This window comes from Corynebacterium sp. UD i78, from assembly GCF_056280545.1.
Genome location: NZ_JBWCED010000001.1, coordinates 339,201 through 1,258,060 on the forward strand (window position 1 = coordinate 339,201; position 918,860 = coordinate 1,258,060).

The following is a 918,860-nucleotide window of genomic DNA, read 5'->3' on the forward strand; positions in this document are numbered from 1 at the left end:
CACGCCCCGTCGCCCGCCACACCCCGGGAGCAGGTCATCCTCCAAGTCCTCTTCACCACCAGCGCCAGAGGGGAAGCCCACAGCGGAAGACGTTCGAGCGTTTCACAGCATTGGCATTGACATCCTCGACTGGACGCATGGCCTGGCCACCCACCCCGCCACCGCCCGCAGTCGCCGCGACTTCAAAGCCGACACCGCACTCCACGCCCTCACCCGGTGGGCCCACCCGCCCACCCCGCCCACACCACCCACTAGGGCACGGGCACTGACCACCACACACAAGGGGGACCACACACCCCCCACCCCACCGGCACCCCACACACCCCGACCCACCCCACCCGGGGCAGGGGGGTAGGGGCACCTCAGGGGCCAGGGCAGGGGAGAGGGGACACGCCATGGCATTCACCAACGGAAACTCACGAACATCAACAAGCGAATGGAAACGAACACGCGAAACCGCAACACGCGAACTCGACCATTCATGCCAACACGCCAACCGCGGACCATGCGCCGGCCCCCTCGAACTCGACCACCGGACACCCCACGAAGAAGGCGGCAGCGACGACCTGACAAACCTCCAATGGCTCTGCAAGCGCCACCACGCCATGAAGAGCCAGAAGGAAGCCGCCAGAGGACGGAAACGGCGTAGAGCACGCGGCCAGTTCGAAACCGAAGCACACCCCGGCCTCCTCCCCTGAGAGGGGCACCCAAGAACCGACCAGTCCAGTTCGACAGCAAACCTGCTGTCCCGCACAGTGAGAAGCACCCAGGGGGGAGAACCCCACCCCGACCCGCCAGAAGCCACTGAAGGCACAGTCGCTGAGGCTCTGTACGGGTCTGGCGATCACGATGTGAGACTTTCATGTCTCACCACATGGACCCCGTAAGGAGGCACACATGGCAGGCCGAGGACCTACGCCGAAGCCGGCGAGCAAGAGGGCTCGGACGAACAGCGACCCGATGGGGATCAAGCTGGTGTCGTCGGACCCGGTGGCTCAGCCTCCGCTCCCGGAGCTCATGCCGAACGGGGAGCCGTGGCCGGAGCAGACGGTGACGTGGTGGGAGATGTGGGGCCGGGATCCGCTGGCCGCGGACTTCCGGTTCACGGACTGGTCTGAGCTGATGGACTGCGCGGTGGTTCATGGGCAGTTCTGGTCTGGCGACATTCGTCAGGCTGGCGAGCTCCGGCTTCGGACAGCGAAGTTCGGGGCGACGGCTGAGGATCGGGCTCGACTGCGGATTCAGTACGCGGCGGCGGACGAGGCTGACGAGAAGCGGCGCACGTCGCGGTCTGGTGCGGACGCCCGTGGCGCGTACGCGGGGCTGAGGGTCGCGAAGTAGTTGGAGGAGGTGCGCGGTGCCGTTCAAGCCTGACTTCGAGGGTGAGGTGCCGTCTCTGGGATGGGAGGCTCTGGCCTGGATCACGGACATGCTGGCGATGCCGGACCGCCCGGATTACGTGCCGCTGACGCTGACGCCGGAGCAGGCGCAGTTCGTCCTGGACTTCTACCGGCTGGATCCGGTGACGGGTCGGCGGGTGTACCGGCGTGCAGTGTGGTCGCGTCCGAAGGGGCATGGAAAGTCTCCGCTGATGGGCGTGCTCGGCGTGTTCGAGGCTCTGGGGCCGGCGGTGCCGGACGGCTGGGACGCGAATGGTCGGCCGGTCGGCAAGCCGTGGTCGGAGGTTCGGACGCCGCTGGTGCAGTTCGCCGCGGTCAACGAGGACCAGACTCGCAACGCGTTCGATCCACTACTGGAGATGATCCGGCAGGGGCCGGTCCTTGATGAGTACGCCGTTGACCCGATGGACACATTCGTCGCCCTGCCGAAGGGTCGCATCGAGTACATCACGGCGGCGGCCATGTCGAAGGAGGGCAACAAGCCTGTCTGGGCTGCCCTTGACCAGACGGAGGGGTGGATCCCGTCCAACGGGGGTCGGAAGCTCGCAGACGTGATCCGACGTAACGCTGGCAAGATCGGCGGTACGACGGTGGAGACGCCGAACGCGTACCGGCCGGGCATGGGCTCGGTGTCGGAGATGACGGCGGCGTACGCGGAGCAGATCCGGGCGGGGAAGACTCGAGACAACGGTCTGCTGTACGACCATCTCGAGGCTCCGGCGGAGACGGACATGGCGGATCGTGAGTCTCTCATGGCTGGCCTACAGGTCGCCTACGGCGACTCCGCGGAATCAGCGGGCGGCTGGGTGGACCTGGACCGCATCATCGCGGAGATCTGGGATCCGGCGACAGACCCGCAGGACGCTCGGCAGTTCTACCTCAACCAGGTCACGCACGCTTCCGATTCGTGGGTGTCTGCGCCGCAGATCAAGGCGATCGTGGACCGGGAGAAGGTCGTCACCCCGGGTGACCAGATCGTCCTCGGCTTCGATGGGTCGCGTGGTCGTGTCCGCGGTAAGGCGGATGCAACGGCCCTGGTCGGCATGCGCGTGTCGGACAAGCACTTGTTCGAGATTGCGGTGTGGGAGCCGGGGCCAAATGATCCGCAGGACTGGGCCCCGAATCCGCTCGAGGTGGATGCGACGGTGCGGGATTGCTTCGAACGGTTCCGGGTCGTGGGGTTCTATGCTGACCCGTCCGGGTGGACGAGCCAGGTTGCGGAGTGGGAGGCGGCGTTTCATCGTCGGCTGCGTGTGAAGGCGTCTCGGAACGCGCCGATCGCGGCGTGGCCGAGGGGCAAAGACAGCAAGGTTAGTGAGGTGGTGGAGAAGATGCGGCAGGCGATCGTGAACGGTGAGATCAGCATGTCTGACTCTCCTCGGCTCATTGCTCACATGCTTCATGCGCGCCGTCGTGATAAGCGGACGGGCTACCTCCTGTACAAGCAGTACCCGGATTCAGTGGACAAGATCGATGCGGCGTACGCGGCGTGCATGGCGTTCTCTGCCTGCATCGACGCTGTAGCTGGTGGCGTGGGCGGCAAGTCCGGGCCGCGGAAGCGGAGGAAGGCGGTGTTCGCATGACCGTGATGGATCAGATGTCGGCTGTGGGGCGGCTTGAGGCGCGTATCCGTCGTCATGCTGGCGCGAACCAGCGGCAGGAGGCGTTCTATCAGGGGTCGCGCCGGGTGGAGAACCTGGGTGTCGCGGTGCCGCCGAACATGAACGTGATCTCCCCGGTGATGGGATGGCCGTCCACGGTGGTGGATGTCATTGCTGAGCGGCTCGACTTCCTGGGGTTCACGGGCGATGAGTCGGGGACGCTTGAACGTGCTGTGCGACGTTCTTCCCTGCAGCTTGAGTTCGCGAAGGCGGTCACGGATTCGCTGATTTACGGGGTCGGTTTCCTCGAGGTCAGTGGTGAGGTCGGGGAGGACGGAAGCCCAGTTGCTGGTTCGCCGATGGTTTCGGCTGTTGATCCGACGCAGGCTTCGTTCGAGTGGGACACTGACGGCCGGACTGTTTCTGCTGGCCTGGTGTGGCATCGGCAGGCTGATGGGCAGATGCGCCGGACGGTGCATGCGCCTGGTCTGACGGTCTACGAGGACGAGGACGGCAAGGAAGTTGTTGTGAAGCATGGCCGGCCGTGCGCTGGACTGATTCCGATTCTCAACCGGACTCGCTCTGGTCATGCTCGAGGTCATTCGGAGATCACTCGGGCGGTGCGTTACGCGACTGATCATGGCATGCGTGCCATGCTGGGCATGGAGTACAACCGGGAGTTCTACACCACCCCGCAGCGGTACACCGTCAACGCTTACGCGGACACGATGGGCATGGATGACTCCGGAGAGCCGGGCGCGAAGGAGCGGAACCGGGAGGCCGCATGGAACGCCGCCATGACGCAGCACCTCGTGATCCCGCCGACGATCGAGGAGGAGACCGGGGCGTATGTCCAGCCGATGGTTGGTCAGTTCGCGTCATCTCCGCCGACGCCGTACATCGAGGAGTTGCGGGCGCTGACGCAGATCATCGCGGCTGAGGCTGCGATCCCGGTGCACTACCTTGGCTTCATCACCGAGAACCCGAGTTCTGCAGACGCGATCCGGCAGTCTGAGGCTCGCCTGGTCAAGAAGGCTGAGCTGAAGCAGCTCCAGATCAGTCAGGTGCTAGTGGACATGATGGCACCACTGCTGTGGCACATCTCCACGGGCGAGGACATGCCTGACGAGGTTCGCGACGAGTTGGACACGCTGTGGCGGGATCCGGCGACTCCGACGAAGGCGGCGATGGCTGATGCGGCGGTGAAGATCGTCGGTGCCGGTGTCGCCCCTGCCAGGTCTGCGGTGATCTACGACATGCTCGGCATGTCTCCGACTGACCAGAAGCGGTTGGAGGCTGACTGGGCGCGTGACACGTCCCGGTCACTGGTCGGTGATCTGGCTGATCGTGCGGCGCAGGCCCGCGTCGGGTCGACGACGGTAGATGATCTGGCGGCCCGGACGGAGCAGGCGGATTGGTCTGGTGACGGGTCATGATGACCCCGAGTCAGATGGATCAGGTGCACGTCGCACTGGATCATGTCGCCACACTGTCTTTCGAGCAGCTTGTAGCACTGCATGATCTGGTGGTTGATTTGCCGCGGTCGGAGTGGGTGAAGGTGTTGGGCGATTCCGCACCGGAAATCCTTGCGGCGTGGCGGTCCGTCGGCATCGATGTGATGGCTGGAGCTCTGGACTCTGCGACCGGGCTGGGGGTGTCTACGGCGGCTATGCAGGCGTCGGCGGTGCTCACCCCGGAGCGGGTGCAGGGGCTGGTGCAGTGGACGGCGGACAACGTCGCCACCCCGGCTGCAGCGATCGCGAAACTCGCGGCGATAGGCCAGAAGATCGTCCTGGAGGGGCCGCGGTCGTACACCTCGGCACTGTCCGAGGAGAACGGCATGACCGCCCGACGATACGCCCAGCCCAACGCCTGCGAGTGGTGCCGGTACATCGCAGTGCAGGAGCACAAGTATGACCACTACGGATCCGAGTGGGTGAAGACGAACAAGGCGGATCGGTTCCACGAGCACTGCCGCTGCGTCCTCATCCCCTCGGCCGAGTACATCGAACCGTCCTACATTTCCGAGTGGAGCGACGAGCTCGATGCTGTCACCGCCCAGATGAGGGAGAAGTACGGCAGGCTGACCCGCAAGGGGAAGTTGCGTGGTGGCGGGTACGGCGACAGTACGTGGCGTGAGTACCTGCAGATGATGCGCAAGACCGGCAAGTAGAAGACCAGGAACACCTCGGCGACCGGATCGGTCATCGGGGTCTCAGTCATACCTGAAACAGACCAGTGAAGGAGGCCCTGATGGCCGACAAGATCAAGGACCAGACCGAGGACGAGAAGAAGTCTGGTGCCCCGACGCCGGCGGATATGCCGTCGAAGGTCGAGGAGGACACCTCTGGCGAGAAGTCGGAGGCTCAGTCGCTCGAGGACTGGAAGGCTCACGCTCGCCTGTGGGAGGACCGTGCGAAGGCGAATCGGGCGGAGGCTGATGCTGCGATCGCTGAGCGGGATTCTGCGAAGCGTCGCATCGAGCAGATCGAGTCCGAGCAGTCGAAGAACTCCCCGGTGGAGGCTCTGGCCGCTGCCGCCCGATACAAGAAGGCGATCGAGGTCGGGATGACTATCGAGCAGGCGGATGCGGTCCTCACCGGATCGGATGAGGAGGCCATCGCTTCCCAGGCGAAGGCGTTCCAGGATGCGGTGAACACCGCAGTGAAGTCCAAGACCGAGGACGCCACTGAAAAGCAGGGCGAGATGCCTGCCGACGATGAGCCCTCGGAGAATCCGGCGGAACGCCAGGAGCAGAAGAAGGTCCGGGACAACCCACTGCAGGGGTCCCCGGCCTCCCAGAAGTCGGACCCTGAGGCGATGTTCAAGCGCCTCACCCGACGCTAGAACACCCCAACCCAGACCTTTAGGAGGTCACCATGAGTTTCCGTATCAAGCGGGACTACTACGACCCGGCCGAGGATCAGACCTGGCTCGGTTCGAAGCACGCCACTGGCGATGCTCGCACTGTCACTCTCGACGGTGCCGCGTTCTCCAAGTTCAAGGACGGCGCGTTCATTCCGTCCGGCATCGCGCTCGTCGCTTCCGGTGCGAAGTTCGTGCCGGCGACCAGTGCCACGAAGGTGGACGGCTTTCTGCTCACCTCGCAGGTCTTCGACGGTGACGATCTCATCGCCCCGCTGCTGGATCACGGTCGGATCATTCCCGAGCGTGCCCCGGAGCAGGACGTGGACGTTGCCACCATCTCGAACCCGCACTTCGTCATCGTCGGCGGCACGCCGGCAGAGGACGCCGAGGGAAACGGCTAGGCGGGGACCTGCCCCTCACTCTGGGGTAGTTCACCCCGCTAAACAGCACTGATACACAGAAAGGAAGGGGATTCACATGGCGCTCATCACTGACACCATCACCCCCGCCGACCTCACCGGCGTCGCCCGCATCGCTGCGGAAAACCAGGACGCCGACAAGGCCACGTTCGCGCAGTTCCTGCCGAACACCCAGATCAACGATGTCGTGGCTCGCACCCGCGATGTCGAGTCCGGCCGCGGCGAGGCCGCGCAGCTCCGCGCATTCGACGCTGAGGCACCGATCGCCGCCGCGAAGGGCATCAAGCAGGTCACCTTCGACCTGCCGGCCCTCGGCCAGAAGATCCGCGTCGGCGAGCTGTCCCAGATCCGTGCCCGGTCCCTGCCGGACACTGCGATGCAGGACATCCTCGGCCGCACCTCGATTCAGGTCGGACGCGCCATCGCTGACCGTGTGGAGATGCTCCGCGCCGAGGCTCTGGTCACCGGCAAGCTCGCTGTCGCGGAGAACGGTGTCGTCGCTGACATCGACTTCGGCCGTGACGCGAAGATGGAGCCGACCGTCGGCACCTCGTGGGAGGATGCCGCGGCTACCCCGCTGTCTGACCTTCTGGCATGGTCTGAGGCGTACTCCGAGCTCAACGGTGTGGAGCCGGGCGCTCTCGTCATCTCGAAGCAGGCTCTGCTGAAGATGACGAAGAACAAGGAGATCGTCTCCACTGCGACCGACAAGAACAACGCTTCCCGCGTGTCTCCCGCCGTCGTGAACGAGGTGTTCGGCCAGTTCGGGTTCAACAGCATCATCGTGTACGACCGTCAGGTCAACGTCGGCGGCACCACTCGTCGTGTCGTGGACGCTGACCGGGTGCTGCTGCTCCCCGCCGCTGGCGACGTGCAGGCCGGTGTCACTGTCTTCGGCACCACTGTCGAGGCCACCGATCCGGCCTACGACTACAACATCGACCAGAATGATGCCCCGGGCATTGTTGTCGGCGCGTTCCGTCAGACTGATCCGGCTTCCGTCTGGATCCACGGCAATGCGATCGCCGCACCGGTGCTCGTCAACCCGAACCTGGCGCTGTCCGCGACCATCAGCAAGTAGCGGAGGTGGTGACCATGATCGTCACCATCGAGGACATTGAGGCCGCAACCGGCCTTGAGGTCACTACTGAGGACGAGGCTCGGGTGTCGTTCCTCATCCGGTCGGCGGTCGCTGCGGTTGAGGGGTACATCGGTGCCCCGATCCCGGATCCTGCCCCTGACGCGGTGGTCGTTGTGGTGACCCGCATGGTCGCCCGCGCCCTAGGTCAGGAGTCGGATGGGACGCCCACGGGCATGACTGGTGACATGTTCGTCGCAGGCTCATTCACCCGGCAGCGTCAGTTCGCCAGTGGGTCGAACGACGGTGGGGTTTGGCTGTCCGCTCAGGACAAGGTCATGCTCCGCCCGTTCCGACGCCGCGGCGTGATCCGCTCTGTGCCATACAGGGGGTTCTGATGCGAACCGACTACCCCATGACGGTGCCGGTCATCCGGCATCGGCGGACGGTCGGCCCGCCGGATGATCTCTGCAATGACACGGAGATCGAGGAGACCGAAACGGTCCTCGTCTTCGCGTTCGCTCAGGTCTCCCCGCAGGAGCCTGTGGTGTACGGCCACGACAGGATCCAGGTGGACGTGCAGATGTACGCCGCACCTGGGGACTTCCTGCCGGACGATGCCGTCACTCTCGACGCGGGTCCCGTATTCGAGGTCGTGGGCGAGGCACAGAACTACGACAGCAACCCGTGGTGGTCGCCGGGGGTTGAGGTCATCAACTTGAGGAGGGTTCAGCGATGACACCGAACATTGAGGTGGAGATCTACGACCCCCGCGTGGAGTCCGGTGTGGAGCGGGTGCAGCTGGTCTGCGGCAGCTTCGACATTGATGCCGGCGTCCTCGTGGTCTATTCCGACCGAAACAATGCCCAGCCGGGGTTCATCGCCGCGGCGGGGGAGTGGCGGGTGGTCCGATGGCTGTGAAGTTTGAGCCGAATCGGCAGGGCCTGATCGAGGTTATGCGGTCAGGTTCGGTGCAGGGTGAGGTCTCTCGGCAGGCGTCTCGCATCGCTCGCACTGCGGGTGATTCTGCTGGTGCACCTGGTGGATACACGGTCTCCACGATGCAGGGCCGGGCTCGCTTTCGGGCGATCGTCTACGCCGACAGCATCAAGGCGAAACGCCGCGAAGCATCCGGCAACCACCTGCTGAGGAGTCTCGGATGACTGAACAGTCCCCCGTGCCCGCCCCTGCTGTCACTGGTTTGGTCGTCAAGGCGCTCACTGCCGCTCTAGGCGTGCATGTCTCCACGAAGAAGCCTCGGACAGTCCCGACCGGCAGGTATGTCCTTGTGTCCCGCATCGGAGGATCGAGTGGGACGTTCGCCACCGCGGATCCCCGTTACCTCGTGGAGTGCTACGGCACGGATGACCTGGATGCCGAGGAGTTCGCTGAACTCGTCCTCGCCACGTGGCGAGGACTTCGGACTCACGGCATCGTGCATGGCGCGGATGATCGCAACCTCGTCCCCTACGCGGATCCGGATGAGTCTCATTCCCGGTTCCAGTTCACCGGCGGTGTCAAGATTCGTCTCTGACCCGCCACACAACGAAGAAACACAACCCCCAGCCCACCTCGGGCATGGGGGTTTTCTCATGCCCTTAGGAGGCAATCATGGCTGTGAACGTGAAGAACGCGTTCGTCGGACGCCCGCCCATGGATGGCGGCGTCTTCTTCCGAGCCCCGCTCGGCACCAAGCTCCCGACCGACGCCCGTGGTGCTCTGGATGAGTCCTTCGAGGACCACGGCGCTGTCGGTGAGGACGGTGTGAAGGTCACCCAGGACCGCTCCACCTCCGACATCAAGATGTACGGCGGCGATGACTTCGTTTCCGTGCAGGACAACTACTCGGAGACCGTCGAGATCACCCTCCTGGAGGATGACAACGACGCGGTCATCAAGTCGGCGTTCGGTGATGCGAACGTGGAGAAGACTGAGGCTACTCAGGCTGATGGCACGAAGCGTGTCATCTACCACACCTCGGAGCCTCTGCCGATCTCCTCGTTCGTCGTGAAGTCCGTGTACGGCGACAAGATCAAGACCTACGTCATCGAGCGTGGTCAGGTCATGTCGGTGGGCGACACCGTCGACGTGCACAACGACGTGACCCGCAAGACCCTCACCATCAAGACCTACAAGCCGGCTGCGGCTGAGCTGCGTGGCGGCAACGTGGTCGAGTACCGCGATGACGGTGAGGCTAACCCGGACGCCGGCGGAACCGACCCGGAAAACCCCTAGAGGGGCGTCTGGGGGAAACGTCCCTCCCGTTCGCCCTTTCCTGAACAGGGACACTGACTGAAAGGAGCCACACTGTGGCAAAGACTGATTTCGCCTCTGGCGACAAGCTGGCCGCTGAGCAGATGAATGCGCTCGGCACCGAGGTCAATGACAAGGCTGACCGATCGGATATCCCGTCCGTCCCGGCCACCCCGACCGCCGACACCCTCTCCGGTGCCACCGCGGTAGGCAAGTCCGTGATCAAGGCCGCTGACGCCGCCGCGGCACGGACCGCGATCGGTGCCGGCACGTCGAACGTCAAGGTCGGCACCGGTGCTGGTGACGCCCTCGCTGGTAACACCTCGATTCCCGCCGCGACCCCGGCCGGTACCCGAGCCCAGCTCGACGCCGGTACCGACACCACCGTCCGTGCCTTCTCCGCGAAGGACATCGCCGAGTACGTCGCCGCCGAAATCGCGGCTGCTGGCGAAACCCCGGCGGAGGGCTGATCCGCCGGGCCTGGGGACTTCTGACGGGGCACCCCAGGCCCCTGCACGACTTACGCCCCGTCCCTACTTCAACAATCACAGAAAGAGGCCCCGTCATGGCTTTCCGCATCGAACCCGCCAACCGCCCCGAAGACCGCGTGGACTTCACCATCGTCACCAACGACGGCATCGAACACGAAGTCTCCTTCCCCAAGGTGGACTGCCTCCCCCCGGCAACCGTCGCACGACTCTCCGAAGTCATCGCCAGCATCGAGGACACCGACAACATCGTGGACTCCCTCCGCGCCCAGCTCAAGGGCCTCGCCCCGGAGCACTCCGACCTGTGGCACCAGCTCGTGCAGCGCCAGATCACGGACATCTTCGACCACTGGAACAAGGAATCCGCCGGCGACGCTGACACTGGAGCATCCGACCTGGGGGAATAACGGCGCTGCACCGTCTTATCTTCGACGATGAGGCGGCACGCAGTGCACTGGCAATGGACCTGCTTGACATGGGCCGGTCCATCCACGACATCGGCTATCGCCTGCGGTGGTCCGATGTGAAGACGATCGTGCAGCACCTTCCGTCCGGGTCGCACTTCAGGGCATACATGAACCCGGAGCAGGCCCGCGTCGGACCGTACGCGGATCCGCACGGCCAGTTGCTGTCCATGGTCGTGGACGAGTTGATCGGTCTGCGACATCAGATGGCGGGTGTGGGGGATCAAGCACCACCGCCACTGCTGGACCGATTGTCCGGGGCGGGGGAGATGGCAAACGCCCCTGATCAGGAGCGCCCGGCACCGGTTCGACGCAGGCCGCAGGTGTCCGCTTCGGAACTTCGCCAGCGAGTGGCCGCATCAATGAACTGACCCCTAGGGGTCACACCGACCCCTGAGGAGGGCACTGTCATGGCAGAACTCGGCGTGGGGTACATCTCCATCGTTCCTGAGGTCTCGAAGATCACTCCGGGCATCAAGAAGGCTCTCGGTGATGCTGAGGGGGTCTACGGCCAGTCTGGCGACTCGGGCGGTAAGACGTTCGGCCAAAAGTTCAGCAGTGCCGCCACCGGCCTGCTCAAGAAGGGCGGGCTCGCCGCTGGTGCTGCCGGTGGCGCCGCTGTCGCAACGGGCATCACCAAGGGCCTCGGTCGCCTGAACTCCATCGAGCAGGCCGAGGCGGAGCTCAAGGGCCTGGGCAACTCGACGCAGCAGGTCGGTTCCATCATGGAGAACGCCCTCGCCTCGGTCAACGGGACTGCGTTTGGCCTGGAGGAAGCCGCGACTACGGCAGGTTCACTGGTCGCTGCGGGTATCAAGCCGGGGCAGGAACTTGAGGGTGTCCTGACGACCGTTGCGGACACGGCGACCATTGCCGGACGGTCAATGTCCGACATGGGTCTGATCTTCGGCTCGGTTGCAGCCAAGGGCAAGCTGCAGGGCGACGACATGCTGCAGCTTCTCGCTGGCGGCATCCCGGTCCTGCAGCTCCTTGCTGATGAGACGGGCAAGACTTCCGCTGAGATCTCCGACATGGTGTCTGCTGGCGAGGTCGATTTCGCACTGTTCGAGCGTGCGATGAAGCGCGGCATGGGCGGCGCTGCACTGGAGGCCGGCAACACGGCGCAGGGCGCGTTCAAGAACATGGGCGCTGCTTTGGGGCGTCTCGGTGCCACGATCAGCGGACCGTTCTTCGACCAGGCTGCTGGCGGGTTCACTGGGGTAACAAATGCCCTGGATGACATGAACGCCAAGGCTAAGCCGGTAATGGAGGAGTTCTCCGGGTGGATGACCTCCAAGGGCATCCCCGCGGTGAAGCAGTTCGCCACGGAGGCTGTCGCCTCGCTGCAGTCCCTTGGTCAGTCCGATGGGGTGCAGTCTGCCATCCAGGGCACGGTGTACGCCTTCGACCAGTTGGTGGCTGCTGGACGGGCACTGGCCCCGGCCCTGGGGCAGATCGGTGCGTCTCTGTCGCAGGCTGCTGCGGCTACTGGTGTGGGTGCGTGGAAGATCTTCGTGTCCACGCTCACCACCGCCGGCGCTGTGGCTGAGGCTCTTGCGGGTCCGCTGCAGACTGTTGCTGACCTGATGCAGGCTCACCCCGGCATGGTCACCGCAGCGGTTGCGGCGTGGACTGGGTTCAAGACGATCCCCGCACTGGTGGGCAAGGCGGCGACGGGGATCGCTGCGATGACTGGCGCCTCGAAAGCGCTCAAGGGCACAGAGAAGCCTGCCGAGAAGATGGCGCTGGCACTTGCCCCGATCACGTCCCGGGCGAAATCCGCGACGACTGGTATCAACAACTTCGGCACGTCGATGAAGGCGCAGAAAGCCATTGCTGCCGACATGGGCGTGAAACTGTCCACCATGGATGCCGCGATGGGGGCGATGGGCGGTACATCCTCGAAGACCGCACAGTCCATGAGCGCGTCGTACACGAAGGCATCCGCTAGCCTCAAGACGTTCGCGATGCAGCAGCAGCTCGCCGCCGCGGCAGCGCAGAAGATGGCTGTGTCCGGCAAGGGCGTCATGACGACCACGGACGCAATTGCCCGGTCCATGGGTCATTCCGCGACTGCCGCAGTCTCGAACTTCGCCGGCACGCTCAAGGGCACTGGTGCCGCAGCTATGTCCGGGTTCAAGGCCGCGGGCAAGGGCGTCATCGGCATGCTCGGTGGCCCGTGGGGCGCTGCCCTCGTCGGCGCTGGTGCGGCGATCGCGCTGTGGTCTGACGGCCAGCAGCGGCTCAACAGCTACCTGGAGGCGTCGAATACGATCGCCGGACTGGCGACGGACACCTACGGCAAGATGTTCACGGCCATGGCCACCGGTGGGGACACTGCCGAGGTCATGACCGAGCAGGTCGATACCCTCACTGACGCGTTGAAGAAGCAGGGTGACACTGCAGACGGAATCACCGGCAAACTCGCTACCGCGTTCGGGAATTACGACATCAAGAAGTCCGGCCTGGACGTGATCGTGGACACGTTCACGAGCATCAACCTCAGTGACAAGGCTGAGGAAGCTGCGCAGGCGCTGGAGGATTTGGGCCTCACCGACGAGCAGATCTCCGCGAAGATTCAGGGCAGCCAGGCGACCTATGACGCGATGCGGCAGAAGCTCGTGGATATGGGCGATGGAGGCGAGTCTGCGGCTAGGAAGCTTGACTTCCTCCGTGATGGGTTTGAGCAGGCTCAGCAGAAGATCGAGGACATGGGGCCGGCCGCGGCGTCCGCTTCCGAGACCATGAAGGAGATCGCCGGGTCTGCGGACGATGCGTCCTCGAAGGTGGATAAGGTCCGCCGTGCACTCATGGAGCTCAACGGCGTAGAGCTCTCCGCCACCGAGGCGCAGTCTGCGCTGACCGAGGCTATCTCGTCGGTCTCCGGCGAGATGGAGGGGTTCGAGGGGGCCACCCTCAAGGCAAACGGCACGATCGATGCCTCCACTGAGGCTGGCGCGAACCTGTTCAACTCGATGATGGACCTCGGTTCCGCGATGTCCACTGCCGTCGCGTCCGGCAACGACGCCAAGGACGTGTTCAACCAGTCTGCGGGTCAGCTCGAGGCGATGCGGCAGTCCGCGGGCTTGTCTGAGCAGGAGTGGGGCAAGCTCCTCGAGACCATGCGCATGACCCCTGAGGGTTTGTCGATCGATGCGGAGATCGCCAACGGCGACACCGTGCGCGGTGAGCTCGAGGTCATCCGCGGTCAGGTCAACGATTTGCAGGGAGGTGGCCCGTATGAGGCCACCATCGGCATCAACGACCTGGAGACGAAGCAGAAGCTCGAGCAGGCGGGATGGGATCTCAGCAACTACGACGAGGAGACCGGAACCGCCACCCTCAGCCTTGAGGATGACGGGGCTAAGGCGCTCTACAACTGGTGGCTGAACACCGGGTTCATGGACATCGACATGGCGAACCCCACCGCCGTGGCGAACCTGGACGATACCGGCCTGCGGACCACTGCCGGGTTCGCGCAGTTGCAGCTAGATACGCTGGATCTGGCGCGCCCGACACCGCTGGCGAACATGGACACGTCTCAGCTCGACGCGAAGGCGATCGAGATGTTTCAGCAGGTGGGCCTGCTGGATGGGCTCAATCCGACGCCGGATGCGAGCCTGAACATCGCTGATCTGAACATTCAGCAGCAGAAGGCTCTCTCCCTGGTGTTCGACCTGTCTGCTGAAAATCCGACTCCGGTGGCCTCTCTGGACACGTCGAAGCTGGATGATGGTGCGGGTAAGTCGAATCAGGCTGTCGATGACCTGGACAAGAAGAAGGCAGACCCGAAGGTCACGCTTGATCCTAAGCCGGTGCAGGATGGTGCGCGTAAGGCTCAGGACTCGATCAACGGCATCAAGGGCCGGAACATCACGGTGACGTTCACCGCGTCGTATGAGAACTGGGATAAGGCTGATCGGAACTCGTCTGGTCGGTGGACTGGTGGCCGGTGGAATGGTCCCGCTTATGCTGGCGGTGGTCAGCACGGCGGCTACAGGCTGCCGAAGACTGGCCCGGGCACGGATGAGCGTGATGGGTTCCTGGCGTTCGACCGGAACAATATGCCGGCTGCAAGGCTGGATGCCGGCGAGTGGATCATCAACCGCGGGAGCTCGGAGAAGTATGACCGGGAGTTGGCGCAGATCAATGCTGGCACGTTCCCGAAGCTTCCGGGCTATGAGGACGGTGGTCGGCATGGTGCGGTGAAGCACGCGGATGAGATCATCGAGTTCGCGAAGGGAATCCAGGGCAAGCCGTACGTGCGCGGTGGTGTGAACTGGGGCGATTGCTCTGGTGCCATGTCCGCTATCGCCCGGTTCGCGGTCGGCATGGATCCGTTCGCCGGACGGTTCGCTACCGGGAATCAGCGTGAGGCGCTTATGGCCATGGGGTTCACCATGGGCAAGGGGGCTCGCGGTGATCTGCGGTTCGGGTGGCACAACAAGTATGGCGACGGGCATACGTCGGGCACCCTCCCCAACGAGGTCAACGTCGAGATGGGTGGCGCTGGTGGCAACGGCCAGTACGGCGGCATCGCGGCAGGTGCGTGGGACTCCGACTACGAGCAGTACGCGCACATACCTGTCCCGACTACCTGGGCGGCGAACATCACCGGCATGCCCGACACTGATGGCTTCACTGTCGGCGGTGATGGAGATACTACGGTCACGGGCAGCACCACGAAGACCGTGGAGAAAACCCCCACCTCATGGTCTGAGGTCGCTGGCATCGCTGCATCCGCATTTGGCAAGGGGATGATGGGCGACCTGCTCAACGTCCTCGGAATCCCCGACACCCCACCCGCACTAGCCGCATACGGCCAGTGGCGGGACGCTAACGCCCAGGACGCCAATGAGGTGGACAAGGGCGTTGGCGCAGGGGCAGACACTTCCACCGCCGATGCTCTCGCGGAGAACCCCGAAGTGAAGGTCGTGTACGACCCCGCGAAGGGAGCGGAGCAGTGGCGACCTGTGGTTCTCGACGCGCTGAAGCGTGTCGGTGGATCCCGGACGGATGCGGATCGCACGGTCACGCAGATCGACTACGAGTCCGGTGGCGATCCGAACGCGACAAACGAGTGGGACAGCAACGCTGCTAACGGAGACCCGTCGAAGGGCTTGCTGCAGGTCATTGGCTCGACGTTCCAGGCGTACCGGGACAAGGAGCTGCCGAACGATCGGACCGACCCGCTGGCGAACATTGTGGCGGCGTTGAACTACGTGGCGAAGCAGTACGGCGGGCCCAGCAATATTTGGCCTACCCGTGGTGGGTACGCATCGGGTGGGCAGGTCAGTGGTCCTGGTGGTCGTCGGGCAGACCGCATACCGGCATGGTTGTCGGACATGGAGCACGTGGTCAATGCCTCTGATGCGATCGCGAACCGGGATCTTCTCGGCGCGATCAATGCGGGGTTTCCCGCGCAGGATGTCATGTCTGGCCTGCTCGATGCGAACCGTGAGCTGTCGATCGCGGCTGCTGGCGGGGATTCGGGATATGGCTCCCTGTCGGCACTGATTGGGAATGATCATGCTCGCCTGGTCGCGGCGATGGCCGCTGATGTGGGTGAGGTTGCGCGCACTGGTGGCGGGCAGCAGACCGTGGTGAACAACCAGTTCATCGCGGCGAATCCTGAGGAGATGCACCGGCTCTACCGTCGTGAGGCGGGGAAGCGGAGCCGGGGGAAGGTTGGTGCACGGTGAGTAACACTCTGGCGCAGTTCCGTATCGATGGTGTGGATGATTCTGTGTGGGTTATTCATGGTCCTGGTGCTGGTGGTCAGGATGTCGCACTTGAGAAGTCGAGTGTGGGCGACCTGTATGACTCTCCCTCGGCAACGACGTACAGGGCTCGTGTCGGTCAGCCTGGTGCGGTGTTCCGTGGTCAGCGATTCCTTGAGCGGCACATCACGCTCCGGCTCGTGGCCAGGGGGGTGACGGCCAGTGAACTCGTGGAGATCGACAGTCGACTCCGGAAGGCATTCGACTACAGGTCTCCGGCGTCACTGGTGTGCATCACAGAAACGTCGGGCGAGCGGTCGCTGAAGGTGTTCTTGGAATCGGAGCCGGAATACCAGCAAGACATGGATATGCACGCACTGCGGGTTGCCCGGTGGGAGTTCCCACTGATCGCCCCGGACCCGCATTGGAAGGGCGAGACAGTCACTTCGGAGTTCGAGTTCACAGGCATGAACTGGGACGGCGGTTCCGTCACTGTGGCGAATCCATCTGATGTTCCAGCATGGCCCAAATGGTGTCTTGATGGGCAGGCGAAGTGGATCTTGCCGGATGCTGACCTGTCGCCCGGTGGCGACACGTCCCGACAGATCGCTTTGCCGTTCCAGAAGATCGGCCATGAGGTAGTCGTGGATTCAGACCCGGCGGTGGAGATGATCACGGACACCCAGGATGCTCTGCTGTGGGCTCAGATGGGCGGGCAGTTCTTCAATCACCAGATCCCGGCCAAGACTCTGCCGACTGAGATTCATGTCGGTATGGACCCATTGCCGATGCTGCCGTACTTCATCCCGCAGGACTGGCGGCTGTGGCTTGCGACGAAGATGCAGGCGTGGGCTGTGTCGGTGGGGCTGGAGGCGGTGCTGACGGCGACGCCGGATCAGATTGCCGGCCTGTTGAAGGGCTGGATGATGGGTCAGGTGCCGTGGTGGGTGACGGCGCTGGACCCGCTGATGCTGACGGAGCTGACGGCCTCGCTGATTGCGAATGCGATCCGTGATCACTGGGTATCGGTGGGGAATCTGGTGGGCGCTGTGGCTCAGGTGCGGATCGATCAGCAGTGGACGCGCCCGTTCGGGCTTGAGTGATGGGAGGTCGTCGTGGCGGATACTGCAGTGCTTGAGCGGATGGATCGGATCTGGGATGAGGCGCAGGAGCGTCGCCGGGATCGTGAGCGGAAGCGCCGCGAAAAGCCACTCGTCCGCTTGTGGGACGGTGACTGGGTTCTCCGTGGCCGCGTGTCCGGGGAGTTCGACGCCCACTTCGAGTGGAAGTTGAACGACACCGGCGCGGGGACGATCACCATGCCCGCTGAGCATCATCTCGCGGTGTGGGCGGCATCCTACTGGGATCGCCGCTCGTGCCGGAATATCCACGTGACGGTGGACAAGGATGGTGCTCGTTGGGGTGGCCGGCTTGAGTCGGTGAAGACGGAGCAGGATGAGCAGGGTTCCCGCACTGTCACCCTGAACTTCCTCCACGACTACGAGGAGCTCAAGCATCTACTGGTGTGGTCGAACCCGTTCACCCCGGCGGCGGTTCAGTTCCCCCGCGTGTTCATCCTCGCTGGTCCGTCTCGCTACATGCTGAAGCTGGCGATGTTCCTGAACCTCGCCCGGATGCAGGGCAACTGGTGGGCGATGCCTGATGATCCGCTTGATGTGCGGTCGTGGGTGCAGTCGGTGGCGATGCGTGAGTGGCCGATCATGGTGAAGCCTGATTCTCTGCTGCTGGATGACACCCCGTGGTGCATCCTGTCGTCACGGTTCAAGACGTGGGCGGAGATGGCGGCGGGGACGTTGGCGGATGCTCAGCTGATGGTGGAGTGTCGCCGGTGGCTGAATGGCGATCCTCCGCCGTGGCCGGGCGCCCGACCGCGCAACGGGCAGCTCATCGTGGACATCGTGGACAAGTCGGGGTGGTTCGATCAGACCGCAGTCGGCGGCACGATCCTCGGCGGTCTGGCGCGCACGGTTCTGACGGTCGCTGATGACCTGGTGGATGAGTCGCAGCAGTCCATCGGGAAGGTCGTGGAGTCCAACGAGTACACGGTGTCCGGGTTCCTCGGCACTGCCCCGAAGAATCCGTGGGTGGTGCTCCGCACAGACTCGTCGGGCGGCACGAACATCGTAGAGTCCACCTCATTCACGTGGCAGCCGGCGACGGTGACGCAGCTCGTTACTGGCGGGCACTCGATGCCTGGTGTGAATGAGGGCATCAAGGCCGTGATCCAGATGGCTGGTGCGCTGGCTGAGGCGTACTTGATGGTGCCGAATCTGGTCGAGCCCGCGGTGACACTGTTGGAGCCCTTGTTTGAGGACACGCTTATGGCGTTCATGAGCTTCAAGTCGCTGCAGCGGTCCAGCACTCTCGGATGGTCGCACTACATGGAAGACTTCGTGTCGGGCGCTGACCAGGCTTACACGCTCAGTAGCATCCTGGCGATGCGCGCCGGGATGCGGGCAACGCGGGAGCGAACTAGTCACACGATGCAGATCGGTGACGGTTCCCCGTACCTCATCGGTGAGCAGGGTCAGGGGCATTTCTTCCTCGGTGACCGTGTGGGCGGTGAGATCCCGGGCTCTGCTGGCCGTATCGCGGTGGATCAGGTCACGGATCTGACGCTGTCGTGGGATGCGGAGACGCCGCATGAGTGGTCGGCGACGGTGGGTGACCCGGACACGGATCAGGATCCGGTGGATTGGGTGATTGGTCAGGTCAAGGAAGGTGCCGGGGCGTTGCACGACCTCGGTGTGCTCTAGAGAGGAGCCTGTCATGGGTCTGCCTGTGCAGTCTGAGATGGATATGGAGCGCCCGGAGGAGCATGTGCTGTGGGCGTTGGTGAAGATGAACGAGAAGGTCAGTGCGCCGCTTCTTCTGCCGCGTTCGGCGTTGGAGGAGCAGTCGAAGCACCTCTGGGAGTGCGGGTTCCGGCACCACCCGGAGCTGCAGCAGAAGTGGTACGTGCCGCCTAGCCCGTCGGCATCGTCGTGGGAGGCGATTTCGGGGGAATGGGTGGATCATGCGCCGGAGGATCAGGCGGGTGTGGCGCGGGATGCGGTGGCTCGGATGTCGCCGGCGATGCGTGAGGCGCTGAAGATGGAGTTGGATAGGGGTGATTTCTGATGGGCGTGATTCCTGGTGGGTCGGATCCGACTCCGGAGGGTGGTCAGTCTGCGGGGGACATGGCTGCGTTGCAGCTGGTGACTGAGGATAGTGTCCGCTCGCAGATGATGGGGTCGGCATTGCTGCCGTGGCGGTCGGCGCACAATACGTTTTTCGCGGACATCATTGGCGGTATCGGGCAGGCCCTTATACAGGGCATCACCGGTGTGGCGAACACGATCGGCGGGTGGGTCTCTGACTTCTTCACCGCGGGCCGGAAGGCTATGTACGGTACCACCGAGATCACTGACGGGCAGTTGAACCTTGCTGATCGAGCGGACCTGGTTGACACTCTCTTGAACTACGGGTCGGCGTTCTGCCCCGCACCTCAAGATGGTGCGGCGATTGGCACGGGGACTATGCGACTTCCGTTCACGGAGATGATCGGCTATTCCCGGAATGTGTCCATCGCGGAGGGCGGGGGACTGGTGCTGGGGAAGAAGGGGACGTGGGATCTGTCCCTGTCGGTGAATACCGGTTTCGTCCGATTCAACTCCGGCGCGATCGACGTGATCTATCGCAATGGTCTGCGCATCGAACTGTCGGTGTACCGGCCGGATGGAACTTTGTACTCGCGGGAGTCGAAGTGGGTTCCGTCCGAAGAAGGAGTTTCAGCACTTGCTGTGGCGACGATCCGCGAGATGCGTCCGACGAACGTCACGATTGTCTCTTCAGTGCAGGTTCCTGGCGAGGGGTACATCGTGCGTGCTGAGGTTGCGGACAGTGAGCCGTTGCGGCCCATTCTTGGCGGCCCCCGTTGGTCTCGGATGAGGGCGCAGAATATCAGCTCGGAATGGCTACCGGATCGGGGGACCGGCGGCGAGAACTCCAGTGGGGTTGACAATCCGGGGACTACGGAAACTGCTGGCTGAGAATAGGAGTTTGAGATGCCTACAGTGAACTTTGCTTTTCAGTCGGTCGATGCGACACTCACGTCTGGTGTGATCCGAGTGTGGTCTCCGAACCTTCGCCCGGGCGGTACTGCGGCTATCACCAGTGAACCATCGTGGGTGAATCTGGTGGACGGTCACGCGTCGATGGATCTTGAACCAGGTCCGATTGTTGGAAAGATCACGGGAAACGGGCGGACGCATGACCTGACTTTCACGGTCCCGTCGCAGGATGAGCAGGTGGACTACCTCGACCTTCTCGACGGTGACTATGTCTATGAGCCAGAGGTGATCCAGGCGGCTCAGCAGGCGGCTCGTGAGGCACGGCAGTGGGCGCTGCGTTCTGAGCAGGGCGCTGACCGTGTCGGCTCCGCTGAGGTCGTCCTCGACGCTCGTGATCAGGCGACGGGGGCGGCTGCTACGGCGACCACCCAGGCTGACCGTGCGACTACGGAGGCGGACCGTGCCGGGTCTGAGGCTGACCGGGCCACGACCCAGGCCGACCGGTCTGAGGCTGAGGCTGACCGGGCGACGGGGGCGGCTGGTCAGGCTGCGGCTGACGTGTCCGACCTCCTCGACGAGAAGGTGGCGGCCGCTGAGGCTGCACGGTCGGACGCTGAGGCCCAGGCCGTCGCGGCGTCCTCGTCTGCGACGGACGCTGGCGCGTCCGCGACGGTGGCTGAGGGTCACGCGCAGGCCGCGCAGGCTGACGCCGTGGCGACCGCTGCTGATCGGGTTCAGACGGGGGAGGATCGCACGGCGACTGGCGAGGACCGGACCGCCGCCGCCGCGTCCGCGTCGACCGCCCAGGGTGCTGCGTCCACGGCCACCACCGAGGCGGACCGTGCGACAACTGAGGCCGACCGGGCCCAGGCGGCGGCTGATTCGGTGGACACTGACGTGATCCGCCGGGAGGTCACCGACCAGATCGCGGCAGTGGTGGACGGCGCCCCGGAGGACTTGGACACGATCCGTGAGGTCGCGGAGTACGCCCAGGAGAACCGGGACATCACGGACACGCTGAATGCGGCGATCGGGCAGAAGGCCGACAAGGCGCACACGCATGCCGTCGCGGATGTGACGGGCCTGCAGGCTGCCCTCGACGGCAAGGCCGCATCGTCGCACACGCACACCACCAGCCAGGTCACAGGACTTGATACCGCTCTTGGTGCGAAGCTCGACGCGTCGAGGATCCAGGTTGTCACCGCCATGCCGGCCACCCCGGTGGCGGGCACCATCTACTACGTGACGGGGGTGTGACATGCCGCTACGTGTGGGTACTTCGACGGGGTCGACCGTGCCGAAGGACATCCGGGTTGGGGCGACCCTGGTCAAGTCTGTGCACGTCGGAACCGCCACTGGCGGGGTCGAACTTTGGCGTCGCACAGAGGACACCGTCGCCGCGTTCACTGTCGTCACCGCTGACACGTCGATCATCGCGCCCGCGTGGGCTGAGCATGTGGATGTTGTCGTGATCGGAGGTGGTGGCGGTGGTCATGGCGGATTCGCTGTCATTTCCCAGCGGGGCAGGGGAGGCGCCGCCGGGCAGTGGGCGAGCACCTCCGCCCTCGTGTCTCCTGGCGCTTCACTGACCGTCACCATCGGAGCGGGAGGCGAGTCTGAAACAGACGGCGGGCCCACTACGGTCACCGCCTCTGGCACCGCTCTTGTCACAGCAGGCGAGGGAGCCAACTCCGGGATGAACAACTACATCGGCGGCACCCCGTCGCCGTATACGGCATTCGGGGTCACCTTCACGGGCGGCTCAGGCGGGGGCGTGGATACCGCCGGTGGCGTACCCGGTGCTGGCGGTGGTGGTGGTAGCGGCGACGTGGTCTCGTTCAGACCAGGTCAGCCCGGTGGTCGTGGACAAGTCTGGATCCGCTTCCGCTCCTACTGAACCCTCTTCATCTTCATCCCCGCACCACACCGGTGGCGGGGGTTTCTCATACCCAAAGGAGGCACATATGGTCACGATGCCCGTTGCTCGGGGCTTCTACGTCACGAGCCCCTACGGCCAGCGCACCGGCCAGTACGCCGGCATGCACTGGGGCACCGACTTCGGTAACGGTGGCGGTTCCGGCGGTCACCCGATCTATGCGGTGAAGGACGGCACTGTCACCCGCGCTGGTGCGGCGTCTGGCTTCGGCCAGTGGATCACCGTGGATCACCCCGCGTCAAATGGTGGCGGGCTCGCGGTCTATGGCCACATCATCCCCGAGGTTTCCGTGGGAGCCACGGTGCGCGAGGGGCAGCGTATCGGCCGCATCAACCCCGACTCCCGGACCAACGGCGGGGTCGCCCCACACCTGCATCTCGAGTGGCACCGCTACGTGTGGGCGCAGCCCGGGGCGGATCGTCTCGACCCGATGACGAAACTCGCCGGCGCCGCATGGCCCGGGGAGACCACAGGAGGCACAGTGAAGACACTGATCGGTATCGACGTGAGCGAGTACCAGAACGGCCTGTACCTCGCCGGTACCGGCGTGGACTTCTGCATCATCCGACTGGCCTACGGCGCACAGAAGGCAGACACTGCCGCCGTCAGCCACGCCCAGGACTGGAAGACCACCGGCAAGCCCACGGCGTTCTACCACTACCTGACACCGTGGCATGACCTCGGCGCGCAGGCAGACCTGGTGAAGCGGCAGTGGGAGGCGTGTGGCCGTCTCGGTGGCGTGTGGATCGACGTCGAAGAGCCAGGCATCACCCGATCTCAGGTCGTCGCATTCCGCGACGCTCTGCGATCCCGCGGCGTGACGGTCATCGGCGCGTACTCCCGGGCGAACTTCTGGGAGTCACTGCCCGGCGGTGAGCCGACTGCTGCCGAAGGTGGTGGCGCTATCTGGGTGTCGCACTACGGCCAGCAGCCGTCCGGGCCGATCCGATCGATCTACCCGGGCGACACGGCGTCTCAGTGGTCGTACCCGCTTGGGGACCGGAAGCCGGACCTCTGGCAGTGGACCGACCGGGCGACGGTGCCCGGCTGGACATCCGGAGTGGATGCCAACGCATACCGGGGCAGCGTGGAGAGTCTGCGCGCCCTATTCACCGGCGGCAGTGCCGCCACATCCGAGGAGGATGACATGTTCACTGATGAAGACCGCGCCCTGCTGAGGCAGATCCGAGACAACACTGCCGACTGCCGTTCGATGCTCATGGCTCTGTCCGCCCAGAACATGGGCGACCCAGCCATCGGCGGGCCCTTTGGCGGTTGGCCGCATGACCAGATCATGGCCTCCGTGCGGGAGAAGATCGCCGCCGGCAAGGAACTCACCAATACCGAGCAGCTGCACGTCATCCTCGACAAGCTCGGCTTCTACGACAAGGAGAACTGAGATGAGCATCAAGAAGAAGCCCCAGGCTTGGCAGGTCCGGAAGATCGCGTACGGTCTCGCCGCCGTGGTCGTCGGTGTCCTCGGCTGGGTGGGTGTCCTGTCCGATATTCAGGCCGACCAGATCGGCGACCAGATCGACAAGTGGCTGCCGATCCTGCTGGGTGTCCTCGCGCCCACCATCGCTGCGTCGAAGACCCACCAGGGCAGCGATTCACCGGTAACCGGTGCGGATGTGGTGGCCGCATCCGGACCGATCGTGAGCGTCAACGATGCTGCTCGGGCCGAGGCGACGGTTCGCAAAGTGATGGCCGATCTTCCCGACCCGGCGAAGATCGCGGCCGCGGTGGTCGCGGCGATCCGTGCGGAGGAACGCGGCGAGCACTTCACGGCGACTGACCCCACCGCCATGGTCGCCGCGATGAAGACCGATGCTGCACGTACCGACTACGTGTACGGGCGGCAGTGAGCGCGGTCATGGCCGTCACGATCATCGGAGGCATCACCACCGCAATTGCCGCGGTGGTCGGCGTGATCCGTGGCGGGAAAACCGCAGCTGTCGAAGCAGCTGAGAAAGCGGTCTCCACCGTGCGCGAGGCGATGGAAACACAGGGCGCGGAGGTGACCGACCTACGGACCAGGGTCACGAACCAGGACACGCAGATCACGACCTTGGGGTCGCGGGTCGAGGACGTGACGAAGCGTCACGGTGTGGCGGTGTCGCACATTGCTGAGCGGGAAGACGCGGCTGATGAGCATCTTGGTCCGGGCCGCCCCGCGTGGCTCCCCCCCGGTCCCCGACCTCATTCGCCCGGACGTAGACGCCGCGAGACGGCCACGGTAGTGTTCGGTGTGTGGGTTGAGCGCCGCGGGGTCCCCTTCGCCGGGTCGCCCTCGTCGTGTCGCTCCCTACCGAGCCCCCATCATCGCCACGGTGATGGGGGTTTCGCAGTATCCCTCCGGAAACTGGTCGGCCTTTATGGCATTGAAGGTGGACCGTAGCTCGGGTCATCTCCTCCAACTGGACCGTGGATCCCGACGAGTTCCCCGTCCCCTGTCTTTCATTCGCGGACGACGGGGAGTGTTCTGATTCTGAGCTAGTCCTTGAAAGAGGGTAGCGTGGTGCGCAGGGTCGAGCGCAGTTTCATGAGTGGTACTGCTGCTCCCCGGTTGGGTCCCCGTCGGATGGAGAGCCGGCGGGGACTTTCCTCGCCGCCGCTCCGACCTGGTCGTCCACGGGGTGGTGCTACGCAGGCCAAGCTTTCCAAGTGAGTATGTTTCGTTGCGTGGATACCAATCAGCGCACAAACGCTGATCCAGCATCCTGATGTGTCGCTGAACTGACACGGCGTTGCTCGCCGTGGGCCTGTCCAGTGCGGGAATCCAGATGCAGGGCATGCGCCGGATACCCCCGCGGGGGTGAACCAAATGCCTGTTCCAGTCGCCCAAAGGGCTTTGGCGAGGTACGTTGAGACCACACCTAACACCATGGAAGGAAAGGCTAAGTATGTCCCTCATTGTCCAGATCCAGGAAATCGTTGCTGGGCCTATCAAGGATCTCTATCTCGAGCTGACCAGCGGCCCATTGGTCAGTCTTCCCAGTCTCCCCCCCGGTAGACATTCAGGTCGGACCTGAAACCACAGGTGACATCGTCCTCGGGTCATCGTTCGGTGACATTCCCGTCGGCTCTACCGCGGGAGATGTGATTCTCGGTTCCACCGGCGGAGACGTTGCCCCGACATTTGGCTCGAGCAACGGGGATCAGAACCTTGGCTCGTCGGGTCTCAGCCTTCCGTCGATCCCCGGTCTGTAGGGAGTGTAAAACTGTCCGCACTCCGGGGAGACGGTTGAGCCGCTTCCCTTCGTGATGGCCTGTGGCTCAGTGCATGTGTCTTTTGACATGGTATGCACTGGCCAAAGTGCCTTCGAGCTAGACCCGAGTTGCCAAAGTGCGTGCGACAAATTCGGAACCCGCATCCGACGGGTGAAAGATCATATTGTAGTTGGGTGTAGTGGTATCCACCACTCCGGCTACATAGCGCGCTGTGTCAGGTGCGCAAGTATCGTGACCGCGTGCTCCGTCGATGATTTCGACATATTCGCCTCCTACCTGGCGGGCGGCTTCCTTTTGGTTCTCGCGGTTCCAGTTCTCAACGTCGCGCAAAAGCGGAACCGGGGCTCCTCCAGGCATGTTCGGGATGACGTTCACTGCACAGAAAAACGTTGTGTCGCGGTCGACGGTGGGTAGCGCTCCGGAGATGACGATTTTCGCATAGGGTGCGGACGATCGGATCTTCGCTGCTGCTGCACGCATGTCGCTCAGGTAGGCGTCTCGTACTGCTCCAGGGTCGAAGATGTTGACACCGTCTAGGACCCCGAATCCTCCGTAGTTGTTCATTCCTACCGCGAAGACAACGCTGCGGGTTTCCGAGTTGACGTCGCCGGAATGTATGGCCGAGTCAATGCGGCCAAGCATTGACCGAGACGTGTTACCTGCGCACGACCAATCGTTTACGGGAAGGCCGGTCTTTTCGCCAACCTTTCGTGGCCAGTTGTTGGGGGCCTGCAGGCAGCCGCCTGTCTGTGGGTACCCGTTGGTGATCCCGGGGATCATCCGAAGCGTGTTCTTGACCTGATCTGGATTGGCGGTGAATGAGTCACCAAAGGTCACAATGTTTCCTCGGGGCGCTGCCGTAGTCACTGGGGTGAAGGCTGTTGTCATGGCGGCGGCGCACAAGGCCATGGCGGCTACGCGGAGAGGGTGCCGGCGGTGTAAGGGATTTTTCTTTGTGGCGCGGTGCTTGTTCGTCATACAGGCTTTCCGTGTCGGGTGGGTAAGGGGGTGAGCCGCGGGGTTGTGAATCTATGTCGTAGTGGGCTTCACTATGAATTCATATCGAGGCGGAGAGTGATGGCGTTACGATCAAGTGGAGTCGTGGCCCCTGTGTGGGGGGGTCCCAGGCTTCTCCCGGCTCCGTCGTCCTTGGCGTGATGATCTCCAGAATCGCCTCGACGCGTTGAAGAGAAAGTACAGGGCGGCACTCGCGTACATCCGGCACGTCCTGGGTTCTCACCCCTGCACCGGGAAGACGCCCCCATCGAAAAACAAAGCAGACCTGTAGTCTCAGTCTTGGGTCGAGCGCGGGGCGTCCCCCACCCCCGACCCCGCTGCTCCCCAGCCCTCACCGGCCCGTCGTCGGTGGGGGTTCGCAATATCGCTTCGCAATTGAGTCTGCTCGCATAACATTGTCAGTAGGCCGAAGCTCGGGGCATCCCCTCCATGCAGATCGTGGATCCCCAGCAGCTCCCCTAAGCCCCCATCGTCTTCGGACGGTGGGGGCCTTTTTCTCGTGCCTGGGGGAGGGGCGTTTTACCCATCAGCGGGGTGGCTCGTGGTTGCGCCAATGGCTTCCTATCGCTGCTCTATCCTGTAGGCGGATGATCAGCGCGGCTCATTGGGCGTAAATGCCCGGCGCTGCTGGAATAGAGACCAGACAGCGCTGACCGCAACGAACGCCAGACAGCTCACCCCAAACACAGGCGCGAGGAAACCGTAGGCAACCAAAGCCACCACGAGTATCACGGTACCGCGGGTTGGTCGCGCCCACTGCGCTCGACGAGGTGCAGCAGCCAGGGAACCTTTAGGGCGCCGCTTCCACCACATCGCATAGCCCCAGCAGATCATGGCGATGATGCCTGCCGCCAGCAGTCCAAGAATAATCTGGTTCGGTAGGCCGAACAGGGTACCCATGTGCAGCTGAATAAGCCATGCAGTCGCCTGTGCCGCCAGTGGCCAGTCGGAGAAGTTGAGACGGTCGGTGACAGCGCCGGTAGCCCAGTCGATCGCCACAGAGTCATTAGACAGTCGGTAGGCGGTCCGGTTCTCCGTAGCAGTCCATACCTGTCCTTCCTCAGCTGGTGGCGTGATCGTCACCGGAGTGCGCAGATCACGCTCAGCGGTTGCGGCAACGCGGTCAATCGATCCGGCGTTAAGCCCGCTGATACGCACTTCACTGTTCGACATGCTGTGGCCGGAGTGGCTGCCATGGCCCTCGTGCCCTGCATGCGCCCCGCCGCCTGCATTCTCAGAAGCTGCCGATTCTCCGGCCCCGGGAAGCTCTGCCGAAACCGCGGGGGTACCCCAATTGAGATTTTCCCTGATCTTGCCGATGTTGTCTCCGGCCACCGAGGACCAAGTGAGACCGGTGATCGTGAGGAAAACCAGACCGGCGGCGATGATCGTCCCGGTGGCGCCGTGCCGGCGTACGGTCTTCACTCGCCCGCTTCCCCCAGTGCGTAGCATCCCCCGAACTCTCGAGGATCCACGCTGACGGGACCAGAGGAGGACAAAACCGCCCACGGCGAGAACCCCGAGCCAGCTAGCCGCCGTTTCGGAGTACAGGCGTCCGGGTTCGCCCAGCCATGCCATTCGGTGACCCTCTGAGATCCACTGACGCATGGGAAGAGAAGCGGAGCTGCCGTACTGGGTGGTGTCACCCTTCACTTCGCCGGTGTAGGGATCCATAAACACTGCCTGCACCGTGGACTCCGGGAGGTCCGGATTGCTGAACAGGACTCGTGTCGTCTGATCAGCATCACCGAGTCGTACGCCAGCGAGAGCCAGGTCGGGATGGCGGTTCTGGGCGGTCTCCACAAGCTGGCTTACTGGGATGGCATCGCCCTCAGCTCGGGCCTCGGATTCCGATGCTGTAAGCATGTCGTGGTTGGAAATCTGTTCGATGGTGGGGGAGAACGCATAGAACAGGCCGGTGATCGCCGCGAAGAGGATCAGAGGTGCGCAAACGATCCCGGCAAAGAAGTGTAGCCGGTGGATCAAACGGCGGGTCTGGTGCTGGTCGGTGCCATCTTTGAGCGGATCGGGATGCGTCGTCGGGGGTGGAGCATCTGTGGAAACAGTCATGCACCATTAGTCGCGGGGTAGCATTCGTCAGTTCCGCTGATGCCCCCGGGGGTGAGCTCAGTGCAGCGCGTCAATGGGCGGATAGCTGCAGCTCAGAACAATTACTTGAACTCCCGTCTGAAACGGCTGTCGCCCCCTTTAGGGGGGCACGAGGGATATCGGCGGGGAACTCGATCGTCCCGCTGGACGACCTCTAGGGGAATGTCTTGTACGTCAACCCTGGCGTGTTCAATAGTCCCACTGCTTGAAGGAAATCACATGAAGACCATGACCCTCCGATTCGGCGCCGTTGTAATTTCCACCGCACTAGTTCTGGGGGCTGCCGCCTGCGGTGGGGACGACAGCGAGTCTCAGCCTGCTACCAGCTCCACCGGACGGTCGGACGCGGGCGACACCGGTTCTGCTGACATCACCGCCGATGCACTGACTCTCGGGGACGGCTACGTTGGAGCCAAAGGCCCTGACAAGTCGATGACCGCGGCGTTCGGTGAGCTGACCAACAATACCGATAAGGACATCCATCTGACCCGTGTCGTTGGCAGCCTCCCTGCCGTGTACCAGTACCACGAGGTGGTCGATGGCGTCATGAGGGAGACCGCTGACGGTCTCGTCGTGCCGGCCAACGGCAGTGTTTCGTTGCACCCAGGTGGAAACCACATCATGATTATGGAGAATAACGACGATATCGCTGCCGGTGACACCGTCACATTCACTTTGACGGATGAAGACGGCAAGGACTACGAGCTGACCGATGTCCCCGTCCGGGTGCAGCAGTCGGGGCATGAGGATTACGGTACCGATGGCATGGAGAACATGGAAGGGATGTAGCGGACCAAGCTGCTTGGCCTACACTTCCGACACCATCGTCGGTTTCATTCGCGGCTAGTCTCCTCGGGAGCCCCACACCCTCACCGTCTTCGGGCGGTGGGGGCTTTGTTGTTTCAGTCCTGTGGGTCAACACCTCCGGTAGCGTGATCTTCGGGTTGAGCGCGGGGCGTCCCCCGCCCCTGACCCCGCTGCTCCCCAGCCCTCACCGGCCCGTCGTCGGTGGGGGCTTTTCGTGTCTGGGAGAGGGGAGTTTTGCCCTTATCTGCCCTCCTCAGACCTTGGACACCCCGGATTCCCCAGACCAGCAAGACATTTCAGCACACTCTGACCTGCATGGATGCAAAACCCTCTGGTGGCGAGACCCGCCCACTTCTTCGAACTCAAGCGCTCCCGCACCGAGGACCCGGACGCCACGGCGTAGGTGGTCGCCGGGGCTCCCGGGGAAGTGGGGGGTACCGGGGCAGTCCATGGCGGCGTCTTTCAGGGGAAAGGGAAGGGGCCCGGCACCGGGGCTCGGTCCGCTGACCTCCCGTGCCAAGGTGTACATGAAGTGAATGAACCTGCAGGTGACAGTGTCGGGTCCGGGAACGAACGCTCCGGGTCGGGGATCGGAAGTTCCGGGAGGCGGTTCCCATAAGTTTCACTGGTGACATGACTTCACTTAGGATACTGTTTGCCGTAGTGCGCCGGAGAGTTCCGGGGAACGCACCACATTTCCTTCATCAGATCCCCAAGGAGAAAACACATGGGCTCTCTCGACAGCATCACTGACTTCACCGACCTCATTCACATCCTCGTTGGCCTGCTCAAGGGTGACGCTTCAGTCCTGAGCACCGATGGATCCATCGCCGGCAGCTTCGGCGGCGAGGGTCTCGGATCCTCGACCGGGGAGTAGCGCCATGGGTGATCTCCTGTCGCTGCTCGGTGAACTCAAGGACATCCTCACAGCCGTCCTGGCCGGAAACGGTGGAGAGGTGCTGAGCACTGAAGGGTCGCTCGCCGGCAGCTCCGGCGCCGGTGAGGTCGCCGGTAGCGGCCTTGGATCGGTGATGGGTTCGCTCGGTATCGACGAAGACACTGTCGGTGAGATCCCCACCAACTGGTGGAACTGATCGCGGCCGGTTCCTGATCAGCGCCGCGGCCCCGGGGTTTCCTCCGGGGTCGTTCTGTATCGGGGGCGGGAACCTGACCACTGCATTGGGTTCCCGCCCTTATGGCATTCCCCCGGAACCTTTCCGATACACTCACTGACATGCGTATCTACCTCGGCGCCGATCACGCCGGATTCGACATGAAGAACATCATCGCCGACCATCTCAAGGCCAAGGACGGCATCGAGGTCATCGACTGCGGTGCCCACACCTACGACGCCGAGGACGACTACCCCGCCTACTGCATCGAGGCAGCTAAGCGGACCGTCGCCGACGAAGGCTCCCTGGGCATCGTGCTCGGCGGCTCCGGCAACGGCGAGCAGATCGCCGCGAACAAGGTCCCCGGCGCCCGCTGTGCCCTGGCCTGGTCCGTGGAGACCGCCAAGCTCGCCCGTGAGCACAACAACGCCCAGCTCATCGGTCTCGGTGGCCGGATGCACTCCGAAGAGGACGCCCTGGCCATCGTCGATGCCTTCATCGCCCAGGCATGGTCCGAGGCCGAGCGTCACCAGCGCCGCATCGACATCCTCGCCGAGTACGAGAGGACCGGCGTGGCCCCCGCCCTCCCGGAGGCCTGATTCTTCTCTGACTCCCACGACCCCCCCTGTCAGCCTTCGCGGCGACGGGGGTTTCTCTTTTCTGCCCACTCAGACACCTCATCGGCGTCCCACAGCGTCAGGCCGTGGACCTTCGTGACCGGCTCGGGAGCGCGTCCCCGGGTCGCATAGCTCGTGAAAGTTCCCCTGGCGGTTCCGGAGAAGTCGGCGCACTGCTGAGCGGTCCACAGTTCGTGGCCGGTGTCCGCGTCCATTATTTTCGGTCTCATACATTCAGAGTCTACTGAAAATCCGCCGGTCAGCCGCAAGTGCGGTCGGACCTCAATGCGTCTATGGTCGGGTCCATGGCACGTACTTATGCAGAACAGCTCGTCGACGCCCTCGAAGCACAGGGCGTCCGACGCATCTTCGGTCTTGTCGGCGACAGCCTCAACCCCATCGTTGACGCCGTCAAGCGCAGCAGCATCGAATGGTTCCACGTCCGCAACGAGGAAGCCGCCGCCTTCGCCGCGGGTGCGGAGTCTCTCGTCACCGGCCAACTGGCGGTCTGTGCAGGCTCCTGCGGTCCGGGAAACACCCACCTCATCCAGGGTCTCTATGACGCACACCGTAACGGCGGGAAGGTCCTGGCCATCGCCAGCCACATTCCGTCCCAGTTCATCGGCTCCCACTACTTCCAGGAGACCCATCCCGAGGCCATCTTCCAGGAGTGCTCCGGCTACTGCGAGATGGTGAACTCCGCCGCCCAGGGCGCGACCGTCCTCCATCACGCCATCCAGTCGACGATGGCCGGAAACGGCGTCTCCGTCCTCGTCATCCCCGGCGACATCGCCGGCGACCGGGCCGTCGGATCCCCGCAGCTGAACTCGGAGATCTCCGTCGAGAAGCCGGTCGTCCACCCTGCCGCCGGCGAGCTCAAGGCTCTGGCCGAGGCGATCAACAAGGCCGACAAGGTCACCATCTTCGGTGGCGCGGGCTGCGCCGGTGCCCGCGACCAGGTCTTCGCGCTCGCCGGCCACATCAAGGCCCCGGTCGGTCACGCCTACGGGGGCAAGGAGTTCCTCCACTACGACAACCCCTATGACGTCGGCATGTCCGGCCTGCTCGGTTACGGCGCCTGTTCCGAGGCTTTCGAGGACGCCGACCTCCTCATCCTGCTGGGCACGGACTTCCCCTACACGGAGTTCCTGCCCCGGGACACCGACACCGCCCAGATCGACATCAAGGGCCGCAACATCGGACGCCGCACCACCGTGAAGTACCCGGTCACCGGTGACGTCGCCGCCACCATCGACGATCTGCTCCCGCTGCTCGACGAGAAGACCGACGTGTCCTTCCTCGAGCGGATGCTGAAGCGCCAGGCGTCCAACCTGGAACACGTGGTCGCGGCGTACACGAAGAACATCGAGAAGCACACCCCGATCCACCCGGAGTACCTCACCTACGTCCTCGACGAGCTCGCCGACGAGGACGCCGTGTTCACCGCCGACACCGGCATGTGCAACGTGTGGCATGCGCGGTACATCACGCCCAACGGGAAGCGGCAGCTCCAGGCGTCCTTCCGGCACGGGACGATGGCGAACGCCCTGCCGCAGGCGATCGGTGCCTCCGCCGCGAGTGAGGGGAAGCGTCAGGTCGTCGCGATGTGCGGCGACGGCGGGCTCGGCATGCTCATGGGCGAGCTGCTCACCGTCAAACTGCACCAGGTGCCGCTGAAGGCGATCGTCTACAACAATTCCACCCTCGGCATGGTGAAGCTGGAGATGCTGGTCAAGGGTCTGCCGGACTTCGGTACCGACCATGAGAAGGTGAACTACGCCGACATTGCCGAGGCCTGTGGCATCAAGTCCTTCCGCATCGAGGACCCGAAGGATGTCCGTCGCGTCCTGACTGAGGCGCTGGCCTACGACGGCCCGGTGCTCGTCGACGTGGTCACCGACCCGAACGCGCTGTCCATCCCGCCGGAGATCTCGCTGGAACAGGTCGCCGGATTCACCCGGGCCGCCACCAGGACCGTGCTCGAAGGTGGCGTGGGCAAGATGCTGAACCTGGCGAAGTCCAACCTGCGCAACATTCCGCGTCCCTCCGGCTTCAAGGGCCTGTAGGACGCAACCATGACGCCACAGGTGCCCCGGGTTTGCATCCTGAGGGCACCGGTGGTGTATGGTCAGTGACGGATTCCCGGTAGCCGGGAGACCGCAGGGGAATGTCGTATAGTGGCTAATACCTCAGCCTTCCAAGCTGAAGACGCGGGTTCGATTCCCGTCATTCCCTCCACGTGAGACCCCGACCGGACGGTCGGGGTCCATGTTGTTTCGTGGGTAGGGGAGCGGTATCCACGGTAGTGTTCCGCTGCGTGAATCTCTACCTCCGACTTCTCACCACCGTGCTCCGCGGCCGGTTCCTGCCGCGTCTGAGCCCCTGGGACACCAACGTCAAGCCGATGCGCGTCCTGCCGAACGACCTGGACCTGCTGGGCCACATGAACAACGGCCGCTACCCGACGGTGCTCGACCTCGGACGCATCGAGCAGATGTACCGCAGCCGGATCCGTCAGGAGACGCAGGCACACGGCGCGTACTTCGTCGTTGCCGCACTCACCATCAACTACCGCCGGTCCCTGCTGCCGTGGCAGCGCTACGAGATCCGCACCCGCTTCCTCGGCGCGACGAAGTACGGCACCTTCGTCGAGCAGGTCTTCGTCGGTGTCGGTCAGCACGAGGGCGAGGTCTACGCCCACGCCGTGGTCCAGCTGCGTGCCTTGAAGAAGAAGGGAGGCTCGCTGTCGGACGCCGAACTGGCCGAGATCTTCGGCCCCGCCCCTGACGGCCGCGTCGTGCCCGAGTGGGTCATCCGGTGGGCGGAGGACAACCGCGAGGCGGCGAAGGTCGCACGGTAACAGCACCCCACCGTTGCCCTGCTCATCCGGCACCCCGTAACATCTGGCAGGTGGTACCGCCGGTGTGGCCGGGGGTGCCGGAGATCCGGGATATGGCGCAGTTTGGTAGCGCACTCGCTTTGGGAGCGAGGGGTCGTGGGTTCAAATCCCGCTATCCCGACGGATGCCGTCGCGATGGTCGCCGCGTGCACGGCTCACACCGCAGGATCCTGTCAGGAAACTGCGGTGACGGACCCCGGCGACCGCCGTCGACGGTCGCACGATAAAATCGGTCACGACCGATGCCGGTGGCCGTGATGTACAGGCCGACCCGGATGCCGCACAACGGTGTGGCGAGGGTCAGGGAACCGGACGCCACCGCGTCCCCGGATCCCGCCGGACGATGAACAACACCAGACAAGAACACACAGGAGTGTGCACCCGTGAAGAGCTCCGTTGAATCGCTGAGCGCAACCCGCGTCAAGCTCACCGTCGAGGTCCCCTTCGACGAACTGAAGCCCGAGTTCGACAACGCCTTCAAGAACCTGGCGCAGCAGGTTTCGCTGCCCGGTTTCCGAAAGGGCAAGGTCCCCGCGAAGATCCTGGAGGCCCGCCTGGGCCGCCCGGCGATCCTCAACGAGGTGCTCAACGACATGCTGCCGAGCCGTTACGGCGAGGCTGTGCAGGAGCATGACCTCAAGGTCCTCGGCCAGCCGGACATCGACATCGCCGAGCTCGAGGACAACGACCACGTCACCTTCACCGCCGAGGTCGACGTCCGCCCGGAGATCGAGGTCCCCGACTTCGCCGGCATCTCCGTCGAGATCGACGCCGTCGAGGCCGACGCCGAGGCCGTAGACCACGAGCTCGGCCACCTGCAGGCCCGCTTCGGCACCCTGAAGCCGGTCGATCGCGCCGTCGCCGACGGTGACTTCATCTCCATCGACATGGCCGCCACCATCGACGGCGAGGCTGTCGACGAGGCCACCACCGAGGGCCTGTCCTACGAGGTCGGCTCCGGCTCCCTCGTCGAGGGTCTCGACGAGGCCGTCATCGGCCTGTCCGAGGGCGATACCAAGGAGTTCACCTCCAAGCTTGTTGCCGGTGAGCACGCCGACGAGGACGCCGAGGTCTCCGTGACCGTCAAGTCCGTCAAGGAGCGCGAGCTCCCGGAGCTGGACGACGACTTCGCCCAGCTCGCCTCCGAGTTCGACACCGTCGAGGAGCTCCGCGAATCCCTCAAGGGCCAGGTCGAGGAGCAGCTCAAGGGCCAGCAGGCCACCGACATCCGCGACAAGGTCCTCGCCGCCGCTCTCGGGCAGACCGAGGTCCCGCTGCCGGAGTCCGTGGTCCAGGAGCAGGTCGACGGCCAGATGCAGCAGCTGCTGAGCCAGTTCGGTGGTGACGAGAAGGTCTTCGAGCAGATGCTCGCCGCCCAGGACATCACCCGCGACAAGTTCGAGGAGGACGCCCGCGAGGCCGCCGAGGATTCGGTCCGCACCCAGCTCTTCCTCGACTCCCTGGCGGACATCGAGAAGCCGGAGGTCTCCCAGCAGGAGCTCACCGACCACATCATGTTCACCGCGCAGCGCTACGGCATGGACCCGAACCAGTTCGTCATGCAGCTGCAGCAGTCCGGTCAGATCGCCAACCTCTTCGCCGACGTCCGTCGCGGCAAGGCCCTGGCCCTGAACATCTGCAAGGTCACCGTCACCGACTCCAAGGGCACCTCGGTGGACCCGAAGGAGTTCTTCGGTGAGGAGGCCGGCGAGGCTGAGGCCGAGGTCGAGGCCACCGACGCCGAGTAGTACCCGCTGAATCACCCGTACCGGGCGATTCACGCCGGGTGTCCACGCAGAGGACGCCGTACCTGTTGGTGCGGCGTCCTTCTGTATGTCCCTGTATGTCCGGTGGGACGCCGGGGCGGGCCGTGAGGCCGTACACGATCATGACGGATCGGGCGGTTGCGTTGTCTGCTGAGAGGGGATCCGTCACGATCGTGTACGGCGACCCACGGCCCCGGGGCCACCCGTGCGCTGACAGCGAACAGGGCCGGGGGACGCGGGCGCACCTCCGGTGTGTTGACTACTGTGGAGCCCAGTTACTCCACAAATCACACCCCGGTCACCCGTGTGGGCCTCCGGGGTAACACCTTGAGCGAGGAGCCTCAGTGAGCATGAACGATATGTCGGCCGGACAGGCGCTGCGTACCGCGCAGATGAGCGCCGCGTCGGGGATGAACCTCAATGACTCTGTCTTCGAGCGCCTGCTGCGCGAGCGGATCATCTTCCTGGGAACCCAGGTCGACGATGAGATCGCCAACAAGCTCTGCGCGCAGATCCTGCTGCTCAGTGCGGAGGACCCGGAGAAGGACATCAAGCTGTACATCAACTCCCCGGGTGGTTCGGTGACCGCCGGTATGGCCATCTTCGACACGATGCAGTACTCGACCTGCGATGTCGCCACATACGGCATGGGTCTGGCTGCGTCGATGGGACAGTTCCTGCTGTCTGCCGGGGCCCAGGGCAAGCGTTACGCGCTGCCGCACGCCCGGATCATGATGCACCAGCCGTCGGCCGGCGTCGGCGGTACCGCCGCGGACATCGCCATCCAGGCGGAACAGTTCGCGCAGACCAAGAAGGAGATGGCCGAGCTCATCGCCGAGCACACCGGCCAGCCTCTGGAGCAGATCCAGAAGGACTCGGACCGCGACCGCTGGTTCACCGCCCGGCAGGCGCTGGAGTACGGCTTCGTGGACCACGTCATCGGCGCTGCCGCGAAGGAGAAGTAGGAGGATGGGAATCGAGAACATGACAGGTTTCACGCACGCCAGCGAACTGACCGGTGTAGCTTCCGGGGGCCGGCTCCCGCAGTCCCGCTACATCCTCCCCTCCTTCGTCGAGCATTCCTCGTTCGGAGCCAAGGAGTCCAACCCCTACAACAAGCTCTTCGAGGAGCGCATCATCTTCCTGGGCACCCAGGTCGATGACGCCTCCGCGAACGACATCATGGCTCAGCTTCTGGTCCTCGAGGGTCTCGACCCTGACCGGGACATCACCATGTACATCAACTCCCCGGGCGGTTCCTTCACCTCTCTGATGGCGATCTACGACACGATGCAGTACGTCCGCCCGGACATCGTCACCGTCTGTCTCGGTCAGGCCGCGTCCGCCGCCGCCGTGCTGCTCGCCGCCGGTACCCCCGGTAAGCGCGCCGCGTTGCCGAACTCGCGTGTCCTGATCCACCAGCCGGCGACCCAGGGTACCCAGGGGCAGGTCTCCGACCTGGAGATCCAGGCCAACGAGATCGAGCGCATGCGCCGCCTCATGGAGGAGACGCTGTCCCGCCACACCGGTCAGACCGCCGAGCAGGTCCGGATCGACACCGACCGCGACAAGTTCCTCACCGCCGACGAGGCGAAGGAGTACGGCATCATCGACCAGGTCTTCGAGTACCGGAAGCTCTCGGCACAGAAGTAGTATCTCCGGAAATACAATAACCCGTACGCTACCCCCTTTTTCTTGACCCGGATTCACCGGGAAAGAAAAGGTGCAGCGTACGGGTTGTTTTTTCTGATGTAGGAGTTCGCACAGCGAACGCTTTGGCGTGGAGCGCACGCGATCGTAGAGTGAGAGCCACATCACTTGTCGTCGTCACCTGTAGTCGATCAGCGCAGAGAAGGTACCGGACATGATCCCCATCAGCAACGCCACCGTCGACGGGTCCTTTGCCCCGCTGCATTTCCCGGAGTACCGCACCACGGTGCTGCGGAACCCGAGCAACGACCTGCTCATGGTGCCGCAGCGGCTCGGCGAGCTCAGCGGCCCGGTCTTCGGCGCCGCCGATCTGCGCGGTGAAGACAACGACCTGACCAAGGTCAACGGGGGAGAGGCCATCGGTCAGCGCATCTTCGTCCACGGCCGCGTCACCGGCGAGGACGGTCGCCCCGTCCCCGAAACCCTCATCGAGGTCTGGCAGGCCAACTCCGCCGGCCGCTACCGCCACAAGAACGATTCCTGGCCCGCCCCGCTCGACCCCCACTTCAACGGTGTCGGCCGTACCCTGACGGACAAGGACGGCAACTACAGCTTCTACACCGTCCAGCCCGGCTGCTACCCGTGGGGCAACCACCACAACGCCTGGCGTCCCGCCCACATCCACTTCTCCCTGTTCGGCCGCCAGTTCACCGAGCGTCTCGTCACCCAGATGTACTTCCCCGGTGACCCGATGTTCTTCCAGGACCCCATCTACAACTCGGTCCCCGCCGGCGCCCGCGAGCGCATGATCTCGGTCTTCGACTACGACGAGACCCGTGAGAACTACGCCATGGGCTTCAGGTTCGACATCGCCCTGCGCGGCCGCAACGCCACCCCCTTCGAGTAGAGGAGACAGAACCATGATCGACAGCGACCCCAACGGCCCCTTCCGCTACCCTGTCTCCGACATCCGGGACCAGGATGAGGCGACCCCGGGCATCATGCCCTCCCAGACCGTCGGCCCCTACGTCCACATCGGCCTGACCTGGCCGGGTGCCGAGAACATGGTCGAGGAAGGCACCGACGGCGCGGTCGAGGTGACCTTCCAGGTCACCGACGGTGCCGGGCACCTCATCAAGGACGCCATGATCGAGATCTGGCAGGCCGGATCCGACGGCGTCTACCCCTCGCCGCTGGATCCCCGTGCCGGTGAGGACGCCGGACGTGAGGGCTTCCGGGGCCTCGGCCGCGGCATGTGCGACAGCGAGACCGGTCTGGTCACCTTCCGTACCGTCCGCCCGGGTGCCGTACCTGCCCCGGACGGTGGCACCGAGGCCCCGCATCTGAAGGTCGGCGTCTTCGCCCGCGGCATGCTCGAGCGCCTCTACACCCGGCTGTACTTCCCGGAGCAGTCCGAGGCCAATGACGCCGATCCGGTGCTCAACGCTGTTCCCGAGGAGCGCCGCGACCTGCTCGTGGCGTCCACCGTCGACGGCGATGCCGACAGCTACCGGATGGACATCGTCATGCAGCACGAGGACGCCACCCGCGAAACCCCCTTCTTCGCCCTGTGAGCCGGTCCATGGACCTCAGCCGATCCACCTACGGGGACCACGCGGCCGGGCGCACCGACGCTGCCGTACTGGTCTCCGATGACGCCTTCCTTGCCCGAATGGTCGATGTCGAGGTGGCCCTCACCCTGGCCGCCGGCGACGCCGGTGCGGTCGAGGGGACCACCGCGGCACAGGTCGCCGAGCTCCTCGCCGGTGCCACCATGGACGCCGCGGAGATCGGCGAGGCCGCCGTCTCCGGCGGTAATCCGGCGATCCCGCTGGTCAGGCAGCTCAAGGCCGTGGTCAACGACGCCGGCCTGCCGGTCGCCGCCGTGCACGTCGGCGCCACCAGCCAGGACATCATCGACACCGCCCTGGTGCTCTGCCTGCGAGATGCCCTCGGTGTCACTCTGGCGACCCTCGACGTTCTCACCGGCACCCTCGCCGACCTCGCCGCCCGCGAGCGAAGCACCGCGACCATCGGCCGGACGCTGGGTCAGCAGGCCGTCCCGACGACCTTCGGCCTCACCGCCGCCGGGTGGCTCCAGCAGCTGGACGCAGCGATGACCGACCTCACCCGCGCCGTCGGTCTACTGCCCGTGCAGTACGCCGGGGCGGCGGGCAACCTCGCGGCGTCCTCCCCGGCGGGCCTGCGGATCCACCGGGCGCTCGCAGAGCGGCTGGGCCTGCCCGTGACCCCCGTGGTCTGGCACACCGACCGCACCCCGGTAGCCCGACTCGGCAGCACGCTGGCGCTGGTCGCCGGAACAGTCCGCAAGATCGCCGGTGACGTGGTCTTCCTCTCCGCCACCGAGATCGGGGAACTCCGCGAGGCCGCCCCGGGCGGGTCCTCGGCCATGCCGCACAAGGCCAACCCGGCCGGTGCGGTCGCCGCCGACGGTTACGCCCGCCGCGCCGTCGGCTACGCCGGCACGCTGTTCGAGGCCATGGACGGCCGCATGCAGCGCGCCGCCGGCGCCTGGCACGCCGAATGGCAGACTGTCCGTGATCTCGCCGTCGTCACCGACAACGCGGTCACCCGACTGGCCGCCAGCCTCGACGGCATCACCGTCGACCGGGAAGCCATGGCCCGCAACCTGCAGTTCACCGGGGGAGCGGTGCTCGCCGAGGCACTGTCCGGCATCGTCGGACGCGCCGCGGTGGACTCCGCCGTCGCCGAGGGACGGCTGGGCGGCCTCATCGAGGACGCCCGCCGCGACCACGGTTTCAGCCCCGACCCCGCCGACCACACCGGCCACGCCGCCGAGATGGTCGACCTCATCCTCGCAGACCATTCGCGCAGACCACAGGAGCAGCAATGACCGACGACGCCTACGAGACCGGACGCCGCGCCGCCCACGACACCGGCATGGCGAACCGCCGTGCCGTGCTCGGCGACGCCCACGTCGACCGCTCGATTGCCAAGACCACCCCGGTCACCGCGAAGTTCCAGGACTTCATCACCCGCACCGCCTGGGGTGATGTGTGGGAGCGTCCCGGACTCGACCACACGCAGCGTCGGCTGTTGACGATCGGCGTCCTCACCGCGGTGGGCAACCACGGCGAACTGGACATGCATATCCGCGCGGCCCTGCGCGCCGGTGTCTCCGCGGACACGATCGGCGAAGTCATGCTGCATACCGCCCTGTACGCGGGTGTCCCGAACTCCAACCACGGTTTCGCGCTGCTCGACGCCGCCGTCGCCGAAGCCGCCGAATCCGCTGAATCCGCCGAATCCGCCGAATCCGCCGAATCCGCTGAAACACAGAAAGAAGGGAAGAACTGATGGCCAGCGTGAACCACACTCCGGTCGCCGTGATCGGTGCCGGCCCCGCCGGACTCATGCTCTCCCACCTGCTGCACCAGCGCGGCGTGGATTCCGTCGTCTTCGAGGCCCGTTCCCGCGAGACCGTCGAGGCCACCGTCCGCGCCGGCGTCCTCGAGCAGGGCACCATGCGACTGATGCGTGAGACCGGCCTCGGTGAACGGATGGACCGTGAGGCCGACATCGACGAGGCGATCGACATCTCCGTCGACGGTAGGCGTATCCGCATCGAGCTGACCGAACTCACCGGGTACAACATGGCCGTCTACCCGCAGCACGAGGTGCTCATCGACCTCATCGCACAGCGGGAGAAGGACAACGGCACCGTCCTGTTCAACACCCGGGTCGACGATGTCACCGGCTACGACGATGACATCGTGACCGTCAGCTACACCGGCCCCGACGGCGCACACGAGACCCTCACCTGCGACTACGTTGTGGTCGCCGACGGTTCCGCCTCGCTGTGGCGCGGTCCGGTGACCGAGGTCGCCGGTGGTGCCCGTTACCGCCACGAGTACCCGTACGCGTGGTTCGGCATCCTGGTCAATGCCCCGCAGACCCAGAAGGAACTGATCTACGCCAACCACGATGACGGCTTCGCCCTGATCTCCACCCGCTCGGAGACAGTCCAGCGCTACTACCTGCAGTGCGACCCGGAGGACACCGTCGAGATGTGGTCGGATGACCGCATCTGGCAGGCTCTGCACACCCGAGTCGACAGCGACGGGCTCACCGTCTCCGGGGGCGAGATCTTCGACAAGGCCGTGCTCCGGTTCCGCTCCGCGGTGACCGCCCCGATGCAGCGCGGCCGCCTCTTCCTCGCCGGCGATGCCGCCCACACCGTCCCGCCGACCGGTGCGAAGGGTCTCAACCTGGCCGTCGCCGATGTCGTCGCCCTGGTCCCGGGCCTGGTCCACGCCCTCGACGGCGATGACAGGCGGCTGCAGGGATACACCGAGCTGGCCCTGCCGCGAGTGTGGAAGGCCCAGCACTTCTCCTTCTGGATGTCCTCGATGCTGCACCACTCGTCGAAGGCCAGTCCCTTCGAGGCGCAGCGCCGCAAGGCCGAGCTGTCCGCCGTTCTCGGTTCGGAGGCAGGACGCCGCTTCCTCGCCCAGCAGTACGTCGGTGCCGACCTGCCTGACTTCCGGATCTGAGGCCGCTGAGGTCACCGCCGCTGCTGGACTGCCCTGCACCACCACCTCATCGATCTCGGCGGGGAGTCCCTGCTGCACGTCATCGAGGGGTTCGGCCACGGTTTCCTCAACCCCGGCGACGTCATGGAGCTGGGCCCGGGTGTGGTGTTTGACGACGGGCGGCTGGAGCGTGAGCCGGACGCCGCCTTCACCAGTGACAACCAGGGGATTTCCGACACCGCCGGCGAGTTCCCGCTGTCCCGCGTCGCCCTGCCGGGTGGCTCACAGAGCCCCTTCCTCACGACGCCGGGCCACTCCTTCCTCCCCGTCCTCGGCGGCGAGCTGCGGATCTGGTTCGAGGGTGAGCTGCACCGCGTCGTCGCCGGTGACTCTGTGAACGTTCCCGCGAAAACGCCCTTCTCGATCCGGGCGGACGCCGTGGGGAACTCGTTCTACCGGTACTTCACCGACGAGTGGCTCCACCAGCTCGCCGGGGAACACGTGGTCGGCACCGCCAGCCACATCTTCTCCCGCACCCCGCAGCACACGGTGGGCGACCTGTTCAGCCGCGAGCTGGCGGCGTCCCTCGGCGTGACCGTCACGGACACCGCCTACACCGGTGTCGAGCCGGCCCCGCCCGTCCGGCTCCCCGCCGGCGAGCAGGCCTTCGTCACCAAGGCCGGACGCGGCGACCGCTACGAGACCTACCAGCAGGTCAACTCCTACCCGGTGCGTTCGCGGAACAACGGCGAACAACACCTCCATGATGGGCATCCTCACCCCACCGGTCTTCGAGAAGTTCTTCGGGTACATGAACGACCCGACCGACGCCTACGTGCAGCAGGAGGGCGGCGAGTTCTACTTCCCGGCCGAGGGCTTCGGCCGGGCGCGTGTGGAACTCGATCTCGTCGTCGCCGGCCCGCCGCCCGGAGCTCCGGGTCAGCAGCTGGTCTGGTTCGCAGGCTGCGAGCGGGGGAGCCGGTCGAGGGCCCCGGCGAAGTAGTCCTCGATGACCGGGCGTTCCTGCTCGGCCAGGGCGGCGTCGAGTGCCCGGAACCGGTCACCGGCGATGCCGCCCGGCCAGTCCGTCGGGAGCAGGGCATCGGGCAACTGGGGGTCGGCACGGGTCAGTGTGAGCCATTCGGCGTGCAGCTGCAGCCGGGTGACCAGTGCATCCACCGGGTCGGTCGGTGCAGCGTCCACAGCATCCCCGTCCCACCGGGCGAGGAAGTCGCGGAAGCCGGTGTCGACCCGGTCGAGGTCGAAGGGTTCGACCAGCTGTGCGTCGGTGGTGGGGGCACAGGGGTGGCCGTAGATGACGACCGGGGGAGACGGGGTCGAAGCTGCGTCATCCGGGGCGTCCGGACCGGCCAGGGCGTCCTGCCCGAGGATCTCGGTGACCTCATGCCGGCCCGGTGCGACCCACAGTCCGTCGGAGGTGCGGGCGAACCCGGCCCAGGTCAGCTGTGAGCCGATGCGGTGACGCAGTTTCCGGTGACTCTCCGGCACGGTGAGGTTGACGAAGGTCCAGCGGCCGTCCCAGGCGTCCTCCCGCCAGCGGTGGAACATCTTGGTGCGTCCGCCCTCGAGGACGGCGCGGCCGTGGTCCGTGGGGGAGTAGAAGGTGCGCCGGCCCTCCTTGTGGCGGGCGATGAGGCCGCGGGTGGTGACGCGCTGCAGGACTGAGCGGGCGGCGGGTTCTGCCACTCCGAGTCGTCCCAGGACGTGGACGACGGAGGTGCCGCTCACCGGGCGGTCGGTGTCGAGCTGGTGGAGGCCGACGAGGGACATCAGCAGTGACTGCGGCTGCAGGGAGGCGGGTGCGGGCGGGGCGGCGGTCATGGCACTCAACTGTACGAAATGGTGGTGCTGTGATGCATCCTACACTATTAGGCTGCATCATGTTGACGCAACAGCGATGTATTGCATAGTATCGGCACAGCAACAGAGCTTCCGTCCAGAAAACAGTTCCCGTCCCAGAACAGTGAGGTATCCCATGGCTTCCGTGGACACACCATCCTCCGCCGGGCCCGGCCCGTCCCTGCACCCCAGCCTCGCCCGGCTGTCCGAGGAGCAGGCGGCCAAGTACGGCTCCCGCCCTGCGGTGATCTTCGAGGACCGTGAGTACAGCTACGCCGAGGTCCACCGCCGCGTCCTCGTCCGGGCGGCCCGACTGCGCAGCTGGGGCATCGGCAAGGGTGACCGTGTGGCCTACCTGGGCTCCAACCACCCCGGTCTGGTCTCCGCCCTGCTCGCCTGTCTCCGGACCGGCGCGATCTTCATCCCGCTGAACTGGCGCCTCGCACCGGCCGAGCTCGACCACCAGCTCGTCGCCGCCGACGTGAGCGTCCTCATCGTCGCCCCGGAACACGAGGCCCTGGCGGACGCCACCACCGTGCCGGTAGAACGCCACCCGTTGCAGTGGGAGGCGGTCACCGACGCCGACCTCGCGAACCCTCCGTCTCTCGCCGAGATCGCCGCGGACGCCCCCGAGGGCAGTCACGTCGAGGAGGGCCTCACCGCCGAGGATCCCGCCTTCATCCTCTTCACCTCCGGCACCACCGGCCATGCCAAGGGCGCTGTCCTGCACCACGGCAACATCATCTGGAACGCCTTCAACATCATTCTCGACACGGACATGTCGGCCAAGGACGTCACCCTGGCGTCCGCCCCGCTGTTCCACGTCGCCGCACTCAACCAGCAGGTGATGACAAGCTACATCCGTGGCGCGACCACCGTCTTCCTGCCGAAGTGGCAGGCGGACGAGGTCTTCGACAACGTCGGGAAGTACGGGGTGACCTGGCTCTTCGGCGTCACCACGATGTTCGCCGACCTGGTGGACTCGCCGCGCTGGGAGTCTGCCGACCTGTCCACCCTGCGCTTCGTGAACTCCGGCGGCGCTCCGATCCCGGTGAAGCTCATCAACGACTTCCTCGAGCGCGGCATCGCCTTCTGCCAGGGCTACGGTCTCACCGAGACCGCCCCCGGCGCGACCTTCCTCACCGCAGAGGACGCTCTGCGCAAGCCCGGATCCGCCGGCCGTGCCGTGCCCTTCGCCGACGTGAAGGTCGTCGGTGCCGACGGTGGTCAGCTGCCCCCGGGGGAGCGGGGCGAGATCCTCGTCCGCGGCCCGAACGTCATCAAGTCCTACTGGGACAACGAGACCGCCACCCGCGAGGCCTTCCACGCCGACGGCTGGTTCCGCACCGGTGACATCGGCTACATGGACGACGAGGACTACCTCTACATCGTCGACCGGATCAAGGACATGTACATCTCCGGCGGTGAGAACGTCTATCCCGCCGAGGTCGAGGAGGTGCTCTTCGGCCACCCGGATGTCGGCGAGGTCGCCGTCGTCGCCGACCCTGACCACCGCTGGGGCGAGGTCGGCCACGCCTATGTCGTGGCGAAGCCCGGGTCGGAGCCGATTCCCGAGGACATCATCAGTTACGCCACCCAGCGCCTGGCGAAGTACAAGGTGCCGAAGATCGTCACCTTCCTCGATGACCTGCCCCGCACCGGCTCCGGCAAGGTACACAAGCCGAAACTGCGCGGCTCCGGCCCGCTGGGCGCGCACAGCGCGCACAGCGCGCACAGCGCACACGGCACCGACAGCAACGACTGACCGACAGAACCACAGGAGAAACCCCATGACCACGGTCACACCCCTGCCGTCCGGCCCCCTGCCGGAGACCCTCGAGCTCACCGTCGACGGCACCGTCGCCACGCTCACCCTCAACCGCCCTGAGAAGCGCAACGCCCTCGACGACGGCACCGTCCTCGCCCTCGGCGAGTTCTTCCGCACCCTTCCCACCGGGCACCCGGACGTGAAGGCCGTCGTGCTCACAGCGGCCGGCCCGCACTTCTGCGCCGGCCTGGACCTGTCCGAACTCTCCGAGCGGGACGCTGTGGGCGGGCTCCACCACTCCCGGATGTGGCACGCCGCGATGAACCAGATAGCCGAGTCCGCCGTCCCCGTCGTCGTCGTGCTCACCGGTGCCGTCGTCGGCGGTGGCCTGGAGCTGGCCACCGCCGCCCACCTGCGCGTCGCAGACTCGACCACCTTCTTCGCCCTGCCTGAGGGTAGCCGTGGCCTGTTCGTCGGCGGTGGCGCCTCGGTCCGCGTCCCCCGGCTGATCGGGGTGAACCGGATGCAGGACATGATGCTCACCGGCCGCGTCCTCGACGCCGAGGAAGGCGAGCGTGTCGGCCTGGCGAACTACCTCGTCGCCGAGGGCGAGGGGGTGGAGAAGGCCCGCGCACTCGCCGAGCGGATCGCCGAGAACTCCCCGGTCACCAACTACGCGGTGACCCAGGCGCTGCCCCGGATCGTCGAGTCCGGCAAGGACGAGGGATACATGCTCGAATCCCTCATGGCCGCCGTTGCGCAGTCGTCCGCCGAGGCCAAGGAGCGGATGCAGGACTTCCTCTCCGGCTCCGGCCCGAAGGTGAGGAACTAGCCATGGCACAGATCCTCCGCGACGTCCCCGCCGATGCCGTCTCCACCAGCCGCATCGGCCACTACCTGACCTGGCTCAACGCCGAACGGGGCCACAACTTCACCGGCTGGGACGACCTCTACGCCTGGTCGGTCACCGAGATCGAGGACTTCTGGGAGTCCGTCTGGGACTGGTTCGGTATCCAGGCGCACAGCCCGTACACCGCCGTCCTCGAGTCCCGTGCCATGCCGCACGCGAACTGGTTCCCCGGTGCGACCCTCAACTACGCCGAGCACTCCCTAGGCACCCCGGAGCAGGTCGACCGGGTCGCCGTCACCGCCGTCTCCCAGTCCCGCGACGAGTTCACCCTCACCTTCGGTGAACTGCGCGCCGAGGTCGCCCGCGTCGCCGCAGGGCTGAAGGACCTCGGGGTAGGACGCGGCGACCGGGTCGTCGGCTACCTGCCTAACCAGCCCGAAGCGCTCGTCGCCTTCCTCGCCACCGCCAGCCTGGGTGCGATCTGGGCGGCCTGCGCCCCCGAGTTCGGCACCCGCAGCGTGGTCGACCGGTTCTCCCAGGTCGAGCCGAAGGTCCTCTTCGCCGTCGCCGGGTACCGCTACGGCACCAAGGACATCGTCCGCGACGACGAGGTCGCCGAGGTCGTTGACGCCCTGCCGGCCCTTCAGGCCGTCGTCCCGGTGACCTACGGTGACTTCTCGCTGCGCTCCGACCTGCGGGACCGGTTCTCCGACCACCTCACCGTCTCCGACTACACCGACCTCGGCGCCGGTTCCTCCGGAGACACGCCCCTCACCTTCGCCGCCGTTCCCTTCGACGAGCCGCTGGTCATCCTCTTCTCCTCCGGCACCACCGGTAAGCCCAAGGCCATCGTCCACGGCCACGGCGGCATCCTCCTGGAGACCCTCAAGTGCTCCGGGCTGCAGCTCGACCTCGGCCCGGACGACGTCTTCTGCTGGTTCTCCACCACCGCGTGGATGATGTGGAACACCCTGGTCGGTGCGCTGGTCCTCGGTTCCGCCATCGTCATGATCGACGGCAACCCGAACTTCCCCGACGACCGCGAACTCTGGCGCGTCGCCGAGCGCACCCGCACCACCGTCTTCGGTATGGCGCCCGGCGGGATCATGGCCGCGGTGAAGTCCGGCTTCGATCCGGCGTCCGAACTCGACCTCTCCACCGTCAAGGAGATCTGCTCGGCCGGCGCGCCGCTGCCCGCCGCCGGTTACGGGTGGGTCGTGGACACCTTCGGTCCCGGCGTCCTGCTCAATGTGGGCTGCGGCGGCACCGACGTGTGCACCGGCATCCTCCACGCCACCCCGCTGACCCCGGTCTACGGCGGTGAGATGTCCTCGGCCAGCCTCGGCTTCGCCGCCAAGGCCTTCGACAGTGACGGCAATGAAGTCTTCGACGAGACCGGTGAGCTGGTCATCACCGAGCCCGTGCCGTCGATGCCGGTGACCTTCTGGGGCGCCGACGGTGAGCAGCGCTACCGGGACGCCTACTTCGACAAGTTCCCCGGCGTGTGGCGTCACGGCGACTGGGCCCGTTTCGACTCCGCCGGCGGCGTCGTCGTCACCGGACGCTCGGACGCGACCCTCAACCGTGGTGGTGTCCGCCTGGGCACCGCCGACTTCTACACCGTGGTGGACGCGCTGCCCGGGGTGAAGGACTGCCTGGTCATCCACCTGGAGGATCCGGACGGTGGCATGGGGAAGCTGGTGCTGTTCGTCCAAACTGACGACGGTGTGGAGCTCGATGACGCGATGGTCGCCACGATCCGCACCGAACTGCGCACCGAACTGTCCCCGCGTCACATCCCCGACCAGGTCGTCGGCATTTCCGCGGTCCCGCTGGGCCGCACCGGCAAGAAGCTCGAAGTGCCGGTCAAGCGCATCGTGCAGGGCGCAGACCCCGCGTCCGTGGTGACGCCGGGTTCGCTGGCCGAGCCGCACTCCCTCGACGACATCGTCGCCTACGCTGCGGCGTCACAGGAGGTTGACGCATGAGCGCGATGAACACCGCCGTGATCGGCACCGGCGTCATCGGTGCGGCATGGGCCTCGGCATTCCTCACCGCCGGTTATGACGTCACCGCCTGGGACCCCGCCGAGGGAGCCGAGGAGCGGCTGCACGACCAGATCGCGAAGAACCTCGCCGTCACCGACCGGCTGCGGGACGGGACCGTGGAGACGCCGCCCCGCGGCGTCCTGCGCTTCGCGGAGACCCTGGCCGACGCGGTGGCCGGGGCGTCCTTCATCCAGGAGTCCGGCCCCGAGCGCCTCGACCTCAAGCAGGACCTGCTCGCCCAGATCGACGCCGCGGCCCCGGCCGAGGCACTCATCGCCAGCTCCACCTCCGGGTTCGGGCCGTCGTCCCTCGCAGCGTCTGCCACGGCCCACCCCGGGCGGATCGTCGTCGGCCACCCGTTCAATCCCGCACACCTCGTGCCGCTGGTGGAACTCGTGCCCGGACGTGACACCCCGGCCGACGCCGTCGACCGCGGCCTCGCCTTCTACCGGGAGGTCGGCAAGAAGCCGATCCTCGTGCGCGCCGAACTGCCCGGCCACGTCACCAACCGGCTGCAGGCCGCTCTGTGGCAGGAGGCCTACTCCCTGGTGCAGCGTGGGGTGGCGAGTGTGGCGGACATCGACACCGCCATCGCCTACGGCCCCGGCCTGCGCTGGTCGGTGCTCGGGCCCCTGGCACTGCAGCACCTGTCGGGTGGTCCCGGCGGAATGCGTCACCTGCTCGAACACCTCGGCCCGCCGCAGGAGGTGTGGATGCACGACCTGCAGAAAGTGCACCTCGATGACGGGCTCACCGACACCCTGGTCGCCGGGGTAGACGCTGAACTCGACGGCCGTGACCCCGCAGCCATGGCGGAGCAGCGCGACGAGATGCTCGTCCGCCTGCTCGCGCTCAAGGCCGAATTCCCCGATCTCCGATAACGACAGAGGAAGACACGAAGATGACGTACACCCCGGCCATCGACACCGAGAAGATTGTCGCACTCGACGTGCACACCCACGTCGAGGCGGACGGTCATGGAGAGCGCTGCCACACCTCCCTGGACCAGGAACTGCTCGATGCCTCCGCCGACTACTTCCGCGCCCCGGTCCCGCGCACCCCGACGGTCGCCGACCTGGCGTCCCACTACCGGGAACGGAACATGGCTGCGGTGGTCTTCACCGTGGACGCCACCACCGCACTCGGCGGGCACGAAGGTGTCTCCAGCGAGGAGATCGCCGAGCAGTGCGCCGATAACAATGACGTGCTCATTCCGTTCGGCTCCGTCGACCCGCTGCAGCCCAGGGAGGCGGTGGCGAAGATCCGGACGCTGGCGCGGGACTACGGCGTCCGCGGCCTGAAGTTCCACCCCAGCCTGCAGGGGTTCGACCCCAGTGACCGGATCTGCTACCCGCTGTACGAGGCAGCGACGGAGGAGGGGCTGGTGTGCCTGTTCCACACCGGTCAGACCGGCATCGGTGCCGGACTGCCGGGTGGACGCGGCATCAAGCTGCGCTACTCCGATCCGATGCTGCTCGATGACGTCGCCGCGGACTTCCCGGACCTCACGATGATCCTCGCGCATCCTTCGGTGCCGTGGGTCGACAGTTCGATCTCCATCGCCACGCACAAGGCGAACGTGTACATCGACCTGTCCGGGTGGTCGCCGACGTACTTCCCACCGCAGCTGACCCGGGTCATCGGGACGGTGCTGCGCGAGAAGACCCTGTTCGGCTCCGACTTCCCACTGATCACACCGGACCGGTGGATCGACGACTTCGACAAGCTCGGGATCCGCGAGGAGGCCATCCCGCTGATCATGAAGGACAACGCGGTGAAGGTTCTGGGTCTGTAGGCGGCGGTCGTCGGCAGTCGTCGGCAGTCGTCGGCACAGTCACCCCTGGAAACCACCCCCGTCGCCATGGACATGGTGGCGGGGGTGGTTTTCTTCGCTGGTCGAAGGTGAATCAACGGGGCGAAGTCGTTCGTTATGCGAACCCATTTGCGCACAGTGAACGCCCGGTTACGGTGTTCCATGCAACACATCACCGGGATGCCGTGCGCTGCTTCACAGTCCACCGGATCCCTCCGCGAGAGGAGAAGACCATGTCAACGGCGACTCAACGTGATGCGCGGGACGCTGCACCGTCCGGCCGTTCCGGCGGGGCAGGCAGGGACGGTACCGTCCGTCGACGCAGCACCGTCGGCGTCGTCGTCCTGTGCTGGCTGGCTGTCCTGCTCGACGGGTTCGACCTCGTGGTGCTCGGCACGACCGTCCCGTCGATGCTCGACGACACCGACTGGTCCCTCAGCGGGTCTCAGGCCACGATGATCACCACCATCGGTCTGGTTGGAATGACCATCGGCGCACTGACTATCGGCGCGCTGACCGACCGGCTCGGCCGGCGTCGCGTCCTGACCCTCTCGGTCCTCGGGTTCTCCGTCTTCACCCTCGGTCTCGGGGTTCCGATAGGGGTCGCCGGTTTCGCTGTCCTGCGCTTTCTCGGCGGTGTCGCTCTCGGCGGGGCCCTGCCCACCGCGATCTCCCTGGTCACCGAGTTCCGGCCGCACGGTAAGGCGGGCTCGGCATCCACCACGGTGATGACCGGCTACCACGTCGGTGCTGTGCTCACCGCGCTGCTCGCCATGTTCCTCATCGATGCCGCCGGCTGGCACGCCATGTTCATCGCCGGTGCGGTCCCGGGCATCGTTCTCGCGGCAGTCCTGTGGTACTTCCTGCCGGAATCCCCGCACTACCTGCGTCTCGTCGGTCGGACTGACGAGGCTGACCGGATCGCGGAGTCCTACGGCCTGTCTACCGGGGACGCCATCGACGCCACCCTCGGTGAGGAGGCCACCGGGCACAACGCGGTCGCCACGCTGCTGTCGCCGGCCTTCCGTCGCAACTCCCTGGCGATCTGGGGCACCTCCTTCATGGGCCTGCTGCTGGTCTACGGACTGAACACCTGGCTGCCGCAGATCATGCGCGAGGCCGACTACGACCTCGGCAGCTCCCTGAGCTTCCTGCTCGTCGCGAACGTCGGTGCGGTCGTCGGCCTGGTCCTCGCCGGTGCGGTCTCCGACCGCTGGTCTCCACGGAAGACCTCGGTACTGTGGTTCGTGGCCTCTGCGGTGTTCCTCGCCCTGCTCGCCGTGCGGATGCCGCTCGTCGCCATCTACGTCGCCCTGTTCCTCACCGGTGTCTTCGTCTTCAGCTCCCAGGTGCTGGTCTACGCCTTCACCGGTGAGAATCACCCGGCGTCGGTGCGTGCCACCGCGATGGGCTTCTCCGCCGGTATCGGACGCCTCGGTGCGATCACCGGCCCGATCCTCGGCGGGACGCTCTCCTCAGCCGGGGTGGCCTACCCCTGGGGCTTCTTCGCCTTCGCCGCGGTGGGTCTGGCGGGTGCGGTGATCTTCTCCTTCAGTCGGACGCTGAACGAGCGCTAGTCCGTCGCTCTGCGTCAGATGACCCCGGTCGGGAATACCCCGGCCGGGGTTTCGTCATGGACAGGTGGTCGGGAGCGTCTGCCATCAGCACGGAAAGCATCGCAAGTACCCCCGGTTGCCACCCCTTTTTGCATTGCTTTGTGGGGTGGTGGTGGATCTGTGCAGGTCACGGCGATTGATGTTGCAGGGAATGTTCATCAGGAGAACACGTTTCCACATCATGAACCACCTTCTAGAATGAGGTGCACGTCACATTGCCGACGTGTCGTCGATGAACTCACACAGTCCGCCGGCGGCACCCCGAACAGACAGGGACATGACGATGACACTCACAACCGACCACCAGGACAACCAGGACCCCACGGTCCCGACCGGCGGCGCATCCCGCAGTTCCGTCCAGCGTGGACCCACCCGTCGCAGTGCCGGCTGGGTCATCGCCCTGTGCTGGATCGTCGTCATGCTCGACGGCTTCGACCTCGTCGTTCTCGGCGCGGCGCTGCCGGCGATGCTCGATGACACCGCCCTGGGGCTCACCGGCTCACAGGCCACCATGCTCACCACCGTCGGTCTGGTCGGCCTGGCGATCGGTGGACTCACCATCGGCACCTTGACGGACAAGATCGGCCGACGCCGCGTCCTCGTGCTCTCCGTCTTCGGCTTCTCGCTGTTCACCCTGTTCCTCGCGCTGCCGGTCGGTGTCTTCCTCTTCGCCGCCTTCCGGTTCATCTCCGGCATCTTCCTCGGTGGCGCGCTGCCCACCGCGATTTCCATGGTCGGCGAATTCAGCCGACGGGGGAAGACCGGATCGGCTACGACCACGGTCATGACCGGCTACCACATCGGTGCCGTCGCGACCGCCCTGCTGGCCATGTTCCTCATCGACGCCGCCGGCTGGCACGCCATGTTCATCGCCGGCGCCGTGCCGGGCCTCATCCTCGGCGTCGTGCTGCTGAAGGCTCTGCCGGAGTCGCCGCACTTCCTGCGTTCCGTGGACCGCGACGCCGAGGCCGACCGCATCGCCGCCACCTACGACCTCGCCACTGATGACGCCATCGATGCCACCCACGGTCAGGAAGCCACTGACCACAACACCGTCCGCGCTCTGCTCGCCCCGGCGTTCCGCCGCAACACCGCCGCCATCTGGGGTGCTTCCTTTATGGGCCTGCTGCTGGTCTACGGACTGAACACCTGGCTGCCGCAGATCATGCGCGAGGCCGACTATGATCTCGGCAGCTCCCTGAGCTTCCTCCTGGTGCTCAATCTCGGCGCCATCGTCGGCCTGTTCCTGGCCGGACATGTCGCTGACCGCTGGTCCCCGCGCAGGACCTCGGTGCTGTGGTTCACCGTGGGCGCGGTCTTCCTCGCCCTGCTCGCGGTGAAGATGCCGCTCATCGTGATCTACGCCGTCATCTTCCTCACCGGTGTCTTCGTCTTCAGCTCCCAGGTGCTGGTCTACGCCTTCGTCTCCGAGAACCACCCGTCCTCGATCCGGGCGACGGCCATGGGCTTCGCCTCCGGTGTCGGACGCCTGGGCGCGATCGCCGGCCCGCTGGTTTCCGGCACCCTGGTCTCCGCCGGTCTGGCCTACCCCTGGGGCTTCTTTGTCTTCGCCATTGTCGGTCTGGCCGGTGCACTGATCTTCTTCACCAGCCGCACCCTGAACCACAGCAGCCAGGACAAGGTGGTCAGCCAGAGCTGACCCCTCCGTCGGGTACAGAATCCTTCGGGTGCAGAAGTAGTGCCGGGGAGTCGGTCTCAATCAATGAGACCGACTCCCCGGCACTACTTCCGGACATGAGGGTCCGGAGCGTGGGTCTGCCGACGGGAGAGACCGACCCGCCGACCGATCAGTCGAGGGGGACTCCGTCGAGGGCCATGCCGATGTGTTCGGCGAGCAGTCGGGTGACCTCGTCGGGACGTTCGACGGTGGGGACGTGGGCGCCGGGGTCCAGGACCTCTGCCCGGGCCTCGGGCACGGCGTCCGCGATGGACTGCAGGATCTCCGGGGGAGTGGACGGGTCGGTGGACCCGGCGACGGTGAGCGTCGGCACGGCGATCTGTGGCAGTCGGTCGGCGAAGTCCCACCGGCCCAGTGCCTCACTGCACAGGGCGTAGCCCTCGTCGTTGACGCTGCGGATCATCCGGCGGTACGCCTCAGTGGAGGCCGGGTGCGCCTTACGCCAGCCTTCGGTGAACCACTTCTCCACGGTGCCGTCGGCGAGGCTGCCGGTGCCGTTCGCGCGGACCCCGGCGGCCCGGTCGAACCAGGACTGCGGCTCGCCGAACTTCGGGGCGGTGCACAGCAGGGTCAGGGACAGGACACGGTTCTTCGCCCGACCGGCTGCGAGATGCTGGGCGACCGCGCCGCCGAGGGACAGTCCGGCCAGGTGGAAGGACGCCACCCCCAGTCGGTCGAGGGTCTTGAGCAGGTCAGTGGCGATGTCGGCGACGGTGTAGCGCGCGGTGTCGCCGGTGGGCACCGGGGAACCGCCGTGACCGGGGTGGTCCACGGCGATGACGCGGGCGTCGGCGGACAGGGCGTCCATCTGCGGCAACCACATGTCGGTGGTGGAACCGATGGAGCCGGTGAGGACGATGACGGGGGCGTCGGTCCGGCCGGAGCGGGGACCGACGGAGACGGAGTTCAGGATCATGGTCTCTTCCTTACACGTATCTACACGGCGCGGTCGATGACGGCGGCGAGGCCCTGGCCACCGCCGATGCACATGGTGGCCAGACCCAGATCGCCACCGGAGCGGGAGAGCTCGTGGCACAGCGTGACGAGCAGGCGGGCGCCGGTCGCTCCGACCGGGTGGCCCAGGGAGATGCCGGAGCCGGAGGGGTTGAGGCGGGGATCCGAAGGGTCGAGGTCCCACTCGGAGAGCACGGCGAGGACCTGCGCGGCGAAGGCCTCGTTGAGCTCGATGATGTCGAGGTCGTCGAGGGTCAGTCCCAGCCGGGACAGGACCTTGGCGGTCGCCGGTACCGGGCCCACACCCATGGTCTCCGGAGCGACACCGGCCACCGCCCAGCCACGCAGCCGGGCGGCAGGTGTCAGTCCCAGTTCGGCGGCTTTCGCACGGGTGGTGACGATGAGGGCGGCGGCGCCGTCATTCTGACCGGAGGCGTTACCGGCGGTGACCGTGGCGTCCTCGTCCTGACGGGCCCGGACCGGACGCAGCCCGGCGAGCTTCTCGACGGTGGTGCCGGGACGCGGGTGCTCGTCGGTGGTGACGGTGATCTCCGGGTCCTTACGGCGACGGCCGGGCACGGTGACCGGCACGATCTCCTCGTCGAAGAGGCCCTGCTCCTGGGCGGCGACGGCGCGCTGCTGGGAGCGGGCGGCCAGGGTGTCCTGCGCCTCACGTGACAGGGAGTACTGCTCACGGAGGTTCTCGGCGGTCTCGATCATGCCGCCGGGGATCGGGTGGTTGCGTCCGCCCGCGGTCTCGCGGCCCTGGGCCAGACGGTCGTGGAGCACCAGGTCGCCGCCCTTGACCCCCCAGCGGATCGAGCCGTCGACGGTGTACTCGGTGGTGGACATGGACTCCGCGCCACCGGCGATGACCAGGTCGGCGGCACCGCAGGCGACGTGGGCGGCGGCGGTGACGACGGCCTGCAGGCCGGAACCGCAGCGACGGTCGAGCTGCATGCCGGGGACCGTCTCGCCGAGGCCGGCGTCCAGGGCGACGACGCGGCCGAGTGCGGGGGCACCACCGGCGGGGGACGCCTGGCCGAGGATGACATCGTCGATGTCCTCAGCAGAGACGCCGGAGCGTTCGACGACCGCCTTGACGACGGTGGACGCCAGGTCCTGGACGGGGATGCCGGAGAAGACTCCGCCGTAGGCGCCGACCGGGGTGCGCAGCGGGGTGCACAGGACGATGTCGGAGTCGGCGGGGGAGGGGACGCGGGAGTCGGTCATCGGGGTGCCTTTCTGGTGGGTGATCAGTGGGTGAGCGCGTAGTCGGTGGAGATGAGGTCCGCGGTGCGCATGACCGCGGGAAGGAAGGTGCGGTGCAGTTCGGCGACATCGTGGACCGAGGTCTGAGTGGAGATGTTCACTGCGGCGACGACGGTGCCGTCGTAGTCGGTCACCGGAGCGGCGACGGAGCGCAGACCGGGTTCGAGTTCCTGGTCGACGATGCACCAGCCCTGGTCACGGACCTTGGCGATCTCCTCGCGCAACCGGTCCTCGTCGACGAGAGTGCCGGGGGCGAGCGCCTCGAGCTGGACCTTCGAGAAGTAGTCGTCAAGGGTGGCGGCGTCCATCCCGGCGAGCAGGACCCGTCCCATGGAGGTCGCCCAGGCGGGGAAGCGGGTACCGACGGTGATGTCGACGCGCATGATCCGGCGGACCGGGACACGCGAGATGTAGACGATGTCCGTGCCGTCGAGGACGGACAGGGAGCTGGATTCATCGACGGACCGGGAGAGGTCGTCGAGACGGGGCCGGGCGACGGAGACCAGCGGCTGGGAGGTGAGGTAGCTGAAGCCGATCTCGAGGACACGCGGGGTGAGCCAGAACTCCCGGCCGTCGGTACCGGCGTAGCCGATCGCCACGAGGGTGTGGAGGAACCTGCGGGCCGTCGCGCGGGCGAGCCCTGAGGCGGTGGCGACCTCGGCGAGGGTCTGGTGGGGCGTCTCGGCGGAGAAGGTGCGGAGGACGTCGAGGCCACGGACGAAGGACTGGACGGCGCCGGTGTCGCCGGACGATGCTGCGGGACTCACGGGAGTTACTCCTGCTCGGGGGCAATAGTGTTCGCACAGCGGACAAGTGTGCGTTTCATGAACTCCAGTGTACTGTCATTCCCATGCTTGACAAAACATGTGCATCGGTCGAGGACGCCGTCGCCGACATCTGCGACGGTGCGTCGCTGTCCGTCGGCGGTTTCGGCCTCGTCGGAATCCCCGCCCTGCTCATCGAGGCCGTCCGGAAGGCCGGTCCGAAGGACCTCACGGTCATCTCCAACAACTGCGGTACCGACGGCTTCGGCCTCGGCACCCTGCTGGAGGATCGGCTGATCTCCCGGACCATCGGCTCCTACATCGGGTCGAACAGGATCTACGCCGCCCAGTACCTCGGCGGCGAGCTCTCCGTGGAGTTCACCCCGCAGGGCACCCTGGCCGAGCGGATGCGCGCCGGCGGTGCCGGTGTCCCGGCGTTCTACACCAAGGCCGGTGTCGGCACGGAGCTGGCCACCGGTGGTCTGCCGGTGCGCTACAACACCGACGGCACCCCCGCCGAGCTGTCCCCGCCGAAGGAGTCCCGCGTCTTCGACGGCGAGGAGTACATCCTCGAGACCGCCATCCGCTCCGACTTCGGCCTGATCCACGCCCACAAGGCCGACCGCAAGGGCAACCTCGTCTTCAAGGAGACCGCCCGCAACTTCAATCCCGAGGCCGCCCAGTGTGCCCGGGTCTCCGTCGCCCAGGTCGAGTACCTCGTCGACGACCTGGATCCGGATGAGGTCCACCTGCCCGGGATCTACGTCGACCGCGTGGTCGTCGTCGGCCCGCAGGAGGCCGGCATCGAGAACCGCACCACCCGCCCCGCGCAGACTGCAGAGGAGCTTTCATGACCTGGGACCGCAACCAGATGGCCGCCCGGGTGGCCGCCGAACTGAGCGACGGACAGTACGTCAACCTCGGCATCGGCATGCCGACCCTCGTCCCCGGACACCTGCCCGAGGGCATCGAGGTCATGCTCCACTCCGAGAACGGCGTCCTGGGCGTCGGTCCGTACCCGACCGAGGACGAGGTCGATCCGGAGCTGATCAACGCAGGCAAGGAGACCATCACCGTCGTACCCGGGGCGAGCTTCTTCAGCTCCTCCGAGTCCTTCGGCATGATCCGGTCGAAGTCCATCGACGTCGCCGTCCTCGGCGCGATGGAGATCTCCCAGTTCGGTGACCTCGCCAACTGGATGGTGCCGGGCAAGATGGTCCGCGGCATGGGCGGGGCGATGGACCTGGTCCACGGTGCGGAGAAGATCATCGTCATGACCGAGCACCTCACCAAGAAGGGCACCTCGAAGATCGTCAAGCAGTGCGCCCTGCCGCTGACCGGTGCGAAGTGCGTGGATCTCATCGTCTCCTCGCACGGCGTCTTCGAGGTCGACCCGGTGACCGGGCTGACCCTCGTCGAGTGCGCCGACGGTGTCACCGTCGACGAGCTCCGCGAGCTCACGGCCGCGCCGTTCGCTCTCGCACCCGCACTCGTCAACGCCTGAGGCTGACCAGGCAGGATCAGAACACGATCGTGTGATTCCCGGTGCGGATCACCCGGTCCTGCGCGTGCCAGGACACGGCACGCGAGAGCACGGAACGCTCAACCTCCGCACCCCGCTGACGCAGGTCGGTGACGGAATCGGCGTGGGTGACGCGCACCGTGTCCTGTTCGATGATCGGGCCCTCGTCGAGGTCCTCGGTGACGTAGTGGGCGGTCGCGCCGATGAGCTTCACGCCACGCTCCCAGGCGCGGCGGTAGGGGTCCGCGCCGACGAACGCCGGCAGGAACGAGTGGTGGATGTTGATCACCGGGACGCCGAGCTTCTCCAGGAAGTCATTCGAGATGATCTGCATGTACCGGGCGAGGACGACGAAATCGACGTTGCCCTTGAGCAGCCGCAGGATCTCCGCCTCCGACTCGCTCTTGTCCGGTCCCTTCTGGGAGGGCACGTGGAAGAAGGGGACGCCGAAGGACCGGACATCCTCGGCCGTGGTGGTGTGGTTGGAGATCACCATGGGGACGGTGACCGGCAGATCACCACGACGATGACGCCACAGCAGGTCCAGCAGGCAGTGGTCACCCGACGAGGTGAGGATCGCCATCCGCTTCGGCACGGAGCGGTCGCTGAGTGACCACTGCATGCCGTAGGGGGCTAGGGTCTCGGCGAGGTCGGCCTGGATGTCCTCCAACGCCGTGACGAGATTGTCGCGGTGGAAGACGATGCGCTGGAAGAAGTCCCCGTCCTGGTCGTTGCTGGAGTACTGGTCCAGGGCGGTGATGTTGCCGCCGTTGCGGGTGATCACGGCGGAGACGTGGGAGACGATGCCGGGCTGGTCAGGGCCGTGGACGATGAGGCAGGCCTGGTCGATCAGGGAGGGGATGGACGGTCCTGTCATGCCGGACGTGCTCACTTCGGGTTCCTAACGGTACGGGGGTTGGTCGTACGTGTCGTACGGGGTGTCCCCTCAGTATGCCGTCCAGTGCTCCCGCAGTGCGTCACCGACCTGCCCCGGCAGCTCGACCGGCAGCAGATGTGCCCCGGGGAGGACCAGATGACGCACCGCTGTGGGGATGACCTCATTCATCTGCGCCAGGGTCGCCGGGGGACAGGTGGGGTCCTGTTCACCGGCCAGCGTGAGGGTGGGTGCCGTGATCTGCCCCAGCAGTTCCTGACCGTTGAAGGTGGACAGGGCGTCGCACGCCCCGGCGTAGCCTTCGATGCTGGTCCGGGTGATCATCTCCTGGACCGCGAGCGCGGTGCCGGGCCGGGTGCGCCGGAAGTCCCCGGTCAGCCAGCGGGGGACCGTACCCACGGACAGTTCCCGCAGCGTGATGATCCCCCGGCTGCGCACTGCGAGAGCCTTGGTCTCCCAGTCCTCGGGGGCCCCGAAGGACGGGGCGGTGCACATCAGGGTCAGGGTGCGGACGCGCTGCGGGGCGTGTGCCGCGATGTGCTGGGCGACAGCGCCGCCGATCGACAGCCCGACGAGATCGACGGCGCCGGTGCCGAGGGTGTCGAGGGTGTCGCAGACGTCCGAGGCCAGATCGGCGATCGTGGTCGGGCCGGCCGGTACCGCCGGCCGACCCCCGGCGTCCTCGTCATCGACGGTCTCCGACCTGCCGGGCAGCGCGTCGGGCAGCGGGGACGCCCCGTGGCCGCGGTGGTCCAGGGCGATGAGACGGAAAGACTCCCCGTCCGGGATGCCGCTGACGGCGTCCTGGAGGGGAGTCCACATGTCCACGGAGGAGCCGAGCGCGCCGAGCAGGACGACGGAGCGGGCGTCCGGACCTTCGTGGCCGGTGATCCGGGAATGCAGGATGGTCATGGCGACCAGCCTACGGAAAAGCGGGGGTGGAGCCGGGCAGACCACCGGACTGACTACCCGGCGGAGGAGGCTGCGGAGGCCTCCGGGGCGGCCGCGGATGAGCAGCGGGAAGATCTCGCCGACGATGACCCAGGTCAGCGGCGCCCAGGTGAAGGTGTAGAAGGCGACGTAGATGCAGAGGAAGCCCACGATCATCATCGGGTCGGCGTCCGACCACAGGCTGTTGATCACGGCGGGCAGGAGGATGGACAGGCCCATGACGGTGCCGTCGAGCAACAGGAGTGTCTTACGGCTGAACTGTCGGCGACCGCGAGATCTGGTGCCCCACCGGCTCCCAGCGCCTCTACGGTCCCCGGGACCCTCGACCAGGTCGCCGAGCAGTCCCGTGTCATCGCCGAGCGGCTTGACGCCTCCGACGACACCCCCGTGAAGATCGTCTGGAAGCCGGTGCTCACAGACTCCGACAACATCCTGTCCGCCATCCTCGAGGCCGGTGCACAGGACAACGTCGTCGGCGTCATCACCTGGATGCACACGTTCTCCCCGGCAAAGATGTGGATCCGCGGCCTCAAGGCCCTGTGCAAGCCGCTGCTGCATCTGCACACCCGGGCCGACGAGCAGATCCCGTGGAGCTCCATCGACATGGACTTCATGAACCTCAACCAGGCCGCCCACGGTGACCGCCACGACTCCCTGTGGTGGAACGCCGTGTAGCAGCGCGTCTCCCAGGGGTTCTGATCCTGAGGGGTACACTCGAGCGGAGCTGACCGGTCCGCTGTGCCCCTCTTCTCCGGGGGAGTACCGCCGGACGGACCGGCCCGACGAGTCAGATGAGCCCCGACGAGATCACAGGAGTGGCCCGAGACCATGGCGTCAATGCAGGAAAGCGGCGAGCTGCTGAAGTGCTCGTTCTGCGGCAAGAGCCAGAAGCAGGTACGGAAGCTGATCGCCGGCCCCGGCGTGTACATCTGCGACGAGTGCATCGAGCTGTGCAACGAGATCATCGACGAGGAGCTCTCCGCCGGCGGCGGTGACGTGGACACCACCGATCTGCCGCACCCGGCCGCCATCACCCGCTTCCTCGACGAGTACGTCATCGGTCAGGATGACGCCAAGCGCACCCTCGCCGTCGCCGTCTACAACCACTACAAGCGGACCCGGGCCGAGTCCTCCGACGCCACCGCCCGCCGCTCCGACGACGAGGTCGAACTCTCCAAGTCGAACATCCTCATGCTGGGCCCCACCGGCTCCGGCAAGACCTACCTCGCCCAGTCCCTGGCCCGGATGCTGGACGTCCCCTTCGCCATCGCGGACGCCACCAGCCTCACCGAGGCCGGCTACGTCGGTGAGGACGTGGAGAACATCCTCCTCAAGCTCCTGCAGGCCGCCGACTTCGATGTCGCCCGCGCCCAGCAGGGCATCATCTACGTCGACGAGCTCGACAAGATCTCCCGGAAATCCGAGAACCCGTCGATCACCCGCGACGTCTCCGGTGAAGGCGTGCAGCAGGCGCTGCTGAAGATCCTCGAGGGCACGGTCGCCGCCGTTCCTCCGCAGGGGGGACGCAAGCACCCGAACCAGGAGTTCATCCAGTTCGACACGAAGAACGTCCTGTTCATCGTGTCCGGCGCCTTCGCCGGCCTGGAGAAGGTCATCTCCGACCGTCGCGGGAAGAAGGGCGTGGGCTTCGGCGCGGAGATCCGCGGCAAGGCCGACGAGGAGAAGGACCCCTTCCGGTTCGTCGAGCCGGAGGACCTGGTGAAGTTCGGTCTCATCCCCGAGCTCATCGGCCGTCTTCCCGTCATCACGCACGTCGGTCACCTCGACTCCGACGCCCTGGTGCAGATCCTCACCGAGCCGAAGAACTCCCTGGTGCGTCAGTACCAGCGCCTCTTCGAGATGGACGGGGTCCGCCTGAGCTTCGAGGAGGACGCCCTCCTCGCCATCGCCGAGAAGGCCCTGGAACGGGGGACCGGTGCCCGTGGTCTGCGGTCGATCGTCGAGTCGATCCTGCTGCCGGTGATGTTCTCCATCCCAGACGACACCGGTACCGGAGAGGTCATCATCACCGGCGACAGCGTGCGTACCGGCGCTGACCCGCAGCTGCTGACCCACGAAGAGGTCGCCGAGCGCGAGCAGCGCTCCGCCTGACGACGGGGCGGGGACTGAGAGGCTCAGTCGTCGTAGAGCGAGCTCAGTCCGTCGTCAGCGGTGTTCACGTCGTCGTCCGCGCCTTCCCGGTAATCCAGGTAGTCGAGGAAGCCGGGTTCAGTGTCCACGGCGACACCGCTCCACGGCGTCACCGGCACCGGACCCGTCTCTTCCCCCTCCTCGGTGGGCGGAGTCGTCGCGGCGTCCTCCTCCCCGGTCGCGGTACTGTCACCGTCCCCGGCGGAGTACAGCGACGCCGAGACAGAACCCGGTGTCATGACTGTGGGGGAGGCGTGGGTGTAGGAACTGCCCTGGTCGGTCGGCATCGACGTGGTGAGGAACGCCAGGACCGTGTCGCAGGCCAGCATCTCCAGCCCGTCGACGGTCGGACCGTAGTCCACGTCGGTGGCGTAGTGGCCGTGGAAGGTCGAACCCTGGGCAGCGGGGAAGGTACACAGTGAGGTGATGAGGACGTAGACGTCCTCGGCGGAGATCCCAGGCCGGAAGGCCCCGAAATCCTGGCCGCGCATCAGCACCCGGTCTATCTGGAGCACCACCGGGGAGGACTCGAGGGTTTCGGGGCGCCCCGTCACGTGGGCGTGGCCCTGGATGTTCTCGGTGAGGATCAGCCGCACGGCGTCCGGGTGGGCGCGGTGGCGCCGGTAGGCGGTGCGTACCAGTGCCCGGACCGCCTCGGCGGGGGAGTAGTCCTCGACGTCCATGTCGGACGGTCGGGGCCACACCAGCCGGAAAGCATAGCGCAGTGCCTCGTCGTAGAGCCCTTCGACATCGGAGAGCAACGGGTGGTCCGCCGGCACCCCGGCGCCGACGGCGATGTCACCGGTGTTCGCCTGCAGGCCGGACCGGACCAGTTCGGGCAGGGCGGTGTCGAGGATCAGCCGGTACTCGTCGATCGAGCAGCCGTAGCGGCGGAAGGTGTCGGGGAGGACCTCGAGGCGTGCGGCGACATCGTTCCAGTCGGAATCGTCGGTGATGACCGGAGTTGCGGGTTGCAGCGTCATGCCGGGCGTTCCTTCCGGGGTCGGCCGATCCGGGGATCCGGGGATTCGGGGGTGCAGGGGGTGCAGGGGGTGCGACGGGAGTGGTTTCACCCCCGTACTGAGTTGTGTCCTTATGTATACGGGCAAATGCCAGACTAGTAGGTCTACTACAGACGGTGGATACACCCGAACCGGTGTCCACCTAAGAGGGGGTGATCCACGGAATGCACTTAGACTGGCGAACGGACAACCCACCGACCCTTCAGGAGTGCCCACCGTGCAATCCACCGCCCCCGTCACCTCCCCTGTCACCGTGACCGTCACCGGCGCCGCCGGACAGATCGCCTACTCCCTTCTCTTCCGCCTCGCCACCGGCGAGGTCTTCGGCCGCGACACCGTAGTAAACCTCAACCTCCTGGAGATTCCCGCGGCCACCACCGCCGCCGAGGGCGTCGCCATGGAGCTGCAGGACGCCGCTTTCCCGCTGCTCGGAACCGTCACCGTCACCGATGACGCCGACGTCGCCTTCACCGGGGCGGACGCGGCCTTCCTCGTCGGTGCCAAGCCGCGGGGCAAGGGTGCGGAGCGCTCCGAGCTGCTCGCCGACAACGGCGGCATCTTCGGCCCCCAGGGCAGGGCCATCGCGGCCAACGCCAACCCGGGCGTCCGTGTCCTGGTCGTCGGCAACCCGGCGAACACCAACGCCGCCATTGCCGCAGCCGCCGGTGGACTGCCTGCCGGTTCAGTCACCGCGATGACGCGGCTGGACCACAACCGTGCCCTGTCCCAGGTCGCGCAGCGGCTCGGGACGCCGGTCTCGGGCCTGCACCGGATGACGGTCTGGGGCAACCACTCCACCACACAGTTCCCGGACATCACCGAGCTCGTCGACGACACCGGACGCTCACTCACCGAGGATCTCGGCGGACTGGAGGGAACCTGGAACACCGAGGAGTTCATCCCGCGGGTCGCCAAGCGTGGCGCGGAGATCATCAGTGTGCGCGGTTCCTCCTCGGCGGCGTCCGCGGCCTCGGCGGCCGTGGACCACATGCGCGACTGGGTCCAGGGCACTCCGGAGGGCGACTGGGTCTCGGTCGTCCTGGCGTCTGACGGCTCCTACGGTGTGCCCGAGGGTCTGATGTGCAGCTTCCCGTGCCGCTCGGTCGACGGGGCCTGGCAGATCGTGCAGGGCCTGGCGCTGTCCGAAGCGCAGCGGGCCCGGCTGGACGCCTCGGTCGAGGAGCTCGCCGACGAATGGTCGACGGTGCAGGAACTCGGTCTCGTGTAGCCTGGGCTGAAGTTTTTTCGGGGCCGAAGGTTCCCTTTTGCGGGGTCTACCCCCTATGGTTGTGATCTATGTCACAGACTTCGCAACTGAATGCCCGTGCCAGCGCCAACCAGGGGGCGGAGACCTACCGCCCTTCCGTGCTCGACCGGATCATCGCCGCCGGGGCCCGCGCCCTCCGCTTCATCCCCGCTCCGCTGCTCTCGGTCTTCTCCCGGACGAACAACGCCGGCGACCGGCTCGACGGTGACGTCGCCCTCTCCCTGCTCACGCTGAAACTCGTCGGCGGATCCGACATTGCCGACCAGGACGCCGTGGACGCCCGACGCAACGTCGACCGGCAGGCCTACCTCGCCGGCTCCTGCGGGACGAAGTCACTGGAGGTCGGCCTCGTCGACCACCGCATCGTCGGCGGCGTCCGCGTGCGCGTCTACACTCCGGCCGGTGCGGCCCGGTGGCAGGGCGGTAGACCGGCGCCGGCCATCATCTACATGCACGGAGGAGGGTGGGCGACCGGATCCCTCGACAGTCACGACTCGACCTGCCGTTTCCTCTGCCGTCGCAGCAGTGTCCAGGTCTATTCGATCGACTACCGGATGGCTCCCGAGCACCCGTTCCCCGCCCCGCTGGAGGACGTCACCACCGTGATCTCGGCAGCCGTGTCCGGACAGATCGCCGAGATCGACCCGGAGCAGGTCATCATCGCCGGCGACTCCGCCGGTGCGCACCTCGCCACCGCGTCCACGCTCTGGCTGCGTGACCGGGGACTGCCGCAGCCGGCCCTGCAGATGCTCTTCGCGCCGGTCGTGGACCTCCGGGAGGTCGACGAGGTGATGGCGACCTACGCGAGCCGCCGCGAATTCCACGACGGTCCGTACATCACCGAAGACCACTTCCGCTGGTACGACAAGGCCTTCGTCAGTGAGCTCAGTGACGAGGAGCGACGGGGTGACCTCGTCTCCCCGATCCTGGCCGAGGACCTGTCCGGCATCGCCCCGGCCTATGTCGCCGTTGCCGGACATGACCCGCTGCGTGACGAAGGTGAGGCCTACGCCGCCCGCCTGGATGAGGCCGGGGTGCCGGTGACGGCGCGTCGACACCGCGGCCTGGTGCACCCCTTCGTGAACTCCAGCGTGATCTGGTCGGGGTCCGGGCGAGCCCTGGATGAGGCGGTCGGTGCGGTGCGGCACGTGCTGAGTATCTGAGCGTCTCCGTCCCCGGCACCACCTACCCCAGGTGGTCGAACTTCGACTCCCACGCGGCGGCGACCGGATTGGCGTCCGCGATGAGGTTGTTGAAACGGTCATTGGAGATCTCCACGACCTCGCCCAGCAACTGCAGGTGCTCCTGCTCCGGGGAGTTCTCCAGCCGGCGCAGACCCTCCGTGACGATCTGACTACGGGAGTCCATCCGGCCCAGGCAGGCGACGAAAGGCATCCCGAACCGCTCCCGGTACTGGTCAGAAAGGTCCCGGAGCTGCTCCTGCTCCACATCGTCCATATCCTCCAGGGCGAGCGAGCCGGCGAACCCCGACTCGCGCCTCAGAGCGTCCTCGTCGAGCAGGAGATCAGCCATCGACGGGTAGTCGTGGATCAGAGCATCCTGCTGCTCGCGCGGGGCGGTGAGCACGGCGTCCTGCACCGCATCGCGCAGGTCCTGGACCGTGGCGAAGGGGCCGACGGCATGGGCGCGCTCCAGCGGCCACGTCGCATTGTTGAACAGCGGTGAGAAGGTGCGCAGGAAGGACGCCTGATCCATGGCGTTGACGTCCTCCAGAGTGAGCATCCGGCCCGCCGCATCGCGGGTGACGTCGGGGGACGGGCGGCGTCCCACATGGAAGAACAGCAGGTTCAGCACGATCGCGGCGATCGAACCGGTCGTCACACCCGAAGCGAAGAAGACCTGTGCCCACTCCGGGAAGACTTCGGCGATGCCCGGCTTGAACGTCACCAGCATGCCCAGACCCATCGAGATCGTGAGGATCGTGGCATTGCGCGTGTCCGTCAGATCGACCTTGCCGAGCGTCTGGATACCGACCAGCGCCACATTGGCGAACAGTGCCATACTCGCCGCACCCAGCACCGGGGAGGGGATTGCGGCGACGATCGCGCCGGCCTTCGGGATCAGACCGATGACGATCATGAGGACGCCGGCCGCCGCGACGACCCACCGCGACCGTACACGGGTCATGCGCACCAGACCGACGTTCTGCGCGAAGCAGGTGTAAGGGAAGGAGTTCATCACGCCGCCCAGGGTGGTGGACAGGCCGTCGGCCCGCAGCGCGCGGGCGATGTCCTCCTTGGTGGTGCGGCGTCCGACGATCTCGCCGGCAGCGAAGACGTCTCCGGTGGACTCCACCATCGTGATCAGCATGACGATGATCATCGAGATCGCGCCGGTGAGCACGAACTCCGGGGCGCCGAAGTAGAAGGGGGTCGTGAAACCGACCCAGTCGGAGGTGCCCACGTCATCGAAGCCCGTGTCGCCGAAACCGAAGGCGACGGCGGTGCCGATGACCAGGCCGACGAGGATCGACAGGGTACCGAGGAAGCCCTTGAAGAAGCGCTGCATGACGATGATGATCGCCAGCGTGAGACCGGCGTAGGCCAGGTCCTTCGTCTCCGGGGCGCCTTCGGCGTAGTTCGTGAAGTCGTTCGCGGCGACCGAGAGCAGCGTGATGCCCATTGTCGTCAGCACCGTGCCGATGACCACCGGCGGGAAGAACCGGATGAACTTCGCGAAGTACGGGGCGGCGAGGAAGGTGAAGATGCCCGAGATGATGATCGAGCCGTAGATCGCCGGGAGGACGCCCACCCCGCCGTCCTCGTTGACGGCCAGGCCGATCGCCACGATCGGTGCGACGGCCGTGGTCGTCACACCCTGGATGATCGGCAGGCGCACACCGACCTTCCAGAAACCGACCGACTGGATCAGTGTGGCGATACCGCAGGTGAACAGGTCGGCGTTGATGAGATGGATCGTCGTCTTCGCGTCGAGATTCAGCTGGCCGGCGATGAGGAGCGGGACGACGACGGCGCCGGCGTAGAACGCGAGGAGGTGCTGGACGGACAGGACCGCGAGCTTGCCGGCGGGCGGGACCTGGTCGACGGGATGCTTCTGCTGGGCCGGAGGGGCGTAGGTGGTTGTGCTCATGCAGGTTCTTTCCGTGCAGGTTCTTTCCGGGAAACGTCAACGGTCCGAGGTTTGATCGAGGTCAGTGGATGTCTGATCGATGCCGATCGATGTCAGATGGACCGGGGTACCGACACAGGGTAGTCCGCCGGTAGGGGCGGCCTGGAATCGTGGGGTGCTTCACATGTTCTGTGACCTGCACGTCGCGCTTTCTCATGTCATCGCCCCTCTTATGTCCGGATGTAGTGCTGAGGGGTCGTTTTCGCTGGGGCTGAGCGACCTGTCGGCACTACTTCCGGACAAGGGGGCCCGGGTTGAAGGGCAGCCCGGGTTGAAGGGCAGCCCGGGGAGAGAACAGCCCGGGAAGACAGCAGCCCGGGAAGACAGCAGCCCGGGTTGAAGGGCAGCCCGGGAAGACAGCAGCCCGGGAAGACAGCAGCCCGGGGAGAGAACAGCCCGGGAAGACAGCAGCCCGGGACGGGGGCTTGTAGGGCGCGCCGTGCTCCGCTTCACTGGACGGCGGGGCGGGTGAGATGTCTTTCGCCGACAACTGAACAGATCCGGGAGGGGATCACACAACATGGGGGAGAAACACCCGACCACAGGGGAGAGTCTGCGACAGTGGTGGCGGCGCGCCGCAGACGAGAAACGACTGCCTCCGGGCAATGGACCGGAACACACCCGGCGGATACTGCCGAGCAGACTCCCGTTCCGGCGTAAGGAAGCGATGGACTCCGGGACAGTGACCCGTCACAAGCTTGACCGGTTGTATGTCGAGGTCGCCCGCGGCGTCCTCTTCCTGGAGCTCGGGCCGGAGACACCGCGGCAGGTGACCGGTGATCATCCCGGAGAGTTTCTGGTGGACATCATCACCCGTGCCAGGGCGCAGTGGCTGCGGCACCGCGACCTCGTCACCGGATCGTGGGCCGCCGCCGCATTCCACGGACTCCTCTACTGGGCGGACTCCGCACCGGTGCTGTTGCTCACCGACAAGTCACATCGTCATACCGGAGGCGGCGACGGTACCGGGAAGGCACGGCTGCGTCCGGTGATACGGCGGTGGCCGGCCTGCCTGACCCGCGAGACCGTCTGTCCTGATCCGAAATTGCCGGAGCTGCGGTGCGTCACCGCTCCAGTGGCTGCAGCCCAGTGCCTGAAGTCGGTGTTCATGCGGTCGCACCACTGGGTTGTCCCGGAGGTCCCCGGGCTGACCGATGTACAGGTGCGTGCGGTGCAGCTCATCGACGCGTTCCTCCAGTGCACCACGGTCACCGTCGACGAGATCATGCATGCGTGCCGAGGACTGGTCTCTGCACGCAAGCTCAGGGAGGTGCTCCCGCTGGTCGATCCGGGTGCGCAGTCACCCCGCGAGACCCTGCTCCGACTGGTTGTCCGGGACATACTGCCCGACGGTCACCGCTGGACCTCGCAGGTGCGGCTGGACCTGCCCACGGAGACCTGGACCGTGCTGGACCTGGCGTGTGCCTCGCTGAAGGTGGCGCTGTACTACGACGGTTCCACACACCAGGACGCCGGTCAGAACCAGAAAGACATCGATCAGCTCCAGGAACTCAAGGATCTGGGCTGGGAGGTTGTCCGGGTGGACGCGGCACTGTTCGCCGACCGCAGACGACTGCTCCGACTGGTGTCAGGTGCGATTTCCAGGGCAGCCGCAGTTGCTGCGGCGGCTGCTTAGATTCTCTGTCCGGAAGTAGTGCTGAGGAGTCGGTGGCGGCATCCTCGTGTCCGGAAGTAGTGCTGAGGAGTCGGTGGCGGCATCCTCGTGTCCGGAAGTAGTGCTGAGGAGTCGGTTCTGCCGGGGCGGAGTGACCTGTCGGCACTACTTCCGGACATGTGGGGTGGCGGAGCACCCGGATCATCACATGAAGCCGTCACACGCCCGGATCGTGGGTTTCATCGTGCACTGCAGCAGACATGAGGCAGTATGGGAGGACATCGGGACTGTTCTCCGGGTTCACCCTCACGTTCACGGACCCCGGTGCCGGCGACGTCCGCACAGTCGCCTTCACGGTCGTCTGCGTGCTCGACGGCACCGTCGCCAGTACCGTCGACAGTGTCGGCATTTTGCCGGTGGGCGTCGTCTGCGGCACTCTGAACAAGTTGGGCGTGGGCTACGGCGTGCAGATCGCGACGCTGTACTCTTCCCCCAGGATCGTCCTGAACCTGCTGTAGCGAGAAAGGCTTCCGTGGCACCTCACGTCGGACACGGCCAGACCGTGGCCAAGATCATCCTCTTCGGGGACCATTCCGTGGTCTACGGGCACCCCGCCATCGCGATGCCGCTGCGCACGCTGCGCATGATCGCGCGCGTCGAGCCCACGGACGGTCCAGGCACCCTCTCCGGCCTGGGCTGGACCGGTCCTCTCAGCGATGCTCCGGCCAGGTTCTCCAGTATCGTCAAGGCCGCAGAGGTCGCCGCAGCCTTCGCCGGTCACCCCGGTGCCGGCCTGAGCATCACCACGGAAGCGGAGTTCCCCCCGGAGCGTGGCCTCGGTTCGTCCGCTGCAGCCGCCGGTGCGGTCATCCGTGCAGTCCTCGACGCCTTCGACGCGCCGGCCACCCCGCGCGAGCTCTTCGATCTCACCCAGGAAGCCGAGACAGTCGCCCACGGGCGTCCTTCCGGTCTGGACGCTGTCGCCACCTCGGCGCAGACCCCGGTCCATTTCCAGGCGGGCCAGGCCACGGACCTGGAGTTCAGCCCGGACGCGTGGATCGTCATCGCCGATTCCGGTGTCGAGGGCTCCACGCGGGAGACCGTGGGACATGTCCGTGCACGCTTCGAGGCGGAGCCGGACGTGATCACGGCGCTGCTCAACCGGCTCGGCGAGATCACCGACGAGGTTGTCGTCGATCTGCGCACCGGTGACGTCCAGGGCATGGGTGCCCGGATGACGGAGGCGCACGGCATCCTGGGCGAGCTCGGAGTGAGCAACACCCAGCTGGATGCGCTGGTCGCCGCGTCCCTCGGGGCCGGTGCCCTGGGTGCGAAGCTCACCGGCGGCGGACGCGGTGGTTGCGTCATCGCCCTGGCCGCCACGGAAGAGGACGCCGAGCGCGTCGAGAAGGCACTGGTGGACGCCGGTGCCCGGGGAACCTGGGTCCATGCCCCTGCCACCGGACAGATGGCCGGGGAGGTCCTGCAGTGACAGATGCCACCAGCCCGGCGACTGCGACAGCACACGCGAATATCGCGTTGATCAAGTACTGGGGCAAAGCCGACGACGCACTCATCATCCCGGTGACCTCGTCGCTGTCGCTGACCCTCGACGCGCTGTACACGACGACGACCGTCCGCTTCGGCATCGAGGGGGACGCAGATACCGCGACTCTCGACGGCGAGGTCGTCACCGGTAGGGCCTACGACAGGATCGTGGACCTGCTCGACCTGGTGCGTGAGCGCGCCGGGATCACCGACCGGGCCGAGGTCATCTCGGTGAACACCGTGCCGACCGCCGCCGGGCTGGCCAGTTCCGCCTCCGGGTTCGCCGCCCTGGCCGGGGCGGCCGCCTCCGCCGCGGGCCTGGACCTGTCGGACCGTGAACTGTCGCGTCTGGCGCGGCGGGGTTCCGGGTCGGCGTCGCGCTCGATTTTCGGTGGGCTGGCCGTGTGGCACGCCGGCACCGACGACGAGTCCTCCTACGCCGAACCGGTCGCGGATCCGACCGGTCTGTCCGGGGATCTGGCCATGGTCGTGCTGGTCCTCGATGCGGGGGAGAAGTCAGTCTCCTCCCGTGAGGGGATGCGTCGGACGGTGCAGACCTCGCCGGACTACCGGTCGTGGGTCGAGGAGCATGCCGGGCATCTGGCGTCCGCCATGGAGGCGGTGCGGCAAGGCGACCTGGAGCGTCTCGGTGCCGTCGCCGAGGAAAACGCCGCCGGAATGCACGGCACCATGGCGTCGGCCGTGCCGCCGGTGGAGTACGTCACCGACCAGTCCCGTGCCGCGCTGGGTGCGGTGAAGGCGCTGCGTGAGGAGGGACTTCCGGCATGGGCGACGATGGACGCCGGCCCGAACGTCAAAGTGCTGACCCGTGCCTCCGAGGCGGAGCGGGTGGACGCGCGGCTGCGCGAGATGCTCGCCGAGGTCGCTCCGCAGCTGGGCACCGTCGTGGCCTACTCGGGCCCCGGCCTGGAGATCACCCGACCCGACTCCCAGGAGGCCAACTGATGAGCGGACTGTTCACCCGTGCTGTCACCGAGGTGCGGGCACCCGGCAAGCTCTATATCGCCGGTGAGTACGCCGTGGTCGAACCCGGCTACCCGGCGGTGCTCATCGCCGTGGACCGCTACATCACCGTGCGGGTCAGCCCGGCGTCCGCGGACACCGGCCACATCACCACCGACCAGAACGCGGGCAGTCACCTGGAGTGGTACCGGCAGGGCAGTGACATGCTCATCGAGCCGGACCAGGACCAGTTCAGCTTCGTGCTGGCCGCGGTAAGGATCGTGGAGGAGGCGGCGGTCGCCCTCGGCGTCCCGCTGCAGGTCTTTGACCTGGACATCACCAGTGAGCTTGACGATGACTCGGGCCGTAAGTTCGGCCTGGGGTCCTCCGCCGCGGTGACCGTGGCGACGGTGCGGGCGTTGTGCGCGCACTACCGGCTGAAGCTCACGCTGATGGAGCAGTTGAAGCTGGCCCTGCTGGCGAGCATCGAGGTGCAGCGGTCGGGGTCCGGCGGCGATGTCGCGGCCTCGATGTTCGGCGGCTGGATCGCCTACACCTCTTTCGACCGGGAGTGGGCCCGGGAGCAGCGGGCCGGGCGTCCGCTTCTTGAGCTCGTGAGGTCGGAGTGGCCGGGACTGTCGGTGCGTCCGCTGACGCCGCCGGAGTCGCTGCGGCTGCTGGTGGGTTGGACCGGCTCACCGGCGTCCACCTCCCGTCTGGTCGGGGATGTGCAGTCCAACAAGCGGGGGGATGCCGCGTGGTCCTATGCCGGCTTCCTGGCGGACTCGCGCGACTGTGTGGAGTTCTTCGTCAAGGCACTGGACGCCGCGGACACACAGGGGGTGTTCGCCGGGATCCGGCGCAACCGTGCCCTGCTGCGCGAGCTCGGCGAGCACACCGGCACGACCATCGAGACGCCGACGCTGCGTCGACTCATCGAGTCTGCCGAGGGCCACGGTGGGGCGGCGAAGACCTCGGGCGCCGGTGGTGGGGACTGCGGCATCGTGCTCATCGGGGAGGACGCCGACATCGACGGCCTGCTGGCAGTGTGGGAGCGGGCGGACATCCGCCTGCTGAACCTGCACCAGCATCGACCGGACCGGGGGAACTGACATGGCGATCTCACGGGACACTCTCGGGGGAGGACGCAAGGACGAGCATGTCCGGCTGGCTGAAGAGCTGCGGGAACTCCGCGATGCCGGTGTGGTGCGTGGTGTTTCTCCGCACGGCGTGTGGGATGACGTGCGCTTCATGCACCACTCCTTCCCGGGCGGGTCATTCGACGGGGTCGCGTTGGAGACCTCGGTGTGCGGGCGTGACTGGGCGGTGCCCTTCTACATCAATGCGATGACCGGTGGGTCGGAGAAGACCGCGCTGATCAATGCTGACCTGGCCCGGGCCGCTGCGGCGACCGGGGTGGCGATGGCGACCGGGTCTGCGTCCCCGGCGCTGAAGGACCCGTCGCTGGCGCATTCCTTCGCCGTGGTGCGGGAGAATGCTCCTGACGCGTTCCTGTTCGCCAATGTCAGCCCGGAGATGACGGTGGAGCAGGCGCGGGACGCCGTCGGCTTCCTCGACGCGGATGCCCTGCAGGTGCACGTGAATCCGGCGCAGGAACTGGTCATGCCCGAGGGTGACCGGGACTTCAGCGGCTGGCTCGACCGGCTGTCGGACATCGTCGACGGGGTCGATGTGCCGGTGGTGGTCAAGGAGGTCGGCTTCGGGCTGTCGGCCCGGTCTGTCGCCGAGGTCGTGAAGCGCGGTGTGCGCACGATCGATGTCAGTGGTCGCGGAGGGACGAACTTCATTGACATCGAGAACCGGCGTCGGGAGAAGCAGGAGTACGCCTACCTCTCCGGGTGGGGTCAGACCGCGGCGGAGTGTCTGTTGGATCTGCAGGCGTCTCCGGTGACTGTGCCGGGTGGAGCGTCGCGTGATGGGGCGGCGACCGGGGAACCGGTGCAGGTGATCGCGTCCGGCGGAGTCTCGACGCCGCTGGACGTGGTGCGTGCCCTGTCATTGGGTGCCTCAGCGGTGGGTGTCTCCGGACACTTCCTGCATGTGCTGATGACCGACGGGTTGGATGCGCTGATCGACGAGATCACCGAGTGGATCGCCCAGGTCCGCACCCTGATGACGCTGCTGGGTGCTGACTCTGTGGCGGAGCTGCGGCAGGTTGATGTGCTGGTGACCGGCACGACCGCCGAGTTCGCCCGGCTGCGTGGGGTGGATCTTGAGGGGCTCGCGCGACGAGGAATGTGACGCTTGAGCGTGCCGGGGGAGCGGGCGGGCCAGTGCGACGCTGCCCTGCGCCCCCGTTATAGGGTGGTTTTTCCTGTCGTGGGTTCTGGAAACCGCACCTCGGGTGGGTTTTCCGTGGTATTGCCCCCGAATTTCACCCTCACCCCGGGGTGTTCCTGTCGTATATGGTGGTGATCACCCCCGAGGGAGAACTCCGGAGGTGGGAAGATACCGTGCCGCGGTCAGCGGCACGGAAAGTGGGTTGAAGGGATCGAGAACTCGGTCTCTGCGCATTGAGCCGCTCATGTTTCGTGCCGGTGGCCGCGGCACTGTCATGTCCGGATGGGATGGGTCCGCGCCAGGGCCCGCTACGCTGAGGCAGATGACCACGAACTTCTGGACTGTGTCCGACCTGCACCTCGGTCACCGGCTGGTTGCTGACCTGCGCGGGTTTGCCGACACCGGGCAGCACGACCGGGTGGTGCTCGACCATCTGCGTGAGGTTCCGGAGGACAGCGTCCTGCTGTGTCTGGGGGACATCTCCGTGCGCAAGGACGCCTACGCGCTCGCCCGTCTCGCTGAGTTGAAGGCGGAGAAGAATCTCACGATGTGGCTGATCCCCGGCAACCATGATCGGGTCCACCCGATGTTCGGGTGGGATTCCGTGGCGGAGTGGACGCCGTGCTACCGGGAGATCTTCGACGTGATCGCCCTGGACCTGCAGGTCCGGATCGGACGCTGGCAGGTACTGATGACGCATATTCCCCGGGCGACGGGGAAGGACGCGGTCCCTGACCCACATCAGACACCGCTGTTGGCCCGGTGGGCGGGACGTGAGGGGTTCGACTGCACGGTCCACGGGCACACGCACTCGTCGGTGCCGGTGCGGCGCAAGCATGTCAACCTCAGTCTGGAGGCGACGGGGCTGGCCCCGGTTTCGCCGGAACGGTTGGAGGAGTTGGTGGGGCAGGCGGTGCGCTACAGGGGATAGGGGGTTACAGCAGTGCCTTGGCGCGTGAGAGGTGCTCTGTGACCTTCGCGCCGGCGCGGCTGATGCCGAAGACATTGAGGACGCCACGTCGGATCTCGGCGTCCGGAACATCAGCGCCGGCCGGCTGTCGGGCGGCGATGATGCGCCAGGCGTTGGCGATCTCCACCGGGCTGATGTCCGTGAAGTCGCGGCCGGCGGTGTGGTTGGCGCCGGTGGGCCGGAACTCCCGCCAGGTGGCGGGGTCGATATCGGTGGGCCAGACGAAATCGTCGGCGTCGATGATGAGGTCGAGCTGACGTAGCTGCCGGGCGACCTGCTGCTTCTTCTTCGCACCGCAGCGTGACATGCCGAAGGAGCGGACGGTCAGCGTGACGAGCCGGTCCAGACTGACCGGCCCCTCGAACTCGGCGATCTCGGCGGCGACACCGCGGACCTGCATCTTGGCGTCCTTCTTCGGTAGCGCGTCGATGGTCTCGGGACCGCCTGTGATGACGATCTCCCAGGGTTCGTACTCGTAGCGTCCGGTATCACCGACGGTGGGGGAGGATGTCACAGGGCGGGGTGATGGTGCCGTGGTGGTTGCCACTACGGGAGCCTGAATCGAGGACGAGGATGAGGACGAGGAAGAGGACGCGATCGGGGTCGGGCCCGGTGCAGGGACGGGTGCAGTGAGCTCGGTCTTCGTGGCGTATGCGGAGAGGAGTCCGGTGCGTCGGGTCTTCGCCTCGGCGGCTCCGGTCGTGTCTCCCAGCAGTGTGAGCAGTCGGACGGAGTAGTCGGAGGTGCGTACGGCGTCGAGGTCGGAGAGCTCGTCATTGTGGGCCCAGCGGTTGCGCATGATGCGCAGTTCATTGGCGACCGTGCTGACCTGACGCAGGTTGTCGTCGAAAGGGTAGCCGAGGCTGCCGAGGCGTTCGGTGAGCATGCGCAGCTGACACTGCAGGTCGGTACGGGAGTAGCTGTGCCGGCTGCGGCCTTTCGCCCGGTCGAGCTCGGCGAGGACGGTGGTCCAGGGCAGGCCGTTTGTCCCACCGAGGTGTGTCGCGAGTCGGGCGCCGATGAGCGGGTCCAGTCGTTGGGTGAGCGCGGTGAGCAGTTCCGAGACTGCTGCGGTGGGGGAGGAATCTGCGTTCAATTGCACTTGTCGATTCTACATCATCCTGCAGGGGTTCAACATAATAGATGTACGCGCGACTAGGTGCGGTAATATTTCCCGTATTCCACGAAGCCACTATGGTCGGGGAATAGCCTCTTGGCGGTCTTGTTGTATGTTCTCTTCAGATTGTCTCTTAGTGCTGTTTTCGAGCCTGCCGGAACGAGAATGGCAACAAAAGGAATTCTCTTCGGCTTCCCTCGTAGTACCGATTCTTCGATAAGTTTCTTCAGCTCGGCAGGATCTCCGTCATCGTAGTCCAGATCGAGGCTGGGGAAGGGTCCAGACTGACTCTGTGGCAGGCGACCTGAGATGAAGTACCCTTCCTGGGCCTGCAGTCTCTGGTTTGGCATGTTCGAGCTGACGATAAAAGGCTTCTTGAGAGATATTCCAGCCTCGAGCGTTGCACTTTCCGGAAAAGTAGAATTCCTCCTGATGTGTGATTCACCTATTGTTTTGAAAGCGGTCTGCGGTAAACTCCCTTCTTTAGACTCCCTGTACCAGTCAATATTTATAGCAAGAAGTAAACCGCTGGTATCTCTGGTGGTCTGGCAATTCCTGTCCCTGCCGGTACGCGAATCCTTGCTCTTTGCGTTCTCAGTTGCGAACCATAATGCTGTCATTGGATTGCTTGTTACGTCGATAAGTCGCGTCGGGGCCCCGAAGTGCTGGAGATCTGTTAAGAGCTGCAGGTCGTCGACGGGTTGGCCACCGGAAATTCCAAGCCCCCAAGATCGGGCTTCTTCGAGGATAGACTTTTCCTTCTTCCTCATGCTGTTTTCGCTCAAAGATTCATTGACGCCTTCGAGGTGGCGGTGGAGAGTTGACTTTACTGTATGGTTCGCGTTGCTGAACCCTCGCCATGCAAATCTGTGTGAGGTGCTATGTGTGCTCAACTTGGCGATTGTCTTCATGATATCCGTTGGAGACTTGGCGTTGCCGTAGTACCATCCGGAATTCTTCCATTCCTGAGCAATTTGTGGCACAGGTCATCCCCCTTGCCTGGAACACAGTTCCAAGTAGTTGGCGAATAGAATCGCCAGGCGTTCGCGATCGGTCGACAGTGGATGGTCGGCGCCGAAGGCCTTGTCGACAACGAGATCGAGAGCATCGTGAGCCATGATCAGCTCGGAGTCCATCGTGTTCGGGTCGTATGCCTTGGCGAGACTGCGGTCCGGGTGCAGGGCACGGGCTGCGCGGACACCCTGTCCAGCGGCGATAATCGCAGCCCGGGTCTTCCCGTCGAGATCAGGAACGGGGAAGGTGTTCCAGGTGAGAGTGTTGGAGAACCGGAGGTCAGACTTCATCCGTCCACCGACGGCCTTCTGCCAGGTGATGAACATGGAGGAGGAGATGAGGGCGAAGGCGAGCCCACTGGGGTCTTTCACCGAGAAAGCGGAGTCACTGGCGATGGTCTCAGCAGAGAGCTGCTCAGCGGTGAAATAAGGGCGGGTCTCACTCACGACCCTGGGAATGCAGAGATAGTCGGTAGAGGCTGGCCGACGTTCCTGGAACAGCCACGGGGTGGCAGCGGACTCTTGGGTCGCCTTCTTCAGACTCTTGAGGCGGAACTCACGAACCGCGGCAACACGTTCCTTCAGAAGTGGTGACCGGGAGATGTCCTTCGGATCTGCTCCCTCCATCCAGAGGCACCAGCGGTTCAGTCCGCGGACCAGCTCCCGGGATCCGACGAAGGGTCGGAGATACTTCGCGGCGACGGGGTCCGCAGCGACGACGGCGTACTCCGTGGTCTCGACAATGAGGTGACCGTTGTCAGTAGGTTGGCATCCCTTCACCGCAGGTGTCATCACCGGTGACAACGGCTTACTCGCCTTCTTCACCAGTACCCGTGGTCCGTCCACCAGGTACGCATTGATCCCGGTGGTCAGCGGCACCTCGTGCGGCGCACCCTTCTGGAAGGCATAGTCCCAGAGGCGCTGCTCGACTGTGGCAGCCATCGCAGCGTTGAGCTCAGCATCCTGAACCTGGTCAATGGACCTTTGGGTGGGCTTCTTCACCGCCACCGGATTCCGGGTGAAGCCGACGATCACGCAGTGCACCGCCGCCTGGCCGGGAGCATCAGAATCCCAGGCGAACGTACGGTGCGCGAACTTGATGTCCCACCCCTCCCGGTACAACGGGCCGAACAAGGCAGGCACCGGCTGGCCCTGGGTGATGGAGTTCGTCGTCACGAAAGCGAAATCGCCGGTGCGATCAGCCAACAGATCCTTGGTCTTGGCGTGCCATCCGGTGACGTAGTCTAGATAGCCGTCGTAGTCCTTTCCCCACACCTGCTTCATGTCCGCAGTCTGCTCGGAAGTCTTCGTGTACTGCCCGACAAAAGGTGGATTGCCGAAGACGTAGAGCCTCCTAAACGAATCTGGGACGACATTATGCCAGTCAGTGCGTAGTGCATTGGCGCACACGATCTCCGGGGTCTCCTCGATGGGGAGGCGGACAACATTCTCACCCCAGGCCTGGTTGCACAGGTGGTCCACGAGGAGCATCGCAGTGGAAGCGACTTTCGCCGGCCACGGGTTTATCTCGATACCGAAGAACTGGCGCATGGAGAGCTTCGAGCTGCGTAGGACATCATCGCCGAACTCGATGGATGCGCTGGTCAGCTCCGCGTACCGGCGCCGGACATCAGTGATGTCCTTGACCTTCTCTCTGCCTGGAATCATGGAGGGTGATGAGCTCCTTCAGCTCCGAAGTCTCCAGCTCGTCAGCACGGGTGAGGATCTCGAACTCCAGACCGCGCAGATGCTTGTACGCCTGGATGAGGAAGTTGCCGCAGCCACAGGCCGGATCCAGGAACTGCAGCGACGCCAGCTCATCCTGAATCTCCAGCAGTGCCTCGCGGTCGTCGTAGACGTCCTCGAACTTCTGCCGGTACTCGTCGAGGAACAGGGGCTCGATGACCTTCTGGATGTTCTCCTCGGAGGTGTAGTGCTCACCCATCTCCCGCAGCTGCGCCGGATCCACCAGCTGCTGGAACATGGCACCGAAGATGTCCGGATTGACCTTCGCCCAGTCGAAGTCCCCGGCCTCCATGACCTGCTGACGGAAGTCCTCGTTGAGCTGCGGAAGCTCCACCCGTTCCCGGTACATGCCATCGATCCGGCGGAAGTCCTCGAACTCGGTGCCGGCATACCGGCCCTTCCGCTTCTCGCCCGGGGCGACCAGACAACCGTCAAGCTCCGGATCACAGAGCACCCCGAACAGTTCGGTGAGCTTGGCATGGATGTTCCCACCGGTGGTGTGGTGCAGTACCCAGTTCTGGAACGTGTTGGTCGGCCACATCCGGGTGTCGTCGCCGAAGAAGAGGAACAGCAGACGCACCAGCAAGGATGATGCGCTGTCGGTCGAGACATCGGCATCCAGCAGAGTCTGGTTCATCCGCTTCATGTGACCCGACGCCTGCTGTGACCGACGCACGGCCTCGTCATTGAAGGCCTTGGCCATCCGGGCCTGGATCTCGGTGATTCCGATCCGCTCGCCGACCTTCAGCTCGATCATTGCCAGTCGACGAGCCAGATCATCGTGCTGCTCCTCGTTCCCCACCGTGTAGTGGTGGTGCAGCAGCCGCTGGTTCGTTGCCGCTGTTGCGCCACTGCGCGGCCAGCGCCACGACTGGTGTGTGCCGTCAGTGAAGATGATCAGCCGCACTGCAGAGAACTGCCGAACCTTGTCATCGACAGACCGCTGGAGAGTGACCGAGGGGAGCGAGGTGGAACGGACAACCCAGACCGTAAGACCATCCTGGCTGGCAACCGGTTCTGCGGTGACCTCCGGTTCCCTGGTACCGCCGACGGTGATCCGCTGGACGGACACCGGCTTGAGCGACCGCGGCGCCTGGTCCCAGCCGAGCTCCTCGAAGAGTTCGGTGAATTTGCCCTTGTCGACGAAATTCATGAAGTCGGTCATCAGTTCACTCCCATGCTGGCCACGATGTGGATGGATTCGTTGGTGCTGTCGCCGTCGGCGACGAGAAGTCCGAGCTCATGAAGCTCGGCGAGGGTGTTGAGAAGCTCGCCGTCCCGGGCACCGCGGCGACGGGCACTGCGCAACTGCGAGGTCGCCGTGGACTTCAGCGGCTTCTTGTAGAGAGCGTCCAGTGCATCGAGCTGACGCCGGGTGTGGGCACCGTCCAACGTCAGTTGGCCCAGTCGGTTCCACAGGATCTTCCGCTCACCCCGCAGCCGGCCGGAGGCGTTGATCTCAGTACGCAGTGCCCCGGTGACCAGATCCCGGACCAGATCGTCATGGTCGTCACGTCCCGGCAGTGCCGGAGTCTCCGGAGTGCAGTAGAAGCGGTTGAGCGCCTCATGGCCGGTCAGCAGCGTGCGGCTACCGTCGTCCCCGGCGAAGCCGTAGCTCTCGCCACCGGAATCCGTCGCCGTGAAGCAGACGATGCCGTCGTTGTCCTTCTCTTCCCGGAGCGGCCGGGTGGCATCGATGAGATCCGGCAGGTTCTCGATCTTCTCCTGCAGCTGCGGCATGTCCGTGGTGGCCTGGTTCCAGTACTCGAACGCCCGGGACCCGGCGTCCACGTCCTCCCCGGCCTGCTCGTCCGGCAACGTGCCCTGGAACAGATCGGAGATCTTCTGCGTCTCCTCCTCGGTACCGAAGAACTGCTCGTCGGACCCGAACGTGGCGGCATTCTGCGCCAGACGCTCATGGATACGGTTGCGCAGGTTGAGCACGTCCTCAACCTGGCCATGCGCGATCGTGTAGACGAGGACCTCGTCCGCGGTCTGACCGACACGGTCGACACGGCCGGCGCGCTGGATCAGTTTGATGATCGCCCAGGGCATGTCGAAGTTGATGATGACGTGGGCGTCCTGCAGGTTCTGGCCCTCGCTGAGTACGTCGGTGGCGATGAGAACCCGGATCTGGTCCTCCTCCGCCACCGAGGCCGTCTTCTCCCCGGGCTGCAGGTTCGTGTTCGGGGAGAACCGACGGGCCAGGTCCGTCGGATCCTTCGTCTCACCGGTGGCGGCCTCGACCCGGGTGATGCCGAGGTGGCGCAGGGCGTCCCTTAGGTAGTTGGCGGTGTCCTTGTACTCGGTGAAGATGAGGACCTTGTCCCGAGCATGCGTGGTGGTCAGAACTTCGGCGAGCTTGCGGACCTTGGAATCGACCTCGACGCTCCACTGGCCGTACCGGTCGAGCAGCCCGTTGATGGCGTCCGTGTCCTCCTTCAGTGCACGGGCCAGCTTGTCGGTGAACAGGTTCGGCGTCACCCAGGTGACACCACGGGGCCGGAGCTCCTGCAGACGTGCGTAGTCGTCGGCGCTGTCCTCGCCCTGAAGGCTGAGCAGTGCTTCCTCGTCCGTGGCGTCCTCCGACAGGGTCGCCGGATCCAGGGTTCCCGCCGGCAGCGGCAGGCCCTGCTCCAGCGCATAGAGGAAGAGGTTGTTACGCCGACGGTGCCGCCGCAGGGACAGCTGGAACGAGTACCCGCAGGAGGACAGTCGCTTGTAGAAGTTGGTGCGGACGAAGCCGGCGACCTGGCCGCGGGAGTTCTCGAAGTTCTCGATGATCGTCGTTGTCTCCGCGTCTGCGAGCCGTTTGGCGTCCGGGTGGAAGTAGTCGGCCAGCCCGTAGCGGGGGAGCCGGAGATGGTCGAGGACGTCGAAAGTGCCGTCATCCGTCATCAGTGCAGCCGGATCACCGACGTCGAAGGTGTGCTCGACCGGGATCGCCCGGCGCGTCGGGAATGTGAAGCGCTTGCCCGGATTGCCCTGGGCATCGGAGTACTGCAGGTACCTGTTGCCGTTCTCGTCGGTCTGCGCGTAGTTGTTCACCACGAAACTGCGGGTCCGGCGGACCAGGTGCTCGCCCATGAGCCGCTTCCAGTCCTCGGCCTCCTCGGACTTCCGGAACGCGGCAAGCGTGGTGGGGGAGACCTCCAACCGATCCGCGAGCTTCGGGTCGCGCTGCAGGGCGAAGGTCGGGGCCAGCCCGAGCTCCTCGTCATCGTCGAGGTAGAGGCCCAGCTGGTTGGCGACGTCCGTGTACCGGATGTTGTACGGCGTGGCGGTGAGCAGCAGGACCTTGGTCTCGTTCTCGTGCAGGTAGGACTGGACCGCCTGGTAGGTCTGGGTGCCGTCGTTGCGCAGCGTGTGCGACTCGTCGATGATCGCGAAGCGGTAGCGGGGCAGCTCCGGCAGCTCCCGGTGCGCCATGGAGTAGGGAACGACGTGACCGGGCAGGTCATACTCCTTGAGATGCTGCTTCCACATCGTCTCCAGGTTCTTGGGACAGATGATCAGCGGCGCACCGTAGTCCTCGTGGAGGACCTGGGCGACGGCGATCGCGGTCAGCGTCTTTCCGAGACCGACAACGTCACCGAGCATGGTGCCCCGGCGGTTCTGCAGGCGGGCGGCGAGCGTCTTCACCGCCGTCTTCTGGTATGGGAGCAGGAGATTCTCCATGGCCGGGTCGAGCCGGTACTGGACCAGGCCGGCGCGGACATCACGGGACATGACGTAACAGACCTTGAGGAAGACCTCGTACGGGCTACGGGGAACCGGTGCCGCCCAGGACTCCTCGATGATCCGCAGAACCGCGTCATCGACCGGCAGGGACCACCGGTCCTCCCAGAGATCCTGGAACCAGCCGCTGACCTTGGTGGCGGCGTCCCGCTCCGTGATGTCGGTGTTGAGCTCGAGGTTCGTGTTCAGTCCGGCACGGGTGAAGTTGGAGGAACCGACCACAGCCGCAGTGGGCGTCACCGGATCATTCCGGTGGAAGACGTAGGTCTTCCCGTGCAGCGGCTGCCGGGTGTAGATCCGGATCTGAACTTGCCCGGCGGCCACCAGGTCGTGGAGGGACCGGAGCGTGGCACGGTCCTCCGGGGTGGGGAACCCGCGGGTGAGCTGCTGGCGCAGGTGCTCCACCAGCTTCGTCTGGGCATTCTCGGCCTGCTGGCGGCGTCCCGCATTGTCGGTCTCACCGTCGACCTGGCGCTGGAGGTCGTCCATCAGGGCATGGTGCTGACCGGGCATGACCATGCCGATGAGCAGCCGGACGACGGGAGACTCGCCATCCCGGAGTCGCGGGAAAGGTGATGCGCACTCGGCATCGTTACCTGTCTCATCGCTGACCTGATTTGCCGGAGTGACACTGCGGGAGAGCGCCTTCTCCGTGATCAGATCGTCGAGGTCGTTCCACCCCCGTAGATCGAAGTAGCCGGTGGCGACATCGAGGGTCTCCGTGGTGGGGAACCAGTCGGCGAGGCCGGTGGCGAGCCTCGTCTGGTCGGAGAGGTTGTCGAAGATGCGGGGCACGAGGTCGGGGTCCTCCAGGTGAGAGCGAGATGAACGAAGAGGTCAAGAACGAACAGCAGCAGAACAGAAAGCCCAAAATAATGTGCTGACAACTGAGGTTACCGCAACCAGATTTGTGATTCATGTACACCCCACCGCCCGACCTCGACTGGAAGACCTACGCGGTGGTCGTCGGTCAGCGGGTGAAGGCTCTACGGGTGGACCTGGACCTGACTCAGGAGAGGCTGGCAGAGCGGGCAGGGATCAGCCGCAACCAGATCCAGAACATCGAGCGTGGTCACGGTACGGGGGTAAACGGGCGCGTGACGAACATGTCGATGGAACACGTCTACCGCCTGGCCTACGCACTGGACGTTCCGCCGATCGTGCTGCTGCCGGACGTCGAGAAGGAGGTCGTTCCCCGCTGCCGTGCGGCTGAGCACCGCGAACCGATGAGTGGCCTCATGCATCGGACCATCGAGATCGACGTCGCCTGGCCGAGGGGCCTGCGGGTGGTGAAGCCGGGGAAGAGGGAAGACTGAGATCCTCAGTTGTGGGTCGGCGTCCGGGCCTCCGGGTAGAATCACCGGGTATGAATGACGACAGGACTGAAGACCAGAAGGTCGCCGCTGTCGCCACGTCGATGATCATGGCGGGGCAGCCGGTGATACCGGAGACCGAGCGCAAGGGGCGCAGGATTCTGCGTGGCGAGGTCTCGGCAGACCAGTCAGTGCTGGAACTGCTGGAACGACGTGGTTACGGGAACTCTGCACGTGCCAGGGAACTGCGGCGACGGATCGCCGCGAGCGCATAGGGGAGCGGCATGGGGGAAACGGTAGGGGCCGCGCCGGAGAACTTCTTCGGAATCACTGACAGTGCGGAACTCGAGGAACTGGGCGGCGAACTCGCCGCTAGACGACTGTACGAACTCGAAGTAACCGTGCAGCTCACGAGCTTCACCCGCGACGACCTGTGCCGGATCCGCCGCCGAGATCTTCCACGACATGATGGCCTTCCGTCGGGCGCATCCCCGCGGAATCCCGTACCGACCGGATCGGTGACCGCATCACTTCCGCAGCGAGCGCACCCGCACCAGGTGGTCGTTGCAGAACTCGCCGACGCCCCACTCGGCCAACTCGCGACCGTAGCCAGAGCGTCCCACACCGCCGAAGGGGAGTCCCGCCGCGGTGACCGAGGCCTCGTTGACGAAGGACATGCCGACCTCCAGCCGCGCCGCGGTCTGCTCCGCCAGTTCCAGGTCCGTGCCCCACACCGACCCGGACAGTCCGTAGTCGGAGTCATTGGCGATCCGCACGGCATCGTCCACGTCGGTGGCGCCGTAGACGATGGCGACCGGCCCGAAGACCTCGTTGCAGCCCACATCGGCGGACGGATCGACGTCGGTGAGCAGCGTCGGCTCCATGAACGCGCCGGGGCGCTCCAGCGCCCGACCACCCACACGCACCGTGGCAGTCCCGTCGGAGGACGCGGCCTCGAGACGCCTGACGATCTCATCACGGGCGTCGACCGAGGACAGCGGCCCCACATCGGCGTCCGGGTCGTCCCACTCACCCGGTAGCAGCGCACTGATCCGCTGCTCCAGGCCGGACACCACACGCTCGTAGTCGTCATCAAGGACGATCAGCCGCTTCGGCGCATTGCATGCCTGACCGGTGTTGTACATCCGCAGTCCCACATACCGGTCGAGGACGCGGTCCATGTCCTTGTCGGACAGTCCACCGAGGACGATGAACGGATCATTACCGCCGAGCTCCAGCAGTGACTTCTTGTAGTTCTCGCCAGCTGTCGCAGCCACAGCCGCACCCGCACGCTCCGAACCGGTCAGCGAGACTCCCGCGATCCGGGGGTCGGCGACGAAGGCGTCCATCTGGGAGCCGGAGGCGTAGATGTTCTGGAACACGCCGGCGGGCAGGCCGGCGTCCTCCAGAATGTCCTGGCAGGCCTGCGAGGACAGTGGGCAGATGGACGCGTGCTTGAGGACCAGGGAGTTGCCGAGCAGCAGGTTCGGCGCGGCCCAGCGGGCGACCTGGTAGTAGGGGAAGTTCCACGGCATGATGCCCAGCAGTGGGCCGACCGGGTCCTTGCGGACGTAGGTGTGCAGTGCATTCTGTGCCGGCAGTTCGCGGTCGGCGAGCAGCTCATGGGCGTGCTCGGCGTAGTACCGGTAGATGTCGACGACGATGCCGAGCTCGGCGCGCGCCCAGGAGGTGAGCTTGCCCATCTCGCGTCCGATATGGGACGCGAGCTCCTCGGTGTTCTGCTCGTAGAGGTCGGCGGCCCGGGCGAGGACGCGGGCCCGCTCGTCGACCGAGGTGGTGCGCCAGGAGTTGTAGGCCTCGGTCGCGCGGTCGAGGATGGCGTCCCGGTCGGAGTCCTCGATTCTCGTGAACGTGTCTTCGGTGGTGCCGGTGGACGGGTTGTTCAACTGGAAGGTGCTCATGGGCCCCGTTGTACGCGTCCTTACCGGCTACGTCACCCGTGTCGGTGACCGCTCACGCCACACCGAGCAGGCGAAGCACCGCGGTGGTCGCCATGGCCAGCAGAACAGCGAGGAGCATCGGCACCCGCCGCCACAGAGCGACGATTCCGACAGCTACGCCGAGGATGCGGGACAGCCCCGTGAGATCCTGTCCGTCGTAGGTGGCCTGTGTGGCGGCGACGGCGACGAGGATGACGACCGCCGCACGGTCGAGCCAGAGACGGACAGCCGCCGAGGAATCTCCGGATCCGGTGTCGGACGATCTGCCGGACGCAGCGGGGCCTCCCGCGGCGAGACGGCGTCCCCACAACACTCCGGCGAGCCGGATCAGGTAGGTGGCGACGATGAGGGCGCCGGCGGAGAGCAGGAAAATCTGTGTGTCCATCAGGCAGACCTCCGGGTCGACAGGGCCCAGGGCAGCAGGACGACCAGGGCGCAGACGGCGGCGAGGCCCGAGGGGACGACCGGTGTCGCCGAGAGGCTGACCACCGCGGCGGCGAGCGCGGCCAGCAGGGTGGGTCGCCGTCGGAGATCGGGGAGGACCATGGCGACGAGGATCACCGGGAAGGCCGCGTCCACCCCGAAGGCGTCGGTGTCGGTGAGTCCCGCCACCAGTTGCCCGGCCACAGCACCGCCGAGCCAGGAGAGGAGCAGGGCTATGCCGAGAACGGAGAACCGTCGCCACCGACGGTCGGCAGGTTCCCTGACCCGGGAAAACGCCATGGTCTCGTCGTTGACCAGGTGCGCGCCGGCGACTGCCCGCCAACCGCGGGGTGCGATGGTGCCGACGTTCATGCCGTAGGCGAGGTTCCGGGAGTTCACGAGGACGCCACCCAGCACCGCGGCGACCGGTGATCCACCGGCGCCGAGCGTGCCGACGAAGAGGATCTCGGCCGCGCCACCGTAGGCCAGCGCGGCGAGAAATGCGGTCTGCCAGAGGTGGAGCCCGGCCTGGTGGGACAGTGAGCCGTAGGAGAGACCGACGGCGATCAACGTCAGGCAGATGACGGCGCCGTCTTTCACTGCCGTTCTGTCTGATGGTGCCATGTTCTCTATATTGAACGATTGCGGAGGCGTTCGTCAAGATGGAAAATTGTCCCGTACTGTGAACGACATGTCGAAGGATACGCAGTACGACCATCAGCGCATGGGGTCCGCCCTGCGCGCCGAGCGGGAGAAGGTCGGACTGAGCCTCACTGAGGCAGCAGGCCGGGCGGGCATCGGGAAGTCCACACTCTCGGTCCTGGAGTCCGGTGCCGGCAATCCCAGCGTGGAGACACTCTGGTCGCTCGCCAGTGTCTACAACGTGCCGCTGTCCAGGATCATCGATCCGCCGACGCCCGACATCGACGTCACCCGGGCGGAGGAACTGAACTTCCTCGAGTCCGAGGACAGTGCCTACCGCGTGGCACTGGTCAGCCCGGGAGAGCCGTCGACCAGGCGGGACCTGTACTACATCACCGCAGGTCCGGGCACGGTGAAGTCCTCGAAGCCGCATCCCCGGGGGACCGTCGAGTACGTGTTCATCACCTCGGGCCGTGCGGTGGTCGGCGTGCAGGACCGGACGATCACGCTGGACGTCGGGGACTGCGTCCGCTACCCGGGGGATGTTCCGCACACCTTCGAGGCGTTGGAGGACGGCACGACGGGCGTCACCGTCGTGGAGGGGTAGCGGCCGGAACGGGGTGGCGCTGCCTCACCGGTACAGAAATAGTGGCCACAGGTCGCCCGATGCGGGTTTTTCCGACTCCTCGCCACTACTTCTGTACAAGGGGGTGCACGGGAACACACGGGAGCGCGAGGGATAAGCAGGGCGGCACCGGGGCTCTGGAACACAGGGGCAGTCGGAGCCCGGGAGGGGGAGAGGCCGCGACCGGGGCAGCGGAGTGCCGACCACAGGACCGCACTACCGAGCTGATGAACGACCGGTCACGGTCCACGTCCGTGCCTGCACTAGACTGTCTCACCGTGACTGATCAGACCAGCAGCAGCGCATCACGCAGCAACGAGTCAAGCGGCAACCGGGCCGACCGCCTCCCGAAGCAGTGGAACCCCACCGACGTAGAATCCGCCCTCTACCAGGGCTGGGTTGACGCCGGCTACTTCCATGCGGACGCCACCAGTGACCGTAGGCCGTTCTCTATCGTGCTCCCGCCGCCGAACGTCACCGGCCAGCTGCACATGGGTCACGCCCTCGACCACACCCTCATGGACTCGATGGCCCGCCGTAAGCGCATGCAGGGCTACGAGGTCCTGTGGCTGCCGGGCTCCGACCATGCCGGCATCGCGACCCAGACCAAGGTCGAGGCGACGCTCAAGGAGACCGAGGGCAAGGACCGCTTCGACTACGGCCGCGAGGAATTCGTCGACCGCGTCTGGGAGTGGAAGCACAGGTTCGGTGGTGTCATCCAGAGCCAGATGCGCGCCATCGGCGACTCGGTCGACTGGGAGCGTGAACGTTTCACCCTTGACGACGGCCTGTCCAAGGCCGTCCAGACCATCTTCAAGGAGCTCTTCGACCGCGGCCTGATCTACCGTGCGAAGCGCCTGGTCAACTGGTCCCCGGTGCTGCGCACCGCCATCTCCGACATCGAGGTCGTCTACTCCGACGACGAGGGTGAGCTGGTCACCCTGCGCTACGGCGATGTCGAGGGCAAGGGCCCGCACGCCGATGTCGCGACCACCCGGGTCGAGACGATGCTCGGCGATGTCGCCGTCGCCGTCCACCCGGATGACGAGCGCTACAAAGACCTCGTCGGCACGACGCTGCCGCACCCGTTCATCGAGGGACGCGGCATGGTCGTCATCGCCGACGACTACGTCGACCCGGAGTTCGGCACCGGCATGGTGAAGATCACCCCGGCGCACGACCCGAACGACTTCGCCATGGGCCAGCGCCACAACCTCGAGATGCCCGAGGTCATCGACGAGACCGGCCACATCGCGGGCACCGGCACGCAGTTCGACGGCCTGGACCGCTTCGAGGCCCGTGAGCAGATCCGCCTGGCACTCGACGAGCAGGGCCGCGTCCTCAAGCGCATCCACCCCTACGTCCACTCCGTGGGTCACTCCGAGCGCTCCGGCGAGGCCATCGAGCCGCGCCTGTCCGAGCAGTGGTGGGTCAAGGTCGACGAGCTCGCGAAGATGGCCGGAGACGCCGTCCGTGAGGGCGACACCGTCATCCACCCCGCCTCCCAGGAGCCGCGCTGGTTCGACTGGGTCGACGACATGCACGACTGGTGCATCTCCCGTCAGCTGTGGTGGGGTCACCGGATTCCGATCTGGTACGGACCGGACGGCGAGATCGTCTGCTGCGGTCCCGACGACGAGAAGCCGACCGGTGAGGGCTGGCACCAGGAGAGCGATGTCCTGGACACCTGGTTCTCCTCGGCACTGTGGCCGTTCTCCACGATGGGCTGGCCGGACAAGACCGATGAGCTCGCGAAGTTCTATCCGACCTCCGTGCTGGTCACCGGCTACGACATCCTGTTCTTCTGGGTCGCCCGCATGATGATGTTCGGCACCTTCGCCGACACCATCGACGGTTCCACCCTCGGTACCGGCGAGTCCGGCACGAGTGCCGCCGAGCGTGGCGGACGCCCGCAGGTGCCCTTCACCGACGTCTTCCTCCACGGCCTCGTCCGTGACGAGCACGGCCGCAAGATGTCGAAGTCCCTGGGCAACGGCATCGACCCGATGGACTGGGTCCGTGACTACGGTGCGGACGCCCTGCGCTTCACCCTCGCCCGCGGTGCCAACCCCGGCACCGACCTGCCGATCGGTGAGGACTCGGCGCAGTCCTCCCGCAACTTCGCCACCAAGCTCTTCAACGCCACGAAGTTCGCGCTGATGAACGGTGCCGAGGTCCTCGGTGAGAACGAGAAGCAGAACTTCCCGGCCCGTGCGGACCTCACCGACGCCGACCGTTGGATCCTCGACGAGCTCGAGGAACTGCGCGCCCTGGTGGACACCCACCTGGACCGCTACGAGTTCGCCGTTGCCAACGAGGCCCTCTACCGCTTCGCCTGGAACGAGTTCTGCGACTGGTACCTGGAGATCGCCAAGGTCCAGATCCCGCGCGACTGGGACGCCGCCACCGATGCCGAGAAGACCCGTGGCAAGAACACCCGTCTGGTGCTCGGCCGCGTCCTCGACACGGTCCTGCGTCTGCTGCACCCGTCGATGCCCTTCGTCACCGAGACCCTGTGGACCGTCCTCACCGACGGTGCGGAGGGCTACCCGACGAGCCTTGTCGTCGCATCCTGGCCGACGCCCTCGGACACCAACGGGGGAGTGGCAGCCGACGAGGACGCCGCCCGCCGCATCGCCGACGTCGACAAGCTCGTCACCGAGCTGCGTCGTTTCCGCGCCGACCAGGGTGTCAAGCCCACCCAGAAGGTCCCGGCCCGCTTCGACGCCGCCGCCGTCGACCTCGTCGAGCAGGAGGACGCCGTCCGCTCGATCGTCAAGGTCACCGAGCCGGAGGACGGGTTCACCCCGACCGCGAGCGTCGAACTGCGCCTGTCGACCGCGACCCTGACCGTGGAGCTGGACACCTCCGGCACCGTGGACGTCGCCGCCGAGCGCAAGCGACTGGAGAAGGATCTCGCCGAGGCGAACAAGGAACTGGACCGCGCCGCGAAGAAGCTGGGCAACGAGGGCTTCCTCGCCAAGGCTCCCGAGCATGTCGTGGCCAAGATCCGTGAGCGTCAGCAGATCGCCGTCGAAGAGGTCGAGCGCATCTCCGCCCGCCTCGCCGAGCTGCCGGAGAAGTAGTGGCTGACGAAGAGAACACCAACGAACTCAACGAGGCTCTCACCGAGGACCAGCACGGCGGCTTCGGCGAGGTGAATCTCGGCGAGTCCGGCCTGGACCTGCCCATAGACCTCAACGAGCCCGCCGCGGATGAGACCCCGGTACACAACCCGGTGACCCCCGAGGACCTCGCCGCCCTGGCGCAGGTCGAGTCGGAGCTCAACGAGCGCTGGAACGAGACCCACATCGACCCGACCCTGGACCGCATCCGGGAGCTCATGGACCTGCTGGGCAACCCGCAGCGCTCCTACCAGTCGATCCACATCGCCGGCACGAACGGCAAGACCTCCACGGTGCGCATGGTCGAGTCACTGCTGCGCGCCTTCCACCGACGCACCGGCCGGACCACCAGCCCGCACCTGCAGATCGCCACCGAGCGCATCGCGATCGACGGCCAGCCGATGCACCCGGCCGACTATGTCCGCATCTGGCGGGAGATCGAGCCCTACGTCGACATGGTGGACGCCGCGTCCGAGGTCAAGGGTGGCCCCCGGATGTCCAAGTTCGAGGTACTCGTCGCGATGGCCTACGCCGCTTTCGCCGACGCCCCGGTCGACGTCGCTGTCGTCGAGGTCGGTATGGGCGGACGCTGGGACGCCACGAACGTCATCGACGCCGACGTCTCCGTCATCATGCCCGTCGGCCTGGACCACACCGACTACCTCGGCGACACGATCGCCGAGATCGCCGCGGAGAAGGCGGGGATCATCAAGTCCCGCTGGGACCGCGACGACCTGCTGACCCCGCCGGACAATGTCACCGTCGTCTCCGAGCAGGACCCGGAGGCCATGGAGGTCATCCTCAGGAAGGCCGTCGAGGTCGACTCCTCGGTGGCCCGTGCCGGTGCGGAGTTCGGCGTCGTCGAATCCGGCATCGCCGTCGGTGGTCAGACGCTGACCATCCGTGGTCTCGGCGGGACCTACGACAACATCTTCCTTCCGCTCTCGGGTGCCCACCAGGCGCGCAATGCCGCTGTGGCCCTGGCTGCGGTGGAGGCCTTCTTCGGTGCCGGGGCAGGACGCCAGCTCGACCTCGAGACTGTCCGACGCGGCTTCGCCCAGGTGCAGTCGCCGGGTCGGCTTGAGCGGGTCCGCGCCACCCCGTCGATCTTCATCGACGCGACCCACAACCCTCACGGGGCCAAGGCCCTGGCCGAGGCCGTGGACCGCGACTTCTCCTTCCGACGCCTGGTCGGCGTCCTCGGGATCCTCGGTGACAAGGACGCCCGAGGCATTCTCGCCGCCCTGGAGCCGGTGCTCGACGAGGTGGTGGTGACCCACAACGGGTCACCGCGTGCTCTGGACGTCGAGACCCTGGCCGAATACGCCCGCGATGCCTTCGGTGAGGAGCGGGTGCATGTCGCCGCGGCCCTGCCCGGAGCGGTTGAACTGGCCGTGGAGCTGGCCGAGGATGACGGCGGCTTCGACGGCGGCATGGTCTCCGGGGCCGGTGTGCTGATCACCGGCTCGGTCGTCACCGCCGGTGAGGCCCGCACCCTGTTCGGCAAGGATCCGGCATGACGTCGGTGGCTGAGCAGCAGGTGAAGCGTGTCGCCCTGTACCTCGGGTCGGCGGCCGGGAACTCCCCGGCCTATGAGGAGGCCACGGTCCGGACCGTGCAGGTGCTCGCCGAGGCCGGCTACGAGCTGGTCTACGGCGGTGGCTCCGTCGGGCTCATGGGTGTTGCGGCGGACACCGCGCTGGACGCCGGCATGCCGGTCCACGGTGTCATCACCCGTCACCTCATGGACGGCGAGACCGGTCACCTGGGTCTGGACACCCTCGACATCGTCGAGACCATGACCGAGCGCAAGGAGCGGATGGCGTCGATGGCGGACGCCATGGTCACCCTGCCCGGCGGTATCGGCACGCTCGAGGAGTTCTTCGAGGTGTGGGTAGGCCAGGTGCTCGGCGTCCACCACAAGCCGGTCGCACTCGTCGACGTGGACGACTACTGGCAACCGATGGCGGACATGCTCGACCACATGGTGGCCCGTGGGTTCTTCGCCCAGGACCACCGGGACCGCCTCATCCGGGTGGAGGATCCGGCGGAACTTCCGGCCGCGTTGGACCTGTGGACCCCTGCTGCGGCAAAGTGGAGCAGGTGAGCGAGATGAGTGACGACAACAGGCGGGGCAAGGGCCCCGAGGTCGGCCCCCTGGGCATGGGCCATGACCCCCAGATCGACCCGTTCAAGGGACTCAAGGGGATGATGGCCGGCATCATGATCATGGAGGCGCTGGCCGTCTTCCTCATCCTCCCCACCATCGGCAAGCTGTGGGACGGCGAGCATGCCACCGCCTTCAACATGACCTACATCGCGGTTCTTGCGGTGGCGATGACCGTGGCGTCCTTCCTGCAGTTCAGGTCCTTCGCCGACCCGATGAACATCGTGCTGCAGGTGCTGCTGCTGATCGGCGGCATCGTGGTGCACCCGATCGTGTTCATTGTCGCGGTGCTGTTCATCGCCGCGTGGTGGTACACGTACTACCTGCGTGGGCATCTCAAGCAGCGGATGGAGCGGGGGCTGCTGCCGGCGCAGCACGTGTGGGTCGACGAGAACAAGGACTCGCGGATGTGATACCCGCCATATAGTTGACGCGTCAACTAATCTGCCGGTATAACTGGTCGGCATGACAAGTACTCCCCGTATCGGCATCCTCGCCGGCACCGTCCGCGAAGGCCGCAACTCCATCAAGATCGCCGACTGGGCGCAGCAGACCCTCGCTGCCGCCGGTATCGACGCCACCTTCGAGGTCATCGACCTCGCCGCCCAGGAGCTGGGCAAGTTCACCTCCGCCACCCCGCCGCGCATGCACCAGGGGGCCTACGAGGAGCTGGAGCTGGCCGCCTGGTCCGAGAAGATCGCCGGCTTCGACGGCTTCATCTTCGCCACCGGCGAGTACAACGGTTCCGTCCCGGGTGTCATGAAGAATGCCGTGGACTCCCTCTTCGTCGAGTGGACCGAGAAGCCCGTCGGCTTCATCGGCTGGGGCTCCACCGGGGCATCCTCCGCCCTGGAGCACTGGCACACCATCGTCACCTTCCTGGGCATGAAGCTCACCGGTGAGGACCTCAAGCTGCCCTTCGCCGAGGTCTTCCCGGACTTCCGGTTCACCCCGGGTGACGCGCAGAATGCTGCCGTCGTCGAGCTCGGCAAGGCCGTCGCCGCCGCTGTGTAGGTATCCGGCCCGGGGACCGATCCCGGGCACGAGCTTTCCCGGTCCGGCTCCAGGGGCCGGCCCCGACCTCCGGCCCTGCCCTCCGGCCCTGACCCCCCCAGGTCAAACATTATGCATGCTGTAGTGCGCACTACAGACTACGGAAATGTCTTTGAACTGCGGGTTTACCGGTGGTTGATGCCGGTGAGAATGCACAATGTGACTGCACAATCTGCCACCAGTCGGTCGCAGTCGGTCACAGCCGTGACAGGCAGAGCTTCAACGCATCAGCGACGGTCTTCCACAGCAGTTCGTCGTCATTGAGATGACCGTAGGTCAGCCGGAGCGAGTACCACCCGAGGTTCCCCAGTTCGGCGGTGATCCGGGAATCTCGGTCCCGCTGAGATCTCGCCAGATGCCCCGACCCGTCATACTGCAATCCCAGCCGGTACTCGGTGATCCCCAGGTCCAGTCGGGCGACAATGCGACCTATCCCTGGCGTCCCGCCGTGGACCGGGTCGGACGCCGACCCGTCAGCATGGACGACCAGTTGCGGGACCACCGCAGGCAGTGACGGTATCGTGCCCCGCGCATTCAGGATCCGGAGCATCCGCCGTACCTTCAGCCGCATCACGGTCTCCATGGGGGAATCTGTCCCCTTGTCGGCGACGGACACAATCCGCTTCAGCGTCCGCGCCGAGAACTGGTCGCGGCAGGCATCCGGCAGGACAGTGGGGGAGAGATCGAAAAGCGCGCAGAAAGCGTCGACGGTCTGGACCATCTGGACGCCACGGTCAGTCAGCCCCGTTCCCTGGATCGGGAACCACCGGTGGTCTCCCCGCCAGACTGACTGGAGACAGTGGATCAGAGTCAGGACCGGAGGAGTTACCCGCAGGTCCGGGGTCAACGTGTCGATCTGCATATCGGGGACATTTTTCAGAGACGGCGTCCGGCGCCTGACCGTGCAGTCGTCGACATTTCTGGCGGTGCGTGGTGTGGTGTCGCCGATCATGCAGGTGTCGGCGTCATCGCAGAACCAGGGCAGGCCCCATGCATCGGCGGCTGACCAGGCCGACAGCGTCCATCCCGGATGTCGGTCGGCCTGTATCCGGGAACGGGTCAGTGCGTCGAGGTGGAACGCGTGTCCGCGGGGATGTTGACCGGCCCCACGGGCGACATCCTTGTCCGTACGCACTGAACTGACCGGTACCCACAGGCCGTTGACCTGCGTGTATCTCTCGTCCGGTGGTGACTCCCCGGGAAGGGCCACCGGCACAGGACGCGCAGTAGTGCGCAGCGCTTCGGGCTCCTCCCACGCGGACGCCACAATCTTGTCGATCTCCCCACCCCAGTACATTGATGACCCCGCCCTCTACGGTCTCTGTTCCCCTGCGCCCCCTCGGCACACCATCGGGCACCCATGATACGGGAGTTTCAGGGACGTCCGGTACCCTGTCCGGCATGACTGAACGCACTCTCATCCTCATCAAGCCGGACGGGGTCCAGCGCGGACTCGTCGGCGAGATCATCGCCCGCATCGAGCGCAAGGGCCTGACCCTGGCCGCCCTCGACCTGCGACTGACCGACCGCGCCACCGCTGAGAAGCACTACGCCGAGCACGAGGGCAAGCCCTTCTACGAGGGTCTCGTCGAGTTCGTCACCTCCGCTCCGCTGATCGCGGGTGTCGTTGAGGGCGAGCGCGCCATCGAGGCCTGGCGTCAGATCGCCGGCGGTACCGACCCGGTGTCCGCCGCCACCCCCGGCACCATTCGCGGCGACTTCGCCCTCTCCGTCGGTGAAAATGTCGTCCACGGTTCGGACTCTGTGCTCTCCGCCGAGCGCGAGATCGGGATCTGGTTCCCGGAGCTCGCCAAGTAGCGTTGCCCTTCCGACCCTCGTGGTCGCGAGATCTGCCACCCCTCAGGTCACTGTCCGGGTCTCCCGGCGTCCTGAGGGGTGGCAGAATTCTGTCTGGACAGGCTTCTTTCAGGTCGCCGGGCGCGCAGTGTCGGCTGCGTCAGCCGCGCCGGTCCCGCTAAGCCTGATCCAGTCGACCCGTTCACCGGACCGTTCCCGCTCAGTGACAACGACGAGTTTGTCCCGGGCAGCGAGGTCGGCGATGGTCTCCGAGACCTCGTCGGCGCTCATCCCCATGGCCTCCGCTTCGTGAATGAGTGCGCTGCGGTTGACCTGACGTCCGGAGGGGACGGCGTTGAGGCTGAGGAGCAGTCGGCTCATCGTCCGGACGCCGTGGCCGGTGGGGACCGGGATGTTCCTGGTGCGGTCGGTGGTCAGCGTCCACCATATGAGCGCACAGCCGGTGCCGACGGTGACGACACCTGCCCAGATCCACCCGAGCACGTCGTCCTCGATGGTCCGGCCGAAGGTCAGGGCGGCGTACACCAGTGTCACGATGACCATCGGCGCCCACGTATCGAAGGCGCTGCGGTGAGGCATTTCGGCGTCCGGTGTCATCGGGGCGTGGTCGTTGGGGCGGAAGCCGCGGCGCCGGTTGCGGACGGTCAGCAGTGCCCAGCCGATCAGCATGAGGGCGAGGAACGTCCAGGTGACGGCGATGTCAGCCAGAGGGGAGGCGGAGAGTCCGGCGACGATCGTGGTCAGTGCGGAGAGTCCGACACGGAGAGAGATGGCTGAGGACATTGCTCCAGGGTATCCGGAGACTGTGAATGGCCGATGGTCCGGAGAAGAAAATCACGGTGTGAGGTAGCCGATGCCGTGTGCAACAAAGGTCTTGCCGGGTGTTGTGACAGAATGGTCGATGGACGTGCAGCACCTGTCAGGCAACACAGAGCCGATGAACCGGAGTGCGCACCTCCGTGAAGAGCTTCCAGACATCAATATTGCGGCGTCCCGGCCCACGAACGACCGACGCTCGGTGAGAGGCAGCGACATGCGCCCGCCGAATTGATGGACGCCGCGCCCGTACAAGGAGAACAGTGGCTAAAACCAGCCAGGAACTTGCGGCATCAGCCGCGGGAATCACAATCGAAGACATGGGGGAGAAGGTCCGCGTCCACGCGCTGGCCAAGGCCCTCGACGTGCCCAGCGCCGAACTGGTGCAGGTGCTCACCGCGCAGGGGATCGAGGGCAAGCGTGCCACCTCGACTCTGCCGAAGGCCCAGGTCGGGGAGCTTCTCACCGCCCTGACAGCTGCCGGTGCCCCGGCGGAGGCCGGGAAGAAGACTCCGGCGAAGCGGACCCGCAAGGCTGCGCCTAAAAAGGCCGCTGCAAAGAAGACCACCGCGAAGAAGGCTCCGGCCAAGAAGGCCGCAGCCGAGGAGGCCTCCGCCGAGGACGCCCCGGTCGAGGCTGCGGCTGCGGAGAAGAGCGCAGAGAAAGCTGCGGCGAAGAAACCGGACACGCGGGCTGCGACCGCGAAGAAGACTCCGGCCAAACGCACCCGCAAGACCACCGCCAAGAAGGCGACGCCGAAGAAGGTCGAGCCCACGCAGGACACCGCTGTGAAGGAGGAGTCGACGCAGCACGCCGTCGCTCAGGACGCGGCACAACAGGCTGACGTCACAACGGCCGAGCCCGGGAAGACGAGCGCCCGGAAGTCTCCCGCGAAGAAGACCACGGCGAAGAAGTCGGCGGCAAAGAAGACCACTCCGAAGGACGGGGAATCGTCCGCCCCGGCTGTTTCTGAGCAGGCCGCTGAGCTGGTCGCCGAGCAGGCCACTGCACCGACCGTCGAGGAGAAGCCGGCGACGAAGACCACGTCGCGTCGGCCGCGTCGTGGACGCAAGGCCGCCGCTGCGGCGAAGGCCGAGGCGGCCGCCGACACCGCATCCTCCGCCGACACCGTGGACGATCTCATCGACCGCATCGCCGGATCGGTGGAGGCTCCGGAGGACGCGAAGCCCAGGCAGACGGCATCCAAGAAGAGAGCGAAGCAGACCGGGCCGAAGAGCGGGAAGGCGGCGGAGCCGAAGACTGAGGTTGTCGAGGCCTCTGAGACCTCTGAGACCGCCCAGTCTCCCGAGGCGGAGAGCCCCCGACCGGTGCGTCGTCGCGTCGTGCGTCGGGTCGGTTCCCGCAGTGCCGCGTCGGACGCCGAACTTCTGCGCAACCGCAAGGCTGAACAGCGCCGCGCCGCCGAGGCCGCCGCCGGGCAGTCGACGGAGAAGACCGACGGGAAGGCGGAGCAGGCTGAGAGCTCCGAGGACGACACCGCGTCCGCCCAGCCCTCCGGCAACCGCAGCCAGCGTCGCGGCCGTCGGGGTCGTGGCCGCGGCCGCGGTGACCAGGACCGCCAGAACCAGGGCGACAACCGGAACGAGCCGGTCACCCAGGCTTCCGAGACCACCGACCAGGCACCCGAGACGTCCGAGGCGTCCGAGCCGCCCGAGGCTCCGCTGGAGCCCGCCGACGATCACGGCGTCCCCGGTGGCCTGCCGGTGCTCACCGAAGGCGCGGAGGTCGTCGACGAGCCGGTGAAGCTCAGGGGCTCCACCCGCCTGGAGTCGAAGAAGCGCTGGCGTCAGGAACAGGGCCACGACAAGAAGAAGGTCGTCAGCAAGGCCGAGTTCCTCGCCCGTCGTGAGAACGTCGACCGCTCGATGGTCGTCCGCGACTCCGAGCGCTCCGACCACCCCGGCACGACCACCCAGGTCGGCATCACCGAGGACGGGATGCTCGTCGAGCACTTCGTCACCAGTGAGACCCAGACGTCGATCATCGGCAACATCTACCTGGGCCGCGTCCAGAATGTGCTCTCCAGCATGGAGGCCGCCTTCATCGACATCGGAACCGGACGCAACGCCGTCCTCTACGCCGGTGAGGTCGACTGGCGGAACAAGCACCTGCACACCCGCACCCGTCGCATCGAGGCCGCGCTGAAGCCCGGCGACCAGGTTCTCGTCCAGGCGATCAAGGACCCGCTGGGCCACAAGGGTGCCCGCCTGACCAACCGCCTGAGCTTCGCCGGCCGCTACCTCGTGTACGTGCCCGGCGGCAAGACCCAGGGCATCTCCCGCAAGCTGCCCGAGTCCGAGCGTAAGCGTCTCAAGGAGATCCTCGGCCGCGTCGTCCCGGACAACGGCGGCACGATCATCCGGACCGCCGCCGAGGGTGTGTCCGAGGAGCTCATCGCCGAGGACGTCAACCGCCTCGACCAGCGTTGGCTCGATATCCAGGACGCCGAGGAGAAGGCACGGGCCCGCAAGGGCTCCCACCCGGTGACCATGTACGAAGAGCCGAACATGCTCGTCAAGGTCATCCGCGACATCTTCAACGAGGACTTCAATGAACTCGTCGTCGACGGCGAGAAGTCCTGGGCGGTCGTGCGCGACTACGTCCACCGGATCGCCCCGGACCTGGAGTCTCGCGTGGTGCGTTACCACCCCGAGCAGCACGGTGGACGCGATGTCTTCGAGGACCGTCAGCTCGACGAGCAGCTCGCCAAGGCGCTCAGCCGCAAGGTCTGGTTGCCGTCCGGCGGCTACCTCATCATCGACCGCACCGAGGCGATGACCGTCATCGACGTGAACACCGGCAGCTTCGTCGGCTCCGGCGGAAACCTCGAGGAGACCGTCACCCTCAACAACCTCGAGGCCGCCGAGGAGATCGTCCGGCAGATGCGTCTGCGGGACATGGGCGGCATGATCGTCGTCGACTTCATCGACATGGTCCTGCCGGAGAACCGCGACCTCATGCTGCGTCGTCTCAGCGAATTCCTCGGTCGCGACCGGACCCGTCACAAGGTCTCCGAGGTCACCAGCCTCGGCCTGGTGCAGATGACGCGCAAGCGCCTCGGCACCGGACTGCTCGAGACGTTCTCGACCGAATGCCCGACCTGCGAGGGACGAGGCGTCATCATCCACGATGACCCGGTCGAGCACGTCGAGGAGGAGGACGACCGTCACGAGCGGCGCGACCACGGTCACCGCTCCGAGAAGCGTCAGGCCCGCGACCAGCAGGAGACGCGGCGGCGGCACGAGAAGAACCGCGAGGACGCCACCTCCGACCGTCCGGCGAAGAACGGACAGCAGGAAGTTCCGGCTATGGAGAGATCCGAGGAGAACCGGGAGTCCGGGGATCCGCAGGAGAAGCGCCCCGGGTCCGGCCCGTCGCAGGGCAGGTCCCGACGGACCCGTCGTGGATCCCGCGCCGGTGGCCAGGCAGATGAGAAGGCACCGGAGCAGTCCCGGTCGAAGGCAGAGACCAAGTCCCAGCCGAAGGCTGAATCCGAGGCCGCACCGGAGCACTCCGGGGAGTCCCAGGGCTCCCGTCGTGGACGCCGTCGCGTGGTGCGTCGCAACGAGACCGGTCAGCCGGAGCAGTCGCGTCATGACAACCGCGGTGCCCGTGAAGACCGTGGCTCCCGTGGTGCAGGCAGTGCCGGTCGTGCCGGTCGTGCCGGTCGTGCCGGTCGTGCCGGTCGTGCCGGTCGTGCCGCCGGTGATGTCGCCGCGATCGCCGCACAGGCGGTGCAGCACGCCGGGATCGAGGATCCGGACGAGCCCACCGGTGCCGACTACGTGCCGAATGAGCCGCAGGAGACCGTATCCTCCCCCGCATCCGCCCCGGAGGTTGCTCCGGAGTCGGGCACGGACCGTCGTGGTCGTCGCCGGGTGCGCCGTGTGGTGCGTCCTGCCGAGGGGCATGCCCCCGAGCAGAAGGCAGATGAGAAGAAGCAGCCGCAGCGGAAGACCCAGCCGAAGACCCAGCCGAAGACCCAGCAGAAGTCTGAGCCGACGGCGGAGTCGAAGGCCGCTACCGAGGCCCCGTCCGTCGGACAGAGCTTCGCTGAGGCGAAGGCCGAGTTCGACGCCTCGCCGCGTCGTCGTCGACGGACCCGGGGCCGCTCCCGGTCGGACGTCGCCCCGCAGCCCGCCGACTTCGCCGGTGCGGGGTCGACCCCGGAGGCGGCGTCCTTCCCGGAGCGGGTGGAGAAGTCTCAGCCTGGGGTTGAGGTCTCCGCGCCGCGGTCGAAGGCACCGAAGAAGTCGCAGGAAACCCCGGTGACCAGCGGTGCGCCGGCGTCCCGGCGAGGTCGCCGTCGGGTGGTACGCAGCAGTCGTTAGGGCACACAGACCCGGACGGCGGGGGGATTTTGTCCTTCCCTGTCCGGGCAGGTAGTCTTGAGCGGTCGCTGTTCGACTGTCAGTGCTGTGTGCCTTCAACGGGTGCGCGGGACATTCCGGCCGCCGGATCCACGGATCCAGGTGCCGGCCGCACGAGGTCGAACGCAGTGAAAGCAAGTTAGTCCAGTCAGTCCGTTTCCTCGGAACTCTCCGGTTCTCCGGCAGAGGGTGGGGGAGCTGCCTGAGCCGAGTAGAGAAACAAAGGGGTAGCCCTTCCATGTACGCGATCGTCAAGACCGGCGGCAAGCAGTACAAGGTTGCCGAAGGTGACCTCGTCAAGGTCGAGAAGATCGAGGGAGAGTCCGGCGCAGCCGTGGCACTCACCCCGGTTCTCCTCGTCGATGGCGCGGACGTCACCTCCGGCGACGCCCTCGCGGGCAAGACCGTGAACGCCGAGATCGTCGAGCAGACCAAGGGTCCGAAGATCAACGGCATGCACTACCGGAACAAGACCGGTTACAAGCGCCGTTACGGTCACCGTCAGAAGCAGACCGTCCTCAAGGTCACGGGCATCAAGTAACTTCACCGACCGCTGCGACGTTACGCGGCGGCGAACTTTTCCGAGGAGGGAAAAGACATGGCACACAAGAAGGGTGCTGCTAGCTCCAGCAACGGTCGCGATTCCGAGTCCAAGCGTCTCGGTGTCAAGCGGTTCGGTGGTCAGCAGGTCAAGGCCGGCGAGATCCTGATCCGTCAGCGTGGAACCTCGTTCCACCCGGGTGAGAACGTCGGCCGTGGTGGCGACGACACCCTGTTCGCCCTCAAGGCCGGCGCGGTGCAGTTCAGCACCCGCCGCAACCGTCGACTGGTGAACATCGTCGAGGAGACCGAGACCGCCGAGGCCTAGTCCTCCGAGATCTCCAGACGCTCCGGTGGTGTCGGTCCCACAGGCCCCCGTCAGCTTCGTGCTGGCGGGGGTTCCGTGCGTCTCCGGGGCAGGAGTGTGAGGTCGCTTGCTCGTCTTTCCTCCTCCGCGTACGGAAGTAGTGCCGGGAAGTCGGGATCCTCGTCTGAGACCGACCTGTCGGCACTACAACACGACAGGAAGTCAGCGCGGCCCTCGACGATGCTGACAGCAAGGGCAGCCTATGGTAATTTCCGCGGTCATGACGCTCCCGACCTTTCCGACCCTTCCGACCCTTCCGAACGGTGAACAGCCGTCAGCCATGAACCGTCCCGTCACCCGTCGTGCGTTCCTCGGCGGCACCGTCGGTGTCGCGGCCCTGACCCTGCTGGCCGCCTGCTCGGGCGACGATGACGCAGACAATGACGCTGCCACCGGGGCGTCCTCCGACAGTGGGAACCAGACCACCCGCATCGTCGCGCTGAACACCGGGCACCTTGACCACCTGCTGCTGCTCGGCATCGTGCCTGTCGGCCTCGGTGTCGCCAAGTCCGCCAACGGCGACCCCAGCGGTATCCCGGACTACATCTACGACCGCTTCGGAGACACCTACGACCTGGACGCCATCGAACAGGTCGGCCTGCGTTCTGAACCCGACGTCGAGAAGATCGCGACCCTGGAGCCGGACCTCATCCTGTCCAACGACCGCGCCGACGAAGCACTGCTCACCCAGCTCCGGGCGATCACCACGGTCGTCACCACCAACGGTGGGTCCGAACTGTGGAAAGAAGACCTCGGGATCCTCGCCGACGCGGTCGGTAAGCGTGAGGACGCCGATGGCCTGCTCGCCACCTACGAGAAGAACGCCTCCGACTGGGCGGAAGAGCGGGGCAGTGGCGCCGTCGTCTCCCTGGTCCGAGGCCGCAACGACGAGTACATCCTCACCGGCCCCAGTTCCCTGTCCGGCAGTGTGGTCGAGGACGCCGGTCTGACGCGTCCCGATGGGCAGCAGTTCACCGACACCGCCAACCACGATCTCTCCGTGGAGAACACCGACCAGCTGGACGCGGACTATCTCTTCTACTCCTTCGATGGCGGTGCGGAGTCGCTGACGGGCTCAGTGTCCTGGAGCGGTCTGGAGGTCGTCAAGGACGGCCACGCCTACGCCGTCGACATGGACGCCTGGTTCCTCAACGCCTCGCTCGTCGCCGCGGAGTACGTCCTCGACGACCTGAAGCGCCGGATCGGCAGCTGAGCCCCGCAGCCGACCGCTGAGCGGGGACTAGGGCGCCCGCTGAACGCGGGGTACACTCAGCCGGTACGCGTCTGCGTCTGGTCTGTGCTTTCTACCTGGAGGGGAATCCCACCAATGTCTACCCGCTTCGTCGACCGAGTCGTCCTGCACCTGCAGGCCGGCGACGGCGGCAACGGCTGTTCCTCGGTCTACCGCGAGAAGTTCATCCCGCTCGGCGGTCCGGACGGCGGCAACGGGGGACACGGTGGCGACATCATCCTCGAGGTCGACCCGCAGGTCCACACGCTGCTGGACTTCCACTTCCACCCGCACATCAAGGCAGGGCGAGGCAGCAACGGTGCCGGGGACCACCGCAACGGTGCCCGTGGCGAGGACCTGATCCTCCGGGTACCCGCCGGCACCGTCATCCTCGACGACAAGGGTGAGATCATCGCCGACATGGTCGCCAAGGGTCAGCGCATCATCGTCGCCGCCGGCGGTCACGGTGGCCTCGGCAACGCGGCGCTGGTCTCCCGAGCCCGCAAGGCCCCCGGCTTCGCTCTGCTCGGTGAGCCCGGTGAGGTCAAGGACATCACCATCGAGCTGAAGTCCATGGCGGACGTCGGACTCGTCGGATTCCCCTCGGCCGGTAAGTCCTCCCTGGTCAGCGTTCTGTCTGCGGCGAAGCCGAAGATCGCTGACTACCCCTTCACCACGCTGCAGCCGAACCTCGGTGTGGTCGATGTCGGCCATCGCGTCTTCACCATCGCCGACGTGCCCGGACTGATCCCCGGGGCGTCGCAGGGCAAGGGTCTGGGCCTGGACTTCCTGCGGCACATCGAGCGCACCGCGGTGCTCGCACACATCGTCGACTGCGCCTCGCTGGAGGCCGAGCGCAATCCCGTCGACGATATCCGTGCCCTGGAGAACGAACTGGCGGACTACCAGTCCGAGCTGTCCGAGGACGCCGGGCTCGGCGACCTGCGCGACCGTCCGCGTGTCATCGTCCTCAACAAGATGGACATCCCCGACGCCCGCGAGATGGCCGAGATCATCCGTCCCGAACTCGAAGAGGAGTTCGGATGGCCGGTCTTCGAGATCTCCACGGTCGCGCACCAGGGTCTGGAGCCGCTGAAGTACGCGCTCATGGACATCGTGGAGCAGCACCGGAAGGACCACCCGGTCGACGTCGCCCCCGCGCAGGTCATCACGCCGAAGAACCAGCGTCGCAAGGGCACCGCCAAGGTCTCCTTCGAGGTCAAGCCCGACCCGCAGGCCGGTCCCGACGGTGGCGCCTGGATCATCGAGAGCTCCGATCTGGAGCGCTGGATCCGGCAGACCGACTTCGAGAACGACGAGGCCGTCGGCTATCTCGCCGACCGCTTCGCCAAGGCCGGTGTGGAGGAGGCGCTCTACAAGGCAGGGGCGATCGAGGGCGACGACGTCACCATCGGCTGGGCGACCTTCCAGTGGGAGCCGCAGACCGCCGCCGGCGTCGATCTGCTGCCTTCGGGACGCGGCACCGACAAGCGTCTGGAACGCACCGAGCGGGCGAGCGCCGTCGAGCGCAAGCGGGCCTCCCAGGCGCGCCGCGGTCTCATCGATGAGCTGGACTTCGGCGACGGGGAAGAGGCTTCCCGAGACCGCTGGGAAGGTTAACGGTAAAGTTAGGGGGCATGTCTGACACCGACGTGCAGCCTGACCCTTCCGACCCCTTCTTCGCGAACCCTGTGTTCGGGACGGATAACATCCATCAGCCAGGTCCGGTCATTCCGGCGACGGCGAAGGAGTTCCCTGACCCCGACCTCTCGCTCGACGATCCTGAGTACGGGCACCGGTCGACCGCGAGACGGACGATCCGTGACGCCAAGCGTGTCGTCGTGAAGATCGGCTCCTCCAGTCTCACCGATGAGACAGGGAGTGTGAGCCCCGAACGCATCGACCTCATCGCCGACGCCCTTGAAGCCCGCATGGACCGCGGGACCGACATCATCGTCGTCTCCTCCGGCTCCATCGCCTGCGGCATGGGACCGCTCGGCCTGAGCCAGCGTCCTACCGACCTCGCCACCAAGCAGGCCGCCGCGTCCGCCGGCCAGGTCCTGCTCGCCCAGGAGTGGGCGCGCAGTTTCGCCCGCTACGGCAGATCCATCGGCCAGGTCCTCCTCACTGTCGCCGATGCATCGCGCCGTGACCGTGCGAGAAACTCCCAGCGGACCATCGACCGACTGAGACAGCTCGGCATCGTCCCGATCGTCAACGAGAATGACACCGTCACGACCTCCTCCGCCACCTTCGGCGACAACGACCGTCTCGCCTCCCTGGTGAGCCACCTGACCTACGCGGATGCCTGCGTACTGCTCTCCGATGTCGCCGGCCTCTACGACCGCAACCCCGCCGAGCCGGACGCCAAGTTCATCGCCGAGGTCCGTTCCCACAGTGACCTGCGTGGCGTCATCGCCGGTGACGGCGGACGCCTGGGCACCGGAGGCATGAGCGCGAAGGTCTCGGCCGCGCGCCTGGCGTCCCAGGGCGGCATCCCGGTGCTGCTGACCTCCACCGAGAACATCGGTGCCGCGCTCGACCAGGCCATGGTCGGCACCTGCTTCTGGCCCGCCGAGGACCGCCTGTCGGCGTGGAAGTTCTGGATCCTCTACGCCGCGGAGGCCGAGGGTGTGCTGCACATCGACGGCGGTGCGGCCCAGGCCATGGAGCACCACAACTCGCTGCTGCCGGTGGGCATCACCAAGATCACGGGTGACTTCACCTCCCGTGCGGTGGTGGACATCGTCGGGCCCGGCGGCTACCTCATCGGCCGCGGCGAGGTGAACTACGACGCCGCGACCCTGGCCGGCCTCATGGGCAAGTCCAGCGCCGAACTGCCGGACTTCGCGCAGCGTCCGGCGGTGCACGTCGACAATCTGTCGACCTACGCCAACCGCCTGTCGCGGGACTACGGGGCGACCCGCTAGGCGTCCCGCCGGACGATCTCACCGGGGGATCCCCTGGATTTGTTCAACAATTCCTGGGACAGGGGACGGTACCTCGCGTAGGCTGGGGCACCATGAGCACCTCCAGTACGATCACCTCCGACTCCACCGGACTGACCGCCGAGCGCACCGCAGAGCGCGCCGAGGTCCTCGCCAAGGCCACCACGGCCCGCGAGGTGTCCCAGCGTCCACCGCTGACGACCACCGAGAAGAACACGATCCTCCTTGCCGCCGCCGACGCTCTCGTCTCCCGCAGCGCGGAGATCCTCACCGCCAACGAGCAGGACATCGACGCCGGCCGTGAGCGCGGTATGGACGAGTCCCTCATCGACCGCCTCCGGCTCACCGCCGAGCGGGTCGAGGGCATCGCCGGAGGACTGCGTCAGGTCGCCGACCTGCCCGACCCGGTCGGCGATGTCGTCCGCGGCTCCCGCCGCCCCAACGGACTCGAGATGCGCCAGGTGCGCGTCCCGCTGGGCGTGATGGGCATGGTCTACGAGGCCCGCCCCAATGTCACCGTCGACGCTTTCGGTCTTGCACTGAAGTCCGGCAATGTGCCGCTGCTGCGTGGCTCCAAGTCCGCCCTGCACTCCAACACCGCTCTCGTCGCCATCCTCCAGGATGTCCTCGAGGCCCACGGCCAGCCCCGTGAGACCGTGCAGCTGCTGCCGTGCGACACCCACGACTCGGTCCAGGACCTCATAACCGCCCGCGGCCTGGTCGACATCGTCATTCCGCGTGGCGGCGCCGGCCTGATCAACGCCGTCGTCACCGGCGCGACCGTGCCGGCCATCGAGACCGGCACCGGTAACTGCCACTTCTACGTCGACGCCTCCGCCGACGTCGAGGAGGCCACCCGTCTGGTCGTCAACGGCAAGACCCGCCGCTGCTCGGTGTGCAACGCCACCGAGACCGTCCTGCTGGACGCCAGCCTTTCCGCCGAGGACAAGAAGCACGTCCTCACCACGCTGCAGGACGCCGGGGTCACGCTCCACGCCGACCTCGCCGAGCTCTCCGGCCTGGACCTCGGTGGCGTCGTCGCCGCCACCGAGGCCGACTGGCAGGAGGAGTACGGCTCCTTCGACATCGCCGTGAAGATCGTCGACGGTGTCGAGGCGGCCGCCGACCACATCCGCCGGTACTCCACCGGTCACACGGAGGCGATCGGCGCGACGGACATCCGCGTCACCCAGTACTTCACCGCCAACGTGGACGCCGCGGCCGTCATGGTCAACACCTCCACCGCCTGGACCGACGGTGAGATGTTCGGCTTCGGTGCCGAGATCGGCATCTCCACCCAGAAGCTGCACGCCCGTGGTCCGATGGGGCTGCCGGAGCTGACGAGCACCAAGTGGATCGTCACCGGCGAGGGCCAGGTCCGGCCGTAGCCGCGTCGCCGGATCCACAGGACTGTGGAACCTGAGGGATCACAGGCAGCGTGCCCGGGCAATATATGTAGCCTGGGGAACATGAACAGCACCGTGAAGCCTGTCGTGGCGTCCGGAGTGTCGGTTGCCGCTGCTCTGGCCGTAATTCTCACGGCAGTGCCCGCGGCATACGCGGGAGCGGGTACAGCGACCGGACAGGCCGACGGGACCTGCCCGTCCACTGTCGTCCTCGCCGGTCGCGGCAGCGAGCAGAACCACGTCACCTACCCGGACGGACCGCTGGCGCGGTACTCCAACGGCTGGGAGGGCGAGGCCGTGTCCAACCTCCTCACTTTCACCCTCGCCGAGCACCCGGAGATCCTCGATGACGGCACCACGCAGATCATCGGCATCACCGACAAGCACTACCCGGCACGCTTCCCGCTGCCGAAGTCCGTCGCAGACGTCACCCCGGCGGGTCTGGTCCAGTCCGCGCAACTCACCACGGACTCCGTCATCCGCAGCTTCACCGGCGGGCAGACCCAGGTCGATGACTGGGAAGCCACCACCGGGTGCCGGCCGGACTACATCACCGTGGGCTACTCCCAGGGTGAACTGCCGATGCTCGGCGTCCAGCGCGATCTGGCGGAGGAGGGACGCCTGCGTGGCGTCCTCGCCTTCGGAAACCCCCTGCACCACCTCCCCGGTGCCCGGGGCTTCCCCGGTGTGCCGCGTGACGTACCCTCGCTGGACTACTGCGTGCCCGATGACGTGGTCTGTGATACGAGCGTCCGCTCGGCCTTCCTCGCCCTGACCGATCCCGATGACGCGGGAGTCCATGCCGACTACTTCGAGGACGCCGTCGCCGGCAGTCCCTCAGTGGGGGACCGGCACGTCGCCGACACCCTCGCGGACTGGCTCAGCCGGTGAATCAGCTGATGAACAGGACCAGCGGCCCGTCGTAGAGCACGGCGGCGAGCAGTCCGGCCACGGTCACACCGATCACGACCGGGATCTCGGTCACACCGACCTTCTTCGGCGTCCACGCGGTCTTCGGTTCGGCCGAGGTGGCGTCCTTCGGGACGGCGTAGGAGCGCCACAGTGCCCAGCCGAAGACCACCACGGCCAGCAGCCACGGCAGGATCCCCATGTGCCCGGAGGTCACCGAGCAGAGCACCACGACCAGGGACACCGCGTGGAAGACCATCGAGCCGATCCACCACGCGCGGTCACCCTTCTTGCGGATCATCGTCTTCACGTAGAGCACCGTGCCGACCTGGTACAGCGCGAGCCACACCAGCGACCACCACATGACCGCCGGCAGGGAGTCGACAACCTCGGCGGTGAACAGGTTGCGGGTCAGCGTCACCCCGTCGGAGACCGGCTGGGACGCACCGACGCCCACGCTCGCCAGCACGGCGATGAGGAAGGCGGAGGCCACGGTCTCGGCCGCACCGGCGATGAACGAGCGGGGTGTGCCACGGTTGGTCTCCATCAGCGCGATGGCGGTCAGCGGCACGAAGATCACCGCCCACCACAGCAGATGCGGCTGCAGCAGGACCGCGCAGAGCACGGCGACCACCGTCACCGCGCCGTAGACCAGGGTCGGTGTCTTCGCGGCGTCCAGGATGCGCCTGTTGCCGGAGGACCGTGCCTGCAGCCACTTCCCACCGGCGAAGAAGGCCAGGTAGCCGACGACCCAGGCCACACCGACCGCGAGGGCGGTGAGTACGGCGCCGATGCCCGCATGGAAGCCGGAGCCGAGCCCGCCGGCGTCGGAGACGATGGAGCGGAGCGTCCACAACCAGGCGACACCGACGATGAGGGGGGCGATGATCATGGGCCAGGCACCGTGCTGGTCGGGCCGCCAGAAGCGTGAGGAGCGGGACGTCATGGTGATTCAGCGTAGCCGTCCGATAGGCTCTGTGGTCGTGAACACACCCACAATCGGGCAGGGCAGGTCCGGCCAGCCGCGGCGCATCGGCGTCATGGGCGGAACCTTCGACCCGATCCACAACGGACACCTGGTCGCGGCCAGTGAGGTCGCCGCGCTCTTCGACCTGGATCTGGTCATTTTCGTGCCCACCGGGCAGCCCTGGCAGAAGAAGGACCGGTACGTCTCGGAGGCGGAGCACCGCTACCTCATGACGGTCATCGCGACCGCCTCGAATCCGCGGTTCAGCGTCTCCCGGGTGGACATCGACCGGCCCGGGGCGACGTACACCGTCGACACCCTCAAGGACATCCAGCAGCATCACCCGGACGCCGAGTTGTTCTTCATCACCGGGGCGGACGCGCTGGACCGCATCGTCACCTGGCGTGACTGGGAGGAGGTCTTCCACCTTGCGCACTGCGTCGGTGTGACCCGCCCCGGCTATGACCTGGCGGACGCCGGCGAGCAGCTGCGCGCCCAGGTCGACGCCGACCGGCTGAGCCTCGTGAACATCCCGGCGATGGCGATCTCCTCGACGGACATCCGGGAGCGTGCGTCCGAGAAGTGGCCGGTCTGGTACCTGGTGCCCGACGGGGTGGTGCAGTACATCGCCAAGACCGGGATGTACCGGAACACCGAAGAGGTTTACCCGTCCTACTCGCAGGGGAATCCGGACGCGGAACCGGATGTTGACTGGGGGACGCACCGGTTCCCGCCCGGTTGGTTCTGACAACCCGGCTCCTACGGGTAGAATTACGCGACGGATATTTCTGCACCGACCCTGAAGGAACTCACTGACCGTGACCGCCAGCTCCGAAGCCATCAACCACGCAGGCATCGCCGCCCGTGCCGCCGCCGAGAAGTTCGGTGAGGACATCGCCGTTCTCGACGTCACCGGCCGTATGCCGCTGGCGGACATCTTCGTCCTCGTCACCGGAGACAACGAGCGCATGGTCGACTCGATCGTCGACGAGATCGAGGCGGAGCTCTCCGAGCAGGCCGGCATCAAGCCGCGCATGCGTGAGGGGCACCGTGACGGCCGGTGGGGCCTGCTGGACTACGGCACGATCATCGCCCACGTGCAGCGCCGCGAGGAGCGCGAGTTCTACGGACTCGACCGTCTCTACCGCGACTGCCCGACCGTCGATGTCGAGGGCATCGAGCAGTCCGACCGTGGTGCATGGGCGGAGAACCTCGACGTCAGCGAGCTCGCCGAGCTCGACCGGCTGGACCCGCTGCAGGCTCAGAGCGTCGACGAGCTGCCGCTGGCCGGTCCGGGGCCGGACGCCGACGAGATCTAGGTCAGGAGACCTGTCATGGCGGCAACAGCGGGATCACCAGCGCGTCCGGAGCGTCGTCTCCTGCTGATCCGTCATGGCCAGACCGAGTACAACAAGGCCGGCCGGATGCAGGGGCAGCTCGACACGCCGCTCAGTGACGTCGGCCGGTCCGAGGCCACCCGGATCGCCGAGGGGCTGGCCGACTGGCCGATCGGCACCGTCGTCTCCTCCGACCTGGAGCGCGCGGTGGACACCGCCGCCGCGCTCGCCGGGGCGCTGTTCCCGGAGACCCGCCGGTTCACGACGGACCCGCGGCTTCGGGAGACCGACCTGGGAGAGTGGTCGGGGTGTGCCCACGAGGACGTGGACGCGAGCTTCCCGGGCGCACGGGCGCACTGGCGGCTCAACCCCCGCTGGGCACCGCCGGGTGGGGAGACCCGCCTGGAGGTCTCGGCACGGGCGGCGGAGGTCGTCGCCGAGCTGATGGCCTCGGACGCCTGGGACCGGGGTGCGGTCGCCCTCATCGCCCACGGTGGCACGATCTCCGCCCTGACCTGCCGTCTGCTGGGAATCCCGGTGGAGCACTACACGATGCTCGGCGGACTGGGCAACACCCGTTGGTCGCAGGTCGTCGCCCGTCCCTCGGACGCCTGGGCTCCTGGTTCGGGCACGCCCTGGTGGGAGAACCCGCGCTGGTTCCTTGAGGGCTGGAACGTCGGTGTGTCGATGCCGTCGCCGGTGGCAATCGTCAACGCTGACGAGGGTACGGACACCGACGGCGAGCCGGACACCCCTGAATCCTCAGGTGGTGCGGCATGACGGTGCATGTGGTCACGGATTCCACGGCCTGCCTGCCGCCCGCACTCGCGGAAGAGTACGGCATCACGGTCCTGGAGATCCACACCCGTGGAAAGATCCCCACGAAGAGCCCGGCGGTTGAGGATGCTGGGCCTTCTGAGCCTTCTGAGCCTTCTGAGCCTTCTGGGCCTTCCGGATCCTCTGAGGCTCCGGACGCTGCCGACGGCAACCGGGATGAGACTGAGACCGGTAGCGGCACTGGGGTTGCTGCCACGGACACCGCCACGGACACCGCCACGGACACTGCCACGGACACCGGAGCGGAGGACGCCGCGTCCACCGAGGACAGCGGTGATTCCGATGACGCCGAGAGCACTGACGACGCTGACGGCAACGGTGATTCGGGTGACTCCGGCGACTCCGACGATGCCGGGAAGCCCGAGGAGGACGCGCCCACGACGGCCGGCCTCGGCCCACTGGAACTGACCGCGGCCTATGCCCGGCTGCTTGAACGTGGCGGTGACGAGGGAGTTGTCGCGCTGCACCTGTCGCGGGAACTGTCGTCGACCTGGACTTCGGCCACGCAGGCCGCCGGTGTCTTCAACGGGCTGGTCAAGGTGCTGGACACCCGTTCTGCCGGAATGGTGCTGGGCCAGGCGGCGATCGCTGCGGCCCAGGCCTCCGCGGCCGGTGGTTCGCTGGACGAGTGCACGGCGGCTGCGCAGCATGTCCTCGACGGCGCAGAGGTCTGGTTGTACGTCCACCGGCTCGACGCCATGGCCCGCGGCGGCCGCCTGTCCACCGCACAGCGGCTCCTGTCGACGGCGCTGGCCATCAAGCCGATCCTGCATCTGGCCGGCGGAAAGATCGAGCTTGCCGCGAAGACCCGTACCCAGTCCAAGGCGATGGCCCGACTCGTCACCCTCGCCGAGAGTGCCTACCGCACCGCCGCCACCCCGGCCCCCGGGCCGGAGCCGGTGGAGGACAGCAAGGACGCCGCGCCGGTCATCGACGAGGAGTCCACGGGTACCGCAGCGGAGACCGTTGACGTTGCCGACGCCCCAGAGACCGGGGGTGTTCCGGCCGACACCGACGACGGTGAGTCCACCGACGCCGCCGGTGCCACCGATGAGGCCACAGCCGAGGGAGCCGGGGAGGACAACGCTGCGTCGGATAACGCTGCGTCGGACAACCACGACGAGGGGCGTCCCCGCGTCTTCACCTTCGGCGGCGACCACAAGTCGCGGCTGCGCAAGCGCAAGGAGGCTCCGGTGCCGCTGTCCGAGCTGCCTGCGGTGCCGATGCACCTGGACATCCACCAGGCAGGCTGTCCGGAGATCGCCGAGGACCTGCGTGCGACACTGCGCGCCGATCTGCCCGACTGCGTGGTGATCTCCGTGGTCGATCTCTCTCCGGCACTGATAGTCCACACCGGCCCCGAGGCCATCGGTATCACCCTCGTCCACGGCTGATCTCCGGGCCGGATCACGGACGATTCCGGGCCCTGCAGTGTGATGTCTCAGGGCATCGTGGCCGTAACCCCTACCGGTGGGCAGATTCTTCACCGGTGGACTGTGGTTGCGCTCCCTGCCGGCAGACGAGAGTGCCGGATGTCAGACAAGAATGCCGGGGTCTGCCGGTCGGTGCGACATTCTTGTCTGCCGCTGTGACGGTTCGTAGGCCCGTGCGGCAGTCCCGTTTGCCCGAGCCCGTCTGCCCGAGCCCGTCCGCCTGCGGAACACGTCCGCAGCTCCAGGCAGCTCCCCGCCCGAGGATGTGCCGGCGAACCACCGCGTTGCGGCACTGCACCCGACACCGGTGCGGCGGGGCCAGGCAACTCACCGGACGTGTCATCACGTGACCGCCGGACGTGTCACCGATGTCCTGGTACATCACGTTCCGGGATCTGCCGGGCAGGTGCTCAGAATCGTCCCTTTTTCTCCTGGGGACGCCGGGTGAGGCTGCCCGGAGCGGACGGGGAAAACCGCAGGAATATGCTGTTGATCTGTGGTTTTCCTGCATCCTGCTCGAGCCCGCGGCATCCTGGAAAAAGTCTGTCCACAGGGGCCGAGTTATCCACAGGGGCCTGGGCTTTTGTGTTTCCGGGGGACCGGGCGGCAGCGCCACCGTGGTTGGCTGTTTTGCATGGACGGAGACGCAGAACGCAACGGAGAGCTGAAGGGCCGCAGACGACGTGCCACCGGCTCGGTGAAGGCCAGGATTGAATCCCTGGTCCAACCGGTGCCGGGGCATGAGCTGGCTGATGTCCGTTTCGAGCGTCGGACCGCGATCGGTCCCCGGTCCGCCCGTGCGTTGACCATCATTGTCGCGGCTGTCGCAGTCGCGCTCGGAGGAGGGATGCTTATCGGACTGTTGAGAGGCGGAGGTGGCGACGGGGGAACGGTCGCCGTGGCGGGGCTTTCGCCGACCGGAGCAGGACAGCTGACGGGAACCCTCCGTTTGACGGAACCCTCGCCAGCTGGCCGCCCGGAGATGGACAACGACGGGGACGGGGGCACCGGGGGCCCAGGGGACACAGACGAGACGGTGGTGATCGCGGTCCAGGGGCTGGTGGACCGCCCGGGGCTGCACACCGTCGATGCGGGGACACGGCTGGGTGAGGTAATCGACCTCGCCGGTGGGGTGCGGCCGGAGGCGGGACTTGAGGGGATCAATCTCGCCGAGAAGGTGGTCGACGGTCTGCAGCTGGTGGTGGACGCAGAGGGGTCCCGGGTGACGTACCCCGGGCAGGCGGTGCAGGCAGGCGGGGCATCAACGGGCGGGACCACCGGGGGCGGGGATACCGGAACCGGTGGAGGAGCAGGTGCAACCGGTACGACAGTGAACATCAACACCGCCGACCTCGCCGGGCTGACCACGTTGAGCGGGGTGGGGGAGAAGACCGCGCAGGCGATCATCGACTGGCGTGAGGCCAACGGCCCGTTCACCGCGCCCGAGCAACTCATGGAAGTCAAGGGCATCGGCCCGGCGAAGTTCGAGGCGCTGCGGGACGCCGTCAGTGTCTGACCTGTCTGAACGACACGACCGGCCCGACCGGCCCGACCGGCCCGACCGGCCCGGAAGGCTCTACCCGGACCCGGACCTCACGCCGGCCCCCGGCACCGGTCGCGCCTGGACTGTTCCGGACCGCGACCCGCACAGCCCCGCTGCCCTGCGGCGTCGCCGTGGCCCGGACCTGCGGCTCGCTCCGGTGGCACTCACCGTGTGGCTGGCAGTCACCCTCACCGTTGTCACGAGGACGCCATGGCCACTTCTGGTCACCGGCACACCCGTCCTGATCACAGCGCTGGTGGTCGTGGTGCGACGGTGGGGACGTCGGAGACGTCGACGACCCGGCCTCACCGGCACCCGGGCCGCATTCGTGCGCACCGGCGTGCTCGCCGGACTGTGCGCTGCGGTGTGGTCGGCACGGGCGGCCTGGCTGGTCCACCGGGCCGACCGGCATCCGTGGCTGACCGGCACCTCCCGGCGGTTCACCGGGGTCCTTGAACTGGTCGGGGCACCGAAACGGCTCACCGGGGGAAGCCTGCTGGCACCGGTCGACGTCCCCGGTTTGGGGACGGTGCCGCTGTTCATCTCCCCGGACGGCGTACCGGGCGACACACCGGCCGGTTCGTCGACAGTCACCGACCCCCTCGCCGTGATCCTCGACCTCCAGCCGGGCAGTGAGTTGGCGGTCACGGCGACGGTCCGTGCGTCCGACCGGCCCGGCATCGCCCCGGTCACGCTCTCTGCGGTGTCCACGCCGGAACCGGCTGACGGGCCCGACGGCATCTCCGCGGTGACGGCACATCTGCGCGACGGTCTGCGGGACGCCGCGTCCCACCTGCCCGACGCCGCCTCTGACCTGGTGCCGGGGATGGTCGTCGGGGATGTCGGCGGGCAGGACCCCGCCACCCGGACCGAGTTCCTCGCCACGGGACTCTCCCATCTGACCGCCGTGTCCGGGGCGAATCTGGCGATCGTCTCCGGCGGGGTACTGGTGCTGGCGGGAGCTCTGGGCGCCGGTAAACGGGTGCAGGTCTTCCTCGCCGCCGCCTGCCTGACAGCCTTCGTCGTCCTCGTCGGCCCGGAACCGAGTGTGCTGCGTGCCGCCGTCATGGGTCTCGTCGGACTGGTCGCCGTGTTCAGTGCCCGCCGGACCCACGGGTTTGCCGCCTGCTCGGCCGCGGTACTGCTGCTCCTGCTCATTGACCCGGGCCTGGCCGTGGAGTACGCCTTCATCCTCTCGGTCGTTGCGACCGTCGGCATCGTCGCCGTCGCACAGCTGATCTCCCGACGCCTGCTGCAGTACTGGACCGGCCGGAGGGCCGACCACCGCACCCCGGTCGGTTGGCAACGCAACCTCTGCCAGCTCATCGGGGTGAGTCTGGCCGCCGACGTCGTCACCGCCCCGGTCATCGCACATATGACCGGGGTCATCTCACCGACCGCCGTGATGGCGAATCTGCTCGCCGGCCCCGCAGTTCCGGTGGTTACGGTGGTGGGCATGGTCGGCGCCCTGCTCGCCGGCGCGTGGGTGCCGGCCGGTGCGGCGATGCTGTGGATCTGCGCCCCCTGCGCAATGTGGATCACGCAGGTCGCGCACACCCTCGCCAGGGTCCCGGTGCTGTCGGCGACCGCCGGTTGGTGGGCTGTGGTAGCCGTCGCGACCGTGGGGACGGCGCTGGTCACGGTGGTGGTCTCCGCCCGGTGGCGTTCCACGGCCGTCGGCGTTCTCAGCGTCGCCCTGGTGGTCGGGGCAGCGGCCTGGCGGAGTGGATCACTCACCGCCGGGCCGTACCCCACACCTGCAGTCACACCACGGTTCGGTGCGGGCATCGACCGGACCTGGGCCGAGAACCTCGACGAGGTGACCGGCTGGCGGATCGGGGTGCGGTGGACCGACGACGGTCCGGAGCTGCTGAGTCCAGGGGACAATCCAGGGGAGACCGATGACAACACCGACCCCACGGTGCAGGTAGTCACCGTGGCCGACGATGAGAGCGTCCTGCGTCATGAACAGGCTGCCTCCGGGACCGGCACGCGGCGTCCTGAGCTGTACGTGGTGACCGCCTGCGGACGCTCCCGCGGCATGCCGAGCATGACGCCGGTCGGCGTGCCCGTGGCCTACCCCTGCCGCGACGGCACAGTGCTGCTCGCCGGGGACGGACTGCATGCCTCGGGGCGTGGGTGAGCAGCCCCGACGGGCTGTCTACTATGGCGGTCATGGCTCCAGCGTCTTCCGTGTCGTCCACGCAACCGTCGGCCACCGCGCAGATGTACCTCATCGTCGGCGGGGACGACTTCCTCGCCGAACGACGACGCACCGCGATCGTGGACCGGGCGCGGCGCTCCGCCGGCAACCCCGACCTGCCCGTGGAGATGCGCAAGGTCAGCGAGATCGACGCCGGGGAACTCGCCGAACTGCTCAGTCCGTCCCTGTTCGCCGAAGACCGCATCGTCGCGGTCACCGGGCTCGCCGAGGCGTCCAAGGACGCTGCCGGGCTCATCGAATCCGCCGTCGCCGACCCCGCGCCGGGTGTGGTCCTGATCCTCCAGCACTCCGGCAAGGGACGCCAGAAGGCACTGGTCACCAGCCTGCCGAAGAAGGCGCCCGTCGGTGCCCTCCAGGTGCTCTCCGCCGAGGAACTCAAGGGCCGGGAACGGGCCGGTTTCATCGACGCCGAGTTCCGGGACGCCGGGGTGCGCGTCAGTCCGGACGTCACCGAGGCCCTGCTGGACGCCGTGGGTACCGATCTGCGTGAACTGGCCAGTGCGGTCAGTCAGCTCATCTCCGATACCGGCGGCACGGTCACCGCCGCCGCGGTCCACCGCTACTACCAGGGCTCGGCCGAAGTCTCCGGCTTCGATGTGGCCGAGTACGCGGTGTCCGGCCGTACCGACCAGGCGGTGGGGGCGGCGCGCCGGGCACTGCAGCTGGGCGTCCCGCATGTGCTGCTGGCCTCCGCGCTGTCCGGGACGGTGGGGGACATCGCCAAGGTGCACGGGGTGGGACGGATCAACGCCAGGGCCCAGGCCAGTGAGTTCGGTATGCCGCCGTGGAAGCTGGAGAAGACTGTCCGCCTGGCACGGGCGTGGTCGGCGGCGGGGGTCGCCGCAGCGGTCCAGGTTGTCGCGGAGCTGGACGCCGGGGTCAAGGGCTGGGCGGCGGACCCCGAGTACGCGGTTGAGGATGCTGTCAGACGTATTTCCGTTCTCGCGCGGGGGTAACAAGAATCACCCCCTAAGGGGTGTTTCGGAGCACAGTTCGCAAGGTTCCGCCGAGCGGATCTGGCGGCCTGCAGGGGTTTCTCTGAGATGTCTCCCCCGTATAGGGGGCTGTAGATGGGGGTGAATAGTCGGTTTACTGTGGTTAATCCGGGCATACAGTGGGGTCTGGGACTTACCCCCACGTTCTCCACACAAAGGAGCCGACAATGAATCCCCGGACCCGGGTACTCACAGGGACGGTGCTCGCCCAACTCGGACTGGGCACCGTCTACTCGTGGTCTATCCTCAACCCCGCACTGGCCGACAAGTACGACACGAAGACCTTCAGCATCGCGATCACCTTCTCGATCATGATGATCTGTCTGTCGGTCTCGACCCTGACGATCAACTGGCTGCAGGCGAAGTTCGGCGTCCGCAATGTGCTTGTCGTCTGCGGTGTGGTCCTGGCTGTCGGCCTGTTCCTCGCCGCGTTCATGCCGAATGTCATCCTGCTGTACCTCACCGCCGGCGTCATGGTCGGTATCGCCGACGGCATCGGTTACCTGCTCAGTCTGACCAACTGCCTGCGCTGGTTCCCGGAGAAGGCGGGCACCATCTCCGGCATCTGTGTCGGGGCCTACGGCCTGCCCGCCTTCATCCTCCCGCTCGTCGTCACCCCGGTGCTCGGCGACGCCGAGGACGGCTACCCCGGGCTGCGGACCTGTTTCATCCTCTGGGCGGTCATCGCCGCCGTACTCATCATCGGTGGTGGTGTGCTGCTCAAGGACGCCCCGGAGATCCCGCACTCCGAGACCCCGTCCGCCGGCGAGTACAGCCGGACCCAGATGCTGCGTACGCCGCAGGCCTACCTGCTGTTCTGGGGCATCACGGCGTTCTGCTTCGCCGGCCTGTTCATCATCGGTAACGCCGGTGGTGCCGCCGCGGACGCCGCCGACCCGAAGAAGTACCTCATCGGTACCACGGTCACCCTGGTCTCCCTGGTCGCTCTGGCGAACACCGCCGGACGTTTCCTCTTCGGCTGGCTCTCCGACCGCGTCTCCCGCACCCTCATCGTCGCCTGCTCTCTGACGGTGCTGACCGTCATGTCGGTCGTCGTCGGTCTGGCCTGGCGTCCGGAACCGTGGCTCTACATCCTCGCCTTCCTGCTCTTCGGCGCAGCCTTCGGCGGCTGCATCACCATCTACCCGACGATCGTGGGCGACTACTTCGGCCACAACAACCAGGCGAAGAACTACTCGATCATCTACCAGGGGTTCGCCTGCGGCGCGGTCATCACCCTGATCTTCAACACCCTGATGTCCAATGACGCCCTCGAATTCGGTACCGCCCTGCTCATCGGCTCCGTCTTCCTCGCGATCGGCGCGGTCATCCTCTTCCTGGTCAAGGCCCCCGGCCCGCCGCCCGCGGAGGACACCGCCACCACCACTACCCCTGAATCCGTCAACGTCTAGCAAAGGACAGTGACCACAAATGTCTGACACCACAGCAACCGCCCCGGTCGTCGACTTCGCCGCCGTCAAGGCAGGTCTCGGCGAGGAGTACGACAACCCCGTCCAGGTCCTCGACGAGAACCACAAGGTCGTCAACCAGGAGGTCTTCGACACCTTCACCGACGACGAACTCGTCCACTTCATGGAGATCATGCTCCGCGAGCGCGTCCTCCACGAGCAGACCACCGTCTTCTCCAAGCAGGGACGCCTCGGCTTCTACGCCCCGACGCTCGGCCAGGAGGCCAGCCAGCTCGGCAGCGTCACCGCATTCCAGCCGCAGGACTACCTCTTCCCGAGTTACCGTGACCTGCCGCAGATGATCGAGCACGGTGCGATCACCCCGGCCCAGGGCTTCCTCTGGTCCCGCGGCCACGTCCAGGGCAACCGCATGGCCGACGGCCACCGCAGCTGGTACCCGCAGATCATCATCGGCGCGCAGCACATCGCCGCCGCGGGCGCCGCGCTCGGCCTCAAGAAGAACGGGGAGGACGCCGTGGCGTTCTCCTACTCCGGTGACGGCTCAACCTCCCAGGGTGACACCTACGAGGGACTGAACTTCGCCGGTGCCTTCCAGGCCCCGCTCGTCATGATCATCCAGAACAACGGCTGGGCGATCTCCGTGCCGCGCGACTACCAGACCCACACCCGCACCCTGGCCCAGAAGGCCGTCGCCGCCGGCGTCCCGTCGGTGCAGGTCGACGGCATGGACATTCTCGCCGTCCACGCCGTGGCCAAGGCCGCCCGTGACTTCGCCGCCGCCGGCAACGGCCCGGTGATGATCGAGACCCTGACCTACCGCTTCGGTGCCCACTCCTCGGCCGGCGACGACCCGTCCCGCTACCGCACCCACGGGCAGGAGCAGCCCTGGTTCGACAAGGACCCGCTGAACCGCCTGCGTGAGCTGCTCACCGAGAAGGACCTGTGGTCCGCCGAGCACGAGGCCGAACTGAAGGACGCCTACAAGAAGGAGTTCCGCGCCGCCATCAAGGAGGCGGAAGGTGCCCCACACCAGACCGTCACCGAGTTCCTCACCAACACCTTCGAGGAACCCACCCCGAACATCGTCAAGCAGCTGGAAGAAGCGGCTGCTGCAGAGGCTGAGGAGAAGTAACCATGACCACCATGAGCTACATCGAGGCCGTCACCAGTGCCCTCGACAACGTTCTCGCGGAGGATCCGAAGACCCTCATCTTCGGCGAGGACGTCGGTAAGAACGGCGGCGTCTTCCGCGCCACCCAGGGACTCCAGGACAAGTTCGGCGAGGACCGTGTCTTCGACACCCCGCTGGCCGAATCCGGCATCCTGGGGCTGTCCATCGGACTGGCCGCCACCGGCTGGCGTCCGGTCCCGGAGATCCAGTTCTCCCCGTTCTCCTTCGAGGCTGCGGACTCGCTGATCGGGCAGATGTCCCGCAACCGTTTCCGCACCGCCGGCGACATCGCCCAGCCGATCACCGTGCGCTCCCCGTACGGCGGCGGCACCCACACCGCCGAGCTGCACTCCGACAGCATCGAGCACGTCTTCGCCGGTGTGCCCGGTCTGCGCGTGGTCGCCCCGTCCTCCGCCTATGACGCCAAGGGCCTGCTGGTCTCGTCGATCGAGAACAATGACCCGGTCCTCTTCCTCGAGCACCTCAAGCTCTACCGTTCGATCAAGGAGGACGTGCCGGAGGACATCTACCGCATCCCGCTCGACAAGGCCAACGTCGTCCGGCAGGGCACCGACATCACCCTCGTCGCCTACGGTGCGATGGTCCAGGAGTGTGTGACGGCCGCCGAGGAACTGGCCAAGGACGGCATCGCCGCCGAGGTCATCGACCTGCGCACCATCTCGCCGATCGACACGGACACCATCTTCACCTCCGTCGACAAGACCTCCCGTCTCGTCGTCGTCCAGGAGGCGCAGAACATGGCCGGTGTCGGCGCCCACGTCGTCACCGAAGTCGCGGAGAACCGGATCCTGTCGCTGGAGGCCCCCATCGGTCGCGTCTCCGCCCCGGACTCGGTCTACCCCTTCGCCGTCGACGAGCACGCCTGGCTGCCGGACGCGTCGAAGATCGTCGCCAAGGCCCGCGAAGTCCTGAGCTACTAGAGCCGCCAGAGCCACCGAGGAGCACATCATGGCTTATTCATTCATCATGCCGGAGCTGGGCGAAGGCCTGGCCGAGGGAACCATCTCCAACTGGCTGGTCGCCGAGGGTGACACAGTCGAGGAGGACCAGGACCTCGTCGAGATCGAGAACGACAAGGCGGTCACCGAACTGCCCTCGCCGGTCGACGGTACAGTGCAGAAGATCAACTTTGGGCCCGGTGACGTCGCCAAGGTCGGTGACGTACTCATCGTCATCGACGACGGCTCGCCGGACACCGAGGGCGACGCCGTCGAGGACGCCGACCACCCGGCCGTCATCGCCGACGCCACCGCCCACGAGGAGCACTCCGCCAAGGGCGGTGCCGATGAGGCGGTGACCGCCCAGGAGAACCCGGTCAACCGGCAGACCCGGCCGGCAGCCCCGACCGAGCCTGGTACGACCCCCACCGACGTCGCACCGCTGCGCAACGGCGACCCCGCTGTCGCCGAGGCCCAGGGCACCCGCGTCCTCGCGATGCCGTCGGTGCGCCGCTACGCCCGCGAGCGCGAGGTGGACATCACCACGGTCACCCCGACCGGAGCCCACGGCCACGTCACCCGCGGTGACATCGACCGTGCTTACGGAGCCTACGGTGCGCCGAAGGTTGCTGAGGCCGCCGACGCCGGCGCAGAGACCGCGTCCGAGCAGGACGCCGCGGCGTCCTCCCCGGTCGCCGCCGCGCCCGCGCCGGTGCGTCCGACCGAGGACGACCGCCGCGAAGCCTACGCCGGTATCCCGGCGGCGACCGGCCGGGCGATGTCCGCGTCCCACGCGTCCATCCCGCCGGTCACCAACTTCGGCGAGGTCGAGGTCTCCAGGCTGCTCAAGCTGCAGAAGAAGTACAAGGAGCACGCCGCCGAGCAGGACGTACACCTCACCGTGCTGCCCTTCATCGTCAAGGCGCTCGTCGCCGCGATGAAGAAGTACCCGGTGCTCAACGGCGCGCTGGACACGGAGACCAACGAGATCGTCTACCACGCGGCCTGCAATGTCGCGATCGCCACCGACACCCCGCGCGGACTCTACGCCCCGGTGGTCAAGGACGCCGACCGTGCCAATGTCCTCGAGATCGCCAAGGTCATCGGCGACAATGCCGGCAAGGCGGCCGAAGGCAAGCTCTCCGCGGACGACATGTCCGGCGCCGGCGTCACCGTGAGCAACCTCGGTGGTGTCGACGGCGGCTGGTTCACCCCGATCATCAGCGTGGGCCAGTCCGCGATCCTCGGCGTGGGCCGTGCCGTCAAGGCGCCCTATGTCAACGACGAGGGTGAGCTGGCCGTCGGCCGGATGATGAAGCTCTCGCTGACCTACGACCACCGCATCATCGACGGTGTGCGCGGCCAGGAGATCCTCAACACGGTCATGCAGCTGCTGCACGACCCGAACCTGCTGGTCATCGAGGGTTAGAAGGAGAAAACCATGGCCAAGGAACTGGAACAACACGGCACCGTCATCATCGGTGCAGGTCCCGGCGGGTACGTCGCCGCGATCCGTGCGGCGGAACTCGGACAGCAGGTCACCGTCATCGAGGAATCCGACACCCTCGGCGGCATCTGCCTCAACGTCGGCTGCGTGCCGTCCAAGGCACTGATCTCGGCCGGTAAGCGGCTGAGCCAGGCGCAGGACTCCACCATGTACGGGATCAGCACCGGTGACGTCTCCTTCGACTTCGCTGCCCTGCAGGACTGGAAGCAGCACAAGGTCGTCGACCGGATGACCAAGGGCATCGAGGGGTTGTTCGACAAGCATGGGATCGAGGTCGTCCGTGGCTCCGCGATGCTGGTCAGCGACACCGAGATCCAGATCATGCCCGCCGGCCCGCAGCAGTTCATGAGCGTCACCGAACCGCGGCGGATCGCCTTCACCGACCTGATCATCGCCACCGGGTCGCGCCCGGTCGAGATCCCCGGCTTCCAGATCAGCGGACGCGTCATCGACTCGACCGGTGGACTGGGGCTGGAGAGTCTGCCGAAGGAGCTCGTCGTCATCGGCGGCGGCTACATCGGCACCGAGCTCGCCGGCGCCTACGCTGACTTCGGTACCCACGTCACCATCCTCGAGGGCACCGACCAGATCCTCCCCGGCTTCGAGAAGGACCTGGTGAAGGTCGTCGCCAAGAAGCTGAAGTCCAAGGGCGTCACGCTGCTCACCGGGGTGCGCGCGAAGCACTCCGAGCAGCATGACGACGAGGTCTCCGTCACCTACGCCACCAAGGGCGGTGAGGAGAAGAAGGTCACCGCCGACTACTGCATGATCACCGTCGGCAGGACGCCGAACACCGACTCCCTCGGTCTCGATGCCACTGGTGTGACGCTCGACAAGCACGGCCTCATCGAGGTCGACGCGCGCGGCTTCACCGGTGTGGACCACATCTGGGCCGTCGGTGACGTGACCATGGGCCCGGCTCTGGCTCACATGGCCTTCATGGAAGGCAAGACTGCCGCCGGTGCCATCGCCGGACGCCCTGACGCCAACGAGTACTTCGCTGTGCCGGCGGTGTGCTTCTCGGACCCGGAGATCGCGACGGTCGGCATGACCGTGGCCGAGGCGGAGAAGAACGGGCTGACGGTCAACTCCTCCCAGTTCCCCTTCGCCGGCAATGCGCGTGCCGTGTCCCTGGGTGAGGGCGAGGGTTTCGTCCGCCTGGTCTCGACGATCGACACCGGCACACTTGTCGGTGCACAGATCGTGGGTCCGGGTGCCTCCGACCTCATCTCGGAGCTGTCCGTGGCGGTGAACTGCCAGCTCAACGTGGAGGACATCGCCCTGACGATCCATCCGCACCCGACGCTGGGTGAGCCGGTGGCCGAGGCCGCGGACATTGCGATCGGGCTGCCGACGCACCTGTAGGACTTCCGTAGGGGGTCCTCCAGGACGCCAGGATGAGTTGTCGGGCAGAGTCGACCGCCACCGCGTCGGGGGTAGCGAAAACCACCCCCGCCGCGGTGGCGGTCCTCGTCATGTTCAGGGGGCACCACCTCTGCAGACGGGGGAGGTGTCAAGTATGTGGACACAGGTATGTGGACAGAAGGGTAGCCGGGCCGCGGGGGAGCGGCCTAGCGTTGTCGGCGTCGCCGCCGATGTGACCCCGGGCACAAAAACCTTGCACTGTGACCCGTACCGGTCCGTCGGCGGCGCGAATCTACCGTTGCATCCCCTCCGAGAGGACCTTCCTTGTCTGCTCCGACGATCGACCGTACCGACCTCAACGACCGCGTCCTCACCTGGTTCGCGGACTTCGCCGACGCCCTGGCCACCCCGGACGCCGAGGCCGCGGCCTCCGCCACCGCCGACCTGTTCGTCGAACAGGGCTACTGGCGTGACCTCACCACCTTCACCTGGAACCTGCACACCGCAGAAGGCCGGGAGAGCATCGCCGACCTGGTCAAGGGGACCCACGGCACCGGCAACCTCACCATCAGTGAGGTCGCCATCGACCGCGACGCCGTTATCGAGGACGCCGTCGACGGCTCCGGTACCGACATCTTCGCCTTCGTCACCTTCGAGACGCCGGTCTTCACCGCCCGCGCCCTGATCCGCCTGAAGAACGAGGGCACCGACGAGGCCCCGGTCGACAAGTGCTGGACGCTGCTGACCTCGGCACGGGAGCTCAAGGCACGTCCGGAGAAGAAGCGGCGCAACCGGATCCAGGGTGCCGAGCACGGCGTCCACGCGGACCGGAAGAACTGGGCGGACCACAGGGCCGAGCGCCGCGAGAACCTCGGCTACTCCGAGCAGCCCTACGTCGTCATTGTCGGCGGTGGCCAGGGAGGCATAGCCCTGGCGTCCCGCCTGAAGCGGCTCGGTGTGCCGACGCTGGTCGTGGAGAAGTCCGCCCGCCCCGGTGACCAGTGGCGCGGCCGGTACCACTCCCTGTGCCTCCACGACCCGGTCTGGTACGACCACCTGCCCTACCTGCCGTTCCCCGATGACTGGCCGGTGTTCACGCCCAAGGACAAGATGGGCGACTGGCTGGAGCACTACACCGGCATCATGGACCTCGACTACTGGAACAACACCACCTGCGAGCGGGCGTCCTACGATGAGGCGTCCGGCACCTGGGAGGTCGTCGTCGACCGTGACGGTGAGCAGGTCGTGCTGCGGCCCGAGCAGCTGGTGCTGGCCACCGGCATGTCCGGTGTGGCGAACAAGCCGACCTTCCCCGGGCAGGAGAACTTCCGCGGCGAGATCCGGCACTCCTCCGAGCACCCCGGCGGCGAGACGGACAAGGGACGCCGCGTGGTCGTGCTCGGGGCGAACAACTCCGCCCACGACATCTGCGCCGACCTGTGGGAGAACGGGGCACAGCCGGTGATGATCCAGCGGTCCTCGACCTACATCGTCAACTCCGACAAGTTCATCAAGCACGTCACCAGCGGCCTCTACTCGGAGGATGCCCTGGACGCCGGTATCGACACCGACACCGCGGACCTCATGTTCGCGTCCTTCCCCTACAAGGTGCTGCCCTACGCGCAGCGGCCCGGGTCGGACGCCATCCGTGAGGAGGACGCCAAGTTCTACGCCGATCTCGAGAAGGCCGGGTTCATGCTGGACTACGGCGACGACGAGACCGGCCTGTTCCTCAAGTACCTGCGTCGCGGCTCGGGCTACTACATCAACGTCGGTGCATCACAGCTGGTCATCGACGGGTCCATCGAGCTGCACTCCGGTGTGGGGATCGAGCGGTACACCGAGGATGGTGTGGTGCTCACCGACGGCACCGAACTGCAGGCGGACGTGGTGGTGCTGGCCACCGGCTACGGCTCGATGAACGGCTGGGCCGAGCGGCTGATCAGCCCGGAGGTCGCGGACAAGGTCGGCAAGTGCTGGGGCCTCGGCTCGGAGACGACCAAGGATCCAGGTCCGTGGGAGGGCGAGCTGCGCAATATGTGGAAGCCGACCCAGCAGGAGAACCTGTGGTTCATGGGTGGCAACCTGCACCAGGGCCGCCACTACTCCCGCTACCTGTCGCTGCAGCTCGCGGCCAGGCATGAGGGACTGGACACGCCGGTGTATGCGCTGGCGCCGTCGTACCACGAGAAGTAGGTGGCGGCCTACCCGGTGAAGAGGCCCGCGGCCTTGATGATGGTCTGGATCACGCCGTAGGACAGGGCGGCGACCACGATGAACGCCAGACCCGAGGCGACGGTCGTGTAGAGACCACCGGCGGTGGTGGCGGTGCCGTTCGAGCGTGCGTCGGAGGCCTGGGCGGCAGCGGCGCGGTCGGCACGGACCTTCTCCTCGACGATCTCCGGATCCTCGACGTGCTTCTCGTTGACCTTGCGGACCAGCAGGTTCGCGATGAAGCCGACGACCAGCACACCGACCATGATGAACAGGGACAGCCGGTAGAGGTCGAATCCGGAGTGACCCGCGTCCTCCTGGGACTCGACGACGGAGTTGACGATCAGCGGGCCGGCGATACCGGCGGCGGACCAGGCGGTGAGCAGGCGACCGTGGATCGCGCCGACCTGGTAGGTGCCGAAGAGGTCCTTGAGGTAGGCCGGGATCGTCGCGAAGCCGCCGCCGTAGAAGGAGAGGATGATCAGCGCGCAGATCACGAACAGGGCCAGGGAGTGTGAACCGAGGCTCGCGAGCAGCAGGTAGAGCAGCGAACCGAGACCGAGGTAGAGGATGTAGGTGTTCTTGCGGCCGATGTAGTCGGAGACGGTGGACCAGACGAAGCGTCCTCCCATGTTGAACAGCGACAGCAGGCCCACAAATCCACCAGCAGCCACCGCCGTAATAGCGAAGGAGTTCTGGATCATCGGGGAGGCGGACTCGAGGATGCCGATACCCGCGGTGACGTTGGTGAACAGCACGATCCACAGCAGCCAGAACTGCGGCGTCCTGATCGCGCTCTTCGCGGAGACATTGCCGGTGGTCTGGTGGGAGCGTGCCGGGGTCTTCGCCGGCGTGTAGCCCGCCGGCTTCCAGTCCGGGTGCGGCAGGCGGATGACGAAGGCGCCGAGGGCGATGATCACCAGGTAGATGATCGCCAGGGTGAGGAAGGTGGCCGGCATGCCCGGGGTGAGGGAGTCCGGGTCGTCACTGAACAGCGACATGAGGTCGTTGGACAGCGGGCTGGCGATCAGCGCGCCACCACCGAAGCCCATGATCGCCAGGCCGGTCGCCAGGCCGGGGCGGTCCGGGAACCACTTCATCAGCGTGGATACCGGGGAGATGTAGCCGATACCCAGGCCGATGCCGCCGATGAAGCCGTAGCCGAAGTAGACCAGCCACAGCTGGTCGGTCCAGATTCCGAGGGTGGCGACGAAAAAGCCGACGACCCAGGCGGTGCCGGAGGCGACCATGGCCTTGCGGGGGCCGACGCGTTCGACCCACGGGCCGAAGAGTGCGGCGGAGATGCCGAGCATGCCGATGGCCACGGAGAAGATCCAGCCGGTGGCGACCTCACCGACCTCGAAGTGCTCGGCGAGCGGGGCCTTGAACACGGAGAAGGCGTAGGCCTGCCCGATACTCAGGTGGATGGCGAGGGCGGCGGCGGGGATGAGCCACCGGTTGAAGTTCACGGGCGCGATGATGGCGTCCCGGTCCAGCACGGACATGGGGGTCTCCTTAGGGCGTCATGTATCCGGGCCGAATGTACCTTCTGTGAAACCGGATGAGTATCCCACGTCACACCTGGTACCCCCGTTCGCCCAGGGAACACTCGTACTCTGGGGTCCATGTCTGAACTTCCCACACTGCCCACCACCGTCGACGAACTGCTGTCCACCGTCACTGTCCCGTTGGAGCGCCGTCCGGACGGGGATGTCGTCTCCTCCCGGGCTGTCCACGACCCCGCGACCGGCCAGGTCATCGGCCTGGCCCCGGTCCACGGCGCCGAGGAGGTCGATGAGGCCGTTGCGGGGGCCAAGGACATCCAGCCCGAGTGGGCGTCCTGGTCCCCGGCGGAGCGCGCGGAGGTGCTGAACCGGGCGGCGGATGCGGTGGACGCTGTTGCCGGGCCGCTGGCCGAACTGCTCAGCCGGGAGACCGGTAAGCCGCTGAACGGCCCTAACGCCCGCTTCGAGGTCGGGGCGTGTGCACACTGGTTGCGGACGGCGGCAGAGCTTGAGGTGCCGGAGGAGACGGTGGTCGATGACGGGGAAACCCGCGCGACGCTGACCTGGCGTCCGGTGGGGATCGTCGGGGCGATCGGCCCGTGGAACTGGCCGATGATGATCAGTATCTGGCAGATCGCGCCGGCGCTGCGGATGGGCAATGCGGTGATCGTGAAGCCGTCGGAGAATACGACGCTGTCAGTTCTCGCGCTGGGTTGGGTGCTCAACCAGGTGTTGCCCGCCGGGGTGCTCACTGTCGTGCCGGGGGAGCGGGAGGTCGGCTCGGTCATCGCGGGGCACCAGGACATCCGCAAGGTGATGTTCACCGGGTCCACCGCGACGGGACGACGCATCGTCGAGGCCAGTGCGGGCAACCTCAAGCGGCTCACCCTGGAGCTCGGAGGGAACGACGCCGGCATCGTCCTGCCCGATCTCTTCGACGGCGCGACTGCCGAGCGGCGCCGCGAGATCGCGGAGACCTTGTTCTGGGGTGCGTTCATCAACACCGGCCAGACCTGTGCGGCGCTCAAGCGGCTCTACGTGCCCGACGAGATCTACGACGAGGTCTGTCGGGCGCTGGTGGAGGTCGCCGAGAAGGTGCCGATGGGCATGGGGCTGGAGGAGGAGAACCTGCTCGGTCCGCTGCAGAACCGGGCGCAGTTCGACATCGTCGACCGGCTCGTGGAGGACGCGAAGGCCGCCGGTGCCACGGTGCTGTGCGGCGGTAACCCGGACCGGGACGCGCCGGGCAACTTCTACCCGACGACGCTGGTCGCCGACATCGACGGGGACGCCGCGCTGGTCACCGAGGAGCAGTTCGGCCCGGCATTGCCGGTCATCCGGTACGTTGACCTGGATGACGCGGTGGCCGAGGCGAACCGGTCGGAGGCCGGGCTGGGCGGGTCGGTGTGGTCGGCAGACGCGACGGCGGCCCGTGAAGTCGCGGCCCGGCTGGAGGCCGGCACGGTGTGGATCAACAACCACGGTGCGGTCGATCCGCGGATCCCGTTCGGTGGGGTGAAGGGGTCGGGTTACGGCCTGGAGTTCGGGGTCGAGGGGCTCAAGGCGGTGGCCGTGCCGCAGGTCATCAACGGGTGATGCGGTGGGGCTTCCGGTCCGCGCCCGGTCGGTGACGGATCGACGGGTAGCGCCCGGTCATACCGTGGGATGACCGGTCAGATCAGTCCGTGGGCCGATGACCGGGGTGGCTGTTCTCCGTAGTGTTTCCGGTGTCTGCAAGGCATACACCAGGAGAAACACATGAACCGGACACCGATCCACCCCGACACGGCCACTGCGTCCCCTGCCGTGCCGACCGTCGACCCGACGCCCGCCGGGCCTGCAGTCGCTTCCACGGGATCGTCGACTGCGGCGCCCGCCGTGGCGTCCCTCCCCGCCGCGGTGCGCTACCGCTTCCTCGACGCGCTGCGGGGCGTGGCACTGTGCGGCATTCTCTTCGTCAACCTGCGTGATCTGCTCGCTGACCGGATCACGGTAGTCGACTCCCCGGTGCAACGGTTCTACGACGTCGGCATCCAGGGCAGGTTCGTGCCGGTCTTCGCCTTCCTCTTCGGCGTCAGCGCCTGGCTCCTGTACAGCGCGACGAAAGATCGGGCGTCCACCGCGTCTGCTGCGTCCGCGCGGCTGCTCATGGTGCGACGCTTCGCCTGCCTGCTGCCGGTCGGCCTGCTGAACCTCCTCTTCCTGTTCGACGGGGACATCCTCACCATGTACTCGGTGTTCGCGCTGGTGCTGCTGGTGCCGGCGATGTTCCTTCCCAGGGGCCTGCTGCTCACGGTGGGGCTGGCATCCACGGTCGCCGCGTACTGGGTCTTCGGCAACAGTCCGATGATCGCGGCGACGTTGATGGTCACCGGTTTCGCCGCCGCCCAGTTCGGGCTTCCTGCCTGGTTGGAGTCCCAGTCGGGTCAGGACCACGGTGTCGCCTTCAGTGTCTTCGGGGTCTTCGGGCTGAGCGCCATCGGCGGGGTGGTGTTCGCCGCCCGTCAGCTGGACCTGCTGGTCTCCGGCGCGGCGGCGGACACGCCCTCCTATGACCGGGTCGCGGGGATCGCCGGCCTTCTCATCGCTGTTGCCCTGGTCAGTGGGCTGTCCCTGGTGTGGTGCACGGTGGCGGGGCGCCTCGTCCTCGACCGGATCTTCACTCCGCTGGGACGCACCTCCCTGACTAACTACCTCGGGGCCTCGCTGCTGGTGCAGGTCGGGCTGCTGGTCTTACCCGGTGAACTGACTGACCTCCGGCTGCTGCCGGTGATCACCGTCGGTGTGCTTGCCGTCCAGTGGATGTGTTCGGTGCTGTGGCTGCGGGTGTTCCGCTACGGGCCGGTCGAGTGGGTGTGGCGCATGGCGACGCGGTGGGAGCGGGTGCCGCTGCGCCGGGATGTCACCGGAACGCCTGCTCCCCGGTGAGTGCCTTGCCGATGGTGAGCTGGTGCATCTCTGCGGTCCCTTCATAGGTCAGCACGGATTCCAGGTTGTTGGCGTGCCGTAGCGGGGAGTGGTCCAGGGTGATACCGGACGCGCCGAGCAGTGTGCGGCACTCGCGGGTGATCTCCAGCGCCACGCGGGTGGAGTTCAGCTTGCCGACGCTGATGCGCGGCGGGGTCAGCTGACCGGCATCTTTGAGTCGGCCCAGGTGGAGGGCCAGGAGCATGGACTTGTCGAGCTCGACGGTCATGTCGGCGAGCTTGGTCTGGGTGATCTGGAAACTGCTCAGCCGCCGGTCGAAGACATCCCGGGTGCCGACGTAGTCGATGGCGGTCGTCAGGGCGTCGCGGGCAGCGCCGAGTGCACCCCAGATGATCCCGTAGCGGGCCTCGTTGAGGCAGGTCAGCGGGCCACGCAGGGAGTTGACACCGGGCAGTCGCCGGGAGTCCGGCAACCGGCAGTCCTCGAGGATGATCTCACCGGTGATCGAGGCGCGCAGGGAGAGCTTGCGGTGGATCTCCGCGGTGGAGAAGCCGGGGTCGCCCTCCTCCACGATGAAGCCGGCGAAGCCAGGCTTCCCGTCGCCACGGTCGTCGGTACGGGCCCAGACTACGGCGACATCGGCGACCGGGGCGTTGGTGATCCACATCTTCGTGCCGTTGAGAATCCAGTAGGCATCCTCCCCGGAGCCGTCGCGGATCGCCCGGGTACGCATGTTCGCGGGGTCGGAGCCGGCGTCCGGTTCGGTGAGCCCGAAGCAACCGAGGGTGGTGCCGGCGGCCATGCCCGGCAGGTAGTGCTCCTTCTGTTCCTCCGAACCCCAGTGGTGGATCGCGAACATGGCCAGCGAGCCCTGGACGGAGACCAGCGAGCGCAGGCCGGAGTCGACGGCCTCGATCTCCATGCAGGCCAGCCCGTAGTCGACGGCGGACATCCCGAGGCAGCCGTAGCCGTCGAGGTGCATACCGAGGACGCCGAGTCCGCCGAACTCCGGTGCGAGATCGTTGACCGGCAGTGCCCCGGCTTCGAACCAGTCATTGACGTGGGGACGCAGTTCACGGTCGCCGAAGTCCGCGACGGCGTCCCGGATCTGCCGTTCCTCGTCGCTGAGCAGGGAGTCGAAGCCGATGAGGTCCAGCGGGGTGGTTGTCGCGGAGGACGCAGTGGTTCTCGTCATGAAGACACCGTAACCCTTTCGTGGTGAATGGTTGTTCAGTTGAGCTGAACCTCGACCACTGAACCGAGCAGTGGCAGGTGGATGAGGATCCGGGCGGGGACGGTACCGGTGATGTCGGTGATCGCCTGCCGGTACACCGCCATCTGCCCGAGGTACTTCGCGGCCACATGACCGGTCGGGTCGGTGCCGGGGTAGGTCTTGTGGTCGACGATGATCTGACCGTCGGCCGTCGTGATGAGCTGGTCGATCCAGCCCTGGGCACGCTGGTGATCGTCATTCGTCCAGGTGAAGGGGACCTCGGAGTTCACGGCGGTGGCGGCGAGATCCTCATGGAGGAACCGCTGCCAGCGCTCACCGCACTCCACAACCTGGTCGGGACTGACCACTGCACCGACACCCCAGTTCGTCACCAGTCGGGTGGCGACCTGCTGCTTCATGGCGGCGTCGAAGGAATCCAGCGGAGCTGCGAGATAGGAGTGGATGCAGTCACCGACCTTGTTCCACTCCGGGCCGCCACCACTGACCAGCGCCGGGCCGAGGTCCGCGACCTCGCGCACCACGGCACCCAGTGCCGTCTCCGGGGCAGCCTCGGCACCACTGGGGGCGAAGGTGGCGGCAATGACTTCGCGACCAGGGTCGACAGGTTCCCGGTCGACGTCGAGCTGTCCGGCCGGTGAGGTGAACCGCCCGGTGGCGTCCATCAGGGTTTCACGCGGCAGTGCCGGCACCGGATCTGAATCCGCGAGCAGAACAGCAAGTTCATCGGCCTCCAGACCGGCCTCGGCCAGGGCCCGCCACTTCGTGGTCGAGGAGTAGGGGGCGAGCACGGTCCGGAACTTCGAGCGGGTCATCGCGACATAGAGCAGTCGCTGTTCCTCAAGCAGTTCGGTGGTGCGCCGGGTCTGCTGCGCGTCGGTGGCAGTCAGTGCCTCCTTCACCCCGGAATGGGCGAGCAGTGTGTCCGGCCAGAACCGGAGGTGGCGTCCTGCCAGGGGATCGTCCATGGTCAGCGGGGTGGATGACTGGACCCACACCCCGGCCGGGGTGAAGCGCTCGCGGGAATCCGGCATGGCGACGACGACCGTGTCCCACTCCAGACCCTTGGCCTGGTGGACGGTGTGGACCTCCACCGCACCCGGCTCCGCGGTCGGGGTGGAGACCGTCTCCTCGTCGAGAAGATGGGCCAGGACCCCGGCGACAGTGGCGGGCTCGCCGGCGGACTCCTGCTCGGCGGCGAAGTCCGCGGCTGCCTGCAGGATCCCGGTGACCGAGCCGGTGCGCTCACCAGGGCCGGTGGACGCGGCGACGCGTCCCCTCAGGTCCAGGGCGTCCACCACGGCGGCGACGAGTTCGGCTACCGGCAGTTCGGACAGGGCGCTGCGCAGTGCGGTGACCGGGGCGAACACAGGGTCAGCCGCCCAGCTGGTCAGCTGCTCCCGGCATGCGTCCCGGTCCGGTAGCGAGGTGAGCACATCGAACCAGTCAACGTGGGCGGCATGGTCGGGCATCAGGCTGATCATCTCGACCAGCGCCTGGGTGTCCGTCCTGTCCAGCAGCAGGGCGAGTGCGGCGGTGACCAGGCGTCCTTCCCGGGTGGTGGACAGTGGCACACCACCACCGGCACAGGGGATGCCCGCAGCCCGCAGCGCGGTGCGGACTTCGGCGGCGTGGCTGTTGGTACGCACCAGGATCGCGCGGCTGCCCGAGTGGGCGTCGCGCTCGGCGAGGGCGCCGATGCCGTCGCTGATCCGCTCGAACCACACCTTCTTCGATGCCCGGCCTTCGGTGTGCGGCCAGGTGACGGTTTCCCCGGCGGCGCGGGCCCCGTCGGCGGCATAGGCTTCCGCCCGGATCTGCGGGACGCTGAGCTCCACATCGCCGGTGAACAGGTGGCGGAACAGGCGGTTCGACAGGTCCAACGGAGCCTGCCGGGTGCGGTAGGAATGGGCGAGCACCTCGGAGCGTCCGCCCAGCCCGGCGGGATCGGTGATCGCCTCGACCGCCGAATCCATCAGCGCCGGATCAGAGCCGCGGAAACCGTAGATCGACTGCTTCGGGTCACCGACCCAGATCACCTCATCGACCAGACCGGCGAGTTCGGTGAACAGGGCGAGCTGCAGCGGGCTGGTGTCCTGGAACTCGTCGACGACGAGGATCCGGAAACGCGCGGCGAGAGTCTCGCGCACCGCGTCCCGGGTCGCCTCAGACACTCCGTCACCGCGCAGCAGTCGCAGGGTGAGCTGCTCCTGGTCGGTGAAATCGATGAGACCGAGGGCGTCCTTGTAGTCGGCGTAGGCGCTCAGGCAGGACGCTGCGGTGGTGAAGACGAGCCGGATGAGTGTGTCCAGGTCATCGCGCAGAGCGGGGTCGGCGAGGATCTCCGCAGCGGAGGTCACCGCACCGTAGGCCTCCTTGATCGGCTTGGTCGGTGTGGGGACTCCGGGGACCTTGCCCTCGGCGGTCTTCAGCCAGTCCGACCAGGGGATGGAGTCACGCTCGCGGCGTACCCGGCGGGCGAACCGTTCCAGGGAATCGAGCCGGGTGAGGACGCCGTCGGCCGACCGCTTGGTGATGGTGCCGTCCTCGACCTCGGCGCGCAGTTGGCGGGGCAGGGTGCGGGCGGCGGTCGTCAGTGCGGCCCGGGTATCGGAGGGTGCGGTGCCGGCAGCCTGCTCATCCAGTACGGCGTGGAGCTCGACGATGCTGGCCTCGGCGAAACCGGGGAGGTCCTCGGCAGGGATGTTGTTCGACCGGGCGTGGTCGGTGACGCTGCGGATCGTCGCCGCCCAGTTGGTTGCCCTGCTGTAGAAGCCACGGTCCTCGACCACGTCATAGCCGGTGCGGGCGAGCAGGGCGCGGTGGGCGTCCTCGGCCTCGGCGATGAGGTGGTCGGTGGCGCGCGTGAAGGCGGTCTGCTGCGACTGCTCGGTGAGCACGGCGAGGTCAGGGGACCGACCGGCGTCGAGGGCGAAGTCGGTGAGGATCCGCCCGGTCACCGAGTTCACCGTGCCGATCAACGCGGTAGGCAGGGCGGCTGCCTGGTCCAGCAGTCCACGGTCGACGAGGGTGCCACGGATGCGGTCGGTGAGTTCGGCGGCGGCGGCCCGGGTGAAGGTCGTGGCGATGATCTGGGAGGGACGTAGCACGGTGCCGTCCTCGGCCGGGTGACTGAGCCGGTCGGTGACCAGTTCGGTGAGCCGGTAGGTCTTGCCCGATCCGGCGGAGGCCCTGATGATGGTCCAGCGGGTCATGCGCGGTCTCCTTCCACGCCGGTGACCAGCGCAAGATCGGTGTACTTGGCGGACGCCGCGGGCAGGTACCCGGTCTCCCCAGCGGCGGCGAGGGCTGCCCTGGTCTCCTCGGTCGTCCCCTCGGGGGAGTTGCCGTCGGGGTCTGCGTCCTGGAGTACCAGCAGGTTGCCGAGGTCGGTGAGGTGACCGGCACGGAGGTCATCGAGAATGCGGTTGAGCCCGGTGACCGCCCGGTCCCACAGTTCATCGGCGGTCGGGGCGCCGCCGTCGGCGACTGAGACGTCGAGGGTGTCTTCGCCGAGCCCGAAGCGTGGGTCGGCGGTGTGGAGCAGGTCGTCGTGGAGGGAGAAATATGCCACCGGTACATCGGCCAGACGCTTTCCGGTGCCCGCGACGGAGGCGGCGTACACGGCGAGCTGCAGGGCGGTGCCGTTGGCGACGGCGTCCCGGTACTTCTTCTTGGCGAGGGTGTACTTCAGGTCGATGACGCCGTCGGAACCGTCGGCCATGATGACGTCCATGTCGCGGAAACCGCCGAGAACCAGCGGTTCACCGTCACGGCCGTGGCTGCCGGTCAGCGTGGTCTCGAATTCGGCTTCCACGGCACGGACGCGGATCCCGGCGTCCTCCAGTGCGGTGAACAGGCCGGTGATCGAGCGGACGGCGAGGGCGATGGTCGCGCCGCGGTCGCGGCTGCGGCCGGGCAGGGCGAGTTCTGAGGCGTAGGCGGGCAGCAGTGCCTCGAGCTCCCCGGTGACCTCTTGCTCGGTGACGTAGACGGTGACGGGGTCGCCGTTGTTTTCGTCGAGGCGGCGGTTGACGATGTTCTCGACGGTGGCGTGGAGCCAGGTGCCGACCATGCGGTTGCCGGTGGGCACGTCGACCAGTCCGCCGGCGCGGATGCCGAGGCGCCGGTCGAGCAACCATTCCAGGGGGTGGACCAGCAGTTTCTCCCACTGGGAGTAGCTGATTCGGGTGGGGATGAGGTGTTCACCACCGGTGACGGTGCGGCTGACGGGGTCGGGGATGCAGAACTCGAGGGTGTCGGGGACGTGTGCCCGGTCGGCGGGGAGGGTGGCATCCTCCCGGGTGCTTTTCTGCAGGTCGTCGAAGGTGGTGTCTGCCTCGCGGGGCAGATCGTTGATGAGGAAGGTGAGGGCGGCGTGCTCGGCGGCGCGTTCCCCGTCGATCCGGGCGGGTAGGACCGCGGTGACCTTTCTGCGTCGGCGCAGGGCGCGCAGTTCGGAGCGCAGGGTGAGGCGGGCGAGCGACTCGGGGTCGGGCAGGACGACGCCGGCGTTCTCCAGCCAGGCGGATTCGGCCGGACGCAGCAGTTCGCGGACGCTGCGGTGCTCGTCGACCGGCAGCCACCAGATGACCGGGGCGGTGCCGGTGCCGAGCTGCCCGGGTGAGGTGACGGTGTCGCGTGCAGCGGAAGCTTCTGCGTGGACGCGCAGCCCACCGGTGCCGGTGACTTCGGCGACAACCTGGTCCAGTTCGTGGGAGCTGATTGTCGAGCCGAGTCCGGCGACCAGGGTGCTGACGGTGGCGATCAGGGTGGTGACGCGCGCAGGTTCGTTGTCCTCCCGGCTGAAGCGCTGGAACTGCCGTCCGAGCCAGCCCAGATGGGCGGCGACCAGCGAGGTGTCGAGGCCGTTGTCGTCGGTGAGCGGGGTGAGACGGATGAGCTCGTCGAACTCACGGACACTCTGGGCGTCTTCGGGCCCGGCGCCGTCCAGGGTGGTGTTGACGGCCGTGGTCCAGGCGGGGCCGCCGACACCGGGTTCCTGACTGAGGGCGTCGATGAGAGTCCTGCGCAGTGCACCGGGCAGCAGCGGGAAGGTGGAATGCTCGTCGATCCCCGGGACGGTGACGTTGAGGAGATCAGCGAGGGCGGAGACATCGTGGGGCGCGGTGACGGCGCGGAGGAACACCGGGATGACCTGGGCCAGCGGGGAGACACCGCGGGGTCCCACTCCGACCGGGGTGCCGCCGAGTCGCAGGAGTTCGCGGTCGAGCAGCTGGGTGGAGCGTCCGGCAAGGACGGTGTGGTGTTTCTCGGCTGCTTCGAGGTCGGTGAGCAGGCGGGCTACAGCGGGAGCGGCGTCCCATTCGGTGTCTGCGGTGAGCACTGTGAGCTCGGTCAGCGGTGCGGGTTCGGGCAACTCGGCCACGGGGACGCCGAGTGCGATGAGGTTGCTCAGGATGCGTCGCCACAGGGGCGGCAGGTCGTTGACGGGGTGGTCGAGGGCGACGGCATCGATGCCGAGTGGCCAGTCGGTACCGTTGGTGACCAGGTCCGCGAGGGTTGTGCCGATGGTGCGTAGGGTGTCCGCGGGGCCGGGTGCCCAGCCGGCCGTGGTGGGCAGCAGCGCTTCGACGCGCACGAGGACGCCGAGACGCTCGGGGGTGTCTGTGCCTGCCGTGTCTGTGGGATTCCATCCGGCAGAGACGAGCTGGTCGCGCCAGGCGAGGAGCTCGCGGGCGACGGTCCAGGGGTCGTGGGAGAAGCCGGTGGCGGGCCAGGAACCGGGAGCGGCGGTGGCGACGACCTGGCTCAGGGCGCTGCGGTAGGCCGCGATGCGGGTGGAGCGGTCCAGGTCAGGACGGGTGAGTGCGAGGCGGGTGGCGAGGATGTCCGCGAGGCCGGTGGGACCGGTGACCACTGACCCGAGGGTGGCGGGTGTGGTGGCGGTGGTCCAGCGGGCAGTGTCGAAGCCCCATCCGAAGGTGATGTGCATGCGGCGTCCTTTCTGTTGTTCGCGAGGCTACATGCGGGGCCGGACAGCTCCGGCGCGCAAGGCGCGAAGTGTTCGATTACCCTTTGTCGTGGTGGTTGTACCAGCGCAGGATAAGGAAGATCACTGTCCCGACGATGGCCATGAGGGCCAGCGTGAGCCAGACACTCCCGGCACCGTCGGCACCACTTACCTGTACGACACCGGGCACGCCCAGTGCCACGGCGAGGACGCTAAGGAAGACATTCTGGAACCGGTCCTGTGATGCCTGCCGCCTGGTCTCGGCGTCGCGCTCCTGCTGGGTAGCTGCGGTGCGTTGCCGGCGGTCTTCCGCCTCCGCCTTCGCCTGTTGCTGGAGACGACGGTCAAGCTCGACCTGTCGTTGGTTGAACTGCACGGAATACACGGATTCCCGCAGTTCAAGCTCGTCCTTGACGTCAAGATAGCGGCGAGTGACGCCAAGTGATTCCCGGAGGGACAGCATGAATTCGGTGTCCAGGTCGCGGTCTGGGACCACCTCGAACCACAGGCGGTCACGGAAGCGGACGAAATCTGACTGGATGTGCCGGAAGGTGGTCAGGGCGCTAGTGAGTTCGTCGATGGCGTCGTCGAGGTCTTCCAGTTCCTCGGTGGAACTCGCGACCGTCGAGGACGCCAGAGTGATCGACCGGAGACGTTCCCCGATATTGGTCAGCATGGCGGACGCTCGGTGGATGAGTATCGCCAGATCCGTCAACCGGGTGCCGGCGAGCATCCAGGGACGGGAGTCGTAGGCGTCGGCGGTGCTGTTGCGGACCAACGCGGCGCCGTGGTGGGTCGGAACCAGGGTCCAATACTCGAATACGCTCCGGTCCGGGTTATCGGGCGAGGCTGAGGAGTAACGGGGTATACCCTCGGCGAACTTGTCGGCGCCGGACCCCAGGATCCATCCCCAGAGGTCTTCCGGACACCACTGCCAGACCTCATCCTCGAACGGACTCCCGAGCAGCTCGCTGTGAGCGTCCAGCGTCTTCCCAGGGACGGCGCAGACGACGCGGACCGGCCTGCTCCCGATACCGTTGCGCCACAGTCGGACGGGGCGTTCGTGTGGATGACGCTGCACGTCGATCTTGGATGGGACTGTGGTATATCCACCGCTCAGCGCGCCACTCTTGCTCGCCGAAGCGGTGAACCTGTCTTGATCCGGCCTGCCGTCATTCAGTGCGGTGACGGCGTCGGCGACGAAACTGTCCAGTAAGGATGCCTTCTGGTAGTCGTTGGCGGTGTCGCTACAGGGGCGGGCCTGGATGGTATGGCGAGCCCTATGAAGGGATTGTGAGATGTGCTCTAGTGATTCTGAGGTGCAGTTCTCGGCGAGCACATGGAGTACCAGGTAGTCGTGAGCCAGCTCACCGGCGATAGGATATGTCGTCCCATTTTCACGATTTTCGTCGCGGTGTGTCATCATGCCGCGATACTGCAGAAACTCCGCGCAGACGAGCCGGACGCTGGCATGCGAGGGGCTACTGGACTCAGAGCCGGTGGTTTCCTTGATGTTGAAGGCGGACTCTGGCGTGGTGGGCTGGCGGTCCGCAGGGATGTCCCCGTCCCTGGGGCTCACGGTGGTGTAGGTGTCTGCGGAGAATAAGTAGCGGTGGCAGCGCAAATCTTCGGAGGTGTCGTCCACGGCACAGCACGATGATGGGAATAATCCGGGGACATTCCGATCGACGGCATTCGAGCCGACAGACTCCGCGAGCGGGCCCTTGAAGCGCGCCGTGGCAGTCTCATGGAAAGCTCGGGGAGTGTGGTTGTAAACGTCTTCACGGTCTCGTTCCCATCGGGGGGCGCGATATATGCCGTTGACATCAACTGGGGTTTCGATGGTCTGGATGCCGCGGAAACGGCCAGGTAGCCATGACTCAGGAAGATCGACGAAGCGTTGGCCCATTGCAGTCGGCGGGAGCCCTGAGACAGGGAACGGGAGGATCAGTGTGAACAGTGCGGCTCGCCAGTCAGGGAGTTCGGAGGTGGCGTAATCCTCAGGGAGTCGGAGCCGCATACCTGGCTTGATGTAGCTCTTGTCGTGTGTTTCGGTGCTGTATCGCACGGTGTTCCCTTTTGGTCGGAGAGAAGAACTTCGATGCTTCCTGTCAGGATGCCACAAGCTGGCGAGGCCTGTGTGAAGTGTGGGAAGCTCTCCCCAATCGACTGTGGCCACGGGTGGTGATCGTCTATGGTCAGAACCATGACGCATCCCAGAGACCACCAGAAGAGGCTTCGTCGAGATAGTCATGAGGCGCCCGACCCTGATGTCAACCTCGGTGGAGAAGGTGACTTCTATGTCTATGCCCTCAGCCGGGTCCCGGTGACTGCCGGGCGCTTCAACCCGGACAACATCTTCTACGTCGGCAAGGGCAAGGGACTGCGCTGGCAGGCGCACTTCGCTGAGGCACGCGCTGCTATGGCGCAGCAGGATGGGGACCCGGATGTCGAGCTGTCCGCGAAACACCGGGAGATCGCCCGGATCATTTGTAACGCCGGTGACGACCTGGTGCTGGAAGACTACGCCTACATTGTCCGGGGAAATCTCACGGAGCCGGAAGCTTTCCTCATTGAGACGCTGATCATCAAGCTGCTCAATCGGCCGGGCGCGGAGCTGACCAACAGGGTGGCGGGCCAGCATGCCGAACGTGCCCTCATTCCGGCTACCGAGGTGCGTCGTTTCTACAGCGCAGAGGAGCTGGAGGTCGACCGGGTGCGTGCCGCGGAACTGCGGGGCTTTATGCCCGGTGGTGAGTGGGACACGAACGGCGTCTGCATTGTCGTGAAAGGCTCGACCGCAGACATGGAGGAGTACGAGGATGTCAGCGCTGAGGTCGAGCCGCGGTTCCCCGGGAAGGCAGTGGGGGCCGGTGACCTGGTGGGGACGCGGCGTGGGTGGTCGGCCGACTGGCCTTGGGAGGACGCCGACGCCCGCGAACGTGCGCGTCACTACTGGCCCCTGTCGGTGGCTACGGTGACGGCGTTGCAAGCGATCGCGGCGGATGGCCGCCTGCAGTTGGCGATGCTCATCAAGGACTCCCGGGCGGGGCAGTCAGCTGTCCGGTACGTATGGGAGGTCGATCCCGAGGGGGTCTGGCTCGACTACGGTCAGCGCGTCGGTGTACCGCTGGGAGCGGAGGTCGTGGATGATGCGTGGCTGGGGGCGTCGCTGGTCCGGCAGGATGACGGGAAGCAGATTCTCGAGGGCATGTCGAACGGGATCACCTTTGCCGCGTACTGAGGTTCGCCGGGCGCAGAGCTGACAGTGGCTGTGAGCACCGTGGAGCCGACCTCGACGTCTCGCTGTATGAGATGTGTCCACCCCCGAAGTGGGTTATTTTGGGACGTGAAGGGGTTGGGGGCTTATCGTTGACGGCGAACTCGACCACACCAACGCTCGTGGGAGAGCCTCGACCCCGACCCGCACCCTGGTCGGGGTCGTTTCATGTCTGCAGGGGGTTGTGGGGCGGGGAAGGGCAGGTTATTGTTTTGGGACCTGAGCTAACCGGCCGGGTGATGTGCCGTCGAGGGGCGGGCATCTGGGGAGGAAGATCAAGGGGAAAGACGTATGACGCGTACCTGGAGTGTGTCGGGACGGCGGATGATGTGGGATCAGGTGTCGGGACGCCGGGGAAGACCCAGAGGGAGATGGAAGCCGCTTCTGGCTGCGCCGCTGGTCGGAATACTGTTCGCATCGAGCGGGTGCTCTTCGAGTGGGAGCGGCGATGCTGATGTCGAAGACGCTGCTGCCGCGTCCTCTGTGGATGCGGACGTTGCTGTTGAGGTACCGGTGACCACGGAGGACGGGCGGATGCTGCAGCCTGCCGGGCATGTGGGCATCTGGTTCGAGACTGAGCCGAGGGATCCGCTGGACCGCCTGGTCTGGAAGTCTCAGCAGTTCGTGGGGCAGCCGCTGGAGCTGGAGCCGTTGGGTGATGCTGCGCGGACGCCGGACAGTGTTGATCTTCCGAACGTCTGCGCGCCGGAAGTTTTCGAGCGACTGGAAACGCTCGAAATCATGGCGGGAACGCCGCCCGACGTAGGCCCGGGATATGTGCTCTGTGCGGCAAGAGGGGCGTCCAGGGAGCCCTTGATTCGGCACGTTGAGATCTTCTGGGGTTCAGATACATCTCCGGACCACTTTCTTGGAGAGGATGGAGTTTCCTCTTTGGATGAGTCCGGGGTTGAAGTTGTTAATGAAGGCGGGTTCTCTGAAATCTCTGGATGTATACCTTTTGGAAGACCTAAGAATCGAGACGGCGTGATGTTTTCTTGGTCGGGAGACGCCGATCGGACCGGTGGATGTGATCAGGCTATTCTCGGATATCAAATAATCAATAACTCAATTGGGGGCTATCTTGTTTCGAGTTGAAGTCGAAGGCGTGTATCAGGCTCTTGAAGAAGTTCAAGTTGCCAGCGAGGTCTTATTCAAGGGACGGTACGAAGGATTTGTGGTCGGGTCGTTTACGACATCGCCAGCACTTGGAGCTGTCGCCGCTCAGTACACCTCGTACATCGGGGACCATCCGGGATCCCTGGCAATCGCGACGCAGTCGATGCTGGAGAGTGTCAATTTTCTCCAGGAATCGATGATGAGACTCGTCGAGGCCGTCGAGGCGCAGGAAGCGGGTGCCGCTGAGGCGTTCTTCAATGACCCCATCGCAGGCACCAAGGCCCGCCAGCTGGAACAGGGAACGCTCATTCTGCCGACCCGCAAGGACGTGCCGATCCTGGACCTCGCCTACACACCACCGATCGCAGCCATTGAATCCGGTACCGAGATCAAGGCGCTGTTGGCGATGTTCACCGGTGACGACAGTTCAATACTCATGGCATCGGACACCTGGATTCGGGGAGGGAAGAAGCTGGCCACAGCGGCAAAGACCCTCCAGAGCGCGTCGGCGACCCTTGCCGCGAACACTGAGGGCGAAGCCTTCATCACCATGCAGTCGGCAATCAGTGACGTTGTCAGCCAGGGGACGATCATCGCAGCCAATGCCACCGCGATGGGAACCTCGATGCTGGAACTCCCGCAGATCCGCGCGACAGCCCACGCGACACTGACCGCCATGGTCGCGGAGGCCGAGACCAGGAAAACTGCGGCGACCATTGCAGCTGCAGCCACCCCGGGTGGTGCCGCTGCCGCAGCGCTGACGATGGCCACGGTTGACGCCGAGACCCAGGCCGAGGTCGCAGCGTTCGTGTCCTCCTACCTGCAACCGGCGCTGGACATCGCCCGCCCGACCGTCAGCAACCTCGGTGTGGAAGTGATCGGCCACACCGGAGGCGGGGCACTCACCACCGGGACGGTCGCCACCCAGGCGATGGGTGAAGTGGCTACCCAGGTCTCCGGTGGAGCACAGGCAGCCGGCCAGACCATGGCGACACAACAGGTCACCCAGATCGCCCAGCAGACAGGCCAGGTCGCGAACACGCTCAGCGCGGCGGCACCGGCTGCTCCGATGGGGCGGTCAACAACGGCGCCGGCAGGTGGTGCAGCACCGGGTGGCGGCGCCCCCATGGAAACGGCGATGCAGCGAACTGCTGCGACCGCGCCGGCCGGTGGAGTCCAGACCACCGGCGGTGGCACCCCCGCAGCATCTCCGGCAACCGGCATGAACAGGTCCACCGGGTCCCCGGCGATGGCCGGTACCGGAACCCGGACCGGTACCGGGACGGTGGCTCAGCCGCTGCTGCCACGGTCGCTGTCGATGGGTGGCACCGGCGGCACGGGCAGCACCGGCGGCACTACTGGCCCCGGGGGACCGGGTGGAACCGGGGCCACCGGCGGGCCCGGCACTGCAGGCAGGACCGGCGCCCCGGGGACCGGCGTCCCCGGTGCCGCCACCGGAGGTGCACCAGCTGGTGGAGCGACCCGCGGCGGAGCCGTCGGGATGAACGGCATGGGCGTGGGCCCCGGCATGGCGGGAACGGGAGCCGGGGCGGGATCCGGCGGCCGGCAGCACGCCGCATCCTCCACACCCTTCACCACCGGAGACGGGAAGAAGAAATCCAGGCGCGACCTGATCAAGGACTACTTCCGTCGGCAGTTCATGGGGGAGGAGCCGCAGACCGTCCGAACCGTCATCCGGTAGACCGCTGTGATCCGGTAGACGGTCAGAAGGCGCCGTCGATGTCGCTGACCACGACGACCTTCTGGTTCACGAACTCCTTGATACCCAGGTCGATGAGCTCATGACCGTAGCCGGAGTGCTTCACACCGCCGAAGGGCACGTCCGCCTTCACACCGGTCGGCTGGTTGATGAACACCATGCCGGTGTCGATACGGCGGGCGACCTTGCGGGCACGCTCGATATCCGTGGAGAACACCGAACCACCGAGGCCGAACGGAGTGTCATTCGCGATGCGCACGGCGTCCTCCTCATCCTTGGCCCGGTAGAGCTGCGTCACCGGACCGAAGAACTCGGTCTGCGAGGTCTCGGACCCCTCCGGGATATCGGTCACCAGCAGCGGACGGACGAACGCACCGAGCTCCGGCACCTCAGCGCCGATCACCTCAACGGTGGCACCCTCGCTCCTCGCCTTCTCGACCTGCTTCACGAGATCATCCGCGGCCTGCTGGGAGGACAGCGGTGCCAGCGTGGTCGCCGGATCCATCGGATCACCGGCGACCAGTTCAGCAACATGGCGACGGTATTCGGCGAGGAAGCGGTCGTACACCGCGTCGACGACGATCAGCCGCTTGGAGGATACACACACCTGGCCCGCGTTCCAGTGCCGGCCGAATGCCGCCCACTTGGCGGCCTTCTCGACCTCGGCATCCTCCAGGACGACGAATGCATCCGCGCCGCCCAGCTCAAGAGTCGACTTCTTCAGGTTCTTCGCCGCAGCCGCCGCAATCGCGGCACCGGCGCCCTCGGAACCGGTGAGGGCCACACCGCGGACACGCGGATCGGCGAGGATCCGGTCGGTGGCGTCGTGTCCGGCGAAGACGTTGTTCAACAGGCCCTCCGGCGCGCCGGCCCGGCGGTACAGCTCCACCATGCGCAGCGCGGACTGCGGCACATTCGACGCGTGCTTGAGCACGATGGTGTTACCGGCGAGGAACTGCGGTGCGCTGATGCGGATGACCTGGTAGTACGGGAAGTTCCAGGGCTCCACGGCGTAGAGGACGCCCAGCGGGTCATTGACCAGCGCGACATCCTGGTCACCGAAGCCCTCGGCCCGCAGGTAGCGCGGAGCGAGTGCCTCGGCACCGTGGACGGCGTAGTAGTCCAGGATGGACGCCGACAGTTCGACCTCGGCCTCCGCCTCGCCGATGAGCTTTCCCATCTCCAGGGTGAGGGTCTCGGCGTAGTCGCGCCTGTTCTCCCGCAGGATCTCCGCGGCCTTGGCGAGGACCGCGGCACGCTGCTCGACCGGAGTCTGCGACCAGGTACGGAAGGTGGCGTCCGCGGCACTGACAGCCTGGTCGATCTCTTCGGCGGTGGCGGTGGGGAAGGTCCTGACCACCTCTCCGGTGTAGGGGTTCGTGGTGGCGTAAGCCATGGTGGTGGTCCTTTCGTACGGGAGGTGATTCTCTGTCCACCTCCCGAGGTTAGGAGCACCTCAGGCGGTTTCGGCAGGGTGATGTTGCACACAGGCGTGCCGACCATGACTGAGCTCGGCTGATCCTTGCTGACCACCACCCACCCCGGCCACCCCTGCGTACTACTCCACCGTGAATGTCACCGTCTCGGTGTACCCGGCACCGTAACGGTCCGTCGCCGTGACCTCGGCAGTGTGCTCACCGGGTGTCAGGTCGGCCGGGACCGCGGTCCGCCACAGGTGCGGGCTGGACTGCGCCACATTGCCCGTGGTCGACAGGTTCTCGGTCGCGGAGATCGGATCGGTGAACTCCCAGCCCTTGTTCTCGCCCTCGCCGGTGGCAGGCTGGGTGATCTCCGCGTCCACGGCGTCCCCACCGTCGAAGGAGACGGACACCGTCGCCTCTGTGGAACCACCGAAGAAGCTGGAGGTCAGGAAGGACTTCCCGTCCTTCAGATCATCGGCGGACACCGTCAGCGGATCAATCGACGACGGCCCGTCGCCCGCCTTGTCGTCGTCCTGCCACGCCTGAGCCTTCTCGGCCCACTCGCGCCACGTCGGCGAGTTGATGCCGATGAGCTGCTGGTGGTCCTGGTCGGCACCTCGCACCGTGTAGTAGCCGCCGTAGGTCCCCGGCTCATCGCCGGAGAAGGTCAGCGTGTACACGCCAGGCTCCGCGGCCTCGGAGGTGTAGGCGTAGGGGACACCGTTCTCGTTGAGTCCGCCGGAGTACCAGTCGCCGGAGACCGCACCGGCGACGATCTGGTCGTTCGGGAGCTCGGACAGCCCGGCGTCCTTCCACTCCTCGCGCTGCTCGCCGGCGAGCAGGTGCTCGAGGGTGTGGGTGTGGCCGCCGACGGTCACCAGATTCGGGTGCGAGGAGACCGCGTCGTAGAAGTCGAGGGCGTCATCGGTGATCATCTCCTTGTAGTTCACGATCGGCGCGTGGGAGTAGACCACCACCTGCGCGTCCTCGTCGACCTGGGCGAGGTCGTTCTTCAGCCAGGTCAGCTGCTCCTCGCCGACCTTCTCCAGATAGCTGTTCTTTGAGCCGTCCGGGTTCGCGCCCTTGTACTCGATGTTGTCGAGGGCGATGAAGTGGGTGTCGCCGACGTTGTAGGAGTAGTGCGTCGCACCGAAGTCCTGCCGGTAGGTGTCCGTGGCGTGTGAGTCGTCCGCGGCGTCATAGTCCATGTCGTGGTTGCCGGGCAACGCGCGCACCGGGCCGTTCATGTCCGCGTACAGCGAGCGGAGATCCGGGTTCAGCGACAGGTCATCGCCGACATTGTCGCCCAGCAGCATGACGCCGCAGCCGGCGTAGTCGTCACGCTCGGCGAGGTCGGCGGGACCACCCTTGGCGGCGTACCCGACCTCCTCCTTGTCGTAGGTCTGGGTGTCCGCGGCCACCGGGCAGGACTGGTCTTCGGCCGCCGTGGCCTCGGACTTCGCCATGGGGAAGTTCACTGCGGCCGGCACATCGCCGGTCGGCTCCAGGCCACCGAACTTCAGGTCGGTGGAGCCCTCGGGCAGGTGGTTGTAGCTGAACTGGGCGAAGTTGTCGGCGTCCACCGGCACCTGCCAGCCGGCCGGCTGGGTGACCGACAGGGTGAGGTTGTCTCCGGCGGGCAGCTCGTAGCGTCCCTCATCGTCGGTGGTGACGACGTCGACCCCGTTGCTCACGGGGACGCCGGCGATCGGCTCTTCGCCGTCGTCGAAGGTGGAGTTGCGGTTGGCGTCGTCGAAGACCTGGCCGGTGAAGGTGGACTGGTCCTCGGCAGGGACGTCGGAGACCTCGACGCGGCCTTCGTAGAGGCCGTCGTTGGTGGAGGGGGTGGGGTCGGAGGAGCCGGGGAGGGAACCGGTGATCGAGCCTGCTGAGCCTGTCGAGCCTGCTGAGCCGGCGGGCGAGGAGCCGGGCAGGTCCTCGGCAACGGCGGTGGCTGTCGTGGAGGCAGCGGATGCGGTGAGTGCTGTGAGGATGGCGAGGGACGCGGCGGTGAGGTGCCTGCGTGAGGATGACGAGGATGTCATGGGAGAGTAAGCCCCTGAGAGGTTGGGAGAGTGGATGATGCGGTGGTTGTCCGCACCTCACGGGAGCTTAGGGACGCCGGGTCACGAGGCAGTGGCGTTGATGTGGCAGCCCGGTGGTGGGGGAGTGAACAGGTGGTTACGGGGCCATCGGGTTGGGTCCAGCGCCATCGGGTTGGGTCGATTTTCCGGGGCAACCGTCCCAACTGGATGGCACTGGGCACAAGGGGATGGCGCACGGCTGCGAAAAGACCCCACGCACAGCAAACCGCCCGTCATCCGTGGAGAATGACGGGCGGTGAGAGTGTCACAGGGACACTGGGACCACAGACAGCCAGGGCACCGACAACCGGCGCCGCAGAGGCGGACCTACAATAGCCGAACTACTTGGCGGTGAGCTTGTTCAGCTCGGCAGCCAGACCGGACTTCTTGTTGGCGGCGTTGTTCTTGTGGATGACGTGCTTGGTGGCGGCCTTGTCGTAGAGACGGGAGGCGACGCGCAGCTGAGCGGCGGCACCCTCGGCGTCGCCGGCGGCGACCAGGGCGTGGAACTTGCGGGTCTCGGTGCGCAGGCGGGAACGGACAGCCTGGTTACGCTGACGGGCGAGCTCGTTGGTGAGGACGCGCTTCTTCTGCTGCTTGATGTTGGCCATGGGGAATACCTCTTCCTGAACGGTGAATCTGGCGATACTTCTGATCGTTCGCCACTTCCGTGCGGGTCAGCCGCAGACACGGTCTCTGACATCCGGCCCAAGGTCCTGCCGGATGCGGTGAATGCGCCACGCACGGTCGCGGGTCAACCTGATACACCCTACACGCGTGCAGTGCAGTGCCCTAATTCACGCCTCACACTCACGCCTCATCGAAGCCCCGGGACGTCCTGCCCGTCGGCGGTGCAGCCACCGGAGGACGCATCTTCCCACCCAGCAGCTCCTCGATCTGCACCGCAGCCTGGAGTACCGGCACCCAGCGCATGTCCTTGAGTACCCGCCCCGGCGACCCGAGCTCCCCGTCGGAGGCGAGATAGGGGATCAGCCCTGCCCGGGCCGCACCGACGGCCCCGGCCAACATCGCCTGCCGGGCCTCCATGTCGGTGAAGCTCCGGGAGGTGGCGCGCAGCAGCGGACCCGGGGTCTCTGACGACTTCGCACGGGACTCCGGCGCGATCCACCAGTGGGACGTCGCCGGCGCCTCAGGCACCAGGGACTCCTTGTTCGTCCACGGCGCCCCGCCCGACCACACCTGCGGGGCGTAGCCGAGGAAGATGTAGCCGAGGATCTCGCCCAGCACAGCGAGCCGCTCGGCGTCGGTCAGCCCCTCATGCAGTCGCACCTGGTACCAGGCTTTGTCCGGGGTCAGCGGGGACTGCGGTGCCAGGCCCGGCTGCCCGCCCCTGATGCGGCAGGTGAAGGCACCCGACCGGTCGGCGGTGCGTCCTGCCCCGTAGTAGTCGACCGAGATGCCGATAGCCGCGACCCTCTCGACCGCCGTCGCCCAGGCTGCTGCAGCATCCGGAATGGAGACCGGCTCGCGCTCGCGCCACGGGTACTCCCGGTTGCCGTCGACCTCGCGGAAGAGGTCGGTATCGACCACGTAGTTCACCTCGCCACCGTCGGTGCCGGGCAGGGTGACCAGTGCGTCCTTGTCGTCGGTGCGCAGTCCGTTGGAGTAGGCCTCGATCTCGGGGATGAGCATGGAGGTCCTCGAGGTGGTGGGGGCGTCCTTCCGGTAGCGCTCGCGGTAGCGACGGTAGATCTGCAGTGTCGCCTCGACCGCGTCGGACAGGGAGTGCTCGCGCTGCCGCACCGCGAAATCGAGCAGAATCGGCACCGTCCGGTTACGGTCGAAGGCGTTGCCCAGTCCCCAGATCTCCAGCTCGAACGCCTCGAAAGGGGTGAGGGTCCTGGTGGTCTCAGTCATGAAAGTACTCTCCTTTCACTGACGAGTGTGCCACGGATCACCACACCCCCGAGCTACCCCTGCGCCACGAGCCGACCAGATGCGTGTCGACGATGCCCACGGCCTCCATCAGAGCGAACATCGTCGTCGGCCCGACGAAGGCGAAACCGCGCTTCTTCAGCGCCTTCGCCAGTGCCACGGACTCCGCCGAGGTCGTCGGGATCTCCCCGATACTCTCCGGCTCCGGCGTGCGTTCCGGCGCGAAGGACCAGATGAAGGACGCCAGGTCCCGGTCTTCTGTGTTCCCGCTGCCCCGCATGGCCACCGTGGCCCGGGCATTGTTCAGTGTCGCGAGGACCTTGCGACGGTTGCGCACGATGCCGGCGTCCGCCATGAGACGTTCCACGTCCACGTCGGTGAAGGCGGCGACCGCGTCCGGATCGAAGTCGGCGAAGGCGGCGCGGAACGCCGGACGTTTACGCAGGATCGTCGCCCAGCTCAGCCCGGACTGGAAGGCCTCCAGGCTCAGCCGCTCGAACATGCCCTGCTCGGTGCGGACCGGCATGCCCCATTCGGTGTCGTAGTAGTCGCGCAGCAGCGGGTCGGACGCGGCCCATGCCGGACGCGTCAGCCCGTCGTCACCGGTGATGAGTCCTGAGTCGCTCATGAGTCCATTCCTGTCACTCGCATGGTGATGTTCAGCCGGCCGGTGATGCCGCACTCGTCCGGCGCGGTGCCGTCGAAGACCCTGGGGACGCCGTGGAAGTTCCACCGGGCGGGGCCACCGAAGACGAAGGCATCTCCGGAACGCAGCTCGACATCGGTGTACGGCTTCGTGCGGGTCTCGGCGTTGCCGAAGCGGAAGCGGCAGGTGTCGCCGATCGACAGCGAGACGACCGGGGCGGGGGGAGGACTCGTCGGCGTCGCGGTGCATGCCCATCGTCGCGCCCGGGCCGTAGTGGTTCGCCAGCAGGCTGTCGGGTGTGTACGTCGGATCGCCGGTGACCATCCGGCCGACCTTCACCGCCCAGTCCGGCATCGGCAGGATGCGGGCGTTGTTGACGTCGACGGCATTCCGGGAGAACCCGTTGCCGGCCCAGTGCCAGCCCAGGGAGAGCATCTCCACGCTCATCTGCCCGGAGCCGTAGCGGGGGCGCCGCGGCGGGACCGGACCGTTGCACCACTGCCGGTACTGGCGGACGATCCACTGCTGCTGGTCCATGGTCAGCCAGTCAGGCAGGAACCGTGCCCCGGACGGCAGGTCGACCGGTTCGCGGGGTGGTTCGGGCATGTCGAACAGTCCGTGCTGGTCGGGTTCTGACGGCACAGCAGCCACTCAGGACCAGCCGTGCTCGGTGCGCAGTGCGCCGGCGATGCGGTCGTAGCGTCGTTCCGGCATGGAGACGCCGCGACGCTGGATCCGGGCCTCGGGGATCTCCACCACGCGGTCGATGCGGACCCAGCACTTGTTGCCCTTGGGGTCCCAGAGTCCGGTGCCGATGGGGATCCAGTTGTCGTCGGTGCGGTGTTCCGGGTTCGAGCTGATGAGCATGCCGAGCAGGGTGTGCTCGTTGCGTCCGATGATGAGGCAGGCGCGCATCTCGGGGGCAGCGTCCCGGGCGCGGACGACGCCGTACCAGACGACCTCGCCGGGATCGACCTGCCCGTCCATGTCTGGGGCGTAGATCACCGGGCGGGCCAGGGTGCCGGTCGGCACGGTGACGGTGACCGAGCGGTCCTCACGCTCGACGGTCGGGCCATTGGACAGTCCGAGGTTGGCGTGCAGCTCATCGATGCCGCGGTCGAGGTGGCCGCGGTGGTGGAAGTGACGCTCGATGAAATGCCGGGCCCTGCGGACGGGATTGCTGTGGGTGCGGGCAGGCTCCGTCATGGCCACCATGGTAGCCCTACCTTGGTTCAGTTGCCGCTTCGTCGCCACGGGCCCGGAATGCTACCCGTCGTTGTCTCGTCGGGTCTGTGACCGCAGGTCCTCGAAGTCGCCCTGGGTGGCCTCGAGACCGGTTACCGGGGCGTCCTTCAGCAGCGTGCCGTCGGCGGAGACGACCGCGCCTCCGTGGTGCTGCGCCTTCTCGGATGCAGCCTCGTCGATGTGGGTGACGACCTCGTCGACCTTCTCACGCAGACCGTGGTGGTGGGCCTCTGCCGGGATGCGCATGACAGCGCCGTCGGACTCGCGGATCTCCAGGCCGTGGGCGGCGAGGACCTTCTTCTGTTCGACCGCCCCGTGGCGTCCGGCGGCCTTCTGGGCGTCCTGGAACATGGTGGTGCGTCCGCGCAGGATGCGGCGGATGAGCCTGCGCTCGCGGAAGGGCTTGCCGACCAGCGACAGCAGGACGCCGGCGACGATGTAGCAGGCGATCAGGATCCAGCCGTGGGTGTAGCCGGGGCCGACGCCGTAGACGAGTTCCTTGAGCATCTCGGTGATGCCGTTGCCGACGACGCCGCGGGAGATCCATTCGAAGAACCGGGGCATCATCCAGATCGGCAGTGCGCCACCGGAGGCCGGCATCGACAGGAAGATGCACATGAGCATCGCGGGCACGGCGACGAAGCGTCCGACGAAGTAGGAGACGCCGTTGACGGCCGCGCCGATGGCGAAAGCCCAGACGAAGCCGAGTCCCCACAGTGCCCAGAAGTGACCGGTGATCGCACCGAGGATCGGGTCGACGAGCAGGGCGGAGAGGAAGCTCAGCAGGACCGCGGTGCAGGCGATGATGAAGAAGCGGACGCGCCGGCCCAGTGGACCACCCATGAGTCCGACGAACATGGCGGCGAGGTAGCCGGAGATGCACCAGGCGATCATGAGGTACATGGGGGTCATGCCGATGTCGTGCGCGGGCAGGGGAGCGAGGTCGTCGACAGCCGGGGTCTCGTCCTGTCCGAGGGCGGGCAGTACCGGTGTGACGATCTTCGGGATGATGTTCGCTGCCTGGGCCTGAAGGGCGGAGGCGGTGATGAGCGTGTGGGAGTCCACGTCATAGGCGGCGGCGAGCTCGCCGTCGCTGACCTGCCGGGTGGCGGTGGTGTAGTCGGGGAGGTTCTCGAACGCGATCGCGCCGGGCTCGCCCCGGTCGGCGGCGGCCTGGAGGGTCCGGGTCTCCTCGACGGTGCCGACGACGCCGATGGGGGCGTCGCGCGGGGCGGCGTGCTGGAAGGGGGCGACGTAGCAGAGGATGAACATGATGAGCATGAACACGGGCATCCACAGCTGGGAGAGCACCATCTGGACATTGGGGTGCTGTGCGCCGTACCAGCGTCGGTAGGCCGACTTCTTCGGCGGCATCGCGTAGACGAGGTGGTCGGTGTGCTGGTCGGTGTGCTGGTCGGTGTGCTGGTCGGCGGAGGACGCCTCGCTGTGTTCAGAGTGTTCAGTTGTATCCATAACGGGATTATCTTAACTGGCCGCAGGGGGATGTCCGTACAAGCGGGGATCAGATGCAGGGACGCACCGGTCGGGACAGGGGGCTGATCGTCCCCGTCATGCGCCTGACTCAGTAGCTGTCAGCGTGGTAGGTGCGCCCTGGTGTGCTACCTGCTACCCTCGGGGCTATAGCTTCGACTTGAGTGGATTACAGCTGGGTTCCCGAATGGGAGTAGGGCCTTAAGGGCCTGAGCATCCTTTGCTCCTGGGGTCGGAGCTTTCTACTTGCCGGTGGCCTGGTGCTTGATGATGTCCAGACCCTTCTCCGGATCTTTGAGGAGCTGCGACACCACGAGGTCCACAGCCTGGCCGGAGTAGCTGTACCAGGGGTTACCGTCGGTCTCGGTATGGGAGTCGTAGCCGAACCGTGGATCATTCTTGAAGTCGAAAACCTTGACGAAGTATCCCCAGTGCGCACGGTTGAACTCGGGCTTCACCTCTCCGTTGAGCATCACCTGTGCCTGCTTCTTCCTGAGCCTCCGATTGACTTCCGCTACGGCCTGGTTCATCCGGAAGGGGTACTTGGTCTTCGGATCCTTGAGATCCTTGACGATGGCGATACCGGTACCCGCCTCCTTGTCGACGAAGACCGACAGGTCTGCCTCCTTCGCCTTGTTCACCAGTCGAAGGTTGGTGTCGTAGGTGAAGGCGTACCGCATGTTGCCGTCATTGCCGGCGTTGTTGCGGGTCTCTTCCCAGAGAGTCAGTAATCGTTCTGCCACTTCAGGTTCATATTTGGTGCGGACCTGTTCCGGCTCGAATAAGGTCCGGTTGACGACCAGTGCGAGATGGTTCTCGGGAATCAAATCCGCTACGGACTCGGCGTGCAGTTCCTCGAGCTTGTCGGCGAAGTTGGAGACGCAGGCTTGGAGCAGTGGACCGTAGATCATGTCGTACTCATCGACGACAAAGTGGGTCGCAGTGTTCCGGAAGCGAATGATCTCGTCCATGTTGCGGCGGAGGGGATCCTTGTCGTTGGTGAACACTTTGCGCAGGCAGTCTTCCAGCGCGAGGGTACGTCCCGAATCGCCGGGGTAGTAGATGGCGCGGTTCCCGCCCATCTTGACGAGATGCGCCTTGAGCATGAGTTCCCAGGCGTTGCAGAGGAAGATGACGCAGGCTTCCGCATGGTTTCCCAGGGTCGGACGGTTGTAGAGCTCGACAGCGAGGACGAAAGACTCCCTACTCTTGGAGAGGAGTCGATCTGCAGTCGACGGTGCGGGTTCCTGTGCTGTAGTCACAGGAAAATAATAGCGGGGACGGAGGAAGCAACTGCCGGAGACTCGCACGGATGTGCTGGGCCCGCCCTGTTGGTGGAGCGAAGGAGGTCAGCTCGCCAGCAACCCCATCCGGACAGTAGGAGGGACGCCACTTGGTAGGCTCGACCCGATATCCACCTGCCCGGCACCCCGGGTCAGGGCAGCGCATCACCAGGAGGACCCCATGGCGCCGAAGCAGCAGAATTACGCTCTCGACACGTTCACGGAGCCGAGCCGTATCCGCAACTTCTGCATCATCGCCCACATCGACCACGGCAAGTCCACCCTGGCGGACCGGATTCTGCAGCTGTCCGGCGTCATCGACGACCGTGACATGCGCGACCAGTACCTGGACAACATGGACATCGAGCGCGAACGCGGCATCACCATCAAGGCGCAGAACGTGCGCCTGCCGTGGATCCCGCGCTCCGGGGCGAACAAGGGCGAGGAGCTGGTGATGCACCTCATCGACACCCCCGGCCACGTGGACTTCACCTACGAGGTCTCGCGCGCCCTGGAGGCGTGTGAGGGTGCGATCCTTCTGGTGGACGCCGCGCAGGGCATCGAGGCGCAGACCCTGGCGAACCTCTACCTGGCGATGGAGAAAGACCTGGAGATCATCCCGGTCCTCAACAAGATCGACCTGCCGGCGGCGGACCCGGAGAAGTACTCCCTGGAGATCGCGAACATCATCGGCTGTGAGCCGGAGGAGGTTCTGCGCATCTCGGCGAAGACCGGTGAGGGCATCCCGGAGATGCTGGACAAGGTCTGTGAGCTGGTGCCGTCTCCGACCGGGGATGAGGATGCGCCGGCCCGCGCGCTGATCTTCGACTCGGTCTACGACATCTTCCGGGGCGTGGTGACCTACATCCGTATGGTCGACGGCACCCTGGAGCCGCGCCAGAAGATCACGATGATGTCCTCGGGCTCGACGCATGAGGCCCTGGAGATCGGAGTGGTCTCCCCGCAGCCGACGAAGACCAAGGGCCTCGGCGTGGGGGAGGTGGGCTACATCATCACAGGTGTGAAGGATGTGCGCCTGTCGAAGGTGGGCGACACGGTGACGTGGGCGAACAAGGGAGCAGAGGAACCGCTGAAGGGCTACTCGGAGCCGACGCCGATGGTGTACTCGGGCCTGTTCCCGGTCTCTGCGGACCAGTACCCGGACCTGCGCGAGGCGATCGAGAAGCTGCAGTTGAATGACGCTTCGCTGACCTTCGAGCCGGAGACGTCCACTGCGCTGGGCTTCGGTTTCCGTTGTGGCTTCCTGGGGCTGCTGCACATGGAGATCACCAGGACGCGTCTTGAGCGTGAGTTCGACCTGGACCTGATTTCGACCGCGCCGAGCGTGGTCTACAAGGTGATCGCGGAGAACGGCGAGGAACTGTTTGTGCAGAACCCGTCTGACTGGCCGGAGGGGAAGATCAAGGAGGTCTACGAGCCGATGGTGGACATGACCATCATCGTGCCGGAGGAGTTCCTGGGTGGGGTGATGACGTTGTGTCAGGAGAAGCGCGGCCAGATGAAGAACATGGACTTCCTGTCGACGGACCGTGTGGAGCTGCGCTACTACATGCCGATGGGTGAGATCATCTTCGACTTCTTCGACATGCTGAAGTCGAAGACGAAGGGCTATGCGTCGCTGAACTACGAGGAGAACGGCGAGCAGCTGGCGGATCTGGTGAAGGTGGACATCCTGCTGCAGGGGGAGCCGGTGGACGCCTTCGCGGCGATCGTGCACCGGGAGAACGCCCTGCACTACGGCAACAAGATGACGAAGAAGCTCAAGGAGCTGATCCCCCGTCAGCAGTTCGAGGTGCCGGTGCAGGCTGCCATCGGCTCGAAGATCATCTCGCGTACCAATATCCGCGCTCTTCGTAAGGATGTTCTCAGCAAGTGCTATGGTGGCGACATCTCCCGCAAGAAGAAACTGCTGGAGAAGCAGAAGGAAGGCAAGAAGCGCATGAAGTCCATCGGCTCGGTCTCCGTGCCGCAGGAAGCGTTTGTTGCTGCTTTGAGTACCGACGAGGGTTAAGGGGAGATTGATAAATGAAGATCAAACAAACTTTGTGGAGAATAAAACTCCGGCCGCAATATCGAAAAGACAGCTATATGAAGCTATCTGATCAGATATTAAATGGCGACACAGGGACAAAAAGCATGACCCTGGAGGACGCTATAATAGCAATCATTAATCATAATAAAGATGAGCAAGTCGGCCGTCTTGTTGAGGATTCTAAAGGTAATAAGAAAAGCAAGTACTCTGTTCGAGTTTCCCCGCTTAGTATGGCGGACGGAAGATTTGGGGCGCTTCGGAAAGTTGAGATTGCCTCTTCTCATCCCTGGGGTGCGTGGGATTGCTATGAGTGTCAAATTGACGCGGGCCGAGACAATGCTTTTACCAGGACGTCAGACCCGATGGGGAACCGTGACGTGGATATTGAGAACACATACCAAATGCGCGACCTCAGGATTTTTATTCTCGCGAACTCCACAAGGCATGGATTCTGGATCAGCGTTGAGTCTATGGGAAATGACTCGCCAGCAGAACCTTTTTGCGAGTATGTTAAAGCAATGTTGCTTCAGGTCACTGGGATAAAATTCACCATAGAATTGGATGTGGTATCTGACCCGACGCTTATGCTTGAGATTCTAAAGGGGTACGACCCGAGCGACTTTTCTGTAGCCATTCCTACTACTTCTGGAGGGAATCGCCTTAGGCGTGACGAACGAGAAAAGCGGGAAATAGGCATACGTCATGTTGATCGGAACGCGACAGATTCTGCCGTGAGAGCTTGGATTCAGAAGCCAAAAAAGAAAAAACCAATGAAGACTATTGATAGTATTATCGACAGGACATTTATTACTCCGGTGTCATCGTCTGCGGTTTCCAAAAAAGTGATATATACCAAAAGGGGAAGTCAGGTTAAGATTACGATTGATCTTATTAGCCCGAAGTACGACATATGCAATTATTGGGTGAATCGTCCAAGTTATCACGTTTTGTTGACTGAGACCGAACATCTCTTAAAGTTCGTCGATTAGATTCTTGAATACGTTCTAGAGGGTGCCATGGAAAACTTGAAAAAGGGAAGGAACATTGGCCTCTTCCGTGCGCAATATCGACTCTATTGCATTGAAGATGTCGACGTTGAAAAACCGTGGGGGCTGGCGCGGTGGAAGTCTACAGCGCGCTGGGTGGGGCTGGCAAATACTGGGCAAGGCGGCAAACCGGAAGGTACGTTCCGTCCTGGAAAATCCTATTGGATAATTTGGATTACTCCAATCCTCCTTGTTTTTGCGGGATTTGGAATGGTTGCTTTCCCCTCTGGGCGCTCGTTGATGGAGGGGATCGACGTTATGACTGCCCTCGCGATTGCAGTCTCAGTAATTGCGGCACTAGTGGCATTGGTGGCAATACCGGCGTCATTCTCCATAGGAGGACTTAACACTTTGGTCGATAGGAGGTCCACATCGTCAATGGGAGATTCGGAAGGACTTGCAGTTTATGACGATGGCTGGTATCAGAATTCGGCGATAGGACTTTATCGAAGTGTCGTCAATTTGAGTGTATCAATTCTGACTGTTGGGGTTTCGGTTATACTTCTGCTAGGGTTTCAGATCCTGTATTTCATTATTCAGACCATATTTCGAGTATGGATAGATCCATCATGGGGTGGGTTCCACTATGGAATATCGCTTGGATTGGTCCTGTTCTCTGGCGGTATTGTCTTTTCGTTCACTTGCGCTTTTTCTGGAACGATTGGCGTTCTGTATAGTAGAATTAAATTTCCTTCCGATGCGCTGTGATAAATATTCCTAGAACGTTTAAAGTTCCAGACAAATTCCGTTTATCAGTTTGGGACGCGTAGTGGGTGTGAGAACTATGCGGTGGGTTAGTGCAGTATGCGTAATCCGGGTTCGTGGACGCAGAAGGGCACTACGGTGCAATGGTGAACGGGCCGAACGGATGCCCGAATATTCTGAGAGCTTCGGCTTATTGTGAAGTTTCGCTTTTTTCGATTGACTAGGCAATCAACTCGATCCAATAATTTTGAGGAAATTAGGAATATCCACATTTGCAATGTTACGAATTCCTAGTGTCCTCGTCGCGATCTGGGGATGCCACCAAGGATTGGGGGCTCTTCGCGTTCTAGAGTGCGTTGATCCGGTCCTGCAGCTGACCTGAGTGGATCAGTGACCTCAGGATGTAGTGGTTCAGGTTTCTGAACCCCAGGGCGATGCCGCGCAGATGCTCCAGCCGTCCATTGATCGCCTCCACCGGCCCGTTGGACGCGCCAAGGTCGAAGTACGCGAGGATGTCCGACCCGTCGGCGCCACAGGGTCCGTCCAAGCTGTGCCAACTCCTCCAGCCCCTCGGGAAGACCCTTACGCAGAGTGTGGATCACCCTGGTCATCAACTTCTTGCCCCGAGACCTGTCCGGGTGCCCGTACGCGCCGATCAAGTCCTGGTAGAACTCCCAGGTCACCTGCAACGCTACGTAGTCGTCGTCGGTGTCCCACAGCAGATCCAGACGTTGTTTCTGCCGGTCGGTGAGGAAGTTCGTCCTGGTCAGCAGCGCCCGGCGGTGCTTGTACAACGGATCGTCCTTCCTCCCCCGCCGCCCGGTGGTTTCGCGCTGCAGGCGTTGCCGACACCCCGTCAGCTTCTCGGCGGCCAGGTGGACGACATGGAACGGGTCCATGACCTTCCTCGCCGCTGGTAGATCGTGGTCGACGGCGGTGGCGTAACCGGCGAATCCGTCCATCGTCACGACCTGTACCCCGGCCCGGAACTGCGGGTCACGTTCACGAAGCCAGGTCCGCAGAACCTCTGCGCTGCGGCCCGGCCGCATGTCGATCAGACGGGCCGGACCCGCCCCGTCGACCAGTGGGGTCAGGTCCACCAGGACGGTGACCATTGAGGACGGCTCGCCGGGCCGGCGGGTGTGCTTCCAGACATGCTCATCGACTCCGAGGATCCGTACTCCGGCCAGGTGCGACGGGTCGGCGTAGACGAGGTTCCGGGTGGCGGTGACGGCGACCTTGTTGACCAATTCCCAGCCCACGCCGAGGGCCTTGGCGGTTGCCGCGACGCTCATCCGGTCGATGGCAAGGCGCTGGAGGATCCAGCGGGTCACCCGACGGGTCAGCGTGGCTCCATCGTCGGCGCACGGCAGGGAGGTCTGGAAGATCTTCCTGCTGCAGGTGGGGTTGGTGCAGGTGAAGCGGGGTACCCGGACGTGCAGGCGAGTGGGGAACCCGACGACCGGCAGGTCGACGAGTCGACGTCGGACGTGGTCCCGCTTCGCCCCAGGCATCGCGCAGTCCGGGCAGGAATCGGCGACTGCCACCGGGGCAGCGTCGATGATGGTGAGTGTGCCGCGTCGGCAGCACCGGTGATCGTCAGTCCGAGTTCCGCGGTGCGGCAGATGGTGTCGGCGACGAGGTTGCCAGTAGGGTGCACGGTAGGGTCCTGGTTCGGTCAGATGAAGGTGTGGTAACTCTCATCTTGTACCGGCCAGGGCCTCTGTATGTTGTGCCACCCCGGGTCCTCGTCGACCCCGCCCGAACGTCAGCTACGCACTCTCAACCGCGAAGAGCCGGATTGGGCGTATGGAGTTTTCTGTGTCTATCGGGTAAGGATTATTGTGGCGATAGTTTTCTTCCTTTTGTTTTTTCTCGCTGACCTCGCGGATTATTCCCGAAGGGCGAAGAGCGTCCGGTATTGGATCTGCGATATGCTATCGGGACGCGGGACACATCTCTGTGCTGCGGGGGAACGTGTGGGAGAATAGGTAGCCTCGGATCACGATCCATTTGGTATGTCTTCCGCAATGCGGGCAATTTATGGGCTTCGGGGCAAATGGATCTGCGGATTGCATCGCTACTTCCTAGAATAGTTTGTTAAAAAGAAATTGTAGGATCGATTGCTCATCGCCGTTGAAGGTCACGCCGTAAGCGGCCTCTACTGCGGCGTCGAGGGTGTGGTGGGCGGTAGTGAGGGCGGGGAAGAGGAAGTCGTTGTCGGGGTCGTACATCTCCGAGATGGTGGAATCCGGATTCTGGGCTCGGGCATCGAGCACTGCTTGGGCTGCATCCTGTACTGCCTCTCGGTTCGCTTCTCCGTCTGGACCGGAGGGGTCCGGCCAGACGAAGTTGTTGTAGACCACGCCTCCCGAATACCGGTAGTCGCTCTTCAGCCGGCCGGCCACTCGGCGCATCCATGCATTGTGGAACTGGGAATGCAGGATGCCGAAGTGGTAAAGCGTCGCGTTGGGAATAAGCTTGACGAGGTTGCTGCAGTAGGTGTCTGGCTCGACGAACCCGATAGGGATGTAGCGACGACGTTCCGAGGATACTTCAGGGATGAGGATGGAGTTTCCCTCCGGCATGTTCTCCACATGGAAGCGGGTGGGAGTGTCTGCGATCTTGCGAGTCGGTGCGCTCTTGCTCGCCAGTCGGAACTCCCGGACGGCTCGGATGCGTTCCATGACGGCTGGCATCTTGGAGATCTCCGACGGAGCGGCTTCGCCGACCCAAAGCATCCACCGCTCCTCACCTCTGAGGAATTCTCTGGAACCCAGCCAGCGGTGGAAGAACTTTGCGGCTCCGGGTTCCTGGGCAAGGAATGCGTCCATCTCCTCCGGGGTGAAGAGGTAGTTCCCACCGTCGATCGGTTTGTTGCCGATCCCAATCCTTGGTACATCGCAGATGGGCGATGACCGATTCCAGATGAACACATCCGGCGCGTCCGCCAGATAAGCGTTGAGCTGGTTCGGGTACTGGAGCTCTGCAAGAGCGTCTGGCGTTGCATGGTGGAAGAGCTTCTTCGGTCCGCCCAGCTTCGAGAACCCCACGATCACACAGAAGACATTGGCCTGGTCGGAAGCCTCGTTCCTCCAGCGGAAGGTATCGTGCGCGAAGTCGATGCGCACACCCAGGTCCCAGATCGGGGACCATACGTTCGCCACCTGCTCGCCCTGGCAGATGGAGTTCGTGGAGACGAACGCACACCGCACTGGGGAGTCCCCGATGAACGCGGCGGCCTTGGCATACCAGCCGGCCACGAAGTCCACGTTGCCGAGGTTCTTCGTGGCGCCGATGGCGGTGAAGGCGTCCTTCACGTCCTGCTTCTGTTCCTTCGACTGGTTCCGGGCGCCGAGGAACGGGGGATTGCCGATGATGAAGCTGCACTCGGCAGGGGAGAGGACCTCGGTCCAGTCAGTCTGCAAGGCATTGCCGTGGTGGATGTGGGCCTCGTCCCGCAGCGGGAGATCGTCGATGGACCGTGCGACGATCGTCTCCGTCTCGATGTTCGCCTGCAGCTCGGCGATCCACAGGGCGGTCTCTGCGACGGACACTGCGAAGTCGTTGATCTCCAGGCCGTAGAACTGACTCAGCGAGACCTTCACCAGGGAGATGCCGGCGTCATCCAGACCCAGTGCGGTCTGGGCGCCCATCAGCTCCGAGAGCACCTTGTTCTCCAGACGACGCAGGGAGATGTACGTCTCTGTGAGGAAGTTGCCGGAACCACACGCTGGATCGAAGAAGGTCAGCGAGCCGAGCTTCGTCTGGAATGCCTCCAGATTCTCACGATGTGCCTTCGGCTTCACACCTTCCTCGGCGAGTATGCTCTCCAGCTCCTCGGTGAGTTCATCGAGGAACAGCGGGTCAATGACCCTATGGATGTTCTCCGGAGAGGTGTAGTGCATGCCGCCGGCATGGCGGGTCTCCGGGTTCAGGGTGGACTCGAACACTCCACCAAAGATGGTGGGGGAAATGGTCGCCCAGTTCGTGTCCGCACTGACCTCCGCCAGCAGGACATCCTTGATCTCCTCGGTGAACCGGGGGATCTCGTCTTCCACTGCGTCCCGGAACAGGCCGCCGTTGACGTACGGGAAGATTCGCAGAGCGTCCTCCGCGTACGGATCGCGCTGGTCCTCCGGGGTGTCCAGCCACTCGAAGAGGTCCTTGAGTGCCCGGCGGACCTGGTCAGGTCGGAAGTCGGACAGATACGTGTAGAAGGCGTCCTTCGGGAAGAGCTCGGCGTCCTCAGCGAAAAGGCAGAAAACCAGTCGCACGCAGAGGACATTGAGGGCGTGCTGGTTCTCTTCGGACTCGGGGTCGATGTACTGCGCGCTCAGCAGACCGTAGAGACGGCCGATGAGCGCACCGGCGTCGATGGAGACCTTCTGCTCCCGGGCGCGACGTTCCCGTTGCGGATTGACGAGGAAGTCCAGCAGGTACAGGTGATCCGGCAGCTCGTCGAGGGTGAAACTGGTGTAGTTCTCGCCCGGGCGCTCTGTGTCCATGTCATGGATGCGGAACTCGTTGAAGTCGCAGACCATGATCGTGTCCGGCCGCTGGGAGTTCGGCATCGAGTCCGCATAGGCCTTCGCCTGCTGGAACGGAGTGACCTTGCGACCCTGACGGATCTCAGCCTTGTCCAGGCTGATACCGAGGGACTTCTGCTCGATGAACGTCTTCGCGTCCGCGATGACGACGTCGATGTATCCCCGGTCCACGGTGTGCTGCTCGAAGCGGACGGCGGTGGTGACGTCCTCCATGCCGATGACGTCACGGAGGAGTTCCAGCCAGAAGCTCTGGGTGTCTTCTTTCTCGTTACCATCGCGGAGCTTCCACTTGGTGACGAACTCACGGGCAGCGCGCTTCTGCTGAGCGGGGGACAATGACATGAGTGAAAGTGTAGTGAAGCATCGGACGTGCGGACGCTGTCTGTAGGCGGCGTGTTCCAACGGGGGCGGTAACCGGAGCGGGTCGAGCTGGACCCGGCGTTCGCTGTTCGGCTTCTTCGCACCAATTCCCCTCTTCCGTGAACAACTGGTCTCCGGGTCCCGGAGTCCCAGACCGGTCAACGCCTTCACTCGGGCGTTCCGATAGCCTGTCGACATCATCGGCCGCGCTTAGACAATACTGAAGCGTTGGCCTCGCGCCTGGTCGCGGACGGTTATGACGCACACGTGTCGACTGCCGAGGATGTGGATAACGCTCTGCGCGAGGCCGGTAATGTGATCATGGCGATCGGGGAGGGGACGTTGGTCGAGTCAGATCTCGGGACGCTTCTCTCGCTGACTGCGGCTGGTTCCGCTCCCACCGATGGGGCGGTGCTGTACAAGACAACTGGCGTGGGCCGGGCTGATCTCGTCATCACCAGGTTGAAGTACCGCTCCCTCGCCGGAGAGTAGGAGGCCCGGGCCTCACTCCGCTCCGTCGGAGACAACGAGGACCGGGGTCAGCGGGATGATGCGGCGCCAGTGTTCTGGGAGTCGGTCATAGTTGTCGACGACCAGGGAGACAATGTCTTCCCCGGACAGTAGTCGGATGCCCGTGCGCTGGCGCTCGATGGCCTGTGCGTCTTTGCTGTACCCGCCGAGGGTGAAGAACAGGCACAGTTCTCCCTGCCCTTGTGTACCGACAAGTTGGTTGACCTCGGGAGACCCTACAGTGGAGACCTTCTGCTTGCACTGCGCCTTGATCAGCGGCGGTTCGATGCCCAACGGATCCTTGTGTGCGATGACGTCCACTCCGCCGTCCTGGGAGTACTGGGTGACCCGTGCCTGGTATCCGATGACCCTGAGCAGATCAGCCGACAGCTCCTCGAAGTTTCGGGGGCTGATCCGGTTGGACAGGACGTCGAGAATGAAGTCCCGGGTGTGCCGTTCGATCCGCGATGCGCGGGGTTGTTCCGCTTCCTGGTCGTCGAGGTCGTGTGCTGTTGTCGCCGCGAGGGTGTCCATTCTGTCAGCGAGGACCCGAGTTCGTAAAGGGCGGACTGCGGGAAGACCGCCCTTGGCAAACCGATTTTCACCCACCGCACACGGCGGCGGTGCCGGTGCGTGGGCGCGTCCGCGGCGAAGTAGTAGTCGCTGTCGACGATGCCGATGTTGATGGTGCTGTCGGGCTTGTACGGGGCGACCACGATGTCTCCGACCCGGATCTCGTGGGCGAAGCGGAAGAGGACGCCCGCCTGGCCGGCGATGCTCTGCACCTTTGCCTCCGGCTCCAGCGAGGTGAGGGCTTTCTTCAGTCCCTCGCGTCCCCGGCGGATCTGTGCAAGATCACCGATTCCGTCCCAGCCGATGCTGACGAAACCCTCGTCCACGAGTTCGTGGGTCAGGGTGTCATTGTGGATACCCCAGATCTGGTCCGCCATGTTGTCGCCGTTCGTGGTCGCTGGATGGGTTCTGATCTGATGGTACCGAGCGCAGTGATCGGTTACCCACCGGTACCCGCGGGGAAATGAACCGGAAATCACCGCTCCGTAGCTTCATGGACACGGGTCGCAGACGACCCCGCATCTGTTCCATCCCGCCTGACACCCGAAAGGAGTTGGTGACCTTGTCTTTCTCGCCCTTCAAGCGCAGCATGCACCAGCTTCCGAACACCACGGGTCGCGGCGGTACCGGCATCGTCGGACGCACCGGCTCCGACGGTCCGACCGGCCTGTAGGTGACGGACTGACCCACACCTCCCGGTGAAGACTCCCCGGGAACCGTGAACCAACAGGTCCTCCGCACCGCTCACGAGTCACCCCACGCACTCTGCGTCACACACCGCATGCCACACCGGCATCACGGTGCCTCAACGGAACCCGCACGGGTTCCGCCTCGTGAAAGGAGGAGGTTGAGATGACTCAATCCCCGGCCACCGCCCTGACCCTTCCCCGCGACAGTTCCACAGGAACACTCTCTGAACCATCCGCCCCGGCCGACCCCGCCGCCACCGCGACGACCGGTACCCATCCGCTACGCAAAGCGATCACCTCAAGCTTCCTCGGCAACTTCGTCGAGTGGTTCGACTACGCCCTCTACGGCTACCTCTCGGCCACCATCGCCACCGTCTTCTTCCCCGAAGACGAAGGACGCACCGCCCTGGTGAAGACCTTCGGCCTCTTCGCCCTGAGCTTCCTCATCCGCCCCGTCGGTGCCGTCGTCTGGGGCCACATCGGTGACCGCTACGGCCGTAAGACCGCACTGTCCTGGTCGATCCTGCTGATGTCCGGCGCCACCACCTGCATCGCCCTGCTGCCCGGCCACGCCACCATCGGGGTGGCCGCTCCGTTCCTGCTGCTCACCTTCCGGCTGATCCAGGGATTCTCCGCAGCCGGTGAGTACGCCGGCGCGTCCACCCTGCTCACCGAACTCGCGCCAATCCGGAAACGCGGCCTCGTCGCCGCAGTCGTTCCGGCGTCCACCGCCTCCGGCCTGCTGCTCGGCTCGCTGATGGCCGCGCTGCTCACCGGCATTCTCGATGATGCGACCATGGAGTCCTGGGGCTGGCGCATTCCCTTCCTCATCGCCGCCCCGCTCGGACTCGTCGGCCTGGTGATCCGCCGCCACCTCGACGAATCCTCCGCCTTCACCGAGGCTGTCGAAAAAGCAGCCACGGCAAACGCGGAGGCCGGCCCCGGAGCGAAGCACCGACCGCTGCTGGAGGTCTTCCGCGAGCCCCGCGCCCTGCTCATCGCCTTCAGCGCCGCAGTGCTCAACGCTATCGGCTTCTACGTCATCCTCAGCTACATGCCGACCTACCTCTCCGAGGAACTCGGACAGGATGACACTGACGCCTTCATCGCGGCCTCCGTCGCCCTGTTCGCCTACATCTTCTCCGTCCTGCTCACCGGCTGGATGTCCGACCGGATGGGCCGCCGGAAGATCATGCTCACCGCGTCCTTCGCCTTCATCGTCGCCGCTGTCCCCGCATTCCTGCTGCTCGACGGCGCCGGACTGGTCCTCGTCATCCTCATCCAGATCGCGATGGGCATGGTGCTCGCCCTCAATGACGGCGTCCTGCCGGCCTTCCTCTCCGAACAGTTCAGCACCGGAGTGCGCCTCACCGGCTTCGCCGTGACCTTCAACACCGCCAACGCTGTCTTCGGCGGCACCGCCCCGATGCTCGCCACCCTGCTCATCGGCTGGACCGGAATGACGGTTGCTCCCGCGTTCTACCTCATGGCCGCCGCCCTCGTCACTTTCCTCGCCGTTCTCAAGGCCGCGGAAACCCACCGCGCCCCGCTCTCCTGACATTCCCGAATTCCCGTACCGAAAGGAACACCACCATGACCGCAGTACTCCCCACCCCGTCCGTCACCGTCGACGACTTCCGCGATGAGCGGACCCGACTCTGCTACAACGGTGAGAAGGTTGCGCTGACCTTCAGCGACGCCGAGATGGAACGACGCCTCACCGGCCTCCGTGCGCACATGGCCGCCGCCGGCCTCGATGCCGTCGTCCTCACCAGCCCCCAGTCCATCAAGTACTGGTCCGACTTCCTCTACACCCACTTCGGCCGTTTCTACGGCATGGTCGTCACCGCCGACTCCACCTGCACCGTCTCCGCAGGCATCGACGCCGGGATGCCGTGGCGTCGGGGCTACGGTGACAACCTCGTCTTCACCGACTGGAACAAGGAGAACTACCAGTACGCCCTGCGCAAGGCCGTCACTGACCGGGTCGACGCCCGCCGGGTCGGTATCGAGCTCGACGGCATGTCCGTGCAGCTGTACCGCCGCATCAGTGCTGAATTCGGGGCGGACGCCGGAACCGTCGAATTCGTCGACGTCTCGGATGCCGTGATGCGCCTGCGGATGATCAAATCCGCCGAGGAGATCGCCGTCATCACCGACGGTGCCCAGGTCGCCGACCTTGGCGGTGAAGCCATCCGCAAGGCACTGGAGGAGGGGCCTAAGCGTGAGTTCGAGCTCGCCCAGATCGGTACGGACGCCATGGTCACCGAGATCGCCACACGGTATCCGGACTCCGAGATCCGAGACACCTGGGTGTGGTTCCAGTCCGGCATCAACACCGACGGTGCCCACAACTGGCCGACCACCCGTATGGTGCAGCCCGGCGACATCCTGTCGCTGAACTGCTTCCCGATGATCTCCGGGTACTACACCGCCCTGGAACGCACCATGTACTACGGCACGCCGGACGCCGACACCCTGCGCTACTGGGAGGTCAACACCGAGGTCTACCGACGTGGTCTCGACCTGATCCGGCCCGGTGCCGTGTGCTCCGAGATCGCCGCCGAGCTCAACGGCATCTACGCCGAGGCCGGGATGCTGGGCTACCGCACCTTCGGCTACGGCCACTCCTTCGGCGTGCTGTCCCACTACTACGGACGCGAGGCCGGTCTGGAGATCCGCGAGGACATCGACACCGTCCTGGAACCGGGCATGGTGGTCTCCATCGAGCCGATGCTCACCGTGCCGGAGGGTATGCCCGGTGCCGGTGGCTACCGTGAGCATGACATCCTCGTCGTCGGCGAGGACGGCGCGACCAACATCACAGGTTTCCCGGTCGGCCCGGAGGCGAATGTCATCGGGGGATAGCGGAATCCGGCCGGGCCGACTCGGCCCAGCCCGCCCCGGTCTCACAACCGCGTCGTGTCCTGCCCGTCGCGTCCGACCTCGTGGATGCGATGGCGGCACAGCTGGAGGCGTAGCCATTCCTCGACCGGGGGGAACCGGCGCCCTCGCCGCCAGATGAGGTCCACGTTCACCTCCCAGTCCGTGAACGGGTAAGCGCCCAACTGCAACTCGACGAGTTCACCGGTGGCGATCTCCTCGAGGATGAGCTGACGGGGGACCGTCGCCCATCCCACGCCGGACCTCACCAGTTCAATGAGCGCCTGGTAGCTGTCGGAGTGCCAGGTCTGCGTGGACTGCAGGTATTCGCTGGTCGGCAGGGCCCGCGAGTACGAGGCGTAGGCGAGATGCCGGACGTCACGGATGTCGTCGAAGCTCGGGTTCCGGAGAGTCGCCAGCGGATGGTCGCGGTGCACGACATGAGTCATGAACAGCCGGCCGAGCTGGCGGAACGCCAGATCCTCCGGGTAGTCCGGCAGGGCGAAGGCGATTCCGAGCAGTGCCTCGTCATTCAGGACGCTCGAACGCACATCACCGTTCGCCGGATTGCGGATGGACAGGTCGACGAAAGGGAACTTGTCGGCGAACCGGGTGAGCACAGGGGAGAGCTGCCGGTGGGGGATCCCCACCGCCAGGGTGATGTTCGTCGGCTGGCCCTGTGACAGGGAATCTCCGTGCCGCTCGAAGGCGAGACCTCGGTCATAGAGGGCCTTCGCTTCCTGGAGCAGCGTCTCGCCCTCCGCGCGGTGAGCACGGGGAAGCGGGAGGACCGGTCGAAGAGATCCGTGTCCAGCGCGATTTCGAGGTTCGCGATGGACGTGCTCACCGTGGACTGGCTGCGTCCCATCGCCCGGGCGGCCCCGGAGAAGGAACCGTGCCGGGCGGCGAGGACGAAGGCCTCGACCTGTTCCAGAGTGAGTCGCACAGCAGCACTGTACGTCCTCTGGCCGCACTCCGCAGCGCGAAACAGGGGAGGGGAGCGGCATGGCGATGTATCGGAATGAACGATGGACACTCACTGTGCGTATCGTCTGGATCGCCATACTCTCAGCGTCCATGTCCTCCACAACTCCACCGTCCACCCGCCCCGACAGGCTGAACCCGCCGGAGGTCGAAGAGGTCCTCCCGTGGCGGTCCATGCTCAGTCTCGGGCTCCAGCATGTCCTCGTCATCTACGCCGGCCTCGTCGCCGTGCCCCTCATCCTCGGTTCCGCCCTCGGCCTCGACAACTCCGAGGTCATCATCCTGATCAACTGCAACCTCATCATCGGCGGTCTCGCCACCGTCCTGCAGACCACCGGCATCTGGCGGTTCGGATCCCGGCTCCCGCTGATCCAGGGGGCGTCTTTCATCGCCCTGGCACCGATGCTGCTCATCGGCGAGGACTACGGGATCCGTTACATCTTCGGGTCCGTCATCGCCGCCGGTGTGCTCGGCGTGATCCTTGCGCCGTTCTTCTCGCGCCTGCTGCGGTTCTTCCCGCGGGTCGTCATCGGCTGCCTCATCACCATCGTCGGCATTTCCCTTATGCCGACCGCCGCCGGTTGGTTCGGTGGCGGTGAGGATGCGGACGACTTCGGTGCCACGAAGTACCTCATCCTCGGCACGGTGACTGTCCTGGTCACGGTTATTGGCTATGTCATGTTCACCGGACTGCTGGCCAGTCTCTCGGTGCTCATCGGCATGGTCGTCGGCACCATCGTCGCTCTCGCCATGGGACTGACCGACTTCTCCGGTGTCGCGGACGCGGACTGGATCGGCATCTCCGCCCCGCTGCACTTCGGCAGTCCGCAGTTCAGCCTGTCGCCGGTCCTCGTGATGACGCTCGCCCTCATCGTCATCATGGCTGAGACGACCGGCAACAGCCTCGCCATCGGCCGGATGATCAAGGCCCCGATCACCCGGCGTCGGCTCTCCGACACTTTCCGTGGTGAGGGATTCGCCGCGGTCGTCAGCGGGTTTTTCAACGGATTCCCGCTCAACGCCTTCAGCCAGAACACCGGCCTGATCGCCATGACGAAGGTCCGCAGTCGTTTCGTGGTCACTGTCGCCGGCGTCATCATGGTGCTCATGGGGCTGGTACCGAAACTCGGGGCGGTCATCGCCGCGATCCCGCCGTCCGTGCTGGGCGGTAGTGCGATCATCATGTTCGGCATGACCACCGCCGCCGGTATCCAGGAACTCGCCCGGGTGAAGTACGAGGGGACGAACAACGCGCTGATCGTGGCGGTGTCCCTGAGCGTGGGGGTGCTGCCGATGGCGTCCCCGGAACTCTTCGGACACTTTTCCGGCACTGCCCGTCTGGTGCTGGACAGCGGCATCTTCCTCTGCGCGATCTGCGCGGTGGTCCTCAACCTGATCCTCAACCGAAAGAGCACGGACAATGACTGACAACACCACCGACAACACCGGGATCACCGAGACTGACCTGGGATTCCTGCGCCGGGCCATCGCACTGTCCGCGGACTCGAAGCAGCGGGGACGCCACCCGTTCGCCGCCCTCGTGGTGGACGCCGACGGCGTCGTGCTCTCGGAGAAGGGCAATAACTCGATGCCCCCGGAGGGCGATCCCACCCAGCATGCCGAGCTCACAGCGGCCGCTGAGGCTGCGACGAAGCGGACGCTGGAGGAACTCGCCGGAGCGACGCTCTACACCAGTGCCGAGCCGTGCGTGATGTGCACCGGTGCGGTGTACTGGACCGGCATCGGCCGGATCGTCTACGCACTGTCGGAGAAGAAGCTGGCGACTCTGACCGGTGATGACCCCGAGAACCCGACCTTCGATCTGCCCTGCCGCGAGGTCGCGGCGCGGGGGCAGCGCGTCATCGAGATCCACGGTCCGGCGTTGGAGGACGAGGCCGCGGCGCCGCACCTCGGGTTCTGGCAACCGACGGAGGGGTAGACGCCTGGTCAGCCGCGGGGGGCGAAGAGCAGTGGACGTCGTGAGTGCGCGAGTTACTGCACTCCTGGCATGGCTTGCCGGACATCACTGAGCCGGATGACTCCCGGGATGCGGGTCCCGTCAGGGAGCACCGCGACATGGTTGTCGGGGACGGCCGACCACCTCGCGATGGAATTGTCGGTGAAGGCCAGGGTCGGCATAGGCCCACAGGTTGACGCAGATCTCGGGGGTTGACTCGGACATGGGGCTCTTTCGGTGAGGGGATGTTACCGATGCCACGCCAGCCTCGGCGGTGGACAGTTCCGGCGGTGGGCATGCCCGCAGAATTATCCGGCCCTCACCCATTGTCATCGGTGCGTCATCGGTGCGTCATCGGGGCGGAAGGGAACTCGCGTTCTGGCGGGGACCGGAACACCCGGAAGCCGCAGATGCCTACATCGAAGGCGCAGCGCCGCGTGTCCGTGATGTCGCTCCCGCACCCCACCTCGTGAATTCGGGAAGGCTGCCGGCGTCCCCGTCAAAGGTCCTGAGCAACGAGACGAACTCGTCGACTGCGGGGGTGCGCGGCCGGGAGGCGTCCTGCAGGATGCCGACCCGCCGGGTCACCGGGCCCGCCCCCGCCAGGGGTGCCAGTGGTCGGATGGTGACCCCCGCCACCCGGGTCATGGGGATCACGAACCCGGGCACAGCCGAGATTCCGAGCCCTGCCGCGCACAGGCCGGCGACCGCGGAGATCGTCCCGGCGGAGACCGTCTGCGCAGGCACGATGCCTGCGGCGCTGAGCACCCGGTCCGTGATCCGCCGCACGGAACTTGTTCCGGTGAAGGAGATGAAGGACTGCCCCGCGAGATCGGTCCACGCCACCGTCTCCTGCCGGGCAAGCTCATGCTCGGAGGGGAGAATGCAGGCGAAGCCTTCGCTCGCGACGGGCGCGAACCGGAAGCTGTCCGGGAGAGTGTGGAACAGTTCGGCGTCCTCGGCGGTCACTGCGAGATCCACCGTGCCAGCCCGGCAGAGGTCGATGATGTCCGCGGCCTTGAGGTCCAGGAGGTCAACGGTGGCGTGGGGGAACGCGTGGTGGAACCGGTGGATGAACGGTGGCAGCAGTGTGGCTGCGAGGGACGGCAAGGTTGCGATTCTCAGTTTTCCGTTGGGGCCGCTGAGATAGCTGACGAAATGGCTGATGGACCGGTCGTAGGTCTCCACGATGTGACGTGCGGTGTGGACGAACTCTGCCCCGAGCTCTGTCAGGGTGACACTCCGGGTGGTCCTGTCGAAGAGTCGCGCGCCAGCGGACTTCTCCACCATCGCGACGACTCTGCTCAAGGAGGACTGGGACTGCCCGAGAACATCGGCTGCTGCAGTGAATCCTCCCTGGTCAGCGATACAGATGACGGTTCGCATGTGTTCCACGGTGATGTCTTTCATGCGCATGGAGCATTAATCTATGCGATATTGTTGTTGGACACAACTAAGTGGCCTGGCTCATACTCGACGACGTCCACGCGGTACGTCATGGGCGCCACATCACGGTGCATCGCGGCTGCCGCAGTATCCATGAGAGGAGAGCCACCGCGATGCTTGCGTTGTTCGGCTTTCTCACAGTAGGGGTGTTCCTCGCACTCACGCTGTTCACGCGGACGTCGGTCCTCGTCGGCCTGGTCCTTGTCCCCATCGTCTTCGCTGTCATCGCCGGCAAGGGCGGAGACCTCGGCGACAATATCGGTGACGGTCTGCTTCAGGTCGCCCCTGTCGCCGTGATGATGACCTTCGCCGTTCTCTACTTCAGCCTGATGATGGAGTCCGGCCTGTTTGATCCGTTGATCAGAGTCATTATCCGCTGGGCGAAGGGCGATCCGGTGAAGATCGCGATGGGTACAGCCGTCGTGACGATGTGTGTCCACCTCGACGGTGACGGGGCCGCGACATTCCTCATCACCCTGTCCGCTTTCCTCCCGATCTACCAGAGGATCGGCATGCGTCCGATCACCCTGACCGCCATCGTCGCCCTCGGCGCGGGTCTGATGAACATGCTCCCGTGGGGCGGTCCCACCCTGCGCGCGATGGCGGCCCTCAATCTGCCCTCCTCAGAAGTTTTCACCCCGATGATCATCCCCATGATCGCGGGCGGGGTGTGGGTGCTCGTCGCAAGCTACATCCTGGGGCGGATGGAACGGCGACGGCTCGGGACACTCAGCGTGGACGGCATCCTGTCATCGGACGCTGTGGAGGCGGCGGGGAACGGGGCGGTGGCCGAGGGCGACCACACCGACCACACCGACACATCCCACGCCTCCCGCGACGAGCACGTCCCCCTCTGGCGCATGGTGTTCAACCTGGTGCTCACGGTCGCGCTGATCGTCGTGCTACTGACCCACAGCGTCCCGATGGAAGTCTGCTTCATCGTTGCCTTCGTCATCGCCCTGTGTGTGAACCTCCCACAGTGGTCGGATCAGCAGCAGCTGTTCAAGGACCACGGAGCGAACGTTGTCCTTGTCACCTCCATGGTGTTCGCCGCGGGCGTGTTCACCGGCATTCTGGGCAAGACCGGAATGATCCAGGAGATGGCCAAGACTCTCGCGGACGTCATCCCGGACAGCATGGGCAGTTTCCTCCCTGTCATCGTTTCGGTGGTGTCGATGCCGCTGAGCCTCGTCTTCACGCCGGACGCCTTCTACTTCGGTGTCCTCCCTGTCTTCTCCGAGACCGCCTCTGCCATGGGTGTGGATCCTGCCATGGTGGCCCGTGGCGCGATCGCAGGGCAGATGACCACCGGCTTCCCACTGAGCCCGCTGACCGCCTCCACCTTCATCCTCATCGGCATGGCGAAGGTCGAACTGGGCAAGCACCAGAAGTTCACCTTCCTCTGGGCCTGGGGAACCACCATTGTCATGACTGTCGCCGCGCTGGTCACAGGCGCGCTCACCGTCTAAGGAGTAATCATGAGAACAATCCGTATCGGTTCCGGCGCGGGTTTCGCAGGTGACCGCCTCGACCCCGCCGTAAAACTGGCGAAGGACGCCCGCCTCGACTACCTCGTCTTCGAGTGCCTTGGCGAACGTACTGTCGCCGCCGGCCAGCTCCGGCGACTGAAGGACGCCACCACCGGCTACGACCCGCTCCTGGAGACACGGATGCGGGCCGTCCTGCCGTACACCGCGGCACAGGGCACGACGGTCGTTACCAACTCCGGCGCCGCGAACCCGGAGGCCGCAGGCCGCCTCATCGCCCGGATCGCCGCCGAGGTCGTCCCCGACCGGGAGGTGACGGTCGCCGTGCTCACCGGAGACGGCGTCCTCACCCAGGTCACCGGTACCGACCCGCAGATCTGGGAGACCGGACGCCCGCTGTCGGCGGACAACGACGGACTCGTGTCCGCCCACGCCTACCTGGGGGTGGAGCAGGCGCTCCCCGCCTTCGCCGAGGGCGCGGACGTCATCGTCACCGGACGCCTCGCCGATCCCTCTCTCTTCCTCACCCCGATGGTGCACGAATTCGGGTGGGCCCTGGACGACTGGGACCGGCTGGGCGCGGGAACCCTCATTGGGCATCTGCTGGAGTGCGCCGGTCAGGTCACCGGGGGGTACTTCGCCGATCCCGTGACCAAGCCGGTGGACGGGATGGCGGACCTCGGGTACCCCTTCGCCGACATCGGTGAGGACGGCACCGCGGTCCTCGGCAAGCTCGCGGACACCGGCGGAACGCTCACCCGGCAGACCGTGCGTGAACAGCTGCTGTACGAGGTTGCTGACCCGTCGGCCTACCTCACCCCGGACGTGGTCGCGGACTTCTCCGGTATCCGGTTGGAGACCGTGGGGCCGGACGCTGTCCGCGTGTCCGGCGCCACCGGACATCCCCGGACCGGCACCCTGAAGGTCACCCTCGGATTCCGCGGCGGTTGCCTGGGGGAGGGACAGATCACCTATGCCGGTCCACGTGCCCGGCAGCGCGCAGAATTGGCGTGGTCGATCGTCTCTGACCGCCTGGCTCGCGTCCACGGTGTGGATCCGTCCGCGCTCAGCGTGGAGTTCATCGGTGCTGGTGCCGCATTCCGGGACATGACGCCCATGCCTGCCGACCCACCGGAGGTCCGTCTCCGGGTGGCCGGCCGGGTGCCGACCGAGACCCAGGCCGAGGCCATCGGCTGGGAGATGGAGGCCCTCTACTGCGCTGGTCCGGCTGCCGGCGGTGGCGCGCGCAAGGGACGCAGTGAAATGCTGGCGATCCGTTCGACCCTGCTGCCCCGGGACCTCGTCACGCCGACCGTGACGACCATCAGTTCCATGACCTTGAACAACGACACGGACGGAGCACTGTAATGACAATCCTGGATGACTACGCGGACGCGCGGACCGGGGACAAGGGGGACACCCTCATCGTGGCTGTCCTCCCACGCTCGTCGGCTGACTTCGAGTACCTGCGCGGGGAGCTGACGACAGTCTCCATTTCCGAGCACTTCCGGTGCGCGACGGAAACCGTGACCCTGCGCGAGGTCCCCGCCGCCGAGGCTTTCGTGGTGGAACTGCGCGGTCTGCTCGGCGGGGGAGTGACCGGTTCCCCCGTCCTCGACGGGCACGGGAAGACCCTCAGCTACCACATGCTCACCCTGCCGCTGGACGGCACGGTGAGTGACGACGAGAACGGAGAACTGTCTTGAGTACCACAGGAAAAGTCATCCCGAGCGCAGCGGCCGCGGTAGCGGACGTGACCGACGGTGCCCGGCTGGCCGTCGGAGGCTTCGGCCTCAACGGCATCCCGGACCGGCTCATCGCCGCACTGGTCGATTCCGGTGTCCGGGATCTGGAGGTCTACTCCAACAACTGCGGCGTGGACGACTGGGGTCTGGGCCTGTTGCTCGCCGGACACCAGATCCGTCGGGTCGTCGCGTCCTACGTCGGTGAGAACAGGGAATTCGCGCGGCAGTACCTCGCCGGTGAACTTGAGGTCGAACTGACCCCGCAGGGCACGCTCGCTGAGAAGCTCCGGGCGGCCGGTGTGGGCGTCCCCGCGTTCTACACCCCGGCCGGCGTCGGCACACCGATCGCCGAAGGTGGACTTCCGTGGCGCTACCGTGCGGACGGTTCCGTCGAGGTGGCGTCTCCGCCCAAGGAGACCCGCGAGTTCGGTGGACGTCACTACGTCCTGGAGGAGGCACTGCCCGCCGACGTGGCACTGGTCCACGCGGAAGTCGGAGACACAGAGGGAAACCTGGTTTTCAACAAGTCGGCGATGAACTTCAATCCGCTGTGTGCGATGGCAGGGACAGTCACGATCGCCGAGGTCGAACGACTGGTGGGATCCGGTGAGATCGATCCGGCGCAGGTACACCTGCCGGGGATCTTCGTGCAGAGGATCGTGGAGACCGGACCACAGGCCAAGCGGATCGAGAAGCGCACTGTCCGGGAACACAGGGACGGTATGAACCACAGGGAAGACAGGGAGGCACAGTGATGAGCTGGACGAAAGACCAGATGGCGGCCCGGGCGGCCCTGGAGCTGCGGGACGGACAGTACGTGAACCTGGGGATCGGGCTGCCGACCCTGATCCCCGGGCACCTGCCGGACGGCGTGCACGTCGTCCTCCACAGTGAGAACGGCATTCTCGGCACCGGCCCGTACCCCACCGAGGATCAGCTGGACCCCGACCTCATCAATGCCGGCAAGGAGACGGTGACGGTGAACCCCGGTGCGTCCTTTTTCGATTCCTCCCTCAGCTTCGGGATGATCCGTGGGTCTCACCTGGATGTCGCCGTCCTCGGCGGCATGGAGGTCTCCGAGACCGGTGACCTCGCGAACTGGATGGTGCCCGGCAAGATGGTCAAGGGCATGGGCGGTGCCATGGATCTGGTGCACGGAGCAGACCGTGTCATCGTGCTGATGAACCACGTGGCCCGTGACGGCTCGCCGAAGATCCTGTCCCGGTGCTCGTTGCCGCTGACCGGTGTCGGAGTGGTCGACCGGATCATCACCGACCTGGCCTGCTTCGACGTGACCGGTGAAGGGCTGGTGCTCACCGAGCTCGCTCCTGGAGTGGAGCTCAGTGATGTCCGGGCGAAGACCGGGACAGCGTTCGCGGTCGCGGACGGAGTCCGGTCATGAAGCCCACCCCCACCCCCGAGGACATCGTCATCGTCGGTGCCGCGCGCACCGCCCAGGGCAGGATGCTCGGGGTCCTGGCCTCGAAGACGGCGGTGGACCTCGGTGCGATCGCCATCAGTACCGCGCTTGAGCGCGCCGGTGTCGCCGCTGAGACTGTCGGTCATGTGGTCATGGGCCAGGTTGTGCAGGCCGGCGCCGGTCAGAACCCGGCCAAGCAGGCGGCGGTGGCTGCCGGTGTGCCGGTCTCCACCCCGGCTGAGACGGTGAACAAGGTCTGTCTGTCGGGTCTGGATGCGGTGATCTCCGCGTCGCGTCTGCTGCGTCTGGGTGATGCGGAGGTGGTGGTCGCCGGTGGTCAGGAGTCGATGACCAATGCGCCGCATCTGGCTGCCGGTGTGCGGGCGGGGGCGAAGTTCGGTTCCCTGGTGCTGCAGGATTCTCTGGAGCGTGACGGGTTGACTGATGCGGTGCACGGTACGGCGATGGGGGTGGAGACTGAGGAGGGTAACAGTACCCGGGGGATCACCCGGGCCGAGCAGGACCGGGTTGCCGCGCTGTCGCATCAGCGGGCCGAGGCTGCGATTGCTGAGGGGACTTTCGCCGAGGAGATCGCCCCGGTGGAGGTGAGGACCCGTAAGGGCACGGTCATCGTCGACACTGATGAGGGGGTGCGTCCGGGGACGACGGAGGAGTCGTTGGCGGGTCTGCGTCCGGCGTTTGCGGCTGAGGGGACGATCACTGCGGCGTCGGCGTCGCAGATCTCCGACGGTGCTGCGGCGGTGGTGCTGACCACCCGGGCCTATGCCGAGGTCAACGGTCTTGAGGTGCTTGCTGCGTTGGGTGCTTACGGTCAGACTGCGGGTCCGGACACGTTCCTGCATTCCCAGCCGGCGCAGGCGGTGGCCGCGGCGTTGGGCAAGGCGGGGTGGGGGGTGTCTGATCTGGATTTCCTGGAGATCAATGAGGCTTTCGGTGCGGTGGTGGTGCAGTCGCTGCGGGATCTGGATTATCCGTTGGAGCGGACGAATATTCACGGTGGTGGTATTGCGTTGGGTCATCCGATCGGTTGCTCGGGTGCGCGTCTGGTGGTGACGGCTGCCCTTGAGCTGAACCGTCGTGGTGGTGGTAGGGCTGCTGTGTCGCTGTGCGGGGGCGGTGGTCAGGGTGATGCGTTGATCCTCTGGCGCTGATCCTGATGTGGCACCGGGAGGAGGGGCGCCGGGTCCTGATCATTTCCCGTCCGGCGTCGCTGGACCGCTGGCGTCCGGCGACGACGCCCGAAGGCGATCCGTGCGGCTACGAGTGCGCTGGGACCGTTCCGCATGATCGTACGGCCGTCTGCGCTTCCACACGGGATCTCTGAAACCGGACAGACACCTCACCCCACCTCCTCACTCACCCCCAGATCCGCGAGCAGCTTCCCACGCAGGTCACTGAACCCGGGCAGTGACCGGGAGCGGCGGCGTCCGAACGGCACCTCGTACTCCGCGCCGATCGCACCTTCCTGCAGCACCAGGATCCTGTCGGCCAGCAGGATCGCCTCATCCACATCATGCGTTACCAGCACCACCGACGGGTTGTGCCGCTCGTGCAGGTTCGCGACGAGAGACTGGATCTTCAACCGTGTCAGCGCATCCAGTGCGCCGAACGGCTCGTCGAGAAGCAACAGCTCCGGCGACCGGATCAGGGCACGGGCCAGCGCGACACGCTGTGCCTCACCACCGGACAGGGAGGTCGGCCAGGCGTCCCCGAACCCCTCGAGCCCCACCTCCACAAGCACCTCGGCGGCGAGGGCACGCCGCCGGGCACGCCCGCCGGGAACCCCGACGGTGATGTTGTCCCACACCTTCCGGCCGTTGACCAGGCGCGGCTCCTGGAAGACGATCGTCCGGTTCGGTCTGGTCAGCACCGTGCCGGCATCGGTGGACTCCAACCCGGCGAGGATTTTCAGGATCGTCGACTTGCCACCACCGGAGCGTCCCAGCAGCGCCACGAACTCGCCCTGGTCCACCGTGAAATCCACCGAGTCCAGTACACGGCGTCCGGCAAAGCTCTTCGTCAGCCCGTCGACCACGACCGAAGTCTGTGTCTGTACCTGTGCCGCGGTCATTTCCGCGCCTCCTTCGAGAACTTCCACGGCATGGTCACGCGCTCCAGGACGCGGACGACGGTATCCGCCAGTAGGCCGGCGACCGCGTAAAGGACGATGCAGGCGACGACGATGTCGGTCTGGAAGTACTGCTGCGCCGAGGTCATGAGGAAACCGAGTCCGGACTGCGTGTTCGACAACTCGGCCACGACCAGTGCGCCGAGCGCGGCGGTCATGGCGATACGGAAGCCCAGGAGAATCTGCGGCAGCGCCTCGGGTACCACCACAGTCCGCACCAGCCGGGCATGGCCCAGGCCGTAGGCGCGACCGGCCTCGATGAGTTTCGCGTCCACATGCCGGACGCCGAGATGGGTGTTGATGTACGTCGGGATACCTGCTGCCAGGGCGATGATGATGATCTTCGGCAGTTCGTCGATCCCGAACCAGATGATCAGCAGTGGGGTGATCGCGAGGATCGGGACGGTGCGCACGATCTGCACGACCGGGTCGATGAGCTGGTCACCGAGTCGGAACAGTCCGGAGACGATGCCGGTCACCAGCCCCACCGCAATGCCGATGACCAGACCGATCGCTGCCCGTCGCAGCGAGACGGACAGGTTCGCCCACAGGTCACCGGACCGGGCGAGTTCGGTGAAGGCGTTCCAGACCTCCCACGGTGCGGGGAACTGCTGTGAGGTGATCGCCCCGGACACCGACGCCGCGAACCAGGCGGCGACGAGCACGACCGGCCCGGAGGCCCGGAGCAGAAGGTTGAGCCAGAGCGGCTGGGCTCTACGGGTCCGGACGGTCGGCGGGACGAGTCCTGCGGTGGACGCGGTGGGGTCGGACGGAGATACCGGAGTTGAGGACGCCGCATCCGGGCGTCCTGTGCGGTGGTTCAGTACGGAGGTACTCATGAGTTCACCCACTCATCGATGTCGAAGGGCTCCTTGACGATGCCCTGGTCCACGAGGAAGTCCAGCGAGTTCTTCAGGGTGGTCACCCCGTCCGGGTCAATGCGTTCGTCGCTGAAGTCCCAGGTGTTCGAGACGCGGAACGAATCTTCCGAGACCTTCTGCTGGTCGGCGGCCCAGGCGATGTACTTGTCGAGGTCCTTGCGGATCTCGGCGATGCCCGCCTGCTCGACCTCCCAGTAGGCGTCCGTGATCTCCGGATGGTCCTCGCGGAACTGGTCGGTGGTCACGCTGAGCCCGGTGGACAACAGGTCAGGGTCATCGACCTCAGCCTTCGAGGCGACGGTGAAGTCGTTGTTCTCCAGCCACACCGCAGCGGTGTTCGCCGGCACAGCGACAGCACTGACGCTGCCCTTCTGCAGGGCGGGCAGGGCGTCCGCGAAGAGCAGGTTGACGAGGTTGTCGTTGTCCAGCGCACCGTGCCGGTCCAGGGCGGCGCGGCCGTAGCGGTCGAAGTTCGAGCCGAACTGCAGGCCGACCTTCTTCCCCTTGAGTTTCTCGATGCTGTCCAGTGAAGGATCGTTGGTGAGGAACCAGATACCGGAGGTCGGTCGGTCCACGGCGATCGGGCTGATCGTCTGCCCGTTGCCCCTGGCCTGGACGGAGGGGACGTCACCGAGGTTTCCGAGGGTGATGTCCCCGCTCTGCAGGGCCTGGATCACCGGTGGCCCGTTGTTGAAGCCGACGTAGCGGTCGAACTCGAAGCCGTGCTTCTCGAGGATCGGGTCGGCCAGACCGAGGAATTCGGCGTACCCGAAGGGGCTCGTGTCACGCGGGGTGGAGCCGGCGCCGCCGTTCCACGGCAGACCGACGGAGATCCTGGTCAGACCGTTGCCGTTGTCGGCGTCCGCGCTACCGCAGGAGGCGAGCCCGGCGACGAGTGCGAGTCCGGTGAGGACGCCGCCGATGCGGCGTAGGGGAGTGGTCATGGTGTTCTCTTCTCGGGTCAGTGGGTGGGGGTACGGGTGTCAGGGTGCGGGTTTCGGTGTGCGGCGCCAGCCGACGGCGTCCCGGTGGCGCCCGAGGAAGTCCCTCTCGCGCAAGGACGCCAGGTCGGCATCCCCGCCGTTACCGGGGACGAGTCGTTGGGGAGATCGGGACGGGTCGACGAACAGCGCGTCCGCCGGGCAGTAGGTCTCGCACTGGAAGCAGGTCTGGCAGGAGTCCTTGTCCGCGATGACGGGGAAGCCGTCGGGACGCAGGGTGAAGACGTTCATCGGGCAGACTTGCGCGCACAGGCCGCAGTTGGTGCAACGCTCGGGATCGATGACCTCTATCATGCGGCCACCTCCGCGTGGGAATGCTGACGCTGGACCCGGATCTCGTCGACTCCCGAGGCCACGAGCCGGTAGGTGGCGGTGGGGTCGGTTTCGGGGTGGTCGACGCGGTAGTGCATCGCGCGGGATTCCCGACGTTCCAGCGCGGACGCCGTCGCCCACCGTGCCATTGCCGCCATGCCGGCGACTTCGCGGAGCCGGTAGTGCTTTGCGGAACTGGCTGGGGTGGCCTCCTGCAGATCCGACCAGACGGTGTCGAGGTTGGCGAGCATGCCGGTGAGCCGTTCTTCGGTACGGAAGACAGCGTTGGTCAGGGGCAGCATCTGGCTCCGGACGCGGTCGGTGAGCCCTCGCCAGTCCGGAGTGTGGCTTCGTCGGCTGCCGGACCGGGCGGACGCGATGCTGTCCAGGTGTACGCCGGTACCCTTGCTGACCAGTCCTGAGGCGTGTCGGGCGGCATGGCGTCCCGCCCATGCTCCGGACGCCACCGCCCAGGCCAGGTTCGGGCCACCGGCGCCGGTCGCCGCTCCGGTGATCTTGTCGCGGGCAGCGACGTCCCCGGCGACGAAGAGCCCGGGAAGGCCGGCGGCGCAGGTCGTGTCGTCCACCCGGATACCACCGGTGCCGCGGACGGTCCCCTCATTCACCCAGTCGATGGGGAAGAACTCGGTGAAGGGATCGATACCGAGCTTGTCGGTGACGGCGAAGAAGTTCGGCATGGACGAGCGCACCCGTCCCCACTGGTCCGGGGTGAACTGGGAGAACCGCGAGTACACGGTGCCGTGGACGGAGTGCTCGATGATCGGGACGCGCGAATAGTGCAGGTCGGTGTAGGTGATAGGTGTGCCGCCTGCGGTCCGGTATTCGGCCTGGATGAAGTAGCCGTTCTTGTCCATGGAGGTGCCGAAGGGGACCATGCCCTGGAAGTTCGAGAACTCCATCGCCGCGAGATCCGCGCCGGCTTCAGCGGCCATGAGCTGGCCGTCGCCGGTGTTCGTGTCGCCGCCGAGGGAATGGCTGCGCCAGGTGGTGCCGCCGGTGGCCAGCACCACGGAGGACGCGTGAACGGTCCATTCGCGGTCGTTCTGCGTCTGATGTCCGTGGGCTCCGGCGACGGCGTCCCGTGTGTCGGTGACGAGCAGTCCGGTGGCCGGGCTGTGGTCGAGGATGAGCACACCGCGCTTTTTCACCTGTCCGCGCAGGAAGCGGAGGTAGTCGGGTGCGGGGCCGCGGAAGAACGGGGCACCTGAGGGGTTGTCGCCCGTGAGGTCGAGACCCGGGGCGGCCAGTTTCTTCTCTACCCGGTTCCAGCCCATGTCCGGTAGCCGGCTGATCTGGGCCCAGGTCTCGTCGAGGAAGGCGTCTGTCCAGGCCCAGTCGGAGAGTCCGCCACCGGTGGAGTTCTTGATCTCGAAGGTTTCGCGTCGTTGCGGCGCGCCGGGTGGGGTGAGCCAGTGCCCGACTCCGGCGGTGGCGGCGACTCCACTGGCGCCGCACCAGCCCTTGTCGACAAGGGTGACGGAGAGTCCGTGTTCGGTGGCGATGTCGGCGGCATTGATAGCGGCCCAGGTCGCGGCCGGGCCACCTCCGATGATGAGGATGTCTGTGCGGATCTCCAGGGCATCCTGATCGTCACGGAAGATGTCGGGAGAAGGACGTGTGGATCGTGTGGTCATAAGACCGCTCACTGTAGACAGAGCAGTCTAGATGCGGGTAGCGAACGGGCCAGGGTGAATGGAATGACTCGCCGACTACTTGCCCGTACTGCTTCTGTGCCCTAACCGGAACAGCGGGATCCACGGTGTCGAAGGGTGCATCGGGCGGTCAGCGCCGTGACTGCGGCCGACCGGGTCTCACGCTTCACCCGCCACGACCTCCCCGCCCCGCATCACCGACGCCACCTGCAGATCTGCATCGAGGACGACGAGATCGGCGCGTCCTCCCGGGTGCAGGCCGACGGTGGGGAAGCCGACCGCCCGCGCCGGGTTTACCGACGTCTGCCGCACCGCCTGCAACAGTGCGGCGTCCGACGCCGCAGCTGAGGTCTTCGAGCCAGTATCCGGCGTGGTCCCTGCGCCGTGCTGCACCGCGAAGCGGAACAGCTGGTCCATCGTCGCCGTACTCCCGGCGATGGTGTCGGTGCCCGCCACATGGGCCACACCGTCGGTCACCTCCACATCCACCGTGCCCAGCCGGTACGCGCCGTCCGGCATGCCGGCGGCGGCCATGGCGTCGGTGACGAGAGTGACCCGCTCCGGTCCGACCAGCTCACACACGCCGCGGTACAGCGAGTGGTGCAAATGCACACCGTCGCCGATCATCTCCACGGTCACCCGCGGATCCTCCACCAGCGCGGTCACCGGGCCCGGCTGCCGGTGGTGGACCGGACGCATCGCATTGAACAGATGGGTCCCCACCCGGGCACCCGCCGCGATCGCCGCGCGGGTCTGTTCGTAGGTGGCATCTGTGTGGCCGACGGCGGCGACCACCCCGGCGTCCACGATCTGCCGGACGGCGTCCAGCGCCCCGTCCAGTTCCGGGGCGAGGGTCACCATCCGCACCGTGTCTCGGCCGGCCGCCAGAACCCGCCGCACTTCCTGCAGGTCCGGGATGCGCAGCGCACCCGGATCGTGGGCCCCTTTCTTCGACGGCGCCAGCCACGGACCTTCCAGGTGGATGCCGCCGACCAGTCCGTCGCGCACATGCCCGGAGAGCACGTCGATCTCGCGGAGAAGTTCCCCGGGCCGGGCGGAGACCAGGGAGGCCATGATTGTCGTGGTCCCGTGGGCGAGGTGTGCGGCCACCGCAGTGGCCGTCTGCTCGTCGGTGGCCACCGGGAATGCCCCGCCGCCACCGCCGTGGACATGCGTGTCCACGAATCCGGGGACCACGGTCACCGCACCCAGTGCCAGATCGCCCCCTGCGGAATGATCTGACGCCACGGGACGCGGCGGGTCACCGGTCCCGAGTGCGGTGACCCTCCCGCCGGAAACCTCCAGCCAGCCCGGACGACGTACCTCGGTACCGGTGACCAGGACATCCGCGGTGATCAGCATGCCCGCCACCGTCACAGGCCCTGCCACTGCGGCTTGGCGGCCCAGGTCTGCCGGTAGTAGTCCGCCAGCTGCAGCCGGCCTGCGGCTGCTTCGTCGAGGAGCACGGAGACATGCGGGTGGTGCTGCAGGATGGTCGCGGGCCACAGCGCACTCACCCCACCCTCGGCGAGTTGGTGGACGGCCTCGGCCTTGCCCTGCCCGGTGGCCAGCAGCACGATGTGCCTGGCCTCCAGGATCGTCCCGAGTCCCTGGGTCAGGCACTGCGTGGGGACCCGGTCGAGATCGTCGTCGAAGAAGCGGGCATTGTCGATCCGGGTCTGCCGGGTCAGCGTCTTGATCCGGGTGCGGGAGGCCAGGGAGGACCCCGGCTCATTGAAGGCGATGTGCCCGTCGGTCCCGATCCCGAGGATCTGCAGGTCCACCCCACCGGCCGTGGAGATGGCGTCCTCGTAGTCCCGGCAGGCCGCCGGGATGTCCGATGCGAGACCGTCGGGACCGCGCACCGCGTCCGCGTCGAAGTCCACCCGGGAGGTGAAGTCCCGGCGGATGACATTGGCGTAGCGCTCCGGGTGGGAGGCTTCCAGCCCGACGTACTCGTCGAGGGTGAAGGCCCGGGTGCCGGCGAAGGAGATCCGGCCGGCCTCGTAGCGTTCGACGAGGGCGTGGTAGACCGGCAGGGGAGATGACCCGGTCGCCAGGCCGAGGACGGCGTCCGGCTTGTGGTCGAGCAGGTCGGTGATGGCGTCCGCGGCGAGCTCACCGGCGGCGGTGGCGTCCGGGAGGATGACGATTTCCATGGCGGTCTACTTCTCCTTGGTGACGGTGAACAGCGGACGCATCGTGGTCACGGTGGCCGGATCGGTCTCGGTGGGCTCGACGGCCGCACCGCGGGCGTCCATGACCACCACGGGGACGACGGTCGGGTAGCCGGTCTCCGCGACCGCGGCGACATCGTAGGTGATGATCGGCTGGCCCTGGACCACGCGGTCGCCCTTGGCGGCGTGGAGGGTGAACCCCCGGCCCTTGAGCTTGACGGTGTCGAGGCCGAGGTGGACGAGGACGGCGGTCTTGTCTTCGGTCATGATCGCATAGGCGTGGGGGAGCAGCTGCATGAGCTTTCCACTGACCGGCGCCACGGCCTCGACGATGTCGCCGGCGGGCTCGATGGCGAGTCCGGGGCCGACGGTCCCGGCAGCGAAGGTCTTGTCCGGGACCTCCGTGAGCGCCACGGTCCGCCCGGGGATCGGGCTGCGGACCAGGACAGGACCGGCGGCAGCCTCAGTGGCCTGGGCGGCGCTGTCGGAGGACGCCGCGTCCTGCGACGGAGGTGCAGGAACGACCGGGGCGGAGTCGCTGTCAGAAGTGCTGGCCGGAGCGGCCCCGGCGAGTGCAGCCCGGATCTCGTCCTTGAGGGTCTCCGAGGTCGTGCCGAAGACCGCCTGGACGTTGTCGCCGACCTCCATCACGCCGGCTGCACCGAGGGCATGCAGCCGGGCCTTGTCCACCGCCGCCCGGTCAGAGACCTCCATACGCAGTCGGGTCATACAGGCGTCCACGTGGATGAGGTTGTCCCGTCCACCGAAGGCGGTGATGAGCTTCTCCGCGCGCGCGGAGCTGGCTGTGCCGTCAGTGCCGGCCCCGGAAGCGTCGGTGTCCCCGGACTCTGTGGTGTCCGTGACTTCTGTGGCCTCGAACTCCTCGTCCGGCACCCGGCCCGGGATGCGCAGGTTCCACCGCACGATCGCGAAGCGGAACATCACGTAGTAGAGCACCGCGAAGACCAACCCCTGGATCACCAGCAACGGGATGTTCTTCGCTGCCGGTGCAGTGCCGTAGAGCAGCAGATCGACAAGTCCGGCGGAGAAGGAGAAGCCGAGATGCACGTCGAGCAGGTAGGAGATCGCCAGGGAAAGACCGGTGAGCAGTGCGTGGATAACGTACAGCGGGAAGGCCAGGAACATGAACGCGAACTCGAGCGGCTCGGTCACGCCGGTGAGGAAGGCGGTCAGCCCGGCGGCGGAGAAGATACCTATCGCCACCTTCTTCTGCCGCGGCTTGGCGACGTGGATCATCGCCAGGGCGGCGGCCGGCAGGCCGAACATGAGGATCGGGTAGAAACCGGAGGTCAGCGCGCCTGCGGAGGGGTCACCCGCGGCGAAACGGCTGAGTTCACCGGTGACCAGCCCGTTGGGTCCCTCGTAGTCGCCGTAGATGAACCAGATGAAGGTGTTGAGGATGTGGTGCAGCCCCAGCGGGATGAGCAGGCGGTTGGCGAAACCGTAGACGAAGGCACCCAGGGCGCCGGAACCGGCGATGAACTCGCCGACCGAGGTCAGGCCGCTGTTGAACAGCGGGTACAGGTAGGCCATTGCGAAACTGAGAAAGAGGACGGCCAGGGAGACGACGATGGGCACGAACCGGCGTCCGCCGAAGAACCCCAGGTAGGGCGGAAGCTCTATGTCGTGGTACCTGTCGAAGAGCCAGGCGGTGAGCAGACCGACGAGGATGCCGCCGAAGACGCTGTAGTCGATCATCGACTGCTCGCCGGCGGCGTCGGTCACCCCGTCGAGGACGACCGGGGACATGGTCTCGAAGACGGAGGTCATCACCAGGTAACCGGCGACGGCGGCCAGTGCGGTGGAACCGTCGGCCTTCTTCGCGAAGCCGATGGCCACACCGACGGCGAAGAGGAGGGCGAGGTTGCCGAACAGGGCGTCGCCGGCGGCACTCATCGCGTCGAAGAACGGGCCGATGACGGGGATGTCGGTGCCGCCGAGCAGGTCGTCCTGGCCCAGGCGCAGGAGGATACCGGCGGCGGGTAGCAGGGCGATCGGCAGCATGAGGCTCTTGCCGAGCCGTTGCAGTTGGCCGAATCCTGGAATGCGCAGGCCTCTGCGCTGCTTTCCGGCGCTGTGGCCGGAACTGTCGCCGGGGCCGGGATCTGTGGTGGATGTGGTCGGGGTGGTCACGGGAGTCTCCTCGTGTCGGGCGGTCGATCCCACGATATTGGACTAGACCAATTATCTGTGTCAAGGGTCACATGTAAATGGCGATTGATTGGTCCAGACCATTGTCTGTACGGTGAAGCCATGAGGGTGCCGAAGTACTACCTGGTCAAGAACCAGATCCTTGAGCTCATTGCGGACCGCGCGCCGGGTACCCCGCTGCCTACCGAACGCGAACTCGCCGAACGGTTCGGCACCTCGCGCACGACCGTCCGCCAGGCCATCGCCGAACTCGTCGTCGACGGTCGGATCGACCGGATCCAGGGCAGCGGTACCTTCGTCGCCGCCCCGAAAATGATGCTTCCCCAGGTCTCGTTCTCCAGCAACGCAGTCTCCCGTGGGCAGCGGCCGGGACGCGTCATCGTCTCGGTCGGACGCCTCGCCGCCGACGGGGAGCTGGCTGCGAAACTGCAGGTGGACGCCGGGTCGACGGTCACGCGTCTGGAAGTGCTCCGCACCGTGGACGATGAACCACTGGCACACGAGACGGTGCATCTGCCCGGGGACCTCACCGAGCTCGCCGGGCGGCTGGAGGAACAGGACTCCCTCTACCGCATGCTCGCCGCCGACTACGGCATGGCGATCGTCGAGGTCGAGGATGTCGTGGAGACCGCCCTGTGCGATCCGGTCCGGGCAGGACTGCTCGGGGTGACGTCCGGCCTGCCGCTGCTCGTGGTCCACCGCACGGGTTTCGCTGCGGACGGCCGGCCTGTGGAGTGGACGGAGTCCGCGTTCCGCGGCGACCGCTACCGGTTCATCTCACGGCAGCAGTTGGGGGAGAATGTCCCGCCGGGAGCCCGACCGCCCATGACGGATGAAGGACCCCTCACATCGCCCGCTCCACCAGGTGCATCTCCAGGTACCTGCTGACCTCCCGCGCCCGGTCGTCACAGTCGAGGACCCGGGCGTACTCCGACTCGCTGCGTCCTTCTTCGGAATCGAGCGGGACGGTCTCCACCACATCCCCCCGGAACCATCGGGAGTGCGTGGCAGAAGTCGGTGAGGTCCCGGATGTGTGGTGGTGCGCCCGGGACGAGTCCGCTGGGGGCCATGTCCCCTGGTCCCGGTCCGGGCCACCGGCGGCCCGGTGATGTGATGGCCAACGGCAGTGTGTCGAGTCCGAAGTCAGGCATGGGCCTGGGGGCAATCGACGGTCTGTCTGTGCCGGGCCTATTCGCGCGTCACCGCGTCCTCCCGCTGTTCCCGGTGGTGCGGCATCCACTTCAGTACCCAGGGCAGTGCCAGCACGACAACGGCGAGCCCCAGGGACAGGACGCCGAGTCCCATCGTCCATCCGGCGATCACCGCGATCGGGGCGAGAATCGTCATGCCGATCTCGAAAGGTGCGAAGCCGATGTAGGCCACGCCGTACTCGTTGAGCGTGCCGGATTTCATCTTCGGGTCCACGATCTTCAGCAGGGCGATACCCGTGGCGACAGCTGCGGTCGCCCAACCCCAGCCGAAGATGCCGCGCTCCAGCCAGTTCTCGCCGAAGAAGCGCGGGGCGATGAAGAAGAAGAAAATGACGCAGTACACGGTGCCGAGCACGAACATGACGACCAGTGCCACCCAGTAGTCGGCGATGGCGGCGGGCACGATCGATGCGATACCGAAGGCGATGAGGTAGTCCGTGGAGGCACCTGAGATCGACCCCATCGTCTCCTTGTCGACGTAGTCGGGCTTCTTCACCGCGATGAGAAGCAGCTTGCCGGCGATACCGACGAGGAAGGACATGGCGAACAGTGGGATCGACACATCCGGGAACAGGTCGTTGACCCAACCGCAGAGGTAGTTCGCGAAGAGCACCGTGAGCGTGAGGATGCCGGCGTGCAACGCAATCGGCTCGATCGCCGAGGCATTCGTCGTCGCCTTACCGATCGAGGGACGCTCGTGAATCTTGTCGATGTAGCCCGAGCGAAGGTCCCAGGGCAGCTTGCCGGGCAGGGACATCGTCTTGTTCTTCCGGATGCCCCAGGCAGCGAAGATGACGCCACCGACGATCGCGGCCAGTGTACCGACGGTCGCCGAGGTGAAGCCGAGTGAGCTGGCGGCGACCGCCCCGGCGTCCTCCAGGGACGTACCGACGGCGGCGGCGGTACCGAAGCCGCCGACGAAGCCGACCGGCAGCATCATCCCGAACCAGTCGTCCGTGCCCCAGACCGGGGCGAAGAAGAACACGCCCAGGAGGATGAAAAGACCCCACTGACCCAGGAACATGCCGACGGAGTACGACCACATGGTCTTCGCTCCGTCCCGGGTGCCGCGGTCGAAGGTCATCGAGTACGGCATCGCCGCGAATACGACGGCGATGAGCAGGGTGGTGTACGCACCCATCTGGTCGGAGAACCCGATGAGATCCAGGACCTGTGGTCCGAGGATCAGACCGAGTATGCCCGCGGTGATCGGGCTCGGCAGCAGGAGTGCGCGGAACAGGGGGACGGTGCGTCGGAGGAAGTTGCCGATCACGAGGAGCAGCGAGATCCATCCGACGTCGGCGAGCAGGGTGAATGGAGTGTAATCCACGTGAACCTCCTTGGCGTCAGTGTCGGAGCCGGATAAGCGTGGTGTGCCATCCGGACAAGGGCAGAAGGGGAACTCTATCGGATGATCTTCCCTGCTGTTCAGTTCACCTCCGTTACAGTGAGTTGCGTGAACCGAAACAACCTGACCCTCACCGGTGTGCTTCTCGGCAGCGCACTGCTCGCCCTCTCCGCCTGCAGTTCCGTTTCCGATGACGGGGACGCGGCATCCCCGCGATCCACCGGAACGACCACAACCGAGACCGTCGCGCCTGACGTGACCGACGTCGATCCGATGTCCTTCGAGATGGACGGACACTACGTCTTCAACGTGTCCCGGGACGACGGCACCGCTACCCTCTGCGTGATGGGCGACGGCTCGATCACCTGCTCCGGTAAAGCTCCGGAGGACGCCCCGGACGTCACGATCACCCCGTTCCCGACGCAGCCCCCGGGTGCGATTATCCTCGACAAGGACGGTCTGACCTGGTACATGCTTGAAGGTGTTCCGCCCGCGCCGGGAAGTCTGGAGCCTTCCCAGCGCATCAGTGACGGCGGTATCACCTGCGAGACGGACGCGGAGGGTTCGCTGGACTGCAGCCTCGGCGACAACGGCTTCACCATCGACCACGAGGACGGCGCGATCAGCCTCCGCGGAACGGTCCGGGTCACTGCAGAGGCTGAGGCGCCGGAGGCTGAGGAGGCGGGGGAGTCGGAGTCGACAAAGGCCACCGCTGTGGACAGCGGTGTAGACGGCGACTACAGCTCCACCGATGAACCGATGGGTGCGGGGGCCTGGTGCGGTGTCGCCCATCCTGAGGAGACCAGCGTGTACGTCCATGAGGGTTCGGTCGGCTGTCTCACCGCAGAGAACGTGATCGACGAGTACCGCGACCGACGGATGTCCGAAGGCGGTGGAAACACTCTGGCCATGCAGGTCGGGGAGTGGAACTGCTCCTCGCCGACGGCCATGACTGGCCAGGAACTGGGTGAGGAGATCTTCAACGGAACGGGCCCGGTCGCCATGGTCTGCGACAACCCGGACGGTACCCGGATCGCTACGGCTGTCTGACCGGGTGGGTGTTCGAACGCTACGCGGCGCTGTCCGGCGCGGAGGCTACAACTGATGCTGACCGGGAGCCGACCGACTCCTCTGTTCTCAGGAGAGACATGACCATCACGAAGCTCACCGCAGGCGCCGTTGCACTGGTGACCGCTCTGACTCTCGCCGCCTGCAGAGACGATGACGAGGCCACGGACGCCACGACTGCCATCACCACCGACCAGGCTGTGGAAAACACGCAAGACTCCGGGGACGCTGACGCCGCCGAGCAGCCGGTCTCTGACATCCAGGCCGCGGTGGACACCTTCATCGGTGCCCTCGACGACCTCGGTATCGAACACTCCGAGCCGGTGCGCGGTGTCGTGGAGCTCTCGGGGGCGAAAGCTCGTTTCGACCTCACCGTGAACGGCTTCGACGCCGGTATCAACGTCTACCCGGACTCGGAAGCCTTGGAGACCTGGCAAGGACTCAGTGACTCTTTCGGCGGCATCCACGTCGCGAAAGACCTGGCCGTGCTCACCCTCAACACCGACGAGGGTGTCGCCGACTCGGCGGAGATTGCCCCGCGCATCGCCGAGCACATCGACGGTACCGCCCGCGGGGTCTGACAGACTCGGACACCTTTCCGTGATGACGTTTCCCGTGGAGGACCATGATGCTGTGGTTATCGGCGCCGGGTTCGCCGGGCTCTACGCCCTGCACCGGTTGCGCAACGGGATGGGGCTGAACGTCCTCGTCGCCGACCGCTTCGACCTGCGGCGTAGCATCGCGTTGAACAAGACATGCGATGGCGCACGGCGGGACGTTGCGTCTTCCCGCCGGACGGTGAGGCCGGGGGAGCGGACCGTCAGCGCCCGCTTCCTCATCACCGCGACCGGTGGCACCGGTGACCCGGACATCCCGGATCTCGCGTGCTTCGACAGGTTCAGTGGCGCCCTCGCGCACACCCTGACCTGGCCGGAGGACCTCGAAGATCAAGGCAGACTACGCGGACCTGTGCGCGGCCGCCCGGACGACCACGGGTGGCGCGACCGTCGCCGATCCCGCCGGTTCCGGCCATGAGCTCAGAGTGGCGGAACGACGCGAAGTTCTCGACGACGGGTGGGCGCAGGGCGGGTTCCACTTCCTGTTCCCGTTCCTGGAGCCCTTCACCGACCCGGTGGTCAACCTGTTCTCCGCCGACTACATCGCCGGGAAGACCCGCGGGACCGTCGAGGATCCGGCGACCGCGGAGCCGCTCATCCCCGGGGAGGATGCCCCGCCCTGTCGGCGCGCGCCGCCTGTGCATCGACACCCACTGGTATGCGGCCTTCAACCGCGACAATGTGCATCTCGTGGACCTGAACGCGCAGCCGCTGCGTGATGTCGCTGACCTGGACGCCCGGTCCGAAGACCTACCCGGGCATGACGGTGCCCGGCTTCCCGGACCTGTTCGTGCTCTCCGGGCCGGGCGGTCCGGCTTCGCTGGTGTGCGCCCCGCCGTGTGCGGAGATGCAGGTCGACTGGGTTTTTCCGGGCTCATCGGGCATGTGATGACGCAGGACGCCGCTGTGGTCGACCCCACCGAGGAATCCACTTAGATCTGGGGCAACATGATCCGGTCTCTGGCGGAGAGCTCGCTGCACTCGAAGGAGGAGCGGTACCACGCGTCCGAGGATGCGGACGCCGAGTTCACGCCCTGCGCCACCGGCCTGGCAGACTACCGGCGGATCTGTGAGGACATCACCGATGCGGGATACCGGGGGTTTGAGATGGACAACAGTTAGTCATCCGACCGTGCAGCGTCCTCCAGCAGGTCCTCGTCCATCTCGGCGGTGACGGTGGAACGTCCGTGGTAGACGTCGTGGTCGATCTCCTTCTCGTCGTGCGCGACGAGCATGGCGACGAAGGTGTCGCCGTTGACGTTGAGGAAGGTGCGCAGGATGCCGGTGAACCAGTCCACCGCGATGAGCAGGCCGACGGCCTCGACGGGGAGATCCAGGGAGGACGCCAGGAACATTGCCACCACCGGGAATCCTCCCGGTACCGTGATCGTGCCCATGTTCAGCATGATCGACAGGAAGACACCGAGCACGATGTCTCCGGCACTGAGGTCCACGCCACCGGCCTGGGCGAGGAACATGATGACGATCATGTAGTTGAGCACCGCGCCGTAGGAGCCCATCGTCAGGCCGATCGACAGGGTGAAGTTCGCGACGCGCTGGCTCACACCGACCTTCTCGACCGTGTTGCGCAGCACCGTGGGGAAGGTGACCGCGGAACTGGTCGTCGTCACCGCGATGACGGTCTGCTCGGCGAGCTTCGCTCCGAGCTTGACCACGTTCAGGCGGGTCTTCAGCCAGATGACCACCAGGAACGCGACCATGAGGATGAGGACGCCGAGCGCGGTGACCCCGAGGTACGACAGCGCCGAGGTGACGACCGACAGGCCCTGTTCACCGGTGAGGGACGCCAGCAGGCAGAACACGCCGATCGGGGCGACGTACATGACGTACTGGATCATCAGCAGCACCACGTTCTGAATCCCCTCGAACAGGCCGAGAAGCGCGCGGTTGCCTGTCTTCGCCATCCAGCTGTTAAGCGCCACGCCGCAGATCAGCGAGAAGACGATGATCGGCAGCATGTCGGCGTTGGCCATCGCCTCGACGACGTTGGTGGACACGGAGTTCAGCAGGGTGTCCTGCCAGCCCTCGGTCTTGTCCGCCTCCTCCTGAAGTGTCGGGTCGAGTTCACCGTCGAAGACCATGCCGTCGCCGGGGCGGAACAGGCCACCGAGCCCCCAGGCGACGACGGCGGCCAGGGCGGAGAACCCGAGCATCCAGCCGAAGGTGCGTGCGGCCAGTCGTCCGGTGCCGGCCCCGGTCATCGACCCGGTGGCGACGATGACGGACGCCATGACCAGCGGCACGATGGACATCTGGATCAGGCGGATGAACATGTCGCCGATGAACTGCAGGTTCGCGGCCCAGTCGCCGAGGATCAGTCCGGCGATGATGCCGGCGATGGCTCCCAGGCCGATGAGGACGGCAGGGTGGCGTAGCGCGAGCCAGACTCGTCCGGGACCGGTCGTGGCGAAGGACTGTGGTGCGTCGCCGTGGGGCAGGGGTGTGGGATTCTCCTGTGTCATTCCACGGAGGTTAGGTGCCGGGTGTCTCAGGAGGTTTCTGTGCTGTGTCGACGGAGTGACAGTCCTGCTCACTCCTTCAACTGCGCCTCCAACCAGCTCACCGTCTGCATGCCGAACAGGTCCGTTCCCCAGCCGTAGATGTCCGTGACGAACCGCGTCATCGAGCAGTCCGTCGGTTGGTAGCTCACCGGGGTGCCACCGGCACGGTAGCGGTCGGCCAGGTTGCGGGCGTCCGCCGCCGGCACCAGCGACATCGGCGAATCGTCGGCGACGCAGGAAGCGATCAACACGGGCGCCTCCGGGGACGCACCCTCGGCGCCGAGCAGGTTGTCATCGTAGACGTGCTGGAACTCGGGGATGTCCGCCGGCGGGATCCCCGCGGTGAACAACGCGGACAGTGGGACGAAGGGCATCGAGAAGTACGCGGGGGTCTGGCACTCGCCGCGGTACCAGTCGGCGATCTGCCGGCCCAGGGGAGTGAGGTGGGAGTTGAGGTCCATCTCCGGGTACTTCGGCTCCAGACCTAGCAGGGTGGCGAAGACGAAACCGGAGCCCAGCGACCCGTCCGAGCCGCGGAAGAAGTTGCGCTGGTCGACGACCATGCCCTCCAGTGCCGATCCGCGGATATTGAGCTCCGGAGCGTAGGACGCCGCCCTCTCCGCCGCGAATCCTGCCCCGACACCACCACCGGCGATGCCGAAGATCCCTACCGGGGCCTGCGGGTCGAGGCCCGCGTCCTCCAGTCGCATCGCCGAGCGCACCCCGTCAAGCAGGGTGTTCGCCGCGTACTTCCCGGCGAAGACGCCGTGCGGCGATTCCTGGGCGTCATTGCCGACGTCGCTGATCATCACCGCCCAGCCGCGGTCGAACATCATCGCCAGCGGGCCGAGCGCGGACCAGGAGGACCCGTCCATGGGGTTCGACCCGGTCCACTGGGTCGACGGGTGGCAGCGGGCACCGACCGAGTCATTGGCCTCCTGGTATCCGATGACGGGACGGGTGGCGTCGTCGCGGCCGTCGTCGGGGACCATGAGGATGCCCGTGCTGATCGACCGGGTGCCGTCCATCTCCTCGGTGACGAACATGGTGCGCCAGGCGCGCAGATTGCCGGGGCGCACCCCGGTGAACTGCACCTGCACCGGCTCCGACTTCAGCAGGGTGCCCGGGGCCTCGTCGGTCAGTTCGGGCTCGTCGTAGAACGGGTCGCTCACCGGGGACAGCGGGTCGAGGATCTCCTGCGGTGTGGCAAGGCGTCCGTCGGTGAAGGTCGAGACGACGTAGCCGGTGAAGATCTCGTCGACGCCCGGGGTGCGGGTCGGGGTGTCCACGGTGTCGGTCGGGTCGGCACCGGCAGGGGAGGCCAGAGCGACGGTCAGCGCGGTCGCGGTGAGCAGTGCAGGCAGCGTAGGCAGTGCGGACAGGGTGGTTTTCATCGGATCTCCACGGTGAAGGTGGTTGCGGCGTCCTCGGCGATCGCACCGAGGTTGGCCAGCGGTCGGTGCAGCTGCATCTGCAGTGCCATCGGGGTGTTGAGCTGGGTGTTCAGTGCGTCCCAGTGGTGGGTGACCTGGTCGGTGTAGCCGGGCAGCAGCTGGTCGGTGATGTAGTCCCACCGCTCATCGAAGTTCGACCAGTCCCAGTCCGGCAGCGGCACGGTGACCTGTGCGGTCTTCCCACCGGCGAGTTGCCGGGTGAAGTGGATCGGACGCCACGACCGCATCGGCTGGACCCCGCCCACCGACGGCGAGCCGACCATGGTCGTGGCGTAGGTCAGGGCCTCGCCGAGGTTGCCGCGGTAGGTGCGCACAGCGTCCCACCGCTCACCGATGACGGTGAGCTGTTCGCGGTGCAGAAGCACCTCGTTACCGGCGGCGATGCGGGCAGGCTCGCCGGAGGCGATGTCGCGCCAGGCGTCCATGATCTCCGGTCCGAAGACGCCGGCATCCGCCATCTCCTGCAGGGCGGGCAGTCCGCCGTCGACGTAGGCCTGGTGCATCGGCATGAGGTCGCAGAAGATGGCCTTCTGCATCACGAGGATTTCGCCGATGATGTAGTCCATGTCCGAGGAGGTCAGCTCCGGCATGGTGGCCAGGGCGCGCAGTCCGGAGGGGAGTCGGTCTACGGCGTCCTGACCGGCGGCGTCGCGGATGCCGGCCACGATCTGCTGGGCGAGCGGCTGCACGCCGTTGATCCGGTAGACGGTCGCCATGATGTCCATGTCGAGCAACCCTCCACCGAAGTCGGCGCCGGAGAGCCCGCCCATGCCGGCCCACTGCAGTTCGCGGTGGTCACGTTGGAAGGCGAGGTAGCGGTCGTAGCTGCGCTCCAGGTTGGTGGTGTTCGCCGCGACACCGGCCCGTGGGGCCCAGGCGTCCAGGTCGATGCCGGCGGTGTCGGTGACGCGACGCAGCCAGGTCTCGTGCAGTGCGGCTGCGTCACCGGTGAGCGGCCCGTCGGCGGTGACCGGGCAGGACGCCCCGGCCCAGGTCTCCACATCGCGGTCGGTGGCCGTGGCGGCGGGCATCGCGAGGGTGGCAGCTGTCATCAACGCCACCAGCGTGGCTGTGACGCGACGTCCGGAAAGACGTGGGGGCAGGTGCAGGGGCACAGGATTCTCCCGGGGCATAGAGGACTGGGCGGACAGTAGCCCAGAACGACGGTGCGGCGAGGTCCGACGTGCCTGTCCGGGCGCATCTGATGCTACGGGGTCGGTGCAGGTGGCGCCGCGGATTCAGGTGAATCAGAATCATGAAAGTTAATCTCCGCAACTCTGGTCACTTCAGTCACAGGTATTCTCGACTCCATGAGTTTCCCGAGGATTACGGTGGGCGTCATCACCGCTGCCATGACTGTCGGATCCGCTACCGCAGAAGCAGCGGATCTCCCGGGTTCGTCCGGCGGGGCGACGCCCTGCACCGTCGCACTGGATCCGGGGCACAACGGGGTAGCGACGAACACCTTCGACCCGGTGACGGGCGTCCTCATGGCGGACTACCCGAATGGGCAGGAGGACGCGGACGCCCTCGAGATCGCCCGTGCTGTCCGCGACCGCGTGGAAGCTGCCGGGTTCGGAGCGCTCCTGCTCAAGGACTCCATCGACGACAATGTCACCTACCGGGACCGGGTCGACCGTGCGGCAGCCGGGGACGCGGTGATGGGTGTGTCGATCCACACCACGCCCGGGGCGGACGGCTCCGCGGTGTATCCGCAGCGGGTGGGCGGTTTCCGTACCGGCGAAGGCGCCGACGGGCAGCGGACCACGGTGACCTTCGGTGACGTCGCCACCGCCGCGGAGTCGCAACGCTTCTCCACCATGATGGCAGGTGCCCGCTCGGTCGCGGAGCTGCGTGGCGTGCCGGTCACGGATCTCAGCTTCGACGGTCGGGAAGGGTTGTGGGGCGGGAATCTGCCGGTCATCTCGCTGATCGCGGACACCCCCTGGGTCTACAACGAGTTCGGCAGTGCGACCGGCGGTGGGGCCCACGGCATCAGCACGGCAGAGAAGGCCCGCTACGTCGACGGGCTGTCCGCCGGGATCCTCGCCGGACTGACGGCCTCACCGCAGTGTGCGGTGGCAGGGTCAGTGGGGTCACTGTAGAAGGACACGGTGGCCACACCCGCGAGGGGCACCTGCTGTGCAACGAAGGTGAGCCGGAGGCCGCGGCGGGGGTGTCTCCCGATGAACAGGGAATGTACCCTCGGTAAGGTATGCGTTCGTTCTGGAACGCACTGGCACGCACTGGCACGCACCGGCACTGCCCGAGGACACCGAGGGAACGAGGACCATCACATGACAGACACCACCGACCAGCTCACCGACCGCGAAGGCAACGCCGTGGAGGTCCGTTACCTGCCGGGCGAGGACGCCTACGGCATCTTCGTCGAGGGAGAGGTCAATCCCGCCGGGAAGGCGCACTACCTCGACCGTCCCGGTGAGGACGGTGCGGAGCGGGTCTTCCACCACACCGTGGTCGATGAGGCGTACGGGGGACGCGGTCTGGCCGGCATCCTGGTCGACAAGGCTCTGGCGGACGCTGCGGCGCAGAATCTCACCGTCATTCCGGTGTGCTCCTATGTCGCCCACTGGATCGAGAAGAACAACTGGCAGGGCAAGGCCGCACCCGCGACTGATGAGGTTCAGGAGTGGGTCGCGAACCAGGGGTAGGGGTCAGTCGACCAGCGAGACCTCGGGATCGAGAAATTCATTGGTGGCGATGTCCACCGGTGCCAGATCCTCGTTCACCGTCAGGCCCTGGTCGGCGAAGATGGGGGAGGTCTGGTCGATGACGGTCTGCAGTCGGGAGTCCTCGAAGGAACCGACGGTGCCGTCCGGACCGTCCTTCACCAGGTCAAGCGCCGAGAACTGCTCGGCCGCATTGGCGGCGATGTCCGTGTTGTACACCCAACCTCCGTCGTAGGCATCGTTGATATCGACGATGAGCTGGTTCGTCTCCTCGGGGGAAGCCATGTAGTCCACGATGCCTCGCTGTATCACCGGTACGAGCTGCTCCAGACACTCGGACTTGTCTTCCAGGTCGCCGGACTTCGTGGCGACCACCGACTTGTAGGCGGTGTAGCCGGCATCGTCGATGAGCTGGTAGTTCACCGGCTTCATCCACCCCTCCACTTCGTGCTCGTAGGAGTAGACGTTCGAGGTCACGAACGCTTCCTGTGCCTTCTTTCCGCCGGCGGCGACGAAACTGGAAGGAGATCCGTCGAAGCTGGAGTCCACCTGGCTCTCCGAGAGGATCCCGGCACCGGTGAGATAGTCCATGTAGGTCGCGCCCTGGAAGTACAGGACGTCTGCTCCGGCGTCCTTCAGATCGGCGATGGTCTTCACCTCTGGGTAGGTGTCCGGATCCCACATGATGGCCGCGGCAGCCTTCTCGAACGTGGAGAGAACACCGGTCGTAGGCATCTCACCGGATTGCTGGACAGACTGGTCGGAATCGACGAGGCCAAGGTAGATCGACGGATTCTGGTACAGCTGTGAGGTCACCGCCTGATTGCCGATCGCCGGGCCACCGGCGAGAATCTGTACGTCAACACCGGTGTAGCCGTTGTCCCCGTCAAACAGTGGGGCCGTGACCTTCTTCCCGTCGGAATCGATGTCGGGGTCCGGGCCGAGAAGTTCGTAGAGCTGACCGTGCTCGGCCTCAGGGAACCAGTCGGTCTGGATGCTGACGGTGGACGGGCAGACTTCCGACAGATCGGTTGCCCCGATCTCGCCGTCGTAGCCGGAACTCTCGGAGGAGGAGTCGGAGCTACAGGCGGTCAATGCCGCGACGACAGTGGTGATGCTGAGTGCGCCCAGCAGTGTGGTGGTACGGAAAGTGCGCATGATCAGTCCTTTCAGACGTTCTGCAGTTCAGTGGCGATACGCCGGTGGGTGGTGAGGATGTCGGAGTGGCCGGGGTGGGCCAGGCGTCCTTCGGACACGAGGACGCGTCCTGCGACGATGGTGGTGTCGGCGTGCTGGGGGCCGCAGCGCAGCCAGGCCTCCACCGGATCGCTGAGCGCGCCGGCCATCGCCTCCGGGGTGGCGGTCCAGATCACGAGATCGGCACAGGCTCCGGGAGTGAGATGTCCGGTCTCGTCCTCCCAGCCGAGGCACCGGGCTCCACCGCGGGTCGCGGCATCCAGGACCTCGCGGGCAGTTATGGCGGTCGGACCGTTCATGAACCTGTTGAGCAACAGTGCGGTGTGGGCCTCCATCCACATCGATCCGTGGTCGGTGGAGGCCGAGCCGTCGCAGCCGAGGCTGACCGGGGTCCCGAAACTGCGGAGCTTCCGGATGTCGGCGGCGCCACCGCAGATCAGCATGTTCGAGCTCGGGCAGTGCGAGACTCCGACACCGGCCTCTCCCATGCGCCGCGCCTCCTCGTCGGAGGGGAAGATGAAGTGGGCGACCCAGGAGCGGTCATGCATCCAGCCGACCCGTTCGAAATACTCGACCGGGGTGCAGCCGTAGACCTCAGCGCAGTAGGTCAGTTCATCCCGGTCTTCGGCGAGGTGGGAGTGGAGACGCAGGTTCCGCTTCTCTGCCATCTCCGCGGTGGAGCGCATGAGCTCCTCGGTCACGGTGAACGGTGCACAGGGAGCCAGAGCCACACGGGTCATCGCACCGGGAGAGGAGTCGTGGAACGCATCCACGACCCGCTCGCTGTCCGCCATGATCGTGTCGTGGTCCTGCACGACCACGTCCGGAGGTAGGCCTCCGTCCTTCACTGACCGGGTCATGGAACCGCGGTTGGCGTAGAACCGGAATCCCAGCTCACGGGCGGCGCTGACCTGGGCGTCGAGCAGATTCGGAGACGGGTGCACGTACATGTGGTCCGAGGACAGGGTGCAACCGCCGAGCAGCAGCTCGGCCATGGCGACCCAGGTGGAGGCGTGGACGGCCTCATCGTCGATGCGCGACCAGATCGGGTAGAGGGTGGTGAGCCAGGTGAACAGGTCGGAATTCACCACGGGAGAGAAGGACCTGGTCAGGTTCTGGAACATGTGGTGGTGTGTGTTAACCAGTCCCGGGGTCACCAGCTTCCCGCCGGCGTCGATGACTGTCGTGGATTCGGCGACCGGTTCCGGCAGCGGCTCGCTGGAAGCACCGACGGCGGCGACCCTGCCGCCGGTAACGGCGATCCAGCCGTCGGGGATCTCCCAGCCACGGTCGACGTAGATGTAGGCATTGGTGATGACGAGATCGGGCATAGGCGTAGTACTCCTGCGACGGGAACGGCACCCTGGCCCGGGATTCGTGGTCGTCCCGGCTCGTCATCGCAGTGGAACGGGCTGACTGTCAGTAAACGTGGGCACTGTTTCCAGTGCGTTGCGTGGTCGTAGCGCAACCATTTCTGTGTCGCGAACCACTCTCTGGCAGCTCGAAAGTCCCGGTAACTACAGTGGCCCCATGACCATTCGCACAGCTGTCCTCGGGTTCGGTCTGTCCGGCCGGATCTTCCACGCCCCCTTCATCGCCGCGAATCCTGCGTTCGAGCTGGCCGCGGTGGTGACCGGCAACCCTGGTCGTCGCGACCAGGCCAAGGCGGAGTACCCCGAGGTGGAGGTCCTGGACTCGGTCCACCTGGTCTTCGACCGGGCGGACGACTTCGACCTGGTGGTCATCGGAACCCCGAGTGGCACCCACTCCGATCTGGCGGGACGCGCCCTGGAGGTCGGCCTGCATGTCGTCGTCGACAAACCCTTCGCCGTCACCTCAGAGGACGGCCGTGCCCTGGTCACCAAGGCTGAACAGGTCGGCAAGGTCCTCACCGTTTTCCAGAACCGTCGGTGGGACGGGGACTTCCTCACCCTGAAGAAGCTCATCGACGCCGGCGAACTGGGGGAGGTCCGCCGCTTCGAGTCCCGGTTCGAGAGGTGGAAGCCGGAGCAGGGCTCCGCTTCCGCCGGCGGCGCAACCTGGAAGACCACCAGTGCCCGCGGCGAGGGCGGCGGCATCGTCTACGACCTCGGCGCCCACCTCATCGACCAGGCCGTGCAGCTCTTCGGCCCCGTCGCCGACGTCTACTCCGAGATAGACACCCGCCGTGAACAGGTCAATGCCGAGGACGACGCCTTCATCGCCCTGCACCACGAGTCCGGAGTCCGATCACAGCTGTGGATGAACGCGGTCGCGCCGGGACCCGCACCCCGGTTCCATGTCCTGGGCTCCGAGGCCGGCTTCACGAGCTGGGGCCTGGACCCCCAGGAACCCCAGTTGCTCTCAGGCATGCGCCCCGGTGATCCGGACCTGGGCGTCGTTCCCCAGAGCAGATGGGGGACGCGCTGGGCCGGTCTCGAGCAGCGGCCCGTGCCTGCCGAGAAGGGGAACTACTCCGAGTTCTACCGACTCCTGGCGGACGCGATCGAGGGCTCCGGTCCCGCACCGGTGGATCCCTCGGACGCGGTCTACTGCCTCGAGATCCTTGAGAAGGCCTTCACGCAGTCGGCTCAGTAGCCTCCCCGGAACCGCTCGCCCCGCCGGCCTCCACCAGCTCCGTCGCAGCCAGGCAGTCGCCGGTCACATCGAGGATCTTCGCCGCGGTCTCCGGGGTGGTGGTTCCGGTCTTGCCGAGGTGGTCTGCCGCGGCGGCGAGGACGTCGAACCACAGGGCATTGGCCAGGTTGGCGTTGCCACCGGTCAGTCCGGTGAGCCGCCCGGAGACGGTGTTGTCCGTCGGGGTGACCATCGTCGTCTTCGCGATGCCGGTGGTCTCCAGGTTCTCCAGGGTCGTGTACCCGGCGGCGAGGTCATTGCCGGCCACCTCGTAGGGCAGCAGGATCGCCTCGGCGCCGTGCTCGGCCATTGCCTCGGTGAAGGTCTGCACCGCCAGGGCGAACAGTGCGGTGATCACGCCCTGGTCGATGTCGAGGTGTCCATGGTCGCGCCAGGACCGACGGACCTCCACGATGCGTCCCCGGTCACCGGTGCGAGCGTCATCACTGTGGTCGGTGACGTCGATGACCTGTGCCTGTGCCTCGCATCCTTCTGCTGCCAGCTGGTCGAGTACGGCCGCGGCGGCACTGTGCAGGGCGATCCGGTCGACCTCCTCGGTGGCGAAGGCCTCGATACTGTGCAGTGCAAGCACGGCCTGCACCCACGCGCCGGTGACAGTGGTTCCCGGAAGGGCCCGGAGCTCATCGAGCAGCTCACCGGGAGCCTCGACGAACAACTGGCGTGGCTCCATGCCCTGGGCGCCGACGGCGACGATCAGGCCGTTGTCATCGATGACCGGGGGCTGCAGGAAGGCTTCCGTCATCTCGACAGCGCGGATCTGGTCGACACTGCCGGCGGCGGTCTGCAGCAGCAGGTCCAGTGCCTCCGGGTTGAGTTCGTCGACCGGCGTCCTGGTCAGGGCGGTGAAGATCTCCTCGGCGCGTCCGTGGTCGGGGCCGGTGAATGCAAGGTCGAGTCTGGCGTCGGTCATGGCGGCCATCCTAGGGGCCGTGCCGCCGGCTGCGTCAGGCGGCCGCCGAGTCCGGTGGTTCCTGACGCCGACGCTTCGTCGACGGTCGCAGAAGGAAGAGCTCGAAGGCATGTTCCTGACCGGCGGTCATTCCGGAGACGGTGGTCACCTCCTCCCGTGCTGGTGTGCGGTCCGGGCCGGTGTCCATGTCGCGGTCGGCGTCCCGCTCGCGGAGGATCGCGGCATCCAGGTTCTCGGAGAAGTCCTCCGGCAACGTCGGTGAGGTGATCAGGGAGAACAGGGTGTGTGCGGTGGTGTCCATGGTCAGAGACGTTAAACTCCGGAAAGGACAGCACCGTCGGCCTCCACCATCAAATAAGAACAGGTGTTCGATGAAGATCGTGATCGCCCCGGACTCCTTCAAGGAGTCCCTCACCGCCGTCGAGGCCTGCACGGCGATGGCAGCCGGTGTGCGCGACATCCTGCCGGACGCCGACATCATCGGGATTCCGATGGCAGACGGTGGCGAGGGCACCGCCGACGCCTTCGCCACTGCACTTGACCTGGGACAACACACCAAGACCGTTGCCGGGCCACTCGGCGATCCTGTCGAGGCGCACTGGTCCGGTGACGGCACCACCGCCGTCGTCGAGCTCGCCGAGGCCGCCGGGATCCACCTCGTCGCACCCGAACACCGCGACATCTGGGCCGCCGACACCCGCGGCGTCGGTCAACTTCTCAACGCCGCACTGGACACCGCACCGCAGAAACTCATCATCGGCCTCGGTGGCTCGGTCACCACTGACGGCGGACTCGGCCTGCTCGCCGCCCTCGGTGTCACTGCGGTGGACGCTGCCGGCGAACCCGCAGACCTGCGCCACGCCGCCCGTATCACCGGAGAGCGTGACCCCCGCTGGAATGACGTCCAGGTCGTCATCGCCGGTGACGTCGACAATCCGCTCTGTGGCTCGACCGGTGCCGCCGCCGTCTTCGGCCCGCAGAAGGGCGCGACCGACGAGGACATCCCGGAGCTGGACAAGGCCCTGCACCACTGGGCTGGCCTGCTCGCCGACCACACCGGCACAGACAGTACGACGATCCGCGACACTCCCGGTGCCGGAGCAGCCGGCGGGGTCGGCGCGGCGCTGCTCAGCGTCCTCGGCGCCGAGATGCGCTCCGGGGCCGACCTGCTGCTCGACCTGGTGGACTTCCGCGGAAAGGTTGAGGACGCCGACCTCGTGCTCACCGGGGAAGGGACGATCGACGCACAGACCGGGTACGGCAAAGCTCCTGCTCGGGTCGCGCATTCCGCGGGCAACGTACCGGTCGTGGCCTTCGGCGGACGGGTGGACGCCACCGCAGAGTCCCTGGTCCCGGGGATCTTCATCGACACCGTCGCGATCAGTGATCCGGCGTCCTCGCTGGAGGAGAATCTGGTCAACGCCGCAGACAGCCTACGGAAGGCGGTGGCGTCATGGCTCGCCGCACAGTGACGCTCCTGCTGGCGTCCCTGCTGCTCGCCGGCTGCAGCAGTGGCGGCAGCAATGACGAGGAACAGGCCACCAGCGTTTTCTTCGGTGACAGTCTCTCTGACGACGGCTCCGACGGCGTGCGCTACACCACCGTGCCGGGGGAGATCTGGGCGCAGCTCGTCGACCCGGACGGGCTGAACTACGCTGTCGGCGGCGCGAGGATCGACGGGGTCACCGGGCAGATCGACGACTTCCTCGCGGAGTACGACGAGATCAGTCCCGACCAGCTCGTCACCGTCTTCGCCGGCACCAATGACGTGCTCTCCGGCGATGAGACTGCCGCTGTGACCGCCGCCGAGGTCGACCAGATCGGACGGCTGCTCGACGCCGGAGCACAGAAGATCCTTGTCTTCATCCTCTTCGATCTCGCCGCGACACCCGCTTTCGGGGGCACGGACACCGAGGCCCACCTGGGCATCCACGACCGCACCCTGTCGTACAACCAGTCCCTGCTGCAGGGGCTCGCCGAGCGCTTCGGGAACGACGATCGGATCGGTGTCTTCGACACCTTCGGCGCGGTCAACGGGATGGTGACGGACCCGGCGTCCTACGGTTTCACGCACGGGGCGGGGGAGGACGCCTGCGCCGTCCCGGGCGCGGCCTGGTGCGACACGGACAGTCTTGTCGCCCCGGACGCCGACCAGACCTACATCTTCGCCGGGGGAGTGCACCTCACCACGAAAACCAATGAGCTCCTCGCCGCAGCCGTGAAGTTGCGCATCGAGGAGCTCTGGGGGTGACCGGAACGGGTCAGACTATCCCGCGTAGGGGTCGCGCTGGCCGACGTACTGGATGGTGGAGTACTCGGCGATGCCCTCGGCGGCACCCTCGCGGCCCAGACCGGACTGCTTGACGCCACCGAACGGGGCGGCGGCGTTCGAGATGACGCCGGAGTTCCAGCCCATCAGGCCGAACTCCAGGCCGTCGGCGAGACGGTACATGCGCGCCGGGTCCTGCGAGAAGACGTAGGACGCCAGGCCGAACTCGGTGTCGTTGCCCATGGCGATCGCCTCGTCCTCGGAGGAGAAGGTGAAGATCGGGGCGATCGGCCCGAAGATCTCCTCACGGAACACGCGTGCGCTGGTCGGGGCGTCCACGATGACGGTCGGGGCGAAGAAGTGACCCTTGCCCTCGACCGGGGTGCCGCCGACGATGGCGCGACCACCGGCGGCGACGGCGTCCTCCACCAGGGACTCGAGGTTGGCGACGGCCTTGGCCTCGACCATCGCACCGACGTTGACGCCCTCGTCCATGCCGTTGCCGACCTTCAGCTCGGCGACCTTGGCGGCGAGCTTCCCGGTGAACTCCTCGGCGATCGACTCGTGGACGAGGATGCGGTTGCCGGCGGTGCAGGCCTCGCCACCGTTGCGCATCTTGGCGGCCATCGCACCCTCGACGGCGACGTCGATGTCGGCGTCCTCGAAGACGATGACCGGGGCGTTGCCGCCGAGCTCCATGGAGGTGCGCAGCACGTTGTCTGCCGCGGCCTTGAGCAGGGTGACGCCGACCGGGGTGGAGCCGGTGAAGGAGACCTTGCGCAGGCGGGAGTCTGCCATCAGCGGGGAGGAGATGGAGGACGCGGACTTCGAGGAGACGACATTGAGAACACCGGCCGGGAGCCCGGCGTCCAGCATGGTCTGCGCGAAGTACTGGGAGGTCAGCGGGGTCAGCTTCGCAGGCTTGAGGACCATGGTGCAGCCGGCGGCAATCGCCGGGGCGACCTTGCGGGTGGCCATCGCCAGCGGGAAGTTCCACGGGGTGATCAGCAGGCAGGGGCCGACCGGCTTGTTGCGGGTGGTCATCTGGAGGGTGCCCTCCGGGACGACGGTGTGGCGGCCGTAGTGGCGGACGGTCTCCTCGGCGAACCAGCGCAGGTACTCCGCACCGTAGGTGACCTCGCCGTAGGACTCGGCCAGCGGCTTGCCCATCTCCAGGGTCATGAGGGTGGCGAAGGTGTCCTTGCGCTCGGTCACCAGCTCGAAGGCCTTGCGGAGGACCTCGGACCGCGAGCGCGGGGAGGTGCGCGCCCACTCGTCCTGGACGGCGGCTGCGGCGTCGAGGGCGGCGAGGGCGTCCTCGCTGGTGGCGGAGGCGAGGGTGGCGAGGTGCTCCTCGGTGGCGGGGTTCTCGACGTCGAAGGTGGCGCCGTCGGAGGAGTCGCGCCACTCGCCGTTGATGAGCAGGCCGGTGGGGACGTTCGCGAGGATGGAGGAGATGGTTGAGGAGTCAGTCATGTGTGTTCCTTGGTGTTCGTGGCTCTGGTGTGGGTGTTCAGTCGAAGAGGATGACCTGCCGGACGGCCTTGCCGTCCGCCAGCTCGTCCATCGCCTCATTGATCTGGTCGAGGCGGATGGTCCGGGAGATCAGTCTCTCGATCGGCAGGCGCCCCGATCTCCACCAGTCGGCGAAGGTCGGGATGTCGCGTTGCGGCACCGCCGAACCGAGGTAGCTGCCGATGATGGTGCGGGCCTCGGCGGTGATCACACCCGGCGGGACCTCCGACATCGCCTGTGGATGCGGCAGGCCGACGGTGACGGTGCGGCCACCCGGCTTCGTCGCGGCGAAGGCGGTCTCGAAGGCGCGCGGGTGACCGGCGCATTCCAGCGTGTGGGACGCCCGGATGCCCTGCTCGGCGACCTCGTCAGGGGTGTGGACGGCGTCCGCTCCGAGTTCCTTGGCGAGCTCCAACTTCTCGGGCAGGGCATCGACGGCGATGACCGGTCCCCTGGCCTCGGCGATGGCGCAGAGCAGCGCGGAGATGCCGACGCCGCCGAGTCCGACGACCATGACGGACTCGCCCTCGGTGCGATCCACCGCATTGAGTAGGGCGCCTCCGCCGGTGAGGACCGCGCAGCCGAGGACGGCGGCGATCTCCGGCGGGACGTCGTTGCCGATCTTCACCAGGGACGCCCGGTCGACCACGGCGTAGGTGGCGAAGCCGGAGACGCCGAGGTGGTGTTGGACGGTCTCGGTGCCGGTTCCGGTGGTCCTGCTCAGATGCCGGGAACCGTGGAGCAGCGTGCCGGCGGTGTTGGACGCTGTACCGCGCTCGCAGGGCAGTCGTCCGTCGGTTCTGCAGCCGTCACACTCGCCGCAGCGGGGCAGGAACGCCATGGTGACGCGCTCGCCCTCGGCCAGATCGGTGACCTCGTCGCCGGTGGAGACGACCAGTCCAGCAGCCTCGTGGCCGAGTAGCATGGGCACCGGTCGGGGCCGGTTGCCGTCGACAACGGAAAGGTCGGAATGGCAGAGCCCGGCGGCCTCGATCTTCACGAGGACTTCGGTCGGGCCGGGGGCGGTGAGTTCCAGGTCGCTGACGGTGATCGGGGTGGTCTCCGCGTAGGGGCGGGGACGACCGATCTCCTCGAGGACGGCGCCGGTGATGTGCATGTCCGTCATGGTACGCGCGACGAAAAGACCGTGGAAGTGGATCGATGCACACCATCATGCAAGAATCTGTGCATGAGTGACACCTCTGCTGCAGATGCTGACTGGCTCCACCGCCGACTCCAGTCCGCAACCCAGCTCACCGAGCTCCGAGACACAGAATCTACTCTCCAGGTGGTCGTCAGGCACACCCGCGGGCTGATGGACGCCGACATGGCCTACGTCAGCTTCACTGACTTCGACAGCAACGAGACGGTGATCCGGAAGACTGACGGCGTGCGCACCGGTGAGTACGCGTCGATCCGCCAGCCGCTGGGTACCGGCGTCCTCGGTCGCGTCGCGATCGGGCACGCGTCCTACTGGACCTCCGACTACCGCGCGGACGAGAAGCTGCACCACATGGGACCGATCGACGAGATCGTCGAGGGGGAGGGTGTGCGTGCCCTGCTCGGTGCGCCGCTGAGTGTGGCAGGACGCGTCATCGGCGCCCTGCTCATCGCCTTCCGAAGCCCACGGGAGTTCAGCGACACCGAGGTCGAACGTCTCGAATCACTGGCGGACCAGGCCGCGGTGGCCATCGACAATGCGCAGCGTCATGAACAGCTCATGGCGCTGGTCGAGTCCGATGCGGACCAGTGCGGGCAGCGCAGCGAGACCGACATCGCCGAGCTTTCCCGGAGTCTCGACCTCGACCGACGCCTCGTTGAAGCGGTGACCTCGGAGCTGCCCTCCTCCTCGCTGCTCGCCATCGGTGCCCAGGCGCTCGGCTGTGATCTGTGGTTGACCGATCTCACGGGGATGCGGCGGTTGGCGTCCTCGACGGACAGGGCTCTGCCCGACCGGACCGAGGGAACCTTTGTCACCGTCACCGCCGCCGGCCAGCAGTTCGGCCACCTGCTCACCGACCGCTCCCTCGGCGAGGCGGAGCAGGCGGTGCTGGAGCGTATCAGCCTGCACATCGCCCTGTGGATGATGCTGAGCCGGGCCCGCGAGGCCGTGGAACTGCGCGACGGCACCGAGGCGGTCACCGCCCTGATCGACGGCTCCCTCGACGCTGCCGGCTCCCGCAGTGTGCTGGAGGAATGGTGGCTCCACCAGGCGGAACGGTGGTGCGTTCTCGTGCTGGAGGCCCCGGAACCGGTGGTCGACCGGGTGGTTCGGGCGCTGTCGGCGTCCTCATCCTCCCCGGTGATCGTCGCTCCGCACGAGGGGCACATCTGCGTCATCTCCGGTGACGAACGCTGGGTGGACGCCCTGCCGTCGCTGTTCGTCCAACGTGGGTGGACGCTACGGGGCGGCGTGACCTGGGTGGACGCGCCGACGGATCTGCCGGACGCACACCGTACCGCCGAGCTGGCACTGTCTGCGCAGGCGACGCTGGGGTGGACCGGACTGTCCGACGGTACGGGACTCGGCGTGGTCGCTGCGGTGCTGCACCTGGGGGCGTCCGGCGGTCTGCCGACCGGGCTGATCGCCGACCTCACCCCGTTGACCTCATACGATGCCACCCATCACAGTGATCTGCTGCGCACCGCGGACGTGTACTTCTCGGCCGACGGCAATGTCGCACGGACAGCGACGGTGCTGGGTGTGCACCGCAACACCGTGCGGCAGCGCCTCGACCGGATCGGGGAACTGATGGGGGAGGACTGGAACCGGATGCCCCGCAAGCTCGATCTGCAGCTCGCGCTGCGGGTGCACGCGGTCGTGCCGTCCGGTACAATTGCGTGACACGTCAACTAAAACACTGAGGGAGACGCGATGTCCGTCAACGATCACGATCCTGTCCCGGTCGTCTGCGCCGCCGGCGACCCGCATGTCACGGTGGAACTGATCACCGCGCGCGACGTTCCGCTCGGCGGGGTGCGTTCCATGACAGTGCACCGCACGCTGCCGCAACGTCGACGCAGTCTCATCGGGGCCTGGTGCTTCATCGACCACTTCGGTCCCGACCGGGTCGTCCGGACCGGCGGCATGGATGTCGCCCCGCACCCGCACACCGGGCTCCAGACCGTGACCTGGCTTTTCGCCGGGAGCATCCATCACAATGACTCCGGTGGGGTACAGGCTTCGGTCCGTCCCGGCGAGGTCAACTTCATGACCGCCGGTGCCGGGATCTGCCACTCCGAGGTCTCCACCGACGGCACCGACATTCTCCACGGCGTCCAACTGTGGACCGCTCTGCCGGAGACCGCCCGCCACGGAGCCCGACGCTTCGACCACCACGCCCCGGACACGGTGCCCTTCGACGGTGGGGAGGCCCTCGTCTTCGTCGGCTCCCTCCTCGGTGAGACATCACCGGTACACACCTTCACACCGCTCGTCGGTGCGGAGATCCGCCTGACGCCGGGCGCATCCCTCGATCTGCCCGTCGACCCGGACTTCGAGCACGGCGTCCTCGTGGACACCGGCACCGTCACCGTCGAGGGCGTGACCGTGGAACGCACCGAACTGGCCTACACCGGCACCGGCGCCGCTGTCCTGCGGCTGCGCAACGGGGATACGCCGGCCCGGCTCATCCTGCTCGGTGGGACGCCGTTCCCCGAGCAGGTGGTGATGTGGTGGAACTTCGTCGGTCGGGACGACGCCGAGATCCGCCGGTTCCAGGCCGAGTGGAACTCCCACGGTGACCGCTTCGGTGAGGTCACCGGGTATGTCGGCCATGACCCGGACGGTCCAGACCGGTTGCCCGCCCCCGATGTGCCGGCAGTCATGCTGCGCGCCAGGTCCAACCCCGCCCCCGTCGCCCGTCCCGGTGACGACCCCTACCGGCCGAAGGAGGCCACCATGTCCGTCCCCACCCGGGCCACCGACCGTTCCGGACACCCTGTCGAGATCCGTCTGACCCCGGGCGGCACCGCCTACGGGCTGTGGATCCCCGGTGAGGACTCCCCGGCCGGCCTCACCCACTTCCTCGACCGGGAGGAGGACGGCATCCCCGCCCGTGTCTTCTTCCATACCGTCGTCGGCGACGACTACGCCGGACGCGGGTTGGCCGGCATTCTCGTGGATCACGCCCTGGCAGACACCCGCGACGCCGGGCGGACAGTCGTCGCGGTGTGTCCCTACGTCCACTCCTGGATCGACAAGCACGGCTGGGACGGGCCGCACCGTGAACCCGACGCCGCAGACATCGCCGCCGTCGAGGAGGACGGAGATCACGCATGAGCCAACGTCCCTATATCGACAAGACCCAGCCCGCCGTCTACCGGGCCCTGAACAACACGACCCGAGTCGCCAAGGAGGCCTACGAGGCCGCCGGGCTGTCACCGGCGCTCATCGAACTGGTGGATGTGCGGGTCTCCCAGATCAACGGCTGCCCGACCTGCCTGTCCATCCACGTTCCGGGCGCGCGCAAAGCCGGGGTGGAGCAGCGGATGCTGGACCTGCTTCCCAGTTGGCGGCAGGACAGCTCAGGATTCTTCTCTGATCAGCAGCGTGCCGCTCTGGCCCTGGCCGAAGCACTCACCGAACCGCAACCCGGGTCCGGACGCACGACTCCGGGGGACGCTGTGGAGGCTGCACTGGCTGTGCTCACCGCCGAGCAGGTCGCGGCGCTGGAGTGGGCGGTGGTGCTCATCAACGCCTACAACCGGATCTCCATCGGTTCCGGGCACCCGCCGCAGCCGACGCGGGGGTAAGTGGAGGCAGGGCGGCCGGGGTCGTCGGAGGTTAGCCAGGGTCCGCCATCGTGCAGCACATCTGCGTCAGGCACGAATCCGGCATTCTGTGCCACAGAGGTCCACATTCGTGCCTGACGCAGATCTGAAGCTCCTGGATGGGGGGTAGAGTCCCGTCAACTCACCGCACCCGCACCGCCAGGCTCAGCGCGAACTGCACCTCGCCGTCACCCAGATTCATGTCCAGCAGCCGTTCGATCTTGGCGATCCGCGCATAGAGCGAGGTCCGCGACAGGTGCAGTGCCGTCGCCGCCGCAGACCGGGACGCCGGATGCTCCAGCACCACCCGCAGTGTCTCCACGAGGTCCCCGCCGTGCCGCGCATCATGGTCGACCAGTGGTCCCAGCAGCCACCGGGAGAAGTCCCGGACATGCACATCGGCGCTCAACGAATCCACGAGAGTCGAGACCGGCGTCCCTCCGATGACTGTGACGCCGGGCTCTGCCTCCGTCACCCGGGACAGCGCCCGCAGCGCACGGGCCAGGTCGCTGGCGTCCCGCCGCACCGGGGAGATCAGCACCGACGCCTCCGGCCAACCCGTCAGCGACTTCAGCATCGACAGCGGGTCGCCGCCGACAGGCGCCGAGACCACCGCCCAGATCCGGTCGGCCGGATCACCCGATGCCTCGCTTTCATGGACTTCGCCCGGAGCGGCCAGCACATCCCAGCCGGTCCGGTCCGCGATCCGGCGCACGGCCACAGCATCCATATCAGCACCACCACCCCGCACCTCCACTGCAATGAGTGAGCGGTTGCGCGTCCGGAACCCGGACGCCGCCAGCACCTCCGCCAGCCCGTCGGTGGTGGTGTACAGGTTACCGGTCAGCCGGTCCATCGCCGCGCGGTGCAGCAGGTCCTCCCAGGTGAACGGGCGTGACGCGCCGAGCCGCTCGACCGCCAACGCCATGGCCGCCTGCCGCAGCACATGCGCTGTCCCCGCCACCGGCGACGGATCACCGAGCACGATGAGCCGACCCCAGTGCGTCCCACGGGCCATGACATCCACACACCAGCCCGCGGCATCCGGCAACGCCACCGGCTCGGCCACCATCCCGACCCGGCCGACCGCCGCCGACCAGCGCGTCGAGCGGGACGCCCAGTTGTCCAGCAGTGACGACGGCAGCTCCAGGCCCACCGCGTAGTACACGACCCGGTGCGCCGGATCCTCCAGCACCACCGCCGCACCGAGCAGCCGGGCAGCCTGGAGGATGAGTTGCTGCGGGGGAGCGCCGTCGACGATCATCGCGGTGAACGTCTCGGCGACCTCGCGCATCGCCTCTACCCGGGCGATCTCCCGACCCAGCAGTGTGGAGTGCACCTGCTCGGAGACATCGATGAAGCGGATCTCCGACCCTGTGGTGATCAGCGGCAGCCCGGTCCGACGGCACTCCGCCACGACCTCCGCCGGCACCTCGGACCAGTACTGGCCGATCTCCAGCACCAGGGCCGCGGCACCGGCGTCGTGGAAGGAGCGCACCAGGGCGCGCCGGGACGCGGCGTCCGCACCCCAGCCGGACCCCGTGGCCAGCAGCAGCTCGCCGCCGCGGAGCAGGTGACCGGCGCGGGCGGATTCGGCGACATGCACCCAACGCACCGGCCGGTCGAGCTGGTCTCCGCCGACGCGGACGCGCACCGCGGTGTTCCGGAACGCGGGCAGCGCGAGCGTCTCCTGCACGGTCAGCGTGTGGTTGACAGTCTGTTCAGTCACAGGCTCAGACTGCCACAGACCGCCGATGTGCCGCAGGTTTCGCCACCGTAGTGTCCGAGGGGACAGTACGGCGAAACCACGACTCACAGGAGCTGAGATGACCAGCACCCTCAATGACATCGAGACCCTCCACCACCTCATCGGCGGCGAGGCGATCAGCACCGCGAACCGCACCGGAGAGGTGTACAACCCGGCCACCGGTGAGCAGACCGGCACCCTTCCCTTCGCCGACGCCACCACCCTCGGACACGCCGTCGACGTCGCAGCCGCAGCCCTGCCCGGCTGGCGTGCGACCGGCATGGCCAAGCGCGCGAACATCATGTTCAACCTCCGCCAGATCATCGTCGCCCGCCGCGCCGAACTCGCCGCCATCGTCACCGCCGAACACGGCAAGGTCCTCGACGACGCCGACGGCGAGATCACCCGCGGCCTGGAGAACGTCGAATTCTGCGCCGGCCTGGTCCACCACATGAAAGGCGAATCCCTCGAGCAGGCGTCCACCGGCGTCGACGTGTCCCAGATCCGCCAGCCCGTCGGTGTCGTCGCCTGCGTGACCCCGTTCAACTTCCCGGTCATGGTGCCGCTGTGGATGGTCACCACCGCCATCGCCGCCGGTAACACCGTCATCCTCAAGCCTTCGGAGAAGGTTCCCTCCGCCGTGCTCTGGCTCGCCGAGGCCTTCCGCGAGGCCGGCCTGCCTGACGGTGTGCTCAATGTCGTCCACGGCGACAAGGACACCGTCGACGCCATCCTCGACGAGCCGCGCATCAAGGCTGTCTCCTTCGTCGGCTCCACCCCGATCGCCAGGTCGATCTACACCCGTGCCGCGGCCAACGGCAAGCGCGTCCAGGCACTCGGCGGGGCGAAGAACCACATGGTCGTCATGCCCGACGCCGATCTCGACGCCGCCGCGGATGCGGCGATCTCCGCCGGATACGGTGCCGCCGGTGAACGCTGCATGGCCGTCTCGGTCGTCGTCACCGTCGGTGACATCGCCGACGATCTCGTCGCCCGTATCAGACAGCGCATCAAGGACGTCAAGGTCTGCGACGGCACCACCCCGGGTGCGGACATGGGCCCGGTGATCACCGCCGCGTCCAAGCAGCGCATCGAGGGTTTCGTCGCCGGTGCTGCCGCCGAGGGTGCGACCGTCGTCGTCGACGGCCGGGACCATGACATGCCCACCACCGGCTTCTTCACCGGCCCGACCCTGGTCGACAACGTGAAGCCCGGCATGGCGGTCTACGACGAGGAGATCTTCGGACCGGTCCTGTCAGTCGTGCGCGTCGACACCTACGACCAGGCGGTCGAGCTGATCAACAACTGCCGCTACGCCAACGGCACCGCCGTGTTCACCCGCGACGGACGTACCGCCCGGTCCTTCAAGTTCGACATCGAGGTCGGCATGGTCGGCATCAACGTGCCGATCCCGGTGCCGATCGGGTCGTTCTCCTTCGGTGGTTGGAAGGACTCCCTGTTCGGTGACACGCACATGTACGGCCCGGAGTCATTCAACTTCTACACCCGCCGCAAGGTCGTCACCGAACGCTGGCCGCTACCGTCCGAGTCCCAGATCACCATGGGCTTCCCCACCAACTAGCTACCCCACCGGAAAAGGCACAGTCATGACCACCACTGCACAGGCATCCGACAGCTACTTCCCTGCCCGCCCGTCGACCGACGCCGGGATCCGCGATCTCGACCACGCCCACGTCTTCCACTCCTGGTCCGCCCAGGACGAGATCAACCCGCTGCCCGTCGCGTCCGGCTCCGGGGCGTCCTTCACCGACTACGAAGGCAAGGAGTACCTCGACTTCGGCTCACAGCTCGTCTACGCCAACCTCGGTCATAGCCACCCGAGGCTCATCCAGGCGATCAAGGACCAGGCGGACACCCTGCCGACCATCGCCCCCGGCTTCGCCAATGACGCCCGCTCCCAGCTCGCCGCGATGATCTCCCAGGTCGCCCCCGGCAACCTCAACCACGTTTTCTTCACCAACGGTGGGGCGGACGCCAACGAGAACGCCGTGCGTATGGCCCGCGCGTTCACGGGCCGGCCGAAGGTGATGAGCGCCTACCGCTCGTACCACGGTGCGACCTCCACGGCGATCAGTCTCACCGGTGACCCGCGTCGTTGGTCGAATGAGCCGGGCGACGGCTCTGTCGTCCACTTCTTCGGTCCCTACCTGTACCGCTCGATATGGCAGGCCGAGACCGCCGAGGAGGAGACCGCCGCGGCACTGCGCTCCCTGGAGCAGCAGATCATCCTGGAGGGCGCGGGCACCATCGCCGCGATCGTCCTGGAATCCGTCGTCGGGACGAACGGCATCCTCGTCCCGCCGCCCGGCTTCCTCGCCGGCGTGCGCCAGCTGTGCACGAAGTACGGCATCCTCTACATCGCCGACGAGGTCATGGCAGGTTTCGGACGCACCGGCCAGTGGTTCGCGGTGAACAACTGGGACATCGAGCCGGACCTCATCACCTTCGCCAAGGGCGTGAACTCCGGCTATGTGCCGCTGGGCGGCGTCGTCATCTCCGACGAGATCCGCGAGTTCTACGCCCACCGCTCCTTCGGCGGCGGCCTGACCTATTCCGGTCACCCCCTGGCGTGTGCTGTGGCGGTCGAGTCGATGAAGACCTTCGTCGACGAGGGCATTCTCGAGCGCACCCGCGATCTGGGCGAGCGTGTCGTCAGGCCCCGCCTGGAGGCTATGAAGGAGAAGCACGCGGTCGTCGGTGACGTACGTGGTCTCGGCCTGTTCTGGGCCATCGAGCTGGTGAAGGACGGGGAGACGCGCGAACCGTTGGTCCCGTTCAACGCCGCCGGAGCCGACAACGCCCCGATGGCGGAGTTCACGGAGCTCTGTCAGGCCGGGGGCGTGTGGCCGTGGACCCACTTCAACGGCGTCCACGTCGGCCCGCCGCTGGTCATCTCCGAGGAGGACCTGGTCCGCGGCCTCGAAGTCATCGACCGCGCGCTCGGCGAACTCGACAGGTACGCGCAGTAGAGCACGCCGGCCGATCAACTGATCCGGTGCATCTGTTCCAGATCCACCGACGGGACCAGTTCGTAGCGACGGTCCCGTACCCAGAACGCGCCGGTCCTCCGGTGTTCGGCCCGGTCGGTGAAGCGGTAGCGGTACGAGATCACCCGCACGGCTGTGGGTGCCTGGCCGTCGAGGGGGTCGGACGCCAGCAGTCGCAGCGTCGGTGCGTCCGCCTCGAGCAGGCGGCGCAGCAGGACGGCGAACCAGCCGTCGAGGCGGTCTCCCAGGGGCAGGAACCACATCATCCAGTCCAACCGCAGGTGGTAGGGCGCGAACTGACCGGGACGCCGCATCACGTCGCCCGGTTTGCCGCGGAACTGGTACTCGGCCCAGTCCTCCTCGGACGGATTCTCGGCCAGCGTCCCCTCGATGACGTACTCCGTGCGGGTCCTCGTCACCGTCCCGAAGGCACCGTAGGCGTTGCCGAGACCCCACCGGTTGAAGGCGCCGTTCATCACCTGGTTCCGGGAGAAGAGATTGCGCGCCGCCGGCCAGTTCAGCGTCAGGTAACCGACGGCGACGGCGGTGGTGAGGATCATCCACCACAGCGGCAGCTCGGCGTCCTCCACGGAACTGGAACCGGAACTGGAACCGGAACTGGAACCGGACGCAGGGATCCCCACGGCGGCGAAGGCGAGTATGATCGTCGCCCAGTTCAGCCAGGCGAAGTTGCCGGTCAGCACCAGCCAGAGCTGCGTCACCACCATGATGCCTGCCGCGACCGCTCCGACAATCAGCGGCCAGGAATCCTCCGTGAACAGTGAGAGCACCGGAACGAACAGCAGCCAGGTCACGCCCAACTGGGTGACGTGGTTTCCGATGACCTCGCCCCTGTGGAACCAGCGGGGCAGCAGATGTGCGGTCCGGCTGAAGGGACCGGGCATCGGCTGGGTCTCGTGGTGGTAGGTCAGGGCGGTGAGGTCACGCCACTCGCGTCCGCCCCGGATCTTGATCATCCCGGCACCGAACTCCAGCCGGAACAGCAGCCACCAGAACAGTACGAGTATCACCGTCGGCGGCGGCTGCGAGGTCGAGCCGAGGAAGGCGGCGAGGAATCCTGCCTCGCACAGCAGCATCTCCCAGCCGAAGCCGTAGAAGCGCTGGCCGATCGCGGTGACGGACATGTAGCCGCCCCACATCGCCAGGAAGCACAGCATCGGCACCCACGGTGGGCCGGCCTGGGGGAGTCCGGCGATGAGCAGGACCGCGAGGACGCAGCCTGTCGCACACAGGGCGACAAGGCGCCGGTCGGTGTATCTGACCAGGCTGAACACGGTGGGGCGCAGTGCTTTCTTCCCGCTGTGTTCCCGGAGCCGGCGCATCTTGTCGAGGAACGCCGGGGCGGGCAGCAGACCGTGCTCGCCTGCCAGCGGTCGGAACTGGCGGAGCGTGGAGAGGAATCCTATGAGGTAGAGCGCCGCGATGCCCCGCTGGAGGACCTCACGGGCCACCCCGAAGTCCACGGCGGCGAACCCGTTCATGGTCACCAGGGTAGGCGTGGTTCCTTCCCGGTACCCCCACCGTCACCAAAACAGACTGCTTGGTCTAGTCTGAGATGACTGACGGCGCTTTCCCATGACAGGAGAATTCCATGCACACTTCCCGCATCATCCGCACCCTCGGCGCGACGACCCTCGTCGCCGGCCTGGCTTTCGGTCTCTCGGCCTGCGCCGACGACGGTGACGGCGGCGACGAACAGACCATCCGCGTCGCCGCGTCCCCCGGGCCCTACACCGACCTCTTCCGTGACGGGGTCGCCCCGATCCTCGAGGACGAGGGCTACACCGTGGAGTTCAAGGACTACACCGAACTGCAGCAGGCGAATATCGCCCTGCAGGAGGGCAGCGCGGACCTCAACGTCGACCAGCACACCGCCTACATGGAGGCGTTCAACCGGGATTCCGGGGCTGACCTGGCGTCCCTCACGGAGATCCCCACCGTGCCGGCCGGGCTGTTCTCCTCGAAGCACACCGGTCTGGATGACGTGAAGGACGGTCAGACCGTCTCCATCCCGGACGATTCCTCCAACACCTCCCGCGCCTACCGCATCCTCGTGCAGGCCGGCTGGCTGACGCTGAAGCCCGGCACCGACGACACGCAGATCACCGGACAGGACATCGCCGAGAACCCGCACAACCTCAAGATCAACACGGTGGATTCGTCGATCATCCCGCGTGCCCTCGACGACGTCGACTGGGCGGTCATCCCCGGTTCCCGTTCCTATGCCGCCGGCACCGACCCGAAGCTGCAGGTCCTGCAGGAGGAACTGCTGCCGGAGCTCGTGCTTGTCGCCGTCACCCAGTCCGACCAGGTCGACTCCGGCTGGGCGCAGGCCGTGATCGACGCCTACCACTCCGACGAGTTCGCCGACTTCCTCGCCGAGGAGAACAAGGACGGCTACTGGTTCGTGCCGGAGGCCGACGATGCTGAAGAGCAGGACGCCGCGTGACCCTCTTCGACGATTCCGTGACCCTGCTGCAGACCCTGGTCCGCAACGCCTGCGTCAACGACCTCACGCCGGATTCGGGCCAGGAGGTGCGCAACGCCGACAGCCTGGAGGAGTTCTTCGCCGCGGAGATCGCCGCAGGCCGAGACTCAGGTGCGGTGACCGTGCAGCGGCTCGAGCCACGCCCCGGTCGCACCAGCATCATCGTCACTGTGCCCGGCTCCGACCCGTCCGCGGAGCCGCTGACCTTCCTCGGGCACACCGACGTCGTCCCGGTGGACGCCGCCCAGTGGACCCGCGACCCCTTCGGTGCCGAGATCGAGGGGTCCGGTGAGGACGCCCGGATCTACGGTCGCGGCACGATCGACATGCTCGGTCTCACCGCTCCGATGGCCGTGGTGACCCGTGAGGTCGCCCGCGAGGCGCTGGCCGGGCGTCCTCCCCGCGGGACGCTGACCTTCGTCGGTGTCGCCGATGAGGAGGCCCGCGGTGGATTCGGCGCGAAGTGGCTCTCCACCGAGCACCCGGAGGTGCTCGACTGGCGCAACTGCATCTCCGAGACCGGTGGCTCGCACCTGCCCGTCGCCGACGGGTCGGACGCCGTGATCGTCACCGTAGGGGAGAAGGGTGCGGCACAGCGTCGCCTGTACGTCACCGGCGAGCCCGGCCACGGATCCCAGCCGTGGGGCCGCGATCTCACCGTCGCCCGGATCGCCGAGGTCGCCCGCCGCATCGCCGTGATCACCCCGGCGGTGTCGCAGGATCCGCTGTGGTCAGGGTTCGTCAATTCCTTCCGGTTCTCCCCGGAGATCCAGGACGCGCTGGTCACCGCCCCGGTGGAGGACGACTACCTCGCCTTCGCCGACCTGGCCCGCTACGCCCACGCGGTCTCCCACCTCACGGTCTCGCCCACGGTGCTCTCTGCGGGCAAGGCGATCAATGTGCTGCCGAGTTCGGCGTACCTGGAGCTGGACATCCGTACGCTGCCGGGGCAGACCGACGACGACGTGGACGCCGAGCTGCGCCGTGCGCTGGGAGACCTCGCCGACGAGGTCGGGTTCGAGCGGCTGATCTGCGAGCCTGCCGAGGTCAGTGCGGTGGACACCCCGCTGTACAGCGCGATCACGGAGACGATCGGGGAGTTCTTCCCGGACGCCGCAGTCGTCCCGGTGCTCTCGGCCGGTGGAACGGACCTGCGCTTCGCCCGTCGACTCGGGGGAGTGGGCTACGGATTCGCACTGAACGCCCGTGAGCGGTCGCTGGCGGACATCAACGCCGAACTGCACAGCCATGACGAGCACCTCTACCTCGAGGACCTGCGGTTGACGGTTGAGGCCTACCGGTCGCTGGTCGCGCGGTTCGTGGGGTAGGTGTCCACCCGTTTCCTCGGGAGTTTGCGCCGACACATCACCAACTCTGTGCCACAGATGGGGCGAAAAGTCGGCGCAAACTCGCGGTCAGTCCATCCCGGTGTGACTAGCGGACCTGTCCACGAGGTCCTGCGACCACTGGGACCAGGAACCGGGGAACAGCGCCAGGTTGATGCCGACAGAGTCCGCTGCGGCGACGAGGACCGCGGCCGAGACCCCGGAGCCGCCGTAGGCCCCGGAGACCGGGTCACCGTCACCTTCCGCAACACCCACACCGGCGAAGACCTCGCGTAACTGATCCGCCGGCAGGAACCGGCCCTCCTCGTCGAGTACCGCGGTCGAGGGGAGGTTCGCAGCACCGGGGATGTGCCCGGCCACCGGGTCGATCGGCTCGGTCTCCCCGCGGTATCGCTCCGGTGCCCGGGCGTCGAGCAGGACGCCGAGTCCCCCGGTGTGTGCGGCCTGTTCCTCGGTCAGTACGCGACGGGCGCCGTCGTACAGGTCATCACGGGTGACGGTGACATCACCCGGGGTCGGCGTCCTCCCCGTACCTGTCTCGCTCTCGCCGCCGTCGGCCTGCCAGGCGGCCCACCCGCCGTCGAGGACCCGTACATCACTCACTCCTGCGGCGGTGAGTGTCCACCAGGCACGCGAGGACCCGGCGGCCTGGGCGTCGTCGTAGACCACGACCGTGTCGCCGTCACAGACGCCGAGGCTGCGCAGCGACTCCTGCAGTGCAGAACCGGTCGGCAGGGGGTGGCGTCCCAGCCCGGTGCGGGAATGGTCGCTGAGCTGGGAGTCCAGGTCAACGTACTGCGCGCCGGGGATGTGACCGGCGGCGAAGGCGTCCTGTCCGTCGGGGTGGGCGAGCGCCCACCGGACATCGAGGACGCGGACCGGCGCCTCGGTGGTGAGCAGGTCGCGCAGGGCAGTGGCGGTAATGAGAGTCATGTTCTCCTGTGTACCGCAGTTCCGACGGGCTCACGGTGAACGCATCACTGGCGTCCCGTGCACGACCGGGGCAGGGTAGGGCCATGACACACCCAGATACCGCAGCAGGCACAACCACGCTCACCGACATCAGGCCTCTCACCGCCGACCAGCAGGAATTCGCGGCGCTCACCGGCACCCACTGGATCCGGGTGTCCTCCCCGTCAGACGCCGTCACCGTCCCCGGAGCCCCCGGAACCTGGTACACCGCTGACGGTGCTGTCATCGGGACCGGGCTCCCGGACAACCCGCAGGGACAGGTCCGGCTTGCCCCCGGTGACCGCATCGTCGACGGTGGGCGCGTCCTCGCTGGACATGCCCGCGCCGGGGTCGCTGCGTTGCGCACCTTCGACCGCGACTCGGACGGCGCCTGTTCCGTGACCGGGGTCGAGGTCTTCGGGCAGGATGACGCCTGGGTCGTCGATGCGGAGTTCACCGCGGACCCGCAGACAGTCACCGTCATCAGCGCTGACGGCGTGGAGGGGCCCGGAGAGGTCGTCGGCTGGTTGAGCTTCTCCGTTCCCGGTGACGCGCCGGGGGAGTCACACCGCCTGCAGGTCACGGACCAGAACGGTGACTACTTCGTCTCCTTCGGGGACGCCGGGGCGCAGGCCGGCACCCATCCCTTCCGATTCCTCAACGTGCCCGCCGCAGACCCGGACGGCCACACCACCATCGACTTCAATGCCGCCCGGCTGCCGGCTTTCGCCTTCTCCGACGCGTACCTGTGCCCGTTGCCGTCGGCGGTGAACGTTCTCGATGTCGCCGTCCCGGCCGGGGAGAAGCGGGTGGTCAGGAGGTGAGGTCAGTAGACTCCCGGGAATGACCGAGACTCTCCACCCCGTCTACCTCGACTGCGACACCGGTATCGACGACGCCCTCGCCCTCGGGCACCTGCTGGCGTCCCCGAACGCGGAGCTCGTCGGCGTCGGCACCGTCCACGGCAACATCGACGCCGCCGGTGCCGCCGAGAACACGCTGCGCCTGCTGACCCTGGCCGGACGTTCCGGCGACAACGCCGTCCCCGTCGCGGTCGGAGCGGGGAAACCGCTGGTGGGGGAGTTCTCCGGCGGGGCGGTCGCGGTGCACGGCGACGACGGCATCGGTGGCGTCCGCGCATCCCTGCCGGAAGTGGACGCCGCCCCGGACACTGAGGACACAGAGGACGCCATGGACCTCCTGGTCCGGCTGTCCCATGAGTACGCCGGCGAACTGCAGATCCTCGCCATCGGCCCGCTGACCAACCTGGCCCACGCGCTTGTCCGGGATCCGACGCTGGTCGACCGCATCGCCGGGGTGACCGTCATGGGTGGAGCGGCCCTGGTGCCGGGCAATGCCCGGCCCGCCGCAGAGGCGAATATCTGGCACGATCCGGAGGCCGCGCAGGCCACGGTCGCGGCGTCCTGGCCCGTGACCCTGGTGCCGCTGGACACGACGATGGAGCACACCCTCGACGAGACGTACCGGCGACGCCTCGCCGGGGCCGCCTCCCCGTATGCCCGGGCCTGCGGGGAAATGCTCGACGTGTACCTCAATTTCTACGAGACCGTGGTTCTCGGGCGCCGCGCCGCCGCCCTGCACGACCCGCTCGCCGCGGCGATCATGCTCGGCGAGGTGGAGCTGCTGGATGCCCCGCGGGTCCATGTCGAAGTCGACTGTACCGACGGTCCCTCGCGTGGCAGTACCGTCTGTGATCTGCGCAGTCAGCGCAAGGCGCCGGGGGATGTGCCCGGGGCGACCGTGCGCGTCGTGCTGGAGACCGCGCCGGGCTACGTGGATCTGCTCACCGAACTGCTGGAGAGTCTCTGACGCAACCCCCGGGGGGAGGTTTTGTGAGGGTCTACTTTCTCACAGTGCCTCTGTGACCGGGGAGGCCTACGATCGGTAAGTGTCAGCGGGAGGTTGGACCACAGTCCGCCCCGCGCGAAAAACACCGAGAACAGGGAGAACCCCATGAAGGCAGCACGCTACTACGGCAACCACGACATCCGCATCGAGGACATCGACCAGCAGACCCTGGAGCCCGGCACCGTCCGCATCGACGTCGCCTGGTGCGGCATCTGCGGTACCGACCTGCACGAGTACCTCGACGGCCCGATCTTCTGCCCGACCTGCGAGACCCCGCACCCGATCTCCGGGGAGACCGCCCCGGTCACTCTCGGCCACGAGTTCTCCGGCGTCATCTCCGAGGTCGGCGAGGGCGTCACCGACCTCAGTGTCGGCGACCACGTCGTCGTCGAGCCCTACATCATCCGCGATGACGTGGACACCTCCACCGACAACGACACCTACCATCTCTCCGAGGACATGAACTTCATCGGACTGGCAGGACGCGGTGGCGGACTCTCGGAGAACATCGTCGTGCGCCGTCGCTGGGTGCACAGGATCGACAACTCCCTCCCGCTCGACGAGGCCGCACTCATCGAGCCGCTGTCCGTCGGCTACCACGCCGTGAAGCGCTCCGGCATCACCGAGGAGAACGGCGCCGGCAAGGTCGCGCTGATCGGTGGCGCCGGTCCGATCGGCCTGCTCACCGCCGCCGTCCTGAACGCCATGGGCGTCACCGTCGTCATGTCCGAGTTGTCCCCGCTGCGCCGCCAGAAGGCCCTGGACTCCGGCGTCGCCGCCCACGCCTTCAGCCCCGCCGAGACCGATATCGTCGACGAGGTCAACAAGCTCACCGACGGCAAGGGTGCCGACGTCGCCTTCGAGTGCACCTCCGTCCAGGTCGTCCTCGACACGCTGATGGACGCGGTGCGCCCCACCGGTGTCATCGTCGTGGTCTCCATCTGGGGCCACAAGTCCGACTTCAACATGCACAAGCTCGTCATGAAGGAGATCGACCTGCGCGGCACCATCGGCTACGTCAACTCCCACCCGGACACCATCAAGCTGGTCGAATCCGGGAAGATCGACCTCAAGCCGTTCATCACCGGCAAGATCGGCCTCGACGGCCTGGTCGACGAGGGCTTCGACACCCTCATCAACCGCAACGAGACCGCCGTGAAGATCCTCGTCTCCCCTTCCGGTGAGGGGCTGGAGTAAGCACCCACCACGCGGAGTATCATGCGGGACCTGTGACATCTACTGGTCCCGCTCCCGCGTCATTGTCTGCGTCGGCAGGCATCATCACCGCACTGGTCGGTTTCACCGGTTCCTTTGTCGTCATCCTCACCGGTCTCCACGCCGTCGGTGCCACCGACGGACAGGCAGCCAGTGGCCTGCTGGGCCTGTGCCTCGTCGTCGGGGCGTCCACCCTGTGGCTCGCGCTGCGGCACCGTGTCCCGGTGACGACGGCCTGGTCCACCCCGGGCGGCGCAGTGCTCGGCACCGCCGGGGCGTCCGCCGAAGGGTTCGGGGACGCCGTCGGCGCGTTCATCGTCTGCGCCCTGCTGCTCGTGCTGTCCGGGCTGTGGCCCGCGCTCGGCAGGCTGGCGTCCTCCATTCCCACCCCGGTCGCCCAGGCGATGCTCGCCGGGGTGCTGCTACCGCTGTGCATGAAGGCGGTGACGGGGCTGGAGGATTCGCCGGGCGCGGTGATCCCCGTGCTTGTCGTGTGGCTGGTCGGCACCGTCCTCATCCCGCGATGGGCGGTGCCGCTGACCTTCCTCACCGCCGGCGTGGTCATCGCGGTCCACCTGCTCATCGATGACACCGCCTCCCTCGACACGTCCGCGATGGCCCCGCACCTGGAGTTCACCGCACCGACGTTCAGCCCCGGGGCGGTCGTCGGTATCGCGCTGCCACTGTACGTGGTGACCATGGCCTCGCAGAACCTTCCCGGCGTCGCGGTACTGAAGACCTTCGGCTACGAGACCCCGTGGAAGGACGCCCTGGTCACCACCGGTGTCGGTAGTCTGCTCGTCGCACCGGCCGGTGGTAGCGCGATCAACCTCGCGGCGATCTCCGCAGCCCTCTCCGCCGACCCGGCGACCGGGGTGGCCAAGGAGCTGCGCTGGCGCAATGCGGTGTGGAGCGGGTCGACCTACCTGGTGCTCGCGGTGTCCGCCGCGGCGATCGTGGCCCTGGCGGCGTCCGCCCCGGTCGGGCTGCTCGCCGCTGTCGCCGGTGTGGCGTTGCTGGGCGCTTTCGGTGGTGCGGTGCAGGGGGCGTGGTCGGACGAATCGCTGCGACTGCCCGCGATCATGACCTTTCTCGTCGCCGCCTCAGGCACGACGTTCTTCGGGATCGGGGCAGCGTTCTGGGCACTGGTCGCCGGCGTGGGAGTCGCCGGAGTGCAGCGGTTCAGCGCAGCCGGTTCACGGCGGCGGTGATCTCCTGGACCCTCGGCAGCGCCAGACTGCCGGTGGCCCGGGGAAGGATCTCCCAGCCCTCGTCGCGGATCCGGTCGCGCAGGGTCCGGGCCTTGTCGGCCAGCGTGCCGGGGGTCTTGTCGAGCAGGGGGAGCAGTGCGGCGATCGTGCGGGTCTGTGAGGTGTCGATGAGCTGGACGCAGGCTGACAGATCGATCTCGCCGTCGCCGTGCCTGATCGTGTCCCGCTCCTTCGCCTGCGGTGGCTTCCTGGTCTTGCCTACCCGGGGCGTGCGGTCTCCGGGCATCGGGAAGGAAGCGCTCTCCGCCACCGGTTCCGCCAGGTCACGGGCCTGTGTGGTGACATCTACCGGGTGGTAGGCGTCCAGCATGATGACCGTGTCCGCGACGTCGAGGAAAGCCCCGGACCCGCCGGTGACAAGCACCGTCGACACCCCGTGGTCGTGGTGGAGCGCCCGGACACGGTCCACCAGCGGAGTGATCGGCTCCTTGTCCGCGGGAACGAGGACGCGCATCCGGGCGTCGCGGACCAGGAAGTTCGTCGCCGAGGTGTCTTCGTCGATGAGCAGGCAGGACGCCCCGGCCTCGCACGCCTCGACCAGTCCAGCTGCCTGGGATGTCGAGCCGGAGGCGTTGGTGGTGGAGAAGCGGGTGGTGTCCGTGGCTTCCGTCTGCCCGGGCAGATCGTGGAGGAAGGCGGAGATGTCGACGTCGCGCACCGCCCGTCCGTCCTCGGCGCGCAGGGTGACGGCGTCGTCGACGGTGACACAGTGTTCGCGGCCGTCACCGGGAACGTGGTCGTAGACACCTCGTTCCAGGGCCTTGAGCACCGTGGATTTGCCGTGGTAGCCACCACCGACGATGAGGGTCACACCGGTGGGGATGCCGAGTCCGGTGATACTCCGACCCGACGGCAGGTCGATGGTCGTGCGCAGACTCGCCGGGGAGGTGAAGGGCACGGCGTCCTTCAGCGGATGCTGCGAGTCTCCGGAGATACGGGGCAGGACCGCGCCGTCGGCGAGGAAGCCGATGAGATTCCGGTCGGGGAGTACACTCCGGAGAAACTGCTGTTCACGCCAGATGTCGACGTTGCTGCGCAGGGGTTCGATCAGTTCCTCGGTGAGATCGAGCAGGGCGTCCCCGAGGACGTCCGGCAGGATACCGCAGAGCAGGTCAACCGCGGCACGACCGTTGATCCGGCGGCCGTGGGCCGGCAGGGCGGCCTGCAGGCGGATGCGGAGGATGTCGCCGTTCTGCACCGTGACAGCACTGCGGTCGAGGACCTCCTGGCCGGGGACGTCGATGCGCAGGTGACCGGCTGACTTGCCGCCGCGGGGATTACGCCGGTCGATGGCTTCCACCAGGCGTCGCAGGAGATGGTCGCGCACCGGGACAGGGTCAGCGAGAAGGTCCTCGGGGATGCCGGTGTAGCGCAGCGGAAGGTCGACACGCAGTGCCGACGGTGGGGCATAGGGATCAGCCTGGACGTGCTCGAGGGTGAGCTCCAGGTCATCCCGGGGATCACCGACCGGGAAGCGGCGGCCGGTGAGTTTCCGGTAGCTGCCGTACCCGGAACCGTCGAGGCCGGTGAGGACGCGGTCGAGTGGCTGTCCAGTCATGTATGCCGAGCCTACGCGGCAGGGATCCACCCGAGCTTCGGGGCGAGTCCACCGGCGATGTCGGTGAGGATCTGGGTGTAGTCGTCCGCCTCGAAGTCGAAGGGGAGAGCGAAAGCGACCTCTTCGACGGCGCGGAAGGCGGCCAGCTCGATGAGCTGCTCGGCGATCTCGTCGGAGCTGCCGATGAGGTCGGGGGCGGTGATCATCTTCTTCGGGCCGAACTGCCGGATGCGGCCGACGCCGACCGTTGCCCGGTGGTCGACATAGGCCTGGTAGCGGGCCTTCTGCTCGGCGGTGGCGTGGTCGGTGGGGATGACGACGAGGCCCTGGGAGATCCGCGGTGTCCCGCCGAGTACGTCGGAGTAGTGCTCGCGGTAGAGGTCGATCTGGTCGCGCTGGTTGACGTCGAAGTTGTCGCTGACCTCGGCGGAGATGACACTCGAGGTGAGGAAGTTGAGACCGTTCTCCGCGGTCCACTGTGTCGAGGAGCGCGAGCCGGAGCCGTACCAGAGGCGGTTGACCAGCCCCGGGGCGTGCGGCTGGACGACGTCCGAGAACTCTTCCGCGTTCTTCAGGGTCGGGAAATTACCGACGTGGTCGCCGCGGACGTTCTCGACGAGTCGGGAGACACGACGCTTGGAGAAGTCCTCGGTCTCGGCGGTGTCCGGGTAGAGGGCGTCCTTCCACCCGTCGAAGCGCATCGGGGTGCCGACGGAGACACCGGGGTTGAGGCGACCGCCGGTGAGCAGGTCGACGGTGGCCATGTCCTCGGCCAGTCGCAGCGGGTTCTCGGGGCCGAGCGGGGTGACGGCGGTGCCGAGGCTGATACGGCTGGTGCGCTGGGACGCGGCGGCGATGACGGTCATCGGTGAGGTGATGCCGTACTGCATGTGGCGGTTGCGCAGCCAGGCGCTGTCGAAACCGAGGTCCTCGCCGAGGCTGATCATGTCGAGGGTGGCGTTGATGCCGGTGACCGGGTCGGCGGGATCGAAGGTGCCGATGGTGAGGAAGCCGAGCTTCTTCAGCGGCAGGTTCGGGTCACTGTCCACGGTGAGAGAGGTGATGTGGGTGGTGTCCGGCCAGTCTGTGGTGTTCATGAAGGTGACTCTACGCCAATATAGTTGACATGTCATCTTTACCATTCAGCTGAGGTGGAACCCGGCTCTGACCAGGATGTCCCGGAGGAAGCGCCGTTTCGACTTTTCGGTCGCCTTCGCGCTCAACCGGTTGAGGAGCTGGTCGGACCACCGAGGGTGCGCGCCGTAACGGGAGTAGTAGGACGCCAGGGCACCGTTGTAGTACTCGAGCAGCTCCGTGGTGGCGGCGGGATCATCGTCGGGGTTCCGGTAGCGGTCCTCGTGGAGGAAAAGCTCCATCGGAAGCCGGGGCTTGATGCCGGCGTTCTCCGCCGGGTCCGCGTATCCGAGCTCGAGGGCGAGGAACGGGACCACGGTCTCCGGAATACCGAGAGCGTCGCGGACCTCGTCGATGTCATTGCGCAGGGAACCGAGGAAGACGGTGCCGAGCCCGAGGGACGCCGCGGCGAGGGCCGCATTCTGCGAGGCGATACCGATGTCGGCCGCGGCCATCATCGGCTCGTCCATGTAGTGCAGCGCGCCGAGATCGGTGGCGGGACGACCGGTCACACCGTGGCCGGCATCGATGGGCGGGGGAGTGCCCTCGGTGGTTGCATCCTGGTTCTCCTTGTCCGCGAGGAAACGGGCAAGGGAGAAGTCGATGAGCCAGACGAGAGTGACAGGTGCATCGACGATGTGCCTGGACATCTGCCGACCGACGGCGGCGAGACGCTCCTTGGTGCTCTGATCCCGCACCGCGATCACCGAGACGATCTGCTTGTTGGATGAACTTGGCGCGGACTGCGCGGCGGCGAGGATGGTGCGCAGCGTGGCATCGTCGACGTCGCGGGGTAACCACTGCCGGACAGAGCGGTGACTGACCATGCGATCAAGGGTGCTGTTCCAGGACGGGGGAGTGAAGGACGCCGCGTGCCCGTAGCGTTGGGCGAGAAGAGCCTGGATGTCTGTGCTGTCGGTCATGGTGACCATGGTGCCACAGGTGCTCTGACCTGGCGGTTTGTGGCGGCGCGGTGAGGTGTGTAGATTAATCCGGGTCGCCGAGAGCGACCGGGGGAACAAACCTGGTCAGCACCGGTGTGCGGATGTTGTTTGAGAACTCAATAGCGTGATGAATCAAGTTTTTGTCGCATGGTCGGCAGATGATGACTTGGGTTGGTGCCGGCACGTGGGTGACTGCGTGTTAAATACTGAATCTCAGGTCTGTTCTGTCGGTTGTTGTGACCGGCGCATGGTTTCCCGGTCCCCCGACCGGGAGCATGCGTGGATATTCATTTTTTGGATGTCAGCAGTTCAGTATATTTATTTTTGCCAGTGATGGCTCTTTATGGGGTTTATTGCTTTTATGGAGAGTTTGATCCTGGCTCAGGACGAACGCTGGCGGCGTGCTTAACACATGCAAGTCGAACGGAAAGGCCCTGCTTGCAGGGTACTCGAGTGGCGAACGGGTGAGTAACACGTGGGTGATCTGCCCTGCACTTCGGGATAAGCCTGGGAAACTGGGTCTAATACCGGATAGGACCATCGTTTAGTGTCGGTGGTGGAAAGTTTTTCGGTGCAGGATGAGCTCGCGGCCTATCAGCTTGTTGGTGGGGTAATGGCCTACCAAGGCGTCGACGGGTAGCCGGCCTGAGAGGGTGGACGGCCACATTGGGACTGAGACACGGCCCAGACTCCTACGGGAGGCAGCAGTGGGGAATATTGCACAATGGGCGCAAGCCTGATGCAGCGACGCCGCGTGGGGGATGAAGGCCTTCGGGTTGTAAACTCCTTTCAACCATGACGAAGCGGAAGTGACGGTAGTGGTAGAAGAAGCACCGGCTAACTACGTGCCAGCAGCCGCGGTAATACGTAGGGTGCGAGCGTTGTCCGGAATTACTGGGCGTAAAGAGCTCGTAGGTGGTTTGTCGCGTCGTCTGTGAAATTCCGGGGCTTAACTCCGGGCGTGCAGGCGATACGGGCATAACTTGAGTGCTGTAGGGGAGACTGGAATTCCTGGTGTAGCGGTGAAATGCGCAGATATCAGGAGGAACACCGATGGCGAAGGCAGGTCTCTGGGCAGTAACTGACGCTGAGGAGCGAAAGCATGGGTAGCGAACAGGATTAGATACCCTGGTAGTCCATGCCGTAAACGGTGGGCGCTAGGTGTGGGGGTCTTCCACGACTTCTGTGCCGTAGCTAACGCATTAAGCGCCCCGCCTGGGGAGTACGGCCGCAAGGCTAAAACTCAAAGGAATTGACGGGGGCCCGCACAAGCGGCGGAGCATGTGGATTAATTCGATGCAACGCGAAGAACCTTACCTGGGCTTGACATATGCCGGATCGGCGCAGAGATGCGTTTTCCCTTGTGGTCGGTATACAGGTGGTGCATGGTTGTCGTCAGCTCGTGTCGTGAGATGTTGGGTTAAGTCCCGCAACGAGCGCAACCCTTGTCTTGTGTTGCCAGCACGTTATGGTGGGGACTCGCGAGAGACTGCCGGGGTTAACTCGGAGGAAGGTGGGGATGACGTCAAATCATCATGCCCCTTATGTCCAGGGCTTCACACATGCTACAATGGTCGGTACAGTGGGTTGCTACACCGTGAGGTGGTGCTAATCCCTTAAAGCCGGTCTCAGTTCGGATTGGAGTCTGCAACTCGACTCCATGAAGTCGGAGTCGCTAGTAATCGCAGATCAGCAACGCTGCGGTGAATACGTTCCCGGGCCTTGTACACACCGCCCGTCACGTCATGAAAGTTGGTAACACCCGAAGCCAGTGGCCCAAACTCGTTAGGGAGCTGTCGAAGGTGGGATCGGCGATTGGGACGAAGTCGTAACAAGGTAGCCGTACCGGAAGGTGCGGCTGGATCACCTCCTTTCTAAGGAGCTTTATTTTTTGTGCATTCCGCGTCAATACGGGCGTCGGGTGTTTTTGTTTATCCGGGTGGAGATCAGCCCGTTTGTGGGTCGTTTGTCTGTGATTGTGTGACTGCTTGGTTCGTTGCGTTGTTGGGTGTCTGGAACAGCAGCTGTGTGTTGTTTGTTTCTGTTGGGGTGCTTGTGGCTGGTCGTGCATGGTTGTGTGTGGTTGGTTGTGGGTGCTCCGGGTCCTTTGTGACTGTGTTGTTTGAGAACTGTATAGTGGACGCGAGTATCTTCTTTTTTGATGCAATTTTGTAAGTGTCGTGTGAATACTGATTCTGTGGTTTTTCTGCAGGTTTGTGTTCATCTGATGCGTTCTTAGTGTTGTGCGTTAAGGGCGCACGGTGGATGCCTTGGCATGATGAGCCGATGAAGGACGTGGGAGACTGCGATATGCCTCGGGGAGTTGTCAACTGAGCGTTGATCCGAGGATGTCCGAATGGGGAAACCCGGCCGTGGTTATGTGCGGTCACCTGCCGGTGAATGTATAGCTGGTGTGGAGGTTACGCGGGGAAGTGAAACATCTCAGTACCCGTAGGAAGAGAAAACAATAGTGATTCCGTGAGTAGTGGCGAACGAAAGTGGATGAGTGGCTAAACCGGTCATGTGTGATACCTGTCAGGGGTTGCATGGTCGGGGTTGTGGGGTCTTGTTCGACTGGTCTGACAGTCAGTCGCCCGGTCATGTGTGCTAGCGGAAGTGGTTTGGAATGGCCTGCCGTAGACGGTGAGAGTCCGGTACGTGAAAGCATGTGTGGTTGGGTTACGAGGTGCCCCGAGTAGCAGCGGGCTCGTGGAATCCGCTGTGAATCTGCCGGGACCACCCGGTAAGCCTGAATACTCATTGTGACCGATAGCGGATAGTACCGTGAGGGAATGGTGAAAAGTACCCCGGGAGGGGAGTGAAATAGTACCTGAAACCGTGCGCTTACAATCCGTCAGAGCCGTGCTGCACTGTGTGTGGTGGTGATGGCGTGCCTTTTGAAGAATGAGCCTGCGAGTCAGCGGCACGTCGCGAGGTTAACCCGTGTGGGGTAGTCGTAGCGAAAGCGAATACTAACTAGTGTGTTGAGTGGCGTGTCCTGGACCCGAAGCGGGGTGATCTACCCATGGCCAGTGTGAAGCGACGGTAAGACGTCGTGGAGGCGCGAACCCACTTAGGTTGAAAACTGAGGGGATGAGTTGTGGGTAGGGGTGAAAGGCCAATCAAACTCCGTGATAGCTGGTTCTCCCCGAAATGCATTTAGGTGCAGCGTCGTGTGTTTCTTGCCGGAGGTAGAGCTACTGGTTGGTTTAGCGGGACTATCATCTTAGCGACATCAGCCAAACTCCGAATGCCGGTAAGTGAGAGCGCGGCAGTGAGACTGCGGGGGATAAGCTTCGTAGTCGAGAGGGAAACAGCCCAGATCGCCGGCTAAGGCCCCTAAGGGTGTACTAAGTGGAAAAGGATGTGGGATCGCGAAGACAGCCAGGAGGTTGGCTTAGAAGCAGCCATCCTTGAAAGAGTGCGTAATAGCTCACTGGTCGAGTGGTCCTGCGCCGACAATGTAGTGGGGCTCAAGTACACCGCCGAAGCCGCGGAGCTCGCATTCTGGTTTGGCCAGTGTGTGGGTTGGTAGGGGAGCGTCGTGTGGCCGTTGAAGGTGCGGGGTGACCCAGTGCTGGAGGCTATGCGAGTGAGAATGCAGGCATGAGTAGCGAATGATGAGTGAGAACCTCATCCGCCGGATGACCAAGGGTTCCTGGGTCAAGTTAATCTTCCCAGGGTGAGTCGGGGCCTAAGGCGAGGCCGACAGGCGTAGTCGATGGATAACGGGTTGATATTCCCGTACCCGTGTGTGTGCGATCATGATGAATCGGTGATACTAACCGCCCTGAAGTTTTCTGCCATGGTCTTTGGCTGTGGTGGTTGATGGATGCGTGGGACCTGAGCTGGTAGTAGTCAAGTGATGGGGTGACGCAGGAAGGTAGCCGAGCCACTTAGTGGATTGTGGTGTAAGCGTGTGGCCTGTTGTCCAGGTAAATCCGGGCGACGTGAAAGGTGAGGCGTGATGCGTACCCGTTTGCGGGGATGTCGGTGATCCTATGCTGTCGAGAAAAGCCTCTAGCGAGTGCACATTCGGCCCGTACCCCAAACCGACACAGGTGGTCAGGTAGAGAATACTAAGGCGATCGGGTGAACTGTGGTTAAGGAACTCGGCAAAATGCCCCCGTAACTTCGGGAGAAGGGGGGCCCGTGCTGGTGATAGGGTCTTGCACTCTTGAGCTGGTGTGGGTCGCAGAGAATAGAGGGAAGCGACTGTTTACTAAAAACACAGGTCCGTGCGAAGACGGTAAGTCGATGTATACGGACTGACGCCTGCCCGGTGCTGGAAGGTTAAGAGGACCTGTTAGGACTTTTGTCCGAAGCGGAGAATTTAAGCCCCAGTAAACGGCGGTGGTAACTATAACCATCCTAAGGTAGCGAAATTCCTTGTCGGGTAAGTTCCGACCTGCACGAATGGCGTAACGACTTCCCTGCTGTCTCAACCACAGGCCCGGCGAAATTGCAGTACGAGTAAAGATGCTCGTTACGCGCGGCAGGACGAAAAGACCCCGGGACCTTCACTATAGCTTGGTATTGGTGTTCGGTTCGGTTTGTGTAGGATAGGTGGGAGACTGTGAAGCGGCCACGCCAGTGGTTGTGGAGTCGTTGTTGAAATACCACTCTGATCGTATTGGATATCTGAACCTCGGCCCATGATCTGGGTTAGGGACAGTGCCTGGTGGGTAGTTTAACTGGGGCGGTTGCCTCCCAAAGAGTAACGGAGGCGCCCAAAGGTTCCCTCAGCCTGGTTGGTAATCAGGTGTTGAGTGTAAGTGCACAAGGGAGCTTGACTGTGAGACTGACAGGTCGAGCAGGTACGAAAGTAGGGACTAGTGATCCGGCACCGGCTTGTGGAAGCGGTGTCGCTCAACGGATAAAAGGTACCCCGGGGATAACAGGCTGATCTTCCCCAAGAGTCCATATCGACGGGATGGTTTGGCACCTCGATGTCGGCTCGTCGCATCCTGGGGCTGGAGTTGGTCCCAAGGGTTGGGCTGTTCGCCCATTAAAGCGGCACGCGAGCTGGGTTTAGAACGTCGTGAGACAGTTCGGTCTCTATCCGCCGTGCGCGTTGAAACTTGAGAAAGGCTGACCCTAGTACGAGAGGACCGGGTTGGACATACCTCTGGTGGGCCAGTTGTCACGCCCGTGGCATGGCTGGTTGGCTACGTATGGGAGGGATAACCGCTGAAAGCATCTAAGCGGGAAGCCTGTTTCGAGATGAGGTTTCGTTTGAGGTTCCCTGTAGATTACGGGGTTGATAGGCCGGATCTGGACAGCATGTGAGTGTTGGAGGTGACCGGTACTAATTGGCCGAGCGCTGCATTAAGAGCGTTGTGCTTGATTGTGTTGATTGAAGCGTATGTTGCGTCCACTGTGCAGTGTCTGGAATGGCACGGCATACTGGCCACTGTGGTGGTTGGGTGTGTGTTGTTTCGTGTGTTTTGTCGGTGGTTTTAGCGGTGGGGTCACGCCCGGTCCCTTTCCGAACCCGGAAGCTAAGCCTGCCTGCGCCGATGGTACTGCACCTGGGAGGGTGTGGGAGAGTAGGACGCCGCCGGCATTCATCGTGATATTGAGGAGTGGGAGAACGATCTTCGGATTGTTCTCCCACTCCTCTTTTGTATAGGCGGACAGTTGACGTGACCGGTCGGATGGTCTCTGGCCGTCTCACCCCAGCCGGTTGTCGGAGACCCACCGGGACAGCTGATGACGGTTCGTCTGCTGGGTCTTGCGCAGGACGTGGGAGACATGGGTCTCGACCGTCTTCACCGAGATGAAGAGACGCTCCGCCATCTCCCGGTAGGTGTAGCCACGGGCAAGCAGTCGCATGACCTCCACCTCGCGCGCAGTGAGATCGTCGATCAGCGCAGACTCGGCGTCCTCGACGGGGGAGCCGCTGTCCGGGGGAGCAACGGCAGTGCCGTTGCTGCCGCCCCCGGCACTTCCACCCGCGGCAAAGGCATCGAGTACATAGCCGGCGAGCCTGGGCGAGAAGACGGCGTCCCCGTCGCCGACCCGTCGTACCGCGTCCGCCAGCTCGGCGATGGCGATGCTCTTGGTCACGTACCCCCGGGCCCCACCGCGGATGAGTGCTATCACGTCCACCGGATCGTCGGAGACACTCAACCCCAGGAACCGTGGCCTCTCGGGAGAGTCAGCGAGCAGACTCGTCAGCACCGCCAGCCCACCACCGTCAGGCATGTGTACATCGAGAAGGACCACGTCCGGGTCGGCAGAGCGGATCCCGGCCACAGCGTCGGAGACGGAGCCGGCGTCCCCGACCACGGTGATGTCGGGGACAGCCTCAAGCTCTGCGCGGACTCCCGACCGGACGATCGCATGGTCGTCGACCAGGTAGACGGTGGTCACTGCGTCCCGTGCGGTCACTGGTCCTCCTCCGAAGGAATGTCGAGGCCCAGGGTGACCTCGGTGCCGAAACTACCGGAATCCACGGCGACTCTGCCGCCTACGTCGCGCATCCGACCGATCACGGAGCCCCGCAGTCCGTGCCGGTCCGCCGGGACCGCCTCCGGATCGAAGCCACAGCCACGGTCACGGACGAAGACCTCGACCCGTCCGGCCCCGACTTCGCAGTAGACATTGACCTCGTCACAACCGGAGTGCTTCGCCGCATTGACCATGCACTCCCGTGCGGCCTGCAGCAGCGCCATCAGCGCATCGTCGACCGGGATATCCTCCCCTACGGTCACCGGCCGGATCTGGACGCCGTACACGTCCTCCACCTCCCCCGAGGCGACCCGCAGGCCGCCGAACAGTGTGCCGGTCGAGACGGATTCCCCGGCCCCGAACAGCCATTGCCGCAGCTGCCGTTCCTGGGTGCGCGCGAGTTTCGCGATCTCCGGTTGATCCGACTGCCGCTGGATCACAGTGAGTGTCTGCAGCACCGAGTCGTGGATCCGCGCCGCGATCCGCGCCCGCTCCTCCGTCGCCGCCCGGTCCCGGGCTGCGGCGTCAGCGGTACTCCACAGTTTCAGCCACAGCGGGATGAGCACGATGAGAACACCGACCACCAGGATCACCGCGGCGATGAGGGCCGGGAAGAACGACCCCGACCCAGCACCACCCCAGGTGCGCCACGCCCAGAATCCCAGGCCGGCGGTGATGAGCAGCAGCCCGCCGAGCATGCCCGTCCACTGTGCGGCACCAGGGGAGCGTGCCGCTGTCCGACCGGCGGTGCGCGTAGGTATGGACAGCTGGTCCGGCCCGAAGGTCCGCCACACCATCACTCCGCCACCGAGCACCAGGATGGTGGTCACGCCGACGGTCACCGAGAACCCCACACCCACCACGCACAGCACCAGAGCCAGCGGGACCATCAGCCGGTCGATCGCCCGGGTCGGCCGGGTCACCGCGGCGGCGCGTCCGGCCGACAGCGGATTCGTGGCCTCGGCGACGGTGGGCACCTGCCGCGTGAGGACGCGCAGTGCCACGTAGGCGACCGCACCGATGCCCACGGCGAGGCAGGAGACGACGAAGACGAGGCGCACGGTCGTCGCGGCGACGCCGAGATGCGCACCCAGCCCCGCGCAGACACCGGACAGGACGCGTCCCTCCCGCACCCGGATCAGTTCAGGTGCCGGGGGAGCCTGTCGTTCAGGCACACTGGTGGTGGTCATGGACTCCAGAGTGCCAGCCGAGCACCCGCAGCACATCAGGGACCACCCTGAGAGCGGTTTCCGGGTGAGGAATCAGGGTGCTCCCCGATGTGGTGGAGTAGGTGCCGGACGCAGGATGGGACACATGGACACGTCAGACGACAAGACACAGAACTTCGAGACCCAGGCCCGCCGGATGTGGAGGACCCGGCCGGTCAGACTTCCCCGCTCCCAGTCCCCGAACACCTGGTTCTTCGGTGTGTGTGAGGGCATCGCGGTCCGCTACCAGGTCTCGCCGACCCTGGTCCGCCTGGTGGTCGGCCTCAGCGTCACCCTCGGTGGTCTGGGCCTGTGGTTCTACCTGGTGGCCCTGCTGGTCATGCCGCGCTACGGCGTGCCGCTGTCCCCGGCGGAGGTGCTGCTGAAGAACGAACGCGACCCGCGCTACACCCCCGACCGCGAGGTCGGAGTGCGCACCCTGGTCGTCGGCATCATCCTGCTGGTCCTCGGCGGATTCGGCAGCAGCGGCGTCACCCTCGGCGGTGTCGTCGGCGGCGTGGTCGTCACCGCGGTGGTGTGGTGGCTGCTGCACCAGCGCCTGCCCGTTCCACCCTCGGGGCTCACCACCGCTGTCGCCTCCGGGCAGGACGCCACCTACCGCGGCGTCGATCTCGGGACACTGACCCCGGCGGAGGGGTTCACCCCGCCGCGCACCACCCCGCCCTCCTGGGATCCGCTGGGTACCGCCCCCTTCGCCTGGGACCTGCCGGAACCGCCGGAGCCCACCCCGCCGACCCGACCCCGTCGCAGCGCCTGGCGTCGACTCGGGGGTGTTCTCCTCGGCGTGCTGCTGGCACTGGTGCTGGCCTTCGTCGCCCTGGTCGCCGTGCTCGGATTCGGCGGTGGCCATGTCAAGAACGAGGACACGGACACCACGAGCACGCGTCGGTTCACCGGCTCGACGGTCACGGTGCAGTCCCTGGAACAGGACCGCACGGTGAAGGCCCTGTTCGCCGACGTCGACGTCGACCTGCGGGACCTGGACTTCCCGACCGACCGGGAGGACGCCCGGGTCATCGTCGACAGTCGGTTGAGCAGTGTCGATGTCGTGGTCCCCACCGAGACCGACGGGTCGTCCTACCTGCTGCGGGTGGACTGTGCCGAGGTGGCGGCCAGTGACGTGGACTGCGAACAGCTGGACGGAACCGTCATCCCCTCCGGCACGGAGGACAAGGCCGACGACTCAGACCCGGAGCACACACTCACCGTCGAGGTGCAGTCCACACTGTCGGAGGTCAGGATGCGACAGCGTCAGGCCGGCTGACCCGGTCCAACTGACCGCGCATCCGCTCGAGCAGCGAGGTCAGCTGGTCCACGGCCACGTCGGGGTGCTCGGGGTGCCACTGCACACCGGTGAGCGGGGCGTCCTCGTGGAGGACCGCCTCGACCACCCCGTCGCCGGCGCGGGCGACGACGGTCAGTCCGTCACCGAGCTCTCCGACGGCCTGGTGGTGGGTGCAGCGCACGGGGGACGCAAGGTCGAGGCCGTCGGCGTCGGTCCCGGGGACCGGCACGACCGTGGTGGTGACGAAGGGGTCGGCGCCGGCGTCCCGGTGCCGGCAGTCCGGGGGGAGGTGCTGGACCAGGGTGCCCCCGAAGGAGACGTTGATCAGCTGCAGTCCGCGGCAGATGCCGAGCAGTGGGGTGCGGCGTGCCACGGCGTCCCGGATGACGGCGATCTCGGCGATGTCGGCGGCGGGACGGTGCAGCCCGGCGTCCTCGTAGTCGGCGCCCGCGCCGTAGAGGGTGGGGGTGACGTCCTCCCCGCCCATGACGATGAGCAGGTCGGCGTCCCGGGCCGCGGCGAGGGCGGCATCGGCACCGACCTCGCCCGAGGCGGTGAAGTGGACGCTCCACCCCAGCGCATCGACGGCGGCACGTACCCCGTCATTGAGGACGCTGAGGAGGTCGTGGAACTCGGGCGCATCAGGCCGGGCGGTCAGCGGGTGGAACACCTCGACAGAGGGCACTGAGGGGAGAGCTGTCATGGTCGGTGCTCCTTGGTGGGGTCAGTCGGCGGATGCGTCGGTGGTGTCGGAGGGATAGGCGGTGATCGCCAGGAATCGGATGGGCAGTTCGGTGAGCTCGGTGGGGCCGTGGACGCCTTCGCCGTCGAGGAGGAGGGCGTCGCCGGGCTGCATCCGGTAGTCGGTCTCCTGGTATCGGTAGGTCATGTCACCGTCGAGCATGTAGAGCAGCTCGGTGCCGGGGTGCTGGAAGCGGGGGTAGGTCTCCGAGCGGTTGTTGAGGGTGACGAGGACCGGCTCCAGGTGCGGGCCGGAGGAGGAACCGCCACGGCCCCGGAAGGAGCCGAGGAGTTCGTAGATGTGGTTGTGGCGGGTGCCGCGACCGTCGATGAGTGTCCCCTTGCCGGCCGGGGTGTAGGCCACCGGACGCTCGACCGTGGAGTCCTGGAAGAGTGTGGCGACCGGGACGTCCAGTGCGGCGGCGAGGTGCGCCACCGAGGTCAGTGAGCAGGAGGTCTGGGCGTTCTCGATCTTTGAGAGCATCGCCTTGGACAGGCCCGCCCGCTCCGACAGGGCGGCGACCGACATTCCCCGGGAGGTACGCAGGGCGCGGACCCGGTGGCCGAGGCCCACCTCGATCGAGTGGTCCTCCGCCGCGTTCTGCGGATCGGCGAGCTCGTGGTCCGGGATACCAGGCTGGGGTGTCATGGCAATGATCGTAGCTGTAACCCCGGTAAACCACAGGGGAAGAGGATCAGCGCATCTCGCCGGCACCGATGTACGGGTGCAGGCTGCGGGTGAGATCGCCCTCGGCGAAACGGGACAGGCGGAAGTCCGAGGCCGGGATGTCCGGGTCGGAGGACTCGCCATCGAGCAGGAGGTCGGCGACGAAGTCAGCGACGGCCGGGGCGATCTTGAAACCGTGGCCGGAGAAGCCGACGGCGAGGAAGAGTCCGTCGGTCCCGGAGGGCCCCATGATCGGGTTGTAGTCGGGGGTCGTGTCGTAACAGCCGGCGTAGGTACTGGTCAGTCCGGGGTTCGGCATGTCCGGCAGGCGGTGCATGAGCTTGCCGATGGTCCATTCGATGAAGTCGTCGTCGGCCTTGTTGGGGTAGTTGTCCGGGTCGGCCCAGTGGACGTCGTGGTGGTCTGAGTTGCCGCAGAGGATGTCGCCGTTGGGCTCGCCGGCGAGGTACTGCAGGCTGACGAGGTCGGAGAGCACCGGAACGTGGGGGAGCGGCTCGCCGGGGTCGACGAGCATGAGCTGGGCGCGCTGGGCACGCACCGGGATGTCCAGGCCGATGGTCTCGCCGAGCTGGGCGGCCCAGGCGCCGGTGGCGAGGATGACCTGGCCCGCACCGATGGTGGAGCCGTCGTCGAGGGTGACGCCGGTGACCCGGGCCCCGTCAGCCCCGGACTCCCGGGTGAAGCCGGTGACGGTGGTACCCTGGCGGATCTTCGCACCCTGCTGTCGGGCGACGACGGAGAAGGCCATGCCGAGCATCGGGGCGTCGCCGCGTCCGCCGAGGGGCTCGTAGGCGATCTTCGCGAAGTCGTCGACATGCAGGCCAGGCCATAGCTCGCGGGCCTTGTCGCCGCCGATGAACTCGACGTCGATGCCGAGGCCCTGCTGCATGGCGATGGTGGCTTCGAGGTTGTCGACGTTCTCCTCGCCCACGGCGACCATGTAGCCGCAGTTGCGGAAGCCGCAGTCGTCGCCGAGGATCTCGGGGGCGTCGTGGAAGAACTGTGTGCCCTTCCAACCCATCTTCGCCACCGAGGGGGTGCCGTAGTGGGCGCGGACGACACCGGAGGACTTGCCGGTCATCCCGCCGCAGAGTTGGTCGCGTTCCAGGACGAGGACGCTCTTCTCGCCGCGGGAGGTCAGTCCCCAGGCGATGGCGAGGCCTTCGAGGCCGCCGCCGACGATCACATAGTCGTAGGTGTCTGTGCTGGTTGTGGTGCTTCCGGTGCTCATCTGCTGTTGTCCTGTCTGGAAGTGGCGCGTATGCTGGACCAAGATTCTTGGCGTGAATCCGTGACAACTGAGATGAAACACGAACTGTGTTTCCGGAATGTAACGACAGGAAGAACGCATGCTAACTGATGTGCCTGAAACTGCCCTGACCACCTTCCGTGCCATGTGGGACGACCTCGACCGGATCGGCGTCCACCCGACCGGCACCCGCCGCTACTCCTGGACCGCGGAGGACGCCGCCCTGCGCGGGTGGTTCACCGCCCAGGCGTCCGCCCGGGGGATGGAGGTGCACACCGACGCCAACGGCAATATCCGTGCCTGGTGGGGTGGGCGTCCTGCCGACGGACAGGCCGGGGTCGTCACCGGATCGCACCTCGACTCGGTCGCCGACGGCGGGAAGTGGGACGGTCCGCTCGGCGTCCTGCTCGGTTTCCTCGCCGTCGACGCCCTCGCCGCCGCCGAGGAGCGTGGGGAGTTCACCCGCGCCCGGCCGGTCGGTGTCGTCGACTACATGGACGAGGAGGGGACACGTTTCGGTGTGGCCTGCCTCGGCTCCAAGCTCATGTCCGGTGCGCTGGATCCGGACGCGGCCCGTGCGCTCACCGACGGCGACGGGGTCAGCCTCGCCGCGGCTATGCGTGCCGCCGGGGCGGACCCGGGCCTCATCGGTCGGGACGACGCCGAGATCACCCGCTCCGGGGTCCAGGTCGAGGTGCACATCGAGCAGGGTAAGCAGCTCGTCGGGCTGGAGGCGCCGGTCGGTGTGGCCTCGGCGATCTGGCCGCACGGCCGGTGGTCCTTCACCTTCGTCGGTGTCGCCGACCATGCCGGTACCGCGCGTCTGGTCGACCGGAAGGACGCCGCCCTGCCCTTCGCGTCCACCGTGCTCGCCGCCCGCGCGGTCGCCGAGGAGCTGGATGCCCGCGCCACCTTCGGACGCTTCCATGTCGAACCCGGCGGGCCGAATGTCATCCCGGCACGGGTGGTCGCACTGCTGGATGCGCGCGCCGCGACCGATGACGTGCTCACCGAGATGGTCGACCGGATCGCCGTCGCCGCCCGCGAAGCGGGTCAGGACCATGGCGTGGCGGTGACAGTGGAGCAGGTCTCGCACGCCCCGGTCGTGGAGTTCGATGAGGACCTGCGCGACCTGCACGGCAAGCTCGCCGCCGAAGCGGGGGAGTATCTGCCGGAGGTGCCGACCCAGGCCGGGCATGACTCCGGCATTCTCGCCCCGGTCATGCCCACCTCGATGCTCTTCGTCCGCTCGCCGCACGGCATCTCCCATTCTCCGCTGGAGGACGCCGCGGACGCCGATGTCATCGCCGGTCTGCGCGCGCTCGTCCGGTCGTTGGCGGTACTCGCCGGAGATGATTAACGGGTCCGAAACAACTCGTTGACGGTCCGGAAAAAGGCCCTCCGTAAGTTTCCTAGTGTTCAACGTTAGAAACCACAGGGAACCAAACAAGGAGAACCCCCGAATGACCATCGACGGCACCGCCATCAACTTCCGCTACCTCAGTGAGCCCGACATGATCGAGGCCGGCGTCACCGACATCGCCCGCTGCGTCGACGTCATGGAGGAGACCCTCATCCTGCTCAACAAGGGCGACTACATGATGGCCGGTCTCAACCACAATTCCCACGGTGCGATGATCTCCTTCCCGGAGAAGCCCGGGTTCGAGGGCATGCCCGCCGACGGTCCGGACCGCCGCTTCATGGCGATGCCGGCCTACCTCGGCGGCCGCTTCAACAACACCGGTGTGAAGTGGTACGGCTCCAACGCCGAGAACAAGAAGGACGGACTGCCCCGTTCCATCCACGTCTTCGTCCTCAACGACACCGTCACCGGTGCCCCGAAGGCGATCATGAGTGCCAATGTCCTCTCCGCCGTGCGCACCGGCGCGGTCCCGGGTGTCGGCGTGAAGTACCTGTCCAACCCGGACTCGAAGGTCCTCGCCGTCGTCGGCCCGGGCGTCATGGCCAAGACCAACACGGACGCCATCATGGCGCTGCGTCCCGGCATCGAGACCATCAAGGTCAAGGGTCGTTCCCAGCGCGGTATCGACGGTTTCGCCGCCTACATCAACGAGAAGTACCCGTCCGTGACGGTCGAGGGCTGCGACTCCATTGAGGAGGCCGTGAAGGGCGCGGACATCGTCATGGCGTCCACCACCACCGATGCGGCCGGCCCGTCCGCCTTCCCCTACTTCAAGGAGGAGTGGCTGAAGCCGGGCTGCCTCGTCGCCGCCCCGGCCGCCGCCCGCTTCGACGATGAGTTCCTCTCCGGTAATGCCCGCCTGGTGCTCGACGCCTACGGTCTCTACGAGGCCTGGGAGGAGGAGTACGGCGACCAGGCCTTCGTCCTGCTCGGTATCCCGGGCACCAAGTGGTACGACCTGGCCCGCGAAGGCAAGCTCGACAAGTCCAAGATCGAGGTCGTCGCCGATGTCGCCGAGGGCAAGGCCCCGGGCTGGGACCCTGAGACGGTGACGATCTACTCCGTCGGCGGCATGCCGGTCGAGGACGTCGCCTGGGCGACCGACCTCTACGCCACTGCCGAGGAGAAGAACATCGGACAGGTGCTCAACCTGTGGGAGAAGCCCGAACTGGCGTAGGTTGCCAGCGTAAGTTGCCGGTGTAGGTTGCCACGGTGTTTCGCGAGCCGCCCGGGGACGTCACCGTCCTTTAACCGGGCGGCTCACGTTATGAAACGGCAGGTCATGACAATGAACTCATGACAGCGACCACCACAGACACCGCCCCCGCACCGCCGGCCACCAGCCTGCCCCGCTGGTCCGATACACCACCACCCGTCGACGACACCTCCAGTGAGCAGATGCTCGTCCGTTGCGACGGGGACGCCGGGGCCGGAGACCACTGGCTCCGTGAACTCCGCGCCCGCGGCATCGAACCACTCCAGGTCCGTGTCCGCGCCCCGCGGGTCACCGCCCCGACACTGCTGCGTCCCGGCACCGACCGCGGCCTCACCGGACTACCCCAGCTGCACCGCATGCTCGATACCGCCACCGTCGGCCTGCGTCTGCTGGTCACCGGCACCGAATGGCAGGTCCTCACCGTCACCGCCACCGCACTGGAGGCCGGGATGCTGCGCTCCGAGATCCGGGCCGTCGCCACCGCCCCGGGCATCTCCGGGGACGCCGTCCCACTCATCGTCTTCTGCGCCCACTGTGAGGCGGAAACCCTCTCACCGGCGTCGTCCCCCGGCACCACGGTCCGCTGTGCCGGCTGTGGACGCCTGCTCGACATCCACCCGCACGTCAACAGTTCACGGGCCCGCTACCTGGGGTCCGACGCGACGGCAGGGGCACTGACATGACTGCCGGCCTCCCCACCTCCCGCGTCGCCACGCTCGTCGTCACCGCCGTGGAACGGCCCACTGACCGGGTCCGCGTCCTCCATCTCGCCGCACCGGACGGCGGCGTCCTCCCCGGCTATTCCCCGGGTGCGAACCTGCAGCTCAACGCCGGTGGGAAGTGGAACTCCTACTCCCTGACCGGCCTGGGGGTCGCCCCGTCGGAGTACTGCGTCGGCGTCCTCGACCAGGGTGGCGGGTCGCGCTGGATCCACGGGAATCTCGCCGTCGGCAGCGAGGTCGAGGTCCGCGGCCCGGAGAACGCCTTCGCCCCCGACCTCAGCGGCCGCAGGGTCTTCCTCGTCGCCGGCGGCATCGGCGTCACCCCGATCGTCGCCTACGCCCGCGCCGCCGTCTTCCACGGCTGGGACCTGGAGGTCGTCTACAGCCACTCCGCCCCGGAGGACGCCTTCGCCGCGGAACTCCGCGGGCTCACCGCCACCGGCGGAGGTCGATTCACCGAGGTCAGCCACCGCGACGAGCTCACCGCCGTGCTCACCGACCGTTTCCAACGCCAGCCGTTGGGCACCCGCGCCTACGCCTGCGGACCCGAGGGCATGATCGAGCTCTACCGCAGCGTCGCCGCGAGCCAGGGCTGGCCGGACGAACGGCTGCACTGGGAGCACTTCGGCGTCGCCGACCTGCCGCCCGGCAGTGCCTTCGAGTACCGCGTCGCCGGGGACCCGGACGGGCGGACACGCCGGGTGGAGCCCGGTGTCAGCCTGCTCGACGCTCTTCTCGACGAAGGGCGTCCCGCGCCGTACCTGTGTCGCCAGGGCGTGTGCGGGCAGTGCCGCCTGGAGGTCGTCGCAGCCGTAGATGACCTCGACCATCGCGACCATGTCCTCGATGACGCCGAGCGCGAGGCCGGCGACTGCATTCTCACCTGTGTCTCCCGGGGAACCGGGACCGGAATCCTGGAGGTAACCCTGCCGTGACCACTCAACCGGCCGACCGACTCGCCGCCTTCCCCTGGCCTTTCAGCGACGGTGAACGCACCTTCCGCTACTCCGTCAACGTCGGCGAGGCGCGGCTCCCGCAATCCACCGCCGCCGGCGAGTGGGGACGCCACATCGTCGCCATCGACGAGGACTACCCCGACCTGATCGCCGCGAGGGAGAACGTGCTGCGCGCGGACCCCGGCCGGCTCGCCGTCGCCGACCACATGGGTCCGGCGTGCTGGGACGTCATGCTCTGGCTGATGACGCAGCTCGCCGCCGACCATCCGGACGTCATGCACCTCGACCGGACCGGCGAGGGGACCGGGGCGGGAGAGTACCGCTGGCGTAACGACCTGCTCGACATCGACCGCACCTTCTGCGTCGGCGACGGGACCTCCCTCGGTGAGAACCCGCTGCTGTTCATCGGACGTCAGGTACCCGAGGACCTGCTGCTCGCCACCGAACGGGAGGGGCAGATCTTCCTCGACGCCGGGCTGGTGACCTTCGCCAACGACTGGTCGGTGAAGTTCGACGTCGGCATGAGCTTCGCCGAAATCCACGGGCCGATCCCACGGTTCACCGGCGAGGGGATCACCTCGCGCGCGGAGAAGTTCATGATGATGATGACCGGTGAGCAGACGTTCCGCCGGGTCAACTGGACCTTCTCCGGGATCGGTTCGAAGCGGATGGACGCGTCCCTGGAGACCTACGACCGCTGGGGCTGGGAACCGGCCCGGATCGTGGCGGACAAGGACTGGGGACGCATCCAGCTGCGTATCGAACTCGAGCACTTCGTCCGCCTGCCCGTCACCGGCGCGCACCTGTTCAGTATCCGCACCTGCATGCTCTCGCTCGCGGAGATCGCGACGGTGCCGGAGTGGGCGGAGCAGCTCGCCGACATCGTCGAGGAACTGCCGGCGGATATCGCGACCTACAAGGGTTTCGTGGACTGGCGGGACGAGGCGATGGCGTGGCTGCGCGCCACGGCCGACAGTTGCAGGAACTGATTCAACGTTTACCAACCGGAAACTGACCTGAGACCGCCGGGCAAAAGAAGCGCCATAAGTTTCTCAGTGTTCAACCCAATCCACCAAGGAGAGATCCAGTGTCTGAACCCACCGTCACCACCGTCGACCCGTTCCTCGTCACCAAGGGCTTCCATGAGACCCTGCCCCAGATGCCCGTCGAGGAGTACCCCGGCACCGAGGGCTTCATCGACGACGTCTACCGCGACCCGTCCGAATCCTCGCTGTGGTCCGGCTACTTCAAGCTGAACCACACCGATGCCCCGCTGGACTATCTCTACACCTACAACGAGATGAAGGTCGTCCTGCAGGGCACCTTCCGCCTGGAGAACGTGGACACCGGCCAGGTCGAGTACGCCGGTCCGACCGACGCCATCTTCTTCCCCCGGGGTTCCCGCATCCTGTTCTCCACCGAGGACCCTTTCGCCCTGGCATTCTACGCCCGCTGCGAAGACCTGCCGGAATAGGAGGGTCCCACCGTGCCCGTCCAGATGTCGACGACGACCGTCCCGCGGTTCACCGCAGGTACCGGTTCCGCTGTGTCCGGAACACCCGGGCGTCCCACCGACGCCCGCTACCGCGACCACGAGGTGGAGATCCCCGCCGGGGACTTCACCACCACCGAGGCGGAGCTCCGGGAGCTGTGTGCGACAGCCGTTGTCGGGGACAGGGTGCATCTCACCGGCCCGGAGAAGGAACTGTTCCGGGCCGCCGCCCTGCTGCGGGAGCTGGGTTTCGACGATGCCGAACTCACCCTCACCTGCACCACCCCGGGAAGCCCGTTCACGGACCCGGACCTGCGCCGGGTGAACTGCTGCCACTGCCACACGGTCTCGGTGCACCCCGTCGCCGTCGGCGACCCCGTGGACTGCCCCGGATGTGGTCGCAGCCTCGTCGTCTACCACCACTTCTCCCGCCGTACCGCCAGCTACCTCGCCTTCACACCTGAGGAGGAGTCATGACCCTCTCGATGACCGTCGCCGCCGTCGAACCGGTCACCGCGGACATCCGCCACGTCGTCCTCGTCACCGGTGGGAAGCTCCCGCCCTTCGACGCCGGCAGTCACATCACCGTCCACTGGACCGGCGAGGACGGCACCACCGGTGCCAACGCCTACTCCCTGACCAACGACGGCGCCGGTCCCACCACCTACGAGATCTCGGTCCGTCGTGATCCCGCGGGCGCCGGCGGTTCGCGGTGGGTCCACCGGCTCGAGGTCGGTGAGCGGGTCACCGTGACCCGTCCGCGCAGTCTGTTCCGACGGGTGAACACCGCCACCCGTGAGGTCCTCGTGGCCGGTGGCATCGGCGTGACCCCGATCCTGTCGCATGCCCGCGACGCCGCGCGGTGGGGACGTCCCGTCGACGTCATCTACTCCCACCGCCCTGACGCCGCAGCGCACGCCGAGGAACTCCGTGACCTGTGCGACCGGACCGGCTGCACCTTCACCGAGGTCGGCGCGACGGAGGAGACACAGGCCTCCTTCGACCGCGTCCTGTCCTCCAGTCCGATCGGCACCCACGCCTACATCTGCGGCCCAGGCCCCATGATCGAGACCTTCCGGGCCCGCGCCGCCGGGTACCGGTGGCCGGCGTCCCGGGTGCACTTCGAGGCCTTCGCCGCCCCGGAACTCGACGCCGGCGAACCCTTCGACGTCATCGACGCGGCGTCGGGCCGCAGCATCAGCGTCCCGGCCGGTGTCAGCGCACTGAGTGCACTGGAGGACGCCGGCTACCGCGTCCCCAACATGTGCCGGCAGGGGGTGTGCGGCGAATGCCGCCTCTCCGTCACCGCCGGCGTCCCCGTCCACCGTGACATGGTCCTCACCGACGACGAGCGCGCTGCCGGTACCTCCTGGCTGCCGTGCGTCTCCCGATGTGGGGGCGAGACCCTGGAGGTTGCACTGCCATGACCATCACCGACGGTGTCTACCGTCAGCCGCTGCCGACGTCCCGCGGGGACGCCCTGTCCTCGCTGGCCGGTTTCCCCTTCCCCTTCCCGCACGAGACCTACCGTTACAGCGCCAATGTCGAACCGGCCGGACAGCCGCGCCATTCCGCCGCAGGTCAGTGGGGTGAGACGGTGATCGACATCGACCGTCACTACGCCGCCGAGCTGCGGGAGAAGGACCGCGTGCTCACCGTCGACCCACAGCGCTATGCGGCACTGCCGCGGATGATCTCCGCCGAGTGGGACGCCCTGCTCGCCGTTCTCAATGAACTCTCGTCCGTCTACCCGCACCATTTCACCCTCTCGGGCACCGGCGATGAGAGGCACTGGTCGAACCGGTTGTCCGACCCGCCGGTGGAGCAGGACTTCACCGTCGGCGACACCTCGACCCTGCCGTGCGCCCCGCTGGAGTTCGCCGGACGCCAGGTGCAGGAGGACATCGTCCTGCTCGCCGAGCGTGACGGCATGCTCTGGGGTGACTCGATGGTCGTCACCTTCGCCGCGGACTGGTCACCGGCCTTCGACGCCGGGATGAGTTTCGCGGAGATCCACGGCCCGGTGCCGAGGGTGCACGAGGCCGGGATTGTCGACCGCGCCCAGACGTTCATCATGGGCCTGCAGCCCGGCCAGCGGTTCCGGCGTACCAACTGGACGTTGACCGTCGACGGTCGACTGGACACCGGCACCGAGTCCTACCCGGAGTGGGGACCTGACCGGCTCAGTGTCGTCAACGGTCCGCTTGCCGAGGTCGGTGACCGGGTCTTCCTGCGCGTCGAGGTCCAGCATCTCATCCGGCTGCAGTGGTCGGGCGCGGTGATGTTCCTCATCCGTACTTATCTGGAGCCACTGAGTGCGATCGCCGAGATCCCGGAGTGGGCGCTGCGGGTGCGCGACGTGCTCGCCGAACTGCCCGAGGACATGGCCGGGTACAAGGGCGTCGACCGTACGCGCTGGCCGGCGGTCGAGTGGCTGGAGACCCACGGGGGAGTGGACGCGTCCTCGCGTCCTGCCGTAGGCGACTGAATCCGGTAACTGATATTTAACTCCTGTCACCCACGGGAAACACCGGTCGTACGGACCGGAAATGAACGCCTTTTACCTTGATAACCGACCGTTTCACCGAAACTACAGAGAAACTACAAGGAGCTGACAATGGATGCTGCTTCCGTCGCATGGATCCTGACCGCCACCGCGCTGGTCCTGCTGATGTTCCCCGGCCTCGCCATGCTCTACGGCGGCATGCTGTCCGGCCGGAGCGTCATCAACATGATGATGATGGTGATGAGTTCACTGGCGGTCACCACCGTCGTCTACGTCATCATCGGCCACGGACTGGTGATGGGCGAGTCCCAGGGCGGACTGATCGGTAACCCGCTGGACTTCTCCTTCTACAGTGACCTCGTCGCCGACGACGGGGAGGGGACAACGATCTCCGCGGCCTTCTTCATCCTCTTCGCCGCGATCTCCGTCGCCCTGGTGTCCTCCGGTGCCGCCGGGCGCATGAAGTTCGACGCCTGGATGGGCTTCGCCGCGATCTGGGCCATCGTGGTCTACGGTCCCGTCGCCCACTGGGTCTTCAACCCGGACGGCTGGATGCTCGCCGATCTCGGCCTGCACGACTACGCCGGTGGTACCGCGGTCCACATGAACGCCGGTGCGGCGGGACTGGCGCTGGCCATCTTCCTCGGACGCCGCAACATGGAGAAGAGGGAGAAGCCGCACAACCTCCCGATCATGCTCATCGGTGTCGGCATGCTGGCCATGGGCTGGCTCGGCTTCAACGGTGGTACCGCCGGTGCCGCGGACTTCCTCGCCCAGTACGTGGTCATGACCTCCATCCTGGCCCTGGCCGGCGGCATGCTCGGATTCATCATCATGCAGCGCATCTTCGAGGGCGCGTACACCCTCATGGGGCTGGGCACCGGTGCGATCGCCGGTCTGGTCGCGATCACCCCCAGCGCGGACGCCCTCAACCCGGTCTGTGCGGTCATCGTCGGTGTGCTCGGTTCCGCCGGTGCCTACGGTGCGATCGTGCTGGCCCGGAAGTTCGGCATCGACGATTCGGCCGACGTCTTCGCCGTCCACGGTGTCGCCGGTATGGTCGGCGCGATGTTCGTCGTCTTCGTCGGCGACCCGGACACTCCGGCCGAGCACGCCGGTATCTTCTTCGGCGGCGATCTCGACATGCTCTGGCGTGAACCGGTGGCCATCATCGTCACCGTCGGCTACAGCTTCTGCGCCACCTACGCCATCGCCTGGCTGATGAACAAGGTCCACCCGATCCGTATCACCGCCAAGGACGAGAGCATCGGTATCGACGCCGCCGTCCACGACGAGGTCGCCTACGACAACGAGGCCGACAGCGATGCCGCCGACCGGGAGATCAGCACCGGTACCGACTACACGGTGAGATGACCGCCGTAACCTCCGGGTAATCTGCGGCAGACCTTCCCGAAACGCGTGTTTCCTACTGTTTAACTCCATGAGTGCAGCTGACATTGCGTGGATGTGTACCGCTTTCGCCCTGATGCTCCTGATGTTCCCGGGGCTGGCGATGCTCTACGGAGGAATGCTCAACGGGCGCAGCGTCCTCAACATGATGATGATGGTGATGACCTCACTGGCGGTCACCGTCATCATCTACGTCCTTGTCGGGCACGGGCTGGTCCTGGGTGAATCCGCCGGTGGGGTGGGGATCATCGGCGATCCGGCCAGCTTCTCCTTCTTCAGCACGCTGACCAGCGACGACGGAGCGGGGACAACGGTCACCACGGCCTTCTACACCCTGTTCGCGGCGATCTCGGTGGCCCTGGTCTCCTCCGGCGCGGCCGGGCGCATGAAGTTCGACGCCTGGATGGGCTTCGCGGTGATCTGGGTGCTCGTGGTCTACGCCCCGGTCGCCCACTGGGCCTTCGCCGACGACGGCTGGTTCCGCACCGTCCTCGAGGTCCACGACTACGCCGGCGGTACCCCGGTGCACATGAACGCCGGTGCCGCAGGCCTGGCACTGGCGATCTTCCTCGGACGCCGCGCCGAGCACGACCAGCGTCCCCACAACCTGCCGCTGACACTCATCGGTGTAGGCATGCTCGCTATGGGCTGGATGGGCTTCAACGGCGGTTCGGCCGGCGGGGCCAACTTCGTCGCCGAGTACACCGTGATGACCACGCTGCTCGCTCTGGCCGGCGGCATGATCGGCTACATCGTCATGCAGCGCATCGTCGACGGTTCCTACACGCTGATGGGTCTGGGCACCGGTGCGATCGCCGGACTGGTGGCGATCACCCCGACGGCGGACGCGGTGGACCCGGTCTTCGCGATTCTCGTCGGCGTTGTCGGCGCCGCCGCCGCGTTCGGTGCCGTCCGGCTGGCGCACAGGTTCGGGATCGATGATTCGGCGGACGTCTTCGCCGTCCACGGTGTCGCCGGTATGGCGGCCGCGATGCTCGTGGTGTTCGTCGGTTCACCGGACGCCCCCGCCCACCACACCGGCATCTTCCACGGCGGCGGCTGGGACCTGGTGTGGCGCGAACTCGTCGCCATCGTGGTCACCGTCGGATTCTCGTTCTGTGCGACCTACGCGATCGCCTGGCTGATGGACAAGGTCAGCCCGATCCGCATCACCGCCAAGGACGAGAGCATCGGCATCGACTCTGCCGAGCACGCCGAGCAGGCCTACGACGGGGACGCCGTGCCGGTCACGGAACCGTCCACGGGGCTTCCCACGGAGCTCCCCACGGAGGTGGTGGAACAGATCAGGGAGCTGCTGCGTTCCACATCCACCGGCCGCGACACCGCGTCCCGGCCTATCCCACGTGGAAGGGGATGACACCGAACAGGATGCCGACGGCGAGCATCACCAGGGAAACCACGACGGCCCGCCACAGCACCTTGCGGTGGTGGGCACCCAGGCCGACATTGGCCAGGGAGACGAGCAGGAGGATGGCCGGGACCAGGGGGGACTGCATGTGGACCGGCTGACCGGTGATGGAGGCCTGGGCCATCTGCACCGGCTCGATGCCGTAGTGTGCGGCAGACTCCGACAGCACCGGGAGGACACCGAAGTAGAAGGCGTCGTTCGACATGAAGAACGTGAACGGCATCGACAGCAGACCGGTGATCGGGGCGAGGTAGCCGCCGAGGGAGTCCGGGATGACCGTGGTGATCCACTCGGCCATGGCGTCCACCATGCCGGTACCGGACAGGACGCCGACCAGGCAGGCTGCGGCGAAGACCATGCCGGACACCGCGACGATCGAGCTGGAGTGGGCGACCATCTCGTGGGCCTGGTCCTTGACCTTCGGGAAGTTGACGACCAGGGCGATCGCCGCACCGACCATGAAGACGTAGGCGAGGGGGAAGATGTCCATCACGAGCAGGACCATCACTGCGACGGTGAGGATCAGGTTGAACCAGATCAGCTTCGGACGCAGCGTCTCGCGGTCGGGGTTGAGCATGGTGCCAGCCATCGTGGTCTGGTCGGAGTCTGCGTCATCGCCGCCACCGGAGGCACCGGCCCCGACGGTGGCCGGGACGCCGACCGCGCCGAGACGCTTACGCTCGGCGAGCCCCAGCATCCAGGCGAAGCCGAGACAGACGGCGACGCCGGCGATGAGCGAGGGGATCATCGGCACGAAGACCTCGGAGGGCTCCAGGCCGAGGGCGGCGGCGGCACGGACCGTCGGACCACCCCAGGGCAGGATGTTCATGGTGCCGTTGATGAGGCCGGCGACACAGGTCAGGACAACAGGGCTGATGCCGAGGCGCAGGTAGAGCGGCAGCATGGCGGAGGTGGTGATGATGTAGGTGGTTGAACCGTCGCCGTCGAGGGAGACGGCGCCGGCGAGCACGGCGGTTCCGAGCACGATCTTCGCCGGGTCATTGCCGAGGAGCCGGGTGATGACCCTGATCAACGGGTCGAAGAGTCCGACGTCGATCATGATCCCGAAGAACATGATGGCGAACATCAGCAGCGCTGCAGTGGGTGCCATGTCCTTCACCGCGTCGATGATCATGTCGCCGAGGCCGAGTCCGGCACCGCCGATCAGTCCGAAGACGGTGGGCACCAGGATCAGTGCCAGCATAGGGGTCATCCGCCCGGTCATGATCAACGCCATGAACGTCAGGATCATGAGGAATCCGAGGGCGACGAGGATGCCGTCGGAGGGGGTGTGGCTCAGGTCGTAGCCGGCCTCTGAGGCGTCGGCGGCGAGTGTGAGAAGGCCGGTGGTGGACATCTCTGCTCCTCCTTGAGTGTGTCAGTATGTGTTGCGGGGAATGTCGGCACTCTAAAGTGATCCGCCACACAGCACGACCGTTGTGCGCATTAGTCGGGGTTCTGCGCACACTGGTACTTCTGCGCATTGTGCGCATCGGTGGTGAGGGCGCTAAAATCATCCGGATGCGATACTCCACCCGGGTCCTGCTGCTGCAGTTGGCGACCGTCGTCGCCGTCGTGGCCGTGTGCGCCGGGGCGTTCTCCTGGATGACCTACGACCGGCTGCGGGACGAGGCGGCGAGCTCCGCTGTCGGCATCGCCCGCAGTGTCGCGTCCTCCCCGCAGGTCAGGGAAGAGGTGGACTCCGGTGACGCGCCGTCGGCGGGAAGCGTCCTCCAGTTGTTCGCGCAGGACACCACCGACCGCACCGGTGCGCTGTTTGTCGTGGTCACTGACCGGGACGGCATCCGGCTGGCGCATCCGGATGCTGACCGGATCGGCGAGCAGGTCAGTACCGACCACGAGGCTGCGCTACGCGGAGAGGAGGTGACCGCCTGGGAATCCGGGACGCTCGGCCGCTCCGCCCGGGCGAAGGTCCCGGTCTATGCGCCGGGTACCACGGAACCTGTCGGTGAGGTCAGCGTGGGATTCCGGCAGGCACAGGTCTTCGACGACCTGCCCCGGCTGCTCACCGCCGTCGGTGGTGCGGCAGTGGGAGCGGTCGTGCTCGGGCTCGTCGCCTCGGTGATCATGCGCCGCCGGTGGGAGCGGGTGACCCTCGGACTCCAGCCGGAGGAGCTCACCGAACTGGTCCGCGCACAGTCCGCGGTACTGGAGGGGGTTGACGACGGCGTCCTCTCCCTCGACACCGACGAGGTGGTCCGGGTGCTCAATCCGGCGGCGCAGACACTGCTGCAGGTGCAGGACGCCGTCGGTCGGCCCCTCGCTGACCTCGGCCTGTCGCAGGATGTGGTGCAGCGGCTGCGCGCCGGGGAGCCCTGTGACCAGGTTGTCGTCGGTGAGCGGGTGCTGTATCTGGACGCTCACCCGGTGCGGCGGGACGGCCGACTGCTCGGCGCCGTCATCGTCGTGCGCGACCGGACCGACCTGCTCACCCTCAGCCGACGCCTCGGGTCGGTCCAGGCACTGGGCGGTGCACTACGGGTGCAGCGTCATGAGTTCGCCAACCGGATCCACGTCGCCACCGGACTGCTTGATGCAGGACGCGCCGACGACGCCCGTGAGTTCCTCGGGGAGATGACGGAACGCGGGCCGGTGGACTTCCCGTTGGAGAACGCGCGCCTGCTCACAGAGCCTTTCCTGCAGTCCTTCCTCGGGGCGAAGTCGACCGAGGCCGCCGAACGGGGAGTGGTGCTGCGCATCGGTGAAGAGACTCTGGTCCTCGGTACGATCGCCCCGGTCTCCGCTGTGGAGGACGTCGCGACGGTGCTCGGCAACCTGGTCGACAATGCGGTGACTGCTGCAGTGGCAGGTGACTCTGACGGCGGTGATGCGTGGGTGGAGGTCACCGCCCTGCAGGACGCCGACGGCCTGACCTTCGTCGTCGCGGACTCCGGACCGGGAATGCGGGATGTGGGTGAGGGCGGTGCCACTGGGTCTGACTATGGCTCTGACCCTGATCCCGTCCACGGCCATGGCATCGGCATGACACTGTCCCTTGACCTGGTGAAACGTCGCGGCGGGGAGCTGTGGATCATCGATCCCGGCGGCGACGACGGCGGCGATGGCGGCACAGGTGCGGTATTCGGGGTGCGGTTGCCGCACATCGTGAGTACGGACGACGACAGTGGCGATCCCACGGATGGAACGGAAGAATGACAGCGAAGAAGACCGGCCGGACGCTGCAGGTGCTCGTGGTCGACGACGATTTCCGGGTGGCACAGATTCACGCCGACGTCGTCAGCGCGACCAAGGGCTTCGAGGTTGTGGGTACCGCGCGGACTGTCGGGGAGGCGCGCGAGCTGATCGCCAAGCGTCCGCCGGACCTGCTGCTCGCGGACGTGTATCTGCCCGACGGGAACGGCATCGATCTGGTCCGGGCGTCGGGACTCGATGCTTTTGTCTTGTCCGCCGCCACCGAACCGGCGACCGTCCGCAGTGCGTTGGCTGCCGGGGTGCACGCCTACCTCGTCAAGCCGTTCACCAGGCAGTCCCTGTCTGAACGGTTGGACCGTTTCACCCGGTTCCGTCGGATCGTGGATACCCCGCATGCGCTCAACCAACAGGACATCGACAAGGCGTTGTCACTGATGCACGGGAGTACCCGACCGGCGAGTGCCGGCGGTTCAGCTACGGAGCAGCTCGTCCTCGATGCGCTGGGTGATGAAGAGCGGTCCGCCGCCGAGGTCGCCGAACTGACCGGTGTCTCCCGGGCAACTGCTCAGCGACGCCTGGCCGCGATGGCAGGCCGGGGCGTGGTGACGGTGCGGCTGAAGTACGGGCAGTCCGGACGACCCGAACACCTCTACGCGAGATCCGGGAAACCGGGGTGGTGACGTTTACTCGTTATGGGGAGGATCCTCCGGTTCAGGTTCCTCGGGTTGTGTCTCTGTGTGTTGGCGGAAGTACGGGGCGGTGGGGCCACTGGCGTAGGTGGTGTACGTCTCGCCGTGTGGTCCGGTCCAGTGAACGGTGAGCCCCCGGTCGGGTGAGGCGGCTTTCCAGATGCCGAGGGTCTTGGCCCGGTGGTGTTCGGGGCAGAGGTTCTCGAGGTTGTCGATGCTGGTCGCTCCGTTGCTGGTGGGGTCGGTGTGTGGGGAGTTCTCGATGTGGTCCTTCTCGCAGCGCGTGGCCGGGACGGTGCAGCCGGGGAAACGGCAGTGTCCGTCGCGGGCCTCGGCGGCGAGCTGGACGAGGAGGGGGAACTTGTAGGCGTCGGTGACGGTGAGGTCGCCGGGGTTGTCCGGCAAGGTGCGGACGCGACCGTTGGGGGAGGTGCGGGCGGCGGACTCGAGGCGGTCGGCGCTGTCGACGTCGATCCAGCCGATGTCCGGGCTGTAGGCGGTGCCGGTGCCGTGCACGCCGTCCGTGGTGGTGCGGAAGAGGTTGACCGTCACGGCGAGGCTGTCGGGGTTGTCGCCGAGCAGGTCGAGGAGGACCTGGGCCTTGACCTCGGCGCGGGTCGGCAGCTCCGGTGCGCTCTCGGGATTGTCGTCCCTGATCCTCCGGAGATCGGTGAGGACGGTCTTCGCACGGTCGGTGAGGGCGTTGTCGATGCCGGCGGCCATGGTGGTGTCGCCGCAGGTCAGCGTGAGGACGTTGCCACGACGCGTGAGGTTGGCGGATTCGCGTTCGGCGCGGGCGGTGGCGGTGGTCAGGCCGGGGGCGACGTCGGTGAGGAGGAGGTCGAGGTGGTCGCGCAGGTCGGCGAGGTTGACGGTGCCGGTGCCGGGGTGGTCGTCGAGCCAGTCGGCCAGGGCAGGCTCGACGGCGTTGTCGAGACTGGTGCGCATGTCACTGACGAGAGCGGTGGGCACGGTGGACAGGTGGCGGTGGATGCGGGACCAGATGAGGTCGAGGTGGTCGACGGTCAGTCGCTTGCGTTCTGAGGCGGTGGTGAACAGATCGTTCATGCGTTCTGCTATGTCTGCGGCACGGGTGAAGCGGACGGCATCGGCGCGGGTGCGTCCGCGCCAGGCCAGGGCGGTGGCCGTACGGGCGGACTTGTCGGTGGTGGTGAGTGCGGCGACCAGGCTCATGTCCATGGTGTTCATCAGGGGGATGATGGACGCGGTGATGTGGTCGGAGATCTGTCGGTGGCGGTCTTCGAGGGTGGTGGTCATGGTCGGTGACCCTCCTTTGTTTCACTGGGACAAACGATACATGAGCCTCCGGATGCCGTCAACCACCTGTTCGAATCTGGAGTCCGGCTATGATGCCGGAGTGCCCGGGATGGTGACCGGGATCCTCACCGCCATCGACTCCTTCCCGCAGGTCGCCTTGGTGTTCTCTGCCTGCGACGTCGCCGCCGTATGCATCGAACAGGTCCATCCGTTGGACAGTGTCGTCAGCAGAGGGTTGCCGTGCGAGCTGTCCTGCCAGGTCGAGAGACAGCCGTGGAGGGTGTCGGCAGCCTCCTTGCAGTCCACCGTGCCCTTGACCACGATCACGCGCGTATTCCACCTGTCATCGGCGTAGAGACCGTCGTCCGCCTCGCCGCAGAGCCCTCCGACCTCACGGCTGCCCCCGACGAGATTGCGCTCAGCCGGCGTCCGGCCCGTGGCGCTGAAGTCACCGTCGTCGTAGGTGGACTCCCTGCCCTCGCGCTCGCACGCCATCGCCCGGACGCCGGAGGCCACGCAGGTCGTCCCGGCCGCACTGATCCGCTGGACCGGCCGCAGTACCATCACCGAAGCTGGACCTTCGAGCGTCCAGCTGACCAGCGAACCGGTGGTGTAGTCGGAGACGTCGACGCGAGCAGGAGGACGCCTCCGGCGGCGCCGAGGGTTCTCCGGATCATCGTGGGGTCCTCTCGTGGAAGTTCCGGTGGGAAATCTATCAGGGCATTAGACTTCTCTCCCGCGATCTCCCTTTCTTCTGCGACTCCTTCCACGGCGGATCGCGGATGATCCGGATGAGGTACATGGAGGGGACTCCTATGTCCCGCTGCTCCGACGCGCCTTCGAGCTCTGGGATGACCTCGATCAGGACGCAGACATCGTCCACTACGTCGGCGGGCTCTACGCCGGTGCCCCGGATCCACGACCTGCCGCACGAGAAACTCACCGCTGACCAGGTCCACGACCGCTGGCTACAGAACCGCCTCGCTCCGGGCGAGGTCGCGGTGTTCGAAGAGACCGCCGGGTGCGTCCGCCCGGAGAACACCGTCGAACTGCAGCTGCGTCGCGTGCAGTCCAGGGGTGCTGACCTGCGCTTCGGGGTGACCGTCACCGGACTCGCCCCACGTTCCGGTGGGGGAGTCGAGGTCAGCACCACCGACCGCGTCCTCACTGCAGGAAGCGTGGTCCTCACCGCCGGTGCCCGGGCACCGCAGGCCACGACGACGGCGACGCCACCGACGGTGCGCTCATCCACGGCGTCGACGGCACCACGCGCCACGACATCACGCTGTTCGATCCGGCGAGGTTCTGATCCCCCCGTCGTCACCGCCCGTCCGGCAACTGTGGCACGGTGGTGGGGAACAACAACTGTCGTCCGAGGAGTCCTGTCGTGTCACACCGAGAACGCCGCACCGTCCGTCTGTCCGCCGTCGCCGCCGTCGGTGTACTCGGCGGGGCCCTGCTGCTCGGCGGCTGCGACAACGACGGGACAGGGGTGGAGGACGCCGGCAGCAACGACAACCACGTCGACACCGCGCTGAGCTCGTCGACCCCCGCTGAGGCCCGGGACGACCAGTCAGCCCCGCAGCCGACCGAGGGGCAGGACGTCGCTCCGCAGCCCGCCCCGTCCCAGTCGGACGCCACGCCGGCTCCCGCACCCGCCACTGTCGCCGCCGGCAGCTACCAGGTCCCGATGGGGGAGTACACCCTGCTCTGTGACTTCGTCGACGAGCCCGAGGCCGTGGGTTACGCCTGGGCCTGTGAGGCGCCCGCGCACCTCGGCTGGGGTGCAACCGACGGTGGCGAGGCCAATGCCGTGGCCTACCGTCCCGGCGGCGACCCCGAGGTCTACGCACTGCTCGGCAACTCCGGCATCAGCCCGACCGACCGCCTGCCCGCTGACGGGGTGACCACCGTCGGCGAGCGCTACACCGTGGACGCCACCGCCGGGGACGCCGTCACCGTCACCGACAGCACCACCGGTGCCGCGGTACAGCTCAGCGCGGACGGCTACCAGCAGCTGTGACCGACACCACCGACCGGATCATCACCGGGCTCACGGCATCGGTCGATCCCGCTGTCTTCGCCGTCAACCGTCGGCACGGCGATGATCACGCCGTGAATCTCAGTCTTCTGCGCTGGACCGTGAAGGACGCCACCGCGGGCATGAAACCCGCCGCCCGGCACGAGGTCGGTCTCGCCCTGTGACAGGACGGCGAATCCGCCGCCCGCCTCGCCGTGACCCTGCTGCTCCGGCCGAAGAGCTGCATAGCCGACGATCTGGTCCGGATGTACCGGCAGGTGTCCACCTCCAAGGAACGCGCCTGGCTGCTCAGCTACGTCATCGTGAAGTCTGGCCATGCCGCCGCACTGCGCGACCGGTGGTTCGGGGCCCCGGAACCGGTCATCGCCGCAGGCAGGGACGCCGGGCCACGTGACCTCACGGCGCTCCTCGACCGGATCGAGGCGGAGATGGCGCCCTCCCCCGGAGGTGCTGCAGTGGTCGCAGAACGAGGTCCTGGACCAGATCGGCGTAAACCAGCCCGAACTTCGCGACCGCGCGGTGGCGGTCGGTGAGAAGCTCGGGGTGTTCCGGACCTATCCGACGGCGAAGAACTGTGTCCCGCCGTTCGCGCCGGTGTGGAGCGCCGAGATGGTGGCCCGTCAGCCCTGATCCCCGGACTTGTCCCTGGCCATCCGCTTCGCCATGTTCCGGGTGATGACCTTGTCGTCATACTCGGGGACGAAGGTGGCGAAAACCGCACCGAGGACGAAGACCACCGGTGCCGAGACCGCCATGATCCAGGCGACGGACGCACTGCCGAAGAGCACGGTGAAGTTCGTGACGATGAAGAACAGGGCGGTGCCCAGTCCGAGGAAGGACAGCGCCGGCGCGACGAGCCGCTTCCATGTGGAGACCGTCAGGTCAGGGCGGGTGCGGAACCAGACGACCACGGCCATCGAGACCAGCAGCATGAGGATGACGATGGTGAAGGTCGCCAGCCCGGAGAACCAGGTGAAGATCTCGGTCACCGGGTCCATCCCGACCACGGCGCAGACCGCGGTGAGCAGCAGGATGGTCGCGGTCTGGACGATGGAGGACATGTGCGGCGACCGGTGTGTCAGGTGTACCGCGCGCAGCGCCCGGGGCAGGCCACGCTTGTGCGAGATGGCGTGCTGGTAGCGGGTGAGCACATTGTGGAAGGACAGTACGCAGGCGAAGAGGCTGGTCAGCAGCAGGACGTCGACCACCGGACCCGCCCAGTCGCCCAGGAAGTTCCGGGCGGTGTTCGCGATCATGTTGTCCGGGTCGTTCGTCGCCTCGGCCAGGACATTGTCGGTGCCCCACGCCTGGACCACGGCCCAGCCGGAGATGGTGTAGAAGATGCCGATGACGGCGACGGAGATGTAGGTCGCCCGCGGGATCGTGCGGTCCGGGTCTTTCGCCTCGGAGCGGAAGACGGTGGTCGCCTCGAAGCCGATGAAGCCGGCCATCGCCATCATCAGACCGATGCCCATTGACCCGGAGAACATGTGCTCCGGCAGGAAGGGATCGGCGTTGAGCCCCTCGGCTCCGCCCCTGCCGGTGACGACCACGTCGATGAGGACGACGATGGCGATCTCGGCGATGAGCAGGATGCCCAGGGCCTTCGAGCTCAGCTCGATGTTGCGGTAACCGAGGTAGCCGACCATGCCGGCGACAGCCAGTGAGTACAGCCACCAGGGGAGTTCGACCACCGGGGCGATGAGCGAGGACAGCTGCGCGCCGAGGAAGCCGTAGACCGCGAACTGGATGGCGGTGTAGGTCAGCAGGGCGAGGTACGCCGTGCCCATACCCAGACGGCGTCCGAACGCGGTCTCGACGTAGGAGTAGAATGCGCCCGGCTCATCGATGAACTTCGACATGGTGGTCAGTCCCACCGAGAAGAGGATGAGGATGACGGCGCTGAGGGCGTACATCGCCGGGAACCCGGCACCGTTGCCGATGGACATGCCGATGGGCATGGCACCGCCGATGACGGTCAGGGGTGCTGCAGCGGCGATGACCATGAAGACGATGGAGGCGGTGGACAGGGACCCGGATGTCAGGCCCTGGTCGGACGCCGTGGGTGCGGTGGTTGTCGTGGTGCTCATGGAAAGCTCCTAGTGGACGGTGGCAGGGATGATGGCGGTGGACGGTTCCCGGGCGGCGACGGGGTAGTCGAAGGCGGCAGGACGCAGCGGGGAGTCGCCGGTCACCGCCAGTTCGGCGGCGATACGGCCGTAGACGGGGGCGAACTTCATGCCGTTACCGCTCATGCCGGTGGCGACCGTGACGGAGCCGTCGGTGCCCGGTGCGTGGCTGAGTACCGGTGCGTGGTCGGTGGTGAAACCGTCGTGGTGCAGGGAGATCCGCACCGGGGCGTCGAGCATGTCGTTGAAGAAGGCGGAGGCTCTCTCGGAGAAGACCTGCTGTACGTCTGCCGGGATTTCGCCGGTGCGCAGTTGCCCGAGGTCGTCGGGGGTCGTGCCTTCACCGATGAAGTCCCCGTGGGAGATCTTCACGGAGTAGCCGTCGATCGTCGGTGCGCCGTAGCAGTGCCAGATCTCGCCGTTGTCGCGGACGATGTCGCGCATGAAGATCGGCAGTCTCGACGGCAGGAATCCGGTGATGTCCAGCGGCAGGTACCAGGTCAGCGGGATGCCCTGCACACTGATGTGCCCGGCGAGGTCGGGGAAGAGCTCGGCGGCCCAGGAACCGTTGGCGATGATGACCTTGTCCGCGGTGACCTCACCGCGGTCGGTGCGGATGAGCGTTGTTTCCCCGCCGGGCTCCACGGCCAGCACGCGGGTGTTTTCCCACAGCAGCGCACCGGCGTCGATCGCGAACTGCTGGGCGTAGGCGACGGACAGTTCGGGGCGGATTCCGCCGCCGGCCGGGTCGATGATCGCGGCGTCCGGCGCAGCTCCCGGAGCGGATGCGGCGAAGACCGGGAAGCGTTCGGCGAGCTCCGCGGCGTCCAGCACCTCGTGGTCGAGGCCGAATTCCTCGATGACCTCCATGGTCTGCACCATGGTGGGGAAGTCGGCGGGGCCGACGGAGATAGCGCCGACCGGCAGGAAGATGTCCCGGCCGGAACGTTCGTTCATCTCCAGCCACATCTCACGGGCCTGCTGCACCAGGGGGATGTAGATGCCGCCCTCCTTCAGGGCGACGCGGAACAGCCGCGACTCCCCGGAGTAGGAGCCCTTCGTGTGGACCCGGCCGAAACGTTCGATGCCGAGGACGCTGGCCCCGGGCACCAGTTCGGTGAGCTGCCACAGCGCCATCGATCCGATGGTGCCGCAGCCGATGACGACGTAGTCGTAGTGTGCGGGAGTGGTCATCAGGCCATCTCCGGGGTATCCCACACCGGCAGCACGGTGCCGATGTTCTTTTCGCAGGCACGGCGGTACAGCGTCGTCGCCCAGGCCACGTCCTCGACCGGCATGCCGCCGACGGAGTAGATGACGATGTCGTCGTCGCTGCGCCGACCCACGGCGTTCCCGTTGATGACGTCGGCGATGTCGACGACCTCGCCGGAGGGGAGGGTGCCGGACTTCTCGAGGGCGAGAAACCTGTTGCCGATGATGCCGACGGTCTCGAAGGCGTCGTCGCCGAACTCCTCGTGCCAGCATTCGTAGAGACTGCGGTTGTCGAGGACGAGGCGTCCGGCACCGGAGGCGAGCCACTCCTCGGGGATGTTGACGCAGGAGGGGATGGACACGAACGCGCCGGGGGAGAGCCATGCGGGGTCGAGCTGCGGGTAATTGCCGGAGCCGATCGGGGCGGTGGTGGTGTAGGCGATGACCTGGGAGTCCCGGACCGCCTCCTCGGCGGTGTCGCAGATCTCGATCGTGGTGAACTGCGGCAGGGTCTCGTGGACCCAGGCGATGAAACTGTCGATACCGGCCCGGCTGCGGCCCTTGATCTTCACGGTGTCCAGGGTCGGGACGCCGGCGGCGAAGGCCTGGAGTGCGGTCCTGCCCATGACACCCGGCCCGATGACGGCGGCGACGGTTGCGCCGGGTGTCGCCAGGTGCCGGGCGCCGACACCGGAGACAGCCCCGGTGCGGTAGGAGGAGAGGAGATTGGCGTTCATGACGGCGAGCGGGGCACCGGTGTCGGCGTCGTTGAGGATGAAGGTGTGGATGGAGCGGGGCAGTCCGGACTTCCGGTTCTCGACGTTGGAGCCGTACCACTTGACCCCGGAGGTGTGGAACTCTCCGCCGAGGTAGGCGGGCATGGCCATGAAGCGGCGGTCCGGGCCGTTGAGCGGCATGCGCTCGTGGGGGGACTGTTCGGGGAAGAGGACCATGGCGCCATGGGAGTTGTTGTTGGCGCCGGCCATCCGGTAGTCGCCGGCACCGAGCAGGGAGAACATCTTCTCCATGGTGTCGACGCAGGCGGGCATGTCCTTGACGCCGGCGGCGACCATGTCGGGTTCGGAGAGGTAGCGGGTCTGGAGTGTGGTGGGGAGCGTTACTGTCATGGGTGACAGTCAACCGCCGCTGTGTTTCTGTCCCGTTGCCGCGCGGTGACGTTATTGTACGGACGGAGAAAAACGAGCGATGAAGCGGTCGAGCAGTGCGGTGAGCCGGTCGACATCTCCCTCGGGTGTACCGAAAGCTGCGGTGATCTGCGCCCCCATCAACAGATTCTGCAGGTCATCGACTGCTGCGGTGATGTCTGTGTCTGCGGCGACTTCGCCGTCGGTCACCGCTTCGGCGACGCGGGCGGTGAAGAAGTCACGCCAGGAGCTGAAGCTCGTCGCGAACAGCGCCGCCTCATCCTCGTGGTTCAGCGCACGCTGCCAGAACGCCAGTGCGACCCGGGCCTCCGCCCGACGGACATCATCGAGCGGCATGATCTCGTACGCCAGCGTCCGCAGACCGGCAAGTCCCCGCTCGGTGCTGGACAGGGCGGCGCGGATGTCCGTCGCCTCGACGACGTACCGGTAGGCCTCGGTGATGACCGAGTCCTTGCCGGGGAAGTAGTAGCGCAGCAGCCCGTTGGAGTAGCCGGTGACCTCGGCGATGCGCCGCGTGGTCACTGCATCTATCCCCTCGTCGGCGATCAGTCGCCAGACCGAGCCGATGATCTCGTGGCGTCTCAGGGCATGGTCGACTTTCTTGGGCATGACCACCGACCTTAGCCGACGGCACCCCGCAGACTGACGCCGTCGGTGTCACTGTCATCGGTCCACAGGTACCGCTCGGTGCCGTCGGAGGTCGTGACGTGCGCGTAGCCCTCGTTGCCGACGTCGTCCATGCCCTCCGGGCGGGCGTTGAGCGTTCCTGTCACCGGGGCGAAACCGCCCTCGGTGTCCGCCAGGACGACAGACGCCCCGCCGCAGGTCTCGTCGCACAGCACCGTCAGTTCACCGGAGTCCGCGTCATAGTCACTGGCCATGACGCCGTCCAGTGGCGTGTCGTAGCGTTGCAGCAGATCCGGATCCGCGTCATCCAGCGTCACGAAGAGCACCTCGGCGGTCGCCTCGACGCCCACCGCGAAGGTCGCGGGCGAGGACGCGTCGGAGATCCAGCTGATCGACTCCGGTCCACTGTTCGCGTCGAGGTCCCCGGTGAAGTCGGCGAGGTTCCACTCATCGGTGGCGGTGAGTTCATCTGCATCACCGTCCGGCAGCTCATACCGCAGTACGGAAGGACGCGACACCTCGTCTCCCTCACCGTCACGCTCGGTGGCGACATAGAGTGCCCCGTCCGGCCCCACGGTGACGCCCTCGGCGTCCGGTTCACCGGACCCGTCCGGGTAGCGCAACTGGTAGCTGTCGGTCACGTCGTAGCCGGTATCGGTGGGGGTGAGGACGTAGAGCGTCCCGGTGGCGTTGTTGACCACGTAAGCGGTGCCGTCCTCGGCGAGGTCCACGCCGGACATGTCCTCCGTGTCGAAGTCGTCCGGCATGTCGATGTCCTCGATGGGCAGCGGGTCCGAGGGCCACGATTCGACAGTGTTCGTCAGCCCGGGGGTGGCGGCGTCGGTCTCACTGAAGTCCCCGGAGGTGTCGGGCACCCGCCCCCAGCTCGTGGCGGCGTCCTCGTCCCAGGAGGTCGAGTCGATCTCCACGTCCTCGGTGTCGGTGAGGGTGACGGAATCCTCGGAGCCGAGTCCGAAGTCCGGTTCGGTGTTGACGACGAGGTACCCGCCGGCCTCGATGATGCTGTCATCAGGCAGGGTCAGCGGGTCGTGGTCGTCGTCGGCGAGCCCCCAGCCGGAGACGTCGACCGCCTGGTCGCCGGTGTTCGCCAGCTCCACCCAGTCGCCGGCATCCCCACCGTCGGACCGCACTTCGTTGATGACGACACCGGAATCCCCGGTCCCGTCGTCGGAACTGCAGGCGACGAGGACCGGGGAAAGCAGGGCGGAAATGGCGAGGAGAGCGGCGGCGGTGCGTAGTGGTTTCACATCACCGCAGCCTAGAACGCACAGATCGGCGCATCCTGAGAGTCGGTCGTCAGTCCTCGTAGATGACCCAGTCAGGATTCGGCCGGACGATATTCCCGTTCCCGTCGTACTCGTAGAATCCGCAGCCGTCACCGCGACCTGCCTTGCCCCGGTCGATGCCGCGCTCCTGGAGGAGGTTGTTGAACTTCTTCTGGGACTCGGTGTCGTCCACCCGGTTGCGGCCGATGTTCACGGCGACGTTGAAGCCGACGATGTCGTAGGTCTCGAACGGGCCCTTCGGGGCACCGGTGGAGACCTTCCAGTCCTCGTCGATGACATGGGGGTTGGCGACCTCGTTGGCGTAGAGGTCACCGGCGGCGTTCAGCCACGGGATGAGCAGGCTGTTCAGCAGGTAGCCCGGGGTCTCCTTGTGGACCGGGAAGGGCTGCAGGTTGATCTCCCGGGCGAACTCGACGGTGCGGTCGAAGACGGCGGGATCGGTCTTCGGGGTGGCCATGACCTCACCGGTGTTGGAGCGCCACACCATGTTCGCGAAGTGGAGGGCCAGGAAGCGGTCGGCGCGACCGGTGGCGTCCGCGAAATCGGAGGGACGCAGCGAGGAGGAGTTGGTCAGCAGGATGGCCGGGTCCTTCACAGCCTTGCCGACGTTGCCCCAGACCTCCCGCTTGAGGTCGAGGTTCTCCGGGACGGCTTCGATGACGACGTCGGCGTCCCCGACGGCCCCGGCGATGTCGGTGGAGGTGGTGATGCGGCCGACGGCCTCATCGAACTTCTCGGCGGTGTAGTCCGACAGGTCCTTGGCGTAGTGGCCGCGCATCCACTCCCAGCGGTCGGGGAGCTTGTCGAGGAGCTCCTGCCTGATGTCGTAGGCGACGACATTCTTTCCTGCGTAGGCGGCCTGCATGACGATCTGGGAACCGAGGACGCCGGTCCCCAGCACGGTGACATTCTGAATTTCGCTCATGACAGCGACAATACTCCTGAATTAGGATTCAGAGATGGGTCAGAACCTGACGACCGTCTTCCCCAGTGCGTGCCCGTTCTCCACTGCGGCGACCGCGTCGGCGGCACGGGGGAAGGGGAAGGACGCCGAGATGTGCGGCGTGAACGTGCCGTCGGCGATGAACCCGGCGAGTTCGGAGAATACGGCGCGGCTGCGCCGGCGGGTCACGCCACCGCCGACGGACGGGTCGGCGACACTGCGGACCGGACCGGCGGTCATCCCGAGTGCGTCGAGGAGGACCTCACCACCGACGAGGTCGATGACGGCGTCCACCGGTCCGGCCTCGTTCACCTGCGACACCCAGTCGTCCCCGGCGGCGACATGGGTCGCGCCGAGAGACTCGACGAATTCGTGCTTGTCCACGCCGGCGACACCGGTGACCTTCATGCCGAGAGCGCGCGCGAGCTGCACCGCACAGTGCCCGACTCCGCCGCCGGCGCCGAGGACCAGCACTGTGCCACCGGTCTCCAGGCCGTCGTGGTGCAGTTCGTTGAGGATGTCCCAGGCTGTTCCGGCGGCCACCGGGATGCAGGCGGCCTGCGCAGGGGTGACCCCCTCGGGCACCGGGGTCACCCCGACACCGTCGAGGTAGACTTTCTCGGCGAAGGAACCGGTGCCCGAGACGGTGTTGCCGAACACGGCCATTCCCGGGGCGATGCCGGTCACAGGGTCTGCCGCGAGCACGAGGCCGGCGGCCTCACGACCCATCGCCATGGGGAAACGCACCGGGAAGCTGCCCTGCCGTTCCCCGGACCGGACCTTGATGTCCGCGGGGTTCACCGAGGTGACGGTGGTCGCGATGAGTACGCTGCCGTCGGGCACGGTGGCAGGGTCGGGAGCCGGGACGTCGAGGAAACCGGCGACGTCAGGTCCGCCGTAACTGCCGAAACCGAAGATTCGCATGCCCCCCAGATTAACCGGTGCCGTCGTTAGGATCGGAGTGGTGTCTGCTCAAACCGCTGAATCTCCGCTGTCCGGCGTCCGCGTCGTGACCCTCGCCCCGAATCTCCCCGGACCGGTCGCCGCACACCGCCTGGTCAGGCTGGGCGCGACTGTCACCAAGGTCGAGTCGCCGGCGGGTGATCCGCTGGCCTTCGCGTCCCCCGACTACTACCGTCTGCTCGCCGTCGGGCAGGAGGTGCGGACGCTCGATCTCAAGGACGCTGCGGGACGCGATGCGCTGGAGAACCTGCTGGCGGACGCCGATCTGCTGATCACCTCGTCGCGTCCCAGGGCATTGGAGAAACTGGGTCTGGCCTGGAAGGAACTGCACACCCGGCACCCGCTGCTGAGCCAGGTCGCGGTGGTCGGTCACGCCGGTGCAGGCGCCGACCGGCCCGGCCACGACCTGACCTACCAGGCGGAGGCGGGAACACTGGCCCCGCCGACGATGCCGGTGATCCCCGTCGCCGACCTGGCCGGTGCCGAGCGGGTGGTGGGGGACGCCACGGCGCTGCTGTTCCAGGCGTCCCGCACCGGAACCGGCGGCTACCGTGAGGTGGCCCTGGCGGAGGTTGTCGAGGATGCCGCGACGTCGGTGAGGACCGGCCTGTGCGGCCCGGGGACACCACTGGGTGGCGGTCTGCCGACCTACGGCATCTACCGTGCCGCAGACGACGGGTGGATCGCCCTGGCGGCGATCGAGCCGCATTTCATCGTTCGGCTGGGGGAGGAGCTCGGTGTCGATCCGATGGACCGTGGTGCGCTGGCGGAGGCGTTCCTCCGGCGCAGTCGGGACGCGTGGGCACGGTGGGCCGCCGAGCGTGACCTGCCCCTGGTTACTGTGCGGCAGGCTCCCCGGCGGTGATGTCGGAGGTCATGTAGCCGGTCTCCGGCTCAGCCTCGGTGGCTGCAGCGGACTCGCCGGCGGAAGTCTCCGGGACGCCGCCACCGGTGTAGCCGGACTCCGGGGTGACGTCGGTGACGTGCGCGGAGTCGCTGTCCTTCTGGTGCGGCGGGGAACATGCCGTGATACCCAGTGCCAGAACGGCGGCGGCGGAAAGGGCAGCGGTACGGCTGATGCGGATCATCTGAACGTCTCCTGGTTCATCGGTGCAGTCATGGAACGTCTCGTCACTTCGGCACCATCTTAAATGGTCGGTGCCCGGGAACAGAACGCGCATACCCGTTCGGGTGTGCAGGCCGGGTTACACTCGAACGATGGATTCACGCGACAACTACCCCGACCGTGACCGGCCGCAGCCGCCGGACTACCGGCGTCTGCCGGAGGGCGCACCGACGGAGCAGTTCGGATACCGGCAGCCGTACCAGGGTCAGCAGTATCAGGAACCCGCGTACCAGCAGCCCGAGCCCCCGCAGAAGCCGCGCCGCAACAGCACCGGTGTGTGGATCTCGGTCATCCTGCTGCTCGCCGCGCTGATCGCGCTGCTGTTCTTCATTCTCTGGCTCAACAACCGTGACGATGACAGCTCCGGGACCACGGTGACCCGGACCGTCGAGGAGACCACCCCGGAGCAGACGACCCCGGCCCCGGAGCCGGACGAGGGCAACGACAACGGTTCTGACCCTGGTGTCCAGATCCCCAGTGAGCTGCCCAGCCAGGAGGATCTCGAAGACTGGGGTAACCAGCTCGGCGACGATTTCGACGACTTCCTCAACGATCTCGAAAACCGTTTCGGGAACTGAGCCGGAGGTCGTTGAGGGGGGTACAAAGGGATGGCATGAAGATCAACATCGCAGCCATCCCCCTGCCGGAGACCGCCGCAGCCCTGGAGGCGGAGGGGGCGGTCATCGTCGACGACATCGCCGATGCCGACGCCTTCCTGTGCGTCGCCATGAGCCCGGACAGGTTCCCCGATCTGCCGGAGCGGGTGAAGTGGGTGCAGCTCTGCCAGGCGGGGATCGAGGGTTTCCTCGACGCCGGCGTCGTCACCACCGGTCCGTCCGGTGACCGCCGCTGGTCCAATGCCTCGGGGATCTACGGCCGCCAGGTCGCCGAGGCCGCCGTCGGCCTGCTTCTCTCGGTGACGCACATGCACGTCCGCATCGCCCGTGAGAAGACCTGGAGTGTCTGGCGGGAGGTGGACAAGGGGACCCGCTGGCTGGCGGGGTCCACCGTGCTCATCGTCGGCGCCGGCGGTATCGGACGCCATCTCATCGACATGCTCACACCTTTCGGCGTGGAGTTCATCGCCGTCAGCCATTCCGGACGCCCGGTCGACGGCGCCCGTCAGACCGTCGCCTTCGACCGGCTGGGGGAGGTCCTCCCGGAAGCCGACCACATCATCCTCTCCGCCCCGCTCACCGATGACACCCGTGGTCTCATCGACGCGGACGCCCTGGCGTCCTGCCGTCGTGGCGTGACGCTGGTCAACGTCGCGCGGGGCCCGGTCGTCGTCACCGACGATCTGGTGGACGCCCTGAACTCCGGCCAGGTCTCCGGGGCGGGACTGGACGTCACCGATCCCGAGCCGCTGCCGGACGGGCATCCGCTGTGGGACATGGACAACGTCACCGTCACCACGCATTCCGCCAACACCGTTTCCTCGATGGACCGCCAGCTCGCGAAGCCCGTCGTGGAGAACTACCGGGCCTTCCTGGCGGGGGAGCGGATGCCCACCGAACTCGACGTGGACGCCGCTTACTGACTCCCGACCGCACCGGCGTACCGGCGTGCCATGAGCCGCTGGGCAGCCAGCGCCACCGGCCCACCGAGTCGGGTGAGCCAGTGCGCGGGCCGGGAGAACGCCGAGACGGTGACCACTACGTCGCCCGCGTCCGTCAGATCGATCCGGAAACTCTCCTCACCCTCCTCCAGGTGCCCCGGCAGGGTGCCGTAGACGAGGAGGGTGTGTTCGGGCCCGGAGTCCCGGACGAGGATGCGGCATGGCGAACTCAGTGACCGGAGGCCGAGCGGACGGATGGTGACCACCCCGTCGACGGTGAACGGGCCGGTGAGCGGGGCACCGGCGGCCCGGTGCGCCCGGCCCGACAGCAGTGCCGAGACACACCGTGCGTAGGCGTCCTCCCCGTGTCCGACGACACGACGGTGACTGAATGTGCTGTACGTGCGGGATCCGGCTTTTCCGGGCATAGGTACCTCCTGTGGCGTGGACAGTCTAGACTGCGGAGTCATGAGCTTTCTCCGTAAAACCACTGTCCTTGGTGCGCTGGCACTCACCGCGACCGCCGTCTCCCCGGCAGTCGCCGGCGCCACCACCACCCACGGCGGAGCGCCCATCATCATCGCCGCCGACAACGGTGCCGAAGGTATGTGCACCCTGAACTCGGTCGTCCAGAAGGGCGACGACTACTACGGCATCACTGCCGGTCACTGCCTCGATCCGGAGGAGTTCGGCGGTCAGCCCGTCAAGGTCACCACCGAAAACGGTGAGCTTCTGGCGGACGCCGACGACATCACCGCCGGCGGTCGCCTCCTCGACGGCGGCGCGAACTACCTCGAGCCGGATGCGGGCCTGAATGACTTCGGCTGGTTCCGTCTCGACGAGTCCGTCGACCCGGACGTCAACGGTATCTCCAGCACCGCGGACACCGGCATCCCGCTGCTCGATCCGCTGCTCACCGGTCAGCGCATCGAGACCGGTGCCCCGGTCCCGGTGACCCAGAACCTCGTCGGCGGCATCGTCTGCAAGGACGGCGCCAAGACCGGCCGCACCTGTGGTCCGGTCATCTCCGTGAACACGCAGAGCCAGGAGGTCTTCGCGGCCATCCCGGCCATCGCCGGTGACTCGGGCAGCCCGCTCTACGTCCTCGGCCCGGACGGCAGGACCCATGTCGTCGGCACCCTGTCGAACGGCTCCCCGGTGCTGTTCAACGTCTTCGACGGGACGCAGAACCACCTGGACCGCGTGGGTGCCTGAATGTCATAGCGACACCGCAGCGCACTGCCAGGAACCTGCCAGGGACGGCTCGTAGATTCAGTGGTGTCCCCGAGAGAGACGGGATGAAACGGAATCGGAAGGAATCTTCTATACGGCAGCTGCGCATTCTCCTCTTGAAACGTCAGCAGAACACCCCCGGCCATGTCAGGTGCCGGGGGCGTTCTGTGTCTGCGGGTAGACTCAGGTGTCACCTGTTCACCTGACCTCTACCATCCGGGGAGACCCGGAGGAACCGGACATGTTGTGACCACTTCACCTGACACCGGAACGACCACTTCTGCCGGGGAGGAGGTGAAGGACGAGAAGAGAGGCCCGGATCCGCTGATCCTGTGGACCTCGGCAGGGTTCATCGTCGTCTTCGTCGCCGTATGCATCCTCTTCAGTGAGGGTGCGCGTGACGTCTTCGGCACGATCTCCGACTGGTTGATGACCAACCTCAACTGGATGTACATCGGCGGCGTCACTCTGGCGATGATCTTCCTGCTCGTCCTCGCCGTCAGCCACTTCGGCCGGATGCGCCTGGGGCCGGACGGCGAGGGACCCGAGTACTCCCTCAAGAGCTGGTTCGCGATGCTCTTCGCCGGTGGCCTGGGAAGTGTCCTCATGTTCTGGGGTGTGGCGGAGCCGATCAACCACGCGGTCAACGTGCCCATGCAGAACGAGGAGCCGATGTCCCATGAGGCCGTCAACCAGGCCATGGGCTTCACGATGTACCACTTCGGCATCCACATGTGGGTGATCTTCGCCCTGCCCGGCCTCGCCCTCGGCTATTTCATCTACAAGCGCAACCTGCCGCCGCGGGTCTCCTCGGCGTTCGCACCCGTCCTCGGCGGCGCGATCTACGCCTGGCCCGGCAAGCTCATCGACGCCCTCGCCATCATCGGCACCGTCTTCGGTATCGCCGTGTCCCTGGGGCTCGGCGTCCTCCAGATAGAGTCCGGCCTGGGCACTGTCTTCGGTATCGAGGGCTCCACACTGCTGCTGGTGGGGATCATCGTGGTCATCGTCGCGGCGTCCTGCTGGTCGGTCGCCGCGGGCCTGGACAAGGGCATCAAGAACCTCTCGAACATCAACATCATCATGGCCGTGGTCCTCATGGTCTTCGTCCTCGTCGCCGGCCCGACGCTCCTGCTGCTGCGTGGCACCCTGGACACTGCTTCGCTCTACGCCGAGTGGCTGCCCCGCCTGATGTTCTGGTCGGACTCCGACGAGATCACCACCGAAGGTTGGCAGGGCACCTGGACGGTCTTCTACTGGGCGTGGACGATCTGCTGGTCGCCCTTCATCGGCATGTTCGTCGCCCGCATCTCCAAGGGACGCACAGTCCGTGAGTTCGTCGGCGGTGTGCTGGCCCTGCCCGCCCTGTTCATCCTCATCTGGTTCTCCGTCTTCGGGTTCGCCGGCATCAACGCCGAGCGCAACAACCCCGGCAGCGTCTCCGGACCCGTGGTGGAGGACGGGGACGCGGCGTCCTCACTGTTCATCCTCCTGGACACCCTGCCCTGGACGACAGTAGTCAGTGGCTTCGCTCTGGTGGTCGTGGCGATCTTCTTCGTCACCTCGATCGACTCCGCCGCACTGGTCACCGACATGTTCGCCGTCGGTGAGGAGAATGTCACGCCGACCTGGCAACGCGTCCTGTGGGCGGTCTCCATCGGCGCCGTCGCCGCGGCGATCCTCATCATGTCGCCGGATGCCGGTATCGAGGCTCTGCAGGAGATATCGATCATCATCGGCCTGCCGTTCTTCCTCATGTTCTTCGTGATGATGTACTCGATCCTCAAGGGCATGAACGCCGACTACCACGCCCGCCCCGAACCACGGACGCGGCAGTGGGACAGGACGCACACCCCGGAGGATCTGGAGGCGAACGAGCGCAAACCTGCTCCCGGTTACGACAACGCGGGCCATGAGCTGCCCACCGCGTCATACGACGCCGACGGCAACCTCATCATCCCCGGAAACATCATCGTGGCCGGCGATCTCGGCGTGGTCGGGGAGGTCGAGGACGCCGACCCCGGGGACTATGAGGAACTCAATTAGAGTCGGATGTCACGGGGAGCAGTGACCCCGGTTACACTATGCAGATATAACAATTCGTCTTGTGACAAGGAGAACAACATGGTTCAGCGTGTAGGTGTCATCGGAGCCGGCCAGATGGGCGGTGGCATCGCCGAGGTCGCCGCCAGGTCCGGCAGCGACGTCCTGGTGTGGGAGGCCAAGCAGGAGTTCCTGGACTTCGGCAAGGCCAAGATCGAGAAGTCTCTCGCCAAGGCCGTCGAACGCGGCAAGCTCTCCGAGGAGGACCGGGACGCCGCCCTCGGACGCCTCACCTTCACCACCGACCTCGAGGACTTCGCCGACCGTGAGCTGGTCATGGAGGCGATCATCGAGAACGAGGACATCAAGAAGGACGTCTTCTCCAAGCTCGACGCCATCGTGACGGACAAGACCGCGCCGCTGTGCTCGAACACCTCCTCGCTGCCGATCCAGACCATCGCCTCGGCCACCGAGAACCCGGGTCGCGTCATCGGTCTGCACTTCTTCAATCCGGTGCCGGTCCTCAAGCTCGTGGAGGTCATCCCGGCCCTCACCACCACCGACGAGACCGTCGGGACCGCCCGCACCTACGCCACCGAGGTGCTCGGCAAGACCGCGATCCTCGCGAAGGACCGTTCCGGCTTCATCGTGAACTTCCTCCTGGTGCCCTACCTGCTCTCCGCCATCCGCATGGTCGAGCAGGGTGTGGCCACCAAGGAGGACATCGACACCGGCATGAAGCTCGGTGCGTCCCACCCGATGGGCCCGCTGACCCTCGCCGACATGGTCGGCCTGGACACCTGTGCCTTCATCGCCGACGTCATGCACGAGGAGTACGGCGACCCGTCCTACGCCTGCCCGCCGCTGCTGCGCCGTATGGTTCAGGCCGGCCAGCTCGGCCGCAAGTCCGGCAAGGGCTTCTACGACTACAGCGCGTAGTTCGGAAGTTGGCCCCGTTCACTTCTGTTTCGGCAGTGGAAACGGGTGCATGCTGCAGACTTCTCCGGTACAAGTGGAGGTAGTCCGCGTCGCCGACGCGGTCATCGCAACACAACCCTGAAGGAGTTGGTCAGCATGTCCGGAATCGACGATCTGAAGAACAAGGCCGAGGATCTGGCCGGCAAGGCCAAGGAGGCCCTCGGTAACGCCTCCGACAACGAGTCCCTCAAGGACGAGGGCAAGGCCGACCAGGTCAAGTCCGACGCCAAGCAGAAGGGCGAGGAGCTCAAGGACAAGGCCACCGACGCCGCCAACAAGTTCATCGGCAGCGCCAAGGACGACTAGTTCCGGCTAGTCTGCAGCTTCCACCGGACCCCCGTCGACGACAGGTTCATCCTCGTCATCGACGGGGGTTCCGTCATGGAAGCCGAAGCTGCGCAGCCGCTTCCGGTCCGCGGCCGAGGAACTGGCGGTCAGGCGCAGCAGCTCCGCGTAGATACCTCCGGAAGTCGCCAGTTCGGCAGGGGAGCCGATCTCCCCGACATGACCGCCGTCGAGGGTGACGATCGTGTCGACCGTGGCGATGGTCGACAGCCGGTGGGCGATGACCAGCGTAGTGCGTCCCACCATCAGTTCCTCCAGCCCCGCCTGGACGGCCTGCTCGGCTCGGGTGTCGAGGGCGGAGGTCGCCTCGTCGAGGACGAGGATGGGGGCGTCCTTCAGCATGGCGCGGGCGACGGCGATGCGCTGCTTCTGTCCACCGGACAGCCGTAGGCCGCGCTCGCCGATGACGGTGTCGTAGCCGTCGCTGAACCTGGTGATGAAGACGTCGGCATTGGCCCGCCGGGCGACGTCGAGGATCTCCTCGTCAGTGGCGTCGGGTCGTCCGTAGGCGATGTTCTCCCGGATCGTGCCGGAGAACAGCGACGGTTCCTGGAAGACCACGCCGACCATGCTGCGCAGCTGCGCGGCGGTGAGGTCCGCACTGTCATGACCGTTGATGCGCAGTGAACCGGCGGTCGGCCGGTACAGTCCGAGCAGCAGGTTGACCAGGGTGGACTTTCCGCCACCGGACTCGCCGACCAGGGCGACCTTCTCGTTGTGGTGGGCGTTGAACGAGACCTTGTGGATCACCTCGTCCTCCGGGGCGTCCGAGTCGTAGCCGAAGGACACCCTGTCGAAGTCGATGACCGGGGCGTCCGGCGAGATCGAGGGAAGCGGTTCGACCGGCGGCAGTGGCTCCACGAGGTCGGCTCCCCGCGGGGATGCGGCGTCGAGCAGAACGGCGTCCGCGGTGGGCTCGGGGATCTCGTCCATCGCTGCGAAGTAGTCGCGGGATCCTCCGGCGGCCTTCTGCGCCGAATCGACCATCCAGCTCATCATGGACGCCGGGCCACGGATCGTTGCGACCAGCTGGACGAGCAGCACCATGTCGCCGAGGCTGAAGTGACCGTGCAGGGTGCGGATGAAGAGTACCAGGTAGATGGCCAGGAAGATGACGTTCATACCGCCGGTGCGGATCGCGTCCATCAGATGCCACCAGCGCGACTGTGCCTTCGTGAGATCGACGGTCTCGGCGAAGTGCTCCTGGAATCCCCGGAGTTCGCGCCGCTCGGTGACGAAGGACTTCACGACCTTGACCTGGCCGATGACCTCGGCGAAGCGGCCCTGGGCGGTGTCGATGTGGCGGTTCTTCTCCTTCTCCCACACCATCCAGCGCTTGCTGGTCAGGGCGGTGAGCCACAGGTACAGCGGGAAGACGATGAGGAGCAGCAGGGTGAGTGGCCAGTAGTACCAGGAGGTCACCGCGAGCACGAGTATCACGGTGAGCATCATCGAGAAGAAGTTGTTCGCGAAGCTCTGGATGAACTGGGTCAGGCCGAGGATCGAGCGGTCGAGCCGGGAGATGACGGTACCGGTGACCTGCCTGTCGAAGTAGGTCTGCGGCAGGGAGAGCAGTTTGGCGAAGTACCGGTCGGACAGCAGCTGACGCATCTTCAGTGCCATGACGTCGCCGAACCAGCCGCCGATGTTGTGCACGACGGTGAAGGTCAGCTCGGCGGCGAACAGCGCCAGGGCGATGAAGATGACGACGGTGACGGCGTCATCCATGTCGCGCAGCCCGTTGACGGCGTCGACGATGACGTCGGTCGCCGCCTTGATGAGGAAGGGGGCCGCCAGGTTCAGCAGCGCGGTGGCGGTGGACGTCACGATGACCATGACGTAGTAGGGCCAGAGTTGGCGGGTCGAGCGGAGTATTCGGGTCAGACTGTTCACAGGTCTCCGGGGACGGGTCCGCCACCGTGAAGGTCGGCGGCGGCGATACGGTCAAGTGCTTCGTCGAGAATGGCCCTGGAGGTTCCGAAGTTCAACCGAGCATGCCCTGCCCCGACCGGACCGAAGTCGGTGCCCTCGTTGAAGGCGACCTTGGCCAGCGTCCGGAGACGTTCGGCCGGCCGGGTGACGGTGCCGTTCCCGTCACGCAGCCGGTCAACCCCGGAGAGGTCGAGCCAGGCGAGGAAGGTCGCCTCCTGCTGCGGTAGCCGGATGCCGGGGAGCACCTCGGGCAGCCGCTGTGCGAGGTGCTCCCAGTTCGCGGCGAGGTAGTCGACCTCCTCGACGAGCCAGTCGTAGCCTCCGGTGTAGGCGGCGGTGGCGGCCTTCAACCCGATGGTGGAGGCCTCACCGGTGAGCAGGTTGGACAGACGGCCGATGATCTTGGCGTCCTCCGGGTTCGACGCGATGATCTGCGCGCACTTCAGCCCGGCGGTGTTCCAGCCCTTGGAGGTGGCGGTGACCGTGACGGTGTTCGCCGCAGCGGTCTCCGAGACTGTGGCGGTGGGGATGTGGTTGCCGGAGTAGACCAGCGGGGCGTGGATTTCGTCGGAGATGACGCGCACATGGTGGGCGGCTGCGAGGTCGGAGACCGTGCTCAGCTCCTCTGCGGTGAACGCACGGCCCAGCGGATTGAACGGGTTGCACAGGATCATGGAACCGACGCCGTGCGGGTTGGACGCGGATGTGAAGGCCTGTTCCAGGGCTTCGAGGTCGAAACCGTTCTCGCCCATCGGCACGTAGACGGCCGGACGCCGGGTCGCCTGCGGAACTTTCTGGAACGGAGGATAGGCGGGCATCGGGATGACGATGGTCGACCCCTCCTCGGTGAGCGCCTCGATCGCCACCATGACGCCCTTGACGACGTCGGGGCAGTAGGTGACGTTTGCGGGGTCGATCGTCCAGCCGTGGCGGGCCTGGGAGAAGGAGGCCAGTGCCTCGGCGAGTTCGCGGGACGCTGCACCCATTTCCGGGTAGCCGAAGTACTCACGGTCGACGGCGTCCTTCACAGCCGCGGCGACGGCGGGGCAGGTCTCGAAGTCTGTTTCGGCGACCCACAGTGGCAGGACGGAAGGGTCGTATTTCGTCCATTTCATCGTGCTGCGGGAGCGGAGGGTGTCCAGGGAAGGGAAGGTGAGAGACATAGTGACCAGTCTATGTGCAGTGGGGGCAGGGGAGAGGAGCGGGCATCGGCGGCGATGCTAAAAATCATACGCGTTCGAACACTTGTATTGTTTTCGGTCAAGATGTATCATCGGTGACAGACGCCCGACACCTCACCACACCGCTCTCCACCACCCCGCCCACACTCTGCTCATGATCCCCAGGGGGACACCATGACCACCGTCACCACTACTATCACCACCACCAAACGACACGCCGTCCACGAGATGGCATTCAACGCCCTGTTCGACAAGATCACCGACGACATCACCACCGGCGACGGCGCACTGCTCGCCCTGACCCGCGACTGCATCAACGACCCGGACGGCACACTGACCACCCGACGACCCACCCCCGACCACCGCCGGGACCCTGACGCACCCGCCGGCTGGGCGATCCTGACCAACCCCGACCTGCTGTCGACAGCGAAAACCGCAGCGAACCTCATCGACCTGTCCCTGGCCGCGGCCGTGACCCCCGACGGGACCGACGAGATCCGCCGCACCACCGCCACCATCGCCCGCCGCCTCGGTGTCACCCGCGGCAGAGCCCTGGCCTACTGCGAAGTCGGCACGATGCTCACCCGCCTGCCCGCCACCTGTTCCGCCGTGGCCTGCGGCGCGTTCAGCCTCGACCTGCTGCGCATCATCGCCGACGTGACCTGCTGTGTCGCCACCACCTACCTGGATGCCGTCGACACCGGCATCGCCGCCCTGCTCACCCCCACCCGACCCGACCAGGTCATCCCCGGACCCGTGATCCTGCGCCGGAGTGTCACCGCCATTGTCGGCACCTGTCAGCCCACCGCCCTACCGGTCGACCCCGAAGACCAGGACGTGCCACCACCGGCACTGCAGACAGACTTCAGCATCGACACCCGCAACGACGACTACACCGTCTTCCACATCACCGTCCCCGCCGACGAAGGCCTCGGAGTCACCCGCATCGTCGACGCCGTCGCCGACGCCCACCACTGCTCGCGGGCCACCGCGTTCACCGAACTGTGTCACGGCGCCGTCGGCGACGTGACAGTCACCCTGAACTGCTACCGCAACATCGACACCGGCCACACCCACCTGGAGAACCGGTGGCTGTCCGGCATCGCTACCGACCGGTGGATCCGACGGGTCACCCACCTGACCGTGCCGTCACACTCGGCCCACGATGCCCGGTTCGCCACCGACAACCAGCGTGCCCTGCTCGCCGGTATCGACGGCACCTGCCGGGCACCGGGGTGTGAGAACCCCGCAGCCACCGCCGATGCCGACCACGTCCACCGCTACGACAGTGAGCACCCCGACAACCAGGACACGCCCCGCACCGATACCGGGAAGATGCAGTCACTGTGCCGGGGCTGCCACAACGACAAGACCCGCGGTCTGCTGGACTTCACCCGGCATCCCGACGGCACCGCCTCGGTCACCAGTATCGATGACGGGCACACCGTCACCACCGTGCCGACCGGGCCGATGGCCACGGCGATCACGACCTTCGACCAGTCCCTGGCCCGCAAAGTCGCCGCCCGGGCCGAACATAACGAAGCCCGCGAACAGTGGAGAGCGACCACCCGCACGGCACTCGAGAAGGTTCCGTTCTGAGCCGGCTAGACCGTGATCAACGTCCTGATCGACCGGTAGGGATCTTTGGCCTCAGTATCAGACTCACCGAGGAGACTGAACACCCGCGACGACCGCTGATCACCGAACGGTTCCCACCCGGGCTCCTCACCACGGGCGAAAGACAGCACCGAGGAGCGGTAGCGCGCGCCGAGGTCGGTGAGTCTCTCCTGTGTGCCTGGGCCACAGGTGGATTCCACGAGCTTGCGACCGACATCCAGCGTCCCGAAGAGCATCGGCAGCTCGCCGCAGTGCTGCGCGTCGATCCGTTCGCCCTGCCACTGTCCACCGCGGAACTCGCACGACCACACCCGGTCACCCGGCATCGCCTCCAGCAGCGCCGAGGCCCACCGGCGGATCATCGTGTCGCCGACCGTCCGACCCATCGGACGGTCAACATCGACATACCGACACCACCCCGCCAGCTTCCGTCGTGGCACCCCGAGCAGCCGCATTCCCGGCACCATCACCCACGACGGCAGGCCCAGTCGCGCGACCATCCGGTCGAGTTGCATCACCCCGGGGAAGCGGATGAACTCGTCCTCCATCGTCGAAACCATGAGCGGCACCTCCCTCAGCTCGTCGAGGTCGACGGGCCCCGGTCCCAGTGCGCAGTCTGTTGAGTAGATCAGCGACATCCGCCGGTACGCCCGCGTGCACCGTGCCGTACTCAGCCGGCTCACCCTCTCCCGTGTCAGCCGCGACCCCAGACAGAGACACGCGACCGCGCGGCGCACCGACCATCCGACTCGTGGCAGGATCCGCGGCAGACCAGGGGAGAGGACCATTGCGCGGTGGAACAGGTCATCTGCCCGCCGGTCGGTGAGCAGTTTCATCACCAGTCCACCACCGGCGGACTGCCCGACGAGGGTGACATTCGAGGCGTCCCCGCCGACCTGCGACACGGCGTCCTGAATCCACCGCAGCTGATGGACCAGGTCATCGACGCCGCGGAAGGACCCGGGCTCGTCCTCACAGAGGGGCAGAAAGCCCTCCAGGCACATCCGGTAGTTCAATGTCACGACCACGCACCCCGCTGCGGCCAACGTCGAACCGTCGTACCAGCCGTCGTCGCCGTGTCCCTCCTCGTAGCGTCCGCCGTGGATCCACGCGATCACCGGCAGATCCCCTTCCGGCGAGGCGTCCTGCGGGGCGAAGACCGAGACGGTGGTGGGAAGGCGCAGGTCGCGGCGCTCCCGGGCGTCCGCGCAGGACAGCACCCCGTCCCATGGTTCCGGCGGCTCCGGCTCGCCGAAATGGTGCGTGTGAGCCACCGGCACCGCGCGGAACACGGACACCCCGTCACGCGAGGATCCGGACACACGGCCGTACGGGGTGGTGAACTGAGGAGGGAGGGGCTGTGTCATGGCGACCACTCTAGGGGCCCCGGTTACGCTGGGGCGTATGAATCCGCTGCTCGAACCCTCCGTGCTTGACCATGAACTCCCTGACTTCGCCGCGATCGACGTCGCCGACCTGGTCCCCACCTTCCGGACCGCCCTCGACGACCATGACGCCGAGATTGCCGCGATCACCGCCCTCTCTGACGCCCCCACCTGGGAGAACACGATGGATGCGCTCGAGGTGTCCGGCCAGATGCTGCAGCGCGTCCTGGCGATCATCTTCAACTACGCCGGCACCGACGCCACTGACGAGGTCATCGCTGTCGAGGAGACAGTCGCCCCGGAGCTCTCCGCCCACTGGACCCGCATCCTGCTCAACCGGGATCTCTACGAGCGCGTGCAGGCCATGCCCGCGCAGCCGGAGGGCAGTGAGAATGAGGCGCTGCTGGCGCACTGGCTGCGGACTTTGCGTCGCGGCGGTGCGGACCTGGACGACGCCGGACGCGAGGAACTGTCCACCATCGACACCCGGCTCGCCGAACTGTCCACCCGGTTCGGCCGCAACCTCATGACCTCCACCGCCGACCGTGCGGTGCTGGTCACCGACGAGCAGCGGCTCACCGGGCTCAGCGCGGCGAAGAAGGCCCAGCTCCGGGAGGACGCCGCCTCCGAAGGGAAGGAAGGGTGGCTGATCCGCCTGGGTCTGCCCAGCGTGCAGCCGATCCTCGAGGATCTGGCGGATGCCGACCTGCGCCGCGAGGTCGCCGCGGCGTCGCGGGCGCGCGGCACCGGCAACAACAGTGACATCGTTCTCGAGACCGCGCGGCTGCGGGCCCGCCGGGCGGAGTTGCTCGGGTTCGCGAGCCATGCGGACTTCGTCATCGCCGAGGAGACCGCCCGGACCGTTGAGGCGGTAGACGACCTGCTGGACACGGTGACGCCCGCTGCAGTGGACAACGCCCACGGCGAGTACAAGCGTGCCCTGGACCTTGCACACGTCAACGGTGAGGACGTCTGTGACCTGGGCGAGTCTGACTGGCCGTACTGGGCGGGGAAGCTGCGGGCCGAGGATCTCGCGGTGGACACCGCCGAACTGAAGAAGTACTTTCCACTGTCGCAGGTGCTCCGCGACGGTGTGTTCTTCGCCGCGGAACGGCTCTACGGGATCCGGGTGACTCCGCGCACGGATCTTGTCGGCTACCACCCCGATGTGCAGGTCTGGGAGGTGGCTGAAGCGGACGGTACCGCGATCGGCCTGCTGCTCACCGACCTTTTCGCCCGGTCCACGAAGCGTGGTGGGGCGTGGATGAGCAGCTTCGTCGACCAGAACAACCTCATCGGGCAGAACCCGGTCGTCGTCAATGTGCTCAACATCGCGAAGCCTGCCGAGGGGGAGGAGGCGCTGCTCAGCCTCGACGAGGTCACCACCCTCTTCCACGAGTTCGGCCACGGCCTGCACGGGCTGCTCTCCGATGTCCGGTACCCGAGCCTGTCCGGCACGAATGTGCCGCGTGACTTCGTGGAGTTCCCCAGCCAGATCAACGAGAACTGGGCGCTGGAGCCGGAGGTGCTGGCGAACTACGCCCGCCATGTCGACACCGGTGAGCAGCTGTCGCCGGAGCTCGTCGCCGCGGTGACCGCCGAGGCCCGGTGGGGGCAGGGCTTCGCGACGACGGAGTACCTCGCAGCCTGCCGGGTCGACCTGGCCTGGCACCGGCTGACCACCGCGCAGGCCGGGCAGGTGACCGATGTGGCGGAGTTCGAGCGACAGGCGCTGGAGGATGCCGGGCTCGCGGTACCGGGACTGGCACCGCGCTATTCGTCGACGTACTTCAACCACATATTCGCCGGCGGTTACTCCGCGGACTACTGGAGCTACCTGTGGGCCGAGGTCCTTGACGCCGACGGATTCCAGGGTTTCGTCGACACCGATGCGGCGGGAACTGAACACCCGGATGCCGATGACGTCCGTTTCGCCGGTGACCGGTTCCGTCGGATGATCCTGTCCCGCGGCGCGACAATCGACTACGACGACGCCTTCTGGATGTTCCGTGGTCAGCAACGCAGTGTGGAGCCGTTGCTGCGTCGTCGGGGACTGTCGGGTTCGCGGGGCTGACCGGGTAGGATCAGCCGGGTGACGGACGGATTCGAACAGTGGGTGGTCAGCCTGCCGGTGTGGTTCCAGACGCCGCTGGTCCTGGTGGCGTTGGCCCTGGTGGCGCTGGCGGTCGCCGCAGCTCTGCTGTGGGTCCTGTTCCGCGTCCTGCCACGGGATGACTCCGAGCACCGGGTGTTCGGGGAACACGGGGGAGGAGGTGACGCGGAGTGAAGCAGCATTCACGGGTGCGACAAGCTCTTGTACTCCTTATTATTTTCCTTGTAATAGTTTGGTTGGCAACTGTAATTTTCTGATATCAGTTCCGTGATTTTCCCCCACGGCCGCCTTTCGACCGGTATGTTCACATACCGTTGGATAATTAATGTGTCACGAGCCACACTCAGACACTGAATGTAAGGAGAGACATGCAGGAGTACTCCTCGGAGGCCTTGTACACGATCGGTGAGAACGAGACCTGTCTGACCGTGCTGCGGGAGAACACCCGCCGCCGTCCGCAGACGGTCCTCTACAGCCGGCCCCGGAAGTTCGAGTGGGTCGACGTGCGCGCCGACGAATTCCTCCGCGAGGTGTACGGCGTGGCCAAGGGCCTCATCGCCAACGGCGTCGGGCAGGGGGACCGCGTCGTCCTCATGTCGGACACCCGCTACGAGTGGAACCTCTTCGACTTCGCGATCATGGCCGCCGGCGCCGTGTCCGTGCCGGTCTACCCCTCGTCGTCCACGTCGCAGTGCGAGTGGATCGTCGAGGACTCCGGAGCGACGATCGGCATCGCCGAGAAGTCCGGCCACGCCACCCGGCTGAACACCTTCGTCCATGCGTCCGCACCGGCCGAGGGCGCGCACCTGGACCGGGTGCTTTCGATCACCGACGGCGCCGTCGAGACCCTCATCGCCGAAGGCAAGGACATCTCCGACGACGAGATCGAGGCCCGTATCGCCGCGACGAAGTCCTCCGACGTCGCCTCGCTCGTCTACACCTCCGGTACCACCGGCCGGCCCAAGGGCTGCCGTCTGCTGCACTCGAACTGGCTCGGCGAGGCACGTGCCATTCTCACCAACCCCATCGGCGGCATCGCCGTCGAAGGCAACCGTGCACTGACCTTCCTGCCGCTGGCCCACGTCCTTGCCCGCGCCGTGTCCCTCGCCGTCACCCTCGGCGGCGCGTCCCAGTCCCACTGGTCCGAGATGTCCACCCTCGTCCCGGAGTTCTCCCGCGCCGAGCCGCACGTTATCCTCGGTGTCCCCCGCGTCTTCGAGAAGGTGCACGCCGGTGTGAAGTCCAAAGCCGTCGACGGCGGCGGCATCGGAGCGAAGATCTTCCCGCTCGCCGAGAAGACCGCCGTGGAGTACTCCAAGGCCCTGGACGGCGGACAGGGCCCCGGTGTGCTGCTCAAGGCCAGGCGCGCACTGTTCGACAAGCTCGTCTACGGCAAGGTCCGCGCCGCCCTGGGAGGCTCCCTGCAGTACTGCATTTCCGGCGGTTCCGCGCTGAACCCGGAGCTCATGCACTTCTTCCGGGGCATCGGCGTGCGGATCTACGAGGGCTACGGCATGACCGAGACCACCGCGGCCATCGCGGTGAACTTCGAGCCGGACAACATCATCGGCACCGTCGGCAGGCCTGTCGGCGGGAACACCGTCCGCATCGCCGAGGACGGCGAGATCCTCATGAAGGGCACCGTCGTCTTCGACGGCTACTGGAACAACGAGGAGGCGACGAAGGACAGCTTCGACGAGGAAGGCTTCCTCAGGTCCGGTGACCTCGGCGCGCTGCTGCCCACCGGCCACCTGAAGATCACCGGCCGTAAGAAGGAGATCATCGTCACCGCCGGCGGCAAGAACATCTCCCCGGGGCCACTCGAGGACATCCTCCGGTCCGCCCCGCTGATCTCCCAGGCCATGGTCGTCGGCGACGACCAGAAGTTCGTCGGCTGCCTCATCACCCTCGACGAGGAGGCCCTCCCCGCCTGGAAGAAGCGTAACAACGTCCCGGAGAACACCGGCGTCCCCGAACTGGCGAAGAACCCGGTGCTGCGTGCCGAGATCCAGGACGCCATCAACGAGGCGAACGAGACCGTGTCCCATGCCGAGGGGATCAAGAAGTTCCGCATCTGCGCCCGTGACTTCACCGAGGAAGACGGTGAGATGACCCCGTCGATGAAGGTCAAGCGCTTCGTGGTCTCCCAGCACTTCGCCGACGACATCGCCTGGATCTACAACTCCCACTGACACACCTTTCACACGCGTCCCACCCCGGCCCCGCCTCCCGGTGCCGGGGTGTCCGCTGTCCTATGGTTGTCACGTTCGATCACCGGCAGGACCCCGACGAGAGGAGACCGACGTGCATGATGCCGCGCGCCTGCGTCTCCGCGACCTCACCCAGGGGGTGTACGACATCGGCGACGAGATCGCGGAAGGCATCGACAACGTCGCGGCAGCCATGACGGACTGGGACACAGAACTCGTCGACGACTGCATTCACGAGCTGTCCGATGCCGTCGAGCAGGGTCGCGGCGAGGTCCGCCAGTACCTCGCGGAGATCAACGGACTGCGCCAGGCGTTCGTCTCCGGCGTGAACTCCGGGACCCTCTCGGCGTCTCTGTCGGCCCCGGAGGGCAACTACTTCCACCCGGGGCGAACCCTCTCCTTCCTCCACCCGCACCAGGACCCGCCGCCGGCACCGTCGGTCGCGCCGACCAGCCCGGTCGTCAGCACCGCCACGCTGCGGATGGCGCTGCGTCGGAGAAACACCGAGCTTGCCGCGGATCTCGCCGAGCTGGCGGAGTGGGTCGTCGCGCAGACCAGGGAGGCGGTCGAGTACCAGAGCGTGCTGCTGCCGCAGTCCTTCGCCCGGTCGTGGACGCAGACCCGCGAGACCGTCGCAGCCTGGAAGCGTGAGGTGGTCGGCGACCACCCCGTCCTCGTCGCCGAGATGCGCGGCGAGGCCCCGCCGGAGTTCCTCGCTGAGCGTGCCCGGGTCGAGCGGGTCCTGGCCAGGGTCCGGGCCCGGCGTCGGCGCTCCGCGGCCGGGTGAGTACCCTCGACCCCCGTGGACACCGGCCTGTACATTCACGTCCCGTTCTGCACCACCCGCTGCGGATACTGTGACTTCAACACCTACACCCCCGGCGAGGACGGCACCTCGTCAGTCGGGACGTACCTCGACGCCCTGGAGGCCGAGCTTGACCGGGCCGCCGCGGAGTGGGACCGGCCGGGACCGCCGTCCACTGTCTTCCTCGGCGGTGGAACACCGTCGCTGCTGGGGGCGGACGGTCTGACCCGCGTCCTGGGTGCGGTACGACGCAGCCTCGGCCTGGCGCCCGGTGCGGAGGTCACCACCGAATCGAATCCGGAATCGACCTCCCCGGAGTTCTTCACCGCCCTGCTTGACGCGGGGTACACCCGGATCTCGCTGGGCATGCAGTCGGCGTCCGCCCATGTCCTCAAGGTGCTGGAACGCAACCACACCCCGGGCCGGGCGACCGCCGCGGCGACCGAGGCCCTGACCGCCGGATTCGACCACGTCAACCTCGACCTCATCTACGGCACCCCGACCGAGACCGACGATGACCTGCGACGCAGTATCGACGCCGCCCTGTCGACCGGAGTGGACCACATCTCCGCCTACTCGCTCATCGTCGAGGACGGGACCGCGATGGCACGCAAGGTACGCAAGGGACAGCTCCCCGCCCCGGACGAGGACGTCTACGCCGACCGCTACGAGATGATCGACGCCGCCCTGCAGGACGCGGGCCTGGGCTGGTACGAGGTCTCCAACTGGTCGAGGCCGGGGCGGGGAGTGCCGGCACAACCTCGTCTACTGGCGTGGCGGGCAGTGGTGGGGAGCCGGCCCCGGCGCCCACGGTTGCGTCCGGCTGCACGGCCGGAACGGCATCACCCGCCTGGTCAATGCGAAACTGCCGCGCCGTTACGCCGAGGCCCTGGCGTCCGGCAACTCCCCGGTGGTCAAGACAGAACCGCTCAGTGAGGCCGACGTGCACACCGAACGCATCATGACCGGCCTCCGGTTGGCTGAGGGACTGCCGGACGAGATGGTCGCCCACGCGCCCCAGGCCGTCGCCCGGCACGTCGGGTTCGGTCTGCTGGAGCAGGTCGACGGACGGACGCGGTTGACCGGTGCGGGGCGCCTGCTGGCCGACGGCATCATCACCGACATCCTCGTCGAAGAGGACGACTGAGACGACTAGACTGTCGGGCATGGCGAAAGTGAGCACGGCGGATCAACGGCGCAGCGAGGTCCTGCGGGCCATCGTCGCCGACTTCATCTCCACCCAGGAACCGGTGGGGTCGAAGGCGCTGGTGGACAGGCACAGCCTCGGGGTCTCCTCGGCGACGGTACGCAATGACATGGCGGTGCTGGAGTCCGAGGGGTTCATCACCCAGCAGCACACCAGCTCGGGACGGATCCCCACCGAGAAGGCCTACCGGGTCTTCGTCGACGGCATCCACCGGATCAAGCCGCTGAGCCCGCCGGAGCGCCGGGCCGTCCTCAGTTTCCTCGAGGACGGGGTGGACATGGAGGACGTGCTGCGCCGCAGTGTGCAGCTGCTCGCCCAACTCACCCGCCAGGTCGCTGTCGCCCAGCTGCCCGACCTGCGGCGTGGCAGGGTCAAGCACTGCGAGGTCGTGCAGCTCGCGGACACCCGTCTGCTGCTCGTGCTCATCACGGACACCGGGCAGGTCGACCAGCGCAACGTAGACCTGGCGACCGCCCTGTCGGCCGAGGACCTGCCGCGGCTGCGGGATCTCATCAACAGCACACTCGTAGGTCACACCCTCGACGACGCCTCCGCGGAGATCGCCGCGATGGCCGCCGGCGATGACCCGCGCGTTCCCGCCGGACTGCAGGACGCCGCCCTGACCTGTGCCGCTGTCCTGGTGGACACCCTGCTCAACCGGCCGAATGACCGGCTGGTCATCGCCGGAACGCCGAATATCGTGCGGGTCGGGGAGCTCGAGGGCGTCCTCGATGCACTGGAAGAGCAGGTCGTGGTGCTGCGGCTGCTGTCCGGCGTCCGCGACCTCGGTGACCTCAGCGTCAACGTCACCATCGGTGAGGAGAACGCGACCGCCGAACTGCAGTCTGCGACGGTGGTCTCGACCGGGTACGGGTCGCGCGAGGCGGTGCTCGGCGCCATGGGTGTGTTGGGGCCGACGTACCTGGACTACCCTGGGACAATCAGTTCGGTGCATGCGGTCGCCCACTATGTGAGCAGGATTCTGGCGGGGGAGTAGAATGCCTGCCGAGAACCACAACTGAGAACGTAAAGGAAGCAGTATTCCCTTGGCTCGTGACTACTACGCCGTCCTCGGTGTCGAGCATGACGCGACGGACGCCGAGATCAAGAAGGCCTACCGTCGACTCGCCCGCAAGTACCACCCGGACGTGAACCCCTCCGAGGAAGCCGCGGAGAAGTTCCGCGAGGCGTCCGTCGCGCAGGAAGTCCTGACCGACCCCGAGAAGCGACGCATCGTCGACGCCGGCGGAGACCCCCAGGACCCCGGCTACGGCCGCGGCGCCCCCGGTGGCTTCGGCGGTGGTGGCTTCGGTGACATCTTCGACGCCTTCTTCGGCGGCGGAGCGACCGGCGGCGGACCCCGGGCCTCCCGCGTGCGTCCCGGCAATGACGCGCTGCTGCGCATGGAGCTCACGCTGGAGGAGTGCTTCAGCGGCGTCCAGCGTGAGGTTACGGTGGACACCGCCGTGCTCTGCGACGTCTGCGACGGTACCGGCTCGAAGACGAAGGCCGACCCGGACACCTGCCCGACCTGTCAGGGGCAGGGTCAGGTCATGGAGGTCCAACAGTCCATCCTCGGCCGCGTCCAGGTGGCGCGGGCCTGCCCACGGTGCCAGGGCACCGGCGAGATCATCCCGGACCCGTGTGAGGAGTGCGCCGGCGACGGCCGGGTCAAGGCCCGCCGCGACATCCCGGTGAACATCCCCGCCGGTATCCGCGACGGCATGCGCATCCGCATGTCCGGCAAGGGTGAGGTCGGCCCCGGCGGTGGACCCGCCGGCGACCTCTACGTCGAGGTCCATGTCGCCGAGCACCCGTGCTTCGTGCGCGAGGACGATGACCTGCACGTCACCGTCCACGTCCCGATGGTGGACGCCGCCCTGGGCACCAGTGTCGACGTGGAGATGCTGGACGGGTCGACCTCCACGGTCGCCGTCGACCCCGGCACCCAGCCGGAGGCCGTGGTCCGCGTCAAGGGTGCCGGTATGCCGCATCTGCGCCGGGATGGACACGGGCACCTCATCGCGCATGTCGATGTCACGGTGCCCACCGACCTCGACAAGCGCTCCCGTGAGCTCCTCGAGGAACTGCAGAACCGGTCCGGCGAGACCGCCGGGGTGCGTACCACCGAGAATGAGCGGGCCGGTGGCCTGTTCTCCCGGCTGCGCGGGAAGTTCGGCAGGTAACCGTGACTGATCCCGTCTTCCTCGTCCCGGACCTCGCCGACCAGCTGGAACGGGTCGGGGAGGCAGGACAGTTCACACTGCCCGCCGCCGAGGCGAAGCACGCCGCCGTCAAGCGGATCCGCACCGGGGAACCGGTGGTGCTCACAGACGGGAACGGTCTGGGGGTCAGCGCCGCCTTCGGTACCGCGGACACTGTGGCAGGCGTCGGTGTGTTGCCGGCCCGGTCGCCGCGGCCGCGGGTAACCGTGGTGCAGGCGATCCCGAAGTCCGAGCGTTCCGAACTTGCCGTCGACCTGGCGGTGCAGGCGGGGGCGGACCGGATCATCCCGTGGCAGTCCGACCGTTGCATCGCGAAGTGGGACGGCAAACCCGGTAAAGCCGAGAAGGCCCGGGCGAAGTGGGAGGCTGTGGCCGTCTCCGCGATGAAGCAGTCCCGTCGGCTCGACGGGGCACATGTCGGTGACCTGCTCACCGATATCGACGATCTGGCGGACGTGCTGGCCGACCGGCCGTGGCCGGAGCCGGTCGAGAGCATCCTGACTCTGGTCCTGCACGAGGAGGCGGCCACCCCGCTGGCGCAGCTGGACCTCGACGTCGACGAGATCGTCCTCGTCATCGGGCCCGAGGGCGGCGTCTCGCCGCGTGAGGCGGAGATCGGGCAGCCGGTCGTCCTGGGGCCGGAAGTGTACCGGACCGCCAGTGCCGCCGCCGTCGCCCTCGGCGCGATCGGAGTGCTCACCACGCGGTGGGCACGATAGACTGCAACAGTCAGAGAAAGTACACAGGAGAAATGTGAAGCAACCACCGAGGCGTATCGCCTCCACCACGGTCGAACTCGACCCGGACACCGCACAGGCCGTCGCCGGCACCGCCGACGAGAATCTGCGCATCATCGAGGACCATGTCGCCGCCGACCTGCTGAGCCGCGGCAACCACGTCACCCTGCGCGGCGAGGCCGCCCAGGTGTCCCGCGCCCGCCGCGTCCTGCGGGAACTCGAGTCCATGGCCTCCCGTGGGCACGTCATCACCCCCGATCTCACCCGCCGCGCCGTCGACCTCGTCGACGACGATGAGCCGGAGACCATGCCGGTGACCACGGCCACGACCCTGACCAGCATTGCGGGGGACGCCATCGTCACCCGTCGGGGTCGGTCAGTGCGCCCGAAGTCCCAGGGCCAGCGCGACTACGTCGATGCCGTCGACCGGTCGACCGTCGTCGTCGGTGTCGGCCCTGCCGGTACCGGTAAGACCTACCTCGCCGTCGCCAAGGCCGTCCAGGCCCTGCAGAAGCGCGAGGTGACCCGCATCATCCTCACCCGCCCCGCGGTGGAGGCGGGGGAGAAGCTGGGCTTCCTGCCGGGCACCCTCGGCGAGAAGATCGACCCCTACCTGCGTCCACTGTACGACGCCCTGGGCGACATGCTTGACCCGGAGGCCGTGCCGAAGCTCATCGAGTCCGGCGTCATCGAGATCGCTCCGCTGGCGTACATGCGCGGCCGAACCCTCAACGGTGCCTTCGTCATCCTCGACGAGGCGCAGAACACCACCCCGGCGCAGATGAAGATGTTCCTCACCCGGCTCGGTTTCGGCTCGAAGATCGTTGTCACCGGTGACCTGTCCCAGGTCGACCTGCCCCGTCACCAGGTCAGCGGCCTGACTGTGGCGAGGCAGGTGCTGTCGGGTATCGACGGGGTCACCGTCACCCAGTTCGACAGTTCCGACGTGGTCCGCCACCACCTGGTCGGACGCATCATCGAGGCCTACGACCTGTTCGAGGCGGAGCAGGAAGGAGACGAGGTATGAGCATCGAGGTCTACAACGAGTCCGGCATGGGCGAGGTGAACGAGGAGGAGCTCATCGATGTCGCCCGCTTCGCCCTGTGGAGCCTGGACGTCCACTCCAGCGCGGAACTCTCGATCCACATCGTGGACCTGGAGACCATCGCTGACCTGCACCTGCGCTGGCTCGACCTGCCCGGCCCGACCGACGTGATGAGCTTCCCGATGGATGAGCTCACCCCGGGCTGGGGACGCAAGGACGGTCCGCCGCCGGGACCCGGAGTGCTCGGCGACATCATGCTGTGCCCCGAGTTCGCCCAGGGGCAGGCGAACAAGGCCGGCCACCCGCTGGCCCATGAGCTCGACCTGCTCACCGTGCACGGCGTCCTCCATCTTCTCGGTTTCGACCATGTCGTGCCGGAGGAGGAGCAGCGCATGTTCGCGCTGCAGAACGAGATCCTCGCCAACTGGTACGACTCCCAGGAGGAACGGGGCGTGAGCTTCGCACCGAAGCCCACCGGAGCCGGGGCGTTCCCGACCGCCGCGGAGAGAGACGATTCCGCCGACTCATGACCGGTCTCACCCTTGTCGTCCTGCTCGCCGTCGCCGCCGTGGTGGTGCCGGTGGCCGGCGTGGTCTCCTCGGTGGAGACCGCGCTCGCGCAGCTCTCGGTCGCCCGCGTCGAGTCGCTCGTCAAGGATGAACGCCCCGGGGCGGCCCGGCTGCAGCGGGTCATCGACAACCGACCCGACCACATCAACCTCCTGGTGCTCATCCGCACCGTGCTGGAGGCCGGTGCCGCGGTCCTGGTGACCATCGTCGCCGAGGACCTCATCGAGCCCACGGGATGGGCCGTCGCCGTGGCGGTGGTCGTGGCGTCCCTGCTGATCTACGTCATTGTCGGCGTCATCTCGCGGACTGCGGGACGCCGCAACCCCTACTCCCTGTCGCTGAAGGCGGCGCCGGTGCTGCTGGTGTCGGCGAAGATCCTGTCACCGTTCTCCCGGCTGCTCATCCGTGTCGGTGGCCTGTTCGCAGGTGGTGGTGCACTGAAGGCAGGCCCGTTCGCCTCGGAGATCGAGCTGCGCGAAGCCGTGGACATCGCCTCGGAGCGCGGTGTCGTGGAGGTCGACGAGCAGAAGATGATCCAGTCCGTCTTCGACCTGGGGACCACGACCGCGCGTGCGGTGATGGTGCCGCGGCCGGAGATGGTGTGGATCGAGCAGCACAAGTCCGCCGACCAGGCGACGCGGCTGTGCATCCGGTCCGGACTGTCGCGTGTGCCGGTGGTCGGGGAGAGCGTCGACGACGTCGTCGGCGTGGTGTACCTCAAGGACCTCGTCACCGCGACCTTCGATGCCCCGGCCGAGCAGCGTTCGGCTCCGGTCAGCGAGCTCATGCGTGCGCCGTTCTTCGTTCCGGACTCCCGGATGCTGGCCGACCTGCTGGAGGACATGCAGCGCGACCAGATCCACATCGCCGTGCTGGTCGACGAGTACGGCGGAACCTCGGGGCTGGTGAGCATCGAGGACATCCTCGAGGAGATCGTCGGTGAGATCAGCGACGAGTACGACAGCGACGATGTCGGCGATGTCGAGGACCTCGGCCCCGGCGAGTTCCGAGTGGTCCCGTGGCTCAGTCTCGACGACCTGCGGAAGCTCTACGAGGACACCGGTGTGGAGTTCGACGAGGAGGAGTACGAGGATGTCGAGACCGTTGCCGGTCTCGTGGCCTTCGAACTCGACCGCGTCCCGCTGCCGGGCGCGGAGGTCGATGTCGCCGGACTGCACCTCGTGTGTGAGGGTGGTCGGGACCGACGTGGCAGGATCAAGGTACGCACCATTGTGGTGACCGGGCCGGTACGGTCCGAGGAGAGTGACGACATCAGCGTGAACAGCGCGACAGACACAGACAACGGAGCAACCGATGAGCAGTGACAGTTTCGACTTCCCCGAGATCCCGGAGGACCTGCCGGACGCTGCCGCGGCACCGGTCGACTTCAGTGCGCCGGAGGGTTTCCGCAGCGGCTTCGTGAGCTTCGTGGGCCGGCCGAACACCGGCAAGTCCACGCTGACCAATGCCCTGGTCGGTGAGAAGATCGCCATCACCGCCGATCAGCCGGAGACGACCCGGCACCCGATCCGCGGCATCGTCCACCGGCCGGACTCCCAGGTCATCGTCGTCGACACCCCGGGTCTGCACCGGCCGCGCACCCTGCTCGGTGAGCGACTCAACGAGGTTGTCAAGGAGACCTACGCCGACGTCGACGTCATCGGCCTGTGTATCCCCGCCGACGAGAAGATCGGACCCGGTGACCGCTGGATCCTCGACGCGGTGCGGGCCTCGGCACCGAAGACCCCGGTCATCGGCATCGTCACCAAGCTCGACAAGGCGTCCAAGGACCAGGTCGGCGCACAGCTCATGGAGCTGCACGATCTGCTGGACGGAGGTGAGGTCATCCCGGTCTCCGCCAAGGAGCAGGTGCAGCTGGACGTCCTGCTCGACGTCATCACCGGGCAGCTGCCGGAGGGCCCGAAGTTCTACCCCGACGACCACATCACCGACGATGACCGCGACACCCGCATGTCCGAGCTGATCCGCGAGGCCGCCCTGTCCGGCCTGCACGACGAGCTGCCGCACTCGGTGGCCGTGCAGATCGACGAGGTCTTCCCCTCCGAGGAGCGCGAGGGCGTCCTCGAGGTCCACGCCGTGATCTTCCTCGAGCGGGAGGGCCAGAAGCGGATCCTCCGTGGCAAGGACAACCGTCGGTGGGGCCGGATCATCCACAACTCGCGGAAGTCGCTCATCGATCTGCTGGGTCAGAATGTCTTCCTCGACCTGCGGATGAAGGTCGCGAAGAACTGGCAGTCCGACCCGAAGCAGCTCGGCAAGCTCGGGTTCTGACCACGATGCTGTAAGACGGGGTTCCTTGTTGCGATTGGCTGGGTATCAGCTAGATTCTATTCTGACAGTATTTCCTCGTCAGAAAAGAAGGGACGGGCTATGACAAACCCCGAAAATCAGTCAGGCAATTCAGAGGGCTCCGAGGGCAACGGGCAGTGGGGGCTGGATCCTCGGACCGGTCAGTACCCGCAGTATCCCGAATACCAGCAGTACGCCCAGTATCAGCCAGGGTACGGTGGTTACCCCGGAGTGCAGTCGGGGGGCGGCCAGGACAGATTCTGGGGTGCTCTGTTCGATTTCAGCTTCACCAAATACGCAACTCCGTCGATCATCAAGTTCGCCTACGTCCTGGGTTTTGCTTTCATTGCCCTGGTGTGGGCGATCTATGCGCTGGTCGTCATAGTCGGCTTGGCGAACGAGATCGGTGCAGGGGGCGCGTTCCTCGGTCTCGTCATCGCCGCTGTCCTCACTCTGGGAGCATTGTTCACCCTGATGACCATGCGAATGATGCTCGAATTCTACCTGTCGAATATCCGAATTGCTCAGGCGGCGCAGAATATCGACCAGCGCACCGCGCGCCGCGAGGCAGGGAACTAGACTGGGATTCATGTCACGTGCGCCTCGTCCCAACTACCGGGACGAGGCCTTCGTCGTCCGTACCCATGACCTGGGTGAGGCCGACCAGATCATCGTCCTGCTCACCCGTCACCACGGCATCGTACGTGGGGTGGCCAAGGGGGTGCGCCGGACGAAGTCGCGGTTCGGTGCCCGGCTCGACCGGTTCTGCCGGGTGGACGTGCTGATCTATCCGGGCCGCAACCGGGCGAAGACCGACGGTGGTCTGGCGACCCTGTCCGACACTGCCGCAGTGCGAACCTACGCGCCGGCGATCGTCGCGGACGTCGACCGGTACTACGCCGCGGTGGCGATGCTGGAGATCGCCGAACTGACGGTCCGTGGGGACTACGGGGAGGGGGAGGACGCCACCCGGACCTTCGACCTGCTGGACGCTGCACTGTCGGACCTCGCGGTCTCGCCAATGCCACCCCGGACCCAGGCGGACCGGCTGGTGCTGCAGGTGCTGGAGGTCGCCGGTTGGGCTCCCTCCCTGGTGGACTGCGCCCAGTGCGGGGCGGTCGGACCGCACCGGGCGTTCCACCCGCACGCCGGAGGAGCGGTGTGCGTGCGCTGCCGGCCGCCGGGGGCCGTGGAGCCCGATCCCGCGGCGGTGCGTGCGCTGTGGTGGCTGGCGCACGGGCGGGTCACGTCGGTGGCCGAACTGGCGGCATCGCCAGGGGGAACGCAGATCCTGGCGTCCTCCCACCGGCTGCTGCTGGCACACACCAGGTACCAGACGGAGAGCGGCTGTCCGGCCTACGCGGCCCTGTAGACTCAGGTGCCGTGAATGCCTCCGAGTCGCGCCCCGAGAGCCCCGCCGAACTGATTCCCCGCCACATCGCCCTGGTGATGGACGGTAACGGCAGGTGGGCAACGCAGCAGGGGCTGCCGCGCACCGAGGGGCACAAGCGGGGCGAGGCCGTGCTCATGGACATGGTCGACGAGTGCCTGGAGCTGGGGGTGGACGTGCTCAGTGCCTACGCCTTCTCCACGGAGAACTGGCGGCGCAGCGCCGACGAGGTGCGCTTCCTCATGGGCTTCAACCGGGACGTGCTGCGGCGGCGCCGGGACGAGCTGGACGGCAAGGGTGTGCGCGTGCGGTGGGCAGGGCGGCGTCCCCGCCTGTGGCGGTCGGTGATCTCGGAGCTGGAGAAGGCCGAGGAACAGACGAAGGACAACACGAAGATGACCCTCGTGATGTGTGTGAACTACGGCGGACGCGCCGAGCTGACGGACGCCGCCCGGGCGATCGCCGGTGATGTCGCCGCCGGGAAGCTGAAGCCCCGTGAAGTCAACGAGAAGGTCGTCGAGAACTACCTCGATGAGCCGGGCCTGCCGGACGTCGACCTGTTCCTGCGTCCCTCCGGAGAGCAGCGCATCTCGAACTTCCTGCTGTGGCAGTCCGCCTACGCCGAGATGGTGTACCAGGACGTGCTGTTCCCGGACTACACGCGGGCGGACCTGAAGGACGCCGTGTACGAGTACGCGCGGCGTGACCGACGCTTCGGAGGTGTGAAATGACGGAGCCGGAGAGTCAGCCCACGAAACAGGAACTCAGGCGGTGGCGCCGTTACCTCGCCGATGAGCGTGCCGAGGGGGCGGTGTACCGCGAGCTCGCCCGGAAGAAGACCGGTGAGGAGCGCGAGATCCTGCTCGGTATCGCGGAGGCGGAGTCGCGCCACGAGCAGTACTGGCGGGACAGGCTGGGCGACGAGGTCGGGCTGCCGCTGCGTGCCAGCCTGCGCACCCGGATGACCGCGTGGATGGCCCGGCGGTTCGGGTCTGTGTTCGTCCTGGCGCTCATGCAGTCCGCCGAGGACCGCAACAACTACCTCACGGACTCCGAGCGCAGCGATGAACTGGCGACGATGGCCGCCGACGAGAAGATCCACGCCGAGATCGTCCGTGGACTGGCGACGCGTGGCCGCTCGCGGATGTCCGGTGACTTCCGGGCGGCGATCTTCGGTGCGAATGACGGCCTGGTCTCCAACTTCGCCCTTGTGCTGGGCATGTACGGCGCAGGGGCGGGGCAGTCGACGATGCTCGCCGCCGGTATCGCCGGCCTGCTCTCCGGTGCGCTGTCGATGGCGGCCGGGGAGTACGTGTCGGTGACCTCCCAGAAGGAGCTGCTGGACGCGTCCATCCCGGACCCGGGGACGAAGGAGGCGCTGCCGAAGTTGGACGTGGAGCGCAACGAGCTGGAACTGGTCTACCGGGCCCGCGGCATGGAACCGGAGGAGGCGCAGCAGAAGGCGCACCTCGTCTTCGAGCGGATGAGTGACGTCAACGACGCCCTTGCCGTGGACACCGACGGTGAGGCTGAGGCGGAGGTGCCCCGGGTCGAGATCGAGCAGGGCGGGTCCGGTCTGTCTGCGGCCCTGTCGAGCTTCCTGTGTTTCGCGGGAGGATCGGTGATCCCGGTGCTGCCGCTGATCTTCGGCATGACCGGGCTGGGCTCGATGGTGGTGGCCGCGGTGCTCGTCGGTATCGCGCTGCTGTGTACCGGTGCTCTGGTGGGCCTGCTGTCCGGGAAGCCCCCGCTGATGCGCGCGCTGCGTCAGCTGGCGATCGGTCTGGGGGCGGCGGCCGTGACCTTCGCGCTGGGCAGCGTCTTCGACGTCGCTACCGGTTAGCGCAGTCCGGGCACAGACCGAAGACATCGGCGGTGTGGCCGGTGACGGTGAACCCGTGTTCCGCAGCGACCGTGGCGGCCCAGGACTCGACCGGTCCGCCGTCGATCTCGACGGTCTTGCGGCAGGAGGTGCAGACCAGGTGGTGATGGTGGTGGTCGGTGGTGCAGCTGCGGTAGAGCATCTCCCCGGAATCGTCCTGGAGAGTATCGACCATGCCTGCCGCAGTGAGCTGCTGGAGGGTGCGGTACACCGTGGTCAGGCCCACTTTACGGCCGTCGGTGGTGAGGGCGGAGTGGATGTCCTGGGCGCTGGTGAAACTGGTCAGTTCAGCGAGTGCCTCGACCACCGCGGTGCGCTGTTTCGTGGTGCGTTGACCGATGCGGGGGAGGGCGCCTGTGGTGTCTCGTGCGGTGTCCATGATGACCCCACCCTAACCCCCGCACGATGTATTTGACAGACATCACGGGGGAACGTAGATTAGTGGCAGTTCCCCGGTCGCGGGCGTTAACCCCCCCCCAACGCCCGCGGCCACTTTACGGGGGACAAGGCCCCATCCTTTCGAGGACAGCGTGGCCGGGGCCCGCGATAATCCCCCCCAACTTCGCGGGCCCTTTTTTAATGCCTTCTTCCGGTGGGTACCCCGGGAAGTGGCTTCGGCGTGGAACCCCGGTAGGATGGTCCTGATTATCCACCGTGAGCCTCTCGAGGAGCGTGCCGAAACACATGGCGTCCAGCAGCATCGATACCGTCGTCAACCTCTGTAAGCGCAGAGGCCTGGTCTTCCCGGCCGGCGAGATCTACGGCGGTACCCGCTCCGCCTGGGACTACGGCCCCCTGGGTGTGGAGCTCAAGGAGAACATCAAGCGTCAGTGGTGGCGTCACATGGTGACCTCCCGCAAGGATGTCGTCGGTGTGGACACCTCCGTCATCCAGCCGCGTCAGGTCTGGGAAGCCTCCGGTCACGTCGAGGTCTTCACCGACCCGCTGGTCGAGTCCCTCTACACCCACAAGCGCTACCGCGCCGACCACCTCCTCGAGGCCTACGAGGAGAAGCACGGCCACGAGGCCCCCAACGGCCTGGCGGACATCAACGACCCGGAGTCCGGCCAGCCCGGCAAGTGGACTGAGCCGAAGGCCTTCTCCGGTCTGCTGAAGACCTACCTGGGTCCGGTGGACGACAAGGAGGGTCTGCACTACCTGCGTCCGGAGACCGCCCAGGGCATCTTCATCAACTTCAAGAACGTCATGGGTGCGTCCCGGCAGAAGCCGCCGTTCGGTATCGCGAACACGGGTAAGTCCTTCCGCAACGAGATCACCCCGGGCAACTTCATCTTCCGTACCCGCGAGTTCGAGCAGATGGAGATGGAGTTCTTCGTCAAGCCGGGTGAGGACGAGGAATGGCACCAGCAGTGGATCGACGACCGGTACAACTGGTATGTCAACCTGGGCATCGACCCGGAGAACCTGCGTCTTTTCGAGCACCCGACCGAGAAGCTGTCCCACTACTCCAAGCGCACCGTGGACGTGGAGTACGCCTTCGGTTTCCAGGGTTCCAGGTGGGGTGAGCTGGAGGGCATCGCCAACCGCACCGACTACGACCTGAAGACCCACATGGAGCACTCCGGTGAGGACCTGTCGTTCTTCGACCAGGCCACCGGCGAGCGCTGGATCCCCTACGTCATCGAGCCGGCCGCCGGCCTGGGCCGCGCCATGATGGCCTTCCTGGTGGACGCCTACTCCGAGGACGAGGCCCCGAACACCAAGGGCGGCGTCGACAAGCGTGTCGTGCTGCGCCTGGACCGTCGGCTGTCCCCGGTGAAGGTCGCCGTGCTCCCGTTGTCCAAGAAGGAGACGCTGACCCCGACAGCCGAGAAGATCGCCGACGATCTCCGCGCGCTGTGGAACGTCGACTACGACACCTCCGGTGCCATCGGTCGCCGCTACCGTCGCCAGGACGAGATCGGTACCCCGTTCTGCGTCACCGTCGACTTCGACACCCTCGAGGACAATGCGGTGACCGTGCGGGAGCGCGACACGATGAGCCAGGAGCGCGTCAGCCTCGACAAGCTGCAGAGCTACCTCGCTGCCGAGCTCGCCGGCTGCTAGTCCGGACAAGACATGCCGAATCCGGACATCCGCTGGACCGCGCCGTCGGACGGTCACACCTTCCCGATCTACGCCGGTGCTGTCGCTGACATGGAGCGGGTCGGTGAGTTCTGTGTCGAACGTGACACAGCCACCCTCCGTTTCGCCGGGGACACCTGGCAGCTGGAGGCCGGCAAGCAGCCGGTGATGCGTGCAACGACTTCGCCGGATACCGGTTCCCAGGTCTTCACCGCCACCGGGGACGCCGAGACTTTCGGCCGGTCGAAGAACGTGCTCTGCACGGTCGACCGTCACCAGGTCGTGGTGCACCAGGAGTCACGCAAGGAGTTCATCATCCTCGACGCCAGTGGTAAGGGCGGTCCGGGGCAGGAGGAACTGGACCTTGCCGCGGCAACGAAGATCGGCCAGTTCAAGTCCGAGTCCGGGGCGATGAAGAACATCCACGTGCAGTTCGAGGGTGCGGGTCAGTCCCTTCCCCTGGACGCGCAGGTGTTCGTCTCCTGGGTGGCGCGGCACATGATGGAGTCCCGGGTGATCTCCTCGACCTGGGCGATCACGGTCTTCCTGGTCATCCTCATCCCGCTGATCCTGCTGTACTTCATCGGGGTGCTGTAGGGGCTGGCCGTCCCCTTGACCTGCCGACACGAGGTTTTGTCAGTTTGCTCGGGCGAACGCTGGTAAGACTTCCGGCTCCTCCCGGAAAGGGGAGGAGCCGGGCAGCGGGGAGGGGGTCAGAAGCCGCCGAAGTCGCCACCGCCGCCGAAGTCTCCGCCACCACCGCCGCCTCCGAATCCTCCGCCGCCGAAGCCGCCCCCGAAACCACCGTGGCCGCTGAGCAGGGAACCGAGGACGATGCCGGTGACCATCGACCCGGCACCGGAGCCGCCACGGTAGTTGTTGTTTCGACGGGTGTAGTCGTCGATGTCCTTCTGCGCGTGCTGGGCAGCCTGGGAAGCGATGTTGTTGGCTTGCTGGGCGGCACGGAAGGCGTCCTTCGGGCGGGTGTCGCGCATCCGTCGGGCGTCGCCGAGGGCCTGCCCTGCTGACTGGGCCAGGGAACGGGCGGTCACGCCGACCATGGAGCCACGGGTGTGGATCGTGTCCTCCACACTCTGCAGCCGCGCGGTGGCGTCGGCGACGGTGCGGTCGACCATGGCAACGGTGCGCTCGAAGGAGTTGCGGGCACCGCGGGCCTCGTCGATCTGGATGTCGAGCTCACCGTCAGCCTCGAGGAGAGCCGAGTAGGTGCCCAGCGGGTCCTGGGAGCCGCGGGACCGGGCATCGGCCAGGGCGGTCTTCGCTTTCTCCACGGCGGCGGCAAGGGCGGTGCGGTCGATCTCCGCGTTGCTGGCGGCGTGTTCGGTGGCCTCGGTGATCTCACCGTCGACCTCGTCGATGAGGGACTCGAGGTTGGACTGGGCCTCACGCAGCTGGACCTCAGCGCGGTCGACACTGTCGAGCTGGCTGGCTGCCTGGTTCATGGCCATTCGTGCGGCGCGGGCGGCGTCCACCAGTTCGCCCTGCTGGCCGGGAGGGAGGTTCAGCAGTTCACGGGCACGGCTGAGTGCTTCCTCCGCCTGGGTGATCTCGGCGTCCGCGATGTCCGGGTTGTCGATGACCGACGACAGAAGAGCCGGATCGACGCGGGAGGTCAGGGACTCCAGCGTGGCGCGGGCACGGGGGACACGGGTGCGCAGGTCGACGGTCTCCCGGAAGAGCTTGTCGACGATCTCGGGGGCGTTGATGAGCTTCTCACGCAGGGTGGCGAAGCGCTCCGCCTGCTCGTTGAGGTTCTTGTCGGCGGTGCCGCAGTTGGCGATGATGCCGATGAGAATGTCACGCTCCTCGGCCTCGTCGCGGACCAGGCCGTTGGCGAGACGCTGGTGGTCGCCGTAGGCCTGGGAGAGGGTGCGCTGGGAAGAATCAAGCGCCTTCCGCAACTCCCGGGTGCGCTCGGCACCGAACTCGGACTCGGCGGTGGTGAGTTCCTGGGCTCCCTTGCGGATGGACTCGTCGGTGGACTGCAGCTCTTCGGCAGCGACAATGCGCAGTGCGTGGGTGGGCTGCTGGGCCAGGTCGGAGGAGTCACCCGGAGTGATGGACCGTGTGGTCTCGACCTCGGCGGCTTCGTCCTTGCGCCGCTTCTTCTTCGACCAGACCAGGGCGCCACCGCCACCGACGGCGAGGACACCCACTCCGCCCCACAGCCAGGCGGAGGAACTGCTGTCGGACTCATCGGCGATGACCTTGGCGACTGCTTTGCCGTCGTCGAACCATCCGTCGCCCATATTGCTCTTGATGGCGGAGTTGACGTCTTCGGTCACAGAGTCCGGGACGTTCGCACCAGGCGCAGTACCGTAAGTCCTGTCAATGGTGTTGATGACAATGACAAGGCCGTTGGAGATGCCGAGCTCGGACTGGAGTTGCGGGGCAAGGGTCTCCGGGTCCTCGTCGGCCGTGTACACCAGGTACCCCTTCACCCCGGTCTCGGCAGGTCCCTTGGCGAGCAGTTCCGAGATCTCGGACGCCTCGTCGTCGGAGAGCACACCGGCCTCATCGACGACCTGTGAGTCCAGGGTGATGCCTGTGTCCGTCGCGGTCTGGGCGAGCACCGTCGTCTCCGCGCCGGCGGCCGGGGCGAGGGCGGCGCTGAATCCGGCCGCCCCCAGGCCGGCGAGACCGGCGATCGCGAGGGACGCCACGAAGCGTCGTGAACGTCGGTCACCCGACGCGGAAGGGAAAGGAGAATTCACAGCGCACATACGTACAACAATAACCGGATTCGGACCTGCCGGTGCGTAGAGTTGTCTGCATGACTGTGTGGAAGAACCTGGGAAGTGCCGTGGGTGCCGGAATCCGCGGACTCCTGTACATGATCGTCGGCACCATCGTGGTGGCGCTGGTCATCACCCTGGTCACCGCAGGTCACGTCTGGGCCTACGCTCGACAGGACGACCGGAGTGAGGCGGACACGATCCTCGTCCTCGGCGCTGCCCAGTACAACGGCACCCCGTCGAACTGGTTCGCCGCCCGGCTCGACCATGCCGCCGATCTCTACAACGACGGTGTCGCCCCGCGGATCGTCACCGTCGGTGGCAAGCTCGACGGCGACAACTACACCGAGGCCGAGGCGGGGGCGATGTACCTGGAGGACAAGGGCGTCCCGGCGTCCGACATCTCCACCATCGACCACGGCTCCGACACCCTCGAGTCCGCTGAGCTCTTCGGCGACGAGGCTGAGGACCAGGACTGGGAGAGTGCCGTCGTCGTCACCGACCCGGCGCACTCACTGCGTGCCACGGACATGGTCCGCGACCAGGGGGTCAGCGCGCACGCCTCGCCGACCCGGACCGGCCCGGCGGTCTCCGGGCGCGAGTCCCAGCTCGACAGCATCCTCCACGAGACCGGCGGACTGCTGTACTACCGCGTCACCCGTAACGGTGGCGGTGACTACACGGTGAAGGAGTGACGGGGAGTTTCATGGAACGCTACGGATACACCGCCCGCGATCTGGCCCGCTACCTGCCGACCCCAGCCAAGCACCTCGGGGTCGCCGGCTCACTGCCCGACGGCCGGGAGGACTTCGACCGTGACCGGGCCCGTGTCCTGCACAGCGCCGCACTGCGTCGGCTGGCGGACAAGACCCAGGTCGTCGGACCGGGGGAGGGGGACACCCCCCGCACCCGGCTGACCCACTCCCTGGAGGTCGGGCAGATCTCCCGCGGCATCGGCACCGCCCTCGGCATGGACCCGGACCTGTGTGAACTCGCCGGGCTGACCCACGACATCGGCCACCCGCCCTACGGGCACAACGGGGAGACGGCACTGGACGTCGTCGCCGCAGGCTGCGGCGGGTTCGAGGGCAATGCACAGACCCTGCGCATCCTCGTTCGCCTGGAGCCGAAGGTCCTCGGGGTCGACGGGGCCAGTCACGGCCTCAATCTCACCCGCGCCAGCCTCGACGCCGCCGCAAAGTACCCCTGGGGTCCGGTGGACGCCGCGGGGAACCGTCGCCGCAAGTACTCCTGCTACGCCGAGGACCTGGAGGTCTTCACCTGGGTGCGCGAGGGCGCCCCGGACGGCCGCCGCGCCATGGAGGCCCAGGTCATGGACTGGGCGGATGACGTCGCCTATTCCGTCCACGACGTGGAGGACGGTATCCTGTCAGGACGTATCACCCTCGGCGTCCTCTGGGATCTCGTGGAACTCGCCGCCCTGGCGGAGAAGGGTGCCGCCGCCTTCGGTGGCGACCCCGCCGAACTGCTGGAGGCCGCTGACCGGCTCCGGGAGATGGACCTCGTCGCCCGGGCCGCGGATTTCCGTGGCGGGTTGCAGGATCTCGTGTCGCTCAAGGCTCTGACCAGTGAACTGGTGAGCCGGTACGTCACCGCCGTGGTCACCGCGACCCGGGCGGCGTACCCGGGTACCGGCGGGCTGGGACGCTACTCCGCGGAGCTGGTCATCCCCGCCCCGGTGGTGGCGGAGGTGACGCTGCTGAAGTCGGTGGCGGTGCTCTACGTCATGGACGAGAAGCGGCACCTGGCCAACCAGGACCGGCAGCGTGACCGGATCTACCGGGTCGCCGGGTACCTGGCGGCCGGCGCCCCGGGGACGCTCGACCCGGTGTTCCGCGCCTGGTGGACTGAGGCGGACAGTGATTCTGACCGGCAGCGCGTGATTGTCGACCAGGTGGCGTCCTACACGGAATCGCGGTTGGAGCGGGTCGACCGGTTGGCGTGCGCCGAGAGCGCGGCCTGGGGTTAGGCCTCGTCAGTCCTCTGCGTCCGGGATGGAGCAGAAGGACTCGTAGTGGTCATCGGTGTAGTACCAGACGTCCGGATCGGTGTCCGAGCCGCCGCCGACGACGATGCGCCGGGCGCCACGGTGGTTGATGCCGGGGGTGTCCACCGTGTACTCGCGGTAGTAGCTGGAGTTCTGGGCCGGCAGCACAGATTCGTAGTTGCCGAAGTGCTTGCCATCGTGCTCGGCATGGTCGAACGGGCCGCCGTCGAGGATCAGGTCGATGACTTCGTCGGCCTGCTCCGGCAGGGTGTCCACGGCGCAGGAGTCGCCGGAAGATGCCGCCGAGGACGCCTGATTGTCGTCTGAGTCGTCGCCACCGGTGGCGGCGTCCACCCCGAAGTAGCTGGCGGCGAGGACGACGACCGCGCCGACGATGCTGCCGAGGACGGTCTTTTTCTTCCCGGATTCTCCTGTGCTCACGGTGAACAGTGAATCACACCGCGGACTTCACCACTGTCAGCGGCAGGCGCAGAGCGCCCGGGGCGGACGCGGGGACGACCGGGCTGTGCGGTTCGACCGCATCCACGCGCCGGTAGTTGCCGATGATCCCGTCCTGGGTCGGACGCGGGTCCGCTTCGCCTTTGTTGGGCCACAAGGCTGCGGCGCGTTCCGCGTTCGCTGAGATCGACAGTGACGGGTTCACGCCCGGGTTCGCGGTGATGGAGGAGCCGTCGGTGACGAACATCGACGGGTAGTTCCACACCCGGTGATAGGGGTCGACCACGCCGGTGTGCGGGGTGTCGGAGATGGTGCAGCCACCGAGGAAGTGGGCGGTGAGCGGGATGTTGAAGACCTCCGGCCACACGCCACCGGCGACGGCCTTGTCGAAGTGGGCGGCACCGCGCCGGGTGGCCTCGTTGCCCTCGGGGATCCAGGACGGGTTCGGCTCTCCTTCACCCTGCCGGCTGGTGAGCAGGCGCAGCGGCCCGAGTTTCTTCAGGCTGGTGGTCAGGGAGTTGTCGCGGGCCTGCATGACCAGGTTGATCATGGTGCGCTCCGACCAACCGCGCAGGTCGAGCACCAGCTTCACGGCCTTCGGGTTCTTCGCGAGCTGGCGGAGGAACTCGACCCAGCGGGGCCACTTCGTGTCGCCGTCGGTGTTCAGGGTCTGCAACATGCCCATGGCATTGGAACCGATGCCGTAGCGGACCGGTTCGATGTGGGTGTCCGGGGCGGGCCAGTAGCTCGAGGTGATGGCGACACCCTTGTGGAAGTCGTATTCCGGCTCCTTCTTCCACAGACCGACACCCAGCAGGGCCTCGGAGTTGGTGCGGGTGAGTTCACCGAGGTGGTCGGAGAGATGCGGCAGGTTGCCGTCCTCCTTCTGGCGGTGCAGCAGGTTCTGGGTGCCCCAGGTGCCGGCGGCCATGATGAGGTAGTCGCTGGTGAAGGTGCGGGTCTTCGTCCGTCCGAACACCGGACCGGTACGGGTGACGGTGATCTCCCAGCCGGGTTCGTCATCGGCGCCGAGTTTGCGCACCGAGGTCACCGTGGAACGGTCGTGAACCTCGGTACCGGCCTTCTCCGCGAGGTAGAGGTAGTTCTTCAGCAGGGTGTTCTTCGCACCGTGCCGGCAGCCGGTCATGCACTCGCCGCACTCGGTGCAGGCGGTGCGCTCCGGGCCCACACCACCGAAGTAGGGGTCGGCGACGGTCTCGCCCTCCTCACCCTCCAGACCGACCTTCTTACCGAAGAAGACGCCGACCGGGGTCATCCGGAAGGTGTCGCCGGCACCCATCTCCTCGGCGACCTGCTTGGACAGCTTGTCCGCCGGGGTGACGGTCGGGTTGGTCACCACGCCGAGCATCCTGCGGGCCTGCTCGTAGTAGGGGGTGAGTTCGTCCTCCCAGTCGGTGATGTGGTCCCAGGCAGGGGAGTGGAAGTAGTTCTCGCCCGGCTTGTAGAGGGTGTTGGCGTAGTTCAGGGAACCTCCGCCGACACCGGCACCGGCGAGGATCATGGCGTCCTTGAGCAGGTGGACGCGTTGGATGCCGTAGAAGCCGAGCTTCGGGGCCCAGAGGAAGTCCTTGAGGTGCCAGGAGTTCTTCGCGAAGTCCTTGTCCTCGAAGCGGCGTCCTGCCTCGATGACGCCGACGGAGTAGCCCTTCTCCGTCAGCCGCAGGGCGGAGACGGATCCGCCGAAGCCGGAGCCGACGATGAGGACGTCATAGTGCGTGGCTGATGAAGCCATGGGTGGTCATCCCTTTCGGTGCCGATGTGCCCGGGAGTCACTCCGGGCACGGTCGGCAGTGTTTCTGCAGTTGTGGTCAAGTCGTGGATGTTCACAAAAGCTTAGGGTTTCGGAGATGCCGTCGTGGCGATACGGGAAGATACGGGAAGATACGGGAAGATCCAGTGGCCTACGATGGTCCGCATGGCACGAGGACGCATTCCGGACACCGACATCGCCGCGATCCGGGAGCAGACCCCGATCGAGGAGGTCGTCGGCGAGTACGTCCAGCTCACCCCGGGCGGTGTGGATTCGATGAAGGGGCTCAGCCCGTTCAAGGACGAGAAGACACCGTCATTCCACGTGCGTCCGAACAAGGGCTACTTCCACTGCTTCGCGACCGGCGAGGGCGGGGACGTCTTCAGCTTCCTCATGAAGATGGAGCACGTCACCTTCCCCGAGGCTGTCGAGCAGTGTGCCGAGCGGATCGGCTACCACATCAACTACGAGGGCGGCGGCCCGGTGAACCGGGTCGAACCGGGCACCCGGCAGCGGCTCATCGCCGCGAACCGGGCGGCCCAGGAGTTCTACCGCGCCCGGTTCCTCGACACGGACAGCAAGGACCCGGGCGCGGAGAAGGCCCGCGCGATGCTGCGCGACCGTGGCTTCAGCGACGAGCTCGTCGAACAGTTCGGCTGCGGCTACGCCCCCGACGGCTGGGACACACTGACGAAGGTTCTGCTGCGCCGCGGGTTCAGCTTCAAGGAGCTGGAGGACGCCGGCCTGTCGCGGATGGGCAACCGTGGCCCCATCGACCGCTTCCACCGCCGGCTGCTGTGGCCGATCCGGAACTCCGCCGGGGACGTCATCGGTTTCGGTGCCCGCAAGCTCTTCGAGGACGACAAGCTCGGCAAGTACATGAACACGCCCGAGACGCTGCTGTACAAGAAGTCGAAGGTGCTCTTCGGTCTGGACCGTGCGAAGAAGTCGATCAGTGCCGACCACCAGGCGGTGGTGGTGGAGGGCTACACCGACGTCATGGCGCTGCATGCCGCCGGGGTGACCACGGCCGTGGCCGCCTGCGGTACCGCCTTCGGTGAGGAGCACCTGCAGATGTTGCGCCGGTTCATGCTCGACGACCAGTTCTTCCGCGGCGAGATCATCTACACCTTCGACGGTGACGAGGCCGGTCAGAAGGCCGCGATGCGTGCCTTCGAGGGCGACCAGAAGTTCACCGGACGCAGCTACGTCGCCGTCGCGCCCGACGGCATGGACCCCTGTGACCTGCGCATGGAGCGCGGGGACGCCGCGGTGCGCGAGATGGTCGCCTCCCGGATCCCCATGTTCGAGTTCGTCATCCGCACCATCATCCGCGGCTATGACACCCACCACGTCGACGGTCGGGTGGATGCCCTGCGCCGGGTGGTGCCGGTGCTCGCCGGCATCCGGGATGACGCCCTGCGCGACGAGTACGCGCGCCAGGCGTCCGGATGGCTGTCCTGGTCTGACCCCTCCGAGGTCGTCAACCAGGTGCGCAAGGCAGCCCGGAACTCCGGCCACCGTGATGCGGTGCCCGAACTGCGGGAGGGGCTGGCCCGGGCGAACCGTCGGGCCGCGGCCGAGCAGACCCAGGCGACGGATGCCCCGGTCTCACTGCTGCAGCGACCCGACCCGGAGGACGTGTACCTGCGCCCGGTCCGGGAGGTGCTCAAGTTGATGCTCCAGGAGCCGGGGCTGGTCGGCAAGGACGCCGACGGACTGCTCACCGACAGTTTCGAGCATCCCACCTACATGGCCGTGGCCGCTGCGATCCAGGACGCCGGGGGTGTCGGGTCGGTGACCGCCGGCGGTGCCGGATGGCTGGACGCGGTGAGCGCGGCGACGAAGGACCCGATGTGTCGGGCCGTGATCAGTGAGCTGGCGGTGGAGGAACCGCGGTGCCGTGCCGAGCGGCTGCCGTTCTACGCCCGGGCCGTGGTGGCGCGGATGGAGGAACGGTGGGTCGGTGCCGAGATCGCCGAGTTGAAGTCACGGATGCAGCGTATGCGTCCGGACCTGGGTGCGGCGGAGAAGAAGGAGTACAACGCCACCTTCGCCGATCTCATGGCGCTGGAGAAATATCGCCGTACACTGCAGGAGCAGGCCCAGAGTTACGGCGAACTGGGGGAGTGAGCGGTAGGTTCTAGCGGCGGTTGCCGTGGCCGTCCTGGTCCTGGACACGTCGGCCCTTGGTGTCCTTCATTCGTCGGCTGTCGGAAGTGATGACGCGGTCCTCCTCGTGGTCGACGAGATCGTCCTCGAGGAGGGCGTCGTTCGCGGTGAGGGAGGACCGGGAGCTGCCCTTGAGGTCGCGGACCTCGCGCATCCGCGGTTCCGGATCGAGGCGGTCGGCCAGGGCCTTGCGGCCGGCAGTGACGGCCTTGCGGGTGACGGGGGAGTTGATCACGGCCTCGTAGCCGCCGCGGATCTGTTCGAAGCGGCGGCGTCCTGCCTTGGTTCCGAAGACGTAGCCGGCTGCTGCTCCGATGACGAGTTGGATCATGGCGTCCACCCTATCGCAGTGGCGGACACGTCACGGGCTTCGCCGGTAATCTGGTTCCTTGAGTGGCGGCAGACCGTGAATCACGGTTTACTGTCAGTGAACGTTGCTGAAAACGATCCCGCACCACCCCTGAGAGAGGACCCGATCACCCGTGAGCACCACCGTCAAGGGCGTTATCGCCCGTGAGAAGAACGCTGCCGTCGAACTTGTGGACGTCGTCGTCCCCGACCCCGGCGCACACGACGTCATCGTGAGGATCCAGAGCTGCGGCGTCTGCCACACCGACCTCGCGTACCGCAACGGCGGCATCGGCGACAACTACCCCTACCTGCTCGGACATGAGGCTGCCGGCATCGTCGAGACCGTCGGTTCCGGGGTCTCCCACGTGGAGGTGGGGGACTTCGTCGTGCTCAACTGGCGCGCGGTCTGCGGCGAGTGTCGCGCCTGCAAGAAGGGCGAGCCGAAGTACTGCTTCGCCACGTTCAACGCCTCGCAGCCGATGACCCTGGCTGACGGCACCGAGCTGGAGGCCGCGCTCGGTATCGGCGCCTTCATCGAGAAGACCATCGTCCACGAGGGGCAGTGCACCAAGGTCAACCCGGAGGCTGACCCCTCCGCCGTCGGGCTGCTGGGCTGTGGCGTCATGGCCGGCCTCGGTGCCGCGGTGAACACCGGCGAGATCAGGCGCGGCGAGTCCGTCGCCGTCATCGGCTGTGGTGGCGTGGGCATGGCCGCCGTCGCCGGCGCGAAGCTGGCCGGGGCGACAACCATCATCGCCATCGACGTCTCCGACGGAGAAGCTCGAGCGGGCGAAGGAGTTCGGCGCCACACATGTCATCAACTCCGCGTCCCTGCCGGGCGATGCCTCCGCCGAGGGCGAGGACCAGCCGGTCGTACAGGCCGTCTACGAGATCTGCGGTGGTATCGGCACCGATGTCGTGGTGGACGCCGTGGGCGTGCCCGCCACCTACAATCAGGCTTTCTACCTGCGCGATCTGGCAGGACGCGTGGTTCTCGTCGGTGTGCCGACGCCGGGCATGGAGCTCAACCTCCCGCTGCCCGATGTCTTCGGACGTGGCGGCTCGCTGAAGTCCGCCTGGTACGGCGACTGCCTGCCAGAGCGGGACTTCCCGCTCTACACCGACCTCTACCTGCAGGGACGCTTCCCACTGGGTGACTTCGTCGATGAGCGGATCAGCATCGACGCCGTTGAGGAGGCCTTCGAGACGATGAAGGCCGGCAAGGTCCTGCGGTCGGTGGTGGAACTGTGAGTACCGCGTCAGAGTCCGGCCTGCGCATCGACCGCGTCGTCACCCACGGCGTCTTCGCTCTCGACGGCGGTCAGTGGGAAGTCGACAACAATATCTGGATCGTCGGTGACGACGACGAGGTGATTGTCGTGGACGCCGCCCATGACGCCGACGCCATCGTCAACGCCGTCGACGGTCGGAAGGTCCGTGGGGTGATCTGCACTCACGCACACAACGACCACATCACCGTGGCCCCGGAACTGGCCGAGCGGCTGGACACGCAGATCTACGTCCACCCCGGCGACCAGATGCTGTGGGACGAGACCCATCCGGGGGTCGGCCACGCTGACCTGGCTGACGGGGAGAAGTTCTCCGTCGCGGGCACTACACTGCGGGTCATCAACACACCCGGGCACTCGCCGGGATCCTGCTGCCTGTATCTGCCGGAGGCTAAGGTGCTGCTCAGCGGCGACACCCTCTTCGCCGGTGGACCCGGTGCGACGGGCCGGTCGTTCAGTGACTTCGGCACCATCATCGACTCGATCAAGGGGTCGCTGCTGACCCTGCCGGGCGACACCGAGGTCTACACGGGCCACGGGGACGTCACCTCGATCGGCGCTGAAGCACCGCACCTCGAGGAATGGATTGCCCGGGGTCACTAGGAACGCCGGTTGTCACTGATACCCCATGGGGGTATATATCGGTACATGGCTACCGGCGACATGAACCTTCAGGACATTGACCTCCTCGCAGCATCGGCCACGGGGAATCCCGTGGGCGGCTGCGGGTGCGGATGCTCCAGTGAGCCCGCGGAGAACGGGTACACGCCGGAGAAGAAACGCTACCTCGCCCGGCTCAAGCGGATCGAGGGCCAGGTGCGTGGGGTACACCGCATGGTCGACGAGGACGAGTACTGCATCGACGTCCTCACCCAGATCTCCGCGGTGCAGTCCGCGCTCAAGGGCGTGGCCCTGGCGCTGCTCGACGACCACATGCAGCACTGCGTGCTCCACGCCGCGCAGCAGGGTGGGGACGAGGCCGTGGAGAAACTCGACGAGGTCTCCGCAGCCGTCGCGCGGCTGGTGAAGTAGGGCAGAACCCTAACCCATCTGCGCGGCGCAGGTGGAGGTCCAACCTGAGGTGCCGTCGGTGAAGAACGTGGTGCCCGTTTCATGGATCGACGGGTCGCCACAGCTGGAGATCTCCTTGTCGAGCACGTGCGGGGAATCCACGCTCGGGGCACCGGTGAAGCCGATCACGGGGTCCGGGTCATACTGCTCGACCTCCGGCGTCGGCTGGGCCTCCGGGGTGTAGGCGTCGGCCTCCGGCTCGACGGCGGCTGCATCCGGCGCATCAGTGGGCTCCGGTTCCTTGGCGGTCGTGGAGGGCTTCTCGCCGAGCTTGTCGAGGCGGATGAAGGCGGTGTCTTCCCCGTCAGAGGTGTTCGAGAGGAAGTTGAAGGAGAGCGCCTCACGGTCTTCCGGGATCTCGAAGATCCAGGTCATCTCACTGTCGAACCCGGATCCGAGGTCAGCGTTGCATGCGGGGTTTCCCGGGATCTCGTAGAGACTCTTTATGGGCTGGTAGAGGGCTTCGCGGTCGGTCTGGAGTACCGCATCCACATATCCACCGGTACTGCGGCAGGTCAGGTCCATGTCGCGGTTCGTGTCATTGGTGACGGTGGTCTCGACGACGACGAACTTGCCTTTGTCCCTGGCTGTCACTTCCTCAGACGGACGCTCCTGCCCGGTGGTCCAGGAACCGTCCGTGTACTGCCGGATGGTGTCCGTCTCGTAGGCCGCGTTGACAGTCACGGTGGCGCCGTCGCCCTTGACCGGAGTGCCCATGCCGGGAATCGATTCGGTGGTGGACGTGGTGGATTCTCCAACGTCGCCGGAATCGTCGGAGGTACAGCCGGCGGCAAGTGCGCCGGTCAGGATCACCGCGCCGATGAGCGCGGACAGGCGGGATGTCATAGGTTCTCCTCAGTCGTGTGGGTGTCGACCTCGCCATCGGGGGTCAACCGGAGAAGAATCTAGTGCGCGGGCAGGACAGGGGTGGTTCCAGGGGTGAACGGACGTTCGACCGCTACACCACCCGCACCGCGGCAGTGCCTTCGAAAGGTGTCACCTGACCGGTGACGCCTCTGGCGTCCCCGCGAAGCTTGACCAGATAGTCGCCGGGCTCGGCCCCTGAGGTGTCCCAGTCGACCGTGGTGCGCACCCCGCTGACATCGCGGGCGAAAGTGAGCAGGGTCGACCAGGACGAGTCGTCGGCCACGACTGTCCCGTCGGCCTTGGTGACCAGAAGGTAGCCGTCCTCCAGGCGGACATTGTTGTTCGGGTTCGCTCCGGCGAAGACCACGGATGCTGTCTCACCTCGCGACACGTCACCCCCACCGGAAAGTACGTCGCCGAAGCGTCGTCCCGGCCACTCGATGTCCGGCGGCGCCAGCGCTGCGGGGGAGTCCGGGATGACGCCGGTGAGATCCCCGGCCGGCTGCCCGGTATCGACTTTCTCGTCAGAGGACAGGGCCCGGGCCAGCCGGTCGACGGTCTGCAGTGCCGCGGGCAGGGTGTAGCGGCCGAAGGCGGTCGCACCACCCTCGTAGTCCTGCTGCAGGTACTCCTCCGGGGTAGTCATGTAGTGGCCGTACCCGCAGCTGTAGCCCTGCACGACCACGCCGTTCTCCGGCACACCCATCGCGGACCCCACGGTCTGCCGGATGCGGCGTCCTGCGGTGATTGTCGGCTCGAAGCCCAGGGAGACCACGACCAGTCCACCGATGCGCCACACGCTGAAGATGTGGCGCTGCTGGATCATCCCGTCGACGTAGCCCATCGGCAGGAGCATGTCCTTGGGTTCGTGGACCTTGCGGACGTCCTCGGGGATCGGCGCGATCTGGTTGAGCTGGTGCACCCACGGCGACCCGCCGCGCTCGCCCTCGTTGAACCCGATGTCGAAATCCAGGCCGCCGCCGTCCTCCTGGCTCGACGCGGCGAAGGCGGACCCCAGGACCGCCGGGCCCGTCGCGCCGGGCTTACCGTCCGGCGTCCACTTCCCGTCGACCTGGACGCGGTCCATGTCGACCCACTGCGCCCGTCCGGCGACTCCGGAGCCCTCCACGCGGGTGCCGCCGGTGGACGTCGTGGCGGACGCCTGACGTTCGCCGAGGATCCGTGCGCTGGCCTTCTCGTCGGCGCCACCGGGACCGGAGTGGGGGACCAGGCCCATGTTCGGGGTGATATCGCCGGGCGTGCCCTGGGCGAAGACGGCGATGAACGGGGCGTTATCGAGGCTGCGGTGGTCCACCCCGGCATCGGTCTCCACCGACCAGGCGGCGTAGCCCTTGTTGTCGCCGGAGATATGGTGGATCTCAGGGCCGAACGCGGTGCCGTGGACGGAGTACCAGTTCACCAGCCCGACCGCGGAACCGTTGCGCGTGATGTGGAGGGTCACGGAGGTGCGGTCGATACCGCCGGGGTTGGCGTCCTTGTCCTCCTGCGGATTGCGCTCGAAGGCGAGGTGCGAGCGGTTCGCGCCGACCTCGTCCAGCTCGGTGCTGGTGAGCGTGAGCTCGGCCGGGCCGACGGTGTCGTGAGCGCGGATGATCGAGCGGACGATGCCGGTGACCTGGGCCTCGAAAGTCACCGGACGGAAGCCCATGGAGACCAGGTCGACCATGGCGTGCCCGGAGCGTCCGCCCGGACCGACGTGGGTGTGGGTGGCCTGCAGGACGACATTGTCCGCCCGGTAGGTGTCACCGTAGGTCTGCTGCAGGCGCCGGACGACCTCGAGGAAGACAGACTGGAACATCAGCGGCGTATCGACGGTGACCATGCAGACCCGGTCCCCGGTGGACCCGTCGACGTAGATGACGGCCCGGGAGAACAGCCGTTGGCGGATGCCTGCGGTGGTCTGTTCGGCGACCGCGTAGCCGTCCATACCGGCGCCCAGGGGCTCACCGGTGGTGTCTGCGATACCAAGGCCGACATCGATCCCTGCATCGCCTGAACTCCCGGGAGATTCGGCGGCAGCGGTGGGGGAGAGAAGCCCGGGAAGCGGGAACTCCACAGGACGGTGCCACCGGCCAAGGCCATGCCGGCGAGGACGCTTCGACGCGAGACGTTTTCAGGCATGAAAAGAGATTAAACCCGGGTTCGAAGTTCCGCAGGAGAAACTGCGAGATGCCTGGTCAGGCCGGGCAACCGCCGGAGCTGTGTCGTCCGGGGCATCCAGGTCCCGGGTCACCGGCGGGGTTGTGTTCTTCAGTGTGCGCCGACGCCAGATGACGCCAGATGACGCCAGATGACCAGGCCGACTCCGAAGATGTACATCGTGACGCTGAAGAGTCTGGCCGGGGCGGCGATCTCCGTGGAGCTGATCACGGACAGGGCGATCTTGTCCTCCACGGGCCGCTTCAGCAGTGCGCCGACGATCCATCCGGTGGTCATGACCAGAGCGTTGAAGATGAGGACGGCCAATCCGATGTCCTTCAGCGATGACCTTCAGCAGCGGTCCGAGTTTGTCGCCGAGGTCGATGATCAGGAAGGTGAACACGCCCACCAGCACGACGACACCGATGACGGCGATGATCTTCTCGAGCCGGGCGGCGACGTCCGGCGCCTTCGCCTTGATGACCGTGCCGATGGCCCCACCCGGCGAAACGGTGATGACGCCGACGTCCCCGGTGTGTCCTCGAAGAGTCGCACGGTGATCCATACCCACAGGGGCATGGTGGCCATCACGAGGATCGGGGCGATGACGGTGAGCACGATCGACAGCGGGACGTTGCTCTTGGCCAGATAGGTGAAGAGGTTGGTGGTGACTCCACCGGGGGCCGCGGCCAAGAGCATGAGTCCGACCGCGAGGACGGGCGAGAGATTGAGGATGAGGGGCGGGTGCCAGGGCGATCAGAGGGACGACCACCACCTGACCGGCGATTCCCCAGGTGACGGTGGCGGTCGAGCTGACGCTGCCTCTGAACTGCGTGGATGTGAGGGCTGAGGCCGATGCCCACCATGATCACGGCGAGTCCGAGTGGTGACAACTGTGCGGAGATGCCGACTTGCGTGCTGGTCTCCCTGCTGTAGTGAGCAACGTCTATCCGTTGTTTCCCGGGGGTCTACGGTGAGGCCGGGTTCAGTTGTGGTGTTTCGGGAAGAAATGTGCATGGGATTGTGGGGGGTGGCCTTCACCGGGTCGGGACGCGAAGAGGGGGGCGTCCTCCGCACTGTGGCGGAGGACGCCCCCTCGGCTGGTGGGGCCAGCGGGGCTCGAACCCGCGACCAACGGATTATGAGTCCGCGGCTCTAACCGACTGAGCTATAGCCCCGCGGCACAGTGTAGCGGGCTGTCCGGGCGGGGGGGGCACTGTGGTGGGACAAGGTGGGCGCGGGGACGGTGCGGGAAGGACGCGGCGATGGTGGACGTGGCTGGAAATGTGCTGTGACGTGCTGACTTGTGGGGCTACGAGGGGTCTGTGTAGAGTACATTCTCGTTGAACGGGCCAAGCCGGGCCCCGCAAAACGCCTTCCCCCTTAGCTCAATGGCAGAGCATTCGACTGTTAATCGAAGGGTTACTGGTTCGAGTCCAGTAGGGGGAGCATATTGATCCCCGTCACCTGCACTTCAGGCGACGGGGTTTTGTCGTGCGTGGGGCATTGTCGGACGGACTCTGTACTGGTGAGGGGGACGACCGTCCGGCCATAGAACCCCAGTGACGGGTGAGGTGCATGGGGCCTATATGAGTCTCTGTGACTCGCGGATCCTTTCGGGGACGACGGGCGACTGGCTTTCGGTGTCTCATGGCGGCCGGGACGGGAAGCCCGACAGGTGTCTTGCAGCGGATTTGCCTCCCCATGATCGGGGGTAGTGAGGTACTTGAAAGTATCAGATCTGCGACTGGGAGAAACAGATAATTCCACAACAGTGATAGTTTCACCTATTTACAAATACGCAGGTCGCAGAGCATGTGGTTTGTAAGTGGATGGTTAGTGTAGGGTAACTATCGCAAGACTGTTGTGAACATATAATGCAGTTGGGATAATTATCTCATGCTGGGGCACTGCGGGATTCTGGACAAGGGGATTAGTAACCGGTAGTTTCGTTTGCGGGTCCGAAAAGCGGTCCTGTGCACGACTTAATACCACGAATCAAGAGGAGCTCAACATGCTTACCGCCCTTCAGGAAATCCTTTCCACCGTCGCCGCCGCCATCGTTTCGGTCTTCGAGACCGTCGTCGGTTCCCTGGGTTAAGAGCCTCGGGGGGAGAGGTTGAGCCTCTCTCGATGGCAGTCCCCTTCCGCTTCGGCGGTGGGGGATTCTTCTATGTCTGCTGCCGGCGACAGTAAATGTCGTGGTCGCTACGAAGTTGCAGTTGGCGGCCCGGATCAGCTTCAGAAGTGCTATTGGCGTGGGGTGATCCGGGGCGGGTGAAGTTGCCCCCGTGTATGGGGTGTCAGAAAACCATCTTTACTGTAGTGGCTATTCCGGTAGTGTCAAACACGCTGTAATCACGGCCCGGGAATTAATGAATGGTGAATGCAGGTAGAATGCGGAAACGCTGGAGTGCTGCCATATTGTGACACTACTTACGGGATGTTTGCTGACTGGTATTACGTTATTTTCGCTGGTCCCGGGCGCGAAAGATCGGCTGTTCGGGACTTGTGGGGTCGGAAAGTCCTGACCTGTATTCATTTCCAGAGCCACACCGAGCAGCTTCGAAGACCATTTCCGGTCTTATGCACGACTTTCACCCACACTCACTCATGAGGAGTACAACATGCTTTCCGCTCTCATTACCATCATCTCCGTCGTTGCCAACACCATCAGCACGGTCTTCCTGACTGCTCTCGGCTCCATTCTCTAGTCTGCAGAGCCCCACAGCTCTCGCTGACCAGCGCGAGATCGACCCCCTTCTGCAGCGGCAGAAGGGGGTGTTTCCATGTCTGACCCTCGTGACTCTTGTGGCCTGACCACCGGCGTAGCGTGGAACGCGTCAACACACACCCGTCACGCAGGAGTCAGCTCATGGCGTCCCAACGCCCCACCCCGTCCGCACTCAAGCGCAGGTTCCCACCGGTCAAGGACCTCATGGAACTCATGCAGTTCGAGAAGCCCACTCTCGACATCACCGGACGGAAGATCTCCAAAGCCACCAGCGTCTGGGAACTCCGCCAGATCGCCAAGCGTCGCACCCCGAAAGCCCCCTTCGACTACGTCGACGGTGCCGCAGAGAACGAGATCTCCCTCCACCGGGCCCGCATGGCCTACCGGGACCTCGAATTCAATCCCGGTGTCCTGCGCGACGTCACCGCCGCCGACCTCTCCACCGAGGTGTTCGGGAAGAAGATCACCATGCCTGTGGGCCTGGCACCCACCGGCTTCACCCGTATGATGCAGACCGAGGGCGAGTACGCCGGCTCGGCCGCTGCCGCGGACAAGGGTATCCCCTTCTGCCTGTCGACCATGGGCACAGCATCCCTCGAAGATGTCGCCACCCACACCCCCGACGGCGACAACTGGTTCCAACTCTACCTCTGGAAGGACCGCGAGGCTTCCAAGGACCTGGTACAGCGCGCCTGGGCCGCCGGCTACCGGAACCTCATCGTCACCGTGGACACCGCCATTGCCGGTGCACGACTCCGGGACACCCGCAACGGCTTCTCCATCCCACCCCAGCTCACCTGGAAGACCGTCCTCGACGCCTCCTACCGTCCCGCCTGGTGGTTCAACTTCCTCACGACCGAACAGCTGTCCTTTGCGTCGCTGTCCCGCAGCTCAGGAACCGTCGCCGAACTCGTGAACCGCATGTTCGACCCCTCCCTCACCTTCGAGGACATCGACTGGATCCGCGACATGTGGCCCGGCAACCTCATCGCCAAGGGTCTGCAGACCGTCGACGACTCCCGTCGCGTCCTCGACCACGGCGCAGACGGCATTATCCTGTCCAATCACGGCGGACGCCAGCTCGACCGCGCCCCCGTCCCGCTCCACCTGCTGCCCAAGGTCCGCAAGGCCCTCGGCGACGACGTCACCATCGGCGTGGACACCGGCATCATGGACGGCGCCGACATCATCGCCGCCGTCGCCCTCGGCGCGGACTTCACCCTCGTCGGCCGGGCCTACATGTACGGCCTCATGGCCGGCGGTCAGCGCGGCGTGGCCCGCATGCTCGACATCCTCGAAGACCAGGCCCGACGCACCATGCGACTGTGCGGCGTGAACAGCATCGGCGACCTCACCCCCGAGCACGTCACGCAGACGACCAGCCAGGCAGCCTCCGGATACTGGGTCTAGGTCAGCGACTCCCACAGACGGGCATTGAACCCGTCCCACCGCTGCTTCGCCCAGTCACCGAAGTCGCGGTCGGTGAGCACCACCGCCGCCGTGCCGGACGGCCGGTGGAACCAGAGAAACGTGCCGGCCTGGCCGAAGTGCCCGGCGACATCCGCCGGCATCTCCGCGGGCAACCAGTGGGGTGACTTCTGCCCGTGCAGCTCGAATCCCAGCCCCCAGGGGCACGGACGCTGCCGGCCGTAGCCCGGCACCACGCCGTCCAATTCCGGGAACTGACTGGTCAGGGCCTCCGCCCACAGTGCCTCCGGCACCAGGGTGGGAAAGAGGAACTCCGAGGCCAACCGCGACAGGGCGTCCACCGACCCACGGAACCCGTGGCCCGCCGAACCCTCGATGACCAACTCCGCCTCAGCGATCCCCAACGGCTCACACACCGCGTCACGGACATAGGATGCGAAGTCCATCCCGACCTCCGTGACGGACGCCGTCACCAGGTCGGCGAGAATCTCGAAACCGGCCGAGGAGTAGATCCGCCGCGTCCGGGCGTCCTTTTCCCGGTCACGGCCATGGAAACCCACCCCGGAGGCGTGGGACAGCAGCTCGCGGACTGTGGCGTCCTGCGGGCCGTCGACGTCATGGCCGGTGGTGACCGCGACATCGCCGACCATGTCCTCGAGACTGAAGCAGCCCTCCGAGACAGCGACCAGGACCGCATAGGCACTGATCAGCTTGCTCACACTGGCGAGATCGAACACATGGTGCTGGTCACCGGTCGTCGCGACAGGGTCTACTGCGCTGCCCCCGGAACGCAGCACCGCTGCGGCGACGGTCCCGACCGGCCAGTCGCCGGTCTCCGCGAGGACGTCGCTCGGCTGTGTCATGCCGGGGAGGGGCCCTTCGGATTCTCGGCAAGGTCGACCAGGTCACTGACGGTCTTTGCGGACCATATGTCCTCATCCTCGATGCGCACCCGCAGGGCGTCCTCCATCTTCACCGAGATCTCTATGAGCGAGACCGAACTCAGGTCGAGATCCGCAGTGAGATCGGACTCCGCGGTCACGACCTCCTTGTCGACCCCCGAGACATCCTCGATGATCCGGGCGATCCGGCCCAGCGTGGTCACGTCCTCGACGGCGTCTGCGGCACGCTCCGACTGATCGTCGGAACTGCCACCGCCGAGCGCCCTGGCGAGTTTCTCCTGGGCCTCACGCGAGATCTCCACGGGTCACGGACCTTCCTGTCGGGGGTGGGGAACTGCCCCGCCACCGGCGGGGAACATACCCGCCGATACTAGCAACACCGTCGTACGGCGACGGCGGGGGTCAGGCCTTCGTCGGATCGTTGAGGTTGAAATCCTCCGCGGCCTTCTTCACCGTCTCCCAGGAGAGCTGGTGGTCACGGGCCAGCGCGGACAGCACCGCGACGACCACGGACTCGGCGTCCGAGTTGAAGAAGCGGCGGGCGGCGGCACGGGTGTCGGAGAACCCGAAACCGTCGCAGCCCAGAGTGGTGTACTCACCCGGGACGTAGGGGCGGATCATCTCCGGCACTGACCGGGTGAAGTCGGTGACACCGATGAACGGCCCCTTCGCGTCCTCCAGGACCTGGGTGACATAGGGCTTCGGGATCACACCGTCCGGGTGCCGCAGCTCGTCGAGGTCCAGGTCGCGGCCCTCGCGGGCGAGTTCGGCCCACGCCGGCACGGAGTACAGGGCGGCGTTGACGTCGAACTGCTCGCGCAGGATCGTCTTCGCCCGGATCGCCTCGGTCATCCCCACACCCGAGGCGAGGATCGTGGCCTGCAGGTCGGACGTGGGGGCGTCGCCGGCGTCTCCGGTGGAGTTCGCACCGGTACCGACCAGCTTGTCGGCAGGGGAGTAGAGGTAGATGCCCTTGAGCAGTCCCTCGACATCGAGGTCCGCCGGTGCGGCAGGCTGCTCGACCGGCTCGTTGTAGACGGTGAGGTAGTAGATGACGTTCTCACCCTTGCCGTCCGGGCCGGACCCCTCGCCGTACATGCGGCGGATACCGTCGCGGACGATGTGGGCGACCTCGTAGCCGAACGCCGGGTCCCAGGAGACCACCGAGGGGTTGGTGGAGGAGAGCACAGGAGAGTGGCCGTCCATGTGCTGCAGACCCTCACCCGACAGGGTGGTGGCACCCGAGGTCGCGCCGATGAGGAAACCGCGGGCCATCTGGTCGGCGGCGGCCCAGATCGAGTCACCCGTGCGCTGGAAGCCGAACATCGCGTAGAAGATGTACAGCGGGATCATGACCTCGCCGTGGGTGGCGTAGGAGGTGCCGGCGGCGATGAACTCGGCGACCGAACCCGCCTCGTTGATGCCCTCGTGCATGATGTGGCCGTCCGTGGCCTCCTTGTAGGAGAGCATGAGGTCGGCATCCACCGGCGTGTAGTTCTGGCCGTGCGGGTTGTAGATCTTCAGCGTCGGGAACCAGGAGTCCATGCCGAAGGTACGGGCCTCGTCCGGGATGATCGGCACGAGCCGCTTCTGGATCTCCGGGTCCTCCATGAGCTCCTTGAGCGTGCGCACCAGGGCCATGGTCGTGGCGACCTTCTGCTTACCGGAACCCTTGAGGACCGGCTGCATCACGGAGACGTCCGGGACAGTCAGCGGGGTGTAGGTCGTGCGGCGCTCAGGGAGGAATCCGCCGAGGGCCTTCCGGCGCTCCAGCATGTACTGGATCTCGGGGGAATCCGGACCCGGGTTGTAGTACGGCGGGAGCTTCGGGTTCGCCTCGAGTTCCTCGTCGGAGATCGGGATCTCCTGCTTGTCGCGGAAAAGCTTGAGGTCGTCGAGGGTCAGCTTCTTCATCTGGTGGGTCGCATTGCGTCCCTCGAAGTTGTGGCCCAGGCCGTAGCCCTTGATGGTGTGGGCCAGGATGACGGTCGGCTGATCCTTCGTCTCCATGGCGCGCTGGTAGGCGGCGTAGATCTTGCGGTAGTCGTGACCGCCGCGGCGCAGGGCGAAGATCTCCTCGTCGGTCATGTCCTCGACGAGCTTGGCGGTCTCGGGGTCCTTGTTGAAGAAGAACTCGCGGACGTAGGCGCCGTCCTTGCCCTTGAAGGTCTGGTAGTCACCGTCAGTGGTGGTGTTCATGACGTTGACCAGGTGACCGTCCTGGTCCTTCTCCAGCAGTCGGTCCCACTCTCGGGCCCAGACGACCTTGATGACGTTCCAGCCGGCACCGCGGAAGAAGCTCTCCAGCTCCTGGATGATCTTCGTGTTGCCGCGGACCGGGCCGTCGAGGCGCTGCAGGTTGCAGTTCACCACGAAGGTCAGGTTGTCCAGGTTGTTCACCGCAGCCTGCTGGATGAGGCCACGGGCCTCCGGCTCATCCATCTCACCGTCGCCGAGGAACGCCCAGACATGCTGGTCGGAGGTGTCCTTGATGCCCCGGTCGTTGAGGTATTTGTTGAACCGTGCCTGGTAGATCGCGTCCATCGGGCCCAGGCCCATCGACACGGTCGGGAACTCCCAGAACTCCGGCATGTCGTGCGGGTGCGGGTAGGAGGGCATCCCGTGCTCCGGGTTGGACTTCTCCTGGCGGAAGCCGTCCATGTCCTCCTCGGAGAGACGTCCCTCGAGGAAAGCGCGGGCGTACATGCCGGGGGAGGCGTGGCCCTGGAAGAAGATGTGGTCGCCGCCGCCCGGGTGGTCCTTGCCGCGGAAGAAGTGGTTGAAGCCGACCTCGTAGAGCGCGGCGGCGGAGGCATAGGTGGAGATGTGGCCACCGACACCGATGCCGGGTCGCTGGGCGCGGTGCACCATGATCGCGGAGTTCCACCGCATCCAGCGCCGGTAGCGCTTCTCCATCGCCTCATCACCGGGGAACTCCGGCTCCATCGAGGTGGGGATGGTGTTGACGTAGTCGGTTGACAGCAGCGGCGGCAGCGACACGCGCTGGGCAGACGCCCGCTCCAGCATCCTCAGCATCAGGTAGCGGGCGCGGTCGGGGCCTGCCTCGGAGAGCAGACCGTCGAGGGAGTCCATCCACTCCTGGGTCTCATCGGGGTCGGCGTCCTTGAGGTAGGACGCGACACCGTCGCGGATATTGCCGAAGTGGCTGTCGTGGGCGGGACTCATGGCGTTCCTCCTGGTTTGCGGAATCTGTGGGCGTCCCCGGGGCACAGCGGTGGTGGCCGTGGGGATGCACTCCTCCCGATACTAACCCCGCCGGGGACGTTCGGTTCGGGGGAGAAAACTCGGGGGTGGTGCGGTCTGTATTCGTGCTGCTCTGGTGCGGCACCGTCTGATCCCCTACTATTCAGTGCCAGAGCATGTTGCATTACACCCCCGGTGACGCCGGGAAACGAGGAAAGGTCAGGGACATAGCAGTGGGAGACGCCGCAGGGGCGACGGTGGGCAGTGACAACGACTGGGCTGAGCTCATGGATGTCACCGCAGGTCAGATCATCCAGGAACTCGGTTGGGACGAGGACGCCGACAGCGGAATCAGTGAATCGCTCGAGGACGTCATCGGCGGTCAGCTGCTTGACGAAGAGACCGACGAGATGGTCGACGTGGTTCTGCTGTGGTGGCGTAGTGAGGACGGCGACCTGGTCGACGGCCTGGTGGACGCCACCCGCAGTCTGGGGGACACCGGGCGGATCTGGCTGCTGACCCCCGCCGCCGGCACCGACGGTACGGTCGAGCCCGGCGAGATCGCCGAGTCCGCGCAGGTCGCCGGCCTGGTGCAGACGACCTCCACCCGTCTCGGCTCCTGGCAGGGGGCCTGTCTGGTGGCCCGCGGCGCGAAGCGCTAGAGTCTCGGGGGTCCGGTTCCCGGGGAATACCGGTTCGCGCACTTAGCTCAGCTGGAAGAGCAGCTGGTTTACACCCAGCAGGTCGGCGGTTCGAACCCGTCAGTGCGCACCATCGGTGACCAGCAGTTCCGTCCTCGCAGGAGGCTTCGGGCTGCTGGTCTTTCTGATACCTGGCTACATCTTGACTGCTGGTCGGGGTGGGTGAGTGCCTGTCGCCGCCCGCCGCCCGCCGCCACCGTGCGCTCTGCGCCCACTTGAACGCTGAATAACCCGTCCGGGGGTAGCGGAAAGGTTGATCATGGCCGACGAGGTGTGCGAAGTGTCACCGGAGCTTTGGGGTTTTCCGGATGCTCGACTAGCCTTGCCTAACTGAAGAATGCTGTTTCAGTAGAAGTTTTGCGCGTCCAGGAGAGTCACACATATGCCGTCCACCCGTTCACTCCGCCTGGCTTCGGCAGCGGCACTGACCGCCGCCCTGCCCCTCGTCGGTGTCGCCACCGTCCCCGCGACGGTTCTTCCCGCGGCCGTCGCCGACGACAACTCGCAGTGCCAGGCCGTCTCCTCCGCCACGATGGACTGGGGCATCAAACAGTCCTTCCGCAACTACCTCACCGGCCCGATCGCGGCCGGCGGCTGGGACCTCAACGGTGTGACCTACAACGGTTCCTCGGAGAACGCCGAGGACGGCGCCTTCCACTTCACCGCCGACGCGGCAAAGGCCGCTGTCCAGGGTGACGACGCCGACCTGCCACTCAAGGGCACCATGAAGCTGACCGGTCACGGCGGCATCATCAACGTCACCCTCTCCAACTTCACCCTCCAGGTCCGCGGCGACCGGGCCCAGCTGCTGGCCGATGCCAGCTACATCGGCGCCGATCCGGAAGCCATCGTCGGCTCCATCAGCGGCAAGCCGGCCTTCACGCAGAAGCCGGTCGCCACCTTCTCCCTGGAGAACACCCTGACCCAGGCCGGTTCCGGCGACGGTTCGGCCACGCTCACCGGTCAGAGCTGGATCCACGAGAACCTCAACAAGGCGCTCCTCGGCTCCTACGGGGAGGGAAAGAACGACGGCGACCCGGTGCGCATCACCGTCAAGACCTCCGGTGCCGGCGACTGTGCCGTCGACTCCTCCGCCGTCATGGCCACTTCCGCCGGTCAGACCGACGCGAAGCCCGCCGAGTCAACCCCGGCGTCCACCCCGGCGTCCCCGGCGCAGCGGACCACGCAGCCCAACACCCAGCAGGCCGCCCCTGCCGCCGGTGACGTGACCGACGGCACCACCTGTGACGCGGTCACCGGCGCCTCGGTCGGCTGGGGCCTGAAGCAGTCCTTCCGCAACTACCTCACCGGCCCGATCGCCATGGGCTCGTGGAATCTTGACGGGGTCGGTTTCTCCGGCTCCGAGGGCGGGGCAGACGGCCAGTTCCAGTTCACGGCCGACCCGTCCGCCATCAAGGTCTCCGGCACCGACGCCGACATCCCGCTGCGAGGCTCCATGAACCTCACCGGTCACTTCGGTGCTCTGGACATCACCTACTCCAACATGAAGGTGAAGGTCCGCGGCACCACCGCCCAGTTCATCGCCGACTACCGGTCGACCACGGTCTCCAGCTTCACCCCGGGCGCCACGGTCACCGGCGCGGACACCGGCACCCAGGTACCGATCGCCCAGTTCGAGCTCTCGTCGCCGATCACCGAGGACGCCGCGAACTCCGGCACCGTCAATCTCTCCGGCCCCGGTTACATCACCGAGGACGGAAACCAGTCCCTCGGTGGCAACTACGGCGAGGGCAACAACGAGGCCGACCCGATCAACGTCACCCTGAACACCTCCGGTGAGGGCTGCGGCATCGGCACCGGCGGCGGGCTCGAGGGCATCACCTCCGCCGGTCAGGCCACCTCCGGTGGCTCGGGCGCTGTCGCCGAGAGTACCGGCACCCCGGATCTCGGCGTCAGCCCGCGTGTCTCCAGCACCGCGTCCACCTCCGGTGCGAATTCCGCCGGCGAGTCCGACACCACCTGTACCGCCGAGGACGGTGACCGCAAGGTCGCCGAGACCCGCATGGGCTGGGGTATCAAGGACTCCTTCCGCTCCTACATCAAGGGCTCCATCGCCAAGGGGGACTGGACCACCACCGGTGGCGCAGTCTACAGCGAGGGCAACTTCGTCTTCAGCGGTTCCGAGGGCACGGTCACGACCGCCGACGGTGGTGTCTCCGAGGGCACCCTGAAGTTCGGTGGCTCGGTGCTCTTCACCGGTCACGAGGGTGTGCTGCGCACCGTCATCTCTGATCCGGAGATCCGGATCAACGGCTCCACCGGCACCCTGGTCGCCAACATCGAGTCCAATGACACTTCCGGCAACCCGAACGACTTCGGGCGTGTCGTCATCGCCGATCTGGCGATCACCGAGGCCTCCGTCGCCGACGGCATCCTCGACGGCAGTGCTTCCGCCACTCTGAGTGCCGAGGGGTCCGAAGCACTTGCAGGTTACTACGCCGCGGGCGAGTCCCTGGACCCGGTGAGCTTCCGTGCCGCCCTGTCCGACGACTGTGACAGCGACTCCGCCGCCACCCTCGGCGACAAGCCCGAGGACGAGTCCGACACCGACGACGACAAGGACGACGATCGTGGAAACGGCAAGGTGAACGTCACCGACGCCGCCGCCGGGTCTGACTCGGACGACGATGAGGACACCGGTCTGATGGCCTTCATCAAGGATCCGTCCTCCATGGTGCCGAGCGTTATCGCCATCATCGCCGCCGCTGTCGCCGGCGTCATGGCCGTGCGTCTCCGTCGGACCAACAAGCGGATCGACGAAGTCGCTGCCGCTGCCGGCGTCGAAGGTGGAAACCCCGGCTCTGACGACTAGACTGACAGCGTGTCCGACCGCGCTGACAGTACAACCTCATCCACCCCCGACCGCCGTCCCCGGCGTCGGGGGTGGCGTGCTTTCCTGACCCCCGGGTGGGTCATCACCACCGTGATCGCCGTCGTCTTCGCGTACTTCGCGTTCACGGTGCTGGCCCCGTGGCAGCTGGGGAAGAACTCGGACACCCGGGAATTCAACGGTCGGCTCGAGGACGCGATGGAGCACGATCCGGTGCCGGTCTCCTCGGTGCTGCCCGCCGACGGCACACCGGCCGATGAGAGTGAGTGGACCCGCGTGGAGTTGCAGGGCCGGTTCCTGCCGGAGTCCGAGGTGCTGCTGCGTAACCGTCCGGTGTCCGGCAGTCCCGCGTTCCAGGTGCTCACGCCGTTCCAGACCGATGACGGTCTGACGGTGCTGGTCAACCGCGGCTGGATCAAACCGACCGGTGGTGGCGCCGGAGTGCCGGAGATCACGGAGGCCCCTGAGACGGAGACGACGGTCACCGGTTATGTGCGCAAGTCCGAGACTGTGCCGGATTCGGCCCCTATCACCGACCAGGGGCGCCTGCAGGTCTACGGGATGAACACCACGCAGATATCCCGTATCACGGACCTCGACCTGGCGGGCAACTACGTCCAGCTCGACGAAGACTCCGTGGCCGGTCGCGCGGGTGAGGGGCTGACCGCCATCCCGCTGCCGAAGCTGGACTCGGGTCCGTACCTGTCCTACGGCATCCAGTGGATCGCCTTCGGCATCATGGTGCCGCTGGGGCTGGGCTACTTCCTGTGGGCCGAGATCCGTGAACGGCGTCGGCAGCGCGAGGAGGTCGCGGCGTCCGAGGCCGGGACATCAGATGCTGTGGAAGACACCCCGGAACCCGACGCGACTCCGGAGTCGGAGCGGGAGCCGGAGCCCACTCCCGGGAAGGACGCCGCCACGGTCACCCGGGAGCGCAAACTCGCCGAGCGTTACGGCCACAGCAGGAACAGCAGGGCCTGGTCAGACCGTAATTCCCGCGACGATGAACGGTTCTGACTGGCGCCTGAACACTGTTCAAGTTAGAGTATGTTCCATGACGGACATACTCACAACTGCGCGTACCCGCGTCCTGGACGGGGGACGCGGCCTCGACTACGCCGACCTCATCAGGGTCCTCGACCTTCCCGATGACCGGATCCCCGACCTGCTCGCCCTCGCCCACGAGGTGCGGGTGAAGTGGTGCGGCGAGGAGGTCGAGATGGAGGGCATCGTCAGCCTCAAGACCGGCGGCTGCCCCGAGGACTGCCACTTCTGCTCCCAGTCAGGACTCTTCGAATCCCCGGTGCGCTCCACGAAACTGGACATCGGCCAGCTCATTGAGCAGGCCCGCCAGACCGCCAAGACCGGTGCCAGCGAATTCTGCATCGTCGCCGCCGTCAAGGGCCCGGACGAAGCCCTCATGTCCCAGCTGGAGGACGCCGTCCAGCAGATCTACGCCAACGTCGAGGGGATCGATGTCGCCGTCTCCGTCGGCATCCTCACTCCGGAACAGGTCGCCCGGCTCAAGGCCGTGGGCGTCCACCGCTACAACCACAATCTCGAGACCGCCCGAAGCTACTTCCCGAAGGTCGTCACCACCCACACCTGGGAGGAGCGACGCGAGACCATGCTCATGATCAAGGACGCCGGCATCGAGGTCTGCTGTGGCGGCATCATCGGCATGGGGGAGACCCCGGAACAGCGTGCCGAGTTCGCCGTCCAGCTCGCCGAGCTCGACCCCCACGAGGTTCCGCTGAACTTCCTCGACCCCCGCCCGGGCACCCCGTTCGGCCACATGGAGGTCATGGACGGCAAGGACGCGCTGCGTGCCATCGGCATGTTCCGGCTCGCCATGCCCGCCACCACACTGCGTTTCGCCGGCGGCCGCGAACTCACCCTCGGTGACATGGGTGTGGAGCAGGGCCTGACCGGTGGCATCAACGGCATCATCGTCGGCAACTACCTCACCACGCTCGGCCGCCCGGCCGAGCAGGACATGGACATGATGGACCGAATGCGGCTGCCCATCAAGGTCCTCTCCCGGAGCGTGTGACGGTGGCCCGCAACAGAGGCACCGGCCCCTGGGACCCCTACACCGGAGCGGACCTGGGGGAAGGGGAGTGGATCGAGTACTCACCGGCCCAGAAGGCCGGGCTCGACACCCCCCGCTTCTGCCCGGAGTGCGGACGACGCCGCATCGTCCAGGTTACCCCGCACGGCTGGACCGCGGTCTGCTCCCGCCACGGAGAGACGGATTCCACGGTCGCCGACCTGCGCTAGAGCCGGTTCAGAAGTCGAGCACCCTCGCCCGGGCCCACTCGACGATCCCCGGCAGCGCCTCGGCGAGCTGGTGCTCGGCACGATCGAAGTCGGCATCCTCCCCGTAGTAGGGGTCGGCGACCTCTTTGTCACCGGCCACGCCGAAGGACCGGAACAACCGGATCTTCTCCGGATCGACCCCCGCCTTCTCCAGGGCCCTGCGGTTCGCCTCGTCCATGACGAGGAAGAGATCGGCGTCCCGGTGCTCGGGGCCGAACTCGGCCGCCGCATGTCCCGAGGCGTTGTAGCCGGCCTTCTCCAGGCAGGCCGCCGCCCGCGGATCGGCGGCTTCACCGACATGCCAGCCTGTGGTGCCGCAGGAGTTCAGTTTCACCTCGTCGAGGAGGCCGTCCTCCGCCAGTGCGTCCCGCAGCATGATCTCACCCATCGGGGACCGGCAGATGTTGCCGGTGCACACCACGCAGATCTGCGGGCGGGAGTCCGCCCAGTCCGCCACGACGCGGGCCAGCTCGTCGACGTCGGCCACCGACCAGTCCGAAGCATTGTGCTCGGCGCGGTCGCCGTAGCCCCAGTCCACCAGGACACTGCGCACACCGTAGGCGTGGGCGCCCTCGACGTCGTGGATACGGTCACCGATCATGAGGATGTTGCCGCGGTGCTCCGGGCCACCCTCGGCCACCGGGGTGGTGTCCAGGCTGAGCTGCTCCAGCGCGTATCCGATGACGTCGGCCTTCGCCCGACGCCCGCCACGCTCGGTGGAGGCTGTCGCCACCACATCGAAGAGATCCAGCAGGTCGAAGCGCTCCAGCATGAGCCGTGCGGTGGTCTCCACCTTCGAGGTCGCGGTGGCGAGCACATACCCGGCGTCCTTCCAGGTCCGGATGAGGTCACGCATCCCCGGGATGACCTCGACGGTGCGCCAGCTTCCACCGGAGTAGTTCTCGCGGTAGGCCCGGTAGGTGCGGTCCAGGATGTCTCCCTCCAGGCCCAGACCCCGGAGCGTGTCCTCCATCGGCGGGCCCGAGATCCGCGCCACCTGGTCATCCGGGGGTGCGGGGACCCCGTTGGCCGCCAGGGCGTGCAGGAAACTGTCCCGGATCCCGGGGAACGAATCCACCAGTGTCCCGTCGACGTCGACGAGAAGGATCCGAGTCTCCGGCCCCGGGGCCGACATGCTGTCCGATGAATCTGCCACAGGTCCTACAGTGCCAGAAACCGGGGCTCTCTGCCGCAGGACGCTATCGTTGACCACGTGAACAACTCCGCTCCCACCACCGCGCCGGCGACTGTCGGAGATGTCGTCGCGCTCATCGAACAGGCCTATCCGCCGGACCTTGCGGAATCCTGGGACGCCTGCGGACTCGTCTGCGGTGACCCCGTGGACACCGTCCGCACGGTCCGCGTCGCCCTCGACTGCACCGATGCCGTGGCGGACGCCGCGATCACAGACGGTGCCGACTTCCTGCTGGTCCACCACCCGCCTCTGCTGCGCGGGGTGACCGGCGTGCCCGTGACCCACCCCAAGGGCCGCATCATCCACCGGCTGATCAGGGCAGGGGTCGCCCTCTACGCCGCCCACACCAGCGCCGACGCCGCCCGCCCCGGCGTCAACGACCGGCTCGCCGAACTCCTCGGTGTCACCCCGGGTGCCCCGTTGACCCCGGTGGCCGACGGTGTCGACCCGCGCACCGCCACCGGCATCGGCCGGGTCGGGGAGCTCGACACCCCGATGACGCTGCGGGAGTTCACCGCCCGTGTCGCCGACCGGCTGCCCGCCACCGAGTGGGGGGTGCGCGCCGCCGGCGACCCCGACCGGATGATCCGACGCGTCGCCGTGGCGTCCGGGTCCGGCGACAGCTTCCTCGGCACCGTTCTCGGTCTCGACGTGGACTGCTTCGTCACCTCGGACCTGCGCCACCATCCCGTCGACGAGCACCTGCGTGCCGGCGGCTGTGCGGTGGTGGACACCGCGCACTGGGCCAGTGAGTTCCCCTGGTGCTCCCAGGCCGCCGACCTGCTCTGCGCCGACCCGCGGTTGAGTGCCTCGGTCATCGACCTGCGCACCGACCCCTGGACGCTGCACAGTCCCGCCACCACTGAGGGATCCGAGGGAAAGGACCACCCATGACTCTCTCACTCACCGGCACCGACCGGACGACCCTCACCGAACTCGTCGGAGTCGACGACCGGATCCGGCTGCTCACCGCCCGACTGGACGCCCTGCCCGAGACGGCCACCGTCGAACGCCTCGAGCAACAGGCCGAGGAAGTCCGACGCCACGCGCTGAGTACCCGGCGCATCACCCACGACATGACCGGCACCGTGCACCGGCTGCAGGCCGACGCCGCCCGGCTGCGGGCGCGCCGACGTGACGACCTCGCCGGACTGCGCGCCGACACTGACCGGGACCGGCGCCGAGACCTCCATCACGACCTCCGGGTCGCCGAGCGTCGGCTCGCCGAGATCGAATCCGACATCGACCGGGAGGAACGCACCCTGGCCACGTTCGGACGGATCGGGGAGGAGGAGACCCCCCACGGTGAGATCAACGAGGCACTCCACCGCGCCCGCGAGGAGGCGGCGGCGGTGTCCGGCGAGATCCGCGTCCAGCTCGACGGGCTGCACGAACGCTCCACGGCACTGCGGGACGCCCTCTCCCCGGAACTGCGGAAGATCTACGAGGAGGGCGAGGCGGAGCACGGCATGGGCGCCGCCGAACTCGCCGGTGCGACCTGCCGGTGCTGCTGCATCGAACTCGACCACTCCGCGGCACGACGCATCGCCAACACACCGCTGTCCCGGCCGGTCACCTGCCCGGAGTGCGGCGTCCTGCTGCTACGGACGGGGGAGTGACCCGTGGCTGGAACGGAAACCGGAAGCGCACGTCCGGACTGGTTCGGCTCCGGACAGGCGCCGCTGCGGCTGCTCCTGCTGCGCCACGGCCAGACACCCATGTCCGCCGCGGGCGTCTTCTCGGGACGCAGCGACCCCGCACTGACCGACCTGGGCAACGCCCAGGTGGTGCGGGCAGCGTCCTGGCTGCGGACCCGGCAGGACCAGGGGGAGGGGATCGACACGATCTACAGTTCCCCGTTGCTGCGGGCACGGCAGACCGCCGAGTCCGCGGCCGAGGCCCTCGACCTGGACGTCACCGCGGCCGAGGACCTCATCGAGACAGACTTCGGTGCCTGGGAGGGCCTCGGGTTCGACGAGGTCCACCGTCGTTGGCCGACCGAGCATGCCGAGTGGGTCGCCGATTCCTCGGTGCCGACCGTCGGCGGGGAGTCGATGGACGCCGTGGCGTCCCGGTGCGACCGTCTGGTCGGTGACCTGCTGGCAGACGGCGGAGGACGCACCGTCCTGCTCGTCAGTCACGTCTCACCGATCAAGGCGATCCTGCGCTCGGCGATGAAGGCACCGGCGACGGTGTACTCGACGCTGCACCTGGATCTCGCCGGTCTGTCCGTCGCCGAATTCTACCCGGAACGCTCCGTGGTCAGGGAGTTCAATGACACCCACTATCTGCGGGGGCTGTGAGGGCTTCGGGGCCGCGCACTGCTATCGTGAACGGCGTCGAGAGGGTCGGGTGATCGCGGCTCCCGGAACCGTTCCTGTCCCAGGAGCAGGCCGGGGTCGAGGAAAGTCCGGACTCCCCAGAGCACGGTGGTTGTTAACGGCAACCCGGGGTGACCCGCGGGCCAGTGCCACAGAAAATGACCGCCCGGTGTATGCCGGGTAAGGGTGAAAAGGTGCGGTAAGAGCGCACCAGTGCCCCGGGTGACCGGGGCAGCTGGGTAAACCCCACCGGGAGCAAGGTCACGTGCTCGCACCGTAACCCTCCGGGGCCGGTGGTGCGATGTGCCCCGACGGCTGCTCGTCGGACAAGGGGCAGGTAGACCGCTGCAGGCGGCCGGCAACGGTCGTCGTAGATGGATGATCACCACCTCCGGTGGCGCCTCCGGGTGTCACCGGGTGGAACAGAATCCGGCTCACAGACCCTCTCGACCCTTCTTTTCTCTCTGACCCATAGACTGGACACCGTGACTGCACAGCGTGACACGGACAGGGAGTCCGACAACAGGTCGGTCATGTCGCGGTGGTTCTTCCCCGACGGTGAGGAACCTGACCCGCGTTTCACACTCGCCAATGAGCGGACCTTCCTGGCCTGGATGCGCACCGCTCTCTCTTTCGTCGCCGGCGGCGTGGGCATCGAGGCCCTGCCGGCCTCGGTCCTGGAACCCGGGATCCGGACGGCGGCGGCACTGTGCGCCATCGGGGTGGGGATCCTCCTCGCGGCGGGGTCCGCGGTCCGCTGGCTGCGCATCGAGCGGGCCATGCGTCACGATGAACCGCTGCCCGCCCCCTCGATCGTCCCGGTGCTGTCCGCCGGTGCCATTCTCGCTGCGGTACTGCTGGGACTGATGGTCCTCACATGAGACCGTCACGGGACCCCGGGCTGCAGCCGGAGCGGACCAGCCTGTCCTGGAGCAGGACGGCCATGCGTCTGATTCTCACGGCGACCGCCATGCTCGGCTGGGTCTCCTCCTACGGTCGCCCGGTGATCCTGGTGACCGGACTGCTCGGATTCGCCGGACTCTGGATCTACTCCACCCAGCGCACCCGCTACGACAAGGATGTCGACGGAGTGGCTCGCGGCGGTCTGGATCCGGCGACCGGCGCGGTGGCGGGGATTGCGGTGTGTGCGGTGATCCTCGGGGTGGTCGCCGTAGGCGTCATCCTCGGCGACCTCCTGTGACCGCTGCACGGGTTACACTCGGCCACATGAGGGACAGCAGTGACAGCGACCAGAAGTGGTACTTCGACACCTCCACCGGTGAGGTCACCCGCGGCAAGAAGCACGGGTGGGACACCCGTATGGGCCCCTACGACACCGAGGACGCCGCCCGCCGTGCCCTGGAGACCGCCAGAGCACGCTCCCAGGCCGCCGACGAGTGGGACGAGGACTGACCCCCCGGCTCAGAAGCAGTGCTCGGTGGCGGGGAAGGTGCCTTCGGCGACCTCACGCTTGTAGGACGCCGCGGCGGCGGTGAGGTCTGCGCCGACCTGCGCCCACTGCTTGGCGAACTTCGGCCGGTGACCGTCCGCCGGGAAGGCGGCCATGTCGTGCCACACCAGCACCTGGGCGTCCGTGTCCGGGCCGGCACCGATACCGATCGTGGAGATCTCCACCTCGGCGGTGGCTTTAGCGGCGACATCGGCCGGGACCATCTCGAGCACGACCATCTCGGCACCGGCTTCGGCGACGGCGCGGACATCGGCCAGGAGCTGCTCGGCGGAATCGCCACGGCCCTGGACCTTGAAGCCGGACAGGGCGTTGACCGACTGCGGCGTGAAACCGACGTGGGCGCACACCGGGATGCCCGCGTTGACCAGGGCACGGATGCGCGGGGCGATGCGCACGCCGCCCTCGATCTTCACCATCGCGGTACCGGAGCGGCGCATCATCTCCGAGGCGGAGAGCACCGCCTGCTCGTCGGAGGCCTCGTAGGTGCCGAAGGGGAGGTCGGCGACGACGAGGGCGTTGCCCGCACCGCGGACGACGGCCGCGGCGATGTAGATCATCTCGTCGAGGCTGATCTGCTGTGTCTGGTTGTACCCGAAGACCACGTTCGCGGCGGAGTCACCGACGAGCAGGCACTCCACGCCACCGTCGGCCAGGGCGCGGGCGGTGGAGTAGTCGTAGGCGGTGAGCATGGCCCACTTCTCGCCGGCGGCCTTCTTCTTGCGGAGATCCCCGATACGGACCTGGCGGGTGGGGGCGAGGTAACCGACGGAGGGTGCAGTTGTGGAGTCAGACATGTGACAGCATTGTGCCACTATCGGCGGTGCAGTGTTAACGACTTGTAACATCACGTGCGCGGAAAGGGGGACCCCGACACCGGGGGTCGATCCGTGGATACGATGGGCGCCATGAGTCGTCAACAGGAATTCGTTCTCCGGACCCTTGAGGAACGGGACATCCGCTTCGTCCGCCTCTGGTTCACGGACATCCAGGGATATCTCAAGTCCGTGGCTGTCGCGCCGGCTGAACTCGAGGGCGCTTTCGAGGAGGGCATCGGCTTCGACGGCTCCTCGATCGAGGGCTTCTCCCGTGTGGTGGAGTCCGACACGATCGCCCGTCCCGACCCGTCCACCTTCCAGATCCTGCCGCTGGACAATTCCGACGGGTCCACGAATCTCACCGCCCGCATGTTCTGCGATATCGCGATGCCTGACGGCGAGCCCAGCTGGGCCGACCCGCGCCAGGTACTGCGTCGTCAGATGAACATCGCCGCGGACCAGGGGTTCAACTGCTACATCCACCCCGAGGTCGAGTTCTTCCTCCTCAAGGAGCAGGACGGTCCCGACGGGCGTCCCGTGCCCGCCGACACCGGCGGGTACTTCGACCAGGCTGTCACCGATGCCGCCCCGCAGTTCCGGCAGGACGCCATCACCGCCCTGGAGTCAATGGGTATCTCCGTGGAGTTCTCCCACCACGAAGCGTCCCCGGGGCAGCAGGAGATCGACCTGCGCTTCGCCGACGCCCTGTCGATGGCGGACAACATCATGAGCTTCCGCTACATCATCAAGCAGATCGCCAAGCGCAACGGTGTGCGTGCGACCTTCATGCCGAAGCCCTTCCACGATCTCACCGGCTCGGCGATGCACACCCACATGTCCCTGTTCGAGGGTGAGACCAACGCCTTCCACGACCCGGACGACGAGTACTTCCTCTCCGGGACGGCGAAGTCCTTCATCGCCGGCATCCTGGAGCACGCCCCGGAGATCTCCGCGGTGACCAACCAGTGGGTCAACTCCTACAAGCGGGTCACCAGCGGCGCCGAGGCCCCGACCGCCGCCACCTGGGGTGCGGCGAACCGTTCGGCGATGATCCGTGTCCCGATGTACACGGTGAACAAACCGGCCTCCCGTCGTGTCGAGGTGCGCAGCCCCGATTCCGCGGCGAACCCGTACCTCACCTACGCGGTGCTGCTCGCCGCAGGCCTCAAGGGTATCCGCGAGGGCTACGAGCTGATGCCTCCGGCCGAGGAGGACATCGCCCACATGACCCGTCGCGAGCGGATGGCGATGGGCTACAAGGACCTTCCGACCGACCTCGATCTCGCCCTGCACGAGATGGAGAAGTCCGAGTTGGTCGCCGATGCACTCGGCGAGCACGTCTTCGAGTTCTTCCTGCGCAACAAGTGGCGTGAGTGGAAGTCCTACCAGTCCCAGGTGACTCCCTGGGAGCTGAAGCACAACCTGGAGTTCTAGGACAGGTTCCAGGACCGCTGCGTCCCGCCGGTGGGCGGCGTTCACTACGATGGTGGGGGAGATCATCGACGTCGCCGACCTGACACCCAGGATCCGGCGGGACTAGGACGGAACCCGGTGAACCAACCACGCACCTCTCGATCGCGTATCCCTTCGGCAGCGTCACTGGGGCTGAGCCGCCCACATGCCGCCGCTGACCTCGCGGCCCTGGGGTGGGACACCGAGAAGCGTCTCGATCTGCTCTGGACGCTGGCCGCGACCGGTGACCCGGACCAGGCGCTGAACAATATCGTCCGCCTCATGCAGGCCACCGACGATCCCGGGGGGCTGCAGGACCGGCTGGACACCGACCATGTGTTCCGGGTCCGGCTGCTCGGCCTGTTCGGGGCGTCCACCCTGCTCGGCGACCATGTCGTCGCGAACCCGGAGATCTGGCCGTTGTTCGGCGAGGACCTGCCCGGTGGTCGCTCGATGCTCGCGACCATGTTGGACTCGGTCGGTGCCGAGGAGGTCGAGGGCGTCGACGAGGACGGTAACCCGCTGCACGCCGACGACTCGCTGCTGCGGCGCGCCACGGTCACCGGGGCAGAGGCCGACCGCGCGATGCGTACCGCCTACCGCACCATCCTCGCCCGCGTCGCCGCCATCGACCTGGCGGGCACTTTCGTGCCCCGGCGTGGTGAGGCGCCCACGCCGAAGGGGAGGGCCGGGTACCCCGACTTCGTCCCCTTCGAGGTCATCGCCGACCGCCTGGCGGACGCCGCGGACGCCGCCCTCACCGCCGCCCTGTCCGTCGCCGTCGCCAAGGTCTTCCCGACCGGGCCCGTCCCGGTGAAGATCGCCGTGCTGGCGATGGGCAAGTGCGGGGCGCTGGAACTGAACTACATCTCTGACGTGGACGTCATCTTCGTCGCCGAACCCGCCGACGCCAGCACCACCCGGCTGGCCGGTGAGTTCATCAACATCGGTTGCCGGTGTTTCTTCGAGGTGGACGCCGCGCTGCGTCCCGAGGGCAAGCACGGCGCCCTGGTCCGTACCCTGGATTCCCACCTGACCTACTACCGCAGGTGGGCATCCACCTGGGAGTTCCAGGCGTTGCTCAAAGCGCGTCCCATGACCGGCGATCTCGACCTGGGGCGGGCCTACGTCGACGAGCTCGCGCCGATGGTGTGGACCGCCTCGCAGCGTGAGGACTTCGTCCCGGACGTCCAGGCGATGCGTCGCCGCGTCATCGAGAACGTGCCTGAGGAGCTGAAGTCCCGTGAGCTCAAACTGGGGTCCGGCGGGCTGCGGGACGTGGAGTTCGCGGTCCAGCTACTGCAGCTGGTCCACGGCCGCGCCGATGAGTCACTGCGCGTCCTGTCCACTGTCGAGGCGCTCAACGCGCTCGTCGCCGGCGGCTACGTCGGACGCGAGGACGGCCGGACGCTCATCGCCTGCTACAGCTTCATGCGCCTGCTGGAGCACCGGATGCAGCTCAGTCACCTCAAGCGCACCCATCTGCTGCCCGAGGTGTCCGACCGGGCCTCACGGACCTGGCTGGCGCGTACCTCGGGCCTGGTCGCCGAAGGCACCCGGACCCTCGCCGAGGAACTGGAGGCGAGGGTCCGCGCCACCGGCCGGCAGATCCGCCAGCTGCACAACAAGCTCTTCTACCGTCCGCTGCTGACATCCGTGGTCGAGATGAGCGTCGACGAGCTGCGGCTCACCCCGGAGGCCGCACAACGTCAGCTCGCTGCGCTGGGTTACCGCTACCCGGACCGGGCGATGGACCACCTCGCCGCGCTGGCGTCCGGCGGCACCCGCCGCGCGCGGGTCCAGGCGGTCATCCTGCCGTCGCTCATGGAGTGGCTCTCGGAGACCGTCGACCCGGACGCCGGCCTGCTGGCGTACCGGAAGCTGTCGGAGGCGGCGTCCGACCGGTCGTGGTTCCTGCGGCTGCTGCGCGACGAGAACATCGTCGGTCAACGCCTCATGAAGATCCTCGGCACCTCGCCGTACGTCTCCGATCTCTTCCTCGCTGCCCCGGATGCGGTGAAGCTGCTGTCCGACGGTGCGACGAAGCCGAAGCTCATGGAGAAGGACGCCTCGGTCATCAGCCATTCGTTGGTCGCCGCGGCCGGCCGCTACACCGACCCCGACAAGGCCATTGCCGTGGCCCGTTCGCTGCGCCGCACTGAACTGGCCCGGGTCGCCGCCGCCGACCTGCTCGGCATGATGGAACTGCCGGAGGTGGCGCGCTCCCTGTCGTGGGTGTGGGACGCGGTGCTAGAGGCCGCCCTGTCGGCGGAGATCCGGGCCTGGGAGGACGCCAACCACCGCAACGCCCCGGCGGTCATCTCGGTGATCGGCATGGGGCGTCTCGGTGGTGCCGAGCTGAGCTACCGCTCCGACGCCGACGTGCTCTTCGTCTGCGAACCGGCCGGGAACGCCGGGGACGCTGCAGGCCATGACGAGGACGGTGACGGCGAGGCCGGCACCACCAATGATGCCGTGACCTGGTCGATCGGTATCGTCGACCGGCTGCGCGCCCGGCTGGCCAAGCCGTCGCTCGACCCGCCGCTGGAGGTCGACCTGGACCTGCGTCCGGAGGGACGCAGCGGTGCCTCGGTCCGCACCCTGGAGTCATACCGTGCCTACTACGAGCGCTGGGGTGAGACCTGGGAATACCAGGCGTTGCTGCGTGCGACGTGGGTCGCCGGCGACAAGGACCTGGGTATCCGGTTCCTGCGCACCATCGACCCCTTCCGCTACCCGGAGGGCGGCGCCGACCAGAAGACCGTCCAGGAGGTCCGTCGGATGAAGGCGCGGGTCGACGGTGAACGCCTGCCGCGTGGGGCGAACCGGGCGACCCACACCAAGCTGGGCCGTGGTGGCCTCGCCGACGTCGAATGGACGGTGCAGCTGCTCACCCTGCAGCACTGCCACCGGATCCCTACGCTGCACAACACATCCACCCTGGAGGTGCTCGAGGAGATCCGCATCGCCGGGCTGCTCTCCGAGTTCGATGTCGTGACACTGCAGGACGCGTGGATCACCGCCAGTCACGCCCGCAACGCCCTGGTGCTGTCCAAGGCGAAGATCCCCGATCAGCTGCCGCCGCCCGGTGCCCAGCTGGTGCACGTCGCAGCCGCGGCGGGGTGGGATCCGGCGGACTCGCAGGGGTTCCTCGACAATTACCTCAAGAAGACCCGCCGGGCCCGCCGCGTCGTAGACCGCGTGTTCTGGGGCGAGGAAGTCGTGGACGCCCAGTACGACGAATGATTTCGGGCAGGGCCCGGGTGCTGGGGTAGGCTCACCTTCCGTGAAAATGCTTGCGGACCACCGGGCGATACTCGAACACCGGAAGGCGGTGCGGTGGACCACCCTGGGCATCCTCGTCGCTCTTCTGGTGGTCGCTGTGGTGGTGAATCTCGTTCTAGGCCAGTACACACTGTCACCCGGTGAGGTGGTCAAGGCACTGGCTGCCGGACCGGACGACAATTCGGTGACGGGGGCGAACGTACTGTGGCACATCCGGCTGCCACGTATCGTCCTGTGTCTGCTCGTCGGGGCGGCCCTGGCCGTGGCCGGCACCCTGCTGCAGGGACTCTTCGGCAATCCGCTGACCGAGCCCAGCGTCATCGGTGTGACCTCCGGTGCCGGGGTGGGTGCCGCGGTGGGCATCGTGTTCAACCTGGCCTTCCTCGGCTCGGCGACGACGCCGCTGCTGGCCTTCATCGCCGGTGTGCTGACCACCGTGGTGATCTACAAGCTGTCCTCGATGAACGGCGAGGTCAAGGTCCTCACCCTCGTGCTCACCGGTATCGCGGTGAACGCGGTGGCCGGCGCGATCATCTCCTTCATGGTCTTCCTCGCCCCGACGTCCTCGCGTGAGCAGATCATCTTCTGGCAGATGGGGTCGCTCAACGGTGCGATGTGGAACCAGGTCGGCGTGGTCGTCGTGCCGCTGGTGCTCTGCATCATCGCGTCCTGCGTCATCGCCGGGAAGATGGACCTGCTGAGCCTGGGGGAGCGGGCCGCCGGTCACGCCGGTGTGAACGTCGCCGCCATGCGCGTGGCGATCATCGGACTGTCGACCGCCTTGGCGGCTCTGGCGGTGAGCTACGCCGGCATCATCGGCTTCGTCGGTCTCATCGTCCCGCACATCCTGCGTCAGGTCATCGGTGCGTCCAACCGCTGGCTGGTCCCGCTCAGCGCGGTCGGCGGTGCGGTCCTGCTGCTCATCGCCGATGTCGCGGCGCGCACCCTCATCGCCTACGCAGACCTGCCGATCGGCATCTTCACCGCGCTGGTCGGTGGCCCGACGTTCTTCATTCTCCTGCGGCGCATGCTGAAGAAAGGTGGTGTCGCATGACCGGCACTCAGGACACGGCACTTCTCGTCGCCGACTCGGTGACCGCGGAACTCGGTGGACGTGAGATCCTGCACGGACTCGACCTCACCCTGCACTCCGGGGAGGTCCTCGGACTCATCGGCCCGAACGGTGCCGGCAAGTCGACTCTGCTCGCCGTGTTGGCGGGGGACACCCACCCCACCACCGGTACCGTGACACTGCTCGACCGTGACTACCACGACTACACACCGCGTGACGCCGCCCGCGCCCGCGCGGTCATGCTGCAGGACTCGACGGTCTCCTTCGCCCATCTGGTCCGCGATGTCGTGGAGATGGGCCGGGCGGCCTGGCCGAAGGACCCGGGCCGGGACGCCGGGATCGTGGACGCCTGCCTCGCCGAGGTCGGTATGGACCACATGCAGCACCGGGAGATCACCACCCTGTCCGGTGGTGAGCGGGCCCGCGTCGCCCTGGCCCGGGTGATGGCGCAGCAGGCCCGCTGCGTCATGCTCGACGAACCGACCGCGGCGATGGACATCGGCCACCAGGAGCGCACCATGCACAGTGCGCGCCGGGTGGCGGAGCGTCCCGGCGACGACGGCGAGAGCAGGGGAGTGATCGTGGTACTCCACGACCTCAACCTCGCCGCCCGCTACTGCGACCGGCTCGCCCTGCTGTGTGACGGCCGGATCGTCGTCGCGGGGACGCCGCGGGAGGTGTGCACCTCCGAGCGGCTCTCAGAGGTCTACCAGTGGCCGGTCAGCGTCAGTGAGGTGGACGGCCAGCTGTGGATCCGTCCGACCCCGGGAGCAGGGCTTCCGGGTGGTCAACCGGACAATCAACCTTTCGGATGATGTGAGGTCAGGTCACCCTTGGTTACCCTCGTGGAGCACGATGCACGAGGACCGTACATGACCGTACATACGGAGGAACCGATCATGACCACTGCTCTCCCCGCTCTGAGCCTGTCGGAGCGTCTGCGTGGGGAAACCCGCCAGGCGCACGACAAGGCCGAGCACTCGTCCTTCATGGAGGAGCTGCTCGGCGGAGAGCTGGATGCCGCCGCTTTCATCGCCCTGCAGGAACAGGCTCTCCTGTTCTACACGGCGCTGGAAGAGGCGGTCGAGGCCTGCGCGGGTGACTCCCGCCTGGCCGATATCGCCGACCGGCAGCTCGACCGCCGGTCCGCGTTGGTCGCCGATCTCACCGTCCTCGGTGGCACCGTGAATGCAGAGCCGCTCCCTGAAACGGCCGCGTATGTCGCCGAACTGCAGCGCATCGGCCGGGACGGCGACGTCCCGGCACTGATCGCCCACCACTACACCCGCTACCTGGGTGACCTGGCGGGTGGCCAGGTGATCGGCCGTCTGATGGGACGCCACTACGGCGTCGCCTCCGAGGGCCTCACCTTCTATGATTTCCCGCACATCCCGAAGCCGAAGGTCTACCGGGACGGCTACCGCGCCGCCCTGGACGCCCTGCAGCTCACCGAGGAGGAGCAGCAGCACCTCCTCGACGCCTCCTCGGACGCGTTCGCGTTCAACTCGGGCGTCTTCGAGGGACTGGAGCGGGCCCGGGGGTGACTCCCCACCCAAGATAGGCTAGGCTCACGGAAGAAAGGTGGTGGACGTGAACGCACAGCATGCATTCCCGGCAGACTCCGGGGACAGAACAGATGTGGTTGCGTCCGCCGCTGAGCTGGTGGACACCGTCACCGGGGCCGTGACGGAGTGCCTCGGCCGGTCGGCCGTGGTCCGGCGGCTGTCCGAAGGCTCGTTGCCTTTCGCCGGGCGTGTCGCCTGGCTGGAGCAGCACTGGGAGGGACTGCGCATCCTGGGGGACTGCGCCCTCCTTCCCGCTGGCGTGCGGACGGAACTCACCGCCACGACCGGTTCCCTCAACCGGGCCCTTGACCGGGCCCACGCGAGCGCCCGGTGGCGCGACCGGCACGTGACGATGCCGTCGATGTTCACCTTCCGCCGCCACGTCACCGACCTCAGGGACAACGGTGACCTGCTCGGGCTGACCGCCCAGGCGTACGTGCGTCTCCTGGCGGCCGGGGTCGGCTCCGGTCTGACCAGTGCCGTGGACGGCGTCGGCTCCGGTGAGGGGCTCAACCGGCTGCTGTGCCCGATGGTCTCCGGGGACGAAGACCTCGAGCGGCTGTCCGAGGAACTCAGTGCCGGCCTGCTCATGGTCATGCAGCACGGATCGGACGTGTGCCGTGCCTACCAGGGGGCGGTCACCGACGCCTCCTGTGCGGTGACCGTCTCGACGATCCGTCACGCCCTGCGGTGAGCGCGGAGATCCGCGTCAGTGCCGTCGCTTTCCTGCGTCCCGACGCTGAGCACCGCACCGAAGTCCTGACCGTGCGCAAGCGCGGCACGGACCTGTACCAGTTCCCCGGAGGCAAGCCTGAACCGGGGGAGAGCCCGGTTCAGGCAGCCGTCCGTGAGGTCCACGAGGAGACCGGCGTCCTGTTGTCCGCCGCGTCCCTCCGTCCGGTGGGTCGCTACCGCGCGCCGGCCGCGAACGAGGACGGACACACCGTCGTCGCCGACGTCTTCACCACGGTGTGGACCGGTGGCACGCCCACGCCGGCCGCAGAGATCGCCGAGAACCGGTGGGCACCGTTGGGAACACCGGAGGACACCCCGGAGGACCCCGCGCACCCGCTGGCCCCGCTGATGTTCCGGGTGTTCCCGGCTATCGCGGCAGGGCTTCCCGACGCGCGGTGAGTGCCCACCAGGCTGTGGTGCACAGGATCCCCAGGATCCCGATATTGCGCAGCGCGAGGAACAGTACACCCTCCTTCGACGGCGGGGCAGACATCAACCAGTCGTAGTAGACCGGGTAGACGGCCGTCGTCAGTACGGCGGTGACCAGCACCTCCAGTGCCAGGACAACCACGATCCGGCGTCGACTCACCAGCAGTGCCACGGCCACCAGCGGGGTCAGCCAGGTGATGTACTGCGGGGAGAAGACCTTGTTCGTCGCGATGATCAGTGCGACCAGGAAGACACTGAAGGCCAGGGCCTGCATTGACGACCAGTCGTCGCGTACCAGCCGGGTGACCGCCCACCCGACGGCGATGAGCACCATGGCCACGGTCGCCACCGAGGCTACGCCCGTCATGATTCCGGCGCCGGGCCCGGTGATCTCGAAACTCTTCGACGCCGCGTAGCCGATGTGCCAGCGGTCGTCCCCGGCGGCGGCGAAGGCCGCGGCCACCATCACCGGGGTGGCGAAGACCGACTCGATCTGCAGCCCGCGGTCGGACTGGTAGTCCAGTGGTGAGGTCAGTCCGTCGGTGCCGGAGATCACGAGCACCACGACGCAGAGAACGGCGAGGGAGGCGAAGAACCAGAGCACCCGGGCCCAGGTGGAGCGTCGTCGCCATCCCCCGACCAGCGCCGCCCCCAGCACACCGGGCCACAGTTTCATCATCGTCGCCAGGGCCAGAGCGACGGTCGCGAGGCGGCGTCCCACCCGGGATCGGGCGAACAGCAGTGCGGCGAAGGCGGCGACCGTCAGCGCGGGGAAGATGTCGAGTCGGGTCAGCACGATCGGCCCGGACAGGGCAATGAACAACGACCAGAACCATGCGGCCCGGTGCCCGGGGTCGCGGTCGACGTGGATCAGCCAGGCGGTGAAGGCCGCGGAGGTGAGGACGCAGAGTGCGACGAACCAGCGGATGTAGGCGTCCTCCCCGCCGGGAAGGATGTTGACCAGCCGGGCGGGAAGCGTCCCGAACACCGGGTACTCGGTCATGGCGCCGGGCACGTAGTTGTTGACGCCGACGAAGTAGTAGTGGACGTCACCGGTGGAGGTGGCGAAGCGGTCGATCCAGATCACCGGGATCAGATGGGCGACCAGCCAGCCGAGCCAGACCACGGCGCGGGAGTGGTGAACCGGGGTCTGTGCGGCGACGGGGGGAGGAGGAGTCACACGTCAAGATGGTATAGGGCGGCGGCTACAGTGTGGGGAATGACCCCCGTCCTCCTCGTTTTCGTCACGATCCTCATCGGCTCCTGCATGCAGCGCGTGTCCGGTATGGGCGTCGGGATTCTCGGGGCGCCGGTGCTGTCACTGGCGATGGGGCCGGTCGAGGGCGTGATGGTCATCAATGTCATCGCCGCGGTCAACGCCAGCCTGTCCACGTGGACGCAACGACGCACTGTCGACTGGCGGAAGTTCGCCCTCATCGGGTCGGTCATGGTGGTCGGTGCGGTGCCGGGGGCCTGGCTGATCACCGTCGTCAGCCCGGCGGTGCTGCAGATCATCGTCGGTGTGCTCATCCTTCTGGCGTTGGCTGTCACCACCGTCGGCAGGCGGTACGTCCCCGATGCGACGGGGAAGGCACCGGCCCTGGTCGCCGGTACCGTCGGCGGCTTCACGAACACGCTCGCCGGTGTCGCCGGCCCGGTGATCACCGTCTACGCCCAGGCGTCCCACTGGGACCAGCGCACCTTCGCCGCCACGCTCCAGCCGCTGTTCATCGTCTCGGGGACGCTGAGCTTCATCATCAAGTGGCTCTCCGGTGCCGGTGACATCGGGTCGGAGCCGTGGGGTATCTGGCCGGCCGCGTTGGTGGCCATCGTCCTCGGCATTGCCGTGGGCACCCGGATCGCACGGCGTATCGACCGCGCGACCGCACACCGGCTCGCGCTGTTCCTCGCCGCCGCCGGCGCGGCCACTGTGCTGGTGCGCGGTGCGGCGTCTCTGTGAGGGTGACTGCGTTCCGTGTGATCGGACCACAGGTCTAGGGTGGGGAAACGTGCCTGTTACGCCTACCCCCCCGACACCGGCCGACCGTCCCTCTGACCGGCTCAGCGCCCGCGCCCTCACGGTGTGGGGCGCGGGCATCCTCGCCTACATCCTGGCGATCACGGGACGTACCTCCCTGGGCGTCGCCGGTGTGGAGGCGATGGACCACTTCGACATCTCGGCCTCACGCCTGGCGGTGTTCTCCTCGGTCCAGGTCGGCGTCTACGCGTGCGCGCAGATCCCGATGGGCATGCTCATCGACCGGTTCGGTCCGCGACGGATGCTCGTCGTGGGTGCCCTGATGATGGGACTGGGGCAGGTCCTGCTGGGAGCCACCGGTTCCTATCCGGTGGCGATCCTGGCCCGCGTCATCATCGGTTCGGCGGACGCCACGGCGTTCCTGTCGGTGATGCGCATCCTGCCGGCCTGGATCCCGATGCGGAAGACCCCGTTGTTCACCCAGCTCACCGGCGGTCTGGGCTATGTCGGCCAGTTCATCTCCGCAGTGCCGTTCACCGCTCTGCTGCATGCCCAGGGCTGGGAGACGTCCTTCGTGAGCCTCGGCGCGTCCAGTGTCCTCGTGGCGATCCTGGTGTGGGTCGCGGTGCGGGACACCCCGGACCCGACTCCGGCCGCAGCAGAGACCACCGCCCGGGAGAAGCCGGGTATCGGCCGCATCCTCGCCTTCGTGGTACGGCACCCCGCCTGCTGGATGGGCTTCTTCATCCACTTCACGCTCATGAGCCAGGTCGTGTTCACCCTGCTGTGGGGCAAGCCGCTGATGACACTCGGTATGGGGCTGTCCGACGGGCAGGCCTCCACCGTGCTCGTGGTGAACATGGTGGTCAGCGTCCTCGTCGGACCACTGGCGGGCATCATCTCCGCGCGCGCCGGGCGGGGACGTCCACTGGTGGCCCTGGGGGCGACCGTCCTTGTCGCGGTGAGCTGGGTCGTGTTCTTCCTGCCGGACGCCCCGCGTGGCTACGCCGCGATCATCATCATGAACATCGTGCTGCCCGGCCTGGCCCCGGTCGCGAACTTCGGCTTCGACACGGTGCGTGAGGAGGTCGACCGTCGCTTCACTGCGACGGCCACCGGTCTGGCGAACATGGGCGGGTTCACCGCCGCGATGGTCGCCTCCCAGGTGGTCGGCTTCATTCTGGACGCTTCGGCTGACGGCGCCGAGTACGCCTGGGGCGATTTCCGGCTCGCCTGGTTCTTCGCCGTCGGCGTGGTGTGGATCCTCGGTGTGGTCGGGCTCGTCATCAGCCGGGCCGCGATGGCGCGGTGGCGCACCCGCCAGGTGACTCAGTAGGTCGGCAGGTCCGGGTGCAGGTCCTGCACCCAGGCCAGGACGCCGCCGTCGAGGTGGGAGGCGTTCTCCTCACGCGCGGCGAAGTAGGGTGAGACCGCGTCGAGCGCCTGCTCGGAGCGGCTGCCGGCCTTGCAGTGGAAGACCACGTCACGGCCACGGGCGGCGTCCGGCAGGGCTTCGGCACCGTGGGCCTGCAGCTCGGCCAGGGGGACGGACAGCGCACCGGGGACGGACACGATCTCACGTTCCCAGGGCTCACGCACATCGACGAGGACCGCACCGGTATCCAGCCGTGACTGGAGCTCCGTCGGGCTGACGGTGGGGTAGGAGGGCACGGCACAGGTCTCGGAGACACTGTTGTCCACGGCGGTGACCAGCGGGGCGTCCGGATCCGGGAGGATCTTCAGCTCACGGAAGGTCATCGCCATGCCGTCGTGGATGAGCAGCCGCCCGAACAGCGGCCTACCGGTACCGGTGATGAGTTTGACGGCCTCGGTGACCATGAGCGATCCGATGGTGCCAGGCAGGGCCCCGATGACGCCACCGGCGGCGCAACTGGGAACCTCACCGGGCGCGGGGGCGTCCGGGTGAAGGTCACGGTAGCTGATGCCGTCATGGTCCGGGCCGTTCCAGAACACTGAGATCCGGCCGTCGAAGCGCAGGATCGATCCCCAGACACACGGGGTGTCCGTCAGAGTGCAGGCGTCCGAGACGACATAGCGGGTCGCGAAGTTGTCTGCGCCGTCCATGACCAGGTCGTAGCCACCGATGATGTCCACGGCGTTGTCCGCGGTGAGGCGGGTGCGGTGCTGCTCCACGGTGACCGTCGGGTTGATCCGGGCCACGGCGTCCGCGGCGGACTCCACCTTCGGCCGCCCGACATCATCCATGCCGTGGACAACCTGACGCTGCAGGTTGGAGACATCCACCACGTCATCGTCGATGATGCCGATGGTGCCCACACCCGCCGCGGCGAGGTAGAGCAGGGCAGGCGAGCCCAGGCCGCCGGCTCCGGTGACGAGCACCCTGGCATTCCGCAGTCGACGCTGACCCTCCGGTCCGATCTGGTCCAGGGTCAGATGCCGGGCGTAACGCATCAGGTCATCGCGGGTGAGCTCGTCGACCGGGTCGACCAGCGGGGCGAACGGGAGAGCCTTCGCGGCGGTCACAGCGACTCGCTTTCCCGGCTGGTGCCTGCGACGATGCGTCCCTCCATCGGAGAGGACGCCAACGCGCCCTCGGCCAGGGTGCGCTTCGGGATGCGTCCCGCCCGTCGGGCCAGGTAACCGGCCTCGACGGCCGCCTTCATGGCCGTGGCCATGAGCGCCGGATCCTGGGCGCGGGTGACGGCACTGGCGAGCAGTACACCGTCGCAGCCCAGCTCCATGGCCAGGGCGGCGTCCGAGGCGGTGCCGACCCCGGCGTCGAGGATCACCGGGACCGTCGCCCGGGAGCAGATCAGCTCGATGTTGTGCGGGTTGAGGATGCCCAGGCCGGTGCCGATCGGCGCGCCCAGCGGCATGACCGCGGCCGCACCGGCGGACTCCAGGGACCGGGCCACCGCCGGGTCATCGGAGGTGTAGGCGTAGACCTCGAAACCGTCATCGGTGAGCTGCTCGGTGGCGTCCACCAGTTCGACGACATCGGGCAGCAGGGTCTCGTCGTCGGCGAGGATCTCCAGCTTCACCCGGTCGGTCCCCAGGGCCTCCCGGCCGAGCCGGGCGGTGAGCAGGGCGTCACGGGAGGTGTAGCAGCCGGCGGTGTTCGGCAGGACCTCGATGCCCAGCCTGTTGAGCAGGCCGAACAGCGAGGTGCCGGTCGTCGGGTTGAAGCGGCGCAGGGCGACGGTGGTGAGCTGTGTGCCGGAGGCGACGAGGGCGTCCTCCAGGACGGTCATCGCCGTCGCGCCGCCGGTTCCCATGATCAGGCGGGAGTCCACGGTGGTGGATCCGATGGTGAGTGACATGACTAGCCTCCCTGCATGGCGGTGATGATCTCGATCTCGGCGTCCTCAGGTACCGGGGTGGACGCCCAGCGGCTGCGTGGGACGACGGTCGCGTCGAGTGCCACGGCGACACCGAGCTGGTCGTCGTCGTGGACGTGGCCGGTGATGTCGAGGATGATGTCGGCGACGGTGGCCCCGTCGGCGTAGTCGTGGGGCTTACCGTTGACGGTGACGGTCATACTGTTGCTCCTGAGGTGTGTGGGGATGTCCGCTGAGGGTCGGTGGCGGCGAGCATTGCGGCGTCCTCCGCTGTGCTGTCGGCACCGAGGACGAGGCCTGCGGCGAGGTGTCCGCCCAACGGGGCGAGCAGGATGCCGTGGCGTGAGTAGCCGGTGGAGACGACCAGTCCGTCGACGCCGTCGAGGCGTCCGATGTAGGGCAGGTCGTCGGGGGTGCCGGGGCGGGCGCGGGCGAGGATCTCGGTGAGCTCCAGGCCCCCGGCACCGGGGACGAGCGTCTGGGCGTCCCGCAACAGCTGGTAGGCACCCTCGAGGACGACGCCGTCGAACCCGTCCTCCCGCTCGGTCGCGCCGATGACGATCTCGCCGTCGGTGCGGGGGACGAGGTAGACGGGGCGGCCGTCGACCATGCCGCGCACGGTGCGGTCGAGCAACGGTGGCTGGCCGGGGCGTAGCCGGGCGCGCAGGATGTCGCCGTGGACCGGGCGGAGTTTCACGCACTCGGCCTCGGGCAGGTTGCCGATGCCGTCGAGGGAGACTCCGGGGCAGAGCAGCGTGGTGCCGGCGTGGAGTTCGGTGCCGTCGTCGAGGGTGATTCCGGTGACCGCGCCGGTGTCGCCGCCGTCGCGGAGGACTGCGGTGACGCGCCGTTGGACCAGCCTGAAGCCGGGATCCCGCTCAAGCGCCTCGATAAGGGCGGGGACGAGCTTGCGGGGGTTGATCTGGTGGTCCCCGGCGACGAGGAACGCCCCCGAGATCGCAGGGGACAGCGCCGGCTCCAGTGTCCGGGCCTGACGGGTGGTGATCCGCTCGACGGTCATGCCCGCGGCACGTTGGACCTCAGCGAGGTCGGCGAACCAGTCGCGGTCGGCCGGGTGCGCACCGATGTCGAGGGTCTCCGTGCCCCGGTAGCCGACGCCGTGACCGAGGATTTCGGTGAGCTCGGTGACGAGTGGGGGATAGAGGGCGGCCGAGGTCGTCATCAGGGAGCGCATCGTGTGGTGCTGGTACATCACCTCGCTGACCGCGGCGATCATGCCGGCGGCGGCGCGGCTGGCGCCCATTCCCGGGGTGGGGTCGACGACGGTGACACGCTGCCCGGCCTTGTGCAGGTTCCAGGCGGCGGTCAGCCCGGCGACGCCGGCACCGACAATGACGGTATCTGGCGGGCGTGTGTTCATGCGTTCCTTTCCTCCGGCGGCATGATCCGCGTCAGGTGTGGACGGTCGACCGGTGCTCCGGTCCTCTCAGCCCCTGCAGGGGCTCCCGTAGTTCGCCTACGGCTACCATTCCACCACATGAGCCTTTCCCGTTTCAGTGCCACCCCCGACCGTGACCTGCGTGTCCGACGTCTCGATCAGCTTCAGGACGCCTCGTTGTACCTGTGCACCCCGGCCAGGGCCGAACAGGGCGATCTGCGGGATTTCCTCCACGCCGCCTACGAGGGAGGGGTGGACATCATTCAGTTGCGCGACAAGTCCATCGACACCTGCGACGAGATCGCGGCGCTGGAGGTCCTGGCCTCGGTGGCGGAGGAACACGGGAAGCTGTTCGCGGTCAACGACCGGGCGGACATCGCCGCACTGGTGGGCGCGGACGTCTTCCACGTCGGCCAGGACGATCTGACCATCCCCCAGGTGCGGTCCCTGCTGGGCCCGGACGTGGTGGTGGGACTGTCCACTCACTCGCTGTCGCAGGCACGCGCCGCGATGGAGGACGCCGACCTCGACTATTTCTGCACCGGGCCGCTCTGGGAGACCCCGACGAAACCGGGACGCGCGGCAACGGGACTGTCGCTGGTGACGGAGACCGCGTCAATGCTGGTCTCGGCCCCTGAGCAGTGGCAACGTGAGAAGGTGTGGTTCACGATCGGTGGGGTGAACGCGTCCACCCTGCCGGAGGTGCAGGCGGCGGCCGGTGAGGGGTCGGAGGGGTACCCGGTGCGTGCCGTGGTGGTGCGTCCGTTGACCGAGACGGATGATCCCCGGGCCGCGGCGGCGGAGCTGAAGGCTGTGTTGGGGGGCCGAGCTGGACAAGGACTGACCTCCTGTACCCGCTGACGCCGAAGTCCAATGCAGTTACCAGTACCGGTAGCTGTATGGGCATGGGCGGGACAGGACCGGCACAGATGACGTCGACAATTCGGCGGTTGGAGCGGGTGATCCGGAGCTCGGGACCGGTCGGCTGAATGCGGCGAGAACGAGTTAGGTGACGCCGTTATGCCCACCTGCTGGGACGGGGTGTCTCACCCCTGCCGACCAGCAGGAACACCGGTATCATGCGGTTATGAACACCATCACAGACGCCACATCTGCCACAGTTCCCACCGGACAAGGGTTCCCGGTCATCCGTCCCGAGCGTATCGACGGTTCAGACATCGGAGCCATCCGCGCTCTGACCAACGACGCATTCGCCAAGGTCGAACACGCCTCCGGCACCGAGTCGAAGATCATCGACGCCCTCCGCGACGCCGGTGAACTCCGGTACTCGCTCGTCGCCGTCCACGCAGGACGCATCGTCGGACATGTCGCAGCATCCCCCGTGACCCTCGACCCACCGGACGGGGGTTGGTGGTACGGCATCGGACCGATATCGGTACATCCGGATTTCCAGGGCCAGGGAACCGGCTCCGGGCTGATGCGGGCCCTGCTCGACCTGCTCGTCATCTACGGGGCGACCGGTGCGGTCCTGCTCGGCGAGCCTTCGCTCTACGCCCGGTTCGGCTTCGCTCACCGTGAGGGTCTCACGATGGCTGGGCTGGCGCCGGAGCAGGTGTCCTACTTCCAGGCCCTGCGTCTCGACCGCAAGGGTGACTACCCCGAGGCTACCGTCACCTACAGCGCTGCGTTCGACGTCCAGTAGTTGTCAGGCAGTTTCCCTAGATCTCACTGGCGGGGAGGTAGCCGTCGACGAACTCGACTGTCCGGTCACCGGGAAGAGAGTTGCGGTCTGCGAAGACCGTGATGATCTCGGCGACGAGTTCGCGGGAGGTGTGGGAGTCCTCCGGCGGCAGATTTGTGGTCGGAGTCGCGTACCCGACAGCGGACTCCAGGGTGAGTGCGGACGGTCCGAGGATCAGGTACTCCAGGCCCTCGGTGCTGTTGAGTCGGTCGTCGACGGTCTTCTTCGCGTCCGCATAAGGGTAGAAGGAGTCGCCTTCGGGGACCCGGTGGTGGGTGGCGCCGAGGTAGGAGACATTGATGAACCGGGGAGTCTTTCCGGCGTCGCGCAACCGCTCCAGGGAATTGATGACCGCGAGGGCGGCATCACGGTCGACGGCGTAGGTGCGCTCCGGAGTTCCTCCACCGGCGCCGGCGGACCAGACGATGACGTCGAACCCGGCGAGCAGAGTGTCCCACCCGTCCGCTGTCACCCGGGTGATGTCGAGGACCAGGGGAGTGGCGCCCGTGGCCTCGATGTCGGCGGACTGTCCAGCGTCGCGGATCACCGAGGTCACGGAGAAACCGAGATCGCCGAGCATCGGTGCAGTAAGCAGGGCGACCCTGCCGTGGCCGCCGATGATGAGAGCTGAGGGCACGTCTCAGCCGATCTCACTGACCGGGGTCGGCCCGTCGATGAACTCGACGGTCCGGTCCGCCGGCAGGGTCTCACGGGCGGCGAGTTCGGCGATGACGTCCGCCACGAGCTCGCGGGAGGTCTCGGTCGACCATTCCGGATTATCGGCGGCGGCGTCCACCGGTGCCCAGCCGGTGGACGGCTCCAGAGTGAGTGCCGCCGGACCGAGGATCGCGTAGTCCAGACCGGTGGTGCTGTTCAGCCGGTCATCGACGATCTTCTTCGCATCTGCATAGGGGAAGAAGGAGTCGTCCTCCGGCACGGAGTGCTTCGTCGCCCCGACATAGGAGACGTTGAGGTAGCGCGGTGCCTTGCCGGCGTCCCGCAGTCGCTCGAGGGAGTCGATGACCGCGAGAGCGGCGTCCCGGTCGACGGCGTAGGTGCGCTCAGCGGCGCCACCTCCGGCACCGGCGGACCAGATGACCACGTCGAACCGGCCGAGCAGGGCATCCCAAGCGTCCGGGGTGATCCGGGTGAGATCGAGCACCAGGGGAGTGGCACCGAGCGCCTCGATGTCCTCAGACTGTTCCGGCTTCCGGATCACCGAGGTGACCGCGAAACCGCGGTCGATGAGCTTAGGGGTTGCGAGCAGGGCCACTTTGCCGTGGCCGCCGATGATGAGTGCGTCAGACATACCCCGTGTCTACGCGCCGTTGTCGCGCTTCGCCAGTTCCCGCAGGCCCGGTGCGACCGAGGCGATCTGGCTGAGCAGCCGGTTGAGGTCCTGGCCATCGCCGACGAGGGTGAGGTTCGCCGATCCGAGTGCCTCGGACAGCGAGTCGATCATCTCCGGCATCTGGTCGACCATCTGCTTGTCGATGATGACGCCACGGTTGGACGCCACCGCATCGGACGTGGTGCGCAGGGCCTGTGCCTCGGCTTCGGCTTCGATGCGCCGACGCTGCGCCTCAGCCTCGGCGGGCTTGACGACCTCGGCGATCAGCTCCTGCTCACGCAGCAGCGCCTGCTCGGCGGCGAGCTCGGACTGCTTGGCGACGACCTGACGTTCTGCCTCGGCCTTGGCCAGCGGGCCGGACGCCTCGGCCTCCGCCTTCGCCTGCGCGGTCTGCTTGATGTTCTCGCTGGTGAGCAGGTCGGTGTCGCGCTGGTACTCGGACTTCAGGCGGTTGGCCTTCTGTCGCTCGTTCTCGATCTCGGCGTCCCGGCGGGCCTCGGCGACGGCTGCCTCACGCTCGACACGGGCGAGCTCCGGGGCGGAGAGGGAGCGGATGTAGTTGTTGTCGTCGGTGATGGAGCTGATCTGGAAGGAGTCGATTCCCCAGCCCAGTTCCGCCATCTTCGGCTCGGCGTTGGTCAGGACGTCGGACGCCAGGCGCATGCGGTCGGAGATCATCTCCTCCACGGTCATCTGGCCGATCATCGCACGGGTCTCGCCACCGAAGATGTCGTAGGCGGCGCGTAGCACCTCCTTGCGGTCGCTGCCCTCGAAGCGGGACGCGGCACGGGTGATGTGGTTCTTGTCCGGCCGGACGCGGAAGACGACAGTGGCCTCGACGGCGACCTCGACGTTCTGGGCGGACGGGGCGGCGACACGGACCTGGACGGTGTTCGCTCCGATGTAGAACCGCTGGACCCGGTGGAGGATGGGGACCGACCACGCGCCGCCGCCGACGACGATGCGGTAGGGACTGTCCGGACTACGGTGGCCGAAGCCTCCGCTGATCAGGATCGCTTCGGTGGGTTTCGGCACGTCGTAGAGCATGTCAGGTCCTTTCCAGGTGCCGGCACAGAACAGGTGCCGGGGCGCGTAAGGACAGGCTATCAGTTTCGGGTGCGGTCGAAACCGGGTTCCACACGGGGGTAACTGAAACATAATTCATGGGACGTGGTGTCGGTCGGAGAGTGGGCCGGGTATGGTCACCAACTATCGCCCCGTGGCAGTGATCTGAACCACCGCCGCCCGACAACGTGAGGAGTAACACGGATGAATCTGGAGCTCACAGCGGAGGAGATCGCTTTCCGCGATGACCTGCGCGCCATCTTCCGGGAAGTCCCTGAGGAGATCCGCAACCGTTACCGTGCCGGACAGGCCACCCGCCAGGACATCATCGATTCCCAGCAGGTGCTCAACAAGCACGGTGTGGCCGTTCCCCACTGGCCCGTCGCGTACGGCGGACAGGACTGGACCCCCACCCAGGCGCATATCTACACCAATGAGCTCCAGCGGGCCGGCATCCCTGAGCCCCTGCCGTTCAACACCGGCATGGTCGGGCCCGTCATCGCGAACTTCGGCAGCGACGAGCTCAAGGACCGCTTCCTCGCCAAGACCGCCAACCTCGACATCTGGTGGTCACAGGGCTTCTCCGAGCCCGGTGCCGGTTCCGACCTTGCAGGTCTGAAGACCACCGCGGTCCGCGACGGTGACCACTACGTCGTCAACGGTCAGAAGACCTGGACCACCCTCGGCCAGCACGGTGAGTGGATGTTCCTCCTGGTCCGCACCGACCCGACCGCCGACAAGCCGCAGAAGGGCATCTCCTTCCTGCTCGTCGACATGACCACCCCGGGCATCGAGCGCCGCCCGATCCGGCTGATCGACGGCTCGGTCGAGGTCAACGAGTTCTTCTTCACCGACGTCCGGATTCCGGCCGAGAACCTCGTCGGCGAGGAGAACAAGGGCTGGACCTACGCCAAGTTCCTCCTCGGCAACGAGCGCAACGGCATGGCCCAGGTCGGTACCAGCCAGCGCATGTACACTGCCCTGGTCTCCGAGGCCGCGGACCGTGAGGTCGCCGGCCACAAGGTCATCGAGGACCCGGAGTTCCGCAGCCGCCTTTACGGCATCAAGCTGCGTCTCACCGCCCTCGAGGCCACGATGCTGCGCGTCACCGCCGCCAGTGAGGGGGGCAAGCCCTCCCCGCTGTCCTCTCTGCTGAAGATCGAGGGCAGCCGCATCCTCCAGGAGCTCAATGATCTGGCGGTCACCGCCCTCGGGTCCGACGCCGTGGAGATCACCGGGGCCGCGGCCACCGCTGAGGACCACGACGGCGACCCGGTCGTCGAGTACCTCAACAACCGCAAGGTCTCCATCTACGGCGGCACCAACGAAGTGCAGGCCGGCGTCATCGCCAAGGCAATTCTCGGACTCTAGGAGGTCAGAACAATGGATCTTTCACTCAACGACGAACAGCAGATGCTCGCTGACAGTGTCCGCGACATCTTCTCCTCCGCCGACGGCGATCCCACCGCCGGTGGCGAGGCCCCCGAGGTCGCCCTCGAGTTCCGCCGCGACGTGTGGACGCAGGCCGCCGAGATGGGGCTGACGGCCCTCCCGGTCGCCGAGGACTACAACGGCGCCGGCGCCGGTATCGCCGAGGTCTGGGCCACCACCAACACCCTGGGCACCCTGGGTTCCCCGGAGCCGCTCACCGATGCCGCCTATGTCCCCTCCTGGATCATCTCGGACCTCGGTTCCGCGGACCAGAAGAAGGAGTGGCTCGGCCGCATCTCCACCGGTGAGGTCATCGTCCCGCTCGCCCACGCCGAAGCCGGCACCGGCTGGGACGCTGCCCGTACCGCCACGGTCACCGGGGGTGCTCTCTCCGGCACCAAGCGCGCCGTGGTCCTCGCCGACAACGCAGACGCCTACCTGGTCACCGCCGTCGCTGACGGTACCCCGGGTGTCTTCCTCGTCGCCGCGGACGCCGACGGTGTCTCCGTCGGGATCCACCGCGACGCCGAGTGGGTCCGTACCGGCACCGTCACCTTCGACGGCGCCGCCGCCGAGCGTCTCGGTGACGCCGGTGCCGAGACCGTCGAGGCGTCCCTGCGCCGTGCTGTGGCCCTGGGCCGTATCGCCCATGGAGGACGCGCCGTCGGCCTCATGGAAACCGCACTGAAGACCACCGTGGAGTACCTCAAGGTGCGCAAGCAGTTCGGTGTCACCCTGAACCGCTTCCAGGTGCTGGTCCACCGTGCCGCGCAGATGTACTCCGACGTCGAACTGGCCCGTTCCACCTCACTGTGGGCGACCGCCGTCGCCGAGGCCTTCCCCGGCACCGTCGACACCCTCTCCGCCGAGGACCTCGATGAGCTGACCCGTACCGCCCTGGACTCCCACAACTTCCTGCTGGGCCAGGCGCGCACCATCGCCGAAGAGGCCGTGCAGCTGCACGGTGGCATCGGCGTGACCTACGAGGCCGCCATCAGCCACTACGCTGCGGCTCTCACCGGCTTCCGCCAGGTCTACGGCGGCGAGCTGGGAGCACGCAGCGAGGGCATCGCGTCCTCCTCCCCGGAGAACGCCCCCAGCGCCCTGCTGGACAACGCCCTGATCCCCTGATCACGGCTTACTGTCACCCCCCCCTGACCCGGATACGCGACGACTGACGGAGTGGCGTGTGCCATGATGGACAGGCACAGATCGTCGACATCCGGAGCAGGAATGACAAGAGGCAGGTACTCACACAGGATCGTGGCAGGAGTGGCGTTGACGCTGCTTCTCGGCGTGGGGACGGGCCTCACCGCCTGCTCCGATGACTCCTCGGACGACTCGGAGACGACGACCGCGAGTTCGTCGACCGCCGGATCCTCGAGCGCAGCTCCGTCGAGCTCCGGGACCCCGGATTCCCCGGCTCCCGAGGACGCACCGGAGGGTGGCGCCCCCGCACCCCAGGGTGACGACGCGGACGCCGACCAGGGGTCCACCCCGGTGGATCCCGCCACCGCGATCCTCGGTGCCGGTGACGCCCCCGCCGGGTTCACCGTCACCGACCCGCAGCAGGCTCAGCAGACGGATATCGCAGGGACCCAGCAGATGCTGGACGCCATGACCGTCACCCCGCCGGAATGCAAGGCTGTTCTGCAGGAGCAGCTGGCGGCCGGCGATGCCGCCGCCGCAGGCGTGTCCACCGTCACCTACAGTGACGGCGGCGAGCAGTTCATCCTCGGCGCTGTCGGTCCCGCCGGCAGCAACCAGACCGACAACGGGTGTTCCAACCTCACCGCCAAGGGCGACATGAACGGTGTGCCCGTGAGCATCACCTCCACGTCAGAGGACGTCGCCGTCAACCTCAACGGTGTGGAGAACGCGCGGGGCGTCCGGTCCAACGTCGCCATGGATGTCGGGGGCCAGCAGATCACGATCGTCCAGACCACGATCTCCGGTACCGTCAACGGCAACGACTTCAGCGTCACGGGCAGCGAGGGCGTGAGCCAGGACGTTCTCGTCGGACTGGCCCGGACCCAGGCCGACCGGCTGCGGGGCTGAACAGGGTCAGCCTCAGATCGTCGCCGCGTCGATGACGAAGCGGTAGCGCACGTCAGAGCGGACCGCCCGGTCGTAGGCCTCGTTGACGTCTGCGGCGTCGATGAGTTCGATCTCGGCTGTCACCCCGTGGTCCGCACAGAAGTCGAGCATGTCCTGGGTCTCGGCGATGCCGCCGACCAGTGAACCCGCCAGGGACCGCCGCTGACCGGTGAGCATACGCACCGGGACGTTCAGCGGCTGCTCCGGCAGCCCGATCTGCACCATCACGCCGTCGAAGGCCAGCGTGGCCATGTAGGACGCCGTGTCCAGGTCCACGCTCACCGTGTTGAGGATGAGATCGAAGCGGCGGGAGCAGGACTCCGCGAAACTGCCGTCAGCGGTCGAGACAAGGTCCACGGCACCGAATCCGAGCGCCTCCTCCCGCTTGGTCTCCGAGTGGGAGAGCACCGTGACCTCCGCACCCATCGCCACCGCGATCTTCACGGCGACATGCCCCACCCCGCCCATCCCGACGACCGCGACGCGGCGTCCGGGGCCGGCGCCCCAGTGCTTGAGCGGGGCATAGGCTGTGATCCCGGCGCAGAGCAGGGGAGCGGCCGCCGCCGGATCGAGCGAGTCCGGCACCCGCAGGACAAAAGTGTCCCGGGTGACGATCTCGGTGGCGTAGCCGCCCTGCGTCACCTCTCCGTCGGTGTACCGGTTCTCACTGGCGTAGGTCATCACCGTGCCGTTCTCGCAGTAGCCCTCCTCGTCGGCCAGACAGGCGTCACAGTGACCGCAGGAGTCAGAGAAGCACCCCACCCCGACCCGGTCACCGACCGAGAAGCGGGAGACCTCTGAGCCGATTCCGACGACGGTTCCGACGATCTCGTGGCCGGGCACCAGGGGCAGGGGTCTGGGGCCGAAGTCACCCCGGACATTGTGGATGTCGGAGTGGCAGATGCCGGAGTAGTCGACGCGGATCCGGACGTCGTCGTCACGCAGGGGCCGCCGGGTGATCTGCAGGCGTTCCAGGGGAGCACCGAGGGAGGTGACTCCCCAGGCGTCCACCGTGCGGGTGGTGTTGTCGTCGGTACGGTCTGCGGCTGTGGTCATGTGTCGCGTCCTTTCCGTGAAAGCGGGCACCCCCGCCCTGGCCGGAGCCGGAAGCGGGGGTGGGCAGTGACTGCAGGAATGGTGTCTAGCAGTTGAAGTACATCTCGAACTCCTGCGGGGTCGGGCGCAGGCGGACGGGGGCGATCTCGTTGTCGTACTTGTAGGAGATGTAGGTGTCGAGCAGGTCGTCGGTGAAGACGCCGCCCTCGGTGAGGAACTCGTTGTCCTCCTCCAGAGCCTTCAGCGCGGCCTCGAGGGAGGTCGGCGCGGTCGGGATGGACGCGGCTTCCTCCGGCGGGAGCTCGTAGAGGTCCTTGTCGACCGGGGCGTGCGGCTCGATGCGGTTCTTGATGCCGTCGAGGCCGGCGAGCATCATGGCGGCCATACCGAAGTAGGGGTTACCCGACGGGTCCGGAGCGCGGAACTCGAGGCGCTTGGCCTTCGGGTTGGAGCCGGTGATCGGGATACGCACGGCCGCGGAGCGGTTGCGCTGCGAGTAGACCAGGTTGATCGGGGCCTCGAAGCCCGGGACCAGACGGTGGTAGGAGTTCAGCGTCGGGTTGGTGAAGGCCAGGACCGAACCGGCGTGGTGCAGGATGCCGCCGATGTAGTAGCGGGCCAGGTCGGACAGGCCGGCGTAGCCGTTCTCGTCGAAGAACAGCGGCTTGCCGTCCTTCCACAGGGACTGGTGGGCGTGCATTCCTGAGCCGTTGTCACCGGCGAGCGGCTTCGGCATGAAGGTGGCGGACTTGCCGAACTGGCCGGCGGTGCCTTTGATGATGTACTTGAAGGACTGCAGGTCATCTGCAGCGTGCAGCAGGGTGTTGAACTTGTAGTTGATCTCCTGCTGTCCACCGGTGCCGACCTCGTGGTGGAAGCGCTCGAGCTCGTACTCGGCGGCGATGAGGTTCTTCACCATCGCATCGCGGACCTCACCGGTCTGGTCGATCGGCGGGACCGGGAAGTAACCGCCCTTGACGGGGGTCTTGTGGCCGAGGTTCGGGGTGCCGTCGAGGTTGGTGTCCTTACCCCGGTTCCACCATCCCTCGTCCGAATCAACCTCGTAGAAGGAGTTGTTGATGTCGGTGGAGTACTTCACCTTGTCGAAGAGGTAGAACTCCGCCTCCAGGCCGAAGTTACAGGTGTCGGCGATGCCGGTGGACGCGAGGTACTCCTCTGCCTTGCGGGCGACATTGCGCGGATCGCGGGAGAAAGGCTCGCGGGTGAAGGGGTCATGGACGAAGAACTTGATGTTCAGGGTCTTCGTCTTCCGGAACGGATCGACCTTCGCGGTCGCCAGGTCCGGGAGAAGGTTCATGTCGGACTCATCGATGGTGGTGAACCCGCGGACGGAGGAACCGTCGAAGGCCAGACCGTCGGTGACAGCGTCCTCGTCGAACGCGGCGGCGGGGATGGTGAAGTGCTGTTCCACACCCGGGACGTCGGTGAACCGGACGTCAACGAACTCGATGTCCTCGTCCTTGATGAACTTCGTGACCTCTTCGGCCGTCTTGAATGCCACAGTGGGACTCCTTGCAGTCATGGTCGGCACAGCCTCGGTTTCGCGCGGCGGTCCGCCGCGGTGGCTGAGTCTGGGAACAAGCTTATGTTCGGGATGTTGCCCGGTCGTCAATCCAGTGTTACCGACATGTAACACTCGCCGCGACCCCTTGGGAGGGTCTGCACCAAGCCTACGGTACGGGTTGGGCCACCGCTACGCCGCCCCGGTAGGCTGGCACCCATGGCAAAGCGGCAGAGCAAGGGCAGTAACACGGGTGGGAAGAGCGGTGGGAAAAAGACCACCCAGGGGAGGACCTCCAAGGAGTACCAGCAGAAGCAGCGTCGCGAGCGGAGAACCGAGCGCGCCGCCCAGCCGGTGTGGCTTGAAGGCCCTCAGGTTCCGGGCCAGTACGAGGACCCGACAGACCTCAGCCCGTACCCCGGCAAGCTCCTGGGCCTGCCTAAAGACGGTCCCGGGTCCGTCGCCCCGCTGTTCCCCCGTCTCATCGCGCTGCTCATTGACTGGCTCATCTGCTGGGGTATCGCCGCACTGATCTGCACCATGACTGATGCTCTCGGTGGCGTGTCGACGGTGACGATGATGGTGTGGATCCTGTGGCGCGTCATCACCGTCTGGCTCTTCGCCCAGTCCCCGGGCCACGCGATCATGGGCATCGGTGTCGCCCGTGTCGATGACACCGAGAAGCGGGTCGGCCTGCTCCGGTCGATCTTCCGGACGATCCTCACCGTGTTCCTCTTCCCGCCGATCATCCAGGACACTGACAGCCGCGGTATGCACGACCGCGCGACCGGCACCGCGGTGATCCGCACACGCTAGGGGAGACACCGTCGGCACAGAAAAAGCACAGAGAAACCGCCGTTCCCTCAATGAGGGGAGCGGCGGTTTCTCTGTGCTTTTTCTGTGCTTCAGTGTCAGCGGCGGGATCAGCCCCGCTTGTTGCGCTCCGAAGCGCGACGGGCACGACGGTTCATGCCGGACATGTTCGCCTGACGCGGCATCGGGCCCTTCGGCAGTGACGCCTCACGGGAGTTGAGCCGGGAGATGGACTCGATGCGGCTGTTGAGCGCGTCCACCTCGTTCTTCTTGACGTTGCGGGGCAGCTTCATCAACGCGGACTGGATCTTGCGGACCTCCACCTCGCCTTCACCGTCGCCGATGTACATGTCGTAGATCGGGGTGTTGCCGAGGATGCGGGCCAGACGGCGACGCTCCTGCGCCATCAGCGGCTTGAGGCGGGACCGGTTGCCCTCACCGACCAGGACGACGCCGGGCGTGCCGACGACGCGGTGGACGGCGTCCATGTGCGTGTTGGACGCGACACCGGTCTCGGTGATCCACTTCATGCCCACGCCGGAACGCAGGTTGTCCAGGGCCCATGCTGCGGCACCGGGCTGCCCCTCGATCTGGTCGTACACACCGGACTGGAGACGGCGCGAGAAGATGATCATCGCGGCGACCGCGCCGATCAGCAGGCCGATGACGAGGTTGAACCACCATGCGCCGAACACCATGCTGAGCAGCAGCATGAGGGCCACCGGGACCAGAAGACCCAGCAGCATGTAGGGGACGAGTTTCTTGTCCCGCTTGCGCTGCAGCTGGAACGCCTGCCACATCTGGCCGCGGGTCTGCTTCCGCCGCGCCTTCTTGGCGGCCTTCTCAAGCCGCTTGTTTTCCTTCTCCCGGGGGTCTTTCGCCATGGGACCCAGTCTAGAGCATCACTGCCGTGCCGAGGTGACCGGAGTCTCCTTGGAGGCGCCGTACTTCTCCAGCAGCGTGCTCGCTTCCTGGCTCGTGGAGGACCCCAGGTTGTCACCGAGGTGTGCGAGGTTCTCCGGCAGTGCCTCACCGCGTGCGGCCTTCGCCTCGGCGTAGAGGCGACCGGAACGGTAGGAGGAACGCACCAGCGGACCGGACATCACGGCACCGAAACCGAGTTCCTTGGCGAACTCGGAGTGCTCCATGAACTCCTCCGGCTTCACCCACCGCTCGATGGGGTGGTGCATGTTCGTCGGACGTAGGTACTGCGTGATGGTGATGATGTCGCAGCCGGCGTCCTTCAGGTCGGTGAGGGAGGACTGCACCTCCTCGGCGGTTTCACCCATGCCGAGGATCAGGTTGGACTTGGTCACCAGACCGAAGTCACGGGCGGCACGGATGACCTCCAGCGAGCGGTCGTAGCGGAAGGCCGGACGGATGCGTTTGAAGATGCGCGGCACGGTCTCCAGGTTGTGCGCGAAGACCTCCGGACGCGCCTCGAAGACCTCGGCGAGCAGGTCGGGCTTCGCCGAGAAGTCGGGGGTGAGGTTCTCGACTCCGGTGTTCGGGTTGAGCTCGTGGACCTTGCGCACGATCTCTGCGTAGAGCCAGGCGCCCTCGTCGTCGAGGTCGTCGCGGGTCACGCCGGTGATGGTGGCGTAGCGCAGATCCATCTCGCGGATGTTCTCGGCGACTCGCCGCGGCTCGTCACGGTCGAGAGGGGAGGGCTTGCCGGACTTGATCTGGCAGAAGTCACACCGGCGGGAGCAGGTGTCGCCACCGATGAGGAAGGACGCCTCGCGGTCCTCCCAGCACTCGTGGATGTTGGGGCAGCCCGCCTCCTGACACACGGTGTGGAGTCCTGCGCCGGAGACCCGGTTCTTCATGTCCCGGTACTCCGGGCCCATTTTCGCGGTGGTCCGGATCCAGCGGGGCTTCTGCTCGATGGGGGTCTGCGCATTCTTTGCTTCGATGCGCAGAAGTCGTCGGCCGTCTGCAGCGATAGTCACAGGCCCCACCCTACGCTGCAGGTGTCGACACGTCGAAGTGGCTCACGGTGATCACAGTGCATCGGAGACGTCCTTCACCGGGCCGTGCGCGAGTTCCTCGGGTACATCGGTGTCCGTGGTCGGCAGGGTGCCGTCCAGGGCGTCGAGGAGGTGCCGGGTGAGCAGCGGGGTGGCGTCCGCCACGGTGATGTCGCGGCCCAGTTCGGCGCTGAGAGTGGTGACCCCGGTGTCCGGCAGACCACAGGGCACGATGTGGTTGTAGTAGTCCAGGGTGTTGTCGCAGTTCAGGGCGACGCCGTGCATGGTGACGCCGCGGGTGACGCGGATCCCGATGGCAGCCACCTTGCGGGCGGGGAGGAGCTGACCGTTGAGGATGCCGGCGGGGAGCCAGACCCCCGAGCGCCCCGCCACGCGCCCCACCGCATCGAGTCCGAGGTCGTGGCAGGTGGCGATGACCGCCTCCTCGATACGCCGGACGTAGTCGACGACGTCGATCGGGTCATCCAGTTTGATGATCGGGTAGGCGACGAGCTGGCCGGGGCCGTGCCAGGTGATCCGGCCGCCACGGTCGACGTCGACGACGGGCAGGCCGTTGGTCGGCAGGTCCTCCGGCTGGGTGCGCTTGCCGGCGGTGTATGTCGGCGGGTGCTGGAGCAGCAGGAGGGTGTCGGGGGTCTTGTCGGCGGCACGCCTGCCTGCCAGGTCGGCCTGGTGTCGCCAGGCCTCGAGATAGTCGACAGTGCGCAGGTCGACCACATCGACCGGGTCGGAGGTGTTGCGGATAGATCCGTGCTGGAAGCCCATGGATGCCGATCCTACCCCCGACAAGAGGAACCGCCCCGGCCCCTCCCGTTGACGGGGAGGATCCGGGGCGGTGGGCCACCGGTGACTTACCGGGCGAGAACGCCTAGAGGGCGAGGTCGCCGGTGAAGTCGTAGTTCTCCAGGCGGTCCTTGATGCTGGTCAGGAAGCGACCGGCATCGGCACCGTCGATGATCTGGTGGTCGTAGGTCATCGGGAGGAAGACCATCTGGCGGATGCTGATGGCGTCCTGTCCGTCCTCGGAGATGACCACCGGGCGCTTGACGATGGCACCGGTACCGAGCATCGCGGCCTGCGGCGGCACGAGGATCGGGGTGTCCGTCAGGGCGCCTTCGGAACCGATGTTGGTGATGGTGAAGGTGCCGCCCATGATGTCGTTCGGCTTGAGCTTCTTGTTCCGGGCACGGTCCGCGATGTCGACGATGGCCTTGGCAAGCTCCGGCAGGGACAGGTCCTGGGCGTTGTGGACGACCGGGGAGATGAGACCCTCCGGGGTGTCCACGGCGAAGCTCAGGTTGACCGAGTCGTGGTAGGTCATCTCCTGGGTTTCGGCGTTGTAGGACGCGTTGACGTTCGGGTGGGCCAAGAGGGCCTCGACGACAGCCTTGGCGAAGAAGGGCAGGTAGGTGAGGTTGACACCGTACTTGTCCTGGAACGCGGCCTTGGATGACTTGCGCAGGTCGGCGACGCGGGTCATGTCGACCTCGTGGACCTGGGTGAGCTGCGCGGCACCGTGGAGGGACTCCAGGGTGGTCTTCGCGGTGATCGCACGGATCCGGTTCACCTTCGCGGTGGTACCACGCAGGGAGGCCTTGGCCGGATCGGAGCCCTTGAGCACGACGGCGGCCGGGGCTGCGTCGGTCTCGGTGGAGCGACCCTCAGCGGCGGCGAGGACATCCTGCTTGCGGATACGGCCGCCGACACCGGAACCGGTGACCGTCGACAGGTCCACGCCGTGCTTCTCGGCGAGCTTGCGCACCAGCGGAGTGACGTAGGGCAGGTTTCCGGCGGCGGGCTCAGACTTCGGCTCGGGCTTCGGCTCGGGCTTCGGCTCGGGCTTCGGCTCAGGCTTCGGCTCGGGCTTCGGCTCGGGCTTCGGCTCGGGCTTCGGCTCGGCCTTGGGCTTCTCCTCCTTCGGCTCTTCCTTCGGCTCGGCCTTCTTCTCGGCCGGGGCTGCGGCGGCGGAGCCCCGGCCGATGCGGGCGATGACGGCGCCGACGTCGACGGTGTCGTCCTCGTCAGCGAGGATCTCGACTATGGTGCCGCCGACGGGGGAGGGGACCTCGGTGTCGACCTTGTCGGTCGAGACTTCGAGCAGCGGCTCGTCGACCTCGACGGTGTCGCCGACCTTCTTGAGCCAGTTGGTGACGGTGCCCTCGGTGACGGACTCACCGAGTTCCGGCATCTTCACGTCGGTGGCGTCGCCGGAAGCGGCCGGGGCAGACTCCTCCGGCTCCTCAGCCTTCTCCTCGGTGGCGGGAGCCTCTTCCGCGGGTTCGGGCTTCGGCTCTTCCTTCGGCTCTTCGTTCGGCTCGGCCTTCTTCTCGGCCGGAGCTGCGGCGGCGGAGCCGTCGCCGATGCGGGCGATGACGGCGCCGACGTCGACGGTGTCGTCCTCGTCAGCGAGGATCTCGACTATGGTGCCGCCGACGGGGGAGGGGACCTCGGTGTCGACCTTGTCGGTCGAGACTTCGAGCAGCGGCTCGTCGACCTCGACGGTGTCGCCGACCTTCTTGAGCCAGTTGGTGACGGTGCCCTCGGTGACGGACTCACCGAGTTCCGGCATCTTCACGTCGGTGGCGTCGCCGGAAGCGGCCGGGGCAGACTCCTCCGGCTCCTCAGCCTTCTCCTCGGTGGCGGGAGCCTCTTCCGCGGGCTCTTCGGCCGGGACTTCGGCTGCGGAAGATCCGGTGTCCCCGGCGCTCTCGCCCTCCTCGCCGATCACGGCGATGACGGCACCCACATCGACGGTGTCGTCCTCCTCCGCCTTGATCTCCAGCAGCACACCGGCGGCCGGGGAGGGGATCTCGGTGTCGACCTTGTCGGTGGAGACCTCGAGCAGCGGCTCATCCACGGCGACAGTGTCACCGACCTTCTTCAGCCACTGGGTCACAGTGCCTTCGGTCACGGACTCGCCCAGTTCGGGCATTTCGACGGAGTACGCCATGGTGTTGAAGCTCCTATAATGACGAAAAATAACAGATGTGGTCTCTGCCTGAATAGTACATAGGGTAGTCCGCCTCGGCCTGTTACGCCCGCAGGGGGTCGAGCCAGGGGATCAGTCGGACGCCGCGACATCCTCGAGGAAAGCGATGAGGGTGCGGACCGGCGCCCCGGTACCCCTCTTCGGGGTGTATCCGTGGGCGCTGCCGGTGTTGTAGGCAGGCCCGGCGATATCCAGGTGCGCCCAGTCCAGTCCCTCGGGGATGACGTGGGCGAGATACTGGCCTGCCGCGGCCATCCCACCCCAGCGGGAAGTGCCGGTGTTCCTTACATCGGCGACGTCCGAGCGGATGTCCTCGGCGATCTCGGCGGGCAACGGCATCGGCCAGGCGTCCTCCCCGGTCTGCCGGCCGTGTGCGACGATGCGGTCGCGGAGCGACGGCGTCCCCATCACGGCGGTGATGCGGTCACCGAGGGTGGCGACCTGGGCACCGGTCAATGTCGCCGCCTCGACCAGCAGATCCGGGGCGTCCTCAGCGGCGCGGGCGAGGGCATCGGCGAGGATGAGCCGGCCCTCGGCGTCCGTGTTGAGGATCTCCGAGGTGCTGCCGCCGTAGTGCCGGATGATGTCGCCGGGACGCAGTGCGTCGCCGTCCGGCATGTTCTCCACCAGCGGGATCGTCGCGGTGACCTCCACCGGCAGTTCCAGCTCCGCGGCGGCGAGGACTGTCGCGACCATCGCCGCGGACCCGCCCATGTCGGAGATCATCGCGTCCATCCCGGGGGCCTTCTTCAGGGAGACACCGCCGGTGTCGAATGTCACACCCTTGCCGACCAGAGCCACGTGCGGGCGGTCCGTCACCTCGGGCCGGTAGTGCATACGCACCAGTCGGGGCGGGCGGGCGGAACCACGTCCCACCGCCAGGAGCCCACCGAAGCCCTGCTCGGCCAGATCATCCTCGTCGAGGCTCCCGACCTCCACGCCGGAGCGTCCTGCGAGATCAGCGATGATCTGTGCGTAGGTGTCCGGGGTGAGTTCTGAGGCGGGTGCATTGACCAGGTCACGGGCACAGGTCACCGCCTCAACGACCGTGCAGGCGTGGGCGAAGACCTCGGGGGTCTCCGGAGTGTCCGGTGCGATGACCGTCACCGCACGCAGATGGCCCTCGCCGGTGGGACGCCGCCGGCCGGAGTAGCGGTATCCGCCGAGGGCATGGCCTTCCACTGCGGCGGCGGTACAGTCACCGACACCGGTGAGATCGCCGAGCAGGCTGACGGCGGTGAGCCCGGCGTCCATGTTCTCGACGGCGAGGCTTTCCAGCGCCCGGGACGCCGCTCCTGCCGCCCGGCGCACCATCTCTGCGTCGGGTCGGTGGATTCCTTCATCTCTGTCTGCCGGTCCGAGGCCGACAGTGAGCACCCGGGTCGCGGTGACGCCGTCGGGCACCGGCAGCAGCCCGGTCTCCCCGGCGGCACCGGCGACCCCGGTCTCCACGGCAGCCTTCCACAGCTCCACCTGGACTGCCTCCCCGAGCCGGTGGGCAACCGGAAGCTCAGGTCCGGACGCCCCGGCGATCACGGGCACGACCAGCACATCCGCCGGGGGAAGAGCGTCGTCGGTGCTCAGCTGGAGCGCCGGGACAGCGCCGTGGGTGATGGTGGGGGCAATCGACTGGATTCCGGATGTCATATGGCTTCTCCGCTGCTGGTCGGCGAGGGTGCGGGGGTGGTTCCGCCGCAGGTCCTTTCCGGGTCTAGGATACAGGGCATGGCAGCTTCCCCTGAGTTCACCCGCAACCTCACCACCACCCCGACTCCGGCGGAGAAGATCGAGCAGATCCTCGTCAACCCGGGCTTCGGCAACTACTTCACCGACCACATGGTCGTCATCGACTGGAACGAGGCCGAGGGCTGGCACGACGCCCGCGTCGTCCCCTACGGCCCGATCCGCATGGATCCGGCGTCCTCCGTCCTGCACTACGGGCAGGCCATCTTCGAAGGGCTGAAGGCCTACCGTCACGAGGACGGTTCCGTGGTCACCTTCCGCCCGGAGAAGAACGCCGCACGGTTCCAGGCCTCCGCCGAGCGACTGGCCATGCCGGAGCTCCCCGAGGACCTGTTCCTGGAGTCCCTGCGTCAGATCGTCCAGGTCGACGAGGCCTGGGTCCCTGCCGCCGGTGGTGAGGAGGCGCTGTACCTTCGTCCCTTCATGATCTCCCGTGAGGTCGGGCTGGGCGTGCACCCCGCCTCCAGCTACTCCTACTACGTCATCGCCTCGCCGGCCGGCGCCTACTTCAAGGGCGGCATTACGCCGGTCAGCGTGTGGCTGTCCACCGAGTACGTCCGCGCCGCCCCGGGCGGTACAGGTGCTGCGAAGTTCGCCGGCAACTACGCCGGTTCGCTCGCCGCTCAGGCCCATGCCGAGGAGCAGGGCTGCGACCAGGTCGTCTGGCTCGACGCCATCGAGCGCACCTACATCGAGGAGATGGGCGGCATGAACCTCGCGTTCATCTTCGGAACCGGTGACGACGCCGAGCTCGTCACTCCGGCACTGTCCGGTTCACTGCTCGCGGGTGTCACCCGTGACTCCCTGCTCACCGTGGCCGCCGACGAGGGGATCAAGGTCACCGAGAAGAAGTTCAGTGTCCAGGACTGGAAGGACGCCGCGGCATCCGGTGCGATGTCCGAGGCCTTCGCCTGCGGTACCGCTGCAGTGATCACCCCGGTCGGCACCGTCAAAGACAAGTCCGGTGAGTTCCAGGTCAACGGCGGGGTCTCCGGTGAGATCACCATGAAACTGCGTGAACACCTCACCGGCATCCAGCGCGGCACCGTCGAGGACGTGCACGGCTGGAATTACGACCTGATCCCGGCGAAGTAGCGGGAACCGGTCAGAAGTAGTCGGCGGCGATGCGTACCAGGGGAAGCGTCGCCAGGCCGGCACCGGTGTCGAGTCCGAGGTCGCGGTCGAACACCGGCGACAGGCGCAGGCGGTCGACGGTGAATCCGACCGTGGGGGAGACGGGGCGGTGGGGGACCAGCCACCAGCGGGCGGCACCGGGGGACATCGCGTCCGCCAGCAGGGCCGCTGTGAGTGTGTCCGCCCCGTCGAGGGTCACCGGGGCGCGGCGGGCCGCGGCCTGGGTGAGGACACCGACCATCACCGTGAGATCCGGGGTACCCAGGATGCGGAGGATCTCCCGGACGGATCCGGCGTCCCACGGGCCGTTGCGGTAGCCGCGGGCGCGGAACATGGCGTCCCGCACGGTCTCCACCGCATCACGCCACACCGCGACGTCCGCGCCGATCTCGTGGCGCACCACGGCGACGGGCTCCTTGCGGCATACCGTGGCGGTGACCGCAGCCGACGAGATGTCGGTGGCGGAGCTTCCGCTGCCACTGAGCAGCAGCAGCGGGACGCCGGAATCGACCGCGTGGTCCGTCAGCGCCGCCCCCTCGGCGAGACGCTCTTCGACCTCGTCGGCGTCCAGACCCACTGCCGCGGCCGGGGCGACCGGGTGGACCCGGACATCGACGCCGACGGTGGACGCCAGAGAAGCCAGGCGGGACCCGCCGGCGGTGGTCTCCGCGGCGAACGACTCTTCCGCCGTGACGGACAGGAGCGCAGGTGGCTGCCCGGTGTCCCCGGTGAGGGAGGTCGTCAGGGCCGTGTCCCGGGCCCAGGCGGCCAGGGCGGGCAGCAGTGCGGTCGGGGCCGTGGTGGGCATCTGGCTAGACCGTGTCGCCGATGTTGACCTGCGGGGCCGGGGTGCGCATCCTGCGGATCATGGTCGCGCGGGTGAAGGCGTAGAAGCCCAGGGTCCAGCGGCCGAAGGCACGGTCCGGGAAGCGCTCGTCGACGAGCTTGTTGACCTTGCGTCCGAGGAAGAAGCCCTCGATGACCAGCAGGACGATCACGAAGAGCATGATCAGGGAGACCAGGTTGGCGATCTCCGGTGCGCTCATTCCGATGATCATGACCAGCACGACGATCAGGGCGATCGGCAGGAACATGTTCATCATGTAGCGCCGGGAATCCACGTAGTTGCGGACGAAGAGCTTCTCCTTGCCCTGGTCGCGGGGCAGCAGGTAGTTCGGGTCGCCGGCCATCATGCGCTCATTGGCCTTGCGGCGGGCGACCGCGGCCTCCTCGCGCTCACGCTTCTTCTTGTCCTTGAACTCCTCCTTGCTCATGGACTTCTTCTCGGCCTTCTTCCGCTCCCTGGCCTCCTTGGGCGTGAGCGGGGCGTCATAGTGGGCGCGGCGGGTACCGGCCTGCCGCTCGACATCGTTCCGCCGCGGGGTGGGGCGGCCCTTCTTCGGGGTCTGACCCTTCGGGAGGGCGGCGTCCTCGAAAGTATCCTCGAAGGCGCCGATGTTCTCGTCTGCGGCGTTGTCGCCGGGGGTGTCGGCTTCTCTGTTCCAGGGCAGTTTCACACCCCACAGGCTAGAGCACGACGGGGGAGGTGTCCCAACGAGGTCCCGTTGCAGGGGGGGAGAGTGCCGCGGGCACCGCCACGGGAATACACCGCTGGAATTGTCGGTTGAACGGGGGTAGCGTGACAACCAACCGCAATACCGAGGAGGAACAGATGACCGCTCCCGAGAAGACCACCGGCGTCGAAGTGACCGGTGCCGCCGCCGCGAAGGCTGCCGCTCTGCTGGCCCAAGAGGGCCGTGACGACCTCTCCCTGCGCATCGCCGTGCAGCCGGGCGGTTGTGCGGGACTGCGCTACCAGCTCTTCTTCGATGACCGCAGCCTCGACGGCGACCACGTCGACCACTTCGACGGCGTGGACCTTGTCGTGGACAAGATGTCGGCCCCGTACCTCATGGGTGCGAAGATCGATTTCGCCGACACGATCGAGTCCCAGGGGTTCACCATCGACAACCCCAACGCCGGCGGTTCCTGCGCCTGCGGCGACTCTTTCAGCTGACCGGCTCCGCGCCGACGCGAACGACCCCACAGGGTGGATCCACGGTGATCCACCACCCTGTGGGGTCGTTACTCTGTGCCGGAGGGGCGGCGTCCCTCCCCGCTACCTCCCGCGGCGCGCCCTAGAGCTGGACGGGGTAGTCCTGCTCGTCGATGTCCGGGTGGATCCGGTTCTCGACGAAGATGCCGTGCCAGATCATGAACGCGATGACGGTCCACAGGCGGCGGGAGTGGTCCGGGCCGCTCCCGGAGTTCATCGAGACGCGGTGCTCGTCAAGCATCGCCAGAACCTCCGCCTTGTTGAAGATGTCCTCGGTCCGGGACTCTTCGATGGTGGTACGGGCCCAGTCGTAGAGCTCCGGGCCGGCAAGCCAGTGGCGGATCGGCACGGGGAAGCCGAGCTTCTTCCGGTTGATCACGTGCGGGGGAACGATGAGCTCCATGGCACGACGCAGCGCGTACTTCGTCGTGTCGTGGCTGATCTTCAGGTCGTAGGGGATCGTTCGGGCGACGTCGAAGACGACCTTGTCCAGGAACGGAACGCGCAGTTCCAGGGAGTTGGCCATGGTGATCTTGTCTGCCTTGACGAGGATGTCACCGCGCATCCAGGTGAACAGGTCCAGGTGCTGCATCCGCGACACCGGGTCGAACTGTTCCGACTGTGCGTAGATCGGGGCCGTGACCTCACGGTGGTCCCACTCCGGCCGCGCGATCTTGAGGACGCGTTCGAGCTGCTCGTAGTTGAAGGAGCGGGCGTTGCCGTAGTAACGCTCCTCCATCGGTGTGGTTCCGCGCAGGAGAAGGGACTTGCCGCGCTGGCCCTCGGGCAGGGCCTGACCCAGCCTGTTGAGGACCTTCTTGATCGGGGAGGGGACCTTGTCGAACGGGGCGAGGGACAGGGGCTCCTTGTAGATGGTGTAGCCGCCGAAGAGCTCGTCGGCGCCCTCACCCGAGAGCACCACCTTGACGCGCTCACGCGCGGCGGCGGCGACGAAGTAGAGGGGGATCAGGGCCGGGTCAGCCACCGGGTCGTCGAGGTACCAGATGATCTTCGGCACCGCGGCGGCGAATTCCTCGGGGGAGACGACCTTGACGACGTGTTCCACGCCGATGGCCCCGGCGGACTCGGCGGCGACATCGACCTCGGAGTACCCCTCACGCTCGAAACCGGTGGTGAAGGTGATGAGATCCGGGTTGTGCTGCTTGGCCAGTGCGGCGATCGCGGTGGAATCGATACCCCCGGAGAGGAAGGAACCCACGGTCACGTCGGCCCGCATGTGCTTGGCCACGGAGTCCTGCAGGGCGTCCGCGATCTTCCGGAACAGGGCGTCTTCGCTGCCGGAGGGTACCGGGACCGGGGTGAAGTCGGGGCGGAAGTAGCGCACTGCCTTCACCTCGTCGCCGGGATGCAGCGTGGTGTGGCAACCGGACTCGAGGCGACGGATGCCGGCGTGGAGGGTCTCCGGCTCCGGGACGTACTGCAGATCCGTGTAGTGGACGATGGCCCGGTCGTCAAGGCTCTTGTCCAGACCGATGGCCTCTGCCATGTCGAGGATGGACTTCTTCTCGCTGCCGAAGACGGTGCCGGCCGCGGTCGTCGCGTAGAACATCGGCTTGATGCCGAACTGGTCGCGGGCGAGGAACATGGTGCGTTCGGTGGCGTCCCACACGGCGAAGGCGAACATGCCCCGCAGGTGGTTGACGACGTCCTCGCCCCAGTGGTGGTAGCCGACGACGATGGTCTCGGAGTCGCCGGAGGTGTTGAAGGAGTAACCGGCGGCCTGCAGCTCCTCGCGCAGTTCCAGGTAGTTGTAGATCTCACCGTTGAAGGTCATGGAGTAGCGGGCGGGCTCGCCCTCCGGACCCCACTGGAGCGGCTGGTGGGAGTGCTCCAGATCGATGATGGACAGTCGGTTGAAACCGAAGACGACGTCGTCGTCGTTCCAGGTCCCGTCCTCGTCCGGGCCGCGGTGACGCATGCAGGGCAGGGCGTGGGCCACGGGGTCGACGAACCGGGGTGCGTCGCCGAGGGCGGTGAGAATTCCAAGAAGTCCACACATGAGCTGTAGAGGTCATCTCCATACTTATAGGGAAGGCGGCCGGACGGGGAATGCCACGGCGGAGGCCGCACCTGCCGGTCGCGGGTACGGGAGACAACGATACTAGGCACACACCCGCCGCACGCCAGTCGGCACTTCCGGTGCAGGCGGGGGAGGTGCGGCAGGACGCCAGGGGGGTCGGCGGGAGACAGAGGTATCCGTACGGTCAACCCCGAATAGGGCCGCTGTATGCCCGACACTGTGACCTAGATGATGGACGCCGGGAAGGCATGCACTATTGTCGTTCATTGATACGGAAAGTGCGGGTAGTCCTCTGCAGGTGACCCCGCGCAGCTTCCGGTGAACACGACGTGTGATTGAGGAAGGCATACTCGCGTGGAACAGCGAAAAGTTCACGGTATGGCCCGCAAGCTGGGACTGGCCGGCGCTCTGGGACTCGGTGCCCTGGCCCTTGCCGGCTGCGACGCCACTCCCCCCGACAACGGTTTCTTCCATGCCCTGCGCATGGGCTGGCCGGACGGCATCACCCCTGAGTCCAAGTCCATGGGCAACTTCTGGGTCTGGACCTGGGTTGCCGCATGGATCATCGGCATCATCATGTGGGCCCTGATGTTCGTGGTGATCTTCCGGGACAGCGCCAAGCGCGCCAAGAAGGCCGGTAAGGGGGAGTTCCCGCGTCAGACCGCCTACAACGTCAACCTCGAGCTGACCCTGACGACCGTCCCGGTCCTGATCGTCATGGCCCTGTTCTTCTTCACGGTGCAGACCCAGGACGAGGTCACGGCACTGGACAAGAACCCTGAGGTCACTGTCGACGTCACCGCCTACCAGTGGAACTGGAAGTTCGGCTACGGCGAAGTCAAGGGGAACCTGACCCCCGACGGATCCGACTACGACGGCACCGACGAGCAGAAGACCTCCGATTCGGCACTCCTCTCCGCCCCGAGTGAAGAGGTTGACGAGCACGAGCCTGCGGGCCCGATCCACGGCAATTCCTCCGAGGACTACTCGTACCTCAACTACGACAAGATCGAGACCCTCGGTACGTCCGAAGAGGTTCCGGTCCTGGTTCTGCCGAGCAATACCCCGATCGAGTTCAACCTTGCGTCCTCTGACGTGATCCACTCCTTCTGGGTTCCGGAGTTCCTCTTCAAGCGCGACGCCATGCCGCACCCGGAGAAGAACCACCAGGAGCGACGCTTCCAGATCGCAGCCATCGAGGAGGAAGGTGCCTTCGTCGGCCGTTGTGCCGAGATGTGCGGTACCTACCACGCGATGATGAACTTCGAGATCCGTGTCGTCTCCCCGGAGGCCTTCACCGAGTACCTCGATTTCCGTCAGTCGAACCCGACCGCCACCAACGCGGAAGCATTGAAGTCGATCGACGAAGCGCCGTACGCCACCAGCACCCGCCCCTTCCTCCCGGACCGTGCCGGTACCCGTTCGGTGGACGGCGACAACTACATCGGCGACGAGGCCGCGTAAGCGGCAGGAACTCCAAAGGAGAGAACAATGCGGCAGACAGCCAAGTTGATGTACGGCCTGGCGGCGTTCCTGGTCGTCATGACGGTCCTGTATTTCTTCGCGACCGCCAAGCTCAACGACAACGGAAACGGTCAGGGAATCGAGTGGGCCGGTGGTACCGGCCTGGTGCTCGCCACCCTGCTGTGCCTCTTCCTCGGTGGCTACTTCCACCTGACCAATGCCAAAGCCGACATCGAGCCGAAGGACTGGGAGCAGGCCGAGATCGAGGACGGTGCCGGCGTGCTCGGCTTCTTCTCCGCGAGCTCCGGTTGGCCCTTCCTGATGGCCTTCGCCATCATGCTCATGGGCTACGGCATCGCCTTCTTCCACATCTGGCTGATCCTCATGGGTGCCGTCATGCTGGTCTGGGCGACCATCATGCTCAACCTGCAGTACGGCCTTCCCCCCGAGAAGGACTAGGGGCGCTCGACCCGGTCGTGAAGGACAACGCCCGGCCCACCGGAAACGGTGGGCCGGGCGTTGTCCTGTGTCCGCGGGTCTGCCTGACGGCTCAGCTGTTGATGATGAGCTCCATGGCCTGCTGTGCCTTACCGGACTCCAGTGTCTCGCGGGCCACGGCGACCTGTTCGGTGAGGACGGTGCGCAGATCCGAATTCTCCCAGCCCTTGACCACGGCGAGTGCGGCAGCGGAATTGATCAGGACTGCGTCCTTGACCGCACCCTCGAGCTCGCCGGCCATGAGGCGGCGGGCGATGTCGGCGTTGAACGCGGGGCCACCGCCGCGCAGGGCGTCCTCCTCGTAGATGTCGAGACCGTAGGTGCGCGGGTTGATGGTGAACTCCCCGGTGCGTCCCTCGCTGTCGACGGTGACGACCTCAGTCGGGGCGCTCACGCTGATCTCGTCCATGCCGTCGAGGCCGCGGACGATGAGCGCGCGGACGCCCTGGTGCGCGAAGGCGCCGCCCATGATCGGCATCATGTCGCGGAAGGCGCAGCCGACGAGGGCGTACTTCGGGGTCGCCGGGTTCGTCATCGGGCCCAGGAGGTTGAAGAGCGTGGGAACGCCGAGCTCGGAACGTACCGGACCGGCGAAGCGCATCGCGGGGTGGTAGGTCTTCGCGAACATGAAGGCGAAGTGGGTGCGCAGCGCATCGGCATGGATGGTCGCCGGGTCGCGCTCGATGTCGAGTCCCAGGGACTCCAGGACGTCCGCACCACCGCACAGCGAGGATGCCGCCCGGTTGCCGTGCTTGACGACGGTCACACCGGCGGCTGCGACGACGAAGGAGGCCATCGTGGAGATGTTGACGGTGTGGTGTCCGTCGCCACCGGTGCCGACGATGTCGACGGCATCTCCGATGTCGCTGAAGTCCACCCGGGTCGCGAACTCACGCATGGTGTTCGCGGCGGAGGAGAGCTCGGCGGCGGTGATGCCCTTGACCCGCAGGCCGTAGGAGAACGCGGCGATCTGGGAGTCGGTGGACTCTCCGGCCATGATCTGACTGACGGCCCATGCGACCTGGGACTCACTGAGCTCCTCGTGACGCCCGATGCGGTCGAGAACGCCCGGCCAGGTGAAGTAGCTGGCAGGAAGCTTGTCCTGTCCGAGCGCGGGAACGTGGTCCGGACTGTGGGCCGGAGTAGCCATCAGATCTCTCTCTTCTCCTGACTCATGTCAGGTTGATGGGGCGTTTGTCATGCACACCGTGGATGGTGCACCAGTTCAGTCTATGCCCCCGTCGGGGGAGTGGGCGCGCGTGGGAGTCGGTCAACTGCGGGGTCGTCGGATACACTTTCCGGAGATGGTTCGGGGCTCTCCGCGGGAGCAGTTCCATCCACCCTCTTCCGGGGGTGGACAGGGAGGGGTGCGCGGTTCCCGTCGGGGGCCGGGCGGCGCAGGGGAGGGGTCTTCACCTGCAGGGACGCCATGCGTCGGACGGGGTCATCCAAAAGTTCCCGTCTAGCCCCGTTTGTGGTCAATTCCCAGGGAACGCCGATTCCTGACCTGCAGTTTTGCAGAAACTGCGGCATTAAGGGGGGTCGCGAATCGACTACGGGGGCCGCACACGTCATAATTGTGGACGTGACGAGCGCAGTTGGAAACCAAGGTATGGCAGCACCACAACGTGTTGCGACGCTGAACCGACCGAACATGGTCAGCGTCGGCACGATTGTGTTCCTGTCGCAGGAATTGATGTTCTTCGCGGGACTCTTCGCGATGTACTTCGTGTCGAAGGCGAACTCGGGTGGTGACTGGCCGTCTCACCCGACAGAGCTGAACGTGCCCTTCGCACTCGGTATCACCGTGATCCTGGTGTCGTCGTCGTTCACGGCCCAGTGGGGCGTGTTCGCCGCCGAGCGTGGAGACGTCTTCGGCCTCCGGAAGTGGTACGCACTCACCATCGTGCTGGGTGCCATCTTCCTGATCGGCCAGACGTACGAGTACATCCACCTCGTGCAGCACGGGACGACGATCTCGAGCAGTGTCTACGGGTCGGTGTTCTTCATCACCACCGGCTTCCACGGCGCACACGTCCTCGCCGGCGTGCTCGCATTCGTCGTGGTGCTCCTCCGCACCGCGAAGTCGAAGTTCACCCCGGCCCAGGCCACCGCAGCCGTCGTCGTGTCGTACTACTGGCACTTCGTCGACGTCGTGTGGATCGGCCTGTGGATCACGATTTACTTCATCCAGTAGGCCGAACGGGCCGATGTGTGACGCTCGGCCGTTAAGCCCATCGCATTCCGTATGACGAGTTAAGGGAACAAGATGGATACCAACCACAGCATGACCGAGGGGGAGCAGCCCGTGACCGGCTCCCCTGAGGCATCCACAACACGCAGGAAGCGCCGCTCGCGGCGTAAGCTGCGCCGGACTGTCGCCGGAGCGCTCGCGCTCGTGCTCGGCCTCTCCGGTGCAGGACTGATCGCCCAGGCAGTGACCCCCGATGCTCAGGAGGCGACGGCTGACGTCGACGCCGAGTCCCTGATCAGCCAGGGTAAGGAGATCTACGAGGTCGCCTGTATCACCTGCCACGGCGCCAACCTCCAGGGTGTCCAGGACCGCGGTCCGTCCCTGGTCGGCGTCGGCGAAGGCGCCGTGTACTTCCAGGTCCACTCCGGCCGTATGCCGATGAAGCGCAACGAGGCCCAGGCCGAGCGCAAGGACGCCCGCTTCAACGAGCAGCAGACTCTTGCGCTGGCAGCCTACGTCAACGCCAACGGTGGTGGCCCCGGCATCGTGAAGGACGCCGACGGCGCCATCGCGATGGAGTCTCTCCGCGGTTCCAACAACGACAACGGCAAGATCGACCCCTCCGACGTCGCCCGTGGCTCCGATCTCTTCCGCCTGAACTGTGCGTCCTGCCACAACTTCACCGGTCGTGGTGGGGCACTGTCCGGCGGTAAGTACGCGCCTGTCCTGGACAACGCCAATGAGCAGGAGATCTACCAGGCCATGCTCACCGGCCCCCAGAACATGCCGAAGTTCTCCGACCGTCAGCTCACCGCTGACGAGAAGAAGGACATCATCGCGTACATCAAGTCCGCGAAGGAGACCCCGTCCCAGGGCGGCTACGGTCTCGGCGGCATCGGCCCGGTCACCGAGGGCATGCTGATGTGGATCGTCGGCATCGTCGTGCTCATCGGCGGAGCTATGTGGATTGGAACCCGGTCATGAGTGAAATCAAGAGCAGTTACACCTCGGACGAGATCGCGGCGATGAGCGACGAAGAGCTCGCCCGCCTCGGCACCGAGCTCGACGGGGTCACCGTCGCATACCGCAAGGAGCGGTTCCCGGTCGAGGATGACCCGGCTGAGAAGCGCGCCGCCTTCGGCATCAACGTGTGGTTCGCACTGTCCGTGGTCCTGGGTATCGCCTTCGTGGCGGTCTACCTCTTCTGGCCGTGGCAGTACAAGCACCTCGAGGATGACGGCCTGTGGATGTACACCCTGTACACCCCGCTGCTGGGTGCGACCGCCGGCCTCTCGATCATCTGTCTCGGTGTGGGTGCGGTCCAGTTCTCCAAGAAGTTCGTCCCCGAGGAGATCTCGGTCCAGACCCGTCACGACGGTTCCTCCGAGGAGATCGACCGTAAGACGATCACCGCGCTGCTGAACGATGCGTGGAAGACCTCCACCCTCGGTCGCCGTAAGGTCATGATGGGCCTCGCCGGCACCGGTGCAGCCCTCATGGGGCTCGCTGTCATCCTCCCGCTGGGTGGCATCATCAAGAATCCGTGGAAGCCCAAGGCCATGGGCATCCAGGGTGACGGGACGCTGTGGACCACCGGCTGGACCCTCGTCGAACAGGGCGAGAAGGTCTACCTCGGTCGCGACACGGCGGCCATCGCCGAGGAGCACAACGGGCACTACAGCACCCAGGGCGTCAACCGCCTGGTGCGTGTCCGCCCGGAGGACCTCGACGCCGGCGCCATGGAGACCGTGTTCCCCCTCTCCGAGGAGATGGTGAACGACGGCGAGAAGTACGACGCCGACCGCGATGTCTACGAGGAGCACATGCACTCCGTGCACGGCCCGCGTAACTCGGTCATGCTGATCCGCCTCCGCCACGAGGACGCCGTCAAGGCTGTCCAGCGTGACGGCCAGGAGGACTTCCACTACGGCGACTACTACGCCTACTCGAAGATCTGTACCCATATCGGCTGTCCGACGTCCCTGTACGAGCAGCAGACCAACCGAATTCTCTGCCCGTGCCACCAGTCCCAGTTCGATGCACTTCACTGGGGTAAGCCGGTCTTCGGTCCCGCGGCGCGAGCGCTGCCGGAGCTGTCGATCAACGTCGATGCGGACGGTTACCTCTACGCCGACAAGAACTTCATTGAGCCGGTCGGCCCGGCATTCTGGGAGCGTAAGTCATGAGCACATCCACCAAGCCGTCCCGCATGGCGATGGCCGCCGACAACATGGACCAGCGGTACACCATGGCCGCCGGCATCCGGAGGCAGATCAACAAGGTCTTCCCGAGCCACTGGTCCTTCATGCTCGGCGAGATCGCGCTGTACTCCTTCATCATCCTTCTTCTCTCGGGTGTCTATCTCACCCTGTTCTTCGACCCGTCGCTGTCGAAGGTCATCTACGACGGTGCCTACGGACCGCTCAACGGTGTCGAGATGTCCCGTGCCTACGAGACAGCCCTGAACATCTCCTTCGAGGTGCGCGGTGGCCTGTTCATCCGCCAGGTCCACCACTGGGCGGCCCTGCTGTTCGCAGTCTCGATCGTGGTCCACATGCTGCGCATCTTCTTCACCGGTGCGTTCCGCAAGCCGCGTGAGGCGAACTGGGTCATCGGCTGCGTCCTGCTGCTGCTGTCCGTCGCCGAGGGCTTCATGGGCTACTCCCTGCCGGATGACCTTCTCTCCGGTGTGGGTCTGCGCATCATGTCCGCCATCATCGTCGGACTGCCGATCATCGGTACCTGGCTGCACTGGATCATGTTCGCCGGTGACTTCCCGGGTGACATCATCATCCCGCGTCTGTACATCGCCCACGTGCTCCTGATCCCGGCCATCCTGCTGGCCCTGATTGCCGCCCACCTGGCCCTGGTCTGGTACCAGAAGCACACCCAGTTCCCGGGTGCGGGGCGCACCGAGCGCAACGTCGTCGGTGTCCGCATTCTCCCGGTGTTCGCGGTCCACTCCGCGGCATTCGGCATCATCACCTTCGGTGTCATCGCCCTGATGGCCGGCCTCTTCCAGATCAACGCGATCTGGAACCTGGGTCCGTACAACCCGTCGCAGGTCTCCGCCGGTTCCCAGCCGGATATCTACATGCTCTGGACTGACGGTGCCGCACGTATCATGCCGGCGTGGGAGCTCTATCTCGGTAACTACACGATCCCGGGTGTCTTCTGGGTTGCACTGCTGCTGGGTCTCCTGGTGGTTCTGCTGTTTGCCTACCCCTGGATCGAGCAGCACTTCACCAAGGACAACGCGCACCACAACCTGCTGCAGCGTCCGCGCGATGTGCCGGTCCGTACCTCCCTCGGTGTCATGGCCATGATGGCGTACTTCGTGCTGACCCTCTCGGGTGGTAACGACCTCTTCGCCCTGCACTTCCAGATCTCGCTGAACGCCATGACCTGGATCGGTCGTATCGGCTTCCTGCTGCTGCCTCCGATCGCCTACTTCGTCACCTACCGGATTTGCCTGGGTCTCCAGCGCAACGACCGCGCGGTGCTGGAGCACGGTATCGAGACCGGCACCATCCGCCAGCTCCCCAACGGTGGATTCATCGAGGTCCACCAGCCCATCGGCCCGGTCGACGAGCACGGTCATCCGATCCCGCTGGAGTATGCCGGCGCCCAGGTGCCGACCAAGCTCAACCAGCTCGGCTTCGCCGGTCAGCCCGGCCGGGGCGGATTCTTCCGCCCGGACCCGGAGGACATCGTCGAGAAGGTCTCCGAGATCGAGGAGGCCAACGAGCACGAGAAGATCGAGATGCTGCGTCGCCTCAACGAGGCCAACCGCGCCGCTCTCGAGGACAAGGGCCACTCCAACCCCTAGGACCGCTGAGTTCCGCCCGTCATACACGCAGACCCCGGGCCCACCGTCACACGGTGGGCCCGGGGTCTGCGTTGTACGGCTGCATTGTCCGGAGGACGCTGATCCGTGACGATCGTGTACAGAGTGGCCTACCCCGACTCGCTCACGCCGCAGAGATAGTGGAGAAGATCGAGTGTCGCCAAGACGTCAGAGACCGTACGGTGCGTCGGGCGGTGGGCAAGGTCGAAAGCGTCCGCCAGGGTCTGCAGACGGTAGCGGCCCACACGGGAGCGGGGGACGAGGCTACGTGCGGTCTCTGCGGTACACAGGGATAACGACGCCGCCCGTGGGGCGCTGTGCGTGGCGTTGATCCCGGCGTCGATGAAGGCGAGGTCGAAGCCGACGTTGTGGCCTACGACCGTGTCATGGGCGAGGAAGTGGGAGAGTTCCCCGAGGACGTCGTCGACCGGCGGGGCCTGACGCACCTGTCGGTGGGTCAGACCCGTGAGAGAGGTGATGATCTCGGGAATGGGCCGTCCCGGATCCACCAGGCGATGGAAGAGGGCGACTGGACGCCCCTCACGCACCCGTAGAGCCGCGATCTCGATGATGCGGTCGCTGTCGGGGTCCAGTCCGGTGGTCTCGCAGTCCACGACGACGCAGTCCCGGAGGCTCCGGCGGAGGCTCTCCCGGAGCTCGTCGTGCGCGGAGCGGGGGGTCATGGGGTCCCATTCTAGCGGTGCTCAGAGGCACTGAAGTGTGACTGCTGTGATTGGAGGGAAGGTTACCGGCCGGTGGTGAGTCGCGATCTGCCATTTGTGATGAGTATCACAGCAGCTGACCGGGGACGGCTGATGTGACCTGTGTCTCTGTGTCCTGTCGCGTGGTCGGTGGCGACATTTCTGCTGGTTGCGGCGTTATCGAACCGTGATCTTCAGTAGTTCACCAGTTGTAGTGATATCTCTACCTGGGCTTGGTCACGGTTGGATAACGGCGCCGAGTTCAGCTTCGCGGGTCTCGTCCGCTGGACACGGAGCGTGATCGTTTCGTAATCTCATCGTGACCTTGAGGGGCGCGGTTCGAAGAGCGTCCCCGCAACGATCTCGAAAGGCAATTTCCTCCTATGGGTAAGCACAGTCTGAAGAACGGTTCCCCCCGGCGCAACATCGTGGCCGCGGCTGCGATCGGCGTCGGCGCCGTCGTCGCACTGCCTGCGACCGCCCAGGCTGCCCCCGTCCAGGTTCCCGGCACCGACTTCTCCGTCGACGTCCCGAACGAGGTCCTGGACGCTGCCGGCAACTACGTGGACACGAGCGCCTTCACCGGAGCTGCTGCCGCCGCCGAGTCGGCCGTGGCCTCCGCCGCCCCGACCTCCACCGGTCAGAAGATCGCCGACGCTGCGATGTCGAAGCAGGGTGCCCCCTACGTGTGGGGTGCCACCGGCCCGAACTCCTTCGACTGCTCCGGTCTGACCTCGTGGGCCTACAGTCAGGTCGGCAAGTCCATCCCGCGCACCTCCGGTGCCCAGGCCTCCGGTGGAACCCCGGTGTCCCTGAATGCCCTGCAGCCCGGCGACATCATCTCCTACTACTCCGGCGCCTCCCACGTCGCGGTCTACATCGGCGACGGCAAGATCGTCCACGCCGTGAACGAGGGCACTCCCGTCCAGGTCAACGACATCAACTACATGCCGATCAACAACGCCGTCCGTTTCTAGGACCGCACTCCCGGCTCTGGCGCCGATACTCCTCACGGGGTGTCGGCGTCGTTGTTCTTCAATCACATCAGCACCATCTGTCACAACTCCGTCAGTTGCCACCCTAAGGTTGCAGTTCGGTCACGAAGTTGTGGCAATATGTTCAACGGATCGACCGTCCCCACCCGAAGAGGTACTACAACCGTGACCAAGCGTTACACTGCCCGCCACCGTGCCACCGCTCCCGCCGCCCGTACCCGGCCGGCCATGCGGACAGTCGCCGGACTCGGGCTCAGCATCGGCACGGCTGTCGCCGGTGTTTCCGTGGCACAGGCGGAGCCCGCTGCACCGGCTCCCGCCGACAATGCCGCGGACCTTTCCTCCACCCCGGTGGACACCTCCCCGCTCCCGTCGGATGCGGACGGTCTGCTCGACCGACTCAACGAGATCTCCCGCCAGGCCGAGGCCACCAGTGACAAGGTCGAGGAGAACCGCGCCGCCCTGGACGGCGCGCGCGCGCTGCTTGACCGCTCGAACGCCGCCCTCGACTACTACACCCAGGAGTCGGAGAAGGCCGTCGCCCGTGCCGAGGCGGCCCGGGGCCCGGTCACCGAACTGTCCCAGTCGCTCTACCGAGGTGCCACCGTGGATCCGGTGACCGCCGCCATCGGTTCCGCCAGCCCGCAGGACGCCATCGACCGCAGTGCCTACGGGTCGGCACTCAACGCCACCCGTACCGCCACGGTCGAGAACCTCCAGACCTCCCTGTCCGACGCTGCGGCGTCGAAGTCCCTCGCCCTGCGGTCGAAGGCCACCGCCGACTTCCAGCTCATCGAGTTCGGAAAGCGTCAGGCAGACCTTGACGCCCGCACTGCCGAGCTGGACTCCATGAAGGAGCAGATCTCCGAGGCCGTCGACGCGATGCCGCAGGACCAGAAGCAGCGGTGGATCGACCGCAACGGTCCGATCCAGGTCGACGTCGAGGAATTCCTCAATGAGGCCTCCGCCGTCGCCGGCGGCGTCGTGGGTGCGGCGATGAGCAAGCTCGGCAGTCCCTACTCCTGGGGTGCGACCGGACCGGACGCCTTCGACTGCTCCGGACTGATGTTCTGGGCCTACCAGCAGATGGGCAAGTCCATCCCGCGAACCTCCAGTGCCCAGATCGCCGGCGGCACCCCGGTCTCCCGTGACCAACTCCAGCCCGGCGACATCGTCGGCTACTTCTCCGGTGTGAGTCACGTCGGCATGTACATCGGTGACGGCAAGATCGTCCACGCCTCCGACTACGGCATCCCCGTCCAGGTCGTCAGTGTCGACAGCATGCCCTTCGCCGGCGCAGCCCGCTACTGAGAGCTGTAATGCCCGCCCGGTCCGAGCATCGCGTCCTGCTCGTCACCAACGACTTCCCTCCGACCTTCGGCGGAATCCAGAGCTACCTGAGGGACTACTGCCTGGAGCTGGAGCGACGCGAGCCCGGTCGGCTCGTGGTGCTGGCGTCCACGCAAGACGCCGAGGCCGCGGCGGCCTATGACGCCACTCTGCCGTTCCCGGTGGTCAGGTGGCCCCACCGCATCCTGTTCCCCTTCCCGGCCGAGGCCCGCCGGATGGCGCAGGTCATCCGCGAACACGACATCCACACCGTGTGGTTCGGCTCCTCGACACCCTTCGCTCTGCTGGCGAACGCGGCACGGCGGGCCGGTGCCCGACGGATCGTCGCCTCCACCCACGGCCACGAGGTCGGTTGGTCCATGGTGCCGGGCGGGCGCTCCGTCCTCCGCTGGATCGGACGCTCCGTCGACTGCCTGACCTACGTCTCCCGGTACGCCCGCGGGCGCTTCATGGCGTCCTTCGGCCCGACGGTCGCCTGGGAGCCGATGCCCGGTGGGGTGGACTCCGCCCGTTTCCGACCGGACCCGGAGGGTCGGGAGACGGTGCGGACCCGGCACGGCATCGACGACCGCAGGGTCATCGTCTGTGTCTCCCGGATCGTCTCGCGCAAGGGGCAGGACACCCTCGTCGCCGCCATGCCGCGGATCCTCGACCGGGTGCCGGACGCCCACCTGCTCATCGTCGGTCCCGGTGACTACGCCGAGACGCTGCGCACCATGGTCGGGGAGCGGGGGATCGGGGACCGGGTGACGCTCACCGGCCCGGTGGATGCCGGGGAACTCGTCGCCCACTACTGCGCCGGCGACGTCTTCGCCATGCCGGTGCGCACCGAGGGCGGCGGCTTCTCCGTGGAAGGTCTCGGCATCGTGTTCCTCGAATCCCAGGCCTGTGGCGTTCCCACGGTCGCCGGGGACGGGGGAGGAGCCCCTGAATCCGTCCTCGACGGCCGTACCGGTGACGTGGTCGACGGAACCGACACCGACGCCGTGGCCGACGACATCGCCCGGCTCCTGGCTGATCCGGAGCGGGCGCAGAACTATGCCTCGGAAGGACGCCGCTACGTCGAGGAGGCCTGGAACTGGCACATTCTCGGCGAACAGCTCTCCGCCGTGCTCGACGGCGACGGGCGTCGCCCGCCGAGGCACAGTTGGAACTGGCGGGGCTGACCGATACCCTGGGAGGGTTGCACAGGGCGACTGCCGCTGTGTTCTGGCGTGTGATCTGAGAGGACGTGGACGCGGACGTGTCAACGAGTGAACAGCTGACCATCGGTATCGACATCGGCGGGACGAATCTGCGCGCCGCGGTCGTGGACGGGACCGGCTCGATCATCGATATCGAGCAGCTCCCCACCCCGAGTTCGGTCAACGCGCTCGAGACCGCCATCAGCCATGTCGTCGGCATCCTCCGCGGACGCCACGAGGTGACGGCTGTGGGACTGGCTGTCGCCGGGTTCATCACCGCGGACCAGACCTCCGTCCGCTTCGCCCCGCATCTGCCATGGCGGGACATGGAGGTCCGTGACAGGCTGACCCGTGTCCTGGGCCTGCCGGTGGTGCTGGAGCACGACGCCAATGCCGCGGCCTGGGGTGAACAGATCCTCGGACCCGGCCGCGACGCCGGTACCTGGGCCTTCTTCGCCGTCGGTACCGGTATCGGTGGCGCCCTGGTCACTGACGGCCACATCTACCGTGGCGCCTTCGGCACAGCACCGGAGTTCGGTCACCTCACCGTGGTCCAGAGCGGACGCTCCTGCCCCTGCGGCAAGCGTGGCTGCCTGGAGCGCTACTGCTCCGGCAGTGCACTGGAGCTCACCGCCCGCGAGTTCATCGCCACCGGTCGGCACCCCCGCAGTGCCCTCGCCCAGCATTACCACTCCGCCCCGGAGGGCATCACCGGCCGGGCCGTGGTCAACCTGGCCCGTGAAGGCGATGTGCTGGCCTGTGAGGTCATCGCGGACTTCGCCCGCTGGCTGGGCCGGGGCCTGGCCGTCGTCCAGGAGATCCTCGACCCCGAACTCATCGTCCTGGGCGGCGGCGTGAGCCGTGATTCGGATCTCTACCTGACCGAGGCCGTCGCTGAAATGGCGCAGAATGTCGTCGGCGCCGGACACCGCCCGCTCGCGAGCGTGGAGACGGGAGTGCTCGGAGCGGACGCAGGTATGATCGGCGTGGCGCTTCTCGCCGGAGCAGTGAACCCCTGAGAGAGGAAATTCCGTTGCGTAACCGAACCTACTGGTGGTTGAAGAATGTCGTGATCGGTCCCTGGCTGTGGCTGATCAACCGACCGTTCGCCCGTGGGCTCGACAAGATCCCGTCTGAGGGGCCGGTGATCCTGGCGTCCAACCACCTGGCCGTGATGGATTCGCTCTACCTGCCGCTCCTCTCGAAGCGGCAGATCACGTTCCTGGCGAAGAAGGAGTACTTCACCACTCCCGGTTTCGCCGGCGGTATCCAGAAGTGGTTCTTCTCCTCGGTGGGGCAGGTGCCCATCGACCGCGGCGACAAGGATCAGCAGGACGCCGCCCTGCACACCGCCCTCAAGGTCCTCGCCGAGGGTGACCCGCTGGGCATGTACCCGGAGGGCACCCGTTCCCCGGACGGCCGTCTCTACCGTGGCAAGACCGGGATGGCGCGAATAGCCCTGGAGTCCGGTGCCATGGTCTACCCGGTCGCCATGATCGACACCCAGAAGGCGAACATCGCCGGTTCCTGGCTCCTGCGTCCCTACCGTATCGGTGTGGTCGTCGGTGATCCGGTCGACCCCGCGGACTTCGCGGGTGCCGGGGACGCCTACGCCCAGGCCCGCGCCCTGACTGACCATGTCATGGAGCAGCTCGCCGCCCTCTCGGGTCAGGAGTACGTCGGCGACACCTACGCCGCCGACGTGAAGAAGTCCCTGGAGGCCGGGCAGGGGTACCCGGAGGGCACCGAGCCCGGTAAGGGCCGGATCCACGGGACGAAACCGAAGCCGAAGTTCCTGCGCTACCGGCTCTGAGCAGGTTCCGGGGCAGATTCCCGGGCGGGGAGGGTCGTCCGGGGGGACAGGCCGCCGACGGCGAGCCACGCGGCACCGAGCAGCACCAGCTCGGAGCCGACGATCTTCATCAGCAGGTTCCAGTCCATCTCGGCATTGTGCGTCGAGGGGAACCAGGTGTGCAGCATGAGCCGGGTCGTCACCACGATGAACACCGCGCCGAGCACGATGCCGCCACGGCGTCCTCCCCACCACCAGGACACCACCGCGACGAGCGCCATCGGCACGACCCACACCCAGTGGTGCGCCCAGGACACCGGGGACGCCAGCAGCGCGAGCAGGGAATTGGTGCACACCGCAGCGGTGACTGCGCCGACGGCCAACTGACGCAGCATGACGACCACCACCGCGGTGAACGTCAGTACGGCGAGCACCATCCAGATCCGGGTCTGTGCCGGATCCCCGGTGAACCGGGCGACCATGCCGCGCCAGGACTGGTTCGCGGAGTACATGAGTCCACCGATGCGTGTCGGGTCACTGACGGTCTCGGTCCAGTACCGGTGCGAGTCCGCGGGAAGGAAGGCCCAGGCCGCGGCACTGAAGAGAACCCCGGAGATCAGGGAGGTCGCTGCCTCGCGCCACTGCCGACGGAGCAGGAAGTACAGGCCGAACACGGCCGGAGTGAGCTTCAGTGCGGCGGCGAGGCCGATGAGCGTACCGCGCGGCCATGGCGTCCTCGGAAGGAGCAGGTCGGCGATGACCAGCAGCATGAGCAGGATATTGATCTGTCCGTACTCGAGGGTGGAGGCCACCGGCCACATCCAGGTGGCGAGGAGGGCGGTACCTGTGCCCAGGGCCCACAGCGTGCCGCGGGAGAGTCCGCGTCCTGCCTCCCGGGCGAGAGCCGCGAGCACGATCACCACGGTGAAGACCAGCGTCGCCACACTGACCAGGGTGAACAGGATCTGTCCGACGTCGAGGGGCAGCATCGCCAGGGGGACGAAGGCGAGGGCGGACAACGGGGGATAGGTGAACGGCAGGCTGATCGTCCCGACGCTGAAGACCCCCTCATAGAGGGAGATGTCGTCCAGGACCGCCCGACCGCCTTCACGGTAGACGTCGAAGTCGATGTGGTACGGCACCCCGTCCCCGTTGACCACGTACGTGACCAGTGCATGTACCCCGGAGGCCACAGCGAGAACACCGAATACCATCCACAGAACCAGCGCACCGCTGGAAGCTCTTTTCACGGGAACTCAGCCTACGTCGAATTGAGGTTTCCTGTGAACTACGGCAGGGTGGATACCTGTGTCAGATTCCGTGGGGACAGGTGTGCCGGTCGCGTCCGACAGTGAGCAGGCTGCCGGAACCTCCGGCGAACCCACCCACACCCCCACGTCGAACAGGCTGCTCTGGGCGGACTGCGCCAAGGGCCTGTCGATCATCGCGGTCTGCTACATGCACGTCGTCACCGGTGTGCCCGGCGGCCAGGACTCGGGGTGGCACTGGTTCAACGATGTCATGGACCCGATCCGGATGCCGATGTTCTTCCTCATCTCCGGACTCTTCGCCCACCGCGTCATCGAACGCACCCTCGGTGACCTCTGGTACCGGCGGCTGTGGTTCCTCCTGGTACCGTACCTGGTCTTCACCCCGGTCCAGGCAGCGATCAGGATCGACATGGTCGAGGACGTCACCTGGCGGAACCTCGGCCGGGCGATCCTGTTCGGCGACCCGGGCATCTGGTTCCTCTATGCGTTGATGGTCTTCAACATCGCCGCCTGCCTGCTGCGTCGCGTCCCGCCGCCGGGGGCGGTGGCTCTGTCGGTCGTCCCGGCGATCTGCGTCGCCGCCGCCGGCCTGACCCAGTACAACGAGATCACCCACATCACCGCCTACATGCCGGCCTTCTTCCTGGGGCTGCATTTCCGGGCGGTGTTCTTCCTGCTCGCCGCCTGGGCGACGGACTGGCGTGTCATCCTCGGTGCGGTCGCGGCCTACGTCGGCTGGGAGTGGGTCATGGATCTGCTGGTCGACCACGTCAACCCGGACGGCTGGACCACTGCAGAGGCGGGGCTGATCAATCTCACCGGGATGGTGCGGATCCTCACCGCGGTGCCCGTGGGCATCATTGTGGCGGTGTGGATCTCGCGTACCCCGGTTCTCTCGACCGTCTTCGCCGGTATCGGGCGCCACACCCTGCCGATCTACGTCTCCCACCACGCGGCCCTGTACCTGGTCAACGAGGAGATCATCCGTCCCCTCGTCGAGAGCGACCCGGAGCGCTGGGAGTTCCTCACCGGCATGAACTTCCGGATCTTCCTCGGTTTCGCGGTGTGTGCGGTGACCGGCTGGATCTTCTACCGGATCGGCAGGCTCCCTGTCATCGGATGGATCCTCTACCCGCCGGCTCTGCCACGCCGCCGCCTGAGCCCCGGCGACTAGACTGAGCTCCCGTGCGCTACTTCTATGACACGGAATTCATCGAGGACGGCCGGACGATCGATCTGGTCTCCATCGGTGTCGTCGCCGAGGACGGTCGCGAGTTCTACGCCGTCTCCTCGGACTTCAACGAGCGACGGGCGGGAAGCTGGGTGCGGCGCAACGTCCTGCCGCAGTTGCCGCCCCGGTCCGATCCGGCATGGATGCCGCGGGCGGTGCTGCGGGAGCGTCTCTACGAGTTCCTCCTGCCGGACCACACGCCCGGCGACTGGCTGCCGGCGTCGCTGCGTCCGGAGATGTGGGCGTGGCTGGGAGCCTACGACCATGTCGCCTTCGCCCAACTGTGGGGCGACATGACCGGCCTGCCGCGGGAACTCCCGCGCTTCACCCGGGAGCTGCGCCAGCTCTGGGAGGACGCCGGACGCCCGCAGCTCCCGGACGAGCCGTCGAACGCCCATGACGCGCTCGCCGACGCCCGGTTCAACGTCACGAAGTACCGGTTGTCCGTGCAGGCGAGAGACGCACGTCACCGCTGACGCGGGAAGACGGGGCGGTTTCACTGTCTGGACGTGTGTTCTCGTATGATGACGCACATGGGTTGGACTATTGACGCACCGCTTGACGAACTCCCCGATCTGCCACCGCTGCCGGGAGAGCTCGAGAACCGTTTCCAGGATGCCGTCGCGCGCGACGCGAAGCAGCAGCCGGGCTGGGACCAGGGGCATGCGGACCGCGTCCGCAAGATCCTCGAGTCCGTGCCCCCGATCGTCGTGGCGCCGGAGATCCGTCGCCTGCGCGCGCAGCTCGCCGACGTCGCGAACGGCCACGCCTTCCTGCTCCAGGGTGGTGACTGCGCCGAGACCTTCGAGTCGAACACCGAGCCGCACATCCGCGGCAACGTCAAGACTCTCCTCCAGATGGCCGTCGTGCTGACCTACGGCGCCTCGACCCCGGTCGTCAAGATGGCCCGCATCGCCGGCCAGTACGCCAAGCCACGCTCCGCCGACAAGGACTCCAACGGTCTGCTCAACTACCGTGGCGACATCGTCAACGGCATCGAGGCGACCGAGGAGGGACGCCGCCACGACCCGTCGCGCATGGTCCGCGCCTACGCGAACTCCGCGGCGGCGATGAACCTCGTCCGCGCCCTGACCAGCTCCGGCACCGCCGACCTGGCGAAGCTGCACGAATGGAACCGTGAGTTCGTCGCCAATTCCCCGGCCGGTGCCCGTTACGAGGCCCTCGCGGAGGAGATCGAACGCGGCCTGGAGTTCATGCAGGCCTGTGGTGTCACCGACTCCACCCTGCAGCAGGCCGACATCTACTGCTCCCACGAGGCCCTGGTCCGCGACTACGAGCGTGCCATGCTGCGTCTGGCCCACGGCGAGAACGGTGAAGACGTCCTCTACAATCTCTCCGCCCACCAGATCTGGATCGGTGAGCGTACCCGCGGTCCCGAGGACTTCCACATCGCCTTCGCCGCGCTGGTCGGCAATCCGGTCGGTGTGAAGATCGGCCCGACGACGACCCCCGAGGAGGCCGTCGCCTACGTCGAGAAGCTGGACCCGGACAACGAGCCGGGCCGCCTCACCCTCATCAGCCGTATGGGGTACGACAAGATCCGTGACGCCCTGCCTCCGATCGTCCAGGCGGTTGAGGCCACCGGCCACAAGGTGATCTGGCAGTGCGACCCGATGCACGGCAACACCTACACCTCCTCCAACGGCTACAAGACCCGTGACTTCGACCGCATCATCGACGAGGTCCAGGGCTTCTTCGAGGTGCACCGTGCACTCGGTTCCCACCCGGGTGGCGTGCACATCGAATTCACCGGTGAGGACGTCACCGAGGTCGTGGGCGGCGCCCAGGACATCACCGACGTCGACCTGCCGTCGCGCTACGCCACGGTGGTCGACCCCCGACTGAACACCCAGCAGGCGCTTGAGCTGTCCTTCCTCGTCGCCGAGATGCTGCGTCGCTAGTCTGTCGCTAGTCTGTCGCTAGTCTGTCGCCGGTCGGACGCTAGATCGTCCGCAGGGTCACCGTGGTTCCCTCGGTGACCCGTGTGCGGGGGCCGGGGGACTGGGTGATGACGCGGCCGCCCGACCGGCCGTCGATCTTCACCTCGAAGCCCTTGTCCTCCAGCGCCTCCGTCGCGTCTTCGGCGGACTTGCCGATGACGAAGGGGACCTTGACCTGGTCGGAGGGATGGAGGGTCACCGTGTTGTTCCGGGCGGGGTCCAGGCGGGTTCCGGAGGTCGGGGAAGTCTCCGCCACCTTCCCGGCGTCCTCGTCGGTGTCGGAGACAGCGTCACCGGTCACCGGGTTCAGCCCGGCGTCACGCAGCGCCTCCGCAGCGTCCTCCATGGACTTGCCGGCGAGATCGGGGACGGTCACTGCCGAGGAGATGACCAGGTGCACCTCGGAGCCGGAGGGGACTTCGGTGTCGGTGTCCGGGTCGGTGGTGATCACGTCACCACCGTCGACGTCCGCGTCGAACTCCTCGGTGGTCCCGGAGACTTTCAGTCCGGCATTCTCCAGGGTCTGGGTGGCCTTCTTCTCGGTCATGCCGGACACGCCGGGCACCTTCACCGGGCGCGGGCCCTTGCTGACCTGCACCGTGATCTCGGTGCCGGTATCCACCGTGGTGCCGGAGGAGGGGGAGACTTTCGCGACGACGCCCGCCGGGGCGTCGTCGTCCCAGACTTCGTCGCCGACCGTCCAGGTCAGCGTCCGGTCCTGCAGCTTCGACCGGTAGGACGCCAGGGTGTCGGTGTCGCTCGGCTCGGGGACGGTCGGCCGACCCCGGGAGACCAGTACCGCCACCTCACTGCCGCGTACCACCCGTTCGCCGGACCCAGGGTCTGTCCCGGTGACCGCGTCCGCCGGATCGTCGTCCGACCAGATCTCGGAGACCGTGGAGGTGAAGCCCGCCTGCTCCACGGCGGAACGGGCGCCGGTCACGTCCTGGCCGAGAACCTGCGGGACTTCACCGTAGCGGCCGGAGGCGACCCACCAGGACCCCACGGCGACGGCGATGACCATGACGAGGACGAGGGCGGTCCACAGCACGGTGCGGACCGGGCGACGGTTGCTCAGCGGCGGTCCCGACGGGGCGGGGACCGGCTCGGGGACCCGGCGGGTGACGTGGGTGGGGTGTTCCTCCACACGACGTGGCGGCTCCGGCTCCTGGTAACTGGTCTGCGCGGTGTGCTGGTCGGGGGTGACCTGTGGGACCATGCTCGTGGCCATTGCTGCGTCATCCCAGCTCAGCCGGTCGCTGAAGACCGACCCCGCCAGTGCCCGGTGGACGGCGGAGTTCTCGGGGACCGGCACGCGGAACGCCGGAAGTCCCAGATCCCGGACCGTGTCACGGACGGCCTCGAGGAACTGGGACCCGTCCTCGAAGCGCTGGACCGGGTTGCGGCGGGTCGCGATGAGCACCAGGTCGTCGAGCTCCTGCGGGACACCGGCGATGACCGCCGACGGGGCGGGGACATCCCGGTCCAGCCGCATCGCCGCGGTGTCCCGGGGCGTGGCGCCGCGGAACGGTGGGTGGCCGGTGAGCAGCTCGAAGAGCATCACGCCGGCGGAGTAGACGTCGCTCTGCGGGCCGGTGCTGCGGCCCTGCACCTGCTCTGGGGACAGGTAGGCGGCGGTGCCGATGACCGGGCCACCGCCGGCGGCGGACTGCTGGCGGCTCGCCCGCACCAGCCCGAAGTCCGCGAGCTTGACCTGGTGGTCGTCGCGGATGAGGACGTTGTCCGGCTTGACGTCCCGGTGGACCATCCCCTCCCGGTGCGCCAGTGCGAGAGCCTGCAGCACCGGCTCGGTGACCGCCAGGGCGGCGTGCGGCGGCATCGGGCCGCGTTCGCGGAGCAGTTCACGCAGCGTCCCGCCGGGGACCAGCTCCATGATGAGGAAGACGAGGTCGCCGTCCTCGCGTTCGTCGGTCCCCTGGTCGAAGACGTTCACCAGGCAGGGATGGTCCAGCCGGGCGACGGCACGCGCCTCACGCTCGAACCGTGTCCGCGCGTCACGGTCCGCGGCCAGGGCCGGGTCCATGACCTTGGCCGCGAGATCGCGGTCGAGGCGGGTGTCGATGCAGTGGTAGACGGTCGACATACCGCCGTGGGCGATACTCGCCCCGATACGGTAGCGACCGTCGAGCAGATCGCCGGCCTGGAGCTGTGCTGCCACGGTGGGGGGATCGCCTCCTGGTTGTGTCGGTGGTCGTGTCGGTGGTCGTGTCGGTGGTCGTGTCGGTGGTTGTGTCGCTGGTCGTGTCGGGGACAGACGGGTACCCGGCGATTATACGGGGGAGGGCGGTTAAGGTAGTAGACGTGAGTAACGACAACAACACTTCCCCCGACGGCTCCGGCCTCGTCCTGACCTCCCCGCTGTCCGGGATACCCGCCGGCGAACGACTGCTGACCGTCCCCGATGTCGCCGATCTCCTCGGCGTCATCGTCACCCGGGTGATGGACGAGCTCAACCGTCACCGGCTCATCGCCGTCGACGTTGACGGAGTGCGCCACATCCCCGCGCGCTTCTTCACCGACGACGCCGAGATCAACAAGTTCGTGCCCGGTGTCATCGCCCTGCTCGCCGACGGTGGCTGGGAGGACGCCGAGATCCTCGACTTCCTCTTCACCACCGATGAGTCACTGCCGGGGCGACCCGTCGACGCCCTCCACGGGCACCTCGCCCGCGAGGTCATGCGCCGCGCCCAGGGGATGGCCATCAGCTGATTCCTCCGCTGAGTCATCCTGGCGTAGGCAGGTCCGCGCCAGCCACCACATCACCAGGCCCACGAGGATGAGCCAGGGGATGTTGTAGAGCCGGTTGTTACCGGAACCGTCGAAGGTCATCGACAGCACCATCGCCAGCCAGGCCACGGCGAACACCGCGCGGCGGTCCCGGATCCACAGTCCGACCAGGGCCAGGGGCGCCATGTAGTACCAGGGCAGGACCACCGCGTTGAACAGGCAGGTCGCCACGTACGCCACGGTCGCCCCGACGAAGGCCTCCTTCACCGAGCGGCGCCACACGGCCCAGGCGATGACGAGGATCAGCACCATCACGACGGTCGAGACCGGCCGGACGACGTCGATGATGTCGTTGAAGAAGATGTTCTCGTTGACCGCGCCGATCGGGCGTACCAGTACCGAGGCGACCAGCGAGGGCACCGCCAGCGGGTTGATCACCTTGGAATTGCCGCTGATTTCGGAGACCCAGCCCCAGGACTGGCCGCTGGCCACGGTCACCAGGGCGAGCATGCCCACCGACACCGCCAGGCACGCCACGCCACCGGTGATGAGAGTGACCGCACGGCGCAGCGTCCCGTGCCGTACATCGGCGACGACCTCCTTCACCGGACGCCGCACCGGGGCGTCCTTCCCGAGCGGCCCGGCATAGCGGGCGACGAAGATCCACACCAGGAACGGCAACGCGATCGCCGCCGTGGCCTTCAGGGCGATACCCGCACCGACGAGGACCGCACCGAGCAGTGCTCCCCGCACCGCCGGCAACCGGACCGCGGCGAGCAGCCCGGTGCACACCAGCAGCATCATGGTGACCTCGTTGTGCATGCCGCCGACGAGGTGGATCACCGACAGTGGATTGGCCACCCCCAGCCATACCGCGAGCGACGCATTGACCTTCAACGCGGCGGCCAGGCGGGCGACGGCCCACACCAGACCGGCGAAGCAGGCCAGTGAGAAGATCTTGTAGACGATCACACCGGCGGTGACGTTGTCACCGGTGACGCTGACGACGCCCTCACCGATCCACATGTGCAGCGGACCGTAGGGGGTGGTGGTGTTGCGCCAGTCCGGACTGACCTCGAAGAACACCCGTCCCGGGACAGCGGAGGCACCGACCTCGTAGGGGTCGAAACCCTCGTGGCTCAGTGTCCCCTGCATGAGATAGGAGTAGACGTCCCGGCTCATCAGCGGGCCGGCCAGCAGCAGTGGTGCGGTCCACGCCACCAGCGGGGCGACGCCGAGGGCCTCGCCCCGGCGCAGCAGACGTCCGCCGAGGACGGACCAGGAGACCACCATGGCGAGAACACCCAGCCACAGCACCACCACGAGGATCCCGGCGAAGTGCCCGAAGCTGAGGTTGGTCAACCCGAGGGACTGCAGCACACCACCACGCGTACGGGTCGCGCCGACGGCATGGGAGGTCAGTGCCATCACCAGTGAGCCGACGGCACCCAGGACAATCGCCGTGCGTCGCGACATGCCACGTACCCGGGCGGTGACTGTGGACGCCATCTCAGCTCCTGCGCTCGGTGAGTTGCTCGGCCACGGCGACGAGCTCAGCGACGATGTCCTGCCCCAGGTGGCCGGTCCGCAGCGCGTCCACCGCCTTGTCGGTGAGTTCCCGGGCCCGGCCGGTGTTCTGTGCGGCGGCCCCGGAGTCCACGATGATCTGCCGCAGCTCGTCGACCTCGTCGTCGGAGCGCACCGTCCCCATGCCCTCACGGAGCCGGGCGGCGGCCGCCGGATCGCTCCGGTCCGCGGTCGCCAGGGCGCGCATGACCAGCCAGGTGCGCTTGCCCGAACGCAGGTCGTCACCGGCGGCCTTGCCGGTGACCTGTGGATCACCGAAGACGCCGAGATGGTCGTCCTCCAGCTGGAAGGCGATGCCGATCTCCCGGCCCGCGGTGCGCAGCAGGTCGACCGTGCGGGCATCCGCGTCCCCGAGTGCGGCTCCCAGGTGCAGCGGTCGCTCAACCGTGTACGCCGCGGTCTTGTAGGTGTTGACCTTCTCGGACATCGCCGGATCCTCGGACCCGCTGTTCTCCAGGGCGATGTCGAGCATCTGCCCCGCGATGACCTCGGTACGCATCTTCCGCCAGGGCTCCCGGGCACGGGCGAGGGACGCGGCGTCCACCCCGGAATCCACGAGCATGTCATCGGCCCAGGCGAAGGCGAGGTCGCCGACGAGGATGGCCTGGCTCTCGCCGTAGCCGACGGCGTCCCCGGACCAGCCGTCGGCCCGGTGGGACGCCTCGAAACGACGGTGGGTCGTCGGCCGGCCGCGCCGGGTGTCGGAGTGGTCGATGATGTCGTCGTGGATCAGGGCGCAGGCCTGGATGAACTCCAGGGACCCCACCGCGCGCAGCAGGTCCTCCGGTCGGGTCGACCCGGACAGCGTCCCGCCGCCGCCGTCGAGGGCGGCGCGCACCCCGGCCCAGGCGAACAGCGGACGCAGTCGCTTGCCGCCACCGGTGACGAACTGCTCGAGGGCATCCACCCCGTCGGCGACGACCGGATCCAGGCCGTCGAACTCGGCGTGCCGGTCGCGGAAGAAACGGTCCAGTTCGGCATCCACCGCGGCAGGGACGTCCACCAGGGGCCTGTCCAGGGTCCAGGAGGTCGGGGCGTAGGTCATTCGAAGGCACTCTCCGGAGGCGATGGGCGGACATGAACGGATTCTGACGGCTCCATAGTAGGTGGACCGGGGAGACCCTCGCTCAAGCGCCCTGACACGTCTTCTATGATCGTCAGGTATGTCACCCGCGCCACGTCCAGAGTCACCTGCCACCACACCACCGCCGCCCAGCCTCCAGGTGGCGGTCTCCGACACCCTGAAGCGCGGAACCCCTGGACGTGTTCCCTTCTCCGTGGAGTTCATGCCGCCGCGCGACGACGCCGCCGAGGCCCGCCTGTGGTCCGCCGCGGAGGCCTTCCACGACCTCGGGGCGAGCTTCGTCTCGGTGACCTACGGTGCCGGTGGTTCCAGTCGGGCCCGCACCGAGCGTGTCGCAGGACGCCTCGCAGTGAAGCCGCTGACCACCCTGCTGCACATGACACTGGTCGGTCACACCGAGGAGGAACTGCGCGACATCCTCCGTGAGTTCGCGTCCCTGGGGCTGACGAACCTGCTCGCCCTGCGCGGCGACCCGCCGGGGGATCCGACGGGGGAGTGGCAGGGCATCGCCGGCGGGCTGAGCCATGCCGTCCATCTCATCGAACTCGTGCGCTCGATGCCGGAGTGCGAGGACTTCGACATCGGTATCGCGTCCTTCCCGGAGAAGCACTACCGGGCGGAGAGCCTGGAGACGGACACCCGCTACACCGTGGAGAAGTTGCGTGCCGGAGCGAACTACTCCATCACCCAGATGTTCTTCAATGTCGACCACTACCTGCGGTTGCGCGACCGGCTGGCCGCCTACGACCCGGTGCACGGTGCCAAGCCGGTGATTCCGGGCCTCATGCCGATCACTTCGCTGCGGTCGGTCCGCCGTCAGGTCGAGCTGGCCGGCTGTGAACTGCCCCGCGACATGGAGGAACTGTTCACGAAGGTCGCCAACGGTGACGAGCAGAAGAATGCCGCGGCGATCCGGGAGGTCGGTATCGAGGTGACCACGAAGATGGCCGAGCGGCTGATCGCCGAAGGAGCCCCGGACCTGCACTTCATGACGATGAACAATGTCCGGGCGACGCAGGAGGTGCTGCACAACCTCGGTATGGCGCCGGCCTACGGACCGAAGTTCGGCCAGGACATGGTGCGCTAGAGGCGGACCGGAGGATCCTCCGGCTCAGCCGCGGGGGCGGGCGAGGATCCCGAAGGGGCGGGGGTCGGTACCGAACCGGAAGTCGCGCAGGACATCGCGGAAACCGAGTTCACGGTAGAGACTCCAGGCGGCGTTGGCCTCGTCGGGCACTTCCGGGGTGGAGAGCAGGGCCACCGGACGCTGCAGCCGTGGCAGCAGGTTGTCCATCATCCGGCGGCCGATGCCGTGGCCCTGGTAGCCGGGCATGACATGGACCTCGGAGACCTCGTCGAAGTCGTCGAGGGCGGTGGTGGCGTCCTCGATCGACATCCCGGCACCACGCAGGCCGCGGAAGACCTCCCGGTACCACCAGGAGGAGGGGGTTCCGGGGAAACCGTACGCGATACCGACCACGCGCTGGTGGGGGGCGCGGGGGTCGGCGTGGACTGCGGCACCGTGGTCGAGCGCGACGGCGGCGGTGAAGCCGGGGCGGGTCGAGTTCGCGGCCCAGAGAATCCGGCGCTGGGTGAACGACGACCGGGGGTAGTCCATGGCCTTGAGGTGGAGTTCGACAAGCTCGTTGACCCGCTGCAGGTAGGTCTGCGGGGATATGTCGCAGACGCTGACGGTGGAGTCCATTTCTCGTTTCACGGTGCCGGTCACTCCTCCATGGTGCCAAAGGTGACCGCTTCCGAGGAGCATGTGGAACGTATGTTCGATTAACCAGACGGGAGAGAAGTGGACGTCCGGATGCTGCCTAGTGTCCCTGTCAGAACATGAAGACAGGAAGAGCCGAGGTAAGGAGGCGGACAGTGTCAACCACGGACAGGACGACGGACAGGACGACGGACAGGACCACGACGGCGAAGGTGACGCGCCTGCGACGGGGTGGCTCACCGCATGTGACCGCCGCCTCCTACGTCGACGAGGCGGAGCGTCTGCTGGAGCGGGCGCGCCGGGAACACCAGCCGGCCGAGCGCATCACCTGGGCCTACCGGGCGGCCCTGCGCGGCGCTGGAGCGGCGATCGAGGATGTGCGTACCGGGAAGCGACGTCGGACCTCCGGCAGTGCCTGGGCGCGGCTGCGTGCCGCCGTGCCCGGGATGGCGGACACTGTGGAGCGCTTCGAGATCTACGCCCGGTTCGTCACCCGGGTGGAGATGGGGCTCGAGCGTGAACTCCGGGACTCCGACGCGGACAGCTTCTATGCCGCGGTCTGCGATTTCATCGACGAGGTCCGGGGCATGGTGGGCTATCTGCCGGAGGTCGCCTGAGTCTGATGGTAGCCCCGGGAAGATTATGGGAGAGGTGGAGGCGGAGTGGGGTAGCATGGGCGTCATCAGAAAGTGGTCCAGAGGATGACAGGTCGGGAAACTTTTTCGGACCCCCGTGCGTTGGACTAGATGACCTACCTAACCCGTGGCCGAACAGGCGGTCCGAGAAGAGACAGGGGAGGACGACAGTGGCACTGTCAGAGCAGGAACAGCGGATGCTGGAGGAGATCGAGCAGGCGCTCATCGCCGATGATCCGGCATTCGCTGAACGTAACCGCACGGCGGCCCTCGGTGGGGTGACCGTAGGTATCCGGTCGATCGCCGTGTTCCTTGTCGGACTGTGTGTACTCATCGGCGGCATTGCGCTGGCGCAGAGCAGTCTCTGGTTCGTGATCCTCGGCCTCGTCGGTTTCTTCATCATGTTCGCCGGCGGCCTCATGGCGTTCCGGTCCGACAGAACATCGGCCAAGAAGGGCTCGAAGAAGAACTACGGCGGCAAGCCCAAGGCATCCGGTAACTCCGGCGGAATCGCCGACCGCATGGAGGACAGCTTCCGCCGTCGCTTCGACTAGGGCAGGCAGCCCCGGCTTCCCCGGTCCACACCGGTGCCTCCGCAGGACAATGATCCTGCGGAGGCACCGGTGTTTTTGTGTGGGGGCCGACCGGGGATCCCCCGGATCCCCCACTTCCACCCACCACTGCTTCCTCGCCGGGCTGGCCGGGTGACGGATGACGTCGGGTGAATGTGGGGAATGGGGAGTTTGTGACGGGGGATCACGTATTCATGCTGGTCCTGGGTGGGTTCGGGGCGGCAACCAAGAAGATTCGTGTCGGAAATAGCTACGTGTCACTGGTGTGACTGTCGGTACAAATGGGGCTGAAGTGCTCGGAAAGCGCTCACCGAGCAAGAAACCTCCCACATCTCCCCACTGGATCAGCGAGTGCAATCCTTGCAGGTAGACGAGTATTTGTGGATGTTCTGTCTTGACCTGTGGGTCCGTTTTCTGCAGTTATGTGCCGGCGGGGCATGGAATGAGTGGGGGAATGTGGGGTAAGGTGGGCGCCAGCGGAGCAGGAGAGTGGTTCCGTGACAACTTCACAGCGACAGCACACTGCATGATCACCAGCGGCCGGTCACCCGGGGAAAGGGGTCGACGACATGTTCTTCGGCACCTTCACCCCGAAGCTCGACGACAAAGGACGACTCACACTGCCCGCGAAGTTCCGTGAGGAACTCGCGGACGGACTCGTCGTCGTCAACGGGCAGGACCACAGCCTCACGATCTACCCGCAGGCGGAATTCCAGGTCCGCGCACGCAAGGCCGCGGAGTCGTCCCGGTCAAACCCCCGGGTGCGGGCCTTCGTCCGTCGCCTCGGTGCCAGCGCCGACGAGCAGACGCTGGACAGTCAGGGGAGGATCACCGTCGCCCCGGCACACCGCAGCTACGCGGGGCTGACCAAGGAATGCGTGGTCATCGGGTCGGTGGACCGGATCGAGGTATGGGACGCCGACGCCTACGAGAGCTACCTGTCCGAGCACGAGGCGGACTTCGCCGAAGGTGACGACGACGCTCTCTCCGGCTTCCTCTAGCCGGACCCTGTTATCCGCAGCGTGCACGACCCCGGGCTGTATGCCGGCCCTCATCTGCGCGGACGATCCGCTTGATGTACTTCCCCGACGTCAATCGGACCCGCGCAGGTGAGGCCCCGTATGCAGCCCCTCCCTGTACCTCCTGTACCTCCTGTACCTCCTGTACCTCCGACTCCGATGAAAGGCCACACCATGTCAGAACCGTCCCGCCGGATCAGTGGTGAGTTCGGCCACGTCCCCGTGATGCGGGACCGCATGGTTGGGCTGGTCGGCGCCGGAGTCGAGGGCACCGGTGCCAGCCGTCCCGTCATCGTCGACGGCACACTCGGCGCCGGCGGACACACCGAGGTCTTCCTGGAGACTTTCCCGGAGGCTGTCGTCGTCGGTCTGGACCGCGATCCCAACGCCATCGCCCAGGCACAGGACCGGCTCGCCCGCTTCGGTGACCGGTTCATCGCCTACCGCACCCGGTTCGACGGCCTCGGCGACGCCCTCGACGACCTGGCGGCAGACGGGCGGCTGCCCGGGGAGTTCTCCACCACCGGCGTCTCCGGCTACCTCTTCGATCTCGGCGTCTCCTCGATGCAGCTCGACCAGGCCGAGCGCGGCTTCGCCTATGCGCAGGACGCCCCGCTCGACATGCGGATGGACCCGGACTCGTCGCTGACGGCCGCCGAGGTACTCAACACCTACAGTCACGGCGATCTCGCCCACATTCTCAGCGCCTACGGGGACGAGCGCTTCGCCGGCAAGATCGCCTCGGCGGTCCTGCGGGAGCGTGAGCAGGAACCGTTCACCACCTCGGGTCGTCTCGTCGAACTGCTCTACCGCACGATCCCCGCGGCGACCCGTCGTACCGGCGGTCACCCGGCCAAGCGGACCTTCCAGGCACTGCGTGTCGAGGTCAACGCCGAGCTGGATTCCCTGGCCGCGGTAGTCCCGGCGGCGACCGACCGGCTCGGGCTCGGCGGCGTGGCGGTGTTCATGAGCTACCAGTCCCTCGAGGACAAGATCGTCAAGAAGGCGCTCGCCGAACTCACCGCCAACCGCACCCCGCCGGGACTGCCCGTCGATCTCCCGGACACTGCGGCGTCCTTCGAGCTCGTCACCCGCGGTGCGGAGAAGGCGGACGCCGCCGAGATCGAACGCAACCCCCGGTCCGCACCCGTGAGAGTGCGGGCGGTCCGCCGGATCCGACCGAGACCCGGACACTGACCCCGATGTCGACCACCACCGACCAACCACTCTCCAGGACAGCGAGGCACCCAATGAGCACAGGAATCATGACCGGCACCGGCACCATCGGTACCCGCGGGAAGACGCAGGAGCGGACGCCCTCCCGCGCCCGTACCACCGATACCGGAAGTATCCGCGGAACCGGTACCAGGGACCGCCGCCACCGCCTGGTTCCGCCGCGCACCGGGTCGCTGCAGCAGGTCTCGGTCCGGGGACGCCGCGTCTCCACCAGAGAATCGGGCGCCCCCGGCTACCTGAAGCTCGTCGTCGTCCTCGTGATCCTCGTCGCCGTCGGCATCGGCGCCACCATGTTCCTGTCCGGCAAGACCACGGAGCAGGCCTTCGTCCTCAAGGACGCCCAGGCGCACAGTGACACGCTGTCCAATGAGCTGGAGTCCCTCAACCGCGACTACAAGGAGTTGAGCTCCTCGGAGAACCTCGCTGCGGAGGCATCCCGCATGGGCATGGTCGTGCCCGGTCAGGCAGGCGTCCTTGATGTCCAGGGGGACCAGGTCAACGAGACCCGTCCGGCCGATCCGGCGGACGACTCCGCCGTCATCGACCTCGACGCCACCCGCAGTGGCGTGCCCCGGACCGACCGTCCGACCACGGACCAGTCGGGAACGACCTCCGACGGTCCGGTCGCCACGGTCGACGGTGACGGAGCGCCGGTCGACGGGGACTCCGGTGACGGCGCCCCGGTCGCACCGATCTCACCCTCGGCGGCGTCGGGCAACGGTCAGCTCCCGTACTGACTCGGGACACCGACCCGATGTGACCTGCCGTGTCCCACGGGTGCGGGATCGGCCGGTTGCGCCGGGTAGGGTAAGACATTCGTGACCGGGGAGGCCCGGAAGAACCGGGAGATGGGAGACCGATACCGTGGAACAGGACCGGACTGACCAGCGCAGCACGCGTCGCGGCGTACCCGGCAACTCCTGGCGGACGCTGGACACCAGCCCCGGGCGGTTCCAGATCCGCGGTACCGTCGTCGTGGTGGTGGTCGTCGTCGTGGCCCTCGTGCTCATGGCCCGACTGGTCCAGGTTCAGCTCCTCCAGCAGGACGGGCTCGCCCACAGTGCTTCCGAGCAACGCACCGTACAGACCCCGCTGTACGCCGACCGGGGTGCCGTCACCGACCGTGACGGCCGTGATCTCGCATACACCATGAAGGCCTCGATGATCGTCGCCTTCCCCAACCAGCTCGAAACCTACATGGCCGACCGCTACAAGATCGACAAGCGGACCGAGGACAATCCGGAGGGTGCACTGCCCCCGGACGAGCAGCTCGACGAGATCGTCGAGGAACTGCCCGCGATGCTCGAGGGCGACACCGAAGCAGTGAAGAAGGAGGACCTGCGCGAGGCGTTGACCTCCGACAAGAACTACGTCCGCCTGGTGCAGAACGTCGACCCCGACATCGCGGAGCGGATCGTCGCCCGGTGGCCCGAACTGTCCACCGAGAACCAGGACGTCCGCCAGTACCCCAACGGTGCGGTCGGCGCGAACATCGTCGGCAAGTACGGCTGGGTCGGCGACGGTATCGAGGGCGGGCAGTACGGCCTCGAGCTGTCGCAGGACGCCCGTCTGCAGGGCACCAACGGCAGCGTCACCTCCGATGTCGGCGACTCCGCTGTCATCCCGGGCACGGTCCGTGACCGCCACCCGGCCGTCGACGGCGACTCCTTCCAGCTCACCCTCGACACCGACGCCCAGGCCTATATCCAGCAGCAGGTCCAGCAGGCCAAGGAGAAGTCCGGCGCGGAGTCCGCGTCCGCCGTCGTCCTCGACGCGAAGTCCGCCGAGGTCATCGCCATGGCGACCTCGGACACCATCAACCCGATGGGTGACCTCAACAAGCAGGTCGACCAGGGCAAGGAGTTCACCAACCGGGTCGTCGAGAACGCCTTTGAGCCGGGTTCGGTCGCCAAGGTCATGACCGCCGCCGCAGCCATCGAGGAGGGCAAGACCACCCCGGACGAGGTTCTCCAGGTCCCCGGCACCATCGAGATGTCCGGCGTGACGGTCAAGGATGCCTGGGACCACGGGGTCGTGCCGTACACCACCACCGGTGTCTTCGGTAAGTCCTCCAACGTGGGCACGCTGATGCTCGCCGACCGGGTCGGCGAGGAAAAGTTCGCCGAGTACCTCCATAACTTCGGCATCGGCCAGGCCAGCGATCTCGGACTGCCGTCGGAGACCGCAGGCTACGTCCCGGACCTCGACCAGTGGTCCGGCGGCACCTTCGCCAACCTGCCCATCGGTCAGGGCATGTCGATGAACCTGCTGCAGATGACGAGCATCTACCAGGCCCTCGCCAATGACGGCGTGCGTGTCACCCCTTCACTGATCAGCTCAGTGACCTCGCCCGACGGTACGGAGATTCCGCAGGACGATCCGGAGGAGACCCGTGTGGTCTCCCCGGCGACGGCCCGCACCGTGGTCGACATGTTCCGGGCGGTGAACCAGACCGACCCGACCGGCATCCAGCAGGGCACCGCGCCCGGCGCCGGCATCGAGGGCTACCAGACGGCCGGCAAGACCGGTACCGCCCAGCAGATCGACCCTGACACCAAGGCCTACTCGAACTCCGACTACTGGATCACCTACGCCGGCATCGCCCCGGCCGACGATCCCCGGTTCGTCGTGGGCATCATGCTCGACAACCCGCAGCGCAGTTCCGACGGCAGCGGCGGCCAGTCCGCCGGCCCGCTGTTCCACGACGTCGGTTCGTGGCTGCTCGACCACTACAACGTGCCGCTGTCCGCCACGGAGGCACCTCGACTCATCCTGGAGGCCCAGTGACAGCGACCAGCCCGACAAGCCCGTCACATCCGACCCGTCCGACCCTCGCCCGCCTCTCCGAGCTGACCGGTGGCCGCCTCGTCGACGTGGACGGTACCGCGGCGACCGCTGAGCAGGGACGTCAGACCGTCGCCACCGCGGCCATCGACGCCCGCGACGTCCCCGCCGACGGACTGTTCATGGCCGTTCCCGGCACCCGTGCCCACGGCGCCCGGTTCGCCGGACAGTCCGCCGGGCACAGCGTGCTCACCGACGAGGAAGGTCTCGGCGTCCTCGCGGAGGAGTCCTGGCAGGGGACCGTCCTCGTGGTCGACGACTGCCGGCAGTGGCTCGGCCCTGTCGCCGCGGAGATCCACGGCCACCCGTCACGGGACATGACCGTCATCGGTGTCACCGGCACCAGCGGCAAGACGACGACGACCTACATGATGGAGCGCGCCCTGCTGGGGCGTCGCCATGTCGGTCTCATCGGCACCACCGGTACGCGTATCGACGGCCGGAAGATCCCGACCTCGCTGACCACACCGGAGGCCCCGACCCTGCAGGCGCTCTTCGCCCGGATGCGCGATGAGGGGGTGACCCATGTGGTCATGGAGGTCTCCTCCCACGCCCTGGTCCTCGGCCGGGTCCGTGGCGTCGATTTCGACGTCGCCGGGTTCACCAACCTCTCCCAGGACCATCTCGACTTCCACCCCACGATGGAGGACTATTTCGACGCGAAGTCCCTGCTGTTCACCGAGCCGCAGGACCCGACCGCCGAGTTGCCGGTGTCCGTCGTCTGCGTCGACGACGGGTGGGGCCGGCGCCTCGCAGAGCGTACCGGGGACGACACAGTCACCGTATCGACCGGTGGCGAAGCCGCGACCTGGCAGGTCAGCGATGTCGCCGTCCACCCCGACGGTACCCAGCACATCACCGTGGACCGGGCGGAGGGGGCGGTCGATTTCGACCTGTCGATCCCGGGCGCCTTCAACGTCGCCAACGCCACCCTCGCCCTGGCCACCCTTGTGGCGGCAGGGGAGGACGCCTCGATCGCCGCGGAACTGGCCGAGGTCAGCGTGCCGGGCCGGATGGAGAAGATCTCCGGATCCTCCCCGCAGACTGCCGTGGACTTCCTCGCCCTGGTCGACTACGCCCATAAGCCGGGCGCCGTCACCGCGGTCCTCGACACCCTCAACGGCCAACTCGACCGCGCGGCGGCCGGTCGGGGCGGCACCTCACGAGGTCGTCTCGGTGTCGTCCTCGGGGCCGGTGGCAACCGTGACCACGAGAAGCGCCCGAAGATGGGGGCCGCCGCAGCTGCCGTGGCAGACCTCGTCATCGTCACCGACGACAACCCCCGTGATGAGGACCCTGCGACGATCCGTGCCGCTGTCCTCGCCGGTGCCACCGACGCCGCGGCCCGGCGCACCGACGGGGTGACACCCGGGATCCGGGAGATCGGTGACCGCGCCGAGGCCATCCGCGCCGCCGTGGCCTGGGCCCGCTCCGGCGACGTCATCGTCGTGGCCGGTAAGGGCCATGAATCCGGGCAGATCATCGGGGACACCGTCGTCGACTTCGACGACCGGGTGGAACTCGCTGACGCACTCTCCGACCTCCCTGAACACAAGGAGTCTGAAGCATGATCGAACTGACCGCAGGAGAAATCGCCGATGTCACCGGCGGCACCCTGGTCGACGGCGCAGACCCTGACACGGTGGTGACGGGGCCTGTGGAGTTCGACTCCCGCCGCATCACCGCCGGCAGTGTCTACATGGCACTGCCCGGCGCCCGTGTCGACGGGCATGACTTCGTCGGCCCCGCGCTCGAGGCCGGGGCGTCCCTCGTCATGGCCGGCCGGCCCACCTCGTTGCCCGAACTGCTCTGCCCGGTGGTCGGGGAAGAGGAGGGGACGCAGCGCAACGCGTCCTACCTCGACAACGACCCCGACGGGGCGGGGGAGCGGGTCATCACCGCGGTGTCCCGGCTCGCCCGACACAGCACCGACGTGCTCGTCGCGGAGAACGGTCTGACGGTCATCGGGGTCACCGGCTCGGCCGGTAAGACCTCGACCAAGGACCTGCTCGGTGCGGTGTTCTCCCGCGACGGCGAGACCATCGCCCCGCCCGGCAGCCTCAACAACGAGATCGGTCACCCGTACACCGTGCTCAAGGCCGGCCGGACGACGAAGTACCTCGTCGCGGAGATGTCGGCCCGTGGTCGCGGTCATATCGCCCACCTGGCACGCATCGCCCCGCCGCAGATCGGTGTGGTCCTTAACGTCGGCACCGCCCACCTCGGTGAGTTCGGTTCCCGCGAGGGCATCGCGCAGGCCAAGGGCGAGCTGGTCGAGGCACTGCCGTCGGCCGCCGACGGTGGTGTGGCGGTGCTCAACGCCGATGACGACCTGGTGTCCGGGATGGCGCCGCGCACCACCGCGCGGGTCGTGTACTACTCGGCCGACCAGGGCGCCGACGGCACCGCCGACTACCGGGCCTCGGACATCACCCTCGACGAGGTCGCCCGGGCGTCCTTCCTCCTGCACCACCCCAAGGGTGATCCGGTGAAGGTCAGCCTCGGCGTCTTCGGCGCGCACAATGTCGCCAACGCCCTGGCTGCCGCGGCGGCCGCCATCGAGTGCGGTCTGGCTCCCTCGGAGGTCGCGGCGGCGCTGACCGGCTACGTCGCCGCCAGTGCGAACCGCATGGACGTGCGGACCCGTCCCGACGGGCTCACTGTCATCAACGACTCCTACAACGCAAACCCGGACTCGATGCGGGCCGGGATCGACGCCCTGGCGCACGCCACGTCGACCCGTGCCGGCAAGGAGTCCTGGGCTGTCCTCGGCCAGATGGCGGAGCTCGGGGAGGATGCCGTCAGTGAACACACCGGCATCGGCGGGTACCTCGCCGAGCGCGGCATCGACCGGCTCATCGTCGTCGGCCACGGCGTCAACCAGGATGCCCTGGCCGCCGCCGGTACCGACGGCGGGATCTGGACCCGGCAGGTCGATGATGTCGACGGTGCCGTGAACTTTCTCACCGGCGCGCCCACCCACCCCGGCGACGTCGTCCTCGTCAAGGCCTCTTATTCTGACGGACTGTGGCGCGTGGCCGAAGGCCTCCACGCCGCCGTCTCCAATTCCTCCCAGGCAAGGTAACCGGCACATCCCATGATGCAGATCATCGTCGCAGCGGCAGTCTCGTTCTTCGTCGCCATCTTCCTCACCCCGGTCCTCATCAAGCGGTTCTCCGCTGAGGGCATCGGGCAGGAGATCCGTGAGGAAGGACCGAAGTCCCACCTGCGCAAGCGTGGCACCCCGACCATGGGCGGTATCGCCATTCTCGTCGGTATCACCGTCGGATACCTTGTCGCCGTCATCGTCGGCCTGGCGACCAACAGTGCCGGCCCCGGTGCCTCCGGCTGGCTCGTCCTCGGCCTCACCCTCGCCCTCGGTGGCGTCGGGTTCGCCGACGACTACATCAAGCTGGTCATGGGCCGGAACCTCGGCCTCAACGCCCGGGCGAAGCTCGCCCTGCAGCTCATCATCGCCGTCGTCTTCGGCATCCTGATCCTGCAGTTCCCGAACTCGCACGACCTCACCCCGGCGTCGACGAAGCTGTCCTTCATCCGTGACATCAACACCTTCGACCTCAAGGTCGGCGGTGCGGTGATCGGCACCATCATCTTCCTCGTCTTCATCTACATCGTCATCTCCGCCTGGTCGAACGCCGTGAACCTCACCGACGGACTCGACGGCCTGGCTGCCGGTGTCTCGGGTATCGTGCTCGCCGCCTACGTGGTGATGACCTTCTGGCAGTTCCGCAACTCCTGCTCCGTGGACGCCGCGGTGAGCTGCTACCAGGTGCGCGACCCGCTGGACCTCGCGATGCTCGCCGGCGCCGGACTCGGCGGTTGCCTCGGTTTCCTGTGGTGGAACGCCGCCCCGGCCAAGATCTTCATGGGTGACACCGGCTCCCTGGCCCTCGGTGGTCTCGTCGCCGGTCTGTCCATCACCTCCCGCACCGAGCTGCTGATGATCGTCGTCGCCTTCCTTTTCGTCATGGAGGCCGCCAGCGTCGTGATCCAGGTCGGCTCGTTCAAGACCACCGGACGCCGCGTGTTCCGCATGGCGCCCTTCCACCACCACTTCGAGCAGGGGGGCTGGGCGGAGACCACGGTCGTCGTCCGGTTCTGGCTGCTCTCCGCACTCTTCGCCATGGGCGGTGTCGCGCTGTTCTACAGCGAATGGCTCCGTGGCGCAGGCCTCTAGGAGAGACACACCGTGACCATCACCGAAGCACTTTCGTCCGGCCGGGTCCTCGTCGCAGGAGCCGGGGTGGCCGGCGCCGGTGTCACCCGGATGCTCGCGCCGCTGGGCTGCACCGTGACCCTCGCGGACGACAACACCGACCGCGGGCAGGAGCTCGCGGCACAGACCGGTGCGTTCGCCGTGTCAGTCACCGAAGCACGGGACGCACTGGGCGAGGTCGACCTTCTGGTCACGTCCCCGGGCTGGCGTCCGGACTCCCCACTGCTCGTCGCCGCCGCTGACGCCGGTGTGCCGGTCATCGGTGACATCGACGCCGCGTGGCTGGCCGACCGCGCGGGCCTCTTCGGAGATCCGCGGACCTGGCTCGCGGTGACCGGCACCAACGGCAAGACGACCACTACCGCCATGCTCGCCGCGGTGCTCGCGGCGGACAGTCGGTCGGTCACCGCCGTCGGCAACATCGGTACCCCGCCCGGTGATGCACTGCTCGCCGAGCCGCGGGTCGACGTCCTCGCCGCCGAGGTCTCCAGCTTCCAGCTGCACTGGGCACCGCATTTCGCGCCAGACGCCGGCTGCGTCCTCAATCTCGCCGACGACCACCTCGACTGGCACGGCTCCTTCGCGAAGTACGCCGCTGACAAGGTCCGCGTCCTGACCGGGAGGGTGCCGGTGCTGGCTCTCGACGATGCCGCGGTGCTGGACAGTGTCCGCGACACCGGTGTCGTCACCGGAGCGCACCGTGCCGTGACCCTCGGTGATCCCGCGGACGACACCACCGGTGCGTCCGTGGTGACCGGCGTGCGCGACGGGCAGATCGTCGAACTTGACGCAGCCACCGGGACCGTCACGACACTCGCCCCGGCCACCGGGATCTCCCCGGCGGGTCCGGCGGGTGTGGCCGACGCCACCGCCGCCGCCGCCCTGGCCCGGGCCGTCGACGTCTCACCGCAGGCCGTGTCCCGTGCCCTGGCCGGGTTCACCGTCGCCGCCCACCGCGGTCAGGTCGTCGCCACCACCGACGGCGTGGACTGGGTGGACAACTCCAAGGCGACCAACCCGCATGCCGCCGAGGCCGCACTGCGCGGACTCAACGACGTCATCTGGGTCGCCGGCGGACAACTCAAGGGAGCCGCTGTCGACGGTCTCGTCGCCGCGGTCGCCCCGGCACTCAAGGCCGTGGTGCTGCTCGGTGTGGACCGTCGGATCCTGGCCGACGAACTGGCGTCCGCCGCACCGGGCGTCCCGGTGACCGTGGTGGATTCCACCGACCCGGCGGCCGCGATGGCCGAAGTCGTCGCCGCTGCCCGGGCTGCCGCGACCGCAGGCGACACGGTCGTTCTGGCTCCCGCCGCGGCCTCGCTCGACATGTATCCTGGCATGTCCCGACGTGGCGACCTGTTCGCCGAATACGCACGCGAGTCGACACTGAAGTGAGGACGGGACGCAGATGAGTGACCGTACGACACAGCGGCCGACCGCGTCGCGACGTCCCCGGCAGAGGGCGTCCGCCGACGCGTCCCCGTGGAAGGGGCTGCAGGAGAAGTGGCGCCGACTGCTGGATTCCCCGCAGCTCGACTACAAGGTGATCGTCCTGGTCACCGGTATCCTCGTGGCACTCGGCCTCATGATCTCCCTGTCCTCGTCGATGGTCACCTCACGTGGCGCCGACGGCTCCGGCAGCGTCTTCGCCCAGTTCCTCCGGCAGGCGGTGATCGTCCTCGTCGGCCTGGCGGTCATGTGGGGCGCACTGTGGGTCAGACCTGCGAAGCTGCGTGCCTGGGCGCCGGGCTTCCTGTTCGTGGCCTTCGCCCTACTTCTCGTGGTGCTGGTCATCGGTGTCGGCGACGACATCGGTTCACGGTCCTGGATCGCCCTGGGACCGTTGTCCTTCCAGCCTTCCGAGATCGCCAAGCTCGCACTGTCCGTGTGGGGTGCAGCCGCGGTGTCGATGCACACCCGGCGGAGCCCGGACATCAGGAACGGGCTCGGACCGTTCATCATGGTCTCCTTCGCCATCCTCGGTCTGGTCCTCCTGCAGCGCGACCTCGGCATGATGTTCTCCCTCGCCCTGGTGGTCCTCGCACTCCTGCTGTTCAGTGGTGTCGCCACCCGGGCCTTCGGTGTGGCGGTGGGCATTATCACGGTGGTCGGTGCCCTCGCCATCACGGCGATGAGCTACCGGTCCGACCGGATCAGCACATGGTTCAACGCCGTCCGTCTCAACTTCGATGACGAGACCGGTCAGGCCGCCGCCTACCAGGCTCGTCAGGGCCTCTACTCGCTGTCTGACGGCGGCTTCCTCGGAGTCGGTCTCGGCCAGTCCCGCGCGAAGTGGAACTATCTGCCGGAGGCCACCAACGACTTCGTCTTCGCCATCATCGGTGAGGAGCTCGGCATCCTCGGCGCCGGCGCGGTGATCCTCCTGTTCACCATCCTCGGCTGGTTCGGCATCCGTACCGCGATCAGGCAGACGGACCCCTTCCTCCGGCTGCTCGCCGCCACCCTCACCGCCGGTGTCGTCGGTCAGGCCTTCTACAACATCGGCTACGTCTGCGGCCTGCTCCCGGTCACCGGTGTGCAGCTGCCGCTGATCTCGGCCGGCGGCACCTCCGCCGTCATCACGCTGGCGACGCTGGGTCTGCTGGCCAACTGTGCCCGTCACGAACCCGAGACCGTCTCGTCGATGCAGCATGAGGGACGCCCCTGGTTCGACCGCGTCCTGCTGCTGCGTGAGCCGGCGCCGTACACCTCCGGTGCCGAACAGCGCGACCGGGTGCGCCCGCAGGCCCGCCGCTACGGGGAACCGGTCACCCGTCGGTCCGGTCCGCGGTCCGGGGACTTCGTTGACCGCCGGGACGCCCGCCACCGGAGTGCCCTGGCAGGGTACCGTGATACTCCGGAGCGCGACGACCGGACCCGGTCCCGCGAGCAACGTCAGTACCGCACCGATGAGCCCAGGAGGCGTCACCGTCCGTGAATGATCCATCCCAGTCCGCCCGACCCCTGTCCGTTGTTCTCGCAGGTGGAGGGACGGCCGGACACATCGAGCCGGCACTCGCCGTCGCCGAGGCACTGCGCAAGGCACAGCCCGGTATCCGGGTGACCGCGCTGGGCACGGAACGCGGACTCGAGACCCGGCTCGTTCCGGAGCGGGGAGTGACCCTCTCCCTGATCCCGGCGGTCCCGGTGCCCCGCAAGATCAACAAAGACCTCGTCACCTTCCCCTTCCGGCTCGTCGGTGCGCTGAACCGGACCAGACGTACCCTCAATGACCTGGACGCCGATGTCGTCGTCGGTTTCGGCGGCTATGTCTCCGGACCGGCCTACCTTGCCGCGAAATGGGCGAAGGTCCCCACTGTCGTCCATGAGGCGAACGCCCGCACCGGCATGGCCAACCGGCTCGGTGCCAGGCTCGGCGCCCGGGTCCTCGAGGCCGTGGAAGGCTCGGGACTCAAGGGTGCCGAGGTCGTCGGCATTCCGGTACGGCAGTCACTGCTGGAGCTCGACCGCGCCGCACTGCGTGCCGAGGCCCGCGAGTTCTTCGGCCTCGACCCTGATTCGCCGGTGCTGCTGGTCACCGGTGGAAGCCAGGGTGCGGCGTCCATCAACGACGCCGTCAGTGGTGCCGCCCGCACGCTCGGGGACGCCGGTATCGGTGTCCTCCACGCCTACGGTAGCAAGAACAGCATCCACGTCGAACAGGTCGACGGTGCCCCGGCCTATGTGGCCGTTCCCTACATCGACCGGATGGACCTCGCCCTGGCCGCGGCGGACATGGTGCTCTGCCGGTCGGGTGCAATGACCGTCGCCGAGATCTCCTCGTGTGGTCTGCCGGCGGTGTACGTGCCGCTGCCGCACGGCAACGGGGAGCAGGAACTCAACGCCCGTCCGGTCGTGGACGCGGGCGGCGGCGTCATCGTCAAGGACGCCGAGCTCGACCCCGGCCGGGTCGCCCGCGAGATCGTCCCGCTGCTGCGTGACGCCGAACGCCTCGCTGCCGCCGGTGAGGCCGCCCGCGGCGCCGGGCACCGGGACGCCGCCGACCGTATCGCCACCGTCGTCATCGAGACTGCACGCAGGAAGTAGACCATGAACGCGAATCCCATCACTTCCATCGACCAGCTGCACCGGGTGCACATGGTCGGTATCGGCGGCTCCGGTATGTCCGGTATCGCCCGTATCCTGCTCGACCACGGCATCGCCGTGAGCGGTTCCGACATGAAGGAGTCCCGGGTCGTCCTCGCGCTGCGCGCCGCCGGTGCGCGGATCTCCGTCGGCCACGACGCCGCGAACCTCACCTCCGGGGGAGAACTGCCGGACGCCGTCGTCATCTCCTTCGCCGCCATCCCGCACGACAACCCTGAGCTCGTCACCGCCACGGAGCGGGGGATCCCGCTGCTGCGCCGCAGTGACCTGCTGGCACTGCTCATGGCGGACCGTCGTGCGGTCCTGGTCTCGGGCACGCACGGCAAGACATCGACGACCTCCATGGCCGTGGTGGGACTGCAGGCCGCGGGTATGGACCCGTCCTTCGCCATCGGCGGCCAGCTCAACCGGGCCGGCACCAACGCCCACCACGGCACCGGTGACGTCTTCGTCGCCGAGGCCGACGAGTCCGACGGATCCTTCCTGTCCTACTCGCCGACCGTCGCGGTGGTCACCAACATCGAGGCCGACCACCTGGACTTCTACGGCACCGAGGAGGCCTACCACGAGGTCTTCGGCGCCTTCGCCGGGCGCGTTGTCCCCGACGGTTACCTCGTGACCTGTGTCGACGACCCGGGCGCAGCGGAACTCGCCGAGCGCGTCGTCGCCGGCGAGGTCGAGCTGGCCGAGGGGGCACGGGTGCTGGGCTACGGCACCGCAGCCGCCTTCGAGGCCCACCCGACGGTGCCGGTCGGCGCGGTGGTCGTGGACGCCGGAACGACCGTCTACGGTGGTTCGCAGGCCACCGTCCGGTTCCCGGAGTCCGACACGGTCCGTACCGTCACCGTGCGCACCCCTGGCCGCCACATGCTCCTCAACGCCACCGCTGCCGTGCTGGCCGGGGAACTGGTCGGGTCCGACCTCGACGAGGTGATCGACGGTGTCGCCGCCTTCGACGGTGTCCGCCGTCGCTTCGAGTACCACGGCACCGCGGGGGGTGTCGAGGTCTACGACGACTACGCCCACCACCCGACCGAGGTCCGGGCCGTGCTCTCGGCCGCCCGCGACAAGGTCGCCGCCCGCGCCGCCGCGGAGGGGGCCGAGGGCCGTGTCATCGCGGTCTTCCAGCCGCACCTCTACTCCCGCACCATCACCTTCGCCGAGGAGTTCGCCGCGGCCCTGTCCCTGGCGGACACCGCTGTGGTCCTAGACATCTACGGTGCCCGCGAGGACCCGGTTGAGGGTGTGACCTCCCGGATCATCACCGACCGCATGACGGTACCGGTGGTCTACGAGGAGCGTTTCAGCGATGTTCCGGAACGGGTGGCCGAGGTCGCCCACCCCGGTGATGTCGTGCTCACCGTCGGTGCGGGCACGGTCACGATGCTCGCCGACGAGATTCTGCGGCGACTGGGCGGGGAGGCCTGATCCCCGTGGCCCGGAAGAGCCGGAAGGACAGGAACCGGAAGCCGCGTCCGCGCTGGCTGCTGCCCACCGTGGCGGCGGTCGTCGTCGTGGTCATCGGCCTCGTGCTCGTCAGTCAGCTGCTGACCGTCAAGAAGGTACAGATCGACGGCACCGTCAACCAGGACGCCGCGTCAGTGCAGGACGCCTCGGGCATCGACGACGGTGACCGGATGGCCGGAATCGACACCGGTTCGGCCGCCTCGGCGGTCTCCTCGCTGCCCTGGGTGGACACGGTCACGGTCTCGCGGTCCTGGCCGTCGACGGTGAAGATCACCGTCACCGAGCACACCGCAGTCGGTGTCCTCGATGACGGTGGCACGCCTGTCGCCGTCGACACCGGAGGACACCAGTTCCTCCGTGATGTCCGGCCCGAGGGTGCGACCCCGATGCGGGTCTCGTCCACCGACCAGGACGCGGTCACCGCCGCCGCGGAGGTCCTCCGCGCCCTGGACGAGATGGACCCGGAGTTCCGGGCAGGGGTCACCGAGGTCGACGCCCCCGCGTCCGACAGCGTCACGCTCAAGTTCGGTGACGACCGGGAGATCTTCTGGGGGACCTCCGACCGAGCCGACGAGAAGGCGGAGGCGACGCGCATCGTGCTCACCCGCGAGGGTGCACGGTGGAATGTCTCGAATCCGGCACAGCCGGCCGTCCGGGACTGAGAAAAGTCCCGCAACCCTCAACCTTGAGTTGAGGGATACGACACGCCACAGAAAATGTTCCGGCAATTCTGCGCCGTGTCCCTCAAGATGGGTTCCACGAGCGAGGGCCTGAACAGCAGCAGATCAGCACAGGGAGAACACGCAACATGAGCGACTTTGACAACCACATCGCCAAGATCACCGTGGTCGGTGTGGGTGGCGGCGGAGTGAACGCCGTCAACCGGATGATCGAGGCGAACCTTCAGGGGGTGGAGTTCGTGGCGATCAACACTGACGCACAGGCGCTGATGTTCACCGACGCGGACTCCAAGCTCGACATCGGCCGGGAGAAGACCCGCGGTCTCGGTGCCGGCGCGAACCCTGAGGTCGGCCGTGCCGCGGCCGAGGACAGCCGGGACCAGATCGAGGAGATGCTCGAGGGCTCCGACATGGTCTTCGTGACCTGTGGCGAGGGCGGTGGAACCGGTACGGGCGCTGCTCCCGTGGTCGCGCAGATCGCCAAGAAGCAGGGCGCGCTGACGGTCGGTATCGTCACCCGCCCTTTCGGCTTCGAAGGTCGCAAGCGTGCGAAGCAGGCCCTGGAGGGCATCGACGCCCTCAAGGACGTCTGTGACACCCTCATCGTCATCCCGAATGACAGCCTGCTGAAGAACAGTGATCCGGCACTGCAGCTCATGGAGGCCTTCCGCCTGGCAGACGAGGTCCTGCACTCCGGTGTCGAGGGCATCACCAAGCTCATCACCACCCCGGGCATGATCAACGTCGACTTCGCCGACGTCCGCTCCGTCATGACGGACGCCGGCTCCGCCCTCATGGGTGTCGGTGTCGCCCGTGGCGACAACCGTGCCAAGGAGGCTGCCCAGGCGGCGATCAACTCCCCTCTGCTGGAGTCCACCATGGAGGGGGCGACCGGCGTGCTGCTGTCCTTCGCCGGTGGCGGCGATCTCGGCCTGTTCGAGGTCAACGAAGCCGCGTCCCTGGTCGAGGAACTCGCCGACGAGGACGCCAACATCATCTTCGGCACCATCGTCGACGATTCACTGGGTGACGAGGTCCGCGTGACCGTCATCGCCACCGGTTTCGACGACTCCGCCAACGTCAACGCCCTGCCGAGCCGCGGTCAGCACCGCGCACCGGAGCCGGTGGATCCGGTGCAGGCCGCCGAGCAGCCCGACCAGTCCCCGGCGCCGGCTGTGGCCCGCGAGACCCGCGGACCTGAGTCCCGTCAGGGGATCTTCGGCCAGGACGCCGCCCCGGACCGCTCCCAGCGTGCTGCGGCCCAGTCGCGTCAGCAGCGGGAGAATGACGGTCTGTTCACTCCGCACGAGGACGCGGCCCGCAACGGCCGGGGCTCCCGCCGCCGCGAGGAAGCGGAGGATGACCTTGATCTCCCCGACTTCTTCTGAGTCCGTGGGAGACGACCGCAGGGACCGGAAGGTCCGTAAGGTCGTCACCGACCGCAACGGCGGTGTCTCCGACGGCGTCTACGGCAGTTTCAATCTCGGTGACCATGTCGGGGACGACCCGGCCGCCGTCGCCGCCAACCGGGCCCGTCTGGCGTCCCTGCTGGAGCTCCCGGCCGAGCAGATGGTCTACATGGAGCAGATCCATTCGCCGAACGTCACGGAGGTCACCGCTGAGCTGCTCGACAGTCTCCACGGTAACCCGGTGGAGGTGACTGATGCGCTGGTCACCACGTTGCCAGGTGTGGCACTGGTCGTCCTCACCGCCGACTGTGTGCCTGTCCTGCTCTCCGATGAGGAGGCGGGTGTGGTCGCCGCGGTGCACGCCGGTCGGACCGGTGCCCGCAACGGCATCGTCCCGAAGGCTGTCGATGCGATGGTGGAACTCGGTGCATCCCCGGCCCGGATCCACGCTCTGCTCGGTGCAGCGGCGGCAGGGGAGGACTACGAGGTTCCCGAGGCCATGGCGGCCGATGTGGAGTCCCGTCTCCCCGGGTCCCGGACCACCACCAGGGTGGGCACCCCGGGTCTCGACATCAGGGCCGGGATCACCCGGCAGTTGCTGGGGCTCGGTGTCAGGTCCATTGACGCTGATCCGCGCAGCACGGTGGCAGAGGAGAACTTCTTCTCCTACCGGAGAGAAGGCACCACGGGCCGGCAGGCTTCAGTGGTCTGGATGCCCTGACACCGGTACCTTTGGACCAGAGAACGACGAGCGACGAAAGTGAGAGAGACCATGGCAGAGGGATTCATCGAGAAGACCAAGGGCTTCTTCGGTTTCGGTGCTATCGACAGCTTCGACGACCGGGACTACCCCCGGGACGACTTCCAGGACGACTTCCGGGACGACTTCCGGGACGACGACCGTCGTGAGGAGCGCCGTCCGGTGCACGAGGACCATTACGGTGCCACGTCGGGTCGACACGCCGATCCGGCCCCCACCCGGGAGCACAGCCGGTACGGCCGTCCGGAGAGCGCACGCCCCGGCGCCGCCCTCGGTGACCGTGTACCCGGTCGGCCGGCGGTCGCCGAGCCTGCCGTGGTTCCGGCGCGTACCCCGGAGCTCGTCATCGTCGAGGTCCGTGAGTACCGCGACGTCAACAAGGTCACCCCGGAGTACCGCCGTGGCGACATCGTCGGGTTCAACCTCAGTGACCTCGACAAGGCCGAGGGGCTGCAGTTCCTCGCCTACGTCGGCGGGCTGGCCGCCGGCCTCGACGGCAAGGTCGAGAAGATCGGAGGTTCCCGGAACTTCGCCCTGCTGCCCGAAGGCATCCGACTGAACCTGGACCAGAGGGACACCCTCGAGTCCCGGCTTTCCGGGGAGCGGTAACCGACTGTGGCAACTGCGCTCTACATCATCGCTCTTGTCCTGCGCGTCTACTGGTTCATCCTGTTGGGCAGGGTGATCGTCGAGATGATCCGGTCCTTCTCCCGCCGGTGGTCCCCGTCACGCGGGTTTGCGCTGGTCGCAGAACCGATGTTCGTACTCACGGATGTCGCCGTGAAGCCGCTGCGGAGGCTCATTCCGCCGATCCGGTTCGGGGGAGTGGCGCTGGATGTCTCGATCCTGGTGCTTTTCTTTGGACTGTCGATTCTCGTCACGATTCTCATCACCGTCGCCAACGGCATGGCGTGACCGAGAAACCAATATCGCAATATCCGTTGTGTCCCGTTCGCGGGGCCGCTACACTGGAACCGTCTTCGTGGCCCTGAGTCCACGGAGATGTCGTGTGTAGTGACCGAAGCCGTCGTCTTCCCTGGAATGTGGGTCCGGGTGAGACGGCGGCTTCTTCATTTTCCGGGGGTTCCGGTGGATCATTACGGGGCTTCTGTTGCTAGTGGGGTTGAAGTTGCTGTATAACTTTGCTGTTAGATTGCACTTGAGGTTGAACTTCAGACTCTCGTCTGCGGTGCCTGCTAGGATCTGAACCTGATACACCGACTGTGAAGGGAACTACCGATGCCGTTGACTCCCGCTGACGTTCATAACGTGGCCTTCAGCAAGCCGCCGATCGGCAAGCGTGGCTACAACGAGGACGAGGTCGACCAGTTCCTCGACCTCGTCGAGGACACGCTGGCCGAGCTCGAGGACGAGAAGGAGGAGCTCCGCTCCCAGCTCGAAGCCGGTGCCTCCGCAGCCCCCGCTGCCGAGGTGTCCGGAGCCGCTGCTGCCGCGTCTGCCGCGGATCCGGAGGAACTCAACCGTGCGACCGCCGCTGCGCAGTCCGCGGAAGAGGGCCGCTCCCGCGCCGAGGCCCGGGTCAAGGACCTGGAGCTCCAGCTCAAGAACGCGCAGACCGCTGCGCGGGCCGCCGAGGAGCGGGCAGCCAAGGCCGAGCGCGCTGCGGCGGATGCCCAGAAGGCCTCCGAGCAGGGTGATAAGGCCGCCCCGGCCCAGCAGGTCGCTGCCGCGGCCGGCGACGGCAACGCCTCCGCCGAGACCCACATGCAGGCCGCCCGCGTCCTGTCCCTGGCCCAGGAGATGGCCGACCGTCTCACCGGGGATGCGAAGCAGGAGGCCCAGTCCATGCTCTCCGAGGCGCGTGCCGAGGCAGACAAGACCCTCGACTCCGCCAACAGCACCTCTCAGTCCCAGCTGGCCGATGCCAAGCAGCGGTCCGAGAAGCAGCTCGCCGATGCCAAGCAGACCTCCGACAAGCTCCTGGCCGATGCCCGTCAGCAGTCCGACACACTGGTCAGCGACGCCCGCCAGAAGGCGGACACTCTCCTCGCCGACGCGACCGCCCAGTCCGAGGCCCAGGTCCGGGCCGCCCAGGAGAAGGCCACTTCCCTGGAGCAGGACGCTGAGCGCAAGCACACCGAGATCATGACGACCATCAAGAAGCAGCAGACGACCCTTGAGGGACGCATCGAGGAACTGCGTACCTACGAGCGGGAGTACCGTACCCGTCTGAAGACCTTCCTCGAGTCCCAGCTCGAGGAGCTCAACAGCCGGAGCACCGCCGCCCCCGCGGCGAACAACATCAACTTCGGCAACAACAAGTAGTAACCGGAGTCACTGACCCCCATGCTCGCCCTCTCCCTCATCCTGTCCCTCCTCGGGTTCATCGCACTACTGGTGGCCCTGTACGTGGGTTCGGCGGTGTGGGCGTGGGTGTGTGTGGGGGTCGCTGCTGTCGGCGTCGTGCTGTTCGTCGTCGACCTGGTTGCACTGAAACGACGGTAGAGGGGCTATACTGACCCCCTGGTGGGTCCTGCGCCGCCGTGCGGGACCACCACGTGCACTGATCCGGCCATCACCGGGGAGCACTCCGGAAGAACCGGACACCGGGCGTTGAGCCCCGTGTCCCCAGTAGAACCGGACGGGACCGCGGCACGTCACGCCGCACGATGAGCGGAACTCCCCACGACATCCGACGGTGGGGGAGATCAAGCGGGGTGGTACCGCGCGACCGGCAACGGGAGCGTCCCCGCGGACTTGAGACGAACAACCTTCAAGGAGTCCGCGATGACCACCCCCGCCGGCGGTGCTTACCCCCGTACCGACATGAGTGACGGAACCAGTTCGTTCCCGCTCATGGAGCGCAACGTCCTGTCCTACTGGGCAGAGGACGACACGTTCCAGGAGTCGCTGAGGAACCGTGAGGGCGCCGAAGAGTACATCTTCTACGACGGCCCGCCCTTCGCCAACGGCCTACCGCACTACGGCCACCTGCTCACCGGCTACGTCAAGGACATCGTCCCGCGCTACAAGACCATGCGCGGCTACAAGGTCCCGCGCGTCTTCGGCTGGGACACCCACGGTCTGCCCGCCGAGCTCGAGGCGGAGAAGCAGCTGGGCATCAAGGACAAGGGCCAGATCGAGGAGATGGGCCTCGCCGCCTTCAACGACTACTGCGCCGAGTCTGTGTTGCGGTACGCGGGGGAGTGGAAGGACTACGTCACCCGTCAGGCCCGCTGGGTGGATTTCGACAACGGCTACAAGACCATGGACCTGTCCTATATGGAATCCGTGATCTGGGCCTTCAAGACCCTCTACGACAAGGGGCTCATCTACCAGGGCTTCCGCGTCCTGCCGTACTCCTGGGCCGAGCACACCCCGCTGTCGAACCAGGAGACCCGCCTGGACGACTCCTACAAGATGCGTCAGGACCCCACGGTCACCGTGACCTTCCCGGTGACCGGCGCCTGGCCGGGCACCGCCGCGGTCGACACGCTCGCCGCGCACCCCGAGCTCGCGGACGCTGCCGCGATGGCGTGGACGACCACCCCGTGGACCCTGCCCTCGCACCTGGCACTCGCCGTCAACCCGGCGGTCACCTACGCCCTGGTCAAGGTCGCCGACGACGGGGCCGGGGCGGTCGCAGGGCAGAAGGTGCTGCTGGCCAAGGACCTCAGGGGCGCCTACGTGAAGGAGCTGGGTGGGGCGTCCGAGGCCGCCGAGGTCATTGCCGAGTTCACCGGCGACCAGCTCGTGGGCCTGACCTACATCCCGCCCTTCGACTACTTCGCCGACCGTGCGGAGCAGGGTGCCTTCCGTATCCTCGCCGCCGACTACGTCACCACAGAGGACGGTACCGGTATCGTCCACCAGGCCCCGGCCTTCGGTGAGGACGACATGACCACCTGCAACGCCGCAGGTATCGAGGTCGTCATCCCGGTGGACATGGACGGCAAGTTCACCTCTCTGGTGCCCGACTACCAGGGTCAGCTCGTCTTCGACGCCAACCGGCAGATCATCCGGGATCTCAAGGAGAAGGCGCGGATCGTCCGCGACCAGACCATCGAGCACTCCTACCCGCACTCCTGGCGGTCCGGCGAGCCGCTCATCTACATGGCGCTGCCCAGCTGGTTCGTCTCCGTCACGACATTCCGTGACCGTATGGTCGAGCTCAACCACGACCAGATCGAGTGGATCCCGGAGCACATCCGCGACGGCCAGTTCGGCAAGTGGCTGGAGGGTGCCCGCGACTGGAACATCTCCCGGTCCCGCTACTGGGGTTCCCCGATCCCGGTGTGGGTCTCCGATGACGACGCCTACCCGCGTATCGACGTCTACGGCTCCCTCGATGAGCTCGAGGCGGACTTCGGCGTCCGTCCGGACTCCCTCCACCGCCCGTACATCGACGAGCTGACCCGCCCGAACCCGGATGATCCGACGGGGAAGTCCACCATGCGGCGCGTCCCCGACGTCCTCGACGTCTGGTTCGACTCCGGCTCCATGCCCTTCGCCCAGGTGCACTACCCCTTCGAGAACAAGGACTGGTTCGACACCCACTCGCCGGCGGACTTCATCGTCGAGTACATTGGCCAGACCCGTGGCTGGTTCTACCTGCTCCATGTGCTGTCCACCGCGCTCTTCGACCGCCCGGCGTTCAAGAAGGTCGTCTCCCACGGCATCGTCCTCGGCGACGACGGCCTGAAGATGTCCAAGTCCAAGGGCAACTACCCCGACGTCAACGGTGTCTTCGACCGTGACGGCTCCGATGCGATGCGCTGGTTCCTCATGAGCTCGCCGATCCTGCGTGGCGGCAATCTCATCGTCACCGAGCAGGGCATCCGTGAGGGCGTGCGCCAGGCGATGCTGCCGATGTGGAACGCCTACTCCTTCCTGCGGCTCTACGCCCACACCCCGGCGGAGCGTTCGACCACGTCCACCAACGTGCTGGACCGCTACATCCTCGCGAAGCTGCACGACACGGTCGTCGAGGTGACCGCCTCGCTGGACGCCACGAACATCGCCGCGGCCACCGACGAGATCCGGCAGTTCTGTGACGCCCTGACCAACTGGTACGTGCGCCGTTCCCGTGACCGCTTCTGGGCCGGCGACGGTGAGTTCCCGGAGGCCTTCAACACCCTCTACACCGTGCTGGAGACCCTCTGCCGTATCAGCGCCCCGCTGCTGCCGATGACCACCGAGGTCATCTGGCGCGGTCTGACCGGTGGACGCTCGGTGCATCTCACCGACTGGCCGGACGCCGAGGAGTTCCCGGCGGACGCCGCTCTCGTCGCAGCGATGGACGAGGTCCGCAGCGTCTGCTCCGCGTCGTCCTCGCTGCGGAAGGCGAACAAGCTGCGCAACCGTCTGCCGCTGCAGAGCCTCACCGTGGCGCTGCCGTCCTCGGCACGTCTCGCCGACTTCACCGACATCATCGGTGACGAGGTGAACGTCAAGGAGGTCATCCTGACCGATGACGTCAGTTCCGTGGGACGCTTCGATGTCGTCGTCAACGCCCGGGTCGCCGGCCCCCGCCTCGGCAAGGACGTGCAGAAAGTCATCAAGGCCGTGAAGTCCGGCAACTACACCGTCTCCGGGTCCGGTGCGGTCGTCGCCGACGGTATCGGTCTGATCGAGGGGGAGTACTCCCGCAAGCTCGTCGCCGTCGACCCGGAGCGCACCGCCGAAATCCCCGGCACGGAGGGCCTCGTCGTGCTCGACATGACGCTCACCGAGGAGCTGGAGGCAGAGGGCTGGGCCGCGGACCGTATCCGGGGGATCCAGGACGCCCGCCGCACCGAGGACTTCGACGTCTCCGACCGGATCAGCCTCGTGCTGTCCGTCCCGGAGGGGCGACGGGGGTGGGCGGAGGCCCACATCGACACCATCGCCCGTGAGGTTCTCGCCACCACGGCTAAGGTGATCACCGGTGAGGTTCTCACGCACGACACCGGCGACGGCTGCACGGTTACCGTGGAGCGCGTCACCGGCAACTGACGCCGACCGTCAGCTTCAAGAGCAACAGACCATCCCGACGGAACACCGCCGGGACCTGATCTCCGACAGATATGCCGGGGTGACGGTCCCGGCGGTGGTGTTCTCTCGGACCGGGTTAACTTAGTTTACTTCGGTATATATCAAGGAAGGTCGCCCTACGGTGACAGAGAATCAGATACAGAGGTCACAGGCGACGTCGTCGTTCCTGACCGCTGACCAGGAGGGCTATCAGAAGGGCCTCAAGCACCGCCACATCCAGATGATGGCCATCGGTTCCGCCATCGGTACCGGTCTGTTCCTCGGCGCCGGCGGACGCCTCCACGACGCCGGCCCGTCCCTGTTCATCGCCTACGCGGTGTGCGGCTTCTTCGGCTTCCTCGTGCTGCGTGCCATCGGCGAGCTGGTCATGCACCGCCCGAGCTCCGGTGGCGTGGTCTCCTACGCCCGTGAGTTCCTCGGAGAGCGCGCCGCCTACCTGCTGGGGTGGAACTATTTCCTCCAGTGGGCCATCACCGGTATCGCCGACGTGACCGCCTTTGCCCTGTACCTGAAGTTCTGGCCGGTCTTCGACCCGGTACCGCAGTGGGTGCTGGCGCTGGTTGCACTGGTCGTCGTCGTGGCCTTCAACATGATCGGCGTGCGCGTCTTCGGTGAGCTGGAGTTCTGGTTCAGCTTCATCAAGGTCGCCGCTATCGTGATCTTCCTGGTCACCGGCATTGTCTTCATCCTCACCGGCCATGAGATCGGAGGGTTCTCCGCCGGTCTGGACAACATCACCGACCACGACGGCATCTTCCCCGAGGGCGTCGTCCCGCTGGCCGTGGTGACCTCCGGTGTCTTCTTCGCCTATCTCGGCATAGAGGTCATCGCGACCGCCGCCGGTGAGACCGAGAACGCCCGTGACGAGATGCCGCGTGCGGTGAACAACGTCGTCTGGCGCATCCTGGTCCTCTACTGCGGTTCCGTGCTCGTCATGTCGTTCCTGCTGCCGTACACCGAGTTCAAGGCGAACGAGAGCCCGTTCGTGACCGTGTTCTCGAAGGTCGGTGTCTCCCAGATGGGCGACATCATGAATCTCGTCGTCATCACCGCGGTACTGTCCTCCCTCAACGCCGGCCTGTACTCCACGGGACGCGTCATCCGCACCATGTCCCACGCCGGGTCGGCCCCGCATGCACTCGGCCAGCTCAACAACCGTGGCGTCCCCTTCGGTGGGATCGCCCTGACCAGTGCAGTCATCATCGTCGGTGTGGTCATCAACTACGTCGCCCCGGGTCGTGCCTTCGACATCGCGATGAACCTCACCGCGGTCACGCTGATCCTCACCTGGGGTTCGATGATCATCGCCCAGATGAAGTTCCGGAAGCGGGCCGAGGCCGGCGAGTTCGAGCGTCCGTCCTTCCGGATGCCGTTGGCCCCGGTCTCCAACTGGGTCACCCTGGCTTTCCTGCTGCTCGTCGTCGTGCTCGTCGCCTCGGGCGACTCGATCGGCTTCTGGACGGTCATCGTCTCCGTCCCGATCATCCTCGTCGTCTGGTTCTCCTGGCGCTGGGTGAAGCCGAGTGTGGAGCATCGCCGTGAGGAATTCGCGCTCAAGGTCGACCGCTCCTCCGTGAACCCGGCGACGTAGCCCGGGCGATCTAGGATGGGGGCCGTGACAGGTTCCGGGACAGGTGAGCGACGCTGGGTGGTGCACGTCGACATGGACGCCTTCTTCGCGTCCGTCGAGCAGCTCACCCGGCCGACGCTGCGTGGCCGTCCGGTCCTGGTGGGAGGGGCATCGGGCAGGGGAGTCGTCGCCGGGGCGTCCTACGAGGCGCGGGTGTACGGTGCGCGCTCGGCGATGCCGATGAGCCAGGCCGTGCGACTGTGCCGCGGGAAGGCCTCGGTGGTGCATCCCCGCTTCGTGGTCTACTCGGCGGCATCCGAACGCATCTTCGGGATCCTCGAGCGCGAGGCCGGCTTCATCGAGCGGCTCAGCGTGGACGAGGGCTTCGCCGAACCGGCGGTCCTGGCCGGTGCCACCACGCAGGACGCCGAGACGTGGGCACACGCCCTTCAGGACACCGTTGAACAGGAGACCGGACTGGTCTGCTCCATCGGTGTCTCCACCGGGAAACTCCACGCCAAGATGGCCTCCGACCTCGACAAGCCCCACGGCGTGGCCGTCGTCGGCGCGGACCACCGCGACGAGGTCTTCGGCCCCCGTCCGGTCGGGGAGATCGGCGGCATCGGTCCGGTCGCGCAGGCCCGGCTCGCCGAGGTCGGTGTGACCACCATCGGCCAGTTCACCGCCATGGACGACGCCGACGTCCGCAGTCTCCTCGGTTCTGTCGGTACCCAGTTGCTGGGGTACGCCCGCGGCGTCGACCCCCGACCGGTCGCGGCGAGGGGACGTGCCAAGCAGGTCTCCGCGGAACGCACCCTCGAGGTGGACGCCGCGACGACCGCCGCAGCTGACCCGGTGCTCGTCGCGTCGGCCACCGCCGCGCACACCCGGCTGAAGAAGGACGGCCGGGCGGCCCGGACCGTCACCGTGAAGACCCGTACCGCGGACTTCCGTGCCCATACCCGGTCACTCACACTCGCGGTGCCGACCGAGGACCTCGAGGACATCATCGCGGCGTCACGCTCGGTGATGCCGCACCCGGAGGAGTCCGGGGCGGTGCGACTGGTCGGCGTCAGCCTCTCAGGGCTGACCGATGAGCGGCAGGGGGCCCTGTTCCCGGAGCTCTCCGAGATCGGGGCCCGGGAAGTGGTGCACGTCGACGCACCCGGACCGGACCCGGTGGTGGAGTCGGCGCCGGCCGCCGAATCCTACGGTCGCTGGCGCGCCACCCAGGATGTCCACCACACCGGGTTCGGTCACGGGTGGGTGCAGGGCACCGGCGGCGGTGTGGTCAGCGTGCGCTTCGAGACCCGTGCCACCGGGCCGGGACGGACGCGTACCTTCCCGGTCGACGACCCGGACCTCAGTCCTGCGGACCCGCTGGAGTCCCTGGCGTGGGATCCTCCCGCTGCACCGCCAGCTGACACAGCAGCTCCATCCGTGCCTGTGCGGGACTGAGTACCCCACCGGACCGGGCACCTGCCGCGGCCAGGGTCGCCCCACCGCCGTCACCGCCGTAGACGGCATCCACCCCGCCGGCGGCGACCCTGGTGCACAACACGACGGGCACTCCGGCGTCCAGGGCACGGCCGATCCCGGGGGCGAGCCCGCCGGCGTTGCCCGACCCGAAGGCGGCGATGACCAGGCCGTCGGCACCCGCTGCCAGTGCAGCGTCCACCAGGGTGCTGTCGGCCCCCTGGTAGGCGGTGAGGATGTCGACGCGCAGGCCCGACAGCGGGACCGGAGCCTGACCGCGGGAGACGAGGGGCCCCGGGCGGTGGACGGGGGAGTCCGGTCCCCCGAAGGCCCGGTCCGCGGTGGTGTGGACCTTCCGCACCCCGTAGGCGGGGACCGTCACACCACCTGTCACCACGACCGGGCCGGTCGCTGTCGCCGCTGCGGACACGGCGTCCCGCAGATTGGCGGGGCCGTCCGGGTCGGCGTGGTCGGCGGGACGCTGCGCACCGGTGAGCACCACGGGTCCGCCGAGCAACCGGTCGACGGCCATGGCGGTCTCCTCCATCGAGTCGGTGCCGTGGGTGACGACCACCGGTCCGCCGACGGCGTGGACCGCAGCCAGCAGGCCGTCGAGGTCGGCCAGGGTCATCTCGGAGGAGTCGAGGTGAAGGGCGTCGGTCGCGGTGACGTCGTCGGGTGTGAGCCCGGCGTCCGCGCAGAGGTCTGCGGCGGTGCGTGTGGGTCGTAGGGTGCCGTCGGGACCTGCGGTGCAGGCGATGGTTCCGCCGGTGGCGAGCAGGGTGACGGGGAAGGACGCGCTCATGGGGACACAGACTACTGGTGTGACGCAGGGAGCGTGGGGTGGGTAGGCTGATTCACCATGAAATACTCCATGAAGTCCGTTGCCGTCGTGGCTGCCGTCGCCGCAGGTCTGTCCATGTCCGCCTGCTCCTCCGATGACGATGACTCGACCGACGCGACCACCAGTGCCGCGACGACCACCCGGTCCACCGCACTGCCCACCGCCGCCGAGCTCAACGACGTGCTCAACCGGGCTGTCGACCCGGCGATCCCCTCCGACCAGAAGGCCGACACCGTCGAGGGTGGTGATCAGGCCCTGGAACTCTTCGACGTCATGACGCAGTCGAAGGAGGAGTCCGGTGCGACCCTCGAGGTCGTTGATCCGGTGCTGCCCGGCATCCTGCCCGACACCGCCTCCGTGACCGTCAACTTCATCATCCCGGACCGCGACCCGATGCCGGTCTCGGGTGTGGAGTTCATCCGTGAGAACGACGTCTGGAAGCTCAAGCGCGAGTGGGCCTGCACGCTCATCGAGAACGTCGCCCCGGACAATGTGCCGCCGCTCTGCGCGGCGGACGTCGCCGAGGAACTGCCCGAGGAAGTCCCGGAGGACGCCCCGGCTCCGGAGGAGGCCCCTGCCGAGGAAGCGCCTGCGGAGGACGCCCCGGCCGCCTAGTTACCGCCTAGTCCTCGTCGGAGGACCAGGTCGAGGTGGTGCGGGACTCCTGCACCACCGTCACGGGGGAATCCGGCTGACCGTAGGTGATCTCGGTCGTCGTCTTCACCGACCCACTCACCGGCAGGGGGTGCCGCAGGTCGAGGGTCAACGAACCGGTGGATTCGGTGGTGGAGTCCATCACCTGCAGGTCCGTGCCCGCCATCTGTTTGACCGTGGGGGTCCGTTCAACGTCCACGTCGAGGTTCACCTGCGAGCCGCTGCGCGAGGCGATGGTGTAGGTCACCGTCTGCCGCATCGACACCCCGGACCCGGAGTCGCTGACCTGGCCGGTCACCGTCCAGCGGGCACCCTCACCGACAGCCTCCTCCGGGAAGACGAGGGGGAGATCGGTCATCAGGGTGAAGCCCTGCTCCACACTGGCACGGGCTGAATCGGTCGCGTTCTCCGGCGCAGCGAAGGACCGGGAGCTCACCTTGCCGTCGTCGCTGTACTTCTGCACCATGCGGAAGCCCTCGGCGGTGGCGATGTCCTCGTTGCGGTCGTCGTTGTCACCGCTGGGAGTTCCTGCGGTGACGGTGGCCGCAAGGCCCTCACCGTTGTCGGATGCGGTGGTCGCCGTCAGCGGCAGTTCCATGGTGACCTCGGAGTAGGGCAGTTCGCCGTCGGCGGTGCCCTGCTCGTCACCACCGGTGGTGTGCTGGCCCAGCCCCTGGGCGACGGAGAAGGTCGTCTGCTGCTCCTCCTCGTCGGCGGACCAGACAAGGGGGTCGGTGGGGGACGTTCCGGCGTCCAGGAGCTTCACCGCGACGCCGTCTACGGCGGACTCGACGGGATCGGTGCGGTCAGGTTCGTCATCCGACGAGACACACCCGCTAAGGCCCAGGGTCGACCCCAGGGCGACGGTGGAGACCAGGACTGCCACGGTGGAAGGAAAGGATCGTCGTCTGTGCACGACCGTCACGTTACCAACCTCTCCTGGCACACCCGCTAGGATGGAGACCCGTGACCCAGGCCCCCTCTTCCCGACCCTCCGCTGAGACCGCGGATTCCCGCCCGGCCCGCAGCAGGTCCGGAGCTGTTCCCCGGGCGTTGGCGGTTCTGTTGGGTGTGGTCGTTCTCGACCAGGTGACCAAGTGGGCCGTCGTCGAGTTCCTCGAACCACGGACCAGTTACCCGGTCCTCGGTGAGTTCGCCCGCCTCTACCTCATCCGTAACTCCGGGGCCGCGTTCTCCATGGGGGAGAGCGCCACCCCGGTCTTCGCTGTCATCCAGCTGCTGGCTGCACTGCTGTGCGTCGTCCTGGCGTTCCGTGTGCGTAACCCGTGGACGATTGCGGCGGTCGGCATGATCGGCGGCGGGGCGGCCGGCAACTTCATAGACCGGGTGTTCCGGGATCCGGGCGGACTGCACGGCCATGTCGTGGACTTCATCTCGATCGGGGATTTCGCGATCTTCAATGTCGCGGATTCGGGCATCACCGTCGGCGTGATCGTGTACCTCATCTACGGGCTGTTCATCGAGCCGAAGCAGCAGAAGGAAGAAGCGGAACAGGAGGAGCAGGCATGAGCGACCGTGTGTCGAGGATGATGCCCGTGCCCGGTGGCCTGGCGGGCATGCGGGTGGACGCCGGCCTGTCGAAGCTGCTCGGCCTGTCCCGCACCGTCGTCGCCGAGCTCGCCGAGGCGGGCGACATCGTCCAGGACGGGAAGACCGCCGGCAAGTCGGACCGGCTCGTCGACGGTGCCTGGCTCGACGTCACCCTTCCTGCCCCACCCCGTGACCTCGCCGCCGAGCCGGCCCGTGTCGTGGAGGGCATGGACATCCTCTACTCCGACGACGACGTCATCGTCGTCGATAAACCGGTCGGTGTCGCCGCCCATCCCACGATCGGCTGGGAGGGCCCGACCGTCACCTCCGGTCTGGCCGCCGCCGGGTACCGGATCTCGACCTCCGGACCGCCGGAGCGCAAGGGGATCGTGCACCGCCTCGATGTCGGCACCTCCGGTGTCATGGCGGTCGCGGCGTCCGAGCGCGCCTACACGGTCCTCAAGCGGGCCTTCCGCGACCGCACGGTCGACAAGACCTACCATGCGCTCGTCCAGGGGCACCCGGACCCGACCGACGGCACCATTGACGCGCCTGTCGCACGTCATCCCGGCCACGGCTGGAAGTTCGCCGTCCAGGACGGGGGACGCCACGCCGTCACCCACTACGAGACCATCGAGGCCTTCCGCGAGGCCACCCTGGTGCGTGTCCACCTGGAGACCGGACGCACCCACCAGATCCGCGTCCATTTCTCGGCCCTGCACCACCCGTGCGCCGGTGACCCGATGTACGGCGCCGATCCGACGCTGTCGAAGCGGCTGGGTCTGGTGCGTCAATGGCTCCACGCCGTCCACCTCGGGTTCCTGCACCCGGACGGCCGGTGGATGGACATCGAGTCGCCGTACCCGGCGGACCTGCAGACCGCGCTCGACCGGTTACGGGAGACGAACTGATGGGCAGGTTCCGGTCCGCCGAGCAGATCCCTGCCGACAAACGGACGCGGCGCAGGCTCGAGTGGGAGGACACCCGTCGTCCCGCCTGGGTGATGTGGCTGTCCGTGGCCTGCCTCATCGCCCTGGTGGTGACCGTTTTCGCCCTGTCGAACTCCGACCGGATGTCGCAGGCCACCGCGATCAACGGTGATGTCCTCGGCCCGGAGACCGGCGAGTCCACCGAAGACTATCTCGCCCGGGCCGGTGAGGCTCTCGCCGAAACGACCGGGGATGCCCCGCGGTGGGCCCTGGTGTCCCCGGAGGGCCCGGCGGATGTCGCCGCCCTGACCGCGCTCTTCACGGACCAGCCGGGTCTGCGGGTGAGCACCCTGCTCGCCGGTGGGGTGCAGTGGGCCCTGCCCGAGCCCTCGGTCGGCCACCGCCGTGAGGACGTCTTCGCCCGGGCCCGTCACCGTGTCGCCGTTTCCGCCGGCATTCCGGACACCGATGAGGCGCTGGGGATCACCGGCGTCATCGTCCACGGGACGCCTGCCGAGCTGCACTCCCTGGCGGCCACCCCCGGGGTGCGCGGCGTGGAACCGCTGCCGGAGGACGCCGTCTACGGCCGGTTCGGCATGCGTCCGCTGGAGGACACCCCGCCTGCCGAAGACCTGCCCGAGGATCTGCCGGAGGCTCCCGCGCCGTGATCTGGGGAGTCGCCTGCTACCTGATGTGGGGCTTCTTCCCCGCATTCTTCCCGCTCCTCGAGCCGGCCGACCCGATGGAGATCCTGGCCCACCGTTTCGTGTGGACCCTGGCGTTCGTCGCCGTCGTCCTGCTGCTGCTCGGGAGCAACCACGGCGGTGGCTTCCGCTGGCTCCGTCAGCTCTCCCTGCGGCAGTGGGGACGCATCGCCGTGGCCGCCGTCCTCATCGCCGGGAACTGGGGCCTGTACATCTACGCGGTGAACAACGACCATGTCGCCGACGCCGCCCTGGGATACTTCATCAACCCGCTGGTCAGCGTCCTTCTCGGTGTGCTCGTACTGCGGGAGCGACTCCGGATGATGCAGTGGGTCTCCGTCGGCGTGGCCGGGGTGGCGGTCATCATCCTCACCGTCGCCCTGGGGACGCCGCCGGTGGTGTCACTGGCGCTGGCGTTCTCCTTCGGGCTCTACGGTCTGATGAAGAAGAAGGTGCCACTGCCCCCGCTGCGGTCGCTCACCGCCGAGACCCTGGTGCTCGCCCCGGTGGGCGTGCTCTACCTCGCCTGGCTGCAGACCCAGGGAACCAACACGATGGTCCAGGGCGACCACGGCGTGGGTCACGTGCTGCTGCTCATGACCGCCGGTGTGGTCACCGCACTGCCGCTGCTGTGCTTCGCCCGCGCCGCCCACGAACTCTCACTGACGACCTTGGGAATGATCCAGTACATCACTCCCGTGCTGCAGATGCTGTGGGCGGTCTTCGTCGTCCACGAACACATTGAACCGGCGCGCTGGGTCGGCTTCGGCCTGATCTGGGTGGCGGTGATCATCTTCACCACGGACACACTGTTCAATGTGCCGCGGCGTCCGAGACTGACCCAGCCCACTCATCCCAGCCCGAAGACCCGGTCGACGTAGCGGTTGCGGAACACCCCGTCCGGGTCGACCTGCGCCCGTAGATCCGCCACGGTGTGGAGATCGTCATGCACCGTCGAGAGTTCCGCGAACCCCAGGGTGTGGTGCTTGCCCCAGTGGGGGCGTCCTCCCGCGGCGACGAGGATCGGCTCGATGACCCGGAAGAACTCGCGGTAGTCGTCACGGTGGTAGCGGTGCGCGGCGATGTAGCAGGACTCACGTCCCTTCGCCGTGGACAACGGCACATCGTCAGCGGCGGTGGCGCGGACCTCGATGGGGAAGCCCACCGGGATGCCGCAGGTGTCGATGACGCGGTGGACCTCGGCGAGCACCTCCGGGGCGTCCGCCAGGGGCACGGAGTACTCCATCTCGTTGAACCGCACCCGGCGCTTGGAGACGAAGACGTCGTGGGCGACGTCGGCGTACTCACGCTGGGCCAGGGCACCTGCGGAGACCCGGTTGAAGAACCCGGTGGTCCTCGGGGCCATGGACATGACCCGGCACATCGCGCCGTAGGCGGCGTTGCTCACCAGTTCATCGTCGATGACCGACTTCCAGCGCGGCACCGGCCCGGGGACGGTGCCCCGGTCGGACAGCGGGTGACGGGTGTTGCGCTTGACGTGGGCGACGTCGGTACCGGGGAACCAGTAGTACTCCAGGTGGTCGACCTCGTGGGCCAGGGCGGCGAAGTTCTCCACCACCGGTCCCAGCGGCTCGGCCTTTTCCACGGCGGAGAGGATGAACGTGTCCACCACCGCCATCGTCACCTGCGTCAGGACGCCGAGCGCGCCGATGCTCACACGGCCGTACTCGAAGAGCGGGTCACCGGGTCCGGCATCATGGACCACACCGTCGGCGGTGACGATGCGCAGCCGCCGGACCATGCCGGCGAAGCCGGTGTACCCGACACCCGTGCCGTGGGTGGAGGTCGACAGCGCACCGGCGAGCGCCTGCGGATCCACGTCACCCTGGTTGGCCAGGGCGAGCCCGTGTGGCTTGAGCAGTCCGGGGATGTCCCGCAGCCGGGTACCGGCGAGGAAGGTGACCTCCATGGCGTCCTTGTCGACGTGGACCAGGCCGGTCAGGTTGTCGAGGTTGACCAGGATGCCGTCGGTCACCGCAGTCGGGGTGAAGGAGTGCCCCGCGCCGACGGTCTTCACATGCATACCACGGGACGCGGCGTCCGTGATGACGCCGAGGAGTTCGGCCTCGGTCGCGGGCTGGACGAACGCCTGCGGGTGCGCGGTCTGTGCACCGGACCAGTTGTGCCAGGTGGTGGTCATACGAAGCTCTTTCCTTCGCCGCGGTACGTGGGCCAGTCGTCGATGACGTGGGTGGTGTTGTCGGCGGGGTCGCGGGAGACGACGGTGACCCGGTCGGTCCACTCGGACTGCTCGCCGGCCTTGGCGTGACGGAACCACACCTGGTCACCGAGGCCCAGGTCGCGGGCGGCGGCTCCGCGCAACGGGGTCTGGACCTCACCGGCGCCCTCCGTGGCGGAGAAGGACAGTCCGGCGGGGTAGTCCACGGTAGGCACGCGGTCGGCACCCGGGACACCGGAGGCGATGCGTCCGCCTCCGGCGACGGTGACGATGTCTGCGGCGGCACGGCGTACCACCGGCAGCACGAACCATTCGGCGGCTGCGGGGGAGAAGGTGCGGTAGTGGTCGAAGAGTCCGGAACCGATGATCCCGGAGCCCGCGCCGATCTCGGTGACGGCGTCCTCGGCGGCGGTGGTCTCCGCCGAGCCGGTGCCACCGCCGTTGACGAACTCCAGCTGCCCGCCGTGGGTCTCGACGATGCTGCGGACCGCGGCGACGACCTTCGCGCGGCGCCCGGCCAGTTCCTTCACCGAGGCTGCCTTCATCGCCGCAACTGCCGGGGAGGTGTCGGTGGTGCCGGCGACCTGACCCTCGTAGGCCATGATGCCGACGAGTTCCACACCAGGCCGGGCGCAGACCTGCTCGGCCAGACGCGTGGCGTCCTCCACGGTGTGCACCGGCGAGCGACGCGCGCCGAGGTGGAGCGGGCCGACGCTGAGTGAGGCGTCCACGTCGAGGCAGACGCGGACGGTACCGGCGCGGTCCTCGGGCGGGGACGCAGCGTCCAGCAGGTCGAGGTGCTCGACGCTGTCGACCATGACGGTCACCGCGTCCAGGTAGCGGGTCTCCGCCGTGAGCTGTTGCATCAGTGACGGAGTGACACAGGGGTAGGCGACGAGGATGTCGTCGCTGACCTGTCCGTCGACGAGCCAGAGAGCCTCACCGAGGTGGTAGGCCAGCAGGCCCTTGATGCCCTCGCACTCCAGAAGGCGGGAGATCAGCGGGCGGATACGGACGGATTTCGTGGCCAGTCGGACCGGAGTGCCGGACGCCCGGCGGACGAGATCGGCGGTGTTGGCGAGGGCGGCGTCCAGGTCGAGGACACTGAACGGCGCCTCACGGTCTGCGACGGCGGCGCGGACGGAAGGACGGGGAACACTCATTCCCGGATAATTCCATATTTGTGGTCCTTACGCAGCTGAACACCGTATGATTCTTCGTCATGACTGTGACGACCACTCCTCAGACACTGGATGCGCTGGACAGCCGACTACTGTCCGCCGTACACCGCGCCCCCGGCCACGTCGGCCCCGACGGACCGGTCGGACGCTGGGAAGGGATCGACGGTAACGAAGACTGGGCCGAGGAGATCCGTCGGCTGAAGAAGGCCCGCAATGCCGTGATCCTCGCCCACAACTACGAGCTGCCCGAAATCCAGGACATCGCCGACCACACGGGCGACTCCCTGGCCCTGTCCCGCATCGCCGCGGAGACCGACGCCGAGGTCATCGTCTTCTGCGGCGTGCATTTCATGGCAGAGACCGCGAAGATCCTCTCGCCGGACAAGACCGTCCTCATCCCGGACGCCGAGGCGGGCTGCTCCCTGGCGGACTCCCTCACCGAGACCGAACTGGCGGAGTGGAAGGCCGAGCACCCGGACGCCCTGGTGGTCAGCTACATCAACACCACCGCCGCGGTGAAAGGCCTCACCGACGTCTGCTGCACCAGCTCCAACGCCGTCGACGTGGTCGCCGGACTGCCCGCGGACAAGGAGATCCTCTTCGGTCCGGACCAGTTCCTCGGCGCCCATGTGCGCCGCCAGACCGGCCGCGACAACATCCACGTCTGGGCCGGGGAGTGCCACGTCCACGCCGGGATCTCCGGGCCGGAACTGGCGCGCCGGGCCGAGGAGAACCCGGACGCCGACCTGTTCATCCACCCTGAGTGCGGCTGCGCCAACTCCGCTATCTACCTGGCGGGTGAGGGCGTCATCGCCCCGGAACGCGTCCACATGCTCTCCACCGGAGAGATGCTCACCTCGGCGAAGGTGGCGTCCGACGCCGGACGCGGCAAGGTGCTCGTCGCCACGGAGGTCGGCATGCTCCACCAGCTGCGCGGCGTGGCCCCGGACGTCGACTTCGCACCCGTCAACGAGCGGGCGGCGTGCCCGTACATGAAGATGATCACCCCGGCGGCGCTGCTGCGCTGTCTCGCCCTGGGTGCAGACGAGGTCGACGTTGCCCCTGACGTGGCGGAAAAGGCACGTCGGGCGGTGGAGCGGATGATCGCTGTCGGAAATCCGGGCGGTGGGGAGTAAGTTTGTCCGCCGTGCCTGTTACCAAGACTTCGCGTCGGGAGATGTTCCCGGCTGACCAGCGTTTCCCCTACACCGCCCCGCTGGGCGACCTGGGCTGCGCACCCTCCCTGTTCACCACTCTCGCCCGGACCGCCCTGTCGGAGGACCTCTCCGACGGGGACGCCACGACGTTGGCCACCGTTGCGAAGGGCGAGACCGGACGCGGTCTGTTGGTCGCCCGGTCCGGTGGCGTGGTCTCCGGTATCGATGCCGTCCGCTCCATCCTCGTCGAGGCCGCAGAGCCGTCCTTCGCCGCCGTGCTCGGTGGGGCGGTCGCGCTGACTGACGCAGTGGCCAACGGTGCGGTCGTCGCGCCGGGCGACACGGTGGGCGTGCTCACAGGTCCGGTGCGCGCGATCCTGCAGCTGGAGCGCACGGTACTCAACATGCTCTCCCACGCCTCCGGTGTGGCGACGCAGACCGCGGCCTGGGTGTCCGCGGTGGAGGAGACCGCGCCTGAGGACCATTCGGTCGCTGTCCGGGATTCCCGTAAGACCCTGCCGGGGTTGCGTCTGCTGGAGAAGCGGGCCGTGGTCCACGGCGGCGGAGTGCCGCACCGCTACAACCTCTCTGACCAGGCGATGGTCAAGGACAACCATGTCACCGCCGGTGGTGGAGTGGTGGACGCCTACCTGGCCGTGCGTGCCGCGCACCCGGAACTGTGGTGCGAGGTGGAGGTCGACAACCTCGTGCAGCTGCGTGAGGTGCTGGCGCTGAAGCGTCCGCCACAGCAGGTGCTACTGGACAACTTCTCCGTCGTGGACACGGTCGTCGCGGTCGGCATGCGTACGGAGAAGGCGCCGAATGTGCTGCTCGAGTCCTCCGGTGGTCTGACTCTCGACGTGGTCGGAGATTACGCGGCCTCCGGCGTGGACTCCGTCGCCGTCGGTGGGCTGACCCACTCTGTCACTTCCCTGGACATCGGCCTCGACCTGGAGTGACGCGCTTGCCCTCCCCGGTGGAGGCAGGGTGGGGTGGGCTTCAGATCTGCGTCAGGCACAGATTCGGTCATCCGTGGCACGGATATCGCGATTCGTGCCTGACGCAGATGTGCTGCAGCGGGGATGACCGCAGGGATTCTCGCGTAGGCTCATTTCTCATGCCGAAGCAAGGGCTGAATCTGCCCGAGGTCATAGAGAAACATGATGCTGGTCGTGCGGTTGCGTCGCTGCGGAACTACTACTGGTCCAGGTATCCAGGCGACGAGCCATCCGAGCGGAAGAGTTACACGGGTGCCTGATTCGACGAGTTCGATCCATCAGCTACTCGGAGCAGTAAACTGAATGAGTTCACGGCTGACGATCTGGTGTCAGTTGAGCTACTGAGCGTGTATGTGCCGGGTGTGGCGGCTCGCCGCCTGCTCCTAGATCCGGATTTTGGGAAGCAGGTTACCTTTCTCCTGGAACGAATTCCGATCGGTATGCCTCTGTGGGAGGCTCGTGAGCCAGTCGATGGCCAGTGGGCTCCTTGGAAGTCGGAAGAGCTTCTCACCAGTGTGCGGGGCATCGGGGTTACTACTGCATCCAAGCTGATTGCGCGCAAGCGACCGCAGTTGTACCCGGTCATTGACAAGGTGGGTCGGGACCTGGTTCGACCGGCGGATGTGATGAACGGCTGGAAGCTTCGTCGGCACTGTGCATGAGGCGTGTCAGGACAACAGCTTGCATGGGTTCCCCGCCGATGTCCATGATGAAGCCGGGCTTCCGACCGATGTGTCGCTGCTCCGGATCTTCGACGTCCTCGTCTGGATGGAGGGTAGGGCTCAAGCCACTAAAGGTGGTTCTAAATACTCGATCGTCGAGGCAGCTTGCTGGAACGGCCCCAGAATCCAAGGCGGCACGATTCCGAACCTAGGCGGCTTTCAAGAAGTTTACGGTCATCGCTTGACAGCACGCCAAGCTCTCACCTGGTGTTTGTTTCGTAAAAAGTAATGAGCATCTTGCGGCCGTGTCTGCATAGATCGTAGTTGTAGCCGGATGCGGTGGCTCCGGTAGCTCTTCCGTCGAAAGAATTAATCTGGTGGACATTGGTCCTGATCTGGAAGAAATGTTGCCGACCGAGTTTCTCTACAAAGATAGATGCGATCGCGATGGAGGCAATTCTGACATTCTCGAGGGTGCAAGCGGGGGGGGCAGTGGGGCGTGTGGGATCGGTTTCCAAGATTTCTGACTGCAGGATAATGAGTTTTCCGTAGATTTTGCTGGGTGGAGTTCTGTCCCGCTCGCCGAAGGGGAAATATTCGGAAGTAGAGTGACTGAGAACCAAACCGCTGGCAATGATTTTCCCTCGATTTCTTCGGCTTGCTCTGGTGATCTTGGGGCTGTTGCGGATGACGGGCCTGAGTATCTGGAGATGATTATTAGGTATCCGGGAGAATAGAGTTCAATTATGCGCCTGATAGCGATTGTCTTGAGCGTTGGACTGGGGAAGAACGGATTGATTGGCTTCCCGGCACCATTGCTTTGAATTCTGCTGAGAAGATGGGCTTCTGGGCAAGCTGATTGGTTGCGATCCTGGTGGAACCGATCTGGTGGGTGATCGTTATGCTGGTGGGCCTCATGACACTTCTGGTCTGGGCAGCGTTCACTGCCTGCGCGTCGGTCCGTATCGGGGAGGGAAGCATCGACGTCGCTGGTCCGTCCTATCGTCGCAGCATCCCTGTCGACGAGATCGTTGAGGTGTCCTTCCACCGTGAAGACGCCTCGGACCACAGCCTGCTCAACTGGGCGGTCGTCGGGAAGGCGTCCTCACCTGCCGGTGTGCGCCTGAGCCTCGGTGGGATGCTCGCAGCACAGATCCTCACGACGGGTGGGGACAACTGCAAGGTCTTCTTCGCGTCGAGGGGCACCGCGGACGCATGCGTGGCTGCTGTCTCAGCGGTCGGTGGTCACCGTACCCTGGACACATGACTGGATCAGCTGGTGAGAACACCGTCTTCTCGGTGCGTCCGTCGCCGGCGATGAAAGCCATCCCGTTCGCGGTGGTGGCGCCGGCGATCCTGCTGGCGTTTGTGGTCCGGGAACCGGCCGTCCAGCTGATCGTCGTGGTGGTTCTGCTCTTCGTGGTCTGGGCGGCGGTCGGTCCACGGTTGACCGTCAGCGTGGGGAAGGAGACCGTCGACGTGGCCGGCACATTCTACCGGCGCAGCATTTCCGTGGGACAGATCGACTCCGTGACGGTCGCCCCGGATGACGGCATGAACCACGGCCTGCTCAACTGGCCGGTCACCGGAAAGGCGACATCGCCGGACGGCGTCCGTCTGAATCTCGGGGGCAGTGCTGCGCTGCAGATCAGGACGACAGCGTGGGAGCGTTACAACGTCGTCTTCGTGACCAATGCTGACGCACTGGCCTGCCGGGACGCGATCATCACGGTATCGCACATATAACAGGACCAGCGTCATCCCAGCGGTGTGAGGACACCGACCTTCCACCCACCGTCCACCCGGATCAGCTGGTACATGTTGCGCTCGCCGGAGATGAGATCGTCGGGACCGTCGTACCCGAACTCGACCACCACCCAGATGCTGTGGTCGGTCGCGGCAGGCACGGTGATGGTGGTCGAGGCGTCCCTGACACCCTCGTACTGACCGAAAGCCCCGGCGAAGAACTGCTCGGTCTGGGCGGGGTCGGTGACGAGAATGCGCTGGCGTGGAAATTCGATGAGCGCGGGCACGGCGTAGGTGTCGGCCAGTGCGGCGGCATCCCGGTCCAGGAGATGGCGGGTGTAGGTGTCGAAGAACTCTTCGGCGACGGTGGCGGCTTCAGTGGCATCCATGCCGCCATGCTAGTCCCGGGAAGGATATGCCGACGATCGACGGTGAACGGCGACGCGGAACCGGCGAGTTCAGATTCCGGCTCTGGCACCGGGGAGTCTAAGCCCCCATAATTGTGGGTAGTCGCGGAAGCACACCGCTTTCCACTGCTCCCAGGGGTGACCGTGGAGGATGTCAATGTCAACGACCTCATGGCCTTCTTCGTCGAAGTGGTCGCGTTCATCGCCCTTGCGGTGTTCGCCTGGCGTGCCGCACCGACAGGTGTCCGCAGTTGGGTCTGGATGCTCGGGATCCTGATCGTCGCAGGTTCCCTCTGGGCGCTCTTCGTCTCACCGCAGGCGACTTTTGATGTTCCTGTGCTCGCCCTGCTGCTCAAGATCGTGATCCTGGGCGCAGGGGTCCTGGCACTCAGATCCCTCACCTCCCCGGTGTGGGGGATCCTGTTCGGCGTGGTTGTCGCGGTGAACACCGTGCTGATCTACATCGGTCCGTTCGCACGCTAGAGTCCGACGGTAGACTGTCCGCCATGAAGAAGTCCTCCTTCGTCCACCTGCACAACCACACCGAGTACTCCATGCTCGACGGCATGGCGAAGGTGGACCTTCTCGCCCAGGAGGTCTCCCGGCAGGGCATGCCCGCGGTCGGCATGACCGACCACGGCAACATGTTCGGCTCGGACGCCTTCTACCACGCGATGACCGCTGCGGACGTCAAGCCGATCATCGGTATCGAGACCTATATGGCCCCGGACTCGCGCCTGCTCAAGGACCGTATCCGCTGGGGTCAGCCCGAGCAGAGGCGTGACGATGTCGCCGGTGGTGGCTACTACCTCCACCAGACGATGATGGCGGAGAACGCGACCGGTCTGCACAATCTCTTCCGGCTGTCCTCCCTGGCGTCCTACGAGGGTCAGGTCTCGAAGTACCCGCGTATGGACGCCGAGATCGTCGCTGAGCATGCCGAGGGCATCATCGCCACCACCGGATGTCCCTCCGGCGACGTGCAGACCCGGCTGCGCCTCGGCCAGTTCGACAAGGCACTGGAGGCCGCCGCGATGTGGCAGGACATCTACGGCAAGGACAACTACTTCCTCGAACTCATGGACCACGGGCTCGACATCGAGAAGCGCGTCCGCGACGACCTCCTGGAGATCGGAAAGCGTCTCGAACTGCCGCCGCTGGTGACCAACGACTGCCACTACGTGCTGCAGAAGCAGGCCAAACCGCACGAGGTCATGCTCTGCGTCCAGACCGGTGCGACCCTGGAGGAACCGACCCTCGACGAGGGCGGCAAACGCTTCGCCTTCTCCGGTGACGGCTACTACATCAAGCCGGCCGAGATGCTGCGCGAGTACTGGGACCCGATCGTCCCCGACGGCTGCGACAACACCCTGTGGATCGCCGAGCGTGTCCAGGACTACGGCGAGATCTGGGAAGAGCACACCCACGACCGCATGCCGGACTACGACGTCCCCGAGGGCCACACCCCGACCTCCTGGCTCACCAGTGAGGTCCACGACGGCCTCATCGAGCGCTTCAACGGTGGCGAGGTCCCGCAGGAGTACCTCGACCGTGCGAAGTACGAGATCGACGTCATCGACATGAAGGGCTACCCGTCCTACTTCCTCGTCGTCGCCGACCTCATCAAGCACGCGCGCTCCATCGGTATCTCCGTCGGTCCGGGCCGTGGTTCCGCCGCCGGTGCGCTCGTGGCCTACGCCCTGACGATCACCAACATCGACCCCATCGAGCACGGGCTGATGTTCGAGCGCTTCCTCAACCCGGAGCGTCCGTCCGCACCGGATATCGATATCGACTTCGCCGATGACCGGCGCGCCGAGATGATCCGTTACGCCGCCGACAACTGGGGTGAGGACAAGGTCGCGCAGGTCATCACCTTCGGTACGGTGAAAACCAAACAAGCCATCAAGGACGCCTCCCGCGCCCACCACGGACAGCCCGGCTTCCAGATCGCCGACCGCATCACCAAGGCCCTGCCCCCGGCGCAGGCGGCCAAGGACATCCCGCTGTCCGGCATCATGGATCCGGAGCACCCCCGCTACGGCGAGGCCGCGGAGATCCGCACCCTCATCGAGACCGACCCGGTGGTCAAGGAGATCTACGATGACGCCCTCGGCCTGGAGGGCGTGGTGCGCCAGGCCGGCGTCCACGCCTGCGCGGTGATCATGGCGTCCGTCCCGCTCATGGACCACATCCCGATGTGGAAGCGTCCCGCCGACGGCGCGTACATCACCGGTTGGCCCTACCCGGCGTGTGAGGCCATCGGCCTGCTGAAGATGGACTTCCTGGGTCTGCGCAACCTCACCGTCATCGCCGACTGTATCAAGAACATCAAGCGAAACCGCGGCGAGGACTTCGATCTGGAGAACCTCGAGACCGACGACCCGGCGTCCTACGAACTGCTGGCCCGCGGCGATACGCTCGGCATTTTCCAGCTGGACTCCGGCGGTATGCAGGAACTGCTCAAGCGCATGAAGCCCACCGGCTTCAACGATATCGTCGCGTCCCTGGCACTCTACCGCCCGGGACCGATGGGTGTGGGCGCGCACTGGGACTACGCCGACCGCAAGAACGGCCGCAAACCGATCGAGCCGATCCACCCGGAGCTCGCGGAATCCATCAAGGACATCCTGGAGGAGACCTACGGTCTCATCGTGTACCAGGAGCAGATCATGAGGATCTCGCAGAAGGTTGCGAACTACACTGCCGGTGAGGCCGACGGGTTCCGTAAGGCCATGGGTAAGAAGAAGCCCGAGGTGCTGGCCAAGGAGTTCGACAAGTTCTCCGCCGGCATGAAGTCCAACGGCTACTCCGACGAGGCGATCAAGGCACTGTGGGACACGGTCCTGCCGTTCGCGGGCTACGCGTTCAACAAGTCCCACGCCGCCGGCTACGGTCTGGTGAGCTTCTGGACCGCCTACCTCAAGGAGCACTACACCGCCGAGTACATGGCCGCCCTGCTGACCTCGGTGGCGGACAAGAAGGACAAGTCCGCGATCTACCTCGCCGACTGCCGTCACCTCGGTGTGAAGGTGCTGAGTCCGGACGTCAACGAGTCCGCGTACACCTTCCAGTCCGTCGGCGAGGACATCCGTTTCGGCCTCGGTGCTGTGCGTAACGTCGGTGAGGATGTCGTCGAGTCGATCGTCACGGCCCGTGAGGAGAAGGGGAAGTTCACCGACTTCTCCGACTACCTGGACAAGATCGACGCCACCGCCTGCAACAAGCGCGTCACCGATTCGCTGATCAAGGCCGGTGCCTTCGACTCCCTCGGTCATCCGCGCAAGGGTCTCAACCTCATCCACGAGGACGCCGTCGACGCCGTCACCTCCACCAAGAAGGCCGCTGCGAAGGGCCAGTTCGACCTTTTCGCCGGTCTGAGTGAGGAGGAGACCGGGGACGCCTTCAAGGTCGAGGTGCCCGATCAGGAGTGGGACCGCAAGCACGCGCTCACCCTGGAGAAGGAGATGCTGGGGCTCTACGTCTCCGGTCACCCCCTCGACGGTTTCGAGGCCTCGCTCGACGCGCAGATCGATACCCCGTTGACCACCGTCCTCTCCGGCGAACTGCCGGACCGTAAGACGGTGAAGGTCGGCGGCATCATCTCGTCCGTGGACCGTCGCGTCGACAAGAAGGGCAACCCCTGGGCCATCGTCACCATCGAGGACCAGCACTCCGCCCAGGCGGAACTGCTCGTCTTCTCCCGGGTGTACAGCATGGTCGCCCCGATGATCGCCGAGGACAACATCATCCTCGCCCAGGCGGAGGTCAGTATCCGCGATGACCGGATGAGCCTGTTCTGCAATGATCTGCGCCAGGCGGAGCTGACCGTCGGTGCGGGTTCGGGCGTGCCGCTGCGACTGCGGATGCGCATCGACCAGTGTACCCCGGAGAACATCTCCCGGCTCAAGGACGTGCTGCACAACAACCGCGGTGACTCGGACGTCTACCTCACGCTCGCCGACGGTGAGGACGAGCTGCAGTACATGCTGCCTGCAGAGCTCCGCGTCGACCGCACGTCCTCGCTGATGGGTGATCTCAAGGCCTCCACCTGGGCCGGGGTGCTGGGCTAGATGGGGGAGAGGTAGATGGAGGACGCCGCCTACCGGCGTCCTGTCGACGGGGCGACCTGGGACGCCACCCTGGAGATCAGGCGTTCCCGTTTTCTCGCCCTGGCCGCCCGCGTCACCACCGAGGAGGACGCCCGGGCGTTCATCGCGACCGCCCGCTCCGATCATCCGGACGCCAGGCACCACTGCTCGGCCTTCATCCTCCATGTCGACGGCGCGAACCCGGTCGAGCGGTCCAGTGACGACGGTGAGCCCTCCGGTACCGCCGGTCAGCCGATGCTGGAGGTGCTGCGCGGCTCTGACCTGCAGGATGTGGCAGTGGTGGTGGTCCGTTGGTTCGGCGGGGTGAAGCTCGGTACCGGCGGGCTGGTCCGCGCCTACGGGGACGTCACCCGCGAGGTCCTGGACGGGATCACCGTCGTCCGCCGGGAACAGCGGGCACTGTGGGCCCTCTCAGTGTCCCACGCCGACGCCGGACGACTCGAGGCTGACCTGCGCAACCGTGGCATGGACGTCGAGGCGTTCTACGGCGCGGAGGTGACACTCACCCTCACCCTGGACCCGGACGAGGACCCCACCGGAACGGTCGCGGGGCTCACCGGAGGGGCGGTGACGGTGCGGCGTGCCGGAGAAGAGTGGTGCGACGTGCCGGTGGACACCCGGGAGACCCGCACCCGGTAATCTTGTCCCATGAGCCCTGAGAAGTCAGTAGACAAGTACTCCGGCAGTTCCGTCGACCAGCGCAAGCAGGATGTGCGCAAGCACTCCCGGGCCCTGCAGATTGCCGGCGGTGTGGTGGTCGCCGGTGTGGTCATCGGGTTCTTCGAGAGTTTCTTCTTCATCGTCGCCCTGGTTGCACTCGTCGTTGCCGGGGTGAACGCCTGGAAGATCAAGGAGATCGTCAACCACAAGGACCAGTGGTGACCACCAGGATCGATGCCTGGGTCTGGTCCGTCCGCCTGTTCAAGACCCGCTCTGCTGCTGCAGAGGCATGCCGTGCGGGGCATGTGAAGCTCAATGACGCCACGGTGAAGCCCGCCCAGACCGTGGTTGCGGGGGACACGGTGCGGGCGTGGGTGAACCACCGCGAGCACATCTACGAGGTCACGAAGCTCGTGAGTAAGCGGGTCGGGGCACCGGTCGCCCGGACCTGCTACATCGACCATTCTCCGCCACCGCCGTCGAAGGAGCTGCTGGCGTCGATCCCGCAGCGGGACCGGGGTGCGGGGCGTCCGACGAAGAAGGAGCGGCGGGAGACCGACCGGTTGCGCGGACGCGGCTGACAACGGGTCAGAAGGGGATCTCCTCTCCTGCGGCTGGGTGATTGTCGGTGCCCTGATCCGCGATGGTGCGGGCGATGGTGGTGGCGATGCGCCAGGACCACCGTGCGGCCTCATGTTCTTCCCTGGCTTTCACCTTCCTCGCGAGCGCCTGGTCGAAGGTGAGCACCGCTTTCGCCATCGGCCCGGTCGGGACGGTGGTGACGGTGTGCCCGTCATCGATACTGGTGACGCTGGTCGCGCCGTCGGGGTGGCGGGTGTAGTCGAGCAGTCCACGGGTCTTCTCGTTGTGGCACTGCCGGCACAGGCCCTGGAGCAGCTCGGAGTCGGTCCGGGGATCATCGTCGTAGCGGTGGACATGGTCGGCGTCGGCGACGGAGGCAGGGTTCTCACACCCCGGTGAGCGGCAGGTGCCGTCAACGCCGGCGAGCAGTGCCTTCTGGTTGTCCGTGGCGAACCGGCCGTCATGTGCGGAATGGGAGGGAACGGCGAGGTGGGTGACGCGGCGGGCCCACCGGTCCGAGGCGAACTGGTCGAGCCACTGGTTCTCCAGGTGCATCTCACCGGAGTCGATGTTGCGGTAGCAGTTCAGGGTGACCTTGACGTCGCTGATTCCCCCGTGGACCAGTTCGTTGAAGGCGCTGGCACGGGAACAGTCGTGGGCCGCGGCGACTGCGTCGATGATGCGGGTGATGCCGGTGGCCTCGGAGGCAGGAAGAGTGATGTGGAAACAGGTCTGTTCCGGATTTCGCGTGTCCACGGTGAAATCCGTCTGCAGTTCGGGTGGCGGCACATCCTGGGCGTCCGGGTCTACGGGTAGTGCGGTGGGCTGGTGGATCCCGACGATCCGGGTGGCGGCACGGCGCAGGATGACCGGCCCCGGTACAGCCTGTCGGGGACGGGTCGGGGTGAGAAGTTCGGCGATGTCGGCGTCCACCCGCTCCAGGTGGGCACTGTCGACTGCGCAGGTGACGTCGGAGAGGATGCGCAGCAGGTCGAGGGAGAAGACACCGCAGGATACGGCGGCGGAGGTCTGCGGCATCCGGGCAAGCATGGTGCCGATCTCACAGTAGGCACGTGCACGGCCGACGGTCACACCGAGTGCCCGGGCGATGCGGCCGGTGGTGCGCCGGATCTCGTCGGCCCCGTCGGGGGTGCAGCCGGCGGCGATGGTGATGTCCAACAGGTTTGCGGCGGCCTTCGCGGCGGACAGGAGATCGGGGCTGGACTGCGTCGACCAACTGGCCGGCTCTGCCGGGTCGAGACGGTGGTCAGGGGTGGGCCGCTCGATGCTCAGTGAGCCGTCGGGATCACTGAGGCACCGGGTGGTGAGGTTGAGGATTGCGTCATCCCCGACCGCGACATCGGTGATCAGTTTCTCGCACAGAGCATTGAATGCCATGGCGAGTATGGTCTGACGGTGGGTGACGAAGTTGTATTCATGGTGTTCTCCGTGGTGAGAAGGGTGGTGACACCTATGGTACATCACATGAGACAACAACTCACATGTTCGATTATGAAGAACAGGCTACTTACGGTCGGAACCGGTGAGTCGCTGCCAGCGGTTGCCGAGTCGGCCCGGTCGCGAGTCCGGGTTGTCGCCGATGTGGACGGTACGGCGGATGTGGTCGCGGCCGTAGACCATCAGCAGCAGGTCGTCGATGAGGCGGACCTGCCCGGGGGCATAGCCGTAGTCCATGGCGTCCATCAGCCGGGAGACATTCTCGGAGTCGCACAGGGTGGCCAGCTCTCCGATGGTGGTGATGCCGTGGGCGGCCAGCATGTCCACAGCGAAGGCGTAGTAGTCCGCCTTCGAGGTGGGGAAGGTGGTGCCCAGGATCATGGTGAGGACGCCGGGCAGGGTGGTGACGGAGAGCTCGGCGTCCTCCGCGGCATCCACCTCGCTGGAGACGATGTGCTGGATCTCGTCGAACTGGCCGTCCGCGAGTTCGATGAGCCCGGCTGCCAGGGTGAACGCACGGTGGACCTCCACAGGAAGGTCCTCGTCGGGGTTCTTGTAGCGGATGTCATGCTCGAACTCGGCCCAGGCGTGCTGCAGCACGGTGCGCAGCTGGACCTCGACCAGGCGTCCTGCCAGATCTGTGCCGGCGCCCGGACCAGTGGCGCTGGTCAGTTCGGGAAGTCGCTCGGGATCGACCCGGGCGATGATGTGGCGGGAGGCATAGCCGAACGTGCCCTCGGCTTTCGCCTTCTCCGCCTTGTCCACGACATCCTCGACGGCGAAGAGGTTGCGCATCACCCCGACGAGCAGGGGGATCTCCGAGGTGGTGAACACGGTGATACGGATCCCGATGACGTCGTGGGCGGACTCGAAGTCGCGGTAGTCGGGGAAGTCTGGGTTGCGCAGCTTGGTGAGGAAGCTCCGGCGGTCCTTGATCCGCACCGAGACCTGATCATAGGAGATACCGGCGTCGTTGAGCTCTTCAGAGAGGACGCGGCGGATGTCGTCGGTGACCGTGGGATGCTCGGCCAGCCAGACGTCGTAGTGGTGGAGTGCGGAATCATGCGAACTCATGTCACTTACAGTAGGGCACTCTCACTCAGCGTCAGGGCAGGGCCGCATGTGTCGTCGTCGAGCTGCCCCGGAAGCGTGGCGCCGTTGTCGAGGACAAGGAGGCGTCCGGAACCGGTCACCGCGACCTGCGGCGTCTCGGCCAGGACGCGCAGCGTAGGGCGGATGAGCAGGGGATGGGCGATGAGCCCGGCGGCGGGGAAGGGATCGTCGATGACGCCGATCTCCCGGACGCCGTCGGCGAGGCGACGCTGACGCAGCGCGGTGCCGTGGGTGGCGGTCAGGCGGCCGAGGGTGGCGAGCATGGTGAGTGCGGCATCGGCCCAGAGACCGCCGACGGTGGTGTCCCTGCTGACGAGGTCATCGGTGGTCAGCTCGCGGGTGCCCTCGGGACCCGACTGCCGGATTCCGGTGACCAGGCCGGCGCCGAGCGGGATGAGCAGTGGAGTGCCGGTGGCGAAGATGTCGGCCGGGTGATGGTCGTGGGCGGCGTCCGGCAACGGGAGGAGGTGGAGCGTGGTGTCTGTGGAGTTTCTCGGATCCATAGACAGTTAGACTCCTAGAACGGCGCGTCGGTTCCCTTCACCTCGGAAATATCCGGACGCGCGGTTCTGCCGATCTTCTCCAGGAACTCGGCGAAGGTCCACAGCTGGATGTCCTGGCCCTTCTCCTGCAGCTCCCGGGCCCGCTTCTCCTTGGAGGTCACCGAGTCCCAGGTGCCGAGGATGAGCACGGTGGTCTTCTTCGTGACGTTCTTGCCGACGGTGCCGCCGGCCGCGGCGATCATGTCCCACACCTCGCCCTTCCCGTAGGGCTCGAAGTCACCGGTGACGGTGACGTTCTGCCCGAAGACGGGGCCGTCGGCATCCGCGGTCAGATCCGGCTCGGGCAGGGTGTCCGGGGTGGCGACGCGGTTCCAGGATCCCCCGCCCCCCTTGCCGCCCTTGCCGCCCTTGCCGCCCTTGCCGCCCTTTCCGCCCTTCGGTTTGTCGGAGGGCGCCGGTTCCGCGGCCGGCACCTCAGGAAGTTCGAACAGGGACAGGGGAGATTCAGCGGAGGAGGCGTCCCCGTCGTCCGTTCCAGGCCCGTCGACCGGATACCCACCCTGCAGTGCGGTCAGCGCGGCGTTCGCAGCGACGAAGGCGTCCTGCTGGCCGGGGGCGAACGCGACGACGGTGGTCGCACCGTGGGTCGCAGGGTAGCCACGCAGTGGGCGCCCGGAACCGCCCGCCAGCGAGAACTGGATCCAGCCGGGGGAGGTGGCGGTGGGGGCGTGGTGGTACCAGCCGCGCAGGTCGGCCGGGGAGACGTCCAGGGTGGGTGGCAGGAGCGTCTGCCCCATCGGGGTGCGCTCGACGTGGACGCCGGAGCTGTCGACGCTGATCGTGGCGCCGTGGGCGGTGACCGTGGTCATGAATGTACCTCTGTCTCTGCGTCGTGGATCAGTGGGCACCGGCGGACGCTGCCACGCCGTCGAGGATCAGCTCCACCCCGGCGAGGATACGGACCATGGCCTCGGTGTCCGGAGTGGGGACATCGTCGGTGGCGTGCGCGGTCTGCAGCTCCGTGGCGGCACCGAGCAGGTAGCGCACCAGAACCCACGCGGCCAGGCCGGGATCGCTCCCGGGGGCGCCGGATAGTGCGGCGGTCACCGGCTCGACCGGGTTGTGCTCCAGAGTGCCGGTGGCCAGGGCGGCGGAGACGATCTCCGCGCCGTCACGGATCGACAGCAGTCGGTCGAGCAGGGCGGCGGTGGTGTCCAGGGTGCGGGCACGCCAGGTGTCGATCTCGGCATCCTGCGCGGTGTCGGTGACCTCGGTCGGAATGCCGTCGGGAGCGGCGAGGATCTGGTCGGCGACGGCGCCGAGCAGGGCCTGCTTGGACGGGAAGTGCCAGTACAGGGCCCCCGGTGCAACCTCGAGGTTGCGGGCGAGACGACGCATGCTGAGGTCGCCGAGCCCGTACTCGTGGAGGATGTCGAAAGAGGCGGTGAGGATGGTTTCCCGGTTGAGTTGCACGGTCCTCGAGTCTAGCCGGGTTAACGGATCGGGGTGCCGGTCGATGTAACCTCTGACTGAACGGGTCACTGAACCAGTCACTGAACCAGTCACTGAATGAGTCACAGACTGAAGGGATTTCACCGATATGGCTTACGGACGCCGGGGGCGTGCAGCACGCAGGATGCAGGGTGGACGCCCTGCCGCAGTGGCGGGGGTCGTCCTCGCCGGGGCGCTGGTGCTGACCGCCTGTGGTTCCGATGACGGGGATGACGAGGAGACCACCACGTCGGTGTCCACCTCGGCGACCACAGCTGCGCCGGAGTCCGCTGACCCGTCGGCTGACCCGGAGGTGTCGGACAATCCCGGAGACTCTGAGGCAGGCGCCGAGGGCGAGGGTGCACCGGACCCGGAGGCTCCCGCTGACCCGGCGGCTGAGGGCGAAGGCGGGGCCCCGGCGTCCGGAGACGACCAGACCCAGATCTCCGACATAGCGCGCGGCATGTCAGGCGACAAGCTGATGTCCGACAACTACCAGTACATGCTGGACAACTACTGCTCCGCCTTCATCGACCAGCAGGGGGGACGCGAGGCCATCCAGACGACCATCGACGGGCTGCGTGGTGACAACGACCAGCTCCTCAGCGAAACCGACAGCGTCGTCGATGTGACGGATGTCCGTGATGTCCGGGTCGACGGTGATACGGCAACGGCATTCATCGTCGGCACCGTCGGCGGGCAGGACGCCTCCAGCACGCAGAACTACCTGCGTGAGGACGGTGCGTGGAAGATCTGCCCGGTCGCATGACGCGGCCCGTGATCAACAGACAGTGGGGCGAATGGGGACGCGTCGTCGCCGTCGCCCTGGTCGTCTTCGCCGTCGCCGGAGCGGCGTGGGGGCTCTTCCAGCCGGTGACCACCGGTGAAGTGACCGACGATCTCACGGCCGTCTCGGCCCTGTCCGGGGAGGACGCCGCGGTGTCGACGTTCGGAGTCTACGTCATCATCACCGCGGTGCTGGGCGTGGCCCTGGCAGGATGGATGTTCGCCCGCGCCCGCCGGCTGCGCGGGCCGTGGGGCCTGGCTGCCGCCGGCGTCCTCGCGTTCCTGGGTTCGGCGGTCTTCCTGGTGTTCGGCAACTTCGTCACCGGTCATTTCCGGGCGACGGACCTGTCCGGTGACCTTACCGCCGGTCAGCAGGTGACCCTGGTCGCTGACGTGGGAATGGGGTCGGGGCTGCTCGTCGCCCCGGCCTGCGCACTGGTCGTGTACTGGGCGTGTGCCCTGTTCTCCTCGGACGCGGCGTTCGAGCGGGACCGGACCGACTAACCCTGCCGCAGATTGCGCAGGGCGTGGTACCCCTCCCACGCGGCGTTTTCGCCGGTGTCGAAGGAGACATCGGTACCGGGCTCGTCCGGCTCCCCACCCGGCACGCTGAGCAGTTCAGCGTGTGCCAGGTCCAGAGCCCGGTCACATGCCGTGCCGTCCCCCTGGTCCAGGTACAGCTCCGCGGCACTGACCCAGTTCAGCGCCGCACCGGAGTGGTCCCGGGCGTCCCGGAAGTACCGGGCCGCACGCTCGGCGTAGGCGACCGCGAGATCCGGCCGGTCCGCCATCTCCCAGACCGCCGACATGTCCTCGTTCCAGTCCGCGAGATGCCAGGTGAGCATGTCGTCGTCGGTGTCTGCAGCCGGATCCTCCAGCACCCGCAGGGCGCGCTCCATCAGCTCCACGGCACGTGAGGTCTCACCCGAGGAGCACCGCTCTCTGGCAGCTGTGCGCAACACCTGCGCCGCCGGGATCCGCTCACCGCGGTCCAGGTGCAGGGTCGCGGCGCGCTCCAGCAGGGAGACCACCGTCTCCCCGGTCGACGACCCGAGCGTCCCGGCCTCACCGGCCTCCTCTGCCGCCATCGTGGCGATGGACAGGCACGCCAGGGTGCGCTCCGAGTCCGGGGTCAGCGCGGACCAGTCCGCCGTGGACGCCGCCAGCGCGAAGGCCTCGTACGGCAGATCCGCACCGAGTGCAGCCCGGGCACGGACCGCCCGGAGGTTCAGCAGTGCAGGGCTCACCGGTGCACCGTCGAGGGCGTTGCCGTAGCGGCTGGCGAGGTCGTAGGCGGCGTCGTAGTCACCGTCGGCGTTGAGCAGCTGGCAGACCTGCTCCGCGCGGTGCATGCCCTCCAGTGGGGCGCCGAGCGTCAGGGCGAGTTCGGCACAGGCCCGCCAGTGGGTGAGGACTCCGTCGGTGTCCATGTCCTCCGGCGTCTCGCCGACGGTCAGGGACAGGTAGCCCAGCACGTCATGGGCCTCGTAGACCTGGGTCGGGGAGACCGCCGGGTCCAGGGTAGCCAGATGGTCGGTGACCAGGGTCATGGCTTCCGTTGTCCGCCCGTCGGCATGGAGCTGCTGTGCCTCGGTGAGCACCCGGTCGCCCGGCTGCACCGTCGGGGAGGTGAAGCGGGCGCACAGGGCACGGAACTGGCCGCGCTTCGCCGCGTTCTCCGTGGAGGTCGCACAGGTCAGCCCGGCCATCGCGGCGAGGGACAGACACACCCGGACATGCCGGGGAGAGTCCTCGGTCAGGCCCGCACCGATATCGGTCAGTCGGGCGGCCAGCTCCGTGAGCAGGGCGGGGGTCGGGGCGAGTCCACAGGTCAGCACCGCGTCATCGCACTCGACGACCATCGCCACCAGGCACAGGGAGGACAGGGCCAGGACCGCTGAGGGGGTGTCCCCGGCGTCCTCGGCGAGGGTGCGCCAGGCACGGACCTCGGCGACGGTGTCGTCGTGCAGTTCCATCCGGTCGGCCGCGGCCGCGCGCAGCACGTGGAACTCGGTGCGTTCGGTCGTCGGGAGATCACCGGGCAGGTCAGCGGGGTCGGCGAGCCAGAACCGGGTACCGAACTCACTGGTCAGCCGCCAGCTCGTCGCGTGGTCGCCGGCCCGTGCCGCCGCCACGGACGCCTGCAGGAGTGCCACCAGCTCCCCGGTCTGTTCCCGGCTCTGTCCCTCGTCCGCCATCCTGCTCAAGACCCTCCGTCCCGTCGACTGTGTGCACTACGTCTAGAATCTGCAGACGATACCCGACCATCACCTGAGGAGACGATCCCAGCTCATGCTTTCGCGTCTGGATCTGAGGGGAAAGACCCCCTCGACCGCCGAACTCCGCCGCATCCTGCCCCGCGGAGGAGTCGACATCGACCATGTGCTCCCGGCCGTGACCCCCGTGGTCGAGGCCGTCCGTGACCGCGGTGCCGCCGCGGCCCTGGAGTACGGCGAGAGCTTCGATCATGTGCGTCCCTCCGACGTCCGCGTTCCGGCGGAGGTCATCGCCGAGGCGACCGAGAACCTCGACCCGAAGATCACCGATGCGCTGACCGAGGCCATCTCCCGGGTGCGCGCCTTCCACGCGTCCCAGGTGCCTGCCGACGCCACTCTCGAGATCGCTCCCGGCGGCCTCGTCGGCGAGCGCTGGATACCGGTCAACCGGGTCGGCCTGTACGTGCCCGGCGGCAAGGCGGTCTACCCGTCCTCGGTGATCATGAACGTCGTCCCGGCCCAGGAGGCCGGCGTCGGTTCGCTGGTCGTCTGTTCCCCGCCGCAGGCCGACTGCGGCGGCTGGCCGCACCCGACCGTGCTGGCCGCGTGCTCGCTGCTCGGTGTCGAGGAGATCTGGGCCGTCGGCGGTGGCCAGGCCATCGCCCTGATGGCCTACGGCGATGATGACGAGGACCTGGAGCCGGTCGACCTCATCACCGGCCCGGGCAATATCTTCGTCACCGCCGCCAAGCGGCTGTGCCGCTCCGTGGTGGGCATCGACGCCGAGGCCGGCCCGACCGAGATCGCCGTGCTCGCCGACGGGACCGCCGACCCGGTCGCCGTCGCCTACGACCTCATCAGCCAGGCCGAGCACGACCCGATGGCCGCCTCCGTGCTCATCACCGACTCGGTCGAGCTCGCCGACGCCGTCGACCGCGAGGTCGCTGAGCGCTACCAGGTCACCCTCAACCACGACCGCGTCAACGAGGCACTCACCGGCATGCAGTCCGGCATCATCCTCACCGACAGTCCCGACGAGTCGGTGCGGGTGGCGGACGCCTACGCCGCCGAACACCTGGAGGTCCAGACCGAGGACGCCGAGGGCGTCGCCGCCCGGATCACCAACGCCGGTGCGATCTTCATCGGTCCGTACTCCCCGGTCCCGCTGGGTGACTACGCCGCCGGGTCGAACCACGTCCTGCCGACCTCCGGCACCGCCCGGCACTCCTCGGGCCTGTCGACCCATACCTTCCTCAAGCACGTCGACGTCATCAACTACGACCGCACCGCACTCAAGGAGGTCGCGGACACGGTCGTCACCCTGGCCGACGCCGAGCGTCTGCCCGCCCACGGAGAGGCCGTCAAGGCCCGCTTCGAGAACCCGGAAATCTGAGAGTCATGACTGATCTGAATGATCTCCCGCTGCGCGCTGAACTGCGCGGCAAGTCCGCCTACGGTGCCCCGCAGCTCACCGTCACCAACCAGCTCAACACCAACGAGAATCCCTACGCGCCCTCTGCGGGACTCGTCGAGGATCTCGTCACCGAAGTGCGCCGCCTGGCCACCACGCTGAACCGCTACCCCGAGCGGGACGCCGTCGAACTGCGCGACGGACTCGCCGCCTATGTCTCGCGCCAGACCCACGTCGAGGTCACCCGCGACCAGGTCTGGGCCGCCAACGGCTCCAACGAGGTCCTCCAGCAGCTGCTGCAGGCCTTCGGCGGACCGGGACGCAGCGTCATGGGCTTCACCCCGAGCTACTCGATGCACCCGATCCTCGCTTCCGGCACTCAGACGGAGTTCATCGACGTGCCGCGCACCGGCGAGAACTTCGACATCGACATCGACAAGGCACTGACACGGATCGCGGAAAAGAAGCCGGACATCGTCTTCGTCACGACCCCGAACAACCCCACCGGCGGGATCACCCCGGTGGCCGACCTGCGCCGCATCATTGAGGCGGAGCGGGCGGCCGGCGGCATCGTCATCGTCGACGAGGCCTACGCCGAGTTCTCCGACGAGGCCAGCGCCACCACGCTACTCGCCGACTACCCGACGACTCTCGTCGTCTCCCGCACCATGTCCAAGGCCTTCGACTTCGCGGGAGGGCGCCTCGGGTACTTCGTCGCCGCCCCGGCCTTCATCGAGGCCGTCATGCTGGTACGCCTGCCGTACCACCTGTCGACCCTGTCCCAGGCCGCGGCGACTGTCGCACTGCGTCACGCCGACGAGACCCTCGCCACCGTGGCTAAGCTGCGGGAAGAGAGGATCCGCGTCGTCGCTGCCCTGTCCGACCTGGGCTACAAGGTCGTGCCGAGCGAGTCGAACTTCGTCTTCTTCGCCGTCCCAGACAACGCCGACGCCCACGAACTGTGGACAAGGTTCCTCGACCTCGACGTCCTCATCCGCGATGTCGGCGTCGCCGGCCACCTGCGCATGACCGTGGGACTGCCGCAGGAGAATGACGCCTTCCTCGCCGCCGCCGACAAGATCATCGGAGAATACAAGTGACCACACCACGCACCGACCGTATCGCCCGCATCGAGCGTGCCACGAAGGAATCCTCCATCACCGTCGAGATCAACCTCGACGGCACCGGGAAGACCGACATCGACACGAAGCTGCCCTTCTTCGACCACATGCTCACCGCCTTCGCTGCGCACGGCAGCTTCGACCTCGTCGTCCACGCCGACGGCGACATCGAGGTGGACGCCCACCACACCGTCGAGGACACCGCCATCGTCCTCGGTCAGGCCTTCGCCCGGGCTCTCGGCGACAAGAAGGGCATCCGTCGCTTCGCTGACTCCTACATCCCCATGGACGAGACGCTGGCCCAGGCCGTCGTCGACGTCTCGGGGCGACCCTACTACGTCGGCACCGGTGAGCCGGAGACCATGCTGACCACGGTCATCGGCGGCCACTACGCTACCGTGATCAACCAGCACTTCTTCGAGACCCTGGCCTTCAACGCCCGGATCGCCCTGCATGTGCGCTGCCTCTACGGCCGCGACCCGCACCACATCACCGAGGCGGAGTTCAAGGCGGTGGCCCGTGCGCTGCGTGCCGCCACCGAGTCCGATCCGCGGGTGACGGGGGTGCCGTCCACCAAGGGTACTCTGTGATTGACGTTCTCCAGGTCAAGGGCCTGCCCCTGACCCTGCTCAGTGTCTTCTGTGCCTTCCTCGGGTGGTCGCTGCTGCTGCCGGTCATCCCGGTGGCGATGCTCGACGACGGGTACGGTGACGCGCTCGCCGGCCTGTCCACCGGTGTCTTCATGGCGGCCACCGTCATCACCCAGTTCTTCGTCCCGCGCCTGCTGCGCTCGGTCGGCTACGTGCCGGTGATGATCGCCGCAGCAGTGCTGCTCGGCGTGCCCTCCGCGTTCTACCTCATCGACGGTGGGGCCTGGTTCGTCCTGCTGGTCTCCGCAGTGCGCGGCATCGGCTTCGGCGCGGTCACCGTGGCCCAGTCCGCCCTGCTCGCAGAACTCGTGCCGGCCCGGCAGCTCGGCCGGGCGAACGCCTTCTTCGGTGCGGCGATCGGTGTCGGCGAGATTCTCGGATTCAGTATCGGGCTCAGTCTGTACACCCACGCCGGCGACAGTGTCTTCCTCGTCGCCGTGGTCTGTGGTGTGGTCGGCGCGCTCGGTGCCCTCGGCGTCCCGCCGCTGCGCGCTGAACCGAAAGCTCCGAAGGAACCGGAGCAGGTGCAGCAGGCCGTCAACCACGCCCCACTGTGGAAGCTCGCCCTGGTGCCGGTCGTGGGGCTGTGCGCCGGTGCGATGGGCTTCGGTGCCCTGTCCTCGTTCACCGCTCCCGCGGTCGACGGCATCGATCCGACGGCCGCTGCGACCGTGGCGGGGTTCGCACTGGCGGTCACCGGTGCCGCCCAGATCCTCGGCCGCGTCATCTCCGGCTGGTGGGCCGACCGGACCAGGGAGCCCGGTCGGCTCGTCGTCTGGGCGTCCCTGTGCGCTGTCGGAGGAATGCTCGCCATGGCGTCCGTCATCTACTCCGCCCCCTCCGGGGCGGCCCTGGTGGCAGGGGCGCTCGGTTCCGCGGCCCTGTTCGGCCTCGGCTTCGGTGGTGTCCAGTCCGAGACCCTGCTGATGATGTTCGCCCGGATGCCGAAGGAGCGGCTCTCCGAGGCGTCCGCCACCTGGAACATGTCCTTCGACTCGGGGACCGGCGCCGGGTCCGCCGTACTCGGCGTCGTGGCGTCCTCCGGCGGCTACGGCGGGGTGTTCCTCGCCGGAGCGGGGCTGGTCGGCGTCGGTTCGGCAACGCTGGCGGGGGACCGGTGGCTGGGGCGCCACCGGGTCGTCGAGCACGGGAACATCCGTACCCGGCTGCGGCGCCTCACCTCAGACTCCACAACAGGACGCCGCCCGAGTGCCTGACGGGTCTGCGCGCTAGAATCTGCGGTCATGGCAACTCCTCGCGTCGCACTGCTCGACTACGGTTCCGGCAACCTCCGATCCGCCCAGCGTGCGCTGGAGCATGTGGGGGCGGAGGTGACCGTCACCGCCGACCCGGACACGGTACTGAACGCGGACGGGCTGCTGGTCCCCGGCGTCGGAAACTTCGGTGCCTGCATGACCGGTCTGCGTGCCGTCCACGGCGACCGGATGATCGACATCCGACTGTCGGGAGGACGCCCCGTCTTCGGTATCTGTGTCGGCATGCAGATCCTCTTCGACTACGGCGTGGAAGGATCCGACGGTGACGGCCCCGGCACCGAAGGCTGTGGCCAGTGGCCCGGGTCGGTGACGAAGCTCGAGTCCTCCGTACTGCCGCACATGGGGTGGAACACCCTCGAGGCGGCGGACGGTACCGAACTGTTCGCCGGGGCTGACCCGGCCGAGCGGTACTACTTCGTGCACTCCTACGCCGCCCGTGCCTGGGAAATGGTCACCGACGGTCACACCGAGGCGCCGAAGGTCACCTGGGCGCAGCACGAGGACTGCCGGTTCGTTGCCGCGGTGGAGAACGGTCCGCTGTGGGCGACCCAGTTCCACCCGGAGAAGTCCGGTGATGCCGGGGCGCAACTGCTGCGCAACTGGCTCGCCACCCTGTGACGCCACCACTGGCACCACGACAAACCACACTGTGAGATAATTGATCTCACGATACGGCTGAGGCCGTCCACCTGCGCGATAGGATGTTCACATGACTCTCACCCTGCTCCCCGCCGTCGACGTCCGTGACGGTCAGGCCGTCCGCCTTGTCCAGGGAGCCTCCGGTTCCGAGACCAGTTACGGTTCCCCGCTGGACGCCGCACTGGCCTGGCAGAACGCCGGAGCAGAGTGGGTCCATCTCGTCGACCTGGACGCCGCCTTCGGGACCGGCTCCAACTTCGAGCAGCTCAACGAGGTCATCAGTCAGCTCGACGTCAACGTCGAACTCTCCGGCGGTATCCGTGACGACGAGTCCCTGGTCCGTGCCCTGTCCACCGGTTGCCGCCGGGTGAACATCGGCACCGCCGCGCTGGAGGACCCGGACTGGTGCGAGCGCATCATCGGCGAGTACGGCGACCGCGTGGCCATCGGCCTCGACACCCGCCAGATCGACGGCGAGTGGCGGCTGCGCGGCCGTGGCTGGGTTTCCGACGGCGGCGACCTGTGGGAGGTTCTCGAGCGCCTCGACGCCCAGGGCTGCTCCCGCTTCGTGGTCACCGACGTCTCCCGCGACGGCATGCTCTCCGGCCCGAACATCGACCTGCTGCGTGAAGTCGCCGCCGCGACCTCCGCCCCGGTCGTCGCCTCCGGCGGTATCTCCAGTCTTGACGACATCGCAGCCCTGGCCGACGCCGTTTCCGACGGGGTGGATTCCGCCATCGTCGGCAAGGCTCTCTACGCCGGCAAGTTCACCCTCGAACAGGCTCTCGCGGTGGCCCGCGGTGAAGCCGTCCCCACAGACGCACAGGAGTGACACCATGACAGACTCACCGACCGGCCCGGACGAGGGCCAGTTGTCCACCGGTGCCGACCGGGTCCCGGAGATCCGTGACGTCAACCTCGTCGACGACGAGATCGACACCCGTGCCCTCCTCGCGATCGCCGAAGCCGCCGTCGACGAGGCCGAGGCCACCTTCACCGCCGCCGTCGGCGCTGACCCGGCGGTGATGAAGAGCCCCGGTGACTTCGCCACCGAGGCAGACCTCTCCGTCGAACGCCAGCTGCGTACCCTGCTGACCCGCTACACCGGCCTGCCGGTTCACGGCGAGGAGTACGGAGTCGTCCGTCCCGGCGAGCAGGTCGAGGTCAACCCCAATGACGAGTACGCCGACGAGTTCGACGGTCCGCAGAGCAAGCCGCCGAAGGGCCCGTCGAACCCCGGCCTCCACGAACTGCCGGAGACCTGCTGGGTCGTCGATCCGATCGACGGCACCGCGAACTACGCCGTCGGCAACCCGTTCTGCTGCATCCTCGTCGCCCTCGTCCACAAGGGCGAGGCCGTCGTCGCCGTGTGCGAGATGCCGCTGCTCGGCCGCCGGATCACCGCCCGCAAGGGCCACGGCCTGTTCGTCGACGGCCACCCCGCCCGTCAGATGCCGCCGTCGGATCCGGCGATCACCCAGATCGGCTTCGGCTCGATCCTTTCCCAGCGCCGCGGCAACCTGCCGGTGTCCTACCGGCAGGACATGCTCAACGCCATCGGCCGGACCTACCCGCGCATGCGCGTCTCCGGCTCCTGCGGTATCGACCTGGCTTTCACCGCCGCCGGCGTCTTCGGCGGCACCGTGACCTTCAGCCCCAACCTGTGGGACAACTGCGCCGGCATCCTCATGATCCGTGAGAACGGGGGAGTGGTCACCGACTTCGCCGGCAACCGCTGGGTCCCCGGCGTCTCCGGCATCGTCGCCGGTGAGCCCGAGGTGCATGCCAACCTGATCCGGCACATCCAGTCGGTGCCGATCGGCACCGCCGCACGCAACGCCCAGGACGTCAAGGACCGTGGAGGTATCCGATGAGTGTCGCTGTCCGTGTCATCCCCTGCCTCGACGTCGACAACGGCCGCGTCGTCAAGGGGGTCAACTTCGAGAATCTGCGGGACGCCGGTGACCCTGTCGAACTGGCCGCGCGCTACGACGCCGAAGGCGCCGACGAACTGACCTTCCTCGACGTCTCGGCGTCCAAGGACGGCCGCGGCACCATGCTCGACGTGGTCCGCCGCACCGCCGACCAGGTCTTCATACCGCTCACCGTCGGTGGCGGCGTCCGCTCCGAGGACGATGTCGATCAGCTGCTGCGCGCCGGTGCCGACAAGGTCTCGGTGAACACCTCCGCCATCCACCGTCCCGAACTGCTCCGCGAACTCTCCGGCCGCTTCGGTGCCCAGTGCATCGTGCTGTCCGTCGACGCCCGCCGCGTCCCCGAGGGAGGCGAACCCCAACCCTCCGGTTTCGAGGTCACCACCCACGGCGGTACCCGCTCCGCCGGACTCGACGCCATCGGGTGGGCCCGCACCGGTGAGGAGCTCGGGGTCGGCGAGATCCTGCTGAACTCCATGGACGGCGACGGCACCCGTGACGGCTTCGACCTGGAGCTCATCAGGGCGGTCCGTGAGGTCGTCTCCATTCCGGTCATCGCCTCCGGCGGTGCCGGGAAGGCCGCCGACTTCCCGCCCGCTGTCGAGGCCGGGGCGGACGCTGTGCTCGCGGCGTCCATCTTCCACTTCGGCGACGTCTCCATCGGCGAGGTCAAGGACGCCATGGCGGACGCCAGGATCGAGGTCCGGCGATGAGTGAGACACGCAGTGATCCCGCGTCCTTCGATCTCGATCCGGCCATCGCCGGGCGTCTGAAGCGCAATGAGGCCGGCCTGGTACCGGCCGTCGTCCAGGAGAACGCCACCGGCGACGTACTCATGCTCGCCTGGATGGACGACCACGCCCTCGCCCACACCATCACCACCCGTAAGGGTACCTACTGGTCCCGGTCACGGAACGAATACTGGGTCAAGGGGGAGACTTCCGGACACACCCAGTACGTCCACGAGGTCCGCCTCGACTGCGACGGGGACACGCTCCTGGTGAAGGTCGACCAGACCGGTGGCGCCTGCCACACCGGGGACCACACCTGTTTCGACGCCGACCGTCTGGCCTAGGATCATCCGTGATGACTACTGCTGAGTCCGACCCGTACCAGATCACGTCGCTGGAGACCTTCCGCCGCCTGGGCGCTCGTCACCGCGTCGTCCCCGTCGTCAAGAAGGTCCTCGCCGACGGGGAGAGCGCACTGAGCGCCTACACCAAACTGGCCGCCGACCGACCGGGCACCTTCCTGTTCGAGTCCGCGGCCCCCGGCCAGTCCTGGTCCCGCCACTCCTTCATCGGCACCGGGGCACGCTGCGCCCTTGTCGCCCGTGACGGTGAGGCGCACTGGACCGGTGCCGCGCCGTCCGATCTCGTCGACGGACCGACCGACCCGATCGAGGCGGTGCGTCACGCACTGGAGGTGCTGCACACCGAGCCGCTGCCCGGACTGCCGACGCTGAGCTCCGGCCTGGTCGGGTACATGGGCCATGACATGGTCCGCTATATCGAGGACCTGCCGGACACCTGCGACAACGACCTGCAGGTACCGGACATGGTGCAGATGCTGGTGGACAATGTGGCCGTGGTCGACCACCACGAAGGCACCGTCTGGCTCATCGCCAACGTGGTGAACTGGGACGGTTCCGACGAGCGGATCGACGAGGCATACGCAGGCGCCGTCGAGCGCATCGACGAGATGGAACGGCGTCTGGCCACTCCGTCCACACTGCCGGCCGTGACCTTCTCCACCCCGGCTCCGGAGCCCAGGCGTCAGCGCGCCAAGGAGGAACACCTCCGGCGCATCGGTCTGTGCAAAGAGCATATCCGCGCCGGTGACGCTTTCCAGATCGTGCTCTCGCAGCGCTTCGAGATGGACACTCAGGTCCCCGGCACCGACATCTACCGGATGCTGCGTGTCGCCAACCCCAGCCCCTACATGTTCCTGGTCAACGTCCCCTCCGACGACTTCTCCGGGACTGCTTTCCAGATCATCGGTTCCTCGCCGGAGTCCCTGGTCCAGGTCGAGGACGGCCGGGTGACGACGTTCCCGATCGCCGGCTCGCGTCCTCGTGGCGGGACCTTCGAGGAGGATGACCTGCTCGAGAAGGAGCTGCTCGCCGACGAGAAGGAGAACTCCGAGCACCTCATGCTCGTCGACCTGGGACGCAACGACCTCGGCCGGGTGTGTGAGCCCGGTACCGTCGCCGTCCACGACTTCCGCCACGTCGAGAAGTACTCGGCGATCATGCACCTGGTCTCCGGTGTCTCCGGGCGCCTCGCCGAGGGGAAGACCGCCCTTGACGCCTTCGCCGCGACCTTCCCGGCAGGGACGTTGTCCGGCGCGCCGAAGCCCTCTGCGCTGGCGATCATCGACGAACTGGAGGACACCCGGCGTGGAGTCTACGGTGGCACCGTGGGCTACTTCGACTTCTCCGGCAACACCGACCAGGCCATCGCCATCCGTACCGGCCTCTACAAGGACGGCACCGTCTTCGTCCAGGCCGGTGGCGGTATCGTCGCGGATTCGGACCCGGAGGCCGAGGACACCGAGACCCGGAACAAGGCCCTGGCGGTGTTGCGTGCGGTTGCCGCGGCCGAGACCGTCCGACCGGTGGGGGTGGATCGATGACCCCCGCGAAGGACGCCGTGAAGAAGCGGCTCAACGGACGCAACCTCGCCCTGTCCCTCACCGTGCTCAGCGCGGCGGGTCTGTGGGGCACCGGCCAGATGACCTGGCTGACGGCGTCCGTCGTCGACGACAAGACCGGTGAATCCACCGAGCAGATCATCGGCCGGGTGTGGGACGCCGCAGGCACCCCGCTGGCGCTGGCAATGCTCGCCGCGATGATCCTCTCGTTCGCGCTGGCGCCGATGGCGCGCCGCGTCCTCGGCGGGATCAGCGCTGCGCTGGCCGCGATCGCCGGATTCGCCGCGGTGATGCTGCTCGGCGGTGACCCGGACCTGGACCGTGCCCAGCAGCTGCTCACCACCGGTGCCGCGACGCAGAAGTCGACCGACCCGGTGCAGATCTCGGACTGGGCGACGGTCACCGACGCCTCCGTCCACACCTTCCCGGTGGTGCTGGCACTGCTGGCCGCGGCGTGCGGCGTGGTGGGCGGCGTCCTGCTGGCGATGAAGCCGGGGGAGGCCCGGCAGGGTCACAGCCGTTACGAGACCCCGGAGGCACGTCGCGAGGGCGTCGTCGAGGATCTCAACGAGGAACCCGGCTCCGGACGCGTCCTGTGGGACGCGCTCGACGCGGGAGTGGACCCGACGGACCGTGACGAGGCCGGCAAGCGGCCCGATTGAGCGGCCTGATTGAGTGGCGGGCGTCACGGGCGGTTACCATTACGCCATGACTGTGCTCGACGAGATCATCGCCGGTGTCCTGGCGGACACCGCCCGCCGCGAGGCTGAGGTCCCTCTCTCCGACATCAAGGCCCGTGCCCTGGACGCCCCTGCGCCCCTGGACGCCCTCGCCGCCCTCTCCGCTCCCTCTGTCAGCGTCATTGCCGAGGTCAAGCGTGCAAGCCCCTCGAAGGGGCACCTGGCGGAGATTCCGGAGCCGGAGGTACTGGCCAAGGCCTACGAGACCAACGGAGCCGCTGTGATCAGCTGCCTCACCGAGGAGCGACGCTTCCACGGCTCCCTGGCCGACTTCGACAAGGTCCGGGCAAACGTGGACATCCCCCTGCTGCGCAAGGACTTCACCACCACCCCGTACCAGATCCATGAGGCCCGGGCACACGGTGCGGACGTCATCCTGCTCATCGTCGCCGCCCTCGAGCAGGACCAGCTCGCCGCCCTGCTGGACCGCACCGAATCCCTGGGCATGACCGCACTGGTCGAGGTCCACACCGTGGAAGAGGCGGAGCGGGCCGTCGCCGTGGGTGCGAAAGTCATCGGCGTCAACGCCCGGAACCTCAAGACCCTCGAGGTCGACACGACCGTGTTCAGCAGGATCGCCCCGGTCATCCCCGAGGGGATCGTGAAGGTCGCCGAGTCCGGCGTGAAGTCCAAGACCGATCTGCAGGCCTACGCCGCGGGCGGGGCGGACGCCATCCTCGTCGGCGAAGGTCTGGTCACCGCGCCGAACCCGGGCCAGGCCTGCCGCTCACTGGTGGCCGCCGGACAGCACCCCGCCTTCCCGCGCGCCTGACGGTAGGCACGTGGGTGACGCAGGGTACAGTCGGACCCCGTGAGCACTCCCAGTACTGAATCCGCGAATAGCCCCCTGGGTCTCCCGACAGCCGGTGAGGTCATCGCGACCCCCACCGCCCACGACGCCGACGAGCGCGGCCACTGGGGGGACTACGGCGGACGCTACATCCCAGAGGCCCTCATGGCCGTCGTCACCGAGATCGAGGACGCCTGGGGCAAGGCCCGGGTCGACCCGACCTTCCTCGAGGCCCTCGACGACCTGCACCGGAACTACACCGGCCGTCCGTCTCCGCTGTACTACGGCCCGAACTTCTCGAAGGCCGTCGGTGCGAAGGTCTACTTCAAGCGCGAGGATCTGAACCACACCGGCTCGCACAAGATCAACAACGTGCTGGGCCAGGTCCTGCTCGCCAAGCGGATGGGCAAGGACAACGTCATTGCCGAGACCGGCGCCGGCCAGCACGGTGTCGCGACCGCCACCGCGTGTGCCCTGCTCGGGCTGAACTGCCGGATCTACATGGGTGAGGTCGACGCGAAGCGTCAGGCACTCAACATCGCCCGGATGCGTCTGCTCGGCGCGGAGGTCATCGAGGTCACCGTCGGTTCCGCGACACTGAAGGACGCGATCAACGAGGCCATGCGCTACTGGGTCTCCCACGCCGAGGACACCTACTACGCTTTCGGTACCGCCGCCGGTCCGCACCCCTTCCCGGAGATGGTCCGGGACCTGCAGCGCGTCATCGGTGTCGAGGCCCGCGAGCAGATCCTCGCCGCCGAGGGACGCCTGCCGGACGCCGTGCTGGCCTGCGTCGGTGGCGGCTCGAACGCCATCGGCCTGTTCCACCGCTTCATCGACGATGAGTCTGTCGCACTGCTCGGCGCCGAGGCCGGCGGCGACGGTGTGGAGACCGGTCGCCACGCCGCCCCCATCACCGTCGGGTCCGAGGGGGTCTTCCAGGGCTCCTTCGCCGCCCTGATGCAGAACGAGGACGGCCAGATCATCGAGTCCCACTCGATCTCCGCCGGACTGGACTACCCGGGCGTCGGCCCGGAGCACTCCTACCTCTCCCACATCGGTCGGGCGGAGTACCTGCCGATCACCGACACCGAGACCATGGAAGCATTCCGACTGCTGACCCGCACCGAAGGCATCATCCCGGCGATCGAGTCCGCGCACGCCGTCGCGCTGGCGGTGAAGGCGGCCGCCGAGTACTCCGACGGTACCCGCACCCCCGCCGACGGTAAGGAGCCGGTGTTCATCGTCAACGTCTCCGGCCGTGGCGACAAGGACGTCGACACCGCCGCGAAGTGGTTCAACATGCATCCTGACGAGAACGGCACCGAGGAGAACAACTGATGAGCGCCCTGTCCGACATCTTCACCTCGGCGCGCGCCGAGGGTCGTGCCGCCTTCGTCGGCTACCTTCCCGCCGGTTACCCCACGGTGGACGCCTCGCTGGACAACGTGACGACCCTGTCCCGTTACGCGGACCTCGTCGAAGTGGGAATCCCGTTCAGTGACCCGATGATGGACGGTCCGACGATCCAGGCCGCCGGTACCGAGGCACTGTCCAACGGCTTCCGCGTCCGCGACACCTTCCGTGTGATCGACGCGGTCGTCGCCGCCGGCGGCAACGCCGTGATCATGAGCTACTGGAACCCGATCCTCCAGTACGGCCCGGAGAAGTTCGCCGAGGAGCTCGCCGCCGCCGGTGGACTCGGCTCGATCATCCCGGACCTGCTGCCGGAGGAGTCGGAGCGCTGGAACGCCGCCTGTGCGGCCAACGGCCTCGACAATGTCTACCTCGTGGCTCCCTCGACCACTCCGGAGCGTCTCGACATGACCGTGCGCGCCGGTGGCGGGTTCATCTACGCTCAGTCGCACATGGGCGTCACCGGTGCCCAGGAGGACGTCTCCACCGACGCCCGTGGCGTGGTGGACCGGGTCCGCTCGGCCACCGACCTGCCGGTGGCTGTGGGCCTCGGTGTGAAGAACGGTGACCAGGCGGCCGCCATCGCCGACTACGCCGACGGCGTCATCGTCGGTTCCGCACTGATCACCGCCGCAGGGCAGGGGACCGAGGTGCTCGACGCCCTCGCTGCTGACCTGTACGACGGCGTCCGGCGGTGACATCGATGACCGTCACGAACCTGGCAGCCATCCCGTCTCCGCCCCAGGGCGTCTGGCACCTCGGTCCGATCACCCTGCGGGCCTACGCCCTGTGCATCCTTGTCGGCATCATCGTCGCCGTGTGGTGGACGGTGCGTCGCTATGTCGCCCGTGGTGGTGACGGGAACACCGTCATCGACTGTGCGATCGCCGCAGTTCCGGCCGGCATCATCGGTGGTCGCGTCTACCACGTCATCACCGATCACGACAAGTACTTCGGTGAGGGGAAGGAGTGGACGGACGCCCTCAACATCACCAACGGTGGCCTCGGTATCTGGGGCGCGGTCGTCTTCGGCGGCCTGGCCGTGTGGGGGGTGTTGCGGTACAAGAAGCTGCCGTTGGCGCCCTTCGCGGACGCCGTCGCCCCGCCGATCCTGCTGGCCCAGGCCATCGGCCGACTGGGTAACTGGTTCAATCAGGAGCTCTACGGCGGGGAGTCCGACGCCCCCTGGGCGCTGGAGATCTACCGACGGGTCGACGAGAACGGCAACATCAGCAACATGGACGGCGTCTCCGACGGCTTCGTGCTGCAGACCGTCCAGCCGACCTTCCTCTATGAGCTGGTGTGGAACCTGCTCGTCGTCGCCCTGCTGGTCTGGGCCGACCGCCGGTTCCGGCTCGGCGGTGGCCGGGTGTTCATGCTCTACGTCGCCGGCTACACCTTCGGCCGGTTCTTCATCGAGCTGCTGCGCACCGATGAGGCGACCACCGTCTTCGGTGACGTGCGCATCAACTCGGTGACCTCCGCCGTGGTCTTCGTCTGCGCGGTGGCGCTGTTCATCGCCACCCGGAAGCGGACCCGGGAGGCCCCTGCAGAGGTCAATGCCGGGCGTCCGGTGGGGGAGCCGGAGGAGGACGCTGAAGGGAGCCTGGAAGAACAGGCACAGGACGGTACTGAGGCCGCCCCTCAGTAGCGTCCACCAGGGCGCAGGGCTATCCTCGGGAACCGTGAGTAGACGAACCAAGATCGTATGCACCCTCGGCCCCGCGGTGGCCTCCCAGGACAGGATCCGGGAGCTCGTGGACGCCGGGATGAACGTGGCCCGCCTGAACTTCTCCCACGGCGAGCACGCGGACCACCAACAGAACTACGAGTGGGTGCGGGCGGCCTCCGAGGCCACCGGCAAGCCGGTCGGCGTCCTCGCTGACCTGCAGGGACCGAAGATCCGGCTCGGCCGGTTCGTCGAGGAGAAGACCTACTGGGCCGACGGGGAGGAGATCCGCATCACCGTCGACGACGTGCCCGGTACCCATGACCGCGTCTCGACGACCTACAAGCAGCTCGCGCGGGACGCCAAGCCCGGCGACCGCCTGCTCGTCGACGACGGCAAGGTCGGCCTGGTCTGCAAGTCCGTCGAAGGCAATGACGTGATCTGCGAGGTGACCGAGGGTGGCCCGGTCTCCAACAACAAGGGTGTCTCCCTGCCCGGCATGGACATCTCCGTGCCTGCCCTGTCCGAGAAGGACATCGACGACCTGCGATTCGCCCTGAAAATGGGTGCCGATGTCATCGCCCTGTCCTTCGTCCGGTCCCCGGCCGACGTCGAGCTCGTCCACGAGATCATGGACGAGGAGGGACGCCGCGTCCCGGTCATCGCGAAGCTGGAGAAGCCCGAGGCGGTCGACGCCCTCGAGCCAATCATCCTGGCCTTCGACGCCGTCATGGTCGCCCGTGGTGACCTCGGTGTCGAGGTGCCGCTGGAGGAGGTGCCGCTGGTGCAGAAGCGGGCCATCCAGATCGCCCGCGAGAACGCCAAGCCGGTCATCGTCGCGACCCAGATGCTGGACTCGATGATCGAGAACTCCCGGCCGACCCGTGCGGAGGCTTCCGACGTCGCCAACGCTGTGCTCGACGGTGCGGACGCCGTCATGCTCTCCGGTGAGACCTCGGTGGGCAAGTACCCGGTCGGCACGGTGAAGACCATGGCACGCATCGTGCTCGCCGCCGAGATCGACGGTGAGGTGCCGCCGCTGAGTCACTCGCCGCGCACCAAGCGTGGCGTGATCAGCTACGCAGCCAAGGATGTGGGGGAGCGGCTCAACGCCCGCGCCCTCATCGCCTTCACCGCTTCCGGTGACACGGCCCGCCGCATCGCCCGGCTCCGGTCCCCGCTACCGCTGCTGGTGTTCACCCCTTCCGAGGAGGTGCGCAACCAGCTTTCCCTGACCTGGGGCGCACGGACCTTCCTCACCCAGGCGGTGCACACCACCGACGAGATCATGCAGGAGGTCGACCGCCTGCTGCTCGCCGAGCCGGACTTCAACCACGATGACCTGGTCGTCATCGCCGCCGGTTCCCCTCCCGGAGTGGAGGGCAACACCAATATGATCCACGTCCACCTGCTCGGTGAGGACCTCACCGTGCCCCCGGCGGACAAGCAGTAGCCCACAGTCAGGAGTTCCATGGCCAGTTCCCCCGTCATCACGGCACACGATACAGCACTCCTCCTCGAGGGAGGTGGAATGCGGGCGGCGTACTCCGCCGGGGTCGTCGACGTGCTCATGTCACACGGGGTGCAGTTCGGCTGGGCCGGCGGCATCTCCGCCGGTGCCAGTCACCTGGTCAGTTACCTGACGGGGGAGCGGGACCGGCTGCGCCGGAACTTCGTCGACTTCGTCCTGGAGCCGGAGTTCGGTGGCTGGAGCCACCTGCTGCGGGGGCGGGGCTTCTTCAACGCCGAGTACATCTACGGCCGTGCCCCGGGGATGAATCTGCCGCGACCCTATGACTTCGGTCTGGTGGCGGAATCCCCGACGCAGTTCCGGATCGGGGCGACCCGGGCGGACACCGGCGAGGGCGTCTACTGGGGACTCGAGGACATTGCCGAGGCCTCGGATCTCCTGATCCGGGTGCGGGCGTCCTCGACGATCCCGTTCGCGATGCCGGTGCCGCGGATCGACGGGGTGCCCTATGCCGACGGTGCCTTCGGATCCTCCGGCGGCGTTCCGCTGGATGCGGCGGAGGCTGACGGCTACGACCGGTTCTTCGCCGTGCTCACCCAGCCGCGCGGCTACTTCAAGGACGGGATTTCCCGGCCGCGGCTGACGAAGGCTTTTCTGCGCCGTTGGCCCGGACTGGCGGACGCGATGGTGACCCGCCACGAGCGGTACAACGCGACGATGGAGCGGCTCTACGAGCTGGAGGCACAGGGGAAAGCGGTGTTGGTCTTCCCGGAGGACTCCACCCGCCTGGTCAGCTCCACCGAGCGTGACATCCGGGTGCTGCGCAGCTCCATGTACACCGGCGTGGCGCAGGCGCTGCGCCAGTGGCCGGAGTGGGCCGGGTTCCTCGGCGCCGACGCGCCGGTTCACTCCCTCCAGAGGTAGGCCAGCAGTGCGGCGGTGGCGGCGTCCGCGGTGGTGCGCACGGACTCCTTCGTCGGGAGGAAGTTGCCGGAGTGGTTGGTGGGGACATCCTGGTTGACCCGGTCAGCCTCCACCGCGGCGTCCCAGACGGCGCGGTCGGTGCAGCCGATGAGCAGGAACTCATAGGGCACCCCGAAGTGCCGGGGGATCTCCGAGAAGTCTTCGGAGGCGGTCCACCGGGGCGCGTCGGCGGAATCCTCGCCGAAGACGGCGTCCAGCACGGGGCGGACCACGTCATGGACCTCGGCGTCATTGTCGGTGAGCTCACCGTGGGCCGAGTAGACGATGTCCGCCGGTGCCGGCGTACCGGAGGCCACGCACTCGGCCTGGACGATGCGTTCGATGGCGGTGTAGGTCCGGTCGCGCACCTTGGTGTCGTAGAACCGGCAGTTGAGCACCAGGGTGGCCACATCGGGGATGGTGTTGTTCGTGTGCCCCGAACTCAGCGTCCCCACGGAGACCACGCCGAAGTCCTCGGCGGCGATCTCACGGCCGACGATGCCCTGCAGCCGTACCACGATCATTGCCGCGAGATACGTCGGGTCGATCGAGTTGTGGGGGGAGGAGGCGTGCGCCGAGACGCCGTGGAGGGTGACCGTGATCGTGTCGCAGGCCGCCATCACGGGGCCGGCGGCGGAGTACACGGTGCCTGAGGGGCCGGGGTAGACATGTGCGCCCAGGCAGACATCCGGGGCGGGGATCTTCTCCGCCAGACCGTCGTCGATCATCGACGAGGCGCCCCGGGTGACTTCCTCGGCCGGCTGGAACAGGGCGATGAAGGTGCCGGACCAGACGTCCCGGCGGGCGTCGAGGATCTCGCAGGCTGCCATCAGCCCGGTGGTGTGGACGTCGTGCCCGCAGGCGTGCATCACGCCCGGGTTCTTCGAGGCGTAGGACGCCCCGGTGGTCTCGGTGACGGGCAGGGCGTCGAAGTCCGCCCGGTAGAGCACCGTCGGGCCCTCGCCGTTGCGCCAGACCGCGGTGATGCCGTGACCACCGATGTCGTGGGTCACCTCGCAGTCCATGGTCGCCAGGCGGGACAGGATGTGCTTCGCGGTCTGCGACTCCTGCTCGGACAGTTCGGGATGCTCGTGCATCCAGGTGTAGAAACTGTCCGTCCAGGACTGGTCGACGCCGGGATCGGCGATGAACTCGGCGATATCGGGGAGGGTGCTCATGGCCTCCACCCTATCCCCGGGTCAGCGGACGGCCGGGTTGTACTTCAACGTGTTGCGCTGGAAGACGCACTCGTTGCCCAGCCGGAGGCCCGGGGCGAGGCGCCCCTCCTCCCGGGCGGCGAGCAGCGCGGCCAGGACCTGCTCCTTGAGGGCCTTCGGGGAGACGGTGTTGATGAAGATCTTCGTGCCGCCCTCGAAGCCGGCCAGGGTGGAGGTGCGCCACTTGATGACGATGCGCCACGGCATGGGCACGTCGACGTCCAGCGGACGGTGCAGCCATTCCTCGTTGGACGGGGTCTCCGTGCCGGCGGCGACGTGGCAGGCGTGGACCAGGTCGGAGACCGCGTCGCGTTCCTCGTCATTCATCAGCCAGGGTTCGGTGGTAGCCGACTTGGAGAAGACCTCCAGGGTCGGGCCGCGGTGACCGAACCCGGCGAAGGCGATGGCGTGGTCGTTCTCAGCGAAGATGAGGTTGTGGTGGCCGGCGTAGTCCACCGCCCACTCGTTGTACATGTTCGGGTTGCTGCGGACCTGGGCGATCTCCGTCTCGTTCTGCAGACCGTGCTCGTCGATGGCGACGAGCTGCTTGTGCAGGTGCTCGACGCTCGCGCCCGCCGGAGCCAGCCAGTTCTGGAAAGCCGCGACGTAGCGGACGTAGGGGTTGGCGCGGTACAGACGGTCCATGGCGTCCACCGTGAAGGCGATGTAGAGGCGGTGGGTCTCCCAGCCGAGGTCACCTGAACCGCAGAGCTGGTCACTGCTCGTGGCGCCGGGGATGTAGTGGTCGCGGGCGAGGATCACGTCATGGCCGCCGCCGAAGAACGCGCCGCTCTTCTCATGGACGGTCTGGAACAGCTTCTCGTCACTGAAGACATCATCGATCTCTTCCCCGGGGACGCCGGCGCGCTCCATCTTGGTGCGCAGCAGGGCCGCGACGTGCTCAACCCCGGCATCCTCGGCGAGGTACTCGGCCATGTGGCGGGCGGCGGTGGCGTCCATCCGGTGGCCGTAGTTCACCGTCCAGTAGTTGTAGGTGAGGATCTCGTAGAGGTTCGCCACCCGGCGGAACAACGGGTCGGTTTCCTCCAGCTGTGAGACCGTGAGGCCGCGGAGGATGCGGGGCTCGCCGTTGTCGTCGATGACCATGCGGGCCTTCTCCGGCGTGGTCTTCAGCTTGTTGCCGATGCCGAAGTCGGTCTGGGTATCCCGGTTGTCCTCCGTGACCGCGAATGCCGCGGGGCCGTGGTGGGGGACCGGGCGGTGCGCGCGACCGGGCACGGTCCAGACCTCGGTGCCGGAGAACGGGTTGACCTGCTTGATCGTGCCGTCGGGCAGCGTGGTGAGCGGTGGGACGGGTGCCGGGTTCATCGGGGAGTGACCAATCACACGTACAGGGTAACCCTTTGATGTTCCGGGTGTCCCTGGCAGGCGTAGGTGAGGGGTGCTTTACTGGGTCCCATGCCACAGATCGTGTTCAGCATCCTCGCGACTCCGGAGCAGCGCTCGGAGATCAGCGAAGACTTCCGCCAGCTTCTCGCAGCCAACGCCGACGTTCTCACCGCTGACCTGGACGTCCGCACCGATGTCACCAAGGATCCCAGCCTGGAGGGGGTGTGGAAGGACTACGGTTTCGTCGACCTCACCCAGGAGACCCCCGAACCCGCCGCCCTGGTCTTCGACGTCAAGGAACACAAGGGCAGCATCAGCGGGCTGTCCATGCGCCTGTCGGAGGTGCTCACCGAGCGGGAGCAGCAGCCGGCTGAGGCACTGTTCCAGCAGATCCTCGATGACCCGGGCAGGCCCCGGGTGCCCTGGCACGTCGACGTACGGCCCTGAGAGTCGGGAGTGTGGCTCTCGGGTACTCCGTGGGGTACAGTATGTTTACAGATACCCCCTGGGGTACCGAAGGGGTGGAGAGGCTGCCCCGACGTCAGCTTGCGGGAGTCACCATGTGCCGGAGAATCACCTGTCCCACCTGCGGGGAGCCCACTTGGGAAGGATGCGGTGAGCATATCGAGGAAGCCCTCGCCGGGGTCCCTGATGTCGACCGCTGCCACTGTGGGGAGTAGCACCGGGGAAAGGGGAACTAGTCGAGGATGCTCGACAGGAACGCCCTGGTGCGTTCCTCCTTCGGATTGCTGATGACCTCGCGACCCGGTCCGTGTTCCACGATGCGGCCGTCGGCCATGAACGCCACCTGGTCGGCGACCTCCCGGGCGAAGCCCATCTCGTGGGTGACCACGAGCATCGTCATGCCGTCATCTGCCAGCCGGCGCATGACGGCCAGCACCTCACCGACGAGCTCCGGGTCCAGCGCGGACGTCGGTTCGTCGAAGAGCATCAGTTTCGGACGCATCGCCAGCGCACGGGCGATCGCGACGCGCTGCTGCTGACCGCCGGAGAGCTGGACCGGCCAGGCGTCCGCCTTGTCGGCCAGGCCGACCTGGTCGAGCAGCTCGCGGGCGTACGCCTCGGCCTCCACCTTCGACTCGCCCTTGACCTTCACCGGGGCCTCGGTGATGTTGGCCAGTACCGTGCGGTGGGGGAAGAGGTTGAAGGACTGGAAGACCATACCGACACCGGCACGCTGCCTTGCGGCGTCCCGCTCGGAGATCTCGTAGAGCCGTCCGTCCTTCTTCCGGTAGCCGATGAGGTCGCCCTCGACCTCGATGCGTCCGGCGTCGATCTGCTCCAGATGGTTCACGCACCGCAGCAGGGTGGACTTGCCGGAGCCGGACGGACCGATGAGGCAGGTCACCGATCCGGCGGGAACATCGAAGTCGATGCCCTTGAGCACATCGAGGGAACCGAAGCGCTTCCAGACGTCACGGAAGGCGATCATCGGGGTGTCTGTGCTGCTCATCAGAGGTTTCCCTTCTTGTCATCGTCGGAGACACCCGGGGTGCCGGGGCCCACGATCTTCACGTTGGCCGGGGGGATGCCCTCGGCGTCTGTCATGGCGGCGAGCTGACGGCTGGTCAGCGTGCGCGAGGAACCGCGGGAGTAGTACTTCTCCAGGTAGTGCTGGCCGACCATGAGGATCGAGGTGATCGCCAGGTACCAGGTCGCCGCGACGAGCAGCATCGGCACCGGGTCGAACATGGCGTAGGCGATGTCGGTGGACCGGCCGTAGATCTCCCCGGCGTAAGGCACCGCGATGACCAGCGAGGTGGTCTTCAGCATGCTGATCAGCTCATTGCCGGTCGGCGGGATGATGATCCGCATCGCCTGGGGAAGCACGGTGCGGCGCATGGTCTGCCACCAGGTCATGCCCAGGGCCTTCGAGGCCTCGGTCTGTCCTTCGGGCACGGACTGCAGGCCGGCACGGACGATCTCGGCCATGTAGGCGGACTCGTTGAGCCCCAGGCCGACGAAGGCGAGGACGAAGAAGTTCTTCAGGAAGCCTTCGACGCTCACCTCGGCGAATCCGACGTTGATGCTGTGGTAGATCGAGCCGAGCAGACCCCAGAACACCAGCTGGACGTAGACCGGCGTCCCGCGGAAGACCCAGAGGTAGACCCAGGAGAAGCCGCGCATCACCGGATTCGGCGACATCCGCAGCACAGCCATGACCGCGCCCAGGACGATGCCGATGGCCATGGCCAGCACAGTGAGTGCGAGGGTGTGCAGCGCCGCCTCGGCGATCCGGCTGTCGAAGAGATAGTCGAGGTAGGTGTCCCAGCCGTAGGCGTCCTTGGTCAGGGCGCCGATGATGATCCAGGCTGCGAGCGCCAGCAGGATCACCGCGGCGATGATGCGCCCGGGATGACGCAGCGGGACGACCTCGTTGTCGACCGGACGGGTCCCGACGGGGCGGGTGTCTGGTGTGCTCACTGCTCAATCTCCTTGGTGTTCACGGTGGCGGTGTCGATCATGCCGTCGGTCAGGCCCCACGGGGTGAGGATGTCCTCGTAGTCACCCGAGTCCATGAGGTACTGCAGGGCGGTGGCGAAGACCGGGACCAGGTCGGAGTTCTTGGCGAAGGCCCAGCCGAAGGGGGTCGTGTCGAAGGCGTCGCCGGCAGGGACGAGTTTCCCCTCGGAACGCTGGATGGCGAAGTCGGTGACCGCCGAATCCGAGCTCATGGCGTCCGCCCGGCCCAGGGCCGTGGCCGTGGACGCCGCATTCGCCGAGTCATAGACCAGCTTCGTCAGCTCCGGCTTCCCGGACGCCTCACACTCATCGGCCTTGACCTGCACATCGTCGGTATCGGAGTAGGTGCCCTTCTGCACGGCGACGGAAAGCCCGCAGGCGTCCTGTGGATCCACGGTCTTGCCCGGGGTCGTTGCCCAGGAGATGCCGGAAGTGTAGAAGTCGACGAAGTCGTAGTTCTTCTGCCGCTCTTCGGTGTCCGAGAATCCGGAGACACCGATGTCCACGGTGCCGCCGTCGATGGACGGGAGGATCAGGTTGAAGTCCTGCTGGCGGAAGGTCACGTCGAGGCCCAGCAGCGCGGCGGTGGCGTTGACCAGGTCTACCTCGAAACCGATGATGTTGCCGTCCGGGTCCTTGAACTGGTTCGGCGGGAATGTCGGATTCGTGCTCGCCCGCAGGGTGCCTCCGTTGAGGTACCGGTCGGGCAGCAGGGCCTGGAGCTCGGGGACCGGGTCGGGCAGGGTGTCCACCCAGCCGTCGGGGTTCGCGGACTCCGTGTTGGTCACGCAGGCGGTGAGACCTGCGACGGACGCCGTCAGGGCGACTGCCGCGATGACCGATCTGGTGGGTCGGTGTCTCCTCCGCCCCGCACGACTCCGTCGGGAGCTTGTGGGGGTTGTCATGGCCCTGATCTTAGGGGACGCGGGGATCTGTACCCTCGGTCACCATGGAGATCCCGCTGAGAAGTTACCTCGACGACATCCTCGACGACGTCCGCCCTCACGATGACGGTGCCGTCGCCGACTACATCCCGGAGCTCGCCGCCGCCGATCCGGAACCCCTGGCGGTCGCCCTCTGCACGGCGGCGGGACGGGTCTACAGTGCCGGAGGCCCGGACAACGACGACGAGCGGGAGTTCACGATCCAGTCGATCTCCAAGCCCTTCGCCTACGCGGTGGCGTTGCAGGAGGCGGGGGTCGAGAAGGTGCTCTCAACGGTCGGCATGGAACCCTCCGGTGAGGCCTTCAACGAGCTCTCCCTCGACGGCGGGACGCACCGTCCGGTCAACCCCATGATCAACGCCGGTGCCATCGCGGTGAACCAGCTCATCAACGGCGAGGATTCCTCCGTGGAGGCCCGCGTCGAGCTGCTGCTGGACTACTTCTCCCGACTGGCCGGCCGGGAACTGCACATCGACGATCGCGTCACCGGTTCCGAATTGGCGACCGCCGACCGCAACCTCGCGCTGGCGCACATGCTCCGCAGCTACGGGGTCATCGAGGATTCCGCGCAGGACGCCGTCACCGGCTACGTCCGTCAGTGTTCGGTTCTCGTCACGGTGAAGGACCTGGCGGTGATGGGCGCGACCCTGGCTCTGGGCGGACGCCAGCCGGTCACCGGTGAGCAGGTCCTCGATCCGCGGGTGTGCCGTCAGGTGCAGGCCGTGATGGCGTCGGCGGGCATGTACGACGGGGCGGGGAAGTGGATGGCCGGTGTCGGTATCCCTGCCAAATCCGGTGTCGCCGGTGGCCTGATGGGCACCCTGCCCGGGCAGCTCGGTATCGCCACCTTCTCGCCCCGGCTGGACGCCTCGGGCAACAGCGTCCGGGGCTCGGAGATCTTCCGGAGGATGTCGGAGGACATGGGACTGCACCTGATGTCCGCGGTGCCGGCCCGGGGTTCGGCGGTGCGCAGCATCCGGCAGCGTGGTCTCGTCACCGCCATCCGGCTGCAGGGAGGTCTCGGATTCACCGGTGCCGAGGACTTCCTGGCCACCGTCGCCGGCCATGAGCTGAAGACGAACCGGGTGGTGGTGGACATGCGTCGGGTCACCGACGTCGACGGATTCGGTCGCTCCATGGTGCTGGAGGGACTTCGGCGCATCCGGGAGGACGGTCACCGGATCGGCGTCATCGACCCGGACGGACTGCTCGGTGACCGCACCATGGACGACGGCACGAGTGTGGAGACCTCAGACGACGAGGTCTGAGGCGGACTGACGTGGTCCCCCAGGTGAGACTCGAACTCACACTGGACGGGTTTTGAATCCGTTGCCTCTGCCAATTGGGCTACTGGGGGAAACTGCCGCGGTCGGCGACAGCGACTGATCCTACTGGACGGAACCGGCGTCGCCGTCCAGCGCCCCCTGGATCAGGGAGCCGTAGTAGGCGACGAAGGCGTCGACCCGGTCAGACTCGGACTTGAAGTAGTCCTCGGTCACCAGGCGGCGCATCAGGGACAGCCCGGCGAGCATGGACATCGCGGCCTCCGCCCGGGTCTCGGCGTCCATCCCGGAATCGGCGGTCTCGGCGTCCGGACTGGGGGACTCCTCCTCGATCTTCTTCACGAGCCAGTCGACGACCTGCTCACGGTAGACCCGGCCGATGGCGTCGACGATGTGGCGGTTACCGCCGGAGTCGGCGAGCCGGTGCACGATCGAATTCGGGGAGTCCGCCGGCGACGTCACCGCGACACGCGTGAGGTGCTGGCCGAGTTCACCGAAAGGGACCTCGTTGAGGCGGCCCGCGGTCGCGGAGAAGTCCAGCTGGGACTCGAAGAGATTCTCCTTGGTCCCGAAGTACTTGATGATGAGCGGAGCGCTCACCCCCACGTCCGCGGCGATCTCCTTGAGGGAGACCTCAGCGTAGGGGCGCTCAGAGAACACCTTGCGGGCCGCGAGAAGGATCTCCCGGCGGGTGTCCACGGACCGGCGACGCGGCGGCAGCTTGTTCTGGATGCCGACGACATTCGTCTGCCGGGGGCCTCCGGCCCTCGAAGTCTGGTCAGTCATGGCGACTAGGATAACCCGCAGACTCCCCGGCGAGGTGATCGCCGGGGTAGTGAAGACCACATTCCGTCTCCCGCCCCGATCCCGACATGCCCGCATGCAGGAAGGTTCCATGACTGACGCCGCCCCCTCGACCGCTTCCGGACGCCCCACCCTGCTGCTCCTGGACGGCCATTCCCTGGCGTTCCGGGCCTTCTACGCGCTACCCGCGCAGAACTTCTCCACGACCGGTGGCCAGCACACGAATGCGGTCTACGGCTTCCTCGGGATGCTGCTCGGCCTCGTCGAGAATGAGCACCCCACCCACATCGCCACGGCCTTCGACCTGTCCGGTCCGACGTTCCGCTCCGAGACCTTCCCGGAGTACAAGGCGCAGCGTCCCTCCACCCCGCCGGAGTTCCACGGCCAGGTGGAGCTGATCCAGGAGACCCTGCGTGCCCTCGGCGTGACCACGCTGACCAAGGAGGCCTATGAGGCCGACGACATCATCGCCACGCTCGCCACGCGCGGGGCGGCGGCCGGGATGCGGGTGCTGATCTGCACCGGTGACCGCGACAGCTTCCAGCTCGTCACCGAGGACGTCACCGTGCTGTACACCCTCAAGGGCGTCTCCGAACTCGACCGGTTCACCCCGGCCCGGGTGGAGGAGAAGTACGGCGTCTCCCCGACGCAGTACCCCGACCTTGCCGCGCTACGCGGTGACACCTCCGACAACATGCCCGGTGTGCCCGGCGTGGGCCCGAAGACCGCGCAGAAGTGGATCACCGGCTACGGCAGTCTCGACGGCGTCGTCGAGCACAAGGATGAGATCGGCGGCAAGGTCGGTCAGAACCTGCGGGACCACCTCGCCGACGTCCTGCTGGCCCGCAACATCACCGAAATGGTCCGTGACCTCGATCTCGGGGAGGCGGGGCAGCTGGAGGCACTGACGCCCGGTACGCCGGACCCCACGGCGTCCCTCGACATGTTCGAGGCCCTCCAGTTCGGCACCACGCTGCGCAACCGCGCCTTCCGTACCTTCGGCGTGGAGTTCGAGGACGGCGAGGCCGCCGCCCTGACCATGGACGCACCTGCCGTCGGCAAGCTCGCCACGTGGTTGACGAAGCACGCGGGCTGGAAGGTCAACCGTCCCGCGGGGGATACTGCGGTGCACCGTTCGCTCGCGGTCACCGTCACGGGCGTGGGGACGCCCGCGGGTGGACGCGCCGACCGCATCGCCCTGCTCGACCCTGTGGTGGGTGAGGACGGTGCACTGCACGCGGTGGACATCGACCTCACCGACCAGGACCCCGCCGACGAAGCCACCCTGCGGGACTGGCTCGCTGACCGGGGTGCCCCGAAATGGGTGCATGACGCCAAGGCGGAGTGGCACAAGCTCAACGGTTCCGGTCTGGTGCTCGCCGGTGTGGAGCAGGACACGGCCCTGGCCGCCTACCTGTTGCGTCCCGACCTGCGCACCGGGGACCTCTCCGACGTGGTGCAGCGTCATGTCGGTCACGAGATCGCCGCGGACGCGCCGGGCGCGGTGTGCGCCCAGGCGACCGCCGAACTCGTCGCGGCGCTGACCCCGGAACTGGCGGAGATCGGCGCCATGGAGCTCTACCTCGACCTGGAGGTGCCGCTGGCCACCGTGCTGGCGAAGATGGAGGCGACCGGAATCCCGGTGGACGCCGCGTCGTTGCGGGACCTCTCCGACGAGTACGGCGTGCAGATCGAGACGGAAATCGCCGAGGCCCGGTCCATCGCCGGGGACGACACCCTGAACCTGTCGAGCCCGAAGCAGCTGCAGAAAGTCCTCTTCGAGACCCTGGAACTGCCGAAGACGAAGAAGACGAAGACCGGGTACTCCACGGCCGCCGGTGAGCTCGAGAAGCTCGCCGCGTCCCACCCTCATCCCTTCCTCGGCCATCTCATGGCGCACCGTGAGTACCAGAAGATGAAGTCCACCATCGACGGGCTTGTCGAGGCCGTCTCCGATGACGGACGCATCCACACCACCTTCAACCAGCGCGGGGCGGCGACCGGGAGACTGTCCTCGTCCGACCCGAACCTGCAGAACATCCCGGTGCGCACCGAGGCCGGACGCCGCATCCGCGGGGCTTTCCGTGTCGGCACCGGCTACGCAACCCTCATCACCGCCGACTACTCGCAGATCGAGATGCGCGTCATGGCGCACCTGTCCCAGGATCCGGGACTCATCGAGGCGTACCGGGCGGGGGAGGACCTGCACAACTACGTCGGTTCGAAGGTCTTCGACGTTCCGGTCGAGCAGGTCACCCCGGAGCTGCGTCGCCGCGTCAAGGCGATGAGCTACGGCCTGGTCTACGGTCTGAGTGCCTTCGGCCTGTCCCAGCAGCTGCGGATCTCCGCCGGCGAGGCCAGGCAGATCATGGACAACTACTTCGAGCGGTTCGGCGGGGTGAAGCGCTACCTCGACGAGGTCGTCGCCCACGCCAAGGAGACCGGGTACACAGAGACGCTCTACGGGCGCCGGCGTTACCTGCCGGAGCTGAACTCCTCGAACCGGGTCGCCGCCGAGGCCGCCGGTCGTGCCGCACTCAATGCGCCGATCCAGGGCACCGCCGCGGACATCATCAAGCGGGCGATGCTGCGGGTGGACGCGGAGTTCACGCGCCGGGACCTGGCGTCCCGTGTCCTGCTGCAGGTCCATGACGAACTCGTCGTCGAGGTCGTCGAGGGGGAGCAGGAGGTCGTCACGGAGATCCTGCGGGAGCAGATGGACAGTGCCGCGGATCTGCGGGTCCCGCTGGACGTCTCCACCGGCGTCGGGGAGGACTGGGACACTGCGGGGCACTGACCGGGGGCACTGACCGGGGGCACTGACCGGGGGCGTCGGTTCAGTCGTCGTCCTCCTCGGTGAGGACACGGACCGACTGCACCCCGGGCATGCCGGACAGGGAGGCGACCAGGTCGTCGGGGGAGTGACGGCCGGTGAGGCCCAGGTGCAGGCCGGTCCGGTCGTCGTCGAGGTCGGTGCGCTGGCCGGCCTCCTGCACGGACCAGCCGTGGTCGGTGATGGCGGTGAGTATGCCCCGCAGCAGACCTCTGCCGTCGTCGTAGACCACGCTGATCTGGACACGCGAGTCGCCGCCGGGGAGGATGCGCGACAGCGCCCGGAGCCCGTAGGTGATGACGAAGTGCAGCACGGTGACCGTCAGGGCCAGCAGCCAGAGTCCGGCGCCGGCGGCGGTACCGATCGCGGCGGTCTCCCACACGCTCGCGGCGGTGGTGAGGCCGAGGACGGTGTTGCGGCGGGTGAGGATCAGTCCGGCGCCGAGGAAGCTGATGCCGGAGACGATGCCGGCGGCGATACGGGAGGGATCGAAACTGACGTGGTCGCCGAGGATGTCACTGAAGCCGTACTTGCCGACCAGGACGAACAGGGCCGAGGAGGTGCCGACGATGGCCTGTGTGCGTAGTCCGGCGTTGCGTCCGCGGAGACGTCGTTCCAACCCGATGAGGGTGCTGAGGACGAACGCCAGCAGAAGCAGGGCGATCTGTCCGGTGCCCTGCCCCGCGAAGGTGTCGGTCGCCAGGGGAACCATGACGTCAGATTACGCGACGGTCACCACGGATTCACCCCTCTGTGACGGTGCTCCGGTCGGCCCGCGCGGCCTCGCGGTGACGCTTCATGACCTGCTCGACGGCGACCATCGCGCCGACGACCGCGGCGCCGACGATGAAGAGCAGGATCGCCAGGCCGGTCTGGTCGCCGGGGGCGAGCAGGGTGACGGTCTCGCCTTCCTCGCCTTCCTGCCAGGGCCACAGGGCCCGCAGTGAACCGAGCAGCATGCCGGTCATGGTGAACAGGGTGAGGGTGCGGGCGCGGGTCAGCAGGGTCTCCATGACCCGGACGAACAGCACCAGGCCGGTGAGGGCGCCGAGACCGAAGACGGCGATGTAGCCGAGATCGAGGTCGCTGACGGCGTCCAGCGTGGCGGTGTAGATGCCGATCGCGTAGAGGAAGAAGGAACCGGAGACACCGGGCAGGATCAGCGCGCACACGGCGACGGCGGCGGCGATGAACACGAGCAGCTTGCTGGGGTTGTCGTTGTCGGAGGCGGAGAAGCCGGTGGCGATGAAGGTGAAGGCGGCTCCGATGAGGAACAGGGGGACTGCGACGGGCAACCGCTTCTTCAGGTCCGCCCAGTCGATCATCAGCAGCGGGACGGCGAGGGAGACGGTGACCATGCCGAGGAACAGGGCACGGGAGGGGATCTCGTGGTCCTCGACGAAATCGCCGATGACGCCGGCCAGGGCGAAGACCATGAGGACCATGCCGATGCCCATGGGCAGCAGCATCGTCCAGTCGACGGCCTTCATCCGGCGCACGCCCTCAGCCCGGTCCTTCGGCCAGACCTTCACCCCGTCGAGCAGACGGTTGGCGTTGTAGAGGACGCGTTCGTAGGCGCCGGTCACCAGCGCGACGGTGCCGCCGGAGATGCCCGGGACCAGTTCGGCGGAGCCGATGAGGCCACCGCGTACCGCGTTGAAGGCGATGTTCCCGGGAGTGCGGGGAGTGGGCGGGAAAGCGGGCTGGTGGGCGCCGGAGCGAGCGCCCGGATCGTTACTCTCGTTCACTGTGGTCATGGTACCGGCCATCGTATCCTCCGGCGGGGTCCGACCACTATCATGGCCGCCATGACCGACCTCACACCGCAGCCCGTTCCTCCCGTGACTCCCCGCAGCATCAGGCTGGGGTACTGGGACGGGGAGGGGATCGGCCCCGAGATCACGCCGCCGACGCGGCGGGCGGTAGAGCTGGCACTGATGCCGGACGCCGTGACCGTCGACTGGGAGCCGCTGCTGCTCGGCGCGGAGGCTTTCGCCACGACCGGACAGGTGGCCCCGGAACAGGCGATGGAGACGGTGCGTGGCCTCGACGGCTGGGTTCTCGGACCGCACGACAATGTCTCCTACCCGCCCGAAGCCCGGGCGCAGCGCAATCCTTCCGCCGAGCTGCGCCTGTCAGCTGACCTCTGGGCCAATGTCCGCCCGGTGCAGGCACTGCCCGGATCAGTGACCCCGGACCTGGACGTGGTGGTCGTCCGGGAGAACACCGAAGGCATGTACGCCGACCGGAACATGTACGCCGGCTCCGGTGACCTGCGCGTCACCGAGGATGTCGCACTGGCGGTCGGGGTGTTCACGCGTGCGAAGGTGCGCCAGATCACGGAGTACGCCGCAGCTGTGGCGATGGGTCGTGGTGGCGTCCTCACTGTGGCGCACAAGTCGAATGTGCTCACCCGGACCTCGGGGATGTACCTGGAGGAGGCGGAGCAGGTCGCGGCATCCACCGGGGTGGTGCTGCGTCCGGTGCACATCGACGCCCTGTGCGCCGACCTGGTGACCTGCCCGGGCGAGCACCGCACGATCGTCGCGGAGAACATGTTCGGGGACATCCTCTCCGATCTCACCGCGGCGCTCGGCGGGTCGCTGGGTACCGCGGGCAGCATCAACGCGGGCGGACGCCGGGCCATGGCCCAGGCGGCACACGGGTCGGCCCCCGACATTGCCGGGGCAGGGGTGGCGAATCCGGCGGGTCTGATGAACTCGGCGGCACAACTGCTGCGTCATCTGGGGTTCCCCGCCGCAGGGGAACGACTGTCAGCGGCGGTCCGCGAGGCGATGCTGGGACGCCCGACCGCGGATGTGGCGGAGGTGGTCGGTGGGACGTCTGCGGCGACCTCACCAGCATCCACCACGGAGTACTCGGAAGCGGTGTTTGCACTGCTAGCGGGCCCTGGTGTAGGGTACTGAACGTTACGCGCCTCTACATGAACTTCTGAGCACGATCCTTGAGGTCGCGGAGCAACGTCGGGGAAGTCGTGCGGCCGTGTGATGCGGTGCGGTGGAACCGGCGGAGTCCTGTCCACAACGATAACTATCCGTTTCGGAGCACCTTCACCTATGCCCACCAACAACGTTCCTCAGGTTGCCATCAACGACATCGGCACCGCTGAGGATTTCCTCGCCGCCATCGACCAGACCATCAAGTACTTCAACGACGGTGACATCGTCGAAGGTACCGTCGTCAAGGTCGATCACGACGAGGTTCTCCTGGACATCGGCTACAAGACGGAGGGCGTCATCCCCTCCCGCGAGCTGTCCATCAAGCACGACGTCGATCCCGGCGAGGTCGTCGAGATCGGCGACGAGGTCGACGCGCTCGTCCTCACCAAGGAGGACAAGGACGGTCGTCTGATCCTCTCCAAGAAGCGCGCCCAGTACGAGCGTGCCTGGGGCACCATCGAGGAGCTCAAGGAGAAGGACGAGCCGGTCACCGGTACCGTCATCGAGGTCGTCAAGGGCGGCCTCATCCTCGACATCGGCCTGCGTGGCTTCCTGCCCGCCTCCCTCGTCGAGATGCGTCGTGTCCGCGACCTCCAGCCGTACATCGGCCAGGAGCTCGAGGCCAAGATCATCGAGCTGGACAAGCAGCGCAACAACGTTGTCCTGTCCCGCCGTGCATGGCTCGAGCAGACCCAGTCCGAGGTCCGCTCCGAGTTCCTGCACCAGCTCCAGAAGGGCCAGGTCCGCAAGGGCGTCGTGTCCTCCATCGTCAACTTCGGCGCCTTCGTCGATCTCGGCGGTGTCGACGGCCTGGTTCACGTCTCCGAGCTGTCCTGGAAGCACATCGACCACCCGTCCGAGGTTGTCGCCGTGGGTGACGAGGTCACCGTCGAGGTTCTCGACGTCGACCTCGACCGCGAGCGCGTGTCCCTGTCCCTGAAGGCCACCCAGGAAGATCCGTGGCGCGTCTTCGCCCGGACCCACGCGATCGGTCAGATCGTCCCGGGCAAGGTCACCAAGCTCGTCCCGTTCGGCGCCTTCGTCCGCGTCGAGGAGGGCATCGAGGGCCTGGTCCACATCTCCGAGCTGGCCGAGCGTCACATCGACGTCCCGGACCAGATCGTCACCGTCGGCCAGGACCTCATGGTCAAGGTCATCGACATCGACCTCGAGCGTCGCCGGATCTCCCTGTCCCTCAAGCAGGCTGACGAGGACTTCACCGAGGAGTTCGACCCGTCCAAGTACGGCATGGCCGACTCCTACGACGAGCAGGGCAACTACATCTTCCCGGAGGGCTTCGACGCGGAGACCAACGAGTGGATGGAGGGCTTCGACGCCCAGCGCGAGGCCTGGGAGGCCCGCTACGCCGAGTCCGAGCGTCGTCACAAGCTGCACGCCGCCCAGATCGAGCGTCACCGCGCCCAGGCCGCCGAGGCTGCCGAGGCCGGCGAGTCCGGTTACTCCTCCTCCAGCGATGAGGCTGCCGAGGCTCCCGCTGCCGAGGCTGTCGCCGACTCCGGCTCCCTGGCTTCCGACGAGCAGCTCGCTGCTCTGCGCGAGAAGCTGGCCGGCAACTAGTCTCTGCCGCAGCGCCGCTGTTCCGTTGCTCCGGAACACTGCTGAAAGCCCCCGTGGATCACTCCACGGGGGCTTCTGCGTGTGTCGTATACGGTCCTTCTAGGCGTTGAGCCTGCCCATCAGCGCCGCCATCGCGGACGCCGTCTTCACCGGCATGACGCGCGACAGCGTGTCCATGAGCCGGGCGTCCTTCCCGATGATGACGCGGTCCCTGCCGGTCTCCACGGCCTTCACGATCTTCGCCGCGGCGTCCTGCGGCGAGGTGAGGTACTTCGCGGCCTTGGCCCGCTTTTCCGGATCGTCGGCACCGTCGACCTCGACACCCGAGTTCGTCGTGATGTCCGTGTTCACACCACCGGGGAACACGACCGACACACGGACGTCTGTCTTCCGCAGCTCGGTGCGCAGCCCCTCAGTGAACAGTTTCACCGCTGCCTTCGAGGCACCGTAGGCACTCTGGCCGGGGACGGGGACCAGTCCACCCATACTGGAGACATTGACGACCGCCGATTCCGGTCGGCTGAGCAGACCGGGGAGGAATGCCTCGACGGTGTTGACCGTGCCCCAGAAGTTGACGTCCATGACCCGGGCGAAGGTCTCACGGTCCAGGTCGGCGATGTCGACGAAGTCCTGGACGATGCCGGCGACATTCACCACCGCGTCCACCGGGCCGGTCCGCTCGGCGAGCGCGGTGAGGGCGTCGCGGTCGGTGATGTCCAGCTGGTGGGGGATGAGGTGGTCGGACGCCTCCAGTGCGTCGGTGCGCAGGTCGACGGCATGGACCGTCGCGCCTCTACTGATGAGCTGTCGGACGACCTCGCGTCCGATCCCGGCTCCACCTCCGGTGACGACGATACTTTTTCCGTTGATGTCCATACCGGTCGAGTGTGGCAGACAGTTGACCTGAACGGGGGCACTCGCGCTCCTGACAGGTGAGACGGGGGTGGGTACCGGGGGATTCCTTCCGGGGGTGGCCGGGCCTACAGTGGCGGAGGAAACCACATTCTGTCTTCCCTTTTTTCTGAAAGGCCAGGAACGCGATGCCATCCCCGACAGACACCTCACGGAGCATCCTCAAGGAGGTGGGTGGCGCGGACAACGTCGTCAACCTCACCTACTGCGCGACGAGACTGAGATTCCAGCTCCATGACCGGTCGAAAGCCGATCTCGACACTCTGGAGAACACTCCGCAGGTCCTGGGGGTGGTGCCGCAGGGCGGTGACGGCGTCCAGGTGGTGATGGGCGGCGGCGTCGCCGAATTCTACAACGCCATCGTCAAGGAACCCGGGATGGGGGATGCGGACTCCACCCCCGCCAAGAAGGAGTACGGGGGAGTGCGGGGGAAGTACGACTGGATCAACTACTGCTTCGAGTTCCTCTCGGACACATTCCGCCCCGTGCTGTGGGCGCTGCTCGGCGCGTCCCTCATCATCACCATGCTGGTGCTGGCCGACACCTTCGGCTGGCAGGACTTCCGCGCCGACATGGCGGATCAGCCGGACGGCTACGTGCTGCTGCACGCCATGTGGCGGTCGGTGTTCTACTTCCTGCCGATCATGATCGGTGCGACCGCAGCCCGGAAGCTCGGTGCGAACGAGTGGGTGGGGGCAGCGATCCCCGCCGCCCTGCTCACCCCGGAGTTCCTCTCGCTGGGCGATCCGGAGGACGTCGTCCACATCTTCGGTCTCCCCCTGGTGCTCAACGACTACTCGTCGCAGGTCTTCCCTCCGCTGATCGCCGCGATCGGCCTGTACTGGGTGGAGAAGGGCCTGAAGAAGCTCATTCCGTCTGCGGTGCAGATGGTGTTCGTGCCGTTCTTCTCGCTACTCATCATGATCCCGCTGACCGCCTTCCTGCTGGGGCCCTTCGGTATCGGTATCGGTAACGGGATCTCGAACTTCCTCGAATGGACCAATGACCTCTCGCCGTTCATCCTGGCGATCGTCATCCCGCTGCTCTACCCCTTCCTCGTGCCGCTGGGACTGCACTGGCCGCTCAACGCGATCATGGTGCAGAACCTCGCGACCCTGGGCTACGACTTCATCCAGGGGCCGATGGGTGCCTGGAATTTCGCCTGCTTCGGTGTGGTTGCCGGCGTGTTCTTCGTGTCTGTCAGGGAGAAGAACAAAGGTATGCGGCAGGTCTCCCTCGGTGGTCTCATGGCGGGTCTGCTCGGCGGTATCTCCGAACCTTCGCTCTACGGTGTGCTGCTGAGATTCAAGAAGACCTACGTCCGCCTGCTCCCGGGTTGTTTCGTCGGTGGCGTCATCATGGGCATCTTCGACGTCAAGGCCAATGCCTTCGTCTTCACCTCGCTGTTGACCTTCCCGGCCATGGACCCGTGGGGCGGCTACCTCATCGGTATTGCCGCAGCATTTGCCACCTCCATGATCCTGGTGCTCGTCTTCGACTACCGCGGGGCGGATGAGAAGGCCGAGGTTCTCGCCCAGCTCGAGGCTGAGCGCGAGGCGGCCAGTGCCGCGGAGGACGCCCGCATCGAGGAGGCCGCTGTCGCCGCCGGAACCGCCCACATCAAGCCTGCTCTGCGTCCCGGCGCGGTCACTGTCGTGACTGCGCCGGTCGAGGGCAAGGTCCTGCCGTTGTCCGAGACCCCGGACGAGGCCTTCGCCAGTGGAGCTCTGGGCGGTGGCGTGTGCATCGATCCGACCGGAGACACCCTGGTCGCCCCGGCGGACGGGAAGGTCCTCACCGTGCAGAAGACCGGCCATGCGATCGGTCTGCGACTGGATTCCGGCATCGAGCTGCTCATCCACATCGGTATCGACACGGTGAAGATGGAAGGTGAGGGTTTTGAGAACCTCGTCGAGAAGAAGCAGCAGGTCACTGCAGGAACACCGTTGATCCGCTTCGACCGGGCGAAGATCGAGGCCGCAGGCTTCTCTCCGCTGACCCCGGTCGTGGTGGTGAACTCGAAGAAGTTCGCCTCGGTGGAGGGGATGGTCGCCCCCGTCGCCGCACCGGGTGACGACATCATCACCGTCACCGCGAAGGAGGCGGAGCCTGAGGACGTTGCGTCCGACTCAGCGTCCGACTCAGCGTCGGACTCGGCGGCAGCAGGGGAGCGACCCTAGAAATAAGCCCGGCTCTACGGCCGGGCGTACACAATCATGACGTTTCGGGCGTCCCGGTTGTACGGACGTCCCTGAAACGTGATGACCGTGCACGCAGAACGCCACCCGAGGTCGGTGGGAAGTGATGCCCACCGACCTCAGGTGGCGTAATGCTGGCGTTCCCCGGAGAAGAACTCCGGACTAGAGCGCCTCAATGCGGGCGATCGCGTGCAGGGTATCCAGCTTGGAGGCCTTGCGCAGCTGGACGTCCCAGGCACCGGAGGTGTCCTTCGCGGTGAATTCGGCGACCTTCGCCGGCAGCGTGACCGGCTTGGCGAACTCGATGGAGAAGCGGGAACCGCCGGTGGGCAGTTCTCCCTCCAGGGAAGCGAGGACGGACGCCGCCGACCACATGCCGTGGGCGATGGTGGACGGGAAGCCGAAGGCCTTCGCACCCAGGCCGGAGACGTGGATCGGGTTCTTGTCGCCCGAGGCGTCCGCGTAGACCTTGATGGTGGCCGGGGTGGCGGTGAACGTGGCCGTGGGCGTCGGGTCCGCAGGTAGCTCCGGACGCTCGAACAGTGAGCCGGAATCCTCCTCACGGGCCTTCACTGCAGCGTCAGCGGATCCGGAGAGCTTCACACCCTTGGCGAGGAAGCCGGAGGTCTGGGTCCAGACCGGAGTCTCTCCTCCGTCCTCGACGAAGACCTCGGTGACCATGTCGATCAGCAGTCCCCTGCGGTGCGGACGAAGGTTTTCCGCGTGGGTGCGGATGGTGAACTCGTCGTCCACGGTCAGCGGGCGGGTCTGCTCGATGACGTTGGTGAGGTGCACCGCACCGACAGCGTTGAAAGGGAAGTCCGGGGTGGTCATGACCTTCATCGCGAGAGGGAAGGAGAGCGCGTAGAGGTACGTGGCGGGTAGCTCGTTGGCCAGGCGGAGACCGGTGGACGCGCAGTAGGCACCGAGGTGCTTCACACTGACTTTCACGCCCTTGACCTCGAAGCCGGTGGCGGGGTCGGTCTTCGCCGAACGCTTCGTGCCCACGGCGGGGACGAGGTCCTTGGCGGCGGACTTGTACTCGGTCATCAGCTCCGGGATCGCCGGGAGCTCCTTGTAGGTGACAGTCACGGTGACCTCCTAGGCGCCCATCAGGTGCTGGCCGCAGACGCGGAGGTACTGACCGGTGACCGCACCGGAGGCGTTGCCGGCGAAGAAGCCCACGCCCTCGGCGACGTCGATCGGCAGACCACCCTGGTTGAGGGAATTCAGACGCTTGCCGACCTCGCGGGTGCCGGTGGGGATCTCGGCGGTCATCGCGGTGATGATGAAGCCCGGGGCGATGGCGTTGACGGTGATGCCCTTGTCGGCGACCTTCGGGGCCAGCGCCTCGGCGATGCCGATCATGCCGGCCTTGGACATGGCGTAGTTGGTCTGACCGCGCTGGCCGGCGAGGCCGTCCATGGAGGACAGGGTGATGACGCGGCCGCCCTCGTTGAGGCCGCCGTTCTCCAGCAGTCCCTCGGTGATGCGGATCGGGGCGATGAAGTTGATCGCCTCGACGAGGTTCCACTTGCCCTCGTCCATGTTGGCGAGCAGCTTGTCGCGGGTGACGCCGGCGTTGTGGACGATGATGTCCACACCCTGGCCCCACTTCTCCTCGGCGTGCGCCTTGATCTTGTCAGCGGCGTCGGGGGCGGTGACATCCAGCGGCAGGGCGGAACCCTTGACCTCGTTGGTGATCTCCGCGAGAGCCTCACCGGCGGCGGGGACGTCGACGATGATGACCTTGGCGCCGTCACGGGCGAGGACGCGGGCGATGTCGGCGCCGATACCGCGGGCGGCACCGGTGACGAGGGCGACCTTGCCGGCGGTCGGGGCGTCCCAGGACTCGGGGGCCTCGACGTGGGTGTTGTCGACGCGGATGACCTGGCCGTCGACGTAGGCGGACTTGCCGGAGAGGATGAAGCGGACCGGGGCCTCGAGGCCGGACAGATCGTCGCTCACGGCCGGGTCGACGTAGATGAGCTGGGCGGTGGCGCCGCGCAGCAGCTCCTTGGCCAGGGAGCGGACGAAACCCTCGATGGCGCGCTGGACGATGCGCTCGTCGGCGTCTTCGATGAGCTCGGGGGTGGTGCCGATGACGAGGAAGCGGGCGTTCGGACGCACCTTGCGCATCTGGGGGTGGAAGAACTCGTAGAGCTTCTTGATGTCCTCGGGGGTCTTGATGCCGGTGGCGTCGAAGATGATCGCGGACTTCTTGATGTCGGTGTCGGCCTCGACGAACTGGAAGTCGGTGTCGAGGAACTTCCGGACACCGTCGGCCACGCGGCCCTCGCCGCCGATGACGACCGGGCCGTCGAGGGCGGGCTCACCCTTCTTGTATCGACGCAGCTTCTCGCCCTGGGGGACGCCGAGCTTACCGGCGAAGCTGGAGTTGATGATCTGTTCCAGCAGGCCCTTGTTGGAAGACAATGTACTGATCTCCTTGGTCTGTAGCGGTGTGTGGGTGAAGCAGTTATCCGAAAGCGTACCTTGTGGCCGCTCGAACAATGTATGTTCTCATTCGTACCCTAGTGTGTGACCCGGTACGCTGTCCTGCAAATCAGTGACAGGCACAACAAGGGTTCCACACCCCCCCGGATACGGCGCCCGGCGCTACCCCCCCCACGGGTAGGCTGGCCGCCAGACACGGTACTGACCAGACAAACGACGACGGAGTGATTACCGACATGACCTCTTCCTCCCCGCGCAAGGTCGCCATCCTCGGCGGCAACCGCATCCCCTTCGCACGGTCCAACAAGGAGTACTCCAGCGCGTCCAACCAGGACATGCTGACCTCCACCATCAACGGCCTGGTCGCCCGCTACGGCCTGCAGGACGAGAAGCTCGGCATGGTTGTCGCCGGCGCCGTGCTCAAGCACGCCCGTGACTTCAACATGACCCGCGAGGTCGTCCTCGGCTCCGCCCTCGACAACGAGACCCCGGCCTTCGACCTGCAGCAGGCCTGCGGTACCGGTCTCGCCGCCGCGGTCCAGGTCGCTGACGCCATCGCGCTCGGCCGCATCGACGCCGGCATCGCCGGTGGTACCGACACCACCTCGGACGCCCCGCTCGCCGTCAACGACGACCTGCGTAAGACCCTCATCAAGGTAAACAACGCCAAGTCCACCCCCGAGATGCTGAAGCTGCTCGGCTCGGTGCGTCCCTCCCAGCTGGCCCCGGAGCAGCCGCAGAACGGCGAGCCCCGTACCGGCCTGTCCATGGGTGACCACCAGGCCATCACCACCCGCGAGTTCGGCATCACCCGCGAGGACCAGGACGAGCTCGCCGCCGAGTCCCACCAGAAGCTCGCCGCCGCCTACGACGCCGGATTCTTCGAGGACCTCGTGACCCCGTACCTCGGCGTCCAGCGCGACACGAACCTGCGCCCGGACTCCTCCGTGGAGAAGCTGTCCAAGCTCAAGCCGGTCTTCGGCAGGAAGGACGCCGCCGCCCACGGCACCCAGGCGACCATGACCGCCGGTAACTCCACCCCGCTGACCGACGGTGCCTCCGCCGTGCTGCTGGCGTCCGAGGAATGGGCCGCCGAGCACAACCTGCCGGTCAAGGCGTACCTGGTGGACTCCGAGACCGCCTCCGTGGACTTCCTCCACGGCCACGACGGCCTCACCCCGGACGGTCTGCTGATGTCCCCGACCTACGCTGTCCCGCGTCTGCTGGAGCGTAACGGCCTGACTCTGCAGGACTTCGACTTCTACGAGATCCACGAGGCCTTCGCCGGTCAGACCCTGGCGACCCTCAAGGCCTGGGAGTCCGAGGACTACTGCAAGGACCGCCTCGGTCTCGACGCCCCGCTCGGCGCCATCGACCGCGCCAAGCTCAACGTCAAGGGCTCCTCGCTCGCCGCCGGTCACCCCTTCGCCGCGACCGGTGGACGCATCATCGCCACCGCCGCGAAGATCCTCGAGGAGAACGGCGGCGGCCGCGTCCTCGTCTCCATCTGTGCCGCCGGTGGTCAGGGCATCACCGCCATCATCGAACGCTAGTCAGTCTCTGCCCAGACGACCGAACCGCCCGCGCCAACTACCCCAGGGGGTGGAATCCTCAAGTGATTCCAACCCTGGGGTAGTTGGCGTTGTGGGCCGTGCGCGGCCCGTGCGCGACTTATGCATCGCCGTGGACGGCGAACGGGCCGTCGAAGGGCTCCTGGACGACAGTGGCGCCGGCGGCGAGGACGACACCGGGACCGGGGAGCGACACCCACCCCCGCCGCCACCGACCTGGTCACCGATGCCGAGGATGCCGTGGCCAATGTGGTCACGACGATGACGCGCGGCGTACTCCCGGAGGACCTGCGCACCACCCTCCGGGTGCTGACCGCGGTGAGCGGGAACCTCAGCCCAGCACCGCAGTGAGGTCGGTACGCATCATGGTGTTGTAGCCGGCCCAGCTGGTCGCTACGAAGTAGAGTCTCCCGTCGGGTCTAGGGGCATGGTCCGGCAGCATGAAGGCGCCGTAGATGTCCGGGACCTGCGCGCGAGACCACGGTCTGTGCGTAGTTGGTGGTCCACATCCCGGCCTGCCCCCAGGACTTCACCGGTATGAAATCGACGTACTGCTCCCCACCGACCTCGATACCGGAGGTGGGGATCTTCGTGTACTCGACGCCCCGCACCTTCAGCGAGGTGGGCAGGAACTCGCCGGACCTGCTGCCGTCGACGGTCCCGTCGACGTACAGACCGTCGGTGGGATCGGTGTCCCGGGACTCGAACAGGGCGTAGGAATACCAGCCGTTGCCCGCTCCACTACAGGTGAAGGAGTCGCCGAAGGCGATGAGAGTGCGGCCGTCCCCGGCGTCCGGGGTGGAGGTCGTCAACAGGACGGGGACGCTGCGGGACGCGCGGGGTGAACGGTGGCGGGGCAGGCCGCTCCTCGGGTGAAGTGTCAGGTGAGAACGTCGGAACGGAGATGACTGTACTTCGCGGAATGACACGCCACGCGACCCCGCCGCAACCGTCCTGAACACCGCATTTGTTGTCGTTATGTCACTAAGTGCCCCTGCCACCGAGGCCAGGAACACCACCGACACCACCGAGCTGATTCCCGATCTGCCCCCCGCTGCAGCAGATCGACGGTTCCGCCGGCTGCCCGCTCAACCGGGACCTCGGCACCGGCGACCAGGTGTTCTGCTCCGAGATCGGAGCGGAGATCGCGCGGACCCGCGCGGAGTGGGCGGCGGCCGTTGCCGCGAATGCAGCGGCCCTGGCAGGGGAGGACGCCGAGGCGGCACTGACCTCTTCGCCGGACGGCTCTTTCGCGTTGTAGGCGCGGCAACCCCGCACCGCCGGGTAGCCTGGGCCGCATGCACATCATCGGACTCACCGGAGGGATCGGCTCCGGGAAATCGACGGTCTCCGCCCGACTGGCGGAACTCGGAGCCACCGTCGTGGACGCCGACCTCATCGCCCGGGAGGTCGTCGACCCCGGCGAGCCGGCTCTGGCGGAACTGGGGGAGGCCTTCACCGGTGTCATCCGCCCGGACGGCACCCTCGACCGCGCGGAACTGGCCCGCCAGGCCTTCGCCTCCCAGCAGGGCACCGAGACCCTGAACTCCATCACCCACCCCCGGATCCACGAACGCACTCTCCAGCAGTTCGAGGACGCCCGCGCCGCCGACGTCCCGGTGCTGGTCTACGACATGCCGCTGCTCATCGAGAACGGCCAGACCGACATGGTGGACACGGTCCTCGTCGTCGACGCCCCCGATGAACTGCGGATCCGACGCCTGGTGGAGTACCGGGGCCTCGACGAGGAGGACGCCCGGCGTCGCATCGCCGCGCAGATCAACCGGGAGACCCGGCTCGCCGCGGCGGACGTCGTGCTCGACAACTCGCAGGACGTGGCGTCGCTGGTGAGTCAGGTCGATGAGTTCTGGGCGAGGCTGACCCACCGGTCCTAGACTGGGCACATGGCCTTCGCAGCTGAACACCCCGTCCTCTCCGAATCCGAGTTCCGACCGGTCGGAGAGGTTGAACGTACCGACTCGTCCTTCGAGGTCATCAGTGAGTACGAACCCGCCGGTGACCAGCCGGCGGCGATCAAGGAACTCGATGAGCGGTTGAGCCGTGGCGAGCGGGACATCGTGCTCATGGGTGCCACCGGTACCGGCAAGTCCGCGACCGCGGCCTGGCTCATCGAGAAGCAGCAGCGTCCCACCCTGGTCATGGCGCCGAACAAGACACTGGCCGCTCAGCTGGCCAATGAGCTGCGCAGTCTGCTGCCGAACAACGCCGTCGAGTACTTCGTCAGCTACTACGACTACTACCAGCCTGAGGCGTACATCGCGCAGACGGACACCTACATCGAGAAGGACTCCTCGATCAATGACGACGTCGAGCGGCTGCGTCACTCGGCGACCTCGAACCTGCTGTCACGTCGGGACGTCGTGGTGGTCTCCTCGGTGTCCTGCATCTACGGCCTGGGCACCCCGCAGTCCTACCTGGACCGCTCCGTGGTCCTCAAGGTCGGGGAGGAGGTCGAGCGGGATCGGTTCCTCCGGTTGCTCGTCGACATCCAGTACGACCGCAACGACGTCTCCTTCACCCGTGGTGCCTTCCGCGTGAAGGGCGACACGGTCGATGTCATCCCCGCCTACGAGGAACTGGCGGTGAGGGTCGAGTTCTTCGGCGACGAGATCGACAGTCTCTTCTACATCCACCCGCTGACCGGTGACGTGATCCGGGAGGTCGAGGAGATCCGGATCTTCCCGGCCACCCACTACGTCGCCGGTCCGGAGCGCATGGAGAAGGCGATGGCCGACATCCGTGAGGAGCTGGAGCACCGGGTCGCCGACCTGGAGAACCGCGGCAAGCTGCTCGAGGCGCAGCGGCTGCGGATGCGCACCGAGTACGACCTGGAGATGATCCAGCAGGTCGGCTACTGTTCCGGCATCGAGAACTACTCCCGCCATATCGACCAGCGGGAGTCCGGGTCCGCCCCGGCGACGCTTATCGACTACTTCCCGGACGACTATCTCACTATCATCGACGAGTCCCACGTGACTGTGCCGCAGATCGGAGGCATGTTCGAAGGAGACATGTCGCGCAAGCGTAACCTGGTCGACTTCGGGTTCCGGTTGCCGAGTGCGCTCGACAACCGGCCGCTGACCTGGGAGGAGTTCGACGACCGTAAGGGCCAGTGCGTCTACATGTCGGCGACCCCGGGCGACTATGAGATCGCGGCGGCCGGCGGTGAGTTCGTCGAGCAGGTGATCCGCCCGACCGGTCTGGTCGACCCGAAGGTCGAGGTGCGCCCCACCGAGGGGCAGATCGACGACCTTATCGAGCAGATCCGGCAGCGTGTGGAGAGGAAGGAACGCGTCCTGGTCACGACCCTGACCAAGCGGATGGCCGAGGACCTCACCGACTACCTGCTGGAGCACGGGGTGAAGGTACGCTACATGCACTCGGACATCGACACGCTCAAGCGCGTGGAACTGCTGCGCCAGCTGCGGTTGGGGGAGTACGACGTCCTCGTCGGTATCAACCTGCTGCGTGAGGGCCTCGACCTGCCCGAGGTGTCGCTTGTGGCGATCCTCGACGCCGATAAGGAGGGCTTCCTCCGCTCGGAGCGCTCGCTGATCCAGACCATCGGCCGTGCCGCCCGCAACGTCTCCGGCGAGGTGATCATGTACGCGGACAAGATCACTGACTCGATGCAGTACGCCATCGACGAGACAGAACGACGCCGCGCCAAGCAGATCGCCTACAACACCGAGCACGGTATCGACCCGCAGCCGCTGCGGAAGAAGATCGCCGACATCCTCGACCAGGTCTACGAGAACCGTGGCGAGGACGGCCCGGCAGAGCCGGCAGCGTCGACCGGATTCGGCGCCGACGTGGACATCGCGGCCGGCCCGTCGGGGGTCTCGGCGGTCTCCGGACGCGACGCCGGCAACCTGGCGCGTCCCGAGCTCGAGAAACTCATCGCCGACCTCACCTCCCAGATGCAGGACGCCGCCCGGGCACTGAAGTTCGAGCTCGCGGGGCGTCTGCGCGACGAGATCGCGGACCTGAAAAAGGAGTTGCGTGGCATGGTCGAGGCAGGCCTGTGATGGGGTAACCTGGGCGCCATGAGCTACAGCACCATCGTTGTCGGCACCGACGGTTCAGAGTCCTCTCTTCTCGCTGTGCGGCGGGCGGCAGCGCTTGCCGCTGCGTTCGACGCCACGCTGGTCATCGGCTGCGCCTACTACGCTGACCAGGACGCCGCGGTCCAGGCGGTGCGGATGGACTCGAAGACGGTCGTCGGCGATTCCCCGGCCCAGCAGAACCTCGCGTCCGCGGTGACCGCGGCGCAGGAGGAGGGCTGCTCGACTGTCGAGACCGCCATCAAGGCAGGGTCTCCGGTGGAGGCTCTGATGGGGATCGTCACCGACGTGAAGGCGGACCTCCTCGTCGTCGGTAACCGGGGGATCAACTCGCTGACCGGGCGTCTGCTCGGTTCAGTGCCGGCGGACGTCGCCCGTCAGTCCGACTGCGACGTGATGATCGTCCACACGGTGTAGCCGGACCTTCCCTCCTTCTTTTCCGAACATTATGCATGCTGTAGCGCCCGCTACAGTGAGGGGATATTCGTCCTACCTGCATGTTTCTTGCAGGTGGACAGGGTTGAGAATGCACAATGTGGATGCATGATGTAGCCGGTCCGTTCCGTGTGGTTCAGGCATCGCTCCTGCCGAGCGCAGCGACGGCAGCGGCAGGATCATCGACCCACAACAGCACTTCGGTGATCTCTGCGGTGACCGGCTTTGCCGTGGCCACCGGTCCGGATCCGCCGCATCCACCCCCTCAGTCAACCGGATCTCCAGGTTGGTCCCGTTTCCGTTGCCGAGCACCAGGGTTCCGTCGTCGGTGATCGCGCGGTCTGTACGGTAGTTTCGATCCGCTGTGATGGCCGAGATGCTTTCCCGAGGAATGTCCGCAAGTGTTGTCCGCCCCTGACGTATCACCAGTGCCCGATCGCTGACGAAGGGCGGGTACACCTTCCGTCGGCCGAAAACGGACCACAACAGCAGCAGTGAGTAGACCGAGATCACGGTGACGACTACACGGACCAACGCCGAGGAGACAAGAAGCTCGACTGCGGTGATCTCGACGGCAGTGACCGCGGTCAGGGCTCCGGGGAGAAACCACAACCCCTGCGTGGCAGGAAGCGGGACTGCTCCGGGCGGGAACACTGACCTACCCCGGCACAACAGGACAAGATCGGTCCATAGCCGGAGTTCGCCCCGCAGCAGCCTTACACCGGGATGCCTGAGCAGAAGCGTCACGGGGTGAGCTCCGCCAGCAGTGCGGCAACGCCGCAGACTGTGCTCCAGTCACCGGGATGTCCGCTGGAGACAGGGGCAGGTCGCCCGGGCGGAGAGTTTCGGTGAGACCGGAGAAGACGCCGTCCCGTAGGCCGCGACGGCAGCGGGCGATGAGATCCGGCATGTCAGGATCGGCAGACGTGACGTCTCCGAGGAGGTGCCAGGCATGGTACCCCGCCAGAGAACTCTCCCTGGCCTGCGCGGACACCAGTGACGAGCGGAGAAGCGTCCAGGTGTCCGCCGTGGTCATGTCGGTGTCCACCATCAGTTGGAGCGCCCGGGTGTCGAGGTCCAGTAGAGCGACTACAGCGGGATCCTCCGGTTCCCTGCCCATTGTCCATTGCCGGAAATCAGTCAGCAGGTCGATGATGTCCGGTGGGATGGACCGGCCGCCGGTGAGCAGGGAGAGGATCCGCGACCGTTGCCGGTGAAGTTCCTCGATACGGGAGCCGACGGCGAGCAGGGCGTCCTGAAGTAGACCGCGGTGGTCGGTGATGCGGGCGACGGTGGTTGCTGGAATCCCCGCAGCTGTCAGCGTGGTCAGTCGGATGAGCCGGGCAACGTCATCGACCGTGTAGTCCCGGTACCCGTTGGGTGTCCGCTCCGGCTCCGGTAGCGCCCCTGTCCGGTGGTAGTTACGGACCACATTCGGGGGAGCATCCTGCTGTCGCAGCAGCCTCGCTGATCCGCATGCCACCATCGTGCACGTTGTCAGCATGACAAGGTCAAGCAGATGATCCCGCTCAGGCGAAGTAGTCGCTGACCTTGTCGGCGAGAAGCTCCGGCTCCACCAGCAGGACGCCGTGGGAGTAGCCGTCGACGGTGGCGAGCTCGCCACCCATGGCCCGGTGCATGTCCGGTGCACCGTCGGCGGAGACTGTCGCGTCCTGTGTGTAGCCGATGTTCAGCGGGGCGCGGTCCAGCGCCTCACCCGAGACTTCGGTCGGTGTCGTGGTGGCGGACCACCCGGAGCAGATCTCGCCGGAGGCGATGTTGTCCTCATTGGCGCGGATGAGGTCACCGCCGGTGAACTGGGTGAGCCACATCGAGGGTGCCAGGGAACGGTCCGGGGCATCGGTGTTCTCGTTGCAGATGATCGCCCGCTCGACGTAGCTCGCCTGTTCCGCCATCTTCTGCTGGGCCGCGATCTCCTCCTCGGTCGGTTCCGGAAGAGCATCGAGTTCCTCCGCGACCTGTGCCTCGGCCGCCTCCGGATCACTGAGCTGTTCGCCGAGCAGCGGCCAGAGGGTCTGGTCCCGGATTGCGGCCATGGAGAGGCTGAATCCGGAATTGACACCGTTGACGGCACTCTCATCACCGAGGAGCGCGCGACCGGTGTCGACCAGCGTGCCTGCCCGCCACTGCGCGTACACCAGGCCGTCGAGGAACCGGGTTCCGAGCTCACCGGGGAGAACCGCCGAGCCGGCGGGAAGGTCCGCGTCCTCCGCCGACGGCGGGGTCACCGGCATCTGGACGCCGTAGGGGCCGGTGATGACCTCGGCCCACCGCTGGTAGACCTGCAGTGGAGTGGTACCGAGATGGTACTCGTCATCTCGCTCGGCAAGCCAGGCGAACATCGCGTTGAGCCCGTCGATCCGGGCCTGCTTGCGTGCGGCGCCGAGACCGAACCAGCGCTGGTCCGGGGACGCCGACGAGTCCAGCAGGACGCGGTCGGTGTGCTCCGGGAACAGCGTGGCGTAGGTCGCCATCAGTGGCCCACCGTAGGAGACACCGTAGAGGTTCAGCCGGTCCTCGCCGAGTGCTTTGCGTGCCTCGTCAAGATCGCGGGCGGTGTTGTCGGTAGTGATGGTGGAAGTGTATCCGGGATCGGTGGACTCGCAGGCCGCGAGAATGTCGCCCGCTGTGCCGAACAGCGACTCCGTGGCCGGGCAGTCGAGCGGGGTTCCCCAGGCCAGACCGCGGGGTTCCACCGCCAGCAGGTCATAGTGCTCCCGGACATCGGCGGGCAGGGTGATGCGTCCTTCGGCTTCCGGGGTTCCGGCGTCGGTGGTGGCGAACATCCCCAGAGCATCGCCACCGGGACCGCCGGGGTTGCCGGCGATCGTGCCCTTACGCTCACCGGTGGCCGGGACACGGCTCATGGTCAGGGAGATAGTCGCACCGTCCGGATCGGAATAGTCGCGGGGGACCTCGATCTCGGCACACTCGGTCGGGGCTTCGGCGCCGGATCCGACCGGACAGGGACCCCAGTTCAGTGGTGTACCCTCACCTGCGGGATTAGCTCCGGCGGCACCGACCGGGACGACCAGGGCGGTGGAGAGGGAGGCGGTGAGCAGGATACGGAGTGAGGTCCGGGGCGGCACAGGTTTCCTTTCGGTCAGTTGTGCCGATCAGCCTAACATCTGCTGAGAATCGCCACGGAAGTTCATCGTCAAGGCAGGGGTCAGAGGTGCCACCCCGTGGCCTCCGCCCATCTCTCCGCCCGCGCCATGATCTCGGCGATCAGCGGCCCCTTGCGGTCGTTGTAGACGGCCATGTCCTCCCAGGTCCGCCCCGACAGGGACAGCTTCAGCTCGCCGTAAGCCTCGCGGTCGTCGATACTCTGCGGACCCGATTCCCGCAGCCAGTCACGGAACAGCGGATGCCGGCGTTCCCAGGCACTTCCTGAGTCGCAGACGTGAATGTGGACGTCCCTGTCCGGCGTCCGGAACATCACATGTCCGGGTTCGGAGACCCGCAGTTCGTATCCGGCATCGGTCAGCGGCGGCACGAACGCCGCGTGGTTATCGACGTCCTCCACACTGACATTGATGTCGATCACCGGTTTCGCGGCCAGTCCAGGTACGGAGGTGCTGCCGATATGCTCGACACGTGTTGCCGTGGTTCCCAGGGCCATGATGATCCGCCCGCGTTCCGCCGCGAAACGCCCGGGCCATGCCGGGTCATAGGGGACGACCTCGACATGTCGCGGCTGTCGGCCACCGATCAGTGATCCGTCCTGTTCCACAGGTCGGCGGTGCAGCTCCCGGACCACTGCGGCAAGTTCCTCGTCCGGTCCGTCGACGACAATGCCGGGGACCACATCCTGAACCTGGAGCGGGGCAACAGGAGAGGGGCGCACATACTCCGCGGGCCAAGACGCCAGCTGCGCCGAGGATGAGGCATAGACGATGCGGCCCAGTCCCGCCCAGCCATGGGCCGCCGCGCACATCGGGCAGTGCTCGCCCGAGGTGTAGACGGTGCAGACCGACCGCTCTTGCGGCGTCAGGTTCGCGACCGCCCATTCGGCGATGGTGAACTCCGGATGCAGCAACGGGTTGGAACCGGTGACCGTCCGGTTGCGGTCGGTGACGAGGGTTCGGTCATCGGCGGAGACCAGCACCGAACCGAAGGGGGCATCTCCGTCGTTCCACGCCCGGCGTGCCAGGTCCACGGCCAGGTTGAGGAAGACCCGGTCAAGGTGGGAGATACTCATGCAGTCCAGGCTAGTCGACGAACACAGGGGCCGGATCTCACCATGGAAGTTCATCGTCATGGACGAGGGTGAGCCCCTGGGTGGCACGGGTGACCGCCACATAGACGTCATTGAGCCCCTGCGGGGATGCCGCGACGAGCTCCGCAGGCTCCACCAGCACGACTTCGTCGAACTCGAGTCCCTTGGCGCCGTTGACGTCGGAGACCACGATCTCGCCGACGGAAGACGTCCGCTCAGCGAGGTCTCGCAGTGCCGGCAGCCGCTCCGGGGCGGCGATGAGGCCGGTGAGGCCCTCGCCGGCGGCCGTCGCCGCCTGTGTCACGGCGTCCTCCAGATCGGCGAGATCGCCCTCGCGCACGCCGGTACCGGTCTCGCGCAGGCTGGAAGGAACCTGCTGGTCCGGGGCGACCTCTGCCTGGATTGCCGAGGCGATCTCGGCGATGTCCGCCGGTGTGCGGTAGTTCACGGTGAGTTCGTGGAGCTTCCACCGGTCCTTGACGAAAGGGGAGAGGGCGTCCGACCAGGATTCCACCCCGGCCGGGCTGCCGGTCTGCGCCGGATCGCCGACCAGGGTCATCCACCGGTTCGGGGCACGGCGGAAGACCATCCGCCAGGCCATCTCCGAGAGCTCCTGTGCCTCGTCGACGATGACGTGGCCGAAGGCCCAGGTGCGGTCCGCGGCGGCCCGCTCGGCGGTGGACATGGTCTCCCGGACACGCTGACGCTCGGCGAGTTGTTCGGCGTCGATGACGTCGTAGGCCATGAGGATCTCGGCGTCCGTCCCGTCATCGAGGTCCTGGTACGCGGAGCCGGTGAGGATGTCGAGTGCCTCCTGCGCCTCGGCGACCTGGGCCTGCCACTTCTTCTGCTCTTCGGCCTCGGCTTCCTCGACGCCGACGACCCCGAGGATCTCGGCGAGCTCGTCGAGCAGTGGGGCGTCTGCCTCGGTCCAGTCGTCAGGCTCGACTGATCCGTCAGTGCGCAGTAGCGCCCGGCGGGTGAGATCGTCGTAGTCGGACGCCGCGGAGTCCACGGCCTCGCGGGAACCGTAGAGCCCGGCGAGAACCTCCTCGGGGGTCAGCGTCGGCCAGAATCCGTCGAGGGCTTCGAGGACCTGGTCCTCACTGCCGAGATCCTCGCGCAGCTGGGCGCGGTCGGCGGCGGACAGCAGGTTCTCCCCGCCGAGCGGGTCGGCACCGATCTTGTCCGCCATGGCGTCCCGCAGCCGGTCGAGGGCGCTGGCGAAGAACCGTTCCCGGGCCTGGTTGTGCGGACGCCGAGACCGGCGTGCGGTGGTCCGGGCGCCCTTCACCATCGCCGGAGTGAGGTTGATGGTCACTCCGTCGACAAGGAACGTCGCTGGACTGTCCGGGACAGTCTGCAGGTCGCGGACGGCGTTGCTGAGGATGTCCACCATCTCCGAGGACCCCTTGACCTCCTGTGACAGCAGCGGCTCGGCGCTCATCGGGCGGGTGGTGATGCCGGGGTAGAGTGTGCCCGGCGTCGCCAGTACCACACCGGTCTCACCGAGACTCGGCAGGACCTGGGAGATGTAGTCGAGAAAGCGGGGGTTGGGTCCGACGATGAGGACGCCGGTCCGCTCCAGCTGTTCGCGCCAGGTGTAGAGGAGGTACGCGGTGCGGTGGAGGGCGACGGCCGTCTTGCCGGTGCCCGGACCGCCCTGGACGACGGTGACGCCGCGGTGGTTCTCGCGGATGATCCGGTCCTGTTCCGCGACGATGGTGTCGACGATGTCGGTCATGTGCCGCGACCGGGCCCGGTTCACCGCATACAGCAGTGCGCCCTCCTGGGCGACGGAACCCTCACCGCCGTCGGCGGTGTCACCGGTGTAGGAGTCGTCTCCGCTGAGCCGTTCATCGGCAGCCGCGGTGACGGCGCGTCCTGACGTCCGGATGTGGCGCCGGGTGTGCACGCCCTCCGGGTGCAGGGTGGTGGCGAGGTAGAAGGGGCGGGCCAGCGGTGCGCGCCAGTCCATGAGAAGCGTCCGCATCTCGTCGTCGTCGGCGTGCAGGCCGATGCGTCCGATGTAGCGGCGGTCCAGGGTGGAACCGTCGCCGCCGGGGCCGTGGTCGGTGACAGGGTTCTCCGGGTCGGCGTCCTCCACGTCGATACGACCGAAAAACAGGCCGATCTCGGCGGCGGAGTACTCGGCGAGGCGCTGGGAGATCTCGTAGGTCTCGTGGTCGCGTTCGAGCAGGGCCTGTGGATGGTCGATGTCCGCCGTGAGCCGCTGGACCGCGCGGGCCCGGGCGGTGAGTCGTTCGCGGGCGGCATCGACATGGGCGAGCAGCTCGTCGAGCCGGAGCTGCTCCTCGGCGACGGCGGGAAGGGGAGAGTCGGAGTTGTCGGTCATGATCTCCAGGTCTGAGTATGAGTGGGTTGCTCTCACCAGCCCCGGTCGCGCCAGGTGTCCAGTGCGGGACGCTCGGCACCGAGGGTGGTGTCATCGCCGTGGCCGGGGTGGACCACGGTGGAGTCGGGGTAGCGGAAGCAGCGCGCGGTCACGTCATCGAGAAGACGGGTGAAGTCCTCCGGAGTGGCGGTGTTGCCCACCCCGCCGGGGAAGAGACTGTCCCCGGTGAACAGATGGGTCGGGCCGTCGTCGGTGGGTAGGGCCAGGGCCAGTCCGCCCGGTGTGTGCCCGCGCAACAGGACGACCAGCATACCCAGTTCGGCGAGTGCGGGCGATGCCGGGTCGAGCAGTTCGCCGGCGTCCCCTTCCGGTGAACGGTCGTCGCCCCAGGTCCGGTCCGCGGCGGCCGGAAGATCCGGGGCGTCCGGACCCGGGGCGTGGTGGCGGGCACCGGTCGCGGCGAGAACCTCGGCCAGGGCCCGGACATGGTCGTGGTGCTGATGGGTGGTCAGCACGTCGGTGACCCGCACGCCCAGTCCTCCTGCGAGAGTCAGGAGGTGTTCCGCGTCATCTGCGGCGTCGATGAGCAGTGCGTCCCCGCCGGTGGCGATGAGGTAGCAGTCGTTGTCCATGTCCCCGACGGTGGTCTTCACCACCGTCAGGGGACGCCCGGCGCCGGTGGTGGTGATGCTGCGGGCGTCGCGCGGGGCGTCGAGGTGGCTGAATGTGCCGTCTGCTCCGGTGCCGGTGGTGTCCTGGGGAGTGATCATGGCCCCACCCTAGTGACGTGCGGGGCACGGTGCCGTTGTCGATTACGCGTTCGAGAAAAACCCGTAGACTGACGTAGACTGCAGGCTGACTGCACGACCCTGCACCACACTGCACTGACCGAGAAGAATCCAGGAGTTCACCGGTGGCTGAGATCCTCACCGTGCGCGGAGCCCGCGAACACAACCTCAAGGGGGTGGACATTGACCTGCCCCGCGACCGGATGATCGTCTTCACCGGACTGTCCGGATCCGGCAAGTCCTCCCTCGCCTTCGACACCATCTTCGCGGAGGGACAGCGGCGCTATGTCGAATCACTGTCCTCCTACGCCCGCCAGTTCCTCGGCCAGATGGACAAGCCGGACGTAGAACTCATCGAAGGTCTGTCGCCGGCGGTGTCCATCGACCAGAAGTCGACGAACCGGAACCCGCGGTCGACCGTGGGCACGATCACCGAGATCCACGACTACCTGCGTCTGCTGTTCGCCCGTACCGGTATCGCGCACTGCCCCGAGTGCGGGGCACGTATCGAACGCCAGACGCCGCAGCAGATCGTCGACCAGGTCCTCGACATGGAGGAGGGCCTGAAGTTCCAGGTTCTCGCTCCGGTGGTGCGCACCCGCAAGGGTGAGTTCGTCGACCTCTTCGAGGATCTCGCCGCCCAGGGCTACGCCCGTGTCCTCGTCGACGGTGAGGCCTACCGTCTCACTGATCCGCCCCAGCTGGAGAAGCAGGTCAAGCACGACATCGACGTCATCGTCGACCGACTGCAGGTCAAGCTCTCCCAGAAACAACGACTCACCGAGTCCGTGGAGACCGCCCTCGGCCTGGCTGACGGTCGTGTGGTGCTCGACTTCGTCAGCCTCGACGACGGTGACCCCGACCGTCGCCGCCGCTTCTCCGAGAACATGGCCTGCCCCAACGGCCATGCCCTGGCCATCGACGAGCTGGAGCCGCGCAGCTTCTCCTTCAACAGTCCCTACGGTGCCTGCCCGTCCTGCGACGGTCTCGGTACAAAGCTCGAGGTTGACGAGGCACTGATCATCCCGGACGAGGACGCCCCGCTCGTCGGTGCGATCGCGCCCTGGGCGTCCAGCCCGAACCACCGCTACTTCGACAAGCTGCTCACCGCACTGGCGGAGAACCTCGGCATCGAGCCCGACACCCGCTGGTCGGAGTTGACGAAGAAGGAGCGCAAGGCGGTGCTCGACGGGCACCCCGAGGAGATCACCGTCCGGTACCGCAACCGCTACGGTCGGTCGCGCCAGTACTCCGCGCCGTTCGAGGGCGTCCTGCACTACCTGCACCGCAAGATCGACCAGGCGGAGAGCGACAACCAGAAGGAGCGCTACCTCGGCTACATGCGTGAGGTGCCGTGCCCGGCCTGTGGTGGTACCCGCCTGCGTCCGGAGATTCTCCAGGTGACCGTCGACTCCGAATCAGGGGAGAAGTCCATCGCCGACGTCTCCGCGATGAGTATCGAGGACGCCAGCAGCTTCCTCGACAGTCTCACCCTCAGTTCCCGTGACGAGATGATCGCCGGACGCGTCCTCAAGGAGATCCAGGCGCGTCTGCGGTTCCTCATCGACGTCGGTCTGAACTACCTGTCGATGTCCCGGGCGGCCGGCACCCTGTCCGGCGGCGAGGCGCAGCGTATCCGGCTGGCGACCCAGATCGGGTCGGGACTGGCCGGCGTCCTCTACGTCCTCGACGAGCCGTCGATCGGCCTGCACCAGCGTGACAACACCCGCCTCATCGCCACCCTCAAGCATCTGAGGGACATCGGTAACACCCTCATCGTCGTCGAGCACGACGAGGAGACGATCCGGACCGCCGACTGGCTCGTGGACATCGGCCCCCGGGCCGGCGAGTTCGGTGGTCACGTCGTCTACCAGGGTGAGCCGGAGGGCATTCTCGACTGTGCCGAGTCCATCACCGGTCAGTACCTGTCCGGGCAGCGGATTCTCGCCGTTCCTGACCAGCGACGTGAGGTGGACACCGACCGGGTCATCACCGTCCACGGTGCCACCGAGAACAACCTGAAGAACGTCACCGTCGACTTCCCGCTGGGTGTTCTGACCTGTGTCACCGGTGTCTCCGGCTCCGGCAAGTCCAGCCTCGTCAACGGGATCCTCGCCCAGGTGCTGGCCAACCAGCTCAACGGTGCCCGCCAGGTGCCCGGCCACCACCGTAAGGTCACCGGACTTGACCAACTGGACAAGCTGGTGCGCGTGGACCAGAGTCCGATCGGCAGGACGCCGCGCTCGAACCCGGCGACGTACACCGGTGTCTTCGACAAGATCCGCAACCTCTTCGCCGAGACCGCCGAGGCCAAGGTCCGCGGCTACAAGGCCGGCCGGTTCAGCTTCAACGTCAAGGGCGGACGCTGCGAGGCCTGCCACGGTGACGGCACGCTGAAGATCGAGATGAACTTCCTGCCGGACGTCTACGTCCCCTGCGAGGTCTGCCAGGGTGCCCGGTACAACCGGGAGACCCTGGAGGTCCACTACAAGGGGAAGTCCATCGCCGAGGTCCTCGACATGCCGATCAGCGAGGCTGCGGAGTTCTTCGGCCCGGTCACCTCGATCTCCCGCTATCTCGACACCCTGGTCGATGTCGGGTTGGGATACGTGCGGCTCGGTCAGGCGGCGACGACGCTGTCCGGTGGTGAGGCGCAGCGCGTGAAGCTGGCCAGTGAGCTGCAGAAGCGGTCCAACGGTCGGACGGTCTACATCCTCGACGAGCCGACCACCGGTCTGCACTTCGAGGACATCCGCAAGCTCATGCTGGTCATCCAGGGACTCGTGGACAAGGGCAACACAGTCCTGGTCATCGAGCACAACCTGGACGTCATCAAAGCCGCGGACTGGATCATCGACATGGGTCCGGAGGGTGGTGCCGGTGGCGGCACCGTCGTGGCAGAGGGCCCGCCGGAGCAGGTGGCCCGTGTCGAGGCCTCCCACACCGGCCGGTATCTCAGCGAGCTGGTCTAGTTGGTTCTGCTGCCGCGGTCGCGGAGCGCGGCGCAGGCCAGGAGGATCAGTCCGCAGATGATGAATGCCGCGACCTGGATCAGTCCGTCCAGGGCAGCCAGGTCGTAGAGCACGAGCTTCGCCGTGGCGAGCAGTGCGATCCCCAGACCGATGGCGGCGTCCACCCGGAGCAGGAAGAAGACTCCGACCGACATCCAGAGCACCGACACAATGAGATGCCCGGTCATGAAGGAGTTGCCGGTGTCGGTGATGTCGCGGGCGAGCAGCGGGATCGCGGACGTCCCGAGAACCAGCAGGACCCCACCGGTGACGGTCTTTCCCGGGAGACTGAGTCGCAGGGCGTCCTTACGGTACAGGACCAGCAGTCCGACGACCAGCAGGAGCAGCGGGGGCAGCCACAGCGGTCGGGCGTCCATGCCGATCTCACGGTTCCAGGCGGGGCCGAGGAGATGGAGGCACGCCAGGACGGTGAATCCGCCGAAGAGCCAGGGGACCACCGGGGGAAGAACCGGGGAGAACCACACCAGCGCGCCGGCGAGAACCACCACCGCACACAGCCACCAGGTCCAGTCGGAGCGCGTGTACATGCTGGTCATGACGAGGCCGAGGGTGGTCACTCCGGTCGCGAGGGTCGCACGCATCGCGTCGGCGGCGGACGTGGGGAGGACAGGACGCGGTACCGGAAGCACGGGGTGGCCGGGCGGTCCCTGCCGGACCGGCGGCATGTTCGGCGGTACCTGCGGGCGGGGCGGCAGGGCGAGAGTCCCGTCGGTCAGGATCTGCCATGCCACCGGCACGGCGCACGTCACCAGGCCGATGCCCAGTGCGCACCAGTGGGCGGAGGTGATCGCGGTGTCGTCGAAGTAGCCGGGCCAGGTGGTGGTGTTGAGGAGGGTCAGAGCAGGCAGCAGGACCGCGGGGGCCCACCGGGCCAGAATGCCGGTGACCGTGGCTGAGGTGGACGAAGGCGCGACCGGGAACAGACCGAGCCAGGTGAGGACAATGACGGCGGCCAGAGAAGCTGTGGTCAGCGTCACCGCGGCATCCCCGTCCGGGACGAGACCGACACCGCTGAGGAAGACAAGTGCGGCCGCGATGTCCACGGGAAGCCAGTACCGGCCGGCCGTCGACGCCCAGCCGATGATGCCGAGGGTGAGCAGGCACGCGGCCTCGACGGTCGGGGAGCGGTCGTCCCAGACCAGCCAGAGTGTGGCCGGTGCCAGGAACAGTCCGCCGGTGACCATGAGGACGAAAGCGAGCCAGACCTGGTCCCACCACCGGGCGATCCCCAGTCCGAGGGCGCAGGTCAGCCCGATGAGGACCGCGCCGACCCAGGGGTCGATCCACTCCAGTCCGAAGACGGTGACCCAGATGTCCGCGAGCAGACCGAGGACGGCGACGGTGAGCAGTGCCGGGGCGACCGGGCCGTCCGGCGATTTCCGCTGTGCCACCAGGGAGTAGGCGCCGCCCGTCAGACAGATCGCGGCGGCCAGGATGACGGCGACTTCGGCGCCCAACCAGTTGTGCTCGACGGCATGGACGGTGAGGAAGATGAGGCCCAGGATGAGGATCGCCGCGCCGAGCCAGGAGATGACGGTGGTGACGGTGTCGCGTGAGCTGCCGGGCCGGGGCGGAGGGGGGCCGTAGCCCGGAGGTGGGCCCATGTAGACAGGGGGAGGCCCGTAACCGGGCGGAGGGCCGCCGTATCCCGGGGGTGGGCCGTACCCCGGAGGTGCGGTGCCGACGGGTGGTGCGGGCCGGGCAGCTTCACCCCATTCCGGACGCGCGGTAGGGGTCCGGTTGACTGGAGGCGTGGTGCCAGGGGTTGGTCGGCTTCCCGACGTCCCCCCGGACTCATGATGAGTGCTCATGACATGAAGCTACATGAGGGCAACCACCCCCGGGTAGGCCTGTATTCCGGGGGAGTGGACGCTGCCGTTGAGCGCGGTTTGGACTTCGGCACTGCAGGTGTTAGCATCGGATCCACTACCGCCCGTCGACCTGACGGGCTGCAAGTGGAGTATCTCCCACCTGGAACCGCTCACGAGTTGGGTCCGGGTCACGAAAGTCCGTTCTCCGACGGTGTCTGTGGTGGACATGTGCGGAGGACGGTTTTCATGCGGTGCAAGCGCGCCGTGGGGGATCCATGGGGACGGACACCGTCCGCACACACTCGCAGTACGCGGTACACGTTTCTACCACTGCTACTGAGGAGTTCTCATCAGCGCTCAAGCTCGCATCAACGACCGGATTCGCGTTCCCGAGGTCCGGCTCGTCGGCCCGGGTGGCGAACAGGTCGGCATCGTCCGCATCGACGATGCACGCAAGCTGGCCTATGACGCCGACCTCGACCTCGTTGAGGTCGCCCCGAACGCCAAGCCGCCCGTGTGCAAGATCATGGACTACGGCAAGTTCAAGTACGAACAGGACCAGAAGGCCCGTGAGGCCCGCAAGAACCAGCAGCAGACCGTGGTCAAGGAGCAGAAGTTCCGCCCGAAGATCAGTGACAACGACTACGAGACCAAAAAGGGTAACGTCGTCCGGTTCCTGGAGAAGGGTTCCAAGGTCAAGGTGACCATCATGTTCCGTGGCCGGGAGCAGTCCCGCCCGGAACTCGGTTTCCGGCTGCTGGAGCGTCTGGCGGATGACGTCCAGGAGTACGGCGTCGTCGAGACCCGAGCGAAGCAGGACGGACGCAACATGACGATGGTGCTGGGCCCGGTCCGCAAGGGCAAGAAGTAGCCTTCCGCCACGCCACCCGTGCCCACCGGCACGGGAGCAACGAGAATTTAAGGATCCACGATGAAGCAGAAGACCCACAAGGGCACCGCCAAGCGCATCAAGGTCACCGGTTCCGGCAAGCTCCGTCGCGAGCAGGCCAACCGCCGCCACCTCCTCGAGGGAAAGCCCTCCACCCGCACCCGTCGCCTGAAGGGCACCACCGAGGTGTCCGCTGACGACACCAAGCGCATCAAGCGCCTCCTCGGCAAGGCCTAAAGAGCGCCTGCACCCCCTGAAACCGACAACCGTCAACTAAGTAACAAAGGACGTCAATCATGGCACGTGTCAAGCGCTCTGTGAACGCGAAGAAGAAGCGCCGCGAAATCCTCAACGAGGCTTCCGGCTACCGGGGTCAGCGCTCCCGCCTGTACCGCAAGGCCAAGGAGCAGGTCCTCCACTCGAAGACCTACGCCTTCCGCGACCGCCGCGCCCGCAAGGGTGAGTTCCGCAAGCTCTGGATCCAGCGCATCAACGCCGCTGCCCGGGCCAACGACATCACCTACAACCGTCTGATCCAGGGCCTGCGTCTCGCCGGTATCGAGGTCGACCGCAAGAACCTCGCCGAGATCGCCGTCTCCGATCCGGCCGCGTTCACCGCTCTCGTCGAGGCTGCCAAGGCCGCCCTCCCCGAGGATGTCAACGCCCCGGTCGCCAAGTAGGCGACCGACGCACTGCGCCGGCCCAGGCCACCGCGCACCCATGCTGACCGCACCACCCGGTACACACCGGGAGGTGCGGTTTTCGTATGTGAAGGCCGCGCCGCGCCCTCACCAGTGGTCCCGATACACTGGCTCCATGACTGACGCCCCCGTTCCTCCCGTCTCCTCGCCGCTGTCCGCCAACTGGCGCAGCCGGATGGGCGACGAACCCTTCACCGAACGCACCCCCCGGATCGTCAACGCCGCCAAGCTCCACCGCGCCGCCGTGCGACGCAAGGCCGGCCGTTTCCTCGCCGAAGGATCCAACGCGGTGATGTCCGCCCTGCGTCACGGAAACGTCGTCGACGTCTTCCTCACCGAGGACGCCCTCGACTCCTTCGGCCGTGAGCTCGACGCTCTCACCGGGGACGACACCCGTGGTGTCCATGTCAGCCTGATCACCGACCGCGCCGCGCACGCCCTCAGTGAGTCCGTCACCTCGACCGGCCTCTTCGCACTGTGCACCTCCCAGCTCACTGACCTGGACGGCGTCCTCGCGTCCGCGGGGCCGGATACCCCGCGCGTCCTCGCGGTACCGGTGGAGACCGCCGAGCCCGGCAATGCCGGAGCCCTCATCCGTGTCGCGGACGCCACGGGTGCCGCCGGCGTCATCTTCGCGGGGGAGACCGTCGACCCGCAGGGCGGGAAGGCCGTGCGCTCGTCAGCGGGATCGGTGTTCCACCTGCCTGTCACCCGGCACACCAGCATCCCCGAGGTTGTCGAGCGACTCCACGAGCAGGGATACCTCGTGCTGGCGACCTCCGGGGACGGCGACGTCTCCCTCGACGAGGCGTCCGTGGCGCCGGCGGGGGAGACACCCTTGCTCGGGCAGCGCGTCGCCTGGCTGTTCGGCAACGAGGCCCACGGTCTCGGTGACTGGCAGGACCTCGCCGATGTACGGGTCTCGATCCCGATGCAGGGGCTGGCGGAGTCCTTCAACCTGGTGACTGCGGCGGCGGTGTGCCTCTACGAGACCGCGCGGGTCGCCCGGGTGTGATAACTGCAGCGCAGTATTGCTAAGATGATCAACCGGCTATTGACGATTTTCCGATGATTTCCACGAGTGTGAGGTGCAGCAGGTGGCTGACGGGGTAGACATGAGCGAAGCGGGCCTGACCGCTGCGGCAGAAGCTGCGGAACAGGCTTTCGCCGCGGCGACGGACCTGGACCAGCTCCCGGAGCTGCGCCGCGCCCACCTGGGGGATGACGCCCCGATCCCGGCCGCCCGACGAGGCCTCGGCAGCCTGCCGAAGGACCAGCGCAAGGACGCCGGCCGGATCGTGAACCAGGCCAGGGGCCGGGTCGAGAAGGCCTTCAACCTCACGAAGACCCGCCTGGAGGAGAAGCGCAACGCCGAGGTGCTCGCCGCCGAGCGTATCGACGTGACGATGCCCGCCACCCGGGGTCAGCGTGGTGGCCAGCACCCGATCACCATCCTCACCGAGCAGATCGCCGACATCTTCGTCGGCATGGGCTGGGAGATCGCCGAGGGGCCCGAGATCGAGGCGGAGTACTTCAACTTCGACGCCCTCAACTTCCTCCCGGACCACCCGGCCCGCACCCTGCAGGACACCTTCCACATCGGACCCGAGGGATCGACGCAGGTCATGCGCACCCACACCTCTCCGGTGCAGGTCCGCACCATGCTCTCACGCGATGTGCCGATCTACATCGCCTGCCCGGGCCGTGTCTTCCGCACCGACGAGCTCGACGCCACCCACACCCCGGTCTTCCACCAGGTCGAGGGTCTCGCCGTCGACAAGGGGCTGACCATGGCACACCTCAAGGGCACGCTGGACCACCTCGCCCGTGTCCTGTTCGGTGAGGACGCCAGGACCCGCATCCGCCCGAACTACTTCCCCTTCACCGAACCGTCGGCTGAGGTCGACGTCTGGTTCCCGGACAAGAAGGGCGGAGCCGGCTGGATCGAGTGGGGCGGCTGTGGCATGGTCAACCCCAACGTCCTGACCGCTGCCGGCATCGATCCGGAGGTCTACTCGGGCTTCGCCTTCGGCATGGGCATCGAGCGCACCCTGCAGTTCCGCAACGGTCTGCCGGACATGCGCGACATGGTGGAGGGCGACGTCCGCTTCACCGAGCCCTTCGGCATCCGCGGCTGACCCACCGTCGCGTCACTGCGTAGACATCAACCTCCTGACCTCTTCACCCCAAGGAACCGAGTACCACCCATGCTGATCTCCCAGGACTGGCTCACCCGCCTTCTCCGGACCTCCAACGCCTCCTTCTCCGTCACCAGCGAGGAGATGGACGCCGGATTCGTCCGCGTCGGCTTCGAGACCGAAGGCTACGAGCACATCGCCGAATCCACCGGTGCCATCGTCTTCGGACGCGTCGAGAGCTTCGAGGAACTCGAAGGTTTCAAGAAGCCGATCCGCTACTGCGAGGTCAACGTCGGCGACGCCAACGGGTCCGGCGAGCCGCAGCACATCATCTGCGGTGCCCGGAACTTCCGTCAGGGGGACATCGTCATCGTCTCCCTGCCCGGGGCTGTGCTGCCCGGTGGTTTCGAGATCGCCGCCCGAAAGACCTACGGCAAGGTCTCCGAAGGCATGATGTGCTCCGCTGCAGAGCTCGGCCTGGCGTCCGTCCAGACCGCCGGCATCATCGCCCTGCGCGGTAAGGAGGCAGAGGACCCCCGCATCGTCATCGGTGAGGACGCCCGTGAGTTCCTCGGCCTCGACGACACCGTCTTCGAGGTCAACGTCACCCCGGACCGCGGCTACGCCCTGTCCGCCCGTGGCCTGGCCCGGGAGCTCGCGGCGTCCTTCGGCCTGTCCTTCCGTGACCCGGCGACCGACCCGGCCGCCGCGGCCCTGGCGACCGACCTGCTGGCCGGCCTGCCGTCCGCCGGTGACGCCTCGGACCTGCCCGCCATCACCGTCGATCCGGAGACCAAGGCGTCCCGCTTCGGTATCCGTCGTGTCTCGGGCATCGACCCGACCGTCGAGTCCCCGTACTGGATGCAGCGTGAGCTGCTGCTGGCCGGTCAGCGTCCGGTCAACGCCGCCACCGACGTCACCAACTACGTCATGTTCCTGCTCGGCCAGCCGATGCACGCCTTCGACGCCGGGAAGATCACCGGTGACCTGCATGTGCACCTCGCCACCGAGGGGGAGAAGCTCACCACCCTCGACGGCGTCGAGCGCACCCTGTCCGGTGAAGACGTCGTCATCTCCGATGCCACGGGCATCCAGTCCATGGCGGGTGTCATGGGCGGCTCCACTTCGGAGATCTCCGCAGAGACCACCGACGTCTACTTCGAAGCCGCGCACTTCGACCAGATCACCGTGGCCCGCACCTCCCGCCGTCACAAGCTCTCCTCCGAGGCGTCCCGGCGCTTTGAGCGTGGCGCCGATCCGGCCGCCATCGAGGCCGCCCTCGACTTCGCTGTCGCCCTGCTGACCCGGATCGCCGGCGGCACCGTGGTGCCGGGTGTGTCGATCGTCGGCGAGGTCCCTGCCATGCCGACCATCGCCATGCACACCTCCGCCCCGGGCCGGATGGCCGGCACGATCTACCCCTCGGGTACCACGGTCGGACGCCTCACCGAGGTCGGCTGCAAGGTCACTCCGACCGGTGAGCGTGACGCCAACGGTGCAATGGCCATCGAGGTCGTCCCGCCGACCTGGCGTCCGGACCTCACCATCCCCGCTGAGCTCGTCGAGGAGGTTCTGCGTCTCGAAGGACTCGACAAGATTCCCTCGGTCATCCCGAATGCCCCGGCCGGCCGCGGTCTGACTCCGCGCCAGCGGATGCGCCGCTCCGTCGGCCACGCCCTGGCGTGGAACGGCTGGCTCGAGATTCTGCCGAGCCCGTTCATCCCCAACGACACCTTCGACGTGTGGGGGCTGGACGCCTCTGACCCGCGTCGGTCCGCCATCCGGGTGCTGAACCCGCTGGAGAGCGACGTCGCGACCATCGGGACGACGCTGCTGCCGTCGATGATCGACTCTCTGCGTCGCAACATCACCCGTGGCCAGAAGGACCTCGGACTCTTCGGTGTCGAGCAGGTCACCCTGCCGACCGGGGTGTCCGGGACCTCCCCGATGCCCTCGACTGCCGGTCGACCCTCCGATGAGGAGGTCACAGAGCTGCTGGCGTCCCTGCCTGACCAGCCGTTGCACGTCGCCGTCATCGCCGCCGGTGACCGGGAGCTCCAGGGCACCCGGGGTCCGGCCCGGCCGTACACCGCCGCCGACGCCTTCGAGGCCGTCCGTGTCATCGCCCGGGCCGCTGGTGTCGAGGTCACGCTGCGCAATGCGGAGTACCTGCCGTGGCACCCGGGCCGGTGTGCCGAGGTTCTCGCCGTGGTCGACGGTGGCGAGGTCGTCGTCGGCCACGCCGGTGAGCTGCACCCGCAGGTCTGTGAGCGCGCCGACCTGCCGAAGCGGACCATCGCCGTGGAGGTCAACCTCGACGGTCTGCCGTTGGCGGAGTCCTTCCCCCGCCCGGTGCTGTCCCCGTTCCCGGCTCTGTACCAGGATGTCGCCGTGGTCGTCGACGAGACCACCCCGGCCGCCGATGTCGAGGCCGCGCTGGTCTCAGGTGCCGGTGAGCTGCTCGAGGCGATCCGTCTGTTCGACGAGTACCACGCCGAGGCGCTGGGCGAGGGCAAGCGGTCGCTGACCTACTCCCTCCGGTTCCGTGCCACCGACCGGACCCTCACCGAGGACGAGGCGTCCGAAGCCCGAGAGGCCGCTGTCGCCGCCGCCGCCTCGACGGTCGGGGCCACGCTGCGCGCGTAGGCTCTGCGCTTTCTGCGAGGACGCCGCCCGGACTGTTCTGGTCCGGGCGGCGTCTGATTTCCGTCGGGCGTTAGCAGCATTGCATAAAAACCACTTTCATGCATAACTTGCGGAGCGCGGTGGGGCAGGGCATACTGGTCCAATGATCTCGATCGCAGTGGCAGGTGCCAGTGGATACGCCGGGGGAGAAGCCCTCCGCCTCCTCCTGAACCATCCCGGACACAACCGGGACTTCACCATCGGTGCCCTCACCGGCGCCTCCAACGCCGGGCAGCGCTTCGGGGACCTCGTCCCGGGCCTGCCGCAGCTCGCTGACCGCACCGTCGAAGACACCACCGAAGAGGTGCTCGCAGGCCACGATGTCGCGATCCTCGGCCTGCCCCACGGCGTCTCCTCCTCCCTTGACCTGGGGGACACCATCGTCCTCGACTGCGGGGCCGACCGGCGTCTGACCAGTCGGGACGACTGGGACGCCTACTACGGCGGCGGGTGGCCCGGCAGCTGGCCCTACGGTATCCCGGAGCTTCCCGGGAACCGCGACATCCTGAAGAAGACCACCGGCGTCGCCGTCCCGGGGTGTTTCCCCACCGGCGCCACTCTCGCTCTGCTCCCGGCCATGCACGCCGGACTCATGGACCCGAAGGTCTCCGTGGTCTCCGTTACCGGCGTCACCGGAGCGGGCAAGAAGGCCGCCGTGCCGATGCTCGGTGGTGAGACCATGGATAACCTGCGGGCCTACAAGGTCGCCACCCACCGGCACACTCCGGAGATGGCGCAGAACATCCGCCGCGTCCTGCCCGACGGACACCCCGGTGACGTCCACGTGACCTTCACCCCGGTCCTCGCCCCGCTGCGGCGGGGGATCCTCACCACCGTCACCGCTGACGCCCGAGGTACTGCGGCGGAGATCCGCGGGGCCTACGAGGACTACTGCGCCGACGAACCCTTCCTCCATCTGCTGCCCGAGGGTGAGCAACCGGAGGTCAAGAGCGTGGCCGGGACCAACATGTGCCACCTCCAGGTCACTGTCGCCGACGGCGTCGTCGTCGCCACCAGTGCCATCGACAACCTCACCAAGGGCACAGCGGGAGCAGCCGTGCAGTGCCTCAACATCATCCAGGGCTGGGACGAGACCGCCGGCCTACCCATGGCCGGTCTGTAGACCGCCGACCCCCACACACGCGCTCTGAACACACACGAGAAGAGAACACCCATGACCGAGAACACGACCGGTGTGACCGCAGCCGCCGGTTTCCGGGCCGCCGCCACCACCGCAGGCATCAAGCCCTCCGGCAACCCCGACCTCGCCCTCGTCGTCAACGACGGCCCCGAGTTCACCGCCGCCGCCCTTTTCACCCGTAACCAGGTCTTCGCCGCCCCGGTCAAGTACACCCGGGAGAACAACGACGGCACTTTCCACGCCGTCATCCTCAACTCCGGCAACGCCAACGCCTGCAACGGCGTCCGGGGGGAGAAGGACGCCGAAGCCACCGCCGCCGCCGTCGGTGACGCCCTCGGGATCCCCGCCGGCGAGGTTGCCGTGTGCTCCACCGGTCTCATCGGCGACACCCTCCCGATGGACAAGGTGCTCGCCGGTGTCGCCACCGTGGCTGATGAGGTGCAGCAGGAGGCGGCGTCCTCTCCGGAGGCGGGCCTCGCCGCCGCCACCGCGATCATGACCACCGACACCGTCGCCAAGCAGGCCGTCTACCACGGCGAGGGCTGGTCTCTCGGCGGCATGGCCAAGGGCGTGGGCATGATGGCCCCGTCGCTGGCCACCATGCTTGTGGTGCTCACCACCGACGCCCACGTCGATGATCCGGCGCCGTACCTCAGGTCGTCGGCCGAGGTCTCCTTCGACTGCATCGACATCGACGGCTCGACCTCCACCAATGACACCGTGATTCTCATGGCCAACGGCGCGTCCGGCGTCACCCCGTCCGAGGAGGAGCTCTCCACCGCCGTACACGCCGTGTGCATGGACCTCGCCAAGCAGCTCCAGGCGGACGCCGAGGGCGTCACCAAGCGTGTCGCCATCACCGTCACCGGCACGGAGACCGACGCGGACGCCAAGGTCGCGGCCCGGATCCTCGGCCGCGACAGCCTGTTCAAGTGCGCCATGTTCGGCTCCGACCCGAACTGGGGACGCACCCTCGCCGCCGTCGGCATGGCGCCGGTGACCATGGTCGCCGACAGGATCTCGGTGAGCTTCAACGGCCAGCCGGTGTGCGTCAACGCCACCGGTGCCCCCGGCGCCCGCGACGTCGACCTGTCGGGGGAGGACATCGACGTCCTCGTCGACCTCGGCACAGGTGGGCCGGGCACCGCGACCGTCTGGACCACGGACCTGTCCCACGACTACGTCCACATCAACTCCGCGTACAGCTCCTAGGAAAGGCAGCCACCCCGTGACTGAACCCACGAGCGAGAAGGTCGTCTACCGAGGCGACTCCGGACTCTCCCCGCAGACCCGGGCGAACGTGCTCGCCGAGGCACTGCCCTGGCTGCTGCACTACCGCGGCAAGATCGTCGTCGTGAAGTACGGCGGAAACGCCATGATCGACGAGGATCTCAAGGCCGCCTTCGCCGCGGACATGGCCTTCCTGCGCACCGTCGGCGCCCACCCCATCGTGGTCCACGGCGGCGGCCCGCAGATCACCGAGATGCTCGACAAGGTCGGCCTCGAGGGAGAGTTCATCGGCGGACTGCGCTACACCACCCCGGAGACCATGGAGTATGTCCGCATGGTCCTCTTCGGCAAGGTCGGACGCGAACTCGTCGGCCTGATCAACCAGCACGGCCCCTTCGCCGTCGGTACCTCCGGTGAGGACGCCGGCCTGTTCACCGCCGTGAAGAAGAACACCTGGATCGACGGTGAGGAGGTCGACCTCGGCCGCGTCGGAGACATCGCCCAGGTCGACGCCACCGTGCTCATGGACCTCATCGACGCCGGCCGCATCCCGGTCGTCGCCCCCTTCGCGCCCGACGAGGACGGCAGGGTATACAACATCAACGCCGACACCGCCGCCGGTGCACTGGCCTCGGCCCTCGGTGCCGAGCGCCTGGTCGTGCTCACCAACGTGGAGGGTCTGTACACCGACTGGCCGAACAAGGACTCGCTGGTCTCCCGGATCGCCCCCGACGAACTGGAGAAGATCCTGCCTGACCTGGACGCCGGCATGATCCCCAAGATGGAGGCCTGCCTCTCCGCCGTGCGGACCGGGGTCTCCGCCGCCCACGTCATCGACGGACGCGAGCGACACTCCGTGATCCTCGAGCTCATGACCTCCGGCGGTATCGGAACGATGATCGCCCCTGAAGACTGGGAGTCGCCCAATGCCTGACAGCACCACACAGAACTGGAAGTCCGAATGGGAGAACGCCGTCATGCCGACCTACGGCACCCCGGCGATCAACCTCGTCTCCGGTAAGGGAAGCCGGGTCACCGATTCCGACGGCCGCGAGTACATCGACCTGCTCGCCGGCATCGCCGTCAACGCCCTCGGCCACGCCCACCCGGCGATCGTGGAGGCTGTCTCCACACAGGTCGCCACTCTGGGACACACCTCGAACATTTTCGCCCACCCGCAGGTCATCACCCTGGCGAACAGGCTTCGGAACCTCATTTCCCCGGATGCGCACGTGTTCTTCTCGAACTCCGGTGGCGAGGCCAACGAGGCGGCCTTCAAGACCGCGCGGCTGACCGGGAAGTCCCGGATCCTCGCCGCCGAGCACGGCTTCCACGGCCGCACCATGGGCTCGCTGGCGATGACCGGTCAGCCCGGCAAGCGCGCCCCGTTCGAGCCGATGCCCGCCGGCGTGGAGTTCTACCCCTACGGGGACCTGGCCGCCCTGCGCGCCCTCATCGAACAGGCGCCCGACGACACCGCCGCCGTCATCATGGAGTCCGTCCAGGGAGAGACCGGCGTCGTCCCCGCACCAGAGGGTTTCCTCACCGGTGTACGCGCCCTCTGCGACGAGTTCGGCGTCCTCATGATCGTCGACGAGGTCCAGGCCGGCATGGGCCGGACCGGACAGTGGTTCGGCTACCAGGCGGATCTTCCCGACGGTGTCGTGCCGGACGTCATCACCCTGGCCAAGGGACTCGGCGGTGGCATGCCGATCGGTGCCTGTGTCGCCGCGACCCCGGCCGGACAGCTGCTCGCCGCCGGGCAGCACGGGACCACCTTCGGCGGAAACCCGGTGTCCTGTGCGGCCGGCAACGCCGTCATCGACACCATCATCGCCGACAACGTCCTCGACAACGTCAACGCGCAGGGGGAGTACCTGCGCACCGAACTCGAGGCACTGGACACCGTGGACCACGTCCGCGGTCGCGGCCTCATGCTCGGCATCGTGCTGAAGGACGACCACCCCGGCTTCGTCGCCGAGGCCCTCGACGCCGGTCTGCTGCTCAACCAGCCGGCCGACGACGTCATCCGCCTCGTCCCGCCACTGACCATCACCGACACCGACGTCCGCGAGGCCGTCGCGATCCTCAAGGAGCTGCTGAAATGACCCGTCACATTCTCGCCGATGACTCGCTCACCGTCGCCGAGCAGGCCGAGGTCCTCGAGCTCGGTCTCGATATGAAGAAGAACCCGATCCGGAAGAGCCTCGAGAACCAGTCGGTGGCGATCCTGTTCGACAAGACTTCCACCCGCACCCGGTTCTCCTTCGACGTCGGTGTCTACCAGCTCGGTGGCCACCCCATCGTGGTGGACTCCGGCAAGTCCCAGATGGGCAAGAAGGAGTCCTACCAGGACACCGGTGCGGTCCTGTCCCGCTTCGTCGACGCCGTCGTCTGGCGTACCGGTGCGCACCAGAACCTCCACGACATGGCGGAGACCGCCACCGTGCCGATCATCAACGCCCTGTGCGATGACTTCCATCCCTGCCAGATCCTCGCAGATCTCCTCACCCTCAAGGAGAAGAAGGGCGAGCTCAAGGGTCTCAAGGCGGTCTACCTCGGTGACGGGGCCAACAACATGGCGAATTCCTACATGCTCGGCTTCGCCACTGCGGGTGTGGACATCACCATCGCCGCCCCCGAGGGCTTCCAGCCGGAACAGCGTTTCGTCGATCGGGCGCAGACCCGCGCCGATGAGACCGGTGCGACGCTGACGGTCACCGGCACCCCGGACGTCACCGGTGCCGACGTCGTCATCACCGACACCTGGGTGTCGATGGGCATGGACGCCGACCGCGACACCTCCGCGCTGAAGCCCTTCCAGGTTGACGAGGCTCTGATGGCCACCGCCGACAGGGACGCCATATTCATGCACTGCCTGCCCGCCTACCGCGGTTTCGAGGTCTCCGCCGGCGTCATCGACGGACCGCAGTCCGTCGTCTTCGACGAGGCCGAGAACCGGCTGCACGCACAGAAGGCCCTGCTGGAATGGCTCTCCCTCAACAACCGCTGACCCGGTCGGCCAGGCAGGACCTGATCGCCCGGCTCATCGAGACCCACCGGATCCCCAGCCAGCGCCACCTGCTGGAGCGGCTCGAGGCCGAGGGCGTGGAGACCACCCAGGCGACCCTGTCACGGGACCTGGTCGACCTCGGGGCGAGGAAGGTGCGTTCGGAGGGACGCGCCTTCTACAGCCTCGGCGCCGCCGGTGACGATCTCGCCACCGACGGTCCGGCGAAGCTCCGCCGCGTCCTCGCTGAACTCCTGGTCGGCACGGACTGGTCGGGCAGCACCGCCGTACTGCGGACCCCGCCGGGAGCCGCCCAGTACCTCGCCAGTGTCGTCGACCGTTCCGACCTTCCCGACGTCGTCGGTACCATCGCCGGGGACGACACCGTGTTCGTTCTCGCCCGCGAGCCGGCCGACGGGCGTGGCCTGGCGGAACGACTCACCCGACTCTCACGGCCCGCTGGTGACCAGGCCGACCGTGAACTGTAGAATTCACCCGATACAACATCCCCGAAAGGATCACCAAGATCATGACTGACCGCGTCGTACTCGCGTACTCCGGTGGCCTCGACACCACTGTCGCCATCCCTTACCTCAAGCAGATGACCGGCGGCGAGGTCGTCGCCGTCTCCATCGACCTCGGCCAGGGCGGCGAAGACATGGAGTCCGTGCGTCAGCGTGCCCTCGGTGCCGGTGCCGTCGAGTCGATCATCGTCGACGCCAGGGACGAGTTCGCCGACAACTACTGCCTGCCGACCATCAAGGCCAACGGCATGTACATGAAGCAGTACCCGTTGGTCTCCGCGATCTCGCGTCCGCTCATCGTCAAGCACCTCGTCGAGGCCGCCGACGAGCACGGCGGCACCCACGTCGCCCACGGCTGCACCGGTAAGGGCAACGACCAGGTCCGCTTCGAGGTGGGCTTCATGAACACCAACCCGGACCTGAAGATCATCGCCCCGGCCCGCGACTACGCCTGGACCCGCGACAAAGCCATCGCCTTCGCCGAGGAGAACAACGTCCCGATCGAGCAGTCGGCGTCCTCCCCGTTCTCCATCGACCAGAACGTCTGGGGCCGTGCCATCGAGACCGGCTACCTGGAGGACCTGTGGAACGCCCCGACCAAGGACATCTACGCCTACACCGAGGATCCCTCCCTCGGCCAGGCCCCCGACGAGGTCACCATCTCCTTCAGGGCCGGCAGGCCGGTCGCCATCGACGGCCGCGAGGTCACCGTCCTCCAGGCGATCGAGGAGCTCAACCGCCGCGCCGGTGCCCAGGGAGTCGGCCGTCTCGACATGGTCGAGGACCGTCTCATCGGCATCAAGTCCCGCGAGATCTACGAGGCCCCGGGTGCCGTCACCCTCATCAAGGCCCACGAGGCCCTCGAGGACGTCACCGTCGAGCGCGAGCTCGCCCGCTACAAGCGCGGTATCGAGGCCGAGTGGTCCAACCAGGTCTACGACGGCCTGTGGTTCTCCCCGCTGAAGCGCTCCCTCGACTCCTTCATCGAGTCCACCCAGGAGCACGTCACCGGTGACATCCGCCTCGTGCTGCACAACGGCGCGATCCAGGTCAACGGCCGCCGGTCCGAGGAGTCCCTCTACGACTTCAACCTCGCCACCTACGACACCGGCGACACCTTCGACCAGACCCTGTCCAAGGGCTTCGTCGAGCTGCACGGACTGTCCTCCAAGATCGCGAACAAGCGCGACCGGCGCTTCAGCAACTAGGGGAGCGGCGCAACAATGACGGAGATCCAGAAGCACGCGACGAACGAGGGCTCCCTGTGGGGTGGCAGGTTCGCCGGTGGACCCACTGAGGCCATGGCCGCGCTGAGCAAGTCCACCCACTTCGACTGGGTGCTTGCCCCCTATGACGTGCTCGCCTCCAAGGCCCACGCCAAGGTGCTGCACAATGCCGGCCTGCTCTCGGACGAGGACCTGACCACCATGCTCGACGGTCTGACCCGGCTGGGTGAGGACGTCGCCTCGGGTGCCTTCGGTCCGGAGCCCTCGGACGAGGACGTCCACGGTGCCATGGAACGCGGTCTCATCGACCGCGTCGGCCCGGTCGTCGGCGGACGCCTGCGTGCCGGCCGCTCCCGCAACGACCAGGTCGCCACCCTGTTCCGCATGTGGGTGCGGGACGCCGTGCGTGAGGTCAGCGCCGGCGTCCTCGACGTCGTCGATGCCCTGGTACTCCAGGCCCGGTCCCACCCGGAGACCATCATGCCCGGCAAGACCCACTTCCAGGCCGCCCAGCCGGTGCTGCTGGCCCACCAGCTGCTGGCGCACGCCCAGCCGCTGCTGCGCGACGTCCAGCGGTTCCAGGACCTGGACAGGCGCCTGGCCGTGTCCCCGTACGGCTCCGGTGCACTGGCGGGCTCCTCGCTGGCCCTGGACCCCGAGGCCATCGCCGCGGAACTCGGCTTCGACTCCGCCGCCGACAACTCCATCGACGCGACGAGCTCCCGTGACTTCGCCGCCGAGACCTCCTACGTCCTGGCCCAGGTCGCCATCGACCTCTCCCGCCTGGCAGAGGAGATCATCGCCTGGTCGACCCCGGAGTTCGGCTACGTCACCCTGGCCGACGAGTGGTCCACCGGATCCTCGATCATGCCGCAGAAGAAGAACCCGGACGTCGCCGAGCTCATGCGCGGGAAGACCGGTCGCCTCATCGGTGACCACACCGGCCTGCTCGCCACCCTCAAGGCACTGCCGCTGGCCTACGACCGGGACCTGCAGGAGGACAAGGAGCCGATCCTCGACGCGGTCACCCAGCTACACCTCCTGCTGCCGGCGATGACCGGCCTGGTCGCCACCCTGACCTTCCACCCGGACCGTCTGCTGGAACTGGCTCCGGCCGGCTTCACACTGGCGACCGACCTCGCCGAGTGGATGGTGCGCCAGGGGGTGCCCTTCCGCGACGCCCACGAAGCCTCCGGTCAGTGTGTGCGCATCGCCGAGTCGCGCGGAGTCGGTCTCATCGACCTCACCGACGAGGACCTGGCCGGCGTCCACCCGCAACTGACCCCTGAGGTCCGCACGGTGCTCACCGTCGAGGGTGCGGTGGCGTCCCGCGCGACCCGCGGCGGCACCGCCGGTGTGCGCGTCGCCGAGCAGCTGGGACGCGTGGTCGACGCGTCCGGTGCCGGCCGTGAGTGGGCGGAGAAGCCGGTCCGCGGCTGAGCCGCAGCTGATCCTTCGCCTGTTCCGCGGTGTCGACGAGGGCGCCCGGGGTCTTACCCGGGCGCCCTCCGGCGTGTGCGTGATGCGCTGCAGTTACACTGTTGACCATGATCGATCCGAGCCTTCTTGAGATTCTCGTGTGCCCGCAGGACAAGCAGCCGCTGGAGGAGCACGGGGACTATCTGGTCAACCCGCGGCTCTCCGTCGCCTATCCGGTGCAGGACGGCATCCCCGTCCTGCTCGCCGACGAAGCGGTCACCTGGCCGCTGCCCTGAGAACTGACCAGACTTTCCCGAAGGACCACAACACCCATGTCGAACATCCTCGACGACCTGTCCTGGCGCGGCCTTATCGCGCAGAGCACCGACATCGATGTCCTGCGCACCGAGCTGGACACACCCACCACCGCCTACGTCGGCTTCGACCCGACCGGGCCCTCCCTGCACGCCGGACACCTTGTCCCGCTGCTGATGCTCGCACGTCTGCAGCGTGCCGGCCACACCCCGATCCTGCTCGCCGGCGGTGCCACCGGCATGATCGGTGACCCCCGCGACGTCGGCGAGCGCTCCATGATCTCCGAGGAGACCGCCGCCAGGAACGTGGAGCGGATCCGCAAGCAGCTGGCGTCCTTCGTCTCCTTCGAGGGCGAGAACGCCGCGATCATGGCCGACAACATGGACTGGACCGGTTCCATGTCCGTGGTGGACTTCCTCCGTGACGTCGGCAAGAACTTCAGCCTCAACACCATGCTCTCCCGTGACACGGTGAAGCGGCGCCTGGAGTCCGACGGCATCTCCTACACCGAGTTCTCCTACATGCTGCTGCAGGCCAACGACTACGTGCAGCTGCGCCGCAACCACGACTGCCGCCTGCAGATCGGCGGTTCCGATCAGTGGGGCAACATCGTCTCCGGTGTCGACCTCAACCGCCGCGTCGACGGCGAGATCGTGCACGGGCTCACCGTGCCGTTGGTCACCGACTCCGAAGGACGCAAGTTCGGCAAGTCCACCGGCGGCGGCAAGCTCTGGCTCGACCCGGAGATGACCAGCCCCTACAGCTGGTACCAGTACTTCCTCAACGCCGCCGACGCGGACGTCATCCGCTACCTGCGCTGGTTCACCTTCCTGGGTCAGGAGGAGCTCGACCGGTTGGCCGTCGAGGTCGAGGAGCGTCCGTTCAAGCGCGAGGCGCAGCGCACCCTCGCACGTGAGATGACCACCCTGGTGCACGGGGAGGACGCCGTGGCCAAGGTCGAGAAAGCCGCCGAGGCACTCTTCGGCAAGGCGGAGCTGTCCGAGCTCGACGAGCAGACCCTGGCGTCCGCCCTGTCTGAGACCGAGGTCGCCGAGGTCGCCGCAGATGCGACGATCCTCGACCTGCTCGTCGGTGCCGGACTGGAGAAGACCAAGGGCGCGGCCCGCCGCACTGTCAGTGAGGGCGGCGCCTACGTCAACAACGTCCGGATCTCCGAGATCGACTGGACGCCGGACGCCGGGAATCTGCTGCACGGTTCCTGGCTCGTCCTGCGCAAGGGCAAGAAGCGTTTCGCCGGAGCGCGCGTGCAGCACTGAGGGTGAATGAGGATCACCTCAGTTAGCCGGACCGGGTTCTCCTGTGCCGGTCAGGCGAGGGTTACACTTGTGTGCCATGACGCAACTGAGCCAGACTGTGACCCTCACCTCAGGGGGTTGTCGGGTGGTGATCTCGCCCCGGGGCGGGGGACCGCAGCATCTCAGCGTCGACGGGTGTGACCTGCTCCAGGGGTACGGGGGAGCGGGAGAGTCCGGCCCTGCACCGTTGTCCGCCAATGTGGTGCTCGCCCCCTGGCCCAACCGCACCCGCGACGGTGAGTTCACGGTGGCGGGCCGACGGCACACTCTCGAGATCACGGAACCGGACCGCGACAACGCGATCCACGGCTTCGTCGACGATGCCGTGTGGACCGTCACCTCCTCCGGCCACGACACCGTGACGCTGAGCATCGATCCGGGGGTACACCCCGGCTGGCCGTGGCCGCTGCACATGGAGGTCACCTACCGCGTGGCCGTGGACGGACTGAGTGCCGAGTTCCTGCTGCGGAACGACTCCCCTGAGCGCATTCCCGCCGCCTGCGGATTCCATCTCTACCCCAGCGCTCTCGGCTCCCCGGTCGACGAGTGCACGCTGGCGGCCCCGGCGCACCGCGTCCTTCCGCTGGACGACCGGAACCTGCCGGTCGGGCAGGAGATCGATGACACGCCGGACGCCGGCGAGGCTGCCGCGCTCACGGACCCGGAGACCCCGATGGCCGGACGCCTCCTCGACCACTGCCTGCATGTCCCCGGGGCGGGCCCGGTGGTCTTCACCCTCCGCGACACCGGGGGCCGTGGGGTCCTCCTGGAGACTTCCCCGGAACTCCGGTGGTTCCAGGTCTTCACCCCGGACGAGGCATGGGGGATGCCCTACCCGGGACAGCCCGGCGGACGGGCGGTCGCCGTCGAACCGATGACCGCCCCGCCGGATGCACTGAACTCCGGCACCGACCTGACGTGGCTGGAACCGGGGGAGGTACTCACCTGCCGCTGGGCGGTCCGGGTGCTCGACGGCTGACCGTCGTCCGAACCCCTGCCTGACGTATTCACCGATTCCCCGACCAGAAAGAACAACGCACATCATGGAGACCGCATACACAGCGTCATCCTCCCTGCGGCTTGACGCCAGCTGGGTCGATTACGCGCTGGTCGCCCTCTTCTTCGCCTTCGTCCTCGGCATCGGCTGGGCTGCGAAGCGACGGGTGTCCAGCTCCATCGACTTCTTCCTTTCCGGCCGCGGACTGCCGGCCTGGGTCACCGGCCTGGCCTTCGTCTCCGCCAACCTCGGAGCCGTCGAGATCATCGGCATGTCCGCCAACGGCGTCGAGTACGGCATGCAGACGATGCACTACTTCTGGATCGGTGCCATCCCGGCGATGATCTTCCTCGGCATCGTCATGATGCCCTTCTACTACGGCTCGAAGGTCCGGTCGGTGCCCGAGTTCATGCGCCGTCGTTTCGGCACCGGCGCACACCTGGTGAACGCTCTGTCCTTCGCCATCGCCCAGCTGCTCATCGCCGGTGTGAACCTCGTGCTGCTGGCCAAGGTGGTCAACGCCCTGCTCGGCTGGCCACTGTGGGTCACGCTCCTGGTCGCTGCCGCGATCGTGCTCTGCTACATCACCCTCGGTGGGCTTTCCGCCGCGATCTACACCGAGGTGCTCCAGTTCTTCGTCATCGTCGCCGGCCTTGCACCGCTGACGATCATCGGCCTGAACAAGGTCGGTGGCTGGGGCGGACTGAAGGACAAGGTCAACGACTTCCAGAATCACGCCTGGCCCGCCCAGGAACTCTCCGGCTTCGAGAGCCCGGTGCTCTCGGTCATCGGTATCGTCTTCGGCCTCGGCTTCGTGCTCTCCTTCGGTTACTGGACCACGAACTTCGTCGAGGTGCAGCGTGCCATGGCGTCCGAGTCTCTCGGCTCTGCCAGGAAGACTCCGATCATCGGTGCCTTCCCGAAGATGTTCATCCCCTTCATCGTCATCGTCCCCGGCATGATCGCCGGTGTGCTGGTCAGTGCGCTTCAGGAGGGTGGGGATGCCGAGCCGAATGACGCCCTGCTCTATCTGATGCGCGACCTGCTGCCCAACGGTCTGCTCGGCGTCGCGATCGCCGGTCTGCTGGCCGCGTTCATGGCCGGTATGGCGGCGAACATCTCCGCGTTCAACACGGTGTTCAGCTACGACCTGTGGCAGTCCTACGTGGTCAAGGACCGGGAGGACGGCTACTACCTCAAGGTCGGTCGCTGGGCGACGGTCGCGGCGACGGTCATCGCCGTGGGTACCGCGCTGATCGCCAACAATTTCGGCAACATCATGGACTACCTGCAGACGTTGTTCGGCTTCTTCAACGCCCCGCTGTTCGCCACCTTCCTCCTCGGTATGTTCTGGAAGCGGATGACGCCCCACGCCGGTTGGTCCGGCCTGGTCGCCGGTACCGCCGCCGCGATCATCTTCTGGGCGTTCTCGCTGGGATCCGACCCGCTGGTCGACCTTCCGGGACAGGGCACAGCCTTCGTCGCCGCCGGCCTGGCCTTCGTCGTCGATATCCTGGTCTCCGTCATCGTCACCTCCTTCACCGAGCCCAAGTCGGACGAGGAACTGGTCGGCTTCGTCAAGTCCGTGACCCCGAAGGCGCAGCTGGAGGATCCGGAGGAGAAGACCATGCCGTGGTACCGGCGCACCGTGCCACTGGGCGTGATCTGCCTGGTCATGGTCATCGCCCTCAACGTGATCTTCCACTGAGCCGTCGACCGAGACAGAGAGATAACCAATGTCCGACAACACACAGAACACAGTGCACAAGGCGGGTGCCTTCGACATCCGCAACATCATCGCCGCCCTGCTCGGCATCTACGGCATCATCCTGCTGATCTGCTCGGCTGTGCTGGATCCGGGCGTGAACCCGGACACCGGTGCCGACAAGTCCTCGGCCGACAACCTCTGGACCGGTCTGGTCCTCGTGATCGTGGCCGCGGTCTTCGTCTTCTGGTCCAGGCTCAACCCGGTCGTCGTCGACGAGTCCCTCATCGACGAGGACGCACTGCCGGAGGGGCCGGAAGGTGAAGACCGGTGACCGACCATCCGCTCAAGATCACGGCGACCCACCTTGCGGACGGACGCGAGCTCATCTACTTCGATGACTCCGCCGACGTCCTGTCCGGAGAAGTCACCCGCGAACTCACCGATCCCCGGGACCTGCCGGGTTCGGTGACCGAGTCCGAGATGCGCCGGGACCCGCTGACCGGGGAGTGGGTCACCTACGCCGCCCACCGCAACAACCGGACCTTCATGCCGCCGGCGAACGAGAACCCGCTCGCTCCGGCTACTCCGGGACATCTCCCGACGGAGATCCCCTCCACCGACTACGACGTGGTGGTCTTCGAGAACCGGTTCCCGTCGTTCTCCACGCGTATCGCGATGCCGGAGAACCCGGAAGAATACGACTGGCAGGTCGACGGCGAGGAGATCTTCCCGCGGCGTCCTGCGAAGGCACGGTGCGAGGTCATCTGCTTCACCCCGGATTCGTCGAAGTCCTTCCGTGACCTGCCGCTGTCCCGCATCCGCACGGTCATCGAGGCCTGGCGTCACCGGACCGCGACACTTTCGGCGATCGATCGTGTGGTCCAGGTGGCGCCGTTCGAGAACCGTGGTGAGGAGATCGGGGTGACGCTGCAGCACCCGCACGGGCAGATCTACAGTTACCCTTTCGTTCCACCGCGCTCGCAGCGGATCCTCGAGCAGGCCGTGGCCCACCGGGCCTCGACCGGACGCGACCTCTTCGACGACCTCCTCGACGCTGAGCGTCGTTCCGGTGAACGGATCATCACCGAGACACTGCACTTCACCGTGTTCGTCCCCGCTGCCGCCAAATGGCCGGTGGAGGCAATGGTTGTGCCGAATCGGGCGGTGGGTGATTTCACCGGGTTGACCGACGAGGAGCTCAACGAACTCCCGGCACTGCTGAAGAACCTCTATTCGGCCGTGGACCGCTACTTCGAGGGAGTCGAACGTACCCCCTACATCGCCGCCTGGAATCAGGCGCCGGTCCAGTCCCGTCTCACCGGGGAGCAGGAACGGCTGCGTGGCGAAGGACGCCTCCACCTGCAGTTGTTCTCCCTCATGCGCTCACCGAACCGGATGAAGTTCCTCGCCGGTTCGGAGTCGGCACTGGGAGCGTGGATCAGTGACACGACCCCGGAGCGCATCGCCGGGCGTTTCCGTGAGGTCTGGGAGGACGCGCAGTGAGCGGACAGACAGGGGAGGGGAGCTCCCTCGACTGGTGGCAGGCCCGGGACACCGGGGTTCTCGCCACCGATGCGCAGACGCTGTTCCACACCGTCTTCGGCGAAGACCGGTCCTGCGAGGGTGTGTGGGTGGCACCGGGCCGGGTGAACCTCATCGGTGAGCATGTCGACTACGCCGGAGGGGTCTCCCTTCCGTTCGCTCTGCCGCAGTGCACCGCGGCCGCTGTCGGGCGCCGTGACGACGGCGTCCTCCGACTCGTGTCGCTTGTCCCGGGATCCGAAACCCCTCAGGAGATCAGCATCGCACTGTCCGAGGTCGGTCCGGGTTCCCCGGAGGGCTGGGCGGGATATGCCGCAGGTGCGGTGTGGGCCGGTGTGCAGGACGGAGTCATCCCCGACTGCGACGGTCTCGACATCGCCCTGGTCTCGGATGTGCCGCTGGGTGCGGGGCTGTCCAGCTCGGCGGCCCTGGAGTGCTCGGTGGCCCTGGCGGCCTGTGAACTGTCACTCGGCCGGGCACCGGAGGCTGCGGAGACCGCCCACCTCGTGACCGTCTGCATGCGGGCGGAGAATGAGGTGGTGGGAGCCTCCACCGGTGGTCTGGACCAGCGTAGTTCCTTCTACGGTGCTGACGGAGAGGTGCTCGCCGTCGACTTCCTCCACGACACGGTGGACCTCGTCCCCTGTGACCTTGAGAGTGCCGGCCTGGCGCTGCTGATCATCAACACCAATGCCCCGCACCGCCTGGCTGACGGTCAGTACGCCTCGCGGCGAGGTGTCGTGGATGCGGTGGGCCGGGTCGCGGGGCACGGCACAGTCGGTGGATTCCTCGCAGAGAACCCCGGGGCCGAAGGACGCCGTGAGCTCGAGAGAATTGTCGACACCTGGGCTGTATCCCCGGAGGCAGAAGAGCTGCTGGAGGGAGATCTGGAGGAGCGGACGGCCACTGCACACCGGCGGATCCGGCATATCATCGGCGAGATCCACCGCACGGCAGACGTCACTGTGACGTCTCTCAAGGAGAGTGGACGACTGACGACCGAGACTGCTGCGTTGCTGGGGCAGATGATGAACGGCAGTCATGAGAGCCTGCGGGACCTGTTCGAGGTCACGGTGCCGGAACTCGACAGCGCCCAGGAGTCCGCGCTGGCCGCCGGAGCTCTGGGAGCCCGGATGACCGGTGGTGGCTTCGGCGGCAGCGTCATCGCGCTGGTGCCGGCAGGGGAGACCGTGGCCGTTGCAACGGCAGTCGTCGACGCTGCTGCGTCTCGTGGACTGCCGGAGCCGACCTTCTTCACCGCCGTCCCCTCAGACGGAGCTCGCCGAATTGCCACCTGACCAGCACAGTTGCTCTGTATTACGGCGGTGTGTACATTAGGTGAAGTCGCCGCGAGCAACCAGGGCCCGGCCCTGGCAGGTAGTGGTGTGCGGATGTTGTTTGAGAACTCAATAGCGTGATGAATCAAGTTTTTTGTCGCATGGTCGGCAGATGGTGACTTGGGTTGGTGCCGGCACGTGGGTGACTGCGTGTTAAATACTGAATCTCAGGTCTGTTCTGTCGGTTGTTGTGACCGGCGCATGGTTTCCCGGTCCCCCGATCGGGAGCATGCGTGGATATTCATTTTTTTTGGATGTCAGCAGTTCAGTATATTTATTTTTGCCAGTGATGGCTCTTTATGGGGTTTATTGCTTTTATGGAGAGTTTGATCCTGGCTCAGGACGAACGCTGGCGGCGTGCTTAACACATGCAAGTCGAACGGAAAGGCCCTGCTTGCAGGGTACTCGAGTGGCGAACGGGTGAGTAACACGTGGGTGATCTGCCCTGCACTTCGGGATAAGCCTGGGAAACTGGGTCTAATACCGGATAGGACCATCGTTTAGTGTCGGTGGTGGAAAGTTTTTCGGTGCAGGATGAGCTCGCGGCCTATCAGCTTGTTGGTGGGGTAATGGCCTACCAAGGCGTCGACGGGTAGCCGGCCTGAGAGGGTGGACGGCCACATTGGGACTGAGACACGGCCCAGACTCCTACGGGAGGCAGCAGTGGGGAATATTGCACAATGGGCGCAAGCCTGATGCAGCGACGCCGCGTGGGGGATGAAGGCCTTCGGGTTGTAAACTCCTTTCAACCATGACGAAGCGGAAGTGACGGTAGTGGTAGAAGAAGCACCGGCTAACTACGTGCCAGCAGCCGCGGTAATACGTAGGGTGCGAGCGTTGTCCGGAATTACTGGGCGTAAAGAGCTCGTAGGTGGTTTGTCGCGTCGTCTGTGAAATTCCGGGGCTTAACTCCGGGCGTGCAGGCGATACGGGCATAACTTGAGTGCTGTAGGGGAGACTGGAATTCCTGGTGTAGCGGTGAAATGCGCAGATATCAGGAGGAACACCGATGGCGAAGGCAGGTCTCTGGGCAGTAACTGACGCTGAGGAGCGAAAGCATGGGTAGCGAACAGGATTAGATACCCTGGTAGTCCATGCCGTAAACGGTGGGCGCTAGGTGTGGGGGTCTTCCACGACTTCTGTGCCGTAGCTAACGCATTAAGCGCCCCGCCTGGGGAGTACGGCCGCAAGGCTAAAACTCAAAGGAATTGACGGGGGCCCGCACAAGCGGCGGAGCATGTGGATTAATTCGATGCAACGCGAAGAACCTTACCTGGGCTTGACATATGCCGGATCGGCGCAGAGATGCGTTTTCCCTTGTGGTCGGTATACAGGTGGTGCATGGTTGTCGTCAGCTCGTGTCGTGAGATGTTGGGTTAAGTCCCGCAACGAGCGCAACCCTTGTCTTGTGTTGCCAGCACGTTATGGTGGGGACTCGCGAGAGACTGCCGGGGTTAACTCGGAGGAAGGTGGGGATGACGTCAAATCATCATGCCCCTTATGTCCAGGGCTTCACACATGCTACAATGGTCGGTACAGTGGGTTGCTACACCGTGAGGTGGTGCTAATCCCTTAAAGCCGGTCTCAGTTCGGATTGGAGTCTGCAACTCGACTCCATGAAGTCGGAGTCGCTAGTAATCGCAGATCAGCAACGCTGCGGTGAATACGTTCCCGGGCCTTGTACACACCGCCCGTCACGTCATGAAAGTTGGTAACACCCGAAGCCAGTGGCCCAAACTCGTTAGGGAGCTGTCGAAGGTGGGATCGGCGATTGGGACGAAGTCGTAACAAGGTAGCCGTACCGGAAGGTGCGGCTGGATCACCTCCTTTCTAAGGAGCTTTATTTTTTGTGCATTCCGCGTCAATACGGGCGTCGGGTGTTTTTGTTTATCCGGGTGGAGATCAGCCCGTTTGTGGGTCGTTTGTCTGTGATTGTGTGACTGCTTGGTTCGTTGCGTTGTTGGGTGTCTGGAACAGCAGCTGTGTGTTGTTTGTTTCTGTTGGGGTGCTTGTGGCTGGTCGTGCATGGTTGTGTGTGGTTGGTTGTGGGTGCTCCGGGTCCTTTGTGACTGTGTTGTTTGAGAACTGTATAGTGGACGCGAGTATCTTCTTTTTTGATGCAATTTTGTAAGTGTCGTGTGAATACTGATTCTGTGGTTTTTCTGCAGGTTTGTGTTCATCTGATGCGTTCTTAGTGTTGTGCGTTAAGGGCGCACGGTGGATGCCTTGGCATGATGAGCCGATGAAGGACGTGGGAGACTGCGATATGCCTCGGGGAGTTGTCAACTGAGCGTTGATCCGAGGATGTCCGAATGGGGAAACCCGGCCGTGGTTATGTGCGGTCACCTGCCGGTGAATGTATAGCTGGTGTGGAGGTTACGCGGGGAAGTGAAACATCTCAGTACCCGTAGGAAGAGAAAACAATAGTGATTCCGTGAGTAGTGGCGAACGAAAGTGGATGAGTGGCTAAACCGGTCATGTGTGATACCTGTCAGGGGTTGCATGGTCGGGGTTGTGGGGTCTTGTTCGACTGGTCTGACAGTCAGTCGCCCGGTCATGTGTGCTAGCGGAAGTGGTTTGGAATGGCCTGCCGTAGACGGTGAGAGTCCGGTACGTGAAAGCATGTGTGGTTGGGTTACGAGGTGCCCCGAGTAGCAGCGGGCTCGTGGAATCCGCTGTGAATCTGCCGGGACCACCCGGTAAGCCTGAATACTCATTGTGACCGATAGCGGATAGTACCGTGAGGGAATGGTGAAAAGTACCCCGGGAGGGGAGTGAAATAGTACCTGAAACCGTGCGCTTACAATCCGTCAGAGCCGTGCTGCACTGTGTGTGGTGGTGATGGCGTGCCTTTTGAAGAATGAGCCTGCGAGTCAGCGGCACGTCGCGAGGTTAACCCGTGTGGGGTAGTCGTAGCGAAAGCGAATACTAACTAGTGTGTTGAGTGGCGTGTCCTGGACCCGAAGCGGGGTGATCTACCCATGGCCAGTGTGAAGCGACGGTAAGACGTCGTGGAGGCGCGAACCCACTTAGGTTGAAAACTGAGGGGATGAGTTGTGGGTAGGGGTGAAAGGCCAATCAAACTCCGTGATAGCTGGTTCTCCCCGAAATGCATTTAGGTGCAGCGTCGTGTGTTTCTTGCCGGAGGTAGAGCTACTGGTTGGTTTAGCGGGACTATCATCTTAGCGACATCAGCCAAACTCCGAATGCCGGTAAGTGAGAGCGCGGCAGTGAGACTGCGGGGGATAAGCTTCGTAGTCGAGAGGGAAACAGCCCAGATCGCCGGCTAAGGCCCCTAAGGGTGTACTAAGTGGAAAAGGATGTGGGATCGCGAAGACAGCCAGGAGGTTGGCTTAGAAGCAGCCATCCTTGAAAGAGTGCGTAATAGCTCACTGGTCGAGTGGTCCTGCGCCGACAATGTAGTGGGGCTCAAGTACACCGCCGAAGCCGCGGAGCTCGCATTCTGGTTTGGCCAGTGTGTGGGTTGGTAGGGGAGCGTCGTGTGGCCGTTGAAGGTGCGGGGTGACCCAGTGCTGGAGGCTATGCGAGTGAGAATGCAGGCATGAGTAGCGAATGATGAGTGAGAACCTCATCCGCCGGATGACCAAGGGTTCCTGGGTCAAGTTAATCTTCCCAGGGTGAGTCGGGGCCTAAGGCGAGGCCGACAGGCGTAGTCGATGGATAACGGGTTGATATTCCCGTACCCGTGTGTGTGCGATCATGATGAATCGGTGATACTAACCGCCCTGAAGTTTTCTGCCATGGTCTTTGGCTGTGGTGGTTGATGGATGCGTGGGACCTGAGCTGGTAGTAGTCAAGTGATGGGGTGACGCAGGAAGGTAGCCGAGCCACTTAGTGGATTGTGGTGTAAGCGTGTGGCCTGTTGTCCAGGTAAATCCGGGCGACGTGAAAGGTGAGGCGTGATGCGTACCCGTTTGCGGGGATGTCGGTGATCCTATGCTGTCGAGAAAAGCCTCTAGCGAGTGCACATTCGGCCCGTACCCCAAACCGACACAGGTGGTCAGGTAGAGAATACTAAGGCGATCGGGTGAACTGTGGTTAAGGAACTCGGCAAAATGCCCCCGTAACTTCGGGAGAAGGGGGGCCCGTGCTGGTGATAGGGTCTTGCACTCTTGAGCTGGTGTGGGTCGCAGAGAATAGAGGGAAGCGACTGTTTACTAAAAACACAGGTCCGTGCGAAGACGGTAAGTCGATGTATACGGACTGACGCCTGCCCGGTGCTGGAAGGTTAAGAGGACCTGTTAGGACTTTTGTCCGAAGCGGAGAATTTAAGCCCCAGTAAACGGCGGTGGTAACTATAACCATCCTAAGGTAGCGAAATTCCTTGTCGGGTAAGTTCCGACCTGCACGAATGGCGTAACGACTTCCCTGCTGTCTCAACCACAGGCCCGGCGAAATTGCAGTACGAGTAAAGATGCTCGTTACGCGCGGCAGGACGAAAAGACCCCGGGACCTTCACTATAGCTTGGTATTGGTGTTCGGTTCGGTTTGTGTAGGATAGGTGGGAGACTGTGAAGCGGCCACGCCAGTGGTTGTGGAGTCGTTGTTGAAATACCACTCTGATCGTATTGGATATCTGAACCTCGGCCCATGATCTGGGTTAGGGACAGTGCCTGGTGGGTAGTTTAACTGGGGCGGTTGCCTCCCAAAGAGTAACGGAGGCGCCCAAAGGTTCCCTCAGCCTGGTTGGTAATCAGGTGTTGAGTGTAAGTGCACAAGGGAGCTTGACTGTGAGACTGACAGGTCGAGCAGGTACGAAAGTAGGGACTAGTGATCCGGCACCGGCTTGTGGAAGCGGTGTCGCTCAACGGATAAAAGGTACCCCGGGGATAACAGGCTGATCTTCCCCAAGAGTCCATATCGACGGGATGGTTTGGCACCTCGATGTCGGCTCGTCGCATCCTGGGGCTGGAGTTGGTCCCAAGGGTTGGGCTGTTCGCCCATTAAAGCGGCACGCGAGCTGGGTTTAGAACGTCGTGAGACAGTTCGGTCTCTATCCGCCGTGCGCGTTGAAACTTGAGAAAGGCTGACCCTAGTACGAGAGGACCGGGTTGGACATACCTCTGGTGGGCCAGTTGTCACGCCCGTGGCATGGCTGGTTGGCTACGTATGGGAGGGATAACCGCTGAAAGCATCTAAGCGGGAAGCCTGTTTCGAGATGAGGTTTCGTTTGAGGTTCCCTGTAGATTACGGGGTTGATAGGCCGGATCTGGACAGCATGTGAGTGTTGGAGGTGACCGGTACTAATTGGCCGAGCGCTGCATTAAGAGCGTTGTGCTTGATTGTGTTGATTGAAGCGTATGTTGCGTCCACTGTGCAGTGTCTGGAATGGCACGGCATACTGGCCACTGTGGTGGTTGGGTGTGTGTTGTTTCGTGTGTTTTGTCGGTGGTTTTAGCGGTGGGGTCACGCCCGGTCCCTTTCCGAACCCGGAAGCTAAGCCTGCCTGCGCCGATGGTACTGCACCTGGGAGGGTGTGGGAGAGTAGGACGCCGCCGGCATCTAACTTGAAATTGATGAAGCGGGGAGGGAGGCATACCAGGCTGGTGTGCCTCCCTCCCCGCTTTTCCGCGTGTGTAGCCTGTGCTGTCTCTTCACCATGTCAGCAACGGGAGCGCACGGTCTGAGCCCCTCCCCGGTGGGCCCGGACGCTGGTTGTCGAGGACACCAGTGACCTCTAGAATCGGGACAGTTGAGCTGATTCCAGAAAGGTATCTGATGAGCGAGTCTTCCGGCACGAGCGGATCGTACAACAACGGTCGTGACCGCGGCCGACAGCAGCGCGGCAGCGACCGTCGCCCGCAGGGGGACCGGGGCGGTTACCGCGGCCGTAACGAATCCCGTGGCGATGATCGTCGCGGTGGATACCGCGGTAGCAATGACCGTCGGGAGGACCGTCGTGGCGGTTACCGGGGCAACAACGAGCGTCGTGACGACCGCCGTGGTGGTTACCGCGGGAACAGTGAGCGTCGGGATGATCGACGTGACGACGACCACCGTGGTGGTTACCGTGGTGGCAGTGACCGCCGTGACGGTCGCCGTGATGACCGTCGTGGCGGTTACCGCGGCAACAACGACCGGCGCGGAGGAAGCCGGGGTAGCAACCGGAACGACACCGGCATCCGCCCCGACGGGCGTCGCCGTGACCACCACAATGGACCGCAGCGCTCCGGCTACCGTGAGAACCGTGTGAACGACCGGTTCAACGAGCCGGAGATACCCGCCGACATCAGCCCCAAGGAGCTGGATCCGGCCATCCGCCAGGAGCTCCGCAGCCTGTCCAAGGACAACGCCGACAAGGTCGCCGGCCACCTGATCATGGCCGCGTCCCTCATGGACGAGGACAGTGCCAAGGCACTCGCCCACGCCCGGGCAGCCAAGGAGCGCGGAGGACGCGTCTCCATCACCCGCGAGACCCTCGGTATCGCCGCCTACCATGCCGGTGAGTGGAAGGAAGCTCTGACCGAGCTCCGCGCTGCCCGCCGTATGGCCGGTGGACCCGGACTCCTCGCTGTCATGGCTGACTGCGAGCGTGGCCTGAACCACCCGGACAAGGCCATTGAGCTCGGGAGATCCGAGGAAGTCGCTGAACTGGATCCGGAGCAGCGTGCGGAACTGGCGATCGTCATCGCCGGCGCACACCACGATCTGAAGCAGATGGACGAGGCTCTCCTCGCCCTCGAGCCGGAGACCGCTGCCAACGATCTCCCCGAGGTCACTGCGCTGCGTGTCACCTACGCCTACGCCGATGCTCTCGCGAAAGCCGGACGTACCGATGAGGCCCGTACCTGGTTCACCAGGGCCTCGAAGCTCGACGTCCACGGCGTCCTTGACGCAGACGACCGGCTCGCCGAACTCAGCGAGTGACCCGCCGATGACGTCGCTGTCCTCCCTCGCCGCCACGCCCCACCAGATCCTCGACCGCTATGACGCGCTTCTCGTCGACCTCGACGGCACCGTCTTCCGCGGTGGAGTACCTGTCGACGGGGCCCGTGCCGGCCTTGCCGGACGCGCATCGGTGTACGTCACCAACAATGCCTCCCGTTCGCCGCAGCAGGTCGCTGAGCACCTCACATCCATCGGGTTCGAGGTGGAACCTGCTGACGTACTGACCTCGGCCCAGGCCGCCTGCACCCTGGCAGCGTCCATGCTGGAGGACAGTGCCCCGGCAGGCGGCGGCACCCGCCCGACCGCCTATGTGGTCGGTGCGGCGTCCTTCCGGGATCTCGCCACGTACGCAGGCTTCCGGGTCGTGGATTCCGCAGATGAACACCCCGACGTCGTCCTGCACGGGCACAGCCCGGAGAACAACTGGTCGATGCTCTCAGAGGCGGCACTCGCCGTGCGGGGCGGAGCGGTGTACGTGGCGTCCAACCTGGACACCACCCTGCCGAGTGAGCGGGGACTGCTCATCGGCAACGGATCACTTGTCGCCGCTGTCGTCAGTGCCACCGGCGTGACTCCGCACAGCGCGGGCAAGCCCGGCCCCGCGATGTTCGAGGTCGCTGCCCGCCAGCTCGGGGCCGAGCGTCCGCTGGCCGTCGGTGACCGGCTGGACACCGACATCGCCGGCGGTATCGCCGCCGGCATGGACACCCTCTGCGTCCTCACCGGAGTGTCCGGGCACCGCGAGATCCTGCACACCACCTGGCGTCCGACCTGGATCGCCGCGAACCTGCGGGACCACCTCGAGGGCTGGAGCGCACGGCAGGACGGCGACACGGTCGTCGTGGAGTCCGGTATCACCGGCGCTCCCGAGATCATGGCTGCAGAGGCGCTGGCTGTCTCCGCGCCGCTGGTGTGGGCCGCCGACGACAGGGGACAGGACCTCACCGTCGTCGCCGCCCCCGGTGACACGGCTGCTGTCGCCGCCCTGGAGGCGTGGCGGTGAGTGCCCCGCTGCCCGGCCCCGACCGGTTCGACGCCGACGCCCTCGTCGCAGAGGTGGACGCCCTGCTGTCCTCCGAGGCAGAAGGCGCCGAGGAGGCGGAACTGCTGGAGCGTGCCCACCGGGTGATCGCCGATGCGCTGGACGGGCACCGGAAGGATGCGGAGACACACTGATGGCCAAGTCCAAGGGAACGCAGCTACGTCGTCTCGACGCTGAGCTCGTCAAGCGTAAGATCGCCCGCTCACGCGAGCACGCCCGTGAGATGATCCTCGACGGCCGGGTCAGCGTCAACGGTATGGAGGCGAAGAAGCCCGCCACAGGTGTCGACGGCGAGGTGTCCATCCGTGTCACAGAGAGTGGCGACGACCGGTGGGCGTCCCGCGGTGCACACAAGCTTCTCGGCGCTCTCGCGGCCTTCGAACCGCAGGGCCTCGACCTGGCAGGTACACGGGTGCTCGACGCCGGGGCGTCCACCGGCGGTTTCACCGATGTCTGCCTGGACCGTGGGGTCTCCGAGGTCCTCGCCGTCGACGTCGGCTACGGCCAGCTCATCTGGCGGCTGCAGAACGATCCGCGCGTCACCGTGCTCGACCGCACCAACGTCCGCACCCTCACTCCCGACCAGCTGGACGGACAGGCGGACGCCATGGTCGGTGACCTGTCGTTCATCTCCATCGAGCTCGTGCTGCCGGCACTGGCTGCCTGTGTCCGCGACGGTGGCAGTCTGCTGCCGATGGTCAAGCCGCAGTTCCAGGTGGGCAAGGACCGGCTGGGCCACGGCGGCGTCGTCCGCTCGCCGGAGCTGCGTGCCGAGGTGACTCTCGGTGTGGCCCGTGAAGCACTGCGTCACGGTATGTCGACGAAGGCCGTGACCGCCTCCCCGTTGCCCGGTCCGAGCGGAAACGTGGAATACTTTCTGTGGTTGATCAAAGACGGTGGCGTGACGGCCCCGGATGATGAACAGCTGCAGGCAATGGTCGATTCTGCCGTCAAGGAGGGACCCCAGTGACCGACGAGACCCCCGCCCCCCGGGAAGTACTGCTGGTGGCGCACACCGGCGGAGATGACAAGCTCAGCTCCGCAGCCGCTGCCGCCCAGCAGCTCTCCGACGGTGGCCTGACCGTCCGCGTCATGTCCACCGGTGACCCCGCCCCGGTCGCCCGCCACGAGATCCTCGGGCGCTTCCCCCGCTACGGGCACACCCCGGACGCCGCACTCGGCGCGGACCTCGTCCTCGTACTCGGCGGTGACGGTACCTTCCTGCGTGCCGCCGACATCGCCCACGCCCAGGATGTGCCCGTCCTCGGTGTCAACATGGGTCACATCGGCTTCCTCGCCGAATGGGAGGGTGAGGACCTGCAGGCTGCGCTCGACCGGGTCATCGCCGGCGACTACCGCATCGAGAACCGCATGACGCTGTCGATCACGGTGCGTGATGCGCAGGGCCGCGTCCTCGGCACCGGCTGGGCGCTCAACGAGTGCTCCGTGGAGAACCTGAACCGTCAGGGCGTGCTGGATGCGATCCTCGAGGTCGACCAGCGTCCGGTGAGCTCCTTCGGCTGCGACGGTGTGCTCGTGTCCACCCCGACCGGGTCCACCGCGTACGCCTTCTCCGCCGGCGGACCGGTCCTCTGGCCGGAGCTGGAGTCCATCCTCGTCGTGCCCTCCAACGCCCACGCGCTGTTCTCCCGCCCGCTGGTCGTGTCCCCGGACTCGACCGTCGCCGTGGAGAGTAACCCGATGACGTCACCGGCGACCGCCGTGATGGACGGGTTCCGCCAGATCCACATGCCGCCCGGCTCCCGGGTCGAGGTGCGGCGTGGCCCGCAGGACGTCCGGTGGGTGCGCCTGGACTCCGAGCCGTTCGCCGACCGTATGGTCAAGAAGTTCCGCCTGCCGGTCACCGGGTGGCGTGGCCCGCGACGCTGACGATTGCGCCGAATACTGGAATCTCGATCATCTGTTCGGTAGAATTCGCCCCATCATGCTGACTGAACTGCAGATCCGGAATCTCGGGGTCATCGAGGAAGCCACGGCGGAGTTCGCCTCGGGTTTCACTGTCGTCACCGGTGAGACCGGTGCGGGTAAGACGATGGTGGTCACGGGCCTCAAACTTCTCTCGGGGGCGCGGGCGGACGCCCAGCGGGTGCGGGGTGGCACCGACAAAGCGTCGGTCGACGGCATCTTCCGCATCCTCGGTGGGAACGCAGACAGTGGCCCGGCAGACGGGGACGCCGACAAACTCGCTCAGATGGTCGAGGAAATCGGGGGCTATCTCGACGACGGGGAGGCGGTCGTCTGCCGCTCGGTCAACGCGTCCGGACGTTCCCGGGCGCACCTGGCGGGCCGGACTGTCGCCGCCGGTGTGCTTTCCGAGTTCACCTCCCGGCTGCTGACCATCCACGGCCAGTCCGACCAGCTCCAGCTCACGGATCCGGTGAAGCAGCTGCGTAGTCTCGATAACTTCGCCGGACTCGACAGTGACCGTCGGGAGTACCGCCGTCTGCGCCGTCAGTGGGCGGGACTGGCCCGGGATCTCAACGACCGGACCGTCAAACGCCGCGAGCTCGCCCTGGAGGCAGAGACACTGCGTCATGCACTGGCGCAGATCGACGAACTTGACCCGCAGCCCGGTGAAGACGAGGACCTCAAGGTGCGGATCAGTCGCCTGCAGGACGCCGATGACATCCGCGCGGCCGTGGCCACCGCGCTCACCGCCGTCGACGGGGACCCTGAGGGCGCGGGGGAGTCTGCCGCAGACGCACTGGGCATGGCGGCCTCTGTCCTGGAGGCTGCGGCGGGCGGCGACCCGAGAATCGCTGCTCTGGGCAGTCGTCTGGCGGGCCTGGTCGGTGAACTCGCCGACATCTCCGGTGAACTCGGGACAATGCTCTCCGCAGCTCCGGATCCGGAGAACCTGGAGGACCTGCTGCAGCGTCAGCAGGACCTGCGTGAACTGCGCACCTTCGCCGTCGATGTCGACGGTGCACTGGCCTGGCGGGACGAGGCGCGGGAGCGGCTCGGGGCCATCGACGTCTCCGATGACGTCCTCGAGGAGCTGCGGACGAAGGTCACCGAGGCCGCCGAGGAGATGCTCGACGCCGCCCGCCGGCTCGCGGCCGGTCGCATCGCGGCCTCCGCCAGGTTCGCTGAGGCCGTGACCGCTGAGATCAAGGGGCTGCAGATGGCCGCGGAATTCCGGGTGGAGGTCACCACCCACGGTGGCGACGGGAGGGTTCCGGGGAAGGACGCCACCACCGCCGACTGCGGTCCCGACGGCATCACCGAGGTCGAGTTCCAGCTGGTCCAGGGTGGGTCCGCCCACCCGCTGGGGGCCACCGCCTCCGGCGGTGAGCTTTCCCGCGTCATGCTCGCTCTGGAGGTCATCCTCGCCGGGGCGGGCCGCACGATGGTCTTCGACGAGGTCGACTCAGGCGTCGGTGGCCGGGCTGCCGTGGAGATCGGGAGACGGCTCGCCCGTCTCGCGGTCCACAACCAGGTCATCGTGGTCACCCACCTGCCTCAGGTCGCGGCGTTCGCCGACGCACATGTCCACGTCTCCAAGGCGGCGACCGATGCGACGGTGCGTTCCAGTGTGCGCACCCTCACCGAGGAGGAGCGGGTCGAGGAGCTGTCGCGGATGCTCGCGGGTCTCGAGTCGGACACAGGCCGGGCCCACGCCGAGGAACTCCTGGAGACCGCGCGGACGGCCAAGTCCGCCATGTGACCACTGCGGTCCGGTTCTCCCGTTCATTTTCGCCGTACGGTCGTGAGGTTTCGTGAGACGTTGCGTGACGCTCCAGGTGGGCGGCACCCCGGTCCGGTGCGGTAGCGTCAGCCCTATGTTGCTCACCCAGCTCGAGTACTTCGACGCGCTTGCCCGGGAACGCCACTTCGGACGTGCCGCCGCGTCCTGTTTCGTGACGACCTCGACGATGTCCGAGGCGGTCCGCAAACTCGAGGCGGAATTCGGCGTCCCGCTGGTCAACCGTGGCAGGTCCTCGTTCCGGGACCTCACTCCCGAGGGTGAGCTGCTGCTCACCCATATCCGTCGGATCCTGGCCGACCGTCGCAGGCTTGTGGAGGACCTCACTGCCGCCGGTGGAAACCTGTCGACGACCCTGCGGCTGGGCACCGTCCCCTCCGGTGACACCCGGGCCGCCGCCGTCATCGCCCGGCTCACCACCGCCCACCCCGGTGTCCGCGTGGAGGTGAGCACGGGGATCGGCAGTGCCGATCTCGTCGAGAAGCTCCGCTCCCACGACCTCGACGCCGCCGTGATCCACCCCGTCGACGACATCGACGGCGCCGTCGACCTGGACGGGCTCGCGCTCACTCCGATGGAACCGGTGCGCTACGCCGTCGTGCTCACCGAGGGATTGGTCGCCACCCTCGGACCGGGGCTGGGCCCGTCCCACGGTCCGGACGCAGGCCGGGACCGGATCAGCGCGGTCGATCTCGCCAGGCTTCCGGTCGCTCTGCTTTCCCCGGGAATGCTCGCCCGCACCTGTTTTGACCGGGCCATGACATCCGTCGGAGTGTCGGTGGCTCCCACCGTGGAATCCGGTTCGGTGGCCTCACTGACCGCTCTTGCGGCCACCGGCCGGTGGGCCGCGGTCGTACCAGTGGGAACTCCGGGCGTGACCTCCGGCGACCTGCGTCTGCTGCCACTGGTCGATCCGGTGGTCGAGATCCCTGCCGCCGTCGCCAGACTCGCGACCCGGCCGGTCACCAGGTTGGGCACCGCCGTCGACAATGCCGCCACCGGGGCGGACACCGCAGACACCGGAACGAACACCGGGAACGCGTCCGAGGTCTCCGCAGGGGACATGCGGTGAGCCACGCGCTGCGGTCGGTCGGCCGCACGCTGCGCAGGTCCTTCACCCGCACCCAACCCCGGTTCTCCGTTCCGGCGATCCTGTTGTCCGGGTTCGCGTCGATGACGGTCATCGCCCTGCTCGGGTTCTTCTCCGATATTGTCGGTCACCCACTGCTCATGGCGAGCTTCGGTGCGTCCTGCGTCCTCGAGTTCGTTCTGCCGAAAGCTCCGGTCTCCCAGCCGATCAATGTCATCGGCGGGCACATGATCTCCGCTGTGGCGGGACTGACGGTGGTGACCACCATGCCGACGGAATGGTGGTCGATGTCCCTGGCGACCGGAGCCGCGATCATGGTCATGGTGGCACTGCGCGTCCTCCATCCGCCGGCGGCGGGCATCCCCTTGATCATCATGCTCGACGGCGAGACCTGGAGCTACCTGCTCACTCCGGTGGTCATCGGCGCGATCTTCGTCACCGTGTGCGGATCGCTGTACCGGTGGGGGATGAAGAAGGCCAGGTTAGTGCGCTGACTGTGGCGCTCACCGGCGCGCCTCCGCCGGAAAAGGAGACCCACAGTTCACAATGTCCACCATGATCTTCTCCCGTACCGACGACACCCCAGGCATCCACGGCCATACCCGGGACTGCACCGGCGCGAAGGGCAGTTCCACACTGGCCAAGCTCGGCGAGGGCGACATCGTCGTCATCGACGCCCCGGACATCAACCGGGCACTCGCCCAGAAGCTCATCGACGCCAAGGTTGCCGGTGTGGTGAACACCGCCGCCTTCACCACCGGTAACGTCCCCAACTTCGGTCCCCAGATGCTGCTGGACGCCGGAGTCACCCTCGTGGAGAACGCGGACCCCGCGCTGCCCGGGAAGACGAAGAACGGGAAGAAGGGTCGCCTCGACGACGGCAAGATCTTCTACGGGGACCGCTCCATCGGCAAGGGTGAGATCCTCGACGAGGACACCGCCCGCACCCGGTTCCTCGATGCCCGTGAGGCGCTCGTCGACCACATGGAGGCGCTTTCCGGCAACACCGCCGAGTTCGTCAGCACCGAGGCCCCGCTGCTCATCGACGGACTCGGTGTCCCCGAGGTCGAGGTCGACATGGACGACCGGAAGGTCCTCATCGTCAGCCCTGACCCGGAGCTGGAGACCAAGCTCAAGGCGCTGCGCTACTTCATCCGCGAGTACGACCCCGTGCTCATCGGTGTGGACCAGGCCGTCGACGAACTGGTCCGGCACGGCTACCGTCCGTCGGTGATCATCGGTGACCCCGAGCTGATCTCCTCGGACAACCTGCGGTCCGGCGCGACTGTCATCCTGCCCGCCGACCCCGACGGTCACGCCGCGGGACTGGAGCGTATCCAGGACCTCGGTGTCGGAGCGATGACCTTCCCCGCCGCCACCGGAGACGCCACCGATCTGGCCCTGCTGCTCGCCGAATACCACGGCGCGTCCATGGTCGTGAACCTCGGACCGACCGTCGACCTGGAGCGCATCTTCGACACCGCCTCGGCCCCGGACACCCCCTCCTCGATGCTCTCGCGCCTGAAAGTCGGCAGCCGCTTCGTCGACTCCTCCGCCGTCGCCGAGCTCTACCGTGTCTCCCGCTCCGGCGGAGGCTGGCTGTGGGCGATCCTCGGCATCATCGCCGCGATCCTGGTGATCATCCTCATCGCGGGGCTCAGTGGTTCCGAAGGCTTCGTCGACAACCTCGTCGACAGCTGGAACAACATCGCCACGAAGTTCCAGGACCTGTTCTCGTGAGCGGCCCGAAGATCCTCGGTGGGGTAGCAGCCGGTATCGCCGCCGGAACACTGTTCGGTTTCTACGTCCTCGCCCCCAATGTGGAGGGTGGGCCCACGGCCGTGGACTCCGGTGTCCAGGAGGAGCTGGATTCCACCCGCGACGAACTCTCGGCGTCCACCGCCGGTCTGGACGCCGATGACGCTGTTCTCGATGAACTGGCCTCCGGTGCCGTGCGGGACGATCTCAAGGACCGCAGTGTCCTCGTCGTGGGCATGCCCGACGCCGACGAGGAGGTGGTCGACGCCCAGCGCGCGCTGCTCTCCGATGCGGGCGCGACGGATGCGGGGACGCTGTCGTTCACTGACGACGTCCTCTCCCAGGACAAGGCGGACGCCGTGAAATCCCTGGCAGCGAACACCCTGCCGGCCGGGGCGAAGCTTTCCGAGGACCGCCGGGACCCCGGCTACCACCTTGGTCAGGTCGTCGGTCAGGCGCTCCGCAGTGAGGGGGACCGGGTGTCGGAGGCCTCCGAGTCCGACCGTTCCCTGCTGCTCGGCGCTCTCGACAAGGGTGGTTTCCTCGACGGCGGGATCCCGGAGCTGGAATCCGCGGATGCCGTGGTCGTGGTCACCGGGTCCACCGGCGGATACGCCGGTACCTTCACCGCCGACCTGGCCGCGGGGCTGGACGCCGTCACCGGCGGGGTCGTCCTCGCCGGCGACTGGGCCTCGACCACCGACGGTGGTGCACTGGAGATCCTGCGTGCCGACCGGGCGGACACTGAGAAGGTCAGCACCGTCGACAACGCCGACCGCACCGCCGGGCGGATCACCGTGGTGCGGGCCCTGGCCCAGCAGTTGGACGGCAAAGCCGGGTCCTACGGCGCGGCGGAAAGTGCCGCGATGCCCTCGCTGTGATAGGCTGAAGTCCCGTAGGTTTTATCGGTTACCACCACGGGAGTTGACGTGTCTCAGGGGCGCAGCGAGCAGCACACCAAGTTCATCTTTGTCACGGGGGGTGTCGTCTCTTCGCTGGGTAAGGGCCTCACCGCCGCCAGCCTGGGACAGCTCCTCGTGTCCCGTGGGCTGACCGTGACCATGCAGAAGCTGGATCCGTACCTCAACGTCGATCCGGGCACCATGAACCCCTTCGAGCATGGTGAGGTCTTCGTCACCGACGACGGCGCCGAGACCGACCTCGACCTGGGGCACTACGAGCGCTTCCTCGACCGGAGCCTCACCAAGAACGCGAACGTCACCACCGGCAAGGTGTACTCCACCGTCATCGCCAAGGAGCGTCGCGGGGAGTTCCTCGGCAAGACCGTCCAGGTCATCCCGCACATCACCGACGAGATCAAGGCCCGCATCCTCGCCCAGGCCGCCCCGGACGCCGACGGCGTCGTCCCGGACGTCGTCATATCCGAGGTCGGTGGCACCGTCGGTGACATCGAGTCCCAGCCCTTCCTCGAGGCCGCCCGCCAGGTCCGCCACGAGGTCGGCCGCGAGAACATCTTCTTCATCCACGTCTCCCTGGTGCCCTACCTGGCACCGTCCGGCGAGCTGAAGACCAAGCCGACCCAGCACTCGGTCGCCGAACTGCGCAGCATCGGTATCATCCCGGACGCCATCGTCCTGCGCTGTGACCGCGAGGTTCCGCAGGGACTGAAGAAGAAGATCGCCCTGATGACCGACGTCGACGAAGAGGGCGTCATCTCGTGCGCGGACTCCTCCTCGATCTACAATATTCCGAAGGTGCTCTACAACGAGCACCTCGACTCCTTCCTCATCCGCAAGCTGAACCTCCCGTTCCGGGACGTGGACTGGACCGTCTGGGGCAACCTGCTCGACCGCGTCCATAACCCGCAGGGAGAGGTCACCGTTGCACTGGTCGGCAAGTACATCGATCTGCCGGACGCCTACCTGTCCGTCGCCGAGGCCATCCGCGCCGGCGCCTTCGGTGAGCGTCGCAAGGCCACCATCCGCTGGGTCGCCGCCGATGACTGCGCCACCCCGGAGGGTGCCCGGAAGCAGCTCGGCGACGTCGACGCGGTCGTCGTCCCCGGTGGCTTCGGTGTCCGCGGTATCGAGGGCAAGATCGCCGCGGTGACCTACTGCCGCGAGAACCTCATCCCGATGCTCGGCATCTGCCTCGGTCTGCAGTGCACCGTCATTGAGGCGGCCAAGGCCGCCGGCATCGACGACGCGTCCTCCACCGAGTTCGCCGAGGAGCTGGGTGCCACCGGTACCCCGGTGATCTCCACCATGGCCGAGCAGGAGGCTGCCGTGCACGGTGAGGCAGACCTGGGCGGCACCATGCGTCTCGGTGCCTACCCGGCCGTCCTGGCCGAGGGCTCGGTCCTGGCCGACACCTACGGGACCACCGAGGTCTCCGAGCGCCACCGTCACCGCTTCGAGGTGAACAACGCCTACAAGGAGCAGATCACCGAGGGGTCCGGTCTGCAGTTCTCCGGTACCTCCCCGGACGGCCGTCTCGTCGAGTTCGTCGAGTACCCGAAGGACGTTCACCCGTACCTCGTCGCCACTCAGGCGCACCCGGAGTACAAGTCGCGCCCGACCCGCCCGCACCCGCTGTTCGCCGGCCTGGTCAGGGCCGCTGTCGCCCGTCGCGAGGCGAAGTAGCCTCTCATGGCTGACCTCTACCGCACCCTGTCCAGCGACCTGCTGGTGGACGCTCCGATCCTCGCGTTGCGACGGGACCGGATCTCCACCGCCACCGGGGAAGCGACCCGGGAGGTCGTCGAGCACTTCGGCGCCGCTGCGGTGGTCGCGGTCCGGGAGACGGGGGAGAGTCGTGAGGTCCTGCTCATCCGTCAGTACCGGCGACCGGTCGGACGCTACCTCTGGGAGTTGCCCGCCGGCATCCTCGACCTCGTCGGCGAGGATCCGCTGACCGGGGCGCAGCGTGAACTGGCCGAGGAGGCCGGCGTCGCGGCGTCCGGGTGGCATCTGTTGGGCGACATCGTCACCTCACCGGGTACCAGTGAGGAGATCTGCCGGATCTTCCTCGCCGAGGGCGTCCGCCCGCTGACGGCGGAGGAGTCGGGTGCCCTGCCTGAGGCGGAGGGTGAGGAAGCGGACATGACGCGCCGCTGGGTGCCGGTCGACGAAGCCGTCGGTATGGTCCGCCGTGGCGAGGTGGAGAACTCAATTGCCGTCGCCGGTCTGCTGCACCTGGCTGTCGGGACGCGTCGTGAGGTGACCGAACCGTTCGCGAAGACCTCCGCCCTGGCCGACCGGCGGTCGGTCGGGCAGGAGCCCGGCACCGACATGAAGCATGTCCGCTGACACACCGTCACAGGATGCGGCACTGCGCCGCGACTGGTTCCGCCACCTGCGCACCGAGCGCGGCCTGAGCTCCAACACCCTGGAGAACTACGGTCGTGACGCCGACCGCTATCTCACCTGGCTCGACGGTGAAGGACTGACCGTCGCCACAGCACAGGTCGCCGACATCGAACGGTTCATCGCCGACCTGCGCAAAGGCAATGAGGTGACCGGGGGGCGGCCGCTGGCGCAGACCTCGGCAGCCCGGTCGTTGAGCACGGTGCGCAGCCTCCACGCCTTCGCTGCGCGGGACCGGGGCATCCCGGATGCCGCCGACGCCGTCCCGGTCTCCCAGCAGCGTGCGGACCTGCCGAAGGCCCTCACCATCGACCAGGTCACCGCACTCATCGAGGCGGTTCCGGTAGGGGAGGACGCCCGTCCGCTCGATCTGCGCGACCGCGCACTGGTCGAGCTGTTGTATTCCACCGGCGCCCGGATCAGCGAGGTGCTGGACCTCAATGTCGACGACATCGACCGGACCCAGGACACCGTCCTGCTGCGCGGCAAAGGTGACCATGAACGCGTCGTCCCGGTGGGAACTCCGGCACTTGCGGCGGTGGACGCCTACCTCGTCCGGGCACGACCGACCCTGGCTGCGCGGGGTTCGGGCCGGGCAGGCGGTGACGGGGCAGCGCTGTTCCTCACCTCGTCCGGCAGACGGATGCGACGCCAGTCCGGGTTCAATGTCGTGGCGGCGGCAGGGGAGAAGGCAGGGCTGGGAAAGGTGAGTCCGCACGCGCTGCGGCACAGCTTCGCCACCCATCTGCTCGCCGGCGGGGCGGACATCCGGGTGGTCCAGGAACTTCTCGGTCACTCCCATGTGGTGACCACACAGATCTACGCCAAGGTGACCCCGGACCTGCTCCGTGAATCCTGGGCTCTGTCACATCCCAGGACTTGACCAGCAATGCCTGCCGCAGGGCTGCTCCGCTGCGTGATACTGTGGCCCATGTGATTCCTGGGCCGGGGTGCCTCCGGACCAGGTCAAGAGAACGGGACGTGAGTCCAGGTAAGGAGCTTGACGCAGATGGCTGAGACCAACGACGGTCTGTTCAGGGAGCCTGAGATGGGCCTGACGGGCCGACCGCTGCGCGAGATCCCCACCCCGGCACCCGTCGATTCCCATGGACCCGCGACCGTCATCGCCATGTGCAATCAGAAGGGTGGCGTGGGTAAGACCACGTCCACGATCAACATGGGGGCGGCGCTGGCCGAGTACGGCCGTAAGGTTCTGCTCGTCGACCTGGACCCGCAGGGTGCCCTGTCCGCCGGACTCGGTATCCAGCACGAGGACCTCGACACCACCGTCTACAACCTCCTCGTCGACCGGGACGCCACGCTCGAGGACGCGCTGCACCACACCGCAGTCGAGAATCTGGACGTCATCCCGGCCAACATCGATCTCTCGGCCGCGGAGATCCAGCTGGTCAACGAGGTCGGCCGCGAGCAGTCGCTGGCCCGGGCGCTGCGTCCGGTGATGAAGGACTACGACTACATCATCGTCGACTGCCAGCCGTCCCTCGGACTGCTCACCGTCAACGCACTGTGCTGTGCCGACGGCGTCATCATCCCGATGGAGTGCACCTACTTCTCGCTGCGCGGCCTGGCTCTGCTGCACGATACCGTGGACAAGGTCAGGGACCGGCTGAACTTCCGCCTGGAGGTCCTCGGCATCCTCGTGACCCTCTTCGACCGACGGACCAACCACTCCCGCCAGGTCATGAACCGGGTGGTGGAGGTCTTCGGTGACCGGGTCTTCGACACGGTCATCACCCGCACGGTGAGGTTCCCGGAGACCACTGTCGCCGGCGAGCCGATCACCTCCTGGGCACCGTCCTCCGAGGGCGCCAAGCAGTACCGCGACCTGGCCGCCGAGGTCATCGAGAGGACGTAACGGTGGCTGCCGACGCTGCGGGTATGCCGGACGCCGTGGACGTGGCGGTCACCGAGCCTGTCCAGCCGGAGATCACCGGGTTCCGGGTCGCCCTGGCGAACTTCGACGGCCCCTTCGACCTGCTGCTCCAGCTCATCCACTCCCATAAGATGGATGTCACGGAGATCGCCCTGGCGACCGTGACCGACGAGTTCATCGCCTACACCCGGTCGCTGACCGGCTCGGCGGATGACCTGGACGAGGTCACCGAGTTCCTCGTCGTCGCAGCGACCCTGCTCGACCTCAAGGCCGCCCGGCTCGTGCCGCGGGGTGAGGTGGAGAACGAGGAGGATCTGGCGCTGCTGGAGTCCCGCGACCTGTTGTTTGCCCGACTGCTGCAGTACAAGGCCTACAAGTCCGTCGCGGAACTCTTCGCCGGCTGGCAACGGGACGCGGCGCGCAGTTACCCGGTCCAGTTGTCCCCGGAGCCGCAGTTCGTCGACCTCATGCCGCCGGTGGAGCTGGGGCTGACCCCCGACCAGTTCGCCGAGATCGCGGCGTCCGCGTTCCGTCCGAAACCGCACGAGGTCGCCACCGGGCATATCCATGTCCAGGCGGTGTCCGTGCCGGAACAGGCCGGGCACATCCTGTCGACGCTGCGTGTCGCCGGTGCCGACCACTGGGTCAGTTTCGCCACTCTGATCTCGGACTGTGACCTGTCGATGACCGTGGTCGGACGCTTCCTCGCGCTGCTGGAACTGTACAAGGCCCGCGCGGTGGGTATCGAACAGCCCGAACCGCTGGGGGAGTTGAGCGTGGCGTGGACCGGGCTGGACGTCGACCCGTCGGTCGTCGCGGCGAGCAACTGGGACTGATCAGGACTATCAAGGAGATTCAGCGTGGGAACCATGGAACCCGTGTCACTGCTGCGCAGCAGGCTGGAGTCACTGCTGCTCATCGCCGATGAGCCGACGACGGCGACGGATTTCGCCCGTCTGCTCGACGTGCCCGCGGCCGAGGTCACCGAGACCCTGACGGAGATCGCCAGCGAGTTTTCGGACCGGGGGATGGGCTTCGAACTGCGGGAGCGTGAGGGGGCCTGGCGGCTCTACACACGCCGGGACAACTCAGAGACGGTGGAGGCGAAGGTCCTCGACGGGGCGCAGTCGCGGCTCTCGCGCGCGGCACTGGAGACCCTGGCCGTGATCGCCTACCGGCAGCCGGTGACCCGGTCCCAGGTGGCCGCGATCCGTGGTGTGAACTGCGATGGAGTCATGCGCACCCTGACCCTGCGTGGGCTCATCGCGGAGGTCGGCGTGACCGGTGAGATCGGTGGCGCACACCTCTACGCCACCACGGAGCTCTTCCTGGAGCAACTCGGCATCGAGTCACTCGAGGCACTGCCGAACCTCGCCCCGCTGCTGCCGGATGTGGATCAGATCGACCTGCCGTGAGCGAGAATGATCATGGTGCGGTGATGGTCTACACTGGTGGGTCAGACAACTGAACATCCCTCGACCATGCCGCCACCGCGGCAACAGAAAGATTCTGAGGACACCGTGAGCAATCCCGCTCGCCGAGACGGCACACCGGAACGCAACGAACACAACAGGGACGTGGAGAGCTACATCTCCAACGCACGTCCCGCCCGCCACCAGCATGTGGCGGACCGCAAGCCCCCGAAGAAGGCCGGGGGCCAGGGGAACCAGAAGAAGAGGACCAAGTCCGATTCCGAGAAGACCCGCCTGCAGAAGGTCCTCGCGGCCGCCGGCGTGGCGTCCCGCCGGATGAGCGAGAAGCTCATCGAGGCCGGGCGGGTCGAGGTCAACGGCACCATCGTCACCGAGCAGGGCATGCGTGTCGACCCGGAGAACGACGTCATCCGCGTCGACGGCGTCCGCGTCATCGCCGACGAGGAGATCGTCACCTTCGCGCTGAACAAGCCGCGCGGCATCCACTCCACCATGCACGACGAGTTCGGTCGGCCGTGCCTCTCCGATCTCGTCGGTGAGCGAGTCGAGGCAGGCCAGCGACTGTTCCACGTCGGACGCCTCGATGCCCAGACCGAGGGGCTGCTGCTGCTCACCAACGACGGTGAGCTCGCCAACCGGCTGATGCACCCGCGCTACGGCATCAAGAAGACCTACCTGGCCACCGTGCTCGGCGAGGCCGACCGCCGGCTGGTGCGACAGCTCCTCGACGGCATCGAGCTCGACGACGGCATCGTCATCGCCGACGAGGTGCAGATCATCGATGCCTGGCAGGGCAAGTCACTGATCAAGGTCGTGATCCACGAGGGCCGCAAGCATGTCGTGCGTCGCATGCTCAAGGAGGCCGGGTTCCCGGTCCAGGCCCTGGTCCGCACCAAGGTCCACACCGTGCAGCTCGGCGAGCAGAAGCCCGGCACGCTGCGCGCCCTGAACCGTTCCGAACTGACGAGCCTCTACAACGCGGTGGGACTGTGATGACCGACCTGAACACCTTCGAAGAACTCAAGACCCTCGACAATGTCGTCGGTGGTGGCCTGATCATCGCCGTCGACGGTCCCTCCGGCACCGGCAAGTCGACCGTCTGCCGTCTGCTGGCCACCGCCGCGGACGCCAAGTACCTCGACACCGGTGCGATGTACCGGGTCGCCACGCTGCACGTGCTGCGCGCGGGTATCGACCCGACCGACGAAGAGGCCGTCGCCGAGGCCACCGCCGATCTGCCGCTGCAGGTCAACGAGGACCCGGCGTCCACGGAGGTGCTGCTCGACGGCGAGGACGTCTCCGCTGAGATCCGTGGCCCCGAGGTCACCGCCCACGTCTCCGCGGTCGCCGCGGTGCCTGCGGTGCGCGCCAACCTCGTCGCCCTGCAGCGCGCACTGGCGCTGCAGACCGGTCGCTGCGTGGTGGAGGGCCGAGACATCGGTACCGCCGTGCTGCCGGACGCCACCTGTAAGGTCTACATGACCGCCAGCGCACAGATCCGGGCGCAGCGCCGCTATGACCAGGACACCGCCGCAGGACGCACCGTCGACTTCGACGCCGTGCTCGCCGACGTGGAGCGCCGTGACGCCGCGGACTCCTCACGGACGGTGTCCCCGCTGCGTCCCGCCGAGGACGCCACCATTCTCGACACCGGGGAACTGGACATCGACGGGGTGCTCGACGCACTCGCCGGTCTGACCGTGGCCTCCGCCGCGAACCCCGCCGATTTCACGACCGCAGGGAGCAACTGATGAACGACGAGAACAACACCCCGGAGACCAACGGGGAAGAGCTGGTCTTCCGCACCACCGACGGCGCGATCGCCGGTGAGCCGGTCGAGGAGCTCGCCGACGAGACCGAGTTCTCCGAGTTCTCCGAGGAATTCGACGAAGACGACTTCTCCGACGAGGACTTCGAGGACTACGACGAGGGAGCCACCGAGTTCATCGTCACCGGTGGCTACGACGACGCCGAGGACTTCGACCTGCTCACCGGTGCCGGCGAGGACACCGACTGGGAGGCCGTCGAGGCGGCCTTCGGCGTCCTCGGTGACGACGAGGCCGAGCGTGAGGCGCTGTGTACCGTCGCCATCGTGGGACGCCCGAATGTCGGCAAGTCCACCCTGGTCAACCGCTTCATCGGCCGTCGCGAGGCCGTCGTCGAGGACTTCCCCGGCGTCACCCGTGACCGCATCTCCTACATCGGCGACTGGGGCGGACGCCGCTTCTGGGTCCAGGACACCGGCGGCTGGGACCCGGATGCCAAGGGCATCCACGGTGCCATCGCCCGACAGGCGGAAACCGCCATGGCCACCGCCGACGTCATCGTCTTCGTGGTGGACACCAAGGTCGGTATCACTGCCACCGACGAGATCATCGCCCGGCGACTGCAGCGCTCCGAGATTCCGGTCGTGCTGGTGGCCAACAAGTTCGACTCGGACTCCCAGTACGGCGACATGGCCGAGTTCTGGTCCCTGGGCCTCGGTGACCCGTACCCGGTCTCCGCGCAGCACGGCCGTGGTGCCGCCGATGTGCTCGACCAGGTGCTGGCGTCCTTCCCGGAGACGCCTCGGGAGACGTCCATCGTCGCAGGTCCGCGCCGCGTGGCGCTGGTCGGACGCCCGAACGTGGGCAAGTCCTCGCTGCTGAACAAGATCACCGGCGAAGACCGGTCCGTGGTCGACAATGTCGCCGGCACGACCGTCGACCCGGTGGACTCGGTGGTGGAGCTCGAGCAGCAGATGTGGCGCTTCGTGGACACCGCCGGTATCCGCAAGAAAACGAAGACCGCCCGCGGCCACGAGTTCTACGCTTCGCTGCGCACCCGTGCCGCGATCGACTCGGCCGAGGTCGTCATCTTCCTGGTGGATGCTTCCGAGCCGATCGCCGAGCAGGACCAGCGCGTCCTGCGGATGATCCTGGACTCGGGTCGTGCCCTGGTCGTCGCCTACAACAAGTGGGACCTTGTCGACGAGGACCGTCGTGAAGACCTGGAGCGCGAGATCGACCAGCAGCTCGCGCACGTGCCGTGGGCTCGTCGGGTGAACATCTCGGCGAAGACCGGGCGCGCACTGCAGCGTCTGGAGCCGGCGATGATCGAGGCCCTGGAGAGCTGGGACCAGCGCATCCCGACCGGCCAGCTGAACACCTGGCTGCGTGCGGTCATCGCCCAGACTCCGCCGCCGATGCGTGGCGGACGCCTGCCGCGTGTCCTCTTCGCCACCCAGGCAGCCTCGAAGCCGCCGGTGATCGTGCTGTTCACCACCGGCTTCCTGGAGCACGGCTACCGCCGGTTCCTGGAGCGGCGGCTGCGTGAGTCCTTCGGCTTCGAGGGCTCGCCGGTGCGTATCGCCGTGCGTGTGCGTGAGAAGCGGGACCGCCGGAAGAAGAAGTAGACGGGGTAGCCCGGGGCTGTCAGGCGCCTTGCCGGTGACTGGTGCCGGTACCCCGTATATCGAAATCTGCGAGCAAGGATCGCGCGAACTGCCGAGCTCGCTCGATCCTTGCTCTGCTGTGGTGGGTGTTGTCGCCCGAGCGACTACAGTGCTTCCGCGTCAGTTGAGGCGGGCGTCGGCCTCCGCGACGTCGAAGTGGGCGGGATCGTCGAGCATCTCGGCCAGCTCCGCCTCGGTCAGCAGACCTCCGCAGTTCTCCGGGGGCGTGGCACGCCGGCCACCGGTGACCGCAGCATCCGGTGCATCGTCGGCGATGGTGTCGAGGATCTTCTCCACCTTGATCTGATGGTTCCAGTTGTCGGTGTCGTCGTAGAGGTACCGCAGGGAGTCCCCGACCCCCTGCAGCGTCTCGTCCAGGCGGACCTGTGCCTCCGGGAGAGCGGCGTCGCCGTCGAGGGTGAACCGGTGGGAGTGGGTGTCTGTCCAGCCGAAGGCGGCCTGGATGACGCGGTGCACCGCATCCAGGGTGAGATCGGACCGGACCTCGACCCGGCGCCAGATCGGCGGCTTCGCACCCTTGAGGTCGATGCGCAGCTGAAGCAGCTGCGGGGTGGGCAACGCGGCGTGAGGAAGCTCCGGGGCATCCACGACGGGGGCTTCGGGCTCTGCAGCCTCTGCGGTCCCTACTGTCCCGGCGACTGCGGTAGGGGCCGGGGTCACAGCGGGTTCTGCGGCGGTCCCGGTGACCGGGGCGGTGTCTCCCTGGAGCTTCCTGTCGAGGTCTTCGACGTTGAAATAGGCCGGGGCGGAGGAACGCCGGACGGGGGCGGACACCTGTCCGGTCGCCGGCCGCGGCGTCATCTTGCGTCCGGACCGCTTCGCGGCCCTGGACTTCTTCGCCTTGCCGGCGACCTTCTTCTTTTTCTTCCAGGACTTGCTGCTCATGACACTCCAGCCTAACGGGTGCCGCGCCGAGCACTGCGGGGCCCCGGCGTGTGGCGCGTACTCACGCCCGTCTCAGATGTGCACAGCGGTCCTGTGGTTACCCGTTCCACCGTTCACCTTCCGCGCACCGCTTCGGGGATCGCGGTGATTTCCCGCGGGGTGACGCGGCAGCACCCGCCGATGAGGCGCACTCCGGCGTCGAGGAAGTCCGGGACGGCGTCGAGCAGGCTGGTGGTCGCCCCGTCCGCGGTTTCCTCCGTGCGCGGCAGCCAGCAACGGTTGACATGGTCCCACAGCTCGCCGCTGTTCGGGTACACGGACAGGGGAAGTGGTCGCCCCGCCTCAGCAAGCCCAGACCCCAGGGCACGGACACCGGCCAGGGCCGCGTCCGCGCTGACGCAGTTCACGCCGACGGTACGGAACGCCGGCGTTTCCGCGACGATGCGGGCGACCTCCGACAGCCCGGTCCCGTCGCTGAGAGTGACGCCGTCGGCCAGCGTCCCCGGGGTGCGGGGGAGCACCGTCACGCTGAGCAGCGCGTCCACGCCTGCGGCAGTGAACCCGTGGGCCAGCGCCTCGATCTCCCGTACCGAGGGCACGGTCTCGGCGATGAGCACGTCGGCGCCGGTGGACGCGAGGATGCGGATCCGGTCGCGGTGCCAGTCCGCCAGCTCGTCGACAGTCAGCCCGTAGGCGCCGTCGTACTCGGTGCCCTCACCAGGGCCCGCGCCGTAGGGGCCGACGGAGGCGGCGACCCACCGCGGTGCACCGGCGACCTCAGCGGCGGAGGACGCTGCCTCCTGCGCCACCGACACTGCCCGGCGCAGCAGGAGTTCGGACTCCGCCACCGCGTCCTCCCGGGACATGCCGGTGGCCACCAGACCGTCGACGGTCACCTCGTAGGAGCAGGCGGTGGCCACCTCCGCACCCGCGGCGAAGAAGTCGGCGTGGGACTCCCGGACCTCGGTCGGGTTGTCCTTGAGGACCTGGGCGGACCACAGCGCACCGGTGATGTCGTTGCCGCGGTCCTCCAGGCGGGTTCCCAGGCCGCCGTCGAGGATCACGGGATGGTGGGACAGTGTGGTGAGTAGATCAGAGTCGTTGTGGGCGGTCATCCCCGCGAGTATAGGCTGACCTCCATGTCAGTCGTCGCGCCGGACGTAGCAGACCCGACTACCGCCACCGGCCTGAAGCGCACCATGGAGCAGCGGCACCTGGTGATGACCGCCCTCTGCGGCGTCGTCGGCTCCGGCCTTTCCGTCTCCTCCGGCTACACCATCGGTGAGGCCGGCCCGCTCGGTGCCGTCCTCGCACCGATCATCGTGGATGCGGCCCCCATCGTCGGTATCGACAACTTCGACACGGACGCCTGACTCTTCCCCGCCGGCTTCGGCGGCATGCTCGTGGTCACCTCCGGTGTGTTCTACGCCTTCTCCGGCACCGAACTCATCGGGGTGGCCGCCGGTGAGTCGAAGAATCCGGAGAAGGTCATCCCGAAGGCCATCCGCACCGCGATGATCCGCCTGACCGTCTTCTTCCTCGGCGCGATCCTCGTCATCGCGGCTCTCGTGCCCTACGAGGACGCAGGCCTCGACGAATCCCCGTTCGTCATGGTCTTCGACATCGCCGGGATCTGCGGGATGGGAGACGTATGGGAGACGTGATGAATGTCGTCATCATCGCCGCACTGCTCTCGGCGGGCAACTCGGGCCTGTTCTCCTGTACCCGCATGCTGCACTCCATGGCGGGCGAGGGGCAGGCACCGAAGGCGTTCATGCGCACCACGAAGCGCGGTATCCCGATGCTTGCGCAGTGTGTCGATGGTCGGTGGTGTGGCCTCACTGCTGTCGAGCGAGATCGCGCCGGGCTGCACTACAAGGCGCCGGCGTCCCGGGTGCTGGCATCGATCTCCATTGTCGCGCTGGTGGCCTTCCGGCGGGGCTGACCAGGGGAAGTCCCTGCGCTTCTGGCATTGTCGCTCCCAGTACCGAGGCACGGAAGTCAGGTACCTGAGTTCCGTCTCTCGGTACTACCGGCTGTACGGGGACCTCGCTTCAGAAACTGACCCGCTTCGTGGCGGACCGCAGCCCCATCGCCGTGACCACCGCTACCGCAGCACATCCGCAGAAGTAGAGCCGCTCGGCAGCCGGATCACCGGGGGAGTAGAACCCGGACAGGACACCGGCCGCCGCCGTGCCTACCGCCATGGACAGGAAGTACAGGGCGGAGAACCGGGTGGCGAAGCGGTCGGGTGCGAGATCCCCGGCCGCCGCCATGCCGACCGGTCCGACGTTGATCTCCCCGAGTGTGATGAGCAGGGTCGCGGTCACCAGCACCGGCAGCGGCGTCGAACCCTCGCCGCCGTCGGCGAAGGGGACGAAGACGAGCATGCCGAGTCCTGCCATCGCCACGCCCAGGGACATCCGACGTGCCGGGGACGTTGCGCGGGCATCCTGACGGGGAGTGTGCCGTGACCAGAACCACCCGGTGACCGGGATAGCCACCAGCAGGAACACCGGGTTGAGCGACTGGGTCCACGCCGCGGGCATCTCCCAGCCGAACAGCGTGCGGTCCAGCCGCAGGTCCGAGTACACCGCGAGGACGCCGAAGTTCTGGTTGAGCATCGCCCAGAACACCGACGAGCCGATGAACAGGGGGATAAAGGCACGGATCTGGCCCCGCTCCGCCCCGGTAACGCCAGGTGCGGTGAGCATGCTGATGAAGGTGACTACGGCAACGAGGATGACGGCCACGAGCATGCCGTTGGTCAGGGCATCCACCCCGATCACACCGGTGGTGGCGAGGACGGCGACGGCGGTGACGGTGGCAGCCACACCAGGGACGACGAGGAGGACGCTGCGTCGGTCGGCGGGCTGGCCGGGGGAGAGGACAGCCCGGCGGGTGTCGTCGGTGAGTGTGGAGAGGTACCTGCGCCGCAGTGCGAGGTACATGGTCAGACCGAGGATCATGAGGACGGCGGCGGCGGAGAATCCGGCGCGGAAACCGTACTGCTCCTGCAGCCAGCCGGTGAGTACGGGGCCGAAGAAGGCGCCGGTATTGATACCGAGGTAGAAGGCGAGGAACCCGGTGTCGGTCCGGTCCAGGCAGCGGCCGAGTACGGCGACGGCGGAGGCCTTCAACGCACCGGAGCCGAGGGCGATGAGGGCGAGTCCGGCCACGGTACCGGGGGCACCACCGACGAGGCCCATGGTGAGGTGGCCGATGACGAGCAGGACCGCTCCGCCGGTGAGGGTGCGTTCGGCGCCGAGAAGTCGGTCGCTGACCCAGCCGCCGGCGATGGTGCAGAGGTAGACCGCGGCTCCGTAGGCGCCGATGACGGCGGTGGCGGTGGTGTGGTCCATGCCGATTCCGCCGAGGCCGGTGGAGTGGTAGAGGAAGTAGACGAGGATGGCCTGCATGCCGTAGAAGCTGAAGCGCTCCCACATCTCGATCCCCGCGACGGCGGCAATGGCGGTGGTGGCGGCGGTGCTGCCGGTGGGTGTTTCCCGCGGCAGACTTGTACGTTGTTCAAGTTGTGTCACCGGACATACTCAACCACCGATTTGAACACTGTTCAAGTCTGGGCGACCATAGTGATCATGCAGTCCGCATCCGACACCACCGCAACCACCGACTCTGCAACCACCGACGTCCGCCACATCTGGCACCCGTACTCCCCGGTTCCCGGACCCCGTGACAACCTCCATGTCTCCGGCGCTGAGGGGGTGAACCTCACTCTCGCCAACGGCCGCGTCCTCATCGACGCCATGAGTTCATGGTGGGCCGCCGCCCACGGTCACCGCCATCCTGACCTCATCGCTGCAGCCCACCGTCAGCTCGACATCCTGCCCCATGTCATGTTCGGTGGTCTGACCCACACCCCGGCTGTCACCCTCACCGACCGCCTGCTCACCGTGACCGGCGAAGCCTACCGGGACTGTCCCGGTGACGATCTGTCCACCGTGTTCTTCGCGGACTCCGGCTCTGTCGCCGTCGAGGTCGCGATCAAGGCCGCGCTGCAGACCCAGCGTGGATGCGGCCACCCGGAGCGCCGCCGCCTGCTGACCTGGCGCTCCGGCTACCACGGCGACACCTTCGGCGCGATGTCCGTCTGTGACCCTGACGGTGGCATGCACTCCCTGTGGTCCGGAACGCTCACCGAGCAGATCTTCGTACCCGCCCCGCCGGTGCGCGGCAGCAGCGACCGCGAGATCGTCGACTACCTGCGGGGCTTCGAGGCGCACATCGACGACACCGTCGCCGCAGTCATCATCGAGCCGGTGGTCCAGGGTGCCGGGGGCATGCGCTTCCACGATCACTCTCTCGTCGCCGGTGTCCGACGGATCTGCGACGCCCACGGCGTCCTGCTCATAGCCGACGAGATCGCCACCGGTTTCGGACGCACCGGTGACCTGTTCACCACCGCCGCGGCCGGAATCATCCCGGACATCCTCTGCGTCGGCAAGGCGCTCACCGGCGGCATGCTCACCCTGGCCGCCGTGCTCACCACCACGGCGGTGTCGGACGCGGTGAGTTCACCTGCCGGTGGCGGTGCCTTGATGCACGGGCCCACGTTCATGGCCAATCCGCTGGCCTGTACCGTCGCCACAGCGGCGATGGACCTGGTCACTGACGGATACTGGCGCAGCGCGGTACCGAGGATCGAGGACGAGCTCCGCCACGGCCTCTGTCACCTCGCGGACCTGGACCATGTCGCCGACGTCCGCGTCCTCGGGGCGGTCGGCGTCGTGGAACTCACCACCGCGCTCGACGATGACGCCATGACCGACGTACAGGACGCCGCGGTGGCCCACGGTGTGTGGCTACGCCCCTTCGGCCGCCTCATCTACTGCATGCCGCCGTTCATCAGCACCACCGGGGAGGTCGCCACCATCTGCCGGGCCGTCGCCGCCGCTGTGGCTGCCGCCGAGGAAGTGGCGGCATGATCATCATCGTCACCGGGACCGGCACCGATATCGGCAAGACCGTCGCCACCGCGGCTCTGGCCCGTTGTCTGGTCGAGCACGGACGCCGCGTCGGTGTCGTCAAACCGGTGCAGACCGGTGAACCCGGCGGACCCGACGAGCACGGGGACCTGGCGACCGTCCACCGGCTGACCGGGATCACCGATCTCCACGAGTTCCACCGCTATCCGGAACCGCTGGCACCGGACCTGTCTGCCCGCCGGGCAGGGCTCCCCACCGCAGAACTCCACGAAACCGCGGACCGACTCCGGACGCTGGACGCCGCCGACCCCGACCGGATCCTGCTCGTCGAAGGCGCCGGCGGCATCCTGGTCCGGCTCGGGGACAACTGGGCCCTCGCCGACCTCGCCGTGGAACTCGGTGCACCGATGGTCGTGGTCACCACGCTCGGCCTCGGATCACTCAATACCGCGGAGCTGACGGTGCAGTGTGCGCTCCACCAGGGGATCCGGGTACTCGGTCTGCTCGGCGGCAGTCTGCCGGAGGATCCTGACCTCGCGACTCGCCTGAACGTGGACGAACTCTCTGCGGTGACCGGGGTAGCTTTCCTGGGGAGTATCCCGGAAGGCGCCGGAGCACTGGGTACGGAAGAGTTCAGGAGGATGGCCCTGGAGAACCTGGACTGGCATACTCTGTCACCGTGGATACAGACCCCCAACTGAAGCGACACCGTCGGACGGTTGCAGCCTCTGACTCAGACCCCGGACGCATCCTCCTGCACGGCATCCTCACCCGTGAACGCCGCGCCGTGTTCGCCTCAGCCGCCCTGCTGACCTGCTGGGCGGTAGGGGAGACCGCCGTGCCCGCCGTCATCGGAGTCACCGTCGACGAGGCGGTCGGCCCCTCCGACGTCGGTCGACTCATCCTCTGGTTGATCATCCTCGGTCTCTGCTTCGTGGTGCTCAGCTACGGTTTCCGCAGCGGGTCCCGGATCGGCTGGTTCGCCCGTACCCGCCAGAAGCACCGGCTGCGTGGCGAGATCGCCACCGCCACCCTCGACCCGACCCGTCGATCCGCCGGACGCCTGCCCGGTGAGATCGCCTCGCTGGCGTCCTCGGACGCGGATGCGGCGACCGGCGTCCTACAGCAGGCGGCGATGGGCGCGGCCAGCATTCTCGGCCTGCTCGTCTGCGCCGGTTACCTGCTCTGGTCCGATGTGTGTGTCGGGGTGGGCGTTCTCGTCGCCACCCCACTGAGCATGGTCGTGTTGCGCCTGCTCACGCCCGTGCTCTCCCGCACCAGTCACCGACAGCAGGAGGGCATCGCCGCCGCGGGCGCTTCGGCCGCTGACGTGATGCAGGGCGTGGAGGTGCTGCGCGGTATCGGTGGGGAGTCCCGCGCCGCGCGCTGGTACCGCCGGCACAGTCAGGACGCAGCGGACGCCGGTGTCGCGTCCGCCGGTGCCTCAGGACGCCTGGATGGAGCCCAGGTACTTCTCAGTGGTCTGGTCCTGCTGATCGCCGCAGGGCTGGGAGCGTGGCGCGCGGTCGAGGGGGAGATGACGGTCGGCACACTCGTCGGCGTCCTCGGTGTGACGACCTTCCTCGCCGGCCCGGTCGGCATGGTCGTCGCCTTCATCGAGGGCTACACCCGGTCGGCGGCCTCGGCACGACGCATCGCCGACTACCTCGGCGAACCTGCAGGGGACACTGCAGGGGACACTGCAGGGGGCATTGCACAGGACGTGCCGGCCCCGTCACCCGGCGCGACGGTGACACTGGTACTGGCCGACGGCATGACCGTCGACTGTGCTGCGGGTCAGTTCACCGCCGTGGTCAGCGGGGACGCCACCGTCCACCGTCGGATCAGCGACGCCCTGGTCCATGCCGAGGGGCCTGGCACTGTCCTGCTCGACGGGGTGGACATCCGCTCGCTGGATCCACGTCTCCTGCCGCAGACCGTGAGGATATCGCCGCACACCGCGCATCTGTTCGCCGGGACGCTGGCCGACAACATCACGGGTCCGGGCACGCCGACGACCACCCTTCCTGCAGAACTGCTGGCTGCCAGTGGCGTCGACGAACTCGTCGACCTCTTCGACGCCGGTGCCGGTCATCAGATCGACGGTGCCGGAGCGAACCTGTCCGGAGGTCAGCAGCAGCGCGTTGTCCTGGCCCGTGCCCTCGCCGAAACCCCCCGTGGCGGGCGGATGACCAGGATTCTCGTCGATCCCACCACCGCGGTGGACTCGGTGACCGAGGCGAGGATCGCCGAGGGCCTGCACCGGCTACGGGGCAACAGCGACCAGGGAACCCTCGTGGTCGTGACCACCTCACCGACCCTGCTGGACATCGCCGATGAGGTGGTGTTCCTCCGTGCCGACGGAACCGGCGAACGAGGGGACCATGCCGAGCTGTCGGCCGGTGACGGCTACCGGGCGGTGGTCGCACGATGACTGACTCCGTGACACTGCCCACCGCGACCGCCGCGCAGGCCCGCGTTTTCCTGTGGGAACGACTGCACCCGCACCGGGGCACGGCGATGGCCGCCGGCGTCGTCGCACTGGCCACCAGTGCCTGTGTGTTGGTCCCGCCACTGGCCACCGGCCGGATCATCGACCGGATCAGTGAACCCGGCGCGACATTCGGTGATGTGCTCACTCCTCTGGCACTGATCATGGCGTCCCTGCTCCTCGGCGCAGTGCTGTCGTGGTGGGGTGCGGTGCTGTTCGCCCGCGTCGCCGAACCGACCGTCGCCACACTGCGCGAAGACGTCGTCAGCCACGCCCTGGCCCTGGAGCCCGGCGTCATCGAGAAGGCCGGCACCGGTGAACTCGTCTCCCGGGTCGGCGATGATTCACGCCTGATCTCCACGGCAGTATCGACCGTGCTGCCGCAGGTCCTCGCGGCCGGCTCGCTGCTGGTTCTCTCCGTCCCCGGACTGTTCAGCCTGCATTGGGCTCTCGGTCTGGCAGGGCTGGTCGGTGTGCCGATGTACATCGCCTCGCTGCGCTGGTACCTGCCGCGCTCCGCGCCGCTCTACCGGGCCGAACGCGAGATCCTCGCCCGGCGCACCACGCGCTTCCTCGACGACGCCACCGGCCGTGATGCGCTGATCTCGCAGGGCTGGGAGGACGCCGAGCTCGCCCGCCTCGACGCCGACTCCGACGAGACCCGGCGCACCGAGGACCGCGTCTACCGGATGGTCACCCGCTACTTCCAGCGCAACAACCGGGCCGAGTACGTCGTGACCGTCGCAATTCTCGTCGTCGGCTTCGTTCTCGTCGATGCCTCGTGGACCACCGTCGGTGCAGTCACCGCGGCAGCTCTGCTCTACCACCGGCTGTTCAACCCGATCGCCGAGGTCATCGGTACCTTCGACCGGATCCAGGAGGCCGGAATCGCACTGCGCCGACTGGCAGGTGTGACACTGTCTCCGGTGAGTCACCCTGCCGGGACCACGCAGCCGCTGCAGGGTGCCGGAGGCGCCGCTCCGGGGCTGGAACTCCGCGGTGTCCACCACAGCTTCGACGCAGAGCACGCGGTCCTCACAGACATCGACCTGTACATCGCGCCGGGGGAGTGCGTCGCCCTGGTCGGTGCGACCGGTGCCGGCAAGACCACCGCCGCCCGGATCCTCGCCGGCATCGTGCCTGTCCGGCAGGGAAGTGCCACCCTCGACGGGATCGACCTGGATGTCCTCGGTACGGCACTGCGTCCGCGCGTCGTTCTCGCCTCCCAGCACACCCACGTCTTCGCCGCGACGCTGCGCCAGAACCTCACCCTCGGTGCCGGGGAGACCGGCGACAGCACCATCGAGGACGCCGTGCGGGCCTGCGGTGCCGACTGGATCCTGGACCTGCCCGAGGGGCTGGACACCCGCGTAGGCGATGACGGCCACCATCTCACCGCCCACCAGGCCCAGCATCTCGCCCTGGTCCGGCTGCTGCTGCTCGACCCCGGCTACGTGGTCCTCGACGAGGCGACCGCTGAGGACGGCTCCATCAACTCCCGTGTCCTCGACCGGGCGTCCGCGCAGGTCATAGCAGGGCGCGGCGCACTGGTCATCGCCCACCGGCTCAGCCAGGCCCGCCTGGCCGACCGTATCCTGGTCATGGACGCCGGGCGCATCGTCGAGAACGGCACCCACGCCGACCTCGTCTCCGCCGGCGGACGCTACGCAACTCTGTGGGCGGCCTGGACAGGAGATGCCGGCAGGGGAGAGAGCTGATGTCCGAGTACGGTCTGCGCGACGACGAGTGCATCTGGGTCGACCGGCTCGACACCTCCGGGCCCCTCACCTTCGACGCCCACAGTCACCTCAAGGCACAGCTGTTGTGGGCCGCGCGTGGACAGATCGCCGCGAGTGTCGGCGACCGGCGCTGGATCCTCGCCCCCACCCAGGCACTGTGGATCCCCGCCGGGGAAGTCCATGACGTCCGCACCGTCAACGGCACGGAGCTCTACTGCGCCTACCTCTGGGAGGAGGAGTGCGACCCCGATCCCTGCGCCGGCGGTGGACTGACGGTCCTGTCGGTCGGCCCCCTGGCCCGTGAACTGCTGCGGCACCTCGCCCGGGAGGATCTTGAGGACGCCGCCGCCCGCCATGCACGGGCCACCCTGCTCAGCGTCCTGGCCCCGGCGGATGCCGCCGACGTGGAACTGCCGATACCGGTCGATCCGCGTGCGCTGTCAGTGGCCACGGCTGTACTGGACCACCCCGGGGCGACACACTCCCTCGACGACTGGGCCGGACGGCTGCACGCCAGTGGCCGCACCATCCAGCGGGCCTTCCTCGCGGAGACCGGCATGACCTTCTCCGCCTGGCGGACCAGGGTGCGGCTCTACCGGTCACTGCCGCTGCTCGCCGAGCAGGTCCCCGTCGCCGCGGTCGCCGCCCGGATGGGTTACTCCTCGACCAACGGATTCACCGGGGCGTTCCGGCACCATTTCGGAACCACCCCGGCGCACTACTTCGCCGAGAGGTGACGGGCGGCCACGTCCGGTCGCGCCGCCCGGGCCTCGAGGTTCCGGGTGCGGTTGCGGGCGTCGGGCCGGGCGTCCTGGGCCTGACCGTGGATCCAGTACGAGGTCACTGTCGCCTCCTGCTTCGTCAGCGTCATCCCCGGTGTGCCGTCGGACGCGGACCGGGGATCGCGCAGGAACATCCGGCGTACCGCGGCCGCAGAGGCGAACTCATGGCCGGCCCACAGGGCGACCGGGCCTGATGTGGTGTCCCTGACTTCGGTGGCCAGAGTCTCGATCGCTGTCACGAACTCCGGGCACACGGTCCCGTCGGGGGATCCACGGTGCACCCAGGTGATCTCCACCTGAGGTGACCGGTCGGCATGGTCGGCAAGATAGACCTCGTCGGTTCCGTCGGCGACTTCGGCGACGACCCTGCCGGTCACTGTCTCCGGAAGTCCGGTCAGGATGGCGTCCATCGCAGGTAGGGCAGTCTCGTCACCGAACAGCAGCAGGGTGGTGGCACCCTCAGGCAGCCGCCAGGACTGCGTCGGTCCCCACCACAGCAGTTCATCGCCGACGTCCAGTGCCGTCAGTCGGCCGGACGCCAGCCCCACCGGCTCGTGGACGACCACATCGAACTCCACCGTGCCCGCCAGCGGATCGACCCGGTGGACGGTGTAGCGGCGGACCTGGGGTGTCGCGAACTCGTGCAGCGCAGTGAGCTCCTCGGCCACGAACCGCTCCGGGACGTGGGCCTCCGGCGGGTAGAAGTAGAGCGCCACATGGGCGTCGGTGCTGTCGGCTGCTGTGGCGGAAAGATCACCGGCACCGTCGACGGTGAGCCGCAGAATGCGCGGGGTGACCCACTCACGACCGACCACCCGGGACCGGTGGTGTCTGCCTGCCACCGGACCCGTCACGCCGCCCCGACCTCGGAGAGGATCCGGTCGATCTCATCGAGGGCGTCGATCGCCCAGCCGATGTTGGATGCCGCACCCTGGGAGAATCCGAAGACATTCCCCGCCTTCACCGCGGGGAGTGCCGTGAACACCGAATAGTCCAGTACCGGCACGGTATTCGGCGCGGGATCCCCGTCCACGGTCTCCGGGTAGAGGATCACCATGGCATCATCCAGGTCACCGAGGTTCTCGAAGGACCGCGGATCACCCCACCAGCCGTCGGGGTCCACCGCGTCGGCGAAGGATGCCCCGACCGCACTGAGCAACGTACCGACGGCGGTCTGCCCACCTTCGGCGAACCAGTTGGCGTCCTGCCCGCCACTGACCGAGACGAACGTCGAGTCCGCCAGGATGTCACGGTGCTTCTCCGCGATCTCCGCGGACTTGTCATCGAAGGTCTGCTGCAGTTCGTCGAACTCGTCGGACCGGTTGAGGATGTCCGCGATCTGGGCCTGGGACGTCAGGTCACCGGAGTTGTCCGCCATCGCCATCGGTGCGATCGTCGCCAGCTTGTCCAGCTGGTCCTCCTCCAGGCCCACCCCGGTGGTCACGATGAGGTCAGGGTCGAGCTGACTGACCTTTTCCATACTCAGTGCGTCCCAGTTGCCGATCCGGGTGGCGTCGGCCAGGGCATCCACATAGCGGTCGGGAACAGCGCGGGCGGCTGCGGCATCCGACTCGTAGTAACCCTCGTAGATACCGACCGGGGTCACTCCCAGGTCGACCATCGTCGGAGGGATCTGCCAGTCCACGGCCACGACGCGTTGCGGCTCGGCGGGGACCTCCACGTCACCACGCTCGGTAGACACTGTGCGGGTCTCCACACCGGATCCGGAGCCGCCGTCATCGCCGGAGGAGCAGGCGGTCAGGGCACCGAGGCCCAGGGCGAGGGCGCACAGCGCGCCGGGAAGGGAAGGTCGCGGGGGAAGGCTCAGTCTCATGACGACTGACGTTAGCAATGCCTCACCTATACAGTCATCGCGCTGAGGTGTCATCTCAGTGCACTGGAGTGACATGAGGAGCCGGGCGCCGGGCCTGGTCAGTGTCGTTCGACGGGGGCGGATGTTTCCGGCGCGTTAATTTCTCTGGGTGAACTTCCGGCTCATCGGGGTTATCGTCGGGTCATGACGGATTCTCCTGCCCCGTACCCGGTCCGTGAGGGTACCTTCGACGAACTCATGTCCTCCGACGGTGTGCGGTCGGTCTACCGGAAGCTCCACCAGGTTTTCGAGGACATCCGCCCCGAAGACCTGGGCTCACGGGTCTCGTACCTGAGCTCCCGGTACCTCGACACCGGCGTCACCTTCGACTTCGCGGGACAGGAGGAGCCGTTCCCACTGGACATCGTGCCGCGGCTGATCCAGCGCGCCGAGTTCGAGCGCACCGAGCGCGGCCTCAAACAGCGCGTCCGTGCCCTGGAAGCCTTCCTCGCCGACGTCTACGGTCCCGGTCGCGTCTTCAGCGACGGCGTCATCCCGCGGTCGGTGATCACCACCTCGGAGAACTTCTGCCGAGCCGTCGCCGGATACCAGCCACCCAACGGTGTGCGTATCCACGTCGCCGGCATCGACCTCATCCGTGACGGGGAGGGCGACCTCCGCGTCCTCGAGGACAATGCGCGTATCCCCTCGGGCGTCTCCTACGTCCTCACCAACCGTCAGGCCACCGTCTCCGCCCTGCCGGAGGCGGTGGGCCAGTACAACATCGCCCGCGTCGACGACTATCCCGCCAGGCTGCGCGCGGCCCTGGCCAAGGCAGCCCCACCCGGTGTTCCGGACCCGATGATCGTCGTGCTGACCCCGGGCGTCTACAACTCCGCCTACTTCGAACACTCCATGCTCGCCCAGACCATGGGAGTGCCCCTGGTGGAAGGGCGCGACCTCGTGGTCCGCCACGGTGTGGTCTTCCTGCGCACCACCCGTGGCCTGGAACAGGTCCACGTCATCTACCGTCGCGTCGATGACGAATTCATCGACCCGGTGAAGTTCCGTCCGGACTCCCTGCTCGGGGTCGCCGGTCTGCTCTCCGCCCAGGCCAACGGCACCGTCACCATCGCCAACGCCGTCGGCAACGGTGTCGCCGACGACAAGCTCGTCTACACCTACGTGCCCGACCTCATCCGCTACTACCTCGACGAGGAGCCGCTGATCCCCAACGTGGACACCTGGCGCCTCGAGGAGCCCGAGGCCCGTGAGGAGGTCCTCGACCGGATGGACGAGCTGGTCATCAAGCCGGTCGACGGCTCCGGCGGTAAGGGCATCGTCATGGGGCCGATGTGCTCGAAGGAGGAACTGGCCGAGGCGAAGACGAAGCTGCTGGCCGATCCGCGTGGCTGGATCGCCCAGCCGCTGGTGCAGCTGTCCACCGTACCGACGATGACACCGGACAGGGGCATGCAGCCCCGTCACGTCGACCTGCGGCCCTTCGTCGTCAACGACGGGGAGGAGATGTGGGTCGTGCCCGGCGGCCTGACCCGTGTCGCGCTGCAGGAGGGGCAGATGATCGTGAACTCATCCCAGGGCGGCGGATCCAAGGACACCTGGGTCATCTCCTCGGGCACCACCGGACCGGAGTCCGAGCACGGTCGCGTGATCTCGGCCCCCGACCCGGACGCCCAGTCCCTCGACCGGTTGGAGACCTCCGTGCTCGACGCCCGCGACGACGAGGACGAGGTCCACCAGCAACAGCAACAGCAGCAACAGACCACCACCGGGGACACCGAGAAGGGAACAGGACAGTGCTGAGCCGCATCGCCGAATCCCTGTTCTGGATCGGCCGCTACATCGAGCGCGCCGACGACCAGGCCCGCGTCCTCACCGTCAACCTGGAGCAGTCCACCGAGGCCGACACCTCCTCGCTCGGTGTCGAACTCTGCCGGGCGATGGGTGCCCCGCTGGAACCCGGCGCGGGGTCCCGCGAAGTGTGGTCCCAGCTCGGCACCGACCCGGACTCCCCGCAGTCCATGGTCACCGCGCTGAACAACTGCCGTGACAGTGCCCGCCGCGCCCGTGAGATTCTCACCACCTCTTCCTGGGAGGCGATCAACCGTGCGTGGCGCAAAGTCGGGTCCGGCCGTCTGGACCTGATGCGCCCGCCGCTGGCCTGCCGCGATGTCCACGACCACTGCGCGATGATCATCGGCGCCCTGGTCGGCACCATGCCCCGTGACGAGGCCTGGCACTTCCTCATGGCGGGCCGGTACATCGAGCGACTCGACATGACCGCCCGGATCATCTACGCCACCATCGTCGCTCCGACACTACCGGCGCACCGCCACCTGCTGCTGCAGTCCTGTGGCGCCCAGCAGTCCTTCGTCATGTCCCGGGGCCAGGAGGACACGCTCACCGCCTCGGTGGACTTCCTGCTGCGCGACCGGTTGTGCCCGCGCTCGATCGTCTTCTGCCTCGATGAGGCCCGCGAGAGCCTCTCGGCTCTGGACCCGACGACCCTGCGCTCCGGTTTCGAGGACGACGCCCAGCGTCTGCTCGGCCAGATGAGCGCACGGATCGAGTTCATGCAGCCCAATGAGGCGCTCGAGCAGCTCGGTGAACTGACCCAGCTGATCCAGGAGACCAGCGCCGTGGCCACCCAGGCGCTCAGCCAGCGCTATTTCGAGGGCGCCCTGTCGTCCACGTGGCACGCGAAGTAGGGGAGAAGAAGATCAATGACAACCACACTGCGCATCGTGCACACCACCGGTTACAACTACTCCGACCATGTCTCGGACTCCTTCAACGAGATCCGCATGACACCGCTCTACACGTCCCAGCAGCTCATCCGTGAGCAGTCGGTGACCATCACCCCGAAGCCCTGGTCGTACTCCTTCATCGACTACTGGGGCACCCACGTGACCTCCTTCGAGCTTCACGAACCCCACGACCAGATGATCGTCGGTGTGACGACGACCCTCGACGTGGACGCCGCCCCCTCCACCCGCACCGGACTCACCGTGGACGACATGGCGGAGCACGCGGACGCGCTCAACGAGTTCCTCGGATTCTCGCCGATGGTGGAGCCGTCCGAGGACCTGCTGGCCCGCACCCGGGAGATCGCCGAGAGCAGGGAGTCCGTCGACGAGATCGCACTGGCCGTCGGCACGCTCATCTACGAGGAGATGACCTACGAGTCCGGCTCCAGCGACGTCACCGGAACCGCCGCACAGGCCTGGGAGGCTCGCAAGGGCGTGTGCCAGGACTTCTCCCACATCATGGTCGGGGCACTGCGTTCGGTGGGGATCGCCGCACGCTATGTCTCCGGGTACGTCCTGCCGAAGAAGGACGCCGAGATCGGCGAGACGGTGGACGCCGAGTCCCACGCCTGGGTCCAGTGGTTCAACGACGGCGAGAACAACGGCTGGTTCAGCTATGACCCGACCAACAACGTCGTCCCCGGTGAGCTCCATGTCGTCGTCGGCACGGCCCGCGAGTACGGCGATGTGCCCCCGCTGAAGGGGATGTTCTCCGGGCAGGCGTCCTCTGAACTGTTCGTCACGGTGCGGATGACGCGCCTGGGGTAGGACGCACAAGAATCCCGCTCCGGTGGCCCTGTCGGGCTCCCGGAGCGGGATGGTTGTCGGACTGACAGGATTTGAACCTGCGACCCCCACACCCCCAGTGTGGTGCGCTGCCAAACTGCGCCACAGTCCGTCCTTCCGCGGTGATTACTCACTCGCGAACGGGGCAAAGCTTACATCACCCGGATTCGGTTGCGCTAATCGGCAGGTGACACCGGAGTTTCGGTGACGATCACACCGTCAGCGTCCGCGTAGGCGATGTGGCCGGGCACGAAGTCCACGCCACCGAAGTGGACGACGACGTCCCGCTCACCGGCGCCGTCCTTGGCGGACTTGCGGGGGTTGGTGCCCAGTGCCTTGCAGCCGAACTCCATGCCGCCGACGGCGGCGGAGTCGCGGATCGCGCCGTTGATGATCACCCCGGCCCAGCCGTGTTCGACACCGAACTCGGCGATCATGTCGCCCATCAGCGCGGTGTGGACCGAGGCGTCGCCGTCGACGACCAGCACGCCGCCGGGGTTGTCCTCCTGCAGGGTCTTCTTCACCAGACCATTGTCCTGGAAGCAACGGATGGTGGTGATCGGGCCACAGAAGTCGGTGTGTGCACCGAGGTTGCGGAACTGGGTGTCGCAGCTGCGGGCGTCCGGTCCGATGATGTCGACGAGGTCGGCGGTGGGGATGAAAGTGATGTCAGTCATGTCACACCACCTTAGCGGTCGATTCAACCGTCGATGCCGGTCGCCCAGGTCGCCACCGTCTCGCCGACCCGCTGTGCTGCGCCACGTCGGGTGAGCAGGTGGTCGGCGTCCCGGATACTCACCAGCGACTTCGGCCAGGACGCCGCGGCGAAGATCCGCTCGGCGTCCCCGACCGGCACCGTCCGGTCCTCCGGGGAGTGCAGTACCAGCAGCGGGACGCCGCGCAGGCCCGGCTCGGCGATGTCGGCGCGCACCGCGTCCTCGTCAGAACGCCCGGCGAGGTCGGTGAGGAAGCGTCGACGGAAGGTCATGTCGCGTCCCGCGAGGTGGACGGTCCGCGAATCGTCGTCATCGGTGGCGTCCTCGAAGGCGTCGAGGAGGGAGGCCGCCGCCCGGCCGGGCAGGTACGGCGCGCCTACGGTGCACACCGCCGTCACCGACGGGATCTTCGGGGCAGCCCGCAGGACCGCCGCTCCGCCGAGGGAGTGGCCGACGAGCAGGGACGGTGCAGTGAGTCGCTGCTCCAGCCACCCGGCGACGGAAACCAGGTCATCGACATTCGAGCTGAAGGTCGTGTCCTCGAAGGCCACGCCACCGTTCTCGGGTCCGGAGTCGCCGAGACCGGGGAAGTCGATGCGCAGCGAGGCGATCCCGGCACGGGCCAGGGCCCGGGAGATCCGGAACACGCCCGGCGCTGCCCGGGTACAGGTGAAACAGTGGGCGAGCAGTGCTACCCGGAACCCTGCCTCGCGGAACTCCTCCGGAGACATGGACCGGGCGGCGGCAGGTACGTCGAGTGTGCCGGCGATCGTCGACAGGGAGCCGTCGGCCCGCGGCAGGGATCCGGGCAGGGTGAGATTGACCGAAGTGACGGACGGGGAAGCCATGACCGCAGACTACCGGGCTACGTGGTGAGGGTGATCGGATAGTCTGGAGCGGACTGTATCTTCTTCGAAAGGCGTGTGATGGCCGGATTCGGCTGGTTCTGGAAGGCCATGGGATCGTCGGCGACGGCGAACCAGAAGAAGTCGAAGACGATCGTGGGGGAGGCTCAGAAGGCCTCCGACCGACTCTCCGACGCCTCTGACGCGGAGGTCGTGGAGATCGCCCGCTCGTGTATCGGCTCTGACGAGGCACGCACCATCGTGGACGCCCCATTGCTGCTCGCCGCGGTCCGCGAGGCGGCGTCCCGCACGCTGGGCATGCGTCCCTTCGATGTTCAGCTCCAGGGTGCGCTGCGCATGCTCGTCGGCGATGTCGTGGAGATGGCCACCGGTGAAGGCAAGACTCTCGTCGGTGCGATGACGGCGGTCGGCTACGGCCTGCAGGGTAAGAAGATCCACGTCATCACGGTGAACTCCTTCCTGGCGGGGCGTGACGAGCAGTGGATGGGTCCGCTGCTCGACTTCTTCGGCCTGACCCACGGTGCGATCGCCGAGGAGGCCGGCCCCGACGTCCGTCGTGAGGTCTACTCCTGCGACGTGGTCTTCGGCGCAATCAACGAGATCGGTTTCGATGTGCTGCGCGACCAGCTCATCACCCGTCGTGAGGACGCCGTGCGTACCCCGGCCGACGTCGCCGTGGTCGACGAGGCGGACTCGGTGATGGTCGACGAGGCCCTGGTACCGCTGGTGCTCGCCGGCTCCGAGCCGGGTGCAGGCCCGGCGGCGGCGATCACCGATCTGGTCCGTCGGATGGACGAGGACCGCCACTTCACCGTCTCCGGTGACCGCCGCAATGTCTTCCTCACCGACGTCGGCTCGGCCTTCGTCGAGAGGCGGCTGGGTGTCGACTCCCTCTACGGCGACGACGCCGGGGACCTGCTGTCCCAGGTCAATGTCGCCCTGCATGCCCAGCATCTGCTGGTCCGCGACGTGCACTACCTGGTGCGTGACGGTGCGGTCGCGCTGATCGACAACTCCCGTGGCCGTGTCGCCGAACTCCAGCGGTGGCCGGACGGCCTCCAGGCCGCGGTGGAGGCGAAGGAGGGGCTGACCGTCACCGACGGTGGCCGGATCCTCGACCAGGTGACCATCCAGGCTCTACTGGGTCTCTACCCCCAGAAGTGCGGCATGACGGGTACCGCGGTCGCCGCGAGCGACCAGCTGCGCCAGTTCTACGAACTCTCGGTGAGTGTCATCGACCCGAACGTCCCGACGCAGCGTTTCGACGAGGCCGACCACGTCTACGCCGAGGCCGGCGAACGGGACGCCGCGGTCATCGACCACATCGTGGAGATCCAGCAGACCGGGCAGCCGGTGCTGGTCGGCACCCAGGACGTCGCCCAGTCGGAGTCCATCGCCGATGCGCTGGTGATGAGAGGTGTGGAGTGCAATGTGCTCAACGCCAAGAACCACGAGGCCGAGGCCGTGGTCATCGCGGAAGCGGGACGCCCCGGACGGGTCACCGTGTCGACCCAGATGGCAGGGCGGGGCACGGACATCCGCCTCGGCGGAACCGAGGGACAGCCGGGCCACGAAGAGCATGACCGGGTCGTCGAACTCGGTGGTCTGCACGTTGTGGGGGTGGGGCGGTTCCGCTCCGCGCGCCTCGACAACCAGCTGCGGGGACGCGCCGGACGCCAGGGTGACCCCGGTTCCTCGGTCTTCTTCGTGTCCCTGGAGGACGACATGGTCTCAGTCGGTGGCGCCGGTGAGGAACTCACCGCCCAGCCGGACGAGGACGGTCGGATGGAGCAGAAGAAGGTGCTCCAGTTCGTCGACCACTGTCAGCGCGTCACCGAGGGTCAGATGCTCGACATCCACGCCACGACATGGAAGTACAACAAGCTCATCGCCGACCAGCGCGCGATCGTCAATGAACGACGTGACCGCGTGCTGGACACCGAGGCCGCCTGGGACGACCTGAGCTACCACGACGTGGAGAAGGCGGGTGCGCTGCAGGCCGCCGGTATCGACCATGAGGTGCTGGTCCAGGCCTCCCGGGAGATCATGCTCTACCACCTCGACCACGAATGGAGTGAGCACCTGGCCTACCTCGACGACGTGCGGGAGTCGATTCACCTGCGCGCCATCGCCAGGGAGAGCCCGATCGACGAGTTCCACCGGCTGTCCATTGCGGCGTTCGGCGAACTTGCCGAGCGTGCGGTCACCCTGGCGCGGAAGACCTTCAGTGAGGCGGAGATCACCGCCGACGGCGTGTCGCTGGGCGATCTGGGTCTGCACAAGCCCAGTGCGACCTGGACCTACATGGTCAACGACAACCCGCTGAGCTCCACGGGCGGTTCTGTGATGGGCTCCATCGCCTCGATGTTCCGGTGAGTAACTTCACGGGTGTAATCCGGTAACGTGGCGACACCCGGATTCGGGACGGGTAGTATGATGAAAACGACTCACAGGCAGACCGCCTGATGTGCTTAACGCCTCTCCGCGACCGTGGTGGGGCGACAACGGTCACCAGTACCAGATTCCAGGAGGAACTGAACATGAGCGACAACACCGGTATCCCGGAGGCCTCGGTCGAAACCACCTCGGTCTTCCGCGCTGACCTCCTCAAGGAGATGGAGACCGGTGTGCAGTCCGAGTCCTCACCCGCAGGTGTGGAAGGACTGCCCTCCGGCTCCGCGCTTCTTGTCGTGAAGCGTGGCCCGAATGCGGGCTCCCGTTTCCTGCTCGACCAGGACACCACCACTGCGGGTCGTCACCCCGACAGCGACATCTTCCTCGACGACGTCACTGTCTCCCGTCGTCACGCGGAGTTCCGTCGCAGCGGCGACGACTACGAGGTGGTCGACGTGGGATCGCTCAACGGCACCTATGTCAACCGCGAGCCGAAGAACTCCGCCGTGCTGAGCAACGGTGACGAGATCCAGATCGGTAAGTTCCGCCTGGTCTTCCTCAACGGGGCCAAGGAGGCCTGACCGGCTGGTACGGACCGTGGAGTCCGCATGATGTGACCGTCGGCCCGGACCCCGTCCGGGTCGGCGGACGTGTATCAAGACCTGAATGACCCGAAGTTCCAGCCGGTATCGAGGAGAATCGTGAGTCCGCAGTCCGGAGCAGCCCACCAGTCCGACGACAACACCGCGAAGGAGAACGCTCCCACGCTCGACCGTGGCCAGGGGATCCTCCCCACCTCGTCGATCGGTGACGTTATCAAGAACCTGCAGGCCGATTTCCCGGACGTGAAGGTCTCCAAGATCCGGTTCTTCGAGGCTGAGGGGCTGATCAGTCCCCGCCGCAGCAAGTCGGGTTACCGGCGCTTCTCCCCGGAGGACATCTCCCGGATCCGGTACATCCTCGGCCTGCAGCGTGACGAGTTCCTGCCGCTGAAGGTCATCAAGGAACGTCTCGACGCGATGGACGCGGGCAACGTCACCACCATCAACCCGCACAGTGATTCCGTCGCGGGTGCGGTGACCGCCGAGCAGTTCCGTGCCCCGCGGGTGCGTCGGCTCACCCGGGCCGATGTCTGTGTGCGCTCCGGTGCCGACGACGATTTCCTCGGTGTCCTCGTCAGGATGGAGATGGTGGTCCCGGACGCTGCCGGGTTTTTCTCCACCGACGACGTCGACGTGGTGCAGATCGCGGCGAAGCTGGGGGAGTTCGGTATCGACTCCCGCCACCTGCGCTCGCTGGTCACCATGGCCCGCCGTCAGTCTGACCTGGTCAACCGGGTCACGGAGCCGGTCGCGCACCGCCGTGACGAGAATGCCGCGGAGCGGGCCTCGGAGGTCGGCCGTGAGGTCAGTGCGCTGCTTGTGTCGCTGCACGCCTCGATGGTCAAGGCCAATCTCGCCCGGTAGTCGGCGGGAACTTCTTCACTTCCCTGAACGACAGGCGTGTTGTTACACGCCTGTCGTTGCTCTGCTCTGCTACCATCACCCTCAACGTCAAGTTGAACTTGAGACTTTGACGGTGGATCGAACACATTCCCGCATGAGGGGGTTGACTGTTCCGCCGGTCCGTCTAGTCTTGGGTCAGGTGAATTACAGGCGCGCGGAGGACACGCACGCCGGAGTATGAGGAGACACGCATGGATCAGCAGGACGCTCTGTTCGAGGTCCACCACGACGACCAGGAGTCGGGGTACCGGGTGACCACGGCCTGCCAGGTCGCGGGCATCACCTACCGTCAGCTCGACTACTGGGCGCGCACCAAGCTCGTCCAGCCGACGATCCGCACCGCCAAGGGGTCCGGAAGCCAGCGGCTGTACTCCTTCCGTGACATTCTCGTGCTGAAGATCGTCAAGGGACTGCTGGACACCGGTATCTCCCTGCAGAACATACGCCGCGCTGTCGCGAAGCTCGAGAACTTCGGTATCGATGACCTCGCCGGCCTCACCCTCGTCTCCGACGGCAAGACCGTCTACGCCTGCAGCTCCCCTGAGGAGGTCATCGACCTGCTCAACGGTGGCCAGGGCGTGTTCGGTATCGCAGTGCCGGGTCTGATGAAGGAACTCACCGGCACGATCACCGCTTTCCCTGCCGAGCGTCGGGACGAGGACGGGGAGTCCGTGGAGGACGGTCAGGCCGCGGTGGGCGACGAGCTCGCCGCCCGCCGCCGTCTCCGCAGCTCCTAGTTCTCTTCGCCGTCCTCTGCGCCGCTGTCGCCACCGGTCGACGCGCGACTGAAGTCAGATGCGGCCCGTGCCTGGTCCTCCTGCACCATCGGAGAGGACCCGAAGGCCACCAGCGGCACCGGCAGTCCCTCAGCAGTGGTACCGACGACCGGGGGGTCTTCGGGTGCTCCGGCAAGTCCGGCCGTGAGCTCAGTGCCTGCCGGCAGCCACACCGGTGCCACACCCGGCATCGTCGAGCGGTATTCCTCCACGGCTGTGGCCGTGTCCTTGATCTTGAGTTGCGGCTGGACGCAGTAGTCATGCACCACCGGCCCGGTTGCGGCATAGGCGTCCACCAGCGACCGGGCGGTGTCTTCAGCGGCCGGGTCCGCCCACACCAGCAGGCCGAGATCTCCGGCGAGGCATCCGGACGCCTCACTGTCCTCGTCGTCGCGGGAGAGCGCGAGCCATCCGATGACTACGGCGATGACGACGACCACCGTCACCGGTACCGCCCAGACCCAGGTCGCCATACCCCGTGAGCGGCGTGCGCTGGCGTGCCTCGGGCCATCCTGCGTCCCGGACCGGTCCTCCGGTCGTTCAGTCACTGTCGGTCACCACCTGTCGTCGTCGCGAGATCCGGGTAGGCGGTCTCGATGAGTGCGACCATACGCTGTCTGAGCTGCTGACCGCGGGTGGCGAACCCTTTCTGCCGCCGCGCGTATTCGGCACGTCCCGCCGGGGTCTCCACCTCCACCGGCTCATGACCCCAGTCGCGCAGATCATAGGGGCTCGCCTCCATGTCCGTCGCCCGGACGTCGCAGGCCAGCCGGAAGGTGTCGAGCCACAGGTCACCCGGGACCAGCGGGCCGAGCTTCGTGGCCCACTTGTAGAGGTCCATGGTCGCATGGAGACAGCCCGGCTGCTCCATCTGCCGCTGGTTCTCACGGGTGGGGGTGCGGTCGTTGTGGGGAACGGCCTGCGGGGTGAAGAACCGGAAGGCGTCGAAATGGGTGCAGGTGATCCGGTTGTCCTCCACCACCCGGTCAGTCCCGGCCGCGCCGAGACGCAACGGCTCGGGATGGCGGGGCCGGTCACGGTAGACCATCGCCCATTCGTGCATACCGAAACAGGAGAACCGCGGCGTGCGGGACGCGGTTGCCTGCAGCAACGAGTGGAGGAAGGTCACCGCGCGGCCACGGGCGGTGAAGAAGGCCCCGGTGTCGAGGGTCCAGACTTCGCCCTGCGCCGTGTGGATCAGGTGATGGAACTTCTCCGGACCGGGGAGTACGCTGCGGTCGGCGTCCCCGGGAAGGAGAAGACCGACTCCGGCACCGGGGGTCCATCGGCGCAACTGGCCGGGCTTGGTCGGGTAGTAGGTGAACATGAAATCCCACACCGGGTGCCGCTCACCACGCGACCGACGGGCACGGTGGGCGGCGGTGAGCTCGTCCGCGGTATGGGTGTGGTCGTCCCGGCGGTGCTGCCATTCCCCGGGATCGAGCAACTCCAGACCGGTGGTGTCCGTGCAGGACATCGTGTCAGTCATCATGGGTCCAGTCACGCACGGTACCGACCAGCTCCTCGATGACGTCCTCCAGGGTGACCACACCGACGATCACCCCGTTCTCCGCGACCTGCGCCATGTGCGAGCTCGTCTGGCGCAGCTCCTTCATGGCGACATCGAAGTTCGCCCCGCCCTCGACGGTGATCAGCGGACGCAGATCATTGACGTCGAGCAGCTGCTCCGGGCCGGTCGCCGGGTCGAGGACATTGTCGAGCACGTCCTTGACGTGGACGTAACCCATGTAGGTTCCGGCGTCATCGATGACGGGGAAACGGGAGTAGCCGGTCTCGGAGACGGCATCCTCGATCTGTCCGACGGTGATTCCCTGCGGACCGTAGGACAGGGCGCGCACTCGGTCACGGGGGATGATCACCTCGTGCAGGGTACGCTTCGAGGAGTTCAGGGCATTGGAGAGTCGGTTCGCCTCGGCCGGGGCGATGAGGCCCTCGGACCGGGACTCGGAGATCATCTCCGCCAGCTCGGAGGGCGAGACCGTCGAATCCAGCTCGTCGCGCTGTTCGATACCGAACAGGTGGAGCGTCATCCGGGCGATCCAGTTGAGCATCACCATGATCGGGTGTGCGATCTTGCAGAACAGCATGTGCGGGCCGACCAGGATGGTCGCCACCGATTCCGGTCCTGCCAGGGCGATGTTCTTCGGGACCATCTCACCGAGGATGATGTGCAGGATCGTGACCAGTAGCAGTGCGATGGCGAAACCGAGCGGGTGCAGCAGATCGTCGGGCAGTCCGAGAGCATGGAACGGTGCCTCGATGAGATGGGCGATGGCCGGTTCGCCGACCTTACCCAGCAGCAGCGAGGCGATGGTGATGCCGAACTGGGCGCCGGCGAGCATGATCGTGAGATCCTCGGTCGCCGTGATCACCTGGCGGGCCCGACGGTTGCCGGAGGCGGCCATGTTCTCCAGTCGGTCGCGACGCGAAGAGATCAGGGCGAACTCCACACCCACGAAGTAGGCGTTGACGGCCAGCAGGACGACAGTGAGGACCACTGCCCAGATGTCACCGCTCATTGTCGGCACCTCCTTCGTCCGGCTCGTCCGACCGGGGTGTCAGCGTCACAGGACGCAGCAGGATCTTGTCGACACGGCGGACGTCCATGGACTCCACCCGCGCCTCCCACCGGACCTCCGGACCGTCGGCGAAGGCGTCCATCATCCCACGGTCGTCCGCGGGCAGGGCGACGAGGTCGCCGACGGAGGGGATCCGGCCGAGCGTGGCCATCACCAGACCTCCGAGGGTCTCGTAGGGGCCGTCCGGGGCGGAGTAGCCGCAGATGTCGGTGAGCTCGTCGCAGCGCAGCAGCCCGGACAATTCCCAGCTCCGGCCGACCTGGCGGATCTCCTGCTCCTCCTCGCGGTTGTCGTGCTCGTCCCACACCTCGCCGAGGATCTCCTCGACGACGTCCTCGATGGTCACGATGCCGGCGGTGCCGCCGTACTCGTCGGCGACGAGGATGAGCTGCGAGCCGGCCAGTCGGACCTGGCGGAGTACGGCATCGCCGCCGAGGCTCTCCGGTACCGCGGGTACCGGACGGGCCAGGGTGCCGACCAGCGTGGCGGCACGGGACGTGGCGGGAATGGTCAGGGCGTCCTTCACGTGGACGACCCCGACCGTCTCGTCGAGGTCACCGCGGACCACCGGGAACCGGGAGTGCCCGGACTCGTGGGCCAGCCGGATGAGCACCAGGGCCGAATCATCGACGTCGAGGGTGTCGACCTTCGCCCGGGGTGTCATGAGGTCCTCGGCCGTGACGTCGCCGAAACGTAGCGACCGGTCGAGGATCCGGACCTTGGACTGGTCGAACCCTTCGGAGCCCGAGGAATGGCGCACCAGTGCGCTCAGTTCCTGTGGGGAGCGGGCGGAGGCCAGCTCGTCGGCGGGCTCGATGCCGAACCGGCGGACGATGTGGTTCGCCACCCAGTTCAACGCGCGGATGAAACCGCGGAAGATCTTGTTGAAGTGCCACACCGGGGCGGTGAGAACCCGGGCGGTACCCAGCGGATTGGCGATCGCCATGTTCTTCGGCACGAGCTCACCGAAGACCATCGACAGGATCGTCGCGACCACCAGACTGAGAATCAGGGCGATCGGCATCGACGCGGATTCACTCAGTCCCACCAGTTCGAGCAGGGGGGTGAAGAATTTCGCCAGGATGGGTTCGGCGAGATAGCCGGTGGCCAGCGTCGTCAGCGTGATGCCCAGTTGCATACCCGAGAGCATGAAACTGAGGTTGCTGTGCGCCTTCTGCACCATCTTCGACGCGGCGTCGCCGCGGGTGGCGACGTCATTGTCGATCGTGGAGCGTTCCAGACTGGTGGTCGAGAACTCCACGGCGACGAAGACGCCGGTCCCCGCGGTGAGCAGTACGAAGCCCAGGAGCCCGAGGATGCTGAGCAGGATGTCCATTGTCGCCTACCGGCCCTCTGTCAGCCCCAGCTCGCCGAAGTGCCGGCGGATGCCCTGCGGGTTCCGTGGGGCGTCGAGATTCCACTCGGTCGGGGTGACCCCGGCCTTGCGCATCATTGCGACGGTGTCCTTTTTCTGGTCCTCCAGCGTCAGGGTGAGCACCGTGCCCTTCTCACCGGCACGGGCCGTCCGGCCGGCGCGGTGGACGTAGGCCTTGTGCTCGGCTGGAGGGTCGATGTGGACCACGAGATCCACACCCTTGATGTCGATGCCGCGGGCGGCGATGTCGGTGGCGACGAGGACCGTCGCCGTACCGTCGGTGAACTCGCGGATCGCCCGGGTGCGCGCGCCCTGACCCTTGTCACCGTGAAGGCCGACCGCGGGTGTTCCGTCACGGACAAGCTTCTTGACCTGACGGTCGACGGTGTGCTTGGTACGCATGAACATGATGGTCTTCGTCGACGCACGACCGAGCTCGAGGACCACCTCGTTCCGGAAGGGCTTGTCGGGGACCACACCGAGGTAGTGGTCCATCGAACCGACCTTCGCGGTGACCTCACCGGTGGAATGGGTCACCGGGTCGTTCATGTACTGGTCGATGAGCACCTTGATGTCACCGTCGAGGGTGGCGGAGAAGAACAGGTGCTGGGCATCGGAGGGCATGCGGTCGAGCAGCCGCCGGACCTGGGGCAGGAAACCCATGTCGGCCATCTGGTCGGCCTCGTCGAGCGCGACGATCTCCACCCGGTCGAGGAACAGGGCTTTCTGGCCGATGAGATCCTCGGCACGGCCCGGGGTCGCCACGAGAATGTCGACCGGGCGGGCCAGAGCGGTGAAGTTGCGCTTGATGTTCACGCCTCCGACGACCTCGATGACGCGCTGTCCGACAGCCTCGGCGAGCGGACGCAGCCGGTCGGCGACCTGCTGGGCCAGCTCACGGGTCGGGACGAGGACCGCGGCACGGGGGTGCCCCGGCTTCGAGGAACCGCCGACCAGGCGGCTGATCACCGGCAGACCGAAGGTGAAGGTCTTGCCGGAACCGGTCGGGCCACGGCCCAGCACGTCGCGTCCGGTGAGACCGTCGGGGATGGCGGCGGCCTGGATCGGGAAGGGGTGCACGAGGCCCTGGCGGTTCAGTTCATTGACCACCGGGGTCGGCAGACCCATCCCGGAGAACCGGACCGAGGTATCCACACCGGTCGCGGGACCGGGGGACTCCGGGGCGGGACGCTGCGTCCTCACCTGGGAGACCTCGGGGTTGCGGGTCCGCGGCTGCTGGTTGCTCTTCGGGCGTCCCTGCTGATCACCGTTCCGGCGGTTCTGCCGGCGGCCCTGCTGCTGTCCCTGACGGCCGCGCTGACCGTCCTGCGTGCGCTCGGAATGACCGGCGGCACCGGACGGGCGGCGCTTGCGGTTGTTGCCTTTGCCTTGGCCGTCGCGGATCGGTCGGCCCTGCAGGTCGACCTTCTCCGGTCGTCGGTCGCGGTGGCCGCGTCCGCCGTCCGGGCGGGGACTGCCGGAGCCGTCGGACCCGGCGTTCCCGGATCCGACGGCACGGCTGCCGCGCACGACGCGGCGACGACGCGTCCCGCCGTCCGAGGCCGAGGAGCGGTTCGAGGCCGACTGTCTGTCGGAGGATGAGCCCACTTACGCCTCAACCTCACTACGGTCGCCGGACCACAGGGTGTGGAAGTGGCCGGCGCGGTCTGTGCGCTCGTAGGTGTGCGCACCGAAGAAGTCACGCTGTCCCTGGATCAGGGCGGCGGGCAGACGCTCGGCACGCAGTGAGTCGTAGTAGGACAGGGAGGAGGAGAACACCGGCACCGGCAGGCCCAGTCGGGTCGCGGCGATGACGACGCGGCGCCAGGAGTCCACCAGGCCGGAGACCTCACCCTTGAAGTACGGGTCCAGGAGCAGGGACTGCACCTCCGGGTCGGTGTTGTAGGCGTCCACGATGCGGTTGAGGAACTTCGCGCGGATGATGCAGCCGCCTCGCCAGATGGTGGCGAGGTCGCGGGGGTCGACGCTCCAGCCGTGCTCGGCGGAGCCGGCCTTGATCTCGTCGAAGCCCTGGGCGTAGGCCACGAGCTTGGAGGCGTAGAGGGCGCGGCGGACATCCTCGACGAAATCGTCCTCGGAGACCCCGAGGGCCTCGAGAGTGGACAGTTCGCCGGAGGGCAGGGCACCGGTGGTGGCGGCGCGCTGTTCACGGGCACCGGACAGGGCACGGGCGAAGACGGCCTCGCCGATGCCGGTGGTCGGGATGCCGAGGTCGAGGGCGGCCTTGACCGTCCAGCGGCCGGTACCCTTCTGTCCGGCGGCGTCGACGATGACGTCGATGAGCGGTGCACCGGTGGCCTCGTCGACCTGGGAGAGCACCTCGGCGGTGATCTCGATGAGGTAGGAATCCAGGTCGCCCGCGTTCCAGGTGCGGAAGATGTCGGCGATCTCGGCGGGCTCGATACCGGCGGCGTAGCGCAGCAGGTGGTAGGCCTCGCCGATGACCTGCATGTCGGCGTACTCGATGCCGTTGTGGACCATCTTCACGAAGTGGCCGGCACCGTCGGGACCGATGTGGGTGCAGCACGGGGTCCCGTCGACCTTGGCGGAGATGTCCTCCAGCAGCGGACCGAGTGACTTGTAGGACTCTGCAGGGCCACCGGGCATGATGGCCGGGCCGTTGAGGGCGCCCTCCTCGCCGCCGGAGATACCTGCTCCGACGAAGTGGAGATCGCGGGCAGACATCGCGGCCTCGCGGCGGATGGTGTCCGTGTACAGGGCGTTACCACCGTCGATGATGATGTCCCCAGGCTCCATGGCATCGGCGAGCTGGTCGATCACGGCGTCGGTGGCCTTGCCGGCCTGGACCATGATCAGGGCCCGGCGCGGGCGCTCCAGGGAGGCGACGAACTCCTCGACGGTGGCCGCGGGGACGAAGGACCCCGTGGATCCGAACTCGGCCATGAAGTCGTCGGTCTTGGCGGTGGTGCGGTTGTAGACGGCGACGGTGTGCCCGTGGTTGGCGAAGTTCCGGGCGATATTGGAACCCATCACTGCCAGGCCGACGACACCGATCTGTGCGGAGGAATCTGTCATGGTTGCCTATATTAGCGTCCGTCCGACCGACTCCGCCGGAAGCGTCCCGCCGGGGCCCGGTGGTGGCTAGACTCGTCGGGGAACACAAGGACTGAGTCGGGATTCAGAATCTCCGACGGGACGCAGACACCACAGGGAGCACACGATGGCGGAGTACACCGAGGAGCAGAAGGCTGCGTACCGGGCGAAGAAGGACGCGGTCCTTACCAGGATGAAGGAACTGCTGGAGAAGGTGGCGACCGGAGACATCACCGGTGAAGAGTCCACCGAACTGGCCGACATCTTCGAGGGCGGCGTCCTCGGTCTCGACGCCACACTCGGCGTGAAGTACGTGTCTTTCGCGCCGGAGCTCGTCGTCGAACTGACCGTCACCCGTGACCACGTCCAGCCCTGGGGAGTGACCAACGGCGGTGTCTACGCCAGCCTGGGGGAGTCCGCCGGATCTTTCGCCGGATTCATCGCGGCCGCCGGCAAGGGCAACGTCATGGGTGTGACCAACTCGACGAACTTCCTGCGCCCCTCGATGCCAGGTGACGTCATCCGGTCGACGGCGCATCCGGTCCACACCGGACGGACCAGTCAGCTCTGGCGGATCGACCACGTCAATGCCGGGACCGGCAAGCTCCTGGCGACCACCGAACTGCGGACGGTCGTCTCCCCGGCGTAGCCTGCCCGGTCGTCTCCGTCAGGCCCGGCGGGACGCCTGGTCGAAGAACTCGACCTCCCACCGGGAGGCGTCGAGGTACGCCCGGGCGGCCTCGGCACGCTGGGACGGGGTCGCTTCGGCGAAGGCCTGCTCGACCAGACCGATGGCCTGGTTGACGCTCCCGGTGAATTCGTCGCCGGAGTAGGCGTCCACCCACACGGCGAAGGGGTTGTCCGCCGGCGACCGCTCCGCGAGTGCCAACCCGACCTCCGCGTAGAGCCAGTAACAGGGCAGGACCGCTGCCGCGCCGATGACATGGTCACGGGTCTGCACGCAGCGCATGAGGTGCGAGGTGTAGGACGCGGTGACGTGCGACGGATCCACGGCGTCGGCGCCGCCGAGCCAGGTGCGGTGCAGTTCGGCCTCTTCCTCGAGGCATTCGGCCGCCCCCTTCACCCAGAACAGGGCGGATGCCTGGTCGGGGGCGGACGCTGCCAGGGAGGCCAGGGCAGGGGAGTAGAGGGAAAGGTAGACGGCGTCCTGTGCCAGGTAGAAGGAGAAATCTCCGCGGTCCAGGGTGCCGGCGCCGAGGTCCGTGATGAAGGGCAGGTCAAGGATGTCCCGGTACAGCGGCACCGAGGCCGCCCACAGGGCGCGGGTCCAGGGGCCTGCCGCAGGGATCTGCGCGGAGGGAATCCCGGCGGGGGTGCCGGTGTCGCCGATATCGGCCAGCTGCCCGGGGGAATCCAGGGTCGCAGGCACCGAGGCGGTGAGCTCCCACGGCGTGGTGTCGGCGGCCGCCGTCAGTCGGCGGGATCGGTGGGTGTGGTCGACCGGTCCGTTGCCGGAGCCGACGTGCAGGTCATCGGCATACCGGATGGCTTCGGTAAGCCATCCGGTGGCCCAGGTGAGGGCGTCCGGGGTGGAGTCGCCGGCCGCGAGCCGGGTGGTCAGTGCGGAGGACAGGGAGCAGCCGGTGCCGTGGGTGTTGGTCGTGGCCACCCGGGCCACCGGCACAGTGTGGACAACACCGTCCGGGGTGACGACCGAGTTGTCTGCGGACGCCCCGGACAGGTGCCCACCCTTGACGATCACGGTGGTGTCGAGGCCGGCGGCGAGTCGACGTCCCTGCTCCAGGGCCTCGTCGAGTGTGGTGGCGCGGGAGGTGCCGGCCAGGACCGCGAGCTCGGCGAGGTTCGGGGTGATGGCGTCGGCCAGCCGGCACAGGTCGGTCAGCGCGGCCTCCGCATCCGGCGTGAGCAGCCGGTCCCCGCTGGTCGCCACCATCACCGGATCGACGACGAGTACCGGCACCCGGTGCTTGAGCAGGTAGTCGGTGACTGTCCTGGTGATGTCCGCGGTGCCGAGCATACCGATCTTCACCGCGTCCACGGTGACGTCGTCGAAGACGGCGTCGAGCTGGGCAGTGAGGAATCCGGTGTCCGGGGTGTGGATCTCCCGGACGCCGTGGGTGTTCTGGGCGACCAGCGCGGTCACCACGGTCATGGCGAAGCCACCGGCCTCACAGATCGCCTTGATGTCCGCCTGGATTCCGGCGCCGCCGGTCGGGTCGGTACCGGCGATGGACAGGACGCGGGGGATGGTCACTTGATCTCCTGACGGGTGAGTGTGTCATCGATGAGGGCGCGCAGATCCTGCGCGGCGGCCCGGGGGTCGACGGCGGCCATGACGGCGGAGACGGTGCACAGACCGTCCACTCCGGCGCGCAGCAGGGCGGCACCGTTGCGGGTACTGACGTGGCCGATGGCCACGGTGGGGATTCCGAGGACACGGGCCCGGGCGGCCAGCGTCCTGACACCGGTCACGCCCAGTGGCGCGGCGGCGTCGGGTTTGGTGGAGGTCTGTTCCACCGGCCCGATGCCCAGCACATCGGGCGGGCGGATCCCGTCGGCGATGTCACGGGCGACTGCATCGAGGTGGGCCGGGGTCTCCACCGACAGTCCGATCATGCAGCCCGACGGCAGCAGTTCGCGCGCGGTGCGGTACGGCATGTCGTCCTGGCCGATGTGCAGGTGGAGCCCCAGCCCGACGGCTGTCTCCACCCGGTCGTTGACGAACAGTGGTACCCGGTCGGCGACGGTGTCCTTCAACTGTGCGGCACGTCGGGCGAAGACCTCGTCGGAGGCGTCCTTGTCCCGCAGCTGCACCACGCTCACCCCACCGCGTACCGCGGCGTTGACGATGTCGGGCACCTGTTCCGCCCCTCCGCCGAGCTTCGGATCGGTGACCAGGTAGAGCGACCAGTCACCCACCGATGCTCACCGTCCCGGCGATGTCGGTGGCGGACAGCGAGTACAGCCGGTCCAACCAGGCGACCGCGAAACTGCCCGGGGCGGACGCCTCCTGTGCCGCGACCGTTCCGGCGGCGCCGGCATGGGCGTGGGCGGCGACGACCGCAGCGTGCAGGTCAGGGGCGGCACCCGAGACCTCGGCACCGAGGTAGGCCGCAGTCAAGGCCCCGAGCGCGCACCCGGTGCCCACGACCCGCTGCATCAACGGATCACCCGAGTTCAGCCAGGTGGTCCGGGCAGTGCCGTCGGGTCGGATGCTGACGATGAGGTCGCACGGACCGGAGACCGCCACAACTGCCCCGGTCGCTTCAGACACCGCGGCCGCGGCCTCGGCGGCGGACCCGACCTCGTCGGTGGAATCCACGCCGCGCCCACCAGTGGACAGTTCAGCGTCCCCGGTGATGCGCCCGGCGAGCGCCCGGATCTCGGAGGGGTTGCCGCGGACCGCGGCAGGGTGGTGCCGGACGATATCGCCTGCGAAGGCGGTACGGGCCGCGGCACCACCACAGGCCACCGGGTCGAGGACCCAGGGGGTGCCGGCCTCACCGGCGCCTCGGACGGCCTCGCGCATGGCGGTGTATCCGGCGGCGGTCGGCGTCCCCAGATTGACGAGGACGCCGGAGGCGACGCGGGCGAAGTCGGCGGCCTCCTCCGGGGTGTCCACCATCGCGGGAGACGCCCCGGCGGCGAGGAGGACATTGGCGGTGAACTGGGTGACGACCGTGTTGGTCAGGCACTGCACCAGTGGCACGGTGTCCCGGAGACGGTCGACGCATGCAGAAACCATCTGACATTCCCTTCGCTAGTCCGAACTAGAGCAGGTTCGACGGGTGTGTTCTCAGCGCCGTCGGTGACGCACCCCGTGTCTGTGGATCCCAGGGTACCCGGAGCCCGCAGACATGCCGAAATGACCCGACCGGGTGACCCACATGTGTGGGCCACCCGGTCGGGTCCCGGGTACCGGATGTAGTCACGGTCCGTCGTGGACCGGTGGAACTAGTCGATGGTGGGCTTGGTGTCCCGGCCCTCGCCGACCTTCAGGTTGTCGCGGACCATGACGGAGCGGACGCCCTTCTCGTCCTCGAGCTCACGCAGACGGTGCAGCGTGTTGCGGCCGTGCAGCTGCTGGCGGGTTGCCACGAGGTGCCAGCGGTTCGGGGACAGGGAGTTCAGGCCCCAGCTGTAGGCGGAGACGAAACGGTTGCGGAAGCCCACGAGGAACATGAGGTGGACGGCGAGCCACATGAACCAGCCCAGCACACCGGTGATCTCGCGGTCGCCGATCTTCACGACAGCGTAGAAACGGGACACGATGGCCATGGTGCCCTTGTCGTGGTACTTGAATTCCGGACGGGCGTTGGAGCCCTCGACCTCGCCGCGGATGATGTCGGCGACGTGCTCGCCACCCTGGATGGCGACCTGGGCCAGGCCGGGCAGGCGGTTGTAGCTCATCATGTCACCGATGACGAAGATGTCCTTGTGACCCTCGATGGCGAGGTCGCCACCGACCGGGACGCGGCCGGCGCGGTCGGCGTCCACCCCGTCGATCTGGTCGGTGACCATCTTGCCCAGCGGGCTGGCGGCAACACCGGCGGACCAGATCTTGCAGTAGGAGCCGACGGTGGTCTCCTCCTCGGTCTTCATGTCCTTCCAGGTGACGCCGTGCTGGTCGACATTGGTGACCAGGGAGTTCGCGATGACCTCGACGCCGAGCTTCTCCAGGCGCTTCTGGGCCTTCTTGCCCAGGTTCTTGCCGAAGGGCGGCAGGACCTGCGGGGAACCGTCGACGAGGATGATCCGGGCGCTGTTGGTGTCGATGTCCCGGAACTCGTTGTTCAGGGTGCGGTGGGCCATCTCGGCCACCTGGCCGGCGAGCTCGACGCCGGTCGGGCCGGCACCGACGATGACGAAGGTCAGGAGACGCTTCTTCTCCTCCGGGTCGTCGGTGATCTCGGCACGCTCGAAGGCGCCGGTGATCCGGGCGCGGATCTCCAGGGCGTCGTCGATGCTCTTCATACCCGGGGCGAACTCGGCGAAGTGGTCGTTGCCGAAGTAGGACTGTCCCGCACCGGCGGCGAGGATGAGCGAGTCGTACTGCAGGACGACCTCGCGGCCACCCAGGTCGGCGGTGATGACCTTGGAGGGGACGTCGATGTCGCGGACCTCGGCCTTGACCACCCGGGTGTTCTTCTGCTTGCGCAGGATCTGACGGATGGTCGGAGCGATCTCACCGGATGACAGCACGCCGGTCGCCACCTGGTACAGCAGAGGCTGGAAGAGGTGGTGGTTGGTGCGGTCGATGATGGTCACGTCGACATCGGCGTCTGCGAGACGCTTCGCTGCGAACAGTCCGCCGAAACCGGCTCCGACGATGACGACGTGATGACGACCGCCGGCAGGGCGGGTCGGGGTGGATGCCATGGAAACTGTCTCCTCGCTCTACGGGCCTGCCGGCCACCTGTGTGGGGTAGCCGGAAAGAACCGTGCATGTTGTGATCGGCCGCAGACTTGTGCAGGCGGCCGGTGGCGGTTTCTTCCGTCAACCCGACCGGCCTGGCGGCGACGTCGGTTGTTATACGGCTAGTGTAGTGGTTTATTCCCAGTTGTTCAGAGCGTGGGTATGCCTCCGGCGCCCGTTCCTGGGCGAGATGTCCGTTTGTGAATGTCCGGCCCGGGCAGGGGTGACTGAAAATACCCCTGCAGCAGGCGAGGGCCACCCCGTCGGTGCCCCCGGTCAGTGTCCGGGCGCCGGCATCGGGAGAATCTGGCGAGAGAATCTGGCGAGAGAATCTGGAAGGAGATGCCGGTGTCCGAGGGTTTCATCGACCCCGAGCGGTGGCCGGATCTGGTCCGGCGCCCGGAGGCTACGCTTCTCGGTTCGCGCGCCGTGCGGTTGAGGGAACGTCTCGAACAACTGACCCGGGACAACGGCATAGCCCTCACCCCGGGTGCACGTCCGCGGTTCGTCGTCCGGGACGGTCTCGTCCTGGACCGGATCGTGGCGGACGGCTGGCTCGGCCTGGCGGAGGGTTACATGGCCGGTGAGTGGATCGCCGATCCGCTGCCGGAGGTTCTGCGCGTCCTGCTGTCGCAGCCGCTGGAAAGCGGGCTCGGCGCCCTGATCTCGCGGCGCAGGCGTCGGGATTTCGGCGAGGTGGGGACCGGGGAACTCCCGGACGCTCTGGTGGAGCTGTACACGGGGGAGACCCGGGCGACCGGCTCGGCCCTGTTCGCCTCGGGAACGCGGACCTCCTCGACGCATGACGTCACCCAGTTCGGCCGGGTCACCCCCGTCGTGGAGAGCTGGATGGACGCCCCGTCGCTGGTGGAGCGGGCCGACCTCGACGATGCGCAGGTCCACCGGATCAACCGGATGCTCGACATGGCACGCACCGGCCCCGGCGACCGGGTGCTGGAACTGCCGAGCAGTGGCGGGGCGTTGGCGGTCATCGCGGCGCGCCGCGGTGCCCGCGTCGATGTACTGACCTCCGATCCCGATCACGCTGACGTCGTCCGGGCGCGCGCCCATGCCGCCGGTGTCGGTGGTGCGGTGCGCGTCGAGACGGTCCGTGGCATGGTGCCGTCACCGCGGCAGTGGTCGGGCACCTATGACGCGGTGTTCAGCGTGGAGCGTGCCGAGACCCTCGGGGACGACGGTCTCGGGCAGTTCTTCGGCGCGGTGGAGCGGATGCTGGCGCGCGACGGCATCGCGGTGATCCAGTCGGTCGTCCACGCCGAAGGGTCTGATCTGGCGGACGACGTGGTGGCGCATAGTCTGGATGTCATGCGTGCCTATGTATGGCCGGCCCTGAGGTACCCGACGACGGCACGGATGACCGCTCAGGCCAACAAGGCCGGTCTGGAACTCCTCCGTGAGATCCATACCGGGTCGCACCTGGCCCTGACTCTGGGCCTGTGGCGGGCGGTGTTCACCTCACGCGAGCGGCAGGCGGCCGCCGCAGGCTTTGACCCGGTGTACCGCCGGCTGTGGGAGTACCAGCTGGCGCTGCATGAGGCCCTGGTGGACGCCGATGCGCTGGACTGTGTCCAGCTGATTCTCCGCCGTCACTGATCCTCTGCGTCGGTGACGGTGTCTCCGGCACCGCCGTCGGCGGTGAGCCGTCCGGACATCTCCCGGCGCTCGCGGCGGGCGTGGAGCTGCATCCGGATGACCTTCACTGCGACGGGGAGAAGTACCGCGCCGACGCCCACGATGATGATCAGGTCCAGGTAGTCGCGGACGAAGGGGATTCCGCCGAGCAGATAGCCCAGCGCGGTGATGCCGGCTCCCCAGGCGAAACAGCCGAGCACCGACCAGAAGGTGAAAATCGCGCGGGGCATCTTCGCGATGCCGGCGACGAGCGGGGCGAGGGTGCGGACGACGGCGATGAACCGGGCGATGAACACGGTGAGGGGACCGTAGCGGTCGAAGAATCCCTCGGTCTTCGTCACGGCGTCCGGACCGATCCAGTTGAGGACGCGGGATTCCAGCGCGGCCCTGCCGTATTTGCGTCCCAGTGTGTATCCGACCTGGTCGCCGATGGCGGCGGCCACCGGGATGCAGAGGCACAACGCCCACAGCGGGGCGAAGGGGTTGTCTGACGCTGCCATGATCCCGGCGGTGAACAGAAGTGTGTCACCGGGGAAGATGAACCCGATGAGAATTCCGGTCTCCATGAAGATGATGATCAGGATTCCTGCGAGCCCGAAGGAACTCAGCAGGTTGTCAACGTCGAACATGCAGCGATGGCCTCGCTTTGTCAGGGGAGGGGACGCCCTGGGTAGCGGCTGGTCGACCGCCCCGGCGAAATGAAACGTCACCCAGAGTAGGCCACCGGCCCCGGAAACCGTGCTTCCGGGGCCCGATAAGTGACGAGGGGTCAGCTGACGGGATCTGATGTCCGGATCAGACATCAGGATCAGACATCAGGATCAGACATCAGGATCAGACGCTGTAGAGGTCGATGTCCTTGGTCTCCCGCATGAGACGGATGGCGACGAGGGAGATCAGGGTGACCACGCCGAGGTAGACGCCCACGGCCCAGGGGCCGTAGCTGGTGGCCAAGGCTACGGCGATGAACGGTGCGATGGCGGCACCGAGGATGGACGCGAAGTTGTAGGCGATACCGGAGCCGGTGTAGCGCACGTTGGTGGGGAACATCTCCGGGAGGACAGCGGACATCGGGCCGAAGACCAGTCCCATGAACAGCATGCCGAGGGAGAGGTAGACGCCGGCGGTGAGTTCGGTGGCGGTGTCCGGGTCGAGGAAGAGCTGGAAGGCGCAGCAGTAGACCAGGATGAAGCACGAGGCGATGGTCAGGAACTTCTTCCGGCCGATGGTGTCCGCCAGGTAGCCGGCGATCGGGATACCGATCACGAAGAACAGGGCGGCGATGAGCTGGATGACCAGGAAGTGCTCGTACTCGATGCCCAGCCCCTTGCCCTCGTCCTTGTCGCCGATACCGAAGGACAGGAACCAGGTGGTCACGATGTAGAAGAGGGTGTAGGTGGAGACCATGACGAAGGTGCCGAGGATGACTTCCTTCCAGGCGATGCGGAAGACCTCCTTGGTCGGGACCTTGACGTCTTCGCCCTTGTCGAGGGTCTCCTGGAAGACCGGGGTCTCGTCGAGCTTGAAGCGGACCCACAGACCGATGGCCACCATCACTGCGGAGCAGAGGAAGGGCACGCGCCAGCCCCAGGAGAGGAAGTCGCCCTCGATATCGCCGTCGGTGTGGTTCATGATCGTGACGAGCAGCAGGAACAGGCCGTTGGCCAGCAGGAATCCGAAGGGTGCTCCGAGCTGGGGCCACATGGCGGCGCGGGCGCGCTTGCCCTTCTCCGCGTTCTCGGTGGCGAGAAGGGCAGCGCCGGACCACTCGCCGCCGAGGCCGATGCCCTGGCAGAAGCGGAGCAGGGCCAGCAGAGCCGGGGCCCACAGGCCGATCTGGTCGTAGGTCGGCAGGCAGCCGATGATGAAGGTGGCGATACCCATGGTGAGCAGCGCGCCGATGAGTGTGGCTTTGCGTCCGATGCGGTCGCCGAAGTGTCCGAAGAGGATCGAGCCGAGCGGGCGGGCGACGAATGCCAGGCCGAAGGTCGCCAGGGAGGCGAGCAGTCCGACGGTGGAGTTCTCGTTCTTGGGGAAGAACAGGTCGGGGAAGACGACGACGGCGGCCGTGGCGTAGGCATAGAAATCGTAGAACTCGATGGTCGTGCCGATGGTGGACGCGATGATCACCCGCCCGCGGGTGTTGCCGTTCGTCCGGGGCTGGTCGGTGGTCCCGCCGGTCGAGGGTTCAGGCGGTGGGGTCTGCTGGAGGGTATCGGTCATTCTTCGCGGCGCTTCTCTTCGGGGGTCAGGTACGCTCCGGCGGTCTCCCACACTGTGGGACGCCAGAGCCAATGGATGGGAAGATACCCTCCCACAATGTGAGCGTCAAGTTCTTAAAGTATGAGATTGAAACTGAATTCGGGTGAATAAAGTTAACTTGCTGCAGGGTGTGCAGGTGACCCATAGGATAGTTCGCCATGGGAGAGAAAACTGATGTCATCGTCGTCGGCTGTGGACTCGCCGGCATGGTCGCCGCCTATGAGGCACAGAAGGCAGGGCTCAAAGTCCTGGTGCTGGACCAGGAGAACCGGAACAACCTCGGGGGACAGGCTTTCTGGTCCCTCGGCGGACTGTTCTATGTCGGAAGCCCCGAACAGCGGCTCATGGGTGTGAAGGATTCCGAAGATCTCGCCTGGCGGGACTGGGAGAACTCCGCCGACTACGAGGACACCGACCCCGGCGGAAACGATCACTGGGCCCGCGAGTGGGGTCGTGCCTACGTTCACTTCGCCGCCACCCAGAAGCGCGACTACCTCAAAGGTCTGGGCCTCAATGTGCTGCCCACCGTCGGTTGGGCCGAGCGCGGCAGCGGTGACGCCTCCGGCCACGGAAACTCTGTGCCCCGGTTCCACCTCACCTGGGGTACCGGTCCCGAGGTCGTCCGGGTCTTCCGGGAACCGCTGCTCGAGGCGGAGAAGGCGGGTCGGGTGACTTTCGCCTTCCGTCACCGCGTCGACGAGCTCACCGTCGAGGGGGACACCAACGGCATCCGACGCGTCGTCGGCGTCAAGGGCAGCATTCTCGAGCCCTGTGACGATCTCGCTCGCGGCATCGAATCCTCCCGTGAGGTCGTCGACACCTTCGCCATCCGGGGTGCTGCGGTCGTCGTCACCTCCGGCGGTATCGGCGGCAACCTCGACCTGGTCAGGAAGTCCTGGCCGTCTGACCGCTGGGGCGAGTGCCCGGAGGGTCTGGTCACCGGCGTCCCGGCACACGTGGACGGACGGATGATCGGTATCTCCGAGAAGGCGGGTGCATCCACCGTCAACACCGACCGGATGTGGCACTACACCGAGGGCATGAAGAACTGGGACCCGATCTGGCCCAACCACGGCATCCGGATCATCCCCGGCCCGAGCTCGCTCTGGTTCGACGCCGCCGGTGACCGCCTGCCGACCAATCTCTTCCCCGGTTCCGACAACCTCGCGGCCCTGGCGCACATCGGACGCACCGGTCACGGCTACAGCTGGTTCGTCCTGGACAAGTCCATCGCCGGCAAGGAGTTCATCTTCTCCGGCTCAGAGCAGAACCCCGACCTCACGGACAAGGAGTTCCGCAAGCTCCTCGGCAAGGTGGGACCGGGAATGCACGTCGCCGTCCAGAACTTCATGGACCACGGCGAGGACTGGGTCATCGCCAACGACCTCGACGCTCTCGTCACCGGTATGAATGAGCTGGCCTTCGCCGAGAACCCGGATGCCCCGGTGATCGACGTCGACCACCTGCGTCGCCAGGTCGAGGACCGTGACAGTCAGATCGACAACAAGTTCAGCAAGGACGCCCAGGTCAACTACATCAGCACCGCGCGGAAGTTCCTCGGCGACAAGATCGTCCGCGCGGCCTCCCCGCACCGGCTGCTCGACGAGAAGCACGGACCGTTGATCGCCGTGCGGCTGCGCGTCCTCACCCGCAAGACTCTCGGCGGGATCGAGACCGACCTGTCGGGACGTTGCCTGAACGCCGACGGATCGGTGCTGCCCGGGCTCTACGCCGCCGGTGAGGTCGCCGGTTTCGGTGGTGGCGGCATGCACGGCCGGAACGCCCTGGAGGGGACCTTCCTCGGCGGCTGCATCCACTCCGGCAAGCGGGTCGGCGAAGCACTCGGGGTGCAGGTCCGCGTCCTCCGGCGCTGAGCAGGCATTGCCGCTAGCCTCAGGGGATGAGTACCCCGGAGATTCCCTGGCACACCTTTGACGCACACGACTGGCGCGACCACGTCGCCGCCCTCACCGATGACCCGGATCGCGGATCCGGGGTGCCAGGTGGGGCAGAGGTCGGTGTGCGGGCGGCCCTGACACGCATCGCCCGGTACGACCGGGACCTCAACGCCTTCTCTGCCGTCCTGGCGGAGGAGGCGTTGGACACTGCCCGTGCGCTCGACGGACTCACCCCGGCCCAGCGCGGCCCACTGCACGGCATTCCGGTGGCTGTGAAAGCCGAGATCGATGTCATGGGTGTGGTGACCACCTTCGGTACCCGGGCGAACTCCACCCCGGCGACCGCGGATGCCCTTGTCGTGCAGAAGCTGCGGGACGCCGGGGCGGTCATCATCGGTGTCACCCGCATGCCCGAGTTCGGAGCCTGGCCCTACACGCAGACCAGTGGATACGGAGTCACGCGCAATCCGCACGATCAGTCCAGGACGCCCGGCGGTTCGTCGGGCGGCTCGGCAGCTGCCGTCGCCGCCGGGTTCGTCCCCGTCGCCCTCGGCGGCGACGGTGGTGGATCGATCCGCATCCCGGCGGCGAACTGCGGCCTGTTCGGCCTCAAACCTCAGCGCGGCAGGGTTTCGGCATCCCCCAACCCGCACCTGTGGCACGCACTCGGCACCACCGGCCCACTTACCCGGTCCGTGCGGGACAGCGCCCTGGTTTACGACCTGGTCAGCGGGAACGTCGACGGGGACGCCTACCGTGCCGAACCTGTCGCGTCACTGGTCGATGCGGTCGACGGAGCGGCTGCGGCACCACGGCTACGCATCGGCGTGTGCCTCACCCCGCCGGCGAAGACCGGGAAGCTCCACCCCGAGCATGCGGCGGCGGTCCACCATGCCGCTGATCTGCTGCACTCGGCCGGACACGCCGTCACAGAGTATGACCCGCACTACCCGGACCCCACGGCGTCCTTCATCCCCCAGTTCTTCGCCGGTATCCGCACGGAGAAGGACGGGGTCGAGCACCCGGAACGTCTGGAACGCCGCACCCGCACCGTCGTCCGGACGGGTGCCTGGGTCCGCCGCCCGGTCCACCGGTGGGCGGAGAAGAAGGGCCGGACGATCGCGCGCGCCCTGGATCACGTCTGGGGAGACGTGGATGTCCTGCTCACCCCCACGGTGCCCGACCGTCCCGGAGCCGCGGACGCCATCGCAGGCATGGGAGCGGTACGGACCCTGCTCGCCGCCGGTGGGCCGGTGGCCTACACCGCGATGTGGAACGTCACCGGATTTCCCGCCGCGTCCGTCCCCACGGGCGTAGGCAGCGACGGTCTTCCGTTGTCCGTGCAGCTTGTCGGGCCGGACAACAGCGAGGAACGCCTCGTCGCGCTGTCCGCCGAGCTGGAGACGTCGCTGAACGCCGGGGAGGCGGACGCGACGCGCTAGCTGGCGTCCGGTCCGGTGGCCGCACCGGTCGGGGTGATCACCGGGAAGTCGGACCAGGGGAAGTCGATCCACTGGTCGGTCTTCTTCCACGCGTAGTCCGGGGTGATGATCGACCGGGACTTGTGGTAGATCACCGCGGTGCGCGATTCGACGACGGTCTCCGCGCAGTACTGCTGGACGAGCTCGAGGGTCTTGCCGGAATCGGCGACATCGTCGGCGATGAGGACCTTCATGCCCGACAGGTCGACAGCCTCCGGCGTCGGCGGGAGCATCACCGGAGCTTCGAGAGTCTCACCGATACCGGTGTAGAACTCCACGTTGATCACGGAGACGTTCTTCACGCCCATCGCGTAACCGAGGGCACCGCCGATGAGCAGGCCGCCGCGGGCGATGGAGAGGATCAGGTCGGGCTTGTAGTCGTCGACGATCTCCTGGGCCAGTTCCTTGATGGCGTCGCCGAAGAGTTCGTAGGTGAGGATCTCGCGTTCATTGCTCGTGGGGCTCATGGGGTCTCATGGTAGCGTGTCCGGCGCATTCCTAAGATGGTGGACATGCGAATCGGAATCATCGGAGCCGGCGCGGTCGGTACATTCTTCGGTGCGCGGCTCGCCCGGGCCGGTCACGAGGTCACGGTCCTGGCTCGGGGAGCAGCACTCGACGCGGTCCGTGCCGACGGGCTGCGGGTCGACATCGACGGGGAGGAACCGGAGTTCGTGCCCGTCCACACCGCGGCGTCCCCGGCGGAGCTCACCACCTCCGGAGGCGGGGGCCTCGACGTGGTCTTCCTGGCAGTCAAGGCCACCGGCGTGACTCTGGTGGAGCGACAGGCGCAGATCGCCGCGCTGGTGCAGGGTATTCCCGGTCGTCCGGTCATCGCCACGACCCAGAACTCGGTGGAGGTCCACCGCCTGGTCGCCGACGCCGTGGGCGCCGACCGCACCTGGCCCGGCGTGGTGCGCGGCTACTTCATCCACACCGGTCCGGCGACGGTGCGCTTCGTTCCGCCGCTGGCCAGTTTTACCGTCGGCCTGTGGGAGGGTACCGGCAGTACGCAGGACGCCGCTCTCGCCGACTTCGCCGAGGTACTCACCGGCGCAGGGATCACCGGTATCGTCCGCGACGACCTGTGGTGCGACATCTGGGAGAAGGCCATGTTCGTCACCTGCTTCGGCTCACTCGGAGCGGTGGCACAGCAGCCGATCGGTGTACTTCGCACCACCCTGCGGTCCAGCCTCGAGGGCATGGTCACCGAGGCGGACGCCGCGGCACGGGCCACCGGCGTGGAACTGCGGGAGGACGCGGTCGCCCGCACCATGGCCTTCATCGACGCCCAGCCTGAGGACGCCACCAGCTCCATGCAGCGCGACATCACCGAGGGCATCGCCGGGGAACTCGACTCCCAGCTCGGTGCGATCATCCGGGCCGGCGACAACGGGGGAGCGGACACCCCGCATCTCGACCTGGTCCACGGACTGCTGCAGCTGCGCCTGAGCTGACGCGGGTCAGTCCCGGTTCACTCCCGGGGTGGCCGGATCGCCGTCGGCGTCCTCGTCCCCGATGTCGTCACGGCGATCGTCGTCCGGCGTCCAGCCGTCGGCCCATTCGCCGGAGTCGTAGTCGTAGCCGACGGCATTGCCGGCCTCATCGGTGCGCTGGTACCACTCGGTGACTTCCTGGGAGGTCGAGTCGAAGTCCGCACCGGCGCCGTGACCTTCTTCGGCGCGTCCGACAGAGAGCTCGAAGTCGTCGCCGTGCTCCTCCAGACCCTTGACCACTGCATTGTGGATGGCGGTCTCGGCGTAGTTCCGGCGGATCGCCGCCGGGTCCGTACCGAGGTCCCTGAGGAAGGCCACGATGAGACCGATGAGGACCACCGAGAACGGGATGGCGATGAGGATCGTCAGGTTCTGCAGACCGCTGAGTGCGTCCTCGCCGCCGGCGAGCAGCATGACCACGGCGATGCCCATCATGCACAGGCCCCAGAAGACGACCGTGTACTTGCGCGGCTCGGGATTGCCCCTCTCCGACAAGGTGCCCATGACCACGGACGCCGAATCGGCGGAGGTCACGAAGAAGACCGCCAGGACGAACATGATGATCCACGGGGTGATCTGTGCCAGGGGGAGGTTGTCGAACATGGAGAACAGGATCTGCTCCGAGGAGGCGTCCCCGGCCATGCCGTCGGCCTCGTTGCGGTGCTGGGTGATGGCGGTACCACCGAAGATCGTGAAGGCCAGGATGAGGATCGCAGTCGGCACCAGGGTGGTGACGGTCGCGAATTCCCGCAGGGTCCGGCCGCGGGAGATGCGGGCGATGAACATGCCGACGAACGGGGTCCAGGCGATCCACCATGCCCAGTAGAACGCCGTCCAGGACGCCTGGAAGTCGACGGTGTCCTGGCCCCAGGACAGGGACTTGCCCATCATCTCGATGAGGCCGGAGGCGTAGGACGCCACACCCGAGGGTACGAGGTTGAGCAGGAACAGTGTCGGTCCGACGAGGAACACGAACAGGATCAGACCCAGTGTCAGGGTGATGTTGATGTTCGACAGGTAGCGGATGCCCCGGGAGACGCCGGAGACGGCGCTGATGATGAACGCGAGGGTGAGCACCGCGATGATGACGATCAGGGCGCTGTTGGCCAGTTTTCCGGCCCCGGAGACGATCTCCACGCCGGTGCCGATCTGGATTGCCGACAGGCCCAGGGTGGCGGCGGTACCGAAGAGGGTGGCGATGATCGCCATGATGTCGACGAGTCGTCCGGCGAAGCCGTTGGTCTGGTTCTCGCCGAACAGGGTGCGGAACACCGAGGACAGCAGGGAGACCCGGCCGCGGCGGTAGGTGCTGTACGCCAGCGCACCGCCGACGAGCGCGTAGAGGGCCCACGGGGACAGTCCCCAGTGGAAGTGGGCCTGGGCCATCGCCTGGTGGACGGCCTCGGGGGTGTCGGCGTCGACGGTGTGTGGCGGCGGCGACATGTAGTACGACAGGGGCTCGGAGGGGCCGAAGAAGAAGATGCCGACGCCGATGCCGGCACCGAACATCATGGCTATCCAGGAGAACCGGGAGAACTCCGGCTCCTCGTCGTCCTTACCCAGCTTGATCGCACCGAACCTGGAGAATGCCAGGTAGACCATGACGATCAGGGCGATGATCATGACGATGTTCAGCAGCCAGCCGGTGTTCTCCATCGCCCAGGAGAACATCGACGACGACACCGAGGCCACTGAGCCAGGGCTGGTGACACCCCAGATGATGAAGGCGAGGATGAGGGTGGCGGTGATGCCGAAGACCACCTTGTCCAGGCCGAACCTGTTGCGCTGTTCATCGATGCTGATTCCGGGGACGAGCCCGGGGTGCATGTCATCGGGGTAGAGGCCTACCGCACCCCGGCGTGTCGCGGGGTCGGAGGTACGGGCGGTCGGACTGTCAGGTGAATCTGGTTCAGTCATTCTCCCAGGTTAGTGGCATGCTCCCGGGCCTGCTGCATCCACCTCTCGGAATCTGCCGTCCGACCCAGTTCCGCTGTCGCCTGAGACAGTGACTCGCAGCAGACATCGAAGGGGGAGCGACCCAGTCGCTGTCGGCCGGCATTGAGCCTTGTGGGGCGGTACGTACCACCGCGTCCTCGGTGAGCAGGGAACGCTCGTCCGGACGCGGCGTCAGATGTGTGGTCGTGCCGACCGGCAGGGCCTCGGTCTGTTCAGCGGTCAGTTCGGTGAGCTCGAAGGTGCCGTCGGCGAAGCCGGTCCACCGGATGGCCGACGCGCCGGGAGTGGCGGCGCGGGAGATCATGGTGATGCCGTCGGCGACCATGAAGCAGCTCAGCAGGCCGACGCCGAACTGACCGAGGCGACCCTCCCGCTGCAGACCGAATTCGTCGCGCTTCGAGGTGCGGCCGACCGTGGTGAGCAGATCACGGGCCTCGTCAGCGGTCAGACCGGTACCGGTGTCGGTGAGGCTGAAGGTCTCCCGGTCCGCGGTGAGGGGACGGATGCTGATCGTGCCGGGAGCGGCTGGGTCGGTCTCGCGCCGGGCGGCGATGGCGTCCACCCCGTTCTGCAGAAGTTCGCGGAGGTAGACCCGACGGCCGGAGTAGATGTGGCGGCTCAGCAGGTCGACGACTCCGCCGAGGTCGACCTGGAAGGTGTTCTGGTCCCCGTTATGCATCGGCATGGGGACGATTGTGGCACAGCGGAGGATCGCCGGTGCCGGAGGATTCACTCCACGTAGGCACCGAGCAGGGTCTCGTTGGCGGCCGGGTCGCCGTCCGGCGTCGGCTCGGTGAGGTACTGCTGCCATGCGAGGCCGGTGGGCGTCAGGTCGGGCAGCAGGGGCCGACGTCGACTTTTCCCAGGCTGCTGAAGATCAGTGGGAAGGCGTGGTCATCGCCGGCTCCTCGGGTGTTGTGGTGGTGTAGCCTGTCCATTTTACCGGCGGTGGGGGGTGACTCCTGGAACAAGTGAGCCATTCATGAACCTTTTCGCCCAGGCCGCGACCGTCATCGAGCAGACCCGTACCTCCTGGATTTCCTCGGACTGCAGGACGCGATCAGCCGGGACTCGACTGACCCTTCTCAGCGCACCACAGCGTCTCAGGTACCCTCGCGACCATGTCTGACGAGAACACCTCCGTACCGTCCGCCACGTTCGAACCGCACCTGATGCTCGGTGACCTGCTGTTCGAGGAGCTTCCTGCACGGGACGACGTGATGGCCCAGGTGTCCGATGTGCCCGGTGACCTCGGCGTCACCATGGAACCGGTCGCAGGGAAAGAGGGGATTCTGGAAGTCCGGATCGCGAAGTTCGGGGCCACCGCCTTCCTCACCCTCATCGACACACCCGTCCCGGACCACGAGGCGGAGTCCAACGCCCACCAGCTCTACTGCCAGGGTGAGGACCGCGACCGCATCTCCACGCACAAGGCACAGATCCTCGTCGCCGTGCCGCCGGAGTTCACCGGGGAGCCCGCCGAGCAGGTCGCCGACCTGTCTGCACGACAGACCCAGCTTGTCGCCGCGCGTGTCCACGGGATGCTGACGATGGCTCTGTCCCGCCTGCCCGGCCTCGTCGGCTACTACTCGGGGACTGCTGCGGCGACCTTCGGCCTGCCGTTCCTCCAGCAGGTCGTGACCGGCCAGTTCGGTTCCACCCCGTGGCCGCTGTGGGTGTCGGCCTGGCTGCGCCCGGAGAAGGACGGTTTCTCCGGCTACACCCACGGTCTCTGGGCGCTGGGGCACCCGGAGCTGCAGGTGGTGAACGCCTCCATTTCGCCGGAAGACCTGTTCATGTACCTCATGGACACCTCGGCCTACCTCGTTCTCGAGGAAGGTACCTTCGCCGACGGGCAGTCCACCGGCCGCAATGCCGAGGAACTGTTCACTCTGCACGCCGAGCCGTGGGTCGTCGACCAGAATGTCCCGGCGTTCCGGATCAGGATGTGAGGTGACCGACGTCTGGCGGGAGATCAGGGACGACGCGCCTTTCTGGGAACGGTTCGAGGAGAGCTCCGAGTTCCGTCCCAACTTCTATGACGGCTCGGCATCGGCGATCAGACTTCCCGCCGGATCGCTGATCGTCGGTCTGTCGCCTCTTTACGGAGTCGGTCCGGCCCGCTATGAGGCAGGTTACGCTGCTGTGCAGGCGGCCGGACGGTGACTACTGCATGCACATGACCCGTGACCTGCGGTGGGGTACCTTCGGCTATCCGTGGCAGCAGTCACTCACCATCTGGGGGTGCGATCTGGTCGGAACGCTGGGTGCGGATCTCGCGAGCCGGCTTCCCGCGCGGCAGGTTCTCTGAGTGTTGTCGATTGCCGACCCGCCGCTCACATGACTCGGGCGCTCCAGGGTGGTCCTGAACAGCCAGAACAGTCTGGAGCGCCCGAGTCGGAGAGTGGAAGGGACTACGCGCCCTGCCAGACTGTGTCGAACGGGGTGTTCGCGGTCACGCGGTACTCGATGCCGCGGGTCACGAGGTCCTTGGCGACGTGTACGGCGGTGGCGACGTCATTGCCCTTGGCCAGCTCCGCGGTGAGCGCAGCGGCAACGGTGCAGCCGGCACCGGAGACGCGCTGCTCGCCGACCTTCGGGACGGCGAACCGGGTGATCTCGTGGCCGTCCCAGAGGACATCCACGGCGTCCTCGCCCGGCAGTTCGACGCCACCCTTGGCCAGCACATAGGGGACCTTCTCGCCGATGCGCTTGGCTGCCTCCTCGAGATCCTCGACGGTCTCGATGCGTTCCATACCGGACAGGCTCTGGGATTCGAAGACGTTCGGGGTGACGACGGTGGCCAGCGGGAGGACCTTCTCCTTGAGGGCGTTGTCGGTGTCCAGCGCCGCGCCGGGCTCCTGGCCCTTGCAGATCAGCACCGGGTCGAGGACCAGGTTCTCCCAGGAACGCTCCGCGAGCTTCTCGGCGACGATCTCGATGGTCGCCGGAGTACCGAGCATGCCGACCTTGGCGGTCTTCATGTTCTCGACCGAGTGGGTGGCCAGAGCGGCCTCGAACTGTTCGGCGATGAGCTCCGGGTCGACCGGGTGGAAGCGGTGGCCCCACCCGTTGTTCGGGTCGAAGGCGACGATGCAGGACAGGGCACCGACGCCGTAGACGCCGAGCTGCTGGAAAGTCTTCAGGTCGACCTGGATGCCGGCGCCGCCGGTGGCTTCGGAACCGGCGATGACGAATGCGATGGGGGGGTTAGACATAGGCCAATCGTAAGTGACGCTGAGGGTCCGGAGTGTTCCGCCACGCCCGGGGCTACATCGCATGAACCGGATAAACAGTATGAACCGCCGTGACCTGCGGTAAAGGCAGATCACGGCGAGCAAGGTAGATCTCCGGGCGATCAGAGCCGGGGATCTAGGCCGGACGTAGCAGGCCGATGATCTGGCCGTCCTGGCCGCGGACGACCGTGACCACGCCGAAGTGGTCGACGGTCTTGACCCCGCCGAGCCACTGGTTGTCGCAGGCGATCATGGTGGACATGAACGGGTTGACGTGGGCGACGTTGCCGGTGACGGTGTAGGTCGAGCCGATGCCGTTGCAGCCGTCGGTGCCGGAGACCCGTCCGTTGTGGAAGGTCAACTCACCGTTGCCGGCCGGGTTCACGTCGACCCAACGTCCCGCGAACTGGAGGCTCGGCAGCGAGGACAGTGACCCCTCGGCAAGCGGTGAGGTGGCGTCAGGCAGGGCGGGGGCGGCCGTGGCTGCGGGGACTCCGGCGAGTCCCACTGCGGCGACGACCGCGGCCGTGCCGGTGACGACCCGACGGGTAAGTCGGGGATGGGTGGTGTGTGTCATTGTTCCTGCCACTCCTCATGGCGGTCGGAGACAGTTGACGCCGGTCACGGGATGCCGGTGTGACCGACGTCTCAGTTACTGCTATCGCGGTATCCCGGCGAATCGTTAACCATTGTCACATATCGGTGAGGGCAGGCCGACGTCACTGCCGGTAGGACGCCAGAAAGTTCCCCATGCGCTCCATTGCCGTGCCCAGCACGGTCTCTTCAGGCAGCAGTACGATGCGCAGGTGGTCCGGGGTGGGCCAGTTGAAGCCGGTGCCGTGGACCAGCAGGATATGCTCGCGCTCCAGAAGGTCCATGACCAGCTGTTCGTCGTCCCGGATCTGGTGGATCTCCGGATCCAACCGTGGGAAGGCGTAGAGCGCCCCGCGGGGCGTCACACAGCTCACCCCGTCCATCGCGGTCAACGAGGACGCCACGACGTCCCGGCTGCGACACAGTCGACCACCGGGGGCGGTCAGCCCACCGATCGACAGGTCGGCGTCCTCCTCGGATTCGGTACCACCCAGCGCGGCGACGATCGCCTGCTGGCCCGGCACATTCGCACACAGCCGGGTGGACGCCATGAGGTTGAGTCCGTGGAGGAAGTCCTCGGCGTGTTCCGTCGGACCGGTCACCACCATCCACCCGGCGCGGTAGCCGGCCAACCGGCTCGACTTCGACAGGCCTGAGTAGGTCAGTGTCAGTACGTCGGGGGCGACTGCGGCGAGATGGGTGTGGGTGGAGTCGTCATAGGTGATGACGTCGTAGATCTCATCGACGAGCAGGGTCAGGGAGTGGCGCCGGGCGATGTCTGCGATGCCGCGCAGGATATGTGGCGGATAGACCGCACCGGTGGGGTTGTTCGGGTTGATTACCACGATTGCCGTGGTCCGGTCGGTGATCCGTGCCTCCATGTCGGCGAGATCCGGGTTCCAGTCATCGGACCCGTCACACCTGTAGTGCACGGCAGTGCCGCCGGCGAGGGTGACCATGGCGGTCCACAGCGGGTAGTCAGGAGCCGGGACGAGGATCTCGTCGCCGGTGTCCACCAGTGCCTGGCAGGTCATGGTGATCAGTTCGGAGACCCCGTTGCCGAGGAACACCTGGTCGCGGTCGAGCTCCGGGAAGTCCGGGGCGGCGGCGTAGCGGGAGATGACGGCCTCCACCGCCTCCGGCAGTCCGCGGGAGTCCGAGTAACCGTGGGAGACGTCGAGAGTGTGTGCCATGCGCTCCACGATCGACGGGGGAGCGGTGAACCCGAACGGCTGGGGGTTGCCGATGTTGAGCTTGAGGATATCCGCGCCCTCGCGCTCCAAAGCGGTGGCACGGTCGGCCACCGGCCCACGGATCTCGTAGAGGACGTTGCGGAGTTTCGAGGACTGCCGTACCGGGCGCAGTAGCGGTTCTGCGCCATTTGCAATAGCGCTATCATGGTTTCTCATGTCTGACAGTAGCAGTTCGCGACTGACCGCAGAACTCCACACCTGGATCGCCGGACGCGCACCGGGCACCCGCCTGCCCTCCACCCGGGCCCTGGCGAAAGAACACGGACTCGGCCCGGTGACCGTCCAGGAGGCACTGCGCGCCCTCACCGCTGAAGGCCTTGTCGAGACCCGCCCCGGGGTCGGCACCTTCATCGCCTCGGCATCGGAGACCCGACGCGTCCGCCCGACCGACTTCTCCTGGCAGGTCGGGGCACTGGGGGAGACTGCCGGGCGGGTACCTGGTGGGCTCCGGTCCACTCCTGCCTCCGGGGTGCTGCGTCCTACCCCGGTGGACGCGGTGGCGCTGCACAACGGATACCCGGGCCGGGACCTCCTGCCCGAGAAAGCGGTCCGGCAGGCCCTGGGGCGTGCTGCCCGGTCGGACGCCGCGGTGACTGCCGCGCCGCGTGCCGGCCTGCAGGAACTGCGAAACTGGTTCGCCCAGGACCTCGCTGCACAGACCCCACCTGGCGTCACACCGGTCACCGCCACGGATGTCACGGTGCTGCCGGGCACACAGTCGGGGCTCTCGGCGATCTTCCGTGCAGTTTCCGGACCAGGTGAGCCGGTGGTGCTGGAATCTCCGACCTACTGGGGCGCGGTACTCACCGGACGGCAGACCGGCGTCCGGATGGTTCCGCTGCCCACGGGCCCCGACGGCCCCGATCCGACCGATCTGGACCGCATTTTCGCCAGGACCGGGGCGCGGCTGTTCTACGCCCAGCCGAGGTTCACCAACCCGACAGGGGCGGTGTGGTCCCCGGAGACCAGGAGCCGCATCCTCGAGGTCGTCGCACGGCACGGCGCCTTCCTTGTCGAAGACGACTGGGCGAGGGACTTCGCGATCGACGGCGCGGCGGCGTCCCTGTCACCGATGGCCGCCGGTGACGACTCCGGCCGGGTGATCTACCTGCGCTCCCTGTCGAAGTCACTGTCTCCGGCGCTACGGGTCGGCGCGGTCATCGCCCGTGGTCCGGTGCGCGAGCGGATCCTCGGCAACGTCGGCGCCTCGGCGATGTACGTCTCCCCGCTGCTCCAGGCCGCGGCCCTTGACGTCCTCGGGACGCCCGCCTGGCGCAGTCACCTCAGGACGCTGCCGGACCGTCTCGCACACCGGCGGGACCTGCTGGTCACCGCGGTGAGGACGCATCTTCCCGAGGCGGAGCTGACCGCGGTGCCCACCGGTGGCCTGAACCTGTGGCTGCGACTACCGGACGCGACGGACCTCGTCCGGCTCGTCACCGGCTGTGAAGCCCGGGGCGTGATCATCGCCGGTGGCGACGATCTCTTCCCGAGCGAGCCGACCGGCCGGTTCCTGCGGCTGAACTTCGCTGGCCCGGAGCCCGGACGCTACGGCGAGGCCGTGCAGATCCTCGGGGAGGTGCTGAGGGAACAGCTCAGAGCAGGGACTCGATGATCCGGGCGACGCCGTCATCGTCATTGGAGGTGGTGAGCTCGTCGGCGACGTCCTTCACCACGTCCTCGGCATTGGCGACGGCGACCCCGTGGCCGGCCCAGGCGAGCATCTCCCGGTCGTTGAGCCCGTCTCCGAAGGCCAGCACCTCGGAGCGGTCCACACCCAACCGGGTGCACAGCTGCGCCAGGCCGGAGGCCTTGGACACTCCCGCGGCCATGACCTCGACGAACGGAGCGCCGGACAGCGTCATCTCGAACTGACCGCTGTCCAGTTCACCGGAGTCCGCCAGCCCGCGGGTGATCGCGTAGAGATCCGGGCTTCCGAGAGTCTCGTGCCGGAATACCAGTTTCAGTGCGGACTCCCCGGTGACGACGTCGAGGGTCTCACCGTGCATCGTCGAGGGGTCGCGCTTGTGGTCGGAGAAGGTCGCCAGATCGGCGTACCCGTCCTGGGCGACGAAGCGCTCCCCGCCCTCCCGGACCGCGGCATAGCGGACCCCCGGCACGGCGGCATCGAGTACCGTGACGAACCGTGCGATGACCTCGGCCGGGACCTCATCGGAGAAGAGCAGTTCACGGGTGGTGAGGTGTACCCCGAAGGCACCGTTGCTGCACAGCGCCCACTGGTCGAAGCCGAGGATCGGCTGGAGGTGCCGCAGTCCCACCGGATTGCGGGCGGTAGCGGGGACGACGTGGATCCCGGCGGACGCCGCGGCGTCAAGTGCCTCCCGGGTTCGCGGACTCACCCCGCCGGCACTGTCGAGCAGGGTGCGGTCGAGGTCGGTGGCGATGAGCCGGGGTGCCGGGCGTGCACCGTCGGTCAGGTCGCTCACGCGGGGTCCGCGGGGATCAGCTCACCCAGTTCGATGCCGCCCTCGTTGGTCACCGAGAGGTGGTCCCCCTCATGATGCACCTCGTGCATCGACAGGATCCAGGCGCTCCACGGGCCGGAGCAGGCCATCATCGTGGTGGCGAAGGGCTCCACGGTGGCCATTGACCCTTCGCCACCGGACCCGGAGTCCAGCGCCCACTTCGCCACGAAGCGGTTGCAACCGTCCGTACCGGTCAGACTGCCGTCATCGGCGAAGGTGACCAGTGCGCCGCCGTCCGGGTCACGCCAGGAGCCGGTGTAGGCATCCGCGGTACCGGGGACGATCGGGATGTCGGGGTGTCCGGGCATGGTCATGGGCTCCTCTGTGTTGTCGTCGGGTGCTTCGCCGGTGGATTCCTCCGGCTGTACCGCACTCGGTGACGTCGGTGCCGCAGCTGAACTGTCATCTGCCGCTGAGCTGGTGGTCGCTGTGGTGGTTGTGTTGCTCTCCGCCGCATCGTCGTCGGAGTCGCTGCACGCGGCGAGGGACACCGCCAGCGTGACGGCGGGCAGTGCGGTCAGAAGACGTCTGTTCATGCTTCTACTCTGCCATGTTCTGTGCCATGTCCCCTGCCATGTCTTCTGACTCCGCCGGACGTCTACTGTGTGGTGACCTCCGACAGGGCCTCGTCGCGCAGGAACTCGCCCGAAAGGTCCACGGCCGGGGTGGAGGAGTCTGCCCCGGAGATGAAGGTGCAGAAGGCGACGTCGCCGACCACGCCGACGAACCACCCGTGGGCCGGGCCGCCGTCGACCTCGGCGGTGCCGGTCTTGCCGCCGAGCCCGTCGATGTCACTGAGCTGGGACGCCGTGCCCGATTCCACGGTCTCCCGCATCATCGACCGCAGTGACTCGACCACCGCCGGATCCATCGGCTCCGGAGACTGGTCAGCTTCCGTCTTCTCCCCGGTGACCAGGGACGGGGTGACCATCGTTCCGCCGTTGGCGACCGAGGCCTCCATCAGTGCCAGGCCGAAGGGGGAGGCGACGACCTCGCCCTGCCCGATGGCGGACTCCACCCGGGCGGCACCCTGGTCGGTGGTCGGCACCGAGCCGGTGACCGAGGTCATGCCCGGGGCGTCGAAGTCCACACCGAGGCCGTACTGTGCCGCGGTGTTCTTCAGGTCATCGGGCTCCAGGTCACGGGAGATCAGTGCCTGGGTCGTATTGCACGACTGTGCGAAGGCGGTGTGCAGCGGCACCTCGCCGAGTTCGAAGTCGTGGTCGTTGGGGATCGTGCGACCGTCGACATCGACACTCGCCGGGCAGGAGACCGTGTCATCGGCGTGGACGGTGCCGCGGGCCAGGGCGGCTGAGGTGGTGACTGTCTTGAATGTCGATCCGGGCGGGAAAAGCCCGGTGAGTGCCGGTGTGCCCTCAGCGGAGGCGGCGTCGTTCTGGGCGACGGCGAGGACTCCGCCGGTGGAGACCGACATGGCGACGATGGATGCGGGCTGGTCCACCCCGTCGAGCACACGGTTCGCCGCGGCCTGCATGCCGAGGTCCATGGTGGTGTGGACCGGATCGACCTGGTCGGCGTCCTTCTGGCCGAGCACCGTGGCCGGAGTGCCTTCGGCGTCGGCGACCGCGAGGGTCCAGCCGGCGGTGTCGTCGAGTTTCTCGGTCCAGTAGTCGGTGAGGCCGCCGTCGAGTGGGGAGGAGGACGCCGAGGCCGGCAGCAGGCGTCCGTCCTCACGGGTCGAGACGCCGGGGAGGCCGGTCATGGCGTCCTTCACCCTGTCCCAGTCCTCGGCGCGCAGGGAGAACAGGGCCACTTCTCCGTCGGCATCGCTGATCTGCGCTTCGGCGTCGGCGGTGTCGAAGTCCGGGATCGCGGGACGCACGGCGTCCGCCACGGCGTTGAGGTCGGTCTCGTCGGTGGCGGTGACCACGGTGACCGGTGTCCAGGACAGCTGGGGGTCGTTGCGGCGGTCGAGGACCTGCAGTCCGTAGTTCCGGTCGTCGGAATAGGTGAGGGTCGAGTCTGCGGTGAGATCGTCGGAGAACAGCGTCGGGTCCCAGGCGACCTTGTCACTGTCGCCGGTGGACAGGGTGCCGGTGGAGGTCACTTCGTCACCGGCGGGGACGGTCCAGGTGGCGGTGGTGGAGCCGTCGTCGTTGTCGAGGTGGAGGGTCGTCTCGCCGATGGACTCCTCCATGCCGGTCAGCCACGCTTCCGCGGCTTCCGGATCGGTGGTGTCGGAGGCGGCGTCCGCCCAGTTCCCCTCGTTGACCGCGGAGAGGAATCTGTCGGTCGGGGAATCCGTCCACGGCATCGAGCAACCGGAGAGGGCCACCGCGGAGACCGTGAGTACGGCGGCTGCGGCGAGGGACGCGGGGGACCGGGTCAGCAGAGACATGGGTCCAGGCTACGGATGACGGTGGCGCCCGGCAGAGCAACGGTGTACTTTCGTCGGCAACATCGTGAGGTCAGTCACAGTTACTCTCCGACCGGAAGGACCACCGTTTCATGCTGAGCAACGCCTTCTACACCGCCGAGACCCAGGGGCCCTATGAGACCGCCTCCATCGGGCGCCTGGAGCTGGAGGAAGGGGGAGTGATCGAGGACTGCTGGCTGGCCTACGCCACCGCCGGTGAACTCAACGAGGACAGGTCGAACGCCATCCTCATCCCCACCTGGTACTCCGGTACCCACGGCACCTGGTTCCAGCATTACATCGGGGAAGGGCACGCACTTGACCCGTCGACGTACTTCATCATCAGTGTGAACCAGATCGGCAACGGGATGTCGGTCTCCCCGTTCAACACGCGGGACGCCTCGATCGCGATGTCGAAGTTCCCGGACGTGCGCATCGGTGACGACGTTGTCGCCCAGGAACGTCTGCTGCGTGAGATGTTCGGCATCGAGGAGCTCTTCGCCGTCGTCGGTGGTTCCATGGGAGCCCAGCAGACCTATGAGTGGATTGTGCGCTTCCCGGACAAGGTGCACCGGGCCGCACCGATCGCCGGCACCGCGAAGAACACGCCACACGACTTCATCTTCACCGAGACGCTCAACGAGACCGTGACGGCGGATCCGGGTTTCAACGGCGGCGAGTACTCCTCGCACACCGAGGTCGCCGACGGTCTTCGCCGTCAGTCCCACCTGTGGGCGGCGATGGGCTTCTCCACTGAGTGGTGGAAACAGGAGGCATGGAAGGGGCTCGGGCTGGAGTCGGCGGAATCGGCACTGGCGGATTTCCTCGACCCGCTGTTCATGTCCATGGACCCGAATACGCTGCTCAACAATGCGTGGAAGTGGCAGCGTGGTGACGTCTCCCGGCACACCGACGGTGATCTCGCCGCCGCCCTGGGCCGGGTCACGGCGCTCACCTACGTCATGCCGATCAGCGAGGACATGTTCTTCCCGGTCCGTGACTGTGCTGCTGAGCAGGCCCTGATTCCCGGTAGCGAGCTGCACGTGATCGACGACATCGCCGGCCACCTCGGTCTGTTCAACCTCTCGCCGACCTACATGGAACAGGTGGATGCCGCCCTCGGTGAACTCTTCGGCAGGGAGACGTCGTAGAGTCTGGTCCTGTGAAAAGCCCCGTCGAGAACGCTGCCCCGGAATCCGCCGAGAAATACACCCACGGCCACGGCGACGCCGTGCTGGGCAACCACGCGCGGCGCACCGCCACCGATTCCCTGGCCTTCGCCCTGCCGTATCTCACGGCCGCGTCCCGGGTCCTCGACGTGGGCTGTGGTCCGGGGTCGATCACCCTGGACCTGGCGGCGATGATCGCCGGCCTCGGCGGTGCGGCGTCCCAGGTCACCGGTGTGGAGAACACACCGGTTCCGCTGGAGGCGGCTGCTGCCGCGGCTGAGGCGCGGGGAATCGGTGCACAGTTCCTGCCCGGGGACGTCTACCGGCTGCCATGTGAGGACGCCTCCTTCGATGTCGTGGTCGCCCACCAGGTCTTCCAGCATCTCACCGACCCGGTAGCCGCACTGCAGGAGTGCCTGCGTGTCACCGCACCGGGCGGGGTCATCGCCCTGCGGGACGCCGACTACGCCGCGATGTCCTACCACCCGGCCCCGCTGGGCCTGCGTGAGTGGACCCACCGCTACCGGGCGATGGCGCAGGCTAACGGGGCGGAGCCGGACGCCGGACGCCATCTCGTCGGTTGGGCGCTGGCCGCCGGCTGCAGGATCGAGGACCTCACCTACTCGACCTCCACCTGGGTCTGGTCGAACGCACCCGGCGGACGACCGACGGAAGACCTCGCAGACAGCTGGTGCGCACGGGTCAACGAGGAGCGCTTCCGTGACCAGCTCGCCGGTGTCCTGGGTACCTGGGACGCCGATGCGGTGGAGACCGCTGCCGGCCGGATCTGCCGCGGGTGGCGTGAGTGGGCCGATGACCCGGCCGCCATCTTCCTCATGCTGCACGGTGAGCTGCTGATCCGTCGCTGAGGTTCCGGTACGCGACGGGCGACGGAACTCTACGATGGGTCTCCGTGAGTGAAAACATGAATCAGCATCCGCCGTTCAGTGACGTCAGCGCGGTGACCCGGGTCGACGACAACCGCTGGACCGCGGACATCCATCCGGGCTGGACGATCCTGGGAAACCCCAACGGCGGATACCTGCAGGCACTGATGGTCAGGGCAGCATCCGACCTGGTCGCCGGGGAGCATCCGCACCCGGTCGCCGTATCCACCCACTTCCTCCGTGCGCCCCGGCCCGGGATCGTGGATCTGGAGGCGGAACTGCTCCGGGCCGGCAGGACGACAACACAGGTCCGGGCCCGGATGAGTCAGGGTGGGAAAGTGACCGGCGAGACCACCGTGACCTTCGGCGCGCTGGTGCAGTCTGCGGACGTGGGGCAGTCCGGGCAGTCCGGCATCTGGAACTCGGCCGGGCTTCCGCCGGCCCCGCACCCGGTCGAGGGCTGCGCGCCGTACCCGGCGGCAGGGGAGGAACCGCCCGTCGAGATCTACCGGCATGTCGGTCTGCGACCGGACCCCGGACAGCCGATGTTCACCACGGGAGAAGGACGCGGTGCCGGCGAGGCCCGGGCCTGGGTGGAGCTGCCCGGTGGGGAGGACTTCACCCCGGAAGCCCTCCTACTGGCGGCGGACGTACTACCCCCGGCGACCATGGACATCCGACCTGCCGGCTGGGTGCCGACCATCGAACTGACCACCTACATCCGGGCACTTCCGGCTCCGGGCCCGGTGAATGTCCTGCTCGTCGCCAACATGATTCTCGGCGACCGTGTCGATGAGACGGCGACGGTGTGGGATTCGACCGGTGCGATCGTGGCGCAGTCCCACCAGCTCGCCGGGATCCGTTTCTCCTGACCAGAAAATGATCACGAATCGGTAACATTACGTGTTAGGGTGTCACCTATGCGCACCCCTACCACGGTCATCCTCTCCCTCGCGGTGGCGGCCGCCGCCGTCCTCACCGCCCCACCCGCCTCCGCCGACAGCTCCCTGCCGTCGTCGACCGACGGATCTGCGTCCGGATCCGGAGCTGCCGGCTCCCTCTCCCCGGACAGTGTCGTCGACGGTATCGACGTCTCCAGCCACCAGCACAACGTGGCCCCGGTATCGGACTGGGTACAGGCCCGGTCAGCAGGTACCGATTTCGCCTATGTCAAGGCGACCGAGGGAACCGAGTACGTGAACCCGAACTGGTTCGGTGACATCAACCTGGCCCGCCTCACCGGGATCCGTGGCGGAAACTACCACTTCGCCCGACCGTCCGACGCCCCCGGGGATGCGGTCGCGCAGGCGAACATCTTCGCCACCGCCACGATCGGTTCACCTGCGCCGACCCTGGCACCGGTCCTTGATCTCGAGGACAGCGGCGGCCTGACTCCGGAGCAGCTCCAGTCCTGGGTCCGTGACTTCCTCACCACCCTCAAGCTGCGGACCGGACGGGACGCGGTGATCTACACCTACCCGAACTTCTGGAAGTCGGAGATGGGGGACACCGCCGAATTCGCCGACCACCCGCTGTGGATCGCCGACTACAACGGCGGCGACGCGCCCGAGGTTCCGGGCGGCTGGTCGACCTGGACGATCTGGCAGACCACCTCCACCGGAGAAGTCCCGGGTGTGGAGAGCCCGGTGGACCGGAACGTCTTCAACGGGAACATCCAGGGGCTGGACAGGCTGCTCGGGTAAACTCGTGGTTCAACCAGATCCGCGACCCGATGGAGAGCGACAGTTCCGATGAGTAACCAGTACCCCTACGGCAACGACGGTTACGACGACCAGACCCGTCAGTACCGCCGTGAGGACTACGGGCAGTCCCCCTACCGGCAGCAGGGGGGCCGGCAGCAGAGCTACCAGCAGCCCCAGTACCAGCAGCCCCAGTACCAGGACTCCTACGAGGACCGGGGGCCGACACTGCTGGCGGGGAAGTTCGAGGCCAAGAAGGTCTCGGTCAACCTCGTGCTGCTCGGCGTCCTGTCCGCGATTGTCACCTTCGCCGTGGTGCTCATCGTCGACCAGCTCATCGCCGTCGTCAGTGACACGGTGGCCCAGGGGCCGGGTGCCGCGGTGATCCACGGTGTGGTCGCCGGCATCCTCGGCGTCTTTGCCGGTCTGCTCTACATCCCGGTTTCCGGTACCGGCAACGAGGGGCTGTTCAACGCGGCGATCATCGCGCTGACCGTGGCTGCGGCCGTGTTCTACGTCATCTTCGGTGGCCTGCTGGACAAGGACTGGAAGACACTGCTGTCCCTGGCCGCGATCCTCTGTGCGGGAATCACCGCCTACGCCGCACCCTCTCGGATCGAGACCGCCCGGGTGCGGTAGGGGATGTCCGGGGGGCTCCGGGAAGGATCAGTCTTCTGCGTGATCCCGGAGGTAGGCGGGCGCCTGATTCGCGGCGGTACCCATGTGTTCGGCGGCTCTTCCGATGGGGCGCAGGAGCCCCGAGGACCGCGACCGCGCGGAGGAACTCCAGCGCGTGTTCCGGGACTTCCCGGAGGACAGGGACATGCGCCTGGAGGCCCATGCGTTCTCTGGTGAGTGGAAATGCTGCAGCGACATCGTCAGGCGTGATACGTTCCCCGCTACCGAGTGTCCAGCTCAGTGAACCCAGCAGCTGAATCAGGTAGGAGTATCCGTGGCCGGTACGTCGACGGTGATGAGCAGTCCACCGTCCCGGGCGTCCAGTGTGGTGACGAGGTAGTGCAGGAGATCGCGGGAATGTCTGTCGCCACGAGATCCTCCACCATGTCGTGGGACGACGTCACCCTGGATGCAGTCCAGCCGCGGTGTCGGGCCTCTTCTTCCAGCAGGTTGAGCAGGACGGTTTTTCCTGGGCATCGCGGTCCGCTGACCAGTGTTAACCGGTAGGGGGATCCGGGGCCTTCAAGAAAGGCGGGTCCGGCATTCATGGTCACCAGTTCCCGGCTGACGACGACGGTCGGGGTGATTCCGAAGCTGGGGCGGAACGGATTCCGGGATTCCATGGAGGCCTCCCGGTGTTCAGTACGTTCTGTGCGATCTGTACTATTTGTACGGTTTTGGAGAGCACAGGGGTGCCGGGGTGGGGGAGGCCTGGATTCTACGGGGAACCTGAGTAGGATGACCTGCGTCCACGCCCGTGAAGAAAGGTAAGCCTACATGTCGGCAACCCCCGATATTCCGCTCATTGATGTCGCTGTCTGGCGCACCGGGGACGCAGCCCAGCGGGCGGCCCTGGCCAGGCGTCTGGACCAGGCGATGCAGGATTCCGGTTTCTTCATGGTGAGCGGCCACGGGATCGACCCTGAACTCTCTGCCCGCGTCCGTGCGACGGCGAAGGAGTTCTTCCATCTGCCCGACGAGGTCAAGGAGCAGTACCGGACGCCGGTCGGCGGACGCGGCTGGATCCGCAGGGGAGACGAGGCCAACGCCTACTACGGCGAAGAGATCGACCCGGAGAAGGCCGACCTCAAAGAGACGCTCACCTTCGGCCGTGACTTCCGTACCGGGGATGCGGAGATCGACGCCGGGTACTTCGCGGAGAATGTCTACCCGGCCGAGGTCCCCGAGCTCCGGGAGTTGGTCCTGGCCTGGATCGACCAGGCCCGCACCCTCTACGTCGACCTGCTGGAGATGCTCGCCACCGCGCTCGGTCTCGATGAGCAGTACTTCGTGGAGCGGGCGTCCAAGTCGCCCAACACCTTCAACATCAACCGGTATCCGGCACTGTCGGTCGTTGGCCAGGCGCGCCAGGGTCAGTACCGCATCGCCCCGCACACCGACTGGGGCCTGGTGACCATACTTGACCGGCAGCCCGGCTACGGCGGACTCGAGGTCCAGACCCTCGACGGTGAGTGGGCGACCGCCCCCTTCGTCGAGGGTGCGATGACGATCAACATCGCCGATCTGCTGGCCCGATGGACCGGCGACCGGTGGCGTTCAACGAGGCACCGCGTCCTCGCACCGCCGAAAGAGTCCCCGGCCGAGGAGTTGTACAGCATCATCTGCTTCTGCGAGCCGGACATGGACCAGATCGTCGAGCCGTTCGCACCGCCGGTCGGTGGTGGTGTCCACTACGAGCCCGTTCGTGCCGCCGACTACTTCACCGAGCGCAATGACGCAGCGTCGGTGGGGGCGGACGTCGCCAGCTGACCGTGCCACCATGGGGACATGGCTGACACCGACACCACAGACACCACAGACACCGTCGATGTCGCCGGCCGCAGTGTCCGGTTCACCCATCCGGACAAGGTGATGTACCCGGCGACCGGGACGACCAAGCGCGACCTGGCGGACTATGTGCGGGCCGTGGCCCCGTGGTTCACCGCCCACGCCCACGACCGTCCCGCCACCCGCAAGCGCTGGGTGGAAGGGGTCGGCACGGCAGCAGACCCGGGGGTGTCCTTCTTCGAGCGCAATCTGCGCGACGGTACGCCGGAATGGGTGAGTACGCGCGAGTTCGACCACGAGCCCCGCACCGTCACCTACCCGCTGGTCAATGACGTCGCCACACTGGTCTGGCTGCTCCAGCTGGACGCCCTGGAGATCCACACCCCGCAGTGGCGCTACGGTCCCCGCGGCGGGATCCACGGGCCCGACCGGGCCGTCTTCGACCTCGACCCCGGGGAGGACGCCACGCTGGCCGACTGTGCCGGGGTTGCGCACCTGGTCAAGGAGAAGCTGGATGCCCGTGACCTGGTGTCAGTCCCGGTGACCACGGGAAGCCGGGGGATCCATGTCTATGCCGGGTTGACCGGGAGCCGGCGACCGGCCGCAGTGCGTGATCTCGTCCATTCCATCGCCGACGAGATCGCGCAGGAGCACCCTGAGCTGGTGACTTCGACGATGTCGAAGCAGCAGCGCCGGGGGAAGGTGCTCATCGACTGGAGTCAGAATGACGGCGTGAAATGCACCTGCGCGCCGTATTACCTGCGCGGCAGGTCTCAGCCGACGGTCGCGGCGCCGCGGTACTGGGAGGAGATCGACGCGGACGTCCGCCAGCTCGGCTACCGGCAGGTCATGGAACGGCTGCTCACCGAGGGCGACCCCATGGCGTCGTTGCTCGACAGGGAGGACGGTGGTCCCGCCTTCGTCGTCCAGGAGCATGACGCCACCAGTCTGCACCAGGATCTCCGGCTGGAGCATGGCGGCGTCCTCGTGTCCTGGGCGCTGCCGAAGGGTGTTCCGGAGTCGACGGAGCAGGACCGTCTCGCGGTGCAGACTCCGGACCATCCGCTGGAGTACGCGTCCTTCGAGGGACGCATCGGGGAGGGGAACCCGGGTGCCGGCACCGTGACAATCCGGGACGCCGGCAGCTACGTCCTGCACTCATGGGGTGAGGACAAGATCGTCGTGTCGTTGCAGGGCCACCGGGGACACGAGAGTCACAGCACCAGCCTGCTCGGTGGTGAGTCGCGGAAGTTCGCCCTGATCAGGACGGAGATGGACGGCAACCCGGACAACTGGCTGATGCACCGGATGGCCTGATGAACCGTCAGTTCCCGTCGATCGCGGCGTTGAGCCGCTCGACTTTGCCGGTGATCTCCCCGGACCGACCCGGGCGCAGGTCGGCCTTGAGCACCAGCGAGACCCTGGGGGAGACTTCGGCGACGGCCTCGCAGGCCCGCTTGATCACGGGCATGACCTCGTCCCAGTCACCCTCGACGGTGGTGAACATCGACGAGGTCTCCTGGGGCAGGCCGGAGTCACGGACGACCTCCACGGCCCGGGCGACGATGTGGGACATCGAGCCGTCCGGTTCCGGGGTCGTGGACGGGGCAATGGAAAAAGCGAAGAGCATGCCCCGAGGCTGCTCCTAGAGGCCGAGCTTGTCCAGTCCGGCACGCAGGCGCTCGACAGTGCCGTCGACATCCTGCAGCTTGTCCAGGCCGAACAGTCCCAGGCGGAAGGTGGAGAAATCCTCGCGCTCACCGCACTGCAGCGGCACGCCGGAGGCGACCTGGATACCGGCCTCCTTGAACTTTGCGCCGGACTTCACCGCGGGGTCATCGGTGTAGGCCACGATCACGGACGGGGCGGCGAAGCCCTCGGCGGCGATCGGGGAGATGCCACGGGAGGTCAGCAGCTCGGTGACCTTCTCGCCGAGTTCGATCTGGGCGGCGCGGAGCTTCTCCAGTCCGATCTCGCGGGCTTCGACCATGAGTTCGGCGTTGTGCGCGAGCGAGTCGGTCGGCATGGTGGCGTGGTACGGGGTGGTGCCCTCGACGTAGGAGTCGGCGATGGTCAGCCACTTCTTCAGGTCGATGGCGAAGCTGGTGGAGGTGGTCTCCTCGACGGCCTTCCGGCCGGCCTCGCTGAGCATGACGTAACCGGCACACGGGGTACCGGACCAGCCCTTCTGCGGGGCACTGACCAGGACGTCGACACCGGCGTCGGTTATGGAGACCCAGGAGGCGCCGGAGGCGACACAGTCGAGGATGAACAGGGCACCGACCTCGTGGGCGGCCTCACCGAGGGCACGGAGGTAGTCGTCGGGGAGCTGGATACCGGCGGCGGTCTCCACGTGCGGGGCGATGACGACCTGCGGCTTCTGCTCACGGATCGTGGCGGTGACCTCGTCGATCGGGGCGGGGGACCAGGGTGAGGTGGTGGCGTCCTCGGCCTGGCTGGCGGTCAGCACCGTGATATCGTCGGTGATCCTGCCGGCGTCGATGATCTGGGACCAGCGGAAGGAGAACAGGCCGTTGCGCACGATGAGGGTCTTCCGGTCAGTCACGAGCTGACGGGCGACGGCCTCCATGCCGTAGGAACCGCCACCGGGGACGATCGCGACAGCTGAGGCGTCGTAGGCGTCCTTGAGTACGGAGATGATGTCCTGCATGACGCCGACGAAACGCTTCGACATGTGGTTCAGGGACCGGTCGGTGAAGACGACGGAGTACTCCAGCAGACCGTCCGGATCGATGTCAGTGTGGGGAAGTGTCATGGGTAACATTTTGGCACATGACGATCTACCACATTGCCGCAAGGTCCTCCTGGGACGCCGCCGTCGCCACCGGTGAATACCGGGTGTCCACCCTCGAGCAGTCCCTCGACGAGGTGGGGTTCATCCACGCCTCCTTCGCCGACCAGATCGCGGGAACTGCAGACCGGTTCTACCGCCCGGCAGCCGAGGCCGGCGTCCGGCTGTGCGTCCTGGTTGTCGACGAGGACGCCGTGCGCGCTGCCGGAACTGAGATCCTCGAGGAAGAGGCCGGAAACGGCCAGCGGTTCCCGCACATCTACGGCCCGCTGGCGACCGACTGTGTCAGTGAGGTCAGGGAGGCCGGATTCGGTCCGGACGGGGAGTTCCACTACTGACCCGTCATCACTTCGACCTGCAGTAACGGAGAATCGTCCGCCAGGTAGTCTGGAGTGGTCGGTAGTCAGCTGCAGGTGGATGGAGAGTGCGTCAATGGGTGGTCGTGTGAGTGGTCGGTTCCGGCGGACCGCGGTGGGCGAGATGCTGTCGGGGGTCGTGCGGATGGACCGGGACGTGTTCGACGCGGTCGCCGGAGCTGAGAATCCACGCCTGGACGCCTTCCTGCCCAGACTCACCGGTGCAGCCGACTACTCGAAGCTGTGGATCGGGATCGCCGGTGCGATGGCCCTGACCGGGAACCCCCGGACCCAGCGGGCGGCGACGCGTGGGCTGGTCAGCGTGGCCGGCACCAGTCTCATCGCCAACCAGGTGGCGAAGCGCTGGTGGCGGCGGCAGCGACCGGGGCACGGGTCGGTGAAGGTGGCACGTCAGATCCGTCGGTACCCGAAGTCGAGTTCCTTTCCCTCGGGACACTCCGCCAGTGCCGCAGCCTTCGCGTCCGGTGTGGCGGTGGAGGCCCCGGGGCTCGGAGCAGGGGTAGGTGCCCTGGCAGGTCTCGTCGGTTTCTCCCGGGTGTACACCGGCGCGCACTATCCCGGCGATGTGCTGGCCGGATTCGGTCTCGGTGCGCTGATCACCGCGATCGGAGCGAAAATCGTGCCGCCGCCGGTGGTGCCGGACATCTCCGGGGTTGAAACGCATATTGTCGATGCGCCGGCGCGTCCTGAAGGTGAAGGACTGGTCCTTGTCGTGAACCCGGCCTCGGGCGGTGGGACAGGGGAGAGGGTCCTCAAGGAGGTCGAGAAGGCGCTTCCGGCCGCCGAAATCGTCACCCTCGGGCCGGACGATGACGTCGAACTGGTCCTGGAGGACGCCGCATCCCGGGCTGAGGTGCTCGGCATCGCCGGTGGCGACGGCACCGTGGCCGCAGCCGCGGGTGTCGCACGTGCCGCGGACAAGCCGCTGGCGGTGTTCCCGGGCGGCACGTTCAACCACTTCGCCAAGCAGATCGACTGCGCCACGACCGACCGGACCATCGCCGCGGTGAAGTACGGGACGGTGGAGAAGGTGGATGTCGTCACGCTCAACGGTGGGACCACGCTGCTGAACACCGCGAGCATCGGGATCTACCCGCGGTTCGTCGAGATCCGGGAGAAGTACGAGGGGAAGACAGGCAAGACCGTGGCTGCGGTCATCGCCGCCTGGCGGGTGCTGAAGGACGAGAATGCCGTCGAGATCAGGTACGACGGCAAGACCCTGAAGACCTCGCTGTTCTTCCTCGGTAACTCGCTGTACCAGCCGTCGGGGTTCGCCCCGGTCGACCGGGCGACGATCGAGGACGGACTGCTCGATGTGCGGATGCTGGAGACCGGTCGTCGGTTCTCACGGCTGCGTACCGTGGTGGCGCTGCTGAGCGGAAATCTGGGTCGCAGTCCCCTGTACCACGAGCTGCACCGCCCGGAGTTCCACTGCGAGATCCTCAGTGAGCCCACCGAGGTCGCCTACGACGGCGAGGTCGGGGACAAGGTCTCGGAGCTGGACTTCGTCGCGCACTACCGGGTGCTGTCGGTCTACCGGCCCTGAGGCTGACCGTACTCATTCGAACTGACACTTTCTCATTCATTCTGACGCCAGCGACCTGGGTGTTTACTCCGCCGCGGGTGGTTTTTACCACCGAGGTGTCTCAGGTGATCTGACATTTCCGTACCGATAGCTTTGTCCAGTTCTGCGCAGGGGCTACCTGGCTCTCTGCTTGCCATCGGACTCCGCAGCCGGATGGATGACCACCAGGTGGGTGACGCCGCCCTGGCTCACACAGTCTTCGGCCATCTGGAACACCTGTCGGTGGAAGTCCTCGTCGGATACTGCCGCGTTCACAGAGCTCAGCACCGGGATGTAGGAGAACGGGTCTGCTACGCGTGTGGGTGACATCTGATCTAGTTGCCCCTACTGGGCGGCCTGGAGAATTGATTCCCATGGCCAAGCGCTACCCCCGGGGATTCTGTGACGACGTTGTCCGCGGCGTCAGGGCATCGGTTATTCACCGTCCGTGTAAGGACTGGGCTCTCCAGCACATCTCCTGCGTCGTTCTGGTCGTCGCCGTCAAGGTTGATCAGGACGCGTGTGCGGTCGGTGATGTTGACGGGCAGTTGGCGAAGCGACATGTCCCTGACTCCTGATTCCTCGTGTATCGGCGAGGCTATCTCAGGATCAGTGAGAGAAGAGGGGGTAATCCGTACTGTCTCGTGTCACGTGCGAAAAATCTCGACATGACTGAGACGGGACAACAGGGGCGGGAGTCGGCTCTGGCTCTCTCGCTCTAAAATGTCATAATGTATATTATCGGCTAATCAGAGTGGGGTGCCGGGAGTGAGGTTCTGCGGTGACACCGACGATGTTGTGTCGCCGCTGTGCCGGCACCGTATCCCACTCGTGCCCTTGCCTGCCGCTCTGACTGGTGCGGACTGCTGTGCCATCTGGTTGTGGCCGCCGCCTTCGACCCGTGACGGATTGCCGGCCCCGGGCGTCACGGCCGGATGGCGCTGAACCGAACCGGACGGCACTGTCATCCTCGTTGTCGGACTGCGCTCAGCACCTTTGAAGCCCTGATCTCCCGTTCTTTGTCCGCCCTTCCGGTAGCCTCTAATTACGTCACAGTGACGTTTATGGTGGAGCATTCCTCTCCATGCGGCACCAGGATTTCAACCCCCGTCGACATCTTCTGACCGCCGCGTCATACTGGATGTCATGCACGTCACCTACACGACCGCGACCACCGTCAACGGATTCCTCGCCACCGAGGACGACTCGCTCGACTGGCTCTTCGCCGTCGGCGGCGAGACTCCCGAACTCGGCGCCCTGATGGACGCGACGACTGTTCTCGTCATGGGCTCGCACACCTACGAATGGCTGCTGTGCGACCAGGACCTCATCACGCAGCCTGAGGCATGGACCGCATCCTTCGGCACCCGACCTGTCATCGTCTTCACCTCACGGGAGCTGCCGGCACCGCAAGGTGCCGACGTCCGCTTCGTTGACGGTACCGTCGGCGACAACGCCGACATGCTGCAGGACGCCGCGGGCGACGGCACCGTCTGGGTGATGGGTGGCGGAGACCTGGCCGGTCAGTTCCTCGACGCCGGACTTCTCGACGAGATCACCCTCCATCTCAGCCCGGTTTTCCTCGCGAACGGAAAGTCACTGCTCCCGCGGGACCTGGCCTCGGATCAGCTCACTCTGGTCCGGGCCCGGCAGATCGGTCAGTTCATCGAGGCGACCTGGCGTATCAGTCATTCCTGAGCGCTTCTGCCAGACAGTGGCCGGTGCCCGACCGGGAACCGACCCGGACCAGCTCAGCCGGTGTGCCCTCGAAGACGACCTGACCGCCGTTGTCACCTGCGCCCGGACCGATGTCGATGACGTGGTCGGCATGCGCGATGACCTGCTGATTATGCTCGATAAGTACGAGTGATCCACCAGCGTCCACCAGCGCATCGAACAGGTCCAGTAGTCGACGGACATCCGCGGCGTGCAGTCCTGTCGTCGGCTCATCGAGGATCAGGCGTAGTGGTGCGTCCCCGCTGATACTGCCGAGATGTCGGGACAGGAGCAGCCGTTGACGTTCTCCGCCGGACAGTCCGTCGAGTGTCCGGCCGGCCGCCAGATACCCCAGGCCCACCCGGTCGACCCAGCGCAGTCGCGCCGCATCTGCCGGACCGAGCAGCTCGGCGACCTCGGAAGGACGCAGCGCCTCCACATCGGCTATCGTGTACCCACCCACAGTCACGGACAGGGCTTTCTGGTTGAACCCCGACCCTCTGCAAGCCTCACAGGGCGTCCTCGTGTCTTCCATGAAGGCCAGGTCAGTGGTGATTTCCCCGGTGCCACGGCACTCGGGACAACCGCCCTTCGCATTGCGGGAGAACCAGGACTGAGACAGATCGCCGGACGCCGCGAAGAGTGACCGGAGTCCGTCGGCCGCACCGGTAATCGTCAACAGTGAGGACCGGCGACCGCCGTGCAGTGGCTGCTGACCGACCACGGTGAATTCGGGATGCTGCGCGGCGAAATCAGTGGTCATCAGCGAGGATTTTCCGCTTCCGGCCACACCGGTGACCACGGTGAGGACGCCGGTCGGGACCGCCACTGTGAGGTCCCGGAGGTTATTGCTCCGGGCGTGCTCTACCGCAGCGGAACCGGTCGGTGTGCGGACCGAAGACTTGAGAACCGGAATATGAACACCGCTCCCAGAGGCGGGTGAACCAGTGAAAGTGACCTCGCCACCGGATTCCCCTGCTCCCGGCCCCATGCCGATGACGTGGTCGGCGGCAGCGATGACCGCCGGATTGTGGTCGACGACGAGAACAGTGTTCCTCCTGTCTCTCAGGCCGCTGAGTAGCGTGATGACACGCTGTACGTCGTTGGGGTGAAGGCCGGCGGCCGGCTCATCAAAGACATAGGTCACCTCGGTCAGGGGGCTTCCCAGGTGCCGCACCATTTTTAGCCGCTGCGCCTCACCGCCGGACAAGGTCGGCGACGACCGGTCGAGGTTCAGATAGCCCAGGCCGACCTCGGTGAGGGCGTCCACGCGGCGGGAGATGTCCACGAGCAGAGGTGCGGCGCTCTCCCCCAGTGACTCCGCCGCATCGGAGACCAGTCCGTGCAGGTCGGAGATGGACACTGCGGCCCAGTCGGCGATCGACCGGCCCGTTGATGTGACTGTCCCTTGCCTCCGCGTTGATCCTCGCGCCGGCACAGTCCGGGCAGGTCGAGTGACTCACCACGGCGTCGAGACCGGCACGCTCGGCAGCGGTGAGCCGGGACGGCGTCCTGCGCAGGTAGGAATCCCGAAGGCGGGGAATGATCCCGTCGAAGCGACCGTGGTCCGGATATCCCGGTAACGGCTCCTCCAGTCGGAGATCACGGGCATGCATCAGCACATTGCGGATCTCGTCCGGCAGCTGCGACCATGGCACGGACGGGTCACAGAGACCCGAGGTGACCAGACGTTTCCACCGGTAGGTCCCGGGCGCGAAGGTCGGGAACCGCACGGCACCGTCGTCCAGTGAAAGGTCCGGGTCGATCAACGCGTCCTCGTCGATGGCGGACAGCGTCCCCAACCCCTCGCAGGTCAGGCACATGCCGGTCGGATCATTCGGAGAGTACGCCGGGGAGAATCCCGCCGACGGCACTGCAAACCGGGAGAAGAGCATCCGCAGCGGGGTCGCGAGGTCCACGGCCGTGGCCACCGTAGAGCGGGCATTACCGGTGAACCGTCGCTGGTCGACCACGGTCGTGAATGTGAGCCCGTCGATCCGGTCGACGTCCGCCGGCGGGTACCGGGCCAGACGGGTGCGTACGAAGGACGGGTATCCGGCGGCCGTCGCCCGCTGTGCCTCCGCCGCGATCGTGTCAAAGACCAGTGAGGATTTCCCGGAACCGGAGACTCCGGTGACCACGGTCAGTGCGTGAGACGGGATCTCCACGTCGATGTCCCGCAGATTGTGGGTGCGGGCGCCGGTGACGGTGATGGACGCGGTGTTCTCGTCAATGTTCATACTGATCACGCTACGGTGGAATGCGGCAGTAACATGACCGCAAAGGGAGGAACACAGTGACGACGAGGATGGGAAGGCTTCTCCACCTGCTCGACCTCCTCGACGGCGGGACCACCTGGTCCGCAGCTCATCTTTCAGGGCTGCTGGACATCCCCGAACGGACGCTCCGACGTGACATCACCGAGCTCCGGAACCTCGGCTACCACATCGAAGGGGTCCCGGGGCGTGGCGGGCACTACGTGATGCCCCGGGGAAAGCGTCTTCCCCCACAGCCGTCCCGGTCGGAGTCGGCATCAGAACGGACTGTCGAGATCGACACCAGCGCTCCCGGCGTGGCGGACGGTCTCTTCATTCTGCTCGGCCACGCGGCTGCCGAGCACCGTGAGGTGACCTTCAACCACACCGGACGTCAGGCAAAGCTCCACCGGACGGTGCATCCCGCCCGTCTGGTCCACCTCGACGGGCGCTGGTACCTCTACGGGTGGGACCTGGACCGACGGGACTGGAGGACATTCCGGCTGGACCGCATAGGGGACGTGGCGTTCACCGGCAACCGGTTCACCCCGGCCCCTCTGCCCCGGAACGATGTCACCGAACTGCTCCGGGAGCAGTTCCGGAGTGGCTCAATCGTCGAGGTCGTCCTCGATCTGGCGACCGGCCCTGACAACGCAGCTGCAGTTCTCCACCGGGTCGACGGGACGTTGGAGGCCACCGACAGAGGTCGACGTACCCGCTACACGGCCCGCGTGGATTCCTTCGAGTGGCTGACAGTCGTTCTCGTGCTCACCGACATCGAATTCACGGTCATCCGACCACCGGAGTTCCGGCGGTTCGTGCAGCAGACCTCCGACAGACTTCACCGGGCCTGCTCGGTGCCTGGCTCAGAGCATGCTTGCGAGGATGACCTGGGCGATCGAGAAGTAGATGACCAGGCCCGTGGCGTCCACCAGCGTAGAGACCACCGGGGTGGAGAACACCGCCGGGTCCACGCCGATCTTCTTGGCCACCAGCGGCAGCACCCCGCCGACGATGCAGGCCCAGGCGCAGATGCAGATGATGGTCAGCGACATCACCGCGCCGATTCGCCACTCGTAGATCAGCGAGATGAACGGGAAGATCAGGGCACCGAGGAACACTCCCAGCAGCAGACCCACCCGCACCTCACGCCAGATCACCCGGCCGATGTCACGGGGCTGGACCTCATCGACGGCCAGGGCTCGCACCACTGAGGAGGCCGCCTGCGATCCGGCGTTGCCTCCGGTACCGGTGATCATCGGGACGAAGGTCGCCAGGACAACGACCGACGCGAGAGTGTCCTCGAAGAAGCTCATCACGTTGACGGTGAGGACCGCCGTGAGTATCAGCACCAGGAGCCACACGCCACGCTTCCGGGCCAGGTGGAACACCGTCGCCGTGAGATAGGGCTGCTCCAGCGGCTCGGAACCACCGGCACGGTAGGCGTCCTCGGTGGCCTCCTCCTCGAGGATCTCCATCGCGTCATCGACGGTGAGCATGCCGAGGAACCGGTTCTCGTCGTCGACGACGGGCAGTGCGAGCAGGTCGGCCTCCTGGACCAGACGGGCGGCCTTCTCCTGGTCGTCGGTGGCGTTGACCGCGTGGGTCTCCTTGTTCATCAGCTCCGCGATCGGCGTGTCTGCCGCAGAGGTGACGAGGGTCGACAGGTTGACCAGCCCGACGAGATGCCGGGTGTGGTCGGTCACGGCGAGCACGGCGATGTCCCGGTTACGCAGATCACGGCCACGGAGCTTCTGGAGCGCCTGTTCGCGCGTCGTGTCCGAGGCGATCACCGTGGGCACCGGCGTCATCACACGTCCGGCGGACCCCTCCGGATAACCGAGCAGCTGCGCGGTGACCTGGCGGCGGTCCTCCGGCAGCCCGGCCATCATCCGGGCGGCGACCTTCGCCGGCATCTCCCCGAGCAGCTGGGCACGGTCGTCATCGGGCAGATCGAGCAGCAGCTCGGCGGAACGCCCTTCCCGGAACTCGTCGAGGAGCTCCGCCTGGTGGGCGACGTCCAGATACTCGAACACCTGGGACGCACGGTCCTTGTCCAGAAGCCGGAACAGGACGGCCTGGTCGGTGGTCCCCAGGCGGGACATTTCTTCGGCGATCTCGACGGTGGTCAACTCGCCGAGTCCGGTCTGCAGGTCGACGATGTCCATCGCAGACCTACTCCCGGTACTTCTCGTCGTTGTAGAGCTTCCACAACTGCCATCCTGTGAAGCCGAGGAAGATCACGCAGAGGCCGATGCAGATCAACGGTACCACGCCGTCGAGGAAGAGCAGGACGACGATGAAGGCGAGCAGGGTCACCAGCCGGATCCAACGGGTGGTGACCATTACGGTGCGGTCCACAGGGTTCTCCTCGGGGTCAGGGCCTGTTGCCGGGCCTACATCTGGGCGAAGACCAGCAGCAGGTCGATGGTTCCCTCTGCTGCGATCTGGGAAGCGACGAACTGCGGTGACTGGAGACCGAAGTCCTCGCGGACAACAGGGAGTTTACCTTCCACGATGACATGCTCGCCGGTACGCAACACCGTGAGATCGGCGGTCACCATGTTGGTGTGACCATGCATCGTCAGATCACCGGTGAGAGTGACCGTGTCGACAGTCCCGTCGTCCGGCAGTCCGGACAGATCCACCGGCTCGGTGATCTCGAAGGTCGCCTCCGGGTAGTCATCGGTCTGCAGGATGTGGCGACGGACGTTGATGTCGCGCTTCTCGATGTCGGACCCGATGGACTCGACATCGACAGTGATGTCGCCCTCGGTCAGTGTCCCGTCGTTGACGACCAGGCCTCCGGTGACACCTTCACCTCGCCCGGAGGTGGACTTCCGCTGACCGGGCAGGACCTCGTCGAAGGTGTAACCGGCCTGGGTGCGGTTCTGCCCCTCACCGGAGACGATCCCCCAGTGACCGTCGACCCCCACTGAGGCGGGTTCCCCGGAGCCTTCGGCGATGGACGCCGTCTGGAGTCCGTTGCTGCTGAGCAGTTTGTACACCGGTGGTGCCACAAGCCCGACGGCCAGCGCGACCACGGCGACCACGAACAGCGTGATTAATCCCTTCCGCATGGGCTCCATGCTATCTGCCACCCCCTCGCGGAACTGCATCGGGACATAACCACCCCTTATGTGGCACCTGCGTCATCCACGCGTCCCCGGATCTTCTCTGCGGCTCTCGCCAGATCCACGAGCTCCCGGCACAGCGCGGCGATCTCCTCGGCGTCCTCCCCCGCCTCCACCGCCGCAGCGACGTCCTCGGCGCCGCACCGGAGTTCGAAGAGCCGGTCGGTGAGGTCCTCGGCGGCCGACCGCGGCAGGATCAGCGCGTCGGCCGGCACTGTCGTCCCGGCGAGGTCACGGCGCTGCTCATAGGCGCGCTGTCGGCAGGACTGACCGCAGTAGCGACGACGACGCCCACTACCGGTCTGCACGAGTTCCCGGCCGCACCAGGCACAGTGCTCTGCGCTCCCGGGGCGACGGTGTGAACTTTCGGGAATATGGGGTAACATTATGAGGTTGACAATACGCGAGAGACCGGAAGGATGATGCAGCGATGGCAGATCGCGTTCTCCGCGGAAGCAGGATGGGCGCCGTCTCCTATGAGACGGACCGTGACCATGACCTGGCCCCACGCAACATGGCGAAGTACCGGACGGAGTCCGGCGAGATCTTCGAGGTCCCGTTCGCCGATGACGCCGAACTCCCTAACGAGTGGATGTGCAAGAACGGCCAGCTGGGCAAGCTGGTGGAGGGCGAAGGCCAGGAGGCCAAGCCCGTAAAGCCACCACGTACCCACTGGGACATGCTGCGCGAGCGGCGGTCCATCGAGGAGCTCGATGTCCTCCTCGACGAGCGTATCGAACTGCTGCGTAAGCGGCGCCGCAACGCCATGAAACTGCTCAAGGAGCAGGAGGGGCAGTCCTAGGGTTCTCCCCCCGCGGCATCTGCGCCTCGCCTTCCGCGCACACAGGATCAGCCCCCGCACCCGGTACCGGGTGCGGGGGCTGATCTCTGCCCGGAGGAACCCGCTACCGGCGTCCCAGCTTCTTGTTCAGGGACGCCACCAGCCCCTTGGCCTGGCTCCAGCGGTGGGCAAGGCCCCACTTCGTGACGACCAGCAGGCTGTCCTTGACGAAACTGCCGTCCAGCTTGGACTCCCCGATGACCCGCTCGGTGAAGGTGATCGGCACCTCACGGATGACCGCTCCCGCCTGCACCGCGCGCCACGCCAGATCGACCTGGAAGATGTACCCGGCGTTCGACAGCTCGTCGAGGTTGAACTCCTCGATGAGGCTGCGACGGTAGGCACGGTAGCCGGCGGTCATGTCCGACAGACCGGCGCCGAGTGCCAGGGAGATGTAGAGGTTGCCACCCTTGGACAGCACCCACCGGAACCACGGCCAGTTCACGGTTCGGCCACCCTTGATGTAGCGCGAACCGATGACGAGGTCTGCGCCGGCGTCCACCTGCTCCAGCAGCAGGTGCAGCTGCTCGGGCGCATGGGAGCCGTCGGCGTCCATCTCGCAGATGACGTCGTAACCGGCGTCCAGACCCCACCGGAAACCGGCGATGTATGCGCCGCACAGTCCGCCCTTGCCGGCGCGGTGCAGGACGTTGATGTGACTGTCGGCGGCAGCCATCTCGTCGGCGAGCTCTCCGGTCCCGTCGGGGCTGTTGTCGTCGACGACGAGGATGTCCACCCGGTCCGGCTCGGCGTCCCGCACCCGACCGATGATCAGGGGCAGGTTCTCCTTCTCGTTGAAGGTCGGGATGATGACGAGGGTTCTGTCGCTGGGCTTGGACACTGGCTACCTCTTCGTACGCGTGCGGGCGGGTTGGTTTGAGCGGGTGGTGCGGGTCGTGATGTAGGCGGCTGCGACGGCGACGGCGCCCAGGGCGGCGAGGATCCACTCGACGACAGGACCGACACGTGCAGACAACGTCTCAGTATCCCGCACCGGAACATCGGCCTGCAACAGACCCTCCCGGAAGATCGTCGTGCGCTGATCGACGGTACCGTCGGGGTTGACGATCGCGGACACGCCCGAGGTCGCGGCGACGACGACGGCACGGTCGTACTCGATCGCCCGCATCCGGTTGATCGCCAGCTGCTGGAAGGTCATGTCGGTGGTGCCGAAGGTGGCGTTGTTCGTCGGGCTGGTGAAGATCGTCGCACCGTTGCGCACCGAGTCACGGTAGGCCTCGTCGAAGGAGACCTCGTAGCAGGTTGCGACGCCGAGGGTCTCCCCCGCGGCGTCCACCGTGTTGTTGCCGTCACCGGGTTTGAAGTCGCCGGCCATGTCGACGTAGGAGCTGACGTGGCGCAGCAGGTCCTTCAACGGCATGTACTCGCCGAAGGGCTGCAGGTACTTCTTGACGTGCTGCTGGCCGGGGCCGTCCTCCGGATCCCAGACGATGATCGCGTTGCGGGCGCCGACATCGTCTCGGGTCACCGCACCGACGAGGACCGGTGCGCCGAGCTGTGCGGCGACATCCTGGATCTTGTCGTAGGCCTCCTGGCTGCGGTACGGGTCGACGTCGGAGGCGTTCTCCGGCCAGACGACCAGGTCCGGTTGGGCACGTTCACCGGCGGCGACCTCGTCGGCGAGCTCCCGGGAGACCCGGACGTGGTTGTTGAGCACCGCCTCCCGTTGGGCGTTGAAGTCCAGACCCAGCCGGGGCACGTTGCCCTGGACAGCGGCGATATTGAGAGTCGGAGTGTCATCGCCGTCAGACCACACCGGGGAGACCACCGGGATGAGCAGGCCACCGATGACGGTCAGCGCGACCGGAACGGCCCCGCTGATCCACCGTCGGTGCACGAGCAGGCTCAGCGCATAGCCGGTGAGGACGACAGCGAAGGCGACGAGGGTGGGTCCGGCGATGCTGATCCACTGGGCCAGCGGGCCGCCGAGCTGCCCCCAGGCCAGCCGGACCCAGCCGAAGCCGCCGAAGGGCCAGTTGACGCGCACCCACTCCACGGCGACGTACCAGGCGGGGACGGCAACCAGCAGCATGGGGTGGCGTGGACACTTGCGCAGCAGGAAGGCCAGCCCCGCGCCGAAGGCAAGGCAGTACAGCGACTCGACGAGCGAGAGCCCCAGCCAGGCGATGGCGCCGACGTACTTGCCGACCCACGGCAGCAGGAACAGGTAGCAGGCCAGCCCCTGGATCCAGGTCAGCCACATGATCCACCGGACCGGCCGGTCCGTACCGGTCGGGATGTGGTCGACAGCCACGAAGAGGACGCCGAGCCCCAGCGGCGCGGCCCACCACAGCCCGGTCGGCTGGTAGGAGGCGAACTGGGCGATGCCGGCAGCGACTGCGGCCAGTGTCAGCAGGACAAAGCGGAGGACGGTGCGTCGGTCAGGTCTGGTCCACCGGGCGTTCCGGCTCACCGGTCGCTTCCCCGGGTTCCACCGGTGCGGTCACTGCCGGTCCCCGGGTCATCGTCGAACTCCGTGGACCGGTGGTCGATGATGTCTCCCCAGCCTCCGGTGGAGCCGGCGTCCTCCCCCGTCGCCTGGCCGGTACCACCCGGACGGAAGGACGCACCACCGACCGTGAAGCGCTCGCCCAGTGACATGACGCGCAGCCCCAGGGAGTTGCCCAGGCGGGACGCCAGCAGCGAGCGTACCGGCGGCAGCAGCAGGAACAGGCCGAAGACGAACGTGAGGATGCCGGGGGTGACCAGCAGGATTCCGGTGATCACCGAGACCGCGATGTCTGCGGTGAAGGTGTCGGTCGACTTCGAGGTCGACCGCTGGGACGGGATACGCGCCCGCATCCGACGGAAAGACCCACGTGCCAGGAGGAATCCGATGAACGGGGAGAAGATGAGGAGCGGGAACGCCCACCCGAAGCCGATCCACTGTCCGAGCAGGATGAAGAACACGACCTCGGCGACAAGGTAGATCAGGGGAAAGGCGCGCAGCATGCCTACCACTGTACCGGGGGGTACTAACGCCGGCGTGACCGGATACGATAGGAGAATTGATTCACAGACAATTATGACGAAAGGTCCACCAATGACCGGACTGCGCCGCCGCAGCCTCGCCCTGACTCTTGCCGCAGCCACCGCCTTCGGTGGCGCTGTGGCAGCCCCCGCCGTCGCCGAGACGACCTCCTCCACCGCCGACAGCTCTCTTCCGAGCTCCAGCACCGGCGACCTGCCGACCTCCTCCGCTGACGTCGAGGGTTCCGTCCAGGGCTCCCTCGACGACAACTGCGGCGGTATCAGCTCCGACAGCATTGTCTTCGGCGAGATCATCAAGTGCGGCGTCGCCGTGGTCGGTGGAGCCACCGTGCTCTTCTCGGTGCTCGCCCTGCTGCGTTCCGTGTTCTACGAGATCACCAGGTTCTGATCCGGGTCTGATCCGGGGCCCCGCACTACCGCGGCGCACGCCGCCAGAGGAACCGCGGCACCAGGCGCATCACCATCGCCAGCACGCTCAGAGACCGGGGCACCCACACATCGGGTGTCCCGGTTTTCAGTGCCTTGACCACCGCCTCGGCCACCACATCAGGGGTGACCGACAGCGGTGCCGGATCCATGCCCTCGGTCATCTTCCCGATGACGAAGCCCGGGCGGATGACCGTCAGCCGTACACCCGTGCCGCGCAGTGCGTCCTGCATGCCCTGGCAGAACCCGTCGAGGCCCGCCTTCGCCGAACCGTAGACGTAGTTGGGACGCCGCACCCGGGCCCCGGCGATCGACGAGAACGCCACCAGGTCGCCACGTCCCCGCGCCTTCATCCGCTCGGAAAGCTCCGTGAGCAGTACCGCCTGCGCGGTGAAGTCGGTGTGCAGGATGCGCGCCACTTCCCCACCGTCGCGCTCGGCGAGTTCCTGGTCACCGAGGACACCGAATGCGGCGATCGCGGTGTCGAGGGCTCCGCGGGACTCGATGTCGTCGATGACGGACGCCTGGGCGTCGACATCTCCGGCATCGAAGAAGACGGTTTCCACATCGTTCGCACCCGCGCCACGGCAGGCGTCCTCCAGGTCGGTCAGAGCCTCAGGACGCCGTGCGGCCAGCACGATGTCGTTGCCGGAGGCCAGGCGGGTGATGATCTCCCCACCGATCTCACTGGTCGCGCCGAACAGGACGATGCGGCTCATGCGTTGACTCCTCTGTCTTCTGCAGTGGCCCCGGTCGGGACCAGGTCATGGGTGGTCAGGTTGACTGGCTCGCAGCCGTCGGTCGTCATCACCACGATGTCCTCGATACGGGCTCCCCAGTCGTCCGGGATGTAGATTCCCGGCTCGATGGAGAACGCCATCCCCTCTACCAGCGGCAGGTCGTTGCCGGCGATGATGAACGGTTCCTCGTGACCCGACAAACCGATGCCGTGGCCGGTGCGGTGGGTGTAGAACCCGCTGTAGCTGGCGGCGTCGATGACGTCCCGGACGACCTTGTCCAGCTCATGGGCGGTGACACCAGGCTTCGCGGCGTTCAGCCCTGCCTGCTGTGCATCGTGGAGGACGCGGTATGCCTCGGTCTGGTCCGGACGGGCGGACTCCACCGGGCCGACGATGTAGGTGCGGGTGCAGTCGGAGTGGTAGCCCGTGTCCAGCGTTCCGCCGATGTCGATGACCACGATCTCCCCGTCCCCGATGACGCGGTCGGAGAAGTCGTGGTGCGGGTCGGCACCGTGCGGGCCTGAGCCGACGATGATGAAGTCCACGGTGACATGTTCGGCCAGAATGAGCTTCTCCAGGTCTTCGGCGACCTCCCGTTCGGTCCGTCCGGCGCGCAGCAGGCCGGGGACCTGTCGGTGCACCTCGTCGATGGCGGTGCCGGCGCGTCGCAGCTCGGCGATCTCGGCCTCATCCTTGACCATGAAGACGTCGCGCAGCACCGCGGTGGCGTTGACCGTGGTCAGACCCCGGGCCTGGAGGTTCAGCAGGTGATTGGCGGGCATCTCGCCGGACACCGCGACGGTCGCGGTTGCGGCAGAGTCGGCGAGGTCACCGACGGCGAGGGCGAGGGCGTCGTCCCCGTCATTCCACGGCACGACCTCGACGCCGACGGCCCCGGCGACACCGGTGCGCAGCGCGGCGGCGTCCACCGCAGGGACGACGATGCGGCGGGTCGTCGGTGTGATGACGAGGGCGGAGAAACGCTCGTGGGTGTCGATGTCGCTGGCCAGCAGGAACCGCAGGTCTGCGCCGGGGGTGAGTACTGCGGCGTCGATGTGCTGCTCGGCAAGCAGTGCGGCGACGGCGTTGAGCCGGGCGGTGTAGGTCGTCAGAGGGAACGGGACAGTCATGGTCCCCCACTCTACGACCCCGCTACGACGTCGCGCCGAGCTCCACCACACCACGCCGGATCGCCGGCACCGCCTTGCGCGCCGCTGCCTTCACGGAGGCCGCGTAACCGGTGTGCTTGATCTGCTCCAGCAGGTCGATGACCCGGGTACACCAGCGCACGAAGTCACCCGGGGTGAGCTGTGCGCCGGCGGCCTCCGCCGCCCGCAGGCAGTAGTCCAGCGGGGCACCCGCGGTCCACTGGTGCAGGGCGGTGGCGAATCCGGTCTGCGGTTCACGGGTCAACGGCAGGCCGTGGCGTTCCTCGTCACTGACGAGCTCGCCATGGATGCGTCCCACAGCGGTCACCGCCGCAGCCAGCGCCTCGGTCGGGACTTCGGTGGTGTGGCGTCCGGTGGCCTCGCGACGGTTCTCGAAGACGACGGTCGAGACCGCCGCCGCGAGTTCCGCCGGATCCAGGTCGTCCCAGATCCCACGACGCAGGCACTGGGCGACCAGCAGATCCGACTCATGGTGGATCCGGGACAGCCGGTGCCCCTCAGCCGTGACCTGCAGGCCCTCGCGGTCGGCGGCGGTGACAGACCCGCTGTACTCCACGTAGTCGAGCTCGGCGAGCAGGTCGAGGATGTGGTCGAAGGTCGCCGAGAGGGTCTCGGAGTCCGGTGTGACGGCCTCCAGTTCACGGTCCAGGGTCCGGCGCGCGGCGACGACACGCTCGGCCGGGCGCACCAGATCCTCGCGGTTGCGCAGCGCATGCACCGGGTGAATGTGCACCTTGTCGCGCAGCACCGCGGCCTCCCGCGAGGAGCCGCCTCCGGCCTTCCTCTTCAGCTTCTTCGGCCGCTCGACGCGCTCACGGCGCAGGTTGGACGCCACCGCCCGGGCATTGCGCTTCGGCGAGCGTCCGGCGTTCTTGTGGAGCTTCATGTGCCCCAGCGGCACCGGCACATTGCCGAAGGACCCGGGTGCGACCGGGCCGCACCAGCCGTCCTCGACGACGATCCACGGCCGTGGGTGACGGTGGTCCGAATCAGAGCGCACCACCACCGCGATGTCCGGGTTGTTACCGGTCGGCAGGGCGATGATGTCGCCCACGCTCAGCGAGGACAGCAGGTTGGAGATCTCCTTCTCCCGCTGGTTGCCTGAATCACGCTTCGCCTTGCGCTCTGCCAGGTTCAGATCGCGGCGCAGTCCCGCGTACTCGATGACGTCGGTTGCGGTGAGTTTGGTGTGCCGGCTGCGCAGTTCAGCGGCCAGGTCCTTCTCCAGACCGGCGAGGTCCCGACGCCGCCGGGTGAGCTGCGTGGCCTGCTCCACCACGTGCGTGGCTGTCTGGTACTGGGCGAAGGAGCGGTCCAGGATCCGCTGGGCGTCCGTGTACCCCTTGGTGGCGATGAGGTTCACCGCCATGTTGTAACCGGGCCGGAAGATCGAGTCCAGCGGGTAGGTGCGGGTGCCGGCGAGATGCGCGACGGAGTGGGGTTCGACGCCCCTGCTCCACAGCACCACCGCATTGCCCTGCGTGTCGATGCCACGGCGTCCGGCACGGCCGGTGAGCTGCGTGTACTGACCCGGAGTCAGTTCGACGTGGGCCTCACCGTTGTACTTGACGAGCTTCTCCAGCACGACCGACCGGGCGGGCATGTTGATGCCCAGGGCCAGGGTCTCCGTGGCGAAGCAGACCTTGAGCAGCCCGCGGGTGAACAGGTCCTCCACGATGTGCCGGAAGGCCGGCAGCATGCCGGCGTGGTGGGCGGCGTAGCCGTTGGACAGCGCGCGGCGCCACTGGCGGAACCCGAGGACGCCGAGGTCGTCGGTGGGGATGTCCTGCACTCCCTCGTCGACGGTGCGCAGGATCTCGTCCCGGTCGGCGTCCGTGGTCAGTCGCACCCGGTCCACCAGGAGCTGACGGACCGCGCCGTCGCAGCCTGCCCGCGAGAAGATGAAGTAGATCGCCGGGAGCATCCCGGCCGCACCCATCCTGTGCACGACATCGGTGCGCTTCGGTCCGGTGCGTCGTCCGGTCTCCTCGGCCCGCGCCGCGGCGGCGACGACCGCGCGGTTGGCCTCCTCCGGGTGCTTCGGGTCGTTGAGCGGCAGGATCTGCTTGTCGACCATCATGAACTGGTCCAGCGGCACCGGCCGGTGGGTGGTGATGATGAGGTCGGTCTCACCACGCACGGTGGTGAGCCAGCCGCCGAACTCCTCGGCATTGCTCACCGTCGCCGACAGGCTGACCAGCACCACCGACGGATCGAGGTTGAGGATGACCTCCTCCCACACCGGCCCACGGGAGGGATCGGCGAGGAAGTGGACCTCGTCCATGACGACGTGGGTGAGGTTGTCCAACCGGTGGGAGCCGGCGTAGACCATGTTGCGCAGCACCTCGGTCGTCATGACGACGATCGGCGCGTTCCCGTTGATGCTGACGTCGCCGGTGAGCAGACCGACGTGATCCTCCCCGTGGCGGGCGACGAGGTCGTGGAACTTCTGGTTGCTCAGCGCCTTGACCGGGGTGGTGTAGAAGCATGCTCCTCCACGTTCCAGAGCCAGGTGGACGGCGAACTCGCCGACGACGGTCTTGCCGGAGCCGGTGGGGGCACACACGAGGACGCCGCGTCCGGCTTCCACCGCGCAGGCGGCCCGCACCTGGAAGTCGTCGAGCGGGAAGCCGTAGTCATCGGCGAAGTCGGTGACGGAGGCGGGAAGAGGGTCGGGCAGGGGCGCGCAACCGGACTCAGAGGATGTCATCGAGATCCCCGGAATCGTAGCTGCTGCCGTAGCCGGTGCCCTCGCCCGGCGCACGGCCGGAGTCGTCGCGGATACGCTCCCTGCTGCTGGCGTTCACCGGGCGGGACGGGGTGACCGGGGTCGGAGACTCCGGGCCACCGTCGGAACCCAGCGGAGAGGCGGGTCCGATGTGCGAGCCCTCCTCGTCATCGAGGTCGTCGGTGAAGAAGGCGTCCGGGGACAGCCCCGCCTTCTTCGCCCGGCGCTTGTCGTTGATCCGGGCGAACTGGGTGGCGATCTCCATCATCAGGCACAGGGAGAGCGCGAGGATGACCATCGAGACCGGGTCCTGGCCGGGGGTGATGAAAGCGGCGAAGACGAACAGGACCATGATGATGATCCGGCGCTTCTCCTTGAGCACCTGGTACGGCAGGATCCCGACGATGTTCAGCATCGCGGTGATCAGCGGGACCTCGAAACTCACCCCGAAGATGAACAGCAGTGCCAGGGCGAAGCTGAAGTACTCCGTACCGTTGAGTGCGGCAATCTGGGCATTGTCACCGATGGTGAGCAGGAACTCCAGTCCGAAGGAGAGGACGAAGTAGGCCAGCACGGCGCCGAACGCGAAGAGCAGAGTGGCGATGGAGGCGAAGCTGCGGGTCCAGCGCTTCTCGTTCTTCTTCAGTCCCGGGGTGATGAACCCCCAGATCTGGCCGAACCAGACCGGTGCGGAGAGCACCAGACCGACCATGAAACCGACCTTGAGGCGCAGCATGAACATCTCGAAGGGGCTGGTCGCCAGCAGTCGGCACTCACCGTCGCTTCCACCGAAGCGGGACTCCGGCGGCAGCTGGCAGTACGGCTCCTTGAGGATGTCGCCGAGACTCGGGGTCCCCAGGATCGACACGTCGTACCAGAGGTAGCCCAGGACGGTGCCGACCCCGATCGCCACCAGGGCGATGAGCAGGCGGCGACGCAGCTCCTTGAGGTGCTCGACGAGCGACATGTTCGCGCCCTCGGCGCGGACCCTGCGTCGTGAGGTACGCCGGGGCCGCGCGGCGCGCCCTCCGGCCTGTTCAGTGGTGGCCATTGTCGGGGTCTAGGACTCCCGGGACTGTGCGTCCTTGGCGGCGTCATCGGCCGCGGAGGACGGGTCAGCGATACGGCGGGCGGCCTCGGCCTCCGGAGAGTTGGCCGGGGCCTCGACGGCCGGCTGGTCGTCGTTCTTCATCTCCTTCATCTCCGACTTGAAGATGCGCATGGAGCGGCCCAGGGAACGTGCCATGTTGGGCAGGCGGGTGGCGCCGAAGAGGAGGACGAGGACCACGAGGATGATGAGGAGCTCAGGCCATCCGAGGTTACCCATGGGGTCAGTGCCTTTCATTGGGGAGTCCGGGACCCGACGGGGCCCGGAGGTGACAGGGGTCAGGTTACGCCAGTCGCCGGTACGCGGCCAATGCAGCGGCGGACCGCTGCCCCACCCGTTCCGCGAGTGTGTCCGGGACCACTGCCGTGATCTCCGGGGCGTAGGCGAGGATGAACCGTTCCAGCCAGGCGCCGGTGTCCGGGATCTCCACCCGGGTGCCGTCGATGTGCCACACCGGCAGGTACTCCAGCATCCACATCGCCTCCTCGGTGAGCTCCAGTTCCGCCCACTGCTCGGCTGTCCGGAACCCGAACGGGTCCTCGGCGTCGATCTCCCGGGGCAGCGCCGCGGGAGCGGGCCGGTCCAGGATCTCCACGGTGTCCATCCGGGTCACCGCGAAGCACCGCTGGTCCGCGGCCGTCTGGTCGGGGTCGGTGCGGCCCCACAGGTAACCGACACCGTCAAGGACGCTGGCCTGATCGGGGATGAGCTCTCGGGTGGTGAGACTGTCGGAGGAGACCGACAGGTAGCTGAACCGCACCCACCGACGTGCGGCTACCGCCCGGCGCAGCTGCGCGAGCACACCCGCTCCCGGGCCGGCCGGACGCACAGGGGCGACGTCCCCGGAATCTGCACCGGAATCTTCACCGGTCTCCACCAGTGCCCGCAGCCTGGTCGCCGCGGTGTCCGCATCATCCTGTTCCCCGTCGGTGAGGATGCTGGCCAGCTTCTCCAGGTTCAGCTGCAGGGTGTCGGCCTCTGCGTCCGTGAGCGCCAGGGGTCTGTCCAGCCCGAAGGTGTCGTTGAGTGTGACGCGTGCCCCGGTCACCGTGAGATCGACCAGCGAGCCCGGCAGCAGCCCGGGCAGTCCGCTCTCCTGGACCCGGGTCAGCTCCTCGGTGAGCTGCGGCACGGAGACACCGAAACGGTCCGCCGTGGTCATCAGGGAGGCGTCCGGGTGGGCACGCAGCCACGCCAGCACCGAGAGAACGCGGCGCAGCTGGATCAGGGTGCTCTTCCGGGACCCTTTCCGTGGTACGGCGCGGGTGGTCATCGGGCTCCTCCCAGGAGATCGTGGGCGCGTTCCAGACGGGCGACGATGTCGTCGACGAGGTCCGGCGGATCGAGGACGACGGCGTCCGGTGCGTAGGCGGCGGCGGTGCGTGCCAGCCAGGTCCGGTCGACCGGGCCGACGGTGAGCAGTTCGCCCTCGCCGTGGGCCACGGGGTCACCGTGGGCGTGGGCACGCAGTTCCAGTGCCCCCTCACTGCGGAAGAGGACACGGGCGGTGACCAGGGTGGACGCCGCCTCAAGTCCTTCCGTGACCAGGGCACGGACCGGCCTGTCCGGTACCGGCCAGGCACAGAACTCCTCGACGATCTCCAGATCGGCGATACGGGAGAGCCGGAAGGTGCGCTGGGCACCCCGGTCGACGTCGAAGCCGGTGAGGAACAGCCGGCCGTCGACGGCGGCGACACCCCAGGGTTCCAGGGTGCGCTCCTGTGCGTCGGCGGTCAGCCGGGGCCAGTAGTGGAACCGCAGCCGCAGCCGGTGGTCGAGGGCGTGGCGCAGCCGACGGACATCCGTGTCGGTGAGGTCGGTGGAGTCCGGGACCGCACCGACGACCGGGGCGACGCCGTGACCGGCGTCCAGCGGACTGGCCGGGGTCAGTTTGACCACCGCAGCCTGTACCGCCTCCGCCAGGTTGTCTTCCATCGCCCAGCGCCCGGCCGCGGCGACCGCATCCCACTGCCCCGGGGTGAACTGCACGGTGGGCAGGTAGGAGGAGGCGGTGTCGAGTCGGTAGAGCTTCTCGATCTGCCCGTCATCGTCAGGCGTGCTCTTCTCCTCCAGCCGCACACCCAGGTCGGCGAGCAGGGCCCGGTCACGTTCCAGCTGCTTACGGACCGTGTCCGGTGCCCCGGAGTAGCCGTCGACTTTGGCACCGATCCACGCTGTCGACCGGAACTTCGGCTCGTCCGACAGGGTGATCAGCAGGTTGAGGATCCGGGAGGCCGCGTCCTCCCAGTAGACCTTGACCGGTCGGTTGCGGGAACTCACGCCGGCGCCTCGGCGAGCAGGTCGGTGAGGTCGGCCAGGGCGGCGTCGATCTCGGGTGACCCGGTGCAGAACGGGTCCGGGAGCAGCAGCTCTCCCCCGCCCTCGCCGTTGACCTTCAGGCGGGTCCAGTCGACCGTCGTCTGCCGGGTGGACTCCTCGGCGGCGTGGAGGAACTTTCCGCGGACCGCGGCACGGGTCGTCGCCGGCGCCTGCTCGGTGGCGGCGAGGATCTCCGCCGGGTCGATGAGCGTCTTCGCCCGACCACGGCGTACCAGCAGGTGGAACAGGCCGCGGTCCGGATTGATGTCGTGGTAGGTCAGGTCGATCTGAGCGAGACGTGGATCGGTGATCCCCAGGTTGCCGCGCTCGGCGACCGCGTCGATGAGCGACTTCTTGATCACCCAGTCGATCTCGGTGTCCACCGGGGAGAAGTCACCGGTGCCGAAGCAGTCGAGGACGCGTCCCCACAGGTCGACGACGTCGGCGAGCTGCGAGTTCGGTGTGCCGGTGCCGTCCTCCCCGCGCTGGTTGAGCCAGTCGACGGCGGCGGCGTGGAAGGCCTGCTGGATCGCCAGTGCCGTGACAGTGCCGCCGTTGCGCAGGTCCAGCGGGGTGGAGCCGCTGAAGTCGCGGGAGATCTCCCGGATCGACCGGATCTCGTTGGACAGCTCGAAGTCCGGCAGCTCCACCCCCGCCTCGATCATTTCGAGGACCAGGAGGGCGGAGCCGACCTTCAGCGCCGTGGTGGTCTCGGACATGTTCGAGTCACCTACGATGACGTGCAGCCGGCGGTACCGGGCCGAGTCCGCATGGGGCTCGTCACGGGTGTTGATGATCGGCCGGGACCGGGTCGTCGCCGAGGAGACCCCTTCCCAGACATGGTCGGAGCGCTGCGAGAGGCAGAACCCCGGTCCGAAGTTCTCGTTGGGGGCACCGGGGGACGGCACACTGATCTTCCCCGCGCCGCAGATCAGCTGGCGGGTGACGAGGAAGGGCAGCAGCTGGGCGGATAGTGCCTTCAGTGGAACATCCCGGCTGACCAGGAAGTTCTCGTGGCAGCCGTAGGAGTTGCCGAGGGAGTCGGTGTTGTTCTTCAGCAGGTAGACCTTGCCGCCGATACCGCGCTCGGCGAGCGTCCGCTCACACTGCTCGGCGAGCCGGTGGAAGATGACCTCCCCGGAACGGTCGTAGGCGACGAGCTGGTGCAGCGAGTCACACTCGGCGGTGGCGTACTCGGGGTGCGCGCCGACATCGAGGTAGACCCGCGAACCGTTGCGCCAGTAGATGTTCGAACTGCGGTACCGGTCGACCACCGGGGCGAACAGGTAACGGGCCACCTCGTCCGGGCCGAGCCTGCGGTGCGAGTCCAGGACACTGGTGATGCCGAACTCGGTCTCCAGACCGGTGATCCGGCGCGTGTGGACGGTGCTCACTCTCCGCCCTTCTGCACATAGGACTTCACGAACTCCTCGGCGTTCGACTCGAGCAGCCCGTCGATCTCGTCGAGCAGGTCGTCGGTACCGCTGACCTTGAGCTGCTCCTGCCCGGAGGCGGTGACGTCATCGGGCGTCGTGCCCTCGTCGCGTCCTCGTCCACCGTGGATCTGGCCCTGTCCGCCGCTGGTCATCTGTGAAACATCTCCCGGTTGTTCTGGTTAGTGTGTGTCAACGTTCTTCAGGCTAGCAGTCGGCCGCTCAATCGAGGCCGAGGACACTCTCCGGCATGATCTCCGTGAGCACGGCGATGAGGCCGGCGGCGTCGGTGACAGTCGCCAGGGCGTCCTCCAGCTCCGCCGCAGTGGCGCGGGAGGGGTCCGACAGCAGGACGCGGGTCGCGGACGAGCCGGCGCAGGGGACGTCGAGGATCAGCGAGTCCCAGTTCGCGGCGAGAAGCTGGTCCGGGAACCGGCGGGCGACTTCTCCACGCAGCCAGGCACGGGTGGTGGTCGGCGGTGTGGTCACCGCGGCGCGGACCTCCTCGGGCGGAACCAGGGTACGGATCCGACCCTTGCGTACCAGCGCGTTGTAGAGGCCCTTCGCCGGGTCGATGTCGTGGTACTGGATGTCGACCATCGCCAGGCGAGGATCGGTCCACTCCAGGCCGCGGGCCCGGTAGGCGTTGAGCAGCGACAGCTTCGCCGTCCAGTCCAGACGGTCCGAGGTGGTCATCGGGTCCCCGGCAAGATCGTCGAGGATGTCGCCCCACACGTCGAGGACCAGCTGGTCGTGCCCGACGAGGCTGTCGGCCAGCGCTTCGGTGACCCGGTTCCGGATCTCCTGCTGGATCTGCACCGCGGTCATCTCCCGGTTGCCGTAGAGCCGCACCGGGTGGGTGCACTCCAGGTCACGGGAAATCTCGCGGACCGCCGCCACCGGTTCGTAGAGGGCGATGTCGGAGAAGTCGACCCCGGCGCCGACGGCGTCGAGCACCAGGGCGGTGGTTCCGATCTTGAGGAAAGTCGCGAACTCCGAGAGGTTGGCGTCCCCGATGATGACGTGCATCCGTGCCCAGTCCGAGCCGGAGTGCGGCTCATCGCGGGTGTTGATGATGCCGCGGTTCAGCGTGGTCTCCAGGGAGACGGTCGTCTCGATGTAGTCGGCACGCTGGCTGATCTGGAAGCCCGGATTCTGCCCGGACTCCCCCAGCCCGACGCGTCCGGCACCGGTGTAGACCTGCCGGGTGACGAAGTGCGGGATGAGGGCGGCCTGGACCGCCTCGGCGTCGTAGCTGCGCGGGTAGAGGTAGTTCTCGTGGGCGCCGTAGGACGCGCCCTTGCCGTCGACGTTGTTCTTGTGGATCTGCAGGCGGGGCTGGTCCTCGACCTGCCCGGAGGCTACCGCGGCCTCATGCATCATCAGTTCGCCGGCCTTGTCCCAGATCACCGCGTCCCAGGCGTCCGTCGTCTCCGGCGAGGAGTACTCGGGGTGGGCGTGGTCGACGTAGAACCGGGCCCCGGAGGTGGTGACCACGTTGGCGTTACCCAGGGCGTTCGGGTCGATCACCGGGGCGGTGCGGTAACGGCGCAGGTCGAAACCACGCACGTCACGCAGCGGGGACTCCTGTGCGTAGTCCCACCGGGTCCGTCGGTTCACCCCGGCACCGGAGGACGCTGCATAGGCGATCACGGCCTGGGTGGAGGTGTCGATCGGGCTGGCGGTGGGTTCGTCGGGGGCGATGATCCCGAACTCGGTCTCGGTCCCGATGATGCGCTTCGGGGTCATACGGTGACCTCCTGCCGGTGGACGGTGATGTCGACCACACGACGGGAACTGTGGCCGGAGATCCTGGCCCACTCCGCCGGGTTGGTGGTGTCCGGCAGATCGTCATTGTCGTGGCACTCCTGGGCGACCGCCAGGTCGATGTGCTCGGCGGAGATGCCGGACCCGGTGCCGCGCAGGGCGTCCTTGATGGCGAACTTCTTCGCCCGGTCGACGATATTTGCCAGCATCGCGCCCGAGGCGAAGTCACCGTAGAACAGGTCGCGGGCGGAGCCGTCGGAGAAGTGCAGGGTGAGAAACGGCCGGGCGTGGGAGAACAGGCCGTTGACGACCCGTTCCCGCAGTTCGGCGGCAGTGGTCCCGGATGCCAGGGGCAACGCGTCGGTGAGGTACTTACCGAGGATGTCCAGGGACGCTTCCCGGTCAGGCCGCTGCACCCGGATCTTCACGTCGAGGCGGCCGGGACGCAGGATCGCCGGGTCGATGAGCTCCTCACGGTTGGATGCACCGATGACGATGACATTGCGCAGCCCCTCCACACCGTCGATCTCGGCGAGCAGCTGCGGTACGACCGTGGACTCCACGTCCGAGGAGACACCGGTACCACGGGTGCGGAAGATGGCCTCCATCTCGTCGAAGAAGATGATCACCGGGGCGCCGGCGGAGGCGATCTTGCGGGCCCGCTCGAAGATCAGGCGGATCTGTCGTTCGGTCTCACCGACGAACTTGTTGAGCAGCTCCGGGCCCTTGATGTTGAGGAAGTAGGAGTGCGATCCACCGGTACCGCCGTCGGCCGATCCCTCGCCGGCGGCGTCCATCCGACGCGCCAGGGACGACGCCACGGCTTTGGCGATCAGCGTCTTACCGCAGCCGGGAGGGCCGTAGAGCAGCACTCCCTTCGGCGGCAGCAGGCCGTAGTCCCGGTAGAGCTCCGGGTGCAGGAACGGCAGCTCCACCGCATCGTGCAGCTGCTCGATCTGGCTGGTCAGTCCGCCGATGTCGGAGTAGTCGACGTCCGGCACCTCCTCGAGCACCAGGTTCTCCACCTCGGCACGGGTGATGACCTCGAAGGCGTACCCGGCGCGACGGTCGACGACGACCGAGTCGCCGGGGCCGACCTGCTTCGCCTCGATTTCGGAGGTCAGGGCACCCGCGCATTTCATGAGGGACTCCTCGCCGAGTTTGTCGGCGACGACGATGCGGGACGCGTCGATGACCTCGACGACGGAGGCGAGGTCACCGGCGTCGGTGGTGCCGCACACCTCGACGACCTGGGAGCCCTCCCCCAGACGCACCAGGGCGCCGGGGGTCAGGTCGATGCGGTCGACATTGGGGCTGACCATCAGACGCATCCGGCGGCCGGCGGTGTGGACCTCGGCGGTGAAGGCGTCCGGGCCGGTCTCCAGGAGGGTGCCGTAGGTGCTGGGCGGCTCCGCCAGGGCGTCCAGTCGGCCGTTGAGCTCGTCGAGCTTGTCACGGCTGGCCTTGAGGAGCTCGGTGAGCTTGGCGTTGCGGGTTCCGAGGGTCCGGTTGGCCAGCTGGAGCTGGCGGTAGGACTCGGGACCAGAGTCCACGGGAGAGGTGGGGCCGCCGGTGCCTGCGGGGCGGGCGTCTGCTGTGGTGTGGTTAGCCGGGCCGTTGGTCATGGCCACAGTCTACAAGGGAGGTAACCCTGTGTTGGCCGCTACCGGTCAACAGGGTGTTACTTCCGTGCCCGGCGCTGCGGACGCGGGGCGACGGTGCCGTCTGCGAGGCGTCGGGCCCAGACGAGGAAGGCGGTGTGGGCGTTCATCCGGTGCTCCGGGCGGGTGGCCAGGCCCTCGACCTTCCACTCGCGGACCAGGGACTCCCACGCCTTCGGCTCGGTGAAGCACCTGAGCTCGCGGATGCCCTCCATGACCTTCATCAGCTGCGGCACGGTGGCCACGTAGGTCATGAAGACGCCGCCGGGGATCAGCAGGTCGCGGACGGTCTCGAGGCACTCCCAGGGGGCGAGCATGTCGAGGATGACGCGGTCGACGGGACCGTCGGTGTCCGCCACGGTGACGTCCTTGAGATCACCGAGGCGCAGGTCCCAGTTCTCCGGGTGGCCACCCATGTACTCGGTGACGTTGTCCTCGGCGTAGTCGAGGTGGTCCTCGCGGATCTCGTAGGAGATGAGCTTGCCGTGGTCACCGATGGCGCGCAGCAGGGTCATCGACAGGGCACCGGAGCCGGCACCGGCCTCCAGGACCTTGGCGCCGGGGAAGATGTCGCCCTCGACGAGGATCTGGGCGGCGTCCTTGGGGTAGATGACCGCGGCACCGCGCGGCATGGAGAGCACGTGGTCGACGAGGAGGTGCCGGAAGCACAGGTACTCGCCGCCGACGTGGGACATCACGACGGTTCCCTCGTCCTTGCCGATGATGTCGTCGTGCCTGATCTGCCCCTTGTGGGTGAAGTAGCTCTCCCCTGTCTCCAGGGTGATGGTGTAGTGCCTGCGCTTGGCGTCGGTGAGCTGGACCCGGTCGCCGGGCTGGAACGGACCGGAGTAGGCCACGGGGTTCCCCTTAACTGTCGAAGTCGTGAACCTGGCCAGTCTAGAGCAGCCGGGGTCTTATCCCTCTCATTCCCCTACCCACCGGCGCAGTTCCGCCGCACCCCGTTCCAGTCCGCCCGGCCGGACAGGGACGGCAGATTCGGGTTGCGACGGGACGCCGTGGACCAGGCTCACCGCTGTCACCGGGACCAGCCGTGATTTCCCGGGTGTATATCCGTCACTCCCCCAGCTGCTGCGCCACGCCACAGACTCCGGCGCGGCAGATCTGGACCACCGGACCGTCCCCGTCAGGCAGCGTCCCGATGATCCCGGCCCCGTCCTCGACGCGCAGGATCAGCGCGGAGGTGCCCAGGTCCGCACGGAGGGAGACGAGCTGCTCAGTGGACGCTCCCCTCGTCACCGCGGTCACCGGCCCGGCGAGATGCGCCTCCAGGGAGCACAACCAGCCACCGGCACCCGCGAGATGACGTTCCACGGTCTCGGCATGGGCGTCGAGGATACGACGGGCCTCGACGAGCCAGCGGTTCCCCAACTCGTGGAGATCCGGATCCGCGGCAGACTGCGCCAGGCGTCCTGCGTAGGTCAGGGCCTCGGCGAACACCCCGACTGCCGCCGGTGTCGCCCCGTCATAGGGCTCGCGGGGACGCACCCCGGTGCCCGCCACGGCCTCGGCGTCGTCGTACCAGGTCCCGCGATCGCGGGAGAAGACGAGCTGGGTGTAGCTGACCAGCTCACTGACCTCGCTGACGAGGTCCTCGCCGTGTTCCCAGGCACGCACCGTGGCCAGCAGCAGCCAGGCGCAGTCCTCGAGCGTGCCCGGGGCACCGGGACAGCGGGTGACGTCGAGGACAGTGCCCTCGTCATTGGTGAGTACCGCCTGCTCCCGGAGCGCGGCCGTGGCACGCGGCCCCTCCGGATCCCCGGCTTCCGTCAGTGCGAGCGGCTGCCATGGCGTTCCAGGCGGTGATGACCTTGTCGTCGATGCCCGGCTGAGTACGCTGCGCCCTCGCTGCCAGCAGGGCCTGACGGACCTGATCGTCCGGGGCGTCTCCTCTCAGGGTGAGCACGGACCGGCCGTCGAGCTGGCCCGCGGGGGACACTCCATAGGCGGTGGAGACGGAATCGGCGTCCTGTCCGACAACCGCGGCGATCTCCGACGGTGTCCAGGTGTAGGTCAGCCCCTCCACGCCGTCGGCGTCGGCGTCCAGACTGCTGACGAAGAGAGCGCCGGTTCCGGTCCGCATGTCCGCGGTCAGGAATGCACAGGTCAGCTCTGCCGCACGCCGGACCAGCTCATCCTCGGGACGGTGCGCCAGGTACGCCGACATTGCGCGCACCAGCAGCGCATTGTCGTAGAGGGTCTTCTCGAAGTGCGGGACGGTCCACGTGGCGTCCACACAGTAGCGGTGGAACCCGCCGCCGAGCTGGTCGAACAGGCCACCGCGGACCATGTCGTGGAGGGTCGATTCCACCCGGTCGAGGGCAGCGTCCTTCACCGGGGTGTTCTGCGCGCCCTCCTGCTCGGCGTAGCGCACCAGTCCCAGCAGCGCGGCCGACGGCGGGAACGTCGGTGCACCCTCGACCACTCCGGCACCGGCGGCGACGATCCGTGCCGGGAGTGCCTCGGTGTCCTCGTCGGCGTGCCAGGACGCCGACCCTCCCTCCTCTGACGCCGCTGCCAGGGTGTGGGTGAGCTTGCCGGCCACGGCGTCCACCTGCGCCCGGTCCTCCCTCCAGGTGCGCACGAGTGCCGCGAGCAACTGCGTGAGCTGGTCGGGCCGGAAGTAGGTGCCGGCGAAGAACGGCCGGCCGTCGGCGTCGGTGACCACCGTCATCGGCCAACCACCCTGCCCGGTGAGGGCCTGGGTGGCCTGCATGTAGACGGCGTCGACGCCCGGATGCTGCTCCCGGTCGACCTTCACCGTCACGAAACCGGCGTTGATCTGTGCGGCGATGTCCGGATCGGAGAAACTCTCCCGCGCCATGACATGGCACCAGTGGCAGGTGGCGTAACCGATCGACAGGAAGACAGGGACATCCCGGCGGCGAGCCTCAGCGAACGCCTCCGGACCCCACGGCCACCAGTCGACAGGGTTGTCGGCGTGCTGGCGCAGGTACGGGGAGGTTGAGTCAGCGAGTCTGTTCGGAGTGGTGGACATGCCCCCACGGTAGCGTGGACGCGTGCACACCTACCGACGTGGTGAACAGCTGCTCGCTGTCGCCCTCACCGTTCTCGCAGGGTTCGTCGACTCCGTCGGCTTCCTCTACCTCGGTGGCGTCTTCCTGTCCTTCATGTCCGGAAACACCACCCGCTTCGCCACCGCCGCGGTCGAGGGCGACGGAAGCCTCGCCGTTCTCGCAGGCAGCTGCCTCGGACTGTTCCTCGGCGGCGTGATCCTCGGTGCGCTGGTCCACCGACTCGCGCGGAACCGGTGGGAGCTGACCCGGGGGCGGGAGGCGGTGATGGTCACCGTCACCCTCCTCTTCGGCCTTTCCGCACTGCTTGTCGCCCTCGACGCCGAGCGTGCGGCCATGCTGGTGCTCTCCGTCGGCATCGGTGCCCTCAACAGCGTCTTCGAACGCGACGGGGAGGTTGCGGTCCCGCTGACCTACATGACCGGCACACTGGTGAAGATGGGCCAGCGACTGGTGGACGCCTTCTTCGGCGGCGAGCATATCCGCTGGATCTCCCATCTGCTGCTGTGGCTGGGCCTGGCGGTCGGTGCGGTGGGCGGTGCCGTGGTTTTCGAGACCCTGGGCATCTCCACGGTCTACGTCATCGCCGGCTACATGCTGCTGCTCACGGTGGTCAGTCAGGTGGTGCGCGAGGGGCGTCGACGCGCCGGGCTGCCGCTGTAAAAGCCTGTTCAGCCGCGGACTACAGTCAGGTGTATGAGCACTGTTGACACTGTTGACGCCGACCTCGATGCTGAGCTGGGTTCCCTCCTCACCGGGTCTCTGATCACGGACCCTGACATCCTCGCCACCTTCTCCCGCGACGAGTCCCTCTACTCCCCGGACGGGACGCCGCTCGCCCTGGTCCGGGCGCATTCGGTCGACGATGTGGTCGCCACGATGCGTGTCGCCTACGCCCACGGTATCCCGGTGGTGCCCCAGGGCGCACGCTCGGGTATCTCGGGCGGGGCGAATGCGGTGGACGGCTGCATTCTCCTGTCGGTCAAGTCCATGGACCGGATTCTTGCGGTGGACGAGGAGAACAAGACGGTCACCGTCGAACCCGGGATCATCAACCTGGACCTGAAGAATGCGCTGCGCCCCTACGGGCTGGCCTACCCGCCGGACCCCGGTTCGGTGGCGATGTGTTCGATCGGCGGGAACATCGCGACCAATGCCGGTGGCATGTGCTGCGTGAAGTACGGCGTGACCCGTGAGTACGTCCGCGAACTGAAGGTCGTGCTCGCCGACGGGACGCTGACCCGGCTCGGGCACCGCACCGTCAAGGGTGTCGCCGGGCTCGACCTGGCAGGGCTGTTCACCGGCTCTGAAGGCACCCTCGGCGTCATCGTCGAAGCCACCCTCAAGCTCGTTCCACTGGGCCCGGATCCGCTCTCTGCCCTCGCGACCTTCTCCACAGTCAGGGCTGCAGTGCAGACCGTGGCGGCGTACATGGCCACGGGTGCGACCCCTTCCCTGCTGGAGATGATGGATGCGAAGACCATCGGCATGATCAACGCCCTCGGGGACTTCGGTCTCGACGAGTCGGTCGGTGCAGTGCTCATCATGCAGTCGGACTCCACCACCGCTGCTGCGGATACCGAGGCCTTTGCCACAGTGGCGACCGACAACGGTGCCCACGACGTCGCCTTCGCCGACAATGCCCGGGACTCCGAGATGCTTGTCGCCGCCCGCCGGTCCGCCCAGCCGGCCTGGGAGCACTACGCCCGGGCGCACGGTGGCGGACAGCTGCTCGACGACGTCTGCATCCCGCGCTCGGCCATGGCGGAGTTCTGCGACCGGGTGGACGCCATCAGCGCGTCCACCGGTGCGATGGTCGCCGTGATCGCCCACGCCGGCGACGGCAACATGCACCCGTCGGTCTTCTTCGACACCGCCGACGAGGCCTCTGTCGCCCGTGCCAGGGACGCCTTCGACCAGATCATGGCGCTGGGACTCGAACTCGGCGGCACGATCACCGGTGAACACGGTGTGGGTAACCTGAAGTCGGAATGGCTGGCCAGGGAACTCGACGAGGGCAACCGTCGCCTGCACCGTTCAATCAAGGACGCCGTGGACCCCACCGGCATCCTCAATCCCGGAAAGATGCTGGAGCACCTGTGACCGACGCCGCTGCCATGCTTGACACCCTCGCCGCACAACTCACCGGTTCGCTGACCACCGACCCGGATGTCCTGGCCACCCACTCTCTCGACGAGTCCGAGCACCGGCCCGACGGAGCCGCCCTCGCCCTGGTCCGGGCGTCCTGCGTCGACGACGTGGTCGCCACGATGAGCTTCGCCTACGCCCACGGCATCCCCGTGATCCCGCAGGGCGCGCGCTCCGGACTGTCCGGTGGTGCCTGCGCCGTCGACGGGTGCATCCTGCTGTCTGTCAGGGCCATGGACCGGATCATCTCCGTGGACGAGGAGAACAAGACCGTCACCGTCGAACCCGGCATCATCAATCTGGACCTGAAGAACGCGCTGCGGCCTTACGGGCTGGCCTATCCTCCGGACCCCGGTTCGGTGGCGATGTGCTCGATCGGCGGGAACATCGCCACGAACGCCGGCGGTATGTGCTGTGTGAAGTACGGCGTGACCCGCGAGTACGTCCGTGAGATCACCGTCGTCCTCGCCGACGGGACCGTTACCCGGCTCGGCCACCGGACCGTGAAGGGGGTGGCCGGCCTGGACCTCACCGCCCTGTTCACCGGCTCAGAGGGCACCCTCGGCGTCATCGTCGAGGCCACACTCAAGCTCGTGCCGCTGGGCACAGACCCGCTGAGTGCCCTGGCGACCTTCCCCGACGTGCGTACCGCCACCGAAGCCGTTGCCGCCTACACGGCCACCGGGGCCACTCCGTCGATGCTGGAGATGATGGACGGCATTTCCATCGGCTTCATCAACGCCATCGGCGACTTCGGCATGGACGACTCGGTCGGAGCAGTCCTCATCATGCAGTCCGACTCGACCACTGCAGCGGAGGACACCGAGGCCTTCGCCGCGATCTCCCGGGACCACGGAGCCGTCGACGTCGCTTTCGCCGACAATGCCCTGGACTCCGAGATGCTTGTCGCCGCCCGCCGCTCCGTCCAGCCCGGCAATGAGCACTACGCCCGCGCCCACGGCGGTGGGCAGCTCATCGACGATGTCTGCGTCCCCCGCTCCCACCTCGCCGAGTTCTGTTCCGGGGTCGAGGCGATCCGCGAGGAGACCGGGACGATGATCGCGCTGGTCGCCCACGCCGGCGACGGCAACGTCCATCCCTCCGTCTTCTATGACCAGCAGGACGCCGCCTCCCGGGCAGCGGCTACCGGGGCCTTCGACCGGATCATGGCACTGGGGCTGGCCCTGGGCGGCACGATCACCGGTGAGCACGGGGTCGGCGTCCTCAAGGCGGAGTGGCTGGCCAGGGAACTCGACGAGGGCAACCGCCACCTGCACCGCGTCATCAAGGATGCGGTGGACCCCACCGGCATCCTGAGCCCCGGTAAAATGCTGCACTATGTCTGACCTCGCCACTCTCGCCGACCAGCTGACCGGTCCGCTCTCCACCGACCCGGACATCCTGGAGACCTTCTCCTCCGATGAATCGGTGTACCGTGCCGACGGCAGCGCCCTGGCCCTTGTCCGCGCGCACTCGGTCGACGATGTCGTCGCGACCATGCGTTTCGCCCACGCCCACGGGATCCCCGTGGTCCCCCAGGGTGCGCGCTCGGGACTCTCAGGTGGCGCCTGCGCCGTGGACGGCTGCATACTGCTGTCGGTGCGGAACATGGACCGGATCCTCGAGGTCGACGAGGAGAACAAGACCGTCACCGTCGAACCCGGCATCATCAACAAGGACCTCAAGGACGCGCTGAAGACGAAGGGCCTGGCCTACCCGCCGGACCCGGGTTCCTACGCGATGTGCTCGATCGGCGGGAACATCGCCACGAACGCCGGCGGCATGTGCTGCGTAAAGTACGGGGTGACACGCGAGTACGTCCGTGAGATCAAGGTCGTCCTCGCCGACGGAACCCTGACGCGCCTCGGTCACCGCACCGTCAAGGGCGTCGCCGGCCTGGATCTCACCTCACTGTTCACCGGTTCGGAGGGAAACCTCGGCGTCATCGTCGAAGCGACCCTCAAGCTCGTGCCGCTGGGTCCCGATCCGCTGAGCGCCCTGGCGACCTTCCCCTCGGTCACCGCCGCCGCGTCCGCCGTCTCCGCGTACATGCGCACCGGAGCCACACCGTCCCTGTTGGAGATGATGGACGGTACGACCGTCGGCATGGTCCAGGACATGACGGATTTCGGTCTTGATGCCTCGGTCGGTGCGGTCCTCATCATGCAGTCCGATTCCACTACCGCGTCCGCGGACGCCGAGGCCTTCGCCGACATCGCGCAGGAACACGGTGCTGTCGATGTCGCCTTCGCCGACAACCCGGACGACTCCGAGATGCTGGTGGCCGCCCGACGTTCCGCCCAGACAGCCTTCGAGCACTATGCGCAGTCCCACGGTGGCGGGCAGATGCTCGATGACGTGTGCGTTCCCCGTGACAGGCTGGCGGAGTTCTGCGACGGGATCACCCGCATCGGTGAGGCGACCGGGATCCGGGTCGCCGTCATCGCCCACGCCGGTGACGGCAACACCCACCCCTCGGTCTTCTTCGACAACGACGACCCGGCATCCGTCACCGCCGGTTACGACGCCTTCTACCGGATCATGGAGCTGGGCCTGGAGCTCGGCGGCACGATCACCGGTGAGCACGGCGTGGGTGCGCTGAAGGCGGAGTGGCTGGCCAAGGAGCTCGACGAAGGCAACCGCCACCTGCACCGTGAGATCAAGAACGCCGTCGACCCGACGGGTATCCTCAACCCCGGAAAGATGCTGTCCCGCCTGTGACTTCTGAGTCTGCTTTACCCGCTCCCGCGAAGCGTCGCCCGCTCGCCCTGTCCCCCTCCCGCGTCGGAGACTACAACCAGTGCCCGCTGCTCTACCGCTTCCGGGCGATCGACCGACTGCCCGAGCCCAGCACCGTCGCCCAGGTCAAGGGGACGCTGGTCCATGCGGTCCTGGAGGAACTGCACGGTCTCCCGCGCGCGGAGCGCACCTACCCGGCGGCGGTGAAGATGCTCAAGCCGCACTGGGCGGCGATGACGGCGAAGGACCCGCTGCTGGATGAGCTGGTGCCGGAGTCCGACTACATGGACTTCCTCGTCGCCTCCCGTGACCTGGTCAAGGGCTACTTCCTCATGGAGAACCCGGAAGCCTTCGACGCGGACTCGATGGAGAAGTTCGTCGACCTCACCCTGCCGAACGGGGTGCCGGTGCGCGGCTTCATCGACCGCGTGGATGTCGCCCCCACCGGCGAAGTCCGTGTTGTCGACTACAAGACCGGGAAGAAGCCGATCCCCCGGTTCGCCGGTCAGGCGATGTTCCAGATGCGGTTCTACGCCCTGGTGTGGTGGCGGCTCTACGACCACATCCCCGAGCAGCTGCGGTTGATGTACCTCAAGGTCCGGGACGACATGGTGCTCTCACCGACCCCGGCAGAGCTCAACTACGTGGAGAAGGACCTCGGCCGTATCTGGGACGCTGTGGGCACCGACGCCCGGTCCGGTAGCTTCGCGCCGAAGACCTCGAAGCTGTGCGGCTGGTGTTCCTTCCAGAAGATCTGCCCCGCCTTCAACGGCACCCCGCCGGAATATCCGGGAGTGCCGCCCGAGTTCGCGTGAAGAGACAGGTCGCAAGTTCGACGAGCTACCTCAATTAGCTTTGGAACCCGGTCACTCGGGTCTGCACGCGGTACTCACCAGGAGTCTGCCCGAACCGCTTTCGGAATGCCGAGATGAATCCGGTGGTGCTTGTATACCCGACGGCGGTGCAGACATCTGTCAGTGGTAGTTTCCCATCGAGCAGTGGGAGAGCTGCGGTGAGTCGCACTTCGGTGAGCCGTTCTCGGTAGCTCTTTCCGGTTTCTTCCTGGAACTTCCTGTGCACCGTTCTTTCATTTCCCCCGGGCTTCTCGGTGAGGTCCTTGAGTGGGATACGGCGGCCCGGGTCACGCGTCACCATTTCGGCGATCGCGCGTGCTCGCGAATCGGTCGGCAGGAGGACCCGGCCCTGGGACTGCCCTGGAAGGCCTGGGCCACCACCTTCAGCACAGTATCGATCCCGGGAACAACACCGCCCACCGTTTCGTGCGAGGCGTGACCGCTGTCGACGTCGTCGCCGATTGTCAGGAGGAGCAGGCTGACGTGGTGATTGCCGACCATGCGGCTGCGCGGGTCGTGGAGAAGCTTCGGGGACGCGACATGGTGAGAACGGAGGGTGGTACACAGGCACTTCGTCGGACGGTGAATGCCCGACTGCAGATTGAGGGTGAGGAACTGAGCACAGTCTCTGTCCCCCGCCCCTTCGGAGCGCTGATCCTGAAAGCCGCCGCGTATATCACGGATTCCCGGGACCGTGACCGCCATCTGTTCGATGCAGCGGCTCTGCTCGCCTGCATCGATGACCCGTGCGTCGAGCGGGAGGGCTTCACGGGGTCAGATCGAGGTCGCATTGCGATGTGGTTTCGTACCTCGACCAGCTTCATCCGGCATGGCGGATGCTCTCCGAGCCGGACCGCGTGCAGGCACAGATCGCGCCCGACATTCTTGCCGCGTGAAATGCCAGCTCACTCCAGATCAAGTTCATCGAGCAGATCCAGGAACGCCGGGGCGACCGACACCCGCCACAGGACGTCGACCTTCGCATCTGCCCGCCCCGGACCGCCGTTGATGACACTGACCTGCTTGCCCTGCTGCTGCGCGTCCAGTACCAGCCGGTAGCCGCTCATCACCGCCAGCGAGGAGCCGACCACCAGCACCGAGGACGCCTCCTCCACCATCTGGGCCGCCCGCTCACGCCGTGCGACAGGCACCGGTTCCCCGAAGTAGACGACGTCCGGCTTCAGCAGCACCGAACCGCAGACCTCACAGCCGACCATCCGGAACTTCGCGACGTGGGCATCATCCAGCGTCACGTCACCGTCCGGGTTGACCTGCGTGGGATCCGGCCGGATCTCCTCCAGGTAGCCGGGGTTGGCCGCTTCCAGCCGGGCGTCGAAGGACTGTCGCTCTTCGGTGTGCCCGCACTCGAGACAGATCACGCGGGCCAGGTCGCCGTGCAGGGTCAGCAGGTTTCGCGACCCCGCGGCGGCATGCAGACCGTCGACGTTCTGGGTGATGACGCCATCGACCAGGCCGGTGTCCTCGAGTTCGGCGATGGCGTAGTGCGTCGCATTCGGCCGGGCCGTCGCCATCTCCCGCCAGCCGACGAAGGACCGTGCCCAGTACCGGTGCGAGGCCGCCGGATCATGCCGGAATTCCTGGTAGGTCATCGGCCGGTGCCGTCCGAGTGAGCCGTGCGGCCCCCGGTAGTCCGGGATGCCGGAATCCGTGGAGACTCCGGCTCCGGTGATCACGAGGACGCCTCCCCTGCTGAGCTGGGACGCCACTGAGTGCAGCGCGACATCCGGATCAGCGTGCGTCCCGGTCTCCTCGACCACCCGGGCGATGGAACGCAGCGCGGAGCGGTGGGCGAGAGTGACCGCGTCAGGAAGAGCCATGGCCTCAGTGTAGGCCCGTGACCCGAACCCTACGAGTCCAGGAAAAGCTCCCCGCGCCACACCGGGTGCAGCAGGTTCTCGGTGCTCAGCACCTTGTCGAGGGTCTCCTTGTCCAGCAGTTCCATCTCGAGGACGACCTCGGGCACCGACTTGCCGGTCCGGGCACACTCCTTACCCACCAGGTCACCGTTGTGGTGGCCGATGAGCGGGTTGAGGTAGGTGACGATACCGATGGAGTTGTCGACGTAACGGCGGCAGACTTCCGGGTTCGCGGTGATGTCCACCACGCAGAGGGTGCGCAGCGTGGTGCAGGCCCGGGCCAGCAGTCGGATCGACTCGAACAGGGACTGCGAGATCACCGGCTCCATGACATTGAGCTGGAGCTGACCGGCCTCCGCCGCCATCGAGATCGTCACGTCATTGCCGAAGACCTTGAAGCAGATCTGGTTGACGACCTCCGGGATCACCGGGTTGACCTTCGCCGGCATGATCGACGAACCGGCCTGACGCTCCGGCAGGTTGATCTCGTTGAGCCCGGCCCGCGGGCCCGAAGACAGCAGTCGCAGGTCGTTGCAGATCTTCGACAGCTTCATCGCCGCACGCTTGACCACCGAGGACGCGTTGACGTAGGCACCCGTGTCACTGGTGGCCTCCAGCAGATCCCGGGCCGGCTTGATCTCCAGCCCCGTCACCTCCGACAGTGCCGAGGTGACCTGTGCCTGGTAGCCGGCCGGGGCGTTGACCCCGGTCCCGATCGCCGTTCCTCCGAGGTTGACCTCGAGCATGAAATTGGCCGCCCGGTCGAGCTGCGCCTGCTCCTCAGCCAGGTTGCGGGCGAAGGCGGTGAACTCCTCGCCGAGGCTCATCGGCACCGCGTCCTGCAGCTGGGTGCGACCCATCGTGATGATGTCCCGGAACTCGTCGCCTTTGGCGGCGAAGGACCGCTCCAGCGCTCCCAGGTGCTTGATGAGCTCCTGGAACGCGGTGTGGATGCCCAGACGGAATCCCGTCGGGTAGGCGTCATTCGTGGACTGGCTCATGTTGACGTCGTCATTGGGATTGATGACGTCATACCTGCCCTTCTCCTCCCCCAGGTATTCCAGGGCGAGGTTGGCCACCACCTCATTGACGTTCATGTTCGTCGAGGTACCCGCGCCACCCTGGTAGACGTCGATCGGGAACTGGTCCATGCACCGGTGACTGTCGAGGATCTGGTCACAGGCCCAGACGATCGCGTCGGCCTTGTCTCCCGGCAGGGTGTGCAGCCGCCGGTTCGCCAACGCCGCGGCCTTCTTCACCTGCACCATGCCGCGGATGAACTCCGGCAGCTGGTTCAGGGTCGTCCGCGAGATCTGGAAGTTGTCGACCGCCCGCAGCGCGTGGATGCCGTAGTAGGCGTCTGCCGGAACCTCCATCGTGCCGAGGAGATCCTCCTCGGTACGGAAGGAGTCCGCGGAATGTGCCTGGCGGGAGATGGACTCCGCGGAGGTGATGATGTCCGTCGACAACGTCACCGGACGGTAGGTCCGCCCGGTCGGCATGGCGTGCGGATCGTTGCTCGGGTCGGCCTGGGGATCGTTCTGGGAGTCTGACACGGGACTGCATGACCTTTCGGATCAACGCCGGGCCTGGAGACGACGGGTGGGTGGGTGAGGTCAGATCCTGGCGATGCGGATGTCGCTGGCCAGGATGGCCTTGGCCCCCAGTGCCGAGAGCTTGTCCATGAGGGAGTTGGCGTCCTTCCGCGGAACCATCGCGCGGACGGCCGCCCAGTCCTCATGCGCCAGCGGCGACACGGTGGGGCCGGACAGGCCCGGCGTGATCGACGATACCTGCTCGAGAATGTTTCGGGGGCAGTTGTATTCGATCATGACGTAGTTGCGGGCGTGGAGGATGCCCTCGAGTCGCTTGAGGAAGACGCTCTGCCGCTCGTCGACATCGGCGCCGCGACGCCCCACCACGACGGCGGTGGAGGAGATCAGCGGCTCACCGAACGGTTCCAGCCCCTGCTGACGCAGGGTACGGCCGGTGGAGACGACATCGGCGATGGCGTCCGCCACACCGAGACGGATCGAGATCTCCACCGCACCGTCGAGACGGACGACCTTGGCGTCCAGACCACGCTGCTCCAGGTCGCGACGCACCAGATTCGGGTAGGAGGTCGCGATGCGTTTGCCGTCGAGGTCGTCGACGGTCCAGTTCTCCCCCGCCGGGGCGGCGTAACGGAAGGTCGAGGAACCGAAGCCGAGCTCCATGAGTTCCTCGGTCTCCTCGCGGGTGTCCGCGGCCAGATCGCGTCCGGTGATACCCATGTCCAGGTGACCGCTGGCCACGTAGATGGCGATGTCCTTGGGGCGCAGGAAGTAGAACTCCACGCCGTTGGCCTCGTCGCGGACGGTGAGGGACTTCGTGTCCCCACGCCCCCGGTAACCGGCTTCGTTGAGGATGTCGGTGGCCGTCTCCGACAGGGAACCCTTGTTGGGGACGGCGACGCGCAGCATCTCGTCGGGTGCACTCACGACGGAACTCCTAGAGGAACTTGTAGACGTCGGCGGGGGTCAGGCCTCGCTTGACCATGATGACCTGCAGCCAGTAGATGAGCTGGGAGATCTCCTCGGAGAGCTCGTCGTCGGACTGGTACTCCGCGGCCAGCCAGACCTCGCCCGCCTCCTCGGCGATTTTCTTGCCGAGGTTATGCAGTCCACCGTCCAGGGCCTTGACGGTGCCGGAGCCCTCAGGCCGGTCGACGGCACGCTGGGCAAGTTCCTCAAACAGGGAGTCGAAGTTTTTCACGGGACTCATTGTGGCACATCAACCGTGGAAGCGGTGATGCGACCCCATATGTCCAGCAGGTCCGCGACCGTCAGGCCGTCCAGATCGTTCCCCTGTCCCGGACGCAGGTCGGCGATGTCCGCTGCACCCTCGGGGACGGTATTCCCCGGGGACGGGACGCCGAGGACGCGACACCCGGCCGCCACCGCCGAGCGCATCCCGTTGGTCGAGTCCTCCACGACCAGGCAGTCGTCCGGTGCCAGACCCAGGCGTCGGCAGGCCAGCTGGTACGGCCCGGGGTCCGGCTTGCCGTGGGTGACCTCGTCGCCGCACACCGAGCCGACGAAGTGGTCCGCGCCGATCGTCTGCAGCGCCTGGTCAGTGAGGGACCGGTAGGTGTTCGTCACCACCATCATCGGCAGCATCCCCTTACCCTCGGTGAGCAGCTCCGGGATGCCGGGGCGGAACGGTAGATCGGTGGAGAAGAGTCCGGAGACGATCGCGTAGAGCCGGTCCACCCACCGGGCCAGTGACTCCCCGTCGAGCGTGAGGCCCGCCCAGTCGGCGCAGATCTGTACCGTGTTTTCCGCGATACCGCCGACGGTGGTCTCCCGGACCTCCGGGGTGAGCTCGCGGCCCATCTCCGCGCACATCGCGTAGGTCGCCTCGCCCCACCGTGGTTCGGTGTCGACCAGCGTGCCGTCCATGTCCCAGAGAATCGCCTTCATGACTCCCCATCATGCCCCGACCGTTCCGGACTGGTGAACTGCCGGTACAGTGCCTGTCTATGACAGACATCACACAAGGGTATTTTCTTCCGGGCGACGTGACCGGAGATGACGACGGCACCCGGCACCGCGACTTCACCGCCACCCCGGAGACCGAGAGTCCCTGGGGCCCCGGCCTCCAGCACGGCGCTCCCCCGTCAGCACTGGTCACCTACCTGCTGGAGTCTGTCGCACCGGCCGACGGGCGCCTGGTGCGCGTCAGCGTGGACCTGCTCGGCGCCGTTCCCCTGGGTCTGCTGCACACCACTGCCCGGATCATCCGTCCGGGACGCCGCATCTGCCTCATCGAGGCGGTGATCACCGATCCGGAAGGACGCGACGTCGCCCGTGGAACCGGTTGGTGGGTCCACCACGTCGACACCACCGCGGTGGAGAAGGCCGTGGCCGATCCGATCATTCCCCGCGAGGAGTGCGAGGTCTCCGATCCCGAGGACCCGACGTCGTTCCTCGGTATGTGGGCCTCCGGCTACATCGACACCCTCGAAGTCCACTCGGCTCCGGGGCAGGCCTGGGTGCGTAGCCCGATGACCGTGGTCGCGGGCGTCCCGGACTCCCCCTGGGTCCGGCTGATGGGTGTCGCCGACACCGCCAACGGCACCAACCCCACCCTGAATCCCCGGGAGTGGCACTTCATGAACACCGACATCACCGTCAACCTGCACCGGCTGCCGCGCGGGGAATGGACCGGCATCGTGGCGGACGCCAACTACGGTCCCGACGGCGTCGGACTCACCGTGGCCCGCCTCTACGACGAGGAAGGCCCGGTAGGCACCTGTAACCAGGCGCTGATGATCAATCCGCTCTAGTCGTCCTGCTCGGTGATCCGGTCCAGGTCGTCGATGACGTCGTCAGCGTCCTGGTCATGCTCGAAGGCCAGCTCGGAGACGATGGCGCGGAAATCCGCCTGCTCCTCGTCCTCGAACACCGCGTCCCCGTGACGCTCACTCAGGGCACTCAGGGCACCGTAGGCGGAGATGACCGCCAACGACATCTCCGTCGGCTCCTGCCGGATCTCGGCGGTCAGCCGGCGGAGGATCTCCGCGGCGTCGGACGCGACTTCGGGCGGGTACGGGGGCTCCCAGAACTCCCGCTCCTCCTCCCGCAGGTAACTGCCGGTGGACAGGGACTTCAGCGTGTCCAGGAACTCGGCGATGAGGTCGGCGGAACGGCTCACAGACGGACCCCCAGCAGTGCGTCACAGACGGTGCGCAGCACGGTCGCGGCGTCCTCGCCTCCCGCAGGGACAGCCGCGGTGGAGTCCCCGGGGGCGGACGTTGCGGTATCGATGGTCCGGGCGCACCAGGCGTCGACGAGGTTCAGGACGCGCGGTGTGTCGAGGTCGTCGGACAGCGCGGCACGGACATCCGCGACCAGCTGCGCCGCCGCGGACGCCGGGCGGGAGGCCGCGGTCTGTGCGGCACTCCGCCACCTGGCGAGACGGTCCTCGGCCCGGGCGAGCACCGCGTCCGACCAGTTCCGGTCGGACCGGTAGTGCTGCTCGTAGAGCCCCAGCCGGACCGCGGAAGCGTCATGGCCGTCGGCGGTGAGCTTCGAGACGAAGACGAGATTGCCTAGCGACTTGCTCATCTTCACCCCGTCCAGGCCGATCATACCGGTGTGGACGTAGTGGTCGGCCATCCGGTCGCAGCCGTGGGCGGCCTCGGCATGGGCGGCGGAGAATTCGTGGTGGGGGAAGCGCAGGTCGCTGCCACCGCCCTGGATGGCGAAGGACGTACCGAGCCGGTTGGTGGCGATGGCCGAGCACTCGACGTGCCAGCCGGGGCGACCGGCGCCGAAGGGGGCGTCCCAGGAGGGCTCGCCGTCACGGTGGGCACGCCAGACGAGGGCGTCGAGCGGATACTTCTTGCCGGCCCGGTCCGGGTCGCCGCCGCGCTCGGCGAAGAACTCCGCCATCTCGTCGGCGGTGTACCGGGACTCGTAGCCGAACTGCTCGGTGAAGGTGTGGTCGACGTAGATGTCCGGGAACTCGTCACCGTCGAGGCGGTACGCCGCGCCGACCTCCAGCAGCCGGTTGACCAGGTCGATGACCTCGTCGACGGACTCCATCGCTCCGACGTACTCGCGCGGCGGGATGACCGACAGGGCCTCCATGTCGGACCGGAAGAGGTCGATCTGGGAGCTGCCCAGATCGCGCCAGTCCACACCGTCACGCTCGGCACGTTCGAACAACGGGTCGTCGACATCGGTGATGTTCTCGACGAAGTGGACCCGGTGTCCGTTGTCGAGCAGGGCGCGGTGGACGAGGTCGAAAGTCACGTAGGTCGCCGCATGGCCGAGGTGGGTCGAGTCATAGGGGGTGATCCCGCAGACATAGATCCCCACCTCCCCCGACGCCCAGTCGGTGCGGACCGGCCGCACCACGTCATCGGCGGTGTCGTACAGGGACAGGGGAACTCCGTCCCCGGACAGGGTGGGGACTTCAGGGAGAGGCCATGAACGCATGGCCACAGATACTACCCGCGGTGCTATGCGCTCATCACTCCGAGACCCAGCAGAAGCATGACCAGCAGGCCGACGGGGATGCGCCAGGCCGCGAACCAGGCGAAGGAGTGGTTGGCGACGAACTTCAGCAGCCAGGCGATGGCGATGTAGCCGACGATGAAGGCCACGGCGGTACCGATGAACAGCTGAACCCCACTGGCAGCCTGCCCGGAGGACGGGTTGAAGGCGTCCGGCAGGCTGAACAGTCCGGAGGCGAGCACCGCCGGAATCGCCAGCAGGAAGGAGAACCGGGTGGCGACCTCGCGGTCGAGGTTGAGGAACAGACCGGCGGAGACCGTGCCACCGGACCGGGAGACGCCGGGGATCAGCGAGAGGCACTGGGCCAGGCCCATGACCACGGCGTCCTTCATCGTCAGTTCGTCGAAGCCACGCTTCTTGGTGCCGACCTTCTCCGCGAAGATGAACACGAAGGAGAACAGGATGAGGACGGACGCGGTGATCCACAGGTTGCGCAGCGCGTCCCGGATCATGTCCTGGAAGAGGAAACCGAGGACACCCACCGGGATGGTGCCGACGATGATCATCCAGCCCATCCGGTAGTTGAGGTTGTCGCGCTTCTGCCGGTCGAACACCCCGGCGAACCAGGCTGTGAGGATCAGCCAGATGTCCTTGGCGAAGAAAACGAGGACGGCGAGCTCGGTACCGAGCTGGACGACGGCGGTGAAGGAGGCACCGGCGTCCTCACCCCAGAAGAGTTCGGAGACGATCCTGAGGTGGCCTGAGGAGGAGACCGGGAGGAACTCGGTGAGCCCCTGGACGATCGACAGGACGACAACCTGCAACCATCCCATGTCCGTGGTCACCGTCTCGGAAGCGGAGAGAAGAGTCTGGGTCATGTGTGGAGAGGTTACCGGCACAGGGTGTAGTAGCGTGAGACGGGTGAAGCGCCTGTCCCACAAGACCGTCTGTACCTCGGTGATCGCTCTCGCGACCACCCTCACCCTCGCCGGCTGCGGCGGAGATTCCGATGACGGGGACGGCGAGACCGTCGTCGGCGTCGCCGCGACACCCGACGTCTCCCCTGGCGGAACCGGCGGCGATGCCGTCGGCGACGTGACCGGAGGCGATGCCGTCACCGACCTCGCACGGATCGGTCTCGGGGAGGACGCCGCGGGCACCGACGCCGTGGCCGCCCTCGGCGACGGTGAGCTGGCGGTCGGCACTCTCAGCGAGGTCGCCGACGGCAGTGCCGACACCGTCGACGTCGACGACAACTGTGACCGGGTCGTCTCCGCACCTGACGGTGTGATCCTCACCTGTGGCGACACCGTCAGCGTCCGCGACGCCTACGGCAAGGAGACCCGCACCCTCGAGATCGGATCCACCGTCACCGGTGCCGCCGTGGTCGCCGACGGAACGGTCGCCGTGACGACCGAGGGGTCCGACCAGGTCACCTGGTACGACGCCGAGGGTGACAAGAAGAACTCCGAGGGTGTCAGTTCCACCCCCTCGGGCATGACGCCGGTCGGCAACGACCGCAACGCCGACAACGACGGTGCCGCCCAGTGGCGCGTCGCCGTACTCGACGTCGAGCAGTCCTCGGTGGCGGACATCGACATGGACAAGCGTCAGTACAACGCCGCTCTGCGCGTCGGTCAGGGCCTGGGTACCGCCTCCGCCAGCCAGACCCCGGACGGCGTGCTCGTCGCCTCCGACCCACGTACCGACCAGGCGCTGGTCTACACCCTCACCGACGTCGTCCGGCATACCCAGGCCGTGCACACCGGCCCGTCGCCCTGGGCGGTGCTGTGGGACGCCGGGCGTCAGCTCATGTGGGTCTCGACCACCGGTGACAACGCGCTGACCGCCTACGACCTCGCCAGCGGCACCCCTGTCGAGGTCGGTCGGGTCGACACCGTCGCCGATGTCCGGCAGATCACCGACAACCCTGACGGTGACCTCCTGCTCATCGGTGCCGACGGCACCCGCCAGCTCATCGATTCCGCTGACCTGCCCACCGGCAACCAGCGCCCGTAGAATATCCGTAGAAAAGGACCACTGACGTGTCTGCCCTCCCCTCGTTCCGCGCCGTGCGCGGTGTTGCCTACGACGCCTCCCTCAAGGTCATGTTCCGGCTCCATCCCGAGCGGATCCATGTGCTGATGAACCGGTGGCTGTCCCTGGCGTCCCAGGTCCCGGTGATCCGGAAACTGCTGCGCCGGTGCCTCGTCGTCGATGACCCGGTGCTCGCCCAGACCGTCGCAGGGCTCCACTTCCCGCGCCCGCTGGGTCTGGCGGCCGGCTTCGACAAGAACGCCACCGAAGCCGATATCTGGGGGCCGCTCGGCTTCGGCTCCGCCGAGGTCGGCACCGTCACCGCCGCCGGCCAGCCCGGCAACCCCACCCCCCGACTGTTCCGCCTCAAGGCGGACCGGGCGCTGCTCAACCGCATGGGTTTCAACAACGACGGAGCAGCGGCCGCCGCCGAGCGGCTGCGCGACCGTGTCGAGCCGGAGCCGCTGGGGGTGAATCTCGGCAAGACCAAGGTCACCCCCGCTGACGAGGCCGCCGACGACTACCGCATCTCAGCACAGGCCGTCGACGGGGTCGCCGACTACCTGGTCATCAACGTCTCCTCCCCCAACACCCCTGGCCTGCGTGACCTGCAGGCGGTCGAATCGCTGCGTCCGATCGTCGAGGCGGTCCGTGAGGTCAGCGCACGACCCCTGTTCGTGAAGATCGCCCCGGACCTTTCCGACGAGGATGTGGACGCGGTGACCGATCTCGCGGTGGAACTTCGGGTCACCGGGCTCATCGCCACCAACACGACGATCAGCAGGGAGGGTCTGGTAACCCCCGGCGCGCGTGAACTCGGCGCCGGTGGTGTCTCCGGCGCACCGGTGGCCGCCCGCGCCCTGGAAGTGCTGCAGCGCATCTACCGCCGGGCCGGTGACAAGCTCGTGCTCATCGGCGTGGGCGGTATCGAGACCCCGCAGCAGGCGTGGGAGCGCATCGGTGCCGGTGCCACGCTCCTGCAGGGCTACTCGGCCTTCATCTACGGTGGCCCGGACTGGATCCGGGACATCCACCTGGGCTTGGCCGACCAGGTCCGCCGCCACGGCCTGACGGATATCTCCGAGGCCGTGGGCAGGGAGCTTCCCTGGATCGACTGACGGTTCTGATCAGTCGACCAGGGGGAAACTCAGTTCTCCGCCCAACCCCACAGCAGGGCACGGGCAGAGGCCTTGAAGTTCAGGTTGAACCCGAGGATGGTCGGGGTGGACCGGTCGGGGATGTCCAGCCGCTCAGGGACGGCGTGGACGGCGTAGATGTAGCGGTGGGGACCGTGGCCGGCCGGGGGCTCGGCACCGTAGAAGCCGCGGCGACCACTGTCACCGCGCAGGGCCACAGCACCTTCCGGCAGACCGACGAGTTCATCGTCACCGGCACCGGCGGCCAGAGAGGTCACCGAGGCCGGGATGTTGAACACGGCCCAGTGCCAGTAGCCGGAGCCGGTCGGCGCGTCCGGATCATAGCAGGTCACAGCATAGGTCTCGGTGCCCTCCGGAGCGCCGGACCAGGACAGCTGCGGGGAAATGTCGTTGCCACCGAGCTGGCCTTCGGCCAGTCGGCGGCCGTCGGTGACGTCCTCACTGGTGACGGTGAAGGTCGGCAGGTCAGTCAGCGGTCCGTAGGGGTCGGGGCCCGGGAACCGGTCATCGATGTACGTGGGCTGGTGGTTCTTCTGTTCTGGAACGCTCATGTGCTCCAGTATGCCTCAAACCGGCGGGGGCGCAGCGGCGATTTGGTCTCCCCTGACCCCGCGGGCTACAGTATGCGAGTCCGCACGGCGCCTCTCACGGTCCGTGCAGCAGTTACCCTGTCCGGGTGGCGGAATGGCAGACGCGCTAGCTTGAGGTGCTAGTGTCCTATTAACGGACGTGGGGGTTCAAGTCCCCCTCCGGACACCCAGAAAGAGACAAGGCCCGCCGACAACGGCGGGCCTTGTCTCATGTCGGAAGGAGGCACCCCGGACATGCGTCGTTTCCCCGGCTTCCGAGGTCTCCCCTGGCGGAAGCTCACCGCACTCGCGATGATCCTGGTCCTCCTGGCGGCGATGATGGTCGTTGTCCCGATGCCGGATGCTGACAGTGTCCGTGACACGGTCTCCGCCACCGGTGTATGGGCACCGCTCACCTGGCTGGGGATGATGGTCGTCAGCACCCAGCTGCCGTTCCCGCGGACCGTCTGGACGATCTCCGCCGGAGCCCTGTTCGGAGCCCTGGCCGGCAGCCTCCTGGCCCTGGCGGGCCTGGCAGTGTCCGCGACGGTGTCGCTGCTGCTGATCCGTCGTTTCGGGGCCCGCACCGTGAGACGGACCTCGTCACCGGAGATCCATGCTCGGCTCGCAGTCATCCAGGAGATGCTCGCGCAGCGTGGCTGGATCAGCGTCCTGGGTCTGCGGATGATCCCGGCGGTCCCGTTCAGTCTGCTGAACTACGCCTGCGCGCTGACGAAGATCCCGCTGGGCCTCTACCTCGTCGCGACGGCCTTCGGCTCAGCACCGAACACGGTGGCGACGGTCGTTGCCACGGATGCGCTGTTGGGAGGCGGAAGCCCCTGGGTGCTGGGGATCAGTGCGGTGGTCATCCTGGTGGGCGTCCTGCTCACCGGGCGGGAGATGCGGCTTCTGCGTGCTGGGGTCAAGTCGACAGGGTAGACATCCGTGGTTGTATCGTGGACGTATGTTCGCCATCCACGCCCTGTACCATGGCCGGTCGAGACGCCGGGCCGACTACATCCGAGATGTCGCCGAGGCACTGGCCTCCACCAGTGCGGTGTCCGACGTCCGGATCTACGGCGCCGAGGGGTTCGCGGTGGTCTCCTCTGACGCCGACGGCGCCACGACCGTCATACTCAACCTGCTGCAGGCCGGTGATTTCGCGGTGGGTATCGGAGCGGTCGTCGGCGGGGTGGGCCCGGTCGACAGCACCCCGGACGAGGCCGGGGCTACCGGCGACCTTCATGACCAGCTCTTCGAGGCTGCCGCCCGTTCCTTCGGACGCCAGCACCGGGCAGCGACGGTGACGACCCGTGTCGAGTTGCCCGGTCCCGGCGGAGTCCGTGCACCGGGCACTCCGGCGGATGTCGCCGACGATGTCACCGCCGCCTTCACCCTCCTCGCCCACGTCCTGACCCGGCGGACCCCCGAAGGTCGGGAAGCGACCGCACTCATGCGTCAGGGGTACCTCCAGACCGAGGCGGCCGACCACGTAGGTATCTCCAAGCAGGCCATGTCCCAGCGGCTCGCCGCGGCGGGCTGGCAGGCGGAACAGGCAGGGTGGACGCTGGCCGTCCACATGCTGCGGCGGGTCACGGACCTGGTCTGACCGGTACCAGTCTCAGTGCCCCGGCTCGGTGACGAAGTCGACGAGCCGCTCCACCGCACCGATGAGGGTGGCATCCAGATCCCGGAAAGTCTTCACCGACGAGTACACCCGGTGCCAACCGTCGCGTGGCGTCCCCCAGCCGAGTTGCCGGCACACCCCGGTCTTCCAGTCCTCGCCCCGCGGCACGCGGGGCCATTCCCGGATACCGACGGACGCGGGCTTCACCGCCTCCCAGATGTCGATGTACGGGTGTCCGGTGACCAGGACGTGGTCGCGGACCCGACGGTCGAGTCGCTCGATGAGGCGGGTCTCCTTCGAGCCCTCCACGAGGTGGTCGGCGAGTACCCCGACCCGGCGTCCCGGTCCGGGGTTGAACTCGGCGAGCATCTCGGGCAGATTGTCGAGGCCCTCGATGAACTCGACGACCACGCCCTCGACGCGCAGATCGTGACCCCAGACCTGCTCGACGATCGCAGCATCGTGCAGGCCCTCCACCCAGATCCGCGACGGGGCGGCGACCTTCGCGCGGACGTCGGCGACCTTCCTGGACCCGGAGTTGGATCGCTCGGCCGCCCGCTTCTCCACGTGCCGGACCAGCGTGACGGGGCGTCCCTCCAGAAGGAAGGCACCCGGACGCAGCTTGAACAGGCGGTCCCTGCCGTGGCGGTCTTCCAGCCGGACAAAGTCGCCGTCGTAGCTGCGCTCGAAGCCGGTGACCGCCCCGACCCATTCGCCGTCCGCGGTCTCCACGACCAGCCCGGGCGTCGCCGGGACCTCGGGCGGGGCGGGACGCCGGGGCCGGTGCCCACCAGCTCCACCTGAACAACCTGAGCCGCCGAGAATGTCGGATCCGTACCTGTCGCTGTAACCCATGGGCGTGAATTCTAGGCGGAGAGCGCTAAGCTGTGACGAATGACCACACCCCGGCCCGCACTCGGGACCTCGCTGCGCGAACAGCTCTGGTCCCCGGTACAGAACTCCACCCTGTGGCTCGGCTGGTGGCTGCACGGCCTCCTGTCCGCCGATGACGTCATCGACGCCTTCACCGAAGTCCAGGGACCCGCACACACCCTGTTGGTGGACGCCACCTCCGGCGACCCCTTCGACGGAGAGTTCGGTGGTCGCCCCACCTCCCTGGTCGACATGCTGCGCGCGGTGCGGAGTATCGCCGCCGACGCCCCGGTCTCGGTCTCCGACCGCCCGCTGGTGGGCCTTGTCCTGGCCGGACCCGGTGATGTCCCCGCCCTTCCCGCCGGCACCCGTGGAGCGGCGGCGGTGGCTACCGCCGGTGCCGGGATCACCGTGGCGGACGCCCACCCGGAGGTGCTCCACGTCCTCGTGCCGCAGCTGCTGGACCGTTCATTGGTCCAGTGGACCTGGTACCGGACCGAGGGGCGCGTCCCTGCCCTGGCCGTCTACTCGCCCGGGGACGCCGATCGGCTGCTCACCGAGGCGACGGAGCAGGCCGCAGGACTCATTGAGTCCGACGGCCTGCTTCCTGCCCGCCATCGCGCGCCACGGATGGCTGTCGGTGCGCTGAGCGACTATTTCGGTCTGCCGGGACTGCCGGCCGGGGTGAGCCCGAGGGCGGCGAAGCTGATGGCCCGGGCCGACGTCGTCGCCTCGATCATCGAGGTGACCCGTACCTCGGCAGCCGGAGCCTCCCTGGATCCCCGGATCCTCCCCCTGTCACGCGCAGTGCGCACCGCTCGGACGACGGCTGTCGACCACGCGATGCGCGAACTGTTGCGGTGAGCGCCTACTCGATCATCCGGACGGCGTAGGGCATGGCGCCACTCCACCGTACGTCGGAGACCTTGACCACGTCTCCGGACTGCGGAGCCTCGAGCATCTTGCCGTCGCCCAGGTAGAGCGCGACGTGGCCGCTGCCACCGATGCCCCAGAAGAGCATGTCGCCCCGCTGTGCCTGCTCGACCGGCACCTGCTTTCCCGCGGTGTACTGATAGCCGGAGTAGTGCTGCAACTGGATGCCGACGGCGTTGAAGGCGTACATCATCAGACCGGAGCAGTCGAAGCCGACCTTCGCGTAGTCACCGTGGGCGTCGGCGACGCCGCCGTCACGGATGCCGAGGGTCGGACCATTCAGGTCGCCGCCGCCCCAGGCGTAGGTGACACCGAGCTGGGACATACCACGGTCGATGACCCGGTCGATCTTCTCGGTGGCGGTGCCCGAAGCGTCCGGGGACGAGGTGTCGCCGGTGTTACCGGTCGAGGTGCCAGTCCCCGGAAGGACTCCGGTGTCTTCCCCGTCACCGGAGGTCGCTTCCGGAAGTGAGCCGTAGGACTCTGCCGCAGAGCTCTGGGCCGCATCAGCAGCTGCGGCAAGGGGATCCTCACCGTTCATGTTGGCGGTGAAGCCGGCCACGGCGGCGGCACCTGCGGCATCCAGAAGACCGTCGATGGCGGCCTGACGACGCTCATCACCGGCGGTGTCCGCGCTGAAGGTCGAGGCGTCTGCCTCACCTTCCGCAGTAGTTTCCTCCTGGGGCTGTGTCAAGTCATTTCCGTTGACCTCGGAGGAGTTCTCCCGGTTCAGAACTTCCGTGGTCTCCGACGCATCTTCCGTGACGTCCTGGGCTGCGGTGGCGTCTGTGGTCCCGGCGGTCCCGGTGTCCTCAGACGCCGTCTCCGTGGCGGCCCCGGTCGTGGTCCCGGTGGTGGTTTCCGCCGGTACGGTGTCAATCTTGGACACCGCGGTCTCCGCCGCACGACGTTTGTCGAAGGAGGTGGCACCCTCCTCCTTGCCGGCGCGGTCGACCGCGGCGCGGGCGGCAGCGAGCTGCTCGCGTGCGATGTCGGCGTCAGCGAGAAGCCTGGTGTGTTCGTCGGCCCGGGAGGCGAGATCCTGCTGGACCTTCTCGAACTGGGCCTGGGCATCGTCCTGCGCCTGCCGGGCGGCGGCGACGAGACTGTCTGCGTTGTCGCGGGCCTCACGGAGTGAGGATTCCTCGTTCGCGGCCTGGGTACGCGCCAGGTCCAGGCGGTCGACCTCCGCCTGCTGACGCTCGGCGGCCATCCTGATGTAGGTGGCACGGTCGATGGCGTCGTCGGCGTCGGATCCTGCGGCCAGCGGCACCGCAGAGGCGTCGCCACCCTGGGCGTAGGCCGACCGGGAGATCTCGTCGAGATCTGCCTGCGCGGTACCGAGTTCATCTTCACTACCGCCGAGGCGGGAGCGGGCGTCGGTGACCTGGTCCTGTGCGTCCTGTGCATCCCGGGTGCTCTGGTCGAAATCGACCCGGGACTTGTTGACGGATTCGCGGAGTCCGCCCAGCTCGCCTTCCAGTGCGTTGACCTGGTCTTCGGCCGCGGAAACGCGGGCGACCAGATCAGCGAGATAGGCCTCGGCACCGGTGCCGGTGGTTTCGTCGGCCATGGCCGGACTTGCCTGGGTGGTGAGGCCGGCGGTCACGGCGACTGCCAGCAGGGCTCCTGTACCTCGTGCAGTTGCCCCGCGGGCACGGCCACGGGTTGTCAGTCGAAGTGCCACGGTGATGGTCTCCTCGTGCGAGTGGGCGGAAAGAGTCAGTTCCGGCAGTCCCCGGTTCGGCACCCGTTCCTCCCGCTTCCCCACGGGAGGAGGTCGGGGCCCGGGGTGGTGGACCGCCTCCGTCGTTGATGTTTCGTGACCTTCGGGACCGGGAGGTCGACCTCTCGGTTCACTTAGATCACGAATCGTTATCAAACGACGACAGGTGCACCGTAGGCCACACATGACCCGGAAGAAACCTCAACAACATCATTCACATCTGTCACCATGAACAACATCGGCAACTTCTTCACCGTGACCTGCGGGATCACTCTCTGAAACAATGAGAGTGATCTACATCACACTCTGTAATGGCCCGGCGTGTCGGGTTGAAGTGTGCCAGGAACTACAACTCAAAGTCTCGATCTCGAGTTGATATCCGTCTAGTCTGCATTCTTGACTTCCGAACGCTCCTGCTAACCAGCGATTCCGGTCCACTGTCCGAGGGGGATGCTGAGCTGAGATCTGTCAACCTCTGACACTTGACGAAAACGGGCATCGCACTCGGGTGCGACGCCGGAACGCGATGGTTCGCCGGCTTTTGTACCCGGATGGGAGACCCCGACATTCCCGTCTGACATCCGGCACTCTCGCCTGCTGGTGACGCGTCCCCCCCCGGACGACAGGAACGTCCCGGGGTGACGGTGAAGCGTCGCCGATGGTCTGAGACATCGCTGTTAAATTCCGTCGGATACTGAAGGCGCTGAAAGTGAGGGTTGCGGAACAGGTATGCGAGTGTGTCGAGTCAGAGTGCCGTCCAGACCGTTCCTCGGTGAACGTGCCCCCTGTTCGCCGATAGTGACCTGCGATTATGTAGCAATACAGTCGTACTGTTATGGTGGATGAGACGGATCACACGTCACTGTTGCACAATGGTGGCACGCCTCACGCCCGCGATGTCCTTCCGGATACCGCAGACCAGGTCCACGGTTGTGCTTGAGGTGAGACGTCCAGACGAACGTCACACAACGACGAAATATAACGAGAAGAGATTCAGGAGCACTCACGTGACTGAAAGCAAGAACTCGTTCGGTGCCAAGGGGACACTCGAGGTTGGCGACCGCACGTACGACATGTTCCGGCTCAGTGCCGTTCCCGGCACGGAGAAGCTGCCCTACTCCCTGAAGGTGCTCGCCGAGAACCTCCTCCGCAATGAGGACGGCGCCAACATCACCAAGGAGCACATCGAGGCCATCGCGAACTGGGACCCCGCCGCGGAGCCCAGCATCGAGATCCAGTTCACCCCGGCCCGCGTGGTCATGCAGGACTTCACCGGTGTCGCCTGTGTGGTCGACCTGGCCACCATTCGCGACGCCGTTGTCGCCATGGGCGGCAACGCTGACGACGTTAACCCGCTGAACCCGGCCGAACTGGTCATCGACCACTCCGTGATCATCGAGGCCTTCGGTGACGCCAACGCCCTCGAGAAGAACGTGAACATCGAGTACCAGCGCAACGAGGAGCGCTACAAGCTCCTCCGTTGGGCCACCGGTGCCTTCGACAACTTCCGTGTCGTCCCCCCGGGAACCGGTATCGTCCACCAGGTCAACATCGAGTACCTGGCCCGTACCGTCTTCGACAAGGACGGCGTCGCGTACCCCGACACCTGTGTCGGTACCGACTCCCACACCACCATGGAGAACGGCCTGGGCATCCTGGGCTGGGGCGTGGGTGGCATCGAGGCTGAGGCCGCAATGCTCGGCCAGCCGATCTCGATGCTCATCCCCCGCGTCGTCGGCTTCAAGCTCAGCGGCGAGATTCCCGCCGGCGTGACTGCCACCGATGTGGTGCTCACGATCACCGACATGCTCCGCCAGCACGGCGTGGTCGGCAAGTTCGTGGAGTTCTACGGCAAGGGCGTCGCTGAGCTGCCCCTGGCCAACCGCTCCACCATCGGCAACATGTCGCCGGAGTTCGGTTCCACCGCCGCGATCTTCCCGATCGACCAGGAGACCGTCAACTACCTGAACCTGACCGGCCGTGACGAGGAGACCCTCGCCCGCGTCGAGGCGTACGCCAAGGAGCAGGGCATGTGGCTGGACCCGGAGACCGCCGACGACAACGAGCCGGTCTTCTCCGAGTACCTCGAGCTGGACCTGTCCACCGTGGTGCCGTCCATCGCCGGCCCGAAGCGTCCGCAGGACCGCATCGAGCTGTCCGATTCCAAGGCTCAGTTCCGCAAGGACCTGCACAACTACACCGACAGCACCTCGGGTAACTCTGATGCCCAGGACTTCGTCGCCGAGGGCGGCAATGTCGGGGGTCACGCCGGCAACCCGGCCACCGCCGCCGACGCCAAGGGCAACCTGCCGTCCGCAGCGCGGGGCAACGAGGGTCGTCCGACCAACCCGATCGAGGTCAACTACAACGGTAAGGACATGGTCCTTGACCACGGTATGGTCGCCATCGCGTCCATCACCTCCTGCACCAACACCTCGAACCCGTCCGTCATGGTCGGCGCCGGCCTGCTCGCGCGTAAGGCCGCTGCCAAGGGTCTGCAGTCCGCTCCCTGGGTCAAGACCACCCTGGCTCCGGGTTCCCAGGTTGTCACCGGTTACTTCGAGAAGGCCAACCTCTGGGAGGACTTCGAGAAGCTCGGTTTCTACCTCGTCGGCTACGGCTGCACCACCTGCATCGGTAACTCCGGTCCGCTGCCGGAGGAGATCTCGAAGGGCATCAACGACGCCGACCTGGCCGCCACCGCGGTCCTGTCCGGTAACCGTAACTTCGAGGGTCGCATCTCCCCCGACATCAAGATGAACTACCTGGCGTCCCCGATCCTGGTCATCGCCTACGCGATCGCCGGCACCATGGACTTCGACTTCGAGACCCAGCCGCTCGGCCAGGACCAGGACGGCAACGACGTCTTCCTCAAGGATGTCTGGCCCTCCACCGAGGAGATCCAGGACGTCATCGCGTCCTCCATCTCCCGTGAGCTGTACACCGCGGACTACGCGGACGTCTTCAAGGGTGACTACCGCTGGCAGTCCCTGCCCGTGCCGGAGGGTAAGACCTTCGAGTGGGACGACGCCTCCTCCTACATCCGCAAGGCCCCGTACTTCGACGGCATGTCCGCCGAGCCCGAGGCTGTCAACGATGTCAAGGGTGCCCGCGTCCTCGCCCTGCTGGGCGACTCGGTCACCACCGACCACATCTCCCCGGCGTCCTCCATCAAGCCCGGTACCCCCGCCGCGCAGTACCTGGACTCCAAGGGCGTCGAGCGTAAGGACTACAACTCGCTGGGTGCCCGCCGTGGTAACCACGAGGTCATGGTCCGCGGTACCTTCGCGAACATCCGTCTGCAGAACCAGCTGCTCGACGGAGTGGCCGGCGGTTACACCCGCGACTTCACCCAGGAGGGTGGCCCGCAGTCCTTCATCTTCGACGCCTCCGAGAACTACAAGGCGCAGGGCACCCCCCTCGTCGTGCTCGGTGGTAAGGAGTACGGCACCGGTTCCTCCCGTGACTGGGCCGCCAAGGGCACCCTGCTGCTGGGCGTCAAGGCCGTCATCGCCGAGAGCTTCGAGCGCATCCACCGCTCCAACCTCGTCGGTATGGGCGTTGTCCCGCTGCAGTTCCCGGCCGGCGAGTCCTGGAAGTCCCTGGGTCTCGACGGCACCGAGACCTTCGACATCGAGGGTATCGAGGAGCTCAACAAGGGTGTCACCCCGGAGACCATCAAGGTCACCGCGACCAAGGAGGACGGCTCCGTCATCGAGTTCGACGCCGTCACCCGTATCGACACCCCCGGTGAGGCCGACTACTACCGCAACGGTGGCATTCTGCCCTTCGTGCTCCGCAACATGATGAAGACCGTCTAACCAGTCGGTACTTCTCCCGGAAGGGGCACACCGCATGCCGAAGGTCAGCGACAGCGACCTTTCCGAGCGGCGGTCCGACATCCTGGCGGCCGCCCGTATGTGCTTCGTCACCTACGGGTACGACGGCGCCACTGTGTCGCGGTTGGAGAAGGCCACCGGGAAGTCCCGGGGGGCCATCTTCCACCACTTCCAGAACAAGGAGACCCTGTTCCGGACAGTGGCACACCGTGACATGCTCCGGATGACGGAACTGGCGTCCTCCCGAGGCATGATCGGTCTCATCAGGTACATCCTGGAAGAACCCGATCTCGTCAACTGGTGGAGTCTCCGCGTGGAGATCACACGGCGCATCCGCGTCGATGAAGAACTCCGCGACACCTGGGACGCCGATCAGAAGGCACTGCGTGCGGCGGTCACAGACCGTCTCACCGAACAGCGTGACAGTGGACGTCTCCGGACGGACATCGATCTCGAGACAACCATCCAGCTGCTGGAACTGACCCTTGAAGGGGTCATGTCCCACCTCAGTTCAGACCGGGTCAGTGACCGGCTCCCGGACGCTCTGGATCTCGTCGAGAAGTCACTGCGCGCCTGACGGTCCCGTTCGCCAAGGCCGAGCGAAAAGACAGCCCGCCACCCCACTCCGGGGCGGCGGGCTTCGTCTGTTTCGAGGCCGGTAGCATGGACGGAATGATCGCGATCATGACCGTCACCGGACGGGACCACACCGGAATCATCGCCGCCGTCTCCACCGCCTGCGCCGACCTCTCCATCAACATCCTCAACGTCTCGCAGACGATCATGGACGAGTGGTTCACCATGATCCTCCACGTCGAGCTCCCCGACGACCTCGATGTCGCCGCGGTCGACAATCGCATGGCGCTGGTGGAGGACCAGCAGAAGCTCGTCATCACCATCCAGTCCCAGGCCATCTTCGACGCGATGCACCACATCTGAGGAGCCGACTGAACACATGACCGCCGCATTCCTCCCCTCTTCCTCCATCCTCGAGACCATCGCGATGATCCAGCGCTACCGGCTGGACATCCGCACCGTCACCATGGGTATCAACCTCTTGCCCTGTGTCCGCGCGACCTCTGCCGCCACCTGTACCGCGGTCTACGACATGGTCACCACCAGAGCCCGGAACCTCGTCTCCGTCGCCCGGGGTATCGAGCGTGAGCTCGGGATCCCCATCGCCAACAAGCGGGTCTCAGTCACCCCGGTCGCCATCGTCGCGTCTGCGGTGCCGGGGTGCGACCCGGTGGACATCGCCCGCGCCCTTGACCGTGCCGCCGCAGAGATCGGTGTCGATTTCATCGGTGGCTACTCCGCTCTCGTGGAAAAGGGCGGCACCGAGGGCGACAAGCGCCTGATCCGCTCCATTCCCGAAGCTCTCAGCGAGACCGACGTGGTGTGCTCCTCGGTGAACATCGGCTCCTCGCGCGCCGGCATCAACATGAATGCTGTCCGCGAGATGGGCGGCATCGTGCGGGGATGTGCCGAGGCCACCGCCGACCGTGGCTCGATCGCCGCGGCCAAACTCGTGGTCTTCTGCAACGCTGTCGGAGACAACCCGTTCATGGCCGGCGCCTTCCACGGCGTCGAGGAACCCGACTGCGTCATCAATGTCGGTGTCTCCGGTCCCGGTGTGGTCGACCGTGCGGTCGCGGCCATGGGTGAGGACGCGACCCTCAACGAGATCGCCGAGGAGATCAAGAAGGCGGCCTTCAAGATCACCCGCACCGGACAGCTCGTCGGAACGATGGCCGCCGACCGTCTGGGCGTCCCCTTCGGAATCGTCGACCTGTCCCTGGCCCCCACGGCGGAGATGGGTGACTCCGTCGCCCATATCCTCGAGCACATGGGACTGGACCAGGTCGGTACCCACGGCACCACCGCGGCGCTGGCGCTGCTCAATGACGCGGTGAAGAAGGGCGGCATGATGGCATGTTCCCGGGTCGGTGGGCTGTCCGGTTCCTTCATTCCGGTCAGCGAGGACGCCGGGATGATCGAGGCGGTACGCGCCGGAAACCTCACCGTCGACAAACTTGAGGCCATGACCGCTATCTGCTCGGTGGGACTGGACATGATCGCGGTACCCGGCGAAACTACGGCCGCCGCCATCGCCGGCATGATCGCTGATGAGGCTGCCATCGGCATGATGAACCACAAGACCACCGCAGTCCGTGTCATCCCGGCGATCGGCTGCGGTGTCGGCGACGACGTCGACTTCGGAGGTCTTCTCGGCCACGCGCCGGTGATGCCGGTCCACACCGTACCCAACGGCGCCTTCATCGACCGCGGCGGCTTCATTCCTGCTCCCGTCCACGGATTCCGGAACTGATATGCCGGTTCTCTTCGAGCATGCCCGTGCCACGGGCCCAGGTCGACGATCCCGGCGGACTCCTGCGTCACGGCGCAGACTCCGGACGTTTCGACCGTCCCTGCCCGACCGGGCCCGATGATTCGGCGGTGACCGAGGCCCTCTGCGCCACCGGTCAGGTTCCGATCGCCGGGGTCTATGGCCTGGGCTTGTCTCTTTCGCAGTTGTCCCTGGCCGGTGTGGCTGGAGTACTCGCTGTGCTGGCACTGATCTGTCTGGTAGTGGGTGCTCCCGTGGTTGCCCTGGTCTTCGTCGTCTTCGCTGTCTTCCTCGGCGGTCTGACCGCTTTCTCGGCCGGTCGCCGCCGTGAAGGGCTCCGTGCCCTGGACGCGGCGTGGGAGCACGGATGGATCCGGTTCGCTCCGGCGAGGGTCGGCGCTGCCTGGCTCGATCATGAGGTCCGGCACGGACCGGCGATGGGGCCGCAGGGTGACCGGGGTCGCAACCAGGATGTACGGCACTGGTACCGGGCGAGCGTCGAGGTCTTCCCCACTGACGGGAGCGACCCGTTCACCGTCACCTCCTCACAGTTCCAGGTGCTCGCCGACCGGGACGGGAAGCCACGTGGTCTCCGCACGTCCCCGGGCCCGCTCGATGTCACCGAGCCGGAGTACTCCAACGGGTGGACGCTGGTCCGCTATATTGCCGGAGCCCCTGAAGAATCCGCCACCGTGACCACAGGACTCACCGAGACACAGATCCTCGCCGCCCTGGAGGCTGCCGGGATCCGGTGACGCGCTAACTGCTCACGCGCGTCTCCCGGAGCTCCGCGAGGTCCCGTGCACCACAGAGTGCCATGGTGAGTTCCAGCTCGGCGAGGACGTTCTGTATGACCTCCTCTGCTCCACGTTGACCGGCCACAGCCAGGCCGTACATCCACGGCCGACCGAGCAGGACGGCGTCAGCCCCGAGAGCCAGTGCCACGGCGACGTCGCGGCCGGTACGGATACCGGAATCCAGCAGCAGGGTCGGACCGTCGCCGAGGTGGCGACGGATCTCGACCAGTGCATCAAGGGAGGAGACGGAACCGTCGACCTGACGCCCACCGTGGTTGGATACCACCACGGCATCCGCACCGACGGCAAAGGCCCGTTCGGCGTCGTCCGGATCGAGGATGCCCTTGAATACCACCGGCAGTGAGGTCCGGTCCTTGAGTGTGGCCAGCATGTCCCAGTCGAGACCGGGGTTGGAATAGGTGCCGAGGAAGGTCTCGACGGATGCCCTGGGCTCCGGCGACAGCAGGTTGCGCAGCGTCCTGCCCGGGTGATGGCGGGCGATCGACAGCAGGGACGCCACCGCCGCCGGCGTGACCCGGACGTCCTCTGACGGGCCTTGTCCGGAGCTGTCACGGATTCTGGTACGCACCATGTCCATGAAACGGGAGTCGGAGGTGTACTGGGAGATGCCCTGCCCACGGGAGAAGGGCAGCGACCCCAGATTAAGGTCCCGGGGACGCCAGCCCAGCACGGTGGTGTCCAGGGTGACCACCAGCGCACCTGCTCCGGAGGCCTCCGCCCGTCGGATGAGACTGTCCACGAGATCCTCGTCGGTGGACCAGTAGAGCTGGAACCAGTGTCCGGCCGGCGTGGCTGCTGTTGCGGTCTCCTCCAGCGGTGAGCAGCCCTGGTTGCTGATGACCATCGGAACACCCGTTGCCGCTGCGGCACGGGCGGTAAGGAGATCGGCGTCCTTGTGGACGAGCGTTGAGGCACCGATGGGTGCCAACAGCACCGGTGATGCGTAGTCCTGACCGAACAGTGACAGTGCCAGGTCACGTTCCTCGCCACCGTGAGCCATCCGGGGCACGAGTCTGTGCCTGTCGAAGGCCTCCCGATTGGCGTCCATGGTGCGTTCCTCCCCTGCACCGCCGGCGACGTACGCCCACGCTTTCCGGGACATGCGCCGTCGTGCGGCACGCTCCAGCCCTGCCGCGTCGGTGGGAACCGACGGTCGGAGCCCGGACACCCCGGCCCGGTAGATACGGTCCTGGCGGGCGCGACCGGCACCGGCCACAGCGGACGCCAAGGACAGGAACGTGGACTGTGTGTCACTGCGGGAAACCATTGTCCGACAGTAACCCCTGCCGACCCTCCCCGGGGCCGGAACGCGCGCTACGCCAGCTCGACGATCTCCATGTAGGCCTCGGACCAGAGGTCCTCGTCGCCGTCGGGCAGGACGATGACGCGTTCCGGCTCCAGGGCCTTGACGGCACCCGGGTCGTGGGTGACCAGGACGACGGCGCCGGTGTAGGTACGCAGCGCGTCGAGGACCTGCTCGCGGGACTGCGGGTCAAGGTTGTTGGTGGGCTCGTCGAGCAGCAGTACGTTGGCCCGGGAGCTGACCAGGGTGGCCAGGGCCAGTCGGGTCTGCTCACCACCGGACAGCGTGCCGGCGGGCTGATTGAGCTGCTCACCGGAGAACATGAACGCGCCCAGCAGGCCGCGGAGGTCCTGTTCATCAGCGTCCGGGCAGGCACTGATCGTGTTCTCCCAGACGGTGGCGTCCGGGTCGATGGTGTCGTGCTCCTGGGCGAAGTAACCGATCTTCAGGCCGTGGCCCGAGACGATACCGCCTTCGCCGTCGGTGCGTTCCACCCCGGCCAGCAGTTTGAGCAACGTGGTCTTACCTGCACCGTTGAAGCCGAGGACGACCACGCGGGAGCCCTTGTCGATCGCCAGGTCGACACCGGCGAACACCTCGAGGGAGCCGTACATCTTGGTCAGTCCCTTGGCGAACATCGGGGTCTTGCCGCAGGGGGCGGGCTCCGGGAACTTGATCGTCGCGAAGTGGTCCTCCTGGCGGACCTCATCGAGGTTGTCGATCATCTTGTCCGCGCGGGCCAGCATCTGCTTGGCGGCGGCGGCCTTGGTCGCCTTCGCACCCAGCTTCGCGGCCTGCTTACGCAGGGCGTCCGCCTTCTTCTCGGCATTGGCCTTTTCGCGGCGGCGACGTGCTTCGTCGGTGGCACGGGCGTCGAGGTACTTCTTCCATGTCATGTTGTAGACATCGGCCTCACCGCGCACGGCGTCAAGGAACCAGACCTTGTTGACCACGTCATTGAGCAGATCGACATCGTGCGAGATCATGACCAGGCCACCCTCGTGCTTCTGCAGGAAGCCACGCAGCCAGTTGATGGAGTCCGCGTCGAGGTGGTTGGTCGGCTCGTCGAGCAGCAGCGTCGTCTGCGACCGGCCGGAACCCGAGGTCGCGGCGAAGAGGATCTGGGCGAGCTCCACACGTCGGCGCTGACCACCTGAGAGGGTCTTCAGCTGCTGGTCGAGGACGCGCTGCGGCAGACCGAGACCGTCACAGATACGGGCGGCCTCTGAATCTGCCTCATAGCCGCCGAGCGCGCTGTAGCGCTCCTCGAGACGGCTGTACCTGCTGATGGCCGCGTCCCGCTGGGCATCCGTGCCGGACTCCATGAGCTCCTGCTGCCGGTCCATGGAAGAACGGAGCTGGTCGAGCCCGCGTGCGGAGAGGATGCGGTCCTGGGCGGTCTGCTCGATGTCTCCTTCCTTGGAGTCCTGCGGCAGGTAGCCGATGTCACCGGAGGTGATGACCTTGCCGCCGTAGGGCTCGGTTTCCCCGGAGAGGATTCGCATGGAGGTTGTCTTGCCGGCACCGTTGCGGCCGACGAGCCCGATCCGGTCCCCCGGCTGGACGCGGAGCAGCTGGCCGGGGGCGTTGAGGAGGGTGCGGGCCCCCACCCGCACTTCAAGATCCTGGGTAACAATCACGACGGTCCAGCATATCACGCAGATGCTCAGGATCCGTACCGTGGTCTGGTGTGGCTGGACACACGGTCGTGGGGGTGGGCACCGCGCTCTCCGCCTCCCCCACTAGGAGAGAGAGACCGCGACGGGGCGACCCGTGGGCGACCCACCCCACACTTCCATGGTCCCGGAGTCCCGCATTCCACCCAACCTCCGAGGCGTCCTTTCCGGACACCGAGTGGCGTTCCTTGTGGACACGAATGAATATATATGACAGCAGGATCATTCGCTAGGGCAAAGCTAATTTCCTGCCGTACGGCCGTTACGTCGGGGGTGGTCAGTATCTGCCCCCGACGGTGGGGCCGGCACCATGAATTTCGTTCACCCTGGTCAGGAATGCCTTGGCTGAGAAATCCCTGCTGTCGGGATTCCCTGGTCACGGGGGTAGGATGACCGCATGCATATCGCTGTCCTGGGCCTGGGCCCCGCCGGTTCCGTCCTCGCCCACCGCGCAGTGGCCAGGGGATGGACAGTCGACGGCTACGACCCGGCCTGCCGGGGAACCGACGGATCCCCCACTCTTCCTGAGTGGCGCAGCACCTACGGACTCCCTGTGGCCGCGCTGCCGGACTGGGCCCTCACCCTCATTCCCTTCCATTCCGTTTCCTCCGCTCTCAGTGCCCACACACCCGACCGCCGGAGTCTCGACTACGGCGGCTACGGAATGATCGACCGCACCCTTCTGCGGAAGCGACTCTCCCCCGGCATCCGGCTGCACCGTCGACGGGTGGACGCCCCGACCGCCCGGACGCTCGGAGTGGACGCCGTCGTCGACTGCCGCGGCGTGGTCGACCGGCCGGCATCGGTGCGCCAGATCGCCTACGGACTCTTCCTTCCCGCAGGAGTCGCACAGGCGGCAGGTGTCACCGCAGCGGAGTTCATGGACTGGCGCCCTTCACCCCGGGCTGCAGCGCAGGCAGCGAGCAGCCATACAGAGACCAGCCATACAGACAGCAGCACCGACACAACGCGTGCTGAACCGAGCTTCCTCTACATCCAGGACGTCGGCGACCGCGTACTGGTCGAGGAGACGGTACTGGCGACCAGGACGGCGTCCCGGGAGATGCTCCCGGAACTGAGGTTGCGGCTGCTGTCCCGGCTCGGTGAAGTCGCCGACCACGCCACCGGCACCGAGACAGTCCACTTCCCGATGGACCGTCGACGTCGACCCTGGTACCTGGGGCCGGACGCGGACGGTGTCGCGACCTTCGGCGCCGCCGGCGGACTCACCCACCCGGCCACCGGGTACTCCGTGGCCGCCGCCGTCGCCGTCGCGGACACGGTACTCGACCAGCTCGTCGACCACGTTGCCGGGAGCCCTCCCCCGTGTCGTCAGCGACTCTCCGCCGCACTGGCCTGGCGACTCCGGCTGCTCGGCGGTGAACTGATCATCCGCGCCGACGCGTCGGTCCTCCCCGGGTTCTTCGACGCCTTCTTCCGCCTGCCCGCCGACCTGCAGCGCGGATACCTCGAAGGGCAGGACGCCCTGCCGGTCGCCGCCGCGATGATCTCGCTGGCACGCTTCCCGCGGACAGTCCTGCCTTTCCTCCGCCCACTGCCGCAGGCGCTGTACTACACGCTGAAACCCAGGTAGCGGAGCTGCTCCCGACCCTCCTCATTGATCATGTGGGGGCCCCACGGCGGAGACCAGACCCAGTTGATCCGCAGTTCGGAGATCTGGTCGATATTGCCTACCACCGCCGCCTGCGACTGGTCCTCGAGCATGTCCGTCAGCGGGCACGCAGGGGAGGTCAGGGTCATGTTGATCACCGCGACGGAGTCTCCCTCGCCCTCGACCCAGATGTCGTAGACCAGACCCAGGTCGACGACGTTGATGCCGAGCTCGGGGTCGATCACGTCGAGCATGTACTCCTCGATCTGACCGGCGAGCTGCACCTGCTCCGGCGTCTGGTCCTTCGGGGGCTCCGGCACGTCGTTGAGCGGATTGGGGTCCATCTGCGGGGCGGTCGGCTCAGCGGTGGTGTTCTCGTCACTCACAGCGGCTGTCCTTTCGGTTCGGTCGGTACGGGGTTCAGTGGGCAGGGCTCGGGACGCCCGCGTCGAGGGTGGCGGCCTCGAAGGCCTTCCATCCCAGCAGGGCGCACTTCACGCGGGCCGGGTAGCGGGAGACCCCGGCGAAGGCGATGCCGTCACCGATGAGGTCCTCGTCGCCCTCCTCCTCACCGCGGCTGGTCACCATCTTCTCGAACTCGGCGAGCTTGGCGAAGGCCTGCTCGACCGGTATCCCGATGATCTCCTCGGCCATGACCGAGGTGGAGGCCTGGCTGATCGAGCAGCCCTGGGCGTCGTAGGAGACGTCCTCGACTGTTTTCTGGTCGTCACTGAGGTGGACGCGCAGGGTCACCTCGTCACCGCAAGAGGTGTTCACATGGTGCACCTCAGCCTCGAAAGGCTCGCGGAGTCCCGCGTGCTGCGGGTTCTTGTAGTGGTCCAGGATGACTTCCTGGTACATCTGCTCGAGTTTCACGGTCAGTGTCTCTCTTTCTCCACCGGGCTCACCGGTGACTTACCGGGTGCCGAAGAAGTCCTGGGCGTGACGGACGCCGGCAACCAGCGCATCCACCTCGTCGCGCGTGTTGTAGATGTAGAAGCTCGCCCGGGCTGTGGCCTGGACCCCGAGGCAGCGGTGCACCGGCCACGCGCAGTGATGTCCGACCCGGATGCAGATCCCCTGGTCGTCGAGGACCTGACCGAGATCGTGCGGGTGGATGCCGTCGACGACGAAGCTCACCGCGGCGCCACGGTGCTCGGCTGTGGCCGGTCCGATGATCCGCACGCCCCCGATCTCCTGCAGCTTGTCCAGGGCATAGGCGGTGAGGTCGTGCTCGTGGGCGGCGACGGCGTCCATCCCGAGGTTCTCGAGATACTTCACGGCCGCGCCCAGCCCGACGACCTGGGAGGTCATCTGGGTACCGGCCTCGAACCGCTGCGGGACCTCGGCGAACGTGGTCTTCTCCATGGTCACCAGCTCGATCATCGAGCCACCGGTGAGGAACGGCGGCAACGCGTCCAGCAGGGACGCCTTACCGTAGAGGACGCCGACACCGTTCGGGCCGAGCATCTTGTGTCCGGAGAACGCCGCGAAGTCCACGTCGAGGGAGCGGAAGTCGACCGGCATGTGCGGGACCGACTGGCAGGCGTCGAGGACGAACAGCGCACCCACGGCGTGGGCACGGCGGACCGCCTCGTCAACATCCAGCTGGGCGCCGGTGACGTTCGACTGGTGGGACAGGGCGACGATCTTGGTCTTCTCCGACAGTTCCAGGCTGTCGAGGTCGATCCGGCCGTCCTCCGTGGCGGTGTACCAGCGCAGGGTCGCACCGGTACGCAACGCCAGCTCCTGCCAGGGCACGAGGTTGGCGTGGTGCTCGACCTCGGAGATGACGATCTCGTCGCCCTCCCCGACCGCCAGATCACCGCTGCGCGGGTCGCCCAGGATGAAGGCGACCTCGTTGAGCGCCTCGGTGGCGTTCTTGGTGAAGGCGATCTCGTGGCCGCGGGCACCGACAAAGCGGGCGATGGCGTCGCGGGCGTCCTCGTAGGCGTCGGTCGCCTCCTCGGCGATCTGGTAGGCGCCACGGTGCACCGGGGCGTTGTAGTCCGTCAGAAAGGTCCGCTCGGCATCGAGGACCTGCAGCGGCCGTTGGGAGGTCGCCCCGGAGTCCAGGTACACGAGTGGACGACCGTCACGGACAGTCCGCGACAGGATCGGGAAATCCGCGCGAACTGCGGTGGTGTCCAGTGTCGTGATCATTCAGTCGGTCCCTCTTAAACCTTGTGGGTGTACTTCTCGTAACCGTTGGCCTCGAGCTCCTCGGCGAGCTCCGGGCCACCGGACTCCACGATCCGGCCCTTCGCGAAGACGTGCACGAAGTCGGGCTTAACGTAGTTGAGGATGCGCTGGTAGTGGGTGATCAGCAGCAGACCACCGTTCTCACGCTCCTTGTAGTTGTTGATGCCCTGGGAGACGATGCGCAGCGCATCGACGTCCAGACCGGAGTCGGTCTCGTCGAGGACGGCGAACTTCGGCTTGAGCAGACCGAGCTGGAGGATCTCGTGACGCTTCTTCTCGCCGCCGGAGAAACCCTCGTTGACGGAGCGCTCGGAGAAGCTCGGGTCGATCTCCAGCTCATCCATGGCGGTGCGTGCTTCCTTGACCCAGGCGCGCAGCTTCGGGGCTTCGCCGCGCACGGCGGTAGCCGCGGAGCGGAGGAAGTTGGCCATGGAGACACCGGGCACCTCGACCGGGTACTGCATGGCGAGGAAGAGGCCGGCGCGGGCGCGCTCGGCGACGTCCATGTCCAGGAGGTTCTCACCGTCGAGGAGGACCTCGCCCTCGGTGATCTCGTACTTGGGGTGGCCGGCGATGGCGTAGGACAGGGTGGACTTGCCGGAGCCGTTCGGGCCCATGATGGCGTGGGTCTCACCGGAGTTAATGGTGAGGTTCACACCGTGGAGGATCTTCTTGGCCTCCTCGCCCTCCTCCTGGGGGACGACCTGGGCGTGGATGTTCTTGATTTCGAGGGTGCTCATCGTAATGACGCTGCTTTCTTCTGCGTGTGGGGCTGCGGGACGGGACGGTGTGTCACAGGACGGTGTTGGCGAGCTCCTGCTCGACAACGTCCTCGAGGCTGTTACGGACCTGTTCGACGGGCACCCGTCGGATGACGTCCGAGAAGAAGCCGCGGATGATGAGGCGTCGGGCCACCTCGTCGGGGATGCCGCGGGACATGAGGTAGAACATGTGCTCGTCGTCGAAGCGACCGACGGTGGCGGCGTGACCGGCGCCGACGATCTCGCCGGTCTGGATCTCCAGGTTCGGGATGGCGTCCGCGCGTGCTCCACCGGTGAGGACGAGGTTCTTGTTCGTCTCGTAGGTGTCGGTGCCCGTGGCGTCCGAACGGATAAGGCAGTCACCGATCCACACGGTGCGTGCCTCGGTACCGTGGCGACCTTCCTCACCCTGCAGCGCTCCCTTGTAGAGGACGTTGGAGCGGCAGTTCGGCTGGCTGTGGTCGACGAGCAGACGCTGCTCGAAGTACTGGCCGGCGTCGGCGAAGTAGACACCGAGCATCTCGGCGTCGCCGCCCGGGCCGGCGTAGCGCACGTGCGGCAGGGCACGGACCACGTCGCCGCCGAAGATGGCGGAGGTGTGGCGGATGGTGGCGTCGCGTCCGACGAGGACGTGGGAGTTGGACAGGTGCACGGTGGTGCGTCCCCAGTCCTCCCAGACGACGACGGTGAGCTGTGAACCGTCACCTAGCACGAACTCGAGGTTATCGGAGTGGACGCCGTCGCCCTCGTAGCGGATGACGACGACAGCCTCGGCGAAGTTGCCCAGGTCCACGACGGTGGTGCCGTAGGTGGTGACGTCGTCACCGGCACCGGTGATCACGATGTTGACCGGCTCGGCGAGGACGGAATCCTTGTCGATGCTGATGTAGTCGGCGACCTCGCAGTTGACCCACGCCTCGGCGGCGGGGCGGTCGACGGGGAGGCCGGCGCGACCGACGCGCTCGTCGTCCATGGGCAGCTCGGTGTAGGTCACACCGGTCTGGTCGGCGGTGTCCACGGAGATCTGCTGGCGGGCAGCGGGGGCACCGTCGTTCTTCTGCAGACCGCGCAGGCGGCGCAGCGGGGTGAAGCGCCAGTCCTCGTCCTTGCCGTACGGGACAGGGAAGTCCTCCGGGTTCGTGGACTGGAACCGGTCGCCCTTGGTGGGGGTCCGGTTCGCCGGAGTGACGGTTGACTGGGTAGTCGGGGTGGTCATGGGTCTAACCCACCGATCCTTCCATCTGCAGTTCGATCAGGCGGTTGAGTTCCAGCGCGTACTCCATCGGCAGCTCCTTGGCCACCGGTTCGACGAAGCCGCGGACGATCATCGCCATGGCCTCGTCCTCTTCCAGACCACGGCTCATCAGGTAGAAGAGCTGGTCCTCGGAGACCTGGGAGACGGTCGCCTCGTGTCCCAGGGTGACGTGGTCGTTGCGGATGTCGTTGTAGGGGTAGGTGTCCGACCGGGAGATCGAGTCCACCAGCAGGGCGTCACACTCCACACTCGAGGTGGAGTGGTGGGCGTCCTTGTTGACCTGGACAAGGCCACGGTAGGCGGCGCGGCCACCGTTGCGGGCCACCGACTTCGAGACGATGTTGCTCGAGGTGTACGGCGCCATGTGGACCATCTTGCCGCCGGTGTCCTGGGTCTGGCCCTCGCCGGCGAAGCCGATGGAGAGCACGGTGCCCTTGGCGTGCGGACCGGTCATCCAGACCGCCGGGTACTTCATGGTGATCTTGGAACCGATGTTGCCGTCGACCCACTCCATGGTCGCGCCCTCTTCGGCGCGACAGCGCTGGGTCACCAGGTTGTAGACGTTGGTGGACCAGTTCTGGATGGTCGTGTAGCGGCAGCGGCCGCCCTTCTTCACGATGATCTCGACGATCGCGGAGTGCAGCGAGTCCGACTGGTAGATCGGCGCGGTACAGCCCTCGACGTAGTGCACGAAGGCGCCTTCGTCGACGATGATCAGGGTGCGCTCGAACTGACCCATGTTCTCGGTGTTGATGCGGAAGTAGGCCTGCAGCGGGATCTCCACGTGGACGCCCTTGGGGACGTAGACGAAGGAGCCGCCGGACCACACGGCGGTGTTCAGCGCGGCGAACTTGTTGTCACCGGCCGGGATGACGGTGCCGAAGTGCTCCTTGAACAGGTCAGGGTGCTCACGCAGCGCGGTGTCGGTGTCGAGGAAGATGACGCCCTGGGCCTCCAGGTCCTCACGGATCTGGTGGTAGACGACCTCGGACTCGTACTGGGCGGCGACGCCGGCGACCAGGCGCTGCTTCTCCGCCTCGGGGATACCGAGCTTGTCGTAGGTGTTCTTGATGTCCTCGGGCAGTTCCTCCCAGGAGGTGGCCTGCTTCTCCGTGGAGCGCACGAAGTACTTGAAGTCGTCGAAGTTGATGTCGTCGAGGTCGGCGCCCCAGGTCGGCATCGGCTTGCGCTCGAAGGTGTCGAGGGCCTTGAGGCGGCGCTCGAGCATCCACTCGGGCTCGTTCTTCTTCGCCGAGATCATGCGGACCACGTCCTCGGACAGGCCGCGCTCGGCCGCTTCACCGGCGAGGTCGGAATCGTGCCAGCCGTACTCGTAGGCACCGATGGAGTCGATGATCGCGTCGTCCTGACGCAGCTTGTCCTGGTCCTTGGCCAGGCGCGCCTCTTCGACGGCGTCCGGCGGTGTCTGTGCTGCTTGAGTCATGTCAGCTCTCCTTCTGGGAGGAAGGGTGGATTGTGATCAGCGGAATGTGGGTGGTGCAGATGCCGTTGCCGTCGGCGATGGTCGCCAGCGGCTGTGTGTGTCGGCCGAGCAGTTCCGCGACTACCCGGTGTTCGGCGGCACACAGTTCGGGGAACTCGTGTGCCACGTCCTGGACGGGACAATGGTGACGGCAGATCTGGACGCCGCCGCCGGCGTGGTCGACGGTGGCCGCGTAACCGCGGGCCGTCAGGGCGCCGGCGATGCTCCGGGCCTGTTCGTCGACGGGATCGTCGGCCTCCGGGTCGACTCCGCTGAAGAGTTCCTCCATGCGTTGGTCGGCGAAGCGTGCGACGGCGGCGTCTCCGCCGGCCTCCCGCAGTGCACGGAGGGCCAGCAGTGCCAGACTGTCGTAATCATGTCCGAACTGTCCCCGACCCGCGTCAGTGAGCCGGAACAGCCGGGCCGGTCGACCGCGTCCACGGGTACCGGCTGCTGTAGAACGGGGCGCCTCCACGGTCTCTGCGAGACCTTCGGCGACGAAGTTGTCGAGGTGACGACGGACACCCGCGGCGCTGAGCCCCAGCGTGTCGCTGATGTCCGTCGCACTGACCGGGCCGTTCCGCAGGATCTGGGTCAGGATGGATCGTCGGGTGTCCCCCTCGCTCATCATGCCCACCTCCTTAGGTGCTGTGCCTGGTCCGGCCCGGAGGGTTTCCGGACCGGTCATGATTAGACAACACGAGTGTGGCGTAATTCCTTCCCGTTGTCTAATAAGGGTAGGCTGAACTGCACTTTTGGAAAGAACGTAGCGCGGGGAATTACGCAACATCCGGGGTGGATCCGGGGCACCGGTAGACTACCGGTGTGCCCCACCCCGACAAACCGGACCGCGGACCGGACCATTCTGACGCCGCAGGGCTGCGCGCCCTGCTCCCGGACATCGGTGCCGCCGGCTCGCGTAGTGCCCTGCTGCACCGGGGTCCTTCCGACGCGCCTGCCACCGGTCAGGACGTCGGACCGGTCCCCTTCACCCGACGCGAGCGCACCCGGTTCCGCACCGCTGCCTTCGCCGGCACGTTCGGGGCGGTACTCGCGGCTCTCGGTGGACTCGGGGCTGGCGCGGTTCCGGTGGTGGACAACAGTCTCTGGTCCCTCCCGGTCGTCAATTTCCTCTCCCTGCTGCTCCACAGCACCACGGTGACCGTCTTCGTCGGCATCGGGTTCCTCGTCCTCGGTTGGCTGATGATGTGGCGGTACTGCATCCCCTCCGTGCGTGCTGACGGGACGCCCTCCCCGATTGCTCCGTTGCGGACGCTCTACCGCATCATCCTCGCCTGGTCACTGCCCTTCGTCGCGACCGCTCCCCTGTTCACCCAGGACATCTACTCCTATCTGGCGCAGGGTTCGATTGCCGCCCAGGGGCTCGACCCCTACTCGGGTGGGCCTGCCGACCTGCTCGGGGTCGATGACCCGCTCGCCCGGTCGGTCCCACTGGTCTGGTCCCATTCCCCCGCCCCCTACGGACCGGTGGCCGTGGGTATCGCGTCCCTGATCTACCGGATCACCGGAGACACCGTCGGTACGGCCGTGGTCCTGCACCGGCTGGTCGCCGTTATGGGCGTCGTCCTGGCCGCCTGGGCGATGGTGCGGCTGGCCAGGCGTTGCGGCATCCGACCCCAGGCGACCCTGTGGCTCGGCGTGCTCAACCCGCTGGTCCCGCTCCACCTCATCGGTGGCCTGCACAATGAGGCCCTGATGATGGGGCTGCTTCTCGCCGGTCTCGAGCTCTCGCTCATGGCGACCGACAAGCTCGCCGCCCTGAGCACCCGGCGCCGGATCGGGCTCGGGACAGCCGGCATCGTGCTGATCAGTTGTGCCGGCATGGTCAAGGTCACCGCCTTTCTCGCGCTGGGCTTCGTCGGGGTGGCCCTGGCCCGCTACCTCGGTGGCAGGCTCCGCGACCTCTTCACCGCCGCCGGCCTGTTCCTCGTCGGATCCGCTGCCGTGGTCCTGGTCTTCTCTCTCGGTACCGGACTCGGCCTCGGATGGATCAGTGTGCAGGGCGGTGCGGCCGACGTCGTGAGCTGGATGTCCGTCACCTCCGACGTCGGCATTCTGTCCGGCTCCGTCGGTGGGAGACTCGGCCTCGGTGACCACACCGACATCGCCCTCGGTGCAGCCCGGGTCGTCGGCCTGTGCATCGGCGCCTTCTGGGTCGTGAGGATGCTCTGGGCAGCCTTCCGTGGCCGGATCCACCCGGTCGGTGGTCTCGGCGTCGCCACGTTCATCCTCGTGGTCTTCTTCCCTGTCGTCCACCCCTGGTACCTGTTGTGGGCTGTCATGCCGCTGGCGGCCTGGGCCGACCGTCCGGGCTTCCGCGTGGCTGTCGCCGCGATCTCCACCGTGCTCAGCTTCTTCGTCCTCCCCCGCGGCCTCAATCTGCCTGCTTCCACGGTCTCGTTGATCTACGTGATGTTTATCATCTTCTTCCTGGTTCTCCTGATCACCGGCACGGTCTTTTACCGTCGTATCCGGGCCGCCGACTACAGTGGAGCGCCGTGAGAAGTGAATCCACTCCGACCGACGGGCCGGTCCTCCAGCTCCGCGGCGTCGTCAAGCGTTTCGGGACGGTGACGGCTGTCGACGGCCTCGACCTGCAGCTCGGACGCGCTGAAGTGCTCGCGCTCCTCGGACCCAACGGTGCCGGCAAGACCACCACGGTCGAGATGTGCGAGGGTTTCATCACCCCGGACGCCGGCACGGTCAGCGTCCTCGGGACCGACCCCACCACCGACGCCGACCGGCTGCGCACCCGGATCGGAATCATGCTCCAGGGCGGTGGCGCCTACCCGGGCGTCCGTGTCGGGGAGATGCTCCGCCTCGCGGCGTCCTACTCCGCAGATCCACTGGACCCTGACTGGCTCCTGGAGACCGTCGGCCTCGCCGGACACGAGAAGTCCAACTACCGGCGGCTCTCCGGCGGCCAGCAGCAACGCCTCTCGCTCGCACTCGCCCTGGTCGGACGCCCCGAGCTGGTCTTCCTCGATGAGCCGACCGCGGGACTGGACGCACAGTCCCGGCTCGCGGTGTGGGACCTCATCGCCGCCCTGCGCCGGGACGGCGTCTCCGTGGTTCTGACCACCCACCTCATGGACGAGGCTGAGGCGCTGGCCGACAAGGTCGTCATTATCGACCACGGGGCGGTCGTCGCCCAGGGGTCTGTCTCCGAGCTCACGAGTACCGCCGACCCGGTGATCTCGGTACGCTGCGCCTCCGGTATCGACCTCGACGCCCTGGCGGACCGGCTGGACGATCCCAGGGTGACCGTCAGTGCGGTCCGCCCGGGCCGCTTCACGGTGACGGCGCCGGTCTCCCCCGAGCTCATCACCGCGCTGACCGACGCCGTCGCGGCGCAGGACGTCCTCATCACTTCGTTGAGCGTGGAGCAGCGCAGCCTCGAGAGCGTCTTCCTCGACATCACCGGACGGGAGATCCGCGCATGAGCCCTACCCGACACGCCTCCGACCGCTTCGCCCCCGGTACCTTCAGCCCCCGGCCGGCCCCCGCACCTGCGTCGGCACTGCTGCGTGCCCAGGCGAAGATCGAGAGCCTGCTCTTCCTCCGGCACGGTGAACAGCAGCTCCTCACCCTGGTCATCCCGATCGGGATGCTCATCGTCTTCAGTCTCCTCCCGGTCACAGACCTCGACGACCCGGTCGACGAGATCTACCCGATGACCCTGGGGATCGCGCTGATGGGTGCCGGATTCACCGGCCAGTCGATCGCCGTCGCCTTCGACCGGCGCTACGGCGCACTCAAACGTATCGGCGCTTCGGGTGTCCCCACCTGGGCCCTGATCGGCGGCAAGATCGCCGCCGTCCTGTCTGCCGTGGTGATCCAGCTTGTCCTGCTCACCACGATCGCTCTGTTCCTCGGCTGGCGTCCGGACCTGGTCGGGCTGTTCCCCGCCGTCGTATTCATCCTGGTCGGCGCGGCCACCTTCACCTCACTGGGGCTGCTGCTCGGTGGGACGCTGGGGTCCGATATGGTCCTGGCGCTCGGCAACACCGTCTGGTTCCTGCTGATGGGCGCGGCCGTCGTGACGGTCCTCGACCCTGATCTTCCGGACGCCGCCACGGACGCCATGGGGCTGCTGCCCTCCGTGGCTCTCACCCACGGACTGGTGGATGCCTCCGCCGGATCCTTCGACGTGCTGTCGCTTATCATCCTGCTGGTATGGGGTGCAGGGGGTACCCTCGCCGCGCTGCGCTGGTTCTCGTTCACGATGGACGGGGACTAGACTCAGGGGTCGTGACGACGACGCCCGAGACACACCAGAAGACCACGCCGGTCACCCCGGCGCACAGCGCACCGCCGGCCGATGTGGCTGAGGCGCTGGTGAGAATGAGGGAACGGGCGGCACACACCGGCAACGGTTTCCACCGGGGGGTTCTCGCCTTCTACACGGCGATCCTCGGCCTGTGCCGCAGGCTCCCCGTACCGACGGTCCAGCGACAGTGGCTCTACGCGGTCATCCTGGTGTTCTGCCAGGGCGGCATCACCTTCACCGGCTCACTGGTGCGCGTCACCGCCTCCGGCCTCGGTTGTCCCACCTGGCCGCAGTGCCAGCCCGGCTCCATGGTCCCCGAGTCCGGTGCCGCCCCGGCGATCCACCAGGCCATCGAGTTCGGCAACCGCATGCTCACCTTCGTGGTGTCGCTGGCCGCCATCCTCGCCTTCCTGGCCGTGCTGCGTGCTGCACGTCGCTCCAGCATCCTGCACCTCGCCTTCCTGCAGGGTATCGGCATCATCGTCCAGGCGGTCCTGGGCGGCATCACCGTCCACATGGATCTCGCGTGGTGGATGGTCATGGCGCACTTCCTGCCGTCGATGGTGCTGACCTTCTTCGCCGCGGTGATGGTGGTCAAGATCAGGGAACCTGACGGTGCACCCCGTCGCACAGGCATGCCGGGAGCACTGCGCTGGGCCACCTGGATCTCCGCGATCTCCCTGGCGGTCGTCCTGGTCACCGGCACGATGACGACCAGCTCCGGCCCTCACGCCGGTGACGACGCCATCAAGGAGTCCGACCGCCTCCAGATCGCGCTGATCGAGATGGCGAACATCCACGCCCACGCGATGTACCTCTACCTGGGAGTCACCGTCGGTCTGCTCGCCGGCCTCTTCGCCGTGCACGCCGACCGTCGGATCCTCAGGGCCTCCGGCTGGCTGATTCTCGGCATCGTGCTCCAGGCAGTCGTCGGCATCATGCAGTACAACATGGGTGTGCCCCGCTGGACCGTGCCGCTGCACGTCATCGGTTCCGCGATCCTCACTGCCGCTACCGGCCTGCTGTGGTCCATGCGCTTCCGACGCGGGGAGGACTCCCTCGACCGCGACTTCGACAACTGGGACCCCGCGACCGGGCCCTCGCAGGACGGGGTGCAGGACGGGGTGCAGGACGCGGCGCAGGACACTGCCCGCTAGTTTCTCCTCCGCCCCACCAGCCGTTCCCAGGCCCCGCAGACCAGTGCACTGCGGGGCCTTCGGCGTCCCCCTGACCTTTCGGTCTCTCCCCGATGCTCCCGCTTGGCCGTGGCTCCCGTGTCTCCCCGCGGTCTGCTGTGGCCGCCGACCCTACCCCCGACCTACAGCAGTCTCCTGTGGGCGGTCACGGTGTCAGACGAGACTGTCGCGACGACCGTGAGACCCCGACATTCATGTCCGACACCCGGCACTCTCGTCTGACACCGGCAGCAGGCGCGCAAGAAGGCGCGGGAGGAAGGCTTCGGTACTTCCTCCCGCGCCCGGGTGAATCCCCTCGTCAGAGCATGTCGGCGATGGTCTGCAGACCGATCACCGCGTCCACCGACAGACCCACGAACAGGATCGAGAGGTAGTTGTTGGACAGGAAGAAGAGGTTCATCGGCTTGACCTTCACACCCTTCTTCACGCCGTTGTGCAGCCCCTGCGCCCGGATGATGAACCAGGCGCCGCTGACCACGGCGACCACCGCATAGACCCAGCCGGCTGCCGGGACCAGCAGCAGGGAGCAGATCACGGTCGCCCAGGTGTACCAGAGGATCTGCCGGGTGACCTCGAGCGGAGGCTTGACCACCGGCATCATCGGCACGCCGGCGGCCTCGTAGTCCTCCCGGTAGCGCATACCGAGTGCCCAGGTGTGGGGTGGCGTCCAGAAGAAGATGATGAGGAACAGGATCAGGGCCTGAGCCCAGGAATCCCAGCCTGCGTGGAACGCGCCGCCGGTGGCGTCGGTCGTGGTGGCCCAGCCGACCATGACCGGCATGCAGCCCGCCGCCCCTCCCCAGATGACGTTCTGCCAGGTCCGGCGCTTCAGCCACTTCGTGTAGACGAAGATGTAGAAGGCGATGGTGATCAGGATGAACACGGCTGCGAGCCAGGAGCCACACAGCAGCCAGAGCCACAGGACGCTGGCGACCGTCAGTGACCAGGCGAATACCGTCGCCTGGCCCTTGGTGACGGTGTGCTTGGCCAGCGGGCGCCGGTGGGTACGACGCATCATCTGGTCGATGTCGTAGTCGGCGATCATGTTGAAGGCGTTCGCCGCGGCGGCACCCATCCATCCGCCGACCAGCGTCAGCAGCACGAGACCGAGATCGATCTCGCCGCGTTGTGCCTGGAGCATCGACGGAATGGCGGCAACCAGGAGCAGTTCGATGACCCGTGGTTTGGTCAGCGAGATGTACGCCTTGATCTTCTCCACGGGTCTTCTGTCCTCCGTACGCCACCGTCATGTCGCCGTCTTACGGCGGCGCTGCCAGACCGTCAGGTTACCTGAGCGGACGCGGTGACCGTAAACCGCCGTACCACGGCCCCACAGACACCGCCGGGCAACTACACTGTCGGGGTACCCCACTTCAACATCAGGAAGGCAGCACCAGCGTGACTCTCCCCCCGGAACTCGAATCCCGTACCGTCCGGAACTACCCGGAGGACTGGACTGAGCTGGACACCCGGGCGGTCGACACCGCACGCGTGCTCGCAGCGGACGCCGTCGAGAACTGCGGTTCGGGGCACCCCGGCACCGCAATGTCCCTCGCTCCCCTGGCATACACCCTGTACCAGCGGGTGCTGCGCCACGACCCGACCGACCCGACCTGGGTCGGCCGTGACCGCTTCGTCCTCTCGGCGGGCCACAGCTCTCTGACCCAGTACATCCAGCTCTATCTCGGCGGGTTCGGCCTGGAGCTCGACGATCTCAAGGCGCTGCGTACCTGGGGTTCTCTCACCCCGGGCCACCCCGAGGTCGGTCACACCTCCGGTGTGGAGATCACCACCGGCCCGCTGGGCCAGGGCCTGGCGTCCGCCGTCGGTATGGCCATGGCGGCCCGCCGTGAGCGCGGTCTTCTCGACCCGGAGACGCCGGCCGGCGAGTCCCCGTTCGACCACGGCATCTACGTCATCGCCTCCGACGGTGACATCCAGGAGGGCATCACCGCCGAGGCCTCCTCGCTCGCGGGCACCCAGCAGCTCGGCAACCTCGTCGTCTTCTGGGACGACAACTCGATCTCCATCGAGGACAACACCGACATCGCCTTCACCGAGGACGTCGTCGCCCGTTACGCCGCCTACGGCTGGCAGACCCTCGAGGCCAATGCCGAGGACGTGGTCGGTATCCTCGCCGCCGTCGAGGAAGCCAAGGCGGACACCACCCGACCGACCTTCGTCCGGATCCGTTCGGTCATCGGCTACCCCGCACCGACCAAGATGAACACCGGTGGCGTCCACGGTGCGGCACTGGGCGGCGACGAGGTCGCCGGCGTCAAGGAGGCCCTCGGTTTCGACCCGGCAGAGAACTTCGCCGTCGCCGACGAGGTCATCGCCCACACCCGTCAGCTCAGTGAGCGCGCAGCCGCAGACCGCGCCGAGTGGCAGAAGGGCTTCGACGCCTGGGCCGCCGCCGCACCGGAGGCCAAGGCCTTCCTCGACCGGGTGACCGCCCGCGAACTGCCGGAGGGTTTCGACGCCGACCTGCCGACCTGGGAAGCCGGTGAGTCCCTCGCGACCCGCAAGGCGTCCGAGGCCACGCTGCAGGCCCTCGGCGCGACCCTGCCCGAACTGTGGGGCGGTTCCGCCGACCTCGCCGGATCGACCAACACCATCATCAAGGGATCGCCCTCCTTCGGCCCGGAGTCCATCTCCACTGACGCCTGGTCCGCCGAGCCCTTCGGCCGTAACCTCCACTTCGGTATCCGCGAGCACGCGATGGGCGCGATCCTCAACGGCATCGCCCTGCACGGCGCAACCCGCCCCTACGGCGCGACCTTCCTCCAGTTCGCCGACTACATGCGCGGCGCCGTCCGCCTCGGCGCCCTGATGAGCACCGACGTCTACTACGTGTGGACGCACGACTCGATCGGTCTCGGTGAGGACGGCCCGACCCACCAGCCGGTCGAGCACCTTGCCGCACTGCGCGCCATCCCGAATCTCTCGGTCATCCGCCCGGCGGACGCCAATGAGGCCGCCCAGGCATGGTCTGCGGCGCTCAAGGCCCCGGCTGCACCGAAGGCCCTGATCTTCACCCGTCAGAACATCCCGGTGCTCGAGGGCACCGCGGAGAAGGCCGCCGAGGGCGTCGCCCGGGGCGCCTACGTCCTCGTCGAGTCCTCCACCGAGGTTCCGCAGGTCATACTGCTGGCCACCGGTTCCGAGGTCGAGCTGGCCGTCGCCGCCGCCGGGACCCTCGAGGCTGACGGTGTGGGCACCCGCGTCGTCTCCGTGCCCTGCATGGAGTGGTTCGAGGCGCAGGACGCCACCTACCGCGAGTCCGTCCTCCCCGCCGCCGTCACCGCCCGTGTCTCGGTCGAGGCCGGTATCGCCATGCCGTGGAAGGCCTACACCGGCCTCACCGGCGCGAACGTCTCTCTGGAGCACTTCGGCGCCTCCGCCGACTACAAGACCCTCTACCGGGAGTACGGCATCACCGCCGACGCAGTGGTGGACGCCGCCCGCTCCCTGATCTGATCCCACTCTCCACTCCCTGAAAGCTGGTACTTCGTCCGATGTCTTCCTCCACCACCCCTGTAGCCGACCTCGCTGCCACCGGAACCTCCGTCTGGCTCGACGACCTGTCCCGCGACCGGATCACCTCCGGTAACCTCGCCGACCTCATCGCCGCATCCGGCGTTGTCGGCGTGACCACCAACCCTGCGATCTTCGCGTCCGCCATGTCCAAGGGCACCGCCTACGACGAGCAGATCGCAGAACTCAAGGCCGCCGGCGCCGACGCCACTGAAGCTGTGTTCACCATGGCCGTCGACGACGTCCGCAACGCCTGTGACGTCTTCGCCGACGTCTACCGCGAGTCCGCCGGTGTCGACGGCCGTGTCTCGATCGAGGTCGATCCCCGTCTCGCCGAGAACGCCGAGGAGACCGTCGCCCAGGCGAAGTCACTGCGTGAGCGGGTCGGCGCCGAGAACGTCATGATCAAGATCCCGGCCACCGAGGTCTGCCTCCCGGCGATCACCGAGGTGCTCGGCGCCGGCATCAGCGTCAACGTGACCCTCATCTTCTCGGTCGCCCGATACCGTCAGGTCATCGACGCCTTCCTCGCCGGTATCGAGCTGGCGAAGGCCAACGGCCACGACCTGTCGACGATCCACTCGGTGGCGAGCTTCTTCGTCTCCCGCGTGGACACCGAGATCGACCGTCGTCTCGACGAGACCGGCGGCAACGACGCTCTCACCCTCAAGGGCAAGGCCGGCATCGCCAACGCCCGTCTGGCGTACGAGGCCTTCAACGACCTTCTGGTCACCGGGTCCCGGTGGCGTGAACTCGCCGCGGCCGGCGCGAACATCCAGCGTCCGCTGTGGGCCTCGACCTCGGTGAAGAACCCGGAGTACTCCGACACCCTCTACGTCACCGAGCTCGCCGGCCCGCACACCGTCAACACCATGCCGGAGAACACGCTGGAGGCCACTCTGGACCACGGCGTCATCACCGGTGACACCCTCACCGGTACCGGCGAGGATGCCGCGGAGGTCTTCCGTGCCCTGGAGGGTGTAGACATCGACCTCGACGATGTCTTCCACGTCCTCGAGACCGAGGGCGTCGAGAAGTTCGTCAGTTCCTGGACCGACCTGCTCGACGTGATCGGGGCGCGCCTGTGACAGCGAACCCGTTGCGGGATGTCGAGGACCGTCGGCTCCCCCGGATCGCCGGCCCCTGTGGCCTGGTGATCTTCGGAGTCACCGGCGACCTCGCCCGCAAGAAGCTTCTGCCTGCCGTCTACGACCTCGCCAACCGGGGCCTGCTCCCCGCCGGATTCAGCCTCATCGGCTACGGTCGACGTGACTGGACCAAGGAGGAGTTCGAGGAGGAGGTTCTCTCCTCGGTCCGTGACCGTGCCCGCACCCCGTGGCGCGACTCGGTCTGGGACCAGCTCGCCGCCGGCATCCAGTTCGTCAAGGGCGACTTCGTCACCGACGGTGCCTTCGACGACCTGGCCGCAATGACCCGCCGGATGGACGCTGAGCGCGGTACGTCCGGGAACTGGGCCTACTACCTCTCGGTCCCGCCGCAGTACTTCTCCGACGTGTGCAACCAGCTCGAACGCTCCGGCCTGGCCGACAGCACCGACGGCTGGCGTCGCGTCGTCATCGAGAAGCCCTTCGGCCACGACGAAGAGTCCGCCCACGAGCTGAACAAGACCGTCAACGCGGTCTTCCCCGAGACGTCGGTGTTCCGCATCGACCACTACCTCGGCAAGGAGACGGTGCAGAACATCCTGGTGCTGCGTTTCGCGAACCAGATCTTCGAGCCGCTGTTCAACTCGCGGTACATCGACCACGTCCAGATCACCATGGCCGAGGATATCGGCCTGGGCGGACGTGCCGGCTACTACGACGGCATCGGTGCCGCCCGCGACGTCATGCAGAATCACCTGCTCCAGCTTCTCGCTCTCGTGGCGATGGAGGAGCCGGTCACCTTCTCCCCCGACGAGCTCAAGGCCGAGAAACTGAAGGTCCTCAAGGCCACCAGTGCGACCGAACCGTTCACCCAGACCACCGCCCGCGGCCAGTACACGGCAGGTTGGCAGGGCTCGAAGTTCGTGCCCGGTCTGCGCGAGGAGGACGGTTTCGACCCGGAGTCCGGCACCGAGACCTACGCAGCCGCCACCTTCGGCATCAACTCCCGCCGGTGGGCGGGCGTGCCCTTCCACCTGCGTACCGGCAAGCGACTGGGGCGCCGCGTCACGGAGATCGCCCTGGTCTTCAAGTCCGCGCCGCACGAGTCCTTCACCGACGGACAGACCCAGGCCCAGGGCGACAATGCCCTGGTGATCCGGGTACAGCCTGATGAGGGCGTCCTGCTGAGGTTCGGGTCGAAGGTCCCTGGTTCGGCGATGGACGTCCGCGACGTCAACATGGACTTCTCCTACTCGGAAGCGTTCACCGAGCAGTCCCCGGAGGCCTACGAGAGGCTCATCCTCGACGCCCTGCTCGACGAGGGCAGCCTCTTCCCCACCAATGAGGAGGTCGAGGAGTCCTGGCGGATCCTCGATCCGGTCCTCAACCACTGGGCGGAATCCGGGCGTCCGGAGGACTACCCCGCCGGGACCTGGGGTCCGGAGGGCGCCGACCGGATGATGGGACGCAACAACCGAGTCTGGAGGCGACCGTGACCACACCTGATACAGAGACCTCAGTTGTCCCCCGGGACGGCGGAGTGAACCTGGGCCGGACCAGTACCCACCGCATCGAGACCACGCTCCGCACCCTGCGTGAGCAGCGTGGAGAGGTGTCCACCGGCCGTGTCCTCACGCTCATCGTGTCGGTCCGCTCCGAGGAGGACCTGGAATCGGTCGTCCACGGTGCCAACGAGGCCTCCCGTGAGCACCCGGCCCGCGTCATCGTCGTCGTGCATGACCGCACGACCGACGAGGTCTACCTCGACGCCGAGCTCTACGTCGGCGGGGACGCCGGCGCCGCCGAAATCATCCTCATGCGGCTCCACGGTGAACTCGCCGACCACGCGGATTCCGTGGTCACACCCCTGCTGCTGCCGGACACCCCGGTGGTCGTCTGGTGGCCCTTCACCTCCCCGCGCAACCCCGCCGGGGACTCCCTCGGCACCCTGGCCTCCCGTCGGATCACGGACTCTTTCTCGGACGCCGCCGCGGGCAAGGGCACCAAGGCCATCTTCCGCCGCCGGATCGGCTACACGCCCGGCGACTCCGACCTGGTGTGGAGCCGTATCACCCCGTGGCGTGGCCTGCTCGCCAGTGCCCTGGACCAGCGGATCGACGACACCGTCACCGGTGTGGAGATCACCGGCCCGGCCGAGGACCCTGCCGTGGACATCGCCGCCGGATGGCTCGCCACCCAGCTCGAGGTGTCCGTCACCCGCTACGCCGGAGAGGCCGTGGATATCCCGGTCGACGACGACGGCATACCTACGGCCCCGGTCGAACGCGTGGTGCTGCACTGCGAGGGCGGTGACCTCGTCATGGAGGTCGTCGACCACCGGACCGTCAGGATCATCGACGGGGACACCGAGAATCTCGTCACCCTCCAGCGGCGCACCCTCGGCGAGTGCCTGGCCGAGGAACTCCGCCACCTGGAGCCGGACGCCGCCTTCGGCGACGCACTCCACGGACTGCCCCGGGTGACCGTGGCCCGGCCCGGGGCCTCCGGACGGGACAACACCGTCAAGGAGAGCGACCGGTGAGCGCAGCACAGTGTGAGGTGTGGGACAACCAGCAGGCACTGACCGCCGGTGTCGCCCGTCGTGTCGTCGACCTGGTCAGCGACGTCCAACGCAACGGCGGGGTCGGTGGCGCCCAGGGGGCCGACGGCTTCGCCCGGATCGTACTGACCGGCGGCGGTGCAGGTATCGGTGTGCTCACCGAGCTGGCCGTGCTGGACCATGCCGCCCGGGAGACCGCCGACAGCTTCCCCGTCGCCGCAGTCGACTGGAGCCGGGTGCACGTCTTCTTCGGCGATGAACGGTACGTCCCCGCCGACCATCCCGAGCGCAACGAGGGGCAGGCGGATGCCGCTCTGCTCGACCACGTCGGCATCCCGGCGCAGCACGTGCACCGCTACCCGGTGCCGGCGGACGGTGAGGACCCGGCCGGTCCCGGACTGGATGCCGCCGCCGAGGCGTACGCGCGGACGCTGACCGAGTTCGCACCGGAGGGTTTCGACCTCCACCTGCTCGGTATGGGACCGGAAGGCCACGTGAACTCCCTGTTCCCCCACACCCCCGAGCTCGATGCCACGGCGACCGTGGTCCCCGTGCGGGACTGCCCCAAACCGCCACCGGAACGTGTCTCCCTGACCCTGGACGCCGTACGCTCGGCACGTCAGGTCTGGCTGCTGGTCTGCGGTGAGTCCAAGCGCGAGGCCGCAGGCCACGCGGTGTCCGGTGACGATCCGGCCCGGTGGCCGGCGGCCGGTGCCCGGGGCGCTGAGGCGACTGTCGTCCATGTGGACGCCGCCGCTGACCCGTCCTGACAGGTCCTGCACCGCAGACACCCCCGGGTGGTTCCGATGAACCACCCGGGGGTGTTGTGCAGGCTCTGCGGCCGACGGCGTCCTACAGGTCGTAGTTGAGGACGAGGTTAAGGCCGACGATGGCCAGCACCCAGATCACCGCGGTGATGATGGTCAGACGGTCGAGGTTCTTCTCGACCACGGTCGATCCCGAGAGGCTGGACTGCATACCGCCACCGAAGAGGCTGGACAGGCCGCCACCCTTCCCCTTGTGCAGGAGAACGGAAAGCCCCATGAGGAGGCTGGTGACCACCAGGAGAATCTGGAGGGTGAGAATCACGGAGTCTGCCTAACATCGGTCGACAATACGGACAACGGCCCTATCGTAGCACTACCCGGAGTTCCGGAGGCCGGTGGCGAGGCCGTTCATCGTCAATCGGATTCCGTCGAGCACATCCTCCGACTCATCTCCGGCACGGTAGCGCCGCAGCAGCTCCAGCTGGATGAGATTCAGCGGGATCAGGTAGGGGAACCGGTTGCGCATCGAGACAGCCAGTTCGGGGTTGTCGTCGAGCAGACTCTCGGTTCCGGTGACCTTGACGTACATGTCCAGGGTCAGGCGGAATTCCGTGACAATGGCTTCGAAGATGCGCTCGGCGTCCGCCCGGTGAGGGACAAGTTCCGCGTACATCTTCGCTACCGCGAGATCGGCCTTCGCCATCACCTGGGCCATATTCGACATCACCGAGCGGAAGAACGGCCATTCCCGGTGCAGTTTCTGCAGGAAAGCCAGCCGGTCGGCGTCCTCCCCGACCCAGGTGCTGAGTGCGGAGCCGACACCGTACCAGCCCGGCAGCATGATCCTCGACTGGGACCAGGACAGCACCCACGGGATCGCGCGGAGGTCGGCGATGCTGCTGGTCTGCTTGCGCGAACTCGGCCGCGAACCGATGTTGAGGTTGCCGATCTCCGCCAGCGGGGTCGACGAGGTGAAGTACCCGATGAATCCGGGGTCCTCGTGCATCAGGGCGGAGTAGGTCTGCCGGGAAAGCTCCGAGAGCTCCCGCATGGTGGCGTAGGCCTTCTCCGGTTCATCGACCCGGTCGACGGGGAGCAGGCTGGCCTCGAGCGTGGCGGAGACCAGCGCCTCGAGATTTCGACGGGCGACCGAGCGCACACCGTACTTCGCGGAGATGATCTCGCCCTGCTCGGTGATGCGGACGCTGCCCTGCACAGCCCCCTCAGGCTGCGCGAGGATCGCCTCGTGGCTCGGTCCGCCACCACGTCCGACGGTGCCGCCACGGCCGTGGAAGAGGCGCAGTCCGAGGCCGGCGGCGCGTGACGCGTCCACCAGAGCCAGTTCGGCGTCGTAGAGGGCCCAGTTCGCGGCGAAGTAGCCACCGTCCTTGTTGGAGTCCGAGTAGCCCAGCATGACCTCCTGGATGCCGTCACGCTCCTCGACGACATAGGTGCGGTAGAAGTCGTACGACCACAAGTCCGTCATCACCGACGCACCGGCCTTGAGGTCGTCGATGGTCTCGAACAGCGGGATGACATCGACGGAACCGTGGAGCGTCCCGTCCTCGACCCGAATGAGACCGACCTCCTTGAGCAGCAGGACCGGCTCGAGGATGTCGGAGACCGAGGACGCCATGGAGATGATGCAGTGCGGCACGACCTCCGGGCCGAACTTACGGGCGGCGGCCGCAGCCGAACGGAAGATCCCGAGCTCCCGGTCGGTCGCCTCGCTCCACTGCGCCAGCGGGTCGACCAGCGGACGCGGTGAGTGAAGCTCCGTGGTAAGCAGCGAGATCCGCTCCTCTTCGGACAGCGAAGAGTAGTCGGCGGTCACGCCGGCACGGGAGAGGAGCTCGGTGAGGACGTTCTCGAAGCTCTCCGAGTTCTGTCGCAGGTCCAGTGCGCTGAGGTGGAACCCGAAGGTCCGCAGCGCGGTGATCACCGTAGCCAGCCTGTGGTCGGCGATGAGTCCGTCATTGGAGGCACGCAGGGACCGGTCGATGACGGCCAGATCCTCGAGTGCGGTGGCCGCGTCCGGATACGGGGTGTGCCCGTCGGCGACACCGGGGACCACGGACCCCTCCCCCAGGGTCGTGACTGCGGTGGCGGCGATCCGGCCCCGGACACCGTGGACCGCCCGGCGGTAGGGCTCGTCGGAGCGGGAGGGGACGTCGTTGCGGCCACGGTCGGCCAGATCCTCCAGGTCCGGCTCGACCACGGTGAACCGGGTCGACAGGCTGAGTTCGTGCTCCAGCTCGGCGAGTTCGGCCAGGTACCAGCTGAAGACTGTCTGGGCGGCACGGTTGGTGGCGTAGCGGACGGTGTCGCCGGTGACGAAGGGGTTGCCGTCGTGGTCGCCACCGATCCAGGAACCGGGGCGGACCACGGGCGTGTCGGGTACCCCGGGACCGAAGAGCTCCCGCAGTGTCGTACTGACGCGTAGGTTGAGCAGCGGAATCTCGTGGAGAAGACTGATCGTGAAATAGCGAAGACCGACATTGATCTCGTCCTCGATCCGGGGACGGACCGAACGGATCAGCGCGGTCTGCCAGAGAATGGTGACACGCCGACGGATGTCACGGTCGATCTCGGCGAGGCGTTCGTCGCTGCGGGCGGTGAGACCTGCGGCGATGATGCGCCCGCGTGAGCGCATGAGGCGGGTGATGTCCGACTGGACGTCGAAGACGGTGCGGCGACGGGTCTCGGTCGGGTGGGCCGTGAGGACCGGGGCGACATGGGCCCGTCCCATGACCTCGGCGACCTGCTCGGAGGTGACCCCACCGTCGGTGAGGGTCGGCCAGGTCGCGGCAAGTGTGGACGCCGGCGGCGGGTCACCTGCGTCGGCGAGCCGGTCCCGGACACGCTCTTCATGGAGGTCCTCGGCGAGGTTGGAGAGCAGGCCGAAGTGGCTGAATGCCCGGATGACCGGCAGCGCACGGTCGGCCGGCAGATCACGCAGCCGGGTGGCGAGGTCCTCGACGGTGCTGTCGCCCTGGCGGATCCCGAAGGCCTCACGCCGGGCGGACTCGACCAGGTCGAAGACCTCCTGGCCCTCCTGCTCCCTGATGATGTCGCCGAGGATCGCACCGAGGTAGCGGATGTCCTGGCGGACTCCCGGGATGATCTCCGGGGTGTCCACGTCCGGCGGCACGATGGGTACGGCGGTACCCGGGACGGACTGTCGGTGTGGTGTCTGTGGCGGGGATTCGGTCATGCCCGCCATTGTGCCCCGGTTCCCCCGCCCCCGCAGGGGACGGACGGCCCCCACGCGTTCCCCTGCCGAGCCCGCGGTCCGGTCAGCGGCCGGTCAGGCCTTGGCTGCCGCGGCGCAGAGTCGGGCGAAGTCCTCGCCGTCGAGGCTCGCGCCACCGACGAGGGCACCGTCGACGTCCGGCTGTCCGACGATCTCGGCGACGGTACCGGTCTTCACCGAACCGCCGTAGAGGATGCGGGCGCTGTCTGCGACCTCGTCTCCGCCGAGCTCACGCAGGACGCCACGGACCGCCTGGCAGACCTCCTGGGCGTCACCGGCGGAGGCGACCTTACCGGTGCCGATGGCCCACACCGGCTCGTACGCGACAACAACATCGGCGAGACGGTCCGTCGGGACACCGGCGAGGGAGGCACGGGTCTGTTCTTCGACGAAGGAGACGTGCCCGCCGGCCTCACGGACGTCGAGCGACTCCCCCACACACACGATCGGCCGCAGGTCGGCACCGAGGGTGGCGACGGCCTTCTTCGCGACGGTGGCATCGTCTTCGGCGTGGTACTGGCGACGCTCCGAGTGGCCGACGACGACCCAGGAGCAGCCCAGCTTGGCGAGCATGCCGGCGGAGACCTCGCCGGTGTAGGCGCCGGACTCGTGGACCGAGACGTCCTGTGCCCCGTAGGTGACGAGGAGCTTGTCGCCGTCAACGATCGTCTGGACGCTGCGGATGTCGGTGAACGGCGGGATGACCGCCACATCGACGTGGTCGTAGTAGTCGCGCGGCAGGGCGAAGTCGAATTTCTGCACCAGCTGGATCGCCTCCAGGTGGTTCAGGTTCATCTTCCAGTTGCCGGCGATGAGCGGGGTACGCTTCGATGCCTTGTCAGCCATGTCTGTTCTCCTAGTTCTCGAGGACGGCGATGCCGGGGAGTTCCTTGCCCTCCAGGAACTCGAGCGAGGCGCCGCCACCGGTGGAGATGTGGCTGAAGCCCTCCTCGTCGAGTCCGAGGGTGCGGACCGCGGCGGCGGAGTCTCCGCCACCGACCACGGAGAACGCTCCGGCCGTGGTGGCGTCGATGATCGCCTGGGCGACTCCACGGGTGCCCTCGGCGAACGCCGGGAACTCGAACACACCCATCGGGCCGTTCCAGAAGACGGTCTTCGCGCTGCGCAGCACGTCACCGAAGGCGGCGACCGACCCCGGTCCGACATCGAGACCCATCTGGTCGTCGGGGATGGCGTCCACGGCGACGGTGGCGGGGGTCGCGTCGGCGGCGAAGGCCGGGGCGACGACCACGTCGGTCGGCAGGACGATGGCGTCACCGTAGCGCTCGAGCAGGTCACGGCAGGTCTCCACCATGTCCTCCTGCAGCAGCGAGGTGCCGACGGAGCGGCCCTGTGCGGCGAGGAAGGTGAAGCACATGCCACCGCCGATGACGAGGTGGTCGACCTTGGGGGCCAGGGCCTCGATGACGGTGAGCTTGTCGGAGACCTTGGAACCGCCGAGGACGACCACGTAGGGCTTCTCGGGGGTCTCGGAGACGCGACGCAGCACCGCCAGCTCGGACTCCACGAGCCCACCGGCGTAATGCGGGAGCAGCGTGGCGACATCGTAGACGGACGCCTGGGCACGGTGGACGACACCGAAGCCGTCGGAGACGAAGGCACCGTTCTCGGCGGTCAGCGCGGCAAGCTCGGCGGCGAAGGCCTGACGCTCAGCGGCGTCCTTCGATGTCTCGCGGGCGTCGTATCGGACGTTCTCCAGCAGGAGGATGTCGCCGTCGTTGAGGCCGTTGGCGCGCTCGTGGGCGTCCTCACCGGTGACGTCGGCGGCCAGCGGAACCCACTGTTCGAGCCGCTCGGACAGAGCCTCGGCGACCGGGGCGAGCGAGAAGTCGGGGTTGGCCTCACCCTTGGGGCGTCCGAGGTGGGCGGCGACGATGACGCGGGCGCCGGCGTCGAGGAGACGGCGGAGGGTGGGGACCGAGGCGTCGATGCGACCCGGGTCGGTGATCGCGCCGTCCTTCAGCGGGACATTGAGGTCGGCACGGACGAGGACGTGGCGTCCCTCGACACCGTCGGCGATGAGGTCGTCGATGGTCTTCACTGGCATGTAGGGCTCTCCTGTATTCAGGCCGCGGTCAGGCGGCCGGTGTCAGACAAGTCCGGCGGGCCGGTGCACGGTGGCACCGACCCGCCGGGGATGTGGGGTACCGGGTCTGAGTCTAGTGGACTGCCCGATCCTGCGACCCGGGGGTCAGAGGCGCTCAGCGACGTAGGCGGTGAGGTCGATGAGGCGGTTGGAGTAGCCCCACTCGTTGTCGTACCAGCCGACGACCTTGACCTGGTTGTCGATGACCTTGGTCAGTCCCGAGTCGAAGATCGTGGAGTGCGGGTCGCCGACGATGTCGGTGGAGACCAGCGGCTCGCCGTCCGAGTACGAGATGATGCCCTTGAGGTCACCCTCGGCGGCCTTCTTCACGGCCTCGTTGACGGCCTCGGCGGTGACCGGCTTCTCAGCCTCGAAGGTGAGGTCGGTGACCGAGCCGGTGGGGACCGGCACGCGCAGGGCGTAACCGTCGAGCTTGCCCTTGAGCTGCGGAAGTACCAGGGAGACGGCCTTGGCCGCACCGGTGGACGTCGGGACGACGTTCAGGGCGGCGGCACGGGCGCGGCGGGGATCCTTGTGCGGGGCGTCGTGCAGACGCTGGTCACCGGTGTAGGCGTGGACCGTGGTCATCAGACCGCGGACGATCCCGAACTCCTCGTCGAGCACCTTGGCCATCGGCGCGAGACAGTTGGTGGTGCAGGAGGCGTTGGAGATGATGTGCTGGGTGGCGGGGTCGTAGTCGGTGTGGTTGACACCGACGACGAAGCTGCCGTCCTCGTTCTTCGCCGGGGCGGAGATGATGACCTTCTTCGCCCCGGCGTCGATGTGTGCCTTCGCGGCGTTGGCGTCGGTGAAGAAGCCGGTGGATTCGATGACGATGTCCACCCCCAACTCACCCCAGTTGAGGTTCTTGGGGTCGCGCTCGGCGGTGACGACGATGCGCTTGCCGTCGACGGTGATCGACTCGTCGTCGTAGGTGACCTCCTTGCCGAGGCGGCCCATGATGGAGTCGTACTTCAGCAGGTTGGAGAGGGTCTTGTTGTCGGTGAGATCGTTGAAGGCGACGATCTCCAGATCGGCGTCGCTGTCCTGCAGCGCGCGGAAGAAATTGCGGCCGATACGGCCGAAGCCGTTGATGCCTACACGTACCGTCACGGTGGTCTCCTGTTTCAGGTGTTGGAGTCTGGTCTGTCCGTTCCATTCCCGACCCTACCCACCCCCACCCGCTCGTGCAGGGGGTGACAGTCACCCCCGCTCCCCTGTCGACGTCGATGCAGGTCAGGACACCTCCACTCCGGAGAAATCACCGTGGGATCACCGCGTGCCGAGCGGGCCGTCTTCCGGAAAGTCCACGTCCACGACGGCCGAGGAGGTACCGGGTACCCCCAGTTCCTCCGCCCGCCGGTCCGCCATGGTGAGCAGCCGACGGATCCGGCCGGCGACCGCGTCCTTCGTCATCGGCGGATCCGCGAGCTGACCCAGTTCCTCCAACGAGGCCTCACTGTGCTCCACACGCAGCGCACCGGCCTGCTGCAGGTGCTCAGGGACATCCTCTCCCAGCAGTTCCAGGGCGAGTTTCACCCGGGCGGCGGCCATCGCGGCGGCCCGGGCTGACCGACGCAGGTTGGCGTCATCGAAGTTCGCCATGCGGTGGGAGCTGGCACGCTCCTCCCGGCGGCGGCACTGCTCCTCCCACCGGCTGCGGCCACGGGGGGCGCCCATGCTCTCCAGCAGATCGCCGACAGCCTCGGCATCGCGGACGAGGACACGGTGCATCCCGCGGACCTCCTTGGACTTCGCGGTCACTCCGATCCGACGTGCCGTACCGACCAGCGCCAGCGCCGACTCGTTGCTCGGTGTGGTGACCTCCAGGACTGCGGGACGCCCCGGGTCGCCGACCGTGCCACGTACGAGGAAAGCACCCCGCCACGCGGCGGCGCACTGCTCGACGGTACCTCCGATGATGAACGGTGGCAGACCGCGCACCGGGTGACCGCCACGGTCGATCAGGCCGGTCCGACGGGACAGTTCGGTACCGCCGTGGGACCACCTCAGGTGGTGGTGACCACCGTCCCCGGCACGGGCGTCGGGGACACCGCCGGGATCCGGGGTGATGTCGAAGAGTTCGTCGATGGCGGAGACCAGGCGACGGGCGGTGGCCGCGCCCTCGATCTCCGCCTCGACGACGATCTCACCGCTGACCAGGTGCAGTGAGCAGGTGTAGCGCAGCAGCGAGGCGACCTCGGCGGTGAGGACCTGTGGGGTGCCCACCGTGACCTGCAGCAGTTCCTGTCGGACGTCAGCGGTCAGTGTCTGCGGCGGCACCGGCGTCTCCTTCCCGGAGGGTTGTCGTGTCTGTGTCTGGGCCCGGTCCCCCGAATTCACGGAGGACGTCGGCGAGTTTCGACGGTGAGTGGCGGTCGGTGAACCGGCCCCGGTCATCGTCCTCACGGACGTCCCGGTAGAGCACACGCGCCCCCAGACGTTCCGCGGCGCGTTCCAGGTGCCGGCGTTCCTTGGAGGACTGCACCGAGTTCAGGTCGACGACGACGAAGTCCACCTGCAGCGACGGACAGTGCTGGAGCAGCATGTGGATGTGCCGTTCCATGGAGAACCCGTTGGTCTCGCTGGATTCGGCGACGAGATTCATGAGGATCACCCGGGTGGCGGTGGTCCGTGTCAGCGCGTCGACGATACCCGGGATGAGCAGGTGCGGGATCACCGAGGAAAACCAGGACCCCGGTCCGAGGGTCACCAGGTCAGCGTCGAGAATGGCCTGGACAGCCTCGTCGGTGGCGGGGGCGTCCTGCGGGATCAGGCGGACGCGGCGCACCGTGCCGAGGGTGGACGCGACAGCCACCTGCCCACGGACCGCAGTGACCTCACGTGCGTCGTCACCGAGTCCCTGGACCTCTGCCTCGAGGTCGAGCGGTTCGGGAGACATCGGGACGACGCGACCCCGGATGCCCAGCAGGTCGCCGAGCTCGTCGAGGGCGGCGATACTGGAACCCATCACCTCGGTGAGACCGCCGAGGATGAGGTTGCCGACCGCATGTCCGGCGAGGGCGCCGTGGCCGCCGAAACGGTGCTGCAGGGTGTGCTCCCACAGGTGGCCGCGGGGTGTGTCACGGACCAGCGCAGACAGCGCCATCCGGAGGTCGCCGGGTGGAAGTGAGCCCAGCTCGCGGCGCATACGGCCCGAGGAGCCGCCGTCGTCGGCGACCGTGACGACGGCCGTGACATGGTCGGCGGCACCACGGGCGGCCCGCAGGGTCGCGAAGAGTCCGTGACCACCGCCGAGGCTGGCGATCCGGTCGAGGGGGCGCTCCCCGGCGGCGGCCGATATGTCCTCGACCGGAAGGCCGGGATCGTCAGGTCCGGCGAGCGTCACTTCTGCCCACCCCCCTGCGGCTGGCGGTCCTCGTACCTGACCAGGTCACGGTGTACGGTCCGGACCTCCAGGTCGGGCAGTTCACGCAGCCGCCGGGCCAGTGCCTCCGTCAGTGCCGGGCTACGGTGCTGGCCGCCGGTGCAGGCGATGCCCACGGTGATGAACCGCTTGCCCTCACGCCGGTAGCCGGGAAGGGCGGTCTCCAGGACCGTGGTGAGCCCGTCGAGGTAGGCGTCCGCCTCGGGGCGGTCGAGGACGTAGTCGGCGACGGCGGGCTCCAGACCGCTGTGCTCCTTGAGCTCCGGGACCCAGTGGGGGTTCGGCAGGAAGCGGGCGTCGAAGAGCAGGTCCAGGTCGCGGGGCGCCCCGTTCTTGAAGCCGAAGGACTGCACGGTGACGTGCTCCCGCCGGTCGGTCAGCGCGGTGAAGTAGTCCTCGAGCTCATGACGCAGGTCGTGGACGCTGGTGCCGGTGGTGTCGATGACGACATCGGCCCGACGGCGGATCCCGCGTAGCATGTCGCGCTCACGGTCGATACCCGCCTGGAGGGTCTCCCCGCCCTGCAACGGATGGGTACGGCGGACCTGACCGTAGCGGCGGACGAGGGTGGCGTCATCGGCGTCGAGGTAGAGCACGACGGGGCGGCGTCCGGAATCATGCAGGCCGGCGAGGACTTCGGTGAGGTCACCGACGAAATCGCGGGAGCGGACGTCGGTGACGATGGCCAGTCGCTCCACCGGCGAATCGGACTCGAAACTGAGCTCTACCATGCGCATGATGAGCTCCGGTGGGAGGTTGTCGGCGACGTACCAGCCCATCTCCTCGAGAACAGTGGCAGCCTCCTTGCGTCCGGCACCGGACATGCCGGTGATGAGAACGAGGGACGCCTCCTGTCTGGGATCGGCGGAGGCTTCGCGGTGGATGTCCATGGGGACCATCCTAACCGTCGCTGTGCTCCTCCGGAGAGAGGGCGGCCATCACCGCGGCAGCGAGCTTCGGACCGAATCCGGGCAGCGCGGCGACGGCCTCCTCCCCCGCCTCCCGGACCTTCGCCACGGAACCGAAGGCGGTGACGAGTTGGGAGCGGCGCTTCGGGCCGAGCCCCGGCACCTCGTCGAGGACCGACCTGGTCATCCGCTTGCCGCGGCTGGCACGGTGGAAGGTGATCGCGAAGCGGTGCGCCTCGTCACGGATCTGCTGGACGAGGTACAGGGCCGGCGAGTTCCGGGCGACGATCACCGGGTACTCGTCGCCGGGCACCCACAGCTCCTCGAGCCGCTTGGCGATGCCGACGAGGGTCACGTCGGTGACCCCGAGCTCGTCGAGCACTTCCTGGGCCGCCTCGACCTGCGGCCGCCCACCGTCGACGATGAACAGCTGTGGTGGATAGGCGAACCGCTTCGCCCCCTGCTCCGCCTCGGCCGCACTGACCTCGCCCTCGAGCCGGTCGCCGGCGTCGTCCCCGGCCGGCACGGCGGTCCTGTCCTGCTGGTAGCGCTGGAACCGGCGTCGGACGACCTCGGCGATGGACGCCACATCGTCGGAGTGCCCGTCCCCGGCCGCCTCACGGATGCGGTAGCGGCGGTAGTCGGACTTACGCGGCAGTCCGTCCTCGAAGACCACGAGGCTGGCGACCACGTCGGTGCCCTGGATGTGGGAGATGTCGGTGCACTCGATGCGCAGCGGCGGTTCGTCCATCCACAGTGCCTCGCGCAGCTCCTCCAGGGCCGAGGACCGGGCGGTGATGTCGCCGACGCGGGCGAGCTTGTGCTGTCGCAGCGCCTGGGCCGCGTTCTCCCGGGCGGTGTCCATCAGCGCCTTCTTGTCCCCGCGCTGCGGGAAGCGTACCGTCACCCGGGCACCACGCAGCTCGGTGAGCCAGGCGGAAAGCCCCTCGATGTCGTCGATCTCGTCGGGGTCGACCGGCACGAGGATCTCTCGGGGCACCGGCTCCAGCGTCACCTCGCGGGACGCCGCCGCCCGGGAATTACCGCCCACCGCGGACTCGGTGGCGTCGGAGAGTTCGGCCGACTGACCGTAGAACTGGGTGAGGAAGTCCGCCAGCAGCGCCGGGGTCCCGGCGTCTCCGGTCGCGTCGCTGTCTCCGGTGGCGTTCTCGACGACCCATCCCCGCTGGCCACGGATACGTCCGCCACGGACGTGGAAGATCTGGACGGCGCTCTCCAAGTCGTCACCGGCGGTGGCGATGACGTCGGCGTCGGTGTTGTCGGAGAAGACCACGGACTGCTTCTCCATGGCGGAGTCCATCGCCCCGAGCTGGTCACGCAGGGAGGCGGCCCGCTCGAAGTCGAGATTCCCCGCGGCGTCCTCCATCTCCTGACGGACATCCCGCATGACCCGCTCGGTGTTGCCGCCGGCGAGGAAGGAGCAGAAGCCGTCGACGAGCTCCATATGCTCCGAGGGTGAGACCCGCCCCACACACGGAGCGGAGCAGCGGTCGATGTAGCCGAGCAGGCAGGGACGGCCCAGTTGCTCGTGGCGACGGTACACTCCGGCGGTGCAGGTCCGCACCGGGAAGACACGGGTCAGGGATTCGAGCGTCTCCCTGATCGCCCAGGCCTTCGGGTACGGGCCGAAGTAGCGCACCCCCTTCTTCCGCGGACCCCGGTAGAGGAAGGCCCGGGGGAACTGCTCCTTCACGCTCACCGCGAGCATGGGGTAGGTCTTGTCGTCGCGGTACATGACGTTGTACCGCGGGGCGAACTTCTTGATCCACGTGTACTCGAGGTTCAGGGCCTCGAGTTCGCTGGACACGACAGTCCACTGCACATGGTCGGAGGAGAAGACCATGGTCCGGATCCGCGGGTTGAGGTGCGCGGGATCCTGGAAGTAGTTCGACAGCCGGCTGCGCAGGTTCTTCGCCTTGCCGACGTAGAGGACCCGGTCATCGGCGTCGCGGAAGGTGTAGACGCCCGGGTTCGTCGGGATCGTCCCCGGTGCCGGGCGGTAGGAGGCGGGATCAGCCATCGGCGTTCCCTCCTACTCTTCGGGCATGTAACGGTCCTCGAGGCGGCGGAAGGCCTCGACCTGCTGCGCCACGGTGGTCTTGTCGCTGACCTGGAAGGCCATCATCGGAACGAACTCGAAGTCCGGCAGTTCCAGCCGTGCCCAGCGGGAGTTCCGGGGGAAAGACAGACCGTAGATCATCCGCCAGGGGTAGAACTTCGCACCGAGGACGTTGCGGACCTCCACTCCCCGGGGGTTGACGCGCACCCGCGGGCGGGTCAGGGTCAGGGCGGCGGCGGAGAACAGCAGTCCGATCCCCACGAACGCCCACTGGTCGACGGCACTGACGGTGGCTCCGGTGTCCCCGGCGGCGGAGACGACCCCCATGAAGATGTGCAGCGCCATGATGATGACGACGGCGATCCAGGCGACCTTCTTCAGGAACGGGGACCGGACGGTCAGCAGCCACCCCTCGTCGGTGGTGGGGGTCGGTGCCGTGGTCTTCGCAGTGGAATCAGCCGTGCTCACGTCCGCCCACGTTACCCCGGTCCGTCGACGGGACCCAACTGCCCACCGGGCGGGGGCGGTCAGCCCCGGGCGCGGATGTCGCGGATGACCAGGAGAGTGTGCAGCGCGGCGCGGGCGGCATCGGCCCCCTTGTCCTCCACGGCGCCCTCCACACCGGAGCGGTCGACGGCCTGCTGCTGGTTCTCGACGGTGAGGACACCGTTGCCGACCGGCTTGCCGGAGTCCAGGCTGACCCGGGTCAGACCGTCGGTGACGGACCGGCAGACGTAGTCGAAGTGGGCCGTGTCTCCCCGGATGACGCAGCCGTTGGCGACGACGGCGTCATGGCTCTTCAGCGCCTCGGCGACGGCCACAGGCAGCTCCACGCAGCCGGCGACCCGCCAGTCGTCGACGGCAGCGCCGAGCTCCTTGAGGGCGCGGACCGAATGGTCGTGGAGCCGGTCGGTGATCTCCGCATTCCAGGACGCGGAGATCACGGCGATGCGGAATCCGTCGCCGGATCCGGGACGCAGGGTGAGGGCGGCGAGGCCGTCGGCAGCCATGGGGTTCTCCTAATCGGTGAGTGAGTCGAGCTGGTGGCCCATGCGGTCACGCTTGGTGCGCAGGTAGGTCTCGTTCTCCGGGTTGGACGGCAGGTCGATCGGGACGCGGCGGACCACCGCCACACCGTGCTTCTCCAGGTCGAGCCGCTTGGCCGGATTGTTGGACAGCAGGGCGACCGAGTGGACGCCGAGATCGCGGAGGATCTGGGCGGCGGCGCTGTACTCGCGGGAATCCACCGGCAGCCCCTGGGCGGTGTTCGCGTCCACGGTGTCCAGCCCGCGGTCCTGCAGGTTGTAGGCCGTCAGCTTCGGGAGCAGGCCGATGCCGCGTCCTTCCTGACCGCGCATGTAGACGAGGACGCCACGGCCGGATTCGGCGATGCGGTCGAGGGCTGCGTCGAGCTGCTCCCCGCAGTCACAGCGGCGGGAACCGAAGACGTCTCCGGTGAGGCACTCGGAGTGGACGCGCACGAGCACGTCCTCACCGTCATCGGCCGCCGGATCTCCGACGACGAGAGCCATGTGCTCGACCCCGTCGACGACGCCACGGTAGGCCACCGCACGGAACTCACCGTGGCGGGTGGGCAGCCGGGTCTCGACCTCGCGGGTGACGACGGGGGTGTTCACCCGACGCCACTCGGCGAGCTGCTCGATAGAGACCAGGGACAGACCGTGCTCGTCGCAGAAGCGGCGCAGCTCCGGAAGCCGCGCCATGCCGGTCGGATCATCCTCGGAGACGACCTCACAGAGCACGCCGGAAGGACGCAGCCCTGCCGCGCGCGCCAGGTCGATCGAGGCCTCGGTGTGCCCGACGCGCTCGAGGACGCCGCCGTCCTTGGCACGCAGCGGCACGACGTGCCCGGGGCGGTGGAAGGTGTCGCGCACCGAGGTCGGGTCGGCGAGCTTGAGGATGGTGCTGGACCGGTCGACGGCGCTGATACCGGTGGTGATGTCCTCGGCGGCGTCCACGGTGACGGTGTAGGCGGTGCCGCGGACATCCTCGTTGCGGGCGACCATGGGCGGCAGTCCGAGCCGGTCGGCGTCCTCGTTGGTGAGCGTGGCGCAGATGTAGCCGGAGGAGTGCTTCACGGTGAACGCGATGAGCTCCGGGGTGGCCTTCTCGGCGGCGAAGATGATGTCGCCCTCGTTCTCCCGGTCCTCGTCGTCGACGACGACCACGGCCTTACCGGCGGCGATGTCGGCGATGGCGTCCTCAATGGGGTCGAGCAGCGAGGTGCGCTGTGCGGATTCGCTCACTTGATGGTTCCTTCCGTGCCGGATTCCAGCAGTCGTTCGGTGTACTTGGCAAGCACGTCGCACTCGATGTTGACGCGGTCGCCGGCGGTGAGGTCGCCCAGGACGGTCTCGGCGAGGGTGACGGGGATGAGGGAGACCTCGAACCAGGCGTCGTCGACGGGGCCGACCTCGGCGACGGTCAGCGAGGTGCCGTTGACGGCGATGCTGCCCTTCTTGGCGACATAGCGGGCCAGTGCCGGGTCCTCGAGACGGAACCGCAGCACCTCCCACTCGCTGCCCGGGGTGCGGGACTCGAGGACGGCGGTGCCGTCGACGTGGCCCTGCACGATGTGGCCGCCGAGGCGTCCGCCGGTCGCGGTGGCGCGCTCGAGGTTCACCCGGTCACCGGCGGTGAGGTCGCCGATGGCCGTGTAGTCGAGGGTGACCTGCATGCAGTCGGCCCAGAAGCCGGGGTTGTCACCGTCCGTGTCGTAGTCCGTGACGGTCAGGCATACGCCGTTGACCGCGATGGAGGCGCCGTGGACGGCGTCGGCGATGACCGTGCTGCAGGAGATACGGAGACGTTGGGCGTCGGCCGTGCGCTCCACGGCGGCGACGGTGCCTGTCTCCTCGACAATTCCGGTGAACATGACGGTCAGTCTAAGCCACCGTTGTCTGCGTCACGTCAACGGGACGCCGTGACGCCGCGCGGTACGGCGACATGTGTCAGCCGAGGCGCGTACTCACGCTGACGATGTCTCCACCGGCCACGTCGACCGAGCGCAGGGTGAAGCGGCTGATACCGGCGATGGTCGTGGCGGTGGACGGTGCCGGGGCCACAGTCGGGATGCCCGCCCCCAGCAGTGCCGGGGCGGTGTAGGCGTCCACCGCGTCAACCAGCCCGTCGGCGATGAAGGACGCAGCGATGTGTGGACCGCCCTCGACCAGGACATCGACGAGGCCCCGGCTGCCGAGACCGTCCAGCACCTCGGCCAGACTCTCACCCCGGTACCGCAGTGCCGGGAACACCGCAGCATCAGCAGGCACGTCGGTGTGCCCGATGACGACCCGCTCCGGCTGATGGTCGTACAGCCCGCCCTCCGGGCGTCGCGCTGTCAGCCGTGGATCATCGGCGAGCACGGTGCCGGTGCCGACGATGACGGCGTCCCGTCGCGAGCGGTCGAGATGGACGCGGGCACGGGCATCCTCCCCGGTGATCCACCGGGAGGTGCCGTCGGTGGCGGCGGCGAATCCGTCGAGGGTGCCCGCGTACTTCAGGGTCACGTGCGGGCGCCCCAGGCGCCGGGACGCCAACCACGGCTCCACGCTGAACTGCGGCACACCTGCGAGATCGGTGGAGGATGTGACCAGCGGCCCCGCCACCGACATACCGCGGGCGCGGAGGTACTCCGCGCCGCCTCCCTCGGCGTCTCCCGGATCGGCGAAGGCGTAAACGACGTGCGCAATGCCCGCATCGAGCAGTGCGAGCGCACACGGGCCGGTCCGGCCGGTGTGGTTGCAGGGCTCCAGGGTGACGACAGCGGTCCCGCCCCTGGCCTTCTCCCCCGCCTCCGCCAGGGCATTGACCTCTGCATGCGGTCCACCGACCGGCGAGGTTCCGCCGGTACCGACGATCTCACCGTCCGCGGAGAGGATCACCGCACCCACCGGAGGGTTCGGGCTCGTGGTTCCGCGGACCTCCCGGCCGGCGGCGTCGGCGGCCTCCAACGCTGACGCCAGCAGCGGATCGCCCGTCAGACGCAGGTAGGGGTCCATCAGGAACGGGCGGCAGCTACGGCGGCGGCACGGATTGCGGTCACCTGGGCCTCCGGGTCCTCCTTGCCGAAGACCGAGGAACCGGCGACGTAGACGTCCACACCGGCGGCCGCGGACTCGGCGGCCGTCTCCACACCGATACCGCCGTCAATCTCGATGAGGGTGTCCAGCCCCTCGGCGTCGATACGGGTCCGCAGGGCCCGGACCTTCTCCAGGACTTCCGGCATGAAGGACTGGCCACCGAAGCCGGGCTCCACACTCATGACCAGCACGAGATCGAAGTCGGCGAGCCGGTCGAGCAGCGGCTCCACCGCGGTGCCCGGCTTCACGGAGATTCCGGCGCGGGTGCCCGCCTCCCTCAGGGTCCTGGCGAGGGCCACCGCGACGTCCACGTCGGCGACGGCCTCCAGGTGAAAGGTGACATTGCCGAAGGCGGAGTACTCCGGGGCCCAGCGCTCCGGATCCTCGATCATGAGGTGGACGTCGGTGAAGGTGCCGGTGCGCCGACGCACGGCTTCAGCGACCGGAAGCCCGAAGCTGAGGTTGGGAACGAAGTGGTTGTCCATGACGTCGATGTGCAGCCAGTCCGCTCCGGGGACCCTGGCGATCTCACCGGCGAGATCCGCAAAGTCGGCGGCGAGAATGGACGGGGCGATCAGCGTCTGTCGGGTCATGGGTTCATCGTATACGGCCCCGCAGGAGCCTCATGTTTCGACAGTGTTTCAGATGTATTTCACCATTGTGACCAGCGAATATGCGATTAGACCCATGATTTTCCATCAGTTAGTCTTGCCTGACCAGAGCAATGGCACTCCCGGAGTCCGCGCAGTGATCCGCCACAAGCGGTTGCCGGTAACCGGGACCCCGAGGCGAAAGATCAACCCGACCTATGAGTTCGACGAGTTCGACATTCGGCCTGTACGACCCGTCCCGAGAGCACAGCGCCTGTGGCGTGGGATTCCTCACCCGCAAGGACGGCGTCCCCACCCACGACGTCCTTGACCGCGGCCACCGTGCCCTGTGCGCCATCCCGCACCGCGGCGGCATGTCCTCCGAGGGTGTCGGCGACGGCGCCGGCGTGAACATCGACCTGTCGGTCGAGTTCTTCTCCGCCGTCACCGGTCTCGACCTGGAGGAGCGTCGCTTCGGCGTCGGCAACTTCTTCCTGCCCGAGGACACCACACAGTCCCCGACCGCCCGGCGGATCATCGCCGATTCCCTGACGGCCGAAGGCCTGGAGGTCACCACCGAACGTGAGGTGCCGGTCAACGAGGCCGCGGTGCGCCCCGTCGCGCTGGATTACCAGCTGCCGATCCGGCAGTGGATCTTCACCGTCCCCGCGACAATGACGTCGGCGGAGGCGGACCGTGCCGCCAACTCGGCGCTGCTGCGCATCGAGCAGGAGGCCTACTCGCGTCCTGAGCTCACAGGTCTGTACCCGCTGTCGCTGTCGACCCGTACCCAGGTCCTCAAGGGTCGGCTCAACGCCGACGAGGTCATCCCCTGGTTCTCCGACCTCACCGACGAGCGCCACAGCGTGCGCACGATGTACTTCCACACCCGGTTCTCCACCAACACCGAGCCGCACCCCTCGATGGCCCAGCCGTTCCGCCTCATGGCGCACAACGGTGAGCTCAACACCGACCGGAAGAACCGCATCAGTGACGAGGCCGCAGCGGCCTCCCGCCAGCGCCACATCATCCGGCCGCCCGGACAGTCTGATTCATCCCGCCTGGACCAGACCCTCCAGTCCCGCGTCTTCGACGACCGGCTCGACATCGTCGAGGCTGTGGTCTCGCTCATGCCGCCGGCCTGGGAGAATGACCGCTCGCTGCCACAGCCGGTGCGCGACATGCTGGAGTACTTCTCCCTCTACGAGGAGAAGAACGACGGTCCGGCCGCCCTCATCTTCAACGACGGTGATGTCGTCGGCGCCCGCCTCGACCGCCTGGGCCTGCGCCCGCTGCGCAGCATCGAGACCGCCGACTACCTCATGGTCTCCTCCGAGGCCGGCCAGCTCGACGCCGAGCCCGACGAGGTCCTCCACCGCGGACGCATCGAGGCCGGCGGCATGCTCAGTCTCGACCACCGCACCGGTGAAATCCGCCGCACCCGTGAGACCCTCGAGGAACTCGCCGGTCGTCGGGACTACGCCACCATGCTCGAGGATTCCCGCACCGACATCCGCGACATCCCGGTCTCCGGCATGAAGCGCGGCACCACCACCCTCGGCTACGAGGGCGACCTGACGCTGGCCGGCCGCTTCGTGGCCTACTCCATGAACCAGGAGAGTTTCCGGTTCATGATGGACCCGATGCTCGCCACCGGTGCCGAGCGCATCTCCGCGATGGGCTACGGCAACGCGATCAACGCCCTGTCGGACACCGAGGGTGGTGTGGCGAAGTACTTTTCACAGCGATTCGCCCAGGTCACCAACCCGCCGCTGGACTCCATCCGTGAGGCCGACGGCATGACCTTCCGTGTCGCGCTCGGTGCCAAGCCGGATGCCACGGACGCCGAGGACCCCCGCGATCCCACCCACCAGATCGTGGTGGAGACCCCCATCCTGTCCCACCTGGACATGCTGCGGCTGCGCGAGCAGGACCTCGTGCCGGTCCGACGCTTCGACCTGCTCTACGAGCCGGACGCCACCGACCCCGACGCCAACGCCGACTCCGTCACCGACGCGATCGACCGGCTCTGTGACGGCGTGGCCCGCTTCGCCGCGGAGAAGGGCGGCATCGCCGTGCTCTCCGACCGCTCCGTCGACTCCGTCCACGCCCCGATCCCGCTGCTGCTGGCTATCTCCTCGGTCAACCAGCGACTGATCGCCGACGGCCTGCGCATGCGCGTCTCCGTTATCGCGGACTCCGGTCAGCTCCCCAGCTCGCACCACATCGCCTCCGCCCTCGGCTTCGGTGCAGCTGCGGTCTACAGCCTCTCGGCCCGCCTGCGCGCCGAGGAGAAGTACCCCGCCCCGACCAGCCCGGCCGGCGACTACACCGAGACCGACAGAGCCTTCGACAGGTTCCGCAAGGCCGCGCTCAAGCAGCTCGGCAAGACCATGGGCCGCGTCGGCCTGTGCACCGTCGAGTCCTACATCGGCGGCGAGTTCTTCGAGCCGAACTACCTCGACACCCGCGACCCCGCGCTGGCCCGCTGCTTCCCTCACATGGACGCCCCGGTCCGCGGCGTCGGCTTCCGGCGCATCGCCGAGGCCAACACCGAGTGGCACCAGCGGGCAGCCACCGTCTCCGAGGACTCCGACATTCCGCTGCTCGGTCTGTTCAAGGAGCGCTCCGAAGGTGCCGGCCACTCCTTCGGCACCACCGCCGTACGTGGCTTCACGGGTCTGACCGATGAGCCGCTCGCCCTGCCGACCCCGTCGGCGCAGACGCCGGAGAAGACCACGGCAGAGGCCGGTGAGGAGCTCCGCCTGCTGACACTCGGCCAGCTCGGCGATGCCTTCGGCATCTCCGACGAGGCCTACACCAACGCCGGTTTCGGCCAGCTCTCCCCCGACCAGATCGACGCCTTCAAGGTTACCCCGGGCTACCGCGACTTCGTGTCCACCACCAAGGCCGAGCGCGCCCGGCGGCCTTCCGCACTGCGCGACATCCTCGCACTGCCCGCCGACGTCACCGGGCTGCGCAGCCACGAGGACTTCGGACGCCAGATCGGCCGGTTCTCCCTCGACGGCAACGGCTCGATCTGCGTCCGCGGACTCGACGTCGCATCCGTCGGCACCGACACCTGGTCCCTGGTGCTGGCCGACCCTGACGGACGGCTGACCGGCCACGCCGAACTCGCCGTCTGGCTACGCGACTCCTTCGGCCCTGCCGTGCTCTCGCTGCGCGTCTCGGCCGCCGAACTGGTCGTGGAGGCCCACGGTCGGGCCGCCCGGTTCCTCGGCATGCTGCAGCCCGCCCCGAAGAGCCTGCCGCTGTCGGAGGTCCAGCCCGCCCACGAGATCACCCGCACCCTCGCCTCCGGCGCCATGAGCCACGGCGCCCTGGTCGCCACCGCCCACGAGGCCGTCGCCCACGGCACCAACATGGCCGGCGGCATGTCCAACTGCGGTGAGGGCGGCGAGCACTTCTCCCGCGCCGGCACCATCCGCGGTTCCCGGATCAAGCAGTTCGCCTCCGGACGCTTCGGCATCTGGGCCGGCTACCTCGCCGACCCGCAGCTCGAGGAGCTGGAGATCAAGATCGGCCAGGGTGCGAAGCCCGGCGAGGGCGGTCAGCTGCCCGCACCGAAGGTCACCGTGGACATCGCCGCGGCCCGCGGCGGAACCCCGGGTATCGAGCTCGTCTCCCCGCCGCCGCACCACGACACCTACTCCATCGAGGATCTCGCCCAGCTCATCCACGACTGCAAGGCCGCCCGCGTCCGCGTCATCGTCAAGCTGGTGTCCTCCGAGGGCATCGGCACGATCGCGGTGGGTGTCGCCAAGGCCGGCGCCGACGTCATCAACGTCGCCGGAAACACCGGTGGTACCGGTGCCGCTGCCGTGACCAGCCTGAAGTACGCCGGACGCTCCGCCGAGATCGGTGTCGCCGAGGTCCACCAGGCCCTGCTGGTCAACGGCCTGCGCGACAAGGTCGTGCTGCGCTGCTCCGGCGCCCACCAGACCGGCCGCGACGTCGTGGTCTCCGCCCTGCTCGGCGGCGACTCCTTCGAGTTCGGCACCACCGCACTGATGATGCTGCGCTGCGTCATGGCGAAGAACTGCAACATCAAGTGCCCCGCAGGTCTGACGACCAACGCCGAGGCCTTCGACGGTGATCCGCGGGCCCTGGCCCAGTACCTGCTCAACATCGCCCACGATGTCCGCGGCATCCTCTCCCGCCTGGGTCTGCACTCCCTGCGCGAGGCCCGCGGCCGCTCGGATCTGCTGCAGCTGCTGGAGCACCCCTCCTCCGTCGGCCACCTGGACCTGCGCAAGATGCTCGCCCTCGTCCCGGAGAAGAAGGTCACCGACCCGGTGTACCTGGAGAAGAACTTCACCACCGATGACGCCCTGCTCACCACAGTGCGCGAGGCCCTCGTCGACCGTCGCGAGAAGACCGTCGACATCGACGGTATCGCCCTGCACAACTGGGACAAGTCCGTCGGCGGACAGCTCTCGGTGGACATCGAGCGACTGCTCAACCACCACAACTCCGCCGACCGCGGTGCCGGTGACGCGCTCACCGACGCCGAAGTGGACGCCCTGCCCGCCGTCCAGCGTGACGACCGTGGCCGGGCCTTCCTCGACGACGGCACCGTCACCGTCCACACCAGCGGCTCCGCGGGACAGTCCTTCGGTGTCTTCTGCAACGACGGTGTGACCCTGGAGCACACCGGTACCGCCAACGACGGTGTCGGCAAGTCCCAGGGCGGCGGCACGGTCATCGTCCGCTCCCCCGGCGGTGGTTCCCCGGACAGGGGCGGCAACGTCCTCATCGGCAACTTCGCCCTGTTCGGTGCGACAGGTGGACGCCTGTTCGTCGAGGGCGAGGCCGGAGACCGCTTCGCGGTGCGTAACTCCGGCGCCACCGCCGTGGTCGAGGGCATCGGCGAGTTCGGTGCCGAGTACATGACCAACGGCACCGTGCTCAACCTCGGTGCGGTCGGTAAGGGCCTGGGCAACGGCATGTCCGGCGGTTTCCTCTACCAGTACGACCCCGAGGGCATCGTCCCGGCCATCGCCAGCCACGACTCCCTGGTCACCTTCCCGCTGATCGACGCCGAGCCCTTCCATGAGGTCACCGTGCGCACGCTGCTGGACTGGCACATCGAGGCCACCGGCTCTGCGCTCGCCACCCGCCTCGTAGCGGACTGGGAGAACACCCGCCGGCACATGGTCTGCGGTATGCCCCGTGCGCTGCTGCTCTACCAGGACGCCGACGCGATCCTCGGCGCGGCGTCCCGCAAGGAGCTTCTCGACGAGCTGGCGACCTCTGTCGCCACCGACCGCCTGCACGCCTTCAAGGTCGACTACCGCGACCAGCGGATCGTCGCCGGCGGCCTCGTGCCCGGCAGCGGTGCCGCCGCCGCCGACGGCCCGGCGGCGATGTTCGACCTCATCGCCAGCTACACGATCCTCAACGTCGCCCGCGAGTTCGCCCGCGACCGGGTCACCGACGCCCTCGACGCCACCGACCCGCGGATCGACGACGCGACCCGCAAGCTGATCCTCACCGAGGACTTCTTCGTCATGCAGAAGGTGGTCCGCTACCTCCGCGAATCGATGGACTCCCTCGATGACGCCCAGCTGGCGGTCCTCATCGCCACCAAGCGTCTGGGCGACTACAAGGCCTCCCTGGAGCGCCGTAACGTCCGTGGCATCGACGCCCCGGCGACCTACGGCTGGATCCTGCACCAGGACCTGAAGAACTCCGCCCGGATGGATGTCGCCCGTGTCGACGAAGCCATCGCCAACTCGTCCCTCGACGACCTCGTCGCCGGGTGGCGTGAGATGAAGGGAATCTCCGCATGACCCTCCACCTGCCCACCGGGGCCCCGTTCTCCGTCGAACAGCAGACCTGGCTCGACGGCTTCTTCGCCGGCCTCGACCTCGGTCGTGAGCGCTACCAGGGGCCGGCCGCCACACTGACCGTCGAGGTCCTCTTCGGCTCGCAGACCGGAAACTCCTCCGAGCTCGCCGACCAGCTCGCCGCCGGGCTGCGGGCAGCCGGTCTCGGAGCCAACGTCACCGAGCTCGATGCCGCCGGTGTCGGTGTACTGACCTCCGGGTCGAGCCACGTGCTCATCGTCACCTCCACCTACGGTGAAGGCGAGATGCCCGACAACGCCGAGATGTTCTGGGAGGAGCTCAACGGCGCCGAGATGCCACGGCTGGAGGACCTCTCCTTCGCCGTGCTCGGTCTCGGTGACTCCGGCTACGACGACTTCTGCCAGGCAGGTAAGGACCTCGACATCCGCCTCGAGCAGCTCGGTGCCAGACGGCTCACCGCCCGGGTCGACTGTGACGTCGACTTCGAGGACGAGGCCACCGCGTGGATCAGTGACGCGGTCGCCGCGGTCGTCGCCGACGCCCCCGCCGGTGCAGCCGGTGGTGCCGCTCCCGGGGCCGCAGGTGCGACCGCCGCTGCCGCCGACAAGCCGGCGAAGTCGAAGTGGAACCGGAAGAACCCCTTCCCCTCCCGGCTCGCCGCGACCCGCCGGCTCTCCGCCGAGGGCAGCGCGAAGGAGATCCACCACTACGAGTTCGATCTGGCGGACTCCGGCATCACCTATGCCGCCGGCGATGCCCTGGCCGTCATGCCCGTCAACGATCCCGAGCTGGTCAGCGCGATTCTCGCCTGCCTGGGCCTTGACGGTGGCCTGGCGGTCGAGGACTCGACCCTGTTCGAGACTATCCTGAAGACCCGTGAGATCCGGACCCCCGGCAAGGACCTCATCGCCGCGGTAGCCGACGCCTCCCCGGACGGTGGTCTCGCCGACATCGTCCGCCGCGACGACCGGGACGCCCTGGACTCCTTCCTCTGGGGCCGGGACATCCTCGACCTGCTCGAGGAGAACCCGTCGGCCCGGTTCAGTGCAGAGGAACTGCTCGACCTGCTGCGCCCGCTGCAGTCGCGTCAGTACTCGATCTCCTCCTCCCCGCTGGCCAGCCCGGACCGGATCCACCTCACGGTGGCTTCGGTGCGGCACAGCCCGGAGCCGGGTGCCCGCACCCACGGCGGCGTGTGCTCGACCTATCTCTCCGACCGGATCGCCGACGGCGACCTCACCGGTATCTGGCTGCAGCCGAACAGCGCCTTCAGCGTTCCGGAGGACGCCGACCGGCCGGTCATCATGGTCGGCCCCGGTACCGGTATAGCCCCGTTCCGTGGTTTCCTCCACGAGCGTGCCGAGGCCGGCGCCACCGGCGGCAACTGGCTGTTCTTCGGCGACCAGCACCGCGCGACCGACTACATCTACGAGGACGAACTCACCGAACTCGAGGAGAAGGGCGTGCTGACGAAGCTGTCGCTGGCCTTCTCCCGTGACCAGGCGGAGAAGGTCTACGTCCAGACCCGCATGCGTGAGGAGGCCGAGGAGCTCTACCGCTGGCTGGAGGACGGCGCGTACTTCTACGTCTGTGGTGACGCCTCCCGCATGGCCAAGGATGTCGAAACCGCCCTGCTCGACGTCATCGCCGAGCAGTCCGGTGGCTCCGAGAACGCCGCGCAGGACTACCTGGCGAAGCTGAAGAAGGAGAAGCGGTACGTCAGGGACGTCTACTGACGTCTACTGACGTCTACCGCCTCCCGGTGAGCAGGATGTCTCGGCAGACCTCCAGGTGACCGAGGTGCTGCGCCATCTCCCGGAGCATGTGGTCGAGCACCCACTCCGGGGTGACGAAGGCGGCGTCCTTCCGCGAGGTCCCCTTGGCCGCGCGGTTCCGGATGCCGTCAGCCATCGCCACGGTCGCCCACCCCGGCAACCGGTCGCGTAGCTCCTCCACGAGGTGACAGGCTTCGTCGACCGTGCCGGTGGCCTCGAATTCGGCGTCACGGTCGCGGGGCGGCAGGTCCTCGCCGGCGGCGAAGGCCCCGCCCCAGAACTGCGCCATCCCGTGGATGTGGGCGACGAGGGCGAAGGGACTGTTGACGGTCCCCGGGACCGGTGAGCTGTTCACCGTCGAATCATCGAGGGTGTCCAGGGCTGCATCGACACCGTCGAGGAGTTCGGCGGCGACGCCGAGGAACGCGTCGAGGAGAGCATGATGGCCGGTTACGGATGTGTCCATGATCACAAGCGTAACCACGCGGCACCGGCCTCTGCCTCAGACAGGACTCAGTCAGCCACCCGCAGCACCGCGAAGAACATCGCGTCGGTGCCGTGCCGGTGCGGCCAGAGCTGCACGAACGGGGCAGAATCCAGGGTGCCGGACGCCGCCAGGTCAGGGAACAGTGCGGTGGCGTCCTCGATGACCGCACCGGTCTGATCGGCGACTGCCCGGACCACGTCGCGGGTCTCCGCGGGATGCGGTGAGCAGGTCGAGTAGACGACGATGCCACCGGGTCGGGTGGCCTTGAGCGCCGAGCGCAGCAGGTCCTTCTGCAACGGCACCAGCTCGGCGACGTCCGCCGGGGTCTTGCGCCAGCGGGCCTCCGGACGACGACGCAGCGCGCCGAGCCCGGTGCAGGGGGCGTCCACCAGGACGCGGTCGAATCCGTCCCCCTCTGGACTGACCGGCATGTCCAGCCCACGGATCTCCGCCAGATGGCGCCCGTCGCCCTGGTGGACCCGGGCCGGCAGCCCGTCGGTGGCGGTGCGGACCAGCTTCGCGCGGTGGGCGGCCGGCTCCACGGCGTCCACTGTCGCCCGGTCCCCCATGGCCCAGGAGGCGAGGAAGGCGGTCTTGCCGCCGGGGCCGGAGCACAGGTCCAGCCAGCGGCCGTGGTCCTCGGCGACCTCGGCACGCAGCATGGCCAGGGCGATGAGCTGGGAGCCCTCGTCCTGTACACCGGCCAGCCCCTCCCGCACCGGGTCGAGGTCGCCGGGGTCACCCTCGGGCAGGTAGACGGCGTAGGGCGACCAGCGGCCCTCGTCGCCACCGGTGACCAGCGCAAGTTCCTCACCGGACATCTGGCCGGGTCGGGCCGCCAGGTGCACGACCGGACGGGCGTCGTCGGCCTCCAGGGCCTCAGCCAGTTCGGCGGCCGGAGCATCCGGGGTGCCGCCGAGAGCGGTGTTGAAGGCTTCCGCGATCCAGGTCGGGTGCGAGGTCTGCAGAGCAAGTCGGGTGACCGGGTCGGTGACCTTCGCGGTGACCCGGCTCTCCCACTTCTCGGCCGGGGTGCGGGTCAGGGTGCGCAGCACACCGTTGGTGAAACCGGACGCCTTCGCCTCCCCGTTGGCCTTGACCAGTTCGACGGTGGTGTTCACCGCGGCATGGTCGTCGACCCGGGTACGCAGGATCTGGTAGGCGCCCAGGCGCAGTGCATCGAGGACGACGGCGTCGATCTTGTCGACGGGACGCCCTGCGGCGTCGGCGATGATCGCGTCAAGCAGCCCCTGCATGCGCAGGATGCCGTAGGTCAGCTCGGTGGCGAAGGCGGCGTCGCGGCCGTGGATCTTCTGCTCGCGCAGTGCGGCGGGCAGGGCGATGTTGGCGAAGGCGGCGTCCGTGGAGACCTTGCGCAGCACCTCGAAGACGATGTCGCGGACCCGGTCACCCGAGCCGATGCGACGTCGGGCGTTCTCGTGCTCCCGGCGGTGAGACTCGCTGCGGCGCTCGTAGCCCTTGTTGCCACCACCCCGGTTGCCGCCGCGCTGACCGCCCTGACGCTTCCGGTTGTCCTGTCCCTTGTCATGTCCTCTGTCACCGGACCCGGTGCGTCCGGACTCGGACCGTGACCTGAAGCCACCCATCAGTTCTCTCCCTCGTCGAATGCCGCATGCCCGTCGTCGAACAGGTCACCTCGGCCGCGGGCCCAGTCGGCCGCGGCCATCATCTTCTTGCCCGGCGGCTGGATCCGGGTGATCTCGAGGACGCCGTCCCCGGTGCCGACAAGTACCCGGGACTTCTCCGCGAGGATCTCCCCGGCGGGCAGAACTGGTGCCTCTTCGCCGTCGACCGGCAGCAGGAGCCCGAGCTTGTACCGCTCACCGGACAGCGTGGTCCAGGGGCCCGGTGCCGGCATGTGTGCCCGGGTGATGCGCTGGATCTCCACGGCAGGACGCGTCCAGTCGAGACCTCGGCGTCAGCGGTGGTGATCTTCGCTGCGTAGGTCATGCCCTCCCCGGGCTGCTCCACCGGTGTCACCTGCCCGGAACCCAGTCCGGTCAGGGACTCCCCCAGCAGCACCCGTCCGGCGTAGGTCAGGCGGGTGAGCAGGTCATCGGCGGTGTCCTCCAACCCGACCGGTTCCTCGACGGTGCCGGTGACCGGACCTGCGTCCAGTTCCGGGACGATACGGAAGGTCGTCGCACCCGTGACCGAGTCACCGGCGGCGATGGCGGCCTGGACCGGTGCAGCGCCACGCCAGCGCGGCAGCAGTGAGAAGTGCAGGTTGATCCAGCCGTGGCGGAAGATGTCCAGCACATCGGCCGGGAGGATCTGCCCGTAGGCGACCACGGCGACAGCGTCGACGCCGTCGGCGGCGTATCCGCGCAGGGTCTCCCGGACCTCGTCGGACTCCCCGACGGAGGCCTTCAGCGAGGCCCACTTGTGGACCGGCACACCGGCGGCCTCCGCCACTTCGGCGACCTTTGACGGGTGCAGGCTCCTCCCGCGACCGCGCTTCGCATCGGGTTGGGTGAGCACCGCGACGACCTCGTGGGCGGGGTCGTCGAGCAGGTACTGCAGGGTGACGGCGGCGGGCTCGGGGGTCCCGGCGAACAGGATCTTCATCGGTTAAACCACCCGCTCCCCCGGATCCCCGCCATGACCTCGCGGCGGGCCGCGGGCTCCATGCGCTGGAAGTACATCACTCCGTCGAGGTGGTCGGTCTCATGCTGGACGCAGCGGGCCAGCAGTCCGGTGACCTCCCGGTCGACCTCCTCGCCGTCGACGGTGACCCCGGTGACGTGCACGGTCGCCGCACGGGTGACGTCTCCCCCGGCATCCGGCACGGACAGGCATCCCTCGCGGCCGGTCTGGGTCTCCTCCCCGACGGCCTCCCACACCGGGTTGACGATGTGGCCACGGTCGCCGTCGCAGTCGTAGACGAAGACCCGTCGGGTCACACCGACCTGGTTGGCGGCCAGGCCGACGCCGCCGGCGGCGTCCATCGTCTCGTACATGTCCTCGACGAGGGTGCGCAGGATGGGGTCGGTCGGGTCGTCGATGTTCTCGGCGACGGTACGCAGTACCGGGTCACCGAACAGACGGATGTCAAGGGCAGTCATGGCTGCCCAGTCTATCCCACCCGCACCGGGTCGATGACGACGCGCAGGGGTCCGGTGAGACGCCGTGTGGCGCGGACGGACCTCGCTGCACGCAGTGCCGCACCGAGCAGCACGGCGGCGTCCTCACCTCCGGCGGTACGGCGCGGCGTCCGCAGGATCAGCCGACGTGCCAGATGCAGTTCCGACTCGCCCAGTCCCGCCGGCGGCCGCACCCCCGGCGGCAGGTCCACCGGTCCGAGGACCTCCAGCTGGTCGAGTGCCTCGGGGACGACCAGCGCCTCCCGGAGCTCCCGCACGGTATCGGTGGTGCCGTCGACTGCGACGAGCACCGTGGCCGGCGGGAACCCGGCCGAGCGTCGCTGCGCGAGTTCGGTGGCCGCCGCCCCTTCCGGGTCCCACCGGATCAGCGCCTGGGCCTCAGGGAGGTCGGTGCGGGCCACGAGCACGACCTGTCCACCCTGCTCCCGCGGCACGACGAGACAGGATGCCTCCATCCACTGACGCAGGGCGCCCTCGGAGGCCCGCAGATCAGCCCGGCCCAGGGTGAGCCAGGGGTCGAGCAGGACCGCCGCACCGTAGCCGGACTCCGCGACGGGTTCGGCACCCGGAGTGGCGACCACGATGCGTGGCCCTACGGGGACGCGGTCCTTGACCTGCGAACCGCCGGAGAGCATCACCGGCACCCCGGGGAAGGCACGGCCGAGTTCTTCGGCGGTGCGGTCGGAACCGATGACCGTCATCCGGACCGCATGGCCACCACAGCCCGGGCAGGTGAACCGGCCCTCAGGGGCACCGCACCACCGGCAGCGGGGCTCAGCGGCGGAGTCCCCGCCCCCGGGCGGCAGCTCCAGTGGTCCGTTGCACCGACGGCAGCGGGCGGTCGTCCGGCAGTCCCTGCAGGCCAGGGAGGGTGCGTAGCCCCGACGCGGGACCTGGACCAGGGCGGGCAGGCCGTTGTCAGCGGCCGTGCGGATCGCCTTGTAGCCGGCAGCCGGGATCCGGGTGAAGGACTGGCGTGCGTCGTGGGCGTCATCGAGGGCGTGGATCCACGGCATCCGGTCACGGAGGACCCCGGGATCGGCGCGCAGTGTGGGGCAGAATCCTTCCTCGACCCACTGCTGCACCTCGGCGCTGCGGTGGGCCCCTCCGACGATGAAACCACATCCTTCCTGCTCAGCGCGTATTTTCAGGACATCACGGGCATGGAGGTACGGGGCACGGGGGTCGACGAGGGAGTCGTCCGCCTCCCCGGTCAGCATCATCAGCCGGAGTCCGGGGACCGGTACGGTCGCTGCGGAACGGGTGCCGACGACGACACGCCCCTGACCGGCGAGTACGGCGAGGTAACGACGGTACCGTGCGGCCGGTCCGACGGAGGCGGTGAGTTCGGTGATCTGGGCGGCGGACAGGAAATTCCGCAGCGCCGCAGTGAGCCGGTCGACGTCACGCTGGTCGGGGACGACCAGCAGGACGCCACCCCCCGACCAAGCGACAGTGGCGGCCATCTCGGCGACGCGGGCCGCCCAGTCCTCACCCGGCGTCCACAGCCAGGAAGCCCGGGCCGCACGCCCGGCCAGTACGGCCTCCAGCAGACTGTCGGCGTGCCGGTAGCCCGCCCAGCCGGCGAGTGCGGCGTCCCGGGCTGCGGCGGTGAGGTCCTCGACGGGCTCGAGTGCACCGTAGAGTTCCGGCCAGTCCACCCCGTTGCCGAACAGGCCGGCCTTTTCCGCGCTGGCGTGCCGGGAGGGCAACGCGGCGCGGAGGATGTCGGACCGGACTCCGGCGTAACGGTCCGCGAGGAGGTTGACGAGGTCCCACAGTCCCGGTGGGACGACGACCTCGGGACTGATGACGCGCTGCAGCGCGCTCAACCGACCCTCGTGGTCGGTGCCGCGTCGCCGTTCGACGACGACGGCGTCGACCAGGCGTCCGGCGAATCGGATGCGGACGCGGACGCCGGGGCGGGCGGTGGTGTCCAGCTCCTCAGGGACCGAGTAGTCGAAGAGCCGGTCGAGGTGCGGCATACCCAGCAGGGGCAGCACCCGGGCGACGGGCAGGTCCACGGTGGTTAGCGGCCGGCGGCGGCCTTGAGATCGGCGACGCGGTCGGTGTGCTCCCACGGCAGGTCGATGTCGGTACGGCCGAAGTGACCGTAGGCGGCGGTCTGCGCGTAGATCGGACGCAGCAGGTCCAGCTCACGGATGATCGCGGCGGGACGCAGGTCGAAGACCTTCTGCACGGCAGCCTGGATCGACTCGTCGGTCAGTCCCTCGGCGGCGGTGCCGAAGGTCTCGACGTAGAGCCCGACCGGCTGGGCCTTGCCGATGGCGTAGGCGACCTGGACCTCAGCACGGTGCGCGAGGCCTGCGGCGACGATGTTCTTGGCGACCCAACGCATCGCGTAGGCGGCGGAGCGGTCGACCTTGCTCGGGTCCTTACCGGAGAAGGCGCCGCCACCGTGGCGGGCCATGCCGCCGTAGGTGTCGACGATGATCTTGCGGCCGGTCAGTCCGGCATCGCCCATCGGGCCGCCGAGGATGAAGGAACCGGACGGGTTGATGAGGACCTTGAGGTCGTCGGTGATGAACTGACCGAGGTCGGCGTCCTGCACCACCCAGTTGATGACGTGCTCCCGCAGCTGCTCCTCGAGCCACTCCTGGGAGGAGTCCGGCCCGTGCTGGGTGGAGATGACGACCGTGTCGAGGTGGTGCGGACGGTTCTCCGCGTCATAGGCGAAGGTGACCTGGGTCTTGCCGTCGGGACGCAGGTCGGGGACGATGCCCTCCTTGCGGACCTGGGTCAGGCGGCGCGAGAGCCGGTGTGCCGTCGCGATCGGCAGCGGCATGAGCTCGGGGGTCTCGTCGGTGGCGTAGCCGAACATGAGGCCCTGGTCACCGGCACCGGCCTGGTCGTCGGCATCGTGCTCGTCGCCGTCATTGGTGCGGTACTCGTGGGAGGTGTCGACGCCGTCGCCGATCTCCTGGGACTGCTCGCCGATGGCGACATTGACGCCACAGGTGGAGCCGTCGAAGCCGACCTCGGAGGAGGTGAAACCGATGGCCCGGATGGTGTCTCGCACCAGCTGGGGGATCTCGACGTAGGCGTCGGTCCGGACCTCGCCGGCGACATGGACCTGACCCGTGGTGACCAGGGTTTCGACGGCGACGTGGGACTTCGGGTCCTTGGCGAGCAGTGCGTCGAGGATCGTGTCGGAAATGGCGTCACAGATCTTGTCAGGGTGACCTTCGGTCACAGACTCACTGGTGAAAAGGCGGAAAGACACTCGGTGTTCGCTTCCTGTAGGGAGTCGGATAGGGCAATTCACACAATATTAGACCAAGCGGTCTAGCAGGGGTACGGCAGGGTTGCCCCGAAAACTGCCCCGGACCTATTCCGGGGCGAAGAGCTCCTCGAGTGCATCGAGGATGTGCGAGGCGACGACGAGTTTGGATGCCGCCGGGACCTCGGTGACCTCCTCGGCGCCGGGCTGGTCACCCGGGGTGAGGAGCCAGCCGGAGGTGGAGTCCTGACCGAAGACGAGTCCGTCCCCCACCGCATTGCACATCAGCAGGTCACAACCCTTCCTGGCCAGCTTCACCCGCGCCATATCCAGCGGAGTGTGCTCCGCGTCCCCGGTCTCGGCGGCGAAGCCGGCGATGAGCAGCTCCTCCGGCAGTTCACCGGTGCGTCGGGACTCGACGAGTCCCCGGAGGATGTCCGGATTCTCGGTGAGGGTCAGGGTGGCCAGGTCGGCGTCCCCGCCCTTCTTGAGCTTCGCGTCGGCCACCGTGGCGGGCCGGAAGTCGGCGACGGCGGCGGACATGATCACCGCATCCGAGGACGGTGCCAGTTCGGCGACCGCCTGCTGCATGTCCCCGGCGGTCTTCACCCGGGTGACGTGCACCCCCGAGGGCTCCGGGAGGTCGTCGGTGAACCCGGCGATGAGTTCGACCCGTGCCCCGCGCTCGACTGCCACATCGGCCAGCGCGAAGCCCTGGCGTCCCGAGGAGGCGTTGCCGAGGAAGCGTACCGGGTCCAGCGGCTCATGGGTGCCGCCGGCGGTGATGAGGATCCGCCGGCCTGCCAGCGACCGGCGGTAGATCCCGAACCGGTCCTGGGCCGCCAGTGCCAGCGACGCGATGTGCTCGGGCTCCGGCAGCCGGCCGGGGCCGGAGTCCGGACCGGTCAGCCGGCCGTGGGCGGGTTCGAGGACCACGGTCCCCCGTCGACGCAGCGTCTCCACGTTCTCCCGCGTCGCAGGGTGGGCCCACATCTCGGTGTGCATCGCCGGGGCGAGGACGACCGGACAGGTCGCCACGAGACAACTGGCGGTGAGCAGGTCGTCGGAGCGACCGTGGGCGAGCCGGGCCATGAGGTCAGCGGTGGCCGGGGCGATCACGACCAGGTCGGCCTCCTGTCCGAGCCGGACGTGCTGGACCTCGTCGACGTTGTCGAAGACCGTGGTGGACACCGGGTTGCCGGACAGGGCCTCGAAGGTCGCCGCCCCGACAAACCGGAGCGCGGACTCTGTCGGGACGACGTGGACGTCGTGCCCGGCCTTGGTGAAGGTACGGATGAGGGCGCAGGCCTTGTACGCGGCGATCCCACCGCCGACCCCCACGAGAATCCGGAGACCGCCGTCCCTCGACGCGGTCGGTACGGCGGTGTTGTTCACGGTGTCAGTCACGGTGGTCCAGCCTATCCCAGATCGCAGCGGCGTGATTCACCGGACATGCACGAGTGCCCGCCCTGCCGGTGTCGGCAGGACGGGCACTCGTGGAGCAGCCTGAGAGGATCAGCCCTCGGTGTGCTCGAGGAGGTCGGCGTCGATCTCGCGCAGCGCGATCGACAGCGGCTTCTCCTTGTTCTCCGGTGCGACGAGCGGTCCGACGAACTCGAAGACGCCCTCGCCGACGTTCTGGAAGTAGTTGTTGATCTGGCGGGCGCGCTTGGCCGCGAAGATCACCAGAGCGTACTTGGAGGAGACCTTGGTGAGAAGGTCGTCGATCGGCGGGTTCGTGATGCCGATCGGCTGGTCGAAGACCGTCGAGTTGTCGTTGACGTCCTGGGTTTCCACTACGCACCTCATTGCTAGGCGTTGATGCCGCGGCCGGGGCCGTGGCGGTTGTCTGTCTGTTATTCCCGGTTGAGCAGGATGTCGGCGATGGTTCCCACCGCCGTATCCAGATCATCGTTGACGACGACCCGGTCGAACTCGCCGGAGGAGTCGAGCTCCTCGCGTGCGGTCTCCAGACGTCGGGCGATGACCTTGTCGGACTCGGTGCCACGGCCGGTGAGGCGGGCGACCAGGTCATCCCAGCTCGGCGGAGCCAGGAACACCGTCACGGCGTCCGGAAGCAGGCGCTTGACGTTGCGGGCGCCGGCGAGGTCGACCTCGACCAGTACGGGGCGACCCGCCGCGAGTGCGTCCTCCACCGGCCCCCGCGGGGTACCGGACAACTGCAGTCCACCATGGATCTCCGCCCATTCGAGCATCCGGTCCGCCTCGATGGCGTCCCGGAACCTGTCGGTGGAGACGTAGTGGTAGTCCACGCCGTCGACCTCGCCGGGACGCGGGTCCCGGGTGGTCATCGACACGCTGAAGAACAGGTCCGGCACGGCCTCACGGAGACCCCTGACGACGGTCGACTTACCGACCGCCGAGGGACCCGCCAGAACCACCAGCCGGGGCTCCGTCGCGTCTGAGGTCACGGGGCCTATGCCTCGTAACCGAAGCGCTCCAGGAGGGCGCGACGCTGACGGTCGCCGAGGCCGCGCAGGCGGCGGGTCGGGGCGATCTCGAGCTCGGTCATGATCTCCTGGGCCTTGACCTTGCCGACCTTGGGGAGAGCCTCGAGGAGGGCGGAGACCTTCATCTTGCCGATGATCGGGTCGGTGTCGGCCTTGGCGAGGACCTCCTTGAGGTCGGTTCCGCCACGCTTCAGCTGTTCCTTCAGCTCGGCACGGGCCTTACGGGCCTCGGCAGCCTTCTTGAGGGCTTCTGCACGCTGCTCCGGGGTCAACTGGGGAAGGGCCACGGGTTCCTCCGTATGTCGTAGTTCGATTGATGGGGTCTGTCGGGTGTTTCCCCCGGGACGGGGGACACGGCCGGCCACCGGTGGTCCGGTGCCGACAGGTCGGGCGAACCGCTGCCGGATCCTTTTCAGGACCCTCACCAGCGGGAGTCGCCGTGAAACAACGGGCCAAGTGTAGCGTCCTCACCTGCGGTTGTCGAATACCACCCCAGGTGAAGGCGCTGCGGGGACCTGGAGAACGACCCTAGCCGACCAGCGGGAATTCTGCCGCGGAATCGTTCACAGCGGACCGCAGGGCACCGATATCCGGACCTGCGGACAGGATCGACCGCGACATGTTGGGGCTGGCGAGATTCACGGCGTCCCCCGCGATGCGGGCGATGTCGTCGGCGGTGCCGCCCTGGGCGCCCACGCCGGGCATGAGGATCATGCCCCCGACGGCGTCCAGGACCGGCGGATCGGTGACCGTCGCTCCGACGACGACACCGACATTACCGGCACCACCGGCGGCCACGTGGGGTGCGTTGATCTCAGCCACCCGGTCCACGACGGTCTGGGCGACCGTCGGTCCGGAACCGGCGTCGCCGGTGCCCAGTCGCTGGAACTGCGGGCCGGAGGGATTCGAGGTCGCCGCGAGGACGATCACTCCCCCGCCGGTCCGTTCCCCTGCCTCGAGCACCGGGTCCAGGGAACCCAGGCCGAGGTACGGGGACACGGTGACGGCGTCCGCCCGCAGCGGGGAGTCCCCGCCGAGCCAGGCGGTGGCGTAACCGGCCATGGTGGAGCCGATGTCGCCGCGCTTGGCGTCGGCGATGACCAGCGTGCCCCCGTTCCGGAAGGACGCCAGGGCGTCCTCCAGGACGGCGAAACCGGCCGAGCCGAAGGCCTCGTAGAACGCGACCTGCGGCTTCACGACGCACGCTGTGTCGGCGAAGGCCTCCACGCAGATCCGGGTGAACTCTCGCAGGCCCGTGGTGTCCACCGGAAGGCCCCAGGCCTCCAGGATCCCGGCGTGCGGGTCCAGGCCGACACAGAGCCGTCCCAGCGACTCCGCCCGCTCGAGATACCGGTTACCGAAGGTCATGGTTGACGTCCTGGATGGCGCAGACGCCGGTGTCGGAATTCTTGAGGGCCTCGATGCCCTGCACAGCGGCAATGGCACCCTGGACGGTGGTGATGCACAGCACGCCCTTGTTCACGGCCGCGGAGCGGATCTCGTAGCCGTCGTCGCGGGCGGTGGCGTTACCGGCCGTGGTGTTGAGGATCATGTCGACCCCGCCGTCGTTGATCACGTGGACGACCCGACGGTCGGTGGCTCCGGCCGGCAGCTCCTCGGTCTGCTTCGCCACGGTGGTGCACCCGATACCGTTGCGACGCAGCATCTGGGCGGTACCGGTGGTGGCGATCAGGTCGAAACCGAGGGACGCCAGGCGCTGGATCGGCAGGATCATGGTGCGCTTGTCGCGGTTGGCCACCGAGACGAAGCAGGTGCCGGCGGTCGGCAGGGAGCCGAAGGCCGCCTCCTGGGACTTCGCGAAGGCCGTGCCGAAGTCGTGGTCCAGGCCCATGACCTCACCGGTGGACTTCATCTCCGGGCTGAGCAGGCTGTCGAGGACGTGGCCCTCGGGGTCACGGAAGCGGTTGAACGGGAGGACCGCCTCCTTGACCGCGATGGGGTGGCCCTGCGGCAGGGAACCGCCGTCGCGGTCTGCCGGGATCATGCCCTCGGCGACGAGCTCGCGGATGGAGGTGCCGGTCATGATGCGGGACGCGGCCTTGGCCAGCGGGACTCCGGTCGCCTTGGAGACGAACGGGACGGTACGGGAGGCACGCGGGTTGGCCTCGATGACATAGAGGATGTCGTCCTTGAGCGCGAACTGGACGTTCATCAGACCGCGGACGCCGATACCGTGGGCCAGGGCCGCCGTGGACCGGCGGACGTTCTCGATATCGGACTCGCCGAGGGTCATCGGGGGCAGGGCACAGGCGGAGTCACCGGAGTGGATGCCGGCCTCCTCGATGTGCTCCATGACGCCGGCGAGGTAGACTTCGTCGCCGTCGCACAGGGCGTCGACGTCGATCTCGATGGCGTTGTCGAGGAACCGGTCGACGAGCACCGGGTGGTCCGAGGTGATCTCGGTGGCGCGGTCGATGTAGTCGTGCAGGGAGCCCTCGTCGTAGACGATCTCCATGCCACGGCCACCGAGGACGTAGGACGGGCGGACCAGCACCGGGTAGCCGATTTCGGCGGCGACGGCCTTGGCCTCGTCGAAGCTGGTGGCGGTGCCGAAGGCGGGCGCCGGCAGGGCGGCCTTCTCCAGGACCTTGCCGAACTCGCCGCGGTCCTCGGCCAGGTTGATGGCCTCCGGGGAGGTGCCGATGACCGGGACACCGGCGTCGGCGAGACGCTGTGCCAGACCCAGCGGGGTCTGACCACCGAGCTGGACGATGACGCCGGCGACCTCACCGGACTCAGCCTCGGCGCGGTACACCTCCATGACGTCCTCGAAGGTCAGCGGCTCGAAGTAGAGACGGTCGGCGGTGTCGTAGTCGGTGGAGACGGTCTCCGGGTTGCAGTTGACCATCACGGTCTCGTAACCGACGCGGGAGAGCTCCAGGGCGGCGTGGACGCAGGAGTAGTCGAACTCGATGCCCTGACCGATACGGTTCGGGCCGGAGCCGAGGATGAGTACCTTCGGCTTCTCGGTCTGCGGCGCGATCTCGGACTCGGCGGCCGGGTCCAGCTCGTAGGTCGAGTAGTGGTAGGGGGTCTTTGCCTCGAACTCGGCGGCACAGGTGTCGACGGTCTTGAAGACCGGGCGGATGCCCAGCGACCAGCGCAGCGACCGGACGCCGTCCTCACCGGCCAGTTCGGGACGCACCGTGGCGATCTGGGCGTCGGACAGGCCGAAGAACTTGGCCTCGCGGAGCAGGTCCTCGGAGAGCACCGGGGCGTCCTCCAGTTCCTGGCGGAAGTCGACCAGGGCCTTGAGCTCCTCGAGGAACCACGGGTCGACGCCCTTCGAGGCGGTGTGGACCTGGTCCACGGTGGCGCCGAGACGCAGGGCCAGCTCCATGTCATACATGCGGCCCTCGGTCGGGCGGCCCAGGTCGTCGAGGACGGCGGCGAGGTCGTCGGCACGGTCACCGGCGAGCTGCTCGTCGGAGATGGTCCAGAAGCCGGCGGCCTTGGTCTCCAGGGAACGCAGCACCTTGTTCAGGGCGGAAATGTAGTTTCGGGAGACGGCCATGGCCTCGCCGACGGACTTCATCGTGGTGGTGAGGGTGTCGTCGGAACCGGGGAACTTCTCGAAGGCGAAGCGCGGTGCCTTGACGATGACGTAGTCGAGGGTCGGCTCGAAGGCGGCCGGGGTGACCTCGGTGATGTCGTTGGTGATCTCGGCGAGGGTGTAGCCGATGGCCAGCTTCGCGGCGATCTTCGCGATCGGGAAACCGGTGGCCTTGGAGGCCAGCGCCGAGGAGCGGGAGACGCGCGGGTTCATCTCGATGGTGATGAGGCGGCCGTCGTCCGGGTTGATGGCGAACTGGATGTTGCATCCGCCGGTGTCCACGCCGACCGCACGGAGAATAGCCAGGCCCTGGTCACGCATGATCTGGTACTCACGGTCAGTGAGGGTCATGGAGGGGGCGACGGTCATCGAGTCACCGGTGTGGACGCCGAGGGCGTCGACGTTCTCGATGGAACAGACGACCACGGCGTTGTCCGCACCGTCGCGCATGAGCTCGAGCTCGAACTCCTTCCAGCCGAGGATGGACTCCTCGATGAGGACGTTAGCCTCCGGGGACGCCGCGAGGCCGCCACCGGCGATGCGGTCGAGATCCTCGTAGGTGTAGGCCAGGCCGGAGCCCAGGCCCCCCATGGTGAAGGACGGGCGGACGACGACCGGCAGGCCGAGCTCGGCGACGGCCTCATGGACCTCGTCCATGTTGTGGCACACCGCGGAGCGGGCGGACAGGCCGCCGATGGAGGCGACGATGTCCTTGAACTTCTGACGGTCCTCACCGCGCTGGATGGCGGGGATGTCGGCGCCGATGAGCTCGACCCCGTGCTTCTCGAGGATGCCGAGACGGTCGAGCTGGATCGCGGCGTTCAGCGCGGTCTGACCACCCAGGGTCGCGAGCACGGCATCCACCGGGTGGCCGGCCTCGCGCTCGGCGACGAAGATCTTCTCGATGTATTCGGGCTGGATCGGCTCGATGTAGGTGTGGTCGGCGAACTCCGGGTCGGTCATGATGGTGGCCGGGTTGGAGTTGATGAGGGAGACCCGCAGGCCCTCCTCCTTGAGGACGCGGCAGGCCTGGGTTCCGGAGTAGTCGAACTCGCAGGCCTGGCCGATGACGATCGGGCCGGAGCCGATGACGAGGATGTGGTTGAGGTCGTTGCGCTTCGGCATTTAGTTGTTCCCTTCCATCAGCTCGATGAACTGGTCGAACAGCGGGTTGGCGTCATGGGGGCCGGCGGCGGCCTCGGGGTGGTACTGGACGGAGAAGGCGAGGCCGTTGTCGAGGGCGACACCCTCGACACAGTCGTCGTTGAGGCAGGTGTGCGTGACCTGTGCGGTGCCGAAAGGCGTGTCGAAGGGTTCTCCGGCACGGCCCTTGAGAGCGAAGCCGTGGTTCTGGGCGGTGATGTCGATGACGCCGGTGAGGTGGTTGATCACGGGCACGTTGATGCCGCGGTGACCGAACTTCAGCTTGTAGGTGTCCATGCCGAGGGCCCGGCCGAGAATCTGGTTGCCGAAGCAGATGCCGAACAGCGGGATCTTCTTCTCCAGGACGGTCTGGACCTGCTGGACCATCACGTCGGCGGTGGCCGGGTCACCCGGGCCGTTGGAGATGAACACGCCGTCGGCGTCGTACTCGGAGAGCAGTGGCTCGATGGCGGAGTTCGCGGGGACGACGACCGTACGGATACCGCGGGCGGCGAAGTTGCGCGGGGTGTTGGTCTTGATGCCCATGTCGTAGGCGATGACGGTGAACTTCGCGTCCGCACCGTTGTCCGGCTCGACGACGTAGACATCATCGGTGGAGACCTCGGTGGCGAGGTCGGAACCGGCCATCGACGGCTGACCGTCGACGGCTGCGACGAGCGCCTCTACGGGACGCTCAGCGTCCGCGCCGGAGAAGATGCCGGCCTTGACCGAACCCTTGTCGCGCAGGTGGCGGACGATCGCGCGGGTGTCGACCCCCTGGATGCCGATGATGCCCTGGGACTCCATCTCCTCGGCCAGTGAGCGGTCGGCGCGCCAGTTGGAGACGGTGCGCGACAGGTCACGGATGACCAGACCGGCAACCCAGATGCGGTCACCGTGGGACTCGCCGTCCTCGTCGTTCCAGCCGGTGTTGCCGATCTGCGGGGCGGTGGAGACGACGATCTGCCGGTGGTAGGAAGGGTCCGTCATGGTCTCCTGGTAGCCGGTCATCGCGGTCGTGAACACGGCCTCGCCGAGGGTGGTCCCCTGGGCGCCGAAGGCCCGACCGCGGAAGACGCGGCCGTCGGCGAGCACGAGGATCGCAGGGGTTCGGGTGGAACTCACGGAATTGCTCTTCTCTGTCGTAGTAGTCATCTAGTTGTTCGCCTCTCCGTCACGGCAGGTGACCTTACCGCGCAGCAGGGTGGTGGAGACCTTCACCGGCAGCGTTTCGCCCTCGTAGGGGGTGTTCGACGCCTTCGACGCCAGCTCGTGACCGTGGGCGATCCAGCCGGCCTGCGTGTCGACCACGCAGAGGTTCGCCGGCTCGCCGACGGCCACCGGGCGGCCCTGTCCGGGAAGCTTGAGGATCTCGGCGGGCCGCTCGGACATCACCTTGGCGATGAACCGCCAGTCCTGGGGCTCCTCCCCCTCCGGGACGTCGGTGATGAAGGTCCTGGCGATGAGTGCCAGAGAGGTCTCCAGGCCGAGCATGCCGGGGCGCGCCTTGTCGAACTCACAGCACTTCTCCTCGGAGCCGTGCGGGGCGTGGTCGGTGGCGACGCAGTCGATGGTGCCGTCGACGAGGGCGGCACGTAGGGCGAGGGCGTCCTTATGTTCACGCAGCGGCGGGTTGACCCGGAACACGCCGTCGTAGGTCTCCAGCTTCGCGTCCGTGAGGGTCAGGTGGTGGGGGGTGACCTCGGCGGACAGCGGGATGTCATGGTCCTTGGCCCAGCGCAGCAGTTCCACGGTGCCCTCGGTGGAGGCGTGGCAGATATGGGTACGTCCGCCGTAGTCGCGGGCGAGGAGGGCGTCTCGGATCACGATGGACTCCTCGGCGACCCTCGGCCAACCGCGCAGGCCGAGGCGGGCTGCGGTCTCGCCCTCGTGGGCGACCGCGCCCTCGGTGAGGCGGGGCTCCTCGCAGTGCTGCGCGAGCAGGACGTCGAGACCCTTCGAGTACTCGACGGCGCGGCGCATCAGCTGCGGGTCGGCGACACACCTGCCGTCGTCGGAGAACATCCGGACCTTCGCCTCGGACGCTGCCATCATACCGAACTCGGTGAGGTCCTCCCCTGCCAGACCCTTCGTGATGGAACCGACAGGGTGGACGTCACAGAGGTTCGTCTGCTGGCCCTTCATCCACACCATCTCGGCGACGGCGGGTGTGTCGGTCACCGGGTCGGTGTTCGCCATGGTGAACACGGCGGTGAAACCACCGCGGGCCGCGGCAGCGGACCCGGAGGCGATGGTCTCTGTGTCTTCCCGGCCGGGCTCACGCAGGTGGACGTGCATGTCGATGAGGCCGGGCAGCAGCACCTGGCCGTCGAGGTCGAGGACCTCGGCGTCCTCGCCCGGAGTCACGGTGCCGGCGTCGGCGATCTCGGCGATGATGCCGTCGCGCACCAGGACGTCGGCCGGCTCCCCCTCGCCGTAGACGAGGACGCCGCGCAGCAGCGTCTCCCCCGCGGCCGGGTCGTGCAGCGTACCGGTGGCCGGGTAGGCTGCGTCATTCTTCGCGGTGGTCATTCTGCGACACTTCCTTCTGCTCCGACGAGGAGCGTGAACAGGGCTGCCATGCGGACGTGGACGCCGGCGGTGACCTGATTGAGGACGACGGTGTTCGGGGCGTCCGCCACCGAGTCGCTGATCTCCATGCCACGCAGCATCGGGCCGGGGTGCATGATGATCGCGTGGTCGGCGAGTCCGGCGGCGCGGGTCTCGGAGAGCCCGTAGCGGGCGGCGTACTCGCGGTGGGACGGGAAGAACCCGCCGTTCATGCGCTCAGCCTGGACACGCAGCATCATCACGGCGTCCGCCTTGGCCAGCGCGGCGTCCATGTCCTCGGTGACCGTGACCGTGCCCCGGCCGCTGCCCACGTTCGGGTTGAGCCAGTGCTCCATGCCCGGGGCCTGCAGGGTCGCCGGGGCGACGAAGGTGACGTTCGCGCCGAGAGCGGTGAGCAGCAGCGCGTTAGACCGGGCGACGCGGGAGTGCAGCAGGTCACCGACGATGACGACCTCCGCCCCCTCGACCTTCCCGAGCCGGTTGCGCAGGGTGACGGCGTCCAGCAGTGCCTGGGTCGGGTGCTCATGGGCACCGTCACCGGCGTTGAGGACGCTGATGCCGTCACTCCCCTGGCCGACCCAGTCGGCGACCTGACGGGCGGCACCCGAGGACGGGTGGCGCATGATGATCGCGTCCGCGCCGACGGCGCGCAGCGTCAGGGCGGTGTCTTTGAGGGACTCGCCCTTCTTCACCGAGGAGGAGGACGCCGAGATGTTGATGACGTCCGCACTCATCCACTTGCCCGCGGTCTCGAAGCTGGAGCGGGTGCGGGTCGAGTTCTCGTAGAAGAGGGTGAAGACCGTGCGACCGCGCAGGGTCGGCAGCTTCTTGACCTCCCGGTCGCGCAGGGAATCGGCGAAGCGGTCGGCCTCGTCCATCAGTCCGGTGATCTCGTCGGCCGTGAGGTCGGCGATACTCAACAGGTGCTTCATACCTGCTCTCCTTCCCGGATCAGCTGGACGCCGTCCGTCCCGTCGATCTCGGTGAGTTCCACACTGACATCCTCGGTCAATGAGGTGGGGATGTTCTTGCCCACGTAGTCCGCCCGGATCGGCAGGTCGCGGTGGCCACGGTCGACGAGGACCGCGAGCTGGACCTTCCTGGCCCGGCCGATGTCGCGCAGGGCGTCAAGGGCGGAGCGGATGGTGCGGCCCGAGAAGAGCACGTCATCGACGAGGATGACCGTGGCACCGTCGATCCCCTCGCGCGGGACAGTGGTGGACTGCAGTGCCCGGTGCGGGCTGGACTTCAGGTCGTCACGGTAGAGGGTGACGTCAAGGGCGCCGTGGAAGACCTCCACGCCGCTGAACTCGCGGATGCGCTCTGCGAGGCGCGCCGCCAGCGGAACACCCCCCGACGGGATCCCCAGCAGGACGACCCGGTCTGCCCCGGGTGCGTCGAGCGCCGTCTTCTCGATGATTTGGTGCGCGATGCGTGCAATGGTACGACCGACGTCGTCGGCGTCCATGATATTCATCGTGACCTCCTTCCCCGCCTCACGGGACGGATCGTTAAAGGTGGTCGGGTCGGCGTTTCGCCGAGCCCTGTGCCGCTGATCAGTGTAGCACGCGGACAACCCCTGCAGATGCAGCGAGGGTGGCCCCGGAAAACCGGGACCACCCTCGGTGGAATGTCGGTGCGGACTCAGTCCTGGGCGTCCTCGCCCACGATGCCGGCGATGAGGTCGTCAGTGGCGGCCTCCGCGGCCTCCTTCTCGGCGATGCGGCGGGACCGGGAGATCCCGTCGAGCACGGCGTGGACGTAACCGGGGGCCTTGTCGTGACCGTATTCCTTGGCGAGACCGATCCCCTCGTCCACGGCGACCTTCTCAGGCACCTCGGCGTGATTGTGGAGCAGTTCCCAGGCGCTCACACGCAGCACGGCACGGTCCACGGCCGGGAGACGCTCCAGCGTCCATTCGCTGGACAGGTGCCCGGCGATGGCCTGGTCGATGCCGTCGAGATTCTCGGCGACACCGCCGACGATCTGCGCGGTGTACTCGTTGACCGGTGCGACCTGATTCGCCTCGTCGCGGGACAGCTCACGGCGGTCCTCGACGATCTCGACCGGGTCGATGTCCCGGAACTCCGCCTCGAAGAGCATGTCCACGGCGCGCCGACGGGCCCGGAAACGGGACCCGTGGCGGCGGTGGTTCTTATCCTCAGTCATCGGTAGTGATCAGAGCCTCTACTGCGAGACGCGGGAGAGGTAGGAGCCGTCGCGGGTGTCGATCTTCAGGACGTTGCCGGTCTCGATGAACAGCGGAACCTGGACCTCGGCACCGGTCTCCAGGGTGGCGGGCTTGGAGCCGCCGGTGGAGCGGTCGCCCTGCAGTCCCGGGTCGGTGTGCTCGACGACGAGGTCGACGGAGACCGGGAGCTCGGCGAAGAGGATCTCACCGTCGTGGAAGGACAGCTGGACGCGCATGCCGTCCTTGAGGAAACGGCCGGCGTCGCCGAACTTGTCCTGCGGTACCTCGAACTGCTCGAAGGTCTTGGAGTCCATGACGACGTAGTGCTCGCCGTCGTTGTACAGGTAGTCCATGTCGCGGCGGTCGACAGTGGCGGTCTCGACCTTGACGCCGGCGTTGAAGGTCTTGTCGACGACCTTGCCGGAGACGACGTCCTTGAGCTTGGTGCGGACGAACGCCGGGCCCTTACCGGGCTTGACGTGCTGGAATTCGGTGATCTGCTGCAGCTTGTTGTCGATCTTCAGCACAAGACCGTTCTTGAAATCCGCGGTAGTTGCCACGTGTGTACTCCCTTAAGGAAAGTCGGACAGGTAATCGACCTGACAGTCTAGCAGGTGGTGCCCGACGGACCCTAGACGACCTGCAGCTCGGTGGTCGACGGGTTCACCGACTCCGCACCGTCGGCAGTGACGATATAGGTGTTCTCGATCCGCAGACCTGTCTTCCCGGGCAGGTACACGCCGGGCTCGACGGTGAGGGTCTCCCCCGCCACGAGCGTCTCCTCCGGGTCAGTGCGCACCGACGCCGACGGCGCCTCGTGGACGTCGAGTCCCACACCGTGACCGGTGGAGTGGACGAAGTACTCCCCGTAGCCGGCCTCGTCGAGGACATCCCGGCACGCCTTGTCGACGGCGAAAGGGCCGACGCCGGCACGCACGGTGTCCACCCCGGCCTGGAACGACCGGTGGACGATACCGTAGAGCTCACGGGCCAGGGCATCCGGCTCGCCGACGCACACGGTGCGGGTCTGGTCGGAGGCGTAACCGTCGAGCCAGACCCCGAAGTCGACCGTGACCAGCCCCGGGACGATCACGTCACGGGACACCCCGGCATGCGGCTTGGCGCCGTTGGTGCCGGACGCCAGGATCGTGTCGAAACTCAGCCCGTCCGCACCCGCGGAGCGCAGCCGGTGCTCCAGGTCAGCGGCGGCCTCGATCTCGGTGATACCTTCACGGATCCCGCCCGCGGCGATGAACTCGGTGAAGACCGTGTCCGCCAGGTGCCCCGCCGCCCGCAGCGCGTCGAGTTCCGTCCCGTCCTTGACCAGGCGGGCGGATTCCACGGCGCCGGCGAGAATCTCCGGGTCGCCGAGTGCTCGGGCCTGCCCGACCGCCAGCCCCGGCTCGATCGCGTACCCGTCGTCCCCTGCGACGGCGGCGAGTTCACCGAAGAGGTCGCGGGAGATGAGGATGTCCAGTCCCGGGGAAGATGCGGTCTGCTGCCGGATCTGGGTGTCGTACCGGCCGTCGGTCACGATGGTGCCGGTGCCGTCCGCGCCCAGCAGCAGTGCAGCGTTCGATCCGGTGAAGCCGGAGAGGTACCGGATGTTCTTCAGGTCGCTGACCAGCAGATGGTGGTGGCCGGCGTCGGCGATGGTCCGGGCGACGGCCGCCCGACGGGAGGAGTGGTCGACAGGTACGTTCATGGGCTCCGAGACTACCCGTGGCGCCGACGCCCGGCAGGTTCAGCGCTGCGAGAGGAACTCCAGGGCGGCGGTGTAGCCGTAGGCCCCCAGACCGACGATGACGCCGGCGGCACCGGCCGAGAGGTAGCTGTGGTGCCGGAACTCCTCGCGGGCGTGGACGTTGGAGATGTGGACCTCGACATATCCGGCGCCGTCGGCAATCTCCGCCAGGGCGTCCTTGAGAACCACCGAGGTGTGGGTGAGTCCTCCGGCGTTGATGATCACCGCGTTCCCCTCATCGGCGGCACGGTGGATCCGGTCGAGGATCTCACCTTCACAGTTGGACTGGAAGAACTCGACCTCCACGCCCAGCTCGGTGGCGCGGGCGCGCAGCCCGTCCTCGATATCGGCCAGCGTGGTCGCGCCGTAGATGTCGGGCTGACGCTTGCCGAGCCGGTCGAGGTTCGGTCCGTTGACGACGAGGATGCTCATGTCTACTGCTCCTGGAGGGTGGCGGCGTAGGCGGCCTGCAGCGCAGCGTTCTCCGGGGCCTCGAGGCGCACCGGAGCGTAGGGCAGACCGTCACGGTCGGACAGGACGACTATGCGGATGTGACCGTCGCGGTTCTTCTTGTCGCGGCCCATGACCTCCAGCAGTTCCCCGAGGGACGCTCCGTCGTAGCTGGTCGGCAGACCGACGGAGGTGAGGATCCGTCGGTGGCGGGCCACGGCGTCCTCCCCGAGGAGACCGGCGGCGTGGGCCAGCTCCGCCTCGTAGACCATGCCGACAGCGACGGCCCAGCCGTGGCGCCAGCGGTAGTTCTCGTGCTGCTCGACGGCGTGACCGTAGGTGTGGCCGTAGTTGAGGATCTCGCGCAACGAGGATTCCCGCAGGTCCTGACCGACGACATCGGCCTTGACCTTCACCGACAGCTCGATGAGTTCGGGCAGTGCCCCGCGGGGGTCGAGTGCCGCGGCGGGATCGGCCTCGTAGATGTCCAGGATCTTCGGGTCACGGATGAACCCGGCCTTGACGATCTCGGCGGACCCGGCGGAGATCTCCTTGGCAGGCAGTGTGTCGAGGACATCGAGGTCCACCAGGACCGCCGAGGGCTCGTGGAAGGACCCGACGAGGTTCTTGCCGGCGGCGGTGTTGATGCCGGTCTTGCCGCCGACTGCTGCGTCCACCATCGCCAGCAGGGTCGTCGGGTACTGGACGACACGGATTCCACGCATCCAGGTGGCGGCGATGAACCCGGCGAGGTCGGTGGTCGCACCTCCGCCGACGCCGACGATGGCGTCCTGCCGGGACAGCCCGGCGTCCGCGCAGATGTCCCAGCACCCGGCGGCACCCGCGACGGTCTTGGCGTCCTCGGCATCGGGGATCTCGTGGAGGACCGGCTCGACACCGGTGGCACGCAGGCCCTCGGCGACACGCCGGGCCAGATCGGCCAGCGGAGGCTGATGGAGGATCACGGCACGGGCGGCACCAGGGACAGCGTCAGCGACATGACCGGTGAGGTTCCGGCCGATGACGACGTCATAGGGGTTGTCGGTGGCAACGTGGACGCGACGGACATCGGTCATGTCAGGCTCCTTGACTGGGCTGGTGTTTTCGAGGAACTGGAGAATCTCGGACACGGTCTGGCGCGGAGCATGCCCTTCGCTGGTCACGGTGAGGTCACTGACCTCGTCGTAGAACGGGGCACGCTCCGTCTGCAGCTGACGGTACCGGGCCACAGGATCCACCGAAGCGACGACGGGACGGTTCGTGTCCCCGGAGGTCCGGCGGACCCCCTCCTCGGGGGTGACCTTGAGGTGGACGACGAGTTCGTCGGCCAGCAGTGCGCGGGTCTGCGCCGAGATCACCGCACCACCACCGAGGGAGACGATGCCGTCGGTCTGCAGGGCCTCGGCGACGTGCCTCTCCTCGAGCTCACGGAAGGCGGGTTCACCGAGCTCGCTGAAGATCTCACCGCAGCGACGGCCGTAGTCCGCCTCGATGAGCGCGTCGGTGTCCACCACTGTGCAGCCCAGCGCCTTGGCGAGGTGACGGCCGACCGTGGACTTGCCGGCACCGGGCAGCCCGACGAGGACGAGACGGGGACGACGCTGTCCGGTCGTCATGTCAGTTCTCGTCCCAGCGCAGCCGGGACTCGACCTCGGCGAGGTAGGCGGCGTAGTTGCGCTTCGTCTCCGCCAGCGAATCCCCGCCGAACTTCTCGAGCAGGGAGCGGGCGATGACCAGGGCCACCATGGATTCGGCGACGACACCGGCAGCCGGGACCGCACAGACGTCCGAGCGCTGGTGGATGCCGGTGGCCTTCTTTCCGGTGTCGGTGTCGACGGTGGCCAGGGCACGCGGGACCGTGGAGATCGGCTTCATGGCGGCACGCACCCGCAGCGGCTCACCGTTGGTCATACCACCCTCCAGGCCGCCGGCCCGGTTCGTGTGGCGCTCGACGCCGTCCTCACCGACGAAGATCTCGTCGTGGGCCTCGGAACCACGGCGGCGGGCCTCGGCGAAGCCGTCGCCGACCTCGACACCCTTGATGGCCTGGATGCTCATCAGAGCCTGGGCCAGCTGGCCGTCGAGGCGTGCGTCCCAGGCGGTGTGGCTGCCCAGACCGACCGGCAGGCCGGTGACGACGACCTCGACGATGCCGCCGAGGGTGTCGCCGGACTTCTTCGCCTTCTCGATCTCCTCGATCATGGACTTCTCGTGGGCATCGGTCTGCGCGGTGAAGGCACGGACCGGGGAGGCGTCGACAGCGTCCAGATCGGCGGCGGTCGGCGCGGGGCCCTCGTAGGTGTCGGACGGGCCGATGGAGATGACGTGACTGACGACCTCGGAACCGGTGACCTCGCGCAGCAGGGCGCGGGCGACCGTCCCGGCGGCGACCCGGGCGGCGGTCTCGCGGGCGCTGGAGCGTTCGAGGATCGGCCGGGCCTCGGTGTGGCCGTACTTCAGCATTCCGGAGAGGTCGGCGTGACCGGGTCGCGGCCGGGTGAGCCGCGCGCCGCGTCCGGAGTTCATCTCCTTGACTGTCCCGGGGTCGTCGAGGTCCACCGGATCAGCGGACATGATGGTGGTCCACTTGGGCCACTCGGTGTTGCCGACCATCACCGCGACCGGGGAGCCGAGCGTCAGTCCGTGCCGGACGCCACCCAGGAAGGTGACCTCGTCGGCCTCGAACTTCATCCGGGCGCCGCGGCCGTAGCCGAGACGGCGGCGTGCGAGTTCACGGGAGACGTCCGCACGGGTGACGGGCACGCCGGCGGGCATGTTCTCCACGATGGTGACAAGGGCCTGGCCGTGGGATTCCCCGGCAGTCGTCCAACGAAGCATGCGCTTATTGTGGCACGTCTGTGTTCCGGACGTCACATGACCCCACCTCACGGGGTGGAACGCTCCCCGGCACGTCGTGTCACATCGTGAGAAGGACACTGAGCCAGGTTCCCGACAGCATCCCCGGACCGTGCGGCAGCCTCCGCCTGTCCACCCACGTCCCGCGCGGCATGAGCCCGAGACACAGGGTCACCACCGAGGACACCGTGACGGCGATCCACCATCCGACGGGACCACCGACGGCGGCCGCCACCGCCCCGAGAGAGAGCGCGAGCTTGGCGTCTCCCCCGCCGATGCGCAACCGACGGCTCACCTTCCCGGGCACCGTGCACAGGGCCCACCAGGCCAGAGCCCCGGTCAACGCCCACAGACGGCCGTCGAGGATGCACCACCCCCACACCACCGCCGCAGCGGACAGGGTCAGGACATCGGGCAGTCGACGCTGCCGCAGATCGCTGACACTCAGCGCGACCGTCCAGACCAGTGCCGCAGTCGGTACCGCCGCCGCCCACAGAGTCCCCCACACCGTGCTTCTCCCCCCTATTGTCCCCGGTCCCCGGGACCCCGGCTCATCTACCGCGGAGCTCGAGGTGTCTCTGCAGTGCAGCGTACATGGCCTCAGCGGAGGCGGTGGCACCGGTGAACTGCCGGAACTGCTCGGCACCCTGCCCGGCCAGCATCAGCAGACCGTCAGCGACGGGACGTCCCGCGGCCACGGCCTCGGTCAGCAGGCGGGTGGGGTACGGGTCATAGACCACGTCGACGACCGCACCGGCCCGGGACAACTCACCGGTGTATCCACCGGCCGCGGACTCCGGGACGGTGGAGACCAGCACGTCACATCCGGCGGCCACTGAGGCTAGCTCCGGGGCATCCAGCCGGGTCCACGAGAACTCCATCCCGTAGCCTTCGACGAGATCCCTGAGGTTGAGCGCCTTGTCGGAGCGGGCGAGGACGTCCACCCGACGGACGCCGTGGGCCGCGAAGGCGGCCACGGTCGGACGGGCGGTTCCGCCGTTGCCGACGACAGCCGCACGGGTGGGCAACGCCTTGCCGAGGACGGCGTCGAGACAGGCCGTCACGCCGACGACATCGGTGTTGTCGGCCCGCCACCGTCCGGTGGGTGCACCGTTGCCGTCACGCAGCGGCACCAGGGTATTGGCGCTGCCGATGGCGGTGGCCCGGCCTGTGACCTCGTCGGCGAGAGCCAGGGCGTGGGGCTTACCCGGCATGGTGACGGAGAATCCCGCCACACAGGCGGGCGAGCCGGTGAGCAGACGCCGGATCTCGTCCTTCTCCCCCGCCTCGACCCGGACGTACCGGAAACCGGGGACGGTTCCCGCGTCCTCTGCGGCACCGGCGTGGATTACCGGGGACAGGGAATGTGCGACCGGTCGGCCGAGCACCGCGCAGAGGGTGAGGTGCGGAGAGCCGGCGGCGAGGGCGAGGAAGCCTTCGACGTCGTAGACGTCTGCGGACGGACTACCGGGCACTGTCGAGCACCCCGTTGGCGCGGGATTCCTCGATGGCGTCCTCGTGGGCCTGGAAGTCGCGGTTGAACACCGTGGTGCCCTCCTGGTCGACGGTCACGAAGTAGAGCCAGTCGCCCTCGGCGGGGCGTTCGACGGCCTGCAGCGCCTCCACACCGGGCGAGGCTATCGGGGTGTCCGGTAGACCCTTCTTGGCGTAGGTGTTCCACGGGGTCTGACGCTCGCGGTCCTCGTCGGTGGTGGCGACCTCCTGCTCGTCGACGTCGTAGTTGACGGTCGAGTCGAACTGGAGCATCTGGTCTTCATTGAGGCGGTTGAGGATGACGCGGGCGACCTTGTCGAAGTCACCGGCGGGGGCCTCGCGCTCGACGAGCGACGCGGCGGTGAGCACCTGGTAGGGCGTCAGGCCGACATTCGAGGCCATCTCCACCAGACCCGTGCCCTCGTACTCGGTGACGGATGAGGTCACCAGTTCACGGACGATGTCCACCGGCTCAGCGGTCGGATTGAAGACGTGGATGCCGGGCGAGATGAGGCCCTCGATACGTCGGCCGTCATCACCACGGGCGTCGACCTCGGTGGCGGCCCAGTCGGGGACGCCCAGCTCGGCGGGGGCGGTCGAGGCGATGACTTCATGGAACTGATCGACGGTCACGCAGTTCTCGAGGCCGTCGGTGAGACCTTCACGGCAGGAGTTCTGGGCGATCATCGACAGGATGCCGGTGCGTGGGTCACCACCGACGACGGTGGTGTCGTCGAGAGTGGAACCGTTGGGCACGTCGATGACGCCGAGCCGGCGTTCGTCGTCCGTGAGGGCGTCGAGGGCGGAGTCCGCCGACATCTTCTCCTGCAGTGCGTAGTAACCGGCCTGTAGGTCGCGGAATTCACCCGCCTGCTCGGCGCGGTCGGCGGCGCTGATCATCGCGGAACGGGAACCCACCACATTGTCGTCGAGAAGCTGCGGGACAAGGCCGGAGACGGTGTCTCCGTCCTCGACACGCACCAGGACGACCTTGCCGTTGCCGTCACCGTCATAGTCCCTGGTTCCGACGACCTCGCGCTGCCAGTAGACATAGGCGACGACGAAGACCAGGAGGATGACCAGGGCCGCGCCGACGGCGATGGACCACTGACGGCGACGACGGTATCTCGGGGAGATGGAGGTTGTACTCGGCATTGCTGTAGTTCTCCGCGCCTTTCCAGAGCACGGGGGTGCTCACAGGGGATACTGCATTCTCAGTCGATCATTCTCGCACAAAAAGATCACGAATCGTTATCTGACCCGTCGTGTCTCGCGAGAAACGCCTTCCGCGCGTCCAACCACCCCTGCAGAATGTGCACGGCAGCGGCCTGGTCGATGCGCGACCGCCCCTTCTTCTGGTTCACCCCTGAGGCGTGCATGGCGTTCGTCGCGGCCATGGTCGACATGCGCTCATCGACAAGCCGGACGGGGATGTCGAGCGTCTTCCGCAGCCTGGTGGCGTAGTTCTCCGCCCGGCGGGTCGACTGCGTGCGATGGGACCGCAAGGACACGGGCAGACCGACGACGACCTCGACGACGAAGTTCTCGGCGATGAGCTCGAGCACGTGGTCGAACTCCTCCCCGGGCCAGGCGCCGCTGGCCCTGTCCGCCTGCACGGTCTCCAGTGGTGTGGCGAGGATGCCGTCGGGGTCGGACAGCGAGACCCCGATCCGTACGGTGCCGACATCGAGACCGAGGCGTCGACCCCGACCCGGATCGTCCTCACCGGGGCGGTCCGGCACCGGATCCGGCCGCTGCTGCCGCTGCTCAGTCACGTCGACCCCGCGTCCTACTTGGCGCCGGTGGCGTCGGCGACGACGTCGCGCACAGCCTTGACGGCTGTGTCGATACCGGCGGCGTCGGAACCGGAGCCCTGGGCCATGGCGGGCTTGCCGCCACCGCGTCCACCGATGTAGGGGGCGACGGTCCTGATGATGTCCCCGGCCTTGACGCCGGCGGCGACGGCGGCATCGGTGGCGGCGGCGATGAACGGCACCTTGCCTGACTCCGGGTCGGCGGAGATGAAGAAGATCACACCCGCCTCCGAACCGGCGCGGGACTTCGCCTCGGTGGCGAGGGTGCGCAGGTCAGCTGCAGCGATACCGTCCGGGACGCGGGCCGAGACGACGCGGACATCGCCGATCACGGTGGCCTGCAGGAGGTAGTCGCCGACCTTCGCGGACAGCTCTGCGGTGCGGAACTGGGCGAGACGCTTCTCCGCCTCGTTCAGGCGCGCGGTCAGTGCCTCCACCCGGTCCGGCAGCTCCTCGGACGGGATGCGTAGGCGAGACGCCAGCGCGCTGGAGAGCTTGTACTGGTCGGAGAGGAAGCGGAAGGAGTCCACACCACTGTAGGCCTCGATACGACGGACACCGGAGCCGACCGAGGACTCACCGAGCACGGCCACCGGGCCGATCTGCGAGGAGTGCTCGACGTGGATACCACCGCACAGCTCCATGGAGAACGGGCCGCCGATCTCGACGACGCGCACCTCGGAACCGTAGTTCTCGCCGAACAGCGCCATCGCACCCATCGCCTTGGCCTCGTCGAGGCTGGTCTCGATGGTGTTGACCTGGTAGTCGGCGTCCACCGCCTCATTGGCGATGAGCTCGATGCGACGCAGCTGGTCGGCGGTGAGCTGCTCACCGTAGTTGAAGTCGAAGCGCAGGTAGCCGGGCTTGTTCAGCGAACCGGCCTGGACAGCGGTCGGGCCGAGCACCTGGCGCAGGGCGGCGTGGATCATGTGCGTTCCGGAGTGCGCCTGGCGGGCCTTGTGACGCCAGGTGGGGTCGACGGTGGCGGTGACCCGCTGGCCGACGGCGAACTCACCGCCGGTGACGGTGACATTGTGCAGCCAGACCTTCTTACCGGTCTTCTGCACGTCCTCCACGGTCGCGGCGCCGCCGGTGCCGGTGATCCGGCCACGGTCGGCGAGCTGTCCACCGGCCTCGGCGTAGAAGGGGGTCCGGTCAAGGATGAGCTGGACCTTCTGCCCCTCGCCGACACGCTCGACGAGAGCACCCTCGGCGACGATACCGAGGATGGATCCCTCAGCCTCAGTGCTGTCGTAGCCGAGGAAGACGGTCGGGTGGTTGTCGACGAAGGGCCGGTAGACGGCGACGTCGGCATGGTCGTGCTTCTTGGCACGGTTGTCTGCCTTCGCCCGGGCCTTCTGCTCGGCCATGCGAGCGTCGAAGCCCTCCTTGTCCACGGTCAGCCCGGATTCGGCCGCCATCTCGACGGTGAGGTCGATCGGGAACCCGTGGGTGTCGTGCAGCGAGAACGCGGCATCTCCGCTGAGCTCGGTCAGGCCGGAACCCTTGACCTGGGAGGCGACGGTCTCGAACAGTCGGGTGCCGGACTCGAGGGTCTTGAGGAAGGCGGTCTCCTCACCCACGGCGACGGCGCGGATGCGCTCCCAGTTGTCGGCGATCTCCGGGTAGGACGGCGTCATGGTGGAACGCACGGTGTCCATGAGCTTCTCCATGGTCACACCGGTGGCACCGAGCAGACGGGCGGAACGGATGATGCGGCGCAGCAGACGGCGCAGGATGTAGCCACGACCCTCATTGCCCGGGGTGACGCCGTCGAGGATGAGCATCAGACCGGTGCGGCAGTGGTCGGCGATGACGCGGAAACGGATGTCATCGGTGTGCGCGGCGTGGTACTCGGCCGACTCGGTGTCGCCGGCCTTGATGAGCTGCTCGCTTCGGCCGTAGGTGGCGCCGGTGAGCTCCTCGGCGACCTTGATCACCGGGGCGAGGAGGTCGGTCTCGTAGACGTTCTCGACACCCTGGAGGATGCAGGCGACACGCTCGACACCCATACCGGTGTCGATGTTCTTCTTGGGCAGCGGACCGACGATCTCGAAGTCATCCTTGCCGATGCCCTTACCACGCTCGTTCTGCATGAACACGAGGTTCCACAGCTCGATGTAGCGGGTGTCGTCGACGACCGGTCCGCCGTACTCGCCGTACTCCTCGCCACGGTCGTAGTAGATCTCCGAGCAGGGACCGCACGGGCCCGGGACCCCCATTGACCAGTAGTTGTCCGCCATGCCGAGACGCTGGATCCGCTCGGCGGGAACACCGATCTTCTCCTCCCAGATCTGGGCGGCCTCGTCGTCGTCGAGGTAGACCGTGACCCAGAGACGGTCCTTGTCCAGGCCGAAACCGCCCTCGTCGACCGGATCGGTCAACAGCGACCAGGCGTGACTGATCGCACCTTCCTTGAAGTACTGGCCGAAGGAGAAGTTGCCGGCCATCTGGAAGAAGGTGTTGTGGCGGGTGGTGATACCCACCTCCTCGATGTCGAGGGTGCGCACACATTTCTGGATGGAGGTCGCGGTGCCGTTGGGGAACGGCGGGTTCTGCTCGCCCAGGAAGTAGGGCTTGAAGGGCACCATACCGGCGTTGACGAAGAGCAGGTTCGGGTCGTCGAGGATCAGCGAGGCGCTGGGCACCTCTGCGTGACCGGCCTTGACGTAGTGGTTGATGAATCGCTCGCGGATCTCATGCGTCTGCACGGTGTCGGAAACCTTCTTGCTTGTCTCGGGGCTTTACCGGGGAAGAGTCTACCTGCCGCCGCGGACTATCCCACGCAGGGTGTCCAGGGTGGAGGCGATCTGTCGTTCCCGGCCATGGTCGGTAGGGTGGTAGTACTCGGCGTCGGAGAGGTCCTCGGGCAGATAGTCCTGGGTGAGGACGCCACGCGGGTCCTCATGGGGGTAACGGTAGCCGACGGCGTTGCCGAGGCCCTCCGCCCCCGAATAGTGACCGTCACGCAGGTGGGGCGGGACCACGGACCCCTTGCCGTCCCGGACATCAGCGAGGGCGGCGTCGATGGCGGTGATGACCGCATTGGACTTCGCTGCGGTGGCGAGATGGACGGTGGCCTGGGCCAGCGGGATGCGACCCTCCGGCATACCGATGAAGCTCACCGCCTGGTGGGCGGCTACGGCGGTCTGCAGCGCGGTCGGGTCCGCCATCCCGATGTCCTCGGAGGCGTGGACGACGAGCCGACGGGAGATAAACCGGGGATCCTCCCCGGCGTCGATCATCCGGGCCAGGTAGTGGAGGGCGGCGTCCGGGTCCGAGCCGCGGATGGACTTGATGAAGGCACTGACGATGTCGTAGTGCTGGTCACCGTCGCGGTCGTAGCGGGCTACGGCCTTGTCGGTGGACCGGGCGACGACGTCGACGGTCACTTCCCCACCGCTGTCCTCGACGGACTCCGCAGCGGCCTCGAGGTAGGTCAGGGCGCGTCGGGCGTCGCCGGCGGCCAGGGCGGTCAGCCGGTCGCATGCCTCGTCGGCGAGGGTGATCTTCCCGTCGTAGCCGCGCGGGTCCTCGATCGCCCGGCGTAGCAGCGTGGAGATGTCGGCCGGCGCGAGTGGCCTGAGCTGGACCAGCAGGGAGCGCGAGAGCAACGGGGCGACGACGGAGAAGCTGGGGTTCTCGGTCGTCGCGGCGACGAGCAGGACCGTCCGGTTCTCCACGGCGGAGAGCAGGGCGTCCTGCTGTGTCTTGGAGAACCGGTGGACCTCGTCGATGAAGAGCACGGTGGGGATCCCGTCGGCGAGTCGCCGACGGGCGTCGGCGATGACCGAGCGGACCTCCTTGACCCCGGAGGTCAGGGCGGAGAGCGCCTCGAAACGGCGTCCCGAGCTACCGGCGATGAGGGACGCCACGGTCGTCTTCCCGGTGCCGGGCGGACCGTAGAGGATCACGGAGGATTCACCGCGACCGTCGATGAGACGCCGTAGCGGCGAGGACTCTCCCAGGACGTGTGACTGCCCGACGACCTCGTCGAGGGTGCGAGGACGCATCCGCACCGCCAACGGGGCGTGTGCCCCGGGGTGGAAGTAGGCGTCCGCCGAACGCGACGGCGGCACCGGGTCGCCGGCCCCGCCCACCGGCTGCCCGACGCCGAAGAGACCGTCGTCCACGGGGATCAGCGCGACCGGATGTCGGTGCGGGTCTGCGGGACCGCCCCCAGCTCCGCGAGCCGGGACAGCAGCGCCCCGGCGAAGCCGGCCACCTCACCGTAGCGGGAGTCACCGCGCTCCTGCTCCGAGGCCGCCGTGGCGTACCGGCGGACGGATTCGACGGTCGTCGCGAAGTCCGCGAGGTGGGTCTCGGGCAGTCGATCGAGCTTGCGGGCACCGTCGGCGGCGGAATCCGCGTCCTCGATCACGGCGAGGGTGCCGTGGTACAGCAGCGACAGGCTCATCAGGGCCCACGCGATGAGCGAGGTCATCAGGGCGTAGGTGAGGCGCTCACGGTCGCGCACATTCGGCCACACCGAGACGACCTCGGAGGACCATGCCTCGATGAACTCCGCGGATTCCTGCTCGTCGAGCAACGGCGTGCTGATGTCATGGGGGAATCCGGCGATCACGCAGGCCACGTCGAAGACGATGTCGCGGAAACCGGCCCACTCGAAGTCGAGGAACACGACCCGGTCGGACAGCATGATGTTGTCCGGGGTGAGGTCGAAGGGGCTGAAGGCCCGCAGTCGGGAGCGGGACTGGCGGAGCCCCGCCTCCTCCGCGAACCCGGCGACCGTGTCGCTGATCTCCACACCACTGCTGCGCAGCAGGTCGAGACCCTGGGACACCAGGGCCGCGACATCGACGTCGCGCTCCCCCGCCTGCTCCGGCGGCAGGTCGTGGCGCGAGTACTGACGCCGGTTGAGGGTGTCGAAGGACTCCTCACCGTCGGCGGTGGCCACCTGCATCCTGCCCAGGGCTCGGCCGAGCTTGCGGAGGGCCGACGCCCGACGCTCGGCGTCCTCGATGATGAGGATGTCCGAGAAGCTCTCGCCGGTACCGGCGTCGGAGAGCACGATGATGCGCTCGTCGATGTCATGGGCGAGCAGCAGTGGACCGGGCCGGTTCTCCGACGGGAGGGTGTTGGTGTACTGGTAGGCGACGACCTCACGGATCATCGCCGCATTCGCCTCCGCCTCCTCAGGCGTGCCCTCGGCCACGGCGGGGAGCTGCTTGATGACGAGGGACCGTTCCTGGAGGAAGGGGTTCGGGGTCACTTTCGCGCGCAGGACCAGGGAATCACTGGATCCCCCGAGGTCCTCGGGGTGGGTGAGCTCTGGGGTGCCCCCGAACCGGCGGCCCAGCAGATGGGCGGCCCGGTCAAGGACAGTGTCGATACTCAGCACGGCGGTTCCTTACGCAGGTGGTCGGTAGAACTACTCGGCAGCCGGGGCGGCGGCATCCGGCTTCTTCAGCTTGGCGTCGATGCCGGCTTCCTTGCGCTGCTGGGCGGTGATCGGGGCCGGCGCCTCGGTCAGCGGGTCCACTCCGCCACCGGACTTCGGGAAGGCGATGACATCGCGGATGGACTCGTAGCCGCCCAGCAGGGACACGATGCGGTCCCAGCCGAAGGCGATGCCGCCGTGCGGCGGGGCGCCGAAAGCGAAGGCGTCCAGGAGGAAGCCGAACTTCTCGCGGGCCTCCTCCTCGCTGATGCCCATGACCGCGAAGACGCGCTCCTGGACGTCGCGCTGGTGGATACGGATGGAACCGCCACCGATCTCGTTGCCGTTGCAGACGATGTCGTAGGCGTAGGCCGTGGCCTCGCCGGGATTCTCGTCGAAGGAGTCGATCCACTCCGGCTTCGGGGAGGTGAAGGCGTGGTGGACGGCGGTCCACTTCGAGTGTCCGAGGGCGACATCACCGGAGGCGGTGGCATCGGCGGCGGGCTCGAACAGCGGGGCGTCGACGACCCAGGTGAAGGCCCAGTCACCCTCCTTGATGAGGCCGAGACGCTCGGCGATCTCACCACGGGCGGCACCGAGCAGGGCGCGGGAGGGCTTGACCTCACCGGCACCGAAGAAGATGCAGTCACCCGGCTTGGCACCGACGTGGGCTGCGATGCCTTCACGCTCGGCGTCGGTGATGTTCTTGGCGACCGGGCCGGTCAGGGTGCCGTCCTCGCCGACGAGAATGTAGGCGAGACCCTTGGCTCCGCGCTGCTTGGCCCACTCCTGCCAGGCATCGAGGGTACGGCGCGGCTGGGAGGCGCCACCCTCCATGACCACGGCGCCGACGTAGGGAGCCTTGAAGACGCGGAAGGAGGTGTCCTTGAAGAACTCGGTGCACTCGGTGATCTGGATGTCGAAGCGCAGGTCCGGCTTGTCGGAACCGTACTTCTCCATGGCCTCGGCGTAGGTCATCCGCGGGATCGGGGTCTGGATGTCGTAACCGATCTCCTTCCACACGGCGGCGAGGATCTTCTCGGCGAGGGCGATCACGTCGTCCTGGTCGACGAAGCTCATCTCGACGTCGAGCTGGGTGAACTCCGGCTGACGGTCGGCGCGGAAGTCCTCGTCGCGGTAGCAGCGGGCGATCTGGTAGTAGCGCTCCATGCCGGCGACCATGAGCAGCTGCTTGAACAGCTGCGGGGACTGCGGCAGGGCGTAGAAGCTGCCCGGACGCAGGCGGGCCGGAACCAGGAAGTCCCGGGCGCCCTCAGGGGTTGAGCGGGTGAGGGTCGGGGTCTCGATCTCGGTGAAGTCCTCAACGGACAGGACACCGCGGGCTGCCTCGCTCACCTTGGACCGCAGGCGCAGGGCGCGGGCCTGACGTTCACGGCGCAGGTCCAGATAGCGGTACTTCAGACGGGTCTCCTCACCGACCTCGCCACCGGTGGTGTCCTCGATCTGGAAGGGCAGGGCGGTGGACTCGTTGAGGATCTCCAGGTCGGAGACGTTGATCTCGACGGCGCCGGAGGAGAGGTTCGGGTTCTCGGAACCCTCCGGACGGGCCTCGACGATCCCGGTGACCTTGAGGCAGTACTCGCTGCGCAGGTCGTGGGCACGCTCGGCGATCTCATTCTCGCGGAAGACGACCTGGGCGAGACCGGAGCGGTCCCGCAGGTCGATGAAGATCACTCCACCGTGGTCACGCCGACGGGCGACCCACCCGGTGAGAGTGACCTCCTTTCCGGTGTCGTCGGAGCGAAGGTCGCCACACAGATGCGTCCGCAGCACGTCGCGTTGTCCTTTCGGATGAGGTTGATGGGCGGCGCGAAGTCGGCCTCCCCGGTGTTACCCGTACAGGTCCCGGGATCACCGGACGCACTGCACGCATGTCGGACGTCCACCCTACTCCCCCTGCCCTGGGCGAGTCGGGGGTGGGTGTGCCCCTGCCCCGTCGCCACCGTAACCGCCACAGCAACCGCCACAGCAACCGCCACAGAACAACTACCGTGGAGGTATGACCGAGAACAGTTCCGAGAACACACCCCGTCGTCCCGATTCCGACGGTATCCCCGATCAGCTCACTGTGGAGGACACCATCGTCACTCCTCTGGACAAGCGTGACGTCTACCGTTACTTCTGGTTGATCAACCAGGTGGTCCTCGTGGTTTCCGCGGTGGTCGCGGTCTGTGCGATCGTCTACGGACTGGCTGCCGGTGAATCGGACTCCTGGATCTCCGGTGTCGGTGCCGCCATCATCAGCATGCTCTCCGTCATCGGGCTGCTGCTGGCCCGTCTGGGCAGCGACCTCAAGTACGCGGGACGGATATGAGAGCCCGGAACAACCCTTCCGGATCGTCGGTGGTGATCTGGTCGACCCCGAGGTCGATGAGCGCCCGTGCCTGACCGAGCGACTCCGTGTCCGGACCTTCGAGGGTGTAGGCGTCCACCTCCCGTTCTGCGGCGTGGAAGGTCGACACGATATCCGTACCTGTCTGCGCCACTGCGAGGATGATCCGGCGGTCGAGGTAGATCATCCGGGCATCCCGGTCGGCGTCCAGTGCCGCCGTGACGAAGCCGTCGACGTCCCCGGCCCGGCGGAGGCGGCGCACCGAAGACCGGGTGCACGGGTCATGACCGGTCGCCATGCGGGAATCCCGTCCGGCGATCCGGGCGACGGCCACAGGGTCGTTGCCGGAGACGATGACCGCGTCGGCGAAGGAGCCGACGGCCACGGCGATCCGTTCCGCGACCGCCGGCGTGAGCACCCCGGCGGTGTCCTTGATGTCCAACTGGAGCCGGGCGGTGGCCGGGAGAGCCGTGACTCCCCGGTCGACCAGTGCCTCGCCGACCGCGGACAGCTGAGTCGACTCCCTGGTCGGGACGCGTCGCCACCACCGCAGGGCGTCATGCCGGATCACCGGTTCTCCGCCGGGGCCGGTACGCACGTCGATTTCCACACTCGCCCCGCACGCCAGCCCCTCGACGATGCGGTCGAGGGTGAACGGGGCATCCGCGGCGGTACGGCGGGCCCGGTGCCACTTCAACCGGGTGACCAGGCCGTCGCAGTGGATGTCGGTGGGCGTCGGGGGCGTCATAGGCGTCACAGCCCCAGGAATACCAGGTAGACCTGCCAGATGACGACGGCGGTGAAGCCCAGCAGCAGTGCCTGGTCCCAGACTCCCGAGGTGCGGATGGTCACGACACCGGGCAGCGTCCAGTTCCACCAGCGTTTCCCGCCCCTCGGGATCACCGGCGAGGTCAGGGGCACTCCGGATTTCGTCATAAGGTCCCCCGCCAGGTGGACGAGGACACCTGCGGTGACGGCGGACGCCGGCATCAGGGGCGTGTGGAGGGCAGGGACCGTCTGGTAGGCGGCGATCCCCAGACCAGCGGCGGCGATGATCACGACCAGTCCCGCCCTCTCTTTCGCCCACTGCGGGAACAGTCCCCTTAGTGCCAGTCCGGAGAAGAACACCAGCATCCCGACCACTCCGTTGTCCCCGCAGGCGCCTCCGATACTCCAGGCCAGGAATCCCGCGAGCAGGGCGAACCACAGTGTGTGCGTGACGGTGCGGTGTCCGCCTCGGACCCTGGCGTCCTTCCTGGTACCGGTGACGTCGACGACAAGGACGCTGAGGGAGGCCACGGCGCGCGCGAGCAGTCCGGTGACCGGCCCGAAGGCGCGGGCGACCGTGGAGCCGGGTGCGTCGAGGTCGGGCAGCAGGGCTGCCCCCGCGGTGATGCCCGTGTAGGCGAGGATCTCGGCGGTGGTCGTGGCTCCACCCCAGGCGACGGGCAGTGTGGTGGCGAGCACGAGTCCTGCGGCAGCTCCGGACATCGCGTGGGTGGGGCCCTGAACCACGGTCTGCTCCCCCTTCTGCCGGATACGGAAAACCCCCGACCGGGTATCCCTGGTCGGGGGTGGTGTAGTGCGTCATCAGGGACTCGAACCCCGAACCCGCTGATTAAGAGTCAGCTGCTCTGCCAATTGAGCTAATGACGCAGAAGTCCACCGGACATCGCCGGCAACGGATGGATACTATAGGCGCTCATTCTCGCTGAGGCAATTTCGCTGGTCACAGATGATTGATCAACCCCACCAGTCACACCAGTAACACTGGTATCGCATAGATGACACGGCACTGTTATGGTGACATGCATGGATATCATCGCGCTCATCACAGACTTCCTCGGCCGCGCCGACATGGCCGCCTACAACAACTGGGACATCGTCAGCCGCATCCTCGACGCGATCATCCCGGACGCCGCCGCCAACTACCAGCCCTGACCTGACCTACGGACAGACCACGTCCAGCACATGGTGGACGCACCCGGACTCCAGTGACCGATGCATCCCCATGTAGTCACCGTCCATCTGCACGTCCGCCGGCTCATTGCTGGTGAACACGACCCGCTCGACATCATCGTCCCGGAACAGATGTGCTGCCCGGGGGTCGGCGGACCCGGCGAGCAGTTGCGCCCCCAGCATGAGATTGCGGAACGCCGACAACGAGGTCGCCGCCGCAATGCCCAACCCGTGATCGAAGTCGGTGCCCGGATTCGTCCGGATCGCCCGGGGCCCCAGATAGGTCCACGGGCTGGCGTTGCTGACGAACCCGAACCGCGCCCCCTCGACCGCCGGGTGTCCCGGCACCTCGACGGTGAACGTCGGCGACGGGTGCTTCGTCGACAGGAACGACGACACAGCCGTCGTCACGTACCGCAGGTTCGTCATCTTCTTCCCCGCAGCGCGCTGCTCCTCCATCCGCCGGATGACGATGGCGTCCATGCCCATCCCGGCATTGAACAGGAACCACCGGTTGAGGGCGTGTCCCAGTCCCACCGTGCGACGGGAACCGCGGTCCAGCCCCGCGAAGAGCTGGTCGACGGCACGGTCCGACCTCCGGTCGATGCCGAGCGCCCGGGCGAAGACATTGGCGTTGCCGCCGGGTACCACGCCGATCGCGGGCAGATCGGCCGCGGCGGGGCGGTCGGACCGGTCCGGCGCCCCGAGCAGGCCGTTGACCGTCTCATTGACTGAGCCGTCGCCACCGTGGACGACTACCGCGTCGAAGCCTTCCTCCGCTGCCCGGGCCCCGAGTTCCGCGGCGTGTCCGCGGTGTGTCGTAGGCACCGCCTCAACGTTGTAGCGCTGCGTCAGCGCCCCGGTGAGGGCTTCCCGTCCTTCCTCGGTGGTGGAGGTGGCGTAGGGGTTGGTGATCAGCATGACTCGCACAGGCGACGATGTTACCGGGGTTTGAAAAGACCCGGGCACCGCACTCGGTAGGCTGGGGGCCATGAAATACATCTCCACGCGCGATGCGCAGGCCACGCCCGTCGATTTCACCGATATCCTGCTCGGCGGACTGGCCCCCGACGGCGGTCTGTACCTGCCGCAGGAGTACCCGTCGGTGGACTCCGCGACGCTGGACCGGTGGCGTTCCGTCCTCGACAACGAGGGCTACGCCGCTCTCGCCGCCGAGGTCGTCTCGCTGTTCATCGACGACATCCCCGTCGAGGACCTCGAGGGCATCACCTCCCGGGCATACTCCACGCCGAAGTTCGCGTCCGCGCAGATCGTCCCGGTCACCGACCTGGAGCCGGGTGTGAAGATCGCCCACCTGTCCGAGGGGCCCACCGCGGCCTTCAAGGACATGGCCATGCAGCTGCTCGGTGAGCTGTTCGAATACGTGCTGCGCCAGCGCGGCGAGACCATCAACATCCTCGGCGCGACGAGCGGCGACACCGGGTCCTCGGCCGAGTACGCCATGCGCGGACGCGCCGGCATCCGGGTGTTCATGCTCACCCCGGCCGGCCGGATGACGCCTTTCCAGCAGGCACAGATGTTCGGCCTGGACGACCCCAATATCTTCAACATCGCCCTTGACGGTGTCTTCGATGACTGCCAGGACATCGTCAAGGGTGTCTCCGGGGATGCCGCATTCAAGGCCGAGTACCACATCGGTGCGGTCAACTCGATCAACTGGGCTCGGCTGATGGCCCAGGTCGTCTACTACGTCTCCAGCTGGATCCGTGCCACCGACTCGGTGGAGCAAAAGGTCTCTTTCTGCGTGCCGACCGGCAATTTCGGTGATGTCTGCGCCGGCCACATCGCCCGGCAGATGGGTGTGCCGATCGACCGGCTCATTGTCGCGACCAACGAGAACGACGTCCTCGACGAGTTCTTCCGTACCGGCGACTACCGCGTCCGTACCTCCGCTGAGACGTTGGCGACCTCCAGCCCGTCGATGGACATCTCCAAGGCCTCGAACTTCGAGCGGTTCATCTTCGATGTCCTCGGACGCGATGCCGCCCGCACCGCCGACCTCTTCGGCACCCAGGTGAAGCAGGGCGGGTTCTCCCTGGCCGCAGACCCTGCCTTCCCGGAGGTGGACAAGGACTACGGCTTCGCCTCGGGCTCCTCCACACACACCGACCGCCTCGACACCATCCGGTACTGCTGGGAGTCCGCCGGAGTACTCGTCGACCCGCACACCGCTGACGGTGTGAAGGTCGCCCGCGACTACCTCGCCACCCACCCGGACGCTGCCCCGGTCATCTGCCTGGAGACCGCGCTGCCGGTGAAGTTCGCCGGCACCATCCGAGAGTCCATCGGTTCCGAGCCGGAGGCGATGACCCCGGAGCGGTTCCGCGACATCCTCGCGGCCGACCGGCACGTCACCGACCTGCCCAATGACATCGACGCGGTGAAGGACTTCATCCGGACCTCCATCGCCGACGTCCAAGTCTAGGTTCCCTCTCCCCCGATGCCGACGCTGCACATCACCCTGGGTTTCCCCGCCTCCGGGAAGACGACGTGGGCGGAGGCCTTCTGTGCGGAGACCGGTGCGGTGAACATCAGCCGCGACGATATCCGCCGCACCCTGCGGATCGGCCAGCACGGCACACAACGGAAGGAGGACGCCGTCATCTCGGTGCAGTCCGCCCTGTCCGCCGCCACGGTCGACACTGGGATCAACTCCACATGCGCCTGACCGGGGACCAGCGTCCCGACCGGATGGTGAAGGACACTCTGGTCCGGGATCACATCGAGGGGCATTTCCGCATCCGTTACCGCCTCGATGAACGGCAGCAGGTGGTGGACCACTACCGGACTGTCGGGCTGAAGGTGTTCCAGATGCAGCCGGGTGATTTCTGACGGGCGGGGTGCCGGCTACGGAGTCCCGGGCTTGACGGGGTTGGTCCAGTGCTCCTGACCACAGATCGGCAGCCATTCCACCGGACTTCCATCCGGCCAGATCTCTGCGGGCGCCCACCCGGAACAGTCAACGGTCTGTCCGGGGACGCCGCTGAACAGTGAGCCGGTGATCTGGGTGAACAGCCCGATGATCGATTCCAGGATCGTGACGACGAAGCTCATGGGTTCTCCTCAATTCTCGTTCTTCCGGACTGAACGTACCCCGTCCCTCCAACTGAGTGGATGCTTCCCGTCTTTCCCGAGACCCCATCCGGGGGGTGAGAACCGGCGGTACCTGTTGACCGACATTCACTCAGGACCGGCACAGGCAGAACGGATGCCCGACCGGGTCCAGGAAGACCACGAAACCTTCCCTGTCCGCTTCCCCTGGTTGCACAGCATGTCTGGAGGCACCCAGCGCGACGGCGGTCCTCTCCGCCTCCGGGATACCGCTCACCCAGAAGTCGAGGTGTGCCTGCTGTGGCACCGGCCCCTCGGGCCACACCGGTGCACGGTAGTCATCCACCCGTTGGAATCCGAGGGAGAATCCCGGCTCCGCGACATCCGGTGGTCGGTCCGAGACCCACTCCGGGTGAAGGACATCAGGTTCGTCGGGCCCGGGTCGTACCACTTCCCACCCCAACAGCGTCGCGTAGAATTCCGCGAGGTCGACAGCGTCCGGGCAGTCCAGGGCGACAACGATGCGGTTCGGAGTGATGTGGTCCATAGCGCCAGGATAAACCGTCGGTGCGTCCGATCCGGGGGTGGCGGGCCCGTGAAAAACCGCCTGTCACATGGCGACAGGCGGATCAGGCGTGGACTCTCGTCAGTTGGCCGTCGATCGGGCCGGGAGGACGCCCAGTCCGGTGCTGGCGGCGCCTCCCGCCCTCTGAACCGGGGAAAAGTACCAGTTGATGATCTCTGCGAGTCGGTCGTACATGGGACCCATTCCTTTCAGGGGTCGGTGCGGTGCGTGTCCGAGTGACTCACCAGAACGCGGGGTTAATTCCGTTGAGGGTATGTCCTACTGTGGGAGATGTCAAGTAATTGGGAAAAAGTGCCAGGCCACTCCGCATGTCGAGCATCGCACATCCGAGCACCCGTGATCCCTCGGGTCCACACCACCGCGACGTAAGGTAAATCGAACACGTGCATGTTTTCGGTGTCGCATGTACCATAGGAAGCGAGACACTCTCCACCCACACCACCACCGGAGACACCATGCACCGCCACACCTTCGTCCACCGACGAACTACACACATGATCGACCTACTGGACAACCTCCTCACCCCGTCTCCACCACCACCGTCCTGGTCGATTGTCACCAACCCCCACCCCGCCGCGACAGCGAAACTACGCATCAACCGCCACGAACTCGACCTCGCCGCCACCTGCACCCCCGACCCCGACGACAACGTCTACCGCACCGCCGACCACCTCGCCCGCACCCTCGGCATCACCCGCAGCAAAGCACTGACCTACTGCGACATCGGCACCATGCTCACCCGCATGCCCCGCACCCGCACCGCCCTGGCCTGCGGCGCCTTCAACATCGACCTGCTACGCATCCTCGCCGAGCTGACCTGCACCCTCGACGACACCCACCTCGAAGCCGTCGACACCGAACTCGCCACCCTACTGACCCCCACCCGCCCCAACCAGGCCGTCCCCGGACCCCGCACCCTCCGCCGCCAGGCCACCGCCATCCTCACCACCCACCAACCCGACGCCCGCCCCGCCGACCCCGAAGACCCCGAACTCCCCACCCCCGACCTGCACCTCGACTTCACCATCGACACCACCGACACCGACTACACCGTCTTCCAGATCACCCTACCCACCGACGAAGCCATCGGCGCCACCCGCATCATCGACGCCATCGCCACCGCCCACAACACCTCCCGGGCCACCGCCTTCACCGAACTGCTCCACGGCACCGCCGGCGAAGTGAAAGTCACCCTCAACTGCTACCGCAACCTCGACACCGGACAAATGCACCTCGAAAACCAGGAACTCACCGGCACCGCCCCCGACACCTGGATGCGCCGGGTCACCGAACTGACCGTCCCCTCCCACTCCACCCACCACGGCCGCTTCGCCACCACAGCACAGAAAGCTCTCATCGCCGGTATCGACGGCACCTGCCGCGCACCCGGCTGCGACAACCCCGCCGCCACCGCAGACGCCGACCACATCCACCGCTACGACAACAACCCGCACACCGACACCCGCGAGATGCAGTCACTGTGCCGACGCTGCCACATCCTCAAGACCCTCGGACTGACCGACTACACCCGCCTGACCGACGGCACCACCATCGTCTCCAGCATCGACGACAACCACACCGTCACCACCGTCCCCACCGGACCACTGGCCCACGCCAACCTCACCTTCGACCGACGCCTCGCCCACAAAACCAGGACCAGGAAAGAACACCAGAAGACCCGCGACCACTGGAACTACATCACCCGCCTCACCTTCCAGACCGTCGGAGCCTCCGCAATGGTCGTTGAGGAACCCATCCCCTTCTGAACCAGCAGTTACACTTCCACCATGACGTTTAACTCGAACCTGAACGGTATGGGAGGCCGGGCCTCCTCGGGCGGCAGCTCCGGTGGGTCCGGCGGTGGCTTCGGATTCGGTGGTGGCGGCGGCAACGGAGGTCGTGGCGGCGGGTTCGGCGGCATCATCGGAATGCTGTTGATGAGCAAGGTGGGACGTCGCTTCGGTATCCCCGGTATTCTCGTCGTCGCCGTGATCGCCTTCTTCGCCAGCGGTGGAACAAGCATGTTCAGCGGCGGTTCGTCGACGAACAACATGACCGGTGGGAACAATGTCTCCGCCGGTGGTTCCCTGGAGCACTGCAACACCTGGGAAGACGCCAACAACTACGACGACTGCCGCATCGAGGGTACCGCCATCTCGCTCGATGCCGTGTGGTCGCAGATCCTCCCTGACGAGACCGGGATCAGCTACAGCGAACCCGGCGTCCAGATCGGCGACGGAACCGTGAACACCGGCTGCGGCCGCGCATCCACCGCGCAGACCGGCCCGTTCTACTGCCCCGGCGACAGCACCGTCTACATCGGCGACGACTTCTTCGCCCAGCTCAAGTCCATGGGCGGCTCCGACGGCCCCTTCGCGCAGATGTACGTCGTCGCCCACGAGTTCGGCCACCACATCCAGAACCTGCAGGGCACCATCGGCCTGTCCAACTACGACGATCCCGGTGAAGACTCCAACGCCGTGAAGATGGAGCTGCAGGCCGACTGCTACGCAGGAGTGTGGGCACACCATGCCGACAACGGCGAGAACGCCATGATCGACCCCCTCAGCGACGAACAGATCGCCCAGGCCATCCGGTCTGCCCAGGCGATCGGCGATGACGCGATCCAGCAGTCGTCCGGTGGCAGCGTCAATCCGGACGCCTGGACCCACGGCTCCTCGGAGCAGCGTCAGCAGTGGTTCACCACCGGCTACTCCGAGGGCACCGTCAACTCCTGTCACCAGGAGTTCGCTCAGTAGTCACTCACCGCGGATAAGGTCTGCGGCCTTCTCCCCGATCAGCATACAGGTGATGTTCGGGTTCACTGCGGTGAGCTGCGGCATGACCGACGCATCGACCACGCGGAGGCCCTCCACCCCCTTGACCCGCAGCTGGGGGTCGAGCGGTGACATGACGTCATCCTCAGCACCCATACGTACCGAGCCGGCCGGATGGTAGACGGTGTTGTGGGTCTTGGCCACGTAGTCCGCGATATCCTCGTCGGATTGCACGTCCTCCCCCGGGAAGAGCTCACGACCGGCGTAGTCCGCCATCGCCGACTGCGCGACGATGCGGCGGGCCAACTTGATGCCCTCGACCGCGATGCGCATGTCGTAGCCCTCTTCATCGGTGAAGTACCGCGGATCGACCTTCGGCTTGTCCCGGAAATCGCAGGAGCGCAGCCGCACCGTGCCACGGGCCTTCGCGTGGGTGATGTTGGGAGTGAGACAGAACGCCTCGTCCGCGGTCGGGTACCCCTGGCGCACCGTGTGCATGTCGAAGGGCATGGAGCCGTAATGCATCATCAGGTCAGGGAGCCCGAGGCCGTCCGCCCCGTCTTCGTCGATCTTCTCGAAGATGCCGATCTCCCACCACTGCGAGGCGTCCCGCAGCATGGGGACCTTCGACTCCCAGGAGATGACCGCCTCCGGGTGGTCCTGCAGGTTCGAACCAACACCGGGGGCGTCCACCAGCACGTCGATGCCCATCTCCGTGAGGTGGTCGGCCGGGCCGATGCCGGAAAGCATGAGCAGCTTAGGGCTGTCGATCGCTCCGGCGGAGACGATCACCTCACGGTCCGCCCGCATCCTGGAGAGACGACCGAAGATATCCGCCAGATACTCGATGCCGACAGCCCGGCCGTCCTCGACGATGACGCGGGATACCTGACGGTCGGTGATGATGTCCAGGTTCTCCCGGTCCATCACCGGATGCAGGTAGGACACTGACGAGGACGCCCGGATGTTGTCGTCACTGGCGTTGATCTGGAACCAGTCGGCACCGTGGCTGACAGTCTCACCCTCGTTGAAGGGGGTGGTGGGCAGCCCCTCCTGCTCGCACGCCTCCAGCACCGCGGCACCCACCGGATCCTTCGGGGGGACCGACCGCAGGTGCACCGGGCCACCGTGACCGTGGTTGTCCCCTGCCCGGTCATTGTCCTCGATCCGGTCCCTGATCAACGGCAGGACAGACGCCGAATCCCATCCGGTCGCCCCCAGGGTCACCCAGTGGTCGAGGTCCTGAGCCGGGGTGTGGAAGGCGATGCAGGAGTTGTGTGACGAGCAGCCGCCGAGAACCTTGGCCCGGGCGTGCCGCATGAAGGAGTTGCCGTTCTCCTGCTCCTCGATCGGGTAATCCCAGTCGTACCCGGACTCCAGCAGCCCCGGCCATTCGTGGAGGTTGAGGATCTCCGGCTTGTCCACGTCGGTGGGACCGGCCTCGATGAGGGCCACGGTCACGGACGGGTCCTCGCTGAGCCGGGCGGCCACCACGGCACCGGAGGATCCTGCCCCGACGACGATGTAGTCGTAGCTTTCGCGGTTGTCACGCATGTCTTCTCCTGTCTTCTTCGCTTACTTTTCCGGGAACCAGCCGGTCACGGCGGGCTCGGTGTTCTCGTAGATGTGCTTGGCCTCCCGGTACTCTTCGAGACCGGTGTGCCCAAGTTCCCGGCCGTTGCCGGACGCCTTGAATCCGCCCCACTCGGCCTGTGGCACATACGGGTGGTAGTCGTTGATCCAGATCGTGCCGTGACGCAGCGCCCGTGAGACCCGGTGAGCGACGCCCCGGTCGGAGGTCCACACCGCGCCTGCCAGGCCGTACTCGGTGTGGTTCGCCGTGGCGACCGCCTCGGCCTCGGTGGAGAAGCTCTCCACGGTGATGACCGGGCCGAAGCCCTCCTCGATCACCGCGGGGTTATCGAGAGTGCAGTTGTCCAGCACTGTCGGTCGGTAGAAGCATCCCTTCTCCAGTTCCGGGCCACCCCAGTCGCCGCCGCAGCGCAGTGTCGCCCCTGCTTCCACACCACGCTTCACGTAGTCGGTCACCTTCGCGCGGTGCTCCTCGGAGATCAGCGGACCGGACTCGGCCTTCTCATCGAAGGGACCACCCAGGACGATGCCCTCGGCACGGCGCACGAGCTCGTCGACGAAGCGGTCCCTGATCGTGTCCTGCACGATCAGTCGGGTACCTGCCGAGCAGACCAGACCGGAATCCAGGAAACCCGCGTTGAGGGCGTTGTCCAGGGCTGCGTCGAAGTCGGCGTCCGCGAACACGATGTTCGGGTTCTTGCCACCGAGTTCGAGCGCGACCTTCTTGACCGTGTGGGACGCCACTTCGGCGATCTTCTTCCCGGTCACCAGGCCACCGGTGAAGGACACCATGTCGACGTCCGGGTGCGAGGACAGCGGCGCACCGGCCTCGGCACCGGCGCCGAGGACGAGGTTGCCGACCCCGGCCGGCAGGCCGAGCTTGTCGAGGACGTCCATGATGAGGATGGCGGTGTGCGGGGTGAGCTCCGACGGCTTGAGGACGAAGGTGCAGCCTGCCGCGATGGCCGGGGCGATCTTCCAGCTGGCCTGCAGCAACGGGAAGTTCCACGGTGTGATCATCCCGCAGACACCCACCGGTTCGTAGACGACCTGTGAGATCACCGCAGGGTTGCCGGCGTCCACGAGACGACCCGGGTGCTGGTCGGCGATCTTGCCGAAGAACCGGAAGCAGTTCATGATGTCGTCCATGTCGCCCTCGGCCTCGACCAGGCGCTTGCCGGTGTCGAGTGCCTCGGCGCGGGCGAACTCGTCCTTGCGCTCTGCCATGGCGTCGGCCACCTTCAGCAGCAGATCGCCACGTTCGGCGGCGGGGGTCGCAGACCAGGATCCCTCATCGAAGGCGAGGCGGGCGGCGGCGATCGCCTTCTCCGTGTCCGCGGCCGTCGCCTCGGAGACCACGTCCACGACCTCCCCGTCGGCGGGACAGGTCACGGTACGTGTCCCTCCGTCGGAGGACGCCACCCACTTCCCGTCGATGTAGAGACTCTGCGGTGCAGCGGTGTCACTCATTCTTCGTTCCTTTCCGTATCTTCGTCGTCGTCGATCCACAGGTCAGGGGCGGGCACCTGGGTGTCCCCGGTGGGTGTCCCCCTGTCCCCGGTGAGGGACATGTACTCGAGATGGGCGTCATAGGCGTCCAGCACGTCGGCGATGACCTGCTCCTTGGTGTAGCCGAGGATGTCGTGGCCCCGGGAGCCGGTGGCCGAGAATATCTCCAGGGTGAAGTACGTGTCCTCGTCCACGTTGAGGTTCACCGCGAAGTTCGGCACCTGGCACGCCACCGGGTAGGCCTCGTACTTGAACTCGTCCTGTCCGGGGAAGGTGACCACCAGATCCACGAAACTGATCGGGTAGTCGGGGTGGGTCCCCCGGTGGCAGGACACGTCCAGGCCCAGTCCGGTGAGTTCCTCGGCCACCTCCTCGATCGCCGGGGCCGCGACGGTCTCGAGGTACCTCTCGGTGTCAGTGGCGGAGGGGAAGCTCATCCTCCGGCGCAGTCGCCGGCGCCACGCCTGACGTGCCGGGGCGGCCCCACCGGTCCGGTCCATCAGCGCCCCGACCCGGGAGAGCTCGCGGGAGTCCAGCGAGTGCTTCTCCGCCTCGAGGACGCGCCACACACTCAGCATGAGCAGGTACATCACGAAAGCGAACGGCAGTCCGATGAGCACCGTCGCCGACTGCAGCGTGTACACACCTCCGATCAGCAGCATCACCAGCGTCAGTGCACCGGTGATCACCGCCCACACGATGCGCAGCCACGGCGGACCGTCCGAGTCCTCCACCGAGGGTTTGGAGGTCATGTTCGCCATCACCAGGGAACCGGAGTCCGCAGAGGTGACGTAGAACAGCAGACCGGTGACGACCGCCAACGCGACGGCGAAGGTGGCGCCGGGGTACTGCTGGAGCAACAGGAAGAAGCCGGACTCGGGGGTGTCCACGGCGGTATTGAGGAACTCCTCGTCACCGTCACGGAAGAACCCGAGCGCGGCGTTGCCGAAGATGGAGATCCACATCGCGATGAAGGCGAAGGGGATGACCAGGACGCCGAGCACGAACTGGCGGATGGTGCGTCCCCGGGAGATGCGGGCGAGGAACAGTCCGACGAACGGTGCCCAGGCAATCCACCATGCCCAGAAGAACAGCGTCCAGTCGGACATCCAGTCCTGGGACGCGTAGTCCGTCTCGCCGTCGGTGTAGGCGAAGGTGTTCATCATCATCGACGGGAACCGGGCGACGAAGTCGCCGATGTTCTGGACGAGGGCGTTGAGCAGCTCCCCGGTCCGGCCCATGACCACGATCCACACCATGAGGACGACCGCGAGCCACACATTGAGCTCGGAGAGCCGGCGGATGCCCTTGTCCACACCGGAGACGGTGGACAGGATGGTGATGAACACGGACAGGCAGATCAGGGCGACCTGGATGCCGGTGTTGGTCGGGACCCCGAAGAGTTCGGACAGGCCGTAGTTGATGAAGACCACGCCGATACCCAACGACACCGCGATACCGAAGGCGGTGCCGATGGACGCCGCGATCTCCACGGCGTGACCCGGGGCGCCCTTGATGCGGCGTCCGAAGACCGGGGCGAGCGCGGAACGGATGCTCAGCGGCATGTGGTAACGGTAGGCGAACAGGCCGAAGGCCATTCCCATCAGCGCGTACATCGCCCAACCCGGAATGCCGTAGTGGAACATGGTCCACAGCGGGGCCATCCGGGCCGCTTCGTCGGAGACCGCCGCCCCCTCCGGCGGGGTGAGGTAGTTGGTGGCCGGGCCGGAGATGCCGAAGAACATGAGGTCCACCCCGATACCGGCGGCGAAGAGCATCGCTCCCCAGGTGAACAGACCGAACCTCGGCTGTGAATGGTCCGGGCCGATCTTCGTGTTACCGGTGCGCCGGAAGGCGACCACCAGGACGAAGACGACGACCACGCCGGCGGTGAGGACGTAGAACCAGCCGAGATTGGTGGAGATCCAGTCCTTGACGTTGTTGATGACCGTGTCGGCGGAGTCCGGGGCAAGCCAGGCCCAGAGGACGAACGCGACGATGATGCCGGCGGCGGTACCGAAGACCGGCCAGTTGACTTCCGAGTCGACGTGTTTCTTCTCAGGTGTGTCCGGTCTCCCGGTGTTCTGTTGTTCGCTCACAGGCATTCCCTCTCTCAGACGGACGTCAGTTGATCGATACAGAAATCCACCGTAGCCCAACAGAAAAACCGGCGACGGGGACGGGGTTTTCTTCCCCTGTCCGCCGCGCCGGTTCACGGCCGTCGGAGCGTGTCGTCGGTGCCGTCAGTGGGACCCGGTACCGACCGCCCTGCCCACCGCCTCAATGACGTCCTGCAACGCGACCTCGTGCTGGTCGCGGGAGGACAGGTCGCGCAGCACCACGGTGCCCTCGGCGAGCTCCTGCTCACCGAGGACCAGCGCGAACCGGGCACCGGCACGGTCTGCCCCCTTCATCGCGCCCTTGAGCCCGCGGTCGCCGTAGGACATGTCGGCGGAGACACCGGCCCGGCGCAGCTTGTCGATGATCACCGCGAGCTTCTTCTTGGCGGCCACGCCCATGGGGACGCCGTAGACGTCCACGCGGCGTCCGGAGGTCGGGGTGACACCCTCGGCGGCCAGGGCGAGCACGGTGCGGTCCACGCCGAGGCCGAAGCCGATACCGGAGAGGTCCTGGCCGCCGAGCTGGGCCATGAGACCGTCGTACCGTCCGCCGCCACCGATGCCGGACTGGGCGCCGAGACCGTCATGGACGAACTCGAAACAGGTCTTGGTGTAGTAGTCGAGGCCACGGACCAGACGCGGGTTGAGGACGTACTCCACACCCATGTCGTCGAGAAGACCGGTGACGGTGTCGAAGTGCTCACGGCAGTTGTTGCAGAGGTGGTCCGGCATCAGCGGTGCGTCCACCAGGAGCTCCCGGACCTCCGGACGCTTGTCGTCGAGGACCCGCAGCGGGTTGATCTCCGCCCGCTGACGGGTCTCCTCGTCGAGCGGGAGGGCGAAGAGGAAGTCCTGCAGCGTCTTCCGGTAGGCCGGACGGCAGTTGTCGTCGCCGAGGCTGGTCAGTTCCAGGCGGTAGCCGGTGAGCCCCAGGGCGCGGAAGCAACGGTCCGCCAGGCCGACGACCTCGGCGTCCAGCGCGGGATCGTCGACTCCGATGGCCTCCACACCGACCTGCTGGAGCTGACGGTACCGGCCGGCCTGCGGACGCTCGTAACGGAAGAACGGGCCCGAGTAGGTCAGCTTCACCGGCAGCTGGCCGCGGTCGAGGTTGTGCTCGATCACCGCACGCATCACACCGGCGGTGCCCTCGGGACGCAGGGTGACCGAGCGGCCGCCACGGTCCTCGAAGGTGTACATCTCCTTGGAGACGACGTCGGTGGACTCGCCGACACCGCGGGCGAACAGGGCGGTCTCCTCGAAGACCGGCAGTTCGATGTGACCGTAACCCGAGTTGTGGATCACCGTCTCGAAGGTGCTTCGCACCGCATGGAAGTCGACGGATGCCGGCGGCACGTAGTCGGGCACACCCTTCGGGGCGGCAAACGGCTGGATCTTCGCACTCTTCTCGGTGTCACTCACGGGGTCACAGTATACCCTGCAGAAAACCATTGCTCTGCAGCTCCCTGGCGATGGTGGTCGAGGGGCCGTGACCCGGGTAGACGGTGTCGGTGCCGGTGAAGTTCTCCGGGATCCGCTGCAGGCTGGCCAGCATGGCATGCGGATCGGACAGCGGCAGGTCGGTGCGTCCGATTCCACCGTTGAACAGCACGTCGCCGCCGAGAACAGTGCCGTCGGCGCCACGGAACATCACACAGCCGGGCGAATGACCGGGCATGTGGAAGGCCGTGAACGTCACACCTGCCAGGGTCAGCTCGTCCCCCTCCGCCACGTGCTCCGGCGTGGCCGGGACGTCCATGTGGACGGTGTCGTGCATCTCGCCGAGCGGTCCCATGGCGTCCAGCATCTCCCGGGTCAACCACGGCAGATCCGCGTGATGCATGTAGGTGGGGACGCCGTACTCATGCTGCAGCTCCGGGAGGTCCCGGACATGGTCGATGTGGCCGTGGGTCAACACGATCTGCTCGACCGTCAGACCGAGTTCCTGCACCTTCGCCCGGACGAGGAGCGCGGCCCCCATTCCGGGGTCTATGACGGTCGCCCGGGAACCGTCATGGATGACCAGGCAGTTCGTGTCCAACGGTCCGGTAGGGAGCACAACGATCGACAGTTCATTCATGCAGCCCGACTGTACCGTCACCTGCACCGTCCCTGTCACAGTCAGGTGTGGAACAATGGGCCGTTGTCCCGATCCTCAGCGATCATCCCAGCGAAAGAGAGGCCCGGAGCGTTGTCCGACAACTCCGCCCGCCGCGATGCGGCACTGAAGAACCTCGACAAGGAACTGAAGTCCCGGTCCCGCCGGGACAAGATGCGTCCCCTGGGGGTCGTCCTGGCCACCGTGGTGGTGCTCGTCGTCATCGTCGGCGGCATCTGGTTCGCCGTCACCCGCGACAACAGTGAGGACGAGAACGTCGCCGAGGATACGACGGCCGCCGAGGAGACTCCGATGGAGACCTCCGGTCCGTACACCGGCACCGGTGACGCCGCCAAGGAGGTCTCGCTCCCCGACGGCGAGAACATTCCGCAGGAAGGTACGACCGACGTGACCCTGCACACCACGGCAGGTGACATCGGCATCACCCTGAACCACGAACAGGCCCCGACGGCGGCATTCGCCATCCAGCACCTGGTCGAGTCCGGCTTCTACGATGACACCATCTGCCACCGCGTGGTCGTCTCCGACGGAATGAAGATCCTCCAGTGCGGCGACCCCTCCGGTCAGGGTTCCGGCGGCCCCGGCTTCTCCTTCCCCGACGAGTACCCCGTCGGTGACGAGGACGCCGGTGACGGCCTCTACACCCGTGGCGTCCTCGCCATGGCCAACAGCGGCCCGGACACCAACGGCTCGCAGTTCTTCCTCGTCGACGACGATTCGCAGCTGACCAACGACTACACCATCTTCGGTTCCATCTCCGAGGACGGACTGGCCACGCTCGACAAGATCATCGAGGAGAACGCGGACACCGAGGGTGCCGACGGTAACGGCGGACAGCCTGACCCGGAGGTCCGGATCACCTCCGCCACAGTCGAGGACTGACCCTCCCCACAACGAAATCCTCACCTCCATGAGGTGAGGATTCTTCTGTGCCGGGAGTGCGGTCCGACCTATCCCCCGGTCGTCACGCGGTAGACGTCGAAGACCCCCTCGACGTTGCGCAGCTGGTTCATCAGGTATCCCAGCTGCTTGATGTCGGAGACCTCGAAGGTGAAGCGGCACACCGCCACCCGGTCCTCCGAGACATGCGTGCTTGTCGCCGTGATCGGGACCTTCTGCTCGCTGACCACGCGGGTCACCTCGGACAGCAGACCGGTACGGTCCAGGCCCTCGATCTGCAGCGTCACCATGAACACGGCGTTGGCGACATTGGACGCCCACTCCACCTCGATGAGCCGCTCCGGTTCGGCGTGCAGCTTCTCCGAGTTCGTGCAGTCGGTCCGGTGCACCGAGACTCCCCCACCCTTGGTGATGAAGCCGAAGATCTCGTCGCCGGGCACCGGGGTACAGCACTTCGCCAGCTTCGCCGAGAAGTCGGCATTGCCCTGGACCAGGATGCCGGATCCGTCACCACGGCCCGACTTCACCGCCTGCTGCGGGGTCGTGTGCCGCTGACGGGTCACCGGCGGCTGCGGGATGTCGTCGACGTCCTCGGTCTCGTCGCCCTGGTAGATCTCCTTGAGCAGGTTCATCACATGGCCGGCGGTCTCCCCACCCGAGCCGATGGCGTTGTAGAGGTCGTCGACGTTCTCGCGGTGCAGGGATGTCGCCACGGTCTTCAGTGCCTCGGCGGTCACCAGGCGCTGCAACGGGATGCCGGTGCGCTGCGCCTCATGGGCCAGCGCGTCGCGACCCTTCTCCAGGGACTCCTCACGACGCTCCTTGTTGAACCACGCGCGGATCTTGTTCTTGGCGCGCGGGGAGACGACGATCTTCTCCCAGTCCTTCGACGGGCCCGCGTGGGCGTCCTTCGAGGTGAAGACCTCGACCTTGTCGCCGGTGTTCAGCGGGGTCTCCAGAGCGACCAGCTTGCCGTTGACCTTCGCGCCGATACAGCGGTGACCGACCTCGGTGTGTACCGCATAGGCGAAGTCGATGGCCGTGGAACCGGCCGGCAGGGTGATCGCGTCCCCCTTCGGGGTGAAGGCGAAGATCTGGTTGGTGGACAGGTCGTAGCGCAGCGAGTCGAGGAACTCGTTGGGGTCCGCCGCCTCCTTCTGCCAGTCGAGCAGCTGACGCATCCACGCCATCTGGTCGACCTCGGCGTTGTCCCCCTTGTGGGAGCCCTTGGTCTCCTTGTAACGCCAGTGTGCGGCGATGCCGTACTCCGCCTGGTAGTGCATCTCGTGGGTACGGATCTGCACCTCCAGGGCCTTGGCGTCCGGCCCGAGCACCGTGGTGTGCAGGGAGCGGTAGACGCCGAAGCGCGGCTGGGAGATGTAGTCCTTGAAACGGCCAGGCATCGGCTGGTAGAGCGAGTGCACGGCACCCACGGCGGCGTAGCAGTCCTTGACGTCGTCGACGAGGATGCGGATACCGACCAGGTCGAAGATCTCGTCGAAGTCGCGTCCCCGCACGATCATCTTCTGGTAGATCGACCAGTAGTGCTTCGGGCGGCCGACGACGTCGGCGACGATGTGGGCGTCCCGCATCGTCGACCCGATCTCGTCGATGACCTTGGCGAGATACTGGTCACGCTTCGGTGCCCGGTCGGCGACGAGGCGGACGATCTCGTCGTACTTCTTCGGGTAGAGGATCGCGAAGGAGAGGTCCTCGAGTTCCCACTTGATCGTGGCCATACCCAGGCGGTGTGCGAGCGGGGCGATGACCTCCAGGGTCTGCCGGGCCTTCTTCGCCTGCTTCTCCGGCGGCAGGAAGCGCATGGTGCGCATGTTGTGCAGCCGGTCGGCGACCTTGATCACGAGTACGCGGGGATCGTGCGCCATCGCCACGATCATCTTGCGGATCGTCTCGGCCTCGGCCGCCGATCCGAGAGCGACCTTGTCCAGTTTCGTCACACCGTCGACGAGCAGGGCGACCTCCGGGCCGAAGTCGCGGGTGAGGTCGTCGAGGGAGTAGTCGGTGTCCTCGACCGTGTCATGGAGCAGCGCGGCGACCAGGGTGGTGGTGTCCATGCCGATCTCGGCGGCGATGTTCGCGACCGCCAGCGGGTGGGTGATGTACGGCTCCCCCGATTTCCGCAGCACCCCCTCGTGCAGCTTCTCGGCGATGGTGTAGGCACGGTCGAGAAGCTCGATGTCCGCCTTCGGATGGTACCGGCGGTGCACCGCGATCAGCGGTCCCAGCACCGGATTGATGCGGCTCTTTCCTGTGAGGCTTCGCGCGATCCGCGCGGCCATCCACAGCGAGTTCTTCTCGTTACTCATGCCTCACCGTATCTCTCCCGGGGTGTCACCCCGACGGTCGTGCGCCCGTGTGTGCTGTAAGCCTACCGTCCGGCGGCGACGACGTAGAGCGGTAGGTCACTGAAGCGCTCCCGACCGTTGAGCTCCTCGACCTCCAGTGCTACGGCCACACCACAGACTTCCCCACCTGCCCGTTCGATGAGGCGGCGGGACGCGGCGAGAGTTCCCCCGGTGGCGAGGACATCATCGACGAGCAGGACGCGCTTGCCGGTGAGATCGAGGCCCTCAGCCGGGATCTCGAGGGCGGCGGAGCCGTACTCCAGGGCATATTCCTCGTGGAGCACCGGCGGGGGCAGTTTGCCTGCCTTGCGCACCGCGAGGATGCCGACACCGAGTTCCACGGCCACCGCGGAACCGAGGAGGAAGCCACGGGCGTCGAGTCCTCCGACCAGGTCTGCACGGAACGGTCCACAGGCGTCGGCGAGGTCGTTGACGATGAGCCGGAAGCCGTGGGCGTCCGCCAGCACCGGAGTGAGATCCTGGAAGACGATCCCGGGCGCCGGGTAGTCGGCCACGAACCGTGTGAGTCTCTTCAACGCCCAGCGGGCATCGGCCCCGGCAGGAATCTCAGGGGTGTCGGGGTCGGTCACTGGTTCTCCTCGGTATCGTCAGGTTCGTCCGGTTCTTCACTGCGTGGGTGGTCGGTCGAGGTCCAGCGGTCCATGTTCCAGCTCATCCCCGGCTCCAGTCCGGAATCGGAGACCCCGCTCACGCTCGACGCGGTGACCGTCAGCCGCGGTTCCACCACCAGCGGAACCGTGGAGGCGTCGTCGGCCAGCTGGCTCTCCGCCTGGGAGATCGTTCCGACCCGTGACACCGGCGACGCTGTGACCTGGGGGTTCCGGTTGTAGGGCGTCCGGGTGTCGAGCAGGGCGTCGACATCGGTACCCAGCACCCCCGGGGTCTGGAGTGCTGCAGCATCCAGCGGGACGGTTTCGACGGTCACTCCGGCGTCGGCGCAGGACGCGGTGAGTGCTTCGGCGACGGCCTCGTGACGGGTCTGCCCTCTGAGGTAGCCGATCCGGACCGTGGTGCCGTCGAGGGTGTCCTTCGCGGCCTGCACGTCGCGGGCGCCGAGACGTCCGGCGAGATCCTCCAGGGCGCCGGCGGCGGGACTGCCCGCGGTCGCGATCCGCAGCGCATGGGGCGCGACGCTCGCACCGGTGGTGGTCCTGACGGCGTCGACGACAGCGTTGCGGTCGATGCAGGACGCGAAGGCCCGGCGGTTGTCGGCGGTGGCGAAGATGCCCTCGTCCGACAGCGTCAGCCCGTCAGTGCGCACACCGGAGGACCGGACCACGGCCAACCCGGCGTCATTGAGTTCGGGGTCCGCCGGGCCACCGGCGAGGACTGCCGCGTCAGTGACCTCCGCAGTTCCGTCGAGGGCCCTGGTGAGGTCTCCCCCGCCGCGCACCGTGATGCGGTCGAGGCCGGGACGGTCACCGTGCCACTCGGGGTTGCGGGTCAGCACCAGGGACGGGCCCACGTCACCCTCGTTCCCGTCGGCGTCGTCCCCGAGTGACTCGATGGCGAACGGACCGGAGGTCGGGACCGTCGCCGGATCCGTGGCCGAGAGATCGAAGGTGCTGGTCCATGCCTCCCCCAGAGCGGCGAGTGCGTCCTCGTCACCGTTGTCCACCGCGTCGACGACGCTGTCGACATGCGCATGCTCGGCGATGGTGTGCGAGGGCAGGACCTCGCCGGCGCCGAAGATCTCACGGTAGCGCTGACCGAAGCCGCGGTCGAAGGTGACACGGAACTCCTTCGCTCCCGGAGAGCAGTCGAGACTGCTGATCCTCGACGTCAGACCGAGATCGGAGGCGAAGAGGTCGGTACGGTCCGCAGCAGTCGCGGTCAGCAGGAAGTCGTCACACACCACCGGCGCGCCGTCGGAGTAGTCCGCGTCCTCGGCGAGGACGTAGTCGACCACGTCCGGGTTCTCCGGATCGGGGGTCACGGTCACCAGATCGGAGTTCGGCAGCAGGCGTCCACCCGGGCCCGGGAGGTACGCCCCCGGGTAGATACGGGCGGAGAGCTTCGCCGCATCTGCGGCGACGCCCAGTGTGCTCCCCGCATTGGTCGTGAGCAGCTGCTCGTCGAGGACGTAGGTGAGGCCGTGATCCGGTTCACCGTCGTCACCGGGGCCGGAGCAGGCTGTGAGGCTGACAGTGGTGACGGTGGCCACGGTCGCCACGGTCGCCACGGTCGCGACGAGGACGCCACGGGCGGTGGATCTGCGGGAAGTTCGCACGGTGTCTCCCGTCCCCTACATTCCCGGGCGCCAGGACCGGCCGCTCTCACGGTCGTTGTTCGTGGGCCGCGAGATGGTGCGCTGCGGGGCGTCGTCATCGGAGGTGTCGGTAGCGGTGGATTCCGGGGACTCCGTGGTCTCCGCAGACTCAGCGCCGGTGGTCAGCGGGGGCACTGCAGCGGTGGTGACGGTGACCGGCACCGTCTCATCGGTCGGAGCCGCGGGGCCACCGGCGACACCGAGTTCACGGGCCCGGGCGACCTTCTCGTCGTGCTCCCGGTAGCGCTTCTGGAAGGACTTCAGCGTCACCAGCAGAGGAGCGGAGAAGTAGATCGAACTGATCGTACCGGCGATGACACCGGCGAGCTGGACCAGCGCGAGGTCCTTGAGCGTGCCGACACCCATCAGCCAGACAGCGACCACGAGCAGGGCGGCGATCGGGATCACCGAGAACAACGAGGTGTTCAGCGAACGCATGATGGTCTGGTTCGTCGCCAGGTTCACCTGTTCGCCGTAGGTCGACCGTGTCGAACTCAACACGTCCTGTGTGTTCTCGTGGACCTTGTCGAAGACGATCACCGTGTCATACAGCGAGTAGGCGAGAATCGTCAGCAGACCGATGACGGTCGCCGGCGACACCTCGAAGCCGACCAGCGAGTAGACACCGGCGACGACGATGCCGTCGAGCAGCAGGCTGACGATGGCCGAGATGGCCATGTCCCGCTCCAGACGGATGGAGATGTAGACGAAGACCACGGCGAGGAAGATCACCATGCCGAGGAGCATCCGCTGGGTGATCGACGCACCCCAGGACTCGGAGACGGTCGAGTCGCTGATCGCGTCCGGGCTGGCGGTGCCGGAGTTGTCCTCCGGGGCGAACTCGTCGAACAGGGCGACCCGGGCGTCCCGGATCTGGTCGTCGGACAGTCGCTCGGCGGTGATCTCGATGACGCGGGAGTCACCGGAGCCGACGGTCTGGGTGGACTGGGGCGCGATGCCCGTGGCGTCCTCGAAGGTCTCGGAGACCGAGGACTCGGTCGCACCGTTGGCCGGCGGCATGGTCATCTTGGTGCCGCCCTCGAAGTCGATGCCGAGGGTGAACCCCTTGATCGCGATGATGAGGACGCAGGCCAGGGTGACCAGGGCGTAGATCCAGTACCAACGGCGTCGGGTGTCGACGATGCGGAAACCACCCTCGCCGTTGTACATGCGTTCCATGAACCCGGCGGGCTTGAGTGTCGAGGTGTCTCCCATGGTCACTTCTCCTCTCCGGTGGTCGGGACGTCGGCATCGGCATCACCTGGCGGCGTGTCTGTCTCAGCCGCACTCTCGGCGGGCCCACTTTCCCCGGAGACGGCCGCCCGGGAGGCCTCATCCCGGGCCTGACGCCGGTCAGCGGCGCGGAACGCGGAGTGCAGACCGTTGAGTTTCGGGTTGGAGAAGGCCTCCCGACGGGACACGAGGATCACCAGCGGTGCGGTGACCAGGAAGGCGATGACGACATCGAAGACGGTGGTCAGACCCAGGGTGAAGGCGAAGCCCTTGACGTTGCCGACGGCCACGAAGTACAGCACGAGAGACGCCACCAGGGAGACCACGTTACCGGTGATGATCGTCGCCCGCGCGCGCTTCCATGCCCGCGGTACCGCGGATCTGAAGGTGGAGCCCTTGTGGATCTCGTCCTTGATGCGTTCGAAGTAGACGACGAAGGAGTCCGCGGTGGTGCCGATACCGATGATAAGACCGGCGATACCGGCGAGGTCGAGACTGTAGTCGATCCACCTGCCCAGCAGGACCAGGCCGCCGTAGATGAGGATACCCGAGGTCACCAGCGACGCCAGGGCGATGAGGCCGAGGCCGCGGTAGTAGGCCAACGCGTACAGGGCGACGATGATGAGACCGATGATGCCGGCGATGAGACCGGCCTTCAGTGAGGCCTCGCCCATGGAGGCGGAGATCGTCTCGGCGGTGCCGCCCTTTTCGCCGTTCTCACCGGTGAAGCTCAGCGGCAGAGCACCGTACTTCAGGTTGTTGGCGAGATCCTTGGCCTCCTTCTCAGTGAAGTCACCCGTGATCTGGGTGCCCTGTCCGACCGGGGTGGCGCTCTGGATCGTCGGTGCCGACAGCACCTGGCTGTCGAGGGTGATGGCGATCTGCTGGTTGAGGTACTCGTTGGTCAGGTCTGCCCAGGTCTCGCTGCCCGGATTCTCCTCACCCTGCTTGAAGCCGAAGGTGACGACCATCTGACCGGTCTGGTTGTCCAGACCGCCGAAGATGTTGGAGTTCGGGTCGATCATGTCGCCGGTCATACGGCGGGCGTCAGGACCGTCAGTCTCCCCCTTGAGCAGCGGGGCCGCGTCGAGCAGGATCGGCGCGCCGGTGTCGCTGCAGGTGACCAGCGGCTTGGCCGGGTCATCGGCACCTGCCAGAGGGTCGTCCGGGTCATCGCAGGTCAGCAGCAGGGCTGCGGCGTTCTGGGTGTTGGGGTCCTCGGACTGCCGGTCGGCCTTGAGGACATCCACGGTCGTGTTCCGCTGCTCGGTCTCCTCGATGGAGTTGGCCGGAGCTGCAGGAGCCTCCGCCGTGACCGTCGGTGCCTTGTCAGGCGCGTTGAACTCGCTGTCCTTGAAATTCTCGGTCGCCTCGCTGAGCTTGGCGTTCGCCTCGTCGACGGTGAGGACGCCGTTCCCGACCCAGCGGTCGGCCATCTCGGTGAGACTGTCGAAGAGGTTCTCGTCCGGTGCCTGACCGCCGGTCACCGGACGGAACAGCAGCTGGGAGGTCTGACCGAGGGAGCGCGCCTGGGAGGAGTCGTCGCCGGGCACGGTGATCACCAGGGTGTCACCGTCGGTGACGACCTGGGCACCGGAGACCCCCATGCCGTTGACGCGGTTCTCGAGGATCTTACGTGCCTGGTCAAGCTGGGATCCCGAGGGCTTGTCGCCCTGGGGGACAAGAGTGACCCGGGTTCCGCCCTGCAGATCGATACCGAGTTTCGGTTCGGCCTTCTTGTCTCCGGTGAGGAAGACGAAGCTGTACATGACGACCACGAGGGCGAGGAAGATCAGCAGGGCCCGTACGGGCCACTTTCTCGCCCGGGCAGCTGCTGCACCCGTTGAGCTCACGCTTGTTACTCCTGGAAGTTGGGGACTGCGGACGCGAGGCCACGTGTCACGACCATGGCGGTGGACACAGGCAACCCCGCAGAGTCTAGACCCCCCGACTGTGTGCGGACCACAACCGGTGGGCCATGGGACCCGTGTCGGGCCCGGGACTACTTCCGGTCGGTGCCGTCAGTGTCGTCGTCATTGTCGCGGTCGAAGTCGCTGTCCTCGAGAGAGGAGAGGTCATCCGGGATCCCGCCGCCGGTGAGGTGGTCGGCCTCGGTGGAGCCGGCCTCGACACTGTCGACGAGCTTGAGCACGGCGGCCCGCTCCCAGGTGGTGACGACACCCTCGGCGATCTCGACGTCGACGGTGGTCTCACCGATGCTGGTCAGCCGACCGTGGAGACCGGAGGTGAGCTGGACGACCATGCCCGGGGCAAGCTTCGACTGGAAGTCCTTGATCACTCCGACCTGCTTGGACTGCTTCCTCATCTGGAGGACAGGAAGACCGAGGAAGACGACGACGAGCAGTGCGAGAAGAAGGATATCCATGTGCGACAGTCTGCCACACCTGTCTGCCACCACTGACCGGAGGGGTATGTGGGGTTAACCCGCTTAACCCGGTCACGCCTCCGGCGGTTCGAGCCCCAGATGCCGCCAGGCCGCCGAGGTGGCGACGCGGCCACGCGAGGTACGGGCCACCATGCCGGCACGTACGAGGTAGGGCTCGCACACCTCCTCGACGGTGGTGGGTTCCTCCCCCACCGCCACGGCCAGGGTGTTGACACCCACCGGTCCGCCGCCATGGGTCTTAACCAGCGAGCCGAGCACCGCCCGGTCCAGCCGGTCGAGCCCGAGTTCGTCGACGTCGAAGACGAGGAGGGCGGCGCGGGCCACCTCGAGGGTGATCGCACCGTCCGCGCGGACATCGGCGTAGTCACGGACCCGTCGCAGCAGCCGGTTGGCGATACGCGGCGTCCCCCGCGAGCGTGACGCGATCTCCGCGGCGGCGTCGCCGGTGATGTCGACCCCGAGGATGGACGCGGCGCGGGTGACCACGGCGGTGAGGTCGGCGGTGTCGTAGAACTCCATCTGGGCGGTGAATCCGAAGCGGTCGCGCAGCGGGCCGGTGAGCATGCCGGCGCGGGTCGTGGCACCGACGAGGGTGAACGGCGGCAGATCGATGGGGATGGATGTGGCCCCTGGTCCCTTGCCGACGATGACGTCGATCCGGAAGTCCTCCATGGCCATGTAGAGCATCTCTTCGGCCGGCCGGGCCATCCGGTGGATCTCGTCGATGAAGAGCACATCGCCTTCCATGAGGTTGGACAGCATGGCTGCGAGATCACCGGCACGTTCCAGGGCAGGACCGGAGGTCATACGCAGCGAGGTACCGAGCTCCTGGGCGATGATCATGGCCATCGTCGTCTTGCCGAGACCGGGCGGGCCGGCGAGCAGGACGTGGTCCGGGACCACGCCCCGGGCCCGGGCCCCGCCGAGGACGAGGTCGAGCTGCCCGCGGACCTTCGGCTGGCCGATGAACTCGGTCAGAGATTTCGGACGTAGCGACAGCTCGGCATCGTCGTCGCCGGGCAGCATCCGGTCCGAGAGCGCGTCATTGCCCCGGTCGGCACGGTCAGGCCGCGTCGGACCTGAATTCCCGGCGCCGCCGAGATCGAATTCGGTGCGTTCGATATCTCCCATGGGTGGTCCCCTCCCCCGCTACCGTTGTCCGCCGAGGCGGGACAGCGCGTTGCGCAGCAGCACGGAGGCGTCCGGGGACGCGCTGTCCCCTCCGGCGGACTCAGCGACCAGGGTCTTGACCGTGTCCGCGGCGGAGGCCTCCGGGAATCCCAGCCCGACGAGGGCTTCGACGACCCGGGCGGTCACCGCGCCGTCCACGGCACCGTCACCGACGGTCAGGTCCGCGGTCTCCTCGGAGTGTCCGGAGACCGGTGAGACGGCATAGGCGTCCAGCTTGCCCTTGAGGTCCACCGCCATCCGGTCAGCGAGTCGCTTGCCGACGCCCGGCGCACGCTGCAGGGTCTTCACGTCGCCCTCGGCGACGGCTGCGGCGATCTCGGCCGGTGACAACACCGACAGCAGTGCCATCGCCATCCGTGCGCCGACCCCAGAGACACTCTGGACCAGAGCGAACAGTTCACGACTCGCGGCGTCGGGGAAGGCGTAGAGCGTCTGGGAGTCTTCACGGACCACCATGGTGGTGAGGACGAAGACCTCTTCACCGCGGGGCAGTTCGGCGAGGGTCCGTGCGGTGGCCTGACAGAGGTAGCCCACACCGGCGCACTCGATGACGGCATGGTCGAGCCCCTTGTCCACCACCGTGCCACGCAGGGATGCGATCACTGTTGTCCACTCCTCAAGTTCCGTTGCTGATGGTGCCTGGCCAATGCCTCGGTCTGCGCGATGTACGGGGCGCGCCAGCAGTGGCACACCGCCAGCGCCAGGGCGTCCGCGGCGTCCGCCGGTTTCGGCGGTTCGGACAGGCCGAGAATCCGGGTGACCATACTGGTCATCTGTTTCTTGTCCGCCCGGCCGTTACCGGTGAGGGCCTTCTTGGCTTCACTGGGAGTGTACTGGTGCACCGGGATGCCCCGACGCGCCGCACTGAGCATGAGCACACCGACGGCATGGGCGGTGTTCATGACCGTGGAGACATTGCCACGCTCGAAGACGCGCTCGATGGCGACGACCTCCGGGCAGTAGTCGTCCATCCACTCCTCGACGGCCACCGACAGGCGCAGCAGTCGCTCCGGCAGCGGGGTCTCGTGCGGGGTACGGACCACACCGACGGCCACCGGAAGCACGGCACGACCGTGCCCCGCCTGGACCACGGACAGGCCGCACCGGGTGAGTCCGGGGTCGATTCCCATCACCCGGAGCCCCTGCATATCCGCCACCGGACACCTCCACCACTCGCATCGACCCTGACACCGTTGACTTCACTGACCCCACAGACCATAGCACAGGTGTGCGATATCCGACTGAGGTGAACATCACTCACTGACAGGGACCGTGGTCGCTCCCGCCTGGGGTAGGATCAGACCTCAATGAAACCTCAGAAACTGTACCGTATTGTCGCCGATATCGAAGCTGTGACCTGGGCACTACTGATCCTCGGCATGCTGTTCAAGTACGCCTTCGACGTCACCGAGGTGGGGGTGAAGATCGCCGGTCCGGTCCACGGTCTGGCCTTCATCACCTTCGTCGTGGTGACCGCCCTCGTCTGGACGAACAACCGGTGGTCCGCCGGTCGTGGTCTGCTCGGACTACTCAGCGCCGTGATCCCCTTCTGCACCATCCCCTTCGAGCGGTCCGCCGCCCGTGCAGGTACCCTGGACGGCGGCTGGCGTCAGGACAACGCCGTGCTCGCCACCCTCACCGGTCGCCCGAAGGTGACCTTCGGCGTCCTCGCCGGGATCATCATCGTGATCTTCGTGGTCATGATGCTGATCGGCGGACCGTTCAGCTGACGTCCCCTGGTCTCCACCGGGGCCTACTCCGCGTCGAGCTCCGCGAGGACCTCGTCGGAGACGTCCATGTTGGTGAAGACGTCCTGGACGTCATCGGACTCCTCGAGGGCGTCGATGAGGCGCAGGATCTTCTTCGCGCCGTCGGCGTCCAGCGGGACCTCGACGTCGGCCCGGTAGTCCGGGTCGGCGGAATCGTACTCGATCTCCGCCTCCACCAGAGCGGCGCGGACGTTGCTGAGGTCCGCGAGATCGGAGACGACCTCGAACTTCTCACCCAGGTCGTTGACCTCTTCAGCACCTGCGTCGAGCACGGCCATCAGAAGGTCGTCCTCGGTGTTGTCACCCTTGTCGAGGATGACGACTCCCTTCCGGTTGAACAGGTAGGACACGGAGCCGGCGTCCGCCAGACTGCCGCCGTTCTTGTTCATCGCGGTGCGCACGTCGGTGGTGGCACGGTTGCGGTTGTCGGTGAGGCACTCGACGAGCATGGCCACACCGTTCGGGCCGTAGCCCTCGTAGACGATGGTCTCCCAGTCGGCGCCGCCGGTCTCCTCACCGGAGCCGCGCTTACGGGCGCTCTCGATGTTGGTGTTCGGGACGGAGGCCTTCTTGGCCTTCTTGATCATGTCGTCGAGCGTCGGGTTCGCCGACGGATCTCCACCACCGGTACGGGCCGCGACTTCGATGTTCTTGATCAGCTTGGCGAACTCTTTACCGCGCTTGGCGTCGTTCGCAGCCTTCTTGTGCTTGGTCGTCGCCCATTTGGAGTGGCCGCTCATGGGATACCTGTTCTTCCTCGGTCGGTTTCTGTCGGCACCATAGTAGTCCACTCCCGCCACCACCCGCCCCGACAGGGCCGGAGTACGCCGGGAGGGACCGGTCACACGCTGACGGTGCCGACCCCCGCTGTCTCGAGGAACAGACGGTGCATCCGGTCGTCGCCGGTGAGCTCCGGGTGGAAGGAGATCCCCAGGACCCTGCCCTGGCGCACGGCGACCACGGCCCCGTCGGAGCTGCCCGCGGCCTTGTCGTCGACGGTGGCGAGGACCTCCACACCCTCCCCGACGCGTTCGACACGGGGCGCCCGGATGAACACGGCGCGGACCGGATCGGCGTCCGCGGCATCGGTGACGCCGGTGACCTGAAGATCGGTCTCGAAAGAATCCACCTGCCGGCCGAAGGCGTTACGTCGCACGGCGACGTCGAGTCCGCCGAGACAGTGGGCGTCCGCCCGGGTGTCGAGGATCTCGGAGCCGAGCATGATCAGTCCGGCACAGGTGCCGAAGGCCGGCATCCCCTCGCCGAGCAGACCGCGCAGCGGGTCGAGCATCCCGCCGAGATCCAGGAGCTTGGACATCGTGGTGGACTCACCGCCGGGCAGCACCAGTCCGTCCAGACCGTCGAGCTGGGACCGACGTCGGACCAGACGGGTCTCCACCCCGAGGCTTCCCAGGGTGCGCTGGTGCTCCGCCACACCACCCTGCAGCGCGAGTACGCCGATGGTTGCCGTCACTGTCGGTCCTCCTTGATCGGGATCGGCTGCTTGCCGGAGGCCAGCGTCCGGGTGAGTCCCTCCTGGACCACCGAGGCGACGAGGTCACCCTGCTGGTTGAAGATCCGTCCGGTGGTCAGGGCGCGACCACCGTGCGCCGAGGGAGAGGTCTGGTCGTAGAGCAGCCACTCGTCGGCGCGGAACGGCCGCATGAACCACATGGCGTGGTCCAGGGAAGCCTCCTGGACCGGCTCGCCCGGGTGCGGCACCAACGCAGAGCCGAGCAGCGTCATATCGGACATGTACGCCAGGGTGCAGATGTGGAAGGTCTCGTCGTCCGGCAGTGCAAGCTTGGAGCGGAACCAGACGACCTGCTGGGACGCCGCGTGCGGGTCGTGGTCGAACTGGTCCGGGGGCACGATGCGGATGTCCCAGTCCTCCCAGTCACTGGCGAAAGCCCTGGTCGAGGGACGCGTACGGGACAGGTCAGCGACGATCTCCTCAGGAGCGGGGACCTGCCGGATCGTGTTCGAGTGCTCCGGGCCCGAGTCGTCCCGGATGTGGAAGCTGGCCTGCATGACGAACAGCGTGCGCCCGTCCTGGACGGCCTTGACCGAGCGGACGCGGAAAGACCGTCCGTCCCTGACGTTGTCGACCACGAAGATGATCGGCCGGTCGGAGTCGCCGGGGCCGACGAAGTAGCCGTGCAGGGAGTGCACACGGTACTCGGGTCCGACGGTACGGGTCGCGGCGACCAGTGCCTGGGAAGCCACCTGTCCACCGAAGGTACGGCTCAGGGCGGAGGGAATGACCTGGCCGCGGTAGATCCCCGTGTCAATGCGCTCGAGATCGAGCACGTCGGTGATCCTGGGACGGCGCGCCGTCGGTGCGTCGCGTCGTCCCGGTTCGGTGGACGTCATGGTCTACCAGCCTCTCTCCGCAAGCCGGTGCGGCTGCGGGATATCATCGACGTTGATCCCGACCATGGCCTCGCCGAGGCCGCGGGAGACCTTGGCGACCTCTGCCGGGTCGTCGTAGTTGAGGGTGGCCTGGACAATGGCCTTGGCACGCTTGGCCGGGTCACCCGACTTGAAGATTCCGGAGCCGACGAACACACCCTCGGCTCCGAGCTGCATCATCATCGCGGCATCCGCCGGAGTGGCGATCCCGCCTGCGGTGAACAGCACCACAGGGAGCTTACCGTTCCCGGCGACCTCGCACACCAGCTCGTACGGAGCCTGCAGTTCCTTGGCCGCGACGTAGAGCTCGTCGGGGGCCATGGAACGCAGCCGGTTGATCTCGGCGCGGATGGTGCGCATGTGAGTGACCGCGTTGGAGACGTCACCGGTGCCGGCCTCGCCCTTGGAGCGGATCATCGCCGCGCCCTCGTTGATGCGGCGCAGGGCCTCACCGAGGTCGGTGGCACCGCAGACGAAGGGGACGGTGAAGCTGAACTTGTCGATGTGGTTGGAGTAGTCGGCCGGGGTGAGGACCTCGGACTCGTCGATGAAGTCGACGCCGAGGCTCTGCAGGACCTGGGCCTCGACGAAGTGGCCGATGCGGGCCTTCGCCATTACCGGAATGGAGACGGCGTCGATGATGCCCTCGATCATGTCCGGATCGGACATGCGGGAGACGCCGCCCTCCGCGCGGATGTCGGCGGGGACGCGCTCCAGGGCCATGACGGCGGTGGCGCCGGCGTCTTCGGCGATCTTGGCCTGCTCCGGGGTGACGACGTCCATGATGACGCCGCCCTTGAGCATGTCTGCCAGGCCGCGCTTGACGCGCCCGGTGCCGGTGGTCGGGGTGTTCTCACTCATCGGTGATCCTCACTGGTGGTTGGTGACTGTCCTAGGACAGTGTAATGACCTAGGACAGTTACCGGAACCCCCGGGGTCCGCTACTGCGTCCCGTCGCCGCCCGACATCGCCTCGTAGTAGGCCGGCAACGGTGCCGACCCAGCCAGACGGAACACCCGCACCACCGGACGCGACCGCAGGCCGAGGGTGTCCCCCACGGCGTCGTTGTAGAACCGGGCGGCCAGATCGACCTTGGTGGACGCCTCTATGAACGCCGGATTCGCGCGTTCCTCCGGAGTCAGTGTCCGCAGCAGAGCATTCTCGGCGTCCGACCGTGACCCCATCTCCTCGGCACGGAGGGCCACACCACCGGCCCGGGCGGCGTCCTGCTGCAGGTCCGGACGCAGCACCCCGATCACCGCGGCGCGTCCCTGCAGGGTGCCCTCCAGGTTCAACCGGGCGGAGTCGGTGCGGATGTGCAGCCGGTTGAGACGCGAAGCCATACCGGAGAGCCACATACCCACCACAGCCACCACGGCGACGAGCAGGACGATGACCAGCAGCCAGCCGGGGATCATGACGGAACCACCTTTCGACCGGGGGTGACCACGGTCTCGTAGACCTGTTCGACACGGGTCGTGACCGTGTCCCAGTCGAACTCACGGGACCGGGCGGTTCCCCGTCCGATCAGTTCACGGCGTCCCTCTTCGTCGGTGAGAAGACCCACCACGACGCGGGCCAGGTCCCGCACGGACCCGTTGGCGAACAGGTGCCCGGCCCGACCGTGGTCGGTGACCGCGGCGAACGCGGGGATGTCGCTGGCGACCACGGCGGCTCCCGCCGCCATCGCCTCCACCAGCACGATGCCGAAGCTCTCACCGCCGGTGTTCGGTGCCACGTAGACATCGGATGCCGCCAGCGCGGCCGCCTTGTCCTCCTCGCTGACGCGGCCGAGGATCCGGACCGACGCCTGCTCTCCCCCGGCCGGGGAACCGAGACCGTCGACCCAGCTGATCCCCGCCCTCCGCAGCATCTGGTGCAGTTCGGCGACATCACCGCCACCGGCGACCACGACCTCGAGGTCAGGGACCTGTGACAGGATCTCCGGGAGTGCCTTGAGCAGCAGCGGGAAACCCTTACGGGACTCCTCGAAACGACCGAGGAACATCAGCCTCGGCCGGTCTGCGGTCAGGCCCGGCATCGGGTCCGCGTTGCGGTAGCTGCCGGTGTCGACGCCGTTGGGGATGAGCACCGGATCACCGGAGAGCATCTCAACCTGCCAGCGTCGGGCCTCCTCGGACACCGCGATACCGGCGTGGATCTTCTCCAGGAAGGGACGCAGGACCGGCAGGAAGACACGGAGGATCTTCGATTCACTGGCCGAGGCGTGGTAGGTCGCGACCAGCGGGCCGGTGGCCTTCGCCAGGGTGATCATGGAGTAGCTCGGCGAGTTCGGCTCGTGGATGTGCACCACGTCGAAGTCATGATCCCGGATCCAACGGCCCAGATGTCGCCAGGTCTTCGGGCCGAAGGCCAGTCGGGCGACGGAACCGTTGTAGGGGATCGAGACCACACCGTTACCCAGCTCGACGAAGTCGGGGACATCGGCGGCGTCACTGCCGGGGCCGATGAGACTGACCTCGTGACCGCGACGCTGCAGCTCCTCGCACAGCTCGATGGCGTGCACCTGCACGCCACCGGGTTCATCGAAGGAGTAGGGGCAGACCATTCCGATCTTCACGGCGCTCAGTCCTCCAGTCCCAGGCGACGTCGCCTCTTCTCGGAGAGATCACTGAACCACAGCGGCTGGAGCAGGTGCCAGTCCGCCGGATGGTCGGCGATGTTCCGCTCGAAGTGGTCTGCCTGGACCTGAACCATGTCATCGAGCGGCAGCGAGCTGTCGATCTCCTCGTCGATGACGAAGCCCCATCCGTCGCCGGTGAAGTAGGAGTGGACGGTCATCACCGCCGCCCCGGTGTCCTTGGCCAGCCGGCAGGACCCGGCGGGCATACTGGTACGTTCGCCGAAGAAGTCGACCTCGACGCCCTTGCCGGACAGGTCGCGCTCCCCCATCAGACAGACGATTCCACCCGAGGCGAGCACCTCCCGGAGCCGGTCGAAGGGCGGCTGTTCCCCGCCGGACAGCGGCAGCACCTCGAAGCCGAGGGACTCACGGAACTCCACGAAAGCCTCGAAGAGGCTCTCCGGCTTCAGTCGCTCGGCGACCGTGGTGAACTGGCCGAAGGTGTTGACCAGCCACACCCCCGCCATGTCCCAGTTTCCGGAGTGCGGCAGGGTGAGAATGACACCCTTACCGCGGTCGATCGCGGCGGACAGTCGCTCAACCTCCGCCGGGACGAATCCGGCGTCCAGGGTGCGGGCGAGGTCCGGTCCCGCGATACTCGGTAACCGGAAGGCCTCGTTCCAGTAGCGCATGTAGGAACGCATGGCGTCCCGCACGAGATCACGGGTGACATTGGCGTCCCCGACGACTCTGCCCAGATTGGCGCGCAGCTGTTCGGGGCCCTTCCCGTGCCCTGACGCGAGATCGGCGATCGTGTCGAAGAGCCTGGCCGCGAGCGGCTCGGGGATCCGACGCACCACCGCCCACCCGGCCCGGTAGGCCAGGGAGCTGAGCTGCTCGGACAGGGACGGGCGGGAGGACGTCTCGGTCACCTCGGTACTCCTACTTCCGGTTACTTCTAGTTCTCGGCAGGATCGGCGTCCGGGAAGTCCTTCGCCCCGGTGGGCGGGGCGATGGTCTCGCGGGCGAGATCCGACTTACCGACGATGACCAGCCGCTCGATGACCGTGTACACCGAGCCGATGGCCAGGATGATGAGGCCGGCACCGAGGATATAGGGCACGCCGAGACCGGAGAGCCCCAGGGTGACCAGGCCGATGATGAGACGCTCCGGTCGCTCGATGAGTCCGCCGTCGACCTTGATGCCGGATGCCTCGGCGCGCGCCTTGACGTAGGAGGTGACCTGGCTGGCGACCATGATGACCAGCGCACAGGCGAACAGGCCCTTGTAGGGCTCGTGATCGTCCTGGAAGGCCATCCACCAGGCCATCGCGCCGAACAGGACGCCGTCGGTGATGCGGTCACAGGTGGCGTCCAGTGTGGCGCCGAAGCGCGTGCCGCCGCCCTTCATCCGGGCCATCGTGCCGTCGATCATGTCGCTGGCGACAGCGACACCGAGCAGCACCGCGGCGAGGAAGTGCCAGCCGGTGGGGATGAGCGCGACCGACAGGATGACGGCCACCGCTGTAGAGGTGATCGTCACCGTGTTCGGCGAGATCCCCCACGAGACCAGTCGCCGGGCGATGGGTTCGACCACCACCGCAGCGGGACGCCGTCCTCGCACACTGAGCATTACTCTGACTCCTCTGTACCGTCGGTACTGTCGTTCACGTCAAGTTCCTGCCATGCAGACGCCAGCAGTTCCCGGGTCTGCGACAGTGCCTGGACCAGGACTTTCGTCCCGTCGATCACCGTCATGAAGTTCGCGTCGCCGGTCCACCGCGGCACGATGTGCTGGTGCAGGTGGTTCGGCACCGACCCACCTGAGGCTCGCCCCAGGTTCATGCCGATGTTCACGGCGTCCGGGTGCGACACCCGACGCAGCACCCGGACCGCCTTCTTGGTGAAGGCAGAGAACTCCGTGGTCTCCGTCTCCGTCAGGTCCTCGTAGGACGCGACCGGACGGTACGGGATGACCATCATGTGCCCCGGATTGTACGGGTAGAGGTTCAGAATGCAGAAGACCTCGCGCCCGCGCGCCACGATAAGACCGTCCTCATCGGAGCCGGCCGGAAGATCGTTGAAGGGATCCTCCGGCTTCGTCGTCTTCGTGACGTAGAGCGACCGGTACGGGGCCCAGAGCCTGGCCAGGCGGTCATCGACCCCGGCCCCCGTGTCGGTCACTGTGCCCCGGCCGTCCTCATCGGAGTGCGTCAACGCTCTCCCCGGACGGCTGGTCGTTCCGGCGGGAGGACACCCACTCGGTGATGATCCGCACGGCGTCCTCCTTCGGGACACCGTTGACCTGGGTACCGTCGAGGAAACGGAAGCTGACCGCCCCGGCTTCGACGTCGCGGCCACCGACCAGCAGCATGAAAGGGACCTTGCCGGTGGTGTGGTTGCGGATCTTCTTCTGCATGCGGTCGTCGGAGGTGTCCACCGCGGCCCGGATACCGTGACCGCGCAGCTCGGCGGTCACCTGCTCCAGGTAGGGGATGAACTCGTCGGCGACCGGGATGCCGGTGACCTGGTGCGGGGCGAGCCACGCCGGGAAAGCACCGGCGTAGTGCTCCAGCAGGACGCCGAAGAAGCGCTCGATGGAACCGAACAGGGCGCGGTGGATCATCACCGGACGCTGCTTGGTGCCGTCGTTGGCGGTGTACTCCAGATCGAAACGCTCCGGCAGATTGAAGTCGAGCTGCACGGTGGACATCTGCCAGGTACGGCCGATGGCATCGCGGGCCTGCACGGAGATCTTCGGGCCGTAGAAGGCCGCACCCTCCGGGTCCGGGACGAGCTCGAGACCGGACTTCGTCGCGACGGCCCGCAGAGTCTCGGTGGCCCTCTCCCAGACCTCGTCGGAGCCGACGTACTTGTTCGGGTCCTTGGTCGACAGTTCCAGGTAGAAGTCGTCGAGGCCGTAGTCCTTGAGCAGGGAGATGATGAACTCCAGCACGGTGGTCAGCTCGGTCTCGAGCTGGTCTTCGGTGCAGTAGATGTGAGCGTCGTCCTGCGTGAAGCCACGGGCGCGGGTCAGACCGTGGACCACACCGGACTTCTCGTAGCGGTAGACGGTGCCGAACTCGAACAGCCGCAGCGGCAGTTCACGGTAGGACCGGCCTCGGGAGGCGAAGATCAGGTTGTGCATCGGGCAGTTCATCGGCTTGGCGTAGTAGTCGACGGCCTGCTTGGTGATGTTCCCGTCGGCATCGCGCTCTTCATCGAGCTTCATGGCCGGGAACATGCCGTCGGCGTACCAGTCGAGGTGACCGGACTTCTTGAACAGGTCGCCCTTGGTGATGTGCGGCGTGTTGACGAAGGAGTAACCCGAGGCGATGTGGCGGCGGCGGGAGTGCTCCTCCATCTCCAGGCGGACGGTCGCACCGTCCGGGTGGAAGACCGGGAAGCCGGACCCGATCTCGTCGGGGAAGCTGAACAGGTCGAGTTCCTGGCCGAGACGCCGGTGGTCGCGCTTCTCCGCCTCGGCGAGCATGGTCTGGTACTCGTCGAGCGACTCCTTGGACTCCCAGGCGGTGCCGTAGATGCGCTGCAGGCCGGCCTTGGACTGGTCACCGCGCCAGTAGGCGGCGGAAGTACGGGTCAGGGCGAAGGCCGGGATGTAACGGGTGGTGGGCACGTGCGGGCCACGGCACAGGTCGTACCATTCGACCTCGCCGGTACGCGGGTTCACGTTGGAGTAGGCGGTGAGCTCGCCTTCACCGACCTCGACGGAGGCGTCGCCCTCGGGGATGTCTCCGCGGGACTTGTCGTCGACGAGTTCCAGCTTGAACGGCTCCTGGAGGTACTCCAGGCGGGCGTCCTCCACCGAGTCATAGGCCTTGCGCTCGAACTTCTGGCCGGACTTGATGATCTTCTTCATCGACTTCTCGAGCTTCCTGAGGTCCTCCGGGGTGAAGGGCTCGGCGGGCTCGAAGTCGTAGTAGAAGCCGTTCTCGATGGCGGGGCCGATGCCCAGCTTCGTGCCCGGGAACTCCTTCTGCACGGCCTGGGCGAGAACGTGGGCACAGGAGTGCCGGATGACACCGCGACCCTCGTCGGTGTTCGCCGCAACCGCGGTGACCTCGGTGTCGGTCTCCGGAGTGAAAGACAGGTCGCGGAGGTTACCCTCGGCGTCCTTCACGCAGACGACGGCCTCCGGGCCCTTGTTCGGCAGTTCCAGCGGACGCATCGCGGCACCGGCCGACTCACCGGCAGGCACGGTGAAGGTCACCGTCTCGACGGTCACCTCCGGGTTTCCGATTCCGTTACCGGCGTCCAACGCTGATTCACTCACGGGTGGTGTGCTCCTTACACAACAGGCGAAGACGGTCACATACCTGGTGACAGTCATAATTCCCGGACCACTTTACCCGGCGGGTCAACCCAGCAGCGCCTCGCCCCAGTACTCCTCCTCCGTGGTGCCCGCCGGAACGAGGAAGACCGCGGACCCGACATGGGTGATCCACTCGTTGAGCCGGTCACCGGCCGCGAGCCGCCGCTGCACCGGGATAAAGGAGGTCCGCGGGTCCGGCTGGAAGCATATGAAGATCAGGCCGGTGTCCGACAACGCGACAGGGTCTGCGTCCACCAGTGCGTCGGCGGACGACGGGGTGACCGGCAGATCGTAGTTGTACGCCCGACGCAGCATCCGCTGCCGGGTGTCCCCGTCGTGGACGCCGGCCAGGGCGATATGTGCGTTCCGGTCGATCACCGGCAGTCCGTCGGCGCCGACGGCGGCGGTGTCCGGGTCATCATGCTCCTTCTCACCGGACAGCGGGTTGCCCTCGACGATGGTGCGGCCCATCGAGACCTCACGGGTCGGCCGGTCGGCGGACTCCCACAGCGGCATGTCGAAGGCGATCCGACGGATGATCATGCAGGTGCCGCCGATCTGGGACGGGTGGGTGGCCGCCTCCCCGCTGATCCACACCTGGTCGTCGAACTCGGCGTCGGTACGCGGATTGACGGTGCCGTCCTTGAACCCGAAGAGGTTGCGCGGTGTTCCCGGCGTTCCGTCGGCGTCCTGTGGGATATCGAGAAACCCGGTCTGCGTCCAGGAGGGACGCGCGTAGTCCGCCCCGCCACGCACGAGGACGCGGAGGGCGTGGGAGACGGTGGTGCGGTCTTCACCGCAGATCTGGAGCACGAGGTCACGGTCGCCCCACCGGGCCTCGAGCCGGTCTCCGGCGAATCCGGGCAGCGGCTCCAACCAGTCCGGTGACTTGTCCGTCAACCGGGCCTTCTCGAACAGTCCCCGGCCGAAACCACAGGTGACGGTGAGGCGTCCGGGGTCGGACGCCAGCTCCGGTTCAAGGTCGGCGAGCACCGGCTCGCCCTGGGTGAGGCGACGGGCATCCCCGGTCCAGATACGCAACAGACGGCGGATACCGGTGGCGTCCACCCCGTCGCGCAGGGTGAAGGCGACGGTGGTGTTGTGCCGCTGCAGCGGGGTGGCGATGCCGGCCTGGTGCGGGCCGTCAAAGGGGACGGTGGTGTCGGTGTTCGACACCGGATCCGGGTCACTGTCCCCGGCACAGGCTGTGGTGGCGCCGACCGCGGCGGTGGCCGAGACAAGTCCGAGGCCGGCGAGGAAACCCCGTCGGGTCACGCGGAAGTTCGTTTCCATGGTGGTTCAGGGCCGGTCAGTGCATGTCGTGGTCGCTGTCGGCGTCCCCGTCGGTGCCGTAGTCCTCGTGGGAGGACTGCTGGACCCGGACCGGGATGCCGTTCAGCTCATAGATGGTGCCGTTGTCGTCGGTGAGCGTGAGGCTGAGCTCATCACCGGCGGCGATCTCGTCGGGACTGTCCATGATCATGATGTGGTGCCCGCCGGGTTCCAGGGTCAACGAGTCGCCGGCCGGCACGGTGATCCCGTCCGCGGTCTCCCGCATGACGCCGTCGACGACCTCGTGGTACTGGTACTCCCCCGTCAGATCGCCGGTGACTTCAGTGAGGTGGATGTCCTCGTCGGTCGTGTTGGTCAGTACCCCGAACACCGCGGTCATCGCGGTGTCGGCGGACTTGGCGCCGACGTAGCCGTCGGTGAAGGTCAGGCCTTCGGCGGAGGACTCGAGAGCTGAGGTTGCGGTGGTCTCCATCGAGGTGTCGTCATCGTCGCCACAGGCAACAAGGGTGACGGCGAGGGCGGTTGCGGCGCCCAGAGCTCCTATCCGACGCAGCACGGTGGTGGCGACATTGCGGGTCTTCACTGTTCAGTTCCTTCTGTTCTACTTGTCTGTGGAGCGCAGTCGGGCGATGAGCATCACGAGGACGCCGGCGAGCACGAGGACACCGGCGATAGCGAGGACAGGCCTAGCCCAGCCGGGGATTCCGTCGTCGTCACTGTCGTCCGTGCCCGACCCGTCATCGCCCGCGGTGGCGTCCTGCGTGGCCCCGGAACCCGGGTCCACGGTGAAGGTGTAGCTGCCTTCGGTGGGGTGCCCGTCGGAGGAGGTGATCCGGAAGCCTACGGTGTACTCACCGTCGGTCAGGTCGACGTCATCCGGAATGTCCACGGAGAGGACGTTGCCGTCGATCTCGGGCGTCTCGGTCACCAGGACCTCACCATCGCGGGACAGGGCGATGGTGTTGAAGGTGTCCTGGGGATTCGCGGAGAACTCCAGTTCAATCCGATCCGGTGCGGTATCCAGGACCGCTCCGTCCTCCGGCGTGGAACCGACCACGGCATCATGGGCGACGGCGGCAGGCAGGAAGCCTGCACCGGCGACAGCGGGGGCCAGGATCAGCGCGCCGACGAGCGCGGGGGCGGCCGCCAGGCGGGGAAAACGGGTCATGATGTCCTTTCGTCGGAACTGGCCGAACTCCAGGTGTCGGTACCGGCCCGCTCCATTAGTCGGAGCATACGGGCGGGAAGTTCCACGCAGCCCTTTCCAACCGGAGTACAGGGGTAAAAACAGAACTGATATCCAGCATTCGCCGATCAGCCTACCTGCGGGGACACCGGACACGGAACCGACAGCACCTCGACTACCCCACCCCCGGATGCGAGCGACGGCACACACCCCTGCCGCCACGTCGCCTGGACCCGGATCCCGGGGCTTCAGATCTGCGTCAGGCACGGATCGGCAATCCTGTGCCACAGAACCGACGATCCGTGCCTGACGCAGATGTACTGCCCCGTGCCGCAGTACCCCCGGAGTGGAGCCTCAGACAACGGAACCACAGCATGACGAGAGCCCCGTACCTGGGTACGGGGCTCCCTGTCCTGATGGAGCGGATGACGAGACTCGAACTCGCGACCCTAACCTTGGCAAGGTTATGCGCTACCAACTGCGCTACATCCGCAAACTAACTTCATGACCAGATCCGTGAAGACCTGTTCGTGCGCGATACTGGGATCGAACCAGTGACCTCTTCCGTGTCAGGGAAGCGCTCTCCCGCTGAGCTAAACGCGCGGTGTGAAACAGGGCTCTCACATCCACCGGGTTTCCCCGACGGCAGAGAGTGGAGCGGATGACGAGACTCGAACTCGCGACCCTAACCTTGGCAAGGTTATGCGCTACCAACTGCGCTACATCCGCAAACTAACTTCATGACCAGATCCGTGAAGACCTGTTCGTGCGCGATACTGGGATCGAACCAGTGACCTCTTCCGTGTCAGGGAAGCGCTCTCCCGCTGAGCTAAACGCGCGGGCGTGAGGTGGAAACGGGAATCGAACCCGTGTACACGGTTTTGCAGACCGTTGCCTAAGCCACTCAGCCATTCCACCGTGGCGTCGCCGCCTCGTTCGGACACCGACCCTACCTTGCCGGAGACCGGAAGGGAAAATCAGTGTTCCTGAGCGGATGACGAGACTCGAACTCGCGACCCTAACCTTGGCAAGGTTATGCGCTACCAACTGCGCTACATCCGCATGCACCGTCTGTGCGGTGCGGGAATGAACTATAGCGGTTCCTTGCATCCGTCACAAACATGCAGGTAGGAGAATCCTTACGTCACGAATCCACCGGTCACGGGGCGATGGAGGATCACAGGGATGTCATTTGGGCCGGTACCGCTCCACCGGTCCCGGACATCACCCGCGCACGACGGATATAAGGAACACTGCGCACTTCCTGTCCTTCCTGTCCTTCCTCCGGATCCGGTGCGTCAACTCCCGCCGTGACATGGCGGTTTGCGCAGACCGGTAGGTGAGGTGCTAGATTTACTGCCGTTCCCGAGAGTCCCATAGCTCAGTGGAAGAGCGTTCCGTTCACACCGGAAAGGTCGCTGGTTCGAACCCAGTTGGGACTACAGTTCAGACGCCGTCGCCGGCTCACCGGCAGCGGCGTTTTCCTCTGTAACCGCACCTCGACGTGCCGACGACACACCCAACGTCCACCCCCGTTTCCAGGTGAAACCGACGAAGTCGACCGGGATGACGTCCCCCGGGTGATACCCCGATAACATTCACAACGTGACTGCCTCGACGACGACACCTTCCGCAGGGCCCACTGCCGCTCACCCTGCCCCCTTCAGCGCCGGTAGAGCATCCCGGATCCTCACCTGCGCCGCCTGGCCGCTGGCGATCATGACGCTCATCCACCGGATCGTCATTTCGCCACGCAACGACCATCCGACCGACGACTTCACCACCGTCTGGTCGGCACTGAACCGGTTCGTCAACGGTACGGCGGTCTACGTCGAGGACTACCACGCCAGCGACGACCCCCACTACCTGTACTCCCCCGGTGGCACATTCCTGCTCAGCCCGTTGGGCATGCTCTCCCAGAGCATGGGACGCAATCTGCTCATCCTGGCGGACGCGGCGTGCATCTTCCTTGCCCTGGCACTGCTCACCCTTCTCGTCGGACGCCGCCTCACCGGCCCTGTCCTTCCCGTCGCGGTCTTCCTTGTCTTCGCCACGGAGTCCGTGACGAACACCCTGCTGTTCTCCAACATCAACGGTGTCCTCTTCCTTCTCGAGGTCGTGTACCTCTGGCTGCTGCTCGTCGACCGCGGTCAGGCGTCCTGGAACATCCTGCGGGGACGCGGCGACAGCTCAGGCACCGCCCCCCGTGCCCCAGGGATCCCCTGGGCCGGCATCATCGCGGGCGTCGTGCTCGGACTGGCGGTCACCGTGAAGCCGCAGTTCATCGTCCTGCTGTTCCTGCCGCTGGTGCGTCGTCAGTGGAGCATCCTGGTTTCCGGCATCATCGTCCCGGTGGTCTTCACCGGTATCGGATGGCTCCTGGTGCCGGACACCGACACCTACGTCGACACCCTGCTCCCCTACCTCGGCGAGGTACGTGACTACGCGAACTCGGCGATCGCCGGCGTCGGTGCCCACTACGGGTGGCCCGGAGCGCTGGTCCTGGTCTGTCAGATCCTGGCCACCCTGTGCGTCGCTGTGGCGGTCCTCGGACTGCTGTGGTGGCGCAACTCCGACCCGTTCATGTGGGCTGCGACCTCGACCGCGGTTCTCCTGGCCGGTGTCTTCCTCGTCAGCTCACTGGGCCAGATGTACTACTCCATGCTGCTGGTACCGATGATTTTCACGGTGCTCTGCCGCCGGTCGGTGATGCACAGCGCACTGATCTGGTTCGGCGTCTACTGCTGCCTGACCTGGGACTCCTGGAAGTCCGACCGGTGGCCGAAACTCGGCGAGATCCTGGACTACACCTACGGGACCGTGGGCTGGAGCATCATTGTCGCTGCCTCCGCGATCACCGTCACCGGCTGGCTGGTCGCCCGCCGGAAGGCCGGTGAACCGGTCAGCGCCGGCACCCTGGTGCACGATCTGTTCTCCCGCGGGGAGGACGCCGGGAACAAGACAGCGGTCGACAGTGCTACACCTGGTACCGAACAGACCACCGATCAGACTGCGAGGCACCGCCGATGAGTGATTTCAACCTGTCCGACCAGGAGTTCACGGACTTCTCCGCCCTGACCGACGAGCAGTGGCGTCAACGGCTGGAGCCGCACTCCTACCAGGTGCTGCGTCATGCGGCCACGGAGAGGCCCTACAGCCACGAGTACACGGACGCCGAAACCGAGGGTGTCTACGTCTGCCGCGGCTGCGGCACGGAGCTGTTCCGCTCCACGGAGAAGTTCCACTCCCACTGCGGCTGGCCGTCCTTCTTCGACCCGGCGGACTCCGACGCCGTCATCGAGAAGGTGGACGACACCCTGGGCATGAGAAGGACCGAGGTGCTCTGCGCCACCTGTGGCGGGCACCTCGGCCATGTGTTCGCCGGTGAGGGGTACGAGACCCCCACCGACCTGCGCTACTGCATCAACGGGCTCGCGCTGGAGCTCCGGGAGAAGTAGCCCCGGGGATTCCCGGTTGCCGGGCTCAGGGGAGCTCGGCGATGAAGGTGGCGAGGTCCTCCCCGTCACCGTTGACACGGCGTCCGGTGAAGAAGGGGATCTCCTCGCGGACGTGGCGGCGGGCCTCGGTGTAGCGCATCTGGTACATCAGGTCCACGATGCGGTCGAGGGTGGGCGACTCGAAGGCGAGGATCCACTCGTAGTCACCGAGCGCGAAGGCGGGGACGGTGTTCGCCCGGACCTCGTCGTACCCACGGGCCGCCATACCGTGCTCGGCGAGGATGGTGCGCCGTTCCTTGTCGGGCAGCAGATACCACTCGTAGGACCGCACGAAGGGGTACACGGCGATCCAGTCGCCCGGCTCCTCCCCCATGATGAACGACGGCAGATGGGATTTGTTGAACTCCGCCGGGCGGTGCAGGGCGGAGTTCGACCAGTACCCGTCACAGACCTGGCCGAGACGGGTCTCCTTGAGGAACCGACGGTAGGCGCGCTGCAGGTCATCGAACTTCTCGGCGTGCCACCAGATCATCAGGTCGGCCTCGGCACGCTGGCCGGTGAGGTCGTAGACACCACGGACGGTGAGTTCCTCGTCGTCGTAGGACGCCAGGAACTCGGCGAACTCCGTGGCGAGCCCGGCACGGGCGGCGTCGTCGACGGGCAGTTCACCCTTGCGGACCGTGAACACGGACCACATGGTGTACTGCAGCTTCTCGTTGAGGGCCTTGAAATTCAGCTTGGACATGTCTCTCCTGGTCAGGAATGTGAAAGGTCGTCGATGATCTTGAGCGCGGCGTCGCGTCCGGAATCGGCGCAGGCGGGCACACCCACGCCCTGCAGTACCGATCCGGCCAGCGCCACCCTGGGACTGCCGGCCAGGACCTCGCGCACCGCGCTGATCCGGTCGAGGTGGCCTTCGCCGTAGCTGGGTAGCCCGCCCCACCAGCGCTGGACGAAGGTCTCCACCGGCCGGGCGGTGAACCCGGTGACGGTGGCGAGGTCCTCCACGGCGTAGCCGATCAGGGTCCGGTCGTCGGCGTCGACGAGGCTGGCGTCCGCCAGGGTGCCGAAACTCGCCCGTACGAATGCCCCGCCCCGGTCGGCCAGATGCGGCCACTTCCGGGAGGAGAAGGTGAACGCCTTGGCGTGGACGCCCGGGGCGTCCGTCCCCAGCAGGACACCGCTGTTCTGCGGCAGTCCGTCGTCGGTGTCGAAACGCATGCCCACGACCACCGAGCTCGCCAGGTCGATACCGCCGAGCAGGGTGCCGGCTTCCGGGGCGACGTCACCCAGCAGGACGGCGGCCGTGGGGGCCGGGGTGGCGACGACAACGGCGTCGACTTCCCCGACGGGCTCCAGCCAGAACCGGCCGCGCCACCGGCTCACCGACTCGACCTGGGTGTTGAGCCGGATATCTGCGTCGGCGTCCTCGGCCAGGGCGCGGATCAGTGCTCGGTAGCCGTGGACGAAACTGTTGAACACCGGTGCGGGCTTCTCACCCGTGCCGGCGAGGGCGCGCGCGGCGTCCTCCCGCTCAGCCAGCAGTCGGGCTACCGCGGTGGACAGCCGCACCGGTTCCCCGGCGGACGCCTGGTCGTCGAAGACGGCAGCGAGGGCGGGGACGGTGGCGCGCAGTCCGAGGGCGTCGGCGGAGGCGGAGTAGACGCCACCGAGCATCGGTGAGACGAGCCGGGCCACGGCGTCCTCCCCGTAGCGGGAACGCACGAGTGCGCCGACGTTGACATCGTCACCGACGCTCCACCTGACCGGCTCAGCGGTTGCCTCGGCGTCTATCCGGGCGGCGGTCGCCGCGGAGACGATGTCGGCGACATCGGTGCCCCGGGCGGGGATCCCCATGATGGTGCGGGCCGGGGCATCGACCATCTGACCGTCGACGTAGAAACAGCTGCGCAGCCCCGAGGGGACGCGCAGTTCGTCGGCGAGGCCGAGTTCGTCGACGAGGGCGGCGAGTCCGGTCCGGCGGGTGAGGAAGGCCTCGGCACCCATGTCGACCGGACCATCGGCGAAGTCCACGGTCTTGAGTTTGCCACCGAGCCGGTCATAGGCCTCGAGGACCAGAATGTGGGCATCCGCCCCGAGCTGCCGACGCAGGGTACGGGCGGCGCTCAGACCGGAGACACCGCCCCCGATCACGGCGACGGTCGGTGCAGTCGACGGGGACGTCACAGTGCATGCACCTCCGCGAAGGCCCGGGTGATGGCGTCCGGGTCGGTCTCCGGCAGGACGCCATGGCCCAGGTTGAAGATGTGCCCGGTCGTATCGCCTGCCGCGACGGCGGCGTCTGCCTCGCCACAGATCCGGCGGACGTGGTCGGCGATGACCTCGGGGCCGGCGAGCAGCACGGCCGGGTCCAGGTTGCCCTGGATCGCCCGCGGGGCGTCCAGGCCACGGTCACGCAGATCTGCGGTGACCCGGGCGGCGGCGACGTCCAGCGGGGTCTTCCAGTCGACACCGATGATGTCCGGGCCGACGGCCGCCATCTCGCCGAGCAGTTCGGCGGTGTTGACCCCGAAGTGGATCATCGGCACACCGTAGGGTCGCACGGCGTCGAAGATGCGCCGCGAGTACGGGGCGACGAACTCCCGGTAGTCCTTCAGGGAGAGGAACCCGGCCCAGGAGTCGAAGAGCTGGAGGGCGTCGATGCCGGCCTCGAGCTGGGTGCGCAGGAAGGTGATGACCGTGGGGGTCAGCTTCTCCATCAACGCATGCCACATCCGCGGTTCCGAGTACATCAGGGACTTGGTGATGCCGTGGTTCTTCGAGGGGCCGCCCTCGATGAGGTAGGACGCCAGTGTGAACGGGGCGCCGGTGAAACCGATGAGCACCTGGTCGTCCCGTAGTTCGTCGAGCACTCCCCCGATGCCCTCGACCACCGACTCCAGCTGACCGGGTTCCACGGTGGGCAGCGCGGCGATGTCCGCCGGGGTGCGGACCGGATGCTCGAGCACCGGGCCACGGCCGGGGACGATGTCGACGGCGACGCCGGCGGCCTTGAGCGGGACGACGATGTCGGAGAAGAGGATCGCGGCATCGGCGTCATGGCGGCGGACCGGCTGCAGGGTGATCTCGGAGAGCAGGTCGGGACGGAAGCAGGAGTCGAGCATCTCCACCCCGTCCCGCAGTGCGCGGTACTCGGGCAGTGAGCGTCCTGCCTGCCGCATCATCCACACCGGCCGCCGGGAGGGGGTGCCTCCGGCGGCGGTGACGAGGAAGGGAGCGTCCGGTGCGGCACGGCGTGCGGCAGCAGCGGCGGCGAGGCCGGCGTCGGTCGGGTTCGCGTCAGGGCTGGCTGAAGTCGGCAGAGTCACAGTGTCCGATTATGCCCCCGGACGGCGGCGCGGGTGTACCCGTCACCGACTCCGGGGGGTTCGGCGCGCCTACCCCTGTTTGACGACCTGCAACGATAGTGTGCCGGTTGTGAGTCCAGACAGTTCAGCAGACACCGTCACCACTGACACCCCCTCCACCGACGCCCCCGTGAGCTTCCGGGAGGCCGTGGAGTCGATGGCCGCCGCCGATCTCCGGGCGGGGATATCGCTGACGGACATCCGGGCGCCTCAACGGCTGGCACCGTACAGCCACGCCGTCGGCCTGGAGGTCGACCGGATCACCGCGACCCAGGAGGTCGACGGCTGGGTCGGCGACGGGGACGGGGACGCCTTCGGCCGCCTGATCCTGCTGCATGACCCGGCCGGTGACGAGGGCCCCGGCCTGATGCGTCTGGTGGCCTACATCCAGGCGGACATGGATGCGGCGACGGTCGGGGACCCGCTGCTGCCGGAGGTCGCGTGGGAGTGGCTGACCGACGGTCTGGACGGCCAGCTGTCCGGCCCGGGGGTGGGCTACAAGGATCTGGGGGGAACGGTGACGTCGACGACCTCGGTGCGTCACGGGGACATCGGAGGTCCGCCACGGGCGCATCAGCTGGAGATGCGGGCGTCCTGGAGTGCGACGGGGACTGACCTGTCCGGACATGTGGCGGCGTTCTCCGAGGTCCTGGCATCGGTCGCGGGGCTTCCGCCTGCCGGAGTGGCGGCGCTGCCTTCCCGGGGTGGACACTGAGCCCCGTGGAGAACACCGCAGAGAACCTGACTGACACCCGTTACCTCTCCTCACCCGGGGAGGGTCTTCCCCCGCTCGCCGACACCCCGGACGCGGTCGCCGAGGTCGCCGAGGCGCTGGCCGCCGGGTCGGGACCGGTCGCGGTGGACACCGAGCGTGCCTCCGGTTTCCGGTTCGACGACCGGGCCTGGCTGGTGCAGTTGCGGCGCACCGGGGCGGGGACGCACCTGGTGGACCCCGCCGTGGTGCCGGACGCCGGGAAGCTGCTGGCTCCGGTGATGAATGACCTGCCGTGGGTGCTGCACGCCGCGCACACCGACCTGCCGGCGTTGACGACGCTGGGGTGGCGTACTCCCCTGCTCCACGACACGCAGATCGCCGGCCGCCTGCTCGGGTTCGGACAGATCGGCCTGGCCGGGATGCTGGAGGAGCTGCTGGGGGTGACGGTGGCCAAGGACAAGGGCCGTGAGGACTGGTCCACGCGACCGTTGCCGCGGGACATGCTGACCTACGCGGCCCTGGACGTGGAGCTGCTCATCGAACTGCTGTCCACGGCGATGTCCCGCCTGCAGCATCGCAGCGAGGCCGAGGGGCTGGACCGGGTCGGCTGGTACCGGCAGGAATGTGACCATGTCAGTGCGGACTGGTCCCGGCCGGTACAGGTCCCGGACTGGACGCGACTGCGCGGTATCGGTGCGGTGCGTGACCCCCGTGGACTGGAGGTGGCCCGTCGACTCACCGACATCCGTACCGAGGTGGCACGGCACCGTGACACTCCCCCGGAGAAGGTCCTGCAGTCCTCGGTGATCGTGGACATGGCACGCGCGCCGTACCAGGCCGAGGACATGCTGCGGTCCGGCGGACGGGGACGCTCAGGCCGGCGCCCTGCCCCGCGGCTCTCCCGTGAGCTGCAGTCCAGTCTGCTGGCCGGTGTCCGTGACGCCCTGTCGGTGGACGCGGCGGTGCTGCCACCCCGGCCGCGGGCTCCCCAGGGCCGGCCCGACCACCGCACCTGGGCGAGAGACTACCCGGTGGCGGGTCGGCTGGCCACCGGGTTCCGGGCCGCGGTCGATGACCTGGCCGGTCACCTGGACCTGCACCCGTCGGAACTGATCATCTCGGCGTCGGTGCGTTCAGTGGCCTGGGACGCCGCCCAGTTGCTCGAGGCGCCGCATCCCGGGAACCCGTCCGGCTACGACGCGGACCCCGTCGGGTGGGCCGAGGACGCGCTGGGCGATCTGCTCAGCGCGCAGGACTCCCGACCGTGGCAGTCGGACCTGCTGATCCCGGCACTACTGCCCGTGCTGGCCGAAGAGATGCCCGGCCCAGTCGAGGACGCGACGGACGACTGAGGCCTCGTCGAGTCCGTAGCCGGCGAGAACCTCGTCGCGGGTGCCGTGGGTCGGGAAGGTCTGGTCCTGGGCGAGGTAGCGCACCGGGGTGTCGACCTCGGCGGAGACCAGGGCGCGGTGCAGCTGCTGACCGGCCCCACCGTGGACGCCGTTGTCTTCGACGGTGATGACCAGGTCCGCGTCGGCGGCGAGGTCCACGACCGTGCCGGCCACCGGCGTCACCCACACCGGATCGATGAGGGTGACGGCGTAGCCCGTGTCGGTGAGTGCCTCGGCCGCTGCGAAGGACGGGCCGGTCAGGGCACCGTAGTTGACCACGAGGATGCGCGGGTCGGCAGCTGCTTCGGGATCAGGTTCGGCGAGGACGTCGTAGTCCGTGGTCTCCCGTAGCGCCGGTACCGCCGGGGGCAGCGTCCCCTTGGGGAAACGCAGTACGGTCGGCCCGTCGGCTACGGCGACGCAGCGGTCGAGGGCCGCGGTGAGACGGACACCGTCGCGGGGGGCGGCGATCCGGATGCCGGGCACGACGGCAGTGAGCGACAGATCCCACATACCGTTGTGGCTGGGTCCGTCGGGCCCGGTGACACCGGCACGGTCCAGGACGAAGGTGACCGGCAGATGCAGCAGTCCGACATCCGTCAGCAACTGGTCGAAGGCACGGTTGAGGAAGGTGGAGTACAGCGCGACGACCGGATGAAGTCCACCGAGGGCCAGCCCGGCAGCAGAGGTGACGGCATGCTGTTCGGCGATCCCGACATCGAAGATCCGGTCGGGGAACCGCTTACCGAAGCCGGTGAGCCCGGTCGGGTCGGTCATCGCCGCGGTGACCGCGACCAGGTCGTCGCGCTCATCTCCGAGGCGCACGAGCTCGTCGGCGAAGAGGTCGGTCCAGTACCGTGTCGTCGGCTGACGTGGTTCTCCGGTGGCCGGGTCGGTGACGCCGATACAGTGCATCCGGTCGGTGTCGTCGGCCAGCGCCGGAGCGTAGCCGTGCCCCTTCTCGGTCACCGTGTGGACGATTACCGGACCACCGAAGTCCCGTGCCCGGCGCAATGCGTCCTCCAACGCATGGAGGTCATGACCGTCGATCGGGCCGAGGTAGGGGATCCCGAGGTCGCTGAACAGGGACTGCGGGGAAACTTCACCGGTGGGACGGTGACGCAGGCCGTGGAGCAGACGCCGTGACCGGACAGTGGGGGTGCCGCGTCCGACGGTCCGGTCCCGCAGCGCGGCGAGGGTGTGGGCGAGTCCACCGACGGTGGACCCGTAGGAGCGCCCGTTGTCGTTGACGACGATGACCACCGGCCGGTCGACGCCCTCGGCGATGCTGTCCAGCGCCTCCCAGGCCATGCCACCGGTCAGTGCCCCGTCACCGATGACCGCGACGACGCGCCGGTCGGTCTGCCCGGTGCAGGCGAAGGCCTTGGCCAGGCCGTCGGCGTAGGACAGGGACGCCGATCCGTGGGAGGACTCCGTCCAGTCGTGCGGACTCTCGTCACGCGCCGGGTAGCCCGACAGTCCGTCGCGCTGCCGCAGGGAATCGAAGAGGTCCCGGCGCCCGGTGACGATCTTGTGGACGTAGGACTGGTGGCCGGTGTCGAAGATCACCGGATCCCGGGGCGAGGTGAAGACGCGGTGGACCGCCAGGGTCAGTTCGACGACGCCGAGGTTGGGGCCCAGGTGTCCACCGGTGGCGGAGACCTTCTCCACCAGGAAACTGCGGATCTCCGCGGCCAGACGTACCAGTGCCGGCTCGTCGAGGGCCCGCAGGTCCGCCGGCGAGGACACGGTCCCGAGAATCGTCAGGTCAGTCATGGCAGGATCACCCGGACCATCAGCCGGTGACGCGGACGTAGTGGCTGAGAACCTCGACGTGGTGGGTCAGCCCGAAGGCGTCGACGGCGGTCAGCGACACCGGGCGGTACCCGAGGCCGGCCAGGGTCGCGGCATCGCGGGCAGCGGTCGCCGGGTCACAGCCGATGTGGAGGACATGTGCCGGCCGGTGGGCCGCGACCTCCTCGAGGACCCGGTCGCCGGCACCGGTGCGCGGCGGATCGAGCACCACCGCGGACAGGTCCCGGCCCCCGCGGAGCTCGCCGATGTGGCTGGCGACATCCCCGGCGACGAAGCGCACATCCAGGTCGGCGAGCGCCTGCTCTCCGGCAGCGGCGGCGTCGGAGGCCACGTCAACGCAGTCGACCTGGGCGCCGGGTAGTGCCGCCGTCAACGCGGCAGAGAAGACACCCGAACCACCGTAGAGGTCCCAGGCGGTCAGCCGGCCGTCGTCGGACGCGGTGTCTGCGGTGTCTGCGGTGTCTGCCAGCGTCGTGGAGATCCAGTCGCTGTAGACCTCCGGGGCGGCCGCATGGGCCTGCCAGAACGCCTCGACCGGAACAGTCCAGGTCACACCGTTGACCGTGTGGGGCACGGAACCGTCACCACTGAGCACGGTCCGGCGGGTGCGCCGCCGCACCGCCCCGTTGCGGCGTCGGCGGTCGCGGCGTCCCCGGGTGGTCTTCTTCCCGGTCGATTCCTTGACCAGCTCCACGATCGACCGCGCCCCGTCCGAACCGACGGCCACGCAGACCTCCGCGCCCGGGGTGAGCGTGAACGATGCCAGCTCCCCAGCGAGCCCGTCGACCAGCGCCGGTGCCCACTGGGCGCACACCGCGCGCTCGACGGGGACGATCCCGTGACTGCCGGAGCTGCGCAGACCGGCGCGCCCCTCGGCGTCCACCCCCAGCCGGACGCGGGTACGGTACCCGGTGAACGGTGCCAGGGACGTGGCGGTCACCGCCACAGCGGTCAGGTCCAGGTGACCGATCCTGGTGAACTGGTCGACGACGACCTGGCGCTTCCACTCCAGCGACCCCTCGGCATCCACGAAATCGAGGTCACAGCAGCCGGCACCGGCCGCGGCCGCGGCACAGACGGGCGTGACCCGGTGGGCGGAAGGACCGCCGACCGGTGCATCGTCGGCGACCCGACCGGTGAGGAACCTCCGCTTACCGGAGGTCTGCTCGTCAAGGGTGACGGGGACGCCGGTCTCACCGGGCAGTGCCCCGCGGACGAAGACGACCTGCCCGGCACGCTCCCCGGCGTCTTCACCACAGCGCGCGACGGCCGCTCCACCGTGGGCGGGGCCGGCGATGTCCAGAGTCAGGTGATCGGTCACAGTGAATCCTCGTCCGTTGTGTCTGATACCGGCACCGTATGGCGTCCGGTGGATACCGGGGTGGCGTCCTCACCGCGTTCGGCACGACCGGCGGCACGGACCGCCCATACGGTGACCAGGACGACCACCGCGGTCAGGGGCAGTCCCATGAGGATGCGGGTGACGCCGAGGGCGCCGACCGCGTCATCCTGGTTGTAGATCCACTGCTGGACGATGAAGCGGGCGAAGAAGACGACCGCCCACGCCAGCGTGGCCACGGTGTAGGCACGCACGGCGGTGCGGTCGGACCGCCACCGCTGCGGCTCGCCGTTGATGCCGTGCCAGATCAGTCCCACCAGCGGCCAGCGCACCAGGGTCGAGACCGTGAAGACGATGCCGGCGACCAGGGAGTACCAGATACCGTAGGCGAAGTATCCCTTGGCGTCGCCGGTCAGCCACGCGATGACCGCACACAGGCCGACCCCCAGCAGACCGGAGACCGCTGGCATCAGGGTCTCGCGTTGGGCGAGTCGCCACAGGAAGATGACGACCGAGACCGCCACAGCGGCGATGAGGGCGGGACCCAGACCCCACCTCGCGTTGACCGGAACGAGGACGAGCACCGGGATGACCGTGGAGATCATCCCGGACATGCCGCCGAGCTGCTCGAGAATGCTCGGCTCGTCGCGTCCGTCCCGTTCCTCGGGTTCTCCGGTCACTCGGAGCCGCCCATCTGCCGGGCCGCGGTGCCACCGGTGCGGCGACGGGCCTGCTCCGGCTGGACCGGGGTGGCCGGGGCGGACGTCGGCGCCGCCGGCTGCTTCTGCGCCTGCTGCTGAGCGAGGGTGCGCTTGAGCTCGTCGGCCATCGCCTGCGGGATCGCCACCGGCAGGGAGCGGCCGGCCGGAGCCGGCTCGGAACCACGGTTGACGAAGGTCCTGGAGATCACCTCGTAGGCCAGCTCAGCCAGGTCCTCGGCAGACGTCGCCGGGCCCGCCAACGTCATCCGCAGCATCCATCGCGGACCGTCGACACCGATGACCCGGACCACACCGTCCCCGACGACACCGACGAGTTCGACACCCCAGTCATTGTCGCGACGGGTGACCTCCAGGCCGTCACCTTCCATGCTTTCGGCGAAACCGTCGATGTCGGCGGCCCACTGACCACCACTGCGGGGGGCGGCGAAAGCGGCCGGGGTGATCCGGCCGAACGGGGTGAGGATGTGGATCTGACGGGGCCCCTCCTTGCCCATCTCCACCTGCACCTCACCCTTGTGCGGCACCGGGATGAGCATCGACCCCAGATCCAGGCCCCCCTTGGCGAAGTCGGAGAAGTCGAAGTCCTTGTAGTCGACGGAATCCCCGTCGAAGGGGCCGAAGCTCCCGTTGACCGGGTCGTAGGAGGACGCCGCGTCCTGTGCCCGGTCCTGTGTCCAGGTCTCCACGGCAGGCACACCGGCCTCCGGAGCTGTCTCGGCGACCTCGTCGGAGCGCTGCGGCTCCTGCGTCCCGCTCCCGGGGCGGGTGGAGGAGTTCCTGCTCTTACCGAATGGCCACATGGTGGTCGGTCCTTTCCTGGATACTGCTGTATGTGCTTGGTGTGTGCCGGTCAGCGGCCGGTCAGCGGCCGGTGGAACCGTGTCCGCCGGCACCACGGGCCGTGTCACCGAGATCAGCGGGGTCGGTGACCTCCACGACGTCGCAGAGACTGACCTGCTGGACGAGCAGCTGGGCGATCCGGTCTCCCCTGGCGATCTCCACGGACTCACGGGGGTCCAGGTTGATCAGACACACCTTGATCTCCCCACGGTAGTCCGCATCGACGGTGCCGGGGGCGTTCACGATCGACAGTCCCTTCTTCCACGCCAGGCCGCTGCGGGGGTGCACCAGCCCCACCGTGCCCACGGGGAGCGCGACAGCCAGGCCGGTTCCGACCAGGGCTCGCTCTCCGGGGGACAGCGTCAGGGTCTCTGCACTGCAGAGATCGATTCCGGCGTCGGTCGGATGCGCCCGCCGGGGCAGCGGCAGGTCCGGGTCGAGCCGGTGGACGCGCAAAGGATCATCGGGGGTCTCGGTCATGACCCGTAGTCTACCGCCCGGGTATGTCACCCCATACAGGCCGTCTGTGGTCCGCGACCCTCGGCGGGCTACACTGTGTGGTTGTGAACGTCCCCGATCAGACAGGAGATGACGTGGCCCCGGAACCAGCACAGGAGCCTTCCGGCACCAGTTCCCACGGATCCGGGCCCGCGGTCCTCTATTCCGAGCGCCAACCGGTCCCACTGTCCTGGTGGCTCATCGGTATCGGCGTCGCCGCACTCCTCGCCTGGCAGGGCCAGATGAAGCGGGAATGGTACTGGGGTGCCGTCGTCGGCGTCATCGCACTGGCCGCCGTGATCTGGAGCCTGGTGTACGCCTCACGCAACCGCGTCGTCGTCGAACGTGACGAGACCGGCGAGACCTGGCTCCGGGTCGGGGATGCCGCCCTGCCCCGCTCAGCGGTGTCCCGGACCGTACCGGTACCCCCGACCGCGCGTCGTGCTGCGATGGGACGCCAACTTGATCCGGCGGCCTATGTCGTCCACCGGACGTGGATCCCGGCGATGGCGATGTTCGTCCTGGACGACCCGGACGACCCCACTCCCTACTGGTTGGTGTCGACCGGGGAACCCGAGGAGCTCCTCCGCGTGTTCGGCGCCCCGGTCTCCTGACCGGCCCCACTCCGACGCCCCGCGCAGAAGGGCCCCTCCACCGGTGTCGGTGGAGGGGCCCTTCCCGGTTCCCGGGGCCCCTACGCAGCGTCAGGCACAGTCGACGCAGATGTACTCGCCGTTCCCCTCGTCCTCCGCGATGCGGTTGCGGTGCTGGACCAGGAAGCACACCGAACAGGTGAACTCGTCGGTCTGACGGGGGATCACCTCGCCGCTGAGCTCCTCACCGGACAGATCCGCCATCGGGATGTCAAGCGGCTCGACAACTTCTCCGTCGTCGGTGTCGTCGATCTCCGGTTCCGCCTTCTCCGCGGCCTTGAGTCCTTCCAGGGAGTCGGTCTCGATCTCATCTTCCGGACGGGTGCGTGGAGCGTCGTAGTCGGTCGCCATGGTGCTGCCTCCTGAATCCCCGAATAAGGGCATCGTACATGTGCTGTTGTCGTGGAGTGACTCCCGGAGCAGCGCCGGTCAGAACGCGTTCACCGGGGGTTGTCCCGCGCATACTAAATCAGGCGCGGCCTGTTGTCACTTCACCGTCTGACCACCCCCGGTCCACTCCCCCTCACGCATGGTCGACCATCTGCACGGAAACCGTGTGACCTGCCAGTTCACCGGACACCGAGGGGGCTGCCGCGAGTACCCCCACACCATCGTCATATCCGGCGGTGAGAACAGGCATGTGCACCTGCGCGCCGGCCCGTGCGGCGATCAGTGCCCCGGCTGCGTGGTCCCACGGGCCGAGACCGTGCTCGTAGAAGCCGTCGAGCGCCCCGGCGGCGACCGCGCACAGGTCGAGTGCGGCGGAGCCGAGCCGCCGGATATCCCGGATCTTCGGGAGCAGGTCGACCAGCAGAGCCGCCTGCTGCGCACGACGCCCGGCCGAGTAGGAGAACCCGGTCCCCACCAGTGCCTCCGACAAGCCGGCGGGACCGGTGACCGGACCGAGGACGCGGGACCGGTAATCCGCGTCCCCGCCTGCAGCGTCCCCGACACTGTCGGGACCGACCTGAGCGGGACCACCGGCGCATGCCGAGAACACCCGGTGACGGGCAATGTCGGCCACTGCCCCGGCCACCGGTACGCCGTTGACCGTCGCCGCGACACTCACCGAACTCGCCGGGACGCCGTAGATGAAGTTCACGGTGCCGTCGATCGGGTCGACGACCCAGGTCACCGCGTCCTCCCGGAGCGTCCCGCCGTCCTCCTCCCCCAGGATCGCGTCACCCGGCGCCCGGTCGGCGAGGAACCCGCGGATCAGTTCCTCACTGGACCGGTCGACAGCGGTCACCGGATCGACGTCCGAGCTCTTCGTCGCGGCGACGGGCACCCGACCGTCCGGACCGACGATCCCACGTCGGGCCTCACGGACATGGCCGGCGGCCGCGGCGGCGACAGTGACCGCGAGTCGACGCAGGTCCTCCGGGGTTCGACTTCCGAGAACGGAGACGGCGTCCGGACCGGGCGCCTCCGTACCGTCGGCGGTGAGCAGGACATGGGACGGGGAATTCTCTGCAATGGACACGCACCCCATGGTGCCAGCCCTGTCGTCAGTGTCGCCGGATGCACCCGTCGGAACTCCGGTAGCATCTCGGACCATGACGACAGACACGGCAGGCACAACCGGGTTCGGTATCGACATCGGCGGCAGTGGCATCAAGGGGGCGCGCGTCGACATGGACACCGGTGAGTTCATCGGTGACCGGATCAAGATCCTCACCCCGAAACCCGCCACCCCCGAGGCCGTCGCCGACGTCGTCTCCGAGCTCCTCGACCGGGCGGAGTGGAACGGTCCGGTGGGCATCACCGTTCCTGCCGTGGTCCAGAACCAGACGGCCCTGACCGCAGCGAACATCGACCGCTCCTGGATCGGTACCGACTGCGCCGGGCTGTTCTCGCGTCACCTCGCCGTCGACGGTAAGGCCCGTGACGTCGCCGTACTCAACGACGCGGATGCCGCCGGGCTCGCCGAGGCCCGCTACGGCGATCCGCGTGCCCGCGACGGTGCCGTACTGCTGTTGACCTTCGGCACCGGCATCGGTTCGGCGCTGCTGGTCAACGGCACGCTGTACCCCAACACGGAACTCGGCCACCTGTTCTTCCCTGCGATGGACGCCGAGAAGTGGGCGTCCTCCGCCGTCAAGGAGCGTGAGGATCTCAGTTACCGCGAATGGGCACGCAGGGTCGACCGTGTCCTGGAGGAGTACCGCCGGATCCTCAACCCGCAGCGCATCATCGTCGGTGGCGGCGTCTCCCGGAAGTTCGAGAAGTGGGGACCGCACCTGGATGTCGACGCCGAGGTCTTCCCTGCGGTGCTGCGTAACCGAGCCGGAATTGTCGGCGCCGCTGGAGCGGTACGCGACGGTATCCGCCCCTGATCCACCCTGTGTCACCGCCCCCGTAACGGTCCCCCGTTGCGTTTTCCCGCTCTGGGTTATAATAGGGGGTCGATTGCGGTTACATCAGCACTCCGGAATGCACGAGGGGCTCTCCCTCGCCACTGAAGTGCGACCACGTCATTTTTCTGTCCCCGTCCCCGTAAGAAAGGTCTTCCGTGGCGGTCAACACCTCCCCCACCCCCGGCTCCGACAGCGATTCCTCACCGGTACGCAAGGTAGCCAAGAAGACGGCAGCCCGGAAGACTGCCCGGACCAGCGCGCGGAAGGCCGCAACCCCGGCCGCCACCGAAGCACCGGCAGCGACCCCGACAGACACCACTGCTGACGCTGCGCCCGCAACCGCACCGGCGCGCAGGACCGCCGCGAAGAAGACGGCGGCGAAGAAGACCACCGCGCGCAAGACCGCAAAGAAGGCCACCGCCAAGAAGACGGCGGCCAAGAAGACCACCGCGCGCAAGACCGCCGCAAAGGACACCACCTCGGGGGCTGTGGAGGCCGAGCAGACCCGGCGGGGCGCCAAGAAGATGGATGCCGAAGCTTCCGGTGACGCCGAGGACGAGGACATCGACGATCCGGACCATCCCGGTGATTTCGATGATCTCGAGGACGACTTCGATGACATCGACGACAACGACCTGGCTCCCGACGACGACGAGGACGACGACACGGATACCCCGGCTGTCGCGGTCGCCGCAGACGCGGACGACGACGAAGAGACCGACGACGCCGATGAAGATGCGACGACCACCGGTGCGGCCGCGGTAAAGGCTGCCACCGACGGCAGCTTCGTCTGGGACGAGGACGAGTCCGCCGCCCTGCGTCAGGCCCGTAAGGACGCCGAGCTCACCGCGTCGGCGGACTCGGTCCGCGCCTACCTCAAGCAGATCGGCAAGGTGGCCCTGCTCAACGCCGAGCAGGAGGTGTCCCTGGCCAAGCGCATCGAGGCCGGCCTGTACGCCACCTACAAGATGGAGCTGATCAAGGAGTCCGGCGAGAAGGTCTCGCCGATGCAGAAGCGCGACCTGCGCGAGATCGACCGTGACGGCCGCAAGGCGAAGAACCATCTGCTGGAGGCAAACCTCCGACTGGTGGTCTCCCTGGCCAAGCGCTACACCGGCCGTGGCATGGCGTTCCTGGACCTCATCCAGGAGGGCAACCTGGGCCTGATCCGCGCGGTCGAGAAGTTCGACTACACAAAGGGCTACAAGTTCTCGACCTACGCCACCTGGTGGATCCGTCAGGCCATCACCCGCGCGATGGCGGACCAGGCCCGCACCATCCGTATCCCGGTGCACATGGTCGAAGTCATCAACAAGCTCGGACGTATCCAGCGTGAGCTGCTCCAGGACCTGGGCCGCGAGCCCACCCCGGAGGAACTCGCCAAGGAGATGGACATCACCGAGGACAAGGTCCTCGAGATCCAGCAGTACGCCCGTGAGCCCATCTCACTGGACCAGACCATCGGTGACGAGGGCGACAGTCAACTCGGTGACTTCATCGAGGACTCCGAGGCCGTCGTCGCGGTCGACGCGGTGAGCTTCACCCTCCTCCAGGACCAGCTGCAGGATGTCCTGCACACCCTCTCCGAGCGTGAGGCCGGTGTGGTCAAGCTGAGGTTCGGCCTGACCGACGGCATGCCCCGCACCCTCGACGAGATCGGGCAGGTCTACGGGGTGACGCGTGAGCGTATCCGCCAGATCGAGTCGAAGACCATGTCGAAGCTGCGCCACCCGTCCCGCTCCCAGGTGCTGCGCGACTACCTGGACTAGGACCACCGACCGGGACTACCACGGCCAGACCGACGACCCCCGGCCACCTGTGGCCGGGGGTCGTCTCGTGGTGCGTAGTGGACCAGGCGATGGTGATCAGTCGCTGTTGCGCAGGCAGTCGTCCGCCTCGTCGACGGTGGTGGCACCGCAGTCCTGGATCTTGTCGTCGGCGGCGCTGGTGACCAGGCTCGCGGCGGCGAGCGCGAGAACTGCGACGACCACGGCGATCCCCGGATAGGTCCAGCTGATCTCCGGCACACGCACGGCGCGGACCAGGGCGACGAGACCGACGATGAGCACCACCACGGCGATGATGATGCCGAGCACCGGCATGAGCGCCGCCGGAAGTGACATCACGCCGAGGAGCAGTGCGGCCAGTCCCAGTCTGCTCTGACGCTGCGGGGGCTGGGAGGGGTTCTTCGGACGCTGCTGTGCCATGGAGCCCAGCGTAGTCGACGACCCCTGATCACCAGTCCCGGAGGTAGGCGATCCGGTCCTGCAGCTGCTGCGCCGAGCACAGGGCGGTCGGCGGGCCACCGCAGTTGCGCCGCACGTCATTGTGGATCGCCCCGTGAGGCCGTCCGGTCCGCGCGGACTTCGCGGCGACAAGGGTATTGAGTTTCTTTCGCAGGGCAGGCAGTTCCTCACTGGCCACACGGTCACGGTGGTTGCCCGCACCGTCGATGCCGGAGACATCCTCGCCCCGGCGTCGCGCCTCACGCTCCTGCTCCTTGCGGGTGACTTCCTCGCGTGCCCGGGCGTCGAGCTGCTCGGACTGACGGGCACGCAGCAGGGTCTTCATCTGGTCGGCGTCGAGCAGCCCGGGAAGCCCCAGGTAGTCCTGCTCCTCGTCGGAGCCCGCCATCGTGGCCGTACCGTAGGTCGAACCGTCGAAGATGAGACTGTCGAGCTCGGCTTCGGCACCAATGGACTCGTAGCTCTTCTGCTCGTCCGGTTCGGTCTCCTCCCGGTTCGCCTGGACCAGCAGCTCATCGTCCCAGCCCTCGTTCGGGCGGTCGGGCTTGCCGAGGACATGGTTGCGCTGGCGCTCCATGTTGGACGCCAGGTCCAGCAGCACCGGTACGCTGGGCAGGAAGACGCTGGCGGACTCCCCCTTGCGACGGGACCGGACGAAACGACCCACGGCCTGGGCGAAGAACAGCGGTGTCGAGGCCGAGGTCGCGTAGACACCGACGGCCAGGCGGGGCACGTCCACGCCTTCGGAGACCATGCGCACCGCGACCATCCAGAGGTCGGTGCTGTCGGAGAACTGCCTGATCCGGTCACTCGACCCGGCCTCATCGGAGAGCACCACGGTGACCTTGGTGCCGCTGATGCGTTCCAGTATCTTCGCGTAGGCGCGCGCGGTCGTCGTGTCGGTGGCGATGACCAGCCCACCGGCGTCCGGAATGGACTGCCGGAGCTGCAGCAGGCGGGTGTGGGCGCCGGCGAGGACCGCGGGGATCCACTCCCCCTTCGGGTCAAGGGCCGTCTTCCACGCACGGGCGGTCTGCTCGGCGTTGAGCGGCTCGCCGAGGCGTGCCTCGTACTCCTCGCCCGCCGAATCCCGCCACCGGGTGTTGCCGGAGTAGGACATGAAGACGACGGGTCGCACCACGCCGTCGGACAGGGCCTCGGAGTAGCCGTAGGTGTAGTCGGCCTGGGAGACCAGCGCTCCGTCGATCTCCTTGTAGAGGATGAACGGGATAGGTGAATCATCGGACCGGAACGGGGTACCGGTCAGCGCCAGGCGTCGTTCCGCCTGGTCGTAGGCGAAACGCACGCCCTCACCCCAGCTCTTGGCGTCACCGGCATGGTGAATCTCGTCGAGGATCACCAGCGTCTTGCGGGCCGTGGCGACCTGGTAGTGCTTGGTCGGCTTCATACCGACCTGGGCATAGGTCACCACCACGCCGCTGTGGGAGGCGTTGACGGCCGAGGAGTTCGTGAACTCGGCGTCCAACGACATGCCGAGACGTGCCGCCGACGCCGCCCACTGGCTCTTGAGGTGCTCGGTGGGCACGACGATGACGACACGCTCGACGACACGCTGGTCCAGCAGGACGCGGGCCACGGTCAGGGCGAAAGTCGTCTTACCCGCACCCGGGGTCGCCACCGCGAGATAGTCACGAGGTGATGTCTCGAGGTACTTCTTCAGCGCCTCCTGCTGCCAGAGACGGAGCCCGGTGGGCAGGACAGCCGACGTGCCGGAAGGGGCGGCGGTCACTTCTTCCGGAGCCCCTGGTAGATCTGCTCGCAGTCGGGGCAGACCGGGGAGCCCGGCTTGGCCTGCTTGGTCACCGGAAAGGTCTCACCGCACAGTGCGACGACCATCCGGCCGTTCACGGCGGAGTCCACGATCTGGTTCTTCTTGACGTAGTGGAAGAACTTCGGGGTGTCGTCGGAGGTCTGGTCGTCCGTCCGGACGTCGGGGCGCTCAATCGTTGATGTTCCGGGAGTAGTCACGGTAGTCAATCATGCCCCTGCCGCCCGCTCATTTCCACCCGTTCGACCCACCTGACCTACCAACCGCGGCGGACGGCACCGGTCGGTGAGCGGTGAGTGACGGTCATCCCGCTGTCCCGTGTGAACTCACCGGGGGACGGGGACTACGGTGGTCCCCATGGCTGAGGAGGAACAGGACGCGACGCACCGGCGCAACCGGCGTGCAGGACGCGGATGGTCCCGACGACGACGCGGATCCGACTACACTGTCCTGATCACCTCAGCGAAGAAGTCCCGGCTGTCGAACTGGCGCCACCGACGACACGTCTACGCTGCCCTGCAGCTCTCGCGGATCCCCCTGTTCATCATCGCGGTGATGATCTACGGCTGGCTGCACAATCCCGCGCTCGCCGCACTCGTGGCGGTCATCTCCCTGCCGCTGCCGTGGGTGGCGGTCCTGCTGGCCAATGATGCGGGCGAGGCGCAGGAAAAAGGTGTGCCCAAGGTGTACAAGCCCGCGCTGGTCCGCGAGCAGCGTGCACGGGAGATGCAGGCGCTGGCGGACCCGACCTCCCGTGCCGCGCTGGGCAGCGCACCGGATACCCCGCAGACCGGTGTACGCCGGGACACCCCTGAGATCATCGACGCCGACGAGGAGAACCCCCACCGATGACCACGCAGGACGCCACCGATGCACCGCGCACCGCGGATCCCCGCCCTGACGCCCTCGGTGACCTCGTCACCGCACTGACCGCCCTGAACTACGGCCGTGACACCGTGACCGGCGTCCTCGGCGCCGTGGGCTGGCGCGAAGCACTACAGGGCAACCCGGGTGCCGCTCTACGCCGCCTCCACGCCACCGGGCGTCCGGACATCCGCGACACAGTGATGACCGGCTGCTTCTTCCTGCGGGACGCCACCTCCCGTGACGACCTGTGCACCCTGCTCGGCGAGGACCTCGTCGACCGACTCTGCGATGCCGATGTCCTCGTCCCCGGTCCCCGCGATTCGGTGGTCAGTACCGTCGACATCCGTCCGGTGGATGATCCACGGCACGGCACCGACGGGTTACTCATCGTCTCCGACCCGGACGCCTCCCTCGATGTCCGGGTGGCGGGCCCCGACCACGTGCCCGGCGTCGGCCAGGCCCCACTGACCCTGCTCAACCAGGTACCGGCCGGGCACACCGGCCGACTGCTCGATATGGGTACCGGTTCCGGTGTCCTGGCCCTGTCGCTGGACGCGGACGAGGTCATCGCCACCGACATCCACGGCCGGGCCCTGGACTTCGCCCGGGCCTCGGAACGCAGTGTCCTGCGGACCGACGGGGCCCGCCGTCCGGTCGACTGGCGTGAGGGCAGCTGGTTCGACCCGGTGGACGGCGAGCTCTTCGACCGGATCGTCTCCAATCCGCCGTTCGTCGTCGGCGTCGGGGAGGTCGGGCACATCTACCGGGATTCCGACCTGGAACTCGACGGCGCAAGCCGGTTGGTCGCCGCCGGCGCCGCAGGGCATCTCTCCCCCGGCGGAACCGCCCACCTGCTCGGTGCCTGGGCGACAGGTTTCACCGAGTCCCCGGCGTCCCGTGTCGCGTCCTGGCTCCCGGAGACCGGGGTCCGTGCCTGGGTGGTCCAGCGCGACGAGGTCGACCCCGAAACCTACGTCCGGACCTGGTTGGCCGACGAATCCGTGGATATCCGCACTGCCGAAGGTCGTGACCGCACCCGTCGTTGGCTGGACATGTTCGGCGACCACGGCGTCACCCGGATCGGCATGGGCTACCTGCACATGCAGCGGATCGACGGACCGTCGGAGGTGACGTTCGAGGAGATCACCACTCCTGATCTCGGTTTCTTCGGTGACGAGGTCGCCGAATGGTTCCTGCGCAACGACTGGCTGGCCGACCGGGATGCCGGGGACGTGCTGGACGCCTCCTTCGCGGTGCGGCCGACGGTCGCGAGGGAATCTGTGGAGCTGCCGGACCCGACCGGGATCGGGTTCCGTGGCACCGTACTGCGGTTGACCCGTACCGACGGCCCCCGTTTCAGCCACGAGATCGACACCCCGCTGTCGGCCGTGGTCGCCGGGCTCAACCCGAACGGGTTGAGCCTGCGGGACACCGCGGGACTCTACTGCGCGGTCAACGACCTCGATGACGAGACGTTCACCACGGCCCTCGTACCGCTGGTGGTCGATCTGGTGCGCCACGGCCTGCTGCTGCCGGCCGACCTCCTCGACAGCAGACCCGTGACGGACGACGGGGAGGGCCTGCGGTGAAGGCTGTCGTCAGTACCGTCTCCTCGGCACAGGTCACCGTGGCCGGTGATATCGTCGGTGCCGTCGACGGCAACCGGGACGGTGCCGGTCGAGGTGCGTTGCTCGTACTGGTGGGAGTCGGACGCGAGGACGGGCCGGACGCCTGGCGCACGGTGGCCCGCAAGATCGCCGACCTCCGGATCCTGCCGGCCCCGGGTGAGCCGTGGGACGGGGTCCGGGATTCCGGAGCTGCAGACAACGGCGCCGAGATCCTCGTCGTCAGCCAGTTCACGCTCATGGGTGCGACAGCGAAGGGACGGCGTCCGTCCTGGTCCGCCGCAGCTCCCGGGGAGGACGCCGAAAAGGTCATCGACCTGCTGGTGGACGATCTCCGCGAGCGCGGTCTGACGGTCGCCACGGGGCGTTTCGGGGCGATGATGGAGGTTTCCTCCGTCAACCAGGGTCCGTTCACCGTCATCGTCGAGGCCTGAGTTCGGTGACCGCACATTTCTGACCCCCGACCGGGGGTAAGGTTCCCCTGTCGAAATAGATCAGTTCGCGATAGGCTTTTCCGAATTAGTCATCGCTGGATATGGACGGACCACAGCATCCCGTGGCCCTCACCGACAGCACCCGAACAACCGCAGAAGTGTCGCCGAAACCACCCCCGGGAACATTTCCCGGGATGCACCCGTTGGATCAGTGAGTGCTTCGGACAACCAACCCGGGAGGTCACCCGCATGAGCAACAGCAACACCAGCAGGACCGCTACCACGGCCGACTCTGACACCCTGGACGCCACGTCGTTGGACAGCACCGACGTCGTCGACGCGCAGGGCACCACCGGTGCCGGTGACCGCGACGATGCCCCCGGCGGCGACAGCATCGCAGCTGCCGCCGCCGCAGAAGACCCGCACGACACGGATGACACGGATGACACAGATGACACAGTCGGCTCCGACGAGGACGTCGCCGAGGACCAGCCCAAGGACAAGGGCCGTCGGCGCGGCAACAACGAGAACCCGTCGGCGGACCTGGTGCGCGTGTACCTCAACGGGATCGGCAAGACCGCACTACTCACCGCGGCCGACGAGGTGGAGCTGTCCCAGCGCATCGAGGCAGGTCTCTACGCCGAACACCTCCTGGAGACCGGCGAGAAGCTGACGCGCGCCCGTAAGCGTGACCTGAAGATCCTGGCCCGCGAGGGTCGCGCAGCCCGTACCCACCTGCTCGAGGCGAACCTGCGTCTGGTGGTTTCGCTGGCCAAGCGTTACACCGGCCGCGGTATGCCGCTGCTGGACCTCATCCAGGAGGGCAACCTCGGTCTGATCCGCGCGATGGAGAAGTTCGACTACGCCAAGGGCTTCAAGTTCTCCACCTACGCCACCTGGTGGATCCGCCAGGCCATCACCCGCGGTATGGCGGACCAGTCACGCACCATCCGACTGCCAGTCCACCTCGTCGAGCAGGTCAACAAGCTCTCCCGCATCAAGCGTGAGATGTACCAGCATCTCGGCCGCGAGGCCACGAACGAGGAGCTCGCCGAGGAGTCCGGCATCGACGAGTCGAAGATCGAGACGCTGCTCAAGCAGTCCCGTGACCCGGTGAGCCTCGACATGCCGGTCGGTTCCGACGAGGAGGCACCGCTAGGTGACTTCATCGAGGACTCGGACTCCACCGATGCCGAGGCAGCCGTCGTCGCCTCATTGCGGCACTCCGATGTCCGTGCGGTTCTCGACACCCTGGAGGAGCGCGAGCAGGACGTCATCAAGCTGCGTTACGGCCTCGATGACGGCATGCCGCGCACCCTGGACCAGATCGGTCGCAGTTTCGGACTGTCTCGCGAGCGGGTCCGTCAGATCGAGCGCGAGGTCATGGCGAAGCTCCGTGAGGGAGAACGTGCCGACAAGCTGCGTGAATACGCCGTCTGACGGGTCGGATAGACCGGTCCACCCCGCGCGGCACCGAAACGTGTAGTTTATGAGTAATTGGCACGTTTAGTCAGAACGACTATCAGAGAAAGGCCGTTGTCGAGTGAAGGATCTCGTCGATACCACAGAGATGTACCTCCGGACGATCTTCGAACTGGAGGAGGAAGGCATCCCGCCGCTGCGCGCGCGCATCGCAGAGCGACTCGAGCAGTCGGGCCCGACGGTCAGTCAGACCGTCGCACGTATGGAGCGTGACGGTCTGCTCTGGATCGCCGACGACCGCTCCCTTAAGCTCACCGAGGAGGGTCGTGCACACGCCACCGCGGTGATGCGTAAGCACCGCCTCGCCGAGCGCCTGCTGGTCGACGTCATCGGTCTTCCCTGGGAGTCCGTCCATGACGAGGCCTGCCGCTGGGAGCACGTCATGGGTGACGAGGTGGAGAAGCGTCTGCTCGCGGTCCTCAGCGAGCACGACACCTCCCCGTTCGGCAACCCGGTGCCCGGGCTGGAGAAGCTGGGGTCGGAGTCCGTCCCCAACCCGGCAGACTCCCACCGCGCCTCCGATCTCGACCTGAGCACCCCGACCACGGTGCGCATCGTCAGCTTCAACGAGATCGTGCAGGTCGAGCACAAGGTGATCACCCGTCTCGGCCAGTACGACATCCGCCCGGGCTCGGTCGTCACCGCCCAGGACACCCCCGACGGTCTGTCACTGACCACCGAGGCCGGCACTGTCACCGTCCCCGATGAGCTGGGACACGCGATCCGCGTCATCGTCGAGGAGGCCTGACCTGACATGCCGCTGAGCAAGGGAGCACATGTCCTCGTCACCGGTGGCGCAGGATACGTCGGCAGCGTCTGCGCCACCGTCCTGGTGGAGCAGGGGTACCGGGTGACCGTCATCGACGATTTGTCGACCGGCAACCGGGAGGCCGTCCCCGCGGACGCGGCTTTCGTCGAGGGTGACGTCCTGGACGCCGCTCCCGGCGTCCTCGCCGACGACTGTGCCGCGGTCTTCCACTTCGCGGCCAAGTCACTGGTGGGCGAGTCCGTGGTCTCTCCCGCCAAGTACTGGTCGGGCAATGTGGTCACCAGCCTGCGACTGCTCGACTTCATGCGCGCCGCCGGGGTCGACAACCTGGTCTTCTCCTCGACAGCGGCCTGTTACGGCGAACCGGAGACCGTGCCGATCACCGAGGATCTGCCGACCGCACCGACCAACCCCTACGGGGCGTCGAAGCTCGCGATCGACAACATCATCACCTCCTACGCCGCGGCCTACGGTCTCGGCGCGACGAGCCTGCGCTACTTCAACGTGGCGGGTGCCTACGGCAGTGTGGGCGAGAACCGCGCCGTGGAGACCCACCTCATTCCGCTGGTGCTGCAGGTCGCTGCCGGCGCCCGGGACAAGATCATGATCTTCGGTGACGACTGGCCCACCGTCGACGGCACCTGCGTCCGCGACTACATCCACATCCGGGATCTGGCGGACGCGCACCTGCTCGCCGCGTCCTCCAATGAGCCCGGTGTGCACCGGATCTTCAACCTGGGTTCCGGTGACGGTTTCAGCGTCCGTCAGGTCGTCGAGACCTGCCGCGAGGCCACCGGTCACCCGATCCCCGCCGAGGTCGCACCGCGCCGCGGTGGCGATCCCGCCACCCTCATCGCCTCGTCGGACCGTGCGGTCGCCGACCTCGGCTGGACCCCGACCCGCTCCGATCTGACGACCATCGTCAGGGATGCATGGGCCTTCACCTCGCAGCTCGGCGAGCGAGCTCACTTCGCACGACGCTGACACTGTCGCGGTCCACGACCCGACCCAGCAGTTCCCCGACACCCTCGTCCTCCGCCAGGGCGAGGGTGTCGTCTATCTCGCGCACTCCCCCGTCGATCATCGTGGCGATCACCCCGGCCGGACGTCCCTGTTCCGCGGTCGCCACCAGTTCGCGGGCCAGCTGCACCGACCCGGCGTTGACCTGTCCTGCCGGTACCCCCGGTGACACCGGGCCGTCCGTCTCCCTGAGCACTCGGTGGGCGGCCCGGTGCGCCAGCACTCCCCCGGAGCCGCACCACGCGACCATGGACAGCAGGACCAGCGCCCGGTAGCGTAGCGGTCCCCGGGCGATACGGGCGGTCTCGGCGAGGAGGTTCTGCACCGCTGCAGAGCAGGGACCGGTGGACAGGACCACGAGGACGCGGGCCAGCGGTTCCCGGTGACAGACCCTGGAGATGAAACGTGCCGTACCCTCGTCCCCCAGCAGCCTCCGGAATGTCGACCCCCCGTCCTCCACGGTCGCCAGGTGGTCGATGACACCGCACAGTGCGACGATGTCCTGCAACGTTCCCTCTGTGCCCCCGTCTCCCCTGTCTCCCCCGTCTCCCCTGTCTCCACCGTCGTCCCCGACCTCCCCGACCTCTCCGTGGTTCCGGCACGTCCAGCAGTCCGGGAGCAGCCCCCGGAGGTGCTCCGGTACCGGCACCTCATCCAGCAGCCGGTCGAACGCAGCCTGGTCCGGGAGTGTGCCCGGATCCTGTCCTGCAGCGTGCCCGGCAGCGGGACTCGACGCCGGATCCGGCAGAGCTCCGATCGGCCAGTGAGGATCCAGGGAGCTCTGCACCGACCCGTCGAGCGGGATCTTCCACCAGGACGCCCCCTTGCACAGGTCCGTGGCCAGGTACGCCGCAGCCGGCGGAGTGCCCGCCGACCGGAACAGCCTGACCGCCGTATCGACCAGAGGCCCCGCGTCCCCGCCCACGACCAGGATGATCACCGACCGGTCCACACGGTTACGGTTGGCCCGGATCAGGGCTTTCGCCGCACCGGTCACCGCTCCCTCGACCAGGTCGGCGCGCACCACCGGTCCCACCTCCGAAGATGTCGGACGGATCCCCGGCGGAGTGGCCGGACCGTCGGCGGGGCGGCTGAGCCCCAGGAAGACCATCGAGTTCTCCGGACGGAAGCCGAGCATCGCGGGGACGGCGGCGATGAGGGCGGCGGTGTCGTCACCCAGATCGACGTTGGCCCGTCCCGGCGGAGCACCGGAGGGAATAGGTGGGGCGGGGTTCCTGTTGTCAGATGTGTACGTCATGGGGTGATCATCCCCTACCGCGAAAGTTCCACTGTCCGCTCCGACCGCGTTTCCGCAGGAGCCTGTGGATAACTCGGGGGTTGTGGACAACATTGGTACTCTGGGCGGACCGTCAGGCTGTCGGAGTGGAAGGAGCAGCGGACAATGTCCGAGAATGACCGCATGTATGAACTCGAGTACCCCGCTCCCGGTGTCGGCGACGGGATCGGTGGAGTGCCGCTGGTCATCGCACTCCAGGGATACGCTGACGCAGGTCAGGGCGTCAATCAGGCCGCCCAGCACCTGCTGCAGGCGCTGGAACACCGGCCCGTGGCAACCTTCGACGTCGATGCCCTCATCGACTACCGGTCGCGACGCCCCGGCGTGACCATCGACCGCAGTCGCCTCATCGGCAGCGAAGAGCTCGCACTGACCCTGCACCGGCTGGAGGATTCCGCCGGCCATCCTTTCCTGCTCCTCGAAGGCCCGGAGCCGGATCTGCGGTGGAACGCCTTCAGCCGGGCCGTCACGGAACTGTCGAAGAGCCTCGGGGTGGACCGGTCGATGACCCTGTATGCCGCGCCGATGACCGTCCCGCACACCCGCCCGCTGGTGGTCTCCGCCCACGCCTCGGACCCGACCCTGGTCGCTGACCTGCAGCGGTGGGAGTCCCGGATGATCATCCCCGGATCCGCGGCACTGCGGACCGAGATCTCACTGTCGAAGGCAGGAGTGGACACCGTCGGGCTGACCGCACACGTCCCCCACTACATCGCGGCGTCGGACTACCCGGAGGCAACCTACGGTCTGCTGCACGCCGTGGAGCAGGTCGGTGACCTCGAACTTCCGCTGCGTGCCCTGCGGGCGGACATGGAGAAGGTCCGCAAACAGCTCGCAGAACAGGTCGAGGAGTCCGGTGAGATCGGCACAGTGGTCGCCGCACTGGAACGGCAGTACGACGAGGAGATGGCGCGGATACGTCGTCGCCGGGAGAACAGTCTGCTGGCCCCGGGTGAGAACGTGCCCTCCGGCGAGGAACTGGGCGCGGAGTTCGAACGTTTCCTCGCCGGCATGTCCGGCGACAGCGACGGAGAGGACGCCGGGACCGGTTCCTCCGGCAGCACCGGGGATCACGGGGACGACCCCGAGGACGGCGACGGGGACGCCTGACCTGGCCGGTGGGCGGCTGACGGTACGGTAGAGGGCGTGAAATCCGCGCACCCTGACTCCCCCGTCCAGCCCACGCTCGCCGATCAGCTGCCCGACCTGGCCGAGGTTCCGGAGTCCCTGCTGGATGATGCGGTCCTCGAGTCTTTCCTGGCCTGGGCCCGGGAGCGCGGTATCACCCCGTACCCGGCGCAGGAGGAGGCCGCGACAGCGCTGGCCGCCGGGGACAACGTCATCCTCGCCACCCCCACCGGGTCCGGGAAGTCGCTCGTCGCCACGGCCGCCCACTTCATCGCCCTGGCACACGGGAAGCGCACCTTCTACACCGCACCGATCAAGGCACTGGTCAGCGAGAAGTTCTTCGCTCTGTGCGAGATCTTCGGCCCGGAGAAGGTCGGAATGATGACCGGTGACGCGACCGTCAACGGCCGTGCCCCGATCATCTGCGCGACAGCGGAGATCGTCGCGAATATCGCGCTGCGCGACGGGTCGGACGCCGAGATCGACCAGGTCGTCATGGACGAGTTCCACTACTACTCCGAGCCGGACCGGGGGTGGGCGTGGCAGGTCCCGTTGCTGGAACTGCACCAGGCCCAGTTCCTGCTCATGAGTGCGACGCTGGGCGACACCACCTGGCTGGAGAAAGACCTCGAGCAGCGCACCGGACGCACCAGTACCACGGTCACCGGAACCACCCGCCCGGTGCCGCTGGACTTCCACTACGTCTACACCCCGGTCCACGAGACAGTGGAGGAGCTGCTGGACCACGGCAGGGCCCCGGTCTATCTGGTGCACTTCTCCCAGCGTGAGGCCGCCGAGCGCGCCCAGGCACTGACCAGCATCAACCTGTTGGGAGACAAGGCCCGGACCGCCGAGCGCAAGGCCGCCATCGCCGAGGCTATCGGCACGTTCCGCTTCTCCTCCGCCTTTGGAAAGACCCTCTCCGGGCTGCTACGCAAGGGTATCGGCGTCCACCATGCGGGCATGCTGCCGAAGTACCGGCGACTGGTCGAGAAGCTTGCCCAGCAGGGTCTTCTCACCGTGATCTGCGGAACGGACACCCTCGGAGTGGGTATCAACGTGCCGATCCGCACCGTGGTGCTCACCGGGCTGGCGAAGTACGACGGGATCAGGCACCGCGTGCTGAAGTCCCGCGAGTTCCACCAGATCGCCGGCCGCGCCGGGCGCGCGGGCTACGACACCGAAGGCACGGTCATCGTGGAGGCCCCCGACCACGAGATCGAGAACTACCGGCTGCGGCAGAAGGCGGGCTCAGACCCGAAGAAGCTGAAGAAGATGCGCAAGAAGCACGCGCCGGAGGGTCGGGCCACCTGGTCGGAGTCCACCTTCGACCGGCTGACCACCGCGGAACCCGAGGAACTCGTCAGCCAGTTCCGGATGAGCAATGCGATGCTCATCAACGTCGTCGCCCGCGACCAGTGGACCTACGCCGCACTGAAGGCGCTGCTGCGTGGCAACCACGACACACGTACGAAGCAGAACCAGGAGATCCTCACCACCCTCGACCTCTACCGCGGCCTGCTGCGCGCCGGCATCGTCGAGGAGGTCGCGGCGGACACCCCCTCCGGGAAGGACGCCCGACTGACCCGTGAGCTGCAGCGCGACTTCGCGCTGAACCAGCCACTGTCCCCGTTCGCCCTGGCTGCACTGGATCTGCTGGACCCGGAGTCCTCCACCTACACCCTGGATGTCATCAGCACCTTCGAGGCGATCCTGGATGATCCGGGCCAGATCCTCACCGCCCAGCAGCGTGCACGTCGGGGTGAGGAGATCGCCGCGCTCAAGGCCGAAGGTGTCGAGTACACCGAACGGATGGCCCTGGTCGAGGAGATCTCCTGGGACATGCCGCTGCACGACGAGCTCGAGCAGGCCTACGGGATCTTCTGCGAGACCAACCCGTGGGCGAAGGACTTCCGACTGTCGCCGAAGTCGGTGGTCCGCGAGATGATCGAGAAGGCGATGACCTTCTCCGACCTGGTCTCGACCTACTCACTGGCCCGCGCCGAGGGCGTGGTGCTGCGCTACCTCACGGACGCCTGGCGGACGCTGAGCCACAGTGTCCCCCCGGAGCACCGGACCGAGGAACTGGAGGACATCCTCGTCTGGCTCGGTGAGCTCATCCGGCAGGTGGACTCCTCCCTCGTCGACGAGTGGGCGGCGATGTCCGACCCCGATGCACCGGTCACCGCCGAGCAGGTCGCCGAACACGCCTTCGGCGTCGGGGAGGCTACCCTGCTCTCTTCCAATCCGCGGGCGCTGCGGCGGATGGTGCGCAACCACCTCTTCCGCCATGTGGAACTCTTCGCCTTCGAGCGGGAGAACCAGCTCGCCGACCTCGACTCCTACCTGGACAACCCGCCGGACTGGCCGTCGGAGATGGACGCTTACTTCGACGAGTACGACGATGTCGGCACCGACACCGCCGCACGGTCCGGAGACCTGGTCCTCATCACCGAGGACGCCGGAACCTGGACCGTCCGTCAGATCATCGACGATCCCGAGGGTGACCACGGCTGGGCGTTCGAGGGCGTCGTGGATCTGTCCGCCACCGATGAGGCCGGCGAGGTGCGGCTGCGCAGCCTGCGGATCATCCGCGGTTGAGTGACCTGTCGAGGACGTCGCGCCCGGCGACGACTGCGCCGGCGTACGACGTCGCCAGAGTCGCGGATACGGCCTCGAAATCTTCGGCGCGTCCGGAGCTCGACCGGTAGCACAGGTACACCGAACGTCCCGCGGTTCCGGCTCCGCCGGAGAAGGTGGCCAGTTCCAGGTCCGGGTGGTCGCATTCGGCCGCGACCGCGCTGATCGGGACGAGGGTGCAGCCCAGTCCACCGATGACGCACTGGACGATGGTGGTCAGACTCGCGGCGCGGGTGACGGCCTGGGCCGCGTCCCGTCCGACGGTCGTGGACCGGCACAGGTCGAGGACCTGGTCACGCAGGCAGTGCCCGTCATCGAGCAGGAGCAGGTCGAGATCATCGAGATCGGACACGGTGAGGTCACTGCGTCCTGCCAGGGGGTGCCCGGACGGCATCACCAGCACGAACTCCTCGTCGTAGACATGGAGGCTCTCGGTCCCGGTCGCGGCAGCTTCGCCGGCGATGACGGCGGCATCGAGCCCACCGTGCTTCAGCGAGTCCATGAGGTCGTCGGTCTTCTCCTCGACGATCTGCGGCCGCAGGTCAGGGGCGACCGACGGCAGCCGGCGCAGCAGATCAGGGAGCAGGAAGGGGGCGATGGTCGGGATCATGCCGAGATTCATCGGGCCGGCGAGCCCTCCCTTGACGCCCCGGGCGTGGGAGACGAAGGCGTCGAGACTGTCGAGAGTGGCCTGGGCGTAGGGCAGCAGGGCGGTGCCGACGGGGGTGACGATCACCCGTCTGGTGGACCGTTCGATGAGCTGGACGCCCAGTCCCTGCTCGAGCGCGGCGAGCGCCTGGGAGAGGGAGGGCTGGGAAATGCCGAGTCGGTGTGCCGCCGTGCCGAAGTGTCCGTTTTCTGCGATGGTCACGAAGGTGCGCAGCTGGGAGACCGTCGGACGATACTCTCTATTGGCCATACCTATAAAGGTACTCTCCAGGCCACTCAACACCCTATCTGAGCGAACATATAAGCTTAGACCTATCGTAAGCGGTCCTGCCTATCGTCTTTGCCTTTGCACTTCAGTCATCATCGTGACATAATCAGAAGTGGTTCAAGATCAAGCGTCTTTCGCCTTAGGAGGCAAACACCGTGTCCATTCTCACCGTCGGTGACCAGTTCCCCGAGTTCGATCTCACCGCCCTCAAGGGTGGCGACCTGCACGAGGCCAACGCCCAGTCCCCGGAGGACTACTTCGAGAACGTGACCCTCGACAAGTACCAGGGCAAGTGGAAGGTCGTGTTCTTCTACCCGAAGGACTTCACCTTCGTCTGCCCGACCGAGATCGCCGCCTTCGGCAAGCTCGACGAGGACTTCCAGGATCGCGACACCCAGATCCTCGGCGGCTCCACCGACAACGAGTTCGCCCACTTCAACTGGCGCGCCACCCACCCGGAGCTGAAGACCGTTCCGTTCCCGATGTTCGCTGACGTCCGCCACGACCTGATCCGGGCCCTCGGTGTCGAGAACGCCGCCGGTGTCGCCGACCGCGCCACCTACATCGTCGACCCGGACAACGTGATCCAGTTCGTTTCCGTCACCCCGGATGCCGTCGGCCGCAACGTCGACGAGGTCCTCCGTGTCCTCGACGCACTGCAGTCCGAAGAGGTCTGCGCCTGCAACTGGCAGGCCAACGACCCGACCAAGAACATCAACAAGATGGATGTCGTGCAGGAGGCGCTCAAGTAATGTCGATCGACAACCTCAAGGGTGGCCTGCCCGAGTACGCCAAGGACCTCAAGCTGAACCTGGGAACCCTAGCCCGGTCCACCGAGCTCTCCGAGCAGCAGCTGTGGGGCACTTTCGTCGCCACTGCCGCCGCCACCCGCAACGACCAGATCATCTCCGAGATCTCCGAGGAGGCCAAGTCCCACCTCTCGGACGAGGCCTACAACGCCGCTCTCGCCGCCGCGTCCATCATGGCGATGAACAACGTGGCCTACCGCGCCCGCGGCTGGCTCGGCGACGACTACGCCCAGGTCCGCATGGGTCTGCGCATGAACGTCATCTCCAAGCCGGGTATCGAGAAGGTCGACTTCGAGCTCTTCTCCCTCGCCGTCTCCACCATCAACGGTTGTGAACACTGCACCATCGCCCACGAGAAGACCGTGCGCGAAGAGGGTCTGACCAAGGAGCAGGTCTTCGAGGCCGTCAAGATCGCCGCCACCGTCTCGGGCGTCGCCCAGGCGCTGCAGATCGCGGACGCCAGCTAGACCCACCGGTTACACCGGTCCCCCGCACCTCGTGCGGGAGCAACGCCGGGCACCGTTCCCCCGATCCGGGGGAACGGTGCCCGGCGTTCCGCATATGGGGCCCGGTGGTAGAATCGCCGGGTGGATTCCGAGGACAGAAAGCCGACACAGCAGGCACGACAGGGCTCCGCGAGACGCCGGAAGCGGCGTCCTGCCGGGCAGGGGCGTTCACGGACGAAGGGGCCGCTGCGTCAGAACCTCGACCGGAACCTCCACTTCCCCGAGGGACTGCCCGTCTCCGCCCGCCGTGACGAGATCATGGAGGCGATCCGCGACAACCAGGTCGTCATCGTCGCCGGCGAGACCGGCTCCGGCAAGACGACCCAGCTTCCCAAGATGTGCCTGGCCCTGGGCCGGGGCACCCGGGGTCGCATCGGACATACCCAGCCCCGTCGCATCGCCGCCCGTTCCGTCGCCGACCGCATCGCCGACGAACTCGGCGAGAAGGTCGGCGAGCCGGCGGGACGCGTCGGCTACAAGATCCGTTTCGATGACACGGTCTCCGACTCGACCGCCGTCAAACTGATGACTGACGGCATCCTGCTCGCCGAGATCCAGCATGACCGACTGCTGCGCGCCTACGACACGATCATCATCGACGAGGCCCACGAGCGCAGTCTCAACATCGACTTCCTGCTCGGCTACCTCCGCGAGATCATGCCGAAGCGTCCCGATCTCAAGATCATCGTGACCTCGGCGACGATCGACCCGGAATCGTTCGCGAAACACTTCGCCGATGCCGACGGCAACCCTGCACCCGTCATCGAGGTCTCCGGCCGCACCTACCCCGTCGAGATCCGCTACCGCCCGCTGGTGCAGGTCGTCGGTGCCGACGACAACGGCGACGGCGGGAAAGAGGTCGAGACCGATCCGCTCGACGGCCTGGTGGACGCGGTCCGGGAATTGTCGGCCCAGGGGCCCGGCGACATCCTCTGCTTCTTCTCCGGTGAGCGTGAGATCCGGGACGCCGCAGACGCCCTCTCCGACGCGAAGCTACGCGGCGGTGTCGACATCCTCCCTCTGTTCGGACGCCTGTCCTCGGCCGAGCAGCACCGGGTATTCTCCACCGGCCCGAGGCGACGCATCATCCTGGCGACCAATATCGCCGAGACCTCCCTGACCGTGCCGGGCATCAAGTACGTCGTGGACACCGGCTACGCGCGCATCTCCCGCTACTCCCACCGGACCAAGGTCCAACGGCTGCCTGTCGAGGAGATCAGCCAGGCCTCCGCCCGCCAGCGGTCGGGACGGTGCGGCCGCACCTCCGACGGCATCGCCGTCCGCCTGTACTCCGAGCAGAACTTCGAGGCCCGCCCCGAGTTCACCGACCCGGAGATCCTGCGTACCCACCTGTCGAGCGTCATCCTCTCCATGGCCTCACTGGGCCTCGGAGACATCTCCGAGTTCCCCTTCCTCCAGCCACCGGACAAGAAGTCCGTCCGTGACGGTATCCAGTTGCTCCAGGAACTGGGCGCCTTCGCCCCGGGCAATGACGGGACCTCTGCCACCTCGACCGCCCGACCGCTGACGGACACCGGACGGGACATGGCCCGGATCCCCACCGATCCGCGACTGGCACGTATGCTCGTCGCCGCCCATGAACGTAGCGTCCTCGAACAGATCGCGGTGATCGTCGCCGCACTGAGCATCCAGGACGTCCGCGAGCGTCCCATGGAGAAGCAGGCGCAGGCCGATCAGGCGCACGCCCGCTACAAGGCGGACTCCGACTTCATGTCCCTGCTCAAGCTGTGGAACCACCTGCAGGAGAACCGTCAGGCGCTGTCGGGCAACCAGTTCCGGCGGCTGTGCAAGCGCGAGTTCATCCACTACGTGCGCGTCCGTGAATGGATCGACCTGGTGCGCCAGTTGCTCACCGTGATCCAGGACCTGCACTGGAAGGTCCCGAACATCCGGCACGTCCGCAACCTCACCTTCGAGCTCGACAAGGGTGGTGCCACGGCGCTGGCCGAAGACGACGTGCACAAGGCGCTGCTGTCCGGACTGCTGACCAACACAGGACTGCGCGAGGGGAATTCCCGCCAGTTCCTCGGTACCCGCGGCACCCACTTCGTCATCCACCCCTCCTCGCACCTGTCGAAGAAGCCGCCGCAGTGGGTGATGGCTGCCGAACTGGTGGAGACCTCGCAGGTCTTCGCCCGGGCGGTCGCCCCGCTGACCCCGGAGTGGGTCGAGGAGGTCGCCCCGCACATGGTGAAGTACACCTACGCGGAGCCGCACTGGTCGTCGAAGCGTGGTGCGGCGATGATCCACGAGAAGGCGCTGATGCTGGGACTGCCGATTGTCGCGGACCGTACGGTACCACTGTCGAAGGTCGATCCGACGGCGGCGCGGGAGACCTTCATCCGCTCCGCACTCGTCGAGGGTGACTGGCACACCCGCCACAAGTTCTTCTCCCACAACCGCGAGCTGCTGGAGAACGCCACCCAGCTCGAGGAGAAGGCCCGCCGCCGTGACATCGTCGTCGACGACGACACCCTCTACGACTTCTACGACGCCAGGATCCCCTCCCAGGTCGTCTCCGCCCGCCACTTCGACTCGTGGTGGAAGAAGGCCCGTCACGGCTCCCCGGACCTGCTGGACTTCACCGAGGATGCTCTCATCAGCTCGGACAGCCAGGCCGCCCAGGCGCGGGAATTCCCTGACATCTGGCGTCAGGGGTCGGTCGAGTACGAGTTGGAGTACGTTTTCCGCCCCGGAGATCCGGCCGACGGCATCACCATGCGGGTGCCGCTGCCGCTGCTCGCCGGACTGGACGACACCGACACGCGCTGGCTCGTCGCCGGTATGCGCGAGGAACTGTGCGTCGCCCTGATCCGGACTCTCCCGAAGCACCTGCGCACCAGTGTGGTTCCCGCCGGCGAATTCGCCCGGGCTGCACTGGCCAGGATGACCCCCTACGACGGAGCGCTCGATGACGCCCTGGCGGACGCCCTGCGCAGTCTCGGGGGCACCGGGATCAGCGGAACCGACTTCGACTGGTCGAGAATCCCCGATCACCTGCGGATGGCTTTCGCCGCCGTGGACCGACGGGGCAAGGTCGTCGCCCGGTCGCGTGATCTTGCGGCGCTTCGGCAGGAACTCGCCGGCGAGATCACCCGGTCCATCGCCACCGTCGCCGCGCGGCAGTCCTCCGGCAAGGACGGCTCCCCCGCCCCGTCGGATGCCGCGAACCACCGCGGGAAGCGTCGTCGACAGGGACAGAAGGGAGAGGCGGGCCGACAGGCGGAGGGCAACGGCCCCTCCGGCGGTGACGTCGGCATCCTCGCCCGTGACACCGAGTGGAGCGTCGAAGGGATCGGTGTGATCCCGGAGACCGTGGAATCCGTGGTCGACGGACAGCCGGTGACCGCCTACCCTGCTCTGGTGATCGATGATTCCGGTGTAGCACTCCGCGCCTACCCGTCCCAGGCGGCGGCCGCCGGGGCCCAGTTCACCGCGGTCCTGCATCTCATGCTCGACGCCTGCCGGGTACAGCCCAGGCAGATGATCAAAGGTCTGCCGCTGCGGCAGCGGGTGGCCGTGGAGAACTACCCCTACGGTGGACCGGATGCTCTCGTCAAGGACTGCCGGGTGCTGGCCTGCAGGGAACTGCTGGGCGAGTTCGGTCCGGTCATCCGGGATCCCGACCGGTGCGCCGAAGCTGTCGCCGCGGCCCGGGACCGCGGGCCGGGAATGGTCCGCCAGACCGTCGTGGCTGTGGCGCCTGCCGCCCTTGCGGTGGCCGACATGTCCGCCGAACTGGAGAACTGGGACGGCGAGTCAATCACCGAGATGCGTGATCAGCTGAAGTTCTACCTGGGTCCCCACCGGATCACCCGGAACGGTGCGGCACACCTGCGCCATGTACCCCGCTATGTCGCGGCGATGCAGGCACGACTGACGATGATGGAGCAGGATCCGGACCGCGAGGCAGATCTCGCCGACCAGATCCGGGAATGCCTCGATGCAGTGCAGGCGACCCGCGACAGATTGCCGAAGAGCCGCGCCGCCTCCCCGCAGGTCAAGGACGTGGAGTGGCTCATCGAGGAGCTGCGCGTCGCACTGTTCGCCCAGAACCTGGGCACCACCCGGACGGCCAGTGTGCAACGGGTACACAAGGCCCTCCGGAAGATCAGCTGACGACATCCTCCGTGGTCTGCTGACCGGCCTGCCCCGCTTCGCGGAGCAGCCGGATCTCGTTCTCGAAGTCCTCGGCGCTGCGGAATGACTTGTAGACCGAGGCGAACCGGAGATAGGCGACCTCGTGGAGATTGCGCAGAGGTTCGAGGATCGCGAGGCCGATGTCGTTGGCGTCCACCTGTGATCCGTGGGTTGCGCGGATCGACTGCTCAACCTCGTGTGCGAGGACCTTGAGCGCGTCATCCGGGACCTCGAGTCCCTGACAAGCCCGGCTGACACCGCGGATGACCTTGTCGCGACTGAACTCCTCGGTCACACCATTGCGCTTGGTGACCAGGAGAATGGACCGCTCCAGTGTGGTGAAGCGGGTACCGCAGTTGCTGCATTCCCTGCGACGGCGGATCGCCGAACCGGATTCCACGGTGCGTGAGTCAAGGACCCTGGACTGTTCGGACCGACACGAAGGGCAGAGCATGATGGATTCTCCTGGGGCATACCGGGATTCGGATGCCGCCCATCGTAGTCCCGCAGTACTACTGCCCCGACTTCGCGGTACCTGGAACCGACTCCGTCAGATCCCCCGCGGTCGCCGGTCCGACCAGTGCGGGGACCGACTCCTGCTCCACCTGACCGGGATCGGTGAGCAGTGGGCTCAGCCCGATCATCAGCAGGCAGCTCAGACCGCCCAACAACACGACGCCCGGAGACTGGAGCACCATGATCGTGCGCCGGCGGGTCCGCCACCACCAGCCGCGTCCCTCGAACGCCCGTTCCGGACCGCGGGCGGTCCTTTCCCGGGACTCCACGGTCCGTGCGGAGGGACGGAGGACTGCTCCGGCGCCGGCAGTGTTCGAACTACCAGCGGCGGCAACGGTGGACCAGTCAGGTCGGCGGACCGGCTCCCGGAAAGCGCGGTCCCGGTCGGGGCAGGTGGTGATCACTGGTGTGGACATGGTGTGTGCTCCTCTCGACGTTGAGGCCCGGGAATCCTGTCTCCCGGACACGGACGACAGTTCAGCATCCGAGCCGGACAGCGGATCCCGGTTCCTTATCGAACATCGTCCGTACGTTCGAAATCTCTCGTTCAATCGCGAAGATAGCACGGATGTTCGACACAGTCCAGGAACCCGCCGAAGTTTTCGAACATGTTGGTAGGGAAACCGCCGACTTTCATGTATGGTCGAGAGAGAACAAGCCGGACAAGGCAGGGAGCGGAAGAACGATGGCACAGACCACACAGCCGGACGACGCCACAGGCGGAGAGGTCCGTCGCGGCCGTCCCAAGGGATCGGTGACCGCCAAGGGCACGGACGCGGCCGACGGCAAGGGGCGGGAGAAGCTCTCCGAACGACAGCGTCGGATCCTCGACGTCATCAAGGACGGCATCCAGTTCCGCGGGTACCCGCCGAGCATCCGCGAGATCTGCGATGCAGTCGGCCTGAACTCCACCTCGTCGGTCTCGTACCACCTCAAGGAGCTTGAGCGGAAAGGCTATCTGCGCCGCGAAGGCAACAAGCCCCGCGCCGTGGACATCCGTGGCCTCGACCCGACGGACTCGAGCTCGAAGCCCGGTCCGAAGCCGGCGTCCGTGCTGCCCAAGGGGATGCCGGAGCCGTCCTTCGTCCCGGTTGTCGGTCAGATCGCAGCCGGCAGCCCGATCCTCGCCGAGCAGCACGTCGAAAGCCATTTCCCGCTGCCCCAGGAGCTCGTCGGCGGCGGCGAGCTCTTCCTTCTCCAGGTTGTCGGCGAGTCCATGCAGGATGCCGGCATCCTCAACGGAGACTGGGTGGTCGTACGCTCCCAGCAGACCGCCGAGCTCGGTGAGTTCGTCGCCGCGATGATCGACGGCGAGGCCACCGTCAAGGAGTTCCACCCCAGCGACGGCACAGTGTGGCTTCTCCCCCACAACCCCCTGTTCGAGCCGATCCGGGGTGACGAAGCCCAGATCCTCGGTCGGGTCGTCGCCGTCCTGCGCAAGATCTGACGTCACCGCGTCGAGTTCCCGTCCAGATCCGGCAAGGCCCCGGAGTCGTCTCCGCCGGGGAGTCGTCACCGGGGCCTTCGCCCGACCGGGGCAGGCAGGGTCAACCGGGGTCAGCGGCCGATGACCGCCGCAGCTGCAGCCCGCGCCTCCTCCGCACCTTCGGCGTTGAGGGCGGCAGCCGCCATCTCCCGGCAGGTGACGAAATCGACGTCACCGAGCTGGGCGCCCACGGCAGCCAGTGCCGGGGTCGCCGCCGACAGGGAGTTCACCCCGAGGCCGGTGAGCACACAGGCCAGCAGCGGGTCAGCCGCCGCCTCACCGCACACTCCGACCGCGGTCCGGGTCACCGATCCCGCACGGCAGGTCGTATGCACCAGGTGCAGCACCGCCGGCTGCCACGGGTCGGTGAGGTACGCCAGTGACGACGACAGCCGGTCCGCCGCCATGGTGTACTGGGTCAGATCATTGGTACCGATCGAGACGAAGTCCAGGTAGGACATCATTTTCTCCGCCATCAGCGCGGCAGCGGGCACCTCGATCATCGCGCCGGCGGTCAGGCCCCGTTCGTGGCACATCTCCGCGAACCACCTGGCTTCGAAGACCGTCGCCACCATCGGCGCCATCACCCAGGTGTGTGCCGAAGGCTCCGTCCGGCCCGCGAGCTTCTGCGCCGCGGCGATACCGTCGAGCTGACGCACCAGTAGCTCCGTGTTTCCCCGGGCGATACGGAGTCCGCGCACACCCAGTGCCGGATTCTCCTCCTCCTCGGCGTTGACGAAGGGCACCGGCTTGTCGGACCCGGCGTCCAGCGTCCGCACCACGACCTTGCCCTCCGGGAACGCCCGGAAAACCTCCGCGTACTTCTCCGCCTGCTGCTCCACCGACGGCTCCTCGGTCTCGCTGAGGAAGCACAGCTCGGTACGGAACAGGCCGATACCTTCCGCGACCGATGCCGCGGCCTGTTCGGCGGTGGCACCATCCTGCACGTTCGCCAGCAGCTGCACACGCTGTCCGTCCCGGGTCTGTGCCGGACCACTCCAGCTGCGGACCTTCTCCGCGTACTCCGCGGCCTCGGCCACCCGGCGCTGAGCATCCTGCGGGTCCACACCGGACTCCACGGTGCCCTCGCCACCGTCGACGAGCAGCTGCTCGTCGTCGGACAGGGTCCGCAGCGAGCGACCGGTCGCCACCACACAGGGGATGTCGAGCTGTCGGGCGATGATGGCGGTATGGCTGGTGGCCCCACCCTTCTCGGTCACCACGGCGACGATCAGCGACGGGTCCAGAGTCGCGGTGTCCGCCGGTGCCAGATCATCGGCGAGCAGCACGTGAGGCGAGGTGACCTGGGGGATGCCCGGTTCAGGCTCACCACGGAGCTCGGCGATGACACGGTCCCGCACATCGGCGAGGTCCGTGACCCGCTCTGCCATCACTCCTCCCGCCTTGAGGAACATGTCGATGAAGTAGTCGGTGGCCTGGCGCACGGCATAGAGGTTCGTCTGCCCCGCGGCGACGGACTTCTTCACCTTCTTCGCCCAGGCGCGGTCACGGGCGATGACCACAGTGGCCTCCAGAACCTGACGGGCGTGCCCGTCGACCTGCTCCGCACGCTCGGTCAGACGGCCGGCGACAGTCTCCACCGCCTCAGTGAAGGCCTCGTACTCTGCATCCCGCTGATCCTCGGCCACTGTCGCGGTCGGTTCGGGGAGTTCCGGGCGGGCGGTGACCCAGGTTGCCGGTGCGAAAACCACACCCGGTACCACCGGCTTTCCCTTCACCACCCCCGCATCCTCCACGGGACTGGATTCACCGACGGCGGACGTGCTGTCTGACTTGCTCACGGAAGGCTCCCACTGGTGTTTCGGCGACTCGTTGTCAGCACCACGATACGCGCGAGCGATGCCTCCGGTCCGCCCGCGGGTCACCCCCGTCCAGTGTCTTCCGGCTACACCCGTCACCTCCATCCGCCGCCCCCTTCCGTGTACCCCGTGTGTCCACCCACCTATGATCGGGGCGTACCCCCTTGTCCACCCCTCCCTGGCCTGTGAAACGAGCACCGTGAATTCCGAAGAACGTCGCCGACAGATCGCGTCCCTCACCGCCGTCCACGGCCGGGTGACCGTGGTCGAGCTCGCCGACCGCTTCGACGTCACCCCCGAGACCATCCGCCGCGACCTCACGGTCCTCGACGACGAGGGCGCGCTGCACCGCGTCCACGGCGGTGCGGTGCCGACCAACACCTTCCAGACGAGGGAGACCGCGATCGAGGAACGCCGCGGTGCCGCCCCGGAAGCCAAGGTGCGTATCGGCCGAGCGGCATCCACACTGCTGCCGGAGACCGGGACCGTCTTCCTTGACGCCGGAACCACCACCGCGATGCTCGCCCACTCCATCGCCGAGGACCCCACCAAGGGACGCAACCTGACCTTCATCACGAACTGTCTGCCCATCGCCGTCCGACTGGGCGCGGCAGGGATAGGTGACGTCCAGCTGCTCGGCGGTCACATCCGGGCGATCACCCAGGCTGTCGTCGGCGACATCACGTTGCGGGCCATCGGTATCAACCACGCCGACATCGCCTTCATCGGCACCAATGCGCTCTCCCTGGACCACGGACTGTCCACCGCGGACGCCCGGGAGGCAGCCGTGAAGCGGGCGATGATCGCCAACGCCGACCGTGTGGTCACGATGTGTGACTCGACGAAGTTCGGCCGTGACTACCTCGTCAGCTTCGCCCCGGTCTCCGAGGTGGACACCGTGGTCACAGACACCGGTATCCCCGCCCAGTACCTCGAGGCACTGGAGCGCGAGGAGATCGACGTTCTCCGGGCGTGACCTGCTTCCTCAGACGGTCCCCACCCCCGTCGGCCGGAACGCTATACGCTGGGGCACGGACACGACCGTCCACCCGCCTATCACTCCGGAACCACAGTTAGGACCGTGAACATCATCATGGCTTCGACCACCGTCACCGTCGGCTCGACCGTCGGTCTGCACGCCCGCCCGGCCACCGTCATCGCAGAGGCTGCCGCCAACTACGACGACGAGATCCTCATCGCCCTCGTTGACGCCGACGAGGATGACGAGCCGGCGGACGCGACGTCCTCACTGATGATCATGGCGCTCGGTGCCGAGCACGGCGACCAGGTCACCGTGTCCTCGGACAACGCCGATGCCGTCACCGAGATCGCCGGCCTCGTCGAGAAGAACCTCGACGAGGAGTAACTCCCCCACCCCCGGGCGTCACCCCTCCAGGGTGTAGCCCCGGACCCGGGTGTCCCGTCCCTCACCGACGTTCTCGAAGAACCAACGCAGCAGCGGGTAGCCGACGATCATGCCGACCGAACCCCAGGCGATACCCTCGAGGGTCAGATCGCCGAAGGTGAGCGTCAGGTTGCCGATGCCGGCGATCATCGCCACCGACGCGGTGGTGAGATTCAGCGGATGGGCCAGATTGACCTTGTTCTCCTGCCAGATCCGGACGCCGAGCAGGCCGATCATGCCGTAGAGCACCATCGCCGCACCACCGAGCACACCGGTCGGGATGGTCTGGATGACCGCACCGAACTTGGGGACGAACGCGAGAGCCGCGGCGGTGAACGCTGCAACCCAGTAGGCCGCCGTCGAGTACACCCGGGTCGCCGCCATGACGCCGATGTTCTCCGCGTAGGTCGTCGTACCGGAACCACCGAAGCCGCCGGCCAGGGCGGTCGCCACACCGTCGGCCATGAGGGCAGCGCCCTGCTCGTCGTCCAGGTCACGGCCGGTCATCCCGGCCACCGCCTTGACGTGGCCGACATTCTCCGCGATGAGTACCACGATGACCGGGAGGGTCAGCAGGATCGCGTTGAGCTGGAACTCCGGGGTCTCGAAGTGCGGCAGACCGATCCAGTCCGCGTCCCGGATCATGTCGCCCGCGCCGCCGGCGAGGTTCCCGGTGACGGCCGCGAAGGCCCAGCCGATGACGACACCGAACAGGATGCCCAGGCGTCCGATCATGCCGCGACCGGCGACCGTGAACAGCAGCACAGCGGCCAACGTGACGGCGGCGACCAGCGGCTGTTCACCGAAATTTCCGGCGGCGTTCGGGGCCAGGTTCAGACCGATCATCGCGACGATCGCACCGGTGACCGCCGGCGGCATCACCGCGTCGATGACGCGACGGCCCGCTGCCTGCACCGCCAGACCGACGAGGAACAGGGCCACACCGACGACGACGATGCCGCCGAGCTGTGCGGCGAAGCCGTCCGCCTGGGACGCCGCCAGCGGCGCGATGAAGGCGAAGGAGCTGCCCAGGTAGGAGGGCACCTTGTTGCGGGTGAGCAGCAGGAAGATCATCGTGCCCACGCCTGAGAACAGCAGGGTGGTGTTCACCGGGAAGCCGGTGATGGTGGGCACCAGCAGTGTCGAGCCGAACATGGCGATGACGTGCTGCATGCCGATGCCGACGGTGCGCGGCCAGCTCAGCCGCTCATCGGGGGCGACGACGGCGCCGGGACGGACATGGCGTCCGTCCCCGTGGAGGGTCCAGACCCGGGTCCGGACAGGGGCGTCCCCCGTGGAATTCTCTCTTGATGCAGTCACGCACGACAGTCTAGGACTGCACCACGAAAGCGGCGAGTTCAGCCGCCAGCACCTTCGGCAGGCGGACGTCGAGGACCGTGCCGCCGGAGGTGTACTCCTCGGAAAGCACCGTACCCAGCTCGTGGACCCGGGAGACCACGTCCCCGCGGGAGAACGGCACGGACAGGGTGACCCGGGCGTCCATCGAATTGAGGAAGAGTTCCAGCCGGCTCTCCAGTTCCGCGATGCCCTCACCGGTGGCGGCGGAGACGAAGATCACGTCATCGAGCCGGTTGCGCAGGTCCGCCAGGACGAGCGGATCAGCGGCGTCGACTTTGTTGACCACGAGAATCTCCGGCGGGGCGTCCTCCCCGGTCTCCTCGGCGATCTCCCCGATCACCGTGTTGACCGCGGCGATCTGCTCCATCGGGAAAGGATCAGACCCGTCGACGACATGGAGGACGACGTCCGCAGCCATGACCTCCTCCAGTGTGGAGCGGAAGGCCTCGACCAGCTGGGTCGGCAGGAAGCGGATGAAACCGACGGTGTCGGAGAAGACGACGGTGCGACCGTCGGCGAGCTCCGCCCGCCGCGTCGTCGGGTCCAGGGTGGCGAACAACGCGTCCTCCACGAGGACACCGGCCCCGGTCAGCGCATTGAGCAGCGAGGACTTGCCGGCGTTGGTGTAGCCGGCGATCGCGACCTGGGCGACGGCCGAGGAGTCACGTCGACGGCGCTTGATGTCGCGGGCCTTCTTCATCCCCTCGATCTCCCGGCGCAGCTTCGCCATGTCGTTGCGGATGCGCTGACGGTCGGCCTCGATCTTCGTCTCGCCGGGACCACGGAGCCCCACGCCACCGTTGGAGCCCGCCCTGCCACCGGCCTGACGGGACAGCGCACCACCCCAGCCACGCACCCGGGTGATGAGGTACTCCAGCTGGGCGAGCTGGACCTGCGCCTTGCCCTCCCGCGACTTGGCGTGCTGGGCGAAGATGTCGAGGATGAGCATGGTCCGGTCGATGACCTTGACGTCGAGGAGTTTCTCCAGGGCGATCATCTGGCCGGGGCTGAGCTCACCGTCGGCGACGACAGTGTCCGCACCGGTCTCCACGACCACCTGGCGCAGCTCCTCGACCTTTCCGGAGCCGATGTATGTGCCGGAGTCCGGCTTGTCGCGACGCTGGTAGAGCATGTCGACGACCTCGGAGCCGGCGGTCTCGGCGAGGGCGGAGAGCTCCGAGAGCCGTGCCTCGACCTGCTCGACGGTGCCCTCGGTCCATACCCCGACAAGGACGACACGCTCCAGGCGCAGGCGTCGGTACTCGACGTCGTAACCGTCGGACTGCTCGGTCGAGTGGTCGGCGGTACCGCGGGTGAGGCGGCGCAGGCTCGACCGCTGTTCCAGGTCAAGGTCACCGACTGTCGGGGTTCCGGTCGGCTCGGGTGTGGGTTCGGTACCGTCGGTGCGGTTGATGTCGTTCATTGCTTTCTATCTTGGCACGGAACCGTCCGCCGTGACGCCGGGTGTAACGGAGCCCGGTCGTGGATCCCCCGCTCACGTGGATACAATATGAACCATGATTCCGGAACTGAGAAGTGTGGGGCTGGACTTCGCCCGTTGGCAGGACGCACTGGAGGCCGCCTACGGCACGGGTGCCCTGAGGGTGACCGGAGAGGTCCGCGACGGTCAGGTGCTCCAGTACGACGATCCGAGCGGTGCCCGACTGGTCATTCTCGCGGTTCCCCCGTACGGTTCCTTCGCCAGCTTCAGTGGCGGCAGCCAGACCAGTGCCCACCTGTCGATGATCAACGACATCATCGGGCTCGTCGACGTCGTCGCCGACTCGCCCCTGCTGCAGATCGGCGCCCAGGAGGCACCGGTCCTGTCCACCCTCACCGCGACTGTCGCCCAGGGTGCGATGCTCGCCGACGAAGGCGAACTGCGCTACCAGCCCGTCGAGCTCACCGCGCTGGCCGCCCAGGTCGGTGTCTACCGCACCCGGGACGAGGCCGCCCGGGCAGGCATCCTGTCGGTCGGTCAGGTCGAGTCCACCGGTGCACAGGCCCTGAACTCCGGTTCCGTGGCACCGCACGCCGGCGCCACGATCACTGTCGAGGTCACCGCTGCGGAACGTCGGACCACCGCCTTGACCGGCCAGCCCTTCTGGGCCTGCACGGTGAGCGCCCCCTTCGACTTCACCGTCGTCGTTCCCGCCGACCCGGACTCCACCGAGGCCGACACCCCCGCCCCCGGCACCATCCTCTCCGGCGACGTCCAGTTCACCCTGACTGCCGTGGACCCGGCGTCCTGCGGCGGCGGTTGCGGGGACGACGGCTGCGGCTGTGGAGGCTCATGTGGCTAGAGGTGGCCTACCGGCCACCGTTCTCCTCTCCGTCGGGTCGGTGGTCACGGCACTGCTGCTCGCCTACGGATTCGGGTACCCCGGCGCTCTCACCGGCGCCGCCCTGGTCGCGGTCACCGCGATCGTCGTCTTCCGCCGCGACTCGGACCGGGAACTCCACGCGCTGCGTTGCTCGATCGAGCACTCGGCGTCCGACATCTCCCGTGTCCTGCACCAGTGGCACGAGTTCCACCATTCCGGTGCACCCGAGCACGTCCGCGACCGGACGCACCACCGACCCCGGCTGCTCAACCCCGACTGCGGGGTGGACAGCGTACGCCGGTTCCACCACGCCGCCCGGTCCTCCGAGAAGTTCCTCCACGGACTGCCGTCGAGAATCCACGGCACGACCACCGTCGCCGCGTTGACCACCCTGCTCCACGACACCGACCGTCACGCTGCCAGCCTCGACGCGCTGTGGCAGCGCGCGCGGCGGGAGTCCGGCACCCCCGATATCAGTTGAGGACGGGCAGGTCCGCTGTCTCCACCGTGCCTCGGAAGAGAAGCTGGGAGGGGCCGCGCAGCTCCGAGCTGTCGGCGGTGACCGTCACCTGTACCTCACCGCCGGGGATACACACCCGCACCAGCCCGGCGTCCTCCCCGGTCGAGCGCAGTGCCGCCACCGCAGCGGCGACGGTCCCGGTCCCGCAGGACAGTGTCTCCCCCACACCCCGCTCGTGGACACGCATGTGCACCACGCCGTCGACCGGCGGAGTGACGAGTTCCAGGTTCACACCCGCCGGAAAGACGGCGGGATCCCATTCCGGGAGCACCTCCACCGGCAGCCCCGACAGTGCTTCCGGGCTCAGCCCCGGAACAACACAGGCCAGATGCGGGTTACCCATGTCCACGGCAGTGCCGTGGTAGGTGTCGCCGGCCAGTGTGGCGGAGGAGTCTCCGGACACCACCGGGGCGCCCATGTCCACACTGACATCGGCGGTGGATCCGGCGACGGCGTGGACGGTGAGCTCGCGGCGTCCGGCCCGGGTGCCGATGACGGCATGGTCTCCCTCGAGGAGACCGAGGTCGTGGAGTACATGGCCGAAGACCCGCACCCCGTTGCCGCACATCTCGGCCAGGGAACCGTCGGCGTTGCGGTAGTCCATGAACCAGTCATCGTCGGCGACACCCTCCGGAACTCCGTCGATGACGCCGGCTGCCACGAGTGCACCGGTGGCGGCGATCCGGATCACACCGTCGCCGCCGATTCCCCGGTGGCGGTCCGCCAGACCACGGACCAGCTCAGGGGTGAGGTCCACATCCACACCCGTGTCCGGGAGGATGACGAAGTCGTTGCCGGTGCCGTGTCCCTTGAGGAAGTCGAGTGTGCTCATGGTGCCCGAGTCTACGTCGCCGCACCCCGGGTGGCCTGCGCGGCCTCGGTGGCCGTCCGCAGTGCCTCACCGGCCGGGTCAGCGCCGGAGGCGGCGATCCAGCGGATCCGCGGATCACGGCGGAACCACGCGCGCTGCCGCTTCGCGTAGCGACGGGTGCCGGTGACCGTGGCCTCCACCGCCTCGTCGAAGGTCAGTTCCCCGGCGAGATGGTCGAGCATCTGGGCGTAGCCGATGGCCTGACCGGCGGTCGAGTCACGGCGCAGTCCGTGGTCCACCAACCCGCGGACCTCGTCGAGCAGGCCGGCGTCCACCATGGTCGCCACCCGCTGTTCGAGCCGGGGGTTGAGCCAGTCGGCGTCGGCCTGCAGGCCGAGCAGCAGTGCGTCCCACCGCGTGGGCCGGTCCTTCGGCGGCTGTGAGGCGGCGAAAGGCCTCCCGGTCAGTTCGATGACCTCCAGGGCACGGACGGTACGGCGGGGGTCGCGGCGCTCGATGATCTGCGCGGCGGCCGGATCCTGCCGGGCTAGTTCGTCGTGCAGGGCCTCCACCCCGATGCGCTCCAGTTCAGCCTCCCACCGCGCCCGGACCTGTGGATCGGTCGGCGGCAGGTCCCAGGCGTCGAACAGTGCCTGGACGTACATCATCGAACCGCCGACCACGACGGGGGTGCGTCCGCGGCCACGGATCTCCTCGACAACGGCGACGGCGGCGTCCCGGTAGGTGGCGACGGAGGCGGCGTCGGTGACGTCCAGGACATCGAAGAGGTGGTGCGGGATGCCCCTGCGTGCGTCCACCGGGAGCTTCGCGGTGCCGATATCCATGCCGCGGTAGAGCTGCATCGAGTCGATGTTGACGACCTCACCGTCGAGCACCTCGGCCAGGGCGAGGGAGATCTCGGACTTGCCGGCGCCGGTGGGTCCGACGACCGCGACCGGACTGGGCAGATGTGCGGGGACTGGTGAGGTCATGGCACCGACTGTACAAAGCGGAGGGGCAAACCCTGTCCGCAGGGTGGTTTCGGTCCTCTGACATAATCGGTGGAGGTATTCCTGCCGTCTCAGACAACTCTCCCCGTGGAGGTTCTTCACCATGACCACTCCGAAGCCCGGACCCCGACCGACCCCCGGTGCCATGCCCGGCGCCCAGGCCGGATCCGTCAGTCGGACACCCGCCGCGACCCCGGTGGCCGCTGCCCCGGTCGAGCCGAGCGATCCCACGCGCTTCGGCCGGATCGACGCGGACAATGTGGTGTGGGTGACAACCGCAGGGGGCGAGCGCCGCGTCGGTGAGTGGCAGGCCGGATCCCCCGAGGAGGGTCTGGCGCACTTCGGACGCCGCTTCGACGACCTCGTCGGTGAGGTTGCACTGCTGACCGCCAGGCTCGGGAGCCACCCGGCCGAGGCGGTGCGCATCGGTCAGGACGCCACCGCACTGCGTGAGTCCCTGCCGACCGCCGCAGTCGTCGGTGACCTCGACGACCTGGACCGGCAGCTGGGGTCACTCGTCGACCGCGCCGGTCTCGTCGCCGCCGAAGAGGCGGAGAAGGCCCAGGCGCGCAAGGCCGCCGCCGGTGACCGTAAGGAGGAACTCATCGCCGAGGTCGAGCTTCTCGGCACCGGGGCGGACACCGACTGGCGCGCCGCCGGAGACCGGCTGCACGCCGTCCTCGACGAATGGAAGGCACTGCCGCGGACCACCCGGTCGGTCGATGACGCGCTGTGGAAGCGGTTCGGTGCCGCCCGCAACGCCTTCCATGAGCGCCGCACCGCCCACTTCGACGACCTTGACCGCGCCCGTGACCGGGTCCGCCGCGTCAAGGAGGACATCGTCGCCCGCGCCGAAGCCGTCCAGCATTCCACGGACTGGGGCGCCACGGCCCGCATCTACCGCGACCTCATGACCGAGTGGAAGGCCGCCGGCCGTGCCCACCGTGCCGAGGACGACCGGCTGTGGGCTCAGTTCCGTGCCGCACAGGACGTCTTCTTCAACGCCCGCAACGCAGACAACGAGCGCAAGGACGCGGAGTTCGAGAAGAACGCGACCGCCAAACAGGCCCTGCTCGACGAGTACGATTCCCGCATCGATCCCGCGGCGGACCTGGACCGCGCCCGCACCCTGCTGCGCGAGCTCGAAGACAGGTGGGATGCGATCGGTTTCGTTCCGCGTGGCCGCGTCGCGGAGTTCGACGCGAAGATCGGGGCCCTGGAGTCCCGGGTGACCGACTACGCCGACGCACAGTGGAAGGCCACCGACCCTGAGGTACAGGCGCGCATCGACCAGTTCCGGGCGAAGGTCACCGACCTCACCGAGGCCGCTGAGGCGGCGGAGAAGGCGGGCAAGACCACGAAGGCCGCCGAGCTCAGGGCTCAGGCGGCACAGTGGTCGGAGTGGGCGGACGCCGCGGCCGGCGCCGTGGAGAACTGATTCTCTCCCCGTGGCCCGGTCCCCGGGGGATCACTCTTCGTCGGACCCCTGGTGAGCGTCCGTGTCGGCACCCTGGTCCGACTCCCCCGGCTGCTTGTCGCGCGCTTCACGGGCACGTCGGCGGGCGGCTACCCGGGCCCGACGGTCATCGACATCCGTGGTGCGCGGCACAGCCGGCATACCGACCCGCAGCCGCTGCTGGGCTGCCAGTGACTCCTCGTCCTTGTCCGCGGCCTCGCGTCGTCGGGGTGTTGATCGCTGACTGGACCGCAGTCCGCCGGAAGACCCGGGTGGACAGGGCGATGACGATGATGAGTAGTCCGAGTCCGGTGAGCCAGAGACCGATACCGGGGCCGGATCCCGGCTCGTCCGGGCCACGGGTGTTGCGCATCCCCACCGCGAGGAAGCAGTAGAAGACGCCGATCCCGCAGACCACCCAGTTCACCCAGCCGACGATCGTCGCCCTGGAGATGAGGGTGGCTGCCGTCAGCAGAATGCCACCGACGAACGCGAGCCAGACGAAGATCCGCTCGGGCATGGTGGTGAGGAACTGATCGGACCGGTCGCTGAACAGCAGGACATCGTATCCGCGGACCTCACCGGAGTGAGGCAGGAAAAAGGCGATGACCACGAGCAGGACGCCGATGATCAGCGGCACCGTCGCCGAGCCGAGGATGATCGTCCCGGCGGCCCGCCGCTCGGCGCGCGCGAGATCGCCACCGGCCTCCTCCGCCAGGGAATCCACCCGCGCATTGATCGCCTCGGTGCGGCGACGCTGCCGCTCCTCCAGGGACGGGGTCCCCTCCTTGGTCACGTCACTCACAGCCGCAGGCTCCTTCGTTGGTTGAACAGCACGCATCCCCGACGGTACCCGTGACCGGGACAGGGGGCGCTCCGATTGTCGGCAGGCCGAGTCCGACACCCACCGGGGCGGTGGTCGGGGTCTTCCCGGTCTCCGCCATGTCCCCGGCACGGGTGCGCCGGTGGGACAGGACACCGTCGTCGGCGGTGAGGAAATGCGGGGCGGCGCCGGTGACGGCGACCTCCACGACATCACCGGGACGGATCTGATCCGCGAGTCCGCCAGGGGTGAAGTGCACCAGACGTCCGTCGCGGGCGCGCCCGGTCATCCTTCGTGTGCGGTCGTTCTTGCGTCCGCCACCGGCCTGGACGAGCAGTTCAACGGTGCCTCCGATCTGCTTCGCGTTCTCCTCGCCGCTGATCCGCTCCTGGAGTTCCTCGAGACGCTCGTAGCGGTCCTGGACGACGGCCTTGGGCACCTGGTTGTCCAGCTCGGCGGCCGGGGTACCGGGACGCGGCGAATACTGGAAGGTGTAGGCGCTGGTGAAACGGGACTCCTCGACGACGCGCAGCGTCTCCTGGAAGTCCTCCTCGGTCTCTCCGGGGAAGCCGACGATGATGTCGGTGGTGATCGCGGCGTCCGGCAGCCGTTCCCGGACCTTGTCGAGGATGCCGAGGAATCTCTTCGACCGGTAGGACCGGCGCATGTCCTTGAGCACCTTGTCGGAGCCCGACTGCAGCGGCATGTGCAGCTGCGGGCAGACGACCGGGGTCTCCGCCATCGCGTCGATGACGTCGTCGGTGAACTCGGCAGGGTGCGGGCTGGTGAAACGGAGCCGCTCGAGACCCTCGATCTCCCCGCAGGCGCGCAGCAGCTTCGAAAAGGCGCTGCGGTCGCGTTCCAGTGAGGGATCCGAGAAGTGGACGCCGTAGGCGTTGACGTTCTGGCCCAGCAGGGTCACCTCGGTGACACCCTGGTCGACCAACGCCCGGACCTCAGCGAGGATGTCGCCGGGACGACGGTCCTGCTCTGTGCCACGCAGGGAGGGCACGATACAGAAGGTGCAGGTGTTGTTGCAGCCCACGGACACGCTCACCCAGCCGGCATAGGCGGACTCGCGCTTGGCGGGCAACACCGAGGGGAACTGCTCGAGGGCGTCGACGATCTCGACCTCGGCCCGGGCGTTGTGGGCGCTACGTGACAGCAGGGTCGGCAGGGAGCCCATGTTGTGGGTGCCGAAGACGACGTCGACCCACGGGGCGCGGGAGACGACGGCGTCCTTGTCCTTCTGGGCCATGCAGCCGCCCACGGCGATCTGCATCCCGGGGTGGGAGGCCTTGACCTTCTTGAGCTGACCGAGGGTGCCGTAGAGACGGTTGTCGGCGTTCTCGCGGACCGCACAGGTGTTGAAGACGATCACGTCCGGGGTGTCGCCCTCCCCCACAGGCACGTAGTCACTGTCCTCCAGCAGACCGGAGAGTCGCTCGGAGTCGTGGACGTTCATCTGGCAGCCGAAGGTACGGACCTCGTACGTGCGGGCAGGGGCGTCCGGCGTCTGGACCGCCGGAGTCACCGGCGCATGAGCGTTCTGGTAGTCAACCACGTCAGCACATTCTAGTGCAGCGGAGCTCAGGTACCGAACGGGTGGACCGACGGTGAACACCACCGTCTGCAGCCACCGGTTCCGGTGTTTCACCACCGTTAAATCTGGTGCGCCGAATCACATTCCACCCCGATAGCAGTAGGCTGCAACTATGACAGCAACAGAGAATGCCAACAGCATGATCCGCCTCACCGGGGTGAACAAGTATTTCGGCGACTACCACGCGTTGACGGATATCGACCTGGACATACCCGCCGGTCAGGTTGTCGTCCTCCTCGGACCGTCAGGATCCGGCAAGTCGACCCTGTGCCGCACGATCAACCGCCTGGAGACCATCGACTCCGGTGAGGTCTACATCGACGGCGTTCTCCTGCCGGAGGAGGGCAAGGACCTGGCAGCACTGCGTTCCGAGGTCGGAATGTGTTTCCAGCAGTTCAACCTCTTCAGCCACATGACGATCCTCGACAACGTCACCCTGGCCCCGATGAAGGTCCGCGGCATGTCCAGGAAGGACGCCGAGGAGGAGGCCCACGCCCTGCTCCGCCGGGTCGGTATCGACGCCCAGGCCGACAAGTACCCCGCCCAGCTGTCCGGTGGTCAGCAGCAGCGTGTGGCCATCGCCCGGTCCCTGGCCATGCGCCCGAAGGTCATGCTCTTCGACGAGCCGACCTCCGCACTCGACCCGGAGATGATCAACGAGGTCCTCGACGTCATGGCCTCACTGGCTGCCGAGGGCATGACCATGGTGTGTGTCACCCACGAGATGGGCTTCGCGAAGAAGGTCGCCAACCGCGTGCTCTTCCTCGCCGACGGCAAGATCGTCGAGGACTCCACCCCGGACAAGTTCTTCACCGACCCGGAGAGCGACCGGGCGAAGGACTTCCTCGCGAAGATCCTCGGCCACTAGGAGAGGTGCAGATGAGTACACGCAGATTCCTCCGCAGAGTGACCGCCGCGGTCGTTGCGACGGCCGGTGCCCTGGCACTGGCGTCCTGCGGCTCCACCGAGGCCCGGTCGCTGCTCGACGACATCGAGAGCGGCCACGTCACCCTCGGCACCAAGTTCGACCAACCGGGGCTCGGTGAACGTACCCCGGACAAGGAGTTCATCGGTGTCGACACCGATGTCTCCCGCTACGTCGTCAACTACATCGCCGACAAGAACGGCTGGGACCACCCGGACATCACCTGGCGTGAGACCCCGTCTTCACAGCGCGAGACACTGATCAACAACGGCGAGGTCAACATGATCGCCGCCACCTACTCGATCAACGCCGGACGCTACAAGGCCGTCGACTTCGGCGGGCCCTACCTGGTCACCCACCAGGCTCTGCTCGTCCGCGGCGACGCCGGCATCAGCAGCCTGCAGGACATCGCCGACGGAACCCGGCTCTGCTCGGTCTCCGGCTCCACTCCGGCGCAGAAGATCAAGGATGCGCTGCCGAAGGTGCAGCTCCAGGAGTTCGACACCTACGCCGCCTGCGCCGAGGGCGTGAAGCAGGGCGTGGTGGACGCACTCACGACGGACGCCACGATCCTCGCCGGCTTCGCCGAGCGCTACAAGGAGCGCTACGGCGACGATTTCAAGGTCGTGGAGCTGAAGAACGAGGACGGCTCCTACTGGACCGACGAGAACTACGGTGTCGGACTGCCCAAGGGTGACGGCGCCGACCGGGACGCGGTCAACGAGGCTCTCACCGACATGTGGGAGTCCGGCGAGTTCCGGAAGATCATCGACGAGTACCTCGGCGAGGACTTCGATCCCGGTGACATGCCGGACATCGGAGACCTCTCGTTCCTGGACGAGAGCTAGAAAGGGAGGTGGCGTAACCAATGAGTTCCGAACTCTGGGCCGATATGGGCCCACAACTGTGGTCGGCGTTCTGGATGACGATCAAACTGACCGTCGTCTCGGGCATCGGTGCCCTGATCCTGGGCACGATCCTCACCGCCATGCGTGTCTGCCCGGTGGGCATCCTGCGCACCGTGGCCACGGCATACATCAACATTGTCCGTAACACCCCGCTGACACTGATCATGCTGCTGGTGTCGCTGGGACTGTACTACCAGATGAATCTTCTGCTGGCCTCGAACTCGAGCACGTCGTTCATCGTGGACCAGAACTTCCGCCTGGCCGTGCTGGCCTTCGTGGCATACACCTCGACCTTCGTGGCTGAGTCGCTCCGGTCCGGCATCAACACCATCCCCTTCGGCCAGGCCGAGGCGGCCCGTTCACTGGGGCTGACCTTCATGCAGAACTTCCGCTACGTGATCTTCCCCCAGGCGGTGCGCGGTTCGATCGTGCCACTGGGCAACACCCTCATCGCCCTGACGAAGAACACCACCATCGCCTCGGTGATCGGTGTCTCCGAGGCATCCCTGCTGATGAAGACGATGCAGGAAAACTACGCCAGTGACCTGTATGCCATCTTCGTCATCATCGCTGTCGGATTCATGATTCTCACCCTGCCCACCGGACTCTTCTTCGGCTGGGCGGGCAAACGATGGGCGGTGAAGCGCTGATGTCCACCACCCGCGCAACAGTTCTCTACGATGCTCCCGGCCCGAAGGCGGTCCGGATCAACCGGATTCTCACCGTCATCGTCGCTCTCCTCCTCCTCGCCATCCTGGCGTCGGTCCTGTTCGTCCTCGGTGACAAAGGCCAACTCGACGCCGACAAGTGGAACATCTTCCTCTACGGCAACACCTGGACAACCTACATCCTCCCGGGCCTGTGGGCCACGGTGAAGGCCGCGGTCCTGTCCATCATCCTCGCTCTCATCGTCGGTGCCGTGCTCGGTATCGGACGCCTGTCGACCCACCGGTCGATCCGGTGGATCTGCTCGGTCATCGTCGAGGTCTTCCGCTCCATCCCTGTGCTGGTGCTGATGCTCTTCGCCTACGCACTGTTCAGCGAGTACGCGCTGTTCCCCTCGTCTCAACTGGGCTTCGCCGCCGTGGTCTTCGGTCTGACGATGTACAACGGCTCGGTCATCGCCGAGACGCTGCGTTCCGGTATCGAGTCCCTGCCCAAGGGCCAGTCCGAGGCCGCCTTCGCCCTGGGCCTGTCATGGGGTCAGACGATGCGCAAGATCCTGCTGCCGCAGGCGGTGGCCGCGATGATGCCGGCCATCATCTCGCAGATGGTCATCGCGCTGAAGGACTCTGCCCTCGGTTACGCCATCGGCTTCGTCGAGGTCGTCCGCTCCGGCCGTCAGCTCGGCGAGTACTACGGTGCACTGTTCCCGTCGCTCCTGGTGGTCGCCGCCATCATGATCATCATCAACTTCGGTCTGACGAAGCTGGCCGAGCGTATCGAGCGTCAGCTCCGCGCCGGTCGTGCCCGTCGCAACCCGGTCGCCAAGGTCCCCCACCAGCCGGACCGTCAGGGTCTGGAGACCAAGGACGAGGCCCTGGTCGACTGGCACGATCCCTCGCACAAGGATCTGCGCGGCACCTTCGAATAAGGGATGTCAGTCAACCGCCCAGTTCGCTGATCCTGGCGTCCAGGGCGGCACGGGCTGCGTCCATACCGGCTCCGGCGGGGAATCCCCGGCGGGCAGCGACGCCGACGATGCGCCGCAGTGCCTTCTCGTACTCCGCCCGGTCCGCGGGAACGGTCTTCACCGTTGCCGCTTTCTTCGTCACCAGGGCCTGCAGGATATCCTGCTGGTCCTCCTCGGTGACCTGACCGAGGGCGTCCTCGATGATGGCCGACGCCACCCCCTTGTCCCGCAGTTCGCGACGCAGCACCGACACAGACTTCTTCTGGTTGTGCTGGCGCTGCCGGACCCACTCATGGGCGAAGCGTTCGTCGTCGAGCATGCCGTTGTCCAGGCAGCGGCTGACAACCGTATCCACCAGCCGGGGGTCCTCCCCCTCCTCCAGCGCCTCAGTGAGCCGGCGGCGCAGTTCCGCCTCCGAGCGGTCCCGGTGGTTGATCAGCCGGGTGGCCTTGGCGACCAGAGGGGCGAGTGCCTTCTCCAGCTCGCGGTCGACAATCGGCTCCACCTGACCCTGGCCGACCTCGGAAACCGCCTGCCGTAGCCGGTCCATCAGCTCCGGGTCCGGCTTCCCCGGCTTCTCCCCGGTCACGGTCTAGTCGTCGTCCTCGTCGTCGAAGGTCGGCACCACGTCGATCGGGGCATCGGCCGGATCCATGTCCATACCGGGCACGTCCATCGGGGTATCCTCCTCCGCGGAGGCGTCCGCCTTGGCGTAGGGGCCGACCTTGAGAGCGCGCATGATGCCGTCCTCGATCTCGACAGAAAGCTCCGGACTCTCCTTGAGGAATTCGCGGGCCTTCTCCTTGCCCTGGCCGAGCTGGTCACCCTTGTAGGTGTACCAGGAGCCGGACTTCTTGATCAGGCCGTTCTCCACGCCGAGATCGATGATCGATCCCTCGCGGGAAATGCCCTCACCGTAGACGATGTCGAACTCGGCGATCTTGAACGGCGGGGAGACCTTGTTCTTGACGATCTTCATCTTGGTGCGGTTGCCCACCGCGTCCTGACCGTCCTTGAGGGTCTGGATGCGGCGGACGTCGCAACGGACCGACGCATAGAACTTCAGGGCCTTACCACCGGTCGTCGTCTCCGGGGAACCGAACATGACGCCGATCTTCTCGCGGAGCTGGTTGATGAAGATCGCGGTGGTGCCGGTCTGGCTGAGCGCACCGGTCATCTTGCGCAGCGCCTGGCTCATGAGCCGGGCCTGCAGACCGACGTGGCTGTCGCCCATGTCCCCCTCGATCTCGGCCTTCGGGGTCAGTGCGGCGACTGAATCGACGACGATGATCGAGATCGCACCGGAGCGGACCAGCATGTCGGCGATCTCCAGGGCCTGTTCACCGGTGTCCGGCTGGGAGACCAGCAGGTTGTCGGTATCCACACCCAGCTTCTTGGCGTACTCGGGGTCCAGGGCATGCTCGGCATCGATGAAGGCGGCGATACCGCCGGCCTTCTGTGCCTCGGCGATGGCATGGAGCGCCACGGTGGTCTTACCTGAGGACTCCGGGCCGTAGATCTCCACGACACGGCCGCGGGGGAAGCCGCCGATGCCGAGGGCGACGTTGATGGCGATGTTTCCGCTGGGGATGACCTGGATCGGCGGGCGCTCGTCATCGCCCAGGCGCATCACGGCACCCTTGCCGTAGTCCTTCTCGATCTGGGCCATCGCCAGGTCGAGCGCCTTCTGCCGGTCGGCGCCTGCCCCGCCCGGGCCCTTCTTCTTTGCAGCCATGGTTCTCTCCTTCACGTGTGTACGGGCTCAGACCCTGCGGACTGTCCCGGGACAGGCCCGGTTGACCTGCCCCACTGTTCTAAGACTCCGCAGAGCCCTCCGTGGTTCACCACAGTTGTACCGTCACCACCGGACCACCTGAGACAGTACACGAACACCCATTCGAATGTCACTCATCTTCGCCGAGCCGGCGTTCCTCCGGGACATCGAAGTCGTCACACAGTGCCCACCACAGCTCACGGAGGTCGTGACCCTGCTCGATGAGCTGGGCCGATGTCGCCCCGAGACCCGAGAGGACATGGGACCCCGCAATCCAGGATCCGAAGGAGTCGCCGAACTCCCCTGCGACCAACCGGTCGAATTCTGTGCGACGCATGACCACCACGCTAACAGAGCACCGCACACCCCTCCGCCGCGTCCCCGCGTTACCTCGGACACCGTTGCTTGAACACCGTACAGTCGGCAGACTAGACTCCTTCGCATGTCGAACAGAATTCCCGTCGCGCGCACGTCACGGACTGTCAGTGCCGCCGATATCGCGGTCATCGCCGCCTTCGCCGCCCTGATCATCGTCCTCGGTGCGGTCTCGATCCCCGTCGGCAGTGCCGCTGTGCCGATCGTCCTGCAGAACATGGGGGTCCTCATGGCCGGCATGATTCTCGGCTGGCGCCGCGGCAGCCTCGCGGTCCTGCTCTTCCTCGGCGTCGGTTTCCTCGGCGTCCCGAACATGGCGGGCTGGACCCCCGCCCTGACCTCGGTCTCCGGCCCGACCGTGGGCTACCTCGTCGGCTACGCCATCACCGGCATCCTCGTCGGTGCCCTCTGCGAACTCGCCCCGCGCCGCCCGCAGTGGCTGCAGGTCACCTGGTTCATCGTCGCCGGAGCCATCTGCGTCGGTGTCCAGTATCTGTCCGGTTCCGTCGGTCTGATGCTCCGCACCGACATGGACTTCGGCGCCGCCCTGGTCTCCAACGGCCCGTTCATCCCCGGAGACGCCGCCAAGGTCGTCGTCGCTGCGCTGGTCTCCGCCGCGGTCCTGCGTGCGGTACCCGACCTGCGTCGCGACCGCCGGTCCCGTACCTCCGCCACCGACCGGGACCCCGAACTCCCCGCAGCAACGGTCGCCTGATGCCCACCCTCTCCTCACCTGTCACCTTCACCGACGCCGGCGTCACCGTCGACAACCAGGTCCTTCTGCACCCCGTGAGCTGCACACTGGGCGAACAGCGCATCAGCATCATCGGGGCCAACGGCTCCGGAAAATCCACCTTCATCCGGATGATCAACGGCCTGACCACCGCCACCACCGGACAGGTCACGGTCGACGGTCTCGATGTCACGAAAAAGGGCCGGAAGGTCCGCCAACGCGTCGGATTCCTCTTCTCCGACCCGGACAACCAGATCATCATGCCCACCGTCGCCGAGGACGTCGCGTTCTCACTGCGGGGCACCGGGCTGAACCGCGCTCAGACCGCGGATGCGGTCGCTGAAGCACTCGCGTCGGTCGGGCTCTCGGGCAAGGAAGACCAGTCCCCGCACCTGTTGTCCGGAGGTGAGAAGCAGATGCTCGCCCTCGCGTCCGTGACAGCACTCGAACCCGCCGTCATCGTCGCCGACGAGCCCACCGGCCTGCTCGACCTCGTCAACCGTAACCGGCTGCGTCGCCGCTTCGACGCGCTGACCCAGCAGCTCATCGTCGTCACCCACGACCTGGAACTCGCAGCGGACGCCGACCGTACCCTGTGCATCGACGACGGCCGGATCATCGACGACGGCTCCCCCGCCGAGGTCATCAGCGGTTACATCGACCGGATGGAACGGCGGGCACTGCTGTGATCAGTCCCTCCCGCGTCCCCCTGGGGCTCTACGTCCCGGGCACCAGCATCGTCCACCGTGCAGGGCCGGGTATCAAGATGCTTGTCCTGGCGGTTTTCCTCGTCACCACGGCGATCGTCGTGAAATCCTGGCCGGCGGCGGTCGGCTGCCTCGTCGCGGTCGTCCTCGTGACCACTGTGATGGCGCGGGTACCGCTGCGGGCACTGCTGCGACAGCTGACCCTGGTCCTGCCGATCCTGCTGGCGGTGGGTCTGCTGCTGTGGTGGCGCACGACCGGTGAGAAGGCACTGACCACCGTGCTCGTGCTCCTGGCGTCCATCTCCGCGGCACTGCTCGTCACGTTGACGACACGCGTGGCGGCGATGATGGACTCCTTCGGGAAGGGACTGCGTCCCTTCGCCCGGTTCGGGCTGCCGGTCGACCAGATCAGCCTGGCGCTGACCCTCACCCTCCGGTTGATCCCCCTGCAGGTCCAGATGGTCGGAGAGGTCCTGGACGCGAGAAAGGCCCGCGGATCGCGGTCCGCGGGCCTCTCCCCGGTCGCTTTCGGCGTCCCCGTCATCGTGCGGACGATCCTGCGGGCCCGGGGCGTCGCTGACGCCCTGCGGGCCCGTGGTGCCGCGGACTGACGGCTACTCGCCGCGCAGCTGCCGCATCTTCTCGGCGACGGCGTCCGCGCTGACGTTCTGCGCGGTGGGCTGCTCCGCGTCAGTCTGGGACTGACCGATGGCCTGCTGGTCATTGCCCTCCACGGCGGCCGGCTGGTTCATCTCGGCGCGCAGCTGCTCGAGGCGGGAATGGCCGGCCATCTGGACGCCGGCCTGCTGGACCTCGGCCATGCGACCCTGGACGGAGTTCTGGGCGAGCTCGGCCTGGCCGAGGGCGTTGGAGTAGCGGCGCTCGATCTTGTCCCGCACCTGGTCGAGGTTCGGGGTGCTGCCACCGGCGACCTGGTCCATGGTCTGGAGAGACTCGGCGACCTTCTCCTGCATCTTCGCCTGCTCCAGCTGGCTGAGCAGCTTGGTGCGCTCGGCGGCCTTCTGCTGCAGCTGCATGGAATTGCGCTCGACGGCCTTCTTGGCCTGGTCCGCCTGCTGCAGAGCCTGGTCGTGGAGGGTCTTGAGGTCCTCGACAGACTGCTCGGCGGTGACCAGCTGGGCAGCGAATGCCTCGGCGGCGTTCTCGTACTCGGTCGCCTTCTGGTTGTCCCCACCGGCCCGTGCCTGGTCAGCCAGGGTCAGAGCCTGCCTGGTATTGGCCTGCAGCTTCTCGACCTCCGCGAGCTGACGGTTCAGCTTCATCTCGATCTGGCGCTGGTTGCCGATCACCGCAGCGGCCTGCTTGGAAAGCTCCCGGTGCTGGTTCTGGGCCTCCTGGATGGCCTGCTCGATCTGCACCTTCGGGTCGGCGTTCTCCTCGATCTTCGAGTCGAACAGGGCCATGAGGTACTTCCACCCCTTGGTGAACGGGTTAGCCATGGGTTGCAACGTCTCCTTTGACGGGGATTTCACCAGCGATAACGCGCCGAGTATATCAGTGCGACTGACCGGCCTGTGCGGACTGGGCGTGGTCCATCCCGGCGGCCAGCTCTGCGGCGGCGACATCGAAGGCCATCATCTCCGCAGCCTCCAGGATCAACCGGGACACATTCACGCCGAGTGCGTGGCAGATGCTCGCGAGCAGTTCCGAGGACACTTCCTTGCGTCCACGCTCCAGCTCGGAGAGATACCCCGGGCTGACGTTCGCGGCGACCGCGAGATCACGCAACGTCCGTCGGGCGTCCTCACGGAACGCCCGGAGCGTGGTCCCCAGCGCCTCACGCAGCAGCGGTTCAGCGACGGTCGGGACGACCGGGGTGGTCGTGACTTCATGGACATCGTTGACGGTGGCACCGGCCCGCAGATCCGGGTGCCTGGGCTCGAGAAGTGTCGTGTGGTTTGCCATCACTATCTCCAACGGACGGTGGAGCGGTTATGTTCCCGCGAGTTTACCCGGCATGCCGGCCACCGCACCATGAAGGGCTCACAGCGGATCCGCTGCACGGTCCGCCACCGCCGCACACACCAGTTCCAGGGCGCGGCGCACGGTGTGACGACGGATCGCGTCCCGGATCCCGGAACCCGCGTCGACCAGGGCATGCCAGCCGTCATCCAGGGCGGTGACCCGCGGTTCCCCACCGTCGAGGTCCCGGCACCAGACACCGAGCCACACCTCGCCGACAGGATGACCGTCCTGGCTGTCGGGTCCGGCCACCCCCGTCACCCCGACGCCCAGATCGGCGTCACAGTGCTGCGCGGCTCCCCGTGCGAGTTGTCCGGCGACCGTAGGGTCCACCGGGCCCTGTCGGTCCAGCAGGGCGTCGTCCACCCCCGCCAGCGAGTGTTTGAGGTCGGTGGCGTAGACCACCAGGCCCCCGCGCAGCACATTCGATGCTCCGGGAACGTCAGCGACGGTCCCAGCGAGAAGACCTGCGGTCAGTGATTCGGCGGTGGCGAGGGTGAGCCCAGCCGCCCGGCACAACGTCACCACCCGCGTAGCGGCACCGGCCGTCTCCTCCCCCGCCCCGGACGCCGGCACCGTCATCGTCGGTCAGTTCTCCGGACGGTTCCGGGAGTCCAGCAGGTACTGGACACCGGTGATCACGGTGACCGCCACAGCCAGGAGGATCAGCGGGACGGTGATCCAGTCGGTCCAGTCCGACAGCGGGGCGATGACCATCGCGACGGCGAAGGTCTGGAGGACGGTCTTGAGCTTGCCGCCCTTGGATGCCGGAACGACCTTGCCACGGCGTGCCAGTGCCATGCGCCAGAACGTGATGCCCAGCTCACGGATGACGATGACGATCGTCACCCACCACCACAGGTCACCGAGGATGTTGAGGGAGATCATGGCCGAGATCATCAGCGCCTTGTCGGCGATCGGATCAGCAAGCTTGCCGTAGTCGGTGATCACCTCGTAGCGGCGGGCCAGGAACCCGTCGAGCTGGTCGGTGCCCATGAGCACGCAGAACGCGACCAGGGCCCACCACCGCAGTGGTGTGTCCAGCTCGCGGGAGCCGTCGAGCGGACCGGCTGCGATGAGCAGCCACACGAACACCGGGATAAGGAGGATCCTGACCGTGGTCAGGACGTTCGGCACGTTGTACCTGTGCACGGCCTTCCCCACGGTCGACCGCTTCTCTCTCCGGGAGGGTCGCCCGCCATGCTGCGTCTGTCGCTCTGTCTCCTGCACGCCCCTCACACTACCCGTCCGCCCGTGAGGTGGGCGTGGCGAGGGCACCCGTGCAGGTCGTCAGTCCTCGTGTGCGGGCTTCGCCGCCCCGGCATCCTCGAGGACGTGCCGTTCCGGACGTTCCACCACGGCGTTGCGGGACTTGATGAGACTGGCCACGACGGTGATCACCAGCACGCTGACGATCACAAGGAGAGAGGCGCTGGTGGAGATATCCGGCGCCCCGTGGATGCCTTCGCCGCCGTTGATGAACGGAAGGTTGTTCTCGTGGAGGGCATGGAGGACCATCTTCACACCGATGAAGGCCAGGATGACGCCCAGACCGTAGGGGAGGTAGACCAGTCGCTCCAGCAGACCCCCGAGCAGGAAGTACATCTGGCGCAGGCCGAGCAGCGACAGGGCGTTGGTCGTGAAGACGATGTACGGCTCCTGGGTGATGCCGTAGATCGCGGGAATCGAGTCCAGGGCGAACATCACGTCGGTGAGCCCGATGGCCACCAGGCAGACAGCCAACGGGGTCAGCATGATTCTTCCGGCCCGACGCAGCGTCAGCTTGTCGGACTCATAGCCCTCGGAGACCGGGATGACCTTCCGGATGAACTTGATGATCTTCATGTCGTTCGGGTCGGTCTCCGGGACGTCCCTGACCTCGTCCAGCACGGTCTTCGCCGCGATGATCAGCAGGAAGAGTCCGAAGAGGTAGAACACATCCGACCAGGCCTCGATGATCGCGGCGCCCATGGCGATGAACAGACCACGGAACACCAGGGACAGTGCGATACCGATGAGCAGCACCTTCTGCTGGTACTTGGGCGGCACCTTGAACGAGCCCATGATCAGGGCGAAGACGAAGAGATTGTCGACACTCAGCGCCTTCTCCGTGACATAGCCGGAGAAGAACTCCATGCCGTGCGCGTGCGGGTCACCCGGCTCACCCCAGGTCACCCAGAGGAAGACGCCGAAGGCGACGGACAGAAGGACGTAGAACAGGGTCCAGAATCCGGATTCCTTCATCGACGGGGCATGCGGTGTGCGGACATGCGAGTAGAAATCGAAGATGAAGAACCCGGCGATCACCGCGATAGTGATGATCCAGGTGAGAGCGTTGACTTCCATGACGGAATATCCTCCGGTCGCGACAGTTCGTTGACCGGAGGTCTCCCCCACCACGGTGCACCCTCACGCGGGGCGGTCCGTGGCCGACACGACCGGGTGGACGCCACACCCACTACGGAGCAGACGGACGGTGACCACCGTGTTGACGATCTGTGTCGCGGGCGGGGTACTCCCCTCCATGACAAGAAGCGAGTCTAGCAGAGCCACCCCCGGAACCCACCGGGGGTGAAGCCTCTCAGAACACCCCGCCGGTGCCCGAGGCATCCGCCCGGACCACACGGACCGCGGGGTCATCCGACCCGGCGTCGGGGGCGGAACCGGAGTCAGTCTCCACCGCAGCGGTACCGTCCGCGGCGTCCTGCCCGTCGAACAGTTCCTTCGGCGCGTCGGCCGGGTCAGCACCCTTGATCATCCAGATGACAGTATCCAGCTCCTCCGGTTTCACCAGGACCTCGCGGGCCTTCGATCCCTCGGACGGGCCGACGACACCACGGGTCTCCATGAGGTCCATGAGACGACCCGCCTTGGCGAAACCGATGCGCAGCTTGCGCTGCAGCATCGACGTCGAGCCGAACTGACTGCTGACCACGAGCTCCACAGCCTGGATCAGATCCTCGAGATCGTCACCGATGTCGGCGTCGATCTCCTTCTTCGCCTCGACGGACTTGTCTTCGGTGACACCGTCGGTGTACTCCGGATCAGCCTGCTCCTTCGCCGCGTCCACCACGGCCTGAACCTCCTCGTCGGTGACGAAGGCACCCTGCAGGCGCTTCGGCTTGTTCGCCCCCTGCGGGATGAACAGGCCGTCGCCCATACCGATGAGTTTCTCGGCGCCGCCCTGGTCCAGGATGACGCGGGAGTCGGTGAGCGAGGACGTCGCGAAGGCGAGGCGCGAGGGCACGTTCGTCTTGATCAGACCGGTGACCACGTCCACGGAGGGGCGCTGCGTCGCGAGCACCAGGTGAATACCGGCGGCGCGGGCCTTCTGGGTGATACGGACGATCGAGTCCTCGATCTCCTTCGGGGCGGTCATCATCAGGTCGGCAAGCTCGTCGACGACACAGACGATGTAGGGGTAGGGACGGTACTCGCGCTCGGAGCCGGCCGGGGTCTCGAGCTCACCGGAGATGATCTTGCGGTTGAAGTCCTTGATGTGGCGCACTCGCGCGGACTTCATGTCCAGGTACCGCTGCTCCATCTCCTCGACCAGCCAGGTCAGCGCGGACGCGGCCTTCTTCGGCTGGGTGATGATCGGGGTGATCAGGTGCGGGATGCCCTCATAGGGGGTCAGCTCCACCATCTTCGGGTCGACGAGGATGAGGCGGACCTCCTCCGGAGTGGCCCGGGTGAGGATCGAGACCAGCAGCGAGTTCACGAAAGCCGACTTGCCGGAACCGGTGGAACCGGCCACGAGCAGGTGCGGCATCTTCTGGATCGAGTGGGCGACCATGTCACCTTCGATGTCCTTGCCCAGACCGATGACCATCGGGTCGGGGTCCTGGGCGACAGACGGGGCGTTGAGCACGTCGCCGAGCCGGACCATCTCGCGGTCGGTGTTCGGAACCTCGATACCGACCGCCGACTTCCCCGGGATCGGGGTGAGCAGGCGGACATTGTCGGTCGCGGCAGCGTAGGCGATGTTGGACTGCAGGTTGGTGATCTTGGAGACCTTCACGCCCGGGCCGAGCTCCACCTCGTAGCGGGTGACTGTCGGGCCACGGGAGAATCCGGTGACCTGTGCGTCCACCTTGAACTCCGTGAAGACCTCGGTGATCGCGGCGATCATCCGGTCGTTGGCGGCGCTGTGGGTCTTCGGCGCGTCGCCGGGGACGAGCAGTTCCGTCGACGAAGGCAGGATGTAGTCGTCCTCGGACGCGGAACGCGCCGGCGCCCCGGACGCCGCTGCAGGATCCGCAGCCGCCGGACGTCGGGTGGCGACCTCTGCGGCGTCGACCCCCGAACGGGCGGCGATACGCCGACGGGCCTCCTCCATGGCGGCAGAGGGACGCGACGCCGGGGCGGGTTCAGCGACCGGAGCCGGGACAGGCGCGGCCTGCGCGACCTCGACCTCGTCGGTGCCGTAGTCGTCGTAGCCGACGTCGTGGTTGTCGTCGACCGGCGCCGAGGCCTGCGGGACCGGGGCGTCGTACTCGGGATCACTCAGCGGGGCGTCCCCGAGGTACTCGGTCTCCGCCGACGCGAGGGTCTCGTCGACCGGGTAGTTGTCCATGGGGCTGCCGGCCGAAGGAACCTCCGGCGCGGCGGGCGTGACAGGCGATGCCGGGGCAGGACGCTCCGGGTGCGCGAAGTTCCGGGCGGCGGGCCGCGGCCGACGCACCGGGGTGCGGTCGACCGGGCGGGCATCGCTCCGGTACCCGTCGTGGTCGGGCATCGGCCCCTCGTCGAACGGGTCATCCTCGGCGTCGTAGTCGTCATAGGCGTAGTCCTCACGGCGTGCGGACCGCGCACCGCGTGAGACACCCAGCCAGGAGGTCACCGAGCGGTAGAGCTGCGCGACCGTCATTCCGGTGAGCTGCAGTGCACCGTAGACGATGATCAGCAGCAGCAGCGGAACGGCCAGGAACGCGCTGAAGCCGACGGCCATCGGGCTGCCGACGACGTTGCCGACCATGCCACCGGCCGTGGCACGACCCTCCACGTCGTCCGGCTGCCCGGCGAGAATGTGGAAGACCGCGAGGACGCCGACGACGATGAGCGCCAGTCCGATCCCCAGACGCACCCGGGAACGCTGTGTCACCTCGACGCCGACCATGAACACCCAGCCGGCGCCGAGGAGCAGCACCGGGACAGCGTAAGCACCGGCACCGATGAGCCAGGTCAGGGCAAAGGCCACGCCGGAGCCGACTGCGCCGCCGATCCCGAACCACAGGGCCGCAGCGAGGATCACGGCCAGCGCAAGGCTGACGAAGGCGGGGCCATCGTAATTACGGCCGATCAGCACCTTTTCCGGACCTTCAGCGGCTTCTGCCGCCGCTGCAGCATCTGCAGCGTCGTCTGGCGCGCTCAGACCACGTGCCGCAGCACGGTCCATCACCGTGGTGGGGACGGCATCCTGCGGGCCGGCCTGACTGTCCTCGGCCGCACGACGACGGGAGCTCGACTTCCGGCCGGCCGGGCGGGCGTCCTCCGCATCGCGCGACGATGAGCGGTCGTCCGGGTGGGCGGAACCTCCGGAGCGTCGAGAGGACTTCTTCCGTGCAGGGGTCCCCCTGGCGGGGGCGTCGTCGACGACGTCCATCACCAGGTCGTCATCGGGATCCCCCTGGAGGGATACCTTGCGGGCCAGACCGCCGAGGCCGCGCGCGGCGCCACCGAACATCGAGCCGAGTGAGGACCCGACCACGCCGAAGGCGCCGGAGGTGCGCTCGAAGTCGCTCGTGTCGTAGCTCGGAGTGCGCCGCGTCGGACGCGAAGACGGGGAGGTACGGCCGGTACGGCCGGTACGGCCGGTACGGCCAGACCGGCCGGACCCACCGGGGCGTCCGGAGGACCCGGAGGACCCGGAGTTGGCGGAACTCCGGGAGGTCCTGGTGGACCGCGACGTCGAGGTACTGCTGCGGCTGGTCGTAGGCATGCCAGCCAGTCTAACCCGATAACAACTTCTTCAACAGTTGCAACACGCGTCACATCCGTAACTGTCCGTCAGAGGTCCCGTCGGGCGACCTTCTCCACCGGCCCAGCGAACGTCAGGTCGCAGGCCTTGTCCCGACCGAAAACCCAGAGCGTGAGCTCCGGAGCAGCACCTGTCACCGTGACATCGGGCGTCCCTCGACCCACCGTCACCGTGTCCCCGTCGCCGCCGGCACCGTCGGTCCGTACCAGGCGCACGGTCGGGCCCGAGGGGATGATGAGCCCGCGCGAAGCGAAGCCCATGGCCCGCCACAGGGCGTCGCGCGTCTCCTTCGGCAGCGCACGAGGAAACCACTCCCCTCCCCCACGGCGGACATCCTCATGATGGACGAAATTCTCGGTGAGGTTGGCGAACCGGTCCACCAGACGCATCGGATTCCACCTCGGCGGTCCGTGCCGGTAGGACGCCACCAGGTCCTCGTACGGGCGGGCCGACACGTCCCCGGTCACCTTCTCCAGGTGTGTGCGCGCCGGACCGAGGAACATACCGGCGGCGGCGTCCGGCCGGTACTCGCGCACCACGAGGTGTACGGCGAGGTCCCTGGTGGTCCACCCCTCGCAGAGGGTCGGGGCGTCCGGTCCCACAGACAGGAGAAGGTCCGCCAGGGCAGTGCGTTCATCACGGGAGACTGTCATGTCTCCGGATGCTACGCGCTGTCCCGGCGGACCGCTGTGGCTGCTGTGATGTCAGCCAGGTGTTCCCCTACAGGGAGGGGGCGTGATCCTCGGGATCGAGTTCCTCGACGACCTCGCTGGTCATCGGGACGATCGTCGGGATGATCATCGGCTCGCGCTTCCACTTGTCCTTGACGAACTTGGCGACCTTGCGGCGCAGGGTCTGCGCCATCCGGTACGGGTCATTCTCACCCTGGCCGGCGAGATCCAGCATCGCGTTTTCGACGACCTCAGCGACCTGCTTCATCATCTCCTTCGAGCCCTCGGAGAAGCCCTTGGCCACGACCTGCGGGTCCTCCAGCGGACGACCGCTGCGGTTGTCGATGACCACCGTGACCGAGATCAGACCACCCTCGGACATCTGGGTGCGGTCCTCGATCTCCTCGGCTCCGACGTCACCCATGGTGACACCGTCGACGTAGAGGTTGCCGACCGGAACCTGGCCGACGACCTTGGCGTGGCCGTTGACGAGGTCGACGACGACACCGTTCTGCGCCAGGACCGTGTTGTCCGGGTTCACACCGGTGGAGATCGCCAGCTCGCGGTTGGCGCGCAGGTGGCGCCACTCGCCGTGGACCGGCATGGCGTTCTTCGGACGGGCGGCGTTGTAGAGGAACAGCAGCTCCCCGGAGTAGCCGTGGCCCGAGGTGTGGACCATCGCGTCCTTGCCGGTGATGACGGTCGCACCGATCTGGGACAGCATGTTGATCACACCGAAGACCGCCTCCTCGTTGCCGGGGACCAGCGACGAGGACAGGATGATGAGGTCACCCGGGCGGATAGTGATCTGGCGGTGCTCGCGGCGGGCCATACGGGACAGGGCCGCCATCGGCTCACCCTGGGTACCGGTGGTGATCAGCACGACCTTGTGCGGCGCGAGGCGGGAGGCCTCATCCATCGAGACGATGGTGCCGCGCGGGGCGGTGAGCAGGCCGAGACGCTCGGCGATCTCCATGTTGCGGATCATCGAGCGGCCGTTGAAGGCGACCTTGCGACCAGCCTTGACGGCGGCGTCGACGGCCATCTGCACACGCGAGACGTTCGAGGCGAAGGACGCCACGAGGACGCGCTGCTTCGCGTTCGCGATCAGACGCTCCAGGGTCGGCGCGATGCCGGCCTCGGACGGGGACACACCCGGGGTGGTCGCGTTGGTGGAGTCACAGAGCATGAGGTCCACGCCCTCGTCACCGAAGCGGGACAGGGCCGGCAGGTCGGTCGGGCGACCGTCGGCCGGGGTCTGGTCCATTTTCACGTCACCGGTGTGGATCAGCAGGCCGGCCGGGGTCTTCAGCGCGATACCGAGGCACTCCGGGATCGAGTGGCCCACATTGAAGAAGCGGACGTCGAAGGGACCGCGCTTCTCATGGGAGGTGTCGTCGACCTGGATCAGCTTCGGACGCTGGCGGTGCTCCTGGCACTTCGCGGCAATGAGCGCACAGGTGAAACGGGAGGCGATGATCGGGATGTCCGAGCGCTGCTTGAGCAGCCACGGGATCGCACCGATGTGGTCCTCGTGACCGTGGGTGACGACCAGTGCCTCGACCTTGTCCCACTTGCCCTCCAGGTAGGAGAAGTCCGGCAGGATCAGGTCGACGCCCGGCTCACCGGAGGACGGGAAGAGCACACCGCAGTCGATGATGAGCAGCCGGTCGTGGTACTCGAAGACCGTCATGTTGCGGCCGATCTCGGAGATACCGCCGAGCGCGACGAGACGCAGGCCGTCCTTCGGGGCCTTCGGCGGCTTCGGCAGGCGCTGGGTCAGGTCCGCGCCCTGCATGGTCTGCACGGCGTTGCGGCGACGGTCGCCGCCGCGGTTTCCACCGTTGTTGCTGCGGTTGTTCTGACCGCCGCGGTTGCGGTTGCCGCCCTTGTTGTCGTTGTTGTCGTTGCGGCTGTTGTCATTGCGCTCGGAACGGTTGCCGCGCGAACGACGGGAACGGTTGCGGTTGCCGCCCTGGGAGTTCCGGCCCTCGTTGCCGGACTCCTTGGCCGGCGCGGACGCCCCCTCAGACTGGGCGGCGTCGGCGACTCCACCGTCGTTGAAGGCGGGGGTGCCTGCCGCCGGGGCGGCGGTCTCCGCGCTCGGCGGAGCTGCCTTGCGGGTCACCTTGCGGGCCCGGGAGCGGTTGTCAGTCATTCGTGTCCTTACACGCCTGCGGAACGCAGGTCTTCTTCAAGCCGGGAGTATTCCTCCGGCGTCGGTTCGATGATCGGCAGGCGCGGTGCGCCCACCTCGATCCCCTGGAGCTTCAGTGCCGCCTTCGCGAAGGTCGCACCACCGAGCCGGCCCTGCGCCGCCATGAGCGGGCGCAGCCGGTTGGAGATGGCGCGGGCGCCGAGGATGTCCCCGGCGTCGACAGCGTCACGGAGGGCACGGAGCTGGGCGGGAGCGGCGTGGCCGATCACGGAGATCAGGCCGGTGGCGCCGACTGCCAGCCACGGGACGTTGAGAGGGTCATCCCCGGAGTACCACGCGAGACCGGTCTCCTCCATCAGCTCCATACCGGCTGCCAGGTCGCCTTTGGCGTCCTTGACGGCCCGGATGTTCGGGTGGGCCGAGAGCCGACGCAACGTGTCCGTCGCGATCGGGACGACCGACCGGGAAGGGATGTCGTAGAGGCAGATGGGGGTGTCGACCGCGTCAGCCACAGTGGTGAAGTGCCGGTAGAGGCCTTCCTGGCTGGGGCGGGAGTAGTACGGGGTGACCACGAGCAGACCGTCCGCACCGGCCGCTTCGGCGGCCTTCGACTGCGCCACGGACTCCGCGGTGCTGTAGGTGCCGGATCCGGCGACGAGTTTGACGCCGGTACCCAGTTCGGAACGGATGGCCTTGAGCAGGTTGAGCTTCTCATCAGGGGTGATGGTCGGGGATTCCCCGGTCGTACCGCCGATGATCAGAGCGTCGAGTCCCTTGTCGACCAGGTGCCCTGCGAGGGCGACTCCGGCGTCGGTGTCAAGGTCACCGTCCTTCGTGAAGGGGGTGACCATCGCCACCGAGACCGTGCCGAAGAACTCAGCGCCCGACGTCGCTGCAATACCTGTGCTCATGACCCCACAGGTTACCGTCCCCGAGGGCGTTCGTGTGTACCGGGGTACGGTGGGTCGCCGGTCGGCGACCCCCGGTGGTCTCACATGTCGGCCACGTACGGGCTCGTGGCGGTCTCTGAACCGTCGCGCAGCCTGGTCACGGTGAAGTCGGAGAAGACCTCCGGACTCAGTTCCTGCAGCAGCCGCAGGCAGGCGACCGCGACACGCCGGATCTCCGGATCGGCGTGCTCGGCGGCGCGCATGGCGATGAAGTGGCGCCAGGACCGCAGATTGCCGGTGACCACGAAGCGGGTCTCGGTGGCGTTGGGCAGGACCGAGCGCGCCGCCTGGCGGGCCTGCTTGGCCCGCAGCACCGTGTTCGACTCGCCGGCGAACCTCTCCTCCAGCCCGCCGAGCAGTTCCTCATAGGCCTCGCGGGCCATGTCGGTCGACCGCAGGAACAGCTTCTCCAGGTCCTCGTCCCCGGCGACACTGTCGGGGATGACGACCTGCGAGTTCCCGGAGGGGACGTAGCGCTGGGAGAGCTGGCTGAACGAGAAGTGCCGGTGCCGCATGATCTCCTGGGCGCACGACCGTGACACACCGCGCAGGTACATCGACGACGACGCGTGCTCCAGCAGACTGAGGTGTCCGACATCCATGATGTGCCGGACGTAGGCGTCCGTCGCCGCGGTGTGCGGATTCGGGCGGTCCCAGGTCTCGTAACAGGCGCGCCCCGCGAACTCGATGAGGGACGCGGCGTCCCCGGCCTCGCCGTCAGGCACCCAGTCCACGTCCTCCGGCGGGGTGAACGTGGTGTGGGCGATCAGCCGGACCGAGAACTCCGCCGGGGTGGAACTCGTGGGTGTCACAGTCGCCGTACTCCCCTACTCAGCGGCCGGGACGCTGAGGCCGTCGAGGCCGTCGAGGCCGTCGAGGCCGAGGAACTTCTCCAGACCGACGGTGAGACCAGGGGTGGCGGGGACCTTGTCGACGCCGAGCAGCACGCCCGGGACGAAGGACTCGCGGTCGTAGGAGTCCTGACGGATGGTCAGGGTCTGCCCGGCCGCACCGAGGATGACCTCTTCGTGGGCGACCATGCCGGTCATGCGCACGGCGTGCACCGGGACGCCGTCGACATCGGCGCCACGGGCGCCCTCGAGGGTCTGGTCGGTGGCGTCCGGCTGAGCACCCAGACCGGCTGCGGCACGGGCCCGGGCGATGCCCTCGGCGGTGTGCACGGCGGTACCTGAGGGCGCGTCCTTCTTGTTCGGGTGGTGGAACTCGACGACCTCGGCGGAGTCGAAGTACGGCGCCGCGATCTCGGCGAGCTTCATGGTGAGCACGGCGGAGATGGCGAAGTTCGGGGCGACGAGGACGCCGACGGACGGGTTGGCACTGAGCCAGCCGTGCAGGGTCTCGTAGCGCTCAGCGGTCCAGCCGGTGGTGCCCACCACGGCGTGGATGCCGTTGTTGACGCAGAACTCCAGGTTGCCCATCACCGCGTCGGGGACAGTGAAGTCGACGATGACCTCAGTGCCGGAGTCGACCAGGGCCTGCAGATCGTCCTCGTGGTCCAGTGCCGCGGAGAGCTCCAGGCCCTCCGTCTTCTCGACCGCGGCGACCACCGCGGTGCCGACCCTGCCGTGTGCTCCGAGAACGCCGACCTTCGTCATTGTCATCTGCTCCTTCGTGTTGGTGATGGGGATGGGGTTGATTAATCCTCGACGAGGATGAGGGAGATCTTGCCGCGGTTGTCGATGTCGGCGATCTCGACCTCGAGGGAGTCTCCGACGGAGACCTCGTCCTCGACCTTCTCCACCCGGCGGTCGCCGCCGAGGTTGGAGATGTGCAGCAGACCATCGCGGCCCGGCAGCAGCGAGATGAAGGCACCGAAGGCCGTGGTCTTCACGACGGTGCCGAGGAAACGGTCACCGACCTTCGGCAGCTGCGGGTTGGCGATGGAGTTCACCTTGTCGAGGGCAGCCTCGGCGGCCTTGCCGTCGGCGGCGGAGACGAAGACGGTGCCGTCGTCCTCGATGGAGATGTTGGCACCGGTCTCCTCGGTAATCTGGTTGATCGTCTTGCCCTTCGGGCCGATGAGCTCACCGATCTTGTTCTGCGGGATCTTCACGGTGGTGATGCGCGGCGCGAAGTCGCTCATCTCCTCCGGGCCTTCGATGGCCTCGGCCATGGTGGACAGGATCTCCAGGCGCGCGCCACGGGCCTGGGACAGAGCCTCGGCGAGGACCTTGGCGGGGATGCCGTCGACCTTGGTGTCCAGCTGCAGGGCGGTGATGAAGTCGGCGGTACCGGCGACCTTGAAGTCCATGTCGCCGAAGGCGTCCTCCGCACCGAGGATGTCGGTGAGGGTGACGTAGGTGTCCTTGCCGTCGACCTCACCGGTGACCAGACCCATGGCGATACCCGCGACCGGGGCCTTCAGCGGCACGCCGGCGTTGTACATCGACAGGGTGGACGCACAGACCGAGCCCATGGAGGTCGAACCGTTGGAGCCGAGGGCCTCGGAGACCTGCCGGATCGTGTACGGGAAGACCTCGCGGGACGGGACGACCGGGATCAGGGCGCGCTCGGCGAGGGCACCGTGGCCGATCTCGCGACGCTTCGGGGAACCGACGCGGCCGGTCTCACCGGTGGAGTACGGCGGGAAGTTGTAGTGGTGGATGTAACGCTTGGAGGCCACCGGGCCGAGGCTGTCGATCTGCTGCTCCATCTTGAGCATGTCGAGGGTGGTGACGCCCAGGATCTGGGTCTCGCCACGCTCGAACAGGGCGGAGCCGTGGGCGCGGGGCACCAGGTCGATCATGACGCCGAGGTCACGGATCGCGGTGGTGTCGCGGCCGTCGATGCGGAAGCCGTCGGTGAGGATGCGCTCGCGGACGATCTGGCGGGAGACCTCGTTGTGGGCGTTGCGGATCTCGGACTCGCGACCGTCGAACTGCTCGCCGAGCGCCTCGACGGCGGCGTCCATGTTCGCGGACAGCGACTCATCGCGCTCCTGCTTGTCGGCGATCGCCATGATGCCGCGCAGGGCCTCGGCGGACTCGGACTCGACGGAGGCGTAGACGTCCTCGCCGAAGGCCGGGAAGAGCTCGAATTCGCGCTGCGACGCCTCGACGGCGTCCACGAGGGCGGCCTGGGCACCGCACAGCTCGGCGATGAACGGACGGGCGGCCTCGATGCCCTCGGCGACGATCTTCTCGGTCGGGGCAGGGGCACCCTCGGCGATGCGCTCGACGACGTTCTCGGTGGCACCGGCCTCGACCATCATGACGACGACATTGTCGCCCGGGGTGGCCTTGCGGCGACCGCGCGGCTTCTTGACCTCGGAGACGCGGCCGGCGACGACCAGCTCGAAGACGGCCTGCTCGTGCTGCTCGCGGGTCGGGAAGGCGACCCACTGACCCTCGGGGTGGGCCTCGTCGACGACGAGGGCCATGCGGACGCCACCGACCGGACCGGAGACCGGCAGGCCGGAGAGCTGGGTGGAGGCGGACGCGGCGTTGATGGCCACGACGTCGTACATGTCCTCGGGGTCCATGGACAGGACGGTCACGACTACCTGGACCTCGTTGCGCAGGCCCTTGGCGAAGGTCGGGCGCAGCGGGCGGTCGATGAGACGACAGGCGAGGATGGCCTCGGTGCCGGGACGGCCCTCACGGCGGAAGAAGCTGCCGGGGATGCGGCCGGCGGCGTACATGCGCTCCTCGACGTCCACGGTGAGCGGGAAGAAGTCGAGGTTCTCGCGCGGGTGCCTGGAGGCGGTGGTTGTCGACAGCAGCATCGTGTCATCGTCGAGGTAGGCGGTGACGGAACCGTCGGCCTGGCGGGCGAGCAGCCCGGTCTCGAAGGTGAGGGTTCGGGTGCCGAAGTCGCCGTTGTCGATGGTGGCGTTGGATTCCCAGACTCCGGAATCCGGGTCGATCAGTTCGGCGGTGTGGGTGGGCGCCGGGGTGTTCTTCTTGGTGTTCTTCGTCGTCATGACGGTGCTGCAGTCCCTTTCGGGTCATCTCTCCGTTGCCCCGCGGTCGCGGGCGCCGATCATCGGTGTCGGCGTCGGAAAATTCTCGGACAATTACCGCTAAAAGCGTACACTACGTCGGCCGTAACGTCGGGGACGTCGGCCGCCCCCGAGGTCCCCTCCTGCGGGCTACTGTCCACTCCAGGGGAACTTTCACAGGGGGCATAATGGACAGCATCCGGCTTCACGCCGACCTCATGGCCTCAATGACCCGGCGCCGGATCGCTGACGCAGTCGCCGTCGGCAAGCTCTTCAGGATCGCCCGGGGTCTCTACACCACCTAAGTGCCCGATGACCTTCTCAAGCTGCAGACCCTCGCCGTCCGCTATCCGGATGTCGTCTTCACCGGCAGGACCGCCGCATTCCTCCTAGGGGAAGGACGCTGGACTGACCGGCGACCGGGGACCTCCCCCGGAACAGGTCCGCGCACGGTGGCACCCTGCTCACCGTGCGCCGCAGAGACGTAGAGCGGACGCACCCCGTCCACGGCGTCCTGACAACCACACCCGTGCAGACGGCGGTCGACGTTGACGCCCGCTGGCTGCTTGAGCGGCGCTACAGAGGGCTCACCGGTACCGAACGGCTGGACGCCGACCTCGATGCACTCTCCCCGAGAGACCGGAAAGCCGCGGAACCGCTCATCGCCGATGCAGTCATCGGCGCCGCAAGCGGACCCGAGAATATCGCGCTGTGGCATATCAGGACAGCCCTGAAGGCGGAGATTGACGCCGGTGACATCACGGTGACCACGAACGTTCCTGTCCGCGGCTACCGGTTCGACGTGGTCATCGAGGAGGCCCGCGGCCTCATCGAGATCGGCAGCTACACGCACCACGGTGAGGGACAGGCGCAGGGATCGTCGTTCGAACGCGACCGACGGAAAGAGAACCAGGCGACGAGATGGGGCTACCTGCTGCTCCGGTACACCGATGTGATGGTGACGCACGAATACGAGTACATGGAGGACGAGGTGGTGGACACGGTGCACTTCGCGCTGAAGAGGCTCCGGCGGCTGAGACGCGATGAGGAGGCGATCTCCTGGGACACCCCGCCGTGGGAGAGGACATGAGATGCAGAGGTTCACGGGCCGAGGTGTACACCCCGGACACAGAAAAACCCCGCTCCGGGGAGCGGGGTTGATCCTCGAGGAGACTAGCGGCGCAGGCCGAGGCGCTCGATGAGCGAACGGTAACGCTCGACGTTGTTCTCCTGCAGGTACTTCAGCAGGCCCTTACGGCGACCGACGAGAAGCAGCAGGCCACGACGGGAGTGGTGGTCGTGCTTGTGGAACTTGAGGTGCTCGGTCAGCTGACGGATACGGACGGTCAGCAGGGCGACCTGAGCCTCGGGGGAACCGGTGTCGGTCTCGTGGAGGCCGAACTCCTTGAGAGTTTCGGCCTTCTGGTCCTTGGTGAGAGCCATGGTGAATCTCCTGTTAGTTGTTTCAGTCCGCGCAAAGTGAAGGTAAACCGTCAGTGACTACCGCGAACCACAGTCACGCAACCGGATGAGACTATCATCAGCGGTCCCGTGGGACCAAACGCCTCGTCTCGGAGACATCGTGGTTGATCGCGGCGATGAGCGTGTCGAGGTCGCCGTAGGCCTCCATGCCGCGGATCCGGTCGATGAAGCTCACCGTGACCTTGCGTCCGTAGAGGTCGGCCTCATGGTCGAGGACGAACGCCTCCACACTGCGGGTCTCGTCACCGAAGGTGGGGTTGGTACCCACCGAGATCGCCGCGGGCATGTGCACCTCCACCGGCATATCACCGACGAGTTCCCCGGCCGGATCCTTGTGGGTCGGCAGGATGCGCAGGTCACCGGCATACACACCGTCGGAGGGCAGCGCCTGCGCGTCCGGGAAGTAGAGGTTCGCCGTGGGGAACCCGAGGGCCGCACCACCGCGTCCTGCGCCGCGGGTGACCACGCCACGGACCGTGAAGTTGCGGCCCAGGGCGCGTCCGGCGGCGGCGACGTCGCCCTCGGCGAGCCGGTCACGGATCCAGGTGGAGCACACGACATGGTCCTCGGCGGACGCCCCACCGAGTGCCGGATCGCCGGCGTCGCTCAGCAGGCCGTGGGTGATGACCTCCACTCCCCTGGCCTCGCCGAGCGTCCTCATGGTGTCGCTGGTGCCGGCGGCGAGGTGCCCGAAGGTGAAGTTGTCGCCGATGACGACGGCACGGGTGTGGAGGGTGTCGACGATGACGCGGTCGAAGTACTCCTCCGGGGTCCAGCCGGCGAGCTCGCGGTCGAAGTTGATGACGAGCATCGCGTCGATGCCGTAGCGCGCGGCGGTGACGGAACGCTGCTCGAGGGATGCCAGGGCCGGCGGGATGGCGTCGGGCCGGAAGAACACGGTGGGGTGCGGGTCGAAGGTGACCATCACCGCGGGCACACCGAGATCGTGTGCCCGCCGCACCGCAGAGTCGATGAGCTGCTGGTGACCACGGTGAACGCCGTCGAAAACGCCGATGGTGACGACCGAGCCCGCCAGATCGGCAGGCACCTGTTCCAGTCCGTTCCAGATATCCACGGGCACCAGAATACGACATGACCGGCCACCTCCTAGACTGTGCTCCATGCCCAGAACGGACCCCCGCCCTGTACTCGACCGCTCCGGCCTCGTCGTCGTCGACAAACCGGCCGGGATGACCAGCCATGATGTGGTCTCGCGGCTGCGCCGGATCTTCGGCACCCGTCGTGTCGGCCATTCCGGCACGCTTGATCCGATGGCCACCGGAGTGCTCGTCGTCGGTATCGAGCGCGGCACCCGCTTCCTCGCCCACGTGGTCACCCATGACAAGCGCTATGCAGCGACGGTCCGACTCGGCGCGTCCACCCTCACCGACGATGCCGAGGGGGAGGTACTCACCACCGCGGACGCCGCGACGCTGGCGTCCCTCACCGAGCAGCAGGTGCGCGAGGCGTTCGCGGCGCAGACCGGGGAGATCATGCAGCGGCCGAGCTCGGTGAGTTCGGTGAAGATCAACGGTCGACGTGCCCATGAGCTGGTGCGCGAGGGGGTGGACGTGGTCCTGCCGGAGCGTCCGGTCACTGTCTTCTCCCTCGAGGTGGACGCGGTGCGCATCAGCGAGGGGTCGGTCGAGGCGGACATCCGGGTGCACTGTTCCTCCGGTACCTACATCCGCTCGATCGCCCGGGATGTGGGGGCGGAACTCGAGGTCGGCGGGCACCTCACTGCACTGCGTCGGACCTCTGCCGGCCCCTTCGACATCGCGGAGGCGCGCACGCTCGACGAGCTCAACAGGCAGAAGGACGCGGTACTGGCGTCCTCCCCGGAGGGGACGGATCCGCGGAGCGTCTCCCCGGAGCTGTCACTGTCGCTCGACGAGGCGATGGTGCGGTGCTTCCCGGTCCGGAACGTGACCGAGGACCAGGGCAGTGCCCTGGCCCTCGGTAAATGGCTGGAACCGGTGGGCGACCGTGAGGTGGTCGCAGCGGTCACTCCCTCAGGTCACGCCGTGGCGCTGCTGGAGGAGAAAGGGAAACGGGCGGCGAGTGTATTCGTCGCCCGTCCGGCCGGAATGGAGTGAGACTCCCCCAGGAGCCCGGACCCGGGATAGTCGGGATGCTCGGCAGGGTCAGCCCGGAGGAACCCAGGACCTGGTCGCCGTTGCTGGAGCCGAGGTGGGCGTCCCCGAAGGAGGAGCCCAGCGGGATGTCACTGACGGCCTCCGGGCCGATCTGGATGTTGACCGGGGGCAGCTGCGGGAAGCTGATCAGCGGGCCGCTGACGATCTCGTTGATCTGGACGACTGGGGACATGTGGAAACTCTTCTGTCGTGGGGGACTGCGTGACAACGCCTGTATCTACAGCACCCGGAGGATTTCACCACCACAAAGAGCAGATATACTGCACCCTTGCTGAAGTACCCGTCGTTCACCCAGGTCAGAGCTGTGATCTGACAGATTCTAGGGACGGGGATTGATGACCCGTCCCCAGGTGGACTTGTTGCCCCAGATGTTCTGACGGAGACCCTCCAGCTGGAGGATCTGGTTGTGGTCGACGAAGAGGTTGCACTCGTTGCCGTAGTTCTTCACGTACCACTCGAACACGGGCCCGTCGGCGGCCTCGAACATGACGTTCTCCAGGCCGAGACCGTTGATGATGGACGCCGCGGCGCCGGTGTTCCACTCGACGACGTTCTCCGTGATGCCCTCGGACTCGATCATGATGATCGACGCGCCGGCGTCGAGGGCGCGCTGACCGCGGTCGATGAGGTCGCCGACGTCCTTGGCGGACTCGGCGGCCAGTTCAGCCTCGGTGGAGTCGCCGCCGGAGCCGATCTGGATGCCCAGCTCCGGCTTGGCCTTCAGACCTGCTTTGACGACTTTCTCCACCAGGCGCTCCAGGCCGCTGGTGGGCAGCATTATGAAGCCGGTGGAGATCTCGATGACGTCGAAGCCGACGTCCTTGGCCTCCTTGAGGTACTGGTCGACGGCGTCGTCCCCGTAGCGCAGGACGGTCTCGATCCAACCTCCGGAGGAGACGTAGGCGTCGTTCTCGTGGGCGATGTCGCTGAACGCGCGGACCTGCTCCGGCGGGACCAGGGAGAAGGACCCGCCCGCCCACTTGATGCCGTCGACCCACTGCCCTGCGACGTCGAAGACGTCCTGCAGGTGACGGGTGCCGAAGGTGTTGTAGTAGGGCGCGCGGATCTCGGTCATGCCGAAGGAGCGTGGCTTCGAGGGACGGTAGGCACGGGGGACGAAGTTGAATGAGACGTTCTCGTTGATGGCGTTGCTCATGGCTGAGCCTCCTGGTGTGGTGATGGTGGTGTGGTGATGGTGGTGTGGTGATGGTGGTGTGGTGATGGTGTGCCGGAGAAGGCGGGGTCAGGCGGTCGCGGGCACGGCCCCGCGCACGGTGCTGACCTTGGCCAGCGCGGCGGTCAGCTCGCCGACCCGGTGATGCTCGAGGTCGTGGACCAGCTCGGCGATCTCGTCACGCAGCGCCTGGTCCGCGAAGGGGGTGGTGAGCGCGTCGAACTTGCGGCGCGCACCCTCCCAGTCCAGGGGCTGGGTGAAGAAGCCGTCGTAGGCGGATTCTTCCCGGGTGTACGAGGTGCCGTCATCGAGCGTGATGGTGACCACGGCAGGCATCTCGTCGGGGAAGCGGTCGGACAGGGCGTCATCCGGGGTGATGGTCACCTTCCGCATGAGGTCCTGGACATCGTCGGCGACGATGCGGGCCGGCTCATACTGGGCCGGGTTGAGCTCACCGTCGAGGGCGGCGACCGCCAGCATCCACGGCAGGGAGTGGTCGGCCTCCTCCTTGGTACGGACGAGCTGCTTGGAGCCCTCCTCTCCCCCGCCGATGATGGAGTAGGCGACGTCGAAGGTGGTGAGACCGATGGCGGTGATCCGCGCCGGGTCGATGTCGTGCTCGGCACGGACCTTGAGCACGGCGTCCAGTGCGGACTGGGAGTGGATCTCCGCGTTGTACTTCTTGATGATCGACCGGGTGACGCGCTCCAGGTTCTCCTTCGACCAGTCCAGCTCGTAGTAGCCGGCGAGATCCTTGAAGCCCTTGTTGCCCTCGAAGACCTCCTCGGGGCCGGTGATTCCGCGGGACGCCAGCAGCGCCGACCAGGTGCCTTCCTTGGCGACGTGCGGGTAGGCCAGGCCCTTCCAGTGCGACAGATTGCCGGTGCGGGTGACGCGCAGGGCGACGTTCGCGGTACCGGCCATGGCGGCGGCGTTGGCTATCTGTTCGGCGGGCAGACCGAGGGCTTTGGCGGCGGACGCTGCGGCGGCGAAGGCGCCCTGGGTGGTGTGGTCGAACCCGAGGGCACGGACCGGAGCGACGTCGGAGAGCCGGGCGTGGACCTGGTAGGCGACTGCGAAGGCGGTGAGCAGGTCGGCACCGGAGGCGTCGACCGATTCCGCGGCGGCGAGGACGGCACCGAAGTTGTCGGAGGGGTGGTTGGTCTCCCCCTTGGCCAGGTAGGCGTCCATGAAGTCGAGGTAGCGGCTCAATGCGCTGTTGAAGAAGGCCGCACGCTCCGGGGTGGTCTTCCCGCCGCCGATGAGTGTGGACTGTTCGGTACCGCCGAGATCCTCGAGCAGGCCCCGGATGGCGACGACGGGCTCGGCGTCCAGCGCACCGACGGCGACACCGAGGGTGTCGAGGACGCGGATCTTGAGCTGTTCCAGGGCCTCGGGACTGAGATCCTCGAACCGGGCATTCTCTACGAATGTGGCGAGTTCCTGCACTTCTGTCACGTAAGACTCCTCGATCGTGGTGAAATGTGGTTAGGCTCCCCTTGGTGTACGGGTGGCCGTGGCTGAACCTTCCCGCGACACGGACCGGAAAACAAGGACTTTGTGATACTTCGCACACCTTCCCCGCCGATCCCCCGCGAGCATCACCCGGATTCCCACCGCTCCCGCCGGATGCTCTACAATGCCAATCAGTGAGACGCCGTCTCCCGACCTGTGAGACGGCGCCAGCCCCTGAAGACCACGAAGGATGAGTGAGGAACCCATGGCCAACAACCAGATCACCTGGAACGGCGGACTCCAGGAGGAGGCCGTCGAGCTCCTCCGCACCCCCGGACACATCGTCGTCACCCCGACGAAGGTCGGCTACATCATCGCCACCAGCGACCGCGAGGGCCTCGAGCGCAAGTTCGCCGTCAAGCACCGGAAGCGCAACAAGCCGGGCGTCGTCCTCTGCGGTTCCATCGAGCAGCTCAAGGAACTCGCCCAGCTGACCCCGGAGATCGAGAAGTTCTACCAGACCTGTGTCGACCGCGACATCCTCATGGGCTGCATCCTCCCCTGGAAGGAGGGCGCCCAGGAGAAGTACCTGCCCGAGGGTGCCGACGAGCTGGCCACCGATGTCCGCGGCACCAGCTGCTTCGTGCTGAAGTTCGGCGTCCCCGGCGAGAACATCGCCCGTGAGCTGTGGGAGAAGGACCGTCGTCTGGTCTTCGCCTCCTCCGCCAACCCGTCCGGCAAGGGCAACCGCGGCCTGGTCGAGGGCATCGGCGACGAGATCGCCAACGAGGCTGACCTGGTCATCGAGGGTGACTCCTACGTGGCGTCCATCCAGCCCGACAAGTCCATCGAGACCCGCTACGAGCAGGGGGTCATGGTCTCCATGGTCGACACCGACGGCACCATCATCCCGGAACAGCACGGCGAGCGCGGCATCACCCCGTGCCCGACCCTGATCCGCAAGGGCGTCTACAACGACGAGATCGTCCTGATCCTGTCCGAGCAGTTCAACAGCTGGGACTTCCGCCAGGGCGCCTACTACTGATCCGGTAGCCCCGCCCCGGTCATCTTCCCCGACGGCCCTGTGACCGTCACCCCTGTGTCGTCACCGTCACCTGCGGATTCCGCAGACGGTGGCGACATAGCCGTCTCTGATGACCCACGACCCGGTGATCTCGTCGACCGGTGTGGGGCTGGTGAGCAGCCGTGCCCGCCAGGTCCCGCCGACGTGCCCGGAGCCGACGGACCCCCGGCCGATGCCGCTGTCGATCTCCAGGTGGAGTTCGGCCTCGTCGAAGTCGAGGAAGCGTCCTGCCAGGGGGAACCAGGACTTGTAGACGCACTCCTTGGCGGAGAAGAGCACGGTGCCGAGCATGTTCTCGCACCGCTCACTGCCCGTCAGCCGGGACAGTGACCACCGCTCCAGCGGCGAGGTTACCGCGTTGAAGACCCCGCCGGTCAACGGCTGCGCCTTCTCCACGTCCAGACCCACGCTGCGCCAGACGCCGGCGTCCCCCACCAGTGCGCCGCGCAGGCCTTCTGTGTGGGACAGGGTGCCGACAATGCCGTGGGGGAACAGCGGCATACCCTTCTCCCCGCGCAGAATCGGTTCGTCCCTCCCCCAGCGTCGCAGGGCCTCGTGGGCACACCAGCGGGCGTCGCCGAAGTCCGACTTGCGGGAGGCCACGGCGCGGGCGACGAGGCGGCGTTCCAGATCATGGAGCCGGTGGAACCGGCCGAGGTCAGGGGTGCCGTCCGTGTGGAGCTCGACCACCGAGGTGCCGGCCGGCAGGTCGAGTGCGGCGAGCAGCGACTCACGCGGGGAACCGTCGCGGTTCATCGAGGTGATGCGGGGGGCGGACAGGATCATGGGACGACCTCCGTAAGGACGGGGAAGGGCCAGAGACGACGGTCGCGGCGCGGCGGCAGGGACCGTTCGTGCTCGCGCGGGTAACCGAGGGAGACTTCGACGTGGCTGACGCCGTCGAACTCCCGGACCAGGGGGATGTGCAGATGCCCGTAGACCACGGTGGAGGCCCGGAACCGCACCGGCCAGTCCTCGGTGTCCCGGGTTCCGGACCACAGGGCGATCTCGGGCAGTACGAGATTGTCGGTGACCTCGCGGATCAGCGGCCAGTGGTTGACCAGGACCGTGGGACCGGTGACCCGGGACAGCCGACGGACGGTGTAGCTCAGTCGTTCGCGGCACCAGGCGGGCACGTCGACGAACGGTGCGATGGCCACCTGGTCGGTGAACATCACGCCGTTGCCTTCGGCGGCGGTGAGCGCCTCGGCGACGCTGAGGGCGGGATCGCGCCAGCTGTGGTCGTAGAGGGTGAACATGGGGACGACGGTGTGCCCGCCGAAGACGGGGTAGATGTCCTCCGGGGTGGTGACGCCGATCTCCCGGCAGCCCTCGACGAGCTCCCGGTAGCGGTCACGACCGCGGTAGGGGTCATTGGAACGGCAGAACAGCTCGTGGTTGCCGGGTACCCAGATCACCCGTGCGAAGCGCTCGGTGAACCTGCCCAGGGTCTTGAGGACGGTACTGACGCGCTCGGCCACGTCGCCGGCGACGATCAGCCAGTCCTCGGGGTGTTCCGGGCGGACGAGGTCGTCGACGAGGTCCCGGTTTCCCGGGGCTGCGATGTGCAGGTCGGAGACTGCCCAGAGCGTGCGGTGCTCTGTCATGGTCCGGATCTGCCTCCTGTCCTCGACGTCATCATCCCTGGTTCCCAGGTCACTTTAGTCACACAAGTAACATCTGTCACTCAGTTCACACCCGTGCGTTGCCACCGGTCCGACCGGTAGCGTAGCGCCACCGCCGCCAACCGCAACAGCAGGAAGGCCAGCAGCCCACACCACACACCGGTCAGTCCCAGGTCGGCGGCACCCGCCACCAGTACACCGGGAATGAAACCACATACCAGTGAGACAATCGTCGCAGTCCGCAGGAATGCAACATCACCGGCTCCGAGAAGCACCCCGTCAAGGGCGAAGACCACTCCTCCGACCACGGCCATCACCACGAGCACCCACCATGCCGAGTGCAGCGCACCCAGCACATCGTCGTCCGTGGTGAACAGTCCCGGCAGGACGGTCACACCGGGCGCCAGCACCACGGCCAGTACGCTACCTGCCCCGACTGAGAAGCGCAGCACATGTCGTGCAACCTGTCGGGAGGCGTCCCGTGCCCCGGCCCCCAGGGCTGCTCCGACGAGAGCCTGGGCGGCGACCGCCACCGAGTCCAGCAGCAGGGTGAGCAGGTTCCACAGCTGGAGCAGCACCTGGTGGGCGGCCAGCGCCCCGGGACCGGAGCGCGCCGCGACCGCCGCCGCGGACACGAAGGCGACCTGGAATCCCAGCGAGCGCAGCACGAGATCGCGCCCCGCCACGAGCTGGGGCCGGATCACCGACCAGGTAGGACGCACCGGACGCCCGTCGCCGACCTGGCCCCAGGTCCGCATCAGGCAGACCACGAAGCAGCCGGCGGTGACGGTCTCCCCCGCCACCGTGGCCCACGCCGAGCCGATGATCCCGTACCGGGAGACCGCCCAGGGAACCGCGAAGGCCACCGGGACCAGGCCGGCCAGGGTGAACCACAGCGGACGTCGGGTGTCGGCGATCCCGCGCAACCACCCGTTGCCGGCCATGACGGTCAGCGCGGGAATGATCGCCAGACACGCGACGCGGAGCCAGCGGGTGGCCCCGTGGGCGATACGGGAGGCGTCCTCCCCGTCGCCGGCCAGCCAGCCGGTCACCGCGCCGGCGACCAGGGCCACGGTCACGGCGAGGGTGGAGCCGACCACCAGGGCGACCCAGGTGGCCTGGATACCCTCGGCGACGGCTCCGGTGCGGTCACCGGCTCCGAAGCGACGGGCGGCCCGGGCGGTCGTGCCGTAGGACAGGAAGGTCAGCTGGGTGGTGACCTGGGTCAGTACCGTCGTGCCGGCTGCCAGCGAGGCCAGCTCGACCGCCCCGAGACGCCCCACCCAGGCGGTATCCCACAGCAGGTACAGCGGGGTGGCGGCAAGAACCGCCAGTGCGGGCAGGGCGAGACCGAGAATGGTCCGCACATCTGCCCGCACCGGCGGTCGTGACGTGACTGCCGGCACCTCAGCCACGGTCGGCGTCGGCACCGTCCTCAGCGTCAGCCGTATCGGCAGCGTCAGCCGCGGCCTGTGCGTCCTCCTCACCGGGAACCCGGTAGGGGTCGGACTCACCGGCCGGGGCGGCACCGGCGGCCTGGGCACGGACCCGCTCATCGATCTCGCGGGCCTTCGCCAGGAGCTCCTCCATGTGGGCGGAGGCCTCCGGGACGGTGTCGAGCGAGAAGTTGAGGGTCGGGGTGAAGCGGACCGAGAGCTGGTCGCCGACGATCTTGCGCAGCTGACCGCGGGCACGGTGGAGTGCCTCGGCCGCGGCCTCGGTGTCCGGCTCCTCGTCGATACCCGCGCCACGGACGGTGTAGAACACCGTGGCGTCATGCAGGTCGCCGGTGACACGGCAGTCGGTGACCGTCACGTACTCGAGGCGACGGTCCTTGACCTCGCGCTCGATGGCGGAGGCGACGATGGTCATGATGCGCTTGGCCATTCGGGCTGCGCGGGCGTGGTCTGCCATGGGAGACACCTTCACTTCACTGTGTTCTGAACAGGTTCTGGATTCGTACTGCGGGCGACGGACGGCCCCGCGGGGACGCACAGGGCGTGAACCCTGACCCGCGGGGCCGTCACTGTCGGAAGGGACTACTTGTCCTTCTTGTCATCCTTCTTGACCTGGTCGCGGGGAACCTCGACCAGCTCGTAGGCCTCGATGGTGTCGCCGACCTGGATGTCCGGGTACGAGAGCACCATACCGCACTCGTAACCGTGGCTGACCTCGGTGGCGTCATCCTTCTCGCGGCGCAGCGAGTTGATCGTCGCCTTTTCCGCGACAACCTTGCCGTCACGGACCAGGCGGACCTGGGCGTTACGGCGCATCTTGCCGGTCTGGACCATGCAACCGGCGATGAGGCCGACAGCGGAGGCCTTGAACAGCTGGCGGATCTCGGCGGTACCGATCTCCCGCTCCTCGTAGACCGGCTTGAGCATGCCCTTGAGGGCGGACTCGACCTCGTCGATCGCGTCGTAGATGACGGAGTAGTACCGGATCTCGACACCCTCGGCGTTGGCCACCTCGGTGGCCTTACCCTCGGCGCGGACGTTGAAGCCGATGATGATCGCGTCGGAGGCCGCAGCCAGGTCGACGTTGGTCTTCGTCACGGCACCGACACCACGGTCGACGATGTTGAGCTGCACCTCGTCGTCGATCTCGATCTGGAGGAGGGAATCCTCCAGGGCCTCGACCGTACCGGCGTTGTCACCCTTGAGGATGAGGTTGAGGGTGCTGGTCTCCTTGAGCACGTCATCCAGGTCCGCGAGGCTGATGCGCTTGCGGGACCGGGCCTGCAGGGCGTTACGGCGACGGGCATTGCGCTGGTCCGCGATCTGGCGGGCAGTGCGGTCGTCGTCGACGACGAGCAGGTTGTCGCCGGCGCCGGAGACGCTGGTGAGACCCAGCACCTGGACCGGACGGGACGGCTCGGCGTCGTGGACGTCGGCACCGTTCTCGTCGACCATGCGGCGCACACGACCGTGGGCGTCACCGACGACGATGGAGTCGCCGACGTGGAGGGTACCGCGCTGGACGATGACGTTGGCGATCGGACCACGACCACGGTCGAGGTGCGACTCGATGGCGACACCCTGGGCCTGCATGTCCGGGTTGACCATGAGCTCGTCACCGAGCTCGATGTCGGCGGTGAGCAGCACCTGCTCCAGCAGCGTCTCGACATTGGTGCCCTGCTTGGCGGAGATGTCGACGAACTCGGTCTCGCCACCCCACTCGGTCGGGGTCAGACCGTACTCGGTGAGCTGGCCGCGGATCTTCTCCGGGTCGGCGCCCTCCTTGTCGATCTTGTTCACGGCGACGACGATCGGCACGTCGGCGGCCTTCGCGTGGTTGATGGCCTCCACGGTCTGAGGCATGACGCCGTCGTCCGCGGCGACCACGAGAATCGCGATGTCGGTGGCCTTGGCACCACGGGCACGCATGGCGGTGAACGCCTCGTGACCCGGGGTATCCAGCAGGGTGAGCTTGCGCTCGGTGCCCTCGACATCGAGGGAGACCTGGTAGGCACCGATGTGCTGGGTGATGCCGCCGGCCTCGGCGGAACCGACGTTGGTCTTGCGGATCGTGTCCAGCAGTCGGGTCTTACCGTGGTCGACGTGACCCATGACGGTGACGACGGCGGGACGACGGACGAGATCGTCCTTGTCGCCCTCATCCTCACCGAAGGTCAGGTCGAAGGACTCGAGCAGCTCGCGGTCCTCGTCCTCCGGGGAGACGACCTCGACCTTGTAGTCCATCTCGTCGCCGAGCAGCTTCAGCGTGTCGTCCGGGACGGACGCGGTCGCGGTGACCATCTCGCCGAGGTTGAACAGCGCCTGGACCAGAGCGGCCGGATCGGCGTTGATCTTCTCGGCGAAGTCGGCGAGCGACGCGCCACGGCGCAGGCGGATCTTCGCGCCCTTACCGTTGGGCAGACGGACGCCGCCCACCACGGACGGTGCCTGCATCGCCTCGTACTCGTTACGCTTCTGCCGCTTCGACTTGCGTCCACGACGCGGAGCGCCACCCGGACGCCCGAAGGCGCCGGCGGTACCGCCGCGACGTCCACCGCGACCACCGCGGGGACCGCCGCCGCCCGGACCGGAGCCACCGGGGCCGCCCTGACCGCCACGGCCGCGACCGCCGCCGCCGTTGTTCCACGACTTGGCCGGCATCTGACCCGGCGACGGGTGGCTCGGCATGGAGGCCGGCGACGGACGACGTCCGCCCGGCTTCGCGGCACCGGCGCCACCGGGTCGCGGGGCCGCCCCCGGACGCGGCGCGTTGGACCGGTTGCCACCGGGGCGGGGCATGTCGGACTTGGCGCCCTGTCCCGGACGAGGACGCGGCGCCGGACGCTCGGTACCGGAGGAGAACGGGTTGTTGGCGACGCGCGGGGCACGTCCACCGGGCTTCGGACCCGGCTTGGTGGAGCCACCCGGGCGCGGTCCCGCCTTCTGACCGGCTGCGGCACCCGGCTTGGCACCGGGGGTCGGCTTCGCGGCGGCACCCGGGGTTGGGCGACCCGCTGGCTTCGCGGCGGCACCCGGGGTGGGACGCGGCGAGGACTTCGGGGCGGCCTTCTTCTCGGCGGGGGCCGAGGCGGCAGCCTTGGTGGCGGCGGCCGGGGTCCGGGCGGACTTCGGGCCGGGCTTCTGACCGGCTGCGGCACCCGGCTTGGCACCCGGCTTGGGGCCGGGCTTCGCGGAGGAACCGGGCACGGGGCCCGGGGTGGTGGACGCGGCACCGGGGGTGGCGTCCTTCGACGCGGAACCCGCGCCGTAGTGGTTCCGCATCTTCTTGGCGACCGGCGGTTCAACGGTCGATGAGGCGGACTTGACGAACTCGCCCTGCTCCTTGAGCGTGGCGAGAAGTTCCTTGCTGGTTACGCCGAGCTGCTTTGCAAGCTCGTGAACGCGTAGCTTTCCGGGCACTGCTCTCCTTCGTGATGGTCGGAGTCGCAGGCCCTGGCACACCGGGAAAGCTCCCTGCGTGCCTGACTACGTACGACTCCTGGTCGTGTGGACACTCATCGCTGATGCTGCTTCATCGTGCGCTCATCAGTAATCGGTTTCCTTTTCGTTCGCGGCCACGATGTATTCGCGGACCGGCTGTGTATCCGCCTCAGCGGGCACGTTCAGCGCACGGGCGAATGCCCTGCGCTGTACCGCGGTCTCGTACGCCTCCACGGTCGCGGTGATCCATGCACCACGGCCGGGACGCCGGCGGGCCGGATCAGGCAGGACGCTCACGGCGCCCGCACTGTCCCGGACCGCGACACACCGCAACAGCCGGTCGGCCGACTGTGTACGGCGGGAGGCGATGCAGGTCCGCTGGGAACCCGCCACCGGGGTGGAGGTACGCCTGTCATCGGACATTGCCGTACCTCCTCTTGTCTCCCGGTTCTCAGACCGTTGACCAGTGTAACGCCTGAGAGGCCTTCACAGCCAACCGGCACACCGGGCACCATGTCCGCTCCCCGGATCAGTCCTCGCGGGTGTCGCGGTACTCCCCCGTCTCGTCGGTCTCACCGGGGTCGGACTCCGGTCGGATGTCGATCTTCCAGCCGGTGAGACGGGCGGCCAGGCGGGCGTTCTGCCCCTCACGGCCGATCGCCAGGGACAGCTGGTGGTCCGGGACAACCGCACGGGCGACCTGCATGTCGTGGTCGGTGACGTCGACGCGGACGACCTTGGCCGGGGCCAGGGCGTTGCCGACGTAGACCGCCGGGTCCTCGGAGAAGTCGACGATGTCGATCTTCTCGCCGCCCAGGGCGTCCATGATCGCGGTGACACGCTGGCCACGCGGGCCGATGCAGGCGCCCTTGGCGTTCAGACCGTTGACCGCCGACCGCACGGCGACCTTGGAACGGTGACCGGCCTCACGGGCGATGCCGGCGATCTCCACCGCCTCGTCGGCGACCTCGGGGACCTCGAGGGCGAACAGACCGCGGACCAGTTCGGGGTGGGTGCGCGACAGGAGGATCTGGATGCCCCGCTGGCCACGGTGGACCGCGGTGACGTAGCACTTCACGCGGTCACCGTGCTCGAGCTTCTCGCCGGGGATGTGCTCGGCGGTGAGGATCATGCCGTCCTGTCCGTCGGCCTCGGTACCGAGGTGGACGACGGTGAGTCCGCGCTCATTGGCGCGGGCGTCCCGGCTGACGACGCCGGAGACGACGGTGCCTTCCAGGGCGGAGTACTTGCCGTAGCTCGTCTCGGCGCGGGCGACGTTGACCTGTCCACGGATGGCGTCGCGCACCGCGCGGGCGGCGTCGCGCCCGAAGTCGGTGGGGGTGTCGTCGAACTCACCGGTGACATTGCCCTCGTCATCGGTCTCGGAGCGCAGAACGCGCACCGTGCCGTCGACCCGGTCGATCTCCACCCGGGCGCGGTCCTCCACCTTGGTCAACTCCCGGTAGGAATCGAGCAGGGCGAAAGAAATGGCCCTGATCAGGGACTCCTCCTGGACATGTTCCATGTCCTCCAGGGCTTTCAGGGCACTCAGGTCAATTTTCACTTGTCGTCCTCCTGCGCGGTCAGCGCACGGTACTTCTCGGGGTCCAGTCCCACCAGCTCGGATTCGGCGGCGGGGGCATCGGAAAACTCTACTTCTACCAGGGCACCGGCCGCTTCCGCCAACTCCGTGGCCAGGACGGTCGGGGCGTCCTTCTTCTTCACGGCCGGACGGATCAGCCAGACGGTGGCGTCCCCACCGTCCCCGTCGGCGCTGCCCTCGTCGACTCCGGCAATGCGCAGCTTCTCACCGCGGAGCAGGACGAGGCGTCCGACATTGCGGCGGAAGTGGCGCCCGGCGGTGAGCGGGGTGTCCAGACCGGGGGTGGTCAGTTCCAGGGTGTAGCCGGGGCCGAAATTGAGGGTGCCAGCGGTCTCACAGGCGTCGAACTCCGCGGAGACGGCCTGACTGAGCTCCTCCAGCTGGTCCAGGTCCGGACGGGTGTCACCGTCCACGGCGAGACGGACCGCGGACTTCGCCCCGGCCCGGGTGACGTTCACCGCCTCGACATCGAATCCGAGGGACGCCGCCAACGGCTCCGCGATCTCGCGGAGCTCCTGTTCAGAGGGAAAAGCCATGCCCAGAACAGTAGCACCGGCCTCAGATGGCACACTGGGAGAGTGCACGAGACTCCCCTGCCCCGACTGTCACGTCGTCGATTCCTCACCCGGACCCTGTTGGTCGGACTGGGCGTGACCGCGCTCCCCGCCGCCGGAGCGCTCACCGCCTGCTCCCCTGACCAGCCGGAACCCGATGAGCGGATGCTGGAGATCCTCGGTGCCCTGCAGGCTCTCGGCGGGTCGTCGGTCGCCCCGTCGTCCTTCTTCCGCACGCAGGCCGAGCGGATCTCCGCGGAAGTGATCCGGCAGTGCGGCACCGAGCCCTCCGACTCCTGCACCGCGTCCGTCGACAATGTCGAGGCACCCGCCGAGATGCCGTCCGTGGCGTCCGTGCGGGACATGATGACCGCACTGCTGCCTGAGGCCGCGGACAAGGACCAGGCGTCCCTGCTCACCGGACTCTTCGCCGCGCAGGCCACGGTCGCTGACAAGGACGCCGGGGCGCCGGCGGTCGACTGGGCCGTGGTGGACGGGCCGCTGTCCGGTTCCGCCCCCTCCGAGCTGGAGGACGCCACCTCCCGGATCCACGAGGCGATCTGGTTGTCCGGACGGATCCTGCCGTCGGCCGGGTCCTCGACCTCGGCGGTCACGACGGTCGGGACGCGACTGCGCCGGGTGCGCGATGCGCTCGTCACCGCCACCGGGGTCGCCTCATCGGCCGGCTACACCTTCCCGTCCGGTGCGCCGTCCGGGTCCGACGCCGTGGCGATGCTGCTGGACGCTGTACACGGGGTCACCGTGGACCTGCGACGGACGGTGCGGACCGCGGACTCCGGGGACCGGCTCACCGTGGCCATGTGGTGCGCGGTCTCCGCGCGCTGCGAGGCCGCACTGGAAGACGCCCTGGGCGAGGATCCCCTCGCGGTCGCCGTGCGCGGCGAGTAGATCCTCCAGCTGTTCCGGCGGCCGTGAGGTATCCGTGAGGTATCCGTGAGGTAGCCGTGAGGTAGCCGTGAGGTACAGGCGCCCTGATACCCCGAAGGGCCTGCCGGGAGTTCCGGCAGGCCCTTCGGTCGTTCTGCTTCTTCTTGTCAGGGACGGTGCGTGCCCGGGTCTTCAGCAGCAGGTGCTGCTGCAGCTGTTCCGGGCTCATCTTCCACGTCCCTGGACGTTTCTTCTTCGGCGCCAAGTCATCACCTCCTACGCTCATGGTCCCGCATCTGCGCAGGACGACCGCAGGACAGCGTAGCGCAGAAGGTGGACTACTTCCCGGCGAGCTCGCGGATCGTGGCGACCGCATCCCCGTAGACGATGTTCGTGGTCTCACCGGTGAGACGGTTGCGCAGTTCCACGGTGCCCTCGGCGAAACCGCGGCCCACGATGACGACCAGCGGCATTCCGAGCAGCTCTGCGTCCTTGAACTTCACGCCGGGGCCCACCTTGGGGCGCTCGTCGAAGATGACCTCGAGGCCGGCGGCATCCAGCTCGGAAGCCAGGGACTCGGCGGCCTCGCCGGCGGCGGCGTCCTTGTTCGCGATGACGACGTGGACGTCGAACGGTGCGACGATGGTCGGCCAGCGCAGACCTTTGTCGTCGTGCATCTGCTCGGCGAGCACCGCAATGAGGCGGGAGACGCCAAGGCCGTAGGAGCCCATGGTCGGCACGGAGCGCTTGCCGGACTCGTCGAGGATCTTCACGTCGAAGGCTTCGGTGTACTTCCGGCCGAGCTGGAAGATGTGACCGATCTCGATGCCGCGCTCCAGGGTCAGCGTGCCCATGCCGTCCGGCGCCGCGTCCCCTTCACGGATCTCGGCGGCCTCGATGAAGCCGTCGACGGTGAAGTCGCGACCGGCGACCATGTTGGCGACGTGGCGGTTCTTCGCGTCCGCACCGGTGATCCAGGCGGTGCCGTTGACCACGCGCGGATCGGCGAGAACCTTGATGCCGTTGTCCGCCAGGCCCTTCGGCCCGACGTAGCCCTTGACGAGGAAGGGGTTCTTCGCGAAGTCCTCGTCGGAGGCAAGCTCGACCACAGCCGGCTCCAGGGATGCCTCGAGGCGCTTCATGTCGGCCTCACGGTCACCCGGCAGCAGGACGCCGGTGAGCTCCGGCTCTCCGCCGGGCTCGGTGATCTTCACGACGAGGCACTTGAGCGTGTCGGTGAGCTCGGCGGGCCGTCCGTCGACCTCCAGCCCCTCGGACCGTGCCCAGTCCAGGAGGGTGTCCATGGTGGTGGCGTCCGGGGTGTCGTAGACCTTCGCCTCGGGCTGACCGTCGATGGGGCGCTCGGCCGGGGCCGGGGTGATGACGGCCTCGACATTGGCGGCGTAGTCACCGTCGGTGGCGCGCACGAAGGTGTCCTCACCGGAAGCGGAAACCGCGAGGAACTCCTCGGAAGCCGAGCCGCCCATCGCACCGGAGGTGGCGGCACAGATGGCGTACTCGACACCGAGGGAGTCGAAGATGCGCTGGTAGGCGACACGGTGCGCCTTGTAGGCCTCGTCGAGCCCGGCGTCGTCCATGGTGAAGGAGTACGAGTCCTTCATGATGAACTCGCGGCCACGCAGGATGCCGGCGCGCGGACGCTCCTCATCGCGGTACTTCGTCTGGATCTGGTACAGGGTGACCGGGAAGTCCTTGTAGGACGAGTACTCACCCTTGACCAGGTCGGTGAACATCTCCTCGTGGGTCGGGCCCAGGAGGTAGTCGGCACCCTTGCGGTCCTTGAGGCGCAGCAGGGAGTCGCCGTACTCGGTCCACCGGTTGGAGCGCTCGTAGGGCTCACGCGGCAGCAGGGCGGGCAGCCGGATCTCCTGGGCCCCGATGGCGTTCATCTCGCGGCGGACGATCGCCTCGATATTGTGCAGGACACGCAGACCCAGCGGCAGCCAGGAATACACACCGGGTGCGACACGCCGGATGTAGCCGGCACGGACGAGAAGCTTGTGGCTGGGGACTTCCGCATCAGCGGGATCTTCGCGCAGGGTGCGCAGGAAGAAAGAGGACATCCGGGTGATCATGACCGGTACTCTAGTTCATTGCTTCTGTCCACATCGATAGGGTGTCCCTCATGTTGATTCTCCTTCCTCCGTCCGAGACAAAGGCCGACGGAGGCACCGGTCCCGCGCTGGACCTCGACACTCTGTCCTTCCCCACTCTCACCCCGGTCCGCTCGGAGATCCTCGACGATCTCTCATCCCTCGATGAGGACGCCGCGTTGCAGGTCCTGGGCATTTCTGAGGCGCTGCGTGGGGAGGCTGTGGCCAACCGTGAGCTGCGCACCGCCGCGACGATGCCGGCGCTGGAGCGCTACACCGGGGTCCTCTACGACGCCCTGGACGCGGCGTCCCTCACGGACAGGGACGCGGACGCCAGGTCCCGGCTGGCCGTCGGATCTGCCCTGTTCGGGGTGGTCCGCGCCGACGACCTCATCCCCCACTACCGGTTGTCCTCGGGCACGAAGCTGCCGGTGCAGGACGCCGGGCGGGGCACAGGGTCCGCGGTGCTCACCGCGGTACCGACGCTGAAGAAGCGGTGGGGACGCCTGATCACCGAGGCCCTGCAGTGTACCCCGGACGGCTCCGGGGACGGTGTGATCGTCGATCTGCGCTCCGGCGGCTACCAGGGACTCGGCAAGGTGCCGGCGGCGGTGACGGTGCGGGTCGAATCGGTGCGCCCGGACGGCAGCCGCAAGGTCGTCAGCCACTTCAACAAGCACTACAAAGGCGTCCTGGCCCGGGTGCTGGCCACCGCCGGTGCAGATGCCGATGCCGCCCGCACAGCCGCTGACGTCGCCGCGATCGCCGAGTCTGCGGGGATGACCGTCGAGATCAACGAGGCGGTCGGCGGCAAAGCCCCCAAGGACACCCTGACGCTGGTGGTGTGATGCCGAGGCGGCCGAAGGTCACCGAATCTCGGACTATCGGAGTCTCTGACTGCGTCGACCACGCCCGTTCTATCGTTTTATCGGATTCTCGGAATTCGCGAAGACTATCGGTTTATCGTTTTATCTGGCAGTCTGACAGTGTGAGCGCAACAGTCCCCAATCCCTTCAGTCCGACTTTCGGAGCGTCGCCCCGCCACTGGGCCGGACGACGCATCATCCTCGATGACTTCACCCGGGCATTGGAGAGCGGCCCGGGTTCCCCCACCCGCAGCATGGTCATCAGTGGTGCCCGAGGGATCGGAAAGACCGCCCTCCTCACAGAACTCGAGGACATCGCCACCACCCGCGGGTGGATAGTGCTGCGAGCCTCTGGCAGAGACAACCCGGTCGCCGATCTCACGGACACCGTGATCCCCGGCAAGATCCTGGAGCTCGATCCGCCGTCACGCCGTAAGGTCTCCGGCGTGAGCATTGCCGGACTGGGATCGGTGAGCACATCGACATCCGACCCCCTCCAGCCGGTTCCGACCATCAACACACGGCTACGCGAGCTTCTCGCACTACTGGAGGGCACAGGCGTCCTCATCACGGTCGACGAGATCCAGGACGCTGATGCGGAGGACATCACCCGGCTGGCCGTCGCCTACCAGGATCTCGTCCGTGACCGCATGGAGGTCTCCCTGGTCGTCGCCGGACTGCCGTTCGGCACCGACCGACTCCTCAATCTGCCCGGGACGACGTTCCTCCGTCGGGCCGAACGGTATGACCTGGGGCCACTGACCGATGAGGACGCAGGAGACGTCATCCGGCACACCACAGACGGGTCCGGTATCGAGTTCACTCCCGAGGCGGTCGAGACAGCCGTCGACATCGCCGAGGGTTATCCGTACCTCGTCCAGCTCATCGGTTACCTCTGCTGGGAAACCGCACAGCGGAAGGAGCGGACTGTCATCGAAGCCGCGGACGTTGACAGGGAGCGGAGCGAAGCCGTCCAGTCCATGGGTGCCCAGGTCCACTTCATCTCCCTCAAGGAGGTTCCGGCGGGCCAACGCCGCTATCTCTCGGCGATGGCAGAACTCGGCGACGGGCCACAGTCCACCGCAGATGTCGCCGAAGCGCTCGGGAAAACCGCGGGTTCCACCTCGGACGTCCGCGCCCGGCTCATCGAACGCGACCTCATCCAGCCCGCAGGGCGCGGCAAGGTCGAATTCACGCTCCCCCACCTCGGTGAATGGCTCCGCGGACCGGGTACTGTCCGCCGGGTGCAGTAGATCCCCGCTGCGGTGACCTACCCCAGCTCGGCGATGTGCCCCGCGGCGTCCCCGATGACGATGACGGCGGGATGACCGAGACCCTCCCGCTCAATGGTCTCGCCGAGGGTCACCAGCGTCGCGGCGGTGACCCGCTGGCCGGGCATGGAGGCGTTCTCCACGACGACCGCCGGGGTGGCGGCGTCCCGCCCCTGGGCGATGAGCTCCGCGGCGATCGCGCCGGCGTTCTTCACCGCCATGATGAGCACGAGGGTGCCGGTCATACCGGCCAGTGCAGTCCAGTCCACCAGTGACTTCGACGAGTCCGGCGGCACATGTCCGGAGACCAGCGTCAGGTCATGGTTGAGCCCGCGGTGGGTCAGCGAGATCCCCGCCACCGCAGGTCCTGCGGTCATCGAGGTCACCCCGGGAATCACCTGGACCGGAATGCCGGCAGCCGTGCAGGCCTCGATCTCCTCGTAACCGCGGCCGAAGATGAACGGATCACCACCCTTGAGCCGCACGACCTTCTTCCCCTCGCTCGCCCGCTCGACCATGAGTTCGTTGATCCGCTCCTGGGCGACCTGGCGGGAGTACGGGATCTTCGCGACGTCGATGAGTTCGGCACCGCGGGCTGCGGCGTCCTCGGCGAGATCCACCGGGCCGAGATGGTCGGTGAGGATGACGTCAGCCTCGGCCAGTGCCTTCGCCCCGGCCACCGTGATCAGCTCCGGATCGCCCGGTCCACCACCGACGAGGACGACCTCGCCGACAGTGGATGATGAAGTGGCGTCGGGGGTGGCGTCCTTCCTCTCCTCCCGGGGGCGCCGGTCGTCGACGGGGATACCGTTACGGTGCGCCCACGCCAGCGCCTCGTCGGCAGCCGTGGTCTCCGTACCCGCGGGAATGCGGACCAGGCCGATCCGCGTGGCGACATCCCCCCACCCCACAGGCACGGCCCCCTGCTCGCGCAGCAGCTCGGCGGCGACATCCGCCTCCGGCCCGTCGACCACCAGCACCGGTACCCCGGTCAGTACAAGACTCATAGCCACCGAGTCTAGTGCCCGCACATGAACGACCCGGCAGGGTGGTCTGATAATTCTCAGACCACCCTGCCGGGTCGTTGTCAGTGCACGGCCGGACGCCTAGGCCAGCTTCAGGGCCTTCTGGCTACGCTCCCACTGCTCGTTGTACAGAGCGTTGTCGTCGGAGAGCTTGCTGCCGTAGGACGGGACCATGTCCTTGAGCTTCGGGGTCCACTCGTCCATCTTGTCGGAGAAGCAGGCCTGCAGGACCTCGAACATCGCCGACGGGGCGATGGAGGCTCCCGGGGAGGCACCCATCAGGCCGGCGATGGAACCGTCGGCGGAGTTGATCAGCGCGGTACCGAACTCGAGGGAACCGAACTTCGGGGCCTTGGCCGGCTTGATGACCTGGACGCGCTGACCGGCGGTCACGAGCTCCCAGTCCTCGTCGCGGGCGTCGGGCATGTACTCACGCAGCGATTCGACACGGGCAGCCTGGTTCTTCAGCACCTCGGTGACGAGGTACTTGGTCAGACCGAACTCCTGGGCGGCGACACCCAGGTAGGACGGGATGTTGCCCGGGCGCAGGGACTTGAACAGGTCCAGGTAGGAACCCTGCTTGAGGAACTTCGGGGTCCAGCCGGCGTACGGGCCGAACAGCAGGCCCTTCTTGCCGTCGATGACGCGGGTGTCCAGGTGCGGGACGGACATCGGCGGGGCGCCGACGGCGGCCTTGCCGTAGACCTTCGCGGCGTGCTGGTCGACGAGCTCCTGGTTGGTGCAGCGCAGCCACTGGCCGGAGACCGGGAAGCCGGCGTAGCCCTTGATCTCGGAGATGCCGGACTTCTGCAGCAGCGGCAGGGCCATTCCGCCGGCACCGACGAAGACGAACTTCGCGTGCACGGTGGTGGTGTCGCCGTTGTGCAGGTTCTTGACGGTCAGCTTCCAGCCGTTGCCCTCGCGGGTGATGTCGGTGGTCTGCGAGCCGTAACGGACCTCGACACCCTGGGCGGTGACCGCGTCCAGGTACTGGCGGGTCAGGGCACCGTAGTTGATGTCGGTACCGGCGTCGATCCAGGACAGGCCGACACCCTCGGAGTAGTCGCGACCCTTGTCCATCAGCGGGACCTTGGAGGCGAAGACCTCAGGATCGTCGGTGTAGTGCATGTCCGGGAAGAGCGGGTTGTCCTTCAGGGCCTCGTAGCGGGCCTTGATGTACGCGACATCCTTGGCACCGTGACCGAAGGACATGTGCGGGGTGGGGTTGATCCACTCGCTCGGGTCACCCAGGGTGCCGTTCTCGACGAGGTAGGACCAGAACTGGCGGGAGACCTGGAACTTCTCGTTGATGTTGACGGCCTTGGTGATGTCCACCTTGCCGTTGACCTCGGGGGTGTAGTTCAGCTCGCACAGCGCGGAGTGGCCCGTACCGGCGTTGTTCCACGGGTCCGAGGACTCGGAGGCCGGGATGTCCTGGCGCTCGATGATGAGCTGGCTCCAGTCAGGCTGGAGCTCACGGAGCATCACGGAGAGAGTCGTCGAGATGACGCCGGCGCCGACAAGGGCGACGTCGACGCGGTCATTCTGGGAGGGTGACACGTTTAGCACAATCCTTTTCATCGCTGCTGTTCCGCCGTCGCGACCGGCCGGGCGGCACCGTTGTACGGTGTGCGACCGGAGAGGTCGGGGCGTCCACAATCAGGTAATGGTACGCGGTGACGTGCCATGTTCACCATCGGGGCCCGTTCTGCCGGGTAGCATGGCCGCCTGTGACTGATCTCAATCTTGCCTCCGTACTGTCCCAACCAATGGGAACAAGTATCCATGACCTGGACTTTGTGCCCGACCTTCTGGGTGAGGGATACGAGCAGACGACCGTCGAACTCGGCGCCGACCCGGACGGCGAGGCACCGGGTACACCCGTGGTGACCACGCTGGTGCGCTACCGGCCTTCCGGGGAGGACGCCGGGTCAGACGCCGCCTATGCTGGGCGCCCCGCCATGCTCCTCGTCCACGGCATGACCGACTTCTTCTTCCAGATCCACGTCGCCGAGCACTTCGACGCCCTGGGGTACGCCGTCTACGGCATCGACCTCCGCAAGTGCGGACGCTCACACCGCCCCGGCCAGACCTGGCACCATGTCACCTCGCAGGCGATCTACGACGAGGACCTCTCCGTCGCCCTGTCCCTGCTCGGTGCGGGACACCCCTCGGTCGTCCCGGTAGGCCACTCCACCGGTGGTCTGGACGTCACCATGTTCGTCGCCCGCCTCCACGCCGCCGCCCGGCGCGGTGATGCGGCCCGCGGCGTCCTCCACGGTGTGATTGACGCGGTCGTGCTGAACAGTCCGTGGCTGGATCTCCAGTTCGACGGGTTCACCAACTTCGTCATCCGGCAGGTGTTCCCGAAGGTCGCGAAGGTGGCGCCGGCATGGCACGTGCCCGGGGGCATCAACCCGACCTACGGGCGGACGCTGCACGTCGAGGAGTTCGGCGAGTGGGACTACGACCGCGAGTACAAGCCGCTGCTCCCCCGCCCGAAACAGGTCAGTTGGCTGGTGGGTGTGTCCCGTGAGATCGACAAACTGCACACCGGCCGGTTCTCCACCGGTGTGCCGACTCTTCTGCTGTGCTCGGACGCCGACAGCCCGGGCCGCAGCATCAGGGGCACCGACGGGGTGGAGGTTCCGGAGGAGATCGCCTTCCTCACCGACACGATCCTCAAGCCCTCACAGATGCGGGACGCCGCCCACCTGGTCGACCCGGACTGTGTGGTCGTCACGGTGCCCGGCGCGATGCACGACGTCTTCCTCTCCCGACCGGAGGTCCGCGAGACCGCCTTCGAGGCAGTGGACGCCTTCCTGGGCTGAGGCGGTCACCCTTCTCCCCTGTCTTGCCTGTTCCCAGCTCCCTGTTTCCAGCTCCCGCCCTCTCGCCGGAATCGCTCACCACAGCGTCAGCGCCTCAGGGCCGCGACGCTGCCCCATGTCGGCATCCCTTCCGGCAGTCCGGCATCTCTTCGCGTCGGCTGAGCGGTCCGAGGCGACAGGGAGAGATGCCGCTGTGCAGGTTCCACTGCCGGAGATCACCGGCCGAGCCTGTAGATCACTACGATCGTGCCCATGGCAGATATCGCGGCAGACAGCGCAGAGCACGCAGAACACGCAGAACACGCAGAACACTACGACCTGATCATCGTCGGCACCGGCTCGGGCAACTCCATCCCCGAGGAACTCTACGACCGGAAGATCGCCATCGTCGAGAAGGGCATCTTCGGCGGCACCTGCATCAACGTCGGGTGTATCCCCACGAAGATGTACGTCTACACCGCCGATGTCGCCCGTGAGCACTCCGAGGCGTCCCGCTACGGACTCTCCCCGGCCAACCCCGGCACCGGTGAGCCGGTCGACCAGCCGCAGTGGCGCATCGACTGGGACGGTCTCAAAGAGCGCGTCTTCGGCCGTCGTATCGACCCGATCTCCCGTGGCGGTGAGGAGTACCGGCGCGGCGACGAGACCCCGAACATCACCTTGTACTCCGACGTCGCCCGGTTCACCGGCGACCGCACGATGCAGATCGGCACCGGGGAGAACGGGGACGCCACCATCACCGTCACCGCCGACCAGATCATCCTCGCCACCGGTACACGCACCTGGGTGCCGGACGTCATCGCGGAGTCCGGTGTGCGCTACCGCACCAATGTCGACGTGATGCGGATGGAGCAGCTGCCGCGCACCATGGTCATCCTCGGCGGCAGCATCATCGCCACCGAGTTCGCGCACGTCTTCTCCTCCCTGGGAGTGGAGGTGTTCGTCATCAACCGGTCGAATACGTTGCTGCGGAAGTTCGATGAGACGGTGAGCGGCCGCTTCACCGAGGTCGCGGGTACGCAGTGGACGAACCTGCTGGGTCGCACCGTCACCGCCGCCCGCGAGCACGGCGGTCTGGTCACCGTCACCCTCGACGACGGACGCGAAATCGACTGCGACGAGCTGCTGCTGGCCCAGGGCCGAGTCCCGAACTCCGATCTGCTGGACTGCGCGGCCGGCGGGGTGGAGCTCGATGGCGACGGCAAGATCATCGTCGACGACTTCGGCCGCACCTCCGCTGACGGGGTCTGGGCCCTGGGCGACGCCATCGCCGGCCCGGAGCTCAAGCATGTGGCGAACCAGGAGGCCAGGGCGGTGTTCCACAACGTGGCCTCCTCCGATGAGTTCGACCTGGAGCCGCTCAAGCACGACAACGTCCCCGGCGGTATCTTCAGCCACCCGCAGATCGGCTATGTCGGCATGACCGAGACCGAGGCCCGCGCGTGGGCCGAGGAGAACGACCGCACGATCACCGTGAAGGTGCAGGAGTACTCGGATGTCGCCTACGGCTGGGCGATGGAGGACACCACCGGGTTCTGCAAGCTCATCGCGGACGCCGGATCGCGTCGTCTACTCGGTGCGCACATCATGGGCCCGCAGGCCGCGACGCTGATCCAGCTGCTCGTCACCGCGATCGAGTTCGACCTGGATCTGGTGGACTTCGCCCGCAAGCAGTACTGGCCGCACCCGTCCCTGTCCGAGCTGGTGGAGAACGCCCTGCTCGGCCTCGAGTTCGAGTAGGTCACGGCGATGGGCGGCAACGACGGAAGCAACGGGTACAGCGTGGTGACGGGGGCGGCGTCCGGCATCGGTCGGGAGGTCGCCCGCACCCTGGCCGGTGAGGGGCGACGACTCGCGCTCACCGACCGGGACGAGGAGGGGTTGGCGTCACTGCGCACAGAGCTGGAGGACGCCACCCCCGGCTCGGTCGTGGACGTGAGCGCCCTGGATGTCACCGACCATGAGGCGGTGTCCTCCTGGGGTGCTGCTCTGGTGGACGCACACGGCGCACCGGAGGAGGTCTTCCACGTCGCCGGCATCGCGATCTGGGGTGATCCGACCACGCTGCCACACGACAAGTGGACGAAGGTCATCGACGTCAACCTCATCGGCACGGTGAACGTGGTCGAGTCGCTGGTGCCTCCGATGTCTACGGCGCCGGCGCTGACAGGTCGGGAAGGACGCCGCCTCTTCGGGCTGCTGCCTGGCCGGAAACGCTCACGGCACCTGTGCTGTGTGTCCTCGGCCGCCGGGTTCCTGGGCCTGCCGTGGCACGGTGCCTATGCGGCGTCGAAGGGTGGAGTGCTGGGGCTGTGCGAGGTGCTGCGGTTCGACCTGGCGTCCTCCGGGATCGCCGTGCACTGTGCCGTGCCGGGTGCGGTGGACACTCCCCTGGTCCGTACCATCGACATCGACGGGGTCGACCAGTCGAAGCCGCGGGTGTTGAAGGCGAAGGGCCTGTTCCAGGGCATCGCGGTGACACCTGAGGAGGCGGCGTCCTCGATCGTCGGTGGTGTGCGCAAAGGCCGCTACCTGCTGTACACCAGCCCGGACATCCGGGTGGGACGCTGGGCACAGGTGAACATGCCGTGGGCGTACCGCGGGGTCATGCGGCTGTTGAACCGCGGGCTGCGGTGGGCGGCGAAGGACACGCCGGGGACCGGGGCGCCCGGTAGTCCCGGTTGAGAGGAGCTGTGTTGACCACCTGGTTGGCCGGGATGAGCGACACGGGCGGACACAGTCGCGGGGTGCCGTCTGCTGGCTTGTCCCTGTCCTCGGCCCCATCCTGTGGTGGGCGTCGGGTCAGCGCCGGAGATTTTCGAGGGCCTCGTCCGAGTGGGAATTCGTCCTGCCGTCCGGCGCCCCCATGTACTGCTGGAGGGACAGTCGCTCAACTGCGTCGACGTCACCCGTCACCATGGTGTCGACCGCCTGCTCCACCCTTTCGTCTGACATCCCGCTGCTCTCCGGGAACTCCGGAAGTTCTTTCATCTCCATTCCCGCATCTCCATTCCCGGGCCAGCGAACCCGGCGGCAGGACGCTGATCGTCGGAACCCCTGCTGGTCCGTCGGCTGTGTTCCCCCTCCATCGTGCTTTCCCCGACTCCGACTCTCCTCCGGAGCACCCGGTGAGTATCAGGACCGCGAAGGTGGCGACCACCAGTGTGGTCATTGCGCGCGTATGCGTGAACCCCATGTCCCCGCCCTCAACTTTCATGTCGGCTTTCGTCTCGACGTATGCGACGGCCCCTCGCCGTCATCCCCGGAACCCGGTGAGTTCCCTTCCTGAAAACAGTAGCAGCATTCGCGCGAGCCAGGCGGGGAAACCATGAGCGCACTGTGACCTGCATCTCCACACTGGTCGGACGTGTCCGGAATCATGAGGTGAAGAGCGTACACCCCACATAGACTGGCCGACCCCGGGACTCACCGCCGACTCTCCTCGCACCGGCGGTGTCGCCCCGGGACCGATCTGGCCGTCCGGCCAGACGGGACAGACCAGACAGACCCTTACCCGGAAAGGCGCCCGATCGTGCCCTCACATCCCACGACCACGCATACCCCGACCACAGCTACCCCGGTCAACCGACCGGACGAGCACAGTCCGCCGAGCACCCCGCACCCCGCCCTCGGCCCCTATCACGACGGTCGTGAAATGGCCCTCGGCATCGTGCTTGCCGCCTTGGCCGGCGCGATGGGCGCAGCTGCCTGGCTGCACACCGACGGCTGGTACGTCACCTTCATGACCGGCAACACCGAGCGGATGATCCTCGAGCATGCCAAGGGGGAGCATGTCCTGGGTATCAGCGCCCTGACCACCGTCCTCGTCTTCATCCTCGGTGTAATGGTCGCGACCTGGGCCAGGATCCGCTGGTGGCGCAAATCCCGGCACGGCGCCACGGTCCTCACCACCGGAGCCGCCTATCTCGCCTGGTTCGCGGACGTGGCCACCGAGGGAGCATCGGACCTGTTCGGCGTCATCCCCGTCCTGTGCCTGGCCTTCGGACTCGGCGCACTCAACACCTCCGTCAGCCGCAACAACCAGGTCGCGATGCCGCTGTCCTATGTCACCGGGACGCTGGTGAAGATGGGCCAGGGGTTCGCCCTCCACATGGCCCGCGTGAGCCGCTGGGTGTGGGTCTCCCAGGCCGTGACCTACGCAGGCTTCCTCGGGGGCATCCTCACCGGCGCCGTACTCTTCGTCTCCGCCGGCACCGATGACACACTCGCCGTCCTGGCGATCCTGTGCACCCTGATCACCCTGGCCACCTGGCGCCTGGACCACCCGCTCTACGCGGTGAAGGACGCAGGCAAGGCCTGACCTCTTCTCGCCCGTGCCACTCCCGCCCCTTCAGAGTGGCACGGGCTCTGATGAGTCCGAGGTGAACCACGGACGCCAGGACCGGTCTTACCACTCCCTAATATTCCCCCGACCTGCGACGATGTAGTTCACCCCAGATTCACGGGGGATACCTGCGTAAACGCCGGTCACTTCGCCTCTCAGCTTCAGTAGAGAGAGGCGATCAGGTTGCTCATATTGATAAGGCGACTATACAGTAGAACGAGTATTTCATTACCGGACGCCATTCCCCGGCGTCCTCACGGTCCCGTGCACTCCGTGCCACGGGACCCGTCCGTCAAGACCCGACGAAAGGACCGCGGCCCAGGACAACCCCACCCACTGCACACCCCGGAACCCCGGAAGGACGGCTGACCCCAGCCATGTTCGGATCACACCCGAAGACCCCCACCCCCACCAAGGGAAAGAGGTGGAAGGCAGACGACGTGACCGTCACCGAGCCCGCCACCGTCAGAACCGCCATCAACGCCGCCGCCATCGGAAACGTCACCGAATGGTACGACTTCGGCGTCTACGGCTACCTCATGCTGACCATCGAGGGGGTGTTCCTTCCGGAGGATTCCGGCGCAGCAGGCAAGATCATCACCGCCGGCCTCTTCGCGGTCTCCTTCCTCGTCCGCCCGATCGGCGGCCTGATCTTCGGACCGCTCTCCGACCGCATCGGACGTAACCGTGTCCTCGCCATCACGATGATCATGATGGCGACCGCCACCTTCCTCATCGGCGTCATCCCCGACTACGCCACCATCGGCATGGCCGCACCGTTCCTGCTGCTGCTCTGCCGCCTCCTGCAGGGCTTCTCGACCGGCGGCGAGTACTCCAACGCCATGACCTTCATCGCGGAGTACGCCCCGGACCGTAAACGTGGCTTCTTCGGCAGCCTGCTGGAGGTCGGTACCTTCGGCGGCTACGTGCTCGGTGCTTCTGTCGCGGTGATCCTCGAGTCCGTCCTCGGCGACGACGCCATGCAGTCCTGGGGCTGGCGCCTGCCCTTCTTCGTCGCCCTTCCACTGGGCTTCATCGGCATCTACCTCCGCGCCAAGCTCAGCGACACCCCCGCCTTCGAGGCACAGGAGGCCGCCAAGAGCGCACCGGAGAGCGAGACCCACGCGGCCCGCGACTTCGAGGGCCACGAGTTCAAGAAGATCGCGTCCCTCTGGCCCTCCGTCCTGGTCTGCTGTGGCCTGGTGATCGCCTGGAACGTCACGAACTACATGCTGACCTCCTTCATGCCCTCCTACTTCGACGAGGTCGGCAACCGGCAGGACGGCTTCGAGATCACCAGCCTCACGGCCAATATCCTCGAGATCATCGTCATGCTGATCTGCCTGCTGCTGATCCCCGTCTTCGGCAGGCTGTCGGACCGTGTCGGACGCAAGCCGATCGTCCTCGCCGGCTGCGTCTCGCTGATCGTGCTGGCGATCCCGTCGATCCTCCTGGTCCGGGTCGACAACGTGGTGACGGTCTTCCTGGGAATGCTCATCATGGGACTGTCGCTGATCTGCTTCAGCTCGATCATGCCGTCGACCCTGCCCTCCCTGTTCCCGACGGTGGTGCGCGCCGGTGCCCTGGCGATCGCCTTCAACGTGTCGATCTCCCTGTTCGGCGGCACGACCTCCACGGTCATGGAGGCCCTGATCTCCGCCACGGACAACCTGATGTGGCCCGCCTACTACCTCATGATCGCCGGTGCGATCGGGTTGATCGCCCTGCGCTACCTTCCGGAGACCAACGGCCGACCGATGTGGGGTTCCAATCCCGCCGCCGCATCCCGGGAAGAGGCCGTCGAGCACGCCGCCGAGCTCAACCGAGAGATCGAGGAGCTGGAGCGCGAGGCCAACAGCGTCCGCTCCGCTGCGCGGTAGGGCGCCCCCTGTAGGACTTCTCTCCTTCTGCCCCGCCCGGTCACCCGTCCCAGGGTGACCGGGCGGGGTTTCCACACTGGAGTGCCGAAACCGCAGGATGCGTCCCGTCGAGTTTCGCAGCCGAGGATCCGACGATCCCGTCTGCACTCTCCCGTCGCTTTCTTCGGCGACTCCCCGGATGATGGGGCCACCGCCGCTGCCGCGGAAGACGCTGCGTCCTCCGCCCCGGACCTCAGCGGCATCGACCTGACGGATCCGATGGCCTCGCCAGTGTTCGACTCGCGCGAGCTGACCACCGACGGCCGGTCCTTCGGCGAGATCATCCGGGAGGACGCCGATCTGCGCGGCGTCCTGACGGGACCGGACTGCCGGCTCGGCGACCGGTTCACCGGGGTGGAGGCCACCTCGACCTGCGGACAGCCGAGGGTGTGCCGCGGGGTGACCGCGTACCGGATACTGATGACATGGACATCTCCCGCGCGACCCTGGCCCTGGTTCTCACCCTCGCCTGCGCGGCCACGGTCGCCTGCTCCGGGAACGACGCCGACCCGACCCCGACGACCACGGCCTCAGCCACCGACCGGTCGGCAGAGAGCAGGCTGGCGACCGCCTGCTCCCAGGTGATCAACGACCGCTCCGCCGAGGATCTGCCGGAGGACTACAGCGGGACGACCGGGGTGGCCACGGCCCTGATGACCGGGGATACCCCCGACGCGCACCTGATCACCGAGGCCACCGCGGAGCTCCGGCAACGGGTCGATGACCGGGAGACCGCGCTGGAGTCTCTGAAGGACCCCGTCGCCGAGGTGGACGGGCTGGACGCGTGGTGGCAGGCCTGGCAGGCCACCGCCGAGGTGTGGAACGACCAGATCAGCACCCTGGAGTCCGGTGACGAGGACGCCATGAAGAGCGCCTTCCTCGGCCTCGCCGGCGAATCAGGTGCCGAGTTCCCCGAGGAGATCCAGGACCGCATGGGCTCCCACGACTGCGCACAGGTCTTCACCCTGGTGCCGCCGGAGGACCCGGACACCGGCCTTTACCGGGAGGCGGCGTCGATCTGCACCGCGATCGTCGAGCGTCGGTTCGGCGAGAACTTCCCCGAGGACAGCGAGCTGATCTTCCGGGACGTCACCCGGCCGGTACTCTCCCGCGAGGACCTGCCTGAGATCACCGCAGGGATCCGGGACGCCGCCGGGCGCATCGCCACCGAGAAGCGCCGCACTGCCGAAGAGATGGACGAGTTGAGTCCGACGGTCTCCACCGCACCAGACCCGTGGAGCTCCTTCACCGGGGCCCTCAATGCGGATGCCGAGCGGGCGGAATCCCGCGCCGACACCCTCGACGGGGGTGACGATGACGCCATCGTGGACGCGTTCTCCCCGGCGCGGCGGGATGAGGATCCACTCTTCCTCGCCACGGATGCGCTCACTGACCTGGGCCTCCAGGACCGGGACTGCATGATGCTGTTCGCGTGACCTGGCCCCGGACAGCCGTGGTCACCGCTGTCAACCACCCGCCTGTTGTTCAGCGTGACGAGAACTGAACCTCTTGATGGTTCGGGAGCCGGTTGGCAGTATTCCGCGCCATGACAAACTCCTCTGAACCGCACTCCCCACCGAAAATCTCCGTCCGGGAGGTGTCCAAGATCTTCCCGGCCGGCACCTCCGGTAACACCGTCACCGCGCTCGACCGCACCAGTCTCGACGTCCGTGACGGTGAGTTCCTCTCCCTGCTCGGCCCCTCCGGATGCGGGAAATCCACCCTCCTCGACCTGCTCACCGGCCTGACCACACCGACCGGCGGCGAGATCCTCATCGACGGCCGACCCGTCGACGGCCCCGGCACCGACCGCGGCATCGTCTTCCAGCAGTACGCCCTGCTCCCCTGGCGCACCGCCCTGGGCAATGTCGAGTTCGGGCTGGAGAACAGCGTCCGCTCCCGGCGCGAACGGCGCGAGACCGCCCGCCACTACCTCGACCTCGTCGGCCTGTCCGACTTCGCCGACCGCCACCCCGGGGAACTCTCCGGCGGCATGAAACAGCGCGTCGCCATCGCCCGCAGCCTGTCCTACGACCCGGATGTGCTGCTCATGGACGAGCCCTTCGCCGCCCTTGACGCCTTCACCCGCGAATCCCTGCAGGACCTGCTGCTGACGATCCGCGAGGAGACGCAGAAGACCATCGTCTTCGTCACCCACAGCATCGACGAGGCCGTGTACCTCTCCGACCGCGTCGCGGTGATGAGCGCCCGCCCGGGCCGGATCCGGGCGCTGGAAGACCTCCATATCGACCGCTCGGTGCCGGATGCCCGCTCCACCGAGGACTTCCGCACCCTGCGTCACCACCTCTGGGCACTGCTCCAGCAGGAGACCACCCCACGACCCCTCACAGGAGCCCACCGATGAGCACGACACTCACCTCCACATCCACCACACCGGACGCCTACGCCACCACCGGGACCTCCCCCGGGTCCACCACCTCACCCGCCGGCGCTGACCCGGCGTCCTCCCCTGAGCACCCCACGACCCCGGACTCCGATGCCACGCCCACCGCGTCCTCCCGCGCCCGAGGCATCCTGCACGCCCTGCCACGTTTCGCGGGACGCACCGCGACCCGCTCGCTGCTCATCCTGATCCTGCTCGCCGTGTGGGAGATCGCGCCGCGCAATGACTGGGTCAACCCGATCTTCCTGCCGCCGCTGAGTGATGTGCTCGATGCGGCGTGGCGGCTCACCACCGACGGCACGCTCGGCCACCATGTCGGGGCCAGCCTGACGCGCTCGGTCATCGGCTTCGGCATCGCCGTCGTCGCCGGGGTGACGCTCGGCCTGCTCATCGGCTGGTACCGCTTCCTCGCCGACCTGCTCACCCCGGTCCTCGAGATCCTGCGCAACACTGCCGCCCTCGCCCTGCTGCCGGTGGTCACTCTGCTGCTCGGCATCGGTGAGACCGCGAAGATCTCCCTGGTGGTCTACGCCGCACTGTTCCCGATCCTGCTCAACACGCTCACCGGGGTACGTACCGTGGACCCGCTGCTCGTGCGCTCCGCCCGGTCGCTGAACCTGCGTCCGCACCAGATCTTCACCAAGGTCGTGCTGCCCTCGGCGGTGCCCTCGATCTTCACCGGCCTGCGGATGGGGGCGGCGGCGTCCATCCTCGTTCTCGTCGCCGCGGAGATGATCGGCGCGAAGTCCGGGCTCGGCTACCTCATCCAGGCGTCCCAGCTCAACTTCCAGATCGCCAACATGTACGTCGGCATCATCGCTATCGCCGCGCTCGGACTGATCGCGAACTACGGCCTGCTCGCCGTGCAGCGTCGACTGTCGAGGTGGCGCTGATGCGACGCCTGCTGCTCTCTCTGTTCGGCGTCCTCTCCCTTCTGGCCTCCCTCGCACTGGCCGGATGCGCCGGCACCGGCGGGGCCACCGAACTCGCCGACGGACGCTATGAACTGAAGTACCAGGGGACGCCGGGCTCGGTGAACCTCCCCGAGCTCGCCGAGGACCTGGGCTACTTCGACAACATCGCCCTGAACCGCGTCAGCGACACCTCCTCGGGGCCGATCTCGATCCAGAACGTCGCGACCGGCGAGACCGACTTCGGCTCCGCCTTCAACGGTGCGATCGCGAAGCTCCGGGCGTCCGGGGCGAAGATCACCGGCGTCGTCGACTCCTACGGGGCGGACGCCGAGACCTACAACGGCTTCCTCGTCAAGAAGGATTCGGACATCCACACCGGCAAGGACCTCATCGGCAGGACCATAGGTATGAACACCCTGGGTGCCCACGCCGAGTTCATCACGCGCGAATGGCTGCGCCAGCAGGGCCTGACGCCTGAGGAGATCGGGAAGGTCAACCTGGTCGTCGTCGAACCGGTGAACAACGAGGAGGCGTTGCGCTCCGGGCAGATCGACGTCGGCGCGGTCAGCGGACCCTTCCTCCAGCGCGCCGCGGCGTCCGGGGACTTCCGGGAGATCTACACCGACAAGGACCTCTTCGACGAGTTCTCCTACGGCTCCTGGATCTTCCGCGACAACTTCATCGAGAAGTCACCCGACGCGGTCGCCGACTTCACCCAGGGTGTCGCCCGGGCGATCCGCTGGCTGCAGACCACCGACCGACAGACCGTCATCGACCGCTACAAGACCATCATGGCGGGCCGCGACCGCGACGAGGACCCTGCGCTGGCCGAGTACTACCGCAGCTCGTCGATACCGAAACCCGGCGGTGTGATCCAGCCCGAGGAGTTCAGCATCTGGACCGACTGGCTGGTCCGTAACGGCGAGTTCCACGAGGACGAGGTCAACCCCGACGACCTGTTCACCAACGAGTTCAACCCCTACGCCACAGGAGAACTGACATGACCGACCGCACCAGCTACACCGACCGTACCGACCAGCTCGTCCTCAACGCCTTCGTCTACCCCGAGGGCCACCACGAGGCCGCCTGGCGACACCCCGCCACCACCCCGGAGCGACTGCTCGACCCGGAGTACTTCGTGGACATCGCCGGGACCGCCGAGCGTGGCCGGCTCGACGCGATCTTCTTCGCCGACTCCCCGGCCGTCACCGGCAATGTCGAACTACGCCCCGGCGCGGGCTTCGAGCCGCTGACACTGCTCTCGGCCATCGCGGCGCGGACCGAGCACATCGGTCTGGTCGCCACGGCGTCCACCACCTACAACGACCCCTACACCCTCGCCCGGGCGTTCGCGTCCCTGGACCTCATCTCCGGCGGACGGGCAGGCTGGAACATCGTGACCACCGCCGCCGACGTCGCCTCGGCAAATTTCGGCCTGACCGGGCACCCGTCGGCGGAGGAGCGCTACGCCCGCGCCACCGAGTTCGTCGAGGCAGTAGTCGCGTTATGGGACTCCTTCGAGGAGGACGCCCTGCTCGTCGATCCGGTCGCAGGACGCTGGGCCGACCCCTCCCGGGTGCATCCGGCGGACTACCGGGGCCGGTACGTGTCCACGAAGGGGCCGCTGAATGTGCCGCGCTCGCCGCAGGGGCATCCGGTACTTGTCCAGGCCGGGTCCTCGAACGCGGGCCGTGCCCTGGGCGGACGCTTCGCCGAGGCGATCTTCACCGCCCACCAACGGCTGGAGGACGCGGTGGACTTCGCCGCGGATATCCGGGCCCGGGCCGTCGCGGCCGGGCGGTCTGAGAAAGATGTGAAGATCCTGCCGGGGCTGTCACCGTTCATCGCGGCGACGCAGAAGGAGGCGAAGGAGCTGGAGGCCGGGTTCACCGAGCTGATCAACCCGGCGTTCAACCTGCCCACGCTCAACGGCCTGTTCGACCTGGACTTCACGGAGGATGACCTGGACACGGTGATCCCGCTGTCCGCGGTGCAGGCGACCGGGCAGACGTTGGACAACAACCACAGCAGGTCGCAGGTGGTGGCGGGCATCATCGAACGGGAACGCCCGACGGTGCGTCAGCTGCTCGGCCGGTTGGCCGGGGCGCGTGGGCACCGGGTGTTCACGGGTACGCCGGTGCAGGTCGCGGACACGATCGAGGAGTGGTTCCGGGCCGGGGCAGCCGACGGGTTCAACATCATGCCGCCGTTCTACCCCGGTGGCCTGGAGGTGTTCGTCGACGAGGTGGTGCCGATCCTCCAGGAGCGTGGCCTGTTCCGCACCGAGTACCCGGGAACCACGCTGCGCTCGTCCTACGGGCTGGACGTGCCGGAGAACCGGTGGACGGTTCAGCGGGCGGGTAAGGCGGGGCGGGTGTCTGCGTAGCAGCCTGGCCCGTTCGCCGTTCCTCCCGTCCCGCCTCGCGCTACGCTCAACCACATAACCTTCCGCGACCAGTTGGGTGCAGGTATGCCCGACCACTTCACAATTCCGGAGGAGTTCCTCAGCCTCGCCGACCGGTGTGAAGCGCCGGGTTTCGTCCGCGGGACTGCTCCCGGCCAGCAGTACGCCACCATCGCCGACCCCGACGTCCACGACACGGCGGACGCCAAGCTCTTCGGCGGGCCGCGGAACCTCTTCCCCGAGGGCCACCTGCCGGATCCGGAACGGTTGTACGCGATCGGTTACAACGGCGGGGAGGGTTCCACGTTCCGTCTCTGGCTCGACGATGACGGCGTCCGGCATGTTGTGAACCACGGCTCCGGGCCGGGGTCGTGTCTGTAGGCAACGTTCTCCGATGCACTGTCGGTGCTGCGGCTGCTCGCTGTCGGGTATTTCACCCTGGCAATCAATGACGGGTGGGGTGAGGCACCCCGGCTGGAGGATATCCCCGACGCCGAGCTGTCCGATTCTGCGCTCGCGCCTCACCGTGCCTGGTTAAAGGACCGCCGGGGCCAGGACACGCCTCGTACCGGTGTGGAGGCACTGCGCCTCATCACAACGGAGAGGCCGCTGTCTGGACCGACCTTGGCGGCCCCACCACCGGCGATACTCTCAACGAGTGGCTGACGGCGGACCAGAACTGCGCCGCAGCAGTTCACCGACGATCCGGAAAGCCGCCTCGTATGCGCCGGGCCACTCACTCTCCCGCGGCCCGGCGATGTTCACGGTGAGTCCGGTGCCCTGACACTGCAACCACCCGCAGGCGTCTTCGATGTCTTCCCTTCCCACCGCCCGGACGGGACGACCGTGGAAGGACGCCAGGCCCCTCGTCAACGTGGTTCCCGGTGACACCTCGGAGCCACCCGGTTCCACGTCGGAGCCGATGATCAGCGTGACGTCACTGTCCCGCACATTCCACTCCGTGCGCTGGGCTGGTTCGGATGAGGGAGTCTCCCGCAGTTCTGGGTAGTCCACGAGCAATCCCGGCGCCTCGGGCAGGTCCTCCGCCCATCCGGCGGCGGGGCACCAACCTTCGGTGGTCACGCCTACGGCGCGGGCGGCATCGAGGGCACCCCGGTCCACACCGGTCTGCCCACCCGAGCGGATCGCGGTGATCAGCGGTCGGTCGCCGTGGTCCGGTGTGCTCTGCGGGGCCGGAGAGGTCATGAATCGGAGCGTAGCAGCGATGGACACCGCCACCCGAACACCGTGTTCGATCACCACGGTTCCCCGTCCTGACCACCACTAGGTTGCTCTCCTGTCGCCCACAGAACACAGGAGAAGCCGTGACCGTCGCCCTCGCCGCGAGTACTGCCCCGACCCGTCGCCCGTCCGCACCCAGCCCCGCGTGTATGCCCCGGCGAAGAGCGCGGACACAGACCGCGGGTGCCGGCACGACGGTCTACCTTCCGGTGGACATCACGGTGCGCAAGCTCAATGATTTCTTCCGCCCCGGCTTCTCGACGTTCGCCGGGTGTGTGAGCATCCGCGGCACGTATTCACCGGTGGTCGCCGGGAACCGGGGCCAGGTGGTGCAGAGCCTCGCGCAGTGGATCGCCGGGCATCCCGAGCTCGGCCGCTCTCCCCTGCCGCTGCAGGTGCGCCTGCACCCTTCGTCCTCTCGGAACAAGCCTTTCCCGATCGATTCCACCTACGTCGCCTCCGGTCTTGTGTCAGCGGGGCTCGGCATTTCCGGCGTGGAGCGGTGCCACAGCGTGGATCTGACGACGATGACGGCACTGTCCAGGGGTGTTCCGGATGTCATTACGTTGGCTGGCTCGTCAGGTCGAGTCCTGAACCCGCCGACAAACCAGCGGGTACGTACCGACCCTGCCACCCGCTCGGTTGCTGAGCGTTACCGGAACAACTTCGAGATCCGGGCCCGCTACACCGACCGCTGGTGGGGTTCGGGGGACCGTCCGCTGCTGGTCTCCGAGTTCCCTGATCTGGAGGAGAAGCCGGAGCAGATCGACGTATACACGGATGCCTCGGTGTGTCCCGGGTTCACCGTGGTCGGCGATCGGGATGTCCTGCCCGGCGCTGGGGGTTGTCGCCTCTGCGGTACTGGACCGGGAGTTCATCAAGGACCATGCCCGGATCCGGGTCGCGGAGACTGCGGCGATCGCCGCCGGGGTGATGCTGTTCTGCAACTCTGCCCGCAGGATCATCGTCCATTCGGACTCCCGTCCGGCGTTGCAGTGGTGGGCGGATCTGGAGTCCATTCCGGGGCGTTGGTCGACACTGCGCAGCTATGCGGTCCACGAGAAGAAGAGCCACCCCAATGCCGAGGTCCGGTGGGTGAAGGGACACGCCGACTGTGAGGGCAACCTGTGGGCGGACCGTGCGGCGCGTCTGTCCCTGCACGCTGTCCGCTGGGACGAGGAGGACGCCGTGCGCCGCGGGAAGTTCGACAATCTCGCGGCGGAGTTCCGGGGGCGTTAGGCCTTCCCTGCCATTCCACTGGCCGAACGGAGTGTCGCCGTGACTGCAGAATCAGTGACCGGAAGCCGTGTCGGATACTGTCAGCTCTGCGGGATAGCCACGTCGGGGATCCTGGACAGAGCGGCGGTCACTTTTTTCGCATCGCCGTCCCGGAGGCGTTCCGCTACATCCAGATTCTCTCGAGGACTTCCACTGCCTCGGCGTCCGAGCGGTGCCGGAACCTGGCGAGGACCTTTCGCCGTGGTGCATCTGGGGCCAGACCGAGGGCTTCGGCGACAATCCCGTGGGACGCCGCGTCATCCTTCCCGGGAGTTTCCCCGACATGGTCGACGAGCCAGTCCAGTCCGTCGAGTTCCGCCGCATCCGATGAGTGCGCCGGAGTCACGGAGAAGTGCTCCCCGTCGTGCAGGTCGATCCAGATACGGTCACCCTCGGTGATCTGGAGGGGTTCGAGGAACCGTCGGATCGACCCGACGGAACTGGTGCCCAGGTTGCCCCAGATAATGCGCTGTTCACCGTAATCGCTCGGGATCATCCGTGGTTCGTTCCATTCCAGGTCCAGCATCGCTGTCAGTCCGTTGGGGATGTAGGTCCCGGAACCGCGCAGATGGTCCTTCGTCACGGTGACCAGGTTGCACCAGCGTCCGTCATGGATGTAGATGCCGTTGGACTCCTCCGGGGTGGCGTTGTTGACCATCGGTTCGGTCCGGCGTCGGACCACACCGCCCGTTGAGGTGAAGTCGCCGGTCGCTGCGTACGTTGTGACCGAGTTCGCGGAGACACCGAACTCCCGGGTCAGTTCATCGACGAGATCGGACAGCACGACGCCTTCGGCGCCGTCCGCCTCCGCGGCATCCACCCGCTGTCCGATGAGGTCGGCGATGCCGGTGTACTCCGGCAGTCCCCACCGGGTCAGGGCCCACTGCTCGACTCCCACGCGCATGAGATCGTCGCTGTTGTAGAGACCGTTGCGGAAGGACCGTTCAGACTTCGAGCTACCGATGCCCGCGTACATCTCAGAGACGCTCATCGGCCTGCCGGCGATCGACAACAGGGACGCTGCCCGCGCCGGATGCGACCCGACACGTGTGAGCACGTGGTCGTCAAGAACGAGGTAACCGCAGGTGGTGAGCCACTGGGTGAGCGTCGCCGCGTCATCGAGGCTTGACTGGTCGAGGACGTCGGACAGCTCCGCGACGCCCTCGTCGTTGATCATCGGTGCCAGGAGGTTCCCGGTGCGCTGGGCTGCGGTCGGCAGATCGGGGAAACAGACCCAGCCGTCTTCGATCCGGAAGTCGTCGTCGAAGGCATCGAGGATCCGCCACAACGGCGCGTCCCATCCGGGCAGGGCAGAAGCCAGTTCCGGGAAGACGGCAGTGATCTGTTCGAGCGTCCCCACCGGGTACGCGTGCGCCCGGACCCCGGCCCGCAGGTCGGCGACCGGCCCGGCGATGATCATTGGACGTAGGCGGGCGGTGAGCTTCTTCTGGAGTTGCCGGACCCGCTCGCGGGTGACTCCGACGGCTTGTCCGATCTCGTCGAGAGTCGCCGGTTTCTCGGCGATAATCCGGTCACGCAGGATCCGCTGATCACGGTCGTCACAGGACTCCCAGAACCGGCCGAGGACATCGGCGACAGTTCCCCTGCGCTGTGACAGTGCCAGGTGGAAGCAGCCGGACTCCTCTCCTGCCTGGGCAAGCAGTGCCTCAACGTGGGCGGGAAGCTCCCCGTCGACCGCGGATATTCCTGCGTGTTCCACCGCCGCGCGCAGACTGCCCTGGGTACGGGCGATGAATCCGAGCAGTCCGACGGCGGTGTCGAAAGCGCTGCCGAGGGAGTCCGCATCGAACGTCATACCCTCGTCCCCCAGTTCGACGACCGGGACGGCGTCCTCGTCATCGTAGAATCCGCCGGTCTGCATCGTTTCTCCAAGGTCGTCCCCGAGGTCTTCCGACTCGCCGACGACAGTCTCCGCCTCCGGATGCGAGGCAGCGACCACCAGGCGGGGATCGACGGCACCGCTCCCGGAGTTCTCCAGTTCACCGAGCAGGCGGGCGAAACCGGATTCAGAGATCACGGGCACCCCCAGGCTCCGGGCTTTCTTCGC

Annotated in this window: 812 protein-coding genes, 16 tRNA genes, 6 rRNA genes, 1 other RNA gene, 18 pseudogenes and 2 riboswitches (1 of these 855 only partly in view); of the genes and pseudogenes, 476 read left to right on the top strand and 377 right to left on the bottom strand. The window is 67.0% G+C overall.

Features of this window, described 5'->3' with window-relative positions; all coding sequences use genetic code 11:
* The first annotated feature begins 395 nt into the window (after positions 1 to 395).
* From ACZ9GM_RS01685 to ACZ9GM_RS01805, 25 genes and pseudogenes are all read left to right on the top strand, one after another.
* Positions 396 to 698 (top strand): HNH endonuclease, encoded by a 303-nt coding sequence (locus ACZ9GM_RS01685; protein ID WP_476037118.1) that lies wholly within the window; start codon positions 396 to 398, stop codon positions 696 to 698.
* 199 nt (positions 699 to 897) lie between these two features.
* A complete protein-coding gene (locus ACZ9GM_RS01690) occupies positions 898 to 1,341 on the top strand; it encodes a phage terminase small subunit (RefSeq protein WP_476037119.1) in 444 nt (147 codons plus the stop codon).
* A gap of 16 nt (positions 1,342 to 1,357) precedes the next feature.
* Positions 1,358 to 2,983 carry a hypothetical protein gene (locus ACZ9GM_RS01695; protein ID WP_476037120.1) on the top strand — a complete coding sequence of 542 codons (1,626 nt, stop codon included), beginning with the start codon at positions 1,358 to 1,360 and terminating at the stop codon, positions 2,981 to 2,983.
* A complete protein-coding gene (locus tag ACZ9GM_RS01700; protein WP_476037121.1) occupies positions 2,980 to 4,437 on the top strand; it encodes a phage portal protein in 1,458 nt (485 codons plus the stop codon). Before ACZ9GM_RS01695 ends, ACZ9GM_RS01700 begins: the two co-directional genes overlap by 4 nt.
* On the top strand, positions 4,434 to 5,174 hold the full coding sequence (locus tag ACZ9GM_RS01705) for a VG15 protein (protein WP_476037122.1): 741 nt from the start codon (positions 4,434 to 4,436) through the stop codon (positions 5,172 to 5,174). The genes ACZ9GM_RS01700 and ACZ9GM_RS01705 overlap by 4 nt, the downstream gene beginning before the upstream one ends.
* 80 nt (positions 5,175 to 5,254) lie before the next feature.
* The gene (locus tag ACZ9GM_RS01710) at positions 5,255 to 5,848 is read left to right on the top strand and encodes a hypothetical protein (RefSeq protein WP_476037123.1); all 594 of its coding nucleotides are present in this window, start codon (positions 5,255 to 5,257) and stop codon (positions 5,846 to 5,848) included.
* Positions 5,849 to 5,880: 32 nt separating this feature from the next.
* Positions 5,881 to 6,270: a hypothetical protein gene (locus ACZ9GM_RS01715; RefSeq protein WP_476037124.1), complete on the top strand. Its 390-nt coding sequence runs from the start codon at positions 5,881 to 5,883 to the stop codon at positions 6,268 to 6,270.
* A 76-nt stretch (positions 6,271 to 6,346) separates the two neighbouring features.
* Positions 6,347 to 7,369 carry a major capsid protein gene (locus tag ACZ9GM_RS01720; protein WP_476037125.1) on the top strand — a complete coding sequence of 341 codons (1,023 nt, stop codon included), beginning with the start codon at positions 6,347 to 6,349 and terminating at the stop codon, positions 7,367 to 7,369.
* A 14-nt stretch (positions 7,370 to 7,383) separates the two neighbouring features.
* Complete coding sequence (locus tag ACZ9GM_RS01725; protein WP_476037126.1) at positions 7,384 to 7,764, top strand: hypothetical protein; 381 nt, start codon at positions 7,384 to 7,386, stop codon at positions 7,762 to 7,764.
* Positions 7,764 to 8,105 (top strand): hypothetical protein, encoded by a 342-nt coding sequence (locus tag ACZ9GM_RS01730; RefSeq protein WP_476037127.1) that lies wholly within the window; start codon positions 7,764 to 7,766, stop codon positions 8,103 to 8,105. Before ACZ9GM_RS01725 ends, ACZ9GM_RS01730 begins: the two co-directional genes overlap by 1 nt.
* Positions 8,102 to 8,287, top strand: coding sequence for a hypothetical protein (locus ACZ9GM_RS01735; protein WP_476037128.1), 186 nt, complete (start codon positions 8,102 to 8,104; stop codon positions 8,285 to 8,287). The genes ACZ9GM_RS01730 and ACZ9GM_RS01735 overlap by 4 nt, the downstream gene beginning before the upstream one ends.
* Before the next feature lie 238 nt (positions 8,288 to 8,525).
* Entirely contained in the window at positions 8,526 to 8,900 is a 375-nt protein-coding gene (locus ACZ9GM_RS01740; protein WP_476037129.1) for a hypothetical protein, read from the top strand.
* A 77-nt stretch (positions 8,901 to 8,977) separates the two neighbouring features.
* Complete coding sequence (locus ACZ9GM_RS01745) at positions 8,978 to 9,601, top strand: hypothetical protein (RefSeq protein WP_476037130.1); 624 nt, start codon at positions 8,978 to 8,980, stop codon at positions 9,599 to 9,601.
* A gap of 74 nt (positions 9,602 to 9,675) precedes the next feature.
* Positions 9,676 to 10,089 (top strand): hypothetical protein, encoded by a 414-nt coding sequence (locus tag ACZ9GM_RS01750; protein WP_476037131.1) that lies wholly within the window; start codon positions 9,676 to 9,678, stop codon positions 10,087 to 10,089.
* A gap of 95 nt (positions 10,090 to 10,184) precedes the next feature.
* A complete protein-coding gene (locus tag ACZ9GM_RS01755; RefSeq protein ID WP_476037132.1) occupies positions 10,185 to 10,514 on the top strand; it encodes a hypothetical protein in 330 nt (109 codons plus the stop codon).
* Positions 10,515 to 10,567: 53 nt separating this feature from the next.
* The gene (locus ACZ9GM_RS01760; protein WP_476037133.1) at positions 10,568 to 10,942 is read left to right on the top strand and encodes a hypothetical protein; all 375 of its coding nucleotides are present in this window, start codon (positions 10,568 to 10,570) and stop codon (positions 10,940 to 10,942) included.
* A 39-nt stretch (positions 10,943 to 10,981) separates the two neighbouring features.
* A complete protein-coding gene (locus tag ACZ9GM_RS01765) occupies positions 10,982 to 16,273 on the top strand; it encodes a tape measure protein (RefSeq protein ID WP_476037134.1) in 5,292 nt (1,763 codons plus the stop codon).
* Positions 16,270 to 17,394, top strand: coding sequence for a phage tail family protein (locus ACZ9GM_RS01770; RefSeq protein ID WP_476037135.1), 1,125 nt, complete (start codon positions 16,270 to 16,272; stop codon positions 17,392 to 17,394). The genes ACZ9GM_RS01765 and ACZ9GM_RS01770 overlap by 4 nt, the downstream gene beginning before the upstream one ends.
* A 12-nt stretch (positions 17,395 to 17,406) precedes the next feature.
* On the top strand, positions 17,407 to 19,068 hold the full coding sequence (locus ACZ9GM_RS01775; protein ID WP_476037136.1) for a Gp37-like protein: 1,662 nt from the start codon (positions 17,407 to 17,409) through the stop codon (positions 19,066 to 19,068).
* Positions 19,069 to 19,081: 13 nt separating this feature from the next.
* The gene (locus ACZ9GM_RS01780; protein ID WP_476037137.1) at positions 19,082 to 19,432 is read left to right on the top strand and encodes a phage gene 29 protein family protein; all 351 of its coding nucleotides are present in this window, start codon (positions 19,082 to 19,084) and stop codon (positions 19,430 to 19,432) included.
* Positions 19,432 to 20,343 (top strand): hypothetical protein, encoded by a 912-nt coding sequence (locus tag ACZ9GM_RS01785; protein WP_476037138.1) that lies wholly within the window; start codon positions 19,432 to 19,434, stop codon positions 20,341 to 20,343. The genes ACZ9GM_RS01780 and ACZ9GM_RS01785 overlap by 1 nt, the downstream gene beginning before the upstream one ends.
* 258 nt (positions 20,344 to 20,601) lie before the next feature.
* Entirely contained in the window at positions 20,602 to 21,621 is a 1,020-nt protein-coding gene (locus ACZ9GM_RS01790) for a phage tail fiber repeat family protein (protein WP_476037139.1), read from the top strand.
* Between the two features lies 1 nt (position 21,622).
* Positions 21,623 to 22,021: pseudogene (locus tag ACZ9GM_RS01795) on the top strand (glycine-rich domain-containing protein); the annotation flags it as partial.
* A gap of 307 nt (positions 22,022 to 22,328) precedes the next feature.
* On the top strand, positions 22,329 to 23,699 hold the full coding sequence (locus ACZ9GM_RS01800; protein ID WP_476037140.1) for a peptidoglycan DD-metalloendopeptidase family protein: 1,371 nt from the start codon (positions 22,329 to 22,331) through the stop codon (positions 23,697 to 23,699).
* A 1-nt stretch (position 23,700) separates the two neighbouring features.
* The gene (locus tag ACZ9GM_RS01805) at positions 23,701 to 24,165 is read left to right on the top strand and encodes a hypothetical protein (RefSeq protein WP_476037141.1); all 465 of its coding nucleotides are present in this window, start codon (positions 23,701 to 23,703) and stop codon (positions 24,163 to 24,165) included.
* A 1,462-nt stretch (positions 24,166 to 25,627) separates the two neighbouring features.
* On the opposite strand, the gene ACZ9GM_RS01810 is transcribed toward ACZ9GM_RS01805, so the two are convergent.
* Both ACZ9GM_RS01810 and ACZ9GM_RS01815 read right to left on the bottom strand, forming a co-directional pair.
* Complete coding sequence (locus ACZ9GM_RS01810; RefSeq protein ID WP_476037142.1) at positions 25,628 to 26,509, bottom strand: GDSL-type esterase/lipase family protein; 882 nt, start codon at positions 26,507 to 26,509, stop codon at positions 25,628 to 25,630.
* A gap of 630 nt (positions 26,510 to 27,139) precedes the next feature.
* Positions 27,140 to 28,618, bottom strand: a complete 1,479-nt coding sequence (locus ACZ9GM_RS01815) for a PepSY-associated TM helix domain-containing protein (RefSeq protein ID WP_476037143.1) — start codon at positions 28,616 to 28,618, stop codon at positions 27,140 to 27,142.
* A 258-nt stretch (positions 28,619 to 28,876) separates the two neighbouring features.
* On the opposite strand from ACZ9GM_RS01815, the gene ACZ9GM_RS01820 reads away from it, so the two are divergent.
* From ACZ9GM_RS01820 to ACZ9GM_RS01835, 4 genes are all read left to right on the top strand, one after another.
* A complete protein-coding gene (locus tag ACZ9GM_RS01820; RefSeq protein ID WP_476037144.1) occupies positions 28,877 to 29,446 on the top strand; it encodes a copper chaperone PCu(A)C in 570 nt (189 codons plus the stop codon).
* A gap of 745 nt (positions 29,447 to 30,191) precedes the next feature.
* On the top strand, positions 30,192 to 30,341 hold the full coding sequence (locus ACZ9GM_RS01825; protein ID WP_291475313.1) for a hypothetical protein: 150 nt from the start codon (positions 30,192 to 30,194) through the stop codon (positions 30,339 to 30,341).
* A gap of 4 nt (positions 30,342 to 30,345) precedes the next feature.
* Complete coding sequence (locus ACZ9GM_RS01830; protein ID WP_291475312.1) at positions 30,346 to 30,558, top strand: hypothetical protein; 213 nt, start codon at positions 30,346 to 30,348, stop codon at positions 30,556 to 30,558.
* Positions 30,559 to 30,698: 140 nt separating this feature from the next.
* A complete protein-coding gene (locus ACZ9GM_RS01835; protein WP_476037145.1) occupies positions 30,699 to 31,175 on the top strand; it encodes a ribose-5-phosphate isomerase in 477 nt (158 codons plus the stop codon).
* Between the two features lie 29 nt (positions 31,176 to 31,204).
* Here ACZ9GM_RS01835 and ACZ9GM_RS01840 read toward each other — a convergent pair whose 3' ends face one another.
* Complete coding sequence (locus tag ACZ9GM_RS01840) at positions 31,205 to 31,423, bottom strand: helix-turn-helix transcriptional regulator (RefSeq protein WP_291475308.1); 219 nt, start codon at positions 31,421 to 31,423, stop codon at positions 31,205 to 31,207.
* A 75-nt stretch (positions 31,424 to 31,498) separates the two neighbouring features.
* Between ACZ9GM_RS01840 and ACZ9GM_RS01845 the strand changes: the two genes are divergently transcribed.
* The 13 genes and pseudogenes from ACZ9GM_RS01845 to ACZ9GM_RS01905 form a co-directional block, all read left to right on the top strand.
* Positions 31,499 to 33,259 carry a pyruvate dehydrogenase gene (locus tag ACZ9GM_RS01845; RefSeq protein ID WP_476037146.1) on the top strand — a complete coding sequence of 587 codons (1,761 nt, stop codon included), beginning with the start codon at positions 31,499 to 31,501 and terminating at the stop codon, positions 33,257 to 33,259.
* 97 nt (positions 33,260 to 33,356) lie between these two features.
* Positions 33,357 to 33,431 (top strand) — tRNA-Gly (locus ACZ9GM_RS01850).
* A gap of 79 nt (positions 33,432 to 33,510) precedes the next feature.
* Positions 33,511 to 34,053 carry an acyl-CoA thioesterase gene (locus ACZ9GM_RS01855; protein ID WP_291475304.1) on the top strand — a complete coding sequence of 181 codons (543 nt, stop codon included), beginning with the start codon at positions 33,511 to 33,513 and terminating at the stop codon, positions 34,051 to 34,053.
* Positions 34,054 to 34,139: 86 nt separating this feature from the next.
* Positions 34,140 to 34,213: transfer RNA gene (locus tag ACZ9GM_RS01860), tRNA-Pro, on the top strand.
* A 262-nt stretch (positions 34,214 to 34,475) separates the two neighbouring features.
* Positions 34,476 to 35,840, top strand: a complete 1,365-nt coding sequence (gene tig, locus ACZ9GM_RS01865) for a trigger factor (RefSeq protein WP_476037147.1) — start codon at positions 34,476 to 34,478, stop codon at positions 35,838 to 35,840.
* 368 nt (positions 35,841 to 36,208) lie between these two features.
* Positions 36,209 to 36,823, top strand: a complete 615-nt coding sequence (locus tag ACZ9GM_RS01870; protein ID WP_291475296.1) for an ATP-dependent Clp protease proteolytic subunit — start codon at positions 36,209 to 36,211, stop codon at positions 36,821 to 36,823.
* A 19-nt stretch (positions 36,824 to 36,842) separates the two neighbouring features.
* Entirely contained in the window at positions 36,843 to 37,511 is a 669-nt protein-coding gene (locus ACZ9GM_RS01875) for an ATP-dependent Clp protease proteolytic subunit (RefSeq protein ID WP_291475341.1), read from the top strand.
* Between the two features lie 211 nt (positions 37,512 to 37,722).
* Positions 37,723 to 38,415 carry a protocatechuate 3,4-dioxygenase subunit beta gene (gene pcaH / locus ACZ9GM_RS01880; RefSeq protein ID WP_476037148.1) on the top strand — a complete coding sequence of 231 codons (693 nt, stop codon included), beginning with the start codon at positions 37,723 to 37,725 and terminating at the stop codon, positions 38,413 to 38,415.
* A 13-nt stretch (positions 38,416 to 38,428) separates the two neighbouring features.
* On the top strand, positions 38,429 to 39,082 hold the full coding sequence (gene pcaG, locus ACZ9GM_RS01885; RefSeq protein WP_476037149.1) for a protocatechuate 3,4-dioxygenase subunit alpha: 654 nt from the start codon (positions 38,429 to 38,431) through the stop codon (positions 39,080 to 39,082).
* Positions 39,083 to 39,090: 8 nt separating this feature from the next.
* Positions 39,091 to 40,383, top strand: a complete 1,293-nt coding sequence (locus ACZ9GM_RS01890) for a lyase family protein (protein WP_291475290.1) — start codon at positions 39,091 to 39,093, stop codon at positions 40,381 to 40,383.
* Positions 40,380 to 40,847 carry a 4-carboxymuconolactone decarboxylase gene (gene pcaC / locus ACZ9GM_RS01895; RefSeq protein WP_476037150.1) on the top strand — a complete coding sequence of 156 codons (468 nt, stop codon included), beginning with the start codon at positions 40,380 to 40,382 and terminating at the stop codon, positions 40,845 to 40,847. Before ACZ9GM_RS01890 ends, pcaC begins: the two co-directional genes overlap by 4 nt.
* Before the next feature lie 8 nt (positions 40,848 to 40,855).
* Positions 40,856 to 42,043, top strand: a complete 1,188-nt coding sequence (locus ACZ9GM_RS01900) for a 4-hydroxybenzoate 3-monooxygenase (RefSeq protein WP_291475285.1) — start codon at positions 40,856 to 40,858, stop codon at positions 42,041 to 42,043.
* Positions 42,044 to 42,166: 123 nt separating this feature from the next.
* A pseudogene (locus ACZ9GM_RS01905) lies at positions 42,167 to 42,394 on the top strand (hypothetical protein); the annotation flags it as partial.
* Here ACZ9GM_RS01905 and ACZ9GM_RS01910 read toward each other — a convergent pair.
* The gene (locus ACZ9GM_RS01910; RefSeq protein ID WP_476037151.1) at positions 42,305 to 42,796 is read right to left on the bottom strand and encodes a hypothetical protein; all 492 of its coding nucleotides are present in this window, start codon (positions 42,794 to 42,796) and stop codon (positions 42,305 to 42,307) included. The pseudogene ACZ9GM_RS01905 and the gene ACZ9GM_RS01910 overlap by 90 nt on opposite strands.
* Here ACZ9GM_RS01910 and ACZ9GM_RS01915 point away from each other — a divergent pair.
* Positions 42,786 to 43,025 (top strand): hypothetical protein, encoded by a 240-nt coding sequence (locus ACZ9GM_RS01915; RefSeq protein WP_476037152.1) that lies wholly within the window; start codon positions 42,786 to 42,788, stop codon positions 43,023 to 43,025. The two genes, ACZ9GM_RS01910 and ACZ9GM_RS01915, sit on opposite strands and share 11 nt — an antisense overlap.
* Here ACZ9GM_RS01915 and ACZ9GM_RS01920 read toward each other — a convergent pair.
* Positions 42,962 to 43,864, bottom strand: a complete 903-nt coding sequence (locus ACZ9GM_RS01920; RefSeq protein ID WP_476037153.1) for a PaaX family transcriptional regulator — start codon at positions 43,862 to 43,864, stop codon at positions 42,962 to 42,964. The genes ACZ9GM_RS01915 and ACZ9GM_RS01920 overlap by 64 nt on opposite strands.
* Before the next feature lie 163 nt (positions 43,865 to 44,027).
* Between ACZ9GM_RS01920 and ACZ9GM_RS01925 the strand changes: the two genes are divergently transcribed.
* The 7 genes from ACZ9GM_RS01925 to ACZ9GM_RS01955 all read left to right on the top strand — a co-directional run bounded on the left by ACZ9GM_RS01925 (position 44,028) and on the right by ACZ9GM_RS01955 (position 53,637).
* A complete protein-coding gene (locus ACZ9GM_RS01925; protein WP_476037154.1) occupies positions 44,028 to 45,647 on the top strand; it encodes a class I adenylate-forming enzyme family protein in 1,620 nt (539 codons plus the stop codon).
* 25 nt (positions 45,648 to 45,672) lie between these two features.
* Positions 45,673 to 46,482, top strand: coding sequence for a crotonase/enoyl-CoA hydratase family protein (locus tag ACZ9GM_RS01930; RefSeq protein ID WP_291475276.1), 810 nt, complete (start codon positions 45,673 to 45,675; stop codon positions 46,480 to 46,482).
* 2 nt (positions 46,483 to 46,484) lie between these two features.
* Positions 46,485 to 48,488 carry an acetoacetate--CoA ligase gene (locus ACZ9GM_RS01935; RefSeq protein WP_476037155.1) on the top strand — a complete coding sequence of 668 codons (2,004 nt, stop codon included), beginning with the start codon at positions 46,485 to 46,487 and terminating at the stop codon, positions 48,486 to 48,488.
* Positions 48,485 to 49,429: a 3-hydroxyacyl-CoA dehydrogenase NAD-binding domain-containing protein gene (locus ACZ9GM_RS01940; RefSeq protein WP_291475272.1), complete on the top strand. Its 945-nt coding sequence runs from the start codon at positions 48,485 to 48,487 to the stop codon at positions 49,427 to 49,429. Before ACZ9GM_RS01935 ends, ACZ9GM_RS01940 begins: the two co-directional genes overlap by 4 nt.
* A gap of 20 nt (positions 49,430 to 49,449) precedes the next feature.
* Positions 49,450 to 50,343 carry an amidohydrolase family protein gene (locus ACZ9GM_RS01945; protein ID WP_476037156.1) on the top strand — a complete coding sequence of 298 codons (894 nt, stop codon included), beginning with the start codon at positions 49,450 to 49,452 and terminating at the stop codon, positions 50,341 to 50,343.
* A gap of 251 nt (positions 50,344 to 50,594) precedes the next feature.
* Positions 50,595 to 51,938 carry an MFS transporter gene (locus ACZ9GM_RS01950; RefSeq protein ID WP_291475269.1) on the top strand — a complete coding sequence of 448 codons (1,344 nt, stop codon included), beginning with the start codon at positions 50,595 to 50,597 and terminating at the stop codon, positions 51,936 to 51,938.
* 457 nt (positions 51,939 to 52,395) lie between these two features.
* Positions 52,396 to 53,637, top strand: coding sequence for an MFS transporter (locus tag ACZ9GM_RS01955; protein WP_291475339.1), 1,242 nt, complete (start codon positions 52,396 to 52,398; stop codon positions 53,635 to 53,637).
* 148 nt (positions 53,638 to 53,785) lie between these two features.
* On the opposite strand, the gene pcaD is transcribed toward ACZ9GM_RS01955, so the two are convergent.
* The 3 genes from pcaD to ACZ9GM_RS01970 are packed head-to-tail and all read right to left on the bottom strand — an operon-like array spanning position 53,786 to position 56,669.
* Positions 53,786 to 54,592, bottom strand: coding sequence for a 3-oxoadipate enol-lactonase (gene pcaD / locus ACZ9GM_RS01960; protein ID WP_291475267.1), 807 nt, complete (start codon positions 54,590 to 54,592; stop codon positions 53,786 to 53,788).
* A gap of 20 nt (positions 54,593 to 54,612) precedes the next feature.
* Positions 54,613 to 55,863 carry an acetyl-CoA C-acetyltransferase gene (locus tag ACZ9GM_RS01965; protein ID WP_476037157.1) on the bottom strand — a complete coding sequence of 417 codons (1,251 nt, stop codon included), beginning with the start codon at positions 55,861 to 55,863 and terminating at the stop codon, positions 54,613 to 54,615.
* A 23-nt stretch (positions 55,864 to 55,886) separates the two neighbouring features.
* A complete protein-coding gene (locus ACZ9GM_RS01970; protein ID WP_476037158.1) occupies positions 55,887 to 56,669 on the bottom strand; it encodes an IclR family transcriptional regulator domain-containing protein in 783 nt (260 codons plus the stop codon).
* Between the two features lie 83 nt (positions 56,670 to 56,752).
* On the opposite strand from ACZ9GM_RS01970, the gene ACZ9GM_RS01975 reads away from it, so the two are divergent.
* Both ACZ9GM_RS01975 and ACZ9GM_RS01980 read left to right on the top strand, forming a co-directional pair.
* The gene (locus ACZ9GM_RS01975; protein WP_476037159.1) at positions 56,753 to 57,520 is read left to right on the top strand and encodes a CoA transferase subunit A; all 768 of its coding nucleotides are present in this window, start codon (positions 56,753 to 56,755) and stop codon (positions 57,518 to 57,520) included.
* Complete coding sequence (locus ACZ9GM_RS01980; protein ID WP_476037160.1) at positions 57,517 to 58,170, top strand: 3-oxoacid CoA-transferase subunit B; 654 nt, start codon at positions 57,517 to 57,519, stop codon at positions 58,168 to 58,170. The genes ACZ9GM_RS01975 and ACZ9GM_RS01980 overlap by 4 nt, the downstream gene beginning before the upstream one ends.
* A gap of 16 nt (positions 58,171 to 58,186) precedes the next feature.
* Here the strand turns inward: ACZ9GM_RS01980 and purU are convergent, their stop codons facing one another.
* Both purU and ACZ9GM_RS01990 read right to left on the bottom strand, forming a co-directional pair.
* Positions 58,187 to 59,065: a formyltetrahydrofolate deformylase gene (gene purU, locus ACZ9GM_RS01985; RefSeq protein ID WP_291475261.1), complete on the bottom strand. Its 879-nt coding sequence runs from the start codon at positions 59,063 to 59,065 to the stop codon at positions 58,187 to 58,189.
* A gap of 69 nt (positions 59,066 to 59,134) precedes the next feature.
* Complete coding sequence (locus ACZ9GM_RS01990; RefSeq protein WP_476038303.1) at positions 59,135 to 60,496, bottom strand: alpha/beta fold hydrolase; 1,362 nt, start codon at positions 60,494 to 60,496, stop codon at positions 59,135 to 59,137.
* Here ACZ9GM_RS01990 and ACZ9GM_RS01995 point away from each other — a divergent pair.
* A complete protein-coding gene (locus tag ACZ9GM_RS01995) occupies positions 60,386 to 60,709 on the top strand; it encodes a hypothetical protein (protein WP_476038304.1) in 324 nt (107 codons plus the stop codon). The two genes, ACZ9GM_RS01990 and ACZ9GM_RS01995, sit on opposite strands and share 111 nt — an antisense overlap.
* A gap of 162 nt (positions 60,710 to 60,871) precedes the next feature.
* Positions 60,872 to 62,146, top strand: coding sequence for an ATP-dependent Clp protease ATP-binding subunit ClpX (gene clpX / locus ACZ9GM_RS02000; RefSeq protein ID WP_291475334.1), 1,275 nt, complete (start codon positions 60,872 to 60,874; stop codon positions 62,144 to 62,146).
* A gap of 23 nt (positions 62,147 to 62,169) precedes the next feature.
* Here the strand turns inward: clpX and ACZ9GM_RS02005 are convergent, their stop codons facing one another.
* Entirely contained in the window at positions 62,170 to 63,168 is a 999-nt protein-coding gene (locus tag ACZ9GM_RS02005) for a TetR family transcriptional regulator (RefSeq protein ID WP_476037161.1), read from the bottom strand.
* A 256-nt stretch (positions 63,169 to 63,424) separates the two neighbouring features.
* Here ACZ9GM_RS02005 and ACZ9GM_RS02010 point away from each other — a divergent pair, with 256 nt between their 5' ends.
* Both ACZ9GM_RS02010 and ACZ9GM_RS02015 read left to right on the top strand, forming a co-directional pair.
* Positions 63,425 to 64,435, top strand: coding sequence for a malate dehydrogenase (locus ACZ9GM_RS02010; RefSeq protein ID WP_291475682.1), 1,011 nt, complete (start codon positions 63,425 to 63,427; stop codon positions 64,433 to 64,435).
* Positions 64,436 to 64,503: 68 nt separating this feature from the next.
* Entirely contained in the window at positions 64,504 to 65,637 is a 1,134-nt protein-coding gene (locus ACZ9GM_RS02015) for an alpha/beta hydrolase (protein WP_291475681.1), read from the top strand.
* A 22-nt stretch (positions 65,638 to 65,659) separates the two neighbouring features.
* On the opposite strand, the gene ACZ9GM_RS02020 is transcribed toward ACZ9GM_RS02015, so the two are convergent.
* Positions 65,660 to 67,585, bottom strand: coding sequence for a solute carrier family 23 protein (locus ACZ9GM_RS02020; RefSeq protein WP_291475680.1), 1,926 nt, complete (start codon positions 67,583 to 67,585; stop codon positions 65,660 to 65,662).
* Between the two features lie 721 nt (positions 67,586 to 68,306).
* Here ACZ9GM_RS02020 and ACZ9GM_RS02025 point away from each other — a divergent pair.
* The 7 genes from ACZ9GM_RS02025 (at position 68,307) to ACZ9GM_RS02055 (ending at position 74,982) form a co-directional block, all read left to right on the top strand.
* Positions 68,307 to 69,260, top strand: a complete 954-nt coding sequence (locus tag ACZ9GM_RS02025; RefSeq protein WP_476037162.1) for a DUF559 domain-containing protein — start codon at positions 68,307 to 68,309, stop codon at positions 69,258 to 69,260.
* Between the two features lie 239 nt (positions 69,261 to 69,499).
* On the top strand, positions 69,500 to 69,757 hold the full coding sequence (locus ACZ9GM_RS02030; protein WP_476037163.1) for a hypothetical protein: 258 nt from the start codon (positions 69,500 to 69,502) through the stop codon (positions 69,755 to 69,757).
* Positions 69,758 to 69,771: 14 nt separating this feature from the next.
* Positions 69,772 to 70,731 carry a mevalonate kinase gene (gene mvk, locus ACZ9GM_RS02035; RefSeq protein WP_291475675.1) on the top strand — a complete coding sequence of 320 codons (960 nt, stop codon included), beginning with the start codon at positions 69,772 to 69,774 and terminating at the stop codon, positions 70,729 to 70,731.
* Positions 70,728 to 71,753, top strand: a complete 1,026-nt coding sequence (mvaD, locus tag ACZ9GM_RS02040; protein WP_291475673.1) for a diphosphomevalonate decarboxylase — start codon at positions 70,728 to 70,730, stop codon at positions 71,751 to 71,753. The genes mvk and mvaD overlap by 4 nt, the downstream gene beginning before the upstream one ends.
* On the top strand, positions 71,753 to 72,862 hold the full coding sequence (locus ACZ9GM_RS02045; protein ID WP_476037164.1) for a phosphomevalonate kinase: 1,110 nt from the start codon (positions 71,753 to 71,755) through the stop codon (positions 72,860 to 72,862). Before mvaD ends, ACZ9GM_RS02045 begins: the two co-directional genes overlap by 1 nt.
* Position 72,863: 1 nt before the next feature.
* Positions 72,864 to 74,012, top strand: coding sequence for a type 2 isopentenyl-diphosphate Delta-isomerase (gene fni / locus ACZ9GM_RS02050; protein WP_476037165.1), 1,149 nt, complete (start codon positions 72,864 to 72,866; stop codon positions 74,010 to 74,012).
* A gap of 361 nt (positions 74,013 to 74,373) precedes the next feature.
* Positions 74,374 to 74,982: a metallophosphoesterase gene (locus ACZ9GM_RS02055; protein ID WP_476037166.1), complete on the top strand. Its 609-nt coding sequence runs from the start codon at positions 74,374 to 74,376 to the stop codon at positions 74,980 to 74,982.
* Between the two features lie 4 nt (positions 74,983 to 74,986).
* Here ACZ9GM_RS02055 and ACZ9GM_RS02060 read toward each other — a convergent pair whose 3' ends face one another.
* The 5 genes from ACZ9GM_RS02060 to ACZ9GM_RS02080 form a co-directional block, all read right to left on the bottom strand.
* Complete coding sequence (locus ACZ9GM_RS02060) at positions 74,987 to 76,123, bottom strand: Swt1 family HEPN domain-containing protein (RefSeq protein ID WP_476037167.1); 1,137 nt, start codon at positions 76,121 to 76,123, stop codon at positions 74,987 to 74,989.
* Positions 76,124 to 76,176: 53 nt separating this feature from the next.
* Positions 76,177 to 77,049 (bottom strand): FRG domain-containing protein, encoded by an 873-nt coding sequence (locus ACZ9GM_RS02065; protein WP_476037168.1) that lies wholly within the window; start codon positions 77,047 to 77,049, stop codon positions 76,177 to 76,179.
* Positions 77,050 to 77,124: 75 nt separating this feature from the next.
* The gene (locus ACZ9GM_RS02070) at positions 77,125 to 78,819 is read right to left on the bottom strand and encodes a type IIL restriction-modification enzyme MmeI (RefSeq protein WP_476037169.1); all 1,695 of its coding nucleotides are present in this window, start codon (positions 78,817 to 78,819) and stop codon (positions 77,125 to 77,127) included.
* On the bottom strand, positions 78,782 to 80,062 hold the full coding sequence (locus ACZ9GM_RS02075) for a DNA methyltransferase (RefSeq protein WP_476037170.1): 1,281 nt from the start codon (positions 80,060 to 80,062) through the stop codon (positions 78,782 to 78,784). The genes ACZ9GM_RS02070 and ACZ9GM_RS02075 overlap by 38 nt, the downstream gene beginning before the upstream one ends.
* Positions 80,062 to 83,430 (bottom strand): helicase-related protein, encoded by a 3,369-nt coding sequence (locus ACZ9GM_RS02080; protein WP_476037171.1) that lies wholly within the window; start codon positions 83,428 to 83,430, stop codon positions 80,062 to 80,064. Before ACZ9GM_RS02080 ends, ACZ9GM_RS02075 begins: the two co-directional genes overlap by 1 nt.
* A gap of 122 nt (positions 83,431 to 83,552) precedes the next feature.
* Here ACZ9GM_RS02080 and ACZ9GM_RS02085 point away from each other — a divergent pair, with 122 nt between their 5' ends.
* Entirely contained in the window at positions 83,553 to 83,951 is a 399-nt protein-coding gene (locus tag ACZ9GM_RS02085; RefSeq protein WP_476037172.1) for a helix-turn-helix domain-containing protein, read from the top strand.
* Between the two features lie 50 nt (positions 83,952 to 84,001).
* A complete protein-coding gene (locus ACZ9GM_RS02090; protein ID WP_476037173.1) occupies positions 84,002 to 84,223 on the top strand; it encodes a hypothetical protein in 222 nt (73 codons plus the stop codon).
* 252 nt (positions 84,224 to 84,475) lie between these two features.
* Here the strand turns inward: ACZ9GM_RS02090 and ACZ9GM_RS02095 are convergent, their stop codons facing one another.
* Genes ACZ9GM_RS02095 through ACZ9GM_RS02105 form a run of 3 tightly spaced genes read right to left on the bottom strand, consistent with a single transcriptional unit; the run spans position 84,476 to position 86,956 of the window.
* Entirely contained in the window at positions 84,476 to 85,870 is a 1,395-nt protein-coding gene (locus tag ACZ9GM_RS02095) for an NAD-dependent succinate-semialdehyde dehydrogenase (RefSeq protein ID WP_476037174.1), read from the bottom strand.
* A 52-nt stretch (positions 85,871 to 85,922) separates the two neighbouring features.
* Complete coding sequence (locus tag ACZ9GM_RS02100; RefSeq protein WP_291475649.1) at positions 85,923 to 86,294, bottom strand: AzlD domain-containing protein; 372 nt, start codon at positions 86,292 to 86,294, stop codon at positions 85,923 to 85,925.
* Positions 86,294 to 86,956 (bottom strand): AzlC family ABC transporter permease, encoded by a 663-nt coding sequence (locus ACZ9GM_RS02105; RefSeq protein WP_476037175.1) that lies wholly within the window; start codon positions 86,954 to 86,956, stop codon positions 86,294 to 86,296. Before ACZ9GM_RS02105 ends, ACZ9GM_RS02100 begins: the two co-directional genes overlap by 1 nt.
* A gap of 67 nt (positions 86,957 to 87,023) precedes the next feature.
* On the opposite strand from ACZ9GM_RS02105, the gene ACZ9GM_RS02110 reads away from it, so the two are divergent.
* The 6 genes from ACZ9GM_RS02110 (at position 87,024) to ACZ9GM_RS02135 (ending at position 93,905) form a co-directional block, all read left to right on the top strand.
* Positions 87,024 to 87,581 carry a helix-turn-helix domain-containing protein gene (locus tag ACZ9GM_RS02110; RefSeq protein WP_291475645.1) on the top strand — a complete coding sequence of 186 codons (558 nt, stop codon included), beginning with the start codon at positions 87,024 to 87,026 and terminating at the stop codon, positions 87,579 to 87,581.
* Between the two features lie 245 nt (positions 87,582 to 87,826).
* The gene (locus ACZ9GM_RS02115; RefSeq protein WP_476037176.1) at positions 87,827 to 90,685 is read left to right on the top strand and encodes a valine--tRNA ligase; all 2,859 of its coding nucleotides are present in this window, start codon (positions 87,827 to 87,829) and stop codon (positions 90,683 to 90,685) included.
* Positions 90,685 to 92,244 (top strand): bifunctional tetrahydrofolate synthase/dihydrofolate synthase, encoded by a 1,560-nt coding sequence (gene folC, locus ACZ9GM_RS02120; protein WP_291475641.1) that lies wholly within the window; start codon positions 90,685 to 90,687, stop codon positions 92,242 to 92,244. The genes ACZ9GM_RS02115 and folC overlap by 1 nt, the downstream gene beginning before the upstream one ends.
* Positions 92,241 to 92,831: an LOG family protein gene (locus ACZ9GM_RS02125; protein ID WP_291475639.1), complete on the top strand. Its 591-nt coding sequence runs from the start codon at positions 92,241 to 92,243 to the stop codon at positions 92,829 to 92,831. The genes folC and ACZ9GM_RS02125 overlap by 4 nt, the downstream gene beginning before the upstream one ends.
* 5 nt (positions 92,832 to 92,836) lie before the next feature.
* Positions 92,837 to 93,304, top strand: coding sequence for a DUF4233 domain-containing protein (locus ACZ9GM_RS02130; protein WP_291475637.1), 468 nt, complete (start codon positions 92,837 to 92,839; stop codon positions 93,302 to 93,304).
* 52 nt (positions 93,305 to 93,356) lie between these two features.
* Positions 93,357 to 93,905, top strand: coding sequence for an NADPH-dependent FMN reductase (locus tag ACZ9GM_RS02135; protein ID WP_476037177.1), 549 nt, complete (start codon positions 93,357 to 93,359; stop codon positions 93,903 to 93,905).
* A gap of 235 nt (positions 93,906 to 94,140) precedes the next feature.
* Here ACZ9GM_RS02135 and ACZ9GM_RS02140 read toward each other — a convergent pair whose 3' ends face one another.
* Positions 94,141 to 95,241: a hypothetical protein gene (locus ACZ9GM_RS02140; RefSeq protein ID WP_476037178.1), complete on the bottom strand. Its 1,101-nt coding sequence runs from the start codon at positions 95,239 to 95,241 to the stop codon at positions 94,141 to 94,143.
* A gap of 104 nt (positions 95,242 to 95,345) precedes the next feature.
* Between ACZ9GM_RS02140 and ndk the strand changes: the two genes are divergently transcribed.
* Positions 95,346 to 95,762 carry a nucleoside-diphosphate kinase gene (gene ndk, locus ACZ9GM_RS02145; RefSeq protein WP_476037179.1) on the top strand — a complete coding sequence of 139 codons (417 nt, stop codon included), beginning with the start codon at positions 95,346 to 95,348 and terminating at the stop codon, positions 95,760 to 95,762.
* A 108-nt stretch (positions 95,763 to 95,870) separates the two neighbouring features.
* Here ndk and ACZ9GM_RS02150 read toward each other — a convergent pair whose 3' ends face one another.
* Positions 95,871 to 96,545, bottom strand: coding sequence for a hypothetical protein (locus tag ACZ9GM_RS02150; RefSeq protein WP_476037180.1), 675 nt, complete (start codon positions 96,543 to 96,545; stop codon positions 95,871 to 95,873).
* A gap of 353 nt (positions 96,546 to 96,898) precedes the next feature.
* Between ACZ9GM_RS02150 and ACZ9GM_RS02155 the strand changes: the two genes are divergently transcribed.
* The 8 genes from ACZ9GM_RS02155 (at position 96,899) to ACZ9GM_RS02190 (ending at position 108,352) form a co-directional block, all read left to right on the top strand.
* On the top strand, positions 96,899 to 100,930 hold the full coding sequence (locus ACZ9GM_RS02155) for a translation initiation factor IF-2 N-terminal domain-containing protein (RefSeq protein ID WP_476037181.1): 4,032 nt from the start codon (positions 96,899 to 96,901) through the stop codon (positions 100,928 to 100,930).
* A gap of 277 nt (positions 100,931 to 101,207) precedes the next feature.
* Positions 101,208 to 101,510, top strand: a complete 303-nt coding sequence (gene rplU / locus ACZ9GM_RS02160; RefSeq protein WP_291475627.1) for a 50S ribosomal protein L21 — start codon at positions 101,208 to 101,210, stop codon at positions 101,508 to 101,510.
* 57 nt (positions 101,511 to 101,567) lie between these two features.
* Complete coding sequence (gene rpmA / locus ACZ9GM_RS02165) at positions 101,568 to 101,837, top strand: 50S ribosomal protein L27 (protein WP_014009463.1); 270 nt, start codon at positions 101,568 to 101,570, stop codon at positions 101,835 to 101,837.
* Between the two features lie 319 nt (positions 101,838 to 102,156).
* Positions 102,157 to 103,089: an ABC transporter substrate-binding protein gene (locus ACZ9GM_RS02170; protein ID WP_476037182.1), complete on the top strand. Its 933-nt coding sequence runs from the start codon at positions 102,157 to 102,159 to the stop codon at positions 103,087 to 103,089.
* Positions 103,090 to 103,203: 114 nt separating this feature from the next.
* Entirely contained in the window at positions 103,204 to 104,727 is a 1,524-nt protein-coding gene (gene obgE / locus ACZ9GM_RS02175) for a GTPase ObgE (protein WP_291475620.1), read from the top strand.
* A gap of 17 nt (positions 104,728 to 104,744) precedes the next feature.
* Complete coding sequence (gene proB / locus ACZ9GM_RS02180) at positions 104,745 to 106,037, top strand: glutamate 5-kinase (RefSeq protein ID WP_291475619.1); 1,293 nt, start codon at positions 104,745 to 104,747, stop codon at positions 106,035 to 106,037.
* Positions 106,038 to 106,129: 92 nt separating this feature from the next.
* A complete protein-coding gene (locus tag ACZ9GM_RS02185) occupies positions 106,130 to 107,443 on the top strand; it encodes a glutamate-5-semialdehyde dehydrogenase (protein WP_476037183.1) in 1,314 nt (437 codons plus the stop codon).
* Positions 107,444 to 107,524: 81 nt separating this feature from the next.
* On the top strand, positions 107,525 to 108,352 hold the full coding sequence (locus ACZ9GM_RS02190; RefSeq protein ID WP_476037184.1) for a hypothetical protein: 828 nt from the start codon (positions 107,525 to 107,527) through the stop codon (positions 108,350 to 108,352).
* Position 108,353: 1 nt separating this feature from the next.
* Here the strand turns inward: ACZ9GM_RS02190 and ACZ9GM_RS02195 are convergent, their stop codons facing one another.
* The gene (locus ACZ9GM_RS02195; protein ID WP_476037185.1) at positions 108,354 to 109,316 is read right to left on the bottom strand and encodes a YwiC-like family protein; all 963 of its coding nucleotides are present in this window, start codon (positions 109,314 to 109,316) and stop codon (positions 108,354 to 108,356) included.
* On the opposite strand from ACZ9GM_RS02195, the gene nadD reads away from it, so the two are divergent.
* The 13 genes from nadD (at position 109,315) to ACZ9GM_RS02260 (ending at position 126,334) form a co-directional block, all read left to right on the top strand.
* Complete coding sequence (gene nadD, locus ACZ9GM_RS02200) at positions 109,315 to 110,085, top strand: nicotinate-nucleotide adenylyltransferase (RefSeq protein ID WP_291475612.1); 771 nt, start codon at positions 109,315 to 109,317, stop codon at positions 110,083 to 110,085. The genes ACZ9GM_RS02195 and nadD overlap by 2 nt on opposite strands.
* 70 nt (positions 110,086 to 110,155) lie before the next feature.
* Positions 110,156 to 110,656, top strand: coding sequence for a ribosome silencing factor (rsfS, locus tag ACZ9GM_RS02205; RefSeq protein ID WP_476037186.1), 501 nt, complete (start codon positions 110,156 to 110,158; stop codon positions 110,654 to 110,656).
* Between the two features lie 15 nt (positions 110,657 to 110,671).
* Positions 110,672 to 111,454 (top strand): histidine phosphatase family protein, encoded by a 783-nt coding sequence (locus ACZ9GM_RS02210; RefSeq protein ID WP_291475608.1) that lies wholly within the window; start codon positions 110,672 to 110,674, stop codon positions 111,452 to 111,454.
* Positions 111,451 to 112,905 (top strand): DegV family protein, encoded by a 1,455-nt coding sequence (locus ACZ9GM_RS02215; RefSeq protein WP_476037187.1) that lies wholly within the window; start codon positions 111,451 to 111,453, stop codon positions 112,903 to 112,905. Before ACZ9GM_RS02210 ends, ACZ9GM_RS02215 begins: the two co-directional genes overlap by 4 nt.
* Positions 112,906 to 113,578: 673 nt before the next feature.
* A complete protein-coding gene (locus ACZ9GM_RS02220) occupies positions 113,579 to 114,460 on the top strand; it encodes a helix-hairpin-helix domain-containing protein (protein WP_476037188.1) in 882 nt (293 codons plus the stop codon).
* The gene (locus ACZ9GM_RS02225) at positions 114,453 to 116,630 is read left to right on the top strand and encodes a ComEC/Rec2 family competence protein (protein ID WP_476037189.1); all 2,178 of its coding nucleotides are present in this window, start codon (positions 114,453 to 114,455) and stop codon (positions 116,628 to 116,630) included. The genes ACZ9GM_RS02220 and ACZ9GM_RS02225 overlap by 8 nt, the downstream gene beginning before the upstream one ends.
* A 23-nt stretch (positions 116,631 to 116,653) precedes the next feature.
* Positions 116,654 to 117,667: a DNA polymerase III subunit delta gene (gene holA / locus ACZ9GM_RS02230; protein ID WP_476038305.1), complete on the top strand. Its 1,014-nt coding sequence runs from the start codon at positions 116,654 to 116,656 to the stop codon at positions 117,665 to 117,667.
* 206 nt (positions 117,668 to 117,873) lie between these two features.
* Positions 117,874 to 119,118, top strand: coding sequence for an OFA family MFS transporter (locus tag ACZ9GM_RS02235; protein WP_476037190.1), 1,245 nt, complete (start codon positions 117,874 to 117,876; stop codon positions 119,116 to 119,118).
* A 19-nt stretch (positions 119,119 to 119,137) separates the two neighbouring features.
* A complete protein-coding gene (locus ACZ9GM_RS02240; RefSeq protein WP_476037191.1) occupies positions 119,138 to 120,268 on the top strand; it encodes a thiamine pyrophosphate-dependent enzyme in 1,131 nt (376 codons plus the stop codon).
* A 2-nt stretch (positions 120,269 to 120,270) separates the two neighbouring features.
* On the top strand, positions 120,271 to 121,248 hold the full coding sequence (locus ACZ9GM_RS02245; RefSeq protein WP_291473541.1) for an alpha-ketoacid dehydrogenase subunit beta: 978 nt from the start codon (positions 120,271 to 120,273) through the stop codon (positions 121,246 to 121,248).
* Positions 121,249 to 121,276: 28 nt separating this feature from the next.
* Positions 121,277 to 122,695 (top strand): dihydrolipoamide acetyltransferase family protein, encoded by a 1,419-nt coding sequence (locus ACZ9GM_RS02250; RefSeq protein ID WP_476037192.1) that lies wholly within the window; start codon positions 121,277 to 121,279, stop codon positions 122,693 to 122,695.
* 12 nt (positions 122,696 to 122,707) lie between these two features.
* Positions 122,708 to 124,138 carry a dihydrolipoyl dehydrogenase gene (gene lpdA, locus ACZ9GM_RS02255; protein WP_476037193.1) on the top strand — a complete coding sequence of 477 codons (1,431 nt, stop codon included), beginning with the start codon at positions 122,708 to 122,710 and terminating at the stop codon, positions 124,136 to 124,138.
* Between the two features lie 339 nt (positions 124,139 to 124,477).
* A complete protein-coding gene (locus ACZ9GM_RS02260; protein WP_476038306.1) occupies positions 124,478 to 126,334 on the top strand; it encodes a flavin-containing monooxygenase in 1,857 nt (618 codons plus the stop codon).
* 8 nt (positions 126,335 to 126,342) lie between these two features.
* On the opposite strand, the gene ACZ9GM_RS02265 is transcribed toward ACZ9GM_RS02260, so the two are convergent.
* The gene (locus ACZ9GM_RS02265; protein WP_476037194.1) at positions 126,343 to 127,857 is read right to left on the bottom strand and encodes an L-lactate MFS transporter; all 1,515 of its coding nucleotides are present in this window, start codon (positions 127,855 to 127,857) and stop codon (positions 126,343 to 126,345) included.
* Positions 127,858 to 127,977: 120 nt separating this feature from the next.
* On the opposite strand from ACZ9GM_RS02265, the gene ACZ9GM_RS02270 reads away from it, so the two are divergent.
* On the top strand, positions 127,978 to 129,453 hold the full coding sequence (locus tag ACZ9GM_RS02270) for an aldehyde dehydrogenase family protein (RefSeq protein ID WP_476037195.1): 1,476 nt from the start codon (positions 127,978 to 127,980) through the stop codon (positions 129,451 to 129,453).
* Between the two features lie 162 nt (positions 129,454 to 129,615).
* The gene (locus ACZ9GM_RS02275; protein WP_476037196.1) at positions 129,616 to 130,785 is read left to right on the top strand and encodes a DUF418 domain-containing protein; all 1,170 of its coding nucleotides are present in this window, start codon (positions 129,616 to 129,618) and stop codon (positions 130,783 to 130,785) included.
* Here the strand turns inward: ACZ9GM_RS02275 and ACZ9GM_RS02280 are convergent.
* From ACZ9GM_RS02280 to ACZ9GM_RS02295, 4 genes are all read right to left on the bottom strand, one after another.
* Positions 130,760 to 131,980: an acyl-CoA dehydrogenase family protein gene (locus tag ACZ9GM_RS02280; RefSeq protein ID WP_476037197.1), complete on the bottom strand. Its 1,221-nt coding sequence runs from the start codon at positions 131,978 to 131,980 to the stop codon at positions 130,760 to 130,762. The genes ACZ9GM_RS02275 and ACZ9GM_RS02280 overlap by 26 nt on opposite strands.
* 35 nt (positions 131,981 to 132,015) lie before the next feature.
* On the bottom strand, positions 132,016 to 135,231 hold the full coding sequence (locus ACZ9GM_RS02285) for a UvrD-helicase domain-containing protein (protein ID WP_476037198.1): 3,216 nt from the start codon (positions 135,229 to 135,231) through the stop codon (positions 132,016 to 132,018).
* Entirely contained in the window at positions 135,228 to 137,972 is a 2,745-nt protein-coding gene (locus tag ACZ9GM_RS02290; protein ID WP_291473533.1) for a PD-(D/E)XK nuclease family protein, read from the bottom strand. Before ACZ9GM_RS02290 ends, ACZ9GM_RS02285 begins: the two co-directional genes overlap by 4 nt.
* Positions 137,973 to 138,048: 76 nt before the next feature.
* Entirely contained in the window at positions 138,049 to 140,058 is a 2,010-nt protein-coding gene (locus ACZ9GM_RS02295; protein ID WP_476037199.1) for a hypothetical protein, read from the bottom strand.
* Between the two features lie 138 nt (positions 140,059 to 140,196).
* Here ACZ9GM_RS02295 and ACZ9GM_RS02300 point away from each other — a divergent pair, with 138 nt between their 5' ends.
* From ACZ9GM_RS02300 to ACZ9GM_RS02310, 3 genes are all read left to right on the top strand, one after another.
* Positions 140,197 to 141,234 (top strand): GIY-YIG nuclease family protein, encoded by a 1,038-nt coding sequence (locus ACZ9GM_RS02300; protein ID WP_291473531.1) that lies wholly within the window; start codon positions 140,197 to 140,199, stop codon positions 141,232 to 141,234.
* A 360-nt stretch (positions 141,235 to 141,594) separates the two neighbouring features.
* Positions 141,595 to 142,365: a hypothetical protein gene (locus tag ACZ9GM_RS02305; RefSeq protein ID WP_291473530.1), complete on the top strand. Its 771-nt coding sequence runs from the start codon at positions 141,595 to 141,597 to the stop codon at positions 142,363 to 142,365.
* 217 nt (positions 142,366 to 142,582) lie between these two features.
* Positions 142,583 to 144,088, top strand: a complete 1,506-nt coding sequence (locus tag ACZ9GM_RS02310; protein ID WP_476037200.1) for a hypothetical protein — start codon at positions 142,583 to 142,585, stop codon at positions 144,086 to 144,088.
* Positions 144,089 to 144,110: 22 nt separating this feature from the next.
* Here the strand turns inward: ACZ9GM_RS02310 and ACZ9GM_RS02315 are convergent, their stop codons facing one another.
* The 9 genes and pseudogenes from ACZ9GM_RS02315 to ACZ9GM_RS02355 form a co-directional block, all read right to left on the bottom strand.
* Entirely contained in the window at positions 144,111 to 145,502 is a 1,392-nt protein-coding gene (locus ACZ9GM_RS02315) for an NAD-dependent succinate-semialdehyde dehydrogenase (protein ID WP_291473528.1), read from the bottom strand.
* A 162-nt stretch (positions 145,503 to 145,664) separates the two neighbouring features.
* On the bottom strand, positions 145,665 to 147,572 hold the full coding sequence (locus tag ACZ9GM_RS02320) for a calcineurin-like phosphoesterase C-terminal domain-containing protein (RefSeq protein ID WP_476037201.1): 1,908 nt from the start codon (positions 147,570 to 147,572) through the stop codon (positions 145,665 to 145,667).
* A gap of 380 nt (positions 147,573 to 147,952) precedes the next feature.
* On the bottom strand, positions 147,953 to 148,222 hold the full coding sequence (rpsT, locus tag ACZ9GM_RS02325) for a 30S ribosomal protein S20 (RefSeq protein WP_141329934.1): 270 nt from the start codon (positions 148,220 to 148,222) through the stop codon (positions 147,953 to 147,955).
* 199 nt (positions 148,223 to 148,421) lie between these two features.
* Positions 148,422 to 149,489 (bottom strand): hypothetical protein, encoded by a 1,068-nt coding sequence (locus ACZ9GM_RS02330; RefSeq protein ID WP_476037202.1) that lies wholly within the window; start codon positions 149,487 to 149,489, stop codon positions 148,422 to 148,424.
* 37 nt (positions 149,490 to 149,526) lie between these two features.
* Entirely contained in the window at positions 149,527 to 150,135 is a 609-nt protein-coding gene (locus ACZ9GM_RS02335) for a DNA-3-methyladenine glycosylase I (protein ID WP_476038307.1), read from the bottom strand.
* A 294-nt stretch (positions 150,136 to 150,429) separates the two neighbouring features.
* Positions 150,430 to 150,759: pseudogene (locus tag ACZ9GM_RS02340) on the bottom strand (alpha-ketoglutarate-dependent dioxygenase AlkB family protein); the annotation flags it as partial.
* Positions 150,760 to 150,804: 45 nt separating this feature from the next.
* Positions 150,805 to 151,359 (bottom strand): type II toxin-antitoxin system PemK/MazF family toxin, encoded by a 555-nt coding sequence (locus ACZ9GM_RS02345; protein ID WP_234946342.1) that lies wholly within the window; start codon positions 151,357 to 151,359, stop codon positions 150,805 to 150,807.
* A 60-nt stretch (positions 151,360 to 151,419) separates the two neighbouring features.
* Entirely contained in the window at positions 151,420 to 152,871 is a 1,452-nt protein-coding gene (locus ACZ9GM_RS02350) for an ABC transporter permease (RefSeq protein WP_476037203.1), read from the bottom strand.
* A 260-nt stretch (positions 152,872 to 153,131) separates the two neighbouring features.
* Positions 153,132 to 154,151, bottom strand: coding sequence for a DUF3644 domain-containing protein (locus tag ACZ9GM_RS02355; RefSeq protein WP_291473743.1), 1,020 nt, complete (start codon positions 154,149 to 154,151; stop codon positions 153,132 to 153,134).
* A gap of 202 nt (positions 154,152 to 154,353) precedes the next feature.
* Between ACZ9GM_RS02355 and lepA the strand changes: the two genes are divergently transcribed.
* Genes lepA through ACZ9GM_RS02370 form a run of 3 tightly spaced genes read left to right on the top strand, consistent with a single transcriptional unit; the run spans position 154,354 to position 157,979 of the window.
* Positions 154,354 to 156,204, top strand: a complete 1,851-nt coding sequence (gene lepA, locus ACZ9GM_RS02360) for a translation elongation factor 4 (RefSeq protein WP_312809696.1) — start codon at positions 154,354 to 154,356, stop codon at positions 156,202 to 156,204.
* A gap of 14 nt (positions 156,205 to 156,218) precedes the next feature.
* A complete protein-coding gene (locus tag ACZ9GM_RS02365) occupies positions 156,219 to 157,214 on the top strand; it encodes a hypothetical protein (protein ID WP_476037204.1) in 996 nt (331 codons plus the stop codon).
* Positions 157,215 to 157,241: 27 nt separating this feature from the next.
* Positions 157,242 to 157,979: a hypothetical protein gene (locus ACZ9GM_RS02370; RefSeq protein WP_476037205.1), complete on the top strand. Its 738-nt coding sequence runs from the start codon at positions 157,242 to 157,244 to the stop codon at positions 157,977 to 157,979.
* Between the two features lie 343 nt (positions 157,980 to 158,322).
* Here ACZ9GM_RS02370 and ACZ9GM_RS02375 read toward each other — a convergent pair.
* Positions 158,323 to 159,636: pseudogene (locus ACZ9GM_RS02375) on the bottom strand (ISL3 family transposase).
* A 427-nt stretch (positions 159,637 to 160,063) separates the two neighbouring features.
* Positions 160,064 to 162,868 carry a DNA methyltransferase gene (locus ACZ9GM_RS02380; protein WP_476037206.1) on the bottom strand — a complete coding sequence of 935 codons (2,805 nt, stop codon included), beginning with the start codon at positions 162,866 to 162,868 and terminating at the stop codon, positions 160,064 to 160,066.
* A 285-nt stretch (positions 162,869 to 163,153) separates the two neighbouring features.
* Here ACZ9GM_RS02380 and ACZ9GM_RS02385 point away from each other — a divergent pair, with 285 nt between their 5' ends.
* A complete protein-coding gene (locus ACZ9GM_RS02385) occupies positions 163,154 to 163,378 on the top strand; it encodes a hypothetical protein (protein WP_476037207.1) in 225 nt (74 codons plus the stop codon).
* A gap of 12 nt (positions 163,379 to 163,390) precedes the next feature.
* Here the strand turns inward: ACZ9GM_RS02385 and ACZ9GM_RS02390 are convergent, their stop codons facing one another.
* A complete protein-coding gene (locus ACZ9GM_RS02390; RefSeq protein ID WP_476037208.1) occupies positions 163,391 to 163,930 on the bottom strand; it encodes a restriction endonuclease in 540 nt (179 codons plus the stop codon).
* An 891-nt stretch (positions 163,931 to 164,821) separates the two neighbouring features.
* Between ACZ9GM_RS02390 and ACZ9GM_RS02395 the strand changes: the two genes are divergently transcribed.
* Together ACZ9GM_RS02395 and ACZ9GM_RS02400 are read left to right on the top strand one after the other, a co-directional pair.
* Positions 164,822 to 166,216 (top strand): MFS transporter, encoded by a 1,395-nt coding sequence (locus ACZ9GM_RS02395; RefSeq protein WP_291473746.1) that lies wholly within the window; start codon positions 164,822 to 164,824, stop codon positions 166,214 to 166,216.
* Positions 166,217 to 166,251: 35 nt separating this feature from the next.
* Complete coding sequence (locus tag ACZ9GM_RS02400) at positions 166,252 to 167,526, top strand: aminopeptidase P family protein (protein WP_476037209.1); 1,275 nt, start codon at positions 166,252 to 166,254, stop codon at positions 167,524 to 167,526.
* A gap of 41 nt (positions 167,527 to 167,567) precedes the next feature.
* On the opposite strand, the gene ACZ9GM_RS02405 is transcribed toward ACZ9GM_RS02400, so the two are convergent.
* On the bottom strand, positions 167,568 to 168,191 hold the full coding sequence (locus tag ACZ9GM_RS02405; protein ID WP_476037210.1) for a substrate-binding domain-containing protein: 624 nt from the start codon (positions 168,189 to 168,191) through the stop codon (positions 167,568 to 167,570).
* Complete coding sequence (locus ACZ9GM_RS02410; RefSeq protein ID WP_476037211.1) at positions 168,074 to 168,577, bottom strand: helix-turn-helix domain-containing protein; 504 nt, start codon at positions 168,575 to 168,577, stop codon at positions 168,074 to 168,076. The genes ACZ9GM_RS02405 and ACZ9GM_RS02410 overlap by 118 nt, the downstream gene beginning before the upstream one ends.
* Before the next feature lie 41 nt (positions 168,578 to 168,618).
* On the opposite strand from ACZ9GM_RS02410, the gene ACZ9GM_RS02415 reads away from it, so the two are divergent.
* Both ACZ9GM_RS02415 and ACZ9GM_RS02420 read left to right on the top strand, forming a co-directional pair.
* Positions 168,619 to 169,953 (top strand): nucleobase:cation symporter-2 family protein, encoded by a 1,335-nt coding sequence (locus ACZ9GM_RS02415; RefSeq protein WP_476037212.1) that lies wholly within the window; start codon positions 168,619 to 168,621, stop codon positions 169,951 to 169,953.
* Positions 169,946 to 170,464 carry a nucleoside deaminase gene (locus tag ACZ9GM_RS02420; protein ID WP_476037213.1) on the top strand — a complete coding sequence of 173 codons (519 nt, stop codon included), beginning with the start codon at positions 169,946 to 169,948 and terminating at the stop codon, positions 170,462 to 170,464. Before ACZ9GM_RS02415 ends, ACZ9GM_RS02420 begins: the two co-directional genes overlap by 8 nt.
* Before the next feature lie 432 nt (positions 170,465 to 170,896).
* Here ACZ9GM_RS02420 and ACZ9GM_RS02425 read toward each other — a convergent pair whose 3' ends face one another.
* The gene (locus tag ACZ9GM_RS02425) at positions 170,897 to 171,868 is read right to left on the bottom strand and encodes a LysR family transcriptional regulator (RefSeq protein WP_291473751.1); all 972 of its coding nucleotides are present in this window, start codon (positions 171,866 to 171,868) and stop codon (positions 170,897 to 170,899) included.
* Between the two features lie 173 nt (positions 171,869 to 172,041).
* Between ACZ9GM_RS02425 and ACZ9GM_RS02430 the strand changes: the two genes are divergently transcribed.
* Genes ACZ9GM_RS02430 through ACZ9GM_RS02455 form a run of 6 tightly spaced genes read left to right on the top strand, consistent with a single transcriptional unit; the run spans position 172,042 to position 177,752 of the window.
* On the top strand, positions 172,042 to 173,397 hold the full coding sequence (locus ACZ9GM_RS02430; RefSeq protein ID WP_476037214.1) for a CitMHS family transporter: 1,356 nt from the start codon (positions 172,042 to 172,044) through the stop codon (positions 173,395 to 173,397).
* 9 nt (positions 173,398 to 173,406) lie between these two features.
* The gene (locus ACZ9GM_RS02435; protein WP_476037215.1) at positions 173,407 to 174,783 is read left to right on the top strand and encodes an acyclic terpene utilization AtuA family protein; all 1,377 of its coding nucleotides are present in this window, start codon (positions 173,407 to 173,409) and stop codon (positions 174,781 to 174,783) included.
* Entirely contained in the window at positions 174,783 to 175,121 is a 339-nt protein-coding gene (locus tag ACZ9GM_RS02440; protein ID WP_291473754.1) for an AtuA-related protein, read from the top strand. The genes ACZ9GM_RS02435 and ACZ9GM_RS02440 overlap by 1 nt, the downstream gene beginning before the upstream one ends.
* A complete protein-coding gene (locus tag ACZ9GM_RS02445; protein ID WP_291473755.1) occupies positions 175,118 to 175,915 on the top strand; it encodes a CoA transferase subunit A in 798 nt (265 codons plus the stop codon). The genes ACZ9GM_RS02440 and ACZ9GM_RS02445 overlap by 4 nt, the downstream gene beginning before the upstream one ends.
* On the top strand, positions 175,915 to 176,562 hold the full coding sequence (locus tag ACZ9GM_RS02450; RefSeq protein WP_291473756.1) for a CoA transferase subunit B: 648 nt from the start codon (positions 175,915 to 175,917) through the stop codon (positions 176,560 to 176,562). The genes ACZ9GM_RS02445 and ACZ9GM_RS02450 overlap by 1 nt, the downstream gene beginning before the upstream one ends.
* A complete protein-coding gene (locus ACZ9GM_RS02455) occupies positions 176,559 to 177,752 on the top strand; it encodes an acetyl-CoA C-acetyltransferase (RefSeq protein WP_476037216.1) in 1,194 nt (397 codons plus the stop codon). The genes ACZ9GM_RS02450 and ACZ9GM_RS02455 overlap by 4 nt, the downstream gene beginning before the upstream one ends.
* A gap of 188 nt (positions 177,753 to 177,940) precedes the next feature.
* Here the strand turns inward: ACZ9GM_RS02455 and ACZ9GM_RS02460 are convergent, their stop codons facing one another.
* From ACZ9GM_RS02460 to ACZ9GM_RS02495, 8 genes are all read right to left on the bottom strand, one after another.
* Positions 177,941 to 178,672: an ABC transporter ATP-binding protein gene (locus ACZ9GM_RS02460; RefSeq protein WP_291473638.1), complete on the bottom strand. Its 732-nt coding sequence runs from the start codon at positions 178,670 to 178,672 to the stop codon at positions 177,941 to 177,943.
* On the bottom strand, positions 178,669 to 179,568 hold the full coding sequence (locus tag ACZ9GM_RS02465; RefSeq protein ID WP_291473639.1) for an ABC transporter permease: 900 nt from the start codon (positions 179,566 to 179,568) through the stop codon (positions 178,669 to 178,671). Before ACZ9GM_RS02465 ends, ACZ9GM_RS02460 begins: the two co-directional genes overlap by 4 nt.
* Positions 179,565 to 180,554, bottom strand: a complete 990-nt coding sequence (locus tag ACZ9GM_RS02470) for an ABC transporter substrate-binding protein (protein WP_291473640.1) — start codon at positions 180,552 to 180,554, stop codon at positions 179,565 to 179,567. Before ACZ9GM_RS02470 ends, ACZ9GM_RS02465 begins: the two co-directional genes overlap by 4 nt.
* Before the next feature lie 39 nt (positions 180,555 to 180,593).
* Positions 180,594 to 180,905 carry a 4Fe-4S dicluster domain-containing protein gene (locus ACZ9GM_RS02475; protein WP_291473641.1) on the bottom strand — a complete coding sequence of 104 codons (312 nt, stop codon included), beginning with the start codon at positions 180,903 to 180,905 and terminating at the stop codon, positions 180,594 to 180,596.
* Entirely contained in the window at positions 180,902 to 182,578 is a 1,677-nt protein-coding gene (locus tag ACZ9GM_RS02480) for an FAD-dependent oxidoreductase (RefSeq protein ID WP_291473642.1), read from the bottom strand. Before ACZ9GM_RS02480 ends, ACZ9GM_RS02475 begins: the two co-directional genes overlap by 4 nt.
* A gap of 177 nt (positions 182,579 to 182,755) precedes the next feature.
* A complete protein-coding gene (locus tag ACZ9GM_RS02485; protein WP_291473643.1) occupies positions 182,756 to 183,958 on the bottom strand; it encodes an N-acetylglucosamine-6-phosphate deacetylase in 1,203 nt (400 codons plus the stop codon).
* An 11-nt stretch (positions 183,959 to 183,969) separates the two neighbouring features.
* A complete protein-coding gene (gene nagB / locus ACZ9GM_RS02490) occupies positions 183,970 to 184,755 on the bottom strand; it encodes a glucosamine-6-phosphate deaminase (RefSeq protein WP_291473644.1) in 786 nt (261 codons plus the stop codon).
* A gap of 6 nt (positions 184,756 to 184,761) precedes the next feature.
* On the bottom strand, positions 184,762 to 186,846 hold the full coding sequence (locus ACZ9GM_RS02495; RefSeq protein ID WP_476038308.1) for a PTS sugar transporter subunit IIABC: 2,085 nt from the start codon (positions 186,844 to 186,846) through the stop codon (positions 184,762 to 184,764).
* A 201-nt stretch (positions 186,847 to 187,047) separates the two neighbouring features.
* Between ACZ9GM_RS02495 and ACZ9GM_RS02500 the strand changes: the two genes are divergently transcribed.
* Positions 187,048 to 187,833 carry a GntR family transcriptional regulator gene (locus ACZ9GM_RS02500; RefSeq protein WP_291473645.1) on the top strand — a complete coding sequence of 262 codons (786 nt, stop codon included), beginning with the start codon at positions 187,048 to 187,050 and terminating at the stop codon, positions 187,831 to 187,833.
* Here ACZ9GM_RS02500 and ACZ9GM_RS02505 read toward each other — a convergent pair.
* Together ACZ9GM_RS02505 and ACZ9GM_RS02510 are read right to left on the bottom strand one after the other, a co-directional pair.
* Positions 187,790 to 187,921, bottom strand: coding sequence for a hypothetical protein (locus ACZ9GM_RS02505; protein ID WP_476037217.1), 132 nt, complete (start codon positions 187,919 to 187,921; stop codon positions 187,790 to 187,792). The two genes, ACZ9GM_RS02500 and ACZ9GM_RS02505, sit on opposite strands and share 44 nt — an antisense overlap.
* A gap of 212 nt (positions 187,922 to 188,133) precedes the next feature.
* The gene (locus ACZ9GM_RS02510; protein WP_476037218.1) at positions 188,134 to 189,486 is read right to left on the bottom strand and encodes a sodium/glutamate symporter; all 1,353 of its coding nucleotides are present in this window, start codon (positions 189,484 to 189,486) and stop codon (positions 188,134 to 188,136) included.
* Positions 189,487 to 189,612: 126 nt separating this feature from the next.
* Here ACZ9GM_RS02510 and ACZ9GM_RS02515 point away from each other — a divergent pair, with 126 nt between their 5' ends.
* The 5 genes from ACZ9GM_RS02515 to ACZ9GM_RS02535 all read left to right on the top strand — a co-directional run bounded on the left by ACZ9GM_RS02515 (position 189,613) and on the right by ACZ9GM_RS02535 (position 192,311).
* Positions 189,613 to 190,554, top strand: coding sequence for a hypothetical protein (locus tag ACZ9GM_RS02515; protein WP_476037219.1), 942 nt, complete (start codon positions 189,613 to 189,615; stop codon positions 190,552 to 190,554).
* A gap of 98 nt (positions 190,555 to 190,652) precedes the next feature.
* Complete coding sequence (locus tag ACZ9GM_RS02520; protein ID WP_291473648.1) at positions 190,653 to 191,153, top strand: hypothetical protein; 501 nt, start codon at positions 190,653 to 190,655, stop codon at positions 191,151 to 191,153.
* 22 nt (positions 191,154 to 191,175) lie between these two features.
* Positions 191,176 to 191,607, top strand: a complete 432-nt coding sequence (locus tag ACZ9GM_RS02525; protein WP_476037220.1) for a hypothetical protein — start codon at positions 191,176 to 191,178, stop codon at positions 191,605 to 191,607.
* Positions 191,608 to 191,798: 191 nt separating this feature from the next.
* Positions 191,799 to 192,125, top strand: coding sequence for a hypothetical protein (locus tag ACZ9GM_RS02530; RefSeq protein WP_476037221.1), 327 nt, complete (start codon positions 191,799 to 191,801; stop codon positions 192,123 to 192,125).
* 12 nt (positions 192,126 to 192,137) lie between these two features.
* Positions 192,138 to 192,311, top strand: coding sequence for a hypothetical protein (locus ACZ9GM_RS02535; protein WP_291473651.1), 174 nt, complete (start codon positions 192,138 to 192,140; stop codon positions 192,309 to 192,311).
* Here the strand turns inward: ACZ9GM_RS02535 and ACZ9GM_RS02540 are convergent.
* From ACZ9GM_RS02540 to ACZ9GM_RS02550, 3 genes are all read right to left on the bottom strand, one after another.
* On the bottom strand, positions 192,308 to 193,672 hold the full coding sequence (locus ACZ9GM_RS02540) for a dicarboxylate/amino acid:cation symporter (RefSeq protein WP_476037222.1): 1,365 nt from the start codon (positions 193,670 to 193,672) through the stop codon (positions 192,308 to 192,310). The genes ACZ9GM_RS02535 and ACZ9GM_RS02540 overlap by 4 nt on opposite strands.
* Before the next feature lie 68 nt (positions 193,673 to 193,740).
* A complete protein-coding gene (locus tag ACZ9GM_RS02545) occupies positions 193,741 to 195,105 on the bottom strand; it encodes a lipase family protein (RefSeq protein ID WP_476037223.1) in 1,365 nt (454 codons plus the stop codon).
* Positions 195,102 to 196,217 carry a hypothetical protein gene (locus ACZ9GM_RS02550; protein ID WP_476037224.1) on the bottom strand — a complete coding sequence of 372 codons (1,116 nt, stop codon included), beginning with the start codon at positions 196,215 to 196,217 and terminating at the stop codon, positions 195,102 to 195,104. Before ACZ9GM_RS02550 ends, ACZ9GM_RS02545 begins: the two co-directional genes overlap by 4 nt.
* Positions 196,218 to 196,475: 258 nt before the next feature.
* Here ACZ9GM_RS02550 and ACZ9GM_RS02555 point away from each other — a divergent pair, with 258 nt between their 5' ends.
* Both ACZ9GM_RS02555 and ACZ9GM_RS02560 read left to right on the top strand, forming a co-directional pair.
* Positions 196,476 to 197,270, top strand: coding sequence for an N-acetylmuramoyl-L-alanine amidase (locus ACZ9GM_RS02555; protein WP_476037225.1), 795 nt, complete (start codon positions 196,476 to 196,478; stop codon positions 197,268 to 197,270).
* A gap of 192 nt (positions 197,271 to 197,462) precedes the next feature.
* Positions 197,463 to 197,837 (top strand): GNAT family N-acetyltransferase, encoded by a 375-nt coding sequence (locus ACZ9GM_RS02560; protein ID WP_291473656.1) that lies wholly within the window; start codon positions 197,463 to 197,465, stop codon positions 197,835 to 197,837.
* 3 nt (positions 197,838 to 197,840) lie between these two features.
* On the opposite strand, the gene ACZ9GM_RS02565 is transcribed toward ACZ9GM_RS02560, so the two are convergent.
* Positions 197,841 to 199,013: an ABC transporter substrate-binding protein gene (locus tag ACZ9GM_RS02565; RefSeq protein WP_476037226.1), complete on the bottom strand. Its 1,173-nt coding sequence runs from the start codon at positions 199,011 to 199,013 to the stop codon at positions 197,841 to 197,843.
* Between the two features lie 11 nt (positions 199,014 to 199,024).
* The gene (locus ACZ9GM_RS02570) at positions 199,025 to 200,383 is read right to left on the bottom strand and encodes an 8-oxoguanine deaminase (RefSeq protein ID WP_476037227.1); all 1,359 of its coding nucleotides are present in this window, start codon (positions 200,381 to 200,383) and stop codon (positions 199,025 to 199,027) included.
* Positions 200,384 to 200,582: 199 nt separating this feature from the next.
* On the opposite strand from ACZ9GM_RS02570, the gene ACZ9GM_RS02575 reads away from it, so the two are divergent.
* A complete protein-coding gene (locus ACZ9GM_RS02575; protein ID WP_476037228.1) occupies positions 200,583 to 201,629 on the top strand; it encodes a Gfo/Idh/MocA family protein in 1,047 nt (348 codons plus the stop codon).
* On the opposite strand, the gene ACZ9GM_RS02580 is transcribed toward ACZ9GM_RS02575, so the two are convergent.
* Together ACZ9GM_RS02580 and ACZ9GM_RS02585 are read right to left on the bottom strand one after the other, a co-directional pair.
* Positions 201,610 to 202,599: a hypothetical protein gene (locus ACZ9GM_RS02580; protein ID WP_476037229.1), complete on the bottom strand. Its 990-nt coding sequence runs from the start codon at positions 202,597 to 202,599 to the stop codon at positions 201,610 to 201,612. The genes ACZ9GM_RS02575 and ACZ9GM_RS02580 overlap by 20 nt on opposite strands.
* A 34-nt stretch (positions 202,600 to 202,633) precedes the next feature.
* A complete protein-coding gene (locus tag ACZ9GM_RS02585; RefSeq protein ID WP_291473660.1) occupies positions 202,634 to 202,900 on the bottom strand; it encodes a hypothetical protein in 267 nt (88 codons plus the stop codon).
* Positions 202,901 to 202,970: 70 nt separating this feature from the next.
* Here ACZ9GM_RS02585 and ACZ9GM_RS02590 point away from each other — a divergent pair, with 70 nt between their 5' ends.
* Positions 202,971 to 204,071, top strand: coding sequence for a glycerate kinase (locus ACZ9GM_RS02590; RefSeq protein WP_476037230.1), 1,101 nt, complete (start codon positions 202,971 to 202,973; stop codon positions 204,069 to 204,071).
* A complete protein-coding gene (locus tag ACZ9GM_RS02595) occupies positions 204,053 to 204,850 on the top strand; it encodes an SGNH/GDSL hydrolase family protein (RefSeq protein WP_476037231.1) in 798 nt (265 codons plus the stop codon). Before ACZ9GM_RS02590 ends, ACZ9GM_RS02595 begins: the two co-directional genes overlap by 19 nt.
* 15 nt (positions 204,851 to 204,865) lie before the next feature.
* On the opposite strand, the gene ACZ9GM_RS02600 is transcribed toward ACZ9GM_RS02595, so the two are convergent.
* Entirely contained in the window at positions 204,866 to 206,344 is a 1,479-nt protein-coding gene (locus ACZ9GM_RS02600; RefSeq protein WP_476037232.1) for an NAD-dependent succinate-semialdehyde dehydrogenase, read from the bottom strand.
* A 37-nt stretch (positions 206,345 to 206,381) separates the two neighbouring features.
* Positions 206,382 to 207,500, bottom strand: coding sequence for an alcohol dehydrogenase catalytic domain-containing protein (locus ACZ9GM_RS02605; RefSeq protein ID WP_476037233.1), 1,119 nt, complete (start codon positions 207,498 to 207,500; stop codon positions 206,382 to 206,384).
* Between the two features lie 72 nt (positions 207,501 to 207,572).
* Between ACZ9GM_RS02605 and ACZ9GM_RS02610 the strand changes: the two genes are divergently transcribed.
* From ACZ9GM_RS02610 to ACZ9GM_RS02625, 4 genes and pseudogenes are all read left to right on the top strand, one after another.
* Positions 207,573 to 209,228, top strand: a complete 1,656-nt coding sequence (locus ACZ9GM_RS02610; protein ID WP_476037234.1) for a helix-turn-helix domain-containing protein — start codon at positions 207,573 to 207,575, stop codon at positions 209,226 to 209,228.
* Positions 209,229 to 209,258: 30 nt separating this feature from the next.
* Positions 209,259 to 210,251: pseudogene (locus tag ACZ9GM_RS02615) on the top strand (pirin family protein); the annotation flags it as partial.
* Positions 210,252 to 210,284: 33 nt separating this feature from the next.
* The gene (locus ACZ9GM_RS02620; protein ID WP_291473681.1) at positions 210,285 to 210,665 is read left to right on the top strand and encodes a GNAT family N-acetyltransferase; all 381 of its coding nucleotides are present in this window, start codon (positions 210,285 to 210,287) and stop codon (positions 210,663 to 210,665) included.
* Positions 210,662 to 211,138, top strand: a complete 477-nt coding sequence (locus ACZ9GM_RS02625) for a carboxymuconolactone decarboxylase family protein (protein ID WP_476037235.1) — start codon at positions 210,662 to 210,664, stop codon at positions 211,136 to 211,138. The genes ACZ9GM_RS02620 and ACZ9GM_RS02625 overlap by 4 nt, the downstream gene beginning before the upstream one ends.
* Before the next feature lie 160 nt (positions 211,139 to 211,298).
* Here the strand turns inward: ACZ9GM_RS02625 and ACZ9GM_RS02630 are convergent, their stop codons facing one another.
* Positions 211,299 to 212,885, bottom strand: coding sequence for a PucR family transcriptional regulator (locus ACZ9GM_RS02630; protein WP_476037236.1), 1,587 nt, complete (start codon positions 212,883 to 212,885; stop codon positions 211,299 to 211,301).
* A 97-nt stretch (positions 212,886 to 212,982) separates the two neighbouring features.
* On the opposite strand from ACZ9GM_RS02630, the gene ACZ9GM_RS02635 reads away from it, so the two are divergent.
* Both ACZ9GM_RS02635 and ACZ9GM_RS02640 read left to right on the top strand, forming a co-directional pair.
* Positions 212,983 to 214,485, top strand: coding sequence for a CoA-acylating methylmalonate-semialdehyde dehydrogenase (locus ACZ9GM_RS02635; protein WP_476037237.1), 1,503 nt, complete (start codon positions 212,983 to 212,985; stop codon positions 214,483 to 214,485).
* A 25-nt stretch (positions 214,486 to 214,510) separates the two neighbouring features.
* Positions 214,511 to 215,893, top strand: a complete 1,383-nt coding sequence (locus tag ACZ9GM_RS02640) for an aminotransferase class III-fold pyridoxal phosphate-dependent enzyme (protein ID WP_476037238.1) — start codon at positions 214,511 to 214,513, stop codon at positions 215,891 to 215,893.
* Positions 215,894 to 215,907: 14 nt separating this feature from the next.
* Here ACZ9GM_RS02640 and ACZ9GM_RS02645 read toward each other — a convergent pair whose 3' ends face one another.
* Complete coding sequence (locus ACZ9GM_RS02645) at positions 215,908 to 217,413, bottom strand: lipase maturation factor family protein (RefSeq protein ID WP_476037239.1); 1,506 nt, start codon at positions 217,411 to 217,413, stop codon at positions 215,908 to 215,910.
* Between the two features lie 110 nt (positions 217,414 to 217,523).
* Between ACZ9GM_RS02645 and ACZ9GM_RS02650 the strand changes: the two genes are divergently transcribed.
* Positions 217,524 to 218,381 (top strand): MetQ/NlpA family ABC transporter substrate-binding protein, encoded by an 858-nt coding sequence (locus ACZ9GM_RS02650; RefSeq protein ID WP_476037240.1) that lies wholly within the window; start codon positions 217,524 to 217,526, stop codon positions 218,379 to 218,381.
* The gene (locus ACZ9GM_RS02655; protein ID WP_476037241.1) at positions 218,378 to 219,748 is read left to right on the top strand and encodes a M20/M25/M40 family metallo-hydrolase; all 1,371 of its coding nucleotides are present in this window, start codon (positions 218,378 to 218,380) and stop codon (positions 219,746 to 219,748) included. Before ACZ9GM_RS02650 ends, ACZ9GM_RS02655 begins: the two co-directional genes overlap by 4 nt.
* A gap of 87 nt (positions 219,749 to 219,835) precedes the next feature.
* Here the strand turns inward: ACZ9GM_RS02655 and ACZ9GM_RS02660 are convergent, their stop codons facing one another.
* The gene (locus tag ACZ9GM_RS02660) at positions 219,836 to 220,699 is read right to left on the bottom strand and encodes a sulfurtransferase (protein WP_476037242.1); all 864 of its coding nucleotides are present in this window, start codon (positions 220,697 to 220,699) and stop codon (positions 219,836 to 219,838) included.
* Between the two features lie 83 nt (positions 220,700 to 220,782).
* Between ACZ9GM_RS02660 and ACZ9GM_RS02665 the strand changes: the two genes are divergently transcribed.
* From ACZ9GM_RS02665 to ACZ9GM_RS02680, 4 genes are all read left to right on the top strand, one after another.
* On the top strand, positions 220,783 to 221,541 hold the full coding sequence (locus ACZ9GM_RS02665; RefSeq protein WP_476037243.1) for a DUF1684 domain-containing protein: 759 nt from the start codon (positions 220,783 to 220,785) through the stop codon (positions 221,539 to 221,541).
* A gap of 19 nt (positions 221,542 to 221,560) precedes the next feature.
* Entirely contained in the window at positions 221,561 to 222,547 is a 987-nt protein-coding gene (locus ACZ9GM_RS02670) for a nucleoside hydrolase (protein ID WP_291473675.1), read from the top strand.
* Between the two features lie 144 nt (positions 222,548 to 222,691).
* Positions 222,692 to 223,783, top strand: coding sequence for a 2,3-butanediol dehydrogenase (locus ACZ9GM_RS02675; protein WP_073884765.1), 1,092 nt, complete (start codon positions 222,692 to 222,694; stop codon positions 223,781 to 223,783).
* A 32-nt stretch (positions 223,784 to 223,815) separates the two neighbouring features.
* Positions 223,816 to 225,012, top strand: coding sequence for a benzoate/H(+) symporter BenE family transporter (locus tag ACZ9GM_RS02680; RefSeq protein WP_291473676.1), 1,197 nt, complete (start codon positions 223,816 to 223,818; stop codon positions 225,010 to 225,012).
* On the opposite strand, the gene ACZ9GM_RS02685 is transcribed toward ACZ9GM_RS02680, so the two are convergent.
* Genes ACZ9GM_RS02685 through ACZ9GM_RS02695 form a run of 3 tightly spaced genes read right to left on the bottom strand, consistent with a single transcriptional unit; the run spans position 224,984 to position 228,687 of the window.
* On the bottom strand, positions 224,984 to 226,630 hold the full coding sequence (locus ACZ9GM_RS02685) for an ABC-ATPase domain-containing protein (protein WP_291473677.1): 1,647 nt from the start codon (positions 226,628 to 226,630) through the stop codon (positions 224,984 to 224,986). The two genes, ACZ9GM_RS02680 and ACZ9GM_RS02685, sit on opposite strands and share 29 nt — an antisense overlap.
* A gap of 11 nt (positions 226,631 to 226,641) precedes the next feature.
* Complete coding sequence (locus ACZ9GM_RS02690) at positions 226,642 to 227,727, bottom strand: LLM class flavin-dependent oxidoreductase (RefSeq protein WP_291473678.1); 1,086 nt, start codon at positions 227,725 to 227,727, stop codon at positions 226,642 to 226,644.
* A 45-nt stretch (positions 227,728 to 227,772) separates the two neighbouring features.
* A complete protein-coding gene (locus ACZ9GM_RS02695; protein ID WP_367273303.1) occupies positions 227,773 to 228,687 on the bottom strand; it encodes a nitroreductase family protein in 915 nt (304 codons plus the stop codon).
* A gap of 379 nt (positions 228,688 to 229,066) precedes the next feature.
* On the opposite strand from ACZ9GM_RS02695, the gene ACZ9GM_RS02700 reads away from it, so the two are divergent.
* From ACZ9GM_RS02700 to rrf (ACZ9GM_RS02710), 3 genes are all read left to right on the top strand, one after another.
* Positions 229,067 to 230,582, top strand: a 16S ribosomal RNA gene (locus tag ACZ9GM_RS02700).
* Positions 230,583 to 230,944: 362 nt separating this feature from the next.
* Positions 230,945 to 234,041, top strand: a 23S ribosomal RNA gene (locus ACZ9GM_RS02705).
* A 116-nt stretch (positions 234,042 to 234,157) separates the two neighbouring features.
* Positions 234,158 to 234,274: ribosomal RNA gene (gene rrf, locus ACZ9GM_RS02710) — 5S ribosomal RNA — on the top strand.
* Together the 16S, 23S and 5S rRNA genes form the textbook arrangement of a ribosomal RNA operon.
* 107 nt (positions 234,275 to 234,381) lie before the next feature.
* Here the strand turns inward: rrf (ACZ9GM_RS02710) and ACZ9GM_RS02715 are convergent.
* On the bottom strand, positions 234,382 to 235,101 hold the full coding sequence (locus ACZ9GM_RS02715; RefSeq protein ID WP_291474973.1) for a response regulator: 720 nt from the start codon (positions 235,099 to 235,101) through the stop codon (positions 234,382 to 234,384).
* Complete coding sequence (locus ACZ9GM_RS02720) at positions 235,098 to 236,351, bottom strand: ATP-binding protein (protein WP_291474971.1); 1,254 nt, start codon at positions 236,349 to 236,351, stop codon at positions 235,098 to 235,100. The genes ACZ9GM_RS02715 and ACZ9GM_RS02720 overlap by 4 nt, the downstream gene beginning before the upstream one ends.
* Before the next feature lie 124 nt (positions 236,352 to 236,475).
* Here ACZ9GM_RS02720 and ACZ9GM_RS02725 point away from each other — a divergent pair, with 124 nt between their 5' ends.
* Positions 236,476 to 237,654 (top strand): PspC domain-containing protein, encoded by a 1,179-nt coding sequence (locus ACZ9GM_RS02725; RefSeq protein ID WP_291474969.1) that lies wholly within the window; start codon positions 236,476 to 236,478, stop codon positions 237,652 to 237,654.
* Here ACZ9GM_RS02725 and ACZ9GM_RS02730 read toward each other — a convergent pair.
* From ACZ9GM_RS02730 to ACZ9GM_RS02740, 3 genes are read right to left on the bottom strand one after another with little or no spacing between them, the layout of a single operon-like run.
* On the bottom strand, positions 237,626 to 238,378 hold the full coding sequence (locus ACZ9GM_RS02730) for a gamma-glutamyl-gamma-aminobutyrate hydrolase family protein (protein WP_291474967.1): 753 nt from the start codon (positions 238,376 to 238,378) through the stop codon (positions 237,626 to 237,628). The genes ACZ9GM_RS02725 and ACZ9GM_RS02730 overlap by 29 nt on opposite strands.
* A gap of 21 nt (positions 238,379 to 238,399) precedes the next feature.
* Positions 238,400 to 239,065: a helix-turn-helix domain-containing protein gene (locus ACZ9GM_RS02735; RefSeq protein ID WP_291474965.1), complete on the bottom strand. Its 666-nt coding sequence runs from the start codon at positions 239,063 to 239,065 to the stop codon at positions 238,400 to 238,402.
* Between the two features lie 46 nt (positions 239,066 to 239,111).
* Positions 239,112 to 240,335 (bottom strand): NAD(P)/FAD-dependent oxidoreductase, encoded by a 1,224-nt coding sequence (locus ACZ9GM_RS02740; protein WP_291474963.1) that lies wholly within the window; start codon positions 240,333 to 240,335, stop codon positions 239,112 to 239,114.
* 130 nt (positions 240,336 to 240,465) lie between these two features.
* Here ACZ9GM_RS02740 and ACZ9GM_RS02745 point away from each other — a divergent pair, with 130 nt between their 5' ends.
* The 11 genes from ACZ9GM_RS02745 (at position 240,466) to ACZ9GM_RS02795 (ending at position 251,456) form a co-directional block, all read left to right on the top strand.
* Positions 240,466 to 241,713: an allantoate amidohydrolase gene (locus ACZ9GM_RS02745; protein WP_291474961.1), complete on the top strand. Its 1,248-nt coding sequence runs from the start codon at positions 240,466 to 240,468 to the stop codon at positions 241,711 to 241,713.
* 103 nt (positions 241,714 to 241,816) lie between these two features.
* Positions 241,817 to 242,953 (top strand): tyramine oxidase subunit B, encoded by a 1,137-nt coding sequence (locus ACZ9GM_RS02750; RefSeq protein WP_291474960.1) that lies wholly within the window; start codon positions 241,817 to 241,819, stop codon positions 242,951 to 242,953.
* A gap of 119 nt (positions 242,954 to 243,072) precedes the next feature.
* Positions 243,073 to 243,675, top strand: coding sequence for a dimethylamine monooxygenase subunit DmmA family protein (locus tag ACZ9GM_RS02755; RefSeq protein WP_291474958.1), 603 nt, complete (start codon positions 243,073 to 243,075; stop codon positions 243,673 to 243,675).
* On the top strand, positions 243,672 to 244,649 hold the full coding sequence (locus ACZ9GM_RS02760; protein ID WP_291474956.1) for a PDR/VanB family oxidoreductase: 978 nt from the start codon (positions 243,672 to 243,674) through the stop codon (positions 244,647 to 244,649). Before ACZ9GM_RS02755 ends, ACZ9GM_RS02760 begins: the two co-directional genes overlap by 4 nt.
* A complete protein-coding gene (locus ACZ9GM_RS02765) occupies positions 244,646 to 245,659 on the top strand; it encodes a heme-dependent oxidative N-demethylase family protein (protein WP_291474954.1) in 1,014 nt (337 codons plus the stop codon). Before ACZ9GM_RS02760 ends, ACZ9GM_RS02765 begins: the two co-directional genes overlap by 4 nt.
* Before the next feature lie 98 nt (positions 245,660 to 245,757).
* Entirely contained in the window at positions 245,758 to 246,144 is a 387-nt protein-coding gene (locus ACZ9GM_RS02770) for a cupin domain-containing protein (RefSeq protein ID WP_476037244.1), read from the top strand.
* A gap of 12 nt (positions 246,145 to 246,156) precedes the next feature.
* Complete coding sequence (locus ACZ9GM_RS02775) at positions 246,157 to 246,639, top strand: dimethylamine monooxygenase subunit DmmA family protein (protein WP_291474952.1); 483 nt, start codon at positions 246,157 to 246,159, stop codon at positions 246,637 to 246,639.
* Positions 246,636 to 247,589 (top strand): PDR/VanB family oxidoreductase, encoded by a 954-nt coding sequence (locus ACZ9GM_RS02780; protein WP_291474951.1) that lies wholly within the window; start codon positions 246,636 to 246,638, stop codon positions 247,587 to 247,589. The genes ACZ9GM_RS02775 and ACZ9GM_RS02780 overlap by 4 nt, the downstream gene beginning before the upstream one ends.
* Complete coding sequence (locus ACZ9GM_RS02785; protein WP_476037245.1) at positions 247,586 to 248,650, top strand: heme-dependent oxidative N-demethylase family protein; 1,065 nt, start codon at positions 247,586 to 247,588, stop codon at positions 248,648 to 248,650. The genes ACZ9GM_RS02780 and ACZ9GM_RS02785 overlap by 4 nt, the downstream gene beginning before the upstream one ends.
* A 129-nt stretch (positions 248,651 to 248,779) precedes the next feature.
* Positions 248,780 to 250,042 (top strand): ammonium transporter, encoded by a 1,263-nt coding sequence (locus ACZ9GM_RS02790; RefSeq protein ID WP_291474947.1) that lies wholly within the window; start codon positions 248,780 to 248,782, stop codon positions 250,040 to 250,042.
* A gap of 67 nt (positions 250,043 to 250,109) precedes the next feature.
* Complete coding sequence (locus ACZ9GM_RS02795) at positions 250,110 to 251,456, top strand: ammonium transporter (RefSeq protein ID WP_291474945.1); 1,347 nt, start codon at positions 250,110 to 250,112, stop codon at positions 251,454 to 251,456.
* On the opposite strand, the gene ACZ9GM_RS02800 is transcribed toward ACZ9GM_RS02795, so the two are convergent.
* Positions 251,434 to 252,864 carry a CitMHS family transporter gene (locus tag ACZ9GM_RS02800; RefSeq protein WP_291474944.1) on the bottom strand — a complete coding sequence of 477 codons (1,431 nt, stop codon included), beginning with the start codon at positions 252,862 to 252,864 and terminating at the stop codon, positions 251,434 to 251,436. The two genes, ACZ9GM_RS02795 and ACZ9GM_RS02800, sit on opposite strands and share 23 nt — an antisense overlap.
* 164 nt (positions 252,865 to 253,028) lie before the next feature.
* Between ACZ9GM_RS02800 and ACZ9GM_RS02805 the strand changes: the two genes are divergently transcribed.
* On the top strand, positions 253,029 to 254,684 hold the full coding sequence (locus ACZ9GM_RS02805; RefSeq protein WP_291474942.1) for a sensor histidine kinase: 1,656 nt from the start codon (positions 253,029 to 253,031) through the stop codon (positions 254,682 to 254,684).
* Entirely contained in the window at positions 254,681 to 255,361 is a 681-nt protein-coding gene (locus tag ACZ9GM_RS02810; protein WP_476037246.1) for a response regulator, read from the top strand. Before ACZ9GM_RS02805 ends, ACZ9GM_RS02810 begins: the two co-directional genes overlap by 4 nt.
* A gap of 3 nt (positions 255,362 to 255,364) precedes the next feature.
* On the opposite strand, the gene ACZ9GM_RS02815 is transcribed toward ACZ9GM_RS02810, so the two are convergent.
* Both ACZ9GM_RS02815 and ACZ9GM_RS02820 read right to left on the bottom strand, forming a co-directional pair.
* On the bottom strand, positions 255,365 to 256,648 hold the full coding sequence (locus ACZ9GM_RS02815; RefSeq protein ID WP_291474939.1) for an HNH endonuclease signature motif containing protein: 1,284 nt from the start codon (positions 256,646 to 256,648) through the stop codon (positions 255,365 to 255,367).
* 87 nt (positions 256,649 to 256,735) lie between these two features.
* Entirely contained in the window at positions 256,736 to 257,212 is a 477-nt protein-coding gene (locus tag ACZ9GM_RS02820) for a hypothetical protein (RefSeq protein WP_291474937.1), read from the bottom strand.
* 287 nt (positions 257,213 to 257,499) lie between these two features.
* Between ACZ9GM_RS02820 and ACZ9GM_RS02825 the strand changes: the two are divergent.
* The 4 genes and pseudogenes from ACZ9GM_RS02825 to ACZ9GM_RS02840 form a co-directional block, all read left to right on the top strand.
* A pseudogene (locus tag ACZ9GM_RS02825) lies at positions 257,500 to 257,958 on the top strand (FAD-dependent oxidoreductase); the annotation flags it as partial.
* 77 nt (positions 257,959 to 258,035) lie between these two features.
* Positions 258,036 to 258,671, top strand: a complete 636-nt coding sequence (locus ACZ9GM_RS02830; protein WP_291474934.1) for a hypothetical protein — start codon at positions 258,036 to 258,038, stop codon at positions 258,669 to 258,671.
* Positions 258,668 to 258,853 carry a hypothetical protein gene (locus ACZ9GM_RS02835; RefSeq protein ID WP_291474932.1) on the top strand — a complete coding sequence of 62 codons (186 nt, stop codon included), beginning with the start codon at positions 258,668 to 258,670 and terminating at the stop codon, positions 258,851 to 258,853. The genes ACZ9GM_RS02830 and ACZ9GM_RS02835 overlap by 4 nt, the downstream gene beginning before the upstream one ends.
* Before the next feature lie 30 nt (positions 258,854 to 258,883).
* Positions 258,884 to 259,222, top strand: coding sequence for a hypothetical protein (locus tag ACZ9GM_RS02840; RefSeq protein WP_291474931.1), 339 nt, complete (start codon positions 258,884 to 258,886; stop codon positions 259,220 to 259,222).
* Between the two features lie 87 nt (positions 259,223 to 259,309).
* Here the strand turns inward: ACZ9GM_RS02840 and ACZ9GM_RS02845 are convergent, their stop codons facing one another.
* From ACZ9GM_RS02845 to ACZ9GM_RS02875, 7 genes are read right to left on the bottom strand one after another with little or no spacing between them, the layout of a single operon-like run.
* Positions 259,310 to 260,779, bottom strand: a complete 1,470-nt coding sequence (locus ACZ9GM_RS02845) for an APC family permease (protein ID WP_291474930.1) — start codon at positions 260,777 to 260,779, stop codon at positions 259,310 to 259,312.
* Positions 260,780 to 260,788: 9 nt separating this feature from the next.
* A complete protein-coding gene (locus ACZ9GM_RS02850) occupies positions 260,789 to 262,012 on the bottom strand; it encodes an FAD-dependent oxidoreductase (protein ID WP_476037247.1) in 1,224 nt (407 codons plus the stop codon).
* A complete protein-coding gene (locus tag ACZ9GM_RS02855) occupies positions 262,012 to 263,157 on the bottom strand; it encodes a tyramine oxidase subunit B (protein ID WP_291474926.1) in 1,146 nt (381 codons plus the stop codon). The genes ACZ9GM_RS02850 and ACZ9GM_RS02855 overlap by 1 nt, the downstream gene beginning before the upstream one ends.
* A 51-nt stretch (positions 263,158 to 263,208) precedes the next feature.
* On the bottom strand, positions 263,209 to 263,805 hold the full coding sequence (locus ACZ9GM_RS02860) for a TetR/AcrR family transcriptional regulator (protein ID WP_291474924.1): 597 nt from the start codon (positions 263,803 to 263,805) through the stop codon (positions 263,209 to 263,211).
* Positions 263,806 to 263,816: 11 nt separating this feature from the next.
* Positions 263,817 to 265,091, bottom strand: a complete 1,275-nt coding sequence (locus tag ACZ9GM_RS02865; RefSeq protein WP_476037248.1) for a lamin tail domain-containing protein — start codon at positions 265,089 to 265,091, stop codon at positions 263,817 to 263,819.
* 49 nt (positions 265,092 to 265,140) lie between these two features.
* Positions 265,141 to 266,055, bottom strand: a complete 915-nt coding sequence (locus ACZ9GM_RS02870; RefSeq protein ID WP_291474920.1) for a 3-hydroxyacyl-CoA dehydrogenase — start codon at positions 266,053 to 266,055, stop codon at positions 265,141 to 265,143.
* A 39-nt stretch (positions 266,056 to 266,094) separates the two neighbouring features.
* Positions 266,095 to 266,997 (bottom strand): NADP-dependent oxidoreductase, encoded by a 903-nt coding sequence (locus ACZ9GM_RS02875; protein WP_291474919.1) that lies wholly within the window; start codon positions 266,995 to 266,997, stop codon positions 266,095 to 266,097.
* A 40-nt stretch (positions 266,998 to 267,037) separates the two neighbouring features.
* On the opposite strand from ACZ9GM_RS02875, the gene ACZ9GM_RS02880 reads away from it, so the two are divergent.
* Positions 267,038 to 267,901, top strand: coding sequence for a CoA transferase (locus ACZ9GM_RS02880; protein WP_291474916.1), 864 nt, complete (start codon positions 267,038 to 267,040; stop codon positions 267,899 to 267,901).
* Here ACZ9GM_RS02880 and ACZ9GM_RS02885 read toward each other — a convergent pair.
* Complete coding sequence (locus tag ACZ9GM_RS02885) at positions 267,873 to 268,124, bottom strand: hypothetical protein (RefSeq protein WP_291474914.1); 252 nt, start codon at positions 268,122 to 268,124, stop codon at positions 267,873 to 267,875. The genes ACZ9GM_RS02880 and ACZ9GM_RS02885 overlap by 29 nt on opposite strands.
* 130 nt (positions 268,125 to 268,254) lie before the next feature.
* Here ACZ9GM_RS02885 and ACZ9GM_RS02890 point away from each other — a divergent pair, with 130 nt between their 5' ends.
* Both ACZ9GM_RS02890 and ACZ9GM_RS02895 read left to right on the top strand, forming a co-directional pair.
* Positions 268,255 to 268,740 (top strand): hypothetical protein, encoded by a 486-nt coding sequence (locus ACZ9GM_RS02890; protein ID WP_291474913.1) that lies wholly within the window; start codon positions 268,255 to 268,257, stop codon positions 268,738 to 268,740.
* A 35-nt stretch (positions 268,741 to 268,775) separates the two neighbouring features.
* Positions 268,776 to 269,702, top strand: a complete 927-nt coding sequence (locus ACZ9GM_RS02895) for a D-isomer specific 2-hydroxyacid dehydrogenase family protein (RefSeq protein ID WP_476037249.1) — start codon at positions 268,776 to 268,778, stop codon at positions 269,700 to 269,702.
* On the opposite strand, the gene ACZ9GM_RS02900 is transcribed toward ACZ9GM_RS02895, so the two are convergent.
* On the bottom strand, positions 269,696 to 270,148 hold the full coding sequence (locus ACZ9GM_RS02900; RefSeq protein WP_291474910.1) for a DUF1990 domain-containing protein: 453 nt from the start codon (positions 270,146 to 270,148) through the stop codon (positions 269,696 to 269,698). The two genes, ACZ9GM_RS02895 and ACZ9GM_RS02900, sit on opposite strands and share 7 nt — an antisense overlap.
* A gap of 40 nt (positions 270,149 to 270,188) precedes the next feature.
* Between ACZ9GM_RS02900 and ACZ9GM_RS02905 the strand changes: the two genes are divergently transcribed.
* From ACZ9GM_RS02905 to ACZ9GM_RS02920, 4 genes are all read left to right on the top strand, one after another.
* Positions 270,189 to 270,935, top strand: a complete 747-nt coding sequence (locus ACZ9GM_RS02905; RefSeq protein ID WP_476037250.1) for a chymotrypsin family serine protease — start codon at positions 270,189 to 270,191, stop codon at positions 270,933 to 270,935.
* Between the two features lie 264 nt (positions 270,936 to 271,199).
* Positions 271,200 to 272,999 carry a BCCT family transporter gene (locus ACZ9GM_RS02910; RefSeq protein ID WP_476037251.1) on the top strand — a complete coding sequence of 600 codons (1,800 nt, stop codon included), beginning with the start codon at positions 271,200 to 271,202 and terminating at the stop codon, positions 272,997 to 272,999.
* Positions 273,000 to 273,077: 78 nt separating this feature from the next.
* Positions 273,078 to 273,935 (top strand): 3-hydroxybutyryl-CoA dehydrogenase, encoded by an 858-nt coding sequence (locus ACZ9GM_RS02915; RefSeq protein WP_291474907.1) that lies wholly within the window; start codon positions 273,078 to 273,080, stop codon positions 273,933 to 273,935.
* 135 nt (positions 273,936 to 274,070) lie between these two features.
* The gene (locus ACZ9GM_RS02920; RefSeq protein WP_291474905.1) at positions 274,071 to 274,280 is read left to right on the top strand and encodes a CsbD family protein; all 210 of its coding nucleotides are present in this window, start codon (positions 274,071 to 274,073) and stop codon (positions 274,278 to 274,280) included.
* Between the two features lie 6 nt (positions 274,281 to 274,286).
* Here the strand turns inward: ACZ9GM_RS02920 and ACZ9GM_RS02925 are convergent, their stop codons facing one another.
* Together ACZ9GM_RS02925 and ACZ9GM_RS02930 are read right to left on the bottom strand one after the other, a co-directional pair.
* A complete protein-coding gene (locus ACZ9GM_RS02925) occupies positions 274,287 to 276,212 on the bottom strand; it encodes an ABC transporter ATP-binding protein (protein WP_291474903.1) in 1,926 nt (641 codons plus the stop codon).
* On the bottom strand, positions 276,209 to 277,414 hold the full coding sequence (locus ACZ9GM_RS02930; protein WP_291474901.1) for a MalY/PatB family protein: 1,206 nt from the start codon (positions 277,412 to 277,414) through the stop codon (positions 276,209 to 276,211). The genes ACZ9GM_RS02925 and ACZ9GM_RS02930 overlap by 4 nt, the downstream gene beginning before the upstream one ends.
* 192 nt (positions 277,415 to 277,606) lie before the next feature.
* Here ACZ9GM_RS02930 and ACZ9GM_RS02935 point away from each other — a divergent pair, with 192 nt between their 5' ends.
* Positions 277,607 to 279,031 carry an HNH endonuclease signature motif containing protein gene (locus tag ACZ9GM_RS02935; RefSeq protein WP_476037252.1) on the top strand — a complete coding sequence of 475 codons (1,425 nt, stop codon included), beginning with the start codon at positions 277,607 to 277,609 and terminating at the stop codon, positions 279,029 to 279,031.
* A gap of 5 nt (positions 279,032 to 279,036) precedes the next feature.
* Here the strand turns inward: ACZ9GM_RS02935 and ACZ9GM_RS02940 are convergent, their stop codons facing one another.
* The gene (locus tag ACZ9GM_RS02940) at positions 279,037 to 280,416 is read right to left on the bottom strand and encodes a carboxylesterase family protein (protein ID WP_291475257.1); all 1,380 of its coding nucleotides are present in this window, start codon (positions 280,414 to 280,416) and stop codon (positions 279,037 to 279,039) included.
* Between the two features lie 37 nt (positions 280,417 to 280,453).
* Between ACZ9GM_RS02940 and ACZ9GM_RS02945 the strand changes: the two genes are divergently transcribed.
* The 16 genes and pseudogenes from ACZ9GM_RS02945 to ACZ9GM_RS03020 all read left to right on the top strand — a co-directional run bounded on the left by ACZ9GM_RS02945 (position 280,454) and on the right by ACZ9GM_RS03020 (position 296,888).
* The gene (locus ACZ9GM_RS02945; protein WP_291475256.1) at positions 280,454 to 282,508 is read left to right on the top strand and encodes a M3 family metallopeptidase; all 2,055 of its coding nucleotides are present in this window, start codon (positions 280,454 to 280,456) and stop codon (positions 282,506 to 282,508) included.
* A gap of 18 nt (positions 282,509 to 282,526) precedes the next feature.
* A complete protein-coding gene (locus ACZ9GM_RS02950) occupies positions 282,527 to 282,721 on the top strand; it encodes a hypothetical protein (protein WP_291475254.1) in 195 nt (64 codons plus the stop codon).
* A 194-nt stretch (positions 282,722 to 282,915) separates the two neighbouring features.
* Complete coding sequence (locus ACZ9GM_RS02955) at positions 282,916 to 284,739, top strand: AMP-dependent synthetase/ligase (RefSeq protein WP_476037253.1); 1,824 nt, start codon at positions 282,916 to 282,918, stop codon at positions 284,737 to 284,739.
* 112 nt (positions 284,740 to 284,851) lie between these two features.
* Entirely contained in the window at positions 284,852 to 285,544 is a 693-nt protein-coding gene (locus ACZ9GM_RS02960; protein ID WP_291475252.1) for a hypothetical protein, read from the top strand.
* Between the two features lie 15 nt (positions 285,545 to 285,559).
* A pseudogene (gene hemW, locus ACZ9GM_RS02965) lies at positions 285,560 to 286,709 on the top strand (radical SAM family heme chaperone HemW).
* Positions 286,710 to 286,728: 19 nt separating this feature from the next.
* On the top strand, positions 286,729 to 287,766 hold the full coding sequence (hrcA, locus tag ACZ9GM_RS02970) for a heat-inducible transcriptional repressor HrcA (protein WP_291475249.1): 1,038 nt from the start codon (positions 286,729 to 286,731) through the stop codon (positions 287,764 to 287,766).
* Between the two features lie 49 nt (positions 287,767 to 287,815).
* Positions 287,816 to 288,955 carry a molecular chaperone DnaJ gene (dnaJ, locus tag ACZ9GM_RS02975; RefSeq protein ID WP_291475248.1) on the top strand — a complete coding sequence of 380 codons (1,140 nt, stop codon included), beginning with the start codon at positions 287,816 to 287,818 and terminating at the stop codon, positions 288,953 to 288,955.
* Between the two features lie 2 nt (positions 288,956 to 288,957).
* Positions 288,958 to 289,713, top strand: coding sequence for a 16S rRNA (uracil(1498)-N(3))-methyltransferase (locus ACZ9GM_RS02980; protein WP_291475246.1), 756 nt, complete (start codon positions 288,958 to 288,960; stop codon positions 289,711 to 289,713).
* Between the two features lie 34 nt (positions 289,714 to 289,747).
* Positions 289,748 to 290,758, top strand: a complete 1,011-nt coding sequence (locus ACZ9GM_RS02985) for a PhoH family protein (RefSeq protein ID WP_291475244.1) — start codon at positions 289,748 to 289,750, stop codon at positions 290,756 to 290,758.
* Complete coding sequence (gene ybeY, locus ACZ9GM_RS02990; protein ID WP_291475242.1) at positions 290,755 to 291,306, top strand: rRNA maturation RNase YbeY; 552 nt, start codon at positions 290,755 to 290,757, stop codon at positions 291,304 to 291,306. Before ACZ9GM_RS02985 ends, ybeY begins: the two co-directional genes overlap by 4 nt.
* Entirely contained in the window at positions 291,303 to 292,670 is a 1,368-nt protein-coding gene (locus ACZ9GM_RS02995; protein ID WP_476037254.1) for a hemolysin family protein, read from the top strand. The genes ybeY and ACZ9GM_RS02995 overlap by 4 nt, the downstream gene beginning before the upstream one ends.
* Positions 292,660 to 293,637 (top strand): GTPase Era, encoded by a 978-nt coding sequence (gene era / locus ACZ9GM_RS03000; protein WP_291475238.1) that lies wholly within the window; start codon positions 292,660 to 292,662, stop codon positions 293,635 to 293,637. Before ACZ9GM_RS02995 ends, era begins: the two co-directional genes overlap by 11 nt.
* Before the next feature lie 99 nt (positions 293,638 to 293,736).
* A complete protein-coding gene (locus ACZ9GM_RS03005; protein ID WP_291475237.1) occupies positions 293,737 to 294,234 on the top strand; it encodes a DUF4282 domain-containing protein in 498 nt (165 codons plus the stop codon).
* A 10-nt stretch (positions 294,235 to 294,244) separates the two neighbouring features.
* Positions 294,245 to 295,027 (top strand): DNA repair protein RecO, encoded by a 783-nt coding sequence (gene recO / locus ACZ9GM_RS03010; protein ID WP_291475236.1) that lies wholly within the window; start codon positions 294,245 to 294,247, stop codon positions 295,025 to 295,027.
* 11 nt (positions 295,028 to 295,038) lie between these two features.
* Positions 295,039 to 295,776, top strand: coding sequence for an isoprenyl transferase (locus ACZ9GM_RS03015; RefSeq protein ID WP_476037255.1), 738 nt, complete (start codon positions 295,039 to 295,041; stop codon positions 295,774 to 295,776).
* Positions 295,773 to 296,888, top strand: coding sequence for a VIT1/CCC1 transporter family protein (locus tag ACZ9GM_RS03020; protein WP_291475232.1), 1,116 nt, complete (start codon positions 295,773 to 295,775; stop codon positions 296,886 to 296,888). Before ACZ9GM_RS03015 ends, ACZ9GM_RS03020 begins: the two co-directional genes overlap by 4 nt.
* Here ACZ9GM_RS03020 and ACZ9GM_RS03025 read toward each other — a convergent pair.
* Positions 296,878 to 297,306, bottom strand: a complete 429-nt coding sequence (locus tag ACZ9GM_RS03025) for a Fur family transcriptional regulator (protein ID WP_291475230.1) — start codon at positions 297,304 to 297,306, stop codon at positions 296,878 to 296,880. The genes ACZ9GM_RS03020 and ACZ9GM_RS03025 overlap by 11 nt on opposite strands.
* Before the next feature lie 305 nt (positions 297,307 to 297,611).
* Between ACZ9GM_RS03025 and ACZ9GM_RS03030 the strand changes: the two genes are divergently transcribed.
* Positions 297,612 to 298,994: a glycine--tRNA ligase gene (locus tag ACZ9GM_RS03030; RefSeq protein WP_476037256.1), complete on the top strand. Its 1,383-nt coding sequence runs from the start codon at positions 297,612 to 297,614 to the stop codon at positions 298,992 to 298,994.
* A gap of 12 nt (positions 298,995 to 299,006) precedes the next feature.
* Positions 299,007 to 299,609 carry a hypothetical protein gene (locus tag ACZ9GM_RS03035; protein WP_291475224.1) on the top strand — a complete coding sequence of 201 codons (603 nt, stop codon included), beginning with the start codon at positions 299,007 to 299,009 and terminating at the stop codon, positions 299,607 to 299,609.
* Between the two features lie 116 nt (positions 299,610 to 299,725).
* Here ACZ9GM_RS03035 and ACZ9GM_RS03040 read toward each other — a convergent pair whose 3' ends face one another.
* The gene (locus ACZ9GM_RS03040) at positions 299,726 to 301,696 is read right to left on the bottom strand and encodes a TPM domain-containing protein (protein ID WP_476037257.1); all 1,971 of its coding nucleotides are present in this window, start codon (positions 301,694 to 301,696) and stop codon (positions 299,726 to 299,728) included.
* Between the two features lie 110 nt (positions 301,697 to 301,806).
* Here ACZ9GM_RS03040 and ACZ9GM_RS03045 point away from each other — a divergent pair, with 110 nt between their 5' ends.
* Together ACZ9GM_RS03045 and ACZ9GM_RS03050 are read left to right on the top strand one after the other, a co-directional pair.
* On the top strand, positions 301,807 to 302,463 hold the full coding sequence (locus tag ACZ9GM_RS03045) for a YdcF family protein (protein ID WP_291475220.1): 657 nt from the start codon (positions 301,807 to 301,809) through the stop codon (positions 302,461 to 302,463).
* An 11-nt stretch (positions 302,464 to 302,474) separates the two neighbouring features.
* Positions 302,475 to 303,758, top strand: a complete 1,284-nt coding sequence (locus ACZ9GM_RS03050; protein ID WP_291475219.1) for a deoxyguanosinetriphosphate triphosphohydrolase — start codon at positions 302,475 to 302,477, stop codon at positions 303,756 to 303,758.
* A 6-nt stretch (positions 303,759 to 303,764) separates the two neighbouring features.
* Here ACZ9GM_RS03050 and ACZ9GM_RS03055 read toward each other — a convergent pair whose 3' ends face one another.
* Positions 303,765 to 304,217: a guanyl-specific ribonuclease gene (locus ACZ9GM_RS03055; protein ID WP_291475216.1), complete on the bottom strand. Its 453-nt coding sequence runs from the start codon at positions 304,215 to 304,217 to the stop codon at positions 303,765 to 303,767.
* Positions 304,218 to 304,230: 13 nt separating this feature from the next.
* Complete coding sequence (locus ACZ9GM_RS03060; RefSeq protein ID WP_291475214.1) at positions 304,231 to 305,988, bottom strand: GMC oxidoreductase; 1,758 nt, start codon at positions 305,986 to 305,988, stop codon at positions 304,231 to 304,233.
* Between the two features lie 183 nt (positions 305,989 to 306,171).
* On the opposite strand from ACZ9GM_RS03060, the gene dnaG reads away from it, so the two are divergent.
* The gene (gene dnaG, locus ACZ9GM_RS03065) at positions 306,172 to 308,139 is read left to right on the top strand and encodes a DNA primase (protein WP_291475212.1); all 1,968 of its coding nucleotides are present in this window, start codon (positions 306,172 to 306,174) and stop codon (positions 308,137 to 308,139) included.
* Positions 308,140 to 308,275: 136 nt separating this feature from the next.
* On the opposite strand, the pseudogene ACZ9GM_RS03070 reads toward dnaG, so the two are convergent.
* Positions 308,276 to 308,509: pseudogene (locus ACZ9GM_RS03070) on the bottom strand (hypothetical protein); the annotation flags it as partial.
* Between the two features lie 151 nt (positions 308,510 to 308,660).
* On the opposite strand from ACZ9GM_RS03070, the pseudogene ACZ9GM_RS03075 reads away from it, so the two are divergent.
* From ACZ9GM_RS03075 to ACZ9GM_RS03085, 3 genes and pseudogenes are all read left to right on the top strand, one after another.
* Positions 308,661 to 309,780 (top strand): annotated as a pseudogene (locus ACZ9GM_RS03075) (S-(hydroxymethyl)mycothiol dehydrogenase).
* A complete protein-coding gene (locus ACZ9GM_RS03080; RefSeq protein ID WP_291475209.1) occupies positions 309,777 to 310,421 on the top strand; it encodes an MBL fold metallo-hydrolase in 645 nt (214 codons plus the stop codon). Before ACZ9GM_RS03075 ends, ACZ9GM_RS03080 begins: the two are co-directional and overlap by 4 nt.
* A gap of 45 nt (positions 310,422 to 310,466) precedes the next feature.
* Entirely contained in the window at positions 310,467 to 310,850 is a 384-nt protein-coding gene (locus tag ACZ9GM_RS03085; protein ID WP_291475207.1) for a metal-sensitive transcriptional regulator, read from the top strand.
* Between the two features lie 9 nt (positions 310,851 to 310,859).
* Here ACZ9GM_RS03085 and ACZ9GM_RS03090 read toward each other — a convergent pair whose 3' ends face one another.
* The 5 genes from ACZ9GM_RS03090 to ACZ9GM_RS03110 all read right to left on the bottom strand — a co-directional run bounded on the left by ACZ9GM_RS03090 (position 310,860) and on the right by ACZ9GM_RS03110 (position 315,094).
* Positions 310,860 to 311,735 (bottom strand): hypothetical protein, encoded by an 876-nt coding sequence (locus ACZ9GM_RS03090; RefSeq protein WP_291475204.1) that lies wholly within the window; start codon positions 311,733 to 311,735, stop codon positions 310,860 to 310,862.
* Positions 311,736 to 311,847: 112 nt separating this feature from the next.
* The gene (locus ACZ9GM_RS03095) at positions 311,848 to 313,833 is read right to left on the bottom strand and encodes a neutral/alkaline non-lysosomal ceramidase N-terminal domain-containing protein (RefSeq protein WP_476037258.1); all 1,986 of its coding nucleotides are present in this window, start codon (positions 313,831 to 313,833) and stop codon (positions 311,848 to 311,850) included.
* A gap of 194 nt (positions 313,834 to 314,027) precedes the next feature.
* Positions 314,028 to 314,243, bottom strand: coding sequence for a hypothetical protein (locus ACZ9GM_RS03100; RefSeq protein WP_291475200.1), 216 nt, complete (start codon positions 314,241 to 314,243; stop codon positions 314,028 to 314,030).
* Positions 314,244 to 314,303: 60 nt separating this feature from the next.
* Positions 314,304 to 314,615: a hypothetical protein gene (locus ACZ9GM_RS03105; protein ID WP_367273319.1), complete on the bottom strand. Its 312-nt coding sequence runs from the start codon at positions 314,613 to 314,615 to the stop codon at positions 314,304 to 314,306.
* A 402-nt stretch (positions 314,616 to 315,017) separates the two neighbouring features.
* Positions 315,018 to 315,094: transfer RNA gene (locus ACZ9GM_RS03110), tRNA-Ile, on the bottom strand.
* 199 nt (positions 315,095 to 315,293) lie between these two features.
* Here ACZ9GM_RS03110 and ACZ9GM_RS03115 point away from each other — a divergent pair.
* A tRNA-Asn gene (locus ACZ9GM_RS03115) sits at positions 315,294 to 315,365 on the top strand.
* Positions 315,366 to 316,791: 1,426 nt separating this feature from the next.
* Entirely contained in the window at positions 316,792 to 318,060 is a 1,269-nt protein-coding gene (locus tag ACZ9GM_RS03120) for an alpha-hydroxy acid oxidase (RefSeq protein ID WP_291475182.1), read from the top strand.
* On the opposite strand, the gene ACZ9GM_RS03125 is transcribed toward ACZ9GM_RS03120, so the two are convergent.
* The 3 genes from ACZ9GM_RS03125 to aceE all read right to left on the bottom strand — a co-directional run bounded on the left by ACZ9GM_RS03125 (position 318,057) and on the right by aceE (position 322,166).
* Complete coding sequence (locus ACZ9GM_RS03125; RefSeq protein ID WP_291475180.1) at positions 318,057 to 318,941, bottom strand: serine hydrolase domain-containing protein; 885 nt, start codon at positions 318,939 to 318,941, stop codon at positions 318,057 to 318,059. The two genes, ACZ9GM_RS03120 and ACZ9GM_RS03125, sit on opposite strands and share 4 nt — an antisense overlap.
* A complete protein-coding gene (locus tag ACZ9GM_RS03130) occupies positions 318,938 to 319,282 on the bottom strand; it encodes an acyl carrier protein (RefSeq protein ID WP_291475177.1) in 345 nt (114 codons plus the stop codon). The genes ACZ9GM_RS03125 and ACZ9GM_RS03130 overlap by 4 nt, the downstream gene beginning before the upstream one ends.
* Positions 319,283 to 319,382: 100 nt before the next feature.
* Positions 319,383 to 322,166, bottom strand: coding sequence for a pyruvate dehydrogenase (acetyl-transferring), homodimeric type (gene aceE, locus ACZ9GM_RS03135; RefSeq protein ID WP_291475175.1), 2,784 nt, complete (start codon positions 322,164 to 322,166; stop codon positions 319,383 to 319,385).
* A 251-nt stretch (positions 322,167 to 322,417) separates the two neighbouring features.
* On the opposite strand from aceE, the gene ACZ9GM_RS03140 reads away from it, so the two are divergent.
* The 6 genes from ACZ9GM_RS03140 to bsaP all read left to right on the top strand — a co-directional run bounded on the left by ACZ9GM_RS03140 (position 322,418) and on the right by bsaP (position 328,016).
* On the top strand, positions 322,418 to 322,846 hold the full coding sequence (locus ACZ9GM_RS03140) for a DUF3052 domain-containing protein (RefSeq protein WP_291475258.1): 429 nt from the start codon (positions 322,418 to 322,420) through the stop codon (positions 322,844 to 322,846).
* A gap of 36 nt (positions 322,847 to 322,882) precedes the next feature.
* Positions 322,883 to 322,958, top strand: a tRNA-Val gene (locus tag ACZ9GM_RS03145).
* 309 nt (positions 322,959 to 323,267) lie between these two features.
* Complete coding sequence (locus ACZ9GM_RS03150) at positions 323,268 to 325,718, top strand: HtaA domain-containing protein (protein WP_291474286.1); 2,451 nt, start codon at positions 323,268 to 323,270, stop codon at positions 325,716 to 325,718.
* A gap of 9 nt (positions 325,719 to 325,727) precedes the next feature.
* Positions 325,728 to 326,753, top strand: a complete 1,026-nt coding sequence (locus tag ACZ9GM_RS03155; protein ID WP_291474287.1) for an SURF1 family cytochrome oxidase biogenesis protein — start codon at positions 325,728 to 325,730, stop codon at positions 326,751 to 326,753.
* Positions 326,754 to 326,790: 37 nt separating this feature from the next.
* Entirely contained in the window at positions 326,791 to 327,789 is a 999-nt protein-coding gene (gene bioB, locus ACZ9GM_RS03160; RefSeq protein ID WP_291474288.1) for a biotin synthase BioB, read from the top strand.
* A gap of 2 nt (positions 327,790 to 327,791) precedes the next feature.
* A complete protein-coding gene (gene bsaP, locus ACZ9GM_RS03165) occupies positions 327,792 to 328,016 on the top strand; it encodes a biotin synthase auxiliary protein BsaP (RefSeq protein WP_291474289.1) in 225 nt (74 codons plus the stop codon).
* Positions 328,017 to 328,023: 7 nt separating this feature from the next.
* On the opposite strand, the gene ACZ9GM_RS03170 is transcribed toward bsaP, so the two are convergent.
* A complete protein-coding gene (locus ACZ9GM_RS03170) occupies positions 328,024 to 329,211 on the bottom strand; it encodes an arsenate reductase/protein-tyrosine-phosphatase family protein (RefSeq protein ID WP_291474290.1) in 1,188 nt (395 codons plus the stop codon).
* Positions 329,212 to 329,268: 57 nt separating this feature from the next.
* Here ACZ9GM_RS03170 and ACZ9GM_RS03175 point away from each other — a divergent pair, with 57 nt between their 5' ends.
* From ACZ9GM_RS03175 to ACZ9GM_RS03205, 7 genes are all read left to right on the top strand, one after another.
* Positions 329,269 to 330,144, top strand: coding sequence for a Nif3-like dinuclear metal center hexameric protein (locus ACZ9GM_RS03175; protein ID WP_291474291.1), 876 nt, complete (start codon positions 329,269 to 329,271; stop codon positions 330,142 to 330,144).
* The gene (locus tag ACZ9GM_RS03180) at positions 330,141 to 330,869 is read left to right on the top strand and encodes a CT398-like coiled coil hairpin domain-containing protein (RefSeq protein WP_291474292.1); all 729 of its coding nucleotides are present in this window, start codon (positions 330,141 to 330,143) and stop codon (positions 330,867 to 330,869) included. The genes ACZ9GM_RS03175 and ACZ9GM_RS03180 overlap by 4 nt, the downstream gene beginning before the upstream one ends.
* Before the next feature lie 3 nt (positions 330,870 to 330,872).
* Positions 330,873 to 331,553 carry a histidine phosphatase family protein gene (locus ACZ9GM_RS03185; protein WP_291474293.1) on the top strand — a complete coding sequence of 227 codons (681 nt, stop codon included), beginning with the start codon at positions 330,873 to 330,875 and terminating at the stop codon, positions 331,551 to 331,553.
* A gap of 37 nt (positions 331,554 to 331,590) precedes the next feature.
* Positions 331,591 to 332,024: RNase P RNA component class A (gene rnpB / locus ACZ9GM_RS03190), an RNA gene on the top strand.
* An 80-nt stretch (positions 332,025 to 332,104) separates the two neighbouring features.
* Positions 332,105 to 332,452, top strand: coding sequence for a YidH family protein (locus ACZ9GM_RS03195; protein WP_291474327.1), 348 nt, complete (start codon positions 332,105 to 332,107; stop codon positions 332,450 to 332,452).
* On the top strand, positions 332,449 to 332,772 hold the full coding sequence (locus ACZ9GM_RS03200; RefSeq protein ID WP_291474294.1) for a DUF202 domain-containing protein: 324 nt from the start codon (positions 332,449 to 332,451) through the stop codon (positions 332,770 to 332,772). The genes ACZ9GM_RS03195 and ACZ9GM_RS03200 overlap by 4 nt, the downstream gene beginning before the upstream one ends.
* Positions 332,773 to 332,798: 26 nt before the next feature.
* Complete coding sequence (locus tag ACZ9GM_RS03205) at positions 332,799 to 332,984, top strand: SPOR domain-containing protein (protein WP_291474295.1); 186 nt, start codon at positions 332,799 to 332,801, stop codon at positions 332,982 to 332,984.
* Positions 332,985 to 332,993: 9 nt separating this feature from the next.
* Here the strand turns inward: ACZ9GM_RS03205 and panB are convergent, their stop codons facing one another.
* Positions 332,994 to 333,836 (bottom strand): 3-methyl-2-oxobutanoate hydroxymethyltransferase, encoded by an 843-nt coding sequence (panB, locus tag ACZ9GM_RS03210; protein ID WP_291474296.1) that lies wholly within the window; start codon positions 333,834 to 333,836, stop codon positions 332,994 to 332,996.
* A gap of 111 nt (positions 333,837 to 333,947) precedes the next feature.
* Here panB and glnA (ACZ9GM_RS03215) point away from each other — a divergent pair, with 111 nt between their 5' ends.
* From glnA (ACZ9GM_RS03215) to ACZ9GM_RS03245, 7 genes are all read left to right on the top strand, one after another.
* Positions 333,948 to 335,291: a type I glutamate--ammonia ligase gene (glnA, locus tag ACZ9GM_RS03215; protein WP_291474297.1), complete on the top strand. Its 1,344-nt coding sequence runs from the start codon at positions 333,948 to 333,950 to the stop codon at positions 335,289 to 335,291.
* A 117-nt stretch (positions 335,292 to 335,408) separates the two neighbouring features.
* On the top strand, positions 335,409 to 338,555 hold the full coding sequence (locus tag ACZ9GM_RS03220; RefSeq protein WP_476037259.1) for a bifunctional [glutamine synthetase] adenylyltransferase/[glutamine synthetase]-adenylyl-L-tyrosine phosphorylase: 3,147 nt from the start codon (positions 335,409 to 335,411) through the stop codon (positions 338,553 to 338,555).
* Between the two features lie 46 nt (positions 338,556 to 338,601).
* Positions 338,602 to 339,648: a FecCD family ABC transporter permease gene (locus tag ACZ9GM_RS03225; protein WP_291474328.1), complete on the top strand. Its 1,047-nt coding sequence runs from the start codon at positions 338,602 to 338,604 to the stop codon at positions 339,646 to 339,648.
* Entirely contained in the window at positions 339,645 to 340,481 is an 837-nt protein-coding gene (locus ACZ9GM_RS03230) for a heme ABC transporter ATP-binding protein (protein ID WP_291474299.1), read from the top strand. The genes ACZ9GM_RS03225 and ACZ9GM_RS03230 overlap by 4 nt, the downstream gene beginning before the upstream one ends.
* 84 nt (positions 340,482 to 340,565) lie before the next feature.
* A complete protein-coding gene (locus ACZ9GM_RS03235; protein ID WP_291474300.1) occupies positions 340,566 to 341,210 on the top strand; it encodes a biliverdin-producing heme oxygenase in 645 nt (214 codons plus the stop codon).
* Positions 341,211 to 341,256: 46 nt separating this feature from the next.
* On the top strand, positions 341,257 to 341,925 hold the full coding sequence (locus tag ACZ9GM_RS03240; RefSeq protein ID WP_291474301.1) for a hypothetical protein: 669 nt from the start codon (positions 341,257 to 341,259) through the stop codon (positions 341,923 to 341,925).
* Complete coding sequence (locus ACZ9GM_RS03245) at positions 341,922 to 342,365, top strand: NUDIX hydrolase (protein WP_291474302.1); 444 nt, start codon at positions 341,922 to 341,924, stop codon at positions 342,363 to 342,365. Before ACZ9GM_RS03240 ends, ACZ9GM_RS03245 begins: the two co-directional genes overlap by 4 nt.
* On the opposite strand, the gene ACZ9GM_RS03250 is transcribed toward ACZ9GM_RS03245, so the two are convergent.
* Positions 342,334 to 343,575 (bottom strand): glycosyltransferase 87 family protein, encoded by a 1,242-nt coding sequence (locus ACZ9GM_RS03250; RefSeq protein WP_291474303.1) that lies wholly within the window; start codon positions 343,573 to 343,575, stop codon positions 342,334 to 342,336. The two genes, ACZ9GM_RS03245 and ACZ9GM_RS03250, sit on opposite strands and share 32 nt — an antisense overlap.
* Positions 343,576 to 343,614: 39 nt before the next feature.
* Between ACZ9GM_RS03250 and ACZ9GM_RS03255 the strand changes: the two genes are divergently transcribed.
* Together ACZ9GM_RS03255 and ACZ9GM_RS03260 are read left to right on the top strand one after the other, a co-directional pair.
* Positions 343,615 to 344,355 carry a sulfite exporter TauE/SafE family protein gene (locus tag ACZ9GM_RS03255; protein ID WP_291474304.1) on the top strand — a complete coding sequence of 247 codons (741 nt, stop codon included), beginning with the start codon at positions 343,615 to 343,617 and terminating at the stop codon, positions 344,353 to 344,355.
* Between the two features lie 49 nt (positions 344,356 to 344,404).
* The gene (locus ACZ9GM_RS03260) at positions 344,405 to 345,709 is read left to right on the top strand and encodes an MFS transporter (protein ID WP_291474305.1); all 1,305 of its coding nucleotides are present in this window, start codon (positions 344,405 to 344,407) and stop codon (positions 345,707 to 345,709) included.
* Here ACZ9GM_RS03260 and moeB read toward each other — a convergent pair.
* The 4 genes from moeB to thiO all read right to left on the bottom strand — a co-directional run bounded on the left by moeB (position 345,703) and on the right by thiO (position 349,074).
* A complete protein-coding gene (gene moeB / locus ACZ9GM_RS03265) occupies positions 345,703 to 346,878 on the bottom strand; it encodes a molybdopterin-synthase adenylyltransferase MoeB (RefSeq protein WP_291474306.1) in 1,176 nt (391 codons plus the stop codon). The two genes, ACZ9GM_RS03260 and moeB, sit on opposite strands and share 7 nt — an antisense overlap.
* Positions 346,875 to 347,675 carry a thiazole synthase gene (locus ACZ9GM_RS03270; RefSeq protein WP_291474307.1) on the bottom strand — a complete coding sequence of 267 codons (801 nt, stop codon included), beginning with the start codon at positions 347,673 to 347,675 and terminating at the stop codon, positions 346,875 to 346,877. Before ACZ9GM_RS03270 ends, moeB begins: the two co-directional genes overlap by 4 nt.
* A gap of 2 nt (positions 347,676 to 347,677) precedes the next feature.
* On the bottom strand, positions 347,678 to 347,893 hold the full coding sequence (thiS, locus tag ACZ9GM_RS03275; protein ID WP_291474308.1) for a sulfur carrier protein ThiS: 216 nt from the start codon (positions 347,891 to 347,893) through the stop codon (positions 347,678 to 347,680).
* Complete coding sequence (gene thiO / locus ACZ9GM_RS03280) at positions 347,890 to 349,074, bottom strand: glycine oxidase ThiO (protein ID WP_291474309.1); 1,185 nt, start codon at positions 349,072 to 349,074, stop codon at positions 347,890 to 347,892. Before thiO ends, thiS begins: the two co-directional genes overlap by 4 nt.
* A riboswitch (TPP riboswitch) is annotated at positions 349,066 to 349,173 on the bottom strand. (Overlaps the previous gene by 9 nt.)
* Before the next feature lie 18 nt (positions 349,174 to 349,191).
* Between thiO and thiE (ACZ9GM_RS03285) the strand changes: the two genes are divergently transcribed.
* Together thiE (ACZ9GM_RS03285) and ACZ9GM_RS03290 are read left to right on the top strand one after the other, a co-directional pair.
* A complete protein-coding gene (thiE, locus tag ACZ9GM_RS03285; protein ID WP_291474310.1) occupies positions 349,192 to 349,953 on the top strand; it encodes a thiamine phosphate synthase in 762 nt (253 codons plus the stop codon).
* Positions 349,954 to 350,179: 226 nt separating this feature from the next.
* Entirely contained in the window at positions 350,180 to 350,755 is a 576-nt protein-coding gene (locus ACZ9GM_RS03290) for a GNAT family N-acetyltransferase (protein WP_291474311.1), read from the top strand.
* A 16-nt stretch (positions 350,756 to 350,771) separates the two neighbouring features.
* Here the strand turns inward: ACZ9GM_RS03290 and ACZ9GM_RS03295 are convergent, their stop codons facing one another.
* From ACZ9GM_RS03295 to ACZ9GM_RS03305, 3 genes are read right to left on the bottom strand one after another with little or no spacing between them, the layout of a single operon-like run.
* Positions 350,772 to 351,431: an NAD(P)H-binding protein gene (locus ACZ9GM_RS03295; RefSeq protein ID WP_291474312.1), complete on the bottom strand. Its 660-nt coding sequence runs from the start codon at positions 351,429 to 351,431 to the stop codon at positions 350,772 to 350,774.
* A 3-nt stretch (positions 351,432 to 351,434) separates the two neighbouring features.
* Positions 351,435 to 352,103 (bottom strand): NAD(P)H-binding protein, encoded by a 669-nt coding sequence (locus ACZ9GM_RS03300; protein WP_291474313.1) that lies wholly within the window; start codon positions 352,101 to 352,103, stop codon positions 351,435 to 351,437.
* Positions 352,104 to 352,112: 9 nt separating this feature from the next.
* Positions 352,113 to 353,192 (bottom strand): SPFH domain-containing protein, encoded by a 1,080-nt coding sequence (locus ACZ9GM_RS03305; RefSeq protein WP_291474314.1) that lies wholly within the window; start codon positions 353,190 to 353,192, stop codon positions 352,113 to 352,115.
* A 222-nt stretch (positions 353,193 to 353,414) separates the two neighbouring features.
* Here ACZ9GM_RS03305 and ACZ9GM_RS03310 point away from each other — a divergent pair, with 222 nt between their 5' ends.
* From ACZ9GM_RS03310 to ACZ9GM_RS03320, 3 genes are all read left to right on the top strand, one after another.
* A complete protein-coding gene (locus ACZ9GM_RS03310) occupies positions 353,415 to 354,581 on the top strand; it encodes an acyl-CoA dehydrogenase family protein (RefSeq protein WP_291474315.1) in 1,167 nt (388 codons plus the stop codon).
* Between the two features lie 12 nt (positions 354,582 to 354,593).
* Positions 354,594 to 355,772 (top strand): acyl-CoA dehydrogenase family protein, encoded by a 1,179-nt coding sequence (locus ACZ9GM_RS03315; RefSeq protein WP_291474316.1) that lies wholly within the window; start codon positions 354,594 to 354,596, stop codon positions 355,770 to 355,772.
* A gap of 147 nt (positions 355,773 to 355,919) precedes the next feature.
* The gene (locus ACZ9GM_RS03320; protein WP_476037260.1) at positions 355,920 to 356,699 is read left to right on the top strand and encodes a hypothetical protein; all 780 of its coding nucleotides are present in this window, start codon (positions 355,920 to 355,922) and stop codon (positions 356,697 to 356,699) included.
* Positions 356,700 to 356,711: 12 nt separating this feature from the next.
* Here the strand turns inward: ACZ9GM_RS03320 and ACZ9GM_RS03325 are convergent, their stop codons facing one another.
* Entirely contained in the window at positions 356,712 to 357,794 is a 1,083-nt protein-coding gene (locus tag ACZ9GM_RS03325) for an NAD(P)-dependent alcohol dehydrogenase (RefSeq protein WP_476037261.1), read from the bottom strand.
* Positions 357,795 to 357,879: 85 nt separating this feature from the next.
* Positions 357,880 to 359,316: a type I glutamate--ammonia ligase gene (gene glnA, locus ACZ9GM_RS03330; RefSeq protein ID WP_291474319.1), complete on the bottom strand. Its 1,437-nt coding sequence runs from the start codon at positions 359,314 to 359,316 to the stop codon at positions 357,880 to 357,882.
* 219 nt (positions 359,317 to 359,535) lie between these two features.
* Here glnA (ACZ9GM_RS03330) and ACZ9GM_RS03335 point away from each other — a divergent pair, with 219 nt between their 5' ends.
* On the top strand, positions 359,536 to 360,132 hold the full coding sequence (locus ACZ9GM_RS03335) for an RDD family protein (protein ID WP_291474320.1): 597 nt from the start codon (positions 359,536 to 359,538) through the stop codon (positions 360,130 to 360,132).
* A gap of 107 nt (positions 360,133 to 360,239) precedes the next feature.
* Here the strand turns inward: ACZ9GM_RS03335 and ACZ9GM_RS03340 are convergent, their stop codons facing one another.
* The 5 genes from ACZ9GM_RS03340 to ACZ9GM_RS03360 form a co-directional block, all read right to left on the bottom strand.
* Positions 360,240 to 361,013 (bottom strand): DUF4191 domain-containing protein, encoded by a 774-nt coding sequence (locus ACZ9GM_RS03340; RefSeq protein ID WP_291474321.1) that lies wholly within the window; start codon positions 361,011 to 361,013, stop codon positions 360,240 to 360,242.
* Between the two features lie 18 nt (positions 361,014 to 361,031).
* Positions 361,032 to 362,081, bottom strand: coding sequence for a lipoyl synthase (lipA, locus tag ACZ9GM_RS03345; RefSeq protein ID WP_291474322.1), 1,050 nt, complete (start codon positions 362,079 to 362,081; stop codon positions 361,032 to 361,034).
* Between the two features lie 51 nt (positions 362,082 to 362,132).
* Positions 362,133 to 362,885 carry a lipoyl(octanoyl) transferase LipB gene (gene lipB / locus ACZ9GM_RS03350; protein ID WP_291474323.1) on the bottom strand — a complete coding sequence of 251 codons (753 nt, stop codon included), beginning with the start codon at positions 362,883 to 362,885 and terminating at the stop codon, positions 362,133 to 362,135.
* Positions 362,886 to 362,988: 103 nt separating this feature from the next.
* Entirely contained in the window at positions 362,989 to 365,070 is a 2,082-nt protein-coding gene (gene sucB / locus ACZ9GM_RS03355) for a 2-oxoglutarate dehydrogenase, E2 component, dihydrolipoamide succinyltransferase (RefSeq protein ID WP_476037262.1), read from the bottom strand.
* 111 nt (positions 365,071 to 365,181) lie between these two features.
* A complete protein-coding gene (locus ACZ9GM_RS03360; protein WP_476037263.1) occupies positions 365,182 to 366,756 on the bottom strand; it encodes a leucyl aminopeptidase in 1,575 nt (524 codons plus the stop codon).
* Between the two features lie 78 nt (positions 366,757 to 366,834).
* Here ACZ9GM_RS03360 and ACZ9GM_RS03365 point away from each other — a divergent pair, with 78 nt between their 5' ends.
* A complete protein-coding gene (locus tag ACZ9GM_RS03365) occupies positions 366,835 to 367,947 on the top strand; it encodes a branched-chain amino acid aminotransferase (protein ID WP_291474326.1) in 1,113 nt (370 codons plus the stop codon).
* A gap of 10 nt (positions 367,948 to 367,957) precedes the next feature.
* Here ACZ9GM_RS03365 and ACZ9GM_RS03370 read toward each other — a convergent pair whose 3' ends face one another.
* Both ACZ9GM_RS03370 and ACZ9GM_RS03375 read right to left on the bottom strand, forming a co-directional pair.
* Entirely contained in the window at positions 367,958 to 368,794 is an 837-nt protein-coding gene (locus ACZ9GM_RS03370; protein ID WP_476037264.1) for a nicotinate-nucleotide--dimethylbenzimidazole phosphoribosyltransferase, read from the bottom strand.
* Between the two features lie 4 nt (positions 368,795 to 368,798).
* Positions 368,799 to 369,503 carry a DUF3043 domain-containing protein gene (locus ACZ9GM_RS03375; protein WP_291473510.1) on the bottom strand — a complete coding sequence of 235 codons (705 nt, stop codon included), beginning with the start codon at positions 369,501 to 369,503 and terminating at the stop codon, positions 368,799 to 368,801.
* Positions 369,504 to 369,658: 155 nt separating this feature from the next.
* On the opposite strand from ACZ9GM_RS03375, the gene ACZ9GM_RS03380 reads away from it, so the two are divergent.
* Positions 369,659 to 370,003: a HesB/IscA family protein gene (locus ACZ9GM_RS03380; RefSeq protein ID WP_291473509.1), complete on the top strand. Its 345-nt coding sequence runs from the start codon at positions 369,659 to 369,661 to the stop codon at positions 370,001 to 370,003.
* 121 nt (positions 370,004 to 370,124) lie between these two features.
* On the opposite strand, the gene asnB is transcribed toward ACZ9GM_RS03380, so the two are convergent.
* Positions 370,125 to 372,062: an asparagine synthase (glutamine-hydrolyzing) gene (gene asnB, locus ACZ9GM_RS03385; RefSeq protein WP_476037265.1), complete on the bottom strand. Its 1,938-nt coding sequence runs from the start codon at positions 372,060 to 372,062 to the stop codon at positions 370,125 to 370,127.
* Between the two features lie 375 nt (positions 372,063 to 372,437).
* Here asnB and ctaC point away from each other — a divergent pair, with 375 nt between their 5' ends.
* On the top strand, positions 372,438 to 373,547 hold the full coding sequence (ctaC, locus tag ACZ9GM_RS03390; protein WP_476037266.1) for an aa3-type cytochrome oxidase subunit II: 1,110 nt from the start codon (positions 372,438 to 372,440) through the stop codon (positions 373,545 to 373,547).
* Positions 373,548 to 373,574: 27 nt separating this feature from the next.
* Positions 373,575 to 374,006: an aa3-type cytochrome oxidase subunit IV gene (gene ctaF, locus ACZ9GM_RS03395; protein WP_291473506.1), complete on the top strand. Its 432-nt coding sequence runs from the start codon at positions 373,575 to 373,577 to the stop codon at positions 374,004 to 374,006.
* A gap of 91 nt (positions 374,007 to 374,097) precedes the next feature.
* Here ctaF and trpD read toward each other — a convergent pair whose 3' ends face one another.
* The gene (gene trpD / locus ACZ9GM_RS03400; protein WP_476037267.1) at positions 374,098 to 375,195 is read right to left on the bottom strand and encodes an anthranilate phosphoribosyltransferase; all 1,098 of its coding nucleotides are present in this window, start codon (positions 375,193 to 375,195) and stop codon (positions 374,098 to 374,100) included.
* 435 nt (positions 375,196 to 375,630) lie between these two features.
* Between trpD and ctaE the strand changes: the two genes are divergently transcribed.
* The 4 genes from ctaE to qcrB all read left to right on the top strand — a co-directional run bounded on the left by ctaE (position 375,631) and on the right by qcrB (position 380,068).
* A complete protein-coding gene (gene ctaE / locus ACZ9GM_RS03405) occupies positions 375,631 to 376,242 on the top strand; it encodes an aa3-type cytochrome oxidase subunit III (protein ID WP_291473504.1) in 612 nt (203 codons plus the stop codon).
* A gap of 72 nt (positions 376,243 to 376,314) precedes the next feature.
* Positions 376,315 to 377,223, top strand: coding sequence for a cytochrome bc1 complex diheme cytochrome c subunit (qcrC, locus tag ACZ9GM_RS03410; protein WP_291473503.1), 909 nt, complete (start codon positions 376,315 to 376,317; stop codon positions 377,221 to 377,223).
* Positions 377,220 to 378,425 carry a cytochrome bc1 complex Rieske iron-sulfur subunit gene (gene qcrA / locus ACZ9GM_RS03415; RefSeq protein WP_476037268.1) on the top strand — a complete coding sequence of 402 codons (1,206 nt, stop codon included), beginning with the start codon at positions 377,220 to 377,222 and terminating at the stop codon, positions 378,423 to 378,425. Before qcrC ends, qcrA begins: the two co-directional genes overlap by 4 nt.
* Entirely contained in the window at positions 378,422 to 380,068 is a 1,647-nt protein-coding gene (qcrB, locus tag ACZ9GM_RS03420) for a cytochrome bc1 complex cytochrome b subunit (RefSeq protein WP_476037269.1), read from the top strand. Before qcrA ends, qcrB begins: the two co-directional genes overlap by 4 nt.
* A 128-nt stretch (positions 380,069 to 380,196) precedes the next feature.
* On the opposite strand, the gene ACZ9GM_RS03425 is transcribed toward qcrB, so the two are convergent.
* Positions 380,197 to 380,769 carry a 3'-5' exonuclease gene (locus ACZ9GM_RS03425; RefSeq protein ID WP_476037270.1) on the bottom strand — a complete coding sequence of 191 codons (573 nt, stop codon included), beginning with the start codon at positions 380,767 to 380,769 and terminating at the stop codon, positions 380,197 to 380,199.
* A 401-nt stretch (positions 380,770 to 381,170) separates the two neighbouring features.
* On the opposite strand from ACZ9GM_RS03425, the gene ACZ9GM_RS03430 reads away from it, so the two are divergent.
* The 5 genes from ACZ9GM_RS03430 to ACZ9GM_RS03450 all read left to right on the top strand — a co-directional run bounded on the left by ACZ9GM_RS03430 (position 381,171) and on the right by ACZ9GM_RS03450 (position 386,129).
* Positions 381,171 to 381,764 (top strand): C40 family peptidase, encoded by a 594-nt coding sequence (locus tag ACZ9GM_RS03430; protein ID WP_291473499.1) that lies wholly within the window; start codon positions 381,171 to 381,173, stop codon positions 381,762 to 381,764.
* 183 nt (positions 381,765 to 381,947) lie between these two features.
* Positions 381,948 to 383,093, top strand: coding sequence for an NlpC/P60 family protein (locus tag ACZ9GM_RS03435; protein ID WP_476037271.1), 1,146 nt, complete (start codon positions 381,948 to 381,950; stop codon positions 383,091 to 383,093).
* A gap of 8 nt (positions 383,094 to 383,101) precedes the next feature.
* The gene (locus ACZ9GM_RS03440; protein ID WP_476037272.1) at positions 383,102 to 384,298 is read left to right on the top strand and encodes a glycosyltransferase family 4 protein; all 1,197 of its coding nucleotides are present in this window, start codon (positions 383,102 to 383,104) and stop codon (positions 384,296 to 384,298) included.
* A 77-nt stretch (positions 384,299 to 384,375) separates the two neighbouring features.
* Positions 384,376 to 385,335 (top strand): ROK family protein, encoded by a 960-nt coding sequence (locus tag ACZ9GM_RS03445; RefSeq protein WP_291473496.1) that lies wholly within the window; start codon positions 384,376 to 384,378, stop codon positions 385,333 to 385,335.
* Between the two features lie 14 nt (positions 385,336 to 385,349).
* On the top strand, positions 385,350 to 386,129 hold the full coding sequence (locus tag ACZ9GM_RS03450; RefSeq protein ID WP_291473495.1) for a lysophospholipid acyltransferase family protein: 780 nt from the start codon (positions 385,350 to 385,352) through the stop codon (positions 386,127 to 386,129).
* Here the strand turns inward: ACZ9GM_RS03450 and ACZ9GM_RS03455 are convergent.
* The gene (locus ACZ9GM_RS03455) at positions 386,117 to 387,358 is read right to left on the bottom strand and encodes a glycosyltransferase 87 family protein (protein ID WP_476037273.1); all 1,242 of its coding nucleotides are present in this window, start codon (positions 387,356 to 387,358) and stop codon (positions 386,117 to 386,119) included. The two genes, ACZ9GM_RS03450 and ACZ9GM_RS03455, sit on opposite strands and share 13 nt — an antisense overlap.
* 58 nt (positions 387,359 to 387,416) lie before the next feature.
* Here ACZ9GM_RS03455 and ACZ9GM_RS03460 point away from each other — a divergent pair, with 58 nt between their 5' ends.
* Genes ACZ9GM_RS03460 through ACZ9GM_RS03470 form a run of 3 tightly spaced genes read left to right on the top strand, consistent with a single transcriptional unit; the run spans position 387,417 to position 390,532 of the window.
* Positions 387,417 to 388,553 carry an acyltransferase family protein gene (locus ACZ9GM_RS03460; protein WP_476037274.1) on the top strand — a complete coding sequence of 379 codons (1,137 nt, stop codon included), beginning with the start codon at positions 387,417 to 387,419 and terminating at the stop codon, positions 388,551 to 388,553.
* A gap of 11 nt (positions 388,554 to 388,564) precedes the next feature.
* Entirely contained in the window at positions 388,565 to 389,086 is a 522-nt protein-coding gene (locus tag ACZ9GM_RS03465) for a polyadenylate-specific 3'-exoribonuclease AS (RefSeq protein ID WP_291473492.1), read from the top strand.
* Positions 389,087 to 389,143: 57 nt separating this feature from the next.
* A complete protein-coding gene (locus tag ACZ9GM_RS03470) occupies positions 389,144 to 390,532 on the top strand; it encodes a class II 3-deoxy-7-phosphoheptulonate synthase (protein ID WP_291473491.1) in 1,389 nt (462 codons plus the stop codon).
* 40 nt (positions 390,533 to 390,572) lie between these two features.
* On the opposite strand, the gene pknB is transcribed toward ACZ9GM_RS03470, so the two are convergent.
* Complete coding sequence (gene pknB / locus ACZ9GM_RS03475; protein ID WP_291473490.1) at positions 390,573 to 392,750, bottom strand: Stk1 family PASTA domain-containing Ser/Thr kinase; 2,178 nt, start codon at positions 392,748 to 392,750, stop codon at positions 390,573 to 390,575.
* A gap of 188 nt (positions 392,751 to 392,938) precedes the next feature.
* Here pknB and ACZ9GM_RS03480 point away from each other — a divergent pair, with 188 nt between their 5' ends.
* Entirely contained in the window at positions 392,939 to 393,301 is a 363-nt protein-coding gene (locus ACZ9GM_RS03480; protein WP_291473513.1) for an Rv2175c family DNA-binding protein, read from the top strand.
* Here the strand turns inward: ACZ9GM_RS03480 and ACZ9GM_RS03485 are convergent.
* Positions 393,215 to 394,828 (bottom strand): alpha-(1->6)-mannopyranosyltransferase A, encoded by a 1,614-nt coding sequence (locus tag ACZ9GM_RS03485; RefSeq protein ID WP_476037275.1) that lies wholly within the window; start codon positions 394,826 to 394,828, stop codon positions 393,215 to 393,217. The two genes, ACZ9GM_RS03480 and ACZ9GM_RS03485, sit on opposite strands and share 87 nt — an antisense overlap.
* 1 nt (position 394,829) lies before the next feature.
* Complete coding sequence (locus tag ACZ9GM_RS03490; protein WP_476037276.1) at positions 394,830 to 395,951, bottom strand: polyprenyl synthetase family protein; 1,122 nt, start codon at positions 395,949 to 395,951, stop codon at positions 394,830 to 394,832.
* 118 nt (positions 395,952 to 396,069) lie between these two features.
* Here ACZ9GM_RS03490 and ACZ9GM_RS03495 point away from each other — a divergent pair, with 118 nt between their 5' ends.
* Positions 396,070 to 397,077, top strand: a complete 1,008-nt coding sequence (locus tag ACZ9GM_RS03495; RefSeq protein ID WP_291473487.1) for a methylenetetrahydrofolate reductase — start codon at positions 396,070 to 396,072, stop codon at positions 397,075 to 397,077.
* A gap of 24 nt (positions 397,078 to 397,101) precedes the next feature.
* On the opposite strand, the gene ACZ9GM_RS03500 is transcribed toward ACZ9GM_RS03495, so the two are convergent.
* A complete protein-coding gene (locus tag ACZ9GM_RS03500; protein ID WP_291473486.1) occupies positions 397,102 to 397,707 on the bottom strand; it encodes a GNAT family N-acetyltransferase in 606 nt (201 codons plus the stop codon).
* A gap of 161 nt (positions 397,708 to 397,868) precedes the next feature.
* On the opposite strand from ACZ9GM_RS03500, the gene ACZ9GM_RS03505 reads away from it, so the two are divergent.
* From ACZ9GM_RS03505 to ACZ9GM_RS03615, 23 genes are all read left to right on the top strand, one after another.
* The gene (locus tag ACZ9GM_RS03505) at positions 397,869 to 398,330 is read left to right on the top strand and encodes an SAV_6107 family HEPN domain-containing protein (protein WP_291473485.1); all 462 of its coding nucleotides are present in this window, start codon (positions 397,869 to 397,871) and stop codon (positions 398,328 to 398,330) included.
* Between the two features lie 188 nt (positions 398,331 to 398,518).
* Positions 398,519 to 398,902, top strand: coding sequence for a DUF3040 domain-containing protein (locus ACZ9GM_RS03510; protein ID WP_291473484.1), 384 nt, complete (start codon positions 398,519 to 398,521; stop codon positions 398,900 to 398,902).
* Between the two features lie 587 nt (positions 398,903 to 399,489).
* Positions 399,490 to 399,921 carry a division/cell wall cluster transcriptional repressor MraZ gene (gene mraZ / locus ACZ9GM_RS03515; RefSeq protein ID WP_291473483.1) on the top strand — a complete coding sequence of 144 codons (432 nt, stop codon included), beginning with the start codon at positions 399,490 to 399,492 and terminating at the stop codon, positions 399,919 to 399,921.
* 192 nt (positions 399,922 to 400,113) lie between these two features.
* Positions 400,114 to 401,136, top strand: a complete 1,023-nt coding sequence (gene rsmH / locus ACZ9GM_RS03520; RefSeq protein WP_476037277.1) for a 16S rRNA (cytosine(1402)-N(4))-methyltransferase RsmH — start codon at positions 400,114 to 400,116, stop codon at positions 401,134 to 401,136.
* Positions 401,137 to 401,189: 53 nt separating this feature from the next.
* The gene (ftsL, locus tag ACZ9GM_RS03525; protein WP_476037278.1) at positions 401,190 to 401,912 is read left to right on the top strand and encodes a cell division protein FtsL; all 723 of its coding nucleotides are present in this window, start codon (positions 401,190 to 401,192) and stop codon (positions 401,910 to 401,912) included.
* A gap of 127 nt (positions 401,913 to 402,039) precedes the next feature.
* Positions 402,040 to 403,962 carry a peptidoglycan D,D-transpeptidase FtsI family protein gene (locus ACZ9GM_RS03530; protein WP_476037279.1) on the top strand — a complete coding sequence of 641 codons (1,923 nt, stop codon included), beginning with the start codon at positions 402,040 to 402,042 and terminating at the stop codon, positions 403,960 to 403,962.
* Complete coding sequence (locus ACZ9GM_RS03535; RefSeq protein ID WP_291473479.1) at positions 403,959 to 405,590, top strand: UDP-N-acetylmuramoyl-L-alanyl-D-glutamate--2,6-diaminopimelate ligase; 1,632 nt, start codon at positions 403,959 to 403,961, stop codon at positions 405,588 to 405,590. The genes ACZ9GM_RS03530 and ACZ9GM_RS03535 overlap by 4 nt, the downstream gene beginning before the upstream one ends.
* Positions 405,587 to 407,104: a UDP-N-acetylmuramoyl-tripeptide--D-alanyl-D-alanine ligase gene (locus tag ACZ9GM_RS03540; protein ID WP_476037280.1), complete on the top strand. Its 1,518-nt coding sequence runs from the start codon at positions 405,587 to 405,589 to the stop codon at positions 407,102 to 407,104. Before ACZ9GM_RS03535 ends, ACZ9GM_RS03540 begins: the two co-directional genes overlap by 4 nt.
* 12 nt (positions 407,105 to 407,116) lie before the next feature.
* Positions 407,117 to 408,217, top strand: coding sequence for a phospho-N-acetylmuramoyl-pentapeptide-transferase (mraY, locus tag ACZ9GM_RS03545; protein ID WP_476037281.1), 1,101 nt, complete (start codon positions 407,117 to 407,119; stop codon positions 408,215 to 408,217).
* A 12-nt stretch (positions 408,218 to 408,229) separates the two neighbouring features.
* Positions 408,230 to 409,651, top strand: a complete 1,422-nt coding sequence (gene murD / locus ACZ9GM_RS03550; protein WP_291473476.1) for a UDP-N-acetylmuramoyl-L-alanine--D-glutamate ligase — start codon at positions 408,230 to 408,232, stop codon at positions 409,649 to 409,651.
* Between the two features lie 13 nt (positions 409,652 to 409,664).
* Positions 409,665 to 411,194 (top strand): FtsW/RodA/SpoVE family cell cycle protein, encoded by a 1,530-nt coding sequence (locus ACZ9GM_RS03555; protein WP_476037282.1) that lies wholly within the window; start codon positions 409,665 to 409,667, stop codon positions 411,192 to 411,194.
* Positions 411,191 to 412,303, top strand: coding sequence for an undecaprenyldiphospho-muramoylpentapeptide beta-N-acetylglucosaminyltransferase (murG, locus tag ACZ9GM_RS03560; RefSeq protein WP_291473474.1), 1,113 nt, complete (start codon positions 411,191 to 411,193; stop codon positions 412,301 to 412,303). Before ACZ9GM_RS03555 ends, murG begins: the two co-directional genes overlap by 4 nt.
* Positions 412,304 to 412,306: 3 nt before the next feature.
* A complete protein-coding gene (gene murC, locus ACZ9GM_RS03565) occupies positions 412,307 to 413,791 on the top strand; it encodes a UDP-N-acetylmuramate--L-alanine ligase (protein ID WP_291473473.1) in 1,485 nt (494 codons plus the stop codon).
* Positions 413,792 to 413,796: 5 nt separating this feature from the next.
* Positions 413,797 to 414,492: a cell division protein FtsQ/DivIB gene (locus ACZ9GM_RS03570; RefSeq protein ID WP_476037283.1), complete on the top strand. Its 696-nt coding sequence runs from the start codon at positions 413,797 to 413,799 to the stop codon at positions 414,490 to 414,492.
* Between the two features lie 146 nt (positions 414,493 to 414,638).
* The gene (gene ftsZ, locus ACZ9GM_RS03575) at positions 414,639 to 415,898 is read left to right on the top strand and encodes a cell division protein FtsZ (protein WP_291473471.1); all 1,260 of its coding nucleotides are present in this window, start codon (positions 414,639 to 414,641) and stop codon (positions 415,896 to 415,898) included.
* A complete protein-coding gene (pgeF, locus tag ACZ9GM_RS03580; protein ID WP_291473470.1) occupies positions 415,870 to 416,640 on the top strand; it encodes a peptidoglycan editing factor PgeF in 771 nt (256 codons plus the stop codon). Before ftsZ ends, pgeF begins: the two co-directional genes overlap by 29 nt.
* Positions 416,641 to 416,691: 51 nt before the next feature.
* The gene (locus tag ACZ9GM_RS03585; protein WP_476037284.1) at positions 416,692 to 417,288 is read left to right on the top strand and encodes a cell division protein SepF; all 597 of its coding nucleotides are present in this window, start codon (positions 416,692 to 416,694) and stop codon (positions 417,286 to 417,288) included.
* A 6-nt stretch (positions 417,289 to 417,294) separates the two neighbouring features.
* A complete protein-coding gene (locus ACZ9GM_RS03590; protein ID WP_291473468.1) occupies positions 417,295 to 417,594 on the top strand; it encodes a YggT family protein in 300 nt (99 codons plus the stop codon).
* A 324-nt stretch (positions 417,595 to 417,918) separates the two neighbouring features.
* A complete protein-coding gene (locus ACZ9GM_RS03595; protein WP_291473467.1) occupies positions 417,919 to 418,965 on the top strand; it encodes a DivIVA domain-containing protein in 1,047 nt (348 codons plus the stop codon).
* 21 nt (positions 418,966 to 418,986) lie between these two features.
* On the top strand, positions 418,987 to 419,145 hold the full coding sequence (locus ACZ9GM_RS03600; RefSeq protein WP_291473466.1) for a hypothetical protein: 159 nt from the start codon (positions 418,987 to 418,989) through the stop codon (positions 419,143 to 419,145).
* Positions 419,146 to 419,427: 282 nt separating this feature from the next.
* Positions 419,428 to 422,634 carry an isoleucine--tRNA ligase gene (gene ileS / locus ACZ9GM_RS03605; RefSeq protein ID WP_476037285.1) on the top strand — a complete coding sequence of 1,069 codons (3,207 nt, stop codon included), beginning with the start codon at positions 419,428 to 419,430 and terminating at the stop codon, positions 422,632 to 422,634.
* A 160-nt stretch (positions 422,635 to 422,794) separates the two neighbouring features.
* Entirely contained in the window at positions 422,795 to 424,264 is a 1,470-nt protein-coding gene (locus ACZ9GM_RS03610) for an amino acid permease (RefSeq protein WP_291473464.1), read from the top strand.
* Positions 424,265 to 424,288: 24 nt separating this feature from the next.
* Positions 424,289 to 425,701: a DNA polymerase IV gene (locus tag ACZ9GM_RS03615; RefSeq protein ID WP_291473463.1), complete on the top strand. Its 1,413-nt coding sequence runs from the start codon at positions 424,289 to 424,291 to the stop codon at positions 425,699 to 425,701.
* On the opposite strand, the gene ACZ9GM_RS03620 is transcribed toward ACZ9GM_RS03615, so the two are convergent.
* Entirely contained in the window at positions 425,607 to 426,524 is a 918-nt protein-coding gene (locus ACZ9GM_RS03620) for an asparaginase domain-containing protein (protein WP_291473462.1), read from the bottom strand. The two genes, ACZ9GM_RS03615 and ACZ9GM_RS03620, sit on opposite strands and share 95 nt — an antisense overlap.
* Before the next feature lie 57 nt (positions 426,525 to 426,581).
* Between ACZ9GM_RS03620 and ACZ9GM_RS03625 the strand changes: the two genes are divergently transcribed.
* The gene (locus tag ACZ9GM_RS03625) at positions 426,582 to 427,178 is read left to right on the top strand and encodes a WKL family lipoprotein (RefSeq protein ID WP_291473461.1); all 597 of its coding nucleotides are present in this window, start codon (positions 426,582 to 426,584) and stop codon (positions 427,176 to 427,178) included.
* 7 nt (positions 427,179 to 427,185) lie between these two features.
* Here ACZ9GM_RS03625 and ACZ9GM_RS03630 read toward each other — a convergent pair whose 3' ends face one another.
* Complete coding sequence (locus ACZ9GM_RS03630; RefSeq protein WP_291473460.1) at positions 427,186 to 428,103, bottom strand: hypothetical protein; 918 nt, start codon at positions 428,101 to 428,103, stop codon at positions 427,186 to 427,188.
* Positions 428,104 to 428,270: 167 nt separating this feature from the next.
* Here ACZ9GM_RS03630 and lspA point away from each other — a divergent pair, with 167 nt between their 5' ends.
* Genes lspA through rarD form a run of 4 tightly spaced genes read left to right on the top strand, consistent with a single transcriptional unit; the run spans position 428,271 to position 431,282 of the window.
* Positions 428,271 to 428,747 carry a signal peptidase II gene (gene lspA / locus ACZ9GM_RS03635; protein WP_476038309.1) on the top strand — a complete coding sequence of 159 codons (477 nt, stop codon included), beginning with the start codon at positions 428,271 to 428,273 and terminating at the stop codon, positions 428,745 to 428,747.
* On the top strand, positions 428,744 to 429,679 hold the full coding sequence (locus tag ACZ9GM_RS03640) for an RluA family pseudouridine synthase (protein ID WP_476037286.1): 936 nt from the start codon (positions 428,744 to 428,746) through the stop codon (positions 429,677 to 429,679). Before lspA ends, ACZ9GM_RS03640 begins: the two co-directional genes overlap by 4 nt.
* Positions 429,679 to 430,365: a hypothetical protein gene (locus ACZ9GM_RS03645; protein ID WP_476037287.1), complete on the top strand. Its 687-nt coding sequence runs from the start codon at positions 429,679 to 429,681 to the stop codon at positions 430,363 to 430,365. The genes ACZ9GM_RS03640 and ACZ9GM_RS03645 overlap by 1 nt, the downstream gene beginning before the upstream one ends.
* Positions 430,362 to 431,282 (top strand): EamA family transporter RarD, encoded by a 921-nt coding sequence (gene rarD, locus ACZ9GM_RS03650; protein ID WP_476037288.1) that lies wholly within the window; start codon positions 430,362 to 430,364, stop codon positions 431,280 to 431,282. Before ACZ9GM_RS03645 ends, rarD begins: the two co-directional genes overlap by 4 nt.
* Here the strand turns inward: rarD and ACZ9GM_RS03655 are convergent.
* Together ACZ9GM_RS03655 and ACZ9GM_RS03660 are read right to left on the bottom strand one after the other, a co-directional pair.
* Positions 431,252 to 432,562 carry a D-arabinono-1,4-lactone oxidase gene (locus tag ACZ9GM_RS03655; protein WP_291473456.1) on the bottom strand — a complete coding sequence of 437 codons (1,311 nt, stop codon included), beginning with the start codon at positions 432,560 to 432,562 and terminating at the stop codon, positions 431,252 to 431,254. The two genes, rarD and ACZ9GM_RS03655, sit on opposite strands and share 31 nt — an antisense overlap.
* The gene (locus ACZ9GM_RS03660) at positions 432,559 to 433,764 is read right to left on the bottom strand and encodes an alanine racemase (protein WP_476037289.1); all 1,206 of its coding nucleotides are present in this window, start codon (positions 433,762 to 433,764) and stop codon (positions 432,559 to 432,561) included. Before ACZ9GM_RS03660 ends, ACZ9GM_RS03655 begins: the two co-directional genes overlap by 4 nt.
* Positions 433,765 to 433,823: 59 nt before the next feature.
* Here ACZ9GM_RS03660 and nadA point away from each other — a divergent pair, with 59 nt between their 5' ends.
* The 6 genes and pseudogenes from nadA to ACZ9GM_RS03690 all read left to right on the top strand — a co-directional run bounded on the left by nadA (position 433,824) and on the right by ACZ9GM_RS03690 (position 438,345).
* Positions 433,824 to 434,918 (top strand): quinolinate synthase NadA, encoded by a 1,095-nt coding sequence (gene nadA, locus ACZ9GM_RS03665; protein WP_291473454.1) that lies wholly within the window; start codon positions 433,824 to 433,826, stop codon positions 434,916 to 434,918.
* A gap of 11 nt (positions 434,919 to 434,929) precedes the next feature.
* A complete protein-coding gene (nadC, locus tag ACZ9GM_RS03670) occupies positions 434,930 to 435,898 on the top strand; it encodes a carboxylating nicotinate-nucleotide diphosphorylase (protein WP_291473453.1) in 969 nt (322 codons plus the stop codon).
* Positions 435,899 to 436,209: 311 nt separating this feature from the next.
* Positions 436,210 to 436,599: pseudogene (locus ACZ9GM_RS03675) on the top strand (DUF6308 family protein); the annotation flags it as partial.
* Positions 436,589 to 436,888: pseudogene (locus ACZ9GM_RS03680) on the top strand (DUF6308 family protein); the annotation flags it as partial. The pseudogenes ACZ9GM_RS03675 and ACZ9GM_RS03680, both read left to right, overlap by 11 nt.
* Positions 436,889 to 437,515: 627 nt before the next feature.
* Positions 437,516 to 437,866, top strand: coding sequence for a hypothetical protein (locus ACZ9GM_RS03685; RefSeq protein WP_291475104.1), 351 nt, complete (start codon positions 437,516 to 437,518; stop codon positions 437,864 to 437,866).
* Positions 437,863 to 438,345, top strand: a complete 483-nt coding sequence (locus ACZ9GM_RS03690; RefSeq protein WP_291475102.1) for a hypothetical protein — start codon at positions 437,863 to 437,865, stop codon at positions 438,343 to 438,345. The genes ACZ9GM_RS03685 and ACZ9GM_RS03690 overlap by 4 nt, the downstream gene beginning before the upstream one ends.
* Before the next feature lie 11 nt (positions 438,346 to 438,356).
* On the opposite strand, the gene ACZ9GM_RS03695 is transcribed toward ACZ9GM_RS03690, so the two are convergent.
* A complete protein-coding gene (locus tag ACZ9GM_RS03695) occupies positions 438,357 to 438,734 on the bottom strand; it encodes a nuclear transport factor 2 family protein (protein WP_476037290.1) in 378 nt (125 codons plus the stop codon).
* 189 nt (positions 438,735 to 438,923) lie between these two features.
* Between ACZ9GM_RS03695 and ACZ9GM_RS03700 the strand changes: the two genes are divergently transcribed.
* The 5 genes from ACZ9GM_RS03700 to ACZ9GM_RS03720 are packed head-to-tail and all read left to right on the top strand — an operon-like array spanning position 438,924 to position 444,105.
* Positions 438,924 to 439,235 (top strand): DUF2568 domain-containing protein, encoded by a 312-nt coding sequence (locus ACZ9GM_RS03700; RefSeq protein WP_476037291.1) that lies wholly within the window; start codon positions 438,924 to 438,926, stop codon positions 439,233 to 439,235.
* Positions 439,236 to 439,258: 23 nt separating this feature from the next.
* A complete protein-coding gene (gene dnaE / locus ACZ9GM_RS03705; protein ID WP_291475099.1) occupies positions 439,259 to 442,825 on the top strand; it encodes a DNA polymerase III subunit alpha in 3,567 nt (1,188 codons plus the stop codon).
* A 15-nt stretch (positions 442,826 to 442,840) separates the two neighbouring features.
* The gene (locus tag ACZ9GM_RS03710; RefSeq protein ID WP_476037292.1) at positions 442,841 to 443,503 is read left to right on the top strand and encodes an IMPACT family protein; all 663 of its coding nucleotides are present in this window, start codon (positions 442,841 to 442,843) and stop codon (positions 443,501 to 443,503) included.
* Positions 443,504 to 443,512: 9 nt separating this feature from the next.
* Positions 443,513 to 443,746: a hypothetical protein gene (locus tag ACZ9GM_RS03715; protein ID WP_291475096.1), complete on the top strand. Its 234-nt coding sequence runs from the start codon at positions 443,513 to 443,515 to the stop codon at positions 443,744 to 443,746.
* Positions 443,743 to 444,105, top strand: a complete 363-nt coding sequence (locus ACZ9GM_RS03720) for an RNA-binding S4 domain-containing protein (RefSeq protein WP_291475094.1) — start codon at positions 443,743 to 443,745, stop codon at positions 444,103 to 444,105. The genes ACZ9GM_RS03715 and ACZ9GM_RS03720 overlap by 4 nt, the downstream gene beginning before the upstream one ends.
* 7 nt (positions 444,106 to 444,112) lie before the next feature.
* On the opposite strand, the gene ACZ9GM_RS03725 is transcribed toward ACZ9GM_RS03720, so the two are convergent.
* The 5 genes from ACZ9GM_RS03725 to ACZ9GM_RS03745 all read right to left on the bottom strand — a co-directional run bounded on the left by ACZ9GM_RS03725 (position 444,113) and on the right by ACZ9GM_RS03745 (position 448,653).
* On the bottom strand, positions 444,113 to 445,504 hold the full coding sequence (locus ACZ9GM_RS03725; protein WP_476037293.1) for an HNH endonuclease signature motif containing protein: 1,392 nt from the start codon (positions 445,502 to 445,504) through the stop codon (positions 444,113 to 444,115).
* A 126-nt stretch (positions 445,505 to 445,630) separates the two neighbouring features.
* Positions 445,631 to 446,638: a GTP pyrophosphokinase gene (locus ACZ9GM_RS03730; RefSeq protein ID WP_291475092.1), complete on the bottom strand. Its 1,008-nt coding sequence runs from the start codon at positions 446,636 to 446,638 to the stop codon at positions 445,631 to 445,633.
* 5 nt (positions 446,639 to 446,643) lie between these two features.
* Positions 446,644 to 447,180 carry a hypothetical protein gene (locus tag ACZ9GM_RS03735; protein WP_291475091.1) on the bottom strand — a complete coding sequence of 179 codons (537 nt, stop codon included), beginning with the start codon at positions 447,178 to 447,180 and terminating at the stop codon, positions 446,644 to 446,646.
* Positions 447,181 to 447,194: 14 nt separating this feature from the next.
* Positions 447,195 to 448,049 (bottom strand): BRCT domain-containing protein, encoded by an 855-nt coding sequence (locus ACZ9GM_RS03740; protein ID WP_291475089.1) that lies wholly within the window; start codon positions 448,047 to 448,049, stop codon positions 447,195 to 447,197.
* A 28-nt stretch (positions 448,050 to 448,077) separates the two neighbouring features.
* Positions 448,078 to 448,653, bottom strand: coding sequence for a TetR/AcrR family transcriptional regulator (locus tag ACZ9GM_RS03745; protein WP_291475087.1), 576 nt, complete (start codon positions 448,651 to 448,653; stop codon positions 448,078 to 448,080).
* A gap of 127 nt (positions 448,654 to 448,780) precedes the next feature.
* Here ACZ9GM_RS03745 and ACZ9GM_RS03750 point away from each other — a divergent pair, with 127 nt between their 5' ends.
* Positions 448,781 to 449,440 (top strand): hypothetical protein, encoded by a 660-nt coding sequence (locus tag ACZ9GM_RS03750; RefSeq protein WP_476037294.1) that lies wholly within the window; start codon positions 448,781 to 448,783, stop codon positions 449,438 to 449,440.
* An 8-nt stretch (positions 449,441 to 449,448) separates the two neighbouring features.
* Complete coding sequence (locus ACZ9GM_RS03755; RefSeq protein WP_291475082.1) at positions 449,449 to 449,961, top strand: hypothetical protein; 513 nt, start codon at positions 449,449 to 449,451, stop codon at positions 449,959 to 449,961.
* On the opposite strand, the gene ACZ9GM_RS03760 is transcribed toward ACZ9GM_RS03755, so the two are convergent.
* Complete coding sequence (locus ACZ9GM_RS03760; RefSeq protein WP_476037295.1) at positions 449,958 to 451,655, bottom strand: hypothetical protein; 1,698 nt, start codon at positions 451,653 to 451,655, stop codon at positions 449,958 to 449,960. The genes ACZ9GM_RS03755 and ACZ9GM_RS03760 overlap by 4 nt on opposite strands.
* Before the next feature lie 94 nt (positions 451,656 to 451,749).
* Here ACZ9GM_RS03760 and hisD point away from each other — a divergent pair, with 94 nt between their 5' ends.
* The 17 genes from hisD to ACZ9GM_RS03845 all read left to right on the top strand — a co-directional run bounded on the left by hisD (position 451,750) and on the right by ACZ9GM_RS03845 (position 468,367).
* Entirely contained in the window at positions 451,750 to 453,066 is a 1,317-nt protein-coding gene (hisD, locus tag ACZ9GM_RS03765) for a histidinol dehydrogenase (RefSeq protein WP_476037296.1), read from the top strand.
* 5 nt (positions 453,067 to 453,071) lie between these two features.
* Positions 453,072 to 454,184 carry a histidinol-phosphate transaminase gene (locus ACZ9GM_RS03770; RefSeq protein WP_476037297.1) on the top strand — a complete coding sequence of 371 codons (1,113 nt, stop codon included), beginning with the start codon at positions 453,072 to 453,074 and terminating at the stop codon, positions 454,182 to 454,184.
* Complete coding sequence (hisB, locus tag ACZ9GM_RS03775) at positions 454,181 to 454,795, top strand: imidazoleglycerol-phosphate dehydratase HisB (protein ID WP_291475075.1); 615 nt, start codon at positions 454,181 to 454,183, stop codon at positions 454,793 to 454,795. Before ACZ9GM_RS03770 ends, hisB begins: the two co-directional genes overlap by 4 nt.
* Positions 454,792 to 456,072: an MFS transporter gene (locus ACZ9GM_RS03780; protein ID WP_291475074.1), complete on the top strand. Its 1,281-nt coding sequence runs from the start codon at positions 454,792 to 454,794 to the stop codon at positions 456,070 to 456,072. Before hisB ends, ACZ9GM_RS03780 begins: the two co-directional genes overlap by 4 nt.
* A gap of 27 nt (positions 456,073 to 456,099) precedes the next feature.
* Positions 456,100 to 456,750, top strand: a complete 651-nt coding sequence (gene hisH, locus ACZ9GM_RS03785; protein ID WP_291475072.1) for an imidazole glycerol phosphate synthase subunit HisH — start codon at positions 456,100 to 456,102, stop codon at positions 456,748 to 456,750.
* Between the two features lie 91 nt (positions 456,751 to 456,841).
* Entirely contained in the window at positions 456,842 to 457,603 is a 762-nt protein-coding gene (gene priA / locus ACZ9GM_RS03790) for a bifunctional 1-(5-phosphoribosyl)-5-((5-phosphoribosylamino)methylideneamino)imidazole-4-carboxamide isomerase/phosphoribosylanthranilate isomerase PriA (RefSeq protein ID WP_291475071.1), read from the top strand.
* A 4-nt stretch (positions 457,604 to 457,607) separates the two neighbouring features.
* On the top strand, positions 457,608 to 458,645 hold the full coding sequence (locus tag ACZ9GM_RS03795) for an inositol monophosphatase family protein (protein ID WP_476037298.1): 1,038 nt from the start codon (positions 457,608 to 457,610) through the stop codon (positions 458,643 to 458,645).
* Positions 458,642 to 459,418: an imidazole glycerol phosphate synthase subunit HisF gene (gene hisF / locus ACZ9GM_RS03800; RefSeq protein ID WP_291475068.1), complete on the top strand. Its 777-nt coding sequence runs from the start codon at positions 458,642 to 458,644 to the stop codon at positions 459,416 to 459,418. Before ACZ9GM_RS03795 ends, hisF begins: the two co-directional genes overlap by 4 nt.
* Complete coding sequence (hisI, locus tag ACZ9GM_RS03805; protein ID WP_291475066.1) at positions 459,415 to 459,780, top strand: phosphoribosyl-AMP cyclohydrolase; 366 nt, start codon at positions 459,415 to 459,417, stop codon at positions 459,778 to 459,780. Before hisF ends, hisI begins: the two co-directional genes overlap by 4 nt.
* An 11-nt stretch (positions 459,781 to 459,791) precedes the next feature.
* A complete protein-coding gene (locus ACZ9GM_RS03810) occupies positions 459,792 to 461,339 on the top strand; it encodes an anthranilate synthase component I (protein WP_476037299.1) in 1,548 nt (515 codons plus the stop codon).
* Complete coding sequence (locus ACZ9GM_RS03815; RefSeq protein WP_291475064.1) at positions 461,336 to 462,019, top strand: TIGR02234 family membrane protein; 684 nt, start codon at positions 461,336 to 461,338, stop codon at positions 462,017 to 462,019. Before ACZ9GM_RS03810 ends, ACZ9GM_RS03815 begins: the two co-directional genes overlap by 4 nt.
* 46 nt (positions 462,020 to 462,065) lie before the next feature.
* Positions 462,066 to 462,869, top strand: a complete 804-nt coding sequence (trpC, locus tag ACZ9GM_RS03820) for an indole-3-glycerol phosphate synthase TrpC (RefSeq protein ID WP_291475062.1) — start codon at positions 462,066 to 462,068, stop codon at positions 462,867 to 462,869.
* 39 nt (positions 462,870 to 462,908) lie between these two features.
* On the top strand, positions 462,909 to 464,228 hold the full coding sequence (trpB, locus tag ACZ9GM_RS03825) for a tryptophan synthase subunit beta (protein ID WP_291475060.1): 1,320 nt from the start codon (positions 462,909 to 462,911) through the stop codon (positions 464,226 to 464,228).
* On the top strand, positions 464,228 to 465,001 hold the full coding sequence (gene trpA / locus ACZ9GM_RS03830) for a tryptophan synthase subunit alpha (protein ID WP_291475058.1): 774 nt from the start codon (positions 464,228 to 464,230) through the stop codon (positions 464,999 to 465,001). Before trpB ends, trpA begins: the two co-directional genes overlap by 1 nt.
* 5 nt (positions 465,002 to 465,006) lie before the next feature.
* Positions 465,007 to 465,954: a prolipoprotein diacylglyceryl transferase gene (lgt, locus tag ACZ9GM_RS03835; RefSeq protein WP_476037300.1), complete on the top strand. Its 948-nt coding sequence runs from the start codon at positions 465,007 to 465,009 to the stop codon at positions 465,952 to 465,954.
* A gap of 34 nt (positions 465,955 to 465,988) precedes the next feature.
* Complete coding sequence (gene pyk, locus ACZ9GM_RS03840; protein WP_291475054.1) at positions 465,989 to 467,425, top strand: pyruvate kinase; 1,437 nt, start codon at positions 465,989 to 465,991, stop codon at positions 467,423 to 467,425.
* An 18-nt stretch (positions 467,426 to 467,443) separates the two neighbouring features.
* Positions 467,444 to 468,367, top strand: coding sequence for a patatin-like phospholipase family protein (locus ACZ9GM_RS03845; RefSeq protein WP_291475052.1), 924 nt, complete (start codon positions 467,444 to 467,446; stop codon positions 468,365 to 468,367).
* Here ACZ9GM_RS03845 and ACZ9GM_RS03850 read toward each other — a convergent pair.
* Entirely contained in the window at positions 468,349 to 469,584 is a 1,236-nt protein-coding gene (locus tag ACZ9GM_RS03850; RefSeq protein ID WP_291475050.1) for an amidohydrolase, read from the bottom strand. The two genes, ACZ9GM_RS03845 and ACZ9GM_RS03850, sit on opposite strands and share 19 nt — an antisense overlap.
* Before the next feature lie 21 nt (positions 469,585 to 469,605).
* Positions 469,606 to 470,970, bottom strand: coding sequence for a DUF4921 family protein (locus ACZ9GM_RS03855; RefSeq protein ID WP_291475049.1), 1,365 nt, complete (start codon positions 470,968 to 470,970; stop codon positions 469,606 to 469,608).
* A gap of 72 nt (positions 470,971 to 471,042) precedes the next feature.
* On the opposite strand from ACZ9GM_RS03855, the gene ACZ9GM_RS03860 reads away from it, so the two are divergent.
* Complete coding sequence (locus ACZ9GM_RS03860; RefSeq protein WP_291475047.1) at positions 471,043 to 471,420, top strand: hypothetical protein; 378 nt, start codon at positions 471,043 to 471,045, stop codon at positions 471,418 to 471,420.
* Positions 471,421 to 471,670: 250 nt separating this feature from the next.
* Here ACZ9GM_RS03860 and ehuA read toward each other — a convergent pair whose 3' ends face one another.
* Genes ehuA through ACZ9GM_RS03875 form a run of 3 tightly spaced genes read right to left on the bottom strand, consistent with a single transcriptional unit; the run spans position 471,671 to position 474,362 of the window.
* Positions 471,671 to 472,447, bottom strand: coding sequence for an ectoine/hydroxyectoine ABC transporter ATP-binding protein EhuA (gene ehuA, locus ACZ9GM_RS03865; protein ID WP_291475045.1), 777 nt, complete (start codon positions 472,445 to 472,447; stop codon positions 471,671 to 471,673).
* The gene (locus tag ACZ9GM_RS03870; RefSeq protein WP_291475043.1) at positions 472,447 to 473,418 is read right to left on the bottom strand and encodes an amino acid ABC transporter permease; all 972 of its coding nucleotides are present in this window, start codon (positions 473,416 to 473,418) and stop codon (positions 472,447 to 472,449) included. Before ACZ9GM_RS03870 ends, ehuA begins: the two co-directional genes overlap by 1 nt.
* Entirely contained in the window at positions 473,415 to 474,362 is a 948-nt protein-coding gene (locus ACZ9GM_RS03875; protein ID WP_291475041.1) for an ABC transporter substrate-binding protein, read from the bottom strand. The genes ACZ9GM_RS03870 and ACZ9GM_RS03875 overlap by 4 nt, the downstream gene beginning before the upstream one ends.
* A gap of 44 nt (positions 474,363 to 474,406) precedes the next feature.
* Between ACZ9GM_RS03875 and ACZ9GM_RS03880 the strand changes: the two genes are divergently transcribed.
* A complete protein-coding gene (locus tag ACZ9GM_RS03880; protein WP_476037301.1) occupies positions 474,407 to 475,669 on the top strand; it encodes a glutaminase in 1,263 nt (420 codons plus the stop codon).
* 12 nt (positions 475,670 to 475,681) lie between these two features.
* Here the strand turns inward: ACZ9GM_RS03880 and ACZ9GM_RS03885 are convergent.
* Together ACZ9GM_RS03885 and ACZ9GM_RS03890 are read right to left on the bottom strand one after the other, a co-directional pair.
* Positions 475,682 to 475,758: transfer RNA gene (locus tag ACZ9GM_RS03885), tRNA-Leu, on the bottom strand.
* A gap of 31 nt (positions 475,759 to 475,789) precedes the next feature.
* The gene (locus ACZ9GM_RS03890; protein ID WP_476037302.1) at positions 475,790 to 476,470 is read right to left on the bottom strand and encodes a TetR/AcrR family transcriptional regulator; all 681 of its coding nucleotides are present in this window, start codon (positions 476,468 to 476,470) and stop codon (positions 475,790 to 475,792) included.
* A gap of 109 nt (positions 476,471 to 476,579) precedes the next feature.
* Here ACZ9GM_RS03890 and polA point away from each other — a divergent pair, with 109 nt between their 5' ends.
* Entirely contained in the window at positions 476,580 to 479,285 is a 2,706-nt protein-coding gene (gene polA / locus ACZ9GM_RS03895; protein ID WP_476037303.1) for a DNA polymerase I, read from the top strand.
* A 40-nt stretch (positions 479,286 to 479,325) separates the two neighbouring features.
* On the opposite strand, the gene ACZ9GM_RS03900 is transcribed toward polA, so the two are convergent.
* Both ACZ9GM_RS03900 and ACZ9GM_RS03905 read right to left on the bottom strand, forming a co-directional pair.
* Positions 479,326 to 480,033, bottom strand: a complete 708-nt coding sequence (locus tag ACZ9GM_RS03900; RefSeq protein WP_476037304.1) for an MgtC/SapB family protein — start codon at positions 480,031 to 480,033, stop codon at positions 479,326 to 479,328.
* Between the two features lie 31 nt (positions 480,034 to 480,064).
* Complete coding sequence (locus ACZ9GM_RS03905) at positions 480,065 to 481,078, bottom strand: DUF368 domain-containing protein (protein ID WP_476037305.1); 1,014 nt, start codon at positions 481,076 to 481,078, stop codon at positions 480,065 to 480,067.
* A 51-nt stretch (positions 481,079 to 481,129) separates the two neighbouring features.
* Here ACZ9GM_RS03905 and ACZ9GM_RS03910 point away from each other — a divergent pair, with 51 nt between their 5' ends.
* Both ACZ9GM_RS03910 and rpsA read left to right on the top strand, forming a co-directional pair.
* Positions 481,130 to 482,248 carry an isocitrate/isopropylmalate family dehydrogenase gene (locus ACZ9GM_RS03910; RefSeq protein WP_476037306.1) on the top strand — a complete coding sequence of 373 codons (1,119 nt, stop codon included), beginning with the start codon at positions 481,130 to 481,132 and terminating at the stop codon, positions 482,246 to 482,248.
* A gap of 150 nt (positions 482,249 to 482,398) precedes the next feature.
* A complete protein-coding gene (rpsA, locus tag ACZ9GM_RS03915) occupies positions 482,399 to 483,859 on the top strand; it encodes a 30S ribosomal protein S1 (RefSeq protein WP_291475028.1) in 1,461 nt (486 codons plus the stop codon).
* Positions 483,860 to 483,958: 99 nt separating this feature from the next.
* On the opposite strand, the gene ACZ9GM_RS03920 is transcribed toward rpsA, so the two are convergent.
* Positions 483,959 to 484,735, bottom strand: coding sequence for an SDR family NAD(P)-dependent oxidoreductase (locus tag ACZ9GM_RS03920; protein WP_476037307.1), 777 nt, complete (start codon positions 484,733 to 484,735; stop codon positions 483,959 to 483,961).
* A gap of 164 nt (positions 484,736 to 484,899) precedes the next feature.
* Here ACZ9GM_RS03920 and ACZ9GM_RS03925 point away from each other — a divergent pair, with 164 nt between their 5' ends.
* Complete coding sequence (locus ACZ9GM_RS03925) at positions 484,900 to 486,951, top strand: glucose PTS transporter subunit IIA (protein WP_291474573.1); 2,052 nt, start codon at positions 484,900 to 484,902, stop codon at positions 486,949 to 486,951.
* 180 nt (positions 486,952 to 487,131) lie between these two features.
* Here the strand turns inward: ACZ9GM_RS03925 and ACZ9GM_RS03930 are convergent, their stop codons facing one another.
* The gene (locus tag ACZ9GM_RS03930; RefSeq protein ID WP_476037308.1) at positions 487,132 to 488,061 is read right to left on the bottom strand and encodes a MaoC/PaaZ C-terminal domain-containing protein; all 930 of its coding nucleotides are present in this window, start codon (positions 488,059 to 488,061) and stop codon (positions 487,132 to 487,134) included.
* A 9-nt stretch (positions 488,062 to 488,070) separates the two neighbouring features.
* Positions 488,071 to 489,405 carry a 3-oxoacyl-ACP reductase gene (locus ACZ9GM_RS03935; RefSeq protein WP_476037309.1) on the bottom strand — a complete coding sequence of 445 codons (1,335 nt, stop codon included), beginning with the start codon at positions 489,403 to 489,405 and terminating at the stop codon, positions 488,071 to 488,073.
* A 257-nt stretch (positions 489,406 to 489,662) separates the two neighbouring features.
* On the opposite strand from ACZ9GM_RS03935, the gene ACZ9GM_RS03940 reads away from it, so the two are divergent.
* Positions 489,663 to 490,979, top strand: a complete 1,317-nt coding sequence (locus ACZ9GM_RS03940; RefSeq protein ID WP_476037310.1) for an acetyl-CoA C-acetyltransferase — start codon at positions 489,663 to 489,665, stop codon at positions 490,977 to 490,979.
* 437 nt (positions 490,980 to 491,416) lie between these two features.
* Here the strand turns inward: ACZ9GM_RS03940 and ACZ9GM_RS03945 are convergent, their stop codons facing one another.
* The gene (locus tag ACZ9GM_RS03945) at positions 491,417 to 491,809 is read right to left on the bottom strand and encodes a DUF4185 domain-containing protein (RefSeq protein WP_476037311.1); all 393 of its coding nucleotides are present in this window, start codon (positions 491,807 to 491,809) and stop codon (positions 491,417 to 491,419) included.
* Positions 491,810 to 492,114: 305 nt separating this feature from the next.
* On the opposite strand from ACZ9GM_RS03945, the gene ACZ9GM_RS03950 reads away from it, so the two are divergent.
* Genes ACZ9GM_RS03950 through ACZ9GM_RS03965 form a run of 4 tightly spaced genes read left to right on the top strand, consistent with a single transcriptional unit; the run spans position 492,115 to position 495,499 of the window.
* Positions 492,115 to 492,258, top strand: coding sequence for a hypothetical protein (locus ACZ9GM_RS03950; RefSeq protein ID WP_476037312.1), 144 nt, complete (start codon positions 492,115 to 492,117; stop codon positions 492,256 to 492,258).
* Positions 492,259 to 492,295: 37 nt separating this feature from the next.
* Positions 492,296 to 492,892, top strand: coding sequence for a dephospho-CoA kinase (gene coaE, locus ACZ9GM_RS03955; RefSeq protein WP_476037313.1), 597 nt, complete (start codon positions 492,296 to 492,298; stop codon positions 492,890 to 492,892).
* Between the two features lie 9 nt (positions 492,893 to 492,901).
* Positions 492,902 to 495,046, top strand: coding sequence for an excinuclease ABC subunit UvrB (uvrB, locus tag ACZ9GM_RS03960; protein WP_476037314.1), 2,145 nt, complete (start codon positions 492,902 to 492,904; stop codon positions 495,044 to 495,046).
* Between the two features lie 18 nt (positions 495,047 to 495,064).
* On the top strand, positions 495,065 to 495,499 hold the full coding sequence (locus tag ACZ9GM_RS03965; protein ID WP_291474564.1) for a universal stress protein: 435 nt from the start codon (positions 495,065 to 495,067) through the stop codon (positions 495,497 to 495,499).
* Between the two features lie 676 nt (positions 495,500 to 496,175).
* Here the strand turns inward: ACZ9GM_RS03965 and ACZ9GM_RS03970 are convergent.
* The 6 genes and pseudogenes from ACZ9GM_RS03970 to ACZ9GM_RS03995 form a co-directional block, all read right to left on the bottom strand.
* Positions 496,176 to 496,949: a helix-turn-helix domain-containing protein gene (locus ACZ9GM_RS03970; protein ID WP_476037315.1), complete on the bottom strand. Its 774-nt coding sequence runs from the start codon at positions 496,947 to 496,949 to the stop codon at positions 496,176 to 496,178.
* A 97-nt stretch (positions 496,950 to 497,046) separates the two neighbouring features.
* A complete protein-coding gene (locus ACZ9GM_RS03975) occupies positions 497,047 to 498,627 on the bottom strand; it encodes an alpha/beta fold hydrolase (RefSeq protein WP_476037316.1) in 1,581 nt (526 codons plus the stop codon).
* A gap of 80 nt (positions 498,628 to 498,707) precedes the next feature.
* A complete protein-coding gene (locus tag ACZ9GM_RS03980; RefSeq protein WP_476038310.1) occupies positions 498,708 to 499,298 on the bottom strand; it encodes a GrpB family protein in 591 nt (196 codons plus the stop codon).
* A pseudogene (locus ACZ9GM_RS03985) lies at positions 499,275 to 499,739 on the bottom strand (nucleoside deaminase); the annotation flags it as partial. The pseudogene ACZ9GM_RS03985 and the gene ACZ9GM_RS03980, both read right to left, overlap by 24 nt.
* Before the next feature lie 37 nt (positions 499,740 to 499,776).
* On the bottom strand, positions 499,777 to 502,113 hold the full coding sequence (locus tag ACZ9GM_RS03990; protein ID WP_476037317.1) for a HelD family protein: 2,337 nt from the start codon (positions 502,111 to 502,113) through the stop codon (positions 499,777 to 499,779).
* 32 nt (positions 502,114 to 502,145) lie between these two features.
* The gene (locus tag ACZ9GM_RS03995; RefSeq protein ID WP_476037318.1) at positions 502,146 to 502,883 is read right to left on the bottom strand and encodes an MBL fold metallo-hydrolase; all 738 of its coding nucleotides are present in this window, start codon (positions 502,881 to 502,883) and stop codon (positions 502,146 to 502,148) included.
* Positions 502,884 to 503,026: 143 nt separating this feature from the next.
* On the opposite strand from ACZ9GM_RS03995, the gene uvrA reads away from it, so the two are divergent.
* Complete coding sequence (gene uvrA, locus ACZ9GM_RS04000; protein ID WP_476037319.1) at positions 503,027 to 505,873, top strand: excinuclease ABC subunit UvrA; 2,847 nt, start codon at positions 503,027 to 503,029, stop codon at positions 505,871 to 505,873.
* On the opposite strand, the gene ACZ9GM_RS04005 is transcribed toward uvrA, so the two are convergent.
* Positions 505,870 to 507,537, bottom strand: coding sequence for a hypothetical protein (locus tag ACZ9GM_RS04005; RefSeq protein WP_476037320.1), 1,668 nt, complete (start codon positions 507,535 to 507,537; stop codon positions 505,870 to 505,872). The genes uvrA and ACZ9GM_RS04005 overlap by 4 nt on opposite strands.
* A 556-nt stretch (positions 507,538 to 508,093) precedes the next feature.
* Between ACZ9GM_RS04005 and infC the strand changes: the two genes are divergently transcribed.
* The 43 genes from infC to der all read left to right on the top strand — a co-directional run bounded on the left by infC (position 508,094) and on the right by der (position 554,495).
* Positions 508,094 to 508,615: a translation initiation factor IF-3 gene (gene infC / locus ACZ9GM_RS04010; RefSeq protein ID WP_073883590.1), complete on the top strand. Its 522-nt coding sequence runs from the start codon at positions 508,094 to 508,096 to the stop codon at positions 508,613 to 508,615.
* A 60-nt stretch (positions 508,616 to 508,675) separates the two neighbouring features.
* A complete protein-coding gene (gene rpmI, locus ACZ9GM_RS04015) occupies positions 508,676 to 508,870 on the top strand; it encodes a 50S ribosomal protein L35 (protein ID WP_020441022.1) in 195 nt (64 codons plus the stop codon).
* Positions 508,871 to 508,929: 59 nt separating this feature from the next.
* Entirely contained in the window at positions 508,930 to 509,313 is a 384-nt protein-coding gene (rplT, locus tag ACZ9GM_RS04020; RefSeq protein ID WP_014009787.1) for a 50S ribosomal protein L20, read from the top strand.
* Positions 509,314 to 509,449: 136 nt separating this feature from the next.
* Entirely contained in the window at positions 509,450 to 510,349 is a 900-nt protein-coding gene (locus ACZ9GM_RS04025; RefSeq protein WP_291474003.1) for a TrmH family RNA methyltransferase, read from the top strand.
* Positions 510,350 to 510,449: 100 nt separating this feature from the next.
* Positions 510,450 to 511,472, top strand: coding sequence for a phenylalanine--tRNA ligase subunit alpha (gene pheS, locus ACZ9GM_RS04030; RefSeq protein ID WP_291474002.1), 1,023 nt, complete (start codon positions 510,450 to 510,452; stop codon positions 511,470 to 511,472).
* A gap of 69 nt (positions 511,473 to 511,541) precedes the next feature.
* Positions 511,542 to 514,118, top strand: coding sequence for a phenylalanine--tRNA ligase subunit beta (gene pheT / locus ACZ9GM_RS04035; protein ID WP_476037321.1), 2,577 nt, complete (start codon positions 511,542 to 511,544; stop codon positions 514,116 to 514,118).
* 142 nt (positions 514,119 to 514,260) lie between these two features.
* A complete protein-coding gene (gene argC, locus ACZ9GM_RS04040) occupies positions 514,261 to 515,280 on the top strand; it encodes an N-acetyl-gamma-glutamyl-phosphate reductase (protein WP_476037322.1) in 1,020 nt (339 codons plus the stop codon).
* A gap of 51 nt (positions 515,281 to 515,331) precedes the next feature.
* Positions 515,332 to 516,510 (top strand): bifunctional glutamate N-acetyltransferase/amino-acid acetyltransferase ArgJ, encoded by a 1,179-nt coding sequence (argJ, locus tag ACZ9GM_RS04045; RefSeq protein WP_476037323.1) that lies wholly within the window; start codon positions 515,332 to 515,334, stop codon positions 516,508 to 516,510.
* 88 nt (positions 516,511 to 516,598) lie between these two features.
* Positions 516,599 to 517,462, top strand: a complete 864-nt coding sequence (gene argB / locus ACZ9GM_RS04050; RefSeq protein ID WP_291474005.1) for an acetylglutamate kinase — start codon at positions 516,599 to 516,601, stop codon at positions 517,460 to 517,462.
* Positions 517,455 to 518,636, top strand: a complete 1,182-nt coding sequence (locus ACZ9GM_RS04055) for an acetylornithine transaminase (RefSeq protein WP_476037324.1) — start codon at positions 517,455 to 517,457, stop codon at positions 518,634 to 518,636. Before argB ends, ACZ9GM_RS04055 begins: the two co-directional genes overlap by 8 nt.
* Positions 518,633 to 519,541, top strand: a complete 909-nt coding sequence (gene argF, locus ACZ9GM_RS04060; RefSeq protein WP_476037325.1) for an ornithine carbamoyltransferase — start codon at positions 518,633 to 518,635, stop codon at positions 519,539 to 519,541. Before ACZ9GM_RS04055 ends, argF begins: the two co-directional genes overlap by 4 nt.
* Entirely contained in the window at positions 519,517 to 520,026 is a 510-nt protein-coding gene (gene argR / locus ACZ9GM_RS04065) for an arginine repressor (RefSeq protein ID WP_291473996.1), read from the top strand. Before argF ends, argR begins: the two co-directional genes overlap by 25 nt.
* A gap of 41 nt (positions 520,027 to 520,067) precedes the next feature.
* Positions 520,068 to 521,270: an argininosuccinate synthase gene (locus ACZ9GM_RS04070; RefSeq protein WP_291473995.1), complete on the top strand. Its 1,203-nt coding sequence runs from the start codon at positions 520,068 to 520,070 to the stop codon at positions 521,268 to 521,270.
* Positions 521,271 to 521,285: 15 nt separating this feature from the next.
* Positions 521,286 to 522,728: an argininosuccinate lyase gene (gene argH / locus ACZ9GM_RS04075; protein ID WP_476037326.1), complete on the top strand. Its 1,443-nt coding sequence runs from the start codon at positions 521,286 to 521,288 to the stop codon at positions 522,726 to 522,728.
* A 107-nt stretch (positions 522,729 to 522,835) separates the two neighbouring features.
* Positions 522,836 to 523,003: a Trm112 family protein gene (locus tag ACZ9GM_RS04080; RefSeq protein ID WP_291473993.1), complete on the top strand. Its 168-nt coding sequence runs from the start codon at positions 522,836 to 522,838 to the stop codon at positions 523,001 to 523,003.
* Between the two features lie 36 nt (positions 523,004 to 523,039).
* Positions 523,040 to 524,299, top strand: coding sequence for a tyrosine--tRNA ligase (tyrS, locus tag ACZ9GM_RS04085; RefSeq protein WP_476037327.1), 1,260 nt, complete (start codon positions 523,040 to 523,042; stop codon positions 524,297 to 524,299).
* A gap of 76 nt (positions 524,300 to 524,375) precedes the next feature.
* Positions 524,376 to 525,317: an aldose epimerase family protein gene (locus ACZ9GM_RS04090; RefSeq protein ID WP_476037328.1), complete on the top strand. Its 942-nt coding sequence runs from the start codon at positions 524,376 to 524,378 to the stop codon at positions 525,315 to 525,317.
* Between the two features lie 64 nt (positions 525,318 to 525,381).
* Positions 525,382 to 527,043: a sodium:solute symporter family protein gene (locus ACZ9GM_RS04095; RefSeq protein ID WP_291473990.1), complete on the top strand. Its 1,662-nt coding sequence runs from the start codon at positions 525,382 to 525,384 to the stop codon at positions 527,041 to 527,043.
* 28 nt (positions 527,044 to 527,071) lie between these two features.
* The gene (locus ACZ9GM_RS04100) at positions 527,072 to 527,374 is read left to right on the top strand and encodes a hypothetical protein (RefSeq protein WP_291473989.1); all 303 of its coding nucleotides are present in this window, start codon (positions 527,072 to 527,074) and stop codon (positions 527,372 to 527,374) included.
* Positions 527,371 to 528,546, top strand: a complete 1,176-nt coding sequence (gene galT, locus ACZ9GM_RS04105; RefSeq protein ID WP_291473988.1) for a galactose-1-phosphate uridylyltransferase — start codon at positions 527,371 to 527,373, stop codon at positions 528,544 to 528,546. The genes ACZ9GM_RS04100 and galT overlap by 4 nt, the downstream gene beginning before the upstream one ends.
* Positions 528,543 to 529,883, top strand: a complete 1,341-nt coding sequence (gene galK, locus ACZ9GM_RS04110) for a galactokinase (protein WP_476037329.1) — start codon at positions 528,543 to 528,545, stop codon at positions 529,881 to 529,883. Before galT ends, galK begins: the two co-directional genes overlap by 4 nt.
* A gap of 353 nt (positions 529,884 to 530,236) precedes the next feature.
* Positions 530,237 to 531,752 (top strand): 16S ribosomal RNA (locus tag ACZ9GM_RS04115).
* Positions 531,753 to 532,114: 362 nt separating this feature from the next.
* Positions 532,115 to 535,211, top strand: a 23S ribosomal RNA gene (locus ACZ9GM_RS04120).
* 116 nt (positions 535,212 to 535,327) lie between these two features.
* Positions 535,328 to 535,444 (top strand): 5S ribosomal RNA (rrf, locus tag ACZ9GM_RS04125).
* Positions 535,445 to 535,661: 217 nt separating this feature from the next.
* On the top strand, positions 535,662 to 536,810 hold the full coding sequence (locus ACZ9GM_RS04130; RefSeq protein ID WP_291475984.1) for a hypothetical protein: 1,149 nt from the start codon (positions 535,662 to 535,664) through the stop codon (positions 536,808 to 536,810).
* Between the two features lie 7 nt (positions 536,811 to 536,817).
* Entirely contained in the window at positions 536,818 to 537,834 is a 1,017-nt protein-coding gene (locus tag ACZ9GM_RS04135; RefSeq protein ID WP_291475983.1) for an HAD-IIA family hydrolase, read from the top strand.
* Positions 537,831 to 538,007 (top strand): hypothetical protein, encoded by a 177-nt coding sequence (locus ACZ9GM_RS04140; RefSeq protein ID WP_291475982.1) that lies wholly within the window; start codon positions 537,831 to 537,833, stop codon positions 538,005 to 538,007. Before ACZ9GM_RS04135 ends, ACZ9GM_RS04140 begins: the two co-directional genes overlap by 4 nt.
* Positions 538,007 to 538,843, top strand: coding sequence for a TlyA family RNA methyltransferase (locus ACZ9GM_RS04145; protein WP_291475981.1), 837 nt, complete (start codon positions 538,007 to 538,009; stop codon positions 538,841 to 538,843). The genes ACZ9GM_RS04140 and ACZ9GM_RS04145 overlap by 1 nt, the downstream gene beginning before the upstream one ends.
* Positions 538,840 to 539,763 carry an NAD kinase gene (locus tag ACZ9GM_RS04150; protein WP_291475979.1) on the top strand — a complete coding sequence of 308 codons (924 nt, stop codon included), beginning with the start codon at positions 538,840 to 538,842 and terminating at the stop codon, positions 539,761 to 539,763. Before ACZ9GM_RS04145 ends, ACZ9GM_RS04150 begins: the two co-directional genes overlap by 4 nt.
* Before the next feature lie 55 nt (positions 539,764 to 539,818).
* Positions 539,819 to 541,561, top strand: coding sequence for a DNA repair protein RecN (gene recN / locus ACZ9GM_RS04155; protein WP_291475978.1), 1,743 nt, complete (start codon positions 539,819 to 539,821; stop codon positions 541,559 to 541,561).
* A gap of 115 nt (positions 541,562 to 541,676) precedes the next feature.
* Positions 541,677 to 542,672 (top strand): LysR family transcriptional regulator, encoded by a 996-nt coding sequence (locus tag ACZ9GM_RS04160; protein ID WP_291475977.1) that lies wholly within the window; start codon positions 541,677 to 541,679, stop codon positions 542,670 to 542,672.
* Positions 542,669 to 543,184 (top strand): HPP family protein, encoded by a 516-nt coding sequence (locus ACZ9GM_RS04165; RefSeq protein ID WP_291475976.1) that lies wholly within the window; start codon positions 542,669 to 542,671, stop codon positions 543,182 to 543,184. The genes ACZ9GM_RS04160 and ACZ9GM_RS04165 overlap by 4 nt, the downstream gene beginning before the upstream one ends.
* 52 nt (positions 543,185 to 543,236) lie before the next feature.
* Positions 543,237 to 544,430, top strand: a complete 1,194-nt coding sequence (gene steA, locus ACZ9GM_RS04170; RefSeq protein ID WP_291475975.1) for a putative cytokinetic ring protein SteA — start codon at positions 543,237 to 543,239, stop codon at positions 544,428 to 544,430.
* Positions 544,427 to 545,329 carry a copper transporter gene (locus tag ACZ9GM_RS04175; protein ID WP_291475974.1) on the top strand — a complete coding sequence of 301 codons (903 nt, stop codon included), beginning with the start codon at positions 544,427 to 544,429 and terminating at the stop codon, positions 545,327 to 545,329. The genes steA and ACZ9GM_RS04175 overlap by 4 nt, the downstream gene beginning before the upstream one ends.
* A gap of 48 nt (positions 545,330 to 545,377) precedes the next feature.
* Positions 545,378 to 547,051, top strand: a complete 1,674-nt coding sequence (locus ACZ9GM_RS04180) for a CTP synthase (protein ID WP_291475972.1) — start codon at positions 545,378 to 545,380, stop codon at positions 547,049 to 547,051.
* Between the two features lie 6 nt (positions 547,052 to 547,057).
* Complete coding sequence (locus ACZ9GM_RS04185; protein ID WP_291475970.1) at positions 547,058 to 547,717, top strand: NUDIX domain-containing protein; 660 nt, start codon at positions 547,058 to 547,060, stop codon at positions 547,715 to 547,717.
* Positions 547,707 to 548,657, top strand: coding sequence for a tyrosine recombinase (locus ACZ9GM_RS04190; RefSeq protein ID WP_291475969.1), 951 nt, complete (start codon positions 547,707 to 547,709; stop codon positions 548,655 to 548,657). The genes ACZ9GM_RS04185 and ACZ9GM_RS04190 overlap by 11 nt, the downstream gene beginning before the upstream one ends.
* Before the next feature lie 126 nt (positions 548,658 to 548,783).
* Entirely contained in the window at positions 548,784 to 549,650 is an 867-nt protein-coding gene (locus tag ACZ9GM_RS04195; protein WP_291475968.1) for a ParA family protein, read from the top strand.
* A 23-nt stretch (positions 549,651 to 549,673) separates the two neighbouring features.
* A complete protein-coding gene (locus ACZ9GM_RS04200) occupies positions 549,674 to 550,504 on the top strand; it encodes a segregation and condensation protein A (RefSeq protein ID WP_291475988.1) in 831 nt (276 codons plus the stop codon).
* A gap of 33 nt (positions 550,505 to 550,537) precedes the next feature.
* The gene (gene scpB, locus ACZ9GM_RS04205) at positions 550,538 to 551,083 is read left to right on the top strand and encodes an SMC-Scp complex subunit ScpB (protein ID WP_291475987.1); all 546 of its coding nucleotides are present in this window, start codon (positions 550,538 to 550,540) and stop codon (positions 551,081 to 551,083) included.
* A 105-nt stretch (positions 551,084 to 551,188) separates the two neighbouring features.
* Positions 551,189 to 552,094, top strand: coding sequence for a pseudouridine synthase (locus ACZ9GM_RS04210; protein WP_291475966.1), 906 nt, complete (start codon positions 551,189 to 551,191; stop codon positions 552,092 to 552,094).
* Positions 552,094 to 552,852 (top strand): (d)CMP kinase, encoded by a 759-nt coding sequence (gene cmk, locus ACZ9GM_RS04215; RefSeq protein WP_291475964.1) that lies wholly within the window; start codon positions 552,094 to 552,096, stop codon positions 552,850 to 552,852. Before ACZ9GM_RS04210 ends, cmk begins: the two co-directional genes overlap by 1 nt.
* Positions 552,852 to 554,495: a ribosome biogenesis GTPase Der gene (gene der / locus ACZ9GM_RS04220; protein WP_291475962.1), complete on the top strand. Its 1,644-nt coding sequence runs from the start codon at positions 552,852 to 552,854 to the stop codon at positions 554,493 to 554,495. Before cmk ends, der begins: the two co-directional genes overlap by 1 nt.
* Before the next feature lie 159 nt (positions 554,496 to 554,654).
* On the opposite strand, the gene ACZ9GM_RS04225 is transcribed toward der, so the two are convergent.
* Together ACZ9GM_RS04225 and mmuM are read right to left on the bottom strand one after the other, a co-directional pair.
* Positions 554,655 to 555,440 carry a plasmid pRiA4b ORF-3 family protein gene (locus ACZ9GM_RS04225; RefSeq protein ID WP_291475961.1) on the bottom strand — a complete coding sequence of 262 codons (786 nt, stop codon included), beginning with the start codon at positions 555,438 to 555,440 and terminating at the stop codon, positions 554,655 to 554,657.
* 113 nt (positions 555,441 to 555,553) lie between these two features.
* Positions 555,554 to 556,555, bottom strand: a complete 1,002-nt coding sequence (gene mmuM / locus ACZ9GM_RS04230; protein WP_476037330.1) for a homocysteine S-methyltransferase — start codon at positions 556,553 to 556,555, stop codon at positions 555,554 to 555,556.
* A 24-nt stretch (positions 556,556 to 556,579) separates the two neighbouring features.
* Between mmuM and ACZ9GM_RS04235 the strand changes: the two genes are divergently transcribed.
* From ACZ9GM_RS04235 to ACZ9GM_RS04245, 3 genes are read left to right on the top strand one after another with little or no spacing between them, the layout of a single operon-like run.
* Positions 556,580 to 556,813, top strand: a complete 234-nt coding sequence (locus tag ACZ9GM_RS04235) for a hypothetical protein (protein ID WP_291475957.1) — start codon at positions 556,580 to 556,582, stop codon at positions 556,811 to 556,813.
* Between the two features lie 24 nt (positions 556,814 to 556,837).
* Positions 556,838 to 557,104 (top strand): amino acid permease, encoded by a 267-nt coding sequence (locus ACZ9GM_RS04240; RefSeq protein WP_291475955.1) that lies wholly within the window; start codon positions 556,838 to 556,840, stop codon positions 557,102 to 557,104.
* A complete protein-coding gene (locus ACZ9GM_RS04245; protein ID WP_291475954.1) occupies positions 557,092 to 557,385 on the top strand; it encodes a hypothetical protein in 294 nt (97 codons plus the stop codon). Before ACZ9GM_RS04240 ends, ACZ9GM_RS04245 begins: the two co-directional genes overlap by 13 nt.
* A 109-nt stretch (positions 557,386 to 557,494) precedes the next feature.
* Here ACZ9GM_RS04245 and ACZ9GM_RS04250 read toward each other — a convergent pair whose 3' ends face one another.
* Positions 557,495 to 558,982, bottom strand: coding sequence for a peptide MFS transporter (locus ACZ9GM_RS04250; RefSeq protein ID WP_476037331.1), 1,488 nt, complete (start codon positions 558,980 to 558,982; stop codon positions 557,495 to 557,497).
* Between the two features lie 57 nt (positions 558,983 to 559,039).
* Between ACZ9GM_RS04250 and ACZ9GM_RS04255 the strand changes: the two genes are divergently transcribed.
* The 6 genes and pseudogenes from ACZ9GM_RS04255 (at position 559,040) to ACZ9GM_RS04280 (ending at position 565,353) form a co-directional block, all read left to right on the top strand.
* Positions 559,040 to 560,386, top strand: coding sequence for an adenosylmethionine--8-amino-7-oxononanoate transaminase (locus tag ACZ9GM_RS04255; protein WP_476037332.1), 1,347 nt, complete (start codon positions 559,040 to 559,042; stop codon positions 560,384 to 560,386).
* On the top strand, positions 560,383 to 561,087 hold the full coding sequence (bioD, locus tag ACZ9GM_RS04260; RefSeq protein ID WP_291475949.1) for a dethiobiotin synthase: 705 nt from the start codon (positions 560,383 to 560,385) through the stop codon (positions 561,085 to 561,087). The genes ACZ9GM_RS04255 and bioD overlap by 4 nt, the downstream gene beginning before the upstream one ends.
* Complete coding sequence (locus ACZ9GM_RS04265) at positions 561,066 to 562,820, top strand: ABC transporter transmembrane domain-containing protein (RefSeq protein WP_291475947.1); 1,755 nt, start codon at positions 561,066 to 561,068, stop codon at positions 562,818 to 562,820. Before bioD ends, ACZ9GM_RS04265 begins: the two co-directional genes overlap by 22 nt.
* Positions 562,821 to 562,906: 86 nt before the next feature.
* Positions 562,907 to 564,343, top strand: a pseudogene (locus ACZ9GM_RS04270) (ABC transporter ATP-binding protein); the annotation flags it as partial.
* Positions 564,323 to 564,595 (top strand): annotated as a pseudogene (locus ACZ9GM_RS04275) (ABC transporter ATP-binding protein); the annotation flags it as partial. The pseudogenes ACZ9GM_RS04270 and ACZ9GM_RS04275, both read left to right, overlap by 21 nt.
* Positions 564,595 to 565,353: an AraC family transcriptional regulator gene (locus ACZ9GM_RS04280; RefSeq protein ID WP_291475944.1), complete on the top strand. Its 759-nt coding sequence runs from the start codon at positions 564,595 to 564,597 to the stop codon at positions 565,351 to 565,353. The pseudogene ACZ9GM_RS04275 and the gene ACZ9GM_RS04280, both read left to right, overlap by 1 nt.
* Here ACZ9GM_RS04280 and ACZ9GM_RS04285 read toward each other — a convergent pair.
* Both ACZ9GM_RS04285 and ACZ9GM_RS04290 read right to left on the bottom strand, forming a co-directional pair.
* Positions 565,335 to 566,240 carry a siderophore-interacting protein gene (locus ACZ9GM_RS04285; protein WP_291475942.1) on the bottom strand — a complete coding sequence of 302 codons (906 nt, stop codon included), beginning with the start codon at positions 566,238 to 566,240 and terminating at the stop codon, positions 565,335 to 565,337. The two genes, ACZ9GM_RS04280 and ACZ9GM_RS04285, sit on opposite strands and share 19 nt — an antisense overlap.
* A gap of 8 nt (positions 566,241 to 566,248) precedes the next feature.
* On the bottom strand, positions 566,249 to 567,232 hold the full coding sequence (locus tag ACZ9GM_RS04290) for an ABC transporter substrate-binding protein (RefSeq protein ID WP_291475940.1): 984 nt from the start codon (positions 567,230 to 567,232) through the stop codon (positions 566,249 to 566,251).
* Between the two features lie 183 nt (positions 567,233 to 567,415).
* On the opposite strand from ACZ9GM_RS04290, the gene ACZ9GM_RS04295 reads away from it, so the two are divergent.
* Genes ACZ9GM_RS04295 through ACZ9GM_RS04305 form a run of 3 tightly spaced genes read left to right on the top strand, consistent with a single transcriptional unit; the run spans position 567,416 to position 570,807 of the window.
* On the top strand, positions 567,416 to 569,035 hold the full coding sequence (locus tag ACZ9GM_RS04295; RefSeq protein WP_291475938.1) for a circularly permuted type 2 ATP-grasp protein: 1,620 nt from the start codon (positions 567,416 to 567,418) through the stop codon (positions 569,033 to 569,035).
* Positions 569,029 to 569,940 carry an alpha-E domain-containing protein gene (locus ACZ9GM_RS04300; protein ID WP_291475936.1) on the top strand — a complete coding sequence of 304 codons (912 nt, stop codon included), beginning with the start codon at positions 569,029 to 569,031 and terminating at the stop codon, positions 569,938 to 569,940. Before ACZ9GM_RS04295 ends, ACZ9GM_RS04300 begins: the two co-directional genes overlap by 7 nt.
* Before the next feature lie 15 nt (positions 569,941 to 569,955).
* Positions 569,956 to 570,807, top strand: a complete 852-nt coding sequence (locus ACZ9GM_RS04305; RefSeq protein WP_291475934.1) for a transglutaminase family protein — start codon at positions 569,956 to 569,958, stop codon at positions 570,805 to 570,807.
* 56 nt (positions 570,808 to 570,863) lie between these two features.
* On the opposite strand, the gene ACZ9GM_RS04310 is transcribed toward ACZ9GM_RS04305, so the two are convergent.
* From ACZ9GM_RS04310 to ACZ9GM_RS04320, 3 genes are all read right to left on the bottom strand, one after another.
* Positions 570,864 to 570,937 (bottom strand) — tRNA-Pro (locus tag ACZ9GM_RS04310).
* A gap of 64 nt (positions 570,938 to 571,001) precedes the next feature.
* Positions 571,002 to 571,502, bottom strand: a complete 501-nt coding sequence (gene rraA, locus ACZ9GM_RS04315) for a ribonuclease E activity regulator RraA (RefSeq protein ID WP_291475931.1) — start codon at positions 571,500 to 571,502, stop codon at positions 571,002 to 571,004.
* Between the two features lie 23 nt (positions 571,503 to 571,525).
* The gene (locus tag ACZ9GM_RS04320) at positions 571,526 to 572,389 is read right to left on the bottom strand and encodes an alpha/beta hydrolase family protein (protein ID WP_291475929.1); all 864 of its coding nucleotides are present in this window, start codon (positions 572,387 to 572,389) and stop codon (positions 571,526 to 571,528) included.
* 78 nt (positions 572,390 to 572,467) lie between these two features.
* Between ACZ9GM_RS04320 and secA2 the strand changes: the two genes are divergently transcribed.
* The 4 genes from secA2 to ACZ9GM_RS04340 all read left to right on the top strand — a co-directional run bounded on the left by secA2 (position 572,468) and on the right by ACZ9GM_RS04340 (position 577,043).
* On the top strand, positions 572,468 to 574,783 hold the full coding sequence (gene secA2, locus ACZ9GM_RS04325) for an accessory Sec system translocase SecA2 (protein WP_291475927.1): 2,316 nt from the start codon (positions 572,468 to 572,470) through the stop codon (positions 574,781 to 574,783).
* A 164-nt stretch (positions 574,784 to 574,947) separates the two neighbouring features.
* A complete protein-coding gene (odhI, locus tag ACZ9GM_RS04330; RefSeq protein WP_014009840.1) occupies positions 574,948 to 575,382 on the top strand; it encodes an oxoglutarate dehydrogenase inhibitor Odhl in 435 nt (144 codons plus the stop codon).
* Between the two features lie 120 nt (positions 575,383 to 575,502).
* Complete coding sequence (gene ftsR, locus ACZ9GM_RS04335; RefSeq protein ID WP_291475923.1) at positions 575,503 to 576,267, top strand: transcriptional regulator FtsR; 765 nt, start codon at positions 575,503 to 575,505, stop codon at positions 576,265 to 576,267.
* Positions 576,268 to 576,497: 230 nt separating this feature from the next.
* A complete protein-coding gene (locus tag ACZ9GM_RS04340; RefSeq protein WP_291475917.1) occupies positions 576,498 to 577,043 on the top strand; it encodes a MerR family transcriptional regulator in 546 nt (181 codons plus the stop codon).
* On the opposite strand, the gene ACZ9GM_RS04345 is transcribed toward ACZ9GM_RS04340, so the two are convergent.
* The 6 genes from ACZ9GM_RS04345 to gndA all read right to left on the bottom strand — a co-directional run bounded on the left by ACZ9GM_RS04345 (position 577,040) and on the right by gndA (position 584,114).
* Positions 577,040 to 577,630, bottom strand: coding sequence for a hypothetical protein (locus ACZ9GM_RS04345; protein WP_476037333.1), 591 nt, complete (start codon positions 577,628 to 577,630; stop codon positions 577,040 to 577,042). The genes ACZ9GM_RS04340 and ACZ9GM_RS04345 overlap by 4 nt on opposite strands.
* Positions 577,627 to 578,574: a 3-methyladenine DNA glycosylase gene (locus ACZ9GM_RS04350; protein WP_476037334.1), complete on the bottom strand. Its 948-nt coding sequence runs from the start codon at positions 578,572 to 578,574 to the stop codon at positions 577,627 to 577,629. Before ACZ9GM_RS04350 ends, ACZ9GM_RS04345 begins: the two co-directional genes overlap by 4 nt.
* A complete protein-coding gene (locus ACZ9GM_RS04355) occupies positions 578,564 to 579,622 on the bottom strand; it encodes a hemolysin family protein (RefSeq protein ID WP_476037335.1) in 1,059 nt (352 codons plus the stop codon). Before ACZ9GM_RS04355 ends, ACZ9GM_RS04350 begins: the two co-directional genes overlap by 11 nt.
* Positions 579,612 to 581,018 carry a hemolysin family protein gene (locus ACZ9GM_RS04360; protein ID WP_291475910.1) on the bottom strand — a complete coding sequence of 469 codons (1,407 nt, stop codon included), beginning with the start codon at positions 581,016 to 581,018 and terminating at the stop codon, positions 579,612 to 579,614. The genes ACZ9GM_RS04355 and ACZ9GM_RS04360 overlap by 11 nt, the downstream gene beginning before the upstream one ends.
* Positions 581,019 to 581,024: 6 nt before the next feature.
* The gene (locus tag ACZ9GM_RS04365; protein WP_291475986.1) at positions 581,025 to 582,185 is read right to left on the bottom strand and encodes a DEAD/DEAH box helicase; all 1,161 of its coding nucleotides are present in this window, start codon (positions 582,183 to 582,185) and stop codon (positions 581,025 to 581,027) included.
* A gap of 480 nt (positions 582,186 to 582,665) precedes the next feature.
* Positions 582,666 to 584,114 (bottom strand): NADP-dependent phosphogluconate dehydrogenase, encoded by a 1,449-nt coding sequence (gene gndA, locus ACZ9GM_RS04370; RefSeq protein ID WP_291475908.1) that lies wholly within the window; start codon positions 584,112 to 584,114, stop codon positions 582,666 to 582,668.
* A 145-nt stretch (positions 584,115 to 584,259) separates the two neighbouring features.
* Here gndA and ACZ9GM_RS04375 point away from each other — a divergent pair, with 145 nt between their 5' ends.
* Positions 584,260 to 584,781 (top strand): PaaI family thioesterase, encoded by a 522-nt coding sequence (locus ACZ9GM_RS04375; RefSeq protein ID WP_291475906.1) that lies wholly within the window; start codon positions 584,260 to 584,262, stop codon positions 584,779 to 584,781.
* 18 nt (positions 584,782 to 584,799) lie between these two features.
* Here ACZ9GM_RS04375 and ACZ9GM_RS04380 read toward each other — a convergent pair whose 3' ends face one another.
* The 4 genes from ACZ9GM_RS04380 to ACZ9GM_RS04395 all read right to left on the bottom strand — a co-directional run bounded on the left by ACZ9GM_RS04380 (position 584,800) and on the right by ACZ9GM_RS04395 (position 589,493).
* On the bottom strand, positions 584,800 to 586,368 hold the full coding sequence (locus ACZ9GM_RS04380) for a bifunctional hydroxymethylpyrimidine kinase/phosphomethylpyrimidine kinase (RefSeq protein ID WP_291475904.1): 1,569 nt from the start codon (positions 586,366 to 586,368) through the stop codon (positions 584,800 to 584,802).
* Complete coding sequence (thiE, locus tag ACZ9GM_RS04385; RefSeq protein WP_291475902.1) at positions 586,365 to 587,033, bottom strand: thiamine phosphate synthase; 669 nt, start codon at positions 587,031 to 587,033, stop codon at positions 586,365 to 586,367. The genes ACZ9GM_RS04380 and thiE (ACZ9GM_RS04385) overlap by 4 nt, the downstream gene beginning before the upstream one ends.
* Entirely contained in the window at positions 587,026 to 587,859 is an 834-nt protein-coding gene (gene thiM / locus ACZ9GM_RS04390) for a hydroxyethylthiazole kinase (RefSeq protein WP_291475901.1), read from the bottom strand. Before thiM ends, thiE (ACZ9GM_RS04385) begins: the two co-directional genes overlap by 8 nt.
* A riboswitch (TPP riboswitch) is annotated at positions 587,849 to 587,945 on the bottom strand. Its footprint overlaps the gene before it by 11 nt.
* 123 nt (positions 587,946 to 588,068) lie before the next feature.
* Positions 588,069 to 589,493 (bottom strand): NAD(P)/FAD-dependent oxidoreductase, encoded by a 1,425-nt coding sequence (locus ACZ9GM_RS04395; protein ID WP_291475898.1) that lies wholly within the window; start codon positions 589,491 to 589,493, stop codon positions 588,069 to 588,071.
* Positions 589,494 to 589,872: 379 nt separating this feature from the next.
* Here ACZ9GM_RS04395 and ACZ9GM_RS04400 point away from each other — a divergent pair, with 379 nt between their 5' ends.
* The gene (locus ACZ9GM_RS04400; RefSeq protein WP_476037336.1) at positions 589,873 to 591,144 is read left to right on the top strand and encodes a class I SAM-dependent methyltransferase; all 1,272 of its coding nucleotides are present in this window, start codon (positions 589,873 to 589,875) and stop codon (positions 591,142 to 591,144) included.
* Here the strand turns inward: ACZ9GM_RS04400 and ACZ9GM_RS04405 are convergent.
* Positions 591,138 to 591,812 carry a DedA family protein gene (locus ACZ9GM_RS04405; protein ID WP_291475894.1) on the bottom strand — a complete coding sequence of 225 codons (675 nt, stop codon included), beginning with the start codon at positions 591,810 to 591,812 and terminating at the stop codon, positions 591,138 to 591,140. The genes ACZ9GM_RS04400 and ACZ9GM_RS04405 overlap by 7 nt on opposite strands.
* 205 nt (positions 591,813 to 592,017) lie before the next feature.
* Positions 592,018 to 593,406, bottom strand: coding sequence for an MFS transporter (locus tag ACZ9GM_RS04410; protein WP_291475892.1), 1,389 nt, complete (start codon positions 593,404 to 593,406; stop codon positions 592,018 to 592,020).
* Between the two features lie 197 nt (positions 593,407 to 593,603).
* On the opposite strand from ACZ9GM_RS04410, the gene ACZ9GM_RS04415 reads away from it, so the two are divergent.
* Positions 593,604 to 595,319 (top strand): FAD-binding dehydrogenase, encoded by a 1,716-nt coding sequence (locus ACZ9GM_RS04415; protein WP_291475890.1) that lies wholly within the window; start codon positions 593,604 to 593,606, stop codon positions 595,317 to 595,319.
* A 26-nt stretch (positions 595,320 to 595,345) separates the two neighbouring features.
* Positions 595,346 to 596,785: an amidase family protein gene (locus ACZ9GM_RS04420; protein WP_291475888.1), complete on the top strand. Its 1,440-nt coding sequence runs from the start codon at positions 595,346 to 595,348 to the stop codon at positions 596,783 to 596,785.
* Here ACZ9GM_RS04420 and ACZ9GM_RS04425 read toward each other — a convergent pair.
* The gene (locus ACZ9GM_RS04425) at positions 596,782 to 597,291 is read right to left on the bottom strand and encodes a phosphoribosyltransferase (RefSeq protein WP_291475887.1); all 510 of its coding nucleotides are present in this window, start codon (positions 597,289 to 597,291) and stop codon (positions 596,782 to 596,784) included. The two genes, ACZ9GM_RS04420 and ACZ9GM_RS04425, sit on opposite strands and share 4 nt — an antisense overlap.
* Positions 597,292 to 597,336: 45 nt before the next feature.
* Here ACZ9GM_RS04425 and ACZ9GM_RS04430 point away from each other — a divergent pair, with 45 nt between their 5' ends.
* A complete protein-coding gene (locus ACZ9GM_RS04430) occupies positions 597,337 to 598,281 on the top strand; it encodes a 2-dehydropantoate 2-reductase (RefSeq protein WP_291475884.1) in 945 nt (314 codons plus the stop codon).
* A gap of 6 nt (positions 598,282 to 598,287) precedes the next feature.
* Here ACZ9GM_RS04430 and ACZ9GM_RS04435 read toward each other — a convergent pair whose 3' ends face one another.
* Positions 598,288 to 600,147, bottom strand: a complete 1,860-nt coding sequence (locus ACZ9GM_RS04435) for a BCCT family transporter (RefSeq protein ID WP_291475985.1) — start codon at positions 600,145 to 600,147, stop codon at positions 598,288 to 598,290.
* Positions 600,148 to 600,229: 82 nt separating this feature from the next.
* The gene (locus ACZ9GM_RS04440; protein WP_291475882.1) at positions 600,230 to 600,961 is read right to left on the bottom strand and encodes an ATP-binding protein; all 732 of its coding nucleotides are present in this window, start codon (positions 600,959 to 600,961) and stop codon (positions 600,230 to 600,232) included.
* A gap of 436 nt (positions 600,962 to 601,397) precedes the next feature.
* Here ACZ9GM_RS04440 and ACZ9GM_RS04445 point away from each other — a divergent pair, with 436 nt between their 5' ends.
* From ACZ9GM_RS04445 to ACZ9GM_RS04455, 3 genes are read left to right on the top strand one after another with little or no spacing between them, the layout of a single operon-like run.
* A complete protein-coding gene (locus ACZ9GM_RS04445) occupies positions 601,398 to 602,228 on the top strand; it encodes a DUF4261 domain-containing protein (RefSeq protein WP_291475881.1) in 831 nt (276 codons plus the stop codon).
* Between the two features lies 1 nt (position 602,229).
* Entirely contained in the window at positions 602,230 to 602,442 is a 213-nt protein-coding gene (locus tag ACZ9GM_RS04450; RefSeq protein WP_291475879.1) for a hypothetical protein, read from the top strand.
* Positions 602,443 to 602,455: 13 nt separating this feature from the next.
* Positions 602,456 to 602,587 carry a DUF2716 domain-containing protein gene (locus tag ACZ9GM_RS04455; protein WP_476038311.1) on the top strand — a complete coding sequence of 44 codons (132 nt, stop codon included), beginning with the start codon at positions 602,456 to 602,458 and terminating at the stop codon, positions 602,585 to 602,587.
* A gap of 103 nt (positions 602,588 to 602,690) precedes the next feature.
* Here the strand turns inward: ACZ9GM_RS04455 and ACZ9GM_RS04460 are convergent, their stop codons facing one another.
* The 3 genes from ACZ9GM_RS04460 to ACZ9GM_RS04470 all read right to left on the bottom strand — a co-directional run bounded on the left by ACZ9GM_RS04460 (position 602,691) and on the right by ACZ9GM_RS04470 (position 605,515).
* Positions 602,691 to 603,494, bottom strand: coding sequence for a hydroxymethylpyrimidine/phosphomethylpyrimidine kinase (locus tag ACZ9GM_RS04460; protein WP_291475877.1), 804 nt, complete (start codon positions 603,492 to 603,494; stop codon positions 602,691 to 602,693).
* Positions 603,495 to 603,648: 154 nt separating this feature from the next.
* Positions 603,649 to 604,089 (bottom strand): META domain-containing protein, encoded by a 441-nt coding sequence (locus ACZ9GM_RS04465; RefSeq protein ID WP_476037337.1) that lies wholly within the window; start codon positions 604,087 to 604,089, stop codon positions 603,649 to 603,651.
* A gap of 142 nt (positions 604,090 to 604,231) precedes the next feature.
* Positions 604,232 to 605,515 (bottom strand): pyridoxal phosphate-dependent aminotransferase, encoded by a 1,284-nt coding sequence (locus ACZ9GM_RS04470; RefSeq protein ID WP_476037338.1) that lies wholly within the window; start codon positions 605,513 to 605,515, stop codon positions 604,232 to 604,234.
* Between ACZ9GM_RS04470 and ACZ9GM_RS04475 the strand changes: the two genes are divergently transcribed.
* On the top strand, positions 605,514 to 606,974 hold the full coding sequence (locus tag ACZ9GM_RS04475; RefSeq protein WP_291475872.1) for an aminotransferase-like domain-containing protein: 1,461 nt from the start codon (positions 605,514 to 605,516) through the stop codon (positions 606,972 to 606,974). The genes ACZ9GM_RS04470 and ACZ9GM_RS04475 overlap by 2 nt on opposite strands.
* Here the strand turns inward: ACZ9GM_RS04475 and ACZ9GM_RS04480 are convergent.
* From ACZ9GM_RS04480 to ACZ9GM_RS04490, 3 genes are all read right to left on the bottom strand, one after another.
* Positions 606,955 to 607,806 carry a Cof-type HAD-IIB family hydrolase gene (locus tag ACZ9GM_RS04480; protein WP_291475870.1) on the bottom strand — a complete coding sequence of 284 codons (852 nt, stop codon included), beginning with the start codon at positions 607,804 to 607,806 and terminating at the stop codon, positions 606,955 to 606,957. The two genes, ACZ9GM_RS04475 and ACZ9GM_RS04480, sit on opposite strands and share 20 nt — an antisense overlap.
* The gene (locus ACZ9GM_RS04485) at positions 607,803 to 608,381 is read right to left on the bottom strand and encodes an META domain-containing protein (RefSeq protein ID WP_291475868.1); all 579 of its coding nucleotides are present in this window, start codon (positions 608,379 to 608,381) and stop codon (positions 607,803 to 607,805) included. The genes ACZ9GM_RS04480 and ACZ9GM_RS04485 overlap by 4 nt, the downstream gene beginning before the upstream one ends.
* 62 nt (positions 608,382 to 608,443) lie before the next feature.
* Positions 608,444 to 610,204, bottom strand: coding sequence for a penicillin-binding transpeptidase domain-containing protein (locus ACZ9GM_RS04490; RefSeq protein WP_291475866.1), 1,761 nt, complete (start codon positions 610,202 to 610,204; stop codon positions 608,444 to 608,446).
* A gap of 110 nt (positions 610,205 to 610,314) precedes the next feature.
* On the opposite strand from ACZ9GM_RS04490, the gene ACZ9GM_RS04495 reads away from it, so the two are divergent.
* From ACZ9GM_RS04495 to ligD, 7 genes are all read left to right on the top strand, one after another.
* On the top strand, positions 610,315 to 611,373 hold the full coding sequence (locus ACZ9GM_RS04495) for an alpha/beta fold hydrolase (protein WP_291475864.1): 1,059 nt from the start codon (positions 610,315 to 610,317) through the stop codon (positions 611,371 to 611,373).
* Between the two features lie 11 nt (positions 611,374 to 611,384).
* Positions 611,385 to 612,260 (top strand): class I SAM-dependent methyltransferase, encoded by an 876-nt coding sequence (locus tag ACZ9GM_RS04500; RefSeq protein ID WP_291475862.1) that lies wholly within the window; start codon positions 611,385 to 611,387, stop codon positions 612,258 to 612,260.
* A gap of 44 nt (positions 612,261 to 612,304) precedes the next feature.
* Entirely contained in the window at positions 612,305 to 613,150 is an 846-nt protein-coding gene (locus ACZ9GM_RS04505) for a thioesterase family protein (protein ID WP_476037339.1), read from the top strand.
* A gap of 48 nt (positions 613,151 to 613,198) precedes the next feature.
* Entirely contained in the window at positions 613,199 to 613,981 is a 783-nt protein-coding gene (locus tag ACZ9GM_RS04510) for a glycoside hydrolase family 25 protein (protein WP_291475859.1), read from the top strand.
* A 48-nt stretch (positions 613,982 to 614,029) separates the two neighbouring features.
* A complete protein-coding gene (locus ACZ9GM_RS04515) occupies positions 614,030 to 614,617 on the top strand; it encodes a hypothetical protein (RefSeq protein WP_291475858.1) in 588 nt (195 codons plus the stop codon).
* Positions 614,618 to 615,433: 816 nt separating this feature from the next.
* Complete coding sequence (locus ACZ9GM_RS04520; RefSeq protein ID WP_291475856.1) at positions 615,434 to 616,426, top strand: isopenicillin N synthase family dioxygenase; 993 nt, start codon at positions 615,434 to 615,436, stop codon at positions 616,424 to 616,426.
* 18 nt (positions 616,427 to 616,444) lie between these two features.
* A complete protein-coding gene (gene ligD / locus ACZ9GM_RS04525) occupies positions 616,445 to 617,761 on the top strand; it encodes a non-homologous end-joining DNA ligase (RefSeq protein ID WP_291475854.1) in 1,317 nt (438 codons plus the stop codon).
* Positions 617,762 to 617,768: 7 nt separating this feature from the next.
* On the opposite strand, the gene ACZ9GM_RS04530 is transcribed toward ligD, so the two are convergent.
* Together ACZ9GM_RS04530 and ACZ9GM_RS04535 are read right to left on the bottom strand one after the other, a co-directional pair.
* The gene (locus tag ACZ9GM_RS04530) at positions 617,769 to 618,074 is read right to left on the bottom strand and encodes a thiamine-binding protein (protein ID WP_291475852.1); all 306 of its coding nucleotides are present in this window, start codon (positions 618,072 to 618,074) and stop codon (positions 617,769 to 617,771) included.
* 15 nt (positions 618,075 to 618,089) lie between these two features.
* Positions 618,090 to 619,220 carry an aminotransferase class V-fold PLP-dependent enzyme gene (locus ACZ9GM_RS04535; RefSeq protein ID WP_476037340.1) on the bottom strand — a complete coding sequence of 377 codons (1,131 nt, stop codon included), beginning with the start codon at positions 619,218 to 619,220 and terminating at the stop codon, positions 618,090 to 618,092.
* 17 nt (positions 619,221 to 619,237) lie between these two features.
* Between ACZ9GM_RS04535 and ACZ9GM_RS04540 the strand changes: the two genes are divergently transcribed.
* Positions 619,238 to 619,594 carry a DUF952 domain-containing protein gene (locus ACZ9GM_RS04540; protein ID WP_291475848.1) on the top strand — a complete coding sequence of 119 codons (357 nt, stop codon included), beginning with the start codon at positions 619,238 to 619,240 and terminating at the stop codon, positions 619,592 to 619,594.
* A gap of 94 nt (positions 619,595 to 619,688) precedes the next feature.
* Entirely contained in the window at positions 619,689 to 621,179 is a 1,491-nt protein-coding gene (locus tag ACZ9GM_RS04545) for a bifunctional phosphatase PAP2/diacylglycerol kinase family protein (protein WP_291475846.1), read from the top strand.
* Positions 621,180 to 621,332: 153 nt separating this feature from the next.
* Here the strand turns inward: ACZ9GM_RS04545 and ACZ9GM_RS04550 are convergent, their stop codons facing one another.
* Positions 621,333 to 621,527, bottom strand: a complete 195-nt coding sequence (locus ACZ9GM_RS04550; RefSeq protein WP_291475844.1) for a hypothetical protein — start codon at positions 621,525 to 621,527, stop codon at positions 621,333 to 621,335.
* Positions 621,528 to 621,571: 44 nt separating this feature from the next.
* Between ACZ9GM_RS04550 and ACZ9GM_RS04555 the strand changes: the two genes are divergently transcribed.
* Positions 621,572 to 621,775, top strand: coding sequence for a hypothetical protein (locus ACZ9GM_RS04555; protein ID WP_291475842.1), 204 nt, complete (start codon positions 621,572 to 621,574; stop codon positions 621,773 to 621,775).
* A 568-nt stretch (positions 621,776 to 622,343) separates the two neighbouring features.
* Positions 622,344 to 622,895, top strand: a complete 552-nt coding sequence (locus ACZ9GM_RS04560) for a dihydrofolate reductase family protein (protein ID WP_291473776.1) — start codon at positions 622,344 to 622,346, stop codon at positions 622,893 to 622,895.
* 1,214 nt (positions 622,896 to 624,109) lie between these two features.
* Here the strand turns inward: ACZ9GM_RS04560 and ACZ9GM_RS04565 are convergent.
* Complete coding sequence (locus ACZ9GM_RS04565; protein ID WP_476037341.1) at positions 624,110 to 625,153, bottom strand: hypothetical protein; 1,044 nt, start codon at positions 625,151 to 625,153, stop codon at positions 624,110 to 624,112.
* Between the two features lie 68 nt (positions 625,154 to 625,221).
* Here ACZ9GM_RS04565 and ACZ9GM_RS04570 point away from each other — a divergent pair.
* Positions 625,222 to 625,680 (top strand): annotated as a pseudogene (locus ACZ9GM_RS04570) (helix-turn-helix transcriptional regulator); the annotation flags it as partial.
* A 354-nt stretch (positions 625,681 to 626,034) separates the two neighbouring features.
* Here the strand turns inward: ACZ9GM_RS04570 and mgtE are convergent.
* From mgtE to ACZ9GM_RS04590, 4 genes are read right to left on the bottom strand one after another with little or no spacing between them, the layout of a single operon-like run.
* A complete protein-coding gene (gene mgtE, locus ACZ9GM_RS04575; RefSeq protein WP_291473778.1) occupies positions 626,035 to 627,336 on the bottom strand; it encodes a magnesium transporter in 1,302 nt (433 codons plus the stop codon).
* A gap of 7 nt (positions 627,337 to 627,343) precedes the next feature.
* The gene (locus ACZ9GM_RS04580; RefSeq protein ID WP_291473779.1) at positions 627,344 to 627,529 is read right to left on the bottom strand and encodes a hypothetical protein; all 186 of its coding nucleotides are present in this window, start codon (positions 627,527 to 627,529) and stop codon (positions 627,344 to 627,346) included.
* Positions 627,530 to 627,564: 35 nt separating this feature from the next.
* Entirely contained in the window at positions 627,565 to 628,248 is a 684-nt protein-coding gene (locus ACZ9GM_RS04585; protein ID WP_476037342.1) for a YceI family protein, read from the bottom strand.
* Positions 628,249 to 628,304: 56 nt separating this feature from the next.
* The gene (locus ACZ9GM_RS04590) at positions 628,305 to 628,688 is read right to left on the bottom strand and encodes a hypothetical protein (RefSeq protein ID WP_291473781.1); all 384 of its coding nucleotides are present in this window, start codon (positions 628,686 to 628,688) and stop codon (positions 628,305 to 628,307) included.
* 44 nt (positions 628,689 to 628,732) lie between these two features.
* Here ACZ9GM_RS04590 and ACZ9GM_RS04595 point away from each other — a divergent pair, with 44 nt between their 5' ends.
* Entirely contained in the window at positions 628,733 to 629,104 is a 372-nt protein-coding gene (locus ACZ9GM_RS04595) for an RNA polymerase-binding protein RbpA (protein WP_291473782.1), read from the top strand.
* 103 nt (positions 629,105 to 629,207) lie between these two features.
* Here ACZ9GM_RS04595 and ACZ9GM_RS04600 read toward each other — a convergent pair whose 3' ends face one another.
* The 3 genes from ACZ9GM_RS04600 to ACZ9GM_RS04610 are packed head-to-tail and all read right to left on the bottom strand — an operon-like array spanning position 629,208 to position 632,116.
* Positions 629,208 to 629,984, bottom strand: coding sequence for a polyprenol monophosphomannose synthase (locus ACZ9GM_RS04600; protein ID WP_291473783.1), 777 nt, complete (start codon positions 629,982 to 629,984; stop codon positions 629,208 to 629,210).
* Positions 629,985 to 629,987: 3 nt separating this feature from the next.
* Complete coding sequence (gene lnt / locus ACZ9GM_RS04605) at positions 629,988 to 631,577, bottom strand: apolipoprotein N-acyltransferase (protein WP_291473784.1); 1,590 nt, start codon at positions 631,575 to 631,577, stop codon at positions 629,988 to 629,990.
* Entirely contained in the window at positions 631,574 to 632,116 is a 543-nt protein-coding gene (locus tag ACZ9GM_RS04610) for an FxsA family protein (RefSeq protein ID WP_291473785.1), read from the bottom strand. The genes lnt and ACZ9GM_RS04610 overlap by 4 nt, the downstream gene beginning before the upstream one ends.
* A 91-nt stretch (positions 632,117 to 632,207) precedes the next feature.
* On the opposite strand from ACZ9GM_RS04610, the gene ACZ9GM_RS04615 reads away from it, so the two are divergent.
* Positions 632,208 to 632,543 (top strand): hypothetical protein, encoded by a 336-nt coding sequence (locus ACZ9GM_RS04615; protein WP_291473786.1) that lies wholly within the window; start codon positions 632,208 to 632,210, stop codon positions 632,541 to 632,543.
* Between the two features lie 25 nt (positions 632,544 to 632,568).
* Here the strand turns inward: ACZ9GM_RS04615 and ACZ9GM_RS04620 are convergent, their stop codons facing one another.
* The 14 genes from ACZ9GM_RS04620 to ACZ9GM_RS04685 all read right to left on the bottom strand — a co-directional run bounded on the left by ACZ9GM_RS04620 (position 632,569) and on the right by ACZ9GM_RS04685 (position 648,522).
* Positions 632,569 to 633,300: an SDR family NAD(P)-dependent oxidoreductase gene (locus tag ACZ9GM_RS04620; RefSeq protein WP_291473787.1), complete on the bottom strand. Its 732-nt coding sequence runs from the start codon at positions 633,298 to 633,300 to the stop codon at positions 632,569 to 632,571.
* Complete coding sequence (locus ACZ9GM_RS04625; RefSeq protein WP_291473788.1) at positions 633,297 to 634,451, bottom strand: M24 family metallopeptidase; 1,155 nt, start codon at positions 634,449 to 634,451, stop codon at positions 633,297 to 633,299. The genes ACZ9GM_RS04620 and ACZ9GM_RS04625 overlap by 4 nt, the downstream gene beginning before the upstream one ends.
* Positions 634,452 to 634,473: 22 nt before the next feature.
* The gene (locus tag ACZ9GM_RS04630; RefSeq protein WP_291473789.1) at positions 634,474 to 637,200 is read right to left on the bottom strand and encodes a DEAD/DEAH box helicase; all 2,727 of its coding nucleotides are present in this window, start codon (positions 637,198 to 637,200) and stop codon (positions 634,474 to 634,476) included.
* Entirely contained in the window at positions 637,187 to 638,269 is a 1,083-nt protein-coding gene (tatC, locus tag ACZ9GM_RS04635) for a twin-arginine translocase subunit TatC (protein WP_476037343.1), read from the bottom strand. The genes ACZ9GM_RS04630 and tatC overlap by 14 nt, the downstream gene beginning before the upstream one ends.
* A gap of 9 nt (positions 638,270 to 638,278) precedes the next feature.
* On the bottom strand, positions 638,279 to 638,545 hold the full coding sequence (gene tatA / locus ACZ9GM_RS04640) for a Sec-independent protein translocase subunit TatA (RefSeq protein ID WP_291473790.1): 267 nt from the start codon (positions 638,543 to 638,545) through the stop codon (positions 638,279 to 638,281).
* Positions 638,546 to 638,609: 64 nt separating this feature from the next.
* A complete protein-coding gene (locus ACZ9GM_RS04645; protein WP_291473791.1) occupies positions 638,610 to 639,599 on the bottom strand; it encodes a helix-turn-helix transcriptional regulator in 990 nt (329 codons plus the stop codon).
* The gene (locus tag ACZ9GM_RS04650; protein WP_291473792.1) at positions 639,596 to 640,606 is read right to left on the bottom strand and encodes a helix-turn-helix transcriptional regulator; all 1,011 of its coding nucleotides are present in this window, start codon (positions 640,604 to 640,606) and stop codon (positions 639,596 to 639,598) included. Before ACZ9GM_RS04650 ends, ACZ9GM_RS04645 begins: the two co-directional genes overlap by 4 nt.
* Complete coding sequence (gene pafA, locus ACZ9GM_RS04655) at positions 640,603 to 642,039, bottom strand: Pup--protein ligase (RefSeq protein WP_291473793.1); 1,437 nt, start codon at positions 642,037 to 642,039, stop codon at positions 640,603 to 640,605. The genes ACZ9GM_RS04650 and pafA overlap by 4 nt, the downstream gene beginning before the upstream one ends.
* A complete protein-coding gene (locus ACZ9GM_RS04660; protein WP_014009939.1) occupies positions 642,036 to 642,233 on the bottom strand; it encodes a ubiquitin-like protein Pup in 198 nt (65 codons plus the stop codon). The genes pafA and ACZ9GM_RS04660 overlap by 4 nt, the downstream gene beginning before the upstream one ends.
* Positions 642,234 to 642,300: 67 nt before the next feature.
* The gene (gene dop, locus ACZ9GM_RS04665; protein ID WP_291473794.1) at positions 642,301 to 643,827 is read right to left on the bottom strand and encodes a depupylase/deamidase Dop; all 1,527 of its coding nucleotides are present in this window, start codon (positions 643,825 to 643,827) and stop codon (positions 642,301 to 642,303) included.
* Positions 643,824 to 645,470: a proteasome ATPase gene (arc, locus tag ACZ9GM_RS04670; protein ID WP_291473795.1), complete on the bottom strand. Its 1,647-nt coding sequence runs from the start codon at positions 645,468 to 645,470 to the stop codon at positions 643,824 to 643,826. Before arc ends, dop begins: the two co-directional genes overlap by 4 nt.
* A 56-nt stretch (positions 645,471 to 645,526) precedes the next feature.
* A complete protein-coding gene (locus ACZ9GM_RS04675; RefSeq protein WP_291473796.1) occupies positions 645,527 to 646,363 on the bottom strand; it encodes a tRNA (adenine-N1)-methyltransferase in 837 nt (278 codons plus the stop codon).
* 217 nt (positions 646,364 to 646,580) lie between these two features.
* Complete coding sequence (locus ACZ9GM_RS04680; protein WP_476037344.1) at positions 646,581 to 647,141, bottom strand: hypothetical protein; 561 nt, start codon at positions 647,139 to 647,141, stop codon at positions 646,581 to 646,583.
* 82 nt (positions 647,142 to 647,223) lie between these two features.
* Positions 647,224 to 648,522 (bottom strand): thioredoxin domain-containing protein, encoded by a 1,299-nt coding sequence (locus tag ACZ9GM_RS04685; protein WP_476037345.1) that lies wholly within the window; start codon positions 648,520 to 648,522, stop codon positions 647,224 to 647,226.
* A 22-nt stretch (positions 648,523 to 648,544) separates the two neighbouring features.
* Here ACZ9GM_RS04685 and ACZ9GM_RS04690 point away from each other — a divergent pair, with 22 nt between their 5' ends.
* Genes ACZ9GM_RS04690 through ACZ9GM_RS04710 form a run of 5 tightly spaced genes read left to right on the top strand, consistent with a single transcriptional unit; the run spans position 648,545 to position 654,261 of the window.
* Positions 648,545 to 649,222: a YoaK family protein gene (locus ACZ9GM_RS04690; RefSeq protein WP_291473798.1), complete on the top strand. Its 678-nt coding sequence runs from the start codon at positions 648,545 to 648,547 to the stop codon at positions 649,220 to 649,222.
* A gap of 33 nt (positions 649,223 to 649,255) precedes the next feature.
* Positions 649,256 to 650,662 (top strand): FAD-binding oxidoreductase, encoded by a 1,407-nt coding sequence (locus ACZ9GM_RS04695; RefSeq protein ID WP_476037346.1) that lies wholly within the window; start codon positions 649,256 to 649,258, stop codon positions 650,660 to 650,662.
* A gap of 14 nt (positions 650,663 to 650,676) precedes the next feature.
* Positions 650,677 to 652,053, top strand: a complete 1,377-nt coding sequence (locus ACZ9GM_RS04700) for an FAD-binding oxidoreductase (RefSeq protein WP_291473888.1) — start codon at positions 650,677 to 650,679, stop codon at positions 652,051 to 652,053.
* Positions 652,046 to 653,428 (top strand): FAD-binding oxidoreductase, encoded by a 1,383-nt coding sequence (locus ACZ9GM_RS04705; protein ID WP_291473800.1) that lies wholly within the window; start codon positions 652,046 to 652,048, stop codon positions 653,426 to 653,428. The genes ACZ9GM_RS04700 and ACZ9GM_RS04705 overlap by 8 nt, the downstream gene beginning before the upstream one ends.
* Positions 653,425 to 654,261: a RecB family exonuclease gene (locus ACZ9GM_RS04710; RefSeq protein ID WP_291473801.1), complete on the top strand. Its 837-nt coding sequence runs from the start codon at positions 653,425 to 653,427 to the stop codon at positions 654,259 to 654,261. Before ACZ9GM_RS04705 ends, ACZ9GM_RS04710 begins: the two co-directional genes overlap by 4 nt.
* Positions 654,262 to 654,295: 34 nt before the next feature.
* Here ACZ9GM_RS04710 and ACZ9GM_RS04715 read toward each other — a convergent pair whose 3' ends face one another.
* From ACZ9GM_RS04715 to ACZ9GM_RS04740, 6 genes are all read right to left on the bottom strand, one after another.
* A complete protein-coding gene (locus ACZ9GM_RS04715; protein WP_367273305.1) occupies positions 654,296 to 654,601 on the bottom strand; it encodes a helix-turn-helix transcriptional regulator in 306 nt (101 codons plus the stop codon).
* A 604-nt stretch (positions 654,602 to 655,205) separates the two neighbouring features.
* Entirely contained in the window at positions 655,206 to 656,138 is a 933-nt protein-coding gene (locus ACZ9GM_RS04720) for a Sir2 family NAD-dependent protein deacetylase (RefSeq protein WP_291473802.1), read from the bottom strand.
* A gap of 29 nt (positions 656,139 to 656,167) precedes the next feature.
* On the bottom strand, positions 656,168 to 657,679 hold the full coding sequence (gene aspA / locus ACZ9GM_RS04725; RefSeq protein ID WP_291473889.1) for an aspartate ammonia-lyase: 1,512 nt from the start codon (positions 657,677 to 657,679) through the stop codon (positions 656,168 to 656,170).
* A 114-nt stretch (positions 657,680 to 657,793) separates the two neighbouring features.
* Entirely contained in the window at positions 657,794 to 658,639 is an 846-nt protein-coding gene (gene hisG / locus ACZ9GM_RS04730; RefSeq protein ID WP_291473890.1) for an ATP phosphoribosyltransferase, read from the bottom strand.
* 28 nt (positions 658,640 to 658,667) lie between these two features.
* The gene (locus ACZ9GM_RS04735) at positions 658,668 to 658,931 is read right to left on the bottom strand and encodes a phosphoribosyl-ATP diphosphatase (protein WP_014009953.1); all 264 of its coding nucleotides are present in this window, start codon (positions 658,929 to 658,931) and stop codon (positions 658,668 to 658,670) included.
* Positions 658,932 to 658,936: 5 nt separating this feature from the next.
* Entirely contained in the window at positions 658,937 to 659,638 is a 702-nt protein-coding gene (locus ACZ9GM_RS04740) for an HAD family hydrolase (protein ID WP_291473803.1), read from the bottom strand.
* Between the two features lie 59 nt (positions 659,639 to 659,697).
* Here ACZ9GM_RS04740 and ACZ9GM_RS04745 point away from each other — a divergent pair, with 59 nt between their 5' ends.
* The gene (locus ACZ9GM_RS04745) at positions 659,698 to 660,504 is read left to right on the top strand and encodes a thioesterase family protein (RefSeq protein WP_291473804.1); all 807 of its coding nucleotides are present in this window, start codon (positions 659,698 to 659,700) and stop codon (positions 660,502 to 660,504) included.
* Here ACZ9GM_RS04745 and ACZ9GM_RS04750 read toward each other — a convergent pair.
* The 3 genes from ACZ9GM_RS04750 to ACZ9GM_RS04760 are packed head-to-tail and all read right to left on the bottom strand — an operon-like array spanning position 660,501 to position 663,057.
* A complete protein-coding gene (locus tag ACZ9GM_RS04750) occupies positions 660,501 to 660,872 on the bottom strand; it encodes a hypothetical protein (RefSeq protein WP_291473805.1) in 372 nt (123 codons plus the stop codon). The genes ACZ9GM_RS04745 and ACZ9GM_RS04750 overlap by 4 nt on opposite strands.
* Positions 660,869 to 662,161, bottom strand: a complete 1,293-nt coding sequence (mshC, locus tag ACZ9GM_RS04755; RefSeq protein WP_291473806.1) for a cysteine--1-D-myo-inosityl 2-amino-2-deoxy-alpha-D-glucopyranoside ligase — start codon at positions 662,159 to 662,161, stop codon at positions 660,869 to 660,871. The genes ACZ9GM_RS04750 and mshC overlap by 4 nt, the downstream gene beginning before the upstream one ends.
* 23 nt (positions 662,162 to 662,184) lie before the next feature.
* Complete coding sequence (locus tag ACZ9GM_RS04760; RefSeq protein ID WP_476037347.1) at positions 662,185 to 663,057, bottom strand: undecaprenyl-diphosphate phosphatase; 873 nt, start codon at positions 663,055 to 663,057, stop codon at positions 662,185 to 662,187.
* A gap of 43 nt (positions 663,058 to 663,100) precedes the next feature.
* Here ACZ9GM_RS04760 and ACZ9GM_RS04765 point away from each other — a divergent pair, with 43 nt between their 5' ends.
* On the top strand, positions 663,101 to 664,198 hold the full coding sequence (locus ACZ9GM_RS04765) for a hypothetical protein (RefSeq protein ID WP_291473807.1): 1,098 nt from the start codon (positions 663,101 to 663,103) through the stop codon (positions 664,196 to 664,198).
* Between the two features lie 26 nt (positions 664,199 to 664,224).
* Positions 664,225 to 665,334, top strand: coding sequence for a quinone-dependent dihydroorotate dehydrogenase (locus ACZ9GM_RS04770; protein ID WP_291473808.1), 1,110 nt, complete (start codon positions 664,225 to 664,227; stop codon positions 665,332 to 665,334).
* Between the two features lie 29 nt (positions 665,335 to 665,363).
* Here ACZ9GM_RS04770 and ACZ9GM_RS04775 read toward each other — a convergent pair whose 3' ends face one another.
* Positions 665,364 to 665,924 (bottom strand): YbhB/YbcL family Raf kinase inhibitor-like protein, encoded by a 561-nt coding sequence (locus tag ACZ9GM_RS04775; RefSeq protein WP_291473809.1) that lies wholly within the window; start codon positions 665,922 to 665,924, stop codon positions 665,364 to 665,366.
* Positions 665,925 to 666,043: 119 nt separating this feature from the next.
* Here ACZ9GM_RS04775 and ACZ9GM_RS04780 point away from each other — a divergent pair.
* The 3 genes from ACZ9GM_RS04780 (at position 666,044) to ACZ9GM_RS04790 (ending at position 667,551) form a co-directional block, all read left to right on the top strand.
* Positions 666,044 to 666,129 (top strand) — tRNA-Leu (locus tag ACZ9GM_RS04780).
* Positions 666,130 to 666,197: 68 nt separating this feature from the next.
* Complete coding sequence (locus ACZ9GM_RS04785; protein WP_476037348.1) at positions 666,198 to 666,881, top strand: TVP38/TMEM64 family protein; 684 nt, start codon at positions 666,198 to 666,200, stop codon at positions 666,879 to 666,881.
* Positions 666,882 to 666,906: 25 nt separating this feature from the next.
* A complete protein-coding gene (locus tag ACZ9GM_RS04790; protein WP_291473811.1) occupies positions 666,907 to 667,551 on the top strand; it encodes a DNA-binding protein in 645 nt (214 codons plus the stop codon).
* A 12-nt stretch (positions 667,552 to 667,563) separates the two neighbouring features.
* Here ACZ9GM_RS04790 and ACZ9GM_RS04795 read toward each other — a convergent pair whose 3' ends face one another.
* Positions 667,564 to 668,424, bottom strand: coding sequence for a DUF3097 domain-containing protein (locus ACZ9GM_RS04795; protein ID WP_291473812.1), 861 nt, complete (start codon positions 668,422 to 668,424; stop codon positions 667,564 to 667,566).
* Between the two features lie 39 nt (positions 668,425 to 668,463).
* Here ACZ9GM_RS04795 and ACZ9GM_RS04800 point away from each other — a divergent pair, with 39 nt between their 5' ends.
* Positions 668,464 to 669,306: a hypothetical protein gene (locus tag ACZ9GM_RS04800; RefSeq protein WP_476037349.1), complete on the top strand. Its 843-nt coding sequence runs from the start codon at positions 668,464 to 668,466 to the stop codon at positions 669,304 to 669,306.
* 4 nt (positions 669,307 to 669,310) lie between these two features.
* On the opposite strand, the gene ACZ9GM_RS04805 is transcribed toward ACZ9GM_RS04800, so the two are convergent.
* On the bottom strand, positions 669,311 to 671,062 hold the full coding sequence (locus ACZ9GM_RS04805) for a DIP1281 family NlpC/P60 protein (RefSeq protein WP_367273306.1): 1,752 nt from the start codon (positions 671,060 to 671,062) through the stop codon (positions 669,311 to 669,313).
* Between the two features lie 1,046 nt (positions 671,063 to 672,108).
* Between ACZ9GM_RS04805 and acnA the strand changes: the two genes are divergently transcribed.
* The 5 genes from acnA (at position 672,109) to ACZ9GM_RS04830 (ending at position 678,042) form a co-directional block, all read left to right on the top strand.
* On the top strand, positions 672,109 to 674,922 hold the full coding sequence (gene acnA, locus ACZ9GM_RS04810; protein WP_291473815.1) for an aconitate hydratase AcnA: 2,814 nt from the start codon (positions 672,109 to 672,111) through the stop codon (positions 674,920 to 674,922).
* Positions 674,923 to 674,956: 34 nt separating this feature from the next.
* Positions 674,957 to 675,517, top strand: a complete 561-nt coding sequence (locus ACZ9GM_RS04815) for a TetR/AcrR family transcriptional regulator (RefSeq protein WP_291473816.1) — start codon at positions 674,957 to 674,959, stop codon at positions 675,515 to 675,517.
* Between the two features lie 95 nt (positions 675,518 to 675,612).
* On the top strand, positions 675,613 to 675,879 hold the full coding sequence (locus ACZ9GM_RS04820; protein WP_291473817.1) for an ACT domain-containing protein: 267 nt from the start codon (positions 675,613 to 675,615) through the stop codon (positions 675,877 to 675,879).
* 16 nt (positions 675,880 to 675,895) lie between these two features.
* A complete protein-coding gene (locus ACZ9GM_RS04825) occupies positions 675,896 to 677,269 on the top strand; it encodes a PFL family protein (protein ID WP_291473818.1) in 1,374 nt (457 codons plus the stop codon).
* 20 nt (positions 677,270 to 677,289) lie between these two features.
* Positions 677,290 to 678,042, top strand: a complete 753-nt coding sequence (locus ACZ9GM_RS04830) for a hypothetical protein (protein ID WP_476037350.1) — start codon at positions 677,290 to 677,292, stop codon at positions 678,040 to 678,042.
* Between the two features lie 4 nt (positions 678,043 to 678,046).
* On the opposite strand, the gene ACZ9GM_RS04835 is transcribed toward ACZ9GM_RS04830, so the two are convergent.
* Both ACZ9GM_RS04835 and ACZ9GM_RS04840 read right to left on the bottom strand, forming a co-directional pair.
* Positions 678,047 to 679,372 (bottom strand): alpha-hydroxy-acid oxidizing protein, encoded by a 1,326-nt coding sequence (locus ACZ9GM_RS04835; RefSeq protein WP_476037351.1) that lies wholly within the window; start codon positions 679,370 to 679,372, stop codon positions 678,047 to 678,049.
* A gap of 47 nt (positions 679,373 to 679,419) precedes the next feature.
* The gene (locus ACZ9GM_RS04840) at positions 679,420 to 681,048 is read right to left on the bottom strand and encodes an ABC-F family ATP-binding cassette domain-containing protein (RefSeq protein ID WP_291473821.1); all 1,629 of its coding nucleotides are present in this window, start codon (positions 681,046 to 681,048) and stop codon (positions 679,420 to 679,422) included.
* Positions 681,049 to 681,481: 433 nt separating this feature from the next.
* Between ACZ9GM_RS04840 and ACZ9GM_RS04845 the strand changes: the two genes are divergently transcribed.
* Positions 681,482 to 682,678, top strand: coding sequence for a lycopene cyclase family protein (locus ACZ9GM_RS04845; protein WP_476037352.1), 1,197 nt, complete (start codon positions 681,482 to 681,484; stop codon positions 682,676 to 682,678).
* Here the strand turns inward: ACZ9GM_RS04845 and ACZ9GM_RS04850 are convergent.
* Genes ACZ9GM_RS04850 through ACZ9GM_RS04880 form a run of 7 tightly spaced genes read right to left on the bottom strand, consistent with a single transcriptional unit; the run spans position 682,657 to position 689,025 of the window.
* Entirely contained in the window at positions 682,657 to 683,082 is a 426-nt protein-coding gene (locus ACZ9GM_RS04850) for a metal-sulfur cluster assembly factor (protein WP_014009979.1), read from the bottom strand. The two genes, ACZ9GM_RS04845 and ACZ9GM_RS04850, sit on opposite strands and share 22 nt — an antisense overlap.
* 34 nt (positions 683,083 to 683,116) lie before the next feature.
* Positions 683,117 to 683,572 carry a Fe-S cluster assembly sulfur transfer protein SufU gene (sufU, locus tag ACZ9GM_RS04855; protein WP_291473823.1) on the bottom strand — a complete coding sequence of 152 codons (456 nt, stop codon included), beginning with the start codon at positions 683,570 to 683,572 and terminating at the stop codon, positions 683,117 to 683,119.
* A 39-nt stretch (positions 683,573 to 683,611) separates the two neighbouring features.
* Positions 683,612 to 684,859 carry a cysteine desulfurase gene (locus ACZ9GM_RS04860; protein ID WP_291473824.1) on the bottom strand — a complete coding sequence of 416 codons (1,248 nt, stop codon included), beginning with the start codon at positions 684,857 to 684,859 and terminating at the stop codon, positions 683,612 to 683,614.
* 14 nt (positions 684,860 to 684,873) lie between these two features.
* Positions 684,874 to 685,638: a Fe-S cluster assembly ATPase SufC gene (sufC, locus tag ACZ9GM_RS04865; RefSeq protein WP_291473825.1), complete on the bottom strand. Its 765-nt coding sequence runs from the start codon at positions 685,636 to 685,638 to the stop codon at positions 684,874 to 684,876.
* 52 nt (positions 685,639 to 685,690) lie between these two features.
* Complete coding sequence (sufD, locus tag ACZ9GM_RS04870; RefSeq protein WP_291473826.1) at positions 685,691 to 686,875, bottom strand: Fe-S cluster assembly protein SufD; 1,185 nt, start codon at positions 686,873 to 686,875, stop codon at positions 685,691 to 685,693.
* A 4-nt stretch (positions 686,876 to 686,879) separates the two neighbouring features.
* Positions 686,880 to 688,358 (bottom strand): Fe-S cluster assembly protein SufB, encoded by a 1,479-nt coding sequence (sufB, locus tag ACZ9GM_RS04875; protein ID WP_291473827.1) that lies wholly within the window; start codon positions 688,356 to 688,358, stop codon positions 686,880 to 686,882.
* Between the two features lies 1 nt (position 688,359).
* Positions 688,360 to 689,025, bottom strand: a complete 666-nt coding sequence (locus tag ACZ9GM_RS04880; RefSeq protein ID WP_476038312.1) for a helix-turn-helix transcriptional regulator — start codon at positions 689,023 to 689,025, stop codon at positions 688,360 to 688,362.
* A 197-nt stretch (positions 689,026 to 689,222) separates the two neighbouring features.
* On the opposite strand from ACZ9GM_RS04880, the gene mptB reads away from it, so the two are divergent.
* From mptB to ACZ9GM_RS04900, 4 genes are all read left to right on the top strand, one after another.
* Positions 689,223 to 690,920 carry a polyprenol phosphomannose-dependent alpha 1,6 mannosyltransferase MptB gene (mptB, locus tag ACZ9GM_RS04885; RefSeq protein ID WP_291473829.1) on the top strand — a complete coding sequence of 566 codons (1,698 nt, stop codon included), beginning with the start codon at positions 689,223 to 689,225 and terminating at the stop codon, positions 690,918 to 690,920.
* On the top strand, positions 690,917 to 691,861 hold the full coding sequence (locus ACZ9GM_RS04890) for an ABC transporter ATP-binding protein (RefSeq protein ID WP_291473830.1): 945 nt from the start codon (positions 690,917 to 690,919) through the stop codon (positions 691,859 to 691,861). Before mptB ends, ACZ9GM_RS04890 begins: the two co-directional genes overlap by 4 nt.
* A complete protein-coding gene (locus tag ACZ9GM_RS04895) occupies positions 691,858 to 692,658 on the top strand; it encodes an ABC transporter permease (protein WP_291473831.1) in 801 nt (266 codons plus the stop codon). The genes ACZ9GM_RS04890 and ACZ9GM_RS04895 overlap by 4 nt, the downstream gene beginning before the upstream one ends.
* Positions 692,659 to 692,762: 104 nt before the next feature.
* Positions 692,763 to 693,845, top strand: a complete 1,083-nt coding sequence (locus tag ACZ9GM_RS04900) for a COX15/CtaA family protein (protein ID WP_291473892.1) — start codon at positions 692,763 to 692,765, stop codon at positions 693,843 to 693,845.
* Between the two features lie 337 nt (positions 693,846 to 694,182).
* Here the strand turns inward: ACZ9GM_RS04900 and ACZ9GM_RS04905 are convergent.
* Positions 694,183 to 695,106 (bottom strand): annotated as a pseudogene (locus ACZ9GM_RS04905) (heme o synthase); the annotation flags it as partial.
* 176 nt (positions 695,107 to 695,282) lie between these two features.
* Here ACZ9GM_RS04905 and tkt point away from each other — a divergent pair.
* Genes tkt through pgl form a run of 5 tightly spaced genes read left to right on the top strand, consistent with a single transcriptional unit; the run spans position 695,283 to position 701,857 of the window.
* Entirely contained in the window at positions 695,283 to 697,364 is a 2,082-nt protein-coding gene (tkt, locus tag ACZ9GM_RS04910) for a transketolase (protein WP_291473832.1), read from the top strand.
* Between the two features lie 38 nt (positions 697,365 to 697,402).
* A complete protein-coding gene (gene tal, locus ACZ9GM_RS04915) occupies positions 697,403 to 698,509 on the top strand; it encodes a transaldolase (RefSeq protein ID WP_291473833.1) in 1,107 nt (368 codons plus the stop codon).
* Positions 698,506 to 700,023, top strand: coding sequence for a glucose-6-phosphate dehydrogenase (zwf, locus tag ACZ9GM_RS04920; protein ID WP_291473834.1), 1,518 nt, complete (start codon positions 698,506 to 698,508; stop codon positions 700,021 to 700,023). Before tal ends, zwf begins: the two co-directional genes overlap by 4 nt.
* Positions 700,020 to 701,069, top strand: a complete 1,050-nt coding sequence (locus tag ACZ9GM_RS04925) for a glucose-6-phosphate dehydrogenase assembly protein OpcA (protein WP_476037353.1) — start codon at positions 700,020 to 700,022, stop codon at positions 701,067 to 701,069. The genes zwf and ACZ9GM_RS04925 overlap by 4 nt, the downstream gene beginning before the upstream one ends.
* Complete coding sequence (pgl, locus tag ACZ9GM_RS04930; protein ID WP_291473836.1) at positions 701,066 to 701,857, top strand: 6-phosphogluconolactonase; 792 nt, start codon at positions 701,066 to 701,068, stop codon at positions 701,855 to 701,857. The genes ACZ9GM_RS04925 and pgl overlap by 4 nt, the downstream gene beginning before the upstream one ends.
* Positions 701,858 to 701,939: 82 nt before the next feature.
* On the opposite strand, the gene secG is transcribed toward pgl, so the two are convergent.
* From secG to rpe, 15 genes are all read right to left on the bottom strand, one after another.
* The gene (gene secG, locus ACZ9GM_RS04935) at positions 701,940 to 702,176 is read right to left on the bottom strand and encodes a preprotein translocase subunit SecG (protein ID WP_291473837.1); all 237 of its coding nucleotides are present in this window, start codon (positions 702,174 to 702,176) and stop codon (positions 701,940 to 701,942) included.
* 51 nt (positions 702,177 to 702,227) lie between these two features.
* Positions 702,228 to 705,068: a phosphoenolpyruvate carboxylase gene (ppc, locus tag ACZ9GM_RS04940; RefSeq protein WP_476037354.1), complete on the bottom strand. Its 2,841-nt coding sequence runs from the start codon at positions 705,066 to 705,068 to the stop codon at positions 702,228 to 702,230.
* A gap of 93 nt (positions 705,069 to 705,161) precedes the next feature.
* Positions 705,162 to 705,953, bottom strand: a complete 792-nt coding sequence (tpiA, locus tag ACZ9GM_RS04945; RefSeq protein WP_291473838.1) for a triose-phosphate isomerase — start codon at positions 705,951 to 705,953, stop codon at positions 705,162 to 705,164.
* Positions 705,954 to 705,963: 10 nt separating this feature from the next.
* Entirely contained in the window at positions 705,964 to 707,175 is a 1,212-nt protein-coding gene (locus tag ACZ9GM_RS04950) for a phosphoglycerate kinase (RefSeq protein WP_291473839.1), read from the bottom strand.
* A 144-nt stretch (positions 707,176 to 707,319) separates the two neighbouring features.
* The gene (gene gap, locus ACZ9GM_RS04955) at positions 707,320 to 708,327 is read right to left on the bottom strand and encodes a type I glyceraldehyde-3-phosphate dehydrogenase (protein WP_291473840.1); all 1,008 of its coding nucleotides are present in this window, start codon (positions 708,325 to 708,327) and stop codon (positions 707,320 to 707,322) included.
* A gap of 159 nt (positions 708,328 to 708,486) precedes the next feature.
* Complete coding sequence (whiA, locus tag ACZ9GM_RS04960) at positions 708,487 to 709,497, bottom strand: DNA-binding protein WhiA (protein WP_291473841.1); 1,011 nt, start codon at positions 709,495 to 709,497, stop codon at positions 708,487 to 708,489.
* A complete protein-coding gene (locus ACZ9GM_RS04965; RefSeq protein ID WP_291473894.1) occupies positions 709,472 to 710,518 on the bottom strand; it encodes a gluconeogenesis factor YvcK family protein in 1,047 nt (348 codons plus the stop codon). Before ACZ9GM_RS04965 ends, whiA begins: the two co-directional genes overlap by 26 nt.
* A gap of 41 nt (positions 710,519 to 710,559) precedes the next feature.
* A complete protein-coding gene (gene rapZ / locus ACZ9GM_RS04970; RefSeq protein ID WP_291473842.1) occupies positions 710,560 to 711,492 on the bottom strand; it encodes an RNase adapter RapZ in 933 nt (310 codons plus the stop codon).
* A 10-nt stretch (positions 711,493 to 711,502) separates the two neighbouring features.
* Positions 711,503 to 713,551 carry an excinuclease ABC subunit UvrC gene (uvrC, locus tag ACZ9GM_RS04975; RefSeq protein ID WP_291473843.1) on the bottom strand — a complete coding sequence of 683 codons (2,049 nt, stop codon included), beginning with the start codon at positions 713,549 to 713,551 and terminating at the stop codon, positions 711,503 to 711,505.
* A 12-nt stretch (positions 713,552 to 713,563) separates the two neighbouring features.
* A complete protein-coding gene (locus ACZ9GM_RS04980; RefSeq protein WP_291473844.1) occupies positions 713,564 to 714,058 on the bottom strand; it encodes a PH domain-containing protein in 495 nt (164 codons plus the stop codon).
* Positions 714,059 to 714,117: 59 nt separating this feature from the next.
* Positions 714,118 to 714,600: a 6,7-dimethyl-8-ribityllumazine synthase gene (gene ribH / locus ACZ9GM_RS04985; RefSeq protein WP_291473845.1), complete on the bottom strand. Its 483-nt coding sequence runs from the start codon at positions 714,598 to 714,600 to the stop codon at positions 714,118 to 714,120.
* A 9-nt stretch (positions 714,601 to 714,609) separates the two neighbouring features.
* Entirely contained in the window at positions 714,610 to 715,857 is a 1,248-nt protein-coding gene (locus tag ACZ9GM_RS04990; RefSeq protein WP_291473846.1) for a bifunctional 3,4-dihydroxy-2-butanone-4-phosphate synthase/GTP cyclohydrolase II, read from the bottom strand.
* Complete coding sequence (locus ACZ9GM_RS04995) at positions 715,854 to 716,486, bottom strand: riboflavin synthase (RefSeq protein ID WP_291473847.1); 633 nt, start codon at positions 716,484 to 716,486, stop codon at positions 715,854 to 715,856. The genes ACZ9GM_RS04990 and ACZ9GM_RS04995 overlap by 4 nt, the downstream gene beginning before the upstream one ends.
* Positions 716,487 to 716,562: 76 nt before the next feature.
* Positions 716,563 to 717,612: a bifunctional diaminohydroxyphosphoribosylaminopyrimidine deaminase/5-amino-6-(5-phosphoribosylamino)uracil reductase RibD gene (ribD, locus tag ACZ9GM_RS05000; protein ID WP_291473848.1), complete on the bottom strand. Its 1,050-nt coding sequence runs from the start codon at positions 717,610 to 717,612 to the stop codon at positions 716,563 to 716,565.
* Positions 717,612 to 718,286 (bottom strand): ribulose-phosphate 3-epimerase, encoded by a 675-nt coding sequence (rpe, locus tag ACZ9GM_RS05005; RefSeq protein ID WP_291473849.1) that lies wholly within the window; start codon positions 718,284 to 718,286, stop codon positions 717,612 to 717,614. Before rpe ends, ribD begins: the two co-directional genes overlap by 1 nt.
* A gap of 215 nt (positions 718,287 to 718,501) precedes the next feature.
* On the opposite strand from rpe, the gene ACZ9GM_RS05010 reads away from it, so the two are divergent.
* Both ACZ9GM_RS05010 and ACZ9GM_RS05015 read left to right on the top strand, forming a co-directional pair.
* A complete protein-coding gene (locus tag ACZ9GM_RS05010; protein WP_476037355.1) occupies positions 718,502 to 724,096 on the top strand; it encodes a glutamate synthase-related protein in 5,595 nt (1,864 codons plus the stop codon).
* Positions 724,093 to 725,850 carry a sulfite reductase subunit alpha gene (locus tag ACZ9GM_RS05015; protein WP_291473851.1) on the top strand — a complete coding sequence of 586 codons (1,758 nt, stop codon included), beginning with the start codon at positions 724,093 to 724,095 and terminating at the stop codon, positions 725,848 to 725,850. Before ACZ9GM_RS05010 ends, ACZ9GM_RS05015 begins: the two co-directional genes overlap by 4 nt.
* A 13-nt stretch (positions 725,851 to 725,863) precedes the next feature.
* Here ACZ9GM_RS05015 and ACZ9GM_RS05020 read toward each other — a convergent pair whose 3' ends face one another.
* From ACZ9GM_RS05020 to aspS, 30 genes and pseudogenes are all read right to left on the bottom strand, one after another.
* Positions 725,864 to 726,355 carry a mycothiol transferase gene (locus ACZ9GM_RS05020; RefSeq protein WP_291473852.1) on the bottom strand — a complete coding sequence of 164 codons (492 nt, stop codon included), beginning with the start codon at positions 726,353 to 726,355 and terminating at the stop codon, positions 725,864 to 725,866.
* A gap of 47 nt (positions 726,356 to 726,402) precedes the next feature.
* Entirely contained in the window at positions 726,403 to 727,983 is a 1,581-nt protein-coding gene (locus ACZ9GM_RS05025; protein WP_476037356.1) for an RsmB/NOP family class I SAM-dependent RNA methyltransferase, read from the bottom strand.
* Positions 727,983 to 728,965, bottom strand: a pseudogene (fmt, locus tag ACZ9GM_RS05030) (methionyl-tRNA formyltransferase). Before fmt ends, ACZ9GM_RS05025 begins: the two are co-directional and overlap by 1 nt.
* Positions 728,962 to 729,462, bottom strand: a complete 501-nt coding sequence (def, locus tag ACZ9GM_RS05035; RefSeq protein ID WP_291473855.1) for a peptide deformylase — start codon at positions 729,460 to 729,462, stop codon at positions 728,962 to 728,964. The pseudogene fmt and the gene def overlap by 4 nt, the downstream one beginning before the upstream one ends.
* 11 nt (positions 729,463 to 729,473) lie before the next feature.
* Complete coding sequence (locus ACZ9GM_RS05040) at positions 729,474 to 731,525, bottom strand: primosomal protein N' (protein ID WP_291473856.1); 2,052 nt, start codon at positions 731,523 to 731,525, stop codon at positions 729,474 to 729,476.
* Positions 731,526 to 731,530: 5 nt separating this feature from the next.
* Positions 731,531 to 732,745, bottom strand: coding sequence for a methionine adenosyltransferase (gene metK, locus ACZ9GM_RS05045; protein ID WP_291473857.1), 1,215 nt, complete (start codon positions 732,743 to 732,745; stop codon positions 731,531 to 731,533).
* A gap of 105 nt (positions 732,746 to 732,850) precedes the next feature.
* Positions 732,851 to 734,149 (bottom strand): bifunctional phosphopantothenoylcysteine decarboxylase/phosphopantothenate--cysteine ligase CoaBC, encoded by a 1,299-nt coding sequence (gene coaBC / locus ACZ9GM_RS05050; protein ID WP_291473858.1) that lies wholly within the window; start codon positions 734,147 to 734,149, stop codon positions 732,851 to 732,853.
* Between the two features lie 108 nt (positions 734,150 to 734,257).
* Complete coding sequence (gene rpoZ, locus ACZ9GM_RS05055; protein ID WP_014010020.1) at positions 734,258 to 734,539, bottom strand: DNA-directed RNA polymerase subunit omega; 282 nt, start codon at positions 734,537 to 734,539, stop codon at positions 734,258 to 734,260.
* 59 nt (positions 734,540 to 734,598) lie between these two features.
* Positions 734,599 to 735,174 carry a guanylate kinase gene (gmk, locus tag ACZ9GM_RS05060; protein ID WP_291473859.1) on the bottom strand — a complete coding sequence of 192 codons (576 nt, stop codon included), beginning with the start codon at positions 735,172 to 735,174 and terminating at the stop codon, positions 734,599 to 734,601.
* A 5-nt stretch (positions 735,175 to 735,179) separates the two neighbouring features.
* Complete coding sequence (gene mihF / locus ACZ9GM_RS05065) at positions 735,180 to 735,500, bottom strand: integration host factor, actinobacterial type (RefSeq protein WP_014010022.1); 321 nt, start codon at positions 735,498 to 735,500, stop codon at positions 735,180 to 735,182.
* A gap of 241 nt (positions 735,501 to 735,741) precedes the next feature.
* Positions 735,742 to 736,581: an orotidine-5'-phosphate decarboxylase gene (gene pyrF, locus ACZ9GM_RS05070; RefSeq protein ID WP_291473860.1), complete on the bottom strand. Its 840-nt coding sequence runs from the start codon at positions 736,579 to 736,581 to the stop codon at positions 735,742 to 735,744.
* Positions 736,568 to 739,912, bottom strand: coding sequence for a carbamoyl-phosphate synthase large subunit (gene carB, locus ACZ9GM_RS05075; protein ID WP_476037357.1), 3,345 nt, complete (start codon positions 739,910 to 739,912; stop codon positions 736,568 to 736,570). Before carB ends, pyrF begins: the two co-directional genes overlap by 14 nt.
* The gene (carA, locus tag ACZ9GM_RS05080; RefSeq protein WP_291473862.1) at positions 739,913 to 741,085 is read right to left on the bottom strand and encodes a glutamine-hydrolyzing carbamoyl-phosphate synthase small subunit; all 1,173 of its coding nucleotides are present in this window, start codon (positions 741,083 to 741,085) and stop codon (positions 739,913 to 739,915) included.
* Complete coding sequence (locus ACZ9GM_RS05085; protein WP_291473863.1) at positions 741,086 to 742,462, bottom strand: dihydroorotase; 1,377 nt, start codon at positions 742,460 to 742,462, stop codon at positions 741,086 to 741,088.
* The gene (locus tag ACZ9GM_RS05090) at positions 742,459 to 743,433 is read right to left on the bottom strand and encodes an aspartate carbamoyltransferase catalytic subunit (protein WP_291473864.1); all 975 of its coding nucleotides are present in this window, start codon (positions 743,431 to 743,433) and stop codon (positions 742,459 to 742,461) included. The genes ACZ9GM_RS05085 and ACZ9GM_RS05090 overlap by 4 nt, the downstream gene beginning before the upstream one ends.
* Complete coding sequence (pyrR, locus tag ACZ9GM_RS05095) at positions 743,430 to 744,077, bottom strand: bifunctional pyr operon transcriptional regulator/uracil phosphoribosyltransferase PyrR (protein WP_291473865.1); 648 nt, start codon at positions 744,075 to 744,077, stop codon at positions 743,430 to 743,432. Before pyrR ends, ACZ9GM_RS05090 begins: the two co-directional genes overlap by 4 nt.
* Positions 744,078 to 744,145: 68 nt before the next feature.
* Positions 744,146 to 744,670: a transcription antitermination factor NusB gene (gene nusB, locus ACZ9GM_RS05100; RefSeq protein WP_291473866.1), complete on the bottom strand. Its 525-nt coding sequence runs from the start codon at positions 744,668 to 744,670 to the stop codon at positions 744,146 to 744,148.
* Positions 744,671 to 744,688: 18 nt separating this feature from the next.
* A complete protein-coding gene (gene efp / locus ACZ9GM_RS05105; protein WP_291473867.1) occupies positions 744,689 to 745,252 on the bottom strand; it encodes an elongation factor P in 564 nt (187 codons plus the stop codon).
* A gap of 71 nt (positions 745,253 to 745,323) precedes the next feature.
* The gene (locus ACZ9GM_RS05110; RefSeq protein WP_291473868.1) at positions 745,324 to 746,397 is read right to left on the bottom strand and encodes a M24 family metallopeptidase; all 1,074 of its coding nucleotides are present in this window, start codon (positions 746,395 to 746,397) and stop codon (positions 745,324 to 745,326) included.
* Positions 746,398 to 746,436: 39 nt separating this feature from the next.
* Positions 746,437 to 746,868 carry a type II 3-dehydroquinate dehydratase gene (gene aroQ, locus ACZ9GM_RS05115; protein WP_291473869.1) on the bottom strand — a complete coding sequence of 144 codons (432 nt, stop codon included), beginning with the start codon at positions 746,866 to 746,868 and terminating at the stop codon, positions 746,437 to 746,439.
* Between the two features lie 2 nt (positions 746,869 to 746,870).
* Positions 746,871 to 748,502 (bottom strand): 3-dehydroquinate synthase, encoded by a 1,632-nt coding sequence (gene aroB / locus ACZ9GM_RS05120; protein WP_291473870.1) that lies wholly within the window; start codon positions 748,500 to 748,502, stop codon positions 746,871 to 746,873.
* Between the two features lies 1 nt (position 748,503).
* Positions 748,504 to 749,724 (bottom strand): chorismate synthase, encoded by a 1,221-nt coding sequence (aroC, locus tag ACZ9GM_RS05125; RefSeq protein WP_291473871.1) that lies wholly within the window; start codon positions 749,722 to 749,724, stop codon positions 748,504 to 748,506.
* Between the two features lie 79 nt (positions 749,725 to 749,803).
* Positions 749,804 to 750,250 carry a prepilin peptidase gene (locus tag ACZ9GM_RS05130; protein WP_291473872.1) on the bottom strand — a complete coding sequence of 149 codons (447 nt, stop codon included), beginning with the start codon at positions 750,248 to 750,250 and terminating at the stop codon, positions 749,804 to 749,806.
* 43 nt (positions 750,251 to 750,293) lie between these two features.
* The gene (locus ACZ9GM_RS05135) at positions 750,294 to 751,217 is read right to left on the bottom strand and encodes a shikimate dehydrogenase (protein ID WP_291473873.1); all 924 of its coding nucleotides are present in this window, start codon (positions 751,215 to 751,217) and stop codon (positions 750,294 to 750,296) included.
* A complete protein-coding gene (gene mltG / locus ACZ9GM_RS05140; protein WP_291473874.1) occupies positions 751,207 to 752,391 on the bottom strand; it encodes an endolytic transglycosylase MltG in 1,185 nt (394 codons plus the stop codon). The genes ACZ9GM_RS05135 and mltG overlap by 11 nt, the downstream gene beginning before the upstream one ends.
* An 86-nt stretch (positions 752,392 to 752,477) precedes the next feature.
* Positions 752,478 to 753,011, bottom strand: coding sequence for a Holliday junction resolvase RuvX (gene ruvX / locus ACZ9GM_RS05145; RefSeq protein WP_476037358.1), 534 nt, complete (start codon positions 753,009 to 753,011; stop codon positions 752,478 to 752,480).
* 14 nt (positions 753,012 to 753,025) lie between these two features.
* Positions 753,026 to 755,761: an alanine--tRNA ligase gene (gene alaS / locus ACZ9GM_RS05150; RefSeq protein ID WP_291473875.1), complete on the bottom strand. Its 2,736-nt coding sequence runs from the start codon at positions 755,759 to 755,761 to the stop codon at positions 753,026 to 753,028.
* A 48-nt stretch (positions 755,762 to 755,809) separates the two neighbouring features.
* Positions 755,810 to 757,183, bottom strand: a complete 1,374-nt coding sequence (locus tag ACZ9GM_RS05155; protein ID WP_476037359.1) for a replication-associated recombination protein A — start codon at positions 757,181 to 757,183, stop codon at positions 755,810 to 755,812.
* A gap of 5 nt (positions 757,184 to 757,188) precedes the next feature.
* Positions 757,189 to 758,412 (bottom strand): phosphotransferase, encoded by a 1,224-nt coding sequence (locus tag ACZ9GM_RS05160; protein WP_291473876.1) that lies wholly within the window; start codon positions 758,410 to 758,412, stop codon positions 757,189 to 757,191.
* Between the two features lie 30 nt (positions 758,413 to 758,442).
* A complete protein-coding gene (gene aspS, locus ACZ9GM_RS05165; protein ID WP_291473877.1) occupies positions 758,443 to 760,245 on the bottom strand; it encodes an aspartate--tRNA ligase in 1,803 nt (600 codons plus the stop codon).
* A gap of 226 nt (positions 760,246 to 760,471) precedes the next feature.
* Between aspS and ACZ9GM_RS05170 the strand changes: the two genes are divergently transcribed.
* Positions 760,472 to 760,786: a hypothetical protein gene (locus tag ACZ9GM_RS05170; RefSeq protein ID WP_291473878.1), complete on the top strand. Its 315-nt coding sequence runs from the start codon at positions 760,472 to 760,474 to the stop codon at positions 760,784 to 760,786.
* Here ACZ9GM_RS05170 and ACZ9GM_RS05175 read toward each other — a convergent pair.
* The 3 genes from ACZ9GM_RS05175 to ACZ9GM_RS05185 form a co-directional block, all read right to left on the bottom strand.
* Complete coding sequence (locus tag ACZ9GM_RS05175) at positions 760,764 to 761,552, bottom strand: PI-PLC domain-containing protein (protein WP_291473879.1); 789 nt, start codon at positions 761,550 to 761,552, stop codon at positions 760,764 to 760,766. The genes ACZ9GM_RS05170 and ACZ9GM_RS05175 overlap by 23 nt on opposite strands.
* Before the next feature lie 5 nt (positions 761,553 to 761,557).
* Complete coding sequence (locus ACZ9GM_RS05180) at positions 761,558 to 762,319, bottom strand: metal-dependent hydrolase (RefSeq protein ID WP_291473880.1); 762 nt, start codon at positions 762,317 to 762,319, stop codon at positions 761,558 to 761,560.
* Between the two features lie 68 nt (positions 762,320 to 762,387).
* A tRNA-Lys gene (locus ACZ9GM_RS05185) sits at positions 762,388 to 762,460 on the bottom strand.
* Between the two features lie 156 nt (positions 762,461 to 762,616).
* Here ACZ9GM_RS05185 and ACZ9GM_RS05190 point away from each other — a divergent pair.
* Positions 762,617 to 762,745 (top strand): hypothetical protein, encoded by a 129-nt coding sequence (locus ACZ9GM_RS05190; protein ID WP_291473881.1) that lies wholly within the window; start codon positions 762,617 to 762,619, stop codon positions 762,743 to 762,745.
* 6 nt (positions 762,746 to 762,751) lie between these two features.
* On the opposite strand, the gene ACZ9GM_RS05195 is transcribed toward ACZ9GM_RS05190, so the two are convergent.
* Complete coding sequence (locus ACZ9GM_RS05195) at positions 762,752 to 763,684, bottom strand: diacylglycerol/lipid kinase family protein (protein ID WP_291473897.1); 933 nt, start codon at positions 763,682 to 763,684, stop codon at positions 762,752 to 762,754.
* Between the two features lie 70 nt (positions 763,685 to 763,754).
* On the opposite strand from ACZ9GM_RS05195, the gene thrC reads away from it, so the two are divergent.
* From thrC to ACZ9GM_RS05210, 3 genes are read left to right on the top strand one after another with little or no spacing between them, the layout of a single operon-like run.
* Positions 763,755 to 765,209, top strand: coding sequence for a threonine synthase (thrC, locus tag ACZ9GM_RS05200; RefSeq protein WP_476037360.1), 1,455 nt, complete (start codon positions 763,755 to 763,757; stop codon positions 765,207 to 765,209).
* 15 nt (positions 765,210 to 765,224) lie between these two features.
* On the top strand, positions 765,225 to 765,452 hold the full coding sequence (locus tag ACZ9GM_RS05205) for an AAA family ATPase (protein WP_291473883.1): 228 nt from the start codon (positions 765,225 to 765,227) through the stop codon (positions 765,450 to 765,452).
* The gene (locus ACZ9GM_RS05210) at positions 765,443 to 765,616 is read left to right on the top strand and encodes a phosphatase domain-containing protein (RefSeq protein ID WP_291473884.1); all 174 of its coding nucleotides are present in this window, start codon (positions 765,443 to 765,445) and stop codon (positions 765,614 to 765,616) included. Before ACZ9GM_RS05205 ends, ACZ9GM_RS05210 begins: the two co-directional genes overlap by 10 nt.
* Positions 765,617 to 765,631: 15 nt before the next feature.
* Here the strand turns inward: ACZ9GM_RS05210 and ACZ9GM_RS05215 are convergent, their stop codons facing one another.
* Together ACZ9GM_RS05215 and ACZ9GM_RS05220 are read right to left on the bottom strand one after the other, a co-directional pair.
* Positions 765,632 to 765,838, bottom strand: coding sequence for a hypothetical protein (locus ACZ9GM_RS05215; protein ID WP_291473885.1), 207 nt, complete (start codon positions 765,836 to 765,838; stop codon positions 765,632 to 765,634).
* A 130-nt stretch (positions 765,839 to 765,968) separates the two neighbouring features.
* Positions 765,969 to 766,382, bottom strand: coding sequence for a VOC family protein (locus tag ACZ9GM_RS05220; RefSeq protein WP_291473886.1), 414 nt, complete (start codon positions 766,380 to 766,382; stop codon positions 765,969 to 765,971).
* Between the two features lie 533 nt (positions 766,383 to 766,915).
* Here ACZ9GM_RS05220 and ACZ9GM_RS05225 point away from each other — a divergent pair.
* Together ACZ9GM_RS05225 and ypfJ are read left to right on the top strand one after the other, a co-directional pair.
* Positions 766,916 to 768,187, top strand: a complete 1,272-nt coding sequence (locus ACZ9GM_RS05225) for an HNH endonuclease signature motif containing protein (RefSeq protein ID WP_476037361.1) — start codon at positions 766,916 to 766,918, stop codon at positions 768,185 to 768,187.
* Positions 768,188 to 768,208: 21 nt separating this feature from the next.
* Entirely contained in the window at positions 768,209 to 769,180 is a 972-nt protein-coding gene (ypfJ, locus tag ACZ9GM_RS05230) for a KPN_02809 family neutral zinc metallopeptidase (protein ID WP_291474574.1), read from the top strand.
* Here the strand turns inward: ypfJ and ACZ9GM_RS05235 are convergent, their stop codons facing one another.
* The 5 genes from ACZ9GM_RS05235 to ACZ9GM_RS05255 form a co-directional block, all read right to left on the bottom strand.
* Positions 769,181 to 770,752, bottom strand: a complete 1,572-nt coding sequence (locus tag ACZ9GM_RS05235; RefSeq protein WP_291474575.1) for a GMC family oxidoreductase — start codon at positions 770,750 to 770,752, stop codon at positions 769,181 to 769,183.
* A gap of 21 nt (positions 770,753 to 770,773) precedes the next feature.
* Positions 770,774 to 772,261 (bottom strand): aldehyde dehydrogenase family protein, encoded by a 1,488-nt coding sequence (locus ACZ9GM_RS05240; RefSeq protein WP_291474576.1) that lies wholly within the window; start codon positions 772,259 to 772,261, stop codon positions 770,774 to 770,776.
* The gene (gene betT, locus ACZ9GM_RS05245) at positions 772,258 to 774,405 is read right to left on the bottom strand and encodes a choline BCCT transporter BetT (RefSeq protein WP_301528482.1); all 2,148 of its coding nucleotides are present in this window, start codon (positions 774,403 to 774,405) and stop codon (positions 772,258 to 772,260) included. The genes ACZ9GM_RS05240 and betT overlap by 4 nt, the downstream gene beginning before the upstream one ends.
* A 138-nt stretch (positions 774,406 to 774,543) precedes the next feature.
* A complete protein-coding gene (hisS, locus tag ACZ9GM_RS05250) occupies positions 774,544 to 775,842 on the bottom strand; it encodes a histidine--tRNA ligase (protein ID WP_291474578.1) in 1,299 nt (432 codons plus the stop codon).
* Positions 775,843 to 775,846: 4 nt separating this feature from the next.
* A complete protein-coding gene (locus ACZ9GM_RS05255) occupies positions 775,847 to 776,500 on the bottom strand; it encodes an MBL fold metallo-hydrolase (protein ID WP_291474579.1) in 654 nt (217 codons plus the stop codon).
* Between the two features lie 111 nt (positions 776,501 to 776,611).
* Between ACZ9GM_RS05255 and ACZ9GM_RS05260 the strand changes: the two genes are divergently transcribed.
* Positions 776,612 to 777,421: a peptidylprolyl isomerase gene (locus ACZ9GM_RS05260; RefSeq protein ID WP_291474580.1), complete on the top strand. Its 810-nt coding sequence runs from the start codon at positions 776,612 to 776,614 to the stop codon at positions 777,419 to 777,421.
* 68 nt (positions 777,422 to 777,489) lie between these two features.
* Here ACZ9GM_RS05260 and ACZ9GM_RS05265 read toward each other — a convergent pair whose 3' ends face one another.
* The 9 genes from ACZ9GM_RS05265 to ruvC form a co-directional block, all read right to left on the bottom strand.
* Positions 777,490 to 779,766, bottom strand: coding sequence for a RelA/SpoT family protein (locus tag ACZ9GM_RS05265; RefSeq protein WP_291474581.1), 2,277 nt, complete (start codon positions 779,764 to 779,766; stop codon positions 777,490 to 777,492).
* A 62-nt stretch (positions 779,767 to 779,828) separates the two neighbouring features.
* On the bottom strand, positions 779,829 to 780,395 hold the full coding sequence (locus tag ACZ9GM_RS05270) for an adenine phosphoribosyltransferase (protein WP_291474582.1): 567 nt from the start codon (positions 780,393 to 780,395) through the stop codon (positions 779,829 to 779,831).
* Positions 780,392 to 782,056 (bottom strand): ABC transporter substrate-binding protein, encoded by a 1,665-nt coding sequence (locus ACZ9GM_RS05275; RefSeq protein ID WP_291474583.1) that lies wholly within the window; start codon positions 782,054 to 782,056, stop codon positions 780,392 to 780,394. The genes ACZ9GM_RS05270 and ACZ9GM_RS05275 overlap by 4 nt, the downstream gene beginning before the upstream one ends.
* A gap of 15 nt (positions 782,057 to 782,071) precedes the next feature.
* A complete protein-coding gene (secF, locus tag ACZ9GM_RS05280; protein ID WP_291474584.1) occupies positions 782,072 to 783,310 on the bottom strand; it encodes a protein translocase subunit SecF in 1,239 nt (412 codons plus the stop codon).
* Between the two features lie 2 nt (positions 783,311 to 783,312).
* Entirely contained in the window at positions 783,313 to 785,181 is a 1,869-nt protein-coding gene (secD, locus tag ACZ9GM_RS05285; protein ID WP_291474585.1) for a protein translocase subunit SecD, read from the bottom strand.
* Between the two features lie 149 nt (positions 785,182 to 785,330).
* Positions 785,331 to 785,714 (bottom strand): preprotein translocase subunit YajC, encoded by a 384-nt coding sequence (yajC, locus tag ACZ9GM_RS05290; RefSeq protein ID WP_291474586.1) that lies wholly within the window; start codon positions 785,712 to 785,714, stop codon positions 785,331 to 785,333.
* 72 nt (positions 785,715 to 785,786) lie between these two features.
* Positions 785,787 to 786,866, bottom strand: a complete 1,080-nt coding sequence (gene ruvB / locus ACZ9GM_RS05295; RefSeq protein WP_291474587.1) for a Holliday junction branch migration DNA helicase RuvB — start codon at positions 786,864 to 786,866, stop codon at positions 785,787 to 785,789.
* An 18-nt stretch (positions 786,867 to 786,884) separates the two neighbouring features.
* Positions 786,885 to 787,529, bottom strand: coding sequence for a Holliday junction branch migration protein RuvA (ruvA, locus tag ACZ9GM_RS05300; RefSeq protein ID WP_291474588.1), 645 nt, complete (start codon positions 787,527 to 787,529; stop codon positions 786,885 to 786,887).
* Positions 787,526 to 788,074, bottom strand: a complete 549-nt coding sequence (ruvC, locus tag ACZ9GM_RS05305; RefSeq protein ID WP_291474625.1) for a crossover junction endodeoxyribonuclease RuvC — start codon at positions 788,072 to 788,074, stop codon at positions 787,526 to 787,528. Before ruvC ends, ruvA begins: the two co-directional genes overlap by 4 nt.
* Positions 788,075 to 788,233: 159 nt before the next feature.
* Here ruvC and ACZ9GM_RS05310 point away from each other — a divergent pair, with 159 nt between their 5' ends.
* The gene (locus tag ACZ9GM_RS05310) at positions 788,234 to 788,656 is read left to right on the top strand and encodes a DUF3817 domain-containing protein (RefSeq protein ID WP_291474589.1); all 423 of its coding nucleotides are present in this window, start codon (positions 788,234 to 788,236) and stop codon (positions 788,654 to 788,656) included.
* A gap of 23 nt (positions 788,657 to 788,679) precedes the next feature.
* Here the strand turns inward: ACZ9GM_RS05310 and ACZ9GM_RS05315 are convergent, their stop codons facing one another.
* The 19 genes from ACZ9GM_RS05315 to ACZ9GM_RS05405 all read right to left on the bottom strand — a co-directional run bounded on the left by ACZ9GM_RS05315 (position 788,680) and on the right by ACZ9GM_RS05405 (position 801,565).
* Entirely contained in the window at positions 788,680 to 789,435 is a 756-nt protein-coding gene (locus ACZ9GM_RS05315; RefSeq protein ID WP_291474590.1) for a YebC/PmpR family DNA-binding transcriptional regulator, read from the bottom strand.
* A 101-nt stretch (positions 789,436 to 789,536) separates the two neighbouring features.
* Entirely contained in the window at positions 789,537 to 790,169 is a 633-nt protein-coding gene (pdxT, locus tag ACZ9GM_RS05320) for a pyridoxal 5'-phosphate synthase glutaminase subunit PdxT (protein ID WP_291474591.1), read from the bottom strand.
* Entirely contained in the window at positions 790,166 to 791,068 is a 903-nt protein-coding gene (locus ACZ9GM_RS05325; protein ID WP_291474592.1) for an acyl-CoA thioesterase, read from the bottom strand. The genes pdxT and ACZ9GM_RS05325 overlap by 4 nt, the downstream gene beginning before the upstream one ends.
* A gap of 3 nt (positions 791,069 to 791,071) precedes the next feature.
* Positions 791,072 to 791,968 carry a pyridoxal 5'-phosphate synthase lyase subunit PdxS gene (gene pdxS / locus ACZ9GM_RS05330; RefSeq protein ID WP_291474593.1) on the bottom strand — a complete coding sequence of 299 codons (897 nt, stop codon included), beginning with the start codon at positions 791,966 to 791,968 and terminating at the stop codon, positions 791,072 to 791,074.
* A gap of 80 nt (positions 791,969 to 792,048) precedes the next feature.
* Complete coding sequence (locus ACZ9GM_RS05335; RefSeq protein WP_291474594.1) at positions 792,049 to 792,525, bottom strand: hypothetical protein; 477 nt, start codon at positions 792,523 to 792,525, stop codon at positions 792,049 to 792,051.
* Positions 792,522 to 793,688 (bottom strand): glycosyltransferase family 4 protein, encoded by a 1,167-nt coding sequence (locus ACZ9GM_RS05340; RefSeq protein WP_291474595.1) that lies wholly within the window; start codon positions 793,686 to 793,688, stop codon positions 792,522 to 792,524. The genes ACZ9GM_RS05335 and ACZ9GM_RS05340 overlap by 4 nt, the downstream gene beginning before the upstream one ends.
* 5 nt (positions 793,689 to 793,693) lie before the next feature.
* Positions 793,694 to 794,623: a phosphatidylinositol mannoside acyltransferase gene (locus ACZ9GM_RS05345; RefSeq protein WP_291474596.1), complete on the bottom strand. Its 930-nt coding sequence runs from the start codon at positions 794,621 to 794,623 to the stop codon at positions 793,694 to 793,696.
* A gap of 26 nt (positions 794,624 to 794,649) precedes the next feature.
* Positions 794,650 to 795,324 carry a phosphatidylinositol phosphate synthase gene (pgsA, locus tag ACZ9GM_RS05350; protein WP_291474597.1) on the bottom strand — a complete coding sequence of 225 codons (675 nt, stop codon included), beginning with the start codon at positions 795,322 to 795,324 and terminating at the stop codon, positions 794,650 to 794,652.
* A complete protein-coding gene (locus ACZ9GM_RS05355) occupies positions 795,324 to 795,875 on the bottom strand; it encodes an HIT family protein (RefSeq protein ID WP_291474598.1) in 552 nt (183 codons plus the stop codon). Before ACZ9GM_RS05355 ends, pgsA (ACZ9GM_RS05350) begins: the two co-directional genes overlap by 1 nt.
* Before the next feature lie 16 nt (positions 795,876 to 795,891).
* Positions 795,892 to 797,880, bottom strand: a complete 1,989-nt coding sequence (thrS, locus tag ACZ9GM_RS05360) for a threonine--tRNA ligase (RefSeq protein WP_291474626.1) — start codon at positions 797,878 to 797,880, stop codon at positions 795,892 to 795,894.
* 189 nt (positions 797,881 to 798,069) lie between these two features.
* Positions 798,070 to 799,317, bottom strand: a complete 1,248-nt coding sequence (locus ACZ9GM_RS05365; RefSeq protein ID WP_291474599.1) for a Dyp-type peroxidase — start codon at positions 799,315 to 799,317, stop codon at positions 798,070 to 798,072.
* 16 nt (positions 799,318 to 799,333) lie between these two features.
* Positions 799,334 to 799,900: a copper chaperone PCu(A)C gene (locus ACZ9GM_RS05370; protein WP_476037362.1), complete on the bottom strand. Its 567-nt coding sequence runs from the start codon at positions 799,898 to 799,900 to the stop codon at positions 799,334 to 799,336.
* Positions 799,901 to 799,918: 18 nt separating this feature from the next.
* A complete protein-coding gene (locus ACZ9GM_RS05375) occupies positions 799,919 to 800,485 on the bottom strand; it encodes a copper resistance CopC family protein (RefSeq protein ID WP_291474601.1) in 567 nt (188 codons plus the stop codon).
* 435 nt (positions 800,486 to 800,920) lie between these two features.
* Positions 800,921 to 800,996, bottom strand: a tRNA-Gly gene (locus ACZ9GM_RS05380).
* 38 nt (positions 800,997 to 801,034) lie between these two features.
* Positions 801,035 to 801,106, bottom strand: a tRNA-Val gene (locus ACZ9GM_RS05385).
* A 50-nt stretch (positions 801,107 to 801,156) separates the two neighbouring features.
* A tRNA-Gly gene (locus tag ACZ9GM_RS05390) sits at positions 801,157 to 801,232 on the bottom strand.
* Positions 801,233 to 801,270: 38 nt separating this feature from the next.
* Positions 801,271 to 801,342: transfer RNA gene (locus ACZ9GM_RS05395), tRNA-Val, on the bottom strand.
* Between the two features lie 7 nt (positions 801,343 to 801,349).
* Positions 801,350 to 801,421: transfer RNA gene (locus tag ACZ9GM_RS05400), tRNA-Cys, on the bottom strand.
* A 71-nt stretch (positions 801,422 to 801,492) separates the two neighbouring features.
* A tRNA-Gly gene (locus ACZ9GM_RS05405) sits at positions 801,493 to 801,565 on the bottom strand.
* 308 nt (positions 801,566 to 801,873) lie between these two features.
* On the opposite strand from ACZ9GM_RS05405, the gene ACZ9GM_RS05410 reads away from it, so the two are divergent.
* The 3 genes from ACZ9GM_RS05410 (at position 801,874) to msrB (ending at position 803,961) form a co-directional block, all read left to right on the top strand.
* A tRNA-Val gene (locus tag ACZ9GM_RS05410) sits at positions 801,874 to 801,945 on the top strand.
* A gap of 163 nt (positions 801,946 to 802,108) precedes the next feature.
* Positions 802,109 to 803,533, top strand: coding sequence for a glycosyltransferase family 87 protein (locus ACZ9GM_RS05415; RefSeq protein WP_291474602.1), 1,425 nt, complete (start codon positions 802,109 to 802,111; stop codon positions 803,531 to 803,533).
* Complete coding sequence (gene msrB / locus ACZ9GM_RS05420) at positions 803,530 to 803,961, top strand: peptide-methionine (R)-S-oxide reductase MsrB (protein ID WP_476037363.1); 432 nt, start codon at positions 803,530 to 803,532, stop codon at positions 803,959 to 803,961. The genes ACZ9GM_RS05415 and msrB overlap by 4 nt, the downstream gene beginning before the upstream one ends.
* A gap of 25 nt (positions 803,962 to 803,986) precedes the next feature.
* Here msrB and hemQ read toward each other — a convergent pair whose 3' ends face one another.
* From hemQ to hemE, 3 genes are read right to left on the bottom strand one after another with little or no spacing between them, the layout of a single operon-like run.
* Positions 803,987 to 804,706: a hydrogen peroxide-dependent heme synthase gene (gene hemQ, locus ACZ9GM_RS05425; protein WP_291474604.1), complete on the bottom strand. Its 720-nt coding sequence runs from the start codon at positions 804,704 to 804,706 to the stop codon at positions 803,987 to 803,989.
* An 11-nt stretch (positions 804,707 to 804,717) separates the two neighbouring features.
* Positions 804,718 to 806,115, bottom strand: coding sequence for a protoporphyrinogen oxidase (gene hemG / locus ACZ9GM_RS05430; protein ID WP_291474627.1), 1,398 nt, complete (start codon positions 806,113 to 806,115; stop codon positions 804,718 to 804,720).
* 29 nt (positions 806,116 to 806,144) lie between these two features.
* Complete coding sequence (gene hemE, locus ACZ9GM_RS05435; RefSeq protein WP_476037364.1) at positions 806,145 to 807,290, bottom strand: uroporphyrinogen decarboxylase; 1,146 nt, start codon at positions 807,288 to 807,290, stop codon at positions 806,145 to 806,147.
* Between the two features lie 100 nt (positions 807,291 to 807,390).
* On the opposite strand from hemE, the gene ACZ9GM_RS05440 reads away from it, so the two are divergent.
* On the top strand, positions 807,391 to 808,044 hold the full coding sequence (locus tag ACZ9GM_RS05440; protein WP_476037365.1) for a DUF3000 domain-containing protein: 654 nt from the start codon (positions 807,391 to 807,393) through the stop codon (positions 808,042 to 808,044).
* 5 nt (positions 808,045 to 808,049) lie between these two features.
* Positions 808,050 to 809,396 carry a ribonuclease D gene (locus tag ACZ9GM_RS05445; protein WP_476037366.1) on the top strand — a complete coding sequence of 449 codons (1,347 nt, stop codon included), beginning with the start codon at positions 808,050 to 808,052 and terminating at the stop codon, positions 809,394 to 809,396.
* Here the strand turns inward: ACZ9GM_RS05445 and dxs are convergent.
* The 5 genes from dxs to dut form a co-directional block, all read right to left on the bottom strand.
* Entirely contained in the window at positions 809,337 to 811,211 is a 1,875-nt protein-coding gene (gene dxs, locus ACZ9GM_RS05450; RefSeq protein WP_476037367.1) for a 1-deoxy-D-xylulose-5-phosphate synthase, read from the bottom strand. The genes ACZ9GM_RS05445 and dxs overlap by 60 nt on opposite strands.
* A gap of 19 nt (positions 811,212 to 811,230) precedes the next feature.
* The gene (locus ACZ9GM_RS05455; RefSeq protein WP_476037368.1) at positions 811,231 to 812,571 is read right to left on the bottom strand and encodes a class I SAM-dependent RNA methyltransferase; all 1,341 of its coding nucleotides are present in this window, start codon (positions 812,569 to 812,571) and stop codon (positions 811,231 to 811,233) included.
* Positions 812,568 to 813,269: a DUF3159 domain-containing protein gene (locus ACZ9GM_RS05460; protein WP_476037369.1), complete on the bottom strand. Its 702-nt coding sequence runs from the start codon at positions 813,267 to 813,269 to the stop codon at positions 812,568 to 812,570. Before ACZ9GM_RS05460 ends, ACZ9GM_RS05455 begins: the two co-directional genes overlap by 4 nt.
* A complete protein-coding gene (locus ACZ9GM_RS05465; protein ID WP_291474609.1) occupies positions 813,266 to 814,111 on the bottom strand; it encodes a DUF3710 domain-containing protein in 846 nt (281 codons plus the stop codon). The genes ACZ9GM_RS05460 and ACZ9GM_RS05465 overlap by 4 nt, the downstream gene beginning before the upstream one ends.
* A gap of 61 nt (positions 814,112 to 814,172) precedes the next feature.
* Positions 814,173 to 814,631, bottom strand: coding sequence for a dUTP diphosphatase (dut, locus tag ACZ9GM_RS05470; RefSeq protein WP_291474610.1), 459 nt, complete (start codon positions 814,629 to 814,631; stop codon positions 814,173 to 814,175).
* Between the two features lie 23 nt (positions 814,632 to 814,654).
* Between dut and ACZ9GM_RS05475 the strand changes: the two genes are divergently transcribed.
* A complete protein-coding gene (locus ACZ9GM_RS05475) occupies positions 814,655 to 815,263 on the top strand; it encodes a DUF3093 domain-containing protein (protein WP_291474611.1) in 609 nt (202 codons plus the stop codon).
* Positions 815,264 to 815,353: 90 nt separating this feature from the next.
* Here the strand turns inward: ACZ9GM_RS05475 and ACZ9GM_RS05480 are convergent, their stop codons facing one another.
* Together ACZ9GM_RS05480 and ACZ9GM_RS05485 are read right to left on the bottom strand one after the other, a co-directional pair.
* Positions 815,354 to 815,653 carry a DUF4193 domain-containing protein gene (locus tag ACZ9GM_RS05480; protein ID WP_291474612.1) on the bottom strand — a complete coding sequence of 100 codons (300 nt, stop codon included), beginning with the start codon at positions 815,651 to 815,653 and terminating at the stop codon, positions 815,354 to 815,356.
* A gap of 172 nt (positions 815,654 to 815,825) precedes the next feature.
* The gene (locus tag ACZ9GM_RS05485) at positions 815,826 to 816,794 is read right to left on the bottom strand and encodes an inositol monophosphatase family protein (protein WP_291474613.1); all 969 of its coding nucleotides are present in this window, start codon (positions 816,792 to 816,794) and stop codon (positions 815,826 to 815,828) included.
* Positions 816,795 to 816,858: 64 nt separating this feature from the next.
* On the opposite strand from ACZ9GM_RS05485, the gene ppgK reads away from it, so the two are divergent.
* Positions 816,859 to 817,638 carry a polyphosphate--glucose phosphotransferase gene (gene ppgK / locus ACZ9GM_RS05490; protein ID WP_291474614.1) on the top strand — a complete coding sequence of 260 codons (780 nt, stop codon included), beginning with the start codon at positions 816,859 to 816,861 and terminating at the stop codon, positions 817,636 to 817,638.
* 176 nt (positions 817,639 to 817,814) lie between these two features.
* Positions 817,815 to 819,428, top strand: coding sequence for an RNA polymerase sigma factor (locus ACZ9GM_RS05495; RefSeq protein ID WP_291474615.1), 1,614 nt, complete (start codon positions 817,815 to 817,817; stop codon positions 819,426 to 819,428).
* 96 nt (positions 819,429 to 819,524) lie between these two features.
* Here the strand turns inward: ACZ9GM_RS05495 and ACZ9GM_RS05500 are convergent, their stop codons facing one another.
* From ACZ9GM_RS05500 to ACZ9GM_RS05510, 3 genes are read right to left on the bottom strand one after another with little or no spacing between them, the layout of a single operon-like run.
* Positions 819,525 to 819,866: a hypothetical protein gene (locus ACZ9GM_RS05500; RefSeq protein WP_291474616.1), complete on the bottom strand. Its 342-nt coding sequence runs from the start codon at positions 819,864 to 819,866 to the stop codon at positions 819,525 to 819,527.
* 28 nt (positions 819,867 to 819,894) lie between these two features.
* Positions 819,895 to 821,655: a DEAD/DEAH box helicase gene (locus ACZ9GM_RS05505; RefSeq protein ID WP_476037370.1), complete on the bottom strand. Its 1,761-nt coding sequence runs from the start codon at positions 821,653 to 821,655 to the stop codon at positions 819,895 to 819,897.
* Positions 821,652 to 821,894: a DUF3039 domain-containing protein gene (locus ACZ9GM_RS05510; protein ID WP_291474617.1), complete on the bottom strand. Its 243-nt coding sequence runs from the start codon at positions 821,892 to 821,894 to the stop codon at positions 821,652 to 821,654. Before ACZ9GM_RS05510 ends, ACZ9GM_RS05505 begins: the two co-directional genes overlap by 4 nt.
* Positions 821,895 to 822,051: 157 nt before the next feature.
* Between ACZ9GM_RS05510 and ACZ9GM_RS05515 the strand changes: the two genes are divergently transcribed.
* From ACZ9GM_RS05515 to galE, 6 genes are all read left to right on the top strand, one after another.
* On the top strand, positions 822,052 to 822,546 hold the full coding sequence (locus ACZ9GM_RS05515; RefSeq protein ID WP_476037371.1) for a DUF3099 domain-containing protein: 495 nt from the start codon (positions 822,052 to 822,054) through the stop codon (positions 822,544 to 822,546).
* Positions 822,543 to 824,150 (top strand): DUF7782 domain-containing protein, encoded by a 1,608-nt coding sequence (locus tag ACZ9GM_RS05520; protein ID WP_476037372.1) that lies wholly within the window; start codon positions 822,543 to 822,545, stop codon positions 824,148 to 824,150. Before ACZ9GM_RS05515 ends, ACZ9GM_RS05520 begins: the two co-directional genes overlap by 4 nt.
* The gene (gene dtd, locus ACZ9GM_RS05525) at positions 824,147 to 824,620 is read left to right on the top strand and encodes a D-aminoacyl-tRNA deacylase (RefSeq protein WP_291474620.1); all 474 of its coding nucleotides are present in this window, start codon (positions 824,147 to 824,149) and stop codon (positions 824,618 to 824,620) included. The genes ACZ9GM_RS05520 and dtd overlap by 4 nt, the downstream gene beginning before the upstream one ends.
* Before the next feature lie 249 nt (positions 824,621 to 824,869).
* Entirely contained in the window at positions 824,870 to 826,060 is a 1,191-nt protein-coding gene (locus tag ACZ9GM_RS05530; protein ID WP_291474621.1) for a sigma-70 family RNA polymerase sigma factor, read from the top strand.
* Positions 826,061 to 826,163: 103 nt separating this feature from the next.
* Positions 826,164 to 826,850, top strand: coding sequence for an iron-dependent transcriptional repressor DtxR (locus ACZ9GM_RS05535; protein ID WP_291474622.1), 687 nt, complete (start codon positions 826,164 to 826,166; stop codon positions 826,848 to 826,850).
* Between the two features lie 6 nt (positions 826,851 to 826,856).
* Positions 826,857 to 827,855 carry a UDP-glucose 4-epimerase GalE gene (gene galE / locus ACZ9GM_RS05540; protein WP_291474623.1) on the top strand — a complete coding sequence of 333 codons (999 nt, stop codon included), beginning with the start codon at positions 826,857 to 826,859 and terminating at the stop codon, positions 827,853 to 827,855.
* Here galE and ACZ9GM_RS05545 read toward each other — a convergent pair.
* Positions 827,812 to 829,149: a DUF4192 family protein gene (locus ACZ9GM_RS05545; RefSeq protein ID WP_476037373.1), complete on the bottom strand. Its 1,338-nt coding sequence runs from the start codon at positions 829,147 to 829,149 to the stop codon at positions 827,812 to 827,814. The two genes, galE and ACZ9GM_RS05545, sit on opposite strands and share 44 nt — an antisense overlap.
* 144 nt (positions 829,150 to 829,293) lie before the next feature.
* Here ACZ9GM_RS05545 and ACZ9GM_RS05550 point away from each other — a divergent pair, with 144 nt between their 5' ends.
* The gene (locus ACZ9GM_RS05550) at positions 829,294 to 830,298 is read left to right on the top strand and encodes a PAC2 family protein (protein WP_291476535.1); all 1,005 of its coding nucleotides are present in this window, start codon (positions 829,294 to 829,296) and stop codon (positions 830,296 to 830,298) included.
* Positions 830,299 to 830,334: 36 nt separating this feature from the next.
* The gene (locus ACZ9GM_RS05555; protein ID WP_291476536.1) at positions 830,335 to 832,917 is read left to right on the top strand and encodes a DEAD/DEAH box helicase; all 2,583 of its coding nucleotides are present in this window, start codon (positions 830,335 to 830,337) and stop codon (positions 832,915 to 832,917) included.
* Here ACZ9GM_RS05555 and ACZ9GM_RS05560 read toward each other — a convergent pair.
* Complete coding sequence (locus ACZ9GM_RS05560) at positions 832,904 to 833,875, bottom strand: LysR family transcriptional regulator (protein WP_291476538.1); 972 nt, start codon at positions 833,873 to 833,875, stop codon at positions 832,904 to 832,906. The two genes, ACZ9GM_RS05555 and ACZ9GM_RS05560, sit on opposite strands and share 14 nt — an antisense overlap.
* Before the next feature lie 173 nt (positions 833,876 to 834,048).
* Between ACZ9GM_RS05560 and ACZ9GM_RS05565 the strand changes: the two genes are divergently transcribed.
* The 3 genes from ACZ9GM_RS05565 (at position 834,049) to hrpA (ending at position 839,348) form a co-directional block, all read left to right on the top strand.
* Positions 834,049 to 834,645: a peroxiredoxin gene (locus ACZ9GM_RS05565; RefSeq protein WP_291476540.1), complete on the top strand. Its 597-nt coding sequence runs from the start codon at positions 834,049 to 834,051 to the stop codon at positions 834,643 to 834,645.
* On the top strand, positions 834,645 to 835,169 hold the full coding sequence (gene ahpD / locus ACZ9GM_RS05570; protein ID WP_291476542.1) for an alkylhydroperoxidase, AhpD family: 525 nt from the start codon (positions 834,645 to 834,647) through the stop codon (positions 835,167 to 835,169). The genes ACZ9GM_RS05565 and ahpD overlap by 1 nt, the downstream gene beginning before the upstream one ends.
* 120 nt (positions 835,170 to 835,289) lie before the next feature.
* Positions 835,290 to 839,348 (top strand): ATP-dependent RNA helicase HrpA, encoded by a 4,059-nt coding sequence (hrpA, locus tag ACZ9GM_RS05575; protein ID WP_291476544.1) that lies wholly within the window; start codon positions 835,290 to 835,292, stop codon positions 839,346 to 839,348.
* Here the strand turns inward: hrpA and nrdR are convergent.
* Together nrdR and ACZ9GM_RS05585 are read right to left on the bottom strand one after the other, a co-directional pair.
* Positions 839,341 to 839,823: a transcriptional regulator NrdR gene (gene nrdR, locus ACZ9GM_RS05580; protein WP_291476546.1), complete on the bottom strand. Its 483-nt coding sequence runs from the start codon at positions 839,821 to 839,823 to the stop codon at positions 839,341 to 839,343. The genes hrpA and nrdR overlap by 8 nt on opposite strands.
* A 58-nt stretch (positions 839,824 to 839,881) precedes the next feature.
* Positions 839,882 to 840,301 (bottom strand): hypothetical protein, encoded by a 420-nt coding sequence (locus tag ACZ9GM_RS05585; protein WP_291476547.1) that lies wholly within the window; start codon positions 840,299 to 840,301, stop codon positions 839,882 to 839,884.
* Between the two features lie 269 nt (positions 840,302 to 840,570).
* Here ACZ9GM_RS05585 and lexA point away from each other — a divergent pair, with 269 nt between their 5' ends.
* A complete protein-coding gene (gene lexA / locus ACZ9GM_RS05590) occupies positions 840,571 to 841,332 on the top strand; it encodes a transcriptional repressor LexA (RefSeq protein WP_291476549.1) in 762 nt (253 codons plus the stop codon).
* A 110-nt stretch (positions 841,333 to 841,442) separates the two neighbouring features.
* Here the strand turns inward: lexA and ptsP are convergent, their stop codons facing one another.
* Entirely contained in the window at positions 841,443 to 843,173 is a 1,731-nt protein-coding gene (gene ptsP / locus ACZ9GM_RS05595) for a phosphoenolpyruvate--protein phosphotransferase (protein ID WP_291476551.1), read from the bottom strand.
* A gap of 217 nt (positions 843,174 to 843,390) precedes the next feature.
* Here ptsP and ACZ9GM_RS05600 point away from each other — a divergent pair, with 217 nt between their 5' ends.
* Positions 843,391 to 844,167 carry a DeoR/GlpR family DNA-binding transcription regulator gene (locus ACZ9GM_RS05600; RefSeq protein WP_291476556.1) on the top strand — a complete coding sequence of 259 codons (777 nt, stop codon included), beginning with the start codon at positions 843,391 to 843,393 and terminating at the stop codon, positions 844,165 to 844,167.
* 117 nt (positions 844,168 to 844,284) lie between these two features.
* Positions 844,285 to 844,557, top strand: coding sequence for an HPr family phosphocarrier protein (locus tag ACZ9GM_RS05605; protein ID WP_041630594.1), 273 nt, complete (start codon positions 844,285 to 844,287; stop codon positions 844,555 to 844,557).
* Positions 844,558 to 844,575: 18 nt separating this feature from the next.
* Here the strand turns inward: ACZ9GM_RS05605 and ACZ9GM_RS05610 are convergent, their stop codons facing one another.
* Positions 844,576 to 845,916, bottom strand: coding sequence for a uracil-xanthine permease family protein (locus ACZ9GM_RS05610; protein WP_291476558.1), 1,341 nt, complete (start codon positions 845,914 to 845,916; stop codon positions 844,576 to 844,578).
* A 10-nt stretch (positions 845,917 to 845,926) separates the two neighbouring features.
* Entirely contained in the window at positions 845,927 to 847,378 is a 1,452-nt protein-coding gene (hflX, locus tag ACZ9GM_RS05615) for a GTPase HflX (RefSeq protein ID WP_291476560.1), read from the bottom strand.
* Between the two features lie 94 nt (positions 847,379 to 847,472).
* On the opposite strand from hflX, the gene ACZ9GM_RS05620 reads away from it, so the two are divergent.
* Together ACZ9GM_RS05620 and ACZ9GM_RS05625 are read left to right on the top strand one after the other, a co-directional pair.
* Entirely contained in the window at positions 847,473 to 848,258 is a 786-nt protein-coding gene (locus ACZ9GM_RS05620; RefSeq protein ID WP_476037374.1) for a hypothetical protein, read from the top strand.
* Positions 848,251 to 848,760 carry a hypothetical protein gene (locus ACZ9GM_RS05625; RefSeq protein ID WP_291476563.1) on the top strand — a complete coding sequence of 170 codons (510 nt, stop codon included), beginning with the start codon at positions 848,251 to 848,253 and terminating at the stop codon, positions 848,758 to 848,760. Before ACZ9GM_RS05620 ends, ACZ9GM_RS05625 begins: the two co-directional genes overlap by 8 nt.
* Here the strand turns inward: ACZ9GM_RS05625 and dapF are convergent.
* Entirely contained in the window at positions 848,753 to 849,631 is an 879-nt protein-coding gene (gene dapF / locus ACZ9GM_RS05630; RefSeq protein WP_291476564.1) for a diaminopimelate epimerase, read from the bottom strand. The genes ACZ9GM_RS05625 and dapF overlap by 8 nt on opposite strands.
* Before the next feature lie 11 nt (positions 849,632 to 849,642).
* Positions 849,643 to 850,602, bottom strand: a complete 960-nt coding sequence (gene miaA / locus ACZ9GM_RS05635; protein ID WP_291476566.1) for a tRNA (adenosine(37)-N6)-dimethylallyltransferase MiaA — start codon at positions 850,600 to 850,602, stop codon at positions 849,643 to 849,645.
* 121 nt (positions 850,603 to 850,723) lie between these two features.
* On the opposite strand from miaA, the gene ACZ9GM_RS05640 reads away from it, so the two are divergent.
* Positions 850,724 to 852,058, top strand: a complete 1,335-nt coding sequence (locus ACZ9GM_RS05640) for a DUF349 domain-containing protein (protein WP_476037375.1) — start codon at positions 850,724 to 850,726, stop codon at positions 852,056 to 852,058.
* A gap of 145 nt (positions 852,059 to 852,203) precedes the next feature.
* On the opposite strand, the gene ACZ9GM_RS05645 is transcribed toward ACZ9GM_RS05640, so the two are convergent.
* Positions 852,204 to 852,881, bottom strand: coding sequence for an Rv2732c family membrane protein (locus tag ACZ9GM_RS05645; protein ID WP_476037376.1), 678 nt, complete (start codon positions 852,879 to 852,881; stop codon positions 852,204 to 852,206).
* Complete coding sequence (gene miaB / locus ACZ9GM_RS05650; RefSeq protein ID WP_476038313.1) at positions 852,874 to 854,364, bottom strand: tRNA (N6-isopentenyl adenosine(37)-C2)-methylthiotransferase MiaB; 1,491 nt, start codon at positions 854,362 to 854,364, stop codon at positions 852,874 to 852,876. Before miaB ends, ACZ9GM_RS05645 begins: the two co-directional genes overlap by 8 nt.
* 277 nt (positions 854,365 to 854,641) lie before the next feature.
* Here miaB and ACZ9GM_RS05655 point away from each other — a divergent pair, with 277 nt between their 5' ends.
* From ACZ9GM_RS05655 to ACZ9GM_RS05670, 4 genes are read left to right on the top strand one after another with little or no spacing between them, the layout of a single operon-like run.
* Positions 854,642 to 855,370 carry an amino acid ABC transporter ATP-binding protein gene (locus ACZ9GM_RS05655; protein ID WP_476038314.1) on the top strand — a complete coding sequence of 243 codons (729 nt, stop codon included), beginning with the start codon at positions 854,642 to 854,644 and terminating at the stop codon, positions 855,368 to 855,370.
* Between the two features lie 11 nt (positions 855,371 to 855,381).
* A complete protein-coding gene (locus tag ACZ9GM_RS05660; RefSeq protein ID WP_476037377.1) occupies positions 855,382 to 856,275 on the top strand; it encodes a glutamate ABC transporter substrate-binding protein in 894 nt (297 codons plus the stop codon).
* Between the two features lie 20 nt (positions 856,276 to 856,295).
* Positions 856,296 to 856,985, top strand: a complete 690-nt coding sequence (locus tag ACZ9GM_RS05665; RefSeq protein WP_291476572.1) for an amino acid ABC transporter permease — start codon at positions 856,296 to 856,298, stop codon at positions 856,983 to 856,985.
* A complete protein-coding gene (locus ACZ9GM_RS05670) occupies positions 856,985 to 857,929 on the top strand; it encodes an amino acid ABC transporter permease (protein WP_291476573.1) in 945 nt (314 codons plus the stop codon). The genes ACZ9GM_RS05665 and ACZ9GM_RS05670 overlap by 1 nt, the downstream gene beginning before the upstream one ends.
* A gap of 10 nt (positions 857,930 to 857,939) precedes the next feature.
* On the opposite strand, the gene ACZ9GM_RS05675 is transcribed toward ACZ9GM_RS05670, so the two are convergent.
* From ACZ9GM_RS05675 to ACZ9GM_RS05685, 3 genes are all read right to left on the bottom strand, one after another.
* Entirely contained in the window at positions 857,940 to 858,557 is a 618-nt protein-coding gene (locus ACZ9GM_RS05675) for a regulatory protein RecX (protein WP_476037378.1), read from the bottom strand.
* Positions 858,558 to 858,560: 3 nt separating this feature from the next.
* Positions 858,561 to 859,703 carry a recombinase RecA gene (gene recA / locus ACZ9GM_RS05680; RefSeq protein WP_476037379.1) on the bottom strand — a complete coding sequence of 381 codons (1,143 nt, stop codon included), beginning with the start codon at positions 859,701 to 859,703 and terminating at the stop codon, positions 858,561 to 858,563.
* Positions 859,704 to 859,872: 169 nt separating this feature from the next.
* Positions 859,873 to 860,079, bottom strand: a complete 207-nt coding sequence (locus tag ACZ9GM_RS05685; protein WP_291476577.1) for a DUF3046 domain-containing protein — start codon at positions 860,077 to 860,079, stop codon at positions 859,873 to 859,875.
* 105 nt (positions 860,080 to 860,184) lie between these two features.
* Here ACZ9GM_RS05685 and ACZ9GM_RS05690 point away from each other — a divergent pair, with 105 nt between their 5' ends.
* Genes ACZ9GM_RS05690 through ACZ9GM_RS05700 form a run of 3 tightly spaced genes read left to right on the top strand, consistent with a single transcriptional unit; the run spans position 860,185 to position 862,168 of the window.
* Positions 860,185 to 860,832 carry a biotin transporter BioY gene (locus ACZ9GM_RS05690; protein ID WP_476037380.1) on the top strand — a complete coding sequence of 216 codons (648 nt, stop codon included), beginning with the start codon at positions 860,185 to 860,187 and terminating at the stop codon, positions 860,830 to 860,832.
* Entirely contained in the window at positions 860,832 to 861,539 is a 708-nt protein-coding gene (locus ACZ9GM_RS05695) for an energy-coupling factor ABC transporter ATP-binding protein (protein WP_291476581.1), read from the top strand. The genes ACZ9GM_RS05690 and ACZ9GM_RS05695 overlap by 1 nt, the downstream gene beginning before the upstream one ends.
* A complete protein-coding gene (locus ACZ9GM_RS05700; RefSeq protein ID WP_476037381.1) occupies positions 861,536 to 862,168 on the top strand; it encodes an energy-coupling factor transporter transmembrane component T family protein in 633 nt (210 codons plus the stop codon). The genes ACZ9GM_RS05695 and ACZ9GM_RS05700 overlap by 4 nt, the downstream gene beginning before the upstream one ends.
* A 3-nt stretch (positions 862,169 to 862,171) precedes the next feature.
* Here ACZ9GM_RS05700 and ACZ9GM_RS05705 read toward each other — a convergent pair whose 3' ends face one another.
* From ACZ9GM_RS05705 to ACZ9GM_RS05760, 12 genes are all read right to left on the bottom strand, one after another.
* On the bottom strand, positions 862,172 to 863,017 hold the full coding sequence (locus tag ACZ9GM_RS05705) for a PspA/IM30 family protein (protein ID WP_291476584.1): 846 nt from the start codon (positions 863,015 to 863,017) through the stop codon (positions 862,172 to 862,174).
* Between the two features lie 55 nt (positions 863,018 to 863,072).
* Positions 863,073 to 863,483, bottom strand: coding sequence for a helix-turn-helix domain-containing protein (locus ACZ9GM_RS05710; RefSeq protein WP_476037382.1), 411 nt, complete (start codon positions 863,481 to 863,483; stop codon positions 863,073 to 863,075).
* Between the two features lie 78 nt (positions 863,484 to 863,561).
* A complete protein-coding gene (locus ACZ9GM_RS05715) occupies positions 863,562 to 864,122 on the bottom strand; it encodes a CinA family protein (RefSeq protein ID WP_476037384.1) in 561 nt (186 codons plus the stop codon).
* 6 nt (positions 864,123 to 864,128) lie between these two features.
* Positions 864,129 to 864,779, bottom strand: a complete 651-nt coding sequence (gene pgsA, locus ACZ9GM_RS05720) for a CDP-diacylglycerol--glycerol-3-phosphate 3-phosphatidyltransferase (protein ID WP_476037386.1) — start codon at positions 864,777 to 864,779, stop codon at positions 864,129 to 864,131.
* 51 nt (positions 864,780 to 864,830) lie between these two features.
* Positions 864,831 to 865,886 (bottom strand): TerC family protein, encoded by a 1,056-nt coding sequence (locus tag ACZ9GM_RS05725; protein ID WP_476037387.1) that lies wholly within the window; start codon positions 865,884 to 865,886, stop codon positions 864,831 to 864,833.
* Positions 865,887 to 866,121: 235 nt separating this feature from the next.
* The gene (locus ACZ9GM_RS05730) at positions 866,122 to 869,481 is read right to left on the bottom strand and encodes an FtsK/SpoIIIE family DNA translocase (RefSeq protein ID WP_476037388.1); all 3,360 of its coding nucleotides are present in this window, start codon (positions 869,479 to 869,481) and stop codon (positions 866,122 to 866,124) included.
* A gap of 68 nt (positions 869,482 to 869,549) precedes the next feature.
* Positions 869,550 to 870,173: a TIGR03085 family metal-binding protein gene (locus ACZ9GM_RS05735; RefSeq protein ID WP_476037389.1), complete on the bottom strand. Its 624-nt coding sequence runs from the start codon at positions 870,171 to 870,173 to the stop codon at positions 869,550 to 869,552.
* 67 nt (positions 870,174 to 870,240) lie between these two features.
* A complete protein-coding gene (locus tag ACZ9GM_RS05740; RefSeq protein ID WP_476037390.1) occupies positions 870,241 to 872,349 on the bottom strand; it encodes a ribonuclease J in 2,109 nt (702 codons plus the stop codon).
* 8 nt (positions 872,350 to 872,357) lie between these two features.
* A complete protein-coding gene (gene dapA / locus ACZ9GM_RS05745) occupies positions 872,358 to 873,260 on the bottom strand; it encodes a 4-hydroxy-tetrahydrodipicolinate synthase (RefSeq protein ID WP_014010149.1) in 903 nt (300 codons plus the stop codon).
* A gap of 80 nt (positions 873,261 to 873,340) precedes the next feature.
* A complete protein-coding gene (gene thyX, locus ACZ9GM_RS05750) occupies positions 873,341 to 874,111 on the bottom strand; it encodes an FAD-dependent thymidylate synthase (RefSeq protein ID WP_291476600.1) in 771 nt (256 codons plus the stop codon).
* 15 nt (positions 874,112 to 874,126) lie between these two features.
* Positions 874,127 to 874,915 (bottom strand): 4-hydroxy-tetrahydrodipicolinate reductase, encoded by a 789-nt coding sequence (gene dapB / locus ACZ9GM_RS05755; RefSeq protein WP_476038315.1) that lies wholly within the window; start codon positions 874,913 to 874,915, stop codon positions 874,127 to 874,129.
* Positions 874,916 to 874,956: 41 nt separating this feature from the next.
* Positions 874,957 to 877,242, bottom strand: a complete 2,286-nt coding sequence (locus ACZ9GM_RS05760) for a polyribonucleotide nucleotidyltransferase (RefSeq protein WP_291476602.1) — start codon at positions 877,240 to 877,242, stop codon at positions 874,957 to 874,959.
* 487 nt (positions 877,243 to 877,729) lie between these two features.
* Between ACZ9GM_RS05760 and ACZ9GM_RS05765 the strand changes: the two genes are divergently transcribed.
* Positions 877,730 to 878,350: a hypothetical protein gene (locus tag ACZ9GM_RS05765; protein WP_476037391.1), complete on the top strand. Its 621-nt coding sequence runs from the start codon at positions 877,730 to 877,732 to the stop codon at positions 878,348 to 878,350.
* A gap of 83 nt (positions 878,351 to 878,433) precedes the next feature.
* Here the strand turns inward: ACZ9GM_RS05765 and rpsO are convergent, their stop codons facing one another.
* Complete coding sequence (gene rpsO / locus ACZ9GM_RS05770; protein WP_014010153.1) at positions 878,434 to 878,703, bottom strand: 30S ribosomal protein S15; 270 nt, start codon at positions 878,701 to 878,703, stop codon at positions 878,434 to 878,436.
* 97 nt (positions 878,704 to 878,800) lie between these two features.
* A complete protein-coding gene (locus ACZ9GM_RS05775; RefSeq protein WP_476037392.1) occupies positions 878,801 to 879,817 on the bottom strand; it encodes a bifunctional riboflavin kinase/FAD synthetase in 1,017 nt (338 codons plus the stop codon).
* Positions 879,818 to 879,863: 46 nt separating this feature from the next.
* On the opposite strand from ACZ9GM_RS05775, the gene truB reads away from it, so the two are divergent.
* Entirely contained in the window at positions 879,864 to 880,838 is a 975-nt protein-coding gene (gene truB / locus ACZ9GM_RS05780) for a tRNA pseudouridine(55) synthase TruB (protein ID WP_476037393.1), read from the top strand.
* Positions 880,839 to 881,217: 379 nt separating this feature from the next.
* Here the strand turns inward: truB and ACZ9GM_RS05785 are convergent, their stop codons facing one another.
* Both ACZ9GM_RS05785 and ACZ9GM_RS05790 read right to left on the bottom strand, forming a co-directional pair.
* A complete protein-coding gene (locus ACZ9GM_RS05785) occupies positions 881,218 to 882,054 on the bottom strand; it encodes a phosphosulfolactate synthase (RefSeq protein ID WP_476037394.1) in 837 nt (278 codons plus the stop codon).
* Positions 882,055 to 882,141: 87 nt separating this feature from the next.
* Positions 882,142 to 883,530, bottom strand: a complete 1,389-nt coding sequence (locus ACZ9GM_RS05790; protein ID WP_476037395.1) for an MmgE/PrpD family protein — start codon at positions 883,528 to 883,530, stop codon at positions 882,142 to 882,144.
* Positions 883,531 to 883,792: 262 nt separating this feature from the next.
* On the opposite strand from ACZ9GM_RS05790, the gene ACZ9GM_RS05795 reads away from it, so the two are divergent.
* Entirely contained in the window at positions 883,793 to 884,572 is a 780-nt protein-coding gene (locus ACZ9GM_RS05795) for an L-threonylcarbamoyladenylate synthase (protein WP_291476611.1), read from the top strand.
* A 66-nt stretch (positions 884,573 to 884,638) separates the two neighbouring features.
* Here the strand turns inward: ACZ9GM_RS05795 and ACZ9GM_RS05800 are convergent, their stop codons facing one another.
* The 8 genes from ACZ9GM_RS05800 to rimP all read right to left on the bottom strand — a co-directional run bounded on the left by ACZ9GM_RS05800 (position 884,639) and on the right by rimP (position 893,273).
* Positions 884,639 to 885,397 carry a 4'-phosphopantetheinyl transferase family protein gene (locus ACZ9GM_RS05800; RefSeq protein ID WP_291476613.1) on the bottom strand — a complete coding sequence of 253 codons (759 nt, stop codon included), beginning with the start codon at positions 885,395 to 885,397 and terminating at the stop codon, positions 884,639 to 884,641.
* Complete coding sequence (locus ACZ9GM_RS05805; RefSeq protein ID WP_476037396.1) at positions 885,394 to 886,218, bottom strand: metallophosphoesterase family protein; 825 nt, start codon at positions 886,216 to 886,218, stop codon at positions 885,394 to 885,396. Before ACZ9GM_RS05805 ends, ACZ9GM_RS05800 begins: the two co-directional genes overlap by 4 nt.
* Positions 886,219 to 886,298: 80 nt before the next feature.
* Positions 886,299 to 887,615 carry an MATE family efflux transporter gene (locus ACZ9GM_RS05810; protein WP_476038316.1) on the bottom strand — a complete coding sequence of 439 codons (1,317 nt, stop codon included), beginning with the start codon at positions 887,613 to 887,615 and terminating at the stop codon, positions 886,299 to 886,301.
* Positions 887,616 to 887,643: 28 nt separating this feature from the next.
* Positions 887,644 to 888,150: a 30S ribosome-binding factor RbfA gene (rbfA, locus tag ACZ9GM_RS05815; RefSeq protein WP_291476617.1), complete on the bottom strand. Its 507-nt coding sequence runs from the start codon at positions 888,148 to 888,150 to the stop codon at positions 887,644 to 887,646.
* A gap of 125 nt (positions 888,151 to 888,275) precedes the next feature.
* The gene (gene infB / locus ACZ9GM_RS05820) at positions 888,276 to 891,113 is read right to left on the bottom strand and encodes a translation initiation factor IF-2 (protein ID WP_476037397.1); all 2,838 of its coding nucleotides are present in this window, start codon (positions 891,111 to 891,113) and stop codon (positions 888,276 to 888,278) included.
* Between the two features lie 126 nt (positions 891,114 to 891,239).
* Positions 891,240 to 891,557: a YlxR family protein gene (locus ACZ9GM_RS05825; protein WP_476037398.1), complete on the bottom strand. Its 318-nt coding sequence runs from the start codon at positions 891,555 to 891,557 to the stop codon at positions 891,240 to 891,242.
* A gap of 106 nt (positions 891,558 to 891,663) precedes the next feature.
* Complete coding sequence (gene nusA / locus ACZ9GM_RS05830; protein ID WP_291476623.1) at positions 891,664 to 892,698, bottom strand: transcription termination factor NusA; 1,035 nt, start codon at positions 892,696 to 892,698, stop codon at positions 891,664 to 891,666.
* Positions 892,695 to 893,273, bottom strand: coding sequence for a ribosome maturation factor RimP (gene rimP, locus ACZ9GM_RS05835; RefSeq protein WP_476037399.1), 579 nt, complete (start codon positions 893,271 to 893,273; stop codon positions 892,695 to 892,697). The genes nusA and rimP overlap by 4 nt, the downstream gene beginning before the upstream one ends.
* Positions 893,274 to 893,315: 42 nt before the next feature.
* Here rimP and ACZ9GM_RS05840 point away from each other — a divergent pair, with 42 nt between their 5' ends.
* Entirely contained in the window at positions 893,316 to 894,200 is an 885-nt protein-coding gene (locus ACZ9GM_RS05840; protein WP_476037400.1) for a hypothetical protein, read from the top strand.
* A gap of 112 nt (positions 894,201 to 894,312) precedes the next feature.
* On the opposite strand, the pseudogene ACZ9GM_RS05845 reads toward ACZ9GM_RS05840, so the two are convergent.
* Together ACZ9GM_RS05845 and ACZ9GM_RS05850 are read right to left on the bottom strand one after the other, a co-directional pair.
* Positions 894,313 to 894,408 (bottom strand): annotated as a pseudogene (locus ACZ9GM_RS05845) (PTS nitrogen regulatory IIA subunit); the annotation flags it as partial.
* 109 nt (positions 894,409 to 894,517) lie between these two features.
* Positions 894,518 to 896,275: a proline--tRNA ligase gene (locus tag ACZ9GM_RS05850; protein WP_476037401.1), complete on the bottom strand. Its 1,758-nt coding sequence runs from the start codon at positions 896,273 to 896,275 to the stop codon at positions 894,518 to 894,520.
* 50 nt (positions 896,276 to 896,325) lie between these two features.
* Here ACZ9GM_RS05850 and yaaA point away from each other — a divergent pair, with 50 nt between their 5' ends.
* A complete protein-coding gene (gene yaaA / locus ACZ9GM_RS05855; protein WP_476037402.1) occupies positions 896,326 to 897,141 on the top strand; it encodes a peroxide stress protein YaaA in 816 nt (271 codons plus the stop codon).
* A gap of 140 nt (positions 897,142 to 897,281) precedes the next feature.
* On the top strand, positions 897,282 to 898,412 hold the full coding sequence (locus ACZ9GM_RS05860) for an ATP-binding protein (protein ID WP_476037403.1): 1,131 nt from the start codon (positions 897,282 to 897,284) through the stop codon (positions 898,410 to 898,412).
* A 17-nt stretch (positions 898,413 to 898,429) separates the two neighbouring features.
* Here the strand turns inward: ACZ9GM_RS05860 and cobA are convergent, their stop codons facing one another.
* On the bottom strand, positions 898,430 to 899,437 hold the full coding sequence (gene cobA / locus ACZ9GM_RS05865; RefSeq protein WP_073883635.1) for a uroporphyrinogen-III C-methyltransferase: 1,008 nt from the start codon (positions 899,435 to 899,437) through the stop codon (positions 898,430 to 898,432).
* A gap of 99 nt (positions 899,438 to 899,536) precedes the next feature.
* Positions 899,537 to 901,036, bottom strand: coding sequence for a malate dehydrogenase (quinone) (gene mqo, locus ACZ9GM_RS05870; RefSeq protein ID WP_200859043.1), 1,500 nt, complete (start codon positions 901,034 to 901,036; stop codon positions 899,537 to 899,539).
* Between the two features lie 188 nt (positions 901,037 to 901,224).
* Here mqo and ACZ9GM_RS05875 point away from each other — a divergent pair, with 188 nt between their 5' ends.
* From ACZ9GM_RS05875 to ACZ9GM_RS05885, 3 genes are all read left to right on the top strand, one after another.
* Positions 901,225 to 902,286 (top strand): alpha/beta hydrolase, encoded by a 1,062-nt coding sequence (locus ACZ9GM_RS05875; protein ID WP_476037404.1) that lies wholly within the window; start codon positions 901,225 to 901,227, stop codon positions 902,284 to 902,286.
* Between the two features lie 252 nt (positions 902,287 to 902,538).
* Positions 902,539 to 904,026, top strand: a complete 1,488-nt coding sequence (gene mtr, locus ACZ9GM_RS05880) for a mycothione reductase (protein ID WP_476037405.1) — start codon at positions 902,539 to 902,541, stop codon at positions 904,024 to 904,026.
* A gap of 9 nt (positions 904,027 to 904,035) precedes the next feature.
* A complete protein-coding gene (locus ACZ9GM_RS05885; protein WP_291476639.1) occupies positions 904,036 to 904,971 on the top strand; it encodes an SDR family oxidoreductase in 936 nt (311 codons plus the stop codon).
* A 117-nt stretch (positions 904,972 to 905,088) separates the two neighbouring features.
* Here the strand turns inward: ACZ9GM_RS05885 and ACZ9GM_RS05890 are convergent, their stop codons facing one another.
* Positions 905,089 to 905,283, bottom strand: coding sequence for a hypothetical protein (locus ACZ9GM_RS05890; protein WP_291476641.1), 195 nt, complete (start codon positions 905,281 to 905,283; stop codon positions 905,089 to 905,091).
* A gap of 535 nt (positions 905,284 to 905,818) precedes the next feature.
* On the opposite strand from ACZ9GM_RS05890, the gene ACZ9GM_RS05895 reads away from it, so the two are divergent.
* The 8 genes from ACZ9GM_RS05895 (at position 905,819) to ACZ9GM_RS05930 (ending at position 914,653) form a co-directional block, all read left to right on the top strand.
* Positions 905,819 to 906,607, top strand: coding sequence for a YoaK family protein (locus tag ACZ9GM_RS05895; RefSeq protein ID WP_291476643.1), 789 nt, complete (start codon positions 905,819 to 905,821; stop codon positions 906,605 to 906,607).
* A 401-nt stretch (positions 906,608 to 907,008) separates the two neighbouring features.
* Positions 907,009 to 908,511: an MFS transporter gene (locus ACZ9GM_RS05900; RefSeq protein ID WP_291476645.1), complete on the top strand. Its 1,503-nt coding sequence runs from the start codon at positions 907,009 to 907,011 to the stop codon at positions 908,509 to 908,511.
* A gap of 464 nt (positions 908,512 to 908,975) precedes the next feature.
* A complete protein-coding gene (locus ACZ9GM_RS05905) occupies positions 908,976 to 909,986 on the top strand; it encodes a hypothetical protein (RefSeq protein WP_476037406.1) in 1,011 nt (336 codons plus the stop codon).
* 110 nt (positions 909,987 to 910,096) lie between these two features.
* Positions 910,097 to 910,915, top strand: coding sequence for an ABC transporter ATP-binding protein (locus tag ACZ9GM_RS05910; RefSeq protein WP_476037407.1), 819 nt, complete (start codon positions 910,097 to 910,099; stop codon positions 910,913 to 910,915).
* Positions 910,912 to 911,847, top strand: coding sequence for an ABC transporter permease (locus tag ACZ9GM_RS05915; RefSeq protein ID WP_291476650.1), 936 nt, complete (start codon positions 910,912 to 910,914; stop codon positions 911,845 to 911,847). The genes ACZ9GM_RS05910 and ACZ9GM_RS05915 overlap by 4 nt, the downstream gene beginning before the upstream one ends.
* The gene (locus ACZ9GM_RS05920; protein ID WP_291476652.1) at positions 911,847 to 912,872 is read left to right on the top strand and encodes an ABC transporter substrate-binding protein; all 1,026 of its coding nucleotides are present in this window, start codon (positions 911,847 to 911,849) and stop codon (positions 912,870 to 912,872) included. The genes ACZ9GM_RS05915 and ACZ9GM_RS05920 overlap by 1 nt, the downstream gene beginning before the upstream one ends.
* Positions 912,869 to 914,254 carry an LLM class flavin-dependent oxidoreductase gene (locus ACZ9GM_RS05925; protein ID WP_476037408.1) on the top strand — a complete coding sequence of 462 codons (1,386 nt, stop codon included), beginning with the start codon at positions 912,869 to 912,871 and terminating at the stop codon, positions 914,252 to 914,254. The genes ACZ9GM_RS05920 and ACZ9GM_RS05925 overlap by 4 nt, the downstream gene beginning before the upstream one ends.
* An 84-nt stretch (positions 914,255 to 914,338) precedes the next feature.
* A complete protein-coding gene (locus tag ACZ9GM_RS05930) occupies positions 914,339 to 914,653 on the top strand; it encodes a hypothetical protein (RefSeq protein WP_291476656.1) in 315 nt (104 codons plus the stop codon).
* Positions 914,654 to 914,923: 270 nt separating this feature from the next.
* Here ACZ9GM_RS05930 and ACZ9GM_RS05935 read toward each other — a convergent pair whose 3' ends face one another.
* Positions 914,924 to 915,478 (bottom strand): YpsA SLOG family protein, encoded by a 555-nt coding sequence (locus ACZ9GM_RS05935; protein ID WP_291476658.1) that lies wholly within the window; start codon positions 915,476 to 915,478, stop codon positions 914,924 to 914,926.
* Positions 915,479 to 916,336: 858 nt separating this feature from the next.
* Here ACZ9GM_RS05935 and ACZ9GM_RS05940 point away from each other — a divergent pair.
* Positions 916,337 to 916,753: a ribonuclease H family protein gene (locus ACZ9GM_RS05940; protein ID WP_476037409.1), complete on the top strand. Its 417-nt coding sequence runs from the start codon at positions 916,337 to 916,339 to the stop codon at positions 916,751 to 916,753.
* A 163-nt stretch (positions 916,754 to 916,916) separates the two neighbouring features.
* On the opposite strand, the gene ACZ9GM_RS05945 is transcribed toward ACZ9GM_RS05940, so the two are convergent.
* Positions 916,917 to 918,860, bottom strand: the 3' portion of a protein-coding gene (locus tag ACZ9GM_RS05945) for an exonuclease domain-containing protein (protein WP_476037410.1). The gene runs 1,182 nt beyond the window's last position; only the last 1,944 of its 3,126 coding nucleotides appear in the window; its start codon lies off the right edge, out of view; its stop codon occupies positions 916,917 to 916,919.

Bases quoted from the DNA above. Each gene is read 5' to 3' on its own strand.
- ACZ9GM_RS01685 (WP_476037118.1), top strand. From the start codon at position 396: ATGGCATTCACCAACGGAAACTCACGAACATCAACAAGCGAATGGAAA.
- ACZ9GM_RS01690 (WP_476037119.1), top strand. From the start codon at position 898: ATGGCAGGCCGAGGACCTACGCCGAAGCCGGCGAGCAAGAGGGCTCGG.
- ACZ9GM_RS01700 (WP_476037121.1), top strand. From the start codon at position 2,980: ATGACCGTGATGGATCAGATGTCGGCTGTGGGGCGGCTTGAGGCGCGT.
- ACZ9GM_RS01705 (WP_476037122.1), top strand. From the start codon at position 4,434: ATGATGACCCCGAGTCAGATGGATCAGGTGCACGTCGCACTGGATCAT.
- ACZ9GM_RS01710 (WP_476037123.1), top strand. From the start codon at position 5,255: ATGGCCGACAAGATCAAGGACCAGACCGAGGACGAGAAGAAGTCTGGT.
- ACZ9GM_RS01715 (WP_476037124.1), top strand. From the start codon at position 5,881: ATGAGTTTCCGTATCAAGCGGGACTACTACGACCCGGCCGAGGATCAG.
- ACZ9GM_RS01720 (WP_476037125.1), top strand. From the start codon at position 6,347: ATGGCGCTCATCACTGACACCATCACCCCCGCCGACCTCACCGGCGTC.
- ACZ9GM_RS01725 (WP_476037126.1), top strand. From the start codon at position 7,384: ATGATCGTCACCATCGAGGACATTGAGGCCGCAACCGGCCTTGAGGTC.
- ACZ9GM_RS01730 (WP_476037127.1), top strand. From the start codon at position 7,764: ATGCGAACCGACTACCCCATGACGGTGCCGGTCATCCGGCATCGGCGG.
- ACZ9GM_RS01735 (WP_476037128.1), top strand. From the start codon at position 8,102: ATGACACCGAACATTGAGGTGGAGATCTACGACCCCCGCGTGGAGTCC.
- ACZ9GM_RS01740 (WP_476037129.1), top strand. From the start codon at position 8,526: ATGACTGAACAGTCCCCCGTGCCCGCCCCTGCTGTCACTGGTTTGGTC.
- ACZ9GM_RS01745 (WP_476037130.1), top strand. From the start codon at position 8,978: ATGGCTGTGAACGTGAAGAACGCGTTCGTCGGACGCCCGCCCATGGAT.
- ACZ9GM_RS01755 (WP_476037132.1), top strand. From the start codon at position 10,185: ATGGCTTTCCGCATCGAACCCGCCAACCGCCCCGAAGACCGCGTGGAC.
- ACZ9GM_RS01760 (WP_476037133.1), top strand. From the start codon at position 10,568: ATGGACCTGCTTGACATGGGCCGGTCCATCCACGACATCGGCTATCGC.
- ACZ9GM_RS01765 (WP_476037134.1), top strand. From the start codon at position 10,982: ATGGCAGAACTCGGCGTGGGGTACATCTCCATCGTTCCTGAGGTCTCG.
- ACZ9GM_RS01780 (WP_476037137.1), top strand. From the start codon at position 19,082: ATGGGTCTGCCTGTGCAGTCTGAGATGGATATGGAGCGCCCGGAGGAG.
- ACZ9GM_RS01785 (WP_476037138.1), top strand. From the start codon at position 19,432: ATGGGCGTGATTCCTGGTGGGTCGGATCCGACTCCGGAGGGTGGTCAG.
- ACZ9GM_RS01800 (WP_476037140.1), top strand. From the start codon at position 22,329: ATGGTCACGATGCCCGTTGCTCGGGGCTTCTACGTCACGAGCCCCTAC.
- ACZ9GM_RS01805 (WP_476037141.1), top strand. From the start codon at position 23,701: ATGAGCATCAAGAAGAAGCCCCAGGCTTGGCAGGTCCGGAAGATCGCG.
- ACZ9GM_RS01810 (WP_476037142.1), bottom strand. From the start codon at position 26,509: ATGACGAACAAGCACCGCGCCACAAAGAAAAATCCCTTACACCGCCGG.
- ACZ9GM_RS01815 (WP_476037143.1), bottom strand. From the start codon at position 28,618: ATGACTGTTTCCACAGATGCTCCACCCCCGACGACGCATCCCGATCCG.
- ACZ9GM_RS01820 (WP_476037144.1), top strand. From the start codon at position 28,877: ATGAAGACCATGACCCTCCGATTCGGCGCCGTTGTAATTTCCACCGCA.
- ACZ9GM_RS01825 (WP_291475313.1), top strand. From the start codon at position 30,192: ATGGGCTCTCTCGACAGCATCACTGACTTCACCGACCTCATTCACATC.
- ACZ9GM_RS01830 (WP_291475312.1), top strand. From the start codon at position 30,346: ATGGGTGATCTCCTGTCGCTGCTCGGTGAACTCAAGGACATCCTCACA.
- ACZ9GM_RS01835 (WP_476037145.1), top strand. From the start codon at position 30,699: ATGCGTATCTACCTCGGCGCCGATCACGCCGGATTCGACATGAAGAAC.
- ACZ9GM_RS01840 (WP_291475308.1), bottom strand. From the start codon at position 31,423: ATGAGACCGAAAATAATGGACGCGGACACCGGCCACGAACTGTGGACC.
- ACZ9GM_RS01845 (WP_476037146.1), top strand. From the start codon at position 31,499: ATGGCACGTACTTATGCAGAACAGCTCGTCGACGCCCTCGAAGCACAG.
- ACZ9GM_RS01870 (WP_291475296.1), top strand. From the start codon at position 36,209: ATGAACGATATGTCGGCCGGACAGGCGCTGCGTACCGCGCAGATGAGC.
- ACZ9GM_RS01875 (WP_291475341.1), top strand. From the start codon at position 36,843: ATGACAGGTTTCACGCACGCCAGCGAACTGACCGGTGTAGCTTCCGGG.
- pcaH (WP_476037148.1), top strand. From the start codon at position 37,723: ATGATCCCCATCAGCAACGCCACCGTCGACGGGTCCTTTGCCCCGCTG.
- pcaG (WP_476037149.1), top strand. From the start codon at position 38,429: ATGATCGACAGCGACCCCAACGGCCCCTTCCGCTACCCTGTCTCCGAC.
- ACZ9GM_RS01890 (WP_291475290.1), top strand. From the start codon at position 39,091: ATGGACCTCAGCCGATCCACCTACGGGGACCACGCGGCCGGGCGCACC.
- pcaC (WP_476037150.1), top strand. From the start codon at position 40,380: ATGACCGACGACGCCTACGAGACCGGACGCCGCGCCGCCCACGACACC.
- ACZ9GM_RS01915 (WP_476037152.1), top strand. From the start codon at position 42,786: ATGATGGGCATCCTCACCCCACCGGTCTTCGAGAAGTTCTTCGGGTAC.
- ACZ9GM_RS01910 (WP_476037151.1), bottom strand. From the start codon at position 42,796: ATGCCCATCATGGAGGTGTTGTTCGCCGTTGTTCCGCGAACGCACCGG.
- ACZ9GM_RS01920 (WP_476037153.1), bottom strand. From the start codon at position 43,864: ATGACCGCCGCCCCGCCCGCACCCGCCTCCCTGCAGCCGCAGTCACTG.
- ACZ9GM_RS01930 (WP_291475276.1), top strand. From the start codon at position 45,673: ATGACCACGGTCACACCCCTGCCGTCCGGCCCCCTGCCGGAGACCCTC.
- ACZ9GM_RS01935 (WP_476037155.1), top strand. From the start codon at position 46,485: ATGGCACAGATCCTCCGCGACGTCCCCGCCGATGCCGTCTCCACCAGC.
- ACZ9GM_RS01940 (WP_291475272.1), top strand. From the start codon at position 48,485: ATGAGCGCGATGAACACCGCCGTGATCGGCACCGGCGTCATCGGTGCG.
- ACZ9GM_RS01945 (WP_476037156.1), top strand. From the start codon at position 49,450: ATGACGTACACCCCGGCCATCGACACCGAGAAGATTGTCGCACTCGAC.
- ACZ9GM_RS01950 (WP_291475269.1), top strand. From the start codon at position 50,595: ATGTCAACGGCGACTCAACGTGATGCGCGGGACGCTGCACCGTCCGGC.
- ACZ9GM_RS01955 (WP_291475339.1), top strand. From the start codon at position 52,396: ATGCTCGACGGCTTCGACCTCGTCGTTCTCGGCGCGGCGCTGCCGGCG.
- pcaD (WP_291475267.1), bottom strand. From the start codon at position 54,592: ATGATCCTGAACTCCGTCTCCGTCGGTCCCCGCTCCGGCCGGACCGAC.
- ACZ9GM_RS01965 (WP_476037157.1), bottom strand. From the start codon at position 55,863: ATGACCGACTCCCGCGTCCCCTCCCCCGCCGACTCCGACATCGTCCTG.
- ACZ9GM_RS01975 (WP_476037159.1), top strand. From the start codon at position 56,753: ATGCTTGACAAAACATGTGCATCGGTCGAGGACGCCGTCGCCGACATC.
- ACZ9GM_RS01980 (WP_476037160.1), top strand. From the start codon at position 57,517: ATGACCTGGGACCGCAACCAGATGGCCGCCCGGGTGGCCGCCGAACTG.
- purU (WP_291475261.1), bottom strand. From the start codon at position 59,065: ATGACAGGACCGTCCATCCCCTCCCTGATCGACCAGGCCTGCCTCATC.
- clpX (WP_291475334.1), top strand. From the start codon at position 60,872: ATGCAGGAAAGCGGCGAGCTGCTGAAGTGCTCGTTCTGCGGCAAGAGC.
- ACZ9GM_RS02005 (WP_476037161.1), bottom strand. From the start codon at position 63,168: ATGACGCTGCAACCCGCAACTCCGGTCATCACCGACGATTCCGACTGG.
- ACZ9GM_RS02015 (WP_291475681.1), top strand. From the start codon at position 64,504: ATGTCACAGACTTCGCAACTGAATGCCCGTGCCAGCGCCAACCAGGGG.
- ACZ9GM_RS02020 (WP_291475680.1), bottom strand. From the start codon at position 67,585: ATGAGCACAACCACCTACGCCCCTCCGGCCCAGCAGAAGCATCCCGTC.
- ACZ9GM_RS02030 (WP_476037163.1), top strand. From the start codon at position 69,500: ATGAGGCAGTATGGGAGGACATCGGGACTGTTCTCCGGGTTCACCCTC.
- ACZ9GM_RS02045 (WP_476037164.1), top strand. From the start codon at position 71,753: ATGAGCGGACTGTTCACCCGTGCTGTCACCGAGGTGCGGGCACCCGGC.
- fni (WP_476037165.1), top strand. From the start codon at position 72,864: ATGGCGATCTCACGGGACACTCTCGGGGGAGGACGCAAGGACGAGCAT.
- ACZ9GM_RS02055 (WP_476037166.1), top strand. From the start codon at position 74,374: ATGACCACGAACTTCTGGACTGTGTCCGACCTGCACCTCGGTCACCGG.
- ACZ9GM_RS02065 (WP_476037168.1), bottom strand. From the start codon at position 77,049: ATGAAGACAATCGCCAAGTTGAGCACACATAGCACCTCACACAGATTT.
- ACZ9GM_RS02070 (WP_476037169.1), bottom strand. From the start codon at position 78,819: ATGATTCCAGGCAGAGAGAAGGTCAAGGACATCACTGATGTCCGGCGC.
- ACZ9GM_RS02075 (WP_476037170.1), bottom strand. From the start codon at position 80,062: ATGACCGACTTCATGAATTTCGTCGACAAGGGCAAATTCACCGAACTC.
- ACZ9GM_RS02085 (WP_476037172.1), top strand. From the start codon at position 83,553: ATGTACACCCCACCGCCCGACCTCGACTGGAAGACCTACGCGGTGGTC.
- ACZ9GM_RS02090 (WP_476037173.1), top strand. From the start codon at position 84,002: ATGAATGACGACAGGACTGAAGACCAGAAGGTCGCCGCTGTCGCCACG.
- ACZ9GM_RS02095 (WP_476037174.1), bottom strand. From the start codon at position 85,870: ATGAGCACCTTCCAGTTGAACAACCCGTCCACCGGCACCACCGAAGAC.
- ACZ9GM_RS02100 (WP_291475649.1), bottom strand. From the start codon at position 86,294: ATGGACACACAGATTTTCCTGCTCTCCGCCGGCGCCCTCATCGTCGCC.
- ACZ9GM_RS02105 (WP_476037175.1), bottom strand. From the start codon at position 86,956: ATGGCACCATCAGACAGAACGGCAGTGAAAGACGGCGCCGTCATCTGC.
- ACZ9GM_RS02110 (WP_291475645.1), top strand. From the start codon at position 87,024: ATGTCGAAGGATACGCAGTACGACCATCAGCGCATGGGGTCCGCCCTG.
- ACZ9GM_RS02115 (WP_476037176.1), top strand. From the start codon at position 87,827: ATGAACGACCGGTCACGGTCCACGTCCGTGCCTGCACTAGACTGTCTC.
- ACZ9GM_RS02125 (WP_291475639.1), top strand. From the start codon at position 92,241: ATGACGTCGGTGGCTGAGCAGCAGGTGAAGCGTGTCGCCCTGTACCTC.
- ACZ9GM_RS02130 (WP_291475637.1), top strand. From the start codon at position 92,837: ATGAGTGACGACAACAGGCGGGGCAAGGGCCCCGAGGTCGGCCCCCTG.
- ACZ9GM_RS02135 (WP_476037177.1), top strand. From the start codon at position 93,357: ATGACAAGTACTCCCCGTATCGGCATCCTCGCCGGCACCGTCCGCGAA.
- ACZ9GM_RS02140 (WP_476037178.1), bottom strand. From the start codon at position 95,241: ATGTACTGGGGTGGGGAGATCGACAAGATTGTGGCGTCCGCGTGGGAG.
- ndk (WP_476037179.1), top strand. From the start codon at position 95,346: ATGACTGAACGCACTCTCATCCTCATCAAGCCGGACGGGGTCCAGCGC.
- ACZ9GM_RS02150 (WP_476037180.1), bottom strand. From the start codon at position 96,545: ATGTCCTCAGCCATCTCTCTCCGTGTCGGACTCTCCGCACTGACCACG.
- ACZ9GM_RS02155 (WP_476037181.1), top strand. From the start codon at position 96,899: ATGGGGGAGAAGGTCCGCGTCCACGCGCTGGCCAAGGCCCTCGACGTG.
- rplU (WP_291475627.1), top strand. From the start codon at position 101,208: ATGTACGCGATCGTCAAGACCGGCGGCAAGCAGTACAAGGTTGCCGAA.
- rpmA (WP_014009463.1), top strand. From the start codon at position 101,568: ATGGCACACAAGAAGGGTGCTGCTAGCTCCAGCAACGGTCGCGATTCC.
- ACZ9GM_RS02170 (WP_476037182.1), top strand. From the start codon at position 102,157: ATGAACCGTCCCGTCACCCGTCGTGCGTTCCTCGGCGGCACCGTCGGT.
- obgE (WP_291475620.1), top strand. From the start codon at position 103,204: ATGTCTACCCGCTTCGTCGACCGAGTCGTCCTGCACCTGCAGGCCGGC.
- proB (WP_291475619.1), top strand. From the start codon at position 104,745: ATGTCTGACACCGACGTGCAGCCTGACCCTTCCGACCCCTTCTTCGCG.
- ACZ9GM_RS02185 (WP_476037183.1), top strand. From the start codon at position 106,130: ATGAGCACCTCCAGTACGATCACCTCCGACTCCACCGGACTGACCGCC.
- ACZ9GM_RS02190 (WP_476037184.1), top strand. From the start codon at position 107,525: ATGAACAGCACCGTGAAGCCTGTCGTGGCGTCCGGAGTGTCGGTTGCC.
- nadD (WP_291475612.1), top strand. From the start codon at position 109,315: ATGGTGATTCAGCGTAGCCGTCCGATAGGCTCTGTGGTCGTGAACACA.
- ACZ9GM_RS02195 (WP_476037185.1), bottom strand. From the start codon at position 109,316: ATGACGTCCCGCTCCTCACGCTTCTGGCGGCCCGACCAGCACGGTGCC.
- ACZ9GM_RS02210 (WP_291475608.1), top strand. From the start codon at position 110,672: ATGGCGGCAACAGCGGGATCACCAGCGCGTCCGGAGCGTCGTCTCCTG.
- ACZ9GM_RS02215 (WP_476037187.1), top strand. From the start codon at position 111,451: ATGACGGTGCATGTGGTCACGGATTCCACGGCCTGCCTGCCGCCCGCA.
- ACZ9GM_RS02220 (WP_476037188.1), top strand. From the start codon at position 113,579: ATGGACGGAGACGCAGAACGCAACGGAGAGCTGAAGGGCCGCAGACGA.
- holA (WP_476038305.1), top strand. From the start codon at position 116,654: ATGGCGGTCATGGCTCCAGCGTCTTCCGTGTCGTCCACGCAACCGTCG.
- ACZ9GM_RS02235 (WP_476037190.1), top strand. From the start codon at position 117,874: ATGAATCCCCGGACCCGGGTACTCACAGGGACGGTGCTCGCCCAACTC.
- ACZ9GM_RS02240 (WP_476037191.1), top strand. From the start codon at position 119,138: ATGTCTGACACCACAGCAACCGCCCCGGTCGTCGACTTCGCCGCCGTC.
- ACZ9GM_RS02245 (WP_291473541.1), top strand. From the start codon at position 120,271: ATGACCACCATGAGCTACATCGAGGCCGTCACCAGTGCCCTCGACAAC.
- ACZ9GM_RS02250 (WP_476037192.1), top strand. From the start codon at position 121,277: ATGGCTTATTCATTCATCATGCCGGAGCTGGGCGAAGGCCTGGCCGAG.
- lpdA (WP_476037193.1), top strand. From the start codon at position 122,708: ATGGCCAAGGAACTGGAACAACACGGCACCGTCATCATCGGTGCAGGT.
- ACZ9GM_RS02265 (WP_476037194.1), bottom strand. From the start codon at position 127,857: ATGTCCGTGCTGGACCGGGACGCCATCATCGCGCCCGTGAACTTCAAC.
- ACZ9GM_RS02270 (WP_476037195.1), top strand. From the start codon at position 127,978: ATGTCTGAACTTCCCACACTGCCCACCACCGTCGACGAACTGCTGTCC.
- ACZ9GM_RS02275 (WP_476037196.1), top strand. From the start codon at position 129,616: ATGAACCGGACACCGATCCACCCCGACACGGCCACTGCGTCCCCTGCC.
- ACZ9GM_RS02280 (WP_476037197.1), bottom strand. From the start codon at position 131,980: ATGACGAGAACCACTGCGTCCTCCGCGACAACCACCCCGCTGGACCTC.
- ACZ9GM_RS02285 (WP_476037198.1), bottom strand. From the start codon at position 135,231: ATGACCCGCTGGACCATCATCAGGGCCTCCGCCGGATCGGGCAAGACC.
- ACZ9GM_RS02290 (WP_291473533.1), bottom strand. From the start codon at position 137,972: ATGCACATCACCTTCGGATGGGGCTTCGACACTGCCCGCTGGACCACC.
- ACZ9GM_RS02300 (WP_291473531.1), top strand. From the start codon at position 140,197: ATGACGCATCCCAGAGACCACCAGAAGAGGCTTCGTCGAGATAGTCAT.
- ACZ9GM_RS02305 (WP_291473530.1), top strand. From the start codon at position 141,595: ATGATGTGGGATCAGGTGTCGGGACGCCGGGGAAGACCCAGAGGGAGA.
- ACZ9GM_RS02310 (WP_476037200.1), top strand. From the start codon at position 142,583: ATGATGAGACTCGTCGAGGCCGTCGAGGCGCAGGAAGCGGGTGCCGCT.
- ACZ9GM_RS02315 (WP_291473528.1), bottom strand. From the start codon at position 145,502: ATGGCTTACGCCACCACGAACCCCTACACCGGAGAGGTGGTCAGGACC.
- ACZ9GM_RS02320 (WP_476037201.1), bottom strand. From the start codon at position 147,572: ATGACATCCTCGTCATCCTCACGCAGGCACCTCACCGCCGCGTCCCTC.
- rpsT (WP_141329934.1), bottom strand. From the start codon at position 148,222: ATGGCCAACATCAAGCAGCAGAAGAAGCGCGTCCTCACCAACGAGCTC.
- ACZ9GM_RS02330 (WP_476037202.1), bottom strand. From the start codon at position 149,489: ATGACTGAGACCACCAGGACCCTCACCCCTTTCGAGGCGTTCGAGCTG.
- ACZ9GM_RS02335 (WP_476038307.1), bottom strand. From the start codon at position 150,135: ATGAGCGACTCAGGACTCATCACCGGTGACGACGGGCTGACGCGTCCG.
- ACZ9GM_RS02345 (WP_234946342.1), bottom strand. From the start codon at position 151,359: ATGACGGAGCCTGCCCGCACCCACAGCAATCCCGTCCGCAGGGCCCGG.
- ACZ9GM_RS02350 (WP_476037203.1), bottom strand. From the start codon at position 152,871: ATGGATACAACTGAACACTCTGAACACAGCGAGGCGTCCTCCGCCGAC.
- lepA (WP_312809696.1), top strand. From the start codon at position 154,354: ATGGCGCCGAAGCAGCAGAATTACGCTCTCGACACGTTCACGGAGCCG.
- ACZ9GM_RS02365 (WP_476037204.1), top strand. From the start codon at position 156,219: ATGAAGATCAAACAAACTTTGTGGAGAATAAAACTCCGGCCGCAATAT.
- ACZ9GM_RS02370 (WP_476037205.1), top strand. From the start codon at position 157,242: ATGGAAAACTTGAAAAAGGGAAGGAACATTGGCCTCTTCCGTGCGCAA.
- ACZ9GM_RS02380 (WP_476037206.1), bottom strand. From the start codon at position 162,868: ATGTCATTGTCCCCCGCTCAGCAGAAGCGCGCTGCCCGTGAGTTCGTC.
- ACZ9GM_RS02390 (WP_476037208.1), bottom strand. From the start codon at position 163,930: ATGGACACCCTCGCGGCGACAACAGCACACGACCTCGACGACCAGGAA.
- ACZ9GM_RS02395 (WP_291473746.1), top strand. From the start codon at position 164,822: ATGACTCAATCCCCGGCCACCGCCCTGACCCTTCCCCGCGACAGTTCC.
- ACZ9GM_RS02400 (WP_476037209.1), top strand. From the start codon at position 166,252: ATGACCGCAGTACTCCCCACCCCGTCCGTCACCGTCGACGACTTCCGC.
- ACZ9GM_RS02415 (WP_476037212.1), top strand. From the start codon at position 168,619: ATGTCCTCCACAACTCCACCGTCCACCCGCCCCGACAGGCTGAACCCG.
- ACZ9GM_RS02420 (WP_476037213.1), top strand. From the start codon at position 169,946: ATGACTGACAACACCACCGACAACACCGGGATCACCGAGACTGACCTG.
- ACZ9GM_RS02425 (WP_291473751.1), bottom strand. From the start codon at position 171,868: ATGCGAACCGTCATCTGTATCGCTGACCAGGGAGGATTCACTGCAGCA.
- ACZ9GM_RS02430 (WP_476037214.1), top strand. From the start codon at position 172,042: ATGCTTGCGTTGTTCGGCTTTCTCACAGTAGGGGTGTTCCTCGCACTC.
- ACZ9GM_RS02435 (WP_476037215.1), top strand. From the start codon at position 173,407: ATGAGAACAATCCGTATCGGTTCCGGCGCGGGTTTCGCAGGTGACCGC.
- ACZ9GM_RS02440 (WP_291473754.1), top strand. From the start codon at position 174,783: ATGACAATCCTGGATGACTACGCGGACGCGCGGACCGGGGACAAGGGG.
- ACZ9GM_RS02450 (WP_291473756.1), top strand. From the start codon at position 175,915: ATGAGCTGGACGAAAGACCAGATGGCGGCCCGGGCGGCCCTGGAGCTG.
- ACZ9GM_RS02455 (WP_476037216.1), top strand. From the start codon at position 176,559: ATGAAGCCCACCCCCACCCCCGAGGACATCGTCATCGTCGGTGCCGCG.
- ACZ9GM_RS02460 (WP_291473638.1), bottom strand. From the start codon at position 178,672: ATGACCGCGGCACAGGTACAGACACAGACTTCGGTCGTGGTCGACGGG.
- ACZ9GM_RS02465 (WP_291473639.1), bottom strand. From the start codon at position 179,568: ATGAGTACCTCCGTACTGAACCACCGCACAGGACGCCCGGATGCGGCG.
- ACZ9GM_RS02470 (WP_291473640.1), bottom strand. From the start codon at position 180,554: ATGACCACTCCCCTACGCCGCATCGGCGGCGTCCTCACCGGACTCGCA.
- ACZ9GM_RS02475 (WP_291473641.1), bottom strand. From the start codon at position 180,905: ATGATAGAGGTCATCGATCCCGAGCGTTGCACCAACTGCGGCCTGTGC.
- ACZ9GM_RS02480 (WP_291473642.1), bottom strand. From the start codon at position 182,578: ATGACCACACGATCCACACGTCCTTCTCCCGACATCTTCCGTGACGAT.
- ACZ9GM_RS02485 (WP_291473643.1), bottom strand. From the start codon at position 183,958: ATGCTGATCACCGCGGATGTCCTGGTCACCGGTACCGAGGTACGTCGT.
- nagB (WP_291473644.1), bottom strand. From the start codon at position 184,755: ATGGAAATCGTCATCCTCCCGGACGCCACCGCCGCCGGTGAGCTCGCC.
- ACZ9GM_RS02500 (WP_291473645.1), top strand. From the start codon at position 187,048: ATGAGGGTGCCGAAGTACTACCTGGTCAAGAACCAGATCCTTGAGCTC.
- ACZ9GM_RS02520 (WP_291473648.1), top strand. From the start codon at position 190,653: ATGACCATCACGAAGCTCACCGCAGGCGCCGTTGCACTGGTGACCGCT.
- ACZ9GM_RS02525 (WP_476037220.1), top strand. From the start codon at position 191,176: ATGACGTTTCCCGTGGAGGACCATGATGCTGTGGTTATCGGCGCCGGG.
- ACZ9GM_RS02530 (WP_476037221.1), top strand. From the start codon at position 191,799: ATGCCCCGCCCTGTCGGCGCGCGCCGCCTGTGCATCGACACCCACTGG.
- ACZ9GM_RS02535 (WP_291473651.1), top strand. From the start codon at position 192,138: ATGATCCGGTCTCTGGCGGAGAGCTCGCTGCACTCGAAGGAGGAGCGG.
- ACZ9GM_RS02540 (WP_476037222.1), bottom strand. From the start codon at position 193,672: ATGACACAGGAGAATCCCACACCCCTGCCCCACGGCGACGCACCACAG.
- ACZ9GM_RS02545 (WP_476037223.1), bottom strand. From the start codon at position 195,105: ATGAAAACCACCCTGTCCGCACTGCCTACGCTGCCTGCACTGCTCACC.
- ACZ9GM_RS02550 (WP_476037224.1), bottom strand. From the start codon at position 196,217: ATGACAGCTGCCACCCTCGCGATGCCCGCCGCCACGGCCACCGACCGC.
- ACZ9GM_RS02555 (WP_476037225.1), top strand. From the start codon at position 196,476: ATGAGTTTCCCGAGGATTACGGTGGGCGTCATCACCGCTGCCATGACT.
- ACZ9GM_RS02560 (WP_291473656.1), top strand. From the start codon at position 197,463: ATGACAGACACCACCGACCAGCTCACCGACCGCGAAGGCAACGCCGTG.
- ACZ9GM_RS02565 (WP_476037226.1), bottom strand. From the start codon at position 199,013: ATGCGCACTTTCCGTACCACCACACTGCTGGGCGCACTCAGCATCACC.
- ACZ9GM_RS02570 (WP_476037227.1), bottom strand. From the start codon at position 200,383: ATGCCCGATCTCGTCATCACCAATGCCTACATCTACGTCGACCGTGGC.
- ACZ9GM_RS02575 (WP_476037228.1), top strand. From the start codon at position 200,583: ATGACCATTCGCACAGCTGTCCTCGGGTTCGGTCTGTCCGGCCGGATC.
- ACZ9GM_RS02580 (WP_476037229.1), bottom strand. From the start codon at position 202,599: ATGACCGACGCCAGACTCGACCTTGCATTCACCGGCCCCGACCACGGA.
- ACZ9GM_RS02585 (WP_291473660.1), bottom strand. From the start codon at position 202,900: ATGGACACCACCGCACACACCCTGTTCTCCCTGATCACCTCACCGACG.
- ACZ9GM_RS02590 (WP_476037230.1), top strand. From the start codon at position 202,971: ATGAAGATCGTGATCGCCCCGGACTCCTTCAAGGAGTCCCTCACCGCC.
- ACZ9GM_RS02595 (WP_476037231.1), top strand. From the start codon at position 204,053: ATGGCTCGCCGCACAGTGACGCTCCTGCTGGCGTCCCTGCTGCTCGCC.
- ACZ9GM_RS02600 (WP_476037232.1), bottom strand. From the start codon at position 206,344: ATGACTGACTCCTCAACCATCTCCTCCATCCTCGCGAACGTCCCCACC.
- ACZ9GM_RS02605 (WP_476037233.1), bottom strand. From the start codon at position 207,500: ATGCACATCACCGGCGCCGTCCTCGAGGAGATCGGTCGTCCCCGCCCC.
- ACZ9GM_RS02610 (WP_476037234.1), top strand. From the start codon at position 207,573: ATGAGTGACACCTCTGCTGCAGATGCTGACTGGCTCCACCGCCGACTC.
- ACZ9GM_RS02620 (WP_291473681.1), top strand. From the start codon at position 210,285: ATGTCCGTCCCCACCCGGGCCACCGACCGTTCCGGACACCCTGTCGAG.
- ACZ9GM_RS02625 (WP_476037235.1), top strand. From the start codon at position 210,662: ATGAGCCAACGTCCCTATATCGACAAGACCCAGCCCGCCGTCTACCGG.
- ACZ9GM_RS02635 (WP_476037237.1), top strand. From the start codon at position 212,983: ATGACCAGCACCCTCAATGACATCGAGACCCTCCACCACCTCATCGGC.
- ACZ9GM_RS02640 (WP_476037238.1), top strand. From the start codon at position 214,511: ATGACCACCACTGCACAGGCATCCGACAGCTACTTCCCTGCCCGCCCG.
- ACZ9GM_RS02645 (WP_476037239.1), bottom strand. From the start codon at position 217,413: ATGAACGGGTTCGCCGCCGTGGACTTCGGGGTGGCCCGTGAGGTCCTC.
- ACZ9GM_RS02650 (WP_476037240.1), top strand. From the start codon at position 217,524: ATGCACACTTCCCGCATCATCCGCACCCTCGGCGCGACGACCCTCGTC.
- ACZ9GM_RS02660 (WP_476037242.1), bottom strand. From the start codon at position 220,699: ATGACTCTCATTACCGCCACTGCCCTGCGCGACCTGCTCACCACCGAG.
- ACZ9GM_RS02665 (WP_476037243.1), top strand. From the start codon at position 220,783: ATGACACACCCAGATACCGCAGCAGGCACAACCACGCTCACCGACATC.
- ACZ9GM_RS02670 (WP_291473675.1), top strand. From the start codon at position 221,561: ATGACCGAGACTCTCCACCCCGTCTACCTCGACTGCGACACCGGTATC.
- ACZ9GM_RS02675 (WP_073884765.1), top strand. From the start codon at position 222,692: ATGAAGGCAGCACGCTACTACGGCAACCACGACATCCGCATCGAGGAC.
- ACZ9GM_RS02685 (WP_291473677.1), bottom strand. From the start codon at position 226,630: ATGACTGGACAGCCACTCGACCGCGTCCTCACCGGCCTCGACGGTTCC.
- ACZ9GM_RS02690 (WP_291473678.1), bottom strand. From the start codon at position 227,727: ATGAACACCACAGACTGGCCGGACACCACCCACATCACCTCTCTCACC.
- ACZ9GM_RS02695 (WP_367273303.1), bottom strand. From the start codon at position 228,687: ATGACCGACAGCACAGACATCCAGGCTCTTCTCGCCCAACGCTACGGG.
- ACZ9GM_RS02720 (WP_291474971.1), bottom strand. From the start codon at position 236,351: ATGACCACCACCAGTGTGCCTGAACGACAGGCTCCCCCGGCACCTGAA.
- ACZ9GM_RS02725 (WP_291474969.1), top strand. From the start codon at position 236,476: ATGGACACGTCAGACGACAAGACACAGAACTTCGAGACCCAGGCCCGC.
- ACZ9GM_RS02730 (WP_291474967.1), bottom strand. From the start codon at position 238,378: ATGACAGCTCTCCCCTCAGTGCCCTCTGTCGAGGTGTTCCACCCGCTG.
- ACZ9GM_RS02735 (WP_291474965.1), bottom strand. From the start codon at position 239,065: ATGACACCCCAGCCTGGTATCCCGGACCACGAGCTCGCCGATCCGCAG.
- ACZ9GM_RS02740 (WP_291474963.1), bottom strand. From the start codon at position 240,335: ATGAGCACCGGAAGCACCACAACCAGCACAGACACCTACGACTATGTG.
- ACZ9GM_RS02750 (WP_291474960.1), top strand. From the start codon at position 241,817: ATGACCATCGACGGCACCGCCATCAACTTCCGCTACCTCAGTGAGCCC.
- ACZ9GM_RS02755 (WP_291474958.1), top strand. From the start codon at position 243,073: ATGACAGCGACCACCACAGACACCGCCCCCGCACCGCCGGCCACCAGC.
- ACZ9GM_RS02760 (WP_291474956.1), top strand. From the start codon at position 243,672: ATGACTGCCGGCCTCCCCACCTCCCGCGTCGCCACGCTCGTCGTCACC.
- ACZ9GM_RS02780 (WP_291474951.1), top strand. From the start codon at position 246,636: ATGACCCTCTCGATGACCGTCGCCGCCGTCGAACCGGTCACCGCGGAC.
- ACZ9GM_RS02785 (WP_476037245.1), top strand. From the start codon at position 247,586: ATGACCATCACCGACGGTGTCTACCGTCAGCCGCTGCCGACGTCCCGC.
- ACZ9GM_RS02790 (WP_291474947.1), top strand. From the start codon at position 248,780: ATGGATGCTGCTTCCGTCGCATGGATCCTGACCGCCACCGCGCTGGTC.
- ACZ9GM_RS02795 (WP_291474945.1), top strand. From the start codon at position 250,110: ATGAGTGCAGCTGACATTGCGTGGATGTGTACCGCTTTCGCCCTGATG.
- ACZ9GM_RS02800 (WP_291474944.1), bottom strand. From the start codon at position 252,864: ATGTCCACCACCGGCCTTCTCACACTCGCCGCCGACGCCTCAGAGGCC.
- ACZ9GM_RS02805 (WP_291474942.1), top strand. From the start codon at position 253,029: ATGCGATACTCCACCCGGGTCCTGCTGCTGCAGTTGGCGACCGTCGTC.
- ACZ9GM_RS02810 (WP_476037246.1), top strand. From the start codon at position 254,681: ATGACAGCGAAGAAGACCGGCCGGACGCTGCAGGTGCTCGTGGTCGAC.
- ACZ9GM_RS02815 (WP_291474939.1), bottom strand. From the start codon at position 256,648: ATGACCACCACCCTCGAAGACCGCCACCGACAGATCTCCGACCACATC.
- ACZ9GM_RS02820 (WP_291474937.1), bottom strand. From the start codon at position 257,212: ATGGTACTGCGGCCGGTCCAGCGGATCAGTGCGGCCGGGACGACCTGC.
- ACZ9GM_RS02845 (WP_291474930.1), bottom strand. From the start codon at position 260,779: ATGAGCACCACGACAACCACCGCACCCACGGCGTCCGACCAGGGCCTG.
- ACZ9GM_RS02850 (WP_476037247.1), bottom strand. From the start codon at position 262,012: ATGACCACTCCCGCACACTACGACTACGTCGTCATCGGCTGCGGCACC.
- ACZ9GM_RS02855 (WP_291474926.1), bottom strand. From the start codon at position 263,157: ATGACAGTAACGCTCCCCACCACACTCCAGACCCGCTACCTCTCCGAA.
- ACZ9GM_RS02860 (WP_291474924.1), bottom strand. From the start codon at position 263,805: ATGCCCAAGAAAGTCGACCATGCCCTGAGACGCCACGAGATCATCGGC.
- ACZ9GM_RS02870 (WP_291474920.1), bottom strand. From the start codon at position 266,055: ATGAGCGAAATTCAGAATGTCACCGTGCTGGGGACCGGCGTCCTCGGT.
- ACZ9GM_RS02875 (WP_291474919.1), bottom strand. From the start codon at position 266,997: ATGCGAATCTTCGGTTTCGGCAGTTACGGCGGACCTGACGTCGCCGGT.
- ACZ9GM_RS02885 (WP_291474914.1), bottom strand. From the start codon at position 268,124: ATGATCCGCATCAGCCGTACCGCTGCCCTTTCCGCCGCCGCCGTTCTG.
- ACZ9GM_RS02890 (WP_291474913.1), top strand. From the start codon at position 268,255: ATGGATTCACGCGACAACTACCCCGACCGTGACCGGCCGCAGCCGCCG.
- ACZ9GM_RS02895 (WP_476037249.1), top strand. From the start codon at position 268,776: ATGAAGATCAACATCGCAGCCATCCCCCTGCCGGAGACCGCCGCAGCC.
- ACZ9GM_RS02900 (WP_291474910.1), bottom strand. From the start codon at position 270,148: ATGCCCGGAAAAGCCGGATCCCGCACGTACAGCACATTCAGTCACCGT.
- ACZ9GM_RS02905 (WP_476037250.1), top strand. From the start codon at position 270,189: ATGAGCTTTCTCCGTAAAACCACTGTCCTTGGTGCGCTGGCACTCACC.
- ACZ9GM_RS02915 (WP_291474907.1), top strand. From the start codon at position 273,078: ATGGTTCAGCGTGTAGGTGTCATCGGAGCCGGCCAGATGGGCGGTGGC.
- ACZ9GM_RS02920 (WP_291474905.1), top strand. From the start codon at position 274,071: ATGTCCGGAATCGACGATCTGAAGAACAAGGCCGAGGATCTGGCCGGC.
- ACZ9GM_RS02930 (WP_291474901.1), bottom strand. From the start codon at position 277,414: ATGTCTCTCACCTTCCCTTCCCTGGACACCCTCCGCTCCCGCAGCACG.
- ACZ9GM_RS02935 (WP_476037252.1), top strand. From the start codon at position 277,607: ATGACCACCGTCACCACTACTATCACCACCACCAAACGACACGCCGTC.
- ACZ9GM_RS02940 (WP_291475257.1), bottom strand. From the start codon at position 280,416: ATGACACAGCCCCTCCCTCCTCAGTTCACCACCCCGTACGGCCGTGTG.
- ACZ9GM_RS02945 (WP_291475256.1), top strand. From the start codon at position 280,454: ATGAATCCGCTGCTCGAACCCTCCGTGCTTGACCATGAACTCCCTGAC.
- ACZ9GM_RS02955 (WP_476037253.1), top strand. From the start codon at position 282,916: ATGCAGGAGTACTCCTCGGAGGCCTTGTACACGATCGGTGAGAACGAG.
- hrcA (WP_291475249.1), top strand. From the start codon at position 286,729: ATGGCGAAAGTGAGCACGGCGGATCAACGGCGCAGCGAGGTCCTGCGG.
- ybeY (WP_291475242.1), top strand. From the start codon at position 290,755: ATGAGCATCGAGGTCTACAACGAGTCCGGCATGGGCGAGGTGAACGAG.
- ACZ9GM_RS02995 (WP_476037254.1), top strand. From the start codon at position 291,303: ATGACCGGTCTCACCCTTGTCGTCCTGCTCGCCGTCGCCGCCGTGGTG.
- era (WP_291475238.1), top strand. From the start codon at position 292,660: ATGAGCAGTGACAGTTTCGACTTCCCCGAGATCCCGGAGGACCTGCCG.
- ACZ9GM_RS03005 (WP_291475237.1), top strand. From the start codon at position 293,737: ATGACAAACCCCGAAAATCAGTCAGGCAATTCAGAGGGCTCCGAGGGC.
- recO (WP_291475236.1), top strand. From the start codon at position 294,245: ATGTCACGTGCGCCTCGTCCCAACTACCGGGACGAGGCCTTCGTCGTC.
- ACZ9GM_RS03020 (WP_291475232.1), top strand. From the start codon at position 295,773: ATGACGGAGCCGGAGAGTCAGCCCACGAAACAGGAACTCAGGCGGTGG.
- ACZ9GM_RS03025 (WP_291475230.1), bottom strand. From the start codon at position 297,306: ATGGACACCGCACGAGACACCACAGGCGCCCTCCCCCGCATCGGTCAA.
- ACZ9GM_RS03030 (WP_476037256.1), top strand. From the start codon at position 297,612: ATGGCGTCCAGCAGCATCGATACCGTCGTCAACCTCTGTAAGCGCAGA.
- ACZ9GM_RS03035 (WP_291475224.1), top strand. From the start codon at position 299,007: ATGCCGAATCCGGACATCCGCTGGACCGCGCCGTCGGACGGTCACACC.
- ACZ9GM_RS03045 (WP_291475220.1), top strand. From the start codon at position 301,807: ATGACTGTGTGGAAGAACCTGGGAAGTGCCGTGGGTGCCGGAATCCGC.
- ACZ9GM_RS03050 (WP_291475219.1), top strand. From the start codon at position 302,475: ATGGAACGCTACGGATACACCGCCCGCGATCTGGCCCGCTACCTGCCG.
- ACZ9GM_RS03060 (WP_291475214.1), bottom strand. From the start codon at position 305,988: ATGGCTTCATCAGCCACGCACTATGACGTCCTCATCGTCGGCTCCGGC.
- dnaG (WP_291475212.1), top strand. From the start codon at position 306,172: ATGGCACGAGGACGCATTCCGGACACCGACATCGCCGCGATCCGGGAG.
- ACZ9GM_RS03085 (WP_291475207.1), top strand. From the start codon at position 310,467: ATGGCTACCGGCGACATGAACCTTCAGGACATTGACCTCCTCGCAGCA.
- ACZ9GM_RS03090 (WP_291475204.1), bottom strand. From the start codon at position 311,735: ATGACATCCCGCCTGTCCGCGCTCATCGGCGCGGTGATCCTGACCGGC.
- ACZ9GM_RS03105 (WP_367273319.1), bottom strand. From the start codon at position 314,615: ATGCTCTTGGCCGCGGCCCCCGGTGGAGTCACCACCAACCTCTTCACC.
- ACZ9GM_RS03120 (WP_291475182.1), top strand. From the start codon at position 316,792: ATGGCGTCCCAACGCCCCACCCCGTCCGCACTCAAGCGCAGGTTCCCA.
- ACZ9GM_RS03125 (WP_291475180.1), bottom strand. From the start codon at position 318,941: ATGACACAGCCGAGCGACGTCCTCGCGGAGACCGGCGACTGGCCGGTC.
- aceE (WP_291475175.1), bottom strand. From the start codon at position 322,166: ATGAGTCCCGCCCACGACAGCCACTTCGGCAATATCCGCGACGGTGTC.
- ACZ9GM_RS03150 (WP_291474286.1), top strand. From the start codon at position 323,268: ATGCCGTCCACCCGTTCACTCCGCCTGGCTTCGGCAGCGGCACTGACC.
- bioB (WP_291474288.1), top strand. From the start codon at position 326,791: ATGACGGACATACTCACAACTGCGCGTACCCGCGTCCTGGACGGGGGA.
- ACZ9GM_RS03180 (WP_291474292.1), top strand. From the start codon at position 330,141: ATGACTCTCTCACTCACCGGCACCGACCGGACGACCCTCACCGAACTC.
- ACZ9GM_RS03195 (WP_291474327.1), top strand. From the start codon at position 332,105: ATGTCGCGGTGGTTCTTCCCCGACGGTGAGGAACCTGACCCGCGTTTC.
- ACZ9GM_RS03200 (WP_291474294.1), top strand. From the start codon at position 332,449: ATGAGACCGTCACGGGACCCCGGGCTGCAGCCGGAGCGGACCAGCCTG.
- ACZ9GM_RS03205 (WP_291474295.1), top strand. From the start codon at position 332,799: ATGAGGGACAGCAGTGACAGCGACCAGAAGTGGTACTTCGACACCTCC.
- panB (WP_291474296.1), bottom strand. From the start codon at position 333,836: ATGTCTGACTCCACAACTGCACCCTCCGTCGGTTACCTCGCCCCCACC.
- glnA (WP_291474297.1), top strand. From the start codon at position 333,948: ATGAGTCGTCAACAGGAATTCGTTCTCCGGACCCTTGAGGAACGGGAC.
- ACZ9GM_RS03225 (WP_291474328.1), top strand. From the start codon at position 338,602: ATGCTTGCGGACCACCGGGCGATACTCGAACACCGGAAGGCGGTGCGG.
- ACZ9GM_RS03230 (WP_291474299.1), top strand. From the start codon at position 339,645: ATGACCGGCACTCAGGACACGGCACTTCTCGTCGCCGACTCGGTGACC.
- ACZ9GM_RS03235 (WP_291474300.1), top strand. From the start codon at position 340,566: ATGACCACTGCTCTCCCCGCTCTGAGCCTGTCGGAGCGTCTGCGTGGG.
- ACZ9GM_RS03255 (WP_291474304.1), top strand. From the start codon at position 343,615: ATGACCCCCGTCCTCCTCGTTTTCGTCACGATCCTCATCGGCTCCTGC.
- ACZ9GM_RS03270 (WP_291474307.1), bottom strand. From the start codon at position 347,675: ATGTCACTCACCATCGGATCCACCACCGTGGACTCCCGCCTGATCATG.
- thiS (WP_291474308.1), bottom strand. From the start codon at position 347,893: ATGACCGTCACCGTCAACGGTAAGCCCCACGACTACGCCGACGGGGCC.
- thiO (WP_291474309.1), bottom strand. From the start codon at position 349,074: ATGAACACACGCCCGCCAGATACCGTCATTGTCGGTGCCGGCGTCGCC.
- thiE (WP_291474310.1), top strand. From the start codon at position 349,192: ATGAGCCTTTCCCGTTTCAGTGCCACCCCCGACCGTGACCTGCGTGTC.
- ACZ9GM_RS03290 (WP_291474311.1), top strand. From the start codon at position 350,180: ATGAACACCATCACAGACGCCACATCTGCCACAGTTCCCACCGGACAA.
- ACZ9GM_RS03300 (WP_291474313.1), bottom strand. From the start codon at position 352,103: ATGTCTGACGCACTCATCATCGGCGGCCACGGCAAAGTGGCCCTGCTC.
- ACZ9GM_RS03305 (WP_291474314.1), bottom strand. From the start codon at position 353,192: ATGCTCTACGACGTGCCGAAACCCACCGAAGCGATCCTGATCAGCGGA.
- ACZ9GM_RS03310 (WP_291474315.1), top strand. From the start codon at position 353,415: ATGAATCTGGAGCTCACAGCGGAGGAGATCGCTTTCCGCGATGACCTG.
- ACZ9GM_RS03315 (WP_291474316.1), top strand. From the start codon at position 354,594: ATGGATCTTTCACTCAACGACGAACAGCAGATGCTCGCTGACAGTGTC.
- ACZ9GM_RS03325 (WP_476037261.1), bottom strand. From the start codon at position 357,794: ATGACCACAGCCGCAGACCGTACCGACGACAACACCACCCGCACGGTG.
- ACZ9GM_RS03335 (WP_291474320.1), top strand. From the start codon at position 359,536: ATGGCAAAGCGGCAGAGCAAGGGCAGTAACACGGGTGGGAAGAGCGGT.
- ACZ9GM_RS03340 (WP_291474321.1), bottom strand. From the start codon at position 361,013: ATGGCGAAAGACCCCCGGGAGAAGGAAAACAAGCGGCTTGAGAAGGCC.
- lipB (WP_291474323.1), bottom strand. From the start codon at position 362,885: ATGGGCTTCCAGCACGGATCTATCCGCAACACCTCCGACCCGGTCGAT.
- sucB (WP_476037262.1), bottom strand. From the start codon at position 365,070: ATGGCGTACTCCGTCGAAATGCCCGAACTGGGCGAGTCCGTGACCGAA.
- ACZ9GM_RS03360 (WP_476037263.1), bottom strand. From the start codon at position 366,756: ATGACATCCGGAATCCAGTCGATTGCCCCCACCATCACCCACGGCGCT.
- ACZ9GM_RS03365 (WP_291474326.1), top strand. From the start codon at position 366,835: ATGGCAGCTTCCCCTGAGTTCACCCGCAACCTCACCACCACCCCGACT.
- ACZ9GM_RS03370 (WP_476037264.1), bottom strand. From the start codon at position 368,794: ATGCCCACCACGGCCCCGACCGCACTGCTGCCCGCCCTGGCCGCCTGG.
- ACZ9GM_RS03380 (WP_291473509.1), top strand. From the start codon at position 369,659: ATGACCGCTCCCGAGAAGACCACCGGCGTCGAAGTGACCGGTGCCGCC.
- asnB (WP_476037265.1), bottom strand. From the start codon at position 372,062: ATGTGTGGACTTCTTGGAATTCTCACCGCCCTCGGCGACGCACCCCGG.
- ctaF (WP_291473506.1), top strand. From the start codon at position 373,575: ATGCGGCAGACAGCCAAGTTGATGTACGGCCTGGCGGCGTTCCTGGTC.
- trpD (WP_476037267.1), bottom strand. From the start codon at position 375,195: ATGGCTACTCCGGCCCACAGTCCGGACCACGTTCCCGCGCTCGGACAG.
- qcrC (WP_291473503.1), top strand. From the start codon at position 376,315: ATGGATACCAACCACAGCATGACCGAGGGGGAGCAGCCCGTGACCGGC.
- qcrA (WP_476037268.1), top strand. From the start codon at position 377,220: ATGAGTGAAATCAAGAGCAGTTACACCTCGGACGAGATCGCGGCGATG.
- qcrB (WP_476037269.1), top strand. From the start codon at position 378,422: ATGAGCACATCCACCAAGCCGTCCCGCATGGCGATGGCCGCCGACAAC.
- ACZ9GM_RS03425 (WP_476037270.1), bottom strand. From the start codon at position 380,769: ATGACCCCCCGCTCCGCGCACGACGAGCTCCGGGAGAGCCTCCGCCGG.
- ACZ9GM_RS03430 (WP_291473499.1), top strand. From the start codon at position 381,171: ATGGGTAAGCACAGTCTGAAGAACGGTTCCCCCCGGCGCAACATCGTG.
- ACZ9GM_RS03440 (WP_476037272.1), top strand. From the start codon at position 383,102: ATGCCCGCCCGGTCCGAGCATCGCGTCCTGCTCGTCACCAACGACTTC.
- ACZ9GM_RS03470 (WP_291473491.1), top strand. From the start codon at position 389,144: ATGGGTTGGACTATTGACGCACCGCTTGACGAACTCCCCGATCTGCCA.
- ACZ9GM_RS03485 (WP_476037275.1), bottom strand. From the start codon at position 394,828: ATGGCGTCCACAGTCACCGCCCGGGTACGTGGCATGTCGCGACGCACG.
- ACZ9GM_RS03490 (WP_476037276.1), bottom strand. From the start codon at position 395,951: ATGACCTACGCCCCGACCTCCTGGACCCTGGACAGGCCCCTGGTGGAC.
- ACZ9GM_RS03495 (WP_291473487.1), top strand. From the start codon at position 396,070: ATGTCACCCGCGCCACGTCCAGAGTCACCTGCCACCACACCACCGCCG.
- mraZ (WP_291473483.1), top strand. From the start codon at position 399,490: ATGTTCTTCGGCACCTTCACCCCGAAGCTCGACGACAAAGGACGACTC.
- rsmH (WP_476037277.1), top strand. From the start codon at position 400,114: ATGTCAGAACCGTCCCGCCGGATCAGTGGTGAGTTCGGCCACGTCCCC.
- ftsL (WP_476037278.1), top strand. From the start codon at position 401,190: ATGAGCACAGGAATCATGACCGGCACCGGCACCATCGGTACCCGCGGG.
- ACZ9GM_RS03540 (WP_476037280.1), top strand. From the start codon at position 405,587: ATGATCGAACTGACCGCAGGAGAAATCGCCGATGTCACCGGCGGCACC.
- mraY (WP_476037281.1), top strand. From the start codon at position 407,117: ATGATGCAGATCATCGTCGCAGCGGCAGTCTCGTTCTTCGTCGCCATC.
- ACZ9GM_RS03555 (WP_476037282.1), top strand. From the start codon at position 409,665: ATGAGTGACCGTACGACACAGCGGCCGACCGCGTCGCGACGTCCCCGG.
- murC (WP_291473473.1), top strand. From the start codon at position 412,307: ATGAACGCGAATCCCATCACTTCCATCGACCAGCTGCACCGGGTGCAC.
- ftsZ (WP_291473471.1), top strand. From the start codon at position 414,639: ATGAGCGACTTTGACAACCACATCGCCAAGATCACCGTGGTCGGTGTG.
- pgeF (WP_291473470.1), top strand. From the start codon at position 415,870: ATGACCTTGATCTCCCCGACTTCTTCTGAGTCCGTGGGAGACGACCGC.
- ACZ9GM_RS03585 (WP_476037284.1), top strand. From the start codon at position 416,692: ATGGCAGAGGGATTCATCGAGAAGACCAAGGGCTTCTTCGGTTTCGGT.
- ACZ9GM_RS03595 (WP_291473467.1), top strand. From the start codon at position 417,919: ATGCCGTTGACTCCCGCTGACGTTCATAACGTGGCCTTCAGCAAGCCG.
- ACZ9GM_RS03600 (WP_291473466.1), top strand. From the start codon at position 418,987: ATGCTCGCCCTCTCCCTCATCCTGTCCCTCCTCGGGTTCATCGCACTA.
- ileS (WP_476037285.1), top strand. From the start codon at position 419,428: ATGACCACCCCCGCCGGCGGTGCTTACCCCCGTACCGACATGAGTGAC.
- ACZ9GM_RS03620 (WP_291473462.1), bottom strand. From the start codon at position 426,524: ATGAGCGCGTCCTTCCCCGTCACCCTGCTCGCCACCGGCGGAACCATC.
- ACZ9GM_RS03625 (WP_291473461.1), top strand. From the start codon at position 426,582: ATGAAATACTCCATGAAGTCCGTTGCCGTCGTGGCTGCCGTCGCCGCA.
- ACZ9GM_RS03640 (WP_476037286.1), top strand. From the start codon at position 428,744: ATGAGCGACCGTGTGTCGAGGATGATGCCCGTGCCCGGTGGCCTGGCG.
- ACZ9GM_RS03645 (WP_476037287.1), top strand. From the start codon at position 429,679: ATGGGCAGGTTCCGGTCCGCCGAGCAGATCCCTGCCGACAAACGGACG.
- ACZ9GM_RS03655 (WP_291473456.1), bottom strand. From the start codon at position 432,562: ATGACCACCACCTGGCACAACTGGTCCGGTGCACAGACCGCGCACCCG.
- ACZ9GM_RS03660 (WP_476037289.1), bottom strand. From the start codon at position 433,764: ATGAGTGTTCCCCGTCCTTCCGTCCGCGCCGCCGTCGCAGACCGTGAG.
- nadA (WP_291473454.1), top strand. From the start codon at position 433,824: ATGACTGTGACGACCACTCCTCAGACACTGGATGCGCTGGACAGCCGA.
- ACZ9GM_RS03685 (WP_291475104.1), top strand. From the start codon at position 437,516: ATGACACTTCTGGTCTGGGCAGCGTTCACTGCCTGCGCGTCGGTCCGT.
- ACZ9GM_RS03690 (WP_291475102.1), top strand. From the start codon at position 437,863: ATGACTGGATCAGCTGGTGAGAACACCGTCTTCTCGGTGCGTCCGTCG.
- ACZ9GM_RS03695 (WP_476037290.1), bottom strand. From the start codon at position 438,734: ATGGATGCCACTGAAGCCGCCACCGTCGCCGAAGAGTTCTTCGACACC.
- ACZ9GM_RS03700 (WP_476037291.1), top strand. From the start codon at position 438,924: ATGGCCTTCTTCGTCGAAGTGGTCGCGTTCATCGCCCTTGCGGTGTTC.
- dnaE (WP_291475099.1), top strand. From the start codon at position 439,259: ATGAAGAAGTCCTCCTTCGTCCACCTGCACAACCACACCGAGTACTCC.
- ACZ9GM_RS03710 (WP_476037292.1), top strand. From the start codon at position 442,841: ATGGAGGACGCCGCCTACCGGCGTCCTGTCGACGGGGCGACCTGGGAC.
- ACZ9GM_RS03715 (WP_291475096.1), top strand. From the start codon at position 443,513: ATGAGCCCTGAGAAGTCAGTAGACAAGTACTCCGGCAGTTCCGTCGAC.
- ACZ9GM_RS03725 (WP_476037293.1), bottom strand. From the start codon at position 445,504: ATGGCATTCAATGCTCTGTGCGAGAAACTGATCACCGATGTCGCGGTC.
- ACZ9GM_RS03730 (WP_291475092.1), bottom strand. From the start codon at position 446,638: ATGAGTTCGCATGATTCCGCACTCCACCACTACGACGTCTGGCTGGCC.
- ACZ9GM_RS03735 (WP_291475091.1), bottom strand. From the start codon at position 447,180: ATGGATCCGAGAAACTCCACAGACACCACGCTCCACCTCCTCCCGTTG.
- ACZ9GM_RS03740 (WP_291475089.1), bottom strand. From the start codon at position 448,049: ATGACCACGGTCACCGCCCACGGCGCCACGATCAGCGTCGACAGCTCC.
- ACZ9GM_RS03750 (WP_476037294.1), top strand. From the start codon at position 448,781: ATGGCTTACGGACGCCGGGGGCGTGCAGCACGCAGGATGCAGGGTGGA.
- ACZ9GM_RS03760 (WP_476037295.1), bottom strand. From the start codon at position 451,655: ATGGCGGACGAGGGACAGAGCCGGGAACAGACCGGGGAGCTGGTGGCA.
- hisD (WP_476037296.1), top strand. From the start codon at position 451,750: ATGCTTTCGCGTCTGGATCTGAGGGGAAAGACCCCCTCGACCGCCGAA.
- ACZ9GM_RS03770 (WP_476037297.1), top strand. From the start codon at position 453,072: ATGACTGATCTGAATGATCTCCCGCTGCGCGCTGAACTGCGCGGCAAG.
- hisH (WP_291475072.1), top strand. From the start codon at position 456,100: ATGGCAACTCCTCGCGTCGCACTGCTCGACTACGGTTCCGGCAACCTC.
- priA (WP_291475071.1), top strand. From the start codon at position 456,842: ATGACTCTCACCCTGCTCCCCGCCGTCGACGTCCGTGACGGTCAGGCC.
- ACZ9GM_RS03795 (WP_476037298.1), top strand. From the start codon at position 457,608: ATGACAGACTCACCGACCGGCCCGGACGAGGGCCAGTTGTCCACCGGT.
- hisF (WP_291475068.1), top strand. From the start codon at position 458,642: ATGAGTGTCGCTGTCCGTGTCATCCCCTGCCTCGACGTCGACAACGGC.
- hisI (WP_291475066.1), top strand. From the start codon at position 459,415: ATGAGTGAGACACGCAGTGATCCCGCGTCCTTCGATCTCGATCCGGCC.
- ACZ9GM_RS03810 (WP_476037299.1), top strand. From the start codon at position 459,792: ATGACTACTGCTGAGTCCGACCCGTACCAGATCACGTCGCTGGAGACC.
- ACZ9GM_RS03815 (WP_291475064.1), top strand. From the start codon at position 461,336: ATGACCCCCGCGAAGGACGCCGTGAAGAAGCGGCTCAACGGACGCAAC.
- trpC (WP_291475062.1), top strand. From the start codon at position 462,066: ATGACTGTGCTCGACGAGATCATCGCCGGTGTCCTGGCGGACACCGCC.
- trpA (WP_291475058.1), top strand. From the start codon at position 464,228: ATGAGCGCCCTGTCCGACATCTTCACCTCGGCGCGCGCCGAGGGTCGT.
- lgt (WP_476037300.1), top strand. From the start codon at position 465,007: ATGACCGTCACGAACCTGGCAGCCATCCCGTCTCCGCCCCAGGGCGTC.
- ACZ9GM_RS03845 (WP_291475052.1), top strand. From the start codon at position 467,444: ATGGCCAGTTCCCCCGTCATCACGGCACACGATACAGCACTCCTCCTC.
- ACZ9GM_RS03850 (WP_291475050.1), bottom strand. From the start codon at position 469,584: ATGAGCACCCTCCCCGATATCGCCGAGTTCATCGCCGATCCCGGCGTC.
- ACZ9GM_RS03860 (WP_291475047.1), top strand. From the start codon at position 471,043: ATGCCACAGATCGTGTTCAGCATCCTCGCGACTCCGGAGCAGCGCTCG.
- ehuA (WP_291475045.1), bottom strand. From the start codon at position 472,447: ATGAGCAGCACAGACACCCCGATGATCGCCTTCCGTGACGTCTGGAAG.
- ACZ9GM_RS03875 (WP_291475041.1), bottom strand. From the start codon at position 474,362: ATGACAACCCCCACAAGCTCCCGACGGAGTCGTGCGGGGCGGAGGAGA.
- ACZ9GM_RS03880 (WP_476037301.1), top strand. From the start codon at position 474,407: ATGGAGATCCCGCTGAGAAGTTACCTCGACGACATCCTCGACGACGTC.
- ACZ9GM_RS03890 (WP_476037302.1), bottom strand. From the start codon at position 476,470: ATGACTGACCAGACTTCGAGGGCCGGAGGCCCCCGGCAGACGAATGTC.
- polA (WP_476037303.1), top strand. From the start codon at position 476,580: ATGACTGACGCCGCCCCCTCGACCGCTTCCGGACGCCCCACCCTGCTG.
- ACZ9GM_RS03900 (WP_476037304.1), bottom strand. From the start codon at position 480,033: ATGGTTCCCCTGGCGACCGACACCTTCGCGGGGCAGGGCACCGGACAG.
- ACZ9GM_RS03905 (WP_476037305.1), bottom strand. From the start codon at position 481,078: ATGACCACAGTGAACGAGAGTAACGATCCGGGCGCTCGCTCCGGCGCC.
- ACZ9GM_RS03910 (WP_476037306.1), top strand. From the start codon at position 481,130: ATGACCGACCTCACACCGCAGCCCGTTCCTCCCGTGACTCCCCGCAGC.
- rpsA (WP_291475028.1), top strand. From the start codon at position 482,399: ATGCCCACCAACAACGTTCCTCAGGTTGCCATCAACGACATCGGCACC.
- ACZ9GM_RS03920 (WP_476037307.1), bottom strand. From the start codon at position 484,735: ATGGACATCAACGGAAAAAGTATCGTCGTCACCGGAGGTGGAGCCGGG.
- ACZ9GM_RS03925 (WP_291474573.1), top strand. From the start codon at position 484,900: ATGCCATCCCCGACAGACACCTCACGGAGCATCCTCAAGGAGGTGGGT.
- ACZ9GM_RS03940 (WP_476037310.1), top strand. From the start codon at position 489,663: ATGACCTCTTCCTCCCCGCGCAAGGTCGCCATCCTCGGCGGCAACCGC.
- coaE (WP_476037313.1), top strand. From the start codon at position 492,296: ATGCACATCATCGGACTCACCGGAGGGATCGGCTCCGGGAAATCGACG.
- uvrB (WP_476037314.1), top strand. From the start codon at position 492,902: ATGGCCTTCGCAGCTGAACACCCCGTCCTCTCCGAATCCGAGTTCCGA.
- ACZ9GM_RS03965 (WP_291474564.1), top strand. From the start codon at position 495,065: ATGAGCTACAGCACCATCGTTGTCGGCACCGACGGTTCAGAGTCCTCT.
- ACZ9GM_RS03990 (WP_476037317.1), bottom strand. From the start codon at position 502,113: ATGACCGACAACTCCGACTCTCCCCTTCCCGCCGTCGCCGAGGAGCAG.
- ACZ9GM_RS03995 (WP_476037318.1), bottom strand. From the start codon at position 502,883: ATGATCACTCCCCAGGACACCACCGGCACCGGAGCAGACGGCACATTC.
- ACZ9GM_RS04005 (WP_476037320.1), bottom strand. From the start codon at position 507,537: ATGGGCCCACCTCCGGGCTACGGCCCCCCTCCGCCCCGGCCCGGCAGC.
- rpmI (WP_020441022.1), top strand. From the start codon at position 508,676: ATGAAGCAGAAGACCCACAAGGGCACCGCCAAGCGCATCAAGGTCACC.
- rplT (WP_014009787.1), top strand. From the start codon at position 508,930: ATGGCACGTGTCAAGCGCTCTGTGAACGCGAAGAAGAAGCGCCGCGAA.
- ACZ9GM_RS04025 (WP_291474003.1), top strand. From the start codon at position 509,450: ATGACTGACGCCCCCGTTCCTCCCGTCTCCTCGCCGCTGTCCGCCAAC.
- pheS (WP_291474002.1), top strand. From the start codon at position 510,450: ATGAGCGAAGCGGGCCTGACCGCTGCGGCAGAAGCTGCGGAACAGGCT.
- pheT (WP_476037321.1), top strand. From the start codon at position 511,542: ATGCTGATCTCCCAGGACTGGCTCACCCGCCTTCTCCGGACCTCCAAC.
- argC (WP_476037322.1), top strand. From the start codon at position 514,261: ATGATCTCGATCGCAGTGGCAGGTGCCAGTGGATACGCCGGGGGAGAA.
- argJ (WP_476037323.1), top strand. From the start codon at position 515,332: ATGACCGAGAACACGACCGGTGTGACCGCAGCCGCCGGTTTCCGGGCC.
- ACZ9GM_RS04055 (WP_476037324.1), top strand. From the start codon at position 517,455: ATGCCTGACAGCACCACACAGAACTGGAAGTCCGAATGGGAGAACGCC.
- argF (WP_476037325.1), top strand. From the start codon at position 518,633: ATGACCCGTCACATTCTCGCCGATGACTCGCTCACCGTCGCCGAGCAG.
- argR (WP_291473996.1), top strand. From the start codon at position 519,517: ATGGCTCTCCCTCAACAACCGCTGACCCGGTCGGCCAGGCAGGACCTG.
- ACZ9GM_RS04070 (WP_291473995.1), top strand. From the start codon at position 520,068: ATGACTGACCGCGTCGTACTCGCGTACTCCGGTGGCCTCGACACCACT.
- argH (WP_476037326.1), top strand. From the start codon at position 521,286: ATGACGGAGATCCAGAAGCACGCGACGAACGAGGGCTCCCTGTGGGGT.
- ACZ9GM_RS04080 (WP_291473993.1), top strand. From the start codon at position 522,836: ATGATCGATCCGAGCCTTCTTGAGATTCTCGTGTGCCCGCAGGACAAG.
- tyrS (WP_476037327.1), top strand. From the start codon at position 523,040: ATGTCGAACATCCTCGACGACCTGTCCTGGCGCGGCCTTATCGCGCAG.
- ACZ9GM_RS04090 (WP_476037328.1), top strand. From the start codon at position 524,376: ATGACGCAACTGAGCCAGACTGTGACCCTCACCTCAGGGGGTTGTCGG.
- ACZ9GM_RS04095 (WP_291473990.1), top strand. From the start codon at position 525,382: ATGGAGACCGCATACACAGCGTCATCCTCCCTGCGGCTTGACGCCAGC.
- ACZ9GM_RS04100 (WP_291473989.1), top strand. From the start codon at position 527,072: ATGTCCGACAACACACAGAACACAGTGCACAAGGCGGGTGCCTTCGAC.
- ACZ9GM_RS04130 (WP_291475984.1), top strand. From the start codon at position 535,662: ATGAGCGAGTCTTCCGGCACGAGCGGATCGTACAACAACGGTCGTGAC.
- ACZ9GM_RS04135 (WP_291475983.1), top strand. From the start codon at position 536,818: ATGACGTCGCTGTCCTCCCTCGCCGCCACGCCCCACCAGATCCTCGAC.
- ACZ9GM_RS04145 (WP_291475981.1), top strand. From the start codon at position 538,007: ATGGCCAAGTCCAAGGGAACGCAGCTACGTCGTCTCGACGCTGAGCTC.
- recN (WP_291475978.1), top strand. From the start codon at position 539,819: ATGCTGACTGAACTGCAGATCCGGAATCTCGGGGTCATCGAGGAAGCC.
- ACZ9GM_RS04160 (WP_291475977.1), top strand. From the start codon at position 541,677: ATGTTGCTCACCCAGCTCGAGTACTTCGACGCGCTTGCCCGGGAACGC.
- steA (WP_291475975.1), top strand. From the start codon at position 543,237: ATGTCCACCATGATCTTCTCCCGTACCGACGACACCCCAGGCATCCAC.
- ACZ9GM_RS04185 (WP_291475970.1), top strand. From the start codon at position 547,058: ATGGCTGACCTCTACCGCACCCTGTCCAGCGACCTGCTGGTGGACGCT.
- ACZ9GM_RS04190 (WP_291475969.1), top strand. From the start codon at position 547,707: ATGTCCGCTGACACACCGTCACAGGATGCGGCACTGCGCCGCGACTGG.
- ACZ9GM_RS04195 (WP_291475968.1), top strand. From the start codon at position 548,784: ATGGCTGAGACCAACGACGGTCTGTTCAGGGAGCCTGAGATGGGCCTG.
- ACZ9GM_RS04200 (WP_291475988.1), top strand. From the start codon at position 549,674: ATGCCGGACGCCGTGGACGTGGCGGTCACCGAGCCTGTCCAGCCGGAG.
- scpB (WP_291475987.1), top strand. From the start codon at position 550,538: ATGGAACCCGTGTCACTGCTGCGCAGCAGGCTGGAGTCACTGCTGCTC.
- cmk (WP_291475964.1), top strand. From the start codon at position 552,094: ATGACCGACCTGAACACCTTCGAAGAACTCAAGACCCTCGACAATGTC.
- der (WP_291475962.1), top strand. From the start codon at position 552,852: ATGAACGACGAGAACAACACCCCGGAGACCAACGGGGAAGAGCTGGTC.
- ACZ9GM_RS04225 (WP_291475961.1), bottom strand. From the start codon at position 555,440: ATGAGCAGCAAGTCCTGGAAGAAAAAGAAGAAGGTCGCCGGCAAGGCG.
- mmuM (WP_476037330.1), bottom strand. From the start codon at position 556,555: ATGACCGCCCACAACGACTCTGATCTACTCACCACACTGTCCCACCAT.
- ACZ9GM_RS04235 (WP_291475957.1), top strand. From the start codon at position 556,580: ATGTCAGTCGTCGCGCCGGACGTAGCAGACCCGACTACCGCCACCGGC.
- ACZ9GM_RS04240 (WP_291475955.1), top strand. From the start codon at position 556,838: ATGCTCGTGGTCACCTCCGGTGTGTTCTACGCCTTCTCCGGCACCGAA.
- ACZ9GM_RS04245 (WP_291475954.1), top strand. From the start codon at position 557,092: ATGGGAGACGTGATGAATGTCGTCATCATCGCCGCACTGCTCTCGGCG.
- ACZ9GM_RS04255 (WP_476037332.1), top strand. From the start codon at position 559,040: ATGCAGTCCGCATCCGACACCACCGCAACCACCGACTCTGCAACCACC.
- bioD (WP_291475949.1), top strand. From the start codon at position 560,383: ATGATCATCATCGTCACCGGGACCGGCACCGATATCGGCAAGACCGTC.
- ACZ9GM_RS04280 (WP_291475944.1), top strand. From the start codon at position 564,595: ATGTCCGAGTACGGTCTGCGCGACGACGAGTGCATCTGGGTCGACCGG.
- ACZ9GM_RS04290 (WP_291475940.1), bottom strand. From the start codon at position 567,232: ATGAGACTGAGCCTTCCCCCGCGACCTTCCCTTCCCGGCGCGCTGTGC.
- ACZ9GM_RS04295 (WP_291475938.1), top strand. From the start codon at position 567,416: ATGACGGATTCTCCTGCCCCGTACCCGGTCCGTGAGGGTACCTTCGAC.
- ACZ9GM_RS04305 (WP_291475934.1), top strand. From the start codon at position 569,956: ATGACAACCACACTGCGCATCGTGCACACCACCGGTTACAACTACTCC.
- rraA (WP_291475931.1), bottom strand. From the start codon at position 571,502: ATGACTGACATCACTTTCATCCCCACCGCCGACCTCGTCGACATCATC.
- ACZ9GM_RS04320 (WP_291475929.1), bottom strand. From the start codon at position 572,389: ATGGCTTCCCCGTCCGTCACTTCGGTCAATCTCACCCTGCCCGGATCC.
- secA2 (WP_291475927.1), top strand. From the start codon at position 572,468: ATGGCCGGATTCGGCTGGTTCTGGAAGGCCATGGGATCGTCGGCGACG.
- odhI (WP_014009840.1), top strand. From the start codon at position 574,948: ATGAGCGACAACACCGGTATCCCGGAGGCCTCGGTCGAAACCACCTCG.
- ACZ9GM_RS04340 (WP_291475917.1), top strand. From the start codon at position 576,498: ATGGATCAGCAGGACGCTCTGTTCGAGGTCCACCACGACGACCAGGAG.
- ACZ9GM_RS04350 (WP_476037334.1), bottom strand. From the start codon at position 578,574: ATGATGACTGACACGATGTCCTGCACGGACACCACCGGTCTGGAGTTG.
- ACZ9GM_RS04355 (WP_476037335.1), bottom strand. From the start codon at position 579,622: ATGAGCGGTGACATCTGGGCAGTGGTCCTCACTGTCGTCCTGCTGGCC.
- ACZ9GM_RS04360 (WP_291475910.1), bottom strand. From the start codon at position 581,018: ATGGACATCCTGCTCAGCATCCTCGGGCTCCTGGGCTTCGTACTGCTC.
- ACZ9GM_RS04365 (WP_291475986.1), bottom strand. From the start codon at position 582,185: ATGGGTCTGCCGACCCCGGTGGTCAATGAACTGAACCGCCAGGGCCTC.
- gndA (WP_291475908.1), bottom strand. From the start codon at position 584,114: ATGACAGATTCCTCCGCACAGATCGGTGTCGTCGGCCTGGCAGTGATG.
- ACZ9GM_RS04375 (WP_291475906.1), top strand. From the start codon at position 584,260: ATGGCGGAGTACACCGAGGAGCAGAAGGCTGCGTACCGGGCGAAGAAG.
- thiM (WP_291475901.1), bottom strand. From the start codon at position 587,859: ATGGTTTCTGCATGCGTCGACCGTCTCCGGGACACCGTGCCACTGGTG.
- ACZ9GM_RS04395 (WP_291475898.1), bottom strand. From the start codon at position 589,493: ATGGCATCCACCCCGACCCGCCCTGCCGGCGGTCGTCATCACGTCGTC.
- ACZ9GM_RS04400 (WP_476037336.1), top strand. From the start codon at position 589,873: ATGCCGGTGTCCGAGGGTTTCATCGACCCCGAGCGGTGGCCGGATCTG.
- ACZ9GM_RS04405 (WP_291475894.1), bottom strand. From the start codon at position 591,812: ATGTTCGACGTTGACAACCTGCTGAGTTCCTTCGGGCTCGCAGGAATC.
- ACZ9GM_RS04410 (WP_291475892.1), bottom strand. From the start codon at position 593,406: ATGACCGATACCCTCCAGCAGACCCCACCGCCTGAACCCTCGACCGGC.
- ACZ9GM_RS04415 (WP_291475890.1), top strand. From the start codon at position 593,604: ATGGGAGAGAAAACTGATGTCATCGTCGTCGGCTGTGGACTCGCCGGC.
- ACZ9GM_RS04420 (WP_291475888.1), top strand. From the start codon at position 595,346: ATGAGTACCCCGGAGATTCCCTGGCACACCTTTGACGCACACGACTGG.
- ACZ9GM_RS04425 (WP_291475887.1), bottom strand. From the start codon at position 597,291: ATGAGCCCCACGAGCAATGAACGCGAGATCCTCACCTACGAACTCTTC.
- ACZ9GM_RS04430 (WP_291475884.1), top strand. From the start codon at position 597,337: ATGCGAATCGGAATCATCGGAGCCGGCGCGGTCGGTACATTCTTCGGT.
- ACZ9GM_RS04435 (WP_291475985.1), bottom strand. From the start codon at position 600,147: ATGCACCCCGGGCTCGTCCCCGGAATCAGCATCGATGAACAGCGCAAC.
- ACZ9GM_RS04440 (WP_291475882.1), bottom strand. From the start codon at position 600,961: ATGCCGATGCATAACGGGGACCAGAACACCTTCCAGGTCGACCTCGGC.
- ACZ9GM_RS04445 (WP_291475881.1), top strand. From the start codon at position 601,398: ATGTCTGACGAGAACACCTCCGTACCGTCCGCCACGTTCGAACCGCAC.
- ACZ9GM_RS04455 (WP_476038311.1), top strand. From the start codon at position 602,456: ATGACCCGTGACCTGCGGTGGGGTACCTTCGGCTATCCGTGGCAGCAG.
- ACZ9GM_RS04460 (WP_291475877.1), bottom strand. From the start codon at position 603,494: ATGTCTAACCCCCCCATCGCATTCGTCATCGCCGGTTCCGAAGCCACC.
- ACZ9GM_RS04465 (WP_476037337.1), bottom strand. From the start codon at position 604,089: ATGACACACACCACCCATCCCCGACTTACCCGTCGGGTCGTCACCGGC.
- ACZ9GM_RS04475 (WP_291475872.1), top strand. From the start codon at position 605,514: ATGTCTGACAGTAGCAGTTCGCGACTGACCGCAGAACTCCACACCTGG.
- ACZ9GM_RS04470 (WP_476037338.1), bottom strand. From the start codon at position 605,515: ATGAGAAACCATGATAGCGCTATTGCAAATGGCGCAGAACCGCTACTG.
- ACZ9GM_RS04485 (WP_291475868.1), bottom strand. From the start codon at position 608,381: ATGAACAGACGTCTTCTGACCGCACTGCCCGCCGTCACGCTGGCGGTG.
- ACZ9GM_RS04490 (WP_291475866.1), bottom strand. From the start codon at position 610,204: ATGTCTCTGCTGACCCGGTCCCCCGCGTCCCTCGCCGCAGCCGCCGTA.
- ACZ9GM_RS04495 (WP_291475864.1), top strand. From the start codon at position 610,315: ATGCTGAGCAACGCCTTCTACACCGCCGAGACCCAGGGGCCCTATGAG.
- ACZ9GM_RS04510 (WP_291475859.1), top strand. From the start codon at position 613,199: ATGCGCACCCCTACCACGGTCATCCTCTCCCTCGCGGTGGCGGCCGCC.
- ACZ9GM_RS04515 (WP_291475858.1), top strand. From the start codon at position 614,030: ATGAGTAACCAGTACCCCTACGGCAACGACGGTTACGACGACCAGACC.
- ACZ9GM_RS04520 (WP_291475856.1), top strand. From the start codon at position 615,434: ATGTCGGCAACCCCCGATATTCCGCTCATTGATGTCGCTGTCTGGCGC.
- ligD (WP_291475854.1), top strand. From the start codon at position 616,445: ATGGCTGACACCGACACCACAGACACCACAGACACCGTCGATGTCGCC.
- ACZ9GM_RS04530 (WP_291475852.1), bottom strand. From the start codon at position 618,074: ATGCTCTTCGCTTTTTCCATTGCCCCGTCCACGACCCCGGAACCGGAC.
- ACZ9GM_RS04535 (WP_476037340.1), bottom strand. From the start codon at position 619,220: ATGACACTTCCCCACACTGACATCGATCCGGACGGTCTGCTGGAGTAC.
- ACZ9GM_RS04540 (WP_291475848.1), top strand. From the start codon at position 619,238: ATGACGATCTACCACATTGCCGCAAGGTCCTCCTGGGACGCCGCCGTC.
- ACZ9GM_RS04545 (WP_291475846.1), top strand. From the start codon at position 619,689: ATGGGTGGTCGTGTGAGTGGTCGGTTCCGGCGGACCGCGGTGGGCGAG.
- ACZ9GM_RS04550 (WP_291475844.1), bottom strand. From the start codon at position 621,527: ATGTCACCCACACGCGTAGCAGACCCGTTCTCCTACATCCCGGTGCTG.
- ACZ9GM_RS04555 (WP_291475842.1), top strand. From the start codon at position 621,572: ATGGCCAAGCGCTACCCCCGGGGATTCTGTGACGACGTTGTCCGCGGC.
- ACZ9GM_RS04560 (WP_291473776.1), top strand. From the start codon at position 622,344: ATGCACGTCACCTACACGACCGCGACCACCGTCAACGGATTCCTCGCC.
- ACZ9GM_RS04565 (WP_476037341.1), bottom strand. From the start codon at position 625,153: ATGAACATTGACGAGAACACCGCGTCCATCACCGTCACCGGCGCCCGC.
- mgtE (WP_291473778.1), bottom strand. From the start codon at position 627,336: ATGGACATCGTCGACCTGCAGACCGGACTCGGCGAGTTGACCACCGTC.
- ACZ9GM_RS04585 (WP_476037342.1), bottom strand. From the start codon at position 628,248: ATGCGGAAGGGATTAATCACGCTGTTCGTGGTCGCCGTGGTCGCGCTG.
- ACZ9GM_RS04590 (WP_291473781.1), bottom strand. From the start codon at position 628,688: ATGTTACCCCATATTCCCGAAAGTTCACACCGTCGCCCCGGGAGCGCA.
- ACZ9GM_RS04595 (WP_291473782.1), top strand. From the start codon at position 628,733: ATGGCAGATCGCGTTCTCCGCGGAAGCAGGATGGGCGCCGTCTCCTAT.
- ACZ9GM_RS04610 (WP_291473785.1), bottom strand. From the start codon at position 632,116: ATGCTGCGCGCCTTTCCCCTGATCTACCTTGTCGCCGAGGTCGTGTTC.
- ACZ9GM_RS04615 (WP_291473786.1), top strand. From the start codon at position 632,208: ATGACCGGACTGCGCCGCCGCAGCCTCGCCCTGACTCTTGCCGCAGCC.
- ACZ9GM_RS04620 (WP_291473787.1), bottom strand. From the start codon at position 633,300: ATGAGCCGCATCGTCCTGTTCGGCGCGACCAGTGAGATCGGTGGGGAG.
- ACZ9GM_RS04625 (WP_291473788.1), bottom strand. From the start codon at position 634,451: ATGACTGTCCCGTTCCCTCTGACGACCTACACCGCCCGGCTCAACGCC.
- ACZ9GM_RS04630 (WP_291473789.1), bottom strand. From the start codon at position 637,200: ATGACATCCTCTGAGTCCGGTTGCGCGCCCCTGCCCGACCCTCTTCCC.
- tatC (WP_476037343.1), bottom strand. From the start codon at position 638,269: ATGGCCACCACTGAACAGGCCGGAGGGCGCGCCGCGCGGCCCCGGCGT.
- tatA (WP_291473790.1), bottom strand. From the start codon at position 638,545: ATGGGTAACCTCGGATGGCCTGAGCTCCTCATCATCCTCGTGGTCCTC.
- ACZ9GM_RS04645 (WP_291473791.1), bottom strand. From the start codon at position 639,599: ATGACCACCCGCGCCGTACCACGGAAAGGGTCCCGGAAGAGCACCCTG.
- ACZ9GM_RS04660 (WP_014009939.1), bottom strand. From the start codon at position 642,233: ATGACCAGCGGCGGACAGGGCCAGATCCACGGTGGACGAGGACGCGAC.
- dop (WP_291473794.1), bottom strand. From the start codon at position 643,827: ATGACCCCGAAGCGCATCATCGGGACCGAGACCGAGTTCGGGATCATC.
- arc (WP_291473795.1), bottom strand. From the start codon at position 645,470: ATGACCAACGGCCCGGCTAACCACACCACAGCAGACGCCCGCCCCGCA.
- ACZ9GM_RS04685 (WP_476037345.1), bottom strand. From the start codon at position 648,522: ATGTCCACCACTCCGAACAGACTCGCTGACTCAACCTCCCCGTACCTG.
- ACZ9GM_RS04695 (WP_476037346.1), top strand. From the start codon at position 649,256: ATGAGCACTGTTGACACTGTTGACGCCGACCTCGATGCTGAGCTGGGT.
- ACZ9GM_RS04700 (WP_291473888.1), top strand. From the start codon at position 650,677: ATGCTTGACACCCTCGCCGCACAACTCACCGGTTCGCTGACCACCGAC.
- ACZ9GM_RS04705 (WP_291473800.1), top strand. From the start codon at position 652,046: ATGTCTGACCTCGCCACTCTCGCCGACCAGCTGACCGGTCCGCTCTCC.
- ACZ9GM_RS04715 (WP_367273305.1), bottom strand. From the start codon at position 654,601: ATGGTGACGCGTGACCCGGGCCGCCGTATCCCACTCAAGGACCTCACC.
- ACZ9GM_RS04720 (WP_291473802.1), bottom strand. From the start codon at position 656,138: ATGGCTCTTCCTGACGCGGTCACTCTCGCCCACCGCTCCGCGCTGCGT.
- aspA (WP_291473889.1), bottom strand. From the start codon at position 657,679: ATGCCGACCGGGCGGACCTACCGTCCGGTGACGTTGTCGACGGACATC.
- hisG (WP_291473890.1), bottom strand. From the start codon at position 658,639: ATGCTGCGCGTCGCCGTCCCCAACAAGGGTTCCCTGTCGGAGACGGCC.
- ACZ9GM_RS04740 (WP_291473803.1), bottom strand. From the start codon at position 659,638: ATGAAGGCGATTCTCTGGGACATGGACGGCACGCTGGTCGACACCGAA.
- ACZ9GM_RS04745 (WP_291473804.1), top strand. From the start codon at position 659,698: ATGACAGACATCACACAAGGGTATTTTCTTCCGGGCGACGTGACCGGA.
- mshC (WP_291473806.1), bottom strand. From the start codon at position 662,161: ATGCGTTCATGGCCTCTCCCTGAAGTCCCCACCCTGTCCGGGGACGGA.
- ACZ9GM_RS04760 (WP_476037347.1), bottom strand. From the start codon at position 663,057: ATGACCCAGACTCTTCTCTCCGCTTCCGAGACGGTGACCACGGACATG.
- ACZ9GM_RS04775 (WP_291473809.1), bottom strand. From the start codon at position 665,924: ATGAGCGTTCCAGAACAGAAGAACCACCAGCCCACGTACATCGATGAC.
- ACZ9GM_RS04785 (WP_476037348.1), top strand. From the start codon at position 666,198: ATGCGTCGTTTCCCCGGCTTCCGAGGTCTCCCCTGGCGGAAGCTCACC.
- ACZ9GM_RS04790 (WP_291473811.1), top strand. From the start codon at position 666,907: ATGTTCGCCATCCACGCCCTGTACCATGGCCGGTCGAGACGCCGGGCC.
- ACZ9GM_RS04795 (WP_291473812.1), bottom strand. From the start codon at position 668,424: ATGGGTTACAGCGACAGGTACGGATCCGACATTCTCGGCGGCTCAGGT.
- ACZ9GM_RS04800 (WP_476037349.1), top strand. From the start codon at position 668,464: ATGACCACACCCCGGCCCGCACTCGGGACCTCGCTGCGCGAACAGCTC.
- ACZ9GM_RS04815 (WP_291473816.1), top strand. From the start codon at position 674,957: ATGCCGAAGGTCAGCGACAGCGACCTTTCCGAGCGGCGGTCCGACATC.
- ACZ9GM_RS04820 (WP_291473817.1), top strand. From the start codon at position 675,613: ATGATCGCGATCATGACCGTCACCGGACGGGACCACACCGGAATCATC.
- ACZ9GM_RS04825 (WP_291473818.1), top strand. From the start codon at position 675,896: ATGACCGCCGCATTCCTCCCCTCTTCCTCCATCCTCGAGACCATCGCG.
- ACZ9GM_RS04830 (WP_476037350.1), top strand. From the start codon at position 677,290: ATGCCCGTGCCACGGGCCCAGGTCGACGATCCCGGCGGACTCCTGCGT.
- ACZ9GM_RS04835 (WP_476037351.1), bottom strand. From the start codon at position 679,372: ATGGTTTCCCGCAGTGACACACAGTCCACGTTCCTGTCCTTGGCGTCC.
- ACZ9GM_RS04845 (WP_476037352.1), top strand. From the start codon at position 681,482: ATGCATATCGCTGTCCTGGGCCTGGGCCCCGCCGGTTCCGTCCTCGCC.
- ACZ9GM_RS04860 (WP_291473824.1), bottom strand. From the start codon at position 684,859: ATGATCACGACACTGGACACCACCGCAGTTCGCGCGGATTTCCCGATC.
- sufC (WP_291473825.1), bottom strand. From the start codon at position 685,638: ATGAGCACCCTCGAAATCAAGAACATCCACGCCCAGGTCGTCCCCCAG.
- sufD (WP_291473826.1), bottom strand. From the start codon at position 686,875: ATGACCACCCCGACTACCCAGTCAACCGTCACTCCGGCGAACCGGACC.
- sufB (WP_291473827.1), bottom strand. From the start codon at position 688,358: ATGACTCAAGCAGCACAGACACCGCCGGACGCCGTCGAAGAGGCGCGC.
- ACZ9GM_RS04880 (WP_476038312.1), bottom strand. From the start codon at position 689,025: ATGAGCGAGGGGGACACCCGACGATCCATCCTGACCCAGATCCTGCGG.
- ACZ9GM_RS04895 (WP_291473831.1), top strand. From the start codon at position 691,858: ATGAGCCCTACCCGACACGCCTCCGACCGCTTCGCCCCCGGTACCTTC.
- ACZ9GM_RS04900 (WP_291473892.1), top strand. From the start codon at position 692,763: ATGAGGGAACGGGCGGCACACACCGGCAACGGTTTCCACCGGGGGGTT.
- tal (WP_291473833.1), top strand. From the start codon at position 697,403: ATGTCTTCCTCCACCACCCCTGTAGCCGACCTCGCTGCCACCGGAACC.
- ppc (WP_476037354.1), bottom strand. From the start codon at position 705,068: ATGACCGAATCCCCGCCACAGACACCACACCGACAGTCCGTCCCGGGT.
- tpiA (WP_291473838.1), bottom strand. From the start codon at position 705,953: ATGGCTGACAAGGCATCGAAGCGTACCCCGCTCATCGCCGGCAACTGG.
- ACZ9GM_RS04950 (WP_291473839.1), bottom strand. From the start codon at position 707,175: ATGCCAGTGAAGACCATCGACGACCTCATCGCCGACGGTGTCGAGGGA.
- rapZ (WP_291473842.1), bottom strand. From the start codon at position 711,492: ATGGACATCCACCGCGAAGCCTCCGCCGATCCCAGACAGGAGGCGTCC.
- uvrC (WP_291473843.1), bottom strand. From the start codon at position 713,551: ATGGCTGATCCCGCCTCCTACCGCCCGGCACCGGGGACGATCCCGACG.
- ribH (WP_291473845.1), bottom strand. From the start codon at position 714,600: ATGGCTGCCGACGGCCTCGCCGCCCTCACCCTGCGTCCCGGATCCGGC.
- ACZ9GM_RS04995 (WP_291473847.1), bottom strand. From the start codon at position 716,486: ATGTTCACCGGAATTGTCGAGGAGACAGGCACCGTCGCCGCCGTGGAG.
- ribD (WP_291473848.1), bottom strand. From the start codon at position 717,612: ATGGACCCCTACCTGCGTCTGACGGGCGATCCGCTGCTGGCGTCAGCG.
- rpe (WP_291473849.1), bottom strand. From the start codon at position 718,286: ATGACCCGACAGACGCTGATCGCCCCGTCCATTCTCGCCGCCGACTTT.
- ACZ9GM_RS05010 (WP_476037355.1), top strand. From the start codon at position 718,502: ATGAGTTCGACGAGTTCGACATTCGGCCTGTACGACCCGTCCCGAGAG.
- ACZ9GM_RS05015 (WP_291473851.1), top strand. From the start codon at position 724,093: ATGACCCTCCACCTGCCCACCGGGGCCCCGTTCTCCGTCGAACAGCAG.
- ACZ9GM_RS05020 (WP_291473852.1), bottom strand. From the start codon at position 726,355: ATGGACACATCCGTAACCGGCCATCATGCTCTCCTCGACGCGTTCCTC.
- ACZ9GM_RS05025 (WP_476037356.1), bottom strand. From the start codon at position 727,983: ATGGGTGGCTTCAGGTCACGGTCCGAGTCCGGACGCACCGGGTCCGGT.
- def (WP_291473855.1), bottom strand. From the start codon at position 729,462: ATGACTGCCCTTGACATCCGTCTGTTCGGTGACCCGGTACTGCGTACC.
- pyrF (WP_291473860.1), bottom strand. From the start codon at position 736,581: ATGACCTTCGGTAACCGGTATCTCGAGCGGGCGGAGTCGCTGGGACGG.
- carB (WP_476037357.1), bottom strand. From the start codon at position 739,912: ATGCCGAAGCGCAACGACCTCAACCACATCCTCGTCATCGGCTCCGGC.
- carA (WP_291473862.1), bottom strand. From the start codon at position 741,085: ATGACTACTACGACAGAGAAGAGCAATTCCGTGAGTTCCACCCGAACC.
- ACZ9GM_RS05085 (WP_291473863.1), bottom strand. From the start codon at position 742,462: ATGACCACCGCGAAGAATGACGCAGCCTACCCGGCCACCGGTACGCTG.
- ACZ9GM_RS05090 (WP_291473864.1), bottom strand. From the start codon at position 743,433: ATGAAGCACCTGTTGAGTATCGCCGACCTCACGGCCGACGAGATCACC.
- nusB (WP_291473866.1), bottom strand. From the start codon at position 744,670: ATGACTGAGGATAAGAACCACCGCCGCCACGGGTCCCGTTTCCGGGCC.
- ACZ9GM_RS05110 (WP_291473868.1), bottom strand. From the start codon at position 746,397: ATGAACGTACCTGTCGACCACTCCTCCCGTCGGGCGGCCGTCGCCCGG.
- aroQ (WP_291473869.1), bottom strand. From the start codon at position 746,868: ATGAGCATCCTCGTCGTCAACGGACCGAACCTCGACCGGCTCGGCAAG.
- aroB (WP_291473870.1), bottom strand. From the start codon at position 748,502: ATGACGACCGGACAGCGTCGTCCCCGTCTCGTCCTCGTCGGGCTGCCC.
- aroC (WP_291473871.1), bottom strand. From the start codon at position 749,724: ATGCTTCGTTGGACGACTGCCGGGGAATCCCACGGCCAGGCCCTTGTC.
- mltG (WP_291473874.1), bottom strand. From the start codon at position 752,391: ATGCCGAGTACAACCTCCATCTCCCCGAGATACCGTCGTCGCCGTCAG.
- ACZ9GM_RS05170 (WP_291473878.1), top strand. From the start codon at position 760,472: ATGACCGAGAACAGTTCCGAGAACACACCCCGTCGTCCCGATTCCGAC.
- ACZ9GM_RS05175 (WP_291473879.1), bottom strand. From the start codon at position 761,552: ATGACGCCCCCGACGCCCACCGACATCCACTGCGACGGCCTGGTCACC.
- ACZ9GM_RS05190 (WP_291473881.1), top strand. From the start codon at position 762,617: ATGGATATCATCGCGCTCATCACAGACTTCCTCGGCCGCGCCGACATG.
- ACZ9GM_RS05195 (WP_291473897.1), bottom strand. From the start codon at position 763,684: ATGCTGATCACCAACCCCTACGCCACCTCCACCACCGAGGAAGGACGG.
- thrC (WP_476037360.1), top strand. From the start codon at position 763,755: ATGAAATACATCTCCACGCGCGATGCGCAGGCCACGCCCGTCGATTTC.
- ACZ9GM_RS05205 (WP_291473883.1), top strand. From the start codon at position 765,225: ATGCCGACGCTGCACATCACCCTGGGTTTCCCCGCCTCCGGGAAGACG.
- ACZ9GM_RS05210 (WP_291473884.1), top strand. From the start codon at position 765,443: ATGCGCCTGACCGGGGACCAGCGTCCCGACCGGATGGTGAAGGACACT.
- ACZ9GM_RS05215 (WP_291473885.1), bottom strand. From the start codon at position 765,838: ATGAGCTTCGTCGTCACGATCCTGGAATCGATCATCGGGCTGTTCACC.
- ACZ9GM_RS05220 (WP_291473886.1), bottom strand. From the start codon at position 766,382: ATGGACCACATCACTCCGAACCGCATCGTTGTCGCCCTGGACTGCCCG.
- ACZ9GM_RS05225 (WP_476037361.1), top strand. From the start codon at position 766,916: ATGATCGACCTACTGGACAACCTCCTCACCCCGTCTCCACCACCACCG.
- ypfJ (WP_291474574.1), top strand. From the start codon at position 768,209: ATGACGTTTAACTCGAACCTGAACGGTATGGGAGGCCGGGCCTCCTCG.
- ACZ9GM_RS05235 (WP_291474575.1), bottom strand. From the start codon at position 770,752: ATGCGTGACAACCGCGAAAGCTACGACTACATCGTCGTCGGGGCAGGA.
- ACZ9GM_RS05240 (WP_291474576.1), bottom strand. From the start codon at position 772,261: ATGAGTGACACCGCTGCACCGCAGAGTCTCTACATCGACGGGAAGTGG.
- betT (WP_301528482.1), bottom strand. From the start codon at position 774,405: ATGCCTGTGAGCGAACAACAGAACACCGGGAGACCGGACACACCTGAG.
- ACZ9GM_RS05255 (WP_291474579.1), bottom strand. From the start codon at position 776,500: ATGAATGAACTGTCGATCGTTGTGCTCCCTACCGGACCGTTGGACACG.
- ACZ9GM_RS05265 (WP_291474581.1), bottom strand. From the start codon at position 779,766: ATGAGTAACGAGAAGAACTCGCTGTGGATGGCCGCGCGGATCGCGCGA.
- secF (WP_291474584.1), bottom strand. From the start codon at position 783,310: ATGGGAGACACCTCGACACTCAAGCCCGCCGGGTTCATGGAACGCATG.
- yajC (WP_291474586.1), bottom strand. From the start codon at position 785,714: ATGGATATCCTTCTTCTCGCACTGCTCGTCGTCGTCTTCCTCGGTCTT.
- ruvB (WP_291474587.1), bottom strand. From the start codon at position 786,866: ATGGGAGATATCGAACGCACCGAATTCGATCTCGGCGGCGCCGGGAAT.
- ruvC (WP_291474625.1), bottom strand. From the start codon at position 788,074: ATGCAGGGGCTCCGGGTGATGGGAATCGACCCCGGACTCACCCGGTGC.
- ACZ9GM_RS05310 (WP_291474589.1), top strand. From the start codon at position 788,234: ATGAAACCTCAGAAACTGTACCGTATTGTCGCCGATATCGAAGCTGTG.
- ACZ9GM_RS05315 (WP_291474590.1), bottom strand. From the start codon at position 789,435: ATGAGCGGCCACTCCAAATGGGCGACGACCAAGCACAAGAAGGCTGCG.
- ACZ9GM_RS05325 (WP_291474592.1), bottom strand. From the start codon at position 791,068: ATGACGTCCACCGAACCGGGACGACGCGACGCACCGACGGCGCGCCGT.
- pdxS (WP_291474593.1), bottom strand. From the start codon at position 791,968: ATGAGTGAGAACACCCCGACCACCGGCACCGGGCGCGTCAAGCGCGGC.
- ACZ9GM_RS05335 (WP_291474594.1), bottom strand. From the start codon at position 792,525: ATGATCCCCGGCTGGCTGCTGGTCATCGTCCTGCTCGTCGCCGTGGTG.
- pgsA (WP_291474597.1), bottom strand. From the start codon at position 795,324: ATGCTCAGTGTGCGAGGACGGCGTCCCGCTGCGGTGGTGGTCGAACCC.
- thrS (WP_291474626.1), bottom strand. From the start codon at position 797,880: ATGCGTCCGCTGGAACTGCCGAACAAGGGCCCGGAGGCCGTCGTCTGC.
- ACZ9GM_RS05365 (WP_291474599.1), bottom strand. From the start codon at position 799,317: ATGGAAACGAACTTCCGCGTGACCCGACGGGGTTTCCTCGCCGGCCTC.
- ACZ9GM_RS05375 (WP_291474601.1), bottom strand. From the start codon at position 800,485: ATGACCCGTTTTCCCCGCCTGGCGGCCGCCCCCGCGCTCGTCGGCGCG.
- msrB (WP_476037363.1), top strand. From the start codon at position 803,530: ATGAGTGATTTCAACCTGTCCGACCAGGAGTTCACGGACTTCTCCGCC.
- hemQ (WP_291474604.1), bottom strand. From the start codon at position 804,706: ATGTCCAAGCTGAATTTCAAGGCCCTCAACGAGAAGCTGCAGTACACC.
- dxs (WP_476037367.1), bottom strand. From the start codon at position 811,211: ATGACTGACCTGACGATTCTCGGGACCGTGTCCTCGCCGGCGGACCTG.
- ACZ9GM_RS05465 (WP_291474609.1), bottom strand. From the start codon at position 814,111: ATGTGGCCATTCGGTAAGAGCAGGAACTCCTCCACCCGCCCCGGGAGC.
- dut (WP_291474610.1), bottom strand. From the start codon at position 814,631: ATGACCGAGACCCCCGATGATCCTTTGCGCGTCCACCGGCTCGACCCG.
- ACZ9GM_RS05475 (WP_291474611.1), top strand. From the start codon at position 814,655: ATGTCACCCCATACAGGCCGTCTGTGGTCCGCGACCCTCGGCGGGCTA.
- ACZ9GM_RS05480 (WP_291474612.1), bottom strand. From the start codon at position 815,653: ATGGCGACCGACTACGACGCTCCACGCACCCGTCCGGAAGATGAGATC.
- ACZ9GM_RS05485 (WP_291474613.1), bottom strand. From the start codon at position 816,794: ATGGGGTGCGTGTCCATTGCAGAGAATTCCCCGTCCCATGTCCTGCTC.
- ppgK (WP_291474614.1), top strand. From the start codon at position 816,859: ATGACGACAGACACGGCAGGCACAACCGGGTTCGGTATCGACATCGGC.
- ACZ9GM_RS05500 (WP_291474616.1), bottom strand. From the start codon at position 819,866: ATGGCACAGCAGCGTCCGAAGAACCCCTCCCAGCCCCCGCAGCGTCAG.
- ACZ9GM_RS05515 (WP_476037371.1), top strand. From the start codon at position 822,052: ATGGCTGAGGAGGAACAGGACGCGACGCACCGGCGCAACCGGCGTGCA.
- ACZ9GM_RS05520 (WP_476037372.1), top strand. From the start codon at position 822,543: ATGACCACGCAGGACGCCACCGATGCACCGCGCACCGCGGATCCCCGC.
- ACZ9GM_RS05530 (WP_291474621.1), top strand. From the start codon at position 824,870: ATGAGCAACAGCAACACCAGCAGGACCGCTACCACGGCCGACTCTGAC.
- galE (WP_291474623.1), top strand. From the start codon at position 826,857: ATGCCGCTGAGCAAGGGAGCACATGTCCTCGTCACCGGTGGCGCAGGA.
- ACZ9GM_RS05545 (WP_476037373.1), bottom strand. From the start codon at position 829,149: ATGACGTACACATCTGACAACAGGAACCCCGCCCCACCTATTCCCTCC.
- ACZ9GM_RS05550 (WP_291476535.1), top strand. From the start codon at position 829,294: ATGTCCGAGAATGACCGCATGTATGAACTCGAGTACCCCGCTCCCGGT.
- ACZ9GM_RS05560 (WP_291476538.1), bottom strand. From the start codon at position 833,875: ATGGCCAATAGAGAGTATCGTCCGACGGTCTCCCAGCTGCGCACCTTC.
- ahpD (WP_291476542.1), top strand. From the start codon at position 834,645: ATGTCGATCGACAACCTCAAGGGTGGCCTGCCCGAGTACGCCAAGGAC.
- nrdR (WP_291476546.1), bottom strand. From the start codon at position 839,823: ATGCTCTGCCCTTCGTGTCGGTCCGAACAGTCCAGGGTCCTTGACTCA.
- ACZ9GM_RS05585 (WP_291476547.1), bottom strand. From the start codon at position 840,301: ATGTCCACACCAGTGATCACCACCTGCCCCGACCGGGACCGCGCTTTC.
- lexA (WP_291476549.1), top strand. From the start codon at position 840,571: ATGGCACAGACCACACAGCCGGACGACGCCACAGGCGGAGAGGTCCGT.
- ACZ9GM_RS05605 (WP_041630594.1), top strand. From the start codon at position 844,285: ATGGCTTCGACCACCGTCACCGTCGGCTCGACCGTCGGTCTGCACGCC.
- hflX (WP_291476560.1), bottom strand. From the start codon at position 847,378: ATGAACGACATCAACCGCACCGACGGTACCGAACCCACACCCGAGCCG.
- ACZ9GM_RS05620 (WP_476037374.1), top strand. From the start codon at position 847,473: ATGATTCCGGAACTGAGAAGTGTGGGGCTGGACTTCGCCCGTTGGCAG.
- dapF (WP_291476564.1), bottom strand. From the start codon at position 849,631: ATGAGCACACTCGACTTCCTCAAGGGACACGGCACCGGCAACGACTTC.
- miaA (WP_291476566.1), bottom strand. From the start codon at position 850,602: ATGACCTCACCAGTCCCCGCACATCTGCCCAGTCCGGTCGCGGTCGTC.
- ACZ9GM_RS05640 (WP_476037375.1), top strand. From the start codon at position 850,724: ATGACCACTCCGAAGCCCGGACCCCGACCGACCCCCGGTGCCATGCCC.
- miaB (WP_476038313.1), bottom strand. From the start codon at position 854,364: ATGAACGTCCACGACTCCGAGCGACTCTCCGGTCTGCTGGAGGACAGT.
- ACZ9GM_RS05655 (WP_476038314.1), top strand. From the start codon at position 854,642: ATGATCCGCCTCACCGGGGTGAACAAGTATTTCGGCGACTACCACGCG.
- ACZ9GM_RS05660 (WP_476037377.1), top strand. From the start codon at position 855,382: ATGAGTACACGCAGATTCCTCCGCAGAGTGACCGCCGCGGTCGTTGCG.
- ACZ9GM_RS05665 (WP_291476572.1), top strand. From the start codon at position 856,296: ATGAGTTCCGAACTCTGGGCCGATATGGGCCCACAACTGTGGTCGGCG.
- ACZ9GM_RS05670 (WP_291476573.1), top strand. From the start codon at position 856,985: ATGTCCACCACCCGCGCAACAGTTCTCTACGATGCTCCCGGCCCGAAG.
- recA (WP_476037379.1), bottom strand. From the start codon at position 859,703: ATGGCTGCAAAGAAGAAGGGCCCGGGCGGGGCAGGCGCCGACCGGCAG.
- ACZ9GM_RS05685 (WP_291476577.1), bottom strand. From the start codon at position 860,079: ATGCGTCGCACAGAATTCGACCGGTTGGTCGCAGGGGAGTTCGGCGAC.
- ACZ9GM_RS05690 (WP_476037380.1), top strand. From the start codon at position 860,185: ATGTCGAACAGAATTCCCGTCGCGCGCACGTCACGGACTGTCAGTGCC.
- ACZ9GM_RS05695 (WP_291476581.1), top strand. From the start codon at position 860,832: ATGCCCACCCTCTCCTCACCTGTCACCTTCACCGACGCCGGCGTCACC.
- ACZ9GM_RS05705 (WP_291476584.1), bottom strand. From the start codon at position 863,017: ATGGCTAACCCGTTCACCAAGGGGTGGAAGTACCTCATGGCCCTGTTC.
- ACZ9GM_RS05710 (WP_476037382.1), bottom strand. From the start codon at position 863,483: ATGGCAAACCACACGACACTTCTCGAGCCCAGGCACCCGGATCTGCGG.
- ACZ9GM_RS05715 (WP_476037384.1), bottom strand. From the start codon at position 864,122: ATGACGGTGCCGGCGTCCGGGGCGGGGGAGGAGACGGCCGGTGCCGCT.
- ACZ9GM_RS05725 (WP_476037387.1), bottom strand. From the start codon at position 865,886: ATGGAAGTCAACGCTCTCACCTGGATCATCACTATCGCGGTGATCGCC.
- ACZ9GM_RS05730 (WP_476037388.1), bottom strand. From the start codon at position 869,481: ATGCCTACGACCAGCCGCAGCAGTACCTCGACGTCGCGGTCCACCAGG.
- ACZ9GM_RS05735 (WP_476037389.1), bottom strand. From the start codon at position 870,173: ATGACAGTCTCCCGTGATGAACGCACTGCCCTGGCGGACCTTCTCCTG.
- ACZ9GM_RS05740 (WP_476037390.1), bottom strand. From the start codon at position 872,349: ATGACTGACAACCGCTCCCGGGCCCGCAAGGTGACCCGCAAGGCAGCT.
- dapA (WP_014010149.1), bottom strand. From the start codon at position 873,260: ATGAGCACAGGTATTGCAGCGACGTCGGGCGCTGAGTTCTTCGGCACG.
- dapB (WP_476038315.1), bottom strand. From the start codon at position 874,915: ATGACGAAGGTCGGCGTTCTCGGAGCACACGGCAGGGTCGGCACCGCG.
- ACZ9GM_RS05760 (WP_291476602.1), bottom strand. From the start codon at position 877,242: ATGACGACGAAGAACACCAAGAAGAACACCCCGGCGCCCACCCACACC.
- rpsO (WP_014010153.1), bottom strand. From the start codon at position 878,703: ATGGCTCTCACCAAGGACCAGAAGGCCGAAACTCTCAAGGAGTTCGGC.
- truB (WP_476037393.1), top strand. From the start codon at position 879,864: ATGCCCAGAACGGACCCCCGCCCTGTACTCGACCGCTCCGGCCTCGTC.
- ACZ9GM_RS05785 (WP_476037394.1), bottom strand. From the start codon at position 882,054: ATGAGCAACGCCATCAACGAGAACGTCTCATTCAACTTCGTCCCCCGT.
- ACZ9GM_RS05795 (WP_291476611.1), top strand. From the start codon at position 883,793: ATGGCCAACAACCAGATCACCTGGAACGGCGGACTCCAGGAGGAGGCC.
- ACZ9GM_RS05800 (WP_291476613.1), bottom strand. From the start codon at position 885,397: ATGATCCTGTCCGCCCCCCGCATCACCTCGATGAACCGCGACGGTTCC.
- ACZ9GM_RS05805 (WP_476037396.1), bottom strand. From the start codon at position 886,218: ATGACAGAGCACCGCACGCTCTGGGCAGTCTCCGACCTGCACATCGCA.
- rbfA (WP_291476617.1), bottom strand. From the start codon at position 888,150: ATGGCAGACCACGCCCGCGCAGCCCGAATGGCCAAGCGCATCATGACC.
- ACZ9GM_RS05825 (WP_476037398.1), bottom strand. From the start codon at position 891,557: ATGTCCGATGACAGGCGTACCTCCACCCCGGTGGCGGGTTCCCAGCGG.
- rimP (WP_476037399.1), bottom strand. From the start codon at position 893,273: ATGGCTTTTCCCTCTGAACAGGAGCTCCGCGAGATCGCGGAGCCGTTG.
- ACZ9GM_RS05850 (WP_476037401.1), bottom strand. From the start codon at position 896,275: ATGATCACCCGGATGTCCTCTTTCTTCCTGCGCACCCTGCGCGAAGAT.
- yaaA (WP_476037402.1), top strand. From the start codon at position 896,326: ATGTTGATTCTCCTTCCTCCGTCCGAGACAAAGGCCGACGGAGGCACC.
- cobA (WP_073883635.1), bottom strand. From the start codon at position 899,437: ATGAGTCTTGTACTGACCGGGGTACCGGTGCTGGTGGTCGACGGGCCG.
- mqo (WP_200859043.1), bottom strand. From the start codon at position 901,036: ATGAAAAGGATTGTGCTAAACGTGTCACCCTCCCAGAATGACCGCGTC.
- ACZ9GM_RS05875 (WP_476037404.1), top strand. From the start codon at position 901,225: ATGGGAACAAGTATCCATGACCTGGACTTTGTGCCCGACCTTCTGGGT.
- mtr (WP_476037405.1), top strand. From the start codon at position 902,539: ATGGCAGATATCGCGGCAGACAGCGCAGAGCACGCAGAACACGCAGAA.
- ACZ9GM_RS05885 (WP_291476639.1), top strand. From the start codon at position 904,036: ATGGGCGGCAACGACGGAAGCAACGGGTACAGCGTGGTGACGGGGGCG.
- ACZ9GM_RS05890 (WP_291476641.1), bottom strand. From the start codon at position 905,283: ATGGAGATGAAAGAACTTCCGGAGTTCCCGGAGAGCAGCGGGATGTCA.
- ACZ9GM_RS05900 (WP_291476645.1), top strand. From the start codon at position 907,009: ATGTTCGGATCACACCCGAAGACCCCCACCCCCACCAAGGGAAAGAGG.
- ACZ9GM_RS05905 (WP_476037406.1), top strand. From the start codon at position 908,976: ATGGACATCTCCCGCGCGACCCTGGCCCTGGTTCTCACCCTCGCCTGC.
- ACZ9GM_RS05910 (WP_476037407.1), top strand. From the start codon at position 910,097: ATGACAAACTCCTCTGAACCGCACTCCCCACCGAAAATCTCCGTCCGG.
- ACZ9GM_RS05915 (WP_291476650.1), top strand. From the start codon at position 910,912: ATGAGCACGACACTCACCTCCACATCCACCACACCGGACGCCTACGCC.
- ACZ9GM_RS05920 (WP_291476652.1), top strand. From the start codon at position 911,847: ATGCGACGCCTGCTGCTCTCTCTGTTCGGCGTCCTCTCCCTTCTGGCC.
- ACZ9GM_RS05925 (WP_476037408.1), top strand. From the start codon at position 912,869: ATGACCGACCGCACCAGCTACACCGACCGTACCGACCAGCTCGTCCTC.
- ACZ9GM_RS05930 (WP_291476656.1), top strand. From the start codon at position 914,339: ATGCCCGACCACTTCACAATTCCGGAGGAGTTCCTCAGCCTCGCCGAC.
- ACZ9GM_RS05935 (WP_291476658.1), bottom strand. From the start codon at position 915,478: ATGACCTCTCCGGCCCCGCAGAGCACACCGGACCACGGCGACCGACCG.
- ACZ9GM_RS05940 (WP_476037409.1), top strand. From the start codon at position 916,337: ATGTCCTGCCCGGCGCTGGGGGTTGTCGCCTCTGCGGTACTGGACCGG.